This is a genomic window from Brucella sp. BE17, from assembly GCF_039545455.1.
Classification (GTDB): Bacteria; Pseudomonadota; Alphaproteobacteria; order Rhizobiales; family Rhizobiaceae; genus Brucella.
Genome location: NZ_CP154468.1, coordinates 285,002 through 1,122,500, shown reverse-complemented (window position 1 = coordinate 1,122,500; position 837,499 = coordinate 285,002). Strand labels below are relative to the sequence as shown.

Here is an 837,499-nt window from a genome sequence, read left to right as displayed (position 1 = left end):
GGGAACCACGTTAATATTCGTGGGCCTGCAGGTAGTGACGGATTGCGTGTATTGTGAGGTCTTATTGGATTGATCTTGCAGTGAAGCGGTTCCAGGAAATAGCTCCTGCATATAGACCGTACCCTAAACCGACACTGGTGGACTGGTAGAGAATACCAAGGCGCTTGAGAGAACTGCGTTGAAGGAACTCGGCAAAATGCACGCGTAACTTCGGAAGAAGCGTGACCTCCATTTAGGCAACTAGGTGGGGGTGGCACAGACCAGGGGGTAGCGACTGTTTACCAAAAACACAGGGCTCTGCGAAGTCGCAAGACGACGTATAGGGTCTGACGCCTGCCCGGTGCCGGAAGGTTAAGAGGAGATGTGCAAGCATTGAATTGAAGCCCCGGTAAACGGCGGCCGTAACTATAACGGTCCTAAGGTAGCGAAATTCCTTGTCGGGTAAGTTCCGACCTGCACGAATGGCGTAACGACTTCCCCGCTGTCTCCAACGCAGACTCAGTGAAATTGAATTCCCCGTGAAGATGCGGGGTTCCTGCGGTTAGACGGAAAGACCCCGTGCACCTTTACTATAGCTTTACACTGGCATTCGTGTCGGCATGTGTAGGATAGGTGGTAGACTTTGAAGCAGTGGCGCCAGCCATTGTGGAGTCATCCTTGAAATACCACCCTTGCCTATATGGATGTCTAACTGCGACCCGTTATCCGGGTCCAGGACCGTGTATGGTGGGTAGTTTGACTGGGGCGGTCGCCTCCTAAAGAGTAACGGAGGCGCGCGATGGTAGGCTCAGAACGGTCGGAAATCGTTCGTCGAGTGCAATGGCATAAGCCTGCCTGACTGCAAGACTGACAAGTCGAGCAGAGACGAAAGTCGGTCATAGTGATCCGGTGGTCCCGCGTGGAAGGGCCATCGCTCAACGGATAAAAGGTACGCCGGGGATAACAGGCTGATGACCCCCAAGAGTCCATATCGACGGGGTTGTTTGGCACCTCGATGTCGACTCATCGCATCCTGGGGCTGGAGCAGGTCCCAAGGGTATGGCTGTTCGCCATTTAAAGCGGTACGTGAGTTGGGTTCAGAACGTCGTGAGACAGTTCGGTCCCTATCTGCCGTGGGTGTAGGAATATTGAAAGGATCTGTCCCTAGTACGAGAGGACCGGGATGGACGTATCTCTGGTGGACCTGTTGTGGCGCCAGCCGCATAGCAGGGTAGCTATATACGGACTAGATAACCGCTGAAGGCATCTAAGCGGGAAACTAACCTTAAAACGAGTATTCCCTATCAGAGCCGTGGAAGACGACCACGTTGATAGGCCGGGTGTGGAAGTGCGGCAACGCATGTAGCTTACCGGTACTAATAGCTCGATCGACTTGATCACTCCCATTTACAATATCCATCGAACGAAGTTCGATGATTGATAGCGCTCACGGATCGTACGCGGCTTCGCCGCTGATCCTCCGCGAGGGCGGCGCAAAAGCGCCGGCACACAGTCGTGTGCTTATTTTATCAGTGCATGAAAGACAAAAGAGCAGAGGACACGCTAAGGAAAACATAATCCCTTATTGCCCTGCTGCCCTAAACCAGCTTCTCATATTTGTGTTCTTCGCCGACCTGGTGGTTATGGCGGAGCGGCTGCACCCGATCCCATTCCGAACTCGGCCGTGAAACGCTCCAGCGCCAATGGTACTTCGTCTCAAGACGCGGGAGAGTAGGTCGCTGCCAGGTCTGCAAAGCACACAAAAACATCTTCTCAAAAAACATGCAAAACAGTCCAATCGCAAAAAAACAAAAAAATATCGCACAAATCAAACAATAACGCGGGGTGGAGCAGCCCGGTAGCTCGTCAGGCTCATAACCTGAAGGCCGCAGGTTCAAATCCTGCCCCCGCAACCACTGATAACGACAAACCCATAGCATCAGCTGCGGGTTTTGTTGTTTTTGCAGCCTTTCCAATGGCTTGGCGCTCCGTCCATTCGAGGATCGTGCCCAGTTCGCCGTGCAGCGTTGCGTAAATTTCTCCACGTTCCGGCCCCGGTGTGAGCGAAATCTTCTCGATCAGGCCGCGTAATGTCTCCGCCGCTTCCTGTCGCTCTTCCTTGCGATTGAGCGCTTTGGTCAGGGCAGAAACCTTCTTCGCATAAATCGCCGAGGCGCTCGGCAGAATGTCCGGTGTGTCCTCAGGCGCGTCGGCCAGCAGGCTGTTCAGTTCGGTTTTGCGCGCCTCCAGCGTGTCCATCTCTGCCTTCATGCTCTCGTGGAACATGCCGGCCTTGACAGCCTCGATGATGCCGCGGATCTGCTTCTCTATCTTTACCAGTTCTGCTTTCCAGGCATCACCGCTAGAGCGGCGTTCCCGGTTCAGGCGGTTGGTCTCCTCCGCATAAGCGCGCATCGCCTCCTCGACGATCTCAGGTGCCATCATGCGGTCCTTCAGCCCGGAGAGTACGCGTGCTTCCAGATCCTCACGCGGGATCGTGCGGCTGTTTGAACACGCGCCCTTGCTGATGTGGTTCGAGCAGGCAAAGCGATCAGCGCCGCGAAGCGAGTAGGGGCCGGCGCAGCAGCCGCATAACACCAAGCCGGACAGAAGGGACTTCGGCCGACGTGTGCCGTTCAGGCGGTTCTTTTTGTGGTGCTTGCGCACAGCTTCGGTGACGTTGGCAAACTTCTCGGCGATCTCGGCCTGTCGGACACGAACTGAATGCCAGAGTTCGTCATCGACAATGCGCAGCTCCGGCACATCCTTGATGATCCATTCCGATTCCGGGTTCAGGCGTGAGACGCGCTTTCCTGTTGAAGGGTCTTTGATGTAGCGGAGACGGTTCCAGATCAGACGGCCGATGTAGAGTTCATTGTTGACCAGTCCCGTGCCGCGCTTAACATGGCCCCGGATGGTGGTGTCGCTCCACAGCTTGCCACCCGGGCCGGGGACACCTGCCGCGTTCAAGGTACGAGCGATGGTGCGCGGGCCGATGCCGGCGGCAAACTCTCGGAAGATGCGCCGGACAACACTTGCCTCTACTTCGTTGATCTCCCGGTCGCCCCGAATGGGATCGCCCCGCGCGTCGAGCTGCTTGACGACACTGTAGCCGAAGCAGAGCCCTCCACCTGACTTGCCGTCCTCGACGCGGCCACGGATGCCACGATGCGTCTTTGCGGCGAGGTCTTTCAGGAACAACGCATTCATTGTGCCCTTGAGGCCGACATGCAACTCGCTGATCTCGCCCTCGGACAGCGTGACAATGGGAACGCCAGCGAATTTGAGGTGCTTGTAGAAGGTGGCGACATCGGCTTGATCACGGCTGATGCGGTCCAGTGCCTCTGCCATCACAATGTCAAACTGGCCAGCCTGCGCATCCTGCAGGAGTGCCTGAATGCCGGGGCGCAGGATCATGCTTGCGCCGGAGATGCCAGCATCCTTGTAGGTTCCCACGGTCTTCCACTTCTCGCGCTTCGCCTGCTCGCGGCAGATGCGCAACTGGTCCTCGATCGACGCCTCGCGCTGATTGTCGGAGGAATATCGGGCATATAGCGCAACGCGGGTCATTAGCTGTCTCTCCTAAGCTACCTTATCCATCCGGCTTGGCTGGATAAGCACCTCGGCCGAAATGCCGAGTCGGGCATGCAATTGCCGGATCATGTCGATCGATAGGCTGCGCTTGCGGTTGAGTATGTCGGCAACCCGATTGCGTGGGCCGATCATCGGTTCCAGATCCTTGCGGGTCAGTCCTTGTTGCTCCATGCGGAAGCGGATCGCTTCTACCGGATCAGGCGGGTCCATAGGATAGTGCTTCGCCTCATAGACGTCGATCAGTGTTGCCAGCACGTCCAAGCGGTCGCCTTCCGGCGTGCCGCTCTTGGCGCCCCACAGCCGTTCGACATCGGCTAGCGCTTCATCGTAATCCGATTCCGTGCGGATCGGTTTCAGGTCAGTTGCCATGGACGATCTCCTTCACGTCGATCCTGTCGTAAGCCTTGTGCGTGCCGAGCCACTTGATCCAGACGATACCCTTCTCGAAGTCCGCTGACACGATGAGGCGGTAGTCATTGCCTTTGATGTTGAAGACGATCCGCTCGGCGCTGACGATGCTCGCCGTCGCATAGAGTCGCTTCACATCGGCGGTGCTTGCCCACTCCGCCTTACTGACTTCGTCGAACCAAGCATCGAGCGCGGACTTTACGGCTGGCTGCTCTTTCTGCCCCGCGAGGCTTTCGACAAATTCGCGCAACGTACGACGGGCAATAATTCTCATTAGTCACCTATAGCATGAGACCAAAACGGTCTCAAGAAAAAACTTCGTCAGCCCGGCGCAGAGAGCAGGCAACGGGTGAAACTCGCGTACATGTCGCTTGCCAGCGAGGCCGGCTGTTGGACGATCAGGGCGAAGGAAGATATTGTTTCTGGGCCTTACGTTCTTGCGCAATTTTGCGTTCGAACTGCTCACGGGCGATCTGGCGGCCGATCAAGCGGGCGATAGAGCGGATCGCTGCGTCGGTGCGGGCAGGATCGTTCTCGCCCATTTTCTGTCCGGGCGAGGGCGAAAAAGCCTTGTTGCTGCTCCTGTACGGTTTAACCGCCATAGTCTAAATAATCCCATGCCCGGAAAGGGCCGTGAACATGGAAGCGTGGAATGCCAAGCTGGGGGAAGGCCTCGCGGCTCTCCGTGCGGTGAATAGGATGCCTTGGCGTAGAAAAGGGATGGGTCACACCGAGGCGGAGAGAGGGGGATTGAGGCCAATAGGCTGAATTCGTGCTCGGTCAATTGGTTATTATTGACCCTGCGTAGACCGTGGCTTATGGGGAATTAAACGACCACTATGCGCCCTCAATACAGACATCCATGTAACATACACACGCTTCACAAAGCGGTCGTTCCGCTTATCCTGCATTCAACGTCTGAGAAGGGGTGGGAAGCGGAATGGGTGCTTTTGGGCGGGCATAGCTAACAAGCGGACGTTCGATGAGCCAACACTATCCACTGCTCAGCGCATGATACGCATAGTCAGAAGGGGGCATGTCCTTCAGTCCAGCCGTGTCGGCCCAGAAACTCATAAATTGACCGCGGTTGCATAAGTGCTCAATCTCGCAAGGTTGGCATTGAAATGATCAATGCTGTCACCGAGACGCTGTGCGAGTTCCTTTTGCTGATCAATCGGAGCTTGGCCCGATTCCAGCAGATGTTGAATCTCTTTCCGTATAGTCGACTTGCCGAACGAACCGAATACAGCCTCGTGCATGATGTCGATGAATTCTCTGTTGCGCTCATCGTAGCGCATGGCGAGAATTGCAGCGTCCAATCCCTGCAGAAGATCATCGACGTCGGCCGCAGTCTGATCTAGCTTGGAGCGCAGCTCTGCTGCCAACTGGGCCGATAGTCCCTCTCTGCCAATAGCCTCTAAGGTGGTGATCATTCCGCCCCGTACAAACGACAATTTCTGCGCAGCGCCTGCTTGCTCGCTGTTGGCCTTGATCCGGAGAAATGCACTGACGACGCGCTTAAGCGTGTCGGCCTGCTCATTCGAGCGCTGAGTAATGTCCCACTCCCAACGCTGTCGCTCGAGTTCTTCGATCGGCGGGTGCGTCACGGCATAGATGTTCGTGAGAAGGCTGGCGCCGGGTATGATCTCCACCGCGCCTTCGGCGATACCGCGCACCAATGCACGTTTCGGATGGGGTTGTGGTGGGACGATCGGGTCATCTGACATGAGGATAATCTTTTCTGTTGGTGCGGAAATTGTCATCGCAATGGCGATCGGTGGAATATAGCGCCTGTCACCCGCGGCCTTGCAGCTAAATTCAGTTTAACTGACTGCAGGCTCCCACCCGGGTCCACAAGGCGGGCGTAGTGCAGAACATCTTTTTCGTCCGGCGATGTGCCACTCATCACTCGCTACAGATGATTGTCATATCGATCCCCACAGTTTCTTTCACGTAGGTCAGACCGGCCGCCAGAACGGTTGATTGCGCCTGGGTTCGTTTGGCTTTGGACAAGCCAGGCTGAGCAATTAGGATCTCAGTCTGGATCGGACGGAACCGATGGAGTTTGACGATCCGGTTGAGGTCAGTCGTATCACCCTTAAGGAACCGCGTAGGACGGCCACTGCGCTTCTCCGGCTCGTTTCGAGCTTTCAGATGCTGCAGGAGCAGCGGAAATTTGCCGATCCAGCGCGCAGAGCGCAAAGCCTGAGATGAAACTTCAATCACATCCTTCACACGCTCGCCAGGCGTTGAGCCTCCCGAAAACTTACAGTGTACGAGAGCCATGCGAATGGAGTCCTCGTTTACTTTTAAGCAGACAAGATCAGCCGCTTCGCCACTGTCATCGTCATCGAAAACAACGTCAAAATCCTCCTCTAGATATTGCTGCGCGACGTGCCATTGAATGGACTCCTTGCGAACTGCACCCTTCTTCCAAATCGACTCCTGCTTATGGTCGACATCCTTCCAAGGCCAGGCCTCGAACCGGTCGTCCTCAATCGTGAGATCATAAGGCGTTTGCGGGACGATGAGGAGGTTCGCGTCGAGCTCCGAGAGATCGACGAATCGAAAAAGGGGCGGATAGTCGGAGAAATAGCTCGGGAGCGACGCAGAGAGTTTGCCGATCGTTACTGTAAGCGGATTACCGGAAGTCTGCTCGACTTTGAATTCTGCGGCACCGCCTAGCGTGTATCTGAAAGATGCCCAGCTGCCCGTTGTGGCCTCGATCATCTCAAAATCAATTGTGTTGGCCAATATGTCCGATCCCGTAATCCGAAGCTCGAACATGGTTTGCGTTTGTTCGCGCATACCGTCGCTGAACCCGACACGTTCCTCAGCCTGACGGAGGATTTCGTAGGGCCATTCGATGCTGAGCAATTCAGTGTTCGGAAGCGTGGTGACCTCGGTCGGCAAAAGCACGTTGTCGATTAGCTTGGACGTATCAATTGAAATGTCGAGCAGCTTGTCGCCCACCGCTTCGCACCATTCGTTGAAACGCGGGATCGGCCCTTGTTCCCGCGACCATACCCGGCCTTTGGCCGAGCAACCGATGGTGATTTGCTTTCCGCCTTCCCAGCCGATACCGCTCAGCAGCGCCTTGAGCGAACCGCTTTTCTCAGCTTGGCTAAGGGCGGTGACGACTTCCGCGCCGGTGTAGCTGGCATAGGAGAGATTGCGGCGACCGTGCTTTTTAACACCTAAATTCTGGAAAATGAGCCGGGTGATCCTACCCATCGCTCTGAAAATCACATCCCCATTGATGATCTTGCCAGCGCCCACGGCCTTGGCTAAATCAGGGAATGCCGAAGATTTATCCGAGGAGGACAGGTAGAGCAGCTTCCGCGCCGCATCATAGTGCAGCACAAACAACGTCCATGCCCGATCCTTCACGGACTTCGACTGGCTCCATTTGACTGTCGGTTCGGAGCGAGTGACGAAGAACAACGTGTTGGAAGGTGAGTGTAGCCAGACACGATACGGCACCATCGAGGAGGGAAGTCCGTCGTAGAATGCCTTCGGAGTGAATTTGTCGGCCTGATAGAAGAGCGTGCTCATGCCAGGCTTAAGAAGCTTATGCGAAATGGGCACGTCCTCATCGTCCGGGCCACTATCGAGGCGTTTCGCCTCATTGAGGAATTTCACCAGCCGCGCATGTTCTTGAGCCGCAGCTGAGCTCAACTCGCTGAGCAACTCATTCCAGTCGGCGTCCTCACTATAGAGTCGCTCAAGAGCTTCTGAAACGTTGGGCTCGGCGGTGTTCGCGATGACCGTTGCGTTGCCGATATTCTCTGCAGCGGTGCGCGTGAACCGGCCGGTGAATTGCAGCAAAATCGCCAAACTCTTATGTAGGTCATGGATTGCCGCGACCTTGAGCTCCGGCAGGTCAAAACCTTCACCAAGCATGTTGACGCAGACGACGATCCGGCTGTCACCAGACTTCAGGGCATCAATCGCTGGCTGTGTATCGCCAATGTCTGAGTGAACGAGCAACGGTTTTAGGTCGGGCGCTATGGCCTTGTAGATTTGGAATACGGCACGTGCACGCTCGATACGCGCGCACCGGGCCATCATCAGATGATTGAGCCCATTACTCAAATCCTCGCGCAAACGGGCAACCGCCGTTTCAGCGATCGCCTGATCTGCGTTAGAAGCCAGCGTTTCATATACCGCCTCGAAGGTGATCGGCTTGAAATACTTGTCCTGCTGCGCCCGGTGCAGCGGGTACGAGTAAATCACGTGACCATCCACCAATTGCCCGTCGCGGCGGAACGGCGTCGCCGTGAACTGCAAGATCGGCTTGCCGGAAAATGCCTCGCGGAAACTCATCCAACGTTTAGCGCTGATATGGTGGGCTTCGTCGATAACTAGCGCACCGATCCTCCCGACAATTTCTGGCCATACACCTTCCGCAGCGCTGTCGGCCAGCGAATCCATCGTCCCCACTATGACGTTACAGCGCTCGAATATATCCAGATCTTCTGTCGTTTTTGGAACCTTGCGGACAAGTCCCACGATGGGGTTCGGCACATCGTCCGGTAGCACCTTCAGAAACCGAAGAAGACCGAAGGTAAGAAACTTTCTCGCGGTCTGAGAGCGCAAGGCGTCCGATGGCACCACAACCAGCAATGGCTTGCGAATGTAAGCTGCTTGCGCCGCCAGCATCGTTTCGGTTTTGCCGGTACCGGTCGGCATTACGATGGTCGCAGGTTGCGTATTTATGCTCCAGTGAGCGCCAATAGCGTGCAGAGCGCCTAGCTGCGGAGGACGAAGACCACGCTTATCCTCGTCGACGCTGCCATCTGCGTTTTGTAGCTCAGAGCGAAATGAGAATCTCCGGCCCCATTGCTCGGAGCGCCTGCGAACAACCTCTGGCCAGCCATGTTTCGCGGCTTCGCTCTCAAGTTCTTCTATCAGCCAGTGGTGTAACCAAGAGAGCTTGCCGCTCTCGCTTCGCATAAGGACACCGTCTGCTTCCTTGGGGCGAGCGATATTCTTGCGGGCAGTGACTATCAGCCGCTCGCCATCAGCTGTCCGGTAGAGCGGCTCCTTCAGGCGCGCCGACACAAAGACTTCGCCCTCGCGTTTCGCATCCACCGTCGAGGCTGACCGTAAAATCGCCTCAATGACCCCGACCGTCACCCGCACCGGCCCAAGGCGAAGTGCTGGAAGGTCCAGCGTCAAGTTCTCTGCAAATAAATCGTCCTGATCCATAAGATCGCCCCCCGGTCTTTTTCGAAAGCATAATCACGATCCAACAGATTCTTAAGTCAGAGACTGCTTTGCTCACAAAAAATCTTTGGCGATGAAATCATTACAGACCGGACAAGGGTGGAAAGCCAGTTGATCCAAAGTCGAAGTCGTCAACGAATGGCAAATTTCGGGCGACGGCGGACACCTCTGTAATGGCGATAAGGAGGGTCGAAAGTTGCCGGTCAGTAGCGCGCTCCAATTCCGGTCGTTGAGGCTGCCAAAAAGTTTGCTGAAAGCGGTCGTTTCGCTTTTCATACTAATAATGACTGCGAAGGGTTGGGATGCGGTCGGGCTGCTTCCGGGAGGCACATCCCATAAAGCGGCCACTTTCAGCAGGATCCGGTGTGCATTCTACTTCGTCATATACTCACAGACGGACATGCTTAACCCTGACAAGCTTCAACCAGGGACGCGTAGTGATGAATGGTTCTGGCGGCGTTGCATCCACAACATCCTTCTGCCCGGCGAACAGCACGTAGTTCGTTCCTTTTTCGCCTGTCGCGCTACGATAGCGAAGCCCCTCGATCTTGCCGTTCTCAAACTCGAAGTCTCGGATGAATTCTGTAAAAACTTGAGTAGGAATGTAGTCGACATTAACGCGGTCACTCCTATCGACGGGCTGGATGATAAGATTGGCAAAATCAGACAGAAAACTGAGAATGCGTTGCTCCATACGGTATGCAGTCGAAAAGAACCCGGGAACATCGGGCAAGTTTGCCAGATCGAGAATACGGATGGGACGATTGGTCGTAAAGGTGCCAACCGATGCCATCGAATTTCTGATTTCAGTGACCGCCAGCTTGCGTTTGTCCGCACCGTAGAACATCGAAATTCCGGGCGGGTTCATGCGGTTTGATTGAGTTGCTAAATGATCGGGCGGCGGCCCGAGTGCTGCAGGACTGGTGATTGGTTGGCGCGGTTTTCGTGCCCGTGCTCGATGGAACGTCTGCCCAGCAGCGATTTCGATGATCAATCCTGATCTCTCGGCATGCTGACAGACTGTTTCGAGAAACTCAAACGGAGAACGGGCATCGGGGGTGCGTCCGTCTGACTTGCCGATATCATGGAAGAAGAACCGACGTTGATGCTTAACTATGTCGCAGAAGCGCTCCCATGAGAACCTCAGGCTTTCGTCGGGCTCAAGAACGAGCCAGTCGTATTCACACCAGGTGTCGTCTCCAATGCCGTCAACAATCGCACGGAATAGGCTCTGGTCGTTGTCACGAGGCAAGTCGAGCCCGATCTGATCGCGGATCATATCGTAGCTGTCGATATGCCAACCTTGGTAGCCGCCTTCCCTAGACTCATAGGGCAGCTGGTCCCCGGCTTTGCCGTAGAAAGTTTGAATGCGTTCCAAAATAAAGTCCACGACCTCTTGGAAAGGCATCGTAGAAGCATCTTTGCGATGGCAAAAATAGCAGCCCCTCGGACCGCCGTTGCTTCGGATCATCGTTCGGAGATCATCATCACTAAAACATAGATAACACACATTCTTTTTATGATCATACATTCTCAATCCAAAGCCAAAGTAGCCGCTTGTCTGGTCATCGTTGATGGCACCGTCCCTCGTGTTGATCAAGAGCGATCCCTATTGCTGCTGCACTTTCCACTCTTTCGGTGGGCGACAATTCCTCTCGGGATCAAGGAACTCATCGTATCCACGAATGGTAACGAACAGGATGTTTCCTCGAGAACAGACGGCTTAAATAGGATTGGTTGTCTTAAACCGGCACCCCAAGAATTTGATTCCAGCCATTGCTGACGTTTTCGATGATCGCTCGCAGAGACCTATCGCCACCGGTCGCCACTACGACAACCTGTGGCGTACCGTTTTCACGGCCTTCATCGAAAACAGTTGGCTTATCGTGGGAAATCCGCACAACTACTCCGGTATGAGGAACCTCAATGATGTTTGGGTCCTTTAGCTCGGCGTGCTTCACCGCGTTTGAGAGGCCGCCTAGAATGCGATGGTCATCAGGACGAGCATCACCTGTAACTGATTGAGAACGGGTTTCTATGAGGGTTCGCATTTGAGCAATGTTTGCAGGGTGCGGGTTAACCGCCTTTCGTTCAAACGCAACCTCCGCGAAATGATAAAGAAAGATCGCAGCAGACATGCCGGTCCGAAGGGCCTCATATGCTGCGTCTTGAACATCGTAAGCATCTCCTTTGGCGTTCGCATTGATCAGCCGTTCTTCTGTTTCAATGAACAATTGATTGGAGCGACGAACCAACCTTTCCCAATGCGTTTGAATAACCAACTGACCCACGCCATGCTCCTAAATTTAACCTACTGTCTTTAGCATGACTGATTTGCTGAAGTCTTCCACGGTAAAACTCTAGATTTTCGCAAACTTACAGTCTTTTCGTAAATCTTTTAAAATCAAAGGTAGTCCGTCTGTATGCTGCCTCAGCTCTGCTGTCCTTCCTCCTTCAGACGAACGGCGGGTTTCGGCAACAAAGAATGCTCTTTAAACGACGACAAAGGGGTCGCAAGCGGTCGGACTGTTTAGCGCCTTCATTTCGGTCATTCAGATCTCAACGCCGAATTCCCAAAGGCAGACGTACGTTATACAGTTATATCAATGCTCAGAAGAAAGTTCGAATCCCGTGCGGTGCGCCAAATACCGCCGATTGCCCTCTATTACCGCCGGTAACCGCCAAGACTATGCCCAAGAGTAGAGCGGTAAATTACCTACGAGCGAAAAAACGCATATACGGCGGTGTTTGGCGGCAAAATAGTTCGTATCGTTTTCAGCCTGGTTGGTCGCCTTTTCCATAGTAGGCAACTCGCACGGGCTTGCTGAGCGCTATCCACCCGCCAGCCTTCCAGTTGCGCTCGGATAGAGCAAAAAGCCCGGGGATGTCCTCGCCCTATCCGCCGTCCCCATTCTGATGGGAGGCGACGATTCAGTGACGATCCGCTTCTCGACACTTTTTCAGACGCAGAGTACGTTTCTCCGATCCAAACCGAGCCGACTCTAATGCCAGCGAACAAACTGACCAAGAAGAAGACCGAGACCGATCTTGAAGCGGCAATCCGCGGCACTGTCATGCGGGTCTTCCCGTGGCTCGACCCCGCTCACGTGAGACACCAGGTCAAGTTCTCGTTCACCTTTGGACGCTCGAGAATCGATGTCGACAACACCGACAGCTACGACAAGCAGGCGCGATCAGACATCGTTCTTGAGAAGGGTGGCGTGCCCCTGGCCGTCCTCGAGCTAAAGCGGGAGGGCAACGCCTTGTCCGCCGAGGATGAAGCACAAGGTCTCTCCTACGCGCGGGTACTCGATCCGATGGCGCCCATCGTCATCGTGACCAATGGCGATGAAACCCGCATCTTCGACAGCTACACCGGACAGTGCCTCGAAGCCGACACGCTCACGAAAACCCAATTTGTCGCGACCGTAAATGCCGCCGCGCGGCTCGCTGCCGGGAACCTGAAGCAGGCGATCCAGACATTGATGGGGAACGAACCCACGATCTGGCGGCAGGCGGTAGAGCAGCTCAGCGATGCTACCATTGAGGATCTAACCGCCACTTCCGACAATCCCGGTCTCCCATTCACCAAAGACTTCCTAATCCAACGCGAGGCGACTGAAGAAGCGATCGATCTGCTTGAGGAAGGAAAGCGCCTGATCCTGATCGAAGGTCCGCCGCTCATCGGCAAAAGCAACATTCTGCGCGACCTAGCGGGCCGAACCCGGAAGGCAGACCGGTTCGCCACCCTTTTGATCGAAGTCGGACGTAGCGGCATTGTTCAGGCCGTCGCCGATCGGTTAGCCAATCAACTGAACTGGCCCGTGACAAAAGAGGAAGCCCGGGCGTGGTTAATGCAACTTTCGCGGGGCGACCAGAATCCGCATCTGGTTCTGGCACTGGACGGTATCGACCCTAGGGACAAGAAGGCCGTTGCCGAGATAGAGGATCTCAGCTCCAGCCGCTTCGGTGTTGGTCTGCGAGTGGTTGTGACGTTTGACGACTCCGCAGTCCATCGCATCCTCGAGAGCAAAGGCGGTCGCGATCAATCACAGATCGGGCGTCGTGCCACTCGGATTGCCGTGGATCGGATGAGCGACGCCGAGTTCCGCGCGGCGGTCGACATGTTGTCGGACATGCGCATATGGTTGATGCGCGGCGCGCAATCGGCCCGCGAATTGCGCTTTCCGTGGGCGTTGCGAATGCGCGTCTGGAGCGTCATGCAGAACGCCAAATTTGGTGATCCCAACTGGGGCGTGAGTCTCGCGCCCCTGATGGGCCTTGAGATAATCGCCCACGCTCGAGAAGCGTTTCTCGGTCAGGAACTGCGCCATCAGTTTCATGAAATAGCCCGGGCCGTGCTTGATGACGCCCGCAGTAGGAAGCGTCCAATCGCGCTTGTCCTGCAATCCATGGGCGTCTTCATGGTCCGTAAAAAGAAGCTGACCAAGAGGCTCACGGATGCCACAATCAAGCGCCTGGTCAAAGACGGCTACCTCAAGCCGGCGATGCAACCGTCGGGTGAGCCGGTCTTGATCGTGCGGCTCCCCGAATTGTTGGCCAGCGAACTGGCGGCCCTGATCGCTCATGAACTGACCCAATCGGAACTATCGGATCCGTCCACGGCGGCTAGATGGCTCACAGGCGCATCTTCTAATCTGCCGCTGGGCGATATTGTGACCGCCCAGGCGATTCTAGACGCCGCAAGTAGTGGGTTTGGGCTATCCCTAGATCTCGTGTTGGCGCTCGCGGAAACACGACCCACCCTGCAGACCGTGCAGCCCGGGGCCCGTTTCGCAACTTATCAACCGGGAATAGGCCTTGTCGACTTCACGGTAACCGAAGACGGTTCACTACTCGTCGAAGCGAACGGCAGACACGGCCGCATCGAATTAGACCCCGAAGAAACACCGGGCGAAATATACCACGACTTCCACAGCTGGATGATCCTGTCCCATCTTGCGATGGTGCCGTCGGTAGCCAGGATCGACGGCGTCGACGAGCGCATCGACACGGCTATTCTCTTGGAGGTCGCCTCAGCCCCCGTGGTCCTGCGATCAGTCGGCCCCGAAGTAGAATTCAATGCCGTGCGCGTCCATGATGTCCCGGGTGAAGGTTCGATCGTGTGCCACCTCGAAGGCATCGTCGAGCCCATTACTTTCGCTCTCTTTGAATTTTTCTATCGTGAGTTTCGGGTCGCAGCCGACTGGATCAATGAGGCCTGTCGACGGAACTCGTTGGCTCTAGTGGCCCGAGTACAAATCGCTCTGCAATACCTCGCGGATATCGAGGACGGTGACAGGTCCGACTTTGCTCGAGAAATGCTGGACGGCCCGGTCAAGGCATCTTTCAAAGCTCTGCCGGAGCTCCATCCTGAACGCGGATGATCTTCACATAGTACGTTGCTCCGCGCCGAGTTGCATCGGCAATCGTCCATTTGCAGGTGTGCCTCTGCTTCAGGGCACATCTTCGTGCACTTCGCCTTCGTCAGTGGACTATACGACCGCTTTCAACGCTTATCCGCTGAAAGCCGTCTGTCTGCTGTCCACGGCCTAAAACCGCCGATCATAAACCTACGGCCGTGGTAGCGCCGTCGTCGATAGATTGAGGCATTGGTCTCCATCAATATCAAAAGCTATGAGTCTTCCTATCGCGCCTTGGCGGCTGGCAAGGGCTCGAAATGTCCCTTACCCCGCTGACGAGGTAAAAACTCCTCTTACTCCACTCTGTTATCCGTAGAAATACTACTGGGATTTAGAGAGCTATAGCGTAGATGTAGCTGTCATCGTCACCCGGTGCGCGCTCACAAGAGCGTAGAAACGGCGGCGTTCGGCGGCAGAAATGTTTGAATCTCTTTCGGTCGAGTGATTCCCACAAGAATACGTCACGGCTTGATGACGAAGACCGATAAATGTGTGCTGTATTCTCTATGCTGTTGCAGTCACCACCGGCAGGCTTATCATTCGTGATTCATGATGCGTCTAAGGTATTTTAGTTAAAGCAGTAGTGGTTCATGCCTACAATTGATCATAGCGACGAATTAGATACCGTTCGAGCGTCGCGGGCGGGCCACACTTTTCACGAGCGTTGGGCAGCACGAAGAGCCCTTCAGCTCGTATTCCCCAAGGACAACCTCTTCGCGATTGCCGTCGAGGGTCTTTCCTCGACCGAGACCGCGAAGCCCGGCGACAAGGCCGAGGAGGTCGCGGACCTCGTGCTGTATTACGGCAATGGCAACAACTTCGCCGCAAGCGATCGGCTTGAAACGGTGCAGTTCAAATACAAGCTGCGCCCCGATGAGGTGACCGCCTCCTTTCTCCGAAAAACAATTGAGAAATTCTGCGCGACAATCGTCGGCTATGAGAAGGATTTCACGGCCGCAGAAGTCGATGCCAAAACTGCCTTTATCTTCGTGACAAACGCCTCGTTTGGCCCCGGTCTATGGGAGGCACTTGCCGCTCTTCAGAGCGGCGTTCCTGCGACAAGCCGCGGCGCTGGTCGGCAGGTAAGCTACCTGACTGCAATCTGTGCGAAGAGCGGCGTTCCCGATCCGAAGCGCCTATTCTCCCGCGTAGAGTTTCGTGCCGCCGAGAAGAACCTCCAGGGGCAAAGCAACGCGCTCCGCCGAACGCTCACGGATTGGTCGGCGGGTGCGGACTCTCAGGCCAAACTGCGCCTGCACGACTTGCAGGATCTCGTCCTGAAGAAGGCAGGTCCCAGTGGTCAAGGAAAGAACCTGATCAGGCGTGAGGATGTTCTCGACGCGCTTGATTGCGAGCCAGAAGATTTGTTCCCCGCAGACACGCGATTCGTTGATGTTGGGGCGATAGTCGAACGGACAGAGCTCGACATCGTCGGCGCAAAGGTCGCGCAGCTATCCATGCCAATCTTCGTGCATGCCGAAGGAGGGGTGGGGAAGACCGTCTTTGTGCAGAGCCTCGCCGCGCGCCTGAGCAACGAGTTCGAGGTCGTCGTCTTTGATTGCTTTGGCGGAGGCGCCTACCGGTCTGAAGAGCACTCTCGCCATCTGCCGAGCGTCGGCATCGTCCAGATCGTCAACGAGCTCGCATCTAGAGGGCTCTGCGATCTCCTCCTTCCGTCGGAGAATGACAACCGCCGGATTCTGAAAGCTGCTCGAAAGAGGTTTAGCCAAGCCGCCACTGCCATCGTCACCCAGTCGAAGAAGCGCGGACTACTTATCATCATTGATGCTGCCGACAATGCCCAGCTAGAGGCCGACTATCGCCGTGAGGACGCGTTTCCCAAACTGCTCTTGTCGATGCTCGACCACGAGCCGATTGATGGCGTGAAGTTGATGCTCACGGCCCGCACGCACCGCAAAGACACCGTCATCGCCCGCGCGAGGGTCGAGCCCTTCGAACTGGGGCCGTTCACCGAGCCCGAAGCGCGTCAGTTTCTGGAGGCGAGAAGGCCAACGATCTCCGAGGTAGAGGTTGCAACTGCACTCTCCCGGTCGGGCCGAAACGCCCGCGTGCTCGACTACTTGCTGACCACCTGGGACATAAACGTCTCCGGCACGGCGCCGTCCACTCCGATCACGGTCAAGGAGATTATCGCCCAGCGGTGCGCGAAGATCGTCAACGACCTTCACATCGCGGGTTGGCCCGAGAACGAGGTTCGCGAGTTCTTTGTGGCGCTCTCGCTTCTGCCGCCGCCCATTCCCCTTGACGACCTGGCGGGTGCTTTGGGCTGGCCGGCATCTCAGGTGAATACCGCCGCATCGGACTTGGCCCCCATGCTAGAACTCACACCTCATGGAGCCATATTCCGCGACGAGCCTACTGAGACATATGTCCGCGAGACCTACTCAAGCGAAGTAGACGCACAAAGAGTGATCGCCGACAGACTGTTGGCGAGCCAGGCATCATCGTCCTATGCCGCCGAGGCGCTACCCCACTTCCTCGTCGTCATCAATGACAGTGATCGCGCCTTCGCTCTGGCGGACTCCTCCAGCTTTCCCTCTGTTGTGCAGTCGGAGTTCGGCCGGCGACGTTTGTCGCTCGCGCGCCTGCGAGCAGCCTTCCGCCTTGCCGTGGCGGCAGGCGACTTCGACCGTGTCCTCAACCTCACGATGCGCCTTGCGCAAGTGGCGACCGCCAACATGCGGGGCGATGAGTTCATTCGCCGCTCGCCTGCTCTAGCGGTGACACTGGGTGACCCCGATGCGCAGCGCCGACTATTCGCAGATAGGTCGGGGTGGCGGGGAGCGCGAAGTGCGCGCCTCACCATATCGTACAGCTTTGCGGGCGATGCTGAAGAAGCAATGATTCAGCGCGAAAGTACGATCCGGTGGATCAACTGGCATTCGCAGCTCCCCGGGGAAGACCCGCCTCATGACCGTGCCGGGCCTGAGACAGCCGACTTTGCAGCAGTGTTGTTCGCCAGCGTCTTGCATGGCGACCTTGAGAACGTTGACCACAATCTCACCCGCTGGACTGCTCGTTTCTCACTTGCCGCGAGCGATGCTCTTCTCACGCTGCTCGACCAGCTGAAGTTGACGACCGGCGATGACGCGCTTGCCGAGTTCGTAGAGTTCGCCGCAGGCGATCAGTGCAAGTCCGCCGCGCTGAAGATCTGCTTGCTGACGCGGCCCCAATACATCACTCGGGCGCAAGCCAAGTCACTCTCGGCGTCACTCAAGGCCTTCTCGGAGCCAGATGATCAGGAAGATCGTGAGGACTATTCGTTCCGAGAGGATAGAAGCATCGCCGGAGACATCATCCAAGCTGCGCTCACCGTGCTGCTAACGGGCTCACGGTCGGTAGCGGCCTCGCTGATGCGCAATGTCCCAGAGATGCGGCCCTCAGGCTATGACTACAGCGAGCGCTATGGACATCCGAAGGTCTGGCAGCCTCTCATTTGTGCTTGCGTGCGCGCCTGGTCTGCCGGAAAGCCGCTCGCTTATCACGATCTCCTTCCCATAGAACTGAAGATTACGAAGCGCGCCAAGGCCATCAGCGATAAGAAAGAGCTGGCCAAGTTCATCGCGGAGCAGACCGTCAGCACCGCACCGGTGCGAGGCGTCAAGAAGCGAAAGTCCCCAAAGGAAAAGGCTCGATACAACTCTGTTGAGCGCAACGAGATCGTTGATGCCATCGAACTCGCGTTGACGTTGATGCAGCCCATTCAAGAGGCGATCCTTTCAAAGCAGCCGGTCAGTGTCGCCACCATGGATGCGTTCATTTCCATCTGGCAATCGACGACCCGCAGCAGCGTGCATTGGCGATCCGAGACCGCAGTAGATTTGCAATCGCGAACACTGGGCCTCGCGTGCGTGGAATTGCTTTTCTCCTACGCAGCTGATGTTACGTCGGAACAGGCTCGCGCCGTGGTCGATCTTGTTTCTGCCGGGCGGTTCGCGCCCTATCAGAAGCTCAGGGTCTTGGCCCATCTAGCTCGTAGGCCACCTTTGCACAGCCTGGCTGGAGAGTTTGCGCGCCACGTCTCGGAACAAATCCGAAAAGATGAGAACATTGGCTCTCGCGGCGAAGGATACGCCGATCTCGCCGCAACTCTGGTCGCTATGAGCGTCGACGAGGCACGCGAGTACTACCGCCAGGGTCTCTCACAGCTCGACCAGATGGGCGGCGAGGACTTCCAGCAAATTTACTCTCTGCTACACTATGGCGTCGTTCAGCCCGGCGGCGAACTCTCTCCCGTGGCCGCGCAGCGCCTCATGAACCTTTGCCAAGCAATCGCTCACTACGAACCCAGGAAGTTTGGCTGGACATTGTTCGGGCGTTCGGCGGCGAACTCAATTGGCTTTGCAGCCATCGCAAAACTCGTGCGATGGAAGGACCAGGATGTGGTTGAGCTTTCCTATGGCTTACCCCAGCTGGTTTGCTACTTAGCGAAAAAGGGGAAGCTCTCGCCAGTACGAGCCGCGCTGCTCCTCACATTGTGCAAGGATCACGGCTGGTGGGATTGGCAGGTCGGTGAAGGCATCTCCGACCTTTTAAGCGTTTGCGACCCTGCCGACCGTAAGGCCATCATGAATGTGATCCTTGGGAAACTGCGCGCCGAGCATATGGACGGCGCTTGGCCAACGCTATGGGAAAGTCTCCTAAAGGCTGGTGATAGCTATCCAGGGACGCTTACCGAAGAGGAAAAGACCGCGATCGAACAAGCGAGGGCATTTGCTAAGCAGAAGCAGGACGAATTCAACGACCGCAATCGCTCTTCAAGCCAATTCCTCGCTCATACGCCGCCGCGACCGACCAAAGAACAGGTCGACGAAACCATCGCGACGCTTGTCCAGCGCTGCGATCCGACATCGGCCGCTTCGATAGACGAGGCGATCAGGATGATCGATGAGGACAAGCGCCTTCCATTCGGAGCTCGTCTTCAGTTCGTGGCAGGTGTGCGAAACGCGTGCCCCTACGGCAAAAGGTTGCAGTTCCTGTTCGCCATTTGCGAGGCAACTGAGTTCGAGTTTGACCGAGCTATCGACCTAACAATTGAGTGCATTGCGGTATGGGCGAGTGAAGCCGCCCACTTGCGCTCACATTCGAAGGAGCTGATCGCCTCACTATTCGAGCACAAAGGAGCCCAGCTTTTTGATGATCGTTATTCCAATATGGCCCGGCGCATCCACCAGCTTTCGGAACTATGCGACGACAAGCGCTTCGTGCTCGAGCAGATACTGAAAAAGGTTGCGATCGACGAGATAGAGCTTGATGGAGATGAATGGCTCCAGCTGGCAATCTCGCTCTGTGACATTGCGTCCGGTGCTGCCGCGCTCGAAGCCTTCGAGCTACTCCTTTCCGGCACGGCCTCGCGTTTCGCGGATGAGATCGGTGAAGGCCCTTATCGAGCCGAGTTCGCGGCCGCGCGGCAAGAACCTGGTTTCTTGGCCGACATTCTCTGGCATCTCTTGGGCGATGACGACGCGTATGTCAGGTGGTCGGTGGCACGCTCTCTCTCTACCGCTGTCGAGCTGGGTTTGCACCAGGAGCTGGAATTGCTGCTCGATCGGTTCGACGTTCGCGAGGTGCCGGCGCTCGCTACGACTGACAGGTCGCTGCCCTTCCAGAACTCACAGGAGTGGCTTCTCATCGGTTTCGCCCGGGCCGCAAAAAGGCACGGCAGCACTCTCGCATTCTTGCGCCCCAAACTGCTGGCGCTCGCCCAGCGGGCTGATGTCCATGTGATGCACAAGGTGCATATCGCACGCTGCCTCGAGAATATCGGTAATGGGGGGCGTCCTGACAAAGCGCTTGCGATCTTGCGTGCGCAAATCGACACGCCTCCGAACGGCACGGTGAAGACAGATGAGTGGCCGGCGCCCGCGGAGGCCACATCCGGTTTTTCCTTTGACTATGAATTCAACAAATCCGAGCTCGATGACTTAGCGCGTCTTTTTGGCTTGCCTCATGGGACGGTAGCGGACCTTCTTGCGAGCGAGATTGTGGCGCGATGGCCCGAGGCAAAGGACATGAGCTATTTCCCCGGCCATGATCGTTACCGCCGTGATCGCAATGACCAGCACGAGTACTTCAGAGAGCATGTTCAAAAGCACGCACTGTTTAGCGCGGCCACCAAACTGTTCGCTTCCCACCCCGTCGTAGCGAGAACATATGATGACGAAAGTGATAAGTGGCGCGAGTGGCGTGACCGCTACGACATCACCTTCGATGACGGGTCTTGGCTTTCTGATCGCAAGGACGGCACCCCGCAACGGGCGTTTGAGAAACTTCTCGGACCGCGCGAGAAGCAGAAGGAGTCGCTTCAAGCTCCAGACGTTGTGCTAAAAAAGCTCAAGATCATCGACCGCGATCCCGCCGACCTTATCCCGCTCTATGGCAGGTGGACATCGCCGGACGGCGTTTCAGTGAATATCACGTCCGCACTGTCGGAGCGGAAAGGAGCGGTTCAACGGTGTACGTCTTTCTCCAAAAAGCCCAGCCACGACTTCTGGCTGCCGGAGTTTTGGGACGGCGGGTACTATGATCGGCACTATCGGCAGGCGAGCCCGTTCGAGCCACTAGTTTGGGCACCAGAACATTATGGTCTTGGCATCGATCAAGGCGAAGAACTCGCCGCTCACGGAGCGGCGTCAAGGCCGCGACTGGGAATAGATCTAACGAAGCAGCTGTCTTTGACCGAAGGGCCCATAGTCGGCGAGTGGCACGACGCCAGTGGCAGCCTCGCTCTGGAGAGCCAGGTCTGGGGAAAGTGGGAGCCGAACCCTGACCAGCACAAATATCGCCATCAGTCCGGAGGCGAGATCCTATGGGCAACGCCAGCGTGGCTAGAGGTGACGTTGTCGGGCTTGAAACGTCGTCTGGTCTCGACGATCACACTTTGGAAGTACCGCTCGTCAACATCCTACGACGAAACATCCGGTGCCAAACTCGTCATCGTTGCCTTGAGGGTGGATGATGGCGGCATTCGGTTCTGGCACGCGAAGAAGGCGTCAAGCGTCGACTATTAGCGCAAGTTCCGCGACTTAACTGGTCATAGAGGTGTGCCTTCTTGTTCATCATCACTTATTCTGCGTAGCACCACCGCAGCGTCCAAGCGAGGCTCTACCGACATACGTGAGCAGGAAGCCTGAACGGTTCCCCTGGCTGCTTCGCTGATGTCGGGGTCGAATGGGGCTGACGTCGCCCTCATTTCGGTCATTGCAGACCTTCCGTCGTTCTGCTTAAAGCGGAATTAGATGATTTCGCTCGGAGAACTGCAATGCTACCCTTCATTCTACTGGCCGCGCGGTATTTAGGCGCAGATAAACTTCCCTTTCCTACATGACATCCCGGAACCGCGCAGGATCGTCAAGTTAGAAGCACACTCTTTTATTTTCCGTCGGAACAGCACGCGGGCTGGCACTCGATACAGCCAATCTCATATTTGAAGTGGTGATGAACTGGGGAGTTTAATGGCAGAGCGTAAGGCGATTCCGGCAGCGACAAGATTGCGATTATTTTCCTAGGCATCGGGTCACTGCCAGAAACCGGATTGTCTTGACGCGTTGTTCCCGGTCGAATTGGGTGGAGACAAGCACATCGCCGAAATGGCCCACGTAATTCCGCATGGCGAGGCCGGGCCTCGCCATGAAGATCGACCGGCAGGTGACTTCGATCCCGATGCGTTCGAGAACCTAATTTTGCTCTGTCCGACGTGCCACACGAAGATCGATAAGGATCCCGACGGTTTCCCTCGCAACATTCTCTTGGAATGGAAGCAAAATCACCTTGCCAATTTGGCAGCAAAGCAGGGGATTAGGGCCTATGAGGATCGCGCCGAAGTGAGAGCAGCGGTTGTTGGAGTGATGGCCGAGAATAAAGCCATCTGGGACAAGTTTGCTCCAGAGCATGGATCGAATTTCGAGTATGATCCAGAAGCCGAAGCCGCAAAGGCGTGGAGCCAGCGAATGCGGAGCGTCATCTTGCCGAACCACTATCGCGTTCAGGCCATCATTCAGGCGAATTTGGGACTCGCTACTGGTGACGAACGCCGGACATTCGCAGAATATCAGGAGCATGTGCGCGGCTTAGCAGAACGCCATGTTTGCGGTGTGGCCGGCCGTGCGATCCGCTTTCCCGCGGCAATGGAAGGCATATTCTCGTGAACTGGCAGGTCAAATATGTGCTCGCCAACATCGCAGAGCAGCCACCGTTGACCGCAGGGCATGTGGAGGGCGAGCTCATCCGAATTGTAGCTCAGGATCAGCCGGACGTCTTGGCCGTGATATCGGCTGCGCATGAGATCGACGCGGCAACGGCGGCGAGCTACCGGGAAACGTATCCGAAAATAGATTTCCTGTGCGGTTACCGGAAGTCCTGCGTTTGGCATGGTGAGGCAATCGAATATCTTGGGGGAGTCCATGTAGGCTGGGGAAGTTCCGGAACCTTAATTTCGGCTGCGCTTGACGGAAACGCGAATACGGCTTCCCATAAGACGTACCTGTTCTCTGACCGCTTGCTCCGACAGTATGGTCGGGTGCAGGAGGTAAGCAGGGAGTATGACCGCGTTCATCGGGTTACGCTCAGGAGCGGAACCGTTCTCAGAATCGGTATGATCGCCGACTATGAGCCAACCGCAGACGCCGTTCGCAGCCTCTGGGATGACTTTGGTCCTGTCGATGTGGTTTGGAACATCAATCCTAACGGGAGTCCATCGCCTGAAGCGATCGAGGCCGGAAATGCGCTAGGGTGCGAGGTGATGAAATGGGAAGAACTGAGGGAACGTTTGAGAACGGCCTGATGACAGCCAGTGAGATTGCTTCGCACCTGCTGGGCAATTGCGGCTCGCTGGAACAGTTCGAAGTCTATATGTTCGGTTCAACACTGCGCGGCATTGGCGAAGATATCGATATTTTAGTTGTTGGCCCCGCCGGCGCCGCGCTTTCCAAACTGAAGCAGGAGTTGCGGGCGGCCAGTGAGTCTCTGCCGCTTCATATCCTCTATATGCAGCCATCCGAGGAACGGCGCACTGAATTTGTGGCGCGAGAACAGTGCGTACACCTCAAAAAGCTGGCGCTCAGAATATGACGCAGGTGCGAGGTGACCAAGCAAACGGCGGAAGGCTTCATGCACCCGTTCTAGGCCACATACTGCTTCCAGACTAACAGGTTACAACGCAATATGCCCGCCCGATTTAGAGGGCTATAGCGTAGACATAGTTCTCATCATCACCCGGTGCGGCGCGCCAAATTCCGCCGATTACCCTCTATTCCCGCCGATAACCGCCCAAACTACACCCACGTAAAAAGCGCTGATTAACGGACGTAAGAAAAAGCGTACATACGGCGGTGTTTGGCGGCGAAAAAGTTCGAATCGTTCCCGGTCGATGGGGCGGTTTTCTAATAGCAGGCCTCTCGTATGAGCTTTGAGTAAATGCTATGCGCGCCCTCACTTTTGTCGCTAGCGCGGGGTCCCGCGCATCCCCAAAACCGGCATTGCTGTCAGGTATAGCCCGCGACCGGATTGGGGGTGAGGTGCTGCCCCCTAAGATCAGCTTATCGATCCTCCATATCGCCTTCTAAGTGGCGGCGCTGACCGACTTAGTCGGCAGTCGCAACGGCCCCGCTAGCGAAAGTCCGTTGGATCAGTCTGACGTTGACGATCCGTTCGAAATGGAAATCAATGTCGCACGGCTCTCGAAATCGGCTAGCGGTTCCAGCAAGACATAGTTCGACCCTTCGCTGTCTTTCGTGGAGCCATATCGTATCGCAGCGAAGCCCGCAGAACGCGCGCAGTCGGCGACGAACCTCGAAAAAACGTACTGCGGCTTTGACCAACCTGCATTGATATGCGGGGCGGCCAGCAAAGCGGATAATGAAATCGCGTTCAGGATATCGAAACACGGCAAGTCCTCGTCGAGATCGGTCAGATCAAGCACTAGCGAAGGCAGCAGGTGCAGTTTAAGACACGCGACAAAAACCTCGTCCTCCTTGCCGCCGATTTCAAGTCGTGCGGTCTGTATCGTGTCGGCCACATAGAGTACCGAGTTACCCGCGTGGTTGAAACGTCCCTCGCCAACGACCTCGATTGGTGCGGGGCCAAAGGTCGTCACGTCCTCCGGGTTTTGGAATTTGCCCAGAATATCGGCGGTCCAGCGCGCTCGATACAACTTGTTCGGGAACTCTTGCGGGTGGATAGCTTTGACGTGGGATCGGATAGCTTCCAAAACCTCGACGGCGAATGGGTGCTCTAACAACAGAAACGGCGTGTGCGTACCAAGCTCGGACAGTTGCTCGATGGCGAGCTCTATCTTCTCGACTTCGCTGAAGCGATGCTCGAATACCCAGAAGTTGTAGCGGATGATGTCGTCACACCGTGGACATGTGACGAAATTAACGAGCGATGAAAACTCCGCCGGCGAATATACATCCCGCATCCGCGAGGTTTCGAAGAACAAGGTGATATCGGTGGACCCTCTCTGGAAATCCAGGTTGCGAAATGCGACCCCGGGCCAGTGGGCCAAAAAGTCATCGTAGCAAGAGTCGCAACACGCAACGCTGGAAGCCATCCAAGAGTCGATCTCGTCAGCGAAGAAGTCGTTGAACATTCCGATGTCGTGGCTACACATCGGCAGGAACGCACCAATCGAATGCTGGGGAAGTGCATCGGCATCTTCGTCGGATGTAACGTGACGCAGCTTAGACGCGATTGCCATTATCCTATTACCCAGACGGTAGAATTTCCATATCCAATACCAAACTGCTGTGTATCAGGATCATATTTCTGTGCACACAAATGTTCCATTCGGAGCTTCCGGTTCTCATCGCGGATTTATGATAGTTGATTTTCCGAAGTATTTTCGAGCTTCGAAGCCAAGCTGTGCGCCGATGTCGCAAGCAAACGGAGATAGACATAGAGCCAGCAAGATCATGGTAATGTTAGCCCGAAAGCGGCTCGCCAGGATATTCGCTACCTCCAGCAAGCGAACAGCTATTGTATGTCAACTCTCGGCGAAAAGGAGGGTATCATCGCGTGCAAGAGCGACACGGGTAGATTCGGATTCCGATTTTGAGGGAACAGGCGGGGAGCGGATGAATATAAACGGGGAGCATGCTGTCCGAATAGCGCAACTTCTTTGGGGATCAACGCCGTCGCGCTTAGGATCGCTCATCGCTATAGCGGGCATCGGGGTGCTGACGAGTATCGTACAGCATGTCATTGAAGGGGTTTTTAGGGCCGCGACTGGGACAGAACTCGGCATTCCGGAAACCAGTCAGTGGGTAGGGTGGGGCCTCCTAGTCATTGGAGTTTTGCTCTCGGTATATGGCGGACAGCAACAACTTGCGCTGCAAAAACCGGTGACCCCAAACCCTCACGATGTAGAGAATCTCCGTAAACTACGTTCAATGTTGCACTCAGATCTTCTCTTCTTCCGGGAGCACAATTTCAACTTCTCCTTTGATCGCAGTATGAGCTGCTGCCGGTTTTGAGGACACCGAGTTAAGGTGTTTTTGGAACTGGAGAGTTTTTATGGAGAGACGCAAGTTCAGCCGGGAGTTCAAGCTCGAGGCTGTTAAGCTGGTCAGGGAACGGGGCGTTGCGGTGGCGCAGGCGGCCCGCGATCTGGATCTGCATGTGAACGTGTTGCGCAAGTGGGTGCGCGAGCAGTCTTCCGACCCGCAGCAGGCCTTCCCCGGTCATGGGCAGATGAAGCCCGAGCAGCTTGAGATCGAGAAGCTGCGCCGTGAGGTCGCCAAGCTCAAGGCGGAGCGCGATATCCTAAAAAAAGCCGCGGCCTACTTCGCCAGGGACTCGATATGAGGTTCTCTTTTGTTGCGAAGCACCGAGGGATCTGGCCGGTCTCGTGGATCTGCGAGGCGCTCGGTGTGTCTCGCTCGGGCTTCCATGCCTGGCTCAACCGCTCGCCGAGCAGACGGACTCAATATGACGAAGTGCTTGTCGCCGGGATCCGGTCCAGCTTTGCCGGAAGTGATCGCACCTATGGCGCCCGGCGAGTCTGGCACGATGTGCTGGCCGAGGGGCTCGAGGCCGGCCTGCATCGCATCGAGCGGCTGATGCGCCAGGAAGGCCTGCGGGCACGCCCTCGTCGGCGCGGCCTGCCCAAGGATGGCGGGCAGCGCCACGCGGTCTCGCCCAACATCCTGGACCGGGCGTTCGTGGCGTCGGCGCCGAACCAGAAGTGGATCGCCGACTTCACCTACATCTGGACGGCTCAGGGCTGGCTCTATGTGGCGGCGGTCGTCGACCTCTACTCCCGCCGGGTGGTGGGCTGGTCAATGAGTTCATCGATGGCCGCTCAACTGGTGACCGATGCGCTGATCATGGCGATCTGGCGTCGCGGCAAGCCCGACAGGCTGCTGCACCACTCCGACCAGGGCAGCCAATATACATCCGAGCAGTTCCAGCGCCTGATGGCCGATCACGGCATCACCTGCTCAATGAGCCGGTCTGGCAATGTCTGGGACAATGCGGCGATGGAGAGCTTCTTCTCCTCGCTCAAGACCGAACGCACCGCCCGCAAGGTCTACCGCACAAGGGACGACGCCAAGGCCGATGTGTTCGACTATATCGAGCGCTTCTACAACCCGAGGCGCCGACACTCGACACTGGGCTATCTCAGCCCCGTGGAATACGAAGAGCAAGCTAAGCTAGCCTAACTTCGTGTCCACCGAACCGGCAGCAGCTCAGTAAGACGGATGGTCTCGACCAGTTCACCTACGAGTGGAGAGGCGCCCACCATGATTTTGTCGATCCGAATATGCAAGAAAAGCTTATTAATCTACGCGCCAGCGCGAACGAGTTAGCAGAGGCGATCGCCATTAATACCTACCCTGTCGACACGAACCTATCGTGGTCAACGCCTCACCCGGGATCGAACGCGCTGAATGCAGATGAACGCGCGTTGGAGGCGGGAAAGCTCTTAAATGCCGCGGCAACGAACTATGTCGCTGCCGTAGACAGCTTTGAGCAGATCGCAAAAGTGAAAATCCCGATCACCTCTACGAGCTAAAGATACCTCCCGTGCTTATTCTTCGATTTGGGTTTCTAACGCCAAGGTGATCTTTACCAGCCTTGCCATTGCCTGACTGCCGTTAGCTGCGGCTGTAAAACTGAGCTCACGACCCGCTAGAAATTTTTGAACGGTATCGCTCCTCTGGAGTGAGCCAGCTCTCAATGAAATCCAGCGGATCAACGCTTCCCATCACTGCTCTGGCGAGCGCGAGACGTCCTTCTAAACGCTGCCGACGGGCGTCATCCGCGCTCTTTAGGCGCTCTGTTGCGTCCGCGAAGAATCGCTCTACGGTCATCGCCTTTCCCCACTTCTCCATGATCTCGGCCAGCTGCTGCCGGCTGTCGGCGAGAGCCTGGACCGTTTTTCGCGCATCTTCCTCCCTTTCGTATCGCTCCCACCGCTCTTTTTGCTCTTTTTTCCGCTGCTCCTCCGCCGCTTCTTCGGCCTCCATAAGGCGTTGCAGATCAACTTTTGACGCCCCTAGCGTCTCGACAATTTCTGGGATCAGGCGCTCAAGCGATTGTTGCCTGGTTTCCTGCCAGTTGCGAGACCAGTTGACGCCCTTCTTTGGTGAGTAGGCAACGATACGAAAACGCCCGCACGGCATATCCTGTTCGGTTGTCCACGAGTGCGTCAGCTGCCAAGATTTTGCTGACCGGATGAGCTTGCTGTCCTCACGATGGTAGTCGCCATTGAAATAGCGCATCGTCACGCGCTCGGTCATCTCGGTGATGGCGAGCGCTACGGGCACCATGTCGATATAAAAAACAGTCGGCCTGTCAGGTGCCCAAATACTTCCCGAGTGGTAGCGACCGTATTTGCGATCCTTTCGCTCGACCTCTTGTTCCCTGACATGAATCCGCAGCAAATTGTCGGCGGCTGGCGCGATTTGAACGCGGTAACCTCGCTCATCAAGCGCAAGATACAGAGCGTTGGCGATGGAGAGAGCACGATGAAGCGCGGCTTCTGATGAGATCAGATCCGGCAGAAGCCTCTTGTAGGGCCTGAGGAACTCGCCGTTCTTAACCTCCCGTGTTTTCCGCAAATGGTCTTCTGCACCAAAAAGCAGCGGGTGACGAACCGGACGGCGACTTTTCGCAACGAGCTTTGGCTTGCGCGTGGCTCCTTCCTCCATTGTTCGCTTTTTGCGTGGTTTTACGACTTGCGGCAGGATATCGATGGTCTCATCGGACGCTTCTGGTAAGATCGGTAACTCTGCGGGAAGTCCTAACGACTTGCGGGTCCAGTATCCTGATCCGGGATAAGGCACTTGGTATCGTTTGCAGATAGCGGCGAGTGCCGTGCCGGAAATTCCGAGCTCCGGTGCGACTTTGCTAAGTGGCCTCTCGCAGACCCATTTATAAAGCTCAATGCGCGTCACCTGCATAACGAATATCTCAACTCCGCCACAACCGATATCGCATTGCAGGTACACTCATTGATCCAGTCTTTTGAGTGGGATTCTGTCCTTTATGATGCCGATATTATAGGGCTATCGAGTAAATATAGGTGTCATCTTCAGCCGGTGCGCCAGGGGCAGAGCCCCCAAGCAATCGGCACGGCCAGAGTGGAGCGGTAGCCCGGCGTCACGAATGATTCGGAATTGTGGAGCCGGGCGCGGAATAGCCGAGAGTCCTGACGTTGTGATCGATGCTGCTTATTGGGCGGATGCATGGCCAGAAACACAACTAATTCAGTTGCTCTTCGCAATCACATCATCAGTCAAACTATAGCTCAAGACAGCATACCAGTTCTTGTTCCTACCATAATATTCCTTTAAGGGAATATTATGGTAAAGTGATTCGGAGAGCGATGGTGTGGAATGATGTCGGGTGAGCGCGAATTTATTGACGCCGTCCGGGTTGGCGATGGCGACGCGGGACGCGTTGTGGGGCAATCTCTCAGGGCGTTGAGGCAGGCTGCGGGCTTTACCCAACTCGAGATGGCCAAGCGTTTGGGCGTCGGCCAAGCGGCAATCTCCAAGATCGAACAACGAGGCGATGTCCAAATCTCCTCATTGCAGCGCTATGTCGACGCTCTCGGTGCCAGCTTGCGCATCGATGCAGCATTTCCAGTTCATTCGGAGTTCGGAGTGCGGATTCAGGCCGAGCTTGGCGGAGCCGTTGCCGACGACGATCAGTATGTCCTTCCGATTTTTAGCGATCGCGACGATGCCCGCCCTGCAAACCGAGACATCGTTATCAGCATAAAGCCGAACTATTCGGGCAAGATATTTGATGGCGTTAAGACCATCGAGCTGAGAAGGCGTTTCCCCTTGTCGGTGTCTCATGGCGCTACGGCCTATATTTATTCTACTTCGCCAGAAATGGCTTTGGTGGGCGCTATTAAAATTGAGAATGTTGAACGCCTTGAACTCTCTGCCCTCTGGAAAAAGCACGGCCGATCTGCATCGATCAAGAAAGCCGATTTCGACGAGTACTTTAGTGGCCTGGAAGAAGGCTTTGCACTAAAACTGTCGACACCGCGCCGATTTGCGAGACCGCTGACCTTACCTGAATTGAAGGAGCGATTTGGATTTAAGGCTCCGCAGTCTTTCCTCTACGCGAAGCCCGACCTTCAAAAGGCGCTCCGGAATGAACACACAAACATATCTGATTGATACGAATGTAATTATTCATCTGGAAGACAATAAAACCGTAGAGCCGGCCTTTTCCGCACTTACAAGCCTCGCCGCCAAGCACAAGGTCGATATTTTCGTGCACGAGGCGGCGCGCGATGATGTTGGTCGCGACAAGGATACGGCCCGCCGAGCGATATCTCTCAGTAAGCTTGGTAAATTTCAAACCCTATCAAAAGTCCGAGGCTTGACCGCCGCAGAGCTTTCGAACGCATTCGGGCCTCTTCCGAAGCACAACGATATAGTCGACGCGACCCTGCTGCATGCGCTTCACATCGGCGCCGTGGACTTTCTTGTCAGCCAGGATAGAGGCCTCCACGAGCGGGCCAGGCGCCATTCTCCAGAACTCGGTCGCCGGGTGCTCTATGTAGCAGACGCCGTTCAGCTCCTTCGAACGACCTATGAGCCGATCGAAGCGCCGGTGCGTTTCATCGATGAGGTCGCCGCTCATGCGATACCTCTGACGGACACCATCTTTGACAGCCTGCGCGAGGACTATCCCGGTTTCGATCAATGGTGGACGGAAAAATGTGTAAAGCAGCGGCGCCTTTGCTGGATCATTGAAGACGACGGAATTGCCGGCCTTCTGGTCAGAAAGGATGAGACCGGCTCGGACACCGACGCAACTGAAAAAGCCAACAAGATACTGAAGATCTGCACGTTCAAGGTTCGGCCGGAGAGACGCGGTCTTAAGCTTGGTGAGCTGCTTTTGAAGAAGGTCTTCTGGTTCGCTCAAAGGAACAAATATGACCTCGTCTATGTCACCACGTATGAGGGGCAGACCTCCCTCATTGATCTTCTTGAGTATTTCGGGTTCACCCATACTGCAACAAAGGAGGACGGTGAGAGGATCTATGAAAAACGTATGGGCGCGCGCGCACCCTCGCCGACAGATGGCGACAATCACTTTGATGTCCATCGGCTGAATTATCCGCGCTTCGCCATCGTGGCGGACACCGCAGCGTTCGGTATCCCGATCAAAGAGGGCTACCATGACATCCTCTATCCGGATCTCAAGCAGCAGAACCAGTTGGATCTCTTCGGAGCGCTTGGGTTGGGAGGAGGTCCGCGGCGACCGGGCAACACAATTCGAAAGGTGTATCTGTGCCGGGCGCCATCCAATTTGGGGCCGCCAGGTTCAATCCTGTTCTTCTACAAGGGCAAATCGTCGTCGTTACCGTCGCAGGCAATGTCGGCAATCGGAATACTTGAGGACGTTCGTCTTGCGCGATCCACCCGCGAGTTGCTCCAGATGACAGGCGGACGGTCGGTTTATAGCGAGAAAGACCTCGACGGCTGGCGAGCATCTTCTGAATCGCCCGTCAAAGTCATCAACTACCTGCTCGCCGCCTATATTGATCCGGCTATTGGGTTGAAGCAGCTTCAAGAGAGCAAGGTTATCGCAGAGCATCCGCCTCAATCGATCTTTCGCATACCGCGCTCTTGTCTGGATAACCTGCTTTCGCAGATCGACCTTGGATTTCAAGCATGAGTAAGCGGAGGGTTGTCGCCTTGGTGGGTTTGTCAGGCGTCGGGAAGTCGACACTTCTCGAAGATGCGCGACGAAGACTTGTTTTCGAGCATTTGCAGGCGAGTGATCTGATCAAGGCGGAAAGGCAAGAGCGCCAAGGCAAGCCTGCCGCCCACGATCTCCTGCGCGAGGGAAACATCGACGACAATCAAGCCCTTCTGATATCTGGCTTCATGAGACGCGCGCCGGAAGAAGGATTGATCGTTCTCGACGGTCACACCATCATAGACACTCCCGATGGCCTAGTAGAAATTCCGCCTTCGGTTTTTTCGGCGATCGATGTTTCCCGCTTCGTTGTTTTGGTCGATGACGTCGAAAAGATCGCGTTGCGACGTTTATCGGATACACAGAGAACGAGACCGGCTCGATCGTATGAAGAGCTCGGTGAACATCAGGAACGATCCGTACTTGCGGCCTATCATGCGGCGTTCGCCCTCGGTGTCCCTCTGTTCGTTGTCCCCTTGAACGAACAGAGGGATATCGCAATATTTCTCGATCGGTAGTTCGATTCATCAACGGTGGTGGGGTTGCTATTTGGGCATCGCGGCAAGGCCGCCATGCCTGTCGGTGTACAGTGGACTAAGACCGCCAGTCTGCTCAAGCCAACGCCGATACCCGGAAATTTCAGGTCCTCCCAGGTTGATCGCAAACTCCACCCCGAATATCGCCAGGACAAAGAACCATTCGCTTTGATCGGTTACAAGAAAATCGAACTCGTGAACGATCTGTTCTGCATTACCTTGAGGCCCGAAAGTCTTTCCGTTCTGATGATAAATGGTCCTGATGTGAACGGGCCAAGGACTGATATAACCCTTTCTGGCATGATCGCGCAGGACATCAAACTGCGCCTCGTCACAAATATAGGCAATACCTTCGGGAAACTCGACAAGGCGCAAGGCCATTGCTTCCAGCGCGATCTTCGCTAGAAAACGCGAGATAACTGGCGTATCGGGGAGGTCTCCGGCCAGCGGAAACAGCATCGTTCCTTCCTTAGCCTGGAGAATCCTCGCGAGATCCGGCTCGGACACTTGGACTGAGGTGAAATCATACTTTGGATATCGCGTAAGCAGCGCCGGTATATCCGGTGTTATCAATCCGCTTATCGATGGGATATTGCCGCGCTTGCTTTCAAGATCCTGCTGGAACCGCAACTGCCTAACGGCCGGCAGATCCAGAAACGGCTTTTCGACCTTTCTGGAAAAGTAGTTGTTGCAACCGTCACATACGATGCCTCTCGGTAAAACATGCCGCTTGTTTCCCAATGATTCAGGAATGACATGCTCGACGCTTTTCGAGGAAGAGGACGGATTCTTACAAAAAATGCAACGCACAAAAATTCCCCAAGCAACGAGTTAACTACACCCAGCACGCGACATCGGAATATAGATTATTCTAACTAGCAACGTAAGTGCCGCAAGCCACGCTCATCTCCGGTATCGGCGAAGGTGAATGTGTCGAGTTGACGTATTCTCAAATCGCGAGAGTCGGCATGGCGGAAGCCCGATTCTTGAGAAGGAGGGTCTCAGAGGGCTATGGAGTAGATATAGTTCTCATTTCACTCGGAGCGGTGCGCCAGATACCACCGATTGCCCTCCACAATACGCCATATTCGCCGAGCGTACGCCCTTGCATCTGGCAGATGAGGGCCAGCGCGCAGAAAAGCGTAGAAACGGCGGCGTTCGGCGGCCGAAAAGTTCGAATCGCGCAGGGCCAAATAATGAATTTCGGGACCACATGGGTTGTCGAATGTTCCTTTTTCGCTCTAAGTAATGCCGCTCAGACGCTCTTCCCGACACCCACGATTGCTCCTTAAGTTATCTGCCATGGAACACCGCTTCACCCGCCAACAACTCTATGACACGATCTGGTCGAAGCCGATGTCCCACCTGGCTGCTGAACTCGGCACCACCACGGGCATACTCAGCACATTGCTGCGACGTGCCGATATCCCAACTCCCTCGGCCGGGCACTGGATGCGGAAAGAGTTCGGAAAGCCCATAGAACAGCCCCCTCTGCCGCCGCCACCATCCGGATGTGTTGAGCCGCTAGTGCTGGATACCGAGAAGCAGGGGGTTAGGCGCAAGCCTAAACACGTCACAGCGGATATCACCCTCGATCTCGGCCTGGCACAGAAGACTCTAGCAGAGATGCCCGAAAATCCTGTCCAGGCCACGCCAAAGCCACGTCCAACACAACCGGCCACAATGACACGAGAGGACCTCTACAGCGCGGTGTGGAAAACGCCAATGTCGCGATTGGCTGAGGAATATGGGATCAGCGGCAATCGTCTCGCTAAGATTTGTGGTCGGGAGGATATCCCATACCCCCCGCGCGGATATTGGGCGAAGCACGCCGTAGGCAAAGCGCCAAAACAGACACCATTGCCGAAATCGAGCAGTGCACGCTCTATCACCATCCGCCCGTCACCCTTGCCGCCGCCGCCCATTGAGTTACCACTGGAGGTAATGCAACAGGTGGATAAAGCTCGCGCGAGTGCATCCTCCCTTGTAGTACCCGAGCGCCTCCTGAGACCACACGCGGTGATCGCGTCATGGCTCGCTGAGCACGAGGAAAAGAAGCGGCAGGCCCGCCAAGAACGCGATCCATGGATACGCAATCTGTACCGTCCAAGCGAATTCACCGAAACGGACCGTCGCAAGCATCGGATTCTGGATGCCCTGTTTAAGACGATTGAACGCCAAGGCGGGAAGGTTGTGCAGGGAGAGCGAGGCGTCCTGTCTGCCGAAGTCTTGGGCGAAAAGGTGGAGTTCCAGGTTCGAGAGAAGCAAAAGCAGGAACGGCGGCCTCTGACCGAAGACGAGAAGCGATGGCGCTCAACCGGCGCCAACGGCTGGAAGAAGGAACTGGTGCCGACCGGATGGCTGGTTTTTGAAATCAAGACCTGGCAATGGCCAGTAGGCCTTCCGCGCCAATGGCTTGAATCCGAAAAGCAGCCCATGGAGGGCATGCTGCCTGACATTCTGGCCACTTTCGTCGCTGCCGGACCATTACTCGTTCAACAACGCAAGGATCGAGAGGCAGCAGAGCGCGAGCGCCAACTCGCCGAGAGGCGCCGGTATGAAGAGCAGCAACGACGCAAGCGAGACGCTAACCGATGGCGAAAATTCAGGGAGTTGGCGCAGGATTGGCACGAACTCGCCGCCGTGCGCGATTTCCTGACTACATTGCGATCAATGGACACCAAGTCGGCCGCCGAGATTGATGGACGTGGCGTTGAAGAATGGATCGCATGGGCAGAGGAGTGGCTCCAACTGGCCGATCCTACAGCCAATGGAGTCGAGGGTATCTTCAAAAAGGTTGCCGCCGTCACCGATTGGACCTACCGAGATTGACCTCCTGGATACCAACATCTGGACCGATATGCGCCCTCCATTCTGACGTTGAGCGGCCTAAAGAGCTTTCCTAAAGGCCGCAGGTCTGTTGGAGCCGATCAGATTATACTTATTGCGTCCGGGAAAATCTTAGGCGACATGGACCTGAGTCAAAGCTTGGACATGCACACCGGCCAAACCGGTGAAGGCAGCGCCGGTAATAATTAGCTGCGCACCCTCGAAGGCATCGTCCTTCAGTAGGTCGATGAAGGGCTGGACGATGAAATTCTCCTTATCCCCAATGGCCTCACCGGAAAATTCGCCGGGCACGTCTATGATCGCCAATCCCGGGTAGTGGGTCTGAGGGCGCGGGCTGAGCGACAAAAGGCCATAATTGTAGGCCATTAGGAAATAGAGGGTGTCGGTTCCGCCCAAGGCGCCCTGCCACTTTTTGCGCCCGATCCGGAAGGAAACGCTGGACCGCGTCAAATCGACTTCGACTCGGTTATGCTTCCACGTCTGGGGCCGCTCGCGATTGAGTGCTTCGAGATATGCATTCATCCCGTCCTCGAGCCACTGCGCGGCTTCGTCGAAGTCGACCGCCCTGAAGGATTCGTCGACCCGTTCCGCCAACGGCTTGATCTGGTCTTCGAGCGCCTTGACCTGAGCCGTCAGAGACTTACCCAGCTCGAGCGCCGCCGTCACCCGATCCATCTGTTTAGCTCGCTCGGCGGCCTGCCCGAGCGCGACGTCGATAGCGCTGACATCAGCTTGGGCGAGCGCGGCGACGGCTTGGCGAGCCGGGCCGAGCTCGACTTCGATTGCTCGTAAGCCCTCCTCAGCCAACCGCATCCCTGACGCCTGTTTCTCGACGTCGCGACTCAAGACATTGAGGAGATCGTCCGCCTCTTTCAGTTCGCCCGTCAACCGGTCCTGCTCGAACCGAAGGCGCACCACCCCGAGCCCCTCGATCTCGGGCTCATCCGGCAGATGCTGGTGACAGACGAAGCAGTGATCGGGAGCGTGGGCGGCCTTAAGCGTTTGATCGCATGCGGGACAATGGGTGACGCGCAAATCCGAGAGTATGTCGCCGGCATCCGCCGCGCGAGTCATCCGGTCGATCTCGTCGGCGAGATCCTTCCGGTATCTAAGGACATCTTTGAGACGCTCGTCTGCCGCTTGGCGCTTGCGGCTGACGGTCGTCAATGCCTCAAGAGCTTGCGCCCGCGCATGGCTGAGGGTCTCGACTCGAGACCGCTGGGCGGCGGGAATGGTTCGCGCGCTGGCGTCGGCGAGGACGCGTATCCGCTCCTCCTGAAGCTTGCTGACCATATCGCGCAGTCGCTGTTGAGCGGCGAGAATGGTCGTGTCGTTGACGCCGAGGCTGGCGTCGTCGGCGTCGAGCAGGTCGATCGCTAGGTCGTTCAGGGTCTGGCCGTACTGCTCCCGCCGTGCTTTCAGGTTCATGGCTTCAAGGCGCAGCTTTACCAGATTGCCGTAGTCTTCACTGTAGACGCGGTCGGCCAACCCTAGGAAAGATAACAGACCGGCATGGAACTCGGCGTCGGGCTGGAGATCGACTAAGCCGCTCCAGAATCGCTGCTGGCGATGGATATGGCGAAGCAGGCTTCTGAAGCTGAGTTCGGGCCAAGTCTGGCCGGACATCGGATTGCCCTTGGGGAAGTTTACCAAAGGAATGGCGAGCTTCTCCATTAGCCAATGCTGGAAATCCCGTGCGAGCATGCCCTCATCATCGATGAAGACCTTGCCCTTGGCTCCGGGCTCATTCCAACGACGCTCAATGCGGAAGGCGTCATCACCGATCTGTAACCAGGCCCCGGCCGCGTCGTATTTTTCCGCTAGTCCCTCTGAATCGGCGGCTTCATAGGGATTGGCACCGGTATCGCCGAGGAGGAAGTCGAGCGTCTGAAGCCATTTGGTTTTGCCCGTATTGGGCGGCCCCACAAAGACGTTAACGCCGGTCCGGAACTCTAGAGTCTCGACATTCCCGGTCGCCAGACGTCGATCGATGGAAGTGATAGAGAGAAAGATACCACTCATGGAGTGATGACCTGACCGAGTGTACGCTTGCCGACTTCCTTGTCGAACAGGCGATAGATGAGATCCTTGAGGAAGGTCCCGGATTTCGATCCGAATACCTTCTTCACCTCGCGCTGGCGAGAAATCAGATCTTGGAACGACGGCCGAGCGGCGAGCGCCTTCGCGCGTTCCTTACCAAGGGGCGACAGGGCGATCTGGTAAGACCGCTTGTGCTTGATGACAGTAATCAGCTGCTTAGCTTCCAGTACGCCGAGCACCTGATAGTACCGCTTGTCCCAAGGTCCATAGTGGTGGCGCACCATGGAAGACTCCACGGCGTCGTCTTCACGATCAGAGGCCGCCGCAGTGTTGTCGATCGCGGCGCGCGCTGCCCCGAAGAAGTCGGGATACCGGGTGAAGAAGTCGAGCTTGGCCATCTTCGTTAGGCCATCGATCCGTCCGGAGGTGCCACAGATGTGCATCAGCAGCAGCAATCTCGCGGCGTGAAACTCTAAGATGTCGTCGGCCGCAAGTGGAAGGCTCGCTGGCCGGCCTCCAAGGCGGGCGAGCGACTTCATGAGGCCATCCTGTCGAAACGCAACAAACACCGATCCGCGATGTCATAGAGGCAGCCCTTGAGGAAGGCGGCCTGATCTTTTGCGCCGCTGGGACGGGTGTCGTTGAGTGCGTTCATCTCCGTCAGGCAGCGAGCGTGGAACTGGGGGCCTCCCAGATCTAGCAGTCCGGCCGCTAGGTCCGCGCTGAGCGATTGCGCCGTGGACTTCACCTGCTCTTGCAACGCCTCCATGAAGTCGGGCTCCATATAGGTGGCGGTTCGAACCTTAGCGGCGTAGCCGAGGCGAAGATCGACGGCCATGGCGATAAGCGATTCCGGAAGATCGGCTGACTTCATCTTCTCGGCGAGCATCCCGCCAGACGGGGCATTGGTGCCCTGCGCCAACTTCGCCATACGTTGCTGCCACCAGCCAACGGCTTCCGCACGCGTAACGATCTTCTTGGCCTTGTCGGGCATCCACTTGGCGTCGCCTGCTGCCTTCACCCAGACTCGCATCTCGGTGAGGAGCACATCGATCTGCTCCAGCAAAAGCGGCTGCCCCGCTTTCTCCGCGAGCGTGAAGAGCCGAACAGTATTTGCCTTCTGGACGGTCTTCAGATCATGACGAACTTCCCAGAGACAATTCTCCAGCCAGTAGCCAGAGCCATTGTTTTTGGGGGATCTCAGCCCCGGGAACTTGACGTTCAGAGCCGTCTCCAATGCCATCATGGCCTCGCAGCCGGGCTTTCGTCCGTCTGACTCAAAGGCATAGGTGAGCGGGGTCAGATCGGAAACGACAGGGCGAAGGGTCACTAAGCGGAAGGCAGCGATCTCGTCGTGCTCATCGCGCCCGAGAGAGGTCTCGAAGATCGAGGTACCGATAGCATCCTTCTTCTTGCGCTGGCATATATCGGCGACGGACCAGAGTTTATCGGGCTCACCGGCTTTGACCTGCACGAACTCGGCGATGGTCTGGGCCGAGTCCGCGCCCTGGATACGAACGAGTATAAGATCGTCGTGGGTCTCAAAATGAATTTTGGCCAGATCCGCGTACTCGATCATGTCAAGTAAAAACCCGACCGCGATCTCGTCCTGGTAGGAAAACCCCTGTCTTGCGATCGGCCCACCTTGCTCCTTGGGCGCAGCGTTGTCGATCGACGGCCAAGTTTTCTGTTGCGGTACCGCCACCTCGGTTTCAGCCAAGACGCGCCCGCCGGATACGGAAATTCTGCACAGTGCCCCCTTAGCTCTGCATATGTTATGCTTTGGATTGTAAACGTTGTTCAGGACATCTTACAAGGGTACATGGTACAGACTGCCTGAAAAGGTCGTCAAGAGAGTAGATTTGAAGATTTTGAGGGGCCTAATTCAATGCGTCATAATTCCGATATTGCCCGTTCGCCCATCGTAAAAATGACTCGTGAGTATGGATTGTTATAAGATGGTCACATCTCCCATTCTGGATTAGCATAAATCGTGTCATAGTTTGACGCCTCAATGCACTGGATGCCGATTTGTTCGAGAAAAAAATGTCGGCCTTGCTGCGTCAGATCATCGACATTGTTGGTATACACATACCAAGCCGGTTTCCGGCGCCCCTCGAATTTCGCAAAGTAACGCGCTCGCTCGATAAGCAGCCAACGAAGAAATACCTCGTTTTCACGAAGACCAAGACCGAAGATTAAAAGCGGCTTGTTGAATATGAGATGCACCCTCGTACGCCGTCCCGCCCAACGAATGCGATCCGTGGCTTCGAACAGGCGCTCCTCGCCGCGGTGAAGCCAATCGCGTGTGCGTTGCACTGAACCCATATAGTGGGTTAGCCCGAGCCGGATGCTGCGAGCATAATGTGCCATTCCGTTAATCTGCCAGATGCCGAATCCGTCGCAGGGATTGTCGTGCAGTTTCAATGCGTAACGGCTGTCCCATGGATACCAGTCGGTAAAGCCCTTTACATTGGGCCGCATCAGACGAGCATCTGCTGCCTCGCTGAGGACGTCGTCGAAGTTCGTTGTTAGGACCGGAACGGAATGGCAGATAGCCCAGTCCACTATGCTTCGGTGATGACGAAGCGGTCGCCAATCGCGCATAAGATTGCAGAAATCTCTAGCGATCTTGCCGCTGTGACTGCGCGCGTGGAGCTCGATGACATCGAATAATTCGGTCGCGGATGCTCCCGTCGGTATCTCGTCGATAGCGACGCCGTTTCGACGCGCGAGCTCAAGCAGAAGGGCTTCCCACGAGTTTGCGCGTTGCGGGCCATAGCGGTGAACCCCGTTGCCGATCACTAGCGCTACGTCTTCGCGATTATCCCTCAGTAGGTTTGAAAACGACATGGCGATCCCGATGCTAAGTACTGCTCGAAGCTATCAATGTCCGTTACGCCCAACACTCGCTTCACAGCTGATTGACCGCCATGGCCTCCGGACAAGAGAAGAGGCAGGTCGGCGCAGCCTACAATCGCAGTTCGTAAAGATCCTCCTCGAATTTCACAACGGCATTCAGGATCTAGCGCATCAGGCAAATTCTGCCTGATGCGCTAGATCCTGAATGGCAGTTTGCCACTTGGCATTCGCCAAACCAGATCGTCTGGAATCGGCACCATTGCGGCCGTTCATCGGCGTGTAACGGGAAACTTACTTATGGATTTCTTCGGGCTTAATTTGGCTGCCGGTCCTACCTCCAAGTTCATTTAGAGGGCTATGGCGTAAACGTAGTTCTCATCACCACCCGGTGCGGCGCAGGAGTTCTGAAGTATGGTGCCCAGGCACTAAGGGCGTTGCCCTCGCGCCAGCAAGGTAAGTGAACCGTTCAGGGCGGTATCCCCATCCTTCCGCACCTAAATAGGCTTGTGCAGGCCGGGTGATCCCCCTCCACCCTGGCCGCCCTTGCTGTTTGCTACCCCAGTCTCGCCGCCGGGCAAGGGTTCAAGAGCGGCACTTCGCTGCTCTGAACCCAAACCCAAAGGATCATGGACATGACCAACGTATCCGACAGCAATCCTCGCATCTATGTTGCCTGCCTTGCCGCTTACAATAACGGCTATCTGCATGGGGCTTGGATCGACGCGGATCAGGACGCAGACAAAATCAGGGACGAGATTGCGGCCATGCTAGCGCGCTCCCCGATCAAGGAGACAGAGGAATACGCCATTCACGACTATGAGGGCTTCGAAGGCGTCAACATTAGCGAGTATGCTGAGATCGGCACCGTGGCGCGAATGGCCGCTTTCATAGAAGAGCATGGCGCACTAGGCGCTGGCCTGCTGGAGCAGTTCGTCGGTGATATAGACCAAGCCGAATTCACTTTGCAGGACTGCTATCACGGTCAGTTCCCGAAGCTTGCCGACTACATGGAAGAACTGACCACCGAGAGCGTCACGATCCCCGACGCTCTGCGCTACTATATCGACTGGGATGCGATGGCACGTGACGCTGAGATGGCCGGCGAGTTCTTCACTGTCGAGACCGCATATGGCGAGGTCCATGTGTTTTCCAACAGATGAAAAAACGGGTGGATTAGGTTCTGGGGCACTGGAGAGAAATGCTGAACAGACTTATCGGTTTAGGCGATCCACTTATCTTCTTAGTCTGGCTACAAGAAGCGCTGAAGTTGCGGCAGCCTTTCCGGATCGGACGATGTCCCGCGTTGTCCGGCTTTGGGAGGACGCGCCATGCAGAGCATAGATTGGCGTAATCCGGCGGCCTATAAACGCATTAAAGACCTTCCGCCCGCCGGTTTCGCCTGGGAATATCTTCGTCGCAACGAAGACTATCGCCATGACGTCGAGAGACTCGCGCAGAGGAGAGAACCCGCGGGAGAAGAGGCTGACGCCTTTGCTTCCCGCTGGGGGGTGCGATTTCGCACACGACCCCGACGCGCAGCCTGACAGCGCACCGCCTTTCTGGTCGCCGCATTTTAATCCGCAGGCCATTATTCTGTCACCGGTCGAACGAAACGATCCCGATGACGAACGGCATGTTGCTCTGGCACATCTCGACGGCCTGATCCTGCGCCGCGCGCCGGATGGCTGGCACGCTATCTGGCGTGTCGACGGGGTGGGGCATCAATTCTGGCTACCGCAGGGGGCGATCAATGCCGCGGTTTTCTATGCTGCAACCCTGCCTATGGACGAGTTCATGGAATTACGCGTCCATGCTGCCCGCCGCCTCTGGCGGTGCCTGACAGGCCGCTCTCCGGGGCGGGATATTCGCGCCATGCCAGCTCAGCTTCGCCAATGGCATCTTCTGTCGCTGCGCGCCCTGGACGCCAGGCTGCACGGGGAAAGCTACCGTTCTGTCGCGGAAGTGCTGCTTGGGTTCCGTGGAAACAAGGAAGATTTCGAAAATGACCCAAGCAAGAACAAGGCACGTCGTCTTGTTGCCCATGGTATCAGGATGATGCGCGGCGGCTATCGGCTGCTTTTGCACTATCCCGTAAAACGAGGTTCGCGCTCAAAGGGCAAATAAAGCAAACTCACCGATTCCTGTTTGCCGCAGCCTGTTCCAGAATTTTCCGGTATCCAGCGCGCGACAGCCATTGGGCGCGTTCCAGATGGCTCTGCCAGCATCGCCGGGTTCGCATCTCATCAGATGCCGGATCGCGGTGCAGCACAATCTGCGCCACTTCCTTCCAGTCCGCGTCCTCGGCCTTGGCATCGAGAAGACGCAGATAAGTCACGAAATGCTGTTCGTCATAGGCGGTGATGGTATCACCGGACGGAGCCAGATCATCGACGTCAGGATCGAGTGCGGTGGGTGTTTTCACAGCTATTCCCCTTCTTTCAGAAGAGTTTCTGCGGTTCGCCCCCGCAATAAAACTCTCTGACTCCTGGTGATCGGGGAGTTAGTAACCGTGTTGGACGGCCCCATGGCCTTTAGGCGAGAAGCCCTGAACATACGCCAAGGGCTCCCCGACCATAGGGTCAAGGAGTGTGGCATCGTCACGGCCGACACCAACCGCCAACAGGGGTTACTAAGCCCCGGAGCAGTGCGTCTGCTCCATCTGTGTTCATAGCCGAACTGCGTGCGGATGTCTTGAGCGAATCCGCATTGGGCGTAAGCGGTGTCTCACTCACACCTTGGCGGTATAATTCCATGGCAATAGTTGGTCGATCTGGCTCTGCTTATGGCCATTGACGATTGCAGTGAGCGTGCTGCTCAGCCATTTTTGCGGGTCGATTGAATTGAGTTTGCATGTTTCAATCAGTGAGGCGATCGTAGCCCAGTTATGAGCGCCTGCTTCATGACCTGCGAATAATGCATTTTTTCTGTTCAATGCTATTGGCCGAATTGTTCTTTCGACGCTGTTGTTATCCAGTTCGACGCGACCGTCAGACAGAAACAGGCACAAGCCGTCCCAGTATTTAGCGATGTATCTCAACGCCTCGCCCAATGGCGCTTTTGCCGAGACGCGTGCGCGGTGATGCGCAAACCATGTTTGCATATCGATGATCAGCGGCTTTGATTGTGCCTGACGAACCGCGAGCCGCGCTTCTGAGGTGAGCCCGCGCAATTCAGCCTCGATCTTATAGAGTTCGCCGATCCGTTTTACACCGTCTTCAGCAATCGGGGACGAGCCTGTGCGCGTAATCTCAATAAGCTTGCGACGCGCGTGAACCCAGCAATAAGCCAATTGTATATTCGGACCAACACGATCTGGCGCGACCAACCGATTGTAGCCCGCATAGCCATCCACTTGCAGGATACCGCTGAAGTTCTGCAATATCTGTTCGGCATATTGGCCAGATCGTCCGGGCGCATAAGTGAAGGCGACACCGGGCGGGGCATTGCCGCCCCATGGTCGGTCATCCCGCGCCAAAGCCCAAAAATATCCTGTTTTCGTCTTTCCTGATCCGGGTTCAAGAACCGGTGCACGCGTCTCATCCATGAAGAGTTTGCTTGATCGCTTCAGATCAGAAATCAGCGCTTGAAAGACAGGGCGCAGCTCAAAGGCTGCCCGTCCTACCCAGTCAGCCAGTGTCGAGCGATCTATGTCGATGTCCTGACGGCCCATAATCTGGGCCTGACGATAAAGCGGAAGATGGTCCGCATATTTGGAAACCAGCACATGTGCGACTGTTGCTTCCGTCGGTAAGCCTGACGGGATCAGTCGCGCTGGAGCGGGTGCTTGCACAACACCATCAGTGCAAACGCGGCATGCATATTTTGGACGATGCGTGACAATGACACGGAACTGCGCAGGGATCACATCCAGTCGCTCAGAAACATCTTCGCCAATGCAATGCAGACAACCACCGCAGGTACATGTCAGGCTTTCCGGTTCTATCACTTCGTCAATGCGCGGCAGGTGCTTTGGAAGAGAACCGCGATTGATGGCACGTGGCTTTGAGGCAGGCTTGGTGGACGCTGTATCCGCTTCATCCTCCGCATGGATCGCCGCAATAGCTGTTTCCAGATCTTCCAGGGCCAGATCAAACTGCTCAGGATTAATCTTCTCTGACTTGCGTCCAAAAGCGGCCTGCTTGAAGGCTGCAACCAGCTTCTCCAGCCGCGCAATCCGATCATCTTTACGAAGACCGAGCGCTGTTGCTGCAATCAGAAGCGCCTTCAACTCAGCAATATCATTGGGAAGATCAGAGGCATCCAGCATGGGCCAAACTTATCAAATCCGGCCTTGATATGCTTGACTATTATGTTGTCAGAGTCATCGTGCCGCAGCTATCAGGCCAGTGCTCAATAGCTATTCAACCGTAATCGGCGCTCTCACTTCCACCGCCCGGACGCGCCGCCAGTCAAGCCCTGCAAACAAAGCTTCAAACTGTGCATGGTTCAACGACATCAGCCCATCGCGGATCTCTGGCCAGCTGAACGTATGGGCTTCCAAGCGCTTATAAGCCAGAACCATACCTGTGCCATCCCAGTAGATCAGTTTTAGCCGATCGGCCTTGCGCGAGCGAAAAACAAATACAGTTCCAGTAAACGGATCCTTGCGTAATTCGTTCTTCACCAACGAAGCTAGCCCGTCATGCCCTCTGCGGAAGTCAACAGGCTTTGTTGCCACCATGATCCGCACCCGATTGGCAGGGAAGATCATTTAAGAGCCGCAAGCGCGCTTGCAACAGCTGAAATCCGAGAAGCAGATGCACCTTCTTCCAGCCGAATGATGACTTCCCCGCAGAATATCTCAACGCGTGAAGATGGTGGCGTCACCGGTTCAATTGCAGGCTCCGCTACTATGATCGCCGCAAATTCCGTATTATCTTCGGGCGAAGGCAAAACAAGCTTGCCCTGACGTGCCAGCGTGCGCCATGAAGACAGATAGTTTGCACGCACGCCATAGCGATCGGCAACTTCCTGCACGCTCACGCCAGGACGCAAGCTTTCCGAAACAATCCGGGCTTTTAAATCAACGGGCCACTGACGATGGCTGTCACGCTTACTCTGATCGCTTGAGAGAAACTCCGTTCTGTCCATTCGCTGACTCTCAATGACAGAACACAAAATCAAACAGAACGTGGGGGCAGAACACCGGTTACTGTCTACCTGTGCCGAGCACCATCAAACCTCGGCGACGTGGGCTCCCTACTGTTCTTCTACAAGGGCGCGTCAAGGGAACGTCCTTCGCAATCTATGACGACGCTAGGAATTTTGGAGAGCGTCACGTTAGCAAGCTCTACCAGAGAATTGATGCAATTGACGGGCGGTCGATCCGTTTACAGTGAGCAGCAACTTGAGCAATGGCAGGCCACGACGGCCAAGCCCGTAAAGGTCATCAACTATCTTTTAGCCGCCTATATAGATCCCGTGGTCGGGCTGGATGAATTACGAGATTTGGGTGTTGTGAACGGTAACCCACAACAGTCGATCTATGAAATTCCATCTGACATCCTCCCGCGGCTTCTCAATCGTGCCAATTTGGAGTTCGATGTATGAAGCAGCGTACAGTCGCGCCGTTGGCATCCCTGGATGCCAGAAATTGATCTTTCTAAGATTCTTTGCCTCCAGATTGGTCAATCTCGATATGTCCAGTCGGTGATTCTGGCAACCTGCTCGAAAACGCTGCCGACGCCGCCGGTTGTTGGATCGGCCCGCTGGAGCCACTCGTCCGCCCATGCGGTCCACTCTTCAACACTGCGACCATCGATTTCGGCGGTGGGCGTGACGTTCATTGATCGCAGCACCGCCAGGAAATCGCGCACGGCCGCGAGTTCGTGCCAGTCCCGCGCTCGCTCCCGGAAGTGCCGCCAACGGTTAGCGTCGCGCTTCCGACGCCGCTGTTCTTCATAGCGGCGCTGCTCGGCAAGTTGGCGCTCGCGCTCCGCCGCCTCTCGATCCTTACGCTGTTGAACGAGCAATGGTCCGGCTGCGACAAAGGTTGCCAAGATGTCCGGCAGCATGCCCTCCATTGGCTGCTTTTCAGATTCGAGCCATTGCCGTGGAAGAGCATTCGGCCACTGCCAGGTTTTGATCTCGAAAACGAGCCAACCTGTCGGCACCAAATCCTTTTTCCAATCTTTGTCGCCGGGCGATTTCCACCGCTTCTCATTATCGGTTAAAGACCGACGTTCCTGCTTTTGCTTTTCGCGAACCTGAAACTCCACTTTTTCGCCTGGAACCTCGGCAAACAGGACGCCTCGCTCTCCCTGCTTAACCTTTCCTCCTTGGCGCTCAATCGCCTTGAAGAGCGCATCCAGAATGCGATGTTTGCGGTGATCCGTTTCGGAGAAATCGCCAGGGTCATAAAGATCGCGCCTCCATGGATCGCGCTCGCTCCGAGCTCGACGCTTCTTCTGTTCGTGCTCTGTCAGCCATGAGGCGATGACTGCGTGGGGTCTCAGAATACGTTGTGGCACCACAAGGGCGGCTTCATTCGCGCGGACCTTATCCGCCTGTTGCTTGACTTCCGGCGGCAGCTCGACGGGAGGCGGCGGCAACGGTGTTGGGCGAATGGTGATGGAATGCATGCTGCTCGATTTTGGCAGTGGCGTCTGTTTTGGTGCTTTGCCCACAGCATGTTTCGCCCAATATCCGCGTGGCGGATACGGGATATCCTCTCGATCGCAGATTTTGGCAAGACCATTGCCGCTGATGCCATAGTCCTCGGCCAGGCGCGACATCGGCGTCGTCCACACTGCGCCGTAGAGTTCCTCTCGTGTCATCGTCGTGGGTTATGTCGGACGTGGCTTTAGCGCGACGTGCGCTGGAGCTTCAGCAGGGGGTGTAAGAACCTGCTGTTTCTCGACGGAGACGGAAACCGCATCAAGGTCCGCTGTGACATGGTTCAGTCTGCGCTTAACGCTCGGCTTCTCAGTATCCAGCACCAGCGGCTCGACACATCCAGATGGTGCTGGCGGCAAAGGTGGCTGCTCGACAACCTTACCGAACTCCTTCCGAATCCAATGTCCGGACGATGGCCATGGAATATCGGCGCGTCGCAGCAATGTGCTGAGATTGCCTGTCGTGGTCCCGAGTTCGACAACAAGATGTGAAGTCGGCTTCGACCAGACGCGGTCATATAGCTCTTGGCGTGTGAAGTGGTGTTCCATGGCAAGGAGAATATGTGGGTTATTAAGAAAAAGGGATAAGCGGCGTCATTTAGAACAAAAAAAGAACACAAGGCAACCTAGGTCGTCCCAAAAATTCATTATTCGACAGAACGCAGCATTCATATGTAATGGAGTGGTAGTTCGTCGAGGGAAAAACCGCGATACGCGAGCGGACGCCGGAGCAATGGCAGTTGGACGCTCTCGGTCAGGTCAAGCTTGGCTGCATGCAACGGGGCTCGCTGAATAACGGCGCTTGCTACGACACCTGTGACAGTAAGAGGGAGTAGATTTTGGGAATGAAGGTATTTTGGTCCTGGCAGAGTGATCGCGATCAGACGCTCCACCATTATTTTGTCCGTGATGCCCTAAAAGAGGCCTGTAAGCTGATTGTCAGCGATCCCGATTACGAGGAAGCAGAACGGCCGGAAGTCGATCACGATATGAAAAACGTCCCCGGGACGGAAGACATCGCCTCCACCATCCTGGCCAAAATAGCCTCGGCAAACGTCTTTGTCGCTGACATGACGCCGGTCGGCGTCACTGACCCGGCCGCCCTGCAGCCGGGTGTGTCGAAGGAAAAACGCTCCGAGCCGAAATATCTCCAGAACCCGAATGTTATGTCGGAGCTCGGCTATGCGGAGCGCGCCGTCACGACGGGCCGTATCGTTCTGGTCGCCAACGCAGCGCACTATCCCGGTCCGGAGGCGCTGCCTTTCGACTGGCGCCACCGCAGCGGTGCCAAGACCTATAAGCTAGCCGACGGCGCGACCAAGGCGGAGATCACAGAGGAGAGGAAGCGGTTCGCCAAGGTCCTCAAGGACCAAATTCAGCCGATCCTCGCAGCGCAGGCGCCCGCGAAGGCCGCGCCTCCTGCGATCAATTGGCAGCCAGCCAGCGACGAGGATCCTGCCATCTGGAAAGGCGCTGAGGGAAATCTTGAGTTCCGCAACGCATCGCTGGGCGAGCCACAGCGCCAAGTCAAACTGGACGCTGGCCGACGGATTTTCGCTCGCATCGCACCCGCGCAATGGACTCCCCCGCCGCGCAGCGACCTCGAGCCACGAATCTCGAAAGTCGGCCTTCACATCCGCAGCCGCGATGGCGACTGGGGACTCAATCGAGACGGCGCCCTGTCGGTCTGGGGGCGTATCGAATCCGAGCGCAACGAGATGGACGTCTGAAACGCCACGCAATGGTTCCAGCGGACCGGCGAGCTTTGGGCAGTCAATTGCAACAGCTTCAGCGAACATAAGGGCAAGACGCACTTCTCATCCGCGATCCCGTTCAGGCAACTCGATGAATTCCTTCGCAACGGTATTGTGGCGATCCGCGAGATGGGTGGGAAAGGGCCTATCGGCATCAAGCTCGGAGCAACCGATCTCAGCCAGACTGTTCTCCCCGATCCCTACAGGGACGTACGGTACGAAGACGTCGCGAGCCACGCTGCAGCCGAGCAGGAGGCGGAAGACTGGACTCCAGCTGTACGCCGTGAGCTCCTCCTCCGGTTCTGGAACGAGCTGCGGGATGCTTATGGGCAGCCACCGATGAACATGGTGGAGTTCGAGCGCGCCGCTGAAATGCGGCCACCGGAAAAGGCATAGCGCCCGCCGGCAATAGCCGCTTCAGAACGATCGCTCGGACCGACGCTTCCATTTCCGTAGTCTGGGCGACGCCTCTTTCGTGAACCCGGTGTTCTCTCTCGCGAAACAGATTTTTGGCCTCGAACGAACACATCGCCGCGAGCCTGTGCTAACGACCTCTGATCACCGGAACTGGCGACCAGTGCGGATCGAAAGAGCCGTCTGATCTCGCCCGGACCATCGCTGCGCGTGCCGACTAACGCACGAGCGGCCACTAATGTCCATCAGTGTGACGAGGTCGTCGGAGGCTGCGACTTCTGAATAGGATGGATTTGTATAAGCAGGCCGGCGTAAAAGCTTCACGCCACCGCCCGAAAAAGCCCGATACAATGCTCGGCGGCGCGAAACTCCAGCTTTGCAGTAGGCGTAGGCGAAGATCGCAAGTTAAGATGAAATCCTGCCCCCGCAACCGAATTCTACTCCACAGTATCCCGCAATAGCCGAAAATACGGTCCAGTACGCTAAACAGCTGCGATCAAACTGAATAGCCCCTAGCTTAGTAGAGATCTTCTTTCCTAATTTTGAGGCAAGAAGAGCATCATGAGCAAATCGAATTTCAGCGAAGAGTTTAAGCGTGACGCAGTTCGTCAGATCACCGAGCGAGGCTATCCGGTTGCGGAGGTTTCGCAGCGGCTTGGGTTGAGCCAGCATTCACTTTACGAATGGAAGAAGAAGTTTGCTGCGCCGAACGCCAAGGGCAACGACGAGGCCGAGAACATCAGGCGGCTGAAGAATGAATCGGCTCGCGTCACCGAGGAGCGCGACATCCTCATCTTAGCATGGAGCGCAGCTTATCTTTAAGCTAAAAAGCGTTAATCTTCTCTTCAGGCAGGTTCCAACCAAACGGTTAGAAGTCCGCAACCCGTCTTGGGCCTTTGCCCGAAACCTTCAGCATGGCGGCGGTGTGCTTGATCACAAGCTCGTTGCGCAGAAATGCAGAGGCGGGATCGGCCCAGAGATCACTAAATTCATTAGGGTCGGTTTCGAGGTCGAAAAGCTCACCTTCACAGGCATCGTGGTAAAGATTGAGTTTATAACGCCCGTCGAAATACATGCTGCCGCGTGACCCTCGGTGGCCGGGGAAGGATATGGCATCGAAGAATTCGCATAGCACATATCCTTTGTGCGTTTCCTGTCCGGTATTGCCGGTCAGCAGAGGTTTCAGAGATTTGCCTTGATTCTGCTCTAACGGCGGCAGATCGCAGATATCGAGCAGAGTGCCGGGCAGGTCGACTAGCTCCACCAAGGCATCGGACACTACTCCTGTCAAGATTTTCGACGGGCAGGAGATGACGAGCGGCACATGGACAAGCCCTTCATAGAAACGGCAACCCTTATAGAGCAGGCCATGATCGCCCAGCATTTCGCCGTGGTCGCTCATGAATATGATCACGGTATTATCTAGCTGTCCCGACTGCCTGAGGGTTTCGACAAGATTGCCGACCATATCATCGATCAGCTCAATCATCGCAAAATAAGCAGCTTTGATCTTCATAGCATCATAGACTGCAGGCGGTGTGTCATGGGAGGTATGACCTTCCGGCACAGAGCCCGCATTCGGAGCGTCGCCCGGTTTGATACGTGGATCCGCGGGATGAATAGTCTGCTGATCCACGTTCTTGAAGCGCTTTTGGTGTTCCAGGTCGCTTGGTGAGAAGACCGGCGGCGGCACCTGATTAATGTCTATGCGAGCCATGTATTCGCTTGGCGGATCGAAAGGCGGATGCGGATCGAAGAGATTGATCGACAGAAACCAGGGCTTATCCTTGTGACGGTCGATGAAGTCACTGGCGCGCGACCCCGCCCAAGTTGTCTGATGATGTTCAGTAGGCACGCCATCGGACAGCGCTTCGCTGGCATAGGCGAACGCAGCCTCCGGATCGACGCCCTTCCGCTTTAGCCATTCATGATAATCGTGATGATGAAGCTGATCGGCCGGCGTCCTGTCTGGATAGGGGTAGTGGCTCCAGTAGAATTCCTGATATCCGTCGTCGGCGCGCTTCTCGAAGCGGTTCTGCGAGGCCGCAAGATGCAGCTTACCGATCAATCCGGTTTTATAGCCGTTTTCGGCGAATATTTTCGGCACAAGCTTTAGATGCTTGGGGAAATATTCATTACCATTCATCTGAACTTGGTGGGCGCTGGGATACATTCCCGTCAGGAATGTCGCGCGGCTTGGGGTGCAGACCGGACTTTGCGTATAGGCATTTTTGAAGGCTACGCCGTCTTGCGCTAGCCTATCGATGTTAGGCGTATTGAGACCCTTGAAGCCCAGCGCGGAGATCGTGTCCCAACGCTGCTGGTCGGTGCAAATCCATAAAATATTCGGTCTGGTCATTGGCCAACAATCTCCGCCTGCTCTCTCGCGAGTCGCGGGAGAGCCTTGCTTCTTTCGAGAAGAGTGAAAGTGGTTTACTTGATATAGTTTGCGCGCTTGAACATCTTCTCGATGTCAGCCTGGGCGCCGTCGAGTGCTTCCTTTGCAGAGCGCTTGCCAGTCGCGACTTCCTGCAGGGCGAGCGCGACGCGGTCGCCCATTGGGCGAAACTCCGGGATCGGCAGGCGGTAGTTTTCGTCAGCGGTACGCAGCGTATTGGCATAGGCTTCCGTAAATGAGCCGAAGCCGAAATCGTAGCCATGCTTCTTCTTGAATGCCGGATCATCCCAGACCGAACTGCGGGTCACCGCAACGAAGGAGCTATTGGCCGCGATGTCGAGCATGGTCTCTTTGCTGGTCGCCCATTTCAGGAAGGCGATAGCCGCTTCCTTGTTCTTGGACGAAGCATTGACGCTCATCCCCTGCGCGGTGAAGGGTGCAAAGGTTCCTGCGGAACCGCCTGGAGGAACGGCGAAGCCGAGCTTGCCGGACACTTTGGACAGAGCCGGATCAAGCATACGACCTGCGAGCGGTGCGCCATCGATCGTCATAGCGATCTGGCCCTGCTGCATCGCGGCGACAACTTCGTCATAGCTTGCGGAAATCGAGCCAGGGATCGAATAGTTCTTGATCAGGTCGGCATATAGTTCGACAGATTTGACCGCCTCCGGCGAATTAATGGTCGGCGTCATATCGTCTGGGTAGTTCTTGACCCACTTCGCGCCGTTGCCGAGGAATATCTGCGTCCAGTACCAAACGTTCTCGCTAGTGCTCGGCTTGCCACGCAGCGCCGTGCAAGGTTTGGGGAGCTTTTTACAGTACTCGACGAACTCGTCGAAAGTCTTTGGCGGGCCGGAAATCCCGGCTTCCTTGAACATGTCGCCGCGATAGTAGAGGATTTGTGTAGCTGCGAAATGCGGCAGGCCGTAAAGGTCGTCCTTGACGCTGAAGCCCTTCACCGTCGAGGGGATGAGGTCGGCGAGATTGTACTGAGCATCGTCCTTGACCTGTGCGGTCAGCGGCTCGAGGAACTTGCCCGGTGCGAAACGGGCCACATCGCTCGATTCCACCCAGACGATGTCGTATGCGGGGGACTTAGACGCCAGCTCGACGGCAACCTTCTGTGCGGTCTGTGTCAGCGAGTACATATCGAACTCGACCTTCGCGCCCGTCTTGTCTTCGAACGCCTTGGCGCGCTTTTGAAGCTCGACATCCCAAGGCTGGTTGGTAGTCAGCAGACGGATCGTCGCTCCATCGAAGGCTTTGTCCTGAGCCAATGCTGACAAACTGCTCATCACCGTAGCTGCCAGCGCAGCGGTCATTGCGATAGAAAAACTCCTGGCCATAAATGTCTCCTCCAATGGCGCCGGCGGTTTACAGGGATCGACCCCACAGTTTCTAAAGGGCCACCTTATTTTCCTCATATTCACCATCGCATGACATGGCGAGCTTGTTCTAATCGTCATTTCTTATAAGCTATGCAAAAAACGAATAAAGGCTGAATGATGGACGAGTTCGAGCGATTTCTGGCGGTGGCGGAGGCGGGCAACGTGTCGCGCGCGGCCGCAGTACTGAATCTTTCCCAACCGGCATTGTCGAGATCGATTTCGATTCTGGAGCTACGCTTCAAAACCCAGCTTTTCAGGCGCACCTCTGCCGGGGTAGAGCTGACATCAGCTGGCCGCACGCTTTATCAATATGCCAGTCGCGCCTTGCGCACCATCCGGGATGCGGAAGAGCGCATCATCTATGACGCGATCGGTGGTAATCTCACCTTGAGGATTTGTGCAGGCGATACCTGGGGATATACCATTCTTCCCGAAATCGTCGCGGAATTCCGCGTTACCCGTCCTAATGTGCTCGTCACGCTGGATGTCGTCAATCACGATACCCGCGTCAATGGTATCAAGAGTGGGGAATATGATCTCGCTTACGGCATCGTTTCGCCTTCCTATGACTACGGATCGACACAGCAATTTGAGCCGATGATCGCGGCGCAGTATCAGGTCTATTGTCGGGAAGGTCATCCTCTTCGCAAGAAGCCGATCGTTTCCGCCGACGATCTCGATGCTGAGGGTTGGATCCGACATGTCTTTGAATACGATCACGATCCCAATCGATGGAAGGTCACCAAGCGAAATTACGCCGTTGCCACGAACAGGATGACCAGCACGGTCGAGTTGATCCGCAATACCGATTTGCTCATGTCGACGTCGATTCTTTTCGAGCGGCTTTTCGTGAAACATGCCGTTGTCGGGCTGTGTCTCGATCCAATCTCTACCGCGATGATTTCAGGAGCATTATTCCTACGCTCAGATCTCGTAAAGCCGGTTACAAAGCAGTTTCAAACTCTATGCAAACGCCGCTGCATCGAGCGGTTTCCCAGCCATTTCGTCAAACCAAACTCTTGACGGTAAACGGATTATCAGTTTTTTGAATATCGTATCGACAATTGGTATTTGATCCCGGTCGAACTTCCCGTTAGCTCCTTCAGTCGGGAGGAGCATGCATGCTTACAAAACGTAACGGTGACCTATGGGCGCTTATTCTGCCCTGTTTCGTGCTGCTTGCCGGCGTCACTATCTTGCCGATCATCTACACCTTCATCGTCAGCCTTTATTATATCGATCCAACATCGATGATGCCGCCGATCTTTCATGGCGCGGAAAACTATTGGTCCCTGATCTCCGACGACCGCTTCATCAACTCCCTCATCGTCATGGCCGAGTTGATCATCTTTCCTGTTGCCGCGCAGCTGGTGATCGGCCTGGCATTGGCTATCGTGATGAAGGAAAAGCTGACGGGGACGAAATGGATGCGGCTTACATTCCTTCTTCCGTCCGTCATTCCGCCTGCCGTCAGTGGCCTTTTGTGGAAACTTTTCTTGGTGCCGGGCGCCGGTGGTCTTAGCTATATGGGCGGTCTTCTGGGCAGTAATCTCGAATTCGACCTCCTCAACATGCCGTTCTCGGCACTGATGGTCGTGATCGTCGCCTCGACCTGGGTCGGTACGCCTTTCGTCGCGCTGCTGCTGCTCTCAGCGCTGGAGACGGTCGATAAGGAGCAATACGAGGCAGCGACCATTGATGGCGCAGGCTGGTTGCAAAGCCATTGGTATATTTCGATGCCGGCGATCCGACCGGTTATCAATACGGTCATCGTCTTCCGCGTGCTTGAAGCTCTGGCGATCTTCCCGATCATCTTTATTCTGACCGGCGGCGGGCCTGCGGGATCCACCGAACCCGTCAACTACTATGCCTATGTGACCGGCTTCGACTACCTGAAGATCGATTATGCCGCGACTATAATCTTCTTTTTCTTCATGGTTATGATGGCTCTCTGCGCACCGTTCCTGGTCAAAATCGCGCGAGCCGAGGGGAGGGGCAAGTCATGAAAACCCGCGCCTGGGAAAAGGTGGTCTGCTATACGATCGCTTATCTGTTCATCATATTCCTGTTGGCTCCCGTCATTTGGATGGTCTCGACATCCTTCAAGGATCAGCTGACGATCTTCCAGAAGCCGCCGGTTATGTTTGCCAGCCCTGTCCTGCAGAATTACCGAGACGTTCTCGGCGACGCGAAGTTCATGCACTCTTTCTTCAACTCAATCGTCGTCTCGGTCATGACGGTTATCCTGAGCATGATGCTGGCCATCCCGACCGCTTACGGATTGTCGCGCCTGCGCTCCAAGTTGAAGCCAGGGCTTTTATCGTGGGTGCTTCTGGTTCGCGCGGCACCGGGCATGATTTATGTCATCCCCTATTACATCGCGTTTCGTGAAGTCGGCCTGATGGATACCAAGCTTGGCCTGGTGATCATCAACACCGTCTTTACCGTCCCGCTAGCGATCTGGATTATGATTTCGTTCTTCGACACGATCCCCGGCGAGATTGAGGAAGCGGCAGTGGTCGATGGTGCACGCCGGTTTCAGATCCTCACGAAGATCGCAATACCGATGGCCGCGCCGGGTATCGCCTCGACCGCTATCCTGGTGTTTATCTTCTCGTGGAACGAGTTCCTCTTCGCGCTGACGCTGACACGTTTCGACGCCAAGACGGCGGCCGTCGCGATCCTGAACTACATGGCCTATGAGGGTACTGAGTGGGGCAAGGTGGCTGCAGCTGGTGTGCTGATCCTTCTGCCTGTGCTGATCTTCTCGATCTTCATTCGCAAATACCTGGTCCAGACGACTGCAGGTGGCGTCAAGGGCTGACACATTAGCTGATTTTACGGATTTTCCCGAAACGAGTGCGTTCCGGGCACAGATGAGGTTTGTAATGAGAAAGCCGAATATTCTTTGGATCTGCACCGATCAGCAGCGCTGGGATACGCTGTCGTGTCTCGGTTTTGCCGGAGCGCGGACCCCCAATATCGACGCGCTTGCCAAAAAGGGCGTCGCCTTCAAGAACGCCTATACGCAGAGCCCTATCTGTACGCCGAGCCGTTCCTCATTCCTGACCGGGATGTACCCGATCGCACACCAGGTGCAGCGCAACGGCAACGACCATTTTCCACCGCATCTAAAGCTCGTGCCTACGATCTTCCAGGATGCCGGCTATCGCACCGGGCTGATCGGCAAGCTGCATCTCTCGGCGGCGCAGAACCGCATCGAGACCCGCCCGAACGACGGCTATGACGAGTTCTATTGGAGCCAGCATCCGAACCCCGACTGGCCCGAAGGCCATGACTACCATAACTGGATGGTCGAGAAGGGCGTCGATCCGCTGAAGGCTTACGCTCATGCGCAGGGCGCGATCTATGATGGAGTCGATACGAGTCTGCATCAGACCACCTGGGCGAAGGAGCGTGCGCAGGATTTCATGACGCGGTCCAAGGACGAGCCGTGGATGCTGTCCATCAACCTGTTCGATCCGCACCCACCCTTCGATCCGCCAAAGGAATATATGGACCGCGTCGATCCGGACTCTATTCCCGATCCAATCTTCGCACATAGCGATATAGAACATCAGAAGCGCTTTACCGGCGTCGATCAACAGGCCAAGGTCGCCGTCGATCCGACGATTCCTTATGATCCCGCAGCGCCAACCAAGTCGGCGGGCCAAAGTCACGATACGCCCCCGGCCTCCTATGATGCCAAGCGCATCCGTGCCGCTTATTTCGCGATGATTGAACTCATCGACGATATGGTCGGCGAGCTGATGGCGACGCTCGACGATACCGGCCAGCGGCAGGATACACTAGTGATCTTCATGAGCGACCATGGAGAAATGCTGGGCGACCATGGCCTTCTCTACAAGGGCTGCCGGTTCTATGAAGGGCTGGTGCATGTGCCGCTTATCATTTCCTATCCGGGTCGCAGCCTCGAAGACGTAAAGTCAGACGCCTTGGTGGAACTGGTCGATCTTCCTTCCACCTTGCTAGAGGCGGCGGAACTTCCGGTGCCGTTTCAGAACCAGGGCAGGTCGCTGCTGCCTCTGCTGACCGGCAAGGCAAATCTCAACAATCACAAGCCATATGTTCTTTCAGAATTCTTCGATGCGCTGGGCTTTCCCGGCGGTCGCGGCTCGCGCGGATCGATGTATTTCGATGGTCGTTACAAGCTCAACGTCTATCACGATGCAAACGAGGGGGAGTTGTTCGACCTAGAGAGAGACCCGCAAGAATTTGACGACCACTGGAACGACCCGGCCTATCAAGCAATCAAGCTGGATCTGATGCAGAAGCATTTTTCGGCAATGATGGTCGTGAGCGGCGCTGGACCGCAGCGCATCGCCGACTTCTGAGAACCAAAAGCATCACGGGCGCTGGCGTTTTGGCACCCCTGGAGGAGGAACAATGGCGGAAGTGAATATTTCGCATATCAACAAGACATTCGGAAATGTGCCGGTCATTCCGGACCTGTCGCTGAATATTCCGCACGGTTCGTTTACGGTTCTCGTCGGGCCTTCGGGTTGCGGAAAGTCGACGCTGCTGCGCATGATCGCTGGCCTGGAAAGCCCAACGGCTGGGAGGATCTCGATCGGGGGCAAGGATGTTACCAACGCGCATCCGTCCGACCGCGGCATTGCCATGGTCTTCCAGTCCTATGCGCTTTATCCGCATATGTCAGTTTACGACAATGTCAGCTTCTCGCTGAAGCTTGCCAAGATGCCGAAGCCAGAGATCGAGGAGCGCGTGAAGCGTGCCGCCGGTATTCTCCAACTCGACCAGTATCTCGACCGCAAGCCGGGACAGCTTTCTGGCGGCCAGCGGCAGCGTGTTGCGATCGGTCGTGCTATCGTTCGTGACCCTAAAGTGTTTCTCTTCGACGAGCCGCTCTCCAACCTCGATGCGGCACTGCGTAACCAGATGCGTGTCGAGCTGATGGATCTGCACAAGAAGCTCGGCGCGACGATGATCTATGTCACCCATGACCAGATCGAGGCCATGACGATGGCCGATCAGATCGTAGTCCTTAACAAGGGTCATATCGAGCAGGTGGGTGCGCCGCTCGATCTCTATGACCAACCGGCGACGCCTTTCGTTGCGGGCTTCATCGGTTCGCCGAAGATGAACATCCTTACTGGTGGAGCCGCCGAGCGCTTCGGTGGTGAGCTTGCGGGTATCCGTCCGGAAGACGTCACCCTGTCGCGCGACGGCGGTGACTGGAAGGGACGCATCCGTCTCATCGAGCAGCTCGGTAGCGATACGATTGCGCATGTCGAGCTCGATGATGTTGGCGAGTTTATCGTTAGAACAGGGCGCGAGGTTGCAGCTTTACAAGGGCAGGAAATCTACGCTTCAGCCAATCGCCAGAAATTCCATGTATTTCGCAATGGATGCCGGGTAGAACCGGCAGCCGCTTGAGGATATCCAGATATGACTATGATGCGTTCGCTCGTTCTTGAAAAAAAGGGCGAGCTTGCCTTGCGCGATATCGACTTGCCGCTGAATGTCGGCCCGGGAATGGTGAAGATCGCCGTCCACACGGTCGGCATCTGTGGCTCGGATGTGCACTATTACACACACGGCCGTATCGGTCCTTTCGTCGTCAACGAGCCGATGGTGCTGGGCCATGAGGCCGCCGGTACGGTGGTCGAGGTTGGTGAAGGTGTGAGCAGTCTTAAGGTCGGTGATCGCGTCTGCATGGAGCCTGGCATTCCAGATCCAGATTCTCGCGCCTCGCAGCTTGGCATCTACAATGTAGATCCGGCAGTGACCTTCTGGGCGACTCCGCCCATTCACGGCGTACTAACCAACGAAGTCGTGCACCCTGCAAAGTTCACGTTCAAACTGCCCGACAATGTAACCTTCGCGGAAGGTGCGATGGTCGAACCTTTTGCTGTTGGCCTGCAGGCCGTACAAAAAGCAAAAACTGCGCCAGGCGATATCGGTGTCGTCATCGGCGCCGGACCCATCGGCATCATGATCGCGCTAGCCGCTCTCGGCGGTGGCTGCGCGCAGGTGATCGTCGCGGATATCGTCGACGAGAAGCTGGCGACAGCTGCGCAATATCAGGGTATTCGTACCGTCAACGTTAAGCACGACAACCTAGCCGAGGCCGTAAATGCGGCGACCGATGGCTGGGGCGCGGATGTGGTCTTCGAGGCGAGCGGTGCCGCTGCCATCTGGAAGCATATTCTCGAACTGCCCCGCCCGTCCGGCTGTATCGTCGTTGTCGGTCTGCCTGTCGAGCCGACACCAGTCGACTGGTCGCTGGCCTCCACCAAGGAAGTCCGGTTCGAAACGGTTTTCCGTTATGCGCACCAATATCCGCGCGCAATCCAGATGATCGCTTCCGGCAAGGTGGATCTGAAGCCGCTCATCTCTGAGACGTTTCCATTTGAGAAGTCAGTAGAAGCATTTGATCGTGCAGCTGAAGGCCGCCCGACGGATGTGAAGCTGCAAATTAAGATGCCGCCGAGGTGAGAACTGACGGCATTGGCTCTTCAAGGATGTAAACCAGTGGACGTCGTCACAGGTGTAGAACTGCATTCCCAACAAGATTCGCGAGCTCATCATCAGGAGGACGCTGGATCATCATGGCAGACAGGTGCCATGAAGAACTGTTGTACACAGATCGGGCGTGGTCCGGCGGGCCACGTAAATGATGAGCTTATTGCCATTGTCTCCGACCGTGGTAGCGCGGGAGAAGCGGTTGCCATCAAGGGTGGCGAAACGTTTGTCGGCACTGATGAGCCTGTTTTTGCGGCGGATGGTGAAGGGCCGACGCGAAAAGGCCGTATCAATGATTTCTGGCTTGAAACAGAAACTGTTACGGTGGTGCGATTTGCTGCATTCATTGCTGCCACCGGCTACAGGACAGATGCTGAAAAATATGGATGCGCAGCGGTTTTTACAGGCTTGACGGCTGATGATGAGAGGCACGAGGAGCGTGTTGCGCTGACACCGTGGTGGGCGCGCGTTGATGGCGCAGTATGGAACGCGCCGGAGGGGCCGGGGAGCAGCATTGTCGATCGGTTGGATCATCCTGTGACGCAAGTTTCCTGGAACGATGCTGTTGCCTTTGCATCGTGGGCTGGCGGACGACTGCCGACGGAAATGGAATGGGAACATGCCGCCAGAGGCGGTAATCAATGGCGCCGGTACCCGTGGGGCAACGATGAACCCACAGATGAAAAAATCTTTTGCAATATCTGGCAAGGCGTGTTCCCAAAGCAGAATACAATGGCAGATGGCTTTTTGGGGACCGCTCCGGCTCGCAGTTTCAACCCAACAGAAACGGGTCTTTATAATCTGGCGGGCAATGTCTGGGAGTGGACTGCAGATTCCTTTCGGGTGCGTTCGCTTGCGCGTCAGGCAAAAATACGCAACCAGCAGGCGCGCGAGAATGCTGAAAAGGTTTTGAAGGGAGGCTCTTTCCTTTGCCATAAAAGCTATTGTCACCGTTATAGAATAGCGGCTCGTATGGGGCTTTCGCCAGACAGCGGTGCCAGCAATACTGGTTTTCGTATTGCCTACGATAAGTTCCCATCCAGTCTGGATGTATAGGGCCTTTTTGTAGCGGCAGGCAGCAATTACACCATGCTTCCCCATCCCAGCCAAACACGCTGCAGCTTTCGAAAGCTTCTGCCTCGCGTGAACCGCGAGGGCGTGCGGTAATTAGAGAAGTCATTATATGTTCAATAGAGTTCGTTTACGCCACAACCGGTTTCTCCGGGTTCTTTTTGTGCCTTTCCGGCTTCGCGCTGTGGTGCGCGGCAATGAACTCGGTCTTGCGGTGGCGGGCGCAATCATCGGTGTAATCTCGGCACTTGGGGTCGCTATCATCGGTGGCATCTCGCAATGGATGCATCAGGCGTTGTTTTCGCTTTCATCGGACGAAAGACTGAGTTCCGCAACATCGCTTCATCCAAGCGCCTATATAGCGCCACTTGCCGGCGGCGTGCTGACGGGCATCGTCATCTGGATATTGGCACGCTGGCGCAAACGTCCCATCGTCGACCCCATCGAAGCCAATGCGCTGCATGGCGGACGTCTGTCCCTGACCGACAGTTTCATTCTGGTTGGACAAAACCTTGTTTCCAACGGATTTGGAGCGTCCGTCGGGCTGGAAGCCGCCTACACGCAGCTTGCAAGCGGCTTTGCATCGCGCATTGGCCGCGCTATGAAACTGCGCCGCGCCGATCTGCGCACGCTGGTCGGCTGCGGCGCGGCAGCAGCCATCGCCAGCGCCTTCAACGCACCCCTGACCGGGGCGTTTTATGCTTTTGAGCTGATCATCGGCGTTTACTCCATCGCCACGCTGACGCCCGTGGTCGTTGCGGCAATCGTCGGAACCCTTGTAACACAGGCCATTGGCGAGGCGCCCTTCGTCATCGATATAGGCGCAATCGACACCATCACGCCACGCGATTACCTGCCGGCACTTCTGCTTGGGCTGCTCGCGGCCGGTATCGGCATTTCCATCATGCGCGGCGTCACCTTCGTTGAAAAGGTCACGCGGCAAAGTGCGTTGCCCAACATTTTTACACCGGCCATCGGCGGCGCACTGGTCGGCATGATCGCTTTCTTTTCACCCCAGGTTTTGGCCTCCGGCCATGGCGCGCTGCATATCGATCTCCATGCCAATCTTGCCATTCCGGTTCTGCTGCTACTCATTTTGACCAAATCTCTGGCTTCAGCCATTTCCATCGGTACGGGCTTTCGTGGCGGCTTGTTCTTTGCCTCGCTGTTTCTGGGCGCGCTGACCGGCAAGCTTTTTGCGGCAGTTGCCGCCCTCATCCTCCCCACGGGCCTAGCCCTTGCGCCGGAAGTCTACGCCGTCATCGGCATGAGCGCACTCGCTGTCGCCGTGGTCGGTGGGCCGATGACCATGACATTTCTGGCGCTGGAACTGACCGGCGACTTTCCCATATCCATGGTGGTACTGGGAGCGGTAGTGTCATCGTCTCTGCTTGTGAGAAAGACGTTTGGTTATTCCTTCGCAACCTGGCGCTTTCATCTGCGGGGCGAATCCATTCGCTCCGCGCATGATGTCGGCTGGATCCGCGATCTCACGGTGAGCCGCATGATGCGTCACGATGTGCGCACGGTTCTGATCGATACAGATATTGAAACGTTTCGCCATGATTTTCCTTTGGGTTCCACGCAGCGGGTCATCGCGGTGGATGCGCAAGGGCGTTATGTCGGCATGATCCCGGTGCCGGAAGTCTATGCCGACAGTTTCGACAGCTCCGAAAATCCGCACAACATCGCCGATCTGCTCAAATATCAGAACGAATTCCTGCTGCCACAGATGAATGCCAAGGAAGCGGTGGCACGCTTTGACCGTGCGGAAAGCGAAGCGCTCGCCGTCATCAACAATGCCCAGGAGCGCAAGGTCATGGGACTGTTGAGTGAAGCCCACACATTACGCCGCTATAGCGAAGAACTCGACCGCAGGCGCCGCGAAGTGTCGGGCGAAACATTCTAAAATATGATGCTGTCAGGCAGAAAACAGGAGACGGCTACCGTAGGCCTTCTCTGGAAAATCTTATACGTTGCAAGCGTCTGCGCTAAGTTTGCTCGCAGGCTCGCCTGTCAACGCGTAGGCTTATAAAACATCTTTGCCATTTCCATGAAGCGCGTGGCTGTCGCGCTACGATCATCAAGACGTTTGGCAATGGAGCATCTCCGCCATTGGCGTATCGCCGGGATACTGACTTATATAAACGACTCCCTCAAGTTGCAGTTTCATGATCGAACGTGGAACAGGGCTATTCCAAGACTACCTGCCACAAGGCCGAGAATGGCATGCAGTTAGTTGACTTCCTGCACTGTCTTCAAGTGAATTCCTGCTGATCTCGCCAGTTCTAGCAATTGTGCGCAGGAGGCGGGAGGAGATATTTGCTAAGGACGATTAAGGGCGACCTGAGCCGGCTTCGTCAAGAATACAAAGTGTTCTTGCATCGTCTCCGGTATATCTATTTGTATATATGTATATTCTATATGGGATATGCAGACTTGTAAATTGCGCTTTGCGACGCAAACACGCCGGCTGTGCAGGAGAGGAGAGGGACACAATCGGCGTACGGCCAACGATAACTAAGGGATATATGGGGTTTCAGTCGGGACGTAGGGCGGGTTTAATTTCCATATCGATATGGATCATATCGAAGAGGCAGCGGACGGCCCCGGTTTCGGTTTTTCCCAGTATACCTAATTCGATGAGGGCTGCGGCGTATTGATGGGCAAGTTTCACATCTCACCCGGCAAGCCGATGCAGAAAGGATTTATAGAAAGCTTCAATGGTAGCTTTCGCGACGGGTGCTTCAATGAGACCCTATTCTCGACACTGGCGCATGCTCTTATCAAGCACACCGCATGGAAGGAGGATTACAACCGCAACAGACCACATTCTTCTTTGGGCAACATCACGCCTAACGAGTTTACAATGAAAATGGCCCTGGAAAAACGGGCCGCATAGAGTCAGATTGAAAATCCAAGACTCTGCCGAAAACTGGATGAGGCTTGGGGCTCAGGTCACGTCTATTGAAACCGAAAACATTTATGCCTGCTGCGTCTATGCAGGGATACGAAATGGGCCGCTGCAGTCGCCGTTAAGAAGAGATTGCAGAAGGGCATACAGCGATGATGGTGATCGCAAATAAAGATGGTTGTGTGCCCCCGAAGCCAAAAAATCAAGCAATATCAATATAATAACCAAATTTTTCGCTCACGCAAAGCGGGCATTTCTGCGTTCAGGGCGCTATAGAGGCACCAATTATCAACCCCAATCAATACCTCTCAATAGAACCAGAGCAGCTTTAGCCTGAAACTTCACGTTTGCGTGAATCTGCTGCAAGAAGCTCAATCAGCTGTCACATCAGTATGACCATCACCGTCTACAGCTTCCCTTCCAAAGCAAATTAAAATCGGTGCGCTGCTGTCCGACATCAGCGCCTTTGAGACAAAACAGTGCGAATCGAGAAGATATGATTTTCGGCTCATCATAGCTCAATCAAAGGAAGCAAAGATGAGGCAAAAAACCTTTCCCCAAACCTCTTCTGCGGAGAAGACGATCAAGGATATATGGCGCGCGACGCGCAAGCATTATTCGGCAGAGGATAAAATCCGTATTGTTCTGGACGGTCTTCGCGGCGATTACAGCATCGCTGCACTGTGCCGCCGCGACGGGATCGCAGAGAGCCTTTATTATAGCTTGTCGAAGGAGTTTCTCGAAGCGGGCAAGAAACGTCATGCTGGCGATACTGCCCGTTAAGCAACCAGTGACGAGGTTAAGGCACTGCGTCGTGAAAGCCGAGACCTTGAGGAGGCATTGACCGACGTCACGTAGGAAAAGCTGGGCATTCCAAGGCCGACTTTCTACCGCTGGTATATCGTTTCCTTACCCACGGCGTCGAAGGGTTGGAAGGCCGGACGTCCGCGCCGTCGCGGGTATGGAACCGTATCCCTGACGAAATCTGGGATCGCATCAACGCACTGGCGCTCGACCATGCCGATCTGTCACCGCGCGAACCGGCGGTGAAGTTCACCGATACGGAAAGTTATTTTGTACCAGTGGATTCGGTCTATCGTCTGCTCAAAGCCCACGATCTTATCACGTCGTCAGCCTATATCGTCATCAAGGCAAATGACGAGTTCAGGTACAAAACCACGCGCCCGAACGAAATATGGCAGACCGACTTCACCTATCTGAAAGTCATCGCTGTTCGAGCATCTTGGATGAGTGTTGCTTCTGTGAACTTCTGATGCTTTGCCAACTCCATGCCACGACCCCAAGTCAGGCTTTTTCGTAATACGTGGGGTATGTTTTTAAATTGCGTTATAAGCGCCCGTGTTATGGAGATTGTATCTTTGCCGTCGAGTGTTGATTGCCGTTGAGAACTGACCCGGAATTTCTGGGTAACGCCCCAAAATTCGAGAGAGACATTGAAATCGCCTATCAATCAGGAAACATGTGCTGTCTGTGGCCCACTCCAGTCAACATCTGAGACGAGTTGCGTCATTAGTGCTTCAGGAAAAATGGTTCCCTAACTTCGATCCTCGTTCGTCAATGTAAAAGGAGCAGTGCCGGATCGGCTAGCGCTCCCTGCCTCTGCGATCAACGGGATTCTGTACCAGTTTGACGATGCAAGCAAAACGGTGCGAGGATACAAGTAAATGCAGGTGAAAAATGGTTTTTCTACCAATGCTCAGGTGAAGGCGTTCGCCGCCCGGTCGGCCATTTGGCCAGAGGTGCGGACGAACTTGGGCGATCCGGAACCGGGATGGATTACGGCCCATGCGTTTTTCGCGGACGACGCGGCAATCGACGAATATCTCCATTATGAAGGCTCGTTTCATCAGGGCACCGACCCCAAGACCTGCGCGGCTGCCATGCTGGTTGATTATTGCTACGTCTTCGCCTTGGCTACTGTTCCTCTCTTCGTCGGCTTTGGCATCGTTCCCAACCTCGCGCCGCAGCATTATGCCATGCAGTTCTACATCACCCCGTTAGAGCATGAGGGCCGGACTCTGGACGTGCGACGTGCGCATGTCCGCTTTCTTTCGCCAGCCTTCTGGACAGACAGGGAAGAGAGTGCTGCCGATGCGTGGCAGTTGATGCATCATGACGGACTGTGCGATTTTTACCGCCGCTCCGTCGAGGATCATGCCCGGCCGCTAGTGGAAAAGCTCGCCAGCAGGTCTGGTCTGTCGAGCAATGCGCTCTGGCGGTTGGTCTCGGACGCCATTGCTGCTTGCTTCCTTGATGCTGGACGGCGCTTTCGGTGCCTTGAAGAAGCCAAAGCGACGGCAATGACTGTTCTCAAGCATCCCGGATCTCCGCTTTGTAACCGTCAGCTTCATTTTTTCGACCTTACCCTGCGCGACGAACAGCAGCGTGAGTTGCTGTCCTGGACGTTTCGCGCGCGCGGTGGGTGCTGCCGTTACTACACGGTGGAAGACGGAAAGCTTTGCAAGACATGCGTGCTGAAGAAGCAAGGGGACCGGAATGCCGAGTTGCTGCGCGCCATGGGCCGCAGGTACGCGTCCATCTCCGGCGAGGCGCATGGCCGCGATGCAGGAAGCGATTCGGCTGGCTGAGTTGTTGCGGAAATGCAACTGCCGTTGCAGATTCTTCCTGTTGCGCGCGCTCACCATGTGGGTTCGCCTTCCGCCGATACAAGAGTAAATCAAGTAACAAAAACAAGGGTAAACATGAGTTTTGTATACAACTTTTTGCGCTGCGTCACATCGCTTTGCTGAAAGCAATCTAAGTATCTGCACTTGCACGAGAATTTTTGCCTTTGTATGGATCAGACAAGCCGTCATACCGCCACATGGACGCACGGCATATTCGAACATTGCTGGTCCGATGAACGGAAAGACAGACGAAATAGCGGCGCTCTATATCGCCGAACACGAACGCCTGAAGCGGCAGATCGGCAGTCGTCTGGGTTGCTCCAGCACCGCAAGCGATCTTGTTCACGACATCTTCCTCCGTCTTTGGGAACGAACTGCCGTACGTCTTGCGGAACCGGCCGCCTACCTGACGCGCAGCGCACGCAACGCCACGATAGATCACATCAGGGCGGAGAGAAGGCGCAGCGAGTTCTTCGGCGGCTTTGTGTCTGAACAATATGCTGCCCATTCTGCGTCCCCCGAGGATGTCGTTTCCGCCCGGCAGGAACTGCGCAGCATTCATGACGCCTTGGCCGAATTGCCCACGCGCACGAGGCATATTTTTCTTCTCAACCGCGTCCACGGCAGAAGCTTTTCCGAAATCGCTGAAGTGCTCGGAATATCCCGGCGCGCCGTTACCAAGCACATGGCACGCGCTGTCGCTGCTTGTGAAGAGACCAAATAGATTTCCCTCAGGCTTTGCTTTGTGTATCGGATACGGATAGTAGGCAATATGCGAGGCCCGCCAAGCGCGCGGCATGTGGAAAGCGACCCCGGAAGATATATGCGTATAGCCAACCAGCCACCGCAGAACCGATCCGAAGCCGAGCTTCACGAGGAAGCCCGACAGTGGTTCGTCTCGCTGCTGGAGCAGCCAACCGCCGCAAGGCGGGCTGCGTTCGAGAAGTGGGTTCGGGCCGATTCCGCCCACTATGACGCCTATCGGGCTGTCGAGACCACCTGGCAAGCGGCGGAAGGCCCCGGTCGGCGTCTCGCCGAGCGGGAGGCTGACCAACTCGCCATCTATCTGGAGGCGATGGATCAGGCCAAGGCGCATAAGAAGACTTTTCGTCGGCTCTCGGCTCTGAGCGTCCTCCTCGTCGCCATACTCGCCGGCGGCATATGGCTGGAGCGTCCGAATGTTTTTGAGGACATGCGCGCCGACTATAACTCTGCGCGTGGCGAGCGCCGCAGCATCACGCTTTCGGATGGGTCGTCCGTATTGCTCGACGCCGACAGCGCCTTTGACGAGGACTTTACGGGCACGGAGCGGCGCGTTCGTCTTCTGCGCGGCAGTGCGTTCTTCGATGTTGCCGTTTCAGATGTTCCCTTTGTCGTCCAGACAGGATACGCCGAGGTGCGCGTTCATGGCACCGCCTTCGGTGTTCACTTGCTGGAGAATGGCGGCGGCATTGTGACGCTGGAACGTGGTGTCGTCGAGGTGACAACCAACGAACGTCCCGAAACCACGATGCTCGCACCGGGGCAGCAGGTCCATTTCAATACCGCTGGCATCGCTTCCGTCGAGGACGTAAACGTTGATGACGAGCTTGCGTGGCGCGACGGACGCTTCGTCTTCTATCGCGCAAGTCTCGCAGACGTAGTCAGCGAAATCCAGCGCTATCGTCGCGGGCGGATCGTTATAGCCACGTCGCGACTGGCGGAAGAGCATGTGACCGGCAGCATCTCGCTTGCCGACACCGACGCCGCGCTTGCCTCGCTCCAGGCCAGTCTCGGCTTCCGCATGACGACGGTTGCCGGACGCCTTACGATCATTGGACCCTAGCGCCACTTCCGGTGGGAATCCAGGCGCGGTTCAAACCTCCGCGCAAAAAAATGCGTTCGGAGGTTCCCCGATTGCTCGTCCCGAGCGTGAACGCAGTAGGAGCATGATGAAGAGTGGCAAATAGCCGCCCGTGCTCTCCAACGTTCGAGAGCAACAGGGACAGGCAGATATGACGGCTCAAGGGGTACGAGGGGCAACATTTGCGCTGGCGGCGGCGCTGCTGATGGCGGCGAGCAGTGCTTCAATCGCGGCAGCACAAGCGCAGCAAATCACGCAGGGACAATTCCCCTTCGACATCAAGGCCAAGCCCGTGCCGCAGGCTGTTAACGATATTGGTCGCATTGCCGGACTTTCTGTCGTGTTCCGCGAAAACCGGCCGATATCCGCTACCGGCAATCTCGTTCGGGGCTCGATGACCGCCGAGCAGGCACTGGCAACCATGCTCGCCGGAACCGGCCTGGGCTACAGTTTCAGCAATCCGACGACTGTACAAGTCTTCGAGGTGGCGGCCGAAAACGTTGCGCCTTTATCGGCTGACGGCGCTACGATGCTCGACCCCATCACCATCTATGGTGCGAGAGATGCGACGAGCTTGAACGACACCTCCGCAAGCGTAGGGATCGTTACGGCTGAAGAAATTGAGGACAGCCAGATCCGCAACTTCCGCGATTCCTTTCGTCGCATGGCGAATGTCATGGACGCCGACTGGGTTAACGGCGGCTTCGTCATTCGCGGCGTGAACTCGGAGGGCTTTAATACCGGCGCAAATCCTATCGGGTCTCTTTATGTCGACGGGGTATTGCAGTCGACCGAAGGAACCAGACGCGGCGCACGTGGTCTATGGGATGTCGAGCAGGTGGAGGTCTATCGTGGACCTCAATCGACACTGAGCGGTCGCGCTGCGATGGCGGGCGCAATTTATATCAAGACCAAGGACCCGACCTTCGAAAAGGAGGCTGAAGTTTCTGCAACCGTCGGCAACGATCATCTGGCTGGAACCGCCTTCATGGTAAACACGCCGCTTCTTGAAGACCAGATCGCCATGCGCATCGCCGGCTCGTTCGAGCGCAGCAAGAGTAATCTCACTGCCCCATCCTTCACAGGCTTCGATCGCTACGACGATTACATGACGAACCTTACCTACAACATCCGTGGCAAGATGTTGTTCACGCCCGCTGAACTCCCCGACACAAAAGCCCTGCTCAGCTACTCCTTCGCACATGACGCGCCCACCGAACGAAATATTGGCGGGCCGGGTCAGGGCTTCCGATGGGAGGACAAAAGGGCGGACTACTATCTGCCGATCTACACAGAGGTTCGCTCTACCAAAGTCCACAATGTGGGTCTGGAAATCACGCATGACTTTTCCGATGCGTTGCGGTTCACCTCTCAATCCGGCGTAACGCATGACATTCATCAGCGCCCTTCCATCAATGAGGGCACGTCAGGCGAAGTCAACACACTGAATGGAGATCGAAAGAATACGTTGTTTACCCAGGAAGCTCGCTTGAACTATGAGAGCGAAAGATGGAAATGGGTCGGCGGCGTCTTTGGAAGCCATCAGAATTATAGCAACACCTATGATGGAACACTTGGCTTCTATAACCAGTTTCAGGATGATCACAGGAAAATTACAAATCTTGCCGCGTTCGGTGAGGCTACATATGAATTTTTGCCGAGTTGGCACCTTACAGCCGGAGGCCGTATCGATTACACGAAGCAGTCGACGGACTATTTCTATCGAATGCGCGATTCACGGTCTCCGAATAGTCCCCGTATAACTGATTATTCAGGGAGCGGTAAGGAAACGAATTTTGTTCCGAAGATTGGAATATCAAAGGATTTCGGCGACGATCATACGGCTGGGTTTTCCTATTCGCAGGGCTTTCGCAATGGCGGAATTGCTTACGATACGGTCAACCGGGTCATGTATAACTATGATCCGGAAAGCTCGCATAGCTACGAAATCTTCTACAAGGGAAGCTGGCTGGACGATCGTCTCAGGTTGAACGCCAATTTCTTCTATATCCAGTACAGAGACCAGCAGGTGGACATTGAAGACTTCGCGAACCTTACCAACAGGATCGCGAATGCCGCAGGCGCGCGCGCCTATGGCTTCGAAATCGAGCCAACCTGGCAGGTTACGCATCAGCTCTCCACATTCCTTGCACTCGGCTATCTCGACACGAAGTTTGACCGGGAAAGTGAGGCCGGCACGATCGATCTACCCGGCTTTCCGTTCCCGGAAGCCCCGGAGTGGTCCATTGGCCTGGGTGGTCGCTACGAGTTCGAGAACGGCTTCTACGTCGGCGGAGACGCAAAATACACCTCTTCGTACATGGCTCGGTTCTCGGCAAATACGCCCAACAGTTTCGTCGGTTCCAGAACGATCGTAAACGCGCAGGCTGGCTACCAGCTGGACGGTTGGGAAATCAATGCATTTGCTGAAAACCTTCTTGACGAAGAATACCTGACCTATCTCGAAGCAGACAGAATGGCGACCCTGGGCCAGGGTCGTAGTTTCGGATTGAATGTCAAGGCGAAGTTCTGAAGACATCGCCATGCTGTCCAGCATGGCGATGTTTCCCGCAGCCAGGATTGTGTGAGTTAATATGGAAATTTTTAGGCCGCTTCTTGTGAGTTTGGTCATGTTGTTGGCAGCTATTCCAGCGTGGGCATCGTGCGATGGGAGAACAATAGCCAAGAATGTTTATGAAGCCCCGGTTTGTCTGCCCGAAAAGCCGCAACGCGTGGTTGTCCTCGATCAATTCTATAATCTGGGGATGGCTCTCGAACTGAATATTCCGGTCGTTGGTGCGCCGCTGATGGCGGCACCGGACGCAGAATTGCGCGAGCGTGCGACAGATGCCTCGATCACGGACATCGGTGACGCGCGTCAGCCCAATTTAGAGTTGATAATCAGCCTCAAGCCAGACCTTATTGTCGGCGAAGCGCAATTCCATGGCCAGTTCTACGACAAACTGGCTCTGATCGCACCGACAGCCCTGATCGACGCGGCGAATTGGAAGCAGCACTTCCTTCTGCTGGCAGATGTTGCGGATCGGCCAGATGAGGGTGCCACGCTTTTGAAAGCCTACGAGGCCCGTGCGTCCGCTATCCGCACTCGCGTGTCTGCTGACGTCGAAGTGTCGGTCATCAGAGTCGCACCGCATGGCTTTCATGTCTATCTTGACGGTCCTTCGGCCTATGCGCCCTACGCTGTCCTTCGGGAGGCGGGTATAAGGCGCACCGTCTATGAAACGACTGAGGGTGACGCGGTGCTAAAGCGCCCGGATTGGGAGGAGTTGGACGCCTTGAACAGCGATATTCTACTCTACGTGGTTGCTGCGGGAAATGTGCCCGGCCAGGACGAGGCACTGAATGCGCTGACCATTGGAAATCCGTTTTGGCAGATGCTTCCTGCGGTGCAGGAGGGACATGCGTATCGTGTTGAGAAGGGGGCATGGTTTGGTTTCAACAGCATCGCCTCTGCCCATCGGGTTCTCGACGACATCGAACGCTATGTCCTGACCAGGCCGTGAGCGGGGGGCGGATGACAGGAACCACGGTGATCGGCTGTCACAATAGCCGCGTGGATGCAATGCGCGCCTCATCGCTGGCGGCGCTGTGTCTTGCCACGGCGAGTTTGGCGGTCTGGTCAGTGATGCTCGGCACGTCGCGCATTGCGGTTGCGGATGTGCTTGCGGCGCTCTTTGCGTTCGATGGCTCGCGCGAACATCTGGTGGTGACGACGCTGCGCCTGCCACGCGTGCTGGCCGGGCTCCTGGCCGGCTCCTCACTGGCGGTAGCAGGTGCGATCATGCAGGCTGTGACGAACAACCCGCTCGCTTCGCCCGGTCTGCTTGGCATCAATGCCGGGGCGTCCTTCGCCGTGGTGTTGGCGATATCCGTGCTCGGGGCAGGATCGAGCAACACCCATATCTGGTTCGCCTTCGGCGGCGCGGGCTTGGCAGCCGTTGTGGTCTATGCGTTGGCCTCGGCCGGAGTTGCCGGCGCGACCCCTCTCAAGCTGGTGCTGGCCGGGGCAGTGCTGTCTACTTTCCTGACCTCGCTGACCACCGCGATCCTCATTTTCGACCAGACCACACTCGACGCGGTGAGGCTGTGGACGGCCGGTTCGCTTACCGGCCGCACTATGGCTCACGTGACCGCCGTAGCACCCTATATTCTCGTGGGCCTGACCGCGGCCCTGATCTTTCGCCGCCATCTCATGACATTAAGCCTCGGAACAACGCTCGCCCAATCTGTCGGGCAGAACCCAGTCATGTGGCGTGGTCTCGCCGTTGTTATAGTCATTCTGCTTGCCGGCGGTGCGGTATCGCTCGCCGGTCCCATCGGTTTTGTCGGGCTGGTCGTCCCGCACATTGCACGGATGATGGTCAGCGTTGACTACCGCTGGATCATCCCGTTCAGCGCGGCTGGCGGCGCGCTGCTGATTTTGGTTGCGGACACCGTGGGCCGGACCTTTTTCACCAGCCAGAGTTTTCCGGTTGGGGTGACGATGATGCTTGTCGGAGCCCCCTTTTTCATATGGATCACTCGCCGCCGCGTGGACGGTGCCTCATGATCCGCATCATCTCTCTCTCGTTGCTGCTGCTGGTCAGTATTTCCGCTTCTCTGGCTTATGGCGATCATACCGTATCGTTCAGCGATCTGTTGTCGGTTCTGACACAGCCCGCGGGCATCAATCCTCAGGTCGAGATGATCGTACTCGACCTGCGCATGCCACGCGCGTTACTGGCCGCACTGGTCGGCGCAGCTCTCGCTGTGGCCGGGGCAATAGCACAGGCTGTGATGCGCAACCCGCTCGCCGAACCCGGTATCCTCGGCATCAATGCCGGCGCGGCTCTTGCGGCCATGATCGTCTTCGTGGGGCTCGGCAAGGCACCGATCCAGCTTTTGCCCTGGGCTGGCTTTGCCGGCGCTGGCGGGATGGCAACTGCAATCTACATGCTGTCATGGCGCAATGGTGGCACCTCGTCGCTGCGCATTATCCTGATAGGCATCGGGCTTTCCGCCCTCGCGGGCGCGGCCACGACCTTTCTCACCGCCTTCGGCGAGGTTGGAGACGTGCAGCGTGCCATGATCTGGCTCTCTGGCAGCGTCTATCACGCGGATTGGCTGGCAGTGCACGTCCTCACACTCTGGCTTGTCACGCCCCTGGCCTTGACGATGATGTCGAGTCGGCAACTCGACCTGATCCGTTTTGGCGACAATGCCGCGCGGAGCCTTGGACAGCGCGTCAACTTCGTTCGAGGATTGATGATCCTGCTTTGCGTGCTTCTGTCCGGCGCGGCCGTCGCCGCCGCCGGGTTGATCAGCTTCGTCGGGTTGGTCGCGCCGCATATGGCCCGCCGAATTGTCGGTCCGGCCCATGCAAGACTGATCCCCGTGTCGGCTTTGATCGGCGCAACGCTGGTTGTGGCGGCGGACCTTGCGGGTCGCTCGATCATTGCCCCCGCCCAGCTTCCGGCTGGAATCGTAACCGCGCTGATCGGCGCACCTTTTTTCGCATATCTGCTATGGGGGCGTCGTCATGTCCCGGCCTGACGTAAACGGAAACATAGACCTCGCCGCCGAAGGCGTTACGGTCTCCTATGGCCGCGCGGTGGTCGTAAAAGATCTCGACCTTATCATTCCTCGCGGCGCCTTCACCGCGTTGATCGGGCCGAACGGTAGCGGCAAGTCGACCATCCTGCACGCGCTTGGCGGCCTGCTTGCGCCGATGGCTGGCACAGTCCGGCTGGACAGGCGGCCCATAGCCGAATTTTCGACAAGGGAAATCGCACGACGCATAGGCATGCTGGCGCAAGGGCCGGGCGCGCCGGAAGGGTTGTCGGTGCTGGATTTGGTCCGGCAGGGCCGGTATCCGCACCTTTCCCTGTTTGGTCGCAGGTCCGAACGGGACGATGCGGTTTGCGAGCAGGCTTTGCTGCTGACCGGGATGCAAGACCTTGCCGGGCAACCGCTCGACAGCTTGTCCGGCGGCCAGCGCCAACGAGCGTGGATCGCGATGGCGCTTGCGCAGGAGACCCCCATCCTACTGCTCGACGAACCCACAACGTTTCTCGATCTCGCTCATCAGATCGAGGTGATGGAGTTGGTGAGCCGCCTGGTTGCTGAGCGCGGCAAGACAGTCGTTGCCGTGCTGCACGATCTCAATCAGGCTGCACGCTACGCCGACCACATGGTCATGCTTAAGAAAGGGAAGATCGTGGCCACCGGCCGTCCAAGCGCTGTGATGACTGCCGGGATCTTACAGCATGTCTTCGGGGTTGCCGCTATCATCATTACAGATCCCGTTGCTGGTACACCGATGTGTATCCCTGCTGCCTCCTGACCTGCCCCCGTGGGGTGATCCGTTTCAAATGGCCCAGATGTTTGATCCCGTCATTTGCTGGAGCATTATTCTCACAATCTTGGAGGGAAGCACTCTGGGCCAGATTTTACACGGGAGCGCCGCAACAACTGGGGCGATCGGTCGAGCAATACAGCATAGTCAAGAGCGCCTGAGAGCACTTTAGAAGCGTGACGGGATCAACCGAAAGCCAGTAGCCACATGGAACAAGCGAACCTGCGTGGCGACCTTTCGACCAGCCCGAGGGCCCGCATTCGACGGTTTTATCTGTGGAAGAAGAAGCCATCATCGTGGCCTTTCGCAGGCACACGTTGCTGCCGCTTGATGATTGCCTCTATGCGCTCCAGCCAACGATCCCGCATCTGACCCGTTCATCCTTGAACCGATGCCTGCAACACCATGGCATCTCCCGTCTGCCGGATGTGACAGACGGCAAGGAGCCAAAAATTGAGAAGGATCAGAAAACAATCCAGTGAATCGTTTTCCCGACGAACGTTCAAAAGCTATCCGATTGGTTGCTTCCATATCGATATTGCTCAGTTGCAGACCGCAGAGGGCAAGCTCTATCTGTTTGTTGCCATTGATGGAACGTCGAAATTCGCCTTTGTCGAACTCCATACCAAAGCCGGAAAGATGAATGTCGCTCAGTTCCTGCGCAATCTGACCAACGCTGTGCCCTGCACCATCCATACCATTTTGACCGATAATGGTATCCAGTTCACCAATCGGGCGTACGACCTATAAGCCTTTCATCATATCTTCGACAGGGTCTGTGATGAGAACTATATTGAGCATCGCCTGACCAAGGTGAAGCACCCGTGGACCAATGGGCAGCTCGAGCGGATGAACCGCACGATCAAGGATGCGACCGTCAAACGCTTTGACTACGACGATCATGCCCAATTCAAAAAGCATCTCGCAGACTTCAGTGATGCGTACAATTTTGCACGAAGGCTCAAGACCCTCAAGGGCCTCACCCCTTACGAATTCATCTGCAAACAAGGGACAAAACAGCCGGAACGCTTCACATTAACCCAATCCAGAAAATGCCGGGACTGAACAACGAGGGCATGCTCGGTCTGGTGGCCACAACCGGCATTGATGTTGGCCAAGAATAGTCTAAAGCGAGCCGGCGCCTATGAGCAGGCAAGTTATGCCATCCAGGACACGGCGACGAAAGTGGCAGAGCACTCCGGGCGCTTCCTTCCGCAGGATAAGGTCGAGATTGTCGCCCTTATCCTAAACCAAGTCTGGAAAGCTGCGTAGATGGGATCCCGTGGGCGCGTGACGCTTTTTACACTTTAAGTGCTTCGTTCGTTTTCCGATAAGGCCTATTCCGCTTATTATCAAGAACCCGTGGCAGTTGAATATCTGCCATATTCGTTCGAACCAACAAGAATCGTCGTAGCCAAAAAATGGTAAGAAACAGCGATATGTCTTTCTAAACAGGTACTTGCAGCGAATGTCTGTATCGGTGGCTGCAAGCCCTCGCAAGCAAAAAAACAAACAAATACAAATACTTAAAGCCTCCGTAAAGAGGCTTTTGGCGTTCCACAAAAACCAGCCCGGAAGCATATCGGAGGCGTCAGACGGAAAGCTCCTGTGACCTTGCCCCGTTGAAATAATTCATTTTGAAGTAAGCTCTGGCTCATTGAGAGGCCCAGAGAATGAAGCGCAACCGTTTTACAGACGAACAGATCATCGGCATTCTGAAGAAGCACGAGACGGGCACGCCTGTCGCGGAGCTTTGTCGCAAGCACGGCGTCAGCGATGCCAGTATCTATAAATGGAAAGCCAAGTTCGGCGGCATGGACGTGTCCGAGGCAAAGCGGTTGAAGACGCTGGAAGACGAAAACACGAAGCTGAAACGGCTCCTGGCCGATGCGATGCTCGACAACGCCGCTTTGAAAGACCTTTTGGGAAAGAAGTGGTGACGCCCGCAGCAAGGCGTAAAGCTGTCGCTCATGTGATGGATTACCACCAGATGAGCGAACGGCGGGCGTGTAAAGCCATGGGCTTTTGCCGTATGACGATCCGTTACGAAACCAGGCGCAGCGATGACCATGACCTTCGCGAGCGGATGAAGGAGCTGGCGCATGAACGTCGCCGCTTTGGATATAGACGTCTTCATGTGCTGCTCAGGCGTGAGGGTCACCTTGTGAACCACAAGCGGCTCTTCCGGCTCTATCGGGAGGAGAAGCTGACGGTACGCAAGCGTGGCGGGCGTAAGCGGGCGATAGGCACCCGAGCGCCGATGTTGATCCCGACGGCTGCCAATGTTCACTGGTCGCTGGACTTCGTGTCAGATCAGCTCACCGATAGCCGCAGGTTCCGGGTGCTTACGGTCGTCGATGATTGCACAAGAGAATGCCTGACTCTTGTCGCCGATACGTCCCTTTCCGGCTTGCGGGTTGCCCGTGAGTTGGACCGGATCATCGAAAGACGTGGCAAGCCGAAGATGATCGTCAGTGACAACGGCAGTGAGTTCACCAGTAACGCAATCCTGCATTGGGCGGATCGGACCAAAGTGGAATGGCACTATATAGCGCCTGGCAAACCGATCCAGAACGCCTTCATCGAAAGCTTCAATGGACGGCTACGAGACGAGCTCCTGAATGAAACGCTATTCTCGTCACTGACCCATGCACGATCAGCGCTTTTAAACTGGCGCAGCGATTACAACGATCATCGACCACACTCTGGACTCGGCTGGATGACGCCTGCCGAGTTCGCTCAGACAATCAACCCGCGACGTGATGCGGTGCTGCGCAGCCGGAACGACTCCGCCCCCCAACCCGCCGCTACCGCCCCAAATACAGCAACCCAAAACCGCTGGAGCAAACTCAAAACTGAATAAAACTTGCGGGCAACGTCAGAGGGGTAGTTTTTGGACGCCGATTAATAAACGGACAGTTTCATGCAGCTCGCACATTGAGGCCAATTAGGGGATTATCCGCACAATCTGCGGGGCACCCGCGCGGATATTCCGGCCACCATTGCCACAGCATGGGACCAGATGGCGACCGTTGGCAGGGAGCGCGCTATGACCGCCAAACCAGATTTTAGGATTGCCGTCCGAACGCGAATAATCATCGGTGAAGGCCCCATCTGGAGTTACGGCGCGAGGGGCTGCTATGGGTCGACATCATGGGTGGAAAGCGCCGCAGCTATGACCCGGCAACCGGACATGATGACGTAATTAACGTGCCGACCTCTGTCAGTTCAATAATCGTCCCTGGATTCAAGATCTATGTTATAGTCTAATAATACTCGGCAATAACATAGATTAAATATTAACTTGAATTATCAAAAAGTTGCCGAATATATTTATGAAATAGATTTTTAAAGCGGTACTTCTAATTTTCGCCTAAATTAATATGCACGGACCGTAAGTAGGGTCCGTGCATAAGGTATATTTAATTGAATATTCGTAGTATGAATTATTTTTTACGGCACGGCATGTCAGCACCTTCAGCATTTATAGCTATACCTTCAACAGTTTCAATGCCGTGAAGAAGTTTCGCACGAGCTTCGATTGAAGCAAGCAGTGCGTTACCAAGGTCCAATGCTCGTTCTGACTGACGGACGCTATATTCAGTTAAATATTTTGAAGCCAATTCTGGCTTTTCAGCATTGTATAGAATATCAGCCGTTGCCTGAACTTCAGCGATATCCTCGATCTGCTTCGCTTCGAAAGCTTCAAGAGCTTGGGTAACTTCTGGCATGAAGGTTTCAGGATTTGCGCACGTATGATACATTACTTGCTTAAACAAACGGCCTGCAAACTGTGTGGCTTCCTGAGATTGATATTCGGCATTGAGGAATTTGGAACCTGCATCGCGAAACAAGTATCTGTGAATCCCATATTCCGGTATGATCTTATTTATACCAATATGATAAGGTACAAAAGGCGCTGTAACAGAGCCAGTTGGGGCAACCCACAGTAGGTTTAGACCTGAATGAGCTGTGTTACGCAGTTGAGCTACTTCACCATAGCCAGAGCGCTCGGTTGATACACGTGGATCGCGCACTAGTTTCATCATCTTCTTCAATGTGACCGGTGCCATGTCGTGTAGTTCTTTTTCCACTGTTTCAATTGTCCAGTGTCTTTGACCTGTACGCATCGGGCGATTTTGTTCACTATAAACGTCATGAACATTAAATGGCTTGTCGCCTTCGCGTTTCCACCACCCCTGTTCGATAGCGAAATCATAAAAATTCGGTGACGCCATATAGTTCACGTTGTCAGTGATGTCGGCTGGAATATCACCCATATACCCCGGATAAGAGACGCGCACGTCATCTGGGCCCAAGCGTTCGGCAACCCACAATCCTTTGCCGCCAGCAAATTGTAGCACCACCCAGCCTTCGTCCTTGTCTGCAATCAGGTGCGAGTTTCCACCATATGTAGTGTAGCCATACTTATTGATCAGGTCCCCCATAATCTCGACGGCTTCACGCGCTGTTGTCGCCCGTTCCAAGGCAATGCGTGCAAGATCACTATATTGTGGCCCCGTTTGTGGATTAGGGGTCATGCTGACCAGTTCATCGCGTGAGTTCGACCAGATATCCCGAATTGCGACCCCATGCTCGTTTAAACCACCATTGGTTAATGGCGCTGGAAAGCCCTCGAAATCGCTATAATTCATATTTATGTATTTGAAAGTCTCAGGCGATTGGGGAATTTCCATAAGTTTGCCTGGCATGTCGGCTTTGTCAGTTGCCCCCACAGATATTGTCGAACCTTCTGGATGCTTTTTAGCTGGTACTACTGTCAACCAGTGCCCAGACACTTCTTCTCCAGTGCCGCCAATTAGTACAGAGCCATCTTCTGTTAGGTTTTTTCCAACATAAAACCCATAACTTGCGAATGCACTCGAGTATAAGTATAATAATATTAATATATTCAAGGAGATAATCTTGTATAATTTCGTAGTTTTCATAACTAAATCTTTCATTAATCAGTATTCTTAGTGCATGAATAACACGTATGGATTCATATACACTCTCGCCACCGCGATACCATATAGCGTGGTTTCTGGAACTGCCATATTTTATTCGGCGTTATAAGCGGGAATATACAAGCTTATTAATGTTATAACTTCTCAGCCTACCCGATTCCGACCACCACCGGTAGTATGTGACTTCCGTAGCGCCTATCAAACGGATCGCTTCCGCCATCAATTTTCCCCGCGCATTCAACATGTTAACCTAACGAAGCTTCGTGACGATCTCTTCTGCCTTGTGTGTTCCGCAGGGCAATCGATTCACTGGATCGATTGCCGATCCTGCTTCAATCGCTGCCATTTCAATGTTTTCCATTGGCTTATAAGCCATACTTCATGAAAGCTCAGTTTTCGGAGAACAGACCAATATCTGGTATCTCAGTTTATGAGTCTATGCCGTGTATCATCGGGGCAAGAAATGGATGTGCGGTCGTGAATGATAGGAGGATGTTTCGACGTGCGCCTTGACGGAAAAAACGTTGCGCAGCAATTCGCGCGTGAGTACTTCTTCTGGCGCACCGAACGCTACGATCTTACCGTCTTGCAGCACGAGCAAACGGTCGCAAAACATCGCCGCGTGGTTCAGGTCATGAAGCGCGATGATACTGGTGACCGGCAGATTGGATATGAGCCGCAAAAGGCTGATCTGATGATGGACATCTAGATGGTTAGTCGGCTCGTCAAGAATCAGTTCCTTCGGAGATTGAGCAAGCGCTCGCGCAAGGTGCACACGCTGTTTTTCTCCTCCAGAGAGGGTTTGCCAAAAATCGTTGCGCTTTGCCGTCATCTCCGTGCGCTCAAGAGCAGTCGTCACCGCTGCGTCGTCTTCTTTAGTCCAGCCTGAAAACATGCTGCGGTGTGGGAAGCGGCCGAGCTTGACGACATCGATGACCTTGAGATTCACATTCGTCGTTGCGTGTTGCTCGATGAAGGCAACGCGCTGCGCAATTGTCCGACGGCGAATTTTTGCTATGTTGGTATCGTCCAAAGTGACTGTGCCGGAGTGAGGTCGTTTGAGTCCAGTCAACAGACGCAGAAGGGATGTCTTGCCTGATCCATTTGGTCCCAGCAGCCCCAGCATCTTGCCAGATTCTGCGGCAAGAGACACTCCGTCAAGGATGGTTTTAGGCCCTATCTTCCAAACCAAATTGTCTGCTTTAATGCTCATGACACGCGCTGGAGCCTATAGAGGATGACCGAGAAAAATGGTACGCCCACGAGTGCTGTCACGACGCCGATCGGTAGCACCTGCTGGGGGATGAGCGTACGTGAGGCAATGTCGGCCAGAACCATGAAAATCGCTCCGGCGATCGCGCAAGCTGGCAAAAGCCTTGCATGCAAGGGGCCTACGACGAAGCGGGCCGCATGGGGAACCACGAGCCCGACGAAGCCGATCGTGCCAACCATGCTAACGATAGTAGCAGTCATGGTGGCTGTCAGCGCAAAAAGAATGATCCGTGTGCGTCCAATATTTATGCCGAGCGAAGCTGCATTCTCATCGCCAAACGCAAAGGCATCGAGGACCCGCGAGTATAGAAGGCATATCACTAGACCGAGGCCAACGATAACAGAGGATAGCGCGAATTCCGGCCAGCGCACTCCACCAAAACTACCTAACAGCCAGAACATGACATCTCGTGCTTGTTGCGCGTTACCCGACGTTGTCACGATATAGGCTGTGGCGGCGTTGAAAAGTTGGGAAGCTGCGACGCCTGCCAGAATTGTTCGATCAGCTCCGCCGCGTGCTCCGTTTGACAGAAGCGCAACAAAAAAGAATGCCGCGAAGGCTCCAATAAAGGCGCCGGCAGAGAGAGAGACTGCGCCGGCACCAATTCCCAGAATGACAACTGCTACCGCTCCTGTTGAAGCACCCGCGGAGATACCAAGAACGTAAGGCTCTGCGAGTGGATTGCGGAGCATCGATTGCATGATCGCGCCACAAAGTGCCAGACCCGCACCACAGAAGGCTGCCACAAGCGAACGGCTCAAGCGGTACTCCCATATGATAGTCTCATGGATTCGATTGAGCTCTGCAGAGGTCCAGCCAAGCTTATTACTGATGGCGAGATAAGTTGTGGCCAATGGAATCGGCATATCACCGATCCCAACGCTGATGCCGACAACCAATGCGATCGCGACCAGGCAACCAACAAGATATGTCGCTGGCCCCAGCATGGCGCGAAATGAACGCCCTGCTTTACCTCTCGGTACCTCGGTGCTCACTTTAGACCAAGAGCCTTTAGCTGCTGAGCTACTTGTTCCGCACCATAGATCGTTTGAACGCTCGGATTCATCGCCTGAGCCGGCATGATCACCAATGCCTTGTTCTTGACCGCCTTCATCTGGCTCGTTGCCGGGTCGCTGTTCAGAAACTTGATCTTCTCCTGAGCGTTGTCCAGCTCCCAGCGATTGCGATCAACTTGCGTCACGACGATAACATCGGGATTGGAAGCGATAATGCTTTCCCATCCAATGGCAGGAGATTCAGCCTCGTTTGAGATGGCGTTGGTTCCGCCCAGAACGTCAGCGATGAATCCGGAAGCGGTATTCTTGCCGCCGACATAAGCGTCAGCAGAGGGCGCCGAGCTTGAGAACCAGAACAGATAAGTAAGGTCTTTTCCTTTTTCAGGAGCGTCTGCCCGCAGCACAGCTTCGCGTTTTTTCAGATCGGCGATAACCGCCTGTCTCTTATCAGCGACATCGAAAATTTGCGCGATGTCCTCGATTTCCTTGAATAGGGTGTCCATATTCCAAAGTGTGGAACGGTCCCCGTAACCGAATTTATCGTGTTTTCCGCCCTCCGTCACACATGTGCTCGGAGAGATATACGTTGGAATACTGATCTTCTCAAAATCCTCTCGTTTTGCGACCTTACTTGCGGGGCCAACGAGGCTTGGTAACGCCGCGGCTACAAAATCGGGATTCTCAGCGAGTATGGATTCAAAAGTCGGAAATTCGACTGTAAGAACCTTAACCTTAGCGTTAGCTTCCGCAACCTGCGGCAAAACGTTGTTCGGCCAAAAGGCCGTACCCACCATCTTGTCTTCAAGGTCGAGCAGCAACATGATTTCTGCGCTGTTCTGGCCGAGCCCGACAGCACGTTCCGGTGCGTTGTGGTATGTTACCTGAGAGCCACAGTTCTCAAGAGTGAGCGGATACTTCGTGGTTTCCGCCGCGACGGGCAGTGTGCTCAAACCTACCAACGTGGCTAAGTTAGAAACGATCAAAAAGGACTTTAAAACACCCAAGACAGCACTCCCGTATCAGCATAAAGGAACTCGCCTGCATTAAATAGGCATGCATTAAAAAACAAGATAATAATTATCATGTTTGGCCTATTGTTATACTTTTATCGGATGGGGGTGGAGCAAGCGCTTTTCAGCACTACGGCTTCCCGATGGTTGCCTGGCGCTCCCAACCTCTCTCCAGCCTTTCAGAAAGCCTTTTGGTGGCTGCCAGAAATCGAACCTAAACTGAGCAGATCGTCAGTAGGTCCCCATGGTTGCCGTCTTCGTTTATTGGGTCCGGGTTAGTCGTTCTCGTCTTCCAGCGCCTCCTTGATTTTATTCGCACTCAAGGCAGGCGGAAGGAGGCTGTTGGCGCAGCGAAAATGCGTTTTGCAAGCGGCTACGCGGCGTCTTCGGTCAGCTCAAGTCTCATTCCTCGCCAATCCAGAAGATCGCTGCCGCTGCAACGTTTAAGCCTGCTCGGAACACAACCGGGCAGCGATCATAATCCGTGAGTAAAGAAACGAAACCGAAAGATATCGGGGCTGTGAGTTCGCGACACTAGAGAAATCTTATAACCTGTTGTTTCTTCGTAATGTTCAGAAAACTTGCTCATGCATCGGTAAAGACTCCAGCAACGCCGCCTGCCGCGGTCGCAACTGATAGCAATCCCGCAGCCCGTTGAAACGGAGAAACAAGGTCACTGTAAAAAACCTTCAAGAATCGTCCGGCCATTTTCCATGGCAACTTTAGCTTTGCCGCCGGCCTATACCTGATCAAATTCGTCAACACGACCTAGGCAGCTGTCACAGAACTGGAATAGCTACCTCGGATGCTGGTGACTCTTGTTCGGTAAGTTCACTGGCCGCTTGTGCCATGCCATGCATCTTCAGTTGCCGCAGCATAATAACGATAGCACCACTCGCTGGACTGTGGCGCATGACGTGCCTCCGCTTTTCTCAAGGTGTCATAGCGTTCGACATTGCCTTGGGCTCATTATCGAGGGTTAGTGCCTGCAGCGCATGAATCGGGGTGGAAAGAGAGCTTTTCCGTCGACCAAATGTTGAAGCAAATTGAGGATATGTATTTTTTGTCGGCACTCCCGACTTCAACGCCATATCGACTGCCATAAGTACGGCCTGTTCATCGTGCTATAAAACGAGCGAAAGGATGTCGACCATCTCCCTATCGCCGCCCGGCTTCTTTAGAAGATGTAGCTGGAGTGTGCGAAACGTATCAGGACGCAAAGTGAAAGGAGCGCCATTGCGCAATGCGCCGGGCTTTTGTTGAACGGCCGACCAGTAGTGCCGCCAGTCATATGCGTGTCCAACAGCATGTCATGGGAGTGTGTGAGATAAGCGCGAACGATAAAGGCTCTAGAATAACTTCGAGCGTGTCCGCTTTACTGGGGGTCATATCCGCACGATTTGAAGTAGTTGGCGCATTCTTGTGGTTCGAACAGCGTAACGATTTGGCCAACGGTATTCCATAAGCCGTCGACCGTTCGCTCGGCTTTTGCGCGCAAGACGGCCTTGAGCTTCGCGAATGCCTTCTCGATTGGGTTGAAGTCGGGACTGTATGGAGGAAGGTAAAGCAACCGGCATCCGGCGTCTTCGATTGCGTGACGTACTCCTTCCGCTTTGTGTGCAGGCAGATTATCCATGATGACGATGTCGCCCGGCACCAAGGTTGGAATGAGAACCTGCTGGACATAGGCCTGGAATGCTACCCCGTTCATCGCGCCGTCCAAAACCATGGGTGCGGTCATTCCAGATAGCCTGAGGGCTCCGGTAAACGTCGTCGTCTTCCAATGGCCGTGCGGGACCGGTGAGCGGCATCTATCTCCGCAAGGGGCCCGTCCACGAAGCCGGGACATCTTCGTGCTCAGGCCGGTTTCATCGATGAAGACGAGCCGCGCCGGATCGAGATCGAGTTGGTCGTCGAACCAATCCTGACGACGTTTCAGCAGGTCAGGACGCTCCTGCTCCAGTGCATGCGCGGTCTTTTTTTGAAAGTCCAACCGCGCTTTCGCAGCCAGACGTCAAGCGCGCTGCGGCCGATCGATACGGCTCTGTCCTCGCGCAATCGCAGAACCATCTCGTTGAGCGTGATATCCTTTTCCTCTTCGATTATGCGGATGATGAAGTCCTCGTGAGCATCGAGGCGTGAACCACCGCGTCGGCCCTGCTTGGCAGGCGTCAACTGGGCCGCCCGTGCGCTGGCAATCCAGGCGATGGCCGTTGAAATGCCAATTCCAAATCTGGCTGCCGCCGATCTCGCCGACATGCCATCGCGTGACGCAGCCAGAACGCGGCTACGCAAATCATCACTGAAAGCTCGGGTCATATTGCCTCCGACCAAATCACCAGTCGAAGCGATAGAATCAGAATTCGGAAGCCAGGGGAATCCTCAACCCGATTCCGCGTTCAATGGACGTGCTCTAGCTTTGTATGTGCTACCTGAAGCTTTGCCCGTTCATTGCCGATAATTGCCCAGTCTTCTGACCAGTCGAATTGAAATGCTTCACCAGGCTCAAAGCTCAAAGGGACAAACGTATCCCGACCTGATGTCTGGTTGTGCATGTGAAGATCAGCCTTCCACTCGCGGGCAAAGGTAGCAACGCGACTGTGTGCCCCCTTATAGCCCAGAGCGACAAGGTCGGTTTGCATCTGCTTCACCGTGCAATTTTCCGACTTTAACCACGTGGTCGGTCGGTCAGAAAATGGGTCGAGTTTGCCTGGCCTGTCCCGAACATGATATTTTGGCTCAACGTAAGTGAGCCGCAAATACTTGCGGATGGTGTTCTGCGATAATCCAGTGCGTCAGACAATCTCGCGGATCGATAGATTGTCCCGGTAATGCTAGCGTGGGATACCATTCAATAATGCCATGTCGATCACTCCACAGCAATCGTTGAAAAACAAACGAGGGAAGATTGAAACATGGGTCAAGTCTAAATGGAAATATCTACCCAAACTGGGCCAGTTCTCAATGGCAATCAACACACAGATGTCATGCTGATATCACACCACTGAAATCTGTGTGTCACATATTTACTTCAAAGAGGCTCAAAATCTGAGAGCCACGGTGAAGAGTGACACGTCCCGCATATGTCCAGCATAGCGATAAACCAGCTTAATAAATCATTTGGCAGCAATCAGGTGCTGTCGAATGTTGATCTTGCAATTGAGCCGGGCGAATTTGTAGCTGTTCTGGGCCCATCTGGATGTGGCAAGACTACCCTGTTGCGCATGATTGCCGGATTTGAACATCTTGACCGGGGAACGATCAGGATTAGCGGTAAAACGGTCTCATCGGCTGCCACTCATATCGCTCCCGAGCAACGCGGGTTGGGTATCGTGTTTCAGAATTACGCTTTATGGCCACATATGAATGTTGCCGACAATGTCGGCTATAGCCTCAAGATCAGAAAAATTCCCGCCCAGGATCGTAATCGGCGCGTTACAGAAGCTCTGAAAACCGTCGAGATGCAGCATTTGGCCCATCGGCGTCCTGCCGATCTTTCCGGCGGGCAAAGACAGCGCGTCGCGCTGGCACGATGCCTGGCGCAGGATAGCAAAATTGTATTGCTCGACGAGCCTCTGGCCAATCTCGACGTCAATCTGCGCTCGGCCATGGAAGAGGAGTTCTCCAAATTCCATCGCTCCACAGGCGCATCGCTTTTTTATATCACCCACGACCAGGCGGAAGCCATGGCGCTGGCGGACCGCATTGCCGTGATGGATAAGGGTGTCATCCAGCAGTTTTCGACGCCGGATGTGCTTTATCGTGAGCCGTTCAATGAAATGGTTGCCAATTTTATTGGCGAGGGTTTCACGCTGCCGGTGGGGCATGTTTCAAGACAGGATGAGCGCCATGCCGTCGTCAAGTTTGAAGGTCACGACGTAGTTGTTCGTTGTGCTGCAACAGAAAGCCGGCGGAGCGGCGGCATAATCGCCTTGCACCCCGAAAATCTTGTTCTTTCCTCTGAAAACGAAGCTTGTCTGCGTGCCGGAATTACCCGCACGGTATTTCGCGGCAGCCATGTGCGTGTCGAGGCAGAACCGGTGCGCTTTCCCGGACGGCAGATCACTTTCCACGCTGCCACAAATGATAATTTGCAAGCAGGACAGACCGTCAACCTTGGCATTTCAGACGCTTGGCTGTTGCCTGTCGCCGTTTCGCACAAGGCATTTTCTTCATCCATGGTTTAACAACGCCACGAAAGGGAAACTCCCATGCGTTTCATGACATCCGTCGCCGTCGCATTGCTGCTGAGCACAGCCGCCCACGCCGAGACATTGCAGCTCTATACATCGCAGTCGCCGGAAATTGCGCAGCAGACCGTCGATGCCTTTCAGGCAAAATATCCCGACATTAAAGTAGAGTGGATGCGTAATGGCACGAGCCAGTTGATGAATATTCTGCGCGCTGAAATAGAAGCCGGGCAAATCAAGCCAGACCTTCTGCTGGTGGCGGACACGATCAATCTGGGCAGCCTCAAGAAAGAAGGATTGCTTCTGGCTTATCCGCAAGCGCCCGTCGCGAGCTTTGACGAAGGGACTTATGACAAGGACAAGACCTTTTTCGGAACCAAGCTTCTGACAACCGCGATTGCCTACAACGCCAAGAATGCACAACCGGTCAATTCATGGGCCGATTTGCTAAAGCCTGAAAATGACGGACAGATTGCCGTGCCAAGCCCGTTATATTCCGGTGCGGCGCTGAACCATCTGCATGCCGTGATCAACAATAACGCTATTGGCTGGGATTTCTACGAAGGATTGGCAAAGCTCAATATCGCGCCTGAGGGTGGTAATGGCCCAGCCTTGAAAGCGGTTGCTGGCGGCATGGTCAAATACGGCATTATCGCGGATGCCGATGTCATCCGCGCCAAGGCGAAAGGCTCGCCGGTCGATATTGTTTTCCCAAGCGAAGGGGTAAGCTTCATTACCGAGCCGGTGGCTATCATGAAGAACTCCAAAAATCCCGAGGCCGCGAAGAAATTCGTCGATTTCCTGCTTTCTCAGGATGGCCAGAAACTCGTTCTCGAACAGGGTAATCTGCCGCTCGATCCGTCGCTTCCCGTTCCTGAAGGCTTTCCCAAGCGTAGCGAAATCAAGCTCATTCCTATGGATGCGGATAAGGCGGTCGAAAATGATCAGGCTGTGCGTCAAAAGTTTTCCGAAATCTTTGGCGGCTGATCACGTCAAGTCAAAAGTCAGAAATCAGTCCATTGGACTGATTTTTTAAAAATGGGATGGCGAAGCTGCTGTTGGTTCTCTTCTTGAGCATGCAACGGCTTCCTGGAGTGCATTGCCCTTCATACTTGTTCTTCTGGCGGGCAGACTTGTTCGTCAGAAGTGAACTGCAAGGTTTTCTCGTGACACCGGTAACGACAATCAAGGTCCGCTTTCTGGCGGCGCTTTCTGTGCGAAGCGAATGGCTTATACTGGCAGCATTGACCTTGCTGATTGCCACGCTTTCTCTCGCACCGGTCATTCGGCTTGGTGCCACGGCATTGATGCCGGATGGCGCGCTTGATCTTGAACGCATTGGCTCTCTGCTTGCGCGCAGGCAGACTGTCACGGCTACACTAAACACGCTTTATATTGCTTCTCTCTCCACCATTCTTGCCCTTGTCATTGGAACGATGGCGGGCATCATGACAGTTTTCACCTCGCTGCGGTTCAAGCAGGCATGGGTCTTTGCCTTTGTGTTGCCTTTGATGATCCCGCCACAGGTGACGGCACTGGCATGGATGCAGGCGCTATCACCAAGCAGTCCTGTCTTATCCTTTTTCAACATTGCAATCGGCAATGGCAGTCGGCACCCGCTTTATTCTGCGACCGGTATCATTGTCTTGCTCGGTCTTTATAATGCACCCTTGGTCTATCTCACCTTGCGTGCAACCTTGCGTAAAATTCCGGCAGACCTTCTGGAAGCCGCACGCGGTTCAGGCGCAAATCCTTTTACCGTCCTGACGACGATCATATTGCCACTGGCACGAACCGGATTGCTGGCAGGCGGAGCGCTTGCATTTGTCTCCGCCATTGGCAATTTCGGCATTCAGGCGATGCTTGGCATCCCTGCACGCTTTCCGACCTTGATGACGCTGATCTATCAGAAGCTCAACAGTTACGGCACCAGTGCACTGAGTGAAATGGCGCTGCTGGCGCTGTTCCTATCGTTGATAACAAGCATTGTTCTGATGGCAAATAGCTGGCTCTCACGCCGCAGCGATGTCCGTGTATCCGGCGTCGGGCAGGCCGTCATATGGCAACTTGGTAAGTGGGGCCTTCCCGTGCAGTTTTTTGCATGGGGTTTTCACGTCGTGACGCTTGTTCTGCCCATTTCGGCTCTCATCATCGCGTCATTGGTCAGCGGGGTAGGGCAGGACCTGAACTGGCATACAATGACACTCGATAATTATTATCAGGCAGTTTTTGCACAAAAAGCGATCCGCAACGCATTTGCCACGAGTTTCATGCTGACCACAGCGGCCACGCTGGTTATTATGGTGCTTTCCCTGTTTCTTGCTTACTTCCTCACTTGGAAAAACGGATTTCTGGTGCGCTCGCTACAGGCAGTCAGTGAGCTGACCTATGCTCTGCCGGGGATCGTACTTGCCGTGGCAATGATCTTGTTCTTCCTCAAGCCGCTGCCCTTTATCGGCGTGAGCATCTATGGTTCGGCATGGATTATATTCTTTGCCTATATATCCAATTTTCTGGCCCTCGCACTGCGCCCGACACTGGGGGGCTTTGCCCAGATTGATCGTGCACTTGATGAAGCAGCGCAGATCAGCGGAGCAAGCTTCTTGCGGCGCATGGCAACGATTATCGGCCCTCTGATTGCGCCGTCGCTGGTGGCGGGTGGTGTTCTGGTCTTTATGAGCGCCCTGAATGAAATTCAGGTATCGATCCTGCTGGTTTCATCATCCACCCGCACAATCGGACCAATGATCGTCTTTCTTGAAGAAGGCGGTTCCTCCGCTCTCGCTTCAGCTGTTGGCTGTCTGATCGTTCTGGCGATATTCGTCATGATGCTCATGGCGAATGCCTTCTCGCATAAAATGCCCAAGGGAGCCTTGCCATGGCAGAACTAGACCGCATCACGTTGACAGCCATTAGCGGGCTGGGTGGCAAGGCACCCGCCTGTTTCGTATTGGAGATCGCGGGAAAACGTATCATGTTTGATCTCGGTGAAGGCCCGGAGCCCGGCGTTTTCCCTGATCTTTCCGAAGTGGGCCACGTCGATGCCATCGTTTTGTCTCATGCGCATATCGATCATATTGGTGGTTTGCATCTTGCGCATCATGTGGGAAATCCACCCGTCTATGCAACGGCGGTAACGTTTTCAGCGGTTTCTTCTCAAAGCGTTCCTGTCGATAGAAGACGCATTCTGCCTATCAAAGGCGAAAGCGTCATTGCGGGTCTGCCGGTCCTGACCGGACGGTGCGGGCATGCGCCGGGCGGCATATGGGTCCATATGCCTATGAAGGGTGGTATCACCTATACGGGTGACTGGAGCCTTGAATCCAATCTCCTGCCTTATGACGTGCCGCCGAAAAGCGATGTACTCGTTACGGACGCATCCTATGGCGACCGCGATCAGGCTTTGATCGAGCAGTTTGAAGATATCGCACAGGCTGCACAAAATGGTGCGGTGCTAAGTGTGCCTGCCATGGGGCGTGGTCCTGAAATGGCAATCGCCTTCCAGCAAAAAGATATGATTGTTCGACTTGGACCCGAATTGATCAAGGAAATTCACTATCTGCTGGCGACAGAGCAGGTTATCGCTGATGAAGCGTATATGGTTTTGAATGATATTATTGATCGGCAACCTATGTCCGATGCACCTTATCTGCCACATGAAATCATCATTACCACCGATGCCAATGCTGAAAGCGGGCATGCGCGCGAAATTCTGCATCAATGGGGCGATGATGCCCGCTTTATCTTTACGGGTCATGTACCTGAAAACACCCCGGCACATCGCCTTCTTTCCGCGAAAAAAGCCCGGTGGCTGCCATGGAATGTACATCCGCGTAAACGCGACATCATCGAACAGGCTCGTTTCCTTAACGCACGCATTGTTGTGCCGGCATTTGTTGATTACAGGAAAGCCGAAAGTCTGTTGCATGAGCTTGAAAGCCGCGCCTGTCTCCATGCATGAAATCGTCATCTCTGAAAGAATAACCAATGCATAAATCGATACTGCCACCCGAGGGTTTAAGCGAGAGTGAAGAAGACAGGCTTCCGATGCTCGTGCGGGTCTATGAAAATGCAGGCCCCCATAAACTGGCGCTTTTCATCGGCAATGAGGTGGCGGCAAATGACGCGGTCCTCTTACAAGAGACTGACATCACTTCCACCATTAATATTGCGGTCAATCGCTATCTTCTTCCCCTTAGCCGTCCTGACGGGACAGCAATTCGGCGCACACAGATCGGTTTAATCGATGGGCATGGCAATCATCCGATGCACTTTGCCGCTGCAGTTATGGCTCTTTATGGCGTGCTGGATCAGGAAAGCCCGGGAAAGCCGCATTATCCAGCCCATAAACGGGGAAATGTTCTGGTCAATTGTCGCGGTGGACGCTCACGCTCGCTGACTGTACTCGCCCTTTACCTGCACTGGACTGACGAAACACGCTTTCCAACTTTGGATGAGGCTATCAAGCATATCCGCATATTACGAAAAATGGGCGATACGCATCCGCTGCCGGGAATGATTGCGTTGGCGAAACAGGCCAGAACACTGTTGCCGGAACTCGCCGACTATTCTTAGCACGGTTTTGCAGGAAATTGATTTTATGGGTTTCCAGTAGAATAGAAAATATGATGCATGGGCAGCTGGCTTTGATGGAGGCTGGAGATGGATCGAGACTGGGAAGCAGATTTGGCGCGGTGATTGTCTGCCTATGTGAATGGGCTTGGTAACAGGACACGCCAGCAGATGTGTCCATTCCATCCCGCTTTTGCGCAAACCGCTCGTCCAGATATTGTCGTGGCTGTGGCGGATATTCCTCCCACACTGGAGCCTGCCAAGGAATTGTCGAATGTGGGCACTCGTATCAGTTACTCGATGTTTGACACTCTGATACGGCGCGATTTCCTCTCGGTTGAAGGCGGTGGCGGTTCCGCATTGGTGCCGGGTCTTGCGGAGAGTTGGCAACGCCTTGATGAACTAACGTTGCAGGTCAAACTGCGGCCAGGCGTCACCTTTCACAATGGCGCGCCTCTGATAGCTGACGATATCGTCTTTACATTTTCACCCGAACGTCTGACTGGCAAAGATGCGCCTATCCCCGAAGGCAAGGCATATTTTTCGGTGCTCGATCACGTGGAAGCAATTGATCCGCTGACCGTGAATTTCGTCAACAAAAAGCCCGACCCACTGATGGAAGTTCGCCTTTCGTCGTGGGCATCATGGATCATCAATAAACAAGACTGGCTTGAAAAGCAGAAGACCGCTGCTGGCGGATTACCGCATTTCCCGGTTGGAACGGGACCCTACAGGCTGGATGATTACAAGGCTGACCAGCTCGTCAAGCTTTCCGCATTCAATGCTTACTGGGATGAAAAACCGACGGCTGCAACGGTCACTTTCCGAAAGGTGCCTGAAGGTGCCGGACGCATTGCAGGTCTTGTGAGTGGCGAATTCGATCTGGTCACCAATGTAGCCCCCGATCAGATCGCACAGATCAACAGCTACAACGATATTGAAGCCCGCAGTGTAGTGCTGGCCAATTCGCATGTGCTGGTCTTCAACACCAACCATCCGGTGCTGAAGGACAAGCGTATCCGACAGGCCCTGAGCATCGCAATCGATCGTGATCTTCTCAATCAGGCCCTTTGGAATAATCAGGCCGTCATTCCGCTCAGCCATCAATATCCTGAGTATGGCGCGATGTATGACCCAAACCATCCACCTTACAAACAAAATCTGGAAAAGGCCCGCCAGCTTCTCACTGATGCTGGCTACAAAGGGGAAGAGATTGTTTACGCGCTCCACCCAACCTATTATCTTAATGCTCTCTCTGCTGCGCAGATTATGGTCGAGATGTGGAAAGAGGCGGGGCTCAATATACGTTTGAACGTCACGGAAGACGTTGACCGCATTCCCAATGATGAGTTGATGATCCGCAACTGGTCAAACTCGACACGCTATCCAGACCCGCTGGGTGGCCTGTGGGCCTTATGGGGCCCTTACGGTACGGCCCAGGGGCGATGGAAAGTATGGGCGCCTGAACACTTCAACGAATTAGGTCGTCAGCTTGAAACTACGATTGACCTGCCAGAGCGGCAAAAAATCAGTAAGGAAATGCTGGCCATCTGGGACGATGAAGTGCCGGGCACCATCCTCTACCAGCCACTGGAAACCTATAGTGTTCGCAAGTCATTGAAATGGCAGCCATATACTTTTTATTACATGGATTTGCGTGCTTATAACCTTCAGGACACCAAGTGAGCGTTGCCGTTTTAACCAAGCCGGGACGCCCTGACAGCGCGTCCCGCAATGTCGGGCCGCTTGCACCGATCGATCTGGCGCTTGACGTTCAAGGGCTGAGCGTGATGCGAGGCAATCTACGTCTGGTGGATAATGTTTCTTTTTCTGTCCGGGCGGGAGAAACGCTTTGCCTTGTGGGAGAAAGTGGCTGCGGTAAGTCACTGACCTGCATGTCCTTGCTGGGCCTGCATTCTGCGCCTCTCGTCGCGACAGGCTCGATCAAACTCTTCGATCAGCAGATCATCGGTCGCCCAGAGACTTATCTCAACCGTATCCGTGGTCGCGATACCGGCATGATTTTTCAAAACCCCATGGTTGCCCTAAATCCCATACAGCGTATCGGTCCACAGATCGAAGAGGTTCTGCGCCATCATACAGATTTGTCTGCGCGTGCTCGAAAAGAAGAGGTGCTGGGCCTTCTAGAGCGAGTTGGCATAGCCGATCCGCAGTTGCGGTCGCGGGCCTACCCAAACCAGCTCTCGGGCGGCATGTGCCAACGTGTGATGATCGCCATGGCGATTGCCTGTCGTCCCCGCCTGCTGATCGCAGACGAGCCGACGACGGCGTTGGATGTGACAATACAGGCGCAGATCCTGGACTTGTTACGCGATCTGCAAACTGAAACCGGCATGGCAATGGTTTTCGTGACACATGATCTGGGCGTGGTTGCCGAAATTGCTCACCGTGTGGCTGTGATGTATGCGGGCAGAATAGTGGAAATCGCACCGGTTGATAAGCTTTTCGACACACCGTCGCATCCTTACACTGAGGCATTGATGGATTGTCGCGTTGGACTGGCGATGCAATCGGGCCAGCAATTGGCGGCAATTCCGGGCGGCGTTCCTTCGCCACGGGATCGTCCTATCGGCTGCGCATTCGCACCACGCTGCACATCGCGTCATACGGTTTGCAATCGCCCCGTGAGACTGTACGAACTTGCCCCAATGCATTGGGTCGCCTGCCATGCAAGAGGCGTATCATGACATCACCCATTCTGGAGATGGCAGATATTCGCCGCAGTTATCGCAAGCAAAGTCCCTGGTTTGGTCAGGCTGAGCTTTTCCATGCAGTTGACAGTCTTAGTCTTGCATTGTTGCGGGGTGAAATACTGGGTGTGGTGGGGGAGAGTGGTAGCGGCAAGTCGTCTTTGGGCAGGATCGCAGCCGGGATTGATACTCCGAGTGAAGGGACAGTTCTGTTTGAAGGACAGCCATATCCGGCAATCGGTTCAAGGAAATGGCGCATCGGTCGCCGTGACGTGCAATTTGTTTTTCAGAACCCGGCCAGCGCAATGGACCCGCGCCAGACCGTTCACAAGCAGGTCGCGGAGGTTTTGGCGACGCATGAAACAAAGACGTCCGCTGAAATTGACCGAGTGGTTTTGGAATTTCTGTCGATTGTTGGATTGCAAGCATATGGGCAAAAAGTGCCCGCTCAGCTTTCCGGCGGCCAGTTGCAGCGCGCCGTCATCGCACGTGCCCTTGTCTTGCGACCGCGGCTTTTGATCTGCGACGAGGCCGTATCCGCGCTCGATGTTTCTGTGCAGGCACAAATCCTCAATCTTCTTGTGGACCTGCGCAAGCGCTTCCAGTTGTCGATCATCTTTATCACCCATGATCTGGGCGTGACACGATTTATTAGTGACCGTATCGCGGTCATGAACAAGGGCAAACTGGTCGAGATGGGGCAGACAGAAGCGCTGTTTTCCAACCCCCGACAAGACTATACCCGCCGCCTTCTTGCCGCCATTCCCGCCAGTACGCCCGCGGAAGCGCAGCAAGCACGCCTTTTGCGCAAAAATACCCGCAAAGACCAGGACCACTCTTTACTGAAAGCCTGAACATGACCTTGATTATCGCCCACAGGGGCTACTCGGCGCTTTGGCCTGAAAACTCCTTCCAATCCTGGTCTGCTGCCATTGAGGCTGGAGCCGATGCGATTGAAATAGACATCCGGTTTTCTGAGGATGGTATTGCCCATTGCTCCCATGACGCGAGCCTTGAGCGGTTGAGCGGGCAGAAGTTGAGAATTAACGAAATCATATCGGCGGATATATTGTCCGTCACAATCAATGGCGAACCTGTCGCACCGACATTTGCCTCGGCGCTGGCGCTTGTGCCAGACCAGATAACGCTTCTGCTCGATATCAAGGATGAAAGCGAAGCTGCCCTTTCACATCTGGATAAGATTGTGAAAAAAGTAACCGATGTCGACATTGTCCTCGGCCTTCATGCTCAAGATAGCGTCAGCTACTTGGCTGCTTTGGGTCATGACCGGATTCTGGGTTTCATTCCTTGTGCGGATGAAGCAGAGGAATTTGTTACGCGCGGTGCAACCCTTATTCGTCTTTGGGAAATTGATGCGACGCCTGAGCGTATGGCGAAACTGACAGCGATGAATATTCCGGTCTGGATATCGACAGGTGAAACCGGAGACGAAGGGCGCATCTGCGGGGACTATATTTCCGGAATGCTGCATGAGTTTCGTGATGCTGGCGCTGGGGGACTTCTGGTCAACGATCCTGTCAAGGCGCGTCGGGAACTGGCAGCCTCTGTTTCCGGTGGACGTGAGAGATGAAGCCCGGCAGTACTTTGGTTATCTGCTTCGACGGATTGCGTCGCGATCGTGTTCTGCCCGAACTGATGCCAAATCTCTACACATTCATGCGGTCGGGTTCGGATTTCATCAATTCGAGATCGGTGTTTCCAAGCGAGACACGTGTGGCGGTTACCTCGACCATTACAGGCTGTTCACCGGCGGCTCACGGACTGGTAGCCAACCAGTTCCTCCACCCGGCCATATCTGGGCGCCCTTTGCAGACGGCGAAGATCGAAGACCTGATCGCTGCGGCTTCAATGGGGCAGTTAATTGATCGCCTTTCGCTGGGTGAACGCCTTTCTGATGCGGATCGAAAAATGGCAGTTATATCCACTGCCTCTCCCGGAGCAACGTGGATGATGCATCCAGAGGCACGGTGTCTTGGTCATCCGGTTTTTTCCGTCCATGGCGCACCGATTGCAACGGAACCATTATATGGTGCAGCTGTTGCAGCGCTGGGTGAGGTGCCGGCCGCGAAAACGGGGAATCATGCACGATTGACCTATGTTACGCGCGTTCTGACTGAGGTGCTCTGGCCAGAAGAAGACCCGGACCTTTGCCTCATGTGGTTGGCGGAGCCCGATACAACTGCCCATGCCTTTGGTATTACAGCCCCTGAGACGGCTCAATCCCAGAAAATGCCGATATTTGTTTTGGTCAGATATTGCGCTGGTGGCACGCTGGTCTTGGGCCTGAAAACCTTGTGGTCATGTCCGATCACGGCCAAATATCCGGCGTAAAAGAAGTCGACCTGCCGTCATCCCTGCTTCAATGGAAGGGACGCATGTCTCCCGGTGCCATGACGGGGTTTTATCTCAATGATCCTGATGAAATTGCTGTTGCAGTCGTTGAATTGGCGCGTCAACCTTTTACAGGGCTGATTTTTGCCGATAATGTGGATGGTGCTCTACCATGGTCGCTGACAGGAAACGGTCATCCACGCGGACCTAAATTGGCGTTTACCCTGCGCGCAACAAAACCTGACGCACAAGATGATGCCTGTTTCTTTCCGGGCTATATCGAACCCGGCGGCGGCTTTCATGGTGGCGTAAACCGTGGGGAGTTATCAACCGTTCTGGCAGCGTCCGGCCCGGCCTTCCGCAGCCATTTTGTCAGCTGGACGCCGACAACGCTTACCGATATTGCTCCGACACTTTTACATTTGCTGGGCTTGACGTTCGATGGCTGCGAGGGACGCATCCTTGTCGAAAGCCTCAATCATTGGCATGGTGATCCCTCCATGCCCGGCAGTCTGGAGAAAGACTGGCGGCACGAAATCGTAATGACAAATATTGGGGGCTATTCCCAACATTTGGCCGTCTGGCGTCATGGCTCTCGCGCAATTATAGATTGTGGCTGGAGTGACGGAGATTGCGCGTGGCGTGAGGACTTTGCCGGATGAACATGCGTTTTCTGCTCACAAACTCATTCGCTGTCTGAGCACCCTGTTGCTTGCGGTGACATTTGTTTTTGTGGTGCTGCGCATGTCGGGTGATCCGGTCGAGCGCATGTTGCCTGATGACGCTTCCGCATCGGTCGTGGAGGCCTACCGCGAGATGTGGGGATTGGATCGCACGATCCCGGAACAATATGCACTTTATATCAGTAGCGTTTTGCGCGGTGACTTCGGTGTGTCGTTTCGCGATAACCGCCCTGTCACAACGATAATTGCCGAGCGTCTGCCGGCAACTCTGACGCTTGGGTGTCTGTCTTTTTTCGTTACCTTGCTGGTCGGGATTCCAGGTGGCATTGTTGCGGCACTCAACAAGAACAGCTTGATAGACCGGGTGGTGATGAGTGCAACGATACTTGGCCACAGCCTGCCCAATTTCTTTCTTGGCATTCTTTTGATCCTGCTGTTTTCAATGGTGCTGCGGTGGCTGCCCAGTTCGGGTATCGGGACATGGAAGCACCTGGTCATGCCAGCGATTACGATTGGCACCGCCTATGCGGGGACGATTGCCCGGTTTACTCGTGCTTCAATGCTTGAGGTTCTCGATCAGCCTTTCGTGCGAACGGCGCGCGCCAAGGGCATCGGTGCGCGGGCCATGATCCTGAACCATGCGTTACCCAATGCAGGTATTCCGGTAATCACCGTTGTGGGTCTGCGACTTGGTGCGATTATTGGTGGCGCGACGGTGGTGGAAACCGTATTCGGTTATCCGGGCATCGGTATGCTTTTGGTCAGCTCTGTCGCCCAACGTGATCTTGCGGTGGTACAAGGTGTCGTTCTGCTCATTGCCTTTACAATGGTCATTTTCAATCTGCTTGTGGATCTGGCCTATGGCTGGCTCGATCCGCGTATTGCTAACGCGCAAGAAGGCAACGCATTATGAGCGCGGTCTCTGAAATATTAACGCCCCGCTACCGGCGCTTTCTAAAGATGCGTCTGCCAAAGGCCTCGCTGATTGTATGGCTTTGTGCATCTTGGTTATTGCTGATGCTTTTTGTTGCGATTTTCGTTCCCTTTATTGCCCCTTATGGCTTTGCCGATCAAAGTCTGCTTAATCGTCTAAAGCCGCCGGTTTTTGCCGGTGGAAACTGGAGTTTCCTGTTTGGAACGGATCATCTTGGCAGAGATGTGCTCAGCCGTCTGCTTTACAGCATCCGCACGTCGGTACTGATCGCCTTAATGGGAACCCTGATCGGGGCCAGCATCGGAACGTTGATGGGGTTTCTGGCGGCGCATTTCCGGGGCCGGGTCGATGACGCCGTGATGATTCTCGTCGATTTTCAGGCGAGTGTTCCATATTTGATTATTGCTTTGGCTGTGCTGGCCTTTTTGGGCAACAGCTTTAGCCTGTTTATTGTGATCGTCGGGTTTTTCGGCTGGGAGGTCTATGCTCGGCTGGCACGCGGACTGGTTATTTCCATCAACAGCCAAGGCTATGCAGGCGCTATCCGCACTTTGGGGGTCGCACCATGGCGCATCTATCTGCTGCATGTCCTGCCAAACATTCTCAGCGTTCTTGTGGTGCAGATCACGCTGAATTTTCCAGATATTATTCTGTTAGAAACGTCTCTGTCCTTCCTCAGCCTTGGCGTTCAACCACCTGAAACCAGCCTTGGACTGACCTTGGGAGAAGGGCGGAGCTATATCGCTACTGCATGTTGGATTGCTTTGCCTGCTGGAATTGTGATCTTCCTCACTACACTCTCAATCAGTATTCTTGGTGACTGGTTACGCGATATATTAAATCCGCAGGAACGGTAGGCATTTAGCCCAAATCGCTATCTCGTATGCTCACCGAAGTTTGATATAAATTTTCAATCGTACTCAGTTACTGTGACCTTTACATCGGCCTCTTTCAAAATTCGTGTCAGGGAGGGGGATGGCATTTCGTTGGTGATCAAGGCGGTGATGTCGCTGATTGACCCCAGTTTTACCATGGCCCTTTTGCCAAATTTGGAACTGTCTACAGCAAGCCATTTTTGCGCGGCTTGACCTAGCGCCGCCGACACGACGGCGACTTCCGTGTGGTCGTCGTCACAAAGATCACCATCGTCGTCGACGCCGCTCACCGAAATAATGGCGTAGTCGAACTTGAACCGGCGGATGAATTCGGGCGTGTCCCCCTGAAACATGCCACCGTCTATGGGTCTTACAAAGCCTCCGGGAACAGCCAGTGTGAAATCTGTCTGTTCGCTGATTATGGCCGCAGAGCGCAGACTGTATGTCACGACATGCAGTTGCTTTTTTCCGACCAGCGCGTTGGCAATCGCCTCGCATGTGGTGCCTGTATCAAGAAAGATCGTTGCGCCATCGGGAATCTGCATGGCGACGGCTTTTGCGATACAGGCTTTTTCGTCGGCCTTGTCGTGTCTGCGCTGGCGATATGTCAGTGGGTCCATCGGTGCCAGTTGCGATGCACCGCCATGAAGCCTGCGCACCTTGCCCCTCTGTTCGAGATCGGCAATATCACGACGCGCTGTCTGGGTGGTGACCGAAAAGCGATCCGCTATTTCTTCAAGAGCGACATAATGGCTGCTCTGAATCCATTCCAGAAGTATGCTCTGACGGACTTCCTTCTTGCGTCCGTTCGACTGGTTGCTGCTGATCATCTCGCCCCTGAAAGATTGCTTGCTGATATTCATTTCTCATTTCCGGACTGAAAAAGGCAAGAGAAATGCGTTTTTGCGGACATCATTCCTCAAGGGTGCTCTTAATAGTTAGAATGTAAAATTAATAACATTAATACGCCTTACAGTGACATAAGCCGGATAGTTCTGCGGTAATTAACACAAAATGTTATAAAAGTGACATTGAACTCTGTCATTCCGGCGTCAAGCGAGCTTTCCTTTCTACATGATGCTGGACGCTTTCAACCAATTGAGATTTCCTTAGAAAAGGATCGAGGAATGGGACCGGGGATAATCAGGCGTAACTCTAGAATTCTGACGATGACCACACGACTTCTGTGTGGCGTAGCCCTTGTAGGCAGTGCCGTCTTTCCGGCACAGGCAGCGGATGACAGTTATGACATCCGCGTCATGACACTCAACATCTGGAACAAGTTCAAGCAGAATCCCGAAGTGACTGCTGATTTCATGGCTGCAGCCAATTTCGACGTTTTGGGCATGCAGGAAACCAATGGCAGCACCTATGTAAGTGGCCTGCCGGGCCTGCTGGCGACGCGCGGGCGCGGCACATATGGCAATATCGAGATCGGTGATGTGGGGGTTATATCCCGCTTGCCGGGCTCCTATAGCATGGTTAATCTTGGTGGTGGTACGCAGGGAAAGAATGTTGCTTATACACAGGTAACCGCAGCCGGTTTCCGCCCACAGACAACGATTGCAACCATACACCTTGATTATGCGGATACGTCGTCCGGTCGCATCGATGAAGCGAAGGCGCTCAACAAATGGGCCAAGGGCGCTGTCGGTCAGCCGGTAATTCTCATGGGCGATTTCAACGCGGGCGATGTGGCGGAACGTGGATTGCACCATATCGATGCGCAGATCAGGCTCATTCAGAATATCGGCGGTAACGGCTTCTACCGCCGCCTTGGGTGGGAATATATCCGGGCAGGCGATGAGGCCAAAACCCGCGCTGTGATTCAGGAAGCCTTTGCCGGACAAGACATCGACCAGCTCTCATGGAAGCAATGGGGTGATGCACTTTCCACCGCCTACAAGGCTGGAAAGGATGTCGGTCTGAAGGATGAAACCTATGCGGTCGCCAGCAATCTCCCCGTCACCATGAATGTGCTTAAGAAGCAATATATGCTGCTACAAACGGATGCGATCCGTGAGGGCTTCAAGCCGCACGATCTCAACGATGGCAGCACCACATGGCCTTCGGCTGGTGAGGATGCCACCAATACATGGGCAAGCTGGGATCGCGTCAAGATCGACCATTTTCTCGTCTCGCGCCCGTTCGGCAAATGGTACACGATCGTCGATGATCCCAAGAACCCTTATACGGGTGTAATCAAGGATATTTACGTCACCGACAAAAAAGGTAGGAAGACCGCAATTTCCGACCATGAACCCGTCGCCCACGATATGCGCTGGGTGGGGCCGCAGCTTGAGACCTATACGGAAGGGACTGCAGAGAAAACACGTCTTGTCTGGGGCGCGGGTGCTTATGGTTTCGAGGCGAAGAACAAGGAGTTCGTTCTCACCCGCAACAATAATCGCAACGATCTCTATCTCGGCCAGATTTCGGACGATGAAGGCAATCCCATTCTCAACAACCTCTCGCTCGACGAGAAAAAGACGCTTCTGAATTGCCAAAGCACCGATGCGCGTTTTCAGCAGGCCATTCAGGATTATTGCATCGATGATCATTCTTTCATTGGCGAAACGGCAGTCGCCGATGGCGGTACCATTATCGTTACCGAGGATGCAGCGCTCGGCAATGCCGATGCCCGGCTGCGCCTGATTGGCGGCGGATTGCGCATTGCTGGCAGCGACATGACGAGCCTCGACCGTAAGGTGTCGCTTGAAGGTCTTGGCTGGATCGACATTGCCGATGCGGGCAACAGCGTGATGCTGCTTCAGGAGGCAACCGGCGGCGGCGCATTGTTGAAGCGCGGCGCGGGCACGCTCGTTCTTGGCCAGGCCAGCAGCTATACAGGCGGAACGCTGGTCGAGGCGGGTGTGCTTCGGGCAGGAACGGCAGGCGCATTCGTCAACAACTCCGCCTTTGCGGTCAATGGCGGCAGGCTCGAGCTCAATGGTTACGATCTCACCATGGCATCCTTGGCCGGTGAGGGTGGAACGCTTGATCTTGGTGCTGCCAACCTGACTATCGATCAAGCCGCTAATACAAGCTTTGACGGTACTGTCGATGGCACGGGAAATCTCATCAAATCGGGCGCCGGTACACTGGTTCTCAATGGTGCTGCCAGCTATTCTGGCACCACCACGGTCAAGGCGGGTGGCCTTGTCGTCGGTGACGCAGACCATGCTAATGCGCGTCTTATTGGTGCGGTCAGCGTCGAAAACGGGGCTTTTATCGGAGGGGCTGGTTCCATCGGCGGGCTTCATGCCGGTGCAGGCAGCGTGATTGCGCCCGGCAATTCCATAGGCAGTTTACGCATTGCCGGTGATCTGTCCTTAGACAAGGATGCCACCTATGTCGCTGAAATCGAAGGTTCCGGTGCTAGCGACCGCATCGATGTTGGCGGGAAAGCGACGCTTGGCGGTGCAAAAGTCTATGTGGAAAAGGCAGTCGGCACTTATATGCCGGGCAGGCGCTACACGCTACTGAGCGCTGAAGGCGGCATTTCAGGCACTTTCGGCGACATGAGCCAAAACATGCCCTTTGTCGATATGGGCCTCGCCTATGACGCCAATGCAGTCTATCTCGACATTGCAAGAAACGGTGTTGATTTCGTTTCGGTCGCCGGGACGCGCAACCAGAAATCTGTTGCCGCTGCCGTCGACGGGCTCGGTGCCGGCAATGCCATTTACGACACCGTCGTCATGCAGGAAGGTGAGGACAATGTGCGCCGCGCCTTTGATGCGCTTTCGGGCGAAATCCATGCTTCTGCCAGAACCGCTCTCATCAACGAAAGTGCGACTGTTCGCAACGCTGTTCTGGACCGGATCGGTGCTGCGTTTGGCAATGCGGGGCAGGGCGTTGCTCCATCTACGGTCGCAACCGATGCGAATGCAGGCGGGCTCTCCGCACCGCGGGCTGGGATCTGGGGTCAGGCGGTTGGTTCGTGGAGTGAGACCGGTTCTAACGGCAATGCCGGCAAGCTAAAGCAATCGACAGGCGGTTTCATTGCTGGTTATGATGCGGAAGTGGTCGAAAACTGGCGACTTGGCGCGGTTGCAGGCTATAACCGCACCAGTTTCAATGTCGATGACCGCAATTCTTCCGGCCATAGCGACAATTATCATCTGGGCGTCTATGGTGGCGCGCAATGGGATGCAACTATGCTCAAGGCGGGTCTTGCCTATAGCTGGCACCGCATCGAAACGGATCGTCTGGCAGCATATCCGGGCTTTTCCGAAAGTCTTGACGGCAATTATGACGGCGACAGCTTCCAGGCCTTCGGCGAGCTCTCGCATCGTTTCGATATGAGCGGCGCTGCCATCGAACCTTTCGCCAATCTTGCCGTCGTGCGCCTTCAGACCGATGGTTTCAGCGAGAAGGGCGGTAGTGCGGCATTGGGGGTGGACAAGCAAACCACGACCACGACCTTTACGACGCTTGGCTTTCGCGCTTCCGCGCCCGTTATGCTTGGTAGCACTGAGGTGAAGCTTAACGGTGCGCTTGGCTGGCAACATTCGTTTGGCGACACCACGCCGACTGTGGCCGCATCCTTCGAGAATGGAACGGCGTTCTCAGTGGCTGGTGTTCCGGTTGCGGAAGACAGCGCCGTGGTCAAGGCGGGCTTCGACATAAATCTCGGTCATGACGCGACGCTGGGGCTTGAATATTCAGGCCAGTATGGTTCGGGATTCAGTCAGAACACAGGCCGCGCAAATCTCAGTATAAAATTCTAATGCAAATAGCGGTCGGGCATAGATAATGCCCGACCGTACTTATCAATCGTCAGATGCTCCAGATCGATGATCCTGTAAGCCAGCTACTGGGTCTATTTCGTTATGGTCGAGTTGCGGGGCCGGTCCTTTAAGAAACCGGAACAGCTGGCAGGTCCGTTATCTTCAGCGTTCTCAAAACAACCTCGATTTGAACGACGGAGCTGGGGGATGCGTTGCCAGCCTGAACGCTGTAACGCTCTCCGATGGTTGAATTATAGCTGCCTTTGATCTCCAGCTTGTTATATTCGGCATCATCTGTGTAATCAGCATCGTCGGGTGCCGTCTGTTGTAACTGGGACGGGTCGCCTTTGAACGCATCGATTGTGTGATGGAGATTGTCGCGCAACGTCGCGAGCTGTTCCTGTGACATGCCGTTTATCCAGTCGACAAAGACCGCCCTATGGCCAGCATTATCCATATCGTAACCTTTGGACGCGGCGTATTCCAGAAGGATCGGCACGGGACTATAGCCCTCGCCGCTTTGGTCGACGAGTGCATCGGCGGCCTCCTCGCTCAAGCCGGAGTGCTCCAGAAAATGCTGGGATAATTCATTGTCGTATTTGTTGCTCTCCTGAACATTTGTCACCACCATGGATGCGATCGTGCCAACGATAACCACGCCGATGCCGATCGGGCCTAGTATAGTGCCTGTTCCGAGTGCAGCAGTTACGCCACCTGCTGCCGTTAATCCATGGGTAATGCCCAGTTCAGGGTTGCCGTCAGTAAAAGCCTGATAGGAATTGACGCCGTCGAATACGGCGCCGATGACACCCAGAATTTTGGTGCCAGGGCGGACGCTGCCGTCAAAATTTTTAACGACAAAAGAGTCCGGGTCCATCATGCCGAAACCGCTGCGGATTTCAACCGAGCGCTGCCAGAGACCGGCAGTATCGTAACTTACCTTAAGGATATTTTCGAGATTGGGTTCGGTGCCCGCCGCTCGCGCTGAATTATAAAGGCTCATGGCAGCACCTGTCGCACCGATCATGCGCAGCACCTGACCGGGAACGGTGGAGGTCGAGAAAGTGCGGACACCGCTCTGTTTACCACTGTCGAGTTTGCCGAGCTCTTTGTTAAGCTTGTCCATCTTGGTCTTGATGGCAGCATCGGATTCACCCGGCGCTGGTATTGCAGCCTCAACGGCATCGATGGCCTTGTTCATATCCTTCTCGGTGACACCGAGCAAAGCCGCATATTTGCTGTCGCGGAACTGCGCCAGACTATCGCGGATTTCACGCATTTTGTCGGCGTCCGCGCCCTTGATATCTTCAAAATTCGGCAGCACATCGCGCTGCACGACCTGCGTAAACACTTCCTCCGCCAGCTTGCGACCGCGATCCGTCAAGCGGCCTTCCTCACCGAGGAAATTCAGAACTTGAGGTCTGTCGAGCAGTTGGGGATTGGTGCGTAATGCCGACTGGATCGCCAGATAGGAGCGGTCATCATTGAGAATGCTTTCGATTTCCTTGTTGATGAGCTCCTTTTGCTCTGCCGGTTCGTCGGGGAAATCGCCAAGCTGCGTGATCTGGTCGAGAAGGCTTTCACCCTTTTCGTTGACCGCCTTCTCAAGACGCTCGTTTTCAGCGTTCCACTCGTCACCCTTTTCCGTCTTATAATCGGCGATGGCCTGCTCAAGCTGCTCAGGCGTCATGGTGTCGCCGTGATTATCGATCAGCCAGCGCAGCTCTTCCATATGTACGGAATAGTCTTCTACTGCACTGTTGGTCGCGCTTTGGTTCTGGCGAACGCCGGGCAGAATGTCCTGTTCGAGCAGATGTGTGCTAGAGCCTTGCGTTTGAGAAAGTTCAAGCGGGTATTGCAGGCTACCGCCATTTCCAATCGATTTCGGTATTTGGTTCTGGGCATAAAAGCCCATTTCCGCCCATCGCTCTATGACCTGGTCGCCTTGCGATGTGCCTTCGATGCGTTCGGCAACCTTGAGCATGGATTCCACGCCGCCAAAGCCCAGCATGGGGTAACCCGATTGCTGCTGATAAAGGATATTGACGCGTTCAATTTCGGGCATTGCAGTTGATACGAGGTCTGCGGCCACTTCCGGTGGTGCATTCTGCGTCATCGTCTCAAGGCGCAGGAAGGTCTGATACGGCTTTTGCTGCTCACTCGTGGCCGGATCGAAATCATGCATCGGTTCGGTGGCATAATCGGCCATCGACGTCATGAATTCATCGACATAACCTTGACGCAGAAGCGCCTGCTGCACCTCCGGGCTGGCCTTGCCATAACCGTCGATAAAGGCTGTCAACTGTGCTTCGGCTCCACCGGGTGTAGCCGAGGCATTATCGACAACGGCGCGCACTTCGCTTTCGATTTCAGGACCATTATGTCCGGTCAGCAAAAGTGCGATGCCGGACGACCGGGACGCTTCCTCGATGGCGATCTGCGCCGGACCGGCATCGGTCCAGTTGCGATCATAGAGATTTTGCAACGCATCTGCGCGTCTGCCTTCCGGTAGAGTATTCAAAAAGCCTTCGATATCTTTGGAAAGGGCGGTGGTTTCGCGGCTATGATCCACATCTGCCAAAGGATCGGCGTATTCAAGATCGTTACCACGTGCGTAAAGATCATCGGCAAACGCATCGACGGCATCGTCGTGCAAGCCCGCATCCTCGAGCGCATCGTCAATGGCGATACCCGCGGGTCCCGCATCGGTCCAATCCTTTTCCGAAAGACGAATGGCTGCATCCTGCCGTGCCTCAGGGGGCAGGGCGTCGAGGTAGGCTGCCACATCTTCCTGTATCGCTTGCGTTTCCGCCGTATGATCAATGCCGTCTTCAGGCTTGGCATATTCGATCTGGTTTCCGCGCTCATAAAGCGATTGCACGAAGGCATCTTCTGCCTCAGGTTCGCCTCTAGCGTCGGGCTTTGATGCGGCTACCTGCTCGGGGGCGGGCGCGGGCAGAATAACGACATCGCCGGGATGAATGAGATCGCCGTTATGATTGGATTCATTGGCGTTGATTGCCATTGTCTCGCCGATATCGGCCTGATTTTCCAGTGCGATGCCTTCAAGCGTATCGCCCGCCTCGACGATGAAAACGCGCTCGCCGTTACCAGGCTTTCCCTTATTGTCGCCGCCTTCCCTTTCGCGGCTTACGATCTCAATGTCGCGACGAAAGGATTCCGCCTGCGCAGCCGGTATCGGGGTTGCATTTTCACCCGCTTCGTCAAAACGGTTGCGGGCGTTTCCGTCAATCCGATAGGCCATGCTACGCTCTCCACTGTCGGTTCAGGAAAAATCGTCAACTGCGAATGGGACAAATTAGACTTTAGAAAATTAGCTTGGCTTCCCGATGACAGTTTCATGAAATCTACCAGTTATGGTCAGAAAACCCGCACTTGGCTACCAATTCTGGCACGCTGGTAAAGGTCGATGACGTCACTGTTGGTCATGCGAAAACATCCGGACGAGGCTGCGGTCCCGATTGTTTCCGGCTCATTGGAGCCGTGGATGCGGTAAAGCGTTTTGCCGAGATAAATTGCTCTGGCACCAAGCGGATTATCAGGGCCACCCGTCATATGGGCGGGTAGGTCCGGACGCCGGGCGCGCATCGATGCGGGCGGTCGCCAGTCCGGCCATTCGCGCTTGGCGCTGATCCGTTCGGTGCCGTACCAGCCGAACCCTTCACGGCCTACACCCACCGCATAGCTCTGTGCTGTGCCGTTCGGTTCGATGAAGTAAAGGCGACGTGCAGTCGTATCGATCAGGATTGTTCCGGGTGCTTCATCGCTCGGGTAGTTGATGCGCTGGCGGGTGCTGATATCTGCCTTTTCGGCATGATTTGGTCGCGTGGGAAACCCGGCGCCGGGATGCGTGGGCGAGAACAGGAAATCCACATAGGAATTGTCGAATGCCGGTACGGCACCCGAAGATTGCGCGTAAGCGGGCAATGCGCAGAACAACGATAGGAGCAAAACGAGCGGTCGGAGAAAATCTCTGTACATGGGTGCTCTCGTTCATGAGGTTCAGATAAGCCTTGCTGCCACAAGAAGATCGGCAACACGCTGGAAGCTCGCTTCGGGAACCGGTTCCCCGGTGCGCGCCGTGCGGGCGATTGTAGCGGCAAGGTTTTTGTCGCGGATCACCGGAATATCGGTCAGAAGAGCCTCGGTGATCATGGTACGCGATTGCTCGGGGCTGCCACGGCAGACAATCATCGGAACTGGCGTTTCGCCGCGCACATAACGGATGCCAACGGTCCAGCCATCAGGCGCGGCCACAAGAAGCGATGCATTGAGTAGCCCCGTCTTGGTGGCGAATGTCTGCATTTCACGACGCTGTTTCTGGCGCTGCTGGAGAATGGCAGGATCTCCATCGGAATCTTTTCTTTCCCGCTTCTGTTCGCTCTTGGTCATTTTCATATCGCGCTTGAAAAGCCATTGCTGAACGAGAACATCGATGAGCCCCACCAGAAAGAAGGCGATGACGGCGGTGACGATCAGCGGTTGCAGCATCGCTGAAAACGTATTGGTGATGCAGGATGCGCCGCAGGCCGACGATTGCAGCAATGATTGAATGCCGCCACGAAAGACGATGAAGAAGGCGGTTGCCAGTGCAATGATCTTGACGAGCGATTTCAGGAACTCGACCACGCTGCGCATGGAAAAAAGGCGTTTCGCACCGGAAATCGGGTTGATATGTTCAAAATTGGGCGTGATCGGTTCGGTGGAAAAGAGAAAACCGCGCATGACCACGAGATTGGTAAGGACTATTGCCGCCACCGTTACTGCAAGCAACGGCACGGCAAGGCTGGTCATGATGCTCCCTGCAAGGGTCAGTACATCGGGCCACACTTCCCTAAAGGGGTCGACATGCACGCGCTGCGCGATGACGTTTATCAAAGCCTCGACCTTGCTTTTCTGGTCAGGAAGGACCACAGCGAGGTAGCCGGTCGAGGCGATCATCGCCGTCCCGGCAACCAGATCCTGACTTTTGGCAACCTGTCCCTTGTCGCGCGCGTCGCGGATTTTTTTGTCAGAAGCGGGAAGACTTTTCTCTTCGCTGGTTTCACTCACGTTTGTTCCCCCGAAATATCACGGTTAAAAAACTGAGACAAAAACAGATTACAGAATGATGACGGCCTTGAGTCGTCGGCTTCCGATTCGGAGGCTACGAATAAGCGCGTTCTTAGTGAGGTATTATGCGACACCGTTCCACCAGTGCCATGATTGTAACGTGTATGGCTCTGGCGGCTTGCACAACGGCTTCTGACAACGCACTGACCAGTGGGCCGAAAGGCGATGAAGCGCGTCTCATAGCCCTTGCGCAGGATATCGACCGGCGCGGCGACAAGGCCACGGCGGCTTCGCTCTATGAGCGGGCGGCGAGTGTTTCCAGCGATACGATCGGTGCGCATATTCGTCTGGGTGACGCGCAGCTTGCATCCGGGCAACCGGAGCAGGCAGCCAAATCGTTCCGCACGGCTCTGGCAAAAGATCCCAATAATGGCCGCGCGCTTTTGGGTTTGGGAACAGCACAATTGCAGTCGAACGAGGTCGAAAGTGCTGCGCGAACGCTCGCCGTCGCGGCCCCCATCGTCAAATCCTCGACCGCCTATAATCGCCTTGGCACCGCGCTCATCCTGATCGGCGATGGAAGTGGCGCGGAAGCGGCCTTTAGCCAGGCGAGACACCAAGATCCCGCCAGCCTCGACACGCAATCCAATCTTGCGTTGGCGCAGGTATTGTCGGGCAAGACTGACGCCGCCGTCACAACGATGCGCGCCGTCACTCAGTCTCCGCGTGCCGAGGCGCGTCATTTCCGCAATCTGATGCTGGTTCTGGTGCTTGGGGGGCGGGACAGGGAGGCGGCTGATGTGGCGATGCCGGATTATCCTGCGGCGGAAAAGCGGGCATTCCTTGCAGAGGCGCGCAAGGTGCGTGCGATCAGGTCGCCATCGGCGCGCGCACGCTCCATCGGTCTGCTTGCCTCCGGGGCAAGATGATCCCGAACACTTCAGTGGCGTTGGTTCCTGAAGTATCAAACGCCTGATCCTTAATCCATCGATCCGGTCGTATTGAGGCTTTCCCTCGTTGCAGCGTCGCCCTTTGGCGGTTCGCCGTCGATGACACGGCGTGCCGCGCGCACCACCGGTGCCGCCATGGCCGGACCTGTCGTGCGTCCATCAACAAGATCGCTCTGACGTTCCACCATCATCTGAAGATTGAGATTGTTGGCGCAGCCGGGCGGCAAATATAACGGGTCCTCGACGACGTCGGGTTTGACGCAGGCATCGGGAACAAGGCGACCATGCGTATTGGGCTGCTTGTCATATCCCTTGCGCACCATATTGCCGCTCCCGGCAGTCGTCATGTGATAATTGGGCGAATAGGGCAGGGGATCGCGTTCTGGCTGGCTCTGACAGGCTGTAAGCGCGCAAAATGTAACAGCCAGAACAAAGTGCCGGACGATTGGCTGGAACTTAATCGACATAAAAACCGAACCCCTTGTTGATTTTTGTACGCGTACTGGCAACGGGACCAGAGAGGGCACCTGCCGGGCTGTCGAGCGGTGTCTTGAGGCTGCGTTCGCGCACCGGCTCGACAAGATAGGGTGTGATCAGGATCACAAGCTCGGTTTCATTGCGCTGGAAGCGCTTCGACTTGAAGAGGTTGCCGAGGACCGGCATGTCGCCCACAACCGGCACTTTCTCTATGTCCTTGGAGACACTGCGTTGGAAAAGCCCTGCTATGGCGAAGGTCTGGCCGGTTCCCACTTCCACGATGGTATCGGCACGGCGGACCTGAAGGGCTGGAACCTGAAGATTGGCGATGTTCACCATGCCACTGGCCGAAAGGCTGCTGACCTCGGGACGCACGCGCATTGATATCCGGCCATTGGGCAGAAGCGTTGGTGTGAAGAGAAGCGACACGCCGTATTGCTTGTATTCGATGCCAACTTGCTCATTGGTGACTGGAACCGGCACCGGAATTTCACCGCCTGCAAGGAAGCTCGCGGTTTCTCCGGTTACCGCCGTAATGTTAGGCTCGGCCAGAACCGTCAGAATACCGTTTGCCTGCAAAGCTTCGAGAAGCACATCAACACGGTTGCCGTTCCATGCTGCACCGGCGCTAACCGCATTCGACGCGCCGGAAGCAGCGTTTGCGGCCATGGCTCCGCCGGAAACGAAGCCAAAGGAAAAGGAGCCTGCGTTGACGAAAGCGTCCCAGGTGACGCCGTATCGCAAAAGCTGATTGCGCGAGACCTCGGCAAAGCGCACACGGATATTGACCTGATTTGCGCCATTGATCGTGGTATTGTTGATGGCTGGCCGCGCTGGTGGCGCATAGGCCTGTAGCGCGGCTTCGGTGTCGGCTGCTTCCTGCATGGTACGGGCATGGCCTTTGGCGGACGGAACATCACCGAAAAGTGTCACATCGATGGTGCTGTCGGGCTGGGCGGCGCGCTGCGCTTCCTTGATCGGCCGCGGATCGGATACGACCCAGAAATCGACGCTCGCCTTGGCTCCACCTTCCGGGCTTAAGGCAATGAGATTGGTCCGGCCCGCTTTCAGTGCATAGACATAGACAACACCGGGGGAGACAACACGCACATCGGCAATCCTGGCGTCGGCCATGAAAACCGATTCCACTGGCCGGTCGAAGCGGATGATCCGTCCCTGACCGAGTGGTAATGTCAGGGATTCACCCGATTGTGCATCGATCTTGAACGACCGTGCGTGTCCAGGCGATGTCCCGCACCAGATTGCGAGAAACAACAGCAGGATTCCTGCTCTCGACATGATACTGTTCCGCCTCGCCATTCTTCGATATTCCCTCACGCAGTCACCCTGTTTAAGTCTTGCGGATTCAGTTGCCGTGCATGGCTTGAATCTCGTTGCGTTTTTCAGTTGAGACGGGCAGCGCTACTGCCAGACAGTTCTTCCATTTTCGGCGGAGATTTGATTGCCCGCTGGCGCGGTTGTGGATGAAGCGAGATCGACATCAACGATTGCACGGAATATTCCGGGGCGATCTCCTGATAGGAAAGCACCGGAATGTCGATCTCGTTGCGCAGCAGAAAATTACGCACCACACGGCGGATATCCATGGATGTCAGAACGACGGCGTCAGGCCATTGCGTGTTGTCATCCCGGTCACGCCGTAATTGGGACAGGATGGCGCGTGAGGCATCTTCGGGCAAGGCCAGCATCTTGCCGACGCCCGTGGTCTGGATGGCATCGCGCACCATTTCCTCGGTACTGCGCGCCATGACATAGGCGGGTACCACGCGGTTGAACTGGGCATGGCGATGGCAGATCTGGCGGGCAAGCGCGCCGCGCACCCGCTCGGTCAGAAGAAGCGTGTCGGCCTCACGGCCACCCCATTCGACCAGCGCTTCCAGAACGGCGCGCATATTGGCCACCGGCACGTTTTCCTCGACCAGACGGCGCAGAATATCCGAAAGCTTGTTGAGCGGCACCGCGCGCGTGGCTTCCTTGACGAGCTCGCCATATTCGCCTTCCATTCGGGTCAGCAATTCGCGCGTTTCCTGAATGCCGATGAAATGCGCTGCATAGCGCCGCAGCAGTTGGGAAAGTGCCCGGGAGAGTACTGCCGCAGGATCGAGAACACCAATTCCCGCTTCCTCAAGCGTATTGGCGTATTCCTCGCTTACCCACAAGCTTCGCCGCCCACCGGGCAACGGTGGGCCGTCCTGATAGGCAATCTGAAGCAGATCGAGATGCATCGGATCGTCATCGAGCATCAGGCTTGCAGGCGGCAGCTCGTACTCAACGATGGGTACCCCTTCAAGATCAACGCGGAATCGCTCAGGAGCGAGTTCGGGCGCAACGCGCATTTCGACCGCCGGTATTTCAAGGCCGAGATCGTCTTTTAACACATCGCGCAGCCTGTCTGTTTCCAACCGGAACCGTTCCGGCCAGATGGCTTGCGCAAGGTTGATACCAACATGAGCGACCACGCGATAACGCGTCGGTCCGCTGGAAATCACTATGCTATCGTCGGCCTCCGCCTCCTGCGTGTCGACTGCCTGAAGCGCAGTAGAGTCCGTCTGGGCTTCCGGTTTGCGGTTTCTGCGATGGATCATGAAGGCAATGCCCGCAAAAAGACCACCGACTGCAAGGAAGATTAGCGTCGGAAAGCCGGGGACGAAAGCTGCGGCGAGAAGGATAGCCGCCGCAAGCGCAAGCGCGCGGTCGCTTGATCCGAGTTGGCGAAAGATCTCTGTTCCAAGATCACTTTCAGTTTCAGAGGCGACGCGGGTGACGACCGTACCGGCACCGATGGAGATCAGAAGCGCTGGTATCTGTGCGATCAGGCCGTCGCCTACCGTCAGAAGAGAATAGGTGTGCGCTGCGTCGGAAAAGCTCATGCCCCTGCTCATCATGCCGATCAGAAGCCCGCCGACGAGATTGACGAAAACGATGATCAGCCCGGTGATGGCGTCACCCTTCACGAATTTCATGGCGCCGTCCATCGCGCCATAAAGCTGGCTTTCGCGTTCCAGCCGCGAACGGCGTGCACGCGCTTCCGTCTGGTCGATATCGCCATTGCGCAGATCGTTGTCGATCGCCATCTGCTTGCCGGGCATGGCGTCGAGAGTAAAGCGGGCCGCCACTTCCGCAACGCGTTCCGCACCCTTGGTAATGACGATGAATTGTGCGGCCGTGATGATCAGAAAGACTACAAGGCCGACCACCACCTCGCCGCCGATCACGAAGCGGCCGAAAGTCGCCACGATGTTGCCAGCGTCGGCATGAAGCAGGATGAGCCTTGTCGTGGTGATCGACAGTGCCAGCCTGAACAGTGTTGCCAGTAGAATGATCGGCGGCAGCGCGGAAAAATCGCCTGGCCTTCCGATATAGAAGGCAACGATAAGCACGAGCAGGCTGAGCGCGATATTGATGGCAATCAGCGCATCGACGAGAAGGGTTGGAAGCGGGATCACGATCATCACGACCGCCAGCATCATGAAGCTTGCGACCACGATGTCGGAGCGGTAGGAGGCGGCGCGGGCGAGCGCGTTCAGCCTGCCGAGAATGCCGTTCATCAAGCCGCCCTCCGCAATGCGACATAGGTGCGAAAACAGCGGCGGGCTTCGTTTTTTTCGTCGAGAATCCAGTAGGCACGGGCGCGCAGGAGATGCACCGATGGTGCGTCTTCGAGTTCACTTAGCCGATCAAGCGCACCAAGCGCCCGCTCCCCTGCACCGTTTTCGATGAGAGCGGCAATTAGTGTTCGCAGTATGCCAGCATCTTCGGGTGCAATGCGGTTGGCGATGAGCAGAAAAACCAGTGCCCGGCTCTGCTGGTGGCTTCGCATATAGAGATAGCCAAGCGAATGCATCAGCTCGGCAGAATCGGCATTGTCGCGTTTCATACCGGATCTCCCTCGGCTATTAACCGCTCTTCCAGATCGCGTCGGCGCTCGATCTCTTCTTTCAACATAGCCATAGCGATGGAGGTGACGTCTTCACTGGTGTCGAGTGAAGGCAGGATTTCTTCGATGACGTGATCGAGCAGCGCCATCGTGCGCGGCGCATTGAATATGCCGGGATCGGAAATCTCCGGCATGGTCAGTGCGTCGATTTCGCGCCGCAGCGATGCGCCTTGTGCCGTGCTGCCACGCCGACGTATCCGTAGCGCCGCCTCGAAAGCTGCGATCTGTGCGCGGCTGACCGCATCCGCGCGCCGTCCGGCTTCGGTGAGCGCACGGTCGAGGCGTTGACGCTCTCCGGGCCGCTCAACAGGCACTGGCCGTATTACGTCGCTCACGCGAGCCATCCTGAACGCAGATCACACATCATAATGTCAGCTTGAATTCTTCATTGCCGCGGACGACCGAAACGGCACCGGGTTCAATTGACTTGAGCATCCAGCCGTCTTGAAATGCAGCGCCCGGATAGCGACGCTCGCCGCGGGCATCGATCACATAGGGATTTTTGCCGAACCAGACGGCCTGAAACGTAAAGCTTGGTGCATTGGCGACGGCTGCGGCGTTGACTAGGCTGGTCAGGATATACCGCCCACCATGCATTCGGTCGAAACTGCGCTGGATTTTTCCCCAATCAGCCATGCGCTGGGCCGGAATCTCACCGGAAACCACAATCCTGCGGCCATCTGCATCGAGCTTGAGCGTGGCAAGATCTGCCTTTTCCAGCTCCTGCAGAAGCGCGTTTGTTACCCTTTCATCGGAGAAGGCTGCGGTGGCGGGTTCAGCCGTCTCCGGCTTGGTCGAAGCTGGGGTCAAAAGAGCCGGAGCCGGTTCGCCATGCGCCATGGCTTGTCGCGGCATTAGTTGGGAAAACCCTGTCTGAAAAGCGAGGAGGGCTACAGCGACGAGTGCCAGCGCGCCGCCCGTATAGATTGCCCAACGTGGCAGCGCGCGGGTTTGTCCGCTCCCGCGCCCGATGCGCAAGCGGGTTTCGCCGACACCAAGCGTTACCGGCAGATTGACCTTGCACCCATATCCATGTCCGAGAACTGAGCGACCTTCGATCGTAACAACTCCGCCGACAGCGTCGATTGCAACCAGCCGACCATAAAAGCGCAACCGCAGATGTTCGGGCGCGATACCCTCGTCAACCAGAACCACGTCGCAGCCTGTCGCTGATCCGATAGCGCATGCCGTACCCTCGATCGGAGCACGTATGCCACTGTGAATGCCGGAAAGAACCTCAAGCGCTAGCGCGCCCGGGGCGGCAGCGTTCAATACCGCAATCGCGGGCAAGCGAGGCTTGGCGGCGGATATAGTCAACTTTGCCAGAGACAAGTGTCACCTCTCATCGGATCCGGTTCACAGCGAATACGGCGACCGAAAATCCGCTGCCGTATCCGTGAAAGAGTCCAAATATGGCCGGGCCTGTCCGCCCGAACCGAAGGAATCAGTTCTGCGGGCGTTGCTTGGTCGCGTCGAGTTCGGTCTTCTTCTCGGTCGTGATTTCAGTGATCTTGGCCGACTTTTCGATTGCTGCATCGAATGCGGCCTCCATCTTGCTGATCGCGGCGTCAGCGCCGCCGCCGGAGGTTGGTGTAACAGCTGCCATTGATGGTCTCCAGTTCAATCAAGAATTGCAATCTCAAAACTTCGCACGCTCGTCGGAGGATAAGATTAGAATTATCGCCAACGAAGGAGAACAATTTATTGAGCGATAAAATAAATCAACGGGCAAATTGTGAAACTTTTGTGTCACTGTTCGTCATGAGAGGGTAACAGGATTCATTTATACACTGTCATGAAAATTTCATATTGCTGTTCTTCAAGCGTGTTGGGCGATAAGTTATAAGCAGCATATGAAATACTCGAACTTAACTTCTCATCTGCCAATTGTTTTACGGCTGCAAGAATTGTCGGATCGGGTGTAATGGCGCGTTTTTGTTTTTCGGTTGGGGCGGCAAGGTTCGTTCATCGAAGGGTTGCAGCGGCAATTGCTCTTGCTACGGCTTTGTTCTGCCTTGTGCAGACGGCAACTGCCGAACCGGGCTGGTTTGCCGATCCGTACGACTACGTCGTGCTCGATCAAGATTTGCGCGACACATTGACGGAGTTCGGGCGTAATCTGGGCGTGCCCGTTGTGCTTTCAGATGCTGTGAAGGGGCGCGTTCGCGGTCGGGTCGAATCGAAGTTTGCAGGCGAGTTTCTTGAGCGCCTGGCAAGAGGTAATGGTTTGACGTGGTATTTTGACGGGTCGGTTCTGCATGTCAGCGCCGATACGGAATTCGCAACACGCCTATTCGATGCCGGCAAGCTCAACGGTGCGATCATGATCGCGCAACTGCGCGAACTCGGTCTGGCGGACACGCGTTTCTCTGTTCGCAGCTCCCGCGATGGCCGTGTCATCACAGCGTCAGGTCCGCCTGCTTATGTGGCGGCCGTCGATCAGTTGGTGCAGCGCATGCAGCCCGAACCGGTCGTCGCCGGTGATGACCCGCGGGTTCGTGTTTTTCGCGGCGGCATCGCGCCGGAAGTTGTTTTCACGCCCGGTCCCCATTCGGCTGTGCCGGGAACCGATGCAGAAGAGGTTGCTCGCTCAAACCGGGCGACGCAATCAAAACCTTGAGCGTGGCAGGCTTTGTCTGCCGGTAAAACCAAAGGAGATACCAATGGCCATACCTCCCGTTTCCGGTGCGGATTCTTCCGCTTTTGTCACCAATTCGAGCGAAGCCGCCTTTGACGGTGCGCTTGACAAGGCGCAGCAGGGCGAAATGACGCCTGAACTGGAACAGATGATGGTCGAGGGTGCAGTGACCGTCGGCGGTCAGATGATCATCATGCCGCGCGCCAATGATATTCTCAATGAAGCGATGTCCGACGAATAATCGTCGTCAGGCTGGATTGTTTTTGGAGCAAGGCTCATGACGACAGCAATTGTGGCTGCAAGCGTTGCGCCTGTATCGCCCGTTCAGGATGTGGTGCCGCAGGCAACGCAAAATCTGTTCGAGCATGTGGCGGGGCAGGCGAAGGCTCTGCCCGAGGGTGCAAGTCCGGCCCAGCTGGGTGAAGAAGTCCTGCAAAATCTCAAGGGCTTCTTTGGACGTGTCGGAAGCTTTTCCGAACGCGCAAGCAGTCTGACGCAGAGAACGCCACAGGCGACCGGTGGCGAGTTGGTCAGTGTCGGCCCCAACGGTGCAGGGCCCACAGACCTGTCGCAAACACGCAATTCGGCAACGCCGGTCGATCAGACGCAGATGGACAAGGTCATCCAGTCGCTGGGGATGATGTTTGACCAGTCAATAGAAACCCAGCTTGTGGTGCGTGGCACCACGCAGGTTTCCGGTGCCGCCAATACCTTGCTGCGCGGCCAATAGGGTCGCGCAGATCACCACAGATCACTATTGATTGCTTGTTTTGAGAATGAGGATGCCCGTATTGCGGAGATGTCTCAATATCGGCGTGATGCTGGTTGCGCTTTTTCTGGCCGGTTGCGACGTCGATCTTTATACCGATCTCGCCGAGCGGGAAGCCAATTCCATGGTCGCCACGCTGGAGAGAAACGGCGTTCCCGCCGGGCGCACGCTTCAGGAAGATGGGCGCATGAAGGTGACGGTTGATCGCGACCGTTTCGCCGAAGCGGTCCGGGTTCTGGAGGACGCCGGGCTTCCTAAGCAGAAATTCGCCTCCATGGGCGAGGTGTTTCAGCGCGATGGACTGGTGGCGTCGCCGGTACAGGAGCGTGCGCAGATGCTCTATGCTCTTTCGGAAGAACTGTCGAAGACCGTTTCGGAAATCGATGGCGTGCTTTCGGCGCGCGTTCATATCGTTTTGCCGGATAATGATCCGCTGCGCCGTGAGGCGGCACCGTCTTCTGCCTCCGTCTTTATCCGTCACGAGGCGGGGCTTGCGATCGATCCGTTGATCCCGCAGATCAAGACGCTGGTCGCCAATGGGATTGCGGGCCTTTCCTATGACAAGGTTTCGGTGGTGCCGGTGGCAGCACCTGCGCTGCGTTCGGATGCGGCTGACCAGCCAATGACAAGTTTCCTCGGCCTGTGGATGCTCGAAACCAGTGTTTCGCGTGCCAAGTGGATCGTTGGCGGGCTAGCATTTCTGGTGATCGTTCTCGGTGGCGCACTTGGAACGCTGATCTGGCGTCAACGCGGTCGGCGAACCTACGAGCTGGAAACCTTGTAATGAGCAGCATACTCGATAACGTTCATCCCGAACGGATTGCCGCCTGTTTTCGAGCGGAAGCATCGGGCAGTCTGGCAAAAAAGCTTATGAAAGAGCCGCGCTTTGCCGGACGGCTGGAAGCGCTCCTTCACCAGCATTATCAAATCAGCGATGATGGTGATGCGGATGACACTGTAGACCGGATGATTGCCGGTCTGGATTTAAGCGAGCTTGAAGCACTGGCCTTTCGCGCCGGTATTGTTTATCGCGCCCGCATCTTTGTTCAGGAAATTCGCGGGCCGATCTTGGCGGCCTTTGCGGAGCGTTTCGGCGAGGAAGCCTTGCAGGACGCGCGGCTTTATCACGATCTTGCCGGTGAGCGATTACCCATCCTTGATCTTGATGCTCTGGAAAATGCCATTCGCGAGGAGGGGGAAGCCTGCCTTGGCGCGTGGATCCGTACCTTGCCGGAGCCGCTTTCAAAACAGCTTAGCCTCAAATGGCCTGATGATGCAGCGATTCCTGCAACAAGTGACGCGGATATTTTGGCGCGTGGACCGGCTATAATGCGCCGCCTTGGCGAAAATAGAGGGCAGACGTCATGACGGATTTGGTCGATGCCGTGCCAAACCGCCCGCTTGCCCGCATCATTCGCGCGGAAGATGCCGATAGCTGGATTGACGGCTATGCTTTTCTTGAACGAGCGAAGGCCGAGGCGGAAGCAATCCGCGCCACAGCGCGTGAGGAAATAGCGAAGGCGCGTGAAGTCGGGCGTATCGAGGGCCGCAAGGCCGGTGAAGCGGAGGCGGCTGCACTGCTGATGCGCACCCAGGCCGATATCGCAAACTATCTTGATGAAGCGGAACCGCGTCTCATTACGCTTGCAATGGAGATTTTGCAGCAGGTTCTGGGCGCGTTCAGCAATGGTGAACTGGTAGCCTGCGCCGCGCGTCAGGCGATCAATGCTTTCAGCGATGAAAACGGCGTCACCATCAATGTCGCGCCGGAAATTGTTGACGACGTTAAAACACAATGCGCGGCTTTTGATCTCAAAAACATGGCCATCCGCGTGGTGGCTGACCGGCATCTTTCCGCGACCCAGTGCACGGTGACAACGCCGTCGGCGAGCATCGATGTCGGGATCGAAACGCAACTTGCTGCCATTCGCGCCATGATGATGGGTTCAAGCCGAGGTGGCGCATGAGCAGCACGGCAAATCCCGATATTGACGGCCTGTTCTCACGCCTGTCGCGTGCGGCGTCTCAAGCAGAACCGCGGCCCGTGCGTGGACGTGTGCGGGAAATCCGTGGCGTTATCGTTCATGCCAGCCTGCCGACGGCACGCATTGGCGAATTATGCAATCTGCGCGATCCGGTGACCGGGCGTCTCGTGCCTGCCGAAGTGATCGGCTTTCAGGATGAGCGCGCTGTGCTCTCCCCCATTGGTGACCTCGAGGGCATGTCGCCCCGCGCCGAAGTCATACCGACGGGGCAGGCCCTGCAGGTGCCCGTCAGTGAAACCCTCCTTGGGCGCGTGATCGATCCGTTGGGCCGCGCGCTGGATTTGGGATCGCCGGTTAAAACCTTGCAGACCTATCCGGTCCATGGCGAGCCGCCACATCCGCTTGAGCGCGACATCATCGAATATCCATTGCGCCTTGGCGTGCGGGCCATTGACGGGTTGATGACGGTGGCGCGCGGCCAGCGCGTCGGCATTTTTGGCGAGCCGGGCGTCGGCAAGTCGTCGCTGCTCGCCTCCATCGTGGCGGGAACGGAAGCTGACGTCATCATCATCGGGCTGATCGGCGAACGTGGACGCGAGGTGCGCGAGTTTGTCGAAATGCAGTTGAGTGCCGAGGCACGTCGGAAATCCGTGACCGTGGTGGCAACCTCGGACCGTCCGGCAATCGAGCGCGTCAAGGCCGCGCATGTCGCAACGGCAATCGCCGAATATTTCCGCGATGCGGGTCATAATGTGCTGCTTTTGATGGATTCAATCACTCGCTTTGCGCGCGCGCAACGCGAGATCGGTCTTGCTGCGGGCGAACCGCCGACACGGCGCGGTTTTCCGCCGTCGTTTTTTGCAGCACTACCGCGTCTTCTGGAGCGGGCCGGGCCGGGCAAAGGAGGCTCTATTACCGCCCTTTATACGGTTTTGACCGAAGGCGATGGTGCACTCGATCCGGTCGCCGAAGAAGCGAAATCGATTCTCGACGGACATATCATTCTATCGGCCGATCTTGCGGAGCGCAATCATTTCCCGGCCATCGATGTCCTTAAAAGTCGCAGTCGCCTGATGAATACGGTTGTTTCATCCGATCACCGCGACATGGCGGGTACGATCCGTGAAGACATGGCAGCCTATCGCGATATCGAGCTTCTGCTACGCGTCGGCGAATACAGGCCGGGCAGCGACGCCCGTGCCGACAGGGCGGTTTCACGCCGTGATGCAATCGAGGCTTTTCTGCGCCAACCCTCTGACGAAATATCCGATCTGCGCACGATGCTGCGGCGCATGAGGGACATTGTTCAATGAAACAGGTCGATGACATAGCCCGGCTTGTGGCCTTGCGCGCGTTGCGCGAGGAGCACGCACGGATGGCAATCGCCGTGGAAACTGCGCGCCTGAAACAGAAGCAGCATGCGCTCTGTCATGCCAATGCTGCCATAGCGACCCATGACACTGAACTGGACGAACGGGAACAGAAATTTCTTAACGCCATGAATATCAGCCCCGTTTCAGAACGTGAACTGGGGCGTGTTCGTGACAGGCTATTCCTGTCCGATCAGCAGCGCGAGGTTTTGCAGGAAGCTCGGGCACAGGCTGAAAAATCTGTATGCGAAAGCGAAAAAGCACTGGATGAACTGCATAGTGAATGGCGTCAGCGGCTTTTTGCGCGTGACAAGCTTGCTGACATGCATAGCCAACTCAATCTGGCCGACCGTATCAGCAGCGAAGCGCGTTCCGAACTGGAAATCGAGGAGTTGAGCGTGGCCCGCACGGAGGCCCCATGCTGAGCGAAACAATGGGCAGCGCGGCACGTCTTGCAAACCTGCTTGCGCCGGAAAGGGTAGCGCCGCCCTCCGATTTTTTGGAAAGATTGTTGCAGAAGCGAGCGCCGATCACGCTGAAACTTGGCGAGCGGGCTGTTTCTGTCACTTTCGAAGAAGCGCCTGCAAAAAGCGACATGCTTTCCTTCCCCGTCCAGATTGGGGATGCGATCTGCCAGTTGCATATCCCGAACGAATTGGGCTTTTGGCTGCAACAGTCGTTGCATCTTTCCGGCAGGCTTGCCGACGAACAGGAGATGCAGCGCGCTCTTCTGCTGGAACTTGCCTGCCTTGATCTTTGCCAGAAGATTGAAACACAGCTTGGTGAAACCGTCCGTGTCGGTGAGGGCAAGCCCGGTAAGTTGTCCTTGGTCACAGGCATTCGCATTGTTTCGGGCGATGAAGGCTATCTCTGCCGTCTTGCCATGCCCAAAGAGCTTGGCGGATTGCTGGCCGATGCGCTTGATCGTCTGCAGGCACCTGAACCACCTGATCTGTCGGGACATTGCGTCGCGGTTGTGGTCACGGCTGGCAGTCAGGAGCTGTTTCTGAACGAACTCGATGGTCTGCGACCGGGCGATATCGTCATGCTTGAAGGCAGCCAGCCAGCAATCGTGATCGAGGGCAAGCTGGCGGCGGCCGTTGAGTTCAATCACAACAGTGTCGTTCTTGCCTGTCCCCTCGCTCCTTTGCCGATGCGTGAGCCGTTGCCGTCCAAGAATGGCAAAGTCAGGAAAAAACAAGCCAACCCGATCTGCCTTGCCTTTGAATTCGGGCGCATCACGATTTCTTTGTCCGAGGTTGAGGCGCTTGTGCCGGGCAGTCGGCTTCCGCTGGCAATCATCGATACTGATCGCGTCGATATCATCCGCGATGGCAAGCGGATCGGTCGGGGCGAAATCGTCAAAATCGGCGAAGGCACCGGCATTCGCGTCACACATCTTCCCAATGCCGCCAGCGCTGCGTACGAACAGGTAACATGAACGAATTTCAACCCAATCTCATCGCCATTATCATTGTCGTTTCGACCATCGGCCTTTTGCCTCTGGCCATCGTCACCATGACGGGTTTTCTGAAAATATCGGTGGTGCTGTTCCTGATCCGCAATGCGCTCGGCATCCAGCAATCGCCGCCTAATCTCGTGCTTTACGGCATCGCGCTGATTTTGACGGTTTATGTCACGACGCCGCTGGTCGGCAATATGTATCGGGCGCTCGAAAACCGGCCCATTGATATTGAAAGCGTCGAAGGTCTACGCTCGGCGGGTGAGGCGCTCAGCGTACCTTTGCGCGATTATCTGGAGCGGTTCGCCAACGAACGTGAACGCGCCTTTTTCATCGAGGCTACCGAAAGCGTCTGGTCGCCTGAAGCGCGCGCTAGTCTCAACGAAAAAGACCTCGTCGTTCTGATCCCGGCCTTCGTCTCTTCTGAATTGACGCGGGCTTTTGAAATCGGCTTTCTCCTTTATATACCATTTCTGGTGATCGATCTGATCGTGGCCAATGTGCTGATGGCCATGGGCATGATGATGGTGTCGCCAACACTGATCTCCATTCCGTTGAAGATTTTTCTGTTCGTCGCCGTTGAAGGCTGGTCGCGGCTGATGCATGGGCTGATTCTGAGTTACGGGGGCGGCTAGCGATGGGGCAGGAGGTCTTTCTCAACGAGATGAACCAGGCGCTGGTGACGGTGCTTCTCGTCTCCGCGCCCGCACTCGGCATTGCGATCATCATCGGTGTGAGTGTTGGTCTGTTGCAGGCATTGACGCAGATTCAGGACCAGACGCTGCCACAGGCGGTCAAGCTCGTCGCCGTGATGCTGGTGCTGATCTTCGCAGGCCCGCTTCTGGCAGCACAGGTCGGTACTCTTGCCAGCCACTCGCTCGACACCTTCCCGTCGCTGACGCGGTAGATGAGCGATGAATCTTGCAGCCATCACAGCGGCAATTACCGAATTTGCCTATCCGCTCTTGGCCGCATCCGCCGTTGCCGTTGCGCGCGCACTCGGCATGATCATGCTGACGCCTGCCTTCATGCGGCTTGGCCTCACCGGCATGATCCGTGCTGCCGTCGCCTTTGCCATTTCCCTGCCGATGATCCCGCAGGTCTTCACCATGCTGTCCATGACCGGTCAGCCGACGAGCTTTGATCTCACCGGCCTCATCATCAAGGAAATGGTGGTCGGAGCACTTATCGGTCTTGCCTTTGGCATCCCCTTCTGGGCGGCGGAAGTCGCAGGCGATCTCATTGACCTTCAACGTGGCTCGACCATGTCGCAGCTGCTTGACCCACTGGCAGCGGGTGAATCGTCTGTAACGGCCACGCTTCTCACCGTCTGTCTCATCGCGCTGTTCTTCATGTCGGGCGGATTTCTATTTCTGCTCGACGGCTTCTATCGCAGCTATGAATTATGGCCGGCCGCAAGTTTTACGCCGGTTCTTGATCCGGGCGCTTTTGTCTCGATCCTTCACGTGCTCGACCGTATCATGCAGATCGGCGTTATCCTTATCGCGCCGCTGGTCATTGCCATCCTGATTGCCGACATCATGCTGGCCTTTCTGTCGCGCATGGCGCCGCAACTGCATGTGTTTGACCTCTCATTGGCGGTCAAAAATCTTCTCTTTTCATTGCTGATCGTTCTTTATCTCGTGTTCCTTATGCCGTTGCTATTCGGCCAGATAGCCGATCTTGGCGGCACGTTTGAAACCCTGCGTGCTTTCGTGACAAAGGAAGGCCCGACGCCATGAGTGATTTCGTTCCGCGCATACTCGATGGTTTGACGGCATTGACCCGTGAACTTCTCGATAATGCCAGCCAGCACAACTGGTTGCAGATCGAAAATCCCGACAATGGCCGCGAACCGCCGGAGGCACGTCCGAGAACAGACCGGCCATCGCCCCAAAACACGCAACCACAGCCCAAGGCGGGAGCCAAACAACCACCGTATTCTCCACCTCCAGCAAAGGAAAACAAAGCGCCTGTTTCCGCTGACAAGAGCGGCACAGGTGACACAGCCAAAAGTGAAATCTCGGCTCAGCCTTACCCCCTACCGGCATCCCCGATTGCTGGTGCGCTCAGGGAAAACCGCAATGGAGAAAAGCTGCGCCATGTTCAGCTCGCTACGCCTGCGGTGGTGGGAGCGCCCCCGGCACGCACCCAAATACGGCCCGTCCTGACGACAGCCACCAATATGTCTCCTTTATCCCAAGCGCGGATTGGCGGCAGTGACCCCGCAGCGGTCAAGGTCGAGCGTATTCTGGTCTCAGCCGGTGCACAGATGGCTGCGCAGGAACTGCACGCTGCTGTCCGTTCGCTTCCTGCCAGTGAAATCTCGCTGTTCCTCGATAATTCCAGCGCTTTGGTTGCTAGCGTTCTTGAAAAATCCTGTGGCGATCTGCCAGCAGGAAAGGTGGACGAGAAGCAGCGCACTGTGCGAACTGCGCTGGCAGTCGCGCATCTTTCAGCAGCCATCGACAAGGATCCGCGCAGTCCTTCAACGATGCGCCTTATGCAGGATATCGGCTCGGTCGTGCTTGCATCGGCAACGCCGAACGACAATACTGTCTTCACAGGTCTGGCACAGGCAATCGGAGCCGGCGCGGGCATCAAGCTGGCGCTGATGGTGGCTGCGGCGCTGGCACATGAAGAAGGGGAGCGCCGCTCCCGTGCGCCGTCTCTGCGTGCTTTGATGGTCGCGGGCTTTTCACGCCTTGGGGAACGGGTCGATGAAGCGCACCGGGCTGTTCTGCAATGTCTCGGACCTTTGCTGATGGACTGGGCATCGTGGCGCGCAGCCCGCACAGATGCAGCACTGATTGCGCTGGTCGACTTTGTCGGATCGCAGCCGAACTTGATCGAAAATCTTGCACCCCGGCTGGACCGGATCGAGCAAGTTGGCGTGGAGGCGTTGAGAGTGCTGCGTGATCTCGCATCTTCTTCGCTTGATGACGGGCTGCGGAGCGTTCAACAGCAATTTATCGCAAGCGAAAGTGTTTTCGGTTCCATCGCTGCCAGTCGCACGGCACTGCGTGAGATTAACCAGATCGCAGCATTGCGCATGGGTGGTGAAAACGCCAAGGTCGAACTAGACGCGATAAAGCTTGTGCTGACAGATATTGGCTTCGATGCCCCGCGTGCCGCTTTTCTGGCTGATCGTAGCCGAATCGATCATGGGGCAATGCTCGCCCACAACTGGACGGCACTTGAAAACTTCGCGCATATGGAGGCGCATGGGCGGCTGTTTCAACAGCTTCTCGCGTTCTTGAATGGGCAATATATTATTGAATATTCGCCCGCTCTCATTGGATTTGATGATCTAGATCCAAGTTCCATGTTAATAGAGCTATAATATTAAAAAAACATGATGTATATTTATTTATTTCAAAATTTGAATTAAATAAATACATTTATGGCCATTAAGTTTAATTTATACGTGAATATACTTCATATGGCATTAAGTAATTATGCAAAAGTAAACTTAGTATGTAGCAAATCTGTATAGATATATTCATTAAATCGTCACTTAATTTTTTGAGAACGTATTTATATATTGTCAGTGCCGGAGACTTCTTGAGGCTCTGCGGTTCAAAGCGCGCTTGCGCGATATTTTAACTTTGCTCAACGAATGGAGACACAACGATGTCGAGCGTTACTCCTGCATCCGGTGGCGGTGCTGATGCCGCGATCTCAAAGATGGAAGCTGCTTTCGATGCCGCTATCGAAAAGTCAGCCAAGATCACTGAAATCACGACTGAAAAGAAGACCGAACTCGACGCTACCAAGCAGCGTCCGCAGAACTAATTGAAGTGGCTCGGGCGGTTGCCGTCCGAGCCACTTTTCCTTTCGTTGATATTGAATGGCCGATCCGGGCGAGATGCCGGGCGTCAACATCATGTGTGGGTTAAGGGGCATTCAAGCGCCTTATTGAGGAGCACGCAATGAAAGTGGGATCGCAGCTTTCAGGCTGGGAGGGATTTTACGCAGACCGTGCGGAACGGCGCGACGCGGCGACAGATCCGGCATTGCGCGAGCATTTTGATAATGAACTTCAGCAGGCCCGCATAACCATGCAGGCAATGGGTATTGAGGTGCCGCAAGATAGCGCCAGAAAAAGCGAAACGCCCGGCAGTACAAATGCCCATGCCGAGACCGACCCCGGCCCCAAACCAGGCAATGACGTGAAATTTGTCGATAAAGATGGTGCGCCAGTATCTAATGCGCTCGACAAGGCAACGCAGTCAGGATCACTCAGCGCCGGGTTGAATGAAAGTCTTCAGCCCTATCGTCAGGATATTCTGGCCGCTTCGGATGCAACGGGTGTGCCCGCCAATCTGCTGGCCGCTGTCATTTGGGATGAATCCAAGGGCGTGGCTTCGGCTGGAACCATCAATGGCGAGAACGGGCAGACCGACTCCGGCCTCATGCAGATCAATTCCGAAACCTTCGCCGCTTTGAAGGCACAGCATCCCGATCTGGTGACTGGTGAGGCCTCCGACCCTAAAAACAACATCATGGCTGGTGCGCTCTATCTGAAAGAGCAATACGACCAGTTCGGCGACTGGGATCTGGCTCTGCGTGCCTATAATTCGGGACCGCTCTCGGTCGATCCATCCGATCACACGATATCGACGACCGGCTTCGGCACCAAGAACTACGTCGAGAAAGTCAATTTCTATGAGGACCTTCTCAATCAGGGAAGCTCCATGCCCGACGGTTACCCGGCTGGCAATGAAACTTACTGAGCTTCGTAAGGGGCTTAGGCGCAATCAACAGATCATCTCAGTCAACAGAAATGGAAGGAAGGGGTCCCATGTCCATCACCTTGTCGCCTGCAAATCTAAGTCAGGCTAATCAGAATACGTCAGCACTGACCTTCGATGAAAAGCTCAATATTTCAAAATCGAGCCAGATCATGGTTGATTACATGAAGGAAAAAGGCAAATCCGCCATTAATGCGGATGAGCTTGCAGCGCTTGCCCGTAATGCTTCCGGGGATGTGCCTGCCGAAGTTTCAGCCGCTGCGGCCTATATGCAGCGTCATCCTGATGTATTCACGGCAATCGAAACCCACGACGTGGCCGGTGCAGATGGCCTTTCGGGTTCATGGAATTTTGAATGGGCGGCGCAAGGGGGGCTTGCTGGCACGTCCATCGAAGCTATTGCGAATATGGAAGAAAGCTTCAACCGAGCGATCGAGAAATCGGCCAAGATCACCGAGCTGACCACTGAGAGCAAGACCGAACTCGACGCTACCAAGCAACGTGCTCAGAACTGATTTTTCGAAGTGCTCCTGCCGGTGACGGCGGGAGCACTTCGTGCAATCGCCCGGCACGGCAGTGCGCCAGAACGTTATCAACCTGATTGAAAACTAAAAATTTCGAGGAGATTTTCCATGGCCAAGGTCAATTCGTCAGCTTCGAGCCCGGTAGATCCGAAATCGGTTGATCCGAATAATACCGAGGCATGGAAACAGGCTGAAAAGGATGCCAAGGACGCGGGTATCCGTTGGGAAAAACCGGCTGATGACAAGCGCTCCGCTCAGGAGATCATCGACGATACGCCACTTCTGAAAAACCTCGGCAATCAGAGCGGCGTGAAGGATTCGCTGGAGCAGCGGGTCGGAGGGGATATCGAAAAGGATGCTGATGCAGCCTATCGTGCCGCGCAGGTTCTCGAACACGTCGAAAAATTTGATGCCAAGGGAAATCGTCTCGCAAGCAACGACATCAACAACGGCGAGATTAACGGTTTTACCAAAGGTAAAGAGGCAAAGCCGAACACGGAAGCAGGCCGCCTTCAGGATTTCGGCAAATATGGTTTTTCCAATCTCAAGGGCAAGCTGAACAATGTTTCAGCTGCGGATGATCCAAAAGCCCGCAAACAGGCGGAGGATTTGGGGATTAAATGGGAGCGCCCAAAAGGCGATGACCGCTCTGCCAAGGATATCATTGATAGTAATCGTCTGCTCAAGGGGCTCGGCAACCAGAGCGACGTCAAGGCAATGCTCAAGGAACAGGTCGGTGATTTCGAGAAGGATGCCAATGCAGCCTATCGCGCGACGCAGGTCCTCGATCATATCGAAAAATTTGATAAAGATGGCAAGCGGCAGGTTGGTGGCGATGTCGGTGATCACAAGATCAACGGTTTCACCAACAGCGGCGAGGCGGAACCTAATACTGAGGCTGGTCGCCTTCAGGATTTCGGCAAATATGGTTTTTCCAATCTCAAGGGTAAGCTGAACGATTTCAAGGATGCGGGCAACAACAAGGAAGAGCGCAAGAAGGCCGAAGCCCTCGGTATTGAATGGGAGCGCACGAAAGATGACAAGCGATCTGCAAAGGACATTGTGAACGGCGACCCTCTTTTGAAAGAACTGGGCGATCACAGCGGCGTGCGCGATATGCTAAAGGAGAGGGTGGGCGACTTTTATAATGATGCCGATGCTGCCTATCGTGCGACGCAGGTTCTCAGGCATGTCGAACAGTTTGACAGTAAGGGCAAGGAAATTACCGGCGGCAGTGTCGGCAACGGAAAAATAAACGGTTTCACCACATCACGTGAGGCAGAGCCTAATACCGAAGCGGGTCGCCTACAGGATTTTGGCAAATACGGTTTTGACTCTCTCAAGGGCGATCTTGGCGACGTTTCCTCCATCAAGGGCAAGGGCGAAGATGCCAAGAGCTACAAAGATTATATAAAGGCGAACAAGGACGCCGACGAAGGCTCGAAGCAGGTCGCAAAATATGCGGCCATCCTGGAAGAAAACTATGACACGATCCGCGAAAAAGCAGGAGCGGGCGGCAATCTCGATGCTGATGCATTGCAGCGCTATAAGAATACAGCCAAAGGGCTGAGTGATGAGGCCAAGGAAGCACTCGATTTCTGGTCGCAGTCGGGCGCGTTCAATATCATCGATAATGCCAAGCATTCACTGGCTCAGCGGCCGGATGGTGATCTCAGCAAGGGCGACTTGCAGAGCTGGCTGAGCAAGTCCGCCCCAAAAGACGCCTCTTCACTGATGACATTCCTTTCCGATGCAGCACAACGCAGCGCGCTTTCGGACATCGACACCAGCAAACTCGGCAATGATGTTTTTGAAAATCCGGGCAATTACTCGAACGAGGAAAAAGCTGCCGTTCTTCAGGACTTGCAGCAGGCCCAGCAATTGATGGTTGATGGCGCTTCCGCTGGTATGTGGAAAGATGATTATTCCAAGGTTTCCATCGCCAATCGTGCCCGTGTCCACCCGGACAAGGAAAAGGTTTTCGATGATCTCAACAAACACATAAAGATTCTTCAGGACGACAAGGAAGTCACCAAGACCCTGAGCGAGAAAACCGCGGGCGCTTTGAAGGACCTTGTGGCAGATAACAAGGGGCTGAAGGAAGCCGTTCAGAAGACCTACGACGATGAAATCAAGAGCGGAAAGGCTCTTAACAAGTCGTGGGATACGAATATGAAAGACGGCAAGGTTGAGCAGCAGGCCGTTCTTGCTGAATTCCTCGGTACGGCGCAGTCCTATCAGGGTGCCCTCGATATTAAAAAGCCTGAAGACATTAAGGACGCAATCAAGAAATCCGACCATGAAGGGGACTTCAAGGATTTCTACGAGAACAAGCTTGTTTCCGGCGACCGACTGAAAGAGCTTCTCAAGGACAATTCCTTCGAGGCGGCGGCAAGCGTCTACAACATGGAGGTTGGTCTCTATAACGCCGCGCTTGATTCTGAATTTACCGGAAAACTCGATGACAAGCTGGAAGAGAACTTCTCCAAGATCGGTAATGAGAATATTCTTAAGGACGCATCCTTCGATGATATGAAGAAGGCTTTCGGCGTCAATGGTGGTGATGAGCTCGATGAAAAAAAGGTAAAGGAATATATCGCGGAAGTTGCCAAGGAAAATCCGGAGCTTTTCGTCAATGAGAACGGAAAGGCTGCGACACCTGACCAGATTCTCGGGGGCTTCCGGGCAACGTGGGATGTCTATCGCCAAGGCACGAAAACGCTGGATAAGACGGGATCACTTGAAAACCTCGATCCGAACAAGAATGCCAAAGGAGCTTATGATAAGGGCGTGCTGCACGGCGTCAGCGGTCTTTTTCTGGCAGGCATGACTATTTCCAGAGGCGTCGGAACCAATGGAGAACTGCAACCGAAGGATTATGTGAACATAATCGCCGGTTCTGTCCAAACGGCGACGGTACTGACTGAAGGGGGAATGAAGGGGTATTCGCAGTATCTGAAGGGTTTGAAGGACAAGCTTGACGATGACCTCATGAATAGTGTGGGGTCTTTGTTGGATGACGTCTCTCCAGAAAACCTTTCCGCACAGGATTCCAAGGCCAACAAGTCCCCTTTGTATGACAAGAGGGCGAGTCTTGCCAAGAAATTCGAGGAGGGTGCCAAGGGGCTTGGCGGTGCGGCAGGCGCTGCCATGGGAGCTTACGGTATTTTCGATGGCGTCAAGTCGATCAGAAACGGCGATACGGTTACAGGAGCGCTAGGTATTACGTCCGGCTCGATCGGTGCGATGGCCGGATTGGCGTCCATGGTAGAGGGGGCATGGGGATTGGGAAATGCCTTGCTGCCTAATCTTATCAGTAAGGTGCCGAATATTGTTCCGGTCTTTGCCGGTGCGCTCGGTTGGGCAGCGGCAGGTGTCGGTGTGATCGTTTCGTTCCTTCCAAGTCTTATAGAAGAAGGAAAGCACCAGAAGCGGTCTGACGATTTCGGTCATACGCTCGGCAGCTTCCTGACGAAGTATGAAATTGATGGCGTCGAAGGCGGCAGTTTCAGGGATATCCCGGATAACGAATGGCCAGGCTATGAGGATGGTCCGACAATAGGCTCGTGATTTTTATCGAAGCCCCCAAGGTCCGGTTTCTGGACTCAATATGTTCGCGGCGAAGTCATGATCGTGTCGCTATGGGGCGTCTTGCCTACCGGTCTGGTGGCAACTGCGCCGTTCCAGCTGTCGGAGGGATGGCTAGGCGAGCTGCTCAAAGAGGCACGCGCTGTTTGCGCAATACATTGACCCGTGAGACGGTAAAGTTGCACTCGCCATCACGCTATTCGGCAGCGAATATACGTCGGCGGCAATGACATCATTGGGGTCAATGCCACCGACGATTCGGCCAATCACACCATTCACCTCATCACATTCAAGCAGAAACGGCTGTGCCTTCAGCCGCATCCAGTGCGTGGATGATACCGCGCAATTCCGCCAACCCCCGCAAGCGACCAATCGCGGGATAACCCGGCGTCACTTCCTTTTCCAGATCGTCCAGCATGCGATGTCCATGATCCGAACGAAAGATGATCGACGCAACGCTGTCGCGCTTTCGATCCTCAGCCAGCAATACGCGTAACACCGCGACCATATTCACATCCCCTTCCAGATGCGCCGCCTCAAAGAAGCTGCGTCCATCGCCTTGACGCATGGTTGCTCGCAAATGCGAGAAATGAATGCGGGAAGCGAAGCGCTTTGCCATGGCCGGCAAATCATTATCAGCGCGGACGCCAAGACTTCCCGTACAAAAACACATGCCATTGGAAGCGGACGGAACAGCATCGAATAAGGCTGCATAATCAGCTTCGGTCGAGGCTACGCGCGGCAAGCCGAACAGCGGACGCGGCGGATCGTCGGGATGCAAAGTCAATTTCACACCAAGCTCCTCCGCCGCCGGTGTTACTGCCTCCATAAATTCAATCAGGTTTCGGCGCAGGCGATCCGCATCTATACTAGCATAGGCTTCGAGCTTTTCGCGAAATGCCGGAACTGTCAGCGGCTCGGTCGTGGACCCCGGCAAAGCACTGGCTATATTATAGACAAGGCTGGCAATTGCCGCATCATCCATAGCCTCAAAGAGTCGGCGCGCAATGGCACGATCGTCTGCTGAATACTCCGCCTCCGCTCCCTTTCTTTGCAGAATATGCAGATCAAACACGGCAATCATGTTGTGATCGAAACGCATTGCCGTCGCCCCAGTCGGGGTCACATAATCGAGATCGGTCCGGCACCAATCGACCACAGGCATGAAATTGTAACAGATGACGCGAATGTCGTTCTCCGCCAAGGCCTCCATGCTAGCCATCCAGGCAGCGATTTCCTGTTTGGCTTCACCACCCAGACGTTTGACGGCGTCAGGAATGGGAATGCTTTCAACAACCGACCAGCGTAGTGGCGTACGTCCCGCAGGCGTGTTTTCGATCAGTGATTTACGCTCCCGAACCTCAGTCGACGTCCAGGCCCGTCCAATTGGCACCTCATGCAGTGAAGACACGATATCAGTTGCACCGGCCTGTCGTACGGCATCGAGTGAAACACCAGCCTTTGGCCCAAACCATCTCCACGCTTGACGCAATTTTGTTCTCCACCCTCAATGTTTAAATGCCAGATAAGAATTGGCAGGAAACTCAGTCTACTCGTGTCATGATCCAGTTGTTTACATTCAAATCCACGAAACCTTCACATTGCAAAACGAATGCTCCTTGCTTTAAATAAAGGAATCCGGATTGCTTTTTCTTAGTTCATCAATGTCCGGCTTCACCGCACTCAGATGATGCTTCATTGCAGCACAGGCCGCAGTTACATCATGGCTTTCAATAGCGTTACGGATAATTTTGTGTTCGGCAATGACCTGTGTCATGCGGCCCAAAGCGGGCACGGTCATGCGGCGCGCGCGATCGATCTGCACTTTGACCGGCTTGAGAAACTGCCAGATGCCGGGGTGATGGGCAATGGATGCAATCGCTTCATGAAAGGCATCGTCGGCTTCATGGAAAGAGCCCAGATTCTGTCGTTCGGCAAAAAAACTTTGCCGCGCCAGTATTTCGTCCAGAAGATCGATGTCTCCACTTGTAGCAGACGTTGCGGCACGTTCTGTGGTGGCGCCTTCCAGCGCCTGACGAATAATCACAGCCTCGGGGATCAGGGCAACAGGAATTCGCGCAACAAATGTCCCTGACTGCGGAAAGACATCGACCAGTCCATCCTCGACCAGACGTATGATTGCCTCTCGCACCGGCGTGCGACTGACGCCGAATTGTTCGGTCAGAGCCTTTTCATTCAGCGGGGTTCCAGGCGTCAGCTGCATGGACACGATAGACGTGTGTAATTCACGATAGATTACAGTGGCCGTGGTAATGCGTCCGGCACTGATCCGTCGCGCGGAGGCAGCCAGGCCTGCTCCAGACTGTTGCGAAAGAGAGGCAGTTGATTTGGCTTTTGGCTTTTGCACTGTCGTTTTCATATCCTGTTCTGTCCATAGCCCCTCGCGATTGGAAATCGCCCCAAAATTAAACCCCGTCATTCATACGCAAGAATCGTTGCAGAAGAGTCATTAACTTCGGTTGACATACTAATATATTATTCTTTACTGTTCGCCAAGGCTCATGCAGATTTTATGCAAAAAAGTCTTGGGATGACCCTTGCCGGGAGGAGGCATTATGAATCGCATCATCGACCGAGAAAGTTTCAGGATCGAGCCCGGGGGAAATTTATTTCGTTTGGAGTTCCGGCCAGTTCATGTCGGCCAAGCCTGGATTTAATTTCTGGTTTGGAGCTGTTTACCGGTTACGTGACTTCCCTGTCGGGGGCACAAAATCAATGGCCGGGACGACGTCTCGGGTCCAGCAGTTCGCCGTTTTCAATTCAGCTAAAGCATTTCGCATTATATCGTACCCATAAGACACGCATTAAGCTTTGTTCTTACGCATGTCTTATCCCATCGAAGCATGATCAAACACCAGCCCAGAGGACTGGCCCACCTGCAGAGACGGCCCCAACTTTTGAGAGACATGCTTTGAGCGCCCTGATTTCGGGTGATGCAACACCAATAAACACAGCGAGGTCAGATCATGTCTCTTCATCCGGATCGAGTTTTTCCGATCGAACCCGATGCACGCTCCATAGCCCGCCGGCTTTTTGCCGAGGTGGAAAACCTGCCGCTCATATCGCCGCACGGCCATACGGATCCGATCTGGTATGCGCGCGATGAAGCCTTTCCGGATCCGGCGAGCCTGTTTGTAAAGCCCGACCACTACATTTTCCGTATGCTGTTTTCACAAGGGATCAACCTTGAAAGCCTTGGCGTATCGCGTGTTGATGGTGGACCTGTCGAAACCGATGGCCGAAAAATCTGGCAGCTATTCGCCAGCCATTGGCCGCTGTTCCGTGGAACACCTTCGCGGCTGTGGTTCGAACATTCTCTGGAAACAATATTTGGTATCACGGAGCGGTTGAACAGCGAAAATGCTGACCGGATTTATGATCAGATCGCAGAGCGGCTGGGCGATCCGTCCATGCGGCCGCGTGCGCTTTACGATCAGTTCAAAATCGAAGTCATTTCAACAACAGATGCCGCCACCGATGACCTCGCAGCGCATGATACCATCCTGAAGTCGGGCTGGCATGGTCGTGTCGTGCCAGCATATCGCCCCGATGCGGTTATAGATGCATCGCGGGCAGATTTCCGGACCAATGTCGAAACCCTGCTGGCTCTCGCAGGCACACAAGCCGATTATGACGGATATCTGGAAGCACACCGCATCCGCCGCCAGTATTTCATCGCTCGTGGAGCGACATCAACAGATCATGGCCATCCCACAGCCCGTACCGCAAACCTTTCCATTGCTGAAGCCCGCATATTGTTCGACCGTGTTTTCAAAGGTGGTGCATCTCCAGAAGATGCCGAACTGTTCCGCGCTCAGATGCTGACCGAAATGGCAGGCATGAGTATTGACGATGGACTGGTTATGCAGATTCACCCCGGCTCATTCCGAAACCATAACGCACCGCTGTTCAGCCGTTTTGGTCCCGATAAGGGTGCCGATATTCCGCGTGCAACCGGTTATGTGGAGGAATTGAAGCCGCTACTGGATGCCTATGGCAACGATACTCGCCTCACATTGATCGTCTTCACGCTGGATGAAACCAGCTATAGCAGAGAGCTTGCACCTTTGGCCGGACATTACCCGGCCCTGCGCCTCGGTCCCGCGTGGTGGTTCTATGACAGCCCCGAAGGTATGCGCCGCTATCGTGAACTCACGACAGAAACCGCCGGTTTCTACAATACCGTGGGCTTTAACGATGACACGCGTGCTTATCTGTCGATCCCGGCTCGGCACGATATGGCCCGTCGTGTTGATTGCGCCTATCTTGCGCGTCTGGTGGCCGATCATCGGCTGGACGAAGACGAAGCGCGTGAAGTGGCAATCGATCTGAGCTATCGCCTTGCCAAGAAAGCTTACAAGCTTTGATTTTCAGCGTGTACTCTGGAGTTAATCAACATGACGCTGGTCGAGAAGTTTTGCCTTTCCGATGATACTTTACACCTTGCAGCGAAGGAGGTCTCCAGACCCGACTATGACCGACACGCTGTTAAAACCGGTATCGTTCATTTAGGGATTGGTGCCTTCCATCGCGCGCATCAGGCCGTTTATACGGATGATGTTTTAGCCAGCGGCGATAAAGACTGGGGCATTACCGGCGTATCGTTGCGCAATGCCGATACACGCGATGCACTCGAAGTGCAGGACGGTCTTTATACACTCGCTGTCCGCGACGGGGGTGGTGAACAGTTGCGCGTCATCGGCAGCATCCGGAAGGTTCTGGTCGCACCCGAAAACCCGGAAGCGGTCCTTCGCATCATGAGCGATGCAGATGTCCGCATCGTCTCCCTGACGGTAACGGAAAAAGGCTATTGCTACCAGCCAGCCACGGCAACGTTGGATGAAAAGCATGCCGATATCGTGCACGATCTCGATCATCCTCACGCGCCACGTTCCGCACCGGGTTTTATTGTCGAAGCGCTGCGACGTCGTCGCGAAGCCGGGATCGCCCCCTTCACGCTGCTCTCTTGCGACAATCTCCCGGCCAATGGCCAAACCTTGAAAAGCGTTGTCACCCGCTATGCCGAGCTGTGCGATGCCGGGCTCGGTGCCTTCATTGCCGAGCACGTTTCGTTCCCATCGACAATGGTGGACCGGATTGTGCCTGCAACAACAGATGCCGATCGCTTGCTTGTAGCGAATCTGACGGGTCTTGAAGACAATTGGCCAATCGTCACCGAACCGTTCTCGCAATGGGTTGTGGAGGACGATTTCCCAACCGGTCGACCGGATTGGGAGAAGTTTGGCGTCACCTTCGTCGATGACGTTTCCGTCTTCGAATTGATGAAGTTACGTCTCCTCAACGGAAGTCATTCGACATTGGCTTATCTTGGCTATCTTGCCGGCCATGAAACCGTATCGGACGCCATGCAAGGCGAAGGCTTTTCAGCGCTTATTGAAGCGCTGATGGATGAGGATGTGACACCCACCCTCCCGCGATTGCCGGGATTTGATCTGCACAACTATAAAGCCGATTTACGAGAGCGTTTCCGCAACCCGGCATTACATCACCGCACATGGCAGATTGCTATGGACGGATCGCAAAAACTGCCGCAGCGCCTGCTCAACACAATCCGGGTTCGTATTGAACAAAAGCAATCATTCGAGCACCTGGCTTTCGGCGTCGCGGGGTGGATGCGCTATGCAAGCGGAACAGACGAGCAGGGCCGCCCCATTGATGTGCGTGACCCACTGAATGAAATCATCCGGACGAGAATAATGGGCAAAACTTCGCCTTCTGAACTGCTGAACGCCTATTTATCGCTTGAGCAGATTTTCGGAACCGATCTGCCGTTAAACAGCGAATTCCGCTCGGTAATTCTGAAAGTCCTGACAAAACTAATGCAAAAAGGAGCGGCATACTGCGTTGCGGAACATGCAAAAGCGCTTGCATGATACACTGATAGATTAGTATATTAAATTTAAAGGCGCATACACTGGCAGGAGGAACGCAGTGGTTCTGCGTCCAATAAGAGGGAGAAAAACCATTTTTAAAATATCACGCAGACAGGCCCTCGGCGGGCTTGCGGCTGTCGCAACGTTACCAGCCACACGTGTTTTTGCTCAATCGAGACTGGCCTTGCCGACTTCGCCGATTTACATCAACATCGTGGATGTGGCGGGTAACCTCGCCCTGACACAGAAAGCCATTGAAAATTACGCTGCTGCCAAGTCCGAACTCGTTTCAAGGATCAATTTCACCAAGGCTCCGGCACCGGAACTTCCGGGCAAGCTGAAGGCGCAACAAGCCGCGAACCGGCTTGATATCGATCTGGTTCTCACAGGCGCTGATGCGCTGGCCGCAGGGCTGGAGATGGATCTTTGGGTCAAACTTCTGCCGGATCATTCCGATGGATTGCCGGATCTGGCATCCATTTATCTTGAACCGGCGCATCGCATGCTGGCCTTCGGGCAGGATCACGGGGTCGTCGTTACCTACTATCCATCCGGGCCGTTGCTCGAATATATGCCCGACCGCGTCAAGACCGTGCCGAAAACCGCATCGGAATTGCTTGACTGGACCAAACAAAATCCAAACAAGTTTATTTATGCGCGCCCCGCTAATTCCGGGCCAGGCCGCACATTCCTGATGGGATTACCATACCTGCTGGGCGACAGTGATCCGAAAGATCCGGTCAAGGGCTGGGACAAGACTTGGGAATATCTGAAAGAGCTACACAAGCACGTCGAATATTATCCGACTGGCACGGGTGCCCTGATGAAGGAACTGGGCGAAGGCACACGCGACATGACGGTCACGACCACAGGTTGGGACATCAATCCGCGAGTTCTCGGAGTGGTGCCCAAAGAGGCTGCCGTATCAAAATTCGATGGTTTCCATTGGGTGGCTGACGCACAATTCATGGCCGTTCCGAAGGGTGTTTCCGACGAAAAGCTCGCAGTTCTGCTCGATCTGATGAGTTTCCTTTTGACCCCGGAACAACAGGCCTACACCTATGATGAAGGCTATTTCTATCCCGGCCCTGCGGTAAAGGATGTTCCTTTGAGCATGGCTCCGCAATCAAGCCAGGATGCGATCGCCGAATATGGGCGTCCGGAATACGCCGACTGGATTGCCAATAATCCCGTCGAACTGCCACTTGATCCGTCTTCAATGGTCGTCGCATTCCGCCGCTGGGACGAAGAAGTCGCAAGTCTGAAAAAATAAGGTCATACCTTGCGCCAATCGGCCAGGACCGGTTGGCGCACAGAAGCGAGGTCGATAGATGCTGCTTGCGTCGTCAGAATTTAATGAAATCCGGCTCGATCGCATGAGCCGTTCCTTCGGTGCCCATAACGCATTAAAAGACGTCACATTATCCATTCGCAAGGGAGAATTCATCGCCCTGCTCGGGCCTTCGGGCTGCGGAAAATCCACTGCACTCAATTGTATTGCAGGTCTTCTGTCGACCACGGGGGGTGGCATTTTTCTCGATGATAAGCGCATTGACACCTTAAAACCCGAGGATCGCGGGTTTGGCATGGTCTTCCAGAACTATGCACTTTTTCCGCATATGAGTGTGCGGCAGAACATCGGATTCGGCCTGAAAATGCGTGGCACACCCAAGGCGGAAATGGCCCGGCGCGTTGAAGAAGCACTCAATCTCGTCCGGCTTCAGGGCCAGGGCGATAAGCTGCCGGGGCAGCTTTCTGGCGGTCAGCAGCAACGTGTCGCCATCGCGCGCGCCATCGTCATCGAACCGCCACTGGTTCTGATGGATGAGCCTTTATCCAATCTCGATGCCAAGCTGAGGCTTGAAATGCGCGCGGAAATCCGCCGCATTCACAACCAGCTTGGCGCGACGACAATTTACGTGACGCATGATCAGGACGAAGCCTTGTCGCTTGCCGACCGCATTGTGGTCCTGCGCGACGGCCAGATTCGCCAGGTCGGGGAGCCAAGCGACCTTTATCAGCGGCCTGACCATCTCGATGTCGCAGAATTCATGGGCTATCGAAATCGACTGACGGGTCCTGTCACAGCCGTGAATGGCGATCGTGTGTCCATTGCTGTTGGAAAATCCACGCTAAGCGGCATTGCGCGTCAATCGCTTGAAGTCGGACAAAATGCGATTGTTGCGGCAAGACCTGACGATGTAGCCGCCGGCGAACGCTCGGATAACCATATCGACGCCGTTGTGGAAACCATCGAATACAGAGGTCGGGAATTTGTTGGAACCGCACGCACAGCCGAAGGGCAGGAGCTGGTGTTTCATGCACCGCAAAGTGCAGAACTGGGCAGCACGATTTCACTGGCAGTCGATGCCAGTTACGCTCTCGTCTTTGCAGCGGGAGGTTAGAGATGGTAACACAACCCACCAGCTATGATGAAAAGCTGTCATTACGTCAGCGTCTTGCCCTGCGCGGATTTGATGGTGTCACGCTCTTGATCCTGCCAGCCGTCATTTTCCTGCTGGCAGTTTTCATCTACCCGTTCGCCTATGGTCTGGTTTTGTCATTCACGCCACGTGAAGGTGGCTGGCTGGCCAATTATCAGAAGTTTTTTTCTGATCCGTTTCTCTACGATACGATAAAGACAACGCTTTGGCTGGCTGTTCCGGTCACGCTGATCAGTCTGGCTCTGGCACTGCCTATCGCCTTTCGTGTCCGACTGATGAGAAATCAGCGTCTGTTGACCACCATTCTGGTGCTGCCGGTTACACTCGGCACTGTCCTCGTGGCTGAAGGCCTGTTGAACTATCTGGGACCGCAAGGCTGGTTTAGCCGTACATTGATGTTGTTCGGTGCAATCGACCGGCCTTTGAAGCTCACCAATAATTACTGGGGTGTATTCGCTTCGCTTATTATCACAGGCTTTCCGTTTACGTTTCTCCTCACACTTTCCTACGTGACAGGAATTGACCCGGCACTGGAGCAGGCAGCTGCAACGCATGGTGCGAAAAGCTGGCAGCGCTTTCGCCATGTCACGCTTCCCCTGTTGATGCCGGGGCTAGCGATCACCTTCTGCCTGTCGTTCGTCCTGGCTTTCGCGGTGTTCCCATCCGCCATTCTTCTTGGTGCGCCCGCCGGTGCAACCCGCGTTATTTCCATCGCAGCCTATCAGGCTGCATTCGAGCAATATGATTACTCAATGGCTTCAGCAATCGCCATGATCATGGCCTTTGTACAGCTTGCCATTGTTGTGGCGGTACTCGGGCTGCGCGGTCTGTTTTACCGAGGTTCCACAGCGGGCGGAAAGGGCTGACCATGATACGCGATACAACAATTGGCTCCAAACTCTGGATTACCGCCGTCTGGGTGGTTGTCGCCTTCTTCATCGTCAATCTTCTGGCGATGATTGCAACGGTTGTCCTTTCTTCATTCAGCACCCGTTGGTTGGGCACATGGTTGCCCAATGCCCTGACGGTGAAATGGTATTTTACCGCATGGGCGGAATTTCAATTAGGCCATATTCTGGTTGTCACATTCCAGATCGTCTTCACGGTTGTCGCTCTGTCGGGTCTGATCGGAGTGACAGCGGCATATGCATTGGCTCGGCGTGACTTTCCCGGAAAAAGGCTGGTGATGCTGCTCTTTCTGCTACCGCTTCTGGTGCCGCCGATTACCTTTGGTATTCCTCTGGCAACAGTGCTCTATCAGGCTGGGGTCGGCGGGACCTTCTGGGGGGTGGTGCTGGCCAATCTGGTGCCAACGGTGCCTTTCGTCATTCTGGTGATGATCCCGTTCATCGAGCAGATTGATACTAAAGTGGAATCAGCAGCGCGCGTTTTTGGCGCCAATACATTTCAGCTTTTTCGTTATGTATTGATGCCGATGCTGTTGCCGGGAATTCTTGCCGCATTGCTGCTCGTGCTCGTCCGAACCGTCGCCATGTTTGAACTGACATTCCTGACCTCGGGGCCAACCAGTCAGACGCTCGTCGTCGCACTTTATTATTCGGTATTTGCTTCGGGTGTTCGGGCCGTTCAATCCATCGATGCCATGGCGGTCATTTACATGATCACCACACTGGTCTGGTTGTTGCTGGCGTTGCGGTTTGTCAACCCGACACAGATTGTCGCGCGTTCAAAGCAATCGACGGACTAAACGACAACGGCCCAAAAATCGAAAACGATTTTTGGGCCGTTGCTACAGCTTAAAATGTTCTAGAGCATAAGTCCTATCGGAGCCCGCTCTAAACGGGCTGTTGGCAGGAAGGATCAGCGCGAATAATCTGTCCGATCAGACGATGGGTAGCCAGAGCTTCTTCGCCAGTCACCATCGGATCACGCCTGTCACGAATGGCACCGAGGAAATCGCTGATTAATGCGCGGTGCGCATCATGGGGAAAATCCATGATATTGGCACCGCTACCAGATTTGCCTTCCGAGGCGATATATTCTTCCCGCCCATCCAGCCACGTCAATTTCAGATCGCCTGCCGTCATATGAGCCGAGCCGGTGGAGCCTGTAATTTCAAGCGTCTCGGGATAACCGGGGAAAGCCGCGGTCGTCGCAAGCAGCGACGCTGGCGCGCCGTTTTCCAGTGTCATCAGCGCGGTTACATGATCTTCGGTTTCCATGCGATGCAATGCCGTGGTGTGTATGCGTGATGCGACAACCTCACGAACCGGCAACAGAGAGCGAAACATATCAAGCGCATGAATAGCCTGTGAAAGCAGAACACCACCGCCATCGCGTGCCAGACTGCCACGCCCTGCCAAATCATAATAAAACTGTGGCCGCCACCATGGCACACGCAAAGCCGCAGCCTCTATCGTGCCCAATTCACTATTGTTAATCACCGCACGAATGCGTGCGCTGGATGCTCGAAAGCGATGCTGAAGTACGACACCAAAGGTCAGGCCCGAGCGGCGTGCAAGCTCCACCATTTTTTCCCCCCGCTCTATGGTTATATCGAGCGGCTTTTCCACCAGCACGTGCTTTTTCGCAGCCAAGGCACGTTCGGTAATATCGAGATGCGAACTGGCCGGTGTCAGGATCAGCACGATATCCACGCTCGGATCTGTAATGGCTGCGTCCATATCGGTTGTTGTGGGAAACGGAAAGGTTCTGGCAAATTCTTCAGCACGCTCGCGCGAGCGGCTAACCGCCCAGACGACCTCAACCTGATCCCGCAAATCCATGAGACTGCGCGCATGCGGCAATGACGCCGGACCTAGTCCGACAATCGCCAGTCCGGGCTTTCTCATAAGCTTGTCCTTTCATGTTCAAAGCTGATCCGTTTATTTACCGATCCATGTGGCGTCCCGTTGCGCTTCCAATGCCAGACGGCTGACAGTGAAAACATGGGCTTGCGCCATAGCGGTCTCCGTTCGATGTCGCACATCGTGAACGAACTGCTTAAAATATTCGATCGGTTCGGTACTTGCATCGAAATGGCGTGTCCCCTCAGTATTGACCAGAAACAGGTGATCCGTGCCGGTGCGCCCCGCCACATCGACATATTTGCGCAGTTCAATTGTTCCCTTTGTACCATGGACAAACAACCGGCCATCGCCCCATGTCGGCAAACCATCGGCAGTAAACCAGTCGACACGGATATAGCCGCTGGCTTTTTCACTGCGCAAAAGGATCTCCCCGAAATCCTGAAAATCCGGCAGGTCATTATCGGCGAAGTGCGCTATTGCGCTGTTGATGATTTTTGCATCTCCTGATCCGCTAAAGATCAGAAACTGATCGATCTGATGCGAAGCGATATCGTTGAGGACGCCTCCATAAGTAGCAGCATCGAAAAACCACTCCGGCCTGATTGCACGATTGAAGCGATGCGGTCCCATCCCCATCGTCTGGATAACCCGGCCGATGGCACCGTCTGCAACGAGCTTCTGAGCCAGGCCAACGGCTGGTACAATAAACCGCTCGGAAAAGCAGATGGAAAAAATCCGGCCCGTTTCAGCCACGACCTGTTGGATTTCGCTTAATTGCAAGAGGCTGACGATACCCGGCTTATCCGTCATGACATCTTTGCCGGCAAGCATCGCAGCCGTGGCAATGGCCGCACGATCGGAAGGGATGGCGGCGGTGACGATGATATCAATGCTCGTGTCATTGAGAAAAACGTCGGCGTCAGCAACCGGCCTGATATCTGGAAAGCGTTCTTTGAGGCCTTTGAGAACAATAGGGTCACTGCTTGCCTCAACGAAACCGGCGCACTCAGCGCCAGCTTCGAGAAGACCGCCTATCATGTGATAGATATGGCGGTGATCAATTCCGATGACGGCAAATCGCATTATTGATTGGCCTTGTTGGCACCGATTTCCCGATCCCATTTGTCAAACGCCGCTACCAGAGCTTTGGGCTGCAATGGCGCTTCGACCGGATATTTGGCGATTAACTCGTCATAATGCGGGCGTCCGAATTCGGCAAGCACGTCACGGCTGTCCTGCGGAGCCATATCGATTGACACGTTCTTGACCGCCGGACCCGGATAGAAATAGCCATGATCATAGGTGTAGGCCTGCTGCTCTGGCATCAGCATATAGGACATAAGCTTGAGGAGAACCGCGACTTTTTCGTCGGGAACGCCTTTCGGGATGCACATGAACTGCGTATCGGGAACCCAATGTGTGCCATCGAGAGCGAAGGTTTCCATTTCTTTGGGAACGACGCCCAGAACGCGTGGATTGATATCCCAGCCAAATGACGAAACGATCATGTCGCGCGTGCCTTCGGCAAGCTCCTTCATGGTCGCAGTCGTCCCGGGAGGGTAATAATCGATCCCCTCATCGAGTTCCTTGAGATAGGCCCAGGTCTTCTCCCAGCCATTGATCGGATCGCCGGGGTCCTTGTCACCAAGGATATATGGCATTGCCATCAGAAAGGTCCAACCGGGACCGGAATTGACTGGTCGCGCATAACAGAAGCGACCGGGATTAGCCTTGACCCATGCCAGAAGCTCATCGGTATTCTTCGGCACGTCCTTTACGCGGTCAGGCGCGTATTCGAACAAAGGTCCGGAAGGCGAATAGACGACAGCGACCCCCTCGTTCTGACCGAAATTCTTCTGCATCATGAGAGCTTTCTCATGATAGGTTTCTTCTGCATTGGGCAACTGATCCGGATACTTGGTCCAAACATCAATCCATAAGCCCTGTTCAATCCCGTCTGACATAGCCCCCGGTCCTGTCAGTACCAGATCGATGTCGACGCGGTTGGCGGTTTGCTGCGCCTTCAGCTTGCCCGGCAATTCCGGCGACGGAGCCCGGGAAAAAATGAGTCTTGAAACAAGCTGCGGATTGTCCTTGGCAAATTTTTCAATCGCCGCCTGTGTAAGCTGTAAATTGCCAGCCACATCGATAATATTCAGCGCAACCGGGGATGCGGGTAAGGCGAGTGCTTGTGCACGCGCGAAACTTGATGACCAAAGAAGCCCGGCTGCCCCTCCAGCCAAACCACCCAATGCCTGACGACGCGTAATTCCGTTCATGCGGTTTCCTCCCAAAAACACAACCAAACGCGATCGGCGGAAATACATGAATTCAATTTTATATTAGTATATCAGTCGATCAACATAACGATTATCATGTCTTCCGGTCACCGGCAACAATAATGAAAATATTGTATCGCCAATCAGCAGCAATCAAAGTGACCATCCAGTTGGATCGACCGTCTAGACCGATATAACTGTTTGTTTTTATGTCATTAAAGATATGGCTAGTTTCACCGTTTCACGGGGCATATTTCAGTTCCAGAAGACGATCGACTGCGGTTTCGAACAAGGGTTGAGCAGCACCTTTTAACACATATTCGATGCTGGAGCGGTCAGGAACCAGGGTCGGAAGCGTCAGTGAGCCCACCAGCCCTTCCGCTCTGAAGCTTGATTGCAGCAAGTCGAATACGCCGTTATTGGCAATAAACGGTCCGGTAATAAAAACCTTTTTTGGAAATAGTATACGGCAGACATTGCCCAATGTCCGGGCCATCAAACCGACGGCCATTCGGATTTCTGGAATATCTGCCAGATCCAGTCTGGCAATCTGTCCTGCACTCGTCTCTTCATCTTCGGCAATATCGGGATAGATCGTGCGGATCACCGGCAACAAGGCGCCAAGCGATACGGCTGTTTCAAGACAACCGTAATTGCCGCAACCGCAGGGCCTGTCTTCCAGTATGTTGAAACGCCAGTGCCCGATCTCGCCGAATGGGCCATCCTGAAACGACGTTGTGTCGGCCTTTGTCCGATAAGCGAGGCCAATCCCCCAGCCCCAGTGCAGGACGCCAGCGCTCTCAGGCGCGTCTGAACCAAGCTCAGCAAAACGTGCATTCAGTTCGACGTCCAATTGGCGAAATAGGTAAACCGTGGGTGTAACCTGGCGCAAAGCTTCGCCAATATCGAAATCGCGAATTGCCGGCCAGCGCGATGTAAGGATCCAGGTTCTGTTTCTGATATCCGTAATTCCGGTCACCGCAACCGACGTCCCGACATGGATCATTGATGGCGGACAGGCGGCAGTCAGCGCGCGAACAATGTAACACATGGCCTGCTGCATTGCGCTAGCGCCTGTTTCCGGTCCGATATAGCGCGTTTCACGTGACAGGATATTGCCTTTGAAATCAATGAGGACACCCGTCAGTTGGAGGCTCGATATAGACAGGATGGTTGCGCCTGCACATAGCGGATTAAGTGCAATCTGCGTGGCTGGTCGCCCGCGGCCATTTTTTTTATCGCCGGTTTTCTCGCTGATAATGTTGCGGGCCACCAGATCGGCAATGATCCTGGAAATAGCGGTGGAAGTCATTTCGAGCGCTGCAGCAAGGCTTGCCCGCGTTTGGAAATCTTGGCTGTGCAATGCGGCAACCACACGCGCGCAATCGCGCTGGTGCGCATCATTGAAGTAGCGATTTTCGATCATCAGCATCAGGCAGTTTCTTTCGATTTCTATTTTTGAATAACATTATTCAAAAATATCTTGCAAGGCTCGCTCCGCTGTGTATCCTCACATGCAGCATTAGGTCGTTCATGAAAAGAGTATAGATTTCCATGGCTGATATACGCATTTTTGATAGCAAACACGAACTCGGACAAGCGGCTGCCAAACGGGGGGCAGACGCAATCCGCGAAGCGATCCGTGCCGATGGGAAGGCTTCGATCATAGTGGCGACCGGCGCCAGCCAGTTTGAAATGCTGGATCATCTGGTAAAGGAGGAAGGCATTGACTGGTCACGCGTCACCGCCTTTCATCTCGATGAATATGTCGGCATTCAAAAGCAGCACCCCGCCAGCTTCCGCCGCTATCTGCAGGAGCGTTTTGTCGAGCGACTTGACGGGAAAGTAAAGTTGCATGAAATCAACGCCGAAGGCGATGCGGATCGTGAAGCCCGGCGGATCAGCGCCCTGATCATGGATGAAAACATTGCCGTCTGCTTTGCCGGCATTGGCGAAAACTGCCATCTGGCGTTCAATGACCCGCCGGCGGACTTCGATACGCGCGAGCCTTATATCGTTGTCACTCTGGATGAAGCTTGCCGCAAACAGCAGATGGGTGAAGGCTGGTTTCCTACCCTTGCCGATGTGCCACAGCAGGCAGTTTCCATGAGCATTCAGCAGATCATGAAAAGTGCTTTGATCGTTGTTTCCATTTCCGATGAACGGAAGGCGCAGGCGGTAAAACAAGCGCTGCAGGGCGAAATCGATGTGAATTATCCCGCTTCGATTTTGCAGCGCCATCCGAATGTGGCGTATTTCATCGATAATCCAGCCGCATCGTTGCTACCATGATCACGCCGGGCCTGATCGATCTTCAGATCAACGGTTTTGCTGGCATTGATTTCAATTCCGGCGATCTGACAGCCGATCAACTCGATCACGCTCTTCAAGCATTGCTGGCAACGGGGGTCACATCCTGTTTGCCCACCATCATCACTGCTTCACCGCAGAAACTGGAGCAGCGTTTTCTGGCGCTGGATAAAAGCGTACAGGAGAGCCGTCTCGGACGACTGATGTGCCCCGGTTATCATCTGGAGGGGCCCTTCCTTAATCCGGACAGCGGTTATTCGGGGTGTCATCCGGCAGATGCCATGACTGCTGCAAACCTTGACCTGTTTGAACATCTGCAAAGCCTTATCCAGAGGCCTATATTGCTGACAACCCTGGCTCCAGAGGTGAAAGGCGGTATCGATTTCATTCGTCATATACGGGCGCGTAATGTTCTGGTGGCGATCGGACATTCCGCCTGTGATTTTGACATGGCCGTCAAGGCAGCCGAGGCTGGAGCGACACTTTCAACGCATCTAGGCAACGGATTGCCGCAAATATTGCCGAAGTTCAACAATACAATTTTTGCACAATTGGCCGAGGAACGGCTTGCGGCATCCTTTATAGCCGATGGCATTCACATACCCTCACAAGTCCTGAAGGTTCTGTTGCGCGCCAAGGGAAAGCACAACACGATCCTTGTCACGGATGCTGTGTCCGCCGCAATGGCACCGGCTGGAAGCTATCGCTTCGCCGATATGCATATTGAGCGACGTGATGATTCAACAGTGTTAAATCCCAATGGCGAGGGTTTGGCGGGGTCCTCATTGCGTATGGACGATGCGATCCGCAATCTGGTGCATTGGGGGCTCGCAACTTTCGAGGAAGCTGTTGCCATGGCTTCGAGCCGTGTTGCCACTCTTCTGGCGCCTGTACTGTCGCCGCGCGGCATTACTTTGCCACCAAGCCAAATTACCTGGTCGGATTCCATGACTGTCACCGGCAGCTCGATCAATAACGAAGAATATTACGCCACCTGAAATCTAAACAGGCAATGGAGCCAGAAAACAAAAGGCCCAATAATCAATAGGGGAATGACATGAAAGATCATAAGTTCAGACTATCACGCCGTTCACTTCTGGCAGGTTTGGGGGTTGCGGGACTAGGCGGCCCGTTGCTGGCCAATATCGCCAGCACACGGGCGGCAGCGCCCCAATTGCCATCGACGCCGGTACTGATTACGGTGATGGACGTAGGCGGGGCATTGGCACTCTCGCAACCAGCCTTCGAGGAATATGCAAAAAAATTCCCCGAAAAGGCCTCGCAAATTGTCTTTTCCAAGGCACCTGTCACCGAGTTGGCTGGGAAGCTCAAGGCACAGCAATCAGCAAATCGTGTTGATATAGACTTGGTTCTCACTGGCAGCGATGGCCTTGCTTCCGGACTTGCCAATGAAACCTGGCAGAAAATATTGCCTGACCATAATGACAGCTTTCCCGATCTCGAAGACAACTATGAACCCGCCGCATTGGCATTGCATAAGGTTCAAGGAGCCGGCTATGGCATCGTGGTCAATTATTACCCTTCTGGACCACTGATTGAGTATATGGAAGAGCGGGTGGCCAAAGTACCGACAACCGCAGAAGAATTGCTGGAGTGGGCCAAGCAAAATCCTGCACGTTTCATGTATGCCCGGCCAACAAACTCCGGTCCAGCAAGAACATTTATGATGGGATTACCATATCTGCTTGGCGACAAGGACCCGCACGACCCGGAAAACGGCTGGGAAAAGACCTGGGCCTATCTTGCCGAAATCGGCAAGTATATCGATTATTATCCGGCCGGAACTGGTGCCACGATGAAAGAGTTTGGCGAAGGCAGCCGTGACATTATTATCACCACGACGGGCTGGGATATCAATCCACGCGCTTTGGGTATTGTACCCAAGGAAGCTAAAATCGGTACATTGAAAGGTTTCCATTGGGTATCCGACGCATTCTTCATGTGCATTCCCAAAGGTGTTCCTGACGAAAAAATGGCTGTTGTTCTGGACCTGATGACTTTCTTGCTGACGCCTGAAGCACAGGCCTATTCCTATGATGAAGGTTACCTATATCCGGGCCCTGCGGTTAAGAATGTTCCGCTATCGATGGCCCCGCAGCATAGTCAGGATGTCATCAACGAGTTCGGGCGACCTGAATATGCCGATCTGATCGCAAATAACCCCATTGAATTGCCGCTTCCACCGGAAAAAATGGTTGTCGCATTTCGCAAATGGGACGAACTGGTTGGCGCTCAGAAGTCCTGATCGCGAAATAAGAATGCAAACTGTTTATAATTGCGCAAGCCGGATCGTTGGTTTGCGCAATTATAAAAACCAACCTTAACATCACCGGGGGGCATTACTTTTAACGTACCCGCAATGACACATATCGAAGCAAACTCGCCCGCACACCAGGATTATCGTCACTTACGAAAAGCGCATCACCCTTTTTAGCAAATGTACGTTTTCCATAACGACATAAAGGGGCAACCATCTCGTGGTTAGCTTGCCATTGGCGCATTCGGCGCGAATGATGATATTGTGGGCCTTTATATGATAACGAACGACGCTTCCTGCGACCCAAGTCTCCAGTACCTCCATCTCGAAACTGAGAAGCGTTCGATTTCGTGTCCTCACCAAAGTTAGTCCATAACAGAGTACGAACGCAGATTTCATCCCCTGCATCGAGTCGACGTGCGTTGAGCCTTCGTTAATTTGATCACTACTTCTACAGTCAGGCTACCGGCACAGGCCGTTTTATCTCCACGCCGCCTCGGAAGTGCGCTAACGACGTACCAGGAACAAAATCCAATCAGATACTCCAAGCTAGATGTGGAGTGCTCCCCATTTCACCGGAGGGTTGTCTTGTTTGATTTAGCCTTGATGAAATGGTGGGGAGAAACAATCTTGGGCGTGGAATGTGGATCAATTTAATTGTGATTTGCGATTCATCCATGGATGAGCCGGAGCGTAGTTTCGGCGTCCGACAGAGCTGATATCCGTATATAGTCCCGTTTCAACGTTTTGAGGTACGCTTCGGGCATACCGTCGACTGTGGATTGGCCGTAGCCGCCATCAAGACGCTGGCCATCTGGCGAATGTCGAGTGCGTGGCTACCATCGCAATACTGGCTGCAGTCCAAGCTTGTGATTGCCAGACAAGCACAAGCCCGCACGTTCCGGAAACGGAACGGCTCTGGTTGAAAATCCGCAGCATGGTTCCGACCTATTGCGACAATCGTCCAAAGAACCATGATATCACGCGAATTCGCGATATTCTGGAGGCAGAGGATGCCAGGAAAGAGTAATATCGCTTAGTGCGTGTATGGTTCTTTCGTTGTTTTCTTTAACTCAACCTGACAATCCCATCCTTTTGCAGCTCACATGCAAAAGCTGCGAAGGTCAGGGCGTCGCCTCTGGCGTGATTGTTTTTCTGGCCTGTTATTCGTGTTGAGACATTCCCCCCACACTCAATGCATGGTGCCGAAGCGCTCTTCACTGAGGGCTGCGGCCATCAGCGCCTTGGTATAGTCCTGCTGCGGATCATCAAAAATCTGTGCCGTGTCGCCCTGTTCGACGATCTGGCCATTTCGCATTACGATTACGTAATCCGATACAGCGCGGACGACAGCCATATCGTGACTGATGAACAGATAGGACAGGCCGTGATCCTTCTGCAGACCGCGTAGCAGCGTGATGACCTGCTTTTGCACAGAACGGTCGAGCGCACTTGTTGGTTCGTCGAGCACGATCACGCGTGGTTTTAGAATCATCGTGCGAGCAATGGCGATTCGTTGGCGCTGGCCGCCAGAAAATTCGTGCGGATAGCGGTTGCGCATGGCAGGATCCAGACCGACTTCTTTCAGCGCCTGCTGCGCGCGGCTGTCGCGTTCTCTGGTCGAGAGTTGCGGCTCGTGAATAAGCAGTCCTTCAGTAATGATACGCCCAACCGTCATGCGCGGACTGAGCGAACCGAACGGGTCCTGAAATACCAGTTGCAGTGCGCGTCGCTTCGAACGCATTGCCAGAGCTTCCCGCGGCAATTCCTGGCCAAGATAGGCGATCCGTCCTTCTGATGGTAGAAGCCGTAGGATCGCGCGGCCAAGTGTCGACTTTCCAGAACCCGATTCGCCGACGATCCCGATAGTCTGCCCCTCTTTGAGCGAAAGCGAAATATCGTCGACGGCCCTCATATAGTTCGCAGTACCAAGCCAGGGTTTGGAAATTAGGAAATCGACCTTCACGTTGTCTGCTTCCAGCAGCACTGGTGCCTGATCCGAAGGAGCAGGCTTTTCACCTTCGGGTTCAGCGTTGAGCAGCATTTTCGTATAGGCATGCTCAGGCGCATCGAAGAGCGTTTTCGTGTCGTTGGTCTCAACCACGCTGCCCGAACGCATCACATAGACGCGGTCGGCAAAACGGCGCACGATACCGAGATCGTGGGTGATGAAGATTACCGCCATACCGAGCCGCGTTTGCAGGTCGGCCAGAAGGTCGAGTATCTGCGCCTGAATGGTGACGTCGAGTGCTGTGGTGGGTTCGTCGGCAATCAGTATGTCCGGCTCGTTGGCAAGCGCCATGGCGATCATGACACGCTGGCGCTGACCACCAGAAAGCTCGTAAGGATAGCTGTCAATACGCCGCTCCGGTTCTGGAATGCCAACCAGTTGCAAAAGTTCCAGAATACGCGGTCGCGCCTGTTTGCGGCTGAGGCCACGATGATAGCGCAACGGTTCTGCCAGTTGATCGCCGATACGGTAGAGCGGATCAAGTGAGGTCATCGGCTCTTGAAAGATCATGGTGATCTTCGCGCCACGGATTTTGTTCAGCGCCTTGTCGGACATGCCGATCAGGTCCTGATTGCGATAAAGCGCCTGTCCACTGGCATGGCCATTGCGGGCAAGCAAGCCCATCATAGCCATGGTCGCCTGGCTTTTACCGGAGCCGGACTCGCCGACTATCGCGATGGTTTCACCAGCCCCGACATCGAGGTCGATCCCGCACACAGCCTCCACCGATCCGTCATGCGTCTCGAAAGTCACGCGCAGATCGCGGACGCTCAGTATATTTTCCTTTGTCATCTTAGCGGTCCTTCGGGTCGAGACTATCGCGCAGGCCGTCGCCCAGAAAATTCAGCGCAAACAGGATGATGGTTAGTGTCGCAGCGGGCCAGATCAGGAGCCAGCTTGCACCGCGCATGTTCTGGGCGCCTTCCGAAATGAGAAGCCCGAGCGAAGTGAGCGGATCCTGAACGCCGAGACCCAGAAATGACAATAGACTTTCAAGCAGAATGGCTTTTGGCACCAACAACGTGACGAAGACAATGACTGGGCCAAGCGCATTCGGGATGATATGGCGGATGATGACGCCGCGACGTGTGGCTCCCAGCGCTTCTGCGGCCTGCACGAATTCCTGCCGCTTCAGGCTCAGCGTTTGTCCACGCACGATGCGTGCCATGTCCAGCCATTCGGTAGCACCTATGGCGATGAAGATAATGAAGATCGAGCGCCCGAAGAATACGAGCATCAGTATCACGAAGAAGATGAAGGGCAGAGAGTAGAGAATGTCGACAAAACGCATCATGATATTGTCGGTTCGCCCACCCAGATAGCCTGATATGGCGCCGTATGAAACACCCAGAGCCAGTGCCATGGTTGAGGCAAGCAGGCCGATGGCAAGGGACATGCGCACGCCGATGAAGATGCGCGTCAGGAGATCGCGCCCGAGATTGTCCGTGCCGAGCAGGAAATAATTACGGTTGACATTGAGCGTGAGCTTGCCCGAGAGCCCGTCGGCGGCAAGTTCGATCCGCGGATTGCGGAAGAGATCGGAGCGCTGGAAATAGCGCAGGACGCGCTCATCCGTTGGCCGTTGTACCGTGAAATCAACCACTATTTCATTTTGGTCGAGTTCCGGCTCTCCACCAGCTTTCAGGCGCGCGCGCGCCAGTTCCCGTTCAAGACCTGGCAGGATCGTATCGGCGCGAGGGTAGGCTTCGAGACTGGGCGCAACGCGCACGAATTGCGGATAGATTTTGTCATAAGGGTGAGGGCTGATTATGGGGCCGAAGATGCCTGCGAAACCAAGGATGACAAGAATGACTGCGCTGGTGACAGCGGCCTTGTTGCGGCGCAGGCGTAGCCACGCGTCCTGCCAGAGTGAGCGACTTTCAATTGAAGCGAGAGCTTCAGTTTCTGTCGTGGCAATGAGATTAGTCATAGCGAACCCTCGGATCGAGCCATGCGTAAAGAAGATCGACGATCAGGTTGAAGACCACGACAAAAATGGAAATCACCACGACTGTGCCCATGACGAGCGTGTAGTCGCGGCTCAATGCGCCTTGGACGAAGTAGCGACCAATGCCGGGAATGCCGAAAATTGTTTCAACGACAACCGAGCCGGTGAGCAGGGCGGCGGCGGTTGGACCGAGATAGGACACCGCCGGAAGCATTGCTGCGCGTAGCGCATGGACGCCGACAACGACGCGAGATGGCAGCCCATAGGCGCGCGCTGTGCGCACATGATTGGCGCGCAATGCCTCAATGGTCGCTCCACGCACTAGCCGTGCGATGACACCCACCTGCGGCAGTGCCAGGGTGAGGACTGGCAATATCCAGTAGCTGATGTTTGCCGATGACCAGCCGCCGGCAGGAACCCAGCCGAGAATGACGCCAAACAGCAGGCTCAGTAGAGGGGCGACGACAAAGTTGGGCGTCGTGATGCCGAAAGTCGCGATTGCGACTACGAAATAGTCTGTGGCCGAATTCTGCTTCAGTGCTGCAACTGTTCCCAGAAACGTGCCGATGATCGCAGCCAGGCTGAGGCCAAGCGTGCCGAGCACAATCGAGACGGGCAGACCGGCGGCAAAAAGGTCGTTAACGGTGAAATCACGTCGCGTGAAACTAGGGCCCAGATTGCCCTGAAGAAGATTGCCTAGATAAATGAGATACTGCCGCCAGAGCGGCAAATCCATGTTGTAGGATTTCTTGAGATTTTCAAGGATGAGTGGGTCGATGGGACGTTCGAGATCGAAGGGACCACCTGGGGCAAGTCTTATCAGGAAAAATGTCAGTGTTATGATGATAAGGATCGTGGGTATGGCACTACCCAGTCGTCGGAGCGTATAGCCCAGCATTCTGTGTTCCCTTCGTGCCGAAAAGTTTTCAATCTATTTGGTGGTTCCCGTTATTGTTGTTTTTTAAGAACCTATTTTATGTAACTGTAATTATGCGTTTTCGTCATGGATAGATGAGCGGATTTTTGCAGAAAAATGCACAGCCTTTCCCTGCATTGAAGAGAGGCTGCGCCTATTGGCGCAGCCTCTGCCTGAAATCATTGCTCGAGTGAAAGCCAGCGTGTCTTGTGACTGTCCAAGAGGTTGTCATTCCATCCGCTCAACTTATTGGAAACGAGACTTCGCGAGGAATAGTAAAGAATTGGGATATTACCCAAATCTTCAAGTTTCATTTTTTCAGCCTCGGCCAATACTTTCGCGCGCTCGCCTAAATCCAGTATCTTCTCGGCTTCTGCCATTTTGACATCGAATTCCGAATTTTTAACCTTGGAATAATTGAAGCTGACATCGCTGAGGTTGACGTAAAGGAAATTTTGCGGATCGTTGTAATCACCGATCCAACCTGCACGGGCAATGTCGAAGGGGCCGTCTTCACGCAGGAAGTTGAAATAGGTGGCGCCTTCGGTTTCGTTCAAGGAAGCCTTGACACCTATATTGCTCAACTGGTTGGCAATGGCTGCCATGGTGTTCTTGTTGTTCTCGGATGTGTTGTAGAGCAACTCGATCGAGAGCGTGTTCGGCTCGACACCGGCTTCCTTCAGCAGTTCCTTGGCTTCGTCTTCGCGCTCCAGCATGTCATCGGAATAATCGAGTTTCGGTACGTCTTGCACGTAATTGGCAATGCCGGGCGGTACCAGCGAGTAGCCGGGCAGCATCGTGCCCTGCCAGACCTGATCGGCGATGAATTCGCGGTCGATGGCAAGAGAAATGGCCTTCCTTACACGCGGATCTTTAAGCTTGCTGTCTGGCGACTTGCCCTTCACCGGCAGATAATAAACACCGAGATAGGGTGCCAGATGAAATTCATTGGAAAGGTTTTTCTTGACATAATCCATCTGTTCAGCGGGAACGTCCGAGCAAATCTGCACTTCCTTGGCTTCGAAGCGGCGCATGCAGCTTGCCCGATCTTCAAAGGGAATCCAGTTGACGGTGTCGATCTTGACCTGATCGGCTTCATAATAATGCGGGTTTTTCTTCATCACGATTTTGTCGTTCGGGGTGAAGCTTTCGAGCATATAGGCGCCGTTGGTCACCATCTTGCCAGGCGTGGTGAACTTGTCGCCATTCACCTCGACACTCTTCTGATGCAACGGGAAGCTTGTTTGATGCGTCAGCAATTCGAGGAAATAAGGGGCTGGCGAATTTAGCGTTATCTTGAGCGTATGATCATCGGCCGCTTCGACGCCCAGCTGTTCGACTGCAACCTTGCCGCTAGCAACATCTTCCGCATTTTTAATCACGAACAGCATGCTGGCATACCCGGCAGCGGTTTTCGGGTCCATCAGACGACGCAATGCAAACTGGAAATCGCCTGCTGTAACCGGATCGCCATTCGACCATTGGGCGTTATCACGTAAATGGAATGTATAAGTCGTGCCGTCTTCAGAAATATCCCAGGCTTTGGCAACACCCGGTATGGCTTTTCCGTCCGCGTCCTGAATAGTGAGGCCATCATAAAGATCACGCAGCACGTTGGCCTCCGAGATCGTCGAAGTGCGCTGATGATCGAGCGTGGCCGGATCTGTATCGTTGCCACGGTTCAGTACGACCTCGGCCGACGCAATACCTGCGAAAGCCAGAAGACAGACGCCGGACAACAAAATCTTGCGGTACATTGAAAACCCCTCTTTTGTAATTTTTGAAATGCGGCGACTATTATGCATAAGGATGAGCGTTGCAAGGCATCTGCTCATCACATTGTTTTTATTGTAATATTTTAGCAAAAAAGTGCGGGATAAATATCCGAATCCCGGTACGCATGATGTGGTTATTCTCCTCGCGCATCGATTTTGATCGTGACGGCGTCATGATGCCAACATTCATATTGCAATCCGTGATTCGTCCAGTCTGGTCTGGTCACGACCGGCTCGAGAGTTTCGACAAAGCCGGACACGTCATGACCGGTAATCGACAGAATTGGTACATAATCGTGATAGTTACTGCGCCCAACCTGATAACCCAAGGGATTGATCGACGTGGCATGAACGCTTGCCAGGGCTTGTTCCCTCTGTGGAACGGGCTTCGGGACTTTGGAGGGCCCGAATGATTATGGACTTGCTTCAGTCAGTGTTACGAATTTCAGATTTGCCACACTCGTTGTTGATCATGATCTGACCGTGGACGGTGATCAGTACAAATTCTTCATCAACTGTGTTGCAAAACTGGCCGCAGCAACAGGCAGAATACGGTCGCGTAACTGGCAAAGGCTGAGATCTGAGCTTGGAATATCACGCTCGTCTATCGGGCGGGCAGTTATATCTGCACCATATTCTTCTTTGGGTGCGCCAATTGCGATCTGGAACGAAATCATGTTGCTGTACAGAACTAGCCCGCGCAGCATTTCGAAAGAATTGGTTTCAGCCATGATGTTGAGATGAAAATCCCGCCGAGCGCTAATTTCATCGATGAGCTGCCGTCCACTGAGCGTCTGATCGGGGAGGGCAAGCGGGAGACCGACAAAATCGGAAAGTCTGAGTGACTGTTTGGCCGCCAGCGGATGATCTTTGCGCAAAATAGCCGTCAGTCTTTGCGGGGCCGTTTTTACGATGCGGATGGCCGGCCTTATAGTGGCACGATAGACAAGCGCCAGATCCACATCATAATCAATCAACGAGTTGATCGCGGCATTGTGGTCCATGACCTTGAGATTAAAGACAAGACGTGGATTATCCTGCCTGAACTGGCCGATCTGTGATGGCAGGAAATCCAGTGCGAGTGCCTGACTGCAGGCAATATTGACAGGTCCTCTGCGAAGCCCTCTCAAATCCTCGAATTGCGAGTTCATGCGGTCTGCATCGGCAATCTGACTGCGGGCATAACGCACAAAGAGTTCACCGGCAGCCGTCAGTTTGACGCCTCTGGGTCGGCGCTCGAAGATGGGCATGCCTATTTCCTGCTCGAGATCCTGAATCTTCCGATTCATCGCCGAGGCGGTGATGTTCATATTGTCGGCTGCCTGCCTGATCGAGCCGGCGCGCGCAATCTCGGAAACCTGATGAAGCAATTTAAGGTGACGCATGGTGATCTCCGAGTGATGCCTTTTTGACATCGGTGTAGGTCGATAATAGCGCTAGAGGGATTCACTGAACAGTGTAATGATCGCGATCAAACACGAATGACAGAGCCTCGCGCAAGAGGCCTTTTCACATAAAAAGGGGAACTGAGTGAATGGCTAGCCTCCATATGAAAAGACGTGCCTGCATGGCAGCTCTCGCTGCAATGACCATGCTTGCACCACTGACCGCAGTGGTGAGTGCGCGGGCAGAAACCAGTATAAAACTTGTGTTGAACTGGAAATATCAAGGACCGCAGGGTCTGCTGTTTCTTGCCGAGGACAAGGGGTACTTCAAAGAGGAGGGGCTGAATGTCACCATGGATCAGGGCAATGGTTCCGGTGCTGCGGTGCCGCTTGTCGCAAATGGCACCTACGATATGGGTTTTGGTGATATCAACGCCCTGATCGAGCTTGCCGCGAAGAATCCCGAGGAAGCACCGATCGGCATTTTCATGCTTTATAACCAGCCGCCCTTCACTGTGGCGGTTAAAACGGACAGCCCGATAAAGACGCCGGCTGATTTTCCAGGACACACACTGGGCGGTGCGGCAAATGATGGTGCGCTTAAGCTTTTTCCGGCCCTTTGCACGATTTCGAAGACTGATTGCTCGAATGTGGAAGTCACCAACATGCAGCCTAACCTTCGCGAACAGATGCTGATGCAGGGACAGGTCGATGGTGTTTTTGGCTATGTGAATACAATCCGCTTTAGTGCGAAACTCATTGGCATCGATACGAATGAGGAGATCCGTTACATCAATTATGGTGACTACGGCATGGACCTCTATTCGAATGCCATTATCGTTTCCAAGTCCTTTGCAGCCAAAAACCCGGAGGCGGTCAAAGGCTTTCTTCGGGCCTTGAACAGGGGCGTCAAGGCGGCGATTGCCGACCCTGATGCTGCGGTAGAAGCTGTGCGGGTTCGCGAACCCTTGATCAATGTCGACGTGGAGCGGGAGCGCTTTGACGCAACGCTGGCCGAGGAGATGAACCATCCCGAACTGGCAACTGTCGGACTTGGCAACGTTGATGACGCCCGTTTGGCGGAGTCTATCGACATTCTTGTCGAAGCAAACAATCTGCCGCGGACGCCAAAGATCAATGAAATCTTCGATCGCAGCTACCTGCCGCCACAAGGTGAGTTGGTGAAGTCCGTCACCAAATGATGCTGTAGCCAGACTGAACTTACAAAACCACCGAAACGGAAATGAAATGGACCTTAATCTAAAGGACAAAGTCGCGCTTATCACCGGACCTGCCAAGGGAATGGGCGAAGCCGTTACGCGCGCTTTTGCCGCCGAAGGCTGCAAGCTTGCTCTGGTTGGACGCGATACATCGGCAATAGAGCCTTTGGCATCGGAACTGAAGGGAAATGGTCTTTCTGTTGTCGTGTTGGGCTGCGATCTGACCGATGCAGCGCAGTGTGATGCCGCCGCGAAAGCGACGTTGTCGGCATTCGGTCGCATTGATATCCTTGTCAATATCGCGGGTGGTTCAGGGCCCATGGGCAAAACCGGGGCCGAAACCACGCCCGGGGAGTTCGATGACATCGTCACCCTCAACATGAATGGCTGCTTCCATACAATCCGTGCCGTTCTACCGACAATGATTGCCCAGAAGTACGGCAAGGTGGTTAATGTCGGCGGTACGTTCGGCATGCATGGGAAGGCAGGAAGGCTTGCCTATTCTGCGTCCAAGTGGGGACTTCGCGGTATTACCAAAAGTTTTGCTCTGGAGGTTGGTCAGCACAATATCAATGTCAATTGTGTTGCACCCGGAATGGTCGATGGTCCGCGTTTTCGCGACAAGGTCTGCAAGACAATGGCGTCCAGGCTCGGCATCAGCGAAGCGGACGCTGCCGAACGCCATGCAGCAGATTATGCTTTGAAGCGCATCACCCTTGGTGAGGATGTCGCCAATGCCTGCCTTTTCATGGCGAGTGATGCTTCACGACAGATTACGGGTGTCGACCTGCCCGTCGATGGCGGCTGGGCTGCGTTGTGAGGATGAATGACATGATTAACTCCAACATCTTCGCTGATCTCGTCATCAATGGCGGAACCATTGTTTCTCCCGATGCGGAATATCAGGCCAGCATTGCGGTAAAGGACGGCAAGATCATCGCCATAGGAGAGCCGCAGGCGATGCCGCGCTTCCGGGAAAGCCTGGATGCAACAGGTCTGCATATCCTGCCCGGAGCCATCGACGTGCATGTGCATTTTCGCGATCCGGGCTATCCGCAGAAAGAGGATTTTGCCAGCGGAACCGCTGCTGCCGCGTTTGGTGGCGTCACGACGGTTTTTGACATGCCGAACACGATACCGACCGTTTCGGATGCTGCAAGCCTTGCAGACAAGCATGCGATTGCTAATGCGAAGTCCCATGTCGATTACGGGCTTTATGCCGTACTCGGCGAAGATAGTATCGAAAATGTTCCCGCGTTGATCGAAGGCGGTATCATCGGCTTTAAACTCTACATGGGCAATACGTTCGGTCGTATTCCGTCACCCTCGACAGGTGCCATGCTTGAAGCCTTCGAGGTCGTTGCGCCGACCGGCAAGCGGATTTCTCTTCATGCCGAAACCAACACGATCATGGAGCGCCGCGAGGCCCGTCTGCGTGAAGCCGGGCGTATTGATCCGCTGGCTCATCTTGCCGCTCGTCCGGCTGTGGTCGCGACCGAAGCCGTTGCCCGCGCAGCCATATTGGCCGAATGGACCGGCGCGCGTATTCATGTGTTGCATATATCCTCAGCAGCCGAACTGCGCCCTCTGGCTGAAGCCAAAGCACGCGGTGTGGATATTACGGGAGAGACTTGTCCGCAATATCTGCTTTTATCGGACGACGATTACGAGACCTTGCGCGGGGTAATCCGTGTCAATCCACCCGTGCGCGAAAAGGAAAACCAGGACCCCATTTGGCAGGCGCTGGTTGAGGGGACGATTGATATGATTGCGACCGACCATGCACCGCATTCTCGCGATGAAAAAACACGCGAGGATATCTGGACGGTTGATTGTGGTTTTCCCGGTGTCGAAACGCAGATGCCACTCATGATAACCGAAGCAGATCGTCGCGGTGCTAGTCTTTCCGATTATGTGCGCTGGAGTGCGGAAAATCCTGCCCGTTGTTGGGGATTATTTCCGCGAAAAGGCGCTCTCATGGTCGGCTCGGATGCGGATATTGCGATTGTAGATACGAACCGGTCATGGACGATTGAGGACCGCGCGATGCAGTCGCGCGCCAAGATCACGCCATGGAATGGCATGAAAGCCAAGGCTCTTCCGATCCATACTCTTGTACGCGGAAAATTTGTGATGAAAAACCGCAAACTGCAGGGAGACGCACGCGGTTGGGGCCGTTCCGTTCACGCAATACAGGAAATGCCTGCGCCGGAGCCACGCCATACGGATCAGACGATGGCAGCCGTGACCTCGGTGTCAGGGAGCGTTAAAGCATGACAACTCTGCTGGAAAAGGTTCCGCAACGCTCTCGAACGATTATCGATATCGAACGCGTGAATGTCACGTTCGGAGAGGGAGATCACAGAACCGTTGCCCTCGCCGAAACCTCGCTTCAGATCGACAAGGGTGAGTTCGTCGCCCTCGTCGGGCCGTCCGGCTGTGGAAAGTCGACCATACTCAAGCTGATTGCAGGCACGCTGGTGCCTTCTGATGGGCATATTTTCATCGATGGCAGGGAAATCGGCGCCAATGATGTGCGCATTGGCATGGCTTTCCAGAACCCGACATTGCTGCCATGGCTCAATATACGTGACAATGTTATGATGCCTTTGAAGATCGTCCCGCCTTTTAAGCGAACTTTTTCCAAGGATAAAAAAGGCGCTTATCGCGATCGGGCGGAAGCCCTTCTCAAACAGGTCGGTTTACAGGGTTTCGGCAACAAGTTTCCCTGGCAGCTCTCGGGCGGTATGCAACAAAGAGCTTCTCTGTGTCGTGCGCTCATTCATGAACCGACTTTGCTTTTGCTTGATGAACCGTTCGGCGCTCTTGACCAGTTCACGCGCGAGGAACTCTGGGAAATCATGCAGAATCTCTGGATGGAGCAAAGTCCAACTGTTCTTCTGGTGACCCACGATCTGAAGGAGGCGGCCTATTTGTCCTCACGAATTTGCGTCATGCAGGCCCGTCCGGGCCGGATCATCGAGGACAGCCCGGTCGACTTCCCCCGTCCCAGAACCATTGAAATTGCATATGAACCTGAATTCGTGTCGCTGACCCAGCGCCTTCGCGAACGGATTGTTCATGCCCGCAGCGTGAAGGAAACAAGCGTATGAAACCCGATACCAGACGCCGTGTTTTATCTATTGCTTGCATTCTTGGCTTTTTCATTGCCTGGGAATTGATTTGTCTTCTTTTCAATGTGTCATCACTGGTACTGCCGCGGCCCTCGCAGGCTTTTTACACATTGTGGGTCAAGTTCCCGGGTATTTGGCCTCACGCCTTGCAGACGCTTTATACAACCCTTGTCGGGTTTGGCCTTGGAATTTTCATCGGCGTTATGCTCGGCATGTTGATCGGCTCATCGAGGCTGGCCTATGACGTAGCCTATCCGATCCTCGTCGGCTTTTCGTCAATACCCAAGGTGGCAATCGTTCCGATCCTGGTTCTGTGGTTTGGTGCAGGAACGGTACCTGCCATATTGACGGCGATGGTGATGTGCGTTTTTCCGATTGTCGTGAATGTTGCCACCGGTCTTGCGTCCACTGAGCCCGAACTTCAGGACGTCATGCGTTCGCTCAAGGCATCAAAACTGGAGATTCTCTGGAATATTGGCTTGCCACGGACGATGCCCTATTTCTTCGCATCGTTGAAGGTGGCGGCGACGCTGGCCTTTGTCGGAACGGTCATCTCCGAAACGGTTGCTTCCAATCGCGGTATAGGCAATCTAATGATGATCGCAAGCTCAACCTTCGATGTGCCGCTTGTATTCGCTGGCCTCTTCATTCTCGCGTTTCTGGGGGTCACGCTTTATGCGCTCTTCTCGATGGTTGAGGCCCGTGTCACTGGCTGGGCGGTTCGCAGTGACCGTTTTGCCGCAGGCGGCTGATTCAACGACAATATCGTCGGCTTTCAATATGGAACCCATACATGACCAAACTCAAGATCACCGCTGGTCCCTACACATTCGATGCTCGCCTGGAAACGGAATCTGCTCCGCAAACCTGCGCCGCCTTCGTTAAATTATTGCCTTATGAAAGCAAGGTCGTCCATGTTCGCTGGAGCGGCGAAGGGGTTTGGATTCCACTCGGCGATCAGGATTTCGGCGTCGGTTATGAAAACCATACCAGTCATCCTGCGCCCGGCCACATGATCCTTTATCCGGGCGGGGTCAGCGAAACGGAAATTCTTCTTGCTTATGGCGGCGTTGATTTTTCCTCCAAGGTTGGACAGCTTGCGGGTAATCACTTCATCACAGTGGTATCAGGGCTGGAAAAGCTGCCATTGCTGGGTAAGAAAACCCTATGGGAAGGGGCACAGCCAATTCGCATCGAACTGGCCTGAGCATGGCCAGTCATACGCTTGTCGCACGGCCTGATACGGTGCATTGGGGCTTTCTCGATGCAGGGCTGAAACCTGTTCTCGAAATTGAAAATGGCGATACGGTCATCGTGCACACGCTCAGTGGAGCGTGCGAGGAAGTTCCTGCCGACAGCTCCCAAATCCGCCCCGAACTTCTGGCAATCCATGAAAAGCTGGTGCCTTTTCCGGGACCGCATATTCTGCTGGGTCCCATTTATGTTCGCGGTGCCAGACCCGGCGATATGCTCAAAGTCGATATTCTGGATATCGATCTTCGTGACAGTTGGGGGTTCAATACGATGCGTCCCGGCAAGGGAGCGCTGCCGAAAGAGTTCAATATACATAGCGTCCAGCATTTTGAAATTGACCGCATTGCGAAAACAATCAAATCCCCGTGGGGTTCTAAGATTGCTGCAAGGCCTTTCTTCGGCATTATCGCAGTAGCCCCCAAAATAGCCGACGGAAAAATTTCATCTATTCTCCCAGGATATTATGGCGGCAATCTTGATATCAAGGACTTGGTGACGGGATCGAGCCTTTATCTTCCCGTCAATATCGAGGGAGGGCTGGTTTCCGTGGGCGATGGTCATGCCAGTCAGGGTGACGGCGAGGTCTGTCTGACGGCGGTTGAGACCGCTTTGGTTGGGCACTTACGCTTTTCTATCATCCGTAAGGCGGCTGACACTTTTCCCTATGGCGAAACCGCGTCGCATCTGATTGCCATCGGTCTGGATGAAGACCTCGATGAAGCAATTCGCCAAGCCTTGCAGCGAGCCATTGGCATGATCTGTTTGAGAACCGAACTGACACCTGCGCAAGCCTACACCTTGTGCAGTATCGCTGCCGACGTACGGATCAGTCAGCTTGTCAATATTCGCAAAGGTGTCCATGTGATGATCCCCAAAGAAGCCCTGCCGGTCTCAAACGGCAAGGGCAGATATTAAATGAGGTTGTTATGAGTGTCAGGGAAATCAAGTCTGTAGCCGTATTCTGCGGCTCCAATTTTGGTGGTGCCAAGGAATACGGGGAGGGCGCTAAAGCTCTCGGTGAGGCTTTGGGCAATGCGAACATCACGCTGGTTTATGGTGGAACAACGAAAGGTCTGATGGGTATCGTTGCCGATGCAGCACTCATGGCAGGTGGCACGGTTCACGGCGTCATCACCGAGCGCTTGCATCTCAAGGGACATACGCATGCAAGTCTCACAGGACTGGAAGTGTCTCAGACGCTTCGTCAGCGCAAACACCGTATGGCCGAGCTCGCCGATGCCTTCATTGCACTGCCCGGCGGTATCGGCACCCTGGAAGAATTCATGGAAGTCTGGACGATGAACCAGCTTGGGGAAGTCGACAAGCCCGTCGGCCTTCTCAATACACTCGGGTTTTTCGATCCATTTTTGTCCTTTATCGATCACATGGTGACGTCAAAGTTCCTGCCACAAGCCCACCGGCATTCTGTCGTGGTGGATGCGGATGCAAAAGACCTCATCGGCAAGCTACGCAATTATGAGCGTGTCGATGTACCCAAATGGCTGTGATCTGCCCCGGCTATCTGGAAAATTTCTACCGGTTGAGCACTATGATCGGGGCGGCTTATAAACGGATCAGGCCTGCTTTTCTTGAAGATAGAGTTTCCAGTCTGCGAGATCGGTAATATCAGTTCCACTGATTGCACCGGTGGCCTCGCAGATGAAGCCGCAAACCGTTTCGCCAGAGGCGAGCTCGACTTTCCCCAATCCCAGTGGCGCGGGAATGCCTTGCAGAAAGTCACCAAGCCTTGTCACTGGTAAAGCCCAGACTTCAACAGCAATACCCGCGTGCTGCCGCTCTTGCGTGCGGATCATGCCGGGGCGAGGAAGACCTTCGCCCGCCAATGCGTAGAAGCGGTAGTAAGGGGCAGAGCTGGTTGCCTCCAGCAGATATCCACCACGCGACGTGATCTGCTCATTGAGGGGCAGACCGGAGAGATGCGCGCCGCATACGGCAAGCTTGGTGTAACCGGCGGGGATGTCTGCTACGGTTTTGCGCTTTGGCAAGGACCAGGTTGTGGCTCCAAGTTTTCGTCCGTGTGCAGCTTCGAGCCCCGTAGACAGGCTGGCCAACAGAGCATCCTGCCCCGATGGCGCCAGAAGTGTCACACTCCCCGGCCGTCCGTCTTTGCGCTGTGCCGTCGGTACAGCAAGGGCGCACATATCCATCAGATTGACGAAATTTGTGTAGGTGCCGAGATTGGAATTGGGCACGATCGGATCGGCTCCAAGATCGGACAATTTATAGAATGTCGGGATGGTTGGCACGCAGATCATGTCGAGTGCGCTCAGGACGGGTTCGGCTTTGCGTTTGAGTTCCTGCAAGCGATAGAAGCCACGAAAGGCATCGGTAGCGGAAAGGCTGGTCGCCTTTTCGATAATTTTGCGCGTTACCGGCAAAACCGCATCGGGGGCTGTCTTCAGCAAATTCTCTATTACACTGTGGCGTTCCGCAACCCACGCGCCTTCATAAAGCATATCGGCTATTTGATAGAGCGGCGCAAAGTCGATCGGCACGATCTCATGGCCTTCTTCATGCAGTATATCGATGTTTTCCATGAAAGACGCAGCCTGCATATCATCCCCAAAAAAGCGGATGCTCTGCGCATCGGGGATCCCGATCTTAAGCTTCTGTGCCGGGGTGAATAGCGGTCCGGTTTCAATGGCCTTGCTGTAGCTATCGAGATGATCCTCGATCGCGCCAATGCGATAGACATCGTAGGCATCCTCAACGCTCATCGCGAAGATGGAAATCGTTTCGATCGAACGGCAGGCAGGAACCGAACCGCGCGCAGACCATGCACCCAGAGACGGCTTGAGACCGACAATATTATTGAGCGCCGCAGGAACGCGACCCGAGCCCGCCGTATCTGTACCAAGCGCGAAGCTAACGATGCCATGCGCGACGGCGACTGCGGAGCCACTGGATGAGCCGCCGGGTACGATTTCAGGATCAATCGCATTTTTAGGCACACCATAAGGGCTACGTACCCCGACCAGCCCTGTTGCAAACTGGTCAAGGTTAGTCTTGCCGATAACCAGAGCGCCTGCTTCACGCAAAAGCGAGACAACAAATGCATCGCTTTGCGGCTGGTATTCCCATGCGGGACAGGCCGCTGTTGTCGGCAGACCGGCAACATCGATATTATCCTTGACCGCAAAGGGTATGCCCCAGAGTGGGCGGCTTGCATCGCGCGGTCCGAGGGCTGCCGCCTCTTGCAAAACATCTTCCTCATCGCGCAGGGAAATGAATATTGCCGGATCGCCAATCTCGGCAATTCGGGAATAAATCTGGCGGATAACATCCTGCGGCGTTGATCCGCTGTCGTAAGCGCTTGAAATTCCGCTGAAGGTCAAAGGAATGGTCGTGGTGGTATGTTTCATAGGCCAGCCTCACAATCTTTCTGCCGGTTCTGGATTGTTTTGAGTGAAACATCTATTGCTAAGAATTCACAAAATCGGTGAATTTTTTGCACTGCTCAGAGGCGCTATGAAACATCTTCAGGATTTTCGCTACATCGAAGCCATCATGCGGGCGGGCTCAATCCGCAAGGCGGCTGATGACATGAACATCACCGCATCGGCCTTGAACCGGCGCATCCAGCGCTTTGAGCAGGAATTCGGCGCGGCTATTTTCGAGCGCTTGCCGCGTGGTGTCAGGCTTAACCCGGCGGGCGAGCTTCTTGTACATCATTTTCGCGCCCAGATTTCAGCGTTGCGGCGTGTGCAGGGGCAGGTGGCCGATCTTGTCGGTGAACGCCGCGGTCATGTGACGATTGCCTGTTCACAGGCGCTCAGCCCCTATTTTCTGCCAAAACAGATCTCAGCCTACAGGCACGCACATCCTGGAGTGAGTTTCAGCGTCAATATTCGCGACCGTGCCGCTGTAGAGCAGGGGCTTGCGACTTTCGAAAACGATCTTGCGCTGGTTCTCGAGCCTGCAAATATGACTGATGTTGAAACGCTTGTGTCTGTTCAGCAGATCGTTCATGTCATCATGCGTGCAGATCATCCGCTTGCACGCGAAAAAGAAGTGCGCCTGCGGCAATGCTTCGATTTTCCGCATGTTTTGCCCATGGCATCTTATGCCGTACGCTATCTTCTCGAACAGGCGCTCGCGGGCGGTACGCGAAAACTGCATCCTATTCTGGAATCCGACAGTTTTGATCTGATGCGTCATTATGTTGAATATGAGAATTGTGTGAGTTTTCAGGTGCCGGTGGGGCTGCGTCTGCCACGTGAAAGCGGGCTTGTTTCAAAGCCGATCTCCCAGCGCGATATGCGGGCGGGTGTGCTGCTGCTTGGCCAGTTGCGTGGGCGAACCCTGCCTGTGGCTTCGGCAAAATTTGCCGAAGTGCTCAGCCGCTCGCTTCTGGATGCTTTTCCAGCAAACTGATGTCTGTACCGAGCGATGCATTAAATGCACCGCTATTTGGAAATCTTAGCAGAAGTCAGCAACGCAGCGCTGCCATATAGTCCTTTTCGATCCCGAAAGCATGTCGCCCAGACAGGCTTCATTCATCGGAAAGGTGTGATCCTCCATGTCCAGGCCAGTCTCAGGCTCTCTCTCCCGCCGCCATTTTCTTGCCGCGACGGGGGCGGCTCTTGGTGCAAGCGTTAGCCTGCCTTTTTTCGGAACGGGCAATACTTTTGCTGCCGATAATTTTACCGTCGGTTTCATCTATGTCGGCCCGAAAGACGATTTCGGCTACAATCAGGCTCACGCTCAGGGAGCGGCAGCAGTCAAGGAAATCCCCGGTGTAACCGTCCTTGAGGAGGAGAATGTGCCTGAGGCCGTCGACGTGCAGAACAGCATGCGTTCCATGGTCAATTTCGATGGCGCGAAGATGATCTTTCCCACCTCCTTTGGTTATTACGATCCCTTTGTGAAAGAAGTTGCCCCGGAATTTCCCGATGTCCGCTTTCAGCATTGCGGTGGTCTGTGGAAAGAAGGCGATCCTGCCAATGCCGGTTCCTATTTCGGTTATATCGGCATGGGGCAATATCTGAACGGTGTTGCGGCAGCGCATGTCACCAAGTCGAAAAAGATCGGATTTGTTGCCGCAAAGCCGATCCCGCAAGTGCTCAACAACATCAATTCCTTCCTGCTCGGTGCGCGTTCCGTCGACCCGTCCATTACCTGTCAGGTCATCTTCACAGGTGAATGGTCACTGGCCGTCAAGGAAGCCGAAGCGACCAATGCGCTCGCCGATCAGGGCGCGGATGTGATTACCTGCCATGTCGATGGTCCCAAGGTCGTGGTGGAAACGGCTGCCGCGCGCGGGTGCTTCGTCTGCGGTTATCACACCGACCAGAGCCCGCTTGCACCGGAAAAATATCTCACCGGAGCGGAATGGAACTGGCCCAAGGTTTATGTGGACTTCGTCAAGCGCCAGATGGCGGGCGAGACAATTCCGAATTTCGTCCGCGGCGGTCTCGCTGAAGGTTTCATCAAGATGTCGCCGCTTGGAGCGGCTGTTCCTGATGCCGGTCGCAAACAGTTCGAGGCTGTCCAGGCCGAGATGCTGAAAGGGGGCTTCTCCATCTTCAAGGGCCCGATGAACGACAACAAGGGCAAGGAAATCATCCCGGCGGGTACTGCACTTCTTGAAACGGACATATCGCTTGAATCGATGGATTATCTTGTCGAAGGCGTGGTCGGGTCCCTTGGCTGAACCGATGAGTTTGCAGGCAGGAACGATGCGTAAGACCGGCTTTGCGGATGTTTTTAACCCGCTCCTGCCTGTTCTTGAAGCAATGCTTATTCCGCTGCTGGCGCTTGTCGGCGGCGGAGTTCTGTTCTCGATTTTTTTGCTGGCGCAGGACAAGTCGCCCATCCAATTCTTTTCACTCGTCTGGCAGGCGGGCTTTTCTTCTGCCTTTTCATGGCAAAATACGCTTTCACGCGTGTCGCCTTTGATTTTTGCCAGCCTCTGCGTCGCACTCCCGGCGCGTCTTGGGTTGATGGTGATCGGAGGAGAGGGCGCACTGGTCTTCGGTGGGCTGGCTGCTGGAATAACGGGCGCGACGCTTGCAGGCGTTCTGCCCTCCGGTTTCACGGTTTTCATGATGGTGCTGGCTGCAGCCATTTGCGGTGCCTTCTGGATCGGCCTTGCCGGTATGCTGCGCGTGAAGCGGCAGGTAAACGAAACGATTGCCTCACTGCTTCTGTCTTATATTGCACTGGCTTTTTTCAATTTTTTTGTGGAGGGACCGTTCCGCGATCCCGCAAGTCTGAACAAGCCCTCCACCGCTTCCCTTCAGGAAGCTTTGCGGGTTGGTACCATGCCTTTTTTGAGCGATCATTGGGGTCTGAAGGTGCACTGGGGTGTCGCTTTCGGGATCATGGCCTGCATTTTGTGCTGGTTTTTGCTTGAGCGCACCACGCTGGGATTTGCCGCGCGTGTTACGGGCGACAATGCGCGTGCCGCTCAGACGCAAGGTCTTCCCGTTACCCGTATCGTCATCACCTTTACAGCACTTGCCGGTGCAATGGTCGGAATTGGTGGCTTTTTCGAGGTTGCCGCCATTCACGGCTCTGCCAATGGGTCGTTGATTTCCGGTGTCGGCTATACTGGCATACTTGTCGCGTTCCTGGCTCGCCACAATCCGCTGGCCATTATTCCCGTTGCCATATTGATCGGTGGCATCGAAGCGTCCTCTGGCCTGATCCAGCGTCGCATGGCGCTGCCCGATGCAACAATTCTGGTTTTTGAGGGCTGTGTCTTCCTGCTCGTGCTCCTGGGTGAAACGCTCTATGGGCGCACACCGGAATTGTTGCGGCGCATGGTGGTATCAAATGGAGCCGCATCATGAACGAAGCAACCGACATCGGACTGTGGGGTGTATTGCTCGCCATCCTTGGCGGTGCGATCCGGGTTTCCACGCCTTATCTTTTCGTATCCCTTGGCGAATGTCTCACCGAACGCTCCGGTCGTATCAATCTGGGGCTGGAAGGGACGCTGGTGCTGGGCGCGATGACGGCCTATGCCGTCTCATTCCATTCCGGTTCAGCCATCATTGGCGTTTTGGCCGCCGCTTTGGTGGGCCTGCTGTTCGGGCTGCTGCATGGATGGATATGCGGTTTTCGGCGTGTCAATGATATTGCGGTTGGAATTGCCATGATGCTGCTTGGCATGGGCGTCGCCTTTTATTTCGGCAAGGCTTATATTCAGCCGGCAGCACCGCGATTGCCATCGATCTCGCTTGGCTGGTGGTCGGATATCCCCCAGCTTCGCGCCGCCCTTCAGGTCAACATGCTGTTCATCATCGGCGGAGTTCTTGCCGTGGCAATGGCATGGATGTTTCGCAATACCCGCATCGGCCTTGTCATCCGTGTCGTCGGTGACAGCGATGACGCCGCCCGCGCCATGGCGATCAGTCCCGGTCTGGTTCGACTTCTGGCAACGGGGGTGGGTGGTGCGTTCGCAGGTGTCGGCGGAGCTTATCTTTCGCTTTTTTATCCCGGTAGCTGGAATGAGGGGCTTTCCTCGGGCCAGGGCCTGATGGCTGTGGCACTGGTGATTTTTGCGCGCTGGAACCCCATTACCTGTTTCTGGGCAGCGCTTCTTTTCGGCGGCGCAGGCGCGCTCGGTCCCGCGTTGCAATCAGCCGGGATCACGCAAGGCTATTACCTCTTTTATGCGGCTCCCTATGTGCTCACGCTCATCATCCTGATCGCCACCTCGTCCAAGGGGCGCACGATCAGCGGCATGCCCGGCGCACTCAGCATTACACGATAAAGGATCAGGAAATGAGCGGTCTTGGCGGATTGAACATATCGAAAGAAGGCGTTGGCATTGGCCTCGTGCAGCTTCAACTGCCGTTGGTCAGAACAAAGGTCGATCTGACAACGCAGACGCAGCGTGTCGTGGAGCTGGTCGCAAAGGCGCGACGCAACCAGCCGGGCATGGATCTGGTTGTTTTCCCTGAATATGCGCTGCACGGGCTATCGATGGATATTACCCCCGAAATCATGTGCACGATGGACGGGCCGGAAGTGGCAGCAATGCGTCAGGCCTGCATCGATAATTGCATATGGGGTTGTTTTTCCATCATGGAAAACAATCCCGGCGGCATGCCCTATAATAGCGGCATCATGTTTGATGATCGTGGCGCGCTGAAACTCTATTATCGCAAGATGCACCCCTGGGTGCCGGTCGAACCCTGGGAACCCGGTGATCAGGGTATCCCGGTCTGTATCGGCCCCAAGGGCATCAAGCTCGCGCTCATCATTTGTCATGATGGCATGTTCCCGGAAATGGCGCGCGAATGTGCCTATAAGGGCGCGGAACTGATGCTGCGCACCGCCGGATACACTGCGCCTATCCGCGATGCCTGGCGCTTCACCAATCAGGCGAACGCCTTTTGTAATCTGATGGCGACGGCAAGCGTGTGCATGTGCGGCTCGGACGGAACGTTCGATTCCATGGGCGAAGGAATGATCTGCAATTTCGATGGTTCGGTGATCGTGCATTCGACCAATGGTCGTCCCGACGAGATCATTACCGCGGAAATTCGTCCTGACCTGATCCGCGAGGCGCGGCTCAACTGGGGTGTCGAGAACAATCCCTATCAGTTCGGCCATCGCGGCTATGTCGCGGTCAAAGGCGGCGCGCAGGATTGCCCCTATAGCTATATGAATGACCTTGTTGCTGGAAAATACCATCTTCCCTGGGAAGGCGAAATTCGCGTCACCGATGGAACGGCGTGCGGCTTTGCCGCGCCGCAGCGGCTCTTTGGTGAAAAGGAATAAGCCCCATGCCCACGATTTCCTCTGTTCCTTATGCATGGCCTTATAATGGCGATCTACGACCCGATAATACGGCGCTGATCGTCATCGACATGCAGACGGACTTCTGCGGCAAGGGCGGTTATGTCGACAAGATGGGCTATGACCTTTCCTTGACGCGCGCACCGATCGAGCCAATCAAGGCTGTCATGGGCGCGATGCGTGAGAAAGGCTATCACATCATCCACACCCGTGAGGGTCACCGACCGGACCTGTCGGATCTGCCTCAAAACAAGCGTTGGCGCTCGCGCCAGCTCGGCGCAGGGATCGGCGATCCCGGTCCTTGCGGGCGTATTCTGGTGCGTGGAGAGCCGGGCTGGGAAATCATCGATGAACTTGCGCCCCTGCCGGGGGAGGTCATCATCGACAAGCCGGGCAAGGGAAGTTTTTGCGCAACCGACCTTGAACTCATCCTGCGCCTGCGTGGCATCGAAAATATCATATTGACCGGCATTACAACGGACGTCTGCGTGCATACGACCATGCGCGAAGCCAATGATCGTGGCTTTGAGTGCGTCTTGCTCAGTGATTGTTGTGGCGCAACAGACCGGCGCAATCACGATGCGGCAATTGAAATGATCAAGATGCAGGGTGGTGTCTTTGGCACGGTTTCAGACAGTAATAGCCTGCTTGCGGGGCTTGTCTGATGCCGCGCACGCGCCTTCATGTGATCCCGACATCAGCACCCGATGATGTGCGTGGATTGAAGCAATTGATTGAGGCGGGCGAACTCGATCCTGCTTGCCTGCGCGCCATCATCGGCAAGACCGAAGGCAATGGCTGTGTCAACGATTTCACCCGTGCCTTCGCTGTCTCTGCCTTGACGCAGGCGCTGGGTGAGACGGCACACAATGTTGCAATGATCATGTCCGGCGGAACCGAAGGTGGTTTGAGCCCTCACATCATGGCCTTTGAAAAACTGGATGATCGAGGGCAAAACGAAGACGGACCCTCTCTTGCAATAGGCTCGGCGATCACCCCCGACCTGCCTCCGCAAGAACTTGGCCGGATTGGGCAGATCGAAATGGTTGCCGAAGGGGTGCGCGCTGCCATGCACGACGCGGGGATTGAAAGCATTGATGATGTCCATTTCGTCCAGATCAAGTGTCCTCTGCTGACGGCAGCAAGGGTCACGTCCGCAACGATTACAAGCGATACTTTGAAATCCATGGGTTTTTCTCGCGGCGCATCGGCGCTTGGGGTGGCACTCGCGCTTGATGAAGTCACGAAAGCACAGGCGAAAACGGTGCGCGTCTGTCAGGATACGCAAGTCTGGTCAGGGCGGGCTTCGACCTCGGCAGGTATCGAACTCGCTTGCCATGAAATTGTGGTCATGGGGATGAGCCGCAAATGGAATGGCCCGCTTGCAATCGATCATGCTGTCATGGCCGATCAGATCGATGTCGCGCCGGTGCACGAAGCCATGCAGCGGCTTGGTATCGGCACGACATCCCGTCTTGCGGCACTGCTTGCCAAGGCTGAACCCGGCACAAAAGGGCAAATTCGCGGTGCGAGGCATATCATGCTGGATGACAGCGATATTTCTGCCACCCGCCATGCACGCGGTTTCGTCGGTGGTGTTCTGGCGGGTTTGACTGGGCGAACCACACTTTATGTTTCTGGCGGAGCAGAGCATCAGGGACCGGATGGCGGCGGAACCGTTGCATTGATCAGCGAGCGGGGGATTACTTGATGAGCGGTCACAAGGCACTTTCTGTCGAAACCTATAATACGACGATGCGTTTTGGTGCTTTTACGGCACTCGATAGCGTCAGCATCAAGATTGCGCCGGGTTCATTTCATGCGCTTCTGGGGGAAAACGGTGCTGGAAAATCCACGCTCGTCAAATGCATTATGGGCTTTTACAGCGCAACATCCGGTTCTCTGCTGGTTGACGGGCGAGAGGTGGCCATTGCCGATCCGCGTGCCGCACAGAAGCTGGGCATGGGCATGGTCTATCAGCATTTCACGCTGGTGCCTTCTCTGACGGCAGCAGAAAATCTGGTCATTGCACGCGGCGATGCACCCGCCATCATAAACTGGAGAAAAGAACGAGAAACCTTGCGTAAGTTCATGCAAGAAATGCCTTTTTCGGTTGCGCTTGATAAAAAGGTTTACGCGCTTTCGGCGGGTGAAAAACAGAAGCTCGAAATCCTCAAACAGCTTTATCTGGGCAGCCGGTTTCTTATTCTCGATGAACCGACTTCGGTGCTGACGCCTGCTGAAGCCGACGAGATTCTGGGTTATGTGCGCAGCCTGACGAGCGCGGGAGAGCTCAGTGTTCTCATGATCAGCCACAAGTTTCGCGAGGTGCGCGCCTTTGCCGATGAGGTGAGCGTGCTTCGCCGCGGCAAGCTTGCGGGCAAGGGCAAAGTGAGCGAGCTGAGTGACGCCGACATGGCTGCGATGATGATGGGAAAAGCCGGCGAGGCAAAACCCGCTATCCGTATCGGGAATGAAGGCAGGGAAGTGCTGCGTCTTGATGGTGTTCGCACGCCTGATCGCTCGGGGCTGGGTGAGATTGCACTGGACAATCTTACTGTTCACGCCCGTGAAATTGTCGGTGTCGCCGGTATCTCTGGTAATGGCCAGTTCGAACTGATGGAAATTCTGACCGGACAACGCAAACCCGTTGAGGGCGAAATCAGGGTTGAAGGCCGACCCTATCATGGCCGCCGCGAGGAAGCGCGGCGGTTGAAGATACGTTATCTGCCGGAAGAGCCGTTGCTCAATGCTTGTGCACCGCGCATGAGTGTCGCCGAAAATCTGGCTCTGCGCTCTTTCGATGGGAACGGGCGGCGGTTTTTTCTCAAACGCAAGGCCATGATGCAGCAGGCGAATGATCTCATTCGTAGTTTCGATATCCGCACCCGCAGCGCTCACTCGCCCGTACGCGAACTCTCGGGCGGAAATATCCAGCGTGTGGCACTGGCGCGCGAACTCTCAGGGGACGTCGATCTGCTTGTGGTGGCAAATCCTTGTTTCGGGCTGGATTTTTCGGCAGCACGCGCGATCCGCGACCGGATCGTGGAAGCGAGAAATGCTGGAGCGGCGGTTTTGCTGATCAGTGAAGACCTCGACGAAATCCTTGAGCTCGCAGACCGCATCGTCGTGATGGCTGATGGTGCAATCGTATGGCAAACAGCCGGCGGCGCCGATCCCGCCATTCTCGGCCGCTACATGGCAGGGCAAGTGCAATGATGACAACACAAATGATTGAGGCGCGGCCTTTTGCCTATCCGTTTCGGCGCGATGCCCTTGCTCTCATCGTCATAGACATGCAGCGTGACTTTCTGGAAGAAGGCGGTTTTGGAGCCTCGCTTGGAAACGATGTTTCGCATTTGCGCCGGATCGTGCCGGCGGTTGTCCGATTGATAGCCGGTTTTCGTGGCGCATCGCTGCCAGTCATTCACACACGCGAATGCCATCGGCCAGACCTTTCCGATCTTCCTGACGCCAAACGGGACAGGGGCAATCCTTTACGCAGGATCGGTGATCCCGGGCCGATGGGACGTTTGCTGGTTGCCGGGGAACCGGGCACGGAAATCATCCCTGAACTGACCCCTCTGCCGGATGAAGTCGTCATCGACAAACCCGGTAAAGGTGCTTTCTACGATACCGAGCTTGGTGCAGTTCTGCGCAGTCGCGATATCCGCAACCTCATCATTGCCGGCGTGACCACGGAAGTCTGCGTTCAGACCACCATGCGCGAGGCAAATGACCGTGGCTATGATTGTCTGCTCGCAACCGATGCGACGGCAAGTTATTTTCCTGAATTTCACGCGGCAACGATTGAGATGATCATTGCACAAGGTGGCATTGTCGGTTGGGCAGCGGATACCGATACCATATTGGAGACTCTCGATGCTTGATCCTGTTTCACTGGCGGGGCTTATGCAAGGCGGCTGGCGGACCCTGCATTATGAGCCATTTCGTGATGGCGTTGATGTCCATTATCTCTATCGTGAAGACGCGCGCCAGGACACGCCTGTGTGGGCACTTCTTCGTTACGAAGCGGGCGCATCGGTACCGCTTCACCGTCACACGGGGCTTGAGACGATCATGGTCCTTGAGGGCAGTCAATCAGATGAACGGGGTCGCTACAAACAGGGAAGTGTCATCTTTAATCCGGAAGGAACGATCCACCGTGTGTGGAGCGAAGACGGTTGTACCGTCCTGATCCAGTGGGCAAAACCTGTCGAGATTCTTTCAGTATGACAGGCTAGCAACCCTGTTTAATCGCGGGCGGCGAATTAGCGAATGCCTGTGTCAGGAGCATATTGTTGGCAAATGGGGTAGCCGCCTTGCACTGGATGGCGTCGTACACCTTACGGAATATTATCGGGTAGGCTGGCCCCACATCCTAGTAAGTGGCCGTGATCCGTCGATCAGGTCCTGGCATTGGTCAAGCGCTCCTGTCAGAAAACAGTGAGGCGGATTGGACACAGCGAGTGGATTGAGACCACGAGACCATTCTCTGTCGCCTTTTGAGTAGGCAGCGTGGACGAAGTGGCTCGCACATTGGAAATACCCGTTCTGAGCTCCCCCAAAATACCTGCTCCCCAAAACCGTTCCTCGTGCGCCCCGAATGCATCAGACCCGTCCAATCGCTTTGGGTTGAGGATGTGATCCCGCGCTTCGCTCGTGTAGCCATCTTGCGTCTTTGCAGAATCATAGATAAAAAGGATAAAAATCTATATTATTATTATGGAGGCCTGAAGTGCACCAAGAATTGCCGCCATTATTGTCCGATGCAGCTGCCTTGAAGCGTCGATCCGACCAGTGTCCGTTTAGTGAAGCTAAAATTATCTATAATTTACCTTTTAACGATCTTATTTTTCGTGCGCAGCAGGTGCAACGTCGTCATTTCGATGCAAATGCAATCCAGATGAGCCGGCTTTTGTCGATTAAGACGGGCGGTTGCCCCGAGGATTGCAGCTATTGCAGCCAGTCCGTGCGTAATCCAACAGGTTTGAAGGCCTCTAAACTCATGGAGGTGGAACGGGTATTGACCGAAGCGCGTAAGGCGAAGGAGGGCGGTGCGACGCGATATTGTATGGGGGCGGCTTGGCGTAATCCAAAGAAGCGGGACATGGAGGCCGTGGTGGCCATGGTCGAAGGCGTAAAGGCGCTGGGCATGGAAACCTGCATGACGCTTGGCATGCTGACACCGCAACAGTCCGAACGTCTCGCCGATGCCGGGCTCGATTATTACAATCACAATGTCGATACGTCCGAACGCTTCTATTCGCAGATCATTACCACCCGCACCTTCGAGGACCGGCTGGAAACGCTCGCCAATGTGCGTGATGCCGGCATAAAGGTCTGCGCCGGTGGTATTCTGGGCATGGGGGAGACGGTTGATGACCGTATTTCGATGCTGGTGACGCTCGCCAATCTGCCGGTGCCGCCTGAAAGCGTTCCGATCAACATGTTGATCCCGATCCCCGGCTCGAAGCTTGCCAACGCTGATCCCGTCGATCCGATAGATTTCGTTCGCACCATTGCACTGGCGCGTATCCTGATGCCGCGCTCGCATGTGCGGCTTTCCGCCGGGCGCACGGAAATGAGCGATGAGACGCAGGCGCTCTGTTTTCTTGCGGGCGCCAATTCCATCTTCGTCGGCGAAACGTTGCTGACGGCGGATAACCCGGGCGAAGATCATGACACAGCGTTGTTCCGGCGTCTGGGCCTGAAGCCTATGGAGTTGCCGCTTGAGCAGGCCGGAGAGGAGCCGTGACCCTATCGGCGCTTTCTCCTTATGAGGCTAAACTTGCCGGACTTTGCCGCAAGTCGCGGCTACGAGCGCTCGTTCCCCAGCAGGGGATCGATTTCACCTCCAACGACTATCTCGGGCTTGCCGATGCGCCCCGGCTGAAGGCGGTGATTACCAAAGCAATCGAAAGGGGCGTGCCAGTCGGTGCCGGTGGTTCACGGCTTCTGCGCGGCAACCACTTGGAACATGAGGCGCTCGAGGCGGAGGCAGCGGCGTTTTTCGGCGCGGAAAAAACGATCTATTTCGGTAGTGGCTTCGCCGCCAATGTCGCGCTCTTTTCCACATTGCCGTTGCGAGGAGACGTCGTTCTCCACGATGAACTGATCCATGCCAGCGTGCATGATGGCATTGTGGCTGGTAAGGCGCAGGCGGTTGCCGTATCACATAATCAGGTCGAGGCGTTCGAGCGGGAACTAAGCCGCTGGCGACAGGCGGGCGGCAAAGGTCGCCCTTGGATCGCCGTCGAGAGCCTTTATTCCATGGATGGCGACCGGGCGCCGCTTGCGGCGCTTGCTGATCTTGCCAAACGGCATGGCGGATTTCTTGTGGTCGATGAGGCGCATGCCACCGGCGTTTTCGGACCCGATGGTCGCGGCCTTGTGGCAGAGCTGGAAGGGTGTGGAAACGTGGTGGCACTGCACACTTGCGGCAAGGCGCTCGGCCTTTCCGGCGCACTTCTGAGCTTGCCTGCGATTCTCGCCGAATACCTCATCAACCGTGCCCGTGGTTTCATTTATTCCACAGCGCCTTCGCCGCTGATGGCTGCGGCGGCGCGGGAAGCATTGCGGATCGTTGTCGATGAAGGCTGGCGTCGGACTCGGCTGGAGAAGCTGATAAACTTTGCGGGCGAAGAATTGCATCACCGGCTAGGAATAACTCCAAGCGGCTCGCAGATCATTCCGGTGGTGATCGGCGACAATGCCCGTTCGCTCGCTGTCGCCGCGCGCCTGCGTCACAGTGGGTTCGATGTGCGGGGCATCCGCCCGCCAACCGTGCCGGAAGGAACAGCGCGTCTGCGTGTCTCCATTACGCTCAACGTGGATGAGGACCAGATCGCCGATATGGTTGGATTGCTTGCTCTAGCTCTGGAGCAGGAATGATGAGCCTCCATTTTGTCATTTCTGGCACTGATACCGGCATCGGAAAGACGGTTTTTTCCGCAGCGCTCGCGCACGCCTTGCAGGCTTATTACTGGAAGCCCGTGCAATCCGGGCTGGAAGAAGAGACCGACAGCGAGATGGTGGAGCGGCTGGGCGGCGTGCCCCGCGCACGCATTGTGCCGGAAGCCTATCGCCTGAAGATACCAGCTTCCCCGCATCTTTCAGCCCGTCTCGACAATCTGACGATCGACCCCGTACTCCTGCAACCGCCGGAAACGAGAGGGGCGTTGGTAATCGAAGGTGCAGGCGGTCTCCTTGTGCCGTTGACCGACAGATTATTGTTCGCTGATATCTTCTCTCGCTGGCAAATTCCGCTGATCCTGTGTGCCAGAACCACGCTTGGTACCATCAACCACACGCTGTTGTCGCTCGAAGCGCTGCGGCAAAGGGCAATTCCGGTACACGGCGTGGTGTTCATTGGTGATGAGGACCGGGAAAATCAGCGCATCATTGCCGAAATTGGTGATACCCGTTCGCTTGGACGATTGCCTCACTTGCCGGAGATGAGCGCAGACGCGCTGCATGATGCATTCGCCGATCAATTTGAGCTTTCTGATTTTCTGGAGCTTCCAGCATGAGCCGTTCGCCCATCTGGCATCCCTTCACTCAGCATGGGCTTGAGCCCCCGATGAAACGCATCGTTTCGACGGAGGGTGCTTATATCGTTGATGCGGACGGTAAGCGGCTGTTCGATGCGATTTCATCCTGGTGGGTTATCACCCATGGTCACCGGCACCCGTCGATCATGGCTGCGATCCGTGCCGCGACGGAAGCCTTCGATCAGGTGATTTTTGCGGAATTTTCCCACGAGCCTGCCGAAACACTGGCCAAAGCGCTGGTCGAACGCGCGCCTGCCGGGTTGGATCATGTGTTTTATTCCGATAGCGGCTCGACTTCGGTGGAAGTAGCGCTGAAAATGGCGCTTGGTTGCTATCACAATCGCGGTGAAAAGCGTGACCGCATCGTGGTCATGGAGCACGGTTATCATGGCGATACGATTGGCGCCATGTCGACGGGCGAACGCGGCGTGTTCAATGTCGCTTATGAAGCGCTGCTTTTCGGTGTCGATCGTATCGCTTTTCCAGAACATGGCCGCGAGCAAAGGACGCTCGACATGTTCGAGGGTTTCTGCCGTTCGGGCCGCGTTGCTGCTCTGCTCATCGAGCCGCTTGTTCTGGGCGCTGGTGGCATGAAGATATACGGCGCTGGGGTGCTGGCCGGGCTGAAGCAGATCGCTGAACATTACGATTGCCTGTTTATCGTCGATGAGGTGATGACGGGTTGGGGCAGAACGGGCACCATGTTTGCCTGTGAAAAGGCTGGAATTTCACCGGATATTCTGTGCACGTCCAAGGGGCTCACGGGCGGTTCGCTGCCGCTCGCAGCGACGATGTGCAGCAGTGACATCTTTGATGCGCATTGTTCTACCGACCGCCGCAAAACCTTTTTTCATTCGAGTTCCTACACGGCCAATCCGATCGCCTGTGCCGCCGCCGTTGCAAATCTTCAGGTCTGGCGAGACGAACCAGTGCAACAACGCATTGGGCAATTGGAGCAGATGCTCGGCGGCAATCTCCGACGCTTTGCGGATGACCGGCGTTTCACCAATCTCCGGCAAGTGGGAACCATCGCAGCACTCGACCTTGTGGTGCCTTCCGGCGGTTATCTCGCCGAAGTCGGGCCGCATATGCGGCGTCTGTTCCGCGAGCGCGGGCTTGTCCTGCGCCCGCTCGGCAATGTGCTTTATCTGATGCCGCCCTATTGTACCACTGCGCAGGACTTGACCCATACCTTCGACGCCATCGATGAAGTAGCGTCGATCATTCTGAGGCGCATGTGATGGGCGCGGGTCGCTCATCGCGTATGGCTGGCTTTGGACACGCTGTACCGGCGCGTTGCGTCGAGAACGCCGAAATCGAGACCCGTTTGGGACTTGAAAAAGGATGGATCGAGCGGCGGACCGGGATACGGACGCGTTATTGGGCCAACGATAGAGAGACGTTGAGCGGCTTGGCAGCTGAGGCGGGGCGCATGGCGCTCAAGGATGCGGCGCTTGGTCCCACCGACATCGCACTGACGTTACTCGCCACTTCAACGCCTGATCATATGGTGCCGCCTTCGGCTCCGCTGCTCGCTCATAAGCTGGGTCTGGTAAAATCGGGTGCCCTTGATCTAGCCGGCGCTTGCTCAGGGTTTCTGTATGCGCTCGTACTTGCGGACGGGTTTGTCAGGTCGCACGGTCGTGCGGTGCTTGTGGTGGCCGCGAATATGTTGAGCCGCCGTATCAATCCTGCCGAACGGGCAAGTACTGTACTCTTTGCCGATGCGGCAGGTGCTGTCGTGCTCGTGCCAGATCGGAATAGCCAGCGCGGTCTTATCGCCGCCGACCTGATATCGGATGGAAGTGGCTATGATTTGATCCAAATCCCGGCAGGAGGTAGCACGCGCCCTTTTTCCCCGCAAATAGGGCCGGAAGAATTTCTGATGACGATGCGGGATGGGCGCGAGGTTTTTTCACGCGCCGTGGGGCTGATGACGCAGGCTTCGTGCCGTGTGCTGGATCAGGCAGGGATCGCTGGCGACGATGTCGATCGCTTCATTCCACATCAAGCTAACGCGCGCATGTTTGATGCACTGTGCAATAATATAGGCATAGATCAGGCAAGGATGGTCCGGACCATTGAAACTTATGGCAATTCGTCTGCTGCGACAATTCCACTTTCGCTGTCGGTTGCAAATGCCAAGAAGAGGTTTGCTGAGGGTGAGGTCTTGCTCCTGACCGCTGCTGGCGCGGGTATGACGGGCGGTGCTGTCGTTGTTCGAAATTGATATCGGGGTCTTCATATTGCATTGATGCTGATGCCGGGACTGAAAAGCTGGTGTGGCGAATCTGAAATTCGTGTCACTTTGGAGCAGGGCTTTGAATGAATGTGATATTCAAAGCCACACCAGCAAGATATTGATTATATTTAATTTTTTAATTTGAAGTTCCCAGGCGAGAATACCATGTAAATGGTAGGAACTTCAAAACCACCACACCAGGCGAGCGTCAGAAAGTTCCGGCCCAGCAGATAATTAGTCTGCCTTTCTATTGCGTATCGCGGTTGCGGCAAGACACAACTGGATGAACAGGATTTGCGCCGCTGCCTGCGCCGTATTGGTTGTTGGATCATATTGTGGTGCGACCTCGACCACGTCCGAGCCGATAAGGTTCAACCCGTTCAAACCGCGCATAATTTCCATTGCTTCGCGTGGCTGTAAGCCACCAACTTCCGGGGTTCCAGTTCCCGGAGCAAAGCCGGGGTCGAGACTGTCTATATCGAAGGAAAGATAAGTAGGGCCGTCCCCGACAACATTCCGAGCGGTCTGGATGATTTTTTCCATGCCCAGTGACAGCACATCTTCGATGTGCAGAACAGTCATGCCGGCTTCTCTTGAAAACTCCCACAAATATTCGGCACCACCGCGAATACCGATCTGGATTGTTCGCTGTGGATCGAGAACGCCATCCAGAACGGCTTGTCTGAATGGCCCACCGTGATGAAATTTACATCCTTCATAAGGGCCGCTTGTATCACAGTGTGCATCGATATGGATCATTCCGACTGGCTTTTCACGCCCCAAAGCGCGCAGGATGGAACCCGTGATCGAATGATCGCCGCCGACGGAAAGTGGGTAAACACCTGCTCCGACAATTTGGGTGTAAAACGCTTCGATATCAGCATGGGAACGCGTGAGATCGAAACGGGAATTAAGCGGAACGTCGCCAATATCAGCCACGCTGATTTCAGTCGAGGGCGCCATGTGCAAAACATGATCGAACGGTCCAACTCTTTCGACGGAACGCACTGCTTTGGGGCCGAAACGTGCACCAGAGCGGTTGGTTACGCCCAAATCCATTGGGACGCCGACAAGAACAGCTTCCAGTCCGCAAAAAGATGGATCGGAAGCAGCATCGGGTAAGTAGGGCTGGTCCAGAAATGTCGAAACGTTCGCGTAAGGAAAAGCACGCTTGCCAGCTTCTGAAAACTGAGCGCTGGCAGCTTTACGAAACACAGGGTCGAAAATGTCGCCGCCTTCTGTCTTTGAGTATTTTTCGCGCAGCGCTTTGAGGTTGTCCTGATCCATGTTCTCCAATGCCTTTCCAGCCAGTGCTATCGCATCGGCGCAAAAATCGGAATCGATTCTTGTAATGCACCATGCGTAGAATCAAAGACTTAGAGCGTCCTCTATGAGTCCGAGAGGACACGCCGCGCTCCAGACGATGCTTGTCGAGCTTTTCCTCAAAGATAGAGACATTTGTCGCGCTGGGCGATATCATGAATGGAAACAAGGGTTTCATGCGCATCAAACCATTGAGGATTGTAATGTTTTGCCGATGACCAATCTTGATTTGCGTCTTCTCAAGGTTTTCAGGGCCATTGTTGCCAATGGGGGTTTGAAAGGTGCGGCGACGATGCTGAATGTGGGATTGCCAACTATCAGCAAGCAGCTCTCTGATCTCGAAATTCGATTGGGTATGCGGTTGTGTAACCGTGGGGGATCGAAATTTGAGCTTACAGAGGAGGGGACCGCAATCTATCAGGCAAGCAAGCAATTATTTGCTTCGATTGAAGATTTTAGGACCAATGTCGGCAAGCTGAAAAAAAAGAAGAAGCAGGTGCTGCGTATAGCGGCCATAGATAATCTGATCACCGATAGAAACTCGCCGCTGCCATGGCTGATCGGTTATTTTGATGCCAGAAACTGTCATGTTAGCGTCATTATCTCAAGGCCGGACGAAATTGAAAAAGGCGTTCGCGACAATATCTTCGATATTGGTATTACGCCAATCTATCAACAGGACGCGGACTTGAAATATGCAGCGCTCTATGACGAAATCTCTTATCTTTATTGTGGCGATCAGCATCCTTTTTACGAAATAGACGATGAAGAGCTTGAACATCACAGGGTCGATGCGGAACCTTGCGTAAAGCATCTCTATGTCGACAAGCGTTTTATTCCTGCACTCAAAAATCAGCCCGGCGAGGGGGCTGAGGCACTTCAGGCCGAGGCAGTCTTAACACTGATCTTGTCGGGAAAATATCTGGGATTTCTTCCGGCGCATTTTGCATCAGCTTTTGAGAACAGTCATCAAATACGAAAGCTTCATCAAGCAAGACGTTGGTATTCGACGGAGATCGGTTTTGTTTATCGTCGTGAAGGCACTCTCAACACTACCGTTCTACAGGCTATAAATCTGTTGAAAAACCGCGCTTCACAAGATGTCAGCGTTTCGTGATACACCATTGAGGCAACCTTTAAGCATGAACTTCCATACTATTATCTTCATGCATGAAAACCACTCTCTGTCTTGCGTGCTTCATTGAGCGCCCAGTTACGGAATATCTCCAGTTGAGGGCTGTGCTCACGGTCTGCATGGGTCGACAACCAGTAACAATTTCGACTATTATATCGTAAATTCAAAGGATTAATGAGTTGCCCACTCTCAATCTCGTCGAGTATCAGGCTACGCGGGATCAGAGCCAGTCCATGCCCGCCGATTGCTGCACGAATGACGAGAGAATAATATCCAAGCTTTAAACTGCGTTCCGGCGGGAACTCGTTAATACTGTTTTCAGTAGCGAAATCATCCCAGTAAAGCGGTGTCTTAAGGTGCTCCAGCACTGAAAACTTTTGAATGTCTGCCGGAGTCGATATGCCGCCGCGTCGGGCAATAAAATGCGGTGAGCCGACCAGAACCACGTCGCGGCCCAGAAAATAATCCATATGCCATCCGGGCCATTCACCTTCTCCGAAGCGAAATACGACATCCGCCTCGTCTTCCGTGTCACTGGGGGCAAAAGAGCTGAACTGAACATCGATATCCGGGTGAGCTTCGGCAAAATGCACAAACCTCTGGATGAACCAGCGATCACCTAAAATAGGCAGAACGTGTAGCCGTAATGTCGGTTTGTTGGAACGTAAGCCCATCACGCGCGCTGCGGCCGTTTCCAGCGCACCCAAAGCAACCCTTGCCTGTTCGATGTAAATCGTTCCAGCCTCTGTGGGCATAAGTCCCTGGCTGGTGCGCAGGAAGAGAACGAGTCCAACCAGATCTTCAACGCTTTTAAGCTGTTTGCTGACCGCACTTTGGGTCATATGGAGAAATTTTGCGGCTTCGGAAATGGTTCCGTTTTGTGCAAGAGCGGTTAATACACGCAAACCTGTCGTGGTGGGTAGATACTGCCGCATTGATGAATCAATTCCCCTATTCCTTTTTGGACTACCATCCCGGAAATCAATTCAATTGTCCAGTCAATGACTGTTTGCCACACTTGCGCGGATCAGGAGGATAATCATGAATGAATCTGTAAGGCTGTGGGGCGCGCGTTTCCGTTCTCCACCATCTCCGGAACTCGTACGTCTGTCGGGTTCTCCCCTGAATCACTTCAGGCTCGTTCCAGAGGATTTACGGTCGTCGACAGCACATGCGCGCGAACTGGAACGCGCTGGTATCCTCGATAAAGCGGAAGCGGAAAAAATTACGACAACATTGCAGTCGATTGGTGAAGATTGGCTTGCAGGTCGCCTTGTGCCATCTGAAAATGATGAAGATGTGCATACGTTTCTGGAGCGCGAACTGACCAGCCGCCTTGGTGCGCTTGGCGGAAAATTACGTGCCGGACGTTCGCGAAACGATCAGGCGGCGAATAATCTCAAGCTTTATCTGCGCCGCATTGCGCACACACTGGTCGCGAATATCGTCGCCTTGCAGGAGGCGTTGATTGCGCAGGCGAAGGAGCATCAGCAGACCTTGGCGCCGGGTTTTACGCACTTGCAACCCGCGCAACCCGTGACGTTCGGTCATCAGCTTCTAGCGCATGCGCAAGGCTTTTCACGCGATATCGACCGGATCATTGATTGGCACAAGAGAGCCGGGCGCTCGCCTCTGGGAGCAGCGGCCCTCGCAGGATCGGCCATTGCGCTCAATCCCGAACTCTCCGCTTCCGAACTTGGCTATGATGCGCCCTGTGAAAACTCCATTGATGCTGTGGGCAGTCGCGATCATGTTGCAGAATTCTTGTTCATTGCCGCGATGCTGGGGGTCAATCTTTCGCGTCTTTCAGAAGAAGTGTTTCTCTGGTCTTCCAAGCAGTTTCATTGGGTCGAGCTTGACGATGGTTACGCTACCGGGTCGTCCATTATGCCGCAAAAGAAGAATGCCGATATTGCGGAACTGACACGCGGACGCTCTGCGCGGTTGATCGCATCGCTCAATGGCATGCTGATTGCCCTAAAAGGGTTGCCTTTTGCCTATAATCGCGATCTGAGCGAAGACAAATGGACCAGTTTTGAGGCAGTTGATACGCTTGATCTGGTTCTGCCTGCCATGGCGGGCATGATCGCGACGATGAAGGTCGACAAGAAGCGGTTGAGAGCACAATCCTTTGAGGGCTTTACGCTTGCGACCGAAGTTGCCGACTGGTTGTCTCAGCAAGGTATTCCTTTCAGTGAAGCACATGAAATCACCGGTGCGCTGGTGCGTTATTGTGAAGAAAAAGCCATCGGTCTCGAAGACCTTTCAGTCGAAAATCTTTCTGACGTTGATGCACGCCTGAAAGCCGATGTTTTGACGCGCCTTTCTCCAGAAGCAGCGATTGCTGCACGCAAAGGATATGGCGGCACCGCACCGGATCGCGTTGGCGAGCAAATCGACAGATTGCAACGACTCGTTCAGACACACCGTCAATGGGCAAAGTTGAGCTGAGTGCATTTGGAAGGGGTGCGGGCGATGCCCGCACGTGGCCTTCTTGTACGTAAAATGTGCCTTTAGAACGATGATCTAAGAAAATCGGGGAAGAGGAAGCAGTGGACGCTCTCGAATGTATAAACAAAGACTGCGTCAGTACAGTTCTGGACGGTCAAAGGAAATGCTGCGGGGAAATGTCGTTGGGACGAGCCACTGGATTGGAATGCGAAAGGTTAAACAGACGTGACTGATACCGTTTATAAAATCAGCCATCTCGTACATGTGCCGCGACGCCACTATGGTCGGATGGTTGCTGCTGGCGTTGTGGTGCTCGCACTTGTCGCGATTATCCACGCTTTTGTCGTTGGACAAATCGAATGGGACTATGTTGGTGAGTTTCTCACGGTGCCGGCTATCATGACTGGGCTTGTGAACACCATAGTCATGTCCATTCTGGCCATGGCACTTGGGATAGCACTCGGCGTTATATTTGCCATTATGCGTCTATCGGATAACCCCGTTCTTTCCTATGTCGCTGTCGGTTATATCTGGTTTTTCCGTGCTGTGCCGGCCCTTTTGCAATTGCTGCTTTGGTTCAATCTGGCGCTTGTTTTTCCGACCATGGGTATACCGGGCGTTTTCTCGGTTCCAACCGTGCTGATCATGACGCCTTTCGTAGCAACGCTTCTCGGATTAGGCATCCAGCAGGGTGCGTTCACCGCAGAGGTTGTCCGGGCGGGGCTTCTTTCCGTTGATCAGGGGCAATATGAAGCTGCGCAGACAATTGGCATGACCCGACTTAAACTGCTGCGCCGAATTATCATGCCGCAGGCAATGCGTGTCATCGTTCCGCCGGTCGGAAATGAATTCATCGGTATGGTCAAGCTGACCTCGCTTGCCAGTGTGATCCAGTATGCGGAAATCCTGCACAGCGCACAGAATATCTATTACGCCAATTCGCGTGTTGTCGAATTGCTGATTGTTGCTGCTTTCTGGTATTTGATCGTGGTGACTATCCTCAGCCTTATTCAAGGTCGCATCGAGAAATATTACTCCAAAGGTGTCGCTTCGCCGGGTGAAACGAAATGACCGAGGAGACAATTGATATGGACAATTCTGTTTCGACCGATGCCGGAGATCAAAACCTTTCTCCGCAAGCACCACTGGTAGTCGCTTCCGATGTACGTAAGAAGTTTGGCACACTTGAAGTATTGAGGGGGATCAGTCTTCAGATTGCTAAGGGCGAAGTTCTTTGTATTATTGGTCCTTCAGGATCCGGTAAAAGCACATTTCTGCGCTGCATCAACCAGCTGGAACATATGAATGGTGGTGCGATCTGGGTTGGCGGTGAATTGATAGGGTATCGTCGCGAAGGGGATTATCTTCATGAGTTGAGCGATGCGGAAGTTGCACGTCAGCGTCGCTCAATCGGCATGGTTTTCCAGCGCTTCAACCTATTTCCGCATTTGACCGTCACCGAAAATATCATCGAGGGGCCTGTGCAGGTTCTGCGCGAAAAGTCTCAGTCCGCAAAGAAGCGTGCGCATGAACTTCTCGAGAGAGTAGGCCTTTACGACAAGCGGGACGCCTATCCCGCCCAGCTTTCGGGAGGCCAGCAACAGCGTGTCGCCATCGCTCGTGCCCTTGCCATGCAGCCGACGCTGTTGTTGTTCGATGAGCCGACTTCAGCATTGGATCCGGAACTCGTTGGTGAAGTTCTGCACGTTATGAGCGATTTGGCAAAAAGCGGCATGACGATGATTGTCGTCACGCATGAGCTTGGCTTTGCGAGAGAGGTTGCGGATCGCGTGGCCTTCATGGATCAGGGCGAAATTATTGAAATAGGATCGCCCGAACAAGTGCTCGGAAGCCCGAAACAGGCACGAACACAGAATTTTATCAAAGCCGTTCACAAGAAGTAACACACAGCAAGGGGATACAGATTATGATCAATACCAAGAGCAAGCTTGCAGTTTCCATTTTTGCTTTGATGGCGGTGAGCCAGGCGGCAACAGCGCAGGAACTGCCTGAGCGTATCGCGGCAAAAAAGCAAATCGTCATCGCCAATGTTCCAAACTATCCGCCGCTTGAATTCAAGGATCCGAAAACGGGAACGCTGACAGGCCTTGATATCGACCTTGGCAATGCTATCGGCGAAAAGCTCGGCGTGACCATAAAATGGGAAGAGATCAGCTTTGAGCAGATGGTGAGCGCACTCAATACCGGACGTGCGGACCTTATCATGAGCGGCATGACCGATCTGCCTGGCCGTCGCGAAACACTGGATTTCGTGGACTACCTGGCGTCTGGTGCGCAGTTCTACACTACGTCCGACCGTGCGGAAGAATACAAGAAACCAGAAGATCTCTGCGGTAAAACGGTTGGTGCCAGCCGGCGCACCTCATTCCCGAAGGAAATGGAAACCTGGAGTAAGGAAACTTGTGAACAGAATGGTAAGCCGGCCCTGAAGATCGTTGGCACTGAAGGCTCAGCCGACGCTCGTACACAGTTGCGTCAGAAGCGCCTTGATGCAGCAGTGCAGGGCAGCGAAACACTGCCTTATCTTCTGAACATGGAAAAGGGTAGCTATGTCATTGTCGGTGAACCCTTCACCACTGTGCATCAGGGCATCGCGGTTACCAAGAAGGATACGCAGTTGCGTGATCTCATTGCCAAGACTTTGCAGAGCATGATCGAAGACGGCTCCTATGATGCGGTTCTGAAGAAATGGGAACTGCAATCTGCAGGTCTTAAGGCTGCGATGATCAACGAAGAGCCACTGAAGTCTGAATAACAGATGCGCGTGCTTTTTCTGATGTGACGTTTGCATCAGAAAATTTCGGGAAAATGCAGATTATAGAGCGGCTGTGTTTGAATGCGCAGCCGTTCATGCCGAAGGTTTGTCTAAAAAGACGCCACGCCTGTTCAACACTTTCGTAAGGAACACAGCCGTGAATGAACACCCGTCCATGGTTTTGGCACGTAATATTGCGATCATGCGTTTTTCCGATTTTCCGGCTGCGACCGTTAACAAGGCAAAAATCCATATTCTTGATACGCTCGGAGCGGCGATTGCTGGTGCGGCTTCTGTCGAGACAAAAATCGTTCTGAATGCCTTCGACCTCGTAGAAAAAAGCGGTATGTCTGGCCCGGTTCCGGTCTGGGGTACAGCACTGACACTGGATAGCCGTACAGCAAGTTTTGTAAACGGTGTTTCGGCCCATGCCTTTGAACTCGATGATAGCGGGGGCTGTGATCATTCCGGTGCTGTGGTGTTGCCGGCGGCAATTGCAGCACTTAGCGATGCACACACAACGGTTTCGGGCCCAAGTTTTCTAACGGCCGTTCTTGCCGGATATGAGGTCGGACGCCGCATGCTCGAAGCGTGTGGCGGGTACGAAACACATAACGGACTTGGCTGGCATTCGACCGGCACATGCGGCGCTTTCGCAGCAGCTGCAGCAACAGGGTCACTGTTTGGTTTCGACGCACAGAGACACGCTTCAGCGCTCGGCATTGCATGTTCTTATGCCAGCGGAACATGGGCTTTCATTCATGATGGCAGCCAGACCAAGAAGCTACACGCCGGTCGTGCCACCGAAGGCGGCTTTTCCGCCGCAAAACTTGCTGCTGCGGGTTTTAGTGGGCCAATTTTCGTTCTGGACGCTGCGGGCTGGGGGAATTTCTTCACGACTTTTTGCCGTGGAGACGGCAATCCTGCATTGCTGAGTTCGGATTTCGGAGAGTTCTGGCGTGTCAATCGGTGTTCGATAAAACCTTATGCCACCTGTCGTGGCACGCATTCAGCTATTGATGCCATCGAAAAAATGCTGGGCGAACAGAGTTTTGTCCCGGATGATATCATGCGTATCGATGTTGCCATGAGTGAATTTCAAGCTGGCATGTGCGGCGGCAAGATTGTCGCAAGCCGTGCCGATGCACAGATGAGCCTGCCTTATGCGCTCGCCGCTCGACTGCATTATGGCAGGGTCGGACTTGACGAGCTGGAAGAAGCTGCCTGGTCTGCGCTTTCAATTAAAAACACTCTGCAGCTCACGGATGTATTCGTGGATCCAAACATGGCCGCGAATGCGGAGCCAGTTATCACTGTCACGCTGAATGATGGGCGGGTTTTTAGTAAGACGGTGGAATTTCCATTGGGCGGGATGGACAATCCAATGAGCGATTCTGCAGTGGTCGCTAAGTTCATGGCTTTGGCCAGCCGCGTGTTGCCGGAATCACGGTGTCGCGAGATTGTTGATTTCGTCATGAACCTCGAGGCGGCTTCAGATGCGGGACGCCTTCCCGCCCTTCTGACATTGCCCGTGAAATCTTGATCCAACTCTTTCTGTGCTTCGTCAGAAGCGGCTTCCAACGCAGAAGAAAGTAAAATGAATATCCAGTATGCAAAGCGTATGAACGGCATCAAGCCTTCGGCTATTCGCAGTTTGAATACCAATCCGCAGATGATTTTCTTTGGCGGAGGATATCCCGATGGTGACGTGTTTCCAGTGGATGCAATAAGGGCTGCTTTTGATGAAGCGCTCAAAACGTCCGGCAAGGAAGCGCTTCAATATTCATCTTCAATAGGTCTGCCAAAACTACGCCAGCAGATCGTGGAGCGGATGAAGCATGAGCAGGTCGATTGCACGATGGATAATATCCTGATCCTTCAGGGGGCGCAGCAAGGACTTGATCTGGCGGCACGCCTGCTCGTCGATAAAGGCGATACGATCATTACGGAGGCACCAACTTTTCTGGGTGCGCTTGGCGCGTTTGCAGCCTGTGAACCGCAATATGAAACGGTCGCTGTGGACGAAAACGGTCTTGATACAGATGCCTTAGAAGCACTCTTGAAGCAGAACCCAAGGGCAAAACTGCTTTATACGATCCCGGACTTCCATAATCCGACAGGGGTGACGATGAGCCTTGATCGACGCAAGGCTTTGATCGCACTTGCGAATAAATATGACTTGATCGTCCTTGAGGACACTCCATATCGCGAAGTGTATTTCGATGCGCCGCCTCCGGTTACGTTAAAAAGCCTCGATGAAGAGGGCCGCGTCATTTATCTGGGCAGTTTCTCGAAAATTCTGTCGCCGGGTTTGCGCCTTGGATGGGCTGTGGCTAGCGAAGAGATCATCCAGAAAATGACACTGCTCAAACTTGGCGCTGACACCCAATGCAGCACCCTGAACATGACAGCAGTGTCTCATCTCCTTGATGTTTATGATCTGGATGGTCACATCACTTCAATCCGAAAACACTATAAGCACAAGAGGGATGTGATGCTTGGCGCCGTGCGCGAGCATCTTCCGCAAGATATCCACTTCACACATCCGGCTGGTGGCTTGTTTACGTGGCTGACTTTTCCCGAGAGTTTCGATGCTCGAAAATTTCTTCTTGAATGCGCAATACCGAAATTCGAAGTGGGATATGTGCCGGGCGATCCCTTTTATGCCGAGAGTCCTCAGCTCAACCATGCCCGTGTCAGCTTTTCCTCCGTGCCGGTAAGTCAGATTGATGAGGGTATTTTGCGTCTGGGTGAGGCCTTGCGCAACTATGTCGTGGGATAGATGCCGGCGTGATCAGCGGGGTTGGAAACGTCGCGTTCAATTGTAATACTTCATTATTATTCCAAGAATTGAATAGCTCTTTGAGGGGCTTGGAAGCGCATGTTGCGCTCCCGGAATATACATATGTCGTTTAAATATCGACAAATGTAAAATTATACAATTGACATATGTCGATCAATGAGTGATTTCTGTAAGGCGTGGTCAAGGAGGATGCCGTGCAGACGCTGTTGAAAGTCGAAAACCTCAAAAAATCATTCGGTGGAGTTGCGGCTCTTCGCGACGGTCAGCTGGAACTGCGGGCTGGTTCGGTCCATGCCCTTTGCGGTGGCAATGGCGCGGGTAAATCCACATTTCTTTCCATCCTGATGGGCATTCAGCAGCGCGATGATGGTCGAATCTGGCTACGCGGCAAAGAAGTTCATTATTCAACGCCTGCCGAGGCACTTGCATCCGGCATTGCAATTATCGAGCAGGAACTAAGCCCCGTTCCCCATATGAGTGTGGCCGAGAATATTTATCTCGGTCGCGAGCCGTCGGCACGCTTTGGCGGTATTGATTTCAAGAAGATGAACAATGAGGCGCAAGCGCTTCTTGATCGTCTGGAATTTGATATCCGTGCGACACAGGCCATGGGCCAATTGTCGGTCGCACAGATGCAGCTCGTGGAAATCGCCAAGGCATTCAGCCATAATGCCGATGTGATTTTTATGGATGAGCCGACATCGGCTATCGGTGAAAAGGAAGCGCAGCATCTTTTTGCAGCCGTGGAGCGGCTTAAGGTCGAAGGTAAGGCCATTGTCTATGTCTCGCACAGGCTGTCCGAAATATTCCAGATTGCCGATTCCTATACGGTCTTTCGCGATGGCGGCTATGTCGGATCGGGAGCATTGAGCGATATCGATCGGCCTGAACTGATCCGCCTGATTGTTGGGCGTGAGCTTGGCGAGGAATTTATCAAGACCAACGAACCGAGCGATGAAATCGGCTTTGAAGTTGACGATCTTGCTCTGCCGGGAAAAATCGAGGACATTTCCTTTTCGGTCCGCAAAGGCGAAATCTTTGGCATCTACGGGTTGATGGGGTCTGGCCGCTCCGAAATTTTCAACTGTATCTTTGGTCTGGAAAAAGCCAGCAAGGGGCACGTTCGTCTTGAAGGGCGCCAATTGAAGATCGGCAAGCCTGCCGACGCCATGGCTGAGGGAATTGCTCTTGTTACCGAAGACCGCAAGCTCACAGGACTTAATCTGACCGATAGCGTTCGCGCTAATATCTGTCTTGCGAGCTTGCCCGAAATGAGCCCGGCCTTTGCCATGCGTCAGCGTGAAGAAGCGGCCGCCAGCGCAAAAATGATTGAGCATTTCGGTATCAAGGCAGCACGTGACACGATGCCGGTTTCGGGGCTTTCCGGTGGCAACCAGCAAAAGGTCGTGCTCGGTAAATGGTTTTTGCGCAACCCGCGGTTGTTGCTGCTGGATGAACCGACACGCGGCGTGGATGTCGGCGCCAAGCGTGAAATTTATCGCATCATTTGCGAATTCACCGCGTCAGGCGGCACTGTTGTGATGATCTCATCTGAAATCGATGAAGTGCTGGGCATGTCCGATCGCATTCTGGTGATGCGACAGGGCAGGTCGGCTGGCGTCTATCACAGGGCAGATACTGACGCCCAGAAACTGGTGCATCTGTCAACCTGATGGCTGTGAGTGTTTTTGCACCTGATTGAGATTAAGCCTGCCACTGGCAGGCTGGGAGAGGCTTAGAACGTGAGCAATATTGAGAAAACACAAAAGACGGGCTGGTTTGCTTTGGAGAGGCGCCGACTGGTGATACAGGAATACGGCATTTTCCTTGCCTTCCTGCTTCTGGTCTTCATCTTGTCGGTGTCGAACCCCTATTTTCTGACAACCGGCAATATATCAAACGTTCTTCTGCAAACTTCGATCAATGGCGTTCTGGCCATCGGCATGACTTTTGTCATTCTGACGCGTGGCATCGACCTTTCTGTCGGCTCTGTCGCAGCGCTTACAGGCATTGTTGCGGCAAGCCTTGCCACCACGTCGGCAACCGCAGGTGTGGCTGGCGGGCCATATCCGGCAGTGGTCGCTATTCTTGCCGGTCTCGCCGTCGGCTGTGCCTGCGGCGGTCTCGTGGGCTGGATCGTTGCACGCTTTTCGGTGCCTGCATTTGTGGCAACGCTTGGCATGCTTTCGGCAGCGCGCGGCCTGACGCTCATTTACGGTGGTGGCAAGCCCGTCCCGGCACTGATTCCCGACTTCCGCTGGATCGGTACCGCCAAAATTATGGGTATTCCGCTGCCGGTCATTCTGCTCGCGATTGTCTTTATTGCTGCATGGTGGGTGCTGACCCGCACACGCTTTGGCCGCTATGTCTATGCCGTGGGTGGCAACCCGCATGCGGCAAAGACATCGGGCATCAATGTCACCCGCGTTCGCTTTTCCGTCTATGTCATTGCCGGTGCGCTTTCCGGTCTTGCGGGCATGATGCTTGCAGCCCGTACCGGCTCCGCGCTGCCACAGGCCGGTATCGCCTACGAACTCGATGCGATTGCAGCGGTGGTGATTGGTGGCACCAGCCTTGCCGGTGGCGTGGGGCGTGTGACCGGAACGTTGATTGGCGCGCTCATCATCGGCGTCATGAATAACGGTCTCGATCTGATGGGGATTGAATCCTATTACCAGCAGGTACTCAAGGGCGCGTTGATCGTCGGGGCTGTCATGCTCGATCAAAAACGCAACCAGAACGCCTGATGTGAAGAATTACCAATTGCCATGCTTATGGCGCAACCAAAGCCGCACTTTCAACCAATGCGGATAATGTGGAGGAAGTATCGATGAAGAAATTGCTGATTGCCCTGGCATCGGCCACAGCCCTGTTCGTGGGCGCAGCCCACGCTCAGGAAAAGCTGAAAATTGGCGCAGCTCCTTATGGGCTGAATGCCGAATTCATGCAGATTTGGTCTGAAGCGCTGAAAGAACATCCTGCTGTGAAGAGCGGCGAAGTTTCGCTGACAGTTTTCGACGGTCGTTATGACGCGCTCGTACAGCAGGAGCAGTTCAACACCATGATCACGCAGCAGTTCGACGCGATCATTTTCGTGCCGATCGATGTTGAAGCCGGTGCGACTGCCGTACAGGCCGCCCATGACGCTGAGATTCCCGTTGTTGGCTCAAACACACGCGTCGACTCTGAACTGCTGGCTGCCTATGTTGGTTCTGACGATGCGGTTTCCGGCTATATGGAAGCCAAGACGGTTCTCGAAAAGATCGGCTGCAAAGGCAATGTCGTGATTATCGAAGGCCCGATCGGCCAGTCCGCACAGGCATCGAGACTTGAAGGCAACAAGAAGGCTCTTGCCGAATGCCCGGATGTCAAGGTTCTGGAACAACAGACTGCCAACTGGTCGCGTGCCGAAGCGCAGACCTTGATGGAAAACTGGCTGACCTCTCACAAGGGCCAGATCAATGGCGTTATCGGACAAAACGACGAAATGGCGCTTGGTGCGATTGAAGCGATCAAGTCAGCAGGCCTCAAAGTCGATGATTTTGCCATCGCCGGTATCGATGGTGTGACCGACGCGCTTAATGCGGTCAAGGCTGGCACGATGACTTCGATCCTTCAGGATGCCCGTGCGCAGGCGCAGGGCGCGATGGATCTTGCGATCTTCCATGCCAAGAAGGGTGATTACAAGCCTCAGTCTGACATCTGGACGCAGTATCCCGATATGCCGTTCAACGATGGCAAGGGCAAGGAATACAATGTTCCATGGACGCCGGTAACGGCTGACAATGTCGACAAGCTTCTGGAAACACGCAAGTAAATGACAAGCGGGGTGAACGGATTGTTTCGTTCACCCCGCCCTCAAACCCGAGGATCAAACGATGTCCGATCAATCTCCCCAAATCGACCTCAACTTTCCGCTGACCGGAAAAGTCGCCCTTGTGACGGGCGCTGCCTCCGGCATTGGTGCTGCTGTTGCTGATGCTTTTGCTGCCAAGGGTGCAAAGATCGCTGTTCTCGATATCAACGCAGATCAGGCCCATGCCAAGGCGGAAGCGCTTGGAGATGGAGCAAAGCCTTTCGTCTGCGATGTGTCTGATCCAGTGTCGGTCAAGGCAGCTATAAAGGCCGTGGTCGAGGCATTCGGGCAGATCGATATCTCTGTAAACAGCGCTGGCGTTGTTTTTCTGGCACCCGCCGAAGAGCTGACATTGCAGGACTGGGATCGTACGATTGCAATCAATCTCAAGGGCAGCTTCCTTGTCACACAGGAGGTTGGTCGTGCGATGATCGCGGCTGGCAATGGCGGCAAAATCATCAATCTCGCCTCGCAGGCAGGCACGGTCGCCATCGAGGAACATGTTGCCTATTGCGCCTCGAAATTCGGTGTTATCGGCATGTCGAAGACCTTTGCCGCCGAGTGGGGGAAACACGGCATTACGGTCAATACGATTTCACCGACCATCGTGCTCACCGAACTGGGCAAGAAAGCCTGGAGCGGTGAAAAAGGGGACGCTGCCAAGAAGCGCATCCCGTCTGGCCGTTTCGCATATCCGCAAGAAATCGCCGCTGCTGCGGTCTTCCTGGCGTCGAGCGGTGCTGAGATGATCAATGGCGCCGATCTCCTGATCGATGGCGGTTATACGATTTTATAAAAAGCTGCGGCACAGCATAGTAATATTTTTGCGGGACTGTGTGTCCCGCCTTCGATAGGTGCAAAGATGCAAAGATTTATCAATAACCCGGATGAAGTCGTCGAAGATACCGTTAAGGGCTTCGTCAAGGCGCATAATGACCTTGTCCGGTTGTCGACGGATAACCCGCGTGTGGTTGTTGCGCAAGGCGCACCTGTTGAGGGGAAAATAGGCGTCGTAACGGGTGGCGGTTCCGGTCATGAGCCAGCTTTCATCGGCTATACTGGCAAGAACCTGCTTGATGCCGTCGCAGTGGGTGAGCTCTTCTCCTCGCCGACTGCCAAGAGTTTTTATGATGCGTTCCGCGAAGCCAATGGCGGCAAGGGCGTTGTCTGCCTTTACGGTAATTATGCCGGCGACAATATGAACGTCAAAATGGCTGTGAAACTGGCTGCCAAGGACGGAATCGAAGTGCTGACAGTCGTCGCTAATGACGATGTGTGCTCCGCCCCTGCGAGCGAACGCGAAAAACGCCGCGGTGTCGCTGGCGAAATCTTCATGTGGAAAATCGGCGGTGCCAAGGCTGCAGCCGGGGCAAGTCTTCTGGAAGTACAGACAGCCGCACAAAAAGCCATCGATAATTGTCGTTCCATTGGCGTCGGCCTTGGTCCCTGCACTTTGCCAGCCGTCGGTCATCCCAATTTCCAGATTGAACCTGGCACAATGGAAGTGGGCATCGGCCATCACGGCGAGCCGGGTGTGCGCGTTGAGCCGCTCAAGCGTGCCGACGAAGTCGCCAAAGACATGAGCAAGATCGTGCTCGACGATCACAACCTGTCTGAAGGGACAGAAGTTGCTGTGCTGGTTTCCGGTCTTGGCGCAACGCCACTCAATGAGCTCTATATTCTTAACGATACGATCGAGCAGGAAATCACCAAGCGCGGACTGAAGATTTATCGCACCTATGTGGGTAACTACTTCACCTCACTGGAAATGGTTGGCGCTACATTGACCGTCATGGCGCTTGATGACGAGCTGAAAGCGTTGCTCGATGTCGAAGCCCGCTGCACGACTGTTTTGTAAGGCAGCGGTTTTGTAAGAAAGAGACATATCATGCAGACATTCAAGAATGCCGGATCGGGTGCGATCGTTCTCTCGCTTGCAGAGCGGATTATCGAGAACAAAGCCTATCTCAGCGAGATCGACGGCAAGATCGGTGATGGCGACCATGGCGTGAACATGGCAAAAGGTTTTGGACTTGCGGCCGAACGCCTGAAAGGCAAAGACGTTTCGCTCGCCGAGGGTCTGGATACGCTCGGAACTGTCCTGCTCACCGAGATCGGTGGTTCGATGGGGCCGCTCTATGGCGTTATGTTCAACGAATTCGCCGAAAAGCTGGAAGGCATTGAGAATATCGACGCTGCCGCTTTCAGCAATATGCTTCATGCGGGCCTCGACGGTATTCAGTCGATTGGTTCAGCAAAGCTTGGCGACAAGACGCTGCTCGACACGCTAATCCCGGCAATAACGGCTTTTGATGAAGTAAACAGCCGGGGCCAGTCCTTTGCGGACAGCCTGGATGTCTTATCAGCAGCAGCCGAACAAGGCCGCGACTCCACGCTCAATCTCGTTGCAAAGATTGGACGGGCAAGCCGTCTCGGTGAGCGCTCGCTCGGGGTTCTGGATGCAGGTGCAACGTCCTGCGCGCTGATTCTGACCGACCTTGCCGCACAAGCAAAGAGCCGTTTGCAGTAAGGCTTTCTATCTTGATTATGAGTTTGGCGTCTGAAAACTGTGTGGGGTCACACATTCAGGCGCCAAATTCGTTTGACCATGTTGCAATTGCTTTTGAAGGCTTTCATCTTTACCGCGCAGGAAAGGGGCACCAGAAAATCGCATGACGCTCAAGCCCAACACATCGCGCAAGGTCGGCAAACCAAAAGCCAGTGCCAGCGAGAATTTGATTACGATTCCCTTGCGTTATGGCGATGACCCCTATGTCTGGGCGTGCTGGCTTTATTACGAAGACGGCCTGACGCAGAGCGAGATTGCCGATGTCATGGGCATTTCGCGTGCAACCGTGAACAGCTATCTGGCTGAAGCGCGCGAAAAGGGTATCGTCAATATTTCTCTTGAAGGTGGGCGGCTGGAATCACTGTCTGTCGCGCAAGAGCTGAAGCGTCATTTCGGACTGTCGGACTGTTTTATCATTCCCAATGATGACAATGCCCGGCCATTGATTGACCGCCTTGGCGTGGCAGGTGCACATGCGCTCCGAAAAATACTCAAATCCGGCGATAGGCTGGCCGTTGCCTGGGGCCGTACTGCACTGTCGGTGGGCGAGCAAACCAATATCGCTGCCTTGCAGGATATGACCGTTGTGCAGGCAACGGGTGGCACAACGGCATCATTTAGCTATACGCCGGAGCGTTGCGCTGCGGTTCTTGCGGAAGCGGTGTCTGGCCGCTGCATCAATATCATGGCACCGGCAATTGTACGTTCGCAACAGATGCGCGATATGTTGTTGGACGAACCTTTGCTTCAGGAGCAGTTTACGGTTCTTGAGAATGCAAACCGTATTCTTTTTGGTGTGTCTTCACTGCGATCCAATTCGACCATCCATACGAGTGGCTTTTTTGAATCGGTGTCTCTGCAACAATATCTGGCAGCCGGGGCTGTAGGTGTTGTGGCCGGTCGTTTCATCGACGAGCGTGGTCAAGCCGTTTCCGGTCCGCTTGATAGCCGGACCATTGGAATATCGCTCGATAAGCTACGGCAGATCCATACCCGTATCGCGGTGGCGGGCGGTTTTGACAAGGTGCCAGCACTTCTTGCCGCATTGCGCGGAAACTATATCAATGTGCTTGTGACGGATGCTGCAACCGGACTTGGAATTTTAAGGGCTGACGGGGTGATCGACCTCGATGCACGATTGTCACAGCGCCCTAAAACCGGGCAGGTACAGGTGCCGAATACTTTTCGCGTACGTGTGAAAAAGTTGCTCAACAACCCGAATGAGGCGGTTGAAGAAATGCTTGACGGCGTCGTGCGCGCGCATGGTAAATTCCTTCAGCCCATTGGCCGTTCCAACCGAACATTGGTCGCACGCAACGGTCCGCGCCCTGGCAAGGTCGGACTGGTGATCGGGGGTGGCGCTGGGCACGAGCCCTGTTTTCTAGGCTATGTCGGGAAGGGACTGGCAGATGCGGTTGCTGTCGGCAACATATTCTCATCTCCCCCTCCTGATCCCATTGTTGACTGTGCACTTGCGGCGTCCAAAGGCGAAGGCGTTCTTTTTGTCTATGGCAATTATGCAGGCGATGTCATGAATTTTGAAATGGCTGCCGAAATCGTCGAGGAAAAAGGTATCAAGATCAAAACCGTTCTGACGACGGATGATATTGCCTCATCGCCCATTGATGACAAGGACGGACGGCGTGGCGTGGCAGGCAACTTTTTCGTCTTTAAAGTGGCAGGGGCTGCCTGCGATAAAGGCCTTTCACTGGAAGCCTGTGAAACGGTTACCCGCAAGGCCAATACACGTACCTATACGATTGGCGTGGCGCTTGAACCCGGTTCTCTGCCACAGACGGGACGACATAATTTCGAGATCGGTCCTGATGATATGGAAATTGGTGTCGGTATTCATGGCGAACCTGGCGTGTCGCGGGATCGGCTTCGTCAAGCCGATGAAATCGTTGATAACATCATGGACCGCATTTTTAATGAAATGAAGGCCCTGCCGGGGGATCGCGTTGCTGTTCTGGTCAATTCGTTTGGCGCTACGCCATTGATGGAACTCTATGTTCTTTATCGTCGTGTGGCACAGCGACTGGAAGCCAAGAATATTCAGATTGAAGCAAACTGGATCGGGCACTATTGCACATCACTCGATATGGTCGGAGCCTCAATATCCATAATGCACCTCGATCAGGAATTGACTGAGCTGTTGTTGCATCCGTGCGAGACAGCAAGCCTTAAAATCGGCTGATACGGCCTGTTTTGTCGTATCGTTTCGCATCGCTTGAAACTAAAATAGCATATGCCTCATGATCGAGTATGCGCGTTGCTGTGAGGCTTAAGGAGAAAATCCATGTCGCAAAATGCGGCCCGCCGTCTGGCGAATATGTTTGAGGCTATATCTGCGGCAATCGAGGCTGACAAGGACCGGCTTTCTGAACTCGACGGCGCAATTGGTGATGGCGATCATGGAACGACGATGGCGTTGGGCTTTCTGGCCGTTAGAAGAGAACTCATAAAACTCAATCTCGATGAGACGGATATTTCAACCGTCTTCAATACCGCTGCCACTGCTTTCATCAATGCCGTCGGAGCATCAACAGGGCCTTTATATGCAACAGGTTTTCGACGCGCAGCAAAGGCAACGGCTGGACATGATGCGCTCGATCGTCAGACTTACGCGGCCATTATCGATGCCATTGGCGTTGGGATCAGGGAACGTGGACATGGCCAGCGCGGGGACAAGACGATGCTCGATGCCTGGCTACCGGCTGCTGAGGCTGCGCAAGCAGCCATTTTGGATGAAAGCAGTGCTTCCGAGTTTTGGAGCAAGGTGATCGCGGCCGCGACAGCCGGTGCCAACTCCACGCGCTCGATGATTGCAACGAAGGGACGAGCAGCCCGTCTTCGTGAACGTTCTTTAGGCCATATCGATCCGGGGGCTGCATCAGCCGTTGTTATCTTGCAGGCTATGACGGTCTTATCGGAATAATAAAGATCGCCGCTTCTAAAAGAAGCGGCGATTAACGCATAACCCCTTATTTATGGGAAAAATCGGAGTTTTCGGCTGCAGCGAACCTTAAAATTAAGGCCCGATATGGCTGAAAGAGCGGTTATTCTTCGCGACGACGACGGGAGCCGTCCGGACACCACGATCGATACTCTTGCCTCTCTCAAAACAGTCAGAGAGGGGCGATAACGGCGGGCAATGTCAGCCAGTTGTCGGATGTTGCATTAGCATGCGTGTTGATGGACAGGAAACTTCCCGAACAAGCGGGCATTGAGCCGCTTGGGCGCTATATCAGTACTGCGGTTGCCGGGACCAGGCCGGATGCAATGGGCATAGGGCTGATCTTCTCCGTGTCCAAGCTATTGAACCGCTTTGGACTTTCCATAGGTGATATCGGTCTATGGGAGCTCAATGAGTCCTTTGCGGTACAGGTTGTTCATTGTCAGGAGCGCGACTTGCCGGCCATGCTCTGATTGAAGGCAAACGACGCGGCGTGAGATATGTCGTCGTCACAATGTGCATCGGCGGCGGTTTGGGTGCCGCTGGTCTGTTTGAGGTGTTGTGAGCTATGCAGAACCAGTTTCAGGCAACATTAAAGCTTTATCTGGAACAGCGTGGAAAGGAAGTTGGTCACTCGTCATGGATCGATATCGATCAGTCGCGCATTGATGCTTTTGCGAAAGATACGCTCGACTATCAATATATCCATGTCGATCCGAAACGCGCCATGGAAACGCCTTTCGGCGGTACTGTCGCGCATGGCTTTCTGAGCCTTTCATTCTTGAGCTGGATGTTATTCGATGCCGTGCCGCAGATGAACGACGCCGCAGTCTGCATCAATTACGGTATGAACCGTGTGCGCTTTCTTGCGCCTGTCCCATCGAAGAGTCGCATCCGTGGCCGTTTCGTATTAGAGGAAGTCGAACAGAAAGCACCCGATAGACTGCTTTTTACCTATACGGTCACGGTGGAAATTGAAGGAAACGCCAAACCGGCTCTCGTCGCCGAATGGCTCCTGTTGGCACAGTTGCGTTAGGGTGGTTAATCCCAGACGCCGATACTGGCGTTTATGCGGGGGATTGGCCGACCTCACCTGAAGTGCGCTTGTAGAAGCGACGGATCAGAAGATGCGATGAGCGGATATCGAGATTTATGGCGCGTCGCGCGGCTGCTCGGTCGCGCTTGGCAATGGCGTCGATGGCATCGTTGTGGATATGGACGCCGATCTTGAAGACTCGCTCGAACAGGGCCTCGTCCTGACGCGCGGACGCCACGATCGGACCGGTCCGGAGCCAGAGTGTGGATATGATGTCGAGCAACTGCGGATAGCCGCCAGCTTTATAGACCTCAAAATGGAAAGCCTGGTTGTCGGCAAGTGCGGCGTCGAAGTCGCGAACCGCGAGAGCTTCTGCCATGCTTTCGTTGATGCGCCTGAGCGTGTCGATCACCGTTGGATTTCTCGGTGCGCTTGCAGCCCGCTCGGCTGCGTAACCCTCAAGCCGCATACGGATGCGGATATAGTTCTCATGGTCGGAGGCTACATAGGGTGCAACCCGCAAGGTGCGCGGGCCCGATTGTTCGATAGCACGTTCCGCGATCAGGCGCGCTACCGCCTCACGAACCGGCATGGCGCTTGTGCCGAGCACTTCTGCAAGGCCGCGAATAGATACCTGCTCACCGGGCAGAAACTCACCCTTCAAAAGGCCGAAGCGCAAACTCTGATAGACCCGCTCCTGTACCGTCGTGATATCAATGGGTGCAAGTGCTCTCTGGCTTTTGGCAGTCGTACTAAGTTTATTCACAGATCAGAGCCTCACTGGGCGGCGTCTAAGGGTAGTTTCGCGACCGTTGAGCCCCGACAGAGGACATCATGCGCGCCGCAAATCCGCACACATGGGGCTTTGTACGTTCAATTCGTTCAACAAACAATGCTCTTTGGGCATATGGGTCACTTATACGGTGAGATGTGTGATCACATATCTCATCTCTTTACAGGCTCACATTCTGTGTCTAAAGTGCGATCAGTGCCGAAGGAGGCTCATCGGGACAGCAGTCCGGTTGAGTGGCATGCAGATAGATACTCTGTGGGAGGAGATCACCATGAACCGACTTTCCGTGATTGCGGCTGCGTGTGCAGTCTTGGCAAGCGCAACCGCGCTTCACGCTGAACCCTTGAAGATAGGTATAATAGAAAGCCTTTCGGGCGCGCAGACATCGACGGGCCGCCTCTATGCAAACGCCGTTAAATACGGCGTCGATCAGATCAATGCGGCCGGTGGTTTTAACGGCGAGCCGGTCATCGTTACCGAATACGACAATGCCGGCGGATCACCCGAGGCGGCCGACAAATTTCGCAACGCGGTGGCTGATGGCGTCGATATCATCTTCCAGGGGGCTTCATCGGCCATTGCCGGCCAGCTCACCGAGGACGTACGCAAACACAATATCCGCAATCCTGGCAAAGAGGTCATCTTCATCAATCTTGGCGGCGACGCGATGGAATTGACCGGGGCAAAGTGCCAGTTCTATCATTTTCGCTACACTGCGACCGCGCCGATGCGCGTGAGCGCACTGGTAAGCGCGATGAAGGAGGCGGGTGATCTGGGCGAGAAGGTCTACTCCATCAATCAGAACTATTCTTGGGGGCAGGATATGCAGGCCGCCGTAGCTGCGTTTGCGGAAGCCGGTGGCTATCAGGTGGTCGACGAAGTTTTGCACGACGTCAACAAGATCCAGGATTTCGCGCCTTTCGTCGCGCGCATCAAATCGGCCGGACCTGATACGGTCTTTACCGGTAATTGGTCGAACGACTTGCTGCTCCTGATGAAAGCCGTGGGCGATGCAGGCCTCGACGTCACCTTCGCCACCGCTTTCCTTGACCAGCCTGGCAATATCGCCAATGCTGGCAAGACGGCGCTCGGCCACTACATCGCCAACAACTACGACAATGCCGCCACCGACGGCGCGTTCGCCGAAGACTACAAAAAGGCGATGGGGCACTATCCGATCTTCGTCGAAGGTCATTCTGCCTTCGCGCTCGGTGCGCTGCAGCAGGCTCTCGGCACAGTCGATTTCGGCGGAGGCGACATCGATGTGACGAAGATCGCGCTGGCACTTGAGAACACGACATATGACACTCCGCTCGGCTCGATTTCCGTCCGCAAGGAGGATCACCAGACGATCCGTCCCGTAGTGGTCTCGAAGGTCGTCGAGAACCCCAAATATCCGGCTGACAACACGAAGATGGGCTTCGAGACGGTCAAGGTCATCGCTGGCGATGATGCGATCTATCCCGTGCAGGATGATTGCAAGATGGACCGCCCCGCAGAGTAACCCGTGCAGTCCGTGGTCCGGTTGGCATCTCTTTCAGCCGGATCATCCCTGTCGTTTTCACCCTGGAAGACCCATGGAATTTGCGATCATCTCCACGTTGAACGGTGTCACATACGGCTTGTTGCTGTTCATGGTATCGGCCGGTCTGACGCTTATCTTCGGCATGATGGGCGTACTCAACTTCGCCCATGCTTCGTTCTACATGTTGGGCGCTTATGTTGCCTATGCCGTATCATCCATTTTTGGCTTCTGGGTCGGGATCGCGGTTGCTCCCATCGTCGTCGGCTTGACTGGCATGGCGGTTGAGCGTTTTCTGCTACCGCGAGTTCATGCCCACGGCCACGCGCATGAGCTTCTCCTGACTTTCGGACTTGCGTTGATGATCGAGGAGCTGATCAAGCTCTTCTTCGGCGACTTCCCTGTCAATTACCAGATGCCGTCTGGCATGCGGTTCTCGGCCTTTCATATATTCGGAGCCGACTATCCCTTCTACCGGATATTCATCGGGGGGATGGCTATCGTGATGTTCACTCTTTTGTGGGTGCTGCTAACGCGAACCCGGATCGGGATCGTCGTGCGCGCCGCCGAACGACTGCCGGCCATGGCCGAAGCGCTCGGTCACAATATTCCGATTGTGTTCATGCTGGTCTTCGGCACAGGGGCGGCGCTTGCGGGCCTTGCCGGAGCTGTTGCAGGGGCATTCTATCCGACCAATCCCAACATGGGGATCGAACTCGGCGTGATTGTGTTCGTGGTAGTGGTCGTCGGCGGCCTCGGTTCGCTCAAGGGCTCACTCGTCGCCTCGCTGCTGATTGGACTGTTCTCGTCCTTCGCCGTCGGGCTCGACTGGTCGCTGGCCGGCCTGTTTGGCTTCGTTGGGCTGGGTGATTGGGCGCGCTCGATCGGCGGGCTGATGACGCTGAAACTGTCGTCGATCAGCGCCACGATCCCCTTCGCGCTGATGCTCCTCGTTCTGCTGGTTCGTCCGGCGGGCTTAATGGGAGAGCGCAACTAAGATGGTATCCATGCGCAAAATCCTTCTTCTCTCCGCCTTGCTTCTGGTTTTGATCGCCGTTCCGCCCCTCCTGGGGATTGGTTGGCAGAATGCATTGGTCAACGTGCTGATCGCGAGCCTCTTTGCGCTTGCTTTCAACCTGCTCATGGGCCAGGCCGGCCTTCTTTCGTTCGGACACGCGGCTTATTTCGGCGTCGGAGCGTTCGCAGCGCTTCACCTGATGCGGGCGATTGAGGGCGGGCTGATGTTCCCGACACCACTCGTACCACTTGCAGGGGGCGCAGTCGGACTTCTGATCGGGCTTATTGCGGGTTATTTTGCCACCATGCGGTCTGGCGTCTATTTTGCTCTTGTAACACTTGCGATTGCCGAGCTCTTTCATTCGTTGGCGCCGCAACTTCAGGGCCTGTTCGGCGGCGAATCCGGTGTGTCGTCAATGCGTATGCCGTGGGGTGGCATTGTCTTTGGCGCGACGATTGAGGTCTACTACCTGACGCTTGCCTGGGTGCTTATCTGCGGGCTGGGTCTCTGGGCCTATACGCGCACGCCGTTTGGTCGTCTGACGCTGGCGCTGCGCGATAACGAACAGCGGGTGCGGTTTCTCGGTTATAGCGCCCACACGGCCAAGGTGATCATCTTCGCCATCTCTGCAATGCTCGCGGCGGTGGCGGGATCGCTGCAGGCAATCTCGAACGAAACGGCAAATTACTCTTTGTTCGCCAGCAGCGTTTCGGCGCAGGTCGTTCTGCAAACCTTCGTCGGCGGCTCGACTGTTTTCTTCGGCCCCGTCGTTGGGGCTGCGGCCTTTACGCTCTTCTCCTTCCTGGTCTCGGACGTCACGCGCTCATGGGTGTTTTATCAGGGTCTCATCTTCGTTCTGGTGATGCTCTATATGCCGACCGGCATCGGTGGCGTCATCCAGCATCATATCCGAAATCGCCAGCGGCTCGACTGGCGGCGGTTGCTCGGCCGCTATCTGTTGGCCTTGTCAGGCGGACTGCTGATTACGGCAGGCGTGGTCTATGTGACGGAAACTGTCTCGGTGCTCTTCGGGGAAGAATATGCAGCTTTGCGGCGCAACGTCACGAATGGACTACCGCACTATAGCCTGTTCGGTGTCATCTGGGATCCGTCCGGCATCGTCACATGGCTGCTTCCCTTAGTCCTTTTCCTTGCGGGCGGACTGCTTCTTGACCGCGCACGACGCGATATCGGTGAACTCTGGGACAGCAAGGATAAGAGTGCAGAGATGCGAACCCGGGAAATCCCAAAAGGAGGTGCGCGATGACTATGAACGAGCAGCCAGTGCTGCGCCTTGCAGGCGTCACCAAGTCCTTCGGCCCCGTCGAGGTGATCAAGGGACTGAACCTCGACATCAGAGCAGGGGAGCGTCATGCGGTGATTGGGCCCAACGGCGCCGGAAAATCGACGCTTTTCAATCTCATCTCGGGCATGTTCGAGCCATCCTCCGGCGAGATCGCTCTCAACGGAAATAGCATTGCCGGCTTGCCGCCGCATCGGATCAACCGAGCAGGACTAGCGCGCTCCTTCCAGATCACCAACATTTTCCACCGGCTCAGCGTCTTCGAAAATCTGCGCATTGGCGTGCTTGCCCGCCACGGCGTTCGTTACGGCCTGTTTCGGCCGGTGTCCGGCATGCGCCGGGTGAACGAAGAGACCGCAGAGATTCTCGCACTTGTGGGACTGGAAACGCACGGCCATGATCTTGCTGGCGACCTAACCTATTCCGAACAGCGCGCACTGGAAATAGGCATGACGCTGACTACGGGCGCAGATGTGATCCTGCTCGATGAGCCGACCGCCGGAATGTCCCGCGAGGAGACCGAGATCGCAATTGATCTCATCCGCACGGTTACGGAAGGCAAGACATTGCTGATGGTCGAGCATGACATGGGCGTCGTCTTTCGGCTTTGTAACCGGGTGTCGGTGCTCGTCTACGGAAACATCATCGCAACAGATACACCGCAGGGTATCAGCATGAACCGTGCGGTACAGGAAGCCTATCTGGGCGAGGAGGCGCTGTGAGTCTGCTGGAAGTTAAGGGGCTGCACGCCCATTATGGCAAGAGCCATATCCTGCATGGCATCGATATGGACGTGCCGGAGGCCGCGATCGTCTCGCTGCTTGGGCGCAACGGCTCGGGTCGTTCCACTTTGCTCAAGGCGATGATGGGGTTGGTTCCACCGAGTGCCGGAAAGGTAACGCTCGCCGGGCGCCCGCTCGCCGGATTAAGGCCTTATGACATCTGCCGACAGGGCATCGGATACGTGCCCGAGGAGCGTCTGGTGTTCCCCAACCTCACCGTCGAGGAAAATCTTGCGATGGGTGTCCAGTTCCGCGCGGCTGGTGCCACGCATCGCTGGTCGGTCGCGGAGATGTACGATTATTTCCCTCGGCTGAAGGAGCGGCGCGCGATCCGCGCCGGTTATCTGTCGGGAGGCGAGCAGCAGATGCTGACCATTTGCCGTTCGCTGCTTGGCAATCCCCGCGTGCTGCTGATCGACGAGCCGACAGAGGGGCTGGCACCCAAGATCGTAGAGGTTGTGATGGAGGTCATCCTCGATATTGGTCGCCGCGGCGTCGCGGTGGTGCTGGTCGAGCAGAAACTGACGATCGCCCTCAAGGTGGCCCGCGAGGTCATGGTCATGGGGCATGGCGAACTGGTATTTCGTGGCACACCGGCGGAACTGGATGCCGCACCCGACATACGCCGCAACTGGCTCGAGGTGGCCTGACGTGGCGTCTTTCCCGAAATTTTCCGGACTGGAATGCAGATGAACATGATCGAAAGAATAAGGCCGCGACCCGGCCTTCGTGTACTCGTGACGGCTGGTGCCTCTGGCATAGGAGCAGCCCTCGCCCTCGCCTTCCTCGATGCCCACGCGAAGGTGCTGATCTGCGATATAGACGAACGCGCAATGGCCGAATTTACAGACGAGAACCCCACAGTCTCCACACTATGCGCTGATGTTTCGGACGAGGCCGAGGTCGATACCCTTATCGCTGCCGTCACCGAGCGTCTCGGCGGACTTGACGTTCTCGTCAACAATGCCGGAATTGCCGGACCCACGGGCGCGATTGACGAGCTGTCGGTTGAAGACATCCGGCGCACCTTCGATGTCGATTTGATGGGGCAGCTCCTGGTGGTTCGTCGTGCCGCAGCGTTGCTGCGCGAGAGCGAAGCCGGTTTGATCCTCAACATATCCTCGGTTGCCGGGCGGCTTGGTTATGCGCTGCGCACACCCTACTCGGCCGCCAAATGGGGCATTGTCGGACTGACGCAGAGCCTGGCCAAGGAAATGGGACCGGACGGTGTCCGCGTGAACGCAATCCTGCCGGGTGTCGTGCGGGGAGCCCGTATTGAGGGTGTGATTCTTGCCCGTGCCGAGGCGTCCGGTCTCAGCTACGACGCCATGGAGCGGCAGTATCTCGCCAATATTTCGCTGCGCCGGATGGTCGAGCCGGAGGATGTGGCGGCGATGGCGTTGTTTCTGGCATCGCCTGGCGGCATCAACATTTCGGGTCAGGCGATCAGCGTCTGCGGCAACGTCGAAAATATATGAGAACAAGGAACAAGACGCTATGGCCAAATCGTCCCGCAAAGTCATCGTGACCTGCGCCATCACCGGCGGCATCCATACCCCGAGCATGTCTGCCTATCTGCCGGTTACGGCCGACGAGATCGCTGCGCAAGCCATCGCGGCGGCAGAGGCGGGCGCTGCGATCCTGCATCTGCACGCGCGTAACCCCGAAGACGGCCGACCGACGCAGGACCCCGCCGCCTTCGCCGCCTTTCTGCCCCGCATCAAGCAGGCAACGGATGCGGTTTTAAACCTCACCACCGGCGGCAGTCCGACGATGTCCGTCGATGAGCGCCTTCAGCCGGCACTGAAATTCGCCCCCGAAGTTGCCTCGCTCAACATGGGCTCGATGAATTTCGGCCTTTACCCGATGCTGGGTCGATATGAAGAATTCGAGCACGATTGGGAAGCGGACTATCTGGAGAAAACCCGCAATACTGTTTTCAAGAACACGTTCAAGGATATCGAGTATATTCTCAAGCATTGCGGCGGCAACGGTACACGGTTCGAGTTTGAATGCTACGACACCAGCCATCTGTACAATCTTGCCCATTTCCGTGATCGCGACCTCATCAAGGGTCCTCTCTTCATTCAGACGGTTTTTGGCATCCTCGGCGGCATCGGAACGCACCCGGACGATGTTTCGCACATGAAGCGCACCGCCGATCGCCTTTTCGGGGACAGCTACGTCTGGTCGGTGCTCGGCGCGGGACGCCACCAGATGCCGGTCACCACGATGGCTGCCGCGATGGGCGGCAATGTCCGTGTTGGGCTTGAGGATTCGCTGTGGGATGGCCCGGGACGACTGGCGGAATCGAATGCCGCGCAGGTTCGCCGCATCCGTCAGGTGCTGGAAGGACTGGGACTGGATATTGCCACGCCAACCGAAGCGCGCGGCATGCTGGCGCTGAAGGGCGGCGATCAGGTGGGTTTCTGACACCTTGGCGATGCGTGGTGTGAACGAGAAGACAACAAATCTTATTGCGGCCACGCAGAAGGATCGGTCGTGTTCCGCTTCTGGGGAGGAGACGTCATGATGAAACCTGTACTGATACGTAGCGCAGTGTTCGCGCTGATCACCACTGCGGCGCTGGCAGGGACGCCGACTTATGCCGGAGACGAGGCCGAGGCCGGATGCAGGATGCTTCGCAATACGGTGTTCGACGCAGGTTACGTCACATCGGCGCGGGTCGTGGATGACGCCGGAAAGACGCCAGCCTATTGCGAGGTCCGCGCCGTGGCTCTGCCCGCCATTTCCATCGAGGTGCGCCTTCCGATGAAAGGCTGGAACGGGCGGTATTATCAGGTTGGCTGCGGTGGCTTCTGCGGCAGTATCGGCGGTCGCAGCGGCTTCGTCAACGCGATGGAGCCAGGGCTGGAACGGGGCTATGCGACCGCGACCACCGACAGTGGCCATCACGGAATGAACTCGATCGACGCCGACTGGGCAGACGGCAACGTCAATGCCGAGCGCGATTGGGGCTGGCGCTCCATTGGTGAAACCAATCGCGTGGCGCAGCTGATGATCAAGGCCTTTTATGACAGGCATTCGGAGCAGGCGATCTTCCAGGGTTGCTCCACCGGCGGGCGCATGGCGAACATGGCGGCTCTGCGCTACCCGGAGATGTTCCAGGGCATCATCTCCGGTGCGCCTGCGCTCAACGAGACCGGCCTCGCCGGTGCAGGCCTCGCCTGGCAGGTGCAGGCGAATACCGGCCCGGACGGTCAACAAATTCTCAAGGCCGACAAGGTCGACCTGATCGCTGCGGAAGTGCTGCGCCAATGCGACGGCGTCGACGGCAAAAAAGACAACATCATCGATGACCCGCGGAAATGCTCGGTCGATCTCTCCACGATCACCTGTAAAGCGGGTGAGGAGGGCAAGGCTTGCATTACACCGGCAGAACGCGAGGTGGTCGAGAAATGGCGGAAGTCGCCGGTCGATTCCTTCGACAAAACGCTCTTCGTTGGAGGTATTCCCGAAGGATCGGAGCCGTTCTGGCGCACATGGCTGACCGGGAACGAAGCCGGTGCGCCGGGACTTAATCCATTGTTCGCACAAGCCTTCGGGTCCTACATGGCCTTCCCGGAGGATCCGGGTCCGGCCTATAAGGCGAAGGCGTTCGATTTTGACAAGGATCCCGCCCGCATGCAGGAAGCTGCGAAGATGTATAATTCCGACGATCCCGACCTTTCCGCGTTTCGTGCGGCGGATGGCAAGATGATCGTCTGGCATGGATGGGCCGATGCCATCGTCTCGCCCTATACGACCATCGATTGGCATGAGGCAGCGAAAAAGGCAGCTGGTGGCGCTGATGTGCTGGCAAAGAACGTGCGCCTATTCATGATACCCGGGCTTGATCACTGCGGCATTGCGGCTGGTCCCAGCGGATTGACGCAGGCTGACCTTGATCCGCTGCAGGCTCTGGAAAACTGGTTGCAGAATGGCGAGGCTCCGCAGAGCCTTAGGGTTCAGAACTGAAAAATTTTTTGGTTGGAAAGCGTGTCGTAATCTATAATGTCCACGACACGCTTTAAGTTTTTGTTTTTGCACGTGTCTTTATCTATCGAAGCGGAAATTATCTTGTAAATGGAAGGTGCTGGAAGATCCATTGCACCACCGCCGCTCTTTTACTTGGATCCTGTACTTGTACTTTGGCGAAAATTCAGATGTCGTCGGAGCGCGCTTTCAAGAGGGCGGTGATGCGTCGGTCACGGTCTTTCCGGATATCATCCATCGACCGATGACCCAACGCCGTCTCGACCGTTGCTGCGACACGCATCTGCAAAGCCTCGTCGAACACAGGTTGGCCAAGTTCGGACCAAAGGCGCTGTTGCATCGGTGAAAATTGTTTCATGAAGCCACGAATACCGTTCTCCCCGCCCGCCAGATGGTAGGTGAGGAATGGTCCCATCAACGCCCAGCGCAGCCCGGGACCATCGGTAACGGCGGTATCGATCTCTTCGGCGGAAGCGACGCCCTCTTCGAGGAGATGGATCGCTTCGCGAAAGATAGCCGCCTGCAGGCGGTTGGCGACATGGCCGAATATCTCCTTGCGCAACCGGATCGGCGTTTTGCCAAGGCTGGCATAGAAGGCTTCAGCCTTGTCGAGTGCCCAGCTCTCCGTAGCAGCCCCGCCGACGATTTCGACCAGCGGAATGAGATGCGGCGGATTGAAGGGGTGGCCAAGGACGACGCGTCCCGGTCGCACGCATGCGCTCTGCATCACCGACACCGTGATCGCCGATGAACTTGAAGCGATCACGACGTTGGGCCGCAATGCCGCATCCATCCGTGCCATAAGCTCAATTTTGGCGGCTTCCCGCTCTATGACGTTCTCTTGAACGAAATCTGCATCGCGGCAGCAGGCGGCAATGTCGGTTGTGAAGGTCAGCTGTCCAGCCGGTCCGCGAGGTTTGAGGGTGGGCAAGAGGCTTGCCACAGTTGCGCGCAGTTCGAATTCGGCATCGTCGCGTAGCTCGCTCGCGATCACGTCCAGGCCGTTTGCAAGAAAGAGTGCGGTCCAGCTTGCACCGATCGTTCCGCAGCCAATTACGGCTACGCGCTTTATGGCATATGCTTCCAAGGTCATGTCTCCGCCTGTCAGTCGTTTCAGACGTAGTTCATGCTCAGAAAGACCTTGTGCGGCGGGTAGTCATGTGTCGCCGCTATATCTATACCACCAAGCAGCGCAGCACCAGAAATGGCGGCCTGAAATGCATTCTTCGTTCTCATTTTCCAGTTTCCTCCCCACCCGACAACGTGCGTCGCCAATGTTGGAAGCTGGAGGTGAGTACGGGACAGAAAGGGGGTGCAAAACGGACAAAGATGTATAGTCTGTTCGAAGCGACGTCGTTTAGAAGCGGGGAGAGAGGCAGTTCGAATGAAGGCTTTCGCACCTTATAAGTTGTTTGCCCTGGTACAGGCGGCTGCGGAGTTTGGTATGCCGCCGGAAATGGTGCTCAGCGGTACGGGTCTCGTTGCTTCGGGTCTGACTGACGGCAAGGTGCACAGCACGGTGGATCAGTACCTTACGGCCTGTTCGAACGTCATTCGTTATTCGCGTGACCTGCGATTACCGATCCGGGTCGGCAAGTCGCTTCATTTATCATCCTATGGTCTCTACGGGTTTGCCCTTATGTGCAGCCCGACGGTTCGATCAGGGTTCGAATTCGCCGTCAAATATCATGGTCTTGCCACGCCGGTCTTCCAGATAGCCTGGGAGATCAGGGAAGGGCATTTCGTCTGGACATTTCCAGACGAGCATCGACGGGCCTATACGAGACCGCAACGTACATTCCTGATGATCCAGCAACTGGCGCAGCATGTCACTCACGTGAAGGATATTGCGCATGCCGACCGAAAGCCGATCCGCATCAATGTCACGCTCGATACCGTGGAGCTAAAGTCCCTGCTCGAGCAGGAATTTGGATGTCCCGTGGTGTTTTCGGCCGAACGCACCGAAATTACCTACGAAATGTCCATCCTTGACGACCGTCCTCCGCTTACCAATCCGGTGACCCATGCCATGTTGCTCGAATTCTGCGAGACGCTGATAGGACCGGTACCGGAAAAATGCGGATTGGCAGGGCAGGTTTCTCGGATTTTCATGGAAAGTGCCGCTAAATTTCCTTCGATGGAGGCGGTTGCCGATAGTCTAGCCATGTCGCCTCGAACCCTTCGTCGGCGATTGATGGAAGAGGATACATCCTATTCAGCATTGCTCGATCAGGTGCGCAACAAACTGGCGCAGCGCTGTCTGAAGGCGAACACATTCACGGTCGATGATATCGCTGAACTTCTCGGCTTTTCGGACGCCGCCAACTTTCGGGCATCGTTCAAACGCTGGAATGGCCTGACGCCGTCTGACTATAGAGCGCGGCTTTGTTGCACAAATTGAATTTGAAAATTGGTTGGGTTTGTTTGCACTATTTGAGCTATTTTGTTTAGGCGCGGTCCATCCACCTGCCTAATGTGTCGGAAAGTCTCAAAACGCAACACATTTCCTCTTCGTATTCGAACGTATGGTCTGGGACACTTCCCTCCCGCCGAACTTAGCCTTACATCTATAAATGCCAGCATCGTTGACGCCGTGCATGCGGCAAAGCTCCGAGAACTGTACGTCCGCCTCGTGCTCCTTCAGAATGCCGAAAATCTGTTCGTCTGTGAAACGGTTGCCCTCATTTCCTGGTCCTTTCAAGCGGCCAGAGCTTACTTCAATATGGATTATGTCAACGGGCAAGGTCAGACCGTCGAACGTTAACATTAGACCTAGACGCAAACGATGACAGCTGCTGCGATTGAGGAGCGACTATCAGACCTTGTCGAAGCTAGGGATCTCGTCGAGAGCTTCCACGAGATGCTGCGGCGCATGTCTGAAGAGGATTTGGATGCGCAGCAAGAAGCTTGGTCGTGTCATTCACTAACGGCATAATCCGCGACAAAGCTGCGGTTCAGAATGCAATAACATCACAGTGGTCGATCGGGCAGACAGAAGGTCAGATCAACAAACTCAAGCCCATCAAACGGTAGATGTACGGGCGTGGAAAATTCGATCTGCTTGAAGCACGTGTCGTCGGGCACGCTGATAACATCGAGGGTGCGTCAGACCCCCGTTTGGATGCCGATACCCCATGGAATGGGGTTCTTATTCCAAGCTTAATGGCAATTTGTCTTTGCGATTGGATTGCGGTCGCACGGGCGCACCCACTTTTTCTGATGCGAAATTATCTGCCACTAAACTCGCTGAAGTTTAATCCGAGGCATTCAACAAGTCTCGTGCCCGCCTCATTATGCGTTGCACAATAAGCGTGATGCACCCATATAATTTAGAGCACGTCCATTGAACGCGGAATCGGGTTGAGGATTCCCCTGGCTTCCGAATTCTGATTCTATCGCTTCGACTGGTGATTTGGTCGGAGGCAATATGCCCCGAGCTTTCAGTGATGATTTGCGTAGCCGCGTTCTGGCTGCGTCACGCGATGGCATGTCGGCGAGATCGGCGGCAGCCAGATTTGGAATTGGCATTTCAACGGCCATCGCCTGGATTGCCAGCGCACGGGCGGGCCAGTTGACGCCTGCCAAGCAGGGCCGACGCGGTGGTTCACGCCTCGATGCTCACGAGGACTTCATCATCCGCATAATCGAAGAGGAAAAGGATATCACGCTCAACGAGATGGTTCTGCGATTGCGCGAGGACAGAGCCGTATCGATCGGCGCAGCGCGCTTGACGTCTGGCTGCAAAAGCGCGGCTGGACTTTCAAAAAAAGACCGCGCATGCACTGGAGCAGGAGCGTCCTGACCTGCTGAAACGTCGTCAGGATTGGTTCGACGACCAACTCGATCTCGATCCGGCGCGGCTCGTCTTCATCGATGAAACCGGCCTGAGCACGAAGATGTCCCGGCTTCGTGGACGGGCCCCTTGCGGAGATAGATGCCGCTCACCGGTCCCGCACGGCCATTGGAAGACGACGACGTTTACCGGAGCCCTCAGGCTATCTGGAATGACCGCACCCATGGTTTTGGACGGCGCGATGAACGGGGTAGCATTCCAGGCCTATGTCCAGCAGGTTCTCATTCCAACCTTGGTGCCGGGCGACATCGTCATCATGGATAATCTGCCTGCACACAAAGCGGAAGGAGTACGTCACGCAATCGAAGACGCCGGATGCCGGTTGCTTTACCTTCCTCCATACAGTCCCGACTTCAACCCAATCGAGAAGGCATTCGCGAAGCTCAAGGCCGTCTTGCGCGCAAAAGCCGAGCGAACGATCGACGGCTTATGGAATACCGTTGGCCAAATCGTTACGCTGTTCGAACCACAAGAATGCGCCAACTACTTCAAATCGTGCGGATATGACCCCCAGTAAAGCGGACGCGCTCTAGGGTCAGGACCTATTAAATAACTTGCACCTCTGCGGAGGCTTTGATTCATTTGGATCGAAAGGAGTTCCGCGATGAGTGAGTTACTGTTGTTTTCAGAGGTGCAGATGCGCGGCATCGAACCGTATTTTCCGCTGTCGCACGGCATTCCGCGCGTTGATGACCGTCTAATTTTGAGTGGCATCATCTTTGTTTTGCGCAATGGGCTGCGTTGGCGTGACGCACCGAGAGAATACGGTCCACACAAGACGATCTATAACCGTTTCATCCGGTGGAGTAGGCTGGGCGTGTTCAACCGCATTCTTGCCGAACTGACCGCCAAACGCGGTAAGCTCGAACAACTGATGATCGACGCCACCCACTTGAAAGCCCACCGTACCGCAGCCAGTCTGCTAAAAAAGGGGATGTTCCCAGACGTATTGGGCGGACCAAAGGCGGGCTGAACTCTAAGCTGCATGCCGTCTGCGATGATCACGGTCGACCACTCATCCTGCTTCTGAGCGAAGGGCAGATGAGCGATTATAAAGGAGCGGCAAAGATGCTTCCCGCGTTTCCAAGGCCAAATCCCTGTTGGCTGACAAGGGGTATGACGCCGACTGGTTTCGAGACGCCTTGGCAGCCCGTAAGATTACCGCGTGCATTCCATCTCGGGCAAACCGCAAACTCGCCATCCCGTATGACCCGATGCTCTATAAAAAGCGCCACAAAATCGAAAACATGTTCGGCAAGCTTAAGGACTGGAGGAGAATTCATACACGATACGACCCATGCGCCCACGCATTCTTCTCAAGCATATGCATCGCTGCAGCCGTGATCTTCTGGCTTGGATTTAACGAGTCCTGACCCTAGAAAGCAGACTCATTAATTGATGCGATCCATATTCTTGTCGCAGTGAGCTTGAGCGCCGCAAGGTAGTTGTCTGTGCGTCGATCATATCGTGTGGCCAAGCCGCGCATCTGTTTGAGACGATTGAAGAACCGCTCGACGAGATTGCGCTGACGATAGACCCAACGGCTGAAGCTGAAGATCTGTTTGCGATTGGCTTTTGCAGGAATGTTCGCCCAGCATTTGCGTTGTTTGGCGATGTTACGAATAGCATCGGTGTCATATGCCTTGTCGGCAAGGATCGTTGCTCCGGGCTGAACGTCACTCAGCAGCTTTTCAGCCATGGAGGCATCAGCAGCCTGACCTGCGGTTAATTCCAGGCTAACCGGCAAGCCATCAGCATCGACAAGTGCATGGATTTTGGTTGTCAGGCCGCCACGCGAGCGTCCCATGCAAGGATCTGCAGATCTCCCTTTTTAGCGTTGGTACCGTGTTGGTGAACGCGGATACAGGATGAATCGATCATCACGATATCGCCGTCGTAACGCTTTGAAACGGCGTCTAGAAGGTGATCCCAGATACCTGCTTTGCACAAGCGGGAAAACCGATTGTAGAGCGTCGTGCGCGGTCCATAACGTTCCGGCACGTCGCGCCAGGACGATCCCGTTCTGAAGCGCCACAGGATGCCGTTGATCACTCGACGGTCATCAACTCTTTCAATCCCACTGGTGTTGGTCGGCAGAAGCGGCGCGGTGACAGCCCATTCTTCGTCGCTCAATTCGTGACGGCAAATGGCAATCTCCTTTCAAAGAGAGTGAATCACACACCATTACGAAGAGGAACCACGCTTATGGGGACACGGCCTAAATTTTAAGGCGACACCACCGATTGCCCCCCATGGCATTCCAGGCTCGCCACTGTTTGTGCTACCAGCTCGGCACGGGCCATTTTTGTATGCTGTTTTCAGTTAAGGAGCGACCTTTGCGCAAGTCTGGCCAGATATTGCTCCCATACATCAGGATTGACCAGCGAATTTGGCCTTTCGCCGGAAAGCAGCTGATCTATCGATTCAACCGATTGCATGCTCATCCTTCGACTGGCTTCTCGCGTGCCGCCAGCGATATGAGGTGTCAGGAAGATATTTGGGATCTTTAAAAAGGGGTGATCTGGCCGGATCGGCTCCGGCTCAAAGACATCGATTGCGGCAGCGGCAGGGCGTCCCTTCGACAAGGCGTCGATCAGAGCGGTTTCATCGACAAGATCGCCCCTTCCGGCATTGATCAGAAGCGAACCCGGCTTCATCAAGCCAAGCAGTGATTCATCCACGATGCCACGCGTCCGCGCTGTTGACGGCATATGCAGGCTGACGATATCGGCGCGAGCAAATAAGTCGGCAAGCGAAACCGATAAAATATCCTCGTCAGCGGGCATGGGACTGCGGTTGTAGCCGATCGTCTGCATGCCGAAGCCGTAGCGCATGGCGCGGGCCACGCCGCGCCCGATGCGCCCGCAGCCGACAATACCGATGGTCTTGCCAGCTAGCTCTATGCCCTCGTAGCCATTTCTTGACGACCAGCCTTCTGTGCGGAAACGTTGATCGATGTCGCCATAATTACGCGCCAGTATAAGTGTGGTGGCGACGACATGTTCGACAACGGATTGCTTGTTTGCTTCCAGCAGATTGGCGACGGCAACGCACTTCGCAGTTGCGGCCTCCACCGGAATGAAATCCAGCCCGACCCCATGCCGTACGCACGCAAGTATACGGCCTGCGGCATTGAATATATCATCTGGGAGCTTGTTGCGCACGATGATTCCATCCGCATCGACGATCATCCGCCGCAATGTGCCAATGCTGCCATCAGAAACCGCTTCGTAGTCGTAGGACTGGCGGAGCACGTCTTCGGCATCGGGGTGCAGAGGGCTGGTGGCGACGATACGGAAACGGGTGGACATGGATACTCTCCTGGATCAAGTGGTTTTAAGGCGTGTGATCAGGCTCGATGTGTCCCACCTTCTTCCACCGGACTTTTCGACGTCGGCGTAAAACTGGTCAACAAGCGATGTGACCGGCAGGGAAGCACCGTTACGGCGCGCTTCGTCAAGGCATATGCCCAGATCCTTGCGCATCAGCTCGACTGCAAATCCGAATTCGAACTCCCCACTATTCATCGTGGTGCCCCGGTTCTGCATCTGCCAAGAACCCGCGGCTCCTTGCGATACGACATCGAGCATTGCATCGACATCAAGGCCCGCCGTCTGGCAAAAATGAATGCCTTCGGAAAGCGCCTGAACAAGCCCGGCAATGCAGATCTGGTTGGCCATCTTGGTCAGCTGGCCCGCGCCGGACGGTCCCATCAGCCTGCAAGCGCGAGCAAAGGCAGTAATCGCTTTTTCAGCGCGGTCGTAGTCAGATTGAACGCCGCCGCACATGACCGTCAGCGCTCCATTGCGCGCCCCTGCCTCGCCGCCGGAAACAGGAGCGTCGATGAAGCCAATGCCGCGCTCCTGGGCTGCTTTGTTAAGTCTCCGGGCCAGATCGGCGGACGCGGTCGTATGATCGACGAAGAGCGTACCTGCCGTCATGGCTTGAAAGGCGCCTTCGTCGCCCAGCGTCACCTGTTCGAGGTCACGATCTTTACCCACGCAGGCCATGACGATATCCTGCCCCTGTGCCAACGCTTGCGGTGTCTCGGCCTGCCGGCCTCCATTTTCGGCCACCCAGGCAGAAGCCTTGGAAGCAGTTCTGTTGTAGACGGTGATCTCATGACCTGCCGCTGCAAGATGGCGTGCCATGTGGTATCCCATAACCCCCAATCCTATAAAACCGATCTTCATCTGTTTTCCTTTCGTTATGTTTGTCTTCCGCAGATCAGGGTCAACGCGCCCTGCGGGTGGGGTCCAGCCGTGATCGCAGGGATTCGCCAAGGCCATTATAGGCAAGCGCAGTAAGGAGGATCGCGATGCCGGGCACATACATCTGCTCCGGTGCTATCTCCATGTAGGTATAGCCGCGTGCAAGCATCTGGCCCCAACTCGGCCATGGCGGCTGTACGCCAAGACCGAGGAAGCTGAGGCTCGCTTCCGCGAGAAGAGCACCGGCCAGCATAAGCGTGACCTGCACGATGACGGGCTGGATGGCATTAGGGACGATGTGGCGCAAAATGATTCGAGGCACGGACATGCCGAAGCTGCGCGATGCGTCGACATAAAGCTCGTTCTTGACGACGATCGTCTGGATGCGGATCAGGCGGGCGATATTGGGCGCAAAGACGATGCCGACCGCAATCATCGCATTGGTCAATCCGATCCCCAGCGCGCCGGTAACGGCGACAGCAAGGACGATGCCGGGAAAGGACAGCAACGTGTCTATCACCCGGCTGACGACGCTGTCGAACCAGCCGCCGAGATAGCCGGCGAGCATTCCAAGCGGCAGCCCGATCGTCAGGCCCACTGCGACGGCAAGGCAGCTGGCATAAAGGCTCATCGGTGTGCCGTATACGAGACGCGCAAAGACATCACGACCAAGGTCGTCTGTTCCCAGCCAATGGTTGGCGTCAGGCGGAGCCAGAAAGTCCATGGTCTGCTCGATCGGCGAATGCGGCGTAATCAGCGGTGCCAGCAGCGAGAATGCTACCAGCATCACGAGATAGCCCAGGCAGAGCGTTGCTCGCAGATCCTGTCCCAGCCAGCGCAATGCGGAGCCTAGCGGTCGAGATGAGGCGGATGATTGCGTCATTTCGGTCATGCCTTTTTCATGCGGGGGTCAAGCATTGTGTAGAGCAGATCGATGATCAGGTTCATCCCTATAACCATGAGCACAAGCACAAAGACTGCACCCTGAACGATCGGAAAATCCTTGTTGATCGCGGCATTGACGATCATCGATCCTGCACCGGGTATGGCAAACACCGCCTCAGTCGCGACCGTCGCACCCAATGTGTGATTGAACACGAGACCAATGACGGTCAGCAACGTGAGCGCTGCGTTCCGTAAGCCGTGCTTCCAGAGAATAAGCGTCGGTGGCAGCCCCTTGGCGCGCAGGGTTCGCACATATTGCGATTGCAGGACTTCGATGAGGGAGCTGCGAAGCTGGCGTGCGATTTCTGCGATCCCGGCCGTGGCAAGTGTTGCGGCTGGCAGGGCCGCATGATGCAGGGCGCCCCAGAAATCCTCGGTGATCGGCTTGGCCCCGGTGGTCGGAAACCATCCGAAGCCCAGGGCGAAGATACTGACGAGGATCATTCCCAGCCAGAAATTCGGTACGGCGACGCCAAGCGATGCGATGCTCGTCACGGCACGGTCGACCCATCCATCCGCGCGTGTTGCAGCTATGATGCCAAGCGGCACGCCGACGAGGATGGAAATGACGAGGGCCAGCCCGGCGATCAGCAGGGTCGACGGCAACCGCCGGGCGATTTCGTCCATGACCGGCAGGCCCGTGAGCAGCGATGTCGACAGATCGCCGTGGAAGGCGTTCCAGAGCCAGGTGCCGTACTGCTCCCACAACGGCCGATCAAGCCCCAGCGTCTGGCGTATCGCCTCAATAGATTCGGCTGTCGCGTATTCACCGGCAATCGTGGCAGCGGGATCGCCAGGTACCAGCTGGATCAGGCCGAAGATGGCGAGCGTCGACATTGCGGCGACCGGCAGGGCCTGTAACAGACGCCAGAAAAGAACACGGGGAAGATGAGACCCGCTCATTTGTCACCTGCTTCCTGTTCCGCCGGGCTGCGGAACGTCTCTGCGTAATGGCATGCGCTGGCGTGCCCGGGAGACAGTTCGCGAAGCGGCGGTGTCTCGGCCGCGCAAAGCCCGGTTGCATAGCGACAGCGCGTTCGGAAACGGCATCCCGAAGGTGGGTTCATCGGGCTCGGTAACTCTCCTTCCAGCACGATCCGCCGGTCTGGCCGCATCGATGATGGCAAGGCAACCGGCTCGGCCGACAGCAGCGCTTCGGTGTATGGATGGAGGTACTCCTTTGCCAGCCGTTCGGCGGGCGCGATCTCGACGATCCGGCCGAGATACATGACGGCGATCGTATCGCTTATATGCTCCACCACGCTGATATTGTGCGTGATGAAGAAGTAGGTGAGGCCGAATTCCTGCTGAAGCTCCGCAAGGAGATTGAGGATCTCTGCCTGTATCGAAACGTCGAGTGCTGCAACCGCTTCGTCGCAGACGATCAGCGAGGGGCGCAGTGTCAGAACGCGCGCGATGCAGGCACGTTGTTTCTGGCCGCCCGAAAGCTGGTGCGGGTAGAGCCCGGCAAAGGCCTCGCCCAGGCCGACGCGGGTCATCATCTCCAGAGCGTTGGCATTGCGCTCGTCGGACGTGCCAATTGACGCGGCATCGAGAGGCTCTCGCACGGATTTCAGGATCGTCATGCGTGGGTTGAGGGCGGCTGCCGGGTCTTGGAAGACGATCTGGTATTGTCGGCGATGTTCGTGCAACTGGCGGCGCGGCATCTCGTAGGGGTTGATGCCTTCATGCACGATCTGGCCTTCGGCAGGTCGTTCCAGGCAGACGATGGCACGGCCGAGTGTGGATTTGCCTGATCCAGACTCGCCGATGAGGCCGAAGGTCTCTCCCTTCCGCACGTTGACGCTTACATCGTCGACGGCGGTCAGAACTTTTCCCCGCCCGACGGGAAAGCGCACGGAAACATTTTGCGCCGCGATGATCGGCATCGCCAACTTTTCGGCATGGGTCATGACAACACTCCGGGCAGGGAAAGTTCCTGCGCACGCCAGCAGCGGGCGAGACCGCCCTCCGGCTGCGGCGCCAACATCTGCCGCTCCTTGCAAGAGGGCGTCGAATGCCGGCATCGCCCTTCGAAACGACAGCCGTCGGAAAATTCTCCCGGTCTGGGAACCCGGCCGGGAATGGAAGGCAATCGTGCTTTCCTTGGCGTGAATGATGGAAGAGATCGCAGCAGACCGGATGTATAGGGATGGCGGGGACGCGTGAGCATGTCGTCGCTCACTCCCGTTTCGACCACCTCACCCGCATACATGGTGACAATCCGGCTGCACGTCTGCGAGACGAGTCCAAGGTCGTGGCTGATGAAGAGCATGGCCATGCCGGAACGCGCGCTGAGCTCGCCCAGAACGTCCATGATCTGCGCCTGTACGGTAACGTCGAGCGCAGTCGTCGGCTCGTCGGCGATCAGCAGATCTGGTTCGCAACTGATCGCCATGGCGATCATTGCTCGTTGGCGCATTCCGCCCGACAGCTCGTGCGGATAGGCGTCATAGCGTGTGGCGGGTTCGGGAATGCCCACCTTGGTCAGCGCTTCGATAGCGCGATCACGCGCCTCGGCCCGGCCAATGCGGAAATGCGTTCGCAAGGTTTCGCTGATTTGCTCGCCGATCGTGAAGATCGGATCGAGCGCGCTCATGGGTTCCTGAAAGATCATGCCGATACGGCGGCCGCGGATGCGGCGCCACTGCCGCTCGGAAAGCGACAGCAGATCTTCGCCGGCAAAGAGGATGCGTCCGGCAAAACGGCTGGTTCGCAGTGGTAACAGACCCATCAATGCAAGGCCGGTGACCGTTTTGCCGCATCCGCTTTCCCCTACCAGTCCCACACATTCACCGGGTCGAATGGCGAATGTCACGTCGCGCACGACGGAAAGTGGATGGCGCGCGGTGTGGAAGTTGATGCCGAGACCTTGCACGTCCAGAAGAGGAGATGGCACCGTTTCTTCGGTGCGGGTCTGACTTGGCTTGTCTATGTCGGTTATCATTATATCACCAGGTTACAGGATAACGCCTCACCGCTTGCTCATCGACATCCGTGCCCCATCCCGGCCGTGTCGGTACCAGCATGTGGCCGTCTTCGATCACCGGGTAATGGGTGACGAACTCGCCTTTCCAGGGGATGTCGTCGACATCAATCTCTAGCATTCTGAGATTGGGTATCATGGCCGCGAAATGGGCGCTGATGTGATCGGCGAGATAGCCGTAGAAATTGTGCGGCGCTATGTTGACGTCATGGGCATCGGCAAGAGCAGCGATCTTTAGACCCTCCAGTACGCCGTTCCACAGGACATCCACGACGGCGATATCCATGGCCCCCGCTTCCAGAAATGGCCGATAACTGCGTCTGCCGTACAGTGACTCTCCCGTGGCGAGGGGGAATCCTGCCTCCCTGCGCATTGCCGTCACCGCCGCCGCGTCATAACAATCCAGTTCCAGCCACGTCAAACGATGCGGCCGGACGGTTCGGATGAGCTGGAGATAGCCTTCGGGGCGGAAATTGAAATTTGCATCGAGCATGATCTCGATATCGTCACCCGCCCCCTCTCGCAGCGCCTTCAGCGTCTGGTCGAGAACCTTGAAAACTTCGGGCTGTGGATTGAGTTCCGGAAAGCCAGGTGTAGAGCCGAAGCCCGGACGAAAATTGGCAAGGCTGCCGTCCTCTATCATCATCACATTGGTCTTCAGTGCCCGGAAGCCGCGCTCCCGAACCTCGGCGGCGACCGCCTGCAACTGATCGATCCGCTTGACGGGCGAGAGGTTCAGGCTGTCAGCGTAGCGCACCCGGTATGTGCCGCAATGCGACCAATAAAGTGGTAGGCGGTCACGAACCGCGCCGCCGAAAAGCGCATGCACGGGCACACCCATTTCCTTGCCCTTGATATCGAGCAACGCGTTGCAGATTGCGGCGACGGCATGCTGATTGATACCGCTCCAGGCCGGTATTATCGTGGTGTTCAGAATGGCTGTGACCAATTCGACGCGCCGTGGGTCCTCACCGATGATTTTCTCGCCAAGGGCAAGGATCGTGGCCGAAAGACCGCGCGTTCCGACATTTTCGCTGAACTCTGACCAGCCGACGATGCCGCAGGCGGTCTCTATCTTCAGAAACGACGTGACCCGCCATCCAGATGCGGCATGCAGAATTTTAAGGCGAGCAATCTTCATAGAACTATCTCTGGTTTGACACGAGGCGATCGCCCACCACCTGAATGCCAGGCGGCAAATGTGCATCTCCGGGACTCCGACCGGCTATGCACGGCTCCGCGAGGAAGGGTTTCAGGCTTTGAGGAACAGGCGATTGAACTTCGGCTTTCCAAGCAGATTTGGTTCGTAGCCGCCCACATTTGGTCGGTGGACCTCGATGGCGGGAACGAAAGCCACCTCACAGGAAAGAGCATGCTCGAGCATGATGCGCTCGGCCTCCGCGAAGGCTGGTTTGCGTTCTTCCTGTGTTACACCGGCCTGTGCCTTGGCGATGGCGGCGGCGAGTTCCGGGGGAGGCGGCACTTTTCCCGCATTGTTCGCGCCCTGCTCACCATAGACGAAGAGAAAGCCCTGCACCGGATCGGGGCGGCCGGTCCAGTTGACCATAATCGCGTCGCCTTCGCCGCGAACCATGAATCGTTGGAACATATCGGCATTCGAGCCCGTGACAAGCGAGCAGCGGATGCCGACCTGGCGCAATTGTTCCATGATAATTTCGGCGCGCTGCTGTGAGGATTGGTCAGCATTGCTGTAGTATTGCAGGTTCAGGCCGTCTGCATATCCCGCCTCCGCCAGCAGCGCCCGAGCCTTGTCGCGATTCAAGGTATAGAAATCGTTGAGCGAGTCGTCGTGTGCCCAGTACCCCGGCGGCAGCAATGTTTGTGCTGGAACGCCAAGCCCGAGCATAGCTGCCTCGTTGAAAGCGTTTCGATCGACAGCGAAATTGATGGCCTGACGCACACGCACATCGTTTAGAGGCGCTTTGCTATAGTTAAAGACAATATGATAGTTGGCGACAGTAGGCGAAGTCCGGACGACGACCCGCTTGCCCGCTCGGTCTGCCACCAGCTTTTGCTGCGGATTGAGCCGGTAGCAGAAATCCGTTTCGCCCGCGATCACCGAGCGCAGTCCGGTATTCAAATCCGTGATAACCCGGAACGTGATGCCATCAAGGTGCGGCAGTTCGGGGTCCCAGTAATCATCAAAACGAATGAGCTGCACCACATCACCGTCGTCCCAGCGCTCGAAGCGGAATGGCCCGGTACCCACAGGGGCACGATCAAGGGTGCCTCCGGCCTTTTCTACAGCAGCTGGCGAGACCATCATACCGGAGCGGTCTGCCAGAATGAGAGGCAGCGCAGTGTCGGGATATTTAGTATTGATGGCGATCTTGTAGGTATCGAGCACCTCGACCGATTCGATGGATGATATGTCGCCCTTCGCCGTCGATCGATTATGCGTCATGGCGCGATCGAGATTGGCTTTTACCGCCTCCGCATTGAAGTCCGTCCCGTCATGGAACGTCACTCCCTCGCGCAATGTCATGACGAGCTTCGTCGGCGTTTCGAACTCCCACGCGGTCGAAAGACCCGGAATAGGCCGCAGGGTCGCCGGCTCGAAATCCACCAGCGTATCGTAGATAGAATAAAGGATCATGTGGTCGGAGCCAGCACCACTGGTAACAGGGTCCAGACTGGAAGGATTGAAAGGAGCGGCGACCCGGAGGATTCCGCCCTTCACGGCCTTCTCGTCGGCAAAAGCGGGGCGAGCCATTCCCGGCAGCAGCGCCATAGCCGCGCCGACGCCCGCCAGCTGCAGGATTTGCCGTCGCTTGATCTGCAAGGCACCCGCCTGTCCGGTTTCATTCGCATCGGTCATCATTTTCCTCCCATTTTCATCGCGTCCACCTCGCCGCGAAATCAAGGCCTCCACCTTGCATTAGATATTATATATAATATAGAAATATCTGCAACCCTCTTTCCGTCTGGTTTGCAAATGGTGTATTCTCGGCTTACAGACGCGCTAAAGGAGCATTGATTTGAGCAGCGCCAATCCATTATCCGGGACGATTGCCGAGAGGCTTCTGGCTGCGATCCGAAGGGATATTGTTCTGGGCAATCTTTCGCCCGGCTCGAGGCTGCGTGTCGACGAGCTGAGCAAGCGCTATGGGACGAGTCACATTCCGGTCAGAGAAGCGTTGCTTCAGCTCTCGGGCGAGCGGCTGGTCACTCTCGAACCTCACAGGGGCGCCGTGCTCCGACCGGTCACGGCTAAATTCGTAGCCGATATTCACGACACGCGCGCAGCGATCGAGAGCATGCTCGTTCGCAGGGCAACACTGAACATCTCGGATGCGCAACTTGATCATTTGGCTGATCTTGCCCTTCGCCACGAACAGGCCGCCGCCGCGGGAGTGGACGAGCGTATGTCTGAAGCAAATAAACAATTTCACAGCTTTATTGCAGAAGTCGCAGATAATCCTGAGGCTTCATACATCCTCGACCAAGGATGGGATTTGGTAATCAATCTGCGTAGCCGCTTTGGGCTTAGTAAGGCGCGGATCTCAGAAATCGTCTGCCAGCATAGACGCATTGTCGAAGCCGTCAGATCACGCGATATTGACCTTGCCGGGCGCGTCGTGCAGGAGCACTGCGTGTCTGCGCGCGATGATCTTCTCGCGCGGATGTAAGAGAGCGGCTTTCTTTAGAGAAGACTGCGCCGACAAGTGGACTTTCCTTTTATAACGAATGACATTGCCCCGGTTGGCGCGGATGGCTGAGTGAGGTGAGAGTGGATGGCCGACGCTTTCAAAAGAGCCCACTTCCGCAAAGGTTCATTCTTAATGGTATTTTCTTTTATGTCCGCTATCCGATTTCCTATCGTGACCTAACGAAATCATAACTGAAAGTGGCGTGGGCATTGACCCCGCGACATTGAACCCCAGTTTGTTCGTTAGTCGCCTCCGATTGCGACTCAGGCGCAAATCCGCAAACAATCAACATCTGGAATATGGCATGTTGATAAGAGTTATATAAGGATCAAAAGAAAACGGACCTATCTCTGCCGAGCTGTTGATCGTGACGGCCAAACGCTTAAATTAATGCTATCCGAGCGGCAGAACCTGAGCGCTGCGAGACGTTTCTTTAAGAAAGCGATCGCAAGCAATGGTGTTCCGTACAAGATCGCCACCAACAACCGCTCACCATTCGAGGCCTTTGCCGAACTCGCAGCATAAGTGCAGCCAGAACTAAGGACCTCTATAAACGCCGAAAAAATTTGCAACAGAGCCCCTTTTTTCGTGTGGTGGATTAGAAGTTCCTATCATTGATATGGCATCTTCGTTCAGGAACTTCAGAACCGTTAACCACTGTTGACTCAATGTTTTACTAACGTGGCTTTGAATTTGAAATTCGATCGAAGCCTTGCTGCGAAGTGATACGATTTGGAGATTTGCTACACTAGTTTCCACTATCACTCAGATTGCTTTTGCAATTTGCGGCAAAGCGTCAAATATGTCCGCGACGAGGCCGTAATCGGCAACTTGGAAGATTTGGGCTTCCTCGTTCTTGCTTATCGCGACGATTACCTTACTGTCCTTCATGGTTCCGAACATTAAAGGTGCACAGATATAGGGTAACGGACAGAATCGGGCCCAGAGGGCGGCTATCTTAAGGTTAGGATGCGCAGCAACGGATTCGGGGCGCTCTCAACGAACTCTCTCTTGATATGCTCGAGAGTAGACCGCTGAACTGTCGCTCGGCCTATGAGAGGATGGGCTACAGGGCATCTTTTGCGGCAAATCGATCCGCACGACGACCGGCGACAAGACCGCGCCATGTCCGCTCGACCGGGTGAACCGCCAGTTCTATGCGCCCGCACCGGACATGCCGCGGCTTTTAGATCTCCGCTATGTAGCGATCTGGCAGGGCTTCGTCTACGTGGCTTCTTTGATCGTCACCTCCGCTCGCCGCATCGTCAGCTGTCGGGCAAGCGGGACTGCTCATGCGGGCTTTGTGCCCGATGCCCTCGACCAGGCACAGCATGATCGGCGGCCCCTTCACCGTGGCAGGCTGGTTCATCATTCCGGCTGCGGCTCACAATATGGGTCCGCTCGTTATTCCGAAAGGCTGGGGGAAGAAGGCATCAAGCCGTCTGTCGAAAGTGTTGGCGGTTCCTGCGACAACGCTCTCGCCGAAGCGATCAATGGTCTCTACAAGGCCTAGGTCATCCATCGACGTGGGCCGTGGCGTAACTTCGAGGCTGTGGAGTTCGCTGCGCTGGAATGGGTCGGCTGGTTCAACAACCGTCGCTCCTTTAGCTCATCAGCAATATACCCTCCAAGCTGAGGCCAAGTAACGATATTATGCCATGCTGGACGCACAGGCCGTATAAGCCGAGGCTTTGCGTAAAATCTGGTTTGCCGCTGTCGATCTCTCTCTTCTTTACTTATTAATGCAGCGTGGCAGATGAAGAGCCAATCTTCATCGCGATAGACGAAACGGTCGCCCACCCCGACAGGTGTTGTACCTCGTGATCCAACACCATACTGATGGCGCGTCGGCGGACTTCAGGTGAAAACTTGTTCGTTGTCTTGCCCAAGGCTCAAAAGGGGGCGTCGGCGCTAGCGATTAGCACTTCACGCGGTGGAACCACATGCAAAATCCGCGGAAAATCCATTGTTTGGCCGATGAATGCGGCAGACCCGACGCCGTCAGCTTAACGCCCAGCAATGTTGCGTACGTCAAAATGGCCATCCCGTTAATGAAAGTCGCGCGCCCCACAAAGCGTCTGCTGGCTGACAAAGATTATGATGCAGGCAGCTTCACTCAGTGGCTTGAAAAAAGGCAAATATCAAGGTCGTGATCCCGCCGTCTACCGCATCCAGCACACTATACCCTTTGGATCGAAAAGCCTATCTACGCAGGAATGTTATCGAGCGGCTTTTCTGCAAACTCAAGAACAGGCGGCGCATCGCAAATAGATATGATAGACTTGCTGTAAATTATCTCTCAGCTATCGTGCTCATATCAGCTGTAATCGCATGGAGTAGAATGAGTCCCTATCCTAATGATGTTTCCATGGCCCTTCCTCAATGATCTGTTGAAAGAAATCCAGAAATGAAAGGGTTGCCCGGTTGATCATATCTTTGTGCGGCATCACTGCGTAAAGGCCAACCGGCTCGATCTCTATCTCAGGCAAAATTTCAACAAGATTACCAGCGTCGATATCGTCCTGCCCGTGGAAACGATAGAGATTGGCAATTCCAGCTCCTTGGATGCAGGCCTGGCGAATGGTATCGCCGTTGTCGCTTAGCATCACTGGTCTTACCGAAAGAGTTCGCCTTTTGCCCTCGTCAATGCAGACCCATGGATCGACTTCGCCCTTCAGCAGGCTCATCAGGACACGGTGCGAGCGGATTTCCATTTGATCCGTTGGCGCACCATGCGTCTCGATATAGCCAGGAGAGGCACATAGAACACGCTTCATCGTGCCCAGATTCCGGTGACTGAGTTTCACACCGGGCCATTCACGCAAGACAATCGCGACGTCAATCCTGTCCCGGATCAGATCAGGCAAGGCACTGGTTACGAAGAAATCAATGGTAATATCGGGGTGCTCGGTCAGGAACCTGCCCATATGGGGGTTGAGGATAGAGGATGAGACGGAAGGTGCTGCTGATATGCGGATATGACCCGAGTGTTGAGATGAAGTCGCCTCGCTGACCATGCGCAAAATGGATAGGCACCTGCCATAAAATTCGCGGCCTGCTTCCGTCACCGTTACTTTGCGTGTTGTCCGCAGAAGGAGAGCTACCCCCATGCTTTCTTCAAGAAGCGATATGTGCTTGCTCACGGCAGGCACCCCAATGCGAAATTGTTTTGCAGCTTCAGAAAAGCTGGCCGCATCAACCACTGATATATAAATACGTAGTGATTTCAGAGGGATATTATCAAATGGGAAGTTTATGCGATCCATATGATTATTTCCTTATTGGAAAAAACCTTTTCTTAAAACATTATATTGTTTCGGGTGTCAACTTGTCCCTATTCTGATTGCAGGAGATCGATGGGAGGGTTAAGATGACGACGCTTGAAAGCCTGACTATGCGTGGTTTTGCCGGACGTAGTGGCTTTGGCAAATCCCCCGCGCTCGTGGTTGTGGATTTTTGCAAGGCGTTTACTGTCCCCGAACATCAGCTCGGTTCCGACTCGCTCCTTGAGATTACGGAAACAAACCATCTTACGGATAGTTTCCGAAAGCACGGTCTGCCTGTTTTTTACATGATCATTTGTTACGAAACGCAGGCAGAGGCGGAAGCGACCAACTGGCGCAGCAAGATCGATGGCGTTTCAACCCTTCATAAGGGCAGCTGGGGCGTGGAGCTGGATGACAGGCTCAATCGCCTGCCGGATGATCCGGTCATTTCCAAGAAATATGCAAGTTCTTTCTTTGCAACGGATCTCGATGCGCGTCTGACGGCGCTAGGCATTGATACAGTCGTGATCACCGGCACAAGCACGAGTGGCTGCGTCCGGGCAACGGCAGTGGATGCCTGTCAATATGGATATAAAGCTGTCGTTTGCCGTGAGGCTGTCGCCGACCGGGACCGGCAAGCTCATAATCAGGCACTGGTGGACATCGAACTTAAATATGGCGATGTCCTGTCACGTGCTGAAATTGAAAGGCTTTTGAATAGCAAAAGCTGATTTGGGAGGAAATCATGATGCAATTTTCGAGAAAATCTCTGAAGGCGAAATCATTGAAGCTCATTGCGGAGGTTTCAGTTGCAGCTTTTGCAATTACCGCCATGTCTTCTGTCGCAACTGCGCAGGAAACCGTGCGGATCGGTCTGGCCACGCAGGCATGGTGGCCAACGGTTGTTGCTGAAACGGCCCAGAGACAGAACCTGTTTGAGAAGGAAGGTATTGCCGCGGAACTGACGGTTTATCAGAGCGGTGGCGAGGCTTTCACGGCGCTTGCCGCCAATGCTGCCGATATCATCTCGATCCAGCCTTCGATCGTGGCGACTGGGCGCACGCGTGGCGTTAATGCAAAGATGATTGCGCAAGGTTCCGATGCCAATTATGGCTGGCACCTTATTGTTTCCGCTGAGAGTGATATCAAAGATGTGCAGGGGCTTGATGGCGCTAATGTCGGTATCACTTCAGCAGGCAGCCTTTCAGACTTCCTCGCCCGCTGGACCCTTCATGACAAGAAGATCAACTTCAATCCGATTCCGCTTGGCGGCGGCGGTCTCGTACCTAATCTGATCTCGAGTAATGTCTCTGCCGCAGTCATTTTCTCGCCACTGAGTTTTCAGGTGATACAGAGCGGCCAAGGACGTTCGCTAATCGACTTTGGTGCTGAAATCCCCAAGCATCTCAATGCAGGCTGGGCAGCCTCCGATGCTGTCATTGAAGGCAAGCCGGAACTTGTTCAGAAAGCTCTCAATGCCATCTATGGCGGCGTCGCATATCTTCAGGCCAATAAGGAAGAAGCAATCAATCTGCTGATGGAGCTGAACCAGATCGAGCGCGATGTGGCTGTTCAAGAATACGAGGAGCAGTTCAAGCGCTTGTCTGCGGATGGTGCAATGACTGTTGAGGGTGCGCAGGCTGCCATCGATCTGGCTGTCATCGGCGGAATGAGCGATCTTGCTCCGGCTGCCGACATCATAGAGACCCGCTTCAAGCCAGTTCCAACGAAGTAAGCCCGATGGAGCAGTCGAAAATGCCAGATTGGCTCATCAGGACAGGCTTGGTCTTTATCTTTTTTCTGGCATGGGAGGCAGCTTCCCGTTTCGGGATCGTGGATGCACGACTGCTGCCGTCAGCCAGCAAGATAATTTCGACCGCTGCTGATCTGCTGGGCAACGCCGCCTTCAGAGGGCATCTGTCAACAACGCTGATCCAGACATTGCTGGCCTTCCTGATCGCCGTGCCGGCAGGTGCAGTATTGGGTTTGCTGATTGCTGAAAGGCCTTATGCAAGCGAAGTTTTCAAGCCTTTGATTTTCTTCGTTTTCAGTATTCCCAAGTCCATCTTCCTGCCCATGTTCATCCTCGCATTCGGAATAGGGATGGGCCAGAAAGTCGCTTTTGGCGTGTTTTCGGCAATTTTCATCATGATGATGACCGCTTTTGCAGCTGTGGACTCCGTAAAGCGTGAGCATTTGATGGTGGGAAGGGCAATGGGCGCGTCTTTTAGTCAGAGCCTATGGCGGATTTACGCCCCGAGTATGGCTCCTGTTCTTCTTGAAGCCGTACGCCTGGCGATGATCTTTAACTTTACCGGAATCCTGCTCGCCGAAATGTATGCCTCGAGATCCGGCATCGGCAATCAGATCGGCTTATGGGGCCAGAATTTTATGATCGACAGACTGCTTGCCGGAATCTTGATTGTCTCCGTCCTTGCGATCGCCTTCAACGAAGCGATCAGGATGGTGGAAACTAGGCTTGAGCATTGGAGGAGATAACGATGTCCTCGACAGGTATCGACAGCGTTGCAATTACGAACCTTACCCAGATTCATACCAGTAGCGGGCGCACCACGCATGCACTGGATAATATCAACTTTACGGTTCCGTCCGGAAAATTCGTCTCGGTGGTCGGTCCCAGCGGTTGCGGTAAATCCTCGCTGCTGATGATGCTGGTTGGTCTGGCCACACCATCTTCAGGCGAGATCAGGGTCGCTGGAAAACCGGTTCATGGACCCGATCCCGAGCGCATCGGCGTGGTTTTCCAGGAAGCAAATTTGTTTCCGTGGCTTACAGCGAGGAAAAATGTCGAATTCCCGCTGGCGCTGAGAGGTGTGGCGGCAGGCGAGCGTGAACGCAAGGCAAACGAAGCGCTGGGGCTGGTTGGTCTTGGCGAATTTGCAGACCGCTATCCACATGAACTTTCGGGTGGCATGAAACAGCGCGTCTCGATTGCACGCGGTATTGTTCAGGATCCAGAAGTACTCATGATGGATGAGCCGTTCGCCGCGCTCGACGAGCAGACACGTATGGTGATGGGTGACGAACTGCTTCAGATATGGGAGCGAACAGGCAAGACCATCATGTTTGTCACTCATAGTCTCACCGAGGCGATCTACTTGTCCGACCATGTCATTGTCCTGTCGGCACGTCCCGGCAAGATCATCGACCGGATCGATATCGACTTGCCGCGGCCGCGCACGTTTGAAATGACGTCGGAGCCTGAATTCATCAAGATCCGCAACCGGATCTGGGAACAGATCAGAACGGCTTGAAATCATGACCTGTCCATCTGCCAGAACCACTCGATGGATCATTGTTGCCCTCCTGATTGCAGCATGGGAAGTGCTGCCAGGAATGGGGCTGATCCCGACATTGTTCCTGCCACCGCTTTCGCTGACCCTACAGGCGCTTTACGGGGAGCTCGGTGAATATTGGAGCCAGCTTCTCGTTACCCTTCAAGAAGTTGGCGTCGCACTGATATTTGCCTGTGGCGGCGGCATTTCCTGCGGCATATTGCTTGGCTCGTCGGTAAAATCGCGCAAGCTGTTTCTGCCAATGGTGTCGGCTGCCTATGCCGTGCCGCTCGTCGTTCTTTACCCGTTGTTCACGGCATGGTTCGGGATTGGCATGCAGTCGAAGATAGTCTTTGCCAGTGTCTATGGCTTTTTGCCAACGATGCTTGGTGCGGCTGCGGGTGTGCAGACGATCGACAAGAACTTGATGACGACAGCGCGCAGTATGGGAGCATCGAAACGTCAGCAGATTCTGCGGGTTCTGGTGCCTGCGACCATGCCGACGGTTTTATCTTCGCTGCGCATTGGTGGCGCGCTCGTCATCGTCGGTGTCGTGGTTGCCGAGATGCTGATGTCAACGGCTGGTGTCGGCTTTCTGATTTCACGCTACCGCACGATGCTCGACAGCCCACGGGTGTTTGCAGCTATCCTGTTAGTTCTTTTCCTTGCCATTCTGTTTGATCTGATCGTGCAAGCCGCCGAGAGGCAGATCGCGGGATGGAAAAACGCCTCTTCTAAAGCCGCCGCATAGGAAATATCGCGCACATGCCCAAACCAATTACTCTGACTTTTGATAACGGTCCTGACCCGGAAGTAACACCTTTGGTTCTGGACGTGCTCGCCAGGAAGAATGTAAAGGCAACCTTCTTTGTGGTTGGAGATAAGCTGCGCGATCCTGCGCGTCGCGCCGTCGTTCGCAGAGCAAAAGAGGAAGGCCACTGGATCGGCAACCACACCTTCAACCACCTTGTTCCGCTTGGACTTGGCAAGCATGAGGCAGCATCCGCATTCGAGATTGGCAAGACACAGGAGCTGATAGGTGATCTGTCAGACGAGCGCAAATTCTTTCGCCCTTTTGGCGGCGGTGGGTTTCTAAATCACGATCTTCTCGATCAGAATGCAGTCGAATATCTCAAAGACGGGAAGTTCACCTGCGTCCTGTGGAATGTCGTGCCACGTGACTGGGAAACGCCTGCAACCTGGGTCGAAAAAGCACTTCACATGTGTGAAGGCAAAGACCATCCTTTAATTGTTTTGCATGACCTCACCACAGGTGCGATGGCAAGACTTGCAGAATTCATTGATCTCGCCAGGTCAGCCGAAATGGAGTTCGTTCAGGAGTTTCCTGAAGACTGTGTTCCAATGGTCCGTGGTGAAATCGTTGCACATATGTCGGCTTACGTTGCGTCCGAGACGACAGGCGTGGCCGTTGCTTCAGAAGGGAATCAGATATGAAGTTGCTCAGATATGGTGATAATGGCGCTGAAAAGCCGGGCTTGATGGCACCGGACAACACGATCCGTGACCTTTCACAGGTGGTGAGCGATTTTTCAGGCAGCAATCTTTCTGACGAGATTATCAAAAAGATCAGCCAACTCGATCATACTTCACTTCCCGTTGTCGATCCGGGCGTGCGCATTGGTGCGTGTGTCCCCACTCCGGTAAACTTCATTGCAGTCGGCCTGAATTATGCCGACCATGCGGAGGAATCGGGAATGCCCATTCCGGTGGAGCCCATCCTGTTTTCAAAAACTCCCAATTGCATTGTCGGACCGAATGACGATGTCATTCGACCACAAGGCTCGACCAAGCTTGATTGGGAAGTCGAACTTGCAGTCATTATCGGCAAGAAAGCCTATAATGTCTCAGAAGAAAACGCCTTGTCCTATGTCGCTGGCTATACGATCTGCAACGACGTCTCGGAGAGGGCGTGGCAGCTTGAAGGCACAGGGCAGTGGCTTAAAGGTAAATGCGCGCCAACTTTCGGCCCACTTGGCCCATGGCTTGTGACCCGCGATGAGATGACTGATACCAGCGATCTCGCGATGGAACTGAGCGTTGATGGCAAGGTTATGCAGTCCGGCTCCAGTAAGACGATGATTTTTGCCGTTCCGTTCCTCGTTTCCTACATCAGCAAATTCATGGAACTACAGCCTGGCGACGTCATTACAACGGGTACGCCTCCCGGTGTAGGTATGGGCATGAAGCCTTCCGTCTATCTTCAACCGGGGCAGAAGATGGAACTTTCCATCGCCGGACTTGGCAGCCAATCGCAGATGGTACGCTCGGCATAAGCTCAATTAATTTAGAGGGAAACGCAGGCCTGCCATGGCTGGGTGCGGGCATTCTTGCGTTACCCGGACCCCCGCGGCACGGGTGAATTGAACATAGCACTTGAGCACGTTAGCGGGTAAATCCACAAACCTGAGAAGGAAACATTAGGGGTATACGCATCGATTATGAAAAGGTTGCGCCAGACGGTTTAGAAGCGTTGGTCTGGATATAGATCGCTCCACACCGGCTCCCTGGATCGGATGGGCAGCCTTTTGAATTGCGTCCTGTCATTGATAAGTTGACTGTTGATCTGAAGTAATTGAACACATTCTTCGTGGATGAGACACGTGCGTGCATTCTTGATCAGGATCATTAAAGGCCAAATCGAGTCCTTCTGGGGTTTTGCAGGTGACGATGGATCATGATCGAAAAGGATCAACTGGAAATCGAGTTCGATTTTCTGGCACGCGAAAACTGTCAGCTTTAATACGGCTTACAAAGCGACACGGACAGTTTTAACTATTTGGGTGGCGCGGTGGATTCTCGGACTATGAGAGCGTAATCCACTTCATAATGCGTAGGCACATTGTGTCCATCGAGACGGGCCAGAATGTATTCGCCAGCGCCTTTCCAGGTTAAATCCGTCGGAATGTGCAGCGTCGTCAGGGAAGGGCGGAGATGGCGGCTCCACTCAAGGTCGTCAAACCCGACAACAGAGAGGTCTCCAGGGATATTCAAGCCCCGTCGTTCTGCTTCGAGCATCACGCCGTAGGCAAGGACGTCATTGCCGCATGCAATCGCTGTTGGTACATCCTTGCCGAGCAGGATTTGTCGTGCGGCATCGCGTGCGTCATCAAGCGTATAGCGCACTTCAATATGCCAAGCCTCTGGCAGTTCCAGCCCGTGTTCGGAAAGTGCTCGTCGAAACCCTCTCATTCGCGCACTGGCACGATCATTGTTGCGCTGAAGTGCACTCACCACGCCAATACGACGGTGACCAATTTCAATAAGGTGCATCATGGCGCGATATGCGGCAGCCTCGTTGTCGACCCCTATACTAGGGTAGGGCTGTGCCGGGTTATAGATGCCGACATTGATAAAAGGTACTGCGCGCGTTGCCAGCAGATCGCGTAGCGCCTGATGGTGGCAGTCTCCACGCAAAATCAATCCATCGACACCACGTCCAATCAGATTGCGCGCCTGTTCCAGTTCGACATCAATATCATACGCGTTTGTCGAGAGAATAAGCATATAGCCGCGCGAAGACAGAAATTTCTGTAACGATTCAATCCCGCGGGCAAACATTGCATTGTCTATTGTCGGAATGATCGCGCCGATCGTGCGGGTTCTATTGCTGGATAGGGCGCGGGCCATGCCGTGAGGTACATAACCGGTTTCATCAATCACGCGCTGTATCTTTATGCGCAAATCTTCGCTTACGCTTTGTGGATTGTTAAGTGCACGCGAAACGGTCGCTGTGGAAACCCCGGAAAGCTTCGCGACGACCCTTATGCCGGTCTTTTTCTCATCACTTTTCATAAATCACTCAAAAATGTAACGTTACATACGCTTTTCGGGAATGAAATGCGATAAGTCAAACAAAAATAGCCGATTTCGGTTGAAAATTTGTTCATCTGGTCTGTTGACATTGATGTGAATTATAAATTATGTAACCGGTTACATTTAGGTGCGCTCGGGAGAAGTGCATGATCTGCCGCTGGAGGGCGGCTTTGTGGAGGAGCATATGTCTAAAAAACGTTCTATACCTGCTCTGGCCTTGTCTTTGTTGCTGGCAGGAACAGCCACTTCGGCTTTCGCCTTTGACTGGAAGGCACATGAGGGTGAAACGGTTTCATTCCTGGCCAATAATAATCCCTGGTCGCAAGCTGTTCTTTCCTACAAGGACGAGTTTACGGCTTTGACCGGCATCAAGCTGAAGGTTGATTCCTATCAGGAACAGCAGATGCGTCAGCGCCTTGTGACCGTGCTCAACTCCGGCAGCGACGAGGTTGATGTCTTCATGACGCTTGCCTCGCGCGAAGGTCAGCAGTTTGCGGCATCGGGCTGGTATGCGGATCTTTCAGATTATGTAAAAAACGCAGTTGCGCCGGAATATGATTTTGCCGGTATCAGTCCCGCTCTTGTCAAGGCTGCGACTTTCGATGACAAGTTGACCAGCGTTCCGCTTAATCTTGAAGGGCCGTTGCTCTACTATCGCACGGATATTTTTGAGAAATGCGGTGTTTCCAAGCCAGAATCGCTTGAGGATGTTCAGGCTGCTGCCGAGAAGATCAAGCAGTGCGATAGTGCTGTAACTCCTTTTGTGTCGCGGGGCCTGAAGCCTGCAATCGCTTATACTTTCAGCAATGTGCTTCACAATGTGGGTGGCAGCTATATTGTTGATGGAAAGTCGGCGCTATGCTCGCCTAAGGGGAAAGAGGCTATTGCCTATTATGGCAATCTCATGCGCGAATATGGGCCTCCCGGCGCTGCCAATTATAGTTTTTACCAGATTTCCGCGCTCTATCGCAGTGGTCGTGCCGCCATGGCCTTTGAATCCTCTAATGAATTGCGCACCATCATGGAGGGCGGGCAGCGCCTGAATGATACCGATGTTATTCCGTTGCCGGCGGGCGAGGCGGGGACGGTCCCGACAGCCATCGGCTGGGGTCTGGCTATCTCCAGCAACAGCAAAAAGAAGGATGCGGCCTGGTACTTCATGCAGTGGGCTTCAAGTCCTGAAATGCAAAAGCGTCTGGCGATTCAAGGTGTTGCCTCGCCGCGTTCGTCTGTTGCGTCGGATGAAGAGTATAAGGCCTGGATTGACGAAGCGCCTGTGCGTGCAAGCTGGCAGGCAGCGCTTGGCGTATTGGCCTCAAATGGATCATCCGAAGTGGGCTATCCCATCAACGCCAACCCGGAATCGCGCGATTATATCGGGCAGGCCGTGCAGGATGTTCTTCTCGGGCAACGATCTGTCGAGGACGCATGTGCCGCAGCCGACAATGCTCTTAATGGCCTGATTGCCCGCAAATAATCTCTTGGCCGGGGCATGCTCGTGCATGTCCCGGTATCTGACAATTGTTAGTCGAAAGACCAAATCATGACACCAGGCTCCATCAATGGCCAGGGACGGCAGCTTGCTGCCTTGTCCGCACCGGCGGTTATCTTTACCGTTGCGATGATCGCCTTTCCGGTGATTTATACGATCTGGCTTGGGTTCCATTCCTACTCGTCTACAGGAGAAGCGCATTTTGCAGGCGCTGCCAATTATGCGGCACTTGCGGTTGATGGTGAGTTCTGGAACGGTCTTTACGTCACCTTTGCGCTCTATCTGCTGTCGATGGTACTCCAGCTTATCGCGGGCATATATCTTGCCATGCTGCTGTTTCATTCCAAGCGGCTGTCCGGCTTGCTGCGCTCACTTCTCATTTCGCCCTTCATGATGCCGCCCGTGGTGGCCGGCATGATGTGGCTCGTTATTCTTGATCCGTCTCTTGGTGCCGCCAACTATATTCTGCAATCTGTCGGTTTACCGCAGTCCGAATGGCTTGCGTCCCCGACCTGGGTCATTCCGACCATTGCGCTTATCGATACGTGGCAATGGGCCCCCTATGTCGCCTTGATCGTGCTTGGTGGTCTTCAATCCCTGCCACCCAGTGTTTATGAAGCAGCGCAGATCGATGGTGCTTCTCCTTTTCGCATATTCCGTCGCATTACCCTGCCGCTGTTGTTGCCGACGATTGTCACCGCGGCAGTGCTGCGAAGCGTCGATCTGCTGCGCTTTTTCGACATTATCTACATCACCACACAGGGTGGCCCGGGCAACGCTTCAAACACACTGAATATCTATGGTTTCCGTGTGGGTTTTGAATTTTTCAATATCGGTTATGCGAGCGCGCTGATGATTACACTTTCGGCCATCGTACTGGCCGCCGTGTTGATGCTCAATCGCCTGCGCAATGCAGTTGCCTGGTAAGGAGATGATGATGAACGATCAATCAGCCCCCCGCACCTGGCTGCACTGGCTCAATACGGTTCAATTGACTGTTGCAGGCATTCTTATTCTGGCTCCAACGGTCTGGATGGTGCTTTCTTCCTTCAAGCCATCTTTTGAGGTGACAGCCTACCCGCCGACGGTGTTCTTCCAGCCTACTTTGGAGAATTACGTTACCCTTTGGGAGACGACGCCGTTCCTCTCCTATGCCGTCAACAGTTTCATCGTGACGATCGGTTCGACCCTGCTCGGTCTGGCGTTCGGCATTCCCGCGGCCTTTGCCGTGTCGTGGTCGCGGATTACTTGGCCTGCCGTTCTCACCCTTGCTGCACGTATGGCTCCGGGAACGCTCTTTTTGTTGCCCTGGTATATCATGTTCCGCGAGGTTGGCCTCATCGGGTCCTATACGGCGCTGATCCTCAGCCATGCGGTCATCACCATGCCGATCGTCATCTGGGTATTGCTGCCATTCTTCGACAATATTCCGCGCAGTGTTTTTGAAGCAGCCCAGATGGACGGTTGCTCGGTGACCAGAATTCTTTGGCGCATTGCCTTGCCTCTGGTGGGTTCGGGCGTTGCTGTCTCGTCGATCCTTGCATTTGTCTTCTCGTGGAACTTCTTCCTGTTTTCGCTGATCCTGTCGAATTCCGACACGAAGACACTGATTGCTGCTGCCTTCAATTTCGTTGGTGAGGGTTCGACCCAGTGGGGTTCGTTGATGGCGGCTGCCACCCTTATCGCGCTGCCGCCGCTTGCGCTCGCCATACTCGTTCAGCGCTGGCTCGTTGCAGGACTGACGCTTGGTGCCGTTAAAGGATAAGCAGAATGACTGATAGAAAAAATGCACGTATGCGTGCCTCCGTCTTTCACGGCGACCGCAAGATTACCATAGAAAGCCAGGATATTCCTTCTGTAGGATCAGGAGAGGTTCTGCTGAGGGTTTTGCGAACGGCGCTTTGCGGATCGGATTTCAAGCTTTGGCACAAAGGTGCGGAGTTTACCGCCGGTCATGAGATATTCGGTGTTGTCGAGCAGCCGGGCCATCCGCGTGATGGACAACGCTGTGCTGTCTATATTCCGCTTCACTGCGGTCACTGTGATGCATGTAGGGCCGGTGATACGCAGATGTGCCTCGAGGTCTCAAGCCTGATCGGCTGGAACCGACCAGGGGGCTATGCCGAATATGTACCGGTGCCGGAGAACTGTCTGCTGCCGGTGCCCGACGATATCGAGGATGACCTAGCGCCTCTGCTTCTCGACACCATCGGAACGTCGGCCCATGCCGTTCGCTTTGGGATGCCGCTCGTCCCGCCTGAGGGAGACGCGCCGGTGCTGGTCACTGGTGCGGGGCCGGTTGGGCTTGGTGTTGTGCTGGCGCTGTCAAGTCTTGGCTACAAGAATATCCATATCAGCGATCCAAATGAAGAACGGCTCGCGATAGCGGTTTCCTTTGGCGCGAAAGCGCATGCGGTTGGCGCTCGTGACAAACGTTTCAAACTGATTTTTGAATGTTCCGGCGCCCATGCGGCGCGCAATCTTGGCATAGAACTGGTACTGCCGCGCGGCGCGCTCATGCTGGTGGGAGAGAATTCGGCTCCCTGGAGCATTGAGGAAGACAAAATTTTCCGACGCAAGGATTTTTACATGATCCGTACCTTCTATTTCCCGGTCAGTGACTTCGCAGCGAATGTCGAGTTGCTACGTGCGAACAAGGATCGTTATCGCCGCCTGGTCGATGCTGCCTTCGCTCTCGATACGCTGCCGGAAAATTTCGCGCGCTTTGCCGAAGGCAAGCTCATCAAGCCTGTCCTTTCGTTTGGGTGACAACATGGCCTCGATTACTATCAAGAATATCGTCAAGAAGTTTGGTGATCTGACTATCATTCCAGGACTTGATCTGGAGATTGCCGATGAAGAATTTGTTGTTTTCGTCGGTCCTTCGGGCTGCGGAAAATCAACGCTGCTTCGAATAATCGCCGGTCTGGAGCCATCAACCTCGGGCGACCTCTTCATCGGCGATAAGAATGTCAATACAGTCCCGGCCTCCAAGCGCGATATTGCAATGGTGTTTCAGGACTACGCGCTTTATCCGCATATGACGGTCTATGACAATATGGCCTTTGCGCTCGAATTGCGCGGCATGAGCAAAACAGAGATCGACACCCGCGTGCGCCGGGCAGCAGGTCTATTACATATTGATCCTTTTCTCGAACGAAAGCCGAAAGCACTCTCAGGCGGTCAACGTCAGCGTGTCGCGATGGGACGTGCGATTGTTCGCGACCCCAAAGTTTTTCTTTTCGATGAGCCGCTTTCCAATCTGGATGCAAAGTTGCGTGGACAGGTCCGCACCGAGATCAAGGCGCTCTCGCAGGAACTGAAAACCACAATGATCTTTGTGACGCATGATCAGGTGGAAGCTATGACAATGGCTGACCGTATCGTGGTGCTCAAAGGCGGTGAGATACAACAATTTGGTCGTCCCGAAGAGGTTTATGAGACGCCTGCAAACCAGTTTGTTGCCGGTTTTATCGGCTCTCCGGCGATGAATTTTTTCAATATACGGCGCGGCGACAACGGTTTTGTTCTGGATGGTGCTCCGCAGCTTTCAGCCCCTCTATCCGATACGCTCACAACGGCTCTCAAGGATAGAAACGAGGCTGTGCTTGGCATTCGTCCGGAACATTTTATGCCGGTGGACGATCAGAACAATTCGTTGCCGGTGATTGTCGATCTGGTTGAACCGCTTGGTTCCGATACGCTTATCCATTTCGATCTGGCGGGTTCCAGAACGATTGCAAGGGTCAATCCGGAACTCAGGCCAAAAACTGGCGACCGGTTGGGCCTTATGCCGCAAGGGGGCAAAGTCCATCTTTTTGACAGCGTGGATGGAAAGGCCATCCGATGACCTTCGCCACCATCTTGCCGAAAGATGCTTCTCCATCTGTGGTTTGCCTTGGTCTCGCCGCGCTTGATCACATCTGGCGAGTTGAAACGCCCTTCGCAGGGGGGAGCGAAAAAATCAGGGCTGGCCAGCATCTGACCGAGCCTGGTGGCATGGCGGCGAATGCTGCAGTAACCGCTGCAAGGCTTGGTGGTGTGGTCGCCTTCTGGGGACGGGCAGGCAATGATGACGCTGGTCGTGTCATGGCAAAGGATTTTGCCGAAGAAGGCGTCGATATCAGTCATTTCCGACTTTTCGACGGTGGTGCCTCTTCCGTATCCGGCATTATTGTCGATGCACATGGTGAGCGCCAGATCGCCAATTTCCGCGGGGAGTATCCATCCGATCCGTCGTGGCTTCCTCTTTCCGATCTGGTTGCGGATTGTGTTCTGGCAGACCCACGCTGGCCGGAAGGCGCGGAAGCTCTCTTCAAAGCGGCAAGGCAGCGGGGCATTCCGACAGTTCTTGATGGTGATGTGGCCGATGCGGCTATCTTCGAGCGTCTGCTTCCGCTGACCGATCACGCTATTTTCTCCGAGCCTGGCCTGCGTGGTTTTGGCGGTGCCGATATTGATCATGCGCTGGCGCAGGCAGCCCGGTTCGGATGCCAGATGGTAGCGGTCACGCGTGGCAGCAGCGCAATCGTCTGGCGAGAAGCACTTGGCCAACATGAAATGCAAATACCAGCCGTACCGGCTGTCGACACCACCGCAGCCGGTGACGTTTTTCATGGTGCTTATGCTTTTGCGATGGGTGTCAAGATGGGCATTGCAGATGCCCTCGGATTTGCCAGCGCGGTCGCGGCCCTCAAATGTACACGGCACGGCGGTCGTGCCGCCATCCCCTCCCTCGAAGATTTGAAATTGTCCTGAAAGGTATCATAATGCTTACACTTGGAAAAACACGTGGCCTCGCTCGCCTTGCCAATAAAAATGGGCATTTCTGCATGGTTGCTCTGGATCAGCGTCCGCCGCTTTTTGAAGCCATTGCTGCCGCCCGTGGTATCGACAAGTCGGAAGTGACGTTCCAGGAGGTTCTTACGGCAAAGCGCCTGCTCGTCGAAAACCTCGCACCGCATTGCAGCTCCATGCTTTTTGACCCCAATTATGCCATTCCAGCAGCCATCGATGTTTTGCCGCCGGAATGCGGACTGATCGTCACATTGGAAGATCATCGCACCGAGGAAAGCGAAGGCGGACGTAAATCCAAGGTTATTGCCGATTGGAGCGTCGAAAAAATCCGTCGTCTGGGCGGTGATGCGGTCAAGGTTCTGGCATGGTATAGGCCAGATGCGTCAGCCGATGTTATCGCCCACCAAAAGGCGTTCGTGCGCAAGATCGGTGAAGATTGCCGTCGCCATGACATTGCCTACGTGCTTGAACTCCTCGTATTCCCGTTTCTTGGCTCCGCCGGTCACACGGTAGATTATGTCGAATCTCCGACAAAACTGCCGGAACTGGTTATCGATAGCGTGCGTGAATTTGCGAAACCCGAATATGGTGTCGATCTTCTGAAGCTTGAAAGCCCGCTTGCCGCAAACAGCCTGCCAGCGCGCGACGGCAGTGACGCGGCCCTTGCCGCTCAGAGGGAGTTTGATGCGATTGGCAAAATCTGTGCAGATGCTGGCATTCCATGGGTCTTGCTGTCTGGTGGTGCGGCGACGGAGAAGTTCGAGCGTGTGCTCGACTATGCTTATGCCGCTGGCGCAGGCGGTTTCCTGGCTGGCCGAACCATCTGGCTCAACGCAATCCGTTCGCATTTTCCCGATACTGCGGCTGTTGCCCAGGCTCTGTCCGGTGAGGGGGTTTCGGTGGTCAAAGCATTGAGTTCTTTGACCGAGGCAAAAGCGCCGCGCTGGTCTCCCACTATACCTGCTTTTCAGACCATCCAGAACGAAGGGGACTTCGCCAGCGGTTATGCGGCTGCATGAACTGCGGATTGAAGGAGGAATGATATTATGGATGATCGAACAATATCGCCCATCGCAGCACTGAAGGACCGGTCCCTTCTTGTCGACAAGGCCTACGTGGCTGGCCGCTGGATAAGTGCGGAAAATGGAAGCACCATTACGGTTACGGACCCTTATGATGGATCGGTAATCGCAGAAGTCCCAGACCTTGGGGTGGATGTGGTGCGTCAGGCAATCGATGCGGCGGCAGTGGCACAGACTGAATGGGCTCGTCGCTCAGCCAAAGAGCGGGCCAGCATACTTCGGCGCTGGTTTGAACTGATTGTCGAAAATGCAGATGATCTTGCACAGATCCTTACCGCTGAACAGGGAAAACCCCTTGGTGAGGCAAAGGGCGAAGTGCTCTCCAATGCGGCCTATCTTGAATGGTTCGCAGAAGAGGCAAAGCGCATCGATGGCGATATCATTCCTGCGCCCAACCAGCATCAGCGTGTCATGGTGCTCAAACAGCCCGTCGGCGTTTGTGCGGCTATTACGCCGTGGAATTTTCCCAACGGAATGATCACACGCAAGGCTGGTCCAGCCCTTGCTGCTGGCTGTTCGCTGATCCTGAAACCGGCAGCACAGACTCCGCTTTCAGCATTCGCACTGGCTGTTCTGGCCGAACGTGCCGGGGTCCCGGCAGGGGTATTTTCGGTTATAACAGGCAAGGCACAACCGATCGGCATGGAGTTCTGCCACAATCCGAAGATTGCTAAGATAACTTTCACAGGCTCCACCAGCGTCGGTCGCTGGCTGATGAAGGAAGCTGCCGATGGTATCAAGCGTCTCTCGCTTGAACTGGGCGGCAATGCCCCCTTTATTGTCTTCGATGATGCTGACATCGATGCAGCTGTTGAAGGCGCCATGATCTCGAAATTCCGCAATGCGGGCCAGACCTGCGTCTGCGCCAACCGCATCTATGTGCAGGAATCGGTCGCGGAAGAATTCACTGCGAAGCTTCTCGAAAAAGTATCGACCATCACGCTCGGTCGTGGCACCGAAAAGGGAGTGAGCCAAGGGCCGCTCATCGACGAGAAGGCGGTCGCCAAGATGGAGGAACATGTCAGCGATGCACTCGCCAAAGGCGGTAAAGTTCTTGCTGGCGGCAAGCGTAGTTCGCTCGGCGGCACTTTCTTCGAGCCAACGGTCATGAGCGGCATTACGCAGGATATGAAAGTCGCCAAGGAAGAAACCTTTGCCCCTCTTGCTCCGGTTATCACGTTCCGCAATGAGGAGGATGTGATCGCCATGGCAAATGACAGTGAATTCGGTCTCGCTTCCTATTTTTACGCGCGCGATCTGGGGCGTGTCTGGCGGGTCGCGGAGGCATTGGAAGCGGGTATGGTCGGCGTCAATACCGGTATGCTTGCCAACGAGATGGCACCCTTTGGTGGCGTCAAGCAGTCGGGTCTGGGCCGTGAAGGTTCTTCCTACGGTATCGAAGGCTTTCTTGAACTGAAATATGTCGCTTTGGCTGGGATTTGAGGATCGAAATGGACGATCCTTTTATCTTTCCACCTGACTTTCGGGTCATGGTGATTGGTGGCGCGGGTGACATAGGTTCGGCAATTGCCCAATTGTTTCTCGCTCGTGGCGCACGGGTTATGGCGACAGGTCATGACCAGTCCGCACTTGAGCGTTCGCCTTTGGCCTCGGTTTCGGGAGCCGATCTCGCGGTTCTGGATGTCACTTCGGATGATGACGTCAATGCTTTTGCCTCGCGGTTTGGTAAGGTCGATGCGCTGGTCAATTGTGCGGGTATTCTCGTTCGGGATGAAGAATTCCAGATTGAGACTTTCCAGCGTGTGCTGGACGTCAACCTGACCGGTACGTTCCGCACCTGTACGGCATTTCGGCCTCATCTTGCGGCGTCTGGCGGCTCGATCGTCAATATTGCCTCTATGAATGCATTTGCTGCACTGCCGCGCCTACCGGCTTATTGTGCGAGCAAAGGCGGTGTCGTCATGCTGACCAAGGCTTTGGCCTTGGCATGGGCGGAGGAGGGCATTCGTGTCAACGCGGTTGCGCCGGGTTATATTGAGACGGCGATTAACAGCGAAGGCCGCAAGGATACGGCCCATCGTGACCGGATTTCTGCGCGGACGGCACTGAAACGTTGGGGGCAACCGGATGAAGTCGCGGGCGCTGTCGTCTTTTTAACCATGCCAGCCTCGCGCTATGCTACTGGCACGGTCTATGCTGTCGATGGCGGTTTTTTGGCAGGGTGATGATTCATGTATAAGCCGGATTCCTTGCAAAATTGTGTTGTCCGATCAGTCGAAGCCCACGTCTTTCGTGTGCCGCTCGAAAAACCGGTCTCTACATCTTTTGGAACCATGGGGGATCGTCCGGCTTTACTGGTGCGGCTTGAAGATGATACGGGCTTGGTCGGCTGGGGGGAAATCTGGTGTAACTGGCCAGCTTGCGGAGCAGAGCATCGCGCGAGATTGATCATTTCCGACATAGCGCCTCGTATTATTGACAAGCCGTTGCCTGATCCTGCCAGTCTTTGGAAGCAATTAAACAAGCAAACCGAGATACTTGTTCTTCAGACGGGGGAGGTGGGGCCATATTCCCAGGTCATTGCCGGGTTTGATATGGCCTATTGGGATCTTACTGCCCGGCGACGTGGTGTCTCGCTGGCCAAAGCCTTGTCCCTGGACGCACAAAGTGAAGTGCGTGCTTATGCAAGCGGTATTCACATTTGCGATGCCGAGGCCATCGTCGCACGAGCTCGCAATGACGGCTATCGTGATTTCAAGGTCAAAGTGGGCTTTGATTTTAATCGTGATCTGGCTTTGATCCGCTCCCTTGGACATAGTCTTCAACCCGGTGAAACACTCTATGCAGATGCCAATCAGGGCTTTTCACATGATATGGCCCGGGATTTTCTGCTTGCAACGGTTGATCTTGATATTGGCTGGCTGGAAGAACCTGTCCGTGCCGATGCCAGTCGTGTGGTATGGAATAAACTTGCCAAACTGACTGCGACCCCATTGGCTGGTGGTGAAAATCTTGTCGGTTTATCGTCTTTCCGCTCTGCGATCCGTGCGGGGCAGCTTTCTGTCATTCAGCCCGATGCGGCGAAATGGGGCGGGCCGACGGGATGTTATGAAGTCGCGCGTGCTACACTCGCGGCTGGCCGCCGCTATTGTCCGCATTTTTTGGGAGCAGGTATCGGCCTGACAGCCTCTGCACATATTCTGGCTGCTGCGGGTGGAGACGGGCTGCTGGAAATCGACGTTAATCCAAATCCGCTGCGCGATGCTGTCGTGCCAACTTGGCCCTTGTTAAAAAACGGTGCCGTTTCACTGCCGAAAGGACCGGGTTTGGGTGTAGTGCCGGATCTTGAATGGCTGGAGCCATTTCGGGTACTGCGCCTCGGGCACGGAACCCAGACATGACCTCAATATCCGCTTATGCGGTATTTGCTGTGCTGGCGTTTGTGGCAGCTTATGTGCAAACCTTGACGGGATTTGCTTTCGGTCTCTTGCTGATGGGCGGCGTTGCGGTAACGGGGCTTGTGCCTTTGCCGGAAGCTGCAATCGTCATCAGTCTTCTGACACTTGCCAATGCCGGCATAGTTTTGGCACGCGGATGGCGTGATATCGCTTTAAAGCCGTTTCTCCTGTCACTGGCCGGCGCTCTACCGATGATTGTTCTCGGCTATGCCTTGCTTGAGCTTCTTGCTTCCTCTTCGCTATCGATTTTGCGCATTCTTCTTGGCAGCGCTATTATTTTGTCGAGTTTGCAACTGATCCGACGTTCATCTCCGCTTGCCCACCAGTCGCATGGAGCTGTATTTATCGTTTTCGGCGCACTGGGCGGTATTATGGGCGGCCTGTTTTCGACTGCGGGACCTCCATTGGTATTCCAGTTTTATAGGCAACCGTTACCACACAGCGTTATCCGGGAAACGCTTGTAGCGATTTTTTCACTCAATTCGTTCTTCCGCCTCGGTCTCGTTGCAGCAAATGGTGACTGGCATAATCACGCGTTTTTATGGGCGCTCGCCGGATTGCCAGCCGTTCTGGTATCGACCTATCTGGCCCGGCGCTGGCCGCCCCAAATTTCGCCAAAAGCCTTACGCTTCATGGTTTTTGTGTTGCTGTTGTTTTCGGGTATTGCGCTCATTGCGCCAAACATAACGTTATAAGGTCTTCCCACTGAATTCAGTTCACAGAGAACTGGGTTTTCCCGCCCTAAATCGCAAAACCCCGATTTAATTCCGGAAGATCCCGGCCACTGCCATATGATATTGCGGGTTACATAAAGGTTTAAATAAGCTGCATCGAACTTACAGGAACTATGTAATAGCCATCTCAAGAGTAGTTAACTATTTGATCTATCTGGGGTTAGAATGGTGGGCCTAACAGGGTCGCGTCATATTTCTTAGTCTTTGATCTGATTGTCCTGCCATCCAATGAGGAAAACCGCCAGTGTCTCTGGACCTGGCCGAGGGCAAAAGCCGGATGCCTGTTTGTCCAGACCGTGAGCAAGACCGGCAAGGTTCGTCTTGCAAAGATTCGTTTGCGAGTTGGTCTCGCCTTAAGGGTATTCACGAAGAGACAAGCCGTATGCGGAAAGAGCGGGCAATAACCAGTATAAAACAGTATTTTATGTGGCGCGTATCGCTCAAAGTAGAAAGTAGGCGTTTGGGGGGCAGCAGCTGGCCCGGTTCTCGAGCATATTTTAGATATAGTCGCCGGAGACGCGCAGCAAGGCATCGAAGGGGGTGGGTACGAAATTATCGATGGAGCATTGCTCCGGTTCTCCCAATCAAAAAGGGAATACCGTTAGGCTGAAGCCGGAAACGGGCGCCGCCGCCAGAAATATTCTCAAAGACAGAAGGCGGCATAAAAGAAGCGGGCATTGGCCGTTTTTTATTGCTTCATTAACCATCGCTAATGGTGCAACAGCATATTTTGCCCAATGTATGGTTGTGTTGCCTTATTGCTACAGACTTTTGTGTCAAGAGCGCTATCTTTATGTAAGTGATTAATTTTAGGGCTCTCATTGAGAGCGGGGAGATTACAAATGAACATCAAGTCAATTTTGCTCGCTTCTACAGTCGCAATCGCCGGAATCTCTGGCGCGCATGCGGCAGATGCAATTGTTTATCAAGAGCCCGCACCAATTGTAGCAGCACCAGTGTTCTCTTGGACTGGCGGCTATATTGGTGGACAGATTGGCTACGGTTGGGGCAAGTCGCGCTTTAGTGCATACGACGATGAAGACGGTTTCTCTGCTTTGAATACGAAGCCAGACGGGTTCCTGGGTGGCCTGTATGCTGGATATAACTTCGACACGGGAAGCAACCTCGTTCTGGGTGTCGATGCGGATATCACTTATAACAACTTGAAAGATAGCGCTTCAATCTTTGATGAAGATTTGGATGAAGTTGCAAGCATTGAAAGCAAGCTTCGCTGGTCTGGTGCTGTCCGCGCACGCGTAGGTTATGCCGCAGACCGTTTCATGCCCTATATCGCAGGTGGTGTCGCATTCGGAAGTGTAAAGAATTCAGCAACTGCTATTGGTTTTGACGATGGTGTCGGTACCGTCTCGCAGAGCAAAACTCTTACCGGTTGGACTGCAGGCGCTGGTGTTGATTATGCTGCCACTGACAATGTCATTCTGCGACTCGAATATCGTTATACCGATTACGGTCGTAAGTCGTTCTCTGCAGGAAACGACGATTTCGGTTTTGACGCCCGTAACAAGTTCAAGGCCAACGAAGTCCGTCTCGGTGTTGCATACAAGTTCTAATATAAGACCACTCCAGTCTAAAGATGACCGCCCGGCGAAAGCTGGGCGGTTTTCTATTGGAGCAACGATGTAACGGGATGCGAGGGCGTTTTGCCATCGGTCTTATCAAGCGCCGATCCTCGCACAGATGACATGACCGCCACCTCTGCCTTTGCACCTGATTGCGCGAGGGTACGTGGCGAATCTCTAATCACAATGGGTTAACAGCAAGCATCCGTATAATGTTGTTCACTACAACTAAGCCGATGCCGCTAATGGCTAAAGTGGAAATCAACTGGTCCATGACGCCCTCCCTGCCTAATGCGACCAGTGTACTACTTTAGTATAATATTGCAAACAACCGGCAGATTCTGCCACGCTCCGGCGTACCCCGGCGGGTGACTAATCAGAACGCCGCGCTGAAAGCAGAGGCGCAGAGAGCAGTTACGGGCAGCACTAGAACGCGATAGCGGGAGTAGCGCCCAGCCGTTCTTGATAGCTTTCACAAGTGGGGGCAGTTAGAATTCATTTGGCTACTCCGAACTGTGTGTCAGCACGTTAATGAGGCGACCAAAGGGATCACGAACATAGAAACGGCGAACGCCCCAAGGTTCACCGGAACGCGCTCGACAATTTATCCGCAGCAAAGACAGCGCTTGATGACACCCTCAATGAAAGGGCAACGTCATGCTAAACCGTCGATCTTTTCTCCGTGCCGCTCCTGCTGCTGGTGTGGCGCTTACGGTTCCGGCTGTGGCTATAGCGGAAAAGCCAGTCATGACAGCGCGTGAACGCCTTGACGCTGCAATCGCAGAATTAAAGGCCGCAGCAGCGGAAATATGGCCGACTGCTGATGATTGGGAAGTCTTAGTCGATGGCCGACCGTCAATCCCCCTATTACTAAGCGTATACGACAGTAAGCGCGGGGTAGTGAAAGCCCATTTCGATGTCGGCCCGCTTTTGGCTGAGGACGCAGGATGCCACAAGGTTCTTGCCGATCTTGAGCGGAGGGTGCCAGCGTGAAAGTTGCGACTTCTCCCTTCTCCGAAGCCCTGCGGGGTGGCGCGAACAAAGGTCAGCAAATTGGTGATCTTGTCCGTCAACTTGTCGAGCTTATGAGTGAAACGCACGGTCAGGCTTATCGTGCCGATATAAACCATGGCATCGGCTACGTGCTGATCGCGCAGAAGGGTGGTGCGCAATGAACAGCCCTGCCATATCTCGCCTGCGCCGCCTGATGCTCGCACAGTGGATTGATGAGGCTATTGCCCTTCTCGATGCGATGGACGGTGATCCCGATCTTGAAGACACTGACATGGATCATGAAAATGACTTCGAAGATTACGAGGACGAGAAAGAGCAGGATCCTGAGTATGCCAATTTTCCGTGGATAATCCGTGGAGGGCTCGCCATATGAAAGCCCTTCGCATCTTCACAAACTGCCGAACAATGGGCCTTGGCCACTGCGGAAGCGAATAAGCTTTCAGAGGCACAACAAAAGATCAAACAGAGCGCCGAAGAATGGCAGGACGCCCAGAAGGACGCTATGCGCGGTATTGTTGACGATCTCGTCAACGGTGTTTCGGCGGCTGATGCATTTGCCAATGCGCTTGGTAGGATTGCTGACAAATTATTGGATATGGCGTTTGACGACTTGTTCACGGGGATTTTCAAAGGGTCTGGCGGTGGTGGCGGGTTTTTCTCTGGCTTAATTCCAGGTTTTGCAAGAGGCACAAATTCAGCGCCGCGGGGCGTCGCTCTAGTTGGTGAAAAAGGCCCAGAGCTAGTCCGTTTCCGTGGCGGTGAACAGGTTATCCCAAATCATAGGTTGACCGCCCCCACGATGCCGATCCTGTCTTCACCGGTAACATCGCAGCAAGCCCAGAACGGTGTGATTGCAGACGTACGCGTTTATGTAGACCAGGACGGCAACTGGAAAGCGGAGGTCGAGCGCATTTCGCAGCGGAACGTCAAGCAAGGCTTTGCTGCGCGTGATAAGGGCAGCGCTGTCAGAACCGCCAACGACCTGAGACAGGTAGCAGCCAGAGGATATACACGCTAATGGCGGAACTTCTCCCCACTGGATTGCGCTATGAAGCGACATTTCCGATTTTAAACCGCTCGGTGTCAGTTTCGAAATACGGCGAGCGGGCAATTTCAGCGATCGAGAATGGCGATCCGTTCTGGTCGTGGACGGCAAAGGTTATCCAAATGACCAATGCTCACCGCCAGAAGCTTGAGGCGTTCATTGATCGCTGCCGGGGCGGGCAGGTGACGGTTCACTATACGCCGAAACACGTCTGCATCCCGCAAGCCTATTGGGGCGATGCCAATAATCCGCGTATCGCGGGTACGGCGACGCTTTCTGTGATCAACGGCAATACTCTGACATTCAACAATGTCGCCACGGGGCTGCGGCTTATGGAAGGTGACCTGATCGGGCTGAGCTATGCCGATTACAACTTTATAGCTCGTGCGGTTTCGGATGCTACGGCGGCAAGCACAACGGTGCAGATCAAGGTCGAGCCGTTCTTGCCGTCCTATATTCCGGTTGGTTCGACCGTTCGTTTCAAAAATCCTGTCATGAACATGCGGCTGGTGCCGAACAGTTTTCAGGTGGGTGAAGGAAAGTCCCCCGATGCTTCATTCCAGCTTGTGGAGGTGCCAAAATAATGGAGAAGAAAATGGAAAAGAAAGAAAAGGCGGAGATGACCCCGCCAGTTGTGACCGTATATGGTGCCGCGATAGAAGCCGATATTACTGTCTACGATCCGCGAAAAGATCATTCTCAAAATTTCGGCACAATTAGATCAGAGGCTCTTTTTATTGCTGATGTTGATAGTTCTCGACAAAAGTTTGCCTTTTCTAAACAGTGTTACAAAATTGAAGACGAAATGATACCTGGCTATTTTACTATTGTGCTGAAATAGCTCAGCCAAAATCATAGCGGAATTGTTCGCGAGTAGCGCAACCGAAAATAATGCTGCGTAGTCTTTCCTTGGATTTTACATATAGACTTTGGGTGGCATCTGCCTGCTGGTCGACGCGATATCCTTTCCAGCGCTCTGCGTTTAACGGTGATTCAGGTATTTCTGTGCCTATCCACATTGGCGGATTGAAATGAGGTTGGCCTTTTGCCCAAACCCAAGGAAATTGAATACTATCGTATTGGTCGGCTAAGACAGCTGCGACAGAGGGCTGCCAAACTCCGTCTCGCGGTCTCATTTCGTAGATGTAATGTTCACCAATTCTATGCTCTTTAATGAAAAATGGCTGCACTTCCGCATGTTGATGTCCAACCTCGTTAGATAGTGCGGCGGAGACCCGGTCGGCCCATTTTTCGTCCTTCAATGATACATACAAGCGCGTTGCGATCGAACTTGGTATGAGTTCACGCTCGATTGGTGTTGGGAATATGCCTATCAAAGGAAAACTACCACCTTTTTCCCGAAGCACACGATCGAGGGCAATCGCTAGCTCTTCTTGACAGGGCTCACTGACTAGGCTTTCGCGGGTTGAATAGATCGCAAATCCATCTAAGTCTGCGGAGAGAATGTTTTTATCGATCTGATGCCAGAGACGCTGCCCTGCAACAATTCTTGTGCGGTCCAGCCTTACATCGATCCCTACAGACTGAAGTTTTTGAACAACAAAATCCACATCATCTTCTTCGTTATCCACCCACGCATAAGTTAACCACAGCGTTTTAACCATCATCGCCCCCTATTGTTGATACGTGCATCAAAGCCGAGTCTCAACCAATAGTCGATTACACTTTCTTATAATTCGGAGGCTTCATGGCTTTCCCAACTCGTCTACAGCAGCTGCTCAATGAAGGCCGGGGCAAGATCGCCTCTGCCGTCAAATGTGAGTTCGGAACCGGTGTCTATGGCTTCTTCTCCGGCAAGGGCAGCATCGAATATTCCGGTCTCGTCTATCATGGCAATACGCTGATCGACATTGACGAGCCGGAATATGCCTTGGGAACCGCTGCCCAGCCGATCACTATGAAGCTGCCCGCAGCGTCTGATTTCGGTTTGACGCCCGATAAGCTCCGGCTGATCGAGCAGGAGGATTACAAAAACCGTCCTGTCACCTTTTACGACTTCTATTTCGATCCCGACAATAACGCTTTCCTTCATGCCGAGCCGACCTGGTACGGATATATCGACGTGATTGATCATCGCAGGGAAGGTGGCGAAGTCTGGCTTGAAGCCCAGATCGAAACCGGTGCCGTTGATAATTTTCGCGAGGGATACCGCTACGCCTCCCATGAGGATCAGCAATTGGTTTCACCCGGCGACATGTTTTTCGAATATGCTGCGAGGATCAAAAATGAGTTCTTCAAAATCAAGTTCGGCTAGGGTCGCTGGCTGGGATCGGGCGCTGGAAGACCTTGCGTCGGCACATATATCGATCCTCCCAGAATGGGGTATCTCCGACTGCTTGATGACCGCAGCCGACGCAATCAAAGCCGTAACCGGAGATGATCCACTATCGCAGTTCCGCGGCAAGTACAAAACGGAGACCGGGGCGGCTCGCAAAATGCGCGCCAATGGCTGTGAGAACGTCAAGGATGTGTTTGAGACCTATCTTCGGCTTGAGCCAGTCAATCGCCTTGCTGCGCGCCGTGGCGATGTTGGCGTGACGATAATCAATGACGAATATGTGGCCGGGTTCATTTGTGGATCCGGCTTTGCGGTCAAACAGCCCGATGGGCTTGCGTTCTTGCCTGTGACCGATATCGAGCAGGCCTACAGGATTGGAGAATAGGGCTATGGACATTCTTAAATCTGGAATGATGATTTTGGTCGGTGAGGGTGTGGACGCTCGACTTCTCATCTTCGAAACGGCAGAGGCATGCGACAAGGAATATAGATTTCTGATCGCGAAGCGCAGATATCATAACGGCTAAGGCCAGATAACCTTCCCCATTTTTTGCAGCATTCCGGGTCCGAAATCACGGGCCCTTTTTTGTTGCGCCTATTCCAAGGTGTTAATCCATGGCGTTTCTTGCTCCGGTATTTGCCTGGGTTGGCGGGTTTGTGTCCAGCGTGGCCGCATGGGCTGCTGCTAGCCCAATCCTTGCAGGCATTGCCCAGACGGCCTTCGGCATCGCGGCAAAGTTTGCACTTAACGCGCTGTTTCCTCCGAAGACACAAAGCCGCGCCTCGGAGCTTGACACGCAATACGGCGCCAATATTCCACGCTCTGTCATTCTTGGCACATGCGCAATCGAAGGCCATCACGTCTATCGCAACAGCTACGGCAGCGGTGGGCGGCAAGTTCAGGACGTGTTCAAGCTATCGGACTTCCGCATCACGGCTGTGCCGCGTGTGCGCTATAATGGTGCATGGCGGATATTGAGCCAGCAAGACGCGGACGGCTACTGGCTGGTGCCTAATGAAGGCACAAGTGGCGACGATCACGATAACGTCCGGGTAAAATTCTATTATGGCACCATGGGCCAACAGGCCGACCCGGCGCTGATCACATATGCGCGTCCGTCTGGCCGCTGGACTGCTGCGCATCGTGGCGCAGGCGTGGCCTATGCCATTGTCTATTCTGAGCTGCGCAAGAACGGTGATGGTCTCACGTCGCCCGCAAAGCTTCTATTCGAGGTGAGAGGCGCGCCTGAATACGACTGGCGCAAGGATAGCACAGTTGGCGGCAATGGACCGCATCGGTGGAATGACCAGAACACTTGGGAATATTCAGATAACCCGGCTGTGCATGCTTATAATCTGGAGCGCGGTTTCTTTAATGGTGGACAGCGCATGGTCGGGAAAGCCGTGCGCGCAAGCCGTATACCGCTAGCCGAATATACCCAGGCTGCCAATATCTGCGATGAGATTATGCCGGACGGCTCAAAGCGCTATCGTGCTCACGCCATCGCCAAGGATGGCCCCGGTGCCAATCATGATGCGAACCTGACGCCGATCCTCGAGGCTATGTGCGGGTCTTGGGTCCAGCGGGTTGATGGTGATTTCCCGATCGCGGGTGCACCGCAGGCGATTGTCGCCACCTTGACGGATGCAGATTTCAAGATTGGAGCGCCGTTTCGCTATTCCGTCAAGCGTAAGCGTACCGATCTGATCAATACCGTTGCTGCCTCTTATGTTTCTCCAGACGATTTTTACGAGACGAAAGACGCAGCCACCCGTATTGATGCAGGCGCTTTGGCCGAGGATCGTGAAACGCTTGCCAGTGCCATTCCTTTTGGTGCGGTTACGGATCCGCGACAGGTGGACCGTCTTGCCGATATCGCCATTCGCGGCGCACGCTATCAGGCGTCGTGTGACGGCACGATCCATCCAAAGTTTCTCGATATCGTCAAGGAAGGCCGATGGGTCCGCTTCAACAGCAAGGAGTTCGGCGACCGGACGTTCCAGGTTCTCACGCGCCAGCTAGGCGGTATCAATACCGATGGCGCGCGCGATGTCAGCATTTCCATGCAGCAGATCAGTAATGGCGTCTTTGATCCGACTGCTTACGAGACCAATCCACCGAACATCATCGTGGTGCCACCGCCGCAATATCTGGCGGAAGTGCAGAACTTCAGCGTCATGCCGATTGTTGTGGTTGCAGATGGCGGCGGTTCGCTTCCGGGTGCTCAGCTGCGGTGGGATGAGATTGAGGATATTTCTGTCGTCGGTGTCGATATTGAATATTGGCCGGCCAACGATCCGACACAGGTGTTCAAGAAGTTCGTCACCTGGGACGTGACAGTGGTCACGCTCACCGAAGGCTTGACCTCGCTCACTGACTGGTTTGTCCGCACTCGCCTTCGTGTCGACAACGGGCGCTCTGTTGCTTGGTCACATGCGCAAGCCTTTACTACCATGAAAGCCGGTGATGATAGCGAGGTCGACTATGCTCGCTTCGACCGGGCAACGCGCGACATGATCAACTACATGAATGACGATCTGCGCGAATTGAAACGGCAGGCTGAAGAAAACGCAACCTCTGGCGCGAAAAACGCCATGAAGAATTACGCCAACATCCAGAGGCTGAACCGCCAGCTTGCAAGCACCTATGGAACTGCCAAGGCCTCGTGGGAGGAAGATATCCTTGTTGCGACTGGTCCAAATAGTGCCATTGGACAGCAACTGACCAAGATCGATACCCAGCTTTGGGACGAAACCGGTGCGAGTGTCATCAACCTGATGCGCGCTCGTGTCGATGGTGTTGTCGGTGATGTGAATGCTGTTGCAGATGCGCTTACCGAAGTGAACGCTTCTATCGACGGCACTCTTGCATCGGCTGCGTGGCGTATGACGTCAGCAGTTGGAAGCGGCGGCAACTCGGTGAAGATTTCAGCCATGGCCCGACTGGGAAGGAATGGCGTATGGGTAGAAGGCGGCTGGTTCGTCAATGTCACCTCGGCAGGAGCTGAATTTGTCGTTCTTGCCAACATGTTTGCCATCGCCAGCCCGACTGGGAACGGGACATATACTTATCCCTTTGCCGTCATCAACAATGAAGTGGTCATGCAGAATGTTCGCCTTGGGACGCTTCGCTTTAATCGCTTGATTGCCGACAACGGAAAGCTTGAGTTGCGCGGTGACGGTAACAATGCCTTTATCAGGATGCTCACATGACACAGACTGTTTTGGGGCATAAACCCGGTGTTGGTCCAGTCTTGAAGTGCCTGAAACACGATGCCGACAACGCAATGACACTCCCGAACAATGCGTTCGATCGGTATCTATTCAATTCTGAAAATACCAATCTGACCTATACCTATGCGTCGGAAGCGTTTGCTTTTACAGCGGCATTTACTTCCACTCTGCCGTCGCAGTTTTCTCTTTATGGTGGAACAATCGTTGGAACTATGACTGACGCTTCATTTTGGCGAACTACCAGAATGGCGGTCAGATACAATGTACTCTACCCAGAGATAAGCTATCCACCGATTTCAGAATTGCGGGAGGTCCGCAATGGAAGGATCAGGGCTGGGACAAGACTTCTGACCCTTGATGTTGGTGAAGTCGGCAGAGAGGAAGGATACGTCACACAATACCAGTTCAACACAGTTACCAGCAGGGTCACGGGATTTGGAACTGCGAACTTATATAACGGCGTTCTACCTAATGAATTATCGGGCCTATTAGGAATAGGCGAGAGAGTCGTTCACAAAGCAGAGCTGGTTTATAAAGATGGCGTAAGCGACTACACGCTTTACCCGAACATCTACAATCTGCCGGCTGACGCCACTCCGATGCCGACATATTCTTATGTGCCTAACCTCGTAGGTTTCGAAGCTAGCCCGACGCGGTTCAAGCTTATGCGTCCCGGATTTTCCATCAACGAAACCGGGATGAACAAGACCATCATCGACAGCAACTTTTCGCCTGCGCTGTGCGTCATGTCGGGTGAGCGAAGAATTCCGAAGAATGAATCGATGTTCATGGCTGCACCTACGGGGGTTATCCTCTCTGATACAGCCGTTCTTGATTTCATGTACAAGCTCACAGATCAGGAATGGTATGTTCCCGGCTATATAAGAAGCGGCTTTGTCAAGGATCAGCGGTTTGATTTAAGTTATCGCGTGGCCTCCAATGGTATCACCGTCTACAACGAAGGAACTGCCGCAGTCGATATCCGCTATTTCGTGTCGAATGTTGATCGGGCAGGAACGTCATCTGGTGGAAATCAGGTCATGTTCAAGGGCAATGATGGGACACAGGATTATATCCAGTTCAAAAAACCGGGTACAAGCGATCCTGCATCACGGCCGAACGACATCCTTTTCGACAGCCGTTATCCCACGCTGCATATCCTGCGGGAGGGGTATGTGCCTTTAGGGTCTTTCGCAACGGTCACAGATGCGAATGAAGCTCGCTATTATGGGAAACGCCGGGTTGATCTTCCATTCGAGAACAATGGGCTTCTGCCTTACCTGAAATTCTCGATTTGCTATCCGAATGCCTGGACGCCGCCTTACATGAAAATCAAATATAATTCAGGCACGGGGTGGGGCTATCCTTCCAATCGGTCGATGCTTGGGCGCGTCAACAATAATAGCGTGTCTATATGGGCGAACCCCGACGAATGGACTGATACGAAATTGGATGGCGGCAAGGTCAGCTACGTTCATCAAAACCCCGACCCGATAGGCGTCCGCTATTACATCTTCGGCATTCCGCAGGACTAATTGCAAGCCTTTCAAAATCCTTCAGGAGAAAATCATGGCTGTATTGTCCGACTATACGTCGGGAACGATCACTGTTGTCCGGGGTAATGCGAATTTTACCGGCACGGATACTTTGTGGCGGGTGGCGCGCTTTTCCTCTCCCTTATTCCCAACTGGCTGAAACTCACACTTGCTGCCGTTCTGGCGGCATTTTTGTTTCTGGGGGCTGGATACACCTACGGCGCGATCAAAGAGCGACAGCGGGCCGCGTTGGCTGCGGCAGCGGCTACAGCAAAGGCATTAGAGAAAAGGGCGGGTATCGATGAAACGATTATTGGCATGGATGCTCATAGGCTCTGCCTTGAGCTTGGCGGGCTGCGCGACGAGTGCGCCCAATTGCGCAGGCTGGAAGCGGATCGGCGTTAAACCGGATACAGCCGTCTATCTGGCTGGAAACGATCTTGGCGCAGGGCAGGGCATTGCTGCGCATAATGCATATGGAAAAAGGGCGGGTTGCTGGAAATGATGGAGGAACCCATGGGCGACAGACAAATGATGGGGATGAACATCGACATGAAAATGAGCCTCGGCAACATTATAACCATTCTCACAGTCGTTGTCGGGATATCAGTTTCTTATGCAGTCATTCGGGAGGGTGTTGATCGAACCAAGATCGATGTCACAAAACTGGAAACACGCATCGACCGGCTGGAAACCCAGAATGGCGATGTGCGCGACAGGATGACAAGAATGGAGGTCACGCTTCAAAACATGGCGATCAATATAGATCGGGTTGCTAGGTTCGTTGATACAACCGAACAGCGCGACATTGAACGAAAAAATGCGCGCTGATTGCGGGGTGACACTCCGGTGAAACCACGGAGATTGCAAGCCTTTGATATCGCTCAATCCGGCCTCAGCAAACGCCAAGTTTTTGCCATAGCAAATGCCGTTTCTGTAACGCTGCCGTAACGTTTCAGCGTCTTAAAGCGTCTTATTCAGACGTGAGTAAAACGGGCAAAGCGCGACTCGGTGAGTAGCGAACGCAATCCTGTGAGTACGCATTCGCGTTTGTGAGTATTTGGTGAGTAGAGATTGCCGTAAGCGTAGCTTCTGTGGCTAAGTCATTGATTTTATGGTGCCGCTTAGGTGACTCGAACACCTGACCCCATCATTACGAATGATGTGCTCTACCAACTGAGCTAAAGCGGCATGGAGCCATCGCTCCAAAATTAGAAAGGCGTATCTCGATTTCCTTCCGAACGCTGCGCTGATACCGAAATCGCGAACGGAAAGCAAGGCTGAAATCGCATAATAAGAAGGTTTGTTGGAAAGTCGCGCAAGCAGTCCGTTGCCGAATATGGCACGTGCAGGATTGCGCAATGGGCCATTTTATGCGCAGGCGCATAGTCTTCTACGCGACTCTCTATATTGCTGTTCAAATTTGTCGATGAGTTTCGCAACAGGAAGCACTTGCTTGATGGTGCCGATGCCCTGTCCACAGCCCCATATGTCCTTCCATGCCTTTGCGTCCTCCTTGTGGGCGGCATCGAAATTCATTTTGGATGGATCGGCCGACGGCAGGTTATTCGCATCAAGCCCTGCAAGTTCAATAGAAGGCTTGAGATAATTACCGGCAACACCAGTGAAATAATTAGAATAGACGATGTCCGATGCGTTGCTGTCGACAACCATCTGCTTATAGGCGTCAGAAGCCCGTGCCTCCTCTGTAGCAATGAAAGGTGAGCCTATATAGGCCAGGTCTGCTCCCATCGCCTGTGCGCCCAGGATCGAACCACCATTGGCGATGGCACCGGAAAGAAGCAAAGGACCGTCGAACCATTCGCGGATTTCCTGTATCAGCGCAAATGGCGACAATGCGCCTGCATGACCGCCTGCTCCCGCTGCCACGGCAATCAGCCCGTCTGCGCCTTTTCTGATCGCTGAATTGGCATGGCGATTATTTATGACGTCATGCAGAACGATACCGCCATAGGAATGAATTGCTGCGTTGACTTCGGGTACGGCACCAAGCGACGAAATTACGATCGGTACCTTATACTTAACGCAGAGGCCAAGGTCATGCTCAAGCCGCTTGTTGGATTGATGCACAATCTGGTTGACGGCGAAGGGGGCCGCTTTACGGTCTGGATTGGCTTTATCATGTGCAGCAAGCTGCTCGGTGATTTCAGACAGCCATTCGTCCAGTTGCGTTTCAGGCCGTGCATTGAGCGCGGGGAAGGAGCCGACAATTCCAGCTTTACACTGCGCCAGCACGAGATTGGGATTGGAAATGATGAATAGGGGAGCACCGATGACAGGAATACGCAATTTTCCCTGTAATGATTCTGGCAATGCCATCTGCGTTCTCCTCCACAATTGACGTTTTCGTAAACGTAATTACTATCACGCTTGGCATGATCGGCAACAGCAAAGATAGCGGGTGGGGACTAGTGTGGTGAGTTTGACGTTCCTATCATTAATGTGGCATCCACACTCAGGAACTTAAAATCCCTAAACTACTTTAGATTTAATGATTTACGGGTGTGGCTTTGAAGCTGACATGCGATCAAAGCTCTGCTCCAAAGTGATTTGAATTTCGGAGTAGCCACACTGGCTGGTAGGCGTAACTTGCTGAAAGCCGTGGAAAATGCCACAGGAAAACAGCATTTACTGCTTAGTTTAGTCATATGACTGGTCAAAACTGTCAGGATAAAGCTAAATATGTTGAATTATTCGAAAAATTTGCAAGGTTTTGCAAATACTGCGTTGCAGCCATCAGTTTGACCATGTTGGAATGCGAAGCGATGAGAGCAAGTACGGAAAGAACACCTTTTGGATAATATCGAACGCGCCATCAGAAATGCATTAGCGAAGGTTGATGTACACAATGTGTCGAGCCGTCAACGCATTTACGAATCGGCGTGGAGCGCACATGAGCGTGCGCTTGTGGGCAATGCAGCGCTGGATGATGCTCAAAAAGAGCAGCGTCGACAAAAGCTGAAGGATGCGATTTCCAAAGTCGAACAGGAAATGCGTGCTGTCGGATCAGACTTTGTTGAACCAGCATTGGATGCACCACAAAAGGATGATGTTTTTCTCGAGGATGCACTGGCTGACGATATTGCCACCCTCGATACCGGTGCGCTTCGGTCGCAACAGGCGCAGTGGGACTTGGAAGACAAAAAACGCGCAGGCGCCGATCTCGGCTACCAAAGCGGCGTTTCGCGCAAGGAAATGCGCAAACGAAATAGCGAGAAAAAAAAGAACCGTTCGCCCTTGTTTCGTTATGGCGTCCCTGTATTGCTGCTCCTTGCCGCACTGGTTATCGGCTATTCGCTTTACAGTAGTTTCACCGATCTGAGCCGTCGGCCGTCAAACTCTGTGGCGGCGGGGGGAGCGGATATGGCGCCGTTGAAAGAAGGTCAGGAGCCGGGCGATGAGACCTGGATTACCATTTACCAACCTTCGGAGGCGACACGCATTACCGCTCAGGGGCGTGCAACGGCAGAAATCCTGCGCGACGGCGCACGTAGTTTCGCGCGCATAACATCGCCCGATGCCGATACCACCATCACATTTGACGTAGGCGAAGGTATTCTGGATCAGTTGGCCGGAAGAAAAGCCACCTTCGATATTATTGCCAAGGCTGAAGACGGCGAGCTCACCCAAATGTCGATCTCCTGCAACTTTGCGGGCCTCGGTGATTGTGGACGCCGGCGCTACGACGTCAACCAGACCATGAGCGATTTCCTGTTCGATGTGGATTTTGCAAGTGGCACGAAAGCGGGTGGGGCTGGCACGATCGCCATCACATCGGACGTGGCGGGAACTGGAAAACCGGTTGATATCTACGAGATAAGGGTTTCACCAAACGCGCAATGATAGGTGGCTCCATCGTCAGCGCAGCATCTTCTCCAGCGTTTCAAGCCGGTCGGCTTCGCGTGGTGGTTTGTCCCAGCGCAGCCTTGAAAAACGCGGGAAACGCATGGCAACACCCGATTTATGGCGACTGGAGCGGTTAAGACCTTCGAAGGCGACTTCCACCACAAGCCCATGATCGGGTTCTGCGCGCACGGAGCGTACCGGGCCAAAGCGCTCAAGCGTATTGTCGCGGACAAACTTGTCCAGAAGTTTGAGTTCCTCGTCGGTAAACCCAAAATAGGCCTTGCCAACAGGCACTAGAACCGGTTCGTCCTCTGGTCCGGTCCACACAGCAAAAGTGAAATCAGAATAATAACTTGAGCGTTTTCCATGACCGCGCTGGGCATAAACGACTACGGCATCGATGGTGAAAGGATCGCGCTTCCATTTGAACCATGGTCCTTTCGGACGCCCCGGCAGATAGAGGCTGTCATGGCGTTTGAGCATAAGCCCTTCAATCACCGGGTGCGGTGGGTTCAGGCGGAGATTTGCGAGTTCGTCGAAATCGGCAAACTGCAGGACTGGCGACAGATCGAACCGGCGCTTGTCGAGTTTTGCGATAAAGTGGGCGAGGCTTGCGCGCCGCTCAGAAAAGGGCAGGGCGCGCAAATTCTCGCCACTTTGCTGATTGCCGTCCTGCAACAAGTCATAGGCACGTATAAATGCGGGGTATTCGCGCAACTGCTTGGCGGTCACGGTCTTGCGGTTCAGGCGCTGCTGTAAATCGGAGAACGTCGCGGTTTCAATGCCGGTTTCTCCGTGATGTCCGACGAGCAATTCACCATCAATAGCCCCTTCAAAATCCATTGCTTCCAGCACATCGGGAAAAGCACTGGAAATATCGTCGCCGGTGCGTGAATAGAGCCGTCGGACACCATTTTCCGACACAGCCTGCACGCGAATGCCATCCCATTTCCATTCTGCGCTATAGGCTGAAGGATCAAGTGAAGGGATATCCCCTTCATCCAGTGCTGTTGCCAGCATGACAGGACGAAATGGGGCGTCCGCGGTTGCAGATGGTTTTGGGTCATTGCCTTCAAGCCACGCAAACAAGTCTCCGAAAGGCGAGGCTTGTCCATGCCAGAGTTCTTCAATCTCAATGACATCGACCTCGCCGAAATCAGCCAAGGCCTGTTTGGCAAGCCGGGCCGACACACCGATGCGCAAGCCCCCTGTGACAAGTTTCAACAGCGCGTAGCGTTCTGAAATACCCAGCAGGTCAAGCCACCCCGCGACCAGCAATGGCCCCTCACGGCGCGAGGCGTTCTGTAGTTCATGCACCACGACATCAAGCGGCAGATTGGCACCCATGGGCGTTTCGTTGGGACCGGGCCAGATCAGCGAAATCGTTTCAGCAAGATCGCCGACGTAATCATATGAATAGGCGAAAAGCGTGGGATCGCTGCGCTCGGCGATGAGCGCACGCAGCATGGCTGGCTTGACGCTCTGCAATTCCAGATCGCGGGTGATTGCAGCCAGCGCAAGACCGCGATCCGGGTCTGGCGTTGCGCGGAAATAATCGACCAGCAGCCGCAATTTGCCATTGCGTTGCGGCGTCAGCACAAGACGATCCAGAAGTTCGGCAAAGTTCCGCATCAGTCGCCCTCATCTTCGTAGCCGACCAGATGCAGCGGTTGCGCCGGAATGTTCTGTAATTCGCACCAGCGCACCAATGCTTCTTCGCGGCCATGCGTGACCCAGACTTCGGCCGGTTTTATCTCGCTGATGGTGGCAATCAGCTCGTCCCAGTCGCAATGATCGGAAATGATCAGCGGCAGCTCGACCCCGCGCTGTTTGGCACGCTGGCGAATACGCATCCAGCCCGAGGCAAAAGCAGGCAGCGGATCGGGAAAGCGTCGCGCCCAGCGATCGGAAAAGGCAGAAGGCGGCCCAACCACGATCTTGCCTGCAAAATCGGGCATGGCATCACCACGCTCCAGTGTGGCAGGCAGGAGATGTCCGAGTTCAATGCCTTGCGTTTGATAATAATCGCACAGTTTCTGCAAACCGCCATGAATATAGATCGGTTCGTCATAACCTGCCTGACGGATCAGCCGGATCACCCGCTGCGCCTTGCCGAGCGAATAGGCACCCACCAGATGCGAGCGCTCCGGGAACTGCGACAGTGATTTTAAAAGTGTTGCAATTTCGCGTGCAGCCTCTGGATGGCGAAACACCGGCAAAGCGAATGTTGCCTCGGTGATGAAGACATCGCAGGCAATCGGCTCAAAAGGCGCGCAGGTGGGATCGGATGCGCGTTTGTAATCGCCGGACGCAACAATGCGTGTGCCGTCTTTTTCAACCGCGATCTGTGCCGAACCCAATACGTGTCCGGCATTGCGAAAGCTGACAGCGACACCGTTGATCGTCAGTTTCTTGCCGATATCGGCGGCTTGCGTGCTGCCTGCAAAATCTGCACCGTAACGGATGGCCATGATTTGCAATGTTTCCCGCGTTGCCAGCACATGGCCGTGACCGGCACGGGCATGGTCGGAATGACCATGGGTGATCAGCGCGCGATCAACTGCGCGTACCGGATCGATATAGAAATCGCCGGGCGGGCAATAGAGGCCTTTGGGTGTGGGACGCAGGAGTTTGTTGAAACGCATGCCATGTTAGATAGGTCAGCAGCGTGACGTCGAAAAGAGGAGCGAAGATTACGCCAGCGAAAATGAGAACAAAAGTGAACAAACATCTTGGCGTAGAGCTTCGGCAGCATTAGATTGGTGGCGTGACGCTGAACCAGAGCCAGACCCTTGAGACTGCCGCCATTCATCTGCCTGACCGTTTTATAAAATGGTTCGGGGACAAGGGATGGTCGCTGCGCGCGCATCAGCTAGAGTTGGTCGCACGCGCCGAACAAGGGCAATCCACGTTGCTGATCGCGCCCACGGGAGCCGGCAAGACGCTGGCCGGTTTTCTGCCTGCCCTGGTGGATATTGAAAAACTTGGAAGCAAAAATCCCGGCATGACGAACCGTGGCGTGCATACGCTCTATATCTCGCCGCTCAAGGCGCTTGCCGTCGATATTCATCGCAATCTCACCGTACCCGTCGAGGAGATGGGGCTCGATATCAGCATCGAAACCCGAACCGGCGACACGCCTGCGCACAAGCGGCAACGCCAGAAACTGGCACCGCCCGATATTCTGCTGACCACACCGGAACAGCTTGCACTGCTGATTGCTTCCAAAGGGGCTGCGCAGTTTTTCAAGAGCCTGCGTTATGTGGTGCTGGATGAATTACACTCGCTGGTGATCTCCAAGCGCGGACATTTGCTGGCATTGGGACTGGCGCGATTGCGCCGTCTGCAACCGAAATTGCAGACCATTGGATTGTCCGCGACGGTCGCAGAGCCGGATGAGCTGCGCCGCTGGCTGGTCGAGCAGGATGATGCAGATTGTAAAGCGGGTCTTGTGACTGTCGATGGCGGTGCGAAGCCCGAAATCACCATTCTCGATTCGGAAGAACGGGTGCCATGGGCCGGTCACTCGTCACGCTATGCCATCGCCGATATTTACAAGGCTGTGCAGGCCCATCGCACGACATTGCTGTTCGTCAATACGCGCAGTCAGGCGGAAATGCTGTTTCAGGAATTATGGCGCATCAACGAAGACACATTGCCGATTGCGCTGCATCACGGCTCGCTTGATGCCAGTCAGCGCCGTAAGGTCGAGCAGGCCATGGCTGCCAACACTTTGCGCGCGGTTGTTGCCACCTCCACACTTGATCTTGGTATTGACTGGGGCGATGTCGATCTGGTTATTCATGTCGGCGCACCCAAGGGCGCAAGCCGTCTGGCCCAGCGCATCGGTCGTGCCAATCACCGCATGGATGAGCCAAGCCGCGCTATTCTGGTGCCTGCCAATCGTTTCGAGGTGATGGAATGTCGCGCAGCGCTTGATGCCAATTATCTCGGCGCCCAGGATACACCACCCTTGATCGAGGGGGCGCTGGATGTGCTGGCGCAGCACGTGCTCGGCATGGCTTGCGCCGAACCGTTTCAGTCCGATCGGCTTTACGGTGAAGTGCGGAGTGCTGCTCCCTATGCACATCTTTCGCGTGAAACATTTGATCGTATTCTCGATTTTGTGGCAACAGGCGGCTATGCGCTCAAAACCTATGAGCGCTTTGCCAAAATCCGTAAAACGGTTGACGGCATATGGCGGGTTTCCAATCCGCGTATCGCCCAGCAATATCGCCTCAATATCGGCACCATCGTCGAAGCGCCTGAGCTCAATGTTCGTCTTACACGTGGTGGCAAGGGAGCGAATGCCAGAGGCGGGCGCGTGCTGGGGCGGATCGAGGAATATTTCCTCGAAACCCTGACGCCGGGCGACACGTTCCTGTTTGCCGGAAAGGTGCTACGGTTCGAGGGTATTCGCGAAAACGAATGCATGGCCTCCAATGCCGCCGGACAGGACGCCAAAATCCCGGTCTATGCGGGTGGAAAATTCCCGCTCTCTACTTATCTGGCTTCCGAGGTGCGCGCCATGCTGGCCGATCGCAGCCGCTGGCAATTCTTGCCCGAACAGGTGCGTGAATGGCTGGAGATACAGCAATTCAAATCCATATTGCCGCGTAAGGACGAATTGCTCATCGAAACCTTTCCCAAAGGCGGGCGCTTTTACATGGTTGCCTATCCTTTTGAGGGACGGCTTGCACACCAGACGCTCGGCATGTTGCTGACGCGAAGGCTAGAACGCATGGGTGCGCATCCGCTGGGCTTTGTCGCAACGGATTATTCCATTGGGCTCTGGGGCCTCAAGGATATGGGCGCGATGATCGCTGCCCAAAAACTTAGCCCGACGCGCCTGTTCGACGAGGACATGCTGGGCGATGATCTCGAAGCATGGCTCGATGAAAGCTACCTTTTGAAGCGTACCTTTCGCAATTGCGCGGTGATTTCCGGCCTGATCGAGCGCAGGCATCCCGGACAGGAGAAAACCGGGCGGCAGGTGACAATCTCGACCGACCTTATTTATGACGTGCTGCGCAGCCATGAACCAGACCATATATTGTTGCAGGCGACACGCGCTGATGCGGCGACTGGACTTCTGGATATCAAACGTCTTGGAGAGATGCTGGCCCGTGTGAAAGGGCATCTTCTGCATAAACCGCTGGAGCGTATTTCTCCGCTGGCACTCCCTGTCATGCTTGAAATCGGACGCGAACGCGTGGCAGGAGACGGTGACGAAATGCTGCTTGAAGAAGCAGCCGACGATCTGATCAGAGAAGCGATGCAATGAATATCAACTTGGGAAACAGTGGTGTCTATAGTCTCGCGCAGGCGGAACTGCGTGGAATAGCCGTCATTTATGACCCGTCCGGTGCTTTGTTTGTGCCGGATATGCAGATGCTGGTCGTCTCTGACTTGCACCTTGAAAAAGGCTCGTCCTTTGCCCGGCGTGGCCAATTGATCCCGCCTTATGATACGGGCGCAACACTCGATATGCTGGCTGAGGTCGTTGCGCGCTACGAGCCGAAAAGTATCATCAGTCTTGGCGACAGTTTTCATGACGCCAAGGCCAGCCAACGCTTGCCAGTGCCTTATGCGCTGCGCCTGCGCTCTTTGATGCAGCACCGCGACTGGTATTGGATTACTGGCAATCATGACCCTGAGCGCCCTCAAGGTTTGCCCGGCGACTGTGTGAAGGAATTGGTCATGGGACCGCTCATCTTTCGTCATGAGCCTTCGCGAGGGCAGACACCGGGCGAGGTTGCGGGACATCTCCATCCCGCAGCACGCATCGTGCGGCGGGGGCGTTCGGTCCGGCGTCCTTGTTTTGCAAGCGATGGCGAGCGGCTCATCATGCCTGCCTTCGGCGCTTATACCGGCGCACTTAATGTGCTCGACCGCGCTTTTCGTGGCCTGTTCATCAATGAAATGTTGTGCGCCTATATGTTGGGGCAAGGGAGGGTTTATCCGATTGCACATAAGGCACTGGTCGGCGGTTAGTCTCTTTTGAAAAGAAGACGTCCCGCCCAGCCGGTAAAGACCGCCAAAAACACCGCGAACAGGCCATAATAGAAGCTGTATTTATGGGCGGCATCATAGATATTTTGTTCAACACTTGCCTTGACGATTTCAAGGCTGGCATTGGCTTCACGCAGGAAGACGCCATTGCGGAACAGCAATGCGCGTGCGCGATGACGTCCGACCGGAACATTTGTCGACAGGCTGAGCGTAGCGCGAAACAAGGTGCGTGAGATAAACTCGACCCCGCCGATGCGCTGGCTGTAAAGGCCTTGCTGGATTTTCATTTCGCGTAATTGATTGCCGAAGGCCGGAATATTACCCGAAAGGCTCGCCGGGTCTTCGGGACGAAGATAGAAATTGCGCACGCCGACCGAAAGCTGGCGGAAAATCTTGTCGTCGGCAATGTCCTGTAAATTACGCGTGGAAGCAAGCGAATAGGACAGCGGTACGCCCATAAAAGTTTCCGACGCAGCATTGAGCCATATGCCGAGATAACGTTCTTTCTTGCGCACCACCAGATCGCGTGAAGGACCCTGCAGCACTACAATAATGTCATAATGGCCCTGACGCTGGATCGCCGGATCGGCATTGTCCAGTGCGCCGAAGATTGTCAGTTCCGTGCCGCCGAAATTCGACGCGATGGCAATCATCTCGGTCGAAAGGCCGATCTCTATGGTTTCTTCTGCCGGGTTCTGCAATTGTGGTACTGCATTGCCTTCGCCAGTGGAATTGAGCTGCGCCATTGCGGGCGCGCCAGAAAGTCCGAAGAGAAATGCGGATATGAGACTGAGCTTTCTCATATTACATATCCGCTATCGTGATCGAGAACAGATTGTCAGGCCGCACGAACAGGCCAAAGGCAAGACGTAAGCCCACTGCAAGCACAAGAAGTGCGAGCAGCAGACGCAATTGTTCGCCGCGCAGTTTCTGTCCCGCGCGTGCGCCATATTGTGCGCCGATCACGCCGCCCACCATCAGCAGAAACGCCAGAACAATATCGATGGACTGGTTCGTCGTTGCCTGCATCACGGTAGTGAAAGCGGTGACAAATGTGATCTGGAACAGTGATGTGCCCACAACCACATTGGTTGGCACATGCAGCAGATAGATGAGTGCGGGCACCATGATGAAGCCGCCGCCAACACCCATCACCGATGACAGAAGGCCGATAAAAAACCCGATGCCGAGCACCGGAATGATGCTCACATAAATGGTCGAGGCGCGAAACCGCATCTTGAAAGGCAGCTTGTGGATCCACGTATGCTGGCCAGGACGGCGGATAGCTCCAGCCTGACCTTTTTTGACGCGGCGAAGCGCGCGTACGCTTTCAACAAGCATCAGTCCGCCAACTGTGCCGAGAAAAAAGACATAGAGGATGGAAACAATCAGATCGAGTTGGCCGAGCTCGCGGAGCCACGAAAACAGGAAAATTCCGAGCAACGAGCCGACAAGGCCGCCTGCGACGAGAAAGAGTCCAAGCTTTATATCGAGCGTCCGTCGTTTGAAATGCGCTAACGCCCCCGACACAGATGAAGCGATGACCTGATTGGCGCCTGTCGCAACAGCAATGGCTGGCGGGATATTATAGAAGATCAGAAGCGGCGTGATCAGAAAGCCGCCGCCGACGCCAAAAAGGCCGGATAAAAAGCCCACAGCAGCACCCATGCCGAGCAGAGCCAGCATGTTGACCGACAACTCCGCAATGGGAAGATAAATGCCCACTTCCGAACCCGGCTTTCAAGAACGTACACCTATTGGCCGCCTCGGTTGCGCAGGGGGCCATCACTTATGGTCTTGCGTTGCTATCGCCATGATGTCAAACGAGAAATGGCTTGTGGACAAACTTGTGTGGATAGTGTCGCTTTCCTGCAATGGTTGCCTTCAAAATCCGGCGCAGCCATACGATTTCAGTCTTTCTTCTGAAACAGCATGATTGTCAGATTGTGGTCGATCACGCCGGTTGGGTTCAGCCCGTTAGCCTTCTGATAAACCGTGATCGCTTCACGCGTCTTGTCATTGATGGTTCCGTCGATTGCTCCTACAGCATAGCCTTCATTTCGCAGGATGATCTGGATCGCCTGAATGGTCTTTTTTGTGTCGATTGAACCGGTAAGGATCGTATCTTTTTCCCAGGCATCCGGCACAGTTATAGAATTGGTCGCCGTATCCATCGGCTTGGTCTGAAACGATAGGACCGAGGCCTTCGCCTGTTCAAGCTTTTCAGGGTCAAGCGAAGCGGCAATCTGATCGCGCTTGTCGGCGGCTTCCCTGTCGCCTGCATTGGCAGCCAAGGCGAACCACTTATAGCTCTCTTCCAGATTGGCAGGCATGCCGACGCCCTTCGCGGCAAGGATGCCCATATTAAATTGGCTGTCCTTTATGCCGAGCTCTGCCGCCCTGGCAAACCAGTGTGCGGCGGCAACATTATCAGAGGGGCCATCTTTGCCGGAGGCAATAAGTACCGCGAGATTATGCATGGCGCTGGCATTGCCCTGATGAGCTGCCTTTTCATACCATGCGCGCGCTTTTTTCAGATCGAGCGGAACACCACGTCCCTTTTCGTTGAAGCTTGCGATCCTGTATTGTGCAGGCGCAAATCCTTTTCCTGCGGCTTTTTCATACCATGACGCGGCTTTGCTCATATCAGCCGGCACGCCACGTCCATCCATGTAACGGTTGCCGATTTCAAACAGCGCCAGTCTGTCACCTTGCGCGGCCGCTTCGCGCAGGGCAATTGGCCCGACCTCTACCGGCACCGAAATATGTAACGCTTTAGTGGATTGTAAAGCAGTCGCGGCTGGCATTGGGCTGCCTTTTACCGGTTCCACCTGCTGTTTTGCAGGCTGCGATGCGGGGTCTTTCAGCGTCTCTATGGCTTGATCGGCTACCACTTCGACCGGCTCCCTGTCGCTGAAATAGGCGCTGCCGATCTGAAGGCCGGTTATCGCGAAAAGAACCGCACCTATAGCCAGAAGAATGAACTTGCGATTATTGCGCCGGTCTTGCGCCTCTTCACTCTCCTGCGATTGCGTAACGGCTATCTCCGCCGCGCGACGGGCCGCAGTGATCAGCTCCCGCTTACCGAAGGCGGCAGATGCTTCCTCAGTGGGATCCTCCTGCCGACGTCGTTCTTCTCGAACGCGTTTCAAGATCGTATTGAGATCAGGCAGTTGTTCGCCGGAAAAATGCTCATCCTTTTGCGCTAGCAACCGGGAAACGGGTTCAATGGTCGGTGGCGTTTTTTCAGTCTCGTCGTTTGAGGGCGGCTTTTGATCGCCGCGTTCAAATACGGCCTTTGCCTTTGTATCGAAGACGGCAGACTTATCGAGGGCATCCTGTGCTGTTATGCCGAGAGGAGGCGCAACCGTTGGCTTGCCGTTCACTTCGTTCTCAAGTCTCGTCAGACGCTCTGCAATGGTGCTGAGTGTACCGGTGACGGTCTCAAACGTCCGGCTGTTGCGATCATCAGCATTGCGGGCCAGCGTTTCGAGCGATTTTATGTCAGCGGCAAGCTGTTGCGCAATTGTGCTCTCTCCGTGTGAGCTTTTTTGCATCGCGCGTTCGATCGCAGTTTCGGTAGCTACACGTGCGGCTTCCAGCACATTCTCATTCGCGTTTACAATCGAGCGCTCGATGGAGGCAAGGCGCGGTGTTATTTCAGCGAGCTCGATGGCAGGCTTTGCCAGATGGCGGGCAATATCACCAATCTGCGCTTCCAGATTGGCAATGGCATCGCTGTGCAGATAGCGCATGGAATAATCATGATCGAGGCGCTCCGTCAGTTCGGTAAAGCGGCGCTCGATCGTATCAAGAAGGACGGGTTGGGTCTCAAGAGCGCGCTTTTCTGCAACCTCCAGCTTCTCGCCAATAATATCAAGCTGTGTTTCAAGATTGCGGTAATCATTATGGCTCAAGCCGTCCACCACCTTGGCAACCTGATGGGCGAGCAGGTTCATGTGATGGGCGAGCTGGTCCGTCACGCGACCGGGCAGGGCTTGACGATCGGAGAGATCTTCGATGCGCCGGGAAAGCTCTTCCAACTTCTGGAAAAGGGCAACGTAATCGTGGTGTTGTGTGGGAGCCAAAGCAATCTGCCGTTCCATATCTGACAGACGGTTTTCAATGTGATCTAGCCGTAGCGGTGTTTTGCTTTCCCCGAATGGTGTCGATTGGGCGCGGCGCGCAGATGCCTTCGTGCTGCCCTGCTTAAATTCCATCAATCTGTGCTCAAGGCCAGCAAGCGTCCGGTCAAGTTCCTGCATGGCATCAGAGGCGGGGAGACGTTCACGCTGTGCATTCAATGCCTCCAGTCTGGAGCGGGACCCGGAAACCAAATCTGAATCAGCCATGAGAAATTCGCTTTTTTAAAATGATAGAATGTCACCGGTTGGCTTGTATGGGCGAAACAGGAGAATCTTTGCGCGGTAATATTTGTACATTCATAGTAAACACGCCGTTAACACACCGGGTTAAGACTTGGTTTTTGCAAGAATTTTTACGCTCTCGCTCATATTGTGCCAAAGAGTAGAGGCCGCATATAAGAAAAGCCCGGCTGATGACAGCCGGGCTTTCAAAAAAACTGTAACTGTTGGAGGTGAGGAAGTCAGGCTACATCTTCAACCTGATCGAGATAGTCTCCGTAACCCTCGGCTTTCATCTCGGTTTTTGGAATAAAGCGCAAGGCAGCAGAATTGATGCAATAGCGAAGCCCACCGCGATCTGCAGGGCCATCGGGGAAAACGTGGCCCAAATGGCTGTCGCCATATGCTGATCGTACTTCGGTACGCACCATACCGTGCGATGCGTCGGTCAATTCGCTTATATGGGCGGGTTCGATCGGCTTGGTGAAGCTCGGCCAGCCGCAGTGGGATTCGTATTTGTCGCTCGATGCGAAAAGCGGCTCGCCAGAGACGACATCGACATAAATTCCGGGCTGCTTATTATACAGATACTCGCCGGTTCCAGGCCGTTCGGTGCCGCTTTCCTGCGTGACGCGGTATTGCTCAGGTGTCAGTTGCGCGATCTTCTCGGAAGATTTGCTGTATTTCATGGCGACACTCCTTTTCGTGTCTCTGATTTAGGCGGTTTGTCCGCGATATTCCAGAGGAATGAGCGCAAACAATTCATGACAGCCTTACAAAATATTTTTAAGCACGAATAAAGCTTTACGTACCTCAAAACGAAAGTTAAGCTCCCAAGAACGAGGCTTTGGGAGGAGTTCACGTGCAATCAGATGGTTCGGAAAAAATGCGGCGAGGCATATGCCGCGCACTGGGTCCGGTGGCCGGGGCGTGCGCATGACTGCATTCAGGAACGCGTCCGTGAATCCGACCACAGCGACTGAAAAATCTCCTGTTATCGAGACGGTTTCGCTTTCGAAATCCTTCGGTCCGGTGCAGGTTCTCAAAGGCATCAGCCTTAAGGTTTACCCCGGCGAGGTTCATGCCATTATCGGCGAGAACGGAGCGGGTAAATCCACGCTGATGAAGCTGCTGGCGGGAAACGAGCGTCCAAGCGGCGGGGAAATCCGCATTGACGGCAAGCCGGTCAGTTTCAGTGATCCGGTCGCGGCGGAAGCGCAGGGCATCGTGCTGGTGCATCAGGAAATATTACTGGCACCCGATCTTACCGTAGCGCAGAATATCTATCTCGGACGCGAACGGACAAAGGGCATCAGTGTCGATGACCGCGCCATGCGCGAGGGTGCGCGAAAGGCCATCCACGATCTTGGCGCCGAAATCGATCCCGATGCGGTGGTGGCAAGCCTGTCGATTGCCCAGCGGCAACTGGTGCAGATCGCGCGCGTGCTTCTGGTCCCTCATCGCGTGGTGATTTTCGATGAGCCGACGGCATCCTTGACACCATTCGAGACGGAGGCGCTTCTAAAGCTCATCAAGGATATCCGCGCCAAGGGTGTTGCGGTGCTTTATATCTCGCATCGCCTGCCAGAGGTGAAGGAAATCTCCGACCGCGTGACGGTGCTGCGCGATGGATCGCTCGTTGCAGACCATAATACCCAGGATTTGCAACCATCCGACATGGCCCGACTAATGGTCGGACGCGATATAGCAAAGCTTTATCCTGACCGCGCTGCAGTTCACGCAGGGGAGAGCGTTCTTGAGGTGCGTGGCTTCGATGTTCCAGGCTATGTGCGAAACGCATCTTTCCTGTTGAGCAAAGGCGAGATTTTGGGGTTCGCCGGCCTGGTCGGGGCGGGGCGTACCGAATTGATGGAAGCTGTCGTCGGTCTGCGACCCGGCAGGGGTGAGGTGCGCCATAATGGCAAACCGGTCGTTTTCTACAATGCGCATCAAAGCCTGACGGCGGGCATCGCCTATCTCAGCGAAGATCGCAAGGGGCGGGGTCTGCTGCTTGGAAAGGACCTGCGCGTCAATCTCACGCTGGCCTCATTGTCGAAATTCATCAGTCGTTTGCAGATCGACCGCAAGCGCGAGAGTGCGGCCCTTGACGATGCCATTCGTGATTTCGATATCCGCACCGGGCGCAAGGATATCCTGGCCGGACAGCTTTCTGGAGGTAATCAGCAAAAGCTGCTTCTGGCCAAGATGATGCTGCTCGATCCGTCAATCATCATTATAGACGAGCCGACACGTGGCATCGATGTCGGCACCAAACAGCAGATCTATCAGTTCATTGCGGGACTGGCCGATGAGGGTCGGTCAATCATCGTGGTTTCGTCGGAAATGCCGGAACTGATCGGCATCTGCGACCGTATTATGGTGATGCGCGAGGGGCATATTGCAGGCGAAGTGAGTGGTGAGCGGATGACCGAGCAAGTAATCGTCGCGCTCGCGACCGGCGTTGGCACAGAAGAAGCAGCATAAATGACAAGCAGGGGACAGATGACACAGGTCGAATCCGATAAAAGCCGTGTGCCGAAAACGTCAAAAGACTGGGATTTGCGGGCGGTCGCCCCCTTTATAGCACTGGCATTGCTGCTGGTTTTAGGCGCGATCACCAATCCCAACTTCATCAGCATCGATAATCTGCTCAATGTGATGACTCGCGCTGCCTTCATCGCGGTCATTGCCGTGGGTGCAACCTATGTAATTTCCTCCGGCTGTCTCGATCTATCGGTCGGTTCTATGGTGGCTTTCGTTGCCAGCATGATGATTTTGTTCATCAATTCAGGCGTGATAGCCGATCCTGTCCTCATGTTGATTGCCGCCATCATGCTCGCTTTGGTGCTGGGCGCGGCCTGCGGTCTTCTCAATGGCCTGATTACGACGGTCGGGCGCATAGAGCCGTTTATCGCGACCCTCGGCACCATGGGCATCTATCGCGGCCTGACCACATGGCTGTCGCAAGGGGGGGCGATTACGCTGCGCAATCCCGACATCCAGTCCATGTATCGCCCGGCCTATTTCGGCAATATTTTGGGCGTGCCGGTGCCGGTGATCGTCATTTTCGTGACCGCAGCCCTTGCCGCCTTCGTTCTTTATCGCACGCGCTATGGTCGGCACCTTCTGGCTGTTGGCTCTAGCGAAGACGTGGCGCGCTATTCGGGCATATCGGTCAGGCGGGTGCGCACGATTGCGTATGTTGTACAGGGACTTTGCGTTGCAGTCGCAGTGCTTCTTTACGTGCCGCGTCTGGGTTCGACCTCGGCGCAGACCGGCATGATGTGGGAACTCAATGCAATCACCGCGGTCGTTGTCGGTGGCACTGTGATGCGTGGTGGTGTCGGACGCATCTGGGGCACGATCTGCGGCGCCTTCATTCTGGAATTCGTCAGCAACATCATGCTGCTGTCGAATTTCATCAGTGAGTATCTGATCGGGGCCATTCAGGGTTCGATCATCATCATTGCCATGTTGGTGCAACGTTCATTGTCGCGGCGATGAAAAGCATATCTCCTAAAACGGATACCGGTTTTCGGAGAGCGGCATGTAGTGAAAAGCAGAATTGGCGGGATTGTAGGGGCGGTTCCGGCATTATCATGGGCGAAAAGGCCCCGTTTTTGGGAGGAAGATATGCGAAGGAAATTATTGGGCGTTGCTTTCGCCGCTCTGGCCGCAGGGGGCATGGCTTTCACAGGGGCTGCCAGTGCGCAGGATAAGAAGGTCACCATTGGCGTGTCCATTCCGGCGGCTGATCATGGCTGGACCTCTGGTGTCGTCTACCATGCGGAGCGCGTGGCAAAACTCCTGATGGAAGAGCATCCGGGTCTTAATGTCATCGTCAAGACGTCGCCGGATGCTGCGAGCCAGGCCAACGCCTTGCAGGATCTGGCGGTGCAGGGGCTTGACGGTCTCGTTGTCCTGCCGACCGATCCAGATCCGCTCGTCAATGCCATCAAGGAGGTCAAGGACAAGGGTACTTTCGTCGCTCTTGTCGACCGTGCCCCCAGCACCAACGACAATGCAATCCGCGATCTCTATGTCGCTGGCAACAACACGGCCCTTGGTCAGGTTGCCGGCGAATATATCAAGGAAACCACGCCGGATGCGCAAGTCGTGGTCATTCGCGGTTTGCCGATCCCCATTGATCAGCAGCGTCAGGATGGTTTCGACAAGGGTATTGAAGGTTCCAACGTCAAAATTCTCGACCGTCAATATGGCAACTGGAGCCGCGACGATGCTTTCCGCGTGATGCAGGATTTCTTGACCAAGCATCAGAAGATCGATGTGGTCTGGTGTCAGGATGACGACATGGCCGTTGGCGTGCTCGAAGCCATCAAGCAGGCCAATCGTGAGGACATTCAGTATATCATTGGTGGTGCAGGCTCCAAGGACATGATCAAGAAAGTCATGGACGGCGACAAGCTGGTGCCGGTTGATGTGCTTTATCCGCCGGCAATGGTGGCGACCGCCATGCAGATCACTGCCGGTCATTTCTATGACCAGATTCCGGTCAGCGGCGAATATATTCTCGATGCAACGCTCGTCACAAAAGACAATGCCGAGCAGTTCTATTTCCCGGATTCGCCGTTCTAATGCCAATATGCGCCCGCTGTTCTGGCGGGCGCATCCGTTTCATGATGTGGAGGAGTTTTCAATGAAGACGATCAAGGGGCCGGGAATATTTCTTGGCCAGTTTGCAGGCGATGCGGCACCCTTCAATAGCTGGGACAGCATCACCAAATGGGCGGCGGAAAAGGGTTATGCCGGGGTTCAGGTGCCGACATGGGCAAGCCAGTTGATCGATTTGAAAAAGGCTTCTGAATCAAAAGATTATTGTGATGAGTTCGCAGGCGTGGCTAAAGAAAACGGCGTCGAGGTGACCGAGCTTTCCACCCACCTGCAAGGCCAGCTCGTTGCCGTTCATCCGGCCTATGACGAGGCTTTTGACGGTTTTGCTGTACCTGAAGTGCGCGGCAACCCGAAAGCCCGGCAGGAATGGGCGGTCGAGCAGGTCAAAATGGCCATCCGTGCCTCACGCCATCTTGGCATCACGGCGCATGCAACCTTTTCAGGCGCGCTTGCATGGCCGTTCATATATCCTTGGCCGCAGCGCCCGGCCGGTCTCGTCGAGACGGCTTTCGAGGAGCTGGCGCGGCGCTGGACACCGATCCTTGATCATGCCGACGAACACGGCGTCGATATCTGTTATGAAATTCATCCGGGCGAAGATCTGCATGACGGCATAAGCTTCGAGATGTTTCTGGAACGCGTGAACAACCATAGCCGCGCCAACATGCTCTACGACCCCTCTCATTATGTGCTGCAATGTCTTGATTATATTGATAATATCGATATTTATAAAGACCGTATCAAGATGTTCCACGTCAAGGATGCGGAGTTTAACCCGACCGGGCGGCAGGGCGTCTATGGTGGCTATCAGGGCTGGGTCGAGCGGGCCGGGCGCTTTCGTTCGCTGGGCGACGGACAAGTTGATTTCGGTGCAGTTTTCTCCAAAATGGCGGCAAATGATTTCGATGGCTGGGCCGTGGTCGAATGGGAATGCGCCTTGAAACACCCCGAGGACGGCGCGCGCGAAGGTGCGGAATTCGTGAAGGCACATATCATCCGCGTGACTGAAAAAGCCTTTGACGACTTTGCCGCGGGCGGCACTGATGAAGCGGCCAATCGCCGTATGCTCGGACTTGAGACGAAGTGAGACAGCCATGACGATTGAAGCCAAAACGAAAGAAACAGCAAGCCCGCGCATCCGGCTTGGTATGGTCGGTGGTGGTTCAGGCGCCTTCATCGGCGGCGTGCATCGCATGGCCGCACGGCTCGATAACCGCTTTGATCTGGTGGCGGGAGCGTTATCCTCGTCGCCGGAAAAAGCGAGAGACTCTGGGCGTGAACTGGGCCTTGGGGAGGACCGCATCTATTCAAGTTACAAGGACATGGCGATCCGTGAAGCGCGGCTGAAAAACGGCATTCAGGCCGTTTCCATCGTCACACCCAATCATGTGCATTACGATGCCGCGAAAGAGTTTTTGAAGCGCGGCATTCATGTGATCTGCGATAAGCCGCTGACCTCGACGCTGGCCGACGCGAAGAAACTGAAAAAGCTTGCCGATGAAAGCAACGCACTTTTCGTTCTTACCCATAATTATACCGGCTATCCGATGGTGCGCCAGGCGCGCGCCATGATCGCCAATGGCGAATTGGGCGATCTGCGGGTCGTGCAGGTCGAATATGCACAGGACTGGCTGACCGAAGCTGTTGAGGCGACCGGGGCCAAGGGTGCCGTCTGGCGCACCGACCCGGCGCAGTCGGGGCTTGGCGGGGCGACGGGGGATATTGGAACGCACGCCTTTAATCTTGCTTCTTTTGTGACCGGCCTGACACTTGAAAGCCTTGCCGCTGATCTCGATTGTTTCGTAGAAGGTCGTCGCCTCGACGACAATGCGCATGTGATGCTGCGTTTTGAAGGGGGCGCCAAGGGCATGCTCTGGTGCAGCCAGGTAGCACCCGGTAATGAAAACGGGTTGCGGCTCAGGGTCTATGGCACGAAGGGCGGAATCGAATGGGCACAAGAAGATCCGAACCGGCTGTGGTTTACACCGTTTGGCGAAGAAAAGCGGCTGATCACTCGTGGTGGTGCGGGTGCGGGAGTAGAAGCAGCACGGGTGACGCGTGTGCCATCAGGCCACCCGGAAGGCTATCTCGAGGCCTTTGCCACGATCTATAGCGAGGCGGCCAATGCGATTGACGCGCATGCGCAAGGCAGCAAGCCTGATAATGCAGTGATCTACCCGACAGTTGATGACGGGTTGCAAGGGGTCGCCTTCATCGATGCCTGTGTGCGCTCATCGGCGAAGAATGGCGGCTGGGTGAAGTTGTAGGAAAGGAATCCCGGCATGGACCGGTTCACGGGCGGCTGCCTCTGCGGCAATGTGCGGATTGTTGCAACTGGCCGTCCCTATCGGGTCGGTCTTTGCCATTGCCTTGATTGCCGCAAACATCATGGCGCACTTTTTCACGCTTCGGCCATTTTCCCAGAGAATGCCGTGACGATTGAAGGCGAAACGCGCGACTATGCCGGGCGTTTCTTCTGTCCGAAATGTGGTTCGCCGGTGTTTTCGCGCACCGGCGATGAAACCGAAGTGAACCTTGGCTCATTGGATGATGCCGCTGACCTGATCCCGACCTATGAGCTCTGGACAATCCGCCGCGCATCGTGGCTGCCGTCATTTTCGCTTAAACACCATTATGCGCGCAATCGCACAGCACCGGGCCGCCACGAGGATTAGGCGGCCCGTAATGTGTCACATCAAACGTAGCGGTTGACCACGTTTTCCAGATATTCCTGGCGGCCCGATTTCGGGTGCGGATTGATATTGTTTGTCTCGACTTCAGCAGCAATGGCATCGAGTGAAAGATCGCTCAGAAGTTTTTTGCCAAAATTGCCGCCCCAGCCTGAATAACGCTCGTCGAGCGGTTTTGAAAGGGCTCCGTCTTCGACCATGCGTGCTGCGGCTTTAAGGCCGCGTGCGCAACAATCCATGCCGCCAATATGGCCGATCAGGATGTCCTGCGGGTCGAGCGACTGGCGGCGCAACTTGGCATCAAAATTGGTGCCACCATTCTTGAATCCGCCGTCGAGCAACACCTGATAATAGGCGAGCGCCATTTCGGGTACGTTGTTGGGGAACTGGTCGGTGTCCCAACCGGACTGGTAATCGTTGCGGTTCATGTCGATGGAACCGAGAACGCCCAGCGTGCGCGCCAGTGCCAGTTCATGCTCAAAAGAATGACCGGCAAGGATGGCATGGCCCTGTTCGATATTGAGCTTCACCTCGTTCTCAAGTCCATATCGCTTGAGGAAACCATAAACCGTCGCCACATCGTAATCATATTGATGCTTGGTCGGTTCCTGTGGCTTTGGCTCGATGAGGATCGTACCCTTAAAACCGATCTTGTGCTTGTATTCGACCACCAGGTTGAGGAAGCGCCCCATCTGGTCTAGCTCACGTGAAAGGTCGGTATTGAGCAAGGTCTCATAGCCCTCGCGACCGCCCCAGAGCACGTAATTATCGCCGCCAAGCCGTTTTGTGGCGTCAAGGCAAGTCTTTACGGTCGCCGCCGCAAAAGCAAAAACATCCGGGTCGGGATTTGTAGCGGCACCCGACATATAGCGGCGATGGGAGAACAGATTGGCCGTTCCCCAGAGCAGTTTTATCCCAGTCTCACTCTGCTTTTTTTCAAAAATATCAACTATTTCATTAAGGTTCTTTGTGTTTTCAGCGAAGCTGTCGCCTTCGGGACGAACATCGGCGTCGTGAAAGCAATAGAAGGGCGCTCCAAGCAGCGAGAAAAACTCGAAAGCGACATCGGCTTTCAGTTTTGCCGCTGCCATACCGTCCTTGTACCAGGGGCGGTCAAAGGTGCGTCCACCGAACGGGTCGCCGCCCTCCCAGGCAAAGCTGTGCCAATAGGCAACAGCAAAACGCAGATGTTCTTCCATGCGTTTGCCGAGCAAGATTTCGTCCGGGTTATAATGGCGGAAAGCCAGCGGATTGTCGCTGTCTTCACCCTCATAGCCAACCTTTTCGATATCGCCGAAAAATCCCGTCGTCATATTTATCCTCCCGATTGATGATTAGATTTGGCTTAGCGCCGGGTAGAGCGCGCGATAGCGCTGATAGGCCTCGTCATAGGCGGAAAGTTGAGCCGCGTTCGGCTCGATGTTGCGCGCCACTGGTGGCGGGGTGCAGATTGAAAACGGATCAGCCCCGGTGGCCGCGACAAGGCCTAGCCGTGCCGCACCATAGGCTGCGCCGAAGTCACCCTCAGCGGGCAGTGCCACAGTCGTATTGAGTGCGGTGGCAATTGCTTCCAGCCAATAGGTGGAGCGCGAGCCGCCGCCGATCGCCGTTAGTGCGGTGATTTCGGTTCCAGCCGATTGCAGCGCGGCGAGACTGTCACGAATGGCGAAAGCTACGCCTTCAAGGACCGATTGCGTCATGGCATTGCGGTCACTCTCGTGGTCCAGTCCCGTGAAGGAACCGCGAATTTTCGCATCGTTATAAGGTGTGCGCTCGCCGGAAAGATAGGGCAGGAACGTTACGCCGGTTGGTGCTCTCAAAGTGGTGCCCAATGACTGATCGAGCGCCTGCGGACTGGTGCCGGTGATGCGTGAAAACCAGTCGAGCGCGCTTGCTGCTGACAGGATGACGCCCATCTGATGCCATGTGTCGGGCAGCGCGTGGCAGAAGGCATGCACGGCGCTTTCAGGCTTTGGCTGGTAAGCGCTGTTGGCGGCAAAAAGTACACCCGATGTGCCAAGCGAAACGAAAGCATGACCTGCTTTTACCGTTCCCATGCCACAGGCAGAAGCCGCATTATCACCGGCACCGCCCGCCACGACCGGTGAACCATCAATGCCCCAGCGCGAGGCCAGTTCAGCTTTTAAGTTTCCCGTCGCGTCCGTGCCCTCGGCCAGACGCGGCATCTGCTCTATGGTGAGGCCGGTTTTGGCGAGCAGTTCGGGTGACCAGTGGCGCTGGCCGGTATCGAGCCAGCTCGTCCCTGCCGCATCAGACATATCCGAGGCGTAATCGCCCGTCAGCCAGAGCCTGAGATAATCCTTTGGCAACAATACCTTATGGATGCAAGCAAAGATTTCAGGTTCATTGCGAGAGACCCATACGAGCTTCGGCGCGGTAAAACCCGGAAAGACGATATTTCCGGTAATGGCGCGAAAAGCCGGGTCGGCATCAAGTTCGGCTGCCTCCTTGTAGGCGCGGGTATCGTTCCACAACATGCAGGGGCGCAAAACCTTGTCTTGCGCGTCGATCAGCGTTGCGCCATGCATCTGCCCGGATAGCCCGATGCCTTTGATAGCCGAAAACTCCTTCGGATGCGCGCGCCGCAGGCCGTCAATGGCTACTTCGCAGGCGTTGATCCAGTCTGCCGGGTCCTGTTCGCTCCAGCCATGATGCGGGCGAGAGACATCAAGCTCGCCATGGGCCGAACCTATTGAACGCTGATCGTCATCGATCAAAAGGGCCTTCACGCCGGATGTGCCGAGATCGAGACCGAGATACATGCTTGCTCCTGTGAATTTTCTGCTGCCGTTCAGGCGAATTGCGGTAGGTTGTCTTTGAGAAAAATTTCGATACGGATATGTTCCTGCCCCGGCACAATGGGCTGTCGGTCAACGGAGGCCTTGAGGATACGGATGGCGCTGCGAATTTCATGGCCGGGATCCTGCGCCAGAACGCCGTGGATCAGGTCCTGAGCCAATCCTTTTGCAGTTGCCTCGTCGTGCTCGTGCGCAATCACCAGCGGCTTTCTCGCCGGATGCGACGCCAGTGCGCGCAGAAGTCCACCATTGCCAGCGCCGAGACTGTAAAGACCGGCAATGTCGCTGCGGCAGTGAAGAAGTTCTCGCACCAGTCTTTCGACGCGCATATCCTCATCAAGCCCTTCGAACGGTGCCAGAATTGTACGATCCGGGAAATCGCCGCGCATCGCTTCGACAAAGCCTTCATAGCGCTCACGATGATCACGAACCTTAAGCGATCCAGCAAGAACAGCAATCACCCCATTGGTTTTATTAGAAAAAAATCCAAGAAGTCGCCCAGCGGTGCGCCCCGCGGCAGTGTTGTCGACACCGACATAATGTTCGCGCGCACCATGGTCGAGGTCGGATACCAATGTAACGACGGGAATACCGCTTTCCCTCAACAGGTCGCAGCTTTGGCGCACCATATCCGTGTCGATTGCCACGAAGGCGACGCCATCGGGCTTGCGCGCAGCACAGGCTTCAAGGGCCACGGCAAGAGCCGTTTCATCGAAGGCTGGTACCAGAACGAGGTTGATCTGCATCCGCTCACTCGGCGCACGTTCAATGGCGGCTGCAAGTTCGCTACGCAGGTTCAACATGAAGGTATTGTCATTGTCGGGCAAGATGAAATCGAATCGATAATGTCGCCCGCGCGCTAAATTGGCAGCCCCCATATCGCGGACATATCCAAGTACGCGCATTGCCTCCACGACACGCTCACGCGTGCGACTTCGAACACCGGGCCGGTCGTTGAGGACGCGGTCCACTGTGGCAAGGCTGACGCCCGCAGTGCGCGCAATATCGTGGACGGTCGGTTTCATTCCTGCTCCCAGTGGATTGAACAATTCCTACATCTGCTCTCCGGGCTGGAGGAACGGGATGCAATACTGGAATCAAACCACACGGGCGAACCATAAGCACAAAAATGAGGTACGTAAATCAAAAATCTTCCCAAGATTTAAAAACTTGCGAGTGGTTCGCCGGGAAGTCCGGCTCGGGTCCGCATGCGTTCATAGAGCGCTGCGGCAATAGGCTCGTAATTTTCATCAAAATGATGCCCACCGGGCAATTTCATGACCTCCATACCTTTGAGCCTATCGGCCGTGCAGGCGGTGTCGTCTTCTTCCTCGCCGTAAACGCAGACGACACGATCAAGTGGTATGGTCGCAATGGCTGACACCACATCCTTATCGCCGTCCATGCCGAGCCAGCCTTGAATGGAAATCTGGAAGGTCGTCGTTGTTTCAGCACTGAGCAGCCCCACCATGCGGATGCGATCCTGCATGGATACATCAAGATATTGCCATGCGAAGGGGAATGTATCTGCGCCGAATGAATAACCAAGCACCGTCACCGGCAGTTTGCCGGTCGGATCAGCTTTCCTGATCATCGCCGCCGTATCGCGAGCGATTTCTTGTGGCGTGTGCTCGGCCCAGAAATAGCGCAGCGAATCGACGCCAATGACATGCACGCCCTTCGCCTGCAACCATTCGCCGATGGATTTGTCGATATCACGCCAGCCGCCATCGCCGGAGTAAAAGATTGCCACCATATTGGTCTTGCCGCCTTTGCCGGGCAAATCTATGATGGGCAGTGCTTCGTTCTTGGCATCTTCGGCTGCCATTTCTGCTGCCGCATCGGCGGCAATTTTCATACGAACCGGGAGTGCGTCAGCGCCTAGGAGCATGGCAACGTTTTTCTTTCGTGCTTCGGGCGCATCATTTTGTGGCGCGCCCGTTGGCGCGATAACCAGAGCCGGAGCGGGAAGTTCCTCATCAAAGGCATAGGTAAATCCGCCACCCTGCGCTTTGATTGCTTCGGCCTGTTCGGTACAGGAAGGAAGGCGGGTCTTTGCGGCAACCGGATCAAGCGCCACTGCACCTGCAATGGTGGCAGCCGGAGAATCGGAGGCTGCCGCATAGGCGATAGTGCCCCCTTGTCCGACCCCCATCACGACAGGATGAAAATAAACGCTGAGATCAAGTCCACGCAGGGCTTCCTTGGCAATGGCCTCGAAATCGGAATCGAGATAATTGCATTCGCCGTCTTCCTTGTCGAGGGCCGCTCGCCATGGGCCGAGTTCGACCATCAAGACGATCAGCTTACGTGAAAGCAGGGCGTCGCGAAGCGCGCGTTCCTTGTCACCTATACCTGTTTCGTCGCTGATAATGAGTGCAAGCCCGTTCGGATTGCCGTTTGGCATATAGACGGGGATATTTGCGAGACGCTCGGCGCTGACATGGATTACGGCCTCACTGGAGCCGGTCCATTTGCTCCATAGGCGTGCCGTTGCGCCTGGATGCATCAGAGCATAGGCGGCAATACTTAAAATCAGGGCGGTACCTGCCAGCGTGTTGACTAGGTGTCGTTTCGTCATGTGCGGATGAACTCCAGCGGACTGCCGTTAATGAGGGTGGTGACATCTAGAAGGACGCGCGGTGTCTCAAGTCCGCCGGGGCAAATCAAGTAATGCGGCGCCCAGACCGGATCGAACTTTTCCTTAAAAGTTTTCAGCCCATCGAAATGATAAAGATCAGCGCCGCTTTTATAGATGAAGGCACCAAGCCGATTCCAGCGCGAGGCGAGCCTGCTGCCGCTTAACCCCGACAGGGGGGCGGCACCGAGATTAAACCATTGATAGCCTTCCGCCTTGCTCGCCATCAAAAGCTTGGCGAAAAGCGCATCCATAAGCAGCTTGTGCACATTGGGCATGTAGCGCATGAGATCGACGGTAATTTCGTACTTATTCGCGCCGCGCCACAGATTGGCAAAAGCGACGATTTCGCCATCGCGTTTGAGAACTGCCATATCGAAGCGCCTAAGATAGGTTTCGTCGAAATACCCCAACGAAAACCGCTTTTCACTGCCCGACTTGAATTTGAGCCATGCATCGGAAATTTCACGCAGGCGCGGCATGAGCGGCGGAACGTTGACTGCGGGAATAATTTCAAATGTCAGCCCATCCTTGTCCACCTTCCGGTCTGCGTACCGGAAAGCCTGGCGGCGTGGGCCGTCGAGCGAAAACCGCGTGAGGTCCACGCGGGCCACTTCGCCGAGCTTCAGCGCGATCAACCCCATGTCGAGAAAGAGCGGTAGACTTTGTGGGCCGACGCCATAAAAAACCGTCCGCAGTGCCAGCCTATCGGCAAGACCATGAAAAGACCAGGCCAGCTCCATTCCGCTTGCGGGAGCGCCGACCGGTTCGCCAAATGAAATCAGGCTACCACCCGACTGGGCATACATGATGAAGGCACTTTCATCGGGTGCCAGCAAAAACTGCTTGTCGCCAAGCAATGCTAACGCCGCGTCTGTATGCGGGCATTGCGTCACAAGGTACGGCACGGCATCCGGTATCGAATAGTCAATCCTGCGTCTTCGATGGCCGTTTCTATTGATAATCGAGTGCAGGCCGACGGCGGCCACAACAGCAAAAACCAGTACGGTCGCGCGCAAAAAGCGCGGCGCATTGCCGTTCCATGCAAAATCCCACCACAGGTCATTGGAATATTCGACATGGCGGTAGACGAAAAAGCCGAGCCATGTTGAGACGATCACCGTGGTGCCTACGGTGGCGATCCAGTTCCAGCTCAAAATGAAGGGGACGGAAACCGGTCGGCGGTAGAACGAGGCACGGAACGCCCATAAAATACCGGCGAAGAGACATAGAATTGTCGCTTCTTCCCAATCAAGTCCTTTGGCCATTGAAAATATCGCGCCGCTCAAAAGGAGCACCGTTGCGGCAATCCAGGCGCGTTCAAGCCTTTTGAATAGGCCTCGTGCTACAATGAGCAGCGCAACGCCAACGAGGCTCGCCGCCAGATGCGACATTTCCATCAAAAACTCAGGCACCACGCCTGAAAGGATATGGACGCGGTAGCGCATGTCTGGTGTGGCACCCGAAATCAAAAGCACAATACCGCCGAGAAAAATGATGCTGGCGGCAAGACCGGGGATCAACGGTTCCACCAGACGTTTGGCAAAAAGCGCCTTCTTGCCCAAGTTTTTCCTTCGGCGTTTGATCTCCCAGATAACGATGCCGAGCGTGGACGCAACGAGCGGCAAAACGGTATAGATCACACGATAGGCGATAAGGGCTGCGATTGCCTCAGGCTTGTCGCCGATGCCAAGGCCTGCAATGATGGTCGCCTCGAAAGCGCCAATCCCGCCCGGTGCGTGGCTGGCGATACCGAGCACGATGGCGATGACATAAACGAGCGCAAAGACGGCAAAGCTCGGCGCCGCCGTCTGCGGCATCAGCACATAGAGCGTTGCAGCCGCCGCTCCCACGTCGACGAGTCCCGCGCATATCTGGATCAGTGCGCCTTTTGAATTGGGCAGACGCAGGATCATTGCACCGATGCGCAAACTGCGCTCACCTCTCGAAAGCCAGTAAATCAGCCAGCCGACACCACCAAGCAAGATGATGCCGGCCGCCACATCGATGCGTGCATCGATGGCTGCAATCCATGGTACGTCCTGCGGATCGATAAGCAGCGCCATGCCCACCAAGATGATAAGAGCAAACCAGATTGCAAACCACGATGTGCCGACGATCTTTCCAATATCGGCAAGGCTGATACCTTCAGCCGCATAGATACGGTAGCGAAGCGCTCCGCCGGTTAAAAGCGAAAAGCCGAGCGCATTGGAGATGGCATATCCGGCAGCCCCGGCCACCGCTGCGATGTGCCGGGGTATCTGGCTGGGGGCAATGGTCTCTACTGCTACCACATCGTAGAGGGCAACGGCCGCATAGCTGAGACCGGTGAAGAAGATTGCAAGACCCACAGTTGCCCATGGAATACCATGGAAAGCGGCGAGCGTTTCCGCCCGCGACGTGTTCCGGAGCAAATCCTCAAGCACAATGATTGCCAGCAGCGCGATAGTGATGCCCGCGGCAGGAAACAGGATATGCTGATAGCGTTTCAGCCGGGCATATTTTTTCGAAAATGTTTCCGGCTGTGCGGCAATTACTTCATCGTCAATAGGGCTCATCGGAGCGGCGTCCAGTTGGAGCGATAAAAATATCAGAACACGCAATTGATCCTGATTTAGGGCAAACTTGTGGTGCTACAGCATGCGACACTGAAAATATTCAAACATAAGCAAACTTGGTCTATAAGGCACGCAATCGGCGCGTGCCGCAGGCTTAAAGTAACAAAGAAAGAGATTCTGGTGCTAAGCGTTTCCTATCTGACCGCTGCTGGCGCAGGCGCGCTGTCCTTTCTTTCGCCTTGCGTCCTGCCGCTTGTGCCGCCCTATCTGTGTTACATGGCGGGGGTCAGCGTCGAGGATTTCCGCGCTGAAAAGCAAGCGCATGTCATGGCAGCCCCTTTGCATCGTCGCTCGCTTGCCCTCGCTGCGCTTTCCTTCGTGCTCGGTTTCACCACAGTTTTCGTGGCACTTGGCGCAGGCGCATCATCCATCGGCGCATTTCTGCGCGCATGGCAACAGGAGATTGCGATTGTCGCAGGCGTCGTCATTATCCTGATGGGGCTGAATTTTTTAGGCGTGCTGCGTCTATCGTTCCTGTCGCGAGAAGCACGGTTCCAGGCACGTGACGCGCCCGCATCCCCGCTTGGCGCTTATGTGATGGGGCTTGCCTTCGCTTTCGGCTGGACACCCTGCATCGGGCCGGTTCTGGGGCCTATCCTGACGCTCGCCGGTGGCAGCAGCACGGTCATCGAAGGTGCGGCACTCCTCGCCGTCTATTCGCTTGGGCTTGGCGTTCCTTTCATGATAGCTGCCCTTTTCTCAGGTGCTTTCATGCGCTTTCTGGCGCGTTTTCGCGTGCATCTGGGCAAAGTGGAAAAAGCCATGGGCGTGCTTCTCATTATTGCAGGTCTGTTGTTCCTGACCGGCGGCATGCAATCCTTTTCCTTCTGGCTACTCGAAAATTTTCCTGCCCTTGGGCGGCTTGGATAAGACAGCGCTGATAGAGGGTAAGTTTCCATATACGCTTTGATGCTAAAGCATATTTCAGATTACATATTTGCGGATGATAACATGACCGATCGTAGCTGCCTTTCCATCATACTCGCCGCAGGCGAGGGCACGCGCATGAAATCGAGCCTGCCGAAGGTTCTGCACAAGGTGGCGGGCCTTCCGCTGGTCTGTCATGTGGTCAAGGCCGTGCAGGGTACGGGCGAAAGCGATGTGGCGCTGGTGGTTGGACGTGGTGCGGAAAATGTGCAGGCGGCCGTTGAAAAGATTGCTGGTCCTGTTTCCGCTTTCGAGCAGAAGCAGCGCCTTGGCACAGCCCACGCCGTGCTGGCGGCACGCGAGGCCATCGCGCGTGGTTATGATGATCTCCTGATTGTTTTTGGCGACACACCGCTCATTGAAGCGCAATCGCTTCAGGCGGCACGCGCGCGTCTTGATGAAGGCGCGGATATCGTGGTGATCGGTTTTCGCCCGGAAAACCCGCATGGCTATGGCCGTCTGATTGAAGAAGGCGGAAAACTCGTAGCGATCGTCGAGGAAAAAGAAACAACGGATGAGCAAAAGAAAATCGGCTTCTGCAATGGTGGGCTTATGGCCGTGCGCGGCAATTATGCTCTTTCGCTTATTGATGCGGTCAAGAACGACAATGCCAAGGGCGAGTACTACCTGACCGATATTGTCGCCATCGGCCACGCGAAGGGCCTTAATGTGCTGGCTCTTGAAGTGCCGGTCGACAATGTCATCGGTATCAACAACCGTGCGGAACTGGCCGAGGCCGAAAGGATCTGGCAGGCGCGCAAGCGCCGCGAGATGATGCTTGCAGGCGTGACGCTGATTGCCCCTGAAACCGTATTCTTCAGCCATGATACCCAGATTGATGCCGATGTTATCATTGAGCCGAATGTGTTTTTTGGCCCCGCTGTGCGTGTGGATACCGGTGCTGTCGTTCACGCTTTCTCGCATATAGAAGGCGCGCATGTGGGTGCCAATGCCGAGATCGGACCATTTGCACGCCTGCGTCCCGGCGCAAATCTTGCCGAAAAATCCAAGGTTGGCAATTTCTGCGAGGTGAAAAATGCGCAAGTCGGCAAAGGCGCCAAGATCAACCACCTGACTTATATCGGTGACGCCGACATTGGCGCTGGAAGCAATATCGGGGCTGGCACCATCACCTGCAATTATGACGGCTACAACAAATATAGAACCGTCGTGGGCGAGGGCGCTTTCGTCGGCTCCAACAGTTCGCTGGTGGCACCTGTCAACATCGGCGACAATGCTTATGTTGCGTCCGGCAGTGTGATTACGAGGGATGTTCCAGTCGAGGCACTGGCATTGGGTCGTGCGCGGCAGGAAAATAAAGAAGGACGCGCAACGCTCTTGCGTAAAAAATATGCTGCCATCAAAGCGGCAAAGGCCGCAGGCAAATAATCAATCAACGGGTGAGACGAGCGGTCACAGCTTGTGATTTCCGCTTGTCGCCGGAAGCTTTAAACCACTGACAGGTAATCGGCAGATCAATCGGAGTTTTTCATGTGCGGAATCATTGGCATTATCGGTGAGAGCGAAGTTGCGCCGCGTCTCGTGGATGCGTTGAAGCGACTTGAGTACCGCGGGTATGATTCCGCTGGTATCGCCACGCTGCAAAACGGCCATATCGACCGCCGCCGCGCCGAAGGCAAACTGGTTAACCTTGAAAAAAGTCTGGCAGGCGATCCGCTGCCTGGCTTGATCGGCATCGGCCATACACGCTGGGCAACCCATGGCAGACCTGTGGAGCGCAATGCGCATCCGCATATCACCGACCGTTTGGCAGTGGTTCATAACGGTATCATCGAAAATTTTGCCGAATTGCGCGATCTGCTGCAAGGTGAAGGTTTTACCTTCCAAAGCGAAACCGACACCGAGGCTGTCGCCCATCTCGTAACACGCGAGCTGATGCGTGGTAAGTCGCCGGTCGATGCGGTACGCGACAGTCTGCCGATGCTCAAAGGTGCTTTTGCGCTCGCCTTCCTGTTCGAGGGCGAGGAAGAACTGCTGATCGGGGCGCGGCAGGGACCGCCACTGGCTGTCGGCTATGGGGAAGGCGAAATGTTCCTCGGATCGGACGCCATCGCGCTTTCACCTTTTACCGATACGATTTCTTATCTCGAAGATGGTGATTGGGCCGTGCTGACGCGCAAGGGCGTCGCCATCTATGACGAGAACAACAAATCCGTCGAACGCCCGGTCCAGAAATCGCAAAATACCAATATGTTGGTGTCGAAGGGCAATCACCGCCATTTCATGCAAAAAGAGATGTTCGAGCAGCCGGAAGTCATTTCGCATACGCTCGCCAACTATCTCGATTTCACCACCGGCAAGGTGCGCGACGAGGCCATCGGGCTTGATTTTAGCAAGATCGACCGCCTGACGATTTCGTCTTGTGGCACGGCATTCTACGCAGCTTCGGTTGGAAAATACTGGTTCGAGCAGATTGCACGTCTACCGGTCGACTGCGATATCGCGTCGGAATTCCGTTATCGCGAAATGCCCTTGTCGAAAGATTCGCTCGCTATGTTTGTTTCCCAATCGGGCGAGACGGCGGACACACTGGCCTCATTGCGTTATTGCAAGCAGCAGGGCTTGAAGATTGCATCGGTGGTCAATGTCACCGGATCGACCATTGCGCGAGAATCCGATTCGGTTTTCCCGACCTTGGCAGGACCGGAGATTGGTGTCGCCTCCACCAAGGCTTTCACCTGCCAGCTTTCGGCCTTGGCATCGTTGGCGATTGCCGCTGCAAAGCAGCGCGGCGTGATTGATGAAAAGCGCGAAAAGGAACTGGTGCACGATCTTTCCGAAGCACCGCGTTTCATCAATCAGGTCTTGAAGCTTGAAAGCCAGATTGCCGATGTGTGCGCCGATCTCGCCAAGGTCAATCATGTGCTTTATCTTGGACGCGGCACGTCCTTCCCGCTGGCGCTGGAAGGCGCGCTGAAACTCAAGGAAATCTCCTATATTCACGCCGAAGGCTATGCGGCGGGTGAGTTGAAGCACGGGCCGATCGCACTGATCGATGAAACCATGCCGGTGATCGTAATCGCGCCATCTGATCGTCTTTATGAGAAGACCGTTTCAAACATGCAGGAGGTGGCCGCGCGCGGCGGGCGCATCATCTTGATCACCGATAAAAAGGGTGCTGCGAGCGCCAGCATCAATACGTTGACAACCATCGTTCTGCCAGACGTGCCGGAGTTCATTACGCCGCTGGTCTATGCGCTGCCGATCCAGATGCTGGCCTATCACACTGCCGTTTTAATGGGTACAGACGTCGATCAGCCGCGCAATCTGGCCAAATCCGTGACGGTAGAATAATAGATAAATCAGATAATTGTGAGATAATCCTGATATTTTAATAGAGGTGGCCGCAGCGATGCGGCCATTTTTGTTTATCCAGCCCTTAAAAGCCGGATCGCCTCGTCGCGTCCAAATAGATAAAGCAGCACGCGTAAGGCTTGCCCGCGCTCGCCTTCCAGATCGGGATCATTTGCCAGCACATAGAGCGCATCCTTGCGGGCGATTTCGAGTAGATCGCCATGCGCTTCGATGGAAGCCAGACGAAAGCCCGGCGTGCCGGACTGGCGCGTACCCAGCAGTTCGCCTTCGCCGCGCAGTTTCAGGTCTTCCTCGGCGATGCGGAAACCGTCTTCCGTCTCGCGCATGACCTTTAGCCGTGCCTGGGCAATTTCGCCGAGCGGACCCTTGTAGAGCAGCAGACAGGTCGAGGGCTTGTCACCGCGCCCGACGCGTCCGCGCAACTGATGTAACTGCGCAAGGCCAAAACGCTCGGCATGCTCAATCACAATGATTGTCGCGTCCGGTACATCGACGCCGACTTCGATCACCGTTGTCGCAATCAGCAGCCGCGTCTCTCCCTGTTTGAAGGCGCGCATGGCCTCGTCTTTTTCCACGCCGTTCATGCGGCCATGGATAAGCCCGATCTGCTTGCCAAAAGCGGGTTTCAGGCTTTCAAAACGTTCTTCAGCAGACGTCAGTTCGACCAGTTCCGATTCTTCCACCAGCGGGCAGATCCAGTAGATTTTCTGACCTTCACTGACCGCCTTGCGGATACGCTCGACCAGTTCATTCATGCGCTCCATGGGAAGGATGGCCGTAGTGATCGGTTGACGTCCGGCGGGTTTTTCGGTGAGTTTGGAAACATCCATGTCACCAAAAGCGGTCAGGACCAGCGTGCGCGGAATAGGGGTTGCCGTCATCACCAGCATATCGGGGGCTGCACCCTTGGCTGTCAGCATCAGGCGTTGATGCACGCCGAAACGATGCTGCTCGTCGATGATGATGAAGACCAGATCGTGATATTCGACCTTGTTCTGAAACAGCGCATGCGTACCAATGATGATATTGATTTCGCCGCTTTTCAAGCCTTCGAGAACCGCGTTGCGCTCGCGGCCTTTTTCTCGGCCGGTGAGAAGGGCTGCTCTCAGTCCGGCTTTTTCAGCCAATGGCGCGATTGTTGCAAAATGCTGGCGAGCAAGGACTTCCGTAGGTGCCATCAGTGCCGATTGTCCGCCAGATTCGGCTGCATGCGCCATGGCGAGCAACCCCACCACGGTCTTGCCCGATCCGACATCGCCCTGCAAAAGTCGCAACATGCGCTGTGGCGACTTGAGATCGGTGATGATTTCGCGTGAGGCCTGTTCCTGACTTTTGGTCAGTCGATAGGGCAGGTAAGCCATGATGTCGCCAACGATGCGGCCGGTGCTGTCGAGCGGACGCCCGGACAATCGCCGTGTCTTGGCGCGCACCAGGGCCAGCGCCAGTTGTCCGGCTAGAAATTCATCATAAGCGAGCCTGCGTCGCGTAATACCTGCCAGTGCGATATCCGATGGATCTTGCGGCATATGCAGGGTTTCAAGTGCGGGCTTGAAAGCTGAAAAACGCTCGCGTTCAAGCAAAGGCGGATCGATCCATTCTGGTAATTCCGGCACGCGCGTCAGCGCCTCGCGGATGCCGCGCGCCAATGTTTTTGGCGAAAGACCGGCAGTCAGTGGATAGACAGGTTCAACCATCGGCAGACTGGACGCATCCTCAAGGCTTGCGATATAATCGGGATGCACCATGGAAGCGCGCCCGTTGAACCATTCAACCTTGCCCGACACGATCACGGTTTCGCCCTCAGGCAGCATCTTTTGCAGCCAAGGCACCTGGGCACGAAAGAAGGTCAGCGCGATCTCACCGGTATCGTCATGGGCGAAAACCCTATGCGGAACATTACCGCGGCCCGGCGGGGCTGGCTGGTGCTGGTCGACCATGACTTCAAGTGTAACGATTGCGCCTTCCTGTGCCAGCGCGATGCCGGGGCGGTCGCGCCGGTCAATAATGCTGTGCGGCGGCAGGAACAAAAGCTGTGAAATCTTGGGGTCTGCGCCAGGCGCATCGGTTCCCAGCAATTTACCGAGCAGCACCGCCACTTTCGGGCCAATGCCTGAAAGTGAACGGACGGAGGCGAAAAACGGATCGAGCATGGACGGACGCATACACTGAGCATTAAACGCTTCGCTGCGACAAGCAAGGGCAGGCGGTAAAGTTTCTGTGCTCTTTTTGTTCTGATGGTAAAACGGGTTCCCGTTTGCGTCTTTGATGCTATATAGCGGCGGAAATATTTATCAATGGAGCGACAGGCAATGACAGGCAGCACGATTGTGACGGAAAATCTCGATGTGCGACGCCGCAAATTGCTGTTTCGCTCCTGGCATCGCGGCATGCGCGAGATGGACCTGATTCTGGGCCAATATGCCGATGCGCATATTGCCGGTTTCAGTGATCAACAGCTTGATGAATTTGAACTGATCCTTGAAGTGCTGGACCGTGATCTGCTCAAATGGGTAACAGGAGAAGCTGTAACGCCGCCCGAATTTGATACGCCGCTTTTCCGTGACATTATCGCTTTCCGTGACCGAATAGAATTCTGAGATAACAGCATGCCCGTATTCAGCAAGTTCGGTATCAAACCTGGTTCCGCTTCCCATATCATCATTGATGGCGTGGCCGATGGCTTTGAAGCTTTTGCTCTCGCACGCCTTGCGGATGAGGTCGGGGCAGGCGGGCCTATCCTCTATATCGTGCGCGACGGGCAGCGTATCGCCGATCTTGAACAGGTATTGAGCTTTGCGGCACCCGATCTGCCGGTTCTGCATCTGCCTGCATGGGACTGTCTTCCTTATGACCGCGTGTCACCGGGCGCAGATGCTTCGGCACGCAGATTAGCTGCGCTCGGCGCATTGGCCGCGTTGAAAAAACAGCCGCATCCAGCGATTATTCTCACGACCGCCAATGCGGTTCTGCAAAAACTCCCCCCCAAAAAGGCAATCGCCGAACAGGTCATTTCGGCGCGTCCCGGCAATCAGCTCAAGATGGACGAGTTGGCGCAACGGCTTGAACGCAATGGTTTTGAGCGCGTCTCGACCGTGCGCGATGTCGGCGAATATGCGGTGCGCGGCGGCATTCTCGATCTCTATGCACCGGGTTCTGAAGAACCGCTCAGGCTCGATTTCTTGGGCGATACGCTGGAGACGATCCGCGCCTTCGATCCCGCGTCACAGCGCACGACCGGCACGCGCAAGGAATTCGTGTTGCAGCCGATGAGCGAAATCACACTTTCGCCGGAGATGATCAGCCGCTTCCGCAAGAATTATATTGCCATGTTCGGAGCACCCCAGCGCGACGATGCGCTTTATCAGGCAATCAGCGAGGGTCGCCGCTTTGCAGGCATGGAACATTGGCTGCCGCTTTTTTATGACGAGCTGGAAACTGTTTTTGATCATGCGGGCAGCATGCCTGTGGTGTTTGATCATCTGGTGCATGAGGCCCTGAGCGAACGCCATACGCTGGTGCTTGATCACTACGAGGCAAGGGCGAGACAGGCCGAAGGTAAGGAACCGGGTAGTGAGGCGATCCCGTATAAGCCGGTGAAGCCTGAAACGCTGTATTTGACACCAAAACGCGTGGAAGAGGCGGCGGCGGCGTCCGGCATGCGTATTGACCTGACACCTTTTGGCACGCCGGAGGTGACGGGCCGCAAACTCGTTCAAGCTGAAGTGCATAAGGGCCGCAGCTTTGCCGAAGAACGCGCTGCCACCGACGTCAACCTGTTTGAAGCCGTGGTCAATCATATCGCAAGCTTGCGTGCTTCGGGCAAAAAAGTGCTTGTTGCGGCATGGTCGGAAGGTTCACTCGACCGTCTTCTGCAAGTGCTCGACGAACATGGGCTTGAAAAAATCGAGACGGTGGATCGTCTTTCAACGGTAAAGGCTTTATCGCGCGACAAGGTGACGGCGGCAGTACTCGCCATTGAAAGCGGTTTTGATGCAGGCGACCTGGTTGTGGTCGCGGAACAGGATATTCTGGGCGATCGGCTCATCCGCCGCTCCAAACGACGCAAGCGCGATCAGGATTTCATTTCTGAAGTCGCTTCCTTGAGTGCAGGCGATGTGGTCGTTCATGTTGATCATGGTATCGGTCGTTTCATTGGTCTTAAGACGATTACAGCGGCAGGTGCTCCGCACGACTGTCTTGAAATCCATTATGCAGGCGATGACCGGCTTTTCCTGCCGGTCGAAAATATCGAACTTCTTTCGCGTTATGGCTCGGAGGGGTCGGACGCAACGCTTGACCGGCTTGGCGGTGGCGCATGGCAGATGCGCAAGGCGCGGCTCAAGAAGCAACTGCTGGAAATCGCAGGGCACCTCATCCAGATTGCTGCCGAACGCCAGATGCGAGGCGCACCGTCGATGACGCCGCCGGAAGGGCTTTATGCGGAGTTTGCCGCGCGTTTTCCCTATGACGAGACGGAAGACCAGCTTCGCGCCATCGATGCGATTACTGATGATCTGGGTGCTGGCAAACCAATGGATCGACTTATCTGCGGCGATGTTGGTTTTGGGAAGACCGAAGTTGCGCTGCGCGCAGCCTTTGTTGCTGCCTTAAGTGGCTTTCAGGTTGCGGTCGTAGTGCCGACGACATTACTGTCACGTCAGCATTTCAAGACCTTTTCGCAACGTTTTCATGGCCTGCCGGTTAATGTGGCACACGCTTCGCGGCTTGTCGGTGCCAAGGAGCTTGCTTCAACAAAGAAGGGTATAGAAGACGGCAGCGTCGATATCGTGGTCGGCACCCATGCACTGCTGGGCAATTCGATCAAATTCAAAAATCTCGGCCTTCTTATCATCGATGAGGAGCAACATTTTGGCGTCAAGCACAAAGAACGACTGAAAGAACTCAAATCGGATATTCATGTGCTGACTTTGTCCGCAACGCCGATACCGCGCACCTTGCAGCTGGCATTGACCGGCGTGCGCGAACTGTCACTGATCACAACGCCACCCGTTGACCGCATGGCTGTGCGCACTTTCGTGTCGCCTTTTGATCCGTTGGTCATCCGCGAGACATTGTTGCGCGAGCGCTATCGCGGGGGACAAAGTTTTTATGTCGTGCCCCGCATTGCTGATCTTTCGGAAATCGAGGATTTTCTGAAACAACAGGTGCCGGAACTCAAGGTCGGCGTTGCTCATGGGCAGATGGCACCGGGCATTCTCGACGATATCATGAATGCCTTTTATGACGGGCAATATGACGTGTTGTTGTCAACGACCATCGTGGAATCGGGTCTTGATATTCCGACTGCAAACACAATGATCGTGCATCGTGCCGATATGTTTGGCCTCTCGCAGCTTTACCAGTTACGCGGGCGCGTCGGGCGTTCCAAGCAGCGGGCTTTTGCGCTGTTCACGCTGCCTGCAAACCGCACGCTGACGCCGACTGCCGAACGCCGCCTGAAAGTGCTGCAATCGCTCGACACGCTTGGCGCGGGTTTCCAGCTCGCAAGCCACGACATGGATATTCGTGGTGCGGGCAATCTGCTGGGCTCGGAACAATCCGGTCATATCAAGGAAGTCGGTTTCGAGCTTTACCAGCAGATGCTGGAAGAGGCGGTAGCGACGCTCCAAGGAACGATTGAAGTCGAGGACAGCCAGTGGTCGCCACAGATTGCGATCGGCACCGCTGTTATGATCCCGGAACAATACGTGCCCGACCTGCAATTGCGGCTTGGGCTGTACCGCCGTCTTGCCGATCTGGAAGATCCGCAGGAAATCGATGGTTTTGGTGCGGAGCTGATCGACCGCTTCGGACCACTGCCGGAAGAAGTGCAACATCTGCTTAAAATCGTCTATATCAAGGCGCTGTGCCGCAAGGCCAATGTAGAGAAGCTCGATGCCGGGCCAAAGGGCGTGGTGATTCAGTTCCGCAATGGCACGTTCAACAATCCGGTGGCATTGGTAAAAATGATCGGCGAGCAGGGTTCGATGGCCAAAATCAGACCAGATCAGAGCATTGTCTTTATCCGTGACTGGCCGACCCCAGAAAAACGCCTCAACGGTTCCGCTGTCATCATGACGCAACTCGCAAAGATTGCGACGGAGAACTGACCCGTCGCTCTATTTTTGAATTGATACGCATTTTATCCGAAAACCGTTTCACACTTTTTTGGAATGCGCACTTTACATTTTATGCGATTCAAGATGAAGCAGAGGTCTATCGATCCTCGGTAATTCCCGGCTCGAAACCTTCCGCGGTCTGGCGGATGGCATCGGCGAGAACGCTTGCCGTCTGCGCACCCATCACCGCATATTTCTGGTCGATGATGAAGCACGGAACACCCTGCACGCCGATACGGCTGGCGGTGTCGATCTCCTCGCGGATTGTTGCCTTGTCCGCATCGCTTTGCAAAAGACGCGCCACCACGGCACCATCCATCCCGACGCTTGCCGCGGCATCGACCAGCACTTCATGGTCTCCGATATCCTGCCCTTGCTCGAAATAGAGCGAGAACAGCATGCCGACCAGCCGATCCTGCGTTCCTGCACCGGCCTGACTGCCCCAATGGATCAGCCGATGCGCGTCGAGCGTATTGGGCGCACGGGTGATCGCCTCGAAATCGAAGACGACGTCATTTTCCTCGCCAAGTTCTGTCAACTGCCGATGGATGTCGTCGATCTTGGAGCTATTGCCAAATTTCTCACGCATATAGGTGTGACGATCCTTGCCTTGAGGCGGCAGGGTCGGATCAAGCTGGAAAGGACGCCAGCGCACTTCCGTTTCCACATCCGGCAGGAGCGCCAGCGCGTTTTCAAGCCGCTTGCGGCCAAGAAAACACCACGGGCAGACGACATCCGATACGACATCGATGTTGATTTTTCTGGCGCTCATCGGCGTTGGCTCCAACTGGAAAAGTTCCCGCAAAAGTGCAAAACGGTTTTGCATTAAGCAAATTCCGTAAGGTTGCGACACGATCGTTTATGCATGTAGGGCGGATTATGCGGCGATCAAAACAAAAATCATTGATCAGTTCGCCACCATGTCGGCAGCTGATAGCCATAAAGCGATGTGTTTTTCGGATGGCCGATCCGCTCCCAGCGTGCAACCCAAAGATTGGGCAAGTGGTAGAGTGGAATATAATAATTGCCGGAAATCAGCACACGGTCGAGTGCGCGTACAGCACTGACAAATTCCGCGCGCGTGCGTGCGGCAAGCAATGCCTCAATCATCGCATCAACGGCCGGATCGGCAACACCGGGGTAATTGAAGCTTCCCTGGGCATCACGGGAGGCGGACCCCCAACGCATCCATTGCTCGTTGCCCGGCGAAAGCGAGCCGGTCAGAGCGCCTAAAATCATATCGTAATCAAACGTCTGCAGCCGCTGCTGGTACTGTGCATCGTCGGCTGTGCGGATATTGGCGCTGATGCCCAACCGGGCGAGATTGCGTTTATAGGCGAGCGCAATCTTTTCCTCATCGGGCGAACGCGTCATGATCTCAAATTGAAGTGCCTTACCAGATGAATCCACCGCACGCCCGCCCTGCATATGGAAGCCTGCTTCGCGCAACAAATCATAGGCTTTTTTGGCAGGCGCACGATCATGGCCACTGCCATCGGTTATGGGCGTGTGCCACGTGCCGTCCATCACGTTTTCACGCACCGCATCGGGAAAGGGGGCCAGAAGCGCTTTTTCGCGTGCATCGGCAGGTTTTCCGACGGAGGAGAGTTCCGAGCCCTCCCAGAAACTCTGTGTGCGACGATACTGGTCGGCAAAAAGATTGCGATTGGCCCATTCAAAATCGAACACGAGTCCCAACGCCTGACGCACCCTTCGGTCCTGAAAGATTGCGCGACGTGTGTTGAACACGAACCCCAGCATATTGGCAGGCGTACCTTTCGCAAAACTCTCCTTGATCACCTTTCCTTGCCTGACCGCTGGAAAATCATAGGATGTTTCCCATCGTGTGGGGTTGGCCTCGATGAAAATATCAAGAAGTCCTTTCTTGAAGGATTCAAACATTGAGGTTTCGTTGCGATAATACTCAACGGTCAGCCTGTCGAAATTATCGAAACCATGGCGCACGGGCAGATCCTTGCCCCAGTAATCGGGGTTGCGCTTATACACGATACGTTGTCCTGGCTGCACGCTTGCCACCAGATAGGGACCGCTGCCGACGGGCGCTTTCAGTGTCGAATTGCCGAATGTCTTTGGGTCTATCACATGTTTTGGCAACACTGGCATGGTTGAGGCGACGAGCAGAGGAAACTCGCGGTCGGATTTGTCATTAAAGACAAAACGAAACGAGCGTTCACCCGTGCGCTCAATCTTTTCCACGCGGCTCATGCGATTGTTGTAAGGAGGGCGCCCCTTCTCGGTCAGTATATCATAAGTGAAAAGCACATCGTCTACCGTCACCGGCTCACCATCCGACCATCTGGCTTTTGGGTTCAGGGTGAATTCCACCCAATTGCGGTCCGGGTCGGTCATTACCCTCTCGGCGAGGCGCGGATAAAGGGTGAACGGCTCGTCTCGCGAGCGTTGCATCAGCGATTCATAAACCAGATCACCCAGATCCGTATCCAGAAACAGGCCGCGCGCGGTTGTACGCATGCTTTTAAGAACGAAAGGGTTGAGGCTGTCGAACGTGCCAATGACACCCATTGTCAGCGAACCGCCCTTGGGCGCATCCGGGTCGGCATAGGCAAAATGGCTGAAGTCGGCAGGTAGATCCACATCATCATGCATCGACAAGGCATAGTCGCTTATCGCATCCGTGTTGCTCTGCGCGAACTGCTCCGCGTCTGCGGTGAAAATGAACAGGGCAAGAACAAAGGGAGATAACAGTGCGATTCTACACAAAGGGGCGATAAATCCGTTCAACTTCACTCGTCCATCGTAAGTAAGTGTGATGCTGCAAAGGCATGAAAAATACCAAAAAGGCGCCGATTCGGCAGCTGAAATTACCATGATCGGAGAATGTGTGCGCAGTATGAGTGTTCTACATGTGCCATAATGCGGATGAAAACGCAGATTTTGACATAATCCGACGGTCATGCATCAAAACTTGTCTGGATTCATGCTCGCAGTCGTTGTAACACCGCGCTTGGATAGGATGGAAACTCCTAGAGGTCACGCTGTTGCCGCATTTTCAAACCAGTGACGGTCTATCGCTGACTAACCAGAGAATGGGAACTACAGATCAGAGCGTTGAAAGGAATCTGTTGATCATGTCCAGCACGAAGACAATCGCTGCCGCATCCGCTATGGCTGGCGCCTTCGCCTTGCTCGCCTCCGCGATGGTGCCTGCATCCGCACAGCAACAGCCGCAGCCTCCTCAGGGCTGGTTCAAGGTGTGCTCCAAGCAGGAAGACAATGATATCTGCAACACGCAGAACATCATTACCGCGGATTCGGGACAACTGCTGACCGCCGTCAACCTCATCGAGATCAAGGGCAAGGTCAACCGCAAGCTGTTTCAGGTCACTGTTCCGATCGGCCGCCTGATTCCCCCCGGCGTTGGTCTGCAGATCGACAACAACAAGCCCGTGAAGCTGCAATACGGCATCTGCTTCCCGGATCGCTGCATTGCCGAAGCACCGCTGAGCGACGACCTCGTAAAATCGCTCCAGAAGGGCGGCAAGCTGACGTTGACCTCGATCAACTACCAAAACAAGCCGAACCCGATTCCGGTCGCTCTCACCGGCTTTACGCAGGCTCTGACAGGTCCCGCGCTCAAGCAGTCCGAGCTCGAAGATCGCCAGAAAGAACTTCAGGACGCCGTCCAGAAGCGCCAGAAGGAATTCGAGGCCAAGATGAAGGCCGAACAGGACAAGGCAAAGGGCGCTGCCAATTGATCGGCGCGTGACTTAAAAGAATAAAAAGAGCGCCCATGGCGCTCTTTTTTTAACGTGATTTGTCTAGCAGAGCGCCGCGCGTCCTCTCGGATGCATAGTAGAAGCTCTAACCGTTTGATCCTACACATAATGAGTTACAAAAATCGATTCCGATTTTTGCGACGACACGCTTTAGGTGCCAAGGATTGATGAAAAAGATCGCTGCTACACGTTTGCTCGGCTGCTGGTTGAAAAGCTGTAACGAAAAAATGCCCCTGAATACCAAGGGCACTTTTCCTAATTCTGCCTGGAGGGCAAGTTAACAAGTTTAAGCGCAATTATTCACCCAGTGATATCACTATGCTTAGCGCAGGAAATCCAGTCCCATAAGGCCGATTGCAAGGGCGGTATTCAGCGAAATGATCATCATGCCGTAGATGATGGCTGTTCTCGTAATGTCGTTCATTTCCTACCTCCTGGTGCCAGGGCCGTCCCCACCTGGTTCGAAGTTCTATGAATCTGTAACAAAATGTAACAGCCTGTTACGCCCGATGCAACCTTTTTTACACAAATGTGAACGACTGAAATTCTGCGTGAGTTTGAATTCATCTTTTTGATGCGCAAAGCACCATTGCGAGACGGACATAAAACGTACAACTTTTAACGCCAGAAACGCTTTTGGAAAAAATCGACTAGCAATCATTCATTAAGCGGGCCATAGGTTAGGCACGTCCTGGTGACCGTCTGTCCGGAAATTTATCGTGAATCGCATTGTTCCACTCGTACTGGCAGTTGCTCTTTTCATGGAGCAGATGGACTCGAACGTCATTTCGACCTCTCTGCCGGCAATTGCCACCGATATCGGCTCCAGTCCCATTGCTCTTAAACTCGCGCTGACTTCTTATCTGGTGGCATTAGCGGTTTTCATTCCGGTCAGTGGCTGGATGGCTGATCGCTTTGGCGCCAAGAATGTGTTCCGTGCAGCCATCGCCGTTTTTGTAATCGGATCGATTGCCTGTGCAGCTTCCAATTCGCTGTCGGCTTTCGTGATCGCCCGGTTTTTGCAGGGGATGGGCGGCGCGATGATGACGCCGGTGGCACGCCTCGTTCTGGTGCGTTCGATACCCCGCAGTGAACTTGTGTCTGCCATGGCCTGGCTTACGATCCCCGCCATGGTCGGCCCTTTGATGGGACCACCGGTCGGCGGTTTCATCACAACCTTTCTGAGTTGGCACTGGATCTTCCTTATCAATGTGCCGATCGGTCTGGCAGGGATTGTGTTTGCAACACGCTATCTTCCAGATAGCGGTGAGCGCATTGTCAAACGCCTGGATTGGGCAGGTTTCATCCTTTCGGGGCTTGCCATGTCCGGGGTGGTATTCGGCCTCTCCGTAATAAGCCTGCCAGCGCTACCACCGATGATCGGAGTAGGGGTGGTGACGACCGGTATCATTTGCTCGCTACTCTATATCCGGCATGCCCGTCGTATCGACGATCCGCTTCTAGACCTGAAACTGTTCGATAACGCAGTTTTTCGCTCGTCAGTAATGGGTGGCAGCGTCTTTCGTTTCGGCATCGGCGCAATTCCGTTCCTGCTGCCCTTGATGTTTCAGCTTGGTTTCGGGATGACGCCGTTTCAGTCGGGTATGATGACGTTCGTTTCGGCAATCGGCGCATTGACCATGAAATTCGGCGCAAAGCGCATTTTCATGCGCGTCGGCTTTCGCCGCGCCTTGATGTTCGGCTCGCTGGTTTCGGCCTGTTTTATTGCCGTGAACAGCCTATTTACACCGGCAACGCCGATATGGGTCATTCTTGCTTTCCTGCTGGTGGGAGGATTTGTGCGCTCGCTGTTCTTCACCGGCGTCAATGCGCTGGCTTACGCCGAAATACCTGATGATAAAACCAGTCAGGCGACGCCTATCACCGCGGTTGCACAACAGGTTTCACTGGCCATCGGCGTGGCGCTGGCAGGCGGCATTCTGGAGTTGAGTAGCGTGCTGCGCGGCGCGCAGCTGGCGCTCGTCGATTTTCACATTGGATTTATGGTAATCGCAGCCGTATCGGCATTGGCCTTCCTTTGGTTCGTACGTCTTGCGCCCGATGCAGGACACGAACTGGCCGAACCTTCCGTTATCAAAACCAAGACAGTTGAGCGTACCGCTGTAGAAGCCACCGATGGGACAGCATCACAATAAAGGGAATTACCCTTTGAAGTCGCGGGCGAGGAGATAAAGCTCGACAGATTCTGCGCGGGAGGCTGGCGGCTTGACGTGGTGCACGGAGCGGAATTTCTGTTTGAGCATGGCGAGAAGCTCATTTTCCGTGCCGCCCTGAAAGGTCTTGGTCAAAAAGTGCCCGCCGGGTTTCAATACCGAGATTGCAAAATCTGCGGCCACTTCACAAAGATGCACGGTACGTAAGTGGTCGGTACGCCGGTGACCGGTTGTGGGAGCCGCCATGTCCGAAAGAACGAGATCAGGCTTGTCGCCCAATGCCTCCATCAGTTTCTGCGGCGCATCGTCGTCGAGGAAATCCATTTCCAGCAGGATAACGCCGGGCAGGGGATCGACCGGCAGATAGTCGATGCCAACCACCTGCGGCTTCTCATCGTTTGAGCCAACGATTTTAGCCGCAATCTGTGACCAGCCGCCGGGTGCTGCCCCAAGATCGATGATCTTCTGGCCTTTTTTCAAGAGGTCATAGCGCTCGTTGATCTCAATCAGCTTATAGGCCGCGCGCGAACGATAGCCGTCGGCGCGGGACTTGTGCACGTAGGGGTCGTTCAGGTGCCGCTCCAGCCAGCGCCGCGAAGATTCCTTGATCGTCCCTGCCTTTTTCTTGACGCGCACATGCAGATTGCTGGATCCGGCACCGCCGCGTCCACCTGTCCTGCTTTTGTTTCCGCCTGCTTTGCTCATTCCTAGTGCCTGTTCCTGGCGCCTGAAGCGCGATTGTGCCGCCATGCGCCGTCGCGCGACATCAGTTCCGTCAAAATGCCTTCGCGCAAGCCGCGATCGGCAACGAGTAGTTTTTCGCTGGGCCAGACCTGCCGGATGGCATCGAGAATGGCGCAGCCCGCCAGCACCAGATCAGCCCTGTCAGCACCGATGCACGGATTGGCTACCCGTGCGTCGAAATCCCATGAGAGAAGGCGGCTGGTCATCCGCGTCACTTCGCCGTCGTCCATCCACATGCCGTCGACGCGGCGGCGATCATAGCGCTCAAGCCCCAAATGAATGCCGGCAAGCGTGGTCACGGTGCCGGATGTTCCGAGCAGATGAAAGCGCGGGCTTGTGGCCAGATGTCCAAGAGAGTAGCGTTCGGAAAACCCGGACAATAATTCCGTCACATGGCCGACCATGGCGCCAAAACTATCCTGCGTGACGTCGCGCCCGCCAAACCGCTCTGCAAGAGTAACGACGCCCACAGGCAGCGATGTCCAGGCGGTTATATGTTCGGCAAGGCGTGGGGACCGACGCTTCGAAACATCAATCAGCGCGATTTCTGACGAACCACCGCCAATATCGAACAGCACGACTGCATCCGTCTCTCTCGCCACAAGCGTTCCGCAGCCCGAAACTGCGAGCCTTGCTTCTGTCTGGCGGTCGACGATTTCCAGTTCAAGCTCGGTTTCTTCGCGCACGCGATTCAAAAATTCCTCTCCATTGGCCGCCGCCCGGCAGGCTTCGGTGGCAATCAGCCGTGCCCCGCGCACATTCCTGGCGGCAAGCTTGTCGCGGCAGATATTCAGTGCTTCGACTGCGCGCTGCATCGCCGCATCGCTAAGCCTGCCAGTGGCCGAGAGCCCTTCACCAAGCCGCACGATACGTGAAAACGCATCCACCACACGAAACTGCCCCGGCCTTGTCGGCGAAGCGATCAGCAGGCGGCAATTATTGGTGCCGAGATCAAGAGCTGCGTAAAGCGGCGCATCCTCGTTTGGCCTGCGTGCGGTATGCAGCGGCGCACCGTTACGACGTTTGGCAGGCAAAGGGCTTTGTTGTGCCGATCCATTGACTTCGCGCTGGTGTTGTTCGTTCTTTGCTGCCTGATCGTTCTTGTGATGCGGCACTTCGCCTTGGAGGCGCGCCTGCTTTTTCTTACGCGCCCGTCTGCGGCGATTGGAAATTTTCCCGGACGGTTTTGCTTCCTCAGCACCATCGCTCGCCGTTTTCTGTGCGGCATCGGGGTCGGGTTTAGGCCCGGATTTCCCGCGGTTGCGTCGGCGCGCACGCTTGCGATTGATGGCAAAGCCTTCTTCCGCTTCGTTGCGGTTTTTCGGGCGACCTTCATCGGCGGCGCTTCGCGCGTCACCAACCTGCGCAACGGCTTTACTGCGCGCTTTGCGCTTGCCGTTCTGCGACGGATTTCGGGCGTTGTCATTGCCGGAATATCCGTTGGACGCCCCCTGATGCGCCTTGTCTGCGGGGCGCTCCTCGGGGTTATTCAAGGCATCTATCCTCATAGCGCCGCGCGAACCCGAAGGGACGCAGGCAGGGCGCTTTAATTTTACGTTGGGTATAATGTAACAGTCGTTTTGTATTTTACCAAGGGGCGCTCAGTCACGATGTCGCAAATTTTTGTTGCCCGCACTATAAAATAAAAGGCTTTCGCTCAGAGCGAGAGCCTTTTGCCGTTCTTGGACAGCCATCCGACTAAATGAAACGAAGATCAGATGTCGTAACTATGTGCGGCATTGATGGTTGCCACGAATTTCTTCGTTCGTTCACGTGTAGGATTGGTGAAAACATCGCGAGCGGAACCGGTCTCGACGATATTGCCCTTTTCCAGAAAGATCACATTCTGCGCGATCTTCGATGCAAGGCGCAGATCATGTGTGGCGATCACCATGGTGGTGCCTTCGCGCGCAAGTTTGCTCAGCACTTCGACCACCTCTGAAGCAAGCTCAGGATCGAGCGCCGAGGTCGGTTCATCGCAAAGCAGAACGCGCGGCGAGGGTGCCAGCGCCCGGGCAATGGCGACGCGTTGCTGCTGGCCGCCCGAAAGGGTCGAGGGCCATGCATCGGCTTTCTCCGCCATGCCAACCTTGGTCAGAAGTTCCATCGCATGATCATGCGCCTTGGCCCGGGGCCATTTGAGTACCGTAAGCAGACTTTCCATAACGTTCTGGATGGCTGTCTGGTGTGGAAAGAGCTGGAAATTCTGGAACACCATACCGGTCTGGCGGCGGATCGACTGGATCGCCGGCCAGCCCGGTTTACGGTCCGGCTCGAAGGTGAGCGCCTGTCCACTTAAAACCAGCGTGCCCGATGTCGGAATTTCCAGAAGATTGATGCAGCGCAAAAGCGTGGACTTGCCGCCACCCGATGGGCCGACCAGTGCCGTCACCGATCCTTCAGGGATGGCGATAGTGATATCATTGAGAATAACGACGTCGCCAAAACGCTTTTCGATATGTTGAAGCTCTATCATGCGTTTGTCTCCAGCGTACCGCCATAGCGTCCAAAGCGGCGCTCGAGCCTGACCTGAAGCTGCGAAAGTATTGTGCTCAGCACCAGATAGATAAGGGCGGCCTCAATATAGAGGATCAGCGGTTCATAGGTGGTAGCGACGATGCGCTGTGCGGACTGGAACAGTTCCGGCACGGTAATGGCTGCGGCCAGCGACGTGTCCTTGACCAGTGAAATGAAAGTATTGGAAAGCGGTGGCACGGCGGTGCGGCTTGCCTGGGGCAGAACGGTTCGCGTCAACGCCTGTCGCCAGCTCATGCCGATGGAATAGGCGGCCTCCCACTGGCCTTTTGGAACCGCCGAAATGACGGCGCGAATGATCTCTGAACTATAGGCACCAACATTGAGCGTAAAGCCGATCAGGGCTGCCGGGAAAGCGTCGAGATAGATGCCAATGCTGGGCAAACCGTAGAAGATTACGAAAAGCTGCACCAGAAGCGGCGTGCCGCGAAAGATCCAGACATAGAACCGGGCGACGAAAGAAAGCCAGACGGGCGCGAAAAGCCGGACCAGCGCGGTCAGAAGACCGAGTGTTAGGCCGAACACGAAAGACAGCAATGTCAGCGGAATGGTGAAGATCAGTCCGGCCCAGAGCAGGGTCGGCAGCGATTCCAGCATCAGTTCAAGCCAGTGGGGCACGAAATTCGGTTCCTTTACGGAAAAACTTAAGCGGTATGCACGAGCATAATCATAAAAAAGCGAAGCCGGAAAGGGTTCCGGCTTCGCCGTTCATGACATCATTCCATAATTGCCTGCGCTTTATTTGGAAACATCCTGACCAAAATATTTCTGGGCGATCTTGTCGTAAGTGCCGTCAGCCTTGATATCGTCGAGTGCCTTGTTGATGGCTGCAACCAGTTCATCATCGCCCTTACGCACGATAATACCAGAAGCATCGGCATTTTCTTTTTCAGCCGCGATTTTTACCGGTGCGTTGGGCTGCTGCTTCTTGAAATCAAGATAGGACAGGCTGTCATTCAGCGTCGCTTCGGCGCGTCCGGTCAAAACCAGCTGGATCGACTGGTCAAAGCCATCGGTTGCAACCAGTTCCGCACCGGCGTCCTTGGCAATCTTGCCGTAATTACTGGTCAGCGACTGGGCGGATTTCTTACCCTTAAGATCGGCAAAATCCTTGATCGTGTCGTTGTCGTCCTTGACGATCAGCACGACTTTGGAAACGATATAGGGATTGGAGAAGTTGAATTTTTGCTTGCGCTCCTCGGTGATGCCGACCTGATTGATCACGGCATCGTAGCGCTTGGAATCAAGACCAGCGATCAGGCCATCCCATTTACCTTCAACGAATTGCGGCTTCACACCAAGCTTGTCAGCCACGGCTTCACCAATCTCCACGTCAAAACCAACAAGCTTGTTTTCCTTGTCGTGGAAAGTGAAGGGCGCATAGGTGCCCTCGGTGCCGATCTTCAACACGCCAGCTTTCTTGATGGCGTCGAGGTTTTCACCGGCCAGCGATGGCGAAAGAAGTGCTGCCTGAACCAGACCGACACTGACGAGAATTGATGCAAATTTCATTTTGGCCACCCTGTAAAAATATTCGATAAAATTTAAAATACAGGAATTTCATTCCAATGTAGCGTCTTAAATCGCCGCACTTTTATGAAAAATAGAATTTCATGCTATATTTCTCTAGGGTACGGCAACAAGATTCCAAATAACAGGCTTTTCCATAACCACCACCTGTCGGCGTAATGACGGTGAATGCTTCTCCGGGTTCCAGAACCGTCTGGTCGCAGTTGCCGAGCACTTCGATGCCACCATCCTTGCGGCGAACCTCGTTGCGGCCCAATTCACCCGCATCGCCACCTTCCATACCGAAAGGTGCTATGCGGCGATGGCCGGAAAGAATGGCGAAATCGAGTTTTTGAAGCGCACGGATGGTGCGCCCGGTACCATCGCCTGCGTGCCATTTGCCTTTGCCGCCCGAGCCTTCGCGAATATGGAAATCCTCAAGCAGAACCGGGAAACGCGTTTCTAGAATTTCCGGGTCTGTAAGGCGTGAATTTGTCATATGGGTGTGGACAGCGTCTGCACCGTTAAAACCCGGACCGGCGGGCGCGCCTGAGCAGATGGTTTCGTAATATTGATATTCGTCGTTGCCAAAGGTCAAATTGTTCATGGTGCCCTGTGCCGCAGCCATGGTCTTGGTCGCACCGAAAAGGCAATTGGTCACCGCCTGACTGACTTCAACATTGCCAGCCACGACCGCTGCCGGATAGCGCGGCGAGAGCATAGACCCTTCCGGCACGATGACTTTAATCGGACGCAGGCAGCCTGCATTCATCGGAATATTGCCAGCGACCAGAACGCGGAAAACATAGAGCACAGCGGCGCGTGTGACGGGTTCGGGAGCATTGAAATTATCAGCGCGCTGTGCGGAGGTTCCCGTGAAATCGACAGTTGCTTCGCGCTTTTCGCGGTCGATTGTGACACGCACCTCAATCTGGCAACCCTGATCCATTTCGTAAGTGAAATGACCATCGGGCAACTTGTCGAGAACACGGCGAACGCTTTCGGCGGCATTGTCCTGCACATGGCCCATATAGGCGCGAACCACGTCCTCACCGAACAAGCCGATCATTTTCTTGAGTTCAGCCACGCCTTTTTCATTGGCGGCGATCTGCGCCTTGAGGTCATTGACGTTCTGTGTGAGATTACGAACCGGATATTTTGCACCCGCCAAAAGCTCCGCGAGAGCGTCTTCACGGAACGCCCCCTGATCAACCAGCTTGAAATTGTCGATATAGACGCCTTCCTGCTCTATATCGACCGCCAAAGGCGTCATGGAGCCAGGAGCGATGCCGCCAATATCAGCATGATGACCGCGGCTTGCGGCCCAGAAACGGATTTCGGTGTTGGTATCGTCAAAAACCGGCGTACAGACGGTCAGGTCCGGCAGATGTGTACCGCCATTATAAGGCGCATTGATAAGGAACACATCGCCGGGTTTTATATCGGTGTTCTCGCGAATTGCAGTCGCGACCGATGCGTCCATAGACCCCAGATGAACCGGCATATGCGGCGCATTGGCAACCAGATTGCCTGTCGCATCGAAGACCGCGCACGAGAAATCCAGCCGCTCCTTGATATTGACCGAATAGGCGGTGTTTTGCAGCGTGACCCCCATCTGCTCGGCAATCGACATGAACAGATTGTTGAAAATCTCGAGCATAACAGGATCGGCTTCTGTGCCGATGGCTTTGCGAGAGGCAAGCGCCTTGATACGCGATAGCACGATGTGATCATATTCAGTGAGCCGCGCCTGCCAGCCATCTTCTATAATAACGGTCTGGTTCTCTTCGATGATAACCGCGGGGCCAGTGACTACCTGGCCGCGTCTGATGTTTTCGCGCAGCACAATCCCGGCATCGTGAAACGCGTCATTGGAGAAGAAACGGGTGCGCTTGGAAGTTTCCACCTCCTGATCGCCTTCCAAAGGCAGGGAACGTTCGGTTTCACCGGCTCCCCCACCCACGGCCTCCACTTCAACGGCATCAATCACAAGCGCCTTGTTGTCGGCAATGAAGCCGAAGCGGCGTTTGTGTGTCGCCTCAAACTCCTCACGCAGACGTACGGCACTGTCCTCATCAGGGAAAGTCGCCTCTACGGACAAAACCGTATCGGTACCTGCATACCGAATATGCGCACGCAGATGATAAGCGATAGCGCTTTCGCCAATACCTTGGGTGATAAGCTCGCCGGTGCATTCCTCAGCCAGTTCTTCGCCCATATCCTTCAGCGCCGCCGGAGCCTGTATATCAAGATCGACACCGAGTGCCTTCTGCCGTGTGGCGCGAATATCGGCCAAGCCCATGCCATAGGCCGAAAGAAGGCCGGACATTGAATGAACGAGGATATTCTTCATGCCAAGCGCATCGGCAACAAGACAGGCGTGCTGTCCACCAGCACCGCCAAAACAGCTCAGCGCATAGCGCGTCACGTCATAGCCGCGTTGAACGGAGATTTTCTTGATCGCCTCGACCATATTGGCAACTGCGATGGCGATGAAACCATCGGCCACGGCTTCCGGCGAGCGACCATAACCGATTTCTTCGGCAAGTTCGGTGAAAAGTTCGCGCACACGCTCGACATCGAGCGGCTGGTTCTGGTCGGGGCCAAAGATCGCCGGAAAAAAATCAGGGTTGAGCTTGCCCAGCATGACATTGGCATCGGTGACGGTCAGCGGACCACCATTTCGATAGCAGGCAGGTCCCGGATTGGCGCCAGCCGAATCCGGGCCGACACGAAAACGACTGGCATCGTAATGCAGGATAGAACCGCCGCCTGCGGCAACCGTATGGATCAACATCATCGGCGCGCGCACACGCACACCTGCGACTTCGGTTTCAAAAGCGCGCTCATATTCGCCATCGAAATGCGCGACATCGGTCGAGGTGCCGCCCATGTCAAACCCGATGACCTTACCAAAACCGGCCACTTCGCCGGTATTCGCAAGCCCGACGACGCCACCGGCAGGACCAGAAAGGATGGCGTCCTTGCCCTGAAAAAGATCGGCGGCAGTCAAGCCGCCCGACGACATCATGAACATGACGCGCGCGCCAGTGCGCTCAATGTCAAGTTCATGGGAAACCTGCGCCACATATCGGCGCAGAACAGGCGATAGATAGGCATCGACTACAGTGGTATCGCCACGTCCGACCAGCTTGATGAGCGGTGACACTTCATGGCTCACCGAAACCTGCTTAAAGCCGACTTCGCGGGCGATTCTAGCGATTTCAATCTCATGTGCAGGAAACTTATAGGCATGCATGAAGACAATGGCGACTGCCTTGTAGCCCTGATCCTTGAGCGCACGCAGTGCCTTTTCGGCTTCTATCGGATCAAGGGCTCTTTCGATCGTGCCATCGGCGTGGACACGTTCGTCTATTTCCACGACACGGTCGTAAAGAGCTTCCGGCTTGATGATTTCGGTCGCGAAAATCTTCTTTCGCTCCTGATATCCGATGCGAAGCGCATCGCGAAAACCTTTGGTGGTAATGAGCGCCAGCCGCTCCCCCTTGCGCTCCAGCAGCGCATTGGTGGCAACGGTCGTGCCCATGCGCACTTCGCCAATAAGACCGGCAGGCACTGGGTCGCCGGTCTTAAGGCCGAGATGCAGGCGAACGCCATGCACTGCCGCATCCTTATAGGCTGAAGGATTTTCAGAGAGAACTTTGCGGGCATGGAGCACGCCTTCAGGATCGCGTCCGATCACATCGGTGAATGTGCCGCCACGGTCGATCCAGAAGTCCCATACTCCGTGTCGCGTTGCACTCATCGACTGATCCCTCGTCCTGCTGTTATCTTCTGCGCATTAAAAAGCGCCGCTGAACGGCGCTTTTCTTATTTTTAAAAGCAAAGGGAGAGGCGGTCTATCCGGCTATGAGCTTTACTTCCATGAAGTCTTCTAATCCCCATTTACCGCCTTCGCGACCATTGCCCGACTGCTTGTAGCCGCCGAAGGGGCTTCCCGGCGCACGAGACGTGCCGTTGATCTGCACCATGCCAGCACGAAGCTTGCGCGCAACGCGCTTTGCCCGCTCCGGATTTCCGGTCTGGATATAGGCAGCAAGACCATAGGGCGTATCATTGGCAATGGCGATGGCCTCTTCTTCTGTGTCGAAGGGGATCATGGCCAGAACGGGTCCAAATATTTCCTCACGTGCGATAGTCATGTCGTTGTTCACGTCGGCAAAAACCGTTGGTTTGACGAAATCGCCCTCGGTAAAACCGTCAGGCCGTCCCGTTCCGCCAGCAACAAGGCGCGCGCCTTCGTCGATGCCTTTCTGAATGAGTGTCTGCACCTTTTCGAACTGTACCGACGAAGACAACGGGCCGATATGATTGCCCTCCTGCGCCGGATCGCCGACCTTGGTTACTTCTGCGGCCTTGCACGCCAGTTCCACGGCTTTGTCATAGACGGAGCGCTCAACCAGCATGCGCGTCGGCGCGTTGCAGGATTGGCCGGTGTTTTCAAAGCAATGGGCGAGGCTGCGTGCCATGGCCTTTTCCAGATCGCTGTCGGCAAAGACGATATTGGGCGACTTGCCACCAAGCTCCAGAGATACGCGTTTGACCGTTGCAGCTGATGCGCGTGAAACCGCCGTGCCTGCCCGCGTCGAGCCGGTAAAGGACATCATATCGACCTCCGGATGCTGCGAAAGTGCTTCACCGACGACTGGACCTTCGCCGTTGACGAGATTGAAGACACCCTTTGGCAGACCCGCCTCATCGACGAATTCCGCAAACAGCATTGCCGACATCGGCGCGATTTCCGATGGTTTGAGCACCACAGTGCAACCGACGGAAAGGGCTGGAATGACCTTGAGCGCAATCTGGTTCATCGGCCAGTTCCACGGCGTTATCAGGCCACAAACGCCGATCGGTTCACGCACAATGGTCTGGTCGGCATGTTTTGACGATAAAATCTCCTCGAATTCAAAATTCTCGAAGGCTGCAATGAAAGCTTTGATATGCGAAACGCCAACGGCTGCCTGCGATTCCCGCGCCAATGTTATCGGCGCGCCCATTTCCATGGAAATTGTTTTCGCCATTTCATCAATGCGACGCTCGTAGATTTCGGCAATGCTCCGAATATAATCGATGCGCTTCGAGGCGGGCGTTTCGCTCCAGCCAGGAAACGCCGTGCGCGCGGCTTTCACCGCGTGATCGATATCTGCCGCCGACCCGGCGGAGATTTCAGCATAGGGCTTTTCATTGGCCGGATTGACGACCTCTATGGTCTTTGCTTCAACCGGCGCACGCCAGGTACCGTCGATATAAAAATCCGTTTTCTGTGCAAGATTCTTTTGCAACATGGTACGTCCTCTATTGTTCGCAGTTTCTTGCTAGCGATTGTCTGCCGCCCATTCGGTGGCAACGTAGTGCGTGGACAGTTGCGGGGCAAACACAAAGCTCTTTGATGGCATCAATTTTTGCTTATTTGTCTTGGTCTGTTTGCGTCTCGATACCAAGTGCTGCAAGCCCTTCTTCGATATAATCGCCCAGAAGCGGCGTACCGATGAGATAACGGGCCTCGCGCCCATTGTGACGCTCACGGGCGGTGGATAAGGCATCTTCCCATTCCACAGCGGAGAAGTCACCGCGTCCAACCCACATCAGCGCCAGCAATTCGACGCGTTGGTCATCGTTGAGAGAGCGGATTGCTGCAATCAGTTCCCTGCGAGTGGGGTTGTCACTCGACGCATCGAGAATATCGATATCGCCGTCATCACCGGGATTGGAACCAGAATCTTCGTCCACTGCTGGAACCTGCACATCATATTCGCGTGCTTTTACAATGATATACTCGAGATTGCTCTGATTATTAGTTAATTCAGCCACTGCATAACCTCCGCTTCCGGAACTGCGTCTTAAAAGACATATAGGCAGAGATTTGCGTACGGCGATGGTTGGTCGCTCTTTCGACCCGATATAATTCAGAGGCACGCAACTGTAATGCTAAGAAGCGAGCGCCTCTTTTATCTTTTCCGGGGTGATTGGATATTCATAGAAGCGCTTTCCTATGGCATGAGCGATGGCATTGCCTATGGCTGCAATGATCGGAATCATCACGACCTCCGCCATGCCTTTCGGCGGCGAGCTATCCGAAAGTGGTGGCAGATAGTCTGTACTCTGCTTCCATACTGCGACATTTTTCGAACGGGGCAGGGTGTAGCGATTAAAGTTCCATGTACCATCGCCCGGTCCATCATCATAAAGCGGCAATTCCTCCATCAGCGCATGGCCTATTCCCATGGCAAGCCCGCCTTGCTGCTGGCCGGAGACCAGTTGCGGAACGATGATCTTGCCGGGGTCGAGCAGGCTATGATGGCGCATGACTTCGACTTCGCCGGTAAAGGTGTTGACGTTGAGTTCGACGAGACAGGCAGCAGGCGCATAGGTGGTGACGCCTGCATTATTGCGCTGCACAGGCGGGAAATTGACCGTGCTGCGTTTGATATATTCATAGCCGCCTGCGGTCATACGGGCCTTTTGCTCAGTCGAAGCGCCATCGCCATGACGCACGGCCAGCGCATCGACGGGCAAGTCGCGCATACCCAGTCCCGGCAGGTCGAACGTCGCCGTTGCCCATTCCCAGCGGCTGAAGCAATGCAGCGCCACGCCGGTGATAAAGCCTTCTTCATGCGCCTTGCGAGCGATACGCGCAAAAGACAGCGTTTCCATGCCGCCGCCGCCAACCCCGCCCGGAACGATGCGCAAATCGGCGAAGGTCACGCTGCCGGCCGATATCTGCCCGCCAGCAGGCCCTTCGCTCCAGATGGCGCGCGCTGCTGGCCAGATCGCATTTTCAAGCAGGAATTGTGCTGCCTGCCTTGTACCAAAACCGAGGAAATAGGCGCTGTTGGAAGCGCTCATCGCAGGCAGAAGATAGGGCACCCAGAACGGATTCTTCGCCGCTTCATCCTGCTCGGCTTGCGTGATCGTATAGGGAGAATATTCGCTGACCAGTGGCAATTGCGCAAAATCGGTCACACCAAATTCGACATCGTCCGGCACCTTGCCGATGATATCGCCAACCAGCACCTGCTGCGTGGTTGTGGCACCTGTGCCGATTTCCTGCACACAATGGCGCATGGTCAAACGGCCCTCGGCATCAAATTCCAGCGCCAGTGCGCAGGTATCCGCGCCCGATCCGTAATCCTTCTGCACCTGCGCAAAACCCAGACCGTAAAGCCGTCCGGGATTGGCCGCATCATAATCTGTTTTGGCCGCCTGGCGGTTGATCCACAAGGGATTCTTCGCCGCCATATCCAGCATTTCGATATTACGTGGATCGCCCAGCGGTTGCGCGCCTTGCGTGTTTTCATAGCCTGGCTTTAGGGCATTGCGCCGACGCAGTTCGATGGCGTCTATGTCGATTTCCCCGGCCAGTTCATCGACAAGTTGTTCGGTAACCGACATGACCTGAAGCGCACCATAGCCGCGCATGGAGCCTGCTTCCACGGCCTTGCTTGCCAGCGCCACCGAGCTGAAATCCGATTTCGGCAGATAATAGATCGACTGGGCCGCGGTTGCCGCGACCTGCGCGACCGAAAAGGAGAAGTTGGCGCGTCCGCCGCCATTGGCGACGTAATGGCCTTTCATGATTTCGAACTGACCGCTCTTGCGGTCCGCCACAAGCGGTACGTCCATATGGATGGAGTGGCGCTTGAGGCCGATCTGGAACTGTTCATAGCGGTCATTGGCAAGGCGCACGGCTTTGCCTGCGCCATAAAAGGCGGCCATGACACAATAAAGGGGGAAGATCGAATGGTCCTTCGAGCCGTAACCAACCGTTGTGCCGGAAAGAAGCCTGATCTCATCGACAGGAAATGTCGTATTGTCTTTGACCATCATTGCCGCAAGGCGCGCGGCATCGTAGGGCGATTGCGCGGCTATGATGAGATGCAGCGTGCGCGTCTTGGCATCATACCAGGCATTGCCGTTATCGGCTTCAAGCGCAGATGGGTCGATCGACTGCGAAAAAGCCTTGCGGTCGAGCACGATCTTGCCATCGTCGTTACGCGCCGCCTCGATTTCTTTTGCGAGTTCAGCGGCTGCATTCATGCCGCGACGCATCGGCTCATAAGTTTCGCGCGCCACCTGTTCGGGATCGCGCCGTCCGCCGCCGCCGCGATGTTTCGCCTGCACCGAGTGCGGCACGAAAATGCCGGTCTGGCTTTCATCGGGCCAGACCGGTTCGTCGCCGTTGAAATCGCCAAAAATCACCGCATCCTGTATCGAGGAGAAGGCGGACGAGGATGTCGGCGTATCGCCGCCGATGCGCACATAGCGCGCAGCACCATAATTTTGCGGAGGCTTCGGCCCGGTTTCAGTACCATAGCGCGCAATATCCGGCTCGAAGCGCAACATACGCTTGGCAAGTTCGAAACGCTCGAAATCGTCATACACCAGCAGCGCTACGGGATGACCGAGCAGAGGCGGCGTTTCACCCTTGGGGACAAGGAAGTTCCTGCCGAAAAACTCTTCTGCCAGATCAGGAGCCTGCGGCACGCGAATGCCGTCGCGTTCGAGGTCCTCATGCAGGATCAGCCGGTCGGGTTGCAGGTCGTGGCCCAGAAGCGAGAGATCGACGCCCTCAAAAGTGCGGTCGGCTTTCGTGGCTTTGATGAAAAAGGCGTGTCCCTGTTCTTTTGTCCATCCGGAAATATCCTTGGCGCGATAATCACGGGCAAAGGTCTTGCCGCCTGTAACCTTTCGCATGGCGTCCCAGCGATAACGCGCCTTGCCGTCGGTACCTAGCCAGTCGGCGGGTGCGCGGCCCGATTGCACTTCCAGCGCTTGTGCCGCGGGAAGACGCGCGAACATAACCGAAATACCGGCAAACGTTCCAAGCTTGATAAAATCACGGCGTGACAATCCGGCAGCCATCTATCCGTCTCCTTCATCGGCCCGGCTCAAAGCGGGCCATTTCATATTTGTTATCGGTCGCGCGTCAGCACTTTCACCTGATCCACGGTAACGGGGTCATCCTGTCCGCCCCATTGCGCACGCATCCACGTCGCAAGGGCGGCAATCTGCGCATCGTCCATCTGGTCGGCGAAAGATGGCATGGCATACATGCGCTGTCCGTTAGTGAAGCTTTGCGTCTGCACACCGTTGACGATCGCGCTTACCAGTGTATCGGGTTTGGCGAGCGCTACCACGCCATTGCCTTTCATAGCGGGCGCGACATTGGGGATGCCTTCACCCTTGAGGCCATGACAACCTGCGCAGCCGGAAATATACGCCAATCGTCCCTTGTCCATGTCGCTGCCACGTTCGGGATTGACGGCATGGGCCAGAGGTTCCGGCGCGGGCTTTGGATCAGGAATATTGCCGTCCTGATCGGTCAGGAGATAGGTGGCAACCGCCTTTATATCGGCATCGTTCATGACGCTGGTGGAAAAATGCGTCACCGTGTTCATCTCCGCAAAGGAGGTTCCCTGCGGTGCGATGCCGGTTTTGAGATATTGGCTGAGCGCACGCACATCAAATCCCTGCCGGTTCAGTGTCGGCTGGGTAATGTCGGGCACAACCATGCCTTCGAGTCTGCCGCCCTGAAGATTACGGGAAAAGTCGGGCGCCATCATCGCATTGAGCGGCGTATGACAGGCACCGCAATGCGCAAGCCCCTCAACCAGATAGGCACCACGGTTCCATTCCGGCGAACGTTGATCATTATGCGGTGCTGCACGTTTTGAGAAATTGACGAGCGACCAGAAATTCACGAAGGGGCGCACCGGCAATTCGAAAACGCCGCCATTGCCCTTGTTGGCCACCGCCATCGGCGGAATGCTAATCATATAGGCATAAAGAGCGTCGATATCTTCCGGCGTGGTGACTTGCGTGAAGATAAATGGCATCGCCGGATAAAGATTGCGATTGCCCGGTGCTATACCATCCTTCAAGACGCGGTGAAAATCTGCGCGGCTATATTTGCCGATACCATGCTCAGGATCAGGCGTGATATTGGTCGAGTGCAGAGTGCCGAACGGCGTTGCAATCGGCACTCCGCCCGCAGCCATCGGACCTTGCGGCAAAGAATGACAGCCGAAACAGTCGGCTGCTTGCGCCAGTTCGCGCCCTCTTGGGATCAGCCTTTGCATCTCATCTGCCGACAGGGGCTGGCTCACATCCTTGCTGACGGCGGAAGGGCGCAACACGCCCGACAGCACCGTCAATCCGCCAACGATCACAAGCGCCAGAACAGTCAGAATGATTTTGCGCGTTTTTCTATTTCTCATCATCGGCCCCATCAGTCCCCCGTCAGTCGATGACACAGCCGGGCGTTGCCAGAGCAACATCGCGGATGGCTTCATAATAGCGCACATAACCAGTGCAGCGGCAGATATGGATATCCAGTGCGTCCTCGATAGCCCCTTCGAGATCAACGCGATTGACGGGCTTCTTCTTCAGCCCTTCGATAAAAACTGTTGCCCCGGCGACAAAACCTGGTGTGCAATAGCCGCACTGGAACGAAAAACGATCGATAAAGGCTTGCTGAATCGGGGTGAGATTGACGATATTTCCCGCCTTGTCCTGTTCTGCGTGGCCTTCGATGGTCTGAATAGACTTTCCATTGAAGAAATGGGCGTCATAAATGCAAGTTCGGCTTTCTGTCTTGCTACCATCCGCTTGGAGTTCGATCACCGTGCAGGCGTGGCAGATGCCCTGTCCGCAACCAAAATGCGTGCCAGTCAGATCAAGATATTCGTGCAGGAAATCGATCATCGGCAAGCCGAGCGGCACATCGACCGGGCCGATTGCAGTCCCATTGACGGTAAGCGAGAGCGGTCGCTTTTCTATACTCATGCCGTGCCCCTTTGATGATGAGCGACAGCGGTATGCCGACAATAATTCTTCATGTTTCGTCTTTCAGTCAAATATTCAATAATGCTGATATAAAGATATGCGATGCAGAAAAGAAAAATGAACTATTGAAGAAATAGTTTTATGACATAATCAAAAATGAAGCATAACAAAACGCCCCCTTCGATTTGCTAATTGACGATTAGAAAGAATGGAGTGCCTCTGTCAATGGGACATTTGCGCTCATATTGTGAATATCATCTTTCATTGCAGAAAAAAGACTGGTTTCCTTGGCAAGGAATAACCAGCATTCTAAAATCAGTGAACCTTCTGCGAAAAAAACTGATTTTTTTGGGAACCATATCGACATGTTTGCATTTATTTTTATGCAGGCCGTCGCACAATCCACGCGACGGCCTCATTTTTATGATGAATGATAATGGAGGTTTCGACCCTTTTCATGTGTGGAATTTGCGGAGAAGTCAGGTTCGATGGCGGTTCGCCGTCGGTTGCGGCAGTCTCGAAAATGGCAGATGTGCTCAGCCCCCGTGGGCCGGACGCATCTGGGATAGTGATAAGAGACAATATTGGTTTCGGACACCGACGATTGAGAATCCTTGATCTTTCCGAAAAATCACAGCAGCCGATGATTGATTCCGATCTTGGCCTGACACTGGTGTTCAACGGCTGCATCTATAATTTCCGTGAGTTGCGCGCTGAACTTGAGACCAAGGGCTATAAGTTCTTTTCCGATGGCGACACAGAAGTCATTCTCAAGGCATGGCATGCGTGGGGCGAAGACTGTGTAAAGCGTTTCCTCGGCATGTTCGCCTTTGCCCTTCATGAACGCGAAACGGGCAGGCTTGTGCTCGTACGCGACCGTTTCGGTATCAAGCCGCTTTATCTGGCTGATACGAATGGCGCTTTGCGCTTTGCCTCGGCGCTGCCGGCGCTGATCAAGGCGGGCGGTGTGGATACGTCCATAGACCGTGCGGCACTGCATAATTACATGAGTTTCCACGCCGTCGTGCCTCCGCCGCGCACTATATATAATGGTGTGCGCAAACTGCCACCCGCAACCATACGCATCTATGAGGCCAATGGCAGCTTCAGGGATAATATCTATTGGCAGGCGCGGTATCAACGACTTGCGGGGGATGGCGCGATGAGCCGTGAGGACTGGCAGGACCAGCTTCTCGACATGCTGCGCGTTGCAGTCAAGCGCCGGATGATTGCCGATGTGCCGGTGGGTGTGCTTTTATCGGGTGGTGTCGATTCGAGCCTCATCGTTGGCCTTCTGGCCGAAGCGGGGCAGGCTGGTCTCATGAGTTTTTCTGTCGGCTTCGAAGAGGCCAATGGCGAGAAAGGCGACGAATTCGTCTATTCCGACTTGATCGCAAAACATTACGGCACCGAGCATCACAAGATTTTCGTGCCGTCATCCGACCTTATGGATGCGCTGCCCGGCACCATCGCCGCGATGTCCGAACCGATGGTCTCCTATGACAATGTCGGTTTCTATCTTTTATCGAAAGAGGTTTCGAAGCATATCAAGGTGGTGCAGTCGGGTCAGGGCGCAGATGAGGTCTTTGCGGGCTATCACTGGTATCCACCGCTGGTCGATTCCAACGACGTCGTCGGCGATTACGCGAGGGGTTTCCGCGACCGTTCACACCAAGTGCTGGCAACGCAGCTTGCTCCGCAATGGATGCCCGAGCGCGATTACAGTCAGGCGCTGCTCGAAGATTATCTGTTGCAAGACGGCGCAGATACACCCGTAGACCGCGCCTTGCGGCTTGATACCAATGTCATGCTGGTGGATGATCCCGTCAAGCGTGTCGACAACATGACCATGGCATGGGGGCTGGAGGCACGTGTGCCATTCCTTGATCACGAACTGGTCGAACTTGCCGCACGCATTCCGCCGGAAGAAAAGCTGCGTAATGGCGGCAAAGGCATATTGAAGGATGTAGCGCGAAAAATCATTCCAAGCGAAGTCATCGATCGCAAAAAGGGCTATTTCCCGGTGCCGCAGCTCAAATATATTGCCGGGCCTTATCTCGATATGCTGCGCGATGCGCTCTCCTCGCAAAAAGCGCGTGAGCGCGGTCTTTTTCAGCGCGATTATCTGGATCAATTGTTCGCTAATCCCTCCGATCATATCACGCCGCTGCGCGGGTCGGAATTGTGGCAGGCGGGCCTTCTTGAAATGTGGCTCCAGACTCAGGAGGCATGACATGCATAAACGCGGTGAGGTAAATATGACGCGGCAAAAGACCAAGGGTACGAGGGCCTTTTCGCACCGTCTGACGCGCCTGCGTAACCCCGAAAGCGCAGGCTTTCATCAGGAGCAGGACAATATCGAGCGCAAAACCAATGTGGCGCTCGATTGCGGTTGGGGGCGGCTACTATTTGCGCAGACTTTTGAAAGCAATGAAGCAATTATCGAGGCGTTGCGTGCCGAAGCCCCCGCAAGCCGGGATATTTTGTTCTATGCCAGCGACCCGCATGTGCTCTTGTCGATGGCGCCGCACGAAATATTCCTCGATCCCTCACACACCTATCGGCTGGAACTTGCAACCTATCGCCCCGGCGGTCGGCGCATACGCGGTGTAACCATTCGCCGCGCCGCTTCTGAAGCGGATGCCGAAGGCATTAACGGTGTCTATGCCGCCTGCGGTATGGTGCAGTTGCGGCCCGATTTCTTCTCGGAGGATCGCGACAATCGCGCCGTCACTTATTTCGTGGCACAGGACGACGCCACCGGCGAAGTGATCGGCACAGTGACCGGGCTTAATCATCGGCGCCTGTTCGGCGACGCCGATCAAGGTGCCTCACTCTGGTGTCTGGCGGTTCACCCGCAAGCCCGCCAGCCCGGTATCGGCGAAAAGCTGGTGCGCAAACTTGCCGAGCATTTTCAGGCACGGGGTTTGAGCCATGTCGATCTGTCGGTGCTGCATGACAATGACAATGCCATCAGGCTTTATGAAAAGCTGAAATTTCGCCGCGTTCCGCTATTCGCGATCAAATGTAAGAACGCGATCAATGAAAAGTTTTTCGCCTCACCATTGCAATCGGTCGATGAACTTAATCCCTATGCCCGCATAATCGTAGACGAAGCCATGCGCCGTGGCGTGCAGGTAGACGTGACCGACGCTGAAGGCGGTTTTTTTCGTCTTTCCTATGCCGGACGTTCTGTACATTGCCGTGAAAGCCTGTCGGAAATGACTTCAGGTGTTGCCATGTCGATCTGCGATGACAAGGCGGTGACGCGTCGCGTCGTGGAAAAGGCTGGTCTCGTCGTACCGCAACAGATTTCCGCCGATGCGGACGAAAGTGCCTTGCAGGATTTTCTCGAAAGCCACGGCAAACTGGTGGTGAAACCGGCACGTGGCGAGCAGGGGCGGGGAATTTCTGTGGGCATCACCACGATGAAGGATCTGCGCGCCGCAATCAAACGTGCGAAAACGGTTTGCGACCGAGTGCTTCTGGAAGCCTGCTTTGACGGCGAGGACCTGCGGCTGGTGATCATCGATTACAAGCTGGTGGCTGCCGCCGTCCGCCGTCCGCCGCGTGTGGTCGGAGATGGGCGTACAACAATCCGCAAGCTGATCGAACGGCAATCGCGCCGCCGTCTGGCAGCAACGGGCGGCGAAAGCCGCATACCCATCGACGATGAAACCAGACGATGCCTTGAGGGGCAGGGATTGGCGCTTGAAGACGTGCTTGCCGACCACCGTGAAATTACGGTGCGCAAGGCTGCCAATCTTCACACCGGCGGCACCATCCACGATGTGACGGCGAGTGTGCATGAAACTTTGGTCGAGGCGGCGTGCAAGGCGGCACGCGCTATCCATATTCCGGTGGTCGGCATCGATTTCATGGTCAAAGACCCGGAAGAGCCGGACTATATCTTTGTGGAAGCCAATGAGCGCCCGGGCCTTGCCAATCACGAACCTCGCCCGACTGCGGCGCGCTTCGTTGAATGCTTGTTTCCGCAACTGGGTTCATATGCGGGGTAGGGCTGGATCATGCATGGTTTGATTTCCATTAATCAGGATTATCTCATCGAGCGGCTTAAAGCCCTGCTTGCGATACCAAGCCCGACAGGCTTCACCGATGAAGTGGTGCACTATGTTGCCCATGAGCTCGAAGCGCTTGGCCTTGATGTGATGCTGACGCGGCGCGGTGCGATCCGCGCACGACGATCGGGCCTCTCCGAGCGCCCGGCGCGCGGCATCGTCTCGCATGTCGACACATTGGGCGCGCAGGTCAAATATCTCAAAGACAACGGGCGGCTTGAACTGGTTTCGATTGGCAACTGGTCGGCGCGTTTTGCTGAGGGCGCACGCGTGTCTATTTTCTCGTCCAGGGGCATTTATCGAGGCTCGATCCTGCCATTGAAAGCATCCGGCCACACCTTCAATGATGAGGTCGATACACAGCCCGTTGGATGGCGGCACGTCGAACTGCGCGTTGATGCGCTTGCCCGCAACAAGGATGATCTTGTCCAGCTTGGCATTGATGTCGGTGATATCGTCGCGGTCGATCCGACACCTGAATTCATCGATAATGGCTTCATCATCTCGCGCCATCTCGACGACAAGGCGGGCGTTGCCATTATGCTTGCAGCGCTTGAAGCCATGCAGAGGGTGAATGCTCAAACGCCGGTCGATACCTACTGGTTGTTTACGATCGGTGAGGAAGTGGGGGTTGGTGCCTCGGCGGTTGTGGTACCTGACATGGCCTCGCTGGTCGCCATCGATAATGGCACCAGTGCTGACGGGCAAAATTCGTCGGAGTTTGGCGTCACCCTAGCCATGGCCGATCAGACCGGCCCGTTCGATTATCACCTGACAAAGAAACTGTTCGATCTCTGCCTGGAAAACGATATTCCGGTGCAGAAGGATGTTTTTCGCTATTATCGCTCCGATGCCGCATCGGCGGTCGTGGCGGGACATGATGTGCGCACAGCGCTTCTGGCCTTCGGTGTCGATGCATCGCACGGCTATGAGCGCATTCACTCAAGCGCGCTGACTTCCATTGCATCTCTTGCCGTTCATTATGCGATGAGCCCCGTCGAGATCAAACGCGACGCGGAAGAAACCGCACCTGGTCTCAAGGGTTTCACGCACCAAAAGTCGACACAGGCCGAACAGGTTTTGCGGCCCGGGGACGGGCCGACCGATTAGGCTTAGGCGACTGCATCCAGTCCCTTTTCGCGCAGCATGTCTAGTTGGGACATTTCGGCTTGGTTCAGCGAAATGCCTTTGGCAAGTGATACGCTGCGCGCCGCGAACCGACGCTGTGAGGGAAGGCGAGCACCCTGTCCAACAATGGCTTCGATCAATGCTTCGCCATGCTGGAGTGGATTGCCACGTCCGCCCGCCATACGCGCGGGATCGAAGGCGATGATCAACTCGCCATGGCGGGGCGCAATGGTGGTGGTTCCCAAAAATTCGAGCGCTTCGGGACTGTTGAAATCGCCGATCATAGAACCAGCCAGCAGTTCGATCATCGTTGAAATGGCTGAGCCCTTATGGCCGCCGAATGGAAGCATCGCGCCTTCGAGCGCTGCTTCAGGATCGGTGGTGGGGTTGCCATCCGCGTCGATCGCCCAGCCTTCCGGCAGAGGCTTTCCAGCACGACGGTAGAGTTCGAGTTCGCCGCGCGCTGCAACGCTGGTTGCAAAATCGAAGACATAGGGATTTTCACCGGGGCGCGGCCAGCCAAACGCAAAAGGATTGGTGCCGAGCAGCGGTTTTGTGCCGCCTGCAGGCGCGACCGTGGCATAGCTTGGGCACATGGCAATGGCAGACAGGCCTGATTGCGCCAGCACTTCAACCTCGGGCCACAACGCTGCAAAATGCGTGCAATCATTGATGACGAGGGCGGCGAGCCCAAGTTGGCGGGTACGTTCCACAAGGGCCGGTGTTCCGGTTTCAAAGGCCAAATTGGCAAAGCCACCCTTGGCGTCGACGCGCACGACCGCGCTTTCATCCACTGTCAACATCGGCACGGCGTCGGGCACGACCTTGCCGCTCTTAATGGTGCGCAGGCATCCCTCGATGCGGTATACGCCATGCGATTTGCAGCCGTCCCGTTCTGCCGCAACGATTGTACGGGCAACCGATTGGGCATGGGCTTCACTCAACCCGGCTTTGCGGAAGATATCGCTGGCAAGTTCAAAGAGATGATCGACCGTTAGCAGGATGGCTTCGCTCATGATGATATCCTTTCATGCCAGAAAATTCTTGATTTCGTTTATTCGTGCATATGCGTTGCATACACGAAAGTCATCCGAAATTACAAAAATGCCAGCACAAAGCATGAAGAACACCGGGAGAGGAAAAAGTGGTTTTTTTAAAAATATCAATTATACTCAAAAACGCTTCGGCCCTTTCATATCAGACCGAAGCGCGCTATTTAATTCTAATGTATTCGCATTTGATTGATGTGCTCATTGCCTGTCAAATCCGACCTTTTTCAACAAAGGTGAGGCCGAGAATAATTGCAGGCATGAAAGCGATCAGGGCATAGCCTGCCCATTGGAGCCACTCCATTGTGCACCCTTTCCGTTTTAGATTGTAAATAAATGCGTCGGAAAACGAAGCGGAACGATCCGCTTTACATCCACCAGAAGGTGAGAGCCGCGCCGATGACGAATGTGGCGGCAAAAGCGCTTTCCAATTTATAGTACCAGAGCATGACAGCCTCCGTTATGGTTAACGAACGTTAAATAAACGCGGCTCATGCAATTTGGTTCAATCCGGTTTTGAAAGAATTTCCGGCAATTGTTTGAAAGCCAGACATGCACACGAGCGTAGACGCTGCTGCGCCCGTGTGCAGGAAACATGTACGGAAACGAATTAACGTGCGTTATATTTAGCATCGACTGCGTTAATGGCGTCTACATTGCCAGTCGAACGGCCCTTTTCATCAAATGTCCGCGCGAGGAAGGCATCAGCAATTGTCTTGGCGACTTCCGAACCGATCACGCGTGCGCCCATGGTGATGATCTGGGCATTGTTAGACAGTGCTGCACGTTCTGCCGAATAGGTATCATGGGTCAATGCAGCGCGAATGCCGGGAACCTTGTTGGCAGCAATGCAAACGCCGATACCGGTGCCGCAAACCAGAATAGCGCGGTCATAGGTGCCATCAAGAACGGCGGAGGCAACCCGATCGGAAAGGTTGGCATAAAATGCATCCGGTCCGGCGTCCGTGTGCGAGATTTCAGAAACCTCAAAACGATCCTTGAGATAATCGGCCAGAATTTTTGAGAGGCCTTCACCGGCGCTGTCGCCCGCTACTGCAATTTTCATGATTCTACTCCTTGTTGGCGGATTTGGGATTTATTGTATCTTGCGCGCACATTTGTCGAGGCTATCAAGATAGCCTTCCACCTTCCAGATAGAGCGGCCAATCAACAGGCCCTTGAGATAAGGGCAGGCGATTGGGTCTTTGCCGAAAGCCGCCCTGCTACGGCATCTGCAGCGCTCGCATGCACTTTATGTGAAGTAAAATAATCTGCGATGCCCCGCTTTGCATGAGCAAAGCGGGACAGTTTGTCATGTTTCATCAGCCCAGCGTAGCACGTAGAGCCTTGGCTGCAGCCACCATATTGACAAGAGCAGGGCGGACTTCATCCCATTTGCGCGTTTTCAAGCCACAATCTGGATTAACCCAAATCTGGTTATCGGAAAGCCTCTTGCGGGCCAGTGATAAAAGATCGGTCATCTCGCTTACGTCCGGTACGCGTGGCGAATGAATGTCATAGACGCCGGGCCCGATCTCGTTTGGATACTTGAACGCGTTGAATGCATCAAGCAGTTCCATGCGTGAGCGCGAGGTCTCAATGGAAATCACATCCGCATCCATGGCCGCAATCGCGTCGATGATGTCGTTGAATTCCGAATAGCACATATGGGTGTGGATCTGGGTTTGATCGACCACGCCGCTTGAACAGATACGGAAAGATTCAACCGCCCAGTCGAGATAGGTCTTCCATTCCGACCGCCGCAAGGGCAGGCCTTCCCGCAAGGCCGCCTCGTCGATCTGGATCATTGCCGCCCCCGCTTTTTCCAGATCGCTGACCTCGTCGTGGATGGCGAGCGCAATCTGGCGGCAGGTGGCAGCACGAGGAATATCGTCGCGGACGAATGACCAGTTCAGGATTGTGACCGGCCCGGTCAGCATGCCTTTGACGGGACGGGCGGTCAGAGACTGGGCATAGCGCCACCAGCCGACCGTCATCGGTTGAGGCCGAGAAACATCGCCGAAAATGATCGGTGGGCGCACATAGCGCGAGCCGTAGCTCTGCACCCAGGCATGTTTGGTAAAGGCGAAGCCGGAGAGTTTCTCCCCGAAATATTGCACCATGTCGTTGCGCTCGAATTCACCATGCACGAGCACATCAAGACCGATTTCTTCCTGCCAGCGGATGGCTGCTTCGGTTTCGGTGCGGAGGAAGGCCTCGTAATCACTGTCGCCGAGCTCACCCCTGTTATGGGCGGCGCGTGCCTTGCGAACTTCAGGCGTCTGCGGAAAGGAGCCGATGGTGGTAGTCGGAAAACGCGGCAGGCCGAGTTTTTCGCTTTGAAGTCTCTGGCGCTCGGCAAAAGCGCCAGTGCGGCGCAGCATGGATTGATCGATGGAGCCGATGCGCTTTTCGACATTCTTGTCGTGCACCTTTGTGGACGCTTTTCGTGCGACGATGGCCTCGCTTGCAATTTCCAGTTGCGGCAGCACGGTGTTTTTTCCCGACGCCAGCGCCTTGCCAAGAACGGTCAGTTCATCGATCTTCTGCTTGGCGAAGGCAAGCCAGCTTTTTAAATCCGCGTCGAGCGCATCTTCGAGATCCAGATCAATCGGCACATGCAGAAGCGAGCAGGATGGCGCAATCTCGATTGCATGGGAACCGCGCTGCTCGAAGATCGGCTTTATCCGGTCGATGATCGAAACGAGATCGGAGCGCCAAATATTGCGTCCGTCGATAACGCCAAGTGACAAAACCTGTTCAGGACTTATCTTTGCAGCGATGTCTGCAAGCTGTTCCGGCGCACGGACCAGATCGACATGCAGTCCTGCTACGGGCAGTAACAGGGCCGTATCGAGATTGTTGCCAAGCGCGCCGAAATAGGTCGTCAACATGATTTTTGGGTGGGCGTCAGATGCCAGGTGCCTGTATGCGAGTTCATAGGCCGCCAGTTCGTTGGGGATCAAGTCCAGAACAAGTGCGGGTTCGTCGATCTGCACCCAGTCTGCGCCAGCGCCTGCCAGCTTTTGCAGAATTTGCACATAGACCGGCAACAGTTTCGGCAACAGCGTAAGCGGGTTGGAGCCCGGCGTCGTCGGTTTGGCGAGTTTCAGCAATGTCACAGGGCCAAGTAGAACAGGGCGCGTATGGACACCTAGCGCCTTGGCTTCCAGAAAATGATCTAGAATTTTGGTGCTTGAGAGCGCGAACTCCTGATCGTCTGCCAGTTCCGGCACCAAATAATGATAATTTGTGTCGAACCATTTGGTCATTTCCATTGCGGTCACACCTGAAGAGCTGTGCTCGTGATGGTTATGGCCGCAGGATGGAGCTTCACCTTCGAGCCCACGTGCCATGGCAAAATAAGTGTCGAGTGAGACCTCTCCGCCGGTCCAGCCATAACGGGATGGAATGGCACCCACCATGGCGACCGTATCGAGCACATGGTCATAGAGCGAGAAATCATTCGATGGAATTTTTGTGATACCGCTTTGTTTCTGCTCGAGCCAGTTGGCGGCTCTGAGCGCTTTTGCCGTATCCAGGAGCTGCGATGCGTCGCTCTTGCCCGACCAGTAGGATTCAAGCGCGAATTTAAGTTCGCGATGGCGGCCGATGCGCGGCACGCCCAGCGTGGCGGTAGCGATGGTGGCGTTTGACATGACTGTTTACCCCGATTCAGGTTGGGGCAGGGGCTTTAGGATGCGTGCAACGCAAAACCGCCCGCTGAAGCGCGGTTGCTGCGACACATCGGGACACCCCGCCCGTGGACGTTACTGCATCATGGCAGGTCTCCTGGCTTGCGGGTCAAAGCCTTCATTCGCCTTCCCGGAATACGCATTCCAGTGACTTGAAATGAATGTCGGCTCGCCGCTTACAGTTGCGGGGGCAGCTCCGGACCTGTGTTTAATATAAATACCTAACGCACCGGATTCCCTCTTAGCCTCGCCACCCGATTGGCGGCGAGGACCACGATTACTTTAGTGTGAGCGAGAACTGATGTCGTGTCAATATCATATAAAGAAATCTTTATATCTTTAAATGTTAAAGTGATTTGCGCAGCGAGGGAAAGGTCAAATCGTTTGAATTTTATTTTCTGTAACAATGGACTCATCGAAAACCTGGACTTTCGGGAAAGTTTTTTTGGTTAATTAGTGATTATTATAGCTCAGTGTTTTCAATCTATTGGCCCTCTCAGGCATAGAACTCACCCTTATGTGCTCGCGTTTTGTATTGACTATTAATACTGTGTTAAGCACACTTTGTTGCAATATGTTACAGCGCGTTATCGCAGTGGCTTGAGCGAGGTGATCAATTGAAGCAAATACGGCAGACAGATCGGCATACCCTGCAGACAGGGGAACGGTCTGCCATGGCTTCAATGACATCCTTCTGGGGGCTGATGCGCGCCTACTGGGTTTCGGACCGCTGGAAAGAAGCCTGGGCGCTAACCATCGCGATCTTTGTTTTGACAGCAATCGTCAGCAAGACGACGGTCTGGGTGGCCGAGGCCTCCGGCCTGATGATGAACTCCATCGTTAACGTCAACACGGCTCCGGTGCAGCATCCGCTTCTGGCTATTGCAGCCAACGCTGGCATTCTCATTGCACTGATGCTTGCCAAGGACGTGATGCTCGTCGGCTCGCGGCATTTTCTGTCGACGACCTTGCATCGCAAATGGCGCAAATGGCTCAACGACCAGTTCTCGAGCGCGATGCTGAACGGACGCCACGCGCATTTCCATTTGCAGCAGGGCCGCGGCAAGGATCATATCGATAATGTCGATCAGCGCCTGCAGGAATCGGTCAAGGGCATGACTGGTGGTGCCATTGGTCTGGTGACAGGAATTGTTGGTGTTCTGATGTCCGGCTTTTTTGTTGGGCAAAAACTCATTGAAATGTCAACCGAGGTTCAGGGGCTGGAACTGTTCGGTGCCTATGGCGGCGCGTTTCTCGCTTTTGCGGCCATCGTGCTTTATGTACCGCTCGGCACGCTGATAGCTGTCTTGATTGGTCGCCGTCTTGAGCGGCTGAACCTGCGCATGCAGCAGGCGGAAGGCTCCTACCGTGGAGAATGGACCACGCTTCTGCGTCGCAGCTTCCAGATTTCCGCGTCCAAAGGCGAACCCGTTCAGCAATCGGTGAACAACCGTCTTTACACGGATGTCGATCAAACGTGGCATAAGCTCAACCGCTTCGATGCGAGTTATCTGGCCTTTTCGCAGGCCTATGGCTTTCTCTCCAACCGTATTATCGCCTATATACCGGGCCTGCTTCCCTATATGAGTGGTGCCGTGAATTTTCGTAATTATGTGACGGGCGCTGAGCTGGTCGCGGCCATGATCAATGACTGCTCATGGTTCATTCAGGTTATGCCGGCCATCGCCAATTTGCGCGCCAATGCAGGTCGCGTTACCGGCCTTGCGCAATCGATTGAAAATGTGAGCGATCCGGCACAATTTTATGCCCGCTCCGGCATCAACCGCTTTGCCTTTGCTACGCAGCATCCGCGTTTCGGGCTGTCGGTCCGCAATCTGGCGCTCATGCAGGGGCCTGACACCGAAACGCCGTTCCTGCGCTCGGGGGTGATCAATATTCGTGCGGGGGATTGGGTCTATATGCGCGGTGAATCCGGCTCGGGCAAAACCTCATTTATCAAGGCGCTGAATGGTCTCTGGTCTTACGGTGCAGGCGAAATCATCTTCCCGCAAAACGCCTCCGTGCTCTATGCGACACAGGAAGCCAAATTTCCTTCGGTCTCGTTGAAAAAGCTTGTCGGACTGCCGGGAGATGCCGATAATTTTAGCGATCTTGCCGTTGCGGCCGTCTTGCATGAAGCGGGGCTCGGTGAATTTATCGAGCGCATGAACGAGGCAGATGCGGACGGTTCGCCATGGGATATGGTGCTTTCAGGCGGGCAGAAGCAGAAGCTCGTGCTGGCGCGTATCCTTCTTCATAAGCCATCGGTCATCTTCCTTGACGAAGCCACCGGTGCACTCGATCCGGCTGCCAAGATGCGCTTTCATGAAGCTTTGAAAAGCCGTTGCCCGCAGGCAATCGTCATCAGCATCATGCATGAGGACAAGCTTCCGCTTCTCGAAAACGGTGCGCAGGTTTATTCGCACGTGCTGGATATCCGCAACGGTTACATTTCGCTGCGTCCGGTACAGTTCGATATGCCGTACGAGATAGCAACCGGCGCGCAAGGCGATTTACCCCTCATTGCCGCCGAATAGTCCGGGATCAAACTTAATTATCCTGTCTGCTCGTGTGCCACCATTGCATGGAGCCTGATGATGAGCCTAAACGCTCTTATGTAAGCATCAAATCGCTCCAGCACACTTGCCGCACCAGTGCTGATCGGTTAGGAAACGGGCAATTCGGATTGCTGGCCTCTTCAGCATCCATGGATAATCAGCAATCAGGCAGGAAAAATGGCCGATAAAGCGGACAAGATGAAAGCGCGTTTGCCGCGCGGGTTTGTCGACCGGGTTCCGGATGATTTGCGCGCCGCCGAAAAAATGATGGCGACCATCCGCGAAGTCTATGACCTTTATGGTTTCGAGCCGGTGGAAACACCGCTTATCGAATACACCGATGCGCTTGGCAAATTTCTGCCCGATCAGGACCGGCCCAATGAGGGCGTGTTCTCATTCCAGGATGATGACGAGCAATGGCTGTCGCTGCGCTACGATCTGACGGCTCCACTGGCGCGCTACTTTGCCGAAAATTTCGAGAGCCTGCCGAAGCCTTACCGCAGCTATCGCAACGGCTGGGTTTTCCGCAATGAAAAACCGGGCCCGGGCCGTTTCCGCCAGTTCATGCAGTTCGATGCCGATACGGTCGGCGCACCCAATGTCTCGGCAGATGCCGAAATGTGCATGATGATGGCCGATACGATGGAGCGTCTGGGTATTCAGCGCGGCGATTATGTGATCCGCGTCAACAACCGCAAGGTGCTCGACGGCGTGCTCGATGCAATCGGCCTCGAAGGCGAGGGCAATGCCGCAAAGCGGCTCAATGTGCTGCGCGCTATCGACAAGCTCGACAAGTTTGGCCAGGAAGGCGTCCGCCTTCTCTTGGGCAAGGGCCGACTTGATGAGAGCGGCGACTTTACCAAGGGTGCAGAATTGCCTGATCAGGCAATCGAAAAGATTTTGGCTTTCACCGCTGCGGGCGGAGCATCCGGGGCTGAAACCATCGCCAACCTGCAATTGGTCGTAGCCGGCAATGCCAAGGGTGAGGAAGGCGTGCGTGAGCTTTCCGACATGCAGGCGCTGTTTTTGGCGGGCGGCTATGAGGGCCGTGTCAAAATCGATCCATCGGTTGTGCGTGGACTTGAATATTATACCGGCCCGGTTTTTGAGGCCGAGCTCTTGTTCGACGTTACCAATGAGGATGGCCAGAAGGTGGTGTTCGGTTCTGTCGGCGGCGGTGGTCGTTATGACGGTCTGGTGTCGCGCTTCCGTGGCGAGCCGGTACCTGCGACCGGCTTTTCGATCGGCGTTTCTCGTTTGATGACGGCGCTCAAAAACCTCGGCAAGCTCGATGTTTCCGATAATATCGGCCCGGTCGTGGTGCTGGTCATGGACAAGGATACCGAAAGCCTTGGCCGCTATCAGAAAATGGTCTCTGATCTCAGGCAGGCTGGCATCCGCGCTGAAATGTATGTGGGTGGTTCAGGCATGAAGGCGCAGATGAAATATGCCGACCGCCGCAATGCGCCTTGTGCCATTATTCAGGGCTCGCAGGAGCGCGAGGCCGGTGAAGTCCAGATCAAGGATTTGATCGAGGGTAAGCGCCTGTCGGCAGAGATCGAGGATAATGTGACCTGGCGCGAAAGCCGCCCGGCGCAGATCACGGTCAGTGAAAGCGGCCTTGTCGACGCGGTTCGCGAAATCCTTGCCAGTCAGGCGCAGGATAGCGCTCAAGCCAAAAAGTGATTGCCTCTATGATCGCAACACGCCCATCGACGGTTTTCAATGCGCTTCGCGGAACACTTGATGCGTGTGAGGCGGAACTGGTCGATATTCCGCTGATCCAGCCTGCCGATCCGTTTCTGGATATGGCGGGCGAGGATTTGCGCCGCCGGATTTTTCTGACCGAAAACGAGAATGGCGATAGCCTGTGTCTGAGACCGGAATTCACCATTCCCGTGTGCCGCAACCATATTGCGCTGAACGCTGCCACGCCAAAGCGCTATGCCTATCTTGGCGAGGTGTTTCGCCAACGCCGCGATGGTGCCGCCGAATTTCTTCAGGCCGGTATCGAGGATCTGGGCGCGCCTGATGAAGCATCATCGGACGCGCGCTCTATCGCTGATGCGCTGGCTTGCGTGCATTCGGTCGCCCCGGGCGCAAAGCTTGAAATCGTGCTGGGCGACCAATCGGTGTTTGCCGGCGTTCTCAAGGCGCTGGGCCTGCCGCAGGGCTGGCGCAAGAAGCTGTTGCGCGCCTTTGGCGATGCGCATTCCATGGAAGCGGCATTGAATGAGCTGACCGGCGCACAGCGGCGCGATCCATTGCCCGAAAAGCTCGGCCTTCTGGTCAGTGAAGGCGATGAGGCGGGACTGGCACGGCTTCTTGAAATTGAAATGCTCGAAGCAGGCATATCGCCCGGAGCAGGGCGCACGCCCGCAGAAATCGCGCGGCGTCTGATCGAGAAGGAAGATCTGGCGGTCACGCGCTTTCCGTCATCAGCCCTTGATGTGCTGCGCCAGTTTCTTGAAACGCGTGTAACGCTTGATTCAGCAGCGATCACGCTTAGGGCTTTTGCAGCTGATAATGCGCTTGATCTCAATGCCGTCTTGCAGAAATTCGAGGCGCGCAAGAATGCCATTGCCGATGCGGGTATTGCGACTGGCGACCTTATTTATGATGCGTCTTTCGGACGACCACTCGATTATTATACTGGTCTTGTCTATGAAATCCGCAACCCGCAAGCGCAAAAAGATACGGTTCTGGCCGGTGGTGGCCGTTACGACCGTCTTTTGACCATGCTGGGTGCCTCCGAGCCTATTCCGGGTGTTGGCTTTTCCATCTGGCTTGATCGCTTGCAGATCCTGGCGGGAGAAACATCATGAGCGTGACGCTGGCACTCCCTTCCAAGGGACGTTTGAAGGAGCAGACGCTCGCCGTTCTGGAAAAGGCCGGATACAAGGTGATCCTGCCGGAAGATAATCGCAATTACCGCGCACGGGTCGAGGGCGATGACCATCTTGATATTCTGTTTCTGTCAGCGTCCGAGATCGCACGCGAGCTGGGCTACGGCAGTGTCGATCTGGGTGTGACGGGCGAAGATCTGGTGCGCGAAACGCTGGCGCATGCCGATGAACGCGTGGCAATTGAAGCTGAACTGGGGTTCGGCCAAGCGGATGTGGTGGTGGCTGTGCCGGACGTCTGGCGTGATGTCACGACCATGGCTGATCTCGATGATGTGGCGGCGGATTTTCGTCAGCGCCACGGTCGCCGTTTGCGGATTGCCACCAAATACTGGCGGCTGACGCAGCAGTTTTTCTCGCAAAAGCACGGCATACAGGTCTATCGCATTGTCGAAAGTCTGGGTGCTACCGAGGGAGCGCCTGCTGCGGGTTCCGCAGACATGATCGTGGATATTACCTCGACAGGCTCGACGCTTCATGCCAATCATCTCAAAGTTCTGGAAGATGGCATCATCCTGCGCTCGCAGGCCTGTCTTGTCTGCGCAAAATCAAGCCGTGGTAAGCCGGGTGTTTCTGAGATTGCCGCACGTATCCGCGAGAGCCTCACAAAGTGAGACGGCCAGTCTGTTAGCCAACCACGATGCTGCACTTATAGGAAATGCATTCATCCAATATCTCTGCCAGCAGTGACATGATGAAATAGGGTTTCTTGATTAACTGAGCAATTTTCAAAACATAACTATCGATGGATTGAATAAAAGCGAACCTGACCAACATCGCCAGTTTTAATCCATGCTGTGCAACCAATAAAAAAAGCTGCGCTTTATAGCGCAGCTTTTTCAATAAGTTAAAAAGAATTCCAATCTGCATTAGTCAATTGCCTGTAAGATCAGGCTTAAAATTACAGGTGATTGGACGCCAATCTGTTTCAGTCAGGCACGCTTGGCATCAACAGAGATGCTGCCGGCACCATGCATGGTGAGAACGAAAAAGCCACCGGCAATGGCCATATTCTTGAAGAATGCGGTCTCATCGAAAGGTACTGCATGGCCAATAAGAGCCGCACCGATGGTGAACAGGCCGAGAAGAATGGCTGCAACGCGCGTCTTGAAGCCAATGAGAACGGCAATACCGCCGACGAATTCAATCAGGCCGACGATAACAGCCGTGACGGTGGGCAGCGGAAGGCCGAGATTTGCAAAATAACCGGCGGTGCCGGAAATTGCCGTCAGCTTGCTGAAACCCGAAGGAATAAACAGGATTGTCAGAAGAATACGGGCAACGAGTGTGACCGCACCATTGGTCGGGGCATTGATAGAGGACATGGGATATCTCCAATTGAACTGGGTTCTCCCATTAACGATTAAAATCTGTCAAGAAAAGCGACACTCTTCTCGACAGATTGTATCCAAATTACGAACAATCACTATTCAGGAGCGATCATGCGTTCTGCTTGAACAAGACGATCATAATCTTCTTCGGAGACAAGGCCGCTTTTCAGGGCTTCCTCGCGCAGGGTCGTGTCGTTCTTATGCGCAGTCTTGGCAATCTTGGCGGCGTTGTCATAGCCGATGGCCGGTGCAAGCGCGGTCACCAGCATCAGCGAACGATCCAGAAGCTCCTTGATACGGGATTGGTTCGGCTCGATCCCTTCCACACAATGATCGGCAAAGGATAACATGGCGTCGCTCAGCAGACGGATGGATTGCAGCACATTATAGGCGATGACGGGCTTGAAGACATTGAGTTCGAAATGGCCCTGGCTGGCGGCAACCGTCACGGCGGTATGATTGCCGAAAATCTGCGTTGCAACCATCGTCAGTGCCTCGGCCTGCGTCGGGTTGACCTTGCCCGGCATAATTGACGATCCGGGTTCGTTTTCCGGCAGCGACAGTTCGCCCAGCCCTGATCGCGGGCCGGAGCCGAGGAAACGAATATCGTTGGCGATTTTGAACAGATCGGCTGCCAGCGCATTGAGGCTTCCATGGAAATTGGCAATCGCACCGTGGCTTGCCAGTGCCTCGAACTTGTTGGGTGCTGTCTTGAAGGACAGGCCTGTAATGGCGCTCACCGCATCGGCAACGCCGGTATCGAAGCCTTTGGGAGCATTCAGACCGGTACCGACCGCAGTTCCACCCTGCGCAAGCAAAAATATGTCGGCGAGCGAATGTTCGATACGCTGGCGCGCATAGTCGAGTGCGACGCGGTAGCCGGAAAATTCCTGACCGAGCGTAATAGGTGTCGCGTCCTGTGTGTGGGTGCGACCGATCTTGATGATGTCTTTAAACGCTTCTTCCTTGACCTTCAGCGACCTCGTCAGATGCTCAAGAGCGGGATAAAGGCGGTTAACCGCCTCGACGGCGGTCGCGATGTGGATCGCAGTGGGAAAGCTGTCATTGGACGACTGGCTCATATTGACGTGGTCATTGGGGTGGACCGGCTTCTTGGAGCCTTTTTCCCCGCCGAGCAGCTCGATGGCACGGTTGGAGATCACTTCATTGGCGTTCATGTTCGACTGCGTGCCGGATCCCGTCTGCCAGACGACAAGCGGGAAATGGTCGTCGAGCTTGCCTTCGATGACTTCGGAAGCTGCGACAGCAATGACCTGACCCAGCACGGGATCGAGTTTGCCGAGTGCAATATTTGTTTCAGCGGCGGCACGTTTAACCACGCCCAGTGCATGCACCAGTGGCAAAGGCAGGCGCTCGCCGCCAATCTTGAAATTCTGCAAAGAGCGCTGCGTCTGCGCACCCCAGTAACGATCCGTGGGGACGTCGATCGGTCCGAAAGTATCTGTTTCGGTACGCGTGGCGGTCATGTTTTATCTCCGGCTGTCTCGTCGCTACGTGAAAATCTGCGCGGCATTGCAACCGCTGCGCAGAATGATCGCATTTGACAAAATATGATGAAACAATTCAACTTTAATCGACGCGCAGTGACCGTTGACGATCAATTATCGTCTTCGTTGTCGTCGCCGCCCTCGGTTTCCGAAACCCAAGCAACCGGCTCTATTTTGCGCTGGGTCTTGCTATCGGTAAATATCCACCAGCCGGTATCGGTCTCGTCCCATTGGCCGCCACCCGCATTCAACTGTTGCAAAGAGCGGTATTGCGCGAGCGATTCGTTGCGCTGATCGTCATCGTCGGTCCAGACAACGGTGATCTTGCGGCCATCTTTGGGGGCGGTGGCGATTGGCAGTTCCTTGCGCATGGTTTGTCCATTCTGCTTTGTTGAAATCAGGCGCGCGGGAGCGCAATGCGGTTTTCGACAATCATAGGGCGGATCACGGTAACGGCAAGTCGGAACTAGCGCTTTCAGCGTTCTGCTCCAACGTAAGAGCGCTATATAAGCGGCGTATCTCCCGGTTGAGCGCGATCATGTCATCGACTGGCATGTGCGCCTTGACAAACAAGGCTTCACCAAGGCAGCGGCTCTCTTCGCGCAGAGCACGCCCCCGTTGGGTCAATCTGACGTGCACGGTTCTCTCGTCTTCTGCGCTGCGAATCCTTTGAACCAAACCTGCTGCTTCCAGTCTTTTGACCAGAGGCGTGATCGTGCTTGGCTCCAGAGCGATACGCTGAGCGATTGTGCTGATACTGCGTCCGTCCTCTTCCCAGAGAACGTTCAACACCAGATACTGAGGGTAGGTGATGCCAAGCTCGTCAAGCAGAGGCTTGTACAAACGATTAATGGCAAGCGAAGTCGAATAAATCGAGAAACAAAGTTGGTTCTCAAGCGGGATATAACTGTCCATAGGGACTTTCTATCACAAAATTAATTATTGCGACAATCATTATGGACAATGGGCGGCGCCTATGCATTTATTAATTATCGCAATAAACATTATTGAGACAAATAGAATGAACGCTATGATGTAGGAATTTGGCTGATACGTCGCCTTCTCAAGAGGAGACGGCGATTACAGGCGGACAAACCTACATGCGCGCCGATCAATAAGAGGTAATTTGATGTTTGGAATATCGCCCCTGGGATGGCTACATACTCTGGGCAGCCTCCCGGCCATCCCCGCTGCAATCTACATGCTTGCCCGCTATGGGCGCATCGTCCCGCGCTCAAGGCCCGGTCTTATGTATTTCACCGGTATGATGTTTGGATGCATTACGGTTTTTCTGGTCGCCAAGTCACCGCTCAGCAGCATTATCGGCGCTGTAACGCTGCTTTTGCTGATCGCCGGTTACGGAGTGGAACAGGTTGCATTTCTGGGACGCGCCCGCAAATATCTTGAGACGGTTTTTCTGACTTTGAGTGTGTTTCTGTTGATGGTCCCCAGTGTCTCGGAAACTTTGCGGCGCGTGCCGGACGGACATCCAATTGCAAGCGATCCAGACTCCCCAATTTTAAAACTGGCTCTCGGTTCTCTTCTCGTTGTGCTGATTATTGGACTCCCGACGCAGATTTTTTATCTCCGTCGAGCGTCAAGACATGTTTGAACCGCGTTTTCGGCGACAGCGAGCCGGAACGGGACCCGTTCCGGCCTGACAGGGTTTAGTTGCCGCGTGCGGCTTTGAGCGCCTTGCCCCACCAGACAAGCCGATCGAGCATATTCTTGGCAGCCTCGGTGAAATGCGGGTAGGTAGACCGTGCTGGTTGTCAGTTATCTTGGTAACGGTCCCATGCGGTTCAATGCGCTGCGCCGGACCGTCAACTGTATTTCCCAAAAAATGCTGACCACCACCCAACGTAATCTGGAGCGCGGCGGCTTTCGAATAAACTTCGATGTTAATTGGAAAGGCAGACCAAAGTCTGCCTTTCCTGTTGCCCAAGACAGGACTTCCAGGGTGCGGGGGCAAACAGGAAGTCCATCTCGATAAGTGTGATTGACCACAAGTGGTTCCATCAAGTCAATCAGAAGATGCTAAATTGAAACCTAAATTCACGCAAAGCGCCCAAAAGGTAAATTTTCCATAAATCACAAATAGTTACACAATGAAAAAGGCGGCCATTGGCCGCCTTTCTCAATTTCAAGACTGTTGGATTTCTTAGAAATCCATGCCGCCACCCGCACCGCAAGGCGGTGCAGGCATTTTAACTCATGGGCGAGCTTTATGGATTTCTTAGAAATCCATGCCGCCCATGCCGCCCATGCCGCCAGGCATGCCAGCAGGAGCAGCGTCCTTCTTCGGAAGCTCTGCGATCATGGCTTCGGTGGTGATCAGGAGACCAGCAACCGATGCTGCATTCTGCAGCGCCGTGCGCACAACCTTGACCGGATCGACGACGCCAGACTTGATCAGGTCGCCATATTCGCCAGTTGCCGTGTTGTAGCCGTAGGTTTCCGAAGCGTTTTCAAGGATCTTGCCAACGATAACGGAAGCTTCTTCACCAGCATTGGTCGTGATCTGGCGAGCAGGAGTCTGCAGGGCGCGACGAACGATGTTGATTCCAGCTTCCTGATCGGCATTGATGCCCTTGGCGGAAATTTTTGCAGAAGCGCGTAGCAGAGCGGTACCACCACCTGCAACGATGCCTTCTTCAACAGCCGCGCGGGTTGCGTTCAGAGCATCGTCAACGCGATCCTTCTTTTCCTTCACTTCAACTTCCGTTGCACCGCCAACGCGGATCACGGCAACACCGCCAGCCAGCTTGGCAAGACGTTCCTGAAGCTTTTCACGATCATAGTCCGAAGTGGTTTCTTCGATCTGCTGCTTGATCTGGCCAACGCGGGCGTTGATCTCGGCCTTCTGGCCTGCACCGTCGACGATCGTGGTGTTTTCCTTGGAGATCGCAACCTTCTTGGCGCGGCCCAGCATGTCAAGCGTGACGCTTTCCAGCTTGATGCCGAGGTCTTCGGAAATGACCTGACCGCCGGTGAGGATCGCGATGTCTTCGAGCATAGCCTTGCGGCGATCGCCGAAGCCCGGAGCCTTGACTGCAGCAATTTTCAGGCCGCCACGCAGCTTGTTGACGACGAGCGTTGCAAGAGCTTCACCTTCGACGTCTTCAGCGATGATGACGAGTGGCTTGGAGGTCTGAACGACAGCTTCGAGAACCGGCAGGAGAGCCTGAAGGTTGGAAAGCTTCTTTTCGTGCAGAAGGATGTAAGCGTCTTCGAGGTCAGCAATCATCTTGTCGGGATTGGTGACGAAGTAAGGCGACAGGTAGCCACGGTCGAACTGCATGCCTTCAACGACTTCGAGTTCGGTTTCAGCGGTCTTGGCTTCTTCAACCGTGATGACGCCTTCGTTGCCGACTTTCTGCATCGCTTCAGCGATCATCTTGCCGATTTCAACTTCGCCATTGGCAGAGATGGTGCCAACCTGGGCAACTTCTTCAGACGTATTGATCTTCTTGGCGTTCTTGAGCAGCTCGGCAACAACTTCGTTGACAGCCAGATCGATACCGCGCTTGAGATCCATCGGGTTCATGCCGGCAGCAACAGCCTTGGCACCTTCCTGAACGATACCCTGAGCCAGAACGGTTGCGGTCGTGGTGCCGTCACCAGCGGTGTCGTTTGTCTTGGAAGCCACTTCGCGCAGCATCTGTGCGCCCATGTTTTCGAACTTGTCTTCCAGTTCGATTTCCTTGGCAACCGACACACCGTCCTTGGTAATGCGCGGAGCGCCGAACGACTTGTCGATAACAACGTTACGGCCTTTCGGGCCCAGCGTTACCTTTACAGCGTCAGCGAGGATATCGACGCCGCGCAGCATCTTTTCGCGCGCATTGCGACCGAATTTTACTTCTTTAGCAGCCATTTTACTCTACTCCTGGGAATATCCCGGTCAGATATTTAAATTGGTAAGCCTAAACCGGCTGATGCCGGTCCGGTGAAGTGATTAGCCGATAATGCCAAGAATATCGGATTCCTTCATGATCAGCAGGTCTTCGCCGCCGATCTTGACTTCGGTGCCCGACCACTTGCCGAACAGAACGCGATCGCCAGCCTTGACGTCGAGAGCAACAAGCTTGCCGCTCTCATCGCGAGCGCCGGAACCGGCAGCGACGATTTCGCCTTCCTGCGGCTTTTCCTTGGCGGTGTCCGGAATGATGATGCCACCGGCAGTCTTGGCTTCCGACTCAACGCGACGAACGACGACGCGGTCATGAAGCGGGCGGAACTTGATATCAGCCATGGTATGAACCCTTGGTGTTATAGACGTTGAACCCTGTGAAGCGGATCAGACTGATCCGCGCTGTTAGCACTCTCTTTGCCAGAGTGCTAACGTGGCTCTGAGATAGAATGTGACTGCGGACTTGTCAAGATTGCCTGAGGATTTTGACAGGCGGATGATGGATAATTTTCACCGCTTTGAACCTCTCGGTTTTTCAGGCCAAGGGGCGGATGTGGGGACTGGCTTTCTGGAATCAAGAGTAGGACGCACGGTCCGATGAGTATATGGTTTTCACAGTCTTAAAAGTCGGCGCTTGGGCCCAGAATTTGTCGAAATTTGCCCGACTGCAAGCAAATCGGCGTGTCATAATTACATTATAGGGCTTCGGATATTTCCATTTGGTGGCAAAATGCTCTACATGGGCGCGTACCGTCGGCAGGACACGCAGACTTGAGACTATGCAAGAGGAAGATGATGAATAAGCTTGAACGCCTTGATGAACTGACCGGCCAGTATGACGTGCTTTTCTGCGACGTCTGGGGTGTGGTGCATAATGGCGTTGCCGCTTATCCGGCAGCCGTGGAGGCCTTGAAGCGCGCGCGTGCACAGGGCGTTACGGTTATCCTCGTCACTAATTCGCCGCGTCCGCATCCGGGCGTGGAAGCACAGATGCTTCTTTTGGGCGTGCCCGAAGATGCCTATGACCGCGTTGTCACTTCCGGCGATGTGACCCGCGATCTGATCGCGGAAGGTCCGCGCAAGGTGTTCCACATTGGTAACGAGCGTGAGTTGTCGATCTATGACGGACTGGGTGTAGAATTGGTCGAGGAATTCGAAGCTGCAGGTATCGTTTGCACCGGACTTTTTGATGATGAGGTGGAAGCGCCGGAAGATTATGCCGAACTCCTGCAGCGCCTGAGGTCACGTAATCTGCCGTTCATATGTGCGAATCCCGACATTATGGTCGAGCGCGGTGCGCGCCTCATTTGGTGTGCCGGTGCTCTGGCGCGCGATTACAGCCAACTTGGCGGTCGTACGCTGATTGCCGGAAAACCACACCGCCCCATTTATGAAGCAGCCCTTGAGGCGGCAGAAGAGGTGCGTGGCGGTACAATTGACAAGAACCGTATTCTTGGGATTGGAGACGGCGTGCTCACCGATGTAAAAGGCGCTGCCGCTTTCGGTCTGGATGTGCTTTATATCTCCGGTGGCATTCATGCCGCAGACTATACGAGTGAGGGGATCGTAAATTTTGAAAAGATGAACGCTTTTCTTGAAAAACACGGGCATCGTCCTGTTGCAACCCTTCAGGCGCTCGTCTGATATTTTTGGACCACAGGCACGATCAGGCACCCAATGGTACAATCCGGGATCAATAACTCCGTCTTTCAGCGCTTTTCGGGCGCCGATGCGTTGCCGCAGCATCTGCATAATTGCGTTGTGGCAATCGGCAATTTCGATGGCGTTCATCGCGGTCATCAGGCGGTTCTCGAATCGGCACTTGAGATTGCTCATAAAGACGGATTGCCTGCGGTCGTGCTTACCTTCGAGCCGCATCCGCGCAGCTTCTTTCGCCCCGACGAACCCATAGACCGCCTCACAGGCGCGACTGAGAAGGCCGCGATTTTGCAGCAGATGGGTTTTGATGCCATTGTCGAGCAGCCCTTCACCGCGGAATTTTCCAGCTGTTCGGCTGAAGATTTTGTGCAGCATATCCTTATAGACAAACTTCAGGCGCGGCGTGTCGTCACCGGCTATGACTTTCATTTCGGTAAGGGACGGCGCGGTACGCCCGACTTTCTGCTTGAAGCAGGCGAGGGTGCCGGCTTCGATGTAACTCTGGTGGATGCGTTCAGCGATGAGGGCGGGCAGCCCGTCTCGTCGACCCGTGTGCGAAATGCACTCAGCGAAGGAGATGTCGCTTTGGCCGGGGGGCTTCTAGGCTATCGCTATCGCTTTTGTGGCGAGGTCATTCACGGTAAGAAGCTTGGGCGAACGCTCGGTTTTCCAACCGCCAATATGCAAGTGAGTGCACGCACGAGCCTCAAGCACGGCATATATGCTGTGCGTTTCCGGCGTCAGGACGGTAGCTTGCACAATGGCATGGCAAGTTTCGGTCGCCGTCCGACAGTCGATAGCGATGGTTTACCGCTTCTGGAAACATTTCTGTTCGATTTTACCGGCGACCTTTATGGAGACGTCGCCTGCGTGTCGTTCTTCGGATTTTTGCGCGGCGAAGTGAAGTTTGAAGGTCTCGATCCGCTGGTAGCACAAATGAAGCGTGACGAAGAAGAAGCCCGAGCTGTTCTGGCTGGAGCGCGTCCGCTTTCCGCACTAGATCACGTTCTTTCATTTGCCTGAAACATTCTGTTCTTAGGCTGATCTCAGACTTTAAGCCAAAATTTACGGTTTTCCGACAGAGACTATTAAACATCCCAAGTTTTGGGGGTGGTGTTTGTTGGAGTATTGTGTTTTGCGTATTTTTTTTCTGGCTTTCATAGCAGGCGCGATTTCGCCTGTGACTGGTTCAATCGCATATGCTGCTGACGCGCAGGAGCCTTATATTGATGCAGTGGCCGTGACGCCGCAGCCCGAGCGCAAATATTTTTGGTCCGGCGATTGGTATCTAAAGGTCGGCGCTGCCGGTCTGGTCGCTCCCAAATTCACCGGATCGAACAAATACAAGTTCTCTGCCCAGCCGTTGGTTTCTCTGGGACGTCAGGGCGAATCGACCCGCTTCTCCTCGCGTAATGACAATATTTCCTTCGCACTGATCGACAATGACCGCTTCCGCGTTGGCGTGGCGGGCAAATTTCTGTTTGAGCGCGATACCGAAATCGATGGTCTCAAGGAAACGAAATTCGGCGGTGAACTCGGTGGCTTTGCCGAAGTCTATCCCACTGACTGGATGCGTGTGCGCGGTGAAGTCCGCCACGGTATTCGCGCCCATAATGGCGTTGTGGCCAATGTTTCCGCCGATGTATTCCATGATGTGACACCTGCCATCCGCGTCTCTGCGGGACCGCGTGCGACCTTCGCCTCCAAAGATTATTTCAAGACCTATTTCGGTGTCAGCGGCGAAGAATCCGCCGCATCCGGGATAAGAGAATATAGCCCTAAGGGTGGGGTGGAATCGGTCGGCTTTGGCGGTGCCATCAACTGGAAGACCACCGAAAAGATCGACACGTCTCTGTTTGCCGAATATAGCCGCCTTCAGGGTCCTGCGAAGAATTCGAGCATCGTCAAACAGGAAGGCTCGCGTAACCAGTTCATGGTCGGTGTTTCCGCCACCTACCGTTTCGATTTCTCGCTCGACTGATCAGAACGGGGAACTGTCACCTTTTTCAGGGACAGACAGGCGCATTAAAGCGCCTGTCTGTCCCTTTCTTGTCCGTGCCCTCTTTATTCTTGCCAAACGCATTGCTAAAAGCGACCCCATGATGACGGATTTTCGGCTTATCATGATGGCCATACGAATTATTGGCCCGGCCTCCCGCTTTGCCTGATGCGTGACGTTCAGGTACTCTGAGCGTGGAAGTCCGGGAGCGAATGGCTGTGTTTTTGCAGCCCCCTGTTATCCCTTTTGTACTTGATCCATATGCTTGCCTTTCACTGCAGGCTTTACAGGCTAAGACCGATCATGACCGAGACGACCAAAATCGATTATTCCAAGACACTCAATCTGCCGCAGACCGAATTTCCGATGCGCGCGGGGCTTCCGGCACGTGAGCCCGTGCTCGTGCAGCGCTGGGAGGAAATGAACCTCTATAAAAAGCTGCGAGAGGATGCCAAAGACCGGCCACTTTATGTGCTGCATGACGGGCCTCCCTATGCCAACGGCAATATCCACATCGGGCACGCGCTCAACAAAATTTTGAAAGACGTGATCACGCGCTCGTTCCAGATGAGAGGCTTCAATTCCAATTACGTGCCGGGCTGGGATTGCCATGGCCTGCCGATCGAATGGAAGATCGAAGAAAAATATCGCGCACAAGGCAAGAACAAGGACGAGGTCGCCATCAACGAATTCCGCAAGGAATGTCGTGAATTTGCGAGCGGCTGGATCAAAATCCAATCGGACGAATTCAAGCGACTGGCGATCTGCGGCGATTTTGAAAATCCCTACACGACCATGAATTTCCATGCCGAGGCGCGGATTGCCGGTGAACTTTTGAAATTCGCCGCCTCCGGCCAGCTTTATCGCGGTTCAAAGCCCGTCATGTGGTCGGTGGTCGAACGCACCGCGTTGGCGGAAGCCGAAGTCGAATATCACGACATAGAGTCGGATATGATCTGGGTGAAATTCCCGGTAGGAGCAGCGAGTGTCGTTGGGGATGCCAAAGGTGAAAGGCTTTTGGATAATTTATTGCAATCTTCTATCGTGATTTGGACCACTACACCGTGGACGATCCCCGGCAACCGTGCGGTCGCCTATTCTCCGCGGGTTGAGTATGGCCTTTATAGAGTTACTGGTGCTGAAAATGACTTTGGTCCGCAAGCAGGTGAAAAGCTGATATTCGCTGATAAGCTAGCTGATGAATGCTTTAAAAAAGCAAAGCTTTCGTATGAGCGTTTGGATTCAGTCAGTTCAGAACAACTGGATAATATCGATTTACTTCATCCGCTCAAAGGTTTTGGCGGCGGCTATGATTTCACCGTGCCGCTGGTTTCCGGTGATCACGTTACCGACGATGCCGGTACGGGTTTTGTGCATACCGCCCCAAGCCATGGCCGCGAAGACTTTGAGGCATGGATGGACAATGTGCGTGAATTGGAAGCACGCGGCATTGACCCAACCATTCCGTTCCCGGTTGATGATGCTGGTTTTTATACCAAGGACGCGCCCGGTTTTGGGCCGGATCGCGAAGGTGGCGCTGCGCGTGTCATCGACGATAACGGCAAGAAGGGTGACGCCAACGAAGCGGTCATCAAGCAGTTGATCGCCCGTGATCGCCTGTTTGCACGCGGGCGGCTCAAACATTCCTATCCGCATTCATGGCGCTCGAAAAAAGCGGTCATCTTCCGCAACACGCCGCAATGGTTTGTCTATATGGACAAGAATCTTGGCGATGGCACCACGTTGCGTTCTCGTGCACTCACAGCCATTGATGACACCCGTTTCGTGCCGGCTGCCGGTCAGACGCGTTTGCGTGCCATGATCGAAGGGCGCCCGGACTGGGTGCTGTCGCGCCAGCGCGCATGGGGTGTGCCGATCTGCGTCTTTGCCGATGAGGATGGCAATGTTTTGCAGGACGATGTGGTCAATAAGCGCATTCTGGAGGCGTTTGAAGCCGAAGGGGCCGATGCATGGTTTGCAGACGGCGCGCGGGAACGTTTTCTGGGCAGCCGCGCCAGTGAGAACTGGGTTCAGGTGCGCGACATTCTCGATGTGTGGTTTGATTCCGGTTCCACCCACACCTTTACGCTTGAAGATCGTGCCGACATGAAATGGCCTGCAGATGTCTATCTCGAAGGCTCGGACCAGCATCGCGGCTGGTTCCATTCATCATTGCTCGAAAGCTGCGGCACACGGGGCCGTGCGCCCTATAATGCAGTTGTCACCCATGGTTTCACCATGGATGAAAACGGCAAGAAAATGTCGAAATCGCTCGGCAATACGGTGACGCCGCAGGATGTGATCAAGGAATCGGGCGCGGATATCTTACGTCTCTGGGTCATGACCACCGATTACTGGGAAGACCAGCGTCTGGGCAAAAGCATCATCCAGACCAATATCGATGCTTACCGCAAGCTGCGTAACACGATGCGCTGGATGTTGGGAACGCTCGCCCATGACGACGGCGAGACGCTTTCCCATTCTGATCTGCCGGAACTGGAACGGCTGATGCTGCACAGGCTTGCGGAACTCGATGAAGTGGTGCGTTCGGGCTATGACGCGTTCGATTTCAAGAAGATCGCACGTAGCCTGATCGATTTTATGAATGTCGAGCTTTCGGCCTTCTATTTCGATATCCGCAAGGATGCGCTTTATTGCGATGCGCCTTCGAGCACGCGCCGCAAGGCAGCCCTTCAGACAGTGCGGGCGATTTTTGATCGCGTGACGACATGGCTTGCGCCGATGCTGCCCTTTACCACGGAAGAAGCATGGCTCGACCGCTATCCTTCGGCGACTTCGGTGCATCTGGAGCAGTTCCGCGCGATCCCAACTGAGTGGCGCGACGATGTGCTGGCTGAAAAATGGCGCAAGGTGCGTGCTGTACGCCGGGTGGTAACGGGTGCCTTGGAGCTTGAACGCGCCGACAAGCGCATCGGCTCGTCGCTGGAGGCTGCTCCGATCGTGCATATTGCCGACAAGAGCCTTGCCGATTCGCTTGATGGTCTCGATTTCTCCGAAATCTGCATCACCAGCGGCATCGTGATCACCGATCAGTCCGCCCCGCAGGCGGCTTTCACGCTCGATGAGGTGAGCGGCGTTGCCGTGGTCCCGATCCGCGCGACGGGTGAAAAATGTGCGCGCTCATGGCGCTATACCGACGATGTGGGAACGGACGCCGAATTCCCGGATGTGTCAGCGCGGGATGCGGCAGCACTCCATGAATTGAAGGCTTTGGGCCGTCTGGGCGGTTAGGTTCAACCAGCAACAAGCCGCCTTGCTGACAATGAGGCGGCTTGCCGCATGGATTGCACTCATGTACAAAGCTTTCTCTAATTAGTTCAATATCTGCCTTGGAGTTGCCGATTTTGTGCGGCAAGGCTTTCCAAAAGGCAAGCATTCGGCTGAAAAACCGGCAGGCGTAAAAGAAGTGGCGCTTATGAAGATTGAAGGACGAGTTCTGGTATTGATGACGGCTGTTGCGGGGCTTTCGCTCTCCGGCTGCATGTCTTCTCCGACCTATGGAACCGACAAAACAGCGAGTTCTCAGCTCCTCGACGACATGTCCAATCTGGCCAGCTTCGGCCAGGGTAAAAAGAAAGACCGGATCGATTACAAGCCGCGTCCGGACCTTGTGCGCCCGGCTGCCGGTGAAAAGGGGCAGTTGCCGCAGCCCCAGCAAAGCGTCGCCAGTGCTGGTGATCCAAACTGGCCGGAATCGCCCGAACAGCGCCGCAAACGTCTGCGCGACGAAATCACGGCTAATCGCGACGATCCGAATTTTGTATCCCCGATCGAACATGACGGTCCGGTGGCCGACAATCTGAAGGTGGCCTTACCAAGCGGCAGCAGTCGCCGCGAAGATTATGCGTCGCGCACGCCCACTGTGGACCCGCAAAAGCTCGCGGCCCTCAAGGCGCAGCGCGCCCAGCAGTCGCACGGAAATTCTGCGACGCGCCGTTATCTGAGCGAGCCACCGCTGACCTACCGCGCACCGGCTTCAACTGCCGCCGCAGGCGAGCTTGGCACCGACGAGGCGCAAAAAGAGCGCGAGCGTAAGAAGGCCGCCGGCAAGGGCAGCAAGGGTTGGCGTGATTATATGCCCTGGAACTAATCATAGTTTATAATATCGCATTTTTAGCCGCATCTTGTGTTCACCGGATGCGGCTATTTAGTTTGCATATAGTCCTGCCTAGCATTTGGCTCGCGTCGGTTTTATTCGCTTGGTTTTTACCTCGGCAATTCTGTGCGATTTCGCTAAGAATATGTGGCGTATATTTTGTAGCAACGATAGATGGTACTGATTAATCAATTCGCACTGAACTAAGGGCTATCGCTTTTCGCGAAAGAATTTTTTGAGAATTTCCCGGGCTTCACTTTCGCTGAATCCTCCATAGACTTCAGGAACATGATGGCATGTAGGCTGTGTGTAAAAGCGTCCTCCATGTTCCACACCGCCTCCTTTGGGGTCGGACGCACCGTAATAGAGCCGTCGGATGCGCGCGAAGGAAATCGCTGCCGCGCACATGGCGCAGGGTTCAAGCGTCACGTAGAGATCGCAGTCGTTCAAACGTTCCGCTTGGAGTGCCTCGCCCGCCGCGCGGATTGCGAGCAACTCCGCATGTGCGCTCACATCATTGAGTTCTCGCGTGCGATTTCCACTGCGCGCAATGATATTTCCCGCATGCACGATGACGGCGCCTATCGGTACCTCTCCGCGCGTGGCTGCTGCCCGCGCTTCTTCGAGGGCCACATCCATGGGCGTTGCAGCATTTTCAATCTCGAACATCCGTGCCATGACCATCCATTTCATGCATTCGGTCAAATTTTGCTCGCAAGCCAGCATGCGATTTGTTACTGCATAATTCTCGAAATCGAAATCGATTTGCGAACAGAATTATTTGGCGTTTCCGATCCGGTCTGCTCCGGCCCGGGCCTGATTGTCCTTTACCCGGCTTCAGGGTGCAAGACGATGCGGTAGCGCTGCTGAAAAGGCCACTATCAAATGACCACAGAAGACGACGACAAGGGCGGAAAACGCCCCCAGAGCCGTAACCGGCAGGCAGATGACCGTACCAGTCGCCGCCGCGAGGGTGATGGCCGCGATGTGTCACGCAATGCGGATGACCGCAAGCGGCCCGCGCGCGACGCACAAGCCGACGATGACGGCAGCGAGCGTATCGCCAAGCGCCTTGCGCGGGCGGGCATTGCATCACGTCGCGAAGCGGAAACCATGATTGCAGCTGGGCGTATTGCGCTCAACGGCAAGGTGCTGGAAAGCCCAGCCGTGAACGTCAAGCGTACCGACATGATCACCGTGGACGGCAAGCCTCTAAAACCTGCCGAGCGTACTCGGCTATGGCTTTATCACAAACCTGCGGGTCTGGTGACCACCAATCGCGACCCTGAAGGCCGGGCAACGGTTTTCGAGGCGCTGCCTGCCGAAATGCCACGCGTGCTTTCGGTCGGACGCCTCGACATCAATACAGAAGGCCTTTTGCTCCTGACCAATGATGGCGGCCTGTCGCGCGTTCTCGAACTACCCTCGACCGGCTGGCTGCGCCGCTACCGCGTACGTGCGCATGGCAAGGTCACGCAGGCGCAGCTCGATGAGCTGAAGAACGGCATTGCCGTTGACGGCGTGTTCTATGGCAGCGTGGAAGCGGCGCTGGAGCGGGAACAGGGTGCAAATGTCTGGATTTCGATCGGGCTGCGTGAAGGCAAGAACCGCGAAGTGAAGAATATTCTGGGCGCGCTCGGCCTGACGGTTGGTCGCCTGATCCGTGTTTCCTTTGGGCCTTTCCAGCTTGGCGATCTCGAGGAAGGCGCTGTGCGCGAGATCAGGGGACGTATCTTGCGCGATCAGCTTGGCGACAAGCTGATCGAGGATTCCGGTGCCGATTTTGACGCACCGATCCATAATGAATTTTCCAATGCCGTGGTCAAAGGTAGCACGGGCCGCGAGCTGGACCAGAGCAGGGTGGAGCCTGAAGGTGATCGCCGCCGTGCTCCACGCGAGCGCGAATGGATTTCCAGTCAGGGCGAACGTCGCAAGCCGCGTGAAGACAAGACCGAAAAGGTAGAGCCGCGCCGTCGCGGCAATGCTAATGTCTGGATGGCGCCCGGCGCACGTCCAAAAGGCGAGAAAGCGGCAGCGAAGCCTGCGCGCGTCGAGCATCAGGTTCCGCATCGTGCTGCTAAATTCAGCGGTGATCTCCAGATGCGCCCGCGCCGCGACGACGACGAGCGACCAAGGCGAGACGATAATGATGAGCGTCGCGGTCCACGCGGCGAAGGTCGTTTCGACAAGGATCGTCCCCGTCCACAGGGGAAGCCTTCGCACGGGCCTCGCTTTGACGGGACTGGCAAGCGCGATGATCGACGTGAGGACGACCGCAAGGAGCGCCGTCCGGGAAAGCGTGAGCGTGCGGAATTGCGCGATGGCGCTTCAGGTGAGCGTTCCAATAACCGTCCGCACGGTGGTTTCGATGGCCGGCGGTCGGATCGTCCGGATAAGCCTGTAGGACCACGTGGGGAGGGTCGTTTCGGCGGTTCGGATCGCGATACGCGCTCGACCTCCCGCAGTGACGCTCCACGCAGGCCAGGTGGCGGTAAGCCTGATGGAAGACCCGGCGGAAAACCAACCGGTAAATCGGGTGGACGGCCAGATGGTAAATCAGGCAGCGGCGGTTCTGGTAACGGCAAGCCGAATGGCAGACCAGGAGGCAGCGGTGCGGATCGTCGGCGGTAGGCTGCGCGGGCGTCCCCTTGTAACGCCAGCCACAAACGCCATCCGCCCTACCACGGACCGTACGCGCGAGAGCTTGTTCAATATTCTCGCGCACGGCTTTCCTGACAAGGTAGAGGGTGCCCGCGTGCTCGATCTTTTTGCCGGCACCGGGGCGCTTGGGCTTGAGGCTTTATCTCGCGGTGCGCGGTTTGCCACTTTTGTCGAGGAATCGGCAGAAGGCCGGGGGCTTCTGCGCCAGAATATCGAAGCCTTCGGCTTGCAGGGCCACAGCAAAATCCTGCGCCGTGACGCCTGTGCGCTTGGCATTGTAGGCACCATGGAGCCATTCGATCTCATCTTTGCCGATCCGCCTTACGGGCGAGGCCTGGGTGAAAAGGCGCTGTTGTCGGTGCTTGACGGAGGATGGCTTAATCCTGACGCACTTTTAGTGCTTGAAGAGGTCGCGGACGCGCCCCTTAATCTTGATGGGCGATTCGTGGTCACTGAAGAACGCAATTATGGCGACACGATCATCCGGTTGATCCAGCTGCAATCTGGCGCCTGATCTGAACTGAAGCATATCACCCGGTCTCTCCGGGTAAACCTATTGGAGATGTCGCTTGGCGAAGAACACCTCACTGCGGCGCCTGTTGCTGTCGACTGCCCTGGGTTTCACTCTCGCTCTGCCGATTGGCACAGGAACCGTCTGGGCGCAGTCGGAAGAACCCGCCGCCCAGCAACAAAGCAAGCCTGAGGGGCAGGCTTCCGACACACAGCTTCCCGATATCACCCAGTCTGACGGTATCAGCAGTTTCACGCTCGACAATGGTTTGAAGGTCGTGGTCATCCCTGATCACCGTGCGCCGGTCGTCACCCAGATGGTCTGGTATCACGTTGGCTCGGCTGATGAAGCGCCCGGCGTTTCGGGCATAGCGCATTTCCTCGAGCATCTGATGTTCAAGGGCACGAAGAACCATCCGGCAGGCGAGTTTTCCGGTAAGGTAGCGTCGATTGGCGGGCAGGAAAACGCATTCACCTCTTATGACTATACCGCTTATTATCAGCGCGTCTCGCCCGAAGCGCTGGAAATGATCATGGATTTCGAATCCGACCGGATGCAGCATCTGATTCTGAACGAGGAAGCGGTAACGACCGAGCGTCAGGTCATATTGGAAGAGCGGCGCATGCGTGTCGATTCGACACCTGCTGCCATGCTCATGGAAAATTCCGATGCCGTGCTTTTCTATAATCATCCCTATCGCAAGCCCGTCATCGGTTGGCAGCAGGAAATGGAGAAGCTCAGTCTCAAGAACGCCATCGATTTCTATCAGCAGTATTACACGCCGAACAATGCCACACTCGTGATTGCAGGCGATGTGACGCCTGAGCGCGTACGCGAGCTTTCCATGAAAACTTGGGGGCGTGTCCCCAAGCGTGCCGAAGTTGGCCCCCGTGAACGTCCGCAAGAGCCTAAAAAACATGCGGCGCGCGTCGTTACGCTTCATGATGAGCGTATCAGCACGCCGTCTTTCCGTATTTCATGGCTGGTGCCGTCTTATGCCAATGAAAAGCGTTTTCCCGATGTGAAGCCGGACGATGCGGCGGCACTGGATCTGCTGGGCGAAATTCTTGGCGGTGGTTTGCGCTCGCGTCTTTATCAGGAACTGATCGTCAAGCGTGGCATTGCTGCCAATGCGGGTGCCAATTATGGCGGAGACGCGCTCGATGACGGTACGTTTTCCGTCTATGGCGCCCCGCGTGATGGTGCAACGCTTGCAGATGTAGAAAAAGCAGTCGAGGCGGAAGTGGCGAAAATCGTCAAGGATGGTGTTACACAAACCGAACTCGATCAGGCGCGCAACCGCTTTTTGAAGGCCGTCATTTTTGCGCGTGACAGCCAGACCGGGATGGCGCGTATTTACGGATCCACGTTGTCGGTCGGGCAGAGCGTTGAGGACATCCAGAAATGGCCGGACCTGATTAAGTCCGTAACCACAGACCAAGTCAAGGATGCCGCAGCGCGCTATCTCGTCAAGGATCAGTCGGTGACGAGTTATCTCCTGCCACCCAACGCCGAACCGGAAAACGCCAAGCCGCAAGATCAGGCCGATCCGGATGCACAGGGTGCGAATAATGAAAATTCGGGAGGAGCCGTCCAGTGAGTAACAATTTTATGCCGACTTTCTTCCTATCCTTCTTCAGGGGTAATTTCCGTCTGCGCCACGCCCGCGAGTTTGCCGCTACGTTCGTCGCCGCTTTTACTTTGTTGATGGTCTGCGCGTTACCAGCGCGCGCTATCGATATACAAGAAGTGGTCTCATCAAAGGGCATCCGTGCCTGGCTGGTGGAAGATAGCTCCGTGCCGTTGGTCTCCATGCAATTCTCTTTCAAGGGCGGCGCTTCGCAGGATCCCACGGGCAAGGAGGGGCTTGCCAATCTAATGACTGGCCTTTTCGATGAAGGTGCTGGCGATCTCAATTCCGATGTATTTCAGGAACGCATCGATAATCTCGGCGCGGAAATGAGTTTTTCTGCGTCGCAGGATTCGGTTTCTGGTTCCGTGCGCATGCTGTCCGAAAATCGCGATTCGGTGACCGATCTGGTCTCGCTCGCCGTCAACAAGCCGCGTTTTGATCAAAATGCAATTGATCGCATCCGGGCGCAGGTCGTCGCCGGTATCGAGGCGTCGCAGCGCAACCCCTCCACCATCGCGTCGCGTCGCTTTGCCGAAGTGCTTTACGGCAACCACCCTTATGCACGTCCCGATGACGGGACCGTAAAGTCGCTCAAAACCATCGAGCGCGACGATCTCGCCACATTCCATCGCAAGAATTTTGCGCGTGACCGGCTAACTGTTGGTGTTGTTGGTGCAATAAACGCGAAAGACCTCGGCACTCTTCTCGACAAGGTTTTTGGCGATCTGCCTGCCTCAGCCGAGCTGGTTCCCGTTCCCGATGCCAAGCTTGCGCTGGGAACCACGACGAGCCTCAACTTCGATGTGCCGCAGACAGCGATTGCCTTTGTTTATCCTGCATTGCCACGCAAGGACCCCGGTTTTTTTGCCGCCTATCTGATGAACCATATTCTGGGTGGCGGGTTCACATCGCGCCTTTATGCGGAAGTGCGCGAGAAACGCGGGCTTGCCTATTCGGTCTCGTCCTCGATGGTGTTGCGCGATCACGTTTCAGCTTTGACCATTTCCACGGCAACCCGCCCGGACAAGGCGCAGGACTCGCTCAAGATCATCCGTGAGCAGGTAGCCGCAATGGCAAACGACGGACCGACCGAGGCCGAACTTGCCGCCGCAAAGAGCTTCCTCAAAGGGTCTTATGCAGTCAACAATCTCGATTCGTCAGCCGCCATTGCTTCGACGCTTGTCGGATTACAGGAGGCCGAATTGCCGCGCGATTATATCGACAAGCGTTCTGAGCTGATCGTTTCCGTAACGATCGATCAGGTCAAGGCAGTCGCCAAAAAACTGCTTGAGGCCGAACCGGCAATTTTGGTTTTCGGCCCGGCCAAAAGCTAGGGAGCGAAGTTTGAAGGACGTAATGCCATCATCACCACGTATCGCAGTCGCTTTCGGCGGCGGCGGTGCGCGTGGCATTGCGCATATTCACGTTGTCGAGGTGCTGGACGAACTGGGTCTCAAGCCAGTGGCCATTGCCGGATCATCAATCGGCTCTATCGTTGGGTCCGGCGTCGCAAATGGCATGAGCGGCAAGGAAATTCGCGCCTATATGGGGGCAATTTTCAATCGTCGCTCGGAAGTGGCACGGCGCGTTTGGCAAACCCGACCCGAACGCTGGGTGGAGCTTTTGACCGGTGGCTTTCGCGTCAGCCAGTTCAATATCGAGAAAATCATCGACGTTTTTCTGCCGCCGGAGCTTCCTGCCACCGTCGAAGCGCTGAAAATTCCAATGACCATCACTGCTGCTGATTATCATGCGGCAAAAGAAGTCCATATCACCGACGGCGATCTGCGTTCTGCCATTGCAGCATCCTGCGCCATTCCGCCGGTCTTTGCACCGGTGCGCCGCAACGGGCGTATTCTGGTTGATGGCGGGCTGTTCAATCCGGTGCCGTTTGATTTGCTGTTCGATCATGCCGACCTCGTCATCGGTATCGACGTGGTTGGCGCGCCTGTCGGAGGCGACGATCATATGCCCACCACATTCGAGGCCGTCATGGGCGCGAACCAGCTCACCATGTGTGCTATTATCGATAACAAATTTCGCCTTCGACCGCCGCATATTTTTCTCAGGCCGGATGTCAGCCGGATCGGCTTGCTCGATTTCCTGAAGTTCGAGCAGATATTGACCCAAAGCGCCCATGTGCGTGATGAGCTGAAATATGCCATCGAACGCAGCCTCGAAGGTAATAATCTGCCGACATTATCCTGAAGTATATTATTGGGCAGCTTCGTCTATGGCATTCTCGACCAAAGGTGCTGACGCATCGCCTGCTTTATCGATGCGCTGTCCTTCGCGCGAAGGTTTGACCAGAGGTTCCGGCGTCACCGGCTTGTTGAACAAAAGGTGGCGTCCGGCCAGGATGCCTTCGGATGCCTGCACATGTAGACGGTCCTCGTCGCGCTGACGTACATCCTCTCGAATAGCATAGGCATCGGATTCTGCGAGACCAAGACTTTCCAGCGCGCGTTGTCCGAACAACAGACCTGATTCGAAGGTCTCACGCAGTTCATATTCCACGCCTTGCGCGCGCAACTGCAAAGTATGTTCACGGTCATATGAGCGCACATAAAGCCGCACATCGGGATAATCGGACTGGATCAGATTGACGATACGATTGGTGATTTCCTTCTTATGCGTGCAGATGGCAACGATCTTGGCTTTGCGGATGCCTGCAGCTTCCAGAACGTCTTTACGGGTGCCATCGCCAAAATAAATGCGAAAACCGAACTTGCCCGCCGCGCGAACCCGATTGGGCGAATTATCGATCACGGTCACATCAATGCCGCCGGCAAGCAGGATCTGTGATGCGATCTGGCCATAACGCGAAAAGCCGATCATCAGCACGTCGGCGCCTGCACCCTCGAAATTCTCATCCATCGTGTCATCGACCTTGTCCTTGATGAGAAGTTTAGAACCCAGCGCCACCGAAAGCGGCGTCAAAGCCATGGAAACGGTGACGGCGGCGACAAGCTCCGAACCAAGCGCGCTCGATATGACTGCAGCAGCGGATGCGGCTGAAAACAGCACGAAAGCAAATTCACCGCCCTGTGGCAGCAGAAAGGCGACACGCACCGCATCATTATGGTTTGAGCGGAAGATACGGCAGAGAAGATAGATGATGATGATTTTGGCTGCCATGAAGAAAGGCACTGCCAGAAGAATAGTCTTCCAGTATTGCAGGATAACAGCAAGATTGAGCGAAAGCCCCACCGCAACGAAAAAGAGGCCGAGAAAAATGCCACGAAACGGTTCGATATCGGCCTCAAGCTCATGTCGGTATGAGGATTCGGCCAAAAGAACGCCAGCAATGAATGCACCCATCGCCATCGACAGACCCGCCGCCTGCAAAAGACTTGCCGAGCCAAGTACAACGAAAAGGGCGGCTGCGATCATGACCTCACGCGCGCCGGTGTTGGCGATAATGCGAAACATTGGATTGATCAGATAACGCCCGGCGACGACGAGTGCCGCGATGGCGGCGATTGCCATCACCATATGGAAACCGGCGCTGACCTGCGACGGTTGATGCGGCGACAAAGCGGGAATGATCGCCAATATGGGTACGATGGCGAGATCCTGAAACAGCAGGATAGAAAAGGCCCTTTGCCCATGCTTCTGGTTGGTCTCAGCACGGTCTTCCAGTGTTTGCATGGCAAAAGCCGTGGAGGACAGCGCTAGTCCGAAACCGACGATGATCGCTGCTTCAGGGCTGAGCCCGGCGAGATAAATGCCGAGCGCGCTGAGCGCTGCGCCGCACAAAAGCACCTGCGCCGCCCCAAGGCCAAAAATCGCATGGCGCAAAGACCAGAGCCGCGAGGGCTTGAGTTCAAGGCCGATGATAAAGAGCAGAAACACCACGCCAAGTTCCGAGAAATGCAGGAATTCTTCCCCATCGGCGATAAGGCGCGCAATCGGCCCAATGGTGATACCTGCTGCAAGATAGCCGAGAATAGTGCCTAGCCCCAGACGCTTGAACAACGGCGCAGCAATGATGGCACCGCCCAGGATCATCAGGGACTGAAGGTAGAGACTTCCACCGGTTGCAACCATGCATGCGCTCTTGGAATTTGGATAATGTGGACGGGTTTGCCTTGAAGGCTCCCGATTTCGGCAATATACAAACTAGATATGGCGCCTCTCAGTCATATGTCGAACAAAATGACGTTATTTTTTAGCAAGGTTTTGTCGCGCATTGATATAAACCGCGATTGCGCTTCTTTGCTCAAAAGCTTGCGGAAACAGGATTAATTAATGATTTCAGATAATTCGGCTGGAAAACTCATTGACCGTGCTGCTCGGCTGGTTGAGGCAGCCAAGCGCGCCGGTGCCGATCATGCCGACGGCGTCGTCACGCGTTCACGCGCCGTCAGCGTTTCAGTCCGCCTTGGCAAGGTGGAAGGAACCGAATCGTCGGAAAGCGATGATTTCGCGCTTCGCGTTTTTGTCGGACGGCGGGTGGCCAGTATTTCAGCCAACGGCGAGGTGGATCCCGAAAGTCTCGCGCAACGTGCGGTCGCCATGGCGCGGGTATCACCCGAAGACCCGTTCGAAGCGCTTGCCGATCCCGCTTCGCTGATGAAAACGCCGCGTGATCTCGACCTTTTTGACGCCACTGAAGTCGATACCGACCGCCTGACGCAAGACGCGCTGGCTGCGGAAGCCGCGGCACTTGCGGTAAAGGGCGTGACAAATTCCGGTGGAGCGGGCGCATCACGCGGCATGGGCGGTCTCGTGCTTGTGACCTCAACCGGTTTTACCGGGCATTATGCGGCCACGCGTTTCGGACGCTCTGTTTCGGTGATTGCCGGCGAGGGTACGAAGATGGAACGTGATTACGATTTCAGTTCGCGGTTACATTTTTCCGACCTTGATGCGCCGGAGGCTATCGGACAGCGGGCAGGCGAGCGTGCCGTGCGCAGGCTTGGTGCACGGCAGGCAAAGACCGGGCCGGTAACGGTGGTATTCGACCCGCGTCTGGCACGCGGAATTGCCGGGCATCTCGCCAGCGCCATCAATGGCGCGTCGGTTGCCCGCAAGACGAGTTTCTTGCGCGATTATCTGGGAAAGCAGATTTTAAAATCCGGCGTTGACGTCACGGACGATCCGCTGCGGGTGCGTGGTTCTTCTTCGCGGCCGTTCGACGGCGAGGGTCTTGAAGGCCAGCCGCTGACGATGGTGGAGAACGGAGTGTTGCGTCATTGGTTGTTGTCGGGTTCCAGTGCGCGCGAACTTGGTTTGACCAGCAACGGTCGCGGCGTTCGCTCGGGTTCCAGTGTTACGCCCGCCTCGACCAATTTCGCCATCGAGCCGGGTCGTGAGGCACCTCGGGACCTCATTCGAGCCCTTGGCACCGGCTTTTACGCAACCGAAGTATTTGGGCAGGGCGTCGATATGGTGACGGGGCAATATAGCCGTGGCGCATCGGGTTTCTGGATCGAGAATGGCGAACTTGCCTATCCGGTGAGCGAAGTCACTATCGCGTCGAACCTCAAGGATATGTTCCTCAACATGACGCCAGCTTGCGACATCGACCGCAATTTCGGCATAACCGCCCCCACCCTTGTTATCGAAGGAATGACTCTTGCCGGAAACTGATGGCCCGGAAACTGATAGGCTGGAAACTGCAAAATCCGACGCGGTATCTCGTGAGGACATCAAGGCTGAACTGGTTCTGTTGCGCGATGCGGCGCAGGAGGCTGGTCGCATTGCCATGCGTTATTTTGGCCAATCCCCCGAAGTCTGGCTGAAAGGCGGTAGCTCGCCGGTTAGTGAAGCAGACCTTGCCGTTGACCGCTTCCTCAAGGACGCACTGCTGTCTGCAAGGCCAGATTATGGCTGGATTTCGGAGGAAACCGTCGATGAACGGCCAAAGGCTGCGCGCAGCCGCTATTTTGTCGTCGACCCAATCGACGGCACCCGCGCCTATATTGGCGGGCAGAAGCAATGGTGTGTGAGCGTTGCCATTGTCGAGGAGGGCCGGCCGATCGCCGGTGTTCTCGAGTGTCCGGTTCTGGATGAAACGATAGAGGCGGGAGAGGGGCGGGGTGCTGTGCAAAATGGCGTGCCGGTCCGTGTGCAACTGCCACTGGAAGGGCAGGAGGTCACCATCGCCTCGGCGCGCGCAATGACCGATGCATTGCCGGAAGCCTGGCGTGAACGGGTCAGGCTCCACCCTTATGTGCCGTCCCTTGCCTATCGGATTGCCATGGTGGCGCGCGGTGACATTGCCGGGACTTTCGTCCGCCCAAATTCAAACGACTGGGATCTGGCAGCGGCCGACCTTATATTGAGTGAGGCAGGCGGCGCGCTGCGTGACAGCCACAACCGTGCGCTCGTTTATGGTGGGGCATCGCCCAGCCATGGCGCGCTGGTTGCCGCCAGTGGCAGCCTCTTGCAGGAAATGTTGAGTGTTGTCGCGAATTGAGCGTTGGGTTAAAGCATTCCGCGAAGCGAAATTGTTTAGGGATTTATTGAAAATGAGCGCAGAAGGCGATAAAAAACAGCTTCTTCATCTGGTATTCGGAGGAGAGCTGAAAAATCTTGGCAAGGTGGAATTCCGCGACCTCGAAAATCTCGATATCGTCGGCATTTATCCAAATTACGAAACAGCCAAGACCGCCTGGAAGGCCAAGGCACAGCAGACAGTCGACAATGCGCATATGCGCTATTTCATCGTGCATCTGCACCGGCTGCTCGATCCTGATGGTGTAACGCTGACGGCGGAGTGAAGCTTGCCTTCGCCCCGTGCTGACATGACGGAAAAAACAAAAATGACCGAAGGTTTCGCAAAGCGTCTGTGGCGGCGCATTCGCGGACCGCTGGCGCAATCTGCTGTCGTTAAATCGGCACTGGTCTGGCTTTTGACCAGCTATTTCAGGTTTGTCTACGCGACCAACTCGCCGCTGAAAAACTCGGTCGACCCGCAAAGCGCCATGGATTTTTCGCCGTTCATCGTGACTTTCTGGCACGGACAACACATCATGGCACCGTTCATCTGCCCGAAGGGCGAAGATGTTGTTGCCATGTTTTCACGCAGTGCCGACGCGGAACTCAACGCACGCGTGGCGGAAAAACTGGGGCTCATCACTGTGCGTGGTTCTGGCGGACGTGCTTCGCGTTCCAGCGCCAGAAAGGGCGGCGCGCGCGCACTCCTGACTTTAAAAAATGCGCTGAAGAACGGGCAGTCGGCGTCGATGATCGCCGATATTGCGCATGGAACAGCGCGCGAAGCGGGCGAGGGCATCATTTTGTTGGCGAAATTGTCCGGTCGCCCGATAATTCCTGTTGCTTATGCTTTCTCGCGTAACCATGTTTTGGAGAAATCGTGGGACAAGACTGCGATTCCGTTACCTTTCGGACGATCAATGGTTGTTCGAGGCGAGCCTGTCTGGGTCGACACGGAAGCAGATGAGCAGCAATTGGAGGATAAACGCATGGAACTGACGCGCCAGCTCAACGATGCAACGGCGCGTGCCTATGCGGCACTGGAGGAGGCGAAATGAGCGAACGCTGGGCACGCAATATCCTGTCGGCCTATCGTATGTTCGGCTCTGCCGCCTATCCTTTCATGGGACCTTATATTGCCTACCGCGCCTCGCGCGGCAAGGAGGAGCGCAAGCGGCGCGGCGAACGATACGGCAAGACGGCCATTGCGCGCCCGCAGGGCCCCGTGATCTGGGCACATGCGGCAAGTGTGGGCGAAACGGTCGCTGTTGCACCGCTTGTCGAGAGGATCGCGGCTACCGGTATTCATATCGTCATGACGACCGGTACGGTGACCTCGGCAGGCATGGTTTCCGAACAACTCGGGCACAAGGTTATTCATCAATATGCGCCGCTCGATCTGCAACCGGCGGTCAACAACTTCCTCGATCACTGGAAGCCCGATCTGGCAATTGGATGCGAATCGGAAATCTGGCCGGCCACCGTATTGTCGCTGGGCAACCGCCATATTCCGCATGTTCTCGTCAATGCCCGCCTGTCGGACCGCTCTTATGGCGCGTGGCGCAAGCGCCCGGCACTGGCCGAAGCGCTGTTTGAGAATTTCGCGCATGTGGTTGCGCAATCAGATCTCGACGGTGAGCGTTTCCGTGCCCTTGGCGCAAGACCGGTTACGGTATCAGGCAATCTGAAAGTCGATACGGCCTTGCCGTCCACCGACGCCTCGGTGCTGGCAGCATTCAAGCAGCAGATTGGCGGACGAGCAATCTGGGCTGCAATCTCCACACATGACGGTGAAGAAACCATTGCAGCTGAAGTGCATAAGATGCTGAAGATGCGTTACAAGGATATCGTCACGATCATCGTGCCCCGCCATCCCCATCGTGCCGAAGCCATAGAATCGATGCTTGCCGAAAAAGGTCTGAAAGTCGCAAAACGCAGCAGTGGCGCGCCGATCGAAGCGGATACGGATGTGTTTCTGGGCGATACGATCGGCGAAATGGGACTTTATCTGCAACTGACGAATATCGCTTTCATTGGCAATTCCTTGACCACGGAAGGCGGTCATAATCCGATGGAACCGGCGATGATGGGGGTCGCTATTCTTACCGGGCGTAATGTGCAGAATTTCCGCGATTCTTTTCAACGTTTGATCAAAAATGGCGGGGCACGCGTGGTCAAAGACCGTAATATGCTGGCAGGTGCCGTCAACTTCCTTCTAGCCAATCCCGACAGTATAGATGCCATGGCGGAAGCGGGTGCGCGGGCTGTTAGCGATATGAGCGGGGCGCTGGAGCGCACGATCACCGCTCTGGAGCCGTTCATCCAACCGCTGATTCTTCAGGCGCAACTGCCCGGAAATCGTAACGAAGCAGCTTTTATTCACGGCGGCATCTGACATGGTCAGCGAAGCGCCGCCCTTTTGGTGGGACAAGCCTGACTGGCGCGCTTTGTCGCTGGCACCTGCGGCTTGGATCTACGGCGCGATTGCAGGACGAAGGTTGGTCCGCGCCGCGCCGCCGAAAGTCGCGGCACCCGTTCTTTGCATCGGCAATTTCACCGTGGGAGGGGCGGGTAAGACGCCGACAGCCATTGCATTCGCCGATGCGGCCAAAGCGCGAGGCCTCAAGCCCGGCATCGTTTCACGCGGCTATGGCGGCAGCTACAAGGGACTTCATGTCGTCGACCCCGATCACGATAGCGCGCGCCGTGTCGGTGACGAACCCTTGTTGTTGGCCCGTCACGCATCCGTGGTGCTGTCACCGGACCGCTTCATGGCGGCGCAACACCTACGCTCCTTCGATTGCGATTTCATCATTATGGATGACGGCTTCCAGAGCGCGCGGCTTCATGCCGATTTTTCGCTTCTGGTGGTGGATTCAACGCGCGGCATCGGCAATGGCAAGGTGGTTCCGGCGGGTCCATTGCGCGCGCCACTGACTGACCAGATGCGCAAGACCGACGCGCTTTTGCGCATCGGCAAGGGAAGTGGTGCGGATTTCGTGATCAGGCAGGCGGCACGGGCCGGTCGACCGATCTATGAAGCCGTGCTGACTGCCTCATCAACCGCATCACTTCACGGTAATCGCTGGTTAGCCTTTGCAGGAATCGGCAATCCGGACAAGTTTTATGCAAGTCTTCGCGATGCCGGAGGAGAGATTGTGGTCACGCGTTCCTTTCCCGACCATCACAGCTTTCAGCCCGACGAATTGCGCGATCTGATGCAGACAGCGCAGAAACAGAACCTCGGAATGATTACTACCGCGAAGGACCACGTCCGGCTTAAAACGATGCTTGGCGTGCCGGAAGCGTTTCTGGCACGTCTCGCGGTTCTTGATGTCAGTCTTGAATTTTCTCGCCCGGACGCGCTCACAAATATTCTCGACGCCACGATCGAACGCTTTAAATCACGTTCGCACGGCTGAATATTCAGCCTTTCTTGCGGCTGCGCAGATCTGGGTTGAGCTCAAGCTCGCGTTCGAATGAAATCAGCCCCGACGCATAGGCTTCCTGTCGCGCCACGCTCCAGTAACGCAGTTCATCAAGCGCAATGGGCGCGCCCGTCACGGCACAGGTCACAAAGGAGCCGTGCTTGACGATCTCATAATCGCCGTCGAGATAGCGCAGGACAGCTTGCGAGGAAGAATGGGGTGATTCAAATCTGTTCATATGCGTAAAACCTTTGCGCAGGACTTTAGCAAGCACCACTTCCCGCGTCCAGCCCGCAAACCTTTCAACGTCTGCCGAAAAGCCTTTCTATATCGCTGAGTTTGAGTTCGATATAGGTCGGGCGACCGTGATTGCACGTGCCGGAACCGGGTGTCGCTTCCATGTCGCGCAGCAGCGCATTCATTTCTTCCGGTTTAAGCCTGCGGCCCGACCGGACCGACCCATGGCAGGCCATGGTGGCCGCAACATGATGCAGCATGGCTTTCAAACCGTCCGATGTGTCGTGCTCAGCGATTTCATCGGCGAGATCACGGATCAATTGCTGCGCGTTCATCTCGCCAAGCATGGCAGGCGTCTCACGCACAGCGATAGCACCGGGGCCGAATTGTTCAATACCAAGGCCGAACCGCGCGAGCGTCTCTGCGTGGCTTGCCAGTCGCTCGGCATCTTCTTCCGGCAGATCAACGATTTCGGGGATGAGCAGCATCTGCCCGGGGATGGGGCGTGAATGCAGCGCATTTTTAAATGCCTCATAGACCAGTCGCTCGTGGGCTGCATGTTGGTCGACGATGACCAGACTATCCTGTGTCTGCGAGACGATATAATTTTCGTGGATTTGCGCGCGTGCTGCACCAAGTGGCTTTTGCTGCAATTCGACAGGTGCGTCTTCGAGCCACCCACGTGCATCGGCGGCAGGCATATCGACTTCTGCTATCGTTGACTGCCCATCTTCATGGAAAGAAGGACCAGCCGGAAAATCAAGCGGCCTGTGCGCAGGATGCGCGGTCTCAGGCGACCATTCGCTACGTGGGCTCACTTGCGTGGCAGAGCGCCAGTTCTGCGATGTATATCCGGCAGAAGCCGTGTGCGGTTGCGTGCTCTGGGCGCTAAACGCCTGCAGCATCGCCTCCGCGCCTCTGGTTGCCGGACGAATGCCCGAGAGTGCCAGGGCCTGCTTGATGGCACCGACGATAAGTCCACGGATGAGGCCCGGATCGCGAAAGCGGACATCGGCCTTTGCCGGATGCACATTGACGTCGACAAGGGCCGGATCAAGGTTAAGAAAAAGAACGGCTACGGGGTGGCGGTCGCGCGCAATGACATCGGCATAGGCACCACGCAACGCACCGAAGAGCTGCTTGTCACGCACAGGCCGTCCGTTGATATAGGCAAACTGATGCTGGGCATTGCCGCGATTATAGGACGGTATACCGACGAAACCGGCGAGCCTGACACCGTCACGCTCTGCATCAATTGCCAGTGAGTTCTGGGTGAAGTCCTTTCCCAGTATCTGCCCGATGCGTTCCAGCGTCGCGTCTGCCCCATGGCCTGTCGCTGGTAATTCCAGCGGTATGCGGTCGGTGCCTGCAAGCGAAAAGCGGATATGCGGGAAGGCGATGGCGATGCGCTTGAGCATATCGGTGATCGCCGAAGCTTCAGCACGGTCGGTCTTCATGAATTTGAGCCGCGCGGGCGTGACATAAAAAAGATCGCGCACTTCCGCAATGGTGCCACGATTAAGCGCCGCCGGACGGGGCCCAAGCAACCGTCCGCCCTCCACCAAAATCTCGAAACCAGACTCCGCATCAGGCGTTCTAGATTTAAGTGTGAGTTTTGCAACCGAACCGATCGAAGGCAAGGCCTCACCACGAAAGCCCAGGGCTCGGATATCGTGCACATCGTCTTGAAGCTTGGAGGTACAATGGCGCGCGACGGCAAGCGGCAACTCATCGGCGGGAATACCCGAACCATTATCGGTCACGCGCAAAAGCGTCTTGCCGCCACCGCCTGTCACCACCTCGATACGCGTGGCGCCTGCGTCGATGGCATTTTCGACTAGTTCCTTGATCACACTGGCAGGTCGTTCGATGACCTCGCCGGCCGCGATCTGGTTGATAATGGTTTCGTTGAGAAGACGGATGGACATGCGGTATTATAGGCAGATTCGCCCGTGGGCGATAAGGGTTTGCATTCGAACTGCTGCCAATCCATTTGTGGACAAAAGAAGAAGCGAAGGACGACCGGGTGACCATTTCCCTAAAGTATAGCCTCTCTACTCTGGTCATGATGGCGGCCGCGGTTTTCTCAGCACCACAAAGTGCTTCAGCTGGAGCCTGCAAGCCGATCACCTTTGAGGGCACAAGCTATATTCTGTGCACGCCGGAAGAGGGAAAAGGCACGTTGCGCCTGTTCTGGCAGAATGCGGATGGCAAGCCTTACCGTTATTTTTCAAGGCTTGCCAAATCCGTAATAGAAGAAGGGCAGCGGCTTGTTTTCGCAATCAATGCCGGAATGTATCGTGAAGATTTTTCGCCGCTGGGACTCTATATCGAGGATGGACAGGAATTGCGTCCCGCTGACACAGGCAAATCCGATGGCGCGAAAGGTCCGGTGCCGAATTTCTACAAGAAGCCGAACGGTGTCTTCTTCGTGGGGGAAAAGCAGGCAGGCATCCTGACAACCGAGACATTCCTGAAAGAACGCCCCAAGGTGCAATTTGCAACCCAGTCGGGTCCGATGCTGGTGATCGCCAATAAGTTTCATCCTGCTTTTATCGTCGGATCGAAAGATCGTACCCGGCGCAGCGGCATTGGTATCTGCGAAAAGGGCGCAGTTCATATCGCGATTAGCGAAGACCCGGTCAACTTTCATGATTTCGCACGATTATTTCGCGACCACCTGAAATGCCCGAACGCACTCTTTCTTGACGGTGGGCAGGGTGCTGGCATCTATGAACCCGCACTTGGGCGCAACGATTTCTCTTGGCATGGCGGTTTCGGACCAATTCTGGGACTCGTGGAGTAGTCCCAGATTTTCCTAGTTTGATGCACCGTGCTCACCGGTGCCGAAAAAAAACCAGCTTTTCTCTTAGCCTGAATGGGGCTTTCCTGATAAACAATAGGGAGCCATAATGGTTCTCTGATCTCGGCGGGGAATGCAATACATGAATCGAAGAGGGGATACTCCATGCACTATCTGAAATTGACCGCTTTGGCACTTACCGCTTTCACGGCATTGAATGGCGCGGCCTTCGCCGCCGATCCGGCTGCATGCCAAACCATCCGCTTGTCCGATCCGGGCTGGACCGACATCACCTCCACCAATGCCATTGCCAGCGTATTGTTAAACGGGCTTGGCTATAAGGCTGATGTGAAGACCATGTCGGTGCCGATTGGCTATGAAGCGCTCAAAAGCGGTAATACCGACGTATTTCTTGGCAACTGGATGCCTGCGCAGCAAAAATTCCGTGACGATCTCGATCAAGCCGAGGCCGCCGAAGTGATTGTGAAGAATCTCGAAGGTGCGAAGTTCACGCTGGCGGTGCCTGATTATGTGGCAAACGAAGGCGTGAAGGATTTTGCCGATCTTGGTGCCCATGCGGACAAGTTCAGCAAACAGATCTATGGTATCGAACCCGGAGCGCCCGCTAACCAGAACATCGAAAAAATCATTGCCGATGAAAAATTCAAGCTTGATGGCTGGAAGATCGTTGAATCGAGCGAGCAGGCGATGCTGGCGCAGGTCGAGCGTAAGAATAAGGACAAGAATTGGGTTGTGTTTCTCGCCTGGGCGCCGCATCCCATGAACACCAAGCTCAATATTGAATATCTGACCGGCGGCGATGATTATTTCGGGCCGAATTTTGGCGGGGCGGAAGTGTTTACTTTGGCGCGCACCGGCTGGGCTGCCGAGTGTCCAAATGCCGCGACATTTTTCAAGAATCTGGTGTTCAGCGTCGATATCGAGAATGCACTGATGGACAAGATCCTGAATGACGGGACAGAAGGACCGGATGCAGCCAGGCAATGGCTGAAGGCAAATCCCACGCAGATCGACACATGGCTTGAAGGCGTCACCACCTTCAAGGGTGAACCGGGCACTGAGGCCGTCAAGGCCAGTCTCGGCCTCTGATCACACGCTATTCTGTGTTTAAAGGCGGGTGCTTTAGCGCCCGCCGCTTTGCGTTTCACATATCTAGAACGGTTCGCACAAATGAAAAAGCCGAATATCCTCATTCTCATGGTCGATCAGTTGAACGGAACGTTCTTCCCCGACGGTCCCGCGCAGTTTTTGCATGTGCCGCATTTGCGTGCGCTGGCTGAGCGTTCGTCACGCTTTGCAAATTGCTATACGCCAAGCCCGCTTTGTGCCCCCGCGCGTGCCTCGTTCATGTCGGGGCAGTTGCCGTTTCGCACCGGCGTCTATGACAATGCGGCCGAGTTTTCATCGGAAATTCCGACCTACGCCCATCATTTGCGTAATGGCGGCTACCAGACCGCGCTTTCGGGCAAGATGCATTTTGTCGGCCCCGACCAGTTGCATGGGTTCGAGCAGCGTCTGACCACCGATATTTATCCGGCCGATTTCGGCTGGACGCCGGATTATCGTAAGCCCGGTGAACGCATCGACTGGTGGTATCATAATCTCGGCTCCATTACGGATGCTGGCTCGGCCGAAATCACCAACCAGCTCGAATATGACGATGAGGTGGCCTATCAGGCCGAAGCCAAGCTTTACGATCTGGCGCGCAGCCATGACGAAAGGCCATGGTGTCTGACGGTGAGTTTTACCCATCCGCACGACCCTTATGTGGCGCGCAAACGCTTTTTCGATCTTTATGCCGATATTCCCGAACTCGATCCAAAGATCGGACCCTTGGCGGAAACGGAAATCGACCCGCACAGCGAACGCCTTTTGCGTGCCTGCAAGGCGGAGGATTATGATCTGACCCGCGAGCAGGTGAGGGCAGCGCGACAGGCCTATTTCGCCAATATCTCCTATGTCGATGAAAAGATCGGGCAATTGCTCGATGTGATCGAGCGCTGCAACATGGCCCAAGATACGATTGTTGTCTTCACCTCCGATCATGGCGACATGCTGGGCGAGCGTGGATTGTGGTTCAAGATGAGCTTCTTTGAGGGTGCAGCAAGGGTGCCTCTGATGATTTCCGCCCCGCAATTGCCCGCTGGTCGTGTCGATACGCCGGTTTCGACGCTCGACGTGCTGCCGACGCTAGCCGATCTGGCAGGCATCGATCTTATGGGCATCATGCCTTGGACGGACGGGGTTTCGCTGAGGGGCGTTGCATCAGGTAATGAGACACGTGGTGCCGTCCCAATCGAATATGCGGCCGAAGGCACGATTGCGCCCATGGTTTCCATGCGCGAAGGGCCATGGAAGCTGAACCTTTGCCGTGCCGACCCGCCGCAATTGTTCAATCTCGATGATGATGCGGCCGAACTGCGCAATCTGGCAGGGTCGCCCGCTTATCAGACAATACTACACGATCTTACGCGCAAAGCGGAAGCCCGCTGGAATCTCGATCGATATGACGCCGATGTGCGCGCAAGCCAGGCGCGGCGGCATGTGGTCTATCCGGCACTTCGCAACGGCGCCTATTATCCATGGGATTATCAGCCCCTGCAAAAAGCGTCCGAGCGCTATATGCGCAATCACATGGACCTCAATGTGCTGGAGGAGAATCAGCGTTTTCCGCGCTGAAAAAACGAGGGGTATGCTTTTTACAGCCGGTCTTTAAGCGCATACCACGACAGGGCCAGAAACAGCAGCGGTGCGCGCAGGGTGCGACCGCCGGGGAAGGCTGGAATGTGCAGCTCCTCGAACAGTTTCAGCTTGTCGCGCTTGCCGGAAATGGCCTCGGCGTATAGCCTACCCATGAAATTGGCCAGCATCACGCCGTGGCCCGAATAACCGCCAGCGGAAATGACGCCGGGCATCACCTCGCGTACAAAAGGCTGGCGCGGCATGGTGATGCCGACCGAACCGCCCCATGCATGGGTGATCTCGACGTTCTCAAGTGCCGGATAGATTTCCGCGATCTGGCGCCGGATATGCGTGCTGATGTCACGCGGGTTGTCCGCCGTATACGCCTCACGTCCGCCAAACAGCAAACGGCCATCCTTGGAGCGACGGAAATAGCGCACGACGAAGCGTGAATCATCCACCGATTCCCCGCCCGGTATGACGGAACTGTCATCACCAAGCGGCACAGTTACCCCGATGAAGGACCGGATTGGCATGACGTGCGAAGCACTTGTGGGCTCGAGATCGCCGCCATGCGCATTGACGGCAAGAAAGGTATGGCGGGCGGTGATCGTACCGCGCGGGGTTTGAATTTCCACGCGACCGCTCGCCGTGGAGATTTTTGTCGCTTTGGTATTCTCGAACAGCCGTGCGCCTGCGGCCTGCGCCGCCTTTGCCGTACCAACTAGCAGTTTCAGCGGATGAATGTGCCCAGTACCCGCATCATAAACGCCCCCGTGATAGCGGCTGGAGCCTAAAAGGGACGCCATTTCGGCCTGCTCGACAAAGCGTATATGCGGATAATTGAAACGCGCCGCCATCGCTTGCGCGTGATCCTGATAGGCTTTCAGATAGCGCGGTTTATGGACGGCGGAAATCTGCCCAGGCACATAGTCCATATCGATAGTGTGCTCTTTGGCAAAGGCAAGCATATGCGCTTTGGCCTCGTCTGCAACATCAAACAGCGCCTTGGCCCGCGCAAAACCATATTGCTTCTCAAGGTCTTCAGCCCATGTGCGCTGGCCGGTACCAAGCTGTCCGCCGTTGCGGCCCGATGCGCCATCACCGAAGCGCGCCGCATCAATCAGGATCACATCCGCACCCTGCCGCGCCAAATGATAGGCGGCTGACAAACCCGTATAGCCGCCACCGATGACGGCGACATCAGCCTGTTGCGCGCCGTCAAGTTCGGGATACTGCGGTCGTACGGAAACACTGGCTTCGTACCACGAATAGCCCGGAGAAATGGGTGACTGGTATGGCATTTGCAGCCGATCAAACGTTGAGCAGCAGGAACTCGCGTTCCCAGGGGCTGATGACTTCCATGAAAGTTTCAAATTCGGCGCGCTTGATGGCGGCATAGGTGGTAACAAACGAACTGCCGAGCATATTGCCGAGTTCCGTGTCTTCCTCGAATAGCTCCACCGCATCGATCAGCCCGCGCGGCAATTCGATCTCCTTGGTGTTGACGCTTGTTGTTGCCGGTTCCTCAGCCTCAAGCTTATTGATAAGCCCGATCAGGCCACAGGCAAGTGACGCCGCCAGCGCCAGATAGGGGTTGGCGTCAGAGGATGGAATGCGGTTTTCAACACGTCGCGCATCGGGCGACGAGCGCGGCACACGAAATGCCGTGGTGCGATTGTCATAGCCCCATTTGACGTTAACAGGTGCAGATGCATCCGGGGTCAGGCGGCGATAGGAATTTACATAGGGTGCAAACATCACCAATGCATTCGGCACATGTTTTTGCATGCCACCGAGAAAATGGCGAAAAGCCTCGCTTTCGCTGCCATCCTCATTGGTAAAGATGTTCTGTCCCGTTTTCTTATCGACGACGGATTGGTGAATATGCATAGCCGAGCCGGGCTGGCCCTGAATGGGCTTTGCCATAAAGGTCGCATACATGTCGTGCTTGAGTGCTGCTTCACGAATGGTTCGCTTGAACATAAAGACCTGATCGGCAAGTTCGACCGGATCGCCGTGGCGCAGGTTTATTTCAAGCTGTGCAGCCCCTTCCTCGTGGATCAGCGTGTCGATTTCCAGACCTTGACCTTCGGAAAAATGGTAGATGTCATCTATCAATTCATCGAATTCATTGACACCTGCGATCGAATAGCCTTGCCCGCCGCCAATGGCGCGGCCGGAGCGACCGACCGGCGGGGTCAGCGGATAATCGGGATCGGGGTTCTTGCGCACCAGATAGAACTCGATTTCGGGGGCGACGACCGGCTTCAAACCGCGCCTGTTAAAGGCGGCGACCACGCGACGCAGCACATTGCGCGGCGTGAATTCCACCGCGCGTCCGTCCTGATAGACGAGATCGCAGATCACCTGCGCTGTGGCATCAGATTCCCACGGCACCGCCGAAAGTGTGGAGAGGTCCGGTAAAAGCCGCAGATCACCGTCATCTGCCGGATAGTGGAAACCATAGCCATCTTCGGGGTATTCGCCGGAAATCGTCGCCATGAAAACGGCGGAAGGAAGCGCCAGCGAGGTATTGGAGGTGAATTTTTTAGACGGCATCATCTTGCCGCGCGCCACACCTGCCTGATCGGGGGTGATGCATTCGATGTCTTCGATATCGCGCCAGGCCAGCCATTCGGTGGCCTGTTTCCAATTTTTCACACCACGCAGCGCCTTGACATAACTCGGCGTACGGCGACGCGGCGCTCGCGTAACCTTTTTCTCCGTCGTATCAGCAGACATCCATCACCAGACTATTATTAAGATATCTGCATGATAGCTGCGCCGCGCAGCTTTGACAAAGGGGGCATGGGTCTTTTTTCAGGGCGAATAATATCGCGTCAACCTATCCGCCGAAATGCTTTCTCAGTCCAGGAACATGATCAAGCAGCTCCTCAGTAAGGTTTGGCTCTATTTCACGAAGATGCCGGATGACGATTGTACCTGCATGATGGAGCTGCTCGAACGTCAGCCCGTTTTTTTCGAGAGCGACAAGGCCACTTACCAAAGCCTCAGCCTTTTCACCGGCAAAGTGGCCAAGCACACCGGAAAAAACCCCCAACGCACCTTCATTGACCAGTTGCTGTGGAGCCATGACATCGTTGGCGGCTGCAAGTGCATCTGCACCTGAAAGCTTTACAAAAAAACGTTGTGCATGTTCCGGCGCTTCATGGAGGATGATTGAGAGGACTATTCCGGCGGCACGTTCTGCCACCTGCTGGTCGATACCGGCGGTACTGGCGATCTCGTCTATGAGGGTTTGAACAGGCATGGGCGCACTTAAAATCCGGATGAAAATCAACTAAAAATGCTTTAATATTCTGGATTATGGCGTCTTCATCGCGCCAGCGCCACGGTCAGAAAAGACAGGCTCGCATGATGCCGCCGCCTGGGAACCAGCGCGGCGACATCTTGAAGTCTCACTTGTCCTGCGTAACGACGACCGGAATCAGCAAGTCGCCCCAGTTACCGTTGCCGCCATGATGACGAGCGGAGCGGATCAGCTCGACCGACACGCCAGCATCGACCGCTTTCATGACGGTATAATTGAGGCGATGCAGATCGTTGGCCAGCATGCGAATAATATTTTGCTGGTCGCTCGACATGGCGGAAGACTGTTCTTCCGCTCTTTCCTTGACTCGTGCGGGTGAATTCATGACATATCCTCCTTGAGTGCGCGCTGTCGCTACTCGGCAGCGGGTCTGAACTGCGCGGTTTCGGTTGATTCACGCATGGCGGTCGTCGAAGACTTACCTCCGGTAATGGCCAGCGACACGGCATCGAAATAGCCGGTGCCGACCTCACGCTGGTGTTTCGTTGCCGTATAACCATTGACTTCGGACGCGAATTCCGCCTGTTGCAACTCGGAATAGGCGGCCATCTGCCGGTCTTTATAGCCACGTGCCAGCTCGAACATACCGTGGTTGAGCTGATGGAAGCCCGCCAGCGTGATGAACTGGAACTTGTAGCCCATGGTCCCCAGCTCATGCTGGAATTTGGCAATCGTCGCGTCATCGAGATTCTTTTTCCAGTTGAACGATGGCGAGCAATTGTAGGCCAGAAGCTTGCCCGGATGCGCCTTGTGCACGGCATCGGCAAAACGACGCGCCTGTTCGAGATCGGGCTTGGAAGTCTCCATCCAGATCAGATCGCAATAGGGCGCATAGGCAATCGCACGCGCAATGCAGGGCTCGATGCCGTTTTTCACCTGATAAAAGCCTTCCGCAGTCCGGCCCGCGTCATAATCGACAAAGGGCTGGTCGCGCTCGTCAATATCCGAGGTCAAAAGCTTGGCGGCTTCTGCATCGGTTCGCGCGATGACCAGCGTTGCTGTGCCCATCACATCGGCTGCCAGACGCGCTGCATTGAGATTGCGGATATGCGCAGCCGTCGGGATCAGAACCTTGCCGCCGAGATGGCCGCACTTCTTCTCGGATGCGAGCTGGTCTTCATAATGGACACCAGCAGCGCCCGCCTCGATGAACGCCTTCATGATCTCGAACGCATTGAGCGGCCCGCCAAAGCCTGCTTCCGCATCGGCAACGATGGGAGCAAACCAAGTGTCGACTGAAAGCCCGTTGCCCTCGGCGGTTTCGATCTGGTCGGCGCGTTGCAGCGTCTTGTTGATACGTTTGGCCAGTTCCGGTGCCGCATTGGCCGGATAAAGCGACTGGTCGGGATACATGGCTGACGCCGTATTGGCATCCGCCGCCACCTGCCAGCCCGAGAGATAGATCGCCTTGAGGCCTGCGCGGACCATCTGCATAGCCTGATTGCCCGACAAGGCACCGAGCGCATTCACAAAATCCTCGTCGTGGATAAGCTTCCACAGACGGTTGGCCCCCATTTCGGCCAGCGAATAGCGGATATCCACCGAGCCGCGCAGCCTTTTGACGTCTTCAGCCGTATGCGGGCGCTCGATACCATCAAAGCGGCCCTTGGGCGCGGAAGGAATAAGGCTGTAAAAATCTGTCATATCAGTGCCTCCTCGTGCGTAATGCGATTATTAAAGCGTTAGAGAGCAGTACTGATTGGCCGCTCTGTCTGTGACATAATTTACAGAACAGCAAAGAAGCTGCTAGAAAAAGCCGAAAAATAACGCGATAATAAGGGAAATACTGTCAAACCCTTTACTAATACAGCATGTAAAATTGTAAAGTTTGTAAAATATTCCACCGCAATAACTTTGTCATGGTTTGTAAAATGTGTGTTCGATTGCGGAAGGTTGATTTGGGAGGATCAGATGAGTGAACGAAAGCTTTTCGCGGGCCCGCGCATCCGGCGCATTCGCAACGAGCGCGGACTGACCCAGACGGCGATGGCCGAGGGGCTTGGCATTTCGCCGTCCTATCTCAACCTCATCGAACGCAACCAACGCCCGCTGACCGTTCAGCTTTTGTTAAAACTGGCGAGTACTTACACACTCGATCTGAACAGTCTTCAGGCCGAGAGCGGGACAAGCATTGCCAACCTCAAGGAAGTTTTTTCCGACCCTTTATTAGCCGGAGAATTGCCGGGTGATCAGGAATTGATCGAGGTGGGCGAGGCGGCTCCCAACGCTGCCACCGGTATGGTAAAACTTTATCGCGCCTATCGGGAGCAGCAGCAACGCCTCACGGACCTGTCGCAATTGCTCAGCCATGAAGGCGGTGAAGCGCAACTTTCCGCAACGCGGTTACCACTTGATGAGGTGCGGGACGGGATGGCGCGGCGCAGCAATCATTATGCGCGGATTGAGGAGGAGGCGGACAGTTTTTATGCGCTTTTAAAGCCGGAGGGCGATCTGCCCACCGCCTTGCGGGAGTGGATGAAGCGCGAGCATGGCATTGTGGTGCGCACGTTGCCGGTGGCAAGCATGCCCAACTGGCGCAGGCGCTATGACCGGCATTCGCAACGACTTTTCATTTCCGAACGGCTGTCGCCCTATGATCAGATGCAGGAAATCGCGATCGAGGCGGTGCTGATACGCATGCAGGTGGTGATCGGCGCTGAAGTGGAAGGTCTAAAGCTATCAACAAGCGAAGCGCGGCGTATTGCGCGTTTTGAACTTGCCCGTTATGCGGCGCAGGCTTTGATGATGCCCTATCGCGCCTTTCGCGATGCGGCGGTGCGTGTGCATTATGATATCGATGTGCTGCGTTCGCGTTTTGGCGTGTCGTTTCAGCAGGCAGCAAACCGGCTCACCACCTTGCAACGACCGGGGGAGAGTGCCGTGCCATTTTTCTTGATGGAAGTCGACCATGCGGGCAATCGTCTGCGCCTAGCAGGCGCGCAGGGCTTTCCGCAGCGTTTTGGCGGGCAATGCCCGAAACTCGCCGTTTATTCGGCCTTCGCGCAAGCGGGACAGGTATTGGCCGAGCCGGTTGTGTTTCCCGATGGCTCGGCTTTCCTGACGGTTTCGCGCACATTGGAAGGACCGCAAGGTGCATTTGGCGAGCGTCCACGCCGCACGGCTATCCTTTTGGGTTGCGCTATGGAAGCCGCTGGTGACACGGTCTATGGAGCGGGAAAAGCGGCAGCCATTGAAATCGGTCCCGCCTGCAGGCTTTGCGAGCGGCAGGGCTGCATCACCCGCGCCGAGCCGCCGCTGACGCGTCCGCTCGGGCTTGACGAGATGGTGGCGGGACTGTCCGCGTTTGATTTTCAGTAGTTGCTCCATATTTTTGTGTTTGTCGTGTCATCCGCCTGTTGACGAGAGCCACACAATCTAAAAAGGTGGAAGAATATTTTGACCCCTGAAACCGCACGCAAAATGATGTGCGCAATGGAGCACGCGATGAGGATGAAATCCTTCCTTCTGACGACGACACTTTTGGCCGCTGCCGTCTTCCCCGCGAGCGCGCAGGAGCGGGTTGTTAACATCTATAACTGGTCGGATTATATCGACGATTCCATCTTAAAGGATTTCACCAAGGAAACCGGGATCAAGGTTGTCTATGACGTCTATGATTCCAACGAAATTCTTGAAACCAAGCTTCTGGCTGGTGGCAGCGGCTACGATCTCGTTGTGCCTTCGGGTGAATTTCTCGGTCGCCAGATACCGGCGGGTGTCTTCCTGAAACTCGACAAGGACAAGCTGCCCAATCTCAAAAACATGTGGGACGAAATCTCAACCCGTGCCGAGACCTATGATCCGGGTAACGAATATTCAGTCAATTATATGTGGGGCACCACCGGCATTGGCTATAACAAGGCCAAGATCAAGGAAGCGCTCGGCACTGACACAATCGATTCCTGGGATGTCCTGTTTGACCCGGAAAAGTCAGAAAAGCTCAAAGGCTGCGGCATTTATCTGCTCGACTCGGCCAGTGAAATGCTGCGTCCAGCGCTGAATTATCTGGGTCTCGATCCGAATTCCCCATCTCCCGCCGATCTGGAAAAAGCGCAAGAGCTTTACCTGAAAGTACGTCCCAATATCCGGAAATTCCATTCATCGGAATATATCAATGCGCTGGCGAATGGCGATATCTGTATGGCCATCGGCTATTCGGGCGATATTTTTCAGGCCCGCGACCGTGCCGAAAAAGCCAATCACGGCGTCGAGGTCGGCTATTCCATCCCCAAGGAAGGCGCACTGATCTGGTTCGACCAGATGGCGATCCCTGCCGACGCCAAGCATGTGCCGGAAGCGCTTGAGTTCATGAACTACATCATGCGCCCGGAAGTGGCAGCCAAGGCATCCGACTATGTCTTTTACGCCAATGGAAACGAGGCTTCGCAGGAATTCCTCAACAAGGAAATTCTCGATGACCCGGAAATCTATCCGAGCGAAGAAGTCATGAAGAAACTGTTCGTGCCCACTCCCTATGACCAGAAGACCCAGCGCGTCGTCACGCGCGCGTGGACCAAGATCGTCACAGGCCAGTAATATTGAGATAATAAGACGGCTTGTGAGCCGCGACGGATATTTCCGTCGAAAACTTCAAGAGCGGCTCACTGTTCATACAGGCGGGCCGCTCTACGTCTTGAAATAGCAATTCTGGTCTTGGTCAGGTTCCTGACAGGTCGATAGGGGAACGATATGGAATCTTTTGGCAGTTTTCGCCGCAAATTCGCGCCGTGGAATGATCCGGCGGCCAAGCCCTTTATTTCATTCGAGAACGTGACGAAAATATTCGACGGTTTTACTGCCGTCGATGATCTGTCTCTCAATGTTTTCAACCGCGAATTCTTTTCGCTTCTGGGAGCGTCCGGCTGTGGCAAGACAACGCTGATGCGCATGCTGGCCGGCTTTGAAGAACCTACATCAGGACGTATTACGCTTGATGGGCAGGATCTGCGCGGCATTCCGCCCTACAAGCGTCCAGTCAACATGATGTTCCAGTCTTATGCACTGTTCCCACATATGACAGTTGAAAAGAATATCGCTTTTGGCCTCAAGCAGGACGGTATGGCCAAATCTGAAATGGATGATCGCGTTGCCGAAATGCTGAAACTTGTAAAGCTCGAAAAATTCGGCAAGCGCAAGCCGCATCAGCTGTCCGGCGGGCAGCGCCAGCGCGTGGCACTTGCACGCGCGGTCGCCAAACGGCCAAAGGTGCTGTTGCTTGACGAGCCGCTCGGCGCGCTCGACAAGAAACTACGCGAAGAGACGCAGTTTGAGCTGATGGACTTGCAGGTCAAGCTCGGCATGACTTTCATGGTTGTCACCCACGATCAGGAAGAGGCGATGACCATGTCCGATCGCATTGCGGTCATGGACAAGGGGCGCATCATGCAGGTGGCAACACCGGCTGAAGTCTATGAAGCACCACGCTCGAAATTTGTCGCCGACTTTATCGGCAATGTGAATATCATCGAGGGCGAAGTAGTGAAGGCGTTTGAAGGCGAGGCCGAAATCGCCACGGAAAAGTTCGGCTTTCATATTCAAACCGAAACACGCGAAACGCTCAGCCCCGGGCAAAAGGTTTGGTATGCGGTGCGGCCCGAAAAGACCCGCATCAGCCGTGAAAAGCCCGAGGAAGCCTCCATCAATGCGGTCGAGGGCGAGTTGTGGGACATCGCGTATTTCGGTGATATGACGGTGTTTCACGTGCGCCTCGATAATGGGCGCACAATCAAAGCTGCAAGCCTCAATGCCGTGCGCAAGACCGAAAATCCGCTCACCTATGACGAACGGGTCTGGGTCTCATTCGACACCGATGCCGGTCTGGTGCTGACGGCCTGAGGAGGGGCAAGCCATGCATAAGCTGATTGCCTCTGTTACCAGCCGCCTCGTCATTGCTGTGCCCTATCTGTGGCTGCTGGTCTTCTTTCTGATTCCGTTTTTCATTGTCTTCAAGATATCGCTTTCGGAAGTCGCGATGTCGATCCCGCCCTATATGCCGACTTTCGATTGGGCCGACGGGGTTGCCCAAAGCTGGGAGAAGGTAAAACAGCTTTCGCTGGATAATTACCTGTGGCTGCTCGACGATCCACTTTACTATAAAGCCTATCTTTCGAGTGTCCGTATCGCGGCTATTTCGACGTTTTTGACGCTGCTCGTCGCCTACCCGATGGCCTATGGCATTGCACGTGCGCCGACCACGATTCGCGCTACTCTGCTGATGCTCGTGATCCTGCCATTCTGGACATCGTTCCTGATCCGCGTCTATGCGTGGATCGGTATTCTCAAGCCCGAAGGGCTGCTCAATCAGTTTCTGATGTGGCTCAATATCATCGATACGCCGCTCAATATCCTCCACACCGACACGGCGGTATTTATCGGCATCGTCTATTCCTATCTGCCTTTCATGGTGCTGCCGATCTATTCCTCGCTCGAGAAGTTGGACTACTCGCTGATCGAGGCTGCACAAGATCTCGGCTGCACGGCCTTTACGGCCTTCTGGAAAATTACCTTTCCGCTGTCGCTGGCGGGCGTTCTGGCCGGTTGTTTTCTGGTGTTTATTCCGGCGGTCGGCGAGTTCGTCATTCCCGATCTTCTCGGTGGCTCGGAAACTCTTATGATCGGCAAGACGATCTGGAGCGAATTCTTTTCCAATCGCGACTGGCCGGTGTCATCTGCTGTTGCGGTGGTGCTGCTGGTGTTGCTCATCGTACCGATTGTGATCTTCCAGCAGGTACAGGCAAGAGCGCAGGAAAAGGGGAGATAGACCATGCAGAATAACTGGTCCCGTTTTAATATAGCGTCGGTTGCGCTGGGTTTCGCCTTTCTCTATCTGCCGATTGTTCTGCTCGTCATCTATTCGTTCAACGAATCCCGCCTGGTCACCGTCTGGTCCGGGTTCTCGACAAGGTGGTACGCTCAGCTTTTTCAGAACCAGGCGCTGATGGATGCGGCGTGGGTGACGATCCGTGTTGGACTTCTGTCAGCAACGATTGCCACCGTGCTGGGTACGCTGGCAGCACTCTCCCTGACGCGTTACACGCGCTTTCGCGGGCGGATGCTGTTTTCGGGCATGGTCTATGCACCGCTGGTCATGCCGGATGTGATTACAGGTTTGTCGCTGCTGCTTTTGTTTGTGGCGATGAATTTTGACCGTGGTTTCTGGACCGTGACACTTGCACACATCACTTTTTCGATGTGTTTTGTGGCGGTGGTCGTTCAGTCTCGTCTGGTAAGCTTTGATCGTTCACTGGAAGAAGCGGCCATGGACCTTGGCGCGCCACCGGTTACGACCTTCATGAAGATTACACTGCCAGTCATTCTACCTGCTGTTATTTCAGGCTGGATGCTGGCTTTCACGCTGTCACTTGATGATCTGGTGATTGCAAGCTTCGCATCCGGCCCCGGCGCGACAACCCTGCCAATGAAGATTTATTCCCAGGTTCGTCTAGGCGTGACGCCTGAAATCAACGCCATCTGTACGATCCTGATTGCGCTCGTGACCACAGGAGTGATTATCGCTTCTGTCATCAACAAGCGCCGCGAAGTGCAGCGCCGTCGCGACGAGCAGGCAGCATTCCGTATGACATAAGCGGATAGATATAACGCTATAAAAAGAAACCCCGGTGACCAAATGGCCACCGGGGTTTCTTTTTGCTTAATCTGTATTCCGGGATTAGCGGCGCTTTGCCACCGGAATATAATCGCGTTCTGCCGCACCTGTATAGAGCTGACGCGGACGACCGATCTTCTGTGCCGGGTCTTCGACCATTTCCTTCCACTGCGCCACCCAGCCGACAGTGCGGGCGAGTGCGAAGAGCACGGTGAACATTTCGGTCGGGAAGCCGAGCGCCTTCAGCGTAATACCCGAATAGAAATCGATGTTCGGATAAAGCTTCTTCTCGATGAAATACTCGTCCGTCAGGGCGATCTTTTCCAGTTCGAGCGCCACGTCGAGAAGCGGATCGTCCTTGATGCCGAGTTCGGCCAGTACTTCATGCGTGGTCTTCTGCATGATCTTGGCACGTGGATCATAGTTCTTGTAGACGCGGTGGCCAAAGCCCATCAGACGGAACGGATCGTCCTTGTCCTTGGCACGCGCAATATATTCAGGGATACGGTCGACCGAGCCGATTTCCGAGAGCATGTTGAGCGCTGCTTCATTGGCACCGCCATGCGCCGGACCCCAGAGGCAGGCGACACCGGCTGCAATGCAGGCAAAGGGATTGGCGCCCGACGAGCCAGCCAGACGCACCGTGGAGGTCGAGGCATTCTGCTCATGATCGGCATGCAGAATGAAAATGCGATCCATGGCACGCGCCAGAACCGGATTGACCTTATAATCCTCGCAGGGCACCGAAAAGCACATATGCAGGAAGTTCGACGCAAAATCGAGGTCGTTCTTGGGATACATGAACGGCTGGCCGATATGATATTTATAGGCCATTGCTGCAAGGGTCGGCAGCTTGGCGATCAGGCGAATGGAGGCCACCATGCGCTGATGCGGATCGGTAATATCGGTCGAGTCGTGATAAAAGGCCGACATGGCACCCACGCAGCCAACGATGACGGCCATCGGATGAGCATCACGGCGGAAGCCGGTGAAGAACTTGGTCATCTGCTCGTGGACCATCGTGTGGCGGGTCACGCGATAGTCAAAATCAGCCTTCTGTGTCGCGGTCGGCAGTTCGCCATAAAGGAGCAGATAGCAGGTTTCTAGGAAGTCGCCGTTTTCGGCCAGCTGGTCGATCGGGTAACCGCGATAGAGAAGAATACCCTCGTCACCGTCGATATAGGTGATCTTGGATTCGCATGACGCCGTCGACGTGAAACCGGGATCATAGGTAAAAGCCTTCGAATTCTTGTAAAGTGGACCGATCTCCACAACGTCCGGCCCGACAGTGCCTTGTCGTACAGGCAGATCAAAAGTGTTGCCGTCGAGAGTAAAGCTAGCTGTCTTTGCTGACATTATAGTTCCTTTCGTGTCCAGTTTGCCGCCCCCGGCGGCAGAATTGAATCGCTGCTATAATTTATTTCTTATCTTTTTCGGGTGCCCGATCCTGACCGGATGCCCTCGTTTCGACGCAAATTTTCCGACAAACTATCGCAAACCGTATGTGATGCAATGCGAAATTTGAACAAACTATGCGTGGTGTGTCACGTCAGTGTGAACGAACGCAACTTAACCGATTTGATCGCGAATACGTGCAAGAGCCTCGTCGCGTCCGAGCACGAAAAGCACATCGAATACGCCGGGTGACGTGGCACGGCCCGTGAGAGCTGCGCGTAGTGGCTGCGCCACCTTACCGAGCTTAAGCCCTGCCGATTCTGCAAAAGCACGCGCTGCAGCATCGAGCGCGTCGACTGTCCATTCACTTGCGGCTTCCAGATGCGGCAGCACAGATTTCAAAACGGCGCGGCCTTCCTCATTGAGAATCGAAGCGGCTTTTTCGTCCAGCGCCAGCGGGCGCGGGGCGAAGATAAACTTTGCCCCGTCTGCAAGCTCTACCAGCGTCTTGGCGCGATCTTTAAGCCCTGGCATGGCGGCGAGAAGCTGCGCACGGCGCTTGTCGTCGAGTGCTGTGGCCAATTCCTCGCCGCCTTCGATTTCTGGCAACACTGCAATCAGCGCATCGAACAAAGTCTGGTCTTCGCTCGAACGCATATAAAGGCCGTTGATGGCTTCAAGCTTCTGGAAATCGAAGCGGGCAGCGCCCTTATTGATATCCTTGACGTCAAACCATTCCACCATCTGTTCGGTAGACATGATTTCATCGTCGCCATGGCTCCATCCCAGACGCACGAGATAATTGCGTAGCGCCTCAGGCAGATAACCCATGGCGCGATAGGCATCGACGCCGAGCGCGCCGTGGCGCTTGGAGAGCTTCGCGCCGTCTGCGCCATGGATCAGCGGGATGTGAGACATTTGTGGCACATCCCAGCCCATCGCGTCATAGATGATAGTCTGGCGTGCAGCGTTGGTCAGATGATCGTCACCACGAATGATATGCGTCACCCCCATATCGTGATCATCAACGACGACTGCATGCATATAGGTAGGCGTTCCATCGGAGCGAAGGATGATGAAATCATCAAGGTCCTTGTTCGGGAAACGCACATCGCCCTGTACTGCATCACGCACCACGGTTTCACCCTCGACGGGTGCCTTGATTCGAATGACCGGCTTCACCCCTTCCGGGGCCTCCGAGGGATCACGGTCGCGCCAGCGTCCGTCATAGCGTGGGGGCTGGCCTTCTGCGCGCGCTTTTTCACGCATGGCTTCCAGCTCTTGCGGCGTAGTGTAACAATAATAGGCCTTACCCAGCGTGACGAGCTGTTCGGCGACTTCACGATGACGCGGGGCGCGCTCGAACTGTGAAATCGCATCGCCATCCCAGTCGAGGCCGAGCCATGTCAGTCCGTCGAGAATGGCTGCGGTTGCTGAATCCGTTGAGCGTTCGCGGTCGGTGTCCTCGATGCGCAGCAGCATCTTGCCGCCACTATGCTTGGCATAAAGCCAGTTGAACAGCGCCGTGCGCGCGCCACCGATATGAAGGTAGCCCGTGGGCGAGGGGGCAAAACGGGTAATGACCGGTTTGGGCATAATAGCTCCACTTATGTCATGCGCTGCTGGCGAGCCGACAATGCCCACCTGATTGCGCAAACTTGAATTCTGATGTCCGCCTTGAGGAGCGGAAAGGATTCGATGACGGAATCTTCTCGATTTCAGCTGGCGTTCATGTAGCATAGAGAACAATGTGCGCAAGAGTTTTGGCACTTTTGCGTGCCAGCAGGGTATCTGCAGTCAGGCGGGGGCATGACGGGCACGAGAGAGGCAGCGACAGCCAGTGAGCGGATGCTTGTCAAAAGCATATCCGGCGATCTCATGCGTTCACGCCTTGTCGACGCGCGGCTGACACCGCAAACTGACGCACGCTCGCTTCCACAAATTATAACCAATTCGCCTCTTTCTGTGCGTGAGCGTGCGCAGCTCAGCCTTTTGGGGCTAACGGTTATTGTTTACGATGCGCTCAGTCTTGAGCGCGCCCGAGGTGTTTTCTTTCTGCTGGTGCCGGTTCTGGCTGGTTGCGGAGCAGTTTTATATTTTGCCGTGCCGTTCGAACCGGACTGGACGCCTGTTCTGGCGATCACATCGGCTATCATCATCATCAGGTTTTTCGTATGGCGACAATTTCTGATCGCACAATTGCTGACACTGGCACTGGCATTTCAACTGGGGATTATTGCAGGCAAATGGGAAACGCAGCACCGTGCAACGCCGATGCTCGGCTCAGACATTTCAACCCGCATAACAGGCCGTGTCACATCACTGGAATATCGCGACAATGGCAGTTGGCGCGTAACGCTTGATGTGCTGCACACTGAACGCCCGAAGCTGAAATATGTGCCGGAGCGCATTCGCATCACCGCCCGCGACATACCGGCCACGACGACGGTCGGCAGCGGCCTTTCGGGCTTTGCCAGATTACGCGTGCCGTCCGGTCCGGTGCGCCCCGGCAATTACGATTTTTCCTTTCATGCCTATTTTACAGGTATCGGCGCGAACGGTTTTTTCCTCGGCACACCGAAATTAACGCCAGTTGCGCCAGAAACAAACCTGTCGGCGCGGCTCAGCGCATGGATCGCGCTATTGCGCATCCAGGTTTCTGAGCGGGTGGAGGAAGTGATTGGCGGCGAGGACGGCAATGTGGCCGCAGCGTTGATTGCCGGGACACGCGGCGGCATCAGCGATGAAACCAATGAAGATCTGAGAAAAGCCGGACTGGCGCATATTCTTTCGATTTCCGGCCTGCACATGGCGCTTGCAGCCGGTGTTGTCATGCTAAGTCTGCGTTCAGCCTTTGCGTTATTTCCAGCTTTCAGTACGCGCCATCCTGTGAAGAAATATGCGGCGTTTTTGTCGCTGTTGAGCTGCACTTTCTATCTCGCCATGTCCGGGGCAGATGTCGCAGCACAGCGCAGCTATGTGATGATCGCCGTCATGCTCTGCGCACTTCTGGCCGACCGCGCCGCGATCAGCATGCGCAATCTGGCAATCGCAGGGGTGGCAATGATCGCCATCTCGCCGCATGAAGTGCTGGGGCCGAGTTTTCAGATGTCGTTTTCAGCAACTGCTGCGCTGATCGCAGCCTATGCCTGGTGGGGCGCGCGCAACGCGGAAAAACTGTCGCGTCACGAAAGGCGGGCGGCGCCTGCGGGATGGATGAGAAGATTTTTCGCACCGGCCATCGCGACTGGTGCTACTTCGCTGGTGGCGGGTCTCGCCAGCGGCATATTTGCAGCCTATCATTTCAACAACACCGCGCCGCTCGGGCTTCTCGGCAATGTGCTGGCGCTTCCGGCAATTTCCATTCTCGTCATGCCGTTTGCAGTCTTCAGCCTTGTACTGATGCCGCTTGGTCTTGACTGGCTACCGCTGCAAATCATGGGTGTCGGCATCTGGGTGGTTCGGCAGATCGCAGCCTTTATCGCGCTGTGGTCACCCGACGGCAATCCGGGTGCAATGCCAGTCGCGTCGCTGATCTTGTGGACCATTGCACTGATCCTGGCGGTCATTCTAACGACGCGATTGAAACTGCTGGCTTTGCCTTTTGTGGTGGCGGGCACCTTTGCCTTTATCAGCCAGCCATTTCCCGATATTATCATTTCCGAAGATGCGAAGCTCGTGGGTGTTCGCATGGCGGACGGCATTCTCGCACTGAACCGTGAGCGTCCGCCGAAATTCACGATACAGAACTGGCAGACGGCCTATCTTATCGAGCGTTTCATAACACCCCGCAATGCAACCGAACAATCTACCGATACAAAAAGAGAATTCGTTTGCGAGGAGGGGCTTTGCACAGTGGAACTTCGCGATGGGCGAACACTGGCCTATACGGCAGAGCACGACATGCAGGACATAGCCTGTAACGTTGCAGACGTTATAATCCTTGCCGTTCCCGGAAAAACGACCCATTGCCCGCAAGTGGGAAAACTTGTCCTTAACCGGCGTGACCTCGCTTTGAAGGGCACCGCCGAAATCAGGCTGGGTAAACCACATTTTGTAAGCGAAGCGTCGTCCATGGCGTCAACCGGCAATACTGCCATCCCCGAAACACTGCCTGTGTTCAAAACCGCATATGCCGACGAGACGGTCTATTCGGTGGGAGAACCACGTCGTGCCTGGCAATTGCATCGTCTTTATTCGCGCGCAGCACGCGGTCTGCCTGACCGTCTTCCCTACAAGAAGGCGCTTTCACGCAATAAGGACAGCCACAACGCAAAATGATCAGACAACGCCGCTTGAACCAGCACGCCAAAGCGGCTTAAATCAACCATTAAAACGATCCGCAAACTTCAATCTTCAAAAATGTCTCAAGCCATTCGACAGTGGACACTTATCTGAGCCAAGCGGCTATTGGCCTCGTGCGTTTTCTGGCTTAATTCCAGCGCGAATGGTGAACAGAATTAATGTGTCTGCAATCTGCAAGGGAAAAGTCAGCTATTCATGAGTGAGATTGCGAACGTTGTTACACCTATTTTTGCGCTGATTATTTTCGGTTATTTAGCTGTACGTTTCAAATTTTTCCCCATCGCTGGCGTTAATAGTCTAATTTCATTCGTTAATAATTTTGCCACACCTTGCCTGCTTTTTTATTCTATTAATAGTAGTGATTTCGGTTCGGCTTTTAACATCAAGATTATCGCTCCGTTTTACATTGCCGCGATAACGTGTTTTGTACTTGGTAGTTTTGCGGCTCGAAAATATTTTAAATCGAGTCCTGGAGAAAGCGTTTCCATTGGATTTTCTGGTACGTTCACCAATACGGTTCTAATCGGCTTGCCCATAATGACCCGGGCTTATGGTGTTGAAGCTCTACCGGTCACTCTTTCGATAATTGGCTTGCATGGAGCCATTTTGCTGACGGTTGGCATGATGGTGATGGAACTCCTGCGCAGGGATGGTAAGCCACTTGATCAAACGCTGATTGTTGCTACCCGTCGAATTGCCTCAAACCCGCTTATCTGGGGTATCATCGCGGGAGTTCTGGGTTCTCTATCTGGCTTGGAATTGAATGAGCCTACCGATGCTTTTTTCTCGATGATGGCGTCTTCGGTTGTTCCGGTTTCATTGTTTGGAATCGGTGGAGCGCTCACACAGTTCAAACTCACGGAAAACTGGAAACAGGCGGTTTTTGCGACGTGGTTCAAGCTGGTTCTTCATCCCGCGCTGGCTTATGTGATGATGATCTGGTGCCTGAATGTGCCACTTGAAACAGCCCGATATGGTGTGTTGTTGGCGGCAATGCCAGCAGGCGTTAATGTTTATATTTTCGCGTCATACTATGACCGAGCAGCCGGCGTAGCAGCAAGCTCGATCCTTTTAGGAACGATAATATCACCGATTACAATGTCACTTTGGCTTTATTTATTACGTGTATAAACGATTGGCTGATCAAGAACGAACCGGAATATCCATTACCGGCAGCCCTGGTTTTAAAGTAGAGCGTAAACCCATAGAATTTCTTGGTGCTTATTGGCCTGTCACTGATTATTTTCTTCATATTGGATGAGAGCCCTATCCATTGATGAGGTGCACAGCGAAAACTGTTTCTATCGACCGTCAATATATCTTTATGATTTTTGCTCCACTGGGGTAACGGCTGCTTACTTCTTATCGCTACCGTTCGGCAGTGCCCAGTTTCCCTGATTTGCACAGCCAGTAACGCAAAATTCTGGAGCCATATTTTGCTGGTTTTTCCTGATCTCAACAAATCAAATGCAGCGAAATGCCCATACCAAGGCGCACGGGGACAAACCAAGGCGGCGGTTACAACATCATAAAAACTATTCCGACTTTTCAATAGATATAATTTTGACGTTTACGGAAACGTCAAAATACGTTAGTTTTGCCTTGAACTGGCAGAGACGTAATCGAATTCTATGTTACGTTATCGCTGGAAGAGGCGATGGTCGCTGTGGACGGAACTGTTGCTTATGGTTCCCGGCGGACATCGCCGGAAGCACCACAAGGATGAGTGGCACGCTTTATCGTGTCTGCTCAGGGATAATTTGGAGGGTTTGCATGCCGAGCTATCGCGCACCTGTTGAGGATACGAATTTCGTTCTCAATGATGTTTTGAATTATCAGCGTTACAATAATCTGCCAGGCTTTGCTGACGTTTCACCAGATGTGGTCGAGGCAATTTTGTCGGAGGGCGCAAAGCTTGCCGAAGCTACGCTGTTTCCCCTCAATCATACAGGTGATCGTGAAGGCTGCAAACGCGAAGCGGACGGTTCGGTAAAAGTGCCGAAAGGTTTCAAGGCCGCTTACGACCAGTACCGTGAGGCAGGCTGGCTCGGGCTTGCAGTACCCGAACAATATGGCGGGCAGGGGCTCCCCTATCTGCTGCATACGGCGGTGGGCGAATATATGTCGTCCGCCAATATGGCGCTTACCATGTATCCGGGCCTGACGCAGGGTGCTATCGCCGCGATCCTGACACACGGCACGGATGAGCAAAAAGACATGTATCTTCCCAAAATGGTCGAAGGCACATGGACCGGCACCATGAACCTGACCGAGCCGCATTGCGGCACGGATCTAGGACTACTGCGCACCAGCGCCACGCCGCAGGACGATGGTTCCTACAAGATTTCCGGTCAGAAGATTTTCATCTCTGCCGGTGAACACGACATGGCCGAAAACATCATCCACCTTGTGCTGGCACGCATCGATGGAGCGCCAGAAGGTGTAAAGGGCATTTCCCTCTTCATCGTGCCGAAATTCACCCTCGATGCCGATGGAAATCCGGGTGAGCGCAATGGCGTTTCCTGCGGTTCCATCGAGGAAAAGATGGGCATTCATGCCAATTCGACCTGTGTCATGAATTATGACGAAGCGAGCGGCTATCTGATCGGTGAGGCGCATAAGGGCCTGCGCGCCATGTTCACGATGATGAACGAAGCGCGTCTTGGTGTTGCGCTGCAGGGGCTTTCCATTGCCGAAACCGCCTACCAGAACGCCGCCATCTATGCACGTGAGCGTATTCAGGGCCGCGCGCTTTCAGGCACGGCAGCGCCCGATAAGAAGGCCGATCCGATCATCGTTCATCCCGATATCCGTCGTAATCTCATGACCATCCGCGCGTTCAACGAGGCAGGCCGGGCGCTGATCCTGTGGACCGCGCTGAATTCCGACATCGCGCACCGCGCCGGTGACGAGACTGAGCGTCAGGTGGCTGACGATCTGGTCGGGCTTTTGACGCCAGTTCTGAAAGGTGTTCTAACCGACAAGGGCTTTGAGCATGCCGTCATGGCGCAGCAGGTATTTGGCGGCCACGGCTATATCGAGGAACATGGCATGAGCCAATATGTGCGCGATGCGCGCATCGCCATGATTTATGAAGGCGCCAACGGCATTCAGGCGCTCGATCTCGTGGGGCGCAAACTGGCGCTGAATGGTGGCCGGGCGATCACTGCATTTTTTAAGGAAGTCGGCGATTTTTGCGAGGAAAATCGTAACGATGAAAAGCTCTCCTTCTACACAAAGCATTTAAAGAAGGGCGTCAACGATCTTCAGGCCGCAACCATGTGGCTGATGCAGAATGCAATGGCCAAGCCCGACAATGCCGGTGCTGCATCCAACGATTACATGCATCTCTTTGGGCTGGTGGCACTTGGCTTCATGTGGGGCCGTATGGCCAAGGTGGCTGAGACAAAGCTTGCAGCAGGCGAGGGCAATGACACCTATCTTGAAGCAAAGCTTGTCACGGCACGTTATTATTTCGAGCGGATCATGCCGGAAAGTGCTGCCCATCTCGCCCGCATCCAGTCGGGTGCGGATTCGATGATGGCGCTTGATGCTGAAGCGTTCTGATTGAGGATTTGGCCGGAGGTTTTAAATCCGGCACGGAGGAAAAAAATGGCCGAGGCTTATATATACGATTCAGTGCGCACGCCACGCGGGCGCGGGAAGAAGGATGGCAGCTTGCACGAAGTGCCTGCCGTGCGACTGGGCGCGAAGGTCCTTGAAGCGCTGCGCGACCGCAATGGTATCGATACGGCAAAGGTCGATGATATTATTTTCGGCTGCGTCGATCCGGTTGGCGAGGCGGGGGCGGTCATTCCACGCTCATCGGCCTTTGAAGCGGGCTACGATTTCAAGGCGCCGGGCATCCAGATTTCCCGCTTTTGCGCATCCGGACTGGATGCGATCAATCTGGCTGCGGCCAAGGTGGCTTTCGGTGCGGATGATCTGGTGATCGCGGGTGGTGTGGAAAGCATGTCGCGCGTCGGCATGGGCATGTCGGGTGGTGCCTGGTACATGGATCCATCGGTGGGTTTTCCCGGCTATTTCATGCCGCAGGGCGTTTCTGCTGACCTGATTGCCACCAAGTATGGCTTTACGCGCGACGATGTCGATGCCTATGCGGTCGAAAGCCAAAAGCGCGCCGCAAAATCATGGGAAAAGGGCTATTTCAAAAACTCGGTCATTCCGGTCAGCGACCAGAACGGCCTCACCATTCTTGACAGCGACGAGCATATGCGTCCCGGCACCGACATGCAGGCGCTAGGGCAGTTGAACCCGTCTTTCGTCATGCCGGGTGAAATGGGTGGCTTTAATGCGGTGGGTGTTCAGGCGCATCCGGAAGTCGAGGCGATCAACCACGTCCACCATGCCGGTAATTCTTCCGGCATCGTCGATGGGGCGGCGGGTGTGCTGGTCGGCTCCAAAAAGGCTGGCAAGGCTTTTGACATGAAGCCGCGTGCGCGTATCCGTTCCTTTGCCAATATCGGCTCTGAGCCTGCAATCATGCTGACCGGCCCGGTCGACGTCACGGAAAAACTCCTGAAACAGGCGCGGATGAAACTCTCCGATATCGACCTGTTCGAGCTTAACGAGGCTTTTGCCGCCGTGGTGCTGCGCTACCAACAGGCTTTCGAGATTTCGTCGGACAAGATCAATGTCAATGGCGGAGCGATTGCCATGGGGCATCCGTTGGGAGCAACAGGGGCGATGATTTTAGGCACCGTTCTTGATGAACTCGAACGCCGCGATCTCAATGTTGCACTGGTGACGCTTTGCATCGGTGCCGGCATGGGCACGGCCACGATCATCGAGCGCGTATAGAGCGCATTCCGAAAAGTGTGAAGCGGTTTTCGGATAAAATGCGCGTTAACTCAAATAGTTAGAGCGCCGATCCGATTATATCGGATCGAACAGCGCTCCTAGGGAGGCTAAAATGAGCTACAAGAATTTCAAGCTGGCAACCGACGCCGATGGTATTGCGCTCGTCACTTGGGACATGCCGGAAAAGTCGATGAATGTCTTCACCGTCGAAGCGATGGAAGAATTGAACGCCATCATCGATGCGACGACGGCCGATGCCAAGGTCAAGGGCGTGGTTATCACCTCGGGCAAGGAAACCTTTTCCGGTGGGGCTGATCTCACCATGCTGGAAGGGATGCTCAAGGATTTCCACCGCCAGAAGGCAAAAGATCATCAGGGTGCCGTGCAGTCGCTGTTCGACAATGTCGGCCGCATGGGCGGGCTGTTCCGTAAGCTCGAAACCTCAGGTAAGCCGTGGGTTTCAGCCATCAACGGCACCTGCATGGGCGGCGCGTTCGAAATGTCGCTCGCCTGTCATGCGCGTGTGGCGTCCGATGCGCCGGGGCTGAAAATGGCGCTGCCTGAAGTAAAAGTCGGCCTGTTTCCGGGTGCAGGCGGTACACAGCGTGTGCCCCGCCTTGCCAACCAGCAGGACGCGTTGCAGATGATGACGGCCGGCTCGAGCCTGACTGCGCAACGCGCCAAGGCGATGGGGCTGATCACCGAAGTAGCTCCCGCCAAGAAGCTGGTGGAAACGGCAAAAAAACTCATCAAGGGCGGACTGAAACCTGTTCAGCCATGGGATGAAAAGGGATTTAAACTGCCCGGTGGTGCGATCTATTCGGCGGCCGGTGCCAATCTCTGGCCTGCGGCAACTGCCATATTGCGCCGCGAAACCTCCGGCAATTATCCCGCAGCACTCACCATTCTGAAGTCGGTTTATGAAGGCCTGCTGGTGCCTTTCGACACCGGCCTTAAAATCGAGCAGCGCTATTTCACGGAAATTTTGCAGACGACTGAAGCGGCAATGATGATCCGCTCGCTGTTCGTCTCATTGCAGGAGTTGAACAAGGGGGCTCGCCGTCCTGTTGATGAAAAGCCGTCGAAGTTCAAGAAAATCGGCGTCATAGGTGCCGGTTTCATGGGGGCGGGCATCGCCTATGTGACGGCCAAAGCTGGAATTCCGGTGGTGTTGATCGACCGCGATCAGGACGCAGCTGACAAGGGCAAGGCGCATACCGCCGATCTGGTAACCAAGGAAATCCAGAAAGGCCGAGCCACGGAGGCCGACAAGGAAAAGCTTCTGTCACTCATCACCGCGACACCGGATTATGCCGCCCTCGACGGTGCCGATCTGGTGATCGAAGCCGTTTTCGAGGACCGCGAGGTCAAGCGTGTTGCGACCGAAAAGGCCGAGGAAGTGCTGAAATCGTCCGCGATTTTTGCCTCTAACACCTCTACGCTTCCGATCAGCGGCCTTGCCAAAGTCTCGAAACGGCCGAAAAACTTCATCGGCATTCATTTCTTCTCACCAGTCGACAAGATGATGTTGGTGGAAGTGATCCTCGGCAAGAAGACCTCGGACAAGGCGCTGGCGACTGCACTTGACTATGTGCGGGCGATCAAGAAGACGCCGATAGTTGTCAATGATACGCGCGGTTTCTACGTCAATCGCTGCGTGCTGCGTTATATGTCGGAAGCCTATAATATGCTCATCGAAGGCGTTCCGCCCGCAATGATCGAAAATGCCGCGCGCATGGCCGGTATGCCGGTCGGACCACTGGCACTCAATGATGAAACTGCAATCGACCTGTCGCAGAAAATCCTGAAAGCCACATTGGCTGACCTTGGCCCTAAGGCTGTCGATCCGCGTCATGTCGAACTGGTGGACCGGCTGGTAAACGAGTTTGACCGCAAGGGCCGCAAGAACGGCAAGGGTTTTTATGACTATCCCGCAAAGCCGGCCAAAAAGCATCTTTGGACGGGACTGAAAGACCTTTATCCGCAGCAGGACGCGGATAAAATCGATGTCAACGAGCTAAAGCAGCGTTTCCTCGTCACCATCGCGCTTGAAGCGGCACGCGTGATGGAAGAGGGCATCGTCACCGATCCACGCGAGGCCGATGTCGGCTCCATTCTGGCTTTCGGTTTCGCCCCTTATACCGGTGGCACACTTTCCTATATCGATGGCATGGGCGCAAAGAAATTCGTGAAACTTGCCAGGGATCTGCAGAAGAAATATGGAGCACAGTTCAAGGCTCCCAAACTGCTGCTCGATATGGCCGAGAACGGCGACAGCTTTTATCAACGCTTTAATCCCTATCGCGGTGAGAAGAAGCAGGCAGCCTGATTGCCCCAACCGTGATGATAAGCGCGGTATGAATCATACCGCGCTTTCTTTTTATTGATCGAAATAAGAAAATTTTCCCTGCTATTTCATGCATCTTGCATGAAACCCTAAAATTCTGTAGGTTTCAGCCGCAATTGGGATGGTAATTAGGTTTTAAATCCTTGAGGTCTCGTGCCCGCTTTAAAAGCGTGTGCGGGCAGATTGGCGGATCGAACATGTTTTCTCATGACAGCGTCTGGGCGGCGATAGACGCATTGGCGGAGCGCCACTCCTTAAGCGTATCGGGACTTGCCCGGCGCGCCGGACTTGATCCTACCACTTTCAACAAATCCAAACGCTATGCCGCTGACGGACGCGCGCGCTGGCCGTCAACGGAATCGCTTGCCAAGGTGATGGAGGCCACGGGCGCGAGTTTCGAGGAGTTCACTCGGCTGATTAAGGGTGACGACAACCCGGCGCGGTTTTTCGGCGATTACAGTCAGGAAGCCCAGCCAATCCCGCTTCTCGGCATGGCGGAGGCCGGTGCAGGCGGGTTTTTTGACGATGCCGGTTTTCCGGCTGGGCAGGGCTGGGACATCGTGGAGTTTCCGTCGAAAGTCAGCGAAGGCGTGTATGCGCTGGAAGTTTCAGGCGACAGCATGTTGCCGCTTTATCGCGATGGCGATACGCTGATCGTCGCTCCCAATGACGCTGTGCGTCGTGGCGACCGCGTTGTGGTGCGTACAAAGGACGGAGAAGTCATGGCCAAAATCCTCCATCGACAGACCCCGCGCACGATCGAACTGCATTCGCTCAACCCCGTTCATCCCAATCGCAGCTTCGAAACCAGAGATGTAGAATGGATCGCACGCATTTTGTGGGCAAGCCAGTGAGGACGCAGTTGCAGAATAAAAGCCATTCGCGTTTCGTCTATGGTGGCTTTGCCGCTATCACGGGGGCGTTTCTGCTGGGCGCGTTTATCGCGCCTTTTTATGGTGCGCTGGATGGTCCTGTGCGGGTGGTCGCGTCACCGGATGGTGAGGCTGCGGCCAGCGGTTCAGGAAACGGTATCGTAGTCGAGCAGTTCGATTATGACGAACCCGATGCCACACTCCACAACGAACCACAGGCTGCGCGCACAGATGGTGACGAACTGCAACGCGAAGCGCCGCGCCCGCCCTTGAGTGATCTTGGCCTTGCAACAGCGCCAAAACCACGTGAACCGCAGGCACCCGCAATGCCGGTATCGCAAGATGAAGGCATGCAGCTTTTGCAGCGTCCCGTCGCCATTGCGGCAGGAAGGCTTGAAAGCCAGGGCCGTATCATTGATCTCGAAGGCATCGAAGTTCTTCCGGTCGAAGAAAACTGCAGGGCCTCCGACGGAAACAACTGGCCATGCGGCATGCAGGCCCGCACCGCCTTCCGGCAATGGCTACGCTCTCGCGCCGTCATGTGCCGCCTGCCGCAAAGCGACAGCGGCGCGGCGGTGGCTACCCGCTGCATGATCGGCAATGAGGATGCAGCTGCATGGCTTGTCACCAATGGCTGGGCAAGGGCCGTTGGTGGAGGCGCTTATGAAGAATCCGGTCGAAGCGCCGAACAGGCACAGCGCGGAGTTTATGGCAGAAAGCCAGCTGCGAATTTTCCAGATTTCTCGTCGGAGAGCGGGGCTTTTCCAGACAGTGCACCATCCCTGTCGCCTGAGCTGCTTCCTTTGCCGCAACAGGGCGAATTTCCGCCAGCACCACCGCCGCCGCCTGATCCTGCAGATTGATACCTATGGTCGGGCCAAGACCTTGCGGCTGTGTCGCACCGAAAAGCGGGTCAGAAAACGTGCCGGGGCACTGATGACCGCAAGGCAGGAAATCACTAACACCACGCCAAGCCAGCCCATTGCGGGTAAACGTTCGCCGACGATGATCACGGCCAGAAGAGCGGCAACCACGGGTTCGACCAGCGTAATGGTCGTCGCCAGACTGGCCGGAATGCGCGCCAAACCGATACCAAAGCAGATATAACCCAGAAACATAGGCACAAGTGCCATATAGATGCCGACGCCAAAATTATTCCATGAGGCAAGGAAAGGTGCGCCGGTCATCAACAGAACCGGCATCAACAAAAACCCGCCAATGCCAAAGGTCGCGCCCATCGCAACCGATGAAGCAATTCCGCGTAGCATCAGGCCACGCGCGGTCCACGAATAAAGCGCATAGGTAAGACCTCCCAGAAGTCCAAGGGCAATACCGATGATAGTCGAGCCGTCTGATGCGGCCCCCGAATCTATCGACCCATACGAGAGCGATATGAGGATCATCCCGACAAGGCCGATTATTGCGCCAATCAGCCATTGTCGCGAAAGTCGTGCACCGTCGAACCAACATTCAATCAACGCCGAAAGCAGAGGTGCTGAGCCGATAGTCACCACCGTCCCGATGGTGACGCCAGCCATCCGCATCGAAGCATAAAAAGCGAGCGGATAGATGGCGACTGCGACCCCGCCCAAAACCAGATTGCGCCAGTTCTGGCCAAGATGAGCACGGGCACGAAGAATGCCACCGCTAGCAATCGCAGCCTGCAACAATCCGCCGACCCCCATGGCGGCTGCACCAATGGCTGCAGCGCCGACTTCGGGGGCTAAGGTTGCAGCTGTCCCGGTCGTGCCCCAGACTATGGACGAAAAAAGTACGGCAGCAATGCCGGACACATATGCGCGGGAGGAGACGGTCACAGCGCCTCCAGCATGGAAGTGGCGATTGCGCGTGCATCGCAAACGGCAGCGCTCCTGCCTTCAAGCCCGGCCCGAACCATCGCGCCCTCGAGAAGAAAAGCCATGTGTCGCGCTAGCCGCAGCACCTCGTGCGGCGCATCGGGCAAAATTTCTTTCAAAGGTTGCGCAATCAGCGCCTCTACTTCTTCCTTGTGACGTCTGACGGCTTGCCGTCCAGCGTCACTGGCTTCCAGCTCTGCAGCAGCATTCAATAGCCCACAGCCGCGAAACCCGCACTCATAGGCGTGTTCGGCATGATCATGATAAGCATCAAAAACCGCAAGCACCCGATCTTGCGGCGAGACCGCTTCTTTCAATCGTGTCTGGTAGAGGCCTAGCCACTCCGCGTGACGGGCTTCCAGATATTGATTTACCAGATCAGCTTTGGAAGCAAAATTATTATAGAGGCTTTTCTTGGCAACGCCCGCCCGCTCCACGATAGCATCAATGCCGGTGCCGCCAATGCCATGATTGTAAAACAGGATTGCTGCCGCATTCAGCAGCTTTTCGCGTGCGGAAGTCGAAGAGAGGACATTGGCCTTCATGATTCACCTTTAATATAGGTAGACCGTACTACCTACAACGTACGTGAGTCAATTCGTTTGAAGAGCGGCAGAAAAGCCCCGCGCGATGCAGCGACAGGGCTTTTCGTTATTCAGACGGCTACTTAGGACAATTCCCCGGAAAGCGCCTTCTTGATCAATGCGCGGGTTTCATCGACGCCATAAAGCGCCACGAAAGAGCCAAAGCGCGGGCCGCGTTCCTGACCGATCAGCACTTCATAAAGCATCTGGAAGAACGATACGGAAACACCGGGACCACCCTCCGGGCTTTTCTTGTTATGATCCTGATAGCGCTCGATGGCACGAGCGACATCCAGAATGGCGTTTTGGATATCGTTGCCATCGCTGCCTGCGGGCAATGACGCAAGCTTGGCATCAAGACTTTTCAGAGCTTCACGCTCTACATCATCTGGCCCGCGGAACTGCTTGTTCGGTTTGACGAAATCGGTAAAGTAACGGATCGCGTAGCCGACGAGCGCGTCGAGTTCCGGATTGTTTTGCGGCGTGACGCCGGGCACATGGCGCGAGATGAAGCCCCACAGCACCGCCGGGTTCTCGGCGTTCGACGCGCTGACCAGATTGAGCATCAGCGCGAAAGTAACCGGCAGTTCCACCTTTGGCGGATTGCCGTAATGAATGTGCCAGACCGGATTGTTGAGCCGGTCCTTCCAATCGATATTGTCCTGCCGATGATAGGCGGAGAGATAGTTGAAATACTCGTCCACCGCCTTTGGGATCACATCAAAATAAAGCTTCTTTGCGGTCTTGGGCTTCTGGAAATTATAAAGCGCCAGACTTTCGGTTGGCGCATAGGTGAGCCACTCGTCAATCGCAATGCCATTCCCCTTCGACTTGGAAATCTTCTGGCCCAGTTCGTCGAGAAACAGTTCATAGACAAAATGTTCAGGTGCACGTCCGCCGAGGATGTTACAGATGCGATCATAAATGCCGGCATTTGTCTGGTGATCTTTGCCGAACATTTCGAAATCGACGCCAAGTGCTGCCCAGCGCATGCCGAAATCAGGCTTCCACTGCAGTTTTACATTACCCCCGGTGACGGAGAGCGTGGTCTCGGTGCCATCCTCGTCGTCAAAGGTGATTGTGCCCGCCTTTGCATCCACTGACTTCATCGGAACATAAAGCACGCGACCGGATTTTGGCGAAATCGGCAGGAAGGGGCTGTAGGTTGCGCGGCGTTCCTCGCCAAGCGTTGGCAACATCACCTTCATTATGTCGTCGTAGCGCTCGACTGCCTTCAACAGCACCGCATCAAAACGGCCCGACTTGTAATAATCGGTGGCGCTCGCAAATTCGTAGTCGAAACCAAACGTATCGAGAAAACGGCAAAGCATCGCATTATTATGCGCAGCAAAGCTTTCATACTCACCACCGAACGGGTTGGGGACGGACGAAAGCGGCAATTGCAGATAAGGTTCAAGGGCCGCGATATCGGGCACATTTTCGGGGATCTTGCGCATCCCGTCGAGATCGTCGGAAAAGCAGATAAGGCGCGTCTTGACCTTGTCTTGCGTCAGCACGCGAAAAGCATGACGCACCATGGAGGTGCGCGCGACTTCGCCGAAGGTTCCGATATGGGGTAGGCCGGAAGGACCATAACCGGTCTCAAAGATTACCGTTTCGGGCAGGCCGGTCTTCTCATAACGCTTAAGGATTTTCCGCGCCTCTTCAAAAGGCCATGCTTTCGCAACCGCAGCCGCCTCGGTCAGTTCCGGGGTCAGCGTAATGTCGGGAAGGCGGTGCGAAGTCATGATTATATCCTGATATCCTGTGAAGGCCCTGCGAAGGCTTTGAAAAGGCCGCTCAATGCAGCCTATGCTCTATGGCGCGACTACCCCGTGGCGTCAACGGTTGCCGTCGAATTTACTTGCGTGGGCGGTGGAGGCTTCCTAACTTTCCGGCCATACTGCAACTGCAAATACTGATTCCGATCATGCCGACGAGGAGTGGCCGATGAAAAAAATCTCACCGCAGGACGCACTCGTCTATATCATGGTTACGACATCGGCAGCGGACACGACCATGACGGATGCTGAACTGGACTCGATCGGCAATGTCGTGCGTCGCCTGCCGGTTTTTCGTGGCTTCGACATCAAGCGTCTGCCGAAATTGGCCAATGACTGCTATCGTCTTCTGGCTGATGAAGAGGGTCTCGAAAAAATCCTTGACCTCGCTCATCAGGTGCTGCCGGAAAAACTCTACGACACGGCCTATGCACTTGCCGTCGAAGTTGCGGCGGCGGACCTTCATGTCGAGCAGGAAGAACTGGCTTTTCTCCAGATGCTGCGTGATCGCTGGGCGCTGGATGAACTCACGGTTGCTGCAATCGAACGCAGCGCCCGGGTACGTTTCAGGAAGCTTTAAATTTTCACTTAACTACAAAAAATGCCAGTTCGGTAGATCTCGAACTGGCATTTTATTCTAAAAAGCCGGTTTACCAAGCCGGAACGACTGATCCCTTGAACGTCTCATCGATGAAGGTTTTGACCTCTGGGCTATGATAGGCATCGATAAAATTCTTAACCCAAGGCGCATTCTTGTCGTCTGTGCGAACCGCAATGACGTTGAAATAGGGGGCCTTTTCGCCTTCACGGATCAGCGGATCCTTTGAGGGATCAAGGCCTGCCTCCATGGCGTAATTGGTGTTGATGACGGCAGCATCCACATCTTCGAGCGAACGGGGAAGCTGGGCTGCATCGAGTTCGACGAATTTAAGGTTTTTCGGGTTCTCGATAACCTCGAGCATGCTGACATTAAGGCCCTTTTCCGCGTCCACTTTGATGAGACCGTTATCAGCCAGAACCAGCAAGGCGCGCGCTCCATTGGTCGGATCGTTGGGAATGGCGATGGTCGCACCATCAACGAGATCGGTGCTATTTTTCAGCTTGCTCGAATACATGCCCATCGGGAAATTAACCGACTGAGCCACGCTGACGATATCGAATTTGCGATCCAGCACCTGATTATCGAGATAGGGCTGGTGTTGGAAGGAATTGGCTTCCAGTGCGCCATCGGCTAGCGCCATATTGGGAATGACGTAATCGGAAAATTCCTGAATCTGGATATCAAGCCCCTTGGCCGCACCAACTTCCTTGACCTTTTCCATGATCTGCGCATGGGGTCCGGGCGTCACGCCGACGCGGATGGCTTGCGCCAACGCCGGGCTGGCGATGAAGGCGAGAATAAGGGCGGTCAGGAAAAGCTTGCGCATGACAAATCCGGTATTGAGAGGAATGAGCTATCGCGGTGTTCATAGAAGACTGGGCGCGCCATAAAAAGAGATCATTTTTCACATGCCTAGTCTTACACAGAAAATGCCCCATAGACAGGCAAAGAAAAACGGGCGGGAAGAACCCGCCCGCCGCATATGATCCAACCCCTTAGCAAACTACGGGTAGCCGCCGTAATTTGCGGCGTTCAAGTGCCGTGCGCATAATACGCGCCGCTTCTGCAAAGGTTGCGTTTTCCTTCCAGCGTTCCGCGTGAACCAGCGTTGCCGGAACGATATCCCTCAATGTTTCCAATGTGCGGTTTGGTACGAGATCGGTGCAGTTCCACAAACGGCGGAAAATGACGCTGATCCGCGTCACCTTGCCATTAACCTGTACGACCGGTTCAGACACGTCCAGGTTCCAGTCTTCATACGCATCGACCGCATCTTGAAATGCATGATGGAGATAGATCGGTGCGTGACCGTCATGGAGCGGGGGCAGCAAACTAGCCATTTCTGTTTCCTCTCTTCCAATGTTGGTTCGGTTTGAGACTTTTACGCGTTGCAGCCGCCTAACCCACAAGACAGGCTGCCAACTCCAGACGGAAGCCATTAACCGCTCCCGGCATTTAATGTCTGCCATCGCAACCAATCCAAGGTCACGAAATACGACAAGACATAATTAACCATGATCTATGCAAACGGCATCTGTTGGCAAGGGGAAATTTTCTTAAGTTTGTCCTCAGGAGAAAAAATAATTCATATGATTTTTCACTATAGTAAAGAATATGCTACCTATTTATAAAATAAGAAAAGAAAGTAAACGGATAACTCTGACTAGTAATCAGCAATATGTTTCGCTTTGCGAAACATAATCCTTTTTGATATCAGAGGTTTGAACATTTTTATTTTTTGAGTGCTGGCCTCGATACAACAAACCATTCGGCTGCGAAGATAAAGCCAATTCCCGTCACCGTGAGTATGTCAGGAGTATCAGCAAAAAAGACGAAGCTCCAGAATACGGCGAATACCAGATAGCTGTAATCGAATGCTCCTATGATCGCGGCAGGGGCGATCTGATAAGCCTTCGCAACGCCGATGCTTTCGGCGACCAACAAAATGCCGAGCAGTACAATGATGGCCCAAGTCCCTTTACTCATCGCCATCCATGAGCTTTGCAGAAACGGGAAGGCCACGTCGCCAGCAGCTGGAACAAACATGATATCTGCGACACCCAGAGCGCCGGACATGACGAGGCACAGATTGAGGCTCATCGCGATGCTCATGGGGTCTTCTTCAGCGCATTTTCTTCGGGTTAGGATCGCTGCGAGGGCATAGAAGATAGCAGCAAGGATCGGTAGCAGCGCAATCGCGGAGAAGTCATCCGCCGTCGGGCGCAGAATGACGAGTACGCCGATGAAACCGATCAGGATTCCCAGCCATTTCCGGGGGCTGACAGGTTCCCCAATGAGTGCGGCTGAGAAGAGAGCAATAAACACTGGCGTTGTGTAGAGCGCTGTCGCCGCCACCGACAGGCTCATGAACGGTAGAGCGGCGTAATAAGCAATCCACATCAGCACGATGAGCATGCTGCGGACGAAGACCCAACCCACAGCCCTTGGCCATAGTTTCGAAGCAGGAGCCACGATTTTGGCGACGCCAAACAGCAAAGGAACGGTGACAAGTCCACGTGCAACGAAAAGCTGCCACAGCGAGAATTCTGCATTACTCAGTTTTACGACGGCATCGCCGAATGCCAGCATGAAGACCGAGGTCACAATCAACGTGATGCCGAAGGACGTTTCTTTGAGGCGCAATGATGGACTTTCGAAACGAGAGGTATCTTGATGGTCGCACGCTCGCGGGGCTCATCCATCAGGAGTGCCGAGCAGGCTGAACGCTGCCTGACGGGCGTGAAGGATAGCGCTCTGGCCCTGACCCATCTGAGCCATCAGGGTCGCTCCTTCAAGCAACATAAAGATCGCATCGGACGCTGTTGCCGCCTGTTCCTTGTTCATCTCTGCCTCTAAAATGCTTAAAAGGCGGGTACTGAGGCTGTTTTTGTGCTCGATTGCCGCGTCAAAGACCGGGTGCCCCGGTTCGCCGAACTCCGCAAGCGCATGGGTAAATAGGCAGCCGTGAAAATTGGCGCTTAGAAACCATCGCTCGTACCAGCCAAAGATTGTGCCGATCTTCTCCCGCGGGGTCGAGACGCACTGCGCAAGACAATCGAGCTGGGCGTCAAAGCGAGCCGCGCGGTAATTCAGCACCGCGACAATCAAGGCATCCTTGGAGGAGAAATTGCGGTACATTGTCATCTTGGCCACATCGGCTTCGGCGATAATCCGGTCAGTACCGGTCGCGTGATAGCCGAAGCGCGAAAACAGCGCATAAGCTGTATTTATGATTTGCTGGCGTTTACCAGCAGGGTCACGGGGACGCGGCATGCGTCACCTCAATATGATAGAGACCGGTCTGTATCATATTGAGTTTAAATGACACCTACGTTAAGTTTTATCCCTACCTAACACACGGTGCTGCACATAAGCTCTGTGCCAGAATCAAATGTGCAGATGTCCTCCTTATAAGGTCCTGTTTGGGTATGATGCTTGCCGAGCCGAATGCATGACATAGGGTCGCAAGCAGATATCGAGCAAGTCGCAGGAAATTTCCGCTTCCTGTTCGCTGATTACAGAAAGGTTTATCCCTGACCTAGTTCGACCGCGCGCCTGTGTGCGGCTTGCGCCGCTTCTGTGACGAGTTTCCTTAGCCGATCTTCGCCCATCAAGACATCAAGCGCTGCTGCCGTGGTTCCATTGGGGCTCGTCACCTGCTCGCGCAGCCTGGTTGGTGTATCAGCACTGGCATCGGCAAGGGCTCCAGCCCCCATGACCGTCTGCATGGCAAGGAGTGCAGCCGTTTCGCGCGGCAGGCCAAGAGCGGTTCCAGCCTCACTCAATGCTTCGATGAAATGAAACACATAGGCGGGTCCCGAGCCGGAAATTGCTGTAACGACATCGATCAGAGCTTCATCATCAACAGACGTAACCTTGCCGGAGGTTTTCAGAAGTTCGGTCACAAAGGCCGCATCGTCTTCAGAGACATTGGCATTGGCAAAGGTTGCCAGCATGCCCTTGCCGATGGCCGCGGGCGTATTTGGCATGCAGCGTATAACGGCGGCATCCTCACCGAAACATGTTTCGAAAAGCGAGACGGGAATACCGGCGGCAACGCTGACGAATGTCGCAGCAGCGGCGAAACGCCTGTAGGCTGGCAAAACATCCTTCATAACCTGCGGTTTGACGGCAACCAGTACCATGCGCGGCTTCAGGTGTTTGGGCAAATCGTCTGCATCGCCATGCACGTTCACGCCTAAATTTTGTGCGCGCTCCCGAAGCGCTTGCGCCGGTTCAACCACATGGACGTTTGCAGCTAGTAAATTACCGCTATCAAGCCAGCCTTTGAGCATAGCAAAGCCCATATTGCCGCAGCCAACCAGAATGACCTTATTCTGCATCTCGCTTTTCCACCTCTCCGAAATTGCCAATGTTTGGATCCTCCCTGCCGATATAGCTGCCAGACATGCGTACCAGCAATAGATTACAGCCCTGACATTGTGGCCAAAAGCAAGCAGCTAAACGGTCAAAAAGATGCAAGTTCAAAGTTTTAGCGGGTAAAATTATTGTATTGCGTCGAAAGATAAATCACAATGCCCAAAACTTTGCTGTCCCGTAATGACGTGTCAGGATTTTTAAACGAGGGGTATTATGGATCCGTCTTTGACAACTGATGTGCCGTCGGCAGAGGCCTTTGCCCATGTACGTATCATTATCGGTATTATTCTCGGACTGTGTATTTCACGGCTTCTCAGTGGTTTTGCGCGCTTCGTACAGCATCCCGGCAAGTTGAAAATCTACCCTGTCCATATGGCATGGGTGGCACTAACCCTGCTTTCGGTGGTACATTTCTGGTGGTTCGAATTCGCGTTGCGCACCATTCCAGTGTGGACGTTTGAAAAATACCTGTTCGTGATTTTCTATGTCGGGTTATATTTCCTGCAATGCACGTTACTTTTTCCTGACAGCATGGAGGAGTATACCGGTTATCGCGATTATTTCATGTCGCGGCGAAAATGGTTTTTCGGACTTTTGGCACTGACAGAGGCGGTTGACGTGATCGATACCTATATTAAGGGTGCCGAGCGTTTCCATCTTTACGGGATCGAATACCTCATCCAGACCGCCTGTTTTGTTGTCTTTGCCATTATTGCCATGTTCACCGAAAATAAGCGTTATCACGGCGCCTTCGTGACAGTGGCCCTGATTTATGAAATCGCTTTCACCTTGCGGCATTTCTCGACCTTGAACTGATCCCGGCTTAACCATTTGTTTGGCGCGACTGTGTCTTATTCTGTTATGGAAGCAACGCGAATAGGGGTGGAAAGCATCATGAAACGGCAAGAAGAGGAACGCCTTCCGCTTTTGGCCTATGCACCTGCTTATCCCGGAAAGGCGGTAAGACCGGTCCCGCTTGAGACGGCATCAGCCGACGATGCACACAACGATATAACCGAGCGGATGCACGCGGTGCGCGACGCACTGCAATCGCAGCTCGAAATGCAGCCACCATTTCCAGGAACCACGACAAATACGTCTGAAACGGCAGTGGAGACGACACAAGATATGCCAGAGTCCCGGGCAGTCTCGCTCTGGCGGCGTATTTTTGGAGCAGGTCTTTCCACACCTTCACATTCCGAACTTGAATCAGACGAGCACTTCAACACCTATAGCGATACCGGGCTTGCTGCTGTCATCCGCAGGGCAAATGAACGCTGGGAAGCAGAAAACAGCTCGCGAAAGCCGTCCTGAAGTATATAAACGTGGTTTTCCGTGCATCCACCGATTGTCATTGGCGATCAGGGCGCTTATGGCATGTGGTAGTAGTTAAGCTATGCAGATGGAGCGCACGCTATGGCCCAGTTGATCGATGGCAAGATGCTTGCCGAGGATGTGATTTCCACGGTGAAGAGCGAAACTCAGACCCTTGTTTCCTCAACCGGCACCGTGCCAGGCATTGCCGTGGTTATCGTCGGAGAAGATCCGGCAAGTCAGGTCTATGTCGCATCCAAAAGCCGCAAGGCTAAGGAATGCGGTTTTCATTCCGTCCAGCACGATCTGCCCGAAACGGCCTCCGAGCAAGAGCTTATCGATCTCATCGACAGCCTCAACGCTGACCCCGCCATTCACGGCATTCTGGTGCAATTGCCGCTCCCCAAACACATCGATGAAGGCCGTGTCATCCAAACCATTGCACCGGAAAAGGATGTCGATGGATTTCATTTCATCAATGTCGGCAAGCTCGGCACCGGAGAGACGGAGACTGCCTTTGTACCTTGCACGCCAGCGGGGGCGATGATTATGATCGAGCGTGTGCATGGCCGCGATCTTTCGGGGCTGAATGCTGTGGTGATCGGTCGTTCCAACATCGTCGGCAAGCCGATGTTCAATCTGCTGCTGGCAGCCAATGCCACCGTGACGGTTGCGCATAGCCGCACCAAGAATCTGCCCGAAATTGCTAGAAACGCAGATATTCTGGTGGCGGCGGTCGGGCGCCCGCAAATAGTCAAGGGCGACTGGGTGAAGCCCGGTGCTACGGTTATCGATGTCGGCATCAACCGTATTCCCGCACCCGAAAAAGGTGAGGGCAAGACACGACTGGTCGGCGATGTCGATTTTGCAGAGGCCGAGAAGGTTGCGGGCGCAATCACACCGGTTCCAGGTGGCGTTGGTCCGATGACGATTGCGCTTCTGATGGCCAACACACTGACGGCAGCCTGCCGCTCCTCTGGCGTTAAAAAGCCGGAATTCTGAAACGGAAAGGCATGCTTAACCTTTTGTCTAAGGCGCATTCTTGCATGAAAGCGGTGTAAAAACCGCTTTTTGCGTATCTCAGAACACAGATGCGCCTTCATCGGCTCGGCCGGAAAACTGGCGGAATGCGCGAAATAATTCGCGCCCCATGCCATGCTGGTTGGCGCTCAGGTCAGGATGGAGTTCCTCGCGCTGATGTAGCAATGCGTCATCGAGCAAAACGTCCAGCGTACCTTTGGCCGCATCGAGGCGAATAATATCGCCGTCACGGATTTTTCCGATCATGCCGCCGTCAAGCGCTTCGGGCGTGACGTGGATTGCGGAGGGAACCTTGCCTGATGCACCCGACAGACGACCATCGGTGACGAGTGCAACCCGCTGGCCGCGATCCTGCAAAATGCCGAGCACCGTCAGCAACCGGTGTAGTTCCGGCATACCATTGGCTTTAGGTCCCTGATAGCGAACCACGGCGATGAAATCGCCTGTGAGATTACCTGCCTTGAAAGCTGCCTGCAAACCATCCTGATCATGAAAGACTTTGGCGGGCGCTTCGATGACATGACGATCGGGCTTGACGGCAGAGACCTTGATGATGGCATTGCCGATATTGCCGCTTAACATCTTGATGCCGCCGCTCGACTGGAAAGGCGTATGGATCTTGGCCAGAACCTTGTCGTCGCCGCTTTTTTCCGGCACCGGCTCACGGATAATGGTGCCATCGGAACCAAGTTTCGGCTCGATAGCATAAGGGCGCAGGCCTTCGCCCCAGACGGTGCGCACATCCTCATGCAGTAAACCGCCGTCGAGCAGTTCCCGAATGAGAAAGCCCATGCCACCTGCCGCATGAAAATGGTTCACATCGGCAAGTCCGTTCGGATAGACACGTGCCAGAAGCGGCACAAGATCGGAGATTTCCGAAATATCGTGCCATGTCAATTTGATGCCCGCAGCCGCTGCCATGGCAATCATGTGAATAGTGAGATTGGTCGATCCACCCGTGGCATTCAAACCGACAATGCCGTTGACAAAGGAGCGCTCATCCAGCATTTCGCCGACCGGCGTGTACTCATTGCCCAATGCCGTGAGAGCGAGCGCACGTTTGGCGGCCTCACGCGTCAATGCATCACGCAAGGGCGTGCCGGGGTTGATAAAAGAGGCGCCCGGCAGATGCAGCCCCATGATTTCCATCAGCATCTGGTTGGAATTGGCGGTGCCATAGAAAGTACAGGTGCCCGGACCGTGATAGGATTGCGACTCTGATTTCAGAAGCTCTGCGCGCCCAACCTTGCCTTCGGCGTAAAGCTGACGCGTTTTGGCTTTTTCGTCATTGGGCAGGCCACTTGTCATAGGACCAGCTGGAATGAAGACGGCAGGCAGATGGCCAAAAGTCAGTGCACCGGCAACCAGTCCCGGCACGATCTTGTCGCAGACGCCGAGATAAACGGCCGCATCGAACATATCATGCGACAGGCCGACGGCGGTGGCCATGGCGATGACTTCGCGTGAAAACAGAGACAGTTCCATGCCGGCAAAGCCCTGTGTAACGCCATCGCACATTGCAGGTACGCCTCCTGCAACCTGCGCTACACCCCCTGCATCCCGTGCCGCCTGTTTGATGAGCGCTGGGAATGTCTCAAACGGCTGATGCGCAGAAAGCATATCGTTATACGCGGTGATGATGCCAAGGTTCGGCACTTCGTCTGCGGTTAATACCGCCTTGTCGTGCGGGCCGCAGGCGGCAAATCCATGCGCAAGATTGGCGCATCCCAAAGCGGTACGTTTAGGCTTTTGTGATGCCGCTTCACGTAGCCGCGCGAGATAGGCTTCGCGGGAGGCACGTGAACGCTCGCGAATACGGGCTGTAATTTCCTCGATGCGACGATGCGCGGACTGGCCTGATGCTGGGATGGGCATGGGTACCACCTTTGCCTCTGTTTTTCGTAATCAACTTGTCCAGTACAACTGGATAGGCGTATGGGCATGACGGAATACGGCGCGAACCGGCATTTCGCTGGCATCGTCACTGGCAAGCGCCTTTTCAAGGGTTGCCTGCTTGGCGGCACCCTCAATATGCAGCACCAGCATAGGCGCTTCGATAATAAGCGGCAAAGTCAGCGTCAGGCGTTTTTCGCCCGCTCCTTCGGCCTGGATCGGCAGCACGATGGCGCGTGTTGCCGGATCGATTGCCTGATCAAGCCGGTCGGCATTGGGGAAGAACGAGGCGGTATGGCCGTCATTGCCCATGCCCAGCACCACCACGTCGAAAGGACGGCGCAGCGCATCGATGCGGTTTGCAGCAGCAAGGGCTGCCGCTTCCACAGAAGTCGCCGGGTTATAAAGCCCGACGAATTTTGCTACACCGGCATGATCACGCAACAAATGATCGCGCACCAGCTTTTCGTTGGAACGATCACTATCAGTTGCTACGAAACGTTCATCGACCAGCGTGATGGTGACGAGGTTCCAGTCGATCATTTTACGCGAAAGAATTTCGAACAGTTTTAGCGGCGTCGTGCCGCCGGAAACCGCCAGAGTGGCCTGTCCCCGCTCGGCGATTGCAGAAGCCAGCTTGTTTGCAATCGCTTCGGAAAGCTCTTGCGCCAGATCTGTTCCACTCGCGAAATCATGCCGTTCGATAGTCATGCCAATTCCTTTTGCGACATTCTTTAAAGGCTATCATGCCACGTCCGCCCGTCACGCTCGATGAGCGCTATGGACGACGAGGGGCCCCAGGTGCCCGATGTGTAACCTTGCACCGGCTGGCTGTTCAAGTCCCATCCCTGAAGTATCGGGTCAATCCAGCGCCATGCCGCTTCCACTTCGTCGCGGCGCATGAAAAGTGTCTGGTTGCCGCGTACCACATCCATGATCAAACGCTCATAGGCATCCGGGTTACGCTCGTTAAAGGATTCGGCAAAACTCATATCCAGAGGCACGTGGCGCAGACGCATGCCGCCCGGACCCGGATCCTTGATCATCAGCCACTGCTTGACACCCTCGTCAGGCTGCAGGCGGATGACCAACTGGTTGGCAATAACTTTTCCGGCATTTTCACCAAAGATCGAATGTGGGATCGGCTTGAAGGTGACCACAATTTCCGACACGCGCGTGGCAAGGCGTTTGCCGGTGCGCAGATAAAATGGCACACCCGCCCAGCGCCAGTTGTCGATCTCCGCCTTCAGCGCCACGAAGGTTTCGGTGTTGCTGGTGTCGCTGCCAAGGTCTTCCAGATAGCCCTTGACCGCACCGCCCGCAGAGGCACCGGCGCGATACTGACCGCGCACCGTCACATCCTCGACATTGGCATTGGTGATGGGTTTTAGTGAACGCAACACCTTGACCTTTTCATCATGCACCGCATCAGCTTCCATCGAGAAGGGCGGTTCCATGGCGACGAGACAAAGAAGCTGGAGAATATGGTTTTGCACCATGTCGCGCAGCGCACCTGCCGTATCATAATAACCGGCGCGACTTTCGAGACCGACCGATTCAGCAACCGTGATTTGCACATGATCGATATGGGCAGAATTCCATAATGGCTCGTAAAGCGCATTGGCAAAGCGCAGCGCCATTAGGTTCTGTACAGTTTCCTTGCCCAGATAGTGATCTATGCGGAAAATCTGGTCTTCGCGGAAAACATTGCCCAACGTGTCGTTGAGCGACATGGCAGTTTCGAGGTCACGTCCGATCGGCTTTTCCACGATGATACGCGTATCGCGAGTAATCAGACCGTTGCTTTTCAGGCGGGTTGCGATATCGCCAAACAACGATGGGCTGACGGCGAGATAAAAGGCGCGAATTTTCTCAGGCTTCTTGCCAATGGCAGCTTTAAGCTGATCCCAGCCACCATCGGACTTGGCATCAACCGCGACGTATGACAGACGTGCGACGAAGGTGTCGACCTCAGCTGCATCCACTTCCTCGGGCTTTACGAATTCATTGATCGCATTACGGGCAAACTGACGATATTCGTCATCGCTCATGGCGCTGCGCGATGCGCCGATAATGCGCGTCGGCTCACTGAACTGGCCCGCACGCTGGCGCTGATACAACGCCGGGATCAGCTTGCGTTCGGCAAGATCGCCGGAACCACCGAAAACGATGCAGTCGAAAGGCTCTACAGGAATTATCTGGCTGGTCATCTGTCGCTCTCTTCTTTCCTTGTGCAAATCACTTTGCCGCGGGCAGCATGCGATTTCATCACGGGTCTTGTCTATTATCTAATCGATTTAAATTCAATGGTTCTCTGTCATCCCTACGTTTATTTGAAAAAAATCCGGCTTTTCCTCGTCCTCGTCAACAGACTTAACGGCTTATGCATATATGACATGTTCATCTTATAGCCATAGTGAAACGGCTATTCAGGTTTCAAGCGATAATATGGTTTTGCCAAAGGAGCATGACATGAAGAGGTTGCAGGATAAGGTTGCGATCATTACCGGTGCCGGATCAGGTTTCGGTTCGGGTATGGCGCGACGCTTTGCAGCCGACGGAGCAAAGGTGGTTCTGGCAGATCTGAATTTAAAACGACTTGAAGACGAACTGGCGGATATCGGCACCACTGCGCTTTGTGTGCAGGCGGATGTGTCGCGCAAGGACGATATGGAGCGGGTGGCGCGCACCGCCTTCGAAGCACATGGACGTATAGACATCATGGTCAATAATGCGGGCTTCACCCATCGCAATATGGCGCTGACCGAGGTGGACGAGCATAATTTCGACCTGATCGCTAGCGTCAACATGAAGGCGCTTTATTATTCAACGCAGATCGTGGTGCCCATCATGGAGCATCAGGGCGGCGGCGTGATCATCAATACCGCGTCGGCCACAGCCCTTCGTCCGCGCAAAGGTTTGACATGGTACAGTGCCTCCAAAGGCTGGATCGTCAGCGCCACCAAGGCGATGGCGCTGGAGTTGGCTGACCGCAATATCCGCGTCAACTGCATCTGTCCGGCTGAAAGCGGCGGCGAGGGTTTAGGTGTTTTTCTGGCCGAGGATACCCCCAAAGCGCGCGAAGCGCTGAAGGCAACCATCCCGCTCGACCGGTTTTCCACACCGCAAGACGTGGCAGAAGCAGCCCTTTGGCTTGCCTCGGATGCAAGCGCCATGGTGACGGGAACTGCGCTCAACATTGATGGCGGATATTCCATCTGAGCGCTCTCTTCAGTGTGACTACTTCCTGACAATCAGCGCCTGTGTCAGGTCGCTTTCGAGATCAAGCGGATCTTCGAGGCCGACTGACAGGCGGATGAGCTGCGGACCGATGCCGGTGAGCGCCTTCTGATCTTCTGGAACCACCGCATGGGTCAGCGAGAACGGGTGCTGGATCAAACTTTCCACACTGCCGAGGCTCACCGCAAAATGGAAATAGCGCGTGGCCGTCAATATGCGTTCGACGCGCGCAAGGTCCCCTTCGACGTCTATTGAAATGACGCAGCCGAAATTCAGCATCTGTGCGGCAGCCATGTCGTGCTGCGGATGGCTTCCAAGCCCCGGATAGACGACACGACTGAGGCCAAGCTCGGCCTTGCGACGCTCAAGGCTTTCGGCGAGATAAAGCGCCGATTGCGCTTGCCTCGTGCTGCGGATTTCCAGCGTTTTAAGCGAACGATGCAACAGCGCGCAATCGCTGGGCGACATGACCGAGCCGAGCGCGTTTTGCAAATATTTGACACGGCCGGCGAGCCCCTCCGGTGCATGGGCCGACACGGCCACCACACCGCCCAACAGATCGGAATGGCCGTTTAACATCTTGGTGGCCGAATGCACCACGACATGAATGCCGTGCTCAATCGGGCGCTGTCCTGCGGGTGAAGAAAAAGTGCTGTCGCAGACCGTGATGGCTCCGGCTTCAGCCCCCAGTTTGGCGACCAGCGCCAGATCGACAATGCGCAGCGTTGGATTGGATGGGGTCTCGAACCACATGAGGGCCGGCTTATGGGCCTCTACCGCTTCGGATAGCGCATCCGCATCGGAAAAATCGACGAAATTGACGTTGAGATTGGCGGTCAGTGGGCGCACATCGGCAAGCAGGCGATAAACGCCACCGTAAAGATCGTTATGAGCAAGAACGCTCGCGCCTGCGGGCAAGGTTTCGAGAAGCGTTGCCGCCGCCGCGAGACCACTCGGGAAGGTGAGGGCGGCTTCAGCGCCTTCAAGATCGGCAAGGCAGAGTTCCAGCGCATTGCGGGTCGGGTTACCGCTGCGGCTATAGTCAAAGCCTTTGCTTTTGCCGATCCCGTCCTGAACATAGGTCGTAGCGTGATAGACCGGTGGAATGACCGCTCCGGTCAACGGGTCCGGCTCCTGACCGACATGAATGGCCCGCGTTGCAAATCCGGCCCGGTTACGATGAATTTTATCCGCCACTTTACTGTCTCACACTGCGTTGCTTACAAAAAATTATCCTTGCCGTCGGGAAACGGCAAGGATGCTTTTCTAATGTTCTATAAAGAAGGGGTCAGCTGCAACCGCTGGTCGCGCCACAAGTGTCGCACTTCAGGCAGGTGCCGTTGCGCACCATGGTAAAGTTCTGGCACTCGGTGCAGCTGTCGCCGGTATAGCCCTGCATCATCGACTTGATGCGGCGGTCGGCTTCGATCTTCTTGGCCGATGCGGCACTCTCAGTGCGGGCGGTCGCGGCATCCGCTGCGGCTTTGTCGGAGAAGAGTTCGGTTGCACCCGATGTCTCCGGTTCGGCTTCGCTTGCAGGCTGCTCGTCGAAGTCGCGCTTGAAGGCAGTAGCACCGTCCGTCACCAGGCCGACTGCTGCCGAACGCGCCGAGGAGGACTTCAGCGCCGTGACGTTATAGGCCGGAGCGGAAGCCTGCGGAGCGGACGTCGTCGCGCTCTTGGGCTCGGTATTGGAGACTAAAGTCGGCTTGTAACCGCGCGTCCAGCCAGTGGAAACCAGGTTGGTCTTACCTTCCTGGATGCCCTTGCCGAGTGCCGTGTTCGAGAAATCGCTGGTGTCGACATGGGCAAGGTCGTTACGGCCAAGATAGGAGACTGCCAGTTCGCGGAACACATAGTCGATGATCGAGGTTGCGGTCTTGATGGCATCGTTGCCGATGACCATGCCGGCTGGCTCGAACTTTGTGAAGGTGAAGGCCTCGACATATTCTTCCAGCGGCACACCATATTGCAGGCCAAGCGACACAGCGATGGCAAAATTGTTCATCATCGCACGGAAGGCAGCGCCTTCCTTGTGCATATCGATGAAGATTTCACCCAGGCGACCGTTTCCGAATTCACCGGTGCGCAAATAGACCTTGTGTCCACCAACGACTGCCTTCTGGGTATAACCCTGACGGCGGTTGGGAAGTTTTTCGCGTTCCTGCACGATCTTTTCAACCACCTTCTCGACGATGCGTTCGGTGACCTGAACGGCGCGGGCGGCAGCCGGAGCCTCGATGAGTGCTTCCACTGCATCGTCTTCATCCTCATCGTCAGCAATCAGCGAGGCATTGAGTGGCTGCGAAAGCTTGGAACCATCACGGTAAAGCGCGTTGGCTTTCAAGGCCAGCTGCCAGGAGAGCATATAGGCGCTCTTGCAATCCTCGACGGTTGCGTCATTGGGCATGTTGATGGTCTTGGAAATCGCACCCGAAATGAACGGCTGTGCTGCCGCCATCATGCGAATATGGCTTTCCACCGAGAGATAACGCTTGCCGATCTTGCCGCACGGATTGGCGCAATCGAACACGGCGTAATGTTCTTCTTTCAGGAAAGGCGCGTCTTCCAGTGTCATCGCACCGCAGACATGAACATTGGCAGCTTCGACATCCTGCCTTGAGAAACCAAGGGCTGGCAGCATCTCAAAGGAAAAATCATTGAGTTGCTCGTCTGTGAGTTTCAACACGTCCTTGCAGAAATCTTCGCCAAGCGTCCATTTGTTGAAGGCGAACTTGATATCGAAGGCGCTTTTAAGCGCTGCATTGAGCGCTTCGATCTTCTCATCCGTAAAGCCCTTGGCTTTCAGCGTCGAAGGATTGACGGCTGGTGCCTGATTAAGATTGCCATGACCGACCGCGTACGCTTCGATCTCAGCGATCTGGCTTTCGGAATAGCCGAGCGTACGCAAGGCTTCCGGAACTGCACGGTTGATGATCTTGAAATAGCCACCGCCCGCAAGCTTCTTGAATTTTACCAGCGCGAAGTCCGGCTCGATACCAGTGGTGTCGCAATCCATGACAAGGCCGATCGTGCCGGTCGGCGCGATGACGGTGGCCTGTGCATTGCGATAGCCGTGCTTTTCGCCAAGCTCCAGCGCCTTGTCCCAGGCGGCCCGGGCATGGGTGATCAGCTCGGGCTGCGAGCAATCCTCGGCAATCAGCGCCACCGGATTGACCGCAAGGCCTTCATAGCCCGTCGTCTCGCCATGGGCTGCACGGCGATGATTGCGCATCACGCGCAGCATATTGTCGGCATTGGGCGCGAAGCCGGGGAAAGTTCCCAGTTCCTTGGCCATTTCAGCCGAAGTGGCATAGGCAACACCGGTCATGATCGCGGTCAGCGCACCGCAGATCGCACGGCCTTCCACGGAATCATAGGGAATGCCCGAGGTCATCAGCAAACCACCAATATTGGCATAGCCAAGGCCCAGCGTGCGGTATTCGTAGGAGAGGCGGGCGATTTCCTTGGACGGGAACTGCGCCATCATCACCGAGACTTCAAGAACAATGGTCCAGAGCCGCGCCGTATGCTCGTAAGCAGCGATATCGAACGAACCGTCCTTGTTGCGATACGTCAGAAGGTTGATCGACGCCAGATTACAGGCCGTATCATCAAGGAACATATATTCCGAGCACGGATTGGACGCGCGAATGGGACCGGCCGCCGGGCACGTGTGCCAGTCGTTCATGGTCGTATTGTAATGAAGGCCCGGATCAGCCGACGCCCATGCGGCATAGCCGATCTTTTCCCACAGATCGCGGGCTTTCAGCGTTTTCATTACCTTACCGTCCTTGCGGGCGGTCAGATGCCAGTCGGCATCATCTTCCACCGCGCGCAGGAACTCGTCCTTGAGCGAGACGGAATTGTTGGAGTTCTGGCCAGAAACGGTCAGATAGGCTTCCGAATCCCAGTCGGTGTCGTAGGTCTTGAACGAAATATCCGTATAGCCCTGACGTGCAAACTGAATAACGCGTTTGATGTAGTTTTCAGGGACCTGATTCTTCTTGGCCGCCTTGACTTCACGCTTGAGGGCAGGGTTTTTGGCTGGGTCGAAGCAATCATCATTATCGGCTTCGCAATTGACGCAGGCTTTCATGATCGCCGCCATGTGCTGCTTGACGATCTTGGAACCGGTGACGAGCGACGCAACCTTCTGCTCTTCCTTGACCTTCCAGTCGATATATTCCTCGATATCGGGATGGTCGATATCGACCACAACCATCTTGGCAGCGCGGCGTGTGGTGCCGCCAGACTTAATGGCACCCGCGGCCCGGTCGCCAATCTTCAAAAAGCTCATCAGGCCGGACGACTTGCCGCCGCCCGAAAGCTTTTCACCTTCGCCGCGAAGGTGGCTGAAGTTGGAGCCGGTGCCCGAACCATATTTGAACAGGCGTGCCTCGCGCACCCACAGATCCATGATGCCGCCATCGTTGACGAGATCGTCGGCAACCGACTGGATGAAGCAGGCATGCGGCTGCGGATGCTCATAGGATGACTTGGACCGGGTCAATTTTCCGGTCATCCAGTCGACATAGAAATGACCCTGACCGGGACCATCGATGCCATAGGCCCAATGCAGACCGGTGTTGAACCATTGCGGGCTGTTGGGGGCCACGCGCTGGGTGGCGAGCATATAGGCAAGCTCATCGCGGAAGGCGAGCGCGTCTTCTTCCGTGTTGAAATAGCCACCCTTCCAGCCCCAATAGGTCCATGTGCCGGCAAGACGATCAAAAACCTGACAGGCGTCCATTTCGGAGCCAAAACGCTCGTCTTCTGGCAATTGCGCCAGCGCGTCCTCATCGGCAACCGAGCGCCAGAGCCATGAAGGGACTGAATTTTCCTCGACCTTCTTCAGGCGCGCAGGCACACCGGCCTTGCGGAAATATTTCTGTGCCAGAATATCAGCCGCAACCTGACTGAACTGGGCGGGAACGTTGATATCTTCCAGTCGGAATACGATGGAACCATCGGGATTCTTGATCTCGCTGGTTGCAGTCCGAAACGCGATGTCCGCATAGGCTGACTGGTTTTGTTTCGTAAAACGGCGTTCGATTTTCATCTGTCCATCCAAACGTTCTATATATAGTGGTGCTGCTGACGAATTTCCGCAGCGGTAAACCACTTGCTGCTTATCGCGTCTCTGTTTCGGTCGCTCTCTTGAGACGAGAGCCTCTCATCTACGTGGTGCCACATGTTGTGTGAGGCACCAGAAAACTGTTTTCCGCCTTTTGCCGCACACAACAAAACACCCTGAGAGAACCAATGTTCCCTGTGATGGTGCCATGGCGGCTAACAAATCAGCAGATGGGAAAATACCCTATCTTGTAAGAATGATGAGCGCAAATACTAAATGTAGTATTAACAACGTTTCATTCTCGAAATTTCCTTTCAATCCCGTAAGCGATCTCCGCGCTTAACAGGGCGCGGCTAAGCCCTGGGCACAATCGCGCTAAAAAAGCGCGATACCCACATCAGAACGCAACGAAACTGAAAGAAAGGCCGGCAAATTCAAACGCCCGACCACGCCACTCACGCAACGATATCACCCATAAAAAACGACTCGGCCCCAAGCGTCAAGCATTGGTTTCCTGTAAAGCGTCAGACGCTAGATATTGTGCATCGGTGAGAAAAGTGGTGTGGATAACGGGGAGAAACACATTTTGTGAATGAAGCCGGCTACGTTTGCATCAGAGAAAAGCCAAATCGATTTTTGAAGCCATACCGCGCAAGGCCAGTAGGAATTCCTAACCCAGAGCTGGGGCAGGAGAAAGCCAGGGCGATCACGATCTATTCGGCTGCGACCACGATATCGGGCGTGCCAAATCGATGAAGAATTTCCTTCAGATCAGGTTCCTCCACCCGGAGTACGGCCTCTTGTGGTGAAACCCAAGTGCAGACACGCTCTTTCTTCTCCGGCCAGTTCTTTTCCTGGCTCGTGAATTCCATTTCGAAAACGGCGACCGAAAACTGGTTTATGCGCTCCGGCGGCAAATCCGCCTTGGTGTAATTGAAGCTACCAATCGGTTCGCGAGAAATCTTGCCGCGCACGCCTGCTTCCTCATAGGCTTCACATATTGCGGTTTCAGCCAGCGTACGCCCCACCTGCGGCCAGCCTTTGGGCAAGACCCAGCGACCACTGCCGCGGCTCGTAATAAGGAGAAACTGCAATGAACCTTTCTGGCGACGATAAACCAACGCCGCAACCTGCTGCAAACGGCCAGAACGCGTAAGAATACGCTTCTCCGTCGCAACGAGCTGTTCTTTTGGCTGCTTCACCACAAATTCTCCATTTCCAATATCGACTCAACCAACGGCGAGATAAATATGAGATGCTCGCCTGAAGCAAAGATATATAAATCGAAATTCGCAAATTCCGGGGAGAGCCTTTATCTGCCTCCCGGCCATTTCAGGCAAGCTGAAAGAGCGTGCAAATATCAAATCGAAACACAAGGATGAAACGATTCGTCAAAATCACAATAACAAATTTAGGGCAAGAATTCAGGCACCCCACCCGCAACCCTCTCTAAATGGAAGATAAATAGGCCTATTTCAAGGCTTTTGGGTGATTGGCCTTATCACGCCGTACTTTCTTGTCATTCAGTTGCTGTTCGGAGGATTTAACTATTCCATTGACAGCACTCTGGTGGCGCTGGAGCAATATAATCCAGCCCGCCAGTAATACCACGTGGCCTTTGCACCAAACTTGTGTTGCCTCGCCGATATTGCTTTCTTATCGGAAACGTCCTGACACCGTCATCGGTCTCCGGAGATGGGCTCCTGATAGGTAAAGCCCATATCCCAAGGGAAATAAATCCAGGTGTCCTGCGATACTTCCGTCACAAAAGTATCGACCAGCGGGCGCCCCTTCGGCTTGGCGTAAACTGTGGCGAAATGCGCTTTCGGTATCATCTGGCGTACGATGGCCGCGGTCTTGCCGGTATCAGTCAGATCATCGACGACAATCACGCCTTCGCCTTCATTTTCCAAAAGCCCCTCGCCAATGCCTTTAAGTACCTGCATTTCGCCCTGAGACGTGTAATCGTGATAGGACGCAATACAGACGGTTTCGATGAGCCTGATGCCGAGTTCGCGACAGATAACCGCCGCAGGCACAAGCCCGCCGCGCGTGATGGCGACAATGGCCCGCCATTCTCGGTTCATGCCGGAAATCCGCCAGGCAAGGGCACGGGCATCGCGGTGAAACTGATCCCAGGAAACGGGGAAGGCTTTATCGGGTAGAGACATTAAACGCTCCATAGTCGCCTCGCCATCAAGCAAGCGAAGCGGTAAGACGATTATTCACCCGGCACGCGCCGGGTGAAGCTCATACCCGCAAAGACCCGGGTCCTGCAAGCTTTGCCTGCCATTCCTTCCCAGGGGGAGAAAGTCGGCCTATCGCGAAAACAGCGTCAGGACGGGCAATTCGCTGAGCATTGAGCGCGTTACACCGCCAAACACCAGTTCGCGCAGGCGCGAGTGGCTATAGGCACCCATGACCACGAGGTCGGCGCGCTCGGCTATGATGTGGTCGCGCAGCGCATCCTGCGCATAGCGGCCATTGGAGGAAAGCGGCGTAACCGTGACTTCGACGCCGTGGCGCGAAATGGATTCGGCCAGATCGCTACCGGCGAGCGACTTGTCCTCGCCCTCGGCTTCCGGCGGGTCGACCCAGACGATTTCGGTTCGCCCTGCAAGCTCGATCAGTGGAAGCGCATCGAAAGCCGCGCGGGCGGCTTCGCGCTTGCCGTTAAAGGCGATTACGATCCGATCCAGCGATGTCTGCGGCAGCACGGGCGCATAAGGCACCAGCAGGACCGGACAGCTCGCATTGAAAACCAGTGAGTCGGCAGTTTCGTCGTTGGTCGCCGGATCGTTGGGGTCTGGCTGGCCTGCGACGAGCAATTCCGCGCCAAGACAGGAGGTGAGAACGCTATCGGCGGCGGTACCCGTTTCAGACCGCATGATGCGAAATTCGTAATGTGCATCCTGACGGCGCATTTCTTCATCGAATAACGACTTAAGGCGCTCTGAAAGCTCCTTGTGCTGCTTGTCATGCAGCTCAAACATGCCAGGATCGATGAAGCCGTTCGGATCGGCATAAACGATGGGAGAGGGGATGGAATAAAGCCCGATCACATGGATATCGGGAACTTTGCGCATCAAAAGACCAATTGCGGCAAGAACTCGCTTCAACTCGGCTTCGCTGCGCGAATAGGCAATCACCGTTTTATAGGACATCGTTCGTCTCCTTCCGGCTATGTCTTTCTTTTTAGCATGGATTGTGACCTGCTTGTGTAAAAAAGAAAGCTGAATTCGCTGTTAATCCCATAGAATGCAAATGTCATTCAGCTTGCGCCGGAGGCCACCAGAGCGGCGATCATCGCTTCGATTTCGACCATGGCCGCATCGATTTTAAGCGTATCGCTGCCGCGAACGACGAGTTCGGTCGAAAACCGGCCTGCCTCGAATTTCGGATAGGAGCCGATCACCGTATCGGGGTTTGTCTTCTGGATTTCAGTCAGTAACGCACCGATGACGCCCTCGCCGAATGGGCATCTGACGGCGCGCGACAAAAGCTTGCGGCCCGTGCGAAGTGTGGGCAGAACATTGTCCAGCATCGCCTCAAAGACGGATGGAACACCTGCCATCACGTAAGTATTGCCGATGTGGAAGCCCGGTGCCGTTGAGACTGGATTGTCGATATGTTCAGAGCCTTGCGGCATACGCGCCATGCGCTTGCGTGAGTGGGTGAACTCCAGTCCGCGCCGGGCATAGTTTTCAGCAAGAATGCGGATTGCCTCATCATCATAAATGCATGGCACGCCGAAGGCCTTTGAGACTGCATCGGCAGTGATATCGTCATGGGTCGGTCCGATGCCGCCCGAAGTGAAGACATAATCATAAGACGACCGCAGCGCATTGAGGGCTGCAACGATTGCGTCCTCCTCATCTGGGACGATGCGCACTTCCTTGAGATCAATACCGGCTACCGTCAGCATATCGGCAAGGTGTCCGATGTTCTTGTCTTTGGTTCGTCCGGAGAGAAGCTCGTCGCCAATGGCGAGCATGGCAGCAGTTACAGTCTGTTGTCCGTTGGTTTGTAAAGTGTCGGTCATGCCTGCTGCTCCATTCATCGCGCGCGTCAGTTAAGCCACGGCCACAACCTTGCGCAACCGCTTTATTTACCCCCCACATCTTTTCAAAATGCAATTGCTTTTTACTTTAATGGGAGGAGAACTCATTCTACCAAACGGCAAGGAGATATCTCATGGTGAAGGTGCTTGTGCTTTATTATTCGGCCTATGGTCATACAGAGCAAATGGCTCAGGCCGCTGCAAATGGTGCACGTGACGGCGGCGCAGAAGTGACGATCATGCGGGTTCCCGAACTTGTGCCGCCGGAAGTGGCCGAACAATCTCATTACAAGATGGATCAGGAAGCGCCGATTGCAAAGCCGGACGATCTCGTCGATTATGACGGCATCATTCTTGCAACTGCCACCCGCTACGGCATGATGGCCTCGCAGATGAAGAATTTCCTCGACCAGACCGGCGGTCTCTGGGCCAAGGGTGCGCTGCTCGACAAGGTTGCGTCAGTGATGGTTTCGACCGCAACCCAACACGGTGGCGCAGAACTGGCGCTGATTTCCGCGCAATGGCAATTGCAGCATCACGGCATGATCATTGTGCCGCTTTCCTATGCCTATCAGGGGCAGGTGGGCAATGATGTGGTGCGCGGCGGCGCGCCCTACGGCATGACCACCACTGCCGATAGCGATGGCTCGCGCCAACCCTCGAAACAGGAACTGGAAGGCGCGCATTTCCAGGGCAAGCGCGTTGCCGAAATCACCGCAAGATTGCATGGTTCAAAATAGAAAGAGAAGTGGTGCGGTCGGCGGGACTTGAACCCGCAAGCCTAAAAGGCGACGGATTTTAAGTCCGTTGCGTATACCAGTTTCGCCACGACCGCAGCACTTTGATTTCTATGTCATGATTTGCATAACGAATTCAAGATAGAAAGCTGCCAGCAAGAAGCATGTTTTCAAAATGCTTGCCCGACGATGAAACTGGATGGCCATGGGTTCAACCTGTCGCGCAACCATAACAGGCTATCGATCCAGAAACCCGCGGCATGACGGTTATGAAACAGATCGAAATGGCCAGTCCTTTCAGAGCCCAAACTTGCTGGCTCCAGTAGTACCTTCTGCGTCAACAATAGGGATCGTGCTCCACATTCGCAATTCAGACTTGCTACAATATCCGGCTTAGGATTCCATAACGTAACCATGCGATGAATTGGGCATATCGCAGAAACGACCTTCGCCTTTTCTATTTTAGTATCAAAATATATTATAAAAATTCCACATCAACATTAGCTGATAATAATAACAGATTTATTTTATCAAAAATTGTATAATATAAGTTATAATTTAATTATTATTGTGAAAATGGTGTGTAAAAATGGCAGAAAGAACAATATATTTTGAAATCTTTAATGATACAAACCATACACTTTCTCTTGGGGAGGCTGATGAAGTTCATGGGGGTTGGGCTTTGTTTAAGTCTCCGCCTTTGATTATATCATCCAATAGTTCTGGAAATTTTCAAATAGAATCATCCGGCACATTTACAGGCGCAGAAGCAAAAGTATCATATATTATAAATCTAAATGAAAAAAACTATGATCGAATTAAGAATAAAAATGAAGACCCACATCAAGTGGAGTTATTTCTTCATCTTGATAATCCGTTTGCTGGATCTAATGTGTTTAATTTCCGCTTTGAGGGTCCTCAAAAAGATTTATTCCACCTCAAGCAGCCCACAAATCTTTCCGGAGAAGACGCGGAATGGGCGGTTACTTTGACGAAGAAATAGAATGAAATTATTATAAACGTAATATAGCTGTCGCTCAAAATTCAGCTTTCTTTGAATAAACTCTGTAGCAATGCGGTGAGGTCGGAAAGATCGGTGCCTTTAAAATGCTAGCCTGTCGATGCGGCTGGCAGGCCATGGGTTCAACCCGTCGCGCAACCATAATAGGCTATCGAACCAAAAACCCGCCGCATGGCGGTTATGAAACAGATCGAAATGCCCGATCTTCTCATAGCCAAGAGTCTCCGGTTCCAGCAGTATCTGCTGACGTCGGCTTCCTGAATAAAGGCTGAGTGTACGCGCAACGGCCCGTGGCGTACCCAATTCGTCATCGCTGAGCGTAATGGCCAGAATGTCGGCGCTAACCGATGCAAAGCGTTGTCGGATTTCCTTACGCTGAGGCGTCGGAACGGTGTTTTCCAGACGTTTGCCCATAAATGCCCAGTCGAGTGCCACCCGTGCGGGCAGGTCTTCCAGCCAGCCCAGTTTCTTTCCCGGGAAATAGCCGTAGAGCAGCGCCAAAGCGGGCATGACCAGATGCCATTTGGCGAGAAGTGGAAGCTTTTTCCCGCGCTTGTAATCACGCCAATAGGCATATTGTGCACCAACTAAGAGCATGCGGCTGATATGCCCGGCATTGGTGGCAAAGCCGGGGGCGACGCCGCCAAAACTGTGGCCTACGACATGAATGGGCTGGGGCAGATCGCGTGCCAACACGAAATCAAGTGCTGCGGCAAAATCCTTCTCGCCCCAGTCATGCCAGCGAAAGCCGGTCCGGCGCAGGTTTTCCGGTCGCGAATTGCCGATGCCGCGATAATCATAGGTCAGCACATCAAAGCCGTGACTGGCGAGAAAATGCGCATAGAAACGGTAATAGCGGGCCGCAACGCCGGTCGCCGGATTGATGATGACGGTTGCCGCAGCGGACGGATTGGATGCCGCCCACAGCTGCCCGCCCAGCACCACACCATCGGCGCATTCGATCCGCACGGTTTCGGGGGTGTGCGCCTCTGTCCCGGCGTTCTGATGCGCTTTGGTCAGCATGTTTCTCTCCTCATGCGAAAAAGCTACGCCAAAGCATTTGAAAATTACACTCACTAGGCAGTATACTTTTACCCATGGCAAAGGACACACGCGCAAAAATCATCGAAGCTGCGGAAAAGCTTTTTTATCGCGACGGCATTCGCGGGGTCAGCGTTGATGCGGTGGCAGAGGCTGCCGGTGTCACAAAGCGCACGCTTTATTATCATTTTTCCAGCAAGGACGAGTTGATCGCGTCTTATCTCGATCATCGCGATCAGCCCAATCTGGCACGCATGCGCGGTTGGTTCGAGGCGGCGCATGGAACCGTTGCTGAGCGCACACGCGCAATCTTTCATCATTTGGCGCTGTTGATGGACCATCCTTCATGGCGCGGCTGCGGATTTTTGCGCACGGCTGCGGAACTCGCCAATATGCCAGGTCATCCTGCCATTGCCATCGGCAGAGCGCATAAGCTGGGCTTTGAGGACTGGCTTTCCGAGTTTTATGCACAGGCAGGCATCAACGATGCCGGACAGCTTGCACGCCAGATCGTGCTTCTGGTCGACGGCGTTCACGCCAGCGGCTTGCTGCACCGCGACAAGGCCTTTGCGCAAGCCGCAGGCGAGGCCGCGCATGCGCTTGTCGAAACAAGGCTTGCAAAAAACATTGCAAATTAACTCATGTTTCTCCATGTACCCTGGCCCTTGTCCTTGTCTGGCTTGCCAAAGCGATGTAGCGATGAAACAAAGCTACAAAAAGCCGTCAATAAACAAAAGAAAGTTTCCGCATGACCGCCTTCGTGAAATCCGTCGCCCGGGCTGAAAAGGCGATGCGCTCGCTGTTTGCCGACACACCGTTGCAATTCAACGATCACCTGTCGGGCAAGTATGGCGCGGAAATCTGGCTCAAGCGTGAAGACCTCACGCCGGTACGGTCTTACAAGATACGCGGCGCTTTCAATTTCATTTCACGCGTGATTATAACGGTCGATGAAAATGCGGTGTTTGTCTGCGCTTCGGCGGGCAATCACGCGCAGGGCTTTGCCCTCGTCTGCCGCCACTTTGGCCGCAAGGGCGTGGTTTTCATGCCGGTCACGACACCACAGCAGAAAATCGACAAGACCCGCGCCTTTGGTGGCGAATTTATCGAGATCAAGCTGATCGGCGATATTTTCGATGTCTGTTATGCTGCTTCGCAGGAATTTGCCGAGAGTAATAAGGGCGTCATGGTGCCGCCTTTCGATCACCCGGGTATCATCGAGGGACAGGCAACCGTCGCACTTGAAATCGAGCAGCAATTGCCAGAGGGCAAAAAACCAGATCTGGTTCTGCTGCCGGTTGGCGGCGGCGGGCTTGCCGCAGGTGTCACCCAATATATGGCCGGTATTGGTTGGAAGACCGCTTTTCGTTTTGTCGAGCCGGAAGGAGCAGCAAGCCTCAATGCGAGCCTCGAGGCGGGCAAGCGGGTCAAGCTTACAAAGGTCGACAATTTTGTCGACGGTGCCGCAGTCGCAGAAATCGGCAAGGAAAACTTCAAACTTCTCAAAGGTTTTGATGAAAAATCTGTCATAACGGTTCCAGAAAACCGGCTTTGCGCGACCATTGTCGAAATGCTCAATATCGAGGGAGTCGTGCTGGAACCAGCCGGTGCGCTCGGTATCGATGCGCTCAAGCATTTCAAGAAGAGCGAATTGAAGGGCAAGCGAATTGTCATCGTGGTTTCTGGCGGCAATTTCGATTTCGAGCGCCTGCCGGACGTGAAGGAGAGGGCGCTTCGTCACGAAGGACTGAAGAAATATTTCGTCTTCCGCTTTCCGCAGCGCCCCGGTGCTCTGCGCTCCTTCCTTGATCTGCTGGGACCGGAAGACGATGTGGCGCGCTTTGAATATCTGAAAAAATCTGCACGCAATTTCGGCTCGGTGCTGATCGGTATCGAAACCAAAAATGCCGACAATTTTAAGATATTGAACCGCAAATTCGAGGAGGCGGGGTGGGCCTATCAGGACATTACCGACAATCAGGTTCTGGCTGATTTTATCATCTGAGAGCGAATTCATTTGCTTTTTGGAGCAAAACGCCCCATATGCCGCATCAGGCGCATGGGCCGACGTTTTCGGCTTTCCCTGCATTGGACTTGTTGCGTCACGCCTCTCGCTTTCGGAATGGTCCGCAGGCGGGAGAGACCCGGACAAAAGTTCGGGCACGGCTGCGCAAGTCGCCAGGAATTTTCCGGCGTCCCGTCGTTATCATTATAAGAATTGCGTTTGGTCCAGTTGCGCTTGGCCGATCATTTACAGCGGACCGCAATCATGCGGTGCCGCCGAAAGAGATTGAATTGACACAAGAAAATACAGGCGGCTTTGCCGCTCTCGGCATTACCGGCGCGTTGCTCAAAGGCGTTGAAGCCGCAGGTATGACCGAGCCTAAACCGATCCAGACGCAAGCCATCCCAGCGCAGCTTGAGGGTCGCGATATTCTGGGCATTGCGCAGACGGGTTCAGGCAAGACGGCAGCCTTCAGCCTGCCAATCCTACAAAAAATCATCGCCATTGGCGACAAGCGCCGTCCCAAGACGGCGCGCGCGCTTGTGCTGGCGCCAACCCGCGAATTGGCGGTACAGATCGAGGAAACCATCCGCACGGTTTCCAAAAGCGCCCATATATCGACCGCACTGGTGCTGGGCGGCGTTTCAAAACTCTCGCAGATCAAGCGCATCGCGCCGGGCGTCGATGTGCTGATCGCTACACCGGGGCGTTTGACCGACCTCATGCGCGAAAAGCTGGTCGATCTTTCGCAGACCCGCTGGCTGGTGCTGGATGAAGCCGACCGCATGTTGGACATGGGCTTCATCAATGATGTGAAGCGCATTGCCAAGGCAACCCATGCTGAGCGTCAGACCGCGCTTTTCTCGGCTACCATGCCGAAAGAAATCGCAGCTTTGGCGCAGAGCCTACTTCATGATGCAGTGCGTGTCGAAGTGGCGCCGCAGGGTACGACGGCTGCCGAAATCACGCAGGTCGTGCATCCAGTGCCGACCAAGGAAAAGCGCCGTCTTCTGTCGGCACTGCTGGCCGACAAGGACATGCGTTCGGTTATAGTCTTCACCCGCACCAAGCATGGCGCGGATGCGGTCGTGCGCCATCTGGAGCGTGACGGTTTTGACGTTGCAGCCATTCACGGCAACAAGTCTCAGAATGCACGCCAGCGCGCGCTCACGGGTTTCCGCAACGGCACGCTGCGCATTCTGGTGGCAACCGATATTGCCGCACGCGGTATCGATGTTCCGGGCATCAGCCATGTTGTAAACTACGACCTGCCGGACGAGCCTGAAACCTATGTGCACCGCATTGGCCGCACCGGCCGCAATGGTGCCGATGGCGCTTCGATCACGCTTTATGATGCGGCAACGGAAGAATCGAAGTTCCGCGCCGTGGAGCGCGTGACGCGCAGCAAGCTGCCGATCAAGGAAGCCCCGGTCAAGCTGGCCCCGGCTCCCGTTTCGCGGACTTCCACACCCGGTGACGAAGATGCGCGTGCGCAAAAGCCCCAGCACCGCAAGGGCGGGGCGCAGAACCATCGTCGTCCGGCGCAAAAGCCCGGTGAACATCGTGCAGGTGGCAGTGCGGCCCCCGATGCCGCAGCCAAGGCCAAGCGCCCGTTCCGTCGCAAGCGTCGCACGGGTGGCAATGGTAACGGCGGTGGACAGCGCGCGGCTTAAGCCTTTCCAGCAAAAATTCGAAGCGGTTTTGCCTAGCATAAGGCGGATCCGTGAAACCGATAAAAAACTTTTACGAAAGCCGCTCCAATGGGGCGGCTTTTTCCATTACGTATCATTTCAGGGTAAATATTTGCGGAGCGCAGTGAAAAATTATTCCATCCTTGCTTGAAGGGGGGAGCTTATCCTCCTAATTTCCTTGGCGAAACAGAAAGGACGGAAGCCATGCTCAATTCGGTTCTCGACGCCATTGGCAATACGCCGCTCATCCGCCTCAAAAAGGCTTCCGAACTAACCGGCTGCGAAATCTACGGTAAGGCCGAATTTCTCAATCCGGGCCAGTCGGTCAAGGATCGTGCCGCGCTCTACATCATCCGCGATGCGGAAAAGCGCGGGCTCTTGAAGCCCGGCGGCGTGATCGTCGAAGGTACGGCGGGTAATACCGGCATCGGCCTGACGTTGGTTGCTAAGGCGCTCGGCTACCGCACCGCCATCGTCATCCCGGAAACGCAGGCACAGGAAAAGAAGGATGTCCTGCGGCTTCTTGGAGCGGAACTGATCGAAGTCCCGGCAGCACCTTATCGCAATCCCAACAATTATGTCCGGCTATCAGGTCGCCTTGCCGAGCAATTGGCGAAAACCGAACCACATGGCGCAATCTGGGCCAACCAGTTCGACAATGTCGTCAATCGTCTGGCGCATCAGGAAACGACCGCGCAGGAAATCTGGCGCGAGACGGGCGGCAAGGTGGATGGTTTCGTTGCCGCTGTTGGTTCCGGCGGAACGCTTGCGGGAACAGCCTTTGGCCTCAAGGACCACAACAGCGCCATCAAGATCGCGCTGGCCGATCCGCATGGGGCAGCGCTTCATTCCTTCTATACGACAGGTGAGTTGAAGGCCGAAGGCGATTCGATTACCGAAGGCATCGGACAGGGGCGTATCACCGCCAATCTCGAAGATTTTACGCCCGATTTTTCCTACCGAGTCTCGGATGCCGACGCGCTCGACGTGGTGTTTGACCTGGTGGAAGAGGAGGGGCTTTGCCTCGGCGGCTCATCCGGGATCAATATTGCAGGTGCCATCCGTCTTGCAAAAGATCTGGGGCCGGGCCACACAATCGTGACGATGCTTTGCGATTATGGTAACCGTTACCAGTCGAAACTGTTCAATCCGGCATTTCTGCGTGGCAAGGACCTGCCGGTGCCTGGCTGGCTTGAAAAGACGACGGAAATACCCATCCCATTTGAGGAATAATCATGACCGAAAAAAGCGCGTTTGTCGTATCCCGTGACTGGTTGAAGGAGCGGCTCGGCAAACCCGGTATCGCGATCGTCGATGCTTCGTGGTATCTGCCGACGGCTGGCCGCGAGGGACATGCCGAATATGACGCGGCACATATTCCGGGTGCCGTCTTTTTCGATCAGGACCTGATTGCCGACAAGGCTTCGGGCCTGCCACATACATTGCCATCGCCCGCATTGTTTGCACAGCATGTCGGTGCGATGGGGATCACGGCGGATGAAACTGTCGTCGTCTATGATGGGCCGGGGCTTTTTTCCGCACCGCGCGTCTGGTGGATGTTTCGCATCATGGGGGCAAAGAACGTTGTTGTGCTTGACGGCGGTTTTGACGGCTGGAAGGCCGCCGGCTATCAGGTCACCAATGAACCAACCAAGATCGCGCCGACGCTATTCTCACCCAATTTCAACAAATCTGCCGTGGTCGATTTTGTGGAAATGCAGGAGATCGTCACCGAGCGCCGCTCGCAGATCGCCGATGCACGCGGGGCGGGACGCTTTACGGGGCAGGAGGCTGAGCCGCGTGAAGGCATGCGTTCTGGCCATATGCCAGGAGCACGCAATGTCCCCGTCACGACGTTGGCACAAAATGGCGAATTGAAGGATCTGGAAAGCCTGCGCAAGATTTTTGCCGAGGCTGGCGTTGATCTGACAAGACCTGTCGTGACAAGCTGCGGTTCTGGTGTGACGGCTGCGGTCATAACGCTGGCACTTGCTTCTCTCGGGCATGAGGATAACCGTCTCTACGATGGTTCGTGGAGCGAGTGGGGCAGCAGGCAGCATACGCCGGTCGTGACCGGCGAGCCCGACTGATCATGGCTGAAACACTTAAAGCACGTATTACGCATCTCGAAATGCACGCACGACCATCGGTTGTCGTGCCGACGCCTGCCGGCCTGCGGCTTGCCATCATGCGTGCCAGCGCCATGCCGGTGCATTATTATCGCTATCTTTATGAACAGATTGGGCGCCAGCATCATTGGCAGATGCGGCGAAAGCAGAGTGACGCGGAAATCGCCGAAGTCATCCACGCCGACACAAATGAAATCCATGTGCTTTATGCAGATGGCAATCCGGCCGGTTTTGTGGAACTGGATCTTTCTGACTTGCCGGAAAGCGCCGAAATTCTCTATTTTGGGCTTATGCCTGATTTTCAGGGGCGGGGACTTGGCAAATTCTTTCTCAGCGAGGCGATATCAGCCGCCTGGTCACATGGTCCTCAAAAACTGACCATCCATACCAATACGCTCGATAGTCCGCGTGCCTTGCAGCTTTATCAGAAAATGGGTTTTTCCGCAGTAAGCTGGACGGAAGAAGACATAGAGCCATGGATTTAAAACCCATGGCTCTATGTTACCGATAGAAATTATATTCGTCAGAAAACAGCCAGATATTTCAACAACGAAATAATACCAATGACGATGACGATCACCTGTGCGATCTGCTTAACCTTTCCGTCGAGAGGCAGCATATTAATCAGGTAGAGTACGAGGAAGATAACAAGGACGGTTATCAGAAGACTGATAAGGATGGACATGGGCGAGTGCACCTTCCCGGAACGGCTGTCGTTCCCCTTGTCTGACGGACGCTCCGAGACAACGCCAGACTGAACAGTTTAAGCATTTTGGACCCGCTCGAACGAGCGACGACCCATCATGCGGCAATGGTAACGGAAGAACAAAAGCGGCAACGCCGCGTGATTTCCCCGTATATCACCGTTTTCATTGCAAAAACATATGCGCAGAAACGATATGCCAATTAACGTCCGGCATAAAAAATTGTTCCATACAGAATGCAGGAGACGTCACTGACGCTGCATGGTGCCGCTCTGTTGGCGGTTCGTGTGCCAACTGAATGCTTCTTCGAGAAGATGCGGCGTATGCCCACCACGCACTGATGCGCGCGCAAAATAATCATTCAACTGATCGCGATAATCTGGATGCGCACAATGATCGATAATAACACGGGCACGCTCGCGCGGCGCAAGCCCGCGCAGATCGGCAAGGCCCTGTTCCGTCACCAAAATATCTACGTCGTGCTCAGTGTGATCGACATGGGTAACCATAGGTACAACTGACGAGATTGCACCATTCTTGGCTTCTGACTTGGTGACGAAGATTGAAATATAGGCATTGCGCGCAAAATCGCCCGAGCCGCCAATGCCGTTCATCATCATGGTACCATCGACATGGGTGGAGTTCACATTGCCATAAATGTCGAATTCCAGCGCCGTGTTGATGCCAATGATGCCCAGACGGCGGATGACTTCAGGATGGTTGCTGATTTCCTGCGGACGAAGGATCAGCCTGTCACGATAGCGCTCAATGTTGGAAAACACACGCTCGCCATAGGCCGGGCTCAGCGTGATCGACGCACCCGATGCGAAATCGAGCTTTCCGGCGTCGAAAAGGTCGAAAGTGCTGTCCTGCAAAACCTCGCTATACATGCGCAGATTATGGAAAGGACTGTCTACAAAGCCGTTCAACACTGCATTGGCGATCGTGCCAATCCCTGCCTGAAGCGGATTGAGGGTGAGATCGAGGCGATCTTCTTCAACTTCTTTTTTGAGAAAGCCGATCAGATGACCGGCGATAGCGATGGTTTCGCTGTCGGCAGGCTCAACCGTAGACGCGCTGTCGTTTTCCTGTGTGATGACGATAGCGGCGATCTTTTCAGCGGGGATCGGAATATAGGGCAGGCCGACACGGCTGTCGCAGGCGGTGACCGGAATGGGATCGCGGGTAGGGCGCTTTGTCGGGATATAGATATCATGCAGGCCTTCCAGCGCCAGAGGCTGGTTGAGGTTGATCTCGACGATGACCTTTTCAGCCAGAATGGCGAAGCTTGCCGAATTGCCGACCGAGGTGGTGGGAATAATGCCGCCGCTCTCGGTAATGGCCAGCGCTTCGACCACTGCATAATCGATTGAACCGATCTGGTTGGAACGCAGCTGCTCAACAGTTTCGGAAAGATGCTGGTCGATAAACATGACCTCGCCGCGATTGATCGCAGCACGCAAGGTACGGTCAACCTGAAACGGCATGCGGCGCGCCAGAATATGCGCCTCAGTGAGGATCTTGTCGACGTCGTGACCAAGCGATGCACCAGTGATCAGCGTGATCTGGAAGGGATCGTTGGTCGCTCGTGCGGCCATGGCGACGGGGACCGCCTTGGCGTCACCGGCACGGGTGAAACCGCTCATGCCGATGATCATGCCATCCTCGATGAGGTGTGCTGCCTGATCGGCACTCATGATCTTGTTTTTAAGGGAGGTGTTGCGAATACGTGCGTCCAACATTTACGACTATACCTTCTTTCCCGTTCAGCGGCTTGATCCCGGTCAATGGGTCGGGTGTGCTCGCCCGGCATATCTACCGCGAAGAGAAATGCGAGACCAGACCGAAATCCGCTTCGCGTCAAACAGGATCTGCGTGTCGATTAAATGTTTCGTTCGTCTTAACCGCAGTCTATCGAGTGGCTCAGGCACTTCAGTGAAGGACTAGATGACAAATAGATTGCATAAGATAGGTTATGGAACTTACTTGCACAGTTTGAACCAATTATTTGTAGATCTCCGGCCCGACCACGTCCGAAAAGCTGGGCTTGGTGTTTCTATGATGCTGTTCTGCAAGCAATGGACAAAGCGTTACAGCTTGTTCATTCGCGTATCGGCGCTGAAGAATGATGCATGTGCCTCGGCCACCGGTATCAAAGGACGGATATAATCCGCCCTTCGATAAAAAACATTAGAAACGTGGTGTAATCATTTGAAGTTAAAATGATTACATCTGCCTAGTTCAACGCTTTCTGGCGCGTTTCAACATTGATGAAGAATGCGATGAAACCGGCAAGTGCCAACAGGCCCGCGAACATAGCAACAGCTAGGTAGAAACTCTGGCTGATGACGAGCGCCAGTGCCGATGGTGCCAACAGGCCGCCAAGACGGGCCATGGCACCAGCTGCGCCCATGCCGCTTCCACGCAGCGCAGTGGGATAGAGTTCCGGTGTGAAGGCATAGAGCGCGCCCCAGGTACCCAGAAGCGCGAAGCTCATGATCAGTATCGAGCTGCCGACGAGAGCCGAACTGGTGGCAACCGTGAACAGGGCGCAAGCTGCCGCGCTGGTGAACAGGAAGGCGATCAACGTTGTGCGGCGTCCCCAACTTTCCACACCATAGGCAGCTAACGCATAGCCCGGTATCTGCGCCAACGCTACCACGACCAGAAAGCCATAGCCACGCACAAAGCCGAAACCATCGCCAGCGAGTTTGGCGGGTATCCAGGTAAAAATGCCATAATATGAAACGGAAACCAGAAACCAGATCGCCAACGTCGCCAGTGTGCGCTGGCGCATATTGGGCGAGAAAAGTCGTTCATTTGTGACGAGTTGTGGTGCTTCGAGCTGTGCTTTGGGCGGCAGTTCTTGCTTACCGTTACGGCGCAGAACACGGTTCATCACCGCCTTTGCTTCTTTTGCTTTGCCCGATTTCAGAAGATGCATCGGTGATTCTGGAACCCAGAGTCGAAGCCAGATGCCGATCAACGCCGGGGCTGCCGTAACCGCAAAGATATAGCGCCACGCATCCTCGACACCGGCAAGGCTTGCGCCCCATGCCGCCAAAGCGATCACCACCGTACCTACGGCCCAGAAACCTTCCAGCATGACCAGCCAGCGACCGCGGTTTTTCGATGGGAGAAATTCTGCCATCATGGCGTAATCAACTGGCAGGGTTCCACCGACCGCAATGCCCGTCAAAAACCGTAAAGCCAGCAAAATGCCGAAGCCCGGCGCAAACACCGACAGCAGGCCGAACAGAGCGTCCATTGCCACCGTAATAAGCAATACGCGACGACGTCCATATTTATCGGCAAGGCGACCAAAAACGGCTGCCCCGATCATCATACCAAGGAAGAATAGTGTTCCCGTCTGCAATGCCTGCGGCACGCTGAGGCCAAAGGTTATGGCGATGGATGCAGCTGTAAAGCCAACCGCCATAACCTGCATGGCATCAGCCGCCCATACCAGACCAAAAACGCCGAGCAGACTGCGCTGGAAAGCGCCCGTCCCCGCTTGGTCAAGCGATTGTTCGATGGTGATTTTCATACCGCGCGTTACCCTCTATCCGCGAAGACGAAACAAGGAGGCGCATTTACAGCCCCGCATATGGTGCGCTGTCAATCGCTTCTTTTATAAAATCTCAATATAAGGCGCCTTCCCCACCATCTTTCGGACGAAATGGCCGATTCAGCCCGAGGTTAATGTGGTTTTCACTGTGATTCTCTGCCCGTTTTCGCTGCCATCGCGAATCCCTACGACAGGGATCGACATCCAGACCTGTTTTCCACGCCTAAATTCTTAGAAAACACTTTAATAAGATATATTATCACTCTGTGATCTATATATATTATGTAGAATTCTGCCATATTTTTCACAACCGGATGGTTTGATGGCTGGGGAAGCCTCAGTGTGAAATATGCATTTGTGAAGGAGGTTGTTAACCTTCATTTTTTATTACTGGGGTTCATTCAGGCGATAGTCTCCAGGGTCCAGGTATCATGCGTAATTTGAGAGAAAATTTCCTTCAATCCAGCGGCAGTCAGGGCGGGACTGATTCTCAGTCAAAGCTCCAGCCGGAAGCCACTTCGGGGGACGGAGCATGGAAAGCACATTTTTCGCTTGGTGATAATGTGCGCTTTACCCGCACGCCGGAAGTGGAGCTGATGCGTCGGCGTGGTGAGGATCTGCCGGACATCAATGCTGTTGCATCTGCAGGCCCTATCGATAAAGTCGCTGCCGAAATCGTTGAACAGGTCGCGGAAGCCCAGCCTATGGTGGTGGCAGCCCTGCAGCAGAGCGTTTCGCAAAATCTGATGCGTTCGCCGGTCGTCCCTGTTGCGCCCACTTTGCCAGCTCAGCTGATCGAAGCGCCTGCCCATATAGCCCCGGTCGCAGCGGTCGCTTCCGTCGAGTTTGAAAAGACTGCGGATAATATGCCCGTCCCTGCGATTGCCTATCTTTCCGATTTCGCTTTCTTCGAAGGCGGCGATCTGGACATGAATACCACACTGGTTTCCGAGCCTTCCATTCCAGCTGCCGCTCCGACCCCTGCTCCGGCTCCTGTCGAGGCAAAGAAGACCGCAAGCGTTGAATCTATTCTGGCGCAGTTCCGTATTCGCGAATGGACTAAGACAGCGGGAGAAGCCTCCGTTGCTGCCGCACCGCAACCGGTTGCATCCGTAGCGGATGTCGCAGCGCCCACGACTGCCAAACTTAACGACCCCATAATCGAGCCGGTCCAAGCTGAAGTTCAAGGCGAAGAGTTTGTTGCAGAAGCATTGACCGACTCGACTGTTGAGACCCCCAATGTCGTGGAAGAGCCGGTTATAGAACTGGTCGAAGTTCCTGCTCCGACCAAACCTGCGCCATCGATCGCACTCTACCAGCCTCAGCCCCTCCCCCGTGCTGCGGCACCCGTTCTGACCGGCGAATATGAATTCCCACCACGCGATCTGTTGCAGGAACCGCCCGCACAGGACGGCAATGTGATTACGCAGGAAATGCTGGAGCGCAGCGCGGGTCTTTTGGAAAGCGTGCTGGAAGATTTTGGCGTGCGCGGCGAGATCATTCATGTCCGCCCCGGCCCTGTCGTGACACTTTATGAATTCGAGCCAGCCCCTGGTGTGAAATCCTCGCGCGTCATCGGCCTTTCAGATGATATCGCGCGCTCGATGTCGGCACTTTCCGCCCGTGTGGCTGTTGTTCCAGGACGTAATGTCATCGGTATCGAATTGCCCAACGCCAATCGCGAAACTGTATACTTACGCGAAATGATCGACAGCCGTACCTTTGAGGCATCGAATTATCGCCTGCCACTTTGCCTCGGCAAGGGCATCGGCGGCGAACCGATCATCGCGGAACTGGCAAAAATGCCTCACCTTCTGGTGGCAGGCACCACGGGTTCGGGCAAGTCGGTGGCCATCAACACGATGATTTTGTCGCTGCTCTACCGTTTCAAGCCGGAAGAATGCCGTCTGATCATGGTCGATCCGAAAATGCTGGAGCTCTCCATCTATGATGGCATCCCGCATCTCCTCACCCCGGTTGTGACCGATCCCAAGAAGGCCGTGGTAGCTCTCAAATGGGCTGTGCGCGAAATGGAAGACCGTTATCGCAAGATGGCGCGGCTCGGTGTGCGCAATATCGAAGGCTTTAACCAGCGTGCAGCTTCTGCCAAGGGTAAGGGCGAAACCGTGATGTGCACGGTGCAGTCAGGCTTTGACAAGGAAACCGGCGAACAGACCTATATTCAGGAAGAACTCGACCTCACACCGATGCCTTATATTGTCGTCATCATTGACGAGATGGCCGATCTGATGATGGTCGCAGGCAAGGATATCGAAGGTGCGGTACAGCGTCTGGCTCAAATGGCGCGCGCTGCGGGTATCCACCTGATCATGGCAACCCAGCGGCCGAGTGTGGACGTCATCACCGGCACGATCAAGGCCAATTTTCCGACCCGTATTTCTTTCCAGGTCACGTCAAAGATCGACAGCCGCACCATTTTGGGTGAAATGGGTGCCGAACAATTGCTCGGTCAGGGCGATATGCTGCACATGGCAGGCGGCGGACGCATCGTGCGTGTCCATGGTCCCTTCGTGTCCGATGAGGAAGTGGAAAAAGTCGTCGATCACCTCAAGGCGCAGGGCCGCCCGGATTATCTGGCGACCGTGACCGAAGGCGAGGAAGAAGAAGACGAAAGCGCAGATGCCGCCGTGTTCGATGCGACTGCCATGGCTTCGGACGAAGGCGACGATGTCTATGAACAGGCAGTCAAGGTCGTCATGCGCGACAAGAAGTGCTCGACCTCCTATATCCAGCGCCGTCTCGGCATTGGATACAATCGCGCTGCCTCGCTTGTCGAGCGTATGGAACAGGATGGATTGGTCGGACCCGCCAACCATGTCGGAAAGCGGGAAATCCTGGCCGGCAACCGCGACTGATTTACGGTCAACTGAATGTGAAAGGTCGGAATTCTCTGAATTTCCGGCCTTTTTCATCCATACCACCAAAGGCTTACGCAGGGTTGCAAAACTTCGCTTGTCAACCAATAGGTTTTGGTTAATAATCTCTATATTCGCACATTCTTATAATTATGGTTTGACGCGCGCGCGAGCTCCACTCGCGTTCGTCCGTCGATTTTATGCAGGGAGAATGAACGATGAAAAGCATCATTATTGGCCCTCAGGCGCAGGATAGACCTGTTACCCGACAGATATTACAAAATGCGCAGGCGCAGATGCCAAAGCCTTCGGAAGATAAAACGCAAGTTTGCAATGTGCTAAGACTTTCCAAGGGCGGTTATTCGCACCGCAGGCACCGGGCTCATAAATCCGCCTGACCGTAATTGTCTCAATACCCCACGATTTCAGCCGAAAAAAGCGCCGTGTTCTTCCCATAAGAAGACCGGCGCAGTTTTTATTGCGGCTTTAAAACGGTGGACGGCTCTGTTATCAGGAAGGCCATGACGACATCCGCTGAACATCCTCCACGACCGGCTAAAAAACTACGTTTCTTCCTTACCCTGCTGGCTGTACTGGGCGCACTGTTTTTTGCGCTTTTTATGGGCCTTGGCATCTGGCAGGTGGAACGTTTGCAATGGAAACTCGATCTGATCGCTCGGGTGGATGCGCGGGTGCACGCAGCCCCCGTTGCAGCCCCTACAAAAACGAGCTGGAAAAAGGTCAACCGTGCGGACGACGAATATCGCCATGTGTCGCTCACAGGCACCTATCTCAATGATAAGGAAGTTCTGGTTCACGCCCTGACTGAACGCGGTGCCGGCTATTGGGTAATGACACCAATGCGCGGCCATGATGGTGCGCTGACCTATATCAATCGCGGTTTTGTGCCAACCGACAAGCGCAACGGCGAAGCACGGCCAGAAACGCAGGTGGCGGGTGAAACGACGGTGACCGGTCTTCTGCGAATGCCTGAACCGGACGGTTTCTTTCTACGCCCTAACTATCCGGCGCGTGATGTCTGGAATTCACGCGATGTCGTGGCCTTTGCCGCGCGTGATAATTTCGGCCCGGTAGCCCCCTATTTCATCGATGCGGAGGCAAGCGCTAATCCCGGCAATCTACCTATCGGCGGCTTAACAGTTGTCAGCTTCCGCAACAATCATCTTTCCTATGCGCTCACATGGTTTGCGCTGGCTGCAATGATCGTGGGCGCCGCAATTTTCTTCTGGCGGCACGAGCGTAAATCCAAGAGCTAAACATGCAGCGCATGGCCAAGCGCCTTCATGCTTGCCTCGGCAAGCCCCTCACCCAATGTCGGATGTGCATGGATAGTCTCAGCTATATCCTCAAGCCGCGCGCCCATTTCGACGCTTTGCGCAAAAGTTGAAGACAATTCTGAAATATTCGTGCCAACTGACTGTATTCCCAGAATAAGATGATTGTCTGAACGAGCCACAATACGAATAAAACCGTCCTCGCGCACGATCGTCGTGGCGCGGCCATTGGCCTGAAATGGAAACATCCCGACCTTGACCTTCTGCCCTGCCTTGCGAGCCTCGTCAGGCGTGAGACCAGCCGTCACGATCTCGGGATCGGTGAAACAGACGGCGGGAATGCAGCGTCTGTCCCATGCCTGATTGCCGCCCGCAATGATTTCGGCCACCATCTCACCTTGCGCCATGGCGCGATGTGCCAGCATCGGATCACCCGTCACATCACCAATGGCGTATATACCGCGCATCGAGGTACGGCATTTTTCGTCTATGCGGATAAAGCGCCCTTCCATGTCGAGTCGGATTTCGCTCAAACCCCAGCCATCGGTCTGCGGCTTGCGGCCGACCGCCACCAGCACCTTGTTGGCGGCAAGCGCGCGCGTCGTCCCGTTGCTTACCACCTCAAGTGCAGCGCCATCTGCCGAGAGGCCCTTGGCAGATGTGTTTGTAAGCACCTCAACACCGAGCGCCTTTAACCGTGTCATAATGGGACGGGTCAACTCGGTATCATATTGCGGTAGGATGCGGTCGGTTGCCTCCACCACTGTCACTTTCGCGCCAAGCTTTGCAAAAGCCGTGCCTATTTCAAGCCCGATATAGCCGCCGCCAACAACCACCAGCTCTTGAGGCACGGTTTGTGACGACAGAGCTTCGGTTGAGGAAATGATACTACCGCCAAATGGCAAAGCTTCGATTTCAACCGGCACCGAGCCTGTCGCAATGACGATGTTTTCGGCGTGGATCGTCTGGCGGCCTGTATCCGTATCGACCAACACGGTCTTGCCATCGATAAACCGCGCCTGCCCCTGAAGCATGCGCACGTTCGTGCTTTTGAGCAATCCGGCAACACCGCTGTTCAGCCGATTGACGATCCCGTCCTTCCATTCCAGCGTTTTTGCAAAATCAATAACCGGATTTTCCACGCTGATGCCAATCGGGTTTTTGACCGTCAGGCGATGGAATTCATCTGCGGCGTGGATCAGAGCCTTGGATGGAATACAGCCGACATTGAGGCAGGTGCCGCCGAGGTGCTTTTTCTCGACAAGCACCGTATCGATGCCAAGTTGTCCGGCGCGAATGCCGCAGACATAGCCGCCGGGGCCGCCGCCAATGATCAGGAGCTTGCAGGTAATCTCGACCATCTGCTCAATCCTCCACAAAGATCATTGCAGGCGTTTCTATGAGGCTTTTGATCTTTTGCACAAAGACGGCGGCATCCCAGCCGTCGATTACGCGATGGTCGAAACTGCATGAAAGATTCATCATCTTGCGCGGCACGAATTGCGCGCCATCCCACATGGCGCGGATAGCCATGCGGTTGACGCCGACAATCGCTACTTCGGGGCGGTTGATGATCGGTGTGGTGGCAATAGCGCCAAGCGGTCCCAGCGACGTTATCGTGATGGTGGAGCCGGTCAGTTCATTACGCTTTGCCGTGCCATTGCGTGCGGCCTCCGTCACGCGGGAAAGCTCGTTTGCCGCTTTAAACACCGCCATGCTTTCGGCATGGCGCACCACCGGCACGATCAGCCCGTTTGGCGTCTGCGTGGCAATACCGATATGCACGCCACCGAATTGTCGGATCATATCGGCCTCATCATCGAAATGCGCGTTCAGCCCAGGCTGCTCCTTCACCGCTTTCACGATGGCGCGTATAATGAACGGTAAGACTGTGAGGCGCGGTCGCCCTTCTTTCTTTTGATTGTTGAGACTTGCACGCAATTCTTCAAGTTGCGTGACATCCACTTCCTCGACAATGGTGATGTGCGGAATATGGCGCTTGGCTTCCGCCATGCGTTCGGCAATCTTGCGGCGAAGCCCGATCACCTTGACCTCATTGACCGATGTGTCGGCCGCATAGCCGGACGCCACCGGCCCCCCACCGGTTTCGCTCTCGAAAAACGCGTCGAGGTCTTCATGGGTGATACGGCCCGCCGGTCCGCTGCCGCGGATGCGACGCAGATCGATCCCGGCATCCCGCGCCCGCAAGCGTACCGAAGGCGTGGCAAGCGGTTTTTCGCCCTCGGCGCGGTTTGGCCCAGCCCCGGAAAAAGCATGACTGACACTCTCGCGCTTCGGACTCTTGGGCTTTTCCGGAGCCGTTTTTTCCGGTGTCGGCGTTTGCAGGAGAACCGGTGCTTGCGGCTCGACGGGTTCGGATTTTTCAACCGGTGCCGCTTCAGCCTGCACATCCGTTTCAAGGCGCACCAGTTCGGAGCCGACCGCAATCTTGTCGCCGGCCGTGCCGTTGATGGCAATGACCGTTCCGGCGCGCGATGAGGGAATTTCAACCGTTGCCTTGTCGGTCATGACGGCTGCGAGCAAATCGTCCTCGCGCACAACGTCGCCAACCTTCACATGCCATTCGACCAGTTCGGCCTCGGCAACGCCTTCGCCGACATCGGGGAGTTTGATCGGAAACTGTGCCATGCATTCTCCCCTTTCAGGCTTCGATTACAGACATAAGCGCCCGCCCCACCCGGTCGGGACCGGGGAAATAGGCCCATTCCTGCGCATGGGGATAGGGCGTATCCCAGCCCGTCACGCGGATGACCGGCGCTTCGAGATGATAAAAACACTCGCGCTGAACGATGGCTGCCAGTTCCGCGCCATAGCCGCAGGTGAGCGTCGCCTCATGCACGATCACGCAGTGCCCGGTCTTTTTGACCGAGGCCATGATGGTTTCAGCGTCGAGCGGCAAAAGCGTGCGCAGATCGATGATTTCAGCATCGACGCCGGTCTCTTCCGTGGCGGCCAGCGCCACATGCACCATGGTGCCATATGCAAGTACCGTCACCGCCGCGCCCTCGCGCCGGATCGCCGCCTTGCCGAGCGGCAAAGCATAATACCCCTCCGGCACAGCCCCCAGTTCATGTTTTTTCCACGATGTCACCGGCCTGTCGTGATGACCGTCGAAGGGACCGTTATAAAGCCGCTTTGGCTCGAACATGATGACCGGATCGGGGTCTTCAATAGCAGCTAGAAGCAGACCTTTGGCATCAGCAGGCGTCGAGGGCATCACGGTTTTAAGCCCGGACACATGCGTGAACAAAGCTTCCGGGCTTTGGCTGTGGGTCTGGCCGCCGTAAATGCCGCCGCCCGAGGGCATACGGATCACCATCGGACAGGTAAACTGCCCCGCCGAGCGGTAGCGCAGACGCGCTGCCTCCGAGACGATCTGGTCATAGGCGGGATAGACGTAATCGGCGAATTGCACCTCGATGCACGGGCGCAGGCCATAGGCCGCCATACCGATGGCCGTGCCGACAATGCCAAGCTCACTGATCGGCGTATCGAAGCACCGGTCCTTGCCATATTTTTTCTGCAAGCCCGCCGTGCAGCGAAACACGCCGCCAAAATAGCCGACATCCTCGCCGAACACGACGACTTTTTCATCGCGCTCCATGGCAAGGTCATGGGCATTTTGGATCGCCTCGATCATGGTCATGTTCATGCGCTTTTTCCTCCGCATTTCCGGACGGAAAACCGCTTCACACTTTTCCTGGAAATGCTCAAAACCCCGCCTCCTGTCGCTGGCGCACGAGATGCTGCGGCGTCTCGGCATAAACATCCTCGAACATATCGCGCATCGAGGGTTTTCGTCCGTCATGCAGCGTACCTATGGCTTCCGCCTCGCGCTGGGCGCTTACCACGAGGTCCATGACCTCTGCTTCCGCCTGTTTGTGGCGTTCTTCACTCCACACTTCCCGCGCAATCAGATGGTTTTTCAACCGCAGGATCGGGTCGCCGAGCGGCCATGCATCGCTTTCAGCCTTGGGGCGATAGGCGGAGGGGTCGTCCGATGTCGAATGCCCACCGGCGCGATAGGTAACATATTCGACGATTGTAGGCCCAAGATTGCGTCTTGCGCGTTCCACCGCCCATTTCGCAACTGCATGCACGGCCAGATAATCATTGCCGTCAACGCGCAAGGCCGGAATGCCAAAACCATGCCCGCGCGCTGCAAAGGCGCCCGAACCACCCCGTGCAATGCCCTGAAAGGTCGAGATCGCCCATTGATTGTTGACGATGTTGAGCACTAACGGCGCCTTGTAGGTCGAAGCGAAGACGAGGGCCGCATGAAAATCGTTCTCGGCGGTCGAACCGTCGCCGATCCATGCCGCGGCAATCTTCGTGTCATGGCTGATGGCAGACGCCATCGCCCAGACGACTGCTTGCGTATATTGCGTGGCAAGGTTTCCGGACAGGCTGAAAAAGCCGTGATCCTTGGCCGAATACATGACCGGCATTTGCCGGCCTTTCAGCGGGTCCTGTTCGTTGGAAAAAATCTGGTTCATCATGGATACCAGCGGATAATCATCAGCAATCAGAAGTCCCGCCTGCCGATAGGTCGGGAAGTTCATGTCGCCCTTGCGCAATGCCTTACGGAAGGCGCAGCTTACGGCCTCCTCGCCCAGATGCTGCATATAAAACGAGGTCTTGCCCTGCCGTTGCGCCATCATCATGCGGGTGTCATAGGCTCTCAGCGTCATCATATGGCGCAGTCCTTCGCGCAACTCCTCATGGCTCAGAGTCCCCGCCCAGGGGCCTACCGCCTCGCCGTCGCGATTGAGCACGCGAATGATGCTGAAGGCCAGATCGCGCATGACTTCCGGTTTTTCGTCAATGTCCGGGCGGCGTACCGAACCTGCGCGGGGGATTTTGACATGGGAGAAATCCGGCACGTCGCCCGGACGCCATTCCGGTTCTGGAACATGCAGGGACAGGACGCCATCGTCGCTCATGCGGGTACACCTCCCGACAGACAAGCAAGAAACCAACATCCAATCGCATAAGAAATGAAGCCATACCGGCCGCAAAGCCCGTTCAGACTATCTCCTCCCACGTGATGTGAAGCCGATTTCCTCCTCCGGTTTCACTCCCCACAAGAGTGATATGAGCGGGAAAATAAAGCAAGATTATTCTTCACCTCCCTCCGATACGGGTAATTAGATGGGTTCGATACGGAGCCGATAAGAAGAGAAACACTGAAAGGAAATAAACTTATCATATTGAATTATAATGAATTTTATATGAAAAGAATTTCATCCTAAAGGGACATAATATTTCGCATCATCTTCTGATGAAAGCGTACCAATTGGTACTATAATAAAATGACAATAAAATTACACCGCGCTTCTGGCAAAGCACGGTCCAGTTTTTTTAAAAGCTGACGAAATTCAGTGGTTCAGCGAATAGCCTGACCTTCATCATCGAAGCGATGCAGCTTCTCCGATTCTGCCGTCGCAAAGATCATGTCGCCTTCGTTGTAATGATGCTCACCAAACAGGCGCACGGTGATCAGCCCCACCGTTTCCGTGTCGACATAAAGGATCGTATCGGCACCCAGATGCTCTGCATGAATAACTTTGCCCTGCCAAGCACCCTTTTCACGGCCGACCGCGATATGTTCGGGGCGGATGCCGATGGTCTTCGCCTCTTTCTCATCGATACGGCCTGCGTCGATGAAATTCATTTGCGGCGAACCGATAAACCCGGCCACGAACAGGTTTTCGGGGCGGTTGTAAAGCTCCATCGGTGAGCCGACCTGCTCGATGCGGCCTTCATTCAGGACCACGATACGATCGGCAAGCGTCATGGCCTCAACCTGATCGTGGGTGACATAGATCATGGTGGCTTTAAGCTCTCGGTGCAGCCGTGCAATTTCGAGCCGCGTCTGCACGCGCAAAGCCGCATCGAGATTGGAAAGCGGTTCGTCGAACAAAAACAGTTCCGGCTCGCGCACCAAAGCGCGGCCGATAGCGACGCGCTGGCGCTGTCCACCCGACAGTTCTGCCGGTCGCCGCGCCAGATAGGGATCGAGCGAGAGCATGGCCGATGCTTTCGCGACACGGTTTTCGATATCGGCTTTGGGGTTTCCTGCCTGTTTCAGTCCCAGCCCCATATTGTCCTTGACCGAAAGATGCGGATAAAGCGCATAGGACTGAAATACCATGGCAATGCCACGCTTTGACGGCGGTGTCACGGTCACGTCCTTGCTATTGATCAGCACCTCGCCTGCCGAGACATCCTCAAGCCCTGCAATGGAGCGAAGAAGCGTCGATTTTCCACAGCCGGAGGGGCCGACGAAGATCACGAATTCGCCGTCCGCAACTTCCAGATCAATGTCCTTGAGGACAGCCTGCGCGCCGTAGCTTTTATGGACTGATTTAAGTTGCAGCGATCCCACGGGCAGTTCCTTATAGTTTTACGGGTGCGCCAAGGCGCACGCTCTCATCGGCGGCAAGGCAGATTTTCAGCGATTGCAGCGCATCGTCCATATGGCGGTTGAGGTCGATATTCTCGACGATGGCTTTGAGCATAAAAGCTTGCTCGCGCTCGCAGAGTTCCTGATGCCCGGGCTCATCAGCCATGGAAAGATCAGTGTCAGGCTCGGCAAATCTGCCGTCCTCCCCCCGCTTCGCTTGGTGAATGCGGATAGTCGAGGTTTTGGTATGCGCATCCACATCGTCGGACTTTGTCGCGGCCTCGTTCATGACGATGGACACTGAGCCATTGGGCGAGATCACGTCTTTGACGAAAAAAGCTGTTTCCGACATCATCGGCCCCCAGCCCGCTTCATACCAGCCCAGCGTGCCGTCATCGAACAGCACCTGCAAATGACCGTAATTATACATGTCTGGCGCGATTTCATCGGTGAGCCGCAGGCCCATGCCGCGCACTTCGACGGGTTTCGCATCGGTGATCTGGCACATGACATCGACATAATGCACGCCGCAATCGACAATCGGTGACGTCGTGCGCATCAGGTTCTTGTGCGTCTCCCATGTAGCACCGCAAGATTGCTGGTTGAGGTTCATACGGAAAACATAAGGCCCACCAAGGGCGCGTGCCTCTGCAATCAACCGTATCCATGAGGGATGATGGCGCAATATATAGCCAATGACGAGCTTGCGCCCATTGGCGCGCGCGCAATCAAGCACTCGCTGCGCGTCGTCAACCGTCGTCGCCAGCGGCTTTTCCACGAACACATGCGCGCCTTGTTCTAACGCAGCAACCGCATAATCGGCGTGACTTTCCGAATAGGTGGCGATGCAAGCAAGATCGGGTTTCAATTCGCGCAAGGCGTCATGAAACGAAGGATGGATTTCATAACCGGACAATTCGTCCGGCACAGGTACTTTCGTGCGGTTGACGAGACCTGCAATCGCAAAACCTGGATTGCGATGATAGGCCAGCGCGTGACTGCGGCCCATATTGCCAAGGCCAGCGGCAAGGACACGGATCGGTGTTTGCGCAGTCATTTCACTGCTCCTGCGGTAATGCCGCGGATCAGTTGCCGCGAGAAGATGACATAGAGGATGAGGATCGGGAACATGGCCAGCGAAAGGGCTGAGAGCACCGCATTCCAGTTGGTGACAAACTGGCCGATGAAAAGCTGAGAGCCGAGGGTCACCGTCTTGGTGGCCTCGCCCGGTGCCAGGATCAGCGGAAACCACAGATCGTTCCAGATCGGGATCATGGTGAAGACGGCAACTGTTGCCATGGCTGGGCGGATCAAAGGCAGCACCAGTTTAAAGAAGATAGCATATTCGGACATGCCGTCGATGCGTCCGGCATTTTTGAGATCATCCGAAACCGTGCGCATGAATTCCGACAATATGAAGATCGCCAGTGGCAGGCCCTGCGCGGTATAGACGAGGATCAATGCGGTCAATGTATTGACCAGTCCCGCAGCAACCATGCCCTGCAACAATGCCACTGTTCCAAGACGGATCGGGATCATGATCCCGATGGCCAGATAAAGCCCCATCAGCGTATTGCCCTTGAAGCGATATTCGGCCAGTGCAAAAGCCGCCATAGCGCCAAACAGAATGACGAGAGCAATGCTCACCACGGTTACGATGGCGCTGTTCTGGAAATAGGTCAGGAACGAGCCCTGTTTGAGCACCGTTTCATAACCGATCAGACTGAATGTTTCTGAAGTTGGGAATTGCAGCGGCGTACGGAAAATTGCATTGCGGCTCTTAAACGAATTGATCAGCGTCAGCGCCACCGGGAATACGGCTACAGCCATGTATAAAATCAGCGCTGCATGGACGAACGTGGAACGAAGAGGCGATGTACGGGCTTTCGACATGATCCCTCCTTTAGAACTGATAGCGGCGCATACGGCGCTGGATGCCGAAGAGATAAAGCGACACACCGGCCAGAATGATCAGGAACATGACGGCCGCAATGGTCGCACCCATCGCCTGATTGCCGAGTTGCAACTGAAAGCCGAAGAAGGTGCGATAAAGGAAGGTGCCGAGAATATCAGTGGATTTGTCAGGGCCGGCCAATGCGCCTTGCATCGAATAGACGAGGTCGAAGGCATTGAAATTGGCAACGAAAGTCATGACCGATATCAGCCCGATGGACGGCAGGATCAGCGGCAGCTTGATCTTGAAGAACTGGCTCCAGCCGGTAATACCGTCGCATTCGGCAGCCTCGATGATTTCATCGGGAATATTGAGAAGGGCTGCATAGATCAGCATCATCGGAATACCGACGAACTGCCACACCGATACCAGCGACACCGTAATCAGTGCTGAATCGGCTCTGCCGAGCCACGGGCCGAACAGCCATTTCATTCCGACCAGATCCATCATCCACGGCGCAACGCCCCAGATCGGCGACAAGATCAGCTTCCAGATAAAGCCGACGATTACGAAGGACAAGAGTGTCGGCAGAAAGATCGCCGTGCGGTAAAACGCGGCAAAGCGAAGTTTGGGCAGAGACAACATTGCGGCGAGAAGAATTCCGATCGGATTTTGAACCAACATGTGAATAATGAAAAATATCACATTGTTTTTCAAGGCATTCCAAAAATCACGCGACCAGTTCGCATCACCAAACAGCACCTTGAAATTAGCAAAGCCGACAAAGGCGCGCTGGCCGTCCACGACATTGAAAAAAGCCTGTCGCAGCGTTTCAATAAGCGGCAATACCATCACCACGGTATAGATCAGTACACAGGGCAGTAAGAAAACCAGAATATGCCAGCGCCTTTGCGGCCGCCGGCGCTTTGGCTCTATCGCTGTCATGTCGGCAGTCTGGCTCATGTCGGCATTCGCTTGTTATGTTCGTGTTTTAGGGAATGCACATAGCAGAACCCAAAAAGACACGGGCGGCATGTCCCCTCAAAAAGCCGCCGCCCGTATTCGCCCATACTAATTATTGAGCAGGCTTGTACCAGCTGTCGAGACCCTGTTGCAGCTTCTTGGCCGCATCTTCCGGGGTCACGGTGCCGTTGATGACATTGGCCGATTCCACCCATGTCTCGTTTTCAAGGTTTGGTGTGCCGCGCGACAATATTTGATAGGTCGAACGGATCGTCGGCTCGCACTTTTCGCGCCAGGAGACGAATTCCTGCGCCACCGGATCGGTGAGCTTCACCGGCGTCGAATTGAGGCTGAAGAAGCCCGGCAAGGCATTAGCGTATATTTCCGCAAATTCAGGCGAAGCAACCCAGTTGAGGAACACCTTGGCCTGTTCGGCATTCTTGCTCGCTGCGTTCAGCCCGATGCCGATATCGTTATGGTCGGAAATATAGCAGGTATCGCCCGCATTCTTCACCGGTGGCGGGAATGCCCCCATCGTGAAATCGGCCTGAGGACTGAAAGGGCCGATCTCCCATGAACCGGCGGGATAGATCGCTGCACGGCCAAGCGTGAACAGGTTCTGGCTATCGGGATAGGTCTGCGCCTCAAAGCCGTCGCCAAGATAATCCTTCCACTTGGCAAGCACGGTGAATGGCTCCACCCATTGCGGATCGGTCAGCTTTTCCTTGCCCGCGATCAGCGCCTTGCGACCTTCCTCGCCCTTCCAGTAGGTCGGGCCGATATTCTGGTAGCCCATGGTTGCGGCTTCCCACATATCCTTGGTGCCCATGGCCATCGGAATATAATTGCCGTCAGCCTTGATCTTTTCGAGCAGTTCGAAGAATTCGGCTTCGGTTTCAGGCGGCGTCACGCCAAGTTGTTCGAAAGCATCCTTGTTATACAGAAATCCGTGAATGACTGAGGCCATCGGCACGCAGAAGGTTTTTGCGCCATCATCCGTGCTCCATGCCGCCTTGGCGACATCGGAGAAATTCTTCATGCCTTCGAGATCAGTGAGATCCGTGAGCTTGCCCTTGTTGAAGAGTTCGAGCGAGGTGTCGAACGGGCGGCACGAAATGAGATCGCCGCCGGAGCCGGCATCAAGCTTGGCATTGAGCGCTGCGTTATATTCGGTTGGCGCGCTTGGCGCGAAATTGATTTTGATACCTGGATTCGTGGCTTCAAAGGCCGGAATTATCTTTTCCTGCCAGATCTGCAAATCGTCATTACGCCAGCTTTCCACCGTCAGCGTAACTTCCTGTGCGAGTGCTGTGCCCGCAGAGGCCAGCAGGGTAGACCCCAGCAGCGCGAGTTTCACCATATTGCGAACCATGTGATATTCTCCCGTTTTTAAGCGCTATACGCAAAAGAGGCGAAAAATGCGCTTCCCCTTTGCCTTGATTTAATGCCAAACACGTACCAATTGTCCAGAGAAGTTTACGAATTTCTCTCATAAAATTTGCATGAAAATAATTTACCAAATCTTATCAATGCAGTAAGAGAATTTCCTCCAATACGATAAATCCACTTGGTTAATGGTATTTTTTTGGTATCCTCAATATGGAGGTAGCGTATGGCTGAATTTTTCATAGGCGTGGATGGCGGCGGCACCGGATGCCGAGCTGTGGTTGCGGCAGATAACGGCGCGCTTTTGGGACGCGGCGAAAGCGGATCGGCTAATATCGTCACAGACCCGCAGACATCGCTGGTCCATGTGCGCGCAGCTATAGACAACGCCTTTGCCAACGCTGGTATTGACCAGAGCCATTATACCGAAAGCCATGCCGTGTTGGGGCTTGCCGGTGGCAATGTCGAGGATGCTGGCCTACCCATTGAGCGCGCCCTGCCCTTTGCGCACGCCGATGTAGAATTCGACGGGCTGATTGCACTACAAGGCGCGCTTGGCGACCAGGACGGCGCGGTTGCGATCCTGGGCACCGGCACCGCCTATATCATGCGCAATAAGGGAAGTATCCGTTCGGTCGGCGGCTGGGGTTTTCCCTTGAGCGATCTTGGGAGCGGCGCGCGTCTCGGACAAAGCCTGTTGCAGGAATGCCTGCTCGTGCATGATGACATTCATCCCGGTAGTCCGCTCACCACCGCCATACTCGACGAGTTCTCGAACAAGCCGGACAATCTGGTCGAATTTGCGTGGGAGGCCAAGCCTGGCGATTTCGGCAGATATGCGCCGCGCATTTTTCAATATGCCAATAAGGGCGACACGGTCGCAACCTTGCTTCTGGAGAGATCAGCGGCTTACATCAGCGAAACGCTTGCAATGCTTGTTGTTCAGGGGGCAGAGCGCATCAGTCTGCTTGGCGGCATGGCGAGGTTTTATGCCGACTGGCTGCCACGGGATTTGCAGGCGCTTCTGGTCGAGCCGCAGGCGGATGCGCTGACGGGGGCCTTGCAACTCTCTTTCAAGCGCTATGGCGGCGAGGCGCAATCATGAGCGATCATTTCAGCATCTTTTTGCCGAAAGACCTGCAAGGGGCAGCGCCCAGCTCTGGCGCGGGACCGCTTTATATGCGCTTGCGCCAGTCACTGGAAACGGCAATTCGCTCCGGTCATCTTGCCGATGGCGAGGCGCTGCCGCCCGAGCGCGATATTGCCGAATATGCCAGCATCAGCCGTGTCACTGTGCGCCGCGCCGTCGATGATCTGGTGAAATCCGGCCTTTTAGTGCGCAGGCACGGCTCCGGCACTTTTGTCGTGCGCCCCGGCGAGCGTGTTCAGCAATCTCTTTCCATGCTGACCTCGTTTACCGAGGATATGGCGCGACGCGGGGTTAGCACGCAATCGAAGTGGCTGGAGCGTGGGCTATATTATCCTTCGCCTGAGGAAATGATGAAGCTTGGCGTTGCGTCCGAAACCCGCGTTGCGCGCCTCGGTCGTCTGCGCATGGCAAGTGATCTGCCGCTGGCAATCGAACGCGCCAGCCTGCCTGCCGAAGTCCTGCCCGATCCCGATGCAGTCGCAGGCTCGCTTTATGCGCAACTGGGCCGTAGCGGCTTTCACCCGGTGCGTGCCGTGCAGCGCATTTCAGCTTGCAATATAAAGGACCCGGATGCGCGCATTCTCGGTGTGAACGCTGGCGACGCCGGTCTTTCCATCGAACGCATTTCCTATCTTGCTTCGGGGCGGGCGGTAGAGCTCACCAAATCGCTCTATCGCGGCGACGCCTATGATTTCGTGGCGGAACTGTCTATACCGCTTAGCTGAAAGTTCTACGAATGACGGGAGTGCTGCATGGAAATGCAGGATGCGATGGAAAGCGCATCGAAGGAATGGAAATGGGGACTTGCGGTCTCAGTTCTCCTGCATCTTGCGGTAGCATTTCTGTTGATCGTACGCTTGCCGTCACTCGCTGAACCCCTCTCCGAACAAGCCGTCAATGTCGAGCTGGTACCGCCCGAACAGTTATCTCCACCTAAGCCAGAACAGGATAATCCGGTTCCACCTCCGCCGCCTGCACAGGCAAAGCCGCAGGCCTTCGAATCCGCACTTGCCGAGAAACAACCCGAGCAAGAGCTGGAGAAGGTTGGCACGGGAGAGGAAAAGCCCGCAGATGACGCCGGGAAGCCGACTGAAGAGCAGTTTGAGGCGCAAGGTGGTTCGGCACCATCGGGAACGACCGACAAACAGGCTAAGGCATCAGCTGCAGAGCCTGAAAACGAAAAGCTGAGCGAGGCGCGAAAACTCTATTCAAAAGACGCCCTTGCCGATCCGCGTGTCAAACAGGCACTGGGTCGATTGCCACCGCAGGAGCGCATCATCCAGGTCTGTAATATCGAGGCGCTGGAGCAGATACGCCATCACAGGTCCGGCACCTTTCCCGACATGCTGGCGCGCGATCGTGGTTCGGTTTCAGCATCCGGCATGACTGTTTCCGACGGTGCTTTCCGCAGCTACGGGCAATGGTACGCGGTCGATTATAAATGTGAGGCCGATACTAAAACGATGGAGATCGTTTCGTTTCGCTATGCAGTCGGTGCGGCAATTCCCAGAAGCGAGTGGGCCCGCCGGCAACTGCCGACGGACTGAATTTCCAAAGCATCATTCAATGATGCTTGTTGCCTTCGCGCGACATGTCGATGGTAGGATCGACCGCCAGACGCTTGCGCGCCCGATCATCCATCAATTCATACCACATGGCGTTCAGCACCGCGAAAGCGGCTGCGAGCGGCAGTCCGAGCAGCCAGGCAAAATACCACATTTCGCTTTCCTTTCTCTGTTAGTAAGCGTGATTGCTCTCGTCTTCGATCATGTCCTTCTCCACCTTGCCCCACAGAACCTTGTAGACCCAAGAGGTGTAGGCGACGATGATCGGCAGGAAGATGAGGGTCACCACCAGCATGATGAATAGCGTGGTATGGCTCGAGGATGAATCCCACACAGTCAGGCTCGAACGCGGATCAATCGAGGATGGCAGGATGAACGGGAACATCGAAACGCCGACTGATGCGATAATGCCGAAGATTGAAAGCTTACCGAACAGGAGCGTTGAAACCTCGCCGCGTTTTCGAATGCTGGCCCATACGGCGAACGCGCCGATAAAACCAAGTGCAGGGGCGATCAGCAGCACGGGATAAGTCGCATAATTGGTGAACCACGCACCATGGTCGAATTCCACCGTCTTGCGTAGCGGGTTAGACGGGCCATCTGTAACAATGGCGCTGGTGATCCGGTAGCCCGAAATCCACATCCAGCTTATCACACCCGCAACCCCGTAAAGCACGATCGTGGCCAGAGCCGCAACAGAGCCGACGGTTCGTGCCCGTGCCTGCACTGCCGCCGTTGTCTTGAGCACCAGCCATGATGCGCCATGCATGGTCAGCATGGCGACCGAAAGCAGGCCACATAAAAGCGCAAACGGATTGAGCAAGCCAAAGAACGATCCATCATAGAATATTCGCAGATCGTCATTGAGGCGGAACGGTACGCCCTGAAGCACATTTCCGACCGCCACGCCGAAGATCAGAGCAGGTATAAATCCGCCAATAAACAGCGCCCAGTCCCATCCGGTACGCCATGCCTGGCTGTCACGTTTCGACCGATACTTGAACCCGACTGGACGCAGGATCAGCGCAAACAGGATGATGAACATCGCCAGATAAAAGCCGGAAAAAGACACCGCATAAAGCGGCGGCCACGCAGCAAAAATGGCACCACCACCGAGGATCAGCCAGACCTGGTTGCCTTCCCAGACTGGTCCGATTGTATTGATGATGATGCGCCGTTCAATATCCGTCCTGCCAATGAAGGGCAGAAGAATACCGACACCGAGATCGAAACCATCCATGGCTGCAAAGCCGATCAACAATACGCCAAGCAGAACCCACCAGATGAGACGCAGGGTTTCGTAGTCCAGTAAATCACTGAGTATCATGATCCTTACTCCGCAGGTGCGATGCTAGCAGGCGCAAGCATGGCTTCTGGTTTGCTGTCGGGTTCCGGGCCTGCCTTGATGGCACGCAGCATAAGGCCCATCTCGATAATGAACAGGACGGTATAGATTGCGACAAAGCCGATAATGGTCGCAAGAACCGTCGAAGCGCCAAGATCAGACACCGCGACCGCTGTGGGCAATATTCCCTCGATAATCCACGGCTGGCGTCCGAATTCAGCAACGATCCAGCCCATCTCAATGGCGATCCACGGCAGCGGAATGGCCAACACCGCGAGTTTCAGCAGCCATGGATAATGGTCGAGCTTGCGCCGTGCCGAAAGCACGAAGAAGGTGGCAGTCAGGCCAATGAGCAGAAAACCGATGCCGACCATAATGCGGAACGCCCAGAATAGCGGCAACACACCCGGCACCGTATCGTTAGCAGCCTGTGTTATCTGCGTATCACTCGCCTGGCGCGGATCATCGACATAACGCTTGAGCAGCAGCGCATAGCCCATCCAGCGGCTGTTGTCGGCAAAGGCATCCTTGATGTCCTGCGGCACCTGAGATGTATCGCGGGAAGCACGGATTGTCTGCAGCGCATCATAGGCAATGATGCCGTTGCGAATGTGTCCTTCGGCATTCTTCACCAGATCGTCGATCCCCTCGATCGGGGTGGTGAGCGAGCGTGTGCCGATCAGCCCCATGACCCATGGGATATGCACGGCATAATGGGTTTCACGCGCCTTTTGATCCGGAAAGCCGAAAGCAGTGAAGGAAGCGGGCGCGGGTTCAGTCTCCCACATCGCCTCGATGGCCGCGATTTTCATCTTCTGATGTTCATTGGCGAGATAGCCGCTTTCATCACCCAAAACCACGACCGAAAGTGAGGCCGCCAGTCCGAAAGAGGCCGCGACCGTCATCGAGCGCTTGGCGAGTTCCGTCGAACGGCCTTTGATGAGATACCAGGCAGACACACCGAGCACGAACATCGAAGCCGTCGTATAACCGGCGGAAACCGTATGCACGAATTTCGCCTGCGCCACCGGGTTCATCAGCACCTCATAGAAATCGGTGATTTCCATGCGCATGGTCTCGGGATTGAATGCTGATCCTACTGGGTTTTGCATCCAGCCATTGGCGATGAGAATCCAGAGCGCGGAAAAATTGGAGCCCGCAGCAACCGCATAAGTGGCCATCAGATGTCCGATTTTTGAAAGCTTGTCCCAGCCGAAAAAGAACAGTCCGACAAAAGTTGCTTCAAGAAAGAAGGCCATCAGGCCTTCTATCGCCAGCGGAGCGCCAAAAATATCGCCGACATAATGGCTGTAATAGCTCCAGTTCATGCCGAACTGGAACTCCATCACGACGCCTGTCGCAACGCCCATCACGAAGTTGATACCAAACAAACTACCCCAGAATTTCGTCATCTGCCGCCAGATGAGTCGCCCCGTCATCACGTAGACGGTTTCCATGATGGCGAGCAGCACGGAAAGCCCCAATGTGAGAGGCACGAAGAGGAAGTGATAAAGTGCCGTGATCGCAAACTGCAATCGTGACAGGGAGACAATATCGAATTCCATCTGCTTCAGCCGGAAAACCCGGCCCTCCTAAGAACACACACAAATTAAGTCTGCTTGCAGTCAGTTCTGTTGCACCATCCGGCTTACCGCATGGCTTGCAGAATTTCGTCAAAGCGCGCGTTATTTCTGCAAACAGACTGAATTAACGCCCCTTGGTCGAAAACAATGATCCGTTCGCAGATTTCGGCCTCACGTCGAATATGCGTAGCGATGAGCAACGTCCGGCCCTGTCGTTCGGCCTCAACATGCAAGCGCTCAAGAACATCGCATGCCGTCGTGGCATCCAGCCCCTCTGTCGGTTCATCAAGCAACCAGAGCGGCGCATCGCTCAGAAAAAGCCGCGCCAATGCCAGACGCCGCCCCTGCCCGCCCGAAAGACCAAGTCCGCCTTCGCCAAGTGGCGTATCGAGACCGTCAGGAAGCTCACCGACAAAACCGCCAAGTCCGGCCAATGCGAGCGCATCGTTGAGCGCCGCATCGTCGGCAGTCGGGTTTGCCAGACGCAGATTATCGCGCAAACTGTCCTGAAAAAGTTCGCTACGTTGGGTTAAAAGCGTGGCGGCCAGAGTTTTGACACCACCGCTTCGCGCAATAGTTTCACCAGCCAAAAGGTTGAACAGGGTCGATTTTCCGGCCCCGCTTTGACCGACGATAGCAACCCGCTCGCCAATGGCTACATCCAATGTGATGTCCTTGAGCGCATCGACCACGGCCCCCTCGTGACGGACAGAGGCGGCGGCGAGAGTAACTGCGCTGCCTTCGGCCGGAACGGGCAAGGTGGGGTTAATGTCATGCATTTGCAATTGTGGCGCGATGCGCTGTGCGGCTATCACGGTGCGGCCAAGTTCCATGGCACCACGACGTAGCGCTGCAAAGGGTTCCATCGCAGCAAGCACAATCAGCACGGCAAGGGCTGCAACGGGCGCATTAATAGCGTCCGCCTGAATGAGCCAGCCGACGGCCACGACACTGCCCGCCAGAAGGGCGGACTGGACGATGCCAAGGCCTGCACCGGTTCTGATCTCTATACGGTTGAGGGCGTAATCAGCACCTGCAAGATAACGGTCAGCATGAGCGAGAGCGTTTTCCTGCGCCTGCATGCGCCCAGCAAGCAGCAGTTCCGTCTGGCCCGCAACCAGATCGACCGTGCGCGCTCGCAGAGCTTCCGTGCCCTTAGCGCGGCGACGCATCGGCTTTTGCGCTTTATTTGCTGCAAGAAGTGGCAGGCCAAGCCCTGCCACCAGAAGCAGCAGAAAAACGGCAAAGCCAAAGAGTGGATGCATGAGGCCGAGCGCCAAGCCTGTGATAAGTGCCGTGGCAAGGGCCGCGCCCATCGGCACGATCACGCGCAGATAAAGTGAATCCAGCGCGTCAATATCCGCGGTCAGGCGAAAAAGAAGTTGTGCCGGGCGTTTCAAAAGTGCTTCTGCCGCCGCCGGTCGCGCCCAACTGCGGAAAAGCTTTTCACGCATGGCGGCGAGAATAGCGAGCGTCGCATCATGTGTAACGAGGCGCTCCAGATAACGCGAGCCAGTGCGTAGGATGGCCAGAAGGCGGATACCGGCGGCAGGTGCGAAAACGTCGAACACGATGGCTGTTGCCACGCTCAATCCGGCAATTGCAGTTGCGGTGATGAACCAGCCCGAGAGGCCGAGCAGTGCGATCCCGGCCAATACCGTAACGGTGGCAGTAATCATTCCGGCGACAAGTGCTCTGCCTTTTGTCCTGAAGAACAGGCCGAGGATGGGGTGCAAGGTTTGCAGCGCGTTCATTCGGCAGCCCTTCTTTCTGGCAGGGTTTCCCGCTCATCAAGACGAACGATACGATCCATGCGGCTTGCCAGCGCTTCGTCGTGGGTGGCGACGATCAGCGTCCGGCCTTTTGCAAGCCGCAGCAGACTTTCAGTGATCTCCATAGCTGTCTCGCGGTCGAGATGCGCGGTCGGTTCATCGGCAAGGATGATATCGGCTTTCGCGTCAACTGCGCTACGCGCCAGCGCGAGCCGCAAGGCTTCGCCACCGGAAAGCCCGGCACCATCTTCACCGATCTGGCCGTTGCCCGTGATACCGGCGACATGGGAAAGCGCCATGTTATCGATGATTTCCGCGATTGCTGCAGCAGAGGTCTTGCGTCCGAGCGTGATGTTGTGGCGCGCTGAACCCGCAAAAATGTGGGGCTTCTGCCCAACCCAGCGCATGCGGCTCCGCAAGTTTGCGGCCCGGTTTCCGACATCGTCGTTGTCCATGGCAAAGCCTGCGATTTTGATCGTGCCGCCATCAGGTGCTGCAAGGCCTGCAATCAGCGCCAGAATGGTCGATTTGCCAAAACCGCTGGGCGCAAGCAACGCAACATGTTCGCCAGCCTCTGCAGAAAAATCGAATGCTTCAAGAACCTTTGCGCCACCGGGATAATGAAAATCGACGCGATGCAATTGTATGGAAGGTTCGGCTTCCAAAAATTTATCTGCCGTAACGGCGCCAACGATCGGCGTTTCGATCTGTGCGAGCTTTTCCAGTGAATCGATAGCCGCTTCGCCTGACGCGCGATCGTGCCAGACGGCCGAAAGATCGCGCAGCGGCTCAAAGAAGGCGGGCGACAAAAGCAGGATGAACAGCCCCTCACCCAGATTGAGTTTTTGGCCCCATGCCCCGAATTGCAGCGTGCCGAGCAAGTGAAAACCGATATAGACGGCAACCATGGCAACGCCAAGCGCTGCAAAAAGCTCCAGCACCGCCGAAGACAGAAAGGCGATCCGCAACACATGCATGGTTCTCTTGCGCAGCGTTTCGGCATTGTCGCGCAGCCGGATAGCAGTGCTATCCACCGCACCAAATGTGCGGATGGTGGCAAGGCCACGCAGCCGGTCGAGTAAAAAGCCGTTCATGCCGCCGAGTGCCGCAAGTTGCTTCTCGCTTGCAGCCTTCGCCCGCATGCCAATCAGTGCCATGAAAATTGGAATGAGCGGAGCGGCGATCAAAAGAACCAGTGCGGCGATCCATGAAAACCACAGCACGACAAACAGGATTGCCAGCGGCACCAGCATGACTCGGATGCGCACCGGCACGAAACGCGAAAGATAGGGCACAACCATCTCCGCCTGTTCGGCCAGAATACTGGCCGCCTCGCCTGAAGATGGGCGGGTGCGGTCAAGCGGCGAGCGCAACGACAAGACGCCGATGGCCTTTTCACGCAACCGGGTCAGCTCAGTACGGGCCGCGTCATAGGCCATTGCGGCACCGGCAGCATCGATGATGGCGCGCGCGCAGCCAATCAGGAAAATACCGAAAGCTGCATAATAAAGCGTGCTGTCGAAGCCGATATCCGCAAGGCACCCGATGGCATAAGCGATAAGCCCAGCCTGCGGCAGCCATAAGAGCGCGGCCAGCGTCTGAAAATATGCCCCCCGTTTGAGTACGGATGGAACAGGACGGCGCAGGGCACGGCGCGAAGAACCTTTGTCGCGTTTTGCCTTGTTGCCGTCCGTCGTTAGCTGTTCCGTTCGGGGGACAACGGATGTCACTCTTTCTTAGGCTCCTTCTTGGCCGATGCTCGCCCGCGCCCCAGAGCCACGATCCTGTCCGTGGTCTCAAGGAAACGGGTCACCTTGGCGCCAAGCGCCAGAAGACTGGTCAGCCGGTCGGTGTCGAGTTTCTTGACATCGTCGTACCAATTGGTCAGCCGTTCGATCAGACCGTACATGTCCTTCATGCGGTCCTGTGCGTAGCGGTCACTGTCGCCTTGCGGTGCCTCCATCAGGATTTCTCGCAGGACACTCAATGTCGGGTCGATTTCGCGCTTCTTGCGCTCCTCGGCCAATGTACGCAGAATTTGCCACACATCTTCGGGCGTGGTGAAAAAATCACGGCGATCTCCGGGGATGTGTTTTAACAGCACAAGATTCCATCCCTGAAGCTCGCGAATGCCCATGGAAACATTCGAGCGAGATACGCCGAGCGAATCGACGATCTGATCGGCACAAAGCGGATCCGGCGACAGATAGAGCAGCGCATAAATCTGCCCCACGGTGCGGTTGATGCCCCAACGGCTGCCCATCTCCCCGAAGTGGAGTACGAACGACTGAACGATTGGTGACAATTCCAAATTCTCTCTCCCGTAAATTCTGAATTTACAGAAATTACTGAAATTCAGATAATCAAACTTTAGAAAACCTTCAATCCGTCCGTCTGAAAACAAAGGCCATCAGGACAATTGGCCGCAGCCTGCGACATTCCTCCAAATGCCGCTGACAGCTCCCACCCTGACCTGAAAAGACAGAAACTCGTGCAATAGATTCGGCGAGGTTATGGCTTTTATTGAAAGGTTGGTCTTTTCTGGATAGATCGAAAAGAACCCCACCCTTTTGAGAGCCACTAACGGCCGCTCCCTAAAGAGCAGGCCGTGACCATTCCCCAAACTCTGCGGCGGGAAGCCAGAAATCCGGCTCTCGCGCCGCAGGCACGAACTCTGCCGGCCTCAATCGGGGTCGGAAGAAGAAGGTAGCTCGCTGCTGTCCTGGGTCCGGTCGCGATGAATCACGGCGCGGCTGAGCAGCATGAGCGTAACCGGCGTTGTGACGATCACAAAGACGGCAATCATCACTTCATGCAAAATCGGCTTCGATTGCAAGATGGAGAAAAATATGATCGATGCTATCAGGATTCCCCCAGCACCAAACGAGGAACCAATCGTGGGAGCATGCACGCGCTCATAAAATGTCTTGAAGCGCACCAGACCGATGCACCCGACAAGGGTAAGGAAGGCTCCGCCGACCAGAAGGGTCGATATAATGATGGCGGCCCAGACCGGGATTTCAGCTGCATGGATCATTCGATCACCTCCCCGCGCATGAGGAACTTGGCAAGCGCCACGGTGGCGACGAAGCCGAGGAGGGCTATGATCAGCGCAGCCTCAAAATAGATGACGCTACCGGTGCGGATACCGAATGTCAGAAGCAGAAGCAGTGCGTTGAGATAAAGCGCATCGGTCGCCAGCACCCGGTCCTGCGCACGGGGCCCCACAACCAGCCGATAGACCACACAGCCCATGGCAGCAACCAGCATGAGTTGAGCTGCAAGCAAAGACCAGAAGAGAATGACTGCACTCATGCGGATTTTTCCTCCGGCATCACATCTTCAGCCCCGAAAATCTCGATCAGCGGCTTCTCATATTTACTTTTGATCAGGTCGCGCCATTCCTGCGCTTCGGTGAGATCAAGTACATGAATGGTCAGTTCGCGCCTTGCAGCATGGTGATCAACCCAGGCAGTACCGGGTGTTGCCGTAATCATGCAGGCAAGGGCAGCCAGCGCGGTACGGTTTTCCAGCTCCAGCGGAATGACCACGAAGCCGGCGCGGCGCACACGTTTGCGTCCGGACAGGATAATGCGCACGACCGCGATATTCGACAACAAAATGTCGAGGCTTACCGTTCCGAACAGTTTCAGGATCGTCGTAAGCGAGCGGATCCGGTTCTTTTGCGGTTCAAGCGCCGTCATGGTCTGGCAAGCGAAAAATGCAACCAGAACCCCGATAATTGTCTGACCACGCGTAAATCCGTTTAGCAACAGCCAGAACAAAATGAGTGCCGCAAACAAAAGCGGATAAGGCAGCATTCGTCTCATTTCACCTCCGTCGCTTCTGTGCCTGCACCCACGCGCGGTGCTTTGAGGACGCTGTCGATATAATCAGCAGGATTATGCAGCGAACGTGCGGTTGCATCCATATATTTCATGGCCGGACCTGCGGCGATGGTCAGCGCCAGACACAGCGCCAGCAGGCCCGCGATAGGCACTACCTCGCGCACCAGAACACGCGGCACATTGCCTTCGAGCGAACCCCAGAAAGTACGAATACCGGTACGCGTCATGGCAATGAGTGCCGAGAGGCCCGATAGCAGGATCAGCGTGATCAGAACCCAGCTCGCCGGACTGACGGGCATGGAAAGTTCAGGCGTTGCTGTACTGCCGTTAAAGACTGCGGCAATCAGTAGGAATTTGGCGATGAAGCCCGAAAAAGGTGGCAAGCCGATCAGCAAGATGGCACAGATACCGAACAATATGCCGAGAATAGCGAGCGTTGCAGGCAAAACGATACCCACTTCGTCTTCTTCGACTTCTTCCTCCTCGTCATCGCCGTAGGCCTCCATGGTTACGGCAAGAACGTTGGCGGCCGCATCCTGCCCGCGCTCGACAAGCTCGATCAGCAGAAAAAGAGCGGCGATGGTCAGCGTAGAACTTGCCATATAGAAAAGGGCTGCTCCTGCCATCGCCATATTGCCGCTGCCCACCGCTGCCAACAGCGTACCGGAAGAGACAAGAATGCTGTAGCTTGCAAGCCGTCCCATGGCCTGCGACGCCACAACACCGATCAGGCCGAAGGCGAGCGTTACCATGCCACCATAATAAAGCCAGTCATTGCCGAAACCATAAGATGCCCCGGCTTCGATCCCAAACATCAGCGTCGTCAGTCGCAAAAGCACATATATGCCGACCTTGCTCATGATCGCAAAAATTGCCGCGATGGGAGCCGCCGCTGCCGTATAAGTCGGTGCCAGCCAGAAGTTGAGCGGCCACATGCCAGCCTTGATGAGGAAGGCAACCCCCAACACCGCAGCACCGGCTTCTAGAAGCATGCGATCATGGGGGGCGACCTGCGTGATACGATCCGCGAGATCGGCCATGTTGAGCGTGCCAGTGACACCATAGATCAGGCTGACACCGATCAGGAACAATGACGAAGCCAGCAGATTGACGGCAATATAATGCAGACCTGCTTTAACACGTGCAGGCCCTGATCCATGCAACGCCAGACCGTAGGATGCGGCAAGCATAACCTCGAAGAATACGAACAGGTTGAAGAGATCACCGGTCAGAAAGGCCCCGTTCACCCCCATCAGTAGCAGCTGAAAGATGGTATGGAAATTCGGGCTCGCCTTGTACCAATGCGCAAGTGCGAAACTCAACGACGCCATGCCAAGCAGACTTGTCAGCACCAGCATGAGTGCTGCCAGCCGGTCGAGCACTAAAACGATGCCGAAGGGAGCAGGCCAGTTACCGATCAGATAGACGATTGCTTCGGGCGCCGTTTCGACCGCCGCAAAGGCAAGCATTATGGTAATGGCGATAAGGCCGAGCGTCGATATAGAATTGATCGCCATTTTCAGGCGGCGGCTGCGCTCGTCGATGAGAAGCAAAAGTGCTGCCGTCACCAGAGGCAGCAATATGGGCGCGACGATGAGGTGGGATTTCCAGTCCATCATCAATTCTCCTTGCCGTCGACATGATCGGTGCGCGTCAGTCCGCGCGAGGCGAGCAGCACGACGAGGAAAAGTGCGGTCATCGCAAAGCCGATGACAATAGCGGTGAGCACCAGCGCCTGCGGCACCGGATCGGTATAAAGGGCAGGCTGCACGTCAACACCCGATTCCAGTACAGGCGGCGCATTAGAGCGCAACCGCCCCATCGAGAAGATGAAGAGATTGACCGCATAGGAAACCAGCGACAAACCGATGGCGACCTGAAATGTGCGCGGACGAAGGATCAGCCAGATGCCGGACGCCATCAGAATGCCGATTGCCAGAGAAAGAACCAGTTCCATCAGTTCTCCTCCTTCGCACTCGCGGCGAGTTTTTCTACACGATGCTTGCGGATCGACTGGTGGGCAAGTGCGATCAGCATGATGACGGTTGCGCCGACCACCAGCGAGAAGACCCCGAGATCGAAGAACAGCGCACTTGCCATCGGCATTTTACCGACATGCGGGATATCCGCATATTGATAAAAACTCGTCAGGAACGGATAGCCGAACAGCCACGCTCCCGCCCCGGTCATTGCGGCGCACAAAAGCCCGAAGCCGATCCAGCGCAAGGGCAGAATGCGCAGTCGATCCTCGATCCAGCGCGTGCCTGCAGCCAGATATTGCAGCAGGAAAGCAATCGCCAGTGCAACACCGGCGGCAAATCCCCCGCCTGGCAGATCGTGGCCGCGTAAGAACAGATGTACGGCGAGAACAATGATCACCGGGAACAGCCATTGCATGATGACTGAGGGAACACCTAGATAATCGGCAAGCGTCTCTCCGGCTTTACGGTCCGGCATAACCTCGTCGTAAGCATCCTGGATTTTCTGTTGTGCGGTCGATCCGGTCGTATCCGAGGCGGGACGGAAACGACGCAGAAGCGCGAATATTGTCAGTCCGACAATGCCCAGAACCGCGATTTCGCCAAAAGTATCGAAGGCTCGGAAATCCACCAGAATAACATTGACGACATTCTTGCCGCCGCCGCCCGAATAGGCCTTCTGAAGGAAATAATCACCAATGCTGCCGGAAAGCGGTCGCGTCATCATCGCATAGGCAATGAGCGAAACCCCGGCACCACTACCAATAGCCAGTGCAAAATCGCGATAACGGCGCAGGCGCGGTCCGATTCTTACCGGCATTGGATCGGGATCTTCGAAACGTTTTGGCAGCCAGCGCAGGCCAAGCAGCAGCAGAACAGTGGTGACAATTTCCACCAGAAGCTGGGTTACGGCGAGATCAGGCGCGGAAAGCCATACGAAGGTGAGGCAGGTGACAAGCCCGGCCCCGCCAAGCAGGATCAAGGCGGCAAGTCGATGATATTTCGCCTGCCAGGCCGCACCGATCGCGCAAACACCACCCAGCACCCAGAGGCCTGCAAAAATCGGGTCGACCGGTTGAGGCATCACGCCACCCGCATAAAGCCCGTCCTCGATTAGCGGCCACGCCGCGACGAGAATTGCAGCCACCACAATGATGCGCAATTGCGGCTGAAGGCGGCGTGTGCTGAGAAAGTTTTCCGCCTTGCGCGCCCAGTTCCACGACAGCGTCACCAAAACACGCTCGAAAATGCGTTGGCCTTGCAGGTGCCTGAACAAGGGCGGACCGTCTTCGCTGTTGGCCAGATAGTTTTTCAACAGCCAGTGCAGCAGAACGCCGCCAACCATTGCGATGATGCTCATCATCAAAGGTAGGTTAAATCCGTGCCAGACCGAAAGGCTATAATGCGGCGTCTGATCGCCGAGCACCGCAATCACGGCTGAATTCAGAAACGGCCCGATTGAAAGCCCCGGCACAATGCCGATCAACAGGCAAAGCAGCACCAGAAGCTCAATGGGGCGACGCATCCAATGCGGCGGCTCATGCGGCTCACGCGGCAGATCATGCGGCGGTGGTCCGAAGAAAGCAGAATAAATAAAGCGCACCGAATAGGCCACTGTGAAAATGCCGGCAAGCGTTGCCACATAGGGCGTGATCGTATCGAGCCATGAGGCAAGATGGGTTTCGACCGCCTCGGCGAAGAACATTTCCTTGGAAATGAAACCATTGAGAAGCGGAACGCCTGCCATGGAAGCGCTCGCCACCATGGCGAGCGTCGCCGTATAGGGCATGGGACGCAGCAATCCGCTCAAGCGGCGCATGTCGCGCGTGCCAGTCTCGTGGTCTATGATGCCGGCCGCCATGAACAGCGATGCCTTGAAGATGGCGTGATTGACCATGTGGAAGATCGCAGCGACCGCGGCAAGCGGACTGCCAAGGCCCAGCAGCGCGGTAATCAGCCCGAGATTGCTGATGGTGGAATAGGCGAGCAGGCCCTTGAGGTCTTGCTGGAAGACGGCGAAGAAACTGGAAAGCAGAAGCGTCATCAGCCCCGCGCAACCCAGTATCCAGAACCATTCCTCGGTACCCGACAGCACCGGCCAAAGCCGGGCAAGCAGGAACACACCAGCTTTCACCATAGTTGCCGAATGCAGATAGGCCGAAACTGGCGTTGGTGCTGCCATGGCATTGGGTAGCCAGAAATGGAACGGAAACTGCGCGCTCTTGGTGAAGGCACCAAGCAAAATCAAAATAAGTGCGACCGCATAAAGCGGATGCCCGCGGACAATATCGCCCGCCGCCAACACCTTATCGAGATCGTAGCTACCGACGATATGACCGAGAAGAAGCATACCAGCCAGCAGGCAGAAGCCGCCGATGCCCGTCACCGTCAGCGCCATGCGCGCACCATCGCGCGCACTGGCATTATGATACCAGTAGCCGATCAACAGGAACGAGAAAATGCTCGTCAATTCCCAGAACACCGCCAGAAGGATGATGTTACCCGAAAGGACGATGCCGAGCATCGAGCCCATAAAGGAGAGAAGGAACGAGAAGAAACGCGGCACCGGATCGTCCGGCGACATATAATAGCGCGCATAGATAACCACGAGCAGGCCGATGCCGGTGATCAGCATGGCGAAAAGCCAGGCAAAACCATCCATGCGCAAGCTGACGTTCAGCCCATATGCGGGCAGCCACTCTACAGTGCCACGTAGCACCCTTCCGTCGGAAACGACCGGATACAGACTGGCCGTAAGAATAAAGGCCACAAGGGCGATTGCAGCGGTGAACCACGCCGAGCCGTTGCGATCCGCACCTCTGAAAAGACCCGTGATGACGCTGCCAAGAAACGGAAGAAGGACGAGCAGGAAAAGCATTCTGCCGTCCATCGTCATGCGCCCAAGGCCTCCTACCCAATTATTTCTATCATCTGTCAGGACATCCGACGAGACACCGCCGGACAGTTTTGCGAGAAAGTTTCACCCCACCGCTCACCGAAGCTTAAGGCCTCGACAGGCAGCGACGGAAAGGCTCCGCCGGTGAATATAGGGAATCAACTATTCCGTTGTCATTATTATGACCGGTCAGGTAATAAATTGGCAATGGGTTTCAATGATTTATCGCGCAACAATCGACGAAGAGCTGAAATTTTTGAAAATTTCCAGCATAGCGTGTATTTGCGACACACTTCTAAGGGCGCATTCGCCTCACCGGCGAGGTGTCCTGCGGGGATAATACAGCTTATATTTTATCGCTAAGCAGAAACCCTGCCAACTGTGCAGCCTGAACGCGGATGTCAGGAACAGCCGTGACCTCCCAGAAGAGACCTTTCGTCAACGGGCCGAGTGCATAGATCGGTGCAGCCGATCCGCCATGCGCATCAATCAGCCGCAAATCGTCGCGAACATCGAGGCCGAGATCAAGCGGATCGGGCCGCCCCAGACCATTTTCCATCAGGCCGGCGAGGGCGGGATTGCGCGTGGTGGAAAAACGCGGATTGCCACCGCGGCAGTCGATGATCGTCGCGACCGTAAGTTCAGCGCTCTCGCGGCGATGACGACGTCGGTAATGGATCGCTACGCCGTTCTCCCCTTCCCTGACCGATAAAAGTCGGCCCGCCTCGATTTGCAACTGGCCTGAGGCGCGCGCCGCATCGATGCGATCAGCCACGCGCGGGGCCATGCGGTGGCGATGAACATCCCACCATGGGCGTAAATGGCGCAGGAAGCTTTCGCGTTCAGTAAGGGACAGCCGCTGCCATAGGCTCCCTGTAAAAGGACGCAAGGAATCCATGACGGCCCGCCAGTCCGAGCCGCTCGCTGCCGCTTCGCGCATCAGCGCGCGTATGTGGCTGAGCAAGCTGGAAAGACTGGCACAAGCAAACAGAGGATCGGCTGAAAGCGCGAAAGGCTCAACATGCTCATGCCGGGCAGGCACGAGACCGCGTCGCGACAAGGCATGGATCGGGCCCTCATGGCCCCGGTCGAGCAGGGAAAGGACGCTGTCGACCATCGAAAGTCCGGTGCCGAAGATTGCAACCGATGCGGTTGCGGGAATGTCGAAATAGCCCGAACTCGACCAGTATTCCCTGACGCGACCGCCGCTGACAGCAATCGCCGCCTCGTTGCCGGTTGCCACAATCAAGGCAGAGCCTGAAAATGACGCGCCGGACGAAGCCTTCACGCAAGGAGCGCCGTCCTGTATCTTGATGCCAACGATTTCGCATGTCTCGATCACCAGACGCGGTTTTTCATCCTCAAGGTAAGGCGCAATCAGATCCTGAAGATAGAGGTTATACAATTTTCGCGGCGCATAGGATTGCTCTGACCATTTAGTCCCCCCGTCCGTTTCCGAGCGCTTTTGCAACCAATGAAGAAAATGCTCCGGTTGTTGCGCAAAAGCGCTCATATTACCGGCTCGGACATTCAGTAGATGGCTGGGATTTTGTGTCGAATAGGCGATGCCACTGCCGACCCGTCCCGAACGTTCGAACAAACGGATATGAAGGTGCTGTGCATGGGCCAGCACTTGTGCGGCAAGAATGACACCGCTTGCACCGCCCCCGATAATCATGACTGTCTTCAAACTATCGTGACCCGCGCCTGTTTTATGATTTTTTCGCCATTATAGACATAGCCTACCCCTTCCTGAAACCCAACTAGTTTAATAAGGTCTCACGAGTGCTTTCCGGATTTAAATCCGAAAAGCTGTATTTCAATCTCTCTGCGGACCGGCAGGCCGACTTCCCCTATTGCGTTCACCTCATTTGTTGACAGTGTGTTTCTGAACAAGGGGCTGGCCTTGCCGGGCATTAATTCAATATCTTCGGTTTCAAAATCCGGGATCAGCCCGCGGTTTCGATGCAAACATCAGGATAAAGACGAATGACCAACAGCCTTCTCGAAGCCCTTAAAAAGCGTCGGACGCAATATGCACTTGGCAAGACCCTCCCCTTGCCAAAGGAAGAAGTTGCTGAACTGATCCGTGAAACGATCAAACACGCACCATCTTCGTTCAATTCGCAAAGCTCGCGTGCCGTCATCCTGTTTGGCGCTGAAAGCGAGAAAGTCTGGGACATCACCAAGGAAGAACTGCGCAAGATTGTCCCGGCCGATGCCTTCGGCCAGACCGAAGCCAAGCTCGATTCCTTTGCCGCCGGTGCGGGCACGGTGCTGTTCTTCGAAGATCAGGCCGTGGTGCAGAAATTGCAGGCGGACTTCCCGCTTTATGCCGATAATTTCCCGGCTTTCTCCGAGCAATCCGGTGGCATGGCACAATATGCAGTATGGAGCGTACTTGCCGTTGCTGGCATTGGCGCTAGCCTTCAGCATTATAATCCGGTGATCGATGCAGAGATCGCCAAGACCTTTGATGTGCCCGCGTCGTGGAAACTGCGTGCGCAGATGCCTTTTGGTTCAAACGAACAGCCATTTGGACCCAAGACGTTCATGGATGATTCAGAGCGGTTCAAACTGTTCGGCTAATCGTTGAACCTACGCCCTAGATTTTAAAGGCGCGGTTTTCCGCGCCTTTTCTTATTTCAAAAGTTCCGGTAGCAAGCAGGCAATATAGAATAGTTAAACGCTATCTGTTTGCACATCAGCCGGGCCGATGCGCCTTGACCACTTCGGGATCGGTCTCGATGCGCCCGGCACCAATCAGATCAAGGCAATAGGGCACTGCTGGAAAAACCGCCTGCAGGGTCATGGCGATGGACGCTGGCTTGCCTGGTAAATTGAGGATGAAACTCGCACCACGACTACCCGCCGTCTGGCGCGAAAGAATAGCTGTCGGCGTCTGTTCGAGGCTCACGCGACGCATCAGTTCTCCAAAGCCCGGAAGCTCCTTGTGAAGCACCGCCTGCATCGCCTCCGGCGTTTCGTCGCGTGGGCTTGGTCCGGTGCCGCCGGTGGTAAGGATCAGGTCGCACTTGTGCGTATCGCAAAGCTCAATCAGAGTATCGCGTACGGTTTCCATGCCGTCGGGAATAACCCGGCGCAACACCTCATAGGGTATGACGACGGCGCGTTGCAACCATGCCTCAATGGCCGGACCGCTGAGGTCCTCATATTCTCCGCGGCTGGCGCGGTCGGAAACCGTAACGACACCAATTTTCAAAACCCAGTCCTTTTCTTCTTCTGACGTGTATTCTGAAAAAACACATAGCGCCCGCCACCCGCAATGTGAAACATCAAATCACCCTGCAACCGCAAACGGCAAAGATCAATTATGGCAATTGGAGAATAATATTTATATAATTCATATACTTAAGTATTTATTTTAATCTTTCAATTCATACTCGGTAGATCGTCCGGTTTTCGAATAAAGTTTCCGCGTTAGGAATTTCGTAAACTTTGGATTCAGTTTTTACCTCTAACTTAGCCCGAGCAGTTCCCTCAGAGGAGCATTGCAACCCATTTTGTTTTGAGTACGGGTATCCATGCGTCTTTTGCCTCAGCACCTCGTGATCGTGTCGACGATCATTCTTGCATCGAGCGCCCTTGCGGGTTGCACGTCGAGTTCGGGCATCGATAATCTGATGTCGCAGCCGCGTCCTTCCGCCGAGATGACCGGTTCAATTGTGCGCCCCGTACCGCCCGTAACCGTCAGTCAGGCAGCCAATACATCGGCTCCACAGGAAGAGGTGCTCGCCTGGGCCGGTCCCGTCCCTGACAATACACAATTTAAGGCTGAGCCGCCTGCCGCCGTGGCATCCCCACAACAGGAGCGCAGATTTACCCAAGTCCCGGTGCCGACGCCACAAACTGCAGCCTATCCGCAGGTGCGCCTTTCCCAGCCGCAAACGGCATCGCGCAGCCGGACAAAGATTTATAGCCATCGGTTCCGTGATGCTAAACCCATCAATTTTGGTCGCGTCAATCCTCGAAAGCTCGCCGTCCACGGGGTCGATGTCTCGCGCTGGCAGGGCAATATCGACTGGGAAAAACTGCGCACGCAAGGTGCCAATTTCGTCTATATCAAGGCCACCGACGGCGGCGATCATCTCGATCCGATGTTCAAGAAGAACTGGCGCGAAGCAAAGTCTGCGGGCGTCAAACATGGTGCCTATCATTTCTTCTATTGGTGCCGGGTAGCAAGCGAGCAGGCCGACTGGTTTATCCGCAATGTGCCAAAAGACCCGGATGCGCTGCCACCCGTGATCGACGTTGAATGGAACGGCGATTCTGCCTGCCGCAGGCGTCCATCGCCCGCACAGGTGCGCGAAAAAATGCAGGTCTTCATGGACCGGCTCGAACGCCATTACGGCAAGCGACCGATTATTTATACGGCACCGGACTTCTACGACGATAATTTGAAGGGTGCCTTCAAGAACTATCCATTCTGGCTGCGTGCGGTCGCACAGCATCCCTCAAAAGTCTATCCCGGACGTCCGTGGGTCTTCTGGCAATATTCAGGCTCCGGCCTGTCGAAAGGCGTCAGCAACAAGATTGACCTCAATGTCTTCAACGGCAGCGAGGAACAATGGCATCGCTGGCTACAGAAAGTAGGAAGTTAGCTTATAAAACGAACGGTTATTTATAGTTTCCTCGTCTAAAATATAAGCAGTCCCCGGAGCAGAGGGCTGCATTTTCCACCGAAGGCCGAAAAAGGTCGTCTCCAATAGTTCTCAAAAGAAGTTATTCTAAAATAACATCTTATATCATTATCTTTTTCTAAAGAATGAAGCATCGATATTATGGCGTTGCAAACGGGCATAAAGGCTGCGGCGCGGCATTTGCAGATGTTCAGCGGCCTGCCCCACATCGCCGTTGCAGCGCTCCAGCATGGCACGGATGACGCCCTCCTCGAACCGGTCCATCTGATCGCAAAGCGGTAAAGTCCCGGATATGTCCTGCAGCTCGCCGCTCAGACCAAGCACCACCTGCTTGGCATAATTACGCAGTTCACGCACATTGCCGACCCAGTCGTCTGAATTGAGCCGCGCTTCGATGGCCGCGTTGATGGGCGGGCGTGGCTGGCCGAATTGTGCTGCCGCCTCATCGAGAAAATAGGCGAAGAGCAGACCAATATCCTTGCGCCGCTCACGCAAGGGCGGAATGCGTAGCCGCACGGTTTCAAGTCGATAAAGAAGATCAGAGCGAAAGCGTCCCTCTGCCACAGCGCGATCAAGATCGCCCTTGGCAGCGGCCACGACGCGCAGATCGACGGCGCGCGGCTCTCCCGTCAACGACGGCAGTTCGCGCTCTTCCACGACGCGTAAAAGCTTGCCCTGCAACATTGACGACATGCTGTCTATCTCGTCGAGAAACAATGTACCGCGATCGGCCTCTGCGATGCGTCCGCGCTGGATACGATTGCCGAACAAAACCTCATCGGCAATTACATCGGGGAGAGCAGCGCAGTCGATCGCCACCAAGCCACGACTGTGGCGCGGGCTCCAACGATGGAGGAGGCGCGCAACAAGTTCTTTTCCAGTACCCGTCTCGCCCTCGATCAGCACATCGACGTCGACGCTTGCAAGCTGACGAATCGTCTCGCGCAGCCGCACCATAACTGGCGTTTCGCCGAGCAGCGGATAATCCTGTTCGGCTTCGGCCGCAGCGCGGCGCAGACGGCGGTTTTCAAGCACCAGACGGCGCATTTCCAAAGCCCTTCTGACACTTGAAACAAGATGATCTGCGGCAAAGGGCTTGGCGATGAAATCGAAAGCGCCTTTTTTCAACGCTCCCACCGCCATGCCGATATCGCCATGGCCGGTCATCAGAATGACGGGCAATTCGGGATCGCGAGCCAGCAAGGCGTCGAGCACTCCATTGCCATCAATACGGGGCATGCGGATATCGGTGACGACGACGCCGGGAAAATCCGCGCTGATATGGGAAAGGGCTGCCTGACCGTCGCCATGGGTCTCGATAGCAAGCCCGGCGATCTCGAAGGCATCGGCCAGCGCTGTGCGAAAAGCCACATCGTCATCGACCAGCATGACGCGCAATGGTTCGTTTTCACTCATGATTTTTTCGCCTGTTTTATGCTCGCCGCAAAGGCCGCGCCGCCAAGCGGCGAGGAAACGATACGCAATGTGCCGCCAAGTTCGCTCATGATGTCGCGCGCGATGCCAAGACCAAGGCCGAGTCCGTCCGGCTTGCCGGTCACAAAGGGGCTGAAGACATCGTCACCGATTTCCGGATCTATGCCCGGGCCGTTATCGGCCACGGTCAAGGACAGCATATCGTCATCGATATCTACCAGCAGAGCAACCCGTGGCACCGCCTCACCTACGACCGCATCAAGCGCGTTCTGCAAAAGATTGACTAGAACCTGTTCGAGCCGCACCCGGTCGGCTGCAATCTGAAGCGTAGATTTTTCGGGCAGTTCCAGCTCGACATTGGCATTGCGAAAACGGTCGCCCATCAAAAGCAAGGTACCCTCTATCAGCTCGTCAATAGCAACAGGCCTGTTTTCGCCGCGTCGCCTACGCGCAAAACGGCGCATTTCCTGGGTTATCGAGCCGATACGTGCCGTGAGATCAACCGCGGTTGAAAGATTGGCGGCAACCTTGTCCATGCGTCCCACCGAAAGATAATGCTGTGCATTCTCACTCAATGTACGAATGGTCGCGACCGGCTGGTTGATCTCATGTACAAGCCCTGCAGTGATCGATCCCAGCGAAGCAAGGCGATTTGCCTGCGCCAGTTCCTCACGGGCCGCGCGAAAACGCCGGTCGGCGCGCTCACGCTCGGCAATTTCCGCGCTTAGTTCCACCGTTCGTTCGGCGACAGCCGCTTCCAGTGCCGCACGATCGGCTGCGGCACGGGCCGCCCGCGTTATGCGCCAATAGACAGCTCCCCCAAGACACACAACGATCAACATAGCGGCGACAGTAATCAGCCGCGCCAGGTCGCGCGCTGCCTGCATTGCGGGCGCCACTGGCTCGATATGGAGGAGTTTGAGCTCCGTACCGCCAATCGGCTCCTCTACGGCCAGGAATTGCTCGCCAGATGGACCAATCACACTGCCATTTGCCCCGATGGCATAGTGGCTTGGTTGCAAATCGGCCACGCTGAACTGACCGCTCTGGGTTATCCGCTCGCGTTCAGCAGCTGAGATTGGTTCAAAGGAACGCAGGTCTTCCGGCTTGTCGGTCGACGCGAGAATGATGCCACGTGGGTCGGTCACAAATGTCTGCCCAGGATCGTTTGACCAGGTCCTCACCAGGCGATGAAATTCGAATTTGATGACCACGACGCCTATGGGATGGCTTTCGTTGCCGATACGGCGAGCCAGAAATAGTCCGAACCGACCACTCAAATCGCCGATTGCATAATATTCCGCAGCACCGTCTGCCATCGCTCCCTGAAAATAGGGGCGATAGCTGTAATGACGGCCGACAAAACTTTCCGGGGTATCGGCATTGGACGAAGCGATCACCAGCCCGTCGGGGGTAATGACATAGATGATCGGCGAACCGATCTCTTGGGCGAGAAATCCGAGCTTTTCGTTGAGGCGCTGCGTTGCCGCCATGGATCCGCCAGCCAGCACATCGCGCAGATCGCTATATTCTTTCAGTACCACCGGCAGCAGACGAAACTTTGCCAACTCGCTGTCGATGAGCCTTGTTTGCTGGCGTGCGACGAATGTCGCGCTCTGGCGTAGCCGTTGCGACGCACCCTCTTGCGTCCACCAGCTGGCCGCTGTCCATAGGATAGCGACGAGCAGCACGGTCACAAGGACCGCAAACATCTTGGCAATGTTCCGACGAATCCGCATTTGTGCAGAATTATGCAAAATTGCCCGCAAAGTCACGCATATTTTTGCACAAAACGACGTAAGACGTGGGGTCAAAACGTCTTTTAATGAAGCTATTTCAATAGATTAAACTTTTTAAGGCCGAACTATGGCGGCATCGCGTTTCGTCCTGCATTTTGCAGTTCACTTCGAAAGTGGGAGTTTCGCAAGGAGGAACCTACCAGATCCAGGAAAAATTGCCGTACTCGCTCTCACAAAGTGCGCGGCAATCAAAGCATTCCGTCACACGATAGCGCCTTTGCGCCGCAATCGAGGTGGCGGAAATATCCTTTGAACAAATCACCATTTCGTTCGCTCACATCTCCCAACAACAGCTGTATGGCGGGCGTGAAGCGAATGACAATCCAGAACACTCGGAAAACGGCGCGTTACTGACGTCTCTCCATAACGGGTGAAACGAGAAATCCAAGGAGCAGGAAATGGCCTCAATAACTTCTGAAGGAAGTGCAGCGCCGAATACCAACAACCGGCTTAAATCCATCATTGGCGGTTCGACCGGCAATCTGGTCGAATGGTTCGACTGGTATGTCTATGCAGCCTTTGCGCTTTATTTCGCGCCGCACTTCTTTCCGTCCGAAGACCAGACCGCAAGCCTGATGAGTTCGGCCGCCGTCTTTGCCGTCGGTTTCGTGATGCGCCCCATCGGTGCATGGATCATGGGCATCTATGCCGACCGCAAGGGCCGCAAGGCCGGGCTTACGCTTTCGGTGACGTTGATGTGCACCGGCTCGCTGATTATTGCACTAACGCCCGATTACCAGACCATTGGTCTGACGGCACCAGCCCTTCTCGTGCTGGCTCGTCTGATGCAGGGCCTTTCGGTTGGCGGCGAATATGGCGCCAGCGCCACATATCTTTCAGAAATGGCCGGTAAAAGCCGTCGCGGCTTCTTCTCGTCGTTCCAGTATGTGACACTGATTTCCGGTCAGCTTCTGGCTATCGCACTGCTGATCCTGCTGCAAACCACAATGGAAACCGAAGCACTCGAATCCTGGGGCTGGCGTATTCCGTTCTTTGTCGGTGCCGTTCTTGCTGTTGTCGTCTTCTGGTTGCGTCGCGGTCTGGCTGAAACGGAAAGCTTTAAAAACGCCAAGGCAAGTAAGGCACCAAAATCCGGCTTCTGGGTACTGGTCAAGAACCACCCCAAGGAAACCGCGCTGGTCATGCTTCTGACAGCCGGTGGCACGCTCGCCTTCTACGCCTATTCGATCTATATGCAGAAGTTTCTGGTCAATACATCCGGCTTTAGCCGTGAAACAGCCAGTCTGATCAATGGCGTGACGCTTTTCGTCTTCATGTGCCTGCAACCGATTGCTGGCGGGCTGTCCGACAAGATCGGCCGCAAGCCGCTGATGATCGCCTTTGGCGTTGCCGGCGTTTTGTTCACCTACCCGATCTTCTCGACGCTCGAACACACGCGCGATCCTTGGGTTGCTGGGTTTCTGGTGATGGGGGCGCTCATCATCGTCACCGGCTATACCTCGATCAATGCGGTGGTGAAGGCTGAGCTGTTCCCGGCGCATATTCGCGCACTCGGCGTGGCGCTGCCCTATGCGCTCGCCAACACGTTGTTCGGCGGTACGGCTGAATATGTGGCTCTGCGCTTCAAGAATGGCGGCTGGGAACAAGGTTTCTACTGGTACGTTACCGTCATGATCGGCATCTCGCTCATCGTCTATCTGCGTATGCGTGATACGAGCAAGGACAGCCAGATCCAGGAAGACTGATTGATCCATCTCCCAAGCTGAGAATGTCGGGCCAAAAGCCCGGCATTTTCATTTGTGGGCCAAGCGCTTATTCTCCCCCCGAAACGGAGGAGGAGCGGCTATGAAGAACGGCGATCCAATTGTCATTGTCGGGGCAAGTCGCACGGCGCTCGGCGCGTTTCAGGGTGCATTCACCGGTGCGGCGGCATGCGATCTGGGTGCTGCCGCGATTACCGGCGCATTGCAAAATGCGGTGCTTGAACCCTCAGCGATAGATGAAATTCTGATGGGCTGTGTGTTGTCCGCTGGTCAGGGGCAGGCTCCAGCGCGGCAGGCATCCATCAAAGCAGGATTACCGGTTTCGGCAAGTGCGACCACGCTCAACAAGATGTGCGGTTCGGGGATGAAAGCAACGATGCTTGCACATGATCTCCTTCTCGCAGGATCGGCAGATGTCATCGTTGCAGGCGGCATGGAGAGCATGAGCAATGCGCCCTATCTCCTGCCAAAGGCACGCGGCGGTTACCGTATGGGCCATGGCGCAATCGTCGATCATATGTTTCTCGATGGACTCGAGGACGCCTATGACAAGGGGCGCGGGATGGGCACTTTTGCCGAGGACTGCGCGCAGAATTACGGTTTCAGCCGTGAGGCGCAGGACGCCTTTGCCATTGCTTCGCTCACCCGCGCGCAAAATGCCATAGCAGAGGGGCTGTTCAGGGCCGAGATCACCCCTGTGCCTGTCGAAACAGGTCGTGATATGGTTGAAGTTGCAACAGACGAACAGCCCGGAAAGGCAAAGCCTGAGCGCATCTCCGCCCTGCGTCCGGCTTTTCGAGACGGCGGCACGGTGACTGCGGCCAATTCCTCATCCATATCCGACGGTGCGGCAGCACTCGTTCTCATGCGCGCCTCGAAGGCTGAAAAGTGGAGCCTTGCCCCACGCGCCATCGTAACCGGCCATGCAAGCCATGCCGATAAGCCGAACCTGTTCCCCACGGCCCCCATTGGTGCCTTGCGCAAACTCTCCGAAAAGACCGGATGGCATCTGAACGAAGTCGATCTTTTCGAGATCAACGAGGCTTTTGCGGTCGTCACAATGGCGGCGATGCATGATCTCGACCTGCCGCATGACAAGGTCAACATTCATGGCGGTGCCTGCGCGCTCGGCCACCCTATTGGAGCCTCGGGCGCGCGCATTCTGGTAACCCTTTTAGCAGCCCTTGAAACCCATCGTTTGAAGCGCGGCATGGCCGCGATCTGCATCGGCGGCGGTGAAGCGACGGCTATCGCAATTGAACGTATTGCTTGACGAATATTGCGTTTCATTCGTCGAATTTAACGATTGATTTGCCGCGCGTGATGTCCGTGACAAGCTGCGAAAGTCCATCCTGCACAGCGATCGGTACATTTCCGAAAACCTCCACGCCGGAAGCGATGAAGTTTTCCTGTGTGATGGTGACATGATTGATTGCCGTGAGCCGAGCCTTCAAAAGCGCATGGTCGGAAAAATCGCAGACGAAAGTGAACCCGGTCATCGGGATCACTTCCATCTTTTCCGCCTGTCGCAGGCAGGTCGCCGCGGTACCACCATACGCACGCATAAGCCCGCCAGCACCGAGCAGAATGCCCCCGAACCATCGCGTTACCAGCACCACAATATTATCAAGCTCCTGGCCGTCTATCGCTTGTAAAATCGGTTTACCCGCAGTCCCGCTCGGCTCGCCCGCATCATTGAAACGGTAATTCTGACCCATACGCCATGCCCAGCAATTATGCGTCGCTCCCGGATCAGAATATTCGATCAAAAATTCTTTCGCTGCCTGTTCACTGGCAACCGGAGCGGCAATGGCCAGAAAGCGGCTTTTCTTGATTTCCTGATTGAAAGTTTCAACGCGGCTGATGGTGAACATGGAATCCCTGCAAAACGTATTTTGTGGCGTAGCACTTTCATTCGCCGATGACGAGCCGACCAAACAAAAACGGCGCCCGAAGGCGCCGTTGGCTTGATTCTATAAAGTTTATGCGGCGCTAGACTTACCGCTTTTTTCAAAACGCTTGCGCTCATTGGGATCGAGATAGAGCTTGCGCAGACGGATGGACTTCGGCGTCACTTCCACCAGCTCGTCATCCTGAATCCACGACAGAGCGCGTTCCAGCGTCATTCTGATCGGCGGCGTGAGCTTCACGGCTTCGTCCTTGCCGGAGGCGCGGACGTTGGTGAGCTTCTTGCCCTTCAAGACATTGACCTCAAGATCGTTGTCACGGCTGTGAATGCCGATGAGCATTCCCTGATAGACCTTGACGCCCGCCTCGATGATCATGGGGCCGCGATCTTCAAGGTTGAACAGCGCATAGGCCACCGCTTCGCCCTGATCGTTAGAAATCAGAACGCCGTTGCTGCGGCCCGAAATCTCGCCCTTAAAGGGCTGATAATCGTGGAACAGACGGTTCATGATCGCCGTGCCACGCGTATCGGTCAAGAGTTCCGACTGGTATCCTATCAGGCCACGGGTCGGTGCGTAGAAGACCAGGCGCACGCGATTTCCGCCCGAAGGACGCAACTCGACCATTTCAGCCTTGCGTTCGGACATTTTCTGTACGACCGTGCCGGAATATTCTTCATCAACGTCGATGACGACCTCTTCGACCGGCTCAAGCTTTTCACCATTTTCGCCGTCCTTCATGACAACGCGCGGACGCGAAACGCCAAGCTCGAAACCTTCGCGGCGCATGTTTTCGATGAGAACCGCAAGCTGCAATTCGCCTCGACCGGATACGAAGAACGAGTCCTTTTCGCCCGATTCCTCGATTTTCAGCGCGACATTGCCTTCAGCTTCCTTAAGCAGGCGGTCGCGAATGACACGGCTCGTCACCTTGTCGCCTTCAGTACCCGCATAGGGGCTATCATTGACGATGAAGGACATGGTGACGGTCGGCGGATCGATCGGTTGGGCTGCCAACGGCTCTTTCACAGCCGGATCGCAGAAGGTGTCGGCAACCGTACCCTTTGAAAGGCCGGCAATCGCTACGATATCGCCTGCTTGGGCTTCTTCGACCGGCTGACGCTCTACGCCGCGGAATGCCAGAATTTTGGAAATACGGCCCGTTTCGAGAAGCGATCCGTCCTGTCCAAGAACTTTCGTGGCCTGATTAGCCTTGATTGAACCGGAATGAATACGACCGGTGATGATGCGGCCAAGGAAAGGATCGGCTTCAAGGATGGTGCCGATCATGCTGAACGGACCTTCGGCGACTTTCGGTGCCGGGACGTGCTTCAACACCAGATCGAACAAAGGTGCTAGACCTTCGTCCTTCGGACCTTCCGGGCTCAGCGCCATCCAGCCGTTGCGGCCAGAACCATAAAGGATCGGGAAATCGAGCTGTTCGTCGGTGGCGTCGAGATTGGCGAAGAGATCGAAAACCTCGTTGACCACGTCTTCGTGGCGACCATCGGGACGGTCGATCTTGTTGATTGCAACGATGGGACGAAGGCCGACCTTAAGCGCCTTGCCGACGACGAATTTCGTCTGCGGCATCGGGCCTTCGGCAGCATCGACCAGAACGATGGCGCCATCCACCATCGACAAGATACGCTCGACTTCACCGCCGAAATCGGCGTGGCCTGGTGTATCGACGATATTGATACGGGTGTTTTTCCAGACAACCGAGGTTGCCTTGGCGAGAATGGTGATCCCGCGTTCTCGTTCAATATCGCCCGAATCCATCATGCGTTCGGCAACGCGCTGGTTCTCGCGGAACGAGCCCGATTGCTTCAAAAGTTCGTCGACAAGGGTGGTTTTGCCATGATCGACGTGTGCGATAATAGCGATATTACGCAGTTCCATATGGGGTCACTTCTATATGAGTAGGGAGCCGCGCCAACATATCTGCGCGGAAAAACAATGGGGCGCTCTTACAGGTTTTTTTGCGTTTTAGAAAGGGGCAGTGCGAAACTGCCCCTTATTTCTGCCAAAAAACCTGAATTTCAGGCTTTTAGTACACTGCCTGTTTGACATTTTTTTTGTCGACAGCTCCCTATAATAGCGTTCCCGACAGAATTGCCAGTGCTACGCTGAAATAGATTACAAGCCCCGTTACATCGACAAGCGTTGCTACAAAGGGGGCAGAAGCACTTGCCGGATCAAAGCCCAATCGCTTGAGCGCAAAAGGCAACATCGAGCCTGCCAGCGATCCGAATGTCACGATACAGACGAGCGCCATGCCCACCGTTGCGGCAATGAGCACCCAGTGGTCTCCGTAATCATAGATGCCAGCAATCTGCCACGTGGCGATGCGGGCGACGCCAATGAAACCAAGGAAGCTCCCCAGTGCAAGACCCGTCGGCAATTCACGCAGCGCCACCCGCCACCAGTCGCGAAGCCGCACTTCCTGAAGTGCAAGCGCACGGATGATGAGTGATGTCGCCTGCGAGCCGGAATTACCGCCCGAAGACATGATGAGCGGAATGAACAGGGTCAAGACGATTGCCTTTTCCAGTTCGACCTCAAAATGCTGCATGGCGCTTGCGGTCAACATTTCGCCTAAAAAAAGGATCCCGAGCCAGCCGCCGCGTTTTTTCAGCATTTCGCCAAAACCGATACGCATATAGGGCTTATCGAGCGCCTCCATACCGCCAAAACGATAGGCATCTTCGCTGGCATCCTCTGCCATGGCGTCCAGCACGTCATCCACCGTGACGATGCCGATGATGTGGCGGGTTTCGTCAACGACGGGCACAGCCAGAAGGTCGTGCTTGCGGAAGAGGCGCGCCACATCTTCACGACTGGTCAGCGGAGAGATGGTGATCGGCTGCTCGTCGCGAACGATCGACAGGATCGGCTCTTCCGGCTCGCGAATAATGAGACGGCGCAGGCTCACCACGCCTTCCAGAACGCGGCTTTCAGGGTCGACCACATAGATTGCATAGACGGTTTCGCGCGTGCGCTCGACTTTACGGATATGCGCCAGTGTCTCGGCGACATTGAGCGTTGTCGGCACGGCGATGAATTCGGTGGTCATGAGTGCGCCCGCCGTATTCGGCGGATAGCCCATGAGTTTTTTAAGTGTCGTCTTGGTTTCGGGTGCCAGAATGGCAAAGAGACGCGTGCGGTCGCCCTCGTCCAGTTCCTGAAAAATATCCGTCGCGCGGTCGGCAGACATGCCGTCGAGCAACAGACTTGCAATGCCAGGTGTAAGGGCTGCGATGATTTCGGCGGAACGATGCAGTTCCGGCTGATCAAGCATACGAATAGCGTCGTCGTCGCTCAACGCGCGGAATACGGAGATCGTATCATCGTCTTCAAGCTCGTTGAGAAGCTCAACCGCATCGCCTGTATGCATTTCGGCGATGCGTGCGGCGATTGCTTCTGGTCCAAGCTGTGCCACATCCAGCACATCTGGAGAAAATTCATGGTCGGTCATAGGCTTGCCTTTCCGTCGATCCGCCGTCGAAGGCAGATCGTGCAAGCCGACCGCAAGCGATCAGATCACGATTTGCCTTGACGGCTCACACAATCGACTGTGACTGTCGCTGGGCATAAGAGGATAAAACTCCAGTTGAAAATCGCTGACGCAGACAAAGCGGTCAGCGCGCCTGATGTGCGCCGGGCAGCATCTAAAGTCAAGCCCCCTGCTCACCAGGCGCATTTTTTTCATGCCGTTGTCACAACGGGTTCTGGCAAAAGCCGCCAGATCACGAAAGCCCCGGTCGCAACAAACCCCAGCACGGGAATAAGCGTTGCAAAGGCGATGACCGGATCGCTCATGGCCGCGGCAATTGCACCGCCAACCAGTCCCCCACCCATTTGAAAAAAGCCCATCAGTGCAGAAGCAGCACCCGCTATTTTCGGGAAAGGCTCCATGCCTGCTGATGTCATGACCGGCATGACGAGTGCGATGCCGAAAGCAAAGATCGCCATGGGCATGATGACAAGAAGATAGGTAGGGTCGTATAGTCGCAAAAGCACCGCAATGGCGACGCTGGCTATTGAAATCGCCGTATAACCGATGGCTGCAAGTTTTCGAGGTGTTGAAACGGCGAGCAGGCGGCGAAACAAAAGCCCGCCCACAAGATAAAAGCCGGTCTGTAAAAGAAGCCCCATTCCAAAATGCGTGGCGGACATGCCGACACGCGCCATCAGGATGAACGGCAGAATTGTCGCTGCGGTATAAAGCGCGCCTGTGGTGCCGCCGACACCAAGGCAGCAACAAATGAAGGCACGACTGCCCAGAAGTTTTCCGTAGGCTTGCACGAGTTCCCCAGGGCGAATACGGCTCAAGTCGCGCGTCACCGTCTCCTTGATTATGAAAAGTGCCATCAACACGACAAGAATGCCGAGCAGCACCATGACGAGAAAAATTGCGTGCCAGCCGAAATATTCCATGGTGAAGCCACCAAGCGTTGGCGATATGGCGGGGCCGACCGCAATTACGATACCAATCAGGTTCATGACGCGCGCGGACGAATCATGTGTAAAGAGATCGCGCACGATAGCGCGCGAAACGGTAACCCCAACTGCTGCCCCTACCCCTTGCAGGAAGCGGGCAACAAGCAGCACATGAATATCGGGCGCAAACAGCGCCAGGACGCTCGCGGCCAGATATATGACCATGAAGGCAATGGTGATGGGTCTGCGCCCGAACCCGTCCGAGAGCGGGCCGCAGATCAGTTGCGCGAAACAGAAACCGGCAAAATAGATTGACAGCGTCAGCTTGACCAATGCCTCCGTCGTACCGAAGGCGTGAACGATTTCAGGCATGGCAGGCGTATAGAGCGCCATGGACATCGAACCGATGGCAGCAAGCAAACCGCCAACAATACCGACGCGCAATTCGCTCATCACAGGTGCGGGTAACACGGGCGCAGCATTAAGCTGGCTTTCGCGCACTGTCTGCGTCATTTTTCTACAGTAAGCTTCTGGTCATGCCGGTTTCGCGTGCGATCGACAAGATCATTGCGGATAGACTTGAGCGCGCGATTGAGACCGTCCCATTCCTCCGGTGCAACCATGTCGGAAACTGTCCCGCGAATGCTACCCGATATCTGATGGATAAAATCAAGCATCTGCGTGCCCGCAGCTGTCAGATGCACCTGCTTGGTGCGGCGATCTTCGCTCGCAGCTTCGCGGCGGATCATAGCGCGCGCCTCCAGCCGGTCGAGATGACCGCTCAGTGTCATGGCTTCAATGCCCATGCGCTCCGCAAGGATTGCCTGCCGCAACGGGCCTTGACGCGCCACATGCACCAGAGTGCGTGCTTCTGCGGGGGTGATTTTCAGCCCGGCTTGCGCGATCCGGCGATCAAACTCGGCGCGATAAAGGCGGGCAATATCCGTGATGAGAAAGCCGAAGCTGTCAGGATCATATGATCTGGTGATCATGGGTGTTTCCCTTTATTATAAGGATTCCTTACTATTTTTCATATTTCCGATCAAGTGCGTCAGCCTGCCCTTGCTCCTTCCCCATCAAAACCTTAAATCTCAAAAAATATTTCAATCTGGAGTTCTGCCATGCCCGACAAGCCTTCCTTCAATCACGCACTCACTGAATGGAACGGAGCGCTGGGCCTGCCGGATTTCACCGGCTTCAGGGATGAGGATTTTGCACCGGCTTTTGAAGCGGCTCTCGCCGACGATCTTGCAGAGGTCGAGGTTATTGCCCGTGATCAAAACGCTGCAACAATAGAAAATACGCTCAAAGCACTTCAGTTAACCGGCAAGGCGCTGAACCGTGTGTCGGCAATTTTCTGGCTCAAGGCGGGCGCGCATACCAATGAAAGCATTCAGGCTCTGGAGCGGGACATTGCGCCCAAAATGTCGCGCCATTATTCGCGCATCATGATGGACCCTGCCCTTTTCGCCCGCATTGACGCGCTTTATGAAAAGCGTGAAATGCTCAATCTTGACACGGAAACCAAACGCGTTCTCGAAAAGACATGGAAGGGTTTTGTCCGTTCCGGCGCAAAGCTCGACGCGGCGGGCAAGGCAGACCTAGCCGCGATCAACGAAAAACTGGCCGGCCTTGGCGCGGCCTTTGGACAAAATGTGCTCAAGGATGAAACAGGCTGGGTTCTCATCATTACCGATGAGTCCGATCTGGCGGGCCTGCCGGACTTTCTAAAAAACGCCATGCAGAGTGCTGCCGCCGAGCGCGGCAAGCCGGATTGCTGGGCTGTTACGCTGTCTCGCTCCATCATCGAACCCTTTCTCACTTTCTCGCAAGATCGTATCTTGCGTGAACAAGCTTTAACGGCCTGGGCAAAGCGTGGTGAAAATGGTGATGCCAGTGACAATCGCGACGTCGTGCGCGAGATGGTGGAACTGCGCGAGCGCAAGGCGCATCTTCTGGGCTATGATAATTTCGCCGCCTTCAAGCTGGATGACACCATGGCGAAGACGCCTGAGACAGTCATGGAGCTTCTCGAACCAGTCTGGGACAAGGCCCGCGCCAAGGCCGCAACAGAGGAGGCCGAACTGGAACGGTTGATTGCAGCTGAAGGCCAGAACCACAAGGTTGCGCCATGGGACTGGCGCTTTTATGCGGAAAAACTGCGCGCTGAACGCTTTTCATTCGACGAAGCGGAGCTCAAACCCTATCTGCAACTGGAAAAAATAATCGAAGCCGCCTTCGATGTGGCGGAGCGCCTATTCGGTATCCGCTTTGAAGAAAAGAAGAGCATCACCGCCTGGCAAGACGACGTGCGGGTTTTTCAGGTTTTCAATAGCGATGGCAGCGAGCGTGGACTGTTTCTGGGCGATTATTTCGGCCGTGCCTCAAAGCGCTCCGGCGCGTGGATGAGTGCGCTGCAAAGAAGCCATAAGCTTGATGGTGGGGAAAAGCCGATCATCTACAATGTGATGAATTTTGCCAAGCCAAAGGCGGGAGAACCGGCGCTGCTCTCGCTTGATGATGCGCGCACGCTGTTTCATGAATTCGGTCATGCGTTGCATGGACTTTTGTCGGAAGCAACCTGGCCTGCGGTTTCGGGCACTGCCGTTTCGCGTGACTTCGTGGAGCTGCCATCACAGCTTTACGAACACTGGCTGACGGTGCCGGAAGTGCTTGAAAAATACGCTGTGCATTACCGTACCAATGAAGCAATACCCAAAGCGCTGCTCGACAAGGTTCTCGCGGCCAACACTTTTAATGCCGGCTTCAACACGGTTGAATTCACCGCTTCCGCATTGGTGGATATGGCTTTTCACACGGCTAAGGAAAAGATTATCGACCCACTCGCTTTTGAAGCGGAGACCCTTAAGAATCTTGGCATGCCGCAAGCGATCATCATGCGTCACCGTACACCGCATTTTACGCATGTCTTTTCGGGCGATGGCTATTCTGCTGGCTATTATTCCTACATGTGGTCGGAAGTGCTCGATGCCGATGCGTTTTCAGCCTTTGAGGAAACCGGTGATGCATTCAATCCCGAGCTCGCGGCCAGACTGAAACAGCACATCTATGCCGCCGGTGGCACCCGGGACCCCGAAGAACTTTACAAGGCCTTTCGCGGTAAGATGCCCTCGCCCGACGCCATGATCGCAAAGCGCGGACTGAATTGAAAATTGGAGGCTGGGAAATCCCAGCCTCGTTTCGCCCTGGTCGGATTATGCACTAGACGTGAAACGCTCTGGTGTGGCTAATCTGAAATTGGTATCATTTTGAAGCAACGCTGTGAATGAATTTCAGATTGAAAGTCACGCTAGACGATTTTCGACTGCCTGCGCCACAGATCGATGCCGCTTTCCGTAGCAAAGCGGTCGATCTCGGAAAGCTCTTCTTGCGAGAAGGTCAGATTTTTGACCGCATCGAGTGAATCGTTAAGCTGCTCGACGTTTCTGGCTCCTATCAGCGCCGACGTGACACGCGGTTGCCGAAGCGTCCAGGCAATCGCCATTTGCGCAAGTGTTTGTCCACGCGCCTTTGCGATCGCATTCAAACCGCGCACCTTTTCAATCACGTCGTCACTCAAAAGTTTTTCATTGAAAGATCCGTTGCGCGAGGCACGGGCATCCGCCGGAATACCGTCGAGATATTTTGAGGTCAAAAGACCCTGTGCCAGCGGCGAGAACGCGATACAGCCAACGCCCAGTTCATCAAGCGTGTCCAGCAGCTCATCCTCAATCCAGCGGTTCACCATCGAATAGGACGGCTGGTGGATAAGAAGCGGAATGCCTTCTTTCTTGAGCAATTCGTAAGCCGCGCGCGTCCGATCCGGACCATAGGATGAAATGCCCACATAAAGAGCCTTGCCCTGACGAACGATCTGCACGAGCGCGCCAATCGTCTCTTCTAGCGGCACATCTTCTGTCGGGCGATGCGAATAAAAAATATCGACATAGTCAAGCCGCATCCGCTTAAGGCTCTGATCGAGAGAGGCCAGAATATGTTTGCGCGAGCCACCGATACCGTAGGGACCAGGCCACATATCCCACCCGGCCTTCGTCGAGATGATCATTTCATCACGGAAATCCGCAAAATCCGCGGTCAATATCTTGCCAAAATTCTCTTCGGCCGAACCATAGGGCGGGCCATAATTGTTGGCCAGATCAAAATGCGTAACGCCCCGATCAAAGGCACGGCGGATGACGGCGCGACCCGTTTCAAAGACGTCGGCACCGCCAAAGTTCTGCCACAGGCCAAGCGAAACCGCCGGGAGTTTTAATCCCGACGCGCCGCAGGCACGGTACGAAACGTCATCATATCGTTTTGAATCCGGCGTGTGCATATATGCATCCTTTTTTATAACTGGACCTTCGATGAAGAATCCATGAAACTGGTAGGTTAAAGCCTTCGCAATGCTGAAGCTATGGAGGCTATTTCAAAGAAGGAAGAACTTTAGAGCGCATACCGAAAAGTGTGAAATGCTTTTCGGGAAGAAATGCTAAAAAATCGAATAATGAGAGCGCTGATCTGGTTCAGCCAGATTGAAATACGCTCTAGATGCCGTTTTTCTGCTTCCAGTCTTCAAACTTGCGCTCATTTTCCTGCTTTGTGCACGGATAAAGGCCGATGATAGAGCCGCCGTTGACGACTTCCTCCAGAACGAATGCCTCAAAGTTTTCCATTCCCGCACATTCATCCGCAATCTCTTCACAAAGATGCGCCGGAATGACCATGACACCATCATTATCCCCGACCAGTACGTCACCGGGAAAGACTGCTACATCGCCACAGGAAATCGGAACATTGATGTCGATAGCTTCATGCAATGTCAGATTGGTCGGTGCGGAGGGCTTGGCACAATAAGCGGGCATGTCCAGTTCACCGATACCGCTTACATCACGATAGCCTCCATCCGACACGATCCCCGCCACGCCGCGCAGGGCTAGCCGGGTCACCAGAATGGAACCTGCGGTGGCCGCACGCGCATCCTTGCGCGCATCCATCACAAGAACTTGCCCGGGCGGGCAGGTTTCGACTGCCACGCGCTGTTTGTGTTCAGGATTGCGGAAAACGGTGATCGGATTGCGATCTTCACGCGCCGGTATGTAGCGTAGCGTAAACGCTTGCCCGACCATGTTTTCGGACTTTGGTGCAACCGGCAAGACGCCTTGAATATATTGATTGCGCAGGCCGCGCTTAAAAAGCGCTGTTGCAACGGAAGCGGTCGAAACCTTCTTCAGCTTCGCCCGGGTTTGTTCAGATAAGACATAGTCCGTCATCAAAGTTACCTCTTGCAAAAAAAACCGGCATATCTCCGGTCGAAAAACAAACTCATGCGCGCCATAAATAGAGGGCGGGAGCCATAGTCCTGCGGCTGAAAGAAAATGGGCCGCATCATTTTGCGCCCCCGCCCCAGATTGGCGAAAACATCACATATGGCTGCTCGAAACCTGCAAAATCGGCGCGCACGAATTCCGCACCTTCAGGCAGTTCATCAGGGAAAGCTTCGATATCCGACATGCGAAGTTGACAACCCGTTTCGGCCCGTATTGCCGGAAGCTCCTATGTTTTATGGTTCAAGCGCCGCTCATCCGAGCACCTCGCAGTAAGCTGTTACATCCATGATTGCCTCCCCAAAACAGGTCAAAAGACCAGTTTTATATGCGTTTCCCCTGCCTTCATGATGTGCTCGCGCATCAAGCGTTCGGCCAGATCCTCGTTTCTGGCTGCAATGGCCTGCATGATTGCCTCGTGCTCACCAAAGGACTGCCGCCGCACATCCTCGCGCGACAAAACCGTCACACGGGCAGCGTGGTCATACATGCGTTGCGCATTCTGCAATCGACGCAGATATTCACAACCCGACGCTGCATGAATACCGTCATGAAACTTCTCGTTCAGTTCGATCAGTGTGTTTACGTCGCCTGACCTGACCGCTAGCCGCATGTCTTCGACTACCCCGCGAAGAGACAAAAAAGCCTCTTCACTGCCGTGCTTTGCCGTCTGACGCGCAATGATGCTTTCCAGTGCTGCACGCGCCAGTGTCATCTCCTCCGCCTGACGCGCACTGAACGCAACGAAAGTTCCGCTGCGTGCTTGCGTCCTCACCAGCCCTTCTCCCTCAAGCTGACGCAACGCTTCTTTCAACGGGCTGGTACTGATGCCCAGATCGGCAGCCAGCTGCCGCTCATTCAATCGTGCTCCGGCTTTCAGCCGACCCGAGATGATGGCTGCGCGCAATTCGTCATGCACATGGTCTCGAAGGCTTTTCACCTTGATGGGCGCCAGAGGTGAAAGGGGCGAGACGGTTTGGTTCAATGCACACCTGATTTTTATTCGGTTACCAAAGCACTATCCGTACACAAGACTGATATGTCAAGATGTGATGTATCAGATATCACGGCTTAAGTAAAAACTGCCGGTGGATGTGAACGGCACTGGATGGGAGGTAAAACCGGTCGGAAGACTGCAAACGAGCCGAAACATTCCGGCTCGCTATAATCGCAATACGCTTTAATGGAAATCAGTGATGCATCATCTCATGCGCGATGTCTTTTCCGCTTAAGGAAGCGCCGTAGTAAGTCGGCCAGTTTGTTACTTCCTTGAGAAGCGCCGCCCGGTCATCACCGAGATAAAGGTGATAGTGGTCTGCTTTTGCGGGGGCAATGCGATGATCGCTGAACTGGATGAAGTCGGGTGCTGCCTTATCACCCGCGACCTTCTTGAACACAAAGCGTACGCCGCGATTGCCCTTTTCATAGCTCAGGATTTCATAACCGTCGCTAGCGTAACGCGCGCTCACCGTCCCGTCTTTCTTATGAAACGAGATCTTGTCACCTTCGATATCGATCCGCCTCACATCGCTGCGATAGCCGACTTCGTAATAATCGCGATACTGCTTGGCATTTTTGTCGCCATGCTCCGCCTTATGCGCGAATACCGGATCCAACGTGCCATCCTGCAAATAGGGATAAACCGACTGCCATTTCCCGGCCCAATCGGAAAGGGGTCGCTCGGCAACCTGACTATCCTTGAAATACCCCTTGTAAATCTCCTTGTCCTCAACGTGGGAATGGTCATGGTCATGGGCATGCGAATGTTCTTTCTCAGTGGCTGGCTTGGACTGGGCCATACCTGGTCCCCCGATGAATAATGCCGTGCATAGGCTCAACGACAAGACCCATGGGGCGGTGATTTTCTGCATTATAAGCTCCCGCAAAATTGTTATGTAATATCGTTACACAACTGCATTAGACAGATTGCCACGCTTTTGCAAGTTCTACGGCGCCTGCAAATCATTCGCAGATCATATTTTGACGGCAAAAGCCGATTCACTCATCCCTGAAAGATAAGCAGAGTAAGATCACGGCGATCTGGACGTTTTGTAAGAGGTCAGTTACCGACGAATTCGAAGCGATCCACGTCGACGAGGCCACGATCGGTAATTTTAAGATGCGGGATCACCGGCAAGGCGATGAAAGCCAATTGCAGGAACGGCTCTTCAAGCACCGACCCCAGTTCTTCGGCAGCCTGCCTGAGCTTACGTAGTTCCTCGCGTACTATCTCGAAAGGTTGAGTGCTCATCAGTCCTGCGACCGGCAGCGGCAATTCCGCCAGCACTTGGCCGTCGCGCACAACAACAAAGCCCCCCTCGATCTTGCCAAGCCGGTTCACAGCCACCGCCATATCCTCGTCGGACGCACCAACGGCGCAGATATTGTGACTGTCATGGCTTACCGTCGAAGCAATCGCTCCCGATTTCAGGCCAAATCCATGCACGAAACCGGTGGCGATATTGCCGTTTCTGCCATGGCGCTCGACCACCGCAACCTTGACGACATCGCGTTCAAGATCGGGCTCTGTTCCGTGCGGACCGACTTTCAACTCGAATTCAAGGCTTTGGGTAATGATCTTTCCCGGCACAATGCCGATAGCGCGCGTCTTGCCGCTGTTGGAGTGCGAGCGGAAATTCGCAGCACTAACCTTCGGCGCATTGACGCTGTTGCGCCCCACCAGAGCCACCGGCTTGCGGGCTGCAAACAGTGCATCACAAACCACGCGCCCAGATGAAAGTACCGCCTCAGCATGACAGCCCTCAAGACTGTCGAGGATTGCGATATCAGCGCGTTGTCCCGGCGCGATCAGACCACGGTCGAACAGACCAAAAGCGCGCGCCGCCGATACACTGGCCGCGCGGTAGATGGCAAGCGGTGTCACGCCACCGGCAATCGCGGTGCGGATCAGATAATCGAGATGGCCCTGATCGGCAATGTCGAGCGGATTGCGATCATCGGTGCAAAGCGCGAGAAACTGCGCATGACGCTCTGTGATGATCGGCATCAATGCTTTGAGATCCTTGGAGACAGAGCCTTCGCGGACAAGCACATGCATGCCTTTACGCATTTTTTCGAGCGCTTCTTCGGCGCTGGTTGCCTCATGCTCGGTGCGGATGCCGGCGGCGATATAGCCGTTAAGATCGTAGCCGCGCAAAAGCGGCGCATGGCCGTCGATATGACGGCCCTGAAAAGCTTTGAGCTTGGCCATACATTCAGGGTCTTTTGCCAGAACGCCCGGAAAATTCATAAATTCAGCAAGGCCTATGACCTTTGGGTGATCTGCAAAAGGCAAAAGATCGTCGATCAGCAGTTCCGCTCCCGACGTTTCCATATGGGTGGCAGGCACGCAGCTTGAAAGCTGAACGCGGATATCCATGACGGTTTCAAGGGCGCTGTCGAGAAAGAATTTTATGCCTTCAGCACCCAGCACATTGGCGATCTCGTGCGGGTCGCAGATGACTGTCGTCACACCCTGCGGCAGCACGCAACGGTCAAATTCATGCGGGGTTATATGCGAGGATTCGATATGCAGATGCGTGTCGATGAAGCCCGGAACCGCGATGCGCCCGGAAATATCGATCTCCTGTTTTCCCTGATAGGTTCCAAACGTGCCGACAATACGATCCCCGCAGATCGCAATATCGCTCTCCACCAGTTCGCCGGTTACCAGATCGAAGAAGCGCCCGTTCTTCAGCACGATATCGGCGGGTTCGCGGCCCGCACCCTGATCGATCATCCGTTCCAGCATCGCTTGCTCCAGCATCCTTGAATCAATTTTGCGCAAACTATCACAGCGGACGAAAGGAAGTGAAGGCAGCCTTCCAGACGGCTGGCTCTTTCAAAAACGGGTTTGCAATTATTTGCCTGCGGGTTCACTACGCTTGCAACAAACCACGCAGGAAGGAAGGCTATCCATGACGACACAGCAAGAGGTTGCGGTATTTGACGGCCATAATGACGTCCTGCTTCGCCTGTGGTCTACGGACCGTTCCGACCCTGTAAAGCGCTTTCTCGAAGGCGAGGATATTGGTCATATCGACCTGCCGCGTGCCCGCGCTGGTGGCCTTCAGGGTGGCCTTTGCGCCGTCTATGTGCCCTCCCCGTCGCATAAGCTGGATAGCGACGGCAATCTGCCGACGCCGGCTGAGGCTGATGCTCTCAAGACCACACTTGCCATGGCTGCGATCTTGCGAAAGATCGAGCTGGGATCACAGGGCAACTTTCGCATTTGCCGCACGGCAGCAGACATTCGGGATTGCTTCGACAAGGATATTTTCGCCTCCGTCTTCCATATTGAAGGCGTGGAAGCATTCGGCAGCGATCTCGACCTGCTTTATGTGCTCCATGCGGCGGGCTTGCGCAGTCTCGGCCCGGTCTGGAGCCGCCCAAATATTTTCGCGCACGGCATCCCTTTCCGCTTTCCTTCTTCACCGGATATCGGTCCCGGCCTCACCGATCACGGTAAGGCGCTGATCCGTGCCTGCAACGAATTGAAGATCATGATTGATCTTTCGCACATGAATGAAAAGGGCTTCTGGGATATTGCTGGCCTTTCGGATGCCCCGCTTGTGGCCTCGCATTCCAACGCCCATGCGCTTTGCCAGCAAAGCCGCAACCTCACCGACCGCCAGCTCGACGCGATCCGCGATACGGGCGGGTTGGTCGGGCTTAATTTCGGTGTCGGTTTCCTGCGTGAGGACGGCAGGCGCGATCCCCACACAGCGTTAGATGAACTGGTACGCCATGCCGATTATATCGTCGAACGCATCGGCATCGATCATCTGGCACTCGGCTCGGATTTTGACGGCACCACGATTCCAGCAGCGCTCGAAAGTGCCGCGGATCTTCAGCGCGTGATCGAAACCTTCCGCAACCATGGCTATGACGATGCCTCGCTCGTCAAGCTGGCGCATGGAAACTGGCTCGATGTGCTGGAGCGAAGCTGGGGAAACTGATCTGCCTTTATCGATTGCACGAATAAACAATTCCTGTCCGCTTTTTAATAAGCTACACAAAGATAGAATATTTTTCTTTTTGTCAGGAATAAGCAGTCGATGACCCACCAGCAGATACTGTCCTTCGTGGTGATCGCGCTCATGATGGGGGCATTTATCTGGGGCAGGTTTCGTTACGATATCGTGGCGCTTTGTGCGCTTCTGCTGGCAATCGGCGTTGGTGTTGTTCCGTTCGATCATGCTTTCACCGGTTTCAGCGACGACATTGTCATCATTGTCGGCAGCGCCCTTGTGGTCAGTGCAGGTGTTGCGCGCTCCGGTCTGATGCAGGCAGCGGTGCAACGTTTTTTACCGGAAATGAACAGCGTGCGTTTGCAACTTGCGGTTCTGGTGGCCTTGGTGACAGTCCTTTCGGCCTTCGTCAAGAATGTCGGCGCTCTGGCAATCATGTTGCCGGTCGCATTCCAGTTTGCACGCCGCTCCAACGTCTCGCCGTCCATATTCCTGATGCCTATGGCGTTCGGTGCCTTGCTCGGCGGATTGATGACCCAGGTCGGCACCTCGCCCAACATCGTCGTATCGCGCATTCGCGGTGAAATGGTCGGTGAGCCTTTTACCATGTTCGATTTTACACCGGTCGGGGCCATTCTTGCCGTTGTCGGGCTTATCTATCTGGTGCTGTTTTATTGGCTGGTACCGCAACGCGAGCGCGAGAACCTTTCGCTCGACGAAGCCATCAAGATCAAGAATTATGCTTCCGAGGCGCGGATTACAAAAAATTCCACGATGATCGGCAAGCAGGTGAGCGACCTTATCCGTCCCGCCGAAGGCGAAGCCATGGTTACGTCGATCATCCGTAAGGACGGGCGGATTACACCCTTGCCTGATACGCTGCTCGCAGAAGGTGACGTTGTGATGCTGGAGGGCGACCCCAAGGCGCTCGACACCGTGGTGAGTTCTGGCAAACTGACGCTTTCGGAAAATCGCAACCCGAACGACAAAAGCGGTTCAACCGATATTGAAGTCGTAGAAGCCGTTATTGGAAAAAACTCTCGCCTCGTGGACCTGACCGCACAGCGTCTTGATCTCTATGCCCGCCACGACGTCAATCTCCTGGCTGTCAGCCGACCGGATGAACGCATCACAGATCGTCTCAGCGAAGTCCGTCTGCGTTTTGGCGATGTGGTCGTGTTACAGGGCCGACAAGCGACTCTCTCTGCATTCCTGCCGGAATTCGAGCTTTTGCCGCTGGCGCGGCGCAAACTGATGCTGGGCAGTGTGCGCCGCGGTCTGATACCGCTCGCCATTCTCATTGCGGCAATCGGCGCAACGGCGCTTTCACTGGTTCCCGTGGCAGTCGCCTTCTTTGCCGCAGCCGTTGCCATGCTGTTATTCAAGGTCATCCCGCTCAACGAAGTCTATGATGAGATCGACGGACCGATCCTGATCATGCTTGCGGCATTGATTCCCGTATCGGATGCGCTTCGCACAACCGGCGGCACGGACCTGATCGCCGAAGCGCTTGGCGCCCTCGGGCAGCAATTGCCACCCGCAGGCGCGCTTGCGCTCATTCTGGTGGCCGCGATGATTGTGACGCCGTTTCTCAACAACGCAGCCACCGTTCTTGTCATGGCGCCCATAGCAACCAGTTTTGCCGCCGGGCTAGGCTTTCGACCGGAGGCGTTTTTGATGGCTGTTGCAATTGGTGCTGGCTGCGATTTCCTCACCCCCATTGGACACCAGTGCAATATGCTCGTGATGGGGCCGGGTGGCTATCGTTTCAGCGATTATCCGCGCCTGGGGCTGCCCTTATCGGTCATTATCGCCCTGGTTACTGTGCCAAGCCTGATGTTTTTCTGGCCGCTCAGATAGGCGCTATCAACGTTTTTGCGACCGTATCCAGTCGAGGCTGTCAGCAACGATTTTCTCAACCGGATCAGCTACATCGCTGCGGAAGACAAAAGGCTCGCCAACCGGACTTTCCAATGTCGCAATCTGGCTTTCCAGCATTGAAACAGGCATGAAATGCCCGGAGCGATGGCCCATGTGGTCGTGCAGGACTTCAAAACTGCCATCGAGAAAAATGAAGAGAACCGGCGCATCGGCAGCCGCACGCAGGCGGTCGCGATAGCTCTTCTTCAGCGCCGAACAGGACACTACGATGCCGTCAGGTGCGGTGGCAAGACGTGCGCCGACTTCATCGAGCCATGACCAACGGTCGGCATCTTCCAATGGAATGCCAGCCGACATTTTCTCGACATTGGCTTTGGGATGCAGGCTATCACCTTCCAGAAAAGGCAGATGCAGCGCAGCCGCGATCTTTTCGCCGACGGTGGATTTCCCCGAGCCGGAAACGCCCATAACGATCATTCGCAGCATCAATATCCTCTTAGATTATTCAAGAACGGATGCCGGACACGAATGCCCGGCATCACTTTTGCATGACATGCCTTATTCGGGAAAGAAGGCAAAGCGGATGACGAATAGCGCCGCCACAAGCCAGGTCGCCGGATGAACATCACGAAATTTTCCGGTAAATGTCTTCATAATCACATAGCTAATGAAGCCGAAAGCGAGACCGTTGGCAATGGAATAAGTGAAGGGGATCGCCAGCGCCGTCAATGCAGCAGGAGTCGCCTCAGTCACTTCACTCCATTCGATTTCCGTGAGTTCGCGCATCATCAGGCACGCGACATAGAGGAGCGCAGGTGCCGTTGCATAGGCAGGAACCGAACCAGCAAGCGGCGAGATGAAGAGTGCTGCCACGAACAAAACCGCGACAACCAGTGCCGTCAGGCCGGTACGCCCGCCAGCCTGTACACCGGCTGCACTTTCGACATAGGCGGTGGTCGACGATGTGCCGAGTAGCGAACCACCGAGGATGGCTGTGCTGTCGGCAAAAAGCGCGCGCCCGAGACGGTTCGGCTTTTCAGGCGCTATGAGACCGGCGCGTTTGGCGACACCGATCAACGTGCCAGTGGCGTCAAAGACCTCGACCAGCACGAAGACAAGGATCACATGCAGGATGCCAGTATGCAGCGCGCCCATAATGTCGAGCTGCAAAAAGGTCGGAGCGAGACTTGGTGGCGCCGAGAAGACACCATTGAACTGACTGATGCCAAGCGCGATAGACACGACCGTGACAGCCAGAATGCCGATCAGGATCGCACCGCGAACTTTGAGCGCATCAAGCACGGCGATGAGGAAGAAACCAAAAATAGCAAGCAGTGCTCCCGGCTTGGTCAGATCACCAAGCGCGACCAGCGTTGCCTCATTGCCAACCACGATGCCCGCACTCTTTAGACCGATCAGCGCCAGAAACATACCGATGCCGGCGGCAATGGCGCTTCTAAGAGAATGAGGAATACCATCCACCAGCCAGCGGCGAGCGCCCGTCACAGTCAGGATCAGGAAGATGACGCCCGAAATGAAGACGGCACCCAAAGCCTGCTGCCAGGTGAAGCCCATGGCACCAGCGACCGTGAAGGCGAAAAAGGCGTTAAGCCCCATGCCCGGTGCCATGCCGATCGGCCAGTTGGCGACGAAAGCCATGATGATGGAGCCCAGCGCCGCAGCGAGACAGGTCGCCACGAAAACAGCGTTTCTATCCATTCCCGTCGTCGACAGGATGTCCGGATTGACGAAGATAATGTAGGACATGGTCAGGAAGGTCGTCACACCGGCGATTACTTCCGTTCTGACTGTTGTCCCATGTTCCTTCAGTTTGAACAACTTCTCAAGCATCTTGCCTCCAAGGCAATACCGCCTGTCACCGGATTTCTGCTTCACAGGCAAAATCCGTCTTGCAACGTCCTCGCCACGCATGAACCAGAAGCAGTCCCCAGGGATTGCCAGAATGATATGATTCCCCACGGTTTTCGCAGGTTTCTTTCCATACACCTCATGACAGAAAAAACACAATTGCGCCATGAGAATGCCTGCTTATTAACACATTCTGAAAGGGAATGACTGGTGAGGCTGGATGAAAAAGCGATTTAAACGCTTCGCGCCTGAAGGTAAGATCAAAATAATTATAAAAAAACAAAAGCGTCGGTGGAAAACCGACGCTTTTACTTCACTTCCGTTGCAGTCAATGGGCGATCTATTTTGAGACGCGCCATCTGCATTCAGCGACCGAAAACTGCGCTCTGAATCTGCGACCGCGACACGCCGATATCGGCAAGAAGATGGTCGTCCATTGCACCGAGTTCACGCACTGCGCGGCGACGGGATACATATTGATTGAATTTCTGACGAATGTTCATTTGCTCTCTCCTCGTTGGGATGACTAACAAATAAGCTTTTGGCTAAATTTTCACCAGAGATATGATTGCAAATGAGGCATGCGTTTTCGAGGGGGCTGCAAACTTAAAAAAAGCGCAATTTCGGGGTCTTATCACCCTCTTTTCGTAAAAATGTCTTTTGCCAATGCTTTGGTAATCCACTATTGGACAGGCAGCAGGCGCAAGCTGACGCCAGCGCGCTTACGTTTCTCTTCTCTCACTTTTGTGGTCGCGGCAGCTGTCATGTTTTACGGTATTTTCCTCGCCTTCGTCTCCTATGCCGCTTTTGCGATCAGCGACGCGTGCGTCAAGTTCCTCGACGGCACTCTGTCACCCTATGAAATCGGCTTTTACGGCGCTGTTATGGGACTTCTAGTCGTTCCCTTCACCAAGAAGAAGGGAGACGAATGGCTTGACATGTTCCGCACTACAAACCGCAAGATGTGGCTCCTGCGCACAGCGACGGCAGCAATGGGTGTGATAGGCAGTGTTACCGCCTTCACGCATCTTTCCATGGCCGAAGCTTTTGCGTTGATCTTTCTGCTGCCAGCCTTCGTGACTATCTTGTCCATGTTTTTTCTTAAGGAGCAGGTCGGATGGCGGCGCTGGCTTGCCGTCGCAATCGGCTTTGCAGGCGTCATGGTGGTGTTGCGTCCTGGCTTCCGCGAATTATCGATTGGGCATCTCGGCGCGCTTGCCGGGGGCATGAGCGGAGCTATCAGCATCATCATCTTTCGCCTGATGGGTGAAAATGAAAAACGTATCTCGCTTTATACCAGCGGGCTTGTCGGACCGATTTTCATCTGCGGCACGCTGATGCTACCGTCATATGAAGCGCCTGACACGATGCAATGGGTTTATCTGGCCGGCTACGGTCTTCTTGCCGCGATTGCCAATATACTGCTGATGCTGGCAGCACAGCGTGCTCCTGCCAGCGCCATCGCCTCTCCTCAATATAGCCAGATGATATGGGCCGTGCTGTTTGGCTATTTCATCTTTCACGACCACATCGACCTGCCGATGATGATCGGCATTGTTCTCATTATCATTTCAGGGCTTTTCACCTTTATCCGTGAACGACAGCGCGGCATCGACCATCCACCCGTCGTCGCCACTTCAGAACCAGCACCTGTACTTGTCGAGGAAAACGCAACCCGCTGACCCACATCGTCGGACCTCATGAGAAACCGCTCGAGGCTTGCCATGAAAAATAAATATGATATTTATACTCATATTAAAATTCGAGTCTGGCGAGCGCTTGCCTTTTCCGGCCGACAAACACCTATGATTATCCCGCCAACTGGGGGCAATACCGGCATTGAGCTTTTGGCATACCATGACCTGGCACGCAGAAGGCATCCATGTGGTTGCCCCAGTCAAATGGCGTGTGCTCGACGGGCTTGTGAGCGTTGTCTGGGAAGCCGAAAGCCATTCAGGCGCATTTGGATATTTCGTATCCGATGATCCGCGGATCATGATTTTTTTCAACGACGTATCGAACAATATCCGGATTTCAAACAGTGACGGCGTAATGCCGCAGCGCTATCGCCCAATGATGCGGGCAATCTATATGCCGGCTGGCGTGCCGATGTGGACGAAAACCACGGCTGGACATCGTTTTTCACACCTCAATCTTCATTTTCACAAGGACCGGCTGCTGAAATTCCTCACCCCGTCTCTCGGCACGTCTGCGGCAATGGCAGCGTTGCGCAGCCCGGTTGAAATACAGGACATTGGTGCTGTCGAAACCCTTGCCCGCCTTTTGGCGGACGAAACTTCGAACCCATCCAAACATGCACTTTTCGCCGAAAGTCTTATCGGTAGCATTCTGGCGGGCCTGCTGGATATTTCCGACGATGAAAGCAAACAGGGGTACGGTAGGCTGACACAGGCGCAGATCAACAAGATCACCGCCCGTTTCAACAATTGTGGAAACAGCCGCCTGAGCGTTTCAGAGATGGCGGCGACGGTCGGCCTCTCGGAAAGCTGGTTTTCGAATGTTTTCAAGCAGACGACCGGAAAAACACCGGTACAATGGCAGCAGGCAAAACGCATCGAACTGGTGCAGGATCTGCTTGCCAGCAGCAATATAAGTGTCGCCGAAGTTGCGGCCCAGCTGGGTTTCACCGATCAGGCGCATCTGACCAAAACGTTCCGCCAGATCATCGGCGAGACACCCGCTGCCTGGCGACGCTCACAGAATTTCCGCTGAAAACCCCGTCCAAAACATTGAACGGGGTCTTTTTTCTTGACCCAATATGACTTTACAGCTGTTGCCTTACCAAGTCTGGCGAAGCGTTGCCGTAATCTCACGGCCCGGGTTGTAGAATAATGCACCTGCCCCGCCATTGGCGACATGCTTCTCGTTGAACAGATTGCTCACATTCACCTGAAGTGCGGTGTTTTCCTTGATGTTGTAGGTGTAGGCTGCATCGAAAACGACGCTAGATTCACCTTTGCCGGTCTTCGGCTGCGGATTGTTGTTATTACCGAGATAATAGGAACTGACATAGCGCGCACCCAGGCCAAAAGTCATATCACCACGAGCGCCGCTTCCCTCCCAGGTATAGGTGCCCCAGATCGATGCCATGTGCTTGGGCACCATCGACAGGCGGTTGCCGTCATAGATACCGCCGGGCTCCTCAATCTTGGAGTCAATGTAGCTATAGGCGGCGATGACGTTGATATCTTTTGTCACTTCCGCTTTCGCTTCGAGGTCGACACCGCGATGGCGAACCTTTTCGACGCTGGCAGGCAGATAGGTAACACTGTCATAGACCGTAAAGTTTTCCATCGTTAGATCGTAGATGGAAGCGGTAAAGAGTGCGGGGAACGCATTGGGCTGATACTTGATACCGATTTCGTATTGCTTGCCTGTTGTGGGATCGACACCAACGCCAGCCGGAGCAACGGTTTCGGCATAGCTCACATAAGGCGCTATCTCGTCGGTAACCTTGTAGGTGACACCGAAGCGCTTGGTGAACTCGCTGTGGTCACCGGTTTCGGTGACATCCGTCAGCCTGTTTTTCGCTGTGAGATCAAGCCAGTCGTTACGCAGGCCGATAGAGACGATAACCTTGTCATAGAAGGTCGTATCCTGCTGAAGATAGAGGCCGGTCGTTTTCTGCTTGTTCTGCGTGCTGGTGTAAGGAGCCGTTGAAGCAGGCCCGCCTGAATAAAACGGGTTTTCCCAGTCTATGCTGGGCGCCGGTCCCCATGACGTGGCGCTCTTTTCCTTGAAATTATTATAATCGATCCCGACCAGCGTGCGGCTTTCGATATTGTCGAAGCTCGCTTCATAAAGGAAATGCGAGTCGATGATGAATTGTTCTGTCGTGTTTTCGTTGCCGAAGAAAGAACGCGTGGCAAGGGTCGGGCCGGACGGATCGATACCATCGATATAGGCATAACCGAATGTGCTGTTCGTCTTGCTGTAGCGCGCATTGGTGCTGAAGCTTAAGCCATTGCCGAAGTCATGATCGAACATGGCAGTGAGCGAATTTCGCTTCGTGCCACGATAATTGAAATCAGGCTCGCCGAAGAAGCGACTTCGGCTGAAATCAGTACCGATAGGCTGGCCGCCACTGCCGGGCGTACCGTTACGATAGAGATGATCATAGACGAGACTGAGGCTTGTGGCGGCATCGGGACGCCAGGTCAGGCCGCCCATGAAGAACTTTTCGTCATTACGCGAATAATCATATTCGGCATCGGAAGCCTGGAGTTTACCAGTAAGACGGTAGGAAAGCTCATCATCCTTGGTGATGTTATCGCCGAAATCTAACCCGACTTCCTTATGCTTAAAGGAGCCGCCGGTGATATAGGCTTCACCGAAACGTTCACTTTTCGGCCGCTTTGTAACATAATTTACCGCACCGCCCGGCTGGGAGGTGCCGAAGCCCGCGGAGTTCGATCCTTTGAGCACTTCGATGCGCTCATAGGCGAAGGGATCTTCGCGAACACCACCGAAAGGCCGACCGATCACCAGTCCGTCGCGATAGGTAAATGCATCGAAGCCGCGGATCTTGAAATAGTCGTAACGATCGTCGGAACCGTAGTAATCCGTATTGATGCCAGCCGTATATTGAAGCACCTGCTCCACGGTCTGGGCGTTGCGCTCCTTAATTTCCTTGGCAGTGATCACTGAAACAGAAGCGGGGGTGTCGATAATTTCCGCAGGCATTTTACCAGCAACCGTCGTCTTCGTCGCAACGATCGACCGGGAATCATCGTCACCTCCATTTCCGTCCACCGTAATGGTTTGAAGCACGGTTTCGGCACCAGTACCCGTTTCTTGTGCCAAGGCGATCCCCGGAAGCAGCGCCAGCGCCGTACATCCCAGAAGCATCGCATGGCGATAACGTAGGCGCGTCGCTCTCGTTTGATCAAAGGTGTTTTCAATATGCATGGTGATGTTCCGGAAGCTGAATAAATGCGATTGCCCAAATTTCGCGACAGAGCCTGCCTCGAAATAGCCATGATCGCTTTAACTTGATAGCAGTTATCCAGTATTGTAAGAATCTGCTTTTTTGTAAAAAGTCACGGATATTTCGTTCGGTGCCCATCAAGGTTCTCGCATCGCACTTGACGGCGTTTCTTTAACCTGAGACTGAGAGCCAACTTTTATCAGCAGGGAGAGTTACCCCATGCTCCGGTTCTTGCGTTTGTTATCAACGCCCGCCCTTTTATTCGTTGCCGTGATCGTTTCCATGATCGTGGCCGGTCAAGCGTCGGCGGGCGAAAAAACATCCTATCCAGTTGTCATAAAACACGCGTTCGGCACCACAACCATCCAGCAAAAGCCGAAGCGTATCGCTACGGTGGCTTGGGCCAACCATGAAGTGCCCCTGGCCCTCGGTATCGTTCCGGTGGGTTTTGCGGCTGCCAATTTCGGCGATGATGATGGCGACGGATTGTTGCCATGGGTTGCCGAAAAGCTGAAAGAGCTGGGCGCGGAAAAGCCGATTCTGTTCGATGAAGGCGACGGGATTGATTTTGAAGCTGTCGCCGAAACAAAGCCGGATGTGATCCTTGCCTCTTATTCAGGCTTGAGCCAATCAGACTATGATACGCTAAGCCAGATTGCCCCCGTGGTCGCCTATCCGCAGTCGGCATGGTCGACTGACTGGCGCGACATGATCCGCCTCAACAGCGCTGGTATGGGAATGGCCGCTGAAGGTGACGCGCTCATCCAGAAAATCGAGGCGGAAATCGCCGCCACTATTGCCGGTTACCCTCATCTCAAGGGCAAGTCGGCAATGTTCGTAACCCATCTCGATCCGACCAACCTCAGCATGGTCAATTTTTACACCACCAACGATACGCGGGTGAAATTCTTCAATGATCTTGGTCTGGAATCGCCAAAAAGCGTTGTCGAAGCGTCGAAACCCGGCCAGTTTTCCGGTTCGATCAGCGCTGAATATGTCGATGCCTTTGACGATGTGGATATTGTTGTAACCTATGGCGGGCCGGAATTGCTTGCGGCCCTTAAAGCCAACCCGTTGCTTACCAAAATGCCGGTTGTTGCCAATAACGCCATTGTCATGCTTGGCCGCAATCCTCTTGGCACGGCATCGAACCCGACCCCACTTTCAATCTCATGGGTATTGAAAGACTACGTAGCGCTTCTTGCCGATGCAGCTGAAAAATCGGCAAAACCTTCCGACGGCGCTGCCGATCATTCAAAATGACCGTTTCCACCCGTTCCGCCAAGCCCATACAGCGTATCGGTCGCCGTTCGCAGACTATATGGTTGGCCGTAGTGGTGTGCTGCCTTCTCCTTTTATGCTTCCTTTCGGTTTCACTGGGCACGCGCAATGTAAGCTGGACGGATATTCTCGCGGCCCTTGACGGCTACGTCGATTCCATCGGTCAGGCGGCAGTCGCAATGCGTATCCCGCGCACGCTCCTTGCAGTCGTTGCTGGTAGCGCACTTGGGCTTGCGGGTGCCGTCATGCAGGGCGTCACACGCAATCCACTTGCCGACCCTGGCATTCTCGGCGTTAATATGGGTGCTTCGCTGGCGGTGGTACTTGGTGTCGCATGGTTTGGCATAGCCTCCTCTCAGGCCTATATCTGGACGGCGATCCTCGGCGCGGGTCTGGCAGCCGTCTTCGTCTACACCATCGGTTCGCTTGGCCGTGGTGGCGCGACGCCGCTCAAGCTGGCGCTTGCCGGTGCCGCCACCTCCGTCGCCTTCTCTTCCATGGTCATTGCTGTGGTTCTGCCGCGCAACGACATTGCCGGCGGCATTCGCTCGTGGCAGATCGGCGGCGTCGGCGGGGCCACTTTCGAGCGCATCCATTATGTGATGCCATTCCTTGCCGCAGGTTTTCTCATCAGCCTGTTTTCAGCACGAAAACTCAATTCTCTCGCACTCGGCGACGAACTGGCTGCAGGTCTTGGCGAGCATGTGGCGACGGCGCGCGCTATCGCCTCTTTCGGCGCAATCCTGCTTTGCGGTGCAACCACCGCCATTTGCGGTCCAATCGGCTTTGTGGGGTTGATTGTTCCGCATCTCTGCCGCCTGCTCATTGGCGTCGACCATCGCTGGCTTCTGCCCTTCTCGGCGCTGACGGGCGCCTGCCTGCTGGTCAGTGCTGATATTGTCGGGCGCATCATCGCGCGGCCCGCCGAACTCGATGTCGGTATCGTCACCGCCTTTGTCGGCGCACCGTTCTTCATCTGGATCGTCCGGCGCCAAAGGGTGCGCGACCTATGACCGTCGCTTCATCCCCGATAGTGATCACCGCTGAGACCATTACGCAGACAAGAAAGCTTCGCGCCCGCAAGCGCTTTCTGGTGATCGCGTTTCTTGTAATTCTCCTTGTGCTGTTCTTTGCGCTGACGTTGATGCTCGGCCAATCCTTCACGCCAGCGCACGATGTGCTGCGCGTGCTCTTAGGCGAAGCGGTGCCGGGCGCAAGCTTCACCGTCGGGCAATTGCGACTGCCGCGCGCCCTCCTCTCGGTTCTCGCCGGACTATGCTTCGGGCTTGGCGGCGTCGCCTTTCAGACCATGTTGCGCAATCCGCTGGCCAGCCCCGACATTATCGGCATCAGTTCGGGTGCCAGTGCCGCCGCAGTGTTTGCCATCGTCGTCTTATCGATGAGTGGCCCGATGGTTTCCATCGTGGCGGTCATTGCCGGTCTTGGCGTGGCCCTTGTGGTTTACGGACTTTCGTTTCGCAATGGCGTCGCAGGCACGCGACTGATCCTTGTCGGCATTGGCGTTTCAGCAATGCTCGAAAGCTTCATCGCGTATATTCTTTCCAACGCACCGGCATGGAACCTGCAGGAAGCCATGCGTTGGCTCACCGGCAGCGTCAACGGCGCGCGGCTTGATCAGGCATGGCCGTTGCTTTTGGCACTTGTCGTCTTCGGCGGATTGCTTTTGAGCCGCACACGCGATCTGGAGGCGCTGCGGCTTGGCGACGATACGGCGGCAGCGCTTGGCACGGATGTTGCGCGCACGCGTATCCTGGTGATCATTGCCGCCGTCGGCATGATCGCCTTTGCCACCGCCGTTTCCGGCCCCATTGCCTTCGTGGCCTTTCTTTCGGGGCCGATCGCGGCACGGGTTGTCCGCAACAATGGATCATTGCTGATCCCCTCGGCACTTATAGGTGCGGCGCTGGTACTTGTCGGCGACTATTGCGGCCAGTTCCTGCTTCCCAGCCGCTATCCGGTCGGTGTCGTTACCGGTGCGCTTGGCGCTCCCTATCTGATTTTCCTCATCGTGCGGGTTAACCGCAGCGGAGGCTCCCTATGACCACGCATTCCCTAACCGTAAAAGCGCTTTCGTCGGGCTATGATGATACGTTGATCCTCGACGGCCTCGACCTTAACGTGCCGACCGGGAAAATCACGGTCATCGTCGGTGCCAATGCCTGCGGAAAATCCACGCTTTTGCGCACCATGTCTCGGCTTTTGACGCCACGCCAAGGTCATGTGCTGCTCGACGGAAAATCGATCCATAAGATGCCATCGCGCAAACTCGCCCAGACATTGGGACTGCTGCCGCAATCGCCCGTGGCACCCGAAGGCATAGCCGTTGCCGATCTTGTGAGCCGGGGGCGCAACCCGCACCAGAAAATCTTTGCGCGCTGGACGCGCGAGGACGATGAGGCAGTCGCAGCTGCCCTGACCGTCACGCAGACTGCGGAACTCGCCGAGCGGCCGATGGATGAGCTTTCAGGCGGGCAGCGCCAGCGCGTGTGGATCGCCATGGCACTCGCCCAGCAGACCGATATATTGCTGCTTGATGAGCCCACCACATTTCTCGACATCAGCCATCAGGTGGAAATCCTCGACCTTCTGACCGATCTCAACCGGTCACGCGGAACCACCATCGTCGTGGTGCTTCACGATCTTAATCTCGCTGCGCGTTATGCGGATTTTCTGGTCGCCATGTCCGACGGCAAGCTGCAAATATCCGGCGCACCGGATGAGGTTTTGACCGAACACAATGTGGCAAAAGTGTTCGGCCTTAAAAGCAGGGTTATCATTGATCCCACCTCCGGCCGACCGATCATGCTTCCAATTGGCCGCCACCGGATGAAAGAGAGTTTTGACAATTAAAATGATTCCAGACTTGCCGGGAGCGTCAAGACGGCTTAAACTTGAGTTAAGTATTCAAAATAACTGTCGAGAACGATGAGCTTGGAATCCGTAAGGGCATTTTTCGCCGACAAGGCACCAGAGATCGAGGTCATCGAGCTGCCGACGAGCACCGCTACCGTCGCGTTGGCTGCTGAGGCACACGGCGTTGCGCCGGGACAGATCGCAAAGACGCTCTCGCTTGCTGCAAAAGAACAAACCATCCTTGTCGTTACGCGCGGAGATGCGCGCATCGACAACCGCAAGTTCAAGGACCTTTTCGGAACCAAGCCGCGTATGCTCGATGCAGAAGCGGTCCTCGCAAAGACCAGTCACCCGGTAGGCGGCGTCTGCCCCTTCGGATTGCCGGAAGCGCTGCCGGTCTATTGCGACATATCGCTAAAACACTTTGCCGAAGTGGTTCCGGCAGCAGGCGCCATCAACAGCGCTGTGCGCATCGCGCCCGACAGGATGGCGACACTGGTTGACGCGCAATGGATCGATGTCTGTCAATAAAGGCTGGGGCACGGGAGGGCCCTTCTCATGGAAACCAAGATAACGAAAAAACTACCGGTTTGTCACTTTAAAGCTGAGAAAAGACTTCATATATATTAAGAATGATTCTAAACTGGCATGCAGAAGAAGCGCTTGCCGCAACCTTGATTCTATCTGGCGCGAAATCGCCGCGATACAATCATGTGTAAATAGAGATCGAAAGTTTTTCCGTCCTGACAGCCGATGTGGAAATGGTCAGGGTCGTGCTGAAAGGAATAGCCATGCGTCTTACCCGTCAGACGAATTATGCCGTTCGCATGCTCATGTATTGTGCCGCCAATGACGGCAAGTTGAGCCGCATCCCCGAGATTGCCCGCGCTTACAGCGTTTCGGAGCTTTTTCTGTTCAAGATTTTGCAGCCGCTTGTGGAACACGGGTTGGTTGAAACGGTGCGCGGTCGCAATGGCGGCGTTCGCCTTGGTCGTCCAGCCGACGAGATTACGCTCTTCGACGTGGTACGCGTTACGGAAGAAAGCTTCTCCATGGCCGAATGCTTTGACAATGACGCAACCGAATGTCCGCTCGTCGATAGCTGTGCGCTGAATTCGGCGCTACGTGAAGCGCTCAACGCCTTCTTCGGCGTGCTGATGAAGTATCATATTTCGGATCTGGTCAAGGCGCGCCCACATGTGCGATCCCTGCTTGGCCTTGACGAAATGGAAGAGCAGCGCGTCGCAAGCTGACAAATCTGCGATGACAACTTTGTAGCCCGGCCTTGACCGGGCTATTTTATTATTCGGCCGCTGCACGATAGGCTGATTGCGGTAGAACGAACGGAACGCCTTGATGCGGCGGAACGCCGACCCGCAAACTGCATTCATAGACGCGCTCCAGACGCTCGTCGGTGAGTGCTTCCTGCGGCGTCGCAATCACATCAAGACGGCCGCGATGCATCACTGCAATACGATCAGCAAACATCGCCGTCAGATTGAGATCATGCAGGATGGCAATCACCCCGCCGCCTGCGGTCGCAAAATCGCGGGCGATTTCCATCACCACGATCTGATGGCGGATATCGAGGCTCGAAACCGGCTCATCCAGAAACAGATAGCGCGGCACACCATCGACAACCGGTTTCCAGACCTGACACAGCACGCGGGCAAGTTGCACACGCTGTTGTTCGCCCCCCGACAGTTCCTGATAGAGCCTGCCGCCAAAACCACCAAGATCGACTTTCTGCAAAGCGAGATCCGGCAACGCCTGTTCTTGCTCCCGTGAAACACCGCTATAGCCACCGGTGAGGCCAAGGCCGACAATCTCGCGCACGGTGAAAGGAAAGGACAGCGCACTTGCCTGCGGTAGCACCGCACGGCGCGCAGCCATTTCCCATGGCTTTATCGCGCTAAAAGGACGCTCTTCCAGAAGAGCTTCGCCGGAAAAGGGAATATCGCCGGAAAGCGCGCGCAAAAGTGTGGTCTTACCCGAGCCATTGGGACCAACGATCGCCGTCACCTCGCCTGCGCGTGCGGCAAAATCAATATTCTCGACAATTGTCTTGCCGGAAAGTTCGACACTCAAGGCTCTTGTTTCAATCATTGCAGCCTCACAGGTCGATCAGGCCGCGCTGGCGCAGCAATATCCACAGGAAGAACGGCGCGCCGCAAATGGCGGTGATGATACCGATGGGCAATTCCGCAGGTGCAACAATGGTACGGCTTACGGCATCGGCGAGCAAGAGCAGGATTGCCCCCAGAAGTGCGGATGCGGGCAGAAGATAACGATGATCCGGCCCGATGGCGAGGCGCAGCATATGCGGCACGACAATACCGATGAAGCCGATGCCGCCGGACACCGCAACGGTAGCGCCCGTTGCCGCCGCAACCGTGACGATCGCAACGTTCTTGATGCGCTGCACCTGAATGCCGAGATGGCCAGCAGCCGCTTCTCCAAGCGCCAGAGCGTTAAGTCCGCGCGCGAGAACCGGCGAGACGATAAGAACGACGGCGATAACCGGCCCGGCGGCACCGATCTTGCTCCAGGTTGCCCCGGCAAGCGATCCCATGCTCCAGAATGTCAGGTCACGCAATTGCCTGTCGTCGGCTATATAGATCAATGCACCGGTGGCGGCCCCGGCCAGTGCACCAAGCGCAATACCTGCCAGAAGCATGGTTGCGACTGAGGTGCGCCCTCTCCTTGTTGCGACACGGTAAAGCAAAAGCGTGGTCGCAAGACCGCCCAGAAAAGCAGCGAGCGGCAGAGCATACATACCCAGTGCAGCGACGAGAGGAGCAAGCACACCCGTTCCAAGAACAATGATCGAGACGGCCCCCAGACCGGCACCGGCTGAAACGCCGACCAATCCTGGATCGGCCAGCGGATTGCGAAACAGCCCTTGCATGACTGCGCCTGAAACCGCAAGCCCTGCCCCAATCAATATCCCAAGAGCGATGCGCGGTAGGCGGATTTCCATTATGATGAGATGATCGCGTCGCACGGCTTCAAGCCCCTCGCCGAACATCAGGCCGTTGAGCAGCGTCATAACAGACGCGTCCGATGCACCCGCCGTCAGGCTGAACATTGCCGTAATGCAAAGCGCCAGTGCCAGAAGAGCAATGGCAAGTCGCGCGCGGGGCGCGCGATCGCCGGCTTGAACCTCTTTATCGGGCTTCGTCATTCCATAATATGCAGCAAACCGCTGCCGGCCTGCGGCCCCCAACTCAATGGACATTCGGGGTTTCCTTATTGCCCACCCTGTTTATCGGGTGCTGTATCATAGATTTTTTCCGCCAGTTCACGAACGGCAGCACCGGTGCGCGGACCAAAACCGAGCAGATAAAGCGCATCCATCCTGACGAGGTTTCGCTCACGTCCCGCAGGCGTCGCAGCGATCATCGGATTGTTGAGAATGTCATCATTTGCAGAATGATCGCCGCCGCCCTGCATCATCAGGATAACATCGGGTGCCGCTTTCTCGATCGCTTCGTCGGTCAGTTGCTTGTAGCCTGCATATTCGGTGATGACGTTTTCAGCGCCCGCAAGCCTGATTGCGCCGTCAGCCGCCGTACCGGTGCCAGAAGCCGTAAGACGGCCGCCGGTCACGGATAATACGAACAAAACGCGCTTGCGATGCTTTCTGCCCGCGGCAAGCTTTTCAGCTTCATCGAGATCGCGCGCAACATCAGAGGCAAGCGCCTTAGCCCTGTCTTCAAGGCCGAGCGCCTTACCCACTGCATCGATCTTCGCAATCACGCCGTTGCGGTCAAACTTTTCCGGAATGATAACCATCGGAACGGTGGCTTTCTTAAGAACCTCCAGCGTGTCGGGAGGACCGCTACCCTCAACCAGCAGAATGCCGCTAGGATTGACCGAAAGAACCCCTTCCGGCGCAAGCCGACGCATGTAACCGACGTCCGGCAATGCCTGGACTTCTTTCGGATAAAGGCTGGTCTGGTCGCGTGCGACCAGCATTTTTTCTGCACCCAGCGCGTAGACAATCTCCGTCACAGCACCGCCAACCGAAACGACGCGCGATGTATCCGGTAATTTTTCCACCGTCTCAGCCCACGCAACCCCTATCCCGAAAGATAGGGCAACAGCGGTGAGTGCGGCAAAGCGCATAAAACCGTTCGAAATGACCGACATGGTAATGATCCTATGCGGCCGACGACTGCGGCAGGCGCGGCAGGTTTTCAGCGATCATGCGCCAGTCCGCGAGTTCCGCTTCGCCTTCATGGCGTTCGCCAAAGAACTGCACGATCAGTTCGCCCTTCGTGTCATAGGCCTCGAGCGAGGTGACATGGCCATCCTTGGTCGGCTTGCGCACAACCCATGCGTCGGCAATATGATCAACGCGCAGATGCATGTGGAACGTCGGATCCAGGACGTTGAGCCACGGTCCCAGCATCTTGATCTCATGGATGGGGCCAGTGTGGATCTGGATGCAGCCGCGACTGCCCACAAAGCACATGATCGGCAATTGCTGCTGCACAGCATGGTTCATCATTGCCTCGACGGCGGAGAGATCGACGCGCCAGGCAAAATCCTGTCCAGCCAGATGCACTGCCTGATGCCGGTCGACGCCGAAATCTTTCAGAAGCCCGACAAACTGGTGCACATCGGTCAAAGAACCCCACCGCTCGCGGAACGCAACGATATCGACCTTCGTCGCATCGGACTTCTCGCCCTTTACGGGAAGTTTGGTTTCAATCGAGGCGGATTGGTCATCCAGCAGCAACTCGGCGACGAGTGCTTCATAGGCATCAACATTGGAAGCCGGTCGCAGGTGAATCTTGTGTACGGCCTCGCCGGCCGCATCAAAGAATTGCAGGCTGCGGCGCACATCGCCACCTTCATTCTTGCGCACGGCAAATCCATGCACCCAATGCTTGGGGAAAATACGCAGATCGATCTGCTGACCGAGAACCAGCGACGCATGCGGGCCCCATATCGCCTTTTCGAACGGACCAATCTTCTCGTGAACCACGCTCTCGTTGCGCGTCAGCGCCATCACTTCCCCCAGCGAGGATACGCGCTGAAGAAGCTTTTCCACATTGGCGTCTATGTGGCGGGCAGAAATAGCGGCGTCTTCACCCAGTCCGCAATGAGCAGCGATGAAATCGGCCTCGGAAATATTGAGGCTCTGTGCAAATTCGCGCTCTCGCGTTTTGGGATTATCCGCCCGTGCCTGGAGAATCTGTTCTGGGGAGGGCTTAGATTGGATCGTCATGGATATGATTGCCTATTTGTTCAGAATGAGCTTGCCTTGGCGGGTAATTTTCAAGCGATAGAGCGATCCGCCATGCTCTATGCCCACTTCACGCGAACCGTCGAAAAGCTCGCGGCTGCCATAAGTCTTGAGATGCGATTCCTTCAAGGTCGCGCAGAGACGCTGTGTTTCGCCAGTGCGCGCATCTGCTTTTTCAGCGCCGCCAATCCTGCCTTGATTGTCATGCAAGCGATGTGGAGAGCGGTCAGCGGTGTGGCCGCGGGGCAAACGTACCTGCATGTCGATATCTATACGCCTGTTCATTGTCCTGCCCTGTTTTGATCGGCCCTGTGTTGATCGGCTGTTAATTGTCCGGGCTGAGCGGTGTTTTCACAAATCAAAAACAGACTGCCGCACCTGAATTGATTTATTGACATCGCCAGTCATGTTTAATAATCACTGCATTACTGGATTAATCGAGTCAAGTTTAAATCTTGCTTTTCCAGTGCAAGCCACGAAGATTTTCCTCTTCGCCAGCCAGCGCCGACGCTTTCATAGGGAAGCATCCTAACTATCTGGATTTTATCGAGCTTCCCGGCTGTCAGCGCCGCGGAAAAGCTGAGGTGTAAAGGAAATTGGAATGCGGGCGACTGGTGGGCAATACAAACGGTCATTTCTGGCAAGCAGCGGCCTTGCGATCATCCTCGTGGCAATGACATCACAGTCATTCGCACAGGAACAGAAGGCTTCCGAATCGGAAGATGGCGTCAATCTCAAGACAGTTGTCATCAAAGGGGTTCGCACGAGCAAGGGCTCGGTCACCGACACGCCGCTTGCCAGCACCACCACTGCCGATCAAATCAGCAAGCAGGATATCAATACACTTAAAGATATCGGCAACACGACGGAACCGGGTGTAGCCGTTAACTCCACCACCGGCAGCGTCAACATTCGCGGCCTTGAAGGCAATCGCGTGCTGACAACAATCGATGGTATCGCCATTCCTTATCTCGAAGCCTATGTGCGCTCAGCCGTGTCAGGCGGCTCCGACGCCTATGATCTGTCGTCGCTTTCGACCTTTGATGTTCTTTATGGAGCAGACGCCAGCCGGGTTGGTGGTGGCGCAATGGGTGGCGCACTCGCACTCAAGACGCTCGAACCGGCAGATCTGCTTGCTCCCGGCAAAGCCTTTGGCGGCATTGCAAAGCTCACCTATGACGGGTCTGACAAATCGTTTATCGGCTCCGCCGCTGTTGCCCAGAAAATCCAGAATACGTCTGTGCTGTTTCAGGGCTCCTACAAGCGCGGTCATGAAGTTCAGAATACCGGTGATGTCGGTGGTTACGGCAGCGCGCGAACCGAAGCCAATCCACGCGATTATGATCGCAGCAATCTCATGTTCAAGCTGCGCCAGGAACTGGAAGGCGGACATACGGTCGGCCTGACTGCGGAACGCAACCGGCTCGACGCGGATACCGACAAATATTCGGACGCCGGCACCACCTATGACAACAAGACGCTGCGCGATAACCAGCAAAACAAGCGCGACCGGATCTCGCTGGACTACCGTTATGAAGCACAAAGCGAAGATGCCCTCGTCAACAATGCATTTGCGACCTTGTACTGGCAGCGTATCGAACGGTCCTATGAAACCAACGGAACGCGTATCAGCAGCCTGCGCGGCCCCTATTCCCGCAAGTACAATCTTGAAGAAGAACGCTACGGCGCGACCGGTTATACCAATCTCGACTTTGATACGGGTACGCTCTCGCACTCCTTGACAATTGGCGGCGATGTCAGCTTTTCGAAATACAAACAACAACTGACCGGGGCCGATAATTGTACGCGCGGCACTGCGACGCCGATGGAACAGATGTTCGTGTGCCCATACCTACATATCAACCAGAAGGATACGCCTGACGTGGATGCGACGCGCTTCGGCATGTTCGTAGAAGATCGGATCGAGATTGGTGATACGCCTTTCGCGATCACACCCGGTATCCGCTATGACTGGTACAAGTTCAAACCGGATTCCGAAAGCGGTTATGCCGACAGCACGGGCAATCGCTTCTCGCCGAAGATCCGCGCTTCCTGGCAGGCAATGCCTGAACTGGAATTATTCGCGCAGTTCTCCACAACCTATAAATCACCTGAAATCGATCAGCTATACGTCACATATCTCTCGGCGACTTATGGCACGATCGGCAATCCTGATCTCGACCCGGAAACCGGCTATGGCTTCGACATCGGTGCCAATTTCGGCAATCAGAACACCGGCGGACGCATCACTGCCTTCGTCAACCGCTACAGCAGCTTCATCGATACCATCACCACGCGCACTGATGACTATCCGGATGGCCTGACGACCTTCCGCAACCTCAACAAGGCCCGCATTGCCGGTATCGAACTGAAAGCCCATCACTACTTCAACAACGGCATCAATATTCATGGCGCGGTCAGCTATGCCAAAGCCATGAACCTTGACGACAATATACCCCTCTCCTCCTCTCAGCCGCTCAAGGGTGTGGTAGGCGTCGGTTATGACACTGAGAACTGGGGTGCTGACGCCAGCGTGGTCATGGCTGGTTATCTCAACCAGACCATATCGACACGGTCGGGCATGTCGTCGCGCCGTTTGCCGGGCTATGGCATTGTCAATCTGACCGGATGGTGGGAACCCGAACAGATCAAGGGCATGCGCTTGCAGGCCGGTGTCTATAATCTCTTCGACAAGCAATATTACAACGCGATGGAGGTCAACAGTGTGAGCAATGTGACCGAGTTCTATTCCGAAGCGGGACGTAACTTTAAAATATCGCTGACGCAAAAATTCTAGGGTCTGTGCAAGCGTCATCGCTCCATCCGGAAATCATCGCATCCGTGAAGACCGGCCATCCTGACCGCGGCAGTGGTCTTCGATCCCAAGATGCGATGCGGCGCGTGCGGGCCTACCACCGCACGCGCCGGAATTAAATTGAAAAACGCGCTATATAAATTAGCCAATCCAACCGAAAGGATAAGCCATGTTTATTGCAATGAACCGCTTCAAGGTTCGCATCGGGTCTGAGGCCGATTTTGAGGCCGTATGGAAAAACCGCGATTCCACGCTTTCTGAACTCCCGGGCTTTGAAAGCTTTCACCTCCTTCGCGGCGCGACCAATGAGGAAGAAGGCTTTACGCTTTATTCCTCGCACACAGTTTGGCGCAGTCAGGAGGATTTTACTTTCTGGACAAAGTCGGAACAGTTCCGCGATGCGCATCGCAACGCTGGAAACAACAAGTCTCTCTATCTCGGATCGCCGCGATTCGAAGGCTTCACAGCCATAAAAGGTGCTTGAGAAGCGTGAAATACACGATTTTCCGCACCATGCGGCGAAATGGCACAGAACAGCCCGGCGATCCAAAATAACGGTCGCCGATATGGGTTTGAAACGCTAATTAACGTTTAAACATGGCGAGTTAACTCATATTTAGAATAATTCTAAGTTGTTGTTTTTTAGAACATTTCAAAAACATAAAATTTGACGGCGGCCCGCTCTCCCGTCATAACCTGACTGAATTCGACGAGTTTTAAAGTTCGTCGAAATAAACCTTTAATGTTCGGGCCTTTAACCCTTGCAATTGGAGGAACCCTTGTCCGGTTCTACTTGGCCATGTGCCGCACTCAGAATAAAAATGCCGCACATTGGTGCCGCATTTGAAGCAATGCGCAGAAATGGACAGGTAAACCCTTCTCTTTCGGTCGATAGTGCATCTGTTTTTTACTGCAACAATAGCTTGGGAGACGGTCTTTCATGTTAGTTTGCAGCTGCAATGTTATCACCGACAAGGATATCGAAGCCGTCATTATTGAAATCCTCGATCAGGATTGCTGGCAGCTAATTGTGCCTGGCACCGTGTTCAACGCCATGTCTAAGCGCGGTCGCTGCTGCGGCTGCTTCCCAAACGTCGTAGAAACGATCATAAGGGTGACCGAAGAATACCATCTTCGGCACGACCAGACGGACGAAAACGTCGTTCAGTTTATTGATCGTGTCCGTTCTCTACGCGATAAATTCGGGAGTTCTTGGAATGAAAGGCGAACCAAAAGTCATCGAGCGGCTTAACGAGGCTCTGTTTCTGGAGCTTGGTGCTGTCAATCAATACTGGCTGCACTACCGTCTGCTCAACGACTGGGGTTTCACGCGTCTTGCGAAAAAAGAGCGTGAAGAATCCATTGAAGAAATGCAGCACGCCGATAAGCTGATCGACCGTATCATCTTCCTTGAAGGTCATCCGAACCTGCAGACAGTTGCGCCTTTGCGCATTGGTCAGAACGTCAAGGAAGTTCTGGAAGCCGATCTCGCAGGCGAATATGACGCCCGTACCTCTTACAAGAAGTCGCGCGAAATTTGCGACGAACTGGGCGATTACGTCACCAAACAGCTTTTTGATGAGCTTCTGGCCGACGAAGAAGGTCATATCGATTTTCTGGAAACCCAGCTCGACCTGCTTGGCAAGATCGGTGAAGAACGCTACGGCCAGCTCAACGCAGCACCTGCCGACGCCGCTGAATAAGCTTAGAGCGCCGATCTGATTTTATCAGATCGGCGCTCTAAGTCTTTGATTTGACGCGCGTCTTACCCAAAAACTGTTACAAACCGTTCGGGATGCGCTTGAATGATGTGAATTGTAAAGACCGGGGCGCAAGCTCCGGTTTTTATTTTATATTTACGTGCGTTACGGAAGTAAAATGGTCGTGCCCGTCGTCTTACGAGCCTCAAGATCTTCATGTGCCGTGCGCACATCTTTCAGCGCATAGCTCTGATTCACCTCGATCTTCACAGCGCCGCTGCTCACCACGTCGAAAAGCCCGTTTGCCGCCGCTTCAAGCTCGGGGCGCGTGGCGATGTAATGAAACAATGTCGGGCGGGTTACGAACAGAGAGCCCTTCTGCGACAGCGTACCCAGATCGAATGGCGGGATAAGCCCGGAAGACTGCCCGAAACAGGCGAGAAGCCCGCGCGGCTTCAAGACATCAAGCGACCCCATATAGGTGTCGCGGCCAACCGAGTCATAGACGACATCGACGCCTTTGCCGTCTGTCAGTTCCCTGACCTTATCGACAAAATTTTCGCTGCGATAATTGATGACGTGGTCGTAGCCATGCTGTTTTGCCAAGGCGATTTTTTCGGGCGACCCGGCAGTACCGATCACGGTGGCGCCAAGATGTCTGGCCCACTGCCCGGCAATGAGTCCGACACCACCGGCTGCGGCATGAAACAGAATGGTCTGCCCTGGCTTGACGTCAAAAGTGCTGCGCAAAAGATACTGCGCCGTCATGCCCTTCAGCATCATTCCCGCAGCGGTTTTGAGATCGATAGCGTCCGGCACCTTGACCAGACGCTCAGCCGGTACAATGCGCTCATCAGCATAGGAGCCGGGCGTTACGACATAGGCGACCCGGTCGCCAACGCTGACATTTTCCACGCCGGAGCCTACGGCAATGACCGTTCCAGCGCCCTCATTCCCGGGGGTGAAGGGCAACTGCTCGGCCTTGTAAAGACCGGTGCGGAAATAGACATCAATGAAATTGAGGCCAATAGCTTCGTGGCGCACCTTCGCTTGTCCCGGCCCCGGTTCTCCGATTTCCACCTGCTCATAGCTTAGAACTTCCGGACCGCCGGTCTGATGGACACGAATGGCGTTGATCATGACGTAACTCCGTTTTTCTTTGCAGTTGCAGCCTGTTCACTCGCAACGACCGCAGCCGTGCGACCAAGCCCTGGGAACAACTGCATGATGGCACCAATGAAATAAATATAGATCCCTGTTACAGAAATGCAGACACGCACCCACAGTGGCGCATCCAGCGTATAATAGAGTGCTATCGCGCCACAAGCGCACCAGAGCAGAAACACCGTCAGATTGAGCGGACGAAGCCGTACCACGCGCACCGGATGCAAAAAATTGATCGGAAGGAAAGAAAGGATGGCCGATATGACCACGGTCGCAAAGGCCACCCACTCGCCCGGCTTCACGATGAACAGAGTGAAGACCACCATGTTCCAGACGACGGGAAAGCCCTTGAAGAAGTTTTCCTTCGTTTTAATGCCGGTGTCGGCATAATAGATCGCACTCGATACCACGATGATTGCGCCGGATATGAAGGAAAGATAAGTCCCCATAAACCCGCTTTGATAAAGCGCAAAGGCCGGGATCAAAACATAGGTGACATAATCGATGATGTTATCGAGCATCTCGCCCGACCAGTTGGGCAGGACGTATTTCACCTCGAGCTTGCGGGCAATCGGCCCGTCGATTCCGTCAACGAACAGCGCCAGCCCCAGCCACCACCACATGGCCGTGTAGCGGCCATCGCTTGCAGCAACGATAGACAGGAACGCCAGAAAAGAACCGGACGCCGTTAAGAGATGCACAGAGAAGGCCCTGGCCTGCGGCGCGGTGACTTTCCTGGCTTTAATTCTCTGGGTCAGTTTGGTTTTCACGCCATCCGCCATTTCATTCTTCTCGCTGATCGCCCACGGACCTATCTCGCAATAGCCGTAATCTTGTAGAAAGCTTTCCCCGAATAAGTGCAAAAGCGCAAGACGTGACGGACAAATCGCCCTTAATTCCACGGAAGAATGGCCTTTGCTGGCAATTCGGTCTAGATAATGGTGATGATTTGAGCCTTTCAAAGCGTAATAACCGGCTCCAACCGGCAAGGATGAAGCAAATGAATGATCTGGTTGCCACCAAGCCCATGACCGACATTCTGATCAGCGGCGGCGGTCCGGCAGGCATGATGGCGGCGCTGGCGCTTGGTGCTAAGGGTTTCCGCACTGTCCTGCTTGGCCCTGAAACCGACAAGGGTGACCGTCGCACCACCGCCTTGATGATGCCGGCTATCCGCTTTCTGGATGGGCTCGGCGTCTGGCATGTGATTGAGCCGGAAGCCACAGCCCTCGCATCCATGCGCATCATCGACGCAACCAGCCGTCTGGTACGCAGTCCAACGGTAACATTTCGCGCCGGCGAAATCGATGAACAGGCCTTTGGCTATAACATTCCAAACGCCATTCTCAATGAAAACCTTGCAGATGCCGTGGCCCGCGACCCCAATATCAGGCGGATTACCGCTTCGGCCATCGAATATCGTCCCAACGGCGATCATGCAACTGTTACGATTGCCGGAGGAGAAACGCTGCATGCGCGCCTGCTGATCGCTGCCGACGGGCGCAATTCGAGCGCGCGGGAGGCTGCGGGAATCCGCGTGCGGCGCTGGAAATATCCGCAAACTGCCGTCGTTCTCTCCTTTGCCCATACGGTCAGCCACGACAACGTCTCGACCGAGTTCCACACAGAGGAAGGTCCCTTCACGCAGGTACCGCTGAAAGGCAAGCGCTCCAGTCTTGTATGGGTGGTCAATCCTGAACGCGCCGAAAGCTTGCTTGCACTCGACGATACGGCACTGGCCGCACGCATCGAGGAGATGATGCAATCCATGCTGGGTGAGATCAGCATTGAGGTGCGACCGCAGGCGTGGCCACTTTCCGGCCTTGTGCCGAGCGCCTTCGCCGCCAAGCGCACTATTCTTATTGGTGAAGCTGCGCATGTTTTTCCACCCATCGGCGCGCAAGGTTTGAACCTTGGCACACGCGATGTGGAAACACTCGTCAAGGCGATCGAGAAAGACCCTATCGATCCGGGTTCGGACCGTGTCATCCACGCTTATGATCGCGGACGCAGGCCGGATATTCTGGCGCGCACCGGTTCGGTCGATGCGCTCAACCGCTCGCTGCTATCGTCGCTTCTTCCGGCACAGATTGCGCGCGGAGTCGGGTTGGAAATGCTGCGTTCCTTCGCACCGTTGCGCGCATTTTTCATGCGCGAAGGACTTCGGCCCGGCAGCGGCTTTTCGCATTTTCTGCCAAAACTGCCCGAACGCAACAACGACCGGCATAGAGAAACACGGGAGAGAGGACGGCCGCTTTAATTTACCGCGCGGCGACCTACATATTCTCCCATGGGCATGACACAGATAAAACACGCAAAATTCCAGATCGGGCAGGTGGTGAAACACCGTCTCTTTCCTTTCCGTGGCGTCATTTTTGACGTTGATCCGGAATTTGCCAATACCGAGGAATGGTATCAATCTATTCCCGAAGAAGCGCGTCCGCATCGCGACCAGCCTTTTTATCATCTCCTGGCCGAGAATACGGATTCAGAATATGTGGCTTATGTTTCCGAACAAAACCTTGTACCCGATTCCAGCGGTGAACCGCTGCGCCACTCGCAGATCGATGAGATATTCGAACGCCTGGACAACGGCGGTTACCGCGTGAAATCACAGCACGCTAATTGATAAGTTAGAGCGCAACTTTCAGGCCACCACCAAGCGTAAAAATTCGTAATCCTACACCGAAACTGTCTGCAGAAAGCTCTGGTTTCCCTTTGTGAATAGGGGTCAACTCAGAATTTTCAGACGATCCGGGCCTGTGTGGACGGGTCAAAGAAAACGGCCTTGTCGAGGTTGAAGGCAAGACGTGATGATTGTCCCGCGACGATCCGCGCATCGGCGCGCAGGCGGGCGACCGCATGTTTTCCACCAACACGTGTCACGGCAAAGGTGTCTGAACCGGCCGGTTCCACAACGTCGATCAGGCAATCCCCCTCGACAATGGCGCTCGCGTTACGATCCGCTCCGTCCGGATCGGTTAACGCTTCAGGACGGATACCGAACACGATCTGCTTTCCTGTATATTTGCCAAGGTCTTGCGGGGCATTCTTGATCACAATTTTCAAAGGATCTTCCTCACCGCGCTCCAGAGATATCGCTTGATCGGTGCCATTTTTTTCGACCGTCGCCGTCAAAAGGTTCATCGCAGGAGAACCCATGAAATCGGCAACAAACATGTTGGCGGGGTTGTTGTAGATTTCCGCTGGTGTGCCGAACTGTTGCAGCACACCGTCTTTCAGAACGGCAATCTTGGTTGCCAGCGTCATTGCCTCGATCTGGTCGTGCGTCACATAGACGATGGTCGTCTTCATACGGCTATGCAGGCGCTTGATCTCGGTTCGCATATCCACACGCAGTTTGGCGTCGAGGTTCGAGAGCGGCTCATCGAACAGAAACACCTGCGGGTTGCGCACCAGTGCACGTCCCATGGCAACACGCTGACGCTGACCACCGGAAAGCTGACTCGGTTTGCGGTCGAGGAGATGACCGATCTGAAGGATTTCCGCCACTTCCTGAATAGCCTTTTCGCGCTCGGCTTTGGGGACTTTTCGGATTTCCATGCCGAAGGCGATGTTTCCGGCCACCGTCATGTTCGGATAAAGCGCGTAAGACTGGAACACCATGGCGATGTCGCGCTGCGAGGGGTGCAGACCGGCAATCGACTTTCCGTTGATGGAAATGTCGCCGGAGGTGATCGGCTCCAGTCCGGCAATGGTGTTCAACAGCGTGGACTTGCCACAGCCAGATGGCCCAACCAGCACCAGAAAACCGCCCTCGTCGATTTCGAGATTGATATTCTTCAATATCTCTACGTTGCCGTAGGATTTATAGAGATCGGTGATTTTCAGAAATGACATGAATTGATCCTACTCTAGCCTTTGACGGCGCCGGACATAAGACCGCGCACGAAATAACGGCCGGAAACGATATAGACGATCAGCGTCGGCAGGGCAGCCAGAATGGCAGCCGCAAAATGCACGTTATATTCCTTGACGCCGGTGGACGACGAAACGAGATTATTGAGCGCCACCGTCATCGGCATGGAGTTCGCCCCGGAAAACGATGCGCCAAACAGAAAATCGTTCCAGATATTGGTGAACTGCCAGATCACCGACACAACGATGATCGGCCCTGAAGATGGCAGCAGAATGCGCCGGAAAATCTGAAAGAAACCGGCTCCGTCGATCTGTGCGGCACGCACCAGCTCTGTCGGGAAGGCCTCATAATAATTGCGGAAATAAAGCGTGGTGAAGCCCAGACCATAAATTACATGCACCAGAACAAGGCCCCACACCGTGCCTGCAATGCCCAAAAAACCCAAAACACGCGCCATCGGGATCAGCACGATTTGGAACGGAATGAAGCATGAAAGCAGCAGCAGACCGAAAAAAACGTTGGAGCCGCGAAACTTCCATTTGGTCAGCACATAGCCATTCAATGCGCCAACAATGGTTGAGATTGCGACCGCTGGAACGACCATCATGATCGAATTGATGAAGAAGGGTTTTAGCCCCGTCGGCTGTACGCCGATCTGCGCGGTTGACCATGCTGAAAGCCATGGTGCAATAGTCCATTGCTGCGGCAGGTTGAGCATCCCGCCCTGCCGGATTTCTTCGAGCGGTTTGAAGGAATTGACCAGCATCACATAGAGCGGCAACAAATAATAAAAGGCGAAGAACAACAGCGCTGTATAAATGAGCGCGCGTGTGAGCTTGCCGCTGCTGACGGCATTTTCCTGCGTGTGGACGCTCATGACCGCGATCCTCCGCGAAGTTCTGAATAGAGATAAGGGATGATGATCGAAAAAATCATGACCAGCATGATGATGGCAGACGATGCACCGATACCCATCTGATTGCGGGCAAACGTATAGGAATACATGAAGGTTGCAGGCAGTTCTGTTGCCTGCCCCGGCCCGCCACCGGTCAAGGCCACCACAAGATCATAGGCCTTGATGGCAAGATGTGCCAGCACCACGAAAGCCGAGAGAAACACGGGCCGCATCAGCGGAATGATGATACGGCGATAGATGGTTCCGGTCGAAGCTCCGTCAATCTGTGCCGCCTTTATGATCTCGTTATCGACGCCGCGAAGACCGGCGAGAAACATAGCCATGACAAAACCCGACGACTGCCAGACTGCGGCAATCACCAGACAATAAATCGCCATGGTGTTGCTCTTGATCCATGTAAATGAAAAGCTTTCCCATCCCCACAGATGCATGGTGTTTTGAAGCCCTATACCCGGATCAAGAAACCATTTCCATGCGGTTCCCGTCACGATAAAGGACAGCGCCATCGGATAGAGATAGATCGGGCGCAAAAAGCCTTCACCGCGAATCTTCTGGTCGAGCAGAATCGCCAGAAACAGCCCTATCACTGAGCAGATGACGATATAGAGCGAGGCGAAGATCGCAAGATTGCTCACCGCCCGCCACCAATGTGGCAATGCCCAAAGTTTTTGGTAATTCGTGAGGCCTACAAAGCCATAGGATGGCAGCATGCGGCTGTTTGAGAGCGACAGCACACCGGTGTAAAGAATGAACCCGTAGACGAAGACGAGAACGATCAGGAAACTTGGCGCCATGACAAGCTTTGGAATGAATTCTTGTAATCGGCTGTTACGCTTCATAATGCGCCACCCTGTACTATCGCCAGACTACGAATGATCATTCGCACCGGACGATTCAATTTCTCGATATGTGAATCACAGGTATGGAAAAGACGCCCGCTCATGTGAACGAACGGGCGCCTTTCAGCCAATCCTTACTTCGCGGCATCCACTGCGGGAGCCAGTTCCTTCACGGCATCTTCCGAAGACAGTTCACCGTTGAACTGGCGCGTGATGACGTCAAAGAAAGCATTTTTCACAGCCGTTGGTGCGGCATAGCCATGCGCGAGAGAACCGGCCATGGTGTTCTTCTCGTTGGCTTCCTTCACGTCAGCAATGGCCTTCTTACCGCAGTCGTCGAAATCAGTGTCCGGCACATCGGTGCGCGCCGGTGCTGAACCCTTGACCACGTTGAAAGCTGCCTGGAAGGTCGGGCTTTCAATAGCGGAGGCCATTTCCAGCTGCGCAGGCACCTTGTCCTCAGCGACCTTGAACATTGCGAACACGTCGGAATTGAAGGTCACATTGCCCTGCGTGCCGGGGAAGCGCATGCAGACGAAATCCTCGCCCGGCTTCTTGTCGGCCTTGATGAATTCACCCTTGGCCCAGTCACCCATGAACTGCAACCCGGCCTTGTTTTCGATAACCATGGCCGAGGCGAGGTTCCAGTCACGACCAGAGAAATTGTCGTCGACATAAGTCCGCAGCTTGGTCATGCGATCGAAGGCTTCTTTCATCTGGTCGCCGCCAAGCGCTTCCGGATCGTTTTCGATGAAGACCTTCTTGTAGAAATCGAGACCGAAGGAAAGCACCACGGCTTCAAACAGGGTTGCATCCTGCCATGGCTGGCCACCGTGAGCTATGGGCGTAATACCCTGCTCCTTGAACTTGTCCAGAAGCGCAATCAACTCATCCCAGTTGGCCGGTTCCTTGCCGCCAGCCTTATCGAGCGCTGCCTTGTTGATCCACACCCAATTGGTGGAATGGATGTTGACGGGTGCGCCGATCCAGTGGCCATCATATTTGGCAAAATCCTGCAATGCCGAAGGGATGACCTTGTCCCAGCCTTCCTTGGCTGCCACTTCATCGAGATTGCCGAGCGCATCCTGCTCGGCCCAGTCGCGAACGTCAAAGCCCAGCATCTGTACGGCGGTTGGCGCATTGCCGGCCGTCACGCGCGCGCGCAGAACCGTCATCGCCTCAACGCCAGAACCGCCAGCTACTGGCATATCCGTCCAGCCTATGCCCTTTGTTTCAAGGTCTTTCTTGAGCACGTCGAGTGCAGCAGCTTCACCTCCGGCTGTCCACCAGTGCAGAACCTCAACATTCTGCTTTTCCTGCGCACCGGCTAAAGGCGCCATCGCGGCAAGCATGGCGCAAGATGCTGCACTCATAGCGACGCGTTTCAAAATCTTATGCATATCTACCTCCCGTAGAAACAAATGAACTCTGTTCTGCCGTTTTCGTTCGGCGCCCCGTGGCCCCCAACCGGCACCGGCTGCTACGCGCCTCCGGCTCATGCCCGTCTCAGCTACTGTAACCAGACCGGAGTAGCCATTTCTGCCATATAATCCCGCCTGCTAGAGCAATCTCCGCGCTGTCCTCCACCAGCCTTTACGTCATCCAACCCATAATTGACAACGTTGTCTTTTGAAAGTGCATTACGCGCCAGACACAGTGCCTGCCCTTAGATAGGCAAAAATTCCAGATGAGTGTCAATACGCCTTCCACAATAAACAGCGGGAAATTTAATTCGGAAAAACCTGCGAGATAAATTAAAGTGGAAATTATGCTTTTTTCATAATGGATTAGAAAAATATCTCTTATGTAAAAATGTTCTCAAAAGCTTGTGACTGAAAGCATGAAAACTCAGTAAACGTACCGTTTGCGAGCAGAAAAATTTTCGTCAATATATAGACAGAATGAATGCGAACGCGTATTTTCCGATCTGCCCGTGCAATCCTGCACAGGCTTGTTCTCGGGGCGGGGTGCAATTCCCCACCGGCGGTATGGAGAACCTTCTCTGAGCCCGCGAGCGCCTGAAATCTTTCAGGGTCAGCAGATCCGGTGCGATGCCGGAGCCGACGGTATAGTCCGGATGAAAGAGAGTAAATGAGCGGTTGTTTCACGCTTTCGGCGTGATTCTTTCGTTTCTTTTTACGCCCTGATTCTAGTTTCTTGAGGAACCTATGAACCAGAGCTATCCGAACAAATCTTCCTTCAAAATCGCCTTTATTCAGGCGCGCTGGCACGCCGATATCGTCGATGAATCGCGCAAGAGTTTCATCGCGGAAATCGCCGCCAAGGCGGGCAGTTCCGTCGACGTGGACGTCTTTGACGTTCCTGGTGCTTACGAGATTCCGCTCCATGCCAAGACACTTGCGAAAAGCGGACAATATTCGGCCATCGTCGCTTCGGCTTTCGTGGTCGATGGCGGCATCTATCGTCATGATTTTGTCGCGACCGCCGTTCTCAACGGCATGATGCAGGTCCAGCTTGAAACGGAAGTGCCGGTGTTGAGCGTCGTTCTGACCCCGCACCATTTCCACGCAGGCACAGATCATCACGAATTTTTCTTTAATCATTTCAAGATCAAGGGTATCGAAGCGGCCAACGCTGCCTTGCAGATAACCAGTGAGCGCAGCCGCCTCACGGCTTTGGTTTAAAAAATTGTCTGAAAAATTCTGGCCCCGTTCAAGCGGGGTCGGTTCATCAATCTGCGATGATGCGATCGCCATGCGTGTAGATGTCGAACTCATCTCCACGCACCACCGCCACGAGCGTCAGATTGGCCTGTTCGGCGGTACGAATAGCCAGAGCTGTCGGTGCGGAAATCGCTGCCAGCACAGGTGTTCCCAGTATGACCGCCTTTTGGACCATCTCGACTGATACACGGCTGGTGATCACGGTGATGCTCTGATCAAGTGTCCACCCTCGATCGGAAACGTTCGCAGGCTTCTGAAGCATCACCCCCCCTACAAGCTTATCCAGCGCATTGTGACGCCCGACATCCTCGCGGGCGGCAACAAGACCCTGGTCAGGCACATAAAAGCCCGCACCATGAACCGCACGGGTTTTGGAATTGAGGCTCTGGACCTGTGTGAGTGCCAGCATTGCCGCGCCGATATCCTCGGCATGAAAACGCCTCACCTCCTTCGGCAAGGCAGGAAGAGGGCGCATCGCCTGATCGATTGAATCAATACCGCAAAGACCGCATCCAACCGGCCCGGCCATGAAGCGGCGACGCTCGGCAAGCCGCTGTTGCGGCACATCATCTAGCCACATCTGGACATCAATGCCCTCGGAAAGTGATACGACTTCCAATCTTTCGATTTCACTGATGTCACGAATAATGCCTTCTGTCAGACTAAAGCCCACGGCAAGATCGTGAAGATCAGATGGGGTTGCCATCAGCACGGCCTGCGTTGAGCCATTGTAGCTGAGCGCAACAGGAGCCTCTTCCGCTACGATCCGGTACCCCTCCCCCAAGCCTGAAGCACGATAGGTGAGGTTGACCACATTCTGACTGGTTTTTGGTGTCGTCACGTTTCCCGCCTGCAAACCGGTCCATCCTCTCCAGCAATTTGAAGTGGCATCATATCCGGTTTTCTGTATGGTGCCAGCAAACAAGTCACGAGGACAAAATGGATATTCGCCATATAGACAACAAGTACGCCGTTTCGGCTCAGATTTCACCCGATGATGTGCGTGATATCGCAGCCGAAGGCTTTCAGACCATCATCTGCAACCGCCCCGATGGCGAAGGCGGCCCCGATCAGCCCGATTTTGCTGAAGTTGCCCGCGTGGCGGAGAAGGCCGGTATTGCCACTTATTATATCCCAGTCACCGGCGGTCAGCTCACGCAGGAAAATGTTGATGCTCTGGCAGAAGCATTGGAAAAGGCGGAAGGCCCAGTTCTTGCCTATTGCCGATCAGGCACGCGCTCTACGAATATTTACGGGATCGTACAGAGCCAAAAGCACGGATAAAGAACGAACGCAGGCTACCGGGGCGGTGAATGCGCAAAGGCATTTCAATTGTCTTTGCAAACATAGTGATTACCGTCCCGAAAAGCGCGTGCTGCGATTGGCGAGCGCTTGCGGATTATGCGCCTGATACTGGCGATAATAGGAAAAACCGGTGCGGATAACGGTTGACATAATGCCCATGACAACAAGCGCCCAGCCTACGAGCTGCAGCCATGAGAAGGTTTCAACACCTCCGCCAACAGCCACTACCAGAACGCCGCCCCAGAGAACGGCAGCCGTGCGGCGCCAGAAGACCGGATTGAGTTCATCGAAAACCGCTTTCCACAGGGAATGGACGAGGCAGGCAAAGAAAAGCGCCGCAGCCATACCAATATTGAGCAATTCGACAGGCAACCATTCTTGTGTATTAAACATAATATCCATCATCCAACCTTGTACCGGCACTCGTGGAGAAGCGCCGAAGCGCGCTCCCTAACCGGAGAGAAGTCACTGTCTCGAGCCCTATTGAGCCGTCGATTTGTGGCTTGAACGTGTTAGAAGCATGAAAAGCTCCTGGTAAGGAACTCAAATATTATTGCGATCACGCTAAATATCGTGTTGAAATTATTACATAATCCCCGCAAGCCCTTGGATATCCACAAGGAAACAGGGGAGCAATTGAACTATTTTCGGTAACAACCGCCTCAAACTTTAGAACTTAGCCGACGTCCGACGCGCGCCAAAAAAATTACCGGCAATATTCCGACCACGACAATGGCAAGTGCGGCCATCGAGGCTTCCTCGTAGGTGCCGCGTGCCGCCTCGCCGTAAAGATGTGTGGCAAAGGTTTCCATGTTGAGCGGACGCAACAACAGCGTGGCTGGTAATTCCTTGACACAATCGACGAAGACGAGCAGTCCGGCCGCAATGATCGCCGTCTTTGAAAGCGGCAGATGCACAGCGTGCAACGTGCCCGCAACACTTTGCCCAAGCGTGCGCGACGCGTGATCAAGCGACAAGGGAATGCGCTCAAGGCCGGAATCGATGCCACCTGCCGCAATTGCGAGAAACCGGGCACAATAGGCATAGATTACGGCTGCCCCCGTCCCAATCAGTACCAGTCCCGCCGAAACACCAAAAACCTGCATCGCAAACAGGTTGATCATCTGGTCGAAACCTCCTGAAACTACAAGGATTCCGATGGCAATCACCGTGCCCGGGGCAGCATAACCCATCGTCGAAAGCCGGTAGAACCAGCGGGCGACAGAGCCCGGAAAAAGGCGCAGTGCATAGGCGACGACCATACCGCATATCAAAACGATGGCCGTGGCAATTGAGGCCAGAATGATCGTATTGAACGCCTCGCCCGCCAGACGCGGCGAAATCCCGGCGAAACGCGCACGTTTGACCGCCTCCACGACGAGATAAGTGGCAGGCATGACGAACCCGGCGATGATCGGCAGCGTTCCGAGACCAAAGAGCCAAAATCCCTTAAGCGTGGACACCTTCATCGGTTCGAAACCACGCGAATGGCGGATGTTCGAGGAAAAGCGCTGCTTGCGCCGCGCCCATCGTTCAAGAGAGATCAGCGCAACCACGATGAGCAACAGAGCGAGCGCCAATTGTGCCGCACCGGGCAGATCCGAGCGCGTGACCCACGTCGTATAGATCGACACCGTCAGCGTGCGCACGCCAAGAAATTCCGCAGCCCCCACATCGTTGAGGGTTTCCATCAGGGCCAGACTGACGCCGACAGCCACCGCAGGACGCGCCAGCGGCAACGCCACGCGCCAGAAAATGCCGCGCCGTGTAACGCCAAGGGTGCGCGCCGCATCGATGAGGCTTGCAGATTGCGTGAGGAACATGGCACGCGTCGGGATATAAACGTAAGGATAAAGCACAAAGCCCAGAAGCAGGATGCAGCCGGTCATCGAACGAATATCGGGCAGGCGAAACTGGCGCGGCGTGTCATAGCCAAGCACGAACCGAATAGCGCTCTGTACCGGGCCAATGGGGTGCAGGATATCGAGATAGGCATAGGCTACGATATAGGTCGGCACGGCGAGCGGCAAAAGCAGCGCCCATTCCAGAACAGCGCGCCCGCGAAAATCATAGGCCGTGACGAGCCACGCCGCTGTGGTGCCTAAAAGCGCCGTGATCACACCGACGCCCGTAAGCAGAATCACCGTGTCTGTGAAAGCTGTTGCCAGCAAGGTTGAAAGCAGATGCTGCCACAGGCCAGACGAGCCCCGCACGGCTTCCAGCAAGAGCGCCAAAACCGGAGCCAGCACCAGAAGAGTGATCAGAGCAGATGCCCAAAGCCATGCCCGCCCCGCCCTTGCTGCGCGAAAATAAGGCCTTTGTGTTGCTGCATCGGTCATGGTGGTCTCTGCATATGGAAACGCCGGTGCATGGCACCGGCGTCAGTTTATACGGCTCGTCCGTTTTTTAGTTATCGAAGCCGACTTTGTCGACTAGTTCGCTCGCCTGCTTGCGATGGCTGACGATCTCAGTCAGCGGAACCTTGTCGATATTCAGCTCACCAAAGGACTCGACGATCGGATCAACCGGAGCACCCGGCTTGACCGGATATTCGAAATTGGCTTCAGCATAGATTTTCTGGGCCTCGTCAGAAACCAGATATTCGAGGAGCTTGACCGCCTCTTCCTTGTGCGGGGCGTTCTTTGCAACGGCAGCACCGCTGATATTAACCTGCGTGCCGCCATCCTTGAAGGTCGGAAGAAGGACTTTGATACCCTCGCCCCATGTCTTCTGCTCATCGCCGCTTTTGCCCGAGCGCATCAGGCCGACATAATAGGAATTGGCAACGGCGATATCGCAAATACCACCTACGATATCCTTGGCGCCGTCACGGTCGCCGCCGGCTGCCTTGCGCGCCAGATTGGCCTTAACGCCCGACAGCCACTCCTCGGTCTTTTCAGCGCCGTGGTGAGCAATGTAATCGGCAAACAGCGCCGTGTTGTATGGATGCTGTCCGCTGCGAATGCAGAGCTTGCCCTTCCACTTCGGATCGGACAAGTCTTCGTAATTGATGGCATCCAGTTCCAGATCCTTGGCGGCATAAACGACACGCGCACGCATGGACAAGGCATACCAGTTACCCTTGGCGTCGCGAAGCTGTTCCGGCACGGCCTCGCTCAATACCTTGGATTCGATCGGCTGGGTCAGACCCTTTTCCGCCAGATCAACAAGATTGCCCGCGTCAACCGTCATCAGAATATCGGCAGGTGAACTTGCACCTTCCGAAGCCACACGCTCAGCCAGTCCATCTTTCAAGAAAACCGTGTTGACAGTGATACCGGTCGAAGCCTTAAAGGCATCCAACAGTGGCTGAATGAGGCCCGGCTCACGCGTCGTGTAAATATTAACTTCATTTGCAGAAGCCGCACCTGTGAGAAAAGTGGCTGCTACAAGAGCAAGACCCGTACGCGCGAAAATCGACATATTGCCTCCGTTTGGAATAGTTCCAAATTAAATGATGAGTAAGACAATCAGCTTATATCGCCCTGTCTCTGACTGGTCAACGGGTCGCAGGCTCAACTCTGGAAAATCAAGACCTTCTCATGATCTGGGCGCACAAAGACATGACTGGCTGTCGCAGGTATATGTGCAGCGGTGCGCAGCCGAAGGCTCGTTGCCCCATCCTCGTTGCGCACAAGCAACTCTTCCGTTTCGCCGAGAAATGTCCGCGCCTCGATGAAGCAATGGAGATCATCCTCAACCACCTCGTCTTGCGATACGATCTTCAAGTCGCCCGGGCGCAGATAAAGGCTCATACTTGCATCAGGCTGCAATGTTTCAGGCGCGGGAAATAAACCGATAGGCGTCTTTATCGTCCGGCCGTGCAACTCTCCTTGAATGACATTGAAGTCACAGAAAAAATCTGCTGCATAACGACTTTGCGGCCGATCATGCAAATCACGCGCGGTTCCGCTCTGCACAATTTCTCCACCGCGCATCAACACAACGCGATCGCCCGTCGAAAGAGCTTCTTCGGCTTCATGCGTGACGATGATCGCTGTCGTATTGAGAGAACGCAGCAATGCGACGGTCTCGCGGCGGATTTTGGCACGCAGGCCGCGATCAAGATTGGAAAAAGGTTCATCCATCAACAAAAGATCGGGTTTGGGCGCGAGCGCGCGGATGAGCGCCACGCGCTGCTGCTCGCCACCCGAAAGCATGTGCGGATAGCGATCCGCCATCGATGCCAAGCCAACCAGATCGAGAAGTTCACGCACCCTTTCCCCCGCCGCATCCCGGCCAAGCCGGCGCAGGCCAAAGCGGACATTCTCACTGACGGTGAGATGCGGAAACAGCGCATAATCCTGAAACACAACGCCGATATTGCGCTTTTCCGGCTCGATGAACTGCGAATGTGAGACCAGATCGCGTCCGTTCATGGTCAAGGTGCCGTGGTCCGGCACATCGATACCGGCAATGATTCGCAGCATCGAGGTTTTGCCGCAGCCCGAATGCCCAACGAGGCAGATAATCTCACCGCTCTGCACTTCAAGCGATACATCATTGAGGGCAACCACATCGCCGAAACAGCGTGAGACGCCCGAAAGGGCCAGCGCGGTTGTGCTGTTCGCTATCCGCAGTCGCGGCTCCTCATATCGGTCATGTGCATTCATGTCAGATCAGGTTTCCATTTCTTCCGGTTCCTTATAACGGCGGTTTACACCGAGCGCCATAAAAACCGGACTGAAATGCTCAACAACGTTTAAACGCTGGGTTTGGGATGGAGGAGTTGTTGAATGGCAAAAGAAATCGGAGCATGGTCACTACGTTTAGCATAGCCACCTTTCAGGAGAGCAATATGGGCCCGGTCACCGACAAGCTCACCACAGTGAACGTTCTGCCGCGTGAAACCCGGGTCGCGATTATCGGCGGCGGCATCATTGGGGTTTCCACCGCGCTGTTTCTGGCCGAACGCGGCATTCCGGTCGCGCTGTTCGAAAAAGGCGAAATTGCAGGTGAGCAGTCGAGCCGCAACTGGGGCTGGTGCCGACGCACCGGACGCGACAGTCGCGAAATGCCGCTGATCAATGAGAGCATGCGGCTCTGGGAAGGCATGAACCAGCGGACTGGCCGGGAAACCGGCTTTCGCATAACCGGCATCGCCTATGCTGCCGATAAGCCCGAACAGCTGGCGCGCTTTGAGGAGTGGATCGCAATTGCGCGTGCCCATGGTATTGAAACGAGGCTTTTGAATGGAAATGACATTCAAGAGCTCGCCCCCGGCCTCACCCGCCGTCTCGTGGGCGGCATGCTGACACCGCTCGACGGTCGCGCCGAACCGCAGAAAGCCGTTCCGGCCTTTGCCGCCAAGGCTCAGCAAGACGGTGCCGTCATCGTACAAAACTGTGCGGTGCGCGACATAGAAACCACCAATGGCCGGATTGCGGCAGTCCTGACCGAAAAGGGTTCGGTTAAATGCGATACTGTGGTGGTTGCAGGCGGTGCTTGGTCAAGGCTGATCCTCTCAGCCTTCGAAACCCGGCTACCGCAACTCAAAGTCCGCTCCTCGGTCTTTCGTACAGCGCCCATTGACGGCGGCGTTGAACCAGCAATCGCTTTTTCCGACTTTGCTCTACGCAAGAGGCTTGATGGCGGTTACACGGTTGCAAGCCTGACCGGCTCCATCGCCGATATTGCACCCGACAATTTCCGGTTTTTTCGCGACTTCATTCCTTCGCTTTCATCGGAATGGCGTTCTTTACGCTTTCGCTTCGGAAAACAATTCTTCGAGGAAGCGCTACAATGGAAATTGCGCCCCGCTGATCAGATCTCGATTTTCGAAAAAATCCGCGTACTCGATCCAAAACCGCATCGCCCCACCAATGCGGCGATCCTCACAAAACTGAAAGAAGCGTTTCCCGCTTTCGCATCCGCCACCATCGCACAGCAATGGGCAGGCTATATCGACACAATGCCCGACATTATTCCGGTCATCTCACCGGTGCCAGGCACGGAAGGACTGATTGTCGCCACCGGTTTTTCCGGTCATGGATTTGGCATCGGACCGGGCGCAGGACGTCTTGTCGCCGATATGGCGAGTGGTGAAACGCCCATTGTCGATCCGACACCTTTCCACATTTCACGGTTTTCAGACGGCTCCAAGCTTCGTATTGAAAACTGGGGCTGATCGTTATTCAATCACGCCGCAGGCAAGACGCGCTCCGCCGCCGCCCAGCGGCTTAGGTTCATCGGAATAATTGTCGCCACCAACGTGAATCATCAGTGAACGTCCTTTAATCTCGTCCAGCGATTTAAGATGCGGAGCGACAACCGAAGTTTCAATCTTGCCGTCAGCGTCTGCCCTCAGCAATGGAAGGTCGCCAAGATGGCCATCGCCTTCCGGGCCATGGTGGCTTTTGGTCTCTGCGGGGTCATAATGCCCGCCTGCCGCATGGGCGGGAACGGTCTTCCCATCTTCTTCGCCCGGTGCACAGCTGCCGTTCTGATGAACATGGAAGCCATGTTCGCCGACCTTTATGCCCGTAAGTGCGGGCGTAAATTTCAATCCGTCTGGTGTCTGCGAGATCGCTATCGTGCCGAGCACCTTGCCCTGCCCCGTCGGCAGCGCTTCAAACATTTTGACAGTCAGTCCCTGCGCCTGAGCCGCAGTAGCAATAAACACGATTGTTGCATTCAAAATCAGTCTGCGCATTTTAAACTCCAATATTTATTATTTTAAACTCCAATATTTATTAAAGAAGCATAACGCTGGGAAAAGCAAAAGGTTCACTGTTGCCGGGCATTTCTGAGACTGAATAAGATTCCTTTTTACTTTTCTTTAGAAAGATAAAATTTCCCATTCATAAAATTACGTAAAAATCCTTTTCCGCTTGCGATTCCGTATTGTGACGCTTTAAAGAAGCCCTCAGTTTGGGCTGACATACTGAGGCAGCTCTTTAAAAAATGGATATAAAGATGACTGTCGCTCAAGCGGTAATCCCGCAGAAAAATTCCGCGCGCCGCGTTCTGGCCGCAAGCATGATCGGCACCACGATCGAATTCTTTGATTTTTATATTTACGCCACCGCTGCGGTGATTGTATTCCCGCATCTTTTCTTCCCGGCAAGCGATGGCAACTCAGCATTGCTCCAGTCGCTGGCCACATTCGCGATTGCGTTTTTTGCCCGTCCTATTGGTGGTGCATTGTTCGGCCATTTCGGTGACAAAATCGGCCGCAAGGCAACGCTGGTTGCTGCACTCATGACCATGGGTATTTCGACGGTCGCCATCGGCTTCCTGCCGACATACGCGTCCATCGGTGTCTGGGCGCCGCTGCTGTTGGCGCTTTGCCGTCTCGGACAGGGGCTTGGCCTTGGTGGAGAGTGGGGTGGCGCGGTGTTGCTTGCAACTGAAAATGCGCCAAAAGGCAAGCGTACCTGGTACGGCATGTTCCCGCAGCTCGGCGCGCCAGTCGGCTTCATCCTGGCAACCGGCATCTTTCTTGTGCTGGCTGAAACGCTCACGGAAGATCAGTTCTTCCTCTTTGGATGGCGTATTCCTTTCGTCGCCAGCGCGATACTCGTCGCTGTCGGCCTGTTTATCCGCCTGAAGATCGCCGAGACACCGGAATTCCAGAAGGCTATCGACAAGGCTGAACGCGTCGAAGTACCCGTCGCAACACTTTTCAAAGATCACAAGCGCAATCTCTTTCTCGGCACCATTGCCGCCGTCGCGACCTTCGTGCTGTTTTATCTCATGACGGTATTTTCGCTCGGCTGGGGTACGCGGGCGCTTGGCTATAGCCGCGAGGAATTCCTGATCCTTCAGATGATCGGTGTAATCTTCTTCGGCCTCACCATTCCGGTGTCAGCCTTGCTTTCCGACCGTTACGGCATGCGCCCAGTGATGATTGTGGTCACGCTTGCGATCGGTCTCTATGGCCTGATCATGGCTCCGCTTTTTGCCGGTGGCACCGCTGGTGTCCTGGCTTTCCTTATCATTGGCTTTGGCCTGATGGGCATGACCTATGGTCCGATCGGCGCAGCACTCGCCAGTCCGTTCCCGACATCGGTTCGCTATACCGGCGCATCGCTGACCTTCAATCTGGCTGGAATTCTCGGCGCTTCTGTCGCGCCCTATATCGCGACATGGCTCGCAACCCATTATAGCTTCGACTATGTCGGTTACTACATGATGACCGCCGCAGCCGTTTCGCTTGTCGGCTTTGCGTTCCTATCGTTCCAGCGCGAACGATAGACGCAACTCGGTTCGCAAAAGAAAAAGCCCGCGGGAAGCAATTCCCGCGGGCTTTTCTTGTTCAGTTCATGGGAATGTCATTCCGTGTCAGCAGCTTCCAGCGCAATCGCCACCGACTGTATTATCGAGGCGAAGCGCACCGCCGTCTGAATGACTTCGCTCGTCACATTGGCCTTGCGCAGCACGTCTTCATGCGCATCGATGCACATCCCACAGCCGTTGATGGCGGAAACCGCCAGCGACCAGAGTTCGAAATCGATCTTGTCCACGCCCGGATTGCCGATCACGTTCATGCGCAGCTTGGCCGGCATGGTGCGGTATTCTTTGTTGGAGGCAAGATGCACGAAGCGATAATAAATATTGTTCATGCCCATGATGGAGGCTGCAGCCTTTGCGGCCTGAATGACCGAGACATCAACCTTGGAAGCGGCTTCGGCAACAAGCGCCTTGCGCAGATCATCATTGCGCGCGGCAATGGCACAGGCCACGAACAAGCCATATTTCTGCTGCGGGGTCAGCGTTTCATCGCTGGCCATTGACGACAGGTTGAGACGGACATCCTTGGCGAAATCCGGGATTTTTGACTTCAGATCATCGATCGACATGGAACCCTCTTGTATGAATTGTAGATAAAAGAAAGGCGGGATCAAACCCGCCTTTGTGTCAAACCGTAAAAGCGATCAAGCGGCCTTGAGTGTCTCGCCACCGACTTCGCGGTTGCAAGGGCAAAGCTCGTCGGTCTGAAGCGCATCAAGAACGCGCAGCGTATCCTTCGGTGCGCGACCGACATTGAGGTTGGTCGCATAAACGTGCTGGATCGTGTTGTCGGGATCGACCACGAAAGTGTAGCGGTAAGCGACGCCATCCGGCGAACGCACGCCCAGGCCGTCGACCAGCGAACCGTTGGTGTCGGCGAACGACCAGATCGGCAGCTTGTCGAGGTCCTTGTGATCACGGCGCCATGCAAGCTTGACGAATTCATTATCGGTGGAACCGCCAAGAACGACGGCATCACGGTCTTCGAAATCCGAAGCCAGGCGCGCGAATTCAGCGATTTCCGTCGGGCACACAAAAGTGAAATCCTTCGGGTAGAAGAAGATGATCTTCCACTTGCCGTCGAAGCTTCGTTCTGTCAGTTCCTCGAAGGCAGAAACGCCGTTTTCTTCATGGTGATTAAAACCAGGCTTCACACCTGTAACCGTGAAAGAGGGGAGCTTGTCGCCAATACCGAGCATCTTGTACCTGCCTGTAAATCTCGTTTTATGCAGAAAATTCAAAACTTTCAGAAATTTCTGCTTGCGAGTCCTGTATACTCCTGTTGTACTCATCGGTCAAAGCGATTATTACGATCATTGGTATCGTTTTTAACGATAAGAGGCCTGTATAATTCCATGCTTAATATCAGCGTGCGTCAACTCCATTATTTTCTCTCACTGGTACAAGCGGGTTCTTTTTCGAGAGCCGCAGAAGCGGTCGGTGTCACGCAATCGACGCTCAGTGCCGCCATCCAGGCGTTGGAAGCGGAACTGGGCGTAACGCTCATCGACCGAACCGGCAGGCGCATGCAATTATTGCCGGCGGGCGAGGATTTTTTGGCGCGCGCGCGTAATATCGTGGCCCTGATCGAAGAACTACCGGAACAGGCGCAACAGGCGCAACGACCATTGACCACCCGGCTGCGCCTTGGTGTCATTCCCTCCATAGCACCCTTTCTGCTGCCGAAAGTCCTGCCGGAGACCGCACAGCTTTTTCCCGAACTGCAATTGAGCGTCCGCGAGGGATTGACGCGAATGCTGCTCGACAACCTGCGTTCAGGGTCACTCGATGTTGCGCTCGTCGCCCATCCTTATGATCTTCATGATTTTGAAATAGCAGAGATCGGCGAGGACCCGTTCTTCCTTGCCGTGCGCCGTGATCACGCGCTGGCCAACCGCGCCCATATAGATGCAAGCGACCTCGCAGATCAGCCTGTCCTTCTTCTCGAATCCGGCCACTGTCTGCGCGAGCACGTCATGGCGGCCATTGGATCACAACCGACACAATCGGGTAGCGACGTACATGCCACCAGCATCACAACACTGGTGCAACTGGTACAGTTCGGAATGGGCGTCACCCTGCTGCCGAACCTTGCCATCAAGGCTGGCGTCACGCGCGGCACCGATTTGAGCCTCATTCCCTATGAGGGCAATAATAATTCACGTTCACTGGTTCTCGCATGGCGCAGCAATGCAGCACGGCGCAAGGAATTCCAGCTTTTTGCTGAACACCTTCGCGATCATTGCATGGACAATACTCTATAAAATACCCCAGGCGCGAAAACGCCCGCGCCCGGTAATCTCGCGCAAATTAAGGTCGCCGATAAGCTTCAATGCGCCGGGGCCAGTGACCTGCAATTGCTTCTCCACCATCTGGCTTGAGACCAGTGGGTTCGCCAACACCATTTCCATCAGTTGCGGCAGGCGCGAATTTGACCTGCGGCCTTTCAGCTTGCGCTGCATCTGTTCGCGCGCCAGCATCAGCCGGTCGTGTTCTTTCATACCGGCTTCGGCTGCTTCTTCAATTGATGCAAAAAACGTCCTCAAACGGATAAGCCGGTTGGGCGAGCGGCGTTCGTCCGGCCTTTTGTTACGAAGCCCCAGACTTATCGTCGGCAAATGGTTGAGGCCTACGCCCGCTTCGCGCAGGAATGCGGCGGTCAGAAGCCTGCCGATCCACGGTGAACGCTGGACAACCTCCATTGAAAACCACGCGTCATGCATGATTGCTGCACGCAGAAGAGATGGCAGACGGTCGGTTGCGTCAAAACAGGCGCGCCATTCTTTCAAGCGCTCATCTTCCTCCCAGCCATCCTCGTAAATCAGGGACGCGCGTGCGGGTTCCTGCTTTCTAGCCGCAACCTTGCCCGTCAAAAGCGCGTCGGTGCGCGCCAGCAGCGCATCTATATCGTCAAGCAGCGGGTCCCCCACTGCGAGTGGATCTCCTTCCTCACTGCTTGCTATGTATGGCTCCGGCTCCGGCGCAACAGGCGTGGTTGGGTCTATGCCCAATAACTGGCTTAGACCTGTATCACTCATTGCCCAGTTCGCGCGGCGTCCGGCAATCTGTCGACGCATCCGCAGAACCGCATGCGCGAGCGTCAGGGCATGGCTCGGCGTCCGACTATCCATCAGAGCGTCATGGAGAACCAGATCCTCCAGATGCACCAACTCACCGTCAAGCCACATGGATGCAATTGCATCCTGCATGTGTAGACGTTGTACCATGCCAACGCCCACCGGCGAGCGACCAAGTCGCTCGTCGAGCCGGGTGAGTGCTGCCGTCGCCCTACTTATCGGCAGCATTAGGTCTTGGAGCGGCAGGTTGTCGATTTCGTAAGCCATGTCCCGATATCGCAGTCGATTGCGGAAAAGGCAAACCGAAATCAGCCGATTGCCATCAGGCTGGCATTACCGCCAGCAGCCGTGGTGTTGATCGAGGTTGAGACCTCCTCCAGCAACCAGTTGAGGCAATAGGCATCATCGCGTGTTGCCAGTTCTTCAGACGATGCCGCCTGTACCAGCACCAGCGGCCCGGGAAGACCAGCAATCTTGCCATTGATCGCCTTGATACGGTCAGCCTCCCCCTCGATCAAGGCACCGGCAAAAGGCGCATCCGCTGCCCAGTCCGTGCTCCACACGATACGGTTGCCAAGGCTCGCCGGAAGCCCCTTGAGACTGTCCTTAAGACCGCAGGCGTCGTCGATTGCCACTTCATTGCCGGTCGCAAGGGCTGCGATCAACTGTCTGTAAAGCCCGGTTTCGCTTTCGGGCACCAGAAGCACGCGTCCGCGTGGATGCAGCGCATAGAGATTGCGCTCACCAACAGGACCGACAAGCTCGATATCAAGACCGAGCGCCGAAATGCTTCCGGTTTCACGCGCGGCCTGCGCCAGAGCGTTCATGCCGCGATTGCCAAGCCATTTTGCGAAATCTTTCAGCCCGCCGTCGATATGCACCGATGCATGGCGTGGGGGGATGGGTGCGGTCTCGACCAGTCGTCCAAGATAAAGCGGCCCACCCGCCTTCGGACCCGTACCCGACAGTCCGCGACCGCCAAAGGGCTGTACGCCGACGACCGCACCAATCACGTTACGATTGATATAGATATTGCCAACCCGAATGCGTCCTGTCACGGCTGCAATGGTTTCATCAAGGCGCGTATGCAGCCCAAAGGTCAGACCGTAGCCAGTGGCATTGATATCGTCGATCAGCCGTTCCATATCGTCACGCTTGTAGCGCACCACATGCAGGACCGGGCCGAACACTTCGCGCTTGAGATCGGCAAGCTTTTCAATCTCGATGATCGTCGGAGCAACGAAGGTGCCCGTGCTGCAATCATCTGGAAGCGGTAACTGCTCGACCTTGCGGCCAAGTTCACGCATGGCGGCAACATGCTTTTCGATGATCGTTTTTGCTTCGCCCGTGATGACTGGACCGATATCGACCTTGAGCTGATCGGTGCGGCCAATGGACAATTCGCGCAACGCACCTTTCAGCATCGAAAGAATCCGGTCCGCCACTTCTTCCTGAAGGCAAAGCACGCGCAATGCCGAGCAGCGCTGTCCGGCACTGTCAAAGGCGGATCCGATCACATCGAACACCACCTGTTCGGCGAGTGCGGATGAATCGACGATCATCGCGTTCTGACCACCGGTTTCGGCAATCAGCGGGATCGGCTTGCCATTGGGCAGCAGACGTTCGGCCAGCTGTGCCTGAATAAGCCGCGCCACATCGGTCGAGCCTGTAAACATCACGCCGCAGGTTTCAGGCGCTGCGACAAGGGCCGCACCGATCCGTCCATCCCCTGGCAGAAGCTGCAAGGCTTCCAGCGGAATGCCCGCCTCGTGCAGAATGCGCACACCCTGTGCTGCAATGAGCGGGGTTTCCTCGGCGGGCTTTGCAAGAACCGGATTGCCCGCAACGAGGGCCGCCGCGATCTGGCCGGTGAAAATTGCCAGCGGGAAATTCCACGGGCTGATGCAAACGACAGGACCAAGCGGCTTGTGACCAACGCCCAACGTGCGCCGCGTCTGCTCCGCATAGTAGCGCAGGAAATCGATGGCTTCGCGTACTTCTGCAATGGCGTTGGGCATGGATTTTCCTGCTTCGCGCATCACGAGACCAAGCAGCTCCGGCATATCACGCTGCATGATGTCAGCGGCCCGCTCCAGACATTCAGCGCGGGAAACAGCCGGTGTCGCAGACCAGCTTGCCACGGCCTTGGCCGAAGCACTCATGGCCTTTGTCACATCACCTTCGGCAATTTCAGTTACTGTACCAACCACATCGGAATGGTCGCCAGGGTTGAGAACCGGTCGGCTTTCGCCCTTCACTTTCGCGCCCGCCACCTCAGGCGTTGCACTCCATTTGCGTGCAGCGCTGGCTTTCAAAACCGCGCTTAAACTGGCAAGCGTCTCCTCATTGGAAAGATCAAAACCAGACGAATTGCGCCTTGCACCATAAAGGTCCTTTGGCAGCGAAATCTGGTCGTGAACGGCCCCTACCACGGCCATGGAGCGCACTACGTCGACTGGATCGGCCACCAGTTCATCGACCGAAACGCCTTCATCGCCAATCCGGTGAACAAAGGAGGAATTGGCACCGTTTTCAAGTAAACGCCGCACGAGATAAGCAAGCAGCGTTTCATGCGTACCGACGGGTGCATATATACGCGCCGGACGGCCAAGCTTTTGCGGCCCCACCACCTCATCATAAAGCGGCTCGCCCATACCATGCAGGCACTGGAACTCGAATTTTCCGGTTTTAAAAGCGGGACCGGCCAGATGATAGATGGTCGCCAATGTCTGCGCATTGTGGGTGGCAAATTGCGGAAAGACGGCATCAGTTGCCGCCAAGAGCTTGCGCGCGCAGGCGATATAGGAAATGTCGGTATGCACTTTACGCGTATAGACCGGAAAATCGTCCAGCCCATCCACCTGTGCACGCTTGATCTCTGCATCCCAGTAAGCGCCCTTGACCAGTCGTACCATGACGCGGCGTTTGGTGCGCCGCGCCATATCTATGATGAAATCGAGCACGAAAGGGCAGCGCTTGCCATAGGCCTGCACCACAAAACCGATGCCTTCCCAATTGCTTAGATCAGGATCTTCACAAAGGTTCTGCAACAGATCGAGTGAGAGTTCAAGCCGGTCAGCTTCTTCGGCGTCAATATTGAGACCTATATCATATTTCTTGGCAAGGGCCGCGAGCGCCTTCACCTTGGGCAGCAATTCGTCCACAACGCGTTCGCTTTGCGCACGAACATAACGCGGATGCAGGGCTGAAAGCTTGATGGAAATGCCCGGACCGTCATAAATACCCCGGCCCGCCGATGCGCGTCCGATGGCATGAATGGCCACTTCGTAATCGCGATAATAGCGCTCGGCGTCTGCAGCCGTGGTCGCCGCCTCGCCCAGCATGTCATAGGAATAGCGAAAGCCACGCTCTTCCAGAGCCTTGGCGCGTTTCAGCGCCTCATCGATGGTTTCGCCGGTGACGAATTGTTCGCCCATCATACGCATGGCCATATCGACACCGCGCCGGATGACCGGCTCGCCGCAACGTGCAATCAGTCGCGTCAACGCTGCCGAAAGCCCGTTATCATTGACGGTGTTCGTGAGCTTGCCAGTGACAACCAGCCCCCATGTGGCAGCGTTGACAAACAATGAACGACCGCCGCCGATATGCGATTTCCAGTTGCCATTCGAGATCTTGTCGCGGATCAGCGCATCACGCGTCGCCCTGTCGGGAATGCGCAGAAGTGCTTCGGCGAGACACATCAGCGCCACACCTTCCTCACTCGACAGGGAATATTCATGTACCAAACCTTCGACGCCCGACCCCTTATGCTTGGCGCGCAATGCCTCTATCAGCTTGCGCGCCGTGGCGCGGATGTCTTTGGCTGTGGCTTCCGGCAGGGTTGCCTGTTCGATGAGCGCTGAAACGCATTCGCTCTCCGGCTTGCGGTACGCGGCGGTAATCGCTTTACGAAGCGGGCTTTGCGCGCGGATCGGCGGCGCAAAATCCTGGAATACCGTATCGGCCGGCGCGGGAATTTTGTCGATCATAGTGCACATCTCACAACTAAGGAGGTCTGGTAAGCGAGATCCGGGCACATCCTCCCCGATCCTCCACTTTGTAGCAAGTACACTACCACTGAGCCAAATTGCATTCTGCCTTTATTAGGTCCATATAAAGGAAAAATGATCTTATTCTAAGCCGAGTGAAAGGCATTATGGATGAAAAAGCCGGAGCCTACGGGTAAACTGGATCAATTCGATCGTCGCATTCTGGAAGTCCTGAGTGAAGACGGTCGTATTGCGGTGACTGAACTGTCGAAAAAGGTCGGCCTTTCAAAGACGCCATGTCAGTCACGGCTGAAAAAACTGGTAGATGAAGGCTATATTCTGGGCTTTCGCGCGGCAATCGATCCCGAAAAGCTTGGCCTCGATCATATCGCATTTACGACCGTAAAACTGTCCGACACTAGAGAGGCAGCACTCACTGCCTTCAATGTCGCGGTTCGCAAACTGCGCGAGGTGGAGGAGTGCCACATGATCGCAAGCTCGTTCGACTATCTTTTGAAGGTGCGAACTCACGACATCCGCCGCTACCGCGAAGTGCTGGGCGAAAAGATTTCAAGTCTTCCCAATGTAGCCAGCACTTCGACTTTTGTTGTCATGGAATCGGTCAAGGACAACCGCCCGGTGCGGGTGTATCCCGGTGCCATCACATGAAAATGGCGGGCTTTTCCCGCCATTTACGATGTTCTTTTTAAAGATCAGTTGAGGCCTAGAACACCGCGCAGTGTCGAAAGGTCTTCGGCCAAAGTCGTCACCGGCCCTGCCAGCGCCTTACGGTCATCTTCCGTCAGCTTGTCGTAGGATTCATAGCCGTCACCCTTCTTGTACTTTGCAAGAATATCATTGACGGTCTTGAAATTCTCATCGACCTTTGCAATCAGGCCCGGCTTTTCTTTTTCGACCAGCGGTTTGAACAGCTCGACGATCTTCTGGGCACCATCGACATTGGCCTGGAAATCCCAGAGATCGGTGTGGCTGTAGCGGTCTTCCTCACCGGAAATCTTGGTTGCTGCCACTTCTTCAAGAAGGGCTGCCGCACCGCCCACAACCTTTTCCGGTGGAACCGTCAGATCCTTGATGCGCTTTTGCAGCTCAACCACATCCGCATAGAGTTTGTCGGCATATTGATCAAGGCCTTCGGTCGAGTTCTGCGCGAAAAGACCATATTCAAGACGGTGAAAGCCGGTGAAATCATCCGATTCTTCGCCATTTTCATGGTCATCGGCGCGGCTGTCGATAGCCGCATCGAGATCGGCGAAAAGCTCTGCCAGCGGCTCGATCTTTTCATAGGAAACACGCGAAGACGGATAAAGCTCTTTGGCCTTTTCCAGATCGCCAGCCTTGATGGCATCGGTGAAGGCCTTGGTATCCTTGACCAGGATATCAAGATTTTCCTGTACATAGATCTTATAGTCGGCGATCGGCTGGACGAGATCCAGCGGCGAAACCTCGGCACGTGCCGTACCGAAACTCAGGGAAAGTGCAACGGCACAGGCCGATGCAAGCAATGGCAGACGATAGTTCATGGTTAGCCTCTCCTTTGTGAACATTTTAGCCACGCGCATCCTGCGGCTTGCTTGCGGCAAGAAGCGCGCGCGCGTAATAATCCTTGTCGTCCGCAACTCCCGGCAGAGCGAAGAAATAGCCGCCACCAATGGGCTTGATATATTCCTCCAGCGGTTCGCCATCGAGGCGCTTCTGCACGGTGATGAACCCATTTTCGAGATCAGCCTGCCAGGCGATAAACAATAGCCCCATATCGAGCTGGCCGGACTTGGTGACGCCGTTGGAATAATTGAACGGGCGGCGCAGGATCAGGTGCTGCTCCTCCGTCGCATCCCGCGGATTGGCCAGACGGATGTGCGAATCCATCCGCGTGACCTTGCCGTCGCTATCCTCGGTATAATCAGGAACATCGGTCTCGGTATTGCCGTCGAAAGGCGCGCCGCTATCCTTGCGGCGTCCGAAAATCGTCTCCTGCTCCTGCAACGGCGTGCGATCCCAGCGCTCGACAAAATTGCGGATGATGCGCACAGCCATATAGCTGCCGTTGATCGCCCATTCGGGTTCACCATTGTGCGGCTGCACCCACAAGATGCGCTTCATCAGCGCGTCATCGCTGGAATCAGGATTGGCCGAACCATCGCGAAAGCCAAGGAAATTGCGTGCGCTTTCCTTGGCTTTTTCCGAATGCGGCGGCTGCACCGGTACGGTGCCTTCCTGTTTCCACCGCACCATCAGCAAATCGGGCATATTCTTCATGATGTCGCGCAGCGCGTGAATATTTGTGTCGGGCGTATTGGAACAGAACTGTATCGCCAGATCGCCATGGCAGAGTTCTTTCTGAAGCGCATCATTGGGAAACCGCACCATGCGCTGAAGCTGCTTGGGCTTATAAGCCTTTAATCCAAAACGATCATCAAACAGCGAAACGCCGAGCGCCACCGTCAAGGTCAGATTGTCGGGTGTCACCTTAGGGCCCAGAATACCGGAATCGGCTGGCGGAAATTTGGGATCAAGCTGCGGCGGCTCGCCGCCCTGCATCAGAAACGCTGTGCGTTCTGTCAAAAGCCTGAACATGCGTTCAAGCTCTGTGCGGTCACGCGCCAGCACATCAAAGGACGCAACAAGGCCCGCCGCCGGTCGTGGCGTCACGATGCCGGGCTGATATTGCCCATAAAAGGGTTGGCTTTCATGGAGTTTATCGCTTTGCGGCGCATCAGTCACGTTTTCGGGCGAAAGCGCATAGGCTTCGTGCTGCGCACTAGCAAATGCACCGGCAAGTCCTGTTGCCCCTGCCCCCAGCAGGAACGCGCGGCGCATCGGAGATGCGGGCCGCTGATCGTCAAAACGAGACTTGAGAAATTTACGAGGCATCAATCCACTCCCAGTTGATCGCGGAGTTTTGTGAATTGGGCAGCGAAGGACGAAACGCCGTCCGTGATCTTTGTCTTCTCCTCAGCCGAAAGGCTGTCATAGGATTTGGACCCAAACTGCGTTACGAGCGCCTGCAATGACGAAGCTTCGTCGTCGATGTTCTTGAAAGCATCGGGAATAACTTTGGTCACGACCGGGCGCAGTACGTCAGCCGTCTTGATCGATCCCTGCAACAATCCAACCAAGGCCTGCAAATCTGTGTGGGCATAGCGATCTTCGCCACTATCGCCCGCTGTTGCGGCAAAGCGGTTGAGCGCGGAGGCCGTGCCGCCGATCAGCCGATCGGGTGAAATGCGGAGGCTGCGGATGCGATCTTTGAGAGCACCCGCATCGCCCACGAGTTTTGCAGCAATCTTTTCAAGTCCGTCCATGCTTCTCGTTTCGAACAACGCATATTCGATACGATGCAGACCCCCGAAGCCTGCATCCTGCTCGCGCTTTTCAAAATAGTCGGCACGGGCATTGATCGCCGTATCGAGATCGGAGAAGGATTCGGTGACCGGCGCAATGCGCGCATAGGCTGCACGCGCCGGAGCGTAGGCCAACCGCGCCGCGTTGATATCACCGCTTGCAATTGCATCGGAAAGCGTTGCTGTTGCCTTCTGGAATTCAACCACCTCTGCACCAAGATAAATCTGGTATTCGGCAAGCGCGCCAAGGAAAGCCGTCAGCGGTAGCTTGCCTTTTTCGGCCTCACTTTCAGCCGTCGACGTGACGATGAGCTTGCCGCGCGGATTGGATAAAAGTCCGCAAGTAATCTGATATTCACCGGGGGAAAGCTTCGCGCCGAGCGTCTGGCGGAAACCGGGCGCGATGTTTTCGCGCTCCTCTAGCACCATCACGCCGTCGAGAATTTCCCACTCCACCGTGCGGTCGGACTTGTTGACGATTTCAAACACCGTGCGCCCGGCAGGGACCGTCAGTTCATTCGGCTCGCAACTTTTGGCGTTAATCACAACCTCGATACTGGCTTGCGCACCTGTGTGACGGGCTTTGTCCGAAAGCTGCGAGGCGTAATAGAATGCAGCCCCCGCGGATATCAGCAGAAGCACCGCCAGTACCAGCACAATGCGGATGAGATTGCGGGAAAAGGGAGCGGCTGATTTTGTCATGACGAACTCTTTGTCTGTGCCGCTTGTTGGGCGGACTGCGGCATCAGGAAAAACGCGAGTGCAGGAATAAGGAAAGCGAGATAAGCAATCACTTCGCTCCATGTCGGCGTTGCGATATAACCGAGCATGCCGGAGAGAACCGAGCCAAGCAGGCTATCAAGCGGAAGCCGGTCGCTCGCATCAAAAACCACGCCCTGAAGGTGGTTCCAGACACCTGCTTCATGCAGCGCCATCACGGAATTGGCCAGAATGCCGGCCGCGACGAACAGGATGAAAATACCTGTCCAGCGAAAGAAGCGGCGCAGATTGAGTTTAAGCCCACCCTTATAGACGCCATAGCCGACGAATGCAGCCAGTATGACGCCCGAAAGCGCGCCCAGCGGTGCAGCAGCACCCTCGCTCTGCTGAAAGGCTGCGAGCAGGAAGAATACCGATTCCAGCCCTTCCCGCGCGACGGCAAAGAACACCATCACAATAAGCCCAAACCCTTTATGGGTAGGCGTTTCAAAGGCGGCATCGATGGAATGATGCAACTCCGATTTTATGGAGCGGGCGACCTTACGCATCCAGAAAACCATGGAGGTGAGCACGCAAACGGCGATCAACCCGATAATTGCCTCAAACAATTCCTGGGCTTTTTGCGGAAATTCAGCGCTGACAAGCTGGAGAATGGCACCAACGGCCAGCGACATGGCGAGCGCCAGAAGAACGCCAATCCACACAACGGGCATCCAGGCGCTGCGTCCAGTCTGATGAAGATAGCTTGCGATAATTCCGACGATCAGCGCTGCTTCCACGCCTTCACGAAACATAATGAGAAACGGCACGAGCATTCACGAATTCCACGATAAAGGCGGCGGCTACCAGTCGAGAGAATACGGCGGGCAAGCCTTCGTCAATTAGTCATGTTTTAGCTGGCACCTCTATTTTCTGCAAGGCAAATCAACCGGCATTTCCCGGTTTCTTTTAGAAGTATTATAATAATATCAGACCTTTACAGTATAAATTAGTTGAGGGTGACAAGCCCTTTTAAAAGATTATGATTGGAATATAAGGCGTTAGCTTATGCGGCCTGAGGCGCTTCCGCATTTTGCCGGCCAGCTTAAAGCGCATTTCAATTCGATTGAATCGACATCTCAATTCTTTGACTACAAAGCCATTCATTCAACAATTTTCAGAAATTTCTGAAATTGTCAAAATTTTCACAGGACGGGGCTTGAAGATGCCTGACATTTGGTCCATATGACAGTCACTTGCCGTTGCGCCTCCTCCCATTGCGCCGGCAAGTGTTCCCCTCTGGAGGTTTGCCTTTATGGCACCTTCATAACTTGGCCGGACTTTTTAGTCCGGCTCTTTTTTTGCCTGAATTTCTGAGACTTATCGCTCAATAAAAAAGCGCCGCATGTCTGCGACGCTTTATTCTTAATTAATATGGCGATCAGCCGTAGGATGCGACCGGCGGGCAGGAGCAGATGAGATTTCTGTCGCCACCCACATTATCGACGCGACTGACCGGCGGCCAGTATTTAGCGGTCGGATCGCTATCCTTACCCGGGAATACCGCCTCCTCACGCGTGTAAGGATGCGTCCATTCGGTTGCAAGCGTATCGCCTGCCGTATGCGGCGCATTGGCAAGCGGATTGTCATCCGAAGGCCAGACGCCGTCCGCCACCTTCTTCGCTTCACCCGCAATAGCGATCATCGCATCGCAAAGACGGTCGATCTCCGATTTCGGCTCCGACTCGGTCGGTTCGATCATCAAGGTTCCCGCAACCGGCCATGACATGGTGGGCGCATGGAAACCGTAATCGATCAGCCGCTTGGCCACATCGTCCACGGTGATGCCTGCATTATCCTTCAACACGCGCGTATCGACGATGCATTCATGCGCCACACGGCCATGACCGCCGGTATAAAGGATTGGATAGGTGTCCTTCAGGCGATGCGCGATATAGTTGGCGTTGAGGATTGCCGCCTCGGTTGCCTTCTTCAGCCCTGCTCCGCCCATCATGCGGATATACATCCATGTGATGACCAGAATGGAGGCGCTGCCGAAGGGTGCAGCCGAAACGGCATGGGACGAGCCGATTTCCACGTGGCCGGGCAGATAAGGCACCAGATGCTTGGCAACACCGATCGGGCCGACGCCCGGGCCGCCGCCGCCATGCGGAATGCAGAACGTCTTATGCAGGTTCATATGGCAGACATCTGCACCTATATCGCAGGGCCGCGCAAGACCGACCAACGCATTGAGGTTGGCACCATCGAAATAGACCTGCCCGCCATTCTCATGCACGATTTCGCAAAAAGCCTTGATGCCTTCCTCGAACACGCCATAAGTGGACGGATAGGTGATCATGAAGGCGGCAAGATTATCGCGATGCTTTTCTGCCTTGGCTTTCAGATCATTGAGATCGATATCGCCATCCGGACGGCAATTGACCACCACGACACTCATGCCAGCCATCGAAGCGCTAGCCGGATTGGTGCCATGCGCCGAGGACGGGATCAGGCAGATATTGCGATGGCCTTCACCACGTGCCTGATGATAATGGCGAATGGCCAGAAGGCCTGCATATTCGCCTTGGCTACCGGCATTGGGTTGCAATGACACACCGGCGAAGCCGGTGACTTCGCATAGCCAGCTTTCTACATCAGCCGTCATCTTGGCATAGCCTTCGACCTGGGCGGCAGGCGCGAAAGGATGCAGATTGGCAACCGTATTCCAGCTCACCGGCATCATTTCCGCAGCGGCATTGAGCTTCATCGTGCAGGACCCAAGCGGGATCATCGCACGGTCGAGCGCCAGATCGCGGTCGGCCAGACGGCGTAGAAAGCGCATCATCTCGGTCTCGGAGCGATGTGCATGGAACACGTCTTGCGTGAGCAAACCTTCACCGCGTCCCTTGCCCGGTACGAGCGATGCACTGCCCTCACCTGCTGTTGCACCAAAAAGTGAGGCAAGCGCTTTAACATCTTCTTTTGTTGAGGTTTCGTCAAAGCTGATGCTTACCGTATCGGCATCAATAAGACGGATCAGGCGTCCACCCTTGTCAGCTTCAGCCGCAATTGTTTCCGCCTTGCCCGAAACCTTGACCGTCACCGTATCGAAAAGGCTTTCGCCCACAATCTCGACGTCGGCTGCTTTGAGGCTTGCTGCAAAACGCGCGGCAAGCGTTGCCACGCGGGTTGCAATCGCCTGCAAGCCGGACGGACCATGCCAGATGGCAAAGGCTGCGGCCATATTAGCGAGCAACGCCTGTGCGGTGCAGATATTGGAAGTCGCCTTGTCGCGGCGGATATGCTGCTCGCGCGTCTGCAATGCAAGACGATAGGCGGCACGGCCATGGGCATCAACCGACTGGCCAACGATTCGACCCGGAATGATGCGGGTGAGCGCATCTGAAACCGCAAGATAGGCCGCATGCGGACCGCCAAAGCCCATCGGCACGCCAAAGCGCTGCATGGAACCGACAGCCATGTCGGCACCCCAAGTCGCAGGCGCTTCAGAAATAGTCAGCGCCAGCGGATCGGCAACAGCGATAACCAGTGCACCCTTAGCTTTCGCTTCAGCGATGACGGCGTCGAAATCGCCATAGACACCGCGTGTATCGGGCCATGGCACGACGATGGCCGCCGTGTTGTCATCGACCGCGCTGCCGCTTTCGATCACCCAGCCAAGCGGCTCGGCGCGGGTGTTGATTACGTCAACGGTCTGCGGATGCAGATCACCTGCGAGCAGAATGCGCGAACGCTTGTCGCGATGATGACGACAGGCAACGCCAATGGCTTCGGCAACGGCCGTTGCTTCATCGAGCAACGACGCACAGGCAATCGGCAGGCCGGTCAGTTCCGCCACAAGTGTCTGGAAATGAAACAGCAGTTCCAGACGGCCCTGGCTGATTTCCGACTGGTAAGGCGTATAGGCTGTATACCATGCCGGATTTTCAAACAGATTGCGCTGAATGACGGGCGGCGTGTGCACACCATGATAGCCCGCACCGATAAAACTCTTTTTGACCTCATTACGACCCATGATCGCGTTAAGTTCAGCCAGAGCATCGGCCTCGCTGGCAGCGAGTGGAAGATCAAGCGGGCGATCAAGCCGTATCGATGCAGGAACCGCCTGAGTGATCAGGGTTTCCATGGACGGAAGGCCGAGGGCTGCAAGCATTGCGCGCTCGTCTTCCAGTCTCGGCCCGATATGGCGGGCCACAAAGGGAAGTTGCGTCATCTGATTATCCTACAAGCGCGTCGTAACCGGCTTTGTCCATGAGGCCCGAAAGCTGACCTTCATCAGAAAGCTTAAGCTTGAACAGCCAGCCGTCACTTTCGGATGCCTGATTGACGAGAGCGGGATCGGAAGCAACGGCGTCGTTGACTTCGACCACTTCGCCATCGACCGGCGCATAGACATCGGAAGCGGCCTTAACCGATTCCACCACCACAACGCCTTCGCCTTTTGTGACCTTGCGACCCACGTCCGGCAGATCGACGAAAACCAGATCGCCGAGTTGTTCCTGTGCGTGGACCGTGATGCCGACAGTGGCGACGCCACCTTCAACGGCAATCCATTCATGATCTTCGGTGAACAGGGTATTGGCCATGAAAATTATCCTTTGCGATAGCGATGCGGTGTAAATGGAAGTGTGTGGACGTCGACAGGCACCTTGTTGCCGCGAACATCCGCAAAAACACGTGTACCAGGGGTGGCGAGAGCGACCTCGACATAGCCCATGGCAACCGGGAAACCAGCGGACGGACCAAAGCCGCCCGATGTGACGGTACCGACCTGACGGCCATTTTCGTCAAAAAGATCAGCACCTGCGCGCACCGGCTGGCGACCTTCAGGTTTAAGACCGACGCGCTTGGCGCTTGCGCCTTTTTCAAGCGCCGAGAGTACGGCCTTCGCACCGGAAAAAGCGTCCTTTTCGCGCACAGGCTTTGCAATCGCCCACATAAGACCCGCCGAAACAGGATCGGTTTCCGGTGTAATATCCTGTCCGTGCAGGCAAAGGCCAGCCTCAAGGCGCAGGCTGTCGCGTGCGGCAAGGCCGATCCATTCGACACGCTCATCGGAAAGAAGTTTTGTTGCCAATTCACGCGCTTCATCAACAGGCAGACCGATCTCAAAACCGTCTTCGCCTGTATAGCCCGAACGGGTCATGAACCAGTTGGCCTTCGGCTCAAAGCCGGTCATGAAGGTGAGGTCGCCACCAGCAAGCCCGGCATCCGCAATCACACTTTCTGCTTTTGGGCCCTGTATTGCCAGAAACACCCGGTCGAGCGGATCGATTTTGACGTCTTTTCCTTCCGCCGCTTCCTGAAGATGCTCGATATCGGCATCGGCGTTTCCTGCATTGGCAACGACCATAAAACGTTCATCGCCAAGACGTGTAACGATCAGATCGTCGAGTACGCCGCCGCTCTCATTGAGAAAAAACGTATATTTGGAATGACCGATTTTCAAAATGCTTGGATCGAACGGACAGGTCTGCGCCAGAAGCTCGGCTGCTTCGGGGCCCGAAACCTCGATCAGCTTCATGTGGGAAATATCAAACAACCCTACATGCTCACGCGTATGAAGATGCTCCTTCATCACGCCCAACGGATAGGTAATTGGCATGTTCCAGCCAGCAAAGCCGCCGAAACGGGCCTTGGCTAGTTGATGCAGGTCCTGCAAAGGCAGGCTTTTAAGATTGGTGCTATCGCCCATAACAACTCCAGAGTCGCACGTATGCCTGCCGCGAAATGCGGCTGCTTCGTGCCCCTCTGTCTCAGGCCTGAGAGACTCGCATGGCGATGATCACGCCATACTTACACCTTCGGCGCGGGGTTTCCCCCGACTTTCCAGAGTTGCCTTCCCTGTCTGCGGTTCCTTGTACCTGAGAGATTTCGGGCGATTTCCCCTTCGGCGGCCTTTTGGCGCTCTCCCGCAGACAGACAACGTAAAAGCATTGATGCTCTAACGATCGACATAACGTCACTTAACGGAAAGCAGGCAAGGAGTCATCCCGAATTATTGCCTTCAACCGACAAATTAACGGGTTTTTGCGACAAAATATTCGGCTCAAAATTGGGCGATCCGTCTACCTTAAGGACGATTGTGATTTTAAAATGGCCGTACTGCGTAAAATACGTGCAATCGCCGAGCTTAATTGCACGGCAGCTATGCAAATCTGGCTCTGCAAGTTTTCAACGACAGGGCCTATATGTCGTTTGCAACACAGAGATTTGATTTTGGCTAGGTGAGAAAAATGAACCTGTTCCGCTCGTACAACAACTGGCGCCGCTACCGCAACACTGTCAACGAACTGAGCCGTTTGAGCTCGCGTGAACTGAATGACCTCGGCATCCTGCCTGCGGAAATTCCGTCCATCGCTCGTAAGGCAGCTGTTCGTTAAGACAGCCTATAAAGGCTTGAGCCTTCTTTTAAGGATCGCATTTTTCATGATGTGCGCTCCTTCAGTTTCAAAGTTATCGTCGGGCCGGTTCTCCTCCTCCCATTCCGCCTGACGATTAAAGATCGGATATCCTCCTCCCAAGTCCGGTCTTTCTTTCAAACACCCGTTGCTCCTCCCGCAACGGGTGTTTTTATTGGAGTTCGACCTGTTCAGGGCTTTGGTATCACAGCCAACAATGCCTTGAGCCGCAGCGCGCCAGCGGCGATATCCGCCTCACTTGGATTAATGCCTGCCCCAAGAAACCGCCGGGCAATCATGTGATCAGCAGGACGATTGATAGAATCGACCGCGACCAGCCTCTCGCCTGCGAAATGGAAAATCGAGAAGGCATTCTCGTCTGGATTGCCGGACATGATATGCCTGTCGGCGTCGAACGACAGTCCCGCAGTCTGGAGCTTCATGTCGCCCTGATCGGACCAGAACCACGCCACTTCTCGATACGGTGCCATACGCCCGACGATGCTGCGTGCTGCATGTTTGGCCTGATCGGTGGCATTTTGTACAGATTCCAGCCGCACACGACGTCCAGCGTGAAAATGATCGTAGCTGACGCAATCGCCGATGGCATAAACATGCTCTGCCGATGTGCGCATGTTTTCATCGACAACGATACCATTATCGACACTAAGGCCGGCGCTTGCTGCCAGTTCGGCATTTGGCAGTGCACCAGTTCCGACCACGACCAGATCAGCCGGATAAAGCGCACCATCCAGTGTCCTCACACCTGACACATGGCCGTTGCGGCCTTCGACCGAAGCCACGCCGATGCCGGTGAGCAGGTTTATGCCAGCCCCCCTTGAGCGGGTTTCGACATGCGCCGATATGGCAGCCGCCACAGAGCGAGCCAGAACACGCGGCGCTGCCTCTATCAAGGTTGTATTCTTGCCCAGCGCAATGGCGCTATGTGCCATTTCAAGGCCGATGAAACCACCGCCAATGATGACCACATCTTTTACGTCCGGCATGAGGGCTGCAATGCGGCGCGCCTCTTCCATGCGCCGCAGGGTAACGACGCCGTCAAGCTCGATGCCCGGCAAATCGGGAATACGCGCGTGCGCGCCTGTTGCAAAGACAAGCTGCGTCCAGTCAAAAACGCGGCCATCATCCAGCGTGAGCGTCCTATCGGCAAGCGATACAGCATCCACCCGGTGCCCGAACCACATTTCGATAGCGTTGTCGCGATAGGTGCTTTCGGGCCGCAGCACGAGACCACCATTTTGGGGCGCCTTGAGATAGGATTTGGAGAGCGGCGGCTTATGATAGGGAATATCCGGTTCGTCATTAATGAGGACGATTTCTCCGGCATAACCTTCCTGACGCAGACTGATTGCGGCTTGAGAACCAGCATGGCCCGCACCGATAATAACGCATTTGCCGTTCATCAAAACTCCGGATGTTGCATGCGTGGCATCCCGACCCATGGCCGGACATATTTGCCCTCACGGCATGCTTACAGCATCGGCCCGAAAATCGGAATCGATTTCTGGAAATCATGTAATAAGAAACCGGCATCTGCGTTGCAAATGCCGGTTCCAACATTCATATCGAGGGAGGTTTAGTGTGCAGTTTTCGCTTCGATCTGCTGTGCACCCTCGCCTCTGAGTTTGCCGACTTCAATCTTGCGCGGTTTCATCTGTTCGGGAATTTCACGCTTGAGATCGATATGCAGAAGGCCGTTCTTCAGGCTTGCGCCTGCGACCTCGACGAAATCGGCGAGCTGGAAACGACGCTCGAAAGCGCGCGACGCAATACCGCGATAAAGCACCTCGCCAGTCTCCGAGGCATCATCTTCTGCCTTCTGGCCCTTGACGGTCAGCTGGTTGCGATGCGCCTCGATATCGAGTTCGCTTTCGGAAAAACCGGCAACCGCCATGGTGATGCGATAGGTATCCTCAGCCGTACGCTCGATATTATAAGGCGGATAGGCCTGACTGCCCTCGGGCGAAGCCAGCGTATCAAGCATGGTAAAGAGGCGGTCAAAACCGACCGTGGAACGATAAAGTGGTGAAAAATCTACGTGACGCATATTTCAGCCCTCCTTTAGAGCGACATAATGCATTGGCGGCGAAAATTCCCGTTCTGGCGAATTTCTTGATGCCGGTGACCCCGTTTGGCGGCCACGAAATTCATTTGGTATTGGCGCTTTTGCTTTTCAAGAGTTTTTGCTGCACTTCTACACGCAGCAACTCACCCGGTAACAACTCCTGATCATCATCACGCACTTTTCAAGGAGCAGCAACTAGCCCTGAACGCAAAATGAACATCATCTTCGGGGAACGTTCATGGACGCGGGATTAACGTCCCTCCATACCTGTCCGCAGGACGGGCGTCATTGAGGATTATACTGATGAAAAAAGCAGCCCTTGCCTTTGCAGTTTTCGCCACCACCGTCGCCGGTTTTTCTATTCCTTCCTATGCTGCCAGCGCGGCTCCGCTCGTGGAAGTTCAGTATCATGGAGAGCGCCAGCGCCCGTCGCGTGATTATCGTCCTGACGATCGCCGTCCCGGCTGGGACCGCCCGGATCGTCGCTCCGATTGGGGCAAGCGCCAAGTGATCAGCCCGCGTGGTGTTAAACGTACGCTTGAGCGTCGCGGCTATGCGGTCGGCGACATCCGCCTGCAGCGCGGCAGCTATGCCGTACGCGCAACGCGGCCCAACGGACGCCGCGTCATTGTAAGCGTCGATGCCTATTCAGGGCGTATCATCAATGAACGTCGCGTCGCACGGCGCTAAACACCGCGCTTTCAAGAGACGGAACGGCTGGCGGTGACGTCCCTCACTTCAGCCGTTCCTTTGGCCGGAAGTTCGCTTGCGAACTTCCGGTTACTTTTTTTATACAACTTCGCGCATATATAAGGAGCACCTGTCCACCGATTCAAAAAGGGCTACCCAGCCGGATGCCGGAACTGCTTTTCGAAACCGTTGCAAATCCTATTCCGCCCGGAATAAAGTCGGGTTTTTTTACCCATGACAGGGAAAAGCCGGGGAATTTACAAAAGACACTGCGTTATGCCGCGTTGCGTCCACAGACCACGCCAGTACGAGGCACAGTAATCGTGCTGCAGGGGCGCAACGAATTCATCGAAAAATATTTCGAAACAATGTCGGATCTCGCGGCGAGAGGCTTTGCCGTGGCAACCTTCGATTGGCGGGGTCAGGGCGGATCGCATCGCCTTTTGCGTGACCGCCTACGAGGCTACATTCGTCGTTTCGACAATTATACGGATGATCTCGATCTTTTCCTTAAAGAAATCGTGCTGCCCGATTATCCTGCCCCCTATTACATTCTCGGGCATTCTTCCGGCGCTCTGGTCGCGCTGGCCTCAATGCACAAACTCACCTCACGCATCACCCGCATGGTTCTGTGCGCACCATTGATGGGACTACATAGCCCACGATTAAGCGACGACACATTGCGGCGCGCGGCTTCGGCATTGCGCTATATGGGGTTTGGCCGGCTATATGCGACCGGCGGGCGCAAGCTCCTTACGCGTCCTTTTGCGGGAAATCCCCTTACCAGCGATCCGTTACGTTTTGCACGGAATATGGAAATAGCCGGAGCCTATCCAGACCTGGCGCTCGGGGGTCCGACAGTGCGCTGGATTTGGGGTGCGTTGGAAGCCGCGCACCGCATCAACCAGCCGCAATTTACCGAGCAAGGGCTGGCCGTTCCTTCCCTCATCATTGCGGCGGGCGGTGATAGCGTCGTTTCAACGCCAACACTTGAGCGGTTTGCTTTACGCACCCGCAATGTGTCCCTGACCACGATTGACGGCGCGCGCCACGAATTGTTGCAGGAAGCCGATTTCTACCGTGCACAATTATGGGCAGCTTTCGATGCCTTCATTCCCGGATCGTCCGATGTCGAAATCCTACCGGGAATGCTTGAGCCAGCCATCTCCGGCTGCTGACCGGATCTGCTCAGCTATTGAGCAGATCCAACGCCGCCGCATGCAGGTCCCGCGAGGCTGCTGCAACGATGTCGCCGCCTGCTTCAGCGGGGCCGCCGTCGCGGCGTGTGATAACGCCCCCTGCCTGCTCGATTAGCGGGATCAGAGCCACAATATCGTAGGGTTGCAATCCCGCCTCCACGACAATATCGGCGAAACCGCCAGCCAGCATCGAGAAGGCATAGCAGTCGACACCATATCGCGACAGTCGAACCGCGTTTTCCAGCCGGTCAAAATTCCTGCGATCCTCACCGCGAAACATCGCCGGTGTCGTGGTGAAAAGCGTCGCATCGGAAAGGCTAGCACCCTTGCGCACCGAAAGACGTCGGGACTCATCACCACGCACCAGATAGCTTGCCTCGCCGTCGCTATAGAACAACTCGCCGGTGAAAGGCTGCGACATCATTCCGGCACAGGCATCACCATCTACCATCAGTCCGACAAGTGTGCCCCATACCGGCAGGCCAGAAATGAATGCGCGCGTGCCATCAATCGGATCGATCACCCAGACGTTCCTACGGTCAATGTTTTCCGCGCCATATTCCTCTCCCAGAATGCCATGGTCTGGAAATTCTTCATTGATCAAAGTACGAATCGCACGCTCTGCTGCTCGGTCGGCTTCCGTTACCGGATCGAATCCCACGCTGTATTTGTTGTCGATTTCCGTCAGTTGACGAAATCGCGGCAATGTCTGTGCGGCTGCCACATCCGCCAATTTGGAAAAAAATGCCTTGTCGATCAGCAATCCCGTTCTCCTGTTTCTATGACATGTCCTTTCTTTATGCACGACATGCCAATATAGCCTATATAATGAGCAAATTATAATTCGCCCAAAAAATATGCGCCTTTTCTTGACCGCACACATTTTTGCGGTTACTTTAAATCCTGACAGATCGTTCTGTCAGTGCCTTTAGGGGCATTTCCTCCCTAGTCTTTGGCCGCGCCCAGATCATTCTGGCGCGGCTCTTTTTATCCGATGCGGCTGTGAGATTGATCGCCTTTAGCAAGCCCTACTCAGCGGCAAGCGGCGGCACGATAAAAAGATCGTCGGGCAGCGAGGTGAGATCCCCCAGAAACTGGTAAAGGTCCGCGCAAAGCGCCGCAAAGCCCGGCAATTTTTCAAGGCTCTGCTCATTAATATAAAGGCTGCGGTTTATTTCGATCTGCAAGGCGTGGCAGGCAGCGGCCGGGCGCCCGTAATGCTCGGTGATGAAACCACCCGCGTAGGGCTTGTTGTGCGCGACCGAATAGCCGAGTTCGCGCAAGAGCCCGATGGCCGCCTGCGTAAGCCTTTCATTACAGGAACGCCCGAACCGGTCCCCGATGATGAAATCCGGCCGTGCACCGACTTCTCCGGGTCGGATTCCGCCGGGCATCGAATGGCAATCGATCAGAACCGCATAACCGAACTGTCGGCGGGTCGATTGCAGCAATGTTTCCAGCTTCTTGTGATAGGGCTTGTAAAGCTCTTCTATGCGATAGAAGGCTTCTTCGAGCGCGATCCGCCCCGGGTAGATCATCTGCCCTTCGCCCACAAGGCGTGGCACCGTGCCAAGCCCGCCCGCAACGCGCGCCGACTGACTATTGACGAATGGCGGCAACGTTTCGTCAAACATACGTGGATCGAGCTCATAAGGCTCGCGATTCACATCGAGAAACGCGCGGGGAAAATGCGCCTTGAGCAAAGGTGCGCCAAGCCGAACCACCGATGCGAATAGTTCGTCGGTATAGCAATCTTCCGAATAGCGGATCGCATGGCTGTCGAGACGCGACGCTTCGAGAAAGGTGGCTGGATAATTACGCCCGCTATGGGGTGAATTGAAAACGAACGGAATACGCTGTTGCGCCGGGGCGTTAACCGCAAAAGGCGCTACCAGACTAAAATCACGCTCTAAACTCATTTCCTGATCCGTCTTCTGCCAAAATACCGGAAACTGCAGACAGAACGCAGCGCCGGATGTATCAAACTAGTTCTCTACAGCATCGGGCTAAAAATCGGAATCGATTTTTAGCCCGATGCTGTAGGTGCAATATGTTGCGACGTGACCTTTGAGCGCTAGAAAGGATGTAATGCGCGCGCTAAGCGCGCGGATGGAACACAAGACAACCCAGCATAGCTTTTGAAAAAAGCCACACATGACAACTTATTGCCAAATACGCGCCATAACCATTAACATTCGTATGAACATTCATTTCATATTTACCAAAGCAGCGTTTTCTAGTGGAGAGATTGAATCGTTCGAGCGGCGTGGAAGCTGGGACGAACAATGAAAAATTCGGACGGAACCATGAAAAGAATTCTTCTTGCTGAAGACGATAATGATATGCGGCGCTTTCTCGTCAAGGCGTTGGAAAAAGCTGGTTATCATGTGACCAACTTCGATAATGGCGCCAGCGCCTATGAACGATTGCAGGAAGAGCCGTTTTCGCTGCTGTTGACCGACATCGTGATGCCGGAAATGGACGGTATAGAACTTGCGCGCCGTGCAAGCGAAATCGATCCCGACCTGAAGATCATGTTCATCACAGGTTTTGCAGCAGTGGCACTCAATCCCGATTCGGATGCCCCACGGGATGCCAAGGTGCTTTCCAAGCCATTTCACCTGCGTGATCTGGTGAATGAAATCGAAAAAATGCTGATCGCCGCTTAAGGCGCTCATGATTTGCGATCTTTTTTCACTCGATTGAGAAAAAGAGCGAAAAACTCGCCGAAAGGCATTGACGGGCGCGGCACGATATGGTGTATCGCGCTCCATCGAATGGGCGTATAGCTCAGCGGGAGAGCACTACATTGACATTGTAGGGGTCACAGGTTCAATCCCTGTTACGCCCACCATTCGAACCCCCTTAAAAATTGAAATTAACTACTTAAAATCAATATATTAGGGCAATTTTTCTTTTTGAAGCCCCCCTCACCTAACAGCCCAAAACACCCATTGATTTTATTGTAGAATCCCACTTCTGCCCCTCACCCTTTTGTTGCCAATCATCGCGCCTCATCATCATTCAGAATCACTATTGACTCTTTTTAATGATGAGACATTTTAGCAACATATCCCCATTTAGCGGAATGTGTTCCTGAGCGCGCATGCTCTTGGTGCTGTTCCATCGCCCTGAGTTTGGAGCGTGTTGTGCGTCAGCGCAGCAACGGTATTCGATATGCCGACTATGCTGTCCTGAATCCGGTCCGATCTTGTCAGTGCACGATATTAGAATTTGAGGAATGAAAGCCGGGTGAGCTTAGTCGAAAACTCCGACGACTTAATTATAATAAACGGGCGTGGGACGTGCCCCTTCCCACGCAGTATCCTGAGCCAATTATGATCAATCGTTAATGGCCCGCTTGCTTCAAGCGGTTGTCAAATCACCACTTCACCCTGAAACCTGCCTGTCCCTTGACGGAATAGCTGTCGCCAAAGTTGTTAAGGCTGGTATTGACGACACCTTCGCCATAGATCGAGTACTTGTCGTCGTTCCAGTTATAGGAACCGCCAATGCCAAGCCCGCCCCAGAGACGATCCTGCTCACTGGCAAAGCTTACGCCCGCAACATCCACCTTCGTCCCTTTGAGGAGCTCGTAATAGAGATTGGCAATGCCATAGACATGCGCACGATCAAGCTGGCCATTGGCATTTTGCCATGAACTTTCATGATCTAGCGTCAAACCAAGACGACCTTGCAGGCTGTCACCGCGATCGATGCTCACCCTTGAACCGAAAGTGTCTGTGAAGGCATCGAAATCGATGCTGGAATAGACAAGCTGTGCCTGCGGTGTGAGCGACCAGAGCGGATCAATCGCAATGCGCTTGCCGCCTTCGAGCGACATTGCATAGCCAAAGCCGTCATTGCCATCGACAAGTGTTGCATTGGCAAGCGTCGAACTCAGATCACTTCTGTACCATGTCGCCTGTGCCTGACCGTCGAGATAGAAGCCATTTTCGCCATACCATGTCAGCGTGCCGCCAAAGCCGTAGCCATCGGTGGAGATTTCACCATCGCCATGGACGGATCTGGTCTTGGTCTTGCCATGGGCGTAATGAACCGTGACGCCACCGATCAGCTTGCCGCTTTCCGTCTCTGCCAGCATGCTATCAAGACCGGCCTGCAGCTTCAGGATATTCTGGTCATAATCGGTGGAGGAGGTGGTGAAGCGCGGCTTGATACTATTATGTGCGCCTTCAATACGGCCCCACACGCCATTGCCGTCAATGGCAACGCCTGCTTCCTCGGGCGCTGCATAGGGGGTGCCGACCGGGTCAGACCCTTGCGCAACCACGCGATTGCCATAGCCCGCCCAGAGACGGTTGCCAACACGCTGTTGCAGCGTGGAAACACCGTTCAGGCCAAGCAAAGACTGCGCATAGCTTTCATACGTCGGAACACCTGCCTGATAAAGCGGCTTGGAAGGAGGGGAAACCGGATCGACCGGTTCTGCTGGGTCTATCGGATCTGTTGGATTTACGGGATCTGTTGGGTCTATGGGATCGACCGTCTGAACCTCGGAACGCAGATACCAATCGCCGTCGTCCGATGAACTCGCGCTGCCCTGACGCAGCTTGTAAGCGTGAGCGCCTGCGACTACGGCATTTTCACCGTTATGAATATAATCACTTAAAAGACTGAAGTTTCCTTCCGAATTGCCGCCGACCTCAATGATCCGGATGCCTTCGGTCGTAGCCATTCCGGTGCCGCCGACATTTTTGACAACGACATTCGTTTCACCCGAGGTATTGCCGGTAACAACGAGTCTGTCGGTGAGGGAGTTATCATTACCAAGCACAGCTTCGACTTCTAGAAAACCACCCCGCCCTATATAGTCGCCATTAATCGTCAGCGTACCAATTGAATTGCCGGGGGCAATAACGCCATGATTGTGCACCGAACCAACACTTCCAATACCTTGCAGTCGACCATTTTCCTCGACCGTAATAGCACCACCAAGCGCCCCATCTATACGCATCGTGCCACCAAAAACATGCGTCGTTCCAGTAAACGCAGCATTGTCAGGTGAGGAAAATCGTGTCAGGCCAGAATAATGCTCAATAGCTCCAGCCCCGTCGAGCTGTTGCGTAAACTCATAGGCACCGCTTTGCGTATCTGCTGTATGATTGAAAACCAGCCGACCATCCCCTGTACCAAAATGGATTGCAGCGACCTCCAAAAAGCCGGCCTGGGCAGCGGCTGCATCCGCCGTACCACCGATATTCAGAATGCCTAAGGTATTATCTCCTTGAGCTATATATATTTCTCCGCCGCTGATGAGCCTGCTGTTGTCACGTACCGTCACAACTCCACGCCCAAGATTATAACCAATTACAGTATCGCCAGCAGCTTTAACTATACTATTGCCGCTTATGTTTAAATCGCCGACACCGATACCAACCAAAAGATGGTTTCCAATATCAAGCAGCCCTTTATTTTCCACACGGGCATTCACCCTGCCAAATTCCGCAATCAAACCATTCCCTGTGGTTGTCACTTGTGAATTTTCACCAGTAATCAACAAATCGGTCATCGTTCCGGCATTGCTGCCCAGTTGCAAAAGGCCACGTGTATCAGGATTTGTTGGATCGCCTTTGATATCTATCAATCCGCCATCACTGACTTCTATCGTAACATTTCCCGTTCGGCCCACTGCAGATAAATCACGGCTGTTAATGACCAGCTTAGAGCCTGAGCCGTTGACAATCAGATCACCCGCGCCCGTCAAATTTCCCAGTGAAACGTTCGACGTTTCTAAAGTCGCCCCTGCCCTGATCTCAACGCGACCATGACCATTTGCGCGATTGCCAATATTGAGATGCGAGCTTATACCCGTTATCGACAACTTGGCATCTGCCCCTGAGACAGTTATCTCACCATATCCAGTACTGCCAACAGTGACGCTTCCAACACTTGTTAGTGTGGAATCGGCAATCGTAAGCTTTCCTGAGCCTAGGCTACCGACATTAACGCCTTGCAATTGGAAAGCCGAGTTTCCCTTAAGCTCCAACGCACCGCTTGTCGCGGCATCGGTGGCTATATTCAGTGTACGACCTGTAAAAGAAACGCCCGTCGCAACAGATGGATTATGTTCCAAGCTATTGATCGTGACCACACTATTGGCACCATTTTGCGGCAGAGAACTACCGTTCCAATTTGTCACCTGGTTCCAGTCACTAGACTGTAAGCCGTTCCATACCGCCGTTTGAGCGACTGCTGACGCCGAGCCAAGAAGTATAACAGTAGGAACTAGAAGTACCCCTCCACCGGAAAAAATCGTACGCTTAGCTAAATTGCTCGGAATTGTGGCTTTGAACTTCCCCATGGCGAACTCCCCCATACTTTATTAGAACGGCTTAAATTACGCCATTTTTATAAATAAATTTGAGAATATCAAAGTTTAAATTCTGATTTGTTGCCAAATTCGACTTTAACTCCGAAATTGTCGCTGATAACTGACCTGTTAACGATGCTAACAATGGCGTTGTTTCATGAATTCATGAAAAATGGGCTACAAGCGAATTCATGAAAATCTTGCTAAAATCTTGTTGCCTAAATCGTGGAATAACGTGGTTTGTTTACAATAAAGTTGCGGACGCCTGACCTATATCCACAAGGTAACCATCTGCGAGAAGGTCGGCCGCTCGCAATTGTATCTAGATGAGATTGAGGCCAAGGCCCGCTGCAACGCGCGTGGCTGTAAAGGACACATGCGCATGGCTATGGTGCGCCTAAAAGAACTCAGCGGCTTTGTCGGGGGATTGGCATAGGCCCAAACCGGAGCTGCAAAAAACAAAAAACCCGCCACGTTGATGACGGGCGGGCTTGAATAAAATCAATCAGGGTGGAGCGGTCGACTTTCGTCGCTCGTAATCTTCACGCGCTTGCATGGTGGCGGTGAGCGCAGCAACCGCATTTGATATGCCGACCATGCTATCCTGCATACGATCCAGCCTTGTCAGAGCGTCATTCTGGAATTTGGCCGCAGTGGCATCTGCCGTGGCCTGCTTTGTCTCGACAACAGTGAGCCGGTCATTGACCTTGGCAGACTGATCAATCGCCGTGGTGGCTGTTTTTTCAATCCGATCTATTCTTGACACCTGAAATGCAATGGCATTCTGGCTTGCCATTTCCTGTTTTTCAAATCGGCTATCCAGCCAGCTAAGGCCGAAGTACACAACAAAACTCGCCAACGGCAATGCCAGCGCCATCGATAGTCGAGCTACAGCCCGGAGGATGACACTATCAGCGATTTTTTGAATGCGTTCTCCCGTCATTGTACTATCCTCCATCAATGCCAACAGCCCCGTTTCTTTCCGTTCTCGTCATTCCCCTCAACCCGCTCAGCCCCTGCTCTGTCCGCTTTGGTCAAGACAACAAGACCGTCAGGTGTCAGGCTATTCGCTCGAAAGCCCGCGCAGCTCGTCGCACCTGTCGACTGGCAAGCCGCGACGGCGAAGGGCAAGAGTGCAAAAATCATAATCCGATAGGCCGCGTAGTTTCGCATCGTCCTTCGCCCTTTCGCGTTCTGCCTTGATGTCTTCTTGAAGTTGTTCAGACGCGGCGCGCTGATAGCCGTTTTGCTTGCCGAGCTGGTAAGCCCCGGCAGATATGAGAACCGCCGCCAGAACGGCAGCAAGCGAGAGTTTCAGCCAGTTGGGAATAAGCCCGAGAAAACCCATCATAGCGCATCAACCAGCTTTTCAAGCTTGGCCCTCGCCTGCGGCATGGTGAAGATCGCATAGAAGGTCAGCGCCAGCAGGAACACGACAAGCACCATCTGCACCCGCCAGTCGACAAACGGAATTGCAGCCCCTGCACTACCACTGCTCATCCACGTCCAGAAGCGGGAGGATTTCGAGATTGGCTTTTCCTCGACCGGTGCCGGAATGACTTCTGCGGCTGGAGCCGTCACAACCTGTTCGACGCCATAGCCTTCGGCCAGCAATGTCTTGTCATAATCCTTTGCATAGCCTGCAATCAGATCCGCACGGTCGGTTCCGTTGACGATCCGGCGAGCGCCTTTGAAATCCGACTTTTGCAAGGTGATGTAATCGGAAAGCTTCTTGCCGGTGAACCAGCCTTCGATCATGCCGACAATCAGGATGGGTGCTGCATATTCGGCTTTAAGCAACAGTTCCGGCTTTTTGACGAAATCGACACCAAGCGCCTTGCCTGCCTTCACATAGTTCTCGCGCCAGGTGATCTGCACATAGCCCCGACCGAAGAATGGATAATACTTTTTCGAGCGCAGATATTTATCGCCGCCCTTCTCAATGATCGGCTTCATCGTGTGCGCCGTCTCGTGATAGGCCGTTGCCAGCACATACGCCATTTGATTGCGCAATAGCCCGTGCTCTCGACCCGCCTCAATCAAGAGGCGGGTATCGCCAAGATGCATATTCATGGTGGGAGTTCCTTTTAGGTAAAAGAAAACCGCCTCAAGGGCGGCGCGGCGGTCAGATTGTGGGAGAAGTCAGGAGGAAGGCCAATCAAACACTGGCAACTCACTTAGGAACGCTTCGACAGAAGGTTGCTCGCGTTCGCCCGATTGCACCTTGTCGAGTTCCGCCAGCGCATAAGACCAAACCTGATCTCGCCAAGCGACGAAGGCTTTTGCCTCGGCTGCCCATTCTGGCTTCGTGGAATTGACATAGCTCGCAAAGGTAGCACCGCTGTCATACTGGCGCTCACTGGCCTTGCTGTCGATCAATGCCTGTATAGCTTTGCGGTAGGTTTCGACCGCTAACGCCATGGCGTCGGCTTGGCGTTGCTCGGCTGTCACTATGATTGAAGCGTCAGGCGTCCACATTGGCAATTTCCTCCTCATCGATTGAAGGCAACTTAACTTCACCGTCATCCTCGGCTGTGATCGGTTCAGGGGTTTCAACACCCATTCGTGACCGTCTGTAGGGGAGGATAAGCGTGAGATGGATCACTCCGGCCTTGTTTTCGACAGGGCCGACAATCCAATCGCAGGGAACAGAACCTGCCGGGATGACATCACCATCATTCAGCGGATTGAAGTTGAACAACTCACCATTAATACGAAGTCGGTCGCCGTTCGTTTTCTCGACCGTTAATGCCTCATTGCGAAGTTGTGGAGAAAAATAAATCTTTATCATTATGACAACCCCACCGCAGTAAGGAGAATAGTTCCTGTGGCCGAGCTACTAATACTACCTCGAAACGCCATGGTAAAAGTTGAAGGAGTTGGCCTGTTAATCATACCTGATACAACATTTAGTGCATCGTTATTATTTGGAGCGTTAAGAGAAGAAAATTGCCCTAGTATACTCGTGAAAGAAGCGGGAAGAATCCACGATTGATAAGAAGATGAATTAAAATCTGGTGTAACCGTCCTAAAGCACCACGTTAAACCGTTCGGATATCTGACATATGTTCCGTTAGAATTACTACCGTACTCACCCGAAATGTATCCCCACGCCCCCCATGTTCCATCGTTCGCAGACACCCTTACTGCCATAACGGGATTGGCTGATGCTGAAGCTTGATAACTGGTGGCTACTTGTCGCTTTGATTGCCCGGTGTACGTTCTTTGGGTTTCTATCCACCAATTTGACACCCCGGCAGAAGCGGGAGTGTTAGGAAGGGTGGTGGCATAAAGGCCCCTATCGCCGACAACGGCAGAATTTAAATCAACGCCCGTCGATCCCGGGTAGTATGTGCCGTACGTGCTCAACGACATTTTCGCGATACTATCACCATCGAGCGGATTGATCAGCACAGGCTTGGCACTGGCATCAGTAGCCAGCCATTTATTGGCGACAAGATCCAGCGCTGCAAACGGACCCAACGTTTCGTTCGCCTCATAAAGCCCAGCCTCATTGCCAACCAGCACCGTGCCTTTTTTTACCGGGATATCTGCGATATTCGAAAGAACGCCATTGCCTAGAAGCTCGATTAGCATTGTTGTGCGCGCCGTTACACGCGCACCATCTGGCAGGTATTGCGCACGGTATGGCGCGTTGGTCAGACTTGTGCCGGTCCAGGATTCAGTGAGCGTCAATTGTGTGTTGCTATCGACGCTGGCAATCACTGCCGTCAGGTTCTGGATTTGCAGTGTGTCACCGGCACGAAATGCCGCCGCCTGAAACAACGTTCCCGTCCCTGTGACAGTCGCTGATCCATTGGCAAGCGTTATCGTTCCCGATACATAGTCGGGTAATACAGCCATGATTTTCTCCTGAAGGATTTTGAAAGGCTTGCAATTAGTCCTGCGGAATGCCGAAGATGTAATAGCGGACGCCTATCGGGTCGGGGTTTTGATGAACGTAGCTGACCTTGCCGCCATCCAATTTCGTATCAGTCCATTCGTCGGGGTTCGCCCATATAGACACGCTATTATTGTTGACGCGCCCAAGCATCGACCGATTGGAAGGATAGCCCCACCCCGTGCCTGAATTATATTTGATTTTCATGTAAGGCGGCGTCCAGGCATTCGGATAGCAAATCGAGAATTTCAGGTAAGGCAGAAGCCCATTGTTCTCGAATGGAAGATCAACCCGGCGTTTCCCATAATAGCGAGCTTCATTCGCATCTGTGACCGTTGCGAAAGACCCTAAAGGCACATACCCCTCCCGCAGGATATGCAGCGTGGGATAACGGCTGTCGAAAAGGATGTCGTTCGGCCGTGATGCAGGATCGCTTGTACCCGGTTTTTTGAACTGGATATAATCCTGTGTCCCATCATTGCCCTTGAACATGACCTGATTTCCACCAGATGACGTTCCTGCCCGATCAACATTCGACACGAAATAGCGGATATCGACTGCGGCAGTTCCTTCGTTGTAGACGGTGATACCATTGGAGGCCACGCGATAACTTAAATCAAACCGCTGATCCTTGACAAAGCCGCTTCTTATATAGCCGGGAACATACCATTCCTGATCTGTGAGCTTGTACATGAAATCAAGAACGGCTGTATCAGAGAGGATAACCCCCGTAGGTGCAGCCATGAACATCGATTCATTCTTCGGAATTCTTCGCTCACCCGACATGACGCACAGCGCAGGCGAAAAGTTGCTGTCGATGATGGTCTTGTTCATCCCGGTTTCGTTGATGGAAAATCCGGGACGCATAAGCTTGAACCGCGTCGGGCTAGCTTCGAAACCTACGAGGTTAGGCACATAAGAATATGTCGGCATCGGAGTGGCGTCAGCCGGCAGATTGTAGATGTTCGGGTAAAGCGTGTAGTCGCTTACGCCATCTTTATAAACCAGCTCTGCTTTGTGAACGACTCTCTCGCCTATTCCTAATAGGCCCGATAATTCATTAGGTAGAACGCCGTTATATAAGTTCGCAGTTCCAAATCCCGTGACCCTGCTGGTAACTGTGTTGAACTGGTATTGTGTGACGTATCCTTCCTCTCTGCCGACTTCACCAACATCAAGGGTCAGAAGTCTTGTCCCAGCCCTGATCCTTCCATTGCGGACCTCCCGCAATTCTGAAATCGGTGGATAGCTTATCTCTGGGTAGAGTACATTGTATCTGACCGCCATTCTGGTAGTTCGCCAAAATGAAGCGTCAGTCATAGTTCCAACGATTGTTCCACCATAAAGAGAAAACTGCGACGGCAGAGTGGAAGTAAATGCCGCTGTAAAAGCAAACGCTTCCGACGCATAGGTATAGGTCAGATTGGTATTTTCAGAATTGAATAGATACCGATCGAACGCATTGTTCGGGAGTGTCATTGCGTTGTCGGCATCGTGTTTCAGGCACTTCAAGACTGGACCAACACCGGGTTTATGCCCCAAAACAGTCTGTGTCATGTGAGCATCCTGATAAAGGCATTGTTACCGTCACCGCGCAACTCAAGCTTTCCGTTGTCGGCAATCAAGCGATTAAAGCGAAGCGTCCCAAGGCGAACATTCTGCATGACCACTTCATTGTTGATGACGGCAAAGGGATAAGTATATGTCCCGTTCCCAGTCGGGCTGGCGATGGCAAACATGTTGGCAAGAACGACAAATTCAGCTCCTGCCGAGGTGACATTGACGAACCAGCCGCCTTCTACCCATACGCCATTCCTTCCCAGTCGGGCCATGGCTGAAATCTTCACCGAGTTGCCGCCGCTTCCAACTGCTGACGTCATACGCCACGCAGCCGATGCAAGAGTGCCGTCGATAGAAGCGTTCACTTCGGTAAGCGCATCTGCAACAGCATTCACATCACCGACAACACCATCGACACGAGCGCGCATCAGGTTGATGACACTCGCACCGGTTTCGTCCCAAAGCTGGGTATCGATCTTGGTCAGTTGCTGTCCAATGGCACTATTTGGACCAGTCGCAACAAGGATATCTTCCTCCCACGAGGCCTTGGCAGTTCCATAGGTGCTTGCAAGCTGGCGGTTCAGCCTCTGGATGTTGGCGTAATTCTTCATGGCGTTTTTCGCGCCAGAGGTTGCGTTTTCTTCAGCCTGCCGTTTCAATTCGCGCAGATCGTCATTCATGTAGTTGATCATGTCGCGCGTTGCCCGGTCGAAGCGAGCATAGTCGACCTCGCTATCATCACCGGCTTTCATGGTAGTAAAGGCTTGCGCATGTGACCAAGCAACAGAGCGCCCGTTGTCGACACGAAGGCGAGTGCGGACAAACCAGTCAGTGAGCGAGGTCAAGCCTTCGGTGAGCGTGACCACTGTCACGTCCCAGGTGACGAACTTCTTGAACACCTGTGTCGGATCGTTGGCCGGCCAATATTCAATATCGACACCGACGACAGAAATATCCTCAATCTCATCCCACCGCAGCTGAGCACCCGGAAGCGAACCGCCGCCATCTGCAACCACAACAATCGGCATGACGCTGAAGTTCTGCACTTCCGCCAGATATTGCGGCGGTGGCACCACGATGATGTTCGGTGGATTGGTCTCGTAAGCAGTCGGATCAAAGACGCCATTACTGATCTGCTGCATGGAAATGCTGACATCGCGCGCGCCATCGGTATTGATACCGCCTAGCTGGCGCGTGAGAACCTGGAACGTCCGGTCGCCGAACTCCTTGCTGTTGAAGCGGACCCATCGGCCTTCCTTGACGATATCGAGAAACTTTGGATGGATCGTGCCGTCACACGACGCCTGATAGCGTGCGCCGCGAATGGCGATATCGGCAAGACGGTCCACCTGTCGCGGATCCGTAACCGCACCAAAAGGAATGGCACTGGCAAGCGTTTCACGATCCTCGGCCAAAGCGCCTGCATCAATACGGGTGGCTGCGTCTTTCGTCTCGTAAAAATCGTCTGGAGAAACATAAGAGGCAGCAACGGTATTGATCAGATCGGTACGCTTACGCTTGACGGAATAGCGAAACGGCGCTCCAATCTTGAAATCTGCATCCGTCAAGGTGGCGACAATCGCCTGCGGTGCACCCGCGATCGGGAAATCACCATCAACCCGCTGGACCCAAGACCCGCACATAGCCTCGAGGATCGGCGTCAGGTTCGCATCATGATTGGCACCGGGGCCATCCTTGGCGATGGCGTGAGCACGATAGCGCTTTGAGCCGTCCGGCATGATCTCGTCGCAGATATTGGCAGCCTGGGTATATTCGGCTAGCGGTATACGACTTGCGCGCACGGCTTTCCCGACCATACGCTGTCCACCATTAAAGAAACCGCGCTCCAGATTATAAGCATGCACAGCCGGGTTATCTGAATATTCCCAAGTGTTCTGGTCATTCCACCGATGCGGTCCATTGCCGCCAACTGTGCTATCCTTGCGCCAGTCATATTCCGGCGCGCCCCTCACCTCGAATAGAAGCTTTGCGGGCGACGTGAGACCATCAGCTTGAGATGCCCGATAAGATTATTGATGTCCTGTGGTATCTCGTTATCTTCTAGAGTCTGAAGATGAACAGTTTTCATTGGCGTGCTCATTTCGCACCGCCTTTACCAAGAGCGGTTCCCGCCTCGATCAGCCATAAGCCCAGTTCGATGGCTTGCTGCGAGGAAATATCAGTGCCTAATGACTGACCTATCCCCACCACAGAATCGCCCGCCCACGGGCTGTCTATCTCTAAGCTGATCCTGTGGCCATCAATCGCGCAGCATACTTCGACATCAAGCATGGCCGTCACGATCTACGTCCCTATACAGATAGCTCCATTTCCTTTGATCTTTATATAGGTCTCATCACCATGCCATGACCCAGATGTTGATCATTTACAAATTTGCGCCTGAGCCGCAATCTGGGGCGAGTAACGAACAATCCACCAGTTCACTGTTGCGAGGTCAACGTCCACGCCGCGTTCAGCGATGATTTGCTGAATGTCACGATAGGAAACCGGCTAACGGACATAAAAGAAGACAGGATAAAAGACGGCTCCTTTGGAGGAGTGGGCTCCTCTGAAAGCGACGGCCATCAGCTCTCATCTCGATTAGCCATCCGCGCCAATCGGGACAATATAGTGCATCAGCAGTGAAAATTCCCGTCAGAACCGTTGTGAATGGCAGTTACAGTTTTAACTCCTATTGTGTCGACTTCGCCGTTTTCCTTTTCAGCCGATGTTGATCGGCGTGTTGAAAGCCATCGACGGGAACCTAACCTGGAAGCCGTCGAACCAACCGCTTCGTTTCTCTGTCAAAGCAATAACCTGTGAGAATAAAGTAGGTCGATCTTATTATTGGACGGCCTGTTTCGTGGCTCCCATAGTGGCACCGTCGGGCAATGATTCCGCTCCTCCCAAGCATCACTCAATCCGTTGCAGAACAAATATGGGGAACAACAATGTACAAGACACTTACGCACCAGCTGATACTTTTCGCCCTTGCCGTGGCGACCATGAGCGGCCAAAGCTTCGCTCAGGGGTTCGATACATCCTCGATAAGGGTCGAGGGAGCCCTGGCGACCCGCTTACCAGAAAAGATCAAGGCAGCCGGCGTGCTGACGATCGGGTCTGATACTGCCTATGCACCCTGGGAGTTCCTGAGCGAAAAAGATGGCCAGACGCCAGAGGGCATCGACGTCGATATTGCCAAAGCCATCGGCAATAAGCTCGGCGTCAAAATTGACTTCCAAACATCTGCCTTCGAAGCAATTCTTCCGGCTCTTGGCACCAAGTTCGACATTGGTGTCTCGGCTTTCTCGATTACCAAAGAGCGCATGAAGGCGGTCAATTTCGTCGCTTACGCCAATACGGGCGCGTTGTGGGCTGTAAAAGCTGGAAACCCAACGGGCTTCGACCCCGCCAAGCTCTGTGGTCGGAAAATTGCTATTCAATCTGGCAGCCTCTTCGAGAAAGCTGTTCTTACGGAGAACCAGAGTTGCAAGTCGGAAGGACAGCCGGAGATAGAGGTACTCCCGTTCTCTAAGCAACCCGATGCGCTCACACGCGTTGCAGCGGGCGGTGCTGATGCGACCGTGTCGGGAGAGGCTGGCACTGGCTATGCGGTTCTCCAGTCGAGAGGTCAATTCGAGACGCTGCTACCCGCGTCTGAAGCCCTGAACGTGCGCGGCCCGAACGGTATCGCTATCGCCAAGTCGGATATGGCATTGACCGAACTTATCGCCGATACGATTAACTCCCTGATTGCAGATGGAACCTACAAGGAGTTGCTCGATTCCTGGGGTGTCGGTTCCGTGATCGTGGACAAAGCTGTGGTGAACCCTGATGTCAAGATCTGAGCAGATGGCCACCAACGTTGAAAATATTGGACCCAGTTTCCAGTCGGCTCCCTCCGGACAGTCGACAGTCACGCGCAATATCGTTGTCCCGCGCCGTCACTCCAGCCGTTGGCTCGCCGTCGCCATCCTGACAATTCTGGGGTTGCAGATCGTTCAGGCTGTTTCAGTCAATCCCAATTTTCATTGGGATGTCTACCTGACCTACCTCTTTTCCCCGCAGGTCATTCGCGGGGTCGGTTGGACGCTGCTTTTGACAATCGTTGCCATGACGGTTGCGATCGTGGTCGCGGGCCTGCTGGTAATCATGCGTGACAGCGACAATCCCATTCTGCGTGGTATCGCCTATGCCTGGGTGTGGTTCTTCCGCGGAACCCCGATCTATACGCAGCTGTTGTTCTGGGGTCTCTTTGCGGTTCTGTTTCCCAATCTGAGCCTTGCTATCCCTTTTGGCCCAGAGGTGATCAGCATCGAAACCAAATACATTGTTACGCCAGCCATGGCGGCTATCCTCGGCCTCGGCTTCAACGAGTCCGCCTATCTAACGGAAATCTTCCGGGCAGGGTTCAACTCGCTTGATCGTGGGCAGGCCGAAGCGGCGCAGGCGTTGGGCATGAAACCAGCGAAGATCTGGTGGCGAATTCTCATGCCCCAAGCGATGCGGGTGATCATACCGCCGACAGGAAACGAGACCATCGGCATGCTGAAGATGACGTCTCTGGTCCTCGCTGTGCCGTTCACCCTAGACCTGACATTCGCGACCAATGCGATTTCCAACCGTCTCTATCTGCCCATCCCGCTGCTTCTGGTGGCAGGCACCTGGTATCTCGCCATAACCAGCGTTCTGATGGTTGGTCAGCATTTTCTCGAGCGCCATTTTGGTAAAGGCGTCTCCAATCACCCGACACGGGCGGAATAGGCCATGAATACACATGTTTCCGAGTTCTGTGTCGAGATGCAGAACATTCACAAATTCTATGGCATCGTTCATGCACTGAAAGGTGTGGATCTGCGGGTGCGGCGCGGTGAAGTCTGCGTGGCCATTGGCCCGTCTGGCTCCGGAAAATCGACGTTGCTTCGATGCATAAATCAGCTGGAGAGCATTTCGGCCGGTCGCGTTTTTCTGAAGGGCGAATTGCAGGGTTTCACCGAGCGGAACGGCCGCTTTCACACTCTTGCGCCGGGGCAGATTGCGGCTCAGCGGCGGTTAACAGGCATGGTGTTTCAACGATTCCACTTGTTTCCGCACATGACCGCCCAGCAAAACGTCATGGAAGGACCTCTGCACGTCAACGGCTGGTCACGAGAGCAGTCGAGAAAAAAGGCCGATGATCTGCTGAGGCGAGTAGGACTGGATGGCTTTGGAAACCGGTATCCGGCGCAGCTTTCTGGCGGCCAACAGCAGCGCGTCGCCATCGCTCGTGCGCTTGCAATGGAGCCTGAGGTAATGCTGTTCGATGAGCCAACTTCGGCACTCGATCCCGAACTGGTCGGGGAAGTGCTAGACGTCATCAAGGATCTGGCATGCAGCGGCATCACAATGGTTGTCGTTACACATGAAATCGGCTTTGCACGCGAGGTGGGAAATCATCTCGTCTTCATGGATCAAGGCCAGATCGTCGAGGAAGGTGACCCGCGCACCATGCTTTCCAGTCCGCAGAACCCGCGCACTGCCGCCTTTCTTTCCAAAGTGCTTTGAGGCGGGCATGACTATGAAAATGGGAATGCACTCAGATCGCTTCACGCAGCACTCGGATGAAGTCCTCCAGAATTGCGGACGAAAGACGATTAGGGGGAGTGATAAGAAGTGTTCGGAAGTGAAGTGCTGGCTCGAAAGGCCGAAGTGTCAATCCGTGGCCTTCGTAAGGTTCCGCCGTCAACGGGTTGACGAGGCCGACGCCGATACCCGCAGCCACCATAGCGCAGATCGTCGTCGAGTACGGCGTCTCCATCACCGTGCGAACAGCCACGCCTTCTTTTGCGAAGGCAATCTCTGCTTCGCGACGGGTCGTGTCTTCTGGAGCGAGCGCCACAAAGGCCTGCCCCGCAAGATCGGCCGGTCGGATGACATCGAGGGCTTCGAGCGGATGTCCTTTGGGCAACGCGACGGCCACGCGGAACTGGACGAACTCCTCGACCTCGACGCCGGTTCGGTCGATTTCGTCCGCAACCACCCCGAGGTCAAACTGGCCGGATGCCACGAGGTCCCGCACGTTGGACGACATACGTGCCTGGAATGTAACCGCGATATTCGGGTGGGCCTGCATGAAGGCGTGAAGAGCGCGAGGCAGGACATTGGTCGACAGGGCGGAAAGGCAAGCGATCCTGATTTCGCCGGAACCGTAATCCCGAATGCGGGCAGCCGCACCGCGAAGATGGCTCAATCCCAGAAAGGCCTGTTCGACCTCCCGGAAAAACAACTGACCCTCCTGGGTCGGATGCAATCGCCCCTTGATCCGCTTGAAAAGGTCGAAGCCAATCGAACGCTCCAGCTCCTGGATCATCTTGCTGACGGCAGGTTGGGAGACATGCAGTACCTCGGCGGCGCGTGCCGTCGTACCATTCGTCATCACTACCCTGAAGACTTCTACTTGTCTCAGGTTCACCGGCTTCCCCCTACATCATCAATTACTTCAGCGAATAGCAGTAGCACAGAATCGCTCGTTTCGGAATTGGATTCCGCAAGCGTGCCCCGTTTCTTCCGAAAGGCTTTTCCATGAGCGATCTCACCCAATGCGTCCTCACGCCCGAAGTACCGACGGACGGTTTCACGCCGCTCGGCGTTGGCGTCCATCGTGCCTCGACGATCGTCTTCAAGGATGCTGTGGCCTATGCATCGCGCGGCGAACGTGGACGCGAGGGCTATTCTTACGGCCTCTACGGTACGCCGACCACGCGCACGCTCGAAGCCAAACTGACAAGCCTTGAAGGCGGAGCCTGGACATTTCTGACCCCGTCTGGGCAAGCAGCCAATGCATTGGCTGTTCTTCCATTCCTGGCAGCCGGCGATCACATTTTGATCGCCGACACCGCATATCCGCCGATGCGCGATCTGGCGCAGACAGATTTGCATCGCCTCGGTGTGGATGTCGAATTCTTCAATCCCCGATCATTGGAGGATGTCACCTCCAAGATACGAAAAAAGACCCGGATCGTCTGGTGTGAAAGCCCCGGTTCGACAACGATGGAAATCCTCGATCTGCCAAAGATCGCGGCCATAGCTCATGAGCATGGCGCTCTGGTCGGTGTCGATAATACCTGGGCGACACCACTCAATTTCAAGCCGCTCCAGCATGGCGCAGATATCGTCACCGAAGCGCTTACCAAGTTCGTATCGGGCCATTCCGATGTGCTTATGGGCTCTATCACAGTGCGGGATACCGCCCTGATCACGCCGATCCGTTCGCTGATAGGCCGTATGGGCATCGGTGTTTCGCCGGACGACGCTTCGCTTGTGCTTCGCGGCTTCGAGACGCTCAGCGTGCGCCTGCGCCATTCGGAGCGTGTTGCGCTCGATTTCGCGCGCAGGATCGAAGGCCACCCTCTCGTGACGCAGGTGCTTCATCCAGCCTTAGAAACCTTCCCTGACCATGAGCTTTGGAAGCGAGATTTCCTCGGCTCCAGCGGTGTTTTCAGCATTGTTTTCACGGAAGCGGCATCAATCCACGTCGCTGCGTCTCTCGACGCGTTGAAGACCTTTGCCATCGGCGCTTCCTGGGGTGGCACGCGGAGCCTCGCAGCCCCTATGTCCATTGCTGGCTCTCGCAGTGCCACCGCTTGGAACAGTCCGGACGTCATCCTGCGCCTCAGCATCGGACTGGAGGATGAAGTCGAGCTCTGGGCGGACGTGGAGCGCTTGCTCGCCTCCCTCGAAGCCAGGACCGTCGAGTCTGCAAATGCGGCTTCGCTAAAAACGGTCCATCACGGCTGATATCGGAAAAAATCGTTCAGGAGTCGAGGAAGGAAAAGGCGTGCCAAAGACAGAAAACGTGCTGCGGGATATCGACGAGAAGTTTGATATCACTCTAGGCAAGCTTCTTGAGCTGGTTTCGATCCCGTCGATCTCAAGCGAGCCTTCCAGCGGAGAAGGGATATCGAGGGCGGCGGAATGGCTGCGACAGGAGCTTTCAACCATTGGGCTAGCGGCTAATGTGATCGAGACGAAGGGGCATCCCGTGGTTCTCGCCCGCTCCTCCAAAGCTTTAACCGACAACAAGCCGCGCCTGTTGTTCTACGGGCACTACGATGTACAGCCCGTGGGTGATCTCGGCCAGTGGACACACACGCCCTTTGCGCCGACTGTCATCAAAGAGGATGGCCTCGACAGATTCTATGGGCGCGGCACCTCCGACAGCAAGAGCCAACTCTGGACCTTCATCGAAGCATTGCGGGCATGGAAAAGTGTGAATGGTGAATTTCCCGCAGACGTCATTGTCATGCTGGAAGGCGAGGAAGAATGTGGATCGCCGAGCTTGCCGGATTTCATCAGTGCATACCGAGAAGACCTCGCCTGCGATGTTGCCTTCATTTGTGATGCAGAGATGTGGTCGGCGGAGCAACCTGCTATCACGACCCAGCTCAAGGGCCTCGTCCACGAACGTGTTACGATCTCTGCCCCAAATCCAGACCTTCATTCGGGGCATTACGGTGCGGTCGCCGTGAACCCGATCAGAGTTCTGAGTACTATCCTCACAAGCCTGCATGACGACAAGGGGCGTGTTGCCATAGACGGCTTCTATGATGGGGTGTGCGACATCCCCGACGCCATACGTCACCAGTGGCAGGAGTTATCCCAGCAACCGGAACTCTTCGCCGATGTCGACCTCGCCGGAGGCATCGTTGAGGAAGGCTACTCGCCGATCGAAGCCATGTGGGGTCGCCCGACCGTCGATATAAACGGCATTACCGGTGGCAATCAGGGACCGGGTGAACGCTCCGTCCTGCCGGGGGCGGCAACCACACGGCTGTCCTTCCGGCTGGTCGCCGGCCAAACGCCAGAAATGATCCGCCAGCGGTTCCGCAGCCATGTCGAACGGATGGTGCCGGAGAGTTGCCATGTCGAGTTCGAGGGCCAGGGCGGCAGTTCCGCAGTCATACTGTCGCAGCACAGCCCCTATTTAAAGGCTGCGACCCGGGGGCTTGAGAAGGAATGGGAAACGCCGGTCATTCTACGCGGTACAGGTGGCGCCATCCCCTTGGTCGAACAGCTCAGCGAGGCCTTGCAAACGGAATGCGTGGTTATCGGCTTTATTCTGCCTAGCGATGCTATCCACGCTCCTGATGAGCGCTACGATAGTGAGCGCCTTCGCCGCGGCGCAAGAAGCTGGGTCAGGATCTTCGAAGAGATACGGGCGCGGTTCCAAGTCGGGCCTAGGTGTTCAGTCCCCGCATCTGGTGTATCGGATTTAGGATGAAGCGATCTGGCTCTGAGGTCCAGACGTTATAGATGTATCCTCCTGGCCCAGCATCAATGTATAGACACAGAAGTGGCTTGTGTTTTCAAAAGCATGAAAACACAAGCTTTCAAGATTAACGCAGAAAACAAGTGTCGTTTGCGTACTGCTGACGCTCAAGACCACCGAAGCGGTGGTCTAGCATGTTCATGTCTGACTCCCGCTGCTCGGCCAGAACTAGGCCGAAAGCTCTCTTCTGATGATTTCTGCACCTGCACTTAAAGCGTCCAGTTTGCCTCGAGCTACTTTCCGAGGTAGCGGAGCCATCCCGCAATTGGTGCATGGATAGAGCTTGTCGGCATCAACGAACCGAAGTGCCTTTCGCAAAGTGCTGGCGACTTCCTCCGGAGTTTCAACCGTTTGAGTTGCGACGTCGATGGCCCCTACCATCACCTTTTTGCCTCGAAGGAGTTCAATAAGGTCAATGGGAACATGCGAGTTCTGACACTCTAGCGAGATCAGGTCGATATTCGACTTTTGTAGTTTGGGGAAGGATTCCTCATATTGACGCCACTCGGATCCCAGGGTCTTTTTCCAATCAGTGTTGGCCTTAATGCCATAGCCATAGCAAATATGGATGGCAGTTTCGCACTTAAGACCTTCAATTGCCCTCTCCAGGGTAGCGACACCCCAATCATTGACCTCATCAAAGAAGACGTTGAATGCCGGTTCGTCGAACTGGATGATATCGACGCCGGCAGCCTCCAGTTCCCGGGCTTCTTCATTGAGTATCCTTGCGAATTCCCACGCCAGTTTCTCACGGCTTTTATAATGGGCATCATAAAGCGTATCGATCATAGTCATAGGTCCCGGCAAGGCCCATTTGATAGGTTGCTGAGTTTGCTGACGTAAGAACTTAGCGTCTTCGACAAAAACCGGCTTTGGACGCGATACAGCGCCAACAACCGTCGGCACACTCGCATCGTAACGATTGCGGATTCTGACCGTTTCACGCTTTTCAAAGTCGACCCCGTCGAGGTGCTCAATAAACGTCGTTACAAAATGCTGGCGCGTTTGCTCGCCGTCACTGACGATATCAATGCCAGCCTGTTGTTGATCGTCCAAAGACAAGCGCAGAGCATCTTGCTTGCCCGCAATTAATTCATCATCCTGCAACTTCCAAGGCGACCAAAGTTTTTCAGGTTCTGCAAGCCAAGAAGGCTTTGGCAAACTGCCGGCGGTCGACGTAGGCAATAGTCTTTTCATGATAGGCAACCTTTTGTTTTGGCTCGTCAAAGGGTGTAGTTGGCAGACCACTGCTCAAGGACGGTCTTATACGGTTTAATGAAGTTCTCTTCAGCGAATTTTCCCTGCTCAACAGCAAGCCGGCCACGCTCTTCGCGATCATAGACCACGCGTGTTAGTGAATAGTCCTCATGCTTTAGACTTGGCTGAAAGCGATACCCAGCTACGGAATTGGCGTTGTAAATCTCAGGCCGATAGATTTTCTGAAAAGTTTCCATCGTGCTGATTGTGCCGATAAGCTCAAGATTAGTGTAGTCATTGAGGAGATCGCCAACAAAATAGAAAGCGAAAGGCGCAACACTGTTCGGCGGCATGAAGAAGCGAACCTGCAGCCCCATTTTTTGAAAGTACTGGTCCGTCGAAGATAATTCATTCTGCTGATATTCAACACCCAATACGGGATGGTGATTTCCAATGCGGTGATACGTCTTGCTGCTGGATGCACTCAAGCATATGACCGGCGGCTTACGAAAATGCTCTTTGTAAGCATGGGAATTGAGAAAACATTTGAACAGTTTTCCATGCAGATCGCCGAAGTCATCCGGAGCGCTGAATGCGGGGCGCCCCTTATTGTATTCGGGCAGCACGACGCTGAAGTCATAATCTCGAACATACGAAGAGAAATTATTCCCTACGATGCCTTCGACGCGTTGATTTGTCTTCCGATCGACGATATTCGTTTGCAAGATTTCAATCAGTGGGAAAGCATCCTGATTGTCTTCCGCATCAATATTCATCTCGACCGAAATGATTTCGAGTTCTACAGAATAACGATCGCCTTTGGGATTATCCCAATGCGCCAGAGCGTTGAAACGATTGTCAATCATCTTCAAGGTGTTACGGAGGTTCTCCTGGCGGTTCTCCCCTCTGGCCAAATTAGCGAAATTCGTCGTGATACGCGTATTGTCTGCGGGATGATAGTTCTCATCAAAACGATGGCTCTTGAGGCAGAACGTAAAAGCGTGACGCATCGCGATCCGCTGGCGATCGACGGCTGGCTTGCCCTTGGTGGCGACTGAAATTGCAGTTTGAGACATGGCTCACCCCGATGAGTTGGGGGCATGGGTCAGCGAACTCATAGCGATACATACCGCTACGCGGCCTTCGCTACGGCACACCGGGACACCCCGCCCGTGGACGTTATTTCACCAAGGCAGGTCTCCTGGCTCACGGCTATTGCTCTGGTCCGTCTTCCCAGGAAAAACCCCAGTGACATTGTGGACATAAGCTTGCCGCTTACAGTTGCGGGGGCAGCGCCGGCTTTCCCGAATGGGACGGGGCACCGACTTCCCTCTTAGCCCCGGCGTGTCGCAAACGACCACCGGAGAACCTAGGCATGGTGAACTTCCAGCATCTGACGCAGATTGTCAAGAGAACATAAAGAAATGTTTATATCTTTAAGTCATATATGATAATGTCAAATTATTCTGTATATGAAATTTTCATCCGCTTCCCGGCCCCTCATTGCCTAAATCCGGAGCTGTCCCACGACTATAGGCGGCGAGCCGACACGATATGCCACTGGCGCACAGCACGCATGGAAAGCGAAAAACAGATAACCCGCCCGGACCGCTCGCCTATTCTGGCCGCTGGCGGCGTGTCGGGAGCATATTTCCGCAAGGGTGATACCGTCGCTTCGTACATTGATTGGTACGGAAGGTTTGTTCTTTATATTCGGCCGCCAAGGCTGCTGATGCCCAAAGGTAGGTCGCGATGATGAAAGTTTAGAGCCGCAAATTGGCCGCCCCATGAGGAAAAATGCGCTTTAGCACTCCTGATCGTCTTTTAGGAAGTAGATGTCTGCGGCACAGATTTCTGTCTCATCTTCGCTTCCTTTGATGGAGCTATAATGAGCCGAAAATCCTCTTCTTAACTAAATCAATTTCGTCTCAAGGGTGATGCTCCGCCACAGTCTCTACAATAAACCAAAATAGAAACATTCAGCGTGCCGTATGGTAGCGTGCACATTCTACGGAGTTTGCGATGATGATTTTTAGCCTGCTGCCATATCGCGGCGCCAATCTTACCGGCACTGTAATATGGTTGAGATGGTCACCCATTCGCCGCGAGAACCGGGCAGGCCGTCGTCCACATCCAGTCTAACTTAAAACGGCAAACAGCAATTCAAGCTGCCAGCGCCTTTGCGTTTCACCATCCTCTAGCCTCATTTCTCATTGGGCGCTCAGATAACCACAATCTCGCCTCTGCTATCGCATGTGGCGCTGGGTGTCGTCACGGGACCGGCATAACCAGCCGGATAGCTGATCGTTACACCGGGCTTAGCGACAAAAATGTAAGGCCGTCATCAAGCGCAGCCAAGACATAGACTTTCATACCTACTTAACAAAATTGGAACGATCATAGGCCTTACGAGTTCAATAAGTGAACATTCATGCAGAGAGGAGAATTGTAATGGTCAAAACTACACTTCTGACAGCGGCGTGTGCACTCGTAATAAGCGTGCCAGCACTTGCGCAAACGGCGTCGCCGGATACCGCACCGATGCCAGCGACAGAGGCACCAGCCCAACAGGAAATGCCCGTTGCCACCAAGAACATGTTCGGTGCAGCATCAACAGAGGGCGCTGAGGCAAATACAATTGGCTTCTTAGAAGCAAAAGATGGGCAGGTTCTGGTATCCAGCTTCATTGGTCAAAGCGTTTATGAAAGTGACGCCACCGACGCTCAGTCAATCGGCAAACTCAATGATCTGATAATAAGCACTGAAGGCAAAGTCGAAGCCGCTGTTATCGGTGTTGGCGGGTTCCTTGGTATCGGCGAAAAAGACGTCGCCGTTAGCCCAGACGTCATGCAACTCGCTACGCGTAGCGATGGCAACACATGGCTGGTTCTAACCACATCTAAGGAGCAGTTGGATAGCGCTCCTGAGTTTGACCGGTCGAAGCACTTTCCGCAGGGTGTCGCAGACCCCAATGCCGCAAACGAACCTGAAGCAACCGCACCTGAAACACCTGCAACCGGCACAACGACGCCTGCTCCTGCACAGTAGACAGTAGATTTCCTGACTTACAACTCAATGGCGCATGAGCGCCATTGAGTATTACTAAACCTTAAACGACAAATATTTACCGATTAAATACCTGTAGAGAATACAAATATGGTTACCTCTACCATCTCAAAAAATGCAAGTCGAGTATAGCACACGCATGCTGATGCAGAGGCTGAGCTGGTCAAGGCTTACGTGCATACGCCGGTTATTGCTCACTGTCACCATCTGCTCGCCCAGCTTGCCGAATGCGGGTCGATGGGGAAATATGGGGGCAAGCTGTCGCGGCACTGTCTGACTGGGAAAAGGCGGCGCTAACCATGGCCGCTGATGGTAAAACTGGAAATTATGAACGGCCTGGTTGTCATTTGGCTAAAAATATTTCTGCTGTAAAGGCGGAAACAATCACTGATTGCCGCCAGTGATAATCTTGCGCAAGCAATAAAAAAAGCTTCAACTCAGAGTCTATACTCCACATAATTATCATTCAGGTGTATCAAAGAGTTGCAGTGAAAATACGCGACCCAGGTTTTGTGGCGGCCCGGCTTATTAGCTCGGCGTCACCGCTGAACCCGGTAAATAATGGCGAGGCAGGAAATTGTTGCCCTGTGAAGGTTGCTGTTCGTTGCAAGCCTTAAAAAAAATGCAGTATCGTTATGCACACGAGTGCGACCTACCTGCATAATTAGCAGGAACAATCTGTCACATTGTGGTCGGGACCGACTAAACCGGCGCGATAGGCTTGGGCTCGGCCGTTACGATTGCCGCATGCGGCTCGCATGCGCCTGGCAACTCCATAGACGTAAAGAAGATTGTCGGCGATTACGTCAACGCCTGCACCCTGCACATCAAAGCAACGTCTGCCGAAGCTCACCGGATCGTGGTCGCCAGAGCAGTAGACATTACCTGCACAACGCGCGAGCTGGTGCTCACCCCCAATGATGCGGCCAGCTGGGATATCTTGAACGAGCCCTATAATATTATCGAAAAGCAGAGTGCGGGGAGTGTGGTGGCTCGGTTCGACACCCCCTACATGCAAGAACCTGCTCTTGCTTGATGCGCTGATGGCTTATGACGCAATCGATTTTGGCGGAACGGGTCGGAGTGATGGGAATTTTGCGATTTTCCATTGTCCGCTCCATCAGGCCGACGGGCCAGCATTCTGGTTAAGGAAACCTGCCTCGGCCCTGGCGATGATAGCGCGGCGTTCAATGGTGTTGGAATAAATCCATTAACCGTTACGATCCTCGAAATAGGGCTTAGTAACCTACGGATACCCTATCTCTCCGTTGTTTGGGATTTTAATGACCAGTTAGAATTAATTCTGCATGCACCAGCTTGCATAAACTAAAATTCGGCAACCTTACCCCATGCGCTACGATTCAACCGTTCAGGTTTGTACGGACTCGGATCAACAATCGGTTTTCTTCCCAAAATCAGGTCTGCAATCATATGTCCTGCGCCAGGGCCGATGCCGAAACCATGGCCACTGAAACCTGCAGCCAGAATGAAGCCCGGAACGGCTTCGACCTCACCAATCGCCGGTACACCGTCCGGCGTGCTGTCGATATAACCCGCCCATCGGTTGGCAATCGGTATTCTTGCAAGCTCTGGCAGCAGGTCGCTCGCTCTTTTATATGTCAGGCTAATCTGCCCCTCATCCGGCTTGGGATTGAGAATGCGGTTTCGTTCCATCGGTGTGATCTTATCGAGCGACCATTTTTTCAGCAATTCGTGGCCAGAGCACCAGCCCTGAATGCCCCCCGGCGCAAGACTTCGCCAGCGACGCGTGAACATAGGTATGAATTCGCGGCTGAAACGCAATTGCTGCGGCGTTACATCGACACGAGCCTTTCCGCTGATCGCAAGCGTATAACCGCCATCATAGCGCCGCGTGAGCGACACCTGCGAAGTATGCAATGCATCCGGCAGGCCAACGGCACCCGGCGCAACGGATAAGATCGACGCACGGACCGCAGCCTGTGGAAACCGAATGTCAAGCTGATTGCAGAAGGACGATGCCCATGCGCCTCCCGCCATCACCACGGTTTTCGTCTTAATAGTGCCTGCTTCGGTCACAACACCGCTAACGTGTCCCCCGCTCAGTTCAAGACCGCGCGCTGCACAGTCCTGATGAACGCTGCCGCCTGCGGCCATGATACCACGTGCAACGACAGGAACCGCGCGTGAAGGATCAGCAACACCGTCAGTCGGTGAGAAAACGCCACCTTTCCAGCTGCGCCCGGTCGCTTTACCGCACTCTGCCGCTTCCGTTGCGCTCAACATATTTGTGGTGACACCAACAGTTTTTGCAAAATCACCCCAGCGCGCCCAGCCCGCAATCTCCGCTTCGTCCTGCGACAGATAAAGAAGACCGCAACGACGAAAACCAGGATCTTCACCCGTTTCCTCTGCGATTTTATCCCAAAGCTCTAAGCTCCTGGTCGCCATCGGAAGCTCGCGAGCATCTCGATTTTGCTGGCGGCACCAGCCCCAGTTGCGGCTCGATTGTTCGGCTGCAATGCGGCCCTTTTCAATCAGTGTAACCTTCAGGCCACCGCGGGCGAGGTAATAGGCTGTAAACACTCCAACAACACCGCCGCCAATCACAACCACATCCGCTGCATCTGGTATAGATGGGCTGGTTTCAATGTGCATTAGCGGTGCAGACATGTGTGGAACTCCAGTGTTTTGCATATCCTAATACCAGCTGCGCCATGGAGTGCATCGGAGTTAGCATCTGCACAGAATTTCGTGTGGTTTGCTGTGGTTGCGACAGGTGATTATTGCGTACAAAGCATGCCTGCTTCGCTCGATCACTGAATTTGGAAAACCACCTATAGTGAGATTGCAGCTTGAAGCGAAAAAGATGATAATCTGATTTTAGAATACAGCGTAAGTGGTTTTGCAATGAAGCTCGACAAAATCGACATAAAAATTCTATCCGAAATGCAGAAAAATGGACGGATAACTAATGTCGAATTGGCAGAACTCGTCAATCTTTCACCCAGCCCTTGCTTGATGCGAGTGAAGAAGCTGCAATCGGAAGGCTTTATCACCGGATATTCGGCACAGATCAATGTTTCGAAACTGGGCCAGACATTGACGGTATTTACAGAGATAACGCTCAAGAACCACCGCCAGATCGATTTTGCGCGTTTTCTGGCAACTGTTGAAAAGATTGATTCCGTTATTGAATGCCATCTGGTTTCGGGCGGTTACGATTATCTAATGAAATTCGTGACCGCCGGCATTGTAGAATATCAGACGATCATGGAACGCCTGATCGATATGGATGTCGGCATCGACAAATACTTCAGCTTTGTCGTTCTCAAGTCACCCATCGTGAAAGCACATTTGCCGCTTGACATGATGTTCTCAGAATAGCGCGCTGATCTCAGCTTCTAGTGAACGTCCTGACGAGTTCTGGGTCTTGTTGCAAACTATCGAGCCAGTCGGTGTTGAGTTTTGGCACTGAAGAGAACAGGAGCCGCGAGTAAGGATGGATGGCCGCGCTGCCCATCATATCCGGGCTTAGCTGCTCAACCTTTTCCCCGGCATACATGACCACAACTTCGTCGCAGATCGCGCGCACGGTCGAGAGGTCATGACTAATGAAGAGGTATGACAGTAAGAGTTCCCGCTGAAGCTCCTTGAGCAGATCAATAATTGCGGCAGCGACAACCGTATCGAGCGCCGAGGTGATCTCATCACAGATGATCATCTTGGGGTCAGCAGCAAGTGCGCGTGCAAGGTTGATGCGCTGTTTCTGCCCGCCGGAAAGCTCACCCGGCCTGCGGTAACGCATAGTGCGCGGAATCCGCACCATATCGAGCAACTGATCGATTCTGGTATCCCTGCGTTTACCATTCATGCCATGATAAAATGACAACGGGCGCGCAAGAATATCGGCAATCGACTTGGCAGGATTGAGCGCTGTATCGGCAAACTGAAAGACAATCTGCAATTCGCGCAATTGCTCGCGCGTGCGATGACGCAGATCGCTTTGCATTTCCTTGCCTTCAAAGATTATCTTTCCGCGCGAGGCTGGCAGAATACCAGCGATAACGCGAGCAAGCGTAGACTTACCGCAACCGGATTCTCCGACGATGCCGAGATTTCGTCCACGCGATAGCTCAAGACTGATATTGTTGACCGCAATCATCGCCGGGTCACCGGACTTCCCAACGATCCCATAACCCGCAAGCGCGTTATCAACGACCAGAAGCGGTGATGGCTTTTCAGCCTCGGCAATTTCTGGCCGCGCATGCAAAACCGGTTCAAAGGCTGCAAGCAGTTCCTGCGTATAAGGATGCTGCGGATTATGCAGAATATCCTGTGTAGAACCGACCTCCTGAACTTCACCGCTTTTGAGCACGACGATGCGGTCTGCAATTTGGGCGACAACAGCGAGGTCATGCGAGACATAAACGCCAGCAATATGCTCCTTCTTCATCACCGATTTGAACGCCCGCAAGACTTCAATTTGCGTCGTCACATCAAGCGCGGTTGTAGGTTCATCGAATATCACGAGCTTTGGGTCGCCGATAAGCGCCATTGCCGCCGAAAGCCGCTGTAACTGTCCCCCCGATACCTGATGAGGATAACGGTCGCCGATTGTTTCAGGGTTTGGCAGGGCAAGCGCTTTGAACAATTCAATCGCCTTCCTACGCGCCTCTGGTTTCGAAAGCAGCTTATGGATTTTGGTGACCTCAATGACCTGATCCATGATGCGATGTGCAGGATTGAAGGATGCCGCCGCACTTTGTGGCACATAAGATACGTCCGTGCCGCGCTTCTTCGAGCGCTTACGCTCTGAGAGAGCGACGATATTGTGATTAGCCACTTCAATACTGCCACTCACAATCCGGCAACCAGGGCGAGTATAGCCCATAAGCGTCAGCGCAATTGTGGTTTTCCCGGAGCCGCTCTCGCCGATAAGGGCAACGATTTCACCTTCCGCAATTTCAAAGCTAACGTCACGAATGATTTCTACCGTACGGCCTGAATCGGTCTTTGCATCCACGCGCAGGTTTTTGATCTCAACAAGATTGCTCATTCATTCACTCCTGTCGCGGATCTTCTGTGGTAGATTATCAATGAGCAGATTGACGCTGATTGTGAGGCTCGCAATGGCAATGGATGGAAACACTACAGCTGGGGCGGCGAATGACAGTCCGCCAATGTTTTCCTTAACCAAAGCACCCCAGTCGGCAAATGGTGGCTGAACGCCCAGACCAAGAAAAGACATGCTCGACAATAACAGCACAATGAACACAAAACGCAGACCAAAATCGGCCAGCACTGGTCCGATGATGCCGGGCAGAATTTCCGAGCGTATAAGATAGCCGATCTTTTCGCCACGCGCGCGAGCAACCGTCACATAGTCCATCGTATTGATGTTGATCGCCAGTGCGCGCGCAAAGCGATAACTGCCGGGCGTATAGATGATGGCCATGGTGGTGATCAGGATCGGGATCGATGAACCAACACCTGCCACGATAACCAGTGCGAGAATTTTGCTTGGGATGGATGTCAGGGCATCAAGAAAGCGGCTCAATGCTGAATCAAACCAGCCGCCGATAACTGCTGCCATCATGCCGAGCGTTACGCCAAAAAAGCAGGCCAAACACACTGCTGCAAGCGATATACCAACGGTGAAGCGTGCGCCATAGATAATGCGGGAAAGCATATCACGGCCAAGATAATCCGTGCCGAGCGGGAACTGTGCACTCATGGGTCCAAAAAAGTCGAAATCGACGATTTCACCCACCGGATGGGGGGCGATCCAGGGCGCAAAAATGGCAACCAATGCCCAGCCCAGAATAATCAGGAACGAAACCGTGCCGATCAGATTAACCCGATAACCAAAGCGTGGAGACTTTGTCTTTCGCTGACTTGAAACGGAAGCGGTCATGATTATCGCAGCCTCGGGTTGGAAACGATAGCAATGATGTCTGCTATCGTAATGAGCAGGAGATAGCCAAAGCAGAAGATCATCGCGCAAGTCTGGATAAGCGGCAGATCACGCGTTGCGACAGCATCGAGCATCAGTTTGGCTATGCCGGGATAATTGAAGATGGTTTCGACAATGATGACGCCTCCCAGCAGATAAGAAAGCGAAAGGGCAACCGCATTGACGATTGGTCCGAGCGCATTTGGCAAAGCATGAATGATCACCATTCGACTGCGTGACGCACCTTTGAGAAGCGCCATTTCCACATAGGGCGTGTTGAGTGTTTCAAGAACAGCTGCGCGCGTCATGCGGATCATCTGCGCTGAAATCACAAAGCTCAAAGTGATCACAGGCATGGCGAAGACTTTGAGCAGGCCGATGAAAGACGTGACTTCATTGGCCATTGAAAGGGCTGGAAACCAGCCAAGGTAGACTGCAAATACAATCACAGCGATAGTCGCGACCATGAATTCGGGAACCGAAATAACCGAGATCGTGATGATGGATACAACGCGATCATAAATCGTACCGCGCATGATGGCCGCAGTAATACCGAGAAACAGTGCAATCGGCACCGATATTGCAGCCGTTACGCCAGCAAGTTTGAGCGAGTTGATAAGCCTGCTGCCGATGAGATCAGCAATTGGCAGATTATTGGCATAGGACACACCAAGGTCGCCGGTCAGCAGATTGCCCAGCCAGTAGATAAAGCGCAGGAATGCAGGCTGATCGAGATTCATGGCATGACGAAGTCCCGCAACAGCCTCAGGTGTCGCCGACTGCCCGAGAAGAATTTCTGCCACATCACCCGGAAGCATCGAAGTTGCAAAAAAAATCGTAAACGCAACAATCAGAAGCGTAACAAAGGCAACCACAAGCCGTTTGGCAATCAAAATCAGAAAAGGCGACTTCATGGTCATGCGTGGCCTAATATTTTGGGGAAAGGATCAGTTCGGGCAAATTTCATACTTTGCCCGAACTCGAAGAGCGAAACACCTATGTAAAATCAGGCTTCCAGCCAAGCATGTTCGGCAAATGTATAGCCCATCATACCGCCCAGTGGATTAGGCTCTAAACCTTTGAGCTTCGGCGAAATTGCATCGACATTCGACATAAAGACGGGAATGACCGTTCCAGCTTCATTGGAAACCATGGTCTGCATCTCGCCATAGATTTCCTTGCGCTTGCCTTCATCAAGCAGGCCACGGGCTTCAAGCAGCATCGAGTCGAATTTATCAGATTTATATTGGCTTTCGTTCCACGGCGCATCGGACTTATAGAGCAGCGAGAACAGAATATCCGGCGTCGGGCGTGCGTTAATATTGCCGTAATGAACAGCATCTTTCAGCCAATGGTTTGACCAGTAACCGTCCGACGGTACGCGATCAATAGCGATTTTCTGACCGATGGTTGATGCGGCCTGTTGAAGGACCATTGCATAATCGAGAGAGGATGATGCGGCTTCTGCAGCAGTAATGCGAATTTCCTGACCAAGCATGCCGGCCTTATCAAGCAGGGATTTTGCACGGTCCGGATCAAACGCGCGCTGCTCAAGTTCGGCATTGAAGTATTTGCTGGTTGCTGGCACCGGCTGATCATTGGCAATCTCTGCAAGACCACGCAGCACAGACTTCTGGATGACTTCACGATTGGTGAGATATTTCAGCGCTTCAGCCACCCCAGCCTTATCGCCCGGCGCCATATCGAGGCGAACATTAAGATTGGTATAGGTACCAAGCTTCGAGATAAAGAGGCTCGCAGCAGGGTTATTTTCAAGTACGCGCAGCGAACGGGGATTAAGATTAGCACCAAGCTGAATATCGCCGGAAAGTACCGCATTCATGCGGGCGCTCTCATCAGAGATCGCAAAAAATTCGAAGGAATCAAGGTGCGGTCCGCTACTCTTCCAGTAATTCTCGTTGCGCGCAGCAATTGAACGAACACCAGGCTGGAACTCTTTTAGGACAAATGCACCCGTGCCATTGCCCTTTGAAAAATCCGTCGTGCCATCTGCAACGATCATGAAATGATGCAGCGAAAGAATGGTTGGAAGATCGGCATTTGCGCTTTCAAGCGTGATCTCTGCTGTGGTGTCGTCAATCTTCTTGACGCCCGTGATCTGCTTGGCAATCGCATTGACCTTAGAGCCAACTGCGGGATCGAGGTGACGCTGAAGCGAGAAAACCACATCATCTGCGCTCAGGGACTTGCCATCGTGGAATGTAACACCCTTACGCAGCTTAACCGTCCAGACCTTTGCATCTGCGCTTTCTACGCTTTCAGCAAGCTCCATCTGTGTTTCGCCATGACCATCGAGGAAAGTCAGGCGATTATAAAGTGCACAGCAACGAACATAGTCGGTTGCATTGGAGGCTTTAGCAGGATCAAGCGTATCGGCAGTGGACGCGCTAAAGCCAGCAGCCTTAATAAAACCGCCTTTTACCGGCGTCGCGGCATAAGTGGAGGTAGCACGACCCAGGATCGTTGCGCTCGCCGCAACCGCAACGCCACCCATCAGCATCATCTGCAACAATTCACGCCGGGTTGCTCCGCGACGTATTGCATTTTCAATCATCCGGTCATCGGAAGACGTCCAGTTGGTAATCTTCTCGCTCATAGCAGTTCCCCTTGATTAACAGTTGCATGGGATGCGCCGGTTTATTTTCACCGGTTACACCGTGTTCAGAAATTCATTCGCAGCAACGCCGAATTAAAGTGCGAACGAAAAAACACATCGAGTTAAGGAACTGCCATACGCCTGACGCGCATTATTCGATCATCCAAACTCAATCCAGTAGATTGCTTTTCGTCTTCACCTTTTGCAGCATTATTAGTTTGTTATGAACACGCGCATTAATTGCGCTGAATTGATGAAGGACTGCAGCATAATATTGCGAATCTCGCGCGCTGACGAAATTCCGCCTTGCAAGCTTATGCCGCTGCCCTCAAAATCTAACCTTTCATCGCAGCGCGAACATCTTCGTCAGCAAGTGTCTGGTCCAGCGTTTTGCGCGTGCGTTCGATAATCGCATCAATGTCGTCATCGGTGCAGCAAAGCGGCGGCGCATAACCAAGAACGCCATTGGCAAAGGCGCGGATGACAAGGCCGTTGTCCCATGCACGGTCAAAAATACGGCGAGCCGGATCGGCGGATGCGGGAAGCGGCGTCTTGCGCTCCTTGTCAGTTACCAACTCAATGGCTGCCAGCATACCGCGACCACGGACATCGCCGACCAGGGGGTGAGCGGAAAGCGACTGCAAGCCCGCCATAAGGCGCTGGCCTGCCTCGCGGCCATTTTCAAGCAATCCATTTTCATAAAGGCGCAGGCACTCAAGACCAACCGCGGCACTGACCGGGTGTGCGGAATAGGTATAACCGTGACCAACTGCGGCCTTACCTGCGCCGTCGGCAATGGTATTGTAAACATGCTCAGACATAAAGAGCGCGCCCATCGGCACATAACCCGACGTCAGTCCCTTGGCAGTGGTGATGAAATCTGGCACCACATTGTCTTCGGAGCACGCAAAAAGCGGGCCCGTGCGGCCAAATCCGGTGATAACTTCGTCAACAATGAACAGAACGTCATATTCTTTGCAAAGCGCATGCATGGCCTTGAGCCAGCCCGCTGGAGGCACAAGGACACCGCCCGAGCCCTGGATAGGTTCAACATAAAATGCTGCGACGCGTTCTGCACCCAGTTCTTCAATCTTTGCGCGGAGAGCTGCTACGGAGGCATCAATGATCGCCTGCGGATCGGTGCCGACCGGGTTGCGATAAGCATAGTGCGATGGAATTTTATGCTGCCAGTCGTATGGCACACCAAAACCCGCATGGAATGCCGGAAGCGCCGTCAGTCCGGACCCGGCAGTTGACGAACCATGATAGCCATACTCAACCGAAATGAACTGGTCTTTCTGTGGCGTACCTCTGGCATGATAATAGTAACGAATGTAGCGGATCGTACTGTCAATCGCATCGGATCCGCCAAGCGTGAAATAGACATGATTGAGATCACCCGGCGCACGATCAGCCAGTTCGGCAGCCAGGCGGATAGCTGGCTCTGAACCCAGACCAAAATAGCCCGTTGCATAGGGAAGTTCTCGTAGCTGCTTTGTTGCAGCTTCCACAATGCTGTCCTGCCCATAGCCAGCATTGACGCACCAAAGACCCGCAAAGCCGTCGAGCAGCGTATGACCGGATGTATCAGTAACTGTTGCACCCTTGCCGGACTTCAATACACGCACACCAGTCGTTTCGTGACTGCGGAAAGATGAAACGGGATGCACCAGATGGGCGCGATCAAGTTCGACCAACGAATTACTCAGCATAACATTCTCCAGATCAACCTAAAGCCTGATTTACAAGCGCATATGTGCGAGACTCACTGCCGTTATTTTTTTCGATGTGCTCAGCTGTACGGCGCATCGGTATCCCGCCCCCGACATGAACAAGCCCACGCGAGGTGAGCCAGTCGGCAAGATTTGTTGCAATGTTTGTATCAACGCGAACAAACTCACCCGCATGCTGCGCAAGCAAAAAATCAATCAGCGAACGCGCGTCTTCACCGGTCTTTGCAACAACAGGACCAATGACAAGCCCACGCCCAAAGGCGCGAATTCCAGCAAATGCATCGGCTTGATCGTCTTTGCGAATAACTGCAAATTGCGCGGTCTCATTCAAAAGCTGCATGGTATTCATACGATTATGGCCGGTTGCCGAGTGATCTAGCTCCACCAGGCGTAAAAAATCATCACCTGTTGCCCAGCTGATATTGCCCGGCGCATCGACTTTTACAGCCAGTCCCTGATGCTGGACGATCTCACCATATGCTACAAAGCCGAGCTTTTCATAAAGCGGCAGGCCGTCGTGTGTCGCAACAAGCAAACACGTTTGCCCTGCGGCGGCATCAAGTGCTGCCTGCATCAACTTGCGACCGAGACCCTTTCCGCGCGTGGCTTCATCGACAATAACCATATTGACGGCCGCAACATCGTCACCTAGCGGCGTGCACATTGCCGTGCCGACGACACGTCCATCTTCAAGTGCAACAATCCCATTGCTCAGCGTCAGCACAAAGACCCAGTCTTCACGACGATGCGGCCAGCCGGCCTGTTGCGACAAAACAACAGCACCATCCAGATGATCCAGCGTCATTGGTTCCAGAGTGATTTGCGATGCGGTCATGGCTGTTTCCGAGAGAGTTCTTCATGAACTCAAATTAGAATGACGCTTGCAGCAGTTCATCCCGACCAACATCCATATCCAGCAGGTTTTCACTGTCCTTCGATACTACCACCGCATCTTATGCCGCGTGCTCGATCGGATAACGACTGCAATCGATCCATTGCACCTGCCTCAACGCAGTACAGACAAAACTCTCTGCCAAAGCTCGATCGAGATACGGAACAATCTGCTTTGCACTCCTATGAATGCAGTGATTAGTCCATTCGCCGCTCATTATGATGTATGAGGACGGCACACCAGTGCCTGCAAGGCTTGGAAGGATCAAAAATCATGGCCCAGTTTAGACCAAAATACATCACTTTTGATTGCTACGGCACACTGACCAATTTCCAGATGGCCGAAGCTGCACGCGATCTCTATGGCAAACAGCTTGATGAAGAGCGCATGCAACAGTTCATCAAAAACTTTGCAGCCTATCGACTTGATGAAATCCTCGGCGACTGGAAGCCTTATAATGAAGTCGTGCACAATGCGATTGAGCGTGCCTGCAAGAAGAACAAGGTAACATTCAATGTTGAAGATGCGCGCACAGTGTATGAAAGCGTTCCAACCTGGGGTCCACATGCTGATGTACCAGCCGGACTTTCCAAAGTGGCAAAGGAAATCCCGCTCGTCATTCTTTCAAACTCGATGAATGAGCAGATCCACCACAATGTCGAAAAACTCGGCGCACCGTTCCATGCTGTTTATACAGCGCAACAGGCGCAGGCTTACAAGCCACGCTTCAAGGCGTTCGAATATATGCTCGATCAGCTGAACGCCAACCCGGAAGACATTCTGCACGTCTCGTCATCGTTCCGCTACGACCTGATGTCAGCGCATGATTTGGGCATCAAGAACAAGGTCTGGGTCAATCGCGGTCACGAGCCGGCAAATCCTTATTACGGTTATACCGAGATCAAGGACATTTCCGGCCTTGCAGGCGTAGTCGGTCTCTAACTAATTGTGTGACGCTTATCTCGAATACGTTCGCAGAGTTTTCGGGACGCGCTCTGATCAGGACCAAGAAAGATGCAACTCAAGCCTTACTGGCACGACACGACCCCCTCTTTTACAGCAGCGGAAAAGAACCCTCCGGAAGGGCATTATGATGTCGCCATTATCGGCGGAGGCTTTACGGGGCTTTCGGCTGCATTGCATCTTGCCAAAGCGGGCAGCCGTGTTGCGATCTTTGAAACTGGCCTTATTGGCTCCGGCGCTTCGGGGCGCAATGGTGGTCATCTCAACAACGGCCTTGCACACAGTTTTATCGCTGCAAAAAAACACCTTGGCGCAGAACGCGCCAGGGCTCTTTACAAGGCTTTTGACGATTCCGTCGACACCATCGAACGCATCGTTGCGGAAGAAAATATCGATTGTTCGTTCAGACGCGCCGGCAAGTTGAAACTGGCTTCTAAGCCGGCCCATTTTGATGGCCTTGCACGCAATTTCGAAGCTATTCATGCGGAAGTCGACCCTGATACAGCGCTTTTGCATCGCGATCAATTATCGGGTGAAGTCGGCTCGAATGATTTCCACGGCGCCATGCTTTCCAAAAAAAGCGCCATGATGCACATGGGTCGATATGTAACCGGTTTGGCAGACGCGGCAGCGCGTTACGGCGCTCTCATTTTTGAAAACACCACCGTTCATGAGCGTAAAAAGCTCGATGGCCAACATCAGATCGTAACATCCCGCGGCAAGGTGACTGCTGACAACGTTATTCTCGCAACTGGTGCATACACAAGCGACAGTTTCTCCTATTTCCGCAAGCGCATTATTTCCGTTGGCAGTTTCATCATTGCAACGCGGCCACTGACACAGAGCGAGATTGCCGCCACTATGCCCGGCAATCGCACCTACGTTACATCGATGAATATCGGTAATTATTTCCGGCTCGCACCCGATAATCGTATGATTTTTGGTGGGCGCGCGCGTTTCTCAACGACGTCCGACCAGCGATCCGACAACAAAAGCGGCGCAATTTTGCGCGAAAGCCTCGTCAAGATTTTTCCACATCTTGCCAATGTTGAAATCGACTATTGCTGGGGTGGCCTTGTCGATATGACACAGGACCGCTATCCGCGCGCAGGCTTTGCCGATGGCATCTGGTATGGGATGGGCTATTCCGGCCATGGCGCACAAATGTCTACGCAAATAGGCATTTATCTTGCAGACGCAATCCTCGGGCGTGGCGACAACAATCCAATTTCGGGCCTCGAATGGCCGACCATTCCAGGCTATTCTGGCAGGCCGTGGTTTCTGCCGTTGGTCGGTCTTTATTACAAAATGCTCGACAAGTTTCAATAAAGTCGAAAAAGGGCGGTTAAACCGCCCTTTTTGTGTCCTATAATCCGCCAACATGCAGCGTTTTGATTTCGAGATATTCTTCAATACCGAGCTTCGATCCTTCACGACCAAGGCCGGACTGCTTGACACCACCAAATGGTGCCACTTCAGTTGAAATCAGGCCCGTGTTCAAACCAATCATACCGAATTCCAGCGCTTCCGAAACACGCCATGACCGCTTGAGACTTTCAGTGAAAAAATAGGCTGCCAGACCAAAGGGCGTGCTGTTAGCAATTTCAATAGCTTCCTCTTCCGTTTCAAAACGGAAAAGCGGTGCGACAGGTCCAAACGTTTCCTCAGATGCGAGCAGCATATCGGTCGTGGCGTCGCCTAGCACGATTGGTCGCGCATATTGCCGACCTTCCGGCATATTGTCGCTTTGCGCAAGAATTTTTGCACCACGACCCAAGGCATCATTGACATGACGCTCGATCTTTTCGATCGCTGCTTGATTGATCATTGGGCCAATCACCACGCCTTTTTCTGTGCCCACCCCCACCTTCATTTGGGCAACGCGGCTTGAAAGTTTGGCGGCAAAAGCATCATAGATACCAGCCTGCACAAGAATACGGTTCGAGCAAACGCATGTCTGTCCGCCATTTCGGAATTTTGAGGCAATAGCCCCTTCCACAGCCTGATCGAGATCAGCATCGTCAAACACGATGAACGGTGCATTGCCGCCCAGTTCAAGGCTCAGGCGTTTGATACTGTCAGCAGCCCCCTTCATCAGCAGCGAGCCGACACGCGTCGACCCGGTGAATGAAATTTTGCGCACGGTTTCATTGGACACCAGCTCATTGCCAATTTCCGTCGGCATGCCGGTGACAATATTAATGACACCTGCTGGAATTCCGGCCTGTTCCGCAAGAACACCAAGCGCCAATGCTGAAAATGGCGTGAACTCTGAAGGTTTGATGACGACTGTGCAACCGGCCGCAAGTGCCGGGGCCACTTTGCGCGTGATCATCGCATTCGGAAAATTCCACGGTGTAATGATCGCACAAACGCCAACTGCTTCCTTAAGCACCAGAATACGGCGATCTTCCGTTGGTGAAGGAATAGTGCCGCCCTCAATGCGACGGGCTTCTTCTGCAAACCACTTCACAAAGGATGCGCCGTAGCGGATTTCGCCGAGCGCTTCATTGAGCGGCTTGCCTTGTTCAAGCGTCAGGAGCATTGCAAGGTCCTGCTCGTGCTCAACCATCAGTGCAAACCAGCGCTCCAGAAGCGCCGCACGTTCTGCATGGGTTTTCTTTTTCCATGGCTTGAGAGACGCCTGAGCGGCGTCAATCGCCGCGCGGGTTTCCGTGGCCCCCATATCGGGGATTGTACCCAGAGTGCCAAGGCTTGCCGGGTTGGTGACGTCAACGGTAGCGCCTGACACTGCATCCTGCCAGACACCGCCGATGAGGCCCTGCTGCCGGAAAAGTCCTTGATATTTCAACATTCACATTCGTCCTTTTTATACCAGTGCCGAAAGCACAGCTTGCGTGATCGCATCCGTCTTGTCTTTGCCAGCAACTGTTCCAATACCGTTCGACGTCACCATTTCAATTGCGCTCATCACATCTTTTGCTGCCTGCTGTTCACCCAGATGCTCAAGCATCATCGCGCCTGACCAAATAGCTGCAATCGGATTGGCAATACCAAGATGCGCAATATCAGGCGCAGAACCATGCACCGGCTCAAACATCGAAGGCGCTGTGCGGTCCGGATTGATATTGGCAGAGGCTGCATAGCCAAGACCGCCCTGAATGGCAGCGCCCAGATCGGTCAGAATATCGCCAAATAGATTGGAAGCCACGATGACATCAAGACTTTCCGGTGCCATCACCATCCGTGCCGCCATGGCATCAATGTGATAATGCGAGACTTCGACATCGGGATATTCTTGAGCGACATCTTTTGTTACCTCGTCCCAGAACACCATCGAATATTTCTGCGCATTGGACTTCGTGACCGAAGCAAGCTTTTTACGACGCAAGCGTGCCTGCTCGAAACCAAAGCGGATAATACGCTCAACGCCAATGCGGGTGAAAACCGCTGTTTCCACGGCAACCTCTTCCTTGGTGCCGGAATGAACGCGCCCACCGGCACCTGAATATTCACCTTCCGTGTTTTCGCGAATGCAAAGAATATCAAAACCTTCGGAGCGAAGCGGCCCTGTCACGCCCGGCAAAAGTCTATGGGGGCGGATATTGGCATATTGCACAAACGCCTTACGGATAGGCAACAGCAGTCCGTGCAGAGACACAGAATCCGGTACTTCCGCAGGCCAGCCGACGGCTCCGAGGTAAATCGCATCAAATTTGCGCAAGGTCTCGATGCCATCCGCAGGCATCATAGCGCCGGTTTCATGATAATGGGCGCAAGACCACGGAAAGCTGGTGCCTTCAAGCTTAAAGCCATTGCGTTTTGAAGCCACCTGCAAAACCTGCCACGTTGCGTCCGTGACATTCTTGCCAATACCGTCGCCCGGGATCAAAGCAATCGAATAGGTTGTCATTCAGAGTTTTCCTTAAAGATCGATCAGCACGCTTTTGGACTTGCGATTTGCGAGATAGGCTTCACGCCCGAGATCCTTGCCAATACCAGAACTTTTATAGCCACCTGTTGGCAAAATATGATCGCGCGAGCGACCATAGCGATTGACCCAGATGGTGCCTGCCTGCAACGCTTTGGTAACACGGATAGCGCGAGACAGATCGCGCGTGAAAAGACCCGCCGCCAGCCCGTAAATCGGGTGATCAGCGAGAGCAAGTGCCTCTTCCTCGTGTTTGAAAGTCTGGATCGTCAGGACGGGACCGAAGATTTCTTCTGCAACAGCAGGCGAGTTTTCATCGACACCACGAAGCAGCGTTGGCTCATAAAAATAGCCTTCACGATCCATTCGTTTCCCGCCAAAAACGCACTCCGCGCCAAGACTTGCTGTTTTCTGAACGATCTCATCGATACGGCTGATCTGGCGTTCTGAAATGATAGGCGAATATTGCGTCTTCTCGTCCCAAGTCACCCCAGGCTTGATATCAGCCATATGACGCGCAATGGCTTCGCTCAAAGAATCCGCAATTTCTTCAGCAACGATCAGGCGGGATCCGGCCACACAAGCCTGTCCGGCATTACTCAAGATTCCGCGCGTGATGGCAGAAGCAGCCAAGTCCAGATCGGCATCAGCGAATACAACTTGCGGGCTTTTTCCACCAAGCTCCAGCGTCATCGGCTTTACAGCTGTACGCGCAATATTCTGCATAATCGCAGCACCTGCTGCCGTCGATCCGGTAAAGCTGACTTTGGAAATACCAGGGTGGCCGGTAATGGCATTGCCTGTAACAGGTCCGTCGCCCAGTACAATATTAATAAGTCCGGCCGGAATACCTGCTTTAGCTGCAAGTTCAGCCATATAAAGCGTGGAAAATGGCGTGATTTCAGAGGGTTTAAGCACAACCGCATTGCCCGCAGCCAGTGCCGGACCAAGCTTCCAGCCCGACATGGAAATCGGAAAATTCCACGGCGTAATTGCACCAATCACACCATAAGGCTCACTTAGCGTCATGCCGAATGTGCCGGTGCTCGTCGGAACGACCTCGCTGCCTTCCTTGTCCGCAAATTCGGCAAAGAAACGGATTTGTTCAGCCGTAACCGCAATATCGCCTTCGATGAGATGCGCGATTGGCCGCGTTGATGAAACTGCTTCCAATCGCGCAAGTGTCAGTGCCTCCTGCTCAATCAGATCGGCCCAACGATGCATGGCATTGAGCCTTTCTCGCGGGCGAGCATCGGCCCACCCGCTCGACTTCAACGCAGCCTTGGCAGCCTGCACAGCACGGTCAACCAACGCGTCGCCGGCAATTGGACAGTCACCATAGGCTTTGCCATCGGAAGGCCTACGCATTTCGAGACCACCTGTGGCATCAATGTGCTCCCCACCAATGTAATGATAAAATGGAAGTTCAAGCGCTTCAGGATTGAAGCTTAAAGTCATGGCGCACCTCACATTTTCGTTGAGTCAAAGAATAGAGCCCAAGGCACCGCATTTTTGATCAAGAATAGCCCGCTTGACGGCTTTTATGCACGTCAAGCGGGTTTTATGCGGCGGATTATTCTGACTTACTCGTAGACGCAGAGGTAAATCTTGCGCACGGTTTCAATCGTACGCCAAACCCCAATAAAGCCCGGCTTCATAACAAAGCTATCGCCTGCGCGATATGTCTTTGTTTCACCATCTTTTTCCTCAATTTCAACGAGACCAGAAAGGATATGGCAAAATTCCAGTGTTGTTCCTTTAATAGAGTGAGTTTCGCCTGGCGTTGCTTCCCAAACCCCCGTCAAAACCTTATCGTTCTTTGAAGCATCCTGTGCCCATGTCTTGAATTCAGGCGAGCCCGAAATAAGGCGATCCGGCGTTGGCAACGCTTCTTTCGGTGTAAAATCGGGATTTGGATCGATGGTAATCAGAAGAGACATGACGTTTCCCTTAGAGTTAATAACCTCGTGTGCGATCGATTAAGCCGATCAGCTTGTCTCCAGCCAGATGGCGCTGGATATTTTCGATGATTGATCTTGCGGCCGTAAGCGGTTGCGTAATGGAAGCGATATGCGGTGTGATCAGTACTTTAGGGTGCGACCAAAGCGGATGCGCCGCAGGCAGTGGTTCTGGATCGGTCACATCAAGCATTGCTGCTGCGAGATGGCCGTTATCAAGCGCCTCTATAAGTGCCTTTTGATCGAGCTGAGGCCCGCGGCCTGCATGCAGCAAGCGAGCACCCTTTGGTAGTATGGCAAACAGGTCGGCATTCAAAATACCGCGTGTTTCATCCGTCAACGGTAGCAGGCAAATCAAAATATCGGTTTGACGAAGGAATCTTGCAAACTGTTCGTCGCCGAAAAAACACTCAACACCCTCAATATCTTTTCGGCTGCGGCTCCACCCACTTATTCGAAACTGAAATGGCAACAACCGTTCAATTGCTGCTTTTGCAAGTATTCCCAGGCCTAGGAAACCAATACGGCGTTGGCTGGCCTGTAGCGTCATAAGCGCCTGCCATTCCTCATTTTTCTGCTGTTCGCGATAGGCAATAGATTCTCGATGCAGGGTCAGCACGCCAAGCGTCACATATTCCTGCATCATACGAATAATCCCATCCTCGACCATACGGACGAGTTTCACATGCGCAGGCACGGTTCCAGGTTTGAACTGATCAACGCCAGCACCAATCGAGAAAAGCACTTCGAGATTGCGATATCGTGCAATATCGTCTGGCACTACCCAACTGATCAGATAGCGGATTTGGTCTGGATCAACGTCTTCACCCGCCTGAAAAAACTCCACATCAGGCAACGAGCGCTCAAAGGCTTCGCGAAAAATAGCACCGCGTACGGTATCGGAATTAAAAAGAAACGCCATAAAATTCTGCCGCCAATTGGATTTATTTGGTCAGGCGCATGCCGAGATCGTCGATCATTTTCTGACACGCATGAAGTTCGCTCATTTCGATATATTCATTGGGTCGATGCGCTCGCCCAATGTCGCCAGGGCCGCAGATAATCGCATCAATACCTGCCTGCTGAAAAAGCCCCGCCTCTGTACCATAACTCACCGCAGCCAATGTTTCCTGGCCGGTTAATTCCACCATCAACTGTGACAGTGCGCTCTCTCTCGAAAGCGATAAGGCTGGGTAAGCACTCACCTCATACCAATGAACTTCAAATCCATCGGCCCGCAGAGCTAACAATTCTTCCTTGACAGGCTCTAGCAGAGCTATAGGCGAAGCGCCGGAAATTGCGCGTACCTCAATATCGGCTGCACAACTGTCGGGAATGATATTGACGGCCTGTCCGCCGGCGACAACGCCGAACTGCAAAGATGAGTAAGGCGGCTCGAAATTATTGTCGCAAGCCCCGTTTTTCAGCGTTTTTCCGTAGATTACAGCCTGCGCAATAACATTTGCCATAGCATGAACGGCGTTCAACCCCAGATCGGGGCGCGATGAATGTCCAGATCGACCGATAACTTCAAGTCGAGCGGCAGCCTTGCCCTTATGCGCACGCACAGCCTGCATCCGGCTTGGCTCGCCAATAATGGCGCCAAGCGGCTTCGCGCAAAGGCTTGGAAGGGCAGAGAGAAGATGCGGGACGCCGCGACAGCCTGCTTCCTCATCGTAAGAAAATACCAGATGCACGGGACACTTTAAATCACCCGCTGCAAATTTGGGCAATGCCGCCAGAGCACATGCCAGAAATCCCTTCATATCCGTGGTACCACGACCATAGAGCCTTTCGCCGTCCTTATGGAGCTTGAATGGGTCAGTCGACCATTCAGCTTCACCGGCAGGAACCACATCTGTATGACCAGAAAGAATATAACCAGGAATATCACGCGGACCGATTGTTATGAACAGATTTGCCCTATTGCCCTCTGGTCCGGGAAGCACATTGACTTCGGCTCCGTGAGTTTTAGCATAATGACTGATCCAGCCGACAATTGCGTCATTTGCCGTCCCAACAACGGAGGGAAAGCCGATCAATGCGGCGAGAATTTCTTCAACGTTCATGAACACCACATGCAAAATTACTTTTCGGAGCTTCTATAAAGATTAAAAAGTTGATGAAGTGTTCCGTGCTGAATAAGGCCAAGCTTTAAACAAAGATTGGGAATTGAACTCTCCGAGAAGCAATTCCTGCTGCCAGCCTTATGAGAAGATGCGGCGAATTATGCCTGCTGGACTATTTGCATTCGTGGGCAGGATGAAAACGCTGCATACTTGCAGGTCTGAGTATTGGGATAGGATGCGGATAGGCTGATATGCAGAATTCAGTTCAACTGAAGTCGTTCGAATTGGTTGCAAGCGACATTGCAAATGTCGATGTCAACTTGCTGCATGCGCTTTCAATGGGCGTTCGGTGGCCACACCGCCCCAATGACTGGCAGCAAACTCTGCAAACAGGCCAAGGTATTGTAGCGGTTGACGGCATTGGCAGAGTTTTTGGCAGTGCGATGTGGTTTCCATACGGAGATGATTTTGCAACAATCGGGATGGTGATCACCTCGCCGCGCATGCAGGCCCAAGGTAACGGGCGCTGGCTTATGGAGCAGGTTCTTGAGCGTTGCACCGGCCGTAATCTCAGCCTGAATGCGACCGAAGCCGCCTACAATCTTTATACTTCGATGGGCTTTAGAGATGAAGCCATCGTTTATCAGTGTCAAGGTGAAGTCGCGCTTGCACTTCCGCAGTTGCCACCACTGGAAGGAGAGCTCGTTCCTCTTTCAGCAGAACATCTGGACGCAATCGCAAAACTTGACGAAGTCGCATTCGGTGTGAATCGTATTCAACTGCTAAAATTGATCGCCGATAAGGCGAATATTTACGGACTCAGGCGCAACGATCAGTTTGTAGGCTTTTCTTTTTGCCGGGAATTTGGACGTGGAAAGTTCATCGGGCCCATCATTGCGAACGACGACTATGACGCAATTCAACTGGTGGCAGTTCACTTGCAGGGCCTCAAGCGCAAATTTGTGCGCGTCGACACACGAGAAAACTACGGAGCTTTTGCCGATTATATAGCGCAATGCGGACTCGGCATTTTTGGAACCGTGACCACAATGTCAAAGGGCAAGCCATTTCTAAACAGAAGAACGGGTGAACCTTGGGTCTTCGGGCTAGCTGCTCACGGCTGGGGATAGTTTTACCGCCAGGTGCCTCTTACTGGCTGCAATGCATCCTCAGGTCCCCGCCGATTACATTGCTATGATAGCATTAATGTCATTCTTAAGCCCTGCAATAATCTCGTCCCCCACTTCAGTAACAACCGGGCGAACAGGCCTGTCGCGCAAACGCCCAAGATGGCACTTGCGATGCGTTGTTAGAAGACGACCATGCGCTGATAGAAATACCTGCGTGCATATCCTCTTATGGAGTTGCCCGCACATCATAACGAGGAGGTGTCGAATGACTGAAGCACAGCCATGATATATGCACTCTGGACCTTAAATAAAATCGGTTTACTACCATGATTATGCATGAATTGCGTGATCTTAATAAACCAGCGCATTTTCGTGCATTCAAGCCATCCTGATCTCAGTTTTTTTAAAGCGGAACGTTGGATCGGAATCTTGTCAGTGTTAACCGCGAAGTCTGTCCAAGAGCGCCATACAAAATCGATCGTCGTTCTTGGCCAAGGACGGTTCAGCCTAAATCGTCCGCATTCTGTGCAATGACCTGTGCGGTGCTAGTATTTGCACCGCACAAGAAAGTTTAAGGTAGAACTGTTTCGTGACACTCATCCAATAAGCTTGAGAAGCGCTGGCACGCTCAGCACGGCGGCGTAATAGCCCATGAACTGCACGCCGGTATTCATACCCAGAACACGATACAGCAGCCCTCCGACGAGTCCCACGGTCGTGATCACCAGAAGCGCCAGCACGCCGCCTTCCCAAAGGCCGATAACCAGAACCAGTCCAACAAATGTGGCGATGATCGCTTCATGGCTGATATATTTTGCAACAAAGACCGCAGCACTACGCGCATGGTTCATGGCGAAGGGATAGGCAATAGCAGCCGCAATCACCACCGATATCAAGCCCCAGATCAGGAACTCAGACACCGAGAGCATCGTGTGCAGGTTTTCGATCGCACCGGTTTCATTGTTCACCGTAAAGCGCGGTGGTGCATTGAACAAAGGCGCTGCAGGTCCAGCTGCAACGGGGCTCAGCGGCAGACCAAAGGCAATCAGCGGGATCAGGGCTTCGGCAATATAGGTGGACTCGGTCACGCCATTACGCACGGCGAGAACGGAGGTCAGCCGGTGATAGGCGTGTTTGATACGTGCCCCCACAACTTCGCCCGCAATCACCGTCATGGCAACGGGGCTGAAGACGAAGGTTGCACTGGTGACTGCCGCAGCGGCGGCTGTAGTACGCACCTGACTGCGGTCGAGCACGCGGAACGGATTGGGGAAATAACCGCCCCAACCTTTGACATCCGGAGCAAGTGTCGTCTCACGCAGCTCACTGCGGTTCATGCGTTTACGCTCAAGGGGGGAAGCCGCAGAAACCAGCTCTGCCACCAATGGGCCTACAGCGATGCCAAGGAAATAGCTGACGCCGAGTTTTATATCATGCGCGCTCGTAAAGCCCTGCAATGCAACGATGAGCAATGTGAAGGGAATAAGTGCGATAATCGATGCCCAGCGCCCGGCCGAAAAATAAGCAATCAACAGCGAGGCCGCAATGAATAGCCAAGGCGCGGACGCCGTAATGTAGCTGCCGAAAGGCGCAAGGATTACCGCGAAAAGCACCGCCAGCGGCACCGCAATAAAGGCCGAGATAACCGAACCGGCCAGCATCTTGCGCAAGGCGATATGTGGTGCGCCCAGATTACGCAGTGCGGACGCCTGCTGCAACAATGGCAGCGCCATCGTATCACCGGGAATACCCAGAAGGGCTGTCGGCACGGCATGGGTCATATGTTTGGAAACCGCCGCGCACATCCAGAATGTAAAAACGCCCGCAGGCGGCGCCCCGAGCAGCACGACCAGAAGCGTCACAGGTGCGATGGTTGTCGTCTCATCGGTGCCGGAAATCAGTCCGATTGCCGAGAACAGCACGGCACCGAGCAATCCAAGGCCCAACGCCACGAGAATTTCATAAAACAAGCCGTCCATTTCAGCCCTCCTCTCCACTGCGGACACGTTTGCGCTCATAGTCGCTGAAAAGGTCGTAAAGCCCGACCTGCTTCATTTCATCAACGACAGAAGCCGGTAGGTCTTCAACCCTGCCAAGGGGACCGCCCTCCTGCTCAAGCTGGTCGAGCACTTCCGTTTGCCATGTGGCGCTTGTTGGAATTTCCTCGACAACCAAACGCTTGGGTTTGAATGTACGGGCACAGATTGCGCCGCCCACGATACAGCCAATAATGCCTGCAAGCATGGCGAGCGCCTTGCCGATATCCGGTGTCGAGGCACGCGGAACAATGATCTGCAATGCAATGGCGTAAACCGCAAGGCTGACCGCAGCACCAATCACAATTGCCTTACCGAGTTGCGGACGTGAAACCACATCGCCCCATATTTCGGCAAGCTGGCCGTCCGGGCCCGCGGAATGGGCGCCACGTGTCGTGTGGGCCGGATTCTTATCCGTCATGATGTCCTCCCAGAATGATTTGACCGGCGAATCACCCTCTTCGCCGGTCGTTATAATGTTTGTTCAGCCGTCTTTACGGATTTCGGCCAAAATTTCTTCGGCTCGCGCCGCACGCACGTCATGATCAGCGGCAAGCCTGCGAGCAACGATATCGATTTCCTCGCCCGAAGCCCCGGAACCAATGGCGATATTGCGGGCGTGTAGCGCCATATGCCCACGCTGTATCCCCTCGGTTGCCAGCGCTCGCAAAGCCGCCATGTTCTGCGCAAGGCCCACCGCAACCGTTACTTCCGCAAGCTCCACTGCAGAACTGACATTCAAAATCTGCAAGGCGGCCTGCGCTGCCGGATGGGTCTTTGTGGCACCGCCCACAAGACCAAGTGCCATCGGCGTTTCAATGGTCCCGACCAGGTTGCCCTTGGCATTGATTTCCCACGTCGTGAGCGACGTGTAACGCCCGGAACGAGCAGCATAGGCATGAGCGCCCGCCTCAATGGCTCGCCAGTCATTGCCGGTGGCGACAACCACGGGATCGATCCCGTTCATGATGCCCTTGTTGTGCGTCGCCGCACGATAGGGATCGACGGCTGCGAATTCATAGGCATCCACGATGCCTTCAATCATGCGTCTGCCGGAAAAATCCTTGGTCGCAAGCGCCTCTTCCGTCACCTCGATACGGGCGCGGGCAAGGCGAAGATCAGCAAGGTTCGACAGGATGCGCAAGCGCACCTCACCACCTGTGATGCGCTCGACAATTGGCGCTATTGCCTCGGCCATGGTATTGACCGTATTGGCTCCCATTGCGTCACGCACATCGACCAGAAGATGCAGCACGACCATAGCGCCACGTGTGGTAGACGGGAAAACGTGAACCTCTACGTCACGACAGCCGCCGCCAAACTTGACCAGAACCGGATCCTTGGCATTTGCCGCCGCAATGATTTCATCGCGAGACGCCAGAATAGCAAGCCTTGCTCCAAACGGATCTGTGACGCCAAGTATCTGTACCTGTGCACGCATGACAGGTGCCGTGGATGATGTCTGAAAGCCGCCGCAGCCGCGCACGATACGCGCCATATAGGACGCGGCAGCAACGACGGAAGGCTCTTCCACCGCCATTGGAACGAGATAATCGCGACCATTGATCAAAAAATTCGTGGCCACACCCATCGGCAGCTGAAATGTGCCGATCACGTTCTCGATCATGCCGTTGGCGCGATCGACTGGCAGCGCATCGAGTGCTGCAAGCGTTGCGCGCGTCTTATCGTCAAGCCCGGCTGCAGCCGCCACCTGATCAAGCCGTTCGGCAGGCGAAAGATTGCGGAAATTCTCGAGCCGCGACGTCGCGGTCCGTTTTGGTGTCGTATTCAAAGGAAACCTCCCAAGGCCTCGGTCATTAGCCGTCCCGGATTTAAATGCAGAACCGGGACTTGCGTTCGTCGTAAACTGTCCTAAAATTCCCCAATCAATCAAGGGACAGTTTCGGGGTAAATTCACGGTACTGTCCCATATAGTTTTTGGGACAAAATATGAGTCTGGTCGATACCATCGTCGCGCAGATCAGCGGCCAGATTTCATCCGGGCTTTATCGCGCCGGGCAAAAACTCCCCTCTGTGCGACGTGGCGCGGAACAATTCGGCGTTTCCAAGAACACGATGGCCGAGGCCTATGATCGTCTTGTCGCACGCGGCCTTGCCATGGCGCGGCAGGGATCGGGCTACTATATCACCGACCGTCGACCGCCGCCGACCCCGCGCATCAGACCTGACGTGCGGGAGGCGACGAGCATCGTCTCGCTGCTGCGTGAGCAACTCGACCAGCATTACGAAACCCGTCCAGGTGATGGCCGTCCACCCGCAAGCTGGACCGAAGATGGACATATGCGCCGTATTTTACGCGCCGGTCGCACGGCCATGGGTGACATCGAATTCGGCTATGGCAGTTCGTGGGGGCTTGGTGCGCTGCGCGACTGGTTGCGCATGTCGCTTGCAGAGCGTTCCATTCCCGCAGAACCCGACGGGATCATGCTGACCAGTGGGGTCAATCATGGCCTTGATCTCATCATTCGCCGGCTGATTGAACCGGGCGATACGGTCTTCGTCGACAGCCCCGGCTATTATCCGCTTTTTGCCAAATTGCGGCTCGCCAAGGCGACAGTCATTCCAGTGCACCGCCTTGAAGATGGCCCCGACCTTGGCGATCTTCAGGAAAAGCTCGCCCTCCATCATCCCAAGGTTTTCTTCACGCAAAGTCAGGCACATAACCCGACCGGCGGCACGCTTTCGCCGTCCACTGCCTTCAGCCTTTTGCAAATGGCCGAAATCCATGACTTTCGCATTGTCGAAGACGATATTTTTGCCGACCTTCTAGCGCCTTCACTTCCACGCCTTGCGGCTTTCGGCCAGCAGCAGCGTGTGCTTTATGTCGGATCCTTTTCCAAAACCTTGTCCGCCAGCCTGCGCTGCGGCTATGTGGCGGGTGACCCTTCCCTTATCCGCAGTCTGGTCGACCTTAAAATGATCACAACCGTCGCGACATCAGCCCATGTCGAGCAGTTGGTGACGGAGATGATCGACAGCGGGCAATATCTCAAACATCTGCGCCGCCTGCGCAACCGCATGGAAGACGGGACCAAGAACACCGTCCGCGCGCTCTGCGAAGTCGGAATCGACGTTGCCATGCCACGCGTGCCGGGCTTTTACTTATGGGTGAGCCTGCCCGACCGGATCAACGAACACGAGTTCTGCCAACGCGCTGCCGCCGCAGACATTTTTGTTGCACCGGCCAGCGTTTTTTATACCGACCGTGATCCGCCCCAACAACCGGGTATGCGGGTCAATGTCGCCTATGGTGCCGATTCGCGTTTCTGCGATTTTTTGCATCAGGAACTGAACACCTCGGAAAAATGAGCGAGAATATGGAACAGATTAGACTTGTCGAAGTCGGCCCACGCGACGGACTGCAAAACGAAGCGCATCCCTTGGACGTTGCTGATCGCGTGACCATGATCGAAGGGCTGATTGCCGCCGGTTTGACCACAATTGAGGCAGGCAGTTTCGTTTCGCCCAAATGGGTACCGCAAATGGCCGGTTCCGCTGCGGTGCTGCACGGTTTACCCAAGCGAGAGGGTTTGAATTTTCCCATGCTGGTGCCAAACCTGAAAGGTTTTGAGGCTGCTCTTGACGCCGACGCTAAGGAAATCGCGATTTTTGCGTCCGCATCCGAAAGCTTTTCACAGAAGAACATCAATTGTTCGATTGCCGAAAGTTTCGAACGCTTTGTGCCGGTCATGGAAGGAGCAAAGGAAGCCGGTATCCGGGTTCGCGGCTATGTGTCATGTGTGCTGGGCTGCCCCTATGAAGGCGCGGTCAGACTTGCAGCAGTCAGCGATGTTGCAAGCCGACTTTACCAAATGGGATGCTACGAAATCTCGTTGGGGGATACGATCGGAACCGGTACGCCGCGTGCAGCTTCGGCTATGGTTCGTGCGGTCGCAGCAGATGTGCCGATGGCGGCACTCGCCCTGCATGAGCACAATACTTACGGGCAGGCACTCGCCAATATACTGGCCTGTATCGATGAAGGCGTGCGCGTGTTCGACGCTTCGGTTGGTGGTTTGGGCGGCTGTCCTTATGCCAAGGGTGCAACCGGCAATGTCGCAACCGAAGAGCTTGTCTATATGCTCGAAGGCATGGGCATCCCGACAGGGGTCGATATAGATGCGCTGTGCCGCGTGGCACTTGAAACATGCGCTAAGCTCGGTCATGAACCCGCTTCAGGGGTGGCAAGGGTTTTTAAAGCAAGGCAGCACGCAAAATAGAATAGTGGCGCGGCGGCCTTGAAGGAATGGCAAAGCTGGAATAAAACCTATAGTACAGGTTTTACAAGGCAGTCCTATATGAATTCCCTGTCGGTGAATGCGAAAAGTCTGGATTATGTGAATGGGGCGGTCACGGCCATCGCTGAACTGATCCGTAAAACTCATCTGAAGCCCGGCGACAGATTGCCGGCAGAAGCTGTTCTATCAAAGGACTTACAGGTTTCCCGCACGGTCGTGCGAGAGGCTTTGCGCTCCCTTGCTGCACTCCAGCTTATAGAACTCGGCGCAGGCAAACGCCCGAGCGTTGCCGAACTCGACGACAATGCCTTTGCATTGATGTTCGAGCACGGTGTCGTGACAGAGCAGATCACAATCCCGCAGATTTACGATGCTCGCCGCACAATCGAGGCCCGGACTGTCGCCCTGGCGTCCCTTCGCCGCAGTGATACGGAAGCAAAGATCATCATCGAACATGCCCGCGCAATGGCGCAGGACTTCAGCGATCCGAATAAGGTGATGGAGCATGATCTGGCATTTCATCTCGCCATCGCTCACGCGTCCCGCAATCCCGTCTTTGCCCTCATCATCGGCGCTTTTCAGGGCATAACCCGCAAAACATGGCCCGTTGGCTGGAAAAGCCGAAGCAGTGATGATGAGCGGGTTGCTATGAACACGCTGCATCTTGAGCTTGCTGAAGCGATTGCATCGGGCAATATCGCCCATGCTGCCCGCCTTATGGATCAGCATTTCGATATCAGCCTCAAAGCGCTTAACCACGCCGGCATTGCCTAGATTTGCAAAGGGGCATTCATGAGAATCACCAAACTTGAAACCGTGCGTGTGGCCGAGCGCTCAAACCTGTTATGGGTTCTTGTTCACACAGACGAAGGGATTAAGGGACTAGGCGAGACCTTTTTCGGAGCGCAGACTGTTGAAAGCTATATTCATGAATATGTCGCGCCGCGGGTGATCGGTCGCGATCCTTTGGCCATTGATCTTCTGGCGCAAGACCTGGTCGGATATGTCGGCTTTCGCTCGTCAGGCGCAGAAGTGCGGGGTAACTCCGCCTTCGACATCGCACTGTGGGATATTTTCGGCAAGGCAACCAACCAGCCGATAGCGCAATTGTTGGGCGGCTTTAGCCGCAAGGAAATCCGCACCTATAACACCTGTGCCGGTACCGAATATATCAAGAAAGCCACGGGTCAGACCACGGCCAATTACGGCCTTGCCACAGGCTCCGACTATGATGATCTCAACAGCTTTTTGCATCGCGCCGACGAACTCGCGCATTCTCTGCTGGATGACGGCATCACCGCAATGAAAATCTGGCCTTTCGATGCGGCCGCTGAAAAGACAAAAGGCCAGTATATTTCGTCCGCCGATATGAAGGCTGCTCTCGAACCATTCGAGAAAATCCGCAAGGCCGTCGGCGACAAGATTGACATCATGGTTGAGTTTCACTCAATGTGGCAACTGTTACCGGCTATGCAGATTGCAAAAGCGCTCGAGCCCTACAATACTTTCTGGCATGAAGACCCGATCAAGATGGACAGTCTTTCAAGCCTGAAGCGCTATGCGGCGGTTTCACCTGCCCCAATTTCGGCATCGGAAACGCTTGCGACCCGGTGGGGTTTTCGCGATTACATCGAAACGGGCGTCGCGGGTATCGTCATGCTCGATATTTCATGGTGCGGTGGTTTGTCGGAAGCACGCAAGATTGCCTCAATGGCGGAAGCATGGCATCTGCCTGTTGCACCGCATGATTGCACAGGGCCTGTCGTGCTTTGCGCCTCGACGCATCTTTCACTAAACGCACCCAACGCTCTCGTGCAGGAGAGCGTTCGGGCCTTTTACAAGACCTGGTATCGTGATCTGGTGACCGCTCTGCCCGAAGTCAGCAATGGCATGATTACGGTTCCGCCCGGCCCGGGACTTGGCATGGAGCTTAATCCCGAGCTAGAAAAGGCTTTTACTGTCAGTCGGCGGTTTTCGGATGCAACGTCGATCTGAGGTTGCTTCGTACTTTTGGGGGAAAGAATGGCCAGGATCACGCCGTCGTCGATTAATTGGGGGACGTCCGCTTTAGCTGGGCCTCTCGTCATGCTGCTCGGCATGCTATTGTTTGCACTCAATGATACATTGGGCAAATGGCTGGTTGCATCCTACGGACTGGGACAAGTCATTTTGTTTCGCAGCATTGCAGCACTCATCATTCTTTCGCCTTTTCTCTGGAAGGCCGGGCTTTCCCCGATCATCCATGCCGAGCGCAAAGGGATGCAGCTTGCCCGCGTTATCTTTTCTACGGCTGAGACCTTCTGTTTCTATTATGCGGTCATGTATCTGCCACTTGCCGACGTCATGACATATTGGCTGGCGGCACCCATCTATGTGGCCGCAGCGTCCCCTTTCCTGCTCGGAGAAGCCGTCGGATGGCGCCGGTGGACCGCGATTGCCATCGGTTTTGCAGGTGTTATTATCGCGCTTGAACCATCGAGCAAGATGTTCACGCTCCCGGCCCTTATCTCGATCATCGGCAGTGGATCCTTTGCTTTCATGATGGTCACAGGCCGATTCCTGCGCGCCACCCCTGACCGCACGCTGGTGTTTTTTCAGACTGCGGCTGCCGCACTGGCTGGCCTCGTCTTTGCCCCGTTTGGCTGGTCGCCGCTTCAATCCAATGTAGATATCGTGCTGCTGGCGCTTCTGGGTATTGTTTCGATGAGCGCACATATGCTTGTCAACAGAGCGCTGAAAATCTCCGATGCCGCGACGGTGGCACCTTTACAATATACCCTGCTTCTGCACGCAGTGATCCTCGGCTGGATATTCTTTGGCGATGTGCCGCGTCTGGCAATGATGGCTGGAGCCGCTTTGATCATTGCCTCGGGGCTGTTCATCTTCATTCGCGAACATACGCTGAGGAAAAAAAAGGACCGTCCTCTGGAGATACCATGATCATTCGGGTTGAGACCGGCTGAAAGGAAAAGCCCACGGTTTGTGACCGTGGGCTTTGTCTTGCGTAATTGAAGGCTTGACTGCCTTACTGTTCCTTACGGACTTCCTTGATCTTGGCCAGAATGTCGTCGATCACTTCAGGCCCGATCTGAGCCTTGTGCTTTTCGTAAACCACCATGGATTTTTCACGGATACGAGCCTGCTCTTCGGGCGAGAGCTGATTGACCTCCAGCCCTGCTTCCTTGATCTTTTCCAGAGACGCCTTGTTCAGCTCCTGAATAACCTTTCGCTCTTCGTCACGACCAACGATGGCGCATTCGCGCAAGGCCGCCTGCTCTTCCGCTGAATAGCTGTTGAAGATCGGCTTGGAGAACAGGAAGAGGAATGGCGTATAGGCGTGGTTGGTTTCGGTGATATATTTCTGCACTTCGAAGAACTTGGACGTGTCGATCGTCACATAGGGATTTTCCTGCGCATCGATCGCATTGGTTTCAAGTGCGGAATAGATTTCACCAAAGGCCATCGGCGTCGCATTGGCACCAAGGTTCTGGAAGGTATCGAGGAAGATATTGTTCTGCATGACGCGAACTTTCATGCCCGAAAAATCTTCCCACTTGTTCACAGGACGCTTGGAATTCGATAGGTTGCGGAACCCGTTTTCCCAGTAAGCGAGATTGACGAGGCCAGCCGCGTCCAGCTTCTCGTTCATCTTATCGCCGAAATCGCCGTCCAGAACCTGATAGGCTTCATCATTATTTTGGAACAGGAATGGCAGATCGAACACACCAAGTGCCGGTACGATTCCAACCAACGGCGAGGACGATGTGACGACGGCTTCCTGAACGCCGGAACGCAGCGCCTGGGTCGCCTGAAGATCGCCACCAAGTGCACCGCCCCAGAACGCGGTCAGTTTCAAAGCACCGTCCGATTTCTCGTCGAGACACGCTTGCATGGCTTTAACGCCATTGCCGACCGGATGGTCTTCGTTGATGCCGTTAGAGACACGGATGTTGCGGTTGGTAAATTGTGCAAAAGCCGGTGAAGCGGCACCGAGGCCGATTGCGATGGCAGTCGTGGCAAGTAGCAGTTTTCTCATAATATCCTCCCTGAAATGAGCTGCTTGAGTTATATAGTCTTCAGTAAAGCCAGCGGGCGGGCACCATAACGAGGTCCGGGAACACGACCAGCAAGAACATGACAATTGTTTGTGCCAGCAGAAACGGCCACACGCCGATGGTGACTTTTCCAAGCGGGATGCGGCCGACGCCACTGACAACATTCAGGACAATGCCCACGGGGGGCGTGATCAGACCGATCGAATTGTTGATGATGAACATAACGCCAAAATAGACCGGATCGATACCTGCCTGTTTGACGATCGGCATGAGGACCGGCGTCAGGATCAGGATCGTCGGCGTCAGATCGAGTGCGGTGCCGACCACCAATACCAGCACCATGATGACAAACATCAGCAACATCGGACGATCGATCAGCGGTTCGATATAACGCACGACTTCGGCCGGGATGTTGGCCGCTGTAATGAGCCATGCCGAGACCAGCGCCGCACAGACCAGAAACATGATAACGGATGTTGTTTTCGCCGCCTGAAGAACCACGCGTGGCAACTCACTCGGCTTCAACTCGCGATAGATGAACATGCCGACGAAAAGCGCATAGGCAGCGGCGATGACCGCAGCTTCTGTCGGCGTAACCACGCCGGCACGGATACCCCCGAGGATGATAACCGGCATGCCAAGCGCCCATGCGGCACGGCCTGTGGCCTTGAGGCGATCCGCCATCGGTGCGGGCGGCAAGGGCTGGATGTTGTCCTTGCGTGCAACGATCAGCCAGGTGACAATCAATGAAACCCCCATCAGAATGCCCGGAAAAATTCCGGCCATAAACAATTGGGTGATCGAAACATTGGCGGCAACGCCAAAGACGATGAAAGCCATGGACGGCGGAATGACCGGGGCGATAATGCCGCCTGCCGCGATCAGCCCGCCTGAGCGAGGCACGTTATAACCAGCCTTGGCCATCATTGGAATAAGGATTGCGGCGAGTGCCGCAGTATCGGCGGCAGCGGAACCGGAAATACTCGCCATAATGAGCGCTGCAACGATTGCAACGATACCAAGTCCACCACGGATATGGCCAACGCAGGAGATGGCAAAATCGATGATGCGCTTGGAAAGCCCGCCGGAATTCATGAGTTCACCGGCAAGAATAAAGAACGGAATGGCGAGAAGCGTGAAGGTATCCGCACCCGCTATCATGTTCTGGGCGATGATCTGGCTATTGAACATGTCCATGTACCACATGAGCATGACACCACAGAACATCAGAGAGAACGCGACCGGGACACCGATCACCATGGCGCCAAGCAGCGCGCCGACAAAGACAACTAGGGTCATATTAAGTGCGCTCCGCCATCTGCTCAATCGTCATGTTCTCACCGGCAAATGCCGCGATTTCCTCATCGCTGACACGTCCGGTTAAAAGACGAACAAGACGCTCCACCGCGATGATGACGCAACCGGCGCCGGTGAACAGGCCAACCCCATAAACCCAGGCCATGGAAATCTCTGTGACGGGCGCAGTCATACTGGCATTGATGGGAAACTGAACCCAGGTACCCCAGAAGAAGATTGCTGAACAGCCGATAATGATGAGGTTGGACAATGTCATGCAGATCACGCGACCACGGCGACCAAACATCATGACCAGCGTTTCTACGCCCAGATGCGAATGCTCGCGAAATGTCACCACAGCGCCAATAAAGGTTAGCCAGACAAAGAAGTAGCGCGACATTTCATCGGAAATATTAAGGCCTGAATTGAAGCCGTAACGCAGCACGACATTCAAAAAAACCATTATCGCCATGCCAGCCAGCAGAATAACGAGCAACCACTCGAGAATTTTATAAAAGATGTCGATCGCTCGTTGCACCTGTTCCTCCCAATTTATGTACACATATCAATGCAGAGCAGGAGGCACTCCTTCATCAGTCATAAGGACCGGTTTGATCCTAGCCTGCTGCTCTTATTTTCCGGTAGTGCCGTATCCGCGTTCCCGTTTCGGATAAGGACGGCCATCTATTATATAAAGCTAGGCCGCCAGCTTACGGCGCTTTTGGCTGCCAAACTAAGACAAAACACCGTCGTCTCGCGACAGAACCAACTGTCCGCTCAACCTGAATTCCGACCTCACCTATGCTCCTCCCCAGGGGCGACGATATCGCCTGATTGCCAGAGACCTGACAATAAAATAGTATTTTTCTTTAGTATGACTTTTTGCGTCTGTCTAGTCATCAAACCTGGTAAGCCCGTGTGTTATAAGATCAAGCACGCGTACTTATCATTCAGCAACACATCTCCTGACAACGGCTTTCATACCACCTGACGATACGAAAACTGTGATTAAATAATAGTTTTCAATCTACGCATATAAAGTTATCAGACGATCTTATGGAACGATTTGCAGCAAACAGCTGAGGTCTCATATCGGAGGATATCGGGGCGAGGAGGAAGGATTTTTAATGCATATTCTAATCATCGGAGCGGCGGGCATGGTTGGCCGCAAGCTCACGCAACGCCTGATTGCCGATGGCACACTGGAAGGCAACGCAGTTGAAAAATTAACGCTCATTGATGTGATCAGGCCTGAAGCGCCAACAGGTTTCGCTGGCGTGCTTGATCTGCGCGAAAGTGACCTTTCCGCAACCGGTGAAGCGGAAAAGCTCGTGGCGGGACGTCCTGATGTCATCTTTCATCTCGCCGCGATCGTATCAGGTGAAGCAGAACTCGATTTCGACAAGGGATACCGGATCAATCTCGACGGAACTCGTTATCTCTTTGACGCGATCCGCCATGCCCATGACGAGGATGGGTATACGCCGCGTGTCGTTTTCACTTCGTCTATTGCGGTTGTCGGAGCGCCCCTGCCCTTTCCAATCCCTGACGAATTTCACCTCACGCCGCTTACAAGCTACGGCACGCAAAAGGCAATCTGCGAACTGCTGCTTTCCGATTATAGCCGCCGTGGCTTTTTCCATGGTATCGGCATCCGCCTGCCGACCATATGCATCCGTCCCGGCAAGCCGAACAAGGCAGCCTCTGGCTTCTTCTCCAACATTCTACGCGAGCCTCTGATCGGACGGGAAGCCGTGCTTCCTGTCTCGCAAGACGTGCGCCATTGGCATACATCGCCACGGTCTGCCGTTGGTTTTCTCATTCATGCCGCGACCATCGATCTGGAGAAGGTTGGCCCGCGCCGCAATCTTTCGATGCCCGGCCTCAGCGCGACTGTCGGCGAGCAGATGCAGGCTCTGCGCCGTGTTGCTGGCGACAACGCCGTCAGCCTTATCCGCCACGAACCCGACGAAATGATCATCAGCATGGTTGCTGGCTGGGCACCGGGATTTGAGGCAAAGCGCGCCACAGCACTTGGTTTCACGGCCGAGACATCATTTGACGCAATCATCCGCGCTCACATCGAGGATGAACTTGGAGGAAGGCTGCCATGACCGAAACGGAACACAAAACCATAGCCTTTCTCGGCACCGGGTTGATGGGTGCACCGATGGTGCGATGCCTGTTGAAGGCCGGATTCTCCGTCACCGTATGGAACCGTGATCCCGCAAAGGCCACGCCGCTGGTCGCTGATGGTGCACAACTTGCGACATCACCGGCAGTCGCCGTGCATAATGCCGATGTCGTGATTACCATGCTGACCAACGGTGCAGTAGTCAGCGACGTGCTGTTTGCAAAAGGTGTTGCCGATGCAATGAAGGCTGACACCATCGTGGTGGATTGCAGCTCCATTGCACCGCCGATTGCCCGTGAGAATGCCGAAAAACTTGCGCGCTTTGGCATTCGTCACATAGATGCGCCGGTGTCAGGTGGAACGGCGGGGGCTAAAGCCGGTACACTGGCTATCATGGCTGGTGGTGAACAGAAGGACGTCCAGGAACTCGCCGACGTCTTTAGCGCTTTGGGTCGCGTCACGCATGTTGGACCGAGTGGTGCTGGACAGATTTGCAAGCTTGCCAACCAGCAGATCGTTGCCGTGACCATTGGTGCCGTGGCAGAAGCCATGATCCTTGTCGAGGCAGGTGGTGCATCGCGTGCCGCTTTCCGCGATGCAATCCGCGGCGGCTTTGCCGAGAGCCGTATTCTCGAACTGCATGGCGACAGGATGGTCAAACGTGATTTCGTGCCCGGCGGCACTTCTGCAAATCAGCTCAAGGATCTCGACGCCGTCATGGCTATGGCGACCGAGATGGGACTAACCTTGCCATTGACCACTGAGGCACGGCAGGCGTTTTTCGATTTCGTGCAGGACGGCGGCGCGGAACGCGATCACAGCGGCCTTCTGCTCCACCTCGAAAAACGCAATCCCGCTGTAAAAGTGTAGGGGACACTTTTACAGTATTCATTTTTGATTTCAGTATCCTATGGCAGCTCCCCCTACAGCGCGGCTGTCAATGGAACCATAATAGCGGCTGCCGCCGCCCTTCGTGATGGCAGCCATATCCTTGCCACCAATCAGAATGCCAGCAGCCTTGCCCCAAACTGGCCAGTCAGTGTCCTCGTGAACCGTATAGCCCATGCCGGTTAGCAGCCTGATCGTATCGGGTGAAAGCGCATTGGCTTCCGTATAGACGCGGTCAGGCAGCCACTGGTGATGAATGCGCGGCGCGTCAATGGCCTCCTGAATATCCATGCCATGGTCAATGACATTCATGATTGCCTGAAGCGTGATCGTGATGATGCGTGAGCCGCCGGGACTGCCGATCACCATAAAGGGCTTGCCGTCCTTGGACACGATGGTCGGACTCATCGAGGATAGCGGCGACTTGCGCGGCTCGATCGCATTGGCTTCGCCCTGTATCAGGCCATAGAGATTGGCGACGCCCGGTTTAACGGTGAAATCGTCCATTTCATTGTTGAGAAGAATGCCGGTGCCTTCAGCCACCTTGGCCGTGCCAAATGAACCGTTCAGCGTATAGGTCACCGACACGGCGTTTCCCTCTTTATCCACGATGGAGTAATGCGTGGTCTCCGTGGATTCTTTGAATTCCGCAGGCTTTAGCGCCTCGCTGACCCCTGCCCTGTACGGATCGATACGATCGCGAATTTCCTGCGCGTAGACCTTGCTAGTCAGTTTGTCTGTCGGGTTATCAACAAAATCGGGGTCGCCCAATGCCGTATTGCGGTCCACATAGGCATGGCGCATCGCTTCCACCATCAACCGCGTTGTATCGGCGGAGCCATAGCCGAGATATGAAATCGGATAGCCTTCCAGAACATTGAGGATTTCGCAGATAATCAGCCCGCCCGACGAGGGCGGCGGCGAGGAAACGATGTCATACCCGCGATAGCTGCATTTGACCGGTTCAAGTTCGCGCACTTTATATTGCTCAAAATCGGCCTTGGCGAGAATGCCGCCATTTTCACTGCTCGCCTTGATGATCAGGTCGGCGATCTCGCCCTGATAAAAAGCCGATGTGCCATTTTCTGCTATCGCGGAAAGCGATTTTGCCAGATCGGGCTGCACGAGCCTGTCGCCGAGCGCCATCGGATTGCCGTCTTTGAGAAAGATTTTCGCAGCCGCAGGGTCTTTTGCCAATCGTTCATTACCGTCGGCAAAGGAGAGCAAGTCGCCCAGTTCAAGCGTAAAACCGTTCCGTGCAAGTTTGATCGCTGGTTCGATCAGTTCCTCACGCTCGCGGCTGCCATATTTTTCACGTGCATCTTCAAGCCCCGCAACAGTCCCGGGCACGCCGATGGCGAGATAGGTGTTTGTGCTCGCACCTTTGACCGGATTACCGTCCTTGTCGAGATACATCGTCTTGGTTGCGGCCAGCGGCGCGCGTTCGCGAAAATCGAGAAATGTCGTCTTGCCATCCTTGAAGCGGATGGTCATGAAACCGCCACCGCCGAGATTGCCTGCGGTCGGATAAACCACTGCCAGAGCATAGCCGACCGCCACCGCCGCATCGACAGCGTTACCGCCGTTTTTCAGCACATCGATCCCGACGCTTGAGGCGAGATGTTGTGCCGTAACGACCATGCCGTTTTCGCCTTCCGCTGGGGCCGGTGACGCCGCATGGGCGCAAGGCAGATAGCCGGCCAAGCCGATGATCACTGCAAGGGACATTGATTTCAGTCTGAAATGCAGCATGTCTTTCCTCTCTCACTATCTGCGCGCCCGAAATTTAATAGTAACGTCCTCAATCTCTTTCGCAAAAGAAAATATTAGAAATTAGCATCGTTGCAAAAAGCAGTAGTCCGCCATAATGGCGGCTGCGCCGCAACAAAAAACGAAAACGAGGTTCACGTTGAAACATGAACCTCGCTTTCGCTTGTACAGCTTTATCTTATCGCAGGTGTGGTGAAGTGATCAGCCCTTTTTCAGAGCACCATTTTCCCAGCCTTCAAACTTGCCAGTAAAGAAATCCACGTTCTTGAAGCCAAGCAGCGATAGGACGGTGTAACTATGCGTCAATTGCACACCGCCACGCGTAAACAGGATGACTTTCTTGTCGGGCGTAACACCGACTTCATCATAAATCTTCTTCAATTCATCCGGTGTTTTCAGGACGCGATTGTCGTCGAGCGTCGTGTCCCAAAAGACATTAACGGAACCGGGAATCTGGCCAGCGCTGTAATCCGAAGGCGAACGAACATCGACCACCACAACATCCGGCTGCTGCGCCAGTTCCTTGACCTGCGCTTCGGTCAGAAAATGCGGTGTGCCTTCCTTGGCATCCGAAGAAGCACTGTCATCGGAAAAGGTGTAATTTCCGAGCGCCAAAGCCTGTCCAGCTTTTGGATCACGGCTCCATTCATCCCAGCTCTCGTCATATAGACGCACATTGGTGTAGCCGAGATTGCGCAGGGCAATGTAATTATTGGCTGCTGCAACGCCACTGCCGCAATAGGACAGGATTTCCTTGTTCTTGTCGATGCCGCGTGAGGCAAGAAGATTATTGATCACGTCTTCCGGCTGTATCTTCTTGTCTTTCGTCAGGAGGCTTGCGGCCACGATCGATTTTGCGCCGGGAATATGACCATCCACGAAGGCATCGGCATTACGGCCGTCCACAATAACCGTATCCTGCGCCTTGAGCTTGGATTCGACATAGGCCTTATCGACACGCACATCATGCTTGTTGGTGAGCTTGAAATCGCTCTTGGCAACTTTCTCAGGCTCGGTCGAAAGGTCTCCGGAATAAGCAGCCACGCCGCCATCAAGGACATGAATATTCCTGAAACCGGCATATTCAAGCGCGATGAAAGCGCGTCCGGGCAAGGAGTTCGTATCATAAATGACAAGCGTATCGCCAGCTTTCAGACCAGCCATACTGATGACGTCCTCAAACACCGAATCTTCGGCGAATTCATTGCGAATGCCATCGCGCTCCGAAACATTAAGCCTTGCCCATGGAAGACTGACCGCACCGGGAATATGACCCTTCTCGTAAGCTGCAGGCTGGCGAGAATCGACGATCTTTGCACCCGTGTCGACCAATTCCTTGAACTGTTGCTCATTGACGATGATCGGATATGCGGCATCCTGTGCCGATGCTGCCGTGACGAAAGTCGCTTTCATGCCGAAAGTGTCAATGCTCGACACCGCACTGAGGGCCAGCACGGAAAAGACACTGGCGGTAAGAATTTTTTTTGCTGATTTGATCGACACGGGGAGGACTCCTGAAAATTACATTCTAAATTTTCGTGAAAAATCCTCTAAACTCAATCAAAGAGCTGCTAATTATAAGACAATTATGGGTAATTTTTACCCCATATAGTCGGAAATGAGTAATTTATTCCGAAATGGCTCGCTCCCAGCCTGTAAGCGCACTGTCCCAACCGGGAAAAGCTTTGAACAAGACAACCTGAATCGTCCGGTCAACGCCGAACCAGATCGCAAGTCCGACAGCCAGGATAAGCAGTCCCATTGCCTGCTGAATACGAGCGCTATGCCGTTTTAAAAATCCCATTCTTTTATAGATCTGGCTTCCCATCAACACCGCAAGCCCCATAGGCAGCGCCGTACCAAGGCTGAAAGCCAGCGCCATTGCCGTAGACGCCAGTGTGGTTTGTTGATTGAGAGCCAATGTAATGACCGAAGCCATGATCGGTCCGACGCAAGGTGTCCAGGCAAGTCCCAGTCCTGCACCGGTCAGAAAGCCACCGCCAAAGCCGCTTTTGGTCTGACCTGCCGAGGCGAAACTGCCGGTCAACTGAGAAGTCCATGTTTCAAAACTGCGTTTGAATGCAGGCACGACCAGAACAATTCCAAGGAGAATGAAAATGCTGGCAGCGGCCGTCCTGTGAATATCGGGCGGGATTGAAAACTGCCGCACCAGAATACTCAAAAGCAAGGTGATTGCCGTAAAAAACACGGCAAAGCCCACAATGAGGCCGAATGGACGGGATCGTCCCTCCAGTGTGGAACTGGCCAGAATGACCGGCAAAAGCGGCAACACGCAAGGCGAGAGGATTGTCACTACGCCGGCAATGAATGCAAAGAGGAAGCTCATTGCGCCCGAGTGTTGTCGTTGAGGCCTTTTACGCCCCCGGCATTCCAGAGCTTGGTGCTTTTCGCCTCCTTGTCGAGCAGCACAAACGTGTCCTGATACGTGACGCCATATTCTGCCTTAAGCGCCTTCTCCTGATCATAATCAGCAATCACGAGGGTAAGCTGTGGATCGATCTCGCTCCATTTTTCCTGCAATTCGGTCAGCGTGAGAATGCAGTTCGGGCACCAGGTCGCAAAGAAAAACACGACCGTCTTGCCTTTCGCCGCCAATGCTTTGAGATCCGTATCGGCGGAATATTGCACCAATTGCGCCCGGGGTGCCTGCGCATAGGCAGAAGGAGCCGTCAGAGCAAAAACAATCGGCGATGACAGAAGCGCAAAAACAATCAAGGCGCTACGAAACAGTCTCAGTTTCAAGATAAATTCCTCGTTGAGAGCGCTTGAGCCGTCTGCTCTTCGTGTCGCTCCGGTCGGACCAAACTATAATTAATTAGCAAAATAACCAGCCATGACATCCCACTAAAGAAATAAAATGCTCAATAGATCAGGTATAAGGGGAACAAATTTCCCTAAATGCTCACTTTAAAGATAGGTATTATTTCCCCCGAAATGCCATGCATGAGATAAAGGCCTTCGCATAGAAGAATGGAATAACATGACTGTTTCAACGGCAATCCTGCCAGCACGAAAAACTATTGATGTTTCGCCACTGGCAATCATCCTGATCTCAATTGGTGCAGGCGTCGGCATTATTGGATCGCTGGCAAGCACCACGCAGGCCCTGCTTTTTCTGACTGGCGGAATGCTCGGCCTGGCGCTCTATCATGCATCTTTCGGTTTTACAGGCGGCTGGAGACGTTTCGCCACGCAAGGCCGCTCCAGAAGCATGCGCGCTCAGTTCCTGATGATCGGGCTGACAGCGATTGTTTTCATTCCGCTGACGAGCGGCATGAACCCGTTCGAGCAAAATTTTGCTGGCGCATGGGCGCCGGTCGGTGTCTCGGTGGTGCTTGGCGCATTTTTGTTCGGCCTTGGCATGCAGCTTGGCGGCGGATGCGGTTCAGGCACCTTGTTTACGGTCGGCGGCGGAAGCAGCCGAATGCTGATTACACTTATGGGCTTCATTGCAGGCGCGACAATCGGAACCGCGCATCTTCCCTTCTGGCTTTCGCTGCCCTCTTTACCGGTGGTAAAACTGGGCGATTACTTTGGCCCACTTTTGGGGACAGCGATTACGCTGATTGGCCTTGTCACTGTGATCGCCATTCTAGCCTTGGCGGAAAAGCGCAAACACGGCAATCTCGAAAGCATTTTCAGCGGGTTCTCAGATTTTTCGGCATCCAAGTTTCTCTATGGACCATGGCCATTGATCATTGCCGCAGTGCTATTGGCGTTGGGCAATATTTTCACGCTTCTGCTTGCCGGTCATCCATGGTCGGTTACCTATGGTTTTGGCCTTTGGGGAGCGAAACTGTTCAGCGCCATTGGTATTCCGGTTGAAAGCTGGCAATTCTGGCAGAATCCTGCGCAAGCGCGCGCATTGCATCAAAGCGTTCTTTTCGATGTCACGTCCGTGATGAATTTCGGCATCATCCTTGGCGCGGCACTCGCAGCCTCCTTGGCGGGCAAATTCGCGCAAAAAGCAAAAGTGCCGTTCGCATCCTATCTTGCAGCGATTATCGGCGGATTGCTGATGGGCTATGGCGCTCGACTTTCATTTGGCTGCAATATCGGCGCGCTTTTCAGCGGCATTGCCTCGGGCAGCCTGCATGGCTGGGTCTGGTTCGTCATGGCGTTTATGGGGAGCCTTTTAGGCGTCCGCCTGCGTCCGCTGTTCGGCCTTGATGGATTTGGAAAAAAATGAGCAAGAAAAATACGCTGCTTTTTGGAGCATCCCTTCTCACTGCAATTGGCGCTATAGCCGCTGATTATGCCACCAGCGAAGCGCCGAAGCCAGCACTTGCGCAAGATGAAAGCTTCAATCCCTGTGCCGCCGCTGTCCCTGCCAAACCCGGCCAGCGCAGCTATGACGACCTTGCCGATGAATATAGCGGTGATGCCCCTTCCGCACCTGCGCCAAAACCTGTCGAACCGCCCTCCGGTGGCAATCCCTGTTCAGCAGGCACCTTGTGATGTCAGTGGAAGCGAAAGAGCGCGCCGCAAAGGAAATGGCCTATTGCGAGGCTGTTCTTGGCAAGTCCGCTTCCAATATATTGCTGAAAACCTTGCCGTCAGAGGGGCTTGTCACCTGGAAGCATTATCCTGAAAAGGACGTGTATGACCCGCAAAGCGGTGCGCAATGGTATTATCATTGCCACAACGATGCCGATCACCACGGTGAACACGGGCATTTTCATTGTTTTGTTCGCCCTAATGGGCGCGAAAGCGAACCCTGCCACCTGATTGCAATTGGCGTGGATGGCAGGGGAAAGCTCAAACGTCTTTTTACCGTCAACCAATGGGTCGTGGGTGGCAAATGGTACGATGCTGAAACCACGAATACATGCCTCGACCGCTTCAACGTCGAACTGGCCGATCCTGACTTTCTGGTCAATCGCTGGCTAACAGCGGTCGTGACACACTATGAAGATGAGATAATCAGGCTCAATATCGAGCGTGACGAACAGATCCTCTCTTCGGGGCGCTGTCTTGACGATGTTCATCAGGAACGCTCCTTGGAAGTCATCACACAACTAATTTTCTGAGATACTCAACAGCACGCTTTTACAATAACGCGTCCTACCAATTATAGATAAAAATTGCACATCAAGTAATCCTAAGTATTTTACCAAAAAAACAGCAAAGTTCAGGCGAGCACTTAATATTTATTTTGGTATTCACGTCTCAATCATAGCATGAAAGCGATGACACTGTCGCATATATGCCAACGGGTATCACGAACTTATTAACGGCCATGAATGGTCAAATAAGCATCTTCTTTTGACAGTCAGTGACCGCTATTCTTCTTGAATGCAGGCAGGCATTAAAGTCGGCCTTGCACAAATAGGTCGATGATAGCGGCCTACAATTCGATTGACGGCATAATCGCGGGCCAGCAGACAGGCACCCACCACCGTCGCTTCGGGCCCTTTCTGCGACAGCGTGATGGTCGTAGACCTATTACGGCTTTCAAACTCTCCCACAATAATGCCTGCAAACGCAGCATTGCGGGAAAGACCGCCGCCGAGCACGAGGATACTCGGATCAAGGATCGTCGCCGCGGTTGCAGCTATACGGCCAAGCGCTACGCCGTATTCTGTTACGAGCACCTGCGCTTGCTCATGACCTTGACTAGCCAGAGAAAACAGCTCTTCGGGAGAGCTCGGGCAATCGGTTTCACCCCTCATGAGTTCATACGCCTTGTGCATCAGTCCGGCAGAACCGTATTTTTGTTCAATGGCGTCAATATTCGAAACCACCCTGTCACTCCACGAAAGAGGAATTTGCGCAAGCTCACCGCTTCCGCCATGACCGCCGCGAATAAGCGCACCATCGGAGAAGAAGCCGAGACCGATTCCCACACCTATCTGCATATAGGCGGCATCATCATGGCCATGCAGCTGTCCGTCCTGATGCTCGGCCACAGCGGCACAATTCACATTGTTTTCGAGAAGGAACGGTATTGAGAGGGATAATCCGCTATGTGAGGCAAATGTCTGCGCGATTTCGAGCGCACGTGGCATCGGGTAATCCGAACGGTTCAGTTGGCGCGGTACCACCTGATTGAGGGCGACAGCTACCGCCAGCGGAGACGTCAGAAACGATTTGATCGCTTTTGATTGCCTCACCAATTCACCCGCCTGTTGTCCTGCGGACACAATTGCCTTGTCGTGCTTTAATGTGGCCTGATCGATGATGCGACCGTTCAGCTCGCGACTGATGAAACTGATCTGCGTTGAGCCTATATCGACCCCCAGAACCCAGCCTGCGCCGTCACTCACGCCATAGATGATAGTCGCACGTCCGCGCGGGCCCTGTTCGCGGCGCAACTCGCAAACCATGTCGGCAGAAGAAAGCTCGCTCAGCGCCACGGTAACGGTCGGAAAGCTGAAGCCGGTGTTTTCAACCAGAAGTTTTCGCGTGGCTTCGCCAAAGGCAAGAAGCCGTGCAAAAACCGCCTGCGCCACCTCGCTTAGCGCAACTTTTTCCTCTGCTTTCATTCCTGTCTCCTTAAAACGACAACCTTGTGTAGCCGAGTCACGATTACCATAAAAGCCTCTTGACCTATTTATTAAAGTCGGTAACTTTAATATCAAACAACACGGAAGAATTTGTAAGGAGCTGATATTTCAAGAAGCCATACGGCAAGCCATTCAACCCGGCCTGAACGCAAACCGAAGCGGGAGGCGGACCTAGCAGTCTTACTGCATGAGGGCTTACCGCAGCATTTCGCAATGTCCGGCCAGATTGAAACAGTAAATGGGAGAAGGGATGGCAACCCCCTTTCCAATGAAGCAGGATTCCAGATTGAAGGGCAACCACCAAAGAATGGCCAGAAATGCAAACCAGATTCTCGTCGGCATCGATGCAGGAGGCAGCAAGACGCATATCAAAGTTGCCTCAGCGCATGACGGCACCGTTCTTGGCGACAAGATTCTGGAAAGTACCGGATGGACCAATCTTGATGATGCGCAGCGCGCTGATGCCTTGCTGTCGATGGTGGAGACGGTGGCCACACCGCTTGGCGATGTTGCGGTTGTCGTCGCAGGCGTTCACGGCAATGATAGCCCTGAACAGGAAGCCGTTTTGCGCGCGCCTCTCGCTGCTCGCTTTCCGCTGGTGCGCGTCCTCAATGATTCACATCTCCTGATCCTTGCCTACGGGAAGCAATCAGGCACTGGCGTCATTGCAGGTACCGGCTCATCAGTTACGGCAACGTCCGATGAAGGCGTGATCACTGTCGGCGGCTGGGGCTGGATTCTGGGCGATGAAGGTGGCGCTACCGGCATTGTCCGTGATGCCGCAAAACAAGTTCTCGAGGCTTACGACCGGGGTGAACAGGACACTTTTTCAACCTGTTTCCTATCCCATTTCGATCTTGAACATCCGCACGGCCTTGCGCAGATTTTTGCTACCATCGAACCACGCATCTGGGCGACGGCAGCCAGCCTTGTATTCGATGCAGCGCAGGCAGGGTCTTCGCGCGCACAAGCCGTCATCGACAGACATGGGCGGGCGCTCGCCGAACAGGTCGCTCTTCTTCAGCAAAGAAATGGCGATGTCGATATTGTTGTCTGCGCGGGCGGCGTGATCGTCAGTCAGCCGTCGCTTTTTGATGCCTTTACACGTGAAGTTCGCCGGCTGGTCGGAGAAACCACAAAGACTGCATTATTGCATGAGCCACCGGTTATCGGCGCGCTCAATTGCGCTCGCCAGCTTTACGCCACATCACAAAAGGGAATTATCGAATCCGAACTGCCGCTAGCAGATCGGATTCTTATTTAATGGAGGAAACAATGAAACAATTCAGTTCCAGATTAATGACAGGCGTAGCCTTTGCCCTTGCGCTTTCGATGGCACCAATGGCCATAGCCGAGACACCAAATAACCAGCTTGTCATTGCAACGTCACTGGCACAGGTTCTCTCGGTCGACCCACAACAGGGAACAGAACCAAAGACACAGGAAGTACTGGCATCGGTCTATGACCGGCTGGTCTATTCCGACGACGCAGACAACAATACGATCAAGCCCCAACTGGCCGAAAGCTGGGATGTGGATGACACCGGCATTACATTTCATCTGCGTGATGCCAGGTTTTCTTCCGGCAATCCTGTTACTGCAAAAGACGTGATGTTCTCATTGTCTCGCCTTTTGAAGCTGAACCAATCGGCGTCTGCCTATTTCAAAAGCGCTGGCTATAATGCCGATAATATCGACGGTCTTTTGAAGGCAGTCGACGACAAGACGTTCCGCATCGATCTGACTGACCGCGTGACGCCGGAAGACCTACTTTATCGCCTCGCCATGGGCATTGCGAGCGTTGTCGACAGTGTCGAGGTCGAACAGCATGTTGCCAACAACGATTACGGCAACGCGTGGCTTCGTACCAATGTGGCAGGTTCCGGCCCGTTTACGCTGCGCCGCTGGGTTCCGAATGAAACGGTCATTCTCGAAGCCAACAAGAGCTATTGGGGCGAAGCGGCCAAGATGAAGCGCGTCACGATGCGCCATGTGCCGGAAAGCCAGACCGCGCGCCTGATGCTGGAACGTGGCGATGTCGATATCGCCAATGCTTTGACCGCACCGGACGTTAAATCCTTCATCAGCAAGGATGGCTTCAAGATTGAACAGGTCAAGATCGGTGGTTTCTACGTGCTGGCGATGAATGCCGGTCGTGAGCCGCTTTCCAATCCGCTGGTGCGTGAAGCGATTGCCTATGGGATTGATTACAAGGGCATCGCCGACACGGTCCTCGGCCCTTATGGCCGCCAGCGCAATGTTCCGGTGCCCGAAGACTGGAAAGGTGCCATCGCCAATCCCGATTGGTCGTTCCAGCCTGAGAAAGCCAAAAAGCTTCTGGCAGAAGCCGGTTATCCTGATGGTTTCTCTTTGAGCCTCAAGACGATTTCCCAACCGCCACGTGTGGATATTGCAACCGCTCTGCAGGCTAATCTGGCGCAGATCGGCATCAAGGTGAGTATCAGGCAGGGCAACGGCTCCGAGATCGTATCGGCCCACCGTGCACGCGACTTCGATCTTCTCCTGCCACAGGCAACCGCGATCATGCCGAATGCGCTTGGCGCAATGAATGATTTCGTGACCAACCCTGATAACCGCCTGGAAGCCAAGAATGCGGGTAATTTCGTCTGGCGCTCGGCATGGGACATTCCTGAGCTCAACGAATTACGCAACAAGGCCAGTAGCGAGCGCGACGAGGCGAAGCGTTCAGAAATGATCAAGGAATTGCAGGAAAAGTTCATCGAACAGAAGCCAGCTGTTCTGCCGATGTTTGAATCCTTCGCTCCGATCGTATTGCGTGGCAATGTTACGGGTTACAACCCCAATCTCTGGTCGCTCAACCGGCTTGAGACGGTAGCGAAAACGGACGCAAAGTAAGAGAGGCGGCCGATCATGAAGGAATTCACCCTTTTGGGAGTCATGAAACGCATCGGACAGTTGTTGATCAGCCTGTTCGCCCTGCTGGTCGTGACTTTCGTGATCGGCCGGGTCCTTCCGACCGATCCGGTAGGCGCAATTGTTGGCGAACTTGCCGACCCCGCGGCATTCGAAGCGATGCGTCAGAAGCTCGGTCTTGACCTGCCGCTCTACCAGCAGTTCTGGATTTATATTACCTCGCTGCTGCAAGGTGATATGGGCACGGCCGTGCTTACCGGAAATCCGGTGACTCAGGATTTGGCGCAGGCCTTTCCCGCAACGCTGGAGCTTGCGACTCTCGCCGTCATCATTTCGACCGTGATAGGCGTACCACTTGGCATGCTCGCTGCCTTTTATCGCGATACCTGGATCGACCAGTTCGCCCGGGTCATCGCGCTGGTCGGCAGTTCCATTCCGGTATTCTGGTTTGGCGTGGTAGGCCTCGTCATCTTCTATGCGACGCTTGGCTGGGTCGGTGGGCCGGGCCGCGTCGATACCTATCTCGACGGATTGATCGAGCCGCGAACCGGACTGCTTCTGATCGACAGCCTGCTCGAAGGTGACACCGAAACCTTCTGGAATGCCGTACACCACATCATTCTCCCGGCCTTCATTCTTGCTTATGCAGCCATGGCCTACATCACACGCATGACGCGCAGCTTTACACTCGAACAACTCAATCAGGATTATGTCACTGCAGCGCGTGCCAAAGGCGCTTCAAGCCGCCGCATCGTAATTGGACATCTTCTGCCCAACATTTCCGTGCAGCTCGTAACAGTGCTTGCCATTTCCTATGGCACATTGCTTGAAGGCGCCGTGGTAACCGAAATCGTGTTTTCCTGGCCCGGTATCGGTCAGTACATGACCAATGCACTGATGATAGGTGACATGAACGCCATTCTCGCCAGTACACTCATCATCGGTGCCATCTTCATGGCTTTGAACTTCATTTCGGATCTGGCCTATCTCGTGCTTGATCCGCGCACCCGGGAGGCAACGGCGTGACTGCGCAAGATTACATTCCGGAGACCGGACGCTCCACATTCCTCGCAACGGTTTTTTCGGCACTTACGCCGCTATGGAAAAAGCTGTCCCGTGAACCTTTGGGCCTTTGCGGGTTTCTGGTGCTTTTCATTCTATTGGTTTTTGCGATTTTTGCCCCGTGGATCGCGCCTTTTGATCCAGCGGCACAAAATCTGCAGGCAACGTTCCTGCCACCGAGCCTATCGCATCTGGCTGGTACCGACGAGTTTGGACGCGATATTTTCTCGCGCCTGATCTTTGGTGCACGTATCACGATTTCCACCATTCTGGCGGTTACGCTTATTGTCGGGCCGATCGGCCTCGTCATCGGCGTGGTTTCCGGCTTCGTTGGTGGACGGACCGATACAATTCTCATGCGATTTACCGATATCGTGCTGTCGTTCCCCTCGCTCATTCTGGCGCTGGCCTTTGCAGCAGCCCTTGGTGCGGGTCTACAGACCGCGATCATCGCCATTTCGCTGACAAGCTGGCCCGCGATTGCCCGCCTAGCCCGTGCCGAGGCACTCGTTGTGCGCAACACCGATTATGTTGCTGCGGCGCGCCTTTATGGAGCTTCCCCGTTAAGGCTGCTTTTCCTTTATATTGCGCCGATGTGTATTCCCTCGGTGATCGTCCGGCTGACGCTGAATATGGCTGGCATCATTCTGACCGCCGCATCTCTCGGGTTTCTGGGGCTTGGCGCACAGCCACCGGCCCCCGAATGGGGTGCGATGATCTCAAGCGGCCGTAAATTCATGCTCGATTACTGGTGGGTCGCCGTCATGCCCGGCTTGGCAATTCTGGTGACCAGCCTTGCTTTCAACCTCGTCGGCGACACGCTGCGCGATCTTCTGGATCCTCGTCATGCACGCTCCTGATCAAGACATCATCCTCACTGTCGAGAATCTGTCCGTACAGTTTGGACGGATGGCGAAACCAGCAGTCGACAACGTGAGCTTCAACTTGAAGGCCGAACGGCTGGGCATCGTTGGCGAGTCCGGCTCAGGAAAATCCACGCTGGGACGAGCAATCATGCGCTTGCTGCCGCCTATCGGTCAGGTTCGCGCCGATGCACTTGCGTTTGAAGGAGAGACGCTGCTCGCCAAGCAAGAAAAGCAGATGCGGGCGCTACGCGGCAATCGCATGGCGCTAATCATGCAGGATCCGCGCTATTCGCTCAATCCTGTCCTGCCGATTGGCAAGCAGGTGGCTGAAGCAGCCATTTTGCATCTTTCAGTCGGAAAGCGCGCAGCCCATGATCTGGCTGTAACCATGCTGGAACGCGTGCGGATTTCCGACATCGAAAGAACGATGAAGCTCTATCCGCACCAGATATCGGGCGGTATGGGGCAACGCGTGATGATCGCGATGATGCTTTTGGCCAAGCCACGCATGGTGATTGCCGATGAGCCCACCTCGGCGCTCGATGTCAGCGTTCGCGGCGATGTGCTGAAGTTGCTTGATGAGCTTGTTCAGGAAAACAATGCCGGGTTGATGCTGATCAGCCATGATATCCGCATGGTCGCGGCATTCTGCGAGCGTATAATGGTCATGTATAAGGGAAAGGTTGTGGAGACGTTGACCCGGCTGGAAGATGCAGAGCATCCCTATACATGCGGCCTGATCGCCGCCATGCCGGATCTTTATTCCCCTGTCCGGCGTCTCAAGACACTTGACAGAAAAGCAATCGATATGGCGGAGGCAAGGTGATGATTGAAGTCGAAAACCTCTCCGTTTCCTTTGGATCGGGCGAAGCTGCGAAACAGGTCGTCAAGGGCGTTTCCTTTAAGGCGAAAAAAGGAGAGACCCTTGGTATTATCGGTGAATCAGGCTGTGGCAAGTCAACCGTGCTGCGATCGATGGCGGGACTCGACCGTCACTGGAATGGACGTATCAGACTTGCAGGAACTGATGTGGACAAAGTCCGCACGCGCGAACAGATGCTGTTGACACAAATGGTTTTTCAAGACCCTTACGGGTCGATCCATCCGCGCCAGCGTATTGGCCGCGTACTGGCCGAGCCGATCCGCGCCATGAGGCTTGGGAAAGGTTTTGACAAAGTCGGCGATGCACTGACCCAGGTGGGATTGCCGGTGAACTTCGCCGAACGTTTCCCGCATCAGCTTTCAGGTGGACAAAGACAGCGGGTCGCCATTGCCCGTGCATTGATGCTCGAACCGGAGATCATCCTGCTTGATGAGCCCACCTCGGCGCTCGACGTCTCGGTTCAGGCGGAAGTGCTCAATCTACTGAGCGATCTCAAGGACAGCCGTAATCTGACCTATGTCCTCGTCAGCCATGATCTCAGCGTGATTGCGCATATGTGCGACCGCGTACTCGTCATGAAGGGCGGCGCCTTCGTCGACGTACTGACCAAGGATGACCTTTATCACGGACGCACGCATGACGAGTATTCGCGAATGTTATTCCAGGCCAGTGCGCTCTGACCATCTCAAAACATGTTATCTTTCGGTAATCGGGGAGAAATCCAATGTATATCGGTACGCAAGTAGACGCTCGCGAGGACGATGATTTTCGGGTCTGGGCGCAGCTTGGCCTCAAACATATCTGTGCCGACCCGGAAGGAAGCCCTGCCAGCTGGACGCTTGACGACATCAAGCGTCACCGCGAAAAAGTTGAAAGCTTTGGCCTCGTGCTGGACATGGTCCAGTTGCCGATGTCCTCGCGCCCGATTGAGGAAGCCTCCTATCCCGATATCCTGATGGCTGGGCCTGATCGTGATCGCCAGATCGATGAAGTCTGCAAGATGATCGAGAGCATTGCGGCGGCGGGCATTCCTGCGGCGAAATACAACCTCAACATCATCGGCATTCCGCGCACCGAGATGGAGCGTGGGCGCGGCGGTTCGCTCAATGAAGCTTGGCGCTGGGGCAAAGCCGATCACGAGGCAGCGCCAGGCCTTGCCGGTGTCCTGTCGGAAGATGAGAACTGGGAGCGGATCGATTATTTCCTCGAGCGTGTGGTTCCGGTCGCCGAAAGCAACCGCGTTCGTCTCGCCTGTCATCCCCACGATCCCTATACCCCCGCAGGCTATAAGGGTGTCACCCGGGTTCTTGGTACGGTCGAAGGCTTGAAGAAATTCGTGCTGATGCGCGAAAACCCCTATCATGGCCTCAATTTCTGCCAAGGATCAATCGGCGAAATGCTCGACAATCCACGCGAGGAGATAGACGACATTATTCGTTGGTTTGGCACGCGCGACAAGATTTTCAATGTCCATTACCGCAACATCAGCGGCGGCAAACTTTCCTTCATGGAAACATTTCCCGATGAAGGCGACATGGACATGATCCGGTCCATGAAAGTTTATAAGGAAGTCGGATATAAATACATGATAATGCCCGATCATGTGCCGACCATCAGTGGCCGTGATCCGGTCGGAGTCGCCTTCAGCTTCTGCTATGGCTATATCGCCGCCCTTCTTCAGGCCATGGAAGCAGGACATCTGTAAAACCTGCCCAACCTCCCCCTTCAGGCTTTTGACGAACGAGTAAATGATTGCGGCTGCAACGAACCAACCGCAACTGATGCATATAAAGGCATAAGTGCTTATGAATGATCTTTCGCTGGAACAGCGTAACGACGCACAGATCGAAGTATTTGCGACGGCGCAAGCGGCAAGCGAGGCTGTGGCAGGCAAAATCCTCGCAACCGTTGGCCAGAACCCAAAAGCCGTGCTGGGACTTGCAACCGGGCAAACCCCGCGCCGCGTTTATGCGAAACTGATTGACGCTTTTCGTGCGGGGAAAATTTCGTTTTCTGAAACCGAAACGTTCAATCTGGACGAATATTGCGGCCTGTCTGCCTCTCATTCCGATTCTTTTGCCGCCTATATGCGGCGGGAACTTTTTGACCTCACGAACTTCAATCCGGACAAAATAAACTTGGTGGACGGCTCGACATCGGATGCGCTGGCTGAAGCACAACGCTATGCCCGACTGCTGGCAACAAAGCGGATCGACCTGCAACTTCTGGGAATAGGCACCAACGGCCATATCGGGTTCAACGAGCCAGGCTCGAAATCCAATAGCCGGGTCCGCGTCGTCGAACTCTCCGATGAAACGCTGAACGCCAATCGCCCGACCTTGATTAAACTCGAAGACGTTCCGTGTAAGGCCATCACAATGGGCATTGCTGACATTCTCGATACTCGGGAAATTGTTATCCTTGCAACTGGTGCAGCAAAAGCCGAGGCTGTGCGGCGCAGTATTGAAGATTTGCCAAACGACGCGTGCCCGGCATCATACCTTTCTTCACATGGCAATGTTCATTGGGTTCTCGACAGGGACGCCGCAGCTCTGCTCAGCCACTGACCTCCACCTTATCAATAATAAAATCATCAAGTCTGAATGTCTCAGCAAGAGTTTTGTATATGTACCGATCTCTTTAAAGGACAGGTTCAAAATCCTGCACTTCTTGAATAACGGACAGGAGATTATCGATGAGCGGTGTAGTACTGCGTGGAAGTATTGCAAAATAGGTCACCAGTGGCAGCGCGGGTGCGGCTTCAACGACTTTCAACTCGCCTGCCTGTACTTGCGGCTGGAAATAATTAAACGGCAGGTAGCTGACGCCAAGCCCGTAAGTCGTAAGTTTGGCAACCATGCCAAGACTGTTGCATGAAAGAATATTGTTCAGATTAAAGCTGTTCTCCGTGAACCACTTGCGATAAAGAACTGTCAGGGCGGAATTGTCCGGCTGGCCTATAATCGGAAGTGCTGAAATCTGCGCTGGTGTCAGAACACCCTGCGGCAATTCAAAATCGGGGCTTGCCATCCAGACGTTGCGGATGCTGCCTAATGCCACCGTTTCAACTGATGGACTTTCAAAAGGCCATGGAATGATTGCTATATCGAGTTCGTTGCGCTCAAGTCGCTCATAAAGGCGAACGCCGCCATCGATTTCGGGCATGATGCGTATCTTGGGAAAGCGTAACCGCATGGTCTGGATCAATGTCGGCAGCCATGTCAGGCCGACAAGATCGGTTGCGCCAATACGAATATAGCCTTCCAGATGCGAGGTTGCCATCATGGTATGCGCGATGCGCTCTTGCAAACGCATCATTTCCTGCGCGCTGGGCAAAAGTTTTTCACCCGCCGCAGTCAGCCGCAGCGTCTTGCCAAGCCGCACAAACAGGTCTGTTCCGACAGTGGCCTCAAGTTCAGCAACGCGCTTCGCGATGGTGGATTGCGTCACCACAAGCTGGCGCGAAGCATCCGTAAAACTGCCGAGCATCGCGCTGGCACAAAACGCTTCGAGCTGCTTGAGTGTGTACATTAAAGGCCTTTGAGATCAGTAGTCAGTGCTCTCCCCTCACATCGGACAGAAATCGCCTGATCCGGGGATGTTCGGGGTTATCAAAGAACAATTCCGGCATCGTATCAACGATAACCTGTCCCTGATCCATGAAAATGATGCGATCACCCACTTCGCGGGCAAAGCCCATTTCATGGGTAACACAGATCATCGTCATGCCGTCACGGGCCAGTGCCTTCATGACTTGCAGAACCTCGCCCACCATTTCCGGGTCAAGAGCGCTGGTCGGCTCATCAAACAGGATCAGCGGTGGACGAAGAGCAAGCGCTCTTGCAATGGCAACGCGCTGCTGCTGGCCACCTGACAGGAAGCCGGGAAAGCTGTCGGCTTTTTCCGAAAGCCCGACACGCGCCAAAAGTTCGCGCGCAAAACTTTCTGCTTCGGCACGCGGGCGTTTCTGGATGCGGATCGGCGCAAAGGTGACATTATCGAGCACATTCATATGCGGAAAAAGGTTAAACTGCTGAAAGACGAAGCCAATGCTCTGGCGCAGCTTGTTGAGATCAGTGCCTTTTGCATGAACCTCGGTGTGATCGAGGCGGATGCTGCCCTTCTGGATCGGCTCAAGCGCGTTGATGGTGCGGATCAGCGTCGATTTACCCGAACCGGACGGCCCGCAGACGACCACGACCTCGCCCTTTTTGATCTCCAGCGAAACATCGCGCAAAACATGGTGCGCGCCATACCACTTATTGACCTTGTCGAAGCTGACGATAACAGGTGCGGTCATAGAAGACCTCTCTTTCGGCGAATGGAAGTTTCGATCACGGCAAGACCGCGCGACAGGAGAAGGCACAGCAGGAAGTAGATACCGGCCAATATGGTAAAGACCTGAAGCGGTTGCGTCAGAAGAAGATTGTTGACCTGATTGGCAGCAAACGTCAGCTCATTGACGGCAATGACATAACCAAGCGACGTCTCCTTGATGGTGGAGATGAACTGGCTTGTAATACCGGGCAGCACATTGAAAAGTGCCTGCGGCAACACAACACTGCGAAGGGTGAGGAAATAGCCTCCGCCCAACGAGCGCGCAGCCTCGGTTTGGCCTTTGGGGACTGACGCCATGCCGGCACGGATGACTTCCGAGAGGTAGGCCGCCTCATAAAGTGTGAGCGCACAGACAAGTGTCCAGAAACCGCTGACCGCGTATCCGGTCATGATCGGAATGACGAAATAGCACCAGAAGATGAGCATCAAAAGCGGAATACCGCGAATGAAGTTCGACAGCGCAGCGCTCAGGGAACGCATCCATTTCCATGGCGACAGCCTCGCGACCGACAATGCGATGGCGATCGGAAACGACATGGCAATGCTCAGCATTGCAACGATCAGGGTCATCGCAAGGCCACCGAGTGGGCCGTTGGGATATTGTCCGATCAGAAAGGTAAGCCAGTATTCGCGAATGATATCAAGCATGGGCGCCATCCTTGCGTCCGGGGTTTGAACGCCGTTCGAGCCATGCTCCAATCGCCATCAATGTAAACGTACCCGCAAGATAGAGAACAGTTGCAATGCCGAACACCGTAAAGGTCTGGAAGGAGAGATTCTCGACTTCGCGGGCACGATAAGTGAGTTCTGCGACGCCGATCGCCATGGCGACCGACGTATTCTTGAACAAAAGCAAGGCGCGACCGATAAGAGGTGGCAGCGAGATGCGCAAGGCCTGCGGCACCACGATATAACGCATCGTTTCCAGATAGGTGCAGCCGAGCGCACGTGCGGCTTCAAACTGTGTTACGGGAATGGCGCGAAGGCCGCTGCGGATATCTTCGGCCTGATAGGCAGAGCTGCCCAAAGCAAGTGCTATGGCCGCAAAACAGAATTCCGCATTGTGATCGTATAACCAGTAACGGATACCCTCGGGGATAAGTTCGGGCATACCAAAATACCAGAACATCACCTGTACCAAAAGCGGAACATTGCGATGATAGGCAATGAAAATATCCACGACCCAACGGCACAGGCGATACTCTGTCGCGCGCACAACAACCAGAAGCAACGCCAGCAGGAAGGCACCGATCCAGGCAATCGCGAAAAGCAGGATCGTCGTGCGCACGCCGGTTAAAAGCAGGGCCATCTGATCCGGTGGAAGTAAAAAATCCATCCAAACCTCTACATCAAAAAGGAGCGTTCAGCCTGGCTGCGGCCCTTTGGAGCATTACCAGCAAGAATGCTGAGCGGCTTTGCCTGTGGTAATGCGAAAAACAAAAGCGATATGCGGTTACACCTTTGCATTAAGGCTTAAACCGCGTTGAAGCATAGGGCACCTTAAACCGTGCACTATGCTCCCGTTCATAAGCTGCATAGCATTCACTCAAATCAAAGCGCTATGCAGTTGCGCAGTGATTTAATCGAGAATATCCGCGATTACTGCGCCGAAATCGGCTCGACCTTGAAGGAGCGCGTGAGCTGGTAAGGCGTTTCAGCCCCAAACCACTTGTGAAAAAGTTTAGCTGCTGCTCCCGAGGTTTCAGCCTCGTCGAGGGCGGCATTCAATTGCTCCAACAGTGCGGTTTCGCCTTTGCGAACACCCAGACCCCATGGCTCATCCACGACAGACTTTTCAAGAATGCGCGTCGGCGAACTGCTGGGGCTCTGGTTGACAAGGCGGACCAGAACGAGTTCGGAGGCGAATTGCGCATCGACTTTGCGCTGTTGTAGCGAAAGGAAAGCCGCCGGGCTGTCGGAATAGCCGATGATGCGCGATTGTGGCAGGCGCTCCTGAATCACGCGCTCCGAGCTTGATCCCTTGGTTGCGCCAATGCGCTTGCCTTCCAGATCTTCGATCGTTTTGATATCGCTGTTAGAACGAACCAGCAATTTCTGCGGCGTGACATAATATTGATGGCTAAAATCGATCTGCTTGGCACGATCGGCCGTCCAGCCGAGATTGGCCACAAGAACATCGACGCGACCGCTATCGAGCTCGGGAATACGGGCTGCCACAGCCAGAAGCTTATACTCAACCTTGACACCGATCTTGTCAGCAACAAGTTTACAGACATCGACGTCATAACCGACCAGCTCGCGCTTGGCTTGATCCTGATAGCTGAACGGCTCGGATGTTCCCAAGGTGCCGCAGATCAAGGTGCCACGCTCTTTGATGTCGCTTAATGCATCGGCTTGAGCCGTATCCAAGGCTGTCACGCTCAATGGCAGAGTGAAAGCGAGCGCATAGATCATATTGTTGATATTCATTGAATTCCCCTGTGTGAAATGCCTGTTCGAGTTGACCTGTTCAAGCTGGCCCGTTCAAGTTGGAGTGGACATCAGTTCTTCGCATATCGACTTGATCGCTTCGCATCCTTCGCGCACTTCGCTAGGCGCGGACGCAAAGGAAAGACGGAAGGTTCCCGGCACGCCATAGGAGCCACCGTCCAGAAGGGCCACGCCCGTTTGGCGTAAGATATACTGTACAAGGTCGGCATCGGTTGCGATTCTGGTTCCATCCGCTGCTACGCGTCCCAGAAGAGCCGAGCAGTCCGGGAAAATATAGAAGGCGCCATTGGGTACGATCACATTCAAGCCGGGAGCTTGCGCCAGAATTTCAATGGCTAGATCGCGGCGCTCGCGGAAGGATTGCGTGAAGGTTTCCACGCAGTCCTGCGGTCCGGTCAAAGCGGCCAGAGCCGCGGCCTGACTGATCGAGCATGCGCCCGATGTGCTCTGCGACTGCACCACGGCCATTGCCTTTATCAAATCCGCAGGGCCCGATCCGTAGCCGATGCGCCAGCCTGTCATCGCATAGCATTTCGAAACACCATTGACTGCTAACGTGCGCTCGGCAAGATCGGGTGCAACTTGCAGGATATGCGGCGCAGGACCACCCTCAAAGGTGAGCCGTGCGTAAATATCGTCGGTCATTATCCAGACATGCGGACTTTCTCGCAGCACTTCAGCCAGCGCCAAAAGTTGCGCCTCGTCATAAACCGCCCCCGAAGGATTGCTGGGAGCATTGAGCATCAGCCACTTCGTGTTGGGGGTAATTGCGGCGCGGAGGGCGGCAGGAGAAATCTTGTAGTTTGTTGCGGATTCCGTCACCAGCGTGACCGGCTTTCCGCCACCAAGTTCCACCATATCGGGATAGGAGACCCAATAAGGGGCCGGGATAATAACCTCGTCCCCCGTTTCGAGCGTCGCCGTCAGAGCATTGTAGAGTACCTGCTTGGCACCGGTGCTGACAATGATCTGCGCAAGCGGATATTCGATACCCGTATCGAGGAGAATACGTGCTGCCGCAGCCTTGCGCAGCGCGGTCGTGCCTTGTGAGAGCGGATATTTGGTTTCGCCGCGCTCCATGGCCTCCACCGCCGCTTTGCGAATGTGCGCAGGCGTTGAAAAATCCGGCTCACCAATCGTCAGATCGATGATCCGTCGACCTTCTTCGCGAAGGCGGTTCAGGATGACACGGGCTGCAACGCTGGGTGACAGCTTGACCTGCCGCATACGGGCGGAAACAATGCTCATTTGTATTCTTTCTCCATGCGGACCAGTGAAGGGGCAAGCCACACCTTCTCGTAGGTGCCCGCCTCTATGCGCTCCATGCCACGTGCTTCCGCAGCTTCTTTTGCGTTGGCCAGTGCCAGAACCTGAGCTGCATAGGCCGCAGGAATGGCAACCACGCCGTCACAGTCGCCAAGCACGATGTCGCCAGGCTGTACGACCAACCCACCAACGCTGACGGGGACATTGACTTCACCGGGACCGTCCTTATAGGGGCCACGATGTGACACGCCACGGGCAAAGCAGCCAAAACCGGCAGGACCGAAGGCTTCAACGTCACGCACCGCGCCATCGATAACGAAACCGACGACACCGCGCTTTTGCGACTGGAGCAACATTAATTCACCGACCAGCGCGTTTGCCACACAGCCGCCGCCATCGACAACGATCACATCACCCGGCTCGGCCATAGCGATGGCACGATGGATCATCAGATTGTCGCCTGGGCGCGTCTTGACGGTCAGGGCGGTACCGGCCATGCGCAATCCGTGGCCATGAAGCGGCTGCAACGCAATCGAACCATACAGCCGTCCCATGCAGTCACTCACCTGAGCGACGCCGATAGCGCGGAATGCATCAAGAATTTCTGCCTCCGTGCGCTGTTCGTTGCGTTCAAAAACCCTGCAGCCGATTTTATCCATGTCATGCCTCATTTATCCTAGCTACATAGGAACAAAATTCGGCACAATTGATCAAACGATTTAATTTCGTGAGTTAATAGGAATATTATTCCTGAATAAACGAAGGATCAACTATTATGTAGCATCGCCCAACCGCTTTCGGGCAAGATCATGGGGGGCTATTACGGGTCTTGAATGACGGTGCGTATCGATCAAAAGACGTGCTTAAGAGGTTGTTCCGTCGGGCTATTCCATGGACTGTCCTGTTCGACGACTGTTCCCCGAGCCCGAAGAAGGGCCGATGACGCTCTTCGCTTTTATCAGCCGGAAAGCTGATGGCGGGACACATCGCCAACGACCTCCACGAGGTTAATTGTAGTTAAAAAGCGATGGTTGAACCCGGGGCAAGTCCAATGTTCAACGCTCACGTGCCTCACTTCGACTGTTCAAAGGCGCATGCCAGTGTCTTCATCAAATAAATGCATCATGGACAATTCAAACGACAAGCCGACCCGATCGCCGGACTTTATCTCTGTCCTTCCCTGGACGACAATCAAAATATCTGGTTCAGTCTTAAGCGAAACGAACGTGGCGGAACCGGTCGTTTCAACTGTTGAAACGTCCAGATCAAGGCGTCTCTCGCCAGTGTACGCTATAGAAATATGTTCCGGGCGTATACCCACAACAACACGTTGACCGGGTTGCAACGCTTTGGGTGAGCGTAGCGGTTTGGCGGTTCCGCTTCCCAGTTCCAACATAAGCGCCTGCCCATCTGCACCAACGCTTGCCGGAACGAAATTCATCGCCGGTGAGCCGATGAAGCCCGCCACAAACCGGTTTACCGGCTTCTCATAAAGATCGATCGGACTGCCTTGCTGTTCAATCTTACCGTCTTTCATCACGACGACATGATCAGCCATAGTCATCGCTTCAATCTGATCATGCGTAACATATACCGACGTTGCGTTCAGCCGGTCATGCAGCGCGCGTATTTCCTTGCGCATATGAACACGCAAGGCTGCATCGAGATTAGACAGGGGTTCGTCAAACAGGAAGGCCTGTGGGTCGCGGATGATCGCTCTGCTCATCGCCACACGCTGGCGCTGCCCGCCCGACAGCTCGCGCGGATAGCGCTTCATGAGAGAGGTCAATCCCGTAGTAGCTGCCACCTCTTCGGCGGCTTTGCGCGCCTCCGCCTTCTTTACCCCGCGCATCCTCAAGGAATAGGTGAGGTTCTGCTCAACTGTCATATGGGGATAAAGCGCATAGGATTGAAAAACCATCGCCACATCGCGTTTGCGCGGCGGCACATTGTTCATAAGCGCTCCACCGATACGCATGTCGCCACCGGAAATGCTTTCAAGACCGGCGAGAGATCTTAACAATGTCGATTTTCCGCAACCAGATGGCCCGACCAGCGCGACAAATGCTCCTTTCTCAATGCAAAGGTTGATATTCTTCAACGCATGGAAATTACCATAATGTTTGTTGACGTCGGAAAGTTCGATCTGAAGTGTCATTTCAGCGCTCCCGAAGTTAGGCCGGATACGATACGGCGCTGCAAGAGAATGAACAGGGCGAGAATAGGTGTCACATACATTGCCGCATAAGCCATGATGGAATTCCACTCGCTTGTGTTGGGGCCCATGAAGGAATTCAGTCCGACACTGGCCGGCTGAAGTTCAACGGACTGAATGAGCGACTTTGAATATACAAACTCGCCGAAGGCTTGCATGAAAATCAAAATCGCGCTGACGAGGATGCCGTTACGCGCCAGCGGTAAAACGATGTGAAAGAATGCCCCCGCTCGGGAATTCCCGTCGACAAGTGCAGCTTCTTCCAGCTCCTGTGGCACCGCCATGAATGTTGCGCGTACCAGAATGACGAAGAAAGGCATGCTCTTTGCAGCAATGGCGAGAATAACGGCAAAGCGCGGATAGTCGAGTAGACCAAGTTGGGAAAACCCGACAAAGATCGGCGTAATCATCAACGACGCAGGCAAGACCTGAAGCATCAGTGTCAAAAAGAGCCCAATGTCGACCCAGACATTGCGATAGCGCGCCAGAACATAGGCGCAGCCAACGCCAAGAACCGTTATGAGACTGACCGCACCGACTGCGATGACAATCGAGTTCCACAGATAACGGCTCATGTTCCGGCTTTGCCAGACATTGGCATAGGTTTCCCACTGTGCTGAATGCGGCAGCAAAGTCGGCGGGCTGGCAAACATTTCCGAGCCACCTTTGAGAGACGTAATATACATCCAGTAAAGAGGAAACAGATAGATCGCCGCGAGAACAAGAGCGACCAGCAGCATGATATAATTACGGATTTTCAAATTCATCCCCGCACCTCATGACGGGTCGAACGCACATAGATGACAGAAGCGAGCATGACGAAAATGAGCATGATGACCGAGATGGTAGCTCCCTTGCCAAAGTCATATTGGCGGAATGACAGGTCCCATGCCCAGTATTGTGCAACATTGGACGTGTTGTTTGGTCCACCATCGGTAATGGCCGCAAAAAGATCGAATTGTTGCAGGGTAAAGATCAGCCCAAGGGCGATGATAGCCCCGATCGTTGAACGCATCATCGGCAAGGTAATCGTATAAAAACGCTGCCAGGCATTAGCACCATCCAGTTCTGCGGCTTCGTAAAGATCAGCCGGTATCGCTGCCAGTCCCACCGACAACAGGATCATGTTGAAGGACGTGCCAAGCCAGACATTTGCGATGACAACGGCCCAGAGCGAGAAATTGGGATCGGAGCGCCAGAAGATATTTCCATCTATGACGCCACTTTCACGAAGCAGGAAATTGAGCACACCAAAATCGCCGGACAGAATCCAGTTCCAGATCGCGCCAACCACAAGCCCCGGCATAACCCAGGATACGAGAAAAAGGCCACGCAGCCAGGTCGAGCCAGGAAAGTTCGTCCAGAAAAAGAGAGCAAGCCCGAAACCGATCAGAAACTGGCCAGCAATGGACGCGATAACAAAAACAGCTGTATTGGTCAGGATCGGCAATGTTTCAGGCTGACTGAAGAGATCGGTATAATTCTTCAAGCCCACAAACGGTCTGGCAAATGTGCCGAGACTGAACATGTCGACTTCCTGGAAGCTCATCACAACATTATAAAGAAGCGGTAACCCGGCCAGTAAGAACAAAAATATGAACGGCACAGCGACCAATGTGATATCGAAACCGCGCCCATCACGTAAACTGGAAAAGATGCTTTTCATCAAGTACCCCTTTTTCCGTTTGGGCTGCCTGCCACCATATGGCAGACAGCCCGTCCGGGAGGATCATGGTCGTTTTATCGCCGGGCTGACACGCATGTCAGAGCCAGTTTTCAAAATCAACCTTCAATAAGCTTGATCTTTTGGGCGGCCTGATCGAGCGCTTCCTTCGGCGACATCTGACCTGTCAACGCGGCCTGAATTGCATCCTGTATGGCCTTGGAAATCTTTGGCCATTCCGGCGATGGCCCACGTGGTTGTGCATATTGCAGCTGTTCGACAAAGACTTTGAGTGCATCATCTTTTGCTGGATTGCCGGTTGACGGAGCCGCTATGTCGGAACGGGCGGGCAATTGTCCAAAGTTCTTGAACATATCCTTGTCCTGCGACACAAAATATTCGAGCACCTTGAAAGCCTCATCCGGGTGTTTCGTGCTCGAAAATATCGCCCAGTTATAATCGCCCATTGCCGAAGAGCGAGGGGCATCGACACTTGGTACAGGCAATAAGCCCACCCCCCAGTCGAATTTAGCATCCGTAACCATGCGGTCGATTTCCCAGGGACCGGAAATTGCCATGGCTGCATTGCCAGCATTAAAGGTAGCCGTTGCATCCCACTGGCTGCGCGTAAGCGTATCGGGAGACGCCAGTTTCTCGTTGAGAATAGTCTTCCACGTCTCCAGTGCCTTTACGGCACCATCGGTATTAAGACTCTGGTAAGAACCACCGGCCATCTGCACCCACGGCAAAAACTGGAAGGTTCCTTCCTCGTTGGCTTTGGCCGAAAAAGCCAGTCCATAAACATTTTTCGAAGAATCGGTCAGTTTTCGCGCTGTTTCTACCAGTTCGTCCCATGTCTTTGGCGGATTTTGAGGATCAAGCCCGGCTTCCTTGAACAAATCCTTGTTAAAATAAAGCGCAATCGTATTGGTCGCCTTGGGGACACCGTAATATTTTTCATCCCACATTGTCGATTTCAGAGGGCCGGGAAAATAATTCTCCGTCTTCACAACCTGTGATGCAGCAATTTTGTCCGTCAGATCGAGAAAAGCGTTGCGCGAGGCAAACATGGAATGGTTGGGATTGTCGATTGCGATAATATCAGGCGCATTTCCGGTGGAATAGGCGCGCATTGCCTCACTGACGACATCGTCAAACTGAATCTGCCGGTATTCAACCCTGATACCATTGTTGAGCTTATTGAATTCCTTGATCAGGTTGGGTGCCGGTTGAATTTCCCTGTCGACAGCCCACACGTTGATGGTCACGTCCTGAGCTTGCACTGCAAAGGTCTGCAATGACCCTCCTGCGAGTGCCAATGCACCAATACTCAAGTATTTTACGATCCCCATAGTCTCCTCCTCTTTGGTTATCGCATTGCGTTCTTACGGGTAAGTCGTCGCTCCATTGAGAGCTTTTCCGCCATCTTCAAACCGGGTCGTTAACGAACTCACCGCCACGACAGCTTTTGAGGTAGTTTAGGCCGTGTACCTGTCCTGTCATTTCCAGCTCTCCGCAATAGACAGGGTCATGCCAGCCTTCGATGTCAATTGAACCCGACCAGCCTGCAAGACGCAATTCTGAGATGACATCCGTCCAGTTGGTGTCGCCGAAGCCCGGCGTTCGCATGAAAACAAAGGGTTCTTTACCAAAAACGCCATGTTCGCGAATAACATCCCAGCGGATGGTGGCGTCCTTTCCATGGACATGAAAAATCTTGCTCGCCCATTTTCGGATCTGCGGCAAGGGGTCGATCAGATAAACCATCTGATGACAGGGCTCCCACTCGATGCCGATATGATCATGCGGCGTTTCATTAAACATAAGTTCCCACGCGTCAGGGTTATGGGCTATATTCCAGTCACCAGTTGCCCAGTTGCCATCCATGGCACAGTTTTCAAACGCGATTTTTACACCCTTGTCTGCCGCACGCTTGGCCAGCTCGCTCCAGATCTCCCTGTAGCGGGGTAGACTGTCAGTCAAAGGCTTGCCGCGTACGCGCCCGGTAAAGCCTGCGACGCAACTTGCGCCGAAATGATGTGCATTATCGATACAATCTTTCCAGCCCTGCAGAGTTTCAAGATCAATATCGGTTTCTTCAAGCGGATTACCGAACATTCCGAGCGTTGAAATCGTGATATCACGATCGCCAATTGCCTCCAGACAACGCTTGCCAAGGTCTGCAAGGTCTTGTCCGTTCGTCGTCTGCCAGAAGAAAGGCTCGAAACTTTCAAAGCCCAGATCGGCAATCTTTGCAATACGTTCGGCTGCATCACCTTTGGTGCCACGAACCATTGTACCGATGCGGATGGATTTTGCCGGATTACTCACTGTTAATACCTCATGCTGCAATGGGGACACGCTGGCGAAGATGAGCGCTTTCGATCGCGCCAACAACCATCGCCAGACTTTTGATATTGTCAAAAGACGCTGTTTCCGGCGGCTGACCGGAGCGTATGGCATTTAGAAAAGACGATATGACACTGGCGTGACCATGCGTCTCCCGTTCATCTCGCGGTTCTAAAACGTTTACGGATTTGGCCCCACGCAGAAGACCTGCATTCTGTCCCGCGATAGTGGCCTGCATGTCTTCGTCACCATCCCAGGTGATCATTCCCCTGGACCCGACGAGACGCCAACAACTTTCCCAACTGGTTCGCTCTCCTTCAGCACACCACGAGCCGCGATAGGTGAAAGCCACATTATTAGAAAACTCGAAAACCGCGTTTGCGGCAGCTCCATGGGCATACCACGATCCCGCGGGGTTACTCTCGAGACAATAGACAGCTTCGGGTTTTTCGCCTGAGACGAACCGGGCCGCGTCAAATGTATGGATCGCCATGTCGAGGAGCAACACATTGTGCATTTCTTCGCGGAAACCACCAAAGTGAGGCCCTATGAAAAAGTCGCAATGGATGGCGGAAAGGTCGCCGATCAGCCCCTCCTCAACGGCACGGCGCAAGCGCCGGATCCCGGAAACAAACCGTCTGTTTTGAACAACAGCATGAATTTTTTCGGCTTTCTGCGCCAAAGCGATCAATTGCCGTGCCTCATTAAGACAGGACGCCATCGGCTTTTCACTAAGAACATGGCACCCGGCAGCAAGCCCTGCCGAGACAACGGAAAAGCGCGCAGCAGGCACAACAATATCAAAAAGAATATCGGCTTTCGTTGCTGCGAGAACTTTTTCAAGATCGCTATCGATCATAACATCAGAAAGACCGAACTCCTGGGCAAGAGCCTGAGCTGTCTCTGGTCGCAGGTCCACCAGACCGGCAATATGGATTGCGGACGACAATTGCGCAGAGGATTTAATAGCCCGCAGCCATCCTTTAGCCATAGCTCCGCAACCGCAAATAACGGCATTCAATGTCACGATTTCCTCCAGTCTACAGTGCGCATTCTCCTCAATGCACATTGCCGTAAACGTTTACGACGTTAGGCTATTCATGTTACATGTGTCAAGACTTCTCAAAAGCAGAAGATGAAAATGCCCAGTGGAGAAATGAATGAGGGGAATACGCCAGCTTGCCGAGCATCTGGGCATCTCTATTGGAACCGTTTCGAGAGCTTTGAATGGAAAGCCGGACGTCAACGAAACGACACGCAAACGCGTTCTCGAGGCTGCCGACGCACTGGGCTATGTTGCGAACCAGTCCGGGCGTAGTCTTCGGCAAGGTACCACCAATGTCATCGGGCTCATGACAGGCAGTACGCCTGATACCGTGGAAAACTCGGACAACTTTTTCATGGGCCTGACGGATGGACTGCAGAGCGTATTGTCACGACATAGCCTCGACCTCATTCTTCTCCCCTGCCCCGAGGGCGAAGATAGTGAGGACTATCTCAAACGCATGGTCTCACGCCGCATGGTTGATGCCATGATCATTTCATCAACCAAACGTATTGATCGACGTATCGATCTGCTTCTTCGGGCACGTTTGCCGTTTGTTTCACTTGGGCGCTCACAGTCAGGCGGTTCGCACGCCTGGATAGACCTCGATTTTGAAGGCGTGGCTCGCGATGCGGTCAAGCGACTGGTATCCGGTGGGCATCAGCATATAGCGATCGCAATCCCGGATAACGATATCAATCTCAGCTATCTTTTCATGGATGGTTACAAGGCCGGTCTTGCAGATCACGGCATCACATTTGATCCATCAGTTGTCATTCGCGCAAAATCGAGCGAGCAAGGTGGATATCATGCAGGGAGTGAGTTGCTTCAAATGCAGCCCCGCCCAACCGCAATCATACTCATTTACGAGTTGATGGCACTTGGGCTTTACAGAAGGCTTGAAGAAGCTGGATTAACCGCAGGAAAAGACATCGGCGTCATCGGTTTTCGTGAGGAGCCGAGAGGCCGTTTTCTACAGCCGCGCCTCACCAGTTTCCGTCTTTCATTGGGAGAACTTGGTGTATCGGTTGGAGAGTTGCTGCTTTCCACCATGCCAGCATACCAGAACTGTTACCCTGATCGCGAGAAGCACGTGATCTGGCCCATGGTGCTCGTTCCCGGAGAAAGCGGATAGTACCAGAATTATCGGGTAAACAAGAACCTTCAATCAGAAATACCGCCAGATACCCTCGTGACGGGCATCTAACCGGTTTGCAACCAGTCGCGATCATGCGCAGACATCTTAATCGTGAGTGCCGACAAGCTGTCCTCCAGTTCGCCGACCGTTCGCGGTCCGATCAGCGGAACGACCGGAAACGGTTGCGCGATCACATAGGCGAGCGCGATGTGGATGGGGCTGCAACCATATTTTTTTGCCAGCGCGACAGCCCTGTCACGCCTTTCAAAATTACGACCAGAATACCAGCAACGGACAATTTCCTCATCGTCATGCTTTTCGCGGCCGGCCCTGTCAGTGAAGAAACCACGGCCTTGGCTGGACCATGCGAAGTTGGGGATCTGGCGAGCCTCCAGCCACTGTTTCCAATCACCGGTGGAAGAAGAAACGCAGCCTGCCCAGATCGGATCGATCATTTCTGCCAGAGAGAAATTATTGGAAAGTGCCGCAGGCGGCGTCCTGTCGTTCTTCTCGGCAAAGTCTATGGCTGCATCCAGACGCTCGCGTGTCCAGTTCGAGCCACCATAAATGCCACGGATACGCCCCCGCCTGACCTCAGCATCAATCGCCTCGACAAATTCACCGACCGGGATATCGGGATTGTCCCGGTGCATAAAATAAACATCGAGATAATCGGTCCGCAGCCGTTGCAGCGTCTGGTCCAATTGCTTGGCGATCACGTCAGGATAGCAGAGTGGTGAATGTGCGCCCTTGCCTATAAGTACGATCTCTTCACGCGGTATATTGCGGCTGGTGTGCCAGTCACCAAAGATTGTTTCCGTTTTCCCCTCACCATAAATAAAGGCTGTGTCGAACACGTTGCCGCCAGCCTCGAAAAACGCATCAAGTGTCAGCGATGCCGAGGCGAAGTTGGGAAAATATTCAAAGCCAAGAGCAACAATAGATGCCGGTTTAGCTACCCCTGGAATGTTCCGCTTAGGCACGTTATTCCCTGCAACAATGGGTGCGTCGACGATGTTCCGGTTGCGCTTCTCGGCTTTTTCAACACCATATTCCAATCCGACAGAAGCACGCCAACGGTCGAGAACCCGCATATTGGACACCGTCTGCACCGCATTCATACCGGGATAGGCAAAGGCCGTTTCTCTTCTCCAAATGGCGTCAGCGACAGCGTCAACCTCGAAGGAATAGAGGTGACGGTTTTCAATAACCTCAATGACCTCCTTCTCATCCTTCCTGAAAATCTCAATCCTGCCGGTGCCACCTTTGCGACCGCCGGCAAACCAGAAATCCTTCACCTCAATACGACCTTTGGAGCCGATGATACGCAACGTGTTATCCTGCTGCGCCATGATCGAACATGAAACTTCCGCAACGATACCATTGATGAACTTCAAAACGGCTGATGCCCATTCATCAACGCCTGTTTTTCCGATATGGGCAACACCTGCGACATCCACCGGCTCAGCATAGGTCGTGCCGGTAGCGGCACCAGCCAGCAGTCGCACCATTGATACCGGATATCCGCCGACATCGAGAATACCGCCACCGGCGAGGTCGTTCGAGAATAACCTGTGTTGCGGCCGGATATCCCCCATATCAAAACCGAAGCTGGAGCGGATAAGCCTGACATCGCCAATAACACCCTGTTTTACCAAATCAATGAGACGGGCCGTTTGCGGGTGAAAAAGATACATATAGGCTTCACCGACAAACACGCCCGCCTTTTTCGCCTCATAAAAAATCACGTCCGCATCAAAGGCCGAAAGTGCAATCGGCTTTTCGACCAGAACGTGTTTTCCGGCTCGCGCAGCCTTGATTGCCCATTGCGCATGGGCTGTATGCGGAGTTGCAATATAGACGGCGTCGATATCCGCTTCCGAAAGCAATTCTTCATAGCCATCGACGATACGCGCACCCGCAAACCCTTCACGCAAGCCCGCCCTGCCGGGGTTACGGCTGGCAATGGCGATAAGTTCACCCGTTGATGAGGCTGCAATGCCTTCTGCGAAGGTTGTTGCGATGGCACCAGGTCCGATAATGCCCCAGCGCAGTTTTTTCATAGCATTCATGGCGTATCCTTTTTGGTCGATCTCGTGAGATGAACGGATCATGTCAGCGAAGATGTCGACCTTCGAAACCGCACTCTATCAATCCGGTAGCCAGCAGTATTGAGGTTTGCCGACCATACTACAATTCGACCATGATCACCCGCGGGTCATGCTCAGGCCAAGTTGGCACATGTAGTTGAAATCAACGATATTATGCGCGGCCATCTTCATTACCGGATGTATGGATTTGGCCTGAAACTTTCCGCCAGACAAATGTGCCTGTTCTGGGTTGGCCATCGGCTTCTCATGCCGGCGCTGCCGACAGCCATGGCGCTGATCAACACCTTACCTTTACTCAGACTTTCACACGACAAGCCAAAGTGATGCACAGTGATAACAGTCTTCTTCAGCTCACTATCGAAAGCGGGTTCGGCCCGATCAGATACCTCAACAAAAGATTTCGGTTAACAGCTCGCATACCGCCTCGGACTTCCGCCGCGGCACGGGTCTCGCGGCAGAAATATATAGCAACGTGGTCAGCGATAAAACGCAGAGGGACGCTATCGCCTTAACGGGTTGCCCAATTGGCGCCCCGTCGAAAAATTGTCTGCATCTGCGGAACAGAGAATTCTTTGGCCTGATGACCAAGCGCTGAATAGAATACGCGGCCTTTGCCATATTTGCGTTTCCACACAACCGGCATTACCACGCCGTCAATCCACCACGCATGATCACCCGTGAACGTTGTCGTCGCCAGGACTTCGTTGGAAGGATCGACATGCATATAATATTGTTCGGACGTGTAAGCAAAATCTGAGATACCCTCCATCAAGGGATCATCAGGACGTGTGATGTTGACGCGATAATCAATAATATTACCCGGATGAGCGACCCACTGGCCGCCAATCATAAATTGATATTCGACACACTCGCGAAAACTGTCGCCTGCTCCACCATGAAATCCGGCAATGCCAACGCCATTTTCAACGGCTTTGGTTAGATTCTTTATTTCTTCCTTCTCAATTTTTGACATTGTGACGATCGGTACAATGAGGTTTAGATCATGTATCGAAGGATCGGCAAAAGCCTCGGTACTATTCTCGACATAGACCTTGAAACCTTCTTCCTCCAGAATGTCTTTGACAATTACCGAGCATTCCTCCGGCTCATGGCCGCTCCAGCCGCCCCATACGATAAGTGCTTCTTTCATTGTTTTCTCCTCACAATTATTTGGCTATCCGCCCATCAACCAGAGATGTTTCAAGCCTTGCTGGGCGTTCAACCCCGGTCGTAATCGATATTGTCGTTCCACTGTCCGAAGCTGTCTGAAATGCTTCCATGACTTCAAGCACATGAAGTGCCAGTTCACCGTTGGCACGATGTGGTCGATTGCTTCGAAGCGCATGCGCCATGTCTGCAATCCCAAGCGAGCGATAGTTGCCATCGGCATAAGGGAGAGCAACGTCCTGCTGTTCGAATTCGCCACCTTTTCTTAGAAGCAGCACATCCCCGCCGAAGTGATTGGGATCCGGCACAATCAATGTTCCTTCAGTGCCATAAATTTCCATAGGCACATGCTTGTGGCCAGCAACATCAAAACTCATGGCAACCTGGACGACTGCGCCGTTTTTGAATGCCAGAACTCCCGCAACATGCGTGGAAACATGAACTGGGATGCGTTCGCCATTCCTCTCAGCGCTCGTAACTATCCGCTCCTTGCGGGGGGCCGTTGCAAAGCTTGCTACTTTTTCAACAGGTCCTAAGAGGTTGACAAGTTCCGTGATATAATACGGGCCCATGTCAAGCATAGGTCCACCGCCCACCTCATAATAGAAAGCAGGGTTTGGATGCCAGCGCTCGTGGCCGGGACACATGAATGTTGCCGTTCCACCAACAGGCGCACCCAAAACACACTCATCAATAAGGGCGCGTGCGGCTTGATGGCTTCCACCCAGAAACGTATCTGGTGCAGAGCCTATGCGAAGTTTCTTCGCCTTCGCTGCGTCGAACAGCGCTTTTCCTTCTGCAAAATTTATCCCCAGCGGCTTTTCAGAATAGACGTGTTTTCCCGCCTCCAACGCGCTCAAGCCCACGGCAACATGCGCCTTTGGAATTGTAAGATTAACGATGATCTCAACCTGGGAATCGGCGAGCAATTCATCCACCGTTCGGGCCTGCAACTGGAATTCGTCGGCCCGCTTTTGGGCAATTTCCGCATTCACGTCAGCAACGCCGCGAATATCGAGAATGGGAAATGCGGCCATTGCCTTGAGATATGCGCTGGAAATATTTCCGCAACCAATGATGCCGATGCCGACCTTGTCCATTTTTTCCTCCCAGAAATCCATTGTTTAAATTGAGCTAAATTGCCGGGCCTGTGGTGCTCCACGGCGATTCGTAAAGTTCTTGCAGCGCAACAGCGGCTGCGCCCTGCGCCCATAATTCGTCGCTGGCAATGTCGAACACCAGTTCTGCGACACCCGTCAAAGATTGCGGTACGGCAACATTATAACTGTCACGAATACTGCTGATGAACGTCTCACCAAGTTCCAGACTGGTGCCCGTAATGATGACCCGCGGTGGGCCAAACAAGGTGACTATATTTGCAAGTGCAAGGCCAACTGCTGCACCTGCGCGCTTGGCAGCATTTTTCAACTCTTCATCTGAAGCCTCAATGAGCGAGCTTGCATACTGCATACCCCGTCCAAGACGTGTTGCTTCAGCAAAACGTCCGTCAGAGGGACAAGTGCCCAGAATTGCGCTTTCCCCTGCATGGTTTGCCAGCCGAACAATGGCATTATCGGCGTATCCCAATACGAGATCACCAAGGTTCTGGCTAAGTCCGTCGGCACCGCGAAACAACTGATTTCTGTGCAGGACTCCAAGGCCCAGTGTTTGCTCGAGTGACACAAGGACCATGTCTGCGAATTCGCGTGCATGACCAAACCAATGGTGAGCCAGCGTTATCGCGTGTGTGTCGCTTTCTATAAGCGTTGGCGCATTCAGGCGTGATGTCATTTCAGCAGCAAAATTGACGTTGCTTTCCCGCAAAATGGGCGTGCTGCGAATTATGCCTGTGCGATGTTCGATAACGCCGGGAATTCCAAGGCAGATCTTATCGATGTCTTCCAGCGCCAATCCAGCATCCACGACACATCTGCGCACACCATCTTCGATAAGGTCGGCGATGACGCCTATAGGTTGCCGATCCACGCGGATGGGGAGAGACAGGCTCGCAAGAATTTCACCACAAAAATCTGTGACGGCGAAGATCATGCGATTGGCAGCTATCTTGGCACCAACCACACGTGCTGCTTGCGGATTAAGTTCCAGCATTACCCGGGGTCGTCCCCGCGTGGCTTCATTGCGGATATCACCTTCGTGCCGCGTCAGTATCAACCCATCGTCGAGAAGCGACGCGGTTATTGCGGACACCGTGGTCGTAGACAGTTCTGTTCTTTGGCTGATCTCAACACGGGAAATAGCACCGCAACGACGGATCGTATCCAATACGCTCAGCCTGTTGATCGCACGCATCAGTTCGGGGTCTGCAGTCTTCATGGTATCCTGTTGCGATCATCGCTGATCATTTCTTATTTATTTCGGTCTTATTTATGTCGGAGCACGGATTAAATAACGTCGCTTTGGTCAATCATGTCAAGCCAATCTCTGAAAAATTGGGGGAATAGTCTTGACATCGGCCAATATGTCGGATGAATTAATCCACATAAGGGAATAAATTAAGAAAAATCCCACGGGAGGATCACGAACATGAATTATTGGCACGCACGCGCAAGCCTGAGCGGCAAGCTGATGTCTTATGCCGCATCAACAGGCATAACATTGATGCTGGCGACTGTCGGCGCGTCAGCTGCGACAGTTGTTAAATGGATGCATGTCGAGCTCGACCCTAAAGCTGTGGCGGTATGGGAAGAGATCGCAAGAGATTATGAAAGCCAGCATCCAGATGTTCGGATACAATTACAATTTCTCGAGAATGAGGCCTTCAAAGCCAAGCTGCCAACATTGTTGCAATCCAATGATGTACCCGATTTTTTCTACAGCTGGGGCGGCGGCGTTCTTGAAGAGCAGTCAAAGACGGGCGCGCTCAAAGATCTGACAGAGGATTTCGACGCAGACGGCGGAAAATTCCGGCAGGCATATAACAGCTCTGCCATTGACAGCCTGTCTTTCGACGGAAAAATCTGGGCTATTCCTTATAAAGTCAGTCTCGTCAGCTTTTTCTATAACAAGGAGCTCTTCTCTAAAGCCGGTGTAGACGCTGGCGGCATCCAAACCTGGGATGATTTGAGCGCAGCGGTAACAAAAATAAAAAGCGCCGGTATTGTGCCGATTGCCGGTGGCGGCGGGGAAAAATGGCCTATTCATTTTTACTGGAGCTATCTTGTCATGCGTAATGGCGGGCAGGCCGTGTTCGAAGCTGCAAGCAAGGGTGAAGGCGAAGGGTTCATGGATCCTGCCATCATCAAAGCCGGTGAGCAATTGGCAGAGTTTGGCAAGCTCGAACCATTTCAGCCCGGCTATCTTGGTGCGTCCTGGCCGCAGGCACTCGGGGTCTTCGGCGATGGAAAGGCGGCAATGATCCTCGGATTTGACAATACAGAAGCCAATCAAAGCAAGCATGCAGGTGACGGAAAAGGACTTGCCTCTGACAATATAGGACGGTTTGCATTTCCTGTCGTAGAAGGTGGCCCCGGCAAAGCGACCGACACTTTGGGCGGCTTGAACGGCTGGGCTGTCACGAAAAACGCATCCAAGGAAGCTATCGACTTCGCACTTTTCCTGACCAATAAAGCGAATGAAGAAAAAATGGCTGCTGCGGGCATGATCCTGCCGGTCGCAACGGGTGCCGATAGCGCGGTCAAAGATCCTCTTCTTGCCGAATCTGCCAGACAGTTGGCTACGTCAACATGGCACCAGAACTTTTTTGATCAGACATTGGGGGCCGCCGTCGGACGCGTCGTTAATGACGTATCTGTCGAAATTGTATCCGGTCAAATGAGTTCAGAAGAAGCTGCCCAACAAATTCAGGATGCATTTGAGCTGCGCTAAGCGCGGTTAAGGCGCGCCTCAAAGATACGGGGCGCGCTTTGCATCTTCATAATTTGCGTAAGAAAGCAGAAAAGATGGCGAACACGGCTATGACTTCGGCGTCCTCACCCTCGAACAGAACAGCCGCAGCCAGGAAAAAGCACAGCTCTGTTGCCCATGACCGCACACTGACCCTGTTGGTCTTTTTGCCCCCAGCACTGCTGCTGTTTACGATCTTTGTCATCCTGCCTATGGGTGAAGCGGCTTGGTACAGCCTCTATCGCTGGAACGGCTACGGGACGCCAACCGAGTTTGTGGGACTGAGAAATTTTCAGGTCCTTTTCCGCAATGCGGCTTTCTCGCAGGCGTTGTTCAACAATGGCCTGATTATCTTTATTTCCGTTCTTGTGCAGATTCCGTTGGCGATCTGGCTTGCCATGATGCTGGCTCACCGGATTCCCGGCGTTGTGGCGTTCAGACTGATTTTCTTTTTGCCTTACGTTCTGGCAGACGTTGCCGCGGGGCTGATCTGGCGTTTTGTCTATGACGGCGACTATGGTTTGTTTGCTGCAGCGTCAAATTTCTTCGGCTTTGCCAATCCTTATGTCCTGGCAGACAAGGATGTCGCAATTTATGCCGTGCTCGCCGTCATTGTCTGGAAATATTTCGGTTTCCACATGATGCTGTTCATTGCGGGGCTTCAGTCCGTCGACAAGGCCGTTCTTGAAGCTGCGGAAATTGACGGCGCCAGTGGCTGGCAAAAGTTTCGCTATGTCACGCTTCCCATGCTTGGGTCGACTGTTCGCTTATCGGTCTTTTTTGCCGTTATCGGCTCCTTGCAGCTCTTCGACATGATCATGCCATTGACGGGCGGTGGACCGTCCAATTCGACCCAAACCATGGTGACATTCCTCTACACCTATGGCGTCATGCGTATGCAAGTGGGCCTTGGCAGCGCAGTTGGTGTGGTTTTGTTCGTGATCTGCGTGACGCTCGCCTTTGGCTATAAAAGGATATTCATGCGCCATGACTGATACATCCAACACTGTCCACACGAGAATAGAGACCAAACTCTATCTCTATATTTCGCTCGGATTCATTGCAGCTATCGTTCTCGTCCCACTTCTGACCGCAGCTCTCGGTGGTTTCAAGACCCTGGGTGATTTACGGGTCAATCCGTTTGGTCTTCCGGAAAATTGGCAATGGAAGAATTATGGAGATATTCTGCTTGGTGATCGTTACTGGCTGCAAATATTCAATTCGCTGATTATCGCGGCGCTGACTGTTTTCCTGACACTGGTCGTATCGGCTATGGCCGCTTTTACATTCGCGCATGTAAAGTTCTTCGGCTCTTCCTTTCTGCTCAATTATTTTCTTCTTGGTCTGATGTTTCCCGCCGCAACGGCAATACTTCCCTTGTTTATCCGCATACGCGACCTTGGTTTGCTGGATACATATTGGGGCGTCGTGCTGCCACAAGTCGCATTTGGCCTCGGCATGAGCATTTTGCTTTTTCGCAATTATTTCCGTAACTTACCAGAAGAACTGTTTCACGCGGCATTCGTCGATGGCTGTGGTTATCTTCGTTTCTTCTGGCACATTTCCCTACCTCTCTCCCGCCCTATCCTGGCGACGGTGGGAATTGTTTCGTTTGTCGGAAGTTGGAATAGTTATCTTCTGCCGCTGATTATGCTCAACTCGGAATCGAAATATCCATGGCCCCTTGGCATCATGGTATATCGCGGTGAATTCGGCACCGAATGGCATCTCGTCCTTGCGTTTATAACGCTGACGATTTTGCCAACCATCATCGTGTTCTTCGTCGCACAAAAACACATCATCGCCGGCTTGACCGCAGGTGCAGTCAAATCCTGATCGGGAGATTTAATCATGGCTTCAGTAGAGCTGATTGATATTCATAAATCCTACGCCTCTCTCGACGTCATTCATGGCATATCTTTATCAATCAATGACGGCGAGTTTGTTGCACTGGTGGGACCATCGGGCTGCGGTAAATCCACGCTTTTACGCATGGTTGCGGGGCTTGAAGAAATAACCGACGGGGAAATTGCCATAGGCAGTCAGGTCGTGAACGGCATGACGCCACGCGAACGTAACATCGCTATGGTGTTCCAGTCTTATGCGCTCTATCCGCATATGACGGTTGCGCAGAACATGGGATTTAACCTCAAGCTCGCGGGGCAGCCTAAGCATGTAATCGATGAGCGCGTTACCGAGGCTGCGCGCATGTTGGACCTCGCAACACTGATGGACCGGAAACCATCACAGCTTTCGGGTGGCCAGCGCCAACGCGTGGCAATGGGACGAGCGGTGGTGCGAAATCCGTCCGTTTTCCTGTTTGATGAACCCTTATCAAATCTCGATGCCAAACTTCGCGTTCAGATGCGCAGCGAAATTAAAAACCTGCATCAGAAAGTTGGCACGACTTCTATATATGTGACGCATGACCAGATAGAAGCGATGACACTGGCAGACCGGGTTGTTGTTCTCAACCATGGCCGTATCGAACAACAGGGAACGCCGCTCGAACTTTACAAAGCACCGGCAAATATCTTTGTTGCAGCCTTTATCGGCTCGCCTGCCATGAACCTTATTGAAGGTGTCATTGACGGTATTGACGATGGACCTGCGGCTCGTCTGAAAGACGGAACAGCAATCCGCATCTCATCCGACAAGAGCGTGAGGCGCGGACAAGAGGTCACCATTGGCGTGCGGCCAGAACATATTGGTTTAGCAAAACATGGAGATATTCGCCTTGAAGGCAGGACAATTCTGGTGGAACCAACAGGCGCACAGACACATGTGGTTTTTGAGCTCGGCGACAATCAGTTAACTGCAGTTGTCGACGGGGAGCAGCAGGTTAAGGTGCAGACACCGTTTTCAGCGATGATCGATCATCAACGTGTTCATGTTTTTGACCGGTCCAGTGGATTGGCACTTTGATTTCAGAAAGTGGCTTTTTCAATCGGGCATAAAACTTGGTGGTGAAGCTACACGCGCTGGGAAAGTAATCTGAACGCAGTAGTAATGATTAGTCAAAGCGAAATGGCGGCAATTGCTCCAATGCTGCTTTCAGCGCCTGCGACCAATGCGCCGATACGGTCTGGTAATAAGCGTCATTTGCCTCAAAGCGCCGATATGTCCCGGGCTTCAGGCTATCAGCTTCGTAAAGCTGCATATCGAGTGGCAAGCCAACCGAAAGATTGGCTTTCAATGTGGAATCGAAAGACACCAGCAGCAATTTTATCGCTTCCTCGAAACTCATATCAGGCTGATAGGCGCGTACCAGTATAGGCTTGCCATATTTGATCTCGCCGATCTGGAAAAAAGGTGTATCGAGCGAACTTTCGATGAAATTACCTTCGGGATAAATATAAAATAGGCGCGTAGCGCCGCCCTTTATCTGGCCGCCCAGAATGAAAGAAGCGCCGAATGCATCCGCGTTCTGGCCACCGGTTGCGGAATTCGCAATCACTTCCTTGACCGTATCACCGATCATTTGTGCCACCTGAAACATGGAAACCGCGTCGAAAATCGACGGATTCCGCTCAGCCGGAGCTTTCATGCGTTCTTCCAAAAGACTAGCAACTGCTTGTGTCGTTGCAAGATTACCCGCCGAGAGCAGGACAATGACACGTTCGCCTGCTCTGGACCATCTGCGCATTTTGGAAAATGTAGAAATATTATCAAGACCGGCATTCGTCCTGGTATCGGACATAAACACAATGCCCTGATCGATCTTCATTCCCACGCAATAGGTCATCGGCAATATCCAGCAGTCAAATTCTCAATCATTTCTATTACATCGCCCCGAAAAGCGGAATTGAATTTTGGAAGCTACGATGCGTGGATTCAATATGTTATCGGCACCAGTCACTGCCCGACATTGATCTGAACTGCAAGCATTTCCGATGCTTGGCCAAGACGCACACCTGAAACGGGTGCCGCATCGCGATAATCAAGCCCTGTCGCCATGCGAACATAGCGATCATTGGGACAGATATTATTGGCCGCATCAAACCCCACCCATCCAAGTCCGCTTACATGCGCTTCCGCCCAGGCATGGCTTGCCGTCTGTTCTTCAATACCTTCCATCATCAGATAGCCGGAAACATAACGCGCCGGAATATTGAGAAGCCGCGCAGCCGCAAGGAAAACATGGCTGTGATCCTGACACACGCCCTGCCCGGCAGCCAATGCGCTTTCGGCATCGGTGAAAACATCCGTTGCCCCCGGCATATAGGTGACGGCCTCATGAACCGCATTCATAAGAGTGTGCATTTTCTCCAGCGGCTCATTAAGCGACGCACATTTATCGGCAAGAGCGCGAATAAGTTCGCCCGGAGCGGTCAAGGCTGTTTCGCGCTCGAATAGCCACAAAGGTGCCTGACTATACACAGGGCCGAGAACACCTGCGCGGTCCTCCACCTCAACGCTGCCACTTGCCGTGATGATAATTTCGCTGGCATTGCGCGCATGCTGTACCAGTTCCGTGCGATTGCCGAAACCGTCCACATAGCTGACCTCACGCTCACCACCCTCAATCCTGACCTCCCAATGCCTGACCGTCTGGCCCGGCACATTTTGAGGAAACAGGCGCAGGCGTTGCAGCGCATAAGCAACCGGCTGATCATAAGCGTATTGCGAAATGTGAGATATGGTGAGCAGCAAACGAGACCCTCAATAAAAATTATAGGTTTCAGCAATCTCGTTTCCGAGGCGGTTGTTGCAAGCGATGAAGTCAGTGAGAAACTCATGCAGGCCAATATCGAACACCGAATTGATGTCCTGATCTTTGAGGAGCGCATAGGTCTTGCCTGCGGTGTCGTGGCAAATAGCGCTCGCCCCATAATCCCGTGACAGATAGCCGAGATGCGCATTGATGCTGGAATAGCAGAAATTGAGCGAGCGCGGCATGCGCTCATTGAGGATGAGATAATCTGCGACCTGTGCCGGACGATAATCGCCGTCATAGACCCAGCGATAAGAGCGATGGGCTGAGACCGAACGCAGGATAGACTCCCATTGATAATTGTCCATCGACGTTCCAACATAGGAGATGGACGGCAGGAGGACATAATATTTTACATCGAGAATACGCGCCGTATTGTCGGCCCGCTCGATGAAAGTACCAAGGCCTGCAAAATCAAAAATCTCATTGCGCAGCATGGTGCCATGAAAGGCACCGCAGATCAGCGCCGTCTCGCGCTTGATATGATTGAGAAGTGCTGGAAGATCAGCTTCGTTAAGCGGTTTGCGTAGCACTTTTTTCAAAATCATCCATGATTCATTGATGCTTTCCCAGGCCTCCCGCGTCAATGCGGTGCGCACCATGCGGCCATTAGAGCGCGCATTCTCGAAACAGGACATAACGCTTGAGGGGTTTTCCATGTCCCGCAGCAGAAAATCCGCAACATTGGCTGCATTATAAGCATCATACTTGGCAGAAAATGTCCGACTTGCTCCAGCCGACACCACGACCGACGACCATTCTTCCGGCGCATCCGAGGTTTTTGTCAGCGCCATGCGTAATCCCGCATCGACAAGCCGCGCCATGTTTTCCGCGCGCTCAATATAACGAAACATCCAGTAAAGCCCATTTGCCGTGCGGCCAAGAAGCATGAATTCATTCCCCTTTTTCGTGCCCAATTCTGGCGCCTGTTGCAACAAGCTGCTTCGTTGTTAACTTCAGTCGTCCAGAACCCAGGTGTCCTTGGTGCCGCCGCCTTGACTGGAATTGACGACAAGCGATCCCTCTTTCAGCGCCACGCGGGTAAGGCCTCCCGGTGTGATGCGGATGTGATCGGACACCAGCACAAAGGGCCTGAGATCGACATGGCGCGGCGCAAGCCCTTTTTCTGTGAATATGGGGGTCGTCGAAAGCGCCAGTGTCGGTTGCGCGATATAATTGCCGGGACGTGCCTTGAGCTTGAGCGCAAAGGTATCGCGCTCCGCCTTGGTCGCCGCAGGCCCGACCAGCATGCCATAGCCACCCGAGCCATGTACTTCCTTGACAACCAGATCGGCCAGATTGTCGAGCACATAGGCAAGACTGTCGGCCTCCGAGCAACGCCAAGTCGGTACATTTTCAAGGATGGCCTTGCGACCGGTATAGAATTCGACAATCTCCGGCATATAGGAATAGATCGCCTTGTCATCGGCAATGCCTGTTCCCGGTGCATTGGCGATGGTGATATTGCCGGCGCGATAGACATCCATGATACCCGCAACGCCAAGGGTTGAATCCGGGTGAAATGTGAGCGGATCAAGATAGGCATCGTCGACACGGCGGTAAAGAACATCGATTGCCCGATAACCTTGCGTGGTGCGCATGGCGACACGGCCATCGACCACGCGCAGATCGCTACCTTCGACCAGTTCCACACCCATCTGATCAGCCAGAAAGGCATGCTCGAAATAGGCCGAATTATAAATGCCGGGCGTCAGCACAGCGACTGTCGGCGTGCCGTTTGCCGATGCCGGTGCAACACGCGCCAACGACTGGCGCAGCAATTGCGGATAGTTCTCGACCGGGCGCACCTTGACCTTCTGAAACAGCTCTGGAAAAAGCTGCATCATCGTCTCACGGTTTTCCAGCATATAGGAAACGCCGGAAGGTGTGCGCGCATTGTCTTCGAGCACATAGAACTGGTTTTCAGCCGTGCGCACGATATCCACACCGATAATATGGGTATAGACATTGCCCGGAGGTCGAAAGCCAATCATTTCGGGCAAAAAGGCTTCGTTATTGGTGATCAGTTCTTTTGGAATACGTCCAGCGCGGACGATCTCTTGCCGATGATAAATATCATCGAGAAAGGCATTGAGCGCCATGACCCGCTGCTCGATACCCTGTGAGAGTTTTCGCCATTCCTGACCTGAAATGATGCGCGGAATGATATCGAATGGAATGAGCCTCTCGGCTGCTTCTTCATCGCCGTAGACGGCAAATGTTATGCCCGTTTTGCGAAAAACGTTTTCCGCATCCTGTGCCTTCTGTAAAAGATTGTTCGCATCCTGCCCGTCGAGCCACTGCTTGATAAAGCGGTATGGCGCGCGAACGCCAGCCTCTTCAGCATGGAGCATTTCATCGAATGGCTTCACATGTTTCCCCTTATTTTTTCTTTGATAGTCGGCGTCATTTCAGGGAAATGCAAGTGCGCAGATTTGCACTTTCAGAGAGCTGCTTAATATTTATTCCTGTGCCACATAAATGGAGAAAGACTGCCTTAAAACCCGGCAATCCATCAGGCGGAGGACGAAACCAGCCCGCCATTTTCCACGAGAAAATCAACTATTTCCTCAACACCCTTGCCGCGATAAAGATCGGTAAAACCATAGGGGCGTTTTCCGCGTGCGCGTACTGTGTCGGCTTCCATCTCAACAAGATCAACATGCACATGCGGTGCCAGATCGCTCTTGTTGATGACGAGAAAATCCGATTTTGTGATGCCGGGCCCACCCTTGCGCGGAATATCCCCGCCCTGACAGACCGAAATGACATAAAGCGTCAGATCAGCGAGATCGGGCGAGAATGTCGCCGCCAGATTGTCGCCACCGGATTCGATGAAAACAATATCGAGATCGGGAAACCGCGCGTTCATGGCTGCAATCGCCTGAAGGTTGATCGAGGCATCTTCGCGGATTGCCGTATGCGGACAGCCGCCGGTTTCAACCCCCATGATCCGGTCTTCAGACAGCGCCTGATGACGCGCCAGAATCAGCGCATCTTCACGGGTATAGATGTCGTTGGTAACGACTGCGATGGAGTATGTATCACGAAATGCCTTGCAGAGCTTTTCGGTGAGCGTTGTCTTGCCGGAGCCGACAGGGCCGCCAATACCGACGCGCAAGGGTCCATTCTTCTGTGTCATGAGCGAAAAAGCCTCGAATGCTGGGTTTCATGTTTCATGGCCATGATGTCGGACATGATCGTCATCGAGCCAAGATCATCGAGTGTGGACTGACCGGCTCGTTTTGCCGTCTGCGACAGAACCGGCTCAAGCGCTGCCATAATGGTTGTGACACCGCTTTGCCCGGTGACGGAAAGGCGGATTGCCGCCTGAAGCAGATTGATCGAAAACGCCTGTAAAAAAGCTGGCAAGACCAGCCCAAGCGGCACGCCATGTGCGCCTGCAACAGCCCCCACCGCAACCGGATAAGCGCAATGCTTTGACAGGCGCTCGAAAATATCATGCGGCCAGCTTTGAGCAGCTTTCATAAAAGCCTCGCCTTGTAGCATGGTTTCCATATGCCGTTCTTTTGAACCGGCCAAAGCCTCGGCCAATATGGCCAGTTCAACCAGAGCGGCACCGTCACCCGCCTTGCGCCAGCTTTGCGCACATAAAACGGCATCGTTCCAGCCGGAGCCATGGCTGATGAGCCATCCGAGCCAGTCCTCAAGCTCACGCACATTACGGACCAGCCCGTCATGGACGGCGCGTTCCAGCCCGTGGCTATAGCTGAAAGAGCCGACCGGAAAAACCGGCGACAGCCAGCCCATCAGCCGCAAAAGTGCAATGTCATGCTCAGTCGTGATGGTCATGGTGGCCGTGATGGTCGTGACCATGCGCGTGATGACCGCCCGAATAAGCTCCGCGTAAGGGGCTGAATATTTCCGTGATCTCGTTCACCTTTGCACCAAGCCCTTCAAGCATCGCCTTGATGACATGATCGCGCGCAATAAAAATGCGGTCGGCTTCGATCTGTGCAGCCAGGTGGCGATTGCCAATATGCCAAGCAAGTTCGGTGAGATGGAGAAGATCACGACCACGAATTTCATAAAGCTCTTCACGCAAGGCGCGAATTTCGATCTCGCGCCCATCATCGAGAAGTAGCCTGTCGCCATGTTCCAGAACCACCGCTTCGGCAAAATCGCAGAAAATCTTCTCGCCATTTTCAAGCGTGATGGTCTTGCGGCGCAGATGGCGTTCGTCACGATCTAGTAATGCGTGGCCCGCTGGCACTGCATCGTTGACTTCAGGCGCACGGATGATCGACTTCACTGCAAACATTTTTGATCTCGCTAAAATAGAAAATAACGTTGCGCCATCGGCACAATGTCGACCGGCTCGCAGGTGAGAAGCTCACCATCCGCCCGCACTTCATAGGTTTCAGGATCGACCTCCATCTGCGGCATGGCATCGTTCAAGACCATCGAGTGCTTGCCGATCCCGCCACGGGTATTGCGGACAGCCACCATCTGCTTGTCGACCCCGATCTTCTCACGCAATCCATGGTCCATCGCGGCCTTTGAAACGAAAGTGACGGATGAATTGGTCCGCGCCTTGCCGAACGCGCCGAACATCGGCCGGTAATGCATCGGCTGCGGTGTCGGGATAGACGCGTTGGGATCACCCATCGGTGCTGTTGCAATCCAGCCGCCAAGCAGCACGAAATCCGGTTTGACGCCAAAGAAGGCCGGGTTCCACAAGACAAGATCGGCGCGTTTTCCAACCTCCACCGAACCGATCTCATGCGAGATGCCATGCGCAATGGCCGGATTGATGGTATATTTGGCGACATACCGCCGCGCACGATAATTATCATTGCCCGGCACATCGTCGGGAAGGCTCCCACGCTGGCGCTTCATCTTATCCGCTGTCTGCCAGCAGCGAATAATCATCTCGCCGACGCGGCCCATGGCCTGACTGTCGGAAGAAATGATCGAGAAGGCACCCATGTCGTGCAGAATATCTTCTGCCGCAATGGTTTCCTTGCGGATACGGCTTTCGGCAAAGGCAATATCCTCACGAATAGCAGGCGAAAGATGATGACAGACCATCAGCATGTCGAGATGTTCTGCGACCGTGTTGACCGTATACGGTCGGGTTGGATTGGTCGAAGCGGGAAGTACATTGGGATACTGGCAAACACGGATGATATCCGGCGCGTGCCCTCCGCCAGCGCCTTCGGTGTGGAAGGAATGGATAGTGCGGCCCTTGAAGGCTGCAAGCGTATCCTCGACAAAGCCCGATTCATTCAACGTATCGGTATGAATTGCCACCTGCACATCGAAATGATCGGCAACGGACAGGCAGTTATCGATTGCCGCGGGCGTTATGCCCCAGTCTTCATGCAGTTTTAGCCCGCAAGCCCCCGCCAGCACCATTTCTTCGAGTGCTCCGGGAAGCGAGGCATTGCCCTTGCCGAACACGCCGAAATTCATCGCCATACCGTCAAAGGACTGGATAAGTCGCGCAATATTCCACGGCCCCGGCGTGCAAGTGGTCGCAAGCGTGCCATGCGCCGGTCCCGTTCCGCCGCCGATCATGCAGGTAACACCGGAATTGAGCGCTTCTTCCACCTGCTGCGGCGAGATGAAATGAATATGGGAATCGATGCCGCCAGCAGTCAGAATACGGCCTTCACCGGCGATCACTTCGGTGCCGGGACCGATGATGATCGTCACACCCGGTTGTGTGTCGGGGTTGCCTGCCTTGCCAATGCCTGCAATGCGCCCGTCCAAAAGCCCGACATCGGCCTTGTAGATACCGCTATGATCAACGATCAGCGCATTGGTGATGACGGTATCCACCGCACCTTCAGCGCGTGACAACTGGCTCTGGCCCATGCCGTCGCGGATGACCTTGCCGCCGCCAAATTTCACTTCCTCACCATAAGTCGTGAGGTCGCGCTCGACTTCGATGATAAGCTCGGTATCGGCAAGACGCACTTTGTCGCCGGTTGTGGGGCCGAACATCTGCGCATAGGTGGCGCGGCTAATTCTGGCTGGCATGAAACACCCTTTCCGGCAGGCTCAAAGTTTGCCCATGATCATCTGGCGAAAGCCGTAGACTTGCCTTTTCCCTTGATAGGGAACCAGCATCACGTCTCGCTCCTGCCCCGGCTCAAAGCGTATTGCTGTGCCAGCAGCAATATCAAGCCGCATGCCGCGCGCCTGATCGCGGTCGAAGGCAAGCGCCGCATTCACTTCATAAAAATGATAGTGGCTTCCAACCTGAATGGGCCGGTCGCCTTTATTGGCAACCTTGAGCGTAACGACAGGCTGGCCTGAATTCAGTTCGATATCGCCGTCTAATGTGAAAATTTCACCGGGGATCATCATTCACCTCATCCAACCATCAGCATAAGGCCACCAAGCGCAGTCGCACCGCCTGCCGCGCGCAGCACTATCTGGCCCTTGGCGCCTTTGAGCAAAGTGCCGACGCCAAGCCCAAGGCCAATACTGGCAATATGCAAAAGAGCCGTTGCCAGCGCAAAACCTGCACCATAGGCAAAAAGTGTCGCCGTACCGATTTCACCGCCGTGAGCATGACCGTGGAAAAAGGCGAAAAAGCCGACGACGAGTGCACCAAGCACCGGTGATACTGGCAGCGCCAGCGCCACCACAAGACCAAGCACGACGACGGAGGTGAGAATAACCGGCTCGACGAAAGGCAATGGCAGGCCGAGCATCGAGGCGATAAAGCCAAGCAGCATCACGCCGACAAACGAAGTCGGCACAATGAAAAGTGCGCGCCCGCCGAGCATGGTTGCCCAGAGACCAACTGCGATCATCGCGAGAATATGATCAAGACCTGAAAGGGGATGCGTGAAACCCGCCGCAAAAGATCCGTGCTCGGCCGGGTTGAGATGGGCGAAAGCCGGACTTGCGCCAAGCACCAGAGCTGTCATCGTCAAGGCCATCAATTTTTTCATTTTCATTTCCTCTGGAGATTAGCGGATTGGTTCATGCACTGTGACAAGCTTGGTGCCGTCCGGGAACGTAGCTTCGACCTGAATATCGTGGATCATCTCGGCAACGCCCTCCATAACCTGTTCCCGGGTAATCACATGCGCTCCCGCTTCCATCAGATCCGCGACCGTGCGCCCATCGCGTGCGCCCTCGACAACGAAATCGCTGATAAGGGCGATTGCTTCCGGATGATTGAGTTTTACGCCACGTTCCAGACGGCGACGCGCCACCATGGCTGCCATGGCTATCAAAAGCTTGTCTTTTTCCCTCGGCGTCAGGTTCATGATTGCATTCCAGTTGTCCGTTTCATCAAGGTGGGCAAATCGCGTTCAATTTGACCAAATTTTCGGCAGTCCTGCCTTTTCGTTGAGCAGAGCCAGCAAAGCGTCGAGGCGCTTGCGCAAGCTATAACTGTCGCGCGCATGGAGCCGCGCCACGAGCTTCGACGTTGCACCGACCTGCCAGACACTCGCACCGCTATCCTCACCGATAGCCCGCCTTGCATCATCGAGAAGGCTTTCGGCGCGCTCGGAAACAAGAAGGACCGTGGCAATCGCCGCAGCCCCCTTTGTTACCGCGCTCGCGCTAAGCTGACCGGCCACATCCGGGCCTATACGGAACTGCTCCGCATGAACAAGATGCCCCCCGACCCTGATGCGCCAGCGGTCCTTGAAAGAGGCCTCATCGATTTGTTCTCCCATGGCCAGACGTCCGAATACGGTTGCCTCCACCAGCAGGGCTTGTGCTCCTTCTTCCAGTTCCACATCCAGCGAGCGTGACAGTGCCGATTGATCAAACAGAATTGTCTCCTGTGGAAGCCAAGCAAGATACGTGCCTTTTGCAGCTTTCAACCGTGTTGCAATGCGCGCCTCGCCGCCACTGGTGCGATAAATGCGTTCGCAGGCCTGTGTCGTGACAAGAGCGCGCGCGGCCTCCTGTAACTCCAACTCCCATTGCAGACGGTCGCCGCCTGTCAGTCCGCCCGCCGTATTGATCAATATGGCTTCAAGCGGATCGCCACCATTGCGCGGCATGCGCAGTTTTGCTGCGCCCTCCTGATAAAGCCGGTCAAGGCGAGTGCGACCCTCCTTGAAATGAACCGACAGGCGGCCAAAGCCGTTGACGCGCTGAGAAGACAGAGCGGCCTGACTGCTTTCATCATTTTTCATTCATGTGGACCGATTTTGCTGATTTCCTTTTCGATGATGCCAAGCATCAATCAAACCGTCAAATGGCTGCGTGCCCTTTCCGTATCGAGTATTTCAGCCGGGCCATCGAGAACAATCTCGCCGCGATCCATGATATAAATTTGATCGGCAAGCTCGCGGCAGAAATCGAGATATTGTTCGACCAGAAGAATGGCCATGCCGGTCGAATCGCGTAGATAACGGATGGCGCGACCGATATCCTTGATGATAGAGGGTTGAATGCCTTCGGTCGGCTCATCCAGCACCAGAATACGAGGCCTCAAAACCATGGCACGGCCGATTGCCAGTTGCTGCTGCTGGCCACCGGAAAGATCGCCGCCGCGCCGCGACAGCATGTTTTTGAGCACCGGAAACAGGGTGAATATCTCGTCAGGAATGGAACGGTTCGAACGCTTGATCGAGGCATAGCCGGTTTCGAGATTTTCCTTGACGCTTAAAAGCGGAAAGATTTCCCGCCCTTGCGGCACATAACCCATGCCGCGCATGGCGCGCGCATAGGGCGGCAGGCCTTTCAAATCCTGATTATCGAAAATAACGTTTCCGCCGCTTGGGTTTTGCTGCCCGGTGACCGCACGCAAAAGGCTGGTTTTGCCGACGCCGTTACGCCCCAGAACGCAGGTGATCTTTCCTGCTTCCGCTTTGAGAGACACGCCGCGCAGCGCCTGTGCTGCACCATAATGAAGGCTCAGATTTTCAATTGTCAGCATTTCCCTCAGCGCCCCAGATAATTTTCGATCACCTTTGGATCGGAACTCACAAAATCGATCGATCCTTCAGCCAGCACCGAACCTTCAGCAAGGCATGTAACCTTCACGCCAAGATCGCGAATGAAACCCATATCGTGTTCGACCACGACGACCGAACGCGTCTTGGCAATTTCCTTGAGAAGAATAGCTGTTTCGGTGGTTTCGGCATCGGTCATGCCTGCGACCGGCTCATCGACCAGCAACAATTTCGGCTCCTGTGCCAAAAGCATGCCGATTTCGAGCCATTGCTTCTGACCATGCGAAAGAGCAGAAGCCAGTTCGTCACGTCGCGCCCACAGCCGAACGGTTTTCAGTAATTCCTCGATGCGATCCCGATCCGCTTCCGATTGGCTGTAAAACAAAGTGGCAAACACATTGCGCTTACGATTGAGCGCCAGTTCGATATTGTCCCAGACGCTATGGCTTTCAAACACTGTCGGCTTCTGGAATTTGCGCCCGATGCCGATTTGCGCAATATCGGCCTCGTCCTTTTTGGTCAGATCGATATCGCCTTCAAAAAACACTTCGCCTTCGTCCGGCCTTGTCTTGCCGGTGATGATGTCCATCATGGTGGTCTTACCTGCACCGTTCGGGCCGATGATCGCGCGAAGCTCTCCCGGCTGAATAACGAAGGACAATGAATTCAACGCCTTGAAGCCGTCGAAGGAAACGGAAACACCGTTGAGATAAAGTAGGCTAGGGTTGCTTTCGCTCATCATTTCACTCCGCCGCTGCCGTTTGCAATTGCCGTTCATCTGCAGCTGATTTCTTCAAGAACCTGCGCGAAGCCATGAGGGAGCGAAAGGTTCCGACAATGCCTTTTGGCAGAAAAAGTGTTACGGCCACAAACAATGCGCCCAGCGCAAACAGCCAGATCTCCGGGAAGGCAGTGGTAAAAATGCTCTTGCCGAAATTGACCAGAATGGCACCAATGACCGGCCCAACCAGTGTCGCGCGCCCGCCTACCGCCGTCCATATGACGACTTCAATCGAATTGGCAGGCGCAAATTCGCCCGGATTGATGATACCGACCTGCGGCACATAAAGTGCGCCTGCCACCGCCGCCATCATCGCCGAAAGCGTAAAAATGAAGAGCTTGTAGTTTTCCGGCCTGTAACCCAGAAAGCGCGTGCGGCTTTCGGCATCGCGCACACTGACCAGCACCTTGCCGAATTTCGATTTGACGATTGCAGAACTTAAAATCAGCGCGAGCGCCAGCAGAAGCGCGGAAGCCGCAAAAAGTGCTGTACGCGTGCCGGATGACTGGATGTTGAAGCCCAGAATATCCTTGAAATCGGTCAGGCCGTTATTGCCGCCAAAGCCCATCTCATTACGGAAGAAGGCGAGCATCAGCGCGTAGGTCATGGCCTGCGTGATGATGGAGAGATAAACACCGGTCACGCGTGAGCGAAAGGCAAACCAGCCGAAGATGAAAGCGAGCAGGCCAGGAACCAGCAGCACCATGAGGGCGGCAAACCAGAAATGATCGAAGCCGAACCAATACCAAGGCAGTTCCTTCCAGTTAAGAAAAACCATGAAATCCGGAAGATTTGGGTTGCCATAAACGCCGCGTGCACCGATCTGGCGCACCAGATACATGCCCATTGCATAGCCGCCGAGTGCGAAAAAGGCGGCATGTCCGAGCGAAAGAATACCACAAAAACCCCATACCAGATCGAGCGCCAAGGCCAGGATGGCATAGGTCAGATATTTACCCATCAGCGACACCACATAGGTCGGCACATGCAGCGGATGATCAGATGATGTCATCAGATTGAGAGCAGGCACGATCAAGGCAACGGCCATCAGCATGGCAACACAGATGAAGACACCGCGGTCGAGTCTGCGAAAAAACAAAGCCGTCATCATGCTTCCACCGCCCTGCCTTTGAGCGCGAAAAGACCACGCGGACGTCTTTGAATGAAAAGGATGATGAGCACGAGCACGAAAATCTTGCCCAGCACCGCGCCCGCATAAGGTTCAAGGAACTTGTTGAGAATGCCGAGCGAGAAGGCGCCGACCAGCGTGCCCCAGAGATTGCCGACACCGCCAAACACCACCACCATGAAGCTGTCGATGATGTAGCCTTGTCCGAGATTGGGCGAGACATTGTCGATCTGCGACAGCGCCACACCGGCCATTCCGGCAATGCCGGACCCGAGCGCAAAAGTCAGCGCATCGACATAAGGCGTGCGGATGCCCATGGAGGAGGCCATGCGGCGATTTTGCGTGACGGCGCGCATTTGCAGGCCGAAATTCGATTTTTTCAAAAGCGTCAGAAGTGTGAAAAATACCGCCAATGAAAACACGATGATCCAGAGCCGGTTCCAGGTGATCGTCATGCCACCGAGTTCAAAAGCACCCGACATCCATGATGGATTGCCGACTTCACGGTTGGTCGGCCCGAAGGTCGAGCGCACACCCTGTTGCAGGATCAGCGAAATCCCCCATGTCGCAAGCAATGTTTCAAGCGGACGCCCATAAAGAAAGCGAATGACGCCGCGTTCGATCACCAGCCCTACAAGGGCGGTGAAAAGAAAGGCCAGCGGCAGCGCAATGGCAAGCGACCAATCGAAGATACCCGGATAATGGCTGCGGATTACATCCTGGACGACGAAAGTCACATAGGCACCGAGCATGACCATCTCGCCATGCGCCATATTGATGATGCCCATGACGCCAAAGGTGATAGCAAGGCCGATAGCAGCCAGCAACAGGACCGAGCCGAGCGACAGGCCATACCAGACGTTCTGGCCAGCATCCCAGAAAGCCTGCCTTTGCTCGATATGGGCAATCGCAGCATCAAGTGCCGCGGCAAGTTTTGGCTCCGCATTGGCGCGTACGGCATTCAACAGGGATAGTGTGGAACGGTCGCCATGATCGGTCAGAAATTGCGCTGCCTTGAGTTTTGCTTCAAGCGGTCGAGAGGAGACAAGCAGCAAAGCGGCCTGCGCCTTTTCAAGCAATATCCTAATTGAGGCATCCTGTTCTTTTTCAAGCGCTGCCTCGATCAATGGCAATGCGTCGGGGTCAGGGTTTGCGGCCACGGTTTGCGCGGCGCGAAGCCGCTCTGCGCGGTTGGGGCTCATCAGCGTCAAGCCGCCCAAGGCCGTGCGCACGATACGGCGAACGGCATTGTTGACTTTGACTTTCTCCAGACCACCCTTGGGGGCTATGCCTGCCGCCTCCCCACTGAGCGGATCGATGAGGCTGAGATTTGCACCCGATGCCCTGCTGATGAAGACGCGACCATCGGATTTACGCATATAAAGATCGCCGCTGCCAAGCGCATTCAGCACCGAAACGGCACGCGCGTCAGCGGTTGCTGCCAATGCTGAAATCCGCTCCTGCATCTGAACAAAATTCGCTTTTCCCACAGCATCGACCAGCCCCTGAAAATCATCGGCAGCGCGGGCAGCCCCCATGAAGCTTGCGAACATCACGCAGAAAAGCACAAATGTTGCGCGGATTTGGTGTCCCATAGGTGGCACCCTTAAAGCTGTTGCATTTATCAGATAAAAGCCCCGGGCGAGCGATCAGCCCGCCCGAACCTGGAAGAGATCAAGAGCCGCCCTTACGAGCCACCTTGCCCGCCGCATTTGCCGGTTTCGACATTGAAATTGCCGCAGGACATAGGCGCGCGCCAATCGGAAATCAGGTTCTTTGAATCAGGCAGATAATCCGACCATTCGTCTCCGACGATCAGCCCCGGTGTCTGGCTGACGATTTCAAACTGGCCATTCGTCTGGATTTCACCGATCAGCACCGGCTTGGTGATGTGATGGTTCGGCATCATTGCCGAGAAGCCCCCGGAAAGGTTAGGAACCGAGACGCCGACCAGCGCGTCGATCACCGCATCGGGATCGGTGGTTCCGGCTTTTTCCACGGCCTTCAGCCACATATTGAAGCCGATATAGGAGGCTTCCATCGGATCGTTGGTGACGCGCTTGTCATCCTTGGTGTAAGCACGCCAGGTTTCGAGAAACTGTGCATTGACGGGATTATCCACCGACTGGAAATAGTTCCATGCCGCAAGATGGCCGACCAGCGGTGCCGTATCGATACCGGCCAGTTCTTCCTCGCCGACCGAGAAGGCGACGACCGGAATATCCTCGGCCTTCACACCCTGATTGGCGAGCTCCTTATAGAAAGGGACATTGGCGTCGCCATTGACGGTCGAGACTACAGCGGTCTTCTTGCCTGCCGCACCAAAACTCTTGATGGCTGCGACTTCCGTCTGCCAGTCGGAGAAGCCGAACGGCGTATAATTGACGCGGATATCTTCAGGTTTTACCCCCTTGGAAATCAGATAGGCTTCCAAAATCTTGTTGGTCGTGCGCGGATAAACATAGTCTGTGCCTTCCAGAACCCAGCGCTCGACACCTTCATTTTCCATCAGGTAGTCGACGGCGGGAATAGCCTGCTGGTTTGGTGCTGCACCTGTATAAAAGACGTTGCGCTCGGATTCTTCGCCCTCATATTGCACCGGATAGAACAATATATTGTTCAATTCCTTGAAAACCGGCAGCACCGATTTACGCGAGACGGATGTCCAGCAGCCGAAGACGGCAGCAACCTTGTCCTGTGAGATCAACTGACGCGCTTTTTCAGCAAAAAGCGGCCAGTCGGAGGCTGGGTCCACGACCACGGCTTCGAGCTTCCTGCCCAGAATGCCGCCCTTCTTGTTCTGCTCTTCGATGAGCATCAGCATGGCGTCTTTGAGAGTCGTCTCTGAAATTGCCATCGTGCCCGACAGCGAATGAAGAATGCCGACCTTGATCGTCTCTTCTTCGGCCAACGCGCTGGTAAAGCTCGGAATGGTGAGCGCACTTGCAAAAAGTGCGGCAAGCATCTGCGACCGGAATGTCATTGCGTGTCCCCTCTGTTCAACTGATCCCGTTTTCCGGGTTATCCCAACTATCAGGGAGAGGACGCCATTCGCTTATACGTCAAATGACGTAGTTACCGGGGTGAAATATGCATTATTGAATTTTCCTGTTATCTCTCTTTGCAGAGGCCAGAAAACGCCGGTGGGGAAATGAAACGGCATGACAGCGCGACAACGCATCATCCCTGTAAGACGGGACTATAACCGCTGGGTCGCGGATGAAACGCTCGAGGATTACGCACTGCGTTTCACCGCCAAAAGCGCGCGCCGTTTCTCATCCAACCGCATCGCCCATACGGCAATCGGTGCGATTTCCTTTCTGGCGTTGGAGGCTATCGGCGGTGCGATCACGTTTTCCTATGGTACGAGCAATGCGATTGCCGCGATCCTCGTTGCAAGCATGGTCATGCTGGGCATCGGTCTACCGATCAGCCGCTACGCCATCCGCCACGGTGTGGACATCGACCTTCTGACGCGCGGCGCAAGTTTTGGCTATATCGGATCAACGGTGACCTCGCTGATCTATGCGACTTTCACCTTTCTGCTGTTTGCCATCGAAGCCTCCATCATGTCGGGTGCGCTCAAGCTCGCTTTCGGCATTCCCATGTGGATGGGCTATGTCATCAGTGCTGTGGTCGTCATCCCGCTCGTCACTTATGGCGTGCGCATGATCAGCCGCTTTCAGATCATAACCCAGCCCTTCTGGATCGCGCTCAATATCCTGCCCTTCATTTTCATCGCACTGATCGACTGGGAGAAATTTCACCTCTGGCGCACATTTACTGGTATCACGGGCGGCTTTACCGATGGCGAGCGCGCGCCTTTCGTGCTGGCGCAGTTCGGCGCGGCTTCGGCTGTCATTCTGGCACTGATGGCTCAGATCGGCGAGCAAGTCGATTTCCTGCGGTTTCTGCCCCCTCAAGGTCAGTCAAAATTGCGTCACAGGATTGCCGTCTTTCTCGCAGGCCCCGGCTGGGTGGTGCTTGGCGCGCCAAAACTGCTTGCGGGATCGTTTCTGGTCGTGCTGACATTAAGCGCCGGTGTTTCAACCGATGTTGCCGCCGATCCGGCGCATATGTATCTCACTGCCTTTGGCTATATGATCTCCTCACCTACGGTCGCCCTTCTTCTGACCGCTGCCTTCGTGGTGGTATCGCAGCTCAAGATCAATGTGATGAACGCCTATGCGGGGTCATTGGCATGGTCGAATTTCTTCTCGCGTATCACCCATAGCCATCCTGGCCGCGTGGTCTGGCTGGTGTTCAATGTCGCAATCGGCCTTCTCTTGATGCAGCTTGGCGTCTATCAGGTGCTCGAACAGGCACTCGGTATTTTTTCGCTCGTTGCCATGGCATGGTTGTCTACGATTTCTGCCGATCTCTTCATCAACAAGCGTCTTGGTCTGTCACCGCCCGGCATCGAATTCAAACGTGCCCATCTTTATGACATCAATCCCGTCGGGACAGGCACGATGGCCATATCGTCCATTGCAGCGCTTTCGGCGCATTTCGGCGCATTCGGTTCCATGGCATCGGCACTCGCACCCTATATTGCGTTACTTGTAGCCATCCTCGTCTCACCGCTTATCGCATGGAAGACGAAAGGCCGCTATTATCTTGCGCGTAAACCCCGCCGCGCATGGCAAGGCAAAGGCACTATTACCTGCTCGGTCTGCGAACATGCGTTCGAGCCGGAGGATATGGCGTGGTGTCCGGCCTATGCAGCACCGATCTGTTCGCTTTGCTGCTCGCTCGACAGCCGCTGCCACGACCTCTGCAAACCGAAAGCCAATCTCAAAGCACAAGGTGCAAAAGTCGTAGAGGCGCTGCTTCCACCAGCTCTCATCAAAAAGCTCTCGACACGATTGGGCCGCTATGCCGTAACAGCCTGTCTTTCGGTGGCCGCTCTCGGCGCAATCCTCGCCATTGTCGCCTATCATGCCGGCGCTTCTTCGCCGGACACAGCGCAGGTCGTCAACCGCACCATTCTCATCGTGTTCTTCGTGCTGGCGCTAATTGCCGTCATCGTGTGCTGGTTTTATGTGCTGGCCCATGATAGCCGCATCGTGGCGGAAGAGGAATCCTCGCGCCAGACAACGCTTTTGCTCAAGGAAATAGCCGCGCACAGACAGACCGATGCGGCACTGCAAAAAGCAAAGGACAATGCGGAGGCCGCTAACCGCGCCAAAAGCCGCTATGTGGTCGGCCTCAGCCATGAGTTGCGCACTCCGCTTAATGCAGTTTTGGGCTATGCGCAGATACTGGAGCGCGACGAAACCATTCCGCCAGCACGCCAGCCATCGATAAAGCTCATCCGGCGCAGCGCTGATCATCTTTCAGGGCTGATTGACGGTCTGCTCGATATTTCCCGCATCGAAACGGGGCATCTTCAGGTTTATTCCAACGAAATAAACCTGCATGATTTTCTCGATCAGATCGTCGATATGTTGAAGCCTCAGGCGGAAGCCAAGGGCATTGCCTTTCTCTATCAGAAGACGAAAAGTCTGCCGCAATATGTGCGTACCGACGAGAAACGCCTGCGGCAGATTCTGGTCAACCTTCTTTCCAATGCGATCAAGTTCACCGAAAAAGGCGAAGTCGCGCTGGATGTTGCCTACCGCAATCAGGTTGCGACTTTCAGCATCACGGATACGGGACGCGGTATAAAGGATGAGGACATAGAACGCGTATTCGAGCCATTCGAGCGCGGTGAGGGCGAATATGTGCGCCATCTGCCGGGCCTTGGCCTGGGCCTGACCATCACCAAATTGCTGACCAATACGCTGGGCGGCGACCTGTCGCTGACAAGCCACTATGGCAAAGGATCGCGTTTTCAGGTTCGCCTTATGCTCAGCGCCATCGATCGCCCGGTCAATCTCGCAGCCCCCACGCAAAAGATCATCGCCTATAGCGGACCGCGCCGTACCATCATCATCGTTGACGACAATGATGATCATTGCTCATTGATGCGCGAAATCCTGGCTCCGCTCGATTTCATCGTGTTGACCGCCAAAAACGGTGCCGAATGCCTCACACTCGTCGACGGCATCCGACCCGACGTTTATTTTATCGATATCCGCATGCCGCAGATGAATGGCTGGGAGCTGGTGGCAAAGCTCCGCGAAAAAGGCGAGAAAGCTCCGATCATCATGCTCTCCGCCAACATAGGCGACGCAACACCGTCCGACCCATTGCCCGACAATGCGCATAATGGCACGCTGGGCAAACCTTTCGATCTCAGGCAATTGCACACCAAACTCGCGCTTCATCTTGGGCTGAAGTGGATTTACGATAAGAATGTTGAAAAAAAGACGACAGAAAAGGCAAGATTCATCAAAAGTCCGGCATTGTCGGATTTGCAGGACCTGATCCGCCTTAGCGAAATCGGCTATGTGCGTGGCATCGAGGCGAGGCTCGCCGTTCTTGCACAGGACGAGCAGCTCGTTCCCTTTGTCGAAAGCGCGCGCGATTATATTCGTGCCTTCAATATGTCAGGATTCGATATGTTTCTGCGTCAACTCGAAGCCGAAGCGGGCATCCGGCCATGAGCGGGATTTCACGCGATACGGTTCTGATCGTTGATGATTCACCTCAGACACTCGGCTTTTTGACCGAAGCGCTGGAACTGGCCAATTATTCGGTGCTGATTGCAACATCGGGCAATGCAGCACTCGGAATTGCCGAGCGCATCACTCCCGACATGATATTGATGGACGCCGTGATGCCCGGCATGGATGGTTTCGAGACCTGTCGCCAACTGAAGGCCAATCCCGCAGTCTCGCTGGTACCTATCATTTTCATGACAGGCCTTACTGAAACGGAACATATCGTTCAGGCGCTTGAGGCGGGAGGCGTCGATTATCTGACCAAGCCCATCAATATCGATGAATTGCGCGCGCGCATAAAGGTGCATCTTACCAATGCACGCTCAGTGCAAAGCGCTCGTGTCGCGCTCGACGCAAGCGGTCGTCATCTTCTCGCCGTCAATCGCGCAGGGCGAATTCTATGGTCTACACCGCAGGCCATGCGCCTGGTGGAAAGCGTCCTTGATGCAGGCAATGGACAGGCCGTGCTTGAGGATACATGCAAGGCCTGGTTTCAAACCCCTGACAGGCCTGAGAAGACGGGGCAAAGCCCGGCGACAGTCGCCGTCAATGGACCAGCCTCGCTTCAGATCCAATATCTCGGAGCAACAAATGCGGATGAATTCCTGTTCCGTCTGACTGCCGTCAATGCGGCGGGCGAAGCTGATATGCTACGGCTTCACTTTGGCCTTACAGCCCGCGAGAGCGATGTTCTGCACTGGATCGCGCGCGGAAAGTCCAACCGTGATATTGGCGAAATTCTGGGATTGAGCGCGCGAACAGTCAACAAACATCTGGAGCAAGTTTATATCAAGCTCGGTGTAGAAAACCGTGCAGCGGCAGCTATCAAGACATTGCAACTCTTACAGGAAAACGCTTCCTGATTTAACAGACCCAACGAACCATGATCGTCTCAAGTCCCGTGGGACGGTGCTATTTTCTCGGTGGGCCTGCGCCTCTTCGAGCGCACTTATCGTGTCGATCAACGTCCAAGCAAGACTGGTTATAGGGTTTACAATACAAAATCATGGCGCGCGGCGATAACCAGATCGGGGCTGTCGGATGTGATATAGGCAATGTCGCGCTTCATCCAACGGTCGATCAACTCGCGCTCATTAAGCGTCCATACGCCCAGTCGCTCTTTGGGAAACAACGCCATGATACGTTCGAATTCCGCTTCAAACAGCGCATAGTGAACGCCTACATAGCGGACCAGCGGCTCGACGCTCGCAAAGAAATTCTCAAGTCCGCCATTACGCTCCACCCATTCCTCGTTGAGCGACATCAAGCGATTGATTTCCGGCGCAACCTCGGCACACCGCTCGACAACGTTGCGGTCGAAGGAATGCAGGACAACGTGGTCTTCGATCTTGCGGGACTTGATGACTTCGACTGTTTTCTCGACCAGTCCTTCATAAGGTTTGCCGTCCGTGCCTGATTTCAGTTCGACATAGAGTTTGAGGTCTGGCCTTGCGGCAAGAACATCCAGAACTTCTTCGAAGGTCGCAATGTGATCTGCGGCGACATTTCCCTGCTCGTCCTTGAGGTGAATGGAACGACGCGTCTCATCGTCGAGAACGCGAACCTCGCCGTGGCCATCCGTCGTGCGATCGAGCGTTGCATCATGGATAACCAGTATCTGTCCCGCATCCGTCAGGTGCAGGTCGAATTCCACGCCTTCCACCTCAAGATCAAGCACGTTGCGAAAGCCGGCCAAGGAGTTTTCAGCCCACAGATTGCGCGCACCGCGGTGCGCCATGATCTCTATCATTGCGATGTTCCTATTGCAGGGTCGGGTCAAGCTTGTCGCGCAGCCAGTCGCCGAGGAGGGAAATTGAAAGGGTGGTCAGTACGATCACAAGCGCAGGTGCCAGCATGATCCAGGGTGCCTGGGTCAGATATTCACGCGCAAACCCAACCATATTTCCCAGAGAGGTGGCCGGTGGCTGGACACCCAGCCCGAGAAAGGAAAGGCTTGATTCCATCAGGATAATTTCCGGAAAAATGAGCGTCATCGATACGATCAGCGTTGAGGCGACATTGGGCAGGATGTGATGGAAATAGACCCGGAACGGCGTGGCACCCAATTGCACCACGGCATTGGCATAGCCTTGCGCGCCAGCCGAAATCGCAAGCCCGCGTGCGATGCGCGCATAGCGTTCCCAGCCATAAAAGCCCATCAGGCAAATGAGGAGCGCCATCGAATTGCCGAAGAAGGCAAGCACCGCGAGGGCCAGGATCATGAAAGGAAGGGCGGCCTGAAAATCAGCCATCATCACCACGAGATGCTCGACCCATCCGCGAAATCGCGCGGCGAGAAAACCCAGCAGCGTTCCGAAAAAAGCCGAGAGGATCGTGGCACCAAAAGCAATGATCATCGTCACGCGGATCGACTGGATCAGGCGCGAATAGACATCGCGGCCAAGCTCATCCGTACCAAGCCAGTGACCGGGCGTGCCATAAGGAACAAGCCGTGCCATCAGGTCCATTTTGGTAATCGAATAGGGACGGATAAGATCGGCAAAGAACACCACGAACACCATAAGGGCGAGCCAGAGTGCTGCAAAAATTATACTCACCGGCATGGCCGCGCGCAGGCGCGTTATGAAGCCGGGCGCGCGTTTCTCAGACGCACGGGCCTGAATGAGCGGAGAGATCGTTGTGTCTGTCATGGGGTGATCTCCTTAATGCGCGGATTTTGCCCGCAGGCGGGGATCAAGAACGCCGTAGAGCACATCGACCACGAGATTGGCCACGACCATGCAGCTTGCAATGACCAGCAGGAGGCATTGCACGACGGCCAGATCGCGATTGGCGACAGAGACGACCAGAAGCCTGCCGATGCCGGGCCACGAAAAAATCGATTCCACCACGACCGCGCCGACGATCAGTACGCCCCCGACCAGCAATCCGGCAATGGTAACGATCGGCACCGAGGCGTTGGGCAGAGCGTGTTTCCAGATGACATCGTTCCAGCTCACACCTTTGGCCGAGGCGGTGCGGATATAGGGCTGACCGAGCACCTCGATCATTGCGGAGCGGGAAAAGCGCGCCAGAATGGCCGTGCCGCCGATGGCAATCGTGATGGTGGGCAGGATGCCATGGACCCATGTGTCGCTGCCACCCGACGGCAGAACGCCAAGCTGGATCGAAAAAATCAGCACCAGCACAAGCCCGAGCACGAAGGACGGAATAGTAAAGCCTAAAATGGACAGCGTGATAACACCGCGATCCGCAAAGCCCTGCCGGTGTAGTGCTGCATAAACGCCGGCCGGAATCCCCAGAGCCAGCTTTATGATAAGCGCCGGTATCGTAATCTGAAGCGTTGCAGGCACGCGCTGCAAGACGAGATCGAGTGCCGGTGCCTTGTCACGCATGGAGACGCCGAAATCGAAGCTCAATATCCCTCTGAGATAAGAGAGATATTGCAGCCATAAAGGATCATCGAGCCCCCATGCCTTGCGAAAGGCATCAACCGATTGCTGCGGCGCATCGGGGCCGAGCATGATCTGTGCCGGATCGCCGGACATGCGCAGCACGACGAAAGCAAACGTCATGACCAGGAAGACGGTGACAAGGGCGCGCAGCAGACGGGATGTGATATAGGTGATCATGAAAGCCTCATGCCGCCGTTTTGCGGGGATCGACAAAATGGCAGGCGGTGCGCCGGTCGTATCCGGTCACTTCAAGATCGGGCATGACTGTGGGACATTGAAAGCCTGCCATGGGGCAACGAGGGTGAAACACGCATCCATCCGGACGGTTGGCCGGATTGGGCGGCTCTCCCTTGAGGATCATGCGGTGTTCGAGCCGCTTTCCCGGAACCGGCACGGACGAAACCAGCGCCTTCGTATAAGGATGCTGCGGTGTTTCGAATATCAAACCGGAACCCGCTTCGTCGACGATCTTGCCCAGATACATCACCGCCACACGGTCGCAGATATTGCGCACCACCTTGAGATCGTGGCTGATGAAAACCATGGCGACGCCATGGCGCTCCTGCAAATCGCGCAGCAGATTGACGATCTGCGCCTGAATGGAAACATCGAGCGCTGAAACCGGCTCGTCGCAAACGAGCAGGCGCGGGTTTGTCGCCAGCGCGCGTGCGATGATGACGCGCTGGCGCTGGCCGCCTGACAATTCATGTGGATAGCGCTCACCCTGATCGCGGCGCAAACCGACCGACATCATCAATTCCTCGACACGGTCCTTCACGTCCCGGCCCTTAGCGATGCCGTGGATGCGCAAAGGCTCGCCGATCTGCGCGGCAATAGTCAGACGACGATCAAGGGCCGCGAGCGGGTCCTGAAAAACCAGCTGCATCTGGGCACGCAGTTTGCGCCACGCCTGCGTATTGCGCGGCGGCAGCAGCTTTCCCTCAAAAAGCACTTCGCCTTCAGTCGCATCATCAATGCCGAGCAGCATGCGCCCGAGTGTAGACTTGCCGCAACCCGATTCACCCACAATGCCGAGCGTCTCGCCGGGTTTGACGGCAAGGCTGACCCCATCGACGGCTTTGACCGGATCGCTCTTGCGAAACATGCCGCCGCCCTCATAGGTGCGCACGAGATTGCGTGCTTCGAGAAGAAAGCTCATGCTATTGCCCCCTGTACCCTGAAGAGGGGCTGGCCGAGGCCAACATCGGGATAAGCGACAGCAGAGGCACGGTCCGCATTAAAACAGGCGACTTTCTGAGCACCATTTTGCAGCAGTTGCGGACTATGCGTTTCACAGCGGGGCGAAACCTGCGAACAGCGTGGCGCAAAGGCACAGCCTTGCGGCAAATGCCGCGGGTCCGGAACTGTTCCCGGAATAGCCCGCAATCTTTCGCGACCGCCATCGAGCCGCGGAATGGCGTCGAAAAGACCGCATGTATAGGGATGCTTAGGTGTTTCAAACAAATCTGACGTCTGCCCGCTTTCAACGATCCGCCCGGCATACATGACGCAAACACGCTCACAGATCTGGCTGACGGCCCCCAGATCATGGCTGATGAAAACAATCGCCATGCCCGTGTCGCGTCTGATCTCGTTCAACAGATCGAGTATCTGCGCCTGAATGGTGACATCGAGCGCCGTTGTCGGCTCGTCGGCAATCAGCACATCCGGCTCTCCGGCAAGGGCAATCGCAATCATCAGGCGCTGGCATTGCCCGCCAGAAAATTCGTGCGGATAAAGATCGAACCTTCGTGCGGCATCGGGAATACCAACCCGCTCCATGAGCCTTATGGTTTCAAGACGCGCGGCCTTGCCCTTCAGCGCGCGATGCAGCGACAGGGATTCCGCGATCTGCGCCCCGACCTTCTTGACCGGGTTGAGGGAGGAACTCGGGTCCTGAAAAATCATCGCAATGCTGCCGCCGCGAACGCCTTCCTGAACGACGCGTTGCGCGCCAATGAGTTGCTGGCCGTCAACGACGACCGAACCCGAAATCGCGGCTTTGCCCGGCAAAAGCCCAAGTGCTGCAAGCCAGGTCACGGATTTTCCGCAACCCGATTCCCCGACGAGACCAAGCGTTTCTCCGCGGTCGATATCCATATCGATACCGTGCAGAACCTGCACGCCATTGAATGAAACCTTCAAATCCCGCATGGAGACGAATGCCACCGTCTTCTCCTCGTAAGGCTACAGTATCGGCCCAAAAATCGGAATCGATTTTTGGAAAGCACGATGCGTAGATTCAATAGTTTAGAGCGTCCTTTGTGTGTCCGAAAGGACGCACGGCGCTCTATGGCAACAGCTGAACTGTCGATACCGTTTCGCCCAATAAAAATGGCTGACGCAAGTACGCCAGCCATGGATAAAAAAATTAGACTTTCCAGTTTTCTGCGCGGAAATCCATGGCAAAGGCCGGTGCGGCCTTCCAGTTCAATTCCTTCTTCATGCCGGTGAAGACGGCATTCTGATGCAGCACATTATAGACCGGGTCTTCGCGTTCGCAGATTTCAAGCATACGACGGATCGCCTTTTTGCGCTCTTCGCGATCCGTCGACGTTTCCATGACGACTGACAACTTGTTGACCTCGTCATTTGCCCAGTCCTTTTTCTGCTGCACTTCGCCATTGGGGCCGAACTGAACGACCATCGGGGTGATGGGGTCGTTGATGTTATTGGAAGCCGACCAGTCGCGAACGCCTTTGACGCCTTCGGGATTGTGAATCTGGTCCCAGTTTTCCTTCATCTCTATCTCGACATTGAGTCCGACCTGATTCCACATCTCGACCATCACCTGCGCGGTGGATGTCTGGTTGGTGTAATAGTTGTTGAGCAGGCGGTAAGGGATGGCGTCGCCCTTGTAACCCGCCTGCTTGAGCAGATCGCGCGCAAGCTCCTGATCGAATTCTGGTGGCTGCCAGTCATCGATAAACATGTCGGACGCGCGAAAACTTTCAAACTGCAAACCGGCTGGCACCACGGTCTGACCGCCCCACAAAGCTTCGACGATCGCCTGACGATCAACCGAATGCGTCATGGCGCGACGCACCAGCGGATTGCTCAGGATTTCGTTCTGGGTGTTGAAGATCGTTGTACGGTGGTTCCAGATCGTCGAGCTTTGAATTTCAAGTCCCGGATTGTTCGCCACGTTGGCAATCTGGTCCGGCGGCAGATCGCAGGCAAAATCATATTGCCCGGAAATGAGACCGTTGACGCGGCTTGAGACTTCCGGCACCTCGACGAAGCGAATACGCTGCAAAGGCGGACGTGCGCCCCAATAGTCGTCATGGGCCTCAAGCACGAGTTCCACATCCGGCTTGAATTCGACGACCTTGTAAGGTCCGGTGGTCACGGGCTTGCGCGCCCATTCAGTGTAGGATTTGGCTTCATCCCAGGCACGCTTGTTGGCGATCTGCGACCCGAAGGCGTAAAGGCGGCCCTCGAGTGTCACGTCAGGCGTCGCATTGTGGAAGCGGACAGTATATTTATCGACCGCTTCAACGCCGCGCAGTGCGGGCCACAGACGGCGCGAAACACCCGGAATTGCTGCCGGCAGCTCCTTTTCGGTCTGCGGCTTGAAATTTGCTTCATAAAGCGTCTTGCCACCCGCAGGCTCGGTGCCCGCAAAGAGACGCTCATCGGAGAAGGAAAACACCACGTCTTCGGCGGTCAACTCGTCGCCATTGTGGAATTTTACGCCCTGGCGAAGCTTTAATTCGATAGTCTTGTCATCAAGACGGTTCCATCCGGTGGCGAGACCGGGAACAGGCCCTTGATTACCCATCCAGTCACGCAGAATCAGGCCTTCCCACAGATTGGGGAAGAAGATGCGCTCACCGACATTGGACTGTTCGTTCCAGATATCGAGCGTATTGTTGTTGGTGATCTTCTGCACAGCGACCGTGATCGAGCGTCGTTGATCGGCGCGGACGATACCCGGCATGATGAACGTGCTGGCTGTGGCGCCCATAAGGCCCAATGCGTGACGACGATTGATAAGCATAACTTTCCCCGACAGTGACGACCAAAGAAAATCAAATGGTCGATCTTAAAAACTGCACGGGGAATAGGCTGCTAGTATAACAGGACTTTAACAGTAGCTTGAAGCTTTCGTGAATGCGCACATGGCTCGGGCGATCAGCCAAAAAAGGCTCCCACAGTATTGCGTCGCATTCTAGTGTATTCAGAAGACGCGCTTTAAGATTCTGTTTTTAATCATATATTATCCTGAAAACGGGCCCCACTTTAAGAGATATGCGTTAGATTGAAAGCGGATGAGCATGAGCGGCATCGATGGAACTTGCGCGAATATGCGAAACCTGACGGTAAGAGCGGGGCGTCAGGCCAGTTTCCATCCGGAAATAGCGATTGAAATTTGACAGATTATTGAAACCGGCTTCAAAACATATATCGGTTATAGACATATCCGTTTCAGTCAGGAGGGTGCGAGCGCGCCAAACGCGCACCGAACGGCTATAAGCTGAAAAATCAAGTCCCGTCAGCCGTTTGAAGGCGCGTGAAAAAGCAGACGATCCCAGACCGATTGCCGCTGCAACTTCCTGCATCTGCATGGATGGCGTCGATTGCAGCAACTGGATTGCCTCATCGATGCGCCTGTGGCGCCGGTCCGATTTTTCATTGTAGAGCGAGACGAAATGCGAACTGGCCAACAGGCGTTTTTCGGACGTCGCCTCAATGGCCTTCAGAATATCGATGAACAGGCCCAGTCCGCTGGCGTTGCCCTTGCGATGCAGATCGACCATCATCCTTCCGATCCGCGCCGCAGCCCGCCCCGTGATCTCGATCCCTTGCAGGGAAAGTGGCTTCAGCCGATGCAATATGTCGAATTCAGGACAGGCGGTGCGCGCCCCCACGAGCGCGTCGGCGTCGAATTGCAGAACGAGGTCACGCCCCGGCAGGCTGGTCGCGCCCGGTGTAATCCAGTTATGCGGCAGATTGGTTCCTGTGAGCACCAGATGACCCGGAGCAAAGGAGCCGACATAATCACCCACATAAGCGAGGCCGTTTGCCTCGGGAATATAATGAAGTTCCCATTCCGGGTGATAGTTCCAGATGCAGATCGCAATCGGATAGTCATCGCGGCGGATGAGGTAGGATTGCCCATCCGGCAACTTGATCCTCTCCCGTATGGCAGAATAGGCGCTCTGCGTTGGCGCAGGCTTCGACAGGGGAACTTCCGATGGAATTGGCATGGTTGTTTGCTATATTCTCCTCAATTATGTCATAATAGTATCAGTTGGTGTTAAAAAGCAATCTAGTGCTTTTGCGGCTATTCTCCGAAAGTCCGCCTGTTAGACGCTTATAGAAAGCGTTCATGGGGAGGATAATCATGTTGAATGCCATTTTTCGGGCAGGTGTCGCACTTGCTGCGCTCACCGCTGCTTCCAATAGTTTTGCCGCAGCCGTATGTGAAAACGATCTGCGCATTCTCGCGCAGCCTCGCGATGGTCTGACGCTTTTGGAGCAGGAAGTTGATGAATTCGAGGAACTGTCAGGAGCAGGCTTCGAGATCAGCTATCTCAATGAAAACGACCGGCGCGCCAAATCGCAGGCCGATGCCTCGACGGTCGGCAGCTATAATGTCTATTATGTCGATGAGGCCAATCTGGCACTCTTCGCGTCTTCGGACTGGATCGTCCCGCTCGAAGGCTTTTATCCGAAAGACTATGATTACGACGATTTTGATGCCGGTATGCGCGCCGCCGCCACCTATGACGGAAAGCAGTGGTTCGCACCTATTCAAGGCGGCGGCGACCTGATGGTTTATCGCACGGATCTCTTGGAGAAGGCCGGTATAGAGCCGCCCAAAACCTGGGATGAATACAAGGCCGCTGTCGCTAAACTTCATGATCCGAAAAACGGCGTCTATGGTACGGCATTGCGCGGACAGCGTGGATCGGGTGCCAATGTCTGGCGTTGGATGCCGTTGTTCAAGGCGGACGGCGGCGAGTGGTTCAAGGACGGCAAACCGGCTTTCAATTCCGATGCGACGGTCGATGCTACGCAGCAATATCTCGATCTTTTCAAATATTCCGCCCCTGGCACACAGACCGGCTCGTGGGATGAGTCTACTGGCGCTTTCCGTGCAGGAAAAGTGGCGATCATCATCGAATCGGCTCCGTTAGGCGGCATGTCTGTCGACAAGGCGCAAAGTCAGGTTGCCGATAAAGTGGCTTTTGCTGTTCCACCGACCCCACTGCCCGGTGCTGGATATGCGCATGGCTTTGCCATCGCTTCCAAGGCAAATGCAACGGATGCCGAAAAAGCGTGCGCTGGCTTGTTCATTGCCTGGGCGACTTCCAAGGAACAGGAAGCGCGTCGTCTTGCAGCGGGACAGCCGGGCGAACTGACACGCACGAGCACCTTCCAAAGCCCTGAATATGCCAAGACCTTCGGCCAAAATCTTGCCGACGCCATGGCCGCTACCGGCGCAAAAACGCAAGTGACCTTCTGGCAAGACAAGCGCTGGCAGGAACTGGGCAATCAATGGGGTATCCTGCTCGAGGAGCTGATCACCGGCAATCGTAAAGACATCAAGGAAGCCCTCAACGAACTCGAGGCCTTCGCCGGCAAACTCTGATCGCTTTTTACAACTCCATGTCGGGCAGGCTCAAACGCCATGCCCGACATGTCCGATGCGCGCTGGCATGTCCGTTGCGCAAGAGCATTTTATTGTTATGCAATTCCGGGCGCGCATCGTGCGGTTAACGGCCTGGACTCTTCGATCAAGGAGCGTTTCATGAAACGCGGACGATCTTTGCCCTATGTGTTTCTGGGGCCGACACTGATCATCCTGATGCTGCTGGCCCTCGTGCCAGCCCTTTATGCCGTCAATATTTCGTTCCAGAACCGCACTTTGTCGCAAGGCGATGTGCATTATGTCTGGTTTCAGAACTATGTGACGCTTTTCAGCGATCCGCGTTTTCTCAACGCTTTATGGGTATCGCTCAAATGGGAAATCCTGACCGTGTCGTCGACCATGCTGGTCGGCGTGGGGTTGGGTATTGCCATGTTTGAGGCAGCAAATACACGTTGGCGCAATATACTTTGTCTTTTGTTCATCATTCCTGTGCTGCTGCCTCGTGTCTGCGCGGCGTTCGTGTGGAAATTCGCATTTCATCCGCTATATGGCGCGTTGACGTGGCCAGTGCGTGAACTGACCGGCACCACCCCCGACCTCCTCTCCACTCCGTGGGGCGCTCTTTTGAGCGTGGCCTTTGTCGATGTCTGGCAATGGGGGCTGTTTTTCTCAGTCATCATTTTGAAACTGCTTGAAGCCCTGCCAGCGCACCCCATAGAGGCCGCGCGGATCGATAAGGCGACGCGGTGGGAGATTCATCGATACATCACCTTGCCGATGCTTAAACTGCCATTGACAAGTCTTCTGCTGGTCAAGGCAATCGAAAGCCTACGCTCCTTCGACCTCGTCTATGTGATGACACGGGGCGGCCCAGGCATTTCGACTGAAACGCTCGATATGTATGCCTATTCGCAAGGCTTCATCGAGGCCGGAAAGATATCCTACGCCTCATCCATGGCCGTCATCATGATGGTCCTGACGATCATAATCTTCACCGTTGCATGGAAGAGGCTGAACCGATGAAGGCTTCCACCCTGTTTCTTCGTGCTATCCTGCTGATAGCGTCGGCTCTGGTGGTGTTACCGCTTCTGTGGACGCTTCTGAACGCCTTCAAAACCAATGCCGACCTTCTGGTCAGCACGCCGAAATTGTTGTTTCAGCCGGTATGGGACAATATGAGCTATGTGCTCAACCGTCGTTCCGTGGCCCGCGCTTTGACGAACTCCGTCATCATCTGTTCGGCTGCGGTGGTCTTCGGAGCACTTCTGGGCGTTCCAGCGGCTTATGTGATTGCGCGTTACAAAAACCGGCTGACGGCTGAAGCACAGTTCTTCGTGTTGTCGCTGCGCTTTCTGCCGCCCGTCGCCGTTGCCATTCCGATGCTGGTCATCTGGCTGGGGCTTGGTCTTTACGATACGCGCTTGTCGCTGATCGTAACCTACTTCATCACCACCGCCTCGATCACGATCTGGCTCTCGGTCCCGGCATTCGAACGGGTCAGCCTGCATGTCGAGGAAGCGGCGCGGGTTGATGGATTGGGACGCTACGCCACATTCTTTCGCATGTCGCTGCCTATCGCGCGTTTTCAGATATTCGGGGCCATCGCCTTTGCTTTTGTGCTGGTCTGGAACGAATTTCTGCTGGCGATGATGCTGACAACGTCTAATGCGAAAACCCTGCCGATCATCGCTTCGGAAATGTCGCAGCTTGGCATGAATGTGCCCTGGGGCATTCTGAACGCCGCCGTGGTCTTGCTGTCGCTGCCGCCGCTCATCCTTCTCGGATTGCTGGCCGGTGGTCTCAATGCCGCCTTCTCAAAAAAACAAAATCAGGACTGATCACATGAAAGCACTTGTTCTGGAGCGCGTCGGCGAACTCAATCTGCGCGATATCGATCTGCCCACTCAAATGGGCGCGGACGATGTGCGCATCAAACTGCACACGGTCGGCGTTTGCGGCAGTGACGTGCACTATTACACCCATGGTCGTATCGGCGATTTCGTGGTCAACGAGCCGATGGTGCTCGGCCATGAAGCCGCAGGAACGGTGAGCGAAGTGGGGGCCAATGTCACCCATCTGAAAGTTGGCGACCGTGTCTGCATGGAGCCGGGCATTCCTGATCCGCTCTCTCGGGCATCAAAACTCGGCATGTATAATGTCGACCCGTCAGTCCGCTTCTGGGCCACACCCCCGATCCATGGCGTTCTTTGTCCCGAAACTGTGCATCCGGCCAGTTTCACTTACAAGCTTCCGGACACTGTTTCCTTTGCCGAAGGCGCAATGGTTGAGCCTTTCGCCGTCGGCATGCAGGCGGCAACCCGTGCCCGCATCGCACCGGGTGACACGGCGGTGGTGACGGGATGCGGTACCATCGGCATCATGGTGGCGTTGGCCGCACTTGCCGGCGGATGCTCGCGCGTGCTGATCTCAGACCTGTCCGAAGACAAGCTGAAACTGGCCGAGACCTATGCGGGCATCAGCGGCATCAATCTGAATACAATCAATATCGTCGACGCCGTAAATGAAGCCACCGACGGCTGGGGCGCAGATATCGTATTTGAATGTTCAGGGGCTGCGGCGGCAATCCGCGATCTATTCAAAATCGTCCGCCCCGGTGGAGCAGTCGTTCTGGTCGGCCTGCCGCCGGAACCCGTGCCTTTTGATGTATCCGCCGCTACCGCACGCGAGTGTCGTATCGAAACGGTGTTCCGCTATGCAAATGTCTATGATCGCGCATTGGCGCTGATTGCTGCAGGCAAGGTGGATCTCAAGCCTCTGGTATCGGCGACTTTCACGTTCGACCAATCCATCGCCGCCTTTGAGCGCGCCGCCGAAGGCCGCCCGACAGATGTGAAACTCCAGATTCTTCTCGACGGGGAGGCTCAGTAATGGCGACTGTCGAATGCCGTTCCATCCGCAAGGTCTACGGCACCCAAGAAGTGATTCAAGACTTCGATCTGAATATCCGGGATCATGAATTCGTTGTTTTTTTAGGCCCGTCCGGCTGCGGTAAATCCACAATCCTGCGCATGATCGCGGGGCTTGAGGATATCACCGGAGGCGATCTACTAATCGGCGGAGAACGCGTGAATGAACGCGATCCAGGTGACCGCGGCATCGCTATGGTGTTCCAGAACTATGCGCTTTATCCACATATGGATGTGCGCGAAAACATCATCTTTGGACTGGAGCGCGCCCGGGTCGATAAAAAAGCGATCCATGAACGACTGGTGCCGGTCGTGGAATCTCTTGGCCTGCAGCCTTATCTGACGCGCAAGCCATTGGAATTGTCCGGCGGTCAACAGCAGCGTGTGGCGATTGCACGCGCGATGATCAAAACGCCTCAGGTGTTCCTTTTCGATGAACCGCTGTCAAACCTCGACGCCAAATTGCGCGGCAGTCTGCGCGTGGAGATCGCACGGCTGCACCGCAATCTCAAAACCACAAGCATTTATGTGACTCATGACCAGCTGGAAGCCATGACCCTGGCCGACCGGATTATCCTGATGAAGGATGGCCATATCGAGCAGATGGGAACGCCGGAAGAAATATACCATACCCCCGCCACCTTGTTTGCCGCAAGCTTCATCGGCACGCCGAATATGAACTTCCTGCCGATGCAGGTCAGCGACGGCAGACTTTCGAGTGATACTCTCAATATTGACGTTCCTTTTGCCATCGAGCCAAAGGATGTAACCGTCGGCATCCGCCCCGGTGCATTTCGCCTGAACGATACCGGGGGTGTTCTACGCGGGCAGGTCGAACGCAACGAGTTCCATGGCGAAACACGTCTGGTGACGCTGCGCGCAGGATCGCATGAGCTCAATATCTCCGTGCCGTCCACGGTAAAGCTTACCGATGGACAGAATGTTGGCGTCGATGTGGACCCGTCCGATCTGCACATCTTCGACAGTTCAAGCGGTCGGCGTATTGATAAAACGGTGCAGCCATAAGGCTGCACCTTCTCATTCCGCAGCCAGCTGGAACGGCACGGCAGAACGATTGAGCCTGTCGGCATACCAGTCGATAAACTGAATGACGCCGCTTTCCTGATTGGGTGAGTAAGGCCCTGGAATATAGGCGGGAGACAGAATCCCCTCCTGATTGGTTTCGACGATTTCCCGGTCCTCGTCGTTTGTGGCGATCCACACTTCAGTCAGACGGCTCAGATCATAGTCCACGCCTTCCACCGCATCCTTGTGGACGAGCCATGTGGTGGTCACTTCAGTTTCGTTGACACCGATCGGCGTGACGCGGAAAGTCAGCGAATGATCCGGCAGGAAGTGGTTCCATGTCGAGGGGTAATGAAATGCGAGCAGAGCGCCCGCATCAGGCAATGCAACCCGGCCCAGTTGCCGCGTCACGCCCGCCTTGCCATCCATCGTGTAGCTTACGGCTTTTTCCTGAAGCGGCATGCGCGCCAGACGATATTGCCCCTCGCCTTCCAGACGGAACCGCGCCGGTGCGCCTGACGCCTCGCAGCGATCGAAATGCGCCTGAAGTCGCGCCGATATTGATCCATCGGCACTCACACCCGCCACTTCCGGGTCAAGCGGAAACGACCGGCAAAGCGCGGGGTGGTTGCTGCTGCAATGATAGCATTCGCGGTTATTTTCCCACACCAGTTTCCAGTTGCCTTTTTCGACAATCGTCGAGGAATAAGCGATCTTGGCATTCTCCAGATCGTGGACCTCTAGATAAGGCCGTGCCATATCGGCAAAGGGCTCGAAAGGCGGCGGCGTCTCGGCAAGGCAGATATAGATCAGCCCGCAAAGGTTACGCAGGCTAACCGGTCTCAGGCCATGCGCGGACGGATCAAAATCCGGCCCCATATCATTGGCCCAGATAAGTCTGCCATCCAGCTCATAGGTCCATTGATGATAGGGGCAGACAAGTTTTGCCACCGTACCCTCGCGGGACTTGCAGATACGCGATCCGCGATGCCGACATGAATTATGGAAAGCCCGGATTTCATTATCACGGTCTTTAACGATCATAACCTCATAGGCACCGACGCGCAGCGTTGCATAGCTACCCGGTTTCTTCAGCTGACAGGAGGGAATGGCATAAAGCCACTCCTTATAGAAAATATGCTCAAGATCGAGATCGTAGATTTCCGGCGCGGTATAAAAAGGTTGTTCCAGCGCGTGGCCGGGCCGACGGTGTGCAAGCAACTCCTGAATGGAAAGCGGTGTGCCCATTTAACTCAGTTCCCTGTTCCAGTTTTGAACTTGTCTAAAAGTTTCGCGCCGCATCGCCACTTTCGCAATAGCACTTTTTTTCATCTTGATTTAGTTTTACTAATCTCAGACCTGACACAAAGGGCGACTTTGAAATAAGGAAATGATATGGCGAGACCTTATGATCTGCCCTCGGTTACCGCGCTCGTCTGTTTCGAAGCGGCAGCACGCAATCTAAGCTTCAAGCAGGCTGCGGGTGAACTCAACGTGACGCCTGCCGCGATAAGTCATCAGATAAAGGCGCTTGAAAACGACCTTTGCTGCGCCCTTTTTACAAGGCGCAGCAAAGGTGTCGAACTGACGCAAAACGGGGCTTTACTGTTCGTAGCCCTGCAGCGCGGGTTTGAAACAATTTCCGATGCTACAAGCCAGATACGCGACCATCCCCAAAAGGTGGACGTTACGATCCGTTCCACCTCGGCAGTCAGCGCGCTCTGGCTTACGCCAAGAATCTCGGCGTTCTGGAAAATCCATCCCGAAATCACCATCGCCCAGATCGTCAGCGATGTTCCCTCACCAGCCAGCCGCTGTGATCTCAGCATTCATTATGGTGAACCGCGGGCAGAGGACGGTGTTTACAGAACGCTTTTTCAGGACCGTATTATCGCCGCAGGCAGCCCGGAATTTGCATCACAACACGCCATCTCATCGCTTGCTGATCTGCTCAACGTGCCGCTCATTCACTCAAGCGGCGAAGGAAACAGCTGGACCCAATGGCCCGACTGGCTTGTGGCACTGCGGCAGCCATCGGGTAAAGGGCGGAATTTTTATGTCAGTAATTACATGATCGCCCTCCAGACCGCGCAGGACGATATCGGCGCGGTACTGGGATGGGACGGTCTCATCGCCAAACTGATCGAGGATGGAAAACTCGTGCAACTGGTACCCGATAGTATTTCTTCGCCTGCGGCTTTTCATCTGAAAATTCACCCAAGGGCGACCAAAAGGGCGCATGTGTTTGCAGATTGGCTGGTTGAAAGCATCGCGTGATCATATATCCTTGGCCAGTCTGAGACCGTCATAAATTGCGGCATGCGTATTGCGTGCAGCAACAGCATCGCCAATCCGAAACAGTTGAAAGCGACCATCAGGATTGCGCTTAACCGATTGCGGGTCCCCCGCAAGCAATTGATCGTATGAGGTTTCTCCGAGATTGACTGACAGGGGTTTGAGGTCGCAATAAAGTTCGTCGAGCGGGATCGTGCCGTGATTGATGATGACCTGATCGACTATGCGCTGCCTTGCAACGCCACCATAATCACTGCCAACTTTTGCCAGCAGATGATTTCCGCTTTTCTCGACCGCCTCCAGACGGAAAGTAACCGTGAATGTGACGTCATGCTTCTGCAATGATCGCATATAAGGCACAAGATTCATCGCCATGACTTCTGGGGCAAAAGAACGGTCAGGCGTCATGATCTCGACTTTAGCCCCACTTCTGGCAAGAATTTCTGCCGCCTGTAGCCCTGCATGGTCGCCTGCATCATCGAAGATCAGGACATTGGTTGCAGGCTTCACGTCGCCCGAGATGATGTCCCAGGCCGAAACGACCAGTTCGTTGCCTTGAGAGAGTATGTCCGTGTGCGGCAGCCCGCCGGTTGCAACGATAACCACATCCGGCTTTTCCGCTATGATCAGGTCCAGTTCGGCCCAGCTGTTGAAGCGAAACTGCACATCGTGTTTCTCACACTGCGCCATACGCCAGTCGATGATGCTTATCATTTCACGGCGGCGTTCGCTTTGCGCGGTCAGCCTGATCTGGCCGCCAGGCTGGCTTGCTGCCTCGAAGACAACGACATCATGTCCGCGCTCGCCAGCCACACGCGCAGCTTCAAGGCCAGCCGGACCGGCACCGACGATCACGACCTTTTTGCGATGCGGTGCCTTCGCAACACTATGCGGCATGGTTTCCTCACGCCCAGTTGCGGCGTTGTGGATACAGAAAGCCAGCCCCCCCTGATAGATGCGATCGAGGCAATAATTTGCGCCAACGCATGGCCGAATATCTTCCTCCCGCCGCTCGGTGATCTTGCGAATGATGTGCGGGTCCGCCATATGCGCGCGGGTCATGCCGATCATGTCCACCTTACCGCTCGCGATGGCATGACGCGCTGTCGCTACATCCTGGATCTTGGCGGCGTGAAACGTCGGGAAAGACGTTGCCTTACGGATATCACCCGCGAAATCGAGATGTGGCGCGCTGGCCATGCCCTGAATGGGAATGACATCCGTTAGGCCCGGATCGGTATCGATATGACCGCGAATGACATTAAGATAGTCGATAAGCCCGCTATCCCTGAGGCGGCGCGAAATTTCCAGACCTTCCGCCTTATCGGTACCACCTGAAAGGTTTTCATCGGCTGTATAACGAACGCCCAGAATAAACTCCTCGCCGACTCGCTTGCGGATGGCACGGAATACATCCAGACAAAAGCGCAACCGGTTATCGAGATCCCCTCCATAGGGGGCACTGAGCTCGTTGGTGAGCGGAGAAGTGAACTGGTCGATCAGATGACCATAGGCCTCAAGCTCGATGCCATCCATGCCCCCCGCCTGCATGCGCTCGGCCGCATCGGCAAAATCCCGGATGATCCGCTCAATGTCCCAATCCTCAATCTTTTTGGGAAAGGCGCGGTGCGCCGCCTCACGATGGTGCGAAGGGGCGACGACAGGAAGCCAGTCGCCCTTGTCCCAGCGTGTGCGCCGCCCGAGATGGGTCAACTGGATCATGATTGCCGCGCCCTCTTCGTGCACGGCATCCGTCATCTGCCTCACCCAGGGAACAATCTCGTCCTTGTAGGCAAGCAGATTATTGAAAACCGGTGGACTGTCCCGCGATACCGCCGCGGAGCCTGCGGTCATGGTCAGCGCCACCCCGCCCTTGGCACGCTCCACCGTATAGGTGCGGTAACGCTCCTTCGGCATGCCCTCCTCGGGATAGGCTGGCTCGTGCGCCGTCACCATGATGCGATTGCGCAAAGTTAGATGCTTGAGTTGATAGGGTTGAAGAAGCGGGTCGTTCGACACGTGCAGAGTTCCCATTTTCATTATTTTAAGTGACGCTAAGTCAAAATGTACATAAGTGTCAACTTCCAAAACATTATGGTGTGTTAATTTGACACATATGTACATTCTGCTTGCGCATGCCATTTCGCTCTGGTTAAAATCAGACCATGGATCAGCTTGTTCAGGAAAATGGTTGGCGGGGATCGGCTGAGGGATGGCTCGAGGCAGCGTATCAGTCGTTGTTGGAATCCGGCGTCGACTCCGTCAAAATTCTTCCGCTGGCAAAAAAACTCACCCTGTCGCGAACGAGCTTCTACTGGTTCTTCAAAGACCGCGACGAATTGCTCGACGGGCTGATGGCACGCTGGCGCGATAAAAATACCGGCGGCATTGTAAAGCAATCGGAGGCCTATGCGGAATCGCTCGCCGAAGCGATGCTCAATGTCTTCGATTGCTGGCTGAACAAGGACCTGTTCGATTCACAATTTGAATTCGCGGTCCGCAGTTGGGCGCTTCAGTCATCCAATATTCTTGATGAAGTACGGAAGGCTGATCAGCACCGCATCGAGGCGCTCAAGCGTATGTTCATGCGCTTTAGCCAATCCGAGATCAGCGCGGATGTACGCGCACGCACAACCTATCTGGTGCAGATCGGCTATATTTCGATGCAGTCTCAGGAAGACATCCAGACACGCATGAAGCGCATTCCAGAATATATCGCTATTTATACCGGTGAGGCTCCGCAGCAGCGTGAACTCGATCGTTTCTTCGCGCGGCACGGCTTTGCAAGAGACGAAGGAGAGCGCCATCCGTGAGCACATCGCTTAAAATCGGCATAGCGGGTGGAAGCGGATGGCTTGGGGGAGCCATCGCCAGCGCTATACTCGACACGGGCACCATCAAGCCCGCCGGTTTGGCAATGTCTTATCGCAGCAGGAGGCCGCATCATTTTGCGGATTGTTATTGGACGTCTGACAATCAGGAGCTTGCGGATCGTTGCGATATCATCATTCTTGCCGTTCGTCCGCATGACTGGCTTTCGCTTGAGATCAAGGCGCCGGACAAACTGCTCATTTCGGTTATGGCAGGCATTACGCTTGATCGGCTGAAAGAACGCCATCAAACACATCGGATCATCCGGGCAATGCCCAACGCCGCGGCTTCGGTACGGCAATCCTATACGCCATGGGTCGGTTCTTCCAAGGTTACGCCCGAAGATCGTTCGATTACACGTACGATTTTCGCGGCCTGTGGCCAACAAGATGAAATCGGAGCGGAAAATCATCTCGACTATCTCACGGGCTTGTGTGGGTCCGGCCCGGCATTGCCTGCCCTGCTTGGCTGCGCGATGATTGATGGGGCGGTGAATTACGGCATTCAACCTGACATCGCATTGCGTGCAGTTACAGCCGTTCTGGTGGGAACGGGATGCCTGTTGCAGCAAAAGGCGCAAACGCCACAGGAAATTGTCGCATCTTTCACAAGCTATGACGGAACGACGACAGCCGCGCTGCAAGCCATGAACGAAGCTCAATTTTACAGATGCATCGCCGCGGGGCTTTCGGCGGCATTGCTGAAGGCCGCCAATATGGAGTCGACGGCCTGAATATTAACTGAAGCGGGGGATGCGGCACCCCGCTCAGAAAAAACGCCGCTTAAGAGGGAACAAAAATGAAAAAAATACTTGCATCAAGCTGCCTCATTCTCGGCCTGACCGGGGCGACATCTCAGGCCTATTCTGCAGAATGCGGCAACCTAACCATCGCCAGTATGAATTGGCAGAGCGCCGAGGTTCTTTCCAACCTCGACAAGATCATATTGACCGAAGGTTATGGCTGCACCGCCGACATAATAGTTGGCGATACGGTACCGACCATCACCTCGATGGCTGAAAAGGGCCAGCCAGACATTGCTCCTGAAGCGTGGATCGATCTGCTCCCCGAAGCGGTCAGCAAAGGGACTGAGGAAGGAAAAATCGTTCAGGTCGGCTCTCCCCTTCCTGATGGCGGCATTCAGGGCTGGTATATTCCCGATTACACGGCGAAGGCTCACCCAGACATCAAGACAATCCCGGACTTGCTCAAGCATCCAGACCTCTTTCCTTCAGCGGACGACAGTTCGAAAGGTGCAATCCTCAACGGACCGCAAGGCTGGGGCGGCACCGTCACGACCGCGCAATTGTTTAAGGCGATGAAAGCGCAAGAAGCCAACTTCACGCTGGTGGATACAGGATCGGCCGCCGGACTGGATGGTGGCGTTTCCAAAGCCTATGAACGCAAACAAAATGTCGTCGCCTTCTATTGGGAACCGACCGCACTTTTGGGTAAATATCCGATGGTCAGGCTCGACCCCGGCGTCGAGCACGATGAGGCAGAGTGGAAACGCTGCAATACCATTGCTGATTGCCCAGATCCGAAGCCCAATGCCTTTCCCGTTGACCGTATCGTCTCGCTTGTAGCCAAATCATCGGTGGACAAGCTCGGTCCCGATGCCATGAGCTATCTCGAAAAGCGCTCATGGAGCAATGAAACCGTCAGTAAGCTGATGGCATGGATGACAGACAACCAAGCCTCCGGCGAGGAAGGAGCGAAACATTTCCTGAAGGAAAATCAGGATTTGTGGACCGAATGGGTCTCGCCAGAAGCTGCTGAAAAAATCAAGTCGTCACTTTAGGCATTGCAGGGCAAAGCTGTCCTTCATGTGAATACGTCTGTTTCTGCATCAGCTTGTTTCGTACGGCTTTCCTTTAATCGAAAGCCGTACGGGCCAATTTTCGGTCCCGCAAGCATGATGGCGCAAATCGCAAGGAACATGTGGCATTTTCAGCAAATTCACGAGGCGGCTGCGTCAAATAAGGCCGACGCAATGAGCTAGAGCGGCACTACCTTTGGCGACCCAATCGGTACCGCTCTTTTGGTTTTACTGGCCAATTTCGAACAAAGGGGAACGAAATGGACTGGTTCAAGAAATTTCCGCATATGAACGACGATGCTCTGAGACGGCTGAAGCAGATGATTGACGAGGGCTTTCGCTCATTCACGCGCAGCTATGGTGAAACAATCGAGAACCTGTTCCTGCCGCTCCAGAAGTTCCTGCTTTTTTCCGAGCGCTTCATGACGCAGACACCATGGCCAATCATTATTGTGATTATCCTTGCAATCGTCTGGCTGGGCAGCAGAAGCTTGAAAATCACGCTTGGCGCGCTCGTAACCCTGCTTGCCATCGGCTATCTCGACATGTGGGAAGACGCCATGCGCACGATCTCAATGATCTTCGTGTGCACGCTCATAGCGATCATAATCGGTTTGCCAGTCGGCATTTTCATGGCGCGTTCGCAAACCCTGCAGAGAATCATAACCCCTATACTCGATGTAATGCAGACAATGCCAAGTTTCGTTTATCTGATCCCTGTAGTGATGCTTTTGGGCATCGGCCGCGTACCCGGGCTGATTGCGGTGGTTATCTATGCCATTCCGCCGATAATCCGGCTAACCAATCTGGGTATCCGCCTCGTTGACAAGGATGTGCTGGAAGCTGCGGATGCCTTTGGCTCATCCAACGCGCAAAAACTCTTCAAGGTCCAGATACCCCTCGCCCTGCCAACCATCATGGCTGGCATCAACCAGACTATCATGATGGCGCTCGCAATGGTCGTCGTTGCCTCCATGATCGGCGTTCAGGGGCTTGGCCAACCCGTGCTCAAAGCCATCGCCAACCAGTATTTCACGCTTGGTATTTTCAACGGACTGGCAATCGTCGGAATTGCGATCATCTTCGACCGAGTGAGCCAGGCCTACGGCAAGAGACTGCAGAAGCATCAGGAGGTCTTCCATGGTTGAGAAAGATTTGGCTGAGGCAGACTTTTCTGGCATCAAAATATGCAATCTCTACAAGATATTCGGCCCCAATGCAGCCGCCCATGTCGATGCTGTCCGTGATGGTCTTTCAAAGGCCGAACTTAATGATCAATACGGCCACATTCTGGGGCTTAAAGATATCAACATCGAAATGCCTTCGGGTTGCATTCAGGTGATAATGGGTCTGTCGGGATCGGGCAAATCCACGCTTATCCGTCATATCAACCGTCTAATTGATCCGACGGCAGGGGAAATTCTGGTCAACGGAACTGACGTTGTGCAGATGACGGCAGATCGGTTGCGGGATTTCCGCAGGCATCAGACGGCGATGGTGTTTCAGAAGTTTGCGCTTCTGCCGCACCGAAATGTGCTCGACAACGCACTTTACGGTCTTGAAGTGCAAGGCATCGCCCGTTCGAAAGCCGTCAAAACCGCCATGCAATGGATTGAGCGCGTCGGCCTGCTCGGTTTCGAGAAGAAATATCCCAATCAATTGTCGGGGGGCATGCAACAGCGCGTCGGTCTTGCGCGCGCGCTCGCCAATGACGCGCCGGTGCTGTTGATGGACGAGGCTTATTCGGCGCTCGATCCGCTTATTCGCACAGACATGCAGACGGTGCTTCTCGATCTTCAAAAAGAGATCAGGAAGACAATCGTCTTCATCACCCACGATCTTGACGAGGCGCTGAGACTTGGCGACCAGATTGCCATTCTGCGCGATGGTGAAATCATCCAGCAGGGTAGCAGCCAGGATATCGTGCTGCGCCCCGCAGACGAATATGTGGCAAACTTCGTCAAGGAGGTAAACCGTGGCCGGGTCATCCACGTGGAAGCGATCATGGAGGACTTTGAGAGCCATATTGCAGGCGCACAAACCGTCAAAATCGGCACTACGATTGAGGACGCGATTGCCATTCTGATCCGAGGAGACGGCAAGGATATCATTGTCGTTGATGATAAAGACCAGCCGATCGGCAAAGTCGACCTCAGGAAGCTTGCTGCCGCAACCGTGACAACAAAGAGCGCAGATCAGGAATGAGCATGGTGTGGATTCATTTGTGACGGTGATGGTCTTTTGTTAGAATGCGCACGTTCGCACAATCGGCCTAAGCTGCTGCTATTTCCGATCGCGGCTTGTTATCACCTTTAACGCGCCAAAGTTTTCGAGAATGTTGTCGATCTCGGTTTTTTTCATCAGACTGAAGGCCGTTGCCCATGCATCTGCTCTGGCAGCGGTAGGTGCAACGACCGTCACACGACTATATAACGTTGGGGAATAGCCGGTCTTCGGATTGAGCAGATGATTGAAACGACCACTATCCTCGAACTGAAATCCTGACGCGCTCGTCGTCGCCAGAGCCTGATCGACAATATCGAGATAGTCGTACACATTCCGGTCCGTTTCCAGCTCTGAAAGTCCGATCTTCCAGGGCGTCCCATCAGGTTGTGGACCTATCGCGCGATATTCACCCATATCAACCAGAGCATGCATCACACCGGCATCACCGAGCAAAGCCACGACACGGTCCGTTATATAGCCTTGTGCGATGCCGTTCAACGTCAGCGCCATTCCGGGAATGGAAAAGGCAATGCGCGTCTTATCAAACAAGACATGCTGGAATCCGACTTTCCTGAGGGCTTCATTCCATTTCATGCGAGACGGCCCGTTAGGGTCTGCCCCAGATTGTGAAAAATGCTCGTACAAGCACAGCCAAAGAGGCTGCACGGTCGGGTCGAACATACCATTGCTCCCCTTCCAGCATTCCCCGCAAATTTCCAAAAGTTCGACGAGTTCCGGCGAAGGCATGGCCAGCGCACCGTTACGATTAAGTCGGACAAGTTCTGAATCAGAGCGGTAAAGACTAAAAATGTTTTCCAGTCTTTCCGCTTCCTGCACGGCTTTACGCAAAAGCCTTTTGCCCTCATCCATGTCGGAAAAATAAAGCGTGATCTGGGCCGGCGCTCCCAGCGTCTGTCCTCTCCAGAGAATTGGTTGATTGCCATCGCTCGCGCAAAGTGCTGGCGGAATATGTGCTAGCACCAAAGCGCCGACGCCTGCCGCCAGCAAGCGACGCCGATTAATGGTCATGAGCAGCCTCGGCGACAGGGGCCTGCTCGCCCAGGATATAATCCTGTGGCACATCCTCAAAACCAACGACCCTGCCTCCTTTTTCCGTGATGAATTGGTCAGCTGCTTCCCGTGTCGAAAATGGTACAGCCTCTTGAGCGCCCATACCGCCGACCGCGTTGCTTTCGATCACGAAAAACGCCTTGCGCGCATCGACCCAGTTTTCGGCGCCCGGTTCTTCCCATGACGGAGCCCTGGCCATATCGGACACGTAAATCGCAGCAATGCTCTTCGGCTCTTCCGGCAACATGGTGAAGGCAAGCGTGTCGCGTGCAGAGGAAAACCAGACCGGCTCGTTTGCGGGTGACAAAATGATCTGGCCCTTGGGACCCGGGTGTTCCAGTACATTCATGCCGCAATAACGGCCCATGGCGGAATCAGTGAGCGCAAAGGGCTCAACCACTTCCATCTTTTGCTCCTGCGAACAACCGACGAGAAACATCGCCACAGCGCCGAGAAAGAAAATCAAAGACCTTTTCATAGTTCTTTCCTCGAAAAGACCAGCATGGATAAAACAAGTGGTATCAATGTCCACAGACCCAGCGACAGCACCAACGTCAGTGGAGCGAGCGTTGCATTGCCAGCCATCCCGCCCATGCCGGTGAGCGCTCCGGCCTGCCCCGTGCCGAAATTAAGCAGCCGGTATGAGTCAGCCGGGTTAAACAGAAGAAGGCTATTGAGAACGGCTGTACCGATAGATTGCCCCTGATCAAAAACCAGAAGCGCCAGAAGGGCCGCATCATAGATCAGTACGAAGAACAGCCAAACGCCAATGGCAATGCCAGCCGCGGTGCTGCGCTCACGCACCAGAGCACTGGCCAGAAAACCGATAGCGATGAAAACCGCACCCAACAGGATCGACGACCCGACAAGGGTCGCAAAGGCGCGCCAGCTTTCGGCACCCGCTCCTGCTCCGGCAGCAATCAGGGCCAAAGCCGCAATGCCATAACCGAAGAAGGTGGCAAAAGCCAGAATGGCAAGCTGGCCAAAAAATTTTCCAAACACCACCTGTCCACGGCTCAATGGATAGCTCAGCAGCAAAAGCATGGTGCCACGCTCCATCTCACCGACAATAGCGTCATGTGAGATCAGAAGCGCGATCAGTGGAATGAGAAAGATGGTGAGGCTGGACAGGCTGACGATGACGACATCAAGTGCGCTTGCGCCAACCGAGCTTCCTGTCGGCGCACCTCCCAGAAACGCCATGCTAAGCGCCAATGTTGCAAGCAAGAGAGTCGTTGCGAGCACCCAGCGATTGCGCATACCTTCCTGTATTTCCTTGAGCGCGATGATAGCTATGTTGTTCATTGCGCGGCCTCCTTCGCCAAGGCGTCACCCGCATTGAGAAAATGCGCATAAAGCTCATCAAGCGTTGGTGGGATCACATCGAGTTCGGTAAGATTGTCGTTTCCGGCAATCAGCCCCCTTATGAGTTCCATTTTGTCTTCAGCTGGAGCATCGACTTCAAAGGCGCCTGTATTGGATTTCCGCCAGTGCAATGCGGACTGGCCGATTTTTTCCGGAAGAACGGCAGTGGCATCGGTCTGTACACGGATGCGTAATGGCAATTTCGATATCCGGCGCAAGGCATCGATGGAGCCATCGGCAATGATGTGCCCCCGATTGGCAATAATGACGCGGCCAACCTTGCTTTCCAGCTCCGTCAAGGCGTGCGACGACATCAGGATGGTCGCCCCGTCCTGCCGCAAGTGCTCCAGAACATCGTAAAAGCTCTGCCGCAAGGCCGGATCAAGTCCTGTGGTGGGCTCGTCGAGCAGTAGAACGGAAGGTTTTCCCAGAAGCGCTTGTGCAAGGCCAAGCCTCTGGCGCATACCCTTGGAATATGTGCCAACACGCCTTTTGGCTGCATCAGAAAGCCCCACGCGATCCAAAAGCCCGGCAAGCTCGCCAGAGTCGACATGTTTAAGCCGCGCATAAAATGCCAGCGTTTCCATGCCCGTTAGCGCCAGATTGAACGAAACATGTTCGGGCAGATAACCAAGCCTGACGCGGGCCTCAAACGCTCCCGCAGCCGGGTCTTCGCCCAGCACGCGTACATTGCCTTGTGTGGGACGGATCAGTCCCAGCATCAGCTTGATCATCGTTGTCTTGCCAGCACCATTATGTCCGACCAGGGCAATGTTCTCGCTGGCATTCAATTGAAACGTTGCGTCTTTTATGGCGTGGAAATCGCCATAGGATTTGGTAACACGATCCAGAACCACGGTTTCCGTCATTGCGGTTTCCTTTCGCCAGGGGCCACTGACTCTACGCGAGGCTTCACAGGGGCTTTATAAGGGGATTTCATAAGGGGGTGGCTATCCACAACGCCGCCGGGCAGAAGCGCGGGAAACTGGGTCTGCGCCCATCGGATCGTCTGAACAGCTGGGCTATTGATGAGTATCTTGGCCTGTGGCGCGGTCCACAAAACCCTGTCGATCAAATCATTTGGACGATAGGGATTATCGGCAATACCATCGCCATCAAGATCAAAGGCCGGATTATCGCTCCAGAAATTGCCCCGCCCGTCATGCGACCAGTCGAGATTACGCGTACCGACATATTTGACCTGATTGCGGTTGTAGATGAAGGCATTGCCACTCATGGTATTGCCTTCGGAACCGGCTGTAAAATGAATGCCGATGCTGCAATTCTCAAAGCTGTTGCCTGTAAATTTGTTCTTGTTGGCGTTATAGATGAAGACGCATTTTTCCGGTCCAAGGCGCACGGTTTCACCAGAACTTGCCGCAGCCGTGTCTTCGCTTGGCAATCCGTGTTCGCCTTTCTGCACACCAGCATCCAGCCAACGGTCGATAGGCTGCATCCGCCCTATAACGCGATTGCCGGAGACGACCGAACTGTTGGCATAATTGAGCAGCAGGCCATGGTCACGATCGCCATCGGAGAGATTGTCCATCACCTTGAGGCGATTGGTATACATGATGGCAAAGCCGACCGAATTGTTGCGTGAAATATTTCCGATCACAGCACTACGGTCGGTATACATGTAATGAACAGCAAAACGGACATTCTCCATGAGATTATTCTGGAAAAGGTTGTTCCTGCTGGCATTGGTATAAATGCCGTCCCGACCATAACGTATTGTATTGCCGATCACCTTGGCACCGGGCGCATTCCAGATCGAGATGCCACTGCCGGTCTGCGCCATACGCACATTGCGCCGTCCGATAATTTCATTGTCCTGCGCGATAGAATCCGCAGCACCATGCAGATAGATACCATAAAGATTGTCGACAAGACGGTTATGTTCGACGCGCGCGCCCGTTGCGGTTTTTGCAACAAAGATACCGGCATTAAGATCAGGCATGTTGTCGCCCGAACCACGCACCTCAAGCCCTCGTACGACAGCATCGCGGGCCTCGATCAGAATGGTGTTTCCCGCTTTCTGTCCATCGATGATGGCACCGGGAGTGCCTGTCAGCACAATGGCCTTATCGATAACGACGGAACCTTTGTGAGTACCGGGGCCAAGCCGGACGATATCGCCCGGCCCAGCCTTTTCGATTGCCGCCTGCACGCTTTCACCTTCTGCGACATCGATCTGTGCCGCCGATGCGCCATTGCAGAACATGGCCGCCAGAAGGATGGTGAAACTGAAGGGAAGCCGCACGCGGGGGAACGTCATTGCTTCAGGCCTTCTTCGGTTCGACCAGCATGCGGCCCTTCATCTCCATGTGCATGGCATGGCAGAACCAAGAGCAGTAGTACCACCAGACACCAGCCTTGTTGGCTGTGAAGGTGACGGATGCAGTGGCCTGCGGGGCGACCTCCATGTTGATACCGTAGTTGATGATCGAAAAGCCGTGCGTCAAATCTTCGATTTCATCAATATTGGTGATGTAGATGGTGACTTCATCGCCCTGCCTGACTGTAAAGTCCTCTAGCCCGAAGGTAGGTGCCGCCGATGTCATGTAGACGCGAACCTTGTTGCCATCCCGAATGACCTCGGAATCCACCATCAGGTCGATGTTGTCTGCCTGAGCCTGCTTGACAGCATCAGCGAACATCGGGTCCTCCCGGCTCCAGAAATTGACCGGATTGATCTTGGAGCGATGAACGATGGTCGCGTCATGCGGCTCTGCAAAACTTGGACCATCATGTACGATCTCCATCTTGTCACCGGAAATATCGATCAGCTGATCGTTTTCAGGCTTGAGCGGACCGACATTAAGATAACGATCCTTAGAGAACTTGTTCAGTGAAATAAGCCACTTGCCATCGGCATCCTTGGTCTGTCCCATGGACGTATGGTTGTGGCCAGGCTGATAATGCACATCAAGCTTCTGGCGGATCGGGTCGACCTTCTCGCCCTTAAAGGCTTTGACCGCGTCTTCGATATTCCACTTGCAAATCTGGCTATCGATGAACAGCGTCGTATAGGCATTGCCGCGCCCGTCATAGGCGGTGTGCAAAGGCCCAAGTCCGAGTTCCGGCTCGGCCACAACCGCGTCACGCGGCTCGATCTTGTCGTCGAACAGCTCATCGAACTTGCGTACGTCGAAAACCGTTACGGTCGGCGAAAGCTTGCCGTTGGCGACGATGTGAATGCCGTCGGGAGCCGTATTGATGCCATGCGGGCTGTTGGCAACGGGAATGTAGCGGGTAAACTGCGAACCGTGGCGACCGTCGACAACCGGAACACCATTAATCACCTTGACCTCACCCTTGGCGACCGCATCCTCGATACGCTTGAGATTGAAGATGACGATCCAGTCCTGTTCGCTGCTCATCATCTCGGCAAGGTTGACGCCTTCCTCAGAATTGTAGCAGGTCGCAAAAGCATACTTGCCCTGATAGTCGCAATCGACATTATCGAGATTACCATCGACCATAACCTGCCAGGCAATGTTCATGCTTTCGCCGTCAACAGCAGTAAAGATCGCATGATATTGCTTGGTGTCCGTCAGATTGCTGCCGTCATTTGGGATCGGCACGCGGTCTTCACCGTTACAGAACACATAACCCGTCTTGGGATATTTCTGCACGCGCAGGCCGTGGACGGTGTGCTGGTTGGGAAGCTGGATAATCTTGTCGCATTTCATCACATCAAGACGGATGCGGCAGACGCGTGTATTGGCCTTGTCATTGGCGTAGAGATAACGCCCATCGTAGGTTCCGTCGGTAAATGATAAATGCGGGTGGTGGAGGTCGCCATTCTGAAACACACCGCCGCGATCTTTCATAAATTCACGGTCTTCGGGGAGCATCCCTTCAGTGAGGATTTTCAGACTTTCATTGGTCTGGCCCCAGCCTGTCGCACTGTCACGGTTAAAGACCGGAATACGCATCAATTCACGCATGGAAGGGAGGCCAACAATACGCACTTCACCAGTCTGACCGCTGGAGAAGAAAACGTAATATTCATCAAGCTCCCCAGGCTTGACCTCCGCACTCAGGCCAGATCCGGTTGCCGCAGCCATGGCAGGCGAACTCGTGCCGGCAAGCAAGCTGCCTGCAACACCGCTGGCACCCGCCGCCGCAACGAAGGCCGAGGTACCCAGCAGTTGTCTTCGGCTGAACTGATGCCTTTTCATTTCTTCAGACATGTCTTCTCTCCTTTGAAAGTTATACAGCCGGACCTGTACCGGAGGGCATATCAACCGGCTGGCCTTTGACTGAAATAACGGGTTTTGCCGGACCGCCGCCGCGTTGCGTAGCGGCTGCAAGAGGGGCATTGCGGGCGGCAAACTTTTCGCGCTTCACACGCACCTGAATCATGTGCGGGCAGCGCTGATCGTCGTGATAGAGTTCCTGACAATGCATGCAGTAGATGCATTCATTGACATTGATCTGGCCTTCAGGATGGATCGCCTCGACCGGGCATTCCTTGGCGCAGCGATGGCAGGGTGAACCGCATTCGGGCCAACGCTTCAGCCATTCGAACATGCGGATGCGTCCGGGAATAGCGAGTGCTGCCCCCAGCGGACACATGTAACGGCAATAGAACCGCTCGATGAAAAGGCCAGCCGTCAAAAGCGTCAGCGCATAAATGACGAACGGCCATTCGCGGGAGAACTTCAGGATAATGGAGGTTTTGAACGGTTCGACTTCCGAAAAGACTTCCGCAAGCGCCACCGAATAAAGCGACAGACCGAACAGGCCGAGGAAAATAATGTATTTTATCGGCCACAGACGTTCATGCAGCCCCCATGGCAGGGTGACTTGCGGTATTTTCAGCCATTTTGCCAGATTGTTGCTGAGTTCCTGTAAGGCTCCGAACGGACACAACCAGCCGCAGAAGGGTCCACGCCCCCAGAACAGAAGTCCTGCCGCAACCGACGCCCACAGGATAAAGATCAGCGGCGAGGTGAGGAAGAATTCCCAGTTGAAGCCGGTTATCAGCGAATTGGTGAAGGTCAGTACATTGACCACGGACAATTGCGCATTGTTGTAGAAACCGAGCCAAACAAGGATGAAGAGCAGATAGGAACGCCTGACCCAGGTAAAGGTGCGGGGATGACGGACCAGAATGTTCTGGAAAAAGAAGATGCCGACCAGAACCATGATCGCCAGTCCGGCAATTACCACATTGACGCGATTCATCTCCCACATCCGCACCCAGAGCGGATTGTCGTCCCCAAATATATCGGAGGCCGTGGCTTCTCCCACTGGCTGCGGCTGGCGCGGTGCCTCGCTGACGGTGGCGGTTGCTGCGGGTTCAGGCTTTGGCAGGAGGTAGTGTTCCGGCAGGCTATAGCCCAGATCGTAGCTGATATTGGCCTTGTCGCGGGCGTTGAACCCGCGCTGCACCAAAAGCTGCAAATCCCAAGGGCTTGTTACATCGAATTGAAAACCGTCGGGAATGCGGAACAGGGCGATTTCACGCAAATGTGGCGCACCATCCGCCATGATGTCGCCAATGCGCGTGTGGTTCTTGTCGCGGAAACGAACGCCCTGCCCATCCTGCAAAAGCTCGATGCGATCAAAAATACCGCCGCGCACATAGCCCGAGCCCTTGAAGGAATAGGCCCCGTCTCCTGCCACCAGAATAGCGCCCTGGCCCGGCTTTAACTGCTTTGCAAGCCGCTCATAGCCGTCTTTACCCAGCAGACTGATGCCGATGGACGGCACCGATACGGGAGCCGTATAAAGCTCGATGAAATTGTCGGCGGGATCGGATGTTTCAGGATTGTCAGCTGCCTGCTCCTGCTTAGCCGCATGGAAAGCGTCAGTAACTTCACCAACGCTCAATTGCAGGCTGCGTACTGATCCGTCACCGACCAGCGTCTGCCAGTCTTTTGTATCGCGAATGTCCATATTGACGGCGCGCGCAACATCAGCATGCTCAACCAGCACCGGAGTGTTGCCCAATCGTCCACTGCGGATAAGGCCAACAGCCGAGCGCACCACGCTGTCGCCCATGACAAGCACAGTGACGGTTGCACCACTGACAATCTCGACCTGCGGCGGCTTCGCCTTGCCTGCGGCAACGGCATTGAGATCACTGTTGACCAGTGAATTGAGTGCCGCAACAACCTTGGCTTCGGGGATACCGATCAGAACAATCGGTTCTTTATGGTCAACAAGCTTGATACCGCGGATGGTTCCCTTGGTATCGATGCCCACAAGAATGTGAATGGGTTTTCCTGAATAGCCGATGGAACTGGTGAAATCCGAATTCAGGTAAACATAGCCGACAACCGCGCCACTTTTCGTCAAAGGCGCAATGGGCGGCTCTCCCTGCGGAGCGCCAATGCCATCGGCATCAGGAAAGATGGTACTGATGTTGACTTCTGGCAGGTATTTCTGGAGATCGGCAGCGCTAGCAGCCCCTACCATCCATATCAGTGCCATGAACGAAATGGCGAACACCCGCAATAATTTCGGGATAATCAAGCGCCGTTTCAAGACAATATGGTTTCCCGTGCGTCCGGGGATTCTCATTCCGTACGCCCTGACCTGACGGTCGCTTATCATGATTTTCACTTCAACCTGTCTGCGCTCTCGCGGGAGAGCATGCTGTTGAAGTGAACTTAATAGTAGCGCAGCGTACCATCATTGTTTCAGATCAAACTGATCATGAGAATCGCAGGCTTTTCGGAAAATATTTGGTGTATGAATCGTAAGCGTCGCTAAACCGGTTCATCAGCATCGTCGATATGACGAAAGTCGTATCGTATTTGGGAAAGCCCGGCACTGTGATTAAGACCTCCTCATACGTGCGTTTGAAAGGCGAGTTCGATAACCAACGCACGGACGATGGCGACGCGCAACTGCATGCCGCCCGAAAGTTCGGAAGGGTATTTATCGAGGTCGTCAGGACCGTACAGGGCATATTCCAGTGGGCGCCGCCCCTGTCGACAACATGAACACGCTTTATGTCGATCCTTATGCGGTCGTCGATCTACGCACCGCGGCTACGATCAGGCGCTTGTCCTGCGTGGCGATAGGCGTGGCTTCTACGTGGGTTTGAAAGCAAAAATCCAGTCAGCGTTTTCCGGCAATGGCAGCAGAGAGGAGCGCGAGTGCGTCCTCTTTTGTCAGCTCGATCGGATTTCCGCCCGCGGTCGGATCGACAATTGCCATTTCGGCGATCAGCTCTCTGCGCGCCTCGTCCATCTGAAGTTCCTTTATCAGTTCGGGCAATGTGTCCGGCACGCAAAGGTCGCGGCGTAATTTGACGACTGTCTCAACGAAGCCGTCAAAACCACCTTCAATACCGAGATAAGCCGCAAGGCGTTCGATACGCTTTTCAATGGCAGCGCGGTTATGGTGGAGGACATAAGGCATGAAGACGGCATTGGTCATGCCGTGATGCGAATCGTAAAGCGCTCCGATCGGATGCGACAGGGAATGGATGGCACCGAGCCCTTTTTGAAACGCGGTTGCACCCATAGCAGCCGCAGCCATCATATTGGCGCGCGCTTCAATATTGGAACCATTCGCATAGGCTTCAGGCAAGTTCTCCAATACCAGACGAATGCCTTCAAGCGCGATACCATCGGCCATGGGATGAAAACCAGGCGCGCAATAGGCCTCCAGACAATGCGCCAGCGCGTCCATGCCGGTACCGGCTGTAATGAACGGCGGCATTCCAACGGAAAGCTGCGGATCTGCAATGACTGTAACGGGCAATATTTTCGGGTGGAATATGACTTTCTTGGTATGGGTTGCTTCATTGGTGAGCACACCCGCGCGCCCGACCTCGGACCCCGTTCCCGCAGTCGTTGGCACTGCAATGATCGGAGCAATCGCGTCGCTGTCGGCGCGGGTCCACCAGTCGCCTATATCCTCGAAATCCCAGACCGGTCGTGTCTGCCCAGATTGAAAGGCGATCAGCTTGCCAAGATCGAGCGCCGAGCCGCCGCCAAAAGCAATAACGCCATCATGTCCCCCACTCCTGAAAACCTCCACGCCTGCATGAAGATTGCTCTCGACCGGATTGGGTTTTACTTCCGAAAAGATTGCGTATTTCACGCCAGCTTCATCCAGTATGGCCAGTGTGTCCGCCACGACCGGCAGTTTTGCAAGGCCCGGATCGGTCACGAAAAGAGGGCGCTCGATGCCTGCCGATTTCAGACTGGCGGGCAGTTCCCTGATGCGCCCTGCTCCGAAAAGCACTGTGGTCGGGAAATTCCATTTGGCGGTTAAACTGGTCATGGGGTTCTTTCCGGGAGTTCAACTAGGTTCAGATATTCTCGCGCAGATGGAAGGATTTCGGCCGGGTCAGATGACCATAACCAAGGGACGAGAGAGCCGCCCCCCTACCCGTCTCTTTCACGCCCGTCCAGACCAGCGCCGGATCGAGATAATCGCAGCGGTTCATGAAAACCGTGCCGGTATCGATACAATCACCAAGTGCAGCTGCGCGGTCGCTATCCGTGGTCCAGATCGACGCTGTGAGGCCGTAGGCACTGTCATTCATTAGCGCCAGCGCTTCTTCGTCATTGCGCACTTTCATGATACCCACCACAGGGCCGAAACTTTCCTCGCGCATGATGCTCATCTGGTGATCAACATCGGTGAGCACTTCCGGCGCGATATAGGGGGAAGCTGCAATATCGCTTTCGATCTTCATATTGATATGCGCTTTGGCGCCCTTGCGTAGCGCCTCGGCTTTTTGTTCGCGGATGAGATCGGCAAAACGCGCCTGCGCCATGGGACCGAGCGTCGTTGCAGGATCAAGCGGATTACCGACGACATACTGCCGGGTCAGATCGGTAAACCCTTGCAGAAAGGCATCGTAGACGGCCTCATGCACATAAATGCGCTCTATGCCACAACAGCATTGGCCAGAATTGAAAAAGGCACCATCGACCAGATTGGCGACCGCGTGATCAAGGTTTACATCGGGCAACACATAAGCGGGATCCTTGCCGCCGAGTTCCAGTCCCAGTGACATGAACGTGCCAGCCGCGGCCTTTTCAATCCTGCGTCCGCCGCCGACGGATCCTGTAAAATTCACGTGGTCTATCAGCCCCGACGCGAGCAGCTTTTCAGTTGCGGCATGGTCGAGCACCACATTTTGAAAAACGCCATCCGGCAGGCCTGCCTTTTCAAAGGCTCGCACAAAACGCTCTCCGGTCAGAAGCGTCTGGGTTGCATGTTTAAGGATAACCGTGTTGCCCGCCATCAAAGCGGGGATGATCGTATTGACGGCGGTCAGATAAGGATAATTCCACGGCGCAATAACCATGACAATGCCAAGCGGCACGTGTTTTACATAGCGTCGAAAACCATTCGTCTGTGCAGGAACATATGGTTCAAGCGCCTCCTCGGCAATATCGATCATATAGCGGCCACGTTCCTGTACGCCGCCATTTTCTCCGCCGTATCGCGTTGGGCGTCCCATTTGCCAGGCAATTTCCGGGATGATCTCCTCCTGCATCGCTGTGAGCGCATCAAGGGCCGCACGGCAATAACCTGCACGCTCCGCAATAGTGAGCGCTGCCCAGCCAAGCTGCGCCCGCCGCGCCCGCGAGATGATTGCATTTATTTGCGCGTCACCCGCATAAGGGCGCTCAGCATAAACTGACCCATCAATGGGAGAAATGATCCGGGCCATATCGTTCATTTTAACGTTCCCTTTCCATGATCGTAGTTCGTGAACATCAACGGTCAATAGCGCTCGAAACCACGATGTCGTTCCCAGTCCGTGACGCGGCGGTCATATTCGCTCTGTTCCCAATGAGCGGTATGAACATAATGCCGGATGACATCCTCGCCGAAGGCTTGCTTGAGAAAATCTGAACCTTGAAGAGCCTGCGTCGCTTCGCGCAAGGTGTAGGGAATATCCTTGAGGGTCGCTGCACCATAGGCATCACCGATAAACGGCTGCTCGAGTTCAAGGTTTTCATCCACGCCCTTCAGGCCTGCCGCAATGAGTGCCGCAAAGGCGAGATAGGGATTGAGATCTGCACCCCCGATACGGCATTCGATACGAATGGCTTTGGTGCCTTCACCGCAAAGGCGAAAACCCGCCGTACGATTATCCGGGCTCCACATGATCTTGGTAGGGGCGAAAGTACCACTCTGGAAGCGTTTGTAGGAATTAATGTAAGGTGCGAGAAAATAGGTATAATCGGCTGCATATTTGAGCTGCCCCGCCACCCAGGACCGCATCAGTGGCGTCATGGTGTGGGGTTCTTTCGGGTCGAAAAACAACGGTTGCTTGCCGTCAGCGCTCCAGATGGAGTTATGCACATGGCTGGAACTTCCAGCCTTGCCGTAATCATATTTGGCCATGAACGTTATGCTCTTGCCATGTGCCTCGGCAATTTCCTTCATCGCATTCTTCATGATGGCGTGGCGATCCGCCATTTCGAGCGCTTCTGCGTAGCACACATTGAGTTCCTGCTGGCCGGGACCCCATTCTCCCTTGGAGTTTTCAACCGGAATACCGGCTGCTGCCAGATGATTGCGCATGGCGCGCAGAACAGGCTCCTCCTTGGTGGTCAGGTGAATGACATAGTCCTGAATGTAAGGCGAGGCGGTTTCAAGTTGGGTCCAGTGCTTTGCACGCGCACTTTTATAGGTTTCGTCAAAAATATAGAACTCCAGCTCAGATGCAAAATACGCGCAATAACCCCGTTCCTGAAGCCTTACGAGCTGCTTTTTCAGGATCGCACGCGGTGAATGCGCAAGATCGGCATGCGTGTTATGATCGAGCACGTCGCATAGCACGATCGCCGTTTTTTCGAGCCATGGCGCGAGACGCAAGGTGGAAAGATCCGGCTTGATGACGAAATCACCATAGCCCTTGTCCCAGCCAGCCGTCTCGTAGCCGACAACGGGCTCCATATCGATGTCGTCGGCCATAAGATAATTGCAACCATGCGTTTCTTCATGGCCGGACTGCACAAAGAATTCGCCGTAAAAACGCTTCCCGATGAGCCGACCCTGCATGTCCACGAAACAGGCAAGAACCGTGTCGACCGCACCTTCAGCGACCGCCTTTTTCAACGCATTCAAAGTCAGTTGACCTGCCATTTACGTTTGCTCCAGAAATTAGAAAATCGGGGCGCGACCATATCCGCCGCGCCCGACGCATCAGCTATAGCGATAGGGTGCGCCCGCATCACGCATGGTTTGTTGGTATTTCTTGAGAATTTCCACGACCTTGGCGTTGCGTGGACTCTTTGCGGCGATCTCGTCCCAGAAGGTCAGCGCCATGTCTTCGACAGGCTTCCACTCGTCTTCGGGAATGGTCGTGAGTTCGAGCTTGCCGCCGGTCGTGCGGTAATGCGCCTCGCCCCACCAGTACCAGTGCTGACGATAATAATGAGAGGAATCCATCGCAAGGCGGAACAGTTCCTTGAGATGATCGGGAACTGCGTTCCACTTGTCGGAATTGGCAAAGAACGAGCCTGACCAGGCACCGGAAATATTGTTGGTGAGATAGTATTTCGTAACATTTGCCCAACCGACCGTATAGGTTTCGGTCGCACCGCACCACGCAATGCCGTCGAGTTCGCCCGTTTGAAGCGCGACCTCGATGTCTTCCCACGGAAGGGTGACGGGCACCACCCCGAGACGCGAGATGAACTGCCCACCAGTTGGAAAGGTAAAGACCCGCAGCCCCTTGAGATCGTCCACGGACCGTATCGGCTTGGTGGTGGCGAAATTGCAAGGATCCCATGCGCCGGCACTCAGCCATGTTACACCCGGCACCTCTCCGTAAGCCTCTTCCCATATTTCCTTCAGCCCGTACCAGTTCCAGAGAACCGGCACATCAAGGCTGTAGCGCGAGGCAAAGGGGAAATAGGCTCCGAACACAGACACATCGACTGGTGACGCCATGGAATCGTCATCGCTTTGTGCCGCATCAATGGTGCCGGTCTGAACCGCCCGGAACAGCTCGCCCTGCGGAACGAGCTGATCGGCGGTATACATTTCGATGACCATTTCGCCATTGGCAGCCTTGTTGAAAGCGTCGATGGCCGGTTTACACACATGCTCCGCCAGGGCGGGCCCTGCATAGGTTTGCAAGCGCCATTTGATTGGCGTCTGCGCCCGCACATATGGTGCGGCCAATGTCGTCGCTCCCACGGCGCCCACGCCGGTAAGGACCGATTTTCTTAGAAAATCACGTTTGCTGATCGATTTGTTCTCTGACATCAAAACTCTCCCAAAGACAGAATAACAATGTTAGCTCCCCAGCGAGCAGTCGGCATTTTCCCGTGTATGATGCGGTTCTGTGCGCCGCATTGATTTATAAGATATTCCGTTATTGCATTGTTCTTGTTGTTATTATCTCTATCGCTTACCCATGTAGACATCAGGCAGCCACATCGCGATATCCGGGAAGATCATGATGATGATCATGGTCAGAACCATCATAAAAAAGAAGGGTATGATGGAGCGATAGATATCGATGATGGTGATTTCTGGCGGTGCCATAGCGCGCATCAAAAACAGATTGTACCCGAACGGGGGAACGATATAGGCGATCTGGCAGGTAATGGTATAAAGAATGCCGAACCAGATCAGGTCGAACCCCAGCACCTTGACCAGCGGAATATAAAGCGGGGCGACGATGACGAGCATTGCAGTGTCATCGAGAAACATACCAAGGATGATGAAGGAAAACAGCATCATCCCCAAGATGCCCCATGGGCTCAGTTCCCATGTATGCAACAGCAGGTTTTCGATCGCCTTGATAGCACCAAGCCCATCGTAAACGGCACTGAAACACAGAGCACCCAGAATGATCCAAAGGAACATCGCTGAGACGGCAAGTGTCTTACGCGTCGTTGCCTCCAATACCGGCCATGTCAGCCTACCGGTAAACCACGCGGACAGAAGAGCGAGCAGCGCTCCCACCATGGAGGTTTCGACCAGACTGGTCGTCCCAGTCAGAAACAGGCTCATGATCGCGGCAAACAGACCGAACGGCAGAAGACCAGCGCGCAAAAGGACCAGTTTCTCGCGCAAGGTAATTTTCGCGCGTTCTTCAGCAGGCAGGGCAGGCCCGAGCGAAGGCTGGAAATAGCAGCGCAGATAAATATAGAGCGTGAAGATAATGGCCATCAGGATAAACGGGCCAATTCCCGCCAACCATAATTGCAGCACGGGCTGGCGCGCGATCATGGCATAAAGGATCAGGACGACACTGGGTGGCCCCATGATGCCCAGCGACGATCCCCCCTGAATGACACCGGTGATCATGACCTTGTCATAGCCGCGGCGCAGCAGTTCCGGGAGCGCCACAGTCGCGCCAATCGCCATACCCGCAACCGAAAGCCCGTTGACCATGGAAATAATGATCATCAGGCCCATGGTGCCCATTGCAAGGCCGCCTCTTATCGAACCAAACCAGACGTGGAACATGCGGTAAAGATTGTTTGCGATACCCGATTCAGACAGCATGTATCCCATGAAGACAAAGAATGGCACGGTGATCAGCGGATACCAGTTGAGGACCTGAAAAGCCGCATTGAATGGCATTTCCGCAGCGCCATTGCCCCAAAGACATAGTGCGGCAGCCGCACCCACGGCACCGATAACGCCGAAGACGCGCTGACCGGTTGCCATGAGAAGCAGCATCGAAGCAAACATGAAAATTGTAATGAGTTCCGAGCTCATGTCAGCGGCTTCCCCCGTGCTTCCGCGACATCCTTGAAGAACGTCGAAATGGTTTGCAGCAGCATCAGGAAAATCCCAAACGTCATGATCGCTTTGACCGGCCACAAGAGCGGTGCCCAGGCTGTATAGTTTTTCTGGCTATAGGTGATGGAATATTCCGTCGACGAAAATCCCGCCCGAAACAGAATGGCCAAATAGAAGATGACCGCGATAATCGTAATCGAATCCATGACGGCGCGACGCCGCGGCGACATCATGCCGTAAAACAGATCCATACGCACATGCGCATCCAGCTGCATGGAATAAGCGCCGCCCAGCAGATAATACGCCGACAACATGAACTGCGACATCTCCATGACCCAGTTCACCGGATAACCGAAAATAACGCGCATGACCGTCGAATAAAGCAATATTCCGCCCATGGGGAAAATGAGGAACATGGCGAAGCGACCCACATAATAGTTGATCGCATCGACGTATTTGACGAACAGTCTGATCGGCTTCATCATGCTACGCTCCCTGCCCCACGCCATATCCTTGCGTTTGAAGTTCAGGCTTGGTCTCGATCATCCTGAAGATCGGCACGAGACGCTCGGCCCACCGCGCCTGTTCCGGATCGGTCAGGATTTCGTCATTGCGAATTTCGATCATCACGCAGGGCATATGATACGGACGGGCATGCCGCTCCAGTGTGTAATAAACCCTGTCTGCTGGTGAATAGGGCTGGTTGACCCCAACATTGATATCGTCGTGCTCTGAAAGCGCTGCAATCAACGGTTTTGCAACGCGGTCGTCTTCATCGTGGATAATCCCGATCTGCCAAGGGCGAGAAACGCCGCGATAAACCGGGGTGAAAGAATGGATGGTGACAATCCACGACGGCAGGCCTCGTGCTGAGCGCGCCAATACAATATCCTCGATACGTGCGTGAAATGGCTCATGCGAAAGTTCGACCCGCGCCATGCGCTCGATGGCACTCAATCCGTGATTACCCGGGATTATCGTGGTTTCGCTAATTTCAGGAATAAGATCGGAGGCATCCAGCGGCCGGTTGCAATCAATCAGGAGACGCGACAGTCCCGCTTCGAGCAAAGGCGCGCCCAGCATCTTACTCAGTCGACGCGCTACCCCGGCAGCACCTGGATCCCATGCGATATGCGTCTGCAGTTCCGATGAACCAAGACCAAGACCAAGGAAAGCATCAGGCATGAAATTGGACGCATGTTCACAAACAAGCAGCCAAGGACTGTCGCCATCCTCGTTTGAAACAATAACAGGCGCGCACGAAGCCGTGCGATATTCTCGCTTCTCCGCCATTCTGTTGGTTCCCCGCGCTGTAACTTATGTTACGTTTTTTTCATAATGCGCTATTATGGATTATCTGATACGCTCCACATCGCTTTGTCAAACACAATTTGAACAAATTTGAGAAGCGACTGTTTTGACTGGAAATACTTCGCAAATGAACGCCACGATTGCAGAGTTGATCAATGAACGGATCGACAGTATGCCTGCGGGTGAACGCAGTGCTGCGCAGACATTGATCGCCAACTATCCTATTCTAGGTTTGAAAACGGTCGCGGAATTCTCCGCGCAAGTCGGCGTCAGTTCGCCGACGATACTGCGTTTCGTGAACCGTCTGGGTTTTCAGAGCTATCCGGACTTTCAGGCCCGCTTGCAGGAAGAGCTGGCAGCCCAGCTGCAATCTCCTCATCATCGCAATGAGCGAGCCGACAGGGGTCGGGATCAAGCCTATCCGGCAGTGGAGCATACTCTCGTTAACATCCGGGAAAGCTTCAGGCATTTGGGGCAAAAGCAGCTTAAACAAGCTGTTGCTGCACTCAGTCACGCCAAAGGCAATGTCTATCTGATCGGGGGGCGTTTTACCGACCCGATCGCCCAGTACATGGCGGCACACATAGCCATCATACGTCCCAACACCTTTCATCTGAATGGGCAAGAAAGCGTCTGGCGTGACCGTCTTCTGGATATGGGAAAGCGCGACGTCTTAGTGGTTTTCGATATTCGACGTTATCAGGATAGTCTGCTACAATTAGCGGAAAAAGCGCGAGGGCGTGGCGTCGACATCGTTCTCATCACCGATCAATGGCTTTCACCTATTGCCCGGGTGGCACGACATGTTCTGGCTGGCCGAACTGCGGTGCCATCTGCCTGGGATTCATCGGCGGCGCTGTTTGTCCTCGCCGAAACGATTATACGTGAGATGACGCTCTCACTTGAGAAAGACGCCGCTCTACGCATCGCTGAACTGGAAGCGCTGCGGCCTGAACCGGGCCGTTTCGCGTTATAACCGAAACCTCAAAGTAGGTGGATGATTATCCATGAAGACTGTTGCCATTGTCGGTGCCGGCCCCACTGGTATTTACACTTTTTTCTCGCTGATTAAAGCTAATGAGCCAATCTCGATTTCGATTTATGAACAGGCGAAACAAGCCGGCATTGGCATGCCCTATAATGATGACGAGAACAGCCGCATGATGCTGGCCAACATCGCCAGCATAGAGATACCGCCACTCACTGCAACCTATCTGGACTGGCTGCGCGACCAGAAAGAGCAACGTTTGGCCCGATACGGCGTCGACAAAACCACGCTCCACGAACGACAGTTCCTGCCACGGATTTTGCTGGGCGAATATTTCCGCGATCAGTTTCTGGCGCTTGTCGACATTGCCCGGAATAACGGGTTTGACATTGCGGTACATGAATCTTGTGAGGTCACCAACCTCGAAGCCACCGTTAAGGGCGTGAAGCTCTGGGCAGATGGCGAGCCTGTTTTAAAACTCTTCGATCTCGCGGTCATTGCAACGGGTCATGTCTGGCCCGAAGAAGATAAAGCGAGCCGCACCTATTTTCCCAGCCCGTGGTCGGGATTGATCGACACCAGGATACCGCCATCGAGGGTGGGCATTATGGGCACATCGCTCAGCGCGATTGATGCAGCCATGGCAGTCGTTGCACAACATGGCTCATTCATCGAAGAAGATGACGAGACGCTGCGCTTCGATCTTGCGCCACAAAACGACGGACTGACGATCACATTGATGTCACGCTCAGGCATTCTACCGGAGGCAGATTTTTATTGCCCGATCCCATATCAGCCATTGAAGATTGCGACAGAACAGGCAATCGAGCAGGAGGTCCAGGCAGGCTCATCGGGATTGCTTGACAGGATATTTGCTCTGATCGCTGGTGAAATCGGCGAAGCCGATCCAGCCTGGAGCAAGCGCATATCGCTCTCAACACTCAATGCCGACAGCTTCGCCACCGCCTATTTTTCTGACCGGCAGAAGCATGATGCATTCCACTGGGCGCAGTACAATCTAAAAGAAGTTGAGCGTAACAAGCGCGACAAGCACACCATTCCCTGGCGCTATGCAATCCTTCGCCTGCATGAGGCGATCCATGAAATTGTCCCTCATCTCAACGAACAGGATCGCGAACGGTTCAATGGCGGCTTGTGCAAGGTGTTCGTGGACAACTACGCCGCCATTCCTTCGCAATCAATTCGCAGACTGTTGGCGCTGCGCAAAGCCGGCCTGATAGACTTGCTGGAATTGGGTTGCGACTATGAAATGGACATCAAGTATAACCACACTGACATCACCATGGGCGGTGACAAATGGACTTTTGACGTCTTCATCGATGCGCGCGGTCAGAAGCCGCTTAAGACCAAGGATCTGCCGTTCCCCACCTTGCGGCAACAACTCCTGTCCTGCGGCGATGATATTCCCGATGTCGGAGATGACTATACTTTACAGGCGCCTGAAGTGGCGCGTGGCAAGATTGCGTTCGGCGCACTGCCCTATCTCATGCATGATCGTCCCTTCGTGCAGGGGATCACGGCCAGTGCTGACATCGGAGCGGCTATAGCCAAAGCGACCAAAGGTTCGGCACACCAAATGCGCAGACGACTGCCTTTTATCGATCTTTTCTGACCTTCGATATGTTTAGGGTCAGGCAGATACGCCCATCCGGGCCGCTTTGCTCATATCCGAGATCAATTCATACCTTGCTCGTTCGCTCGCGACGCTGTCAGTTAACCGCAAGATATAGGAGGGATGCCAGGAAACCAGCACCGGCCCACCATGCACACCTGTTTCCACCTGACCGCGCCGTGAAGTCATTGGAGCAGCGTTATTGGTTAGAGCGAAGGCCGCAGAAGCTCCTAACGCCACTACCATGCGCGGGCGAATAAAAGCCAGCTCTAACCCAAGCCACCAGCGGCACTGTATAATTTCGTCCCGATCAGGATTTTGGTGCAGGCGGCGTTTACCGCGCGGCGTGAACTTGAAATGCTTGACTGCATTTGTCATCCAGACCCGTTTGGCTTCGACTTCTGCCGTAACCATGGCGTCGCGCAAAAGACGTCCTGCGGGACCAACGAAGGGGCGGCCTTCCAAATCCTCGCGATCACCCGGCTGCTCTCCTACAAACATGAGATCAGCGTTTTGCGAACCTTCCCCCCAAACCGTTTGGGTCGCAGCTTGGCAAAGCCCGCATCGGCGGCAATGCACAGCAGCTGCTTGCGCCTCAGCCAGCGTCTGGGAATGTTCGGGTATCTGCGGCATGGTCGCCCTGTAACGCGTCGAAATTGCCGCTGAACCCGATCTGGGTAACGTCTCTTGGGCCGCGCGCATTCGCTCCACCCGCGCCTCGGCATCGCGGAGCATGTCCGGGATCAAGCGTGTCTCGGGCAGGTTTTTCCAGTATTTCTTGGGCATTTCCGAACGCATTGCATTCAACTTTACCCGTGCCGGATTGAATATGTTGGTAAAATAAGTAGCCCAAAGCGTCTCTGTGGCATCGCTCGGCACATCCGGACGAGCACTACCGGGGTGAAAGCTAAGTCTGCCATCTTCAAAACGAGCGGTAAGCCGTGGCGTGGCAATCGCCCAATCCATATCGGTAAAACGCTTTGCGAAAAAAGAGCTGGCGGGTTCGACAATGTTGTGTTCCGGCTCAAACCAGGCTGCGAAACGCCGACGTCGTCCGCTCTCTGGCAATTCGCGAAAGCGTACGAAAGCATGCATCTTATGAATATCACGACCAACCGATTTTGCCATCAGATGCAACCGACGCCCAAGGGGATCGGCCTGGCTCAAAGGCTCCCCTACGCTTCTATCAAGCCGCCACAATGCCTGATAAAGCAGTGCAAATCGTTCCGGCTTTGAATGCCAGATGACCGAGCGCGCAAGTTGCAGAAACGCCTTCGGCACACGGATCTGATGCTCGCCAGGTGTGGTAGGTAAAGCCGCCCTCTCGAACAATCCATCCCCTGCTCTCCAATCTATATCGGCAGGCTCAATACCATGCGATATGGCAATCCGCGCCATTGCCCGCCAGGCATCAAAGGTATCGCGCTCTGGTAGATCGACGGCATAGATCATAACAGCCGCAATTGTTCGGAAGGAGGCGCAAACCGAGCGCGCAAATCGGCATTATCGATGAGTCGTCCCGGCGACCAGCCCTGCACGACGATAAAGGGACGCGCTTTGTTCACGTTGCCTCCCATTCGCACCAAATCTTCGTATCGCAAGCTGTGGTTGCGACGGGCAACAATGATACGATGCACTGTGCGTGTACCGAAACCGGGAACGCGCAGCAGCAGTTCCCGGCTTGCACGATTCACATCCAGAGGAAAAAGCCCGCGATGCTGCAAGGCCCAGGCGAGTTTCGGGTCCAGTTCCAGATCGAGATGCCCGGTCTTCGTACCGGTGGCTATCTCCTCTGCGGTGAAACCATAAAAACGCAGAAGCCAATCTGCCTGATATAGGCGATGTTCACGCAGAAGCGGCGGTCGAATGAGAGGCAAAGCTGAAGAGGCGTCTGGGATCGGGGAGAAAGCAGAATAATAAACCCGACGAAGCTTGTAACCCGTATAAAGCCGTGTCGACATTTCAAGGATAGTCACGTCGTTTGCGCCATCCGCGCCGATAATCATCTGCGTGCTTTGCCCAGCAGGCGCGAACCGACGCGGATTACGACCGGTATGGCTTTTATCCTTTGCCGCCTCGCCCTCCAGACGCACCTGCGCCATCGCGCCGCGGATTGTCTCGGGCCGCTTCTCCGGGGCAAATTTACGAACGCTCGCATCCTCCGGCAACTCGACATTGATCGATAGTCGGTCAGCCCACAGCCCCGCCTCGCGGATCAGGTCAGGACTGGCATCAGGAATGGTCTTCAAATGAATATAGCCGCGAAAGCCGTGGTCTTGCCGCAATGTCCGTGCGATACGCACCATGTCGCCCATGGTCTGGTCGGGTGAGCGAATAATCCCCGAAGACAGAAACAGTCCTTCGATATAGTTGCGTCGATAGAACTCGAGCGTAAGCGATACGACCTCCTCAACCGAAAAGCGCGCCCGTTCCACATTCGAGCTGACCCGATTGATACAATAAGCGCAATCGAAGATGCAGAAATTGGTCATAAGAATTTTCAGCAGACTGATGCAGCGCCCATCCGGGGTATAGGCATGGCAAATGCCCGTCCCTCCCGACGATCCAACTCCGCCCTTGCGGGCGTCACGCTTCTCGCCTCCACTGGAGGCGCAGGAAGCATCGTATTTTGCCGCATCCGAGAGGATGGCCAATTTGTCTTGAAGGCTCTTTTTCACCATAGGCGGCAGCGTACATGTTCATGGTTTGTTCGTCAACAAGCCCGTTTCTTGGTAAAGCGCATGCAACATCCCTTCGGCTTTCCGTTAGAGTGCGTTTCGATCTGATTGAATCAGATCCGCGCTCCAACGTCTTTTATTGTAAGCATAATCTTATCGATCCTCGTTTCACTCCGGTCGGATTATGCTCTAATCAACAAATGCCGATACAAAAATGTGAGCGCTTAGAAGGCATGTCTACACCATGCAATTGAACTTACGCGGATGCAAATTCCAAGGCAGGCAACGGGCTTTTTACTCTGAAAGCAGGTGATGGGCCGATGTGTTTTCGGGCACACGACCCGTGAAAATAAAACAGGCGACATCACCCTATTGTTGCAAAGTTTCCCGCATATGCTCGCATCATCATTGGCATTCTTAGTGATGGTAAGCAGAAGGGAGACGGGCCGAAATGGCAGCGAGACGATTATTTTACATCTAAGAATAAATTAACTTCATCGCTATTTACGCCGCAATTACGAACAACGTCTTTTATTACTTTCACCAAGCGCTCGTCATGCTCAGGGGAGATTTGATATCGCTCAGGCCAATCGGAAGGGTTCAAGCTATGAACAGATGAAAGCATTATATCTTCATCCTGCAACGCCTGATAAACGGCCAGAATAAACCCTACCCCGTCCCAAAGACCATCCTTGAAGATGAGTTGACCATCAGTATACGTTTCCTCAAGCATACTTTTTGGCAAAATGTGTGAAGCAAAGGGATTTCTGCAACTTTTGATAAGCGCGCTCCAGAACAAATTAGCAGTATTTCTCGTCGGGGCCTCGATCAAATCCGATTTCAGCTCGCGCGATGAACTTGGGAGCGAATAGTGCGGCAATTTATTTTCATAGAGACCGCCTCTTCGGAGGGCGTATTCGGCCCACTTAGCCGTGGGCTCATTGATCCATGAACGCTTGAATTGCGTAAGCCCATATTGAAACAGATGAAACATCTCGTGGCCGACAACGAACCAGTGCTTCGTGAAGACAGGTTGTACGCGTTTGTCCACAGGTCCGCGCAAGCCGGTTTCAAGTTGGTTAGAGATGTCAATTCTAAGCGTACAAGCCAATCCGCGCTCTGGTGCATCCGGATAGACAAGCGCAGCGTCATACGCAAGCCCATTATACTTCATCTTCAAAATGTTGATGTCGATGAACTCAACACCTTGATATCTTGGCGCATCAAGAGGATCGGGAAAGCCAGCCGCAATATAAGCGCGTCGCGCGGCATCGGCCTGAATTGCAATATTCTCAATCAAATCCGGTATGCCACTATGATTAAGGTCGACAGCAGATTGCTTGGGCAGACGATGATCAGCGCCGGATCGCGGTGGTAGTTCGGTCCAGAAAACACGGATGCCTTTGTAAACATGGACTCTCTCAAGCCTGTTCAATGCACGGCTTTTCTGCTCGATACAGGATGCGGCCTGTGTAGATGAAGTTGCAAAAGCAACAGCCCAAAGCCCCCATAAACATAAGAAAAGACAACGCATCAAAACTTGTGAACCTACTCTTTCCAGCCATCGCCGCATATGGTTCAATCATAACCCTCTTGTTGAGTGTTACGCGCTTGCCATATTTAAAGATTTTTTATCTTGGACGCCCTTGCTCCATTTCGAAAAAAACGGATATTCGACCTCACTTTTCTCGGCCACCGTTTCCTTCTTATCTCACATCCGCCACGTCCACCCGACGCGTCGCGTTCACCGGCGACCGGTCTGCACCCTTGAAAGGCTCAACTCTGCTCGCACCCTCAAGCACGAGCATATCCATATCGATCAGCGATTTCCTGATTGTAATCTCATCTGTCCCTTTTGCCAAAAGAGCTGCAGCTTTTCGACCATGAGCACCAAGATTATGGTGCCTGGGCGCTTCTGCATGAGCGAAAATATGCCTGGGTGCCAATCCCTCCATTTGGAGTTTTTTCAAATATCGTATCTGGGATTGAAGGGAAATTACGCTGTCGCGGGGATCTGAAATGATGAAAATCTGCGGTTTTGGATTGCGGGAAATCCGTTCCACTTCGAGCGACGGATCATAAAGAGATGCGACGGGATAAACGGCTCCGCCAGGGACAGGCCTTGTGCGCCGCCAGCGCCGAACTGTGTCATGAACGCTCAAAAGCGCCGCGGTCATGACGGCGGCAATTATATCGTTACGCCGGTTTAATAAGGCCGCGGCGATCTGACCACCGCCGGATTGACCCACAACGATAAAATTTTCAATCTGGTGACGCTGCTTGATGCGATCGAGAGCAACGTTCATCAGATCGATTTCGTAGGGCTGTCGGCGTTTCTCATGATCGCCCGATGAACCAAAAATCCCCGGCCGCCCCATATAGATCGCCGGAACACCGGCGTCAAAGGCCCACGTGTTCATAAGCTCGAGCAACTGGTTCGGGGTCTTCTGCGCATAGGATTTTCCGACCAGGCGTACACCTCTTGCAGTACGCAGGATCACATCTCCAGGAATATACAGGAGCGCCGTTGGATTGGCTCCATCGCTTAAACCTGCAGGATAATAACGCAGACACTCCGCGGCTTCGTCAGTCTCCGCCCAAACAGCGTATGGAACCTCTACACTTTGTGATGGAGAACCATATGAACCGTGCAGGGCATCATGCGGATCAAAAGGATCATCTCCAAGCGGCACTGCCATCAGTTTAGGCGACGCCTTGCCATAAGCAGGGCGGCGACCCTGCTTCAATATTTTCTTATCCCCTATGCCTAGACGGGCAAGAATATCGATGAAATGCCAGCGTATTTTTTTCTTGATAACTCGAATGATACGCATCAGTCGAACAGGCTTTCGAGAAGAGCGCCAGCAACATCACGCCCGATCCCAGCGGAAGGAGAATGATGCAAGCTGAAATCCGGATTCACTTTGGTACCACTGACAACCCATCTCTGTTGTTCAGGCGCACTTGCTATATCTTCAGCGACAATATCGATACCGGCATGGAAAGGATTAAAAATTGCCTTCCGGGCACGAACGGCGATATCGGCCCATGCAGGATGCACGAGTTCAGTCACATCGCTCGATTGCGTCTCTCCCACATGCGATGCTTGCGCGTTCCAAGCCACGTCATCGCCCGAACTGCTCTGGGCAGAACGATTTGCAACCGCAACCAGACGGTTTTCTATCACAAAAAGCCTGAATATTTTGCCCGAATAAAGCCGCTCTACGGTCACGCCTTGCGCGCCTTCGGCAATAGCCGCATTCCATGCAATTTCAAACTCAGATCGGGCGCGAATAATGTGACGAGTCGCGGAGTTGCCGGGGTTCTGGGTTGGGCGCACCAACACAGGCGCCCCAGTTTCACGCGCAAAGTGCCAGCCCTGCTCGATGCCATGCGTCGCAAATGACTTATGCTCGGGAACCGGCAGACTCGCTTGTTGCATAAGACGGCTGTTCCATGCAGCGTCCCTGCTCGCACGCCGGGCAGCCGTGGGCGTTCTATCAGACATGCCCAGCCAAAATAGACATCGCTTTTCACCTCGCGATACAACTGTCATATCGCTGGATAGCGTTCGCACATCAAAACCGCCCCGCTTGGCAGCGTCGCGTAACACATGCGTTTGCGTGCGTGGATGATCGGCATGGCTCCCGCCGTTGACACTTTCCTCAAGCAGGCGTGCAGGTTTTATGACAGATTCTGCCGGTAAACTGTCTTCGCGGCGCTCTTTTCGTTTCTCGACATAATCAAGCAGCCTGACAGCGATCTGCGATGCAGGCGGGCCGTAAGCTGCAAAGCAGGGCGTCCCTATGGCCGGATCGCTGTTCACTTCGATGATTGTTGCATTGTCTTCAAATGCATCAGCTCCAAAACCCTTGGCAATCACGTCGAGTCCCAATTGAGTCGCACCCGGCAAAGCATCAAATGCTCTTCGTGCAAGATCAAGGAAAGAAGGATGCAAGACATCCACCAGACTGACGGCCTCACCGCCAAGCCCGACATTGGAAACGGTAGAAAGGCGTATAAACTGACCATCTCTCGGAACAAAATCGAGCCCTAACTCCAGCTCATTTTCGAGATAGTCAAATTGGCGGATGGGATAAAGGCGCATCAACGGATTGGCTTTACGCCGCTCGTTCTTTAGTTCCACCAGTTTTGCAACGGAATGAACACCATCGCCGACGGCGTAAGCAGGCATGCGGCAAACCGCGGCAACGGTCTCGCCGCCAAGAACGATCAGCCGTAGCTCATCGCCCTTGAAGAAGTCTTCGACCAAAACCCTTCTTTTGCCACGTGCCGCCCTCTCCCAGGCTTTTTGAAATTGTTCTTCTGTGCTGACATTCGTTGTAACCCCAATGCCACCATATCCACGGATGGGCTTGACCACCTGTGGCCGATCCCTTTGCAGCAGATATTTCAATGCGGCATCATAATTGCTGAAAGTGCTTCCCAGCGGGGTCGGCAAGCCTGCCTCACGCAAAATCACCTTGGTGAGCTTTTTGCTCGATGCCACTTCGCGTGATACGCAGGATAAGTTCGGCGAGTTGGGAGAGAATACCGCCACAACGCCTTCATCGCCGAGAATTTCCAGATGTGTACTGTTGACGATCCTGCTCTTGTAGCCGCGGCGGCGAGCCTCTTTTCTGATCAATGCGTAAGCGGGGTTGCCTATTCCCCGCCTGAGGAATGGTGATCGCGAGAAATCATTTTCACCGCCTGCCATGACCTTTCGCAAGAGTGCCTGATTTGCAGCGGTCTCAGCTTCCACGGCAACCGGCACTTGCGTTTTCGCAACACCCCGAACCCTTGGCAATGGCAGTTCCGGCTCAAACGCACTCAGGTAGCTAACAGAATTGATCGGCAGCCCCTCACCATCCTTGCGCAATGACCGCGATATCGTCTTAGTGTAAGCTGCCTTGTGATTGGTCGCACTTTCAAGACACCCCTTGATACCGGGATAAGAATTGACCTCGAACAAATAGGCTCGGCCCTCAACAATGCCGAAATCACAGCCAAGAGCATCTATGATGAAGGGGTAATGGCTTTGCAGGCATTCGGCGATCTGCCGCGCAGCGCGCTCCAACTGCTCAACAAGATGCCTTGCTTTTTCTTCGCCGTAAATTGCACCAAGAAAAGGAATTGCATCATGGCTGCTTCCGCCCGTCGCCAGATTAGACGTAATATCGCCGGAACCAAGCCTGGAATAGATACGCGCCGTTCGCCATCGGCCTCCATCTGCGCGAAAAACCGGAACGCGTATATCGAAGGCACGTCCCGCGCCATCCACCGATGCTATATATTTCTGTAACATCCATCGCGCATTTGCGCGCTCTGTTACAAAGGATTGAAACGCATCGGAATCCAAAGTCGTGACGGATTGGTTTGTTCGTATTGAAACGGTGCCGCTCTCGCCCTTTTGCAGAAGATACACGCCGCGTCCGCGGTTGGATCGGTAAGGTTTGATGATGACTGTTCCATCCGTGTTCAGGGCCTGCTCGATATTTTCCATATCAAGGGCCTGGGAAGGGATAAGCCATTGACTTGTCAGCGGATCAGTTTGCAGAAGCCCCAATGTTTTCTGCTTGCCACCAAGTTTTTGACAGCACAGAAAACTTGTATCCGTCAGCCGATTGAAGAGTTTAACTTCAGCAGCCTTTCGCGGTGGGGCATTGTCTATGATGGCAGGAATATCGAATTCAGCTTTTTCCCACCGTCCTTTTATAAAAGCAAATCCGTTAATCTTGCCGTCCGTGATATGCGCAGTTTTATAGGACATATAAAACACCCGCAGTCCCTGCCGCGCGGATTTCTCAGCCAACATCCTTATTTCTGGAAACCCTTGCGGACTTTCAGGATACATCAGAAAGCCAAGGCTTTCCGGATCGATTGCTCTGGCCGACTTCAATTCCTGCTGCGCGCCTTCATAAGCCCATTCCGGCGTCCCTCCGCGTAGAAGGAATTTGCGATAAGCAATGAAACCGGACAGATAGTGTTCGACATCGTCGATGCGGACCCTGAATGCGTGATGACGAATGAAGAACGACCCGACAATCCTGTCAGGATTACGATAATACATCGCGATTTCAGGCCAGAAATGGCCATTAAGAAGATAATGCGCGCGAACGTTTAATGCCCGATAGAACTTGCCGAGATCGATCTCGTCGAGAAGATGGTGATAGTCAGGCTGCTCGCGAATGCGCGTTATCATCGCCTCGGCCGCCATCATCAGTTCCAGCAAGGTTGGAAATGTAGTGATACGTTCAAGGACGAAATCGAGATAGGTTGCGAAATTCCGTATGCCGAAGCTGTAATAGCGCGGGTCAGGTCGGTAGCGTGTCAGTTCATTGACACAATAACTCAACCAGTGGTCATGATGCTGCCAATGATCATTGGCGATAAAATGCTCGAATGCCTTTTCTACTGCCGCGATCAGAACCGGGTTCCGCGTAATCTCATAAAGCCGCATCAAACCGAAGGCGGCTTCACCCTCGTAATAGATCGTCCGAAACCGCTCCTTGACCGTGAGGTCGGGGTAATTGATCACATGGCTGAATGAGCCATCCGCCTCATCCTGCATGAACAGGATGCCAGTCGCCAGTTTTTCCGCAAGCGAAATGTATTCTTGCGAGCCCGTCACGGCGCTGTGTTTGGTGAGTGCCAGTATAGCGACCGCATTTGCTCCCAGCTTGATTTCATCACCGATATCGACAAGAAATGCGGCTTGCTGCCCGGACGGCAAGCTGACTTCGCGAATGAGCGTACCCGTGAGATAATCCAGAGAACGGGTTATCGCTGCCATGAGGTCATCGTCGCGCGTCACGTCCCAGGCCTCGATCATCGAATAGGTCGTGCTGGCATGTCGCAAGGTATTATAGGTATTAATCCGCCGGTCAAAACACGGGTGATACCCATAAACGAAAGAGCCATCGGCATTGACTTGCCGCGCGAGATAGTCGGACGAATCCCCGATCAGAGAGAGGACTGCATCTGGATCGAGGCTTTTTATATGCCTGCGCCCGGCATCGAGACCAGAGCCATTCAGTTCAAACAGCGTCCCCTCTTCATCACAGAAAACACCTTGTGTTGAAAGAACAAAAACTTTGTTCTCGTTCTCGAATGATAGAGTTGTCAGCTCAGGATACTTCTTGCGCGCGTAAATCGAGAAGTTGTTCTCATTGAGCGCAGCATGAGCAATCGAGTTACCACCGTAAAGCATGGCGTTGGCATTGAGTTCCTGCTCGCTAAAGGCAAACTGCAGCCTTTCATCCAGCGCGATGCCAAACCGGAAATAGTTGCGCTTGATCCGAGAAAATGCGGTGCGCAAAGCCTGCCATGTGGCTGGCTCGACCTTCTCGACCCAGTCAATACGAAGCCAGCGCCCATAAAGATGATTTGCCGCCATCATTTCTGTAACGGCGCTAACGCCTTTTTCCCACGCATCATCGAAAGAATGACCATGAACATTCGCTACGCTCGCTCGGCTACCGCCATCGGACACGGAAAAGAACAGCGTAACGCCTGATACCGAAAGGCGGGATTGTTGTAATCTGGAATGCACAAGTGTCTTGATGCGGGACAGTTTTTCATCGATCTTGCTGCATGTTTTCAACATTCAATTCTCCCGACCATCCGAGGGAGTGCCTAACGCTCCCTCAGGGCCTCCTGTGCTCTGTTGAACGGCTTGATGAGATATTCGAAAACAGTCTTGCTGCCGGTATGGATGTCGGCTGTTGCGATCATGCCGGGAACAATCGGAAAAAGTTTACCCGCATGGTTCACCAAGGCGTCGGAACTGGTCTGGATAAACACCCGATAGTAATAGATTTCTGGATTGGTTTCGTCCTGGATCGTATCAGCGGAAATCGACGTTACACTTCCCTCCAGCCCACCATAGACGGCATAGTCGTAGGCGGTGATCTTGACACTGGCGCGCTGTCCGGGATGGATGAAAGCGATGTCACGCGGTGAAATCCGCGCTTCGATGAGCAATTGATCATCGAGCGGCACGATATCCATGAGCTTGCCATTCGGCGGTATGACGCCGTTGATGGTCGACACTTCAATATTCTTAACGATACCGCGCACGGGTGAACGCAAAGTCAGACGTGTCAGGGAGTCAGCCCTTCCCCGCACCACCGACGACAAAGCTTGCACCTCCGAATTCGCCTTGGCGAGTTCTTCGCGCGCCAGCACGATATATTGGGAACGGACTTCAACCTGCTTGAGTTGCAATTCAACCAATTGCCGTTTCAGCCGGATGACCTCGACGTTACTCGCAGCTCCTATATTGCTAAGCTGCTCATTGATCTGCAACTCCTTACGCACCAGCTCGACCGACTCTGCGATAAAGCGCAGAGACTCTTCGAGGCTTTGCTTACGCGCCTGATAAAGCTCGGTTTCAGCCTTGACCAAATCCGGGTAGTCGTTCAATTCAACAGGGAAGGTAAGCGGTGTCTGGTTAACCTCTGCCTGCAATCTTGCCGAACTTGCAAGTGCGGCACGATATTTTGCAGCGCTCTCCCCGACATTGGATTCCGTCTTTGTCGGATCCAGTCTGGCGAGAATCTGCCCCGGCTCGACAATATCATCCTGACGCACGTCGAGTTCGGCAAGAATACCGCCTTCAAGTGACTGGATCACCTGCTCGCGCATGGTAGGAACCACACGCCCACTTCCGGTCGAGACTTCGTCGAGTGTGGCAAAATAGGCCCATATCAGGCCGGTCGCAAAAAGTGCTGCGAATATCCAGATGATACGTGTCGAGCGCACTAGACGGGCATCGTCAGCCTCTCCGAAGCCCCACGTCGGTTCGGCTTCAGCTCTCAGATGCGCCATGATCACTTCCTCCAGACGGATGACCCATCATCTCGCCACCGTTGTCTTTGCCGGACGCTGGGGCTTGACGTGAGCAAGGCCACGCAAGACCAAGAGTGCTTTTTCCTTGCTGTCGTCGAGCGCAACCAAGCCATTTTCGATAACGATAATGCGATCAACCAGTTCGAGCACGCGCATACGATGTGTTGCAACGATGACCGTTCGATTCTTGCTCCAGGCACCAAAATGCTGGATAAACTGCCTCTCCGTGGCCTCATCCATGGAGGCCGTTGGCTCATCGAGCAGCAATATCTTTGGCTGTCGCACCAAAAGTCTCGCCAGTAATATAGCCTGTTTCTGACCGCCGGAGAGCCCGTGTCCACCCTCCAGAACCATATGATCGAGACCCTTGGTAAGTTTACGGATAAACTCGGCGGCACCGACCATAGACAGGGCGCCAAGCAGCTCATCTCTGGATGCGTTTGGCGTCCCCATCAGGATATTGTCGCGCAGCGTTCCGTAAAACAGACGCGCATGCTGGGTCAGGAGGCCGATATCCCGGCGAACATCTGCCGGATCGATCTGCTGTAACGCCAGATCATCAAGCAGAACCTCGCCCGATGCCGGTTCCAGAAGACCCGACAGAGCTTGCAAGAGTGTGGACTTTCCTGCACCATTCTTGCCCAGAATGGCAATTTTCTCACCGGGTTTTATGCGCAGATCCCGTATCAGCAGGGCCGGAGGCGAGTTTTCATCGCCATATTGAAACAGCGCCGATTTCAGATCAAACTTTCCCTTGATCTGCGGGCAGTGAATCCGGCTTTCCTGCTGGGGATGATCAATCGGCATTTTCATAATCTGGTTCAGGCTGTTGGTCGCAACGCGTGCGTGCTGCACCCGGCTCATCAACTGCGCAATATGCGCTAACGGCGACATCATGCGCGAACTCAGGATGGAAGCCGCAACAAGTGCACCCGTTGTCATGTCTCCCGCCATGACCATCGGTGCACCGCAAAACACGACCACCGCGAATACACCCATCTGCACATTATGGGTCCAGGTGTTGAGACTGTTTGTCAGGCCGCGCAACTTGATCTGCGCTTCGCCAGTCACCGCATTGAGATGGTTCCATTGCTGCTGGAACCGATCTTCTGCCTGCAGCGTCTTGATGTCCTCAATCCCCTGAACAGCTTCCACCAGCATAGCATTGCGCAGCGATGCCTCGCGCATGGCTTCCTGCGCAAAGGCGCGAAGCTTGCGTTGCGCCAGCACTGCCGGAAGGATCATTAACACGCCTGCTGCAATCGGGATCAGAACCAGAATACCGGCGATATAAAAGAAGATAGCCAGAAAGAGCAGGAAGAACGGCATGTCGGCAAGCGCCGTCACCGTCGTTGATGTCAACATCTCGCGAACCTGCTCAAGATCACGGATCTGGGCGATGAATGTACCGGTCGATGCAGGGCGGGCTCGATTTTTAACCCTGAGTGCATGTCCCATGACGCGGTCAGACATGCGCAGATCCGCGCGCTTGCCAAGCTGGTCAACGATGCTGGTGCGTGTGCGCCGCATGATGAAGTCGAAGACAATTGCGAGCAGGACACCACTGAACAGAACATAGAGGGTTGGGAAGGATTCTGCGGGAACCACACGGTCATAGACCTGCATGGAGAACAAGATACCAGCAAGCCCCAGGCAATTGGCGACCAACGAGGCGATCATAACATGCCCGTAGGGCCTGACGTCGCGAAGAACGATGCGCCGCAGCCAGTTTTCTTCATAAGGTTGTATGTAAGTATCGACGCGCGCATCAGGCACGGAGCGCGCCGGACGAGCAATCAGCACAAGACGAACATGGTCGAAAAGCTCATTGGCCGGCAGCGGTGTTTCAAGTCCTTTGTCGCCGTAAAAAATGATACCCGCCTCGCCATTCGCACCGAGCGAAGTGACGATACCCACCTGATCATTATGAAGCTGTACAATTACCGGTAATTGCCAACTCGTGATTGCTGAAGCTGACGGCTCCGTAAACTTGACATTGAGACCCGTCGCACGTGCAAGCTCACGGATCTGCTCCCGGAAGTCTGTAAGCGTTGACCATGTGGCGTTGAGGCGTGCAGCTTCCACCGACATCGAAAGACGATAGTGCTGCCCAACCCATCGCAGGGATTCAATCCAGGGCTCGAGATCACGCTGCTCCACCGGCTGTTCTGTGTCCTGGAGCGTCTCGGGCACCTCGTTTGCGACCGGAAGTTCGTTTGTCATAACCGCAACTCCATGCCTCTGACTTTCATATCCTCAAGAGCAAACAGCTCTCTTGAGCGACCGGAATTGAACATGCATTCCACACCCAGCTTGCGCAGGTCATGCGTGGAATTTGCCGCATCGAAAGCCGCCTGATGAAGCTCCTGTTCGGCATTGAGCAGATCGAGCAGAGTGCGGGTTCCAAGCTCCACATATTGTTGGCGATAAAGATCTCGCGTCTGGCTCATCATTCTGCTGCGGGTTTTCAGAGAACCGAGCAATTGTTGAATACTGCTTGTCTGGGAGCGCGCCTGCGTCAAGGAACTGCTGATTTCAAGGCGGCTGTTTCTGATCGCTGCTTCCGCCGCTGTCAGCCCATAATTGGCAGCGTTCCGGTTAGCGATGGTCGCGCCGCCATTATAGAGGTTTCCGGAAATATTCAGGCCAACTTTAAGACTAGGGTCGTCGGAAGACCTGTTCCTGCTGGAGCCTTGATTAAAATCATAGCCGGAACTGGCATCAAGCGAGAGCGTGGGAAACACTTCGGCCCGCGCGACTTTCAGTTTTGCAATAGCTTCCTCTTTCTGGGCCTGCGCTCGTAAGACCCCAGGCGCTTTCGTCCAGTCAGGTTCTGCGGCAGAGCAAGTCTTCTCGAGCCATTGCGGAACGTTGGAGGCAACATTGATGGCACCGGGTCGACCAAGAAGATCGGCAAGCGTGCTTTCCCAGCGTTTCAGCTGACCCGAAATTTCCAGTATGGTCGACTCCGCTGCCACGACACGGGCCTCAGCCTGCACCTGGTCGGATTTTGTGCTTGCGCCCTTGTCACTGCGCTCGCCGACCAGACTGGCAATCGCCTTTACACCGCGATGCTGTTCGCGTGCCACGGCAAGCAAAGCCTGATAACGCTGAATTTCTATAACCGCCGTGGCCGTCTCCCGGATCAGGATATCCACGCCCATCAGGAGCTGGGCACGACTGACATTTGTGGCCGCAGTCCGGGCATCGACGGAACCCGAAACCTTGCCAAAATCATAAACCATTTGTGAAGCTGAAACATTGAGCCGAGGTTGCCACTCTCCGCTATACTCGCTGCTGTAGGATGAACCGATGCCACCCTTTACCTTGGGATAATAACCTGCTCGCGCCACGCCGATCTCAGCGGTGTTCTGATTGATATTACCCACTGCCTCGTCAATCGAAGGATGCCAGTTGACCGCGATTTGTACCGCTTGCTCAAGCGTGAGAGCGTTGCTGTTTACCGCCTTAACGTCTTTTGGAACAGAAAAAGCCGCTGTTATAGGCGTGCTTTGCGTGGCAGAAGAAGCAGACTGGTCTTGAGCGGTGCCCGCTGAAGCCGATGCGGTGTTTTCAAACGATGAATCGGTTGTTGTACAGGATGATAGAAGCAAGGCGGCCAGTGCCGTCGCTACGCATTTCCGTCTCAGCCCAATGCCTCTGCTCATACGATTTCCTGCTAACAGGCTCGGATGGATGACGCCTGTTGATTTTGAAAAACTGGAGGGCGTAAAACGCCGGGCCCCAAACAAAGGGCCCGGCGTTCTACAGGAGCAAAGTCGCGACTACATCGCAGTCTGGTGCGTCGAGAGCGAATGCTCTGGATCGTCAACAGAACTGATCTGCAGATATGCGAGCGGGTCGACATCCACCTCGGGGGCAGAGGGGTCGGACGGCGATTCCGCCTCCTGAGAGCTGCGGCTGGCGAAGAAGTCTTCGTCTTCCGCCGAAGGCTCGGCTTGGCTAAGCAGACCTTCGAACGGCACCGAAAGGTCGGTTTCCCCACCATCATCGAGAAGGATATCCTCACTCAGTGACGGTTCAGGGAAATCATGGTCGCCAGCATCGACATCACTGTCACCGTGATCGATGTGATCAAGAGCAATCACATCATCGGCAAAGTCGTCACTCATAGACAACAGCATCGACTCAGCCGGCGGCACGTAAGGACCGTCACCATGTTCGACGGAAACCGACAGCGTCGCATCCTTGATCGTCCCGTTCGGATGTTCGAGACGATACGAGAACGTATCCGTTGCGCCGATATCCAGAAGGTCTGGATTTGCCGCATAGGAGTAGCTGCCGTCGGCATTGATGGTCAGCTTGCCATACTGGCCGTCAATTTCCGTACCATCGCTCACCCTGACGAAGTTTCCGTCCCCGATGTCGATCTTGAACACCGTGTAGGTTGAGCCAAGCGTATCGTCACTCAGCACATTCCCTTCTGCGGGGTCTGTATCGGCCACGACGAACTCATCAAGATGGGTAATGCTCACTGTTTCATAGGAAAGAGTGAGTTGACCTCCAAGAAGAGCTACACCATTTGGCCGCTGATAAGTTGCAGTGACCGTATAGGTGCCGGCTTCCAGATTGCTGAGCAACTGGCTCAACCCCAGATCGCCCAGCCCCAGGAAATCGCCTGTGCCATTGAACGTTTCAGAATAGCCGTCCGGTCCCGTAATCGTTACCACGAGCGTATCATTTATACCCGTGGTATCCGGCGCCGTCGAAATGATGCGAACATTCGCCAGGTCATTATCATCGATGGTAAATGTCGTCGAAGTCGTCCGAGACAAATTACCACCAAGCGGATTGACGTTGGCAGGAACGCTTTGATTAGCCGCCGCGCCGCTCGGCCCGCCACTCTCGACAAGATATGCACTGTCGATGACGGCAGTACCGCTATCGCTATTTGCAACCATGTCGATTTCTGCCGGTTGTGACTGGTCATCCGGCCACACGAGCCCCTGCCCTTCACTGTCGATGCGGACATAGAGCGTGGCAGTGCTGACGTTGCCATCGGCGTCAGTGATCGTGTATTCAAACGCGTCCACTTTACCAATACCGAGTCCATCATCATTCGGAGTGTAACTATAGTTACCCTGAGCATCGATGGTCAGGGTTCCATATTCACCCTCGATTACCGTGGTTCCGGCATCGCCAACCGCTGTGCCATTGACTTCCGAGACTTCTGTCGTATCGGTGACAGTGTCATTTTCGTCAATCACATTGCCACTGACCGTACCGGGTTCATAACCACCCACGGTGGTGTGATCATATAGATCGACATTGGTCGAAACCGAAGTATTGGTGAGGAAATTGACACCGGTCGCTCTACCCACCACCCGATATTCGCCAGCAGGCAAGTCATCGAGTGAGATAGTGGCAGAGTTAGCACCTATCGCCCAGATAAGGTCGATAATACCACTTTGACCAACCGATGTGACATCCTGCCATTCGCCCGATTCGTTCAGAAACTGAATACGAGCCTGACCACCAGATACCACCCCTAGAGCAGAGCTAGCTCCAACTGTGATCTCCGCATTTCCTGTATGCCCTTGCGGAATTTCAAAGTTAGCAACCGGATAAGTATCGAACAACCATTGGCCAATTCCGCCAACGTCACCAAGTATTGTCCTGCTATCTGAATCGGAAACTTCGCCGGCATAAGCTGGGACAATATCAATATTCACACTCGCGTAATCGTCGACTGCCTCAATATCACTATCAGCATCAGCGTCAGCGTCAGCATCCGCATCGGCATCCGCGTCAGCGTCAGCATCCGCATCCGCATCGGCATCGGCGTCGGCATCAGCGTCCGCATCAGCGTCAGCATCAGCGTCGGCATCAGCATCCGCGTCGGCATCCGCATCCGCATCGGCATCCGCATCCGCATCGGCATCCGCATCGGCATCAGCGTCGGCGTCAGCATCAGCATCGGCATCAGCGTCCGCATCAGCGTCCGCATCCGCATCAGCGTCGGCGTCGGCGTCAGCATCAGCGTCGGCGTCGGCGTCAGCATCCGCATCGGCATCGGCGTCTGCATCCGCATCGGCATCAGCATCGGCATCCGCATCCGCGTCAGCGTCGGCGTCAGCATCGGCGTCAGCATCGGCATCAGCATCCGCGTCGGCATCAGCATCCGCATCAGCGTCCGCATCAGCATCGGCATCTGCATCTGCATCTGCATCGGCATCGGCATCAGCATCGGCGTCAGCATCGGCATCAGCGTCGGCGTCCGCATCCGCATCAGCATCCGCATCGGCATCGGCATCAGCATCTGCATCCGCATCGGCGTCAGCATCAGCGTCGGCGTCGGCGTCAGCATCCGCATCGGCATCAGCGTCGGCATCGGCATCAGCATCAGCATCGGCATCAGCATCCGCATCGGCGTCAGCATCAGCGTCAGCATCCGCATCAGCGTCAGCATCCGCATCGGCATCCGCGTCAGCGTCAGCATCCGCATCGGCATCGGCGTCGGCATCAGCGTCCGCATCAGCGTCAGCGTCGGCATCAGCGTCGGCATCGGCATCAGCATCCGCGTCGGCATCAGCATCGGCATCGGCATCCGCATCAGCATCCGCGTCGGCATCCGCATCCGCATCGGCGTCCGCATCCGCATCGGCATCCGCATCCGCATCGGCATCAGCGTCGGCGTCAGCATCAGCATCCGCATCGGCATCAGCGTCCGCATCAGCGTCCGCATCCGCATCAGCGTCGGCGTCAGCATCAGCGTCGGCGTCGGCGTCAGCATCCGCATCGGCATCAGCGTCGGCGTCTGCATCCGCATCGGCGTCAGCATCGGCATCGGCATCAGCATCGGCATCGGCATCCGCATCCGCATCCGCGTCAGCGTCGGCATCAGCATCGGCGTCAGCGTCGGCATCAGCGTCGGCGTCAGCATCCGCATCGGCATCAGCATCCGCATCGGCATCAGCGTCCGCATCAGCGTCCGCATCCGCATCAGCGTCGGCGTCAGCATCAGCGTCGGCGTCGGCGTCAGCATCCGCATCGGCATCAGCGTCGGCGTCTGCATCCGCATCGGCGTCAGCATCGGCATCGGCATCAGCATCGGCATCGGCATCCGCATCCGCATCCGCGTCAGCGTCGGCATCAGCATCGGCGTCAGCGTCGGCATCAGCGTCGGCGTCAGCATCCGCATCGGCATCAGCATCCGCATCGGCATCAGCGTCCGCATCAGCGTCCGCATCCGCATCAGCGTCGGCGTCAGCATCAGCGTCGGCGTCGGCGTCAGCATCCGCATCGGCATCAGCGTCGGCGTCTGCATCCGCATCGGCGTCAGCATCGGCATCGGCATCAGCATCGGCATCGGCATCCGCATCCGCATCCGCGTCAGCGTCGGCATCAGCATCGGCGTCAGCGTCGGCATCAGCGTCGGCGTCAGCATCCGCATCGGCATCAGCATCCGCATCGGCATCAGCATCCGCGTCGGCATCTGCATCAGCATCGGCATCGGCATCGGCATCCGCGTCGGCGTCAGCATCCGCGTCAGCATCCGCATCGGCATCAGCATCCGCATCGGCATCGGCATCAGCGTCGGCGTCGGCATCGGCATCAGCATCCGCGTCGGCATCGGCATCAGCATCCGCGTCGGCATCGGCATCGGCATCAGCGTCAGCGTCAGCATCGGCATCAGCGTCCGCATCAGCATCCGCGTCGGCATCGGCATCAGCGTCGGCATCGGCATCAGCGTCAGCGTCAGCGTCGGCATCGGCATCAGCATCCGCGTCAGCATCCGCATCAGCGTCAGCATCGGCGTCAGCATCGGCATCGGCATCGGCATCAGCGTCGGCGTCCGCATCCGCATCAGCATCAGCGTCCGCATCCGCATCGGCGTCAGCATCGGCATCGGCATCCGCATCGGCGTCCGCATCAGCATCGGCATCCGCATCCGCATCAGCATCCGCGTCGGCATCAGCATCCGCGTCGGCATCAGCGTCCGCATCGGCATCAGCATCGGCATCGGCGTCAGCATCCGCATCAGCGTCAGCGTCAGCATCAGCGTCGGCATCGGCATCAGCATCAGCGTCGGCATCGGCATCGGCATCAGCATCAGCATCCGCGTCTGCATCGGCGTCAGCATCCGCGTCAGCATCCGCATCGGCATCAGCATCCGCATCGGCATCGGCATCAGCGTCGGCGTCGGCATCGGCATCAGCATCCGCGTCGGCATCGGCATCAGCATCCGCGTCGGCATCGGCATCGGCATCAGCGTCAGCGTCAGCATCGGCATCAGCGTCCGCATCAGCATCCGCGTCGGCATCGGCATCAGCGTCGGCATCGGCATCAGCGTCAGCGTCAGCGTCGGCATCGGCATCAGCATCCGCGTCAGCATCCGCATCAGCGTCAGCATCGGCGTCAGCATCGGCATCGGCATCGGCATCAGCGTCGGCGTCCGCATCCGCATCAGCATCAGCGTCCGCATCCGCATCGGCGTCAGCATCGGCATCGGCATCCGCATCGGCGTCCGCATCAGCATCGGCATCCGCATCCGCATCAGCATCCGCGTCGGCATCAGCATCCGCGTCGGCATCAGCGTCCGCATCGGCATCAGCATCGGCATCGGCGTCAGCATCCGCATCAGCGTCAGCGTCAGCATCAGCGTCGGCATCGGCATCAGCATCAGCGTCGGCATCGGCATCGGCATCAGCATCAGCATCCGCGTCTGCATCGGCGTCGGCATCGGCGTCAGCATCAGCATCAGCGTCAGCATCGGCATCGGCGTCAGCATCGGCATCGGCATCGGCGTCAGCATCCGCATCCGCATCCGCATCGGCATCCGCGTCGGCGTCAGCATCCGCATCGGCATCAGCGTCGGCGTCCGCATCGGCGTCTGCGTCGGCATCAGCATCGGCGTCAGCATCCGCGTCGGCATCAGCGTCAGCGTCCGCATCGGCATCAGCGTCGGCATCCGCGTCGGCGTCAGCATCGGCATCTGCATCGGCATCGGCATCAGCGTCGGCGTCGGCGTCGGCGTCAGCATCGGCATCAGCGTCGGCGTCGGCGTCGGCGTCAGCATCGGCATCGGCATCAGCGTCGGCATCCGCGTCGGCGTCAGCATCGGCATCCGCATCCGCGTCGGCGTCAGCATCAGCGTCAGCATCCGCGTCGGCATCCGCATCAGCGTCAGCATCCGCGTCGGCGTCAGCATCGGCATCGGCATCGGCATCAGCATCGGCGTCGGCATCTGCATCTGCATCTGCATCTGCATCCGCATCTGCGTCAGCATCTGCGTCAGCGTCGGCATCCGCATCCGCATCCGCATCGGCATCAGCGTCAGAATCCGCGTCGGAATCGGAGTCGCCGTCACCGTCACCGTCGCCATCACCATCGCCGTCGCCGTCGCCATCACCGTCGCCGTCGCCATCACCGTCGCCGTCGCCATCACCGTCGGCGTCAGCATCGGCATCGGCATCCGCGTCAGCATCGGCGTCGCCATCATCATCGCTGTCATTACGAGATGCAGCCGCGGCGATGATACCGCCTCCGCCCAACAACCCTAAACCGAGTAGCAGAGGCGACAAGCCTGCACCGGCTCCAACGAGTTGGTCCACGGAAGAAATTTCAGCAAACTGGAAATCGGCCAGCCCCTGACTATGTTCTCCCAGCCAGAGCTTTCCGTCTTCATCTTCAAGAACAAGCTGGCTTTCGAGACCATTTTTAACTTCATAGAAGTTCTGAATGCGAATGACCTGCCCGTTTTTGGTGTAAACAAGCAAATCCATGCCCTGGCGCTGATATGAAGCGATATCACGCGGGTGATAATTCAATTTCACTACGCTTGGAGCATTCAATTCTATTGTATTTGATGGGGCTGTTGTTACGGAGCCATCCGCTTTATTCGTAATTGTTGCTGCCATACCCTCTCTCCGGAATAGCTGTTTGCGATAAAGTTGATTAATTCAAGCATCGCCCACAGCAATCGCGGGCATTGATCATCGACGGGCTGGGAATCCGAACAGATATTTGCAGTCTCCAGACACCTCGAAGACATCGTTGCCTCGCGAAGAACCATCGCAAAGCCAGAAAGGGCCAGCGTCGATACGACAGCCGGAAACATCAAGCAGCCGCGCTTACCAGGCTGCATATCATATGAAAAAAAGAAATCTGGATGGGTAAATGAGTTTCTGAGCGATCGAAGAAACGCATACATAGAATTTAGTCTGCTAAACAACAGCAAACGAATACAAAGAACAATTAAAAATTGAACAAGCGCATTACTAGTGCATGAGCTCGACTTACCCCCACCAGACCGACGCACTCGCCGGACGTACACCCACCCCCCCGAATACATCAAGGGTCCCCTTTCGCCTATCCCGATCCCAACAGACTATTAGCGTACCAATTGTGACAAAATCGTCAGTTATTAAAGTTAATTCGCTCCTCAATTCTGATTACCACAAGGGGACCCTTATTGTCAACAATGTGGCGCCCAGAAAATTAGCTAACACTGATGTAACAGGAAGACGGCAAGACTCAGCGCCCTGGAAAGGAGGGAAAACCGGAGTATTTCGTCGACCGCAGGAAGTACCAAAGATGAAAATAGGATATGCGCGCGTTTCGACTGAAGAACAGAAAATGGACCTTCAGATGGATGCTTTGAAACGAGCTGGTTGTACGCACATTTTTGAAGATCATGGTGTGTCTGGCAAATCGTTCGACAGACGAGGCCTCGATGCGGCTTTAGCGACGCTCAAAAAAGGCGATATGTTGGTTGTTTGGCGCCTTGATAGGCTAGGCCGTTCTCTATCCAAGCTCATTGAATTCATGGAAGCGCTTGGGCACAGGGGTATTGAATTTCGCTCACTCAGCGAAAATATTGATACAAGCTCATCAGGGGGCAGGCTTCTATTTCATATGATGGCTGCCCTCGCCGAATTCGAACGTTCCCTTATCAGTGAACGGACCAGAGCTGGTATGCAGGCAGCAAAATTACAGGGCCGTCATCTTGGACGCCCACCCTCGCTAACCACCCCTCAAGTTGATGAGGCAATAATAGCACTGGTACAACATGGGGAATATTTAACAGAAATAGCGCGTCGTTTTGATGTTTCTCCACGCAGCTTGAGACGCCTCATTAGGTTGAGACAAGAGGAAATAAATTCGGTGACCAGTCGCGTTTAGTATCATACCTCATTAGGAAACAATTCAAACAGGGTAAGTCGAGGATCGATAGTCGTCATAAAATGGTTTAATTTTGAGCTGCACAGCGGGTGGCTTTCCCAATATTCGTCCGATCGTTCAGTTTCAAGGTACAACGTAAAAATTATTAATAATTCTCACGGATGATGTTTTCTCAACAAGCTCCAATGGATAGATATCAACGGACGGCGGGCTCGATAGTCCGCCGCACTGCTAACATCCGTTAATTGTCATCAAACATTGCAATACTAAGAAGCTTCAAGTGAGATGCTCGTTCGGGGTGTATCTTTGTCCAATTGTCATCGTTCTGTTATCAAGCGCCGTCAAAGGTCTTCTGGATTAACCTTCCGATCCAAGGGACTTCCCATGAAAATACGTTCGCTTACGCTCGGCCTTTTGGCAGCGCTCTCCGCCTCAGGGGCATTCTCCGCATCGGCAGAGCCTTTATTCAACCGTATTGCAAGTTTCCCTGTGGCCGACAATCTTCCGAAGGATGCCGACAGGTCCCAGCCGACATCTTCTGAAATCATTACGGTTTCGCAGGACGGCAACACGTTGATTTATTCGGACAGCCCCTATGGCGCTATTGGCTTTGTCGATATCACCGATCCGGCGGCTCCCAAGGCTGGCGGCATGATCAAGGTCGACGGCGAGCCGACATCGGTCGCAGTAGAAGGTTCTCGTATCTTCGCTGGTGTCAACACATCGGAAAGTTACAAGAACCCGTCGGGCCGCCTCGATATCATCAACGTCGCCTCGAAAAAAATCGAGCAGAGCTGTGACCTCGGTGGCCAGCCAGACTCGGTTGCCGTTTCGTCTGACGGGAAATTCATTGCTATCGCCATCGAGAATGAGCGTGACGAAGATCTTAACGACGGTGAGCTGCCGCAACTGCCCGCAGGCAATCTGAAGATTTTGGAACTGAAGGGCGAAGTCGTTGATTGCGCTGCCATCAAGACAGTGGACCTGACCGGCATTGCCGAAATTGCACCCGAAGACCCGGAGCCGGAATTCGTCTCATTCAACAGCCAGAACGAGATCGCCGTCACTTTGCAGGAAAACAACCACATCGCTATCGTTGATGCCACAACGGCTAAAGTCGTTTCGCATTTTTCGGCCGGCTTCGTCGACCTCGACAGGATCGACACGAAGAAAGACGGCGTAATCGCTTTCAACGGCGAGATGAAAAATGTGGCCCGCGAACCGGATACTGTGAAATGGATTGATGATGATCGCATCGTCATCGCCAATGAAGGTGATTACAAAGGCGGCTCGCGCGGCTTCTCCTTTTTCTCCAAGAACGGCAAGTTGCTTTACGAGTCAGGCAACACGCTCGAACACCGCATCGCTGCCGCTGGTCATTATCCCGACAAACGTAACAAAAAAGGCATCGAGCCGGAAGGCGCGGAAACCGCGACCTTCGGCGACACGAGATACGTCTTTGTCGCCAGCGAACGCGGCTCTATGGTCGGCGTTTACAAGGATACGGGCAATGAACCGGAGTTCGTTCAGTTGCTGCCGTCGGGCATGGGGCCGGAGGGTCTGCTGGCTATCCCATCACGCAAGCTTTTCGTGACCGCCAACGAAACTGATCTGGTCGAAGACGGCGGCGCGCGGTCGCATGTTATGATCTATGAATTGCAGGATAAGCCCGCCGACTACCCGCAGATTGTTTCCGACCTGAAAGAGGACGGCACGCCCATCGCCTGGGGTGCGCTTTCCGGTCTCGTTGCAGACGATAAGAAGGATGGCACTCTCTACGCCGTATCTGACTCGGTTTATTACGCCGCGCCCACCATCTACACCATCGATGCCAGCCAGAAACCTGCAAAGATTACTGGAGCACTCCTCGTCAAGCGCGGTAACGACGCCGCGCAGAAGATTGATCTTGAGGGCATCACTACGGACGGTGAAGGCGGTTTCTGGCTCGCGAATGAGGGTGACCAGAACAAACTCGTCCCGCATGCTATTTTAAACGTCGATGAAAAGGGTGTCATCAAGAAGGAGATCGCCCTTCCTGCTGATCTGCTCAAGCATCAGACCCGCTACGGGCTCGAAGGCATCACCCGCGTTGGTGAAGGCGATGATGCAGTCCTCTGGATGGTCGTGCAGCACGCATGGGGCGATGACGACAAGGGGCAGACCAAGCTTCTCGCCTACAATATCAAAGAAAATAGCTGGAAGGCCGTAGCCTATCCGCTGGATGCCGCAGATAAAGGCTGGGTCGGTTTGTCGGAAATCACTGCCTATGGCGGCGATCTCTACATTATCGAACGCGACAACCTGATTGGATCGGAAGCGGTCAACAAGCGTCTTTACAAGGTAACGCTTGCCGATCTGAAGCCGGTTGAGATCGGCGAAAAGCTGCCGATGGTAAAAAAGACACTGGTTCGCGACTTCATCCCCGACTTGAAGAAGCTCAACGGCTTCGTACCTGACAAGCTGGAAGGTTTTGCAATCACCAAGTCCGGCGAAGCCTATGCTGTCACCGACAATGACGGCGTCGACGACAGCAATGGCGAAACGCAGTTCTTCACCATCGGCAACATCCATAAGTGAATAACTAAAACACTCCAATATGGAGGTCGCTCTGTCAGGAGCGGCCTCTTATCGTTTATGAAAAGTTTCTTGCCTTAAATTTTTCAAATATCGTTCCGTGGTTCAATGCGGAAACGATCATGCGATAGCCCTTGATCCAATGTTATCGGGTAAGCTGGCCCAGAAGAATTTTCATACGATCAGTAATCTGCTCCAGCAGAGCAATTCGTTGATTGCCTGAAGGCCGGATGGCAAAATAAGAAATTTCAATATCCGGCTCGAATGGAATGGCAACCACTTCGCATCCTGCAGAGGCCAGACTTGTTCTGTCCACGATCCCCACCCCCATGCCCGCGGCTGCAAAATGACAACAGTTCAACATCGATGTTTCCATGGTACTGGCCGGCTGGTGCTCATCATGGGAAAAGACGCGGTCGAGCGCAAGGCGAAGGGGTGAGTTGCGTCCGGGAATGAGAACCCTCTCACCGACGAGATCGACCAGCGTTATTATCTGTCGGTTCGTGAGAGGATGGTTGGGTGCCATCGCCGCGACGGCTTTGGCGCGATGAAGCGCCACCGCGCTTTTGTCTGTCATACGCGGAGAGGCGTATACAAAGCCGAGATCATAACGGTTCTTGTCCACCATATCCCAGATATGTCGGCTGTTTTCCACATCGATCACCAGAGGAACATCGAGACGGTTGCCCACGACATCGAGAATGGCCTGTTGCAAATAGGGACGCACAAGCGACGTCACACTGGCAATCCGCAAGACGGTATTCTTGTGCTGGCGGATATCGCGTGCGGCCTGCGCCATATGGTCAAGCCCGAGGTAAAGCCGTTCCACCTCACGATAAAACTGTGTCGCTTCGGCTGTCGGCACGAGACGCGCCCCCACTCTCTCAAAGAGCGGCATTTCGACGATCTCTTCAAGATCGCGGATAAGACGACTGACCGCAGGTTGCGTGATATTCATCGCTTCAGCGGCGGCGGTGATGCCGCCGGTCATCATAACGGCCCTGAATGCTTCAATCTGTCGTGGCTTCATGCGCATGGTCAATCCTTCTCCATAACATTTAGGCATGACTTGTGCACAAAATGCAATTTTTCTTTCTATCCAGAAGGCGTTAACTACTCCTCGCCCGCAAGGAGAGTGCGGATCGGATCATCAGGAGGATTCCAATTATGAAGTTTTCTGCTTTCGCAGCTGTTCTGGCGGGCTCGGTTCTCATAGTGCCGTTCGCAAGCCAGGCCAAAGATCTCACAATCGGCCTTGCTGCCTCGACCACATCCATGGACCCGCAGTTTTATGTGGTCGGCCCGAACAGCGCCATGGCGCGCAATATTTTCGACGGCCTGGTCAATCAGAATGAAAAGCAGCAGATAGAACCTGCTTTGGCCGTTTCGTGGAAAACCATTGACGATACGACATGGGAATTCAAGCTGCGCGAAAACGTCAAGTTTCACGATGGCAGCGACTTTGATGCCGAGGATGTCGTTGCCAGCATCAAGCGCATTCCGCTGGCCTCGACCAACTCTCCCAGTTCATTTGCAGCCTATGTCAAGGCAATCACCGATGTGACGGCGGTCGACCCACTGACCGTTCGGATTACGACCGATGGCCCGACGCCGCTTCTTCTCAACAATCTGAGCCGTATCGCCATTCTTCCGGCTGAAATGGAGAAAACCACCACCGAAGACATGAACAAGGGCAAAGGTGTGATCGGCACCGGCCCGTTCAAATTCGTGTCCTGGTCGCCAGATGACCATGTGGTCCTTGCCCGCAATGATACCTATTGGGGCGAAAAGGCTGCATGGGACAAGGTAACGTTCCGCGTTTTCAAGAACAGCAGCGCCCGTGTTGCAGCAATGCTTTCGGGCGACGTCGACATGATCGAAAGCATTCCAACCGCGGATACCCGCCGGATGGAAGCTGCCGACAAACTCAACGTGGTCAACGTCGCGGGCAACCGTATCATGTACCTGCATATGGATCAGGTACGCGAAGAATCACCTTTTTCTAAAGATGCAGACGGCAAGAACCCGCTTCTAAAGGTGCAAGTCCGGCGCGCCATGTCGCTATCGATAAACCGCAAGGCAATCGTGGACCGCATCATGGACGGTCAGGGTGTTCCCGCCGGTCAGGTCGTGCCGGAAGGCTATTTCGGCTATGATTCAGCGATCAAGATCGATGCTTACGATCCAAACAAGGCCAAGCAGTTGCTGGCTGACGCCGGATACCCGGAAGGATTCAATCTGACCTTCCATGCATCCAATGACCGTTATCCCAACGATTCCAAGGTAGCACAGGCCCTGGGCCAGTTTTTCAGCCGTATCGGCATCAAGACGGAAGTCGCAACACTTCCGGGCAGCGTCTATTTCACCCGCGCCTCCAATCAGGAATTCAGTCTGATCATGGGCGGTGCGGCGGTTGAAACCGGCGAAGCCTCCGGCGTTCTGGGTCCTATCCTCGAAACCTATGGTGATAAGGCTGGTCAGGGCAATCGTGGTCGCTATTCCAATGCGGAATTCGACAAGGCGCTGAGCGAGGCGCGTGCAACGCTCGACGATGCCAAGCGCGAAGATTTGCTCAAGAAGGCAACAGAAACAGCCATGCATGATCTTGGCGTCATTCCGCTGTTTTATCTCGCCAACACATGGGCGCTGAAGCAGGACCTAAGCTTCGCCGGTCGTTCAGACGGCTATACATTGCCCTATTATGTAAAACCAAACTGATCGGACAAGGAGCTTCCGACATGTCCTTTCACGGTGTTTATCCCTATCTCGCCTCTCCGGTTGATGAAACCGGAGAGATCAGACAAACGGTTCTTACGCAACTGGTAGAGCATCTGATCGATGCCGGTGTGCATGGTTTGACACCGCTCGGCAGTACAGGTGAGTTCGCCTATCTCTCGCTTGCGCAAAAGCGCAAGGTCGTTGACACCGTGATTGCCGCCAATCGCGGGCGCGTGCCGGTGATTGCAGGTGTTGCCTCGACATCAATTGCCGACGCGGTTATGCAGACGCAAAATATGGTCGAGGCTGGTGCCGATGGCATTCTGGCAGTGCTTGAAGCCTATTTCCCGGTTTCCGAACAAGGCGTGGAAGACTATTTCACAGCCATTGCCAAGGCCGCCAAGGGGCGCCCGGTGGTACTTTACACCAACCCACAGTTCCAGCGTTCGGATATCACACTGCCGGTTATCGAACGGCTGAGCCATATCGAGAATATCCGCTATATCAAGGACGCGTCGACCAATACCGGGCGGCTTTTAAGCATTATCGAACGCACAGAAGGACGGATGAAGGTTTTTGCCGCATCGGCGCATATTCCCGCCTGCGTGATGATGATCGGCGGTGTCGGCTGGATGGCTGGTCCCGCCTGCATCGTGCCTAAACAAAGCATTGCGCTTTATGAGGCCGCGAAAGCCGGTGAGTGGGCCAAGGCCATGGAGTTGCAGCGCCCGCTTTGGCGCGTCAACGAGATATTTGCCAAATATTCGATTGCCGCCTGCATCAAGGCTGCTCTCGAGCTGCAAGGCTTTGCCGTTGGTGATCCTGTAGCGCCGCAGCGGCCACTCGATGAGGCAGCGCGCGCGGAAATCGCGAGCGTATTGCGCGGCGTTGGCGCGCTTTGACTGCTTATCCCCTATTTTGAAGGCACCATCTATGAAGCCTACCCCTGTTATCGTCGATTGCGACCCCGGTATTGACGACACGATTGCTCTGCTCACTGCCTTCGTTTCGCCGGAACTCGATATTCTCGGTATTACACCCGTCTGTGGAAACCAGCCGTTAGAACGCACGGTACGCAATGCATTGCAGGTCTGCGAGCTGGGCGGACGAACTGATATTCCTGTTTATGCTGGCTGTTTTCGCCCTATGTTGCGCGATCCGATCTACGGCCAGTTCCACGGCAAGACAGGGCTTGGAAACACCACCTTGCCTGCCCCGATCAAGCAAGCCGAGCCCTTGTCGGCCGTGGATTTTTTAATTGATGCGCTTTCCAAAGCCGCCCAAAACGGCGAACGCATCACAATCTGCTGCCTTGGCCCAATGACCAATTTGGCGGTTGCCCTGCGCATCAAACCGCAGATCGCCGCGGGTGTGGAACGCATCGTTATGATGGGTGGTGCCTATCGTGAATCCGGCAACCGCACCATGACTGCAGAATTCAACATGCTTGCCGATCCGCACGCAGCGCACGTCGTCTTTTCCAGCGGAATTTCTATCGTCGCGCTTGCGCTCGATGCCACGCATCAGGTCATGCTCAAGCCAGAACATGTGAGTGAGTTCGCCCGTGTCAGCGGTCGTATTTCAGAAACAATTGCCGAGCTGATGGCATTCTGGGACCGCAATGATGTGTTGCGCTATGGTTCGCGCGGAGGCCCCCTGCATGACCCGTTGGTGATGGCCTATCTTCTGGCACCACACCTGTTTGAAACGCAGAAAGCCCGTATTTTCGTGGAACATGAAAGCGAATTGTGCATGGGCCAGACCATTGCCGACTGGTATGGCAAAAGCGGGCTTGAACCCAATGCCGAGATTGTCACCAAGGTCAATGCGCAGGGCGTGATCGATTTCTTCCTTGAGCGACTTTCGCGCTATGCGCAAAAGGTGTCAGCATGAAGAAACAGCGCATTATCATCGATTCCGATCCTGGCGTCGACGATGCAGCCGCCATTTTGATGGCGCTGGCGTCACCCGAGCTTGACGTACTTGGCCTTTCCATCGTTGCGGGAAACGTGCCGCTTGAAGCAACCCTCGCCAATGCCTGCAAGATCGTTTCCATTAGTGGGCGGCGCGACGTACCTGTTCATGCAGGAGCCCAAGGCCCGCTGGTCCGTGAGCAGGTTTATGGCAAATATGCCAGGATCGGCGCGTTCAACGATACACTCATCGAGGCGAGCAATATTAAGCCTGCGCAAGAGACTTCTATTCAGTTTATCGTGCGTTGTGCGCGCGAGGCTGCACAAACAGGCGATCTGATAACCATCTGTGCCATTGGCCCGCTGACCAATATTGCACTGGCTCTCATCCAGCATCCCGATGTCGCCAAAGGTATCAGGCAGGTCGTGGCGATGGGCGGTGCCTTCACAGCTCTTGGTCATCGCACCCCATGGGCCGAGTTCAACATCTATGCCGATCCGCATGCCGCCGAAATCACTTTCCAGTCCGGTGTTCCGATTGTGCTGATGCCGCTCGACATGACGTTTCAGGCACTCTTCACAAAAGACCATTTTGAGCAATTCAGGGCGGGCGGTAAGCCTGGCGAGGCTCTTTACAATCTGTTTTCGACCTTTGATCGTTCAGATCCCAAGCGCTATGGTCGTCCTGGCGGCCCCATTCATGATGCCACGACTATCGCGTGGCTGATCCGGCCTGACCTGTTCGTGAGCCGTGATGCCTTTATCGGCGTCGAGGTCACCGGCCTGACAATGGGTTATACCTATGCCGACTTTTACAACAAGATGGAGCGTGCGGCCAATGCTACCGTCGCCACTGACGTCGATGAGGCCGGTTTCATTGCCCTGCTGATCGAGCGCATTGCTCGCTATGGCGCGAAGTCGGAGAGCAAAAATCTGATGGGAGAATTACAATCATGAGCGGATATCTCCTGAGCCGTTCGATCCAGACCGTCCTGACCCTTCTGGTCATGTCGGTTCTGGTCTTCATCGGGCTTTATCTCGTCGGCAACCCTGTCGATGTGCTGCTGAGTTCGACCGCAACGCCCGCCGAGCGTTTGCAGGTCATACAGTCCTTCGGCCTCGACAAGCCGGTATGGGAGCAATATTGGCTGTTCCTGACAAAAGCTTTGTCTGGTGATCTTGGCAATTCCTTTGTCTTCAACCAGCCTGCGCTGACGCTGATCCTCAACCGTATGCCGGCCACGCTGGAGCTCGCCTTTGTGGCGCTCATGATGGCGCTTGTCATCGGCATCCCGCTCGGTGTTTATGCCGGTTTGAAGCCCAAAGGCCTGATTTCCAAATCGATCATGACCTTTTCCATCCTTGGCTTCAGCCTGCCGACCTTCTGGATCGGTCTTGTCATGATCATGATTTGCAGCGTTTATCTTGGATGGCTTCCGGCATCGGGGCGCGGCGACACGGTGAACGTGCTGGGCATGCCGTTGAGCCTTTTCACGCTCGATGGCCTCTCACACCTCATTTTACCTGCCTTCAATCTGGCTTTGTTCAAGATATCGCTGGTGATCCGCCTCACACGTGCCGGTGTCATGGAAACCATGCAGCTTGATTTCGTGCGCTTTGCACGCGCCAAAGGCCTGACGGAACGCCGTATCGTCACTGTGCATGTGCTCAAAAACACGCTGATCCCCCTCATAACGGTTATCGGCCTTGAATTGGGTTCTCTGATCGCTTTTGCCGTTGTCACCGAAACGATTTTTGCATGGCCGGGAATGGGCAAGCTGATCATCGATGCAATCAGCGTTCTCGATCGTCCGGTCATCCTCGCCTATCTGATGATCACGGTGGTGATGTTCAGCGTCATCAATCTTTTGGTCGATATCCTTTATTCTATCGTAGACCCGCGCGTTCGTCTTGAAGGGAACTCGTGATGAGCCAGGAAAAACCCACATCCGTTTCCGTTCACGCAGGAACCGGCACCGAAGCCACTCCGGCATCACGTGCGCCTTTCTGGCAAGTCGTCTCGGCACTTCTGCATGACAAGCTTGCCCTCACCGGCCTTATTCTGGTTTCGATCTTTCTGATCGCCGCCATTTTCGCGCCATGGATTGCGCCGCAAAATCCTTACGATCTGGCGCAGCTCGATATTCTTGATGGCAGGCTTGCGCCGGGTTCGGAAAGCATGACCGGCATGGTCTATCTGATCGGCACCGACGATCAGGGCCGAGATCTTTTGAGCGCAATCCTCTATGGCCTTCGCACAAGCATCCTGGTCGGAGTTTCCAGTGCAGCGATTGCGCTCGTCATCGGAGCATCTATCGGGCTTGCCAGTGCCTATATCGGCGGGCGCGTCGATGCCGTATTGATGCGCATTGTCGATATTCAACTGAGCTTTCCGGCTATCCTGATTGCGCTGATCTTTCTCGCCATTCTCGGACAGGGCGTGGACAAGATCATTTTGGCGCTGGTTGTCACACAATGGGCCTATTATGCCCGCACCATTCGTGGTTCCGCACTGGTTGAGCGCAAGCGTGCCTATGTCGATGCGGCCCGCTCCATGGCGCTTGCCGATCGGCGCATATTGTTCCGGCATATTCTGCCCAACTGTCTACCGCCGCTTATCATCGTCGCGACCATGCGCGTTGCCTACGGTATCATGCTCGAGGCAACGCTGTCGTTCCTCGGGATCGGACTGCCGGTGACCGAACCCTCGCTCGGCCTGCTCATCTCCAACGGCTTCGACTATATGCTCTCCGGTGACTACTGGATCAGCTTCTATCCGGGTATCGCACTTCTCTTGCTGATCGTTGCGATCAATCTGATCGGCGATGCGCTGCGCGACATTCTCAATCCGCGTCGGGAAGGCTAAGCCATGAAGCAAACCATGACCCAATCCATCACTACATCTATGCCCGATCCGATCCTTTCGATATCCAGTCTCAACACAGCCTTTCGTGTCGGCGGTCAATGGCGCAATGTTGTTAACGATGTGAGCTTTGACATCCATGCCAAGGAAACCGTCGCTGTTGTGGGCGAATCCGGTTCCGGCAAGAGTGTCACCGCCATGTCGATCATGCGGCTTCTCTCGCCTGCCAATTCGCGTGTCACTGGCAAAATCGACTTTGAAGGTCGGGATCTGCTGTCGTTACCGCTTGACGCCATGCAGGCCATTCGCGGAAATCGCATCGGCATGATCTTTCAGGAGCCGATGACTTCGCTCAATCCAGTGCTCAAAATCGGACAACAGATCACCGAGGTTCTCATCCAGCATCGCGGCATGACACATGCGCAAGCGGAAGCCGAAGCAGCCCACCTTCTGGAGAAAGTACGCATTCCATCAGCCAGGTCGCGGCTTAACGAATATCCGATGAATTTTTCAGGCGGGATGCGTCAGCGCGTGGTCATTGCGATTGCTCTGGCCTGCGATCCAACACTGCTGATCGCAGATGAACCGACGACGGCGCTGGATGTGACAATTCAGGCGCAGATTCTGGAACTCATCAAGACGCTTCAGGAAGAAGAGGGGCTGTCAGTCCTCTTCATCACCCATGACATGGGTGTGGTGGCGGAAATCTCTGACCGCACCGTTGTCATGTATCGCGGTGAGCAGGTCGAGACCGGCACCACCCATGATCTCTTTGCTGGTGCCAAACATCCTTATACCCGCGCCCTCCTCTCTGCCGTCCCGCAATTGGGTTCTATGACCGGCAAAGACCGGCCGCTCCGCTTTCCCCATGTCGATATGCAGACAGGCGAAATAGCGCCGCCCAAACCAACGGAAGACACCGTCAACCGTGACGAACCGCCAGTGCTCAAAGTCGATCATCTGGTCACGCGTTTTGATGTGAAAAAAGGGTTTCTGCGCAAAACCGTGGGCCGCGTCCATGCGGTCGAGGACGTATCGCTGGAATTGCGCCGCGGTGAAACACTGTCGCTGGTGGGCGAGTCTGGTTGCGGAAAATCCACCACAGGTCGTTCGATCATCCGCCTCACCGATACGGTATCGGGCGACGTGACGATTGATGGAAAAAATGTACTCAAGGCCCGAAAATCCGAGCTTGCGGATATTCGTCGCCAGGCGCAGATGATTTTTCAGGACCCGTATGAAAGCCTTAATCCGCGCATCCGCATCGGAGAAGCCATCGCAGAGCCGATCATTGCGCATGGCTTGGCGCGGGCGAATGAAGCGCGGACACGCGTTGGAGAGCTTCTCGAACGTGTCGGCCTTTCCGCTTCGATGATGGATCGTTTTCCGCATGAGTTTTCTGGTGGTCAGCGTCAGCGCGTGTGTATTGCGCGTGCTCTGGCGCTCGAACCCAAACTGCTCATTGCCGACGAATCCGTTTCAGCGCTTGATGTCTCGGTAAAAGCGCAGGTCATAAACTTGATGTTAGACTTGCAGGAAAAATATGGTCTTGGCTATCTGTTCATCAGCCATGACATGGCGGTGGTCGAGCGCATCAGCCATAGGGTTGCTGTGATGTATCTTGGGGAGTTAGTCGAAATCGGTCCACGACAGGCAGTCTTTGAAAATCCGCAGCATGACTATACAAAGCGTTTGATGGCTGCAGTGCCAATCGCCGATCCCGCGCGTCGAAAGATTAGACGGATCAGCAATGACGAGATCAGAAGCCCGCTCAGGGCAGCTGATTATGTGCCGCCAAAACGCGTTTACCAAGAAGCCGGTGAAGGCCATTTCGTTCAGGTTGCATAGGAAAGAGATACCGTGATCATCAATTTTGGCTCCATTAATGTCGACTTCGTCTTCGAGCTTGCCGAAATGCCCCAACCTGGGCAAACATTACTTGCCAAAAATATGCGCACGGAGGCTGGTGGCAAAGGCGCCAATCAGGCAATTGCCGCCGCCCGTGACGGCGCGGATGTTATGATGGTCGGTGCAGTTGGTGACGATGCGCTTTCCGAAATAGGCTTAAGCCAGCTTAAAGATGTGGCTGATATTACGCGCGTTTCCCGACTGGCGCAGCCAACCGGCTGTGCTTCAATCTATATTGACATGGCTGGCCGCAATATGATCGCTGTGGCATCTGGCGCCAACCTGGCAGCATCATCGGATGCCGTGGAGGATGAGCTTCTGCATAAAGCCAACATCGTTCTCATGCAGATGGAAAACGACATAGATCAAGTGGAGAAACTCATTCGTCGCACCCATGCGACAAAAGCTCTGTCCGTACTCAACCTCGCTCCCGCCTTCCCATTGAAGGCGGAGGTGCTGTCACTGTGCGACCTGATCGTGGTCAATGAGGATGAGGCCGAAGCGCTCGCAGGCTGGCTCGGTTGCGACGCCTCTGCACGCTCGCTTTCAGAACATCTGCAAACCGGAATATTGCGCACACTGGGCGGAGATGGCGCCGAGGCTTTCGTTAAGGGCGAAGGCTTCCGGGTCGACGCGATGTCTATCGACGTCAAAGACACCACAGCCGCCGGTGATTGTTTCGTTGGCGTTCTGGCTTCGGCACTTGATCGGGGATTGTCTCTGGAAGCGGCCATGCAGCGCGCATCCATAGCTGCAGGTCTGGCCTGCTCGCGTTTTGGTAGCCAGATAAGTATTCCCAAAAGTCCACAGACGGATTCTCATATCAAAAGCAGTTCATCGCAAAGGGCTGAAGCGCTTCGCATTTCATAAGCTTATCGGGGGATATACCGATCATGGGGCGGCAGATGCTTTCTTGGAGCGCCCGACCTCCATTCGGGTGCCCGGCGCTCCAAACTGTTAAATCTGGGCACAGCGCTTTCTAAAATTGAGCCCATGCGGTAGTGGCGCATTTATCCTGCGCCACCAAACGGGATGGACGTTCAGCCGAACAGCGAAAGACTGCTTTTGACGGTGCCCCACACGCCCCAGAGAAGCGGAATACCGACTGCGGCCCAGGCAAGAGCTGCCTTGGCGTCCAGCCCACCACGCCCGATGCCGAAGGAGCCTGTCGGACCAGCATTGGCGGCAGCGGTCTTCGCCTGAAGCGCCGCCACTTCCGCATCTGCCATGAACCATTTGTCCGATAGCGGTCGCACCAGCGCATTGGCTATGAGACCGATCGCCAGCATACCGGCCAGAATATACATGGTGCTTGAATAGAGCGCAGGTCCAGGTGCGGCACCCGCCGCGATCTGTGCCTCGCGGATATAGTTGACGACGACCGGCCCGGCGATACCCGCCGTCGCCCATGCCGTCAGCAGGCGGCCGTGAATAGCACCCACGAACTGCGTACCAAAAATATCTGCGAGATAGGCCGGAATAGTCGCAAAACCACCGCCATACATGGACAGGATGATACAGAGCGCCACTACAAATAAAGTCTTGGACCCCATCATTGCAAGCGTCGGCACCGCCGCATAAAGGAGGATACCAAGAATGAAGAAGCAGAAATAAGTGTTTTTTCGGCCAATCCTGTCGGACATCGATGCCCAGAAGAAACGCCCGCCGATGTTGAACAGCGAAAGCAGGCCGGTGAAACCGGCGGCAATAGCTGCGATCTGTCCCTTCTGCCCCGTATCAAGCTCGGCAAAGCCAATCCCCGGCAAGCCGATGAGCGACCCCGCGAAGATTTCCTGCAACATGGGTGACGCCATACCGATGACGCCGATACCGGCTGACACGTTCAGGCAAAGGACCACCCAGATCAGCCAAAACTGCGGTGTCTTGTGCGCGTCGCGCAGGTGTACGTGGCGGTGGGTAATCATTGTGCTTTTGGCAGCCGGTGCGGTCCAGCCCTCTGGACGCCAGCCCGCAGGCGGAATACGATACCCGAAGGCACCGGCCATCATGAAGACGAAGTAGATCAGTGCCATAACGACAAAGGTCTGCCAGACACCGACGGATGTTTCGGTCTTGAAAGCGTTCATCAACAAATCGGCAAGCGGCGCGCCGATCATCGCACCGCCGCCAAAGCCCATGATGGCCATGCCTGTCGCCATACCGCGGCGATCCGGAAACCATTTGATCAATGTCGATACAGGCGAAATATAACCAAGACCCAGACCGATACCGCCGATCACACCCGCACCCAGCCACATCAGCCACAGCTGATGCGTCATGACGCCGAGCGCTGCGACGAGAATACCACCGCACCAGCAGCAGGCGGAGACGAAACCGGCTTTGCGCGGCCCGACTCTTTCCAACCAGCCGCCCCATATCGCTGCGGAGCAACCCAGAAGCACGAAGAAAAGCGTATAAATCCAGCCGAGATCCGCCACGCGCCAGTTACACTGCGTGGTAAACAGCGCACCCATGAGGGTCAGACTGGAACAACTTGGGTCAGTCGTCTGCAGCGCTCTGGAGAGTGGCAACCAGAAAACACTAAATCCATAGGCCATACCGATGCATAGATGAATTGCCAGAGCCGCAGGCGGAACCAGCCAGCGGTTAAAACCGGGTTTCGCGATTATTCGCTCACGGTCCAGAAGCCCGGTCTGCGCCACCTCTCCCGCCGTTATGCCTGCTACTACCATCGACATTACCTCCCTCATCGATGTCTGGACACGTCAGGTTCGCTCCGGCTCTACTCTGCCGAGCGAACATCATTGCCGCCGCGTTCCCCATGCGGCGAAAGCACTTTCCCGGTCGTGCGGTTTACGCCCGACCGCTTTCCGCCACATGGCCTTTTGACAAGCCTTGGTCAGCGACCGGCTCTACGGGCCGATTGATTTTCGCTGCCGCAGCAAGAACAAGTGGCAAAAAATTTCCCGCCCCGGCATCCACAATCTCGAAGAAACGGCGGCGCATGCGCGGTTCCCAGAATTTGTTGATATGGACAGCCACGCCTTCGATGCGGCTATCTTCCGGCTGGGAAAGGAAAAACGTCGCGATCTGGTTCGCCATCCTCACCAGCTTTTCGTCCGTGTGATTGAGCAACATGACCTTCTCCCCACGTCGGTTTCCCGCCGACGCCTCAATGTCTTGATGAAGCCAGACTTGCCCGGCCCCAATTATTCTGCAGCTTCCATTTTACCGACGATCCGCCGCGCACGGCGACCGAGCTCATCATATTCCTCCTGCCATTCGGTCGGCCCGTTGGAGTGCGATATCTGTACAGCCGTCACCTTGTATTCAGGACAGTTGGTCGCCCAGTCGGAAAAGTCGGTGGTGATGACGTTCGCCTGCGTTCCGGGATGGTGAAACGTTGTATAGACCACACCCGGCGCCACACGGTCGGTGATCAGCGCTCTCAGCGTCGTGTCTCCCGACCGGCTGGCGAGCTTGACCCAGTCGCCATCCTTCACGCCGCGCTGTTCGGCATCATGCGGATGGATTTCCAGACGATCCTCCTCGTGCCAGACGACGTTGTCGGTGCGCCGCGTCTGTGCGCCGACATTATATTGTGACAGGATACGCCCGGTTGTGAGCAGGAGCGGAAAGCGCGGACCGGTCCGTTCGTCCGTCGCCACATATTCGGTGCGGATGAACTTGCCCTTGCCGCGCACGAAGCCATCCACATGCATGATGGGAGACCCTTGCGGAAAGGTTTCGTTGCAGGGCCACTGCACAGAACCGTTGCGCTCTAGATAGTCGTAGGAAACATTGGCGAAACTCGGTGTCGTTGCCGCGATCTCATCCATGATTTCCGATGGATGCGTATAGTTCCAGCCAAGCCCCATAGCCTGCGCAAGCTTCTGGGTCACCTCCCAGTCGGCATAACCGTTTTTCGGTGACATCACCCTGCGCACACGGTTGATGCGCCGCTCGGCATTGGTGAAGGTTCCATCCTTTTCAAGGAAAGTGGAACCGGGCAGGAAGACATGGGCATAATTCGCCGTTTCATTCAGGAACAGGTCATGCACGACGACACATTCCATTGCCGCGAGACCAGCAGAAACATGCTTTGTATCCGGGTCGGACTGGAGAATATCCTCACCCTGAATGTAGATGCCCTTGAAGCTCCCCTCCACGGCGGCGTCGAGCATGTTGGGAATACGCAGCCCCGGTTCGTTATTGAGCTTGACGCCCCAAAGCTTTTCGAAAATGTCACGTGTGGCGTCATCGGAAATATGCCGGTAACCGGGCAGTTCATGCGGGAAAGAGCCCATATCGCAGGAACCCTGCACATTGTTTTGTCCGCGAAGCGGATTGACGCCCACACCGGGGCGGCCAATATTGCCGGTGGCCATGGCGAGATTGGCAATAGCCATCACCGTAGTCGACCCCTGGCTGTGTTCGGTCACTCCAAGGCCATAATAGATCGCGCCATCGCCGCCCTTGGCATAAAGACGTGCAGCCCCGCGCAGGTCTTCTGCCGGAACGCCAGTGAAACTTTCGGTTTCTTCCGGGCTGTGCGCAAGTTCTGAAACGAAAGCGGCCCAGTCCTCGAATTCCGACCAGTCGCAGCGCTCGCGGATAAAGGCTTCGTTGAACAGTCCTTCCGTGACGATCACATGCGCAAGTGCGGTGAGCACCGCCACGTTGGTACCGGGTTTCAGCGGCAGGTGGAAGGACGCCTCCACATGCGGGCTGCGCACCAGATCGATGCGACGAGGATCAATAACAATGAGTTTTGCACCCTGTCGCAGCCGCTTTTTCAGCCGGGAACCGAAAACCGGGTGACCATCCGTCGGATTGGCACCAATGACCACGACGACGTCAGAATGTTCCACGCTGTCGAAATTCTGTGTGCCGGCGGACGTGCCGAATGCCTGACCAAGGCCATAGCCGGTCGGCGAATGACAGACACGGGCGCAAGTGTCGACATTGTTGTTGCCGAAACCAGCGCGAATAAGTTTCTGCACCAGAAAGGTCTCTTCATTGGTGCAGCGCGAAGAGGTAATGCCGCCGATGGCTTCGCGGCCATATTGACCCTGGATACGACGAAATTCCGACGCAGTATGGGAAAGCGCCTCCTCCCAGCTGACTTCCCGCCATGGATCGCTGATCTTTTCGCGGATCATCGGATTGAGAATGCGGTCCCTGTGGGTGGCATAACCATAGGCGAAGCGGCCCTTGACGCAGGAGTGGCCACGATTGGCCTGCCCATCCTTCCAAGGCACCATGCGCACCAGTTCTTCGCCGCGCATTTCTGCCTTGAAAGAACAGCCCACCCCACAATAGGCGCAGGTCGTGACCAGAGAATGTTCCGGCTGGCCGATCTCAATCACCGATTTTTCCGTCAGCGTCGCAGTCGGACAGGCCTGAACACAGGCACCACAGGAGACGCAGTCGGAATCAAGGAATGATTGATGCGCACCGGGCGACACGCGGCTTTCGAAACCGATCCCCTCGATCGTCAGTGCGAATGTGCCTTGCACTTCCTCGCAGGCACGCACGCAGCGCGAACAGACAATGCATTTGGAAGGATCATAGGTGAAGTAGGGATTGCTCTCGTCTTTCGGCATCCAGCGGGCATTGACATCGCCATCGCCGGTACGCGCCCTGACATGATTGTCGCCTTCATAACCGTAGCGCACATCACGCAGACCCACGGCGCCAGCCATGTCCTGCAATTCGCAATCGCCGTTGGCAGCGCAGGTAAGGCAGTCGAGCGGATGATCGGAAATATAAAGCTCCATCACACCCTTGCGGATCTGCTTTAGCCGCTCCGTTTGTGTGTGCACGACCAAACCGGGCGCAACCGGTGTGGTACAGGAGGCAGGGGTGCCGTTGCGGCCCTCCACCTCAATAAGACAAAGCCTGCAGGAGCCGAAAGCGTCCACCATATCGGTGGCGCAAAGTTTGGGAACATCGATACCCGCTTCGCGTGAAGCACGCATGATCGACGTTCCCGCAGGTACACTTACCTGACGACCGTCGATGGTGAGCGTCACCATGTCCGTTGCGCGGGATTTCGGGGTTCCATAGTCGAATTCAGAAACAAGGGCCATGGTCTTACTCCGCCGCTTCAACACGTGGGGTGGGGGCAAAATCATCAGGAAAATGCCGGAGAGCGCTCATGACGGGATAGGGCGTAAAGCCGCCAAGCGCACAAAGCGAACCGAACTTCATGGTTTCGCAAAGGTCTTCGAGCAGTTCTGTATTTTTCTCCCGCTCGATGCCGAGCGCGATCTTGTCCACCGTCTCGACGCCGCGCGTCGAGCCGATACGACAGGGCGTACACTTGCCGCAGCTTTCCACCGCACAAAATTCAAGCGCGAACCGGGCCTGCCGGAGCATGTCCGCGGTTTCGTCGAACACCACGATACCCGCATGTCCGATAAGGCCGCCCGCAGCCGTAAAAGCTTCATAGTCGAAAACCGTATCGAACAACGAGACCGGAAAATAGGCACCAAGTGGACCGCCCACCTGCACAGCCTTGACGGGACGACCGGTAATCGTACCGCCACCTATATCGTTGACCAGCTGACCGAGCGGCAGACCGAAGGCGGTCTCGTAAAGCCCGCCATGTTTGATGTTTCCGGCGAGTTGGATAGGGATCGTGCCATGCGAACGCCCGACACCGAAATCGCGATAAAAGGCTGCGCCCCGATCCATGATGACCGGGATGGACGCCAGGGAAATTACATTGTTGACGACGGTGGGTTTTCCGAACAGTCCTTCCAGTGCAGGCAGTGGCGGCTTGGCACGCACGGTTCCGCGCTTGCCTTCCAGACTGTTGAGAAGCGATGTTTCTTCACCGCAAACATAGGCGCCAGCCCCCATGCGCACTTCGAGATCGAAGGCGCGCCCGGAACCGAGAACGGAGCTTCCGATTATGCCTTCGCGCCTGGCGATGGCGATCGCCTGCTCCATGGCCTTGATGGCGTACGGATATTCCGAGCGGGTATAGATAAAGCCTTTCGTTGCACCGACGGCAAGACCGGCAATCGCCATGCCCTCGATCAGCACGAAGGGATCGCCTTCCATGATCATGCGGTCGGCAAAGGTGCCGCTATCACCCTCATCCGCATTGCAAACGATATATTTCTGCTCGGCTACAGCATCCGCGACGGTCTTCCATTTTATCCCCGTGGGGAACCCCGCGCCACCACGCCCGCGCAGGCCGCTTTCGGTCACCTGCGCAATGATATCGGCTGGTGCCATTGCAACAGCCTTCTCAAGCCCCTTCATACCTTGATAGGCGCGATAGTCCTTAACTGACAGCGGGTCTGTAACGCCGCAGCGGGCAAATGTCAGGCGCGTCTGGCTTTTGAGGAAGGGGATCTCCTTTGTCCGCCCTAGACAGAGAGGATGCTCGTCACCGGTGAGAAAACCCGCATCGAAAAGCGACGCAACGTCGCCAGGTTTGACCGGCCCATAGGCGATACGACCTTGCTCGGTGCGCACTTCCACGAGCACTTCAAGCCAGAGCATGCCGCGCGAGCCATTGCGAACGATCTGGACATCAAGGTCGCGACTGGCCGCTTCGCGCTCGATGGCTTCTACAACACGGTCTGCTCCGACTGCCAGTGCAGCAGAGTCACAGGGAACGAAGATTTTGACCGTCATCGCTGCACCTCAGCCAGAATGTTGCCAAGAGCGTTTTCATCCAGACGTGCATGCACCTCGCCGTCCAGCATCAAGGCCGGTGCCTGTGCACAAAGGCCAAGGCAGAAGACCGGCTCCAGTGTGACGGACCCGTCTGGCGCGGTTTCGTGCCAGTCAAGCCCGAGACGGCTCCTGATGGTTTGGGCAAGCGGTTCACCACCCATCGACTGGCAAGCTTCGGCGCGACACAGTTTGAGCACGTGGCGGCCAGAGGGTTGATCGCGAAAATCGGCATAAAAGGTTACGACGCCATGCACCTCCGCCCGCGACACATTCAGGGCAGAGGCGATGATCTGCTTGGCACTTTCGGGAATATAGCCGAATTCCTCCTGAACCGCGTGCAGCATGGGCAGCAACGGCCCTTCCAAATGAAGAAAATCGTCAATGACCGCAGAAACACGCGCCGCCTCATCTGCGGCGACCGTCTGAATACTCATAAGCCAGTCCTCCCAACCGCCATGAGCAAAGCTGGGGAGCGGGACTTTTCAGTCCATTCACAACCTTGCGATGACCTGGAGAATGGCGAAAAGGACAGTATCAGGTCAATAAGGGGTTTCCGTCGCTCGATAGAATTTTCCTATCAAAATCGCGTTCTGCGGCACGTTGCCGCGCCTCATGTAGCAGCGCCGAAACCAGTGGTGTGTGAGGCTCACGGTAAGTCGCAATCAATCCCACCAGATGCTCGGCATCGGGCTCAACAATCGGGATCATTTTTATCTGTTTTTGATAACTGAACGATTCCAATATATTAGGGGGCATTATCGAAGCCCAGTGCCCGGTTCGAATATGTGAGAACAGCACGATCATCGAATTGGATTCGAGCGTTGGCTTCACCTCCACGCCAGCTTCTGCCATGTGCTTGTTGATGATACGGCGGTTTTGCATGTCCGAAGTCAATAGGCATAGCCTAAGACCGGAAACCTGTTTCCAGGTCACGCTTTCCTGATCGGCGAGAGGTGTTCCGGCTGCAGTAATCAGGTGATACCGCTCCGAATAAAGCGGCACCGTCGTCACCCGCCCCAGCGGCTCGTTGTCGAGATAGGTGATTCCCGCATCGATTTCGAGATTCTCGATCTGGCTCAACACCTGAAGCGAGGTGCGCGATGTCACCGAAAATGTCACATCAGGGTGTCGTGCTTGAAACGATTCCGTCAAGCGCGGCACCATGGCAAGTGCTGTGGGAATGACGGCAAGCCGAATATGGCCCGCCAGCCCCTTGCGTGCGGCCCGCATTTCCTCGCGCATGGTGCGCGTATCGGCAACGATACGGCGCGCCCATTCGAGAACTCGCTGCCCTTCAGGCGTCAACCCTTGGTATCGGGCTGCACGTACCACCAGAACGACGCCAAGTTGATCCTCCAGTTGCCGGATCGCGGCCGAAAGACTTGGCTGTGAAATACCGCACTCCTCCGCAGCCCGCCCGAAATGCTTTGCGCGAGTCAATGCGATGAAAAATTCCAGCTTGTCGATCATGCTTTCTCCCAGAGGTACGCCCCTTGTAGCGATGGCGCATGGGAGAACACTAAATCGAAGAAGACAAGCCCGTAAATGGTTGCAACTATTTCCATAGAAAACGTCGGACGGAGTGCTTGAAGCGCCTCGAGCAATCGTGGGCTGCCACAGGCAGCGCAATGAAAGAACGATAAAGCCAAGCAAAACAACCGCTTTCACTGGCTGAATTTTATAGCCCTAAACATGCGCGATGAAGGTCCGTCCGAGCCAGAACTGGCGCGCGTTACGACGTCTGCAAAATTCCCCTACTGTTTCAAAAATTTTCAGCTATAGTGAGCGCGTAAAATTGCAGTCGGTAGATAGGGCCCGGGGGGGATTATGTCCGATACGCGAAATAATCTGCAAAGATTCGATCTTTGTCTTTCTCTGTCTGAAATGGCGATCAATAGTCAGCTTGCCGAAGCCTGGCGGGTTTGGGCGAAAACACGCTCACGTGAGAGGCATGTTATCGTCAGGCACGATGAAACAGGCAGCGACATTAAATTGACGGCCAGGCTGGATGTACCCTCTTTATCCTTGATCGCATCGCCCCATGACAGCGGCAAAGTGTTGGTATCCTTGCCAATCAAGAACGGGGAAGCAATCATAGTCGCAACCGGCGAAAAAACCGATCTTGGTTCTTGTTCGCTGTCCTTTCTATCCACTCTGGAAAGAAAACCCGTCTCGCTAAAGGAAATTTCACGGCTCGACCCGGACATTGGTGAAGACGTGGGCGAAACAGTACACAACAACCCGCAGAAAGACTCGACCGAACGGCATTTTGCTATTCAGGCGCTATATCTCAATTTGATCGTTTCTGAGCACGATTTTTCGGATTTTCGCCTGCTCGACGCACTCGGTAGAACTTTTGACAGTCCTCATTTGGACCGGATCCGGGAAGTGCTCCTGAATGCCCTGCGAGGGCTTGGCAGCGGGCAGCTCCTAATGGGAACCATCGTCTATCCCAAAGAGAATACCAAGCGTGCGACAACACTCGCACCGTTGGATTTTCGGCACAATATTCGCACCAATGATATCGACCATCGAGGAAGTTCAATCGACTATTTCGGTGTTTTCGAAGGCTCCTGTGAAGGGCGCTCCATTGAGAACGAATATCAGGCCAGCGCAACATGGCTCGACATCGAAAAAATTACAGGCAATGGAGTGACAGCGGGCATAATGGCGATCAAAGGACGTCAGTTCTCGAAGCTGATCGCGCAGAAAATCGCTTACGTACTGGGTGTTCAGGCCCCTGTGGCCGATGGCGATGGATGGCTCATCCTCTCGCGCTCAGATAACGAAGTAAAAAGAGACGGCAATATCTTTCAATATGATCTGAAGAGGCTGAGCAATCAACAGACACTGATCAGGATATTCCCAGTGCCGACCAAAAATATGCTCGAACTCAGCATCCATGTAGCAGTTGCCGAGCAAATTTGGCTGACGTCGAAAATTGCATCGAATTTCGAGGGGAAATGGTCCAAAACCGCCGCGGCCTATCTGCAGATCATTATGGAAGATACATTTGGCGTCGACGAGCCTTCGATCAAACTTCGGCTTTCCCAGAGAAAGCCCGATTTTTCTATTTCGCCGCTCGCCTATGACGAAATCGAACACAGCTGGACACGTGACGTCGACCGGAAAATTGGTTCTGCCACAGGCGGGTCAGTCGAGGAAAGCTGTGAACGCGCTGTCGAGAATAATATCCAATGGATAACCCAAGCGCTGCAAACTGCCTTCACCGGCTTCTCCGTCAGCCTCGACAATTTCGATTTCGTTCCTCCCGGTGAGCAGGATTTCATTTTTACAACCCCGCGTTTCTCACCCGAGCTCGATCTCCTTTTTGATGTGAATTTTAAAAGTCCGGTCATAAGGGGCCAAAACTAACGCGTACCGTAGAAAATTTGAAATACCTTCTGCAGAAATTCAAAACAAACATTTGCGACTGATCAACCGTTTCTGTCAAGGCAGAACCCGTTCAAATCCGTCGATCCAAACGTTCAAAAGCATGCATATGGAGTTTAAACACCAACGCCCCGACGGTTGAGGATTGGCAGCCCGCCGGTAGCGGAAAAGTCCGGGAGGACAGGATCATGACCACACCAAACTTCGTCCGATTTGACCTTGCCCGTAGCGACGGCAAGCGCGACTATTTTACCTCTTCTACCGACATCATTGACTATTTTGAGCCTGCCCGCACCTTCGGCGAGAGTGAACTCGCTTCCGAGAGCCAGATATCGCAATACCAAAACAGGGTGCTCGCCGTTCCAGACCACCGCCCTAATGCGTTATGCCCTATGGTTTTTACACTGGGAACCAAAGGCGCATTGCACCTCGTGCGCAAAACACAGGAAGCCACGGCCGGATGGGAACGGATCGATCTTAACCACGCATTTGCGATGATGAGCGGCAAGGAAATGCAAGTCGCGGCATTTGATATCGATTGGGATGCGGAGGGCAAAATATCCATCATTGTTGCAACCAGAAATGCCGAAAACAAAGATCGCTGCCAGATCTATATTGCACCCAGTTTGGACAGTGAAACCAGCGACTTTTCGACAATTGACTGGGAAGATTGGAGCGGGCGGGATTTTGACGTGCGTGCCGTCAAGATCGCACGGAAGGAAGACGGGGCGTGGCAAGCGATTATTTCCGGGCGGGATGGCCCTGCTGGCAGGACCTATCTTCTCGACAGCCGCCTGCCAGCAAAGTCTTTTTCTCAGGCAATCCAGTTGAACACAGGTGTATCATTGTCGCAGGTCGATAGTTTCGATCTGGGCTCACTCGGTGATGACGAGCAGGCTATACACTGTCTGGGGCGGGATGCACGCGGTGCGACAGGACTGCAAAGCCGTGCGATTCCGCGCCTTGACGCACAAGGACGAATACAATCCACGCCACCTATACGACTGTGGTCGTGTCCTGCAGGCGCGCGCGTTCTAGCGCTGGGCTTCCCCACCGACGATGGTGCCAACCTTTATATTGGTGGCGATGGTATTCACACCATCGCAGCCGATAGCTTTGATGATGGCCGTGCCGCGCCTTGCAAGACAGTCATGGACCCCGCATTCGTCAAGGGGATCGCGCGTCTTGTTGTGGCTGAAGGTCCCGACGGGGATGCAACCATCTGGGCTATCGACGGTGTAAACCGCCTTTGGACGACAACACGCGATAATGCTGATGATGACTGGAGCCCACCGCTGTGTATCCGAAAAGGCGTCACCGAAGTCGCGCCCGTGCGGGCCGATAATCATCATACGACAGCGGTTATTCTCGTCTACAGGCGTGGTGAAGCCAGCTACCTTTGGCGGGATGCTCAACAGCAAGGTATCTGGCAAGAAGCGCCGATTCGCGTCGCAGATCCCGATTCAGGTTCCAAGGTGGCCTGTTTTGGCACGAATTTCAGGGTTCTCACGAAAAACAGAACACCTCGAGCCCAGGTTCCTATTCAGCTAACCGCTTCAGTTCTTTCCAATCTCGTCGTGAATGGCGAGAGCGTGCTGGTTGGGCCGGACCTGCCGCTTGAGATTACCACAAAGGAAGATGGCTCGATTGGAATTTTTAATCGGGCCGACACATTCACTCCAGCGAGCTATCGACTGCATTTGCCTGGACATGACAATGCTATCGAAATCATGCCTTCCGCTGGTATATTTGAACGTTTTCGGACTCTTTCCGCGAAAAACCTGCATGACGCCAAGCTTGACGACGGCAGTCCCCTTCTTTCACCGGCAATACGGCAACCAGATAGCGCAGGCCAGGTCGAGGCTTTTGCTAATGCCCTCAACAATGCCGCCCTCCTTTCTCCGCGCAGCAATAGCGGCGTCAACGGCATCAGTTTCGTCAAGCCAGATGCGCCTTTCGTGACCGCGATTGACCCCATGAACTTGCCGCAGAACTATGGTCTCAGTGTTAAAGCGGCGGACGGGGGTATTCAGGTCTCTGTCGGCATCGACAGACCCTCGCACCGTGAAACAGGTGGCTTCCTGAAGGGGATAGGTGAAACACTTTCGGATGCACTTGAAAGCATATGGACAGCGCTGGATAATGGTGTTTCTTACGTGATCAAGAAGGTGGGTGACGGCATTCGTTTCGTATGCGAGATCGCTGGCAAGGTAAAAGACTTCGTCATCAACACCCTTGAGGAGATCGGCGGCTTTTTCTCCAATCTCTGGGACAGCGTGGTCGATGCTGCAGGAAAAGTCTGGGAATACCTTAAATTCCTGTTCGACTGGGATGATGTGCTGATCGTACGAAACATCATATCAAATGGCATCGAACAGCGTCTTAAATCGGCTCGCCAGGATACGAAAGCCGGTAAGCGCGTTGTCTCCACTGCCATCGATAGCCTGCGAGACAACATCGCCTCCTTCGCTCACGATCTCGGCATTCGCGATTACAAGAAACTTCCGGCCCCCAAGGCGGGAAAATCAGGAACAACAGTCGCCGGCAACGCAGCGCCAAACACCAAGATGGAAGCGGCGCAGAATAATGGCGTTTCCTCCTGGCTGGCGGACAATCTTAATGCGATCTTCTCGAAAATTATCCAGATCGAGACCCCGGAGCCTGAGGGTGAAGAAGAACCCGAGATGGAAACAGGGATGATTCTCGAGACGGTGAAGGAAGGCTGGGATGCACTTAAGGATGATATCCAATCGATCGTCGGCCCCGATTTCGACATTGGTGATCTCACGCTCGATACAATCCAGCGCGTCCTTGCGGTCATTGCATTACGGCTGGCAGAGACGGCGCTCGGTTCTGTCGAGGTAATAATCATCAAGCTGCTTGAAGTGGCCGATAAGTTGCTCGGGCTGCTCCATGACATTTTATTCTCGAAAATTCGGCTGCCTTTCATCGAAACGTTGATTGAGATGGTCTCAGGCAAAAAGATCGATACGAGTTTCCGTCTGATCGATGTCCTCTCACTCATTGTCGCCATCCCGACCACGCTTATCTACAAGATCGCCACCGGCAAACGACCGCCGCGCGAACTCGAGGCGTGGAACGGTGACAATGCCGTGTTCGTCCAATCGGGCGGCGAAGACCGCCCTGCCCAGCAGCGAACATGGGACAGGTTGATGGCAATTGCTGCGCCTGTATTTGGAACAGTTTATCTTGCCTATAGCGCCTTCTCCGCCAACAAAGTTGTCGCAGCAGGGGCCACAGGCATGGAAAATAGCACTTATGGCAGGCTGATGAAGGCCAAAGACGCAGTCGGCGCGCTCATGCTGTTCGGTAGCAATGTGCTTGGTGAAACCATAACCGCAACAAAAAATCTTTCTAGCAAGGAAACACTTTTGCAGGCCCTGCTGGTTTCGGTCGGTCTGTGTCAAGTCGCCTGGAAGGGTATCAGCATCATCAAGCGATCAAACCAGTTCTCTACCGCGATCGCACAAGGCAATTACCGCATTTCCGGGGCGGACAGGTATAAGGATACGATTGCTGGGTCAGCTGTCGACCTTATATTCGGTGTCATGAATACACTCCTCAAGACGCTCAGGTTCATGTCATCGTCCAAAAGCGGGGTAGACACATGGTCGGAATTCCTTGCGGGCCTGACCAAGTATCTCGGTCAGATAGTGCTGTCATTGGGTACCTGGTCGCGTAACCCCAAAATTCTTCTTGCAGCGCTTGTAATAGGAGCCACGTCCATCGTGGCCGGTACTGTCCAAGCTATTGCCATGAAGGACGAAGCAGCAGTTTGATATGCCTTTTCAGGTAGAGTTTCGTAAATTGCTACGGGAAACAGTCCACGTCCATCCTTGATCATCAAGGATGGACGTGGAATCCTCAACCAGTTTCGAGACAAGTTCGGCCACAGAAGCTTCCGGCGCTTGCGTTCTTAACAGTGCAAGTCGCGCGGAAATGACGGCTGACGCGCCACTCGTCCCTGAAGTCTCATCACACACGGCAAAAATACTTGTCCGGCAAGGAGTATCGGCACTCGGTGCGAGCCGCTGCGAGGAGGGAAGGATTTTAATGGCATTTTCATGGTCAAATGCCGCCCCAACACTTACAACCTCCCGCAATATCGCCGGCCACGCCATACCTTGATTTGGATAGTTCCGGCCCCAATTGCCTGCCGCAGCAACGGTGGCAATGCCGACATCGCGAAGATGCGATACATATTTCTGCGCCGGCGTAAACCTGTAAACCTCATCATTCTCATTGTGGCTCATATCGGCAAGCGGTACGCAAACTACGGAAATTTTTAGGCTTTCTGCATTTCGGCAGATCCAATCGAACGCCTCAATCACAATCCCCACATTGCTGGTTAGGCCAGCAGCAGCCACGATCTTAACGACAAAGATGCGGCATTTCGGATATGTTTTCAGGATAGACAGGCAAGTCAGGGTTGCATGCGTTTGCTTCTCCTCACGCCATCCGTCCGGCCCGTCTGGATCGGTCAGGTCTATGCCTGCAATATTTGCATCTGCTGGTAAAGAGGCAAGGTGAACGCCAGTATCGATGATACAAATAAGAGGCGTGAGGGAAGCCATTGGCATATGTGTCACGAACCGAGCTGCTTGGGGGCTTAAAATGAGAGCCTATTAATTTGGTGAATATGACAACAGCTGAAACTGCACCAGAAATTGGCTTGATCAATCGGACCGAAACACTTGCATTCTTGCGTTATGTCCCGGAGGAAACCACGCCATATGGATCATCGGCGGTTGTGACTGTACAATCTCAAAACCAAGCCGCTGATAAATGGGAAAACCGTTGGAACCAAACATGGGAGTCGAGAGCGTTAAGGCGATATTTGCCTTCGTGGCAGCAACCTGCAATCCTTCTATAACACTGGAACCGATACCTTTTCCCCTTGCCAGTTTCAGGATTTGAAGTTCTGAAATCCGCCAGTCTGTAAATCCCAGATCAATGATGGCACGCCCTACGGGCGACCCCAACCGTTCGATGATAAAATCAAAATGATCGGGATAAACACTTTCAAGGCCCGTACGCAGGGCTTTGAACTGTTGCTCATAGAGAGCGCGAATAAAATCCTTATTACCTTCCGCCCATGACAGCCATGGGCGCGTCTCCAAGAAAAGCTGGAAAATGAAATCCTGATCGCTCGTCCCAACAAGCCGCAGCGTCAGGTTTTCTCCAAATACAAAAGAACCGGCGAAACCATTCATAAGCGTTGAGGGCCAATCTATCCTTGAGCGTGTTGAATATCCGCACCTTATCCGAAGTGCTTGCCTCCTGAAAATCCGTGCCATAACTGCAAAATTGCCGCGATGTCTTAACGCCACGGTATTCTTTAATTGAAGACGATCTCGAGACAAATAATGCCAGTTTCAAAGCTGAGCACACGCTCTATATAAACAGGACCGATCGGACCAAGACCGTCGCAAACAATGATGTAATGGCCCCCTGTCACCTCAGAAAAACTATCCTGCCGAACGGATAAAATAAGACTGAAAGCACCTCGCACAGCGTTTGGTGCCGCGGTTTTTGGGTGGTGCACAATCTCTTTCAATACAGCCTCGACCGGATCATCATCGCCGGTCAAAGCAATCGTCATCCCAATAAAGGGAGCAAAGTTTTCAGCGGTCAGTCGGGAAAGCATCATGGCCTGTACGGGTATATGCCGGCTATGCAGAAGATGAAATTAATTGCAAGGTAGGGTGGCCGCGCATCAATGGGAGCGCTTGCGCCTGTAACACCGACGGAAACATTTCCACCTGTAATCGCATTGGTTTGCACAGTCTGCGCGGCCGTAGGTGCATCTCCAGAGAGAGTTACGCTACTATTATGAAGATCAACCTGATCGCTGGCTGCGGTACCATAAAACCGAACCGATGCTGAACCGCCACCGGCGAGAACCGAACCTGTCGTTGGATTTTGAAGTGTACCAGCCGTCCCGTTCGCTTTTAATGTTGCAGTCTGAGATCCTGACTGCGCCGGAATATTGAATGTGGCCGTTCCTGTGGGTGTGAATGTCGCAACATGTGCGTGGGCCGGAAGCTGGTTCTGCGTCAATTGAATAACGTCATTACCGCCTTTACTTGCTATGGGATAATTCACCCCTGACGGCCGTTGCCCATAGCCGATCGGAAACGTTCCACGTAAATCTGGGATATTGAAATTGGTCCGGCCATCCCCGCCATATCTTGATCCTATAAGCGCGAAAACGGCCTCAGATTGCGATACAGGCAATGATTGCCCATTGCATTGAAGCCAGCCTTGAGGCGCCCAATCAAAAGCAATCGGCAAAATTGTCGTAAGGTACGCGTCCATGAAATCCCCCCTTTTGAAATACCCCAGATTTTGCTGCGATATGACTTGCTGATCATGACAAATAAACGCGCTTTTGCAACTAGAAAAAATAAAACGAATCGTCTTTCTGCGCAGAAAGAAATTCCATTCGATGTGCAGCGGACGTATTTTACGAGACCGACATTATGGCAACATAGTGTATAAAATCGCGACAATGTCCTCGCTTAGGCCATAATAATATATTGCAGCAGAACCCTTCATCGAATAATGGTTAGCTCCTGATTGCAATCTAACGGGGGACAGCCTGTAGTTGCGGCCCTACAGTTCTGATCGATGCCCAAATTGATTAAGCATGGCCGCCTAGCGTGACTTTAGCGGGGGCAAGCATGCGCAGTGATATCTCTTTTTGGGATAAGATTTTTCGTGCCGTTTCAGAACACGTTTTCGGAATCAGTCTGAAACAGAGGTGTATTGCTTTTTTTCCTGCTTTCGCAGGCTTTCTGATTCTCATTTGCAGCAGCCTGGGCAACATTACCGACGCGCATGCAGCGCTCTCCGCGGCGTGTAGCCAGATTAATACAGATTATGGTGCTGGACGTTTTCTTTCGGGTTCGGATGTCGAAGAGAAAGACTATCAGGGATTGACTGCGGGCGAATATATTTCATGGTCAGGTTCGACGACAGGGACTTCGAACGGCGCCGCAGCATCCTACACCATAATAATCGACAACTTTAATGAAATTATTGATGATGCCAGCAATCTAAACGGAAACATAAACCGGTCTGGTAACTTCACAGCCACGAGCGAACACGATAATCTACAAATAATTCTTTTAGTAACCCAAGATATCAACCCGCCGAGCAATAACACCCTCACCTTTACTGCAAGCTGCTCAGCAGGAACACCCGCCTCTCCTCCCACAGTCACCGGAGTTTCCCCTGAAACTGGTTCCGCAAGCGGTGGCGATAGCGTCACCATTAACGGCACGAATTTAAGCGACACCAGCGGTGTGACCTTTGGCGGCAATGCTGCAACCAACATCAGCAATGTTTCCGCGACGCAAATCACTGCCACAACGCCATCACATACGGCAGGGGTGGTCGATGTGATTGTCACCACTCCCGGAGGGAGCGTGACGGCGACAGGGGCCTATACTTACAAGACGAGCCAGACCATAATCTTCAACAATCCCGGCGCTCAGAATTTCGGGACAGCGCCGACGGTGTCCGCAACCGTCAGTTCCGGGCTGACGCCCACTTTCAGCTCTTCGACCACTGGCGTCTGCACCACCACCCCCGAAGGAACACTCACTTTTCTGGCGACTGGCAGCTGTACCATCAATGCCGATCAGTCTGGCGATAGCACCTATCTGCCGGCAGAAACAGTCAGCCGGAGTTTCAACGTCCTTGCGGTTGCGCCCGGTGCTCCAACCATCGGCTCGGCTTCAGCAGAAGACGGGGCAGCTGTCATCAGCTTTACCTCGCCAGCCTTCAATGGCGGTGCTGACGTGACAGACTATACCGTGACCTCCAGTCCGGGTGGTATCACCGCAACCAATTCGGCAAGCCCGATCACCATCCCCGGACTGACAAATGGCACTCCTTATACCTTCACCGTCACCGCCACCAACAGCGCAGGAACCAGTAACGCCTCTGCCGCATCCAATTCGGTGACGCCCAAAGGCAACCAGACCATAAGTTTCAGCAATCCGGGTGCTCAGAATTTCGGAACATCGCCGACGCTGACAGCGTCCGCCAGCTCGGGCCTGACACCCATATTCAGCTCTGCTACCGCTGGTGTCTGCACCATCACCCCCGAGGGAACACTCACTTTTCTGGCGGCTGGCGAGTGTACCATCAATGCAGATCAGGCGGGTGACAACGCCTATCACGCAGCAACCACAGTCGGCCAGACATTCACGGTCCATGCGGTTGCGCCTGGTGCTCCAACCATCGGCTCGGCTTCCACAGGAGACGGGGAAGCCATCGTCAGCTTTACTCCGCCAGCCAGCAATGGCGGTGTTGAGGTGACAGACTATACCGTTACCTCCAGTCCGGGAGGCATCACCGCAACGGGTTCGGCAAGCCCAATCACCATCACCGGGCTGACCAACGGTACCAGCTACACCTTCACCGTCACCGCCACCAATAGTGCGGGAATCAGCGGCGCCTCGGCCGCATCCAATACGGTGACACCAACTGCGGCATTACCTGCTCCAGTTGCGAACCCGGTTAGTGTGACGGTTCAAGCCAATTCCACGAATAATCCAATTACATTGAACATCAGTGGCGGATTGGCAGACTCTGTAGCGGTCGCCACGCCAGCCAGTCATGGCGCACCATCCGCATCCGGCACGGCGATCACCTATACTCCTACGTCGGGCTTTTGGGGTCCCGACAGCTTTACCTACACCGCCACCAATGCCACGGGCACCTCGGCACCAGCCCAGATTAGCGTCACTGTTACGGCACCCACTTTCACCTTTACGCCGACCGGCGGCAATCTTACCGGTGGCTCGTTGAACACAGCCTATACCCAGTCCATTGTTGCTTCTGGCGGAAACGCACCCTATGGCTATGCAATCACTGGCGGTGTATTGCCTGCAGGCTTGATGCTCGACGCTTTGAGCGGAACGATCTCCGGCACACCCACCGTTAACGGCACGTACAATTTCACCATCACCGCCACCGATAGGTATGATGCCACCGGATCGGCGAGTTACAGCCTTCGCGTGACCACGTCACCGGTGACGCTTGCCTTCTCACCGGATTCGGGTGCTCTGGCTGCAGCCAATGTGGGAGAGACCTATAACCGATCCGTGACGATCACGAATGGAACGGCTCCCTATACCTATTCAGCAACAGGGCTGCCGTCTGGCCTCTCGATCGAACCAAAAAGCGGCGCTATTACCGGCTCACCAACCACGGCAGGCAATTATACCGTGGTCGTTAACGCCAGTGATAATGCCTCACCGGCCAATACGGGCTCTGCAACCTATACGCTGACAGTCAACGCAGCACCGAGCTTCATCTTTACTCCAGCAGCAGGCAGCCTGCCTGCTGCCAATGTGGGAGAAACCTATAGCCGGTCCGTGACAGTCACGAATGGAACGGCTCCCTATACCTATTCGGCAGCAAGGCTGCCGTCTGGCCTCTCGATCGAACCAAAAAGCGGCGCTATTACCGGAACACCAACCACGGCAGGCAATTATACCGTGGTTGTTAACGCCACTGATAGTGCCTCACCGGCCAATACGGGCTCTGCAACCTATACGCTGAAGGTCAACGCAGCACCAAGCTTCATCTTTACTCCAGCAGCAGGCAGCCTGCCTGCGGCCATGGCGGGTGAGGATTACAGCCAGCAGATATCGGCCAAGGGCGGAACGGGCGCTTTGGTCTACAGCCTCGCTTCCGGTTCCCTTCCTCCCGGCATGATCCTCAACATCTCCACTGGTGCGCTTAATGGTCCTCTGGCAGCGGATGCAGCGGCGAAGGAGTACAGCTTCACCATCGAGGTACGAGATAATAACGGGGCGACGGCAAGAGCGGCCTATACACTGCCCGTCAAGGAACGCGCTGTGAGCGTAACCGACAAATTTATTGATGTTCCCGCTGGATCGACACCAAGCAACGTTGATCTGACGAGAGGCGCAACCGGGGGGCCGTTCAGCGCGGCCGCTATTGTTGCGGTACAACCAGCCAATGCTGGGACCGCCTCGATCGTCAATGGTGAATTCGCGCAGGCAAGCGGTGCTACACCAATAGGCTGGTACCTGAAATTTATACCGAACAAAGCCTATTCAGGGAAGGTGATGGTGCAGTTCCGCCTTACAAGCACCTTGGGTACATCCAACACGGGAACAGTCACCTATAGTCTTGGCTATGATGCAGCTGAGGTGACGTCCGAGATTGACGGGCTGGTGCATGGCTTTGTTCGCTCACGCCAGAATATGATTGTCTCGACTATCGAGGTACCTGGATTGCTGGAACGCCGCCAACTGGCCAACGTCAACGATCCACTCACCGCGCGCATGTCACCGTCTGCCAACGGTCTCACCACCTCTTTCTCTACAAGCCTCCTTCAGATGGAAGCTGCAGAAAACTACGCCAATGGTTTGGGTGCGGTCGGATTGTCTGCGTTCAATATATGGATCGACGGCACATTCATGATGCACAATCGCGATGAGAACGGCAGCAAATGGGGTAATTTTGGCATGATCTCCTCTGGCGCAGACTATCTGCTTTCAGACCGCGCGCTCATCGGTGTCAGTCTCCATTATGATCGGATGACCGATCCGACCGATAAAGATGCAGAGCTCAAAGGCAATGGCTGGCTTGCAGGACCCTACGCATCGTTCGAAATCGGCCGGGGCGTCTTCTGGGATACGAGCCTGCTTTATGGAGGCTCGTCCAACAGCATCGACACCGCCTTCTGGGATGGCTCATTCGATACAACTCGCTGGCTGTTCGACACCTCCATCAAGGGACAATGGAACCTGGACGAAACCACCACGCTCGTCCCAAAGCTGCGCGCCGTCTACTTTTCGGAAAAAGTCGATGATTATGCGGTCGAAAATGACAATGGCGATACAATCGACATGCGCGGGTTTACAGAAGAACAGTTTCGCGTCAGCTTTGGCGCGGAGATCACTCGTCAATTCAAGCTCGAAAACCATGCTGTTCTTAGACCGAAGCTCGGTCTGACAGGCGGTTTTTCCGGCCTTGACGGTTCCGGTGCTTTTGGTCAGGTCTCTGCCGGCTTCGCTCTACAAACGGAGAATGCGTGGAATATCGACGTTGGGCTGCTGTTTAATATCGAAGGCGACGGCGAGACTTCGGCAGGTGCCAAAATGGGGGTTGGCGCAAGGTTTTAAAGTGAAGACATCGTGCTCGGGAGCGAGGAATATCAGAAAAGCTCTCAACGCGCGTTGCAGTGGATCTGATCCAGGGGCTACCGTTCAATGATGACATTGCCCCGCCAAGCTCCTTTATCATCCATAGGGATGGTGAACCCTGATCCTTGCTGAGATGCCCGGCGCGCCATAGCGAGCCGGCGTTTCTCCGATCGTCTGAATGCAGAATAACGTCTCCATCATGACCGACGGTTGCCACGATAAAATGCGGCGGCGAGCGAGAAATTGCCTTTGATATCAGCTCCATTGGGACCTCCGAAGCATGGCACCCGATAATTTAAAAGCCCTTGCACATCGGCGACAACCACAGACGTAGCTAAAGCATCTCTTCCACCCGCGGAAACCCTTTTTTGGATAAAAACATTTTAAAAGCAGAAACCTAAAGCGCTCTCTCTGACTATGTCAAAATGCAACACGCTTTAGGTCTGCCCATCGCGAACGAACGGCATCTGTCTGATCCGTTTGCCGGTCAACCCGAAGACCGCATTTGCAACGGCACCACCGGTCATAGGCACTCCAATCTCACCCGCCCCGGTCGGTGCCGCCTTTGAAGTGACCACGCCGACAGTGATTATGGGCATGTCAGTCATGCGCAACACATCATAGTCATAAAAATTCGACTGCTCCACCATGCCACCTTTCACCGTAATCCTTTCGCGTAAAAGGCCGGAAAGGCCGAAGATCACGCCCCCTTCGATCTGAGCGCGTAGATTTTCGGGGTGAATGACCAAGCCGACATCTGCCACGGCCCAAAATTTGTGCACCCGGATTTGGCCGGTATCCTCATCCACCGAGACCTCTGCCACACCAGCGCCACGGCTCTCCTTGTACCCGGCAAAGGCGAGGCCATGCGCACGTCCCTCGGGAGCGTTGCCATAATCGGACAACCGCAGAACCTCTTCGAGCACAGCAAGGCCGCGTGGGCTTTTAGCCAACAGGCGGCGGCGGTAATTGACAGGATCACTGCCGACGCTATTCGCTATCTCGTCTATGAAACATTCTCGCGCAAAACAGACCTGGCCTGCGCCGATGCCGCGCCATGCAGCCACACGGATCTGTCGCGGCACGATGACATGTTCCGCGACGAGGTTCGGAATGTCGTAATCGGTACTTTCGCTGCCTTCCATTACCAGTAGGTCTCGTTTGTCCCCGCTTTCCCACATGGCAGGCTGCGCAAATTCGACAATTGACGGCGACGCTATACGATGCCGCATCCCGATAAGGTCTCCCGCATCGTTCAGCAGACCACTGAAATGATGCGCCCCGGCAGGGCGGAACCAGCCATTCTTCACATCATCCTCGCGGGTCCAGATGAGTTTTACCGCGCGCCGTAGGCCGGCAGAGAGCAAAAGGGCGTCGCGCAGCTGCTCACGTGCAAAAACTGTGCGTCGTCCGAACCCGCCCCCCATCTGCATCGAATGGAAGCGAATACGATCAGGAGTCGTCTTCAGAACCCCAGCCGCAACCATAATCGTCACCGATTGGCTTTGAGTTCCAAGCCAGACTTCGGCGCCTTTCCCATCCTCATCGACATTGGCGAGCGCGCAAAGCGGCTCCATCTGGGCATGATAGACCGGCTCCGTCGCATAGGTCGCGGTGAACGTTTTGATGCTCTGCGGGATGGTCGCGTCCAGATCACCACGCTTGTGCCACGTAACGGCGGGCAGCGCCTCATCGCCCGCGCTGGTGATTAACGCGTCCAGCATGGTCTCGCTGTCTGCGCTGCGGAAAGGAGAAACGTTGGTCCATTCAACTCGGACCAGATCGCGCGCCGCAAGCGCGGCCTCAAGGCTTTCCGCCAGTACGTTGACGCGGTTTTCCAGCGCGACAATATCGACCACACCGGGCAGGCTCCGGGCCACGGCATCGTCGATCACCTGCGGGGTCTCGCCTTCCACTGGCGCAAGAATCTGCACTGCATAGGCCATACCCGGCACCCGGACATCAAGTGAATAGCGGGTTTCTCCGCGTGATTTAGCCGATATATCGAGGCGCGGAACATTCTGGCCGATGATCCGCCATGACGCGGGCGATTTATAGTCATCTTCGTTAACTTCAGGCAGAGCCCTTTCGGGAAGCGGCAGTTGCGCGACCTCGCCATAGGGCATCATCCGCCCGGATGCGTGGTGCAACACCTGGCCTGCACGGGTGTCAAGGCTGTCCGGCGAAACCTCCAGCTGAGCTGCAGCCATATGGATCAAAACCTGGCGAACCGTCGCGCCAGCCCGACGCATCGTATCAAAGTATCCCTCGATCGACGTGCTGCCCGCAGTATAGAGAATGCCGCCAATCTTCGGGTTGCCGTAGACGTCAGGTGCCCCGCCCGAGACCTGTTCGGTCTCCACCGTTTGCCAGTCTGCATCCATCTCTTCGGCTAGGATCATCGGCAGAGCCGTTGATATCCCCTGACCCATTTCGGTAGCGGCACATCGGATCGTGATCCGGCCATCAGCCGCAATGCGTACCCAGGGTCCAAAGTCCACATCCACGCTGTCCTGTGCCTGAGCAGCGCCGCGTGAAATATCAAGCCGTCCGCCTGCGAGAAAAGCGATACAGAGTGCACCGGAACCCGTCAGCAGCCGACGACGGGAAAACATTAGGCCGTCTTTCATGGATCATCCCTCCTGTGCGACGCGTTCGATGGCGTGAATAATGCGGCTATAGGTCCCGCAACGGCAGATATTCCCGGCCATGGCGTCGATGATCTCTTGCCGGTCCGGCTGCGGATTGTGTTGCAGCAGAGCTGCCGCCTGCATGATCTGACCTGACTGGCAATAGCCACATTGGGGAACCTGCTCGTCGATCCACGCCCGTTGCAGCGGATGCGCGCCATCGGGGGACAGGCCTTCGATGGTGGTGATCGCCCCACCCTCGATATCTTGCAGCGTTAGTTGGCAGGCAAAGGTCGCAAAGCTGTCGAGATGAATCGTGCAAGCGCCGCATTGCCCGGCTCCGCAGCCAAATTTCGTGCCTGTAAGGCCAAGATGTTCTCGTAGCACCCACAGAAGGCTCGTTTCGGGTGGGGCGTCCACCCGCATATCGGTGCCGTTCACGCTCAGGGTAATCATGGGTGTCTCCATTGTGCTGGATCGGGGGGGCCCGGGGTTTAGAGGAGTGGTCAGGGCCTGTCGCTCAGGAATTCGATGATACTGCTGCGTTCTTCGGCGTTGCGGACGGACGCGGCCATCGAGGTGCCGGGAACAACCGAACGCGGGGCTTCAAGGAAGGCGTCGAGGCTGGCTTTGTCCCAGATGAAATCCGCGTCGCGCATGGCTGACGAGTAACGCGCGCCCTCGAGCGTTCCTGCCGTGCGGCCGAAGATATTGGCCAGCGACGGCCCGGTGCGGTTGACGCCTTCTTCAAGCGCGTGGCAACTGGCACAGCGTCGGCGAAAGGCTGCATCAACATCCTGCGCAATGGCCTCGCCAGCGCTCGAAAGCATAAAGAAAGCCAGCGCAACATGTCTGGTCTGTGGGATTTTCATTTGATCCTCGTGTTTCTCCCCCCACAGGGGGTACCTTCAAAAGCCGAGGTCCGAACCTAGGGTATCGTGGGTTTCCTGAACAACCCAGGCCATTCGGGATATAGAATCCGAAAATCACGAATTGTCATAACAGCGAGTAGCGATTAATATGCGAGAGCAAATTGGGCTGATTGCCCCCAAACAGGGAGCACCGGATGGACCGGATCGAGGCAATGCGCATTTTCGCCCGGATTGTGGAAACCCGTAGTTTCAGTCAGGCCGCACGTGATCTGGGCATTCCTGCATCCACAGCCAGCGACGCGGTTAAACGGATCGAACGCAAGCTCGGCGTGCGACTGATAGACCGCTCCACAAGGCTTGTTGTTCCGACGGAGGATGGCGAGGCGTGGTATGCAAGATGTCTTGCACTGGTCGCGGGCATGGAGGATGCAGAGGCGGCATTTTCAGGCCAAAAGGCCGAGGGCCGGCTGCATGTGAATGCCCATGGCACGCTTGCCCGCAACTTCATCTTGCCGGGGCTTCCGGCATTTCTGGAACAATATCCCGCACTTGATCTGGTTTTGTCTGAGGGCGACGCGCTGGTTGATTTGCTCAAGGCGGGAGTGGACTGCGTTGTCAGGGTCGGGATACCCGCCGACAGCGAGCTGTTCTCCCGTCGGCTCGGTGAACTGGAGGAAGTAACGCTTGCTTCCCCTGCCTATCTTGAGCGTTACGGAGTGCCTAAATCGCCCGACGATCTGGCAGGGCACCGGATGGTAGCATTCCGATCCTCCGCGACCGGCGTGCCGTTTCCGCTGGAGTTCTGCGTCGACGGCAAGTTTATCGAACGCCGTCCGAAGATTGCACTGACAGTGACTGCGGCTGACACCCTGGCCGCCGCCGCTCGACAGGGGCTAGGGATCATCCAAGCACCGCGCTACCGATTTATCCGCGATCTTGCAGAGAAGCGGCTGGTCGAAATTCTCCCTGATATGCCTCCAGCGCCCATGCCGGTTTCGGCACTCTATCCGCGTGACCGGCAGCTTTCCCCGCGCGTCCGGGTCTTCCTGGACTGGCTGGGGAAGATCGACTTCAGTAAAGAGCCGCCCCGCCATTATTTGTGATTTTCGGATAGTAAGAGCGAAAAACCCACCATTATACGGCACTCAGATTTGGTCTATCTATTCTTCAAAGCGTGATTTTACCACGCAACAGGAGAACATATCATGTCACAGTCAGTTAAAACCGCAATCGTCACTGGTGCATCTCGCGGAATAGGCGCGGCAATCGCCCGTCGCCTTGCCCAAGATGGGCTTGCCGTCATCGTAAACTATGCCGGAAGCACCGAAGCCGCCACGAGCTTTGTCCGCGATATCACAATTCAGGGTGGCAAAGCGATTGCCCTTCAAGCTGATGTCTCCGACGCCGCGCAGGTCAAAATGCTGTTCGATGCTGCCGAGGCCGAATTCGGCGGTATCGATGTGCTCGTCAACAATGCAGGTGTGATGGTGTTATCTTCCCTAGCCAACGTGGAGGATGAAACCATTGATCGCCAGATCGATATCAACCTTAAGGGAACGATCAACACCCTGCGTCAGGCGGCCAATCGGCTGCGCAGCGGCGGGCGGGTCGTCAATCTATCGACATCGGTGGTGGGGCTGAAGCTGGAAAGCTATGGAGTGTATGCGGCCACCAAGGCGGCCGTCGAGGCTTTGACAGGCATTATGGCCAAAGAGATGCGGGGCCGTAATATCACGGTCAATGCGGTCGCCCCTGGCCCGACTGCCACCGACTTGTTTATCAACGGAAAATCTGATGAGCTGATTGCCCGGTTGGCGCAGATGAACCCGCTGGAACGGCTGGGCACACCTGAGGATATTGCTGCGGCGGTGTCGTTCCTTTCAGGCCCCGATGGAGCGTGGATCAACGGTCAGGTGCTGCGCGCCAACGGTGGTATGGTCTGAATACGCGCCGGGCGATCCGTCTGCCTGGCCCTCATGGTCGGGCAACGGCGGCGCGATGATAAGCCGATGGTGTAGTATCGGAAGGCAGTTTGCGCAAAGGCGCTTTGAGCCAGGTAGCCTTTTGCTGGCAAACAGCCGGAATACCCGTGACAGGACGATCAGAGATTGAAGTAGTGGCCCAGTTTAAGATCAGAGATCAGGTCGGGCTGCCCCGGTTCCCATCCAAGCTGAGCACATGTCCAGACATTTGATGCCCTGACATCCATCCTAGCGAAATGTGAAAACCAGTCGAAATGTGCTGCCGCCTCTTCTAGGGTCTTGCTGACGACCGGAATACTAAGCCCATCACCGATGGCTGTCGCGATATCACGAAAAGCAACACCGTCTTCGGCCACGGCGTGATAGCGCGCGCCTGCAAAACCCTTTTCCAATGCCAGCCGGTAGAGCCGCGCCGCATCCAGCCTGTGGACGGTGGGCCAGAGGTTACGTCCCTCACCCTCATAAGCGGAAACACCCGTTTCACGCGCCAAGCGGATCAGCGTCGGCACAAAGGCATGATCGCCCTCACCATGAACCGAAGGGGCCAGCCGGATCACTGACACTAATCCACCGCGGTCAACAATACGTCGTGCAGCCTCTTCCGAGGCAGAGCGAGGATTTGCCGCGCTGCCTTCTACGGGATCGGTTTCTTCGGTCACGGTCCCGCCCTTGGGTAAAACCCCGATGGCGGATGTAATGATCAGCGGTCGGTCAGAGCCTGCAAGTTCGTCACCGAACAACCCAATCACACTCCGGTCGGCTTCACAACTCTCCCTGAACTGCGAGAAGTCATGGTTGAATGCCGTATGGATAACAGCATCTGCCCGCTGAATACCCTGTCGCAGGCTTTCAAAGTCGTCGAGATCACCGGCATGGGCCTCAGCCCCCATTGCCGTCAGCATTCCGGCGGCAGCCGCCGACCGGGCGAGGCCCGATACGCGATATCCGGCATTGACCAGTTCACGAACAACAGCAGTGCCAACAAATCCTGTCGCCCCAGTAACAAACACGCGCATGTTCCAAATCCTCAATGGCTCTCCGCTGTCTCATCTTGCGGATAGAGGCCCAGCATAGATCAGCTGCGCCATACGATGAATGCCCTCAAGTCCTAACATTGTTTGCGATCGTACAATCCCCCGCGCTGATGCTTCTGCTTTTCAATCAGCAGTCAGATCAGACCGGTCGTGCGCGGTAGAGGGGGGTGTCTGTCTGACCCGCCATATGGCTGCGATTTCAGCCAATATGGACAAAGCGAGCATCGAAGCGTCGCGCATTGAGGGAATCAATCCGACCGGACCGTGAATTCGCATGATCTGTTCCGCACGGACCCCCTCCGCAATCAGTCTCTCCCGGCGGCGGGTCTGTGTCCGTTTGCTGCCGACCGCACCAATAAAGAAGGCTGGCCCCGTCAGCGCCTGCTTCAACAAGGCATCCTCCCATTCGGAATCATGGAAAGCTAAGACGAAAGCGGTCCATGGGTCATCTGGCACCGGCGGCAGCGCGTTGGGCGAAACGAGCGGCACCGCAACGCCACCGCTGGCATCACCGCCCGCCGGCAGATCAGGCACACGCATCTGCAGCTCTGTCTCAATCCCACTGGCCTGCGCCAGGCGCGCGAGAGCAAGCACATCAGCGCCACGCCCAGCGATACGCAGTCGCATTTTCGGGGCGTGATGAAAGGTAAATTCTGCCCCTAGGGGGGCATCCGCAAATACGTCGCCCGAGGCCATGAATGCAATGGTCGCCATTTGCCTGGCCGCCAACTGGTCATGCCATGAACGCAATATCTCCGCATCAGCGGCAGGCAGGATGGTTACCTCAATCGCCCCGCCGCAGGGCAATGGCAAATCGACGAAGGGAGAACCCGCGCCGTAGCGCAATTTACGTGGCAAGCCGTCCGAGATTGAAGCCTGCGCTTGCAAGGCAACATCGGCATCAAGGCAACCGCCCGATATGTAGCCCGACCGGTCGCCGCCCGCTGACACGGCCATCATCGCACCGGCCGCCCGAACGCCCCCACCATCGACCGCCGTCACCACGACAAGGGCCGCGCCGCCTCTTTGCTCCCATTCCAGCCATGCAGCCAGAACGTCTTGAACATGTTCGGAAAACCGGACCACCAAGGCGATCTAGCTCAGCGACCAAGCGCCAGGAGCACGCGCTCCGGCACAAAAGGCATATGCCTGAGCCGCGTCCCTCCCGTCAGACGCGCAATAGCATTGGCAATTGCCGGTGCAACCGGAGGAAGGCCTACCTCTCCAATCCCGGAAGGAGGATTTTCCGTGGACTGGATGATCTGGATATGGATTTCCGGTGCCTCAGACATCCGCATCACGCGGTATGTGTCGAAGTTTGCTTCCTGAACTTCGCCATTCGAAATTCCGATCTGTTCAAACAGGGCATGGCTGGCCCCGTGAATGATCGCGCCCATGATCTGGGCCTCGATATTTCGTGGCTGCACCGCAACGCCGGCATCGACCGCGCACCACACATTATGAACCCGGATTTCCCCAGTCTCCTGGTCAAGGGAAACCTCGGCAACCTGAGCGCAATGTGCCCATACATCGGAATAGGCAAGACCAAGCGCACGCCCGTCCAGCTCCCGTCCCCAGCCCGCCATCTCTCTTACGGTCTCTATGACGCGCCGGGCGCGGGGCTCCGCAGCCAGCAATTCAAGCCGGTAGTCGAGCGGGTCTTTGTCGATCGTCGCGGCAATCTCGTCGATGACCGTTTCCACAGCAAATCTGGTATAGCCGACCCCGACGCCGCGCCAGAAACCAACATCCTGGCCGCTGTCTTGCCGGAGATATTGAATCTGGCTGGCGGCAATTGCGTAATTGAGATGGGCGCCTTCGATCACAACACTGTCCATACCACCCGCATTCTCAAGCACCACCGGAACGGTTCTGGCAAAAATGGAATCGGCTACGATCCTGTGCTGCCAGCCTGTGATATGACCGGTATCATCCACTCCCACTCGGATATGCTGCGCCACCAGAGGACGGAATTTGCAGTGCCGGACATCCTCCTCTCGGCTCCAGATCACCTTGACCGCGCGGCCCTGAACTTCACGAGCCAGCAAAACGGCGTCCGTGATGAAGTCGCCCTCTGCCTTGCGCCCGAAACCGCCGCCGATCAGGGTCGTATGAACATTGACCTTGTCAGGTGTGGTATTGGCTGCCCTTGCTGCGAAATCCCGTGTAGCAACGGGTCCCTGAGTCGGTGCCCATACCTCGACCATGTCGCCATTGACAATCGCTGTGGCGGTCATCGGCTCCATAGTTGCATGATAGACATGCTCGTTCCTAAATTCGGCTGAAATGACGGTTGACGCCCCGGATATGGCCGTTGCCACCTCATTGCCGCTAGGCTGTTCCACTCCGGATTGCGCAAGGTCGCGACCGATAACAGCATAGTTCTCCAGTGCCTCATCCGTTGAATAGTCGCGCATGCGCGAACCGTTCGACCACGTGACCCGCAGCATATCCCGCGCCTGCATCGCGGCCTCAAAGGTTTCGGCGATGACACCGATACCGTAGTCGAGCGTTACGATCCGCACTACACCGGTGATATCCATCGCCTCCGCCGCATCAAGGTCTTCCGGTATTTCACCCGCCACCGGCGCGCGTAAGATCGTCCCAAAGAGCATATCCGGAAGTTGCACGTCGATGCCGAAAACGGCAGAGCCATCGACCTTTGCCGGGATATCAACCCGCGAAATTCCTTCAATCCCGATATAGCGACAGCTCGCAATTGGCTTCAGGTCAGCAGGTGTGACCTGCGGCAACTCATCTGGAATGGATCCCGATGCTGCAATTTCACCGTAGCCGAGGGTGCGCCCGCTTGCGCTGTGAACTACAATGTGGGCGGTGGTGGTCAGCTCGCGGGCCGGAACACCCATCAGAACCGCAGCGCTTTGGAGAATGGCAAGACGTGCCTGCGCGCCCACAAGACGCAGGAACTCGTAATAGCCCGTCACCGTCTCGCTGCCGCCGGTGAGCTGTCTGCCACCCCTGCCGGGATTACCGTAAATACCTGCATCTGCTGGGGCCTGAATGATCTTGACCCTGTCCCAGTCAGCATCCATATCCTCTGCGATCAACAGTGGGAGCACTGTCATCGCCCCTTGCCCCATCTCAGACGCTGGGCAAACGATCGTCACCGTCCCGTCACCCGCAATCGAGACCCATGCATTCGGCCGAAAACCCGCAGTGTCGGACGCTGCATTTTGCGCTTGAGACAGGCCCACGGGTAAAGAACCGAAACTGACAGCGACCCCTATTGCTCCTGCTGAGATAAGAAACGACCGGCGTGACAGTTTCCGGCTGCTAATTGACGTATGCTGCACGGTTTCAGCCCTTCAGTTTGATGTGGAATGGCACTTGCATTTCGCGAGGAGTGCGGCGGCATTATGAGATATATAACTTCATGGGACCGGAGATTGCTCGGAGGTGAGCGTTCTCGGGTTCAACTCAGAAAGTGTCGTTGATTAGTCTGACAACGCAGCGAGCACCCGTTCCGGCAGAAAAGGCATGTGCCGCAACCGCACGCCATCGGTCAGGCGAGCAACCGCGTTGGCGATGGCCGGCGCGACCGGAGGCAATCCCACCTCACCGATACCGGAGGGCGGATTGTCTGTCGCAATGACACGCACATGGACATCGGGTATCTCCGACATACGTAGCACGCGATACGTGTCGAGATTGCTCTCCTTCACTTCGCCATCCACGAAGTTGATCTGTTCATGAAGTGCTGTCCCGACACCCTGGATAATGCCCCCCATGATCTGCGCTTCAATATTGACGGGCTGGATTGCAATGCCGGGATCGACGGCACACCAGACCTGATGAACGCTCACAACACCCGTCTGGCGATCAAGGGAGACCTCTGCCACCTGCGCGCAATGGGTTCCCCAGGCTTTCGAGTAAGCCAATCCAAGGGCACGATCCTCACGCGCCCGGCCCCAATCCGCCATTTCGGCTGCGGCGCGCAGCACCGCCGCCGCCCGCACATCATGGGCCAACAGCTCAAGGCGGAACTGCAACGGATCACTTTGCGCTGCTGCCGCCGCTTCGTCGACCATGCATTCGACACCGAATTTCGTGTAACCCTCGGCTGTGGCGCGTGAGAAACCAACTGCGACACCGCCATCCTGCCGAAGATATTCCACGCGATGTGCAGGCAGGTCGTAGCCATTTTCCAACCCGCCATAAACGGTGTCATCAAGGCCCTTCAGCTCTTCAAACGCATCGGGATACCAGCGCGCATAGATCGAATCCGCAGCCAGCCGTTGATGCCAGCCGACAATCTTTCCCGCCGCATCCAGCCCAATCCGGGCGTAATGGGCGACAAGAGGGCGGTATTTGCCGTGGCGGACATCATCTTCGCGCGTCCAGATCACTTTCAACGGACGGCCCTCGACCTCGCGCGCCAAAAGCACGGCGTCCGAGATAAAATCATCCTCGGCCTTGCGCCCCAGACCACCGCCCGCAAGCGTGGTTGTCAGCGTCACATTTTTGGAGTCGATCTCCAAGAGGCCAGCCGTCGCCCAGACCGTCAGCGACTGAGCTTGGGTGGGAGCCCAGACATGAGCGTGGTCGCCGTCAAAACGGGCGGTCGCGGTCATCGGCTCCATCGTCGCGTGATGGATATGGTCATTCAGGTAATCTGCTGTGAGGATCGTCGTCGCGCCTTCAATCGCAAGCAGAGCATTGCCCTCATCCAGAGCGACACCTCCGGTGATGGTCAGATCACTGGCAATATCGCGATAACGTTGCAACATCGCCTCGCTGGAATAGCCGCGGGCACGCGAGGTCGAACTCCAAGTTACAGTGAGTAGGTCGCGCGCCCGGACCAGCGCATCGCGCTCCGTACCGATAAGCCCTACACCATAGGGCAGGGTGACGATCCGCAGCACACCGGGGATAGCCGCCGCCTCTGCGTCATCAACCGCTTCAGGCGTCTCGCCTTGCACTGGACTACGCAGCACCAGACCATGCAGCAAACCGGCCTGATCCACATCCACCCCGTAGACCGCACTGCCGTTCACCTTGGCCGGCACGTCGATCCGACCCAGCGAAGACCCTCCGATATAACGAAACCGGGAGGCTGGCTTCAGATCGGCCTCGGTGACAAGCGGCAGCGGATCGGGCAATGCGCCGGATGCCGCAATCTCGCCGAAACCAAGGGACCGGCCCGATGCGTCATCGATAATACGGTGCTGTTCGGCTCGCAGACTTTGAACAGATACGCCAAGTAATCCGGCGGCCATGCTGGTCAGCACCAGCCGCGCCTCTGCTCCAGCAAGGCGCAGCGCGTTATAATAGGCCCGCGTTGTCGTGCTGCCACCAGTCAGCTGCACGCCGCCGAATTCCGCGTTGCCGTAAGCCATATCGGCGGGTGCCTGGACGACGCGGATCCTGTTCCAGTCCGCCTCCATGTCTTCGGCGATCAGAAGCGGTACAGAAGTCAGCACCCCCTGCCCCATCTCGGCACTCGGTGAAACCAGCGTGACCGTGCCTTCAGTGTCAATCTTGACCCAGATATTCGGCTCCAGCCCCTCGCCACGGTTTTCAGCGATCCCCGCAGCAAAGGTGCGGGCGGGCGCCGCGCCCAGCCCGATCGACAGACCGGCAGCCCCCAGCGATACCAAAAAGCTGCGACGTGACAGCGTGACTCCAACGGGACGGATCATTCTGTTCATCGCTCACCCCTCCTGTGCGGCACGCTGGATGGCCCGGATGATTTTCGGATACGTGCCACAGCGGCAGATATTGCCGTCCATGTGCGCGATAATCTCCTCCCGGCTCGGATCGGGGTTGATCTGTAAAAGACCTGCGGCCTGCATAATCTGTCCCGACTGGCAGTAGCCGCATTGCGGCACCTGTTCGGCGATCCAGGCCTTTTGCAGCGGATGCGAAGCATCGGACGACAGCCCTTCGATGGTTGTCACCGCACGCCCCTCAACATCTTCGAGCCATGTCTGGCAGGAGCGTACCGGCTCACCGTCGACATGAACCGTGCAGGCACCGCATTGCGCGATGCCACAGCCAAACTTGGTACCCTTAAGCTGCAGGTGATCGCGGATCACCCACAGAAGCGGAGTGTCCGGTTCTGCCGTGACACTGACCGCCTGGCCATTGATCGTGAAAGCCGTCATGGCAGATCTCCTTCTTCAGACGAGAGGTTTTGCAGGTAGCCAATGATCGCTGCCCGCTCGTTTTTGTTCGGGATGGCGTTCCGCATCCGTGTACCCGGCACCATCTGTACAGGCGCGCTGAGAAAGGTCTCCAGCGTCTCTGCCGACCAGATAATCGACGCATTCCTCATGGCATCCGAATAGCGCGCTCCCTCAACACTGCCAGCCTCGCGGCCGATAACAGTATCGAGACGCGGGCCGGCTGCGCTGCGCCCGCTTTCCAGACTGTGACATCCCGCGCAGCGCTGGCGGAAAAGGCGCTGGCCGTCGAGGTCCTGAGCCGAGCCAGCGGCAGGCGAGAATACGCCCGCCATGAAAAGCCCAATCACGGTGGCACCACGGCAACGGCCTAGACCCGGCTGCTGGTCAGCAGCGTCAGCTGTGCATCCTCTCTTGGGGCCAGAGATCGACCGGGATTTCTCTTGAGACCGTACGACATTCATCGGCCGGCTCATGCACCGTTCAGCATGGCATAGACATGCTGGTAGTCGCGGCTTGCCTCCGCCATGCGCAGCATCTTCACGCGCTCGACGAGAATTTCGCCGTTTTCGGGGTAACCAGCCCCGATCAGATCCATGACCTCGGCGATATATTCGGTCAGCGGCATGGCATGAGGGTCTGATGCCTGTTCCGGTCCGTGAAGCTCGGTCTGCACATAGGGCGGCGCGAGTTCTAGCACCTCCACGGAGGTCGCCCGCAATTGCGTGCGCAACGACTGAAGCCAGGAGTGGAGAAACGCCTTGCTTGCACAGTAGGTGGGATAATTGGCGAGCGGCACGAAAGCCAACCCGGAAGTGGTCGTTATGATCGTCGCCGCCTGCTGGCTTTGCAAAACCGGCAGCAGGGCAGCCGTGATATGCAGGACCCCGGTGATATTGGTTCTGATGATCGCCTCGGAGAGGGATATGTCCGCGCTACCCGAGACCAGGTCCTGTGTCTTCGTGATGCCGGCATTGTTGATCAACGTGTTGAGGTCAGGAAAGGTCTCGCGGATATGCGATGCCAGAGCCGCGATATTCTCGGGGTCCTCGACATCAAGCCTGATGCCGATCATGCCCGGATGCTCCGTCGTGATCTCGTTTAGCAGCCCCTCCCGGCGACCGGTAATGATGACCCGGTTGCCGCGCTGGTGGAACTGCGATGCCAGCGCGCGTCCGATGCCACTCGTGCCGCCGGTGACGAGAATAGTGTTACCTGTGAGGTTCATGTACCGTCTCCGTTCGAAATTGGATCAATGTTCTGAGTATTGGGGCGCTACGCTTGTGCTGGGATCAGCCTTGCCGCACGCGTTCGATGATCTGCGCCGCGAGGGCGTGTAGACTGTCCCGATCCGCTATGGTGGTAGGCCGCGGGGTGTCATCCGATGTCATGACTACGCTCAGGCCGAGTCGGCGCACGATGTAGAGCATCTGGCCTCCATAGCCCCAGGCATAGCGCATCTCTTCGCCTGCCATATTGCGCAGAAACCAGCCGTAGCCATAACCATCGCCGCTCCAACGGGAGGTTGTGCGCGTGGTCCATGCATGTTCGACCCAAGACGCCGACAGATGCCTTGCGCCGTTCTGATCTAGACCGCCGCGCCGCCAGAGCTCGCCGAAGGCGAGCAGGGAGCGTGAGCTCATCGCCATCTCATTCCCGCCCAGATAGATGCCCTGCGGATCGCGCTCCCATCCCGCGATCGAAAAACCCTCGATACCGCCCAGCCAGTCCCGCGCATTGGCCAAGCTGGAACGGCCGGTCACTCCGGTCAGAATCGCAGAAAGAAGATGCGTCGATCCGGTGGAATAAAGCATCCTTCCCCCTGGATCGTCTTCGAATGGCTGTGCGAGAGCGCCCCGCACCCAGTTCCGGCTCGCAACCCACTGCCCATAGACCGGCCCGGATGTAGGACGCAGACCAGACTGCATGCTCAGGAGATCACCAACCGTAATATCTTCAATACGCGGGTCGGCGTCGGCGGGGACGTCGTTCCGCAGCAAAGGCGCAATCCGCTGCTCGACGCCTTTCAGGATACCTCGATCGATTGCGATCCCAATGAGCGTGGCCATAACGGATTTGGAGGCGGACTTGATATTGGTGGGCGCAGAGGTCGCATGCCCTCGAAATCCGCGTTCGACGAGAATCTCGCCGTCACGTGCGATGATCATGGTCTTCAGAGGTGTCAGACCCGCTGCAATATCCAGAAGATCAGCGAATCCCGTGTCCTGCGCACCAACCGGGCGTGCCAAAGCACCAAAAAAAGGACACGCCAGAACGATGGTCGCGCCGCTTCGCAAAAGATCGCGCCGGGAAAACGCAGGAAATGGGTCGGTCATCAGGGCCTCACAATCGGACAAGGTCGACACGCCGCCAGAGCAATGATTGACGGCCGGATTACGGGATGCCCAGCGCTCCCGGGCCGCTGACTGACCGACAAGGAGCCGGGCGTGATATGTCGTCAGTCAAGGTAGTCCGCCAGCTTCTCGCGGCACGCGCTATGATCGTGATGCGCCATTGCCGGCACGGCCCACATTGCAAAACTTGATCCACAGGCGCGGGCCAGAGTGCGGTAGCGAGACCAGCGGGTACCACATCATTGAACGAGTGGTGATCCAATATATTCTTTCCCTTCCATGCAGCGACCGGGCATCAGAACGTTCGGGTTGAAAGGATTTGTAAAACGGTTGTCTGCAAACGATCCATACTCTATGGTCCGCAACATCTTTGCAAACGTCCAGGAAAACCCCATGGATCCCCTTTCTGAAGTGCTGTCCCTTCTCAAACCACGCAGCTACCTGTCTTCAGGTTTTGATGCCGGCGGGGACTGGTCGCTGCATTTCCCGCTCAGAAATGATGTTATCAAATGCTATGCCGTGATCTCTGGAGAAGGCTGGTTGACGGTCGAAGGTCAGGCAGCGCCTGTACAAATCTCGGCAGGCGATTGCTTTGTACTTCCGAGCGGGCGGCCCTTCATTCTCGCGAGCGATCCGTCCATCACACCGCAGGACGCAAGGACGGCTTTTCCGCCTGCCTGCCCAGGCGGCATGGTAACACTCAATGGCGGCGGCGGGCTCTTTCTGGTCGGCAGTCGCTTTGCGGTCTCGGGAAGCCATGCCGGATTGCTGCTGAGGATGCTGCCTGCCATCGTCCACATCGACAAAGAGACAGAGCAGGCCGCGCTGCGCTGGTCTATCGAGAGGATGCGGGATGAGCTGCGCGACGGGCAGCCCGGCGGCTATCTGATCGCCCAGCATCTTGCCCATATGATGTTGGTCCAAGCCTTGCGGCTGCATCTTGCTGAAGGCCGGAATGGCACCGTCGGATGGTTCGCCGCTTTGGCCGACAGACAGATGTGCTTGGCAATCAGTGCGATGCATTCGGACCCAGCCAGACGCTGGACTTTACAGGATCTGGCGTCCCACGTGGGCATGTCACGCTCGGCATTTTCCCAACGCTTCAAGGAAACTGCGGGAGAAACACCGATGGACTATCTGGCACGCTGGCGGATGCTTCTTGCCGTCGACAGGCTTGAAACATCCGGCGATCCGATATCGGTGATCGCCCCATCCCTCGGTTATGAATCCGAGAGTGCCTTTAGCACCGCCTTCAAGCGCGTCATGGGCGGCTCGCCGCGCCAGTTCGGGCGTATGCAAAGACCGCCGTCTGCCGGTTCTCAGCCCGATCGACCTTCGTTCAATCGCACTAACCTGTGACCACGAGCGAAAGCCTTCTGGACTTCTCCTTCAAAGGCAGAGTTCTGCTGTTAGATAAGACCTGACAGGAAACCTAAAATTGAACTAACTGGATTTTACAGGAGAAGCGCTTCAAACGGGCGACACCCTCTGTCATCTTGAATGCGTTCCTTTGTCTTGGTGTACCTCTGCAGCTTATAGGGAGCACCCGATGACCAGAATGCCGGAGCCAGCATAAAACTTGCCTGTTCCTGCAAATGGCGATAGTACGAAAACCCGAAGACCGAGTCCTGGTTCTGGTCTGGCAGCCAAAAGGAGGTTCGGGTGTCATCATCGCTTCTTGCCACAATTAACGCCTATGCAGACCAGCAGGGCGGCGGTCAGGGACTGTTTCCAACGCCCCTCGCCGACGTAAATGTCGTCCGCTCCTGGCAGACCATGATGCCGATGCGGCAAATCTACCGCCCATCGCTCTGCGTCGTGGTGCAAGGCGCGAAGGAGATATTTTTCGGCGAGGAGAGGCTTGAGTATCGCGCAATGGAGTGCTTGTTGGTCAGCGTGGAAGTGCCCGCAAGCGGGCGGATCATCGAAGCTTCAACGGACGCGCCCTATGTTGGCGTCATGATCGAGCTCGACGTCACTGTGCTGCGAGCGGTCGTGGAGCAACTCGAAGAGCCGCCTGTTCCACCTTCCGGCCCTGGCCCGTGTATGTTCGTGAGTCCGGTTGATGAACCACTGGCGGATTGTGTTCTGCGACTCATCAGGATGTTCGGCACACCTAAGGCCATCCCGGTCCTCTATCCATCCGTCATGCGCGAAATCTATTTCTGGCTTCTGAGCAGCCCTCATGGTGGCGAGCTTTACAAGCTGGCCCTGCCGGAATCGAATATCGAGCGTGTCGTGAAAGCCATCTCCCTGATGCAGGCTAACTTCGCTAAGACACTGCGTGTGGAACAACTGGCGGAAACAGCGCGCATGAGCCCTTCGTCGTTCCATCAACACTTTAAAGCACTCACCTCCATGACTCCGCTTCAGTTCCAGAAGCAGCTTCGTCTTCTGGAGGCGCGGCGGCTCATGGTAGCGGATAGCGCAAACGTGACCAAAGCTGCCCATCAGGTTGGCTATGAGAGCGCATCACAATTTAGTCGCGAATATTGCCGGATGTTCGGCGTTGCACCAAAACGGGACGCCATGAACCAGCAGCGTCTGTATAGCGAGTATGCCAGCCGCACGTTTCGCACAGAATAGGTCATGTACTTCGATACCGTCCCTCGCCTCCCCTATGAGAGTGGTATTCGAGACTGGCTATCAGAGCGCCCACTCGTTCGACCTCTTCCTCTTTCATTACAACGGTTCGGGCAAAGCTCTTTTGGCATTTGCTGATGTCCTCAATCACTTCCGACATTGGAAAATCATTGAGCTCAACCTCTTCCCCAATAACGGTTCGTAGGAACAGGCAAGTTTTTTGAGAGTTTCGGCATGGAGATTCGCAGCGGAAATCGCACATTCATGAACAAGGTAGAAAACGGCCTATCGAGATGACCTTCTCATGAAGTCACGCTCATCGCTCTGAAAGCAAGGATCAACATGACTAAGTGGACAGCTCAGAACATACCATCCCAACGCGGTCGTTCGGCTGTCGTGACCGGCACTGGCGGGCTGGGATTCGAAGATGCGCTTGCACTGGCCGGCGCCGGCGCGAGCGTGGTGATTGCTGGCCGAAATGCCAAAAAAGGGGCAGAAGCCGTAGCAGCAATCAGGAGCGCATTCCCCTCCTCCCAAGTTCGGTTCGGCCAGCTGAACCTTGCGGACCTTGCGTCCATTAAAGCCTTTGGTACACAGCTCGCTCAGGAACAGGATAATCTTGATCTTCTGATCAACAATGCCGGAGTGATGGCCCCGCCCGAGCGTCGGGTCACCAGCGATGAATTCGAGCTGCAATTCGGCACGAATTATCTTGGCCATTTTGCACTTACCGCACACCTGCTGCCGCTTTTGAAAAAGGGGCAGAATGCGCGCGTTGTGACCGTGAGCAGCATCGCAGACAGGCAAGGCGCAATCAACTTCGACGACCTTCAAGCCCGTCATAGCTACAAACCGATGCAGGTCTATGCGCAGTCGAAACTCGCTTGTCTCATGTTCGCCCTTGAGCTGAGCCGGCGGAGCAAGGCCGCCGGATGGGGGGTCGAGAGTCTTGCAGCGCATCCCGGCGTCTCCCGCACCGATTTGATCCCCAATGGTGCCGGCCGGTCGAGCGTCAACGGAATGCTGCGCCGTTTGCTGTGGTTCACTTTCCAGCCTGCAGCGCAGGGTGCGCTGCCGACGCTTTATGCCGCAACCAATCCGACCGCAAGGGGCGGTGGATATTATGGACCCAATAGGATGGGCGGAGTGCGTGGATACCCAACCGAGGCAAAACTTCCGCATAAAGCGCTGGACACAGAAGTAGCGGAACGCCTCTGGGAAGCCTCCCAGCAATTGACCGGCGTGAGCTTCGACTGACGCAAGTCTCGCCGAAAAAGACAATCGAGCTCTATCAGCAATCAGATGTCCGGACCGCCCGATCAAGCGCATCATGCAGAAAGGCTGCCCAGTCGCAGTCGGTCGCACATGCCTCGTGGTGCTGGTAAGAGCAATGTCAGAGGTCCTCTTTCCAGCTCATAAACCGTCTGCGATACAAAAAATTGGCCACCTCCAGTGAAGCTTCCTGTATCCGCAACAGCAATCAGCATTTTCTGGGCTGGCAGGTGCCCCCTACCCCTTCACATTTTAGAAGAGGCCCCAAAAGGGCCCCTTCGATTTGTTTGCTGCTGGATTATGCGTTCAGCTACGTGTTCCAAGGCCCATGGAAATCGCCATCCTTGTCGATGCGTTTGAAGCCATGCGAACCGAAGAAATCGCGCTGGCCCTGAATGAGATTGGCAGTACCGAGCGGCTGGGTATAGCTGTCGAAATAATTAAGCGCCGAGGCAAGCGCTGGAACCGGCAGTCCGGCAAGGGCTGCCTTGGCAACCACATCGCGCAGGCCCTGCGAAGCCTTACCCATGCGATCAATAAAGGCAGGCGCCAGCAGCAGGTTACGGTTTTCATTGCCTTCGAAAGCATGGGCGATGTCATCGAGCAATTCCGAGCGGATGATGCAACCGGCGCGCCAGATGCGTGCCGTTGTGGCCAGCGGTATATCCCAGCCATGCTCTTCTGAAGCGGCCTGCATCACGGCAAAGCCTTGCGCATAAGCCGCGATTTTACCTGCCAGCAGAGCTTGTTCCAGATCGGCAAGGAATTTTGTATTATCGCTGATATCAAGCGTACGCGGAGCAGGATTATAGGCTTTTGCCGCTTCCGCGCGCTCGCCTTTGAGCGAAGACAGGGAACGGGCCGCAACCGCAGCTTCAATCGCCGTGGCCGGAACGCCCAGCGTTTCGGCTTCAATCGCCGCCCAACGCCCGGTGCCCTTCTGGCCCGCTTCATCGAGAATAATGTCAACCAGTGCCTTGCCGCTTTCGGCGTCAGTGGTTTTGAGCACTGCGGCGGTAATCTCGATCAGATAGGAATCGAGCGGGCCACTGTTCCACTTCTCGAAAACATCGCCGATGGCCGGAGCCGACAAGCCAAGCCCGTCGCGCAGGATGCCGTAGATTTCGGCAATCATCTGCATGTCGGCATATTCGATACCATTATGAATGGTCTTGACGAAATGACCGGCACCATCGGGACCAACCAATGCGCAGCAAGGCTCATCCTTGTATTTGGCGGCAGCCGCCAGCAGCACCGGAGCGATGCGCTCATAAGCTTCAGGCGTGCCACCGACCATCATCGAAGGGCCGTGACGCGCACCTTCGGCACCGCCGGAAACGCCCATACCCACAAATGTCGGATCATTGGGTCCGAGTGCTTTGAGACGACGCACCGTATCGCGATAATCGGAATTGCCGGCATCGATCATGATGTCGCCCTTCTCAAGAAGGGCTTTAAGACGGGTGGTTTCGGCATCGACCGGTGCACCGGCCTTGATGAGGAAAATGAACGGACGCGGCTTGCGGATATTGTCGGCCAGCTCCTCGAACGTGGCGCAGGGGATAATCTTATCGATAAGATCGCCAGCCTTTTCGAGAAAGGCTTTCAGGATAGGCTCGTCGCGGTCATAAACGGCTACTTTATAGCCTTTTTCGGCAATATTGAGCGCAAGGTTCGACCCCATGACGCCCAGACCGACCATTCCGATATCTGCTTTTTCCATTTTATACCTTTCAACAAATGCAACCAGCGGCCTTTTAGACAATACACGTTGCGACTTGTGTCGCGGCATACAGCCGTTGCAAGACCCGACAGGTTTCAGCTGACACATTTATAGAGTGACAGCGGCTGACACGCTCTTATCGTATGACGCAATGATCTAGGACAAATGACATCAAGTTCATAGCCCCTTCCTATCGCAATTCAACCGTCCACACCCAGAATAAAAGCAGAAAGGCAGGCTTTAAATCAAAGCCTGCCTTTCCCACCATCATCTATATTATTGGCGATTAAAACGCCCAGTCCTCATCTTCGGTCGCAACCGCCTTGCCGATCACATAGGACGACCCAGAACCTGAAAAGAAGTCGTGGTTCTCATCGGCATTGGGAGACAGTGCTGACAAGATCGCCGGATTGACCTTGCAGGATTCAGCCGGAAATAGCGCCTCATATCCCAGATTCATCAAAGCCTTGTTGGCATTGTAATGCAGGAATTTCTTGACGTCTTCAGTGAGGCCGACACCATCATAAAGCGCTTCGGTGTAGCGCACTTCATTGTCATAAAGCTCCAGCAGAAGATCGAAGGAAAAATCCTTGATTTCCTGCTTCTCAGCTTCCCCAAGCCCCTCTAACGCACGCTGATATTTATAACCAATATAATAGCCATGCACCGCCTCGTCGCGAATGATCAGCCGGATAAGATCTGCGGTATTCGTGAGCTTCGCCCGGCTCGACCAATACATCGGCAGATAAAAGCCCGAATAAAACAGAAAGCTTTCCAGAAACACGCTGGCGATCTTTTTCTTCAGTGGATCACCGGCATGATAATTCTCCAGAATGAGCTGTGCTTTGCGTTGCAGAAACTCGTTTTCCTCCGACCAGCGATAGGCGTCGTCGACATCCGGTGTCAGGCACAGTGTCGAGAAGATCGAGGAATAGGAACGCGCATGCACGGCTTCCATAAAGGAAATGTTCGACAAAACCGCTTCTTCATGCGGCGTCGCGGCATCGTCCATCAACTTGACTGCGCCGACCGCATTCTGGATCGTATCGAGAAGCGTGAGGCCGGTAAAAACGCGGATGGTGAGCTGCTTTTCTTCCGCCTTCAGCGTTTCCCATGACTGGATATCGTTGGAGAGCGGAACTTTCTCCGGCAGCCAGAAGTTGCCCGTCAACCGGTTCCAGACCTCGAGATCCTTGTCGTCTTCGATACGGTTCCAGTTGATGGCCCGAACGGATGCGACTGGCTTTGGCGCTTTGGTTTTCACTTGGATGTTCATTTTCTAAACCTGTTGTCACAACGCGCAGGAAACACAGCCCTGCACTTCCGTGCCGGACAGCGCCATCTGGCGCAGGCGGATATAATAGATGGTCTTGATGCCCTTTTTCCACGCATAGATCTGCGCACGATTGATGTCGCGTGTGGTCGCGGTATCGCGGAAGAACAGCGTGAGCGACAGGCCCTGATCAACATGCTGCGTTGCAGCCGCATAGGTATCGATGATCTTCTCCGGGCCAATCTCGTAGGCATCTTGATAATAATCGAGATTGTCGTTGGTCATGAAAGCCGCCGGATAATAGACGCGACCGATCTTGCCTTCTTTACGGATTTCAATCTTTGAGACGATTGGATGGATCGAGGAGGTCGAATGGTTGATATAGGAGATCGAGCCGGTCGGCGGCACGGCCTGCAGGTTCTGGTTATAAAGCCCGCCCTCCATTACGGATTCTTTGAGCGCGGCCCAATCTTCTTGCGTCGGAATGGTAATGCCGGCAGTCTCAAAGATCTCACGTACTTTTTCGGTCGTTGGTTCCCAGAGCTGATCGGTATATTTGTCGAAATAGTCGCCCGTTGCATATTTCGACTTCTCAAATCCCTTGAAGCTGCGACCCGTTTCGATCGCAAGGCGATTGGAGGCGCGGATGGCGTGATAGGTCACCGTATAAAAATAGATATTGGTGAAATCGACGCCTTCTTCCGAACCATAGAAAATCCGTTCGCGGGCAAGATAGCCGTGCAGGTTCATCTGCCCAAGACCAATGGCATGGCTTTCGTCATTGCCACGCGCAACCGATGGAACAGAGCCGATATAGCTCATATCGGAAACGGCGGTCAGTGCGCGGATCGAGGTTTCGATGGTCTTGCCGAAGTCAGGGCTGTCCATCGCAGCTGCAATATTGAGCGAGCCGAGATTACAGGAAATGTCCTTGCCCAAATATTCATAGGAAAGGTCATCGTTGAAACGGCTTTCTTCACTGACCTGCAGGATTTCCGAGCAGAGATTGCTCATTGTGACACGCCCGTCAATCGGGTTGGCGCGGTTCACAGTGTCTTCGAACATGATGTAGGGATAGCCGGATTCAAACTGGATTTCGGCCAATATCTGAAAGAACTCGCGAGCTTTGATCTTCTTTTTGTGAATACGCGCGTCATCGACCATCTCGCGATATTTTTCCGTAACCGAAATCTCGGTCAACGGCACACCATAGACCCGTTCTACGTCATAAGGCGAGAACAGGTACATATCCTCGTCATTTTTCGCGAGTTCAAAGGTAATATCGGGGATCACTACGCCGAGTGAAAGCGTCTTGATACGGATTTTCTCATCCGCGTTCTCGCGCTTAGTATCAAGAAAACGCATGATGTCGGGGTGATGCGCATGCAGATAAACTGCGCCCGCGCCCTGACGTGCACCAAGCTGGTTAGCATATGAAAAACTGTCTTCGAGAAGCTTCATCACCGGGATGATGCCCGAGGACTGGTTCTGGATCTGCTTGATGGGAGCGCCCGCTTCGCGGATATTGGTGAGGCTCAACGCCACGCCACCACCGCGCTTGGAGAGTTGCAAGGCAGAATTGATCGAACGACCAATGGATTCCATATTGTCTTCGACGCGCAGCAGAAAACAGGACACCAGTTCGCCGCGCTGTTTCTTGCCGGCATTGAGGAAAGTCGGCGTCGCGGGCTGATAGCGGCCTGAAATAATCTCATCGACCATCTCGCGCGCATGTTGCTCATTGCCGCGCGCAAGCGTCAGCGCCACCATGCAGACACGATCCTCGTAGCGCTCCAGATAGCGCTTTCCGTCGAACGTTTTCAGCGTATAGCTGGTGTAATATTTGAACGCGCCAAGGAAGGTCGGGAAGCGAAATTTCTTCGCATAAGCCTCATCGAACAGGTCGCGCACGAAATTGAAGGAATACTGGTCCAGCACCTCCGTTTCGTAATAGTTTTCACTTACCAGATAATCGAGCTTCTCACGTAGATTGTGAAAGAACACCGTGTTCTGGTTGACGTGCTGGAGAAAATATTGACGTGCGGCCTGCCGGTCGCAATCGAGTTGAATTTTCCCCTCATCGTCATAGAGGTTCAGCATTGCGTTGAGCGCGTGATAATCCATTCCCTCGAAGGATTGTATCGGCTTGCTGCTGCGCGTGGATGCGGGTTCCGGCGCATCAAGCGCCAATGGCTCCGCCTCGTGCTCGCGGATCAGGGTTGTATCTGCCGTGTCCAAAATCGTTCCATCCCGTTTCTGACATTGCCAAGGTCCTCGTCTGTTCCCAGAAGCTCAAAGCGATAGAGATAGGGAACCTGACATTTGGCGGAAATAATGTTGCCAGCGATGCCAAAAGCCGCGCCGAAATTGCTGTTGCCCGCGGCGATCACGCCGCGAATGAGAGAGCGATTGCCCACATCGTTCAAAAAACGAATGACAGGCTTGGGTACTGCGCCCTTGGTGCCACCGCCACCATAAGTCGGCGTGACAAGCACAAAAGGCTCATTCACGTTCAAAGCGCTCGCCACCTCCATTGGAATGCGGTCGGTCCGCATCCCAAGCCGCTCCACAAAGCGATGCGTGTTGCCGGATCGGCTGGAGAAATAGACGAGCAGGCTCATGAGCATGTCTCTCAGGCGAGCGCGCTGATCATGTCGGGTCGGAAACCAGCCCAATGCGCTTCACCGGCAACGACGACCGGAACCTGCCGGTAGCCCATACCGTGTACGAGATCGAAAGCGTCTGCATCAACGGAGATATCGACAACTTCATAATCGACACCCTGACGATCAAGCGCGCGCGTGGTAGCAGTGCACTGGACGCAGGCGGGCTTGCTGTAGACGGTGATATTCATTTTTTCCTCACTGATTTGGACGGCACACAAAGGATCGTTCGCGCAGCTTGACGATGCGCGGCAAGAGACATGCAATGGGGGATCGATCAACGCAGGTCAGACCTGCGCGATGAACAAATACTATTCCCTGATGGAAAAGCCGTAACGACTGAAACTGAACTGTCTGAACATGGACTTCACCCCGAAGCTGTGAGCGGGAAATCGGGGCTGCAACCGGCAAGGAACCTTGCCATAAAATTGCGCGCCAGCCGGACACCCCGCCCGTGGACGTACTTGTAAGAGGCAGGTCTCCTGGCTTGCGGATCAACGTTCTCGCCCGTCTTCCCGGCTTTCGCCAGTGACATGATGGACAGAACTCACCGCTTACAGTTGCGGGGGCAGCTTCGGCTTTGCTTCACCCTGACAGATGAAACGCACCGAATTCCCGTCTTAGCCCTCGATTGCGAATCGAGAGAACCTCATACACAAGATATGGTAGACGAAGTTAAAAACTCGTCAATAGATGGATTTGGGGATAGATCGGAAAAAAGCGAAAATGAGCGATAGATTTTATAATCCCTGTGGAATAGCAGGACATACGGAATGTGAAAAAACTGGGGAATAGCTGATTGCTCCTTTTTACACAGTTCAAATCATTTGTTTCCAGCATAGCGAGCATCGAAATTGACGCGCATAAACTGCATTCCGCCATCAGAATTGACTGGTCCGCATCTTGTCGCGGAATATCGTGAACTGCCGCGGGTTTTCGCACTGGTGCGCGCGGCCATTGCCCGTGGCGAAACGCCGGACGATTCCCGCAATCCTTCCGCTTATACGCTTGGAACTGGCCATGTGCGCTTTTTCTACCCACGCCTTGGCTACTTGGCGAAAAGGCAGGCTGCACTGGTGGCAGAAATGAGAGCCAGAGGATACGCGCCACAGTTCACAATGACGCACGAACTCCTCCTCGGCTTTGCGCCGGAGTGGTGTTGTGATTGGGAACCTTCAAAGGAGGCCATGGCAGTCAACAGGACGCGGATCGCTGAACGCCTCGGCGGATAAGGAACACTCTGCAACTGGCTACGAGATAACAAACTGTTTTTTAAAGAATTTAACTGAAACACATGTCCTTAAAATCCACACATCATGCCGATGTTGCGAATTTAACATAGTGTGGATTTTTCCATCAAAAGCTGTAACGGGTATATTTTCTCGCGTCAGACTTATGCTATTAGAGATCATATCTCGCCATTGGGGGCTTTGGCGACGATTTACCGCCTCAGCGCGTTCAACCGCTGCTGAGGCGGCTTTATTTTCCGCTTTGCAAATTGTGCATATCTCGGTTGCAGGATCGTCTGTTGTAATCACAATGCAGCGATCCTATTTACAACTCGTCCGGTTTACTCCTCCTCCCAAAAACCGGACGCAAAGCGCGGCACTCCTCCTCCCAGTCGCGCTTTATCAATCCGCCCGCAGCGAACTCCTCCTCCCATCGCTGCGGGCGTTTTGCTGTCTGCAATTCCGTTTTAAAATAAAACCTATCGCGGTTCGGCCAGCATCCCACCGCTCATCGGTGCGGGCACCCCCGTCGTGCTTGGAAAACTGATCGGCAGCCCCCGCAAAGCCCGCACGGCAAGAAACGCAAAACATTCAGCTTCAACTGCATCCCCTCGCCAACCCAGCGATTCGACCGGCACCAGTTCCACACCGGCGCGCTCGACCAGCATGCGCATGATTGTCGGATTATGGCGCCCGCCGCCAGATACGGCGAGCCGCTTGGGGCGTTTTGGTAAAAGGTCGAGTGCCTTGCCTACGGCTGCGGTTGTGAATGCCGTCAATGTTGCCGCACCATCTTCTGCATTCAGCCCATCTGCCATCGCGGCGGTAAAATCGAAACGGTCAAGGGATTTGGGGAATGGGGCCGTCATATAGGGATGGGTTAACAGCTCAGCGAGACGCGCCTCATCGACAGTTCCGCGTGCGGCCAGCGCCCCATCAAGGTCCATCTCGCCCAGACCTTGCGCTTTGACAAAATCATTAATCGGCGCGTTGGCCGGTCCAGTATCGAATGCGACGAGCAAATCGGAACCATCCCACCATGTGATATTGCCAACGCCACCGAGATTGAGAATGGCGGTGTCGCCACTTGCGTCGGCGCTGCGCAACAGAGCAGCATGATAGATTGCAGCCAAAGGCGCGCCCTGCCCGCCAGCACGAATATCGGCTGTGCGAAAGTCATAGACGACCCTTGTGCCAAGCAGCTGGCTCATTAAATTACCGTCACCAAGCTGGCGTGTGTCACCGAATTTTCCCGGTTGAGGACCACGATGCAGTACCGTCTGCCCGTGAAAACCGACAATACCGATATCCTCCATTGTAAGCCCGCTCTCCGCCACCAGTTCCATAACAGCGACAGATTGCGCTTCGGTGAGCGCTTGTTCGGCTTTAGCGAATATTTCAGGCTCCTGGCCTTCGAAATTCCATATCCGCGCCTCAGCCTGCGCCTGCTGTAACAATTCAAGCACACCATAAGGGTAGGGCTTGAGCGCATAGGTTCCAAAAATATCGACCGTCTCGCCATCGGTTTTCACAAGCGCGACATCGATATTCCCATCAAGAACGGTCCCGGTCATCAAACCAACGGCCCAGATCGGCTGCATTCATTGCTCCTGAAACAATAGCTGTCTACGTTGGATGTTAGAACATTTCACAGCTGAATGAAAATCGCATATCTTATCGCTCAAAATGAGCGTTTCATCTTTTCGTCTAATTGCCATATCGGCCTTGCGCTGGCAGAAAAACCTGGTGTGTTCCCTTGATAAGAAAGCTTGCCGTCACATTTTGTTGGAAGCCAAGGCTTTGATCTCGACAATAGAAAAGATGCAAATTAGGTTTTCCGCATGAATCAGTCGGTCCAGCGGCGTGCCGTTTTTTTTATTGGCGGATATGACCCGAAAACGCCCGAGGCGTTTTTCAGTCGTTTAAGCAAAGAAATATCCCGCTTCGATACGGTATGGAGCACAAAATCCGTGGTTCTTCCGGTCAAGGAAAATCCCGATAATAATATCGGTTGCGCCCTGATCGAAACAGACTGCGAGAGTGAAGGCTGGAAAACGACGACGGACTTCAACTTCCTTGCTCTCGACAGTATCGTCTTGTCCGATTTTTCGCGTCCGCTTGCCGTCAGACTCGGAAAATATCTCCTCGCCTTCGGTGATTTCATCGTCTCAGGCCCCGCTTTTCAGTTTTTCGCACATGCGTGGCGGTTCGGGCTCTATTTCCTCTATCCGTTTTTGACGCTTGTCCTTTTCGCGCTCGCTAGCATTGGCGTCGGCCGGCTGCTTTCACCTTGGCTCGGTCTTTTCAGCCCTTTGGTGGGTTTGGGCGTTTTTGCTCTGGCGCTGGCAGTGCTCGGCAAAAAATGGCCGATCAATCATCTGATGGATCTGTGGTCCTTTTCGCTCAATTTCATGCGCGGCAGACGCCCCGACGCCGAAGCCCTGATGCAGCATTTTGCGCAGACAATCGTCCGGCGTGTTGGCGAAGGTCGCTATGACGAGGTTATCCTGATCGGTCACAGCACCGGCGGCATGTTGATGCTCGACGTAGCGGCGCGGTGTATCGCGCTTGACGGCGCCTTTTCAACACGAGCATCAAATGTTTCGGTTCTGACGCTTGGCTCCACCGCGCTCAAGGCCGGTTATCATCCGGCAGCACAGAATTTTCGTGACGGCGTGCAGCGCCTGACCGATGATGGCAGGTTTGAATGGGTCGAAATTCAGTGCCTCACTGATGTCATCAATTTCTACAAGACCGACCCTGTCGCCGAAATGAAGCTGCAACGCGCCAAGGGGCGGGATTTCCCCATTGTGCGAACCGTGCGAATAAGAGATATGCTGCAGCCTGAAACCTATAAGCGTGTGAAACGAAATCTTTTCCGCGTGCATTACCAATATGTCTTCGGCAATACGAAGCGTTACTGGTATGATTTTTTTCAAGTTTGCTGCGGTCCGATTTCTCTGGTCGACCGTGCAAAGAATCAAATTATGGGCGGGCTGCCGTCCAAAGAGGGAATTGCTGAATGACGCCGACACTGGCCATTATCATTTGGACGGTCGGGCTTGTCGCCTGGGTTGCCATCCGAATTCCACACCAGCGGCGCGCACGCAAGATAAAGGTGGTGGGCGATGCCCGTTCGCTCACTGACCGCCTGGCGCTCGGCACAGCAACGGTCGGCCTCTCGCTGATCCCGATAATCTATGGCGCGACAGGTTTTCCCGCAGGCGCTGATTACGCCTTCCAGCCGTGGCTCGGCTGGCTCGGACTGCTTTTCGAATTGGCTTTTTTGTGGGTCTTCTACGCAAGCCATCGGCAACTGGGTAAAAACTGGTCGGTAACGCTGGAAATCCGTAACGAACACAAACTCGTGACGGAGGGGCTCTATAAATATGTCCGCCATCCGATGTATCTATCGTTCTGGCTTTGGGCAATAGCGCAGTTTCTGCTCTTGCCCAACTGGTTCGCTGGGCTGGCTGGCCTCGTGGGGGTAGGTATTCTTTATTTCCACCGGGTGGGCCAAGAAGAAGCCATGATGCGCAAGGCGTTCGGAGCTTCCTATGATGAATATGCCAAGCGCACTGGAAGGATTATTCCCAAACCTTGGTGAAATTCAATGACCGAAAAATTAATTACCGTTTCAAGAAGTCTCATCAATCGTCGTTCGCTTCTGGCCTCGGCTCTGGCTCTGGCTTCTCTACCCGCTTATGCCCGCAGCAAAGCCGATCGCCCATTTGATGAGGATTCTTCGTCAGCTCAAGCGATTGCGGCACGGGACAAACGGCCCAATGTCTATTTGCTGCGTGGTTTCGGGGATATTTTTTCCACCGGCATTGATGAGATCGGTGCATCGCTGCAAGCCTCCGGCGTCGATGCGCAGGTCAAGAGCCATACGGCATGGCGTTTCATCGCAAACCGGATTGTTTCAGACCGTGCGAAATATGGCCCCCAGGCCACCGTTCTCATCGGTCATTCCCTGGGTGCCAATGCCATCATTTCAACTGCCGAAGTGCTGGAAAAGAAAGATATTCGCGTGGATTACATAGCGTCCTTTGCCGCAACAGCCCCCGATCCGTTGCCCGGAAACATCAGATGGGCGGTGAATTTTTATTTCTCGCAGGACGGGTGGGGGCGAGCGCTGGAGCCTGGCCCGCGCTTCAATGGTAAGCTCGACAATCGCGACTTTTCGGATGTCAAGGATGTCGGTCATTTCAACATCGAAAAGCAGCGCCCGCTACAGGCCGAAGTGGTACGTAACGTGCTGAGCATCGTAAAGTAACGTCAGCCAGAGCCGCTGACGAGCTTGAAGGCGATGCCCCACATCGTCAGCGCGATGACGCCATCCAGTATCCGCCAGGACATGGGCTTTGCAAAGAGCGGCCGCAGCCAGCGCGCGCCGAAGCCAAGCGCAAAGAAAAACAGAAACGATGCGGTAACGGCACCGGCTGCGAACGACATTTCGAAACCGGGAAACTGCGTGGAAATTGTGCCAAGAAGCACGACCGTATCGAGATAGACATGTGGATTGAGCCAGGTCAAAGCCAGACAAATGGCAATCGTTCGTGCCAGCCCGGTGACATTTTCACCTGACGTGGTGAGCGAATCCGTCGAGGTAAACGCCGAATACAAACTTCTGATGCCATAATAAGCGAGAAATGCCGCCCCACCGTAACGCATCAAGGGTTCGAGCGCGGGCATCAAAGCGGTAATCCTGCGAAAGCTCGTCACTCCAAGAACGATCAGCAGTGCGTCCGAGAGCGCACAGACCAGACTAACTGCAAAGACATGCTCGTTACGCAGACCTTGCCGCAGCACGAAAGCGTTTTGCGCCCCGATGGCGAGGATGAGGCTCAATCCTATGGAAAAGCCAGTCATATAGGTGGTCGGATTCATTTAATTCACTTCGATCAATATCAATGGAACACATTTCGAAGCACTTGGATAAGTGCTTTTTATCAATTAAAACAATTAAATCTTCTAAATGATATTAAGAGATTCTAATGATCGACTACCCTGCCTTGAAGGCACTCGCCATGGTGGTGCAGACTGGCAGTTTCGAAAAAGCTGCCCGGATGCTGAATGTAACGCCTTCCGCCATATCGCAACGGGTGAAGAACCTCGAAGAACGGCTGGGCGTAGTGCTCGTTTCACGGGGTAATCCATGCCTGGCCACAGACAAGGGCGAATGGCTCTGCCGCCACATCGAACAGGTCGGCATGCTCGAACGTGAACTCCTGGCAGAACTACCGGCTTTAGCGCCTCACAATACGGAGCGCGCGCAAGTGACGCTGCATATCGCCACCAACGCCGACAGCCTTGGCACATGGTTCATAAAGGCGATTTCCGGCTTTACACGCGAGACCGATTATCTTGTCAATATTGCCGTTGACGATCAGGACCACACGGCTGAATGGCTGCAACATGGTCGGGTTCTGGCAGCGGTCACCGCACTCTCCAAACCTGTGCAGGGATGCCGCGTCGTTCCGCTTGGTGCTTTGCGATACAAGGCAACCGCGTCACCAGATTTCATGACCCGGTTTTTCCCGCAAGGCCTCACCAAGCTGGCTCTAAGCGAGGCTCCGATGCTGACATTCAACCAGAAAGACCGGTTGCAGGAGCGTTGGATCAAGCAAAACCTCAAGGCGGATATCGTCTGCCCGACACATTGGCTGCCTTCCACACAAAGCTTTATCGATGCGAGCCTGGAAGGCATGGGCTGGGGTATGAACCCCGACATGCTGGTCGATGAACACATCGCCCATGGTCGCCTGATCGAACTCATTCCCGATACCGCGCTGGTGGTTCCGCTCTACTGGCAGGTCAACCGCCTCGCCGCAGACCGCCTCGCGTCACTGTCGGCGCATGTGACGGCAGCAGCAAGACGTTCGCTTTTTCAGCCCCCTTCCTGAAGTGCCCGATCACCAGGAATTTTATTGAATGTGAACGGCAAATGCGCGAAGCCTTATGCATGAAAATTTTGGCTCTCATTGCAGCGGCAATCGCACTCCTGTTTCTAGGCTGCTATTTGCAGATGCACTTTGTGACGCCGTGAGAGCGACCGTTGTGCATGCGAGAAAATACACGGCGCTCTATGGCGCTTCGCAGCTTTCCGGCACACTTTTTTCCAGATCGAGCGGCGATTTTGTCAGCGAACCTGTCATGATCTGCATCGGTTTGAAAGGCGGTTCTTCCTGCATGGAAGGATTGGTGAGATGGATCGTATAACAACCGCTGAAAATTTCCTTCTTGCCGTCCTCCTGCTCGGCCTCGATTGCCAGCGGCAAGCTCCAGTAAATCTGCCCTGCACCCGGATCGGGTTCTGTCTTGCGTAGCGCGACCTTCACGCTTTTGGTCGTCTCATAGCCCTTTACAAAGGTCTTGAAATCTGGCTCACGCCCTTCTTCGGAATAATAGCCGTAGGCGCGCGTATATTCCTTGCGGTTGATGGCATTGTAATAGGATTCGATCAGCGCTTGCGGCGTGGAGCGGTCATCGCGATATTCAGGCACGATCAAGCCACCGTCTGCGTCCTGCGTCTGCTCAGAAGGTTTCGTCTCTTCGATATTTTCCTTGCCATCCTTCGCCTCCGCCGGCTTTTGACCCGGCTTGGCTGGCGCCTGCGTTTCCTGCGCTGCAGGTGGTTGCGTTTCCTGCGCATGAACCTGTGACACAGCCAGCGCGCTGGCGAAAACAGTCAGTAACAGAGACTTCATTCGATCAGTCGACATTAGCAGCTCCTCTTTATAAGTTCGATCAGCGGACCCACGCTCTCGATTTGGTGTCTTGCGGTAATGATGTTACAACACTAACTATAGTGAAAACGTGGCAGTGCGCGTAAATGGCACCAACTCGCTGAAAGCTCTTGTAGAAAGTCTGGACGATTCCCCGCTTCTTTGCCAGAGCTTCCAGCATTCAGGCCAAGCGTGAAAGCCGCATTCAAAACGTGTCATTCGAACTGGATGGCATATGGTGTGCTTCATTACCGGAAGAGAAAACAATGGGCCGTTTTGCAGTCATGACGCTAACCGAAGCAGCCACAGCTCGTTTGCACGAGATCGTGGAGGCACGCGAAGGTGCGCTTGGTATTCGCGTCAGCGTCAAAAAGGGCGGTTGTGCTGGTATGGAATATACGATCGATCTTGCCACCGAAGCCAAGGTCGGCGACGACGTGGTGGAGGCGGACGGTGCCAAGGTGTTTATCGCACCCGAAGCGGTTCTGTTCCTGCTCGGCACCCGCATGGATTTTGAAACAACCACCCTGCGAACAGGCTTTGTCTTTAACAACCCTAACCAGACATCGGCCTGCGGTTGCGGCGAATCCGTAGAACTTCAAGCCGCATCGCCCGAAAGCCTGCGCCAGATGCAGGATACCGTCTGATCCGGCGCCAATCCAGGTTTTTTAATGGACGACGAAACGCTTCGCGATCTTTTGCAGGATTTTGGGCCTATAAGTATCCGCCGTATGTTCGGAGGCAAGGGGCTCTACCATCAGGGCATCATTTTTGCGCTGGTCTATCGTGACGACCTGCTGTTCAAGGCCGACGAACAAACGACACCATTTTTCATCGAAGCCGGATCGACCCAGTGGACCTATGAAGGCCGCAAAGGCGGCAATCCCATTGCCATGCCCTATTGGAACGTTCCGGGGGAAGCCTTTGACGATCCCGAAGTCATGGGCCATTGGGCGCGCCGTGCCTATGAAGCAGCAATGCGCAGCGAGAAAACCAAACCATCAAAGAAACCGGCTGCCAGGCGTTTGCCCGCAGCCGAATAATTCTCAACATTGTTTAATTGTGCTGTTCCGAAGGGTCACATGCCCGTCGGGATCAGCATAAAGGCCGGAATATCATTGCCGAAACCAACCGGAACCGGGCCGTCATCGTCACGCTCGCGGCGGCGCCTGTTATGCTCTGGCTGCGGTCTGCCGCGACGATCGTCATTTGCGTTGCGAATAAAATCGCGGCGGTCGTGATTTGCGACGATCGGCTGCGGCTGTTCTGCGGGATCCAACACTTCGGCCACAGGTGCTTTTGCCTTTTCCGCAGATGCTTCCTTGGCCTTGACGTCCTTGCCCCTGCCGCGTGCCGACCGACCCTTGCGCGGCTGCTCGTCAGCCTCATCGGAAGGCGCGAGTGTCGTCAGGTCACCATCACGCCATTCGATCTTCTCGCCGATCATGTTTTCGATCGCAGCGAGATATTTGGTATCCGAAGGGGTGACAATGGTAAACGCCTTGCCAGAACGTCCGGCCCGACCGGTACGACCGATACGGTGGACGTAATCTTCCGCATGGATGGGAACATCAAAATTGAAAACGTGGCTGACATCGGGAATATCAAGACCACGTGCCGCCACATCGGATGCGACGAGAAGGCGAAGCTTGCCTTCCTTGAAATTCGCCAGCATCGTCATGCGTGCGCGCTGATCCATGTCGCCATGCAGCGCGCCGGCATCGAATTCATGCTTTACCAGCGAACGGAAAAGCTCTGACACGTCCTTCTTGCGATTGCAGAAGATAATGGCATTCTTGAGCGTGTCGCCTTCTTCGCGAATAATGTCGCGCAAAACAGCGCGCTTGTCCCAGTCCTTTTTGCCCGATTTGATGAGGCGCTGCGTCACCGTCTTTGCGGTGGAAGAGGCTTTGGCGACTTCGACACGAACGGGAGAATGCAGGAACTGCTCTGTCAGCTTGGTGATTTCGGGTGGCATAGTCGCTGAGAAAAACAGCGTCTGACGCGTGAATGGGATCAGCTTACAGATACGCTCGATATCGGGAATGAAACCCATGTCGAGCATGCGGTCGGCCTCGTCAATCACCAGAATCTCGACGCCGGTCAGGAGCAGCTTGCCGCGCTCGAAATGATCAAGCATACGACCAGGCGTTGCGATCAGCACGTCGGCACCGCGCTCCAGCTTGCGCTCCTGTTCCTCGAACGAAACGCCGCCGATCAACAATGCAACATTCAGGCGATGATTGATGCCGTACTTGACGAAATTTTCCTCAACCTGCGCGGCCAGTTCCCGCGTTGGCTCAAGAATGAGCGTGCGCGGCATACGGGCGCGCGCCCTGCCCTTTTCGAGCATGGTGAGCATGGGCAGAACGAAAGACGCGGTTTTACCCGTTCCGGTCTGGGCGATGCCAAGCACGTCCTTGCGCTCAAGCGCAGGTGGAATGGCACCAGCCTGGATAGGTGTAGGTGCGGTGTAGCCAGCCGCTTCAACAGCAGCAGTCACTTTCGGGGAAAGTCCGAGTTCGGCAAATGTCGTCAATGGAGGCGCAGCTCTCTGGTTCGGAAACGTGATCCGCCCTTCCTGATTGAGCCGCGTCATATCGGGCGCAGGAACCAAGGCAGAAAAGGCATCTGCAACGCATAAAGCGTTTTATGCAGCATCGCCTACGTCCCCAGCGTGCAAAAGTCAACCAAAATACTACCGCATAGCGCCAATTTGCTTTAATAGCTCCGCCAAACAGCCAATCATCTGCAATCAAATCGAATGAATTCATTCCAGTATGGCCACAAATACATTTGCAAGATGAAACCTTGCGAATGTAACAAATTGATCCTTTCTCCTAAGGCTCAATGACGAAATTGTTCGGTCAGTATCCGCTCGTCCCAGGAATGGTTTTTATCGAAAAGAATGGCAACTTCGCTATCTGGCGCTTCACGAACCGTAACTGATTTCACAGATTTGACTTCATGATTGTCGGCAACCGCATTGACCGGACGCTTTTCGGTTTCTAGCAAATCCATGCGCACGGTGACCTGCTTGGGCAAAAGCGCGCCACCCCAACGGCGAGGGCGATAGGGACTGACGGGTGTGAGGGCTAGCAAGGGTGCCTTGAGCGGAAGAATCGGTCCTTGTGCAGAAAGATTATAGGCGGTCGAGCCCGCAGGCGTTGCCACCATCACGCCGTCACAGATCAGCTCTTCCAGCCGGACCTGACCGTCAATGGTAATACGCACCTTCGCGGCCTGATAGGATTGCCGGAACAATGAGACTTCGTTGATCGCCAGCGCTTCGAACAGCGGCGCGTCTGGATTGTTCGTCTCAGCCACCATCTTGAGTGGGCGAATGGTTTCCTTGCGCGCGGCATCGATACGCTCCGGCAAGCTGTCGATGCTGAATTCGTTCATGAGAAAACCGACAGAACCACGATTCATGCCGTAGATCGGCGTACCACTGTTCATAAAGTCACGCAGTGCCTGAAGCATGGTGCCATCGCCACCAAGCGCCACGATGATATCGGCGTCTTCGGCTGCGACATGCCCATAGCGTTCAACCAGCTCTTTCTGCGCAGCAAGCGATTCTTCCGTCCCTGATGAAACAAAATGCAACGCAAGCGATTTGTCTTTCATGCCAACGGCCTCGTTCTTGACGCTTCTGCGACTCATCCACCTATATTTGCTGAACACCCTCTCGCAGGAGGGGCCACTTAAAGCGGAATAGGAACAAGCGCTGCAATTAATTGTTTTTACGCCTCTCTAAACGCAAAAACGTTTCGCCATAACGGCTTGAAATGCTCTATCATATGAAAAAGCAGCATGCCATGGCCTCGGCGGGCTGAATTTTCATTTTACATACGCATCATTTGTGCTAATTGGGCTTCAAATCTTTCGGCAGTCGAACGGCTTGCAAAAAGATTACACCTCTTCGGAGGCGTAAATTTGTGAATGCCCTTATAGCTCAGTTGGTAGAGCACCTGATTTGTAATCAGGGGGTCGCGCGTTCGAGTCGTGCTGGGGGCACCAAATTTATTACACTACGTGGCAGGGCATTAAATACCCTTTCCACCGCGATAGATATTGACGCCCAACTCGCGGATCTTCTTACGGAGCGTATTGCGGTTCAGCCCCAACAGATCGGCAGCCTTGATCTGGTTGCCGCGCGTAGCCGTCAAACACGCCAGAATAAGCGGATATTCCAGTTCGGCCAAAACACGATGATAGAGACCTGGTGGCGGCAGATCATCACCGAAGGACGCGAAATAGCGCTGCATGTTCTGCTCGACCGCCTGCGCGATCGTCACGCTCTCGGGATTGCCGATGCTGGCAACAAGTGCCTCCGGCTTGTCCATATCGGATTTCAATTCGTTTTCGATGATTTCCGGCGAGATTTCTTCCTGCGGATAGAGGGCGGCAAGCCTGCGCACCAGATTTTCCAGTTCGCGCACATTGCCCGGCCAGGGATAGCGGCGCATCAGTTCCAGGCCTGAATTGGTGATGCGTTTTTCCGGCAACCCCTCTTCCACGGCCCGCTTGAAGAAATGGCGTACAAGATCAGCAACATCTTCGCTGCGCTCGCGCAAGGGCGGCAGGCGCAGGGGGACGACATTGAGTCGGTAATAAAGGTCTTCGCGAAATAGACCCTGCGCAATCAGTTGCCGCAAATCCTTGTTGGTTGCCGCAACAATGCGCACATCTGTACGGATCGGCGTACGTCCGCCGACCGTCATATATTCGCCCTGCTGCAATACGCGCAAAAGCCGTGTTTGCGCTTCCATCGGCATGTCGCCGATTTCATCAAGGAACAATGTACCTCCATTGGCCTGCTCGAAGCGACCGCTGGAGCGGTTCTGCGCGCCGGTGAAGGCCCCTTTCTCATGGCCAAAAAGTTCCGATTCGATCAGATCGCGCGGAATTGCCGCCATATTGATTGCCACGAACGGCCCCTTGCGGCGGCGACCATATTCATGCAGCGCGCGGGCGACCAGTTCCTTGCCGGTGCCTGATTCACCTGTGATCATCATCGTGAGGTCGGTCTGCATCATGCGCGCCAGCACACGGTAGATTTCCTGCATCGCCGGCGAACGTCCGACCAGCGGCATGTTTTCACCCGGCTCATCCAGAGACGTGGATGCCGGTTTGTGCTTGGGTTCTGACAGGGCGCGACCGACAATATTGATAAGTTCGGTCAGATCGAAAGGTTTTGGCAAATATTCATAGGCGCCCGCTTCCGAGGCGCGGATGGCTGTCATGAACGTATTTTGCGCACTCATGACGACAATCGGCAGATCGGGACGCATTTTCCGGATGCGCGGCAAGAGATCGAAGGCATTCTCGTCCGGCATGTTGACGTCGGTAATGACCAGATCACCGTCGCCTGCTGCAATCCAGCGCCAGAGGGCAGCCGCATTCGATGACACGCGCACATCGTAACCGGCCCGCGAGAGCGCCTGATTAAGCACGGTACGGATGGCTGCATCATCATCGGCCACCAGTACGGTTCCGGTGGGGCGTCCTGTTATCATGCGTCATCTCCGGTATTCACGGCGTCTTGCTCGCCTGCAGCTGTTTCAGGATTTTTCCAGGCCGGCATGAGAATGCGGAATATCGTCTTGGACGGATGACTGTCGCATTCAATAATACCACCATGATCGCCAATGATTTTCGCCACCAGCGCCAGCCCGAGCCCCGATCCATTGGTCTTGGTGGTAACGAACGGATCGAAAAGATGCGGCAGCATATCCTGTGGCACACCCGGCCCGTTGTCATGCACGCAGAATTCCAGCGGCAGCGCCACACGGTCGCGTGCGCCGGGAACCTGAAGCCGGATACCGGGTCGATAGGCCGTGGAAAGGGTGATTTCGCCGCCTTCACGCCCGCCCACGGCTTCCGTCGCATTTTTCACCAGATTGAGAAAAATCTGCACCAACTGATCACGATTGGCAAAAACCGGTGGCAATGACGGGTCATAATCCTCCGAAAAGCGAATATGCTTGGCAAAACCGTTACGGGCGATAGCCTTCACATGATCGAGAACGGCATGAATATTAACCGCCGAACGCTCGATGGGGCGTTCATCGGAAAAGACTTCCATCCGGTCGACCAGCGAGACAATGCGGTCCGTCTCGTCGGTGATGAGCCGTGCAAGAGCACGATCCTCGTCGCCGACCACCTGTTCCAGCAATTGCGCAGCGCCGCGAATGCCAGAGAGCGGGTTCTTGATCTCATGTGCCAGCATGGAGGCGAGCCCCGTGACAGACCGTGCAGCACCGCGATGGGTCATCTGGCGGTCAATCTTTTCCGCCATGGTCTTTTCCTTGAACAGAATAACCACCGCACCCGGCATTTCCGCAACCGGCGCAACATAGAGATCGACGATACGCTCGGCACCAAGGCGCGGCGAGGAAATATCGACCCGATATTCATTGATCGGAACTTGACTTGCGCGCACCTGATCGACCAACGCCAGAAGCGGACTACCAAAGGGCAGAAAACTATCGAGCCGGTTGCGTGACAGAATGGACGAGCCTGAACGGAAAAACTGCTCACCATCCAGATTGGCATAAACGATATGATCGTCGGCACCTACCATGATAACCGGCTGGTTGATGGCATCCAGAATAATGGACGGGATATTGCCCCTGTCTTTATTGCCGTGCATCAGGCAACCTTTCTCAGCAGAGAACCGCTGGTCGACCCGCTGGCAAATATACCGCGCAAGGCCTCAATGACTTTGGCGGGGTCAGTCATCGTCATCACCGCAGCCTTATCATTGGAAATTGAAGCCTCGCCAGCATGACGGTCGAGATACCAACCCAGATGCTTACGGGCATGACGTATCCCCGTCTTGTCACCGTAATGCACAAGCATGTCCTCGTAATGCGCTACGATATAATCGAACATATCCTGCGGCGCTGGCATGTAATCGCCGGCAATCGCACCCGGCAACCATGGTTGTCCGTAGGAAGCACGCCCCACCATCAGCGCATCGGCACCGGAACGGCGAAGAATTTCCTCGGCATCAGTACGCGACGCCACATCGCCATTGGCGACAAGCGGAATTTTGACCGCATCGCGCACGGCCAGAATGGCATCCCAGTCGGCTTTGCCTTCATAAAACTGGCAGCGTGTGCGCCCGTGCACTGTCACCATCGCGACACCGGCATCTTCGGCACGCTTTGCAAGTTCCGGGGCATTGATGCTGTTCTCATCCCAGCCAAGCCGCATTTTCAGCGTTACCGGTACATTGACGGCATTCACCGTGGCCTCGACCAGCGTCATGGCATGATTGAGATCGCGCATGAGAGCTGAACCGGAATAGCCACCAGTCACCTTCTTGGCCGGGCAGCCCATGTTGATGTCTATGATATCCGCGCCTTCACCTTCAGCGATAATGGCAGCCTCGCCCATCCAGTGCGCCTCCCGGCCTGCAAGCTGGACGACATGCGTGCCCAAACCCTCGCCGGACAAACGCAGCAGACTTTCCTTGTGGCGGCTGCAGAGTTCAGCGCTTGCGACCATTTCGGAGACGACCATGCCTGCACCCGCCGCAGCAGCACGTTTGCGAAAAGGCAGATCGGAAACGCCTGACATTGGCGCAAGAAATACACGGTTTGCAAGCGCAACACCGCGTATAGTGAGAGGCTGGTCGAGGAAAGTCACCAAATATGCCTATTTCATGTGCAGAAGTACTAACGCTCATACTTTAATCACCATCCAGTCTCAAACGCAAGGAAAAGCACAAAGACGAGGCGATAAAACAATTGGCATCTGGCCTTTCTCGGCACAAAATACTATTCCGCATCCATCGTGCGTTTTTAATGAAGGCGAAGACCATTTCCAGAATAGCAGCGGTCATTGTAGCAGCCGGACGAGGCGAACGGGCTGGCCAGAGCGTCGAAGGCCCCAAGCAGTTCAGGCGGATTGGCGGAGAAGCCGTGCTGGCAAAAACCCTGCGCGCCTTTATGGATTGCCCAAGGATCGGCAAAATCGTCGTCGTCATTCATCCCGACGATCATGAGCTCTATAAAGCGGTCAGGCCCGAAAACCATCCCGCCATCCTCGTCGTGAATGGCGGTACTACCCGGCAGGATTCAACCCGCCTCGGCCTTCTTGCGCTGAAAGCATATGAACCGGCTTACGTCATGATCCATGACGGCGTGCGGCCTTTCATCGGGCAAAAACTGCTTGAACGCATCGCAAATTGCCTCACGCCGCAAGAAGGCATCCTTCCGGCCCTTGCCGTTTCCGATACGCTTAAAAAGGCGTCAAAGGATGGAACAATTTCCGCCACGGTCTCCCGCGACGGCCTTTATGCGGCGCAGACGCCACAGGCCTTTCCCTTTAAGATCATTCTCGATGCGCATGAAAAGGCATATACCGCCAAGCGCATGGATTTTACCGACGATGCGGCGATTGCCGAATGGCAGGGCCTTAAAGTACGCATCATCGAAGGATCGGCAGACAACACAAAGCTTACCTGGGCAAAGGATATAGAAATGGCAGACAAGCGCCTGCGGCAAGACCACGCTGCATTTCCAGACATTCGAACAGGCAATGGCTATGATGTGCATTCGTTCGAACCCGGCGATCATGTGACGTTGTGCGGCGTAAAAATCCCGCATGAAGCCAAACTCAACGGTCACTCCGATGCCGATGTCGCCCTTCATGCACTGACAGATGCACTGCTTGCAACGCGCGGCGCGGGCGATATCGGCACACATTTTCCACCATCCGACCCGCAATGGAAAGGAGCCGCCTCGCATATATTTGTCGAATATGCGGCAAAAATCGTGCGTGAGGCAGAGGGGCGCATCGCCAATGTCGATATAACCCTTATCAGCGAAGCGCCAAAAATCGGCCCGCATCGCGAAGCCATGACAAGATCGCTTTGCGATATGCTCGCCATTGCTCCCGACCGGGTTTCAGTCAAGGCGACGACCAATGAGAAGCTGGGCTTTGTCGGGCGACGCGAAGGCATTGCGGCCATTGCCACCGCAACCGTGATCTATCCGGGCGAGGTGCCGTAATGATTGCAGAAGAAAAAGCCCTCGCCGTGCTCGACGCCTGCCGCAAGCAAGGCTTGATGATCGCAACGGCAGAATCGTGCACCGGCGGCCTGATTGCCAGTGCACTCACCGACATTGCAGGCTCATCCGACGTAGTGGACCGCGGTTTTGTCACTTATTCCAACGAAGCCAAGAACGAGATGATCGGTGTTCCGATGGAATTGATCCAGCGCGCCGGCGCCGTCTCAAAAGACGTGGCCATCGCAATGGCTGAAGGTGCGCTGGCGCATTCACGCGCTGGCGTCACGATAGCTGTTACCGGCATTGCCGGGCCGGGAGGTGGTTCGGATGAAAAGCCGGTCGGGATTGTGCATATCGCATCAGCACGCAAAGGATACCAAACCCTGCACCGCGAATGCCGCTTTGGCGCAAAGAGCCGGGCTGAAATCCGGCAGGCAACGGTTGTCGCGGCACTCGATCTGTTACTGGAAAACCTTCGGCAGGATTAGAAGATTAGCGCAACGCTTCGACAATCGCCGTATCAAGATCTCGTACCTTATAGCCAAGCCGCCAAGGTGTTAATCCGAGCCGCACCACCGCAAGCCGCATGGATGGCACCACCATAATACTCTGTCCATCATGGCCTGACATCCAGAATGTATCTTCGGGAAGCGCACCCTTGCCGCCGGCCACTTGCAACCAGACCTGCCCTGAACCATACCGCCCCCCCGATGACGCGGCGGGCTTTCGCATCAAATCGACAAAACCTGTCGGCAAGATTTGCTTGCCATGCAAGCTGCCGCCGTCCGCAAGAAAACTGCCAAGACGCGCCCAATCCCGCGCCGTCGCATACATATAGGACGAGCCAACAAGTCCACCCGACGCATCGGTCTCCATGATGGCGCTGTTCATGCCAAGCGGCCCGAACAGTTCATCCGAAGGATAGGAGAGCGCCTGCTCAGGGCTGTCGAAACTCATCATGAACAGTTTCGACAAGATATTTGCCGTGCCACTCGAATAGCTGAACGTGGTGCCGGGCGCAGCCTCGAGAGGAAGCGACGCAGCGTACCCGGCCATGTCCTGCTCAAGAAACAACATGCGCGTGACATCACTGACCAAACCGTAATTCTCCTCGAATTTCAGTCCACTTTCCATGGCCATGAGATTGGCAAGCGAGATTTTCGAACGCCCATCACCCTCCCATTCTGGAAAAAGGTTGCTATCCGCCATATCCATCCGATTTTCAGCAATACGCATTCCGATCAGTATGGCCCTGACCGATTTGGTCGCTGACCAGCCGAGCAGCGGCGTATCGGCGGAAAACCCGTCTGCGTAGGTTTCGGCGACCAACCTGCCATTATGCATAACCGCAATCGCTCGCATACCTGGCCCCGCCAATTGGGGGGTCGTGATCAATCGTTGCAGCTCCGGATAAGATTCGACATCTAAAGACTGCGGCGCATGGCTGTTCGTTCTGCCCCAAGCGGGCCGCGCGTCGACTGTATGGACATTCGCACAGCCGAAACCGGGGCGAAAAATGGCCTTGCTCGGCGCAAAGAAACCGAAAATGCGGGCGGTTACAACACCGGTGTTTTCCTCGACGGAAACATTCAGAAATTTAAGCAGCGGATTGCCGGGGGCCTGAACGTCTACGGCAAGAACGTCATCCGCATCGCGTCCGGCAATGAAGACATTGGAACAGACGATCTTTGCCGCATAGCCCGTACCGACACGCAGGAGTTCTGGCGGACACACGCCTAGCCAGAGAATGGCAATCGCGACGAAAAGGAGGAAAGATCCTGCGATGAATTTCACAATACGCTTCATGGTTCTCCTACCCGCCGTAATCCGGCTGAAGCGCTACGTGATCATGATGTATAAATCTGATCGGCGCGCTTTTCAAAAGCTTCCGAAAATTTCTTGAAAGCGAGATCGAACATAGCGCCCATCAAAAGCCCAAGCGTCCGGCTTTTGAATTCATAATCGATGAAGAATTCAACATCGGACTGGCTGCCTTCCTCAACAGGCTTAAAAGTCCAGCGATTATCGAGATAGCGGAAAGGACCATCGAGATATTTGACATCGATCACATTCTCGTCCGGCTTTAGCAGAACCTGACTGGTAAATGTTTCGCGAATGAGCTTGTAGCCGACCGTCATGTCGGCGATCAGCAATGTCTTGCCGTCACGCTCATTACGGGAGCGGACGGAAAGCGCTTCGCACATCGGCAGAAATTGCGGGTATTTCTCGACATCCGCAACAAGCGCGAACATCTGTTCAGGCCGATGGTGAACCCGTCTGACGGTCGTAAATTGCGGCATGTCTCAGAACGTCCGGCTGGCCATTTGCGCTTCACGCGCAGCCTTGAGCTTTGCAAAATCATCTCCGGCATGATGCGACGAGCGCGTCAGCGGGCTTGACGCCACAAGCAGGAAGCCCTTGGTCTTGCCGATGGTGGCAAAGGATTTGAATTCGTCGGGTGTTATAAAGCGCACCACCGGATGATGCTTGCGGGTCGGCTGAAGATATTGACCAATCGTCATGAAGTCCACATCGGCTGAGCGCAGATCGTCCATAAGCTGGAGGATTTCATTACGCTCTTCACCAAAGCCAACCATGATGCCCGACTTGGTGAAAATGGTCGGGTCCAGTTCCTTCACGCGCTGCAACAGGCGAATGGAGTGGAAATAGCGCGCACCGGGGCGCACTTTGAGATATTTCGACGGCACCGTTTCGAGATTGTGGTTGAATACATCGGGACGTGCCTTGACCACAATTTCCAATGCGCCTTCCTTGCGCAGGAAGTCAGGTGTGAGAATTTCAATGGTCGTAGCAGGTGCGGCTTCACGGATGGCACGGATGACTTCCGCAAAATGATGCGCACCGCCGTCGGCCAGATCGTCGCGGTCAACCGAGGTAATGACCACATGGGTCAAGCCCATTTGCTTTACCGCCTTGGCAACGTTTTCCGGCTCATTGGGATCAAGCGCTGTCGGAATACCGGTGGAAATATTGCAGAACGCACAGGCGCGCGTGCAAATCTCGCCCATGATCATGAAGGTTGCGTGCTTCTTTTCCCAGCACTCACCAATATTCGGGCAGCCCGCTTCCTCGCAGACGGTCACCAGCTTGTTGGAGCGCACGATATCGCGCGTTTCGGAATAGCCGCGCGAAACAGGGGCCTTGACGCGAATCCAGTCCGGCTTCTTCAGAACTTCATTATCCGGACGATGTGCCTTTTCTGGATGACGAACACGTTTCTGGTTCACCAGATCGAGAACTGTAACCATGCTGTTTCCTGCCTATCCGAAACATTCAAGCCAGCGAACATTTCTTAATTGGGTCAGGTCCTATTCTCAGGGCCCGATCATGTCAACTTGCGCGCTTTGCTACGCATTGCCGCTGTTTAACGCCGCGCTGCAAGTCCCAAAGCCCGAAATACCAAGGCCCATATCAGGCCGAATACAAGACCGGCAAAGCCGAGCGCCAGTGCCACTGTCCAGACGCCATACCAGCCCGCAACTGCCATTCCATTGATCGATATGGTGTTTCCACCGAGCAGACTCAAGCAGCCCGTCAGAAAGCCAAGCGCCAGCCCGACCACGGTGGACCATTTGACCATAGGCCATGCGGCACGCCGCCATGGCCCTCCATTGTCGATCAGTGGAATAAGACCACCTCCTGTTTAAGCATTCAATACTCGGCCATAGGCATCCAAAACACTCTCCTTCATCATTTCAGAAAGGGTCGGATGCGGGAAGACCGAATGCATCAGCTCTTCTTCGGTTGTTTCAAGGTTCATAGCAATGACAAAGCCCTGTATCAGCTCCGTCACTTCCGCACCCACCATATGAGCACCCAGAAGCTGGCCTGTCTTCTTGTCGAAGACGGTCTTGACCATGCCTTGATCCTCGCCAAGCGCAATAGCCTTGCCATTGGCCGCGAACGAATAGCGCCCGACCCGAATATCCAGACCTTGTTCCTTGGCCTTGGCTTCGGTGAGACCAACGGAGGCCACCTGCGGGTTACAATAGGTGCAGCCCGGAATCATGCTCTTATCTAAGGAGTGAACGTTTGGCAGACCAGCGATCTTTTCGACGCAGATCGTGCCTTCATGCTCGGCCTTGTGCGCCAGCATAGGTGGCCCTGCCACATCGCCGATGGCATAAATGCCCTCGACATTGGTCTTACCGTAACCGTCAATGACGACGCAGCCGCGATCAGTCTTCACACCCAGCGTTTCAAGGCCAAGATTTTCGATATTGCCCTGTACGCCAACCGCTGAAATCATACGATCAACCGTCAATTTCTCAACCTTGCCGTCCTTGGTTTCGATATGGGCGGTAACGTTATTCGCGCCCTTCTCGACCTTGGAAACTTTTGCCTCGGTAATGATTTTCAGACCGCGCTTTTCAAGCTGCTTGCGAGCGATTGCCGAGATTTCCGCATCTTCCACCGGCATGATCTGCGACAGCAATTCCACAACCGTCACATCGACGCCCATGTCGTTATAGAAAGACGCGAATTCGATACCGATGGCACCCGATCCCATGACCAGCATGGATTTCGGCAATTCCTGCGGCACCATGGCCTCGAAATAGGTCCAGATCAGCTTGCCGTCCGGCTCGATGCCGGGCAGCGAACGCGGACGCGCGCCAGTTGCAACGATAATATGCTTGGCCTTGTAGCTGCCTTCACCCAACACGCCTTTCGGCACCGGGTTTTGCGGCTGGTGCGGCTCTTTCGAGGATTTGCCGACCGAAATTTCCGCAGGATTTTGACCGGACGCACCTTTAACGAGTTTTGCCTCGCCCCAGATCACGTCGATCTTGTTCTTTTTCATCAAAAAGCCGACGCCGCCGTTCAGTCGCGCCGAAACACCGCGCGAACGTTGCACCACCGCCTTGACGTCCGGCGTGATCTTACCTTCGAGCTTAAGACCATAATCCTTGGCATGTTCGCCAAGATGCAGAACGTCAGCCGAGCGCAGCAACGCCTTGGTCGGGATACAGCCCCAGTTGAGGCAGATGCCGCCCAGATGCTCACGCTCGACGATAGCTATCTTGAGCCCAAGCTGCGCCGCACGAATGGCGGTGACGTAGCCACCGGGACCCGAACCAATGATAATAACGTCGTAGATGTTGTCGGCCATGTTATCCTGCCTTTAAATCATCTGAAAATGGAAGCCGCATCATACGCAAGAAATCGTGCGGAGCGCATTCCCGGATTACCGAAACTGTCGGCATGCAAAAAGGAAACGCCGCGTGTTTCGCTCACACGCGGCGTTATCAAATCAGACCAGCATACCCATCGGGTTTTCGATGTGACGCTTGAACACCTGCGCCAATTCCGCAGCCAATGCACCATCAACCGCACGGTGGTCGGTGGAAAGCGTAACCGACATGACGGTTGCAACCTTGATCTCGCCATTCTTGACGACGGCACGCTGTTCGCCCGCGCCGATTGCAAAAATGGTCGCATGCGGCGGGTTGATGATCGCGGCAAAGTCCTTGACGCCGAACATGCCCAGATTGGAGACCGAGGTCGAGCCGCCCTGATATTCCTCAGGCTTCAGCTTGCGGTCGCGGGCACGGCGGGCCAAGTCCTTCATCTCGTTGGAGATGGCCGACAGCGTCTTGGTTTCCGCATTGCGCACGATCGGCGTAATCAATCCGCCTGGAATAGAGACAGCGACGCCGACATCCGCCCGCTTGTGCTTGATCATGCCACCATCGGTCCACGAAACGTTGGCATCCGGGATATCACGCAACGCCAGGGCAGTTGCCTTGATCACCAGATCATTGACCGAAAGCTTATAGGCTGGAACCTCGCCCTTCTCGGTCTTGATCAGCGGTGCAGCCGCGTTGATCTGCGAACGCAAGGCCAGAAGCGCATCGAGTTCGCAATCAATCGTCAGGTAGAAATGCGGAACAGTTTGCTTGGATTCCACCAGACGACGAGCAATGGTCTTGCGCATGCCGTCATGCGGTACGATCTCGTAAGAGCCTTCCTCAAACAGCTTGAGAACAGAATCATCCGAAACGGCTTTTGGCGCAGAGGCCGCAGCCTGCGGTGCAGAAGCCTGAGCGCCGCCAGACTTGATCGCAGCTTCAACGTCGCGCTGCACGATGCGGCCATGCGGGCCAGAGCCCTTCACAGAACCAACATCAACGCCAGCTTCCTTGGCGATACGACGTGCCAGCGGGGATGCAAAAACGCGATTGCCCTTATCCGCGGACGGCTGCTCAGCCTTTGCAGGGGTGGAAGCAGCAGGGGCTGTTTCCTTCTTGTCTTCGGGCTTGTCTTCGGGCTTGTCTTCAGGTTTTGGCTCGTCTTTTGGAGTCTCTTCCTTGGGCGCTTCCGCTTTCGGCGCAGCATCGCCGCCTTTCGCGGCTTCGGCCACGTCTTCACCGTCTTCGGCAAGGATAGCAATCAGGGAGTTGACCTTGACGCCCTGCGTGCCCTCAGTGACGACGATTTTAGCAACCGTTCCTTCATCCACGGCTTCGACTTCCATCGTCGCCTTGTCGGTTTCGATTTCGGCTATCACATCGCCGGAGGAAACCTTGTCGCCTTCCTTGACCAGCCATTTGGCGAGGTTTCCCTCTTCCATGGTCGGCGAAAGGGCGGGCATGGTAATTTTAATAGGCATGTCCAGTCCCTCCTTAGGCCGTGTAGGTCACGGCTTTCACCGCTTCCACCACTTCTGCCACGGTTGGTAGCGCCAGCTTTTCGAGATTGGCCGCATAAGGCATCGGCACATCCTTGCCAGCAACGGTCAGGATCGGCGCATCGAGATAGTCGAAAGCCTGCTGCATGACGCGGGTGGCAATCTCAGTGCCGACCGACGATTGCGGAAAGCCTTCCTCCACAGTCACCAGACGACCCGTCTTCTTCACCGATTCAACAACGGTCGGAATATCCATCGGACGAATGGTACGCAGATCGATGATTTCGACGTCGATACCAAGGCCCGCCAGTTCTTCCGCAGCCTTGATTGCATAGGTCATGCCGATGCCGAACGAAACGATGGTCGCATCCTTGCCCTGCTTGTGGATACGCGCTTTGCCAATCGGCAGCACGAAATCATCGAGCTTCGGCACATCGAAATGATGGCCATAAAGGATTTCGTTTTCAAGGAAGATCACCGGATTGGGATCGCGGATTGCGGCCTTGAGCAAGCCCTTGGCGTCAGCTGCCGTATAGGGCATGACGACTTTCAGACCGGGAATATGGCTGTACCACGCAGCGTAGCACTGCGAATGCTGTGCAGCCACGCGCGCTGCCGCACCCGAAGGCCCGCGGAACACCATCGGCGCACCCATCTGACCACCCGACATATAAAGTGTCTTGGCAGCGGAATTCACGATCTGGTCAACCGCCTGCATGGCGAAGTTGAACGTCATGAATTCGACGATCGGCTTGAGGCCCGCCATGGCCGCACCCACACCAACACCGGCAAAACCGTGCTCGGTAATCGGGGTATCAACGACGCGGCGCGGACCGAACTCGTCAAGAAGTCCCTGCGTGATCTTGTAGGCGCCCTGATATTCGGCAACTTCCTCGCCCATGACGAAGACGTCTTCATCGCGGCGCATTTCCTCAGCCATGGCGTCGCGCAGTGCTTCACGCACCGTGGTCGATACCATTTCAGTTCCAGCCGGAATATCGGGATCAGCGGCCACTTCCACCTTCGGTGCGGCAGGAACGCTATCAGCCTTCTTCTCTTCAGGCTTTTCCTGTTCGGCCTTGGGCTCTTCCTTGGCTTCTTCCTTCGAGGCTTCGGCCTTGGCAGCAGGCGCAATATCCGAAGCGCTTTCGCCCTCGGCAAGCAGCACGGCAATCGGTGTATTGACCTTGACGCCTTCGGCACCTTCTTCGATCAATAATTTGCCGATGGTGCCTTCATCCACGGCTTCGACTTCCATCGTCGCCTTATCGGTTTCGATTTCGGCGATCACATCACCGGAAGTGACATTGTCGCCTTCCTTGACCAGCCATTTGGATAGTTTGCCCTCTTCCATAGTCGGCGAAAGGGCGGGCATGAGAATTTCTACAGACATGACAACACCTTTCCAGATCAGAGCAGAATATCCGTGTAGAGCTCGGAAACATCCGGCTCCGGATCATTTTGAGCGAATTCGGCAGCTTCAGCGACAATATCGCGTACCTGCTTGTCAACTTCCTTCAGCTCTTCCTCGGTGGCCCAGCCTTTCTCGATCACGCGGCTTTTAACCTGCTCAATCGGATCGTGCTCGGAGCGCATTTTCTGCACTTCTTCCTTGGTGCGGTATTTCGCCGGATCGGACATGGAGTGTCCACGATAGCGATAGGTCTGCATTTCGAGAATGAGCGGCCCTTTACCCGAACGCGCCCAATCGGCTGCGAATTCGGCAGCGGCCGCGACGGCACGCACATCCATGCCATCAACCTTGATGCCTGGGATATTGAACGATGCGCCACGCTTGGAAAAATCAGTCTCAGCGGAAGAGCGCGAAACCGACGTCCCCATCGCATAACGATTGTTTTCGATCACATAAAGCACCGGCAGCTTCCAGAGTGCTGCCATATTGAAGCTTTCATAGACCTGGCCTTGATTGGCAGCGCCATCGCCGAAATAGGTCACGGAAAGATTGTCATTGCCGCGATAGGTGTTGGCAAAAGCAAGCCCGGTTCCAAGAGGAACCTGCGCACCCACGATGCCATGGCCGCCGTAAAAGCCCTTCTCTTTCGAGAACATATGCATGGAGCCGCCCTTGCCCTTGGAGTAGCCTCCACGGCGCCCGGTCAGTTCGGCCATCACGCCGCGCGCTTCCATGCCGGTTGCGAGCATATGGCCATGATCACGATAAGACGTGATGATCTGATCGCCGGACTTCAACGCCGTTTGCATACCGACGACGACAGCTTCCTGTCCGATGTAAAGGTGGCAGAAACCGCCAATAAAGCCCATGCCATAAAGCTGACCAGCTTTTTCTTCGAAACGCCTTATCAACAGCATCTCGCGATAGGCGTGCAATTCCTGCTCTTTGCTGTAATCAGCAGGCGCAGGTGCCTTGGGGTTGGTCACAGAAGAGGTCTGCGTTTTGCCAGCAGACGCTCTTTTAGCCCTCGGTGCCATATCTCGCTCCCTAAGATTGTTGTTCTATTGTGACGTTATACAGGCATATTTCAAGATACAATATGCACGTAGAGCATAGCTGCTATGCGAGCAAGCTCTTAAAAACATATCACAAAAACGGTATTAACCTGATTTCGGTTAATTCGTGTTGTCTTCCTTCGAAATGATTATCGTCACTTCATCGGGATGGGAGAGATTAAGCGCCCTGCGCGCCTGCTCGTCAAGCATATCCTTTTCGATAGAGCCATCGCGCAAAAGCGACACGCGCTTTTCCAACGATTCACGGTCGGCTGTGATTGCCGCGAGTTGCTTGGTCAGCACGGCTTTCTGCTCTTCGAGCTGGATGCGGGAGTAAAGACCATATTCGCCATGATAGGCGTGAAAACCGAAATAGCTCAAAAACGCAACCGTCAGCACAGGCAATACGAATCGCCCGCGAATAGATTTACGTTTCTGCTTGGTCCACATTTCGGCTTCCTTCCCGGACGATTCTGATGCGTTCGGCACTTGGCCCGCGAAGCATCGATCCGATTTCCCCCATCAAGCATTATTTTGCTTAACAGAGATTTACCATAAGCCTATCTCAGCGCCCCCAGGGGCAAATTATTTGGATGTAGGTACACGCACCTTGCCCGAATCAAAAACGGCGGCTTATAAGGCCGCCGTTTTTATCCTAAAAGAACTATAAGCTTAGAGGAATTTCAAAGCGCTGCGGCCGGCATAACGCGCCTGCGAGCCGAGTTCTTCCTCGATACGGATCAACTGGTTGTATTTTGCGGTACGGTCGGAACGGGCCAGCGAACCGGTCTTGATCTGTCCGCAATTGGTGGCAACAGCGAGATCGGAAATCGTTGAATCCTCGGTTTCCCCCGAACGATGCGACATGACGGCGGTGTAACCCGCCTTGTGGGCTGTTTCGACAGCGTCAAGTGTTTCAGACAGCGAGCCGATCTGGTTGACCTTGACGAGGATCGAATTGGCCACACCCATTTGGATACCGTCTCTGAGACGCGCCGAATTGGTCACGAACAGATCGTCGCCCACGAGCTGGCACTTATCGCCGACAAGATCGGTCAGGATTTTCCAGCCCTCCCAATCGTCTTCCGCCATGCCGTCCTCGATAGTGACAATTGGATAATCGCCGACCAGCTTGGCGAGATACTTGGCCTGGGTCTTGGGATCACGGGTTTTCTTCTCGCCCTCGTAGACGTAATTACCATCCTTGAAGAATTCGGTCGAGGCGCAATCAAGACCGAGCGCAATGTCCTCGCCTGGCTTGAAACCTGCCTGTTCGATGGATTCGACGATGAAATCGAGCGCTGCCTGGGCATTCTTGAGGTTTGGCGCAAAACCGCCCTCATCACCGACATTGGTGTTGTGACCGGCTTTCTGCAAGCGTTTTTTGAGTGTGTGAAACACTTCCGAACCATAACGCACGGCTTCGCGCATCGACGAAGCACCAACCGGCAGGATCATGAACTCCTGAAAATCGATTGGATTGTCGGCATGCGCGCCGCCGTTGATGATATTCATCATCGGCACCGGCAGGACATGGGCATTGGCACCACCGACATAGCGGTAAAGCGGCAGACCGCTTGCCTGTGCGGCAGCCTTGGCGACGGCCAGCGACACACCCAGAATGGCGTTGGCACCGAGATTGGCCTTGTTGGCCGATCCGTCGAGATCGATCATGGTCTGGTCGATCAAGAGCTGGTTTTCAGCGTCCAGTCCGGCGACCGCATCGAAAATCTTGCCATTGACAGCTTCAACGGCCTTTTCAACGCCCTTGCCTAGGTAACGGCTGCCGCCATCGCGCAACTCGACGGCTTCATGCGCGCCGGTCGACGCACCCGAAGGAACCGCTGCACGGCCAAAAGAGCCATCTTCTAGCACCACGTCCACTTCGACGGTCGGATTGCCACGGCTGTCGAGAATTTCGCGGCCAACGATGTCGATAATTGCAGTCATTGAAGACAGTCCTTCCCTATAGATCGCTTTGCTTCAAGCAAAGCATATTGAAGAAATCCGATGCGATCTCATTACAGACAGAAAGCGCAGAGGAAAATCCCCATCATGTTAAATTTTCTGCGACGTTTTTTTTAAAGCCCCTTGGCAATGCGGTCAAAAGCCATAAGCTTTTCAAGGAGCGCAGGCATTTTGTCGATGGGCACCATGTTCGGTCCATCCGAAGGCGCGTTGTCTGGGTCCTGATGGGTTTCGATGAAAACGCCTGCGACACCGACAGCGATGGCCGCCCGCGCCAAGGTTTCGACAAATTCGCGCTGCCCGCCCGAAGAGGCGCCCTGCCCGCCCGGCTGCTGCACCGAATGGGTCGCGTCAAAAATGACCGGCGCACCAAAACCCGCCATGATTGGCAGCGAGCGCATATCCGACACCAGCGTATTATAGCCGAACGAAACGCCGCGCTCGGTCGCAAGCACATTGGGATTGCCGTTTTCTGTGATCTTGGCCAGAACGTTCTTCATGTCCCAGGGTGCTAGAAACTGGCCCTTCTTAACGTTGATGACGCGTCCAGTCTTTGCCGCCGCAATCAGGAGATCGGTCTGGCGGCATAAAAACGCCGGGATTTGCAGCACATCGACGACTGGAGCGACCTCAGCGCATTGCTCCTCAGTATGGATATCGGTCAAAACCGGAAAGCCGAATTCCTTTTTCAGATCGCTGAAAACCTCCAGCGCCTTTTCAAGCCCAATGCCGCGTTCGGCTTTCAGTGACGTACGATTGGCCTTATCGAAACTCGACTTGTAGACAAGGCCGATCCCCAGCCTGTCGGTGATTTCCTTGAGCCGCCCCGCCATCTCGAAAGCGTGCTCGCGCGTTTCCATCTGGCAGGGACCTGCAATCAGCGAAAACGGCGCATCGTTGGAAAAAGTAACATTCCCGGCTTTAACGGCAGAACTGGCGGTCGTCATGGCTTTAAACCTTTGGATAAGATTGCTGCCCCGCAAGTAACGTGCAAATCTGTCGCGAACAAGGGGCAGAAACAAAACACGCCCCATGAGAAGGGCGTGTAAGCATTTTAAACAAGCCTGCTTTGATCAATCGCCGCCTCGATGAACGAGGCGAAGAGGGGATGCGGCTCAAATGGCCGTGATTTCAACTCAGGGTGATACTGCACCCCGATAAACCACGGATGATCGGGATATTCGACTGTTTCCGGAAGAACGCCGTCGGGCGACATACCCGCAAATTCAAGACCCGCTTTTTCAAGGCGATCCTTGTAGTCGATATTGACTTCATAGCGATGGCGATGACGCTCGGCAATCTCGGTCGAACCATAGATTTCCGCTATTTTCGAGCCCGGCTTCAACGCCGCATCGTAAGCGCCCAGACGCATGGTGCCACCCAGGTCACCTGCCGCCGCACGCTTTTCAAGCATGTTGCCCTTCAGCCATTCGGTCATCAAGCCGACGACCGGCTCCTTGGTCGGACCGAACTCGGTCGAGGACGCATCCTCAATGCCAACCAGATTGCGTGCTGCTTCAAGGCATGCCATCTGCATACCAAAACAGATACCGAAATAAGGCACCTTGCGCTCGCGAGCGAATTTTGCGGCCAGTATCTTGCCTTCCGCTCCCCGTTCACCAAAGCCGCCCGGTACCAGAATGCCGTGCACTTTTTCCAGATAAGGCGACGGATCTTCGCTTTCAAAGACTTCCGCCTCGATCCAGTCGAGATTGACCTTCACCTTGTTTGCAAGCCCGCCGTGATAGAGCGCCTCGATCAGCGACTTATATGCGTCTTTCAAGCCGGTATATTTACCAACAATGGCGATGGTGACTTCACCTTCGGGATTGTGCAGACGGTTGGAAACTTCCTGCCAGCGCTCCATGCGCGGCTTGGGGGCAGGTTCGATGCCAAAGGCTGCCAGAACTTCCGTGTCGAGGCCTTCCTTGTGATAGGCAATTGGCACATCATAGATGGTTGCGACATCAAGAGCCTGAATAACCGCGCTCTCGCGCACATTACAGAACAGCGAAAGCTTGCGACGTTCGGATTCAGGAATTTCGCGGTCGGCACGCACTAGAAGAATATCCGGTGCAATACCGATGGAACGCAGCTCTTTGACCGAATGCTGCGTCGGCTTGGTCTTCAATTCGCCTGCCGCCGGAATATAGGGCATCAATGTCAAATGGATATAGACCGCATTGCCCCGTGGCAATTCATTGCCAAGCTGGCGAATGGCTTCGAGAAACGGCATCGCTTCAATATCACCGACCGTGCCGCCGATTTCGCAGAGCACGAAATCATAATCCTCATTGCCTTCCAGGACGAAATTCTTGATCTCGTCGGTGACATGCGGAATAACCTGAACCGTCGCACCAAGATAATCGCCGCGGCGTTCTTTTTCGATGATGTTACGGTAGATACGACCGGTGGTGATATTATCCTGCTTGTTGGCAGGACGGCCGGTGAACCGCTCGTAATGACCAAGATCGAGATCGGTTTCGGCACCATCGTCAGTGACGAAAACCTCACCATGCTGGTAAGGCGACATCGTGCCAGGATCGACATTCAGATAAGGGTCGAGTTTACGGATACGCACGCGGTAACCACGTGCCTGAAGGAGTGCAGCCAATGCTGCTGCGGCAATGCCTTTTCCGAGGGAAGAAACCACGCCGCCAGTGATGAATACATATCGCGCCATGGGCTTATCTCGTTAGACTTTCCTGATTGATTCCGCCACTAAAAAATGCGCTCAAGCGCGTTTTTTCTGCAAAAAGAGCGAAATCGCCGTTAAACATCGGGCATATTACCCCAAGCGAAAGCTGTGCACGACGACCAAGGTCGAACACGACATCCCCTCTCTTAATCGCCATGCACCGTCTTTACCATGGCGAAGGACGTAATCCACAGCTTCCGTCAAACGACAAAAAAATGCATCACAAAAAAGCCGGGACAGAGCCCGGCTTTTTCAAATAAATTTTGGAAAGATTAGAGAACCACGACTTCAGTGCCAAGACCAACGCGCTCATAGAGATCCATGACGTCCTCATTGACCATGCGGAAACAACCGTTGGAAGCGGAGCTGCCAATCGTCCACGGCTGCACCGTGCCGTGAATACGGATATAGGTGTCCTTGTTGCCCTGGAAGAGATAGAGCGCACGTGAACCAAGCGGATTGCCCGGGCCGCCATCCATGCCGTTCTTGAAGCGGCCATATTGCGAAGGATTACGCTCGATCATTTCCTTGGTCGGAATCCAGCGCGGCCATTCGCGCTTGGCATTGATCTTAGCGGTGCCCTTGAACTCAAGGCCCTGCCTGCCCACTGCAATGCCATAGCGGCGCGCTGTCGTCGATGTTTCGACGAGATAGAGGAAGCGCTGCTGCGGATCGATCACGATGGTGCCGGGCTTGTAGCCGCTGAAAGCGACATCCTGTGCACGGAATTTTGGATCTATATTGTAACGATTGAGCGTAACACCTTTGGGTGCGCTCTGCTTTTTTTCAGCCTTTTTTGATTTCTTCGGCTTGGCGCGTGCATCAGCCGTCGCAGCAACCTGCTGCACATTCGTGGTTACGGCTTTGTCCAATCCCGTATCGGAATTGAGTGGAGAGGCTGCAAAAGCCGGAACAGAAACTGCGGCGCAAAGGCTTACAAAGCCAGCCATAATAAGACGACGTGAAAACATGATCGGTTCCCGAAAATTCAAGCCAAACAACTGCCGTAAGTTTTTACGGGTCAGCTTTAGCCTTCCATACTGTGAATGACGGCCATATTCAATTCACAGCAGCCGCACGCCAATGCGAATAGCAGCAGCTATGGCTCGCTTGCAACACTCAACGTTTTCCACGTTTAAAAAAAGAAACCAGCCCCAAAACGAATTGGGACTGGTTTCTGATTTCGGAATATAGGGGCCGCTTTTACTGCGAGTCAGGAACCGGATTGGCCGGTGCCTGCGGAGTACCATCACCGCTGGGCGCCGGTGCGCCTGCGTCTGGAGCGGTCTGATTATTGCGCGATGATTCTCCACCGAGCTGATCAAGGATGCCGCCGCCGCCCGCACCGCCCGCCGGAGCCGTCTGGCTACCGGTCGCTGCGGGAATACGGTCGAGGATATCGGTGGGGCGTTCACCGTAGCGGGCCATAATACCAAGGGTCAGCGAGGTCGCGAAAAAGCCAACCGCCAGAATGGCCGTGGTACGGGTCAGTGCGTTGGCCGCACCACGTGCCGTCATAAAGCCAGAACCGCCGCCGATACCCAAACCACCACCTTCAGAGCGCTGGATGAGTACAACGCCGACAAGCGCCAGCACGATCAACAAATGAATGACAATAACTACGGTATCCATGGGTAACGGTCTTTACGTCCCTGATCTTTAAAGCAGCGTCGAACACATATTTGATGGCTTTGTCCAGCCCGCGTGGCCTAGTCTGCGTGATAAATAGATGCGGCTCTTTACACGCTATTACGCGACAATCCAAGCCCCGCGCTTGCGATAGATCGCATAAAGCGCAAAAGCATCAGAAATTGCGATAGATCTCGCATATGGCGAGGAAATCGGTGGCTTTCAAGCTGGCACCGCCAACAAGTGCGCCATCGACATCTGCAATACCCAGCAGTTCAGCCGCATTGGATGGCTTAACCGAGCCACCGTAGAGAAGGCGAAGATGTGCGCCCTTGGCACCGAAACGCTCGACAAGCTGCTCACGCATGAACGCGTGCGCGGCACGAACATCCTGCACAGTCGGCGTCAGGCCCGTACCGATCGCCCATACCGGTTCGTAAGCAACGATCGTATTTTCCGCGTTCACGCCATCGGGCAGCGAGTCGGCGAGTTGAGCTCCAATCACATCGAGCGTACGTTCCGAGCGGCGCTCATCCTCAGTCTCACCAACACAGACAATTGTTACCAGACCAGCCGCCCATGCGGCTTCGGTCTTCGACTTCACGATGTCGTTGGTTTCGCGGTGATCGGTGCGTCGTTCGGAATGACCGATAATGACGTGGCTGGCACCCGCCTCTTTCAGCATCTCAGCCGAAATATCGCCGGTATGCGCGCCAGACACATTGAAATGACTATCCTGTCCGCCAAGACCGACCGTCGTTTCGCCCGACAATGTTTGCCAGGCACGCGAAAGCAACGTGGCCGGAACGCAGATCACCGCATCCAGCTTTCGCCCCAGATCGGAACTGAGGCCAGCGGCAATGGCGCGCAATTCGGTCAGGGATTCACCGGTCCCATTCATCTTCCAGTTGCCAGCGACCAGTGGACGGATACCCGGGGTCATCGTATTCTCCTCGTTTTTTCAAGGACGGACACACACGCCGAACGGGGCGCGTTTGCGCTAAAAATCGCATCTGACTAAGCATATTCGTGCCGCAATGCAAATGTTCTTGGCCCCGAATGCGCATGAGAGCTTGCAAAAAAGCCTTGCTTGAGGTTATCCCCTGACAAGCTCACTGCAAATCCAAACCGAGCTTTGCTTATTTACCAAAGGGTTTTCCCATGCTCGACAGCCTGCGCTCTGCCACCAAATCCTGGATCGTCAAGCTTTTGCTTGGCCTGCTTGTGCTGAGCTTCGGCGCCTGGGGAATTTCCGATGCCTTCCGTACCAACCTGACAGGCAGTGCCGCAGTGACGGCTGGCGGCTCTGAAGTGAGTGGCAGCGAATATCGCTTTGCCTATGAGCAGCAGCTCATGCGCCTTTCACAGCAGTTCCGCCAGCGCCTAACACGCGAACAGGCGAAATCCATCGGCCTGGAAAATCAGGTTCTGGCACAAGTGGCAGCGGGTGTTGTGCTGGACGAAAGCGCGCGCAACATGAACCTTGGGCTTTCCAAGGACGGCATCGCCCGTCTTACCGCCGAAGATCCGGCGTTTCAGGATTCAAGCGGCAATTTCAACCGCACCCAGTTCGACGCCGTCTTGCGCCAGTCCAATATCCGCCCCCAGGATTACCTCGATAATCGCGCCAAGGACGCCCGCCGTCAGCAAATTGTGGAAGCGGCCACCGACGGCCTGAAGCTTCCCGATACCATGCTCAAGGCGCTCAGCCTTTATCAGGATGAAAGCCGCAGCGTCGACTATATCACGATACCCGCCGAAGCTGCCGATGCAGTGCCTGCACCGTCCGATGATGTGCTCAAATCCTATTTCGAAGCACATAAGGATGATTATAAAGCGCCAGAATACCGAAAGTTCACCTATGTGAAGCTGGAACCTGCCGATATTGCCGATCCGGCTGCCGTCACGCAGGACGAGATCAACGACTATTACGAGAACAACAAGGCCCGCTTTGGTTCCGTCGAAAAACGCACAATTGAGCAGCTGACATTCGCCGATGAAACCGCTGCCCAAGCAGCTCAGGCCAAAATTGCTGCCGGAACGGATTTCCTCGAAGTCGCCAAAGAGCAGGGCAAAAGCGAAAACGACCTCCGGCTCGGCACGTTTGAAAAGAGCGCCATTCCCGATGAGGCTATTGCCGATGCAGCTTTTGCGCTTTCTGAAAACGGTGTCAGCCCGGTGGTCAAGGGCAGTTTCGGCCCTGTGATCCTGCGTGTGAGCGCAATCGAACCGGCTCATGCCAAAGCACTTGGCGAAGTCGAAGGCGAAATCCGCAACACGCTTGCAACCAATATCGCGATCAGCAGCATCACCGGCATTCACGATTCCTACGAGCAGCAGCGTTCGGAGGGCTCTACGATGGCAGAGGCCGCAAAAACCCTCAGCCTTAAGACAGTGACGGTCGACGCAATCGATAGCGATGGCAACGACGCTTCCGGCAATCCTGTTGAGGTACCCAATGCCGAAGCGCTTCTCACCGCCCTGTTCCAAGCAGACCAGGGTTTTGACAATGATGCGCTGACACTCGGCAATAACGGTTATCTCTGGTATCAGGTCGATGGCATTACCCCCCCCCGTGAGCGTTCGCTCGATGAGATCAAGGATCAGCTTGTAACTGCCTGGAAGGCCGAGGAGGCTGTCAAGCGCCTTAACCAGCGTGTGGAAGAGTTGAAGACACGTCTCGACGGCGGAACGACGCTCGACACGATTGCGTCTGAGGTCGGCCTCGAAAAACAGACCAAGCACGGTGTCAACCGCAACACCAATGATGCCGATATTGGCAGCGCCGCGGCGGCGCAGATTTTCCGCGGTCCAAACGGCTTTACCGGCACCGCTGCAGCCCCTTCCGGCGACGGACAGATCGTGTTTAAGGTCACGGAAGTAACCGAACCGGCTGCAACCGGCGCCGATGCTGTGCCTCAGCAGCAGCGCGATTATCTTGCTAATGCGCTGTCCGGCGATTTGCTCGATCAGTTGGTTGGCGAATTGCAGAAGCAATATCCGGTCAAGGTCAATCAGGCGGTCATCAACGAAGCCCTTGCGCAGTAAATGGTGGGCAGCTGAAAGGAAACTATCATGGCTGATCTGAAACCCTTTATTGCGAAAGCAGCTACCGGCGAAGCCCTGAGCCAGGATGAAGCCATGGCGGCTTTCGATGTCATGATGTCGGGTCAGGCAACACCGTCGCAGATCGGCGGGTTTTTAATGGCCTTGCGTGTGCGCGGCGAAACGGTTGCGGAAATTGCCGGGGCGGTGGCTTCCATGCGCTCGCGCATGCTGCCCGTCAAAGCCCCCGCCGATGCCATTGATATTGTGGGGACGGGCGGCGATCAGTCCGGGTCCTACAATGTGTCCTCCTGTTCGGCTTTTGTCGTGGCTGGCGCAGGAGTCCCTGTCGCCAAGCACGGCAATCGTGCACTGTCGTCCCGCTCCGGTGCCGCAGATACACTGGCAGCGCTCGGCGTCAATATCGAAGCCGACGCACAAACCATTGGCCGCAGCATTAGTGAGGCTGGCCTCGGCTTCATGTTTGCCCCCATGCATCATTCCGCGATGCGCCATGTCGGGCCCTCGCGCGTAGAACTGGGAACACGCACGATTTTCAATCTGCTCGGACCACTGGCCAATCCGGCAAGCGTAAAGCGCCAGCTTGTCGGTGTCTTTTCCGCTCAGTGGCTTGAGCCACTGGCTCATGTGCTACGTGAACTCGGCACCGAAACGGCGTGGGTCGTATATGGCGATGGTCTTGACGAGATGACAACGGCAGGAACAACGCAGATTGCAGCGCTTGAAAACGGCAAAGTGCGGACATTCGAAATCACGCCGGAAGAGGTGGGCCTGCGTCGCGCCTCGCCAAACGAGCTAAAAGGTGGCGATGCGGCGTTAAATGCCAAGGCACTGCGCGCTGTTCTGGACGGCGAAGCGGGTGCTTATCGCGATATCGTTTTGCTAAATTCCGGCGCAGCACTGGCCATTGCAGGCAAGGCTCATGACCTCAAAGAGGGCATTGCCAAAGCCGCACAGGCAATCGACA

At 54.8% G+C, this 837,499-nt stretch carries 697 protein-coding genes, 5 tRNA genes, 2 rRNA genes, 25 pseudogenes and 5 riboswitches (2 of these 734 cut by a window edge); of the genes and pseudogenes, 354 read left to right on the top strand and 375 right to left on the bottom strand.

Annotated elements, in window-relative coordinates:
* The 3 genes from AAIB41_RS16435 to AAIB41_RS16425 all read left to right on the top strand — a co-directional run.
* Positions 1–1,380: ribosomal RNA gene (locus tag AAIB41_RS16435) — 23S ribosomal RNA — on the top strand; it begins 1,526 nt to the left of the window's first position.
* A gap of 232 nt (positions 1,381–1,612) precedes the next feature.
* A 5S ribosomal RNA gene (gene rrf, locus AAIB41_RS16430) occupies positions 1,613–1,727 on the top strand.
* A gap of 91 nt (positions 1,728–1,818) precedes the next feature.
* A tRNA-Met gene (locus AAIB41_RS16425) sits at positions 1,819–1,895 on the top strand.
* Here AAIB41_RS16425 and AAIB41_RS16420 read toward each other — a convergent pair.
* The 8 genes from AAIB41_RS16420 to AAIB41_RS16385 form a co-directional block, all read right to left on the bottom strand.
* On the bottom strand, positions 1,852–3,549 hold the full coding sequence (locus AAIB41_RS16420) for a recombinase family protein (RefSeq protein ID WP_343316107.1): 1,698 nt from the start codon (positions 3,547–3,549) through the stop codon (positions 1,852–1,854). The genes AAIB41_RS16425 and AAIB41_RS16420 overlap by 44 nt on opposite strands.
* 12 nt (positions 3,550–3,561) lie before the next feature.
* Positions 3,562–3,942, bottom strand: coding sequence for a helix-turn-helix domain-containing protein (locus tag AAIB41_RS16415; protein ID WP_113341909.1), 381 nt, complete (start codon positions 3,940–3,942; stop codon positions 3,562–3,564).
* Positions 3,932–4,255 carry a type II toxin-antitoxin system HigB family toxin gene (locus tag AAIB41_RS16410; RefSeq protein ID WP_343315083.1) on the bottom strand — a complete coding sequence of 108 codons (324 nt, stop codon included), beginning with the start codon at positions 4,253–4,255 and terminating at the stop codon, positions 3,932–3,934. Before AAIB41_RS16410 ends, AAIB41_RS16415 begins: the two co-directional genes overlap by 11 nt.
* 124 nt (positions 4,256–4,379) lie before the next feature.
* Positions 4,380–4,583 (bottom strand): hypothetical protein, encoded by a 204-nt coding sequence (locus tag AAIB41_RS16405; RefSeq protein ID WP_343315082.1) that lies wholly within the window; start codon positions 4,581–4,583, stop codon positions 4,380–4,382.
* A gap of 468 nt (positions 4,584–5,051) precedes the next feature.
* Positions 5,052–5,744, bottom strand: coding sequence for a hypothetical protein (locus AAIB41_RS16400; protein ID WP_343315081.1), 693 nt, complete (start codon positions 5,742–5,744; stop codon positions 5,052–5,054).
* A 142-nt stretch (positions 5,745–5,886) separates the two neighbouring features.
* Entirely contained in the window at positions 5,887–9,192 is a 3,306-nt protein-coding gene (locus AAIB41_RS16395) for a DEAD/DEAH box helicase family protein (protein WP_343315080.1), read from the bottom strand.
* A gap of 406 nt (positions 9,193–9,598) precedes the next feature.
* Positions 9,599–10,810, bottom strand: coding sequence for a HEPN-associated N-terminal domain-containing protein (locus tag AAIB41_RS16390; protein ID WP_343315079.1), 1,212 nt, complete (start codon positions 10,808–10,810; stop codon positions 9,599–9,601).
* Positions 10,811–10,952: 142 nt separating this feature from the next.
* Positions 10,953–11,501 carry a hypothetical protein gene (locus AAIB41_RS16385; protein ID WP_343315078.1) on the bottom strand — a complete coding sequence of 183 codons (549 nt, stop codon included), beginning with the start codon at positions 11,499–11,501 and terminating at the stop codon, positions 10,953–10,955.
* A gap of 714 nt (positions 11,502–12,215) precedes the next feature.
* On the opposite strand from AAIB41_RS16385, the gene AAIB41_RS16380 reads away from it, so the two are divergent.
* The 5 genes from AAIB41_RS16380 (at position 12,216) to AAIB41_RS16360 (ending at position 23,723) form a co-directional block, all read left to right on the top strand.
* Positions 12,216–14,597: a type I restriction endonuclease gene (locus tag AAIB41_RS16380; protein ID WP_343315077.1), complete on the top strand. Its 2,382-nt coding sequence runs from the start codon at positions 12,216–12,218 to the stop codon at positions 14,595–14,597.
* 626 nt (positions 14,598–15,223) lie between these two features.
* Positions 15,224–21,664 carry an NACHT domain-containing protein gene (locus AAIB41_RS16375; protein WP_343315076.1) on the top strand — a complete coding sequence of 2,147 codons (6,441 nt, stop codon included), beginning with the start codon at positions 15,224–15,226 and terminating at the stop codon, positions 21,662–21,664.
* Between the two features lie 537 nt (positions 21,665–22,201).
* Positions 22,202–22,801 (top strand): HNH endonuclease, encoded by a 600-nt coding sequence (locus tag AAIB41_RS16370; protein WP_343315075.1) that lies wholly within the window; start codon positions 22,202–22,204, stop codon positions 22,799–22,801.
* Positions 22,798–23,436 (top strand): hypothetical protein, encoded by a 639-nt coding sequence (locus tag AAIB41_RS16365; RefSeq protein WP_343315074.1) that lies wholly within the window; start codon positions 22,798–22,800, stop codon positions 23,434–23,436. Before AAIB41_RS16370 ends, AAIB41_RS16365 begins: the two co-directional genes overlap by 4 nt.
* Positions 23,436–23,723 carry a nucleotidyltransferase domain-containing protein gene (locus AAIB41_RS16360; RefSeq protein WP_343315073.1) on the top strand — a complete coding sequence of 96 codons (288 nt, stop codon included), beginning with the start codon at positions 23,436–23,438 and terminating at the stop codon, positions 23,721–23,723. Before AAIB41_RS16365 ends, AAIB41_RS16360 begins: the two co-directional genes overlap by 1 nt.
* Before the next feature lie 556 nt (positions 23,724–24,279).
* Here AAIB41_RS16360 and AAIB41_RS16355 read toward each other — a convergent pair.
* On the bottom strand, positions 24,280–25,350 hold the full coding sequence (locus AAIB41_RS16355) for an RES family NAD+ phosphorylase (protein WP_343315072.1): 1,071 nt from the start codon (positions 25,348–25,350) through the stop codon (positions 24,280–24,282).
* A gap of 815 nt (positions 25,351–26,165) precedes the next feature.
* Here AAIB41_RS16355 and AAIB41_RS16350 point away from each other — a divergent pair.
* Both AAIB41_RS16350 and AAIB41_RS16345 read left to right on the top strand, forming a co-directional pair.
* Positions 26,166–27,313 (top strand): IS3 family transposase gene (locus tag AAIB41_RS16350; protein ID WP_343312851.1). Its coding sequence is split into 2 segments (ribosomal slippage): positions 26,166–26,424 and positions 26,424–27,313, totalling 1,149 coding nucleotides; the frame shifts between segments, so codons are not numbered across the junction.
* Between the two features lie 101 nt (positions 27,314–27,414).
* A complete protein-coding gene (locus AAIB41_RS16345) occupies positions 27,415–27,666 on the top strand; it encodes a hypothetical protein (protein WP_343315071.1) in 252 nt (83 codons plus the stop codon).
* Positions 27,667–27,772: 106 nt separating this feature from the next.
* Here the strand turns inward: AAIB41_RS16345 and AAIB41_RS16340 are convergent, their stop codons facing one another.
* The gene (locus AAIB41_RS16340) at positions 27,773–29,056 is read right to left on the bottom strand and encodes a hypothetical protein (protein ID WP_343315070.1); all 1,284 of its coding nucleotides are present in this window, start codon (positions 29,054–29,056) and stop codon (positions 27,773–27,775) included.
* A 438-nt stretch (positions 29,057–29,494) separates the two neighbouring features.
* On the opposite strand from AAIB41_RS16340, the gene AAIB41_RS16335 reads away from it, so the two are divergent.
* From AAIB41_RS16335 to AAIB41_RS16325, 3 genes are read left to right on the top strand one after another with little or no spacing between them, the layout of a single operon-like run.
* On the top strand, positions 29,495–30,289 hold the full coding sequence (locus tag AAIB41_RS16335; RefSeq protein ID WP_343316106.1) for a helix-turn-helix domain-containing protein: 795 nt from the start codon (positions 29,495–29,497) through the stop codon (positions 30,287–30,289).
* Positions 30,264–31,799 carry a GNAT family N-acetyltransferase gene (locus AAIB41_RS16330; protein WP_343315069.1) on the top strand — a complete coding sequence of 512 codons (1,536 nt, stop codon included), beginning with the start codon at positions 30,264–30,266 and terminating at the stop codon, positions 31,797–31,799. Before AAIB41_RS16335 ends, AAIB41_RS16330 begins: the two co-directional genes overlap by 26 nt.
* Positions 31,796–32,341: an AAA family ATPase gene (locus AAIB41_RS16325; protein WP_343315068.1), complete on the top strand. Its 546-nt coding sequence runs from the start codon at positions 31,796–31,798 to the stop codon at positions 32,339–32,341. The genes AAIB41_RS16330 and AAIB41_RS16325 overlap by 4 nt, the downstream gene beginning before the upstream one ends.
* A gap of 27 nt (positions 32,342–32,368) precedes the next feature.
* Here the strand turns inward: AAIB41_RS16325 and AAIB41_RS16320 are convergent, their stop codons facing one another.
* Complete coding sequence (locus tag AAIB41_RS16320) at positions 32,369–33,169, bottom strand: HNH endonuclease (RefSeq protein WP_343315067.1); 801 nt, start codon at positions 33,167–33,169, stop codon at positions 32,369–32,371.
* A gap of 492 nt (positions 33,170–33,661) precedes the next feature.
* On the opposite strand from AAIB41_RS16320, the gene AAIB41_RS16315 reads away from it, so the two are divergent.
* Entirely contained in the window at positions 33,662–35,191 is a 1,530-nt protein-coding gene (locus AAIB41_RS16315; protein ID WP_343315066.1) for a hypothetical protein, read from the top strand.
* Positions 35,192–35,320: 129 nt separating this feature from the next.
* Here AAIB41_RS16315 and AAIB41_RS16310 read toward each other — a convergent pair whose 3' ends face one another.
* From AAIB41_RS16310 to AAIB41_RS16295, 4 genes are all read right to left on the bottom strand, one after another.
* The gene (locus tag AAIB41_RS16310) at positions 35,321–37,231 is read right to left on the bottom strand and encodes a hypothetical protein (RefSeq protein ID WP_343315065.1); all 1,911 of its coding nucleotides are present in this window, start codon (positions 37,229–37,231) and stop codon (positions 35,321–35,323) included.
* Positions 37,228–37,788: a hypothetical protein gene (locus AAIB41_RS16305; protein WP_343315064.1), complete on the bottom strand. Its 561-nt coding sequence runs from the start codon at positions 37,786–37,788 to the stop codon at positions 37,228–37,230. The genes AAIB41_RS16310 and AAIB41_RS16305 overlap by 4 nt, the downstream gene beginning before the upstream one ends.
* A complete protein-coding gene (locus AAIB41_RS16300; RefSeq protein WP_343315063.1) occupies positions 37,785–38,969 on the bottom strand; it encodes a dsDNA nuclease domain-containing protein in 1,185 nt (394 codons plus the stop codon). Before AAIB41_RS16300 ends, AAIB41_RS16305 begins: the two co-directional genes overlap by 4 nt.
* A gap of 242 nt (positions 38,970–39,211) precedes the next feature.
* A complete protein-coding gene (locus AAIB41_RS16295; protein WP_343315062.1) occupies positions 39,212–40,102 on the bottom strand; it encodes a hypothetical protein in 891 nt (296 codons plus the stop codon).
* A 641-nt stretch (positions 40,103–40,743) separates the two neighbouring features.
* Here AAIB41_RS16295 and AAIB41_RS16290 point away from each other — a divergent pair.
* From AAIB41_RS16290 to AAIB41_RS16280, 3 genes are all read left to right on the top strand, one after another.
* Entirely contained in the window at positions 40,744–41,271 is a 528-nt protein-coding gene (locus tag AAIB41_RS16290) for an antirestriction protein ArdA (RefSeq protein ID WP_113341918.1), read from the top strand.
* Positions 41,272–41,439: 168 nt separating this feature from the next.
* Positions 41,440–41,655 carry a DUF6499 domain-containing protein gene (locus AAIB41_RS16285; RefSeq protein WP_151557191.1) on the top strand — a complete coding sequence of 72 codons (216 nt, stop codon included), beginning with the start codon at positions 41,440–41,442 and terminating at the stop codon, positions 41,653–41,655.
* A complete protein-coding gene (locus tag AAIB41_RS16280; RefSeq protein WP_343315061.1) occupies positions 41,603–42,235 on the top strand; it encodes a DUF2285 domain-containing protein in 633 nt (210 codons plus the stop codon). Before AAIB41_RS16285 ends, AAIB41_RS16280 begins: the two co-directional genes overlap by 53 nt.
* Before the next feature lie 7 nt (positions 42,236–42,242).
* Here the strand turns inward: AAIB41_RS16280 and AAIB41_RS16275 are convergent, their stop codons facing one another.
* From AAIB41_RS16275 to AAIB41_RS16260, 4 genes are all read right to left on the bottom strand, one after another.
* The gene (locus AAIB41_RS16275; RefSeq protein WP_343315060.1) at positions 42,243–42,533 is read right to left on the bottom strand and encodes a DUF2285 domain-containing protein; all 291 of its coding nucleotides are present in this window, start codon (positions 42,531–42,533) and stop codon (positions 42,243–42,245) included.
* 306 nt (positions 42,534–42,839) lie between these two features.
* Positions 42,840–44,378, bottom strand: a complete 1,539-nt coding sequence (locus AAIB41_RS16270) for an IS66 family transposase (RefSeq protein WP_343315059.1) — start codon at positions 44,376–44,378, stop codon at positions 42,840–42,842.
* Between the two features lie 90 nt (positions 44,379–44,468).
* Positions 44,469–44,822: an IS66 family insertion sequence element accessory protein TnpB gene (tnpB, locus tag AAIB41_RS16265; protein ID WP_343315058.1), complete on the bottom strand. Its 354-nt coding sequence runs from the start codon at positions 44,820–44,822 to the stop codon at positions 44,469–44,471.
* Positions 44,819–45,202, bottom strand: coding sequence for a transposase (locus AAIB41_RS16260; RefSeq protein ID WP_343315057.1), 384 nt, complete (start codon positions 45,200–45,202; stop codon positions 44,819–44,821). The genes tnpB and AAIB41_RS16260 overlap by 4 nt, the downstream gene beginning before the upstream one ends.
* Before the next feature lie 63 nt (positions 45,203–45,265).
* Here AAIB41_RS16260 and AAIB41_RS16255 point away from each other — a divergent pair.
* Positions 45,266–45,661 (top strand): annotated as a pseudogene (locus tag AAIB41_RS16255) (GNAT family N-acetyltransferase); the annotation flags it as partial.
* A gap of 77 nt (positions 45,662–45,738) precedes the next feature.
* On the opposite strand, the gene AAIB41_RS16250 reads toward AAIB41_RS16255, so the two are convergent.
* Positions 45,739–46,845: a hypothetical protein gene (locus tag AAIB41_RS16250; protein ID WP_343315056.1), complete on the bottom strand. Its 1,107-nt coding sequence runs from the start codon at positions 46,843–46,845 to the stop codon at positions 45,739–45,741.
* A gap of 725 nt (positions 46,846–47,570) precedes the next feature.
* On the opposite strand from AAIB41_RS16250, the gene AAIB41_RS16245 reads away from it, so the two are divergent.
* The 3 genes and pseudogenes from AAIB41_RS16245 to AAIB41_RS16235 all read left to right on the top strand — a co-directional run.
* Positions 47,571–48,455: a hypothetical protein gene (locus AAIB41_RS16245; protein ID WP_343315055.1), complete on the top strand. Its 885-nt coding sequence runs from the start codon at positions 47,571–47,573 to the stop codon at positions 48,453–48,455.
* A gap of 153 nt (positions 48,456–48,608) precedes the next feature.
* Positions 48,609–48,875 (top strand): hypothetical protein, encoded by a 267-nt coding sequence (locus AAIB41_RS16240; protein ID WP_343315054.1) that lies wholly within the window; start codon positions 48,609–48,611, stop codon positions 48,873–48,875.
* 579 nt (positions 48,876–49,454) lie between these two features.
* A pseudogene (locus tag AAIB41_RS16235) lies at positions 49,455–49,685 on the top strand (transposase); the annotation flags it as partial.
* Between the two features lie 76 nt (positions 49,686–49,761).
* Here the strand turns inward: AAIB41_RS16235 and AAIB41_RS16230 are convergent.
* The gene (locus tag AAIB41_RS16230) at positions 49,762–51,252 is read right to left on the bottom strand and encodes a sulfatase-like hydrolase/transferase (protein ID WP_343315053.1); all 1,491 of its coding nucleotides are present in this window, start codon (positions 51,250–51,252) and stop codon (positions 49,762–49,764) included.
* Between the two features lie 74 nt (positions 51,253–51,326).
* Complete coding sequence (locus tag AAIB41_RS16225) at positions 51,327–52,637, bottom strand: sugar ABC transporter substrate-binding protein (RefSeq protein ID WP_343315052.1); 1,311 nt, start codon at positions 52,635–52,637, stop codon at positions 51,327–51,329.
* A 156-nt stretch (positions 52,638–52,793) separates the two neighbouring features.
* Here AAIB41_RS16225 and AAIB41_RS16220 point away from each other — a divergent pair, with 156 nt between their 5' ends.
* The 20 genes and pseudogenes from AAIB41_RS16220 to AAIB41_RS16125 all read left to right on the top strand — a co-directional run bounded on the left by AAIB41_RS16220 (position 52,794) and on the right by AAIB41_RS16125 (position 76,880).
* Positions 52,794–53,702: a LysR family transcriptional regulator gene (locus AAIB41_RS16220; protein WP_343315051.1), complete on the top strand. Its 909-nt coding sequence runs from the start codon at positions 52,794–52,796 to the stop codon at positions 53,700–53,702.
* Between the two features lie 98 nt (positions 53,703–53,800).
* Positions 53,801–54,685, top strand: coding sequence for a sugar ABC transporter permease (locus AAIB41_RS16215; protein WP_343315050.1), 885 nt, complete (start codon positions 53,801–53,803; stop codon positions 54,683–54,685).
* Positions 54,682–55,503 carry a carbohydrate ABC transporter permease gene (locus tag AAIB41_RS16210; protein ID WP_343315049.1) on the top strand — a complete coding sequence of 274 codons (822 nt, stop codon included), beginning with the start codon at positions 54,682–54,684 and terminating at the stop codon, positions 55,501–55,503. The genes AAIB41_RS16215 and AAIB41_RS16210 overlap by 4 nt, the downstream gene beginning before the upstream one ends.
* A 64-nt stretch (positions 55,504–55,567) precedes the next feature.
* Entirely contained in the window at positions 55,568–57,034 is a 1,467-nt protein-coding gene (locus tag AAIB41_RS16205; protein ID WP_343315048.1) for a sulfatase-like hydrolase/transferase, read from the top strand.
* Between the two features lie 52 nt (positions 57,035–57,086).
* Positions 57,087–58,097 (top strand): ATP-binding cassette domain-containing protein, encoded by a 1,011-nt coding sequence (locus AAIB41_RS16200; protein ID WP_343315047.1) that lies wholly within the window; start codon positions 57,087–57,089, stop codon positions 58,095–58,097.
* Positions 58,098–58,109: 12 nt separating this feature from the next.
* Positions 58,110–59,159, top strand: a complete 1,050-nt coding sequence (locus tag AAIB41_RS16195; RefSeq protein WP_343315046.1) for an NAD(P)-dependent alcohol dehydrogenase — start codon at positions 58,110–58,112, stop codon at positions 59,157–59,159.
* A 129-nt stretch (positions 59,160–59,288) separates the two neighbouring features.
* Entirely contained in the window at positions 59,289–60,242 is a 954-nt protein-coding gene (locus AAIB41_RS16190) for a formylglycine-generating enzyme family protein (protein WP_343315045.1), read from the top strand.
* A gap of 127 nt (positions 60,243–60,369) precedes the next feature.
* Positions 60,370–62,166 (top strand): chloride channel protein, encoded by a 1,797-nt coding sequence (locus AAIB41_RS16185; protein ID WP_343315044.1) that lies wholly within the window; start codon positions 60,370–60,372, stop codon positions 62,164–62,166.
* Between the two features lie 768 nt (positions 62,167–62,934).
* Positions 62,935–63,114, top strand: a pseudogene (locus AAIB41_RS16180) (transposase); the annotation flags it as partial.
* A 594-nt stretch (positions 63,115–63,708) separates the two neighbouring features.
* Positions 63,709–64,400 (top strand): annotated as a pseudogene (locus AAIB41_RS16175) (transposase); the annotation flags it as partial.
* 456 nt (positions 64,401–64,856) lie between these two features.
* On the top strand, positions 64,857–65,780 hold the full coding sequence (locus AAIB41_RS16170; protein ID WP_343315043.1) for a ferric iron reductase: 924 nt from the start codon (positions 64,857–64,859) through the stop codon (positions 65,778–65,780).
* 271 nt (positions 65,781–66,051) lie between these two features.
* Positions 66,052–66,543 carry an RNA polymerase sigma factor gene (locus tag AAIB41_RS16165; protein ID WP_343315042.1) on the top strand — a complete coding sequence of 164 codons (492 nt, stop codon included), beginning with the start codon at positions 66,052–66,054 and terminating at the stop codon, positions 66,541–66,543.
* Positions 66,544–66,642: 99 nt separating this feature from the next.
* Positions 66,643–67,644, top strand: coding sequence for a FecR domain-containing protein (locus AAIB41_RS16160; protein WP_343315041.1), 1,002 nt, complete (start codon positions 66,643–66,645; stop codon positions 67,642–67,644).
* A gap of 169 nt (positions 67,645–67,813) precedes the next feature.
* Positions 67,814–70,195, top strand: coding sequence for a TonB-dependent receptor (locus AAIB41_RS16155; protein WP_343315040.1), 2,382 nt, complete (start codon positions 67,814–67,816; stop codon positions 70,193–70,195).
* 97 nt (positions 70,196–70,292) lie between these two features.
* Positions 70,293–71,186 (top strand): iron-siderophore ABC transporter substrate-binding protein, encoded by an 894-nt coding sequence (locus AAIB41_RS16150; protein WP_343315039.1) that lies wholly within the window; start codon positions 70,293–70,295, stop codon positions 71,184–71,186.
* Between the two features lie 11 nt (positions 71,187–71,197).
* Positions 71,198–72,232, top strand: a complete 1,035-nt coding sequence (locus AAIB41_RS16145) for an iron ABC transporter permease (RefSeq protein ID WP_343315038.1) — start codon at positions 71,198–71,200, stop codon at positions 72,230–72,232.
* Positions 72,229–73,215, top strand: coding sequence for an iron ABC transporter permease (locus AAIB41_RS16140; RefSeq protein ID WP_343315037.1), 987 nt, complete (start codon positions 72,229–72,231; stop codon positions 73,213–73,215). Before AAIB41_RS16145 ends, AAIB41_RS16140 begins: the two co-directional genes overlap by 4 nt.
* The gene (locus AAIB41_RS16135; RefSeq protein ID WP_343315036.1) at positions 73,202–74,005 is read left to right on the top strand and encodes an ABC transporter ATP-binding protein; all 804 of its coding nucleotides are present in this window, start codon (positions 73,202–73,204) and stop codon (positions 74,003–74,005) included. Before AAIB41_RS16140 ends, AAIB41_RS16135 begins: the two co-directional genes overlap by 14 nt.
* Positions 74,006–74,201: 196 nt before the next feature.
* Positions 74,202–75,141, top strand: a pseudogene (locus AAIB41_RS16130) (IS481 family transposase).
* Positions 75,142–75,690: 549 nt separating this feature from the next.
* Positions 75,691–76,880, top strand: a protein-coding gene (locus AAIB41_RS16125; protein ID WP_343315035.1) for an IS3 family transposase whose coding sequence is annotated in 2 segments (ribosomal slippage) — positions 75,691–75,940 and positions 75,940–76,880 — 1,191 coding nt in all. Because the reading frame shifts where the segments join, the coding sequence is not laid out codon by codon here.
* A gap of 583 nt (positions 76,881–77,463) precedes the next feature.
* Here AAIB41_RS16125 and AAIB41_RS16120 read toward each other — a convergent pair.
* The 8 genes and pseudogenes from AAIB41_RS16120 to AAIB41_RS16085 form a co-directional block, all read right to left on the bottom strand.
* Entirely contained in the window at positions 77,464–78,981 is a 1,518-nt protein-coding gene (locus AAIB41_RS16120) for a C69 family dipeptidase (protein ID WP_343315034.1), read from the bottom strand.
* A 451-nt stretch (positions 78,982–79,432) separates the two neighbouring features.
* Entirely contained in the window at positions 79,433–80,197 is a 765-nt protein-coding gene (locus AAIB41_RS16115) for an ABC transporter ATP-binding protein (RefSeq protein WP_343315033.1), read from the bottom strand.
* Positions 80,194–81,204: an iron chelate uptake ABC transporter family permease subunit gene (locus AAIB41_RS16110; protein ID WP_343316105.1), complete on the bottom strand. Its 1,011-nt coding sequence runs from the start codon at positions 81,202–81,204 to the stop codon at positions 80,194–80,196. Before AAIB41_RS16110 ends, AAIB41_RS16115 begins: the two co-directional genes overlap by 4 nt.
* A gap of 44 nt (positions 81,205–81,248) precedes the next feature.
* Positions 81,249–82,277, bottom strand: coding sequence for an ABC transporter substrate-binding protein (locus AAIB41_RS16105; protein ID WP_343315032.1), 1,029 nt, complete (start codon positions 82,275–82,277; stop codon positions 81,249–81,251).
* Between the two features lie 788 nt (positions 82,278–83,065).
* Positions 83,066–83,161 (bottom strand): annotated as a pseudogene (locus AAIB41_RS16100) (ATP-binding protein); the annotation flags it as partial.
* Positions 83,115–83,575 (bottom strand): annotated as a pseudogene (locus AAIB41_RS16095) (hypothetical protein); the annotation flags it as partial. The pseudogenes AAIB41_RS16095 and AAIB41_RS16100, both read right to left, overlap by 47 nt.
* Positions 83,576–83,658: 83 nt before the next feature.
* A protein-coding gene (locus AAIB41_RS16090; protein WP_343313482.1) for an IS630 family transposase occupies positions 83,659–84,602 on the bottom strand; the annotation gives its coding sequence in 2 pieces (ribosomal slippage) (positions 83,659–84,278 and positions 84,278–84,602; 945 coding nt in all).
* An 89-nt stretch (positions 84,603–84,691) separates the two neighbouring features.
* Positions 84,692–85,096 (bottom strand): annotated as a pseudogene (locus tag AAIB41_RS16085) (IS21 family transposase); the annotation flags it as partial.
* A 270-nt stretch (positions 85,097–85,366) separates the two neighbouring features.
* On the opposite strand from AAIB41_RS16085, the gene AAIB41_RS16080 reads away from it, so the two are divergent.
* From AAIB41_RS16080 to AAIB41_RS16020, 13 genes are all read left to right on the top strand, one after another.
* A complete protein-coding gene (locus tag AAIB41_RS16080; protein WP_343315031.1) occupies positions 85,367–86,470 on the top strand; it encodes an ABC transporter ATP-binding protein in 1,104 nt (367 codons plus the stop codon).
* Positions 86,471–86,494: 24 nt separating this feature from the next.
* Positions 86,495–87,460: an ABC transporter substrate-binding protein gene (locus AAIB41_RS16075; protein WP_343315030.1), complete on the top strand. Its 966-nt coding sequence runs from the start codon at positions 86,495–86,497 to the stop codon at positions 87,458–87,460.
* Positions 87,461–87,606: 146 nt separating this feature from the next.
* Positions 87,607–89,364 (top strand): iron ABC transporter permease, encoded by a 1,758-nt coding sequence (locus tag AAIB41_RS16070; protein WP_343315029.1) that lies wholly within the window; start codon positions 87,607–87,609, stop codon positions 89,362–89,364.
* Entirely contained in the window at positions 89,352–90,434 is a 1,083-nt protein-coding gene (locus tag AAIB41_RS16065; RefSeq protein WP_343315028.1) for an MBL fold metallo-hydrolase, read from the top strand. The genes AAIB41_RS16070 and AAIB41_RS16065 overlap by 13 nt, the downstream gene beginning before the upstream one ends.
* Before the next feature lie 26 nt (positions 90,435–90,460).
* Complete coding sequence (locus tag AAIB41_RS16060) at positions 90,461–91,048, top strand: dual specificity protein phosphatase (protein ID WP_343315027.1); 588 nt, start codon at positions 90,461–90,463, stop codon at positions 91,046–91,048.
* A 123-nt stretch (positions 91,049–91,171) separates the two neighbouring features.
* Positions 91,172–92,731: an ABC transporter substrate-binding protein gene (locus AAIB41_RS16055; protein WP_343315026.1), complete on the top strand. Its 1,560-nt coding sequence runs from the start codon at positions 91,172–91,174 to the stop codon at positions 92,729–92,731.
* Positions 92,728–93,753: an ABC transporter ATP-binding protein gene (locus AAIB41_RS16050; RefSeq protein WP_343315025.1), complete on the top strand. Its 1,026-nt coding sequence runs from the start codon at positions 92,728–92,730 to the stop codon at positions 93,751–93,753. Before AAIB41_RS16055 ends, AAIB41_RS16050 begins: the two co-directional genes overlap by 4 nt.
* Entirely contained in the window at positions 93,750–94,610 is an 861-nt protein-coding gene (locus AAIB41_RS16045; RefSeq protein ID WP_343315024.1) for an ATP-binding cassette domain-containing protein, read from the top strand. Before AAIB41_RS16050 ends, AAIB41_RS16045 begins: the two co-directional genes overlap by 4 nt.
* Before the next feature lie 2 nt (positions 94,611–94,612).
* Positions 94,613–95,347: a glycerophosphodiester phosphodiesterase family protein gene (locus AAIB41_RS16040; protein WP_343315023.1), complete on the top strand. Its 735-nt coding sequence runs from the start codon at positions 94,613–94,615 to the stop codon at positions 95,345–95,347.
* Positions 95,344–96,108 (top strand): alkaline phosphatase family protein, encoded by a 765-nt coding sequence (locus AAIB41_RS16035; protein WP_343315022.1) that lies wholly within the window; start codon positions 95,344–95,346, stop codon positions 96,106–96,108. Before AAIB41_RS16040 ends, AAIB41_RS16035 begins: the two co-directional genes overlap by 4 nt.
* Positions 96,078–96,770 carry a hypothetical protein gene (locus AAIB41_RS16030; RefSeq protein ID WP_343315021.1) on the top strand — a complete coding sequence of 231 codons (693 nt, stop codon included), beginning with the start codon at positions 96,078–96,080 and terminating at the stop codon, positions 96,768–96,770. Before AAIB41_RS16035 ends, AAIB41_RS16030 begins: the two co-directional genes overlap by 31 nt.
* Positions 96,751–97,704, top strand: coding sequence for an ABC transporter permease (locus AAIB41_RS16025; protein WP_343315020.1), 954 nt, complete (start codon positions 96,751–96,753; stop codon positions 97,702–97,704). Before AAIB41_RS16030 ends, AAIB41_RS16025 begins: the two co-directional genes overlap by 20 nt.
* On the top strand, positions 97,701–98,582 hold the full coding sequence (locus tag AAIB41_RS16020) for an ABC transporter permease (RefSeq protein WP_343315019.1): 882 nt from the start codon (positions 97,701–97,703) through the stop codon (positions 98,580–98,582). Before AAIB41_RS16025 ends, AAIB41_RS16020 begins: the two co-directional genes overlap by 4 nt.
* 53 nt (positions 98,583–98,635) lie before the next feature.
* On the opposite strand, the gene AAIB41_RS16015 is transcribed toward AAIB41_RS16020, so the two are convergent.
* Positions 98,636–99,463, bottom strand: coding sequence for a DeoR/GlpR family DNA-binding transcription regulator (locus AAIB41_RS16015; protein ID WP_343315018.1), 828 nt, complete (start codon positions 99,461–99,463; stop codon positions 98,636–98,638).
* Positions 99,464–99,769: 306 nt separating this feature from the next.
* On the opposite strand from AAIB41_RS16015, the gene AAIB41_RS16010 reads away from it, so the two are divergent.
* Positions 99,770–103,333: an autotransporter domain-containing protein gene (locus AAIB41_RS16010; RefSeq protein WP_343315017.1), complete on the top strand. Its 3,564-nt coding sequence runs from the start codon at positions 99,770–99,772 to the stop codon at positions 103,331–103,333.
* Positions 103,334–103,460: 127 nt separating this feature from the next.
* Here the strand turns inward: AAIB41_RS16010 and AAIB41_RS16005 are convergent, their stop codons facing one another.
* The 3 genes from AAIB41_RS16005 to AAIB41_RS15995 all read right to left on the bottom strand — a co-directional run bounded on the left by AAIB41_RS16005 (position 103,461) and on the right by AAIB41_RS15995 (position 108,406).
* Entirely contained in the window at positions 103,461–106,598 is a 3,138-nt protein-coding gene (locus tag AAIB41_RS16005) for a LysM peptidoglycan-binding domain-containing protein (protein WP_343315016.1), read from the bottom strand.
* Positions 106,599–106,714: 116 nt separating this feature from the next.
* On the bottom strand, positions 106,715–107,335 hold the full coding sequence (locus tag AAIB41_RS16000; RefSeq protein ID WP_343315015.1) for a L,D-transpeptidase: 621 nt from the start codon (positions 107,333–107,335) through the stop codon (positions 106,715–106,717).
* Positions 107,336–107,356: 21 nt separating this feature from the next.
* Positions 107,357–108,406: an EscU/YscU/HrcU family type III secretion system export apparatus switch protein gene (locus tag AAIB41_RS15995; protein WP_343315014.1), complete on the bottom strand. Its 1,050-nt coding sequence runs from the start codon at positions 108,404–108,406 to the stop codon at positions 107,357–107,359.
* A 125-nt stretch (positions 108,407–108,531) separates the two neighbouring features.
* On the opposite strand from AAIB41_RS15995, the gene AAIB41_RS15990 reads away from it, so the two are divergent.
* Positions 108,532–109,335, top strand: a complete 804-nt coding sequence (locus AAIB41_RS15990) for a tetratricopeptide repeat protein (RefSeq protein ID WP_343315013.1) — start codon at positions 108,532–108,534, stop codon at positions 109,333–109,335.
* A gap of 50 nt (positions 109,336–109,385) precedes the next feature.
* Here the strand turns inward: AAIB41_RS15990 and AAIB41_RS15985 are convergent, their stop codons facing one another.
* From AAIB41_RS15985 to AAIB41_RS15955, 7 genes are all read right to left on the bottom strand, one after another.
* The gene (locus tag AAIB41_RS15985; protein ID WP_343315012.1) at positions 109,386–109,823 is read right to left on the bottom strand and encodes a hypothetical protein; all 438 of its coding nucleotides are present in this window, start codon (positions 109,821–109,823) and stop codon (positions 109,386–109,388) included.
* Positions 109,813–111,132 (bottom strand): type II and III secretion system protein family protein, encoded by a 1,320-nt coding sequence (locus tag AAIB41_RS15980; RefSeq protein ID WP_343315011.1) that lies wholly within the window; start codon positions 111,130–111,132, stop codon positions 109,813–109,815. The genes AAIB41_RS15985 and AAIB41_RS15980 overlap by 11 nt, the downstream gene beginning before the upstream one ends.
* Positions 111,133–111,236: 104 nt before the next feature.
* Positions 111,237–113,402, bottom strand: a complete 2,166-nt coding sequence (gene sctV / locus AAIB41_RS15975; RefSeq protein ID WP_343315010.1) for a type III secretion system export apparatus subunit SctV — start codon at positions 113,400–113,402, stop codon at positions 111,237–111,239.
* Positions 113,402–113,731 carry a type III secretion protein gene (locus AAIB41_RS15970; protein ID WP_343315009.1) on the bottom strand — a complete coding sequence of 110 codons (330 nt, stop codon included), beginning with the start codon at positions 113,729–113,731 and terminating at the stop codon, positions 113,402–113,404. Before AAIB41_RS15970 ends, sctV begins: the two co-directional genes overlap by 1 nt.
* A complete protein-coding gene (locus AAIB41_RS15965) occupies positions 113,728–114,126 on the bottom strand; it encodes a hypothetical protein (RefSeq protein ID WP_343315008.1) in 399 nt (132 codons plus the stop codon). The genes AAIB41_RS15970 and AAIB41_RS15965 overlap by 4 nt, the downstream gene beginning before the upstream one ends.
* 28 nt (positions 114,127–114,154) lie before the next feature.
* The gene (locus AAIB41_RS15960; RefSeq protein WP_343315007.1) at positions 114,155–115,063 is read right to left on the bottom strand and encodes an EscD/YscD/HrpQ family type III secretion system periplasmic domain-containing protein; all 909 of its coding nucleotides are present in this window, start codon (positions 115,061–115,063) and stop codon (positions 114,155–114,157) included.
* Positions 115,064–115,235: 172 nt separating this feature from the next.
* On the bottom strand, positions 115,236–115,397 hold the full coding sequence (locus AAIB41_RS15955) for a hypothetical protein (protein WP_162995411.1): 162 nt from the start codon (positions 115,395–115,397) through the stop codon (positions 115,236–115,238).
* Positions 115,398–115,715: 318 nt separating this feature from the next.
* On the opposite strand from AAIB41_RS15955, the gene AAIB41_RS15950 reads away from it, so the two are divergent.
* The 17 genes from AAIB41_RS15950 (at position 115,716) to AAIB41_RS15870 (ending at position 130,863) form a co-directional block, all read left to right on the top strand.
* Positions 115,716–116,411 (top strand): type III secretion protein, encoded by a 696-nt coding sequence (locus AAIB41_RS15950; RefSeq protein WP_343315006.1) that lies wholly within the window; start codon positions 115,716–115,718, stop codon positions 116,409–116,411.
* A gap of 43 nt (positions 116,412–116,454) precedes the next feature.
* Positions 116,455–116,670, top strand: a complete 216-nt coding sequence (locus tag AAIB41_RS15945) for a hypothetical protein (RefSeq protein ID WP_343315005.1) — start codon at positions 116,455–116,457, stop codon at positions 116,668–116,670.
* Between the two features lie 36 nt (positions 116,671–116,706).
* Positions 116,707–117,159 carry a hypothetical protein gene (locus AAIB41_RS15940; RefSeq protein WP_343315004.1) on the top strand — a complete coding sequence of 151 codons (453 nt, stop codon included), beginning with the start codon at positions 116,707–116,709 and terminating at the stop codon, positions 117,157–117,159.
* A 52-nt stretch (positions 117,160–117,211) separates the two neighbouring features.
* Positions 117,212–117,982, top strand: a complete 771-nt coding sequence (gene sctJ / locus AAIB41_RS15935) for a type III secretion inner membrane ring lipoprotein SctJ (RefSeq protein WP_343315003.1) — start codon at positions 117,212–117,214, stop codon at positions 117,980–117,982.
* Entirely contained in the window at positions 117,982–118,566 is a 585-nt protein-coding gene (locus AAIB41_RS15930; protein WP_343315002.1) for a hypothetical protein, read from the top strand. The genes sctJ and AAIB41_RS15930 overlap by 1 nt, the downstream gene beginning before the upstream one ends.
* A complete protein-coding gene (sctL, locus tag AAIB41_RS15925; RefSeq protein ID WP_343315001.1) occupies positions 118,563–119,165 on the top strand; it encodes a type III secretion system stator protein SctL in 603 nt (200 codons plus the stop codon). Before AAIB41_RS15930 ends, sctL begins: the two co-directional genes overlap by 4 nt.
* Positions 119,162–120,496, top strand: coding sequence for a FliI/YscN family ATPase (locus AAIB41_RS15920; RefSeq protein WP_343315000.1), 1,335 nt, complete (start codon positions 119,162–119,164; stop codon positions 120,494–120,496). The genes sctL and AAIB41_RS15920 overlap by 4 nt, the downstream gene beginning before the upstream one ends.
* On the top strand, positions 120,493–120,978 hold the full coding sequence (locus AAIB41_RS15915) for a hypothetical protein (protein WP_343314999.1): 486 nt from the start codon (positions 120,493–120,495) through the stop codon (positions 120,976–120,978). Before AAIB41_RS15920 ends, AAIB41_RS15915 begins: the two co-directional genes overlap by 4 nt.
* On the top strand, positions 120,972–121,994 hold the full coding sequence (locus tag AAIB41_RS15910) for a FliM/FliN family flagellar motor switch protein (protein ID WP_343314998.1): 1,023 nt from the start codon (positions 120,972–120,974) through the stop codon (positions 121,992–121,994). Before AAIB41_RS15915 ends, AAIB41_RS15910 begins: the two co-directional genes overlap by 7 nt.
* Complete coding sequence (gene sctR / locus AAIB41_RS15905) at positions 121,991–122,650, top strand: type III secretion system export apparatus subunit SctR (protein WP_343314997.1); 660 nt, start codon at positions 121,991–121,993, stop codon at positions 122,648–122,650. Before AAIB41_RS15910 ends, sctR begins: the two co-directional genes overlap by 4 nt.
* A 2-nt stretch (positions 122,651–122,652) precedes the next feature.
* A complete protein-coding gene (locus tag AAIB41_RS15900; protein ID WP_343314996.1) occupies positions 122,653–122,922 on the top strand; it encodes a flagellar biosynthetic protein FliQ in 270 nt (89 codons plus the stop codon).
* 7 nt (positions 122,923–122,929) lie between these two features.
* Positions 122,930–123,757, top strand: a complete 828-nt coding sequence (sctT, locus tag AAIB41_RS15895) for a type III secretion system export apparatus subunit SctT (protein WP_343314995.1) — start codon at positions 122,930–122,932, stop codon at positions 123,755–123,757.
* A complete protein-coding gene (locus AAIB41_RS15890) occupies positions 123,754–125,358 on the top strand; it encodes a hypothetical protein (protein ID WP_343314994.1) in 1,605 nt (534 codons plus the stop codon). The genes sctT and AAIB41_RS15890 overlap by 4 nt, the downstream gene beginning before the upstream one ends.
* A 290-nt stretch (positions 125,359–125,648) precedes the next feature.
* On the top strand, positions 125,649–125,810 hold the full coding sequence (locus AAIB41_RS15885; protein ID WP_167873995.1) for a hypothetical protein: 162 nt from the start codon (positions 125,649–125,651) through the stop codon (positions 125,808–125,810).
* Between the two features lie 137 nt (positions 125,811–125,947).
* A complete protein-coding gene (locus AAIB41_RS15880) occupies positions 125,948–126,751 on the top strand; it encodes a transglycosylase SLT domain-containing protein (RefSeq protein ID WP_343314993.1) in 804 nt (267 codons plus the stop codon).
* Positions 126,752–126,819: 68 nt separating this feature from the next.
* Complete coding sequence (locus AAIB41_RS15875) at positions 126,820–127,284, top strand: hypothetical protein (RefSeq protein ID WP_343314992.1); 465 nt, start codon at positions 126,820–126,822, stop codon at positions 127,282–127,284.
* Between the two features lie 117 nt (positions 127,285–127,401).
* The gene (locus AAIB41_RS15870) at positions 127,402–130,863 is read left to right on the top strand and encodes a type III effector HrpK domain-containing protein (RefSeq protein WP_343314991.1); all 3,462 of its coding nucleotides are present in this window, start codon (positions 127,402–127,404) and stop codon (positions 130,861–130,863) included.
* A 307-nt stretch (positions 130,864–131,170) separates the two neighbouring features.
* On the opposite strand, the gene uxuA is transcribed toward AAIB41_RS15870, so the two are convergent.
* Together uxuA and AAIB41_RS15860 are read right to left on the bottom strand one after the other, a co-directional pair.
* Positions 131,171–132,373 carry a mannonate dehydratase gene (gene uxuA, locus AAIB41_RS15865; protein ID WP_343314990.1) on the bottom strand — a complete coding sequence of 401 codons (1,203 nt, stop codon included), beginning with the start codon at positions 132,371–132,373 and terminating at the stop codon, positions 131,171–131,173.
* A 132-nt stretch (positions 132,374–132,505) separates the two neighbouring features.
* The gene (locus AAIB41_RS15860; RefSeq protein WP_343314989.1) at positions 132,506–133,261 is read right to left on the bottom strand and encodes a GntR family transcriptional regulator; all 756 of its coding nucleotides are present in this window, start codon (positions 133,259–133,261) and stop codon (positions 132,506–132,508) included.
* Positions 133,262–133,868: 607 nt separating this feature from the next.
* Between AAIB41_RS15860 and uxaC the strand changes: the two genes are divergently transcribed.
* The 6 genes from uxaC (at position 133,869) to AAIB41_RS15830 (ending at position 140,948) form a co-directional block, all read left to right on the top strand.
* Entirely contained in the window at positions 133,869–135,269 is a 1,401-nt protein-coding gene (gene uxaC, locus AAIB41_RS15855) for a glucuronate isomerase (protein WP_343314988.1), read from the top strand.
* Positions 135,270–135,299: 30 nt separating this feature from the next.
* Positions 135,300–136,796, top strand: coding sequence for a mannitol dehydrogenase family protein (locus AAIB41_RS15850; RefSeq protein WP_343314987.1), 1,497 nt, complete (start codon positions 135,300–135,302; stop codon positions 136,794–136,796).
* Positions 136,797–136,887: 91 nt separating this feature from the next.
* On the top strand, positions 136,888–138,069 hold the full coding sequence (locus AAIB41_RS15845; protein ID WP_343316104.1) for an extracellular solute-binding protein: 1,182 nt from the start codon (positions 136,888–136,890) through the stop codon (positions 138,067–138,069).
* Between the two features lie 58 nt (positions 138,070–138,127).
* Positions 138,128–139,201, top strand: coding sequence for an ABC transporter ATP-binding protein (locus AAIB41_RS15840; protein WP_343314986.1), 1,074 nt, complete (start codon positions 138,128–138,130; stop codon positions 139,199–139,201).
* Positions 139,202–139,203: 2 nt separating this feature from the next.
* Positions 139,204–140,106: a sugar ABC transporter permease gene (locus AAIB41_RS15835; protein ID WP_343314985.1), complete on the top strand. Its 903-nt coding sequence runs from the start codon at positions 139,204–139,206 to the stop codon at positions 140,104–140,106.
* 2 nt (positions 140,107–140,108) lie between these two features.
* Positions 140,109–140,948 (top strand): ABC transporter permease subunit, encoded by an 840-nt coding sequence (locus AAIB41_RS15830; RefSeq protein WP_343314984.1) that lies wholly within the window; start codon positions 140,109–140,111, stop codon positions 140,946–140,948.
* A gap of 88 nt (positions 140,949–141,036) precedes the next feature.
* Here the strand turns inward: AAIB41_RS15830 and AAIB41_RS15825 are convergent, their stop codons facing one another.
* From AAIB41_RS15825 to AAIB41_RS15810, 4 genes are all read right to left on the bottom strand, one after another.
* Positions 141,037–142,053: a Gfo/Idh/MocA family oxidoreductase gene (locus AAIB41_RS15825; protein WP_343314983.1), complete on the bottom strand. Its 1,017-nt coding sequence runs from the start codon at positions 142,051–142,053 to the stop codon at positions 141,037–141,039.
* Positions 142,054–142,086: 33 nt separating this feature from the next.
* Positions 142,087–143,097, bottom strand: a complete 1,011-nt coding sequence (locus tag AAIB41_RS15820) for a Gfo/Idh/MocA family oxidoreductase (RefSeq protein WP_343316103.1) — start codon at positions 143,095–143,097, stop codon at positions 142,087–142,089.
* The gene (locus AAIB41_RS15815; protein ID WP_343314982.1) at positions 143,094–144,290 is read right to left on the bottom strand and encodes an extracellular solute-binding protein; all 1,197 of its coding nucleotides are present in this window, start codon (positions 144,288–144,290) and stop codon (positions 143,094–143,096) included. The genes AAIB41_RS15820 and AAIB41_RS15815 overlap by 4 nt, the downstream gene beginning before the upstream one ends.
* Positions 144,291–144,531: 241 nt before the next feature.
* Positions 144,532–145,722, bottom strand: a complete 1,191-nt coding sequence (locus tag AAIB41_RS15810) for an ROK family transcriptional regulator (protein ID WP_343314981.1) — start codon at positions 145,720–145,722, stop codon at positions 144,532–144,534.
* A 122-nt stretch (positions 145,723–145,844) separates the two neighbouring features.
* Between AAIB41_RS15810 and AAIB41_RS15805 the strand changes: the two genes are divergently transcribed.
* Genes AAIB41_RS15805 through AAIB41_RS15795 form a run of 3 tightly spaced genes read left to right on the top strand, consistent with a single transcriptional unit; the run spans position 145,845 to position 148,866 of the window.
* Complete coding sequence (locus tag AAIB41_RS15805) at positions 145,845–146,582, top strand: glucosamine-6-phosphate deaminase (protein WP_343314980.1); 738 nt, start codon at positions 145,845–145,847, stop codon at positions 146,580–146,582.
* Positions 146,579–147,598 (top strand): N-acetylglucosamine-6-phosphate deacetylase, encoded by a 1,020-nt coding sequence (locus AAIB41_RS15800; RefSeq protein WP_343314979.1) that lies wholly within the window; start codon positions 146,579–146,581, stop codon positions 147,596–147,598. The genes AAIB41_RS15805 and AAIB41_RS15800 overlap by 4 nt, the downstream gene beginning before the upstream one ends.
* Positions 147,599–147,657: 59 nt before the next feature.
* On the top strand, positions 147,658–148,866 hold the full coding sequence (locus tag AAIB41_RS15795) for an extracellular solute-binding protein (protein WP_343314978.1): 1,209 nt from the start codon (positions 147,658–147,660) through the stop codon (positions 148,864–148,866).
* Positions 148,867–149,450: 584 nt separating this feature from the next.
* On the opposite strand, the pseudogene AAIB41_RS15790 reads toward AAIB41_RS15795, so the two are convergent.
* The 6 genes and pseudogenes from AAIB41_RS15790 to AAIB41_RS15765 all read right to left on the bottom strand — a co-directional run.
* Positions 149,451–149,665 (bottom strand): annotated as a pseudogene (locus tag AAIB41_RS15790) (IS3 family transposase); the annotation flags it as partial.
* 405 nt (positions 149,666–150,070) lie between these two features.
* Positions 150,071–151,681, bottom strand: a complete 1,611-nt coding sequence (locus AAIB41_RS15785) for an ABC transporter ATP-binding protein (RefSeq protein WP_343314977.1) — start codon at positions 151,679–151,681, stop codon at positions 150,071–150,073.
* Between the two features lies 1 nt (position 151,682).
* Positions 151,683–152,819, bottom strand: coding sequence for an ABC transporter permease subunit (locus tag AAIB41_RS15780; protein WP_343314976.1), 1,137 nt, complete (start codon positions 152,817–152,819; stop codon positions 151,683–151,685).
* Entirely contained in the window at positions 152,812–153,735 is a 924-nt protein-coding gene (locus tag AAIB41_RS15775; RefSeq protein WP_343314975.1) for an ABC transporter permease subunit, read from the bottom strand. The genes AAIB41_RS15780 and AAIB41_RS15775 overlap by 8 nt, the downstream gene beginning before the upstream one ends.
* Before the next feature lie 197 nt (positions 153,736–153,932).
* Positions 153,933–155,510, bottom strand: coding sequence for a peptide ABC transporter substrate-binding protein (locus AAIB41_RS15770; protein WP_343314974.1), 1,578 nt, complete (start codon positions 155,508–155,510; stop codon positions 153,933–153,935).
* A gap of 512 nt (positions 155,511–156,022) precedes the next feature.
* A complete protein-coding gene (locus tag AAIB41_RS15765; RefSeq protein ID WP_343314973.1) occupies positions 156,023–156,913 on the bottom strand; it encodes a LysR family transcriptional regulator in 891 nt (296 codons plus the stop codon).
* A 182-nt stretch (positions 156,914–157,095) separates the two neighbouring features.
* Here AAIB41_RS15765 and AAIB41_RS15760 point away from each other — a divergent pair, with 182 nt between their 5' ends.
* The 8 genes from AAIB41_RS15760 to AAIB41_RS15725 are packed head-to-tail and all read left to right on the top strand — an operon-like array spanning position 157,096 to position 164,029.
* The gene (locus tag AAIB41_RS15760; RefSeq protein WP_343314972.1) at positions 157,096–158,115 is read left to right on the top strand and encodes an ABC transporter substrate-binding protein; all 1,020 of its coding nucleotides are present in this window, start codon (positions 157,096–157,098) and stop codon (positions 158,113–158,115) included.
* A gap of 46 nt (positions 158,116–158,161) precedes the next feature.
* Positions 158,162–158,953, top strand: a complete 792-nt coding sequence (locus AAIB41_RS15755; RefSeq protein ID WP_343314971.1) for an SDR family NAD(P)-dependent oxidoreductase — start codon at positions 158,162–158,164, stop codon at positions 158,951–158,953.
* Between the two features lie 11 nt (positions 158,954–158,964).
* A complete protein-coding gene (allB, locus tag AAIB41_RS15750) occupies positions 158,965–160,410 on the top strand; it encodes an allantoinase AllB (RefSeq protein WP_343314970.1) in 1,446 nt (481 codons plus the stop codon).
* On the top strand, positions 160,407–161,246 hold the full coding sequence (locus tag AAIB41_RS15745; RefSeq protein ID WP_343314969.1) for an ABC transporter ATP-binding protein: 840 nt from the start codon (positions 160,407–160,409) through the stop codon (positions 161,244–161,246). Before allB ends, AAIB41_RS15745 begins: the two co-directional genes overlap by 4 nt.
* Positions 161,243–162,019, top strand: coding sequence for an ABC transporter permease (locus AAIB41_RS15740; protein WP_343314968.1), 777 nt, complete (start codon positions 161,243–161,245; stop codon positions 162,017–162,019). The genes AAIB41_RS15745 and AAIB41_RS15740 overlap by 4 nt, the downstream gene beginning before the upstream one ends.
* Before the next feature lie 41 nt (positions 162,020–162,060).
* Positions 162,061–162,474, top strand: a complete 414-nt coding sequence (locus AAIB41_RS15735; protein ID WP_343314967.1) for a DUF3830 family protein — start codon at positions 162,061–162,063, stop codon at positions 162,472–162,474.
* A 2-nt stretch (positions 162,475–162,476) separates the two neighbouring features.
* Complete coding sequence (locus AAIB41_RS15730) at positions 162,477–163,436, top strand: acetamidase/formamidase family protein (protein WP_343314966.1); 960 nt, start codon at positions 162,477–162,479, stop codon at positions 163,434–163,436.
* Between the two features lie 11 nt (positions 163,437–163,447).
* The gene (locus tag AAIB41_RS15725; RefSeq protein ID WP_343314965.1) at positions 163,448–164,029 is read left to right on the top strand and encodes a TIGR00730 family Rossman fold protein; all 582 of its coding nucleotides are present in this window, start codon (positions 163,448–163,450) and stop codon (positions 164,027–164,029) included.
* 66 nt (positions 164,030–164,095) lie between these two features.
* Here AAIB41_RS15725 and atzF read toward each other — a convergent pair whose 3' ends face one another.
* A complete protein-coding gene (gene atzF / locus AAIB41_RS15720; RefSeq protein WP_343314964.1) occupies positions 164,096–165,904 on the bottom strand; it encodes an allophanate hydrolase in 1,809 nt (602 codons plus the stop codon).
* A 106-nt stretch (positions 165,905–166,010) separates the two neighbouring features.
* Between atzF and AAIB41_RS15715 the strand changes: the two genes are divergently transcribed.
* From AAIB41_RS15715 to AAIB41_RS15645, 15 genes are all read left to right on the top strand, one after another.
* The gene (locus AAIB41_RS15715) at positions 166,011–166,916 is read left to right on the top strand and encodes a LysR family transcriptional regulator (protein WP_343314963.1); all 906 of its coding nucleotides are present in this window, start codon (positions 166,011–166,013) and stop codon (positions 166,914–166,916) included.
* Between the two features lie 145 nt (positions 166,917–167,061).
* A complete protein-coding gene (locus AAIB41_RS15710) occupies positions 167,062–168,195 on the top strand; it encodes a BMP family ABC transporter substrate-binding protein (protein ID WP_343314962.1) in 1,134 nt (377 codons plus the stop codon).
* Positions 168,196–168,220: 25 nt separating this feature from the next.
* Positions 168,221–169,336: an ABC transporter permease gene (locus AAIB41_RS15705; RefSeq protein ID WP_343316102.1), complete on the top strand. Its 1,116-nt coding sequence runs from the start codon at positions 168,221–168,223 to the stop codon at positions 169,334–169,336.
* Positions 169,333–170,262: an ABC transporter permease gene (locus tag AAIB41_RS15700; protein WP_343314961.1), complete on the top strand. Its 930-nt coding sequence runs from the start codon at positions 169,333–169,335 to the stop codon at positions 170,260–170,262. Before AAIB41_RS15705 ends, AAIB41_RS15700 begins: the two co-directional genes overlap by 4 nt.
* 11 nt (positions 170,263–170,273) lie before the next feature.
* Positions 170,274–171,275: a formamidase gene (locus AAIB41_RS15695; protein WP_343314960.1), complete on the top strand. Its 1,002-nt coding sequence runs from the start codon at positions 170,274–170,276 to the stop codon at positions 171,273–171,275.
* A gap of 5 nt (positions 171,276–171,280) precedes the next feature.
* Entirely contained in the window at positions 171,281–171,958 is a 678-nt protein-coding gene (locus tag AAIB41_RS15690) for an isochorismatase family cysteine hydrolase (protein WP_343314959.1), read from the top strand.
* A complete protein-coding gene (locus tag AAIB41_RS15685) occupies positions 171,958–173,004 on the top strand; it encodes a ring-opening amidohydrolase (RefSeq protein WP_343314958.1) in 1,047 nt (348 codons plus the stop codon). The genes AAIB41_RS15690 and AAIB41_RS15685 overlap by 1 nt, the downstream gene beginning before the upstream one ends.
* Entirely contained in the window at positions 173,004–174,512 is a 1,509-nt protein-coding gene (locus AAIB41_RS15680) for an ABC transporter ATP-binding protein (protein ID WP_343314957.1), read from the top strand. Before AAIB41_RS15685 ends, AAIB41_RS15680 begins: the two co-directional genes overlap by 1 nt.
* Positions 174,512–175,183, top strand: coding sequence for an isochorismatase family cysteine hydrolase (locus AAIB41_RS15675; RefSeq protein WP_343316101.1), 672 nt, complete (start codon positions 174,512–174,514; stop codon positions 175,181–175,183). Before AAIB41_RS15680 ends, AAIB41_RS15675 begins: the two co-directional genes overlap by 1 nt.
* Positions 175,176–175,529, top strand: a complete 354-nt coding sequence (locus tag AAIB41_RS15670) for a cupin domain-containing protein (RefSeq protein ID WP_343314956.1) — start codon at positions 175,176–175,178, stop codon at positions 175,527–175,529. Before AAIB41_RS15675 ends, AAIB41_RS15670 begins: the two co-directional genes overlap by 8 nt.
* Before the next feature lie 526 nt (positions 175,530–176,055).
* Positions 176,056–177,051 (top strand): biotin synthase BioB, encoded by a 996-nt coding sequence (gene bioB / locus AAIB41_RS15665; protein ID WP_343316100.1) that lies wholly within the window; start codon positions 176,056–176,058, stop codon positions 177,049–177,051.
* On the top strand, positions 177,048–178,187 hold the full coding sequence (locus tag AAIB41_RS15660; protein ID WP_343314955.1) for an 8-amino-7-oxononanoate synthase: 1,140 nt from the start codon (positions 177,048–177,050) through the stop codon (positions 178,185–178,187). The genes bioB and AAIB41_RS15660 overlap by 4 nt, the downstream gene beginning before the upstream one ends.
* Entirely contained in the window at positions 178,187–178,825 is a 639-nt protein-coding gene (bioD, locus tag AAIB41_RS15655) for a dethiobiotin synthase (RefSeq protein WP_343314954.1), read from the top strand. The genes AAIB41_RS15660 and bioD overlap by 1 nt, the downstream gene beginning before the upstream one ends.
* Positions 178,822–180,087 (top strand): adenosylmethionine--8-amino-7-oxononanoate transaminase, encoded by a 1,266-nt coding sequence (locus AAIB41_RS15650; RefSeq protein WP_343314953.1) that lies wholly within the window; start codon positions 178,822–178,824, stop codon positions 180,085–180,087. Before bioD ends, AAIB41_RS15650 begins: the two co-directional genes overlap by 4 nt.
* Positions 180,087–181,076, top strand: a complete 990-nt coding sequence (locus AAIB41_RS15645; RefSeq protein ID WP_343314952.1) for a beta-ketoacyl-ACP synthase III — start codon at positions 180,087–180,089, stop codon at positions 181,074–181,076. The genes AAIB41_RS15650 and AAIB41_RS15645 overlap by 1 nt, the downstream gene beginning before the upstream one ends.
* A 246-nt stretch (positions 181,077–181,322) precedes the next feature.
* Here the strand turns inward: AAIB41_RS15645 and speB are convergent, their stop codons facing one another.
* Entirely contained in the window at positions 181,323–182,375 is a 1,053-nt protein-coding gene (gene speB, locus AAIB41_RS15640; RefSeq protein ID WP_343314951.1) for an agmatinase, read from the bottom strand.
* A 136-nt stretch (positions 182,376–182,511) separates the two neighbouring features.
* Between speB and AAIB41_RS15635 the strand changes: the two genes are divergently transcribed.
* Positions 182,512–183,528 (top strand): LysR family transcriptional regulator, encoded by a 1,017-nt coding sequence (locus tag AAIB41_RS15635; RefSeq protein WP_343314950.1) that lies wholly within the window; start codon positions 182,512–182,514, stop codon positions 183,526–183,528.
* 47 nt (positions 183,529–183,575) lie between these two features.
* Here AAIB41_RS15635 and AAIB41_RS15630 read toward each other — a convergent pair whose 3' ends face one another.
* Positions 183,576–184,481: a LysR substrate-binding domain-containing protein gene (locus AAIB41_RS15630; protein WP_343314949.1), complete on the bottom strand. Its 906-nt coding sequence runs from the start codon at positions 184,479–184,481 to the stop codon at positions 183,576–183,578.
* 106 nt (positions 184,482–184,587) lie between these two features.
* Between AAIB41_RS15630 and argH the strand changes: the two genes are divergently transcribed.
* The 16 genes and pseudogenes from argH to AAIB41_RS15550 all read left to right on the top strand — a co-directional run bounded on the left by argH (position 184,588) and on the right by AAIB41_RS15550 (position 201,993).
* Entirely contained in the window at positions 184,588–185,997 is a 1,410-nt protein-coding gene (argH, locus tag AAIB41_RS15625; RefSeq protein ID WP_343314948.1) for an argininosuccinate lyase, read from the top strand.
* 225 nt (positions 185,998–186,222) lie between these two features.
* Positions 186,223–187,068, top strand: coding sequence for an amino acid ABC transporter permease (locus AAIB41_RS15620; protein ID WP_343314947.1), 846 nt, complete (start codon positions 186,223–186,225; stop codon positions 187,066–187,068).
* Positions 187,069–187,085: 17 nt separating this feature from the next.
* On the top strand, positions 187,086–187,901 hold the full coding sequence (locus AAIB41_RS15615; RefSeq protein ID WP_343314946.1) for an amino acid ABC transporter ATP-binding protein: 816 nt from the start codon (positions 187,086–187,088) through the stop codon (positions 187,899–187,901).
* Positions 187,902–187,924: 23 nt separating this feature from the next.
* On the top strand, positions 187,925–188,773 hold the full coding sequence (locus AAIB41_RS15610) for an ABC transporter substrate-binding protein (protein ID WP_343314945.1): 849 nt from the start codon (positions 187,925–187,927) through the stop codon (positions 188,771–188,773).
* A gap of 157 nt (positions 188,774–188,930) precedes the next feature.
* Positions 188,931–190,316: an MmgE/PrpD family protein gene (locus tag AAIB41_RS15605; RefSeq protein WP_343314944.1), complete on the top strand. Its 1,386-nt coding sequence runs from the start codon at positions 188,931–188,933 to the stop codon at positions 190,314–190,316.
* A gap of 54 nt (positions 190,317–190,370) precedes the next feature.
* Entirely contained in the window at positions 190,371–191,555 is a 1,185-nt protein-coding gene (locus AAIB41_RS15600) for a PLP-dependent aminotransferase family protein (RefSeq protein WP_343314943.1), read from the top strand.
* A 215-nt stretch (positions 191,556–191,770) separates the two neighbouring features.
* On the top strand, positions 191,771–193,249 hold the full coding sequence (locus tag AAIB41_RS15595) for a sugar ABC transporter ATP-binding protein (RefSeq protein ID WP_343314942.1): 1,479 nt from the start codon (positions 191,771–191,773) through the stop codon (positions 193,247–193,249).
* Positions 193,250–193,318: 69 nt separating this feature from the next.
* Positions 193,319–194,323 (top strand): ABC transporter permease, encoded by a 1,005-nt coding sequence (locus AAIB41_RS15590; protein ID WP_343314941.1) that lies wholly within the window; start codon positions 193,319–193,321, stop codon positions 194,321–194,323.
* A gap of 83 nt (positions 194,324–194,406) precedes the next feature.
* Positions 194,407–195,393 (top strand): substrate-binding domain-containing protein, encoded by a 987-nt coding sequence (locus tag AAIB41_RS15585; protein ID WP_343314940.1) that lies wholly within the window; start codon positions 194,407–194,409, stop codon positions 195,391–195,393.
* 61 nt (positions 195,394–195,454) lie between these two features.
* A complete protein-coding gene (locus AAIB41_RS15580) occupies positions 195,455–196,228 on the top strand; it encodes an SDR family oxidoreductase (RefSeq protein WP_343314939.1) in 774 nt (257 codons plus the stop codon).
* A gap of 66 nt (positions 196,229–196,294) precedes the next feature.
* Positions 196,295–197,290 (top strand): dihydroxyacetone kinase subunit DhaK, encoded by a 996-nt coding sequence (locus AAIB41_RS15575; protein ID WP_343314938.1) that lies wholly within the window; start codon positions 196,295–196,297, stop codon positions 197,288–197,290.
* Positions 197,291–197,320: 30 nt separating this feature from the next.
* On the top strand, positions 197,321–197,962 hold the full coding sequence (gene dhaL, locus AAIB41_RS15570; RefSeq protein ID WP_343314937.1) for a dihydroxyacetone kinase subunit DhaL: 642 nt from the start codon (positions 197,321–197,323) through the stop codon (positions 197,960–197,962).
* A gap of 142 nt (positions 197,963–198,104) precedes the next feature.
* The gene (locus AAIB41_RS15565) at positions 198,105–200,198 is read left to right on the top strand and encodes a bifunctional sugar-binding transcriptional regulator/dihydroxyacetone kinase subunit DhaK (protein ID WP_343314936.1); all 2,094 of its coding nucleotides are present in this window, start codon (positions 198,105–198,107) and stop codon (positions 200,196–200,198) included.
* A 102-nt stretch (positions 200,199–200,300) separates the two neighbouring features.
* Positions 200,301–200,939, top strand: a complete 639-nt coding sequence (gene dhaL / locus AAIB41_RS15560) for a dihydroxyacetone kinase subunit DhaL (protein WP_343314935.1) — start codon at positions 200,301–200,303, stop codon at positions 200,937–200,939.
* Between the two features lie 135 nt (positions 200,940–201,074).
* Positions 201,075–201,522 (top strand): annotated as a pseudogene (locus AAIB41_RS15555) (acetyl-CoA C-acyltransferase); the annotation flags it as partial.
* A 3-nt stretch (positions 201,523–201,525) separates the two neighbouring features.
* Complete coding sequence (locus tag AAIB41_RS15550; RefSeq protein ID WP_343314934.1) at positions 201,526–201,993, top strand: MaoC family dehydratase; 468 nt, start codon at positions 201,526–201,528, stop codon at positions 201,991–201,993.
* A 31-nt stretch (positions 201,994–202,024) separates the two neighbouring features.
* On the opposite strand, the gene AAIB41_RS15545 is transcribed toward AAIB41_RS15550, so the two are convergent.
* Positions 202,025–202,759: a GntR family transcriptional regulator gene (locus AAIB41_RS15545; RefSeq protein WP_343314933.1), complete on the bottom strand. Its 735-nt coding sequence runs from the start codon at positions 202,757–202,759 to the stop codon at positions 202,025–202,027.
* A 298-nt stretch (positions 202,760–203,057) separates the two neighbouring features.
* Between AAIB41_RS15545 and AAIB41_RS15540 the strand changes: the two genes are divergently transcribed.
* The 8 genes from AAIB41_RS15540 (at position 203,058) to AAIB41_RS15505 (ending at position 211,389) form a co-directional block, all read left to right on the top strand.
* On the top strand, positions 203,058–204,290 hold the full coding sequence (locus AAIB41_RS15540) for a branched-chain amino acid ABC transporter substrate-binding protein (RefSeq protein ID WP_343314932.1): 1,233 nt from the start codon (positions 203,058–203,060) through the stop codon (positions 204,288–204,290).
* Between the two features lie 73 nt (positions 204,291–204,363).
* Complete coding sequence (locus AAIB41_RS15535; RefSeq protein WP_343314931.1) at positions 204,364–205,305, top strand: branched-chain amino acid ABC transporter permease; 942 nt, start codon at positions 204,364–204,366, stop codon at positions 205,303–205,305.
* A gap of 1 nt (position 205,306) precedes the next feature.
* A complete protein-coding gene (locus AAIB41_RS15530; RefSeq protein ID WP_343314930.1) occupies positions 205,307–206,593 on the top strand; it encodes a branched-chain amino acid ABC transporter permease in 1,287 nt (428 codons plus the stop codon).
* A 2-nt stretch (positions 206,594–206,595) separates the two neighbouring features.
* Positions 206,596–207,351, top strand: coding sequence for an ABC transporter ATP-binding protein (locus AAIB41_RS15525; RefSeq protein WP_343316099.1), 756 nt, complete (start codon positions 206,596–206,598; stop codon positions 207,349–207,351).
* A 2-nt stretch (positions 207,352–207,353) separates the two neighbouring features.
* A complete protein-coding gene (locus AAIB41_RS15520) occupies positions 207,354–208,061 on the top strand; it encodes an ABC transporter ATP-binding protein (RefSeq protein ID WP_343316098.1) in 708 nt (235 codons plus the stop codon).
* A 39-nt stretch (positions 208,062–208,100) separates the two neighbouring features.
* Complete coding sequence (locus AAIB41_RS15515; RefSeq protein WP_343314929.1) at positions 208,101–208,889, top strand: SDR family oxidoreductase; 789 nt, start codon at positions 208,101–208,103, stop codon at positions 208,887–208,889.
* A 19-nt stretch (positions 208,890–208,908) separates the two neighbouring features.
* Positions 208,909–209,844 carry a 3-keto-5-aminohexanoate cleavage protein gene (locus AAIB41_RS15510; RefSeq protein WP_343314928.1) on the top strand — a complete coding sequence of 312 codons (936 nt, stop codon included), beginning with the start codon at positions 208,909–208,911 and terminating at the stop codon, positions 209,842–209,844.
* Positions 209,845–209,940: 96 nt separating this feature from the next.
* A complete protein-coding gene (locus AAIB41_RS15505) occupies positions 209,941–211,389 on the top strand; it encodes a tannase/feruloyl esterase family alpha/beta hydrolase (protein ID WP_343314927.1) in 1,449 nt (482 codons plus the stop codon).
* Between the two features lie 184 nt (positions 211,390–211,573).
* Here AAIB41_RS15505 and AAIB41_RS15500 read toward each other — a convergent pair whose 3' ends face one another.
* Positions 211,574–212,500: a 3-hydroxyacyl-CoA dehydrogenase NAD-binding domain-containing protein gene (locus AAIB41_RS15500; RefSeq protein WP_343314926.1), complete on the bottom strand. Its 927-nt coding sequence runs from the start codon at positions 212,498–212,500 to the stop codon at positions 211,574–211,576.
* Positions 212,501–212,520: 20 nt separating this feature from the next.
* Positions 212,521–212,643, bottom strand: coding sequence for a hypothetical protein (locus AAIB41_RS15495; RefSeq protein ID WP_343314925.1), 123 nt, complete (start codon positions 212,641–212,643; stop codon positions 212,521–212,523).
* Between the two features lie 148 nt (positions 212,644–212,791).
* On the opposite strand from AAIB41_RS15495, the gene AAIB41_RS15490 reads away from it, so the two are divergent.
* Positions 212,792–213,808 carry an AraC family transcriptional regulator ligand-binding domain-containing protein gene (locus AAIB41_RS15490; RefSeq protein WP_343314924.1) on the top strand — a complete coding sequence of 339 codons (1,017 nt, stop codon included), beginning with the start codon at positions 212,792–212,794 and terminating at the stop codon, positions 213,806–213,808.
* A gap of 129 nt (positions 213,809–213,937) precedes the next feature.
* On the opposite strand, the pseudogene AAIB41_RS15485 reads toward AAIB41_RS15490, so the two are convergent.
* Positions 213,938–214,108, bottom strand: a pseudogene (locus tag AAIB41_RS15485) (transposase); the annotation flags it as partial.
* 726 nt (positions 214,109–214,834) lie between these two features.
* Here AAIB41_RS15485 and AAIB41_RS15480 point away from each other — a divergent pair.
* Both AAIB41_RS15480 and AAIB41_RS15475 read left to right on the top strand, forming a co-directional pair.
* Positions 214,835–215,777 (top strand): annotated as a pseudogene (locus tag AAIB41_RS15480) (IS630 family transposase).
* 87 nt (positions 215,778–215,864) lie between these two features.
* A pseudogene (locus AAIB41_RS15475) lies at positions 215,865–216,633 on the top strand (IS5 family transposase).
* A 2-nt stretch (positions 216,634–216,635) separates the two neighbouring features.
* On the opposite strand, the gene AAIB41_RS15470 reads toward AAIB41_RS15475, so the two are convergent.
* From AAIB41_RS15470 to AAIB41_RS15430, 9 genes are all read right to left on the bottom strand, one after another.
* A protein-coding gene (locus AAIB41_RS15470; protein ID WP_343316097.1) for an IS5 family transposase occupies positions 216,636–217,414 on the bottom strand; the annotation gives its coding sequence in 2 pieces (ribosomal slippage) (positions 216,636–217,079 and positions 217,082–217,414; 777 coding nt in all).
* 164 nt (positions 217,415–217,578) lie between these two features.
* Positions 217,579–218,571, bottom strand: coding sequence for a hydroxyacid dehydrogenase (locus AAIB41_RS15465; protein WP_343314923.1), 993 nt, complete (start codon positions 218,569–218,571; stop codon positions 217,579–217,581).
* Positions 218,572–218,586: 15 nt separating this feature from the next.
* Positions 218,587–219,549: an NAD(P)-dependent oxidoreductase gene (locus AAIB41_RS15460; RefSeq protein ID WP_343314922.1), complete on the bottom strand. Its 963-nt coding sequence runs from the start codon at positions 219,547–219,549 to the stop codon at positions 218,587–218,589.
* Positions 219,494–220,354: an ABC transporter permease gene (locus AAIB41_RS15455; protein ID WP_343316096.1), complete on the bottom strand. Its 861-nt coding sequence runs from the start codon at positions 220,352–220,354 to the stop codon at positions 219,494–219,496. Before AAIB41_RS15455 ends, AAIB41_RS15460 begins: the two co-directional genes overlap by 56 nt.
* Before the next feature lie 5 nt (positions 220,355–220,359).
* Complete coding sequence (locus AAIB41_RS15450) at positions 220,360–221,319, bottom strand: ABC transporter permease (RefSeq protein ID WP_343314921.1); 960 nt, start codon at positions 221,317–221,319, stop codon at positions 220,360–220,362.
* Entirely contained in the window at positions 221,316–222,329 is a 1,014-nt protein-coding gene (locus AAIB41_RS15445) for an oligopeptide/dipeptide ABC transporter ATP-binding protein (RefSeq protein ID WP_343314920.1), read from the bottom strand. The genes AAIB41_RS15450 and AAIB41_RS15445 overlap by 4 nt, the downstream gene beginning before the upstream one ends.
* A complete protein-coding gene (locus tag AAIB41_RS15440) occupies positions 222,326–223,363 on the bottom strand; it encodes an ABC transporter ATP-binding protein (RefSeq protein WP_343314919.1) in 1,038 nt (345 codons plus the stop codon). Before AAIB41_RS15440 ends, AAIB41_RS15445 begins: the two co-directional genes overlap by 4 nt.
* A 4-nt stretch (positions 223,364–223,367) precedes the next feature.
* Positions 223,368–224,543 carry a mandelate racemase/muconate lactonizing enzyme family protein gene (locus tag AAIB41_RS15435; protein ID WP_343314918.1) on the bottom strand — a complete coding sequence of 392 codons (1,176 nt, stop codon included), beginning with the start codon at positions 224,541–224,543 and terminating at the stop codon, positions 223,368–223,370.
* A gap of 111 nt (positions 224,544–224,654) precedes the next feature.
* Positions 224,655–226,244 carry an ABC transporter substrate-binding protein gene (locus AAIB41_RS15430; RefSeq protein ID WP_343314917.1) on the bottom strand — a complete coding sequence of 530 codons (1,590 nt, stop codon included), beginning with the start codon at positions 226,242–226,244 and terminating at the stop codon, positions 224,655–224,657.
* A gap of 157 nt (positions 226,245–226,401) precedes the next feature.
* Between AAIB41_RS15430 and AAIB41_RS15425 the strand changes: the two genes are divergently transcribed.
* Positions 226,402–227,052, top strand: a complete 651-nt coding sequence (locus tag AAIB41_RS15425; RefSeq protein WP_343314916.1) for a GntR family transcriptional regulator — start codon at positions 226,402–226,404, stop codon at positions 227,050–227,052.
* A 101-nt stretch (positions 227,053–227,153) separates the two neighbouring features.
* Positions 227,154–227,547, top strand: a pseudogene (locus tag AAIB41_RS15420) (DDE-type integrase/transposase/recombinase); the annotation flags it as partial.
* A gap of 291 nt (positions 227,548–227,838) precedes the next feature.
* On the opposite strand, the pseudogene AAIB41_RS15415 reads toward AAIB41_RS15420, so the two are convergent.
* Positions 227,839–227,964: pseudogene (locus tag AAIB41_RS15415) on the bottom strand (electron transfer flavoprotein subunit alpha/FixB family protein); the annotation flags it as partial.
* Between the two features lie 135 nt (positions 227,965–228,099).
* Between AAIB41_RS15415 and AAIB41_RS15410 the strand changes: the two are divergent.
* Positions 228,100–228,719 (top strand): annotated as a pseudogene (locus AAIB41_RS15410) (DDE-type integrase/transposase/recombinase); the annotation flags it as partial.
* Between the two features lie 96 nt (positions 228,720–228,815).
* Here AAIB41_RS15410 and AAIB41_RS15405 read toward each other — a convergent pair.
* A pseudogene (locus AAIB41_RS15405) lies at positions 228,816–228,962 on the bottom strand (IS3 family transposase); the annotation flags it as partial.
* Between the two features lie 263 nt (positions 228,963–229,225).
* Here AAIB41_RS15405 and AAIB41_RS15400 point away from each other — a divergent pair.
* On the top strand, positions 229,226–229,459 hold the full coding sequence (locus AAIB41_RS15400) for a transposase (protein ID WP_343316095.1): 234 nt from the start codon (positions 229,226–229,228) through the stop codon (positions 229,457–229,459).
* On the opposite strand, the gene AAIB41_RS15395 is transcribed toward AAIB41_RS15400, so the two are convergent.
* Positions 229,428–230,339 (bottom strand): LysR substrate-binding domain-containing protein, encoded by a 912-nt coding sequence (locus AAIB41_RS15395; RefSeq protein WP_343314915.1) that lies wholly within the window; start codon positions 230,337–230,339, stop codon positions 229,428–229,430. The two genes, AAIB41_RS15400 and AAIB41_RS15395, sit on opposite strands and share 32 nt — an antisense overlap.
* 104 nt (positions 230,340–230,443) lie before the next feature.
* Here AAIB41_RS15395 and AAIB41_RS15390 point away from each other — a divergent pair, with 104 nt between their 5' ends.
* From AAIB41_RS15390 to AAIB41_RS15360, 7 genes are read left to right on the top strand one after another with little or no spacing between them, the layout of a single operon-like run.
* Complete coding sequence (locus AAIB41_RS15390) at positions 230,444–231,070, top strand: isochorismatase family protein (protein ID WP_343314914.1); 627 nt, start codon at positions 230,444–230,446, stop codon at positions 231,068–231,070.
* Between the two features lie 14 nt (positions 231,071–231,084).
* Entirely contained in the window at positions 231,085–232,074 is a 990-nt protein-coding gene (locus AAIB41_RS15385) for an ABC transporter substrate-binding protein (RefSeq protein ID WP_343314913.1), read from the top strand.
* A 20-nt stretch (positions 232,075–232,094) separates the two neighbouring features.
* A complete protein-coding gene (locus AAIB41_RS15380) occupies positions 232,095–232,838 on the top strand; it encodes an ABC transporter permease (RefSeq protein WP_343314912.1) in 744 nt (247 codons plus the stop codon).
* 2 nt (positions 232,839–232,840) lie between these two features.
* A complete protein-coding gene (locus tag AAIB41_RS15375) occupies positions 232,841–233,614 on the top strand; it encodes an ABC transporter ATP-binding protein (protein ID WP_343314911.1) in 774 nt (257 codons plus the stop codon).
* A 4-nt stretch (positions 233,615–233,618) separates the two neighbouring features.
* Positions 233,619–234,386 carry an ABC transporter permease gene (locus tag AAIB41_RS15370; protein ID WP_343314910.1) on the top strand — a complete coding sequence of 256 codons (768 nt, stop codon included), beginning with the start codon at positions 233,619–233,621 and terminating at the stop codon, positions 234,384–234,386.
* Between the two features lie 14 nt (positions 234,387–234,400).
* Positions 234,401–235,090, top strand: a complete 690-nt coding sequence (locus AAIB41_RS15365; protein ID WP_343314909.1) for a polysaccharide deacetylase family protein — start codon at positions 234,401–234,403, stop codon at positions 235,088–235,090.
* Positions 235,087–235,929 (top strand): fumarylacetoacetate hydrolase family protein, encoded by an 843-nt coding sequence (locus AAIB41_RS15360; RefSeq protein WP_343314908.1) that lies wholly within the window; start codon positions 235,087–235,089, stop codon positions 235,927–235,929. Before AAIB41_RS15365 ends, AAIB41_RS15360 begins: the two co-directional genes overlap by 4 nt.
* Before the next feature lie 499 nt (positions 235,930–236,428).
* On the opposite strand, the gene AAIB41_RS15355 is transcribed toward AAIB41_RS15360, so the two are convergent.
* Positions 236,429–237,448 carry a LacI family DNA-binding transcriptional regulator gene (locus AAIB41_RS15355; protein WP_343314907.1) on the bottom strand — a complete coding sequence of 340 codons (1,020 nt, stop codon included), beginning with the start codon at positions 237,446–237,448 and terminating at the stop codon, positions 236,429–236,431.
* A gap of 205 nt (positions 237,449–237,653) precedes the next feature.
* On the opposite strand from AAIB41_RS15355, the gene AAIB41_RS15350 reads away from it, so the two are divergent.
* The 18 genes from AAIB41_RS15350 to AAIB41_RS15265 all read left to right on the top strand — a co-directional run bounded on the left by AAIB41_RS15350 (position 237,654) and on the right by AAIB41_RS15265 (position 253,473).
* Positions 237,654–238,946 carry a sugar ABC transporter substrate-binding protein gene (locus tag AAIB41_RS15350; protein ID WP_343314906.1) on the top strand — a complete coding sequence of 431 codons (1,293 nt, stop codon included), beginning with the start codon at positions 237,654–237,656 and terminating at the stop codon, positions 238,944–238,946.
* Positions 238,947–239,012: 66 nt separating this feature from the next.
* Complete coding sequence (locus AAIB41_RS15345; protein WP_343314905.1) at positions 239,013–239,888, top strand: sugar ABC transporter permease; 876 nt, start codon at positions 239,013–239,015, stop codon at positions 239,886–239,888.
* A gap of 10 nt (positions 239,889–239,898) precedes the next feature.
* Positions 239,899–240,726 (top strand): carbohydrate ABC transporter permease, encoded by an 828-nt coding sequence (locus tag AAIB41_RS15340; RefSeq protein ID WP_343314904.1) that lies wholly within the window; start codon positions 239,899–239,901, stop codon positions 240,724–240,726.
* Between the two features lie 5 nt (positions 240,727–240,731).
* On the top strand, positions 240,732–241,730 hold the full coding sequence (locus tag AAIB41_RS15335; RefSeq protein WP_343314903.1) for an alcohol dehydrogenase catalytic domain-containing protein: 999 nt from the start codon (positions 240,732–240,734) through the stop codon (positions 241,728–241,730).
* Positions 241,731–241,734: 4 nt separating this feature from the next.
* Positions 241,735–242,811 carry a sn-glycerol-3-phosphate ABC transporter ATP-binding protein UgpC gene (gene ugpC, locus AAIB41_RS15330; RefSeq protein ID WP_343314902.1) on the top strand — a complete coding sequence of 359 codons (1,077 nt, stop codon included), beginning with the start codon at positions 241,735–241,737 and terminating at the stop codon, positions 242,809–242,811.
* Entirely contained in the window at positions 242,808–243,719 is a 912-nt protein-coding gene (locus tag AAIB41_RS15325; RefSeq protein ID WP_343314901.1) for a sugar kinase, read from the top strand. The genes ugpC (AAIB41_RS15330) and AAIB41_RS15325 overlap by 4 nt, the downstream gene beginning before the upstream one ends.
* An 11-nt stretch (positions 243,720–243,730) precedes the next feature.
* Positions 243,731–244,777, top strand: a complete 1,047-nt coding sequence (locus AAIB41_RS15320; protein WP_343314900.1) for a tagatose 1,6-diphosphate aldolase — start codon at positions 243,731–243,733, stop codon at positions 244,775–244,777.
* A 27-nt stretch (positions 244,778–244,804) separates the two neighbouring features.
* Positions 244,805–246,283 (top strand): NAD-dependent succinate-semialdehyde dehydrogenase, encoded by a 1,479-nt coding sequence (locus tag AAIB41_RS15315; protein ID WP_343314899.1) that lies wholly within the window; start codon positions 244,805–244,807, stop codon positions 246,281–246,283.
* Between the two features lie 8 nt (positions 246,284–246,291).
* On the top strand, positions 246,292–247,026 hold the full coding sequence (locus AAIB41_RS15310) for an SDR family oxidoreductase (RefSeq protein ID WP_343314898.1): 735 nt from the start codon (positions 246,292–246,294) through the stop codon (positions 247,024–247,026).
* A 6-nt stretch (positions 247,027–247,032) separates the two neighbouring features.
* A complete protein-coding gene (locus tag AAIB41_RS15305; RefSeq protein WP_343314897.1) occupies positions 247,033–248,202 on the top strand; it encodes a mandelate racemase/muconate lactonizing enzyme family protein in 1,170 nt (389 codons plus the stop codon).
* Positions 248,199–248,954, top strand: coding sequence for a sulfite exporter TauE/SafE family protein (locus AAIB41_RS15300; protein WP_343314896.1), 756 nt, complete (start codon positions 248,199–248,201; stop codon positions 248,952–248,954). The genes AAIB41_RS15305 and AAIB41_RS15300 overlap by 4 nt, the downstream gene beginning before the upstream one ends.
* Before the next feature lie 881 nt (positions 248,955–249,835).
* Complete coding sequence (locus AAIB41_RS15295) at positions 249,836–250,564, top strand: outer membrane protein (RefSeq protein ID WP_343314895.1); 729 nt, start codon at positions 249,836–249,838, stop codon at positions 250,562–250,564.
* Between the two features lie 666 nt (positions 250,565–251,230).
* Positions 251,231–251,566, top strand: a complete 336-nt coding sequence (locus AAIB41_RS15290; protein WP_343314894.1) for a twin-arginine translocation signal domain-containing protein — start codon at positions 251,231–251,233, stop codon at positions 251,564–251,566.
* Positions 251,563–251,748, top strand: coding sequence for a hypothetical protein (locus tag AAIB41_RS15285; protein ID WP_343314893.1), 186 nt, complete (start codon positions 251,563–251,565; stop codon positions 251,746–251,748). Before AAIB41_RS15290 ends, AAIB41_RS15285 begins: the two co-directional genes overlap by 4 nt.
* Positions 251,745–251,960: a hypothetical protein gene (locus tag AAIB41_RS15280; protein WP_343316138.1), complete on the top strand. Its 216-nt coding sequence runs from the start codon at positions 251,745–251,747 to the stop codon at positions 251,958–251,960. The genes AAIB41_RS15285 and AAIB41_RS15280 overlap by 4 nt, the downstream gene beginning before the upstream one ends.
* Before the next feature lie 129 nt (positions 251,961–252,089).
* Positions 252,090–252,605: a hypothetical protein gene (locus AAIB41_RS15275; RefSeq protein WP_343314892.1), complete on the top strand. Its 516-nt coding sequence runs from the start codon at positions 252,090–252,092 to the stop codon at positions 252,603–252,605.
* Complete coding sequence (locus AAIB41_RS15270; RefSeq protein WP_343314891.1) at positions 252,605–253,216, top strand: hypothetical protein; 612 nt, start codon at positions 252,605–252,607, stop codon at positions 253,214–253,216. The genes AAIB41_RS15275 and AAIB41_RS15270 overlap by 1 nt, the downstream gene beginning before the upstream one ends.
* A gap of 11 nt (positions 253,217–253,227) precedes the next feature.
* Positions 253,228–253,473, top strand: a complete 246-nt coding sequence (locus tag AAIB41_RS15265; protein WP_343314890.1) for a hypothetical protein — start codon at positions 253,228–253,230, stop codon at positions 253,471–253,473.
* Position 253,474: 1 nt separating this feature from the next.
* On the opposite strand, the gene AAIB41_RS15260 is transcribed toward AAIB41_RS15265, so the two are convergent.
* Positions 253,475–254,257: a toll/interleukin-1 receptor domain-containing protein gene (locus AAIB41_RS15260; RefSeq protein ID WP_343314889.1), complete on the bottom strand. Its 783-nt coding sequence runs from the start codon at positions 254,255–254,257 to the stop codon at positions 253,475–253,477.
* A gap of 83 nt (positions 254,258–254,340) precedes the next feature.
* On the opposite strand from AAIB41_RS15260, the gene AAIB41_RS15255 reads away from it, so the two are divergent.
* From AAIB41_RS15255 to AAIB41_RS15230, 6 genes are all read left to right on the top strand, one after another.
* The gene (locus AAIB41_RS15255; RefSeq protein WP_343314888.1) at positions 254,341–254,907 is read left to right on the top strand and encodes a hypothetical protein; all 567 of its coding nucleotides are present in this window, start codon (positions 254,341–254,343) and stop codon (positions 254,905–254,907) included.
* Positions 254,879–255,316 carry a hypothetical protein gene (locus AAIB41_RS15250; protein ID WP_343314887.1) on the top strand — a complete coding sequence of 146 codons (438 nt, stop codon included), beginning with the start codon at positions 254,879–254,881 and terminating at the stop codon, positions 255,314–255,316. The genes AAIB41_RS15255 and AAIB41_RS15250 overlap by 29 nt, the downstream gene beginning before the upstream one ends.
* Before the next feature lie 230 nt (positions 255,317–255,546).
* Positions 255,547–258,144, top strand: a complete 2,598-nt coding sequence (locus AAIB41_RS15245; protein ID WP_343314886.1) for a hypothetical protein — start codon at positions 255,547–255,549, stop codon at positions 258,142–258,144.
* Positions 258,141–259,700: a hypothetical protein gene (locus AAIB41_RS15240; RefSeq protein WP_343314885.1), complete on the top strand. Its 1,560-nt coding sequence runs from the start codon at positions 258,141–258,143 to the stop codon at positions 259,698–259,700. The genes AAIB41_RS15245 and AAIB41_RS15240 overlap by 4 nt, the downstream gene beginning before the upstream one ends.
* A 114-nt stretch (positions 259,701–259,814) precedes the next feature.
* Positions 259,815–260,105, top strand: a complete 291-nt coding sequence (locus AAIB41_RS15235; RefSeq protein ID WP_343314884.1) for a hypothetical protein — start codon at positions 259,815–259,817, stop codon at positions 260,103–260,105.
* Between the two features lie 111 nt (positions 260,106–260,216).
* Positions 260,217–260,531, top strand: coding sequence for a hypothetical protein (locus AAIB41_RS15230; RefSeq protein WP_343314883.1), 315 nt, complete (start codon positions 260,217–260,219; stop codon positions 260,529–260,531).
* Between the two features lie 284 nt (positions 260,532–260,815).
* Here the strand turns inward: AAIB41_RS15230 and AAIB41_RS15225 are convergent.
* Both AAIB41_RS15225 and AAIB41_RS15220 read right to left on the bottom strand, forming a co-directional pair.
* Positions 260,816–260,891 (bottom strand) — tRNA-Thr (locus AAIB41_RS15225).
* 180 nt (positions 260,892–261,071) lie between these two features.
* Positions 261,072–262,040, bottom strand: coding sequence for a nitronate monooxygenase family protein (locus AAIB41_RS15220; RefSeq protein ID WP_343314882.1), 969 nt, complete (start codon positions 262,038–262,040; stop codon positions 261,072–261,074).
* 474 nt (positions 262,041–262,514) lie between these two features.
* Here AAIB41_RS15220 and AAIB41_RS15215 point away from each other — a divergent pair, with 474 nt between their 5' ends.
* Positions 262,515–263,564, top strand: a complete 1,050-nt coding sequence (locus tag AAIB41_RS15215) for a hypothetical protein (RefSeq protein WP_343314881.1) — start codon at positions 262,515–262,517, stop codon at positions 263,562–263,564.
* A 15-nt stretch (positions 263,565–263,579) separates the two neighbouring features.
* Here AAIB41_RS15215 and AAIB41_RS15210 read toward each other — a convergent pair whose 3' ends face one another.
* A complete protein-coding gene (locus AAIB41_RS15210; protein WP_343314880.1) occupies positions 263,580–265,199 on the bottom strand; it encodes a cisplatin damage response ATP-dependent DNA ligase in 1,620 nt (539 codons plus the stop codon).
* Complete coding sequence (locus tag AAIB41_RS15205) at positions 265,199–266,212, bottom strand: ligase-associated DNA damage response exonuclease (protein WP_343314879.1); 1,014 nt, start codon at positions 266,210–266,212, stop codon at positions 265,199–265,201. The genes AAIB41_RS15210 and AAIB41_RS15205 overlap by 1 nt, the downstream gene beginning before the upstream one ends.
* Positions 266,213–266,334: 122 nt before the next feature.
* Between AAIB41_RS15205 and AAIB41_RS15200 the strand changes: the two genes are divergently transcribed.
* Together AAIB41_RS15200 and pdeM are read left to right on the top strand one after the other, a co-directional pair.
* The gene (locus tag AAIB41_RS15200) at positions 266,335–268,851 is read left to right on the top strand and encodes a ligase-associated DNA damage response DEXH box helicase (protein ID WP_343314878.1); all 2,517 of its coding nucleotides are present in this window, start codon (positions 266,335–266,337) and stop codon (positions 268,849–268,851) included.
* A complete protein-coding gene (gene pdeM, locus AAIB41_RS15195; RefSeq protein WP_343314877.1) occupies positions 268,848–269,561 on the top strand; it encodes a ligase-associated DNA damage response endonuclease PdeM in 714 nt (237 codons plus the stop codon). The genes AAIB41_RS15200 and pdeM overlap by 4 nt, the downstream gene beginning before the upstream one ends.
* Here pdeM and AAIB41_RS15190 read toward each other — a convergent pair.
* The 4 genes from AAIB41_RS15190 to msrB all read right to left on the bottom strand — a co-directional run bounded on the left by AAIB41_RS15190 (position 269,558) and on the right by msrB (position 274,632).
* Complete coding sequence (locus tag AAIB41_RS15190) at positions 269,558–270,382, bottom strand: TIGR02186 family protein (protein WP_343314876.1); 825 nt, start codon at positions 270,380–270,382, stop codon at positions 269,558–269,560. The genes pdeM and AAIB41_RS15190 overlap by 4 nt on opposite strands.
* 1 nt (position 270,383) lies before the next feature.
* Positions 270,384–271,265 (bottom strand): sulfite exporter TauE/SafE family protein, encoded by an 882-nt coding sequence (locus AAIB41_RS15185; protein ID WP_343316094.1) that lies wholly within the window; start codon positions 271,263–271,265, stop codon positions 270,384–270,386.
* Between the two features lie 224 nt (positions 271,266–271,489).
* On the bottom strand, positions 271,490–273,931 hold the full coding sequence (locus AAIB41_RS15180; RefSeq protein ID WP_343314875.1) for a peptidoglycan-binding protein: 2,442 nt from the start codon (positions 273,929–273,931) through the stop codon (positions 271,490–271,492).
* 254 nt (positions 273,932–274,185) lie between these two features.
* Positions 274,186–274,632: a peptide-methionine (R)-S-oxide reductase MsrB gene (gene msrB / locus AAIB41_RS15175; RefSeq protein WP_343314874.1), complete on the bottom strand. Its 447-nt coding sequence runs from the start codon at positions 274,630–274,632 to the stop codon at positions 274,186–274,188.
* Positions 274,633–274,903: 271 nt separating this feature from the next.
* On the opposite strand from msrB, the gene AAIB41_RS15170 reads away from it, so the two are divergent.
* From AAIB41_RS15170 to AAIB41_RS15145, 6 genes are all read left to right on the top strand, one after another.
* A complete protein-coding gene (locus AAIB41_RS15170; protein WP_343314873.1) occupies positions 274,904–276,427 on the top strand; it encodes a sugar ABC transporter ATP-binding protein in 1,524 nt (507 codons plus the stop codon).
* Positions 276,428–276,445: 18 nt separating this feature from the next.
* Positions 276,446–277,447: an ABC transporter permease gene (locus tag AAIB41_RS15165; RefSeq protein WP_343314872.1), complete on the top strand. Its 1,002-nt coding sequence runs from the start codon at positions 276,446–276,448 to the stop codon at positions 277,445–277,447.
* 129 nt (positions 277,448–277,576) lie between these two features.
* Positions 277,577–278,539: a substrate-binding domain-containing protein gene (locus tag AAIB41_RS15160; protein WP_343314871.1), complete on the top strand. Its 963-nt coding sequence runs from the start codon at positions 277,577–277,579 to the stop codon at positions 278,537–278,539.
* Between the two features lie 61 nt (positions 278,540–278,600).
* Complete coding sequence (locus AAIB41_RS15155) at positions 278,601–279,662, top strand: sugar phosphate isomerase/epimerase (RefSeq protein ID WP_343314870.1); 1,062 nt, start codon at positions 278,601–278,603, stop codon at positions 279,660–279,662.
* A gap of 7 nt (positions 279,663–279,669) precedes the next feature.
* Positions 279,670–280,842, top strand: coding sequence for a Gfo/Idh/MocA family oxidoreductase (locus AAIB41_RS15150; RefSeq protein ID WP_343314869.1), 1,173 nt, complete (start codon positions 279,670–279,672; stop codon positions 280,840–280,842).
* Positions 280,843–280,857: 15 nt separating this feature from the next.
* Positions 280,858–281,250, top strand: a complete 393-nt coding sequence (locus AAIB41_RS15145) for a GFA family protein (protein ID WP_343314868.1) — start codon at positions 280,858–280,860, stop codon at positions 281,248–281,250.
* 20 nt (positions 281,251–281,270) lie between these two features.
* On the opposite strand, the gene xylA is transcribed toward AAIB41_RS15145, so the two are convergent.
* The 5 genes from xylA to mprF all read right to left on the bottom strand — a co-directional run bounded on the left by xylA (position 281,271) and on the right by mprF (position 289,280).
* The gene (gene xylA, locus AAIB41_RS15140; RefSeq protein WP_343314867.1) at positions 281,271–282,578 is read right to left on the bottom strand and encodes a xylose isomerase; all 1,308 of its coding nucleotides are present in this window, start codon (positions 282,576–282,578) and stop codon (positions 281,271–281,273) included.
* Between the two features lie 21 nt (positions 282,579–282,599).
* Positions 282,600–284,048 (bottom strand): xylulokinase, encoded by a 1,449-nt coding sequence (gene xylB, locus AAIB41_RS15135; RefSeq protein WP_343314866.1) that lies wholly within the window; start codon positions 284,046–284,048, stop codon positions 282,600–282,602.
* 29 nt (positions 284,049–284,077) lie between these two features.
* Positions 284,078–285,109 (bottom strand): LacI family DNA-binding transcriptional regulator, encoded by a 1,032-nt coding sequence (locus AAIB41_RS15130; RefSeq protein WP_343314865.1) that lies wholly within the window; start codon positions 285,107–285,109, stop codon positions 284,078–284,080.
* Positions 285,110–285,246: 137 nt separating this feature from the next.
* On the bottom strand, positions 285,247–286,665 hold the full coding sequence (locus AAIB41_RS15125; RefSeq protein ID WP_343314864.1) for an AcvB/VirJ family lysyl-phosphatidylglycerol hydrolase: 1,419 nt from the start codon (positions 286,663–286,665) through the stop codon (positions 285,247–285,249).
* Positions 286,662–289,280, bottom strand: coding sequence for a bifunctional lysylphosphatidylglycerol flippase/synthetase MprF (gene mprF, locus AAIB41_RS15120; RefSeq protein WP_343314863.1), 2,619 nt, complete (start codon positions 289,278–289,280; stop codon positions 286,662–286,664). Before mprF ends, AAIB41_RS15125 begins: the two co-directional genes overlap by 4 nt.
* A 180-nt stretch (positions 289,281–289,460) precedes the next feature.
* Here mprF and AAIB41_RS15115 point away from each other — a divergent pair, with 180 nt between their 5' ends.
* The 3 genes from AAIB41_RS15115 (at position 289,461) to glmS (ending at position 293,582) form a co-directional block, all read left to right on the top strand.
* On the top strand, positions 289,461–290,210 hold the full coding sequence (locus AAIB41_RS15115) for a cytochrome c biogenesis CcdA family protein (protein ID WP_343314862.1): 750 nt from the start codon (positions 289,461–289,463) through the stop codon (positions 290,208–290,210).
* Positions 290,211–290,291: 81 nt separating this feature from the next.
* Positions 290,292–291,656, top strand: coding sequence for a bifunctional UDP-N-acetylglucosamine diphosphorylase/glucosamine-1-phosphate N-acetyltransferase GlmU (gene glmU, locus AAIB41_RS15110; RefSeq protein ID WP_343314861.1), 1,365 nt, complete (start codon positions 290,292–290,294; stop codon positions 291,654–291,656).
* 102 nt (positions 291,657–291,758) lie between these two features.
* The gene (gene glmS / locus AAIB41_RS15105) at positions 291,759–293,582 is read left to right on the top strand and encodes a glutamine--fructose-6-phosphate transaminase (isomerizing) (RefSeq protein ID WP_343314860.1); all 1,824 of its coding nucleotides are present in this window, start codon (positions 291,759–291,761) and stop codon (positions 293,580–293,582) included.
* Between the two features lie 74 nt (positions 293,583–293,656).
* Here the strand turns inward: glmS and recG are convergent, their stop codons facing one another.
* Positions 293,657–295,765 (bottom strand): ATP-dependent DNA helicase RecG, encoded by a 2,109-nt coding sequence (gene recG, locus AAIB41_RS15100; protein ID WP_343314859.1) that lies wholly within the window; start codon positions 295,763–295,765, stop codon positions 293,657–293,659.
* Between the two features lie 147 nt (positions 295,766–295,912).
* Here recG and AAIB41_RS15095 point away from each other — a divergent pair, with 147 nt between their 5' ends.
* Both AAIB41_RS15095 and mfd read left to right on the top strand, forming a co-directional pair.
* Complete coding sequence (locus AAIB41_RS15095; protein ID WP_343314858.1) at positions 295,913–296,200, top strand: succinate dehydrogenase assembly factor 2; 288 nt, start codon at positions 295,913–295,915, stop codon at positions 296,198–296,200.
* A gap of 9 nt (positions 296,201–296,209) precedes the next feature.
* Entirely contained in the window at positions 296,210–299,713 is a 3,504-nt protein-coding gene (gene mfd / locus AAIB41_RS15090; RefSeq protein ID WP_343314857.1) for a transcription-repair coupling factor, read from the top strand.
* A gap of 106 nt (positions 299,714–299,819) precedes the next feature.
* Here the strand turns inward: mfd and AAIB41_RS15085 are convergent, their stop codons facing one another.
* Together AAIB41_RS15085 and AAIB41_RS15080 are read right to left on the bottom strand one after the other, a co-directional pair.
* Complete coding sequence (locus AAIB41_RS15085; RefSeq protein ID WP_343314856.1) at positions 299,820–300,494, bottom strand: DsbA family protein; 675 nt, start codon at positions 300,492–300,494, stop codon at positions 299,820–299,822.
* A gap of 128 nt (positions 300,495–300,622) precedes the next feature.
* Positions 300,623–302,350: an extracellular solute-binding protein gene (locus AAIB41_RS15080; RefSeq protein ID WP_343316093.1), complete on the bottom strand. Its 1,728-nt coding sequence runs from the start codon at positions 302,348–302,350 to the stop codon at positions 300,623–300,625.
* A 482-nt stretch (positions 302,351–302,832) separates the two neighbouring features.
* On the opposite strand from AAIB41_RS15080, the gene AAIB41_RS15075 reads away from it, so the two are divergent.
* Positions 302,833–303,459, top strand: a complete 627-nt coding sequence (locus tag AAIB41_RS15075; protein ID WP_343314855.1) for an invasion associated locus B family protein — start codon at positions 302,833–302,835, stop codon at positions 303,457–303,459.
* A 740-nt stretch (positions 303,460–304,199) separates the two neighbouring features.
* Positions 304,200–305,636, top strand: coding sequence for a DHA2 family efflux MFS transporter permease subunit (locus AAIB41_RS15070; protein ID WP_343314854.1), 1,437 nt, complete (start codon positions 304,200–304,202; stop codon positions 305,634–305,636).
* 6 nt (positions 305,637–305,642) lie between these two features.
* On the opposite strand, the gene AAIB41_RS15065 is transcribed toward AAIB41_RS15070, so the two are convergent.
* The 11 genes and pseudogenes from AAIB41_RS15065 to AAIB41_RS15015 form a co-directional block, all read right to left on the bottom strand.
* Entirely contained in the window at positions 305,643–306,359 is a 717-nt protein-coding gene (locus AAIB41_RS15065; protein ID WP_343314853.1) for an RlmE family RNA methyltransferase, read from the bottom strand.
* A 2-nt stretch (positions 306,360–306,361) separates the two neighbouring features.
* Complete coding sequence (locus AAIB41_RS15060) at positions 306,362–307,891, bottom strand: Ppx/GppA phosphatase family protein (protein WP_343314852.1); 1,530 nt, start codon at positions 307,889–307,891, stop codon at positions 306,362–306,364.
* 221 nt (positions 307,892–308,112) lie between these two features.
* A complete protein-coding gene (locus AAIB41_RS15055) occupies positions 308,113–308,874 on the bottom strand; it encodes an amino acid ABC transporter ATP-binding protein (protein WP_343314851.1) in 762 nt (253 codons plus the stop codon).
* A complete protein-coding gene (locus tag AAIB41_RS15050; protein WP_343314850.1) occupies positions 308,871–309,551 on the bottom strand; it encodes an amino acid ABC transporter permease in 681 nt (226 codons plus the stop codon). The genes AAIB41_RS15055 and AAIB41_RS15050 overlap by 4 nt, the downstream gene beginning before the upstream one ends.
* Before the next feature lie 120 nt (positions 309,552–309,671).
* Complete coding sequence (locus AAIB41_RS15045; protein ID WP_343314849.1) at positions 309,672–310,445, bottom strand: amino acid ABC transporter substrate-binding protein; 774 nt, start codon at positions 310,443–310,445, stop codon at positions 309,672–309,674.
* A 148-nt stretch (positions 310,446–310,593) separates the two neighbouring features.
* Positions 310,594–314,208 (bottom strand): annotated as a pseudogene (locus AAIB41_RS15040) (hydantoinase B/oxoprolinase family protein); the annotation flags it as partial.
* A gap of 94 nt (positions 314,209–314,302) precedes the next feature.
* Entirely contained in the window at positions 314,303–315,748 is a 1,446-nt protein-coding gene (locus AAIB41_RS15035; RefSeq protein WP_343314848.1) for an aldehyde dehydrogenase family protein, read from the bottom strand.
* 121 nt (positions 315,749–315,869) lie between these two features.
* The gene (locus AAIB41_RS15030) at positions 315,870–316,274 is read right to left on the bottom strand and encodes a DUF3775 domain-containing protein (RefSeq protein WP_343314847.1); all 405 of its coding nucleotides are present in this window, start codon (positions 316,272–316,274) and stop codon (positions 315,870–315,872) included.
* A gap of 117 nt (positions 316,275–316,391) precedes the next feature.
* On the bottom strand, positions 316,392–319,325 hold the full coding sequence (locus tag AAIB41_RS15025) for a molybdopterin cofactor-binding domain-containing protein (RefSeq protein WP_343314846.1): 2,934 nt from the start codon (positions 319,323–319,325) through the stop codon (positions 316,392–316,394).
* Between the two features lie 50 nt (positions 319,326–319,375).
* Entirely contained in the window at positions 319,376–320,683 is a 1,308-nt protein-coding gene (locus tag AAIB41_RS15020; RefSeq protein WP_343314845.1) for a c-type cytochrome, read from the bottom strand.
* A 19-nt stretch (positions 320,684–320,702) separates the two neighbouring features.
* Positions 320,703–321,248 carry a (2Fe-2S)-binding protein gene (locus AAIB41_RS15015; RefSeq protein ID WP_343314844.1) on the bottom strand — a complete coding sequence of 182 codons (546 nt, stop codon included), beginning with the start codon at positions 321,246–321,248 and terminating at the stop codon, positions 320,703–320,705.
* Positions 321,249–321,705: 457 nt separating this feature from the next.
* Between AAIB41_RS15015 and AAIB41_RS15010 the strand changes: the two genes are divergently transcribed.
* From AAIB41_RS15010 to AAIB41_RS15000, 3 genes are read left to right on the top strand one after another with little or no spacing between them, the layout of a single operon-like run.
* The gene (locus tag AAIB41_RS15010; RefSeq protein WP_343314843.1) at positions 321,706–323,481 is read left to right on the top strand and encodes an N-acetylglutaminylglutamine amidotransferase; all 1,776 of its coding nucleotides are present in this window, start codon (positions 321,706–321,708) and stop codon (positions 323,479–323,481) included.
* Between the two features lies 1 nt (position 323,482).
* On the top strand, positions 323,483–325,267 hold the full coding sequence (gene ngg, locus AAIB41_RS15005) for an N-acetylglutaminylglutamine synthetase (protein WP_343314842.1): 1,785 nt from the start codon (positions 323,483–323,485) through the stop codon (positions 325,265–325,267).
* Between the two features lie 9 nt (positions 325,268–325,276).
* Entirely contained in the window at positions 325,277–326,437 is a 1,161-nt protein-coding gene (locus AAIB41_RS15000; RefSeq protein ID WP_343314841.1) for an osmoprotectant NAGGN system M42 family peptidase, read from the top strand.
* Between the two features lie 2 nt (positions 326,438–326,439).
* On the opposite strand, the gene AAIB41_RS14995 is transcribed toward AAIB41_RS15000, so the two are convergent.
* The 4 genes and pseudogenes from AAIB41_RS14995 to metE all read right to left on the bottom strand — a co-directional run bounded on the left by AAIB41_RS14995 (position 326,440) and on the right by metE (position 331,163).
* Positions 326,440–327,471 (bottom strand): Ldh family oxidoreductase, encoded by a 1,032-nt coding sequence (locus AAIB41_RS14995; RefSeq protein ID WP_343314840.1) that lies wholly within the window; start codon positions 327,469–327,471, stop codon positions 326,440–326,442.
* A 643-nt stretch (positions 327,472–328,114) separates the two neighbouring features.
* On the bottom strand, positions 328,115–328,570 hold the full coding sequence (locus tag AAIB41_RS14990; RefSeq protein ID WP_343314839.1) for an RpiB/LacA/LacB family sugar-phosphate isomerase: 456 nt from the start codon (positions 328,568–328,570) through the stop codon (positions 328,115–328,117).
* A gap of 30 nt (positions 328,571–328,600) precedes the next feature.
* Positions 328,601–328,711, bottom strand: a pseudogene (locus AAIB41_RS14985) (triose-phosphate isomerase); the annotation flags it as partial.
* A gap of 115 nt (positions 328,712–328,826) precedes the next feature.
* Positions 328,827–331,163, bottom strand: a complete 2,337-nt coding sequence (metE, locus tag AAIB41_RS14980) for a 5-methyltetrahydropteroyltriglutamate--homocysteine S-methyltransferase (RefSeq protein ID WP_343314838.1) — start codon at positions 331,161–331,163, stop codon at positions 328,827–328,829.
* A gap of 105 nt (positions 331,164–331,268) precedes the next feature.
* Positions 331,269–331,490, bottom strand: a riboswitch (cobalamin riboswitch).
* A gap of 383 nt (positions 331,491–331,873) precedes the next feature.
* Here metE and AAIB41_RS14975 point away from each other — a divergent pair.
* From AAIB41_RS14975 to hisG, 4 genes are all read left to right on the top strand, one after another.
* Complete coding sequence (locus tag AAIB41_RS14975; protein WP_343314837.1) at positions 331,874–333,736, top strand: ABC transporter ATP-binding protein/permease; 1,863 nt, start codon at positions 331,874–331,876, stop codon at positions 333,734–333,736.
* A 198-nt stretch (positions 333,737–333,934) separates the two neighbouring features.
* Entirely contained in the window at positions 333,935–335,443 is a 1,509-nt protein-coding gene (gene hisS / locus AAIB41_RS14970) for a histidine--tRNA ligase (RefSeq protein ID WP_343314836.1), read from the top strand.
* A gap of 8 nt (positions 335,444–335,451) precedes the next feature.
* Positions 335,452–336,582: an ATP phosphoribosyltransferase regulatory subunit gene (locus tag AAIB41_RS14965; RefSeq protein WP_343314835.1), complete on the top strand. Its 1,131-nt coding sequence runs from the start codon at positions 335,452–335,454 to the stop codon at positions 336,580–336,582.
* A complete protein-coding gene (gene hisG, locus AAIB41_RS14960; RefSeq protein WP_343314834.1) occupies positions 336,579–337,274 on the top strand; it encodes an ATP phosphoribosyltransferase in 696 nt (231 codons plus the stop codon). The genes AAIB41_RS14965 and hisG overlap by 4 nt, the downstream gene beginning before the upstream one ends.
* 13 nt (positions 337,275–337,287) lie before the next feature.
* Here hisG and AAIB41_RS14955 read toward each other — a convergent pair whose 3' ends face one another.
* The 5 genes from AAIB41_RS14955 to AAIB41_RS14935 all read right to left on the bottom strand — a co-directional run bounded on the left by AAIB41_RS14955 (position 337,288) and on the right by AAIB41_RS14935 (position 340,414).
* Positions 337,288–337,530 carry a hypothetical protein gene (locus AAIB41_RS14955; RefSeq protein ID WP_343314833.1) on the bottom strand — a complete coding sequence of 81 codons (243 nt, stop codon included), beginning with the start codon at positions 337,528–337,530 and terminating at the stop codon, positions 337,288–337,290.
* 62 nt (positions 337,531–337,592) lie between these two features.
* Positions 337,593–337,985 carry a DoxX family protein gene (locus AAIB41_RS14950; protein WP_343314832.1) on the bottom strand — a complete coding sequence of 131 codons (393 nt, stop codon included), beginning with the start codon at positions 337,983–337,985 and terminating at the stop codon, positions 337,593–337,595.
* A gap of 101 nt (positions 337,986–338,086) precedes the next feature.
* Positions 338,087–339,478 (bottom strand): class II fumarate hydratase, encoded by a 1,392-nt coding sequence (fumC, locus tag AAIB41_RS14945; RefSeq protein WP_343314831.1) that lies wholly within the window; start codon positions 339,476–339,478, stop codon positions 338,087–338,089.
* Between the two features lie 131 nt (positions 339,479–339,609).
* The gene (locus AAIB41_RS14940) at positions 339,610–339,870 is read right to left on the bottom strand and encodes a hypothetical protein (RefSeq protein WP_343314830.1); all 261 of its coding nucleotides are present in this window, start codon (positions 339,868–339,870) and stop codon (positions 339,610–339,612) included.
* A 73-nt stretch (positions 339,871–339,943) separates the two neighbouring features.
* On the bottom strand, positions 339,944–340,414 hold the full coding sequence (locus AAIB41_RS14935; protein ID WP_343314829.1) for a MarR family transcriptional regulator: 471 nt from the start codon (positions 340,412–340,414) through the stop codon (positions 339,944–339,946).
* Between the two features lie 214 nt (positions 340,415–340,628).
* Here AAIB41_RS14935 and AAIB41_RS14930 point away from each other — a divergent pair, with 214 nt between their 5' ends.
* Positions 340,629–341,111: a hypothetical protein gene (locus AAIB41_RS14930; protein ID WP_343314828.1), complete on the top strand. Its 483-nt coding sequence runs from the start codon at positions 340,629–340,631 to the stop codon at positions 341,109–341,111.
* A 147-nt stretch (positions 341,112–341,258) separates the two neighbouring features.
* Positions 341,259–341,384: pseudogene (locus AAIB41_RS14925) on the top strand (winged helix-turn-helix transcriptional regulator); the annotation flags it as partial.
* 351 nt (positions 341,385–341,735) lie between these two features.
* Here AAIB41_RS14925 and groL read toward each other — a convergent pair.
* Together groL and groES are read right to left on the bottom strand one after the other, a co-directional pair.
* Positions 341,736–343,376, bottom strand: coding sequence for a chaperonin GroEL (gene groL, locus AAIB41_RS14920; RefSeq protein ID WP_343314827.1), 1,641 nt, complete (start codon positions 343,374–343,376; stop codon positions 341,736–341,738).
* A gap of 81 nt (positions 343,377–343,457) precedes the next feature.
* The gene (gene groES, locus AAIB41_RS14915; RefSeq protein ID WP_343314826.1) at positions 343,458–343,754 is read right to left on the bottom strand and encodes a co-chaperone GroES; all 297 of its coding nucleotides are present in this window, start codon (positions 343,752–343,754) and stop codon (positions 343,458–343,460) included.
* A 453-nt stretch (positions 343,755–344,207) separates the two neighbouring features.
* Between groES and AAIB41_RS14910 the strand changes: the two genes are divergently transcribed.
* The 5 genes from AAIB41_RS14910 to AAIB41_RS14890 all read left to right on the top strand — a co-directional run bounded on the left by AAIB41_RS14910 (position 344,208) and on the right by AAIB41_RS14890 (position 351,181).
* Positions 344,208–345,056 carry a TIGR01459 family HAD-type hydrolase gene (locus tag AAIB41_RS14910; RefSeq protein WP_343316092.1) on the top strand — a complete coding sequence of 283 codons (849 nt, stop codon included), beginning with the start codon at positions 344,208–344,210 and terminating at the stop codon, positions 345,054–345,056.
* A 48-nt stretch (positions 345,057–345,104) separates the two neighbouring features.
* Positions 345,105–346,094 carry a bifunctional riboflavin kinase/FAD synthetase gene (locus AAIB41_RS14905; RefSeq protein ID WP_343316091.1) on the top strand — a complete coding sequence of 330 codons (990 nt, stop codon included), beginning with the start codon at positions 345,105–345,107 and terminating at the stop codon, positions 346,092–346,094.
* 94 nt (positions 346,095–346,188) lie between these two features.
* On the top strand, positions 346,189–347,052 hold the full coding sequence (locus AAIB41_RS14900) for a MipA/OmpV family protein (protein ID WP_343314825.1): 864 nt from the start codon (positions 346,189–346,191) through the stop codon (positions 347,050–347,052).
* 321 nt (positions 347,053–347,373) lie between these two features.
* A complete protein-coding gene (gene ileS, locus AAIB41_RS14895; RefSeq protein WP_343314824.1) occupies positions 347,374–350,322 on the top strand; it encodes an isoleucine--tRNA ligase in 2,949 nt (982 codons plus the stop codon).
* A 184-nt stretch (positions 350,323–350,506) separates the two neighbouring features.
* Positions 350,507–351,181, top strand: coding sequence for a hypothetical protein (locus AAIB41_RS14890; protein WP_343316090.1), 675 nt, complete (start codon positions 350,507–350,509; stop codon positions 351,179–351,181).
* Positions 351,182–351,397: 216 nt separating this feature from the next.
* On the opposite strand, the gene AAIB41_RS14885 is transcribed toward AAIB41_RS14890, so the two are convergent.
* Entirely contained in the window at positions 351,398–351,871 is a 474-nt protein-coding gene (locus tag AAIB41_RS14885; RefSeq protein ID WP_343316089.1) for a nucleoside deaminase, read from the bottom strand.
* A gap of 158 nt (positions 351,872–352,029) precedes the next feature.
* Between AAIB41_RS14885 and AAIB41_RS14880 the strand changes: the two are divergent.
* The 5 genes and pseudogenes from AAIB41_RS14880 (at position 352,030) to AAIB41_RS14860 (ending at position 358,200) form a co-directional block, all read left to right on the top strand.
* A pseudogene (locus tag AAIB41_RS14880) lies at positions 352,030–353,818 on the top strand (pseudouridine synthase).
* Positions 353,778–354,362: a 16S rRNA (guanine(966)-N(2))-methyltransferase RsmD gene (rsmD, locus tag AAIB41_RS14875; RefSeq protein ID WP_343316056.1), complete on the top strand. Its 585-nt coding sequence runs from the start codon at positions 353,778–353,780 to the stop codon at positions 354,360–354,362. Before AAIB41_RS14880 ends, rsmD begins: the two are co-directional and overlap by 41 nt.
* 55 nt (positions 354,363–354,417) lie before the next feature.
* Positions 354,418–355,959, top strand: a complete 1,542-nt coding sequence (locus AAIB41_RS14870) for a pitrilysin family protein (protein WP_343316055.1) — start codon at positions 354,418–354,420, stop codon at positions 355,957–355,959.
* A 107-nt stretch (positions 355,960–356,066) separates the two neighbouring features.
* Positions 356,067–357,326, top strand: coding sequence for a pitrilysin family protein (locus AAIB41_RS14865; RefSeq protein WP_343316088.1), 1,260 nt, complete (start codon positions 356,067–356,069; stop codon positions 357,324–357,326).
* Between the two features lie 22 nt (positions 357,327–357,348).
* A complete protein-coding gene (locus AAIB41_RS14860) occupies positions 357,349–358,200 on the top strand; it encodes a patatin-like phospholipase family protein (protein ID WP_343316054.1) in 852 nt (283 codons plus the stop codon).
* A 6-nt stretch (positions 358,201–358,206) separates the two neighbouring features.
* Here the strand turns inward: AAIB41_RS14860 and AAIB41_RS14855 are convergent, their stop codons facing one another.
* Positions 358,207–360,042 (bottom strand): monovalent cation:proton antiporter-2 (CPA2) family protein, encoded by a 1,836-nt coding sequence (locus tag AAIB41_RS14855; protein ID WP_343316053.1) that lies wholly within the window; start codon positions 360,040–360,042, stop codon positions 358,207–358,209.
* A gap of 201 nt (positions 360,043–360,243) precedes the next feature.
* Here AAIB41_RS14855 and AAIB41_RS14850 point away from each other — a divergent pair, with 201 nt between their 5' ends.
* From AAIB41_RS14850 to lpxK, 6 genes are read left to right on the top strand one after another with little or no spacing between them, the layout of a single operon-like run.
* Positions 360,244–361,587 (top strand): TldD/PmbA family protein, encoded by a 1,344-nt coding sequence (locus AAIB41_RS14850; RefSeq protein WP_343316052.1) that lies wholly within the window; start codon positions 360,244–360,246, stop codon positions 361,585–361,587.
* A gap of 58 nt (positions 361,588–361,645) precedes the next feature.
* Positions 361,646–362,416: a 3'(2'),5'-bisphosphate nucleotidase CysQ gene (locus AAIB41_RS14845; protein ID WP_343316087.1), complete on the top strand. Its 771-nt coding sequence runs from the start codon at positions 361,646–361,648 to the stop codon at positions 362,414–362,416.
* Positions 362,417–362,468: 52 nt separating this feature from the next.
* Complete coding sequence (locus AAIB41_RS14840; protein WP_343316051.1) at positions 362,469–362,720, top strand: DUF4170 domain-containing protein; 252 nt, start codon at positions 362,469–362,471, stop codon at positions 362,718–362,720.
* Between the two features lie 42 nt (positions 362,721–362,762).
* Complete coding sequence (locus AAIB41_RS14835; protein WP_343316050.1) at positions 362,763–363,494, top strand: lysophospholipid acyltransferase family protein; 732 nt, start codon at positions 362,763–362,765, stop codon at positions 363,492–363,494.
* The gene (waaA, locus tag AAIB41_RS14830; protein WP_343316049.1) at positions 363,491–364,831 is read left to right on the top strand and encodes a lipid IV(A) 3-deoxy-D-manno-octulosonic acid transferase; all 1,341 of its coding nucleotides are present in this window, start codon (positions 363,491–363,493) and stop codon (positions 364,829–364,831) included. Before AAIB41_RS14835 ends, waaA begins: the two co-directional genes overlap by 4 nt.
* Before the next feature lies 1 nt (position 364,832).
* The gene (gene lpxK, locus AAIB41_RS14825) at positions 364,833–365,858 is read left to right on the top strand and encodes a tetraacyldisaccharide 4'-kinase (protein ID WP_343316048.1); all 1,026 of its coding nucleotides are present in this window, start codon (positions 364,833–364,835) and stop codon (positions 365,856–365,858) included.
* A gap of 4 nt (positions 365,859–365,862) precedes the next feature.
* Here the strand turns inward: lpxK and AAIB41_RS14820 are convergent, their stop codons facing one another.
* Both AAIB41_RS14820 and mutL read right to left on the bottom strand, forming a co-directional pair.
* On the bottom strand, positions 365,863–366,102 hold the full coding sequence (locus AAIB41_RS14820) for a DUF2093 domain-containing protein (RefSeq protein WP_343316047.1): 240 nt from the start codon (positions 366,100–366,102) through the stop codon (positions 365,863–365,865).
* A 64-nt stretch (positions 366,103–366,166) separates the two neighbouring features.
* A complete protein-coding gene (gene mutL / locus AAIB41_RS14815; protein WP_343316046.1) occupies positions 366,167–368,029 on the bottom strand; it encodes a DNA mismatch repair endonuclease MutL in 1,863 nt (620 codons plus the stop codon).
* A gap of 140 nt (positions 368,030–368,169) precedes the next feature.
* On the opposite strand from mutL, the gene AAIB41_RS14810 reads away from it, so the two are divergent.
* The 3 genes from AAIB41_RS14810 (at position 368,170) to betC (ending at position 371,604) form a co-directional block, all read left to right on the top strand.
* The gene (locus tag AAIB41_RS14810; RefSeq protein WP_343316086.1) at positions 368,170–368,907 is read left to right on the top strand and encodes a phosphodiester glycosidase family protein; all 738 of its coding nucleotides are present in this window, start codon (positions 368,170–368,172) and stop codon (positions 368,905–368,907) included.
* A gap of 162 nt (positions 368,908–369,069) precedes the next feature.
* Positions 369,070–370,014, top strand: coding sequence for a choline ABC transporter substrate-binding protein (gene choX / locus AAIB41_RS14805; protein WP_343316044.1), 945 nt, complete (start codon positions 369,070–369,072; stop codon positions 370,012–370,014).
* An 81-nt stretch (positions 370,015–370,095) separates the two neighbouring features.
* On the top strand, positions 370,096–371,604 hold the full coding sequence (betC, locus tag AAIB41_RS14800) for a choline-sulfatase (protein ID WP_343316043.1): 1,509 nt from the start codon (positions 370,096–370,098) through the stop codon (positions 371,602–371,604).
* Positions 371,605–371,624: 20 nt separating this feature from the next.
* Here betC and AAIB41_RS14795 read toward each other — a convergent pair whose 3' ends face one another.
* From AAIB41_RS14795 to aceA, 5 genes are all read right to left on the bottom strand, one after another.
* Positions 371,625–372,911: an FAD-binding oxidoreductase gene (locus AAIB41_RS14795; protein WP_343316042.1), complete on the bottom strand. Its 1,287-nt coding sequence runs from the start codon at positions 372,909–372,911 to the stop codon at positions 371,625–371,627.
* 10 nt (positions 372,912–372,921) lie between these two features.
* Positions 372,922–374,352, bottom strand: coding sequence for a glutamine synthetase family protein (locus AAIB41_RS14790; RefSeq protein WP_343316041.1), 1,431 nt, complete (start codon positions 374,350–374,352; stop codon positions 372,922–372,924).
* A 103-nt stretch (positions 374,353–374,455) separates the two neighbouring features.
* A complete protein-coding gene (locus AAIB41_RS14785) occupies positions 374,456–374,881 on the bottom strand; it encodes a hypothetical protein (protein ID WP_343316040.1) in 426 nt (141 codons plus the stop codon).
* 148 nt (positions 374,882–375,029) lie between these two features.
* A complete protein-coding gene (locus AAIB41_RS14780) occupies positions 375,030–375,266 on the bottom strand; it encodes a hypothetical protein (protein ID WP_343316039.1) in 237 nt (78 codons plus the stop codon).
* A 29-nt stretch (positions 375,267–375,295) separates the two neighbouring features.
* Positions 375,296–376,585, bottom strand: a complete 1,290-nt coding sequence (gene aceA, locus AAIB41_RS14775; RefSeq protein WP_343316038.1) for an isocitrate lyase — start codon at positions 376,583–376,585, stop codon at positions 375,296–375,298.
* Between the two features lie 267 nt (positions 376,586–376,852).
* On the opposite strand from aceA, the gene AAIB41_RS14770 reads away from it, so the two are divergent.
* From AAIB41_RS14770 to AAIB41_RS14750, 5 genes are all read left to right on the top strand, one after another.
* Positions 376,853–378,259, top strand: coding sequence for a short-chain fatty acyl-CoA regulator family protein (locus AAIB41_RS14770; protein WP_343316037.1), 1,407 nt, complete (start codon positions 376,853–376,855; stop codon positions 378,257–378,259).
* A gap of 126 nt (positions 378,260–378,385) precedes the next feature.
* Complete coding sequence (locus AAIB41_RS14765; protein ID WP_343316036.1) at positions 378,386–379,477, top strand: polyamine ABC transporter substrate-binding protein; 1,092 nt, start codon at positions 378,386–378,388, stop codon at positions 379,475–379,477.
* 153 nt (positions 379,478–379,630) lie between these two features.
* Positions 379,631–380,776, top strand: coding sequence for an ABC transporter ATP-binding protein (locus AAIB41_RS14760; protein WP_343316035.1), 1,146 nt, complete (start codon positions 379,631–379,633; stop codon positions 380,774–380,776).
* A gap of 13 nt (positions 380,777–380,789) precedes the next feature.
* Positions 380,790–381,701 carry an ABC transporter permease subunit gene (locus tag AAIB41_RS14755; protein ID WP_343316034.1) on the top strand — a complete coding sequence of 304 codons (912 nt, stop codon included), beginning with the start codon at positions 380,790–380,792 and terminating at the stop codon, positions 381,699–381,701.
* Between the two features lie 3 nt (positions 381,702–381,704).
* The gene (locus AAIB41_RS14750; RefSeq protein WP_343316033.1) at positions 381,705–382,526 is read left to right on the top strand and encodes an ABC transporter permease subunit; all 822 of its coding nucleotides are present in this window, start codon (positions 381,705–381,707) and stop codon (positions 382,524–382,526) included.
* An 84-nt stretch (positions 382,527–382,610) separates the two neighbouring features.
* On the opposite strand, the gene gltA is transcribed toward AAIB41_RS14750, so the two are convergent.
* Together gltA and gltX are read right to left on the bottom strand one after the other, a co-directional pair.
* A complete protein-coding gene (gene gltA / locus AAIB41_RS14745; protein WP_343316032.1) occupies positions 382,611–383,903 on the bottom strand; it encodes a citrate synthase in 1,293 nt (430 codons plus the stop codon).
* A gap of 213 nt (positions 383,904–384,116) precedes the next feature.
* The gene (gene gltX, locus AAIB41_RS14740; protein WP_343316031.1) at positions 384,117–385,538 is read right to left on the bottom strand and encodes a glutamate--tRNA ligase; all 1,422 of its coding nucleotides are present in this window, start codon (positions 385,536–385,538) and stop codon (positions 384,117–384,119) included.
* Between the two features lie 213 nt (positions 385,539–385,751).
* On the opposite strand from gltX, the gene AAIB41_RS14735 reads away from it, so the two are divergent.
* The 7 genes from AAIB41_RS14735 (at position 385,752) to AAIB41_RS14705 (ending at position 397,150) form a co-directional block, all read left to right on the top strand.
* Entirely contained in the window at positions 385,752–388,223 is a 2,472-nt protein-coding gene (locus AAIB41_RS14735; RefSeq protein WP_343316030.1) for a ComEC/Rec2 family competence protein, read from the top strand.
* Between the two features lie 219 nt (positions 388,224–388,442).
* Complete coding sequence (locus AAIB41_RS14730; RefSeq protein WP_343316029.1) at positions 388,443–389,378, top strand: AEC family transporter; 936 nt, start codon at positions 388,443–388,445, stop codon at positions 389,376–389,378.
* A gap of 642 nt (positions 389,379–390,020) precedes the next feature.
* Entirely contained in the window at positions 390,021–391,814 is a 1,794-nt protein-coding gene (locus tag AAIB41_RS14725; protein WP_343316028.1) for an acyl-CoA dehydrogenase C-terminal domain-containing protein, read from the top strand.
* 45 nt (positions 391,815–391,859) lie between these two features.
* Positions 391,860–393,068, top strand: a complete 1,209-nt coding sequence (locus tag AAIB41_RS14720) for an acetyl-CoA C-acetyltransferase (RefSeq protein WP_343316027.1) — start codon at positions 391,860–391,862, stop codon at positions 393,066–393,068.
* 112 nt (positions 393,069–393,180) lie between these two features.
* Positions 393,181–395,397: an FAD-dependent oxidoreductase gene (locus tag AAIB41_RS14715; protein ID WP_343316026.1), complete on the top strand. Its 2,217-nt coding sequence runs from the start codon at positions 393,181–393,183 to the stop codon at positions 395,395–395,397.
* A gap of 215 nt (positions 395,398–395,612) precedes the next feature.
* Positions 395,613–396,269 carry a helix-turn-helix transcriptional regulator gene (locus AAIB41_RS14710; RefSeq protein ID WP_343316025.1) on the top strand — a complete coding sequence of 219 codons (657 nt, stop codon included), beginning with the start codon at positions 395,613–395,615 and terminating at the stop codon, positions 396,267–396,269.
* The gene (locus tag AAIB41_RS14705; RefSeq protein ID WP_343316024.1) at positions 396,236–397,150 is read left to right on the top strand and encodes a thermonuclease family protein; all 915 of its coding nucleotides are present in this window, start codon (positions 396,236–396,238) and stop codon (positions 397,148–397,150) included. The genes AAIB41_RS14710 and AAIB41_RS14705 overlap by 34 nt, the downstream gene beginning before the upstream one ends.
* A gap of 3 nt (positions 397,151–397,153) precedes the next feature.
* Here the strand turns inward: AAIB41_RS14705 and AAIB41_RS14700 are convergent, their stop codons facing one another.
* The 3 genes from AAIB41_RS14700 to AAIB41_RS14690 form a co-directional block, all read right to left on the bottom strand.
* Positions 397,154–398,104, bottom strand: coding sequence for an EamA family transporter (locus AAIB41_RS14700; protein ID WP_343316023.1), 951 nt, complete (start codon positions 398,102–398,104; stop codon positions 397,154–397,156).
* Entirely contained in the window at positions 398,101–398,688 is a 588-nt protein-coding gene (locus AAIB41_RS14695; protein WP_343316022.1) for a TetR/AcrR family transcriptional regulator, read from the bottom strand. The genes AAIB41_RS14700 and AAIB41_RS14695 overlap by 4 nt, the downstream gene beginning before the upstream one ends.
* A 122-nt stretch (positions 398,689–398,810) precedes the next feature.
* A complete protein-coding gene (locus tag AAIB41_RS14690; protein ID WP_343316021.1) occupies positions 398,811–400,475 on the bottom strand; it encodes a lysine--tRNA ligase in 1,665 nt (554 codons plus the stop codon).
* 202 nt (positions 400,476–400,677) lie between these two features.
* On the opposite strand from AAIB41_RS14690, the gene AAIB41_RS14685 reads away from it, so the two are divergent.
* Positions 400,678–401,088, top strand: a complete 411-nt coding sequence (locus tag AAIB41_RS14685; RefSeq protein WP_343316020.1) for a tellurite resistance TerB family protein — start codon at positions 400,678–400,680, stop codon at positions 401,086–401,088.
* Positions 401,089–401,158: 70 nt separating this feature from the next.
* Here AAIB41_RS14685 and AAIB41_RS14680 read toward each other — a convergent pair whose 3' ends face one another.
* The 5 genes from AAIB41_RS14680 to proC all read right to left on the bottom strand — a co-directional run bounded on the left by AAIB41_RS14680 (position 401,159) and on the right by proC (position 405,452).
* On the bottom strand, positions 401,159–401,935 hold the full coding sequence (locus tag AAIB41_RS14680) for a MetQ/NlpA family ABC transporter substrate-binding protein (RefSeq protein WP_343316019.1): 777 nt from the start codon (positions 401,933–401,935) through the stop codon (positions 401,159–401,161).
* Between the two features lie 169 nt (positions 401,936–402,104).
* Positions 402,105–402,449: a hypothetical protein gene (locus AAIB41_RS14675; protein WP_343316018.1), complete on the bottom strand. Its 345-nt coding sequence runs from the start codon at positions 402,447–402,449 to the stop codon at positions 402,105–402,107.
* 391 nt (positions 402,450–402,840) lie between these two features.
* Positions 402,841–403,719 (bottom strand): DMT family transporter, encoded by an 879-nt coding sequence (locus AAIB41_RS14670; protein WP_343316085.1) that lies wholly within the window; start codon positions 403,717–403,719, stop codon positions 402,841–402,843.
* A gap of 84 nt (positions 403,720–403,803) precedes the next feature.
* A complete protein-coding gene (locus tag AAIB41_RS14665; RefSeq protein WP_343316017.1) occupies positions 403,804–404,382 on the bottom strand; it encodes a TetR/AcrR family transcriptional regulator in 579 nt (192 codons plus the stop codon).
* A 254-nt stretch (positions 404,383–404,636) separates the two neighbouring features.
* Positions 404,637–405,452 (bottom strand): pyrroline-5-carboxylate reductase, encoded by an 816-nt coding sequence (proC, locus tag AAIB41_RS14660; protein WP_343316016.1) that lies wholly within the window; start codon positions 405,450–405,452, stop codon positions 404,637–404,639.
* Between the two features lie 250 nt (positions 405,453–405,702).
* Between proC and AAIB41_RS14655 the strand changes: the two genes are divergently transcribed.
* The 3 genes from AAIB41_RS14655 (at position 405,703) to folD (ending at position 407,805) form a co-directional block, all read left to right on the top strand.
* Positions 405,703–406,305, top strand: a complete 603-nt coding sequence (locus AAIB41_RS14655) for a hypothetical protein (protein ID WP_343316015.1) — start codon at positions 405,703–405,705, stop codon at positions 406,303–406,305.
* A 78-nt stretch (positions 406,306–406,383) separates the two neighbouring features.
* On the top strand, positions 406,384–406,803 hold the full coding sequence (locus tag AAIB41_RS14650) for a hypothetical protein (protein ID WP_343316013.1): 420 nt from the start codon (positions 406,384–406,386) through the stop codon (positions 406,801–406,803).
* A gap of 102 nt (positions 406,804–406,905) precedes the next feature.
* Positions 406,906–407,805 (top strand): bifunctional methylenetetrahydrofolate dehydrogenase/methenyltetrahydrofolate cyclohydrolase FolD, encoded by a 900-nt coding sequence (gene folD, locus AAIB41_RS14645; RefSeq protein WP_343316012.1) that lies wholly within the window; start codon positions 406,906–406,908, stop codon positions 407,803–407,805.
* 78 nt (positions 407,806–407,883) lie between these two features.
* On the opposite strand, the gene edd is transcribed toward folD, so the two are convergent.
* The 3 genes from edd to zwf are packed head-to-tail and all read right to left on the bottom strand — an operon-like array spanning position 407,884 to position 411,947.
* Positions 407,884–409,719 (bottom strand): phosphogluconate dehydratase, encoded by a 1,836-nt coding sequence (gene edd, locus AAIB41_RS14640; protein ID WP_343316011.1) that lies wholly within the window; start codon positions 409,717–409,719, stop codon positions 407,884–407,886.
* A 30-nt stretch (positions 409,720–409,749) separates the two neighbouring features.
* Positions 409,750–410,448 (bottom strand): 6-phosphogluconolactonase, encoded by a 699-nt coding sequence (gene pgl / locus AAIB41_RS14635; protein WP_343316010.1) that lies wholly within the window; start codon positions 410,446–410,448, stop codon positions 409,750–409,752.
* A 23-nt stretch (positions 410,449–410,471) separates the two neighbouring features.
* Complete coding sequence (zwf, locus tag AAIB41_RS14630; RefSeq protein WP_343316009.1) at positions 410,472–411,947, bottom strand: glucose-6-phosphate dehydrogenase; 1,476 nt, start codon at positions 411,945–411,947, stop codon at positions 410,472–410,474.
* 262 nt (positions 411,948–412,209) lie between these two features.
* On the opposite strand from zwf, the gene AAIB41_RS14625 reads away from it, so the two are divergent.
* Positions 412,210–412,959 (top strand): glucose 1-dehydrogenase, encoded by a 750-nt coding sequence (locus AAIB41_RS14625; RefSeq protein ID WP_343316008.1) that lies wholly within the window; start codon positions 412,210–412,212, stop codon positions 412,957–412,959.
* Positions 412,960–412,977: 18 nt separating this feature from the next.
* On the opposite strand, the gene AAIB41_RS14620 is transcribed toward AAIB41_RS14625, so the two are convergent.
* The 6 genes from AAIB41_RS14620 to AAIB41_RS14595 form a co-directional block, all read right to left on the bottom strand.
* On the bottom strand, positions 412,978–414,174 hold the full coding sequence (locus AAIB41_RS14620; RefSeq protein ID WP_343316007.1) for a PLP-dependent aspartate aminotransferase family protein: 1,197 nt from the start codon (positions 414,172–414,174) through the stop codon (positions 412,978–412,980).
* Between the two features lie 91 nt (positions 414,175–414,265).
* Entirely contained in the window at positions 414,266–418,039 is a 3,774-nt protein-coding gene (locus tag AAIB41_RS14615; RefSeq protein WP_343316006.1) for a vitamin B12-dependent ribonucleotide reductase, read from the bottom strand.
* 728 nt (positions 418,040–418,767) lie between these two features.
* A complete protein-coding gene (locus AAIB41_RS14610) occupies positions 418,768–419,256 on the bottom strand; it encodes an NUDIX hydrolase (protein WP_343316005.1) in 489 nt (162 codons plus the stop codon).
* Between the two features lie 477 nt (positions 419,257–419,733).
* The gene (gene gpt, locus AAIB41_RS14605; protein WP_343316004.1) at positions 419,734–420,225 is read right to left on the bottom strand and encodes a xanthine phosphoribosyltransferase; all 492 of its coding nucleotides are present in this window, start codon (positions 420,223–420,225) and stop codon (positions 419,734–419,736) included.
* A 147-nt stretch (positions 420,226–420,372) separates the two neighbouring features.
* Complete coding sequence (locus AAIB41_RS14600; protein WP_343316003.1) at positions 420,373–421,218, bottom strand: universal stress protein; 846 nt, start codon at positions 421,216–421,218, stop codon at positions 420,373–420,375.
* A 107-nt stretch (positions 421,219–421,325) separates the two neighbouring features.
* Complete coding sequence (locus AAIB41_RS14595; RefSeq protein WP_343316002.1) at positions 421,326–422,096, bottom strand: competence/damage-inducible protein A; 771 nt, start codon at positions 422,094–422,096, stop codon at positions 421,326–421,328.
* Positions 422,097–422,248: 152 nt separating this feature from the next.
* Here AAIB41_RS14595 and wrbA point away from each other — a divergent pair, with 152 nt between their 5' ends.
* Positions 422,249–422,854, top strand: coding sequence for an NAD(P)H:quinone oxidoreductase type IV (gene wrbA, locus AAIB41_RS14590; protein ID WP_343316001.1), 606 nt, complete (start codon positions 422,249–422,251; stop codon positions 422,852–422,854).
* Between the two features lie 9 nt (positions 422,855–422,863).
* On the opposite strand, the gene AAIB41_RS14585 is transcribed toward wrbA, so the two are convergent.
* A tRNA-Leu gene (locus AAIB41_RS14585) sits at positions 422,864–422,949 on the bottom strand.
* Positions 422,950–423,021: 72 nt separating this feature from the next.
* A pseudogene (locus AAIB41_RS14580) lies at positions 423,022–423,183 on the bottom strand (alpha/beta hydrolase); the annotation flags it as partial.
* Positions 423,184–423,440: 257 nt separating this feature from the next.
* On the opposite strand from AAIB41_RS14580, the gene AAIB41_RS14575 reads away from it, so the two are divergent.
* Complete coding sequence (locus AAIB41_RS14575) at positions 423,441–423,854, top strand: hypothetical protein (protein ID WP_343316000.1); 414 nt, start codon at positions 423,441–423,443, stop codon at positions 423,852–423,854.
* Between the two features lie 99 nt (positions 423,855–423,953).
* Here the strand turns inward: AAIB41_RS14575 and AAIB41_RS14570 are convergent, their stop codons facing one another.
* Positions 423,954–424,895 carry an alpha/beta fold hydrolase gene (locus AAIB41_RS14570; protein WP_343315999.1) on the bottom strand — a complete coding sequence of 314 codons (942 nt, stop codon included), beginning with the start codon at positions 424,893–424,895 and terminating at the stop codon, positions 423,954–423,956.
* Between the two features lie 74 nt (positions 424,896–424,969).
* On the opposite strand from AAIB41_RS14570, the gene AAIB41_RS14565 reads away from it, so the two are divergent.
* The 6 genes from AAIB41_RS14565 to AAIB41_RS14540 all read left to right on the top strand — a co-directional run bounded on the left by AAIB41_RS14565 (position 424,970) and on the right by AAIB41_RS14540 (position 431,223).
* Positions 424,970–425,551: a helix-turn-helix domain-containing protein gene (locus AAIB41_RS14565; RefSeq protein WP_343315998.1), complete on the top strand. Its 582-nt coding sequence runs from the start codon at positions 424,970–424,972 to the stop codon at positions 425,549–425,551.
* Between the two features lie 110 nt (positions 425,552–425,661).
* Positions 425,662–426,918: a threonine ammonia-lyase IlvA gene (gene ilvA, locus AAIB41_RS14560; RefSeq protein WP_343315997.1), complete on the top strand. Its 1,257-nt coding sequence runs from the start codon at positions 425,662–425,664 to the stop codon at positions 426,916–426,918.
* 161 nt (positions 426,919–427,079) lie between these two features.
* Positions 427,080–428,591: a DEAD/DEAH box helicase gene (locus tag AAIB41_RS14555; protein ID WP_343316084.1), complete on the top strand. Its 1,512-nt coding sequence runs from the start codon at positions 427,080–427,082 to the stop codon at positions 428,589–428,591.
* A 222-nt stretch (positions 428,592–428,813) separates the two neighbouring features.
* Positions 428,814–429,842: a cysteine synthase A gene (locus AAIB41_RS14550; RefSeq protein ID WP_343315996.1), complete on the top strand. Its 1,029-nt coding sequence runs from the start codon at positions 428,814–428,816 to the stop codon at positions 429,840–429,842.
* 2 nt (positions 429,843–429,844) lie between these two features.
* Positions 429,845–430,699 carry a 3-mercaptopyruvate sulfurtransferase gene (sseA, locus tag AAIB41_RS14545; RefSeq protein WP_343315995.1) on the top strand — a complete coding sequence of 285 codons (855 nt, stop codon included), beginning with the start codon at positions 429,845–429,847 and terminating at the stop codon, positions 430,697–430,699.
* Positions 430,700–430,701: 2 nt separating this feature from the next.
* A complete protein-coding gene (locus AAIB41_RS14540; RefSeq protein ID WP_343315994.1) occupies positions 430,702–431,223 on the top strand; it encodes a GNAT family N-acetyltransferase in 522 nt (173 codons plus the stop codon).
* Between the two features lie 38 nt (positions 431,224–431,261).
* Here AAIB41_RS14540 and AAIB41_RS14535 read toward each other — a convergent pair whose 3' ends face one another.
* The 3 genes from AAIB41_RS14535 to AAIB41_RS14525 all read right to left on the bottom strand — a co-directional run bounded on the left by AAIB41_RS14535 (position 431,262) and on the right by AAIB41_RS14525 (position 434,989).
* The gene (locus AAIB41_RS14535) at positions 431,262–431,423 is read right to left on the bottom strand and encodes a Thivi_2564 family membrane protein (RefSeq protein WP_343315993.1); all 162 of its coding nucleotides are present in this window, start codon (positions 431,421–431,423) and stop codon (positions 431,262–431,264) included.
* A 267-nt stretch (positions 431,424–431,690) separates the two neighbouring features.
* On the bottom strand, positions 431,691–433,184 hold the full coding sequence (locus tag AAIB41_RS14530; protein ID WP_343315992.1) for an acetyl-CoA hydrolase/transferase family protein: 1,494 nt from the start codon (positions 433,182–433,184) through the stop codon (positions 431,691–431,693).
* 494 nt (positions 433,185–433,678) lie between these two features.
* Positions 433,679–434,989 carry an MFS transporter gene (locus AAIB41_RS14525; protein WP_343315991.1) on the bottom strand — a complete coding sequence of 437 codons (1,311 nt, stop codon included), beginning with the start codon at positions 434,987–434,989 and terminating at the stop codon, positions 433,679–433,681.
* Positions 434,990–435,441: 452 nt separating this feature from the next.
* Between AAIB41_RS14525 and AAIB41_RS14520 the strand changes: the two genes are divergently transcribed.
* The 3 genes from AAIB41_RS14520 (at position 435,442) to AAIB41_RS14510 (ending at position 439,163) form a co-directional block, all read left to right on the top strand.
* The gene (locus AAIB41_RS14520) at positions 435,442–437,886 is read left to right on the top strand and encodes a DNA translocase FtsK (protein ID WP_343315990.1); all 2,445 of its coding nucleotides are present in this window, start codon (positions 435,442–435,444) and stop codon (positions 437,884–437,886) included.
* 218 nt (positions 437,887–438,104) lie between these two features.
* Positions 438,105–438,284, top strand: coding sequence for a hypothetical protein (locus AAIB41_RS14515; protein ID WP_343315989.1), 180 nt, complete (start codon positions 438,105–438,107; stop codon positions 438,282–438,284).
* Between the two features lie 123 nt (positions 438,285–438,407).
* Complete coding sequence (locus AAIB41_RS14510; RefSeq protein WP_343315988.1) at positions 438,408–439,163, top strand: SURF1 family protein; 756 nt, start codon at positions 438,408–438,410, stop codon at positions 439,161–439,163.
* Here AAIB41_RS14510 and lpdA (AAIB41_RS14505) read toward each other — a convergent pair.
* From lpdA (AAIB41_RS14505) to AAIB41_RS14465, 9 genes are all read right to left on the bottom strand, one after another.
* On the bottom strand, positions 439,160–440,542 hold the full coding sequence (lpdA, locus tag AAIB41_RS14505; protein ID WP_343315987.1) for a dihydrolipoyl dehydrogenase: 1,383 nt from the start codon (positions 440,540–440,542) through the stop codon (positions 439,160–439,162). The two genes, AAIB41_RS14510 and lpdA (AAIB41_RS14505), sit on opposite strands and share 4 nt — an antisense overlap.
* Positions 440,543–440,546: 4 nt before the next feature.
* Positions 440,547–441,830 (bottom strand): dihydrolipoamide acetyltransferase family protein, encoded by a 1,284-nt coding sequence (locus tag AAIB41_RS14500; RefSeq protein WP_343315986.1) that lies wholly within the window; start codon positions 441,828–441,830, stop codon positions 440,547–440,549.
* 13 nt (positions 441,831–441,843) lie between these two features.
* Positions 441,844–442,854 (bottom strand): alpha-ketoacid dehydrogenase subunit beta, encoded by a 1,011-nt coding sequence (locus AAIB41_RS14495; RefSeq protein WP_343315985.1) that lies wholly within the window; start codon positions 442,852–442,854, stop codon positions 441,844–441,846.
* Between the two features lie 58 nt (positions 442,855–442,912).
* Positions 442,913–444,145 (bottom strand): 3-methyl-2-oxobutanoate dehydrogenase (2-methylpropanoyl-transferring) subunit alpha, encoded by a 1,233-nt coding sequence (locus AAIB41_RS14490; protein ID WP_343315984.1) that lies wholly within the window; start codon positions 444,143–444,145, stop codon positions 442,913–442,915.
* A gap of 443 nt (positions 444,146–444,588) precedes the next feature.
* Positions 444,589–445,590 carry an ABC transporter ATP-binding protein gene (locus AAIB41_RS14485; RefSeq protein ID WP_343315983.1) on the bottom strand — a complete coding sequence of 334 codons (1,002 nt, stop codon included), beginning with the start codon at positions 445,588–445,590 and terminating at the stop codon, positions 444,589–444,591.
* A 10-nt stretch (positions 445,591–445,600) separates the two neighbouring features.
* On the bottom strand, positions 445,601–446,665 hold the full coding sequence (locus AAIB41_RS14480; protein ID WP_343315982.1) for a Gfo/Idh/MocA family oxidoreductase: 1,065 nt from the start codon (positions 446,663–446,665) through the stop codon (positions 445,601–445,603).
* Positions 446,662–447,501 (bottom strand): carbohydrate ABC transporter permease, encoded by an 840-nt coding sequence (locus tag AAIB41_RS14475; protein WP_343315981.1) that lies wholly within the window; start codon positions 447,499–447,501, stop codon positions 446,662–446,664. The genes AAIB41_RS14480 and AAIB41_RS14475 overlap by 4 nt, the downstream gene beginning before the upstream one ends.
* 10 nt (positions 447,502–447,511) lie before the next feature.
* A complete protein-coding gene (locus AAIB41_RS14470; protein WP_343315980.1) occupies positions 447,512–448,465 on the bottom strand; it encodes a sugar ABC transporter permease in 954 nt (317 codons plus the stop codon).
* Between the two features lie 112 nt (positions 448,466–448,577).
* A complete protein-coding gene (locus AAIB41_RS14465) occupies positions 448,578–449,837 on the bottom strand; it encodes an ABC transporter substrate-binding protein (protein ID WP_343315979.1) in 1,260 nt (419 codons plus the stop codon).
* Between the two features lie 240 nt (positions 449,838–450,077).
* On the opposite strand from AAIB41_RS14465, the gene AAIB41_RS14460 reads away from it, so the two are divergent.
* The 3 genes from AAIB41_RS14460 to AAIB41_RS14450 are packed head-to-tail and all read left to right on the top strand — an operon-like array spanning position 450,078 to position 452,548.
* Positions 450,078–450,956 carry an N-acetylglucosamine kinase gene (locus tag AAIB41_RS14460; protein ID WP_343315978.1) on the top strand — a complete coding sequence of 293 codons (879 nt, stop codon included), beginning with the start codon at positions 450,078–450,080 and terminating at the stop codon, positions 450,954–450,956.
* Positions 450,953–451,726: a GntR family transcriptional regulator gene (locus AAIB41_RS14455; RefSeq protein WP_343315977.1), complete on the top strand. Its 774-nt coding sequence runs from the start codon at positions 450,953–450,955 to the stop codon at positions 451,724–451,726. Before AAIB41_RS14460 ends, AAIB41_RS14455 begins: the two co-directional genes overlap by 4 nt.
* A 27-nt stretch (positions 451,727–451,753) precedes the next feature.
* Positions 451,754–452,548, top strand: coding sequence for a DUF930 domain-containing protein (locus AAIB41_RS14450; protein WP_343315976.1), 795 nt, complete (start codon positions 451,754–451,756; stop codon positions 452,546–452,548).
* A 16-nt stretch (positions 452,549–452,564) separates the two neighbouring features.
* Here AAIB41_RS14450 and cydX read toward each other — a convergent pair whose 3' ends face one another.
* From cydX to AAIB41_RS14385, 13 genes are all read right to left on the bottom strand, one after another.
* Entirely contained in the window at positions 452,565–452,720 is a 156-nt protein-coding gene (gene cydX, locus AAIB41_RS14445) for a cytochrome bd-I oxidase subunit CydX (protein WP_343315975.1), read from the bottom strand.
* 18 nt (positions 452,721–452,738) lie between these two features.
* Positions 452,739–453,893 (bottom strand): cytochrome d ubiquinol oxidase subunit II, encoded by a 1,155-nt coding sequence (cydB, locus tag AAIB41_RS14440; protein ID WP_343315974.1) that lies wholly within the window; start codon positions 453,891–453,893, stop codon positions 452,739–452,741.
* 5 nt (positions 453,894–453,898) lie between these two features.
* Entirely contained in the window at positions 453,899–455,476 is a 1,578-nt protein-coding gene (locus tag AAIB41_RS14435; protein WP_343315973.1) for a cytochrome ubiquinol oxidase subunit I, read from the bottom strand.
* Between the two features lie 83 nt (positions 455,477–455,559).
* Positions 455,560–457,248 (bottom strand): thiol reductant ABC exporter subunit CydC, encoded by a 1,689-nt coding sequence (gene cydC, locus AAIB41_RS14430; RefSeq protein WP_343315972.1) that lies wholly within the window; start codon positions 457,246–457,248, stop codon positions 455,560–455,562.
* Complete coding sequence (gene cydD, locus AAIB41_RS14425; protein ID WP_343316083.1) at positions 457,245–458,912, bottom strand: thiol reductant ABC exporter subunit CydD; 1,668 nt, start codon at positions 458,910–458,912, stop codon at positions 457,245–457,247. Before cydD ends, cydC begins: the two co-directional genes overlap by 4 nt.
* Before the next feature lie 80 nt (positions 458,913–458,992).
* Entirely contained in the window at positions 458,993–459,577 is a 585-nt protein-coding gene (locus AAIB41_RS14420; protein WP_343315971.1) for a GbsR/MarR family transcriptional regulator, read from the bottom strand.
* A gap of 372 nt (positions 459,578–459,949) precedes the next feature.
* Complete coding sequence (mnhG, locus tag AAIB41_RS14415; RefSeq protein WP_343315970.1) at positions 459,950–460,303, bottom strand: monovalent cation/H(+) antiporter subunit G; 354 nt, start codon at positions 460,301–460,303, stop codon at positions 459,950–459,952.
* Positions 460,300–460,581, bottom strand: a complete 282-nt coding sequence (locus AAIB41_RS14410) for a K+/H+ antiporter subunit F (protein WP_343315969.1) — start codon at positions 460,579–460,581, stop codon at positions 460,300–460,302. Before AAIB41_RS14410 ends, mnhG begins: the two co-directional genes overlap by 4 nt.
* Positions 460,578–461,096, bottom strand: a complete 519-nt coding sequence (locus AAIB41_RS14405) for a Na+/H+ antiporter subunit E (protein WP_343315968.1) — start codon at positions 461,094–461,096, stop codon at positions 460,578–460,580. Before AAIB41_RS14405 ends, AAIB41_RS14410 begins: the two co-directional genes overlap by 4 nt.
* On the bottom strand, positions 461,093–462,730 hold the full coding sequence (locus AAIB41_RS14400) for a monovalent cation/H+ antiporter subunit D (protein WP_343316082.1): 1,638 nt from the start codon (positions 462,728–462,730) through the stop codon (positions 461,093–461,095). Before AAIB41_RS14400 ends, AAIB41_RS14405 begins: the two co-directional genes overlap by 4 nt.
* Before the next feature lie 2 nt (positions 462,731–462,732).
* Positions 462,733–463,071, bottom strand: coding sequence for a Na+/H+ antiporter subunit C (locus AAIB41_RS14395; RefSeq protein WP_343315967.1), 339 nt, complete (start codon positions 463,069–463,071; stop codon positions 462,733–462,735).
* Complete coding sequence (locus AAIB41_RS14390) at positions 463,071–465,989, bottom strand: monovalent cation/H+ antiporter subunit A (protein WP_343315966.1); 2,919 nt, start codon at positions 465,987–465,989, stop codon at positions 463,071–463,073. Before AAIB41_RS14390 ends, AAIB41_RS14395 begins: the two co-directional genes overlap by 1 nt.
* A gap of 346 nt (positions 465,990–466,335) precedes the next feature.
* The gene (locus AAIB41_RS14385) at positions 466,336–467,679 is read right to left on the bottom strand and encodes an FAD/NAD(P)-binding protein (protein WP_343315965.1); all 1,344 of its coding nucleotides are present in this window, start codon (positions 467,677–467,679) and stop codon (positions 466,336–466,338) included.
* 299 nt (positions 467,680–467,978) lie between these two features.
* Here AAIB41_RS14385 and AAIB41_RS14380 point away from each other — a divergent pair, with 299 nt between their 5' ends.
* Complete coding sequence (locus AAIB41_RS14380) at positions 467,979–468,578, top strand: nitroreductase family protein (protein ID WP_343315964.1); 600 nt, start codon at positions 467,979–467,981, stop codon at positions 468,576–468,578.
* A gap of 115 nt (positions 468,579–468,693) precedes the next feature.
* Here AAIB41_RS14380 and mog read toward each other — a convergent pair whose 3' ends face one another.
* Complete coding sequence (gene mog, locus AAIB41_RS14375; protein WP_343315963.1) at positions 468,694–469,212, bottom strand: molybdopterin adenylyltransferase; 519 nt, start codon at positions 469,210–469,212, stop codon at positions 468,694–468,696.
* 322 nt (positions 469,213–469,534) lie between these two features.
* On the opposite strand from mog, the gene AAIB41_RS14370 reads away from it, so the two are divergent.
* A complete protein-coding gene (locus AAIB41_RS14370) occupies positions 469,535–470,611 on the top strand; it encodes a GH25 family lysozyme (RefSeq protein ID WP_343315962.1) in 1,077 nt (358 codons plus the stop codon).
* Between the two features lie 147 nt (positions 470,612–470,758).
* Here the strand turns inward: AAIB41_RS14370 and AAIB41_RS14365 are convergent, their stop codons facing one another.
* Positions 470,759–472,066, bottom strand: coding sequence for a sigma-54 dependent transcriptional regulator (locus AAIB41_RS14365; RefSeq protein WP_343315961.1), 1,308 nt, complete (start codon positions 472,064–472,066; stop codon positions 470,759–470,761).
* Entirely contained in the window at positions 472,063–473,796 is a 1,734-nt protein-coding gene (locus AAIB41_RS14360) for an ATP-binding protein (RefSeq protein ID WP_343315960.1), read from the bottom strand. The genes AAIB41_RS14365 and AAIB41_RS14360 overlap by 4 nt, the downstream gene beginning before the upstream one ends.
* 485 nt (positions 473,797–474,281) lie before the next feature.
* On the opposite strand from AAIB41_RS14360, the gene AAIB41_RS14355 reads away from it, so the two are divergent.
* On the top strand, positions 474,282–475,589 hold the full coding sequence (locus AAIB41_RS14355) for an MFS transporter (protein WP_343315959.1): 1,308 nt from the start codon (positions 474,282–474,284) through the stop codon (positions 475,587–475,589).
* Positions 475,590–475,689: 100 nt separating this feature from the next.
* Positions 475,690–476,880 (top strand): acetyl-CoA C-acyltransferase, encoded by a 1,191-nt coding sequence (locus AAIB41_RS14350; protein ID WP_343315958.1) that lies wholly within the window; start codon positions 475,690–475,692, stop codon positions 476,878–476,880.
* Between the two features lie 13 nt (positions 476,881–476,893).
* Here AAIB41_RS14350 and AAIB41_RS14345 read toward each other — a convergent pair whose 3' ends face one another.
* The 5 genes from AAIB41_RS14345 to AAIB41_RS14325 all read right to left on the bottom strand — a co-directional run bounded on the left by AAIB41_RS14345 (position 476,894) and on the right by AAIB41_RS14325 (position 482,949).
* Complete coding sequence (locus AAIB41_RS14345) at positions 476,894–477,481, bottom strand: YigZ family protein (RefSeq protein ID WP_343315957.1); 588 nt, start codon at positions 477,479–477,481, stop codon at positions 476,894–476,896.
* A 108-nt stretch (positions 477,482–477,589) separates the two neighbouring features.
* Positions 477,590–479,416 (bottom strand): translational GTPase TypA, encoded by a 1,827-nt coding sequence (gene typA, locus AAIB41_RS14340; protein WP_343315956.1) that lies wholly within the window; start codon positions 479,414–479,416, stop codon positions 477,590–477,592.
* Positions 479,417–479,606: 190 nt separating this feature from the next.
* On the bottom strand, positions 479,607–480,992 hold the full coding sequence (gene mgtE / locus AAIB41_RS14335) for a magnesium transporter (RefSeq protein ID WP_343315955.1): 1,386 nt from the start codon (positions 480,990–480,992) through the stop codon (positions 479,607–479,609).
* 230 nt (positions 480,993–481,222) lie between these two features.
* Entirely contained in the window at positions 481,223–482,470 is a 1,248-nt protein-coding gene (locus tag AAIB41_RS14330) for a multidrug effflux MFS transporter (RefSeq protein ID WP_343315954.1), read from the bottom strand.
* Positions 482,467–482,949 carry a MarR family transcriptional regulator gene (locus AAIB41_RS14325; protein ID WP_343315953.1) on the bottom strand — a complete coding sequence of 161 codons (483 nt, stop codon included), beginning with the start codon at positions 482,947–482,949 and terminating at the stop codon, positions 482,467–482,469. Before AAIB41_RS14325 ends, AAIB41_RS14330 begins: the two co-directional genes overlap by 4 nt.
* 129 nt (positions 482,950–483,078) lie before the next feature.
* On the opposite strand from AAIB41_RS14325, the gene AAIB41_RS14320 reads away from it, so the two are divergent.
* Positions 483,079–485,127 (top strand): M3 family metallopeptidase, encoded by a 2,049-nt coding sequence (locus tag AAIB41_RS14320; protein WP_343315952.1) that lies wholly within the window; start codon positions 483,079–483,081, stop codon positions 485,125–485,127.
* A 140-nt stretch (positions 485,128–485,267) separates the two neighbouring features.
* Here the strand turns inward: AAIB41_RS14320 and mgrA are convergent, their stop codons facing one another.
* The 6 genes from mgrA to ade form a co-directional block, all read right to left on the bottom strand.
* Entirely contained in the window at positions 485,268–486,293 is a 1,026-nt protein-coding gene (mgrA, locus tag AAIB41_RS14315) for an L-glyceraldehyde 3-phosphate reductase (protein WP_343315951.1), read from the bottom strand.
* Positions 486,294–486,504: 211 nt separating this feature from the next.
* Entirely contained in the window at positions 486,505–487,230 is a 726-nt protein-coding gene (locus AAIB41_RS14310; RefSeq protein WP_343315950.1) for a ribonuclease activity regulator RraA, read from the bottom strand.
* A 115-nt stretch (positions 487,231–487,345) separates the two neighbouring features.
* Positions 487,346–487,471, bottom strand: a complete 126-nt coding sequence (locus AAIB41_RS14305) for a hypothetical protein (RefSeq protein ID WP_343315949.1) — start codon at positions 487,469–487,471, stop codon at positions 487,346–487,348.
* A gap of 123 nt (positions 487,472–487,594) precedes the next feature.
* A complete protein-coding gene (locus AAIB41_RS14300; RefSeq protein ID WP_343315948.1) occupies positions 487,595–488,269 on the bottom strand; it encodes a GntR family transcriptional regulator in 675 nt (224 codons plus the stop codon).
* A gap of 205 nt (positions 488,270–488,474) precedes the next feature.
* Positions 488,475–489,083, bottom strand: coding sequence for a metal-binding protein ZinT (locus tag AAIB41_RS14295; RefSeq protein WP_343316081.1), 609 nt, complete (start codon positions 489,081–489,083; stop codon positions 488,475–488,477).
* A 260-nt stretch (positions 489,084–489,343) separates the two neighbouring features.
* The gene (ade, locus tag AAIB41_RS14290; RefSeq protein WP_343315947.1) at positions 489,344–491,050 is read right to left on the bottom strand and encodes an adenine deaminase; all 1,707 of its coding nucleotides are present in this window, start codon (positions 491,048–491,050) and stop codon (positions 489,344–489,346) included.
* Positions 491,051–491,201: 151 nt separating this feature from the next.
* Between ade and AAIB41_RS14285 the strand changes: the two genes are divergently transcribed.
* Both AAIB41_RS14285 and AAIB41_RS14280 read left to right on the top strand, forming a co-directional pair.
* Entirely contained in the window at positions 491,202–492,242 is a 1,041-nt protein-coding gene (locus AAIB41_RS14285; protein WP_343315946.1) for a dipeptidase, read from the top strand.
* A gap of 99 nt (positions 492,243–492,341) precedes the next feature.
* Positions 492,342–494,114 (top strand): SLC13 family permease, encoded by a 1,773-nt coding sequence (locus AAIB41_RS14280; RefSeq protein ID WP_343315945.1) that lies wholly within the window; start codon positions 492,342–492,344, stop codon positions 494,112–494,114.
* A 6-nt stretch (positions 494,115–494,120) separates the two neighbouring features.
* Here AAIB41_RS14280 and AAIB41_RS14275 read toward each other — a convergent pair whose 3' ends face one another.
* The 3 genes from AAIB41_RS14275 to AAIB41_RS14265 all read right to left on the bottom strand — a co-directional run bounded on the left by AAIB41_RS14275 (position 494,121) and on the right by AAIB41_RS14265 (position 496,507).
* Positions 494,121–494,621, bottom strand: coding sequence for a gluconokinase (locus AAIB41_RS14275; protein ID WP_343315944.1), 501 nt, complete (start codon positions 494,619–494,621; stop codon positions 494,121–494,123).
* Positions 494,622–494,693: 72 nt separating this feature from the next.
* A complete protein-coding gene (locus tag AAIB41_RS14270; RefSeq protein WP_343315943.1) occupies positions 494,694–495,986 on the bottom strand; it encodes an NCS2 family permease in 1,293 nt (430 codons plus the stop codon).
* Between the two features lie 383 nt (positions 495,987–496,369).
* Positions 496,370–496,507, bottom strand: coding sequence for a DUF1127 domain-containing protein (locus AAIB41_RS14265; RefSeq protein WP_343315942.1), 138 nt, complete (start codon positions 496,505–496,507; stop codon positions 496,370–496,372).
* A gap of 261 nt (positions 496,508–496,768) precedes the next feature.
* On the opposite strand from AAIB41_RS14265, the gene AAIB41_RS14260 reads away from it, so the two are divergent.
* Together AAIB41_RS14260 and AAIB41_RS14255 are read left to right on the top strand one after the other, a co-directional pair.
* Complete coding sequence (locus tag AAIB41_RS14260) at positions 496,769–497,686, top strand: DMT family transporter (protein ID WP_343315941.1); 918 nt, start codon at positions 496,769–496,771, stop codon at positions 497,684–497,686.
* Positions 497,687–497,843: 157 nt separating this feature from the next.
* The gene (locus tag AAIB41_RS14255; protein WP_343315940.1) at positions 497,844–498,737 is read left to right on the top strand and encodes an AraC family transcriptional regulator; all 894 of its coding nucleotides are present in this window, start codon (positions 497,844–497,846) and stop codon (positions 498,735–498,737) included.
* 66 nt (positions 498,738–498,803) lie between these two features.
* Here the strand turns inward: AAIB41_RS14255 and AAIB41_RS14250 are convergent, their stop codons facing one another.
* Positions 498,804–500,933: a TonB-dependent siderophore receptor gene (locus AAIB41_RS14250; protein WP_343315939.1), complete on the bottom strand. Its 2,130-nt coding sequence runs from the start codon at positions 500,931–500,933 to the stop codon at positions 498,804–498,806.
* Between the two features lie 238 nt (positions 500,934–501,171).
* Here AAIB41_RS14250 and AAIB41_RS14245 point away from each other — a divergent pair, with 238 nt between their 5' ends.
* The 6 genes from AAIB41_RS14245 (at position 501,172) to rirA (ending at position 506,360) form a co-directional block, all read left to right on the top strand.
* Positions 501,172–502,215, top strand: a complete 1,044-nt coding sequence (locus tag AAIB41_RS14245) for an iron-siderophore ABC transporter substrate-binding protein (protein WP_343315938.1) — start codon at positions 501,172–501,174, stop codon at positions 502,213–502,215.
* Positions 502,212–503,246: an iron ABC transporter permease gene (locus tag AAIB41_RS14240; protein WP_343315937.1), complete on the top strand. Its 1,035-nt coding sequence runs from the start codon at positions 502,212–502,214 to the stop codon at positions 503,244–503,246. The genes AAIB41_RS14245 and AAIB41_RS14240 overlap by 4 nt, the downstream gene beginning before the upstream one ends.
* Positions 503,243–504,295: an iron ABC transporter permease gene (locus AAIB41_RS14235; protein ID WP_343315936.1), complete on the top strand. Its 1,053-nt coding sequence runs from the start codon at positions 503,243–503,245 to the stop codon at positions 504,293–504,295. Before AAIB41_RS14240 ends, AAIB41_RS14235 begins: the two co-directional genes overlap by 4 nt.
* Positions 504,292–505,104 carry an ABC transporter ATP-binding protein gene (locus AAIB41_RS14230; protein ID WP_343315935.1) on the top strand — a complete coding sequence of 271 codons (813 nt, stop codon included), beginning with the start codon at positions 504,292–504,294 and terminating at the stop codon, positions 505,102–505,104. Before AAIB41_RS14235 ends, AAIB41_RS14230 begins: the two co-directional genes overlap by 4 nt.
* Positions 505,105–505,179: 75 nt before the next feature.
* Complete coding sequence (locus AAIB41_RS14225; protein ID WP_343315934.1) at positions 505,180–505,638, top strand: YbaK/EbsC family protein; 459 nt, start codon at positions 505,180–505,182, stop codon at positions 505,636–505,638.
* Positions 505,639–505,898: 260 nt separating this feature from the next.
* Positions 505,899–506,360: an iron-responsive transcriptional regulator RirA gene (gene rirA / locus AAIB41_RS14220; protein WP_343315933.1), complete on the top strand. Its 462-nt coding sequence runs from the start codon at positions 505,899–505,901 to the stop codon at positions 506,358–506,360.
* Positions 506,361–506,409: 49 nt separating this feature from the next.
* Here the strand turns inward: rirA and AAIB41_RS14215 are convergent, their stop codons facing one another.
* The 5 genes from AAIB41_RS14215 to AAIB41_RS14195 form a co-directional block, all read right to left on the bottom strand.
* Positions 506,410–507,213: a heme ABC transporter ATP-binding protein gene (locus tag AAIB41_RS14215; protein ID WP_343315932.1), complete on the bottom strand. Its 804-nt coding sequence runs from the start codon at positions 507,211–507,213 to the stop codon at positions 506,410–506,412.
* A 7-nt stretch (positions 507,214–507,220) separates the two neighbouring features.
* The gene (locus tag AAIB41_RS14210) at positions 507,221–508,291 is read right to left on the bottom strand and encodes an iron chelate uptake ABC transporter family permease subunit (RefSeq protein ID WP_343316080.1); all 1,071 of its coding nucleotides are present in this window, start codon (positions 508,289–508,291) and stop codon (positions 507,221–507,223) included.
* Positions 508,292–508,356: 65 nt separating this feature from the next.
* Entirely contained in the window at positions 508,357–509,259 is a 903-nt protein-coding gene (locus tag AAIB41_RS14205; RefSeq protein WP_343315930.1) for an ABC transporter substrate-binding protein, read from the bottom strand.
* 10 nt (positions 509,260–509,269) lie between these two features.
* Complete coding sequence (locus AAIB41_RS14200) at positions 509,270–510,343, bottom strand: ChuX/HutX family heme-like substrate-binding protein (RefSeq protein ID WP_343315929.1); 1,074 nt, start codon at positions 510,341–510,343, stop codon at positions 509,270–509,272.
* A 12-nt stretch (positions 510,344–510,355) separates the two neighbouring features.
* Positions 510,356–510,646: a hemin uptake protein HemP gene (locus AAIB41_RS14195; protein ID WP_343315928.1), complete on the bottom strand. Its 291-nt coding sequence runs from the start codon at positions 510,644–510,646 to the stop codon at positions 510,356–510,358.
* A 316-nt stretch (positions 510,647–510,962) separates the two neighbouring features.
* Here AAIB41_RS14195 and AAIB41_RS14190 point away from each other — a divergent pair, with 316 nt between their 5' ends.
* The 4 genes from AAIB41_RS14190 to bfr all read left to right on the top strand — a co-directional run bounded on the left by AAIB41_RS14190 (position 510,963) and on the right by bfr (position 514,879).
* Positions 510,963–513,158 carry a TonB-dependent hemoglobin/transferrin/lactoferrin family receptor gene (locus AAIB41_RS14190; RefSeq protein WP_343315927.1) on the top strand — a complete coding sequence of 732 codons (2,196 nt, stop codon included), beginning with the start codon at positions 510,963–510,965 and terminating at the stop codon, positions 513,156–513,158.
* A 187-nt stretch (positions 513,159–513,345) separates the two neighbouring features.
* Complete coding sequence (locus tag AAIB41_RS14185; protein WP_343315926.1) at positions 513,346–513,660, top strand: antibiotic biosynthesis monooxygenase; 315 nt, start codon at positions 513,346–513,348, stop codon at positions 513,658–513,660.
* A gap of 456 nt (positions 513,661–514,116) precedes the next feature.
* The gene (locus AAIB41_RS14180) at positions 514,117–514,428 is read left to right on the top strand and encodes a (2Fe-2S)-binding protein (RefSeq protein WP_343315925.1); all 312 of its coding nucleotides are present in this window, start codon (positions 514,117–514,119) and stop codon (positions 514,426–514,428) included.
* The gene (gene bfr, locus AAIB41_RS14175) at positions 514,394–514,879 is read left to right on the top strand and encodes a bacterioferritin (protein WP_343315924.1); all 486 of its coding nucleotides are present in this window, start codon (positions 514,394–514,396) and stop codon (positions 514,877–514,879) included. Before AAIB41_RS14180 ends, bfr begins: the two co-directional genes overlap by 35 nt.
* 162 nt (positions 514,880–515,041) lie before the next feature.
* Here the strand turns inward: bfr and AAIB41_RS14170 are convergent, their stop codons facing one another.
* On the bottom strand, positions 515,042–516,016 hold the full coding sequence (locus AAIB41_RS14170) for a quinone oxidoreductase (RefSeq protein ID WP_343315923.1): 975 nt from the start codon (positions 516,014–516,016) through the stop codon (positions 515,042–515,044).
* A complete protein-coding gene (gene pcsA / locus AAIB41_RS14165; RefSeq protein WP_343315922.1) occupies positions 516,013–516,822 on the bottom strand; it encodes a phosphatidylcholine synthase in 810 nt (269 codons plus the stop codon). The genes AAIB41_RS14170 and pcsA overlap by 4 nt, the downstream gene beginning before the upstream one ends.
* Before the next feature lie 218 nt (positions 516,823–517,040).
* On the opposite strand from pcsA, the gene AAIB41_RS14160 reads away from it, so the two are divergent.
* Together AAIB41_RS14160 and hspQ are read left to right on the top strand one after the other, a co-directional pair.
* The gene (locus AAIB41_RS14160; protein ID WP_343315921.1) at positions 517,041–518,300 is read left to right on the top strand and encodes a UbiH/UbiF family hydroxylase; all 1,260 of its coding nucleotides are present in this window, start codon (positions 517,041–517,043) and stop codon (positions 518,298–518,300) included.
* Positions 518,301–518,330: 30 nt separating this feature from the next.
* Positions 518,331–518,669: a heat shock protein HspQ gene (hspQ, locus tag AAIB41_RS14155; RefSeq protein ID WP_343315920.1), complete on the top strand. Its 339-nt coding sequence runs from the start codon at positions 518,331–518,333 to the stop codon at positions 518,667–518,669.
* Positions 518,670–518,785: 116 nt separating this feature from the next.
* Here hspQ and AAIB41_RS14150 read toward each other — a convergent pair whose 3' ends face one another.
* From AAIB41_RS14150 to AAIB41_RS14135, 4 genes are all read right to left on the bottom strand, one after another.
* The gene (locus AAIB41_RS14150; RefSeq protein WP_343315919.1) at positions 518,786–519,901 is read right to left on the bottom strand and encodes an ABC transporter ATP-binding protein; all 1,116 of its coding nucleotides are present in this window, start codon (positions 519,899–519,901) and stop codon (positions 518,786–518,788) included.
* 14 nt (positions 519,902–519,915) lie between these two features.
* Entirely contained in the window at positions 519,916–520,797 is an 882-nt protein-coding gene (locus tag AAIB41_RS14145; RefSeq protein ID WP_343315918.1) for a carbohydrate ABC transporter permease, read from the bottom strand.
* Positions 520,794–521,675 (bottom strand): sugar ABC transporter permease, encoded by an 882-nt coding sequence (locus AAIB41_RS14140; protein ID WP_343315917.1) that lies wholly within the window; start codon positions 521,673–521,675, stop codon positions 520,794–520,796. Before AAIB41_RS14140 ends, AAIB41_RS14145 begins: the two co-directional genes overlap by 4 nt.
* 134 nt (positions 521,676–521,809) lie before the next feature.
* A complete protein-coding gene (locus AAIB41_RS14135; RefSeq protein WP_343315916.1) occupies positions 521,810–523,075 on the bottom strand; it encodes an ABC transporter substrate-binding protein in 1,266 nt (421 codons plus the stop codon).
* 549 nt (positions 523,076–523,624) lie between these two features.
* Positions 523,625–523,768: riboswitch (FMN riboswitch) on the top strand.
* 75 nt (positions 523,769–523,843) lie between these two features.
* Between AAIB41_RS14135 and AAIB41_RS14130 the strand changes: the two genes are divergently transcribed.
* Positions 523,844–524,320 (top strand): 6,7-dimethyl-8-ribityllumazine synthase, encoded by a 477-nt coding sequence (locus AAIB41_RS14130; RefSeq protein ID WP_343315915.1) that lies wholly within the window; start codon positions 523,844–523,846, stop codon positions 524,318–524,320.
* A 46-nt stretch (positions 524,321–524,366) separates the two neighbouring features.
* On the opposite strand, the gene fdhD is transcribed toward AAIB41_RS14130, so the two are convergent.
* Positions 524,367–525,200 carry a formate dehydrogenase accessory sulfurtransferase FdhD gene (gene fdhD, locus AAIB41_RS14125; protein WP_343315914.1) on the bottom strand — a complete coding sequence of 278 codons (834 nt, stop codon included), beginning with the start codon at positions 525,198–525,200 and terminating at the stop codon, positions 524,367–524,369.
* A gap of 98 nt (positions 525,201–525,298) precedes the next feature.
* On the opposite strand from fdhD, the gene AAIB41_RS14120 reads away from it, so the two are divergent.
* Positions 525,299–525,643, top strand: coding sequence for a TIGR01244 family sulfur transferase (locus AAIB41_RS14120; RefSeq protein ID WP_343315913.1), 345 nt, complete (start codon positions 525,299–525,301; stop codon positions 525,641–525,643).
* A gap of 69 nt (positions 525,644–525,712) precedes the next feature.
* Here AAIB41_RS14120 and AAIB41_RS14115 read toward each other — a convergent pair whose 3' ends face one another.
* The 4 genes from AAIB41_RS14115 to AAIB41_RS14100 form a co-directional block, all read right to left on the bottom strand.
* Complete coding sequence (locus AAIB41_RS14115; RefSeq protein ID WP_343316079.1) at positions 525,713–526,066, bottom strand: hypothetical protein; 354 nt, start codon at positions 526,064–526,066, stop codon at positions 525,713–525,715.
* A gap of 260 nt (positions 526,067–526,326) precedes the next feature.
* Positions 526,327–528,003 (bottom strand): iron ABC transporter permease, encoded by a 1,677-nt coding sequence (locus AAIB41_RS14110; RefSeq protein ID WP_343315912.1) that lies wholly within the window; start codon positions 528,001–528,003, stop codon positions 526,327–526,329.
* A 67-nt stretch (positions 528,004–528,070) separates the two neighbouring features.
* Positions 528,071–529,087 carry a Fe(3+) ABC transporter substrate-binding protein gene (locus AAIB41_RS14105; protein WP_343315911.1) on the bottom strand — a complete coding sequence of 339 codons (1,017 nt, stop codon included), beginning with the start codon at positions 529,085–529,087 and terminating at the stop codon, positions 528,071–528,073.
* Between the two features lie 92 nt (positions 529,088–529,179).
* On the bottom strand, positions 529,180–530,277 hold the full coding sequence (locus AAIB41_RS14100) for an ABC transporter ATP-binding protein (RefSeq protein WP_343315910.1): 1,098 nt from the start codon (positions 530,275–530,277) through the stop codon (positions 529,180–529,182).
* Positions 530,278–530,462: 185 nt separating this feature from the next.
* Here AAIB41_RS14100 and AAIB41_RS14095 point away from each other — a divergent pair, with 185 nt between their 5' ends.
* Complete coding sequence (locus AAIB41_RS14095; protein WP_343315909.1) at positions 530,463–531,791, top strand: FAD-binding oxidoreductase; 1,329 nt, start codon at positions 530,463–530,465, stop codon at positions 531,789–531,791.
* Positions 531,792–531,794: 3 nt separating this feature from the next.
* On the opposite strand, the gene sodC is transcribed toward AAIB41_RS14095, so the two are convergent.
* Entirely contained in the window at positions 531,795–532,316 is a 522-nt protein-coding gene (gene sodC, locus AAIB41_RS14090; RefSeq protein WP_343315908.1) for a superoxide dismutase [Cu-Zn] SodC, read from the bottom strand.
* A 263-nt stretch (positions 532,317–532,579) separates the two neighbouring features.
* On the opposite strand from sodC, the gene AAIB41_RS14085 reads away from it, so the two are divergent.
* A complete protein-coding gene (locus AAIB41_RS14085; protein WP_343315907.1) occupies positions 532,580–533,860 on the top strand; it encodes an MFS transporter in 1,281 nt (426 codons plus the stop codon).
* A gap of 77 nt (positions 533,861–533,937) precedes the next feature.
* Here the strand turns inward: AAIB41_RS14085 and AAIB41_RS14080 are convergent, their stop codons facing one another.
* The gene (locus AAIB41_RS14080) at positions 533,938–534,465 is read right to left on the bottom strand and encodes a carboxymuconolactone decarboxylase family protein (RefSeq protein WP_343315906.1); all 528 of its coding nucleotides are present in this window, start codon (positions 534,463–534,465) and stop codon (positions 533,938–533,940) included.
* Positions 534,466–534,540: 75 nt separating this feature from the next.
* The gene (locus AAIB41_RS14075) at positions 534,541–535,095 is read right to left on the bottom strand and encodes a peroxiredoxin (protein WP_343315905.1); all 555 of its coding nucleotides are present in this window, start codon (positions 535,093–535,095) and stop codon (positions 534,541–534,543) included.
* A gap of 156 nt (positions 535,096–535,251) precedes the next feature.
* Here AAIB41_RS14075 and AAIB41_RS14070 point away from each other — a divergent pair, with 156 nt between their 5' ends.
* Positions 535,252–536,160, top strand: coding sequence for a hydrogen peroxide-inducible genes activator (locus AAIB41_RS14070; protein ID WP_343315904.1), 909 nt, complete (start codon positions 535,252–535,254; stop codon positions 536,158–536,160).
* Here the strand turns inward: AAIB41_RS14070 and AAIB41_RS14065 are convergent.
* Together AAIB41_RS14065 and putA are read right to left on the bottom strand one after the other, a co-directional pair.
* Positions 536,155–537,240 (bottom strand): RHE_PE00001 family protein, encoded by a 1,086-nt coding sequence (locus tag AAIB41_RS14065; protein WP_343315903.1) that lies wholly within the window; start codon positions 537,238–537,240, stop codon positions 536,155–536,157. The two genes, AAIB41_RS14070 and AAIB41_RS14065, sit on opposite strands and share 6 nt — an antisense overlap.
* 41 nt (positions 537,241–537,281) lie before the next feature.
* Positions 537,282–540,965, bottom strand: a complete 3,684-nt coding sequence (putA, locus tag AAIB41_RS14060; protein ID WP_343315902.1) for a trifunctional transcriptional regulator/proline dehydrogenase/L-glutamate gamma-semialdehyde dehydrogenase — start codon at positions 540,963–540,965, stop codon at positions 537,282–537,284.
* A 171-nt stretch (positions 540,966–541,136) separates the two neighbouring features.
* Between putA and AAIB41_RS14055 the strand changes: the two genes are divergently transcribed.
* A complete protein-coding gene (locus AAIB41_RS14055) occupies positions 541,137–541,634 on the top strand; it encodes an Lrp/AsnC ligand binding domain-containing protein (RefSeq protein WP_343315901.1) in 498 nt (165 codons plus the stop codon).
* A gap of 44 nt (positions 541,635–541,678) precedes the next feature.
* On the opposite strand, the gene efeO (AAIB41_RS14050) is transcribed toward AAIB41_RS14055, so the two are convergent.
* The 7 genes from efeO (AAIB41_RS14050) to gcvT all read right to left on the bottom strand — a co-directional run bounded on the left by efeO (AAIB41_RS14050) (position 541,679) and on the right by gcvT (position 550,745).
* The gene (efeO, locus tag AAIB41_RS14050) at positions 541,679–542,506 is read right to left on the bottom strand and encodes an iron uptake system protein EfeO (protein ID WP_343315900.1); all 828 of its coding nucleotides are present in this window, start codon (positions 542,504–542,506) and stop codon (positions 541,679–541,681) included.
* 25 nt (positions 542,507–542,531) lie between these two features.
* Positions 542,532–543,857, bottom strand: a complete 1,326-nt coding sequence (gene efeB, locus AAIB41_RS14045; RefSeq protein WP_343315899.1) for an iron uptake transporter deferrochelatase/peroxidase subunit — start codon at positions 543,855–543,857, stop codon at positions 542,532–542,534.
* The gene (gene efeO / locus AAIB41_RS14040; RefSeq protein WP_343315898.1) at positions 543,857–545,029 is read right to left on the bottom strand and encodes an iron uptake system protein EfeO; all 1,173 of its coding nucleotides are present in this window, start codon (positions 545,027–545,029) and stop codon (positions 543,857–543,859) included. The genes efeB and efeO (AAIB41_RS14040) overlap by 1 nt, the downstream gene beginning before the upstream one ends.
* The gene (gene efeU, locus AAIB41_RS14035) at positions 545,026–545,862 is read right to left on the bottom strand and encodes an iron uptake transporter permease EfeU (protein ID WP_343315897.1); all 837 of its coding nucleotides are present in this window, start codon (positions 545,860–545,862) and stop codon (positions 545,026–545,028) included. Before efeU ends, efeO (AAIB41_RS14040) begins: the two co-directional genes overlap by 4 nt.
* A 605-nt stretch (positions 545,863–546,467) precedes the next feature.
* Positions 546,468–549,263 carry an aminomethyl-transferring glycine dehydrogenase gene (gcvP, locus tag AAIB41_RS14030; RefSeq protein WP_343315896.1) on the bottom strand — a complete coding sequence of 932 codons (2,796 nt, stop codon included), beginning with the start codon at positions 549,261–549,263 and terminating at the stop codon, positions 546,468–546,470.
* 4 nt (positions 549,264–549,267) lie between these two features.
* A complete protein-coding gene (gcvH, locus tag AAIB41_RS14025) occupies positions 549,268–549,636 on the bottom strand; it encodes a glycine cleavage system protein GcvH (RefSeq protein WP_343315895.1) in 369 nt (122 codons plus the stop codon).
* Between the two features lie 5 nt (positions 549,637–549,641).
* Complete coding sequence (gene gcvT, locus AAIB41_RS14020; protein ID WP_343315894.1) at positions 549,642–550,745, bottom strand: glycine cleavage system aminomethyltransferase GcvT; 1,104 nt, start codon at positions 550,743–550,745, stop codon at positions 549,642–549,644.
* 146 nt (positions 550,746–550,891) lie between these two features.
* Positions 550,892–550,975, bottom strand: a riboswitch (glycine riboswitch).
* Between the two features lie 311 nt (positions 550,976–551,286).
* Here gcvT and AAIB41_RS14015 point away from each other — a divergent pair.
* Positions 551,287–551,433, top strand: coding sequence for a DUF1127 domain-containing protein (locus AAIB41_RS14015; RefSeq protein ID WP_343315893.1), 147 nt, complete (start codon positions 551,287–551,289; stop codon positions 551,431–551,433).
* Between the two features lie 209 nt (positions 551,434–551,642).
* Here AAIB41_RS14015 and AAIB41_RS14010 read toward each other — a convergent pair whose 3' ends face one another.
* Together AAIB41_RS14010 and AAIB41_RS14005 are read right to left on the bottom strand one after the other, a co-directional pair.
* Positions 551,643–552,875 (bottom strand): FAD/NAD(P)-binding oxidoreductase, encoded by a 1,233-nt coding sequence (locus tag AAIB41_RS14010; protein ID WP_343315892.1) that lies wholly within the window; start codon positions 552,873–552,875, stop codon positions 551,643–551,645.
* 173 nt (positions 552,876–553,048) lie between these two features.
* On the bottom strand, positions 553,049–553,519 hold the full coding sequence (locus AAIB41_RS14005; RefSeq protein WP_343315891.1) for an Hsp20 family protein: 471 nt from the start codon (positions 553,517–553,519) through the stop codon (positions 553,049–553,051).
* A 321-nt stretch (positions 553,520–553,840) separates the two neighbouring features.
* On the opposite strand from AAIB41_RS14005, the gene AAIB41_RS14000 reads away from it, so the two are divergent.
* The gene (locus tag AAIB41_RS14000; RefSeq protein ID WP_343315890.1) at positions 553,841–554,227 is read left to right on the top strand and encodes an antifreeze protein; all 387 of its coding nucleotides are present in this window, start codon (positions 553,841–553,843) and stop codon (positions 554,225–554,227) included.
* A gap of 164 nt (positions 554,228–554,391) precedes the next feature.
* Positions 554,392–555,405: an alpha/beta hydrolase gene (locus AAIB41_RS13995; RefSeq protein WP_343315889.1), complete on the top strand. Its 1,014-nt coding sequence runs from the start codon at positions 554,392–554,394 to the stop codon at positions 555,403–555,405.
* Positions 555,406–555,415: 10 nt separating this feature from the next.
* On the opposite strand, the gene hisN is transcribed toward AAIB41_RS13995, so the two are convergent.
* The gene (hisN, locus tag AAIB41_RS13990; RefSeq protein ID WP_343315888.1) at positions 555,416–556,189 is read right to left on the bottom strand and encodes a histidinol-phosphatase; all 774 of its coding nucleotides are present in this window, start codon (positions 556,187–556,189) and stop codon (positions 555,416–555,418) included.
* Positions 556,190–556,454: 265 nt separating this feature from the next.
* The gene (locus AAIB41_RS13985) at positions 556,455–557,345 is read right to left on the bottom strand and encodes an N-formylglutamate amidohydrolase (RefSeq protein ID WP_343315887.1); all 891 of its coding nucleotides are present in this window, start codon (positions 557,343–557,345) and stop codon (positions 556,455–556,457) included.
* A gap of 387 nt (positions 557,346–557,732) precedes the next feature.
* Between AAIB41_RS13985 and AAIB41_RS13980 the strand changes: the two genes are divergently transcribed.
* Positions 557,733–558,095, top strand: coding sequence for a response regulator (locus AAIB41_RS13980; protein ID WP_343315886.1), 363 nt, complete (start codon positions 557,733–557,735; stop codon positions 558,093–558,095).
* Between the two features lie 110 nt (positions 558,096–558,205).
* Positions 558,206–558,280: transfer RNA gene (locus AAIB41_RS13975), tRNA-Val, on the top strand.
* A 528-nt stretch (positions 558,281–558,808) separates the two neighbouring features.
* Here AAIB41_RS13975 and AAIB41_RS13970 read toward each other — a convergent pair.
* The 11 genes and pseudogenes from AAIB41_RS13970 to AAIB41_RS13920 form a co-directional block, all read right to left on the bottom strand.
* A complete protein-coding gene (locus AAIB41_RS13970; protein ID WP_343315885.1) occupies positions 558,809–561,589 on the bottom strand; it encodes an autotransporter outer membrane beta-barrel domain-containing protein in 2,781 nt (926 codons plus the stop codon).
* Positions 561,590–562,265: 676 nt separating this feature from the next.
* Positions 562,266–562,703 (bottom strand): hypothetical protein, encoded by a 438-nt coding sequence (locus AAIB41_RS13965; protein ID WP_343315884.1) that lies wholly within the window; start codon positions 562,701–562,703, stop codon positions 562,266–562,268.
* 120 nt (positions 562,704–562,823) lie between these two features.
* Entirely contained in the window at positions 562,824–563,111 is a 288-nt protein-coding gene (locus AAIB41_RS13960) for a hypothetical protein (protein ID WP_343315883.1), read from the bottom strand.
* The gene (locus tag AAIB41_RS13955) at positions 563,108–563,833 is read right to left on the bottom strand and encodes a glycoside hydrolase family 19 protein (RefSeq protein WP_343315882.1); all 726 of its coding nucleotides are present in this window, start codon (positions 563,831–563,833) and stop codon (positions 563,108–563,110) included. The genes AAIB41_RS13960 and AAIB41_RS13955 overlap by 4 nt, the downstream gene beginning before the upstream one ends.
* Before the next feature lie 69 nt (positions 563,834–563,902).
* Positions 563,903–564,238 (bottom strand): hypothetical protein, encoded by a 336-nt coding sequence (locus tag AAIB41_RS13950; RefSeq protein WP_343315881.1) that lies wholly within the window; start codon positions 564,236–564,238, stop codon positions 563,903–563,905.
* Positions 564,225–564,551: a hypothetical protein gene (locus tag AAIB41_RS13945; protein ID WP_343315880.1), complete on the bottom strand. Its 327-nt coding sequence runs from the start codon at positions 564,549–564,551 to the stop codon at positions 564,225–564,227. The genes AAIB41_RS13950 and AAIB41_RS13945 overlap by 14 nt, the downstream gene beginning before the upstream one ends.
* Positions 564,551–565,624 (bottom strand): hypothetical protein, encoded by a 1,074-nt coding sequence (locus AAIB41_RS13940; RefSeq protein WP_343315879.1) that lies wholly within the window; start codon positions 565,622–565,624, stop codon positions 564,551–564,553. Before AAIB41_RS13940 ends, AAIB41_RS13945 begins: the two co-directional genes overlap by 1 nt.
* A gap of 34 nt (positions 565,625–565,658) precedes the next feature.
* A complete protein-coding gene (locus AAIB41_RS13935) occupies positions 565,659–567,218 on the bottom strand; it encodes a hypothetical protein (RefSeq protein ID WP_343314885.1) in 1,560 nt (519 codons plus the stop codon).
* Positions 567,215–569,194 (bottom strand): hypothetical protein, encoded by a 1,980-nt coding sequence (locus AAIB41_RS13930; protein ID WP_343315878.1) that lies wholly within the window; start codon positions 569,192–569,194, stop codon positions 567,215–567,217. The genes AAIB41_RS13935 and AAIB41_RS13930 overlap by 4 nt, the downstream gene beginning before the upstream one ends.
* 124 nt (positions 569,195–569,318) lie before the next feature.
* A complete protein-coding gene (locus AAIB41_RS13925) occupies positions 569,319–569,522 on the bottom strand; it encodes a hypothetical protein (protein ID WP_343316140.1) in 204 nt (67 codons plus the stop codon).
* Positions 569,515–569,807 (bottom strand): annotated as a pseudogene (locus AAIB41_RS13920) (DDE-type integrase/transposase/recombinase); the annotation flags it as partial. The gene AAIB41_RS13925 and the pseudogene AAIB41_RS13920, both read right to left, overlap by 8 nt.
* Before the next feature lie 365 nt (positions 569,808–570,172).
* Here AAIB41_RS13920 and AAIB41_RS13915 point away from each other — a divergent pair.
* From AAIB41_RS13915 to AAIB41_RS13905, 3 genes are read left to right on the top strand one after another with little or no spacing between them, the layout of a single operon-like run.
* On the top strand, positions 570,173–571,069 hold the full coding sequence (locus tag AAIB41_RS13915; protein WP_343315877.1) for an ABC transporter substrate-binding protein: 897 nt from the start codon (positions 570,173–570,175) through the stop codon (positions 571,067–571,069).
* Positions 571,070–571,073: 4 nt separating this feature from the next.
* A complete protein-coding gene (locus AAIB41_RS13910; RefSeq protein ID WP_343315876.1) occupies positions 571,074–571,985 on the top strand; it encodes an amino acid ABC transporter permease in 912 nt (303 codons plus the stop codon).
* 3 nt (positions 571,986–571,988) lie between these two features.
* Positions 571,989–572,765, top strand: coding sequence for an amino acid ABC transporter ATP-binding protein (locus tag AAIB41_RS13905; protein ID WP_343315875.1), 777 nt, complete (start codon positions 571,989–571,991; stop codon positions 572,763–572,765).
* 31 nt (positions 572,766–572,796) lie between these two features.
* Here AAIB41_RS13905 and AAIB41_RS13900 read toward each other — a convergent pair whose 3' ends face one another.
* Positions 572,797–573,672 carry a LysR substrate-binding domain-containing protein gene (locus tag AAIB41_RS13900; RefSeq protein ID WP_343315874.1) on the bottom strand — a complete coding sequence of 292 codons (876 nt, stop codon included), beginning with the start codon at positions 573,670–573,672 and terminating at the stop codon, positions 572,797–572,799.
* A 110-nt stretch (positions 573,673–573,782) separates the two neighbouring features.
* Between AAIB41_RS13900 and AAIB41_RS13895 the strand changes: the two genes are divergently transcribed.
* A complete protein-coding gene (locus tag AAIB41_RS13895; protein ID WP_343315873.1) occupies positions 573,783–574,997 on the top strand; it encodes an aminotransferase class V-fold PLP-dependent enzyme in 1,215 nt (404 codons plus the stop codon).
* 40 nt (positions 574,998–575,037) lie between these two features.
* Positions 575,038–576,480: a M20/M25/M40 family metallo-hydrolase gene (locus tag AAIB41_RS13890; RefSeq protein ID WP_343315872.1), complete on the top strand. Its 1,443-nt coding sequence runs from the start codon at positions 575,038–575,040 to the stop codon at positions 576,478–576,480.
* A gap of 216 nt (positions 576,481–576,696) precedes the next feature.
* Here the strand turns inward: AAIB41_RS13890 and AAIB41_RS13885 are convergent, their stop codons facing one another.
* Both AAIB41_RS13885 and AAIB41_RS13880 read right to left on the bottom strand, forming a co-directional pair.
* On the bottom strand, positions 576,697–577,725 hold the full coding sequence (locus AAIB41_RS13885; RefSeq protein WP_343315871.1) for a methionine synthase: 1,029 nt from the start codon (positions 577,723–577,725) through the stop codon (positions 576,697–576,699).
* A gap of 26 nt (positions 577,726–577,751) precedes the next feature.
* Complete coding sequence (locus AAIB41_RS13880) at positions 577,752–578,735, bottom strand: DUF1852 domain-containing protein (RefSeq protein ID WP_343316078.1); 984 nt, start codon at positions 578,733–578,735, stop codon at positions 577,752–577,754.
* A gap of 163 nt (positions 578,736–578,898) precedes the next feature.
* A riboswitch (cobalamin riboswitch) is annotated at positions 578,899–579,113 on the bottom strand.
* A gap of 1,063 nt (positions 579,114–580,176) precedes the next feature.
* Between AAIB41_RS13880 and AAIB41_RS13875 the strand changes: the two genes are divergently transcribed.
* Both AAIB41_RS13875 and AAIB41_RS13870 read left to right on the top strand, forming a co-directional pair.
* The gene (locus AAIB41_RS13875; protein ID WP_343315870.1) at positions 580,177–580,773 is read left to right on the top strand and encodes a PRC-barrel domain-containing protein; all 597 of its coding nucleotides are present in this window, start codon (positions 580,177–580,179) and stop codon (positions 580,771–580,773) included.
* Positions 580,774–581,512: 739 nt separating this feature from the next.
* Positions 581,513–581,827, top strand: a complete 315-nt coding sequence (locus tag AAIB41_RS13870; protein WP_343315869.1) for a hypothetical protein — start codon at positions 581,513–581,515, stop codon at positions 581,825–581,827.
* Positions 581,828–582,117: 290 nt separating this feature from the next.
* Here AAIB41_RS13870 and AAIB41_RS13865 read toward each other — a convergent pair whose 3' ends face one another.
* Positions 582,118–583,443: an FAD-binding oxidoreductase gene (locus AAIB41_RS13865; protein WP_343315868.1), complete on the bottom strand. Its 1,326-nt coding sequence runs from the start codon at positions 583,441–583,443 to the stop codon at positions 582,118–582,120.
* A 237-nt stretch (positions 583,444–583,680) separates the two neighbouring features.
* Here AAIB41_RS13865 and AAIB41_RS13860 point away from each other — a divergent pair, with 237 nt between their 5' ends.
* A complete protein-coding gene (locus AAIB41_RS13860) occupies positions 583,681–584,157 on the top strand; it encodes an Lrp/AsnC family transcriptional regulator (protein ID WP_343315867.1) in 477 nt (158 codons plus the stop codon).
* 10 nt (positions 584,158–584,167) lie between these two features.
* On the opposite strand, the gene AAIB41_RS13855 is transcribed toward AAIB41_RS13860, so the two are convergent.
* The 6 genes from AAIB41_RS13855 to AAIB41_RS13830 all read right to left on the bottom strand — a co-directional run bounded on the left by AAIB41_RS13855 (position 584,168) and on the right by AAIB41_RS13830 (position 591,911).
* Positions 584,168–585,829: an ABC transporter ATP-binding protein gene (locus tag AAIB41_RS13855; RefSeq protein ID WP_343315866.1), complete on the bottom strand. Its 1,662-nt coding sequence runs from the start codon at positions 585,827–585,829 to the stop codon at positions 584,168–584,170.
* Complete coding sequence (locus tag AAIB41_RS13850) at positions 585,830–586,693, bottom strand: ABC transporter permease (RefSeq protein WP_343316077.1); 864 nt, start codon at positions 586,691–586,693, stop codon at positions 585,830–585,832.
* On the bottom strand, positions 586,690–587,640 hold the full coding sequence (locus AAIB41_RS13845; protein WP_343316076.1) for an ABC transporter permease: 951 nt from the start codon (positions 587,638–587,640) through the stop codon (positions 586,690–586,692). The genes AAIB41_RS13850 and AAIB41_RS13845 overlap by 4 nt, the downstream gene beginning before the upstream one ends.
* 92 nt (positions 587,641–587,732) lie before the next feature.
* Entirely contained in the window at positions 587,733–589,343 is a 1,611-nt protein-coding gene (locus AAIB41_RS13840; RefSeq protein WP_343315865.1) for an ABC transporter substrate-binding protein, read from the bottom strand.
* A gap of 335 nt (positions 589,344–589,678) precedes the next feature.
* Positions 589,679–591,055 carry an aspartate aminotransferase family protein gene (locus AAIB41_RS13835; RefSeq protein ID WP_343315864.1) on the bottom strand — a complete coding sequence of 459 codons (1,377 nt, stop codon included), beginning with the start codon at positions 591,053–591,055 and terminating at the stop codon, positions 589,679–589,681.
* A gap of 13 nt (positions 591,056–591,068) precedes the next feature.
* Positions 591,069–591,911 (bottom strand): GNAT family N-acetyltransferase, encoded by an 843-nt coding sequence (locus tag AAIB41_RS13830; protein WP_343315863.1) that lies wholly within the window; start codon positions 591,909–591,911, stop codon positions 591,069–591,071.
* Between the two features lie 330 nt (positions 591,912–592,241).
* Between AAIB41_RS13830 and AAIB41_RS13825 the strand changes: the two genes are divergently transcribed.
* Together AAIB41_RS13825 and AAIB41_RS13820 are read left to right on the top strand one after the other, a co-directional pair.
* Complete coding sequence (locus tag AAIB41_RS13825; RefSeq protein ID WP_343315862.1) at positions 592,242–592,910, top strand: haloacid dehalogenase type II; 669 nt, start codon at positions 592,242–592,244, stop codon at positions 592,908–592,910.
* A gap of 72 nt (positions 592,911–592,982) precedes the next feature.
* A complete protein-coding gene (locus tag AAIB41_RS13820; RefSeq protein ID WP_343315861.1) occupies positions 592,983–594,260 on the top strand; it encodes an FAD-binding oxidoreductase in 1,278 nt (425 codons plus the stop codon).
* Positions 594,261–594,297: 37 nt separating this feature from the next.
* On the opposite strand, the gene AAIB41_RS13815 is transcribed toward AAIB41_RS13820, so the two are convergent.
* From AAIB41_RS13815 to argE, 6 genes are all read right to left on the bottom strand, one after another.
* On the bottom strand, positions 594,298–595,746 hold the full coding sequence (locus tag AAIB41_RS13815) for an NAD-dependent succinate-semialdehyde dehydrogenase (RefSeq protein ID WP_343315860.1): 1,449 nt from the start codon (positions 595,744–595,746) through the stop codon (positions 594,298–594,300).
* Between the two features lie 15 nt (positions 595,747–595,761).
* The gene (locus AAIB41_RS13810) at positions 595,762–596,805 is read right to left on the bottom strand and encodes a tartrate dehydrogenase (protein ID WP_343315859.1); all 1,044 of its coding nucleotides are present in this window, start codon (positions 596,803–596,805) and stop codon (positions 595,762–595,764) included.
* A 12-nt stretch (positions 596,806–596,817) separates the two neighbouring features.
* Positions 596,818–598,281 carry an aldehyde dehydrogenase family protein gene (locus tag AAIB41_RS13805; protein WP_343315858.1) on the bottom strand — a complete coding sequence of 488 codons (1,464 nt, stop codon included), beginning with the start codon at positions 598,279–598,281 and terminating at the stop codon, positions 596,818–596,820.
* A gap of 125 nt (positions 598,282–598,406) precedes the next feature.
* Positions 598,407–598,763: a cupin domain-containing protein gene (locus tag AAIB41_RS13800; protein ID WP_343315857.1), complete on the bottom strand. Its 357-nt coding sequence runs from the start codon at positions 598,761–598,763 to the stop codon at positions 598,407–598,409.
* 16 nt (positions 598,764–598,779) lie between these two features.
* Positions 598,780–599,703, bottom strand: a complete 924-nt coding sequence (locus AAIB41_RS13795; protein WP_343315856.1) for a glyoxylate/hydroxypyruvate reductase A — start codon at positions 599,701–599,703, stop codon at positions 598,780–598,782.
* A 22-nt stretch (positions 599,704–599,725) separates the two neighbouring features.
* Entirely contained in the window at positions 599,726–600,850 is a 1,125-nt protein-coding gene (gene argE, locus AAIB41_RS13790; protein WP_343315855.1) for an acetylornithine deacetylase, read from the bottom strand.
* A 251-nt stretch (positions 600,851–601,101) separates the two neighbouring features.
* On the opposite strand from argE, the gene AAIB41_RS13785 reads away from it, so the two are divergent.
* Positions 601,102–601,980, top strand: a complete 879-nt coding sequence (locus AAIB41_RS13785) for a GNAT family N-acetyltransferase (protein ID WP_343315854.1) — start codon at positions 601,102–601,104, stop codon at positions 601,978–601,980.
* A 596-nt stretch (positions 601,981–602,576) separates the two neighbouring features.
* Here the strand turns inward: AAIB41_RS13785 and AAIB41_RS13780 are convergent.
* From AAIB41_RS13780 to AAIB41_RS13770, 3 genes are all read right to left on the bottom strand, one after another.
* Complete coding sequence (locus tag AAIB41_RS13780; protein ID WP_343315853.1) at positions 602,577–603,959, bottom strand: tripartite tricarboxylate transporter permease; 1,383 nt, start codon at positions 603,957–603,959, stop codon at positions 602,577–602,579.
* Position 603,960: 1 nt separating this feature from the next.
* A complete protein-coding gene (locus AAIB41_RS13775) occupies positions 603,961–604,437 on the bottom strand; it encodes a hypothetical protein (protein WP_343315852.1) in 477 nt (158 codons plus the stop codon).
* Between the two features lie 63 nt (positions 604,438–604,500).
* A complete protein-coding gene (locus AAIB41_RS13770) occupies positions 604,501–605,808 on the bottom strand; it encodes a hydroxymethylglutaryl-CoA reductase, degradative (RefSeq protein ID WP_343315851.1) in 1,308 nt (435 codons plus the stop codon).
* Between the two features lie 158 nt (positions 605,809–605,966).
* Between AAIB41_RS13770 and AAIB41_RS13765 the strand changes: the two genes are divergently transcribed.
* The 5 genes from AAIB41_RS13765 (at position 605,967) to AAIB41_RS13745 (ending at position 611,215) form a co-directional block, all read left to right on the top strand.
* Positions 605,967–607,346, top strand: a complete 1,380-nt coding sequence (locus AAIB41_RS13765) for a PLP-dependent aminotransferase family protein (RefSeq protein WP_343315850.1) — start codon at positions 605,967–605,969, stop codon at positions 607,344–607,346.
* 8 nt (positions 607,347–607,354) lie between these two features.
* Positions 607,355–608,257 (top strand): hydroxymethylglutaryl-CoA lyase, encoded by a 903-nt coding sequence (locus tag AAIB41_RS13760; protein WP_343315849.1) that lies wholly within the window; start codon positions 607,355–607,357, stop codon positions 608,255–608,257.
* 78 nt (positions 608,258–608,335) lie between these two features.
* On the top strand, positions 608,336–609,049 hold the full coding sequence (locus AAIB41_RS13755) for a FadR/GntR family transcriptional regulator (protein ID WP_343315848.1): 714 nt from the start codon (positions 608,336–608,338) through the stop codon (positions 609,047–609,049).
* Between the two features lie 18 nt (positions 609,050–609,067).
* Positions 609,068–610,270, top strand: a complete 1,203-nt coding sequence (locus AAIB41_RS13750; protein WP_343315847.1) for a mandelate racemase/muconate lactonizing enzyme family protein — start codon at positions 609,068–609,070, stop codon at positions 610,268–610,270.
* A 27-nt stretch (positions 610,271–610,297) separates the two neighbouring features.
* On the top strand, positions 610,298–611,215 hold the full coding sequence (locus tag AAIB41_RS13745; protein WP_343315846.1) for a DMT family transporter: 918 nt from the start codon (positions 610,298–610,300) through the stop codon (positions 611,213–611,215).
* A gap of 85 nt (positions 611,216–611,300) precedes the next feature.
* Here the strand turns inward: AAIB41_RS13745 and AAIB41_RS13740 are convergent, their stop codons facing one another.
* Genes AAIB41_RS13740 through AAIB41_RS13730 form a run of 3 tightly spaced genes read right to left on the bottom strand, consistent with a single transcriptional unit; the run spans position 611,301 to position 614,164 of the window.
* Positions 611,301–612,311: a TRAP transporter substrate-binding protein gene (locus AAIB41_RS13740; RefSeq protein WP_343315845.1), complete on the bottom strand. Its 1,011-nt coding sequence runs from the start codon at positions 612,309–612,311 to the stop codon at positions 611,301–611,303.
* 40 nt (positions 612,312–612,351) lie between these two features.
* Positions 612,352–613,629 carry a TRAP transporter large permease subunit gene (locus AAIB41_RS13735; protein WP_343315844.1) on the bottom strand — a complete coding sequence of 426 codons (1,278 nt, stop codon included), beginning with the start codon at positions 613,627–613,629 and terminating at the stop codon, positions 612,352–612,354.
* A gap of 1 nt (position 613,630) precedes the next feature.
* On the bottom strand, positions 613,631–614,164 hold the full coding sequence (locus tag AAIB41_RS13730) for a TRAP transporter small permease (protein ID WP_343315843.1): 534 nt from the start codon (positions 614,162–614,164) through the stop codon (positions 613,631–613,633).
* A 589-nt stretch (positions 614,165–614,753) separates the two neighbouring features.
* Between AAIB41_RS13730 and denD the strand changes: the two genes are divergently transcribed.
* Together denD and AAIB41_RS13720 are read left to right on the top strand one after the other, a co-directional pair.
* Entirely contained in the window at positions 614,754–615,740 is a 987-nt protein-coding gene (gene denD / locus AAIB41_RS13725) for a D-erythronate dehydrogenase (protein ID WP_343315842.1), read from the top strand.
* The gene (locus AAIB41_RS13720; protein WP_343315841.1) at positions 615,737–616,630 is read left to right on the top strand and encodes an NAD(P)-dependent oxidoreductase; all 894 of its coding nucleotides are present in this window, start codon (positions 615,737–615,739) and stop codon (positions 616,628–616,630) included. Before denD ends, AAIB41_RS13720 begins: the two co-directional genes overlap by 4 nt.
* 30 nt (positions 616,631–616,660) lie before the next feature.
* Here AAIB41_RS13720 and ggt read toward each other — a convergent pair whose 3' ends face one another.
* The 4 genes from ggt to AAIB41_RS13700 all read right to left on the bottom strand — a co-directional run bounded on the left by ggt (position 616,661) and on the right by AAIB41_RS13700 (position 621,181).
* Positions 616,661–618,400, bottom strand: coding sequence for a gamma-glutamyltransferase (gene ggt, locus AAIB41_RS13715; RefSeq protein ID WP_343315840.1), 1,740 nt, complete (start codon positions 618,398–618,400; stop codon positions 616,661–616,663).
* Between the two features lie 219 nt (positions 618,401–618,619).
* Positions 618,620–619,921 carry a rhodanese-like domain-containing protein gene (locus tag AAIB41_RS13710; protein WP_343315839.1) on the bottom strand — a complete coding sequence of 434 codons (1,302 nt, stop codon included), beginning with the start codon at positions 619,919–619,921 and terminating at the stop codon, positions 618,620–618,622.
* Between the two features lie 124 nt (positions 619,922–620,045).
* Positions 620,046–620,765: a cytochrome c biogenesis CcdA family protein gene (locus AAIB41_RS13705; protein WP_343315838.1), complete on the bottom strand. Its 720-nt coding sequence runs from the start codon at positions 620,763–620,765 to the stop codon at positions 620,046–620,048.
* Complete coding sequence (locus AAIB41_RS13700) at positions 620,762–621,181, bottom strand: thioredoxin family protein (protein WP_343315837.1); 420 nt, start codon at positions 621,179–621,181, stop codon at positions 620,762–620,764. The genes AAIB41_RS13705 and AAIB41_RS13700 overlap by 4 nt, the downstream gene beginning before the upstream one ends.
* 238 nt (positions 621,182–621,419) lie before the next feature.
* On the opposite strand from AAIB41_RS13700, the gene AAIB41_RS13695 reads away from it, so the two are divergent.
* The 3 genes from AAIB41_RS13695 to AAIB41_RS13685 are packed head-to-tail and all read left to right on the top strand — an operon-like array spanning position 621,420 to position 623,469.
* A complete protein-coding gene (locus AAIB41_RS13695; RefSeq protein ID WP_343315836.1) occupies positions 621,420–622,628 on the top strand; it encodes a YeeE/YedE family protein in 1,209 nt (402 codons plus the stop codon).
* Positions 622,625–622,897, top strand: a complete 273-nt coding sequence (locus tag AAIB41_RS13690) for a hypothetical protein (RefSeq protein WP_343315835.1) — start codon at positions 622,625–622,627, stop codon at positions 622,895–622,897. Before AAIB41_RS13695 ends, AAIB41_RS13690 begins: the two co-directional genes overlap by 4 nt.
* Complete coding sequence (locus AAIB41_RS13685) at positions 622,897–623,469, top strand: hypothetical protein (protein ID WP_343315834.1); 573 nt, start codon at positions 622,897–622,899, stop codon at positions 623,467–623,469. Before AAIB41_RS13690 ends, AAIB41_RS13685 begins: the two co-directional genes overlap by 1 nt.
* 252 nt (positions 623,470–623,721) lie before the next feature.
* On the opposite strand, the gene AAIB41_RS13680 is transcribed toward AAIB41_RS13685, so the two are convergent.
* Positions 623,722–624,924, bottom strand: a complete 1,203-nt coding sequence (locus AAIB41_RS13680; RefSeq protein WP_343315833.1) for an ROK family protein — start codon at positions 624,922–624,924, stop codon at positions 623,722–623,724.
* Between the two features lie 328 nt (positions 624,925–625,252).
* Here AAIB41_RS13680 and AAIB41_RS13675 point away from each other — a divergent pair, with 328 nt between their 5' ends.
* The 8 genes from AAIB41_RS13675 (at position 625,253) to AAIB41_RS13640 (ending at position 633,218) form a co-directional block, all read left to right on the top strand.
* Entirely contained in the window at positions 625,253–626,209 is a 957-nt protein-coding gene (locus tag AAIB41_RS13675) for a BadF/BadG/BcrA/BcrD ATPase family protein (protein WP_343315832.1), read from the top strand.
* A gap of 35 nt (positions 626,210–626,244) precedes the next feature.
* Entirely contained in the window at positions 626,245–627,822 is a 1,578-nt protein-coding gene (locus tag AAIB41_RS13670; protein ID WP_343316075.1) for an ABC transporter substrate-binding protein, read from the top strand.
* A gap of 15 nt (positions 627,823–627,837) precedes the next feature.
* Entirely contained in the window at positions 627,838–628,866 is a 1,029-nt protein-coding gene (locus AAIB41_RS13665) for an ABC transporter permease (RefSeq protein ID WP_343315831.1), read from the top strand.
* An 83-nt stretch (positions 628,867–628,949) separates the two neighbouring features.
* Entirely contained in the window at positions 628,950–629,762 is an 813-nt protein-coding gene (locus tag AAIB41_RS13660; RefSeq protein WP_343316074.1) for an ABC transporter permease, read from the top strand.
* Positions 629,749–630,594: an ABC transporter ATP-binding protein gene (locus tag AAIB41_RS13655; protein WP_343315830.1), complete on the top strand. Its 846-nt coding sequence runs from the start codon at positions 629,749–629,751 to the stop codon at positions 630,592–630,594. The genes AAIB41_RS13660 and AAIB41_RS13655 overlap by 14 nt, the downstream gene beginning before the upstream one ends.
* Positions 630,594–631,331: an ABC transporter ATP-binding protein gene (locus tag AAIB41_RS13650; RefSeq protein ID WP_343315829.1), complete on the top strand. Its 738-nt coding sequence runs from the start codon at positions 630,594–630,596 to the stop codon at positions 631,329–631,331. Before AAIB41_RS13655 ends, AAIB41_RS13650 begins: the two co-directional genes overlap by 1 nt.
* A 44-nt stretch (positions 631,332–631,375) precedes the next feature.
* Complete coding sequence (locus tag AAIB41_RS13645; protein ID WP_343315828.1) at positions 631,376–632,356, top strand: mannonate dehydratase; 981 nt, start codon at positions 631,376–631,378, stop codon at positions 632,354–632,356.
* A gap of 100 nt (positions 632,357–632,456) precedes the next feature.
* Positions 632,457–633,218 carry a glucosamine-6-phosphate deaminase gene (locus AAIB41_RS13640; RefSeq protein ID WP_343315827.1) on the top strand — a complete coding sequence of 254 codons (762 nt, stop codon included), beginning with the start codon at positions 632,457–632,459 and terminating at the stop codon, positions 633,216–633,218.
* A gap of 73 nt (positions 633,219–633,291) precedes the next feature.
* Here AAIB41_RS13640 and AAIB41_RS13635 read toward each other — a convergent pair whose 3' ends face one another.
* The 13 genes from AAIB41_RS13635 to AAIB41_RS13575 form a co-directional block, all read right to left on the bottom strand.
* The gene (locus tag AAIB41_RS13635; RefSeq protein WP_343315826.1) at positions 633,292–634,182 is read right to left on the bottom strand and encodes a LysR family transcriptional regulator; all 891 of its coding nucleotides are present in this window, start codon (positions 634,180–634,182) and stop codon (positions 633,292–633,294) included.
* Positions 634,183–634,204: 22 nt separating this feature from the next.
* Positions 634,205–634,951, bottom strand: a complete 747-nt coding sequence (locus AAIB41_RS13630; RefSeq protein ID WP_343315825.1) for an amino acid ABC transporter ATP-binding protein — start codon at positions 634,949–634,951, stop codon at positions 634,205–634,207.
* Positions 634,948–635,637, bottom strand: a complete 690-nt coding sequence (locus tag AAIB41_RS13625; protein ID WP_343315824.1) for an amino acid ABC transporter permease — start codon at positions 635,635–635,637, stop codon at positions 634,948–634,950. The genes AAIB41_RS13630 and AAIB41_RS13625 overlap by 4 nt, the downstream gene beginning before the upstream one ends.
* On the bottom strand, positions 635,630–636,325 hold the full coding sequence (locus AAIB41_RS13620; protein ID WP_343315823.1) for an amino acid ABC transporter permease: 696 nt from the start codon (positions 636,323–636,325) through the stop codon (positions 635,630–635,632). Before AAIB41_RS13620 ends, AAIB41_RS13625 begins: the two co-directional genes overlap by 8 nt.
* A gap of 263 nt (positions 636,326–636,588) precedes the next feature.
* Complete coding sequence (locus tag AAIB41_RS13615; protein WP_343315822.1) at positions 636,589–637,419, bottom strand: ABC transporter substrate-binding protein; 831 nt, start codon at positions 637,417–637,419, stop codon at positions 636,589–636,591.
* A 54-nt stretch (positions 637,420–637,473) separates the two neighbouring features.
* A complete protein-coding gene (locus tag AAIB41_RS13610) occupies positions 637,474–638,688 on the bottom strand; it encodes an aminotransferase class I/II-fold pyridoxal phosphate-dependent enzyme (protein ID WP_343315821.1) in 1,215 nt (404 codons plus the stop codon).
* Positions 638,685–639,365: an RraA family protein gene (locus tag AAIB41_RS13605; RefSeq protein WP_343315820.1), complete on the bottom strand. Its 681-nt coding sequence runs from the start codon at positions 639,363–639,365 to the stop codon at positions 638,685–638,687. The genes AAIB41_RS13610 and AAIB41_RS13605 overlap by 4 nt, the downstream gene beginning before the upstream one ends.
* A gap of 425 nt (positions 639,366–639,790) precedes the next feature.
* The gene (locus AAIB41_RS13600; protein WP_343315819.1) at positions 639,791–640,864 is read right to left on the bottom strand and encodes an ABC transporter ATP-binding protein; all 1,074 of its coding nucleotides are present in this window, start codon (positions 640,862–640,864) and stop codon (positions 639,791–639,793) included.
* Entirely contained in the window at positions 640,861–641,688 is an 828-nt protein-coding gene (locus tag AAIB41_RS13595; RefSeq protein ID WP_343315818.1) for a carbohydrate ABC transporter permease, read from the bottom strand. The genes AAIB41_RS13600 and AAIB41_RS13595 overlap by 4 nt, the downstream gene beginning before the upstream one ends.
* A complete protein-coding gene (locus AAIB41_RS13590) occupies positions 641,685–642,587 on the bottom strand; it encodes a sugar ABC transporter permease (RefSeq protein ID WP_343315817.1) in 903 nt (300 codons plus the stop codon). Before AAIB41_RS13590 ends, AAIB41_RS13595 begins: the two co-directional genes overlap by 4 nt.
* Before the next feature lie 116 nt (positions 642,588–642,703).
* On the bottom strand, positions 642,704–643,936 hold the full coding sequence (locus tag AAIB41_RS13585; protein WP_343315816.1) for a sugar ABC transporter substrate-binding protein: 1,233 nt from the start codon (positions 643,934–643,936) through the stop codon (positions 642,704–642,706).
* 76 nt (positions 643,937–644,012) lie between these two features.
* Positions 644,013–644,915 carry a sugar phosphate isomerase/epimerase gene (locus AAIB41_RS13580; RefSeq protein ID WP_343315815.1) on the bottom strand — a complete coding sequence of 301 codons (903 nt, stop codon included), beginning with the start codon at positions 644,913–644,915 and terminating at the stop codon, positions 644,013–644,015.
* Positions 644,916–644,925: 10 nt separating this feature from the next.
* Positions 644,926–645,960 carry a Gfo/Idh/MocA family oxidoreductase gene (locus tag AAIB41_RS13575; protein WP_343315814.1) on the bottom strand — a complete coding sequence of 345 codons (1,035 nt, stop codon included), beginning with the start codon at positions 645,958–645,960 and terminating at the stop codon, positions 644,926–644,928.
* Positions 645,961–646,093: 133 nt separating this feature from the next.
* Between AAIB41_RS13575 and AAIB41_RS13570 the strand changes: the two genes are divergently transcribed.
* Complete coding sequence (locus tag AAIB41_RS13570) at positions 646,094–647,113, top strand: LacI family DNA-binding transcriptional regulator (protein WP_343315813.1); 1,020 nt, start codon at positions 646,094–646,096, stop codon at positions 647,111–647,113.
* Positions 647,114–647,181: 68 nt separating this feature from the next.
* Here the strand turns inward: AAIB41_RS13570 and AAIB41_RS13565 are convergent, their stop codons facing one another.
* The 5 genes from AAIB41_RS13565 to AAIB41_RS13545 form a co-directional block, all read right to left on the bottom strand.
* Complete coding sequence (locus tag AAIB41_RS13565) at positions 647,182–649,188, bottom strand: aldo/keto reductase (RefSeq protein WP_343315812.1); 2,007 nt, start codon at positions 649,186–649,188, stop codon at positions 647,182–647,184.
* Between the two features lie 135 nt (positions 649,189–649,323).
* The gene (locus tag AAIB41_RS13560; RefSeq protein ID WP_343315811.1) at positions 649,324–649,464 is read right to left on the bottom strand and encodes a hypothetical protein; all 141 of its coding nucleotides are present in this window, start codon (positions 649,462–649,464) and stop codon (positions 649,324–649,326) included.
* Between the two features lie 271 nt (positions 649,465–649,735).
* On the bottom strand, positions 649,736–650,377 hold the full coding sequence (locus AAIB41_RS13555; RefSeq protein ID WP_343315810.1) for a ThuA domain-containing protein: 642 nt from the start codon (positions 650,375–650,377) through the stop codon (positions 649,736–649,738).
* A gap of 16 nt (positions 650,378–650,393) precedes the next feature.
* On the bottom strand, positions 650,394–651,494 hold the full coding sequence (locus tag AAIB41_RS13550) for a Gfo/Idh/MocA family oxidoreductase (protein WP_343315809.1): 1,101 nt from the start codon (positions 651,492–651,494) through the stop codon (positions 650,394–650,396).
* Positions 651,495–651,528: 34 nt separating this feature from the next.
* Positions 651,529–652,728: an ROK family transcriptional regulator gene (locus tag AAIB41_RS13545; protein ID WP_343315808.1), complete on the bottom strand. Its 1,200-nt coding sequence runs from the start codon at positions 652,726–652,728 to the stop codon at positions 651,529–651,531.
* A gap of 210 nt (positions 652,729–652,938) precedes the next feature.
* Between AAIB41_RS13545 and AAIB41_RS13540 the strand changes: the two genes are divergently transcribed.
* The 4 genes from AAIB41_RS13540 (at position 652,939) to ugpC (AAIB41_RS13525) (ending at position 657,183) form a co-directional block, all read left to right on the top strand.
* A complete protein-coding gene (locus AAIB41_RS13540; protein ID WP_343315807.1) occupies positions 652,939–654,240 on the top strand; it encodes an extracellular solute-binding protein in 1,302 nt (433 codons plus the stop codon).
* Positions 654,241–654,314: 74 nt separating this feature from the next.
* On the top strand, positions 654,315–655,253 hold the full coding sequence (locus AAIB41_RS13535) for a sugar ABC transporter permease (RefSeq protein WP_343315806.1): 939 nt from the start codon (positions 654,315–654,317) through the stop codon (positions 655,251–655,253).
* Positions 655,246–656,094 (top strand): carbohydrate ABC transporter permease, encoded by an 849-nt coding sequence (locus tag AAIB41_RS13530; RefSeq protein WP_343315805.1) that lies wholly within the window; start codon positions 655,246–655,248, stop codon positions 656,092–656,094. Before AAIB41_RS13535 ends, AAIB41_RS13530 begins: the two co-directional genes overlap by 8 nt.
* A 15-nt stretch (positions 656,095–656,109) precedes the next feature.
* Positions 656,110–657,183: a sn-glycerol-3-phosphate ABC transporter ATP-binding protein UgpC gene (ugpC, locus tag AAIB41_RS13525; RefSeq protein WP_343315804.1), complete on the top strand. Its 1,074-nt coding sequence runs from the start codon at positions 656,110–656,112 to the stop codon at positions 657,181–657,183.
* Between the two features lie 88 nt (positions 657,184–657,271).
* On the opposite strand, the gene AAIB41_RS13520 is transcribed toward ugpC (AAIB41_RS13525), so the two are convergent.
* From AAIB41_RS13520 to urtA, 17 genes are all read right to left on the bottom strand, one after another.
* Positions 657,272–658,003 carry a proteasome-type protease gene (locus AAIB41_RS13520; RefSeq protein ID WP_343315803.1) on the bottom strand — a complete coding sequence of 244 codons (732 nt, stop codon included), beginning with the start codon at positions 658,001–658,003 and terminating at the stop codon, positions 657,272–657,274.
* 110 nt (positions 658,004–658,113) lie between these two features.
* On the bottom strand, positions 658,114–658,911 hold the full coding sequence (locus AAIB41_RS13515) for a transglutaminase family protein (RefSeq protein ID WP_343315802.1): 798 nt from the start codon (positions 658,909–658,911) through the stop codon (positions 658,114–658,116).
* A 9-nt stretch (positions 658,912–658,920) separates the two neighbouring features.
* A complete protein-coding gene (locus AAIB41_RS13510) occupies positions 658,921–659,862 on the bottom strand; it encodes an alpha-E domain-containing protein (RefSeq protein ID WP_343315801.1) in 942 nt (313 codons plus the stop codon).
* 66 nt (positions 659,863–659,928) lie between these two features.
* Positions 659,929–661,344, bottom strand: coding sequence for a circularly permuted type 2 ATP-grasp protein (locus tag AAIB41_RS13505; RefSeq protein WP_343315800.1), 1,416 nt, complete (start codon positions 661,342–661,344; stop codon positions 659,929–659,931).
* Positions 661,345–661,487: 143 nt separating this feature from the next.
* Positions 661,488–662,114, bottom strand: coding sequence for an urease accessory protein UreG (gene ureG, locus AAIB41_RS13500; protein WP_343315799.1), 627 nt, complete (start codon positions 662,112–662,114; stop codon positions 661,488–661,490).
* The gene (locus AAIB41_RS13495) at positions 662,111–662,809 is read right to left on the bottom strand and encodes an urease accessory protein UreF (RefSeq protein WP_343315798.1); all 699 of its coding nucleotides are present in this window, start codon (positions 662,807–662,809) and stop codon (positions 662,111–662,113) included. The genes ureG and AAIB41_RS13495 overlap by 4 nt, the downstream gene beginning before the upstream one ends.
* Positions 662,769–663,254 (bottom strand): urease accessory protein UreE, encoded by a 486-nt coding sequence (gene ureE, locus AAIB41_RS13490; RefSeq protein ID WP_343315797.1) that lies wholly within the window; start codon positions 663,252–663,254, stop codon positions 662,769–662,771. The genes AAIB41_RS13495 and ureE overlap by 41 nt, the downstream gene beginning before the upstream one ends.
* A gap of 11 nt (positions 663,255–663,265) precedes the next feature.
* On the bottom strand, positions 663,266–664,978 hold the full coding sequence (gene ureC, locus AAIB41_RS13485) for an urease subunit alpha (protein ID WP_343315796.1): 1,713 nt from the start codon (positions 664,976–664,978) through the stop codon (positions 663,266–663,268).
* A 21-nt stretch (positions 664,979–664,999) separates the two neighbouring features.
* Positions 665,000–665,305: an urease subunit beta gene (locus AAIB41_RS13480; RefSeq protein ID WP_343316073.1), complete on the bottom strand. Its 306-nt coding sequence runs from the start codon at positions 665,303–665,305 to the stop codon at positions 665,000–665,002.
* Between the two features lie 8 nt (positions 665,306–665,313).
* Positions 665,314–665,901, bottom strand: coding sequence for a HupE/UreJ family protein (locus AAIB41_RS13475; protein WP_343315795.1), 588 nt, complete (start codon positions 665,899–665,901; stop codon positions 665,314–665,316).
* A gap of 18 nt (positions 665,902–665,919) precedes the next feature.
* Positions 665,920–666,222, bottom strand: a complete 303-nt coding sequence (locus AAIB41_RS13470; RefSeq protein WP_343315794.1) for an urease subunit gamma — start codon at positions 666,220–666,222, stop codon at positions 665,920–665,922.
* A gap of 45 nt (positions 666,223–666,267) precedes the next feature.
* Positions 666,268–667,107: an urease accessory protein UreD gene (locus AAIB41_RS13465; RefSeq protein WP_343315793.1), complete on the bottom strand. Its 840-nt coding sequence runs from the start codon at positions 667,105–667,107 to the stop codon at positions 666,268–666,270.
* A gap of 50 nt (positions 667,108–667,157) precedes the next feature.
* Entirely contained in the window at positions 667,158–667,853 is a 696-nt protein-coding gene (gene urtE, locus AAIB41_RS13460; RefSeq protein ID WP_343315792.1) for an urea ABC transporter ATP-binding subunit UrtE, read from the bottom strand.
* A gap of 5 nt (positions 667,854–667,858) precedes the next feature.
* A complete protein-coding gene (urtD, locus tag AAIB41_RS13455) occupies positions 667,859–668,611 on the bottom strand; it encodes an urea ABC transporter ATP-binding protein UrtD (protein WP_343315791.1) in 753 nt (250 codons plus the stop codon).
* A gap of 1 nt (position 668,612) precedes the next feature.
* Positions 668,613–669,761, bottom strand: coding sequence for an urea ABC transporter permease subunit UrtC (urtC, locus tag AAIB41_RS13450; RefSeq protein ID WP_343315790.1), 1,149 nt, complete (start codon positions 669,759–669,761; stop codon positions 668,613–668,615).
* Complete coding sequence (gene urtB, locus AAIB41_RS13445; protein WP_343316072.1) at positions 669,758–671,332, bottom strand: urea ABC transporter permease subunit UrtB; 1,575 nt, start codon at positions 671,330–671,332, stop codon at positions 669,758–669,760. Before urtB ends, urtC begins: the two co-directional genes overlap by 4 nt.
* A gap of 134 nt (positions 671,333–671,466) precedes the next feature.
* Positions 671,467–672,762 carry an urea ABC transporter substrate-binding protein gene (urtA, locus tag AAIB41_RS13440; RefSeq protein ID WP_343315789.1) on the bottom strand — a complete coding sequence of 432 codons (1,296 nt, stop codon included), beginning with the start codon at positions 672,760–672,762 and terminating at the stop codon, positions 671,467–671,469.
* Positions 672,763–672,940: 178 nt separating this feature from the next.
* Here urtA and AAIB41_RS13435 point away from each other — a divergent pair, with 178 nt between their 5' ends.
* Positions 672,941–676,327 (top strand): ATP-binding protein, encoded by a 3,387-nt coding sequence (locus AAIB41_RS13435; RefSeq protein ID WP_343315788.1) that lies wholly within the window; start codon positions 672,941–672,943, stop codon positions 676,325–676,327.
* On the top strand, positions 676,324–677,247 hold the full coding sequence (locus AAIB41_RS13430) for a response regulator (RefSeq protein WP_343315787.1): 924 nt from the start codon (positions 676,324–676,326) through the stop codon (positions 677,245–677,247). Before AAIB41_RS13435 ends, AAIB41_RS13430 begins: the two co-directional genes overlap by 4 nt.
* 128 nt (positions 677,248–677,375) lie before the next feature.
* Here the strand turns inward: AAIB41_RS13430 and AAIB41_RS13425 are convergent, their stop codons facing one another.
* From AAIB41_RS13425 to AAIB41_RS13395, 7 genes are all read right to left on the bottom strand, one after another.
* Positions 677,376–678,134, bottom strand: coding sequence for a glycerophosphodiester phosphodiesterase family protein (locus AAIB41_RS13425; RefSeq protein ID WP_343315786.1), 759 nt, complete (start codon positions 678,132–678,134; stop codon positions 677,376–677,378).
* 10 nt (positions 678,135–678,144) lie between these two features.
* Positions 678,145–679,035 carry an ABC transporter permease gene (locus tag AAIB41_RS13420; RefSeq protein ID WP_343315785.1) on the bottom strand — a complete coding sequence of 297 codons (891 nt, stop codon included), beginning with the start codon at positions 679,033–679,035 and terminating at the stop codon, positions 678,145–678,147.
* A gap of 12 nt (positions 679,036–679,047) precedes the next feature.
* The gene (locus AAIB41_RS13415) at positions 679,048–679,977 is read right to left on the bottom strand and encodes an ABC transporter permease (RefSeq protein ID WP_343315784.1); all 930 of its coding nucleotides are present in this window, start codon (positions 679,975–679,977) and stop codon (positions 679,048–679,050) included.
* 7 nt (positions 679,978–679,984) lie between these two features.
* Positions 679,985–680,959, bottom strand: a complete 975-nt coding sequence (locus AAIB41_RS13410; protein ID WP_343315783.1) for an ABC transporter ATP-binding protein — start codon at positions 680,957–680,959, stop codon at positions 679,985–679,987.
* The gene (locus AAIB41_RS13405) at positions 680,956–681,954 is read right to left on the bottom strand and encodes an ABC transporter ATP-binding protein (RefSeq protein ID WP_343316071.1); all 999 of its coding nucleotides are present in this window, start codon (positions 681,952–681,954) and stop codon (positions 680,956–680,958) included. The genes AAIB41_RS13410 and AAIB41_RS13405 overlap by 4 nt, the downstream gene beginning before the upstream one ends.
* Before the next feature lie 217 nt (positions 681,955–682,171).
* Positions 682,172–683,800 (bottom strand): ABC transporter substrate-binding protein, encoded by a 1,629-nt coding sequence (locus AAIB41_RS13400; RefSeq protein ID WP_343315782.1) that lies wholly within the window; start codon positions 683,798–683,800, stop codon positions 682,172–682,174.
* A 256-nt stretch (positions 683,801–684,056) separates the two neighbouring features.
* Positions 684,057–685,010, bottom strand: coding sequence for a helix-turn-helix domain-containing protein (locus AAIB41_RS13395; protein WP_343315781.1), 954 nt, complete (start codon positions 685,008–685,010; stop codon positions 684,057–684,059).
* 134 nt (positions 685,011–685,144) lie between these two features.
* On the opposite strand from AAIB41_RS13395, the gene AAIB41_RS13390 reads away from it, so the two are divergent.
* From AAIB41_RS13390 to ugpC (AAIB41_RS13370), 5 genes are all read left to right on the top strand, one after another.
* The gene (locus tag AAIB41_RS13390) at positions 685,145–686,398 is read left to right on the top strand and encodes a sugar ABC transporter substrate-binding protein (RefSeq protein ID WP_343316070.1); all 1,254 of its coding nucleotides are present in this window, start codon (positions 685,145–685,147) and stop codon (positions 686,396–686,398) included.
* A gap of 159 nt (positions 686,399–686,557) precedes the next feature.
* Complete coding sequence (locus tag AAIB41_RS13385; protein WP_343315780.1) at positions 686,558–687,421, top strand: sugar ABC transporter permease; 864 nt, start codon at positions 686,558–686,560, stop codon at positions 687,419–687,421.
* On the top strand, positions 687,418–688,236 hold the full coding sequence (locus tag AAIB41_RS13380; protein ID WP_343315779.1) for a carbohydrate ABC transporter permease: 819 nt from the start codon (positions 687,418–687,420) through the stop codon (positions 688,234–688,236). Before AAIB41_RS13385 ends, AAIB41_RS13380 begins: the two co-directional genes overlap by 4 nt.
* A 4-nt stretch (positions 688,237–688,240) precedes the next feature.
* A complete protein-coding gene (locus AAIB41_RS13375; RefSeq protein WP_343315778.1) occupies positions 688,241–689,287 on the top strand; it encodes an NAD(P)-dependent alcohol dehydrogenase in 1,047 nt (348 codons plus the stop codon).
* On the top strand, positions 689,287–690,351 hold the full coding sequence (gene ugpC, locus AAIB41_RS13370; RefSeq protein WP_343315777.1) for a sn-glycerol-3-phosphate ABC transporter ATP-binding protein UgpC: 1,065 nt from the start codon (positions 689,287–689,289) through the stop codon (positions 690,349–690,351). The genes AAIB41_RS13375 and ugpC (AAIB41_RS13370) overlap by 1 nt, the downstream gene beginning before the upstream one ends.
* Before the next feature lie 12 nt (positions 690,352–690,363).
* On the opposite strand, the gene AAIB41_RS13365 is transcribed toward ugpC (AAIB41_RS13370), so the two are convergent.
* Complete coding sequence (locus AAIB41_RS13365; protein WP_343315776.1) at positions 690,364–691,599, bottom strand: aromatic ring-hydroxylating dioxygenase subunit alpha; 1,236 nt, start codon at positions 691,597–691,599, stop codon at positions 690,364–690,366.
* 147 nt (positions 691,600–691,746) lie between these two features.
* Here AAIB41_RS13365 and AAIB41_RS13360 point away from each other — a divergent pair, with 147 nt between their 5' ends.
* Entirely contained in the window at positions 691,747–692,628 is an 882-nt protein-coding gene (locus AAIB41_RS13360; protein WP_343315775.1) for a LysR family transcriptional regulator, read from the top strand.
* Here AAIB41_RS13360 and AAIB41_RS13355 read toward each other — a convergent pair whose 3' ends face one another.
* On the bottom strand, positions 692,629–694,665 hold the full coding sequence (locus tag AAIB41_RS13355) for an NADH:flavin oxidoreductase (RefSeq protein ID WP_343315774.1): 2,037 nt from the start codon (positions 694,663–694,665) through the stop codon (positions 692,629–692,631).
* A 146-nt stretch (positions 694,666–694,811) separates the two neighbouring features.
* Here AAIB41_RS13355 and AAIB41_RS13350 point away from each other — a divergent pair, with 146 nt between their 5' ends.
* From AAIB41_RS13350 to AAIB41_RS13330, 5 genes are all read left to right on the top strand, one after another.
* Positions 694,812–695,459, top strand: a complete 648-nt coding sequence (locus tag AAIB41_RS13350; RefSeq protein WP_343315773.1) for a TetR/AcrR family transcriptional regulator — start codon at positions 694,812–694,814, stop codon at positions 695,457–695,459.
* Complete coding sequence (locus tag AAIB41_RS13345; protein ID WP_343315772.1) at positions 695,456–696,250, top strand: pyrroline-5-carboxylate reductase dimerization domain-containing protein; 795 nt, start codon at positions 695,456–695,458, stop codon at positions 696,248–696,250. Before AAIB41_RS13350 ends, AAIB41_RS13345 begins: the two co-directional genes overlap by 4 nt.
* Before the next feature lie 65 nt (positions 696,251–696,315).
* A complete protein-coding gene (locus tag AAIB41_RS13340; protein ID WP_343315771.1) occupies positions 696,316–697,317 on the top strand; it encodes an ABC transporter substrate-binding protein in 1,002 nt (333 codons plus the stop codon).
* A gap of 278 nt (positions 697,318–697,595) precedes the next feature.
* Positions 697,596–698,483 (top strand): proline/glycine betaine ABC transporter permease, encoded by an 888-nt coding sequence (locus AAIB41_RS13335; protein WP_343315770.1) that lies wholly within the window; start codon positions 697,596–697,598, stop codon positions 698,481–698,483.
* Between the two features lie 7 nt (positions 698,484–698,490).
* The gene (locus AAIB41_RS13330; RefSeq protein WP_343316069.1) at positions 698,491–699,540 is read left to right on the top strand and encodes a glycine betaine/L-proline ABC transporter ATP-binding protein; all 1,050 of its coding nucleotides are present in this window, start codon (positions 698,491–698,493) and stop codon (positions 699,538–699,540) included.
* A 78-nt stretch (positions 699,541–699,618) separates the two neighbouring features.
* Here AAIB41_RS13330 and AAIB41_RS13325 read toward each other — a convergent pair whose 3' ends face one another.
* The 14 genes from AAIB41_RS13325 to AAIB41_RS13260 all read right to left on the bottom strand — a co-directional run bounded on the left by AAIB41_RS13325 (position 699,619) and on the right by AAIB41_RS13260 (position 716,991).
* Positions 699,619–700,590 (bottom strand): FAD:protein FMN transferase, encoded by a 972-nt coding sequence (locus AAIB41_RS13325; RefSeq protein ID WP_343315769.1) that lies wholly within the window; start codon positions 700,588–700,590, stop codon positions 699,619–699,621.
* A complete protein-coding gene (locus tag AAIB41_RS13320) occupies positions 700,580–701,071 on the bottom strand; it encodes a nitrous oxide reductase accessory protein NosL (protein WP_343316068.1) in 492 nt (163 codons plus the stop codon). The genes AAIB41_RS13325 and AAIB41_RS13320 overlap by 11 nt, the downstream gene beginning before the upstream one ends.
* 35 nt (positions 701,072–701,106) lie before the next feature.
* Positions 701,107–701,937 (bottom strand): ABC transporter permease subunit, encoded by an 831-nt coding sequence (locus tag AAIB41_RS13315; RefSeq protein ID WP_343315768.1) that lies wholly within the window; start codon positions 701,935–701,937, stop codon positions 701,107–701,109.
* Positions 701,934–702,866, bottom strand: coding sequence for an ABC transporter ATP-binding protein (locus AAIB41_RS13310; protein ID WP_343315767.1), 933 nt, complete (start codon positions 702,864–702,866; stop codon positions 701,934–701,936). The genes AAIB41_RS13315 and AAIB41_RS13310 overlap by 4 nt, the downstream gene beginning before the upstream one ends.
* Positions 702,863–704,275, bottom strand: a complete 1,413-nt coding sequence (locus tag AAIB41_RS13305; RefSeq protein ID WP_343315766.1) for a nitrous oxide reductase family maturation protein NosD — start codon at positions 704,273–704,275, stop codon at positions 702,863–702,865. The genes AAIB41_RS13310 and AAIB41_RS13305 overlap by 4 nt, the downstream gene beginning before the upstream one ends.
* A gap of 4 nt (positions 704,276–704,279) precedes the next feature.
* Complete coding sequence (nosZ, locus tag AAIB41_RS13300) at positions 704,280–706,196, bottom strand: TAT-dependent nitrous-oxide reductase (RefSeq protein ID WP_343315765.1); 1,917 nt, start codon at positions 706,194–706,196, stop codon at positions 704,280–704,282.
* A gap of 19 nt (positions 706,197–706,215) precedes the next feature.
* Positions 706,216–708,444, bottom strand: a complete 2,229-nt coding sequence (locus tag AAIB41_RS13295) for a regulatory protein NosR (protein ID WP_343316067.1) — start codon at positions 708,442–708,444, stop codon at positions 706,216–706,218.
* Between the two features lie 633 nt (positions 708,445–709,077).
* Positions 709,078–710,250 carry an iron-containing alcohol dehydrogenase gene (locus AAIB41_RS13290; RefSeq protein ID WP_343315764.1) on the bottom strand — a complete coding sequence of 391 codons (1,173 nt, stop codon included), beginning with the start codon at positions 710,248–710,250 and terminating at the stop codon, positions 709,078–709,080.
* Positions 710,251–710,278: 28 nt separating this feature from the next.
* A complete protein-coding gene (locus AAIB41_RS13285) occupies positions 710,279–711,664 on the bottom strand; it encodes an aldehyde dehydrogenase family protein (RefSeq protein WP_343315763.1) in 1,386 nt (461 codons plus the stop codon).
* Between the two features lie 44 nt (positions 711,665–711,708).
* A complete protein-coding gene (locus AAIB41_RS13280) occupies positions 711,709–713,079 on the bottom strand; it encodes a glutamine synthetase family protein (RefSeq protein ID WP_343315762.1) in 1,371 nt (456 codons plus the stop codon).
* A 60-nt stretch (positions 713,080–713,139) separates the two neighbouring features.
* Positions 713,140–714,207 carry a TRAP transporter substrate-binding protein gene (locus AAIB41_RS13275; protein ID WP_343315761.1) on the bottom strand — a complete coding sequence of 356 codons (1,068 nt, stop codon included), beginning with the start codon at positions 714,205–714,207 and terminating at the stop codon, positions 713,140–713,142.
* 138 nt (positions 714,208–714,345) lie between these two features.
* Positions 714,346–715,674 carry a TRAP transporter large permease subunit gene (locus AAIB41_RS13270; protein ID WP_343315760.1) on the bottom strand — a complete coding sequence of 443 codons (1,329 nt, stop codon included), beginning with the start codon at positions 715,672–715,674 and terminating at the stop codon, positions 714,346–714,348.
* Entirely contained in the window at positions 715,671–716,183 is a 513-nt protein-coding gene (locus tag AAIB41_RS13265) for a TRAP transporter small permease subunit (RefSeq protein WP_343315759.1), read from the bottom strand. The genes AAIB41_RS13270 and AAIB41_RS13265 overlap by 4 nt, the downstream gene beginning before the upstream one ends.
* A 1-nt stretch (position 716,184) precedes the next feature.
* Complete coding sequence (locus AAIB41_RS13260; RefSeq protein ID WP_343315758.1) at positions 716,185–716,991, bottom strand: N-formylglutamate amidohydrolase; 807 nt, start codon at positions 716,989–716,991, stop codon at positions 716,185–716,187.
* A 145-nt stretch (positions 716,992–717,136) separates the two neighbouring features.
* Between AAIB41_RS13260 and AAIB41_RS13255 the strand changes: the two genes are divergently transcribed.
* Entirely contained in the window at positions 717,137–717,985 is an 849-nt protein-coding gene (locus tag AAIB41_RS13255) for a MurR/RpiR family transcriptional regulator (protein WP_343315757.1), read from the top strand.
* A 31-nt stretch (positions 717,986–718,016) separates the two neighbouring features.
* Positions 718,017–719,630, top strand: a complete 1,614-nt coding sequence (locus tag AAIB41_RS13250; RefSeq protein WP_343315756.1) for an FAD-NAD(P)-binding protein — start codon at positions 718,017–718,019, stop codon at positions 719,628–719,630.
* 18 nt (positions 719,631–719,648) lie between these two features.
* On the opposite strand, the gene AAIB41_RS13245 is transcribed toward AAIB41_RS13250, so the two are convergent.
* From AAIB41_RS13245 to AAIB41_RS13195, 11 genes and pseudogenes are all read right to left on the bottom strand, one after another.
* Complete coding sequence (locus AAIB41_RS13245) at positions 719,649–721,082, bottom strand: UdgX family uracil-DNA binding protein (RefSeq protein WP_343315755.1); 1,434 nt, start codon at positions 721,080–721,082, stop codon at positions 719,649–719,651.
* Positions 721,079–722,308 (bottom strand): putative DNA modification/repair radical SAM protein, encoded by a 1,230-nt coding sequence (locus AAIB41_RS13240; RefSeq protein WP_343316066.1) that lies wholly within the window; start codon positions 722,306–722,308, stop codon positions 721,079–721,081. Before AAIB41_RS13240 ends, AAIB41_RS13245 begins: the two co-directional genes overlap by 4 nt.
* A 466-nt stretch (positions 722,309–722,774) precedes the next feature.
* Complete coding sequence (locus tag AAIB41_RS13235) at positions 722,775–723,881, bottom strand: hypothetical protein (protein WP_343315754.1); 1,107 nt, start codon at positions 723,879–723,881, stop codon at positions 722,775–722,777.
* A 133-nt stretch (positions 723,882–724,014) separates the two neighbouring features.
* Positions 724,015–725,142, bottom strand: a complete 1,128-nt coding sequence (locus AAIB41_RS13230; RefSeq protein WP_343315753.1) for an alpha/beta fold hydrolase — start codon at positions 725,140–725,142, stop codon at positions 724,015–724,017.
* A complete protein-coding gene (locus tag AAIB41_RS13225) occupies positions 725,142–729,917 on the bottom strand; it encodes a YheC/YheD family protein (RefSeq protein WP_343315752.1) in 4,776 nt (1,591 codons plus the stop codon). Before AAIB41_RS13225 ends, AAIB41_RS13230 begins: the two co-directional genes overlap by 1 nt.
* 29 nt (positions 729,918–729,946) lie before the next feature.
* Positions 729,947–731,140, bottom strand: coding sequence for an HlyD family efflux transporter periplasmic adaptor subunit (locus tag AAIB41_RS13220; protein WP_343315751.1), 1,194 nt, complete (start codon positions 731,138–731,140; stop codon positions 729,947–729,949).
* A 27-nt stretch (positions 731,141–731,167) separates the two neighbouring features.
* Positions 731,168–733,384 (bottom strand): type I secretion system permease/ATPase, encoded by a 2,217-nt coding sequence (locus AAIB41_RS13215; protein ID WP_343315750.1) that lies wholly within the window; start codon positions 733,382–733,384, stop codon positions 731,168–731,170.
* The gene (locus AAIB41_RS13210) at positions 733,381–734,829 is read right to left on the bottom strand and encodes a TolC family outer membrane protein (protein ID WP_343315749.1); all 1,449 of its coding nucleotides are present in this window, start codon (positions 734,827–734,829) and stop codon (positions 733,381–733,383) included. Before AAIB41_RS13210 ends, AAIB41_RS13215 begins: the two co-directional genes overlap by 4 nt.
* 117 nt (positions 734,830–734,946) lie before the next feature.
* A pseudogene (locus AAIB41_RS13205) lies at positions 734,947–736,722 on the bottom strand (Ig-like domain-containing protein); the annotation flags it as partial.
* A 128-nt stretch (positions 736,723–736,850) separates the two neighbouring features.
* Complete coding sequence (locus AAIB41_RS13200) at positions 736,851–740,636, bottom strand: hypothetical protein (protein WP_343316139.1); 3,786 nt, start codon at positions 740,634–740,636, stop codon at positions 736,851–736,853.
* 226 nt (positions 740,637–740,862) lie between these two features.
* Positions 740,863–741,042 (bottom strand): annotated as a pseudogene (locus AAIB41_RS13195) (BapA prefix-like domain-containing protein); the annotation flags it as partial.
* Between the two features lie 676 nt (positions 741,043–741,718).
* Between AAIB41_RS13195 and AAIB41_RS13190 the strand changes: the two are divergent.
* Both AAIB41_RS13190 and AAIB41_RS13185 read left to right on the top strand, forming a co-directional pair.
* Complete coding sequence (locus AAIB41_RS13190) at positions 741,719–742,306, top strand: recombinase family protein (RefSeq protein ID WP_343315747.1); 588 nt, start codon at positions 741,719–741,721, stop codon at positions 742,304–742,306.
* 384 nt (positions 742,307–742,690) lie between these two features.
* Positions 742,691–744,883, top strand: a complete 2,193-nt coding sequence (locus tag AAIB41_RS13185; RefSeq protein ID WP_343315746.1) for an esterase-like activity of phytase family protein — start codon at positions 742,691–742,693, stop codon at positions 744,881–744,883.
* Positions 744,884–745,025: 142 nt separating this feature from the next.
* Here AAIB41_RS13185 and AAIB41_RS13180 read toward each other — a convergent pair whose 3' ends face one another.
* The gene (locus AAIB41_RS13180) at positions 745,026–745,916 is read right to left on the bottom strand and encodes a LysR substrate-binding domain-containing protein (protein ID WP_343315745.1); all 891 of its coding nucleotides are present in this window, start codon (positions 745,914–745,916) and stop codon (positions 745,026–745,028) included.
* A 131-nt stretch (positions 745,917–746,047) separates the two neighbouring features.
* Between AAIB41_RS13180 and AAIB41_RS13175 the strand changes: the two genes are divergently transcribed.
* The 8 genes from AAIB41_RS13175 to AAIB41_RS13140 are packed head-to-tail and all read left to right on the top strand — an operon-like array spanning position 746,048 to position 755,152.
* Complete coding sequence (locus AAIB41_RS13175) at positions 746,048–747,598, top strand: ABC transporter substrate-binding protein (protein WP_343315744.1); 1,551 nt, start codon at positions 746,048–746,050, stop codon at positions 747,596–747,598.
* Positions 747,599–747,618: 20 nt separating this feature from the next.
* Entirely contained in the window at positions 747,619–748,500 is an 882-nt protein-coding gene (locus AAIB41_RS13170) for a dihydrodipicolinate synthase family protein (RefSeq protein ID WP_343315743.1), read from the top strand.
* Positions 748,501–748,531: 31 nt separating this feature from the next.
* Positions 748,532–749,491, top strand: coding sequence for a nucleoside hydrolase (locus AAIB41_RS13165; protein ID WP_343315742.1), 960 nt, complete (start codon positions 748,532–748,534; stop codon positions 749,489–749,491).
* Positions 749,488–750,468, top strand: a complete 981-nt coding sequence (locus AAIB41_RS13160; RefSeq protein WP_343315741.1) for a nucleoside hydrolase — start codon at positions 749,488–749,490, stop codon at positions 750,466–750,468. Before AAIB41_RS13165 ends, AAIB41_RS13160 begins: the two co-directional genes overlap by 4 nt.
* Positions 750,465–751,439: an ABC transporter permease gene (locus tag AAIB41_RS13155; protein WP_343315740.1), complete on the top strand. Its 975-nt coding sequence runs from the start codon at positions 750,465–750,467 to the stop codon at positions 751,437–751,439. Before AAIB41_RS13160 ends, AAIB41_RS13155 begins: the two co-directional genes overlap by 4 nt.
* On the top strand, positions 751,439–752,377 hold the full coding sequence (locus AAIB41_RS13150) for an ABC transporter permease (protein WP_343315739.1): 939 nt from the start codon (positions 751,439–751,441) through the stop codon (positions 752,375–752,377). The genes AAIB41_RS13155 and AAIB41_RS13150 overlap by 1 nt, the downstream gene beginning before the upstream one ends.
* Positions 752,378–752,416: 39 nt before the next feature.
* Positions 752,417–754,222, top strand: coding sequence for an ABC transporter ATP-binding protein (locus AAIB41_RS13145; RefSeq protein ID WP_343316065.1), 1,806 nt, complete (start codon positions 752,417–752,419; stop codon positions 754,220–754,222).
* A gap of 12 nt (positions 754,223–754,234) precedes the next feature.
* Positions 754,235–755,152: a ribokinase gene (locus AAIB41_RS13140; RefSeq protein WP_343315738.1), complete on the top strand. Its 918-nt coding sequence runs from the start codon at positions 754,235–754,237 to the stop codon at positions 755,150–755,152.
* A 170-nt stretch (positions 755,153–755,322) separates the two neighbouring features.
* On the opposite strand, the gene AAIB41_RS13135 is transcribed toward AAIB41_RS13140, so the two are convergent.
* The 6 genes from AAIB41_RS13135 to AAIB41_RS13110 form a co-directional block, all read right to left on the bottom strand.
* On the bottom strand, positions 755,323–756,975 hold the full coding sequence (locus tag AAIB41_RS13135; RefSeq protein WP_343316064.1) for an OFA family MFS transporter: 1,653 nt from the start codon (positions 756,973–756,975) through the stop codon (positions 755,323–755,325).
* Between the two features lie 121 nt (positions 756,976–757,096).
* Positions 757,097–757,381 (bottom strand): formate dehydrogenase subunit delta, encoded by a 285-nt coding sequence (locus AAIB41_RS13130; RefSeq protein ID WP_343315737.1) that lies wholly within the window; start codon positions 757,379–757,381, stop codon positions 757,097–757,099.
* A gap of 71 nt (positions 757,382–757,452) precedes the next feature.
* Complete coding sequence (gene fdhF, locus AAIB41_RS13125) at positions 757,453–760,335, bottom strand: formate dehydrogenase subunit alpha (protein WP_343315736.1); 2,883 nt, start codon at positions 760,333–760,335, stop codon at positions 757,453–757,455.
* Positions 760,336–760,339: 4 nt separating this feature from the next.
* Positions 760,340–761,896: an NADH-quinone oxidoreductase subunit NuoF gene (locus tag AAIB41_RS13120; RefSeq protein ID WP_343315735.1), complete on the bottom strand. Its 1,557-nt coding sequence runs from the start codon at positions 761,894–761,896 to the stop codon at positions 760,340–760,342.
* On the bottom strand, positions 761,893–762,372 hold the full coding sequence (locus AAIB41_RS13115) for a formate dehydrogenase subunit gamma (RefSeq protein WP_343315734.1): 480 nt from the start codon (positions 762,370–762,372) through the stop codon (positions 761,893–761,895). The genes AAIB41_RS13120 and AAIB41_RS13115 overlap by 4 nt, the downstream gene beginning before the upstream one ends.
* Positions 762,373–762,472: 100 nt before the next feature.
* A complete protein-coding gene (locus AAIB41_RS13110; protein ID WP_343315733.1) occupies positions 762,473–763,408 on the bottom strand; it encodes a LysR family transcriptional regulator in 936 nt (311 codons plus the stop codon).
* A gap of 357 nt (positions 763,409–763,765) precedes the next feature.
* Between AAIB41_RS13110 and AAIB41_RS13105 the strand changes: the two genes are divergently transcribed.
* Both AAIB41_RS13105 and AAIB41_RS13100 read left to right on the top strand, forming a co-directional pair.
* Positions 763,766–765,313, top strand: coding sequence for a hypothetical protein (locus AAIB41_RS13105; protein WP_343315731.1), 1,548 nt, complete (start codon positions 763,766–763,768; stop codon positions 765,311–765,313).
* A 206-nt stretch (positions 765,314–765,519) separates the two neighbouring features.
* A complete protein-coding gene (locus AAIB41_RS13100; RefSeq protein WP_343315730.1) occupies positions 765,520–769,131 on the top strand; it encodes a hypothetical protein in 3,612 nt (1,203 codons plus the stop codon).
* Between the two features lie 9 nt (positions 769,132–769,140).
* On the opposite strand, the gene AAIB41_RS13095 is transcribed toward AAIB41_RS13100, so the two are convergent.
* From AAIB41_RS13095 to AAIB41_RS13080, 4 genes are all read right to left on the bottom strand, one after another.
* On the bottom strand, positions 769,141–769,926 hold the full coding sequence (locus AAIB41_RS13095; RefSeq protein ID WP_343315729.1) for a S8 family serine peptidase: 786 nt from the start codon (positions 769,924–769,926) through the stop codon (positions 769,141–769,143).
* Positions 769,927–770,028: 102 nt separating this feature from the next.
* A complete protein-coding gene (locus AAIB41_RS13090) occupies positions 770,029–770,649 on the bottom strand; it encodes a GNAT family N-acetyltransferase (protein WP_343315728.1) in 621 nt (206 codons plus the stop codon).
* Positions 770,650–770,690: 41 nt separating this feature from the next.
* Positions 770,691–771,002, bottom strand: coding sequence for a hypothetical protein (locus tag AAIB41_RS13085; protein WP_343315727.1), 312 nt, complete (start codon positions 771,000–771,002; stop codon positions 770,691–770,693).
* On the bottom strand, positions 770,999–771,670 hold the full coding sequence (locus AAIB41_RS13080) for a tail fiber protein (RefSeq protein WP_343315726.1): 672 nt from the start codon (positions 771,668–771,670) through the stop codon (positions 770,999–771,001). Before AAIB41_RS13080 ends, AAIB41_RS13085 begins: the two co-directional genes overlap by 4 nt.
* 365 nt (positions 771,671–772,035) lie before the next feature.
* On the opposite strand from AAIB41_RS13080, the gene AAIB41_RS13075 reads away from it, so the two are divergent.
* Positions 772,036–776,523 carry a putative Ig domain-containing protein gene (locus AAIB41_RS13075; RefSeq protein ID WP_343315725.1) on the top strand — a complete coding sequence of 1,496 codons (4,488 nt, stop codon included), beginning with the start codon at positions 772,036–772,038 and terminating at the stop codon, positions 776,521–776,523.
* Between the two features lie 458 nt (positions 776,524–776,981).
* Here the strand turns inward: AAIB41_RS13075 and AAIB41_RS13070 are convergent, their stop codons facing one another.
* Genes AAIB41_RS13070 through AAIB41_RS13060 form a run of 3 tightly spaced genes read right to left on the bottom strand, consistent with a single transcriptional unit; the run spans position 776,982 to position 780,046 of the window.
* Positions 776,982–779,174, bottom strand: a complete 2,193-nt coding sequence (locus AAIB41_RS13070; protein ID WP_343315724.1) for a molybdopterin cofactor-binding domain-containing protein — start codon at positions 779,172–779,174, stop codon at positions 776,982–776,984.
* 3 nt (positions 779,175–779,177) lie between these two features.
* A complete protein-coding gene (locus AAIB41_RS13065; RefSeq protein WP_343315723.1) occupies positions 779,178–779,630 on the bottom strand; it encodes a (2Fe-2S)-binding protein in 453 nt (150 codons plus the stop codon).
* Between the two features lie 50 nt (positions 779,631–779,680).
* Positions 779,681–780,046 (bottom strand): c-type cytochrome, encoded by a 366-nt coding sequence (locus tag AAIB41_RS13060; RefSeq protein ID WP_343315722.1) that lies wholly within the window; start codon positions 780,044–780,046, stop codon positions 779,681–779,683.
* Positions 780,047–780,240: 194 nt separating this feature from the next.
* Between AAIB41_RS13060 and AAIB41_RS13055 the strand changes: the two genes are divergently transcribed.
* Entirely contained in the window at positions 780,241–781,149 is a 909-nt protein-coding gene (locus AAIB41_RS13055; RefSeq protein WP_343315721.1) for a LysR family transcriptional regulator, read from the top strand.
* A gap of 102 nt (positions 781,150–781,251) precedes the next feature.
* On the top strand, positions 781,252–781,989 hold the full coding sequence (locus AAIB41_RS13050) for an SDR family oxidoreductase (RefSeq protein ID WP_343315720.1): 738 nt from the start codon (positions 781,252–781,254) through the stop codon (positions 781,987–781,989).
* Positions 781,990–782,147: 158 nt separating this feature from the next.
* Here AAIB41_RS13050 and AAIB41_RS13045 read toward each other — a convergent pair whose 3' ends face one another.
* From AAIB41_RS13045 to AAIB41_RS13010, 8 genes are all read right to left on the bottom strand, one after another.
* On the bottom strand, positions 782,148–783,044 hold the full coding sequence (locus tag AAIB41_RS13045; RefSeq protein ID WP_343315719.1) for an SDR family oxidoreductase: 897 nt from the start codon (positions 783,042–783,044) through the stop codon (positions 782,148–782,150).
* Between the two features lie 141 nt (positions 783,045–783,185).
* Positions 783,186–784,148, bottom strand: coding sequence for an XdhC family protein (locus AAIB41_RS13040; RefSeq protein WP_343315718.1), 963 nt, complete (start codon positions 784,146–784,148; stop codon positions 783,186–783,188).
* Between the two features lie 14 nt (positions 784,149–784,162).
* Entirely contained in the window at positions 784,163–786,376 is a 2,214-nt protein-coding gene (locus AAIB41_RS13035; protein ID WP_343315717.1) for a molybdopterin cofactor-binding domain-containing protein, read from the bottom strand.
* 141 nt (positions 786,377–786,517) lie between these two features.
* Positions 786,518–788,731, bottom strand: a complete 2,214-nt coding sequence (locus AAIB41_RS13030; RefSeq protein ID WP_343315716.1) for a molybdopterin cofactor-binding domain-containing protein — start codon at positions 788,729–788,731, stop codon at positions 786,518–786,520.
* A 3-nt stretch (positions 788,732–788,734) separates the two neighbouring features.
* A complete protein-coding gene (locus tag AAIB41_RS13025) occupies positions 788,735–789,187 on the bottom strand; it encodes a (2Fe-2S)-binding protein (protein ID WP_343315715.1) in 453 nt (150 codons plus the stop codon).
* Positions 789,184–789,555: a c-type cytochrome gene (locus AAIB41_RS13020; protein ID WP_343315714.1), complete on the bottom strand. Its 372-nt coding sequence runs from the start codon at positions 789,553–789,555 to the stop codon at positions 789,184–789,186. Before AAIB41_RS13020 ends, AAIB41_RS13025 begins: the two co-directional genes overlap by 4 nt.
* 122 nt (positions 789,556–789,677) lie before the next feature.
* The gene (locus AAIB41_RS13015) at positions 789,678–790,433 is read right to left on the bottom strand and encodes an SDR family NAD(P)-dependent oxidoreductase (protein ID WP_343315713.1); all 756 of its coding nucleotides are present in this window, start codon (positions 790,431–790,433) and stop codon (positions 789,678–789,680) included.
* Positions 790,434–790,497: 64 nt separating this feature from the next.
* Positions 790,498–791,541, bottom strand: a complete 1,044-nt coding sequence (locus AAIB41_RS13010) for a serine hydrolase (protein WP_343315712.1) — start codon at positions 791,539–791,541, stop codon at positions 790,498–790,500.
* Between the two features lie 411 nt (positions 791,542–791,952).
* Here AAIB41_RS13010 and AAIB41_RS13005 point away from each other — a divergent pair, with 411 nt between their 5' ends.
* The 3 genes from AAIB41_RS13005 (at position 791,953) to AAIB41_RS12995 (ending at position 795,399) form a co-directional block, all read left to right on the top strand.
* Positions 791,953–792,918, top strand: coding sequence for an AraC family transcriptional regulator (locus AAIB41_RS13005; RefSeq protein ID WP_343315711.1), 966 nt, complete (start codon positions 791,953–791,955; stop codon positions 792,916–792,918).
* A 303-nt stretch (positions 792,919–793,221) separates the two neighbouring features.
* Positions 793,222–794,145 carry an AraC family transcriptional regulator gene (locus AAIB41_RS13000; protein ID WP_343315710.1) on the top strand — a complete coding sequence of 308 codons (924 nt, stop codon included), beginning with the start codon at positions 793,222–793,224 and terminating at the stop codon, positions 794,143–794,145.
* 339 nt (positions 794,146–794,484) lie between these two features.
* On the top strand, positions 794,485–795,399 hold the full coding sequence (locus AAIB41_RS12995) for an SDR family oxidoreductase (protein WP_343315709.1): 915 nt from the start codon (positions 794,485–794,487) through the stop codon (positions 795,397–795,399).
* 325 nt (positions 795,400–795,724) lie between these two features.
* Here the strand turns inward: AAIB41_RS12995 and gndA are convergent, their stop codons facing one another.
* The 5 genes from gndA to nrdH all read right to left on the bottom strand — a co-directional run bounded on the left by gndA (position 795,725) and on the right by nrdH (position 801,264).
* Complete coding sequence (gene gndA, locus AAIB41_RS12990) at positions 795,725–797,137, bottom strand: NADP-dependent phosphogluconate dehydrogenase (RefSeq protein WP_343315708.1); 1,413 nt, start codon at positions 797,135–797,137, stop codon at positions 795,725–795,727.
* A gap of 286 nt (positions 797,138–797,423) precedes the next feature.
* A complete protein-coding gene (gene nrdF, locus AAIB41_RS12985) occupies positions 797,424–798,413 on the bottom strand; it encodes a class 1b ribonucleoside-diphosphate reductase subunit beta (protein WP_343315707.1) in 990 nt (329 codons plus the stop codon).
* A 15-nt stretch (positions 798,414–798,428) separates the two neighbouring features.
* The gene (gene nrdE, locus AAIB41_RS12980; RefSeq protein WP_343315706.1) at positions 798,429–800,648 is read right to left on the bottom strand and encodes a class 1b ribonucleoside-diphosphate reductase subunit alpha; all 2,220 of its coding nucleotides are present in this window, start codon (positions 800,646–800,648) and stop codon (positions 798,429–798,431) included.
* Complete coding sequence (gene nrdI / locus AAIB41_RS12975; RefSeq protein WP_343315705.1) at positions 800,624–801,031, bottom strand: class Ib ribonucleoside-diphosphate reductase assembly flavoprotein NrdI; 408 nt, start codon at positions 801,029–801,031, stop codon at positions 800,624–800,626. Before nrdI ends, nrdE begins: the two co-directional genes overlap by 25 nt.
* Positions 801,032–801,042: 11 nt before the next feature.
* Positions 801,043–801,264: a glutaredoxin-like protein NrdH gene (nrdH, locus tag AAIB41_RS12970; RefSeq protein ID WP_343315704.1), complete on the bottom strand. Its 222-nt coding sequence runs from the start codon at positions 801,262–801,264 to the stop codon at positions 801,043–801,045.
* A 263-nt stretch (positions 801,265–801,527) separates the two neighbouring features.
* Positions 801,528–801,740, bottom strand: a riboswitch (cobalamin riboswitch).
* Positions 801,741–801,927: 187 nt separating this feature from the next.
* On the opposite strand from nrdH, the gene AAIB41_RS12965 reads away from it, so the two are divergent.
* Complete coding sequence (locus tag AAIB41_RS12965) at positions 801,928–802,305, top strand: pyrimidine dimer DNA glycosylase/endonuclease V (protein WP_343315703.1); 378 nt, start codon at positions 801,928–801,930, stop codon at positions 802,303–802,305.
* A gap of 476 nt (positions 802,306–802,781) precedes the next feature.
* Here AAIB41_RS12965 and AAIB41_RS12960 read toward each other — a convergent pair whose 3' ends face one another.
* The gene (locus AAIB41_RS12960; protein WP_343315702.1) at positions 802,782–803,903 is read right to left on the bottom strand and encodes an anhydro-N-acetylmuramic acid kinase; all 1,122 of its coding nucleotides are present in this window, start codon (positions 803,901–803,903) and stop codon (positions 802,782–802,784) included.
* 240 nt (positions 803,904–804,143) lie between these two features.
* On the opposite strand from AAIB41_RS12960, the gene AAIB41_RS12955 reads away from it, so the two are divergent.
* Genes AAIB41_RS12955 through AAIB41_RS12945 form a run of 3 tightly spaced genes read left to right on the top strand, consistent with a single transcriptional unit; the run spans position 804,144 to position 806,578 of the window.
* Positions 804,144–805,328 carry a lipase gene (locus tag AAIB41_RS12955; RefSeq protein WP_343315701.1) on the top strand — a complete coding sequence of 395 codons (1,185 nt, stop codon included), beginning with the start codon at positions 804,144–804,146 and terminating at the stop codon, positions 805,326–805,328.
* Complete coding sequence (locus AAIB41_RS12950) at positions 805,325–805,909, top strand: protein-S-isoprenylcysteine O-methyltransferase (RefSeq protein ID WP_343315700.1); 585 nt, start codon at positions 805,325–805,327, stop codon at positions 805,907–805,909. Before AAIB41_RS12955 ends, AAIB41_RS12950 begins: the two co-directional genes overlap by 4 nt.
* A gap of 42 nt (positions 805,910–805,951) precedes the next feature.
* The gene (locus AAIB41_RS12945; protein WP_343316063.1) at positions 805,952–806,578 is read left to right on the top strand and encodes a lipase; all 627 of its coding nucleotides are present in this window, start codon (positions 805,952–805,954) and stop codon (positions 806,576–806,578) included.
* 2 nt (positions 806,579–806,580) lie between these two features.
* Here AAIB41_RS12945 and AAIB41_RS12940 read toward each other — a convergent pair whose 3' ends face one another.
* Positions 806,581–807,192 carry a LysE/ArgO family amino acid transporter gene (locus AAIB41_RS12940; RefSeq protein WP_343315699.1) on the bottom strand — a complete coding sequence of 204 codons (612 nt, stop codon included), beginning with the start codon at positions 807,190–807,192 and terminating at the stop codon, positions 806,581–806,583.
* A 107-nt stretch (positions 807,193–807,299) separates the two neighbouring features.
* Here AAIB41_RS12940 and AAIB41_RS12935 point away from each other — a divergent pair, with 107 nt between their 5' ends.
* On the top strand, positions 807,300–808,208 hold the full coding sequence (locus tag AAIB41_RS12935; protein WP_343315698.1) for a LysR family transcriptional regulator ArgP: 909 nt from the start codon (positions 807,300–807,302) through the stop codon (positions 808,206–808,208).
* A 180-nt stretch (positions 808,209–808,388) separates the two neighbouring features.
* On the opposite strand, the gene AAIB41_RS12930 is transcribed toward AAIB41_RS12935, so the two are convergent.
* A complete protein-coding gene (locus tag AAIB41_RS12930; RefSeq protein WP_343315697.1) occupies positions 808,389–809,027 on the bottom strand; it encodes a hypothetical protein in 639 nt (212 codons plus the stop codon).
* A 269-nt stretch (positions 809,028–809,296) separates the two neighbouring features.
* Between AAIB41_RS12930 and sufA the strand changes: the two genes are divergently transcribed.
* Positions 809,297–809,677 (top strand): Fe-S cluster assembly scaffold SufA, encoded by a 381-nt coding sequence (gene sufA, locus AAIB41_RS12925; RefSeq protein WP_343315696.1) that lies wholly within the window; start codon positions 809,297–809,299, stop codon positions 809,675–809,677.
* A gap of 24 nt (positions 809,678–809,701) precedes the next feature.
* Positions 809,702–810,073: a TfoX/Sxy family protein gene (locus AAIB41_RS12920; protein ID WP_343315695.1), complete on the top strand. Its 372-nt coding sequence runs from the start codon at positions 809,702–809,704 to the stop codon at positions 810,071–810,073.
* Between the two features lie 35 nt (positions 810,074–810,108).
* Here the strand turns inward: AAIB41_RS12920 and AAIB41_RS12915 are convergent, their stop codons facing one another.
* Positions 810,109–811,569 carry a DEAD/DEAH box helicase gene (locus tag AAIB41_RS12915; protein ID WP_343316062.1) on the bottom strand — a complete coding sequence of 487 codons (1,461 nt, stop codon included), beginning with the start codon at positions 811,567–811,569 and terminating at the stop codon, positions 810,109–810,111.
* A gap of 308 nt (positions 811,570–811,877) precedes the next feature.
* Positions 811,878–812,657 (bottom strand): NAD kinase, encoded by a 780-nt coding sequence (locus tag AAIB41_RS12910; protein WP_343316061.1) that lies wholly within the window; start codon positions 812,655–812,657, stop codon positions 811,878–811,880.
* A 317-nt stretch (positions 812,658–812,974) separates the two neighbouring features.
* Here AAIB41_RS12910 and AAIB41_RS12905 point away from each other — a divergent pair.
* Positions 812,975–813,050 (top strand) — tRNA-Thr (locus AAIB41_RS12905).
* A gap of 26 nt (positions 813,051–813,076) precedes the next feature.
* On the opposite strand, the gene ntrC is transcribed toward AAIB41_RS12905, so the two are convergent.
* Genes ntrC through dusB form a run of 3 tightly spaced genes read right to left on the bottom strand, consistent with a single transcriptional unit; the run spans position 813,077 to position 816,686 of the window.
* Positions 813,077–814,549, bottom strand: coding sequence for a nitrogen regulation protein NR(I) (ntrC, locus tag AAIB41_RS12900; protein WP_343315694.1), 1,473 nt, complete (start codon positions 814,547–814,549; stop codon positions 813,077–813,079).
* Positions 814,546–815,685, bottom strand: a complete 1,140-nt coding sequence (locus tag AAIB41_RS12895) for a nitrogen regulation protein NR(II) (RefSeq protein ID WP_343315693.1) — start codon at positions 815,683–815,685, stop codon at positions 814,546–814,548. The genes ntrC and AAIB41_RS12895 overlap by 4 nt, the downstream gene beginning before the upstream one ends.
* Positions 815,685–816,686, bottom strand: a complete 1,002-nt coding sequence (dusB, locus tag AAIB41_RS12890) for a tRNA dihydrouridine synthase DusB (protein WP_343315692.1) — start codon at positions 816,684–816,686, stop codon at positions 815,685–815,687. Before dusB ends, AAIB41_RS12895 begins: the two co-directional genes overlap by 1 nt.
* A gap of 158 nt (positions 816,687–816,844) precedes the next feature.
* On the opposite strand from dusB, the gene AAIB41_RS12885 reads away from it, so the two are divergent.
* Both AAIB41_RS12885 and AAIB41_RS12880 read left to right on the top strand, forming a co-directional pair.
* Positions 816,845–818,053 (top strand): bifunctional 2-C-methyl-D-erythritol 4-phosphate cytidylyltransferase/2-C-methyl-D-erythritol 2,4-cyclodiphosphate synthase, encoded by a 1,209-nt coding sequence (locus tag AAIB41_RS12885; protein WP_343315691.1) that lies wholly within the window; start codon positions 816,845–816,847, stop codon positions 818,051–818,053.
* Positions 818,053–818,541 carry a CinA family protein gene (locus AAIB41_RS12880; protein ID WP_343315690.1) on the top strand — a complete coding sequence of 163 codons (489 nt, stop codon included), beginning with the start codon at positions 818,053–818,055 and terminating at the stop codon, positions 818,539–818,541. Before AAIB41_RS12885 ends, AAIB41_RS12880 begins: the two co-directional genes overlap by 1 nt.
* Before the next feature lie 4 nt (positions 818,542–818,545).
* Here the strand turns inward: AAIB41_RS12880 and AAIB41_RS12875 are convergent, their stop codons facing one another.
* From AAIB41_RS12875 to tpiA, 15 genes are all read right to left on the bottom strand, one after another.
* The gene (locus AAIB41_RS12875) at positions 818,546–819,859 is read right to left on the bottom strand and encodes a serine hydrolase (RefSeq protein WP_343315689.1); all 1,314 of its coding nucleotides are present in this window, start codon (positions 819,857–819,859) and stop codon (positions 818,546–818,548) included.
* Between the two features lie 41 nt (positions 819,860–819,900).
* Positions 819,901–820,353 carry a type II toxin-antitoxin system RatA family toxin gene (locus tag AAIB41_RS12870; RefSeq protein WP_343315688.1) on the bottom strand — a complete coding sequence of 151 codons (453 nt, stop codon included), beginning with the start codon at positions 820,351–820,353 and terminating at the stop codon, positions 819,901–819,903.
* A 3-nt stretch (positions 820,354–820,356) separates the two neighbouring features.
* Entirely contained in the window at positions 820,357–821,322 is a 966-nt protein-coding gene (gene lipA / locus AAIB41_RS12865) for a lipoyl synthase (protein ID WP_343315687.1), read from the bottom strand.
* Between the two features lie 116 nt (positions 821,323–821,438).
* Positions 821,439–821,636 (bottom strand): hypothetical protein, encoded by a 198-nt coding sequence (locus AAIB41_RS12860; RefSeq protein ID WP_343316060.1) that lies wholly within the window; start codon positions 821,634–821,636, stop codon positions 821,439–821,441.
* 81 nt (positions 821,637–821,717) lie between these two features.
* Entirely contained in the window at positions 821,718–823,184 is a 1,467-nt protein-coding gene (gene lpdA, locus AAIB41_RS12855) for a dihydrolipoyl dehydrogenase (RefSeq protein ID WP_343315686.1), read from the bottom strand.
* A gap of 141 nt (positions 823,185–823,325) precedes the next feature.
* Positions 823,326–824,684 (bottom strand): pyruvate dehydrogenase complex dihydrolipoamide acetyltransferase, encoded by a 1,359-nt coding sequence (locus AAIB41_RS12850; RefSeq protein ID WP_343315685.1) that lies wholly within the window; start codon positions 824,682–824,684, stop codon positions 823,326–823,328.
* 13 nt (positions 824,685–824,697) lie between these two features.
* Positions 824,698–826,095 carry a pyruvate dehydrogenase complex E1 component subunit beta gene (locus AAIB41_RS12845; RefSeq protein ID WP_343315684.1) on the bottom strand — a complete coding sequence of 466 codons (1,398 nt, stop codon included), beginning with the start codon at positions 826,093–826,095 and terminating at the stop codon, positions 824,698–824,700.
* Between the two features lie 17 nt (positions 826,096–826,112).
* Positions 826,113–827,153, bottom strand: a complete 1,041-nt coding sequence (pdhA, locus tag AAIB41_RS12840; protein ID WP_343315683.1) for a pyruvate dehydrogenase (acetyl-transferring) E1 component subunit alpha — start codon at positions 827,151–827,153, stop codon at positions 826,113–826,115.
* A gap of 138 nt (positions 827,154–827,291) precedes the next feature.
* Positions 827,292–827,621 carry a septum formation initiator family protein gene (locus AAIB41_RS12835; protein ID WP_343315682.1) on the bottom strand — a complete coding sequence of 110 codons (330 nt, stop codon included), beginning with the start codon at positions 827,619–827,621 and terminating at the stop codon, positions 827,292–827,294.
* 222 nt (positions 827,622–827,843) lie between these two features.
* On the bottom strand, positions 827,844–829,121 hold the full coding sequence (gene eno, locus AAIB41_RS12830; protein ID WP_343315681.1) for a phosphopyruvate hydratase: 1,278 nt from the start codon (positions 829,119–829,121) through the stop codon (positions 827,844–827,846).
* A gap of 131 nt (positions 829,122–829,252) precedes the next feature.
* Positions 829,253–830,086 carry a 3-deoxy-8-phosphooctulonate synthase gene (gene kdsA / locus AAIB41_RS12825; protein WP_343315680.1) on the bottom strand — a complete coding sequence of 278 codons (834 nt, stop codon included), beginning with the start codon at positions 830,084–830,086 and terminating at the stop codon, positions 829,253–829,255.
* 107 nt (positions 830,087–830,193) lie between these two features.
* Positions 830,194–831,822, bottom strand: coding sequence for a CTP synthase (locus tag AAIB41_RS12820; RefSeq protein ID WP_343315679.1), 1,629 nt, complete (start codon positions 831,820–831,822; stop codon positions 830,194–830,196).
* A gap of 287 nt (positions 831,823–832,109) precedes the next feature.
* Entirely contained in the window at positions 832,110–832,808 is a 699-nt protein-coding gene (locus tag AAIB41_RS12815) for a L,D-transpeptidase (protein WP_343315678.1), read from the bottom strand.
* Between the two features lie 232 nt (positions 832,809–833,040).
* Positions 833,041–833,469: a preprotein translocase subunit SecG gene (secG, locus tag AAIB41_RS12810; RefSeq protein ID WP_343315677.1), complete on the bottom strand. Its 429-nt coding sequence runs from the start codon at positions 833,467–833,469 to the stop codon at positions 833,041–833,043.
* Between the two features lie 172 nt (positions 833,470–833,641).
* Positions 833,642–834,409, bottom strand: coding sequence for a triose-phosphate isomerase (tpiA, locus tag AAIB41_RS12805; protein WP_343315676.1), 768 nt, complete (start codon positions 834,407–834,409; stop codon positions 833,642–833,644).
* A gap of 218 nt (positions 834,410–834,627) precedes the next feature.
* On the opposite strand from tpiA, the gene AAIB41_RS12800 reads away from it, so the two are divergent.
* Entirely contained in the window at positions 834,628–836,514 is a 1,887-nt protein-coding gene (locus AAIB41_RS12800; protein ID WP_343315675.1) for a peptidyl-prolyl cis-trans isomerase, read from the top strand.
* Positions 836,515–836,541: 27 nt separating this feature from the next.
* A protein-coding gene (gene trpD / locus AAIB41_RS12795) for an anthranilate phosphoribosyltransferase (protein WP_343315674.1) crosses the window boundary here: on the top strand, positions 836,542–837,499 show its 5' portion. Its footprint extends 62 nt past the window's final position; 958 of the gene's 1,020 nt are visible here — the first part of the coding sequence; it begins with the start codon at positions 836,542–836,544; its stop codon lies beyond the right edge, outside the window.

Excerpts from the sequence above, each read along its gene's own strand:
- AAIB41_RS16420 (WP_343316107.1), bottom strand. The coding sequence starts at position 3,549 with ATGACCCGCGTTGCGCTATATGCCCGATATTCCTCCGACAATCAGCGC.
- AAIB41_RS16415 (WP_113341909.1), bottom strand. The coding sequence starts at position 3,942 with ATGGCAACTGACCTGAAACCGATCCGCACGGAATCGGATTACGATGAA.
- AAIB41_RS16410 (WP_343315083.1), bottom strand. The coding sequence starts at position 4,255 with ATGAGAATTATTGCCCGTCGTACGTTGCGCGAATTTGTCGAAAGCCTC.
- AAIB41_RS16405 (WP_343315082.1), bottom strand. The coding sequence starts at position 4,583 with ATGGCGGTTAAACCGTACAGGAGCAGCAACAAGGCTTTTTCGCCCTCG.
- AAIB41_RS16400 (WP_343315081.1), bottom strand. The coding sequence starts at position 5,744 with ATGACAATTTCCGCACCAACAGAAAAGATTATCCTCATGTCAGATGAC.
- AAIB41_RS16395 (WP_343315080.1), bottom strand. The coding sequence starts at position 9,192 with ATGGATCAGGACGATTTATTTGCAGAGAACTTGACGCTGGACCTTCCA.
- AAIB41_RS16380 (WP_343315077.1), top strand. The coding sequence starts at position 12,216 with ATGCCAGCGAACAAACTGACCAAGAAGAAGACCGAGACCGATCTTGAA.
- AAIB41_RS16375 (WP_343315076.1), top strand. The coding sequence starts at position 15,224 with ATGCCTACAATTGATCATAGCGACGAATTAGATACCGTTCGAGCGTCG.
- AAIB41_RS16360 (WP_343315073.1), top strand. The coding sequence starts at position 23,436 with ATGACAGCCAGTGAGATTGCTTCGCACCTGCTGGGCAATTGCGGCTCG.
- AAIB41_RS16355 (WP_343315072.1), bottom strand. The coding sequence starts at position 25,350 with ATGGCAATCGCGTCTAAGCTGCGTCACGTTACATCCGACGAAGATGCC.
- AAIB41_RS16345 (WP_343315071.1), top strand. The coding sequence starts at position 27,415 with ATGCAAGAAAAGCTTATTAATCTACGCGCCAGCGCGAACGAGTTAGCA.
- AAIB41_RS16340 (WP_343315070.1), bottom strand. The coding sequence starts at position 29,056 with ATGCAGGTGACGCGCATTGAGCTTTATAAATGGGTCTGCGAGAGGCCA.
- AAIB41_RS16335 (WP_343316106.1), top strand. The coding sequence starts at position 29,495 with ATGTCGGGTGAGCGCGAATTTATTGACGCCGTCCGGGTTGGCGATGGC.
- AAIB41_RS16330 (WP_343315069.1), top strand. The coding sequence starts at position 30,264 with ATGAACACACAAACATATCTGATTGATACGAATGTAATTATTCATCTG.
- AAIB41_RS16325 (WP_343315068.1), top strand. The coding sequence starts at position 31,796 with ATGAGTAAGCGGAGGGTTGTCGCCTTGGTGGGTTTGTCAGGCGTCGGG.
- AAIB41_RS16315 (WP_343315066.1), top strand. The coding sequence starts at position 33,662 with ATGGAACACCGCTTCACCCGCCAACAACTCTATGACACGATCTGGTCG.
- AAIB41_RS16310 (WP_343315065.1), bottom strand. The coding sequence starts at position 37,231 with ATGAGTGGTATCTTTCTCTCTATCACTTCCATCGATCGACGTCTGGCG.
- AAIB41_RS16305 (WP_343315064.1), bottom strand. The coding sequence starts at position 37,788 with ATGAAGTCGCTCGCCCGCCTTGGAGGCCGGCCAGCGAGCCTTCCACTT.
- AAIB41_RS16295 (WP_343315062.1), bottom strand. The coding sequence starts at position 40,102 with ATGTCGTTTTCAAACCTACTGAGGGATAATCGCGAAGACGTAGCGCTA.
- AAIB41_RS16290 (WP_113341918.1), top strand. The coding sequence starts at position 40,744 with ATGACCAACGTATCCGACAGCAATCCTCGCATCTATGTTGCCTGCCTT.
- AAIB41_RS16285 (WP_151557191.1), top strand. The coding sequence starts at position 41,440 with ATGCAGAGCATAGATTGGCGTAATCCGGCGGCCTATAAACGCATTAAA.
- AAIB41_RS16270 (WP_343315059.1), bottom strand. The coding sequence starts at position 44,378 with ATGCTGGATGCCTCTGATCTTCCCAATGATATTGCTGAGTTGAAGGCG.
- tnpB (WP_343315058.1), bottom strand. The coding sequence starts at position 44,822 with ATGATCTTCCCTGCCAATCGGGTGCGGATCATGGTGGCAACAAAGCCT.
- AAIB41_RS16260 (WP_343315057.1), bottom strand. The coding sequence starts at position 45,202 with ATGGACAGAACGGAGTTTCTCTCAAGCGATCAGAGTAAGCGTGACAGC.
- AAIB41_RS16250 (WP_343315056.1), bottom strand. The coding sequence starts at position 46,845 with ATGTCGCGCCTGGCCGAGGACTATGGCATCAGCGGCAATGGTCTTGCC.
- AAIB41_RS16245 (WP_343315055.1), top strand. The coding sequence starts at position 47,571 with ATGAAGGTATTTTGGTCCTGGCAGAGTGATCGCGATCAGACGCTCCAC.
- AAIB41_RS16240 (WP_343315054.1), top strand. The coding sequence starts at position 48,609 with ATGGGTGGGAAAGGGCCTATCGGCATCAAGCTCGGAGCAACCGATCTC.
- AAIB41_RS16230 (WP_343315053.1), bottom strand. The coding sequence starts at position 51,252 with ATGACCAGACCGAATATTTTATGGATTTGCACCGACCAGCAGCGTTGG.
- AAIB41_RS16225 (WP_343315052.1), bottom strand. The coding sequence starts at position 52,637 with ATGGCCAGGAGTTTTTCTATCGCAATGACCGCTGCGCTGGCAGCTACG.
- AAIB41_RS16220 (WP_343315051.1), top strand. The coding sequence starts at position 52,794 with ATGATGGACGAGTTCGAGCGATTTCTGGCGGTGGCGGAGGCGGGCAAC.
- AAIB41_RS16215 (WP_343315050.1), top strand. The coding sequence starts at position 53,801 with ATGCTTACAAAACGTAACGGTGACCTATGGGCGCTTATTCTGCCCTGT.
- AAIB41_RS16210 (WP_343315049.1), top strand. The coding sequence starts at position 54,682 with ATGAAAACCCGCGCCTGGGAAAAGGTGGTCTGCTATACGATCGCTTAT.
- AAIB41_RS16205 (WP_343315048.1), top strand. The coding sequence starts at position 55,568 with ATGAGAAAGCCGAATATTCTTTGGATCTGCACCGATCAGCAGCGCTGG.
- AAIB41_RS16200 (WP_343315047.1), top strand. The coding sequence starts at position 57,087 with ATGGCGGAAGTGAATATTTCGCATATCAACAAGACATTCGGAAATGTG.
- AAIB41_RS16195 (WP_343315046.1), top strand. The coding sequence starts at position 58,110 with ATGACTATGATGCGTTCGCTCGTTCTTGAAAAAAAGGGCGAGCTTGCC.
- AAIB41_RS16190 (WP_343315045.1), top strand. The coding sequence starts at position 59,289 with ATGAAGAACTGTTGTACACAGATCGGGCGTGGTCCGGCGGGCCACGTA.
- AAIB41_RS16185 (WP_343315044.1), top strand. The coding sequence starts at position 60,370 with ATGTTCAATAGAGTTCGTTTACGCCACAACCGGTTTCTCCGGGTTCTT.
- AAIB41_RS16170 (WP_343315043.1), top strand. The coding sequence starts at position 64,857 with ATGCAGGTGAAAAATGGTTTTTCTACCAATGCTCAGGTGAAGGCGTTC.
- AAIB41_RS16165 (WP_343315042.1), top strand. The coding sequence starts at position 66,052 with ATGAACGGAAAGACAGACGAAATAGCGGCGCTCTATATCGCCGAACAC.
- AAIB41_RS16160 (WP_343315041.1), top strand. The coding sequence starts at position 66,643 with ATGCGTATAGCCAACCAGCCACCGCAGAACCGATCCGAAGCCGAGCTT.
- AAIB41_RS16155 (WP_343315040.1), top strand. The coding sequence starts at position 67,814 with ATGACGGCTCAAGGGGTACGAGGGGCAACATTTGCGCTGGCGGCGGCG.
- AAIB41_RS16150 (WP_343315039.1), top strand. The coding sequence starts at position 70,293 with ATGTTGTTGGCAGCTATTCCAGCGTGGGCATCGTGCGATGGGAGAACA.
- AAIB41_RS16145 (WP_343315038.1), top strand. The coding sequence starts at position 71,198 with ATGACAGGAACCACGGTGATCGGCTGTCACAATAGCCGCGTGGATGCA.
- AAIB41_RS16140 (WP_343315037.1), top strand. The coding sequence starts at position 72,229 with ATGATCCGCATCATCTCTCTCTCGTTGCTGCTGCTGGTCAGTATTTCC.
- AAIB41_RS16135 (WP_343315036.1), top strand. The coding sequence starts at position 73,202 with ATGTCCCGGCCTGACGTAAACGGAAACATAGACCTCGCCGCCGAAGGC.
- AAIB41_RS16120 (WP_343315034.1), bottom strand. The coding sequence starts at position 78,981 with ATGAAAGATTTAGTTATGAAAACTACGAAATTATACAAGATTATCTCC.
- AAIB41_RS16115 (WP_343315033.1), bottom strand. The coding sequence starts at position 80,197 with ATGAGCATTAAAGCAGACAATTTGGTTTGGAAGATAGGGCCTAAAACC.
- AAIB41_RS16110 (WP_343316105.1), bottom strand. The coding sequence starts at position 81,204 with ATGCTGGGGCCAGCGACATATCTTGTTGGTTGCCTGGTCGCGATCGCA.
- AAIB41_RS16080 (WP_343315031.1), top strand. The coding sequence starts at position 85,367 with ATGTCCAGCATAGCGATAAACCAGCTTAATAAATCATTTGGCAGCAAT.
- AAIB41_RS16075 (WP_343315030.1), top strand. The coding sequence starts at position 86,495 with ATGCGTTTCATGACATCCGTCGCCGTCGCATTGCTGCTGAGCACAGCC.
- AAIB41_RS16065 (WP_343315028.1), top strand. The coding sequence starts at position 89,352 with ATGGCAGAACTAGACCGCATCACGTTGACAGCCATTAGCGGGCTGGGT.
- AAIB41_RS16060 (WP_343315027.1), top strand. The coding sequence starts at position 90,461 with ATGCATAAATCGATACTGCCACCCGAGGGTTTAAGCGAGAGTGAAGAA.
- AAIB41_RS16045 (WP_343315024.1), top strand. The coding sequence starts at position 93,750 with ATGACATCACCCATTCTGGAGATGGCAGATATTCGCCGCAGTTATCGC.
- AAIB41_RS16040 (WP_343315023.1), top strand. The coding sequence starts at position 94,613 with ATGACCTTGATTATCGCCCACAGGGGCTACTCGGCGCTTTGGCCTGAA.
- AAIB41_RS16035 (WP_343315022.1), top strand. The coding sequence starts at position 95,344 with ATGAAGCCCGGCAGTACTTTGGTTATCTGCTTCGACGGATTGCGTCGC.
- AAIB41_RS16030 (WP_343315021.1), top strand. The coding sequence starts at position 96,078 with ATGTCCGATCACGGCCAAATATCCGGCGTAAAAGAAGTCGACCTGCCG.
- AAIB41_RS16020 (WP_343315019.1), top strand. The coding sequence starts at position 97,701 with ATGAGCGCGGTCTCTGAAATATTAACGCCCCGCTACCGGCGCTTTCTA.
- AAIB41_RS16015 (WP_343315018.1), bottom strand. The coding sequence starts at position 99,463 with ATGAATATCAGCAAGCAATCTTTCAGGGGCGAGATGATCAGCAGCAAC.
- AAIB41_RS16010 (WP_343315017.1), top strand. The coding sequence starts at position 99,770 with ATGACCACACGACTTCTGTGTGGCGTAGCCCTTGTAGGCAGTGCCGTC.
- AAIB41_RS16005 (WP_343315016.1), bottom strand. The coding sequence starts at position 106,598 with ATGGCCTATCGGATTGACGGAAACGCCCGCAACCGTTTTGACGAAGCG.
- AAIB41_RS16000 (WP_343315015.1), bottom strand. The coding sequence starts at position 107,335 with ATGTACAGAGATTTTCTCCGACCGCTCGTTTTGCTCCTATCGTTGTTC.
- AAIB41_RS15990 (WP_343315013.1), top strand. The coding sequence starts at position 108,532 with ATGCGACACCGTTCCACCAGTGCCATGATTGTAACGTGTATGGCTCTG.
- AAIB41_RS15985 (WP_343315012.1), bottom strand. The coding sequence starts at position 109,823 with ATGTCGATTAAGTTCCAGCCAATCGTCCGGCACTTTGTTCTGGCTGTT.
- AAIB41_RS15980 (WP_343315011.1), bottom strand. The coding sequence starts at position 111,132 with ATGTCGAGAGCAGGAATCCTGCTGTTGTTTCTCGCAATCTGGTGCGGG.
- sctV (WP_343315010.1), bottom strand. The coding sequence starts at position 113,402 with ATGAACGGCATTCTCGGCAGGCTGAACGCGCTCGCCCGCGCCGCCTCC.
- AAIB41_RS15970 (WP_343315009.1), bottom strand. The coding sequence starts at position 113,731 with ATGAAACGCGACAATGCCGATTCTGCCGAGCTGATGCATTCGCTTGGC.
- AAIB41_RS15955 (WP_162995411.1), bottom strand. The coding sequence starts at position 115,397 with ATGGCAGCTGTTACACCAACCTCCGGCGGCGGCGCTGACGCCGCGATC.
- AAIB41_RS15950 (WP_343315006.1), top strand. The coding sequence starts at position 115,716 with ATGGCGCGTTTTTGTTTTTCGGTTGGGGCGGCAAGGTTCGTTCATCGA.
- AAIB41_RS15945 (WP_343315005.1), top strand. The coding sequence starts at position 116,455 with ATGGCCATACCTCCCGTTTCCGGTGCGGATTCTTCCGCTTTTGTCACC.
- AAIB41_RS15940 (WP_343315004.1), top strand. The coding sequence starts at position 116,707 with ATGACGACAGCAATTGTGGCTGCAAGCGTTGCGCCTGTATCGCCCGTT.
- sctJ (WP_343315003.1), top strand. The coding sequence starts at position 117,212 with ATGCCCGTATTGCGGAGATGTCTCAATATCGGCGTGATGCTGGTTGCG.
- AAIB41_RS15930 (WP_343315002.1), top strand. The coding sequence starts at position 117,982 with ATGAGCAGCATACTCGATAACGTTCATCCCGAACGGATTGCCGCCTGT.
- sctL (WP_343315001.1), top strand. The coding sequence starts at position 118,563 with ATGACGGATTTGGTCGATGCCGTGCCAAACCGCCCGCTTGCCCGCATC.
- AAIB41_RS15920 (WP_343315000.1), top strand. The coding sequence starts at position 119,162 with ATGAGCAGCACGGCAAATCCCGATATTGACGGCCTGTTCTCACGCCTG.
- AAIB41_RS15915 (WP_343314999.1), top strand. The coding sequence starts at position 120,493 with ATGAAACAGGTCGATGACATAGCCCGGCTTGTGGCCTTGCGCGCGTTG.
- AAIB41_RS15910 (WP_343314998.1), top strand. The coding sequence starts at position 120,972 with ATGCTGAGCGAAACAATGGGCAGCGCGGCACGTCTTGCAAACCTGCTT.
- sctR (WP_343314997.1), top strand. The coding sequence starts at position 121,991 with ATGAACGAATTTCAACCCAATCTCATCGCCATTATCATTGTCGTTTCG.
- AAIB41_RS15900 (WP_343314996.1), top strand. The coding sequence starts at position 122,653 with ATGGGGCAGGAGGTCTTTCTCAACGAGATGAACCAGGCGCTGGTGACG.
- sctT (WP_343314995.1), top strand. The coding sequence starts at position 122,930 with ATGAATCTTGCAGCCATCACAGCGGCAATTACCGAATTTGCCTATCCG.
- AAIB41_RS15890 (WP_343314994.1), top strand. The coding sequence starts at position 123,754 with ATGAGTGATTTCGTTCCGCGCATACTCGATGGTTTGACGGCATTGACC.
- AAIB41_RS15885 (WP_167873995.1), top strand. The coding sequence starts at position 125,649 with ATGTCGAGCGTTACTCCTGCATCCGGTGGCGGTGCTGATGCCGCGATC.
- AAIB41_RS15880 (WP_343314993.1), top strand. The coding sequence starts at position 125,948 with ATGAAAGTGGGATCGCAGCTTTCAGGCTGGGAGGGATTTTACGCAGAC.
- AAIB41_RS15875 (WP_343314992.1), top strand. The coding sequence starts at position 126,820 with ATGTCCATCACCTTGTCGCCTGCAAATCTAAGTCAGGCTAATCAGAAT.
- AAIB41_RS15870 (WP_343314991.1), top strand. The coding sequence starts at position 127,402 with ATGGCCAAGGTCAATTCGTCAGCTTCGAGCCCGGTAGATCCGAAATCG.
- AAIB41_RS15860 (WP_343314989.1), bottom strand. The coding sequence starts at position 133,261 with ATGAAAACGACAGTGCAAAAGCCAAAAGCCAAATCAACTGCCTCTCTT.
- uxaC (WP_343314988.1), top strand. The coding sequence starts at position 133,869 with ATGTCTCTTCATCCGGATCGAGTTTTTCCGATCGAACCCGATGCACGC.
- AAIB41_RS15850 (WP_343314987.1), top strand. The coding sequence starts at position 135,300 with ATGACGCTGGTCGAGAAGTTTTGCCTTTCCGATGATACTTTACACCTT.
- AAIB41_RS15840 (WP_343314986.1), top strand. The coding sequence starts at position 138,128 with ATGCTGCTTGCGTCGTCAGAATTTAATGAAATCCGGCTCGATCGCATG.
- AAIB41_RS15835 (WP_343314985.1), top strand. The coding sequence starts at position 139,204 with ATGGTAACACAACCCACCAGCTATGATGAAAAGCTGTCATTACGTCAG.
- AAIB41_RS15830 (WP_343314984.1), top strand. The coding sequence starts at position 140,109 with ATGATACGCGATACAACAATTGGCTCCAAACTCTGGATTACCGCCGTC.
- AAIB41_RS15825 (WP_343314983.1), bottom strand. The coding sequence starts at position 142,053 with ATGAGAAAGCCCGGACTGGCGATTGTCGGACTAGGTCCGGCGTCATTG.
- AAIB41_RS15815 (WP_343314982.1), bottom strand. The coding sequence starts at position 144,290 with ATGAACGGAATTACGCGTCGTCAGGCATTGGGTGGTTTGGCTGGAGGG.
- AAIB41_RS15810 (WP_343314981.1), bottom strand. The coding sequence starts at position 145,722 with ATGCTGATGATCGAAAATCGCTACTTCAATGATGCGCACCAGCGCGAT.
- AAIB41_RS15805 (WP_343314980.1), top strand. The coding sequence starts at position 145,845 with ATGGCTGATATACGCATTTTTGATAGCAAACACGAACTCGGACAAGCG.
- AAIB41_RS15800 (WP_343314979.1), top strand. The coding sequence starts at position 146,579 with ATGATCACGCCGGGCCTGATCGATCTTCAGATCAACGGTTTTGCTGGC.
- AAIB41_RS15795 (WP_343314978.1), top strand. The coding sequence starts at position 147,658 with ATGAAAGATCATAAGTTCAGACTATCACGCCGTTCACTTCTGGCAGGT.
- AAIB41_RS15785 (WP_343314977.1), bottom strand. The coding sequence starts at position 151,681 with ATGACAAAGGAAAATATACTGAGCGTCCGCGATCTGCGCGTGACTTTC.
- AAIB41_RS15780 (WP_343314976.1), bottom strand. The coding sequence starts at position 152,819 with ATGACTAATCTCATTGCCACGACAGAAACTGAAGCTCTCGCTTCAATT.
- AAIB41_RS15775 (WP_343314975.1), bottom strand. The coding sequence starts at position 153,735 with ATGCTGGGCTATACGCTCCGACGACTGGGTAGTGCCATACCCACGATC.
- AAIB41_RS15770 (WP_343314974.1), bottom strand. The coding sequence starts at position 155,510 with ATGTACCGCAAGATTTTGTTGTCCGGCGTCTGTCTTCTGGCTTTCGCA.
- AAIB41_RS15765 (WP_343314973.1), bottom strand. The coding sequence starts at position 156,913 with ATGCGTCACCTTAAATTGCTTCATCAGGTTTCCGAGATTGCGCGCGCC.
- AAIB41_RS15760 (WP_343314972.1), top strand. The coding sequence starts at position 157,096 with ATGGCAGCTCTCGCTGCAATGACCATGCTTGCACCACTGACCGCAGTG.
- AAIB41_RS15755 (WP_343314971.1), top strand. The coding sequence starts at position 158,162 with ATGGACCTTAATCTAAAGGACAAAGTCGCGCTTATCACCGGACCTGCC.
- allB (WP_343314970.1), top strand. The coding sequence starts at position 158,965 with ATGATTAACTCCAACATCTTCGCTGATCTCGTCATCAATGGCGGAACC.
- AAIB41_RS15745 (WP_343314969.1), top strand. The coding sequence starts at position 160,407 with ATGACAACTCTGCTGGAAAAGGTTCCGCAACGCTCTCGAACGATTATC.
- AAIB41_RS15740 (WP_343314968.1), top strand. The coding sequence starts at position 161,243 with ATGAAACCCGATACCAGACGCCGTGTTTTATCTATTGCTTGCATTCTT.
- AAIB41_RS15735 (WP_343314967.1), top strand. The coding sequence starts at position 162,061 with ATGACCAAACTCAAGATCACCGCTGGTCCCTACACATTCGATGCTCGC.
- AAIB41_RS15730 (WP_343314966.1), top strand. The coding sequence starts at position 162,477 with ATGGCCAGTCATACGCTTGTCGCACGGCCTGATACGGTGCATTGGGGC.
- AAIB41_RS15725 (WP_343314965.1), top strand. The coding sequence starts at position 163,448 with ATGAGTGTCAGGGAAATCAAGTCTGTAGCCGTATTCTGCGGCTCCAAT.
- atzF (WP_343314964.1), bottom strand. The coding sequence starts at position 165,904 with ATGAAACATACCACCACGACCATTCCTTTGACCTTCAGCGGAATTTCA.
- AAIB41_RS15715 (WP_343314963.1), top strand. The coding sequence starts at position 166,011 with ATGAAACATCTTCAGGATTTTCGCTACATCGAAGCCATCATGCGGGCG.
- AAIB41_RS15710 (WP_343314962.1), top strand. The coding sequence starts at position 167,062 with ATGTCCAGGCCAGTCTCAGGCTCTCTCTCCCGCCGCCATTTTCTTGCC.
- AAIB41_RS15705 (WP_343316102.1), top strand. The coding sequence starts at position 168,221 with ATGCGTAAGACCGGCTTTGCGGATGTTTTTAACCCGCTCCTGCCTGTT.
- AAIB41_RS15700 (WP_343314961.1), top strand. The coding sequence starts at position 169,333 with ATGAACGAAGCAACCGACATCGGACTGTGGGGTGTATTGCTCGCCATC.
- AAIB41_RS15695 (WP_343314960.1), top strand. The coding sequence starts at position 170,274 with ATGAGCGGTCTTGGCGGATTGAACATATCGAAAGAAGGCGTTGGCATT.
- AAIB41_RS15690 (WP_343314959.1), top strand. The coding sequence starts at position 171,281 with ATGCCCACGATTTCCTCTGTTCCTTATGCATGGCCTTATAATGGCGAT.
- AAIB41_RS15685 (WP_343314958.1), top strand. The coding sequence starts at position 171,958 with ATGCCGCGCACGCGCCTTCATGTGATCCCGACATCAGCACCCGATGAT.
- AAIB41_RS15680 (WP_343314957.1), top strand. The coding sequence starts at position 173,004 with ATGAGCGGTCACAAGGCACTTTCTGTCGAAACCTATAATACGACGATG.
- AAIB41_RS15675 (WP_343316101.1), top strand. The coding sequence starts at position 174,512 with ATGACAACACAAATGATTGAGGCGCGGCCTTTTGCCTATCCGTTTCGG.
- AAIB41_RS15670 (WP_343314956.1), top strand. The coding sequence starts at position 175,176 with ATGCTTGATCCTGTTTCACTGGCGGGGCTTATGCAAGGCGGCTGGCGG.
- bioD (WP_343314954.1), top strand. The coding sequence starts at position 178,187 with ATGAGCCTCCATTTTGTCATTTCTGGCACTGATACCGGCATCGGAAAG.
- AAIB41_RS15650 (WP_343314953.1), top strand. The coding sequence starts at position 178,822 with ATGAGCCGTTCGCCCATCTGGCATCCCTTCACTCAGCATGGGCTTGAG.
- AAIB41_RS15645 (WP_343314952.1), top strand. The coding sequence starts at position 180,087 with ATGGGCGCGGGTCGCTCATCGCGTATGGCTGGCTTTGGACACGCTGTA.
- speB (WP_343314951.1), bottom strand. The coding sequence starts at position 182,375 with ATGGATCAGGACAACCTCAAAGCGCTGCGCGAAAAATACTCAAAGACA.
- AAIB41_RS15635 (WP_343314950.1), top strand. The coding sequence starts at position 182,512 with ATGCTTGTCGAGCTTTTCCTCAAAGATAGAGACATTTGTCGCGCTGGG.
- AAIB41_RS15630 (WP_343314949.1), bottom strand. The coding sequence starts at position 184,481 with ATGCGGCAGTATCTACCCACCACGACAGGTTTGCGTGTATTAACCGCT.
- argH (WP_343314948.1), top strand. The coding sequence starts at position 184,588 with ATGAATGAATCTGTAAGGCTGTGGGGCGCGCGTTTCCGTTCTCCACCA.
- AAIB41_RS15615 (WP_343314946.1), top strand. The coding sequence starts at position 187,086 with ATGGACAATTCTGTTTCGACCGATGCCGGAGATCAAAACCTTTCTCCG.
- AAIB41_RS15610 (WP_343314945.1), top strand. The coding sequence starts at position 187,925 with ATGATCAATACCAAGAGCAAGCTTGCAGTTTCCATTTTTGCTTTGATG.
- AAIB41_RS15600 (WP_343314943.1), top strand. The coding sequence starts at position 190,371 with ATGAATATCCAGTATGCAAAGCGTATGAACGGCATCAAGCCTTCGGCT.
- AAIB41_RS15585 (WP_343314940.1), top strand. The coding sequence starts at position 194,407 with ATGAAGAAATTGCTGATTGCCCTGGCATCGGCCACAGCCCTGTTCGTG.
- AAIB41_RS15580 (WP_343314939.1), top strand. The coding sequence starts at position 195,455 with ATGTCCGATCAATCTCCCCAAATCGACCTCAACTTTCCGCTGACCGGA.
- AAIB41_RS15575 (WP_343314938.1), top strand. The coding sequence starts at position 196,295 with ATGCAAAGATTTATCAATAACCCGGATGAAGTCGTCGAAGATACCGTT.
- dhaL (WP_343314937.1), top strand. The coding sequence starts at position 197,321 with ATGCAGACATTCAAGAATGCCGGATCGGGTGCGATCGTTCTCTCGCTT.
- AAIB41_RS15565 (WP_343314936.1), top strand. The coding sequence starts at position 198,105 with ATGACGCTCAAGCCCAACACATCGCGCAAGGTCGGCAAACCAAAAGCC.
- dhaL (WP_343314935.1), top strand. The coding sequence starts at position 200,301 with ATGTCGCAAAATGCGGCCCGCCGTCTGGCGAATATGTTTGAGGCTATA.
- AAIB41_RS15550 (WP_343314934.1), top strand. The coding sequence starts at position 201,526 with ATGCAGAACCAGTTTCAGGCAACATTAAAGCTTTATCTGGAACAGCGT.
- AAIB41_RS15540 (WP_343314932.1), top strand. The coding sequence starts at position 203,058 with ATGAACCGACTTTCCGTGATTGCGGCTGCGTGTGCAGTCTTGGCAAGC.
- AAIB41_RS15535 (WP_343314931.1), top strand. The coding sequence starts at position 204,364 with ATGGAATTTGCGATCATCTCCACGTTGAACGGTGTCACATACGGCTTG.
- AAIB41_RS15530 (WP_343314930.1), top strand. The coding sequence starts at position 205,307 with ATGGTATCCATGCGCAAAATCCTTCTTCTCTCCGCCTTGCTTCTGGTT.
- AAIB41_RS15525 (WP_343316099.1), top strand. The coding sequence starts at position 206,596 with ATGAACGAGCAGCCAGTGCTGCGCCTTGCAGGCGTCACCAAGTCCTTC.
- AAIB41_RS15515 (WP_343314929.1), top strand. The coding sequence starts at position 208,101 with ATGAACATGATCGAAAGAATAAGGCCGCGACCCGGCCTTCGTGTACTC.
- AAIB41_RS15510 (WP_343314928.1), top strand. The coding sequence starts at position 208,909 with ATGGCCAAATCGTCCCGCAAAGTCATCGTGACCTGCGCCATCACCGGC.
- AAIB41_RS15505 (WP_343314927.1), top strand. The coding sequence starts at position 209,941 with ATGATGAAACCTGTACTGATACGTAGCGCAGTGTTCGCGCTGATCACC.
- AAIB41_RS15500 (WP_343314926.1), bottom strand. The coding sequence starts at position 212,500 with ATGACCTTGGAAGCATATGCCATAAAGCGCGTAGCCGTAATTGGCTGC.
- AAIB41_RS15495 (WP_343314925.1), bottom strand. The coding sequence starts at position 212,643 with ATGAGAACGAAGAATGCATTTCAGGCCGCCATTTCTGGTGCTGCGCTG.
- AAIB41_RS15490 (WP_343314924.1), top strand. The coding sequence starts at position 212,792 with ATGAAGGCTTTCGCACCTTATAAGTTGTTTGCCCTGGTACAGGCGGCT.
- AAIB41_RS15465 (WP_343314923.1), bottom strand. The coding sequence starts at position 218,571 with ATGTCCACCCGTTTCCGTATCGTCGCCACCAGCCCTCTGCACCCCGAT.
- AAIB41_RS15460 (WP_343314922.1), bottom strand. The coding sequence starts at position 219,549 with ATGGCCTTGGCGAATCCCTGCGATCACGGCTGGACCCCACCCGCAGGG.
- AAIB41_RS15455 (WP_343316096.1), bottom strand. The coding sequence starts at position 220,354 with ATGACGCAATCATCCGCCTCATCTCGACCGCTAGGCTCCGCATTGCGC.
- AAIB41_RS15450 (WP_343314921.1), bottom strand. The coding sequence starts at position 221,319 with ATGAGCGGGTCTCATCTTCCCCGTGTTCTTTTCTGGCGTCTGTTACAG.
- AAIB41_RS15445 (WP_343314920.1), bottom strand. The coding sequence starts at position 222,329 with ATGACCCATGCCGAAAAGTTGGCGATGCCGATCATCGCGGCGCAAAAT.
- AAIB41_RS15440 (WP_343314919.1), bottom strand. The coding sequence starts at position 223,363 with ATGATAACCGACATAGACAAGCCAAGTCAGACCCGCACCGAAGAAACG.
- AAIB41_RS15435 (WP_343314918.1), bottom strand. The coding sequence starts at position 224,543 with ATGAAGATTGCTCGCCTTAAAATTCTGCATGCCGCATCTGGATGGCGG.
- AAIB41_RS15430 (WP_343314917.1), bottom strand. The coding sequence starts at position 226,244 with ATGATGACCGATGCGAATGAAACCGGACAGGCGGGTGCCTTGCAGATC.
- AAIB41_RS15395 (WP_343314915.1), bottom strand. The coding sequence starts at position 230,339 with ATGGATCGCATAAACTTCCCATTTGATAATATCCCTCTGAAATCACTA.
- AAIB41_RS15390 (WP_343314914.1), top strand. The coding sequence starts at position 230,444 with ATGACGACGCTTGAAAGCCTGACTATGCGTGGTTTTGCCGGACGTAGT.
- AAIB41_RS15385 (WP_343314913.1), top strand. The coding sequence starts at position 231,085 with ATGATGCAATTTTCGAGAAAATCTCTGAAGGCGAAATCATTGAAGCTC.
- AAIB41_RS15380 (WP_343314912.1), top strand. The coding sequence starts at position 232,095 with ATGCCAGATTGGCTCATCAGGACAGGCTTGGTCTTTATCTTTTTTCTG.
- AAIB41_RS15375 (WP_343314911.1), top strand. The coding sequence starts at position 232,841 with ATGTCCTCGACAGGTATCGACAGCGTTGCAATTACGAACCTTACCCAG.
- AAIB41_RS15370 (WP_343314910.1), top strand. The coding sequence starts at position 233,619 with ATGACCTGTCCATCTGCCAGAACCACTCGATGGATCATTGTTGCCCTC.
- AAIB41_RS15365 (WP_343314909.1), top strand. The coding sequence starts at position 234,401 with ATGCCCAAACCAATTACTCTGACTTTTGATAACGGTCCTGACCCGGAA.
- AAIB41_RS15360 (WP_343314908.1), top strand. The coding sequence starts at position 235,087 with ATGAAGTTGCTCAGATATGGTGATAATGGCGCTGAAAAGCCGGGCTTG.
- AAIB41_RS15355 (WP_343314907.1), bottom strand. The coding sequence starts at position 237,448 with ATGAAAAGTGATGAGAAAAAGACCGGCATAAGGGTCGTCGCGAAGCTT.
- AAIB41_RS15350 (WP_343314906.1), top strand. The coding sequence starts at position 237,654 with ATGTCTAAAAAACGTTCTATACCTGCTCTGGCCTTGTCTTTGTTGCTG.
- AAIB41_RS15345 (WP_343314905.1), top strand. The coding sequence starts at position 239,013 with ATGACACCAGGCTCCATCAATGGCCAGGGACGGCAGCTTGCTGCCTTG.
- AAIB41_RS15340 (WP_343314904.1), top strand. The coding sequence starts at position 239,899 with ATGAACGATCAATCAGCCCCCCGCACCTGGCTGCACTGGCTCAATACG.
- AAIB41_RS15335 (WP_343314903.1), top strand. The coding sequence starts at position 240,732 with ATGACTGATAGAAAAAATGCACGTATGCGTGCCTCCGTCTTTCACGGC.
- ugpC (WP_343314902.1), top strand. The coding sequence starts at position 241,735 with ATGGCCTCGATTACTATCAAGAATATCGTCAAGAAGTTTGGTGATCTG.
- AAIB41_RS15325 (WP_343314901.1), top strand. The coding sequence starts at position 242,808 with ATGACCTTCGCCACCATCTTGCCGAAAGATGCTTCTCCATCTGTGGTT.
- AAIB41_RS15320 (WP_343314900.1), top strand. The coding sequence starts at position 243,731 with ATGCTTACACTTGGAAAAACACGTGGCCTCGCTCGCCTTGCCAATAAA.
- AAIB41_RS15315 (WP_343314899.1), top strand. The coding sequence starts at position 244,805 with ATGGATGATCGAACAATATCGCCCATCGCAGCACTGAAGGACCGGTCC.
- AAIB41_RS15310 (WP_343314898.1), top strand. The coding sequence starts at position 246,292 with ATGGACGATCCTTTTATCTTTCCACCTGACTTTCGGGTCATGGTGATT.
- AAIB41_RS15305 (WP_343314897.1), top strand. The coding sequence starts at position 247,033 with ATGTATAAGCCGGATTCCTTGCAAAATTGTGTTGTCCGATCAGTCGAA.
- AAIB41_RS15300 (WP_343314896.1), top strand. The coding sequence starts at position 248,199 with ATGACCTCAATATCCGCTTATGCGGTATTTGCTGTGCTGGCGTTTGTG.
- AAIB41_RS15295 (WP_343314895.1), top strand. The coding sequence starts at position 249,836 with ATGAACATCAAGTCAATTTTGCTCGCTTCTACAGTCGCAATCGCCGGA.
- AAIB41_RS15290 (WP_343314894.1), top strand. The coding sequence starts at position 251,231 with ATGCTAAACCGTCGATCTTTTCTCCGTGCCGCTCCTGCTGCTGGTGTG.
- AAIB41_RS15280 (WP_343316138.1), top strand. The coding sequence starts at position 251,745 with ATGAACAGCCCTGCCATATCTCGCCTGCGCCGCCTGATGCTCGCACAG.
- AAIB41_RS15275 (WP_343314892.1), top strand. The coding sequence starts at position 252,090 with ATGCGCGGTATTGTTGACGATCTCGTCAACGGTGTTTCGGCGGCTGAT.
- AAIB41_RS15270 (WP_343314891.1), top strand. The coding sequence starts at position 252,605 with ATGGCGGAACTTCTCCCCACTGGATTGCGCTATGAAGCGACATTTCCG.
- AAIB41_RS15265 (WP_343314890.1), top strand. The coding sequence starts at position 253,228 with ATGGAAAAGAAAGAAAAGGCGGAGATGACCCCGCCAGTTGTGACCGTA.
- AAIB41_RS15260 (WP_343314889.1), bottom strand. The coding sequence starts at position 254,257 with ATGGTTAAAACGCTGTGGTTAACTTATGCGTGGGTGGATAACGAAGAA.
- AAIB41_RS15255 (WP_343314888.1), top strand. The coding sequence starts at position 254,341 with ATGGCTTTCCCAACTCGTCTACAGCAGCTGCTCAATGAAGGCCGGGGC.
- AAIB41_RS15250 (WP_343314887.1), top strand. The coding sequence starts at position 254,879 with ATGAGTTCTTCAAAATCAAGTTCGGCTAGGGTCGCTGGCTGGGATCGG.
- AAIB41_RS15245 (WP_343314886.1), top strand. The coding sequence starts at position 255,547 with ATGGCGTTTCTTGCTCCGGTATTTGCCTGGGTTGGCGGGTTTGTGTCC.
- AAIB41_RS15240 (WP_343314885.1), top strand. The coding sequence starts at position 258,141 with ATGACACAGACTGTTTTGGGGCATAAACCCGGTGTTGGTCCAGTCTTG.
- AAIB41_RS15230 (WP_343314883.1), top strand. The coding sequence starts at position 260,217 with ATGGGCGACAGACAAATGATGGGGATGAACATCGACATGAAAATGAGC.
- AAIB41_RS15220 (WP_343314882.1), bottom strand. The coding sequence starts at position 262,040 with ATGGCATTGCCAGAATCATTACAGGGAAAATTGCGTATTCCTGTCATC.
- AAIB41_RS15210 (WP_343314880.1), bottom strand. The coding sequence starts at position 265,199 with ATGCGGAACTTTGCCGAACTTCTGGATCGTCTTGTGCTGACGCCGCAA.
- AAIB41_RS15205 (WP_343314879.1), bottom strand. The coding sequence starts at position 266,212 with ATGCGTTTCAACAAACTCCTGCGTCCCACACCCAAAGGCCTCTATTGC.
- pdeM (WP_343314877.1), top strand. The coding sequence starts at position 268,848 with ATGAATATCAACTTGGGAAACAGTGGTGTCTATAGTCTCGCGCAGGCG.
- AAIB41_RS15190 (WP_343314876.1), bottom strand. The coding sequence starts at position 270,382 with ATGAGAAAGCTCAGTCTCATATCCGCATTTCTCTTCGGACTTTCTGGC.
- AAIB41_RS15185 (WP_343316094.1), bottom strand. The coding sequence starts at position 271,265 with ATGCTGGCTCTGCTCGGCATGGGTGCTGCTGTGGGCTTTTTATCCGGC.
- AAIB41_RS15180 (WP_343314875.1), bottom strand. The coding sequence starts at position 273,931 with ATGGCTGATTCAGATTTGGTTTCCGGGTCCCGCTCCAGACTGGAGGCA.
- msrB (WP_343314874.1), bottom strand. The coding sequence starts at position 274,632 with ATGAAATACAGCAAATCTTCCGAGAAGATCGCGCAACTGACACCTGAG.
- AAIB41_RS15165 (WP_343314872.1), top strand. The coding sequence starts at position 276,446 with ATGACACAGGTCGAATCCGATAAAAGCCGTGTGCCGAAAACGTCAAAA.
- AAIB41_RS15160 (WP_343314871.1), top strand. The coding sequence starts at position 277,577 with ATGCGAAGGAAATTATTGGGCGTTGCTTTCGCCGCTCTGGCCGCAGGG.
- AAIB41_RS15155 (WP_343314870.1), top strand. The coding sequence starts at position 278,601 with ATGAAGACGATCAAGGGGCCGGGAATATTTCTTGGCCAGTTTGCAGGC.
- AAIB41_RS15150 (WP_343314869.1), top strand. The coding sequence starts at position 279,670 with ATGACGATTGAAGCCAAAACGAAAGAAACAGCAAGCCCGCGCATCCGG.
- AAIB41_RS15145 (WP_343314868.1), top strand. The coding sequence starts at position 280,858 with ATGGACCGGTTCACGGGCGGCTGCCTCTGCGGCAATGTGCGGATTGTT.
- xylA (WP_343314867.1), bottom strand. The coding sequence starts at position 282,578 with ATGACGACGGGATTTTTCGGCGATATCGAAAAGGTTGGCTATGAGGGT.
- xylB (WP_343314866.1), bottom strand. The coding sequence starts at position 284,048 with ATGTATCTCGGTCTCGATCTCGGCACATCCGGCGTGAAGGCCCTTTTG.
- AAIB41_RS15130 (WP_343314865.1), bottom strand. The coding sequence starts at position 285,109 with ATGAAACCGACCGTCCACGATATTGCGCGCACTGCGGGCGTCAGCCTT.
- AAIB41_RS15125 (WP_343314864.1), bottom strand. The coding sequence starts at position 286,665 with ATGACGAAACGACACCTAGTCAACACGCTGGCAGGTACCGCCCTGATT.
- mprF (WP_343314863.1), bottom strand. The coding sequence starts at position 289,280 with ATGAGCCCTATTGACGATGAAGTAATTGCCGCACAGCCGGAAACATTT.
- glmU (WP_343314861.1), top strand. The coding sequence starts at position 290,292 with ATGACCGATCGTAGCTGCCTTTCCATCATACTCGCCGCAGGCGAGGGC.
- glmS (WP_343314860.1), top strand. The coding sequence starts at position 291,759 with ATGTGCGGAATCATTGGCATTATCGGTGAGAGCGAAGTTGCGCCGCGT.
- recG (WP_343314859.1), bottom strand. The coding sequence starts at position 295,765 with ATGCGTCCGTCCATGCTCGATCCGTTTTTCGCCTCCGTCCGTTCACTT.
- AAIB41_RS15095 (WP_343314858.1), top strand. The coding sequence starts at position 295,913 with ATGACAGGCAGCACGATTGTGACGGAAAATCTCGATGTGCGACGCCGC.
- mfd (WP_343314857.1), top strand. The coding sequence starts at position 296,210 with ATGCCCGTATTCAGCAAGTTCGGTATCAAACCTGGTTCCGCTTCCCAT.
- AAIB41_RS15085 (WP_343314856.1), bottom strand. The coding sequence starts at position 300,494 with ATGAGCGCCAGAAAAATCAACATCGATGTCGTATCGGATGTCGTCTGC.
- AAIB41_RS15080 (WP_343316093.1), bottom strand. The coding sequence starts at position 302,350 with ATGCATGATGATGTGGATCTACCTGCCGACTTCAGCCATTTTGCCTAT.
- AAIB41_RS15075 (WP_343314855.1), top strand. The coding sequence starts at position 302,833 with ATGTCCAGCACGAAGACAATCGCTGCCGCATCCGCTATGGCTGGCGCC.
- AAIB41_RS15065 (WP_343314853.1), bottom strand. The coding sequence starts at position 306,359 with ATGAGCAAAGCAGGCGGAAACAAAAGCAGGACAGGTGGACGCGGCGGT.
- AAIB41_RS15055 (WP_343314851.1), bottom strand. The coding sequence starts at position 308,874 with ATGATAGAGCTTCAACATATCGAAAAGCGTTTTGGCGACGTCGTTATT.
- AAIB41_RS15045 (WP_343314849.1), bottom strand. The coding sequence starts at position 310,445 with ATGAAATTTGCATCAATTCTCGTCAGTGTCGGTCTGGTTCAGGCAGCA.
- AAIB41_RS15035 (WP_343314848.1), bottom strand. The coding sequence starts at position 315,748 with ATGTTGCAAAAGAATCTTGCACAGAAAACGGATTTTTATATCGACGGT.
- AAIB41_RS15025 (WP_343314846.1), bottom strand. The coding sequence starts at position 319,325 with ATGGCTGCCGGATTGTCACGCCGTGATTTTATCAAGCTTGGAACGTTT.
- AAIB41_RS15020 (WP_343314845.1), bottom strand. The coding sequence starts at position 320,683 with ATGATGAGAAATAGAAAAACGCGCAAAATCATTCTGACTGTTCTGGCG.
- AAIB41_RS15015 (WP_343314844.1), bottom strand. The coding sequence starts at position 321,248 with ATGAGTATAGAAAAGCGACCGCTCTCGCTTACCGTCAATGGGACTGCA.
- AAIB41_RS15010 (WP_343314843.1), top strand. The coding sequence starts at position 321,706 with ATGTGTGGAATTTGCGGAGAAGTCAGGTTCGATGGCGGTTCGCCGTCG.
- ngg (WP_343314842.1), top strand. The coding sequence starts at position 323,483 with ATGCATAAACGCGGTGAGGTAAATATGACGCGGCAAAAGACCAAGGGT.
- AAIB41_RS15000 (WP_343314841.1), top strand. The coding sequence starts at position 325,277 with ATGCATGGTTTGATTTCCATTAATCAGGATTATCTCATCGAGCGGCTT.
- AAIB41_RS14995 (WP_343314840.1), bottom strand. The coding sequence starts at position 327,471 with ATGAGCGAAGCCATCCTGCTAACGGTCGATCATCTCTTTGAACTTGCC.
- AAIB41_RS14990 (WP_343314839.1), bottom strand. The coding sequence starts at position 328,570 with ATGAAAATTGCAGTAGCGGGCGACAGCGCCGGTGAAGGCCTCTCAAAA.
- metE (WP_343314838.1), bottom strand. The coding sequence starts at position 331,163 with ATGTCAAACGCCACCATCGCTACCGCCACGCTGGGCGTGCCGCGCATC.
- AAIB41_RS14975 (WP_343314837.1), top strand. The coding sequence starts at position 331,874 with ATGGCTTCAATGACATCCTTCTGGGGGCTGATGCGCGCCTACTGGGTT.
- hisS (WP_343314836.1), top strand. The coding sequence starts at position 333,935 with ATGGCCGATAAAGCGGACAAGATGAAAGCGCGTTTGCCGCGCGGGTTT.
- AAIB41_RS14965 (WP_343314835.1), top strand. The coding sequence starts at position 335,452 with ATGATCGCAACACGCCCATCGACGGTTTTCAATGCGCTTCGCGGAACA.
- hisG (WP_343314834.1), top strand. The coding sequence starts at position 336,579 with ATGAGCGTGACGCTGGCACTCCCTTCCAAGGGACGTTTGAAGGAGCAG.
- AAIB41_RS14955 (WP_343314833.1), bottom strand. The coding sequence starts at position 337,530 with ATGCAGATTGGAATTCTTTTTAACTTATTGAAAAAGCTGCGCTATAAA.
- AAIB41_RS14950 (WP_343314832.1), bottom strand. The coding sequence starts at position 337,985 with ATGTCCTCTATCAATGCCCCGACCAATGGTGCGGTCACACTCGTTGCC.
- fumC (WP_343314831.1), bottom strand. The coding sequence starts at position 339,478 with ATGACCGCCACGCGTACCGAAACAGATACTTTCGGACCGATCGACGTC.
- AAIB41_RS14940 (WP_343314830.1), bottom strand. The coding sequence starts at position 339,870 with ATGCGCAAGGAACTGCCAATCGCCACCGCCCCCAAAGATGGCCGCAAG.
- AAIB41_RS14935 (WP_343314829.1), bottom strand. The coding sequence starts at position 340,414 with ATGGACAGTTATATCCCGCTTGAGAACCAACTTTGTTTCTCGATTTAT.
- AAIB41_RS14930 (WP_343314828.1), top strand. The coding sequence starts at position 340,629 with ATGTTTGGAATATCGCCCCTGGGATGGCTACATACTCTGGGCAGCCTC.
- groL (WP_343314827.1), bottom strand. The coding sequence starts at position 343,376 with ATGGCTGCTAAAGAAGTAAAATTCGGTCGCAATGCGCGCGAAAAGATG.
- groES (WP_343314826.1), bottom strand. The coding sequence starts at position 343,754 with ATGGCTGATATCAAGTTCCGCCCGCTTCATGACCGCGTCGTCGTTCGT.
- AAIB41_RS14910 (WP_343316092.1), top strand. The coding sequence starts at position 344,208 with ATGAATAAGCTTGAACGCCTTGATGAACTGACCGGCCAGTATGACGTG.
- ileS (WP_343314824.1), top strand. The coding sequence starts at position 347,374 with ATGACCGAGACGACCAAAATCGATTATTCCAAGACACTCAATCTGCCG.
- AAIB41_RS14890 (WP_343316090.1), top strand. The coding sequence starts at position 350,507 with ATGAAGATTGAAGGACGAGTTCTGGTATTGATGACGGCTGTTGCGGGG.
- AAIB41_RS14885 (WP_343316089.1), bottom strand. The coding sequence starts at position 351,871 with ATGGTCATGGCACGGATGTTCGAGATTGAAAATGCTGCAACGCCCATG.
- rsmD (WP_343316056.1), top strand. The coding sequence starts at position 353,778 with ATGGCAGACCAGGAGGCAGCGGTGCGGATCGTCGGCGGTAGGCTGCGC.
- AAIB41_RS14865 (WP_343316088.1), top strand. The coding sequence starts at position 356,067 with ATGGTCTGCGCGTTACCAGCGCGCGCTATCGATATACAAGAAGTGGTC.
- AAIB41_RS14860 (WP_343316054.1), top strand. The coding sequence starts at position 357,349 with ATGCCATCATCACCACGTATCGCAGTCGCTTTCGGCGGCGGCGGTGCG.
- AAIB41_RS14855 (WP_343316053.1), bottom strand. The coding sequence starts at position 360,042 with ATGGTTGCAACCGGTGGAAGTCTCTACCTTCAGTCCCTGATGATCCTG.
- AAIB41_RS14850 (WP_343316052.1), top strand. The coding sequence starts at position 360,244 with ATGATTTCAGATAATTCGGCTGGAAAACTCATTGACCGTGCTGCTCGG.
- AAIB41_RS14840 (WP_343316051.1), top strand. The coding sequence starts at position 362,469 with ATGAGCGCAGAAGGCGATAAAAAACAGCTTCTTCATCTGGTATTCGGA.
- AAIB41_RS14835 (WP_343316050.1), top strand. The coding sequence starts at position 362,763 with ATGACCGAAGGTTTCGCAAAGCGTCTGTGGCGGCGCATTCGCGGACCG.
- waaA (WP_343316049.1), top strand. The coding sequence starts at position 363,491 with ATGAGCGAACGCTGGGCACGCAATATCCTGTCGGCCTATCGTATGTTC.
- lpxK (WP_343316048.1), top strand. The coding sequence starts at position 364,833 with ATGGTCAGCGAAGCGCCGCCCTTTTGGTGGGACAAGCCTGACTGGCGC.
- AAIB41_RS14820 (WP_343316047.1), bottom strand. The coding sequence starts at position 366,102 with ATGAACAGATTTGAATCACCCCATTCTTCCTCGCAAGCTGTCCTGCGC.
- mutL (WP_343316046.1), bottom strand. The coding sequence starts at position 368,029 with ATGTCCATCCGTCTTCTCAACGAAACCATTATCAACCAGATCGCGGCC.
- AAIB41_RS14810 (WP_343316086.1), top strand. The coding sequence starts at position 368,170 with ATGGCGGCCGCGGTTTTCTCAGCACCACAAAGTGCTTCAGCTGGAGCC.
- choX (WP_343316044.1), top strand. The coding sequence starts at position 369,070 with ATGCACTATCTGAAATTGACCGCTTTGGCACTTACCGCTTTCACGGCA.
- betC (WP_343316043.1), top strand. The coding sequence starts at position 370,096 with ATGAAAAAGCCGAATATCCTCATTCTCATGGTCGATCAGTTGAACGGA.
- AAIB41_RS14795 (WP_343316042.1), bottom strand. The coding sequence starts at position 372,911 with ATGCCATACCAGTCACCCATTTCTCCGGGCTATTCGTGGTACGAAGCC.
- AAIB41_RS14790 (WP_343316041.1), bottom strand. The coding sequence starts at position 374,352 with ATGTCTGCTGATACGACGGAGAAAAAGGTTACGCGAGCGCCGCGTCGC.
- AAIB41_RS14785 (WP_343316040.1), bottom strand. The coding sequence starts at position 374,881 with ATGCCTGTTCAAACCCTCATAGACGAGATCGCCAGTACCGCCGGTATC.
- AAIB41_RS14780 (WP_343316039.1), bottom strand. The coding sequence starts at position 375,266 with ATGAATTCACCCGCACGAGTCAAGGAAAGAGCGGAAGAACAGTCTTCC.
- aceA (WP_343316038.1), bottom strand. The coding sequence starts at position 376,585 with ATGACAGATTTTTACAGCCTTATTCCTTCCGCGCCCAAGGGCCGCTTT.
- AAIB41_RS14770 (WP_343316037.1), top strand. The coding sequence starts at position 376,853 with ATGAGTGAACGAAAGCTTTTCGCGGGCCCGCGCATCCGGCGCATTCGC.
- AAIB41_RS14765 (WP_343316036.1), top strand. The coding sequence starts at position 378,386 with ATGAGGATGAAATCCTTCCTTCTGACGACGACACTTTTGGCCGCTGCC.
- AAIB41_RS14760 (WP_343316035.1), top strand. The coding sequence starts at position 379,631 with ATGGAATCTTTTGGCAGTTTTCGCCGCAAATTCGCGCCGTGGAATGAT.
- AAIB41_RS14755 (WP_343316034.1), top strand. The coding sequence starts at position 380,790 with ATGCATAAGCTGATTGCCTCTGTTACCAGCCGCCTCGTCATTGCTGTG.
- AAIB41_RS14750 (WP_343316033.1), top strand. The coding sequence starts at position 381,705 with ATGCAGAATAACTGGTCCCGTTTTAATATAGCGTCGGTTGCGCTGGGT.
- gltA (WP_343316032.1), bottom strand. The coding sequence starts at position 383,903 with ATGTCAGCAAAGACAGCTAGCTTTACTCTCGACGGCAACACTTTTGAT.
- gltX (WP_343316031.1), bottom strand. The coding sequence starts at position 385,538 with ATGCCCAAACCGGTCATTACCCGTTTTGCCCCCTCGCCCACGGGCTAC.
- AAIB41_RS14735 (WP_343316030.1), top strand. The coding sequence starts at position 385,752 with ATGACGGGCACGAGAGAGGCAGCGACAGCCAGTGAGCGGATGCTTGTC.
- AAIB41_RS14730 (WP_343316029.1), top strand. The coding sequence starts at position 388,443 with ATGAGTGAGATTGCGAACGTTGTTACACCTATTTTTGCGCTGATTATT.
- AAIB41_RS14725 (WP_343316028.1), top strand. The coding sequence starts at position 390,021 with ATGCCGAGCTATCGCGCACCTGTTGAGGATACGAATTTCGTTCTCAAT.
- AAIB41_RS14720 (WP_343316027.1), top strand. The coding sequence starts at position 391,860 with ATGGCCGAGGCTTATATATACGATTCAGTGCGCACGCCACGCGGGCGC.
- AAIB41_RS14715 (WP_343316026.1), top strand. The coding sequence starts at position 393,181 with ATGAGCTACAAGAATTTCAAGCTGGCAACCGACGCCGATGGTATTGCG.
- AAIB41_RS14710 (WP_343316025.1), top strand. The coding sequence starts at position 395,613 with ATGTTTTCTCATGACAGCGTCTGGGCGGCGATAGACGCATTGGCGGAG.
- AAIB41_RS14705 (WP_343316024.1), top strand. The coding sequence starts at position 396,236 with ATGGATCGCACGCATTTTGTGGGCAAGCCAGTGAGGACGCAGTTGCAG.
- AAIB41_RS14695 (WP_343316022.1), bottom strand. The coding sequence starts at position 398,688 with ATGAAGGCCAATGTCCTCTCTTCGACTTCCGCACGCGAAAAGCTGCTG.
- AAIB41_RS14690 (WP_343316021.1), bottom strand. The coding sequence starts at position 400,475 with ATGACTTCGCACCGCCTTCCCGACATTACGCTGACCCCGGAACTGACC.
- AAIB41_RS14685 (WP_343316020.1), top strand. The coding sequence starts at position 400,678 with ATGAAAAAAATCTCACCGCAGGACGCACTCGTCTATATCATGGTTACG.
- AAIB41_RS14680 (WP_343316019.1), bottom strand. The coding sequence starts at position 401,935 with ATGCGCAAGCTTTTCCTGACCGCCCTTATTCTCGCCTTCATCGCCAGC.
- AAIB41_RS14675 (WP_343316018.1), bottom strand. The coding sequence starts at position 402,449 with ATGGCTAGTTTGCTGCCCCCGCTCCATGACGGTCACGCACCGATCTAT.
- AAIB41_RS14665 (WP_343316017.1), bottom strand. The coding sequence starts at position 404,382 with ATGCCGCGTCCCCGTGACCCTGCTGGTAAACGCCAGCAAATCATAAAT.
- proC (WP_343316016.1), bottom strand. The coding sequence starts at position 405,452 with ATGCAGAATAAGGTCATTCTGGTTGGCTGCGGCAATATGGGCTTTGCT.
- AAIB41_RS14655 (WP_343316015.1), top strand. The coding sequence starts at position 405,703 with ATGGATCCGTCTTTGACAACTGATGTGCCGTCGGCAGAGGCCTTTGCC.
- AAIB41_RS14650 (WP_343316013.1), top strand. The coding sequence starts at position 406,384 with ATGAAACGGCAAGAAGAGGAACGCCTTCCGCTTTTGGCCTATGCACCT.
- folD (WP_343316012.1), top strand. The coding sequence starts at position 406,906 with ATGGCCCAGTTGATCGATGGCAAGATGCTTGCCGAGGATGTGATTTCC.
- edd (WP_343316011.1), bottom strand. The coding sequence starts at position 409,719 with ATGCCCATCCCAGCATCAGGCCAGTCCGCGCATCGTCGCATCGAGGAA.
- pgl (WP_343316010.1), bottom strand. The coding sequence starts at position 410,448 with ATGACTATCGAACGGCATGATTTCGCGAGTGGAACAGATCTGGCGCAA.
- zwf (WP_343316009.1), bottom strand. The coding sequence starts at position 411,947 with ATGACCAGCCAGATAATTCCTGTAGAGCCTTTCGACTGCATCGTTTTC.
- AAIB41_RS14625 (WP_343316008.1), top strand. The coding sequence starts at position 412,210 with ATGAAGAGGTTGCAGGATAAGGTTGCGATCATTACCGGTGCCGGATCA.
- AAIB41_RS14615 (WP_343316006.1), bottom strand. The coding sequence starts at position 418,039 with ATGAAAATCGAACGCCGTTTTACGAAACAAAACCAGTCAGCCTATGCG.
- gpt (WP_343316004.1), bottom strand. The coding sequence starts at position 420,225 with ATGTCTCTACCCGATAAAGCCTTCCCCGTTTCCTGGGATCAGTTTCAC.
- AAIB41_RS14600 (WP_343316003.1), bottom strand. The coding sequence starts at position 421,218 with ATGTCCTATAAAACGGTGATTGCCTATTCGCGCAGCGAAGCCGAGTTG.
- AAIB41_RS14595 (WP_343316002.1), bottom strand. The coding sequence starts at position 422,096 with ATGACCGACACTTTACAAACCAACGGACAACAGACTGTAACTGCTGCC.
- wrbA (WP_343316001.1), top strand. The coding sequence starts at position 422,249 with ATGGTGAAGGTGCTTGTGCTTTATTATTCGGCCTATGGTCATACAGAG.
- AAIB41_RS14575 (WP_343316000.1), top strand. The coding sequence starts at position 423,441 with ATGGCAGAAAGAACAATATATTTTGAAATCTTTAATGATACAAACCAT.
- AAIB41_RS14570 (WP_343315999.1), bottom strand. The coding sequence starts at position 424,895 with ATGCTGACCAAAGCGCATCAGAACGCCGGGACAGAGGCGCACACCCCC.
- AAIB41_RS14565 (WP_343315998.1), top strand. The coding sequence starts at position 424,970 with ATGGCAAAGGACACACGCGCAAAAATCATCGAAGCTGCGGAAAAGCTT.
- ilvA (WP_343315997.1), top strand. The coding sequence starts at position 425,662 with ATGACCGCCTTCGTGAAATCCGTCGCCCGGGCTGAAAAGGCGATGCGC.
- AAIB41_RS14550 (WP_343315996.1), top strand. The coding sequence starts at position 428,814 with ATGCTCAATTCGGTTCTCGACGCCATTGGCAATACGCCGCTCATCCGC.
- sseA (WP_343315995.1), top strand. The coding sequence starts at position 429,845 with ATGACCGAAAAAAGCGCGTTTGTCGTATCCCGTGACTGGTTGAAGGAG.
- AAIB41_RS14540 (WP_343315994.1), top strand. The coding sequence starts at position 430,702 with ATGGCTGAAACACTTAAAGCACGTATTACGCATCTCGAAATGCACGCA.
- AAIB41_RS14535 (WP_343315993.1), bottom strand. The coding sequence starts at position 431,423 with ATGTCCATCCTTATCAGTCTTCTGATAACCGTCCTTGTTATCTTCCTC.
- AAIB41_RS14530 (WP_343315992.1), bottom strand. The coding sequence starts at position 433,184 with ATGTTGGACGCACGTATTCGCAACACCTCCCTTAAAAACAAGATCATG.
- AAIB41_RS14525 (WP_343315991.1), bottom strand. The coding sequence starts at position 434,989 with ATGAAAATCACCATCGAACAATCGCTTGACCAAGCGGGGACGGGCGCT.
- AAIB41_RS14520 (WP_343315990.1), top strand. The coding sequence starts at position 435,442 with ATGCGTAATTTGAGAGAAAATTTCCTTCAATCCAGCGGCAGTCAGGGC.
- AAIB41_RS14515 (WP_343315989.1), top strand. The coding sequence starts at position 438,105 with ATGAAAAGCATCATTATTGGCCCTCAGGCGCAGGATAGACCTGTTACC.
- AAIB41_RS14510 (WP_343315988.1), top strand. The coding sequence starts at position 438,408 with ATGACGACATCCGCTGAACATCCTCCACGACCGGCTAAAAAACTACGT.
- lpdA (WP_343315987.1), bottom strand. The coding sequence starts at position 440,542 with ATGGTCGAGATTACCTGCAAGCTCCTGATCATTGGCGGCGGCCCCGGC.
- AAIB41_RS14500 (WP_343315986.1), bottom strand. The coding sequence starts at position 441,830 with ATGGCACAGTTTCCGATCAAACTCCCCGATGTCGGCGAAGGCGTTGCC.
- AAIB41_RS14495 (WP_343315985.1), bottom strand. The coding sequence starts at position 442,854 with ATGAACATGACCATGATCGAGGCGATCCAAAATGCCCATGACCTTGCC.
- AAIB41_RS14490 (WP_343315984.1), bottom strand. The coding sequence starts at position 444,145 with ATGAGCGACGATGGCGTCCTGTCCCTGCATGTTCCAGAACCGGAATGG.
- AAIB41_RS14480 (WP_343315982.1), bottom strand. The coding sequence starts at position 446,665 with ATGACTGCGCAAACACCGATCCGTGTCCTTGCCGCTGGCCTTGGCAAT.
- AAIB41_RS14475 (WP_343315981.1), bottom strand. The coding sequence starts at position 447,501 with ATGTCGAAAGCCCGTACATCGCCTCTTCGTTCCACGTTCGTCCATGCA.
- AAIB41_RS14470 (WP_343315980.1), bottom strand. The coding sequence starts at position 448,465 with ATGAGCCAGACTGCCGACATGACAGCGATAGAGCCAAAGCGCCGGCGG.
- AAIB41_RS14465 (WP_343315979.1), bottom strand. The coding sequence starts at position 449,837 with ATGGTTCGCAATATGGTGAAACTCGCGCTGCTGGGGTCTACCCTGCTG.
- AAIB41_RS14460 (WP_343315978.1), top strand. The coding sequence starts at position 450,078 with ATGGCTGAATTTTTCATAGGCGTGGATGGCGGCGGCACCGGATGCCGA.
- AAIB41_RS14455 (WP_343315977.1), top strand. The coding sequence starts at position 450,953 with ATGAGCGATCATTTCAGCATCTTTTTGCCGAAAGACCTGCAAGGGGCA.
- AAIB41_RS14450 (WP_343315976.1), top strand. The coding sequence starts at position 451,754 with ATGGAAATGCAGGATGCGATGGAAAGCGCATCGAAGGAATGGAAATGG.
- cydX (WP_343315975.1), bottom strand. The coding sequence starts at position 452,720 with ATGTGGTATTTTGCCTGGCTGCTCGGACTGCCGCTCGCAGCCGCTTTC.
- cydB (WP_343315974.1), bottom strand. The coding sequence starts at position 453,893 with ATGATACTCAGTGATTTACTGGACTACGAAACCCTGCGTCTCATCTGG.
- AAIB41_RS14435 (WP_343315973.1), bottom strand. The coding sequence starts at position 455,476 with ATGGAATTCGATATTGTCTCCCTGTCACGATTGCAGTTTGCGATCACG.
- cydC (WP_343315972.1), bottom strand. The coding sequence starts at position 457,248 with ATGAACGCGCTGCAAACCTTGCACCCCATCCTCGGCCTGTTCTTCAGG.
- mnhG (WP_343315970.1), bottom strand. The coding sequence starts at position 460,303 with ATGATCCATGCAGCTGAAATCCCGGTCTGGGCCGCCATCATTATATCG.
- AAIB41_RS14410 (WP_343315969.1), bottom strand. The coding sequence starts at position 460,581 with ATGAGTGCAGTCATTCTCTTCTGGTCTTTGCTTGCAGCTCAACTCATG.
- AAIB41_RS14405 (WP_343315968.1), bottom strand. The coding sequence starts at position 461,096 with ATGAGACGAATGCTGCCTTATCCGCTTTTGTTTGCGGCACTCATTTTG.
- AAIB41_RS14400 (WP_343316082.1), bottom strand. The coding sequence starts at position 462,730 with ATGGACTGGAAATCCCACCTCATCGTCGCGCCCATATTGCTGCCTCTG.
- AAIB41_RS14395 (WP_343315967.1), bottom strand. The coding sequence starts at position 463,071 with ATGGAACTGGTTCTTTCTCTGGCAATCGGCATTCTGATGGCGTCCGGC.
- AAIB41_RS14390 (WP_343315966.1), bottom strand. The coding sequence starts at position 465,989 with ATGACGATGGACGGCAGAATGCTTTTCCTGCTCGTCCTTCTTCCGTTT.
- AAIB41_RS14380 (WP_343315964.1), top strand. The coding sequence starts at position 467,979 with ATGACCAACAGCCTTCTCGAAGCCCTTAAAAAGCGTCGGACGCAATAT.
- AAIB41_RS14370 (WP_343315962.1), top strand. The coding sequence starts at position 469,535 with ATGCGTCTTTTGCCTCAGCACCTCGTGATCGTGTCGACGATCATTCTT.
- AAIB41_RS14365 (WP_343315961.1), bottom strand. The coding sequence starts at position 472,066 with ATGAGTGAAAACGAACCATTGCGCGTCATGCTGGTCGATGACGATGTG.
- AAIB41_RS14360 (WP_343315960.1), bottom strand. The coding sequence starts at position 473,796 with ATGTTTGCGGTCCTTGTGACCGTGCTGCTCGTCGCTATCCTATGGACA.
- AAIB41_RS14355 (WP_343315959.1), top strand. The coding sequence starts at position 474,282 with ATGGCCTCAATAACTTCTGAAGGAAGTGCAGCGCCGAATACCAACAAC.
- AAIB41_RS14350 (WP_343315958.1), top strand. The coding sequence starts at position 475,690 with ATGAAGAACGGCGATCCAATTGTCATTGTCGGGGCAAGTCGCACGGCG.
- AAIB41_RS14345 (WP_343315957.1), bottom strand. The coding sequence starts at position 477,481 with ATGTTCACCATCAGCCGCGTTGAAACTTTCAATCAGGAAATCAAGAAA.
- typA (WP_343315956.1), bottom strand. The coding sequence starts at position 479,416 with ATGGAACTGCGTAATATCGCTATTATCGCACACGTCGATCATGGCAAA.
- mgtE (WP_343315955.1), bottom strand. The coding sequence starts at position 480,992 with ATGACCGACCATGAATTTTCTCCAGATGTGCTGGATGTGGCACAGCTT.
- AAIB41_RS14330 (WP_343315954.1), bottom strand. The coding sequence starts at position 482,470 with ATGACGCAGACAGTGCGCGAAAGCCAGCTTAATGCTGCGCCCGTGTTA.
- AAIB41_RS14325 (WP_343315953.1), bottom strand. The coding sequence starts at position 482,949 with ATGATCACCAGATCATATGATCCTGACAGCTTCGGCTTTCTCATCACG.
- AAIB41_RS14320 (WP_343315952.1), top strand. The coding sequence starts at position 483,079 with ATGCCCGACAAGCCTTCCTTCAATCACGCACTCACTGAATGGAACGGA.
- mgrA (WP_343315951.1), bottom strand. The coding sequence starts at position 486,293 with ATGCACACGCCGGATTCAAAACGATATGATGACGTTTCGTACCGTGCC.
- AAIB41_RS14310 (WP_343315950.1), bottom strand. The coding sequence starts at position 487,230 with ATGACGGACTATGTCTTATCTGAACAAACCCGGGCGAAGCTGAAGAAG.
- AAIB41_RS14305 (WP_343315949.1), bottom strand. The coding sequence starts at position 487,471 with ATGTCGGATATCGAAGCTTTCCCTGATGAACTGCCTGAAGGTGCGGAA.
- AAIB41_RS14295 (WP_343316081.1), bottom strand. The coding sequence starts at position 489,083 with ATGGCCCAGTCCAAGCCAGCCACTGAGAAAGAACATTCGCATGCCCAT.
- ade (WP_343315947.1), bottom strand. The coding sequence starts at position 491,050 with ATGCTGGAGCAAGCGATGCTGGAACGGATGATCGATCAGGGTGCGGGC.
- AAIB41_RS14285 (WP_343315946.1), top strand. The coding sequence starts at position 491,202 with ATGACGACACAGCAAGAGGTTGCGGTATTTGACGGCCATAATGACGTC.
- AAIB41_RS14280 (WP_343315945.1), top strand. The coding sequence starts at position 492,342 with ATGACCCACCAGCAGATACTGTCCTTCGTGGTGATCGCGCTCATGATG.
- AAIB41_RS14275 (WP_343315944.1), bottom strand. The coding sequence starts at position 494,621 with ATGCTGCGAATGATCGTTATGGGCGTTTCCGGCTCGGGGAAATCCACC.
- AAIB41_RS14270 (WP_343315943.1), bottom strand. The coding sequence starts at position 495,986 with ATGCTTGAGAAGTTGTTCAAACTGAAGGAACATGGGACAACAGTCAGA.
- AAIB41_RS14265 (WP_343315942.1), bottom strand. The coding sequence starts at position 496,507 with ATGAACATTCGTCAGAAATTCAATCAATATGTATCCCGTCGCCGCGCA.
- AAIB41_RS14260 (WP_343315941.1), top strand. The coding sequence starts at position 496,769 with ATGTTTTACGGTATTTTCCTCGCCTTCGTCTCCTATGCCGCTTTTGCG.
- AAIB41_RS14250 (WP_343315939.1), bottom strand. The coding sequence starts at position 500,933 with ATGCATATTGAAAACACCTTTGATCAAACGAGAGCGACGCGCCTACGT.
- AAIB41_RS14245 (WP_343315938.1), top strand. The coding sequence starts at position 501,172 with ATGCTCCGGTTCTTGCGTTTGTTATCAACGCCCGCCCTTTTATTCGTT.
- AAIB41_RS14240 (WP_343315937.1), top strand. The coding sequence starts at position 502,212 with ATGACCGTTTCCACCCGTTCCGCCAAGCCCATACAGCGTATCGGTCGC.
- AAIB41_RS14235 (WP_343315936.1), top strand. The coding sequence starts at position 503,243 with ATGACCGTCGCTTCATCCCCGATAGTGATCACCGCTGAGACCATTACG.
- AAIB41_RS14230 (WP_343315935.1), top strand. The coding sequence starts at position 504,292 with ATGACCACGCATTCCCTAACCGTAAAAGCGCTTTCGTCGGGCTATGAT.
- AAIB41_RS14225 (WP_343315934.1), top strand. The coding sequence starts at position 505,180 with ATGAGCTTGGAATCCGTAAGGGCATTTTTCGCCGACAAGGCACCAGAG.
- rirA (WP_343315933.1), top strand. The coding sequence starts at position 505,899 with ATGCGTCTTACCCGTCAGACGAATTATGCCGTTCGCATGCTCATGTAT.
- AAIB41_RS14215 (WP_343315932.1), bottom strand. The coding sequence starts at position 507,213 with ATGATTGAAACAAGAGCCTTGAGTGTCGAACTTTCCGGCAAGACAATT.
- AAIB41_RS14210 (WP_343316080.1), bottom strand. The coding sequence starts at position 508,291 with ATGACGAAGCCCGATAAAGAGGTTCAAGCCGGCGATCGCGCGCCCCGC.
- AAIB41_RS14205 (WP_343315930.1), bottom strand. The coding sequence starts at position 509,259 with ATGTCGGTCATTTCGAACGGTTTTATGCGCTTTGCCGCACTCACCGCT.
- AAIB41_RS14200 (WP_343315929.1), bottom strand. The coding sequence starts at position 510,343 with ATGACGATCCAATCTAAGCCCTCCCCAGAACAGATTCTCCAGGCACGG.
- AAIB41_RS14195 (WP_343315928.1), bottom strand. The coding sequence starts at position 510,646 with ATGAACAGGCGTATAGATATCGACATGCAGGTACGTTTGCCCCGCGGC.
- AAIB41_RS14190 (WP_343315927.1), top strand. The coding sequence starts at position 510,963 with ATGCGGGCGACTGGTGGGCAATACAAACGGTCATTTCTGGCAAGCAGC.
- AAIB41_RS14185 (WP_343315926.1), top strand. The coding sequence starts at position 513,346 with ATGTTTATTGCAATGAACCGCTTCAAGGTTCGCATCGGGTCTGAGGCC.
- AAIB41_RS14180 (WP_343315925.1), top strand. The coding sequence starts at position 514,117 with ATGTTAGTTTGCAGCTGCAATGTTATCACCGACAAGGATATCGAAGCC.
- bfr (WP_343315924.1), top strand. The coding sequence starts at position 514,394 with ATGAAAGGCGAACCAAAAGTCATCGAGCGGCTTAACGAGGCTCTGTTT.
- AAIB41_RS14170 (WP_343315923.1), bottom strand. The coding sequence starts at position 516,016 with ATGATCAACGCCATTCGTGTCCATCAGACCGGCGGTCCGGAAGTTCTA.
- pcsA (WP_343315922.1), bottom strand. The coding sequence starts at position 516,822 with ATGGCGGATGGCGTGAAAACCAAACTGACCCAGAGAATTAAAGCCAGG.
- AAIB41_RS14160 (WP_343315921.1), top strand. The coding sequence starts at position 517,041 with ATGAATGATCTGGTTGCCACCAAGCCCATGACCGACATTCTGATCAGC.
- hspQ (WP_343315920.1), top strand. The coding sequence starts at position 518,331 with ATGGGCATGACACAGATAAAACACGCAAAATTCCAGATCGGGCAGGTG.
- AAIB41_RS14150 (WP_343315919.1), bottom strand. The coding sequence starts at position 519,901 with ATGTCATTTCTGAAAATCACCGATCTCTATAAATCCTACGGCAACGTA.
- AAIB41_RS14145 (WP_343315918.1), bottom strand. The coding sequence starts at position 520,797 with ATGAGCGTCCACACGCAGGAAAATGCCGTCAGCAGCGGCAAGCTCACA.
- AAIB41_RS14140 (WP_343315917.1), bottom strand. The coding sequence starts at position 521,675 with ATGAAGCGTAACAGCCGATTACAAGAATTCATTCCAAAGCTTGTCATG.
- AAIB41_RS14135 (WP_343315916.1), bottom strand. The coding sequence starts at position 523,075 with ATGCATAAGATTTTGAAACGCGTCGCTATGAGTGCAGCATCTTGCGCC.
- AAIB41_RS14130 (WP_343315915.1), top strand. The coding sequence starts at position 523,844 with ATGAACCAGAGCTATCCGAACAAATCTTCCTTCAAAATCGCCTTTATT.
- AAIB41_RS14120 (WP_343315913.1), top strand. The coding sequence starts at position 525,299 with ATGGATATTCGCCATATAGACAACAAGTACGCCGTTTCGGCTCAGATT.
- AAIB41_RS14115 (WP_343316079.1), bottom strand. The coding sequence starts at position 526,066 with ATGGATATTATGTTTAATACACAAGAATGGTTGCCTGTCGAATTGCTC.
- AAIB41_RS14110 (WP_343315912.1), bottom strand. The coding sequence starts at position 528,003 with ATGACCGATGCAGCAACACAAAGGCCTTATTTTCGCGCAGCAAGGGCG.
- AAIB41_RS14105 (WP_343315911.1), bottom strand. The coding sequence starts at position 529,087 with ATGTCGATTTTCGCGCGTACGGGTCTTGCTCTTGTAGCAGCCACTTTT.
- AAIB41_RS14100 (WP_343315910.1), bottom strand. The coding sequence starts at position 530,277 with ATGAATGCACATGACCGATATGAGGAGCCGCGACTGCGGATAGCGAAC.
- AAIB41_RS14095 (WP_343315909.1), top strand. The coding sequence starts at position 530,463 with ATGGGCCCGGTCACCGACAAGCTCACCACAGTGAACGTTCTGCCGCGT.
- sodC (WP_343315908.1), bottom strand. The coding sequence starts at position 532,316 with ATGCGCAGACTGATTTTGAATGCAACAATCGTGTTTATTGCTACTGCG.
- AAIB41_RS14085 (WP_343315907.1), top strand. The coding sequence starts at position 532,580 with ATGACTGTCGCTCAAGCGGTAATCCCGCAGAAAAATTCCGCGCGCCGC.
- AAIB41_RS14080 (WP_343315906.1), bottom strand. The coding sequence starts at position 534,465 with ATGTCGATCGATGATCTGAAGTCAAAAATCCCGGATTTCGCCAAGGAT.
- AAIB41_RS14075 (WP_343315905.1), bottom strand. The coding sequence starts at position 535,095 with ATGCTCGGTATTGGCGACAAGCTCCCCTCTTTCACGGTTACAGGTGTG.
- AAIB41_RS14070 (WP_343315904.1), top strand. The coding sequence starts at position 535,252 with ATGCTTAATATCAGCGTGCGTCAACTCCATTATTTTCTCTCACTGGTA.
- AAIB41_RS14065 (WP_343315903.1), bottom strand. The coding sequence starts at position 537,240 with ATGGCTTACGAAATCGACAACCTGCCGCTCCAAGACCTAATGCTGCCG.
- putA (WP_343315902.1), bottom strand. The coding sequence starts at position 540,965 with ATGATCGACAAAATTCCCGCGCCGGCCGATACGGTATTCCAGGATTTT.
- AAIB41_RS14055 (WP_343315901.1), top strand. The coding sequence starts at position 541,137 with ATGAAAAAGCCGGAGCCTACGGGTAAACTGGATCAATTCGATCGTCGC.
- efeO (WP_343315900.1), bottom strand. The coding sequence starts at position 542,506 with ATGAACTATCGTCTGCCATTGCTTGCATCGGCCTGTGCCGTTGCACTT.
- efeB (WP_343315899.1), bottom strand. The coding sequence starts at position 543,857 with ATGCCTCGTAAATTTCTCAAGTCTCGTTTTGACGATCAGCGGCCCGCA.
- efeO (WP_343315898.1), bottom strand. The coding sequence starts at position 545,029 with ATGACAAAATCAGCCGCTCCCTTTTCCCGCAATCTCATCCGCATTGTG.
- efeU (WP_343315897.1), bottom strand. The coding sequence starts at position 545,862 with ATGCTCGTGCCGTTTCTCATTATGTTTCGTGAAGGCGTGGAAGCAGCG.
- gcvP (WP_343315896.1), bottom strand. The coding sequence starts at position 549,263 with ATGACGCAACTTCCCTTTGTGGCCCGCCATATCGGGCCGAGACTGGAA.
- gcvH (WP_343315895.1), bottom strand. The coding sequence starts at position 549,636 with ATGGCCAATACCCTGTTCACCGAAGATCATGAATGGATTGCCGTTGAA.
- gcvT (WP_343315894.1), bottom strand. The coding sequence starts at position 550,745 with ATGGGCGATAGCACCAATCTTAAAAGCCTGCCTTTGCAGGACCTGCAT.
- AAIB41_RS14015 (WP_343315893.1), top strand. The coding sequence starts at position 551,287 with ATGAACCTGTTCCGCTCGTACAACAACTGGCGCCGCTACCGCAACACT.
- AAIB41_RS14010 (WP_343315892.1), bottom strand. The coding sequence starts at position 552,875 with ATGAACGGCAAATGCGTTATTATCGGTGCGGGCCATGCTGGTTCTCAA.
- AAIB41_RS14005 (WP_343315891.1), bottom strand. The coding sequence starts at position 553,519 with ATGCGTCACGTAGATTTTTCACCACTTTATCGTTCCACGGTCGGTTTT.
- AAIB41_RS14000 (WP_343315890.1), top strand. The coding sequence starts at position 553,841 with ATGAAAAAAGCAGCCCTTGCCTTTGCAGTTTTCGCCACCACCGTCGCC.
- AAIB41_RS13995 (WP_343315889.1), top strand. The coding sequence starts at position 554,392 with ATGCCGGAACTGCTTTTCGAAACCGTTGCAAATCCTATTCCGCCCGGA.
- AAIB41_RS13985 (WP_343315887.1), bottom strand. The coding sequence starts at position 557,345 with ATGAGTTTAGAGCGTGATTTTAGTCTGGTAGCGCCTTTTGCGGTTAAC.
- AAIB41_RS13980 (WP_343315886.1), top strand. The coding sequence starts at position 557,733 with ATGAAAAGAATTCTTCTTGCTGAAGACGATAATGATATGCGGCGCTTT.
- AAIB41_RS13965 (WP_343315884.1), bottom strand. The coding sequence starts at position 562,703 with ATGACGGGAGAACGCATTCAAAAAATCGCTGATAGTGTCATCCTCCGG.
- AAIB41_RS13960 (WP_343315883.1), bottom strand. The coding sequence starts at position 563,111 with ATGATGGGTTTTCTCGGGCTTATTCCCAACTGGCTGAAACTCTCGCTT.
- AAIB41_RS13955 (WP_343315882.1), bottom strand. The coding sequence starts at position 563,833 with ATGAATATGCATCTTGGCGATACCCGCCTCTTGATTGAGGCGGGTCGA.
- AAIB41_RS13950 (WP_343315881.1), bottom strand. The coding sequence starts at position 564,238 with ATGTGGACGCCTGACGCTTCAATCATAGTGACAGCCGAGCAACGCCAA.
- AAIB41_RS13945 (WP_343315880.1), bottom strand. The coding sequence starts at position 564,551 with ATGATAAAGATTTATTTTTCTCCACAACTTCGCAATGAGGCATTAACG.
- AAIB41_RS13940 (WP_343315879.1), bottom strand. The coding sequence starts at position 565,624 with ATGGCTGTATTACCCGACTATGTATCGGGAACGATAACGCTTGCCAAT.
- AAIB41_RS13935 (WP_343314885.1), bottom strand. The coding sequence starts at position 567,218 with ATGACACAGACTGTTTTGGGGCATAAACCCGGTGTTGGTCCAGTCTTG.
- AAIB41_RS13915 (WP_343315877.1), top strand. The coding sequence starts at position 570,173 with ATGTACAAGACACTTACGCACCAGCTGATACTTTTCGCCCTTGCCGTG.
- AAIB41_RS13910 (WP_343315876.1), top strand. The coding sequence starts at position 571,074 with ATGGCCACCAACGTTGAAAATATTGGACCCAGTTTCCAGTCGGCTCCC.
- AAIB41_RS13905 (WP_343315875.1), top strand. The coding sequence starts at position 571,989 with ATGAATACACATGTTTCCGAGTTCTGTGTCGAGATGCAGAACATTCAC.
- AAIB41_RS13895 (WP_343315873.1), top strand. The coding sequence starts at position 573,783 with ATGAGCGATCTCACCCAATGCGTCCTCACGCCCGAAGTACCGACGGAC.
- AAIB41_RS13885 (WP_343315871.1), bottom strand. The coding sequence starts at position 577,725 with ATGAAAAGACTATTGCCTACGTCGACCGCCGGCAGTTTGCCAAAGCCT.
- AAIB41_RS13880 (WP_343316078.1), bottom strand. The coding sequence starts at position 578,735 with ATGCGTCACGCTTTTACGTTCTGCCTCAAGAGCCATCGTTTTGATGAG.
- AAIB41_RS13875 (WP_343315870.1), top strand. The coding sequence starts at position 580,177 with ATGGTCAAAACTACACTTCTGACAGCGGCGTGTGCACTCGTAATAAGC.
- AAIB41_RS13865 (WP_343315868.1), bottom strand. The coding sequence starts at position 583,443 with ATGTCTGCACCGCTAATGCACATTGAAACCAGCCCATCTATACCAGAT.
- AAIB41_RS13860 (WP_343315867.1), top strand. The coding sequence starts at position 583,681 with ATGAAGCTCGACAAAATCGACATAAAAATTCTATCCGAAATGCAGAAA.
- AAIB41_RS13855 (WP_343315866.1), bottom strand. The coding sequence starts at position 585,829 with ATGAGCAATCTTGTTGAGATCAAAAACCTGCGCGTGGATGCAAAGACC.
- AAIB41_RS13845 (WP_343316076.1), bottom strand. The coding sequence starts at position 587,640 with ATGAAGTCGCCTTTTCTGATTTTGATTGCCAAACGGCTTGTGGTTGCC.
- AAIB41_RS13840 (WP_343315865.1), bottom strand. The coding sequence starts at position 589,343 with ATGAGCGAGAAGATTACCAACTGGACGTCTTCCGATGACCGGATGATT.
- AAIB41_RS13835 (WP_343315864.1), bottom strand. The coding sequence starts at position 591,055 with ATGCTGAGTAATTCGTTGGTCGAACTTGATCGCGCCCATCTGGTGCAT.
- AAIB41_RS13830 (WP_343315863.1), bottom strand. The coding sequence starts at position 591,911 with ATGACCGCATCGCAAATCACTCTGGAACCAATGACGCTGGATCATCTG.
- AAIB41_RS13825 (WP_343315862.1), top strand. The coding sequence starts at position 592,242 with ATGGCCCAGTTTAGACCAAAATACATCACTTTTGATTGCTACGGCACA.
- AAIB41_RS13820 (WP_343315861.1), top strand. The coding sequence starts at position 592,983 with ATGCAACTCAAGCCTTACTGGCACGACACGACCCCCTCTTTTACAGCA.
- AAIB41_RS13815 (WP_343315860.1), bottom strand. The coding sequence starts at position 595,746 with ATGTTGAAATATCAAGGACTTTTCCGGCAGCAGGGCCTCATCGGCGGT.
- AAIB41_RS13810 (WP_343315859.1), bottom strand. The coding sequence starts at position 596,805 with ATGACAACCTATTCGATTGCTTTGATCCCGGGCGACGGTATTGGCAAG.
- AAIB41_RS13805 (WP_343315858.1), bottom strand. The coding sequence starts at position 598,281 with ATGACTTTAAGCTTCAATCCTGAAGCGCTTGAACTTCCATTTTATCAT.
- AAIB41_RS13800 (WP_343315857.1), bottom strand. The coding sequence starts at position 598,763 with ATGTCTCTTCTGATTACCATCGATCCAAATCCCGATTTTACACCGAAA.
- AAIB41_RS13795 (WP_343315856.1), bottom strand. The coding sequence starts at position 599,703 with ATGGCGTTTCTTTTTAATTCCGATACCGTACGCGGTGCTATTTTTCGC.
- argE (WP_343315855.1), bottom strand. The coding sequence starts at position 600,850 with ATGAACGTTGAAGAAATTCTCGCCGCATTGATCGGCTTTCCCTCCGTT.
- AAIB41_RS13785 (WP_343315854.1), top strand. The coding sequence starts at position 601,102 with ATGCAGAATTCAGTTCAACTGAAGTCGTTCGAATTGGTTGCAAGCGAC.
- AAIB41_RS13780 (WP_343315853.1), bottom strand. The coding sequence starts at position 603,959 with ATGGACGGCTTGTTTTATGAAATTCTCGTGGCGTTGGGCCTTGGATTG.
- AAIB41_RS13775 (WP_343315852.1), bottom strand. The coding sequence starts at position 604,437 with ATGACGGATAAGAATCCGGCCCACACGACACGTGGCGCCCATTCCGCG.
- AAIB41_RS13765 (WP_343315850.1), top strand. The coding sequence starts at position 605,967 with ATGAGTCTGGTCGATACCATCGTCGCGCAGATCAGCGGCCAGATTTCA.
- AAIB41_RS13760 (WP_343315849.1), top strand. The coding sequence starts at position 607,355 with ATGGAACAGATTAGACTTGTCGAAGTCGGCCCACGCGACGGACTGCAA.
- AAIB41_RS13755 (WP_343315848.1), top strand. The coding sequence starts at position 608,336 with ATGAATTCCCTGTCGGTGAATGCGAAAAGTCTGGATTATGTGAATGGG.
- AAIB41_RS13750 (WP_343315847.1), top strand. The coding sequence starts at position 609,068 with ATGAGAATCACCAAACTTGAAACCGTGCGTGTGGCCGAGCGCTCAAAC.
- AAIB41_RS13745 (WP_343315846.1), top strand. The coding sequence starts at position 610,298 with ATGGCCAGGATCACGCCGTCGTCGATTAATTGGGGGACGTCCGCTTTA.
- AAIB41_RS13740 (WP_343315845.1), bottom strand. The coding sequence starts at position 612,311 with ATGAGAAAACTGCTACTTGCCACGACTGCCATCGCAATCGGCCTCGGT.
- AAIB41_RS13735 (WP_343315844.1), bottom strand. The coding sequence starts at position 613,629 with ATGACCCTAGTTGTCTTTGTCGGCGCGCTGCTTGGCGCCATGGTGATC.
- denD (WP_343315842.1), top strand. The coding sequence starts at position 614,754 with ATGCATATTCTAATCATCGGAGCGGCGGGCATGGTTGGCCGCAAGCTC.
- AAIB41_RS13720 (WP_343315841.1), top strand. The coding sequence starts at position 615,737 with ATGACCGAAACGGAACACAAAACCATAGCCTTTCTCGGCACCGGGTTG.
- ggt (WP_343315840.1), bottom strand. The coding sequence starts at position 618,400 with ATGCTGCATTTCAGACTGAAATCAATGTCCCTTGCAGTGATCATCGGC.
- AAIB41_RS13705 (WP_343315838.1), bottom strand. The coding sequence starts at position 620,765 with ATGAGCTTCCTCTTTGCATTCATTGCCGGCGTAGTGACAATCCTCTCG.
- AAIB41_RS13695 (WP_343315836.1), top strand. The coding sequence starts at position 621,420 with ATGACTGTTTCAACGGCAATCCTGCCAGCACGAAAAACTATTGATGTT.
- AAIB41_RS13690 (WP_343315835.1), top strand. The coding sequence starts at position 622,625 with ATGAGCAAGAAAAATACGCTGCTTTTTGGAGCATCCCTTCTCACTGCA.
- AAIB41_RS13685 (WP_343315834.1), top strand. The coding sequence starts at position 622,897 with ATGTCAGTGGAAGCGAAAGAGCGCGCCGCAAAGGAAATGGCCTATTGC.
- AAIB41_RS13680 (WP_343315833.1), bottom strand. The coding sequence starts at position 624,924 with ATGAAAGCAGAGGAAAAAGTTGCGCTAAGCGAGGTGGCGCAGGCGGTT.
- AAIB41_RS13675 (WP_343315832.1), top strand. The coding sequence starts at position 625,253 with ATGGCCAGAAATGCAAACCAGATTCTCGTCGGCATCGATGCAGGAGGC.
- AAIB41_RS13670 (WP_343316075.1), top strand. The coding sequence starts at position 626,245 with ATGACAGGCGTAGCCTTTGCCCTTGCGCTTTCGATGGCACCAATGGCC.
- AAIB41_RS13665 (WP_343315831.1), top strand. The coding sequence starts at position 627,838 with ATGAAGGAATTCACCCTTTTGGGAGTCATGAAACGCATCGGACAGTTG.
- AAIB41_RS13655 (WP_343315830.1), top strand. The coding sequence starts at position 629,749 with ATGCACGCTCCTGATCAAGACATCATCCTCACTGTCGAGAATCTGTCC.
- AAIB41_RS13650 (WP_343315829.1), top strand. The coding sequence starts at position 630,594 with ATGATTGAAGTCGAAAACCTCTCCGTTTCCTTTGGATCGGGCGAAGCT.
- AAIB41_RS13645 (WP_343315828.1), top strand. The coding sequence starts at position 631,376 with ATGTATATCGGTACGCAAGTAGACGCTCGCGAGGACGATGATTTTCGG.
- AAIB41_RS13640 (WP_343315827.1), top strand. The coding sequence starts at position 632,457 with ATGAATGATCTTTCGCTGGAACAGCGTAACGACGCACAGATCGAAGTA.
- AAIB41_RS13635 (WP_343315826.1), bottom strand. The coding sequence starts at position 634,182 with ATGTACACACTCAAGCAGCTCGAAGCGTTTTGTGCCAGCGCGATGCTC.
- AAIB41_RS13630 (WP_343315825.1), bottom strand. The coding sequence starts at position 634,951 with ATGACCGCACCTGTTATCGTCAGCTTCGACAAGGTCAATAAGTGGTAT.
- AAIB41_RS13625 (WP_343315824.1), bottom strand. The coding sequence starts at position 635,637 with ATGCTTGATATCATTCGCGAATACTGGCTTACCTTTCTGATCGGACAA.
- AAIB41_RS13620 (WP_343315823.1), bottom strand. The coding sequence starts at position 636,325 with ATGGATTTTTTACTTCCACCGGATCAGATGGCCCTGCTTTTAACCGGC.
- AAIB41_RS13615 (WP_343315822.1), bottom strand. The coding sequence starts at position 637,419 with ATGAATATCAACAATATGATCTATGCGCTCGCTTTCACTCTGCCATTG.
- AAIB41_RS13610 (WP_343315821.1), bottom strand. The coding sequence starts at position 638,688 with ATGAGCATTGTTTCCGCCCGTATGCGGCAGGTCAAGCTGTCACCCAGC.
- AAIB41_RS13605 (WP_343315820.1), bottom strand. The coding sequence starts at position 639,365 with ATGGATAAAATCGGCTGCAGGGTTTTTGAACGCAACGAACAGCGCACG.
- AAIB41_RS13600 (WP_343315819.1), bottom strand. The coding sequence starts at position 640,864 with ATGACACTTCAGATCGAACTTTCCGACGTCAACAAACATTATGGTAAT.
- AAIB41_RS13595 (WP_343315818.1), bottom strand. The coding sequence starts at position 641,688 with ATGAATTTGAAAATCCGTAATTATATCATGCTGCTGGTCGCTCTTGTT.
- AAIB41_RS13590 (WP_343315817.1), bottom strand. The coding sequence starts at position 642,587 with ATGAAAAGCATCTTTTCCAGTTTACGTGATGGGCGCGGTTTCGATATC.
- AAIB41_RS13585 (WP_343315816.1), bottom strand. The coding sequence starts at position 643,936 with ATGGGGATCGTAAAATACTTGAGTATTGGTGCATTGGCACTCGCAGGA.
- AAIB41_RS13570 (WP_343315813.1), top strand. The coding sequence starts at position 646,094 with ATGAGGGGAATACGCCAGCTTGCCGAGCATCTGGGCATCTCTATTGGA.
- AAIB41_RS13565 (WP_343315812.1), bottom strand. The coding sequence starts at position 649,188 with ATGAATGCTATGAAAAAACTGCGCTGGGGCATTATCGGACCTGGTGCC.
- AAIB41_RS13560 (WP_343315811.1), bottom strand. The coding sequence starts at position 649,464 with ATGGCCAACCCAGAACAGGCACATTTGTCTGGCGGAAAGTTTCAGGCC.
- AAIB41_RS13555 (WP_343315810.1), bottom strand. The coding sequence starts at position 650,377 with ATGAAAGAAGCACTTATCGTATGGGGCGGCTGGAGCGGCCATGAGCCG.
- AAIB41_RS13550 (WP_343315809.1), bottom strand. The coding sequence starts at position 651,494 with ATGGACAAGGTCGGCATCGGCATCATTGGTTGCGGAAATATTTCCAGC.
- AAIB41_RS13545 (WP_343315808.1), bottom strand. The coding sequence starts at position 652,728 with ATGAAGACTGCAGACCCCGAACTGATGCGTGCGATCAACAGGCTGAGC.
- AAIB41_RS13540 (WP_343315807.1), top strand. The coding sequence starts at position 652,939 with ATGAATTATTGGCACGCACGCGCAAGCCTGAGCGGCAAGCTGATGTCT.
- AAIB41_RS13535 (WP_343315806.1), top strand. The coding sequence starts at position 654,315 with ATGGCGAACACGGCTATGACTTCGGCGTCCTCACCCTCGAACAGAACA.
- AAIB41_RS13530 (WP_343315805.1), top strand. The coding sequence starts at position 655,246 with ATGACTGATACATCCAACACTGTCCACACGAGAATAGAGACCAAACTC.
- ugpC (WP_343315804.1), top strand. The coding sequence starts at position 656,110 with ATGGCTTCAGTAGAGCTGATTGATATTCATAAATCCTACGCCTCTCTC.
- AAIB41_RS13520 (WP_343315803.1), bottom strand. The coding sequence starts at position 658,003 with ATGACCTATTGCGTGGGAATGAAGATCGATCAGGGCATTGTGTTTATG.
- AAIB41_RS13510 (WP_343315801.1), bottom strand. The coding sequence starts at position 659,862 with ATGCTTCTTGGCCGCACGGCAAATGGGCTTTACTGGATGTTTCGTTAT.
- ureG (WP_343315799.1), bottom strand. The coding sequence starts at position 662,114 with ATGACACAGAAGAATGGACCCTTGCGCGTCGGTATTGGCGGCCCTGTC.
- AAIB41_RS13495 (WP_343315798.1), bottom strand. The coding sequence starts at position 662,809 with ATGGTCACGACCATCACGGCCACCATGACCATCACGACTGAGCATGAC.
- ureE (WP_343315797.1), bottom strand. The coding sequence starts at position 663,254 with ATGTTTGCAGTGAAGTCGATCATCCGTGCGCCTGAAGTCAACGATGCA.
- ureC (WP_343315796.1), bottom strand. The coding sequence starts at position 664,978 with ATGCCAGCCAGAATTAGCCGCGCCACCTATGCGCAGATGTTCGGCCCC.
- AAIB41_RS13480 (WP_343316073.1), bottom strand. The coding sequence starts at position 665,305 with ATGATCCCCGGTGAAATTTTCACATTAGACGGCGATATCGAACTGAAT.
- AAIB41_RS13475 (WP_343315795.1), bottom strand. The coding sequence starts at position 665,901 with ATGAAAAAATTGATGGCCTTGACGATGACAGCTCTGGTGCTTGGCGCA.
- AAIB41_RS13470 (WP_343315794.1), bottom strand. The coding sequence starts at position 666,222 with ATGAACCTGACGCCGAGGGAAAAAGACAAGCTTTTGATAGCCATGGCA.
- AAIB41_RS13465 (WP_343315793.1), bottom strand. The coding sequence starts at position 667,107 with ATGAAAAATGATGAAAGCAGTCAGGCCGCTCTGTCTTCTCAGCGCGTC.
- urtE (WP_343315792.1), bottom strand. The coding sequence starts at position 667,853 with ATGCTGACAATTGAAAATCTGAGCCTTCATTATGGTGCAGCACAGGCG.
- urtD (WP_343315791.1), bottom strand. The coding sequence starts at position 668,611 with ATGATGAGCGAAAGCAACCCTAGCCTACTTTATCTCAACGGTGTTTCC.
- urtC (WP_343315790.1), bottom strand. The coding sequence starts at position 669,761 with ATGATGACGGCTTTGTTTTTTCGCAGACTCGACCGCGGTGTCTTCATC.
- urtB (WP_343316072.1), bottom strand. The coding sequence starts at position 671,332 with ATGTTCGCAAGCTTCATGGGGGCTGCCCGCGCTGCCGATGATTTTCAG.
- urtA (WP_343315789.1), bottom strand. The coding sequence starts at position 672,762 with ATGACATTCCGGTCGCAGATGCTTGCCGCACTTTTTGCAAGTGCGCTC.
- AAIB41_RS13435 (WP_343315788.1), top strand. The coding sequence starts at position 672,941 with ATGACAGCGCGACAACGCATCATCCCTGTAAGACGGGACTATAACCGC.
- AAIB41_RS13430 (WP_343315787.1), top strand. The coding sequence starts at position 676,324 with ATGAGCGGGATTTCACGCGATACGGTTCTGATCGTTGATGATTCACCT.
- AAIB41_RS13425 (WP_343315786.1), bottom strand. The coding sequence starts at position 678,134 with ATGATAGAGATCATGGCGCACCGCGGTGCGCGCAATCTGTGGGCTGAA.
- AAIB41_RS13420 (WP_343315785.1), bottom strand. The coding sequence starts at position 679,035 with ATGACAGACACAACGATCTCTCCGCTCATTCAGGCCCGTGCGTCTGAG.
- AAIB41_RS13415 (WP_343315784.1), bottom strand. The coding sequence starts at position 679,977 with ATGATCACCTATATCACATCCCGTCTGCTGCGCGCCCTTGTCACCGTC.
- AAIB41_RS13410 (WP_343315783.1), bottom strand. The coding sequence starts at position 680,959 with ATGAGCTTTCTTCTCGAAGCACGCAATCTCGTGCGCACCTATGAGGGC.
- AAIB41_RS13405 (WP_343316071.1), bottom strand. The coding sequence starts at position 681,954 with ATGCGGGATTTGAAGGTTTCATTCAATGGCGTGCAGGTTCTGCACGGT.
- AAIB41_RS13400 (WP_343315782.1), bottom strand. The coding sequence starts at position 683,800 with ATGCTTATCAATCGTCGTCACGCATTGGGCCTTATGGGCGCCACAGCC.
- AAIB41_RS13395 (WP_343315781.1), bottom strand. The coding sequence starts at position 685,010 with ATGCCAATTCCATCGGAAGTTCCCCTGTCGAAGCCTGCGCCAACGCAG.
- AAIB41_RS13385 (WP_343315780.1), top strand. The coding sequence starts at position 686,558 with ATGAAACGCGGACGATCTTTGCCCTATGTGTTTCTGGGGCCGACACTG.
- AAIB41_RS13380 (WP_343315779.1), top strand. The coding sequence starts at position 687,418 with ATGAAGGCTTCCACCCTGTTTCTTCGTGCTATCCTGCTGATAGCGTCG.
- AAIB41_RS13375 (WP_343315778.1), top strand. The coding sequence starts at position 688,241 with ATGAAAGCACTTGTTCTGGAGCGCGTCGGCGAACTCAATCTGCGCGAT.
- ugpC (WP_343315777.1), top strand. The coding sequence starts at position 689,287 with ATGGCGACTGTCGAATGCCGTTCCATCCGCAAGGTCTACGGCACCCAA.
- AAIB41_RS13365 (WP_343315776.1), bottom strand. The coding sequence starts at position 691,599 with ATGGGCACACCGCTTTCCATTCAGGAGTTGCTTGCACACCGTCGGCCC.
- AAIB41_RS13360 (WP_343315775.1), top strand. The coding sequence starts at position 691,747 with ATGGCGAGACCTTATGATCTGCCCTCGGTTACCGCGCTCGTCTGTTTC.
- AAIB41_RS13350 (WP_343315773.1), top strand. The coding sequence starts at position 694,812 with ATGGATCAGCTTGTTCAGGAAAATGGTTGGCGGGGATCGGCTGAGGGA.
- AAIB41_RS13340 (WP_343315771.1), top strand. The coding sequence starts at position 696,316 with ATGAAAAAAATACTTGCATCAAGCTGCCTCATTCTCGGCCTGACCGGG.
- AAIB41_RS13335 (WP_343315770.1), top strand. The coding sequence starts at position 697,596 with ATGGACTGGTTCAAGAAATTTCCGCATATGAACGACGATGCTCTGAGA.
- AAIB41_RS13325 (WP_343315769.1), bottom strand. The coding sequence starts at position 700,590 with ATGACCATTAATCGGCGTCGCTTGCTGGCGGCAGGCGTCGGCGCTTTG.
- AAIB41_RS13320 (WP_343316068.1), bottom strand. The coding sequence starts at position 701,071 with ATGTTTCTCGTCGGTTGTTCGCAGGAGCAAAAGATGGAAGTGGTTGAG.
- AAIB41_RS13315 (WP_343315768.1), bottom strand. The coding sequence starts at position 701,937 with ATGAACAACATAGCTATCATCGCGCTCAAGGAAATACAGGAAGGTATG.
- AAIB41_RS13310 (WP_343315767.1), bottom strand. The coding sequence starts at position 702,866 with ATGACGGAAACCGTGGTTCTGGATCGTGTTACCAAATCCTATGGCGAT.
- AAIB41_RS13305 (WP_343315766.1), bottom strand. The coding sequence starts at position 704,275 with ATGACGTTCCCCCGCGTGCGGCTTCCCTTCAGTTTCACCATCCTTCTG.
- nosZ (WP_343315765.1), bottom strand. The coding sequence starts at position 706,196 with ATGTCTGAAGAAATGAAAAGGCATCAGTTCAGCCGAAGACAACTGCTG.
- AAIB41_RS13295 (WP_343316067.1), bottom strand. The coding sequence starts at position 708,444 with ATGGCACTGATATGGATGGTAGGGGCTGCTAGCGCTGCCGATCTCCAG.
- AAIB41_RS13290 (WP_343315764.1), bottom strand. The coding sequence starts at position 710,250 with ATGACCAGTTTAACCGCCAAATGGAATTTCCCGACCACAGTGCTTTTC.
- AAIB41_RS13285 (WP_343315763.1), bottom strand. The coding sequence starts at position 711,664 with ATGAACGATATGGCCCGGATCATTTCTCCCATTGATGGGTCAGTTTAT.
- AAIB41_RS13280 (WP_343315762.1), bottom strand. The coding sequence starts at position 713,079 with ATGGCAGGTCAACTGACTTTGAATGCGTTGAAAAAGGCGGTCGCTGAA.
- AAIB41_RS13275 (WP_343315761.1), bottom strand. The coding sequence starts at position 714,207 with ATGTCAGAGAACAAATCGATCAGCAAACGTGATTTTCTAAGAAAATCG.
- AAIB41_RS13270 (WP_343315760.1), bottom strand. The coding sequence starts at position 715,674 with ATGAGCTCGGAACTCATTACAATTTTCATGTTTGCTTCGATGCTGCTT.
- AAIB41_RS13265 (WP_343315759.1), bottom strand. The coding sequence starts at position 716,183 with ATGATGAAGCCGATCAGACTGTTCGTCAAATACGTCGATGCGATCAAC.
- AAIB41_RS13260 (WP_343315758.1), bottom strand. The coding sequence starts at position 716,991 with ATGGCGGAGAAGCGAGAATATCGCACGGCTTCGTGCGCGCCTGTTATT.
- AAIB41_RS13255 (WP_343315757.1), top strand. The coding sequence starts at position 717,137 with ATGAACGCCACGATTGCAGAGTTGATCAATGAACGGATCGACAGTATG.
- AAIB41_RS13250 (WP_343315756.1), top strand. The coding sequence starts at position 718,017 with ATGAAGACTGTTGCCATTGTCGGTGCCGGCCCCACTGGTATTTACACT.
- AAIB41_RS13245 (WP_343315755.1), bottom strand. The coding sequence starts at position 721,082 with ATGATCTATGCCGTCGATCTACCAGAGCGCGATACCTTTGATGCCTGG.
- AAIB41_RS13235 (WP_343315754.1), bottom strand. The coding sequence starts at position 723,881 with ATGCGGCGATGGCTGGAAAGAGTAGGTTCACAAGTTTTGATGCGTTGT.
- AAIB41_RS13230 (WP_343315753.1), bottom strand. The coding sequence starts at position 725,142 with ATGCGTATCATTCGAGTTATCAAGAAAAAAATACGCTGGCATTTCATC.
- AAIB41_RS13225 (WP_343315752.1), bottom strand. The coding sequence starts at position 729,917 with ATGTTGAAAACATGCAGCAAGATCGATGAAAAACTGTCCCGCATCAAG.
- AAIB41_RS13220 (WP_343315751.1), bottom strand. The coding sequence starts at position 731,140 with ATGGCGCATCTGAGAGCTGAAGCCGAACCGACGTGGGGCTTCGGAGAG.
- AAIB41_RS13215 (WP_343315750.1), bottom strand. The coding sequence starts at position 733,384 with ATGACAAACGAACTTCCGGTCGCAAACGAGGTGCCCGAGACGCTCCAG.
- AAIB41_RS13210 (WP_343315749.1), bottom strand. The coding sequence starts at position 734,829 with ATGAGCAGAGGCATTGGGCTGAGACGGAAATGCGTAGCGACGGCACTG.
- AAIB41_RS13200 (WP_343316139.1), bottom strand. The coding sequence starts at position 740,636 with ATGACAGCGATGATGATGGCGACGCCGATGCTGACGCGGATGCCGATG.
- AAIB41_RS13190 (WP_343315747.1), top strand. The coding sequence starts at position 741,719 with ATGAAAATAGGATATGCGCGCGTTTCGACTGAAGAACAGAAAATGGAC.
- AAIB41_RS13185 (WP_343315746.1), top strand. The coding sequence starts at position 742,691 with ATGAAAATACGTTCGCTTACGCTCGGCCTTTTGGCAGCGCTCTCCGCC.
- AAIB41_RS13180 (WP_343315745.1), bottom strand. The coding sequence starts at position 745,916 with ATGCGCATGAAGCCACGACAGATTGAAGCATTCAGGGCCGTTATGATG.
- AAIB41_RS13175 (WP_343315744.1), top strand. The coding sequence starts at position 746,048 with ATGAAGTTTTCTGCTTTCGCAGCTGTTCTGGCGGGCTCGGTTCTCATA.
- AAIB41_RS13170 (WP_343315743.1), top strand. The coding sequence starts at position 747,619 with ATGTCCTTTCACGGTGTTTATCCCTATCTCGCCTCTCCGGTTGATGAA.
- AAIB41_RS13165 (WP_343315742.1), top strand. The coding sequence starts at position 748,532 with ATGAAGCCTACCCCTGTTATCGTCGATTGCGACCCCGGTATTGACGAC.
- AAIB41_RS13160 (WP_343315741.1), top strand. The coding sequence starts at position 749,488 with ATGAAGAAACAGCGCATTATCATCGATTCCGATCCTGGCGTCGACGAT.
- AAIB41_RS13155 (WP_343315740.1), top strand. The coding sequence starts at position 750,465 with ATGAGCGGATATCTCCTGAGCCGTTCGATCCAGACCGTCCTGACCCTT.
- AAIB41_RS13150 (WP_343315739.1), top strand. The coding sequence starts at position 751,439 with ATGAGCCAGGAAAAACCCACATCCGTTTCCGTTCACGCAGGAACCGGC.
- AAIB41_RS13145 (WP_343316065.1), top strand. The coding sequence starts at position 752,417 with ATGCCCGATCCGATCCTTTCGATATCCAGTCTCAACACAGCCTTTCGT.
- AAIB41_RS13135 (WP_343316064.1), bottom strand. The coding sequence starts at position 756,975 with ATGGTAGTAGCAGGCATAACGGCGGGAGAGGTGGCGCAGACCGGGCTT.
- AAIB41_RS13130 (WP_343315737.1), bottom strand. The coding sequence starts at position 757,381 with ATGTTGCTCAATCACACGGACGAAAAGCTGGTGAGGATGGCGAACCAG.
- fdhF (WP_343315736.1), bottom strand. The coding sequence starts at position 760,335 with ATGGCCCTTGTTTCTGAATTCGACTATGGAACCCCGAAATCCCGCGCA.
- AAIB41_RS13120 (WP_343315735.1), bottom strand. The coding sequence starts at position 761,896 with ATGACGGTCAAAATCTTCGTTCCCTGTGACTCTGCTGCACTGGCAGTC.
- AAIB41_RS13115 (WP_343315734.1), bottom strand. The coding sequence starts at position 762,372 with ATGAGTATTCAGACGGTCGCCGCAGATGAGGCGGCGCGTGTTTCTGCG.
- AAIB41_RS13110 (WP_343315733.1), bottom strand. The coding sequence starts at position 763,408 with ATGATCGACAAGCTGGAATTTTTCATCGCATTGACTCGCGCAAAGCAT.
- AAIB41_RS13105 (WP_343315731.1), top strand. The coding sequence starts at position 763,766 with ATGTCCGATACGCGAAATAATCTGCAAAGATTCGATCTTTGTCTTTCT.
- AAIB41_RS13100 (WP_343315730.1), top strand. The coding sequence starts at position 765,520 with ATGACCACACCAAACTTCGTCCGATTTGACCTTGCCCGTAGCGACGGC.
- AAIB41_RS13095 (WP_343315729.1), bottom strand. The coding sequence starts at position 769,926 with ATGGCTTCCCTCACGCCTCTTATTTGTATCATCGATACTGGCGTTCAC.
- AAIB41_RS13090 (WP_343315728.1), bottom strand. The coding sequence starts at position 770,649 with ATGGCACGGATTTTCAGGAGGCAAGCACTTCGGATAAGGTGCGGATAT.
- AAIB41_RS13085 (WP_343315727.1), bottom strand. The coding sequence starts at position 771,002 with ATGATGCTTTCCCGACTGACCGCTGAAAACTTTGCTCCCTTTATTGGG.
- AAIB41_RS13080 (WP_343315726.1), bottom strand. The coding sequence starts at position 771,670 with ATGGACGCGTACCTTACGACAATTTTGCCGATTGCTTTTGATTGGGCG.
- AAIB41_RS13075 (WP_343315725.1), top strand. The coding sequence starts at position 772,036 with ATGCGCAGTGATATCTCTTTTTGGGATAAGATTTTTCGTGCCGTTTCA.
- AAIB41_RS13070 (WP_343315724.1), bottom strand. The coding sequence starts at position 779,174 with ATGAAAGACGGCCTAATGTTTTCCCGTCGTCGGCTGCTGACGGGTTCC.
- AAIB41_RS13065 (WP_343315723.1), bottom strand. The coding sequence starts at position 779,630 with ATGATTACCCTGAGCGTGAACGGCACCGATATGCGGGTGGACGCCCCA.
- AAIB41_RS13060 (WP_343315722.1), bottom strand. The coding sequence starts at position 780,046 with ATGAAAATCCCACAGACCAGACATGTTGCGCTGGCTTTCTTTATGCTT.
- AAIB41_RS13055 (WP_343315721.1), top strand. The coding sequence starts at position 780,241 with ATGGACCGGATCGAGGCAATGCGCATTTTCGCCCGGATTGTGGAAACC.
- AAIB41_RS13050 (WP_343315720.1), top strand. The coding sequence starts at position 781,252 with ATGTCACAGTCAGTTAAAACCGCAATCGTCACTGGTGCATCTCGCGGA.
- AAIB41_RS13045 (WP_343315719.1), bottom strand. The coding sequence starts at position 783,044 with ATGCGCGTGTTTGTTACTGGGGCGACAGGATTTGTTGGCACTGCTGTT.
- AAIB41_RS13030 (WP_343315716.1), bottom strand. The coding sequence starts at position 788,731 with ATGAACAGAATGATCCGTCCCGTTGGAGTCACGCTGTCACGTCGCAGC.
- AAIB41_RS13025 (WP_343315715.1), bottom strand. The coding sequence starts at position 789,187 with ATGACGGCTTTCACGATCAATGGCCAGGCGGTCAGTGTCACGGCAGAA.
- AAIB41_RS13015 (WP_343315713.1), bottom strand. The coding sequence starts at position 790,433 with ATGAACCTCACAGGTAACACTATTCTCGTCACCGGCGGCACGAGTGGC.
- AAIB41_RS13010 (WP_343315712.1), bottom strand. The coding sequence starts at position 791,541 with ATGACCGACCCATTTCCTGCGTTTTCCCGGCGCGATCTTTTGCGAAGC.
- AAIB41_RS13005 (WP_343315711.1), top strand. The coding sequence starts at position 791,953 with ATGGATCCCCTTTCTGAAGTGCTGTCCCTTCTCAAACCACGCAGCTAC.
- AAIB41_RS12995 (WP_343315709.1), top strand. The coding sequence starts at position 794,485 with ATGACTAAGTGGACAGCTCAGAACATACCATCCCAACGCGGTCGTTCG.
- gndA (WP_343315708.1), bottom strand. The coding sequence starts at position 797,137 with ATGGAAAAAGCAGATATCGGAATGGTCGGTCTGGGCGTCATGGGGTCG.
- nrdF (WP_343315707.1), bottom strand. The coding sequence starts at position 798,413 with ATGAACATCCAAGTGAAAACCAAAGCGCCAAAGCCAGTCGCATCCGTT.
- nrdI (WP_343315705.1), bottom strand. The coding sequence starts at position 801,031 with ATGAGCCTGCTCGTCTATTTCTCCAGCCGATCCGGCAACACGCATCGC.
- nrdH (WP_343315704.1), bottom strand. The coding sequence starts at position 801,264 with ATGAATATCACCGTCTACAGCAAGCCCGCCTGCGTCCAGTGCACTGCT.
- AAIB41_RS12960 (WP_343315702.1), bottom strand. The coding sequence starts at position 803,903 with ATGCAGCCGATCTGGGCCGTTGGTTTGATGACCGGGACCGTTCTTGAT.
- AAIB41_RS12955 (WP_343315701.1), top strand. The coding sequence starts at position 804,144 with ATGAATCAGTCGGTCCAGCGGCGTGCCGTTTTTTTTATTGGCGGATAT.
- AAIB41_RS12950 (WP_343315700.1), top strand. The coding sequence starts at position 805,325 with ATGACGCCGACACTGGCCATTATCATTTGGACGGTCGGGCTTGTCGCC.
- AAIB41_RS12940 (WP_343315699.1), bottom strand. The coding sequence starts at position 807,192 with ATGAATCCGACCACCTATATGACTGGCTTTTCCATAGGATTGAGCCTC.
- AAIB41_RS12935 (WP_343315698.1), top strand. The coding sequence starts at position 807,300 with ATGATCGACTACCCTGCCTTGAAGGCACTCGCCATGGTGGTGCAGACT.
- AAIB41_RS12930 (WP_343315697.1), bottom strand. The coding sequence starts at position 809,027 with ATGTCGACTGATCGAATGAAGTCTCTGTTACTGACTGTTTTCGCCAGC.
- sufA (WP_343315696.1), top strand. The coding sequence starts at position 809,297 with ATGGGCCGTTTTGCAGTCATGACGCTAACCGAAGCAGCCACAGCTCGT.
- AAIB41_RS12920 (WP_343315695.1), top strand. The coding sequence starts at position 809,702 with ATGGACGACGAAACGCTTCGCGATCTTTTGCAGGATTTTGGGCCTATA.
- AAIB41_RS12910 (WP_343316061.1), bottom strand. The coding sequence starts at position 812,657 with ATGAAAGACAAATCGCTTGCGTTGCATTTTGTTTCATCAGGGACGGAA.
- ntrC (WP_343315694.1), bottom strand. The coding sequence starts at position 814,549 with ATGATAACAGGACGCCCCACCGGAACCGTACTGGTGGCCGATGATGAT.
- AAIB41_RS12895 (WP_343315693.1), bottom strand. The coding sequence starts at position 815,685 with ATGCACGGCAATAAAGACAGGGGCAATATCCCGTCCATTATTCTGGAT.
- AAIB41_RS12885 (WP_343315691.1), top strand. The coding sequence starts at position 816,845 with ATGAAGGCGAAGACCATTTCCAGAATAGCAGCGGTCATTGTAGCAGCC.
- AAIB41_RS12880 (WP_343315690.1), top strand. The coding sequence starts at position 818,053 with ATGATTGCAGAAGAAAAAGCCCTCGCCGTGCTCGACGCCTGCCGCAAG.
- AAIB41_RS12875 (WP_343315689.1), bottom strand. The coding sequence starts at position 819,859 with ATGAAGCGTATTGTGAAATTCATCGCAGGATCTTTCCTCCTTTTCGTC.
- AAIB41_RS12870 (WP_343315688.1), bottom strand. The coding sequence starts at position 820,353 with ATGCCGCAATTTACGACCGTCAGACGGGTTCACCATCGGCCTGAACAG.
- lipA (WP_343315687.1), bottom strand. The coding sequence starts at position 821,322 with ATGGTTACAGTTCTCGATCTGGTGAACCAGAAACGTGTTCGTCATCCA.
- lpdA (WP_343315686.1), bottom strand. The coding sequence starts at position 823,184 with ATGGCCGACAACATCTACGACGTTATTATCATTGGTTCGGGTCCCGGT.
- AAIB41_RS12850 (WP_343315685.1), bottom strand. The coding sequence starts at position 824,684 with ATGCCTATTAAAATTACCATGCCCGCCCTTTCGCCGACCATGGAAGAG.
- AAIB41_RS12845 (WP_343315684.1), bottom strand. The coding sequence starts at position 826,095 with ATGTCTGTAGAAATTCTCATGCCCGCCCTTTCGCCGACTATGGAAGAG.
- pdhA (WP_343315683.1), bottom strand. The coding sequence starts at position 827,153 with ATGGCACCGAGGGCTAAAAGAGCGTCTGCTGGCAAAACGCAGACCTCT.
- AAIB41_RS12835 (WP_343315682.1), bottom strand. The coding sequence starts at position 827,621 with ATGTGGACCAAGCAGAAACGTAAATCTATTCGCGGGCGATTCGTATTG.
- eno (WP_343315681.1), bottom strand. The coding sequence starts at position 829,121 with ATGACTGCAATTATCGACATCGTTGGCCGCGAAATTCTCGACAGCCGT.
- kdsA (WP_343315680.1), bottom strand. The coding sequence starts at position 830,086 with ATGACGACCGCCAGTTCTGCCGTTAAAGCCGGGAATGTTACTTTTTCC.
- AAIB41_RS12820 (WP_343315679.1), bottom strand. The coding sequence starts at position 831,822 with ATGGCGCGATATGTATTCATCACTGGCGGCGTGGTTTCTTCCCTCGGA.
- AAIB41_RS12815 (WP_343315678.1), bottom strand. The coding sequence starts at position 832,808 with ATGTTTTCACGTCGTCTTATTATGGCTGGCTTTGTAAGCCTTTGCGCC.
- secG (WP_343315677.1), bottom strand. The coding sequence starts at position 833,469 with ATGGATACCGTAGTTATTGTCATTCATTTGTTGATCGTGCTGGCGCTT.
- tpiA (WP_343315676.1), bottom strand. The coding sequence starts at position 834,409 with ATGACCCCGGGTATCCGTCCACTGGTCGCTGGCAACTGGAAGATGAAT.
- AAIB41_RS12800 (WP_343315675.1), top strand. The coding sequence starts at position 834,628 with ATGCTCGACAGCCTGCGCTCTGCCACCAAATCCTGGATCGTCAAGCTT.